The sequence below is a fragment of the bacterium genome (assembly GCA_017744355.1).
In the GTDB taxonomy this organism is placed as follows: domain Bacteria; phylum Cyanobacteriota; class Sericytochromatia; order S15B-MN24; family UBA4093; genus JAGIBK01.
The window spans coordinates 336,668-1,156,702 of record JAGIBK010000001.1 but is presented as its reverse complement, the minus strand read 5'-3'; the positions used below and the strand labels follow the sequence as shown (position 1 = coordinate 1,156,702).

General features: G+C 65.4%; 761 protein-coding genes, 12 tRNA genes, 2 pseudogenes and 1 riboswitch (1 of these 776 running past the window's edge). Of the genes and pseudogenes, 373 read left to right on the top strand and 402 right to left on the bottom strand.

Annotated features, from left to right (window positions below):
* From tuf to J7643_05470, 8 genes are all read left to right on the top strand, one after another.
* Positions 1–388 (top strand): elongation factor Tu (gene tuf / locus J7643_05505; protein MBO9540036.1); only part of this gene is annotated, 388 nt, incomplete at its 5' end.
* A 163-nt stretch (positions 389–551) separates the two neighbouring features.
* Positions 552–1,580, top strand: a complete 1,029-nt coding sequence (add, locus tag J7643_05500; GenBank protein ID MBO9540035.1) for an adenosine deaminase — start codon at positions 552–554, stop codon at positions 1,578–1,580.
* Between the two features lie 11 nt (positions 1,581–1,591).
* Positions 1,592–2,260, top strand: a complete 669-nt coding sequence (locus J7643_05495; protein ID MBO9540034.1) for an NADH-quinone oxidoreductase subunit K — start codon at positions 1,592–1,594, stop codon at positions 2,258–2,260.
* A 3-nt stretch (positions 2,261–2,263) separates the two neighbouring features.
* Positions 2,264–2,530, top strand: a complete 267-nt coding sequence (locus J7643_05490; protein MBO9540033.1) for a hypothetical protein — start codon at positions 2,264–2,266, stop codon at positions 2,528–2,530.
* Positions 2,531–2,546: 16 nt separating this feature from the next.
* Complete coding sequence (locus tag J7643_05485) at positions 2,547–3,701, top strand: hypothetical protein (protein ID MBO9540032.1); 1,155 nt, start codon at positions 2,547–2,549, stop codon at positions 3,699–3,701.
* A 13-nt stretch (positions 3,702–3,714) separates the two neighbouring features.
* Positions 3,715–5,181 (top strand): hypothetical protein, encoded by a 1,467-nt coding sequence (locus J7643_05480; protein ID MBO9540031.1) that lies wholly within the window; start codon positions 3,715–3,717, stop codon positions 5,179–5,181.
* A 26-nt stretch (positions 5,182–5,207) separates the two neighbouring features.
* A complete protein-coding gene (gene gatC, locus J7643_05475) occupies positions 5,208–5,495 on the top strand; it encodes an Asp-tRNA(Asn)/Glu-tRNA(Gln) amidotransferase subunit GatC (GenBank protein MBO9540030.1) in 288 nt (95 codons plus the stop codon).
* Positions 5,496–5,498: 3 nt separating this feature from the next.
* Positions 5,499–6,791, top strand: coding sequence for an aminoacetone oxidase family FAD-binding enzyme (locus J7643_05470; GenBank protein MBO9540029.1), 1,293 nt, complete (start codon positions 5,499–5,501; stop codon positions 6,789–6,791).
* Between the two features lie 9 nt (positions 6,792–6,800).
* Here the strand turns inward: J7643_05470 and J7643_05465 are convergent, their stop codons facing one another.
* A complete protein-coding gene (locus tag J7643_05465; protein ID MBO9540028.1) occupies positions 6,801–7,484 on the bottom strand; it encodes a hypothetical protein in 684 nt (227 codons plus the stop codon).
* 203 nt (positions 7,485–7,687) lie between these two features.
* Here J7643_05465 and J7643_05460 point away from each other — a divergent pair, with 203 nt between their 5' ends.
* From J7643_05460 to J7643_05420, 9 genes are all read left to right on the top strand, one after another.
* Positions 7,688–7,951, top strand: a complete 264-nt coding sequence (locus J7643_05460; GenBank protein ID MBO9540027.1) for an RNA-binding S4 domain-containing protein — start codon at positions 7,688–7,690, stop codon at positions 7,949–7,951.
* A gap of 47 nt (positions 7,952–7,998) precedes the next feature.
* Complete coding sequence (eno, locus tag J7643_05455) at positions 7,999–9,291, top strand: phosphopyruvate hydratase (protein ID MBO9540026.1); 1,293 nt, start codon at positions 7,999–8,001, stop codon at positions 9,289–9,291.
* Between the two features lie 66 nt (positions 9,292–9,357).
* The gene (gene pyk / locus J7643_05450; GenBank protein MBO9540025.1) at positions 9,358–11,109 is read left to right on the top strand and encodes a pyruvate kinase; all 1,752 of its coding nucleotides are present in this window, start codon (positions 9,358–9,360) and stop codon (positions 11,107–11,109) included.
* A 90-nt stretch (positions 11,110–11,199) separates the two neighbouring features.
* Complete coding sequence (gene glpX, locus J7643_05445) at positions 11,200–12,219, top strand: class II fructose-bisphosphatase (protein MBO9540024.1); 1,020 nt, start codon at positions 11,200–11,202, stop codon at positions 12,217–12,219.
* Between the two features lie 72 nt (positions 12,220–12,291).
* Positions 12,292–13,455: an ABC transporter permease gene (locus J7643_05440; GenBank protein ID MBO9540023.1), complete on the top strand. Its 1,164-nt coding sequence runs from the start codon at positions 12,292–12,294 to the stop codon at positions 13,453–13,455.
* Between the two features lie 84 nt (positions 13,456–13,539).
* Positions 13,540–14,094 carry a hypothetical protein gene (locus J7643_05435; protein MBO9540022.1) on the top strand — a complete coding sequence of 185 codons (555 nt, stop codon included), beginning with the start codon at positions 13,540–13,542 and terminating at the stop codon, positions 14,092–14,094.
* Positions 14,078–14,680 (top strand): hypothetical protein, encoded by a 603-nt coding sequence (locus J7643_05430; GenBank protein ID MBO9540021.1) that lies wholly within the window; start codon positions 14,078–14,080, stop codon positions 14,678–14,680. The genes J7643_05435 and J7643_05430 overlap by 17 nt, the downstream gene beginning before the upstream one ends.
* 116 nt (positions 14,681–14,796) lie before the next feature.
* The gene (locus J7643_05425; GenBank protein ID MBO9540020.1) at positions 14,797–15,522 is read left to right on the top strand and encodes a response regulator; all 726 of its coding nucleotides are present in this window, start codon (positions 14,797–14,799) and stop codon (positions 15,520–15,522) included.
* A gap of 67 nt (positions 15,523–15,589) precedes the next feature.
* The gene (locus J7643_05420) at positions 15,590–16,120 is read left to right on the top strand and encodes a GNAT family N-acetyltransferase (protein ID MBO9540019.1); all 531 of its coding nucleotides are present in this window, start codon (positions 15,590–15,592) and stop codon (positions 16,118–16,120) included.
* Here J7643_05420 and J7643_05415 read toward each other — a convergent pair.
* Both J7643_05415 and J7643_05410 read right to left on the bottom strand, forming a co-directional pair.
* Positions 16,117–17,625, bottom strand: a complete 1,509-nt coding sequence (locus J7643_05415) for a PAS domain S-box protein (protein ID MBO9540018.1) — start codon at positions 17,623–17,625, stop codon at positions 16,117–16,119. The genes J7643_05420 and J7643_05415 overlap by 4 nt on opposite strands.
* Before the next feature lie 210 nt (positions 17,626–17,835).
* Positions 17,836–19,518, bottom strand: coding sequence for a HAMP domain-containing protein (locus J7643_05410; GenBank protein ID MBO9540017.1), 1,683 nt, complete (start codon positions 19,516–19,518; stop codon positions 17,836–17,838).
* A gap of 145 nt (positions 19,519–19,663) precedes the next feature.
* Here J7643_05410 and J7643_05405 point away from each other — a divergent pair, with 145 nt between their 5' ends.
* Positions 19,664–21,031 (top strand): cystathionine beta-synthase, encoded by a 1,368-nt coding sequence (locus J7643_05405; protein MBO9540016.1) that lies wholly within the window; start codon positions 19,664–19,666, stop codon positions 21,029–21,031.
* Positions 21,032–22,204 (top strand): cystathionine gamma-synthase, encoded by a 1,173-nt coding sequence (locus tag J7643_05400; GenBank protein ID MBO9540015.1) that lies wholly within the window; start codon positions 21,032–21,034, stop codon positions 22,202–22,204. It abuts the gene before it with no gap.
* A 90-nt stretch (positions 22,205–22,294) separates the two neighbouring features.
* Here the strand turns inward: J7643_05400 and J7643_05395 are convergent, their stop codons facing one another.
* The 3 genes from J7643_05395 to J7643_05385 form a co-directional block, all read right to left on the bottom strand.
* On the bottom strand, positions 22,295–23,704 hold the full coding sequence (locus J7643_05395) for a PDZ domain-containing protein (protein MBO9540014.1): 1,410 nt from the start codon (positions 23,702–23,704) through the stop codon (positions 22,295–22,297).
* A 435-nt stretch (positions 23,705–24,139) separates the two neighbouring features.
* Positions 24,140–24,943 (bottom strand): ABC transporter permease, encoded by an 804-nt coding sequence (locus J7643_05390; GenBank protein ID MBO9540013.1) that lies wholly within the window; start codon positions 24,941–24,943, stop codon positions 24,140–24,142.
* A complete protein-coding gene (locus tag J7643_05385) occupies positions 24,940–25,677 on the bottom strand; it encodes an ABC transporter ATP-binding protein (GenBank protein MBO9540012.1) in 738 nt (245 codons plus the stop codon). Before J7643_05385 ends, J7643_05390 begins: the two co-directional genes overlap by 4 nt.
* A 116-nt stretch (positions 25,678–25,793) precedes the next feature.
* Between J7643_05385 and J7643_05380 the strand changes: the two genes are divergently transcribed.
* Complete coding sequence (locus tag J7643_05380; GenBank protein MBO9540011.1) at positions 25,794–26,285, top strand: hypothetical protein; 492 nt, start codon at positions 25,794–25,796, stop codon at positions 26,283–26,285.
* Between the two features lie 3 nt (positions 26,286–26,288).
* Here J7643_05380 and J7643_05375 read toward each other — a convergent pair whose 3' ends face one another.
* Complete coding sequence (locus tag J7643_05375) at positions 26,289–26,879, bottom strand: PilZ domain-containing protein (GenBank protein MBO9540010.1); 591 nt, start codon at positions 26,877–26,879, stop codon at positions 26,289–26,291.
* Positions 26,880–27,118: 239 nt separating this feature from the next.
* Here J7643_05375 and J7643_05370 point away from each other — a divergent pair, with 239 nt between their 5' ends.
* Positions 27,119–28,669: an acyl--CoA ligase gene (locus tag J7643_05370; protein MBO9540009.1), complete on the top strand. Its 1,551-nt coding sequence runs from the start codon at positions 27,119–27,121 to the stop codon at positions 28,667–28,669.
* A gap of 140 nt (positions 28,670–28,809) precedes the next feature.
* Here the strand turns inward: J7643_05370 and J7643_05365 are convergent, their stop codons facing one another.
* A complete protein-coding gene (locus J7643_05365; protein ID MBO9540008.1) occupies positions 28,810–29,562 on the bottom strand; it encodes a PD-(D/E)XK nuclease family protein in 753 nt (250 codons plus the stop codon).
* A gap of 96 nt (positions 29,563–29,658) precedes the next feature.
* Here J7643_05365 and J7643_05360 point away from each other — a divergent pair, with 96 nt between their 5' ends.
* Both J7643_05360 and J7643_05355 read left to right on the top strand, forming a co-directional pair.
* Positions 29,659–30,756, top strand: coding sequence for a glycosyltransferase family 4 protein (locus J7643_05360; GenBank protein MBO9540007.1), 1,098 nt, complete (start codon positions 29,659–29,661; stop codon positions 30,754–30,756).
* An 8-nt stretch (positions 30,757–30,764) separates the two neighbouring features.
* Positions 30,765–31,787 carry a glycosyltransferase family 2 protein gene (locus J7643_05355; GenBank protein MBO9540006.1) on the top strand — a complete coding sequence of 341 codons (1,023 nt, stop codon included), beginning with the start codon at positions 30,765–30,767 and terminating at the stop codon, positions 31,785–31,787.
* Here the strand turns inward: J7643_05355 and J7643_05350 are convergent.
* On the bottom strand, positions 31,774–32,568 hold the full coding sequence (locus tag J7643_05350; GenBank protein MBO9540005.1) for a glycosyltransferase: 795 nt from the start codon (positions 32,566–32,568) through the stop codon (positions 31,774–31,776). The two genes, J7643_05355 and J7643_05350, sit on opposite strands and share 14 nt — an antisense overlap.
* 174 nt (positions 32,569–32,742) lie before the next feature.
* Between J7643_05350 and J7643_05345 the strand changes: the two genes are divergently transcribed.
* From J7643_05345 to J7643_05335, 3 genes are all read left to right on the top strand, one after another.
* Entirely contained in the window at positions 32,743–33,132 is a 390-nt protein-coding gene (locus tag J7643_05345) for a hotdog fold thioesterase (protein MBO9540004.1), read from the top strand.
* 86 nt (positions 33,133–33,218) lie between these two features.
* On the top strand, positions 33,219–33,869 hold the full coding sequence (locus J7643_05340; GenBank protein MBO9540003.1) for a hypothetical protein: 651 nt from the start codon (positions 33,219–33,221) through the stop codon (positions 33,867–33,869).
* 29 nt (positions 33,870–33,898) lie between these two features.
* Complete coding sequence (locus tag J7643_05335) at positions 33,899–34,669, top strand: MBL fold metallo-hydrolase (GenBank protein MBO9540002.1); 771 nt, start codon at positions 33,899–33,901, stop codon at positions 34,667–34,669.
* Positions 34,670–34,724: 55 nt separating this feature from the next.
* On the opposite strand, the gene J7643_05330 is transcribed toward J7643_05335, so the two are convergent.
* The 6 genes from J7643_05330 to J7643_05305 form a co-directional block, all read right to left on the bottom strand.
* Positions 34,725–35,612 (bottom strand): DMT family transporter, encoded by an 888-nt coding sequence (locus J7643_05330; GenBank protein ID MBO9540001.1) that lies wholly within the window; start codon positions 35,610–35,612, stop codon positions 34,725–34,727.
* A gap of 83 nt (positions 35,613–35,695) precedes the next feature.
* Positions 35,696–38,212 carry a hypothetical protein gene (locus J7643_05325; protein MBO9540000.1) on the bottom strand — a complete coding sequence of 839 codons (2,517 nt, stop codon included), beginning with the start codon at positions 38,210–38,212 and terminating at the stop codon, positions 35,696–35,698.
* A 103-nt stretch (positions 38,213–38,315) separates the two neighbouring features.
* Entirely contained in the window at positions 38,316–39,686 is a 1,371-nt protein-coding gene (locus J7643_05320; protein MBO9539999.1) for a hypothetical protein, read from the bottom strand.
* Positions 39,683–40,063: a prepilin-type N-terminal cleavage/methylation domain-containing protein gene (locus tag J7643_05315; protein ID MBO9539998.1), complete on the bottom strand. Its 381-nt coding sequence runs from the start codon at positions 40,061–40,063 to the stop codon at positions 39,683–39,685. Before J7643_05315 ends, J7643_05320 begins: the two co-directional genes overlap by 4 nt.
* Positions 40,060–40,473: a hypothetical protein gene (locus J7643_05310; protein ID MBO9539997.1), complete on the bottom strand. Its 414-nt coding sequence runs from the start codon at positions 40,471–40,473 to the stop codon at positions 40,060–40,062. The genes J7643_05315 and J7643_05310 overlap by 4 nt, the downstream gene beginning before the upstream one ends.
* Positions 40,474–40,510: 37 nt before the next feature.
* Positions 40,511–40,867 (bottom strand): type II secretion system protein, encoded by a 357-nt coding sequence (locus J7643_05305; GenBank protein ID MBO9539996.1) that lies wholly within the window; start codon positions 40,865–40,867, stop codon positions 40,511–40,513.
* Positions 40,868–41,392: 525 nt separating this feature from the next.
* Between J7643_05305 and J7643_05300 the strand changes: the two genes are divergently transcribed.
* Positions 41,393–41,809 carry a hypothetical protein gene (locus J7643_05300; GenBank protein ID MBO9539995.1) on the top strand — a complete coding sequence of 139 codons (417 nt, stop codon included), beginning with the start codon at positions 41,393–41,395 and terminating at the stop codon, positions 41,807–41,809.
* Between the two features lie 9 nt (positions 41,810–41,818).
* Positions 41,819–43,492, top strand: coding sequence for a type II secretion system protein GspD (locus J7643_05295; GenBank protein MBO9539994.1), 1,674 nt, complete (start codon positions 41,819–41,821; stop codon positions 43,490–43,492).
* Positions 43,493–43,559: 67 nt separating this feature from the next.
* Here the strand turns inward: J7643_05295 and J7643_05290 are convergent, their stop codons facing one another.
* Positions 43,560–44,795, bottom strand: coding sequence for a type II secretion system F family protein (locus tag J7643_05290; GenBank protein MBO9539993.1), 1,236 nt, complete (start codon positions 44,793–44,795; stop codon positions 43,560–43,562).
* Positions 44,762–46,513, bottom strand: coding sequence for a Flp pilus assembly complex ATPase component TadA (tadA, locus tag J7643_05285; protein MBO9539992.1), 1,752 nt, complete (start codon positions 46,511–46,513; stop codon positions 44,762–44,764). The genes J7643_05290 and tadA (J7643_05285) overlap by 34 nt, the downstream gene beginning before the upstream one ends.
* A gap of 191 nt (positions 46,514–46,704) precedes the next feature.
* On the opposite strand from tadA (J7643_05285), the gene J7643_05280 reads away from it, so the two are divergent.
* From J7643_05280 to J7643_05250, 7 genes are all read left to right on the top strand, one after another.
* Positions 46,705–48,027, top strand: coding sequence for a PilN domain-containing protein (locus J7643_05280; protein ID MBO9539991.1), 1,323 nt, complete (start codon positions 46,705–46,707; stop codon positions 48,025–48,027).
* Positions 48,017–48,565 (top strand): hypothetical protein, encoded by a 549-nt coding sequence (locus J7643_05275; GenBank protein ID MBO9539990.1) that lies wholly within the window; start codon positions 48,017–48,019, stop codon positions 48,563–48,565. The genes J7643_05280 and J7643_05275 overlap by 11 nt, the downstream gene beginning before the upstream one ends.
* A gap of 2 nt (positions 48,566–48,567) precedes the next feature.
* Positions 48,568–49,017 (top strand): cyclic nucleotide-binding domain-containing protein, encoded by a 450-nt coding sequence (locus J7643_05270; protein ID MBO9539989.1) that lies wholly within the window; start codon positions 48,568–48,570, stop codon positions 49,015–49,017.
* 135 nt (positions 49,018–49,152) lie between these two features.
* On the top strand, positions 49,153–49,338 hold the full coding sequence (locus tag J7643_05265) for a putative motility protein (protein MBO9539988.1): 186 nt from the start codon (positions 49,153–49,155) through the stop codon (positions 49,336–49,338).
* Positions 49,339–49,484: 146 nt separating this feature from the next.
* Positions 49,485–49,802 (top strand): hypothetical protein, encoded by a 318-nt coding sequence (locus tag J7643_05260; protein ID MBO9539987.1) that lies wholly within the window; start codon positions 49,485–49,487, stop codon positions 49,800–49,802.
* A 197-nt stretch (positions 49,803–49,999) separates the two neighbouring features.
* A complete protein-coding gene (locus J7643_05255; protein ID MBO9539986.1) occupies positions 50,000–50,245 on the top strand; it encodes a hypothetical protein in 246 nt (81 codons plus the stop codon).
* Positions 50,246–50,434: 189 nt separating this feature from the next.
* Complete coding sequence (locus J7643_05250) at positions 50,435–51,301, top strand: hypothetical protein (GenBank protein MBO9539985.1); 867 nt, start codon at positions 50,435–50,437, stop codon at positions 51,299–51,301.
* A 26-nt stretch (positions 51,302–51,327) separates the two neighbouring features.
* Here the strand turns inward: J7643_05250 and J7643_05245 are convergent, their stop codons facing one another.
* Positions 51,328–51,687 carry a hypothetical protein gene (locus tag J7643_05245; protein ID MBO9539984.1) on the bottom strand — a complete coding sequence of 120 codons (360 nt, stop codon included), beginning with the start codon at positions 51,685–51,687 and terminating at the stop codon, positions 51,328–51,330.
* A gap of 110 nt (positions 51,688–51,797) precedes the next feature.
* Here J7643_05245 and hflX point away from each other — a divergent pair, with 110 nt between their 5' ends.
* Positions 51,798–53,126 carry a GTPase HflX gene (gene hflX, locus J7643_05240; protein ID MBO9539983.1) on the top strand — a complete coding sequence of 443 codons (1,329 nt, stop codon included), beginning with the start codon at positions 51,798–51,800 and terminating at the stop codon, positions 53,124–53,126.
* Positions 53,127–53,179: 53 nt separating this feature from the next.
* Here hflX and J7643_05235 read toward each other — a convergent pair whose 3' ends face one another.
* The 4 genes from J7643_05235 to J7643_05220 form a co-directional block, all read right to left on the bottom strand.
* Complete coding sequence (locus J7643_05235; protein ID MBO9539982.1) at positions 53,180–54,070, bottom strand: YihY/virulence factor BrkB family protein; 891 nt, start codon at positions 54,068–54,070, stop codon at positions 53,180–53,182.
* Positions 54,071–54,138: 68 nt separating this feature from the next.
* Positions 54,139–54,954, bottom strand: a complete 816-nt coding sequence (locus J7643_05230; GenBank protein ID MBO9539981.1) for a hypothetical protein — start codon at positions 54,952–54,954, stop codon at positions 54,139–54,141.
* Positions 54,955–54,974: 20 nt separating this feature from the next.
* Positions 54,975–55,574, bottom strand: a complete 600-nt coding sequence (locus tag J7643_05225) for an ABC transporter permease (protein ID MBO9539980.1) — start codon at positions 55,572–55,574, stop codon at positions 54,975–54,977.
* An 81-nt stretch (positions 55,575–55,655) separates the two neighbouring features.
* Complete coding sequence (locus J7643_05220; GenBank protein MBO9539979.1) at positions 55,656–56,390, bottom strand: ATP-binding cassette domain-containing protein; 735 nt, start codon at positions 56,388–56,390, stop codon at positions 55,656–55,658.
* A 280-nt stretch (positions 56,391–56,670) separates the two neighbouring features.
* Here J7643_05220 and rnhA point away from each other — a divergent pair, with 280 nt between their 5' ends.
* Positions 56,671–57,126: a ribonuclease HI gene (gene rnhA, locus J7643_05215; protein MBO9539978.1), complete on the top strand. Its 456-nt coding sequence runs from the start codon at positions 56,671–56,673 to the stop codon at positions 57,124–57,126.
* A 209-nt stretch (positions 57,127–57,335) separates the two neighbouring features.
* Here rnhA and lon read toward each other — a convergent pair whose 3' ends face one another.
* From lon to surE, 6 genes are all read right to left on the bottom strand, one after another.
* Entirely contained in the window at positions 57,336–59,711 is a 2,376-nt protein-coding gene (gene lon / locus J7643_05210; GenBank protein ID MBO9539977.1) for an endopeptidase La, read from the bottom strand.
* 136 nt (positions 59,712–59,847) lie between these two features.
* Positions 59,848–61,134: an ATP-dependent protease ATP-binding subunit ClpX gene (gene clpX / locus J7643_05205; GenBank protein MBO9539976.1), complete on the bottom strand. Its 1,287-nt coding sequence runs from the start codon at positions 61,132–61,134 to the stop codon at positions 59,848–59,850.
* Positions 61,127–61,768 carry an ATP-dependent Clp endopeptidase proteolytic subunit ClpP gene (gene clpP, locus J7643_05200; GenBank protein MBO9539975.1) on the bottom strand — a complete coding sequence of 214 codons (642 nt, stop codon included), beginning with the start codon at positions 61,766–61,768 and terminating at the stop codon, positions 61,127–61,129. The genes clpX and clpP overlap by 8 nt, the downstream gene beginning before the upstream one ends.
* A gap of 31 nt (positions 61,769–61,799) precedes the next feature.
* The gene (gene tig, locus J7643_05195) at positions 61,800–63,107 is read right to left on the bottom strand and encodes a trigger factor (protein ID MBO9539974.1); all 1,308 of its coding nucleotides are present in this window, start codon (positions 63,105–63,107) and stop codon (positions 61,800–61,802) included.
* Positions 63,108–63,264: 157 nt separating this feature from the next.
* Complete coding sequence (locus J7643_05190) at positions 63,265–63,993, bottom strand: gamma-glutamyl-gamma-aminobutyrate hydrolase family protein (protein MBO9539973.1); 729 nt, start codon at positions 63,991–63,993, stop codon at positions 63,265–63,267.
* Positions 63,994–63,995: 2 nt separating this feature from the next.
* Positions 63,996–64,793, bottom strand: coding sequence for a 5'/3'-nucleotidase SurE (gene surE, locus J7643_05185; GenBank protein ID MBO9539972.1), 798 nt, complete (start codon positions 64,791–64,793; stop codon positions 63,996–63,998).
* A 205-nt stretch (positions 64,794–64,998) separates the two neighbouring features.
* Here surE and J7643_05180 point away from each other — a divergent pair, with 205 nt between their 5' ends.
* On the top strand, positions 64,999–66,582 hold the full coding sequence (locus J7643_05180) for a glucosaminidase domain-containing protein (GenBank protein ID MBO9539971.1): 1,584 nt from the start codon (positions 64,999–65,001) through the stop codon (positions 66,580–66,582).
* 101 nt (positions 66,583–66,683) lie between these two features.
* Here the strand turns inward: J7643_05180 and J7643_05175 are convergent, their stop codons facing one another.
* From J7643_05175 to J7643_05155, 5 genes are all read right to left on the bottom strand, one after another.
* Positions 66,684–67,718, bottom strand: a complete 1,035-nt coding sequence (locus tag J7643_05175; protein ID MBO9539970.1) for a hypothetical protein — start codon at positions 67,716–67,718, stop codon at positions 66,684–66,686.
* A 50-nt stretch (positions 67,719–67,768) separates the two neighbouring features.
* Complete coding sequence (locus tag J7643_05170) at positions 67,769–68,815, bottom strand: aminopeptidase (protein ID MBO9539969.1); 1,047 nt, start codon at positions 68,813–68,815, stop codon at positions 67,769–67,771.
* Positions 68,808–69,995, bottom strand: a complete 1,188-nt coding sequence (locus tag J7643_05165) for a carboxylate-amine ligase (GenBank protein MBO9539968.1) — start codon at positions 69,993–69,995, stop codon at positions 68,808–68,810. Before J7643_05165 ends, J7643_05170 begins: the two co-directional genes overlap by 8 nt.
* Positions 69,996–70,030: 35 nt before the next feature.
* On the bottom strand, positions 70,031–71,386 hold the full coding sequence (locus tag J7643_05160; protein ID MBO9539967.1) for a circularly permuted type 2 ATP-grasp protein: 1,356 nt from the start codon (positions 71,384–71,386) through the stop codon (positions 70,031–70,033).
* A 67-nt stretch (positions 71,387–71,453) separates the two neighbouring features.
* Positions 71,454–72,404, bottom strand: a complete 951-nt coding sequence (locus J7643_05155) for a S8 family serine peptidase (GenBank protein ID MBO9539966.1) — start codon at positions 72,402–72,404, stop codon at positions 71,454–71,456.
* 140 nt (positions 72,405–72,544) lie between these two features.
* Between J7643_05155 and J7643_05150 the strand changes: the two genes are divergently transcribed.
* Together J7643_05150 and J7643_05145 are read left to right on the top strand one after the other, a co-directional pair.
* Positions 72,545–73,213, top strand: coding sequence for a phosphoribosyltransferase (locus J7643_05150; protein MBO9539965.1), 669 nt, complete (start codon positions 72,545–72,547; stop codon positions 73,211–73,213).
* A gap of 4 nt (positions 73,214–73,217) precedes the next feature.
* Positions 73,218–74,540, top strand: a complete 1,323-nt coding sequence (locus J7643_05145) for an erythromycin esterase family protein (GenBank protein MBO9539964.1) — start codon at positions 73,218–73,220, stop codon at positions 74,538–74,540.
* Here the strand turns inward: J7643_05145 and J7643_05140 are convergent.
* Positions 74,522–74,917, bottom strand: coding sequence for a hypothetical protein (locus J7643_05140; protein MBO9539963.1), 396 nt, complete (start codon positions 74,915–74,917; stop codon positions 74,522–74,524). The genes J7643_05145 and J7643_05140 overlap by 19 nt on opposite strands.
* Positions 74,918–75,136: 219 nt before the next feature.
* On the opposite strand from J7643_05140, the gene J7643_05135 reads away from it, so the two are divergent.
* Together J7643_05135 and J7643_05130 are read left to right on the top strand one after the other, a co-directional pair.
* Positions 75,137–75,499, top strand: a complete 363-nt coding sequence (locus J7643_05135) for a DUF5335 family protein (protein ID MBO9539962.1) — start codon at positions 75,137–75,139, stop codon at positions 75,497–75,499.
* Between the two features lie 11 nt (positions 75,500–75,510).
* Positions 75,511–76,272 carry a hypothetical protein gene (locus J7643_05130; protein ID MBO9539961.1) on the top strand — a complete coding sequence of 254 codons (762 nt, stop codon included), beginning with the start codon at positions 75,511–75,513 and terminating at the stop codon, positions 76,270–76,272.
* Between the two features lie 7 nt (positions 76,273–76,279).
* On the opposite strand, the gene J7643_05125 is transcribed toward J7643_05130, so the two are convergent.
* Positions 76,280–76,753 carry a hypothetical protein gene (locus J7643_05125; protein MBO9539960.1) on the bottom strand — a complete coding sequence of 158 codons (474 nt, stop codon included), beginning with the start codon at positions 76,751–76,753 and terminating at the stop codon, positions 76,280–76,282.
* 92 nt (positions 76,754–76,845) lie between these two features.
* Here J7643_05125 and J7643_05120 point away from each other — a divergent pair, with 92 nt between their 5' ends.
* The 14 genes from J7643_05120 (at position 76,846) to J7643_05055 (ending at position 91,846) form a co-directional block, all read left to right on the top strand.
* The gene (locus tag J7643_05120; protein MBO9539959.1) at positions 76,846–77,661 is read left to right on the top strand and encodes an alpha/beta hydrolase; all 816 of its coding nucleotides are present in this window, start codon (positions 76,846–76,848) and stop codon (positions 77,659–77,661) included.
* 87 nt (positions 77,662–77,748) lie between these two features.
* Entirely contained in the window at positions 77,749–79,974 is a 2,226-nt protein-coding gene (locus J7643_05115; protein MBO9539958.1) for an amylo-alpha-1,6-glucosidase, read from the top strand.
* A gap of 98 nt (positions 79,975–80,072) precedes the next feature.
* Complete coding sequence (locus tag J7643_05110; GenBank protein ID MBO9539957.1) at positions 80,073–80,729, top strand: cytochrome c3 family protein; 657 nt, start codon at positions 80,073–80,075, stop codon at positions 80,727–80,729.
* Positions 80,730–80,737: 8 nt separating this feature from the next.
* Positions 80,738–83,692, top strand: coding sequence for a TAT-variant-translocated molybdopterin oxidoreductase (locus J7643_05105; protein ID MBO9539956.1), 2,955 nt, complete (start codon positions 80,738–80,740; stop codon positions 83,690–83,692).
* 3 nt (positions 83,693–83,695) lie between these two features.
* The gene (nrfD, locus tag J7643_05100; GenBank protein ID MBO9539955.1) at positions 83,696–85,057 is read left to right on the top strand and encodes a polysulfide reductase NrfD; all 1,362 of its coding nucleotides are present in this window, start codon (positions 83,696–83,698) and stop codon (positions 85,055–85,057) included.
* 23 nt (positions 85,058–85,080) lie between these two features.
* On the top strand, positions 85,081–85,590 hold the full coding sequence (locus J7643_05095; protein MBO9539954.1) for a DUF3341 domain-containing protein: 510 nt from the start codon (positions 85,081–85,083) through the stop codon (positions 85,588–85,590).
* Complete coding sequence (locus tag J7643_05090; protein ID MBO9539953.1) at positions 85,577–86,155, top strand: cytochrome c; 579 nt, start codon at positions 85,577–85,579, stop codon at positions 86,153–86,155. The genes J7643_05095 and J7643_05090 overlap by 14 nt, the downstream gene beginning before the upstream one ends.
* A gap of 9 nt (positions 86,156–86,164) precedes the next feature.
* Complete coding sequence (locus J7643_05085; GenBank protein MBO9539952.1) at positions 86,165–87,178, top strand: hypothetical protein; 1,014 nt, start codon at positions 86,165–86,167, stop codon at positions 87,176–87,178.
* Complete coding sequence (locus tag J7643_05080; protein ID MBO9539951.1) at positions 87,171–87,545, top strand: hypothetical protein; 375 nt, start codon at positions 87,171–87,173, stop codon at positions 87,543–87,545. The genes J7643_05085 and J7643_05080 overlap by 8 nt, the downstream gene beginning before the upstream one ends.
* Entirely contained in the window at positions 87,535–88,356 is an 822-nt protein-coding gene (locus tag J7643_05075) for an SCO family protein (protein MBO9539950.1), read from the top strand. The genes J7643_05080 and J7643_05075 overlap by 11 nt, the downstream gene beginning before the upstream one ends.
* The gene (gene coxB, locus J7643_05070; protein ID MBO9539949.1) at positions 88,356–89,297 is read left to right on the top strand and encodes a cytochrome c oxidase subunit II; all 942 of its coding nucleotides are present in this window, start codon (positions 88,356–88,358) and stop codon (positions 89,295–89,297) included. Before J7643_05075 ends, coxB begins: the two co-directional genes overlap by 1 nt.
* On the top strand, positions 89,294–90,910 hold the full coding sequence (gene ctaD / locus J7643_05065) for a cytochrome c oxidase subunit I (protein ID MBO9539948.1): 1,617 nt from the start codon (positions 89,294–89,296) through the stop codon (positions 90,908–90,910). Before coxB ends, ctaD begins: the two co-directional genes overlap by 4 nt.
* A complete protein-coding gene (locus J7643_05060; GenBank protein MBO9539947.1) occupies positions 90,903–91,547 on the top strand; it encodes a cytochrome c oxidase subunit 3 family protein in 645 nt (214 codons plus the stop codon). Before ctaD ends, J7643_05060 begins: the two co-directional genes overlap by 8 nt.
* Positions 91,548–91,549: 2 nt before the next feature.
* Positions 91,550–91,846 carry a cytochrome C oxidase subunit IV family protein gene (locus J7643_05055; GenBank protein ID MBO9539946.1) on the top strand — a complete coding sequence of 99 codons (297 nt, stop codon included), beginning with the start codon at positions 91,550–91,552 and terminating at the stop codon, positions 91,844–91,846.
* A gap of 41 nt (positions 91,847–91,887) precedes the next feature.
* On the opposite strand, the gene J7643_05050 is transcribed toward J7643_05055, so the two are convergent.
* Together J7643_05050 and J7643_05045 are read right to left on the bottom strand one after the other, a co-directional pair.
* Positions 91,888–92,658, bottom strand: a complete 771-nt coding sequence (locus J7643_05050) for an alpha/beta hydrolase (protein MBO9539945.1) — start codon at positions 92,656–92,658, stop codon at positions 91,888–91,890.
* A 51-nt stretch (positions 92,659–92,709) separates the two neighbouring features.
* On the bottom strand, positions 92,710–94,794 hold the full coding sequence (locus J7643_05045) for a sensor histidine kinase (protein ID MBO9539944.1): 2,085 nt from the start codon (positions 94,792–94,794) through the stop codon (positions 92,710–92,712).
* Between the two features lie 387 nt (positions 94,795–95,181).
* On the opposite strand from J7643_05045, the gene J7643_05040 reads away from it, so the two are divergent.
* The gene (locus tag J7643_05040) at positions 95,182–96,423 is read left to right on the top strand and encodes a PAS domain S-box protein (protein MBO9539943.1); all 1,242 of its coding nucleotides are present in this window, start codon (positions 95,182–95,184) and stop codon (positions 96,421–96,423) included.
* Between the two features lie 108 nt (positions 96,424–96,531).
* Here the strand turns inward: J7643_05040 and J7643_05035 are convergent, their stop codons facing one another.
* The 3 genes from J7643_05035 to J7643_05025 form a co-directional block, all read right to left on the bottom strand.
* Positions 96,532–97,929 (bottom strand): glycosyltransferase family 2 protein, encoded by a 1,398-nt coding sequence (locus J7643_05035; GenBank protein MBO9539942.1) that lies wholly within the window; start codon positions 97,927–97,929, stop codon positions 96,532–96,534.
* Positions 97,930–97,934: 5 nt separating this feature from the next.
* On the bottom strand, positions 97,935–98,990 hold the full coding sequence (locus tag J7643_05030) for a HEAT repeat domain-containing protein (protein ID MBO9539941.1): 1,056 nt from the start codon (positions 98,988–98,990) through the stop codon (positions 97,935–97,937).
* Positions 98,991–99,805: 815 nt separating this feature from the next.
* A complete protein-coding gene (locus J7643_05025; protein ID MBO9539940.1) occupies positions 99,806–101,743 on the bottom strand; it encodes an alkaline phosphatase family protein in 1,938 nt (645 codons plus the stop codon).
* A gap of 114 nt (positions 101,744–101,857) precedes the next feature.
* On the opposite strand from J7643_05025, the gene mutT reads away from it, so the two are divergent.
* From mutT to J7643_05010, 3 genes are all read left to right on the top strand, one after another.
* Positions 101,858–102,241 carry an 8-oxo-dGTP diphosphatase MutT gene (gene mutT, locus J7643_05020; GenBank protein MBO9539939.1) on the top strand — a complete coding sequence of 128 codons (384 nt, stop codon included), beginning with the start codon at positions 101,858–101,860 and terminating at the stop codon, positions 102,239–102,241.
* Between the two features lie 72 nt (positions 102,242–102,313).
* The gene (gene acs / locus J7643_05015) at positions 102,314–104,266 is read left to right on the top strand and encodes an acetate--CoA ligase (GenBank protein ID MBO9539938.1); all 1,953 of its coding nucleotides are present in this window, start codon (positions 102,314–102,316) and stop codon (positions 104,264–104,266) included.
* 239 nt (positions 104,267–104,505) lie between these two features.
* Positions 104,506–105,165 (top strand): hypothetical protein, encoded by a 660-nt coding sequence (locus tag J7643_05010; GenBank protein MBO9539937.1) that lies wholly within the window; start codon positions 104,506–104,508, stop codon positions 105,163–105,165.
* 70 nt (positions 105,166–105,235) lie between these two features.
* On the opposite strand, the gene fsa is transcribed toward J7643_05010, so the two are convergent.
* The 4 genes from fsa to J7643_04990 all read right to left on the bottom strand — a co-directional run bounded on the left by fsa (position 105,236) and on the right by J7643_04990 (position 107,940).
* Positions 105,236–105,886, bottom strand: a complete 651-nt coding sequence (fsa, locus tag J7643_05005) for a fructose-6-phosphate aldolase (protein MBO9539936.1) — start codon at positions 105,884–105,886, stop codon at positions 105,236–105,238.
* A gap of 91 nt (positions 105,887–105,977) precedes the next feature.
* Positions 105,978–106,463 carry a hypothetical protein gene (locus J7643_05000; GenBank protein ID MBO9539935.1) on the bottom strand — a complete coding sequence of 162 codons (486 nt, stop codon included), beginning with the start codon at positions 106,461–106,463 and terminating at the stop codon, positions 105,978–105,980.
* A gap of 149 nt (positions 106,464–106,612) precedes the next feature.
* Positions 106,613–107,497 carry a phosphate/phosphite/phosphonate ABC transporter substrate-binding protein gene (locus tag J7643_04995; GenBank protein MBO9539934.1) on the bottom strand — a complete coding sequence of 295 codons (885 nt, stop codon included), beginning with the start codon at positions 107,495–107,497 and terminating at the stop codon, positions 106,613–106,615.
* Between the two features lie 65 nt (positions 107,498–107,562).
* Complete coding sequence (locus J7643_04990) at positions 107,563–107,940, bottom strand: YraN family protein (protein MBO9539933.1); 378 nt, start codon at positions 107,938–107,940, stop codon at positions 107,563–107,565.
* 13 nt (positions 107,941–107,953) lie between these two features.
* Between J7643_04990 and J7643_04985 the strand changes: the two genes are divergently transcribed.
* From J7643_04985 to J7643_04975, 3 genes are all read left to right on the top strand, one after another.
* Positions 107,954–108,982 carry an iron ABC transporter permease gene (locus J7643_04985; GenBank protein ID MBO9539932.1) on the top strand — a complete coding sequence of 343 codons (1,029 nt, stop codon included), beginning with the start codon at positions 107,954–107,956 and terminating at the stop codon, positions 108,980–108,982.
* A complete protein-coding gene (locus J7643_04980; GenBank protein ID MBO9539931.1) occupies positions 108,979–109,764 on the top strand; it encodes an ABC transporter ATP-binding protein in 786 nt (261 codons plus the stop codon). Before J7643_04985 ends, J7643_04980 begins: the two co-directional genes overlap by 4 nt.
* A 166-nt stretch (positions 109,765–109,930) precedes the next feature.
* Entirely contained in the window at positions 109,931–110,575 is a 645-nt protein-coding gene (locus J7643_04975) for a tetratricopeptide repeat protein (GenBank protein ID MBO9539930.1), read from the top strand.
* A 64-nt stretch (positions 110,576–110,639) separates the two neighbouring features.
* Here J7643_04975 and J7643_04970 read toward each other — a convergent pair whose 3' ends face one another.
* The 4 genes from J7643_04970 to J7643_04955 all read right to left on the bottom strand — a co-directional run bounded on the left by J7643_04970 (position 110,640) and on the right by J7643_04955 (position 113,105).
* Complete coding sequence (locus J7643_04970; GenBank protein MBO9539929.1) at positions 110,640–111,146, bottom strand: SRPBCC family protein; 507 nt, start codon at positions 111,144–111,146, stop codon at positions 110,640–110,642.
* A 20-nt stretch (positions 111,147–111,166) separates the two neighbouring features.
* Positions 111,167–111,502 (bottom strand): winged helix-turn-helix transcriptional regulator, encoded by a 336-nt coding sequence (locus tag J7643_04965; protein MBO9539928.1) that lies wholly within the window; start codon positions 111,500–111,502, stop codon positions 111,167–111,169.
* 119 nt (positions 111,503–111,621) lie between these two features.
* On the bottom strand, positions 111,622–112,353 hold the full coding sequence (locus J7643_04960; GenBank protein ID MBO9539927.1) for a hypothetical protein: 732 nt from the start codon (positions 112,351–112,353) through the stop codon (positions 111,622–111,624).
* A 17-nt stretch (positions 112,354–112,370) separates the two neighbouring features.
* A complete protein-coding gene (locus J7643_04955; GenBank protein MBO9539926.1) occupies positions 112,371–113,105 on the bottom strand; it encodes a ZIP family metal transporter in 735 nt (244 codons plus the stop codon).
* Positions 113,106–113,172: 67 nt separating this feature from the next.
* Between J7643_04955 and J7643_04950 the strand changes: the two genes are divergently transcribed.
* The 8 genes from J7643_04950 to J7643_04915 all read left to right on the top strand — a co-directional run bounded on the left by J7643_04950 (position 113,173) and on the right by J7643_04915 (position 123,842).
* Positions 113,173–113,246, top strand: a tRNA-Pro gene (locus tag J7643_04950).
* Between the two features lie 57 nt (positions 113,247–113,303).
* On the top strand, positions 113,304–113,447 hold the full coding sequence (locus tag J7643_04945; GenBank protein ID MBO9539925.1) for a hypothetical protein: 144 nt from the start codon (positions 113,304–113,306) through the stop codon (positions 113,445–113,447).
* 128 nt (positions 113,448–113,575) lie between these two features.
* A complete protein-coding gene (gatA, locus tag J7643_04940; GenBank protein MBO9539924.1) occupies positions 113,576–115,045 on the top strand; it encodes an Asp-tRNA(Asn)/Glu-tRNA(Gln) amidotransferase subunit GatA in 1,470 nt (489 codons plus the stop codon).
* A gap of 12 nt (positions 115,046–115,057) precedes the next feature.
* Positions 115,058–116,515, top strand: a complete 1,458-nt coding sequence (gene gatB, locus J7643_04935; GenBank protein ID MBO9539923.1) for an Asp-tRNA(Asn)/Glu-tRNA(Gln) amidotransferase subunit GatB — start codon at positions 115,058–115,060, stop codon at positions 116,513–116,515.
* Between the two features lie 78 nt (positions 116,516–116,593).
* A complete protein-coding gene (cax, locus tag J7643_04930) occupies positions 116,594–117,649 on the top strand; it encodes a calcium/proton exchanger (protein ID MBO9539922.1) in 1,056 nt (351 codons plus the stop codon).
* A 112-nt stretch (positions 117,650–117,761) separates the two neighbouring features.
* Positions 117,762–121,157 carry a tetratricopeptide repeat protein gene (locus J7643_04925; GenBank protein ID MBO9539921.1) on the top strand — a complete coding sequence of 1,132 codons (3,396 nt, stop codon included), beginning with the start codon at positions 117,762–117,764 and terminating at the stop codon, positions 121,155–121,157.
* Positions 121,158–121,234: 77 nt separating this feature from the next.
* Entirely contained in the window at positions 121,235–122,137 is a 903-nt protein-coding gene (locus tag J7643_04920) for a hypothetical protein (GenBank protein ID MBO9539920.1), read from the top strand.
* A 58-nt stretch (positions 122,138–122,195) separates the two neighbouring features.
* Complete coding sequence (locus J7643_04915) at positions 122,196–123,842, top strand: HD domain-containing protein (GenBank protein MBO9539919.1); 1,647 nt, start codon at positions 122,196–122,198, stop codon at positions 123,840–123,842.
* Positions 123,843–123,943: 101 nt separating this feature from the next.
* On the opposite strand, the gene J7643_04910 is transcribed toward J7643_04915, so the two are convergent.
* Together J7643_04910 and tadA (J7643_04905) are read right to left on the bottom strand one after the other, a co-directional pair.
* Positions 123,944–124,025: transfer RNA gene (locus tag J7643_04910), tRNA-Ser, on the bottom strand.
* 94 nt (positions 124,026–124,119) lie between these two features.
* The gene (gene tadA, locus J7643_04905; GenBank protein ID MBO9539918.1) at positions 124,120–124,554 is read right to left on the bottom strand and encodes a tRNA adenosine(34) deaminase TadA; all 435 of its coding nucleotides are present in this window, start codon (positions 124,552–124,554) and stop codon (positions 124,120–124,122) included.
* Positions 124,555–124,687: 133 nt separating this feature from the next.
* On the opposite strand from tadA (J7643_04905), the gene J7643_04900 reads away from it, so the two are divergent.
* Positions 124,688–124,879, top strand: coding sequence for a hypothetical protein (locus J7643_04900; protein ID MBO9539917.1), 192 nt, complete (start codon positions 124,688–124,690; stop codon positions 124,877–124,879).
* Between the two features lie 10 nt (positions 124,880–124,889).
* Here the strand turns inward: J7643_04900 and J7643_04895 are convergent, their stop codons facing one another.
* The gene (locus J7643_04895) at positions 124,890–125,531 is read right to left on the bottom strand and encodes a YihA family ribosome biogenesis GTP-binding protein (GenBank protein ID MBO9539916.1); all 642 of its coding nucleotides are present in this window, start codon (positions 125,529–125,531) and stop codon (positions 124,890–124,892) included.
* Positions 125,532–125,557: 26 nt separating this feature from the next.
* Positions 125,558–126,013, bottom strand: coding sequence for a hypothetical protein (locus J7643_04890; protein ID MBO9539915.1), 456 nt, complete (start codon positions 126,011–126,013; stop codon positions 125,558–125,560).
* A gap of 174 nt (positions 126,014–126,187) precedes the next feature.
* Here J7643_04890 and J7643_04885 point away from each other — a divergent pair, with 174 nt between their 5' ends.
* Together J7643_04885 and J7643_04880 are read left to right on the top strand one after the other, a co-directional pair.
* A complete protein-coding gene (locus J7643_04885) occupies positions 126,188–127,000 on the top strand; it encodes a DMT family transporter (GenBank protein ID MBO9539914.1) in 813 nt (270 codons plus the stop codon).
* 139 nt (positions 127,001–127,139) lie between these two features.
* Positions 127,140–129,026, top strand: a complete 1,887-nt coding sequence (locus tag J7643_04880) for a S9 family peptidase (GenBank protein MBO9539913.1) — start codon at positions 127,140–127,142, stop codon at positions 129,024–129,026.
* Positions 129,027–129,034: 8 nt separating this feature from the next.
* Here J7643_04880 and J7643_04875 read toward each other — a convergent pair whose 3' ends face one another.
* Positions 129,035–130,318: a HAMP domain-containing histidine kinase gene (locus tag J7643_04875; protein MBO9539912.1), complete on the bottom strand. Its 1,284-nt coding sequence runs from the start codon at positions 130,316–130,318 to the stop codon at positions 129,035–129,037.
* A 232-nt stretch (positions 130,319–130,550) separates the two neighbouring features.
* Between J7643_04875 and J7643_04870 the strand changes: the two genes are divergently transcribed.
* Genes J7643_04870 through J7643_04860 form a run of 3 tightly spaced genes read left to right on the top strand, consistent with a single transcriptional unit; the run spans position 130,551 to position 133,331 of the window.
* Positions 130,551–131,900, top strand: coding sequence for a GAF domain-containing protein (locus tag J7643_04870; GenBank protein ID MBO9539911.1), 1,350 nt, complete (start codon positions 130,551–130,553; stop codon positions 131,898–131,900).
* Entirely contained in the window at positions 131,900–132,268 is a 369-nt protein-coding gene (locus J7643_04865; GenBank protein MBO9539910.1) for a response regulator, read from the top strand. The genes J7643_04870 and J7643_04865 overlap by 1 nt, the downstream gene beginning before the upstream one ends.
* Entirely contained in the window at positions 132,255–133,331 is a 1,077-nt protein-coding gene (locus J7643_04860) for a hybrid sensor histidine kinase/response regulator (GenBank protein MBO9539909.1), read from the top strand. Before J7643_04865 ends, J7643_04860 begins: the two co-directional genes overlap by 14 nt.
* Here the strand turns inward: J7643_04860 and J7643_04855 are convergent.
* The 3 genes from J7643_04855 to hemN all read right to left on the bottom strand — a co-directional run bounded on the left by J7643_04855 (position 133,321) and on the right by hemN (position 138,130).
* Positions 133,321–134,604, bottom strand: coding sequence for a hypothetical protein (locus J7643_04855; GenBank protein MBO9539908.1), 1,284 nt, complete (start codon positions 134,602–134,604; stop codon positions 133,321–133,323). The two genes, J7643_04860 and J7643_04855, sit on opposite strands and share 11 nt — an antisense overlap.
* Positions 134,605–134,680: 76 nt before the next feature.
* A complete protein-coding gene (locus tag J7643_04850) occupies positions 134,681–136,693 on the bottom strand; it encodes a HAMP domain-containing protein (protein ID MBO9539907.1) in 2,013 nt (670 codons plus the stop codon).
* A 48-nt stretch (positions 136,694–136,741) separates the two neighbouring features.
* Positions 136,742–138,130 carry an oxygen-independent coproporphyrinogen III oxidase gene (hemN, locus tag J7643_04845; protein MBO9539906.1) on the bottom strand — a complete coding sequence of 463 codons (1,389 nt, stop codon included), beginning with the start codon at positions 138,128–138,130 and terminating at the stop codon, positions 136,742–136,744.
* 251 nt (positions 138,131–138,381) lie between these two features.
* Between hemN and J7643_04840 the strand changes: the two genes are divergently transcribed.
* A complete protein-coding gene (locus J7643_04840; GenBank protein ID MBO9539905.1) occupies positions 138,382–138,966 on the top strand; it encodes a WHG domain-containing protein in 585 nt (194 codons plus the stop codon).
* On the opposite strand, the gene J7643_04835 is transcribed toward J7643_04840, so the two are convergent.
* Positions 138,956–139,651, bottom strand: a complete 696-nt coding sequence (locus tag J7643_04835; GenBank protein MBO9539904.1) for a hypothetical protein — start codon at positions 139,649–139,651, stop codon at positions 138,956–138,958. The genes J7643_04840 and J7643_04835 overlap by 11 nt on opposite strands.
* 274 nt (positions 139,652–139,925) lie before the next feature.
* Between J7643_04835 and J7643_04830 the strand changes: the two genes are divergently transcribed.
* Positions 139,926–140,276 (top strand): hypothetical protein, encoded by a 351-nt coding sequence (locus J7643_04830; GenBank protein MBO9539903.1) that lies wholly within the window; start codon positions 139,926–139,928, stop codon positions 140,274–140,276.
* Positions 140,277–140,378: 102 nt separating this feature from the next.
* On the top strand, positions 140,379–142,655 hold the full coding sequence (locus J7643_04825; protein MBO9539902.1) for a nitric-oxide reductase large subunit: 2,277 nt from the start codon (positions 140,379–140,381) through the stop codon (positions 142,653–142,655).
* Positions 142,656–142,732: 77 nt separating this feature from the next.
* On the opposite strand, the gene J7643_04820 is transcribed toward J7643_04825, so the two are convergent.
* The gene (locus J7643_04820; protein MBO9539901.1) at positions 142,733–142,945 is read right to left on the bottom strand and encodes a hypothetical protein; all 213 of its coding nucleotides are present in this window, start codon (positions 142,943–142,945) and stop codon (positions 142,733–142,735) included.
* A 208-nt stretch (positions 142,946–143,153) separates the two neighbouring features.
* Between J7643_04820 and J7643_04815 the strand changes: the two genes are divergently transcribed.
* From J7643_04815 to J7643_04805, 3 genes are read left to right on the top strand one after another with little or no spacing between them, the layout of a single operon-like run.
* Positions 143,154–143,690, top strand: coding sequence for a DUF1858 domain-containing protein (locus tag J7643_04815; protein ID MBO9539900.1), 537 nt, complete (start codon positions 143,154–143,156; stop codon positions 143,688–143,690).
* Complete coding sequence (locus J7643_04810) at positions 143,690–144,952, top strand: hypothetical protein (protein MBO9539899.1); 1,263 nt, start codon at positions 143,690–143,692, stop codon at positions 144,950–144,952. Before J7643_04815 ends, J7643_04810 begins: the two co-directional genes overlap by 1 nt.
* Before the next feature lie 54 nt (positions 144,953–145,006).
* Positions 145,007–145,312 carry a metal-sulfur cluster assembly factor gene (locus J7643_04805; GenBank protein MBO9539898.1) on the top strand — a complete coding sequence of 102 codons (306 nt, stop codon included), beginning with the start codon at positions 145,007–145,009 and terminating at the stop codon, positions 145,310–145,312.
* Positions 145,313–145,318: 6 nt separating this feature from the next.
* On the opposite strand, the gene J7643_04800 is transcribed toward J7643_04805, so the two are convergent.
* From J7643_04800 to J7643_04780, 5 genes are all read right to left on the bottom strand, one after another.
* Entirely contained in the window at positions 145,319–147,100 is a 1,782-nt protein-coding gene (locus tag J7643_04800; protein ID MBO9539897.1) for a VWA domain-containing protein, read from the bottom strand.
* Positions 147,101–147,107: 7 nt separating this feature from the next.
* Entirely contained in the window at positions 147,108–147,887 is a 780-nt protein-coding gene (locus tag J7643_04795) for a CbbQ/NirQ/NorQ/GpvN family protein (GenBank protein ID MBO9539896.1), read from the bottom strand.
* A gap of 62 nt (positions 147,888–147,949) precedes the next feature.
* Entirely contained in the window at positions 147,950–149,323 is a 1,374-nt protein-coding gene (locus J7643_04790) for a cbb3-type cytochrome c oxidase subunit I (protein ID MBO9539895.1), read from the bottom strand.
* Between the two features lie 13 nt (positions 149,324–149,336).
* Entirely contained in the window at positions 149,337–150,044 is a 708-nt protein-coding gene (locus J7643_04785; protein ID MBO9539894.1) for a cytochrome c, read from the bottom strand.
* A gap of 167 nt (positions 150,045–150,211) precedes the next feature.
* On the bottom strand, positions 150,212–150,547 hold the full coding sequence (locus tag J7643_04780; protein MBO9539893.1) for a hypothetical protein: 336 nt from the start codon (positions 150,545–150,547) through the stop codon (positions 150,212–150,214).
* Positions 150,548–150,865: 318 nt separating this feature from the next.
* Between J7643_04780 and J7643_04775 the strand changes: the two genes are divergently transcribed.
* The 20 genes and pseudogenes from J7643_04775 (at position 150,866) to J7643_04680 (ending at position 169,294) form a co-directional block, all read left to right on the top strand.
* Entirely contained in the window at positions 150,866–151,498 is a 633-nt protein-coding gene (locus J7643_04775; protein MBO9539892.1) for a hypothetical protein, read from the top strand.
* 22 nt (positions 151,499–151,520) lie between these two features.
* A complete protein-coding gene (locus J7643_04770; GenBank protein ID MBO9539891.1) occupies positions 151,521–153,158 on the top strand; it encodes a c-type cytochrome in 1,638 nt (545 codons plus the stop codon).
* A 55-nt stretch (positions 153,159–153,213) separates the two neighbouring features.
* Positions 153,214–153,990 carry a uroporphyrinogen-III C-methyltransferase gene (gene cobA / locus J7643_04765; GenBank protein ID MBO9539890.1) on the top strand — a complete coding sequence of 259 codons (777 nt, stop codon included), beginning with the start codon at positions 153,214–153,216 and terminating at the stop codon, positions 153,988–153,990.
* Positions 153,983–154,327 carry a cytochrome c gene (locus tag J7643_04760; protein ID MBO9539889.1) on the top strand — a complete coding sequence of 115 codons (345 nt, stop codon included), beginning with the start codon at positions 153,983–153,985 and terminating at the stop codon, positions 154,325–154,327. The genes cobA and J7643_04760 overlap by 8 nt, the downstream gene beginning before the upstream one ends.
* The gene (locus J7643_04755; protein ID MBO9539888.1) at positions 154,317–155,507 is read left to right on the top strand and encodes a protein nirF; all 1,191 of its coding nucleotides are present in this window, start codon (positions 154,317–154,319) and stop codon (positions 155,505–155,507) included. Before J7643_04760 ends, J7643_04755 begins: the two co-directional genes overlap by 11 nt.
* A 2-nt stretch (positions 155,508–155,509) precedes the next feature.
* Positions 155,510–156,435: pseudogene (locus J7643_04750) on the top strand (Lrp/AsnC family transcriptional regulator).
* The gene (locus J7643_04745) at positions 156,435–156,878 is read left to right on the top strand and encodes an Lrp/AsnC family transcriptional regulator (GenBank protein ID MBO9539887.1); all 444 of its coding nucleotides are present in this window, start codon (positions 156,435–156,437) and stop codon (positions 156,876–156,878) included. The pseudogene J7643_04750 and the gene J7643_04745 overlap by 1 nt, the downstream one beginning before the upstream one ends.
* Positions 156,875–157,357 carry an AsnC family transcriptional regulator gene (locus J7643_04740; protein MBO9539886.1) on the top strand — a complete coding sequence of 161 codons (483 nt, stop codon included), beginning with the start codon at positions 156,875–156,877 and terminating at the stop codon, positions 157,355–157,357. The genes J7643_04745 and J7643_04740 overlap by 4 nt, the downstream gene beginning before the upstream one ends.
* 11 nt (positions 157,358–157,368) lie before the next feature.
* Positions 157,369–158,532 (top strand): heme d1 biosynthesis radical SAM protein NirJ, encoded by a 1,164-nt coding sequence (gene nirJ, locus J7643_04735; protein MBO9539885.1) that lies wholly within the window; start codon positions 157,369–157,371, stop codon positions 158,530–158,532.
* Entirely contained in the window at positions 158,529–160,082 is a 1,554-nt protein-coding gene (locus J7643_04730; protein ID MBO9539884.1) for a c-type cytochrome, read from the top strand. Before nirJ ends, J7643_04730 begins: the two co-directional genes overlap by 4 nt.
* A 9-nt stretch (positions 160,083–160,091) precedes the next feature.
* A complete protein-coding gene (locus J7643_04725) occupies positions 160,092–160,703 on the top strand; it encodes a bifunctional precorrin-2 dehydrogenase/sirohydrochlorin ferrochelatase (protein ID MBO9539883.1) in 612 nt (203 codons plus the stop codon).
* 118 nt (positions 160,704–160,821) lie between these two features.
* The gene (locus tag J7643_04720; GenBank protein MBO9539882.1) at positions 160,822–161,889 is read left to right on the top strand and encodes a multicopper oxidase domain-containing protein; all 1,068 of its coding nucleotides are present in this window, start codon (positions 160,822–160,824) and stop codon (positions 161,887–161,889) included.
* Between the two features lie 130 nt (positions 161,890–162,019).
* Positions 162,020–162,727, top strand: a complete 708-nt coding sequence (locus J7643_04715) for a Crp/Fnr family transcriptional regulator (GenBank protein MBO9539881.1) — start codon at positions 162,020–162,022, stop codon at positions 162,725–162,727.
* 109 nt (positions 162,728–162,836) lie between these two features.
* Complete coding sequence (locus J7643_04710; protein MBO9539880.1) at positions 162,837–163,328, top strand: universal stress protein; 492 nt, start codon at positions 162,837–162,839, stop codon at positions 163,326–163,328.
* Positions 163,329–163,332: 4 nt separating this feature from the next.
* Complete coding sequence (locus tag J7643_04705) at positions 163,333–164,067, top strand: sensor histidine kinase (protein ID MBO9539879.1); 735 nt, start codon at positions 163,333–163,335, stop codon at positions 164,065–164,067.
* Complete coding sequence (locus tag J7643_04700) at positions 164,064–164,732, top strand: response regulator transcription factor (GenBank protein MBO9539878.1); 669 nt, start codon at positions 164,064–164,066, stop codon at positions 164,730–164,732. Before J7643_04705 ends, J7643_04700 begins: the two co-directional genes overlap by 4 nt.
* A gap of 50 nt (positions 164,733–164,782) precedes the next feature.
* Positions 164,783–165,481, top strand: a complete 699-nt coding sequence (locus tag J7643_04695) for a response regulator transcription factor (GenBank protein MBO9539877.1) — start codon at positions 164,783–164,785, stop codon at positions 165,479–165,481.
* Positions 165,482–165,603: 122 nt separating this feature from the next.
* Positions 165,604–166,239 (top strand): hypothetical protein, encoded by a 636-nt coding sequence (locus J7643_04690; protein ID MBO9539876.1) that lies wholly within the window; start codon positions 165,604–165,606, stop codon positions 166,237–166,239.
* Between the two features lie 126 nt (positions 166,240–166,365).
* Positions 166,366–167,730, top strand: a complete 1,365-nt coding sequence (gene glnA, locus J7643_04685) for a type I glutamate--ammonia ligase (GenBank protein MBO9539875.1) — start codon at positions 166,366–166,368, stop codon at positions 167,728–167,730.
* A 127-nt stretch (positions 167,731–167,857) separates the two neighbouring features.
* Positions 167,858–169,294, top strand: coding sequence for a GAF domain-containing protein (locus tag J7643_04680; protein ID MBO9539874.1), 1,437 nt, complete (start codon positions 167,858–167,860; stop codon positions 169,292–169,294).
* Between the two features lie 64 nt (positions 169,295–169,358).
* Here the strand turns inward: J7643_04680 and J7643_04675 are convergent, their stop codons facing one another.
* The 16 genes from J7643_04675 to J7643_04600 form a co-directional block, all read right to left on the bottom strand.
* Entirely contained in the window at positions 169,359–170,624 is a 1,266-nt protein-coding gene (locus J7643_04675; protein ID MBO9539873.1) for a hypothetical protein, read from the bottom strand.
* Between the two features lie 149 nt (positions 170,625–170,773).
* On the bottom strand, positions 170,774–172,075 hold the full coding sequence (locus tag J7643_04670; GenBank protein ID MBO9539872.1) for an adenosylhomocysteinase: 1,302 nt from the start codon (positions 172,073–172,075) through the stop codon (positions 170,774–170,776).
* Positions 172,076–172,106: 31 nt separating this feature from the next.
* Positions 172,107–173,222 (bottom strand): LptF/LptG family permease, encoded by a 1,116-nt coding sequence (locus J7643_04665; protein MBO9539871.1) that lies wholly within the window; start codon positions 173,220–173,222, stop codon positions 172,107–172,109.
* Positions 173,222–173,938 carry an LPS export ABC transporter ATP-binding protein gene (lptB, locus tag J7643_04660; GenBank protein MBO9539870.1) on the bottom strand — a complete coding sequence of 239 codons (717 nt, stop codon included), beginning with the start codon at positions 173,936–173,938 and terminating at the stop codon, positions 173,222–173,224. The genes J7643_04665 and lptB overlap by 1 nt, the downstream gene beginning before the upstream one ends.
* Before the next feature lie 7 nt (positions 173,939–173,945).
* Positions 173,946–174,371 (bottom strand): hypothetical protein, encoded by a 426-nt coding sequence (locus tag J7643_04655; GenBank protein ID MBO9539869.1) that lies wholly within the window; start codon positions 174,369–174,371, stop codon positions 173,946–173,948.
* A gap of 2 nt (positions 174,372–174,373) precedes the next feature.
* Positions 174,374–174,934, bottom strand: coding sequence for an LPS export ABC transporter periplasmic protein LptC (gene lptC, locus J7643_04650; protein ID MBO9539868.1), 561 nt, complete (start codon positions 174,932–174,934; stop codon positions 174,374–174,376).
* Between the two features lie 399 nt (positions 174,935–175,333).
* Positions 175,334–175,906 carry a hypothetical protein gene (locus J7643_04645; GenBank protein MBO9539867.1) on the bottom strand — a complete coding sequence of 191 codons (573 nt, stop codon included), beginning with the start codon at positions 175,904–175,906 and terminating at the stop codon, positions 175,334–175,336.
* A 79-nt stretch (positions 175,907–175,985) separates the two neighbouring features.
* A complete protein-coding gene (locus tag J7643_04640) occupies positions 175,986–176,429 on the bottom strand; it encodes a DUF5069 domain-containing protein (protein MBO9539866.1) in 444 nt (147 codons plus the stop codon).
* Between the two features lie 130 nt (positions 176,430–176,559).
* The gene (locus J7643_04635) at positions 176,560–179,730 is read right to left on the bottom strand and encodes a hypothetical protein (protein ID MBO9539865.1); all 3,171 of its coding nucleotides are present in this window, start codon (positions 179,728–179,730) and stop codon (positions 176,560–176,562) included.
* A 122-nt stretch (positions 179,731–179,852) separates the two neighbouring features.
* Complete coding sequence (locus J7643_04630; GenBank protein ID MBO9539864.1) at positions 179,853–180,212, bottom strand: hypothetical protein; 360 nt, start codon at positions 180,210–180,212, stop codon at positions 179,853–179,855.
* A gap of 472 nt (positions 180,213–180,684) precedes the next feature.
* Complete coding sequence (locus tag J7643_04625) at positions 180,685–182,214, bottom strand: acyl-CoA carboxylase subunit beta (GenBank protein ID MBO9539863.1); 1,530 nt, start codon at positions 182,212–182,214, stop codon at positions 180,685–180,687.
* Positions 182,215–182,245: 31 nt separating this feature from the next.
* Positions 182,246–183,025: an enoyl-CoA hydratase gene (locus J7643_04620; protein MBO9539862.1), complete on the bottom strand. Its 780-nt coding sequence runs from the start codon at positions 183,023–183,025 to the stop codon at positions 182,246–182,248.
* Between the two features lie 28 nt (positions 183,026–183,053).
* Positions 183,054–183,962, bottom strand: coding sequence for a hydroxymethylglutaryl-CoA lyase (locus tag J7643_04615; protein MBO9539861.1), 909 nt, complete (start codon positions 183,960–183,962; stop codon positions 183,054–183,056).
* A 35-nt stretch (positions 183,963–183,997) separates the two neighbouring features.
* Positions 183,998–184,210, bottom strand: a complete 213-nt coding sequence (locus tag J7643_04610) for an acetyl-CoA carboxylase biotin carboxyl carrier protein subunit (GenBank protein ID MBO9539860.1) — start codon at positions 184,208–184,210, stop codon at positions 183,998–184,000.
* Positions 184,211–184,250: 40 nt separating this feature from the next.
* Positions 184,251–185,591, bottom strand: coding sequence for an acetyl-CoA carboxylase biotin carboxylase subunit (locus tag J7643_04605; GenBank protein ID MBO9539859.1), 1,341 nt, complete (start codon positions 185,589–185,591; stop codon positions 184,251–184,253).
* A 113-nt stretch (positions 185,592–185,704) separates the two neighbouring features.
* Entirely contained in the window at positions 185,705–187,696 is a 1,992-nt protein-coding gene (locus tag J7643_04600; protein ID MBO9539858.1) for a cation:proton antiporter, read from the bottom strand.
* A 288-nt stretch (positions 187,697–187,984) separates the two neighbouring features.
* Here J7643_04600 and J7643_04595 point away from each other — a divergent pair, with 288 nt between their 5' ends.
* The 11 genes from J7643_04595 to J7643_04545 all read left to right on the top strand — a co-directional run bounded on the left by J7643_04595 (position 187,985) and on the right by J7643_04545 (position 201,641).
* On the top strand, positions 187,985–188,845 hold the full coding sequence (locus J7643_04595; protein ID MBO9539857.1) for a hypothetical protein: 861 nt from the start codon (positions 187,985–187,987) through the stop codon (positions 188,843–188,845).
* Positions 188,846–188,878: 33 nt separating this feature from the next.
* On the top strand, positions 188,879–190,315 hold the full coding sequence (locus J7643_04590; protein ID MBO9539856.1) for a hypothetical protein: 1,437 nt from the start codon (positions 188,879–188,881) through the stop codon (positions 190,313–190,315).
* Positions 190,312–191,466 (top strand): hypothetical protein, encoded by a 1,155-nt coding sequence (locus tag J7643_04585; protein MBO9539855.1) that lies wholly within the window; start codon positions 190,312–190,314, stop codon positions 191,464–191,466. Before J7643_04590 ends, J7643_04585 begins: the two co-directional genes overlap by 4 nt.
* Positions 191,467–191,483: 17 nt before the next feature.
* A complete protein-coding gene (locus tag J7643_04580; protein MBO9539854.1) occupies positions 191,484–191,846 on the top strand; it encodes a hypothetical protein in 363 nt (120 codons plus the stop codon).
* Positions 191,843–192,934: a hypothetical protein gene (locus J7643_04575; GenBank protein ID MBO9539853.1), complete on the top strand. Its 1,092-nt coding sequence runs from the start codon at positions 191,843–191,845 to the stop codon at positions 192,932–192,934. The genes J7643_04580 and J7643_04575 overlap by 4 nt, the downstream gene beginning before the upstream one ends.
* 140 nt (positions 192,935–193,074) lie before the next feature.
* The gene (locus J7643_04570; protein MBO9539852.1) at positions 193,075–193,929 is read left to right on the top strand and encodes a hypothetical protein; all 855 of its coding nucleotides are present in this window, start codon (positions 193,075–193,077) and stop codon (positions 193,927–193,929) included.
* A gap of 8 nt (positions 193,930–193,937) precedes the next feature.
* Complete coding sequence (locus tag J7643_04565; GenBank protein ID MBO9539851.1) at positions 193,938–195,467, top strand: hypothetical protein; 1,530 nt, start codon at positions 193,938–193,940, stop codon at positions 195,465–195,467.
* Positions 195,468–195,469: 2 nt separating this feature from the next.
* Entirely contained in the window at positions 195,470–196,201 is a 732-nt protein-coding gene (locus J7643_04560) for a hypothetical protein (GenBank protein ID MBO9539850.1), read from the top strand.
* Positions 196,202–196,215: 14 nt separating this feature from the next.
* The gene (locus tag J7643_04555) at positions 196,216–197,340 is read left to right on the top strand and encodes a hypothetical protein (protein ID MBO9539849.1); all 1,125 of its coding nucleotides are present in this window, start codon (positions 196,216–196,218) and stop codon (positions 197,338–197,340) included.
* A 77-nt stretch (positions 197,341–197,417) separates the two neighbouring features.
* Entirely contained in the window at positions 197,418–200,756 is a 3,339-nt protein-coding gene (locus J7643_04550; GenBank protein MBO9539848.1) for a tetratricopeptide repeat protein, read from the top strand.
* 174 nt (positions 200,757–200,930) lie between these two features.
* Complete coding sequence (locus J7643_04545) at positions 200,931–201,641, top strand: response regulator transcription factor (protein MBO9539847.1); 711 nt, start codon at positions 200,931–200,933, stop codon at positions 201,639–201,641.
* An 85-nt stretch (positions 201,642–201,726) separates the two neighbouring features.
* On the opposite strand, the gene J7643_04540 is transcribed toward J7643_04545, so the two are convergent.
* The 3 genes from J7643_04540 to J7643_04530 all read right to left on the bottom strand — a co-directional run bounded on the left by J7643_04540 (position 201,727) and on the right by J7643_04530 (position 203,180).
* Positions 201,727–202,227, bottom strand: a complete 501-nt coding sequence (locus tag J7643_04540) for a DUF1579 family protein (GenBank protein MBO9539846.1) — start codon at positions 202,225–202,227, stop codon at positions 201,727–201,729.
* Positions 202,228–202,338: 111 nt separating this feature from the next.
* On the bottom strand, positions 202,339–202,785 hold the full coding sequence (locus J7643_04535; protein MBO9539845.1) for a CBS domain-containing protein: 447 nt from the start codon (positions 202,783–202,785) through the stop codon (positions 202,339–202,341).
* Between the two features lie 59 nt (positions 202,786–202,844).
* Positions 202,845–203,180, bottom strand: coding sequence for an MGMT family protein (locus J7643_04530; protein ID MBO9539844.1), 336 nt, complete (start codon positions 203,178–203,180; stop codon positions 202,845–202,847).
* Between the two features lie 155 nt (positions 203,181–203,335).
* On the opposite strand from J7643_04530, the gene J7643_04525 reads away from it, so the two are divergent.
* Genes J7643_04525 through J7643_04515 form a run of 3 tightly spaced genes read left to right on the top strand, consistent with a single transcriptional unit; the run spans position 203,336 to position 204,859 of the window.
* Entirely contained in the window at positions 203,336–203,818 is a 483-nt protein-coding gene (locus tag J7643_04525) for a periplasmic heavy metal sensor (GenBank protein MBO9539843.1), read from the top strand.
* A gap of 4 nt (positions 203,819–203,822) precedes the next feature.
* Positions 203,823–204,416: a sigma-70 family RNA polymerase sigma factor gene (locus J7643_04520; GenBank protein MBO9539842.1), complete on the top strand. Its 594-nt coding sequence runs from the start codon at positions 203,823–203,825 to the stop codon at positions 204,414–204,416.
* Complete coding sequence (locus J7643_04515) at positions 204,413–204,859, top strand: hypothetical protein (protein ID MBO9539841.1); 447 nt, start codon at positions 204,413–204,415, stop codon at positions 204,857–204,859. The genes J7643_04520 and J7643_04515 overlap by 4 nt, the downstream gene beginning before the upstream one ends.
* Positions 204,860–204,945: 86 nt before the next feature.
* On the opposite strand, the gene J7643_04510 is transcribed toward J7643_04515, so the two are convergent.
* A complete protein-coding gene (locus tag J7643_04510) occupies positions 204,946–205,536 on the bottom strand; it encodes a hypothetical protein (protein MBO9539840.1) in 591 nt (196 codons plus the stop codon).
* Between the two features lie 30 nt (positions 205,537–205,566).
* Positions 205,567–206,622 carry a hypothetical protein gene (locus J7643_04505; GenBank protein ID MBO9539839.1) on the bottom strand — a complete coding sequence of 352 codons (1,056 nt, stop codon included), beginning with the start codon at positions 206,620–206,622 and terminating at the stop codon, positions 205,567–205,569.
* Positions 206,623–206,774: 152 nt separating this feature from the next.
* On the opposite strand from J7643_04505, the gene J7643_04500 reads away from it, so the two are divergent.
* Positions 206,775–207,767 carry a GTP-binding protein gene (locus J7643_04500; protein ID MBO9539838.1) on the top strand — a complete coding sequence of 331 codons (993 nt, stop codon included), beginning with the start codon at positions 206,775–206,777 and terminating at the stop codon, positions 207,765–207,767.
* A gap of 9 nt (positions 207,768–207,776) precedes the next feature.
* Here J7643_04500 and J7643_04495 read toward each other — a convergent pair whose 3' ends face one another.
* The 4 genes from J7643_04495 to J7643_04480 all read right to left on the bottom strand — a co-directional run bounded on the left by J7643_04495 (position 207,777) and on the right by J7643_04480 (position 210,596).
* Entirely contained in the window at positions 207,777–208,340 is a 564-nt protein-coding gene (locus tag J7643_04495) for a GNAT family N-acetyltransferase (protein ID MBO9539837.1), read from the bottom strand.
* On the bottom strand, positions 208,243–209,451 hold the full coding sequence (locus tag J7643_04490) for a hypothetical protein (protein MBO9539836.1): 1,209 nt from the start codon (positions 209,449–209,451) through the stop codon (positions 208,243–208,245). The genes J7643_04495 and J7643_04490 overlap by 98 nt, the downstream gene beginning before the upstream one ends.
* Positions 209,452–209,497: 46 nt before the next feature.
* Positions 209,498–209,968 carry a hypothetical protein gene (locus J7643_04485; protein ID MBO9539835.1) on the bottom strand — a complete coding sequence of 157 codons (471 nt, stop codon included), beginning with the start codon at positions 209,966–209,968 and terminating at the stop codon, positions 209,498–209,500.
* Between the two features lie 100 nt (positions 209,969–210,068).
* Positions 210,069–210,596, bottom strand: coding sequence for a carboxymuconolactone decarboxylase family protein (locus tag J7643_04480; protein ID MBO9539834.1), 528 nt, complete (start codon positions 210,594–210,596; stop codon positions 210,069–210,071).
* Positions 210,597–210,915: 319 nt separating this feature from the next.
* On the opposite strand from J7643_04480, the gene pdhA reads away from it, so the two are divergent.
* The 4 genes from pdhA (at position 210,916) to lpdA (ending at position 215,633) form a co-directional block, all read left to right on the top strand.
* A complete protein-coding gene (gene pdhA, locus J7643_04475) occupies positions 210,916–211,905 on the top strand; it encodes a pyruvate dehydrogenase (acetyl-transferring) E1 component subunit alpha (protein ID MBO9539833.1) in 990 nt (329 codons plus the stop codon).
* A 29-nt stretch (positions 211,906–211,934) separates the two neighbouring features.
* A complete protein-coding gene (locus tag J7643_04470; GenBank protein MBO9539832.1) occupies positions 211,935–212,906 on the top strand; it encodes an alpha-ketoacid dehydrogenase subunit beta in 972 nt (323 codons plus the stop codon).
* Between the two features lie 68 nt (positions 212,907–212,974).
* Positions 212,975–214,231: a 2-oxo acid dehydrogenase subunit E2 gene (locus J7643_04465; protein MBO9539831.1), complete on the top strand. Its 1,257-nt coding sequence runs from the start codon at positions 212,975–212,977 to the stop codon at positions 214,229–214,231.
* A 19-nt stretch (positions 214,232–214,250) separates the two neighbouring features.
* Positions 214,251–215,633 (top strand): dihydrolipoyl dehydrogenase, encoded by a 1,383-nt coding sequence (gene lpdA / locus J7643_04460; protein MBO9539830.1) that lies wholly within the window; start codon positions 214,251–214,253, stop codon positions 215,631–215,633.
* A gap of 64 nt (positions 215,634–215,697) precedes the next feature.
* Here lpdA and J7643_04455 read toward each other — a convergent pair whose 3' ends face one another.
* On the bottom strand, positions 215,698–217,386 hold the full coding sequence (locus J7643_04455; protein MBO9539829.1) for a hypothetical protein: 1,689 nt from the start codon (positions 217,384–217,386) through the stop codon (positions 215,698–215,700).
* Positions 217,387–217,475: 89 nt separating this feature from the next.
* Between J7643_04455 and J7643_04450 the strand changes: the two genes are divergently transcribed.
* The 5 genes from J7643_04450 (at position 217,476) to J7643_04430 (ending at position 225,002) form a co-directional block, all read left to right on the top strand.
* A complete protein-coding gene (locus J7643_04450; protein ID MBO9539828.1) occupies positions 217,476–218,678 on the top strand; it encodes a hypothetical protein in 1,203 nt (400 codons plus the stop codon).
* Positions 218,679–218,854: 176 nt separating this feature from the next.
* Positions 218,855–220,288, top strand: a complete 1,434-nt coding sequence (locus J7643_04445) for an FAD-binding protein (protein MBO9539827.1) — start codon at positions 218,855–218,857, stop codon at positions 220,286–220,288.
* Entirely contained in the window at positions 220,285–221,466 is a 1,182-nt protein-coding gene (locus tag J7643_04440) for an FAD-binding oxidoreductase (GenBank protein ID MBO9539826.1), read from the top strand. The genes J7643_04445 and J7643_04440 overlap by 4 nt, the downstream gene beginning before the upstream one ends.
* Before the next feature lie 4 nt (positions 221,467–221,470).
* Positions 221,471–222,781: a 4Fe-4S dicluster domain-containing protein gene (locus tag J7643_04435; GenBank protein ID MBO9539825.1), complete on the top strand. Its 1,311-nt coding sequence runs from the start codon at positions 221,471–221,473 to the stop codon at positions 222,779–222,781.
* Between the two features lie 109 nt (positions 222,782–222,890).
* Positions 222,891–225,002 carry a LysM peptidoglycan-binding domain-containing protein gene (locus tag J7643_04430; GenBank protein ID MBO9539824.1) on the top strand — a complete coding sequence of 704 codons (2,112 nt, stop codon included), beginning with the start codon at positions 222,891–222,893 and terminating at the stop codon, positions 225,000–225,002.
* Positions 225,003–225,074: 72 nt separating this feature from the next.
* On the opposite strand, the gene J7643_04425 is transcribed toward J7643_04430, so the two are convergent.
* The 5 genes from J7643_04425 to J7643_04405 are packed head-to-tail and all read right to left on the bottom strand — an operon-like array spanning position 225,075 to position 230,051.
* Positions 225,075–225,980: a sugar ABC transporter permease gene (locus tag J7643_04425; GenBank protein ID MBO9539823.1), complete on the bottom strand. Its 906-nt coding sequence runs from the start codon at positions 225,978–225,980 to the stop codon at positions 225,075–225,077.
* Complete coding sequence (locus J7643_04420) at positions 225,977–227,242, bottom strand: sugar ABC transporter substrate-binding protein (protein ID MBO9539822.1); 1,266 nt, start codon at positions 227,240–227,242, stop codon at positions 225,977–225,979. Before J7643_04420 ends, J7643_04425 begins: the two co-directional genes overlap by 4 nt.
* Positions 227,243–227,247: 5 nt before the next feature.
* On the bottom strand, positions 227,248–228,057 hold the full coding sequence (locus J7643_04415; GenBank protein MBO9539821.1) for a stage 0 sporulation protein: 810 nt from the start codon (positions 228,055–228,057) through the stop codon (positions 227,248–227,250).
* Positions 228,058–228,085: 28 nt separating this feature from the next.
* Positions 228,086–229,036, bottom strand: a complete 951-nt coding sequence (locus tag J7643_04410) for an AAA family ATPase (protein MBO9539820.1) — start codon at positions 229,034–229,036, stop codon at positions 228,086–228,088.
* A gap of 58 nt (positions 229,037–229,094) precedes the next feature.
* Positions 229,095–230,051, bottom strand: a complete 957-nt coding sequence (locus J7643_04405; GenBank protein ID MBO9539819.1) for a GGDEF domain-containing protein — start codon at positions 230,049–230,051, stop codon at positions 229,095–229,097.
* A gap of 249 nt (positions 230,052–230,300) precedes the next feature.
* Here J7643_04405 and J7643_04400 point away from each other — a divergent pair, with 249 nt between their 5' ends.
* Positions 230,301–231,116, top strand: a complete 816-nt coding sequence (locus tag J7643_04400) for a glutamate racemase (protein ID MBO9539818.1) — start codon at positions 230,301–230,303, stop codon at positions 231,114–231,116.
* Positions 231,117–231,125: 9 nt separating this feature from the next.
* On the opposite strand, the gene J7643_04395 is transcribed toward J7643_04400, so the two are convergent.
* Entirely contained in the window at positions 231,126–234,563 is a 3,438-nt protein-coding gene (locus tag J7643_04395; GenBank protein MBO9539817.1) for an IPT/TIG domain-containing protein, read from the bottom strand.
* Between the two features lie 204 nt (positions 234,564–234,767).
* Here J7643_04395 and J7643_04390 point away from each other — a divergent pair, with 204 nt between their 5' ends.
* On the top strand, positions 234,768–235,295 hold the full coding sequence (locus J7643_04390; GenBank protein ID MBO9539816.1) for a hypothetical protein: 528 nt from the start codon (positions 234,768–234,770) through the stop codon (positions 235,293–235,295).
* Between the two features lie 65 nt (positions 235,296–235,360).
* On the opposite strand, the gene alaS is transcribed toward J7643_04390, so the two are convergent.
* From alaS to trpE, 7 genes are all read right to left on the bottom strand, one after another.
* Complete coding sequence (gene alaS / locus J7643_04385; GenBank protein MBO9539815.1) at positions 235,361–237,961, bottom strand: alanine--tRNA ligase; 2,601 nt, start codon at positions 237,959–237,961, stop codon at positions 235,361–235,363.
* Between the two features lie 111 nt (positions 237,962–238,072).
* Positions 238,073–238,345 carry a YtxH domain-containing protein gene (locus tag J7643_04380; GenBank protein MBO9539814.1) on the bottom strand — a complete coding sequence of 91 codons (273 nt, stop codon included), beginning with the start codon at positions 238,343–238,345 and terminating at the stop codon, positions 238,073–238,075.
* 18 nt (positions 238,346–238,363) lie between these two features.
* On the bottom strand, positions 238,364–238,696 hold the full coding sequence (locus tag J7643_04375) for a YtxH domain-containing protein (protein MBO9539813.1): 333 nt from the start codon (positions 238,694–238,696) through the stop codon (positions 238,364–238,366).
* Positions 238,697–238,871: 175 nt separating this feature from the next.
* Positions 238,872–239,117, bottom strand: a complete 246-nt coding sequence (locus J7643_04370; GenBank protein ID MBO9539812.1) for a general stress protein — start codon at positions 239,115–239,117, stop codon at positions 238,872–238,874.
* A gap of 395 nt (positions 239,118–239,512) precedes the next feature.
* Positions 239,513–240,529, bottom strand: a complete 1,017-nt coding sequence (locus tag J7643_04365) for an inorganic phosphate transporter (GenBank protein MBO9539811.1) — start codon at positions 240,527–240,529, stop codon at positions 239,513–239,515.
* Positions 240,522–241,157, bottom strand: a complete 636-nt coding sequence (locus J7643_04360; GenBank protein MBO9539810.1) for a DUF47 domain-containing protein — start codon at positions 241,155–241,157, stop codon at positions 240,522–240,524. Before J7643_04360 ends, J7643_04365 begins: the two co-directional genes overlap by 8 nt.
* 17 nt (positions 241,158–241,174) lie before the next feature.
* Entirely contained in the window at positions 241,175–242,608 is a 1,434-nt protein-coding gene (gene trpE / locus J7643_04355; protein ID MBO9539809.1) for an anthranilate synthase component I, read from the bottom strand.
* A 144-nt stretch (positions 242,609–242,752) separates the two neighbouring features.
* Between trpE and J7643_04350 the strand changes: the two genes are divergently transcribed.
* On the top strand, positions 242,753–243,652 hold the full coding sequence (locus tag J7643_04350; protein ID MBO9539808.1) for a diacylglycerol kinase family lipid kinase: 900 nt from the start codon (positions 242,753–242,755) through the stop codon (positions 243,650–243,652).
* A 92-nt stretch (positions 243,653–243,744) separates the two neighbouring features.
* Entirely contained in the window at positions 243,745–244,425 is a 681-nt protein-coding gene (locus J7643_04345) for a deoxynucleoside kinase (protein ID MBO9539807.1), read from the top strand.
* A gap of 240 nt (positions 244,426–244,665) precedes the next feature.
* On the opposite strand, the gene J7643_04340 is transcribed toward J7643_04345, so the two are convergent.
* Both J7643_04340 and J7643_04335 read right to left on the bottom strand, forming a co-directional pair.
* A complete protein-coding gene (locus J7643_04340) occupies positions 244,666–244,860 on the bottom strand; it encodes a hypothetical protein (GenBank protein MBO9539806.1) in 195 nt (64 codons plus the stop codon).
* Between the two features lie 138 nt (positions 244,861–244,998).
* Positions 244,999–245,622 (bottom strand): response regulator transcription factor, encoded by a 624-nt coding sequence (locus J7643_04335; protein ID MBO9539805.1) that lies wholly within the window; start codon positions 245,620–245,622, stop codon positions 244,999–245,001.
* 229 nt (positions 245,623–245,851) lie between these two features.
* Between J7643_04335 and J7643_04330 the strand changes: the two genes are divergently transcribed.
* Entirely contained in the window at positions 245,852–247,879 is a 2,028-nt protein-coding gene (locus tag J7643_04330) for a PAS domain-containing protein (GenBank protein ID MBO9539804.1), read from the top strand.
* On the opposite strand, the gene J7643_04325 is transcribed toward J7643_04330, so the two are convergent.
* The 4 genes from J7643_04325 to J7643_04310 all read right to left on the bottom strand — a co-directional run bounded on the left by J7643_04325 (position 247,822) and on the right by J7643_04310 (position 252,557).
* A complete protein-coding gene (locus J7643_04325) occupies positions 247,822–249,996 on the bottom strand; it encodes an RNA-binding transcriptional accessory protein (GenBank protein MBO9539803.1) in 2,175 nt (724 codons plus the stop codon). The genes J7643_04330 and J7643_04325 overlap by 58 nt on opposite strands.
* A 20-nt stretch (positions 249,997–250,016) precedes the next feature.
* The gene (locus tag J7643_04320; GenBank protein MBO9539802.1) at positions 250,017–251,456 is read right to left on the bottom strand and encodes an RtcB family protein; all 1,440 of its coding nucleotides are present in this window, start codon (positions 251,454–251,456) and stop codon (positions 250,017–250,019) included.
* Between the two features lie 116 nt (positions 251,457–251,572).
* Complete coding sequence (locus tag J7643_04315) at positions 251,573–251,920, bottom strand: hypothetical protein (GenBank protein MBO9539801.1); 348 nt, start codon at positions 251,918–251,920, stop codon at positions 251,573–251,575.
* A gap of 43 nt (positions 251,921–251,963) precedes the next feature.
* Entirely contained in the window at positions 251,964–252,557 is a 594-nt protein-coding gene (locus J7643_04310; GenBank protein ID MBO9539800.1) for a methyltransferase domain-containing protein, read from the bottom strand.
* Positions 252,558–252,815: 258 nt separating this feature from the next.
* Here J7643_04310 and aceB point away from each other — a divergent pair, with 258 nt between their 5' ends.
* The 17 genes from aceB (at position 252,816) to J7643_04225 (ending at position 275,078) form a co-directional block, all read left to right on the top strand.
* On the top strand, positions 252,816–254,384 hold the full coding sequence (gene aceB, locus J7643_04305) for a malate synthase A (GenBank protein ID MBO9539799.1): 1,569 nt from the start codon (positions 252,816–252,818) through the stop codon (positions 254,382–254,384).
* A gap of 34 nt (positions 254,385–254,418) precedes the next feature.
* Positions 254,419–255,708: an isocitrate lyase gene (gene aceA / locus J7643_04300; GenBank protein ID MBO9539798.1), complete on the top strand. Its 1,290-nt coding sequence runs from the start codon at positions 254,419–254,421 to the stop codon at positions 255,706–255,708.
* Positions 255,709–255,812: 104 nt separating this feature from the next.
* Positions 255,813–256,268 (top strand): FKBP-type peptidyl-prolyl cis-trans isomerase, encoded by a 456-nt coding sequence (locus J7643_04295; protein ID MBO9539797.1) that lies wholly within the window; start codon positions 255,813–255,815, stop codon positions 256,266–256,268.
* A gap of 49 nt (positions 256,269–256,317) precedes the next feature.
* Positions 256,318–257,769, top strand: a complete 1,452-nt coding sequence (locus J7643_04290) for a hypothetical protein (GenBank protein MBO9539796.1) — start codon at positions 256,318–256,320, stop codon at positions 257,767–257,769.
* Positions 257,766–258,671: a hypothetical protein gene (locus tag J7643_04285; protein ID MBO9539795.1), complete on the top strand. Its 906-nt coding sequence runs from the start codon at positions 257,766–257,768 to the stop codon at positions 258,669–258,671. Before J7643_04290 ends, J7643_04285 begins: the two co-directional genes overlap by 4 nt.
* A complete protein-coding gene (locus J7643_04280) occupies positions 258,668–259,753 on the top strand; it encodes a SpoIID/LytB domain-containing protein (protein MBO9539794.1) in 1,086 nt (361 codons plus the stop codon). The genes J7643_04285 and J7643_04280 overlap by 4 nt, the downstream gene beginning before the upstream one ends.
* Positions 259,750–260,367, top strand: a complete 618-nt coding sequence (locus tag J7643_04275) for an AMMECR1 family protein (GenBank protein ID MBO9539793.1) — start codon at positions 259,750–259,752, stop codon at positions 260,365–260,367. Before J7643_04280 ends, J7643_04275 begins: the two co-directional genes overlap by 4 nt.
* Entirely contained in the window at positions 260,364–265,100 is a 4,737-nt protein-coding gene (locus J7643_04270; protein ID MBO9539792.1) for a carboxypeptidase regulatory-like domain-containing protein, read from the top strand. Before J7643_04275 ends, J7643_04270 begins: the two co-directional genes overlap by 4 nt.
* The gene (locus J7643_04265; protein MBO9539791.1) at positions 265,097–265,774 is read left to right on the top strand and encodes a VanW family protein; all 678 of its coding nucleotides are present in this window, start codon (positions 265,097–265,099) and stop codon (positions 265,772–265,774) included. The genes J7643_04270 and J7643_04265 overlap by 4 nt, the downstream gene beginning before the upstream one ends.
* A gap of 176 nt (positions 265,775–265,950) precedes the next feature.
* Positions 265,951–266,238, top strand: coding sequence for a glutaredoxin family protein (locus tag J7643_04260; protein MBO9539790.1), 288 nt, complete (start codon positions 265,951–265,953; stop codon positions 266,236–266,238).
* A 3-nt stretch (positions 266,239–266,241) separates the two neighbouring features.
* Positions 266,242–266,694 carry a chemotaxis protein CheW gene (locus J7643_04255; GenBank protein ID MBO9539789.1) on the top strand — a complete coding sequence of 151 codons (453 nt, stop codon included), beginning with the start codon at positions 266,242–266,244 and terminating at the stop codon, positions 266,692–266,694.
* Positions 266,691–268,142 (top strand): methyltransferase domain-containing protein, encoded by a 1,452-nt coding sequence (locus J7643_04250; protein ID MBO9539788.1) that lies wholly within the window; start codon positions 266,691–266,693, stop codon positions 268,140–268,142. The genes J7643_04255 and J7643_04250 overlap by 4 nt, the downstream gene beginning before the upstream one ends.
* Before the next feature lie 2 nt (positions 268,143–268,144).
* A complete protein-coding gene (locus tag J7643_04245; protein ID MBO9539787.1) occupies positions 268,145–268,654 on the top strand; it encodes a chemotaxis protein CheW in 510 nt (169 codons plus the stop codon).
* Between the two features lie 2 nt (positions 268,655–268,656).
* Positions 268,657–270,678, top strand: coding sequence for a response regulator (locus tag J7643_04240; GenBank protein ID MBO9539786.1), 2,022 nt, complete (start codon positions 268,657–268,659; stop codon positions 270,676–270,678).
* Positions 270,678–271,742 (top strand): chemotaxis-specific protein-glutamate methyltransferase CheB, encoded by a 1,065-nt coding sequence (gene cheB, locus J7643_04235; GenBank protein ID MBO9539785.1) that lies wholly within the window; start codon positions 270,678–270,680, stop codon positions 271,740–271,742. The genes J7643_04240 and cheB overlap by 1 nt, the downstream gene beginning before the upstream one ends.
* Complete coding sequence (locus J7643_04230) at positions 271,739–274,549, top strand: response regulator (protein ID MBO9539784.1); 2,811 nt, start codon at positions 271,739–271,741, stop codon at positions 274,547–274,549. Before cheB ends, J7643_04230 begins: the two co-directional genes overlap by 4 nt.
* A gap of 82 nt (positions 274,550–274,631) precedes the next feature.
* Positions 274,632–275,078: a hypothetical protein gene (locus tag J7643_04225; GenBank protein ID MBO9539783.1), complete on the top strand. Its 447-nt coding sequence runs from the start codon at positions 274,632–274,634 to the stop codon at positions 275,076–275,078.
* On the opposite strand, the gene J7643_04220 is transcribed toward J7643_04225, so the two are convergent.
* Positions 275,075–275,338: a hypothetical protein gene (locus J7643_04220; protein MBO9539782.1), complete on the bottom strand. Its 264-nt coding sequence runs from the start codon at positions 275,336–275,338 to the stop codon at positions 275,075–275,077. The genes J7643_04225 and J7643_04220 overlap by 4 nt on opposite strands.
* A gap of 1 nt (position 275,339) precedes the next feature.
* On the bottom strand, positions 275,340–275,600 hold the full coding sequence (locus J7643_04215; GenBank protein MBO9539781.1) for a hypothetical protein: 261 nt from the start codon (positions 275,598–275,600) through the stop codon (positions 275,340–275,342).
* Positions 275,601–275,771: 171 nt separating this feature from the next.
* Between J7643_04215 and J7643_04210 the strand changes: the two genes are divergently transcribed.
* Positions 275,772–276,722 (top strand): EamA family transporter, encoded by a 951-nt coding sequence (locus tag J7643_04210; protein MBO9539780.1) that lies wholly within the window; start codon positions 275,772–275,774, stop codon positions 276,720–276,722.
* 63 nt (positions 276,723–276,785) lie between these two features.
* Here the strand turns inward: J7643_04210 and J7643_04205 are convergent, their stop codons facing one another.
* Both J7643_04205 and J7643_04200 read right to left on the bottom strand, forming a co-directional pair.
* Complete coding sequence (locus J7643_04205; GenBank protein ID MBO9539779.1) at positions 276,786–277,247, bottom strand: VOC family protein; 462 nt, start codon at positions 277,245–277,247, stop codon at positions 276,786–276,788.
* Positions 277,248–277,351: 104 nt separating this feature from the next.
* The gene (locus tag J7643_04200) at positions 277,352–277,606 is read right to left on the bottom strand and encodes a hypothetical protein (GenBank protein ID MBO9539778.1); all 255 of its coding nucleotides are present in this window, start codon (positions 277,604–277,606) and stop codon (positions 277,352–277,354) included.
* A gap of 84 nt (positions 277,607–277,690) precedes the next feature.
* Here J7643_04200 and J7643_04195 point away from each other — a divergent pair, with 84 nt between their 5' ends.
* Positions 277,691–278,767, top strand: coding sequence for an NADH:flavin oxidoreductase/NADH oxidase (locus tag J7643_04195; GenBank protein MBO9539777.1), 1,077 nt, complete (start codon positions 277,691–277,693; stop codon positions 278,765–278,767).
* A 49-nt stretch (positions 278,768–278,816) separates the two neighbouring features.
* Positions 278,817–280,568 carry an acyl-CoA dehydrogenase family protein gene (locus J7643_04190; GenBank protein ID MBO9539776.1) on the top strand — a complete coding sequence of 584 codons (1,752 nt, stop codon included), beginning with the start codon at positions 278,817–278,819 and terminating at the stop codon, positions 280,566–280,568.
* Between the two features lie 41 nt (positions 280,569–280,609).
* Here the strand turns inward: J7643_04190 and J7643_04185 are convergent, their stop codons facing one another.
* Positions 280,610–281,890, bottom strand: coding sequence for a DUF2252 family protein (locus J7643_04185; GenBank protein ID MBO9539775.1), 1,281 nt, complete (start codon positions 281,888–281,890; stop codon positions 280,610–280,612).
* 104 nt (positions 281,891–281,994) lie between these two features.
* On the opposite strand from J7643_04185, the gene J7643_04180 reads away from it, so the two are divergent.
* Positions 281,995–283,311, top strand: coding sequence for an APC family permease (locus J7643_04180; GenBank protein MBO9539774.1), 1,317 nt, complete (start codon positions 281,995–281,997; stop codon positions 283,309–283,311).
* Here J7643_04180 and J7643_04175 read toward each other — a convergent pair.
* The 7 genes from J7643_04175 to J7643_04145 form a co-directional block, all read right to left on the bottom strand.
* On the bottom strand, positions 283,276–285,699 hold the full coding sequence (locus J7643_04175) for a hypothetical protein (GenBank protein ID MBO9539773.1): 2,424 nt from the start codon (positions 285,697–285,699) through the stop codon (positions 283,276–283,278). The two genes, J7643_04180 and J7643_04175, sit on opposite strands and share 36 nt — an antisense overlap.
* Positions 285,700–285,757: 58 nt before the next feature.
* Complete coding sequence (locus J7643_04170) at positions 285,758–286,165, bottom strand: hypothetical protein (GenBank protein ID MBO9539772.1); 408 nt, start codon at positions 286,163–286,165, stop codon at positions 285,758–285,760.
* Positions 286,166–286,175: 10 nt separating this feature from the next.
* The gene (locus J7643_04165; protein ID MBO9539771.1) at positions 286,176–287,219 is read right to left on the bottom strand and encodes a DUF3445 domain-containing protein; all 1,044 of its coding nucleotides are present in this window, start codon (positions 287,217–287,219) and stop codon (positions 286,176–286,178) included.
* Between the two features lie 57 nt (positions 287,220–287,276).
* Positions 287,277–287,852, bottom strand: a complete 576-nt coding sequence (locus tag J7643_04160; GenBank protein ID MBO9539770.1) for an OsmC family protein — start codon at positions 287,850–287,852, stop codon at positions 287,277–287,279.
* A 129-nt stretch (positions 287,853–287,981) separates the two neighbouring features.
* Entirely contained in the window at positions 287,982–289,802 is a 1,821-nt protein-coding gene (locus J7643_04155; protein ID MBO9539769.1) for an ABC transporter ATP-binding protein, read from the bottom strand.
* Complete coding sequence (locus J7643_04150) at positions 289,799–291,640, bottom strand: ABC transporter ATP-binding protein (protein MBO9539768.1); 1,842 nt, start codon at positions 291,638–291,640, stop codon at positions 289,799–289,801. The genes J7643_04155 and J7643_04150 overlap by 4 nt, the downstream gene beginning before the upstream one ends.
* A 67-nt stretch (positions 291,641–291,707) precedes the next feature.
* Positions 291,708–292,310 carry a TetR/AcrR family transcriptional regulator gene (locus tag J7643_04145; protein ID MBO9539767.1) on the bottom strand — a complete coding sequence of 201 codons (603 nt, stop codon included), beginning with the start codon at positions 292,308–292,310 and terminating at the stop codon, positions 291,708–291,710.
* A gap of 123 nt (positions 292,311–292,433) precedes the next feature.
* On the opposite strand from J7643_04145, the gene J7643_04140 reads away from it, so the two are divergent.
* Genes J7643_04140 through J7643_04130 form a run of 3 tightly spaced genes read left to right on the top strand, consistent with a single transcriptional unit; the run spans position 292,434 to position 294,155 of the window.
* On the top strand, positions 292,434–292,982 hold the full coding sequence (locus tag J7643_04140; protein MBO9539766.1) for a polyisoprenoid-binding protein: 549 nt from the start codon (positions 292,434–292,436) through the stop codon (positions 292,980–292,982).
* Positions 292,983–292,997: 15 nt separating this feature from the next.
* The gene (locus J7643_04135; GenBank protein ID MBO9539765.1) at positions 292,998–293,420 is read left to right on the top strand and encodes a DoxX family protein; all 423 of its coding nucleotides are present in this window, start codon (positions 292,998–293,000) and stop codon (positions 293,418–293,420) included.
* 36 nt (positions 293,421–293,456) lie between these two features.
* Positions 293,457–294,155 (top strand): DsbA family oxidoreductase, encoded by a 699-nt coding sequence (locus J7643_04130; GenBank protein MBO9539764.1) that lies wholly within the window; start codon positions 293,457–293,459, stop codon positions 294,153–294,155.
* A gap of 72 nt (positions 294,156–294,227) precedes the next feature.
* On the opposite strand, the gene J7643_04125 is transcribed toward J7643_04130, so the two are convergent.
* Positions 294,228–299,516, bottom strand: a complete 5,289-nt coding sequence (locus J7643_04125; protein ID MBO9539763.1) for an AAA family ATPase — start codon at positions 299,514–299,516, stop codon at positions 294,228–294,230.
* Between the two features lie 68 nt (positions 299,517–299,584).
* Positions 299,585–300,082 (bottom strand): hypothetical protein, encoded by a 498-nt coding sequence (locus J7643_04120; protein ID MBO9539762.1) that lies wholly within the window; start codon positions 300,080–300,082, stop codon positions 299,585–299,587.
* A 114-nt stretch (positions 300,083–300,196) separates the two neighbouring features.
* Here J7643_04120 and J7643_04115 point away from each other — a divergent pair, with 114 nt between their 5' ends.
* The 3 genes from J7643_04115 to J7643_04105 all read left to right on the top strand — a co-directional run bounded on the left by J7643_04115 (position 300,197) and on the right by J7643_04105 (position 304,283).
* Complete coding sequence (locus J7643_04115; protein MBO9539761.1) at positions 300,197–300,805, top strand: TetR/AcrR family transcriptional regulator; 609 nt, start codon at positions 300,197–300,199, stop codon at positions 300,803–300,805.
* Between the two features lie 146 nt (positions 300,806–300,951).
* Positions 300,952–303,066, top strand: a complete 2,115-nt coding sequence (locus J7643_04110; protein MBO9539760.1) for a response regulator — start codon at positions 300,952–300,954, stop codon at positions 303,064–303,066.
* Between the two features lie 38 nt (positions 303,067–303,104).
* Positions 303,105–304,283, top strand: coding sequence for an MFS transporter (locus J7643_04105; protein MBO9539759.1), 1,179 nt, complete (start codon positions 303,105–303,107; stop codon positions 304,281–304,283).
* Here the strand turns inward: J7643_04105 and J7643_04100 are convergent.
* The 5 genes from J7643_04100 to J7643_04080 form a co-directional block, all read right to left on the bottom strand.
* Positions 304,258–305,736 (bottom strand): aldehyde dehydrogenase family protein, encoded by a 1,479-nt coding sequence (locus J7643_04100; protein MBO9539758.1) that lies wholly within the window; start codon positions 305,734–305,736, stop codon positions 304,258–304,260. The two genes, J7643_04105 and J7643_04100, sit on opposite strands and share 26 nt — an antisense overlap.
* 13 nt (positions 305,737–305,749) lie before the next feature.
* On the bottom strand, positions 305,750–305,911 hold the full coding sequence (locus J7643_04095; protein MBO9539757.1) for a hypothetical protein: 162 nt from the start codon (positions 305,909–305,911) through the stop codon (positions 305,750–305,752).
* Between the two features lie 52 nt (positions 305,912–305,963).
* On the bottom strand, positions 305,964–306,581 hold the full coding sequence (locus tag J7643_04090; GenBank protein ID MBO9539756.1) for a cysteine hydrolase: 618 nt from the start codon (positions 306,579–306,581) through the stop codon (positions 305,964–305,966).
* A gap of 6 nt (positions 306,582–306,587) precedes the next feature.
* Positions 306,588–306,836 carry a stress-induced protein gene (locus tag J7643_04085; GenBank protein MBO9539755.1) on the bottom strand — a complete coding sequence of 83 codons (249 nt, stop codon included), beginning with the start codon at positions 306,834–306,836 and terminating at the stop codon, positions 306,588–306,590.
* Positions 306,837–306,966: 130 nt separating this feature from the next.
* Positions 306,967–308,307, bottom strand: coding sequence for a divalent metal cation transporter (locus J7643_04080; GenBank protein ID MBO9539754.1), 1,341 nt, complete (start codon positions 308,305–308,307; stop codon positions 306,967–306,969).
* Positions 308,308–308,486: 179 nt separating this feature from the next.
* Here J7643_04080 and J7643_04075 point away from each other — a divergent pair, with 179 nt between their 5' ends.
* From J7643_04075 to J7643_04065, 3 genes are all read left to right on the top strand, one after another.
* The gene (locus J7643_04075; GenBank protein ID MBO9539753.1) at positions 308,487–308,666 is read left to right on the top strand and encodes a hypothetical protein; all 180 of its coding nucleotides are present in this window, start codon (positions 308,487–308,489) and stop codon (positions 308,664–308,666) included.
* 139 nt (positions 308,667–308,805) lie between these two features.
* On the top strand, positions 308,806–309,897 hold the full coding sequence (locus J7643_04070; protein MBO9539752.1) for a hypothetical protein: 1,092 nt from the start codon (positions 308,806–308,808) through the stop codon (positions 309,895–309,897).
* Positions 309,894–311,036, top strand: coding sequence for a hypothetical protein (locus tag J7643_04065; GenBank protein MBO9539751.1), 1,143 nt, complete (start codon positions 309,894–309,896; stop codon positions 311,034–311,036). The genes J7643_04070 and J7643_04065 overlap by 4 nt, the downstream gene beginning before the upstream one ends.
* A gap of 9 nt (positions 311,037–311,045) precedes the next feature.
* Here J7643_04065 and J7643_04060 read toward each other — a convergent pair whose 3' ends face one another.
* From J7643_04060 to J7643_04050, 3 genes are all read right to left on the bottom strand, one after another.
* Positions 311,046–311,711 (bottom strand): response regulator transcription factor, encoded by a 666-nt coding sequence (locus tag J7643_04060; protein ID MBO9539750.1) that lies wholly within the window; start codon positions 311,709–311,711, stop codon positions 311,046–311,048.
* 224 nt (positions 311,712–311,935) lie between these two features.
* Positions 311,936–312,388, bottom strand: coding sequence for a hypothetical protein (locus J7643_04055; GenBank protein ID MBO9539749.1), 453 nt, complete (start codon positions 312,386–312,388; stop codon positions 311,936–311,938).
* 135 nt (positions 312,389–312,523) lie between these two features.
* Positions 312,524–313,078, bottom strand: a complete 555-nt coding sequence (locus J7643_04050; protein ID MBO9539748.1) for a hypothetical protein — start codon at positions 313,076–313,078, stop codon at positions 312,524–312,526.
* 341 nt (positions 313,079–313,419) lie between these two features.
* On the opposite strand from J7643_04050, the gene J7643_04045 reads away from it, so the two are divergent.
* A complete protein-coding gene (locus J7643_04045) occupies positions 313,420–314,439 on the top strand; it encodes a pirin family protein (GenBank protein MBO9539747.1) in 1,020 nt (339 codons plus the stop codon).
* 19 nt (positions 314,440–314,458) lie between these two features.
* Here J7643_04045 and rapA read toward each other — a convergent pair whose 3' ends face one another.
* The 5 genes from rapA to J7643_04020 all read right to left on the bottom strand — a co-directional run bounded on the left by rapA (position 314,459) and on the right by J7643_04020 (position 321,614).
* Positions 314,459–317,281 carry an RNA polymerase-associated protein RapA gene (gene rapA / locus J7643_04040; GenBank protein ID MBO9539746.1) on the bottom strand — a complete coding sequence of 941 codons (2,823 nt, stop codon included), beginning with the start codon at positions 317,279–317,281 and terminating at the stop codon, positions 314,459–314,461.
* Between the two features lie 136 nt (positions 317,282–317,417).
* Complete coding sequence (locus tag J7643_04035) at positions 317,418–318,209, bottom strand: ion transporter (protein MBO9539745.1); 792 nt, start codon at positions 318,207–318,209, stop codon at positions 317,418–317,420.
* 308 nt (positions 318,210–318,517) lie between these two features.
* Positions 318,518–318,748, bottom strand: a complete 231-nt coding sequence (locus J7643_04030; protein ID MBO9539744.1) for an SHOCT domain-containing protein — start codon at positions 318,746–318,748, stop codon at positions 318,518–318,520.
* A 105-nt stretch (positions 318,749–318,853) separates the two neighbouring features.
* Positions 318,854–319,759, bottom strand: a complete 906-nt coding sequence (locus tag J7643_04025) for a LysR family transcriptional regulator (GenBank protein ID MBO9539743.1) — start codon at positions 319,757–319,759, stop codon at positions 318,854–318,856.
* 397 nt (positions 319,760–320,156) lie between these two features.
* Positions 320,157–321,614 carry a PLP-dependent aminotransferase family protein gene (locus J7643_04020; GenBank protein ID MBO9539742.1) on the bottom strand — a complete coding sequence of 486 codons (1,458 nt, stop codon included), beginning with the start codon at positions 321,612–321,614 and terminating at the stop codon, positions 320,157–320,159.
* Positions 321,615–321,759: 145 nt separating this feature from the next.
* Here J7643_04020 and J7643_04015 point away from each other — a divergent pair, with 145 nt between their 5' ends.
* The 3 genes from J7643_04015 (at position 321,760) to J7643_04005 (ending at position 324,063) form a co-directional block, all read left to right on the top strand.
* On the top strand, positions 321,760–322,407 hold the full coding sequence (locus J7643_04015) for a pyridoxamine 5'-phosphate oxidase family protein (protein ID MBO9539741.1): 648 nt from the start codon (positions 321,760–321,762) through the stop codon (positions 322,405–322,407).
* A gap of 53 nt (positions 322,408–322,460) precedes the next feature.
* The gene (locus J7643_04010; protein MBO9539740.1) at positions 322,461–323,594 is read left to right on the top strand and encodes an aminotransferase class I/II-fold pyridoxal phosphate-dependent enzyme; all 1,134 of its coding nucleotides are present in this window, start codon (positions 322,461–322,463) and stop codon (positions 323,592–323,594) included.
* A 235-nt stretch (positions 323,595–323,829) separates the two neighbouring features.
* Positions 323,830–324,063 carry a hypothetical protein gene (locus J7643_04005; GenBank protein ID MBO9539739.1) on the top strand — a complete coding sequence of 78 codons (234 nt, stop codon included), beginning with the start codon at positions 323,830–323,832 and terminating at the stop codon, positions 324,061–324,063.
* Between the two features lie 1,119 nt (positions 324,064–325,182).
* On the opposite strand, the gene J7643_04000 is transcribed toward J7643_04005, so the two are convergent.
* The 3 genes from J7643_04000 to J7643_03990 all read right to left on the bottom strand — a co-directional run bounded on the left by J7643_04000 (position 325,183) and on the right by J7643_03990 (position 326,837).
* Positions 325,183–325,455, bottom strand: coding sequence for a hypothetical protein (locus J7643_04000; GenBank protein ID MBO9539738.1), 273 nt, complete (start codon positions 325,453–325,455; stop codon positions 325,183–325,185).
* 636 nt (positions 325,456–326,091) lie between these two features.
* Positions 326,092–326,415: a carboxymuconolactone decarboxylase family protein gene (locus J7643_03995; protein ID MBO9539737.1), complete on the bottom strand. Its 324-nt coding sequence runs from the start codon at positions 326,413–326,415 to the stop codon at positions 326,092–326,094.
* Positions 326,416–326,429: 14 nt separating this feature from the next.
* Positions 326,430–326,837 carry a cupin domain-containing protein gene (locus tag J7643_03990; protein ID MBO9539736.1) on the bottom strand — a complete coding sequence of 136 codons (408 nt, stop codon included), beginning with the start codon at positions 326,835–326,837 and terminating at the stop codon, positions 326,430–326,432.
* A gap of 403 nt (positions 326,838–327,240) precedes the next feature.
* On the opposite strand from J7643_03990, the gene J7643_03985 reads away from it, so the two are divergent.
* The gene (locus J7643_03985) at positions 327,241–327,549 is read left to right on the top strand and encodes a helix-turn-helix transcriptional regulator (GenBank protein ID MBO9539735.1); all 309 of its coding nucleotides are present in this window, start codon (positions 327,241–327,243) and stop codon (positions 327,547–327,549) included.
* 66 nt (positions 327,550–327,615) lie between these two features.
* On the opposite strand, the gene J7643_03980 is transcribed toward J7643_03985, so the two are convergent.
* Positions 327,616–328,353 carry an SDR family oxidoreductase gene (locus J7643_03980; GenBank protein MBO9539734.1) on the bottom strand — a complete coding sequence of 246 codons (738 nt, stop codon included), beginning with the start codon at positions 328,351–328,353 and terminating at the stop codon, positions 327,616–327,618.
* A 463-nt stretch (positions 328,354–328,816) separates the two neighbouring features.
* Between J7643_03980 and ppsA the strand changes: the two genes are divergently transcribed.
* Positions 328,817–331,435, top strand: a complete 2,619-nt coding sequence (gene ppsA / locus J7643_03975) for a phosphoenolpyruvate synthase (protein ID MBO9539733.1) — start codon at positions 328,817–328,819, stop codon at positions 331,433–331,435.
* Positions 331,436–331,674: 239 nt separating this feature from the next.
* Here the strand turns inward: ppsA and J7643_03970 are convergent, their stop codons facing one another.
* From J7643_03970 to J7643_03955, 4 genes are all read right to left on the bottom strand, one after another.
* The gene (locus J7643_03970; protein MBO9539732.1) at positions 331,675–332,466 is read right to left on the bottom strand and encodes a hypothetical protein; all 792 of its coding nucleotides are present in this window, start codon (positions 332,464–332,466) and stop codon (positions 331,675–331,677) included.
* Between the two features lie 507 nt (positions 332,467–332,973).
* On the bottom strand, positions 332,974–334,242 hold the full coding sequence (locus tag J7643_03965; protein MBO9539731.1) for a 50S ribosome-binding GTPase: 1,269 nt from the start codon (positions 334,240–334,242) through the stop codon (positions 332,974–332,976).
* 326 nt (positions 334,243–334,568) lie between these two features.
* Positions 334,569–337,508, bottom strand: coding sequence for a DEAD/DEAH box helicase family protein (locus J7643_03960; protein MBO9539730.1), 2,940 nt, complete (start codon positions 337,506–337,508; stop codon positions 334,569–334,571).
* Between the two features lie 246 nt (positions 337,509–337,754).
* Positions 337,755–337,895: a hypothetical protein gene (locus tag J7643_03955; GenBank protein ID MBO9539729.1), complete on the bottom strand. Its 141-nt coding sequence runs from the start codon at positions 337,893–337,895 to the stop codon at positions 337,755–337,757.
* Between the two features lie 82 nt (positions 337,896–337,977).
* Here J7643_03955 and J7643_03950 point away from each other — a divergent pair, with 82 nt between their 5' ends.
* Positions 337,978–338,886 (top strand): hypothetical protein, encoded by a 909-nt coding sequence (locus J7643_03950; protein ID MBO9539728.1) that lies wholly within the window; start codon positions 337,978–337,980, stop codon positions 338,884–338,886.
* Positions 338,887–338,926: 40 nt separating this feature from the next.
* Here J7643_03950 and J7643_03945 read toward each other — a convergent pair whose 3' ends face one another.
* From J7643_03945 to J7643_03915, 7 genes are all read right to left on the bottom strand, one after another.
* Entirely contained in the window at positions 338,927–339,637 is a 711-nt protein-coding gene (locus tag J7643_03945) for a hypothetical protein (GenBank protein ID MBO9539727.1), read from the bottom strand.
* Between the two features lie 38 nt (positions 339,638–339,675).
* Positions 339,676–340,278: a hypothetical protein gene (locus tag J7643_03940; protein ID MBO9539726.1), complete on the bottom strand. Its 603-nt coding sequence runs from the start codon at positions 340,276–340,278 to the stop codon at positions 339,676–339,678.
* 114 nt (positions 340,279–340,392) lie between these two features.
* Positions 340,393–342,756 (bottom strand): ankyrin repeat domain-containing protein, encoded by a 2,364-nt coding sequence (locus J7643_03935; protein ID MBO9539725.1) that lies wholly within the window; start codon positions 342,754–342,756, stop codon positions 340,393–340,395.
* A 15-nt stretch (positions 342,757–342,771) separates the two neighbouring features.
* On the bottom strand, positions 342,772–343,311 hold the full coding sequence (locus J7643_03930; GenBank protein ID MBO9539724.1) for a hypothetical protein: 540 nt from the start codon (positions 343,309–343,311) through the stop codon (positions 342,772–342,774).
* Positions 343,283–344,119: a hypothetical protein gene (locus J7643_03925; GenBank protein MBO9539723.1), complete on the bottom strand. Its 837-nt coding sequence runs from the start codon at positions 344,117–344,119 to the stop codon at positions 343,283–343,285. Before J7643_03925 ends, J7643_03930 begins: the two co-directional genes overlap by 29 nt.
* A 29-nt stretch (positions 344,120–344,148) precedes the next feature.
* Positions 344,149–344,571, bottom strand: a complete 423-nt coding sequence (locus tag J7643_03920) for a hypothetical protein (protein ID MBO9539722.1) — start codon at positions 344,569–344,571, stop codon at positions 344,149–344,151.
* 71 nt (positions 344,572–344,642) lie between these two features.
* Positions 344,643–345,611 (bottom strand): hypothetical protein, encoded by a 969-nt coding sequence (locus J7643_03915; GenBank protein ID MBO9539721.1) that lies wholly within the window; start codon positions 345,609–345,611, stop codon positions 344,643–344,645.
* Positions 345,612–345,746: 135 nt separating this feature from the next.
* Between J7643_03915 and J7643_03910 the strand changes: the two genes are divergently transcribed.
* The 15 genes from J7643_03910 (at position 345,747) to J7643_03840 (ending at position 377,050) form a co-directional block, all read left to right on the top strand.
* On the top strand, positions 345,747–346,751 hold the full coding sequence (locus tag J7643_03910; GenBank protein ID MBO9539720.1) for a WYL domain-containing protein: 1,005 nt from the start codon (positions 345,747–345,749) through the stop codon (positions 346,749–346,751).
* A 51-nt stretch (positions 346,752–346,802) separates the two neighbouring features.
* Entirely contained in the window at positions 346,803–347,444 is a 642-nt protein-coding gene (locus J7643_03905; protein ID MBO9539719.1) for a hypothetical protein, read from the top strand.
* Entirely contained in the window at positions 347,441–350,059 is a 2,619-nt protein-coding gene (locus J7643_03900; protein MBO9539718.1) for a PD-(D/E)XK nuclease family protein, read from the top strand. Before J7643_03905 ends, J7643_03900 begins: the two co-directional genes overlap by 4 nt.
* Positions 350,060–353,332: a UvrD-helicase domain-containing protein gene (locus J7643_03895; GenBank protein MBO9539717.1), complete on the top strand. Its 3,273-nt coding sequence runs from the start codon at positions 350,060–350,062 to the stop codon at positions 353,330–353,332. It abuts the gene before it with no gap.
* Complete coding sequence (locus tag J7643_03890; GenBank protein ID MBO9539716.1) at positions 353,329–354,090, top strand: 3'-5' exonuclease; 762 nt, start codon at positions 353,329–353,331, stop codon at positions 354,088–354,090. Before J7643_03895 ends, J7643_03890 begins: the two co-directional genes overlap by 4 nt.
* A gap of 416 nt (positions 354,091–354,506) precedes the next feature.
* Complete coding sequence (locus J7643_03885) at positions 354,507–355,514, top strand: ADP-ribosylglycohydrolase family protein (protein MBO9539715.1); 1,008 nt, start codon at positions 354,507–354,509, stop codon at positions 355,512–355,514.
* A 135-nt stretch (positions 355,515–355,649) separates the two neighbouring features.
* Positions 355,650–357,854 carry an AAA family ATPase gene (locus tag J7643_03880; GenBank protein MBO9539714.1) on the top strand — a complete coding sequence of 735 codons (2,205 nt, stop codon included), beginning with the start codon at positions 355,650–355,652 and terminating at the stop codon, positions 357,852–357,854.
* Positions 357,851–358,984 carry a 5-methylcytosine-specific restriction endonuclease system specificity protein McrC gene (mcrC, locus tag J7643_03875; GenBank protein MBO9539713.1) on the top strand — a complete coding sequence of 378 codons (1,134 nt, stop codon included), beginning with the start codon at positions 357,851–357,853 and terminating at the stop codon, positions 358,982–358,984. The genes J7643_03880 and mcrC overlap by 4 nt, the downstream gene beginning before the upstream one ends.
* A gap of 191 nt (positions 358,985–359,175) precedes the next feature.
* Positions 359,176–359,415: a response regulator transcription factor gene (locus J7643_03870; GenBank protein ID MBO9539712.1), complete on the top strand. Its 240-nt coding sequence runs from the start codon at positions 359,176–359,178 to the stop codon at positions 359,413–359,415.
* Positions 359,416–359,553: 138 nt separating this feature from the next.
* Positions 359,554–363,765, top strand: a complete 4,212-nt coding sequence (gene pglW, locus J7643_03865; GenBank protein MBO9539711.1) for a BREX system serine/threonine kinase PglW — start codon at positions 359,554–359,556, stop codon at positions 363,763–363,765.
* 13 nt (positions 363,766–363,778) lie between these two features.
* Entirely contained in the window at positions 363,779–367,327 is a 3,549-nt protein-coding gene (gene pglX, locus J7643_03860; GenBank protein MBO9539710.1) for a BREX-2 system adenine-specific DNA-methyltransferase PglX, read from the top strand.
* A gap of 12 nt (positions 367,328–367,339) precedes the next feature.
* A complete protein-coding gene (locus tag J7643_03855; GenBank protein MBO9539709.1) occupies positions 367,340–370,975 on the top strand; it encodes a phage resistance protein in 3,636 nt (1,211 codons plus the stop codon).
* Positions 370,972–373,620 (top strand): BREX-2 system phosphatase PglZ, encoded by a 2,649-nt coding sequence (gene pglZ, locus J7643_03850; GenBank protein ID MBO9539708.1) that lies wholly within the window; start codon positions 370,972–370,974, stop codon positions 373,618–373,620. Before J7643_03855 ends, pglZ begins: the two co-directional genes overlap by 4 nt.
* Positions 373,617–374,954 carry a BREX system ATP-binding protein BrxD gene (brxD, locus tag J7643_03845; protein ID MBO9539707.1) on the top strand — a complete coding sequence of 446 codons (1,338 nt, stop codon included), beginning with the start codon at positions 373,617–373,619 and terminating at the stop codon, positions 374,952–374,954. The genes pglZ and brxD overlap by 4 nt, the downstream gene beginning before the upstream one ends.
* Positions 374,951–377,050: a DEAD/DEAH box helicase gene (locus J7643_03840; GenBank protein ID MBO9539706.1), complete on the top strand. Its 2,100-nt coding sequence runs from the start codon at positions 374,951–374,953 to the stop codon at positions 377,048–377,050. Before brxD ends, J7643_03840 begins: the two co-directional genes overlap by 4 nt.
* Positions 377,051–377,066: 16 nt before the next feature.
* Here J7643_03840 and J7643_03835 read toward each other — a convergent pair whose 3' ends face one another.
* From J7643_03835 to J7643_03725, 23 genes are all read right to left on the bottom strand, one after another.
* Positions 377,067–377,507, bottom strand: a complete 441-nt coding sequence (locus J7643_03835; GenBank protein ID MBO9539705.1) for a hypothetical protein — start codon at positions 377,505–377,507, stop codon at positions 377,067–377,069.
* Positions 377,508–377,540: 33 nt separating this feature from the next.
* Positions 377,541–377,816: a hypothetical protein gene (locus J7643_03830; GenBank protein MBO9539704.1), complete on the bottom strand. Its 276-nt coding sequence runs from the start codon at positions 377,814–377,816 to the stop codon at positions 377,541–377,543.
* A gap of 103 nt (positions 377,817–377,919) precedes the next feature.
* Positions 377,920–378,435 (bottom strand): D-alanyl-D-alanine carboxypeptidase family protein, encoded by a 516-nt coding sequence (locus tag J7643_03825; GenBank protein ID MBO9539703.1) that lies wholly within the window; start codon positions 378,433–378,435, stop codon positions 377,920–377,922.
* 118 nt (positions 378,436–378,553) lie between these two features.
* Positions 378,554–378,964, bottom strand: coding sequence for a hypothetical protein (locus J7643_03820; protein MBO9539702.1), 411 nt, complete (start codon positions 378,962–378,964; stop codon positions 378,554–378,556).
* A gap of 23 nt (positions 378,965–378,987) precedes the next feature.
* Positions 378,988–379,464 carry a hypothetical protein gene (locus J7643_03815; protein MBO9539701.1) on the bottom strand — a complete coding sequence of 159 codons (477 nt, stop codon included), beginning with the start codon at positions 379,462–379,464 and terminating at the stop codon, positions 378,988–378,990.
* A 17-nt stretch (positions 379,465–379,481) separates the two neighbouring features.
* Positions 379,482–379,880 (bottom strand): hypothetical protein, encoded by a 399-nt coding sequence (locus tag J7643_03810; GenBank protein MBO9539700.1) that lies wholly within the window; start codon positions 379,878–379,880, stop codon positions 379,482–379,484.
* Positions 379,881–379,944: 64 nt separating this feature from the next.
* The gene (locus J7643_03805; GenBank protein ID MBO9539699.1) at positions 379,945–381,432 is read right to left on the bottom strand and encodes a hypothetical protein; all 1,488 of its coding nucleotides are present in this window, start codon (positions 381,430–381,432) and stop codon (positions 379,945–379,947) included.
* A gap of 31 nt (positions 381,433–381,463) precedes the next feature.
* On the bottom strand, positions 381,464–381,715 hold the full coding sequence (locus J7643_03800; GenBank protein ID MBO9539698.1) for a hypothetical protein: 252 nt from the start codon (positions 381,713–381,715) through the stop codon (positions 381,464–381,466).
* A 3-nt stretch (positions 381,716–381,718) separates the two neighbouring features.
* Positions 381,719–382,114: a hypothetical protein gene (locus tag J7643_03795; GenBank protein MBO9539697.1), complete on the bottom strand. Its 396-nt coding sequence runs from the start codon at positions 382,112–382,114 to the stop codon at positions 381,719–381,721.
* A gap of 2 nt (positions 382,115–382,116) precedes the next feature.
* Positions 382,117–382,410, bottom strand: a complete 294-nt coding sequence (locus J7643_03790; GenBank protein ID MBO9539696.1) for a hypothetical protein — start codon at positions 382,408–382,410, stop codon at positions 382,117–382,119.
* Complete coding sequence (locus J7643_03785) at positions 382,394–382,900, bottom strand: hypothetical protein (GenBank protein ID MBO9539695.1); 507 nt, start codon at positions 382,898–382,900, stop codon at positions 382,394–382,396. The genes J7643_03790 and J7643_03785 overlap by 17 nt, the downstream gene beginning before the upstream one ends.
* Before the next feature lie 2 nt (positions 382,901–382,902).
* Positions 382,903–384,459, bottom strand: a complete 1,557-nt coding sequence (locus tag J7643_03780) for a hypothetical protein (GenBank protein ID MBO9539694.1) — start codon at positions 384,457–384,459, stop codon at positions 382,903–382,905.
* Positions 384,460–384,471: 12 nt separating this feature from the next.
* Complete coding sequence (locus J7643_03775) at positions 384,472–385,209, bottom strand: hypothetical protein (protein ID MBO9539693.1); 738 nt, start codon at positions 385,207–385,209, stop codon at positions 384,472–384,474.
* Positions 385,206–386,840: a hypothetical protein gene (locus J7643_03770; GenBank protein ID MBO9539692.1), complete on the bottom strand. Its 1,635-nt coding sequence runs from the start codon at positions 386,838–386,840 to the stop codon at positions 385,206–385,208. The genes J7643_03775 and J7643_03770 overlap by 4 nt, the downstream gene beginning before the upstream one ends.
* 12 nt (positions 386,841–386,852) lie before the next feature.
* Positions 386,853–387,986 (bottom strand): hypothetical protein, encoded by a 1,134-nt coding sequence (locus tag J7643_03765; GenBank protein ID MBO9539691.1) that lies wholly within the window; start codon positions 387,984–387,986, stop codon positions 386,853–386,855.
* A 3-nt stretch (positions 387,987–387,989) separates the two neighbouring features.
* Positions 387,990–388,280, bottom strand: coding sequence for a hypothetical protein (locus tag J7643_03760; GenBank protein ID MBO9539690.1), 291 nt, complete (start codon positions 388,278–388,280; stop codon positions 387,990–387,992).
* 25 nt (positions 388,281–388,305) lie between these two features.
* Positions 388,306–389,433 carry a baseplate J/gp47 family protein gene (locus tag J7643_03755; protein ID MBO9539689.1) on the bottom strand — a complete coding sequence of 376 codons (1,128 nt, stop codon included), beginning with the start codon at positions 389,431–389,433 and terminating at the stop codon, positions 388,306–388,308.
* Between the two features lie 9 nt (positions 389,434–389,442).
* Positions 389,443–389,853 (bottom strand): phage tail protein, encoded by a 411-nt coding sequence (locus J7643_03750; protein MBO9539688.1) that lies wholly within the window; start codon positions 389,851–389,853, stop codon positions 389,443–389,445.
* Between the two features lie 6 nt (positions 389,854–389,859).
* On the bottom strand, positions 389,860–390,480 hold the full coding sequence (locus J7643_03745; protein ID MBO9539687.1) for a hypothetical protein: 621 nt from the start codon (positions 390,478–390,480) through the stop codon (positions 389,860–389,862).
* Positions 390,477–391,685 carry a hypothetical protein gene (locus J7643_03740; protein ID MBO9539686.1) on the bottom strand — a complete coding sequence of 403 codons (1,209 nt, stop codon included), beginning with the start codon at positions 391,683–391,685 and terminating at the stop codon, positions 390,477–390,479. Before J7643_03740 ends, J7643_03745 begins: the two co-directional genes overlap by 4 nt.
* Complete coding sequence (locus J7643_03735; protein MBO9539685.1) at positions 391,685–392,629, bottom strand: hypothetical protein; 945 nt, start codon at positions 392,627–392,629, stop codon at positions 391,685–391,687. Before J7643_03735 ends, J7643_03740 begins: the two co-directional genes overlap by 1 nt.
* Positions 392,630–392,638: 9 nt before the next feature.
* A complete protein-coding gene (locus J7643_03730; GenBank protein MBO9539684.1) occupies positions 392,639–395,035 on the bottom strand; it encodes a hypothetical protein in 2,397 nt (798 codons plus the stop codon).
* A gap of 1 nt (position 395,036) precedes the next feature.
* Positions 395,037–395,513: a hypothetical protein gene (locus J7643_03725; GenBank protein ID MBO9539683.1), complete on the bottom strand. Its 477-nt coding sequence runs from the start codon at positions 395,511–395,513 to the stop codon at positions 395,037–395,039.
* A 157-nt stretch (positions 395,514–395,670) separates the two neighbouring features.
* Here J7643_03725 and J7643_03720 point away from each other — a divergent pair, with 157 nt between their 5' ends.
* Entirely contained in the window at positions 395,671–396,237 is a 567-nt protein-coding gene (locus tag J7643_03720; GenBank protein ID MBO9539682.1) for a hypothetical protein, read from the top strand.
* Between the two features lie 571 nt (positions 396,238–396,808).
* Here the strand turns inward: J7643_03720 and J7643_03715 are convergent.
* From J7643_03715 to terL, 10 genes are read right to left on the bottom strand one after another with little or no spacing between them, the layout of a single operon-like run.
* The gene (locus J7643_03715; GenBank protein ID MBO9539681.1) at positions 396,809–397,195 is read right to left on the bottom strand and encodes a hypothetical protein; all 387 of its coding nucleotides are present in this window, start codon (positions 397,193–397,195) and stop codon (positions 396,809–396,811) included.
* A gap of 1 nt (position 397,196) precedes the next feature.
* Positions 397,197–397,637 carry a hypothetical protein gene (locus tag J7643_03710; GenBank protein ID MBO9539680.1) on the bottom strand — a complete coding sequence of 147 codons (441 nt, stop codon included), beginning with the start codon at positions 397,635–397,637 and terminating at the stop codon, positions 397,197–397,199.
* A gap of 9 nt (positions 397,638–397,646) precedes the next feature.
* Positions 397,647–399,206: a phage tail protein gene (locus J7643_03705; GenBank protein MBO9539679.1), complete on the bottom strand. Its 1,560-nt coding sequence runs from the start codon at positions 399,204–399,206 to the stop codon at positions 397,647–397,649.
* Between the two features lie 12 nt (positions 399,207–399,218).
* Positions 399,219–400,010, bottom strand: a complete 792-nt coding sequence (locus J7643_03700; GenBank protein MBO9539678.1) for a hypothetical protein — start codon at positions 400,008–400,010, stop codon at positions 399,219–399,221.
* The gene (locus tag J7643_03695) at positions 400,010–400,345 is read right to left on the bottom strand and encodes a hypothetical protein (protein MBO9539677.1); all 336 of its coding nucleotides are present in this window, start codon (positions 400,343–400,345) and stop codon (positions 400,010–400,012) included. Before J7643_03695 ends, J7643_03700 begins: the two co-directional genes overlap by 1 nt.
* Positions 400,342–401,073: a hypothetical protein gene (locus tag J7643_03690; protein ID MBO9539676.1), complete on the bottom strand. Its 732-nt coding sequence runs from the start codon at positions 401,071–401,073 to the stop codon at positions 400,342–400,344. Before J7643_03690 ends, J7643_03695 begins: the two co-directional genes overlap by 4 nt.
* A gap of 27 nt (positions 401,074–401,100) precedes the next feature.
* Positions 401,101–401,310 carry a hypothetical protein gene (locus tag J7643_03685; protein MBO9539675.1) on the bottom strand — a complete coding sequence of 70 codons (210 nt, stop codon included), beginning with the start codon at positions 401,308–401,310 and terminating at the stop codon, positions 401,101–401,103.
* 5 nt (positions 401,311–401,315) lie between these two features.
* Entirely contained in the window at positions 401,316–404,387 is a 3,072-nt protein-coding gene (locus tag J7643_03680; GenBank protein ID MBO9539674.1) for a hypothetical protein, read from the bottom strand.
* The gene (locus J7643_03675; protein MBO9539673.1) at positions 404,359–405,855 is read right to left on the bottom strand and encodes a hypothetical protein; all 1,497 of its coding nucleotides are present in this window, start codon (positions 405,853–405,855) and stop codon (positions 404,359–404,361) included. The genes J7643_03680 and J7643_03675 overlap by 29 nt, the downstream gene beginning before the upstream one ends.
* A 27-nt stretch (positions 405,856–405,882) precedes the next feature.
* Complete coding sequence (gene terL, locus J7643_03670; protein ID MBO9539672.1) at positions 405,883–407,445, bottom strand: phage terminase large subunit; 1,563 nt, start codon at positions 407,443–407,445, stop codon at positions 405,883–405,885.
* Here terL and J7643_03665 point away from each other — a divergent pair.
* Positions 407,444–408,745, top strand: coding sequence for a hypothetical protein (locus tag J7643_03665; protein MBO9539671.1), 1,302 nt, complete (start codon positions 407,444–407,446; stop codon positions 408,743–408,745). The genes terL and J7643_03665 overlap by 2 nt on opposite strands.
* A 7-nt stretch (positions 408,746–408,752) precedes the next feature.
* Here J7643_03665 and J7643_03660 read toward each other — a convergent pair whose 3' ends face one another.
* Together J7643_03660 and J7643_03655 are read right to left on the bottom strand one after the other, a co-directional pair.
* Positions 408,753–409,448, bottom strand: a complete 696-nt coding sequence (locus tag J7643_03660) for a recombinase family protein (protein MBO9539670.1) — start codon at positions 409,446–409,448, stop codon at positions 408,753–408,755.
* A 137-nt stretch (positions 409,449–409,585) separates the two neighbouring features.
* Positions 409,586–410,104 (bottom strand): hypothetical protein, encoded by a 519-nt coding sequence (locus tag J7643_03655; GenBank protein ID MBO9539669.1) that lies wholly within the window; start codon positions 410,102–410,104, stop codon positions 409,586–409,588.
* Positions 410,105–410,244: 140 nt separating this feature from the next.
* Between J7643_03655 and J7643_03650 the strand changes: the two genes are divergently transcribed.
* Both J7643_03650 and J7643_03645 read left to right on the top strand, forming a co-directional pair.
* Positions 410,245–410,490 carry a hypothetical protein gene (locus tag J7643_03650; protein MBO9539668.1) on the top strand — a complete coding sequence of 82 codons (246 nt, stop codon included), beginning with the start codon at positions 410,245–410,247 and terminating at the stop codon, positions 410,488–410,490.
* Complete coding sequence (locus J7643_03645; GenBank protein ID MBO9539667.1) at positions 410,490–410,681, top strand: CopG family transcriptional regulator; 192 nt, start codon at positions 410,490–410,492, stop codon at positions 410,679–410,681. The genes J7643_03650 and J7643_03645 overlap by 1 nt, the downstream gene beginning before the upstream one ends.
* Here the strand turns inward: J7643_03645 and J7643_03640 are convergent.
* From J7643_03640 to J7643_03580, 13 genes are all read right to left on the bottom strand, one after another.
* Complete coding sequence (locus tag J7643_03640; protein MBO9539666.1) at positions 410,657–411,889, bottom strand: DNA modification methylase; 1,233 nt, start codon at positions 411,887–411,889, stop codon at positions 410,657–410,659. The two genes, J7643_03645 and J7643_03640, sit on opposite strands and share 25 nt — an antisense overlap.
* Positions 411,889–412,128 (bottom strand): hypothetical protein, encoded by a 240-nt coding sequence (locus J7643_03635; GenBank protein ID MBO9539665.1) that lies wholly within the window; start codon positions 412,126–412,128, stop codon positions 411,889–411,891. The genes J7643_03640 and J7643_03635 overlap by 1 nt, the downstream gene beginning before the upstream one ends.
* A gap of 513 nt (positions 412,129–412,641) precedes the next feature.
* On the bottom strand, positions 412,642–415,170 hold the full coding sequence (locus tag J7643_03630; GenBank protein MBO9539664.1) for a bifunctional DNA primase/polymerase: 2,529 nt from the start codon (positions 415,168–415,170) through the stop codon (positions 412,642–412,644).
* A gap of 7 nt (positions 415,171–415,177) precedes the next feature.
* On the bottom strand, positions 415,178–415,762 hold the full coding sequence (locus J7643_03625) for a Crp/Fnr family transcriptional regulator (GenBank protein MBO9539663.1): 585 nt from the start codon (positions 415,760–415,762) through the stop codon (positions 415,178–415,180).
* Positions 415,759–416,076, bottom strand: a complete 318-nt coding sequence (locus tag J7643_03620; GenBank protein MBO9539662.1) for a hypothetical protein — start codon at positions 416,074–416,076, stop codon at positions 415,759–415,761. Before J7643_03620 ends, J7643_03625 begins: the two co-directional genes overlap by 4 nt.
* A complete protein-coding gene (locus J7643_03615; protein ID MBO9539661.1) occupies positions 416,063–416,398 on the bottom strand; it encodes a hypothetical protein in 336 nt (111 codons plus the stop codon). The genes J7643_03620 and J7643_03615 overlap by 14 nt, the downstream gene beginning before the upstream one ends.
* Before the next feature lie 2 nt (positions 416,399–416,400).
* Positions 416,401–417,873 (bottom strand): DEAD/DEAH box helicase, encoded by a 1,473-nt coding sequence (locus J7643_03610; GenBank protein MBO9539660.1) that lies wholly within the window; start codon positions 417,871–417,873, stop codon positions 416,401–416,403.
* Between the two features lie 110 nt (positions 417,874–417,983).
* On the bottom strand, positions 417,984–418,529 hold the full coding sequence (locus J7643_03605) for a hypothetical protein (protein ID MBO9539659.1): 546 nt from the start codon (positions 418,527–418,529) through the stop codon (positions 417,984–417,986).
* Positions 418,530–418,543: 14 nt separating this feature from the next.
* A complete protein-coding gene (locus tag J7643_03600; GenBank protein MBO9539658.1) occupies positions 418,544–419,842 on the bottom strand; it encodes a hypothetical protein in 1,299 nt (432 codons plus the stop codon).
* Positions 419,839–420,525 carry a hypothetical protein gene (locus J7643_03595; protein ID MBO9539657.1) on the bottom strand — a complete coding sequence of 229 codons (687 nt, stop codon included), beginning with the start codon at positions 420,523–420,525 and terminating at the stop codon, positions 419,839–419,841. Before J7643_03595 ends, J7643_03600 begins: the two co-directional genes overlap by 4 nt.
* 52 nt (positions 420,526–420,577) lie before the next feature.
* Positions 420,578–420,835, bottom strand: coding sequence for a hypothetical protein (locus J7643_03590; GenBank protein ID MBO9539656.1), 258 nt, complete (start codon positions 420,833–420,835; stop codon positions 420,578–420,580).
* 132 nt (positions 420,836–420,967) lie between these two features.
* Entirely contained in the window at positions 420,968–421,117 is a 150-nt protein-coding gene (locus J7643_03585; GenBank protein ID MBO9539655.1) for a hypothetical protein, read from the bottom strand.
* A 16-nt stretch (positions 421,118–421,133) separates the two neighbouring features.
* Positions 421,134–421,379, bottom strand: coding sequence for a helix-turn-helix transcriptional regulator (locus J7643_03580; protein MBO9539654.1), 246 nt, complete (start codon positions 421,377–421,379; stop codon positions 421,134–421,136).
* Between the two features lie 122 nt (positions 421,380–421,501).
* Here J7643_03580 and J7643_03575 point away from each other — a divergent pair, with 122 nt between their 5' ends.
* Positions 421,502–422,263, top strand: coding sequence for a helix-turn-helix domain-containing protein (locus J7643_03575; GenBank protein MBO9539653.1), 762 nt, complete (start codon positions 421,502–421,504; stop codon positions 422,261–422,263).
* Positions 422,264–422,371: 108 nt separating this feature from the next.
* On the opposite strand, the gene lexA is transcribed toward J7643_03575, so the two are convergent.
* Positions 422,372–423,007 carry a transcriptional repressor LexA gene (gene lexA / locus J7643_03570; GenBank protein ID MBO9539652.1) on the bottom strand — a complete coding sequence of 212 codons (636 nt, stop codon included), beginning with the start codon at positions 423,005–423,007 and terminating at the stop codon, positions 422,372–422,374.
* Between the two features lie 256 nt (positions 423,008–423,263).
* On the opposite strand from lexA, the gene recA (J7643_03565) reads away from it, so the two are divergent.
* The 3 genes from recA (J7643_03565) to J7643_03555 all read left to right on the top strand — a co-directional run bounded on the left by recA (J7643_03565) (position 423,264) and on the right by J7643_03555 (position 426,489).
* Positions 423,264–424,295 (top strand): recombinase RecA, encoded by a 1,032-nt coding sequence (recA, locus tag J7643_03565; GenBank protein MBO9539651.1) that lies wholly within the window; start codon positions 423,264–423,266, stop codon positions 424,293–424,295.
* A gap of 71 nt (positions 424,296–424,366) precedes the next feature.
* Positions 424,367–426,088, top strand: coding sequence for a recombinase family protein (locus J7643_03560; protein MBO9539650.1), 1,722 nt, complete (start codon positions 424,367–424,369; stop codon positions 426,086–426,088).
* A gap of 170 nt (positions 426,089–426,258) precedes the next feature.
* The gene (locus J7643_03555) at positions 426,259–426,489 is read left to right on the top strand and encodes a DUF2188 domain-containing protein (protein MBO9539649.1); all 231 of its coding nucleotides are present in this window, start codon (positions 426,259–426,261) and stop codon (positions 426,487–426,489) included.
* A gap of 180 nt (positions 426,490–426,669) precedes the next feature.
* Here the strand turns inward: J7643_03555 and J7643_03550 are convergent, their stop codons facing one another.
* From J7643_03550 to J7643_03540, 3 genes are all read right to left on the bottom strand, one after another.
* Positions 426,670–426,924, bottom strand: coding sequence for a hypothetical protein (locus J7643_03550; protein MBO9539648.1), 255 nt, complete (start codon positions 426,922–426,924; stop codon positions 426,670–426,672).
* Positions 426,925–427,631: 707 nt separating this feature from the next.
* A tRNA-Val gene (locus tag J7643_03545) sits at positions 427,632–427,705 on the bottom strand.
* 173 nt (positions 427,706–427,878) lie between these two features.
* The gene (locus J7643_03540; protein ID MBO9539647.1) at positions 427,879–428,280 is read right to left on the bottom strand and encodes a hypothetical protein; all 402 of its coding nucleotides are present in this window, start codon (positions 428,278–428,280) and stop codon (positions 427,879–427,881) included.
* A 186-nt stretch (positions 428,281–428,466) separates the two neighbouring features.
* Between J7643_03540 and J7643_03535 the strand changes: the two genes are divergently transcribed.
* A complete protein-coding gene (locus J7643_03535) occupies positions 428,467–430,308 on the top strand; it encodes a hypothetical protein (protein ID MBO9539646.1) in 1,842 nt (613 codons plus the stop codon).
* 74 nt (positions 430,309–430,382) lie between these two features.
* On the opposite strand, the gene J7643_03530 is transcribed toward J7643_03535, so the two are convergent.
* Together J7643_03530 and J7643_03525 are read right to left on the bottom strand one after the other, a co-directional pair.
* Positions 430,383–430,538 carry a hypothetical protein gene (locus tag J7643_03530; GenBank protein MBO9539645.1) on the bottom strand — a complete coding sequence of 52 codons (156 nt, stop codon included), beginning with the start codon at positions 430,536–430,538 and terminating at the stop codon, positions 430,383–430,385.
* Between the two features lie 99 nt (positions 430,539–430,637).
* Positions 430,638–430,943, bottom strand: coding sequence for a hypothetical protein (locus J7643_03525; protein ID MBO9539644.1), 306 nt, complete (start codon positions 430,941–430,943; stop codon positions 430,638–430,640).
* A 161-nt stretch (positions 430,944–431,104) separates the two neighbouring features.
* Here J7643_03525 and J7643_03520 point away from each other — a divergent pair, with 161 nt between their 5' ends.
* Both J7643_03520 and J7643_03515 read left to right on the top strand, forming a co-directional pair.
* Positions 431,105–431,464 (top strand): STAS domain-containing protein, encoded by a 360-nt coding sequence (locus J7643_03520; GenBank protein ID MBO9539643.1) that lies wholly within the window; start codon positions 431,105–431,107, stop codon positions 431,462–431,464.
* Between the two features lie 8 nt (positions 431,465–431,472).
* Positions 431,473–431,922: an ATP-binding protein gene (locus J7643_03515; protein MBO9539642.1), complete on the top strand. Its 450-nt coding sequence runs from the start codon at positions 431,473–431,475 to the stop codon at positions 431,920–431,922.
* A 12-nt stretch (positions 431,923–431,934) separates the two neighbouring features.
* On the opposite strand, the gene J7643_03510 is transcribed toward J7643_03515, so the two are convergent.
* Positions 431,935–432,837, bottom strand: coding sequence for a nitronate monooxygenase (locus J7643_03510; GenBank protein MBO9539641.1), 903 nt, complete (start codon positions 432,835–432,837; stop codon positions 431,935–431,937).
* A 118-nt stretch (positions 432,838–432,955) separates the two neighbouring features.
* Between J7643_03510 and J7643_03505 the strand changes: the two genes are divergently transcribed.
* On the top strand, positions 432,956–433,615 hold the full coding sequence (locus J7643_03505; GenBank protein MBO9539640.1) for a TetR/AcrR family transcriptional regulator: 660 nt from the start codon (positions 432,956–432,958) through the stop codon (positions 433,613–433,615).
* A gap of 108 nt (positions 433,616–433,723) precedes the next feature.
* Here the strand turns inward: J7643_03505 and J7643_03500 are convergent, their stop codons facing one another.
* The 5 genes from J7643_03500 to J7643_03480 are packed head-to-tail and all read right to left on the bottom strand — an operon-like array spanning position 433,724 to position 440,784.
* Complete coding sequence (locus J7643_03500) at positions 433,724–436,861, bottom strand: efflux RND transporter permease subunit (protein MBO9539639.1); 3,138 nt, start codon at positions 436,859–436,861, stop codon at positions 433,724–433,726.
* Complete coding sequence (locus tag J7643_03495) at positions 436,861–437,946, bottom strand: efflux RND transporter periplasmic adaptor subunit (protein MBO9539638.1); 1,086 nt, start codon at positions 437,944–437,946, stop codon at positions 436,861–436,863. The genes J7643_03500 and J7643_03495 overlap by 1 nt, the downstream gene beginning before the upstream one ends.
* 1 nt (position 437,947) lies before the next feature.
* Complete coding sequence (locus J7643_03490; GenBank protein MBO9539637.1) at positions 437,948–439,393, bottom strand: TolC family protein; 1,446 nt, start codon at positions 439,391–439,393, stop codon at positions 437,948–437,950.
* Positions 439,390–440,391, bottom strand: a complete 1,002-nt coding sequence (locus J7643_03485) for a hypothetical protein (protein MBO9539636.1) — start codon at positions 440,389–440,391, stop codon at positions 439,390–439,392. The genes J7643_03490 and J7643_03485 overlap by 4 nt, the downstream gene beginning before the upstream one ends.
* A gap of 21 nt (positions 440,392–440,412) precedes the next feature.
* Positions 440,413–440,784: a hypothetical protein gene (locus J7643_03480; protein MBO9539635.1), complete on the bottom strand. Its 372-nt coding sequence runs from the start codon at positions 440,782–440,784 to the stop codon at positions 440,413–440,415.
* A 243-nt stretch (positions 440,785–441,027) separates the two neighbouring features.
* Here J7643_03480 and J7643_03475 point away from each other — a divergent pair, with 243 nt between their 5' ends.
* The 4 genes from J7643_03475 to J7643_03460 all read left to right on the top strand — a co-directional run bounded on the left by J7643_03475 (position 441,028) and on the right by J7643_03460 (position 444,526).
* Positions 441,028–442,686 (top strand): DEAD/DEAH box helicase, encoded by a 1,659-nt coding sequence (locus J7643_03475; GenBank protein MBO9539634.1) that lies wholly within the window; start codon positions 441,028–441,030, stop codon positions 442,684–442,686.
* Positions 442,687–442,792: 106 nt separating this feature from the next.
* On the top strand, positions 442,793–443,788 hold the full coding sequence (locus tag J7643_03470) for a M28 family peptidase (protein ID MBO9539633.1): 996 nt from the start codon (positions 442,793–442,795) through the stop codon (positions 443,786–443,788).
* 28 nt (positions 443,789–443,816) lie between these two features.
* Positions 443,817–444,257 carry a VOC family protein gene (locus J7643_03465; GenBank protein MBO9539632.1) on the top strand — a complete coding sequence of 147 codons (441 nt, stop codon included), beginning with the start codon at positions 443,817–443,819 and terminating at the stop codon, positions 444,255–444,257.
* A gap of 110 nt (positions 444,258–444,367) precedes the next feature.
* Positions 444,368–444,526 carry a hypothetical protein gene (locus J7643_03460; protein ID MBO9539631.1) on the top strand — a complete coding sequence of 53 codons (159 nt, stop codon included), beginning with the start codon at positions 444,368–444,370 and terminating at the stop codon, positions 444,524–444,526.
* Here the strand turns inward: J7643_03460 and recJ are convergent.
* Genes recJ through J7643_03440 form a run of 4 tightly spaced genes read right to left on the bottom strand, consistent with a single transcriptional unit; the run spans position 444,515 to position 452,152 of the window.
* Positions 444,515–446,830, bottom strand: coding sequence for a single-stranded-DNA-specific exonuclease RecJ (recJ, locus tag J7643_03455; GenBank protein ID MBO9539630.1), 2,316 nt, complete (start codon positions 446,828–446,830; stop codon positions 444,515–444,517). The two genes, J7643_03460 and recJ, sit on opposite strands and share 12 nt — an antisense overlap.
* Positions 446,827–447,642: a PD-(D/E)XK nuclease family protein gene (locus J7643_03450; protein MBO9539629.1), complete on the bottom strand. Its 816-nt coding sequence runs from the start codon at positions 447,640–447,642 to the stop codon at positions 446,827–446,829. Before J7643_03450 ends, recJ begins: the two co-directional genes overlap by 4 nt.
* On the bottom strand, positions 447,639–449,855 hold the full coding sequence (locus tag J7643_03445; GenBank protein MBO9539628.1) for an ATP-dependent helicase: 2,217 nt from the start codon (positions 449,853–449,855) through the stop codon (positions 447,639–447,641). Before J7643_03445 ends, J7643_03450 begins: the two co-directional genes overlap by 4 nt.
* Entirely contained in the window at positions 449,852–452,152 is a 2,301-nt protein-coding gene (locus tag J7643_03440; GenBank protein MBO9539627.1) for a hypothetical protein, read from the bottom strand. The genes J7643_03445 and J7643_03440 overlap by 4 nt, the downstream gene beginning before the upstream one ends.
* Positions 452,153–452,333: 181 nt before the next feature.
* Here J7643_03440 and J7643_03435 point away from each other — a divergent pair, with 181 nt between their 5' ends.
* From J7643_03435 to J7643_03405, 7 genes are all read left to right on the top strand, one after another.
* Entirely contained in the window at positions 452,334–453,404 is a 1,071-nt protein-coding gene (locus J7643_03435; GenBank protein MBO9539626.1) for a DnaJ domain-containing protein, read from the top strand.
* Positions 453,405–453,474: 70 nt separating this feature from the next.
* Positions 453,475–453,738, top strand: coding sequence for a hypothetical protein (locus J7643_03430; GenBank protein MBO9539625.1), 264 nt, complete (start codon positions 453,475–453,477; stop codon positions 453,736–453,738).
* Between the two features lie 182 nt (positions 453,739–453,920).
* Positions 453,921–454,379 (top strand): hypothetical protein, encoded by a 459-nt coding sequence (locus J7643_03425; GenBank protein MBO9539624.1) that lies wholly within the window; start codon positions 453,921–453,923, stop codon positions 454,377–454,379.
* Positions 454,380–454,505: 126 nt separating this feature from the next.
* A complete protein-coding gene (locus tag J7643_03420) occupies positions 454,506–454,742 on the top strand; it encodes a hypothetical protein (GenBank protein ID MBO9539623.1) in 237 nt (78 codons plus the stop codon).
* Between the two features lie 11 nt (positions 454,743–454,753).
* Positions 454,754–455,131, top strand: a complete 378-nt coding sequence (locus J7643_03415; protein MBO9539622.1) for a hypothetical protein — start codon at positions 454,754–454,756, stop codon at positions 455,129–455,131.
* A gap of 93 nt (positions 455,132–455,224) precedes the next feature.
* Entirely contained in the window at positions 455,225–455,701 is a 477-nt protein-coding gene (locus J7643_03410; protein MBO9539621.1) for a cyclic nucleotide-binding domain-containing protein, read from the top strand.
* A 9-nt stretch (positions 455,702–455,710) separates the two neighbouring features.
* Entirely contained in the window at positions 455,711–456,499 is a 789-nt protein-coding gene (locus tag J7643_03405) for an enoyl-CoA hydratase/isomerase family protein (protein ID MBO9539620.1), read from the top strand.
* On the opposite strand, the gene J7643_03400 is transcribed toward J7643_03405, so the two are convergent.
* Positions 456,486–457,130, bottom strand: a complete 645-nt coding sequence (locus J7643_03400; GenBank protein ID MBO9539619.1) for a hypothetical protein — start codon at positions 457,128–457,130, stop codon at positions 456,486–456,488. The two genes, J7643_03405 and J7643_03400, sit on opposite strands and share 14 nt — an antisense overlap.
* 250 nt (positions 457,131–457,380) lie before the next feature.
* Between J7643_03400 and sppA the strand changes: the two genes are divergently transcribed.
* From sppA to J7643_03380, 4 genes are all read left to right on the top strand, one after another.
* Positions 457,381–459,759, top strand: a complete 2,379-nt coding sequence (gene sppA, locus J7643_03395) for a signal peptide peptidase SppA (GenBank protein MBO9539618.1) — start codon at positions 457,381–457,383, stop codon at positions 459,757–459,759.
* Position 459,760: 1 nt separating this feature from the next.
* Positions 459,761–460,216 carry a Holliday junction resolvase RuvX gene (gene ruvX, locus J7643_03390; protein ID MBO9539617.1) on the top strand — a complete coding sequence of 152 codons (456 nt, stop codon included), beginning with the start codon at positions 459,761–459,763 and terminating at the stop codon, positions 460,214–460,216.
* 34 nt (positions 460,217–460,250) lie between these two features.
* Positions 460,251–460,514, top strand: coding sequence for a DUF1292 domain-containing protein (locus J7643_03385; GenBank protein ID MBO9539616.1), 264 nt, complete (start codon positions 460,251–460,253; stop codon positions 460,512–460,514).
* Between the two features lie 116 nt (positions 460,515–460,630).
* Positions 460,631–461,701, top strand: coding sequence for an SPOR domain-containing protein (locus J7643_03380; GenBank protein ID MBO9539615.1), 1,071 nt, complete (start codon positions 460,631–460,633; stop codon positions 461,699–461,701).
* A gap of 55 nt (positions 461,702–461,756) precedes the next feature.
* On the opposite strand, the gene J7643_03375 is transcribed toward J7643_03380, so the two are convergent.
* Positions 461,757–462,638: a YegS/Rv2252/BmrU family lipid kinase gene (locus J7643_03375; GenBank protein ID MBO9539614.1), complete on the bottom strand. Its 882-nt coding sequence runs from the start codon at positions 462,636–462,638 to the stop codon at positions 461,757–461,759.
* A gap of 292 nt (positions 462,639–462,930) precedes the next feature.
* Between J7643_03375 and J7643_03370 the strand changes: the two genes are divergently transcribed.
* Together J7643_03370 and J7643_03365 are read left to right on the top strand one after the other, a co-directional pair.
* Positions 462,931–463,227: a zinc-ribbon domain containing protein gene (locus J7643_03370; GenBank protein ID MBO9539613.1), complete on the top strand. Its 297-nt coding sequence runs from the start codon at positions 462,931–462,933 to the stop codon at positions 463,225–463,227.
* Between the two features lie 132 nt (positions 463,228–463,359).
* Positions 463,360–463,740, top strand: coding sequence for a hypothetical protein (locus tag J7643_03365; protein ID MBO9539612.1), 381 nt, complete (start codon positions 463,360–463,362; stop codon positions 463,738–463,740).
* 7 nt (positions 463,741–463,747) lie between these two features.
* Here J7643_03365 and J7643_03360 read toward each other — a convergent pair whose 3' ends face one another.
* From J7643_03360 to J7643_03345, 4 genes are all read right to left on the bottom strand, one after another.
* Positions 463,748–464,134 (bottom strand): DUF983 domain-containing protein, encoded by a 387-nt coding sequence (locus J7643_03360; protein MBO9539611.1) that lies wholly within the window; start codon positions 464,132–464,134, stop codon positions 463,748–463,750.
* Between the two features lie 114 nt (positions 464,135–464,248).
* Positions 464,249–464,656 (bottom strand): DnaJ domain-containing protein, encoded by a 408-nt coding sequence (locus J7643_03355; protein MBO9539610.1) that lies wholly within the window; start codon positions 464,654–464,656, stop codon positions 464,249–464,251.
* Positions 464,657–464,658: 2 nt separating this feature from the next.
* Positions 464,659–466,197, bottom strand: a complete 1,539-nt coding sequence (locus tag J7643_03350) for an MFS transporter (protein ID MBO9539609.1) — start codon at positions 466,195–466,197, stop codon at positions 464,659–464,661.
* A 41-nt stretch (positions 466,198–466,238) separates the two neighbouring features.
* Positions 466,239–466,571 carry a hypothetical protein gene (locus tag J7643_03345; protein ID MBO9539608.1) on the bottom strand — a complete coding sequence of 111 codons (333 nt, stop codon included), beginning with the start codon at positions 466,569–466,571 and terminating at the stop codon, positions 466,239–466,241.
* A 145-nt stretch (positions 466,572–466,716) separates the two neighbouring features.
* Between J7643_03345 and J7643_03340 the strand changes: the two genes are divergently transcribed.
* Together J7643_03340 and J7643_03335 are read left to right on the top strand one after the other, a co-directional pair.
* On the top strand, positions 466,717–467,544 hold the full coding sequence (locus J7643_03340; protein MBO9539607.1) for a YkgJ family cysteine cluster protein: 828 nt from the start codon (positions 466,717–466,719) through the stop codon (positions 467,542–467,544).
* An 89-nt stretch (positions 467,545–467,633) separates the two neighbouring features.
* Positions 467,634–468,737 (top strand): protein DA1, encoded by a 1,104-nt coding sequence (locus J7643_03335; GenBank protein MBO9539606.1) that lies wholly within the window; start codon positions 467,634–467,636, stop codon positions 468,735–468,737.
* 78 nt (positions 468,738–468,815) lie between these two features.
* Here J7643_03335 and J7643_03330 read toward each other — a convergent pair whose 3' ends face one another.
* A complete protein-coding gene (locus J7643_03330; GenBank protein MBO9539605.1) occupies positions 468,816–469,400 on the bottom strand; it encodes a hypothetical protein in 585 nt (194 codons plus the stop codon).
* Between the two features lie 143 nt (positions 469,401–469,543).
* Entirely contained in the window at positions 469,544–470,146 is a 603-nt protein-coding gene (locus J7643_03325; GenBank protein ID MBO9539604.1) for an HD-GYP domain-containing protein, read from the bottom strand.
* Positions 470,147–470,335: 189 nt separating this feature from the next.
* Between J7643_03325 and J7643_03320 the strand changes: the two genes are divergently transcribed.
* Complete coding sequence (locus tag J7643_03320) at positions 470,336–471,055, top strand: hypothetical protein (GenBank protein MBO9539603.1); 720 nt, start codon at positions 470,336–470,338, stop codon at positions 471,053–471,055.
* 60 nt (positions 471,056–471,115) lie between these two features.
* Here J7643_03320 and J7643_03315 read toward each other — a convergent pair whose 3' ends face one another.
* The 7 genes from J7643_03315 to J7643_03285 form a co-directional block, all read right to left on the bottom strand.
* Positions 471,116–471,631 carry a hypothetical protein gene (locus J7643_03315; GenBank protein MBO9539602.1) on the bottom strand — a complete coding sequence of 172 codons (516 nt, stop codon included), beginning with the start codon at positions 471,629–471,631 and terminating at the stop codon, positions 471,116–471,118.
* Between the two features lie 55 nt (positions 471,632–471,686).
* Positions 471,687–472,535 carry a hypothetical protein gene (locus J7643_03310; protein ID MBO9539601.1) on the bottom strand — a complete coding sequence of 283 codons (849 nt, stop codon included), beginning with the start codon at positions 472,533–472,535 and terminating at the stop codon, positions 471,687–471,689.
* Entirely contained in the window at positions 472,532–473,332 is an 801-nt protein-coding gene (locus J7643_03305) for a tetratricopeptide repeat protein (protein ID MBO9539600.1), read from the bottom strand. The genes J7643_03310 and J7643_03305 overlap by 4 nt, the downstream gene beginning before the upstream one ends.
* Positions 473,326–473,766 carry a membrane protein insertion efficiency factor YidD gene (locus J7643_03300; GenBank protein MBO9539599.1) on the bottom strand — a complete coding sequence of 147 codons (441 nt, stop codon included), beginning with the start codon at positions 473,764–473,766 and terminating at the stop codon, positions 473,326–473,328. Before J7643_03300 ends, J7643_03305 begins: the two co-directional genes overlap by 7 nt.
* Positions 473,767–473,857: 91 nt before the next feature.
* A complete protein-coding gene (locus J7643_03295) occupies positions 473,858–474,946 on the bottom strand; it encodes a hypothetical protein (GenBank protein MBO9539598.1) in 1,089 nt (362 codons plus the stop codon).
* Between the two features lie 169 nt (positions 474,947–475,115).
* Positions 475,116–476,732 (bottom strand): DEAD/DEAH box helicase, encoded by a 1,617-nt coding sequence (locus tag J7643_03290; protein MBO9539597.1) that lies wholly within the window; start codon positions 476,730–476,732, stop codon positions 475,116–475,118.
* A 173-nt stretch (positions 476,733–476,905) separates the two neighbouring features.
* Positions 476,906–477,199: a Dabb family protein gene (locus J7643_03285; protein ID MBO9539596.1), complete on the bottom strand. Its 294-nt coding sequence runs from the start codon at positions 477,197–477,199 to the stop codon at positions 476,906–476,908.
* Positions 477,200–477,328: 129 nt separating this feature from the next.
* Here J7643_03285 and J7643_03280 point away from each other — a divergent pair, with 129 nt between their 5' ends.
* Together J7643_03280 and J7643_03275 are read left to right on the top strand one after the other, a co-directional pair.
* Positions 477,329–477,931 carry a tRNA-(ms[2]io[6]A)-hydroxylase gene (locus J7643_03280; GenBank protein MBO9539595.1) on the top strand — a complete coding sequence of 201 codons (603 nt, stop codon included), beginning with the start codon at positions 477,329–477,331 and terminating at the stop codon, positions 477,929–477,931.
* A gap of 20 nt (positions 477,932–477,951) precedes the next feature.
* Positions 477,952–478,359, top strand: a complete 408-nt coding sequence (locus tag J7643_03275; protein MBO9539594.1) for a hypothetical protein — start codon at positions 477,952–477,954, stop codon at positions 478,357–478,359.
* Positions 478,360–478,421: 62 nt separating this feature from the next.
* On the opposite strand, the gene J7643_03270 is transcribed toward J7643_03275, so the two are convergent.
* From J7643_03270 to J7643_03235, 8 genes are all read right to left on the bottom strand, one after another.
* Positions 478,422–478,796, bottom strand: coding sequence for a hypothetical protein (locus tag J7643_03270; GenBank protein ID MBO9539593.1), 375 nt, complete (start codon positions 478,794–478,796; stop codon positions 478,422–478,424).
* 123 nt (positions 478,797–478,919) lie between these two features.
* Positions 478,920–479,783, bottom strand: coding sequence for a pirin family protein (locus tag J7643_03265; protein ID MBO9539592.1), 864 nt, complete (start codon positions 479,781–479,783; stop codon positions 478,920–478,922).
* A 44-nt stretch (positions 479,784–479,827) separates the two neighbouring features.
* Positions 479,828–480,112, bottom strand: a complete 285-nt coding sequence (locus J7643_03260; GenBank protein ID MBO9539591.1) for an N-acetyltransferase — start codon at positions 480,110–480,112, stop codon at positions 479,828–479,830.
* Positions 480,113–480,169: 57 nt separating this feature from the next.
* Positions 480,170–480,742, bottom strand: coding sequence for an NAD(P)H-dependent oxidoreductase (locus J7643_03255; GenBank protein MBO9539590.1), 573 nt, complete (start codon positions 480,740–480,742; stop codon positions 480,170–480,172).
* A 160-nt stretch (positions 480,743–480,902) separates the two neighbouring features.
* Entirely contained in the window at positions 480,903–481,784 is an 882-nt protein-coding gene (locus tag J7643_03250) for a pirin family protein (protein MBO9539589.1), read from the bottom strand.
* An 820-nt stretch (positions 481,785–482,604) separates the two neighbouring features.
* Positions 482,605–486,060: a DNA polymerase III subunit alpha gene (locus J7643_03245; protein ID MBO9539588.1), complete on the bottom strand. Its 3,456-nt coding sequence runs from the start codon at positions 486,058–486,060 to the stop codon at positions 482,605–482,607.
* Positions 486,061–486,251: 191 nt separating this feature from the next.
* Positions 486,252–487,229, bottom strand: a complete 978-nt coding sequence (locus tag J7643_03240; protein MBO9539587.1) for a cation transporter — start codon at positions 487,227–487,229, stop codon at positions 486,252–486,254.
* Between the two features lie 117 nt (positions 487,230–487,346).
* Positions 487,347–487,973, bottom strand: a complete 627-nt coding sequence (locus tag J7643_03235) for a flavin reductase (GenBank protein MBO9539586.1) — start codon at positions 487,971–487,973, stop codon at positions 487,347–487,349.
* Between the two features lie 192 nt (positions 487,974–488,165).
* On the opposite strand from J7643_03235, the gene J7643_03230 reads away from it, so the two are divergent.
* The 3 genes from J7643_03230 (at position 488,166) to J7643_03220 (ending at position 491,386) form a co-directional block, all read left to right on the top strand.
* Entirely contained in the window at positions 488,166–490,010 is a 1,845-nt protein-coding gene (locus J7643_03230; GenBank protein MBO9539585.1) for a tetratricopeptide repeat protein, read from the top strand.
* A 107-nt stretch (positions 490,011–490,117) separates the two neighbouring features.
* Positions 490,118–490,417, top strand: coding sequence for a 30S ribosomal protein S20 (gene rpsT / locus J7643_03225; GenBank protein ID MBO9539584.1), 300 nt, complete (start codon positions 490,118–490,120; stop codon positions 490,415–490,417).
* 192 nt (positions 490,418–490,609) lie between these two features.
* Positions 490,610–491,386 (top strand): carboxypeptidase regulatory-like domain-containing protein, encoded by a 777-nt coding sequence (locus J7643_03220; protein MBO9539583.1) that lies wholly within the window; start codon positions 490,610–490,612, stop codon positions 491,384–491,386.
* An 83-nt stretch (positions 491,387–491,469) separates the two neighbouring features.
* Here J7643_03220 and holA read toward each other — a convergent pair whose 3' ends face one another.
* From holA to lysA, 5 genes are read right to left on the bottom strand one after another with little or no spacing between them, the layout of a single operon-like run.
* Positions 491,470–492,462, bottom strand: coding sequence for a DNA polymerase III subunit delta (gene holA, locus J7643_03215; GenBank protein MBO9539582.1), 993 nt, complete (start codon positions 492,460–492,462; stop codon positions 491,470–491,472).
* 9 nt (positions 492,463–492,471) lie between these two features.
* Complete coding sequence (gene uppS, locus J7643_03210) at positions 492,472–493,230, bottom strand: di-trans,poly-cis-decaprenylcistransferase (GenBank protein MBO9539581.1); 759 nt, start codon at positions 493,228–493,230, stop codon at positions 492,472–492,474.
* Between the two features lie 46 nt (positions 493,231–493,276).
* Entirely contained in the window at positions 493,277–493,654 is a 378-nt protein-coding gene (locus tag J7643_03205) for a hypothetical protein (GenBank protein ID MBO9539580.1), read from the bottom strand.
* Complete coding sequence (cdaA, locus tag J7643_03200; protein MBO9539579.1) at positions 493,654–494,496, bottom strand: diadenylate cyclase CdaA; 843 nt, start codon at positions 494,494–494,496, stop codon at positions 493,654–493,656. The genes J7643_03205 and cdaA overlap by 1 nt, the downstream gene beginning before the upstream one ends.
* On the bottom strand, positions 494,496–495,842 hold the full coding sequence (gene lysA, locus J7643_03195; GenBank protein ID MBO9539578.1) for a diaminopimelate decarboxylase: 1,347 nt from the start codon (positions 495,840–495,842) through the stop codon (positions 494,496–494,498). Before lysA ends, cdaA begins: the two co-directional genes overlap by 1 nt.
* A gap of 156 nt (positions 495,843–495,998) precedes the next feature.
* Between lysA and J7643_03190 the strand changes: the two genes are divergently transcribed.
* From J7643_03190 to rsmA, 4 genes are read left to right on the top strand one after another with little or no spacing between them, the layout of a single operon-like run.
* A complete protein-coding gene (locus J7643_03190; protein ID MBO9539577.1) occupies positions 495,999–497,096 on the top strand; it encodes a Nif3-like dinuclear metal center hexameric protein in 1,098 nt (365 codons plus the stop codon).
* Positions 497,096–498,421: a ribosome biogenesis GTPase Der gene (gene der / locus J7643_03185; protein MBO9539576.1), complete on the top strand. Its 1,326-nt coding sequence runs from the start codon at positions 497,096–497,098 to the stop codon at positions 498,419–498,421. Before J7643_03190 ends, der begins: the two co-directional genes overlap by 1 nt.
* Entirely contained in the window at positions 498,421–499,029 is a 609-nt protein-coding gene (plsY, locus tag J7643_03180; GenBank protein ID MBO9539575.1) for a glycerol-3-phosphate 1-O-acyltransferase PlsY, read from the top strand. The genes der and plsY overlap by 1 nt, the downstream gene beginning before the upstream one ends.
* Entirely contained in the window at positions 499,026–499,865 is an 840-nt protein-coding gene (rsmA, locus tag J7643_03175) for a ribosomal RNA small subunit methyltransferase A (GenBank protein ID MBO9539574.1), read from the top strand. Before plsY ends, rsmA begins: the two co-directional genes overlap by 4 nt.
* A 55-nt stretch (positions 499,866–499,920) precedes the next feature.
* Here rsmA and J7643_03170 read toward each other — a convergent pair whose 3' ends face one another.
* On the bottom strand, positions 499,921–500,721 hold the full coding sequence (locus J7643_03170; protein ID MBO9539573.1) for a biotin transporter BioY: 801 nt from the start codon (positions 500,719–500,721) through the stop codon (positions 499,921–499,923).
* A gap of 68 nt (positions 500,722–500,789) precedes the next feature.
* Here J7643_03170 and J7643_03165 point away from each other — a divergent pair, with 68 nt between their 5' ends.
* The 8 genes from J7643_03165 to J7643_03130 all read left to right on the top strand — a co-directional run bounded on the left by J7643_03165 (position 500,790) and on the right by J7643_03130 (position 509,564).
* The gene (locus J7643_03165; GenBank protein MBO9539572.1) at positions 500,790–501,311 is read left to right on the top strand and encodes a metal-binding protein; all 522 of its coding nucleotides are present in this window, start codon (positions 500,790–500,792) and stop codon (positions 501,309–501,311) included.
* A gap of 184 nt (positions 501,312–501,495) precedes the next feature.
* Positions 501,496–502,785, top strand: a complete 1,290-nt coding sequence (gene secD / locus J7643_03160; protein MBO9539571.1) for a protein translocase subunit SecD — start codon at positions 501,496–501,498, stop codon at positions 502,783–502,785.
* A gap of 8 nt (positions 502,786–502,793) precedes the next feature.
* Entirely contained in the window at positions 502,794–503,756 is a 963-nt protein-coding gene (gene secF, locus J7643_03155; GenBank protein MBO9539570.1) for a protein translocase subunit SecF, read from the top strand.
* A gap of 114 nt (positions 503,757–503,870) precedes the next feature.
* A complete protein-coding gene (locus J7643_03150; GenBank protein ID MBO9539569.1) occupies positions 503,871–504,941 on the top strand; it encodes an Mrp/NBP35 family ATP-binding protein in 1,071 nt (356 codons plus the stop codon).
* A 15-nt stretch (positions 504,942–504,956) separates the two neighbouring features.
* Positions 504,957–505,511 carry a MarR family transcriptional regulator gene (locus J7643_03145; GenBank protein ID MBO9539568.1) on the top strand — a complete coding sequence of 185 codons (555 nt, stop codon included), beginning with the start codon at positions 504,957–504,959 and terminating at the stop codon, positions 505,509–505,511.
* Positions 505,512–505,694: 183 nt separating this feature from the next.
* A complete protein-coding gene (locus J7643_03140) occupies positions 505,695–507,005 on the top strand; it encodes a hypothetical protein (GenBank protein MBO9539567.1) in 1,311 nt (436 codons plus the stop codon).
* The gene (locus tag J7643_03135) at positions 507,002–508,741 is read left to right on the top strand and encodes an ABC transporter ATP-binding protein (GenBank protein MBO9539566.1); all 1,740 of its coding nucleotides are present in this window, start codon (positions 507,002–507,004) and stop codon (positions 508,739–508,741) included. The genes J7643_03140 and J7643_03135 overlap by 4 nt, the downstream gene beginning before the upstream one ends.
* A complete protein-coding gene (locus J7643_03130) occupies positions 508,716–509,564 on the top strand; it encodes a CPBP family intramembrane metalloprotease (protein MBO9539565.1) in 849 nt (282 codons plus the stop codon). The genes J7643_03135 and J7643_03130 overlap by 26 nt, the downstream gene beginning before the upstream one ends.
* Positions 509,565–509,594: 30 nt before the next feature.
* Here the strand turns inward: J7643_03130 and J7643_03125 are convergent, their stop codons facing one another.
* The 4 genes from J7643_03125 to J7643_03110 all read right to left on the bottom strand — a co-directional run bounded on the left by J7643_03125 (position 509,595) and on the right by J7643_03110 (position 512,382).
* Positions 509,595–509,909: a hypothetical protein gene (locus J7643_03125; protein MBO9539564.1), complete on the bottom strand. Its 315-nt coding sequence runs from the start codon at positions 509,907–509,909 to the stop codon at positions 509,595–509,597.
* Positions 509,906–510,580, bottom strand: coding sequence for a hypothetical protein (locus J7643_03120; protein MBO9539563.1), 675 nt, complete (start codon positions 510,578–510,580; stop codon positions 509,906–509,908). The genes J7643_03125 and J7643_03120 overlap by 4 nt, the downstream gene beginning before the upstream one ends.
* 81 nt (positions 510,581–510,661) lie before the next feature.
* Complete coding sequence (locus J7643_03115) at positions 510,662–512,071, bottom strand: DUF2079 domain-containing protein (protein MBO9539562.1); 1,410 nt, start codon at positions 512,069–512,071, stop codon at positions 510,662–510,664.
* A gap of 80 nt (positions 512,072–512,151) precedes the next feature.
* Positions 512,152–512,382 carry a hypothetical protein gene (locus J7643_03110; GenBank protein MBO9539561.1) on the bottom strand — a complete coding sequence of 77 codons (231 nt, stop codon included), beginning with the start codon at positions 512,380–512,382 and terminating at the stop codon, positions 512,152–512,154.
* A gap of 151 nt (positions 512,383–512,533) precedes the next feature.
* Here J7643_03110 and J7643_03105 point away from each other — a divergent pair, with 151 nt between their 5' ends.
* Entirely contained in the window at positions 512,534–514,105 is a 1,572-nt protein-coding gene (locus tag J7643_03105; GenBank protein ID MBO9539560.1) for a glycosyltransferase family 39 protein, read from the top strand.
* On the opposite strand, the gene J7643_03100 is transcribed toward J7643_03105, so the two are convergent.
* The 3 genes from J7643_03100 to J7643_03090 are packed head-to-tail and all read right to left on the bottom strand — an operon-like array spanning position 514,068 to position 518,031.
* Entirely contained in the window at positions 514,068–514,787 is a 720-nt protein-coding gene (locus J7643_03100; protein MBO9539559.1) for a hypothetical protein, read from the bottom strand. The genes J7643_03105 and J7643_03100 overlap by 38 nt on opposite strands.
* A complete protein-coding gene (locus J7643_03095; GenBank protein ID MBO9539558.1) occupies positions 514,784–517,180 on the bottom strand; it encodes a lipid-A-disaccharide synthase-related protein in 2,397 nt (798 codons plus the stop codon). Before J7643_03095 ends, J7643_03100 begins: the two co-directional genes overlap by 4 nt.
* On the bottom strand, positions 517,177–518,031 hold the full coding sequence (locus J7643_03090) for a glycosyltransferase family 2 protein (GenBank protein ID MBO9539557.1): 855 nt from the start codon (positions 518,029–518,031) through the stop codon (positions 517,177–517,179). The genes J7643_03095 and J7643_03090 overlap by 4 nt, the downstream gene beginning before the upstream one ends.
* Before the next feature lie 89 nt (positions 518,032–518,120).
* Here J7643_03090 and dnaX point away from each other — a divergent pair, with 89 nt between their 5' ends.
* The 6 genes from dnaX to J7643_03060 all read left to right on the top strand — a co-directional run bounded on the left by dnaX (position 518,121) and on the right by J7643_03060 (position 525,753).
* Positions 518,121–520,130: a DNA polymerase III subunit gamma/tau gene (gene dnaX, locus J7643_03085; GenBank protein ID MBO9539556.1), complete on the top strand. Its 2,010-nt coding sequence runs from the start codon at positions 518,121–518,123 to the stop codon at positions 520,128–520,130.
* A gap of 9 nt (positions 520,131–520,139) precedes the next feature.
* Positions 520,140–521,174 (top strand): endolytic transglycosylase MltG, encoded by a 1,035-nt coding sequence (gene mltG / locus J7643_03080; GenBank protein MBO9539555.1) that lies wholly within the window; start codon positions 520,140–520,142, stop codon positions 521,172–521,174.
* Positions 521,175–521,239: 65 nt separating this feature from the next.
* Positions 521,240–521,782 carry a YqeG family HAD IIIA-type phosphatase gene (locus J7643_03075; GenBank protein MBO9539554.1) on the top strand — a complete coding sequence of 181 codons (543 nt, stop codon included), beginning with the start codon at positions 521,240–521,242 and terminating at the stop codon, positions 521,780–521,782.
* On the top strand, positions 521,779–522,585 hold the full coding sequence (locus J7643_03070) for a purine-nucleoside phosphorylase (protein MBO9539553.1): 807 nt from the start codon (positions 521,779–521,781) through the stop codon (positions 522,583–522,585). Before J7643_03075 ends, J7643_03070 begins: the two co-directional genes overlap by 4 nt.
* Before the next feature lie 198 nt (positions 522,586–522,783).
* The gene (locus J7643_03065) at positions 522,784–524,721 is read left to right on the top strand and encodes a PBP1A family penicillin-binding protein (GenBank protein ID MBO9539552.1); all 1,938 of its coding nucleotides are present in this window, start codon (positions 522,784–522,786) and stop codon (positions 524,719–524,721) included.
* 24 nt (positions 524,722–524,745) lie between these two features.
* Positions 524,746–525,753 (top strand): aromatic ring-hydroxylating dioxygenase subunit alpha, encoded by a 1,008-nt coding sequence (locus J7643_03060; GenBank protein ID MBO9539551.1) that lies wholly within the window; start codon positions 524,746–524,748, stop codon positions 525,751–525,753.
* On the opposite strand, the gene J7643_03055 is transcribed toward J7643_03060, so the two are convergent.
* The 7 genes from J7643_03055 to typA all read right to left on the bottom strand — a co-directional run bounded on the left by J7643_03055 (position 525,748) and on the right by typA (position 531,736).
* Positions 525,748–526,737, bottom strand: a complete 990-nt coding sequence (locus tag J7643_03055; protein MBO9539550.1) for an amidohydrolase family protein — start codon at positions 526,735–526,737, stop codon at positions 525,748–525,750. The genes J7643_03060 and J7643_03055 overlap by 6 nt on opposite strands.
* A 61-nt stretch (positions 526,738–526,798) precedes the next feature.
* Positions 526,799–527,203, bottom strand: a complete 405-nt coding sequence (locus J7643_03050; protein MBO9539549.1) for a hypothetical protein — start codon at positions 527,201–527,203, stop codon at positions 526,799–526,801.
* A gap of 90 nt (positions 527,204–527,293) precedes the next feature.
* Positions 527,294–527,977 carry a hypothetical protein gene (locus J7643_03045; GenBank protein ID MBO9539548.1) on the bottom strand — a complete coding sequence of 228 codons (684 nt, stop codon included), beginning with the start codon at positions 527,975–527,977 and terminating at the stop codon, positions 527,294–527,296.
* Positions 527,974–528,834 carry a carbon-nitrogen hydrolase gene (locus J7643_03040; protein ID MBO9539547.1) on the bottom strand — a complete coding sequence of 287 codons (861 nt, stop codon included), beginning with the start codon at positions 528,832–528,834 and terminating at the stop codon, positions 527,974–527,976. The genes J7643_03045 and J7643_03040 overlap by 4 nt, the downstream gene beginning before the upstream one ends.
* Positions 528,835–528,836: 2 nt before the next feature.
* Entirely contained in the window at positions 528,837–529,184 is a 348-nt protein-coding gene (locus J7643_03035) for a hypothetical protein (GenBank protein ID MBO9539546.1), read from the bottom strand.
* A gap of 86 nt (positions 529,185–529,270) precedes the next feature.
* Positions 529,271–529,792 (bottom strand): pantetheine-phosphate adenylyltransferase, encoded by a 522-nt coding sequence (coaD, locus tag J7643_03030; GenBank protein ID MBO9539545.1) that lies wholly within the window; start codon positions 529,790–529,792, stop codon positions 529,271–529,273.
* A 165-nt stretch (positions 529,793–529,957) separates the two neighbouring features.
* The gene (typA, locus tag J7643_03025; protein ID MBO9539544.1) at positions 529,958–531,736 is read right to left on the bottom strand and encodes a translational GTPase TypA; all 1,779 of its coding nucleotides are present in this window, start codon (positions 531,734–531,736) and stop codon (positions 529,958–529,960) included.
* A gap of 180 nt (positions 531,737–531,916) precedes the next feature.
* On the opposite strand from typA, the gene J7643_03020 reads away from it, so the two are divergent.
* The 3 genes from J7643_03020 (at position 531,917) to J7643_03010 (ending at position 536,054) form a co-directional block, all read left to right on the top strand.
* Positions 531,917–535,177 (top strand): diguanylate cyclase, encoded by a 3,261-nt coding sequence (locus J7643_03020; GenBank protein ID MBO9539543.1) that lies wholly within the window; start codon positions 531,917–531,919, stop codon positions 535,175–535,177.
* 67 nt (positions 535,178–535,244) lie between these two features.
* On the top strand, positions 535,245–535,781 hold the full coding sequence (locus tag J7643_03015) for a hypothetical protein (GenBank protein ID MBO9539542.1): 537 nt from the start codon (positions 535,245–535,247) through the stop codon (positions 535,779–535,781).
* Positions 535,782–536,054, top strand: a complete 273-nt coding sequence (locus tag J7643_03010) for a hypothetical protein (protein ID MBO9539541.1) — start codon at positions 535,782–535,784, stop codon at positions 536,052–536,054. It abuts the gene before it with no gap.
* Here J7643_03010 and J7643_03005 read toward each other — a convergent pair.
* Both J7643_03005 and J7643_03000 read right to left on the bottom strand, forming a co-directional pair.
* The gene (locus J7643_03005; GenBank protein MBO9539540.1) at positions 536,051–536,338 is read right to left on the bottom strand and encodes a hypothetical protein; all 288 of its coding nucleotides are present in this window, start codon (positions 536,336–536,338) and stop codon (positions 536,051–536,053) included. The two genes, J7643_03010 and J7643_03005, sit on opposite strands and share 4 nt — an antisense overlap.
* An 88-nt stretch (positions 536,339–536,426) precedes the next feature.
* Positions 536,427–538,280 carry a phosphoenolpyruvate carboxykinase (GTP) gene (locus tag J7643_03000; GenBank protein ID MBO9539539.1) on the bottom strand — a complete coding sequence of 618 codons (1,854 nt, stop codon included), beginning with the start codon at positions 538,278–538,280 and terminating at the stop codon, positions 536,427–536,429.
* Positions 538,281–538,521: 241 nt separating this feature from the next.
* Here J7643_03000 and J7643_02995 point away from each other — a divergent pair, with 241 nt between their 5' ends.
* On the top strand, positions 538,522–539,073 hold the full coding sequence (locus J7643_02995; protein ID MBO9539538.1) for a polyisoprenoid-binding protein: 552 nt from the start codon (positions 538,522–538,524) through the stop codon (positions 539,071–539,073).
* Between the two features lie 53 nt (positions 539,074–539,126).
* On the opposite strand, the gene J7643_02990 is transcribed toward J7643_02995, so the two are convergent.
* Positions 539,127–539,450 carry a cupin domain-containing protein gene (locus J7643_02990; protein ID MBO9539537.1) on the bottom strand — a complete coding sequence of 108 codons (324 nt, stop codon included), beginning with the start codon at positions 539,448–539,450 and terminating at the stop codon, positions 539,127–539,129.
* Positions 539,451–539,583: 133 nt separating this feature from the next.
* Between J7643_02990 and J7643_02985 the strand changes: the two genes are divergently transcribed.
* A complete protein-coding gene (locus tag J7643_02985; protein MBO9539536.1) occupies positions 539,584–540,717 on the top strand; it encodes a beta-lactamase family protein in 1,134 nt (377 codons plus the stop codon).
* 60 nt (positions 540,718–540,777) lie between these two features.
* On the opposite strand, the gene J7643_02980 is transcribed toward J7643_02985, so the two are convergent.
* From J7643_02980 to J7643_02955, 6 genes are all read right to left on the bottom strand, one after another.
* Positions 540,778–541,785 carry a ribonucleotide-diphosphate reductase subunit beta gene (locus tag J7643_02980; GenBank protein MBO9539535.1) on the bottom strand — a complete coding sequence of 336 codons (1,008 nt, stop codon included), beginning with the start codon at positions 541,783–541,785 and terminating at the stop codon, positions 540,778–540,780.
* A complete protein-coding gene (locus J7643_02975; protein ID MBO9539534.1) occupies positions 541,785–544,085 on the bottom strand; it encodes a ribonucleoside-diphosphate reductase subunit alpha in 2,301 nt (766 codons plus the stop codon). Before J7643_02975 ends, J7643_02980 begins: the two co-directional genes overlap by 1 nt.
* A 20-nt stretch (positions 544,086–544,105) precedes the next feature.
* Positions 544,106–545,143, bottom strand: coding sequence for an L-erythro-3,5-diaminohexanoate dehydrogenase (locus J7643_02970; protein ID MBO9539533.1), 1,038 nt, complete (start codon positions 545,141–545,143; stop codon positions 544,106–544,108).
* Positions 545,136–545,615 (bottom strand): acyl-CoA thioesterase, encoded by a 480-nt coding sequence (locus J7643_02965; protein MBO9539532.1) that lies wholly within the window; start codon positions 545,613–545,615, stop codon positions 545,136–545,138. Before J7643_02965 ends, J7643_02970 begins: the two co-directional genes overlap by 8 nt.
* 107 nt (positions 545,616–545,722) lie before the next feature.
* Positions 545,723–545,845, bottom strand: a riboswitch (cobalamin riboswitch).
* A 47-nt stretch (positions 545,846–545,892) separates the two neighbouring features.
* Positions 545,893–546,594, bottom strand: coding sequence for an SDR family oxidoreductase (locus tag J7643_02960; GenBank protein ID MBO9539531.1), 702 nt, complete (start codon positions 546,592–546,594; stop codon positions 545,893–545,895).
* Positions 546,595–546,642: 48 nt separating this feature from the next.
* Entirely contained in the window at positions 546,643–547,041 is a 399-nt protein-coding gene (locus J7643_02955; GenBank protein MBO9539530.1) for a cupredoxin domain-containing protein, read from the bottom strand.
* Between the two features lie 171 nt (positions 547,042–547,212).
* Here J7643_02955 and J7643_02950 point away from each other — a divergent pair, with 171 nt between their 5' ends.
* From J7643_02950 to J7643_02940, 3 genes are read left to right on the top strand one after another with little or no spacing between them, the layout of a single operon-like run.
* On the top strand, positions 547,213–547,785 hold the full coding sequence (locus J7643_02950; protein ID MBO9539529.1) for a hypothetical protein: 573 nt from the start codon (positions 547,213–547,215) through the stop codon (positions 547,783–547,785).
* A complete protein-coding gene (locus tag J7643_02945; GenBank protein ID MBO9539528.1) occupies positions 547,775–548,368 on the top strand; it encodes a YceI family protein in 594 nt (197 codons plus the stop codon). The genes J7643_02950 and J7643_02945 overlap by 11 nt, the downstream gene beginning before the upstream one ends.
* A gap of 28 nt (positions 548,369–548,396) precedes the next feature.
* A complete protein-coding gene (locus J7643_02940; GenBank protein MBO9539527.1) occupies positions 548,397–548,933 on the top strand; it encodes a YceI family protein in 537 nt (178 codons plus the stop codon).
* A 4-nt stretch (positions 548,934–548,937) separates the two neighbouring features.
* Here J7643_02940 and J7643_02935 read toward each other — a convergent pair whose 3' ends face one another.
* The 4 genes from J7643_02935 to J7643_02920 all read right to left on the bottom strand — a co-directional run bounded on the left by J7643_02935 (position 548,938) and on the right by J7643_02920 (position 558,732).
* Entirely contained in the window at positions 548,938–550,476 is a 1,539-nt protein-coding gene (locus tag J7643_02935) for a response regulator (GenBank protein MBO9539526.1), read from the bottom strand.
* Between the two features lies 1 nt (position 550,477).
* Positions 550,478–555,103, bottom strand: coding sequence for a HAMP domain-containing protein (locus J7643_02930; GenBank protein MBO9539525.1), 4,626 nt, complete (start codon positions 555,101–555,103; stop codon positions 550,478–550,480).
* A 188-nt stretch (positions 555,104–555,291) separates the two neighbouring features.
* The gene (locus J7643_02925) at positions 555,292–556,812 is read right to left on the bottom strand and encodes a phosphatidylserine/phosphatidylglycerophosphate/cardiolipin synthase family protein (GenBank protein ID MBO9539524.1); all 1,521 of its coding nucleotides are present in this window, start codon (positions 556,810–556,812) and stop codon (positions 555,292–555,294) included.
* Positions 556,813–556,983: 171 nt separating this feature from the next.
* A complete protein-coding gene (locus tag J7643_02920) occupies positions 556,984–558,732 on the bottom strand; it encodes an aromatic amino acid hydroxylase (GenBank protein ID MBO9539523.1) in 1,749 nt (582 codons plus the stop codon).
* A gap of 220 nt (positions 558,733–558,952) precedes the next feature.
* On the opposite strand from J7643_02920, the gene J7643_02915 reads away from it, so the two are divergent.
* The gene (locus J7643_02915) at positions 558,953–559,225 is read left to right on the top strand and encodes a hypothetical protein (protein MBO9539522.1); all 273 of its coding nucleotides are present in this window, start codon (positions 558,953–558,955) and stop codon (positions 559,223–559,225) included.
* A gap of 75 nt (positions 559,226–559,300) precedes the next feature.
* On the opposite strand, the gene J7643_02910 is transcribed toward J7643_02915, so the two are convergent.
* The gene (locus J7643_02910) at positions 559,301–560,218 is read right to left on the bottom strand and encodes a LysR family transcriptional regulator (GenBank protein ID MBO9539521.1); all 918 of its coding nucleotides are present in this window, start codon (positions 560,216–560,218) and stop codon (positions 559,301–559,303) included.
* Between the two features lie 139 nt (positions 560,219–560,357).
* Here J7643_02910 and J7643_02905 point away from each other — a divergent pair, with 139 nt between their 5' ends.
* Positions 560,358–561,572, top strand: coding sequence for a PLP-dependent aminotransferase family protein (locus J7643_02905; GenBank protein MBO9539520.1), 1,215 nt, complete (start codon positions 560,358–560,360; stop codon positions 561,570–561,572).
* A 61-nt stretch (positions 561,573–561,633) separates the two neighbouring features.
* Here the strand turns inward: J7643_02905 and J7643_02900 are convergent, their stop codons facing one another.
* Entirely contained in the window at positions 561,634–562,782 is a 1,149-nt protein-coding gene (locus J7643_02900) for a hypothetical protein (protein ID MBO9539519.1), read from the bottom strand.
* 202 nt (positions 562,783–562,984) lie between these two features.
* Between J7643_02900 and J7643_02895 the strand changes: the two genes are divergently transcribed.
* From J7643_02895 to J7643_02880, 4 genes are read left to right on the top strand one after another with little or no spacing between them, the layout of a single operon-like run.
* A complete protein-coding gene (locus tag J7643_02895) occupies positions 562,985–563,383 on the top strand; it encodes a response regulator transcription factor (protein ID MBO9539518.1) in 399 nt (132 codons plus the stop codon).
* Entirely contained in the window at positions 563,380–564,129 is a 750-nt protein-coding gene (locus J7643_02890) for a YaiO family outer membrane beta-barrel protein (GenBank protein MBO9539517.1), read from the top strand. Before J7643_02895 ends, J7643_02890 begins: the two co-directional genes overlap by 4 nt.
* Positions 564,107–565,162, top strand: a complete 1,056-nt coding sequence (locus tag J7643_02885) for a HEAT repeat domain-containing protein (protein MBO9539516.1) — start codon at positions 564,107–564,109, stop codon at positions 565,160–565,162. The genes J7643_02890 and J7643_02885 overlap by 23 nt, the downstream gene beginning before the upstream one ends.
* Entirely contained in the window at positions 565,159–566,556 is a 1,398-nt protein-coding gene (locus J7643_02880) for a glycosyltransferase family 2 protein (GenBank protein ID MBO9539515.1), read from the top strand. Before J7643_02885 ends, J7643_02880 begins: the two co-directional genes overlap by 4 nt.
* Positions 566,557–566,616: 60 nt before the next feature.
* Here the strand turns inward: J7643_02880 and J7643_02875 are convergent, their stop codons facing one another.
* The 3 genes from J7643_02875 to J7643_02865 all read right to left on the bottom strand — a co-directional run bounded on the left by J7643_02875 (position 566,617) and on the right by J7643_02865 (position 570,166).
* On the bottom strand, positions 566,617–567,843 hold the full coding sequence (locus tag J7643_02875) for a hypothetical protein (protein ID MBO9539514.1): 1,227 nt from the start codon (positions 567,841–567,843) through the stop codon (positions 566,617–566,619).
* A 107-nt stretch (positions 567,844–567,950) separates the two neighbouring features.
* Positions 567,951–569,423: a CHASE3 domain-containing protein gene (locus J7643_02870; GenBank protein ID MBO9539513.1), complete on the bottom strand. Its 1,473-nt coding sequence runs from the start codon at positions 569,421–569,423 to the stop codon at positions 567,951–567,953.
* Positions 569,424–569,656: 233 nt separating this feature from the next.
* Positions 569,657–570,166, bottom strand: coding sequence for a hypothetical protein (locus J7643_02865; protein ID MBO9539512.1), 510 nt, complete (start codon positions 570,164–570,166; stop codon positions 569,657–569,659).
* A 234-nt stretch (positions 570,167–570,400) separates the two neighbouring features.
* Here J7643_02865 and J7643_02860 point away from each other — a divergent pair, with 234 nt between their 5' ends.
* From J7643_02860 to J7643_02845, 4 genes are all read left to right on the top strand, one after another.
* Positions 570,401–571,570, top strand: coding sequence for a hypothetical protein (locus tag J7643_02860; GenBank protein MBO9539511.1), 1,170 nt, complete (start codon positions 570,401–570,403; stop codon positions 571,568–571,570).
* Complete coding sequence (locus J7643_02855) at positions 571,567–573,306, top strand: ABC transporter permease subunit (GenBank protein ID MBO9539510.1); 1,740 nt, start codon at positions 571,567–571,569, stop codon at positions 573,304–573,306. Before J7643_02860 ends, J7643_02855 begins: the two co-directional genes overlap by 4 nt.
* Positions 573,307–573,326: 20 nt before the next feature.
* Positions 573,327–574,643 carry a nitrate/sulfonate/bicarbonate ABC transporter ATP-binding protein gene (locus tag J7643_02850; GenBank protein MBO9539509.1) on the top strand — a complete coding sequence of 439 codons (1,317 nt, stop codon included), beginning with the start codon at positions 573,327–573,329 and terminating at the stop codon, positions 574,641–574,643.
* Positions 574,644–574,744: 101 nt separating this feature from the next.
* Positions 574,745–574,915 (top strand): hypothetical protein, encoded by a 171-nt coding sequence (locus tag J7643_02845; GenBank protein ID MBO9539508.1) that lies wholly within the window; start codon positions 574,745–574,747, stop codon positions 574,913–574,915.
* Between the two features lie 78 nt (positions 574,916–574,993).
* Here J7643_02845 and J7643_02840 read toward each other — a convergent pair whose 3' ends face one another.
* From J7643_02840 to J7643_02820, 5 genes are all read right to left on the bottom strand, one after another.
* Entirely contained in the window at positions 574,994–575,383 is a 390-nt protein-coding gene (locus tag J7643_02840) for a cupin domain-containing protein (protein ID MBO9539507.1), read from the bottom strand.
* 178 nt (positions 575,384–575,561) lie between these two features.
* Positions 575,562–577,481: an LTA synthase family protein gene (locus J7643_02835; protein MBO9539506.1), complete on the bottom strand. Its 1,920-nt coding sequence runs from the start codon at positions 577,479–577,481 to the stop codon at positions 575,562–575,564.
* Positions 577,482–578,088: 607 nt separating this feature from the next.
* Positions 578,089–578,160 (bottom strand) — tRNA-Glu (locus J7643_02830).
* Positions 578,161–578,251: 91 nt separating this feature from the next.
* The gene (gene thpR / locus J7643_02825; protein MBO9539505.1) at positions 578,252–578,800 is read right to left on the bottom strand and encodes an RNA 2',3'-cyclic phosphodiesterase; all 549 of its coding nucleotides are present in this window, start codon (positions 578,798–578,800) and stop codon (positions 578,252–578,254) included.
* 12 nt (positions 578,801–578,812) lie between these two features.
* Complete coding sequence (locus J7643_02820; GenBank protein ID MBO9539504.1) at positions 578,813–579,208, bottom strand: hypothetical protein; 396 nt, start codon at positions 579,206–579,208, stop codon at positions 578,813–578,815.
* A gap of 133 nt (positions 579,209–579,341) precedes the next feature.
* Between J7643_02820 and J7643_02815 the strand changes: the two genes are divergently transcribed.
* From J7643_02815 to J7643_02790, 6 genes are all read left to right on the top strand, one after another.
* The gene (locus J7643_02815; protein ID MBO9539503.1) at positions 579,342–579,821 is read left to right on the top strand and encodes a DUF4442 domain-containing protein; all 480 of its coding nucleotides are present in this window, start codon (positions 579,342–579,344) and stop codon (positions 579,819–579,821) included.
* Between the two features lie 61 nt (positions 579,822–579,882).
* Positions 579,883–581,304: an SLBB domain-containing protein gene (locus J7643_02810; GenBank protein ID MBO9539502.1), complete on the top strand. Its 1,422-nt coding sequence runs from the start codon at positions 579,883–579,885 to the stop codon at positions 581,302–581,304.
* A gap of 63 nt (positions 581,305–581,367) precedes the next feature.
* The gene (locus tag J7643_02805; protein ID MBO9539501.1) at positions 581,368–581,616 is read left to right on the top strand and encodes a zinc ribbon domain-containing protein; all 249 of its coding nucleotides are present in this window, start codon (positions 581,368–581,370) and stop codon (positions 581,614–581,616) included.
* The gene (locus tag J7643_02800; GenBank protein ID MBO9539500.1) at positions 581,616–582,212 is read left to right on the top strand and encodes a hypothetical protein; all 597 of its coding nucleotides are present in this window, start codon (positions 581,616–581,618) and stop codon (positions 582,210–582,212) included. The genes J7643_02805 and J7643_02800 overlap by 1 nt, the downstream gene beginning before the upstream one ends.
* Before the next feature lie 64 nt (positions 582,213–582,276).
* Positions 582,277–583,758: a dihydrolipoyl dehydrogenase gene (locus J7643_02795; protein ID MBO9539499.1), complete on the top strand. Its 1,482-nt coding sequence runs from the start codon at positions 582,277–582,279 to the stop codon at positions 583,756–583,758.
* Between the two features lie 35 nt (positions 583,759–583,793).
* The gene (locus J7643_02790; protein ID MBO9539498.1) at positions 583,794–584,024 is read left to right on the top strand and encodes a glutathione S-transferase N-terminal domain-containing protein; all 231 of its coding nucleotides are present in this window, start codon (positions 583,794–583,796) and stop codon (positions 584,022–584,024) included.
* Positions 584,025–584,076: 52 nt separating this feature from the next.
* Here J7643_02790 and J7643_02785 read toward each other — a convergent pair whose 3' ends face one another.
* Together J7643_02785 and J7643_02780 are read right to left on the bottom strand one after the other, a co-directional pair.
* Positions 584,077–584,322, bottom strand: a complete 246-nt coding sequence (locus tag J7643_02785) for a DUF1292 domain-containing protein (protein ID MBO9539497.1) — start codon at positions 584,320–584,322, stop codon at positions 584,077–584,079.
* A 40-nt stretch (positions 584,323–584,362) separates the two neighbouring features.
* Complete coding sequence (locus tag J7643_02780) at positions 584,363–584,557, bottom strand: hypothetical protein (protein MBO9539496.1); 195 nt, start codon at positions 584,555–584,557, stop codon at positions 584,363–584,365.
* Between the two features lie 179 nt (positions 584,558–584,736).
* Here J7643_02780 and J7643_02775 point away from each other — a divergent pair, with 179 nt between their 5' ends.
* On the top strand, positions 584,737–584,937 hold the full coding sequence (locus tag J7643_02775; GenBank protein MBO9539495.1) for a hypothetical protein: 201 nt from the start codon (positions 584,737–584,739) through the stop codon (positions 584,935–584,937).
* A gap of 160 nt (positions 584,938–585,097) precedes the next feature.
* A complete protein-coding gene (locus J7643_02770; GenBank protein MBO9539494.1) occupies positions 585,098–585,496 on the top strand; it encodes an EVE domain-containing protein in 399 nt (132 codons plus the stop codon).
* A 7-nt stretch (positions 585,497–585,503) separates the two neighbouring features.
* Here J7643_02770 and J7643_02765 read toward each other — a convergent pair whose 3' ends face one another.
* Positions 585,504–585,773 carry a hypothetical protein gene (locus tag J7643_02765; protein MBO9539493.1) on the bottom strand — a complete coding sequence of 90 codons (270 nt, stop codon included), beginning with the start codon at positions 585,771–585,773 and terminating at the stop codon, positions 585,504–585,506.
* 59 nt (positions 585,774–585,832) lie between these two features.
* Here J7643_02765 and J7643_02760 point away from each other — a divergent pair, with 59 nt between their 5' ends.
* The gene (locus J7643_02760) at positions 585,833–586,204 is read left to right on the top strand and encodes a DUF423 domain-containing protein (GenBank protein MBO9539492.1); all 372 of its coding nucleotides are present in this window, start codon (positions 585,833–585,835) and stop codon (positions 586,202–586,204) included.
* Between the two features lie 74 nt (positions 586,205–586,278).
* Entirely contained in the window at positions 586,279–586,860 is a 582-nt protein-coding gene (locus tag J7643_02755; GenBank protein ID MBO9539491.1) for an NAD(P)H-dependent oxidoreductase, read from the top strand.
* Here J7643_02755 and J7643_02750 read toward each other — a convergent pair.
* Together J7643_02750 and J7643_02745 are read right to left on the bottom strand one after the other, a co-directional pair.
* On the bottom strand, positions 586,834–587,367 hold the full coding sequence (locus tag J7643_02750; protein ID MBO9539490.1) for a class IV adenylate cyclase: 534 nt from the start codon (positions 587,365–587,367) through the stop codon (positions 586,834–586,836). The genes J7643_02755 and J7643_02750 overlap by 27 nt on opposite strands.
* Positions 587,367–588,410, bottom strand: coding sequence for a hypothetical protein (locus J7643_02745; protein MBO9539489.1), 1,044 nt, complete (start codon positions 588,408–588,410; stop codon positions 587,367–587,369). Before J7643_02745 ends, J7643_02750 begins: the two co-directional genes overlap by 1 nt.
* A gap of 106 nt (positions 588,411–588,516) precedes the next feature.
* On the opposite strand from J7643_02745, the gene J7643_02740 reads away from it, so the two are divergent.
* Both J7643_02740 and dtd read left to right on the top strand, forming a co-directional pair.
* Positions 588,517–588,789, top strand: a complete 273-nt coding sequence (locus J7643_02740; protein MBO9539488.1) for an acylphosphatase — start codon at positions 588,517–588,519, stop codon at positions 588,787–588,789.
* An 18-nt stretch (positions 588,790–588,807) separates the two neighbouring features.
* Positions 588,808–589,257 carry a D-tyrosyl-tRNA(Tyr) deacylase gene (gene dtd / locus J7643_02735; GenBank protein MBO9539487.1) on the top strand — a complete coding sequence of 150 codons (450 nt, stop codon included), beginning with the start codon at positions 588,808–588,810 and terminating at the stop codon, positions 589,255–589,257.
* Here dtd and J7643_02730 read toward each other — a convergent pair.
* On the bottom strand, positions 589,254–590,813 hold the full coding sequence (locus tag J7643_02730) for a PAS domain S-box protein (protein ID MBO9539486.1): 1,560 nt from the start codon (positions 590,811–590,813) through the stop codon (positions 589,254–589,256). The two genes, dtd and J7643_02730, sit on opposite strands and share 4 nt — an antisense overlap.
* A 480-nt stretch (positions 590,814–591,293) precedes the next feature.
* Here J7643_02730 and J7643_02725 point away from each other — a divergent pair.
* Both J7643_02725 and J7643_02720 read left to right on the top strand, forming a co-directional pair.
* Positions 591,294–591,366, top strand: a tRNA-Ala gene (locus J7643_02725).
* Positions 591,367–591,387: 21 nt separating this feature from the next.
* Positions 591,388–591,460: transfer RNA gene (locus J7643_02720), tRNA-Ala, on the top strand.
* A 50-nt stretch (positions 591,461–591,510) separates the two neighbouring features.
* Here J7643_02720 and J7643_02715 read toward each other — a convergent pair.
* From J7643_02715 to J7643_02705, 3 genes are all read right to left on the bottom strand, one after another.
* On the bottom strand, positions 591,511–592,020 hold the full coding sequence (locus J7643_02715; GenBank protein ID MBO9539485.1) for a cupredoxin domain-containing protein: 510 nt from the start codon (positions 592,018–592,020) through the stop codon (positions 591,511–591,513).
* A 158-nt stretch (positions 592,021–592,178) separates the two neighbouring features.
* Positions 592,179–592,841, bottom strand: a complete 663-nt coding sequence (locus tag J7643_02710; protein ID MBO9539484.1) for a hypothetical protein — start codon at positions 592,839–592,841, stop codon at positions 592,179–592,181.
* A 27-nt stretch (positions 592,842–592,868) separates the two neighbouring features.
* Positions 592,869–594,413: a SagB/ThcOx family dehydrogenase gene (locus tag J7643_02705; GenBank protein MBO9539483.1), complete on the bottom strand. Its 1,545-nt coding sequence runs from the start codon at positions 594,411–594,413 to the stop codon at positions 592,869–592,871.
* Positions 594,414–594,528: 115 nt separating this feature from the next.
* On the opposite strand from J7643_02705, the gene J7643_02700 reads away from it, so the two are divergent.
* The 4 genes from J7643_02700 (at position 594,529) to J7643_02685 (ending at position 598,428) form a co-directional block, all read left to right on the top strand.
* Positions 594,529–594,601 (top strand) — tRNA-Lys (locus tag J7643_02700).
* Positions 594,602–595,661: 1,060 nt separating this feature from the next.
* Positions 595,662–596,045, top strand: a complete 384-nt coding sequence (locus J7643_02695) for a hypothetical protein (protein MBO9539482.1) — start codon at positions 595,662–595,664, stop codon at positions 596,043–596,045.
* A gap of 444 nt (positions 596,046–596,489) precedes the next feature.
* Positions 596,490–596,981, top strand: coding sequence for a DUF4365 domain-containing protein (locus J7643_02690; GenBank protein ID MBO9539481.1), 492 nt, complete (start codon positions 596,490–596,492; stop codon positions 596,979–596,981).
* Positions 596,971–598,428, top strand: coding sequence for a hypothetical protein (locus J7643_02685; protein ID MBO9539480.1), 1,458 nt, complete (start codon positions 596,971–596,973; stop codon positions 598,426–598,428). Before J7643_02690 ends, J7643_02685 begins: the two co-directional genes overlap by 11 nt.
* Before the next feature lie 200 nt (positions 598,429–598,628).
* Here the strand turns inward: J7643_02685 and J7643_02680 are convergent, their stop codons facing one another.
* From J7643_02680 to J7643_02665, 4 genes are all read right to left on the bottom strand, one after another.
* Positions 598,629–599,492, bottom strand: coding sequence for a hypothetical protein (locus J7643_02680; protein MBO9539479.1), 864 nt, complete (start codon positions 599,490–599,492; stop codon positions 598,629–598,631).
* 98 nt (positions 599,493–599,590) lie between these two features.
* Positions 599,591–600,193 carry a hypothetical protein gene (locus tag J7643_02675; protein ID MBO9539478.1) on the bottom strand — a complete coding sequence of 201 codons (603 nt, stop codon included), beginning with the start codon at positions 600,191–600,193 and terminating at the stop codon, positions 599,591–599,593.
* A gap of 15 nt (positions 600,194–600,208) precedes the next feature.
* The gene (locus J7643_02670) at positions 600,209–600,880 is read right to left on the bottom strand and encodes a hypothetical protein (protein MBO9539477.1); all 672 of its coding nucleotides are present in this window, start codon (positions 600,878–600,880) and stop codon (positions 600,209–600,211) included.
* Between the two features lie 1,040 nt (positions 600,881–601,920).
* Positions 601,921–602,199, bottom strand: coding sequence for a hypothetical protein (locus J7643_02665; GenBank protein MBO9539476.1), 279 nt, complete (start codon positions 602,197–602,199; stop codon positions 601,921–601,923).
* A gap of 129 nt (positions 602,200–602,328) precedes the next feature.
* Here J7643_02665 and J7643_02660 point away from each other — a divergent pair, with 129 nt between their 5' ends.
* The gene (locus J7643_02660; protein MBO9539475.1) at positions 602,329–602,532 is read left to right on the top strand and encodes a hypothetical protein; all 204 of its coding nucleotides are present in this window, start codon (positions 602,329–602,331) and stop codon (positions 602,530–602,532) included.
* Here the strand turns inward: J7643_02660 and J7643_02655 are convergent.
* Entirely contained in the window at positions 602,529–602,687 is a 159-nt protein-coding gene (locus tag J7643_02655) for a hypothetical protein (protein ID MBO9539474.1), read from the bottom strand. The two genes, J7643_02660 and J7643_02655, sit on opposite strands and share 4 nt — an antisense overlap.
* Positions 602,688–602,824: 137 nt before the next feature.
* Positions 602,825–603,583, bottom strand: coding sequence for a sulfurtransferase (locus J7643_02650; GenBank protein ID MBO9539473.1), 759 nt, complete (start codon positions 603,581–603,583; stop codon positions 602,825–602,827).
* A gap of 122 nt (positions 603,584–603,705) precedes the next feature.
* Between J7643_02650 and glsA the strand changes: the two genes are divergently transcribed.
* Positions 603,706–604,668 carry a glutaminase A gene (gene glsA, locus J7643_02645; protein ID MBO9539472.1) on the top strand — a complete coding sequence of 321 codons (963 nt, stop codon included), beginning with the start codon at positions 603,706–603,708 and terminating at the stop codon, positions 604,666–604,668.
* Between the two features lie 4 nt (positions 604,669–604,672).
* Here the strand turns inward: glsA and J7643_02640 are convergent, their stop codons facing one another.
* On the bottom strand, positions 604,673–606,385 hold the full coding sequence (locus J7643_02640; protein ID MBO9539471.1) for a PAS domain S-box protein: 1,713 nt from the start codon (positions 606,383–606,385) through the stop codon (positions 604,673–604,675).
* A 168-nt stretch (positions 606,386–606,553) separates the two neighbouring features.
* Here J7643_02640 and J7643_02635 point away from each other — a divergent pair, with 168 nt between their 5' ends.
* The 8 genes and pseudogenes from J7643_02635 (at position 606,554) to J7643_02600 (ending at position 612,326) form a co-directional block, all read left to right on the top strand.
* On the top strand, positions 606,554–607,057 hold the full coding sequence (locus J7643_02635) for an acyl-CoA thioesterase (GenBank protein MBO9539470.1): 504 nt from the start codon (positions 606,554–606,556) through the stop codon (positions 607,055–607,057).
* A gap of 49 nt (positions 607,058–607,106) precedes the next feature.
* Entirely contained in the window at positions 607,107–608,090 is a 984-nt protein-coding gene (locus J7643_02630; protein MBO9539469.1) for a tetratricopeptide repeat protein, read from the top strand.
* Between the two features lie 14 nt (positions 608,091–608,104).
* The gene (locus J7643_02625) at positions 608,105–610,099 is read left to right on the top strand and encodes a hypothetical protein (protein MBO9539468.1); all 1,995 of its coding nucleotides are present in this window, start codon (positions 608,105–608,107) and stop codon (positions 610,097–610,099) included.
* A 33-nt stretch (positions 610,100–610,132) separates the two neighbouring features.
* On the top strand, positions 610,133–610,360 hold the full coding sequence (locus J7643_02620) for a hypothetical protein (protein ID MBO9539467.1): 228 nt from the start codon (positions 610,133–610,135) through the stop codon (positions 610,358–610,360).
* Between the two features lie 3 nt (positions 610,361–610,363).
* Positions 610,364–610,792, top strand: coding sequence for an aminoacyl-tRNA hydrolase (gene arfB / locus J7643_02615; protein MBO9539466.1), 429 nt, complete (start codon positions 610,364–610,366; stop codon positions 610,790–610,792).
* Between the two features lie 4 nt (positions 610,793–610,796).
* Complete coding sequence (locus tag J7643_02610; GenBank protein ID MBO9539465.1) at positions 610,797–611,495, top strand: SOS response-associated peptidase; 699 nt, start codon at positions 610,797–610,799, stop codon at positions 611,493–611,495.
* A gap of 13 nt (positions 611,496–611,508) precedes the next feature.
* Positions 611,509–612,051: a hypothetical protein gene (locus tag J7643_02605; protein ID MBO9539464.1), complete on the top strand. Its 543-nt coding sequence runs from the start codon at positions 611,509–611,511 to the stop codon at positions 612,049–612,051.
* Between the two features lie 140 nt (positions 612,052–612,191).
* Positions 612,192–612,326, top strand: a pseudogene (locus J7643_02600) (uracil-DNA glycosylase).
* A 9-nt stretch (positions 612,327–612,335) separates the two neighbouring features.
* On the opposite strand, the gene J7643_02595 reads toward J7643_02600, so the two are convergent.
* The 3 genes from J7643_02595 to J7643_02585 all read right to left on the bottom strand — a co-directional run bounded on the left by J7643_02595 (position 612,336) and on the right by J7643_02585 (position 615,344).
* The gene (locus tag J7643_02595; GenBank protein MBO9539463.1) at positions 612,336–612,881 is read right to left on the bottom strand and encodes a dihydrofolate reductase; all 546 of its coding nucleotides are present in this window, start codon (positions 612,879–612,881) and stop codon (positions 612,336–612,338) included.
* 164 nt (positions 612,882–613,045) lie between these two features.
* Entirely contained in the window at positions 613,046–614,107 is a 1,062-nt protein-coding gene (locus tag J7643_02590) for a type III polyketide synthase (protein MBO9539462.1), read from the bottom strand.
* A gap of 40 nt (positions 614,108–614,147) precedes the next feature.
* A complete protein-coding gene (locus J7643_02585) occupies positions 614,148–615,344 on the bottom strand; it encodes an NAD(P)/FAD-dependent oxidoreductase (protein ID MBO9539461.1) in 1,197 nt (398 codons plus the stop codon).
* A 57-nt stretch (positions 615,345–615,401) separates the two neighbouring features.
* Between J7643_02585 and J7643_02580 the strand changes: the two genes are divergently transcribed.
* Entirely contained in the window at positions 615,402–616,367 is a 966-nt protein-coding gene (locus tag J7643_02580) for a class I SAM-dependent methyltransferase (GenBank protein MBO9539460.1), read from the top strand.
* An 8-nt stretch (positions 616,368–616,375) separates the two neighbouring features.
* On the opposite strand, the gene J7643_02575 is transcribed toward J7643_02580, so the two are convergent.
* A complete protein-coding gene (locus J7643_02575; protein MBO9539459.1) occupies positions 616,376–616,543 on the bottom strand; it encodes a hypothetical protein in 168 nt (55 codons plus the stop codon).
* A gap of 174 nt (positions 616,544–616,717) precedes the next feature.
* Between J7643_02575 and J7643_02570 the strand changes: the two genes are divergently transcribed.
* On the top strand, positions 616,718–617,935 hold the full coding sequence (locus J7643_02570; protein ID MBO9539458.1) for a glutathione-dependent formaldehyde dehydrogenase: 1,218 nt from the start codon (positions 616,718–616,720) through the stop codon (positions 617,933–617,935).
* Between the two features lie 80 nt (positions 617,936–618,015).
* Positions 618,016–619,842 (top strand): cation:proton antiporter, encoded by a 1,827-nt coding sequence (locus J7643_02565; GenBank protein ID MBO9539457.1) that lies wholly within the window; start codon positions 618,016–618,018, stop codon positions 619,840–619,842.
* A gap of 77 nt (positions 619,843–619,919) precedes the next feature.
* On the opposite strand, the gene J7643_02560 is transcribed toward J7643_02565, so the two are convergent.
* The 3 genes from J7643_02560 to J7643_02550 form a co-directional block, all read right to left on the bottom strand.
* The gene (locus J7643_02560; GenBank protein MBO9539456.1) at positions 619,920–622,247 is read right to left on the bottom strand and encodes a PAS domain S-box protein; all 2,328 of its coding nucleotides are present in this window, start codon (positions 622,245–622,247) and stop codon (positions 619,920–619,922) included.
* Positions 622,248–622,394: 147 nt separating this feature from the next.
* Positions 622,395–622,922 (bottom strand): SRPBCC family protein, encoded by a 528-nt coding sequence (locus J7643_02555; protein MBO9539455.1) that lies wholly within the window; start codon positions 622,920–622,922, stop codon positions 622,395–622,397.
* 162 nt (positions 622,923–623,084) lie between these two features.
* Positions 623,085–624,137 carry a deoxyhypusine synthase family protein gene (locus tag J7643_02550; protein ID MBO9539454.1) on the bottom strand — a complete coding sequence of 351 codons (1,053 nt, stop codon included), beginning with the start codon at positions 624,135–624,137 and terminating at the stop codon, positions 623,085–623,087.
* Between the two features lie 242 nt (positions 624,138–624,379).
* On the opposite strand from J7643_02550, the gene J7643_02545 reads away from it, so the two are divergent.
* A complete protein-coding gene (locus J7643_02545) occupies positions 624,380–625,267 on the top strand; it encodes a DMT family transporter (protein ID MBO9539453.1) in 888 nt (295 codons plus the stop codon).
* A 7-nt stretch (positions 625,268–625,274) separates the two neighbouring features.
* On the opposite strand, the gene J7643_02540 is transcribed toward J7643_02545, so the two are convergent.
* The 3 genes from J7643_02540 to J7643_02530 form a co-directional block, all read right to left on the bottom strand.
* Positions 625,275–625,691, bottom strand: coding sequence for a VOC family protein (locus J7643_02540; GenBank protein MBO9539452.1), 417 nt, complete (start codon positions 625,689–625,691; stop codon positions 625,275–625,277).
* Between the two features lie 235 nt (positions 625,692–625,926).
* Complete coding sequence (locus J7643_02535; GenBank protein ID MBO9539451.1) at positions 625,927–627,018, bottom strand: hypothetical protein; 1,092 nt, start codon at positions 627,016–627,018, stop codon at positions 625,927–625,929.
* Positions 627,019–627,340: 322 nt separating this feature from the next.
* Complete coding sequence (locus J7643_02530) at positions 627,341–627,532, bottom strand: YwbE family protein (protein MBO9539450.1); 192 nt, start codon at positions 627,530–627,532, stop codon at positions 627,341–627,343.
* Between the two features lie 352 nt (positions 627,533–627,884).
* Between J7643_02530 and J7643_02525 the strand changes: the two genes are divergently transcribed.
* From J7643_02525 to J7643_02515, 3 genes are all read left to right on the top strand, one after another.
* Positions 627,885–629,945, top strand: a complete 2,061-nt coding sequence (locus tag J7643_02525; GenBank protein ID MBO9539449.1) for a glycoside hydrolase family 3 protein — start codon at positions 627,885–627,887, stop codon at positions 629,943–629,945.
* Between the two features lie 142 nt (positions 629,946–630,087).
* Positions 630,088–631,725 (top strand): sodium:solute symporter family protein, encoded by a 1,638-nt coding sequence (locus tag J7643_02520; GenBank protein ID MBO9539448.1) that lies wholly within the window; start codon positions 630,088–630,090, stop codon positions 631,723–631,725.
* Between the two features lie 8 nt (positions 631,726–631,733).
* Complete coding sequence (locus tag J7643_02515; protein ID MBO9539447.1) at positions 631,734–631,994, top strand: hypothetical protein; 261 nt, start codon at positions 631,734–631,736, stop codon at positions 631,992–631,994.
* A 205-nt stretch (positions 631,995–632,199) separates the two neighbouring features.
* On the opposite strand, the gene J7643_02510 is transcribed toward J7643_02515, so the two are convergent.
* The gene (locus J7643_02510; GenBank protein ID MBO9539446.1) at positions 632,200–633,711 is read right to left on the bottom strand and encodes a multidrug efflux MFS transporter; all 1,512 of its coding nucleotides are present in this window, start codon (positions 633,709–633,711) and stop codon (positions 632,200–632,202) included.
* 343 nt (positions 633,712–634,054) lie between these two features.
* Positions 634,055–634,816, bottom strand: a complete 762-nt coding sequence (locus J7643_02505; protein MBO9539445.1) for a nucleotidyltransferase domain-containing protein — start codon at positions 634,814–634,816, stop codon at positions 634,055–634,057.
* A gap of 557 nt (positions 634,817–635,373) precedes the next feature.
* On the opposite strand from J7643_02505, the gene J7643_02500 reads away from it, so the two are divergent.
* A complete protein-coding gene (locus J7643_02500) occupies positions 635,374–636,015 on the top strand; it encodes a LysE family transporter (protein ID MBO9539444.1) in 642 nt (213 codons plus the stop codon).
* A gap of 173 nt (positions 636,016–636,188) precedes the next feature.
* Here J7643_02500 and J7643_02495 read toward each other — a convergent pair whose 3' ends face one another.
* From J7643_02495 to J7643_02480, 4 genes are all read right to left on the bottom strand, one after another.
* A complete protein-coding gene (locus J7643_02495; GenBank protein MBO9539443.1) occupies positions 636,189–636,626 on the bottom strand; it encodes an acetyltransferase in 438 nt (145 codons plus the stop codon).
* A 1,036-nt stretch (positions 636,627–637,662) separates the two neighbouring features.
* Positions 637,663–637,735: transfer RNA gene (locus J7643_02490), tRNA-Asn, on the bottom strand.
* A gap of 248 nt (positions 637,736–637,983) precedes the next feature.
* Positions 637,984–638,853 carry a dienelactone hydrolase family protein gene (locus J7643_02485; protein MBO9539442.1) on the bottom strand — a complete coding sequence of 290 codons (870 nt, stop codon included), beginning with the start codon at positions 638,851–638,853 and terminating at the stop codon, positions 637,984–637,986.
* Positions 638,854–638,960: 107 nt separating this feature from the next.
* A complete protein-coding gene (locus tag J7643_02480; protein ID MBO9539441.1) occupies positions 638,961–639,560 on the bottom strand; it encodes a TetR family transcriptional regulator C-terminal domain-containing protein in 600 nt (199 codons plus the stop codon).
* A gap of 237 nt (positions 639,561–639,797) precedes the next feature.
* Between J7643_02480 and J7643_02475 the strand changes: the two genes are divergently transcribed.
* Positions 639,798–640,466 (top strand): DUF2306 domain-containing protein, encoded by a 669-nt coding sequence (locus J7643_02475; protein ID MBO9539440.1) that lies wholly within the window; start codon positions 639,798–639,800, stop codon positions 640,464–640,466.
* 125 nt (positions 640,467–640,591) lie between these two features.
* Positions 640,592–641,680 (top strand): alpha/beta fold hydrolase, encoded by a 1,089-nt coding sequence (locus J7643_02470; protein ID MBO9539439.1) that lies wholly within the window; start codon positions 640,592–640,594, stop codon positions 641,678–641,680.
* On the opposite strand, the gene J7643_02465 is transcribed toward J7643_02470, so the two are convergent.
* Together J7643_02465 and J7643_02460 are read right to left on the bottom strand one after the other, a co-directional pair.
* Entirely contained in the window at positions 641,647–642,261 is a 615-nt protein-coding gene (locus J7643_02465) for a class I SAM-dependent methyltransferase (protein MBO9539438.1), read from the bottom strand. The two genes, J7643_02470 and J7643_02465, sit on opposite strands and share 34 nt — an antisense overlap.
* On the bottom strand, positions 642,261–643,445 hold the full coding sequence (locus J7643_02460; GenBank protein MBO9539437.1) for a DUF3419 family protein: 1,185 nt from the start codon (positions 643,443–643,445) through the stop codon (positions 642,261–642,263). Before J7643_02460 ends, J7643_02465 begins: the two co-directional genes overlap by 1 nt.
* Before the next feature lie 548 nt (positions 643,446–643,993).
* Here J7643_02460 and J7643_02455 point away from each other — a divergent pair.
* From J7643_02455 to J7643_02445, 3 genes are all read left to right on the top strand, one after another.
* On the top strand, positions 643,994–653,944 hold the full coding sequence (locus J7643_02455) for a hypothetical protein (protein MBO9539436.1): 9,951 nt from the start codon (positions 643,994–643,996) through the stop codon (positions 653,942–653,944).
* A 128-nt stretch (positions 653,945–654,072) separates the two neighbouring features.
* Positions 654,073–656,211, top strand: coding sequence for a PQQ-binding-like beta-propeller repeat protein (locus J7643_02450; protein MBO9539435.1), 2,139 nt, complete (start codon positions 654,073–654,075; stop codon positions 656,209–656,211).
* Between the two features lie 51 nt (positions 656,212–656,262).
* Positions 656,263–656,637, top strand: a complete 375-nt coding sequence (locus J7643_02445) for a DUF882 domain-containing protein (GenBank protein ID MBO9539434.1) — start codon at positions 656,263–656,265, stop codon at positions 656,635–656,637.
* Between the two features lie 358 nt (positions 656,638–656,995).
* Here J7643_02445 and J7643_02440 read toward each other — a convergent pair whose 3' ends face one another.
* Together J7643_02440 and J7643_02435 are read right to left on the bottom strand one after the other, a co-directional pair.
* A complete protein-coding gene (locus J7643_02440; protein MBO9539433.1) occupies positions 656,996–657,592 on the bottom strand; it encodes a DUF4865 family protein in 597 nt (198 codons plus the stop codon).
* Positions 657,593–657,658: 66 nt separating this feature from the next.
* Positions 657,659–657,731 (bottom strand) — tRNA-Asn (locus tag J7643_02435).
* A 177-nt stretch (positions 657,732–657,908) separates the two neighbouring features.
* On the opposite strand from J7643_02435, the gene J7643_02430 reads away from it, so the two are divergent.
* Both J7643_02430 and J7643_02425 read left to right on the top strand, forming a co-directional pair.
* Complete coding sequence (locus tag J7643_02430; protein ID MBO9539432.1) at positions 657,909–659,132, top strand: LCP family protein; 1,224 nt, start codon at positions 657,909–657,911, stop codon at positions 659,130–659,132.
* A gap of 10 nt (positions 659,133–659,142) precedes the next feature.
* Positions 659,143–659,844 (top strand): ABC transporter ATP-binding protein, encoded by a 702-nt coding sequence (locus J7643_02425; GenBank protein MBO9539431.1) that lies wholly within the window; start codon positions 659,143–659,145, stop codon positions 659,842–659,844.
* A gap of 60 nt (positions 659,845–659,904) precedes the next feature.
* On the opposite strand, the gene recA (J7643_02420) is transcribed toward J7643_02425, so the two are convergent.
* The 7 genes from recA (J7643_02420) to J7643_02390 all read right to left on the bottom strand — a co-directional run bounded on the left by recA (J7643_02420) (position 659,905) and on the right by J7643_02390 (position 667,421).
* Positions 659,905–661,011 carry a recombinase RecA gene (gene recA / locus J7643_02420; protein MBO9539430.1) on the bottom strand — a complete coding sequence of 369 codons (1,107 nt, stop codon included), beginning with the start codon at positions 661,009–661,011 and terminating at the stop codon, positions 659,905–659,907.
* 198 nt (positions 661,012–661,209) lie between these two features.
* On the bottom strand, positions 661,210–662,307 hold the full coding sequence (rpoD, locus tag J7643_02415; protein MBO9539429.1) for an RNA polymerase sigma factor RpoD: 1,098 nt from the start codon (positions 662,305–662,307) through the stop codon (positions 661,210–661,212).
* A 128-nt stretch (positions 662,308–662,435) separates the two neighbouring features.
* Complete coding sequence (priA, locus tag J7643_02410; GenBank protein MBO9539428.1) at positions 662,436–664,640, bottom strand: primosomal protein N'; 2,205 nt, start codon at positions 664,638–664,640, stop codon at positions 662,436–662,438.
* 4 nt (positions 664,641–664,644) lie between these two features.
* The gene (gene coaBC / locus J7643_02405) at positions 664,645–665,838 is read right to left on the bottom strand and encodes a bifunctional phosphopantothenoylcysteine decarboxylase/phosphopantothenate--cysteine ligase CoaBC (GenBank protein MBO9539427.1); all 1,194 of its coding nucleotides are present in this window, start codon (positions 665,836–665,838) and stop codon (positions 664,645–664,647) included.
* Positions 665,839–665,842: 4 nt separating this feature from the next.
* Positions 665,843–666,031 (bottom strand): DNA-directed RNA polymerase subunit omega, encoded by a 189-nt coding sequence (locus tag J7643_02400; GenBank protein MBO9539426.1) that lies wholly within the window; start codon positions 666,029–666,031, stop codon positions 665,843–665,845.
* 37 nt (positions 666,032–666,068) lie between these two features.
* Entirely contained in the window at positions 666,069–666,644 is a 576-nt protein-coding gene (gmk, locus tag J7643_02395) for a guanylate kinase (GenBank protein MBO9539425.1), read from the bottom strand.
* Between the two features lie 252 nt (positions 666,645–666,896).
* On the bottom strand, positions 666,897–667,421 hold the full coding sequence (locus tag J7643_02390; protein ID MBO9539424.1) for a hypothetical protein: 525 nt from the start codon (positions 667,419–667,421) through the stop codon (positions 666,897–666,899).
* 346 nt (positions 667,422–667,767) lie between these two features.
* Between J7643_02390 and J7643_02385 the strand changes: the two genes are divergently transcribed.
* Positions 667,768–669,156, top strand: a complete 1,389-nt coding sequence (locus tag J7643_02385) for a KamA family radical SAM protein (protein MBO9539423.1) — start codon at positions 667,768–667,770, stop codon at positions 669,154–669,156.
* Between the two features lie 34 nt (positions 669,157–669,190).
* On the opposite strand, the gene J7643_02380 is transcribed toward J7643_02385, so the two are convergent.
* Positions 669,191–669,469 carry a glutaredoxin family protein gene (locus tag J7643_02380; protein ID MBO9539422.1) on the bottom strand — a complete coding sequence of 93 codons (279 nt, stop codon included), beginning with the start codon at positions 669,467–669,469 and terminating at the stop codon, positions 669,191–669,193.
* Between the two features lie 179 nt (positions 669,470–669,648).
* Here J7643_02380 and J7643_02375 point away from each other — a divergent pair, with 179 nt between their 5' ends.
* From J7643_02375 to J7643_02350, 6 genes are all read left to right on the top strand, one after another.
* Positions 669,649–670,392 carry an enoyl-CoA hydratase/isomerase family protein gene (locus J7643_02375; GenBank protein MBO9539421.1) on the top strand — a complete coding sequence of 248 codons (744 nt, stop codon included), beginning with the start codon at positions 669,649–669,651 and terminating at the stop codon, positions 670,390–670,392.
* Positions 670,393–670,395: 3 nt separating this feature from the next.
* Positions 670,396–670,689, top strand: a complete 294-nt coding sequence (locus J7643_02370; protein ID MBO9539420.1) for a nucleotide pyrophosphohydrolase — start codon at positions 670,396–670,398, stop codon at positions 670,687–670,689.
* Between the two features lie 78 nt (positions 670,690–670,767).
* Positions 670,768–671,976, top strand: a complete 1,209-nt coding sequence (locus J7643_02365) for an acetyl-CoA C-acetyltransferase (GenBank protein MBO9539419.1) — start codon at positions 670,768–670,770, stop codon at positions 671,974–671,976.
* Between the two features lie 55 nt (positions 671,977–672,031).
* Positions 672,032–672,907 carry a 3-hydroxybutyryl-CoA dehydrogenase gene (locus tag J7643_02360; protein ID MBO9539418.1) on the top strand — a complete coding sequence of 292 codons (876 nt, stop codon included), beginning with the start codon at positions 672,032–672,034 and terminating at the stop codon, positions 672,905–672,907.
* Between the two features lie 29 nt (positions 672,908–672,936).
* Positions 672,937–674,088, top strand: coding sequence for an acyl-CoA dehydrogenase family protein (locus tag J7643_02355; protein MBO9539417.1), 1,152 nt, complete (start codon positions 672,937–672,939; stop codon positions 674,086–674,088).
* Positions 674,089–674,098: 10 nt separating this feature from the next.
* Positions 674,099–675,238 carry an acyl-CoA dehydrogenase gene (locus J7643_02350; GenBank protein MBO9539416.1) on the top strand — a complete coding sequence of 380 codons (1,140 nt, stop codon included), beginning with the start codon at positions 674,099–674,101 and terminating at the stop codon, positions 675,236–675,238.
* Positions 675,239–675,301: 63 nt separating this feature from the next.
* Here the strand turns inward: J7643_02350 and J7643_02345 are convergent, their stop codons facing one another.
* Positions 675,302–675,613 (bottom strand): hypothetical protein, encoded by a 312-nt coding sequence (locus J7643_02345; protein ID MBO9539415.1) that lies wholly within the window; start codon positions 675,611–675,613, stop codon positions 675,302–675,304.
* Positions 675,614–675,885: 272 nt separating this feature from the next.
* Here J7643_02345 and J7643_02340 point away from each other — a divergent pair, with 272 nt between their 5' ends.
* Both J7643_02340 and meaB read left to right on the top strand, forming a co-directional pair.
* Positions 675,886–679,086, top strand: a complete 3,201-nt coding sequence (locus tag J7643_02340) for an IPT/TIG domain-containing protein (GenBank protein MBO9539414.1) — start codon at positions 675,886–675,888, stop codon at positions 679,084–679,086.
* 163 nt (positions 679,087–679,249) lie between these two features.
* A complete protein-coding gene (gene meaB, locus J7643_02335; protein ID MBO9539413.1) occupies positions 679,250–680,200 on the top strand; it encodes a methylmalonyl Co-A mutase-associated GTPase MeaB in 951 nt (316 codons plus the stop codon).
* Positions 680,201–680,203: 3 nt separating this feature from the next.
* On the opposite strand, the gene J7643_02330 is transcribed toward meaB, so the two are convergent.
* Positions 680,204–680,692, bottom strand: coding sequence for a hypothetical protein (locus J7643_02330; protein ID MBO9539412.1), 489 nt, complete (start codon positions 680,690–680,692; stop codon positions 680,204–680,206).
* A 155-nt stretch (positions 680,693–680,847) separates the two neighbouring features.
* Between J7643_02330 and J7643_02325 the strand changes: the two genes are divergently transcribed.
* The 3 genes from J7643_02325 (at position 680,848) to J7643_02315 (ending at position 685,142) form a co-directional block, all read left to right on the top strand.
* Positions 680,848–684,309 carry a methylmalonyl-CoA mutase family protein gene (locus J7643_02325; GenBank protein ID MBO9539411.1) on the top strand — a complete coding sequence of 1,154 codons (3,462 nt, stop codon included), beginning with the start codon at positions 680,848–680,850 and terminating at the stop codon, positions 684,307–684,309.
* Between the two features lie 150 nt (positions 684,310–684,459).
* Complete coding sequence (locus tag J7643_02320) at positions 684,460–684,768, top strand: hypothetical protein (GenBank protein ID MBO9539410.1); 309 nt, start codon at positions 684,460–684,462, stop codon at positions 684,766–684,768.
* Between the two features lie 29 nt (positions 684,769–684,797).
* Positions 684,798–685,142: a hypothetical protein gene (locus J7643_02315; protein ID MBO9539409.1), complete on the top strand. Its 345-nt coding sequence runs from the start codon at positions 684,798–684,800 to the stop codon at positions 685,140–685,142.
* 4 nt (positions 685,143–685,146) lie between these two features.
* Here J7643_02315 and J7643_02310 read toward each other — a convergent pair whose 3' ends face one another.
* Entirely contained in the window at positions 685,147–685,566 is a 420-nt protein-coding gene (locus J7643_02310; GenBank protein ID MBO9539408.1) for a cupredoxin domain-containing protein, read from the bottom strand.
* Between the two features lie 245 nt (positions 685,567–685,811).
* Here J7643_02310 and larC point away from each other — a divergent pair, with 245 nt between their 5' ends.
* Both larC and J7643_02300 read left to right on the top strand, forming a co-directional pair.
* Positions 685,812–686,987 carry a nickel pincer cofactor biosynthesis protein LarC gene (larC, locus tag J7643_02305; GenBank protein MBO9539407.1) on the top strand — a complete coding sequence of 392 codons (1,176 nt, stop codon included), beginning with the start codon at positions 685,812–685,814 and terminating at the stop codon, positions 686,985–686,987.
* Between the two features lie 80 nt (positions 686,988–687,067).
* A complete protein-coding gene (locus tag J7643_02300) occupies positions 687,068–687,562 on the top strand; it encodes a bifunctional nuclease family protein (GenBank protein ID MBO9539406.1) in 495 nt (164 codons plus the stop codon).
* Positions 687,563–687,580: 18 nt separating this feature from the next.
* On the opposite strand, the gene J7643_02295 is transcribed toward J7643_02300, so the two are convergent.
* Complete coding sequence (locus tag J7643_02295) at positions 687,581–688,258, bottom strand: cyclodeaminase/cyclohydrolase family protein (protein MBO9539405.1); 678 nt, start codon at positions 688,256–688,258, stop codon at positions 687,581–687,583.
* Between the two features lie 270 nt (positions 688,259–688,528).
* Here J7643_02295 and J7643_02290 point away from each other — a divergent pair, with 270 nt between their 5' ends.
* Together J7643_02290 and J7643_02285 are read left to right on the top strand one after the other, a co-directional pair.
* Entirely contained in the window at positions 688,529–689,311 is a 783-nt protein-coding gene (locus J7643_02290) for a hypothetical protein (protein MBO9539404.1), read from the top strand.
* A 139-nt stretch (positions 689,312–689,450) separates the two neighbouring features.
* Entirely contained in the window at positions 689,451–690,170 is a 720-nt protein-coding gene (locus tag J7643_02285; GenBank protein ID MBO9539403.1) for a hypothetical protein, read from the top strand.
* A 37-nt stretch (positions 690,171–690,207) separates the two neighbouring features.
* Here the strand turns inward: J7643_02285 and J7643_02280 are convergent, their stop codons facing one another.
* Positions 690,208–691,320, bottom strand: a complete 1,113-nt coding sequence (locus J7643_02280) for a histidinol-phosphate transaminase (GenBank protein MBO9539402.1) — start codon at positions 691,318–691,320, stop codon at positions 690,208–690,210.
* Between the two features lie 125 nt (positions 691,321–691,445).
* Here J7643_02280 and kynA point away from each other — a divergent pair, with 125 nt between their 5' ends.
* Together kynA and J7643_02270 are read left to right on the top strand one after the other, a co-directional pair.
* Complete coding sequence (kynA, locus tag J7643_02275; GenBank protein MBO9539401.1) at positions 691,446–692,291, top strand: tryptophan 2,3-dioxygenase; 846 nt, start codon at positions 691,446–691,448, stop codon at positions 692,289–692,291.
* A complete protein-coding gene (locus J7643_02270; GenBank protein MBO9539400.1) occupies positions 692,288–693,487 on the top strand; it encodes an aminotransferase class V-fold PLP-dependent enzyme in 1,200 nt (399 codons plus the stop codon). The genes kynA and J7643_02270 overlap by 4 nt, the downstream gene beginning before the upstream one ends.
* 30 nt (positions 693,488–693,517) lie before the next feature.
* On the opposite strand, the gene J7643_02265 is transcribed toward J7643_02270, so the two are convergent.
* The 7 genes from J7643_02265 to J7643_02235 form a co-directional block, all read right to left on the bottom strand.
* Entirely contained in the window at positions 693,518–695,089 is a 1,572-nt protein-coding gene (locus J7643_02265) for a HAMP domain-containing protein (protein MBO9539399.1), read from the bottom strand.
* On the bottom strand, positions 695,083–696,129 hold the full coding sequence (locus J7643_02260; protein ID MBO9539398.1) for a sugar ABC transporter substrate-binding protein: 1,047 nt from the start codon (positions 696,127–696,129) through the stop codon (positions 695,083–695,085). Before J7643_02260 ends, J7643_02265 begins: the two co-directional genes overlap by 7 nt.
* Before the next feature lie 216 nt (positions 696,130–696,345).
* Positions 696,346–697,119, bottom strand: a complete 774-nt coding sequence (locus tag J7643_02255; protein MBO9539397.1) for a hypothetical protein — start codon at positions 697,117–697,119, stop codon at positions 696,346–696,348.
* 80 nt (positions 697,120–697,199) lie between these two features.
* On the bottom strand, positions 697,200–697,493 hold the full coding sequence (locus J7643_02250) for a hypothetical protein (GenBank protein ID MBO9539396.1): 294 nt from the start codon (positions 697,491–697,493) through the stop codon (positions 697,200–697,202).
* A 109-nt stretch (positions 697,494–697,602) separates the two neighbouring features.
* Positions 697,603–699,180: a hypothetical protein gene (locus J7643_02245; GenBank protein ID MBO9539395.1), complete on the bottom strand. Its 1,578-nt coding sequence runs from the start codon at positions 699,178–699,180 to the stop codon at positions 697,603–697,605.
* 216 nt (positions 699,181–699,396) lie between these two features.
* Entirely contained in the window at positions 699,397–700,275 is an 879-nt protein-coding gene (locus tag J7643_02240) for a class II fructose-bisphosphate aldolase (protein ID MBO9539394.1), read from the bottom strand.
* 13 nt (positions 700,276–700,288) lie between these two features.
* Positions 700,289–701,326, bottom strand: coding sequence for an SIS domain-containing protein (locus tag J7643_02235; GenBank protein ID MBO9539393.1), 1,038 nt, complete (start codon positions 701,324–701,326; stop codon positions 700,289–700,291).
* A 164-nt stretch (positions 701,327–701,490) separates the two neighbouring features.
* On the opposite strand from J7643_02235, the gene J7643_02230 reads away from it, so the two are divergent.
* From J7643_02230 to J7643_02220, 3 genes are read left to right on the top strand one after another with little or no spacing between them, the layout of a single operon-like run.
* Positions 701,491–702,276: an enoyl-CoA hydratase/isomerase family protein gene (locus tag J7643_02230; GenBank protein MBO9539392.1), complete on the top strand. Its 786-nt coding sequence runs from the start codon at positions 701,491–701,493 to the stop codon at positions 702,274–702,276.
* A 2-nt stretch (positions 702,277–702,278) separates the two neighbouring features.
* Positions 702,279–703,058 (top strand): enoyl-CoA hydratase/isomerase family protein, encoded by a 780-nt coding sequence (locus J7643_02225; protein ID MBO9539391.1) that lies wholly within the window; start codon positions 702,279–702,281, stop codon positions 703,056–703,058.
* Between the two features lie 12 nt (positions 703,059–703,070).
* Entirely contained in the window at positions 703,071–703,439 is a 369-nt protein-coding gene (locus tag J7643_02220; GenBank protein ID MBO9539390.1) for a VOC family protein, read from the top strand.
* 61 nt (positions 703,440–703,500) lie between these two features.
* On the opposite strand, the gene J7643_02215 is transcribed toward J7643_02220, so the two are convergent.
* The gene (locus J7643_02215; GenBank protein MBO9539389.1) at positions 703,501–703,725 is read right to left on the bottom strand and encodes a hypothetical protein; all 225 of its coding nucleotides are present in this window, start codon (positions 703,723–703,725) and stop codon (positions 703,501–703,503) included.
* Between the two features lie 140 nt (positions 703,726–703,865).
* Between J7643_02215 and J7643_02210 the strand changes: the two genes are divergently transcribed.
* The 5 genes from J7643_02210 (at position 703,866) to J7643_02190 (ending at position 708,408) form a co-directional block, all read left to right on the top strand.
* Positions 703,866–704,636 carry a hypothetical protein gene (locus J7643_02210; protein MBO9539388.1) on the top strand — a complete coding sequence of 257 codons (771 nt, stop codon included), beginning with the start codon at positions 703,866–703,868 and terminating at the stop codon, positions 704,634–704,636.
* Between the two features lie 104 nt (positions 704,637–704,740).
* The gene (locus J7643_02205) at positions 704,741–705,298 is read left to right on the top strand and encodes a cysteine dioxygenase family protein (GenBank protein MBO9539387.1); all 558 of its coding nucleotides are present in this window, start codon (positions 704,741–704,743) and stop codon (positions 705,296–705,298) included.
* Between the two features lie 100 nt (positions 705,299–705,398).
* Positions 705,399–706,379, top strand: coding sequence for a cysteine synthase A (gene cysK, locus J7643_02200; GenBank protein ID MBO9539386.1), 981 nt, complete (start codon positions 705,399–705,401; stop codon positions 706,377–706,379).
* Positions 706,380–706,386: 7 nt separating this feature from the next.
* Positions 706,387–706,974, top strand: coding sequence for a serine O-acetyltransferase (gene cysE / locus J7643_02195; protein MBO9539385.1), 588 nt, complete (start codon positions 706,387–706,389; stop codon positions 706,972–706,974).
* A 162-nt stretch (positions 706,975–707,136) separates the two neighbouring features.
* The gene (locus J7643_02190) at positions 707,137–708,408 is read left to right on the top strand and encodes an S-layer homology domain-containing protein (protein ID MBO9539384.1); all 1,272 of its coding nucleotides are present in this window, start codon (positions 707,137–707,139) and stop codon (positions 708,406–708,408) included.
* Between the two features lie 51 nt (positions 708,409–708,459).
* On the opposite strand, the gene J7643_02185 is transcribed toward J7643_02190, so the two are convergent.
* From J7643_02185 to metG, 9 genes are all read right to left on the bottom strand, one after another.
* Entirely contained in the window at positions 708,460–709,710 is a 1,251-nt protein-coding gene (locus J7643_02185; protein ID MBO9539383.1) for a competence/damage-inducible protein A, read from the bottom strand.
* Positions 709,711–710,370, bottom strand: a complete 660-nt coding sequence (gene upp / locus J7643_02180) for a uracil phosphoribosyltransferase (protein MBO9539382.1) — start codon at positions 710,368–710,370, stop codon at positions 709,711–709,713.
* A gap of 55 nt (positions 710,371–710,425) precedes the next feature.
* Complete coding sequence (gene pgsA / locus J7643_02175; GenBank protein MBO9539381.1) at positions 710,426–710,932, bottom strand: CDP-diacylglycerol--glycerol-3-phosphate 3-phosphatidyltransferase; 507 nt, start codon at positions 710,930–710,932, stop codon at positions 710,426–710,428.
* Between the two features lie 3 nt (positions 710,933–710,935).
* Positions 710,936–712,270 (bottom strand): 30S ribosomal protein S12 methylthiotransferase RimO, encoded by a 1,335-nt coding sequence (gene rimO / locus J7643_02170; protein ID MBO9539380.1) that lies wholly within the window; start codon positions 712,268–712,270, stop codon positions 710,936–710,938.
* A 12-nt stretch (positions 712,271–712,282) separates the two neighbouring features.
* Positions 712,283–713,434 carry a YncE family protein gene (locus J7643_02165; GenBank protein ID MBO9539379.1) on the bottom strand — a complete coding sequence of 384 codons (1,152 nt, stop codon included), beginning with the start codon at positions 713,432–713,434 and terminating at the stop codon, positions 712,283–712,285.
* Between the two features lie 119 nt (positions 713,435–713,553).
* The gene (gene nth / locus J7643_02160) at positions 713,554–714,276 is read right to left on the bottom strand and encodes an endonuclease III (protein MBO9539378.1); all 723 of its coding nucleotides are present in this window, start codon (positions 714,274–714,276) and stop codon (positions 713,554–713,556) included.
* A gap of 31 nt (positions 714,277–714,307) precedes the next feature.
* Positions 714,308–716,044, bottom strand: a complete 1,737-nt coding sequence (gene polX / locus J7643_02155) for a DNA polymerase/3'-5' exonuclease PolX (protein ID MBO9539377.1) — start codon at positions 716,042–716,044, stop codon at positions 714,308–714,310.
* 90 nt (positions 716,045–716,134) lie between these two features.
* Positions 716,135–716,908, bottom strand: a complete 774-nt coding sequence (locus J7643_02150; protein MBO9539376.1) for a TatD family hydrolase — start codon at positions 716,906–716,908, stop codon at positions 716,135–716,137.
* 36 nt (positions 716,909–716,944) lie between these two features.
* Positions 716,945–718,495, bottom strand: coding sequence for a methionine--tRNA ligase (gene metG / locus J7643_02145; protein ID MBO9539375.1), 1,551 nt, complete (start codon positions 718,493–718,495; stop codon positions 716,945–716,947).
* 151 nt (positions 718,496–718,646) lie between these two features.
* Here metG and J7643_02140 point away from each other — a divergent pair.
* Positions 718,647–718,719, top strand: a tRNA-Phe gene (locus tag J7643_02140).
* A gap of 134 nt (positions 718,720–718,853) precedes the next feature.
* Here J7643_02140 and J7643_02135 read toward each other — a convergent pair.
* The 5 genes from J7643_02135 to J7643_02115 form a co-directional block, all read right to left on the bottom strand.
* Positions 718,854–719,525, bottom strand: a complete 672-nt coding sequence (locus J7643_02135; GenBank protein ID MBO9539374.1) for a trimeric intracellular cation channel family protein — start codon at positions 719,523–719,525, stop codon at positions 718,854–718,856.
* Positions 719,526–719,562: 37 nt separating this feature from the next.
* Positions 719,563–720,834 (bottom strand): amidohydrolase, encoded by a 1,272-nt coding sequence (locus J7643_02130; GenBank protein ID MBO9539373.1) that lies wholly within the window; start codon positions 720,832–720,834, stop codon positions 719,563–719,565.
* Between the two features lies 1 nt (position 720,835).
* Positions 720,836–721,042, bottom strand: a complete 207-nt coding sequence (locus tag J7643_02125) for a hypothetical protein (GenBank protein MBO9539372.1) — start codon at positions 721,040–721,042, stop codon at positions 720,836–720,838.
* A 112-nt stretch (positions 721,043–721,154) separates the two neighbouring features.
* Positions 721,155–721,466 (bottom strand): hypothetical protein, encoded by a 312-nt coding sequence (locus J7643_02120; protein MBO9539371.1) that lies wholly within the window; start codon positions 721,464–721,466, stop codon positions 721,155–721,157.
* Between the two features lie 107 nt (positions 721,467–721,573).
* Complete coding sequence (locus tag J7643_02115) at positions 721,574–722,833, bottom strand: hypothetical protein (protein MBO9539370.1); 1,260 nt, start codon at positions 722,831–722,833, stop codon at positions 721,574–721,576.
* A 366-nt stretch (positions 722,834–723,199) separates the two neighbouring features.
* Between J7643_02115 and J7643_02110 the strand changes: the two genes are divergently transcribed.
* Both J7643_02110 and J7643_02105 read left to right on the top strand, forming a co-directional pair.
* Positions 723,200–723,595 (top strand): helix-turn-helix transcriptional regulator, encoded by a 396-nt coding sequence (locus J7643_02110; GenBank protein MBO9539369.1) that lies wholly within the window; start codon positions 723,200–723,202, stop codon positions 723,593–723,595.
* 9 nt (positions 723,596–723,604) lie between these two features.
* The gene (locus J7643_02105; GenBank protein MBO9539368.1) at positions 723,605–724,267 is read left to right on the top strand and encodes a cation transporter; all 663 of its coding nucleotides are present in this window, start codon (positions 723,605–723,607) and stop codon (positions 724,265–724,267) included.
* A gap of 151 nt (positions 724,268–724,418) precedes the next feature.
* On the opposite strand, the gene J7643_02100 is transcribed toward J7643_02105, so the two are convergent.
* The 5 genes from J7643_02100 to J7643_02080 form a co-directional block, all read right to left on the bottom strand.
* Positions 724,419–725,405 (bottom strand): hypothetical protein, encoded by a 987-nt coding sequence (locus J7643_02100; GenBank protein MBO9539367.1) that lies wholly within the window; start codon positions 725,403–725,405, stop codon positions 724,419–724,421.
* Positions 725,406–725,604: 199 nt separating this feature from the next.
* Positions 725,605–726,450 (bottom strand): tetratricopeptide repeat protein, encoded by an 846-nt coding sequence (locus J7643_02095; GenBank protein MBO9539366.1) that lies wholly within the window; start codon positions 726,448–726,450, stop codon positions 725,605–725,607.
* 150 nt (positions 726,451–726,600) lie between these two features.
* Positions 726,601–727,362: a class I SAM-dependent methyltransferase gene (locus J7643_02090; GenBank protein ID MBO9539365.1), complete on the bottom strand. Its 762-nt coding sequence runs from the start codon at positions 727,360–727,362 to the stop codon at positions 726,601–726,603.
* A gap of 101 nt (positions 727,363–727,463) precedes the next feature.
* Positions 727,464–728,396, bottom strand: coding sequence for a cobalamin-binding protein (locus J7643_02085; protein ID MBO9539364.1), 933 nt, complete (start codon positions 728,394–728,396; stop codon positions 727,464–727,466).
* A 41-nt stretch (positions 728,397–728,437) separates the two neighbouring features.
* Positions 728,438–729,256 carry a hypothetical protein gene (locus tag J7643_02080; protein MBO9539363.1) on the bottom strand — a complete coding sequence of 273 codons (819 nt, stop codon included), beginning with the start codon at positions 729,254–729,256 and terminating at the stop codon, positions 728,438–728,440.
* 113 nt (positions 729,257–729,369) lie between these two features.
* Here J7643_02080 and J7643_02075 point away from each other — a divergent pair, with 113 nt between their 5' ends.
* The 3 genes from J7643_02075 (at position 729,370) to J7643_02065 (ending at position 732,372) form a co-directional block, all read left to right on the top strand.
* On the top strand, positions 729,370–730,668 hold the full coding sequence (locus tag J7643_02075) for a CynX/NimT family MFS transporter (GenBank protein MBO9539362.1): 1,299 nt from the start codon (positions 729,370–729,372) through the stop codon (positions 730,666–730,668).
* Positions 730,669–730,738: 70 nt separating this feature from the next.
* Entirely contained in the window at positions 730,739–731,368 is a 630-nt protein-coding gene (locus J7643_02070; GenBank protein MBO9539361.1) for a tyrosine-protein phosphatase, read from the top strand.
* Between the two features lie 131 nt (positions 731,369–731,499).
* The gene (locus J7643_02065; protein ID MBO9539360.1) at positions 731,500–732,372 is read left to right on the top strand and encodes a hypothetical protein; all 873 of its coding nucleotides are present in this window, start codon (positions 731,500–731,502) and stop codon (positions 732,370–732,372) included.
* 81 nt (positions 732,373–732,453) lie between these two features.
* On the opposite strand, the gene J7643_02060 is transcribed toward J7643_02065, so the two are convergent.
* From J7643_02060 to J7643_02050, 3 genes are read right to left on the bottom strand one after another with little or no spacing between them, the layout of a single operon-like run.
* A complete protein-coding gene (locus J7643_02060; GenBank protein ID MBO9539359.1) occupies positions 732,454–733,227 on the bottom strand; it encodes a cobalamin-dependent protein in 774 nt (257 codons plus the stop codon).
* A 12-nt stretch (positions 733,228–733,239) separates the two neighbouring features.
* A complete protein-coding gene (locus tag J7643_02055; GenBank protein ID MBO9539358.1) occupies positions 733,240–734,805 on the bottom strand; it encodes a D-lysine 5,6-aminomutase subunit alpha in 1,566 nt (521 codons plus the stop codon).
* Between the two features lie 19 nt (positions 734,806–734,824).
* Positions 734,825–735,877 (bottom strand): hypothetical protein, encoded by a 1,053-nt coding sequence (locus J7643_02050; protein ID MBO9539357.1) that lies wholly within the window; start codon positions 735,875–735,877, stop codon positions 734,825–734,827.
* Between the two features lie 146 nt (positions 735,878–736,023).
* Between J7643_02050 and J7643_02045 the strand changes: the two genes are divergently transcribed.
* Positions 736,024–736,302, top strand: coding sequence for an HU family DNA-binding protein (locus J7643_02045; GenBank protein ID MBO9539356.1), 279 nt, complete (start codon positions 736,024–736,026; stop codon positions 736,300–736,302).
* A gap of 96 nt (positions 736,303–736,398) precedes the next feature.
* Positions 736,399–737,301 carry an agmatinase gene (gene speB / locus J7643_02040; GenBank protein MBO9539355.1) on the top strand — a complete coding sequence of 301 codons (903 nt, stop codon included), beginning with the start codon at positions 736,399–736,401 and terminating at the stop codon, positions 737,299–737,301.
* A gap of 42 nt (positions 737,302–737,343) precedes the next feature.
* On the opposite strand, the gene J7643_02035 is transcribed toward speB, so the two are convergent.
* Entirely contained in the window at positions 737,344–738,720 is a 1,377-nt protein-coding gene (locus tag J7643_02035) for an LCP family protein (protein MBO9539354.1), read from the bottom strand.
* Positions 738,721–738,864: 144 nt separating this feature from the next.
* Here J7643_02035 and J7643_02030 point away from each other — a divergent pair, with 144 nt between their 5' ends.
* Both J7643_02030 and J7643_02025 read left to right on the top strand, forming a co-directional pair.
* Complete coding sequence (locus tag J7643_02030; protein MBO9539353.1) at positions 738,865–739,707, top strand: hypothetical protein; 843 nt, start codon at positions 738,865–738,867, stop codon at positions 739,705–739,707.
* A gap of 19 nt (positions 739,708–739,726) precedes the next feature.
* Positions 739,727–740,146, top strand: a complete 420-nt coding sequence (locus J7643_02025) for a hypothetical protein (GenBank protein ID MBO9539352.1) — start codon at positions 739,727–739,729, stop codon at positions 740,144–740,146.
* A gap of 67 nt (positions 740,147–740,213) precedes the next feature.
* Here the strand turns inward: J7643_02025 and J7643_02020 are convergent, their stop codons facing one another.
* The 5 genes from J7643_02020 to J7643_02000 form a co-directional block, all read right to left on the bottom strand.
* A complete protein-coding gene (locus J7643_02020; protein ID MBO9539351.1) occupies positions 740,214–742,052 on the bottom strand; it encodes a S8 family serine peptidase in 1,839 nt (612 codons plus the stop codon).
* 186 nt (positions 742,053–742,238) lie between these two features.
* The gene (pdxA, locus tag J7643_02015) at positions 742,239–743,243 is read right to left on the bottom strand and encodes a 4-hydroxythreonine-4-phosphate dehydrogenase PdxA (GenBank protein ID MBO9539350.1); all 1,005 of its coding nucleotides are present in this window, start codon (positions 743,241–743,243) and stop codon (positions 742,239–742,241) included.
* Between the two features lie 97 nt (positions 743,244–743,340).
* Positions 743,341–744,045: a response regulator transcription factor gene (locus J7643_02010; protein ID MBO9539349.1), complete on the bottom strand. Its 705-nt coding sequence runs from the start codon at positions 744,043–744,045 to the stop codon at positions 743,341–743,343.
* Positions 744,038–744,982: a sensor histidine kinase gene (locus J7643_02005; protein ID MBO9539348.1), complete on the bottom strand. Its 945-nt coding sequence runs from the start codon at positions 744,980–744,982 to the stop codon at positions 744,038–744,040. Before J7643_02005 ends, J7643_02010 begins: the two co-directional genes overlap by 8 nt.
* Positions 744,983–745,050: 68 nt before the next feature.
* Positions 745,051–745,956 carry an acyl-CoA desaturase gene (locus J7643_02000; protein ID MBO9539347.1) on the bottom strand — a complete coding sequence of 302 codons (906 nt, stop codon included), beginning with the start codon at positions 745,954–745,956 and terminating at the stop codon, positions 745,051–745,053.
* 254 nt (positions 745,957–746,210) lie between these two features.
* Between J7643_02000 and J7643_01995 the strand changes: the two genes are divergently transcribed.
* Together J7643_01995 and J7643_01990 are read left to right on the top strand one after the other, a co-directional pair.
* On the top strand, positions 746,211–746,636 hold the full coding sequence (locus J7643_01995) for a DUF1857 family protein (GenBank protein MBO9539346.1): 426 nt from the start codon (positions 746,211–746,213) through the stop codon (positions 746,634–746,636).
* Positions 746,637–746,649: 13 nt separating this feature from the next.
* On the top strand, positions 746,650–747,519 hold the full coding sequence (locus J7643_01990; protein MBO9539345.1) for a methyltransferase: 870 nt from the start codon (positions 746,650–746,652) through the stop codon (positions 747,517–747,519).
* Here the strand turns inward: J7643_01990 and J7643_01985 are convergent.
* Together J7643_01985 and J7643_01980 are read right to left on the bottom strand one after the other, a co-directional pair.
* The gene (locus tag J7643_01985; protein MBO9539344.1) at positions 747,512–747,859 is read right to left on the bottom strand and encodes a hypothetical protein; all 348 of its coding nucleotides are present in this window, start codon (positions 747,857–747,859) and stop codon (positions 747,512–747,514) included. The genes J7643_01990 and J7643_01985 overlap by 8 nt on opposite strands.
* A gap of 7 nt (positions 747,860–747,866) precedes the next feature.
* Positions 747,867–748,655, bottom strand: coding sequence for an endonuclease/exonuclease/phosphatase family protein (locus tag J7643_01980; GenBank protein ID MBO9539343.1), 789 nt, complete (start codon positions 748,653–748,655; stop codon positions 747,867–747,869).
* A gap of 135 nt (positions 748,656–748,790) precedes the next feature.
* On the opposite strand from J7643_01980, the gene J7643_01975 reads away from it, so the two are divergent.
* From J7643_01975 to J7643_01965, 3 genes are all read left to right on the top strand, one after another.
* A complete protein-coding gene (locus J7643_01975; GenBank protein ID MBO9539342.1) occupies positions 748,791–749,981 on the top strand; it encodes a hypothetical protein in 1,191 nt (396 codons plus the stop codon).
* Positions 749,982–750,013: 32 nt separating this feature from the next.
* A complete protein-coding gene (purD, locus tag J7643_01970; GenBank protein ID MBO9539341.1) occupies positions 750,014–751,303 on the top strand; it encodes a phosphoribosylamine--glycine ligase in 1,290 nt (429 codons plus the stop codon).
* Between the two features lie 81 nt (positions 751,304–751,384).
* Entirely contained in the window at positions 751,385–751,573 is a 189-nt protein-coding gene (locus tag J7643_01965; GenBank protein MBO9539340.1) for a hypothetical protein, read from the top strand.
* Between the two features lie 48 nt (positions 751,574–751,621).
* On the opposite strand, the gene J7643_01960 is transcribed toward J7643_01965, so the two are convergent.
* The 4 genes from J7643_01960 to J7643_01945 all read right to left on the bottom strand — a co-directional run bounded on the left by J7643_01960 (position 751,622) and on the right by J7643_01945 (position 757,735).
* Entirely contained in the window at positions 751,622–752,665 is a 1,044-nt protein-coding gene (locus J7643_01960; GenBank protein ID MBO9539339.1) for a hypothetical protein, read from the bottom strand.
* Positions 752,662–753,594: a hypothetical protein gene (locus J7643_01955; protein ID MBO9539338.1), complete on the bottom strand. Its 933-nt coding sequence runs from the start codon at positions 753,592–753,594 to the stop codon at positions 752,662–752,664. The genes J7643_01960 and J7643_01955 overlap by 4 nt, the downstream gene beginning before the upstream one ends.
* A 49-nt stretch (positions 753,595–753,643) precedes the next feature.
* Positions 753,644–754,504, bottom strand: a complete 861-nt coding sequence (locus J7643_01950) for a hypothetical protein (protein MBO9539337.1) — start codon at positions 754,502–754,504, stop codon at positions 753,644–753,646.
* Between the two features lie 96 nt (positions 754,505–754,600).
* A complete protein-coding gene (locus tag J7643_01945; protein MBO9539336.1) occupies positions 754,601–757,735 on the bottom strand; it encodes a tetratricopeptide repeat protein in 3,135 nt (1,044 codons plus the stop codon).
* 125 nt (positions 757,736–757,860) lie between these two features.
* On the opposite strand from J7643_01945, the gene J7643_01940 reads away from it, so the two are divergent.
* Positions 757,861–758,406 carry a hypothetical protein gene (locus J7643_01940; GenBank protein MBO9539335.1) on the top strand — a complete coding sequence of 182 codons (546 nt, stop codon included), beginning with the start codon at positions 757,861–757,863 and terminating at the stop codon, positions 758,404–758,406.
* 7 nt (positions 758,407–758,413) lie between these two features.
* Here the strand turns inward: J7643_01940 and J7643_01935 are convergent, their stop codons facing one another.
* Positions 758,414–759,499 carry a 6-phosphofructokinase gene (locus J7643_01935; protein MBO9539334.1) on the bottom strand — a complete coding sequence of 362 codons (1,086 nt, stop codon included), beginning with the start codon at positions 759,497–759,499 and terminating at the stop codon, positions 758,414–758,416.
* Positions 759,500–759,634: 135 nt separating this feature from the next.
* Between J7643_01935 and J7643_01930 the strand changes: the two genes are divergently transcribed.
* Complete coding sequence (locus J7643_01930; GenBank protein MBO9539333.1) at positions 759,635–761,110, top strand: glucose-6-phosphate isomerase; 1,476 nt, start codon at positions 759,635–759,637, stop codon at positions 761,108–761,110.
* A 56-nt stretch (positions 761,111–761,166) separates the two neighbouring features.
* Here the strand turns inward: J7643_01930 and J7643_01925 are convergent, their stop codons facing one another.
* Positions 761,167–761,934, bottom strand: a complete 768-nt coding sequence (locus J7643_01925) for a tetratricopeptide repeat protein (protein ID MBO9539332.1) — start codon at positions 761,932–761,934, stop codon at positions 761,167–761,169.
* Between the two features lie 190 nt (positions 761,935–762,124).
* On the opposite strand from J7643_01925, the gene J7643_01920 reads away from it, so the two are divergent.
* The 5 genes from J7643_01920 to J7643_01900 all read left to right on the top strand — a co-directional run bounded on the left by J7643_01920 (position 762,125) and on the right by J7643_01900 (position 766,727).
* On the top strand, positions 762,125–763,498 hold the full coding sequence (locus tag J7643_01920) for a hypothetical protein (GenBank protein MBO9539331.1): 1,374 nt from the start codon (positions 762,125–762,127) through the stop codon (positions 763,496–763,498).
* A gap of 115 nt (positions 763,499–763,613) precedes the next feature.
* A complete protein-coding gene (gene sdaAB, locus J7643_01915) occupies positions 763,614–764,291 on the top strand; it encodes an L-serine ammonia-lyase, iron-sulfur-dependent subunit beta (protein MBO9539330.1) in 678 nt (225 codons plus the stop codon).
* A 16-nt stretch (positions 764,292–764,307) separates the two neighbouring features.
* On the top strand, positions 764,308–765,189 hold the full coding sequence (gene sdaAA, locus J7643_01910; protein MBO9539329.1) for an L-serine ammonia-lyase, iron-sulfur-dependent, subunit alpha: 882 nt from the start codon (positions 764,308–764,310) through the stop codon (positions 765,187–765,189).
* A 22-nt stretch (positions 765,190–765,211) separates the two neighbouring features.
* Positions 765,212–765,745, top strand: coding sequence for a tetratricopeptide repeat protein (locus J7643_01905; protein MBO9539328.1), 534 nt, complete (start codon positions 765,212–765,214; stop codon positions 765,743–765,745).
* Positions 765,746–765,848: 103 nt separating this feature from the next.
* A complete protein-coding gene (locus J7643_01900; GenBank protein ID MBO9539327.1) occupies positions 765,849–766,727 on the top strand; it encodes a zinc ribbon domain-containing protein in 879 nt (292 codons plus the stop codon).
* 6 nt (positions 766,728–766,733) lie between these two features.
* Here the strand turns inward: J7643_01900 and mutM are convergent, their stop codons facing one another.
* Positions 766,734–767,534 carry a bifunctional DNA-formamidopyrimidine glycosylase/DNA-(apurinic or apyrimidinic site) lyase gene (gene mutM / locus J7643_01895; protein ID MBO9539326.1) on the bottom strand — a complete coding sequence of 267 codons (801 nt, stop codon included), beginning with the start codon at positions 767,532–767,534 and terminating at the stop codon, positions 766,734–766,736.
* A 103-nt stretch (positions 767,535–767,637) separates the two neighbouring features.
* On the opposite strand from mutM, the gene J7643_01890 reads away from it, so the two are divergent.
* Entirely contained in the window at positions 767,638–767,898 is a 261-nt protein-coding gene (locus J7643_01890; protein MBO9539325.1) for a hypothetical protein, read from the top strand.
* Positions 767,899–767,905: 7 nt separating this feature from the next.
* Here the strand turns inward: J7643_01890 and mutY are convergent, their stop codons facing one another.
* The gene (gene mutY / locus J7643_01885) at positions 767,906–769,045 is read right to left on the bottom strand and encodes an A/G-specific adenine glycosylase (GenBank protein MBO9539324.1); all 1,140 of its coding nucleotides are present in this window, start codon (positions 769,043–769,045) and stop codon (positions 767,906–767,908) included.
* A 79-nt stretch (positions 769,046–769,124) separates the two neighbouring features.
* The gene (locus J7643_01880; GenBank protein MBO9539323.1) at positions 769,125–770,402 is read right to left on the bottom strand and encodes a hypothetical protein; all 1,278 of its coding nucleotides are present in this window, start codon (positions 770,400–770,402) and stop codon (positions 769,125–769,127) included.
* A gap of 520 nt (positions 770,403–770,922) precedes the next feature.
* On the opposite strand from J7643_01880, the gene accC reads away from it, so the two are divergent.
* Genes accC through mce form a run of 3 tightly spaced genes read left to right on the top strand, consistent with a single transcriptional unit; the run spans position 770,923 to position 774,799 of the window.
* On the top strand, positions 770,923–772,683 hold the full coding sequence (gene accC / locus J7643_01875) for an acetyl-CoA carboxylase biotin carboxylase subunit (GenBank protein MBO9539322.1): 1,761 nt from the start codon (positions 770,923–770,925) through the stop codon (positions 772,681–772,683).
* A 46-nt stretch (positions 772,684–772,729) separates the two neighbouring features.
* Positions 772,730–774,370 (top strand): methylmalonyl-CoA mutase family protein, encoded by a 1,641-nt coding sequence (locus tag J7643_01870; GenBank protein ID MBO9539321.1) that lies wholly within the window; start codon positions 772,730–772,732, stop codon positions 774,368–774,370.
* A 6-nt stretch (positions 774,371–774,376) separates the two neighbouring features.
* Positions 774,377–774,799, top strand: coding sequence for a methylmalonyl-CoA epimerase (gene mce / locus J7643_01865; protein ID MBO9539320.1), 423 nt, complete (start codon positions 774,377–774,379; stop codon positions 774,797–774,799).
* Between the two features lie 50 nt (positions 774,800–774,849).
* Here the strand turns inward: mce and J7643_01860 are convergent, their stop codons facing one another.
* On the bottom strand, positions 774,850–775,296 hold the full coding sequence (locus J7643_01860) for a hypothetical protein (GenBank protein MBO9539319.1): 447 nt from the start codon (positions 775,294–775,296) through the stop codon (positions 774,850–774,852).
* A 185-nt stretch (positions 775,297–775,481) separates the two neighbouring features.
* Here J7643_01860 and J7643_01855 point away from each other — a divergent pair, with 185 nt between their 5' ends.
* The 4 genes from J7643_01855 to J7643_01840 all read left to right on the top strand — a co-directional run bounded on the left by J7643_01855 (position 775,482) and on the right by J7643_01840 (position 781,838).
* On the top strand, positions 775,482–778,730 hold the full coding sequence (locus J7643_01855) for a tetratricopeptide repeat protein (protein ID MBO9539318.1): 3,249 nt from the start codon (positions 775,482–775,484) through the stop codon (positions 778,728–778,730).
* Positions 778,731–778,823: 93 nt separating this feature from the next.
* Positions 778,824–781,055, top strand: coding sequence for a carboxypeptidase regulatory-like domain-containing protein (locus J7643_01850; protein MBO9539317.1), 2,232 nt, complete (start codon positions 778,824–778,826; stop codon positions 781,053–781,055).
* A 73-nt stretch (positions 781,056–781,128) separates the two neighbouring features.
* Positions 781,129–781,317 carry a hypothetical protein gene (locus J7643_01845; protein ID MBO9539316.1) on the top strand — a complete coding sequence of 63 codons (189 nt, stop codon included), beginning with the start codon at positions 781,129–781,131 and terminating at the stop codon, positions 781,315–781,317.
* Positions 781,318–781,406: 89 nt separating this feature from the next.
* On the top strand, positions 781,407–781,838 hold the full coding sequence (locus J7643_01840; GenBank protein ID MBO9539315.1) for an ATP-binding protein: 432 nt from the start codon (positions 781,407–781,409) through the stop codon (positions 781,836–781,838).
* On the opposite strand, the gene J7643_01835 is transcribed toward J7643_01840, so the two are convergent.
* Positions 781,835–782,395: a hypothetical protein gene (locus J7643_01835; protein ID MBO9539314.1), complete on the bottom strand. Its 561-nt coding sequence runs from the start codon at positions 782,393–782,395 to the stop codon at positions 781,835–781,837. The genes J7643_01840 and J7643_01835 overlap by 4 nt on opposite strands.
* Positions 782,396–782,658: 263 nt before the next feature.
* Here J7643_01835 and J7643_01830 point away from each other — a divergent pair.
* Together J7643_01830 and J7643_01825 are read left to right on the top strand one after the other, a co-directional pair.
* Positions 782,659–782,731, top strand: a tRNA-Glu gene (locus J7643_01830).
* 79 nt (positions 782,732–782,810) lie between these two features.
* Positions 782,811–782,883, top strand: a tRNA-Glu gene (locus tag J7643_01825).
* A 129-nt stretch (positions 782,884–783,012) separates the two neighbouring features.
* Here J7643_01825 and J7643_01820 read toward each other — a convergent pair.
* The 5 genes from J7643_01820 to J7643_01800 all read right to left on the bottom strand — a co-directional run bounded on the left by J7643_01820 (position 783,013) and on the right by J7643_01800 (position 786,820).
* Positions 783,013–784,023, bottom strand: a complete 1,011-nt coding sequence (locus J7643_01820; GenBank protein ID MBO9539313.1) for a phosphotransferase — start codon at positions 784,021–784,023, stop codon at positions 783,013–783,015.
* Between the two features lie 129 nt (positions 784,024–784,152).
* Positions 784,153–784,962, bottom strand: a complete 810-nt coding sequence (locus tag J7643_01815) for an alpha/beta hydrolase (protein MBO9539312.1) — start codon at positions 784,960–784,962, stop codon at positions 784,153–784,155.
* A 14-nt stretch (positions 784,963–784,976) separates the two neighbouring features.
* Entirely contained in the window at positions 784,977–785,276 is a 300-nt protein-coding gene (locus J7643_01810) for an AzlD family protein (GenBank protein ID MBO9539311.1), read from the bottom strand.
* Positions 785,273–786,013, bottom strand: coding sequence for an AzlC family ABC transporter permease (locus J7643_01805; GenBank protein ID MBO9539310.1), 741 nt, complete (start codon positions 786,011–786,013; stop codon positions 785,273–785,275). Before J7643_01805 ends, J7643_01810 begins: the two co-directional genes overlap by 4 nt.
* 348 nt (positions 786,014–786,361) lie before the next feature.
* Positions 786,362–786,820 carry an Lrp/AsnC family transcriptional regulator gene (locus J7643_01800; protein ID MBO9539309.1) on the bottom strand — a complete coding sequence of 153 codons (459 nt, stop codon included), beginning with the start codon at positions 786,818–786,820 and terminating at the stop codon, positions 786,362–786,364.
* A 376-nt stretch (positions 786,821–787,196) separates the two neighbouring features.
* Between J7643_01800 and J7643_01795 the strand changes: the two genes are divergently transcribed.
* Positions 787,197–787,874: a response regulator transcription factor gene (locus J7643_01795; GenBank protein MBO9539308.1), complete on the top strand. Its 678-nt coding sequence runs from the start codon at positions 787,197–787,199 to the stop codon at positions 787,872–787,874.
* 9 nt (positions 787,875–787,883) lie between these two features.
* Here J7643_01795 and J7643_01790 read toward each other — a convergent pair whose 3' ends face one another.
* From J7643_01790 to J7643_01770, 5 genes are all read right to left on the bottom strand, one after another.
* Positions 787,884–788,987: a hypothetical protein gene (locus tag J7643_01790; GenBank protein ID MBO9539307.1), complete on the bottom strand. Its 1,104-nt coding sequence runs from the start codon at positions 788,985–788,987 to the stop codon at positions 787,884–787,886.
* Positions 788,984–789,970, bottom strand: coding sequence for a hypothetical protein (locus J7643_01785; GenBank protein ID MBO9539306.1), 987 nt, complete (start codon positions 789,968–789,970; stop codon positions 788,984–788,986). Before J7643_01785 ends, J7643_01790 begins: the two co-directional genes overlap by 4 nt.
* Before the next feature lie 372 nt (positions 789,971–790,342).
* On the bottom strand, positions 790,343–790,672 hold the full coding sequence (locus J7643_01780) for a hypothetical protein (GenBank protein MBO9539305.1): 330 nt from the start codon (positions 790,670–790,672) through the stop codon (positions 790,343–790,345).
* A 71-nt stretch (positions 790,673–790,743) separates the two neighbouring features.
* On the bottom strand, positions 790,744–791,226 hold the full coding sequence (locus J7643_01775) for a MarR family transcriptional regulator (GenBank protein MBO9539304.1): 483 nt from the start codon (positions 791,224–791,226) through the stop codon (positions 790,744–790,746).
* An 18-nt stretch (positions 791,227–791,244) separates the two neighbouring features.
* A complete protein-coding gene (locus tag J7643_01770; GenBank protein MBO9539303.1) occupies positions 791,245–792,048 on the bottom strand; it encodes a pirin family protein in 804 nt (267 codons plus the stop codon).
* A 413-nt stretch (positions 792,049–792,461) separates the two neighbouring features.
* Between J7643_01770 and J7643_01765 the strand changes: the two genes are divergently transcribed.
* Positions 792,462–793,388: a cation transporter gene (locus J7643_01765; GenBank protein MBO9539302.1), complete on the top strand. Its 927-nt coding sequence runs from the start codon at positions 792,462–792,464 to the stop codon at positions 793,386–793,388.
* A 30-nt stretch (positions 793,389–793,418) separates the two neighbouring features.
* Here the strand turns inward: J7643_01765 and J7643_01760 are convergent, their stop codons facing one another.
* Together J7643_01760 and J7643_01755 are read right to left on the bottom strand one after the other, a co-directional pair.
* The gene (locus J7643_01760) at positions 793,419–793,847 is read right to left on the bottom strand and encodes an archease (GenBank protein ID MBO9539301.1); all 429 of its coding nucleotides are present in this window, start codon (positions 793,845–793,847) and stop codon (positions 793,419–793,421) included.
* Positions 793,834–794,547: an alpha/beta hydrolase gene (locus J7643_01755; GenBank protein ID MBO9539300.1), complete on the bottom strand. Its 714-nt coding sequence runs from the start codon at positions 794,545–794,547 to the stop codon at positions 793,834–793,836. Before J7643_01755 ends, J7643_01760 begins: the two co-directional genes overlap by 14 nt.
* A gap of 313 nt (positions 794,548–794,860) precedes the next feature.
* Here J7643_01755 and J7643_01750 point away from each other — a divergent pair, with 313 nt between their 5' ends.
* From J7643_01750 to J7643_01725, 6 genes are all read left to right on the top strand, one after another.
* Complete coding sequence (locus tag J7643_01750) at positions 794,861–795,748, top strand: DMT family transporter (GenBank protein ID MBO9539299.1); 888 nt, start codon at positions 794,861–794,863, stop codon at positions 795,746–795,748.
* Between the two features lie 173 nt (positions 795,749–795,921).
* On the top strand, positions 795,922–796,722 hold the full coding sequence (locus J7643_01745) for an endonuclease (GenBank protein MBO9539298.1): 801 nt from the start codon (positions 795,922–795,924) through the stop codon (positions 796,720–796,722).
* Positions 796,723–796,904: 182 nt separating this feature from the next.
* A complete protein-coding gene (locus J7643_01740) occupies positions 796,905–797,282 on the top strand; it encodes a sensory rhodopsin transducer (GenBank protein MBO9539297.1) in 378 nt (125 codons plus the stop codon).
* A 6-nt stretch (positions 797,283–797,288) separates the two neighbouring features.
* Positions 797,289–798,380, top strand: coding sequence for a mandelate racemase (locus J7643_01735; GenBank protein MBO9539296.1), 1,092 nt, complete (start codon positions 797,289–797,291; stop codon positions 798,378–798,380).
* A gap of 10 nt (positions 798,381–798,390) precedes the next feature.
* The gene (locus J7643_01730; protein MBO9539295.1) at positions 798,391–801,435 is read left to right on the top strand and encodes an FAD-binding protein; all 3,045 of its coding nucleotides are present in this window, start codon (positions 798,391–798,393) and stop codon (positions 801,433–801,435) included.
* A gap of 16 nt (positions 801,436–801,451) precedes the next feature.
* Positions 801,452–802,540, top strand: coding sequence for a glucose 1-dehydrogenase (locus J7643_01725; GenBank protein MBO9539294.1), 1,089 nt, complete (start codon positions 801,452–801,454; stop codon positions 802,538–802,540).
* On the opposite strand, the gene J7643_01720 is transcribed toward J7643_01725, so the two are convergent.
* The 10 genes from J7643_01720 to J7643_01675 all read right to left on the bottom strand — a co-directional run bounded on the left by J7643_01720 (position 802,530) and on the right by J7643_01675 (position 810,998).
* Positions 802,530–804,263, bottom strand: coding sequence for a pyruvate oxidase (locus tag J7643_01720; GenBank protein ID MBO9539293.1), 1,734 nt, complete (start codon positions 804,261–804,263; stop codon positions 802,530–802,532). The two genes, J7643_01725 and J7643_01720, sit on opposite strands and share 11 nt — an antisense overlap.
* A gap of 150 nt (positions 804,264–804,413) precedes the next feature.
* Positions 804,414–804,767 (bottom strand): DUF2795 domain-containing protein, encoded by a 354-nt coding sequence (locus J7643_01715; GenBank protein MBO9539292.1) that lies wholly within the window; start codon positions 804,765–804,767, stop codon positions 804,414–804,416.
* A 93-nt stretch (positions 804,768–804,860) separates the two neighbouring features.
* Complete coding sequence (locus tag J7643_01710; GenBank protein MBO9539291.1) at positions 804,861–805,262, bottom strand: glucose starvation-inducible protein B; 402 nt, start codon at positions 805,260–805,262, stop codon at positions 804,861–804,863.
* 227 nt (positions 805,263–805,489) lie between these two features.
* Entirely contained in the window at positions 805,490–805,795 is a 306-nt protein-coding gene (locus tag J7643_01705) for a hypothetical protein (GenBank protein MBO9539290.1), read from the bottom strand.
* Positions 805,796–805,823: 28 nt separating this feature from the next.
* Positions 805,824–807,110 (bottom strand): S-layer homology domain-containing protein, encoded by a 1,287-nt coding sequence (locus J7643_01700; protein MBO9539289.1) that lies wholly within the window; start codon positions 807,108–807,110, stop codon positions 805,824–805,826.
* Positions 807,107–807,400, bottom strand: coding sequence for a helix-hairpin-helix domain-containing protein (locus J7643_01695; protein MBO9539288.1), 294 nt, complete (start codon positions 807,398–807,400; stop codon positions 807,107–807,109). The genes J7643_01700 and J7643_01695 overlap by 4 nt, the downstream gene beginning before the upstream one ends.
* 67 nt (positions 807,401–807,467) lie before the next feature.
* A complete protein-coding gene (locus J7643_01690) occupies positions 807,468–807,683 on the bottom strand; it encodes a hypothetical protein (protein MBO9539287.1) in 216 nt (71 codons plus the stop codon).
* 76 nt (positions 807,684–807,759) lie between these two features.
* Positions 807,760–809,196, bottom strand: coding sequence for a HAMP domain-containing protein (locus J7643_01685; protein MBO9539286.1), 1,437 nt, complete (start codon positions 809,194–809,196; stop codon positions 807,760–807,762).
* Positions 809,193–809,885 (bottom strand): response regulator transcription factor, encoded by a 693-nt coding sequence (locus J7643_01680; protein MBO9539285.1) that lies wholly within the window; start codon positions 809,883–809,885, stop codon positions 809,193–809,195. The genes J7643_01685 and J7643_01680 overlap by 4 nt, the downstream gene beginning before the upstream one ends.
* A gap of 138 nt (positions 809,886–810,023) precedes the next feature.
* Entirely contained in the window at positions 810,024–810,998 is a 975-nt protein-coding gene (locus J7643_01675) for a c-type cytochrome (GenBank protein MBO9539284.1), read from the bottom strand.
* A 205-nt stretch (positions 810,999–811,203) separates the two neighbouring features.
* On the opposite strand from J7643_01675, the gene J7643_01670 reads away from it, so the two are divergent.
* The 5 genes from J7643_01670 to nhaD all read left to right on the top strand — a co-directional run bounded on the left by J7643_01670 (position 811,204) and on the right by nhaD (position 817,920).
* A complete protein-coding gene (locus J7643_01670) occupies positions 811,204–811,908 on the top strand; it encodes an SDR family NAD(P)-dependent oxidoreductase (GenBank protein ID MBO9539283.1) in 705 nt (234 codons plus the stop codon).
* A 202-nt stretch (positions 811,909–812,110) separates the two neighbouring features.
* Positions 812,111–812,398, top strand: a complete 288-nt coding sequence (locus J7643_01665) for a hypothetical protein (GenBank protein MBO9539282.1) — start codon at positions 812,111–812,113, stop codon at positions 812,396–812,398.
* 24 nt (positions 812,399–812,422) lie between these two features.
* Entirely contained in the window at positions 812,423–813,766 is a 1,344-nt protein-coding gene (locus tag J7643_01660; GenBank protein MBO9539281.1) for a DEAD/DEAH box helicase, read from the top strand.
* Between the two features lie 203 nt (positions 813,767–813,969).
* Positions 813,970–816,426, top strand: a complete 2,457-nt coding sequence (locus J7643_01655) for a hypothetical protein (protein MBO9539280.1) — start codon at positions 813,970–813,972, stop codon at positions 816,424–816,426.
* 36 nt (positions 816,427–816,462) lie between these two features.
* The gene (gene nhaD / locus J7643_01650; GenBank protein MBO9539279.1) at positions 816,463–817,920 is read left to right on the top strand and encodes a sodium:proton antiporter NhaD; all 1,458 of its coding nucleotides are present in this window, start codon (positions 816,463–816,465) and stop codon (positions 817,918–817,920) included.
* Positions 817,921–817,962: 42 nt separating this feature from the next.
* Here the strand turns inward: nhaD and ada are convergent, their stop codons facing one another.
* Positions 817,963–819,054 carry a bifunctional DNA-binding transcriptional regulator/O6-methylguanine-DNA methyltransferase Ada gene (gene ada, locus J7643_01645; GenBank protein ID MBO9539278.1) on the bottom strand — a complete coding sequence of 364 codons (1,092 nt, stop codon included), beginning with the start codon at positions 819,052–819,054 and terminating at the stop codon, positions 817,963–817,965.
* A gap of 188 nt (positions 819,055–819,242) precedes the next feature.
* Between ada and J7643_01640 the strand changes: the two genes are divergently transcribed.
* The gene (locus tag J7643_01640) at positions 819,243–819,881 is read left to right on the top strand and encodes a DNA-3-methyladenine glycosylase 2 family protein (GenBank protein MBO9539277.1); all 639 of its coding nucleotides are present in this window, start codon (positions 819,243–819,245) and stop codon (positions 819,879–819,881) included.
* Positions 819,882–819,926: 45 nt separating this feature from the next.
* Here the strand turns inward: J7643_01640 and J7643_01635 are convergent, their stop codons facing one another.
* On the bottom strand, positions 819,927–820,035 hold the 3' end of the coding sequence (locus tag J7643_01635) for an aconitate hydratase (GenBank protein MBO9539276.1). It continues 2,171 nt past the right edge of the window; 109 of the gene's 2,280 nt are visible here — the last part of the coding sequence; its start codon lies off the right edge, out of view; the stop codon is at positions 819,927–819,929.

The window sequence follows — 820,035 nt, the reverse complement described above, 5'->3', positions numbered from 1 at the left end:
CGAAGAGGGTCTGGCCGGCGACAACGTCGGTCTGCTGATGCGCGGTATCGCCAAGGAAGAGATCGAGCGCGGTCAGGTCCTGGCCAAGCCCGGTTCGATCAAGCCCCACACCAAGTTCAAGGGCGAAGTCTACGTCCTGACCAAGGAAGAGGGCGGCCGTCACACCCCCTTCTTCCCCGGCTACAAGCCCCAGTTCTACGTCCGGACCACCGACGTCACCGGTTCGATCGTCCTGCCTGCGGGCGTTGAGATGGTCATGCCCGGCGACAACATCCAGATGGAGATCGAGCTGATCACCCCCATCGCGATCGAGGAAGGCATGCGCTTCGCGATCCGTGAGGGCGGCCGCACCGTCGGCGCTGGCGTCGTCGCCAGCATCATGGGCTAAGCCACGGGTTTCTAAAGAATCCAACGAAAGGGGAGCCGCAAGGCTCCCCTTTCGCTTTGCGCGTTTTTGGGGTGGCGTCTTCCTTTTGGCGGCCAATCACGCTATTATCGTCTGTTAACCGGGGTCCACACAGGCGTGGCTCGGTGAAGGAAAGGAAAAACGCATGTCCGAATACGCCCGGCGCCTCCCCAAAGCCGAACTCCACGTCCACCTCGAAGGCGCCATCCGCCCTGAGACTCTTCTCAAGCTCGCCGAGCGCCACGGCATCGCCCTGCCCGCTCACGACCTCGAAGGGGTCCGGGACTTCTATCGCTTCCGCGACTTCCTCCACTTCATCGACGTCTACACCACCATCTGCAAGTGCCTCAGGACCCCCGAGGACTTCTACCTGGTGACCAAGGAGTTCCTCGCTTACCAGGCGAGCCTCAACGTGAAGTACTGCGAGACCTTCTTCGCGCCCGGCCACTTCATCAAGCAGAACGCGGACCTCGGGGCGATCGTGGATGCCATTACCCAGGCGCGCAAGGAAGCCGCCCGCGACATGGGCGTGCGGATGGAGCTCATCGCCGACATCTCGCGCGAGATGGGCGCCGAGTTCGGCGTGCGGATCGCTCAGGAAATGGTGCGGATCAAGGACCGGGGCGTCATGGGCCTCGGCATCGGTGGGGCCGAGGCCGAGTTCCCGGCCGAGTGGTTCGAGGAGGCCTTCCGCCTCGGCCGCGAGGCGGGGATGCCCGTGGTGGCCCACGCCGGTGAGGCCGCCGGCCCCGAGAGCGTCTGGAACGCCCTCAACGTCCTCAAGGCCCAGCGCATCGGCCACGGCGTGCGCTCCATCGAGGATCCCGCCCTCATCGCGCACTTGCGCGACAACCAGATCCCGCTCGAGGTCTGCCCCACGAGCAACACCTGCATCGGCATCTACCCCGACTACGCTTCGCACCCGCTGCGCAAGCTGGTCGACGCGGGCTGCCTGGTGACCCTCAACTCGGACGATCCCCCCATGTTCGAGACCGACCTGGTGCGGGAGTACGACGTGGCCATGACCGAGTTCGGCCTGTCGCGCGACCAGATCGAGCAGATCGTCCTGAACGGCATCCGGGCCTCGTTCCTGCCCGAGGCGGACAAGAAGGCTTACCTCGCGAGCTTCGAGGCTGAGCTTGCGGCGCTGCGCGTCGAGCCCCAGGCCGTTTAAGAGAAAAAACCTTGCCGAGTGCCGCCATGTACCTCTTCGCCCTGGCGTCCATCGCCGGGGCGCTCGCCGTCGCCCTCGCGCGGAACACGGTCCTAGCCGCCGCGGCGCTGATGGGCACGGTGGGGGCGAGCGCCGTGCTGTTCTGGCTGTGGCAGGCCCCGTGGCTTGCCGCCGCTCAGCTCTTCGGCTTCGGCGCGCTGGTGGGCGGCGTTTTTCACGTGGCCTACTGGCAGAGCCAGGCCCAGGTGAAGGCGGGGCCGTCGGATCGCAGGCTTTACTGGGCCTCGCTGGTGCTACTGCTTTGCTTGATCCTCCTCGTTCGGGTGTTGGCCGGCTCCGAGTGGGGCGCTCTGCTGCTCGCACAGCCGCTCTCCTTCGGGCTCGGGCATGCCCTGGGGCTCGGAGCCGCCTTGCTTTCGATCGGGCTCTACGGGGCGGTGATCCAACGCGACGGGATTCGCGCCTGGATGTCGCTCGAAGTCGCCCTGGTCGCCGCCGTCCTCAACCTCGTGGCCTTCGGGCACTTCCTGCACCCTCAGGCAGCGGGCGAGGGCAGCCTCGTCTTGTCGGTCATGGGGCTCGGCGTGGCGCAGGCGCTGGTCGGCATGGTCCTCTTGCGGGCGCTCTTCGTCCGGCGCGAGACCGTGGACCTCGAGGCCTTCGACGAGGTGAAGGGATAAGCCATGACGAACGGGGCACGCCAGCGGCTCGCCGAGGCCTTGGAGCGGGTCGAGCGGGACTGGATCGGGGGCGCGTACGCGGCCCTCGCGTTGCTGGTCCTCACCATCGCTGAAGCCATCAAGCTCGGTGCCGGGGGCAAGGTTCAGACGAGCCTGCTGATGGCGCTCGGGTGCCTCGTGGCCTTCGGGATCTGGTACATCCTGCGGGTGCCCGATTCGATCGCGGGAGTCTTCCGGCTTTTCGGGCAATTGCTCGGTCTTCGGACCTAGAAAGCGCGGCCGGTTCATGTCTGCTCTGTTGCCTCTTTCCGTGCTGCTGCCCCTGCTTGGGGCGATCGCGATCCTCCTGCAACCCGCGAGCCGCAGCCGCCTGCTTGCGCTCTTCACGACGGCCCTGGCCCTCGTGCTGTCGCTTGCGGTCGCGATGCCGTTCGATCCGCGTGGGGGCTGGCAAGCCCTCTCGCAGGCGGACTGGCTGCCTTCCTTGGGGATCGGCTTTAGGTTCGGGCTGGACGGTCTTGGTCTTCACTTCGCGCTCTTGACCAGCGTGGTGGCTTTCGCGTCGGCAGCGGTCGCCTGGCGGGCCCAGAAGGGCGACAAGCTCGAAATGGCCATGCTGCTCTTCGTCCAGGCGGGGGCAGGCCTCGCCTATGCGGGGCGGGACCTCTTCCTGTTCGTGGCGGGCTGGCAGGTGGCCCTTACCGCCCTGGCGACGTGTCTGGCCGCCTATGCGCCGACCGGCACGTCGAGCAAGCTCCGCTTGTTCACGGGGATCGCCTCGGCCCTTTCCCTCTCGGCGCTGCTCGTCCTGTACCTGCTGAACGGCTCGGCCGCGGACGTGGTCCTGTTGCAGCAGAACCACCCGGCGGCGGTGGCCCCCATGGAGATGCAGCGCGTCATCTTCGGCGTCCTGGCCGCAGGCTTTGCCCTCCAGATGCCGCTCGTTCCCTTTCACCCATGGCTGCTCGATGCGCTCGAGGACCTGCCGGCACCGCTCGCTGCCATGCTGGCGGGCGTCGTGGCGCCCCTCGGCGTCTTCGGCCTGATCCGCTTCGGCCTGGCCGTTATGCCGGGGCCCGCGCAGGCGCTCTCGCCGGTGCTCGTCTTCCTCGGCTTGGTTTCGCTGCTGTACGGTCTCTGGGGAGCGCTCGCCGCCTCGGGGCGTCGGCGGATGGCTTGTGTTTTGCTCGCAGCGGTCGGCGCGTTGGTGGTGGGCCTTGGGGTGATGCAGCTCGTGACCATCAAGCTGGCGCTCTTGCTGCTCGCGGCAATCGGCATTGGCCTGCCCGCCTGGGTCTTGGCGGCCGAGGCGCGTCCGACGAATGCTCGCTTGGCGCCTCTGGCTGTAGGGGTGGGCCTCGCGGCAGTCCTCTGGCCCCTCATGACGGCGGGCGTTCTGGACGGCTTTGCGGCAAGCTTGGCGCCGCTCATCGGGTTGTAGGGGGCGCGTGACCGTGTTTGATTTTCGCTTGCTGTTCCCCGATGCCGTGGTGTTCGCCTTGCTCCTCGGCAGCCTGCTCGGCTGGCGCTTGCCTAAGGTTCGCGCCGGCATCGGCTTGATTACCTGCTACGGTCTGATTGCCGCGGCGGGCCTTCAACTCGGTAACTTGTTCACGGCGACGGGGGAAGCCAGCCGTGGCGGCTGGCTCATGCTCGATGGCTACGCGGGGCTCGTGCGGCTCGTGATCCTGGTGGCGAGCGCGGCCGTGGCTGCCTTGGCGGGTGATCACCTTCAGGCCCACCCGGCGCGCGCGCGTTTCTACACTTGGCTCTTGCTCGCTACCTCGGGAGCACTCGTCTTGCCGGCGGCGGCCGACTGGGCCGTGCTCGCCCTCTCTCTGGAAGTCATGGCGATCGGAGCGTCGCTCTTGATCGGCTGGGATCGTTCCTCGCAGGGCAGCCTGGAGAGCCGCCTTCGCGCGGAGGCGGCCTTCAAGTCCTACATGCCGAGCGCGGCGGCGACGATCCTGCTCTTGTTCGGGGTGTCCTGGCTCTTCGGCCTGACCGGCACCATTACCCTGGCCGAGACGGGCGGCAAGCTGCTCGACCTGGGCACCACCACCCATCCCCCGATGCTGCTGGCGGTGCTCTTGGTGCTCGGCGGCTTGAGCTGCAAGGCCCTGCTCGTGCCCTTCCAGGCCTGGGTGATGGATGCGAGCGAAGGAAGCACGCCTGCGGCCCTCGCCTTCGCCCTCACGGTGCCGGTGGTTTCGACCTTCGCCGTGCTGGCGCGGGTGCTGCCCGGCGCCCTGATGATGGCGCGCGACCTCTGGGCCCCCGCCCTCGTGCTCATGGCGTTGGTGGCGATGGGGCTGGGTAGCTTGCATGCGATCGCCCAGGCTCGCATGACCCGCATGATGGCGGGGGCTGCGATCGCGCAGGCGGGATTTCTCGCTCTCGCCCTCATCGCCTGCGCCCACCCCGACGCCGCCCCCGAGGCCCGCTCGGGGCTGCTCGTGGCCCTTGCGGCCTACGCGGCCTCGACCCTGGGGGCCTTCGCCGCGATCGCGGCCCTCGCCGAGGGAACGGGCGAGACCTCGGTCGTGGCCTACCGGGGCCTGGCGCGTCGTCACCCGTGGCTGGTGGGTGCTCTTGCCCTTTGCTTGCTGAGCCTCTGCGGCCTGCCGCCCTTGGCGGGCTTCTGGGGCAAGGTGCTCGTCTTCAAGGCCGTGATCGGCTACGCCTACCTGTCCCAGGCCTACGCCTTGGTCTGGCTCGTGGTCGTCGCGGCCCTCCAATCCGCGTTGGCGGCGTATTATTACATGCGGGCCCCGCGCCTCTCGCTCGAAAAGGTCGCGCCGACCCTTCCCGCCTTCGAGGTGCGGCCGGCGGCGATCGCCGTCGCGGCGGGGGCCGTCGCCCTGCTCGTTCTCTTCTTCCTCGTGCCCGACGCCCTGTGGCAGCTCGCTCTCAAGGCCTAGCCCGGCTTTTGACCCAGGAGGTCCCGATGATCACCCAAGACACCGTCCACCACGTGGCCAAGCTCGCGCGCCTCGAACTGGAGCCTGCCGAGGAGGCGATGTTCACCGAGCAACTGGGCGCCATCCTCGGCTACGTGGAGCAGCTCCAGGAGCTGGACACCACCGGCGTGGCCCCCACGGCCCATCCGCTGCCGCTGCGCAACGTGACCCGCGGCGACGTGCTCGCCCCCAGCCTGACGCAGGCCGAGGTCCTCCAGAACGCCCCTGCTGCCGAGCAGGGCATGTTCCGCGTTCCCAAGATTCTTAGCGAGTAAGTCATGACTCATCCTGCTCATATCGTGGTGGTAGGCGCCGGCGGCGCCGGCATGATGGCGGCGATCGCCGCCGCGCGCGCCGGAGCCTCGGTCACCTTGCTCGAGAAGACCAAGCGTGTCGGCTACAAGATCATCATCTCCGGCAAGGGGCGCTGCAATATCACCAACGCCGAGCCCAGCGTCAAGGAGCTGGTCCAGCACTACCCGGGCGGCGGTCGCTTCCTGTGGAGCCTGCTGTCGCGCTTCGACACCCAGGACGCGGTGCGCTTCTTCGAGGACCTCGGGGTCAAGACCAAGCGCGATCGCGGCGGCCGGATCTTCCCGGATTCGGACAAGTCCACCGACGTGGTCGAGGCCCTGCAGCGCGAGATGATTCGCCTCGGCGTCACCCTCAGGCTCGAAGCTCCCGGCAAGGCGATCCGCACGGAGGACGGCCGGGTGACGGGCATCGAGTTGCAATCGGGCGAGGTCGTCCCAGCGGACGCCCTGATCATCACGGTCGGGGGTCAGTCCTTCCCCGGCACCGGCTCGACCGGCGACGGCTACACCATGGCCCGCGAGACCGGCCACCAGGTGGTCGATCCCTTCCCCGCCTTGGTCCCCCTCAAGGTCGCGGGCGTCAAGGAGCTGGCCGACCTGGAGCTGCGAAACGTCAAGGCGACGGTCGTCGCGGACGGCAAGGCCACGCTCGATCGCCAGGGCGAGATGCGCTTCGCCCACTTTGGTCTGACGGGCCCCATCATCCTGTACCTGAGCCGCCATGCGGTGCTTGCTCAGAAGCAGGGCAAGAAGGTCGAGATCCACCTGAACTTGAAGCCGGCGCTCACCCGCGAGCAGCTGGACGCGGGCCTGCGCCGGGACTGGGAGGCCGCCCCCCGGGCGACGCTCGCCGAGGCCATGAAGGAGCGTCTGCCCGAGCGCTTGATCCCCTTCTTCCTCCAGGCGGCAGGAGCCGAAGCCACCAAGCGCGTTTCGGAAGTGACCCGCCAGGAGCGCAACCGGATCCTCGATACCTTCCAGCGCTGGGTCTTCCCCGTGATCTGCGCGCTCTCGAAGGAAGTGGCCGAGGTGACGGCCGGCGGGGTGGATCTCAAGCAGGTCGATGGCAAGACCATGGAGTCCAAGCTGGTCAAGGGGCTGTACTGGGCCGGTGAGGTCCTGGACGTGGATGGCTACATCGGGGGCTACAACCTCCAGGCCGCCTGGTCCACGGGCTGGGCCGCAGGCCTTGCGGCTGCGCGTCAGGTACTTTCCCCCGAGGATCCTGAGCAGGTCTTGATCAGCGTCACCCGTTAGGGCCCGAGGCTACTCCTCTTCCGGATTTTTCCGCCTGCCGCCCAGGGCTGAAGGCAGTCCCGGCTGCTCTGCCTGCCAGAGGACCTCGGCGTCGGCCTCGGGGCCCGGGGTGTCCGGGCTCTCCTTGTGGCCCGCATCGGCGATGTCCCACGGCATGCTCGCGGCGAAAATCCCGGTCTTGATCGGCACTTCGGCGCCTTCGCCTTCGCGCTCGTAGGGCAGGCGCACCTCTTGTGGCGGCGGCGACTTGGGCTTGCGCCCGAACGGCGGGTTCTTCAGCCGATCGCTTCGCGCCTTCAGGGGTGGGAAGGGGATGTCGAGGGGGGAGGGCTCCCAGGCACCCACCGGCTCCGCATGCTTGAAGAGATCCTCGTAGCGGGCCTCGATATCCTCGCTGAGGGTCGGCGGGGTGTAGGGGGGCTGTGCGTGGATCTCCTCGCGCGATAGCCTGAACACCTTGACGGCGCCCCGGTCCTCGTTCAGGTCGAGGGCGGCGACGTGGATCAGGATGTGGCGGCCGTCGCCGAGCCGGACGCCGATCAGGCGAATCACTTTCTCCTCGGTTTCCACCACCAGATCCACCACGGTCCCCGTCAAGAGATCGTCGCGGTCATGGACCGCCCATCCCAGCATGTCTGGGGAGCCGGGGGCCATCACGAAGTCCGGTAGCTCGCGCATCGTCCTCAGCGCCATGGTTGGCCTCGCTTTCCTGCGCGGCCGCCGGGCGTCGCTCGTGCCGATAGGCCGCGGGAACACTGTAAAAGTGCGAAATCCGAGCGTCAACGCCAGGATGCGCCTTGTTCGAGCGGGGTATGACCTGCTTGCATCTTTGAGGCCTTCCCGGCAAAATGGAAGTTCCTATCGGCGTGATAGGTTCTTGCGAAGAAGAGGTTAAGATGCGGCTCGACAAGTGGCTCAAGCTCTCGCGGGTCATCAAGCGGCGCACCGTGGCCAACGAGGTTTGTGACCAGGGCCGGGTGACGATCAACGGTCGTCCCGCCAAGGCCGCGGCTGACGTGAAGCCTGGCGATCGCCTCGAGATCCAGTTCGGGGGCAAGACCCTCAAGCTCGAGATCCTGCTGGTGCCCAGCACCCCGGTCGCCGCCAAGAGCGCCTCGGAGCTCTACCGCCTCGAAGGCGACGTCGCCGCCATCGACTAAGGCCCTTCTTCCACCGCCCCCCGCACGACAGAGGACACGACACCAACATGACCAGCACCTTGATCGAAGACATCTACGCACGCGAGATCCTGGATTCGCGGGGCAACCCCACCGTCGAAGTCGACGTGGTGCTGACCGGGGGCGCCTCGGGTCGCGCGGCCGTGCCCTCGGGCGCCTCGACCGGCGCCCACGAGGCCGTCGAGCTGCGTGACACGAACGAGCCCAGCCGCTACGACGGCAAGGGCGTGCTGCGCGCCGTGGACAACGTCAACGAAGTCATCGCCAACGAGCTCGCCGGCATGGACGCCATGGACCAGATCGAGATCGACGAGGCCATGATCCAGATCGACGGCACCCGCAACAAGGCCAAGCTCGGCGCCAACGCCATCCTCGGCGTGAGCATGGCGATCGCCAAGGCCTCGGCCAACGCGACCGGCCTGCCCCTCTACCGCTACATGGGCGGCATGGGCGCTCGCACCCTGCCCGTGCCGATGATGAACATCCTCAACGGCGGCGCTCACGCCGACAACCCCATCGACATCCAGGAGTTCATGATCATGCCCGTGGGCGCCGCCTCGTTCGCCGAGGCCCTGCGCACCGGCACCGAGATCTTCCACCAGCTCAAGAAGGTCCTGCGCCGCCGCGGCCTCAACACCGCCGTCGGCGACGAGGGCGGCTTCGCCCCCATGATCAAGACCGCCGAAGAGGCCCTGGACCTCATCGTCGAGGCCATCTCCCAGGCGGGCTACTCGGCCGGCGGCGACGTGCTGCTCGCGCTCGACGTGGCCTCCACTGAGTTCTACAAGGACGGCGTCTACCGCTTCGAGGGCGAGGGTGTCAACCGCAGCCGCGAGCAGATGGTCGATTACCTCGCGGGCCTCTGCGATCGCTACCCCATCATCTCGATCGAAGACGGCATGGCCGAGGACGACTGGGATGGCTGGCGCCTTCTCACCGAGCGTCTGGGCGAGCGCGTCCAGCTGGTCGGTGACGACCTGTTCGTGACCAACCCCGATCGCCTCTCGCGCGGCATCGCCGAAGGCATCGCCAACGCCATCCTCGTCAAGGTCAACCAGATCGGCACCCTGACCGAGACCCTCACCACCATCGAGATGGCCAAGCGCGCCGGTTACGGCGTCGTCATCAGCCACCGCTCGGGTGAGACCGAGGACACCACCCTCGCGGACCTCGCGGTCGCCACCAACGCCGGCCAGATCAAGACGGGTTCGGCCTCGCGCTCGGACCGTATCGCCAAGTACAACCAGCTCCTGCGCATCGAAGAAGAGCTCGGCGAAGGAGCCGTCTATCCCGGTCGCGAAGCCTTCTACAACCTCGGCTAAGCGGACGCAAGACCAGTGGTCGGCCCCCGATTCAGCGAGTGGGCCGACCGCTACGTTAGGAAACAAATGGAAGCACGAAAGAGTACCAAGATCGTCGCCACCCTCGGTCCTGCCTCGAGCAGCGACGAGGTGGTCCGCCGCCTGATCGAGGCCGGGGTGGACGTGTTCCGCCTCAACTTCTCGCACGGCACCCACGAGACCCACCTGGCGAACATCGAGCGGGTCCGCCGCATCTCCAAGGAGATGGATCGGCACGTCGCCCTGTTGCAGGACATCCAGGGTCCCAAGATCCGCGTCGGCGAGATCAAGGGCGGCCAGGTGACCCTCATCCCGGGCCAGACCTTCATCCTGACCACCCAGCCCCTCGAGGGCAACGAGCAGATGGCGTCGGTCTCGTACGAGCGCCTCACCGAGGACATCGAGCCCGGTAAGCGCATCCTCCTGGATGACGGCCTGCTCGAGCTGCAGGTGGTCGAGGTCAAGCCCGAGATGCTCGTCACCCGCGTGATGGTCGGCGGCCCCCTCAAGCCGCGCAAGGGCGTCAACTTCCCCGGCAGCCCCCTCAAGATCTCGGTCCTGACCGACAAGGATCGCCGGGACCTGGCCTTCGGCGCCCAGCAGGGCGTCGACCTGGTCGCGGCCTCCTTCGTCCAGCAGGCCTCCGACGTGCTCGAGGTCAAGGACTGCCTCGCCAAGTTCGGCACCCGCACCCCGGTCATCGCCAAGATCGAGCGCCGTGAGGCCGTCCAGGCCCTCAACGAGATCATCGCGGTCGCCGACGGGGTCATGGTCGCCCGTGGCGATCTGGGCGTCGAGATCCCGGTCGAGGACGTGCCCCTGGTCCAGAAGCAGATCATCAAGATCTGCAACCTGGAGGGCAAGCCCGTCATCACGGCCACCCAGATGCTCGACTCGATGATCCACAACCCGCGCCCCACCCGCGCCGAGGCCTCGGACGTGGCGAACGCCATCCTCGACGGCACCGACGCGGTCATGCTCTCCAACGAGACGGCGGCCGGCTCGTATCCGCTCGAAGCGGTCGAGACCATGGCCCGCATCGCCCTGCAGGTCGAGCGGAACGTGCGCCCCACCGAGCGTCCTGAACTCGAAGAGGAGTACGCGCGCCCGGTGCAGGATGCGATCGCCCACGCCGCGACCCGCATGGTGCCCGAGCTCAACGCCTCGGCCATCATCACGGCGACCTTCTCGGGCTCGAGTGCGCGTCACGTCTCCAAGTACCGCCCCAACTGTCCGATCATCGCGGCCTCCTGCAACGAGGAAGTCTGCCGGCAGATGGCCCTGGTCTGGGGCGTGGTGCCCATGCTCATCGCCGAGAACGACAACACCGAGTCGCTCTTCAGCGAGGCGGTCGATTGCGCCAAGGAGATGGGGATCCTCGCCCCCGGGGACCTCGCGATCATGGTCGCCGGCGTCCCCATGGGCCAGGCCGGCACCACCAACTCGATCAAGGTCGAGGTCATCACCAGCATCATCACCCGCGGCATGGGCCTCGGCCAGCGGCCGATCAGCGGGATCGCCCGCGTCGCCCAGTCCCCCCGCGAGGCCATGGCCAAGCTCGAAGCCGGCGACATCCTGATCACCCATCAGACCGACGCTGAGTGGACGCCTGCTATGGAGCGCGCGAGCGCCACGGTGGTGCGCGCGGGCGGCCTGACGAGCCACGCCGCCATCGTCTCGCTGGAACTCGGCAAGCCCGTCATCCTGGGCACCGAGGACCTGGACAAGATCCACGACGGCATGGTCATCACCCTCGACCCGGTCCGGGGCCTGGTGCTCAAGGGTCAGGTCAAGATCTAGGGCCCGTCGTGCTCGTTATGTTAGACTAGGAACCGCCACCCATCGCCCTCTTGCCGGGGGCGATGGATCTGCTTTTCAGAGGAGAATGCAATGACGCTTTCCGCCAACCCTCGTACCCCCGTTTCGGGCGAGAGCCTCGAAACCCGCATCGCCAACGATATCGTCCAGGTGGTCGAGGCCGCGGCCCTTGCCTCCGGTCGTCTGATGGGCCAGGGTGACAACCACGCGGCCGACCAGGCAGCCACCGAGGCCATGCGCGAGACCCTCAACCGGCTCGACCTGTGCGGCACCATCGTGATCGGCGAGGGCGAGCGCGACGAGGCGCCGATGCTCTACATCGGCGAGAAGGTCGGCACCTGGCGCGAAGGCGCTTGCGAGATCGACATCGCGGTCGATCCCCTCGAAGGCACCAACCTGGTGGCCAAGGGCCTGCCCAACTCCATCGCGGTCATGGCGGTCTCCGAGAAGAACGGTCTGTTCTACGCTCCCGATACCTACATGGAGAAGCTGATCGTCGGTCCTGCCGCCGCTGGCAAGGTGGACATCACCGCTCCGGTCAAGACCAACCTCGCGATCCTGGCCATGGCCCTCAAGCGCGAGATCAGCGACCTGACCATCGTCATCCTGGACCGTGAGCGTCACCAGGGCCTGATCGAGGAAGTCCGCGCCGCGGGCGCGCGCATCCGCCTGATCGGCGACGGCGACGTCTGCGCGGCGATCTCGGCGGCGGTCCGCGGCACCGCGGTCCACGCGGTCATGGGCATCGGCGGCGCTCCCGAAGGGGTGCTCGCGGCTGCGGCCATGAAGTGCCTGGGCGGCGAGATCCAGGCCCGGATCAAGCCCCGTAACGAGCAGGAAGCCGAGCGCTGCCGCGCCATGGGCATCGACCTCGACAAGGTCTACTTCACCGAAGACCTGGCCCCCGGCAAGGAGATCATCTTCGCCGCCACCGGCATCACCGAGGGCGACATCCTGCACGGTGTTCGCTACTACGGCGCCGGCCACCGCACCTACTCGCTGGTCATGGGCGCTTCGACCCGCACGATCCGCTTCATCGACACCGTCCACCAGACGGACAAGAACACCGCGGTCGCGCTCGAGCGCTTCTAAGCCTCGAATCGATACCGGAATAGCCGCAGGGGCCGCCCGTTTGGGCGGCCCCTTGCGTGCTATCATGGGGCCATGAGGTTTCTGTTCTTCATTGCCGCCCGTCATCTTTTGGCTCGCTGGCGCCAGACGGTCATGCTCATCCTGAGCGTCTCGGTCGGCGTGGCAATCCTGACGACCGCCCTCTCGCTGACCAACGGCTTCGAGGCCGACCTGGTGGACCGCATCCTCGGCACCACCCCGCACGTGGCGGTCACCGACGCACTGACGGGCATGGTCAAGGACTACCCGCGCCTTCAAGAGGAGATCAAGCCCCAGCCCCACGTCAAGAACGTCCTGCCGTTCATCAACGGCCAGGCCCTCTTGACCCGCTCGGGCTTCTCGTCGGGGGTCCTGGTGCGCGGCATCGACCCCGCCCAGGAGAAGGACAACCCCGACTGGACCAAGTACGTCCTCAAGGGCGACCTCGCGCCCCGCGGGAACCTGCCAGGCATCATGCTGGGCAGCGAGCTCGCCAAGAAGCTCGGCGCCAAGAGCGGTGATCGCTTGCTCTTGGTCAGCGGCCTCGCTTCCAAGCAGCCGGTGGTCGTGACGGGGCTCTACCAGGCGGGACTCTACGAGTACGACGCGCACGTGGCCTACCTGGATCTGCGCGTCGCCCAGCAGGTATTTGGTCTCGGCGACAGCGTGACGGGCCTCTCGATTCGCCTCGACGACGTCTTCGCGGCCCCCGAGGTGGCCTCCGAGCTGCAGCGCACGGTGCCCTACAGCGTGCGCTCGTGGACGGTCAACAACAGCAGCTTGCTCGGGGCCCTGGCCCTGGAGAAGCGGGTGATCTTCCTGGTCACCATGTTCATCATCATCGTCGCGACCATGGGTATCGCCAACACCCTCGCCATGTGGGTGCTCGAGCAAAGCCGCGAGATCGCGATCCTGCGCGCGCTCGGATCGAGCGGGGTCACCATGGGCCGCATGGTGGTCATGGAGGGGGCCGTCGTCGGCGTCCTGGGGGTCGCCCTGGGCCTCGCGGCGGGCGTCGGCCTCTCGCTGGCGCTGGGGAGCTTCCCTTTGGCCTTGCCTTCGGACGTCTACTACATCGATCGCCTGCCCGTGCGGATGGAGCCCCTCGACTTCGCCTTGACGGCCGTTGCCGCCTTGGGGGTGGCCCTCATGGCCTGCCTCTTGCCCGCGCGCCGCGCCATCAAGCTGGATCCGATCGAGGTGATCCGGCGTGCGTGAGGCCATCGGCCGGGATTTGTCTGGCAAGCTAGACATGGCGAGCAAATCTTCGTATCATTTGGGTGGTGAGGTTTAGGAAACTTGATGTTTTTCGCTCGCCGCATCCCTGTGTCCGTCCGGAGCGCCTTCTGGGGCGCGATCGCCATGGCGCTGATCGCAAGCTCTGGTTGCGCAGCGCTCTTCGGGCGTGCCAAGGCCCCTGAGGCCGAGGCGCCGCAGCAAGGGACGGGGCTTGCGATCGTCGAGTTCGTGGACCTGACCGGGCAGGACGTCGCCAAGCCCATCTCCCGGGCTTTCTGGGAGGAGACGCGCCAGAGCGTCGAAGGGGTCCTCGCCGCGCCGCCGATTTCGCGGCCCGGGCCGAGGCTCGCCGTCAGCTGGCTCAAGGGTCAGGCGACGGCGCTCGGGGTCCGGGCCTTTCTCACCGGGACGATCAGCGGGTATCGGGTGCAGGCGAGCCAAGGGCGCGTCTGGGTTTCGATGACGGTCAAGGTCGTCGCAGCGGACACGGGCAAGATCCTGTGGACCAAGCGACTGGTCGGGACCGAACCGCTCGATCCGAGTCATCCGCAGGCGGCCGCCTTCGAGCGGGCCGCCCGATCTGTAGCAAGGGAGTTTGCACATGACTACGCGCCCTAACCTCCTCGGTGCCGTGCTGGCTGCGACGACGGTCGCCACCATCGGTTTCTCGGCCCCGGCTCAGGCCGTGCCCCTGATCGGCATCGGAGCCTCGGCCGGCGCCCACATCGGCTACCTGAGCGGCGACAAGCAGGGCGCGTCCATCTCGGGTCCCGCGTTCGAGTTGGACGGCAACGTGGACGCCTTCGGCTTCGACGTGGCGGGGAACCTCATCAGCCGCCTGGGCAGCGACGAGATGCTCGCCGAGGTCGGTCTGCGCAAGGAGCTCTCCTTCATCCCGATGATCTCCCTCAAGCCCGGCATTTTCTACCAGGGCCAGAGCCTCTTCTCGCCGACCTTCGACCACGGCGCCGGCGCCCGCGTCGATCTGGGCCTCTCGCCCATCCTTTCGCCCCTGACCTTCGAGGGCAGCGTCGGCGTGAGCTACCCGCTCTCGTATCAGCACGCAATCGCCTCCTACATGCTGGGCGCGAACCTTTCGCTCATCCCGATGACCAGCATCGGTGTCCGCTATCGCGGCTACCGCGATCTCGCCGTAACGAGCGACATCAGCGTCATGGAGCTAGGTTTACGGGTGAGCATTTAGGTGCTATGCTGGTTCTTAATGAAGATAAGCAACGCTTCATTGACGCCCCGTGCCTTCCTTCATTGCAATCCTTTGATAACGCCCGTCGACTAGCGCGTTAGGAGTGACGATTCGAAATGGATAAGGAAAAGATTCTCGTTGTCGATGATGAGGCAAGCATCCGCCAGATCGTGGAGACCCGCCTCAAGTTGGCCGGCTACGAGGTGATCACCGCAGCGGACGGCGTCGAAGCCCTCGAAAAGGCTGCGGCCCACAACCCCGACCTGATCGTCCTGGACATCATGATGCCCAAGATCGACGGGTTCGAGGTCTGCCGCGAGCTCCGCAAGAACATGATGACCCCCATCATCATGCTCACCGCCAAGGGCGACATCACCGACCGCATCGCGGCCCTCGAGCTCGGCGCCGACGACTACGTGGTCAAGCCCTTCTCCCCGCGTGAGCTGGAGGCCCGCATCAAGGCGGTCCTGCGCCGCACCCACACCGACGTCGCCAAGCAGGCCACCATCAAGGTGGACAAGCTCTTGATCGACACCGGCAAGCGCCAGGTCCTCAAGGAAGGCAAGAAGGTCAAGCTGACCGAGATGGAGTTCAACCTCCTCGAGCTGCTCGCGACCAACCCGGGCCGCGCCTACTCCCGTTCCGAGATCCTGCACCAGGTCTGGGGTTACCGCCTGAGCCAGTACTCGGACACCCGCGTGGTCGACGTCCACATCTCGCGCCTGCGCTCCAAGCTCGAGGACGATCCCAGCTCGCCCGAGCTCATCCTCACGGCGCGCGGCACGGGCTACATGTTCGCCCACTACACCCCGCAGCCGGTCGAAGCCACGACCACGGCCTAAGCTCATAATTCCCCGCGGCGGGTGGACCTTCGTCCACCTGCCGCGTTTTCGTTGGAGGGTCTTCCCCATGCCCCGCAAGCCCATCATGCTCGAGACCCCGCGCCTTTTCCTGCGCGAGATGACCCTCGAGGACGTGGATCCTCTCTTCGAGGTCTTCGGGGATCCGGTCGCCATGCGCTACTTTCCGGCCCCCTACACCCGCGAGCAGCTCGAAGCGAGCATCGCCCGCAACCAGGAGCGCTACCGGACCCTGGGCTTCGGGCTGTGGACCGCGATCGCCAAGGACACCCATGCCGTCGTGGGGGACTGCGGGCCGACGATCCAGACCGTCGAGGGGCGCGACGAGCTCGAGATCGGCTACCACTTCCTGCCCGCCTACCAGGGGCGCGGCTACGCGACGGAGGCGGCAGCGGCCTGTCTCGCCTGGGGCTTCGAACATACCGGCTACGAGCGGATTATCTCGATGATGGTCGTGAGCCATGGCGCCTCGCGCCGGGTCGCCGAGAAGATCCACACCCGTTACCTGGGCGAGTTCGAGCGAGTGAGTTTGCCCCATTGCTACTACGGGACGACTCGCGCCGAATATAGCGCTCGCTAGCAGCTACCAGGCGGGGATAAGGGCAGGGCGACCCAGAAGAGGCTGCCCTTTCCGGGGATGCTGCGCACCCCGATGCGCCCATGGTGCGCCTCGACGATCGCCTTGCTGATGCTCAGCCCGAGGCCGATCCCGCCGACGCTCCGGGTCGAGCTCATATCCACCTGGGTGAAGGGCTGGAACAGTAGCGCGTGCTGCTCGGGGGTGATGCCGATCCCGCTGTCGGCGATGCTCAGGACGAGCCACTTCTTGCCTGCACGCGCCCGGACCGCAACGCTCCCGCCCGCTGGCGTGAACTTGATCGCGTTATCCACCAGCTTCCCGATCACCTGCGCGACTCGCTTCGAATCGGCCCAGAGGCAGGGCAGATCGGCAGGCACGTCCCAGCTCAGCCGGAGCTGCTTCTCGGTGGCCGGGGCGCGGTATGCCTCGACGGCTCCCGCGATCAGCGGGCTCGCAGGCACCGGCGAGGGCTCGACCAGGAACTTGCCGGCTCGGATGCTGCTCATGTCCAGCATGTCGTTGACCAGTCCGATGAGCACGTCGGATGCCCCCAGGATCTTCTTGATGAAGGCGTGCTGCTCGGCGTTGAGCGGCCCGGCCACTTCGTCGTCCAGGAGGCTTCCGAAACCGGTGACGCACTGGATCGGAGTGCGCAGCTCGTGGGAGAGGACGCTCAGGAACTGATCCTTGAGGGTGGAGAGGTGTTGGAGCTCTTCGATCCGCTGGCGCTGGAGACGCTCGACTGCGACGCGCTCGGTGGCTTCGCTGGCGAGGCTCAGGATCCCGAGCTGCGTTCCGCTTGCATCGCGGATCGGTACGTAGCTGAGGTCCCAGTGGGTCGTCACCGCCCCATCGCCCAGCCGGATGGGCAGGGCCTGTGCGTGGAACGGCTCGTCCGATTCGAGCACCCGCTTCAGGAGCGGCACCACCGTCCGAGCACCTTCGCCGAGGACCGCTTCGACGCGCCGCCCGAGGATTCGTTCGGCAGGCAGGCCGATCAGGCGTGAATGGGCGGGGTTGTTCCAGCGGTAGGTCAGATCGCGGTCGAGGAAGGCGATGGCGGCCGGCATGTGGGTGATGAGCCGCTCCAGCAGCTCCTTCTGCTCGGCGAGCGCGAGCTCGGCATTCTTGCGCTCGGTCACATCCCGGATGACGGCGAGCACGAACCGGCGTTTCCCGATGCGGCTGGGGATCGGGCTCAGGGAGAGCTCGAGGTAGAACTCGCGGCCCGACTGATGCCGCCCTGGCAGCTCCAAGGCGCGATTGGAGTCGATGAGGCGACCATGGCCCGTCTCGCGGAAGTGGCGCATGCCCGCGAGGTGCACGGCCTTGTAACGCTCGGGCATCAAGAGGGTGACGGGCTGTCCGATCGCTTCTTCGGCGGAGTAGCCGAACAGGTCTTCGGCCACGCGGTTCAAGAGCACGATGCGATCGCTCTCCACGTCGGCGACCACGATGGCATCCCGGATGTGGTCGAAGAGCAGCCCGATGCCGAGGTCCTGCATTCTGACACGCTCCGATCCCGCTGCGGCGGGAGGGCGCTTGTCGTCTCGCTTTGGGCCTCGGCTCATGGTTGCATCCCTGCTTTTCGCATGACCTGCAAGCGGGGTCCGAAGGCATGATACGCCTGGGAGGTCGAGGCTGCTACAGCCAAGCTGGTGAGGCTCCAAGCGACGAAGCCACCCGGCATCGGGTGGCTTCGTGAAGGGGCTGGGTTAGACGGTCGCGCCGTCCAGCGGTGCGGTGCGGTCGTTGCGGCGATCGCGGGCGAAGTTCGAGCCCTCGATGCCCTTGGCGTACTTCTTGACCTCGGCGGCGAGGCTCGAAAGCTCGAGGAAGTCCTTGATGTCGCGGGCCTCGTTGGTGACCAGGGCGATGGAGAGCGAGCAGAGCGGGAACTGCTGCTTCTGGCCGCGGCGATCGACCGAGAGGATGTAGCCGCGCTCGCGGTCCTCGGCCGGGTACAGCTCGGGGATCTCGGCGTCGAAGATCCGGATGATCTCGCGCGCGAGGCGCTCGGCCACCTTGGGGTGGGTGACGACGATGAAGTCGTCGCCGCCGATGTGGCCGATGAAGTCGCCGGGGTGGTCGACCATCTGAACGGCCTGCTGCAGAACCGAGGCGCACAGCCGGATGACCTGGTCGCCCTGCTCGAAGCCGAACTTGTCGTTGTAGGCCTTGAAGTTGTCCAGGTCGGTGTAGAGGATGGCGAGCTGCTCGCCCGAAGAGAGCCGGCCCTGCACCTCGGCCTGGATCGAGACGTTGCCGGGTAGCTTGGTGAGCGGGTTCGCGTTCTGGTCGTGCTGCTTCATGACGGCCAGCGACTCGCTCATCTTGTTGAAGGCCTGGGCGAGCTGCTCCAGCTCGTCGCCGGTATCGACCGCGACGCGCTTGCTGAGATCCCCCTGGGCGATCGCGGTGGCCTGGGCCACCAGTTCGCGGATGGGGTTGGTGATGGTGCGCGACAGGGCGGTGGCGACCAGCGAGGCGAGGATGGCGCCCGCGAGCGCCAGGCAGAGAATCGAGAACTGGGTCTGGCGGGCGGCCGACTGCATGGGGGCCTGGGGCTCGCCGATGAAGAGCAGCCCGACGAACTCGCCGTAGTCGCCGAAGAGGGGGGCGAACGCGCCCAGGTACTCGTCCTTGCCGAAGCGGACGACCTGCTTGGAGACCTTGCCCGTCTCGCGGACCTGGTGGACGACTGCGAGGGGCAGCTCGCCCTTGAGACGGGCGCTGCCGTCGGTGCGGATGGTCTGGGCGAGCCAGTGGCTGATGCGCGAGTTGCCGCCGGCGATGCCGACTTCGAGGCCCGTGATGCCCTGGATCTGGTCCACGAAGGCCCGGTCGAGCCACGAGCCGACCATGACGGCGCCCACGACGCGATCGCCGACCTTCATGGGGGCGATGCCGCGGATGGCGAGGCCCTGATCGCCCATGGGCTCGACGCCCTTGACCGGCTCGTTGGCGAGCGCGAGCTGGACGCCCGCGCTGACGAGCTCGGAAACCTCCTTGGGGACGCCGCGCTCCTTGATGGGGAGGCCGTTGGCGTCGAAGACGCGGACGATGCGGTTCTTGGGCAAGAGGTCGAGGAGGTCGTCGATGGCTGCATTGGCGCCGCCGCTCCCCGCGTTGGCCGCAGCCCCCGAGGTCACGAAGCGCAGGGCCTTGGGGTTGCTCGCGACCATCTGGGCCGAGGCGAGCGCGTCCTGCGCGAAGTAGTCGAAGGTGTGGAGGGTGACGGCCACGTCGTTGTCGAGGCGCTTGCTGGCTTCGGACTTGAGGCCCTTGGAGGTCATGACCGAGGCGACCAGCGCGACCAGCACCAGCAACGACAAGCAGACCAGGGTGAAGACCCCGGCCAGCTTGACGGCGATGTTGACACGCATGGTTGATCGCATGACGGACCTCCCGTAGGCGACGAGCGCTCCTTTACTTATTGTAGCCGGATCGGTCAACCTGACCAAGCTTAAAGCAAGTTTAATCCCTAGGAGTTTCCGCTATACTGGTCATGAGTTTCTAGACGCCACCTTCGAAAGGGATCCGATGCACTACGCCAATAGCCTGCTCGACACGATCGGCCACACGCCCCTGGTCAAGCTCAACCGCGTCACCCAGGGCATCAAGGCCACCGTGCTCGCCAAGGTCGAGTTCTTCAACCCCGGCGCTTCGGTCAAGGACCGTCCCGCTTTGCACATGATCGAGGATGCCGAGGCCAAGGGCCTGCTCAAGCCCGGCGGCACGATCGTCGAGCCGACCAGCGGCAACACCGGCGTAGGCCTTGCGATCGCAGCCGCCATCAAGGGCTACCGCTGCGTCTTCACCATGCCCGACAAGATGAGCCAGGAGAAGCGTGACGTCCTGCGCGCCTACGGCGCCGAGGTGGTCATCACCCCGACGGCGGTCGCCAACGACCACCCGGATTCCTATTACAGCGTCGCCAACCGCCTGACCCGCGAGATCCCCGGCGCCTACCAGCCCAACCAGTTCCACAACGCCAAGAACCCCGAGGCCCACTACATGACCACCGGTCCCGAGCTGTGGGAGCAGACCGGCGGCAAGATCACCCACTACGTCGCCTCCATGGGCACCGGCGGCACTATCTCGGGCACCGCCAAGTACCTCAAGGAGCAGAACGGCAAGGTGGTCGTGATCGGCGCGGACCCCGAGGGGTCCATCTACTCGGGCGACACCCCCAAGCCCTACCAGGTCGAGGGGATCGGCATGAACTACATCCCCGACACGGTGGACCTGCGCCTCATCGACCGCTACGAGCGGGTGGGCGATGCCGAGGCCTTCGCCATGACCCGCCGCCTCGCCCGCGAAGAGGGCCTGTTGGTCGGTGGTTCGGCCGGCACGGCGGTGGTCGCCGCCCTGCGGGTGGCCCGCGACCTGCCCGAGGACGCGGTGGTCGTGGTGCTCCTGCCCGACTCGGGCCGCGGCTACGTCTCCAAGATCTTCAACGACGAGTGGATGAAGCAGCACGGCTTCATCGAGAGCTCGCGCCAGAGCGTGATGGTCGGCTCGTTGCTGGCTGCGCGCGGCGATCGCTCGGGCCTCATCAGCGTCAACCCGACCGAGCCCGTCGCCGTCGCCGTCGAGCAGCTCCGCGAGCACGGCATCTCGCAGCTGCCCGTCATGGACGGCGACCAGGTCGTCGGCTCGGTGCAGGAGAGCACCCTGCTCAAGGCCATCGTCGAGGGCACCGGCGCGAGCAAGACCGTCGCCGAGGTCATGGGCCGTCCCTACGCCGTGGTGGACGAGTCCGAGCCCGTCAGCAAGGTCTACGAGGCCCTGCTGCGCGGCGACGGCGCGGTGGTGGTCTCCAAGGCTGGCCGGCCGCACGGCGTCCTGACCAAGATCGACCTCATCGAGTTCTTCGCGAGCTCGCAGCAAGTGGGAGTGACCGTCTAAATGAAGTTCCAGACCAAGGCCATCCACGTGGGCCAGGGGGCCGACCCCACCACCGGCGCGACCATCGTGCCCATCTACCAGACCTCCACCTACACCCAGGAGGACGCAGGGGTCCACAAGGGCTTCGACTACTCGCGCACGGCGAACCCCACCCGCAAGGCCCTCGAGGACTGCCTCGCCTCCCTCGAGGAGGCCCAGTTCGGCCTCGCCTTCTCGTCGGGGGTCGCGGCCACCGACGCGACCCTGAAGCTGCTGTCGGCCGGTGACCACGTGGTCGTCTCGGATGACGTCTACGGCGGCACCTACCGCCTCTTCGAGAAGGTCCTCACCCGCTACGGTCTCAGCTTCAGCTGGGTGGACGCCCAGGACCTGGACAAGGTCCGCGCGGCGATCCAGCCCAACACCAAGCTGATCTGGTCGGAGACCCCGACCAACCCCTTGCTGCGCCTCATCGACATCGAGGGCCTGGCTGCGATCGCCAAGGAGCACGGGGTGCTCTTGGCCATCGACAACACCTTCGCGAGCCCCTACCTCCAGAACCCGCTCACCATGGGCGCGGACATCGTCGTCCACTCGACCACCAAGTACCTGGGCGGTCACTCGGACGTCGTGGGCGGCGCGTTCATGACCAACCGCGAGGACCTCTACCAGCAGGTCAAGTTCGTCCAGAACTCGATCGGCGCGGTCCCTGGCCCCAACGACGCCTTCCTGACCCTGCGCGGGGTCAAGACCCTGGCCCTTCGCATGCGCGAGCACTGCGCCAACGCCAAGGTGGTCGCGGCGTGGCTCGAACAGCACCCGCTGGTCGAGAAGGTCTACTACCCCGGCCTCGAATCGCACCCCCAGCACGAATTGGCCAAGCGCCAGATGCGTGACTTCGGCGGCATGGTGTCCTTCGTGGTCAAGGGCGGTCTGGACGTGGCTCGCGTCGTCGCCAAGAGCACCAAGCTCTTCAGCTTGGCCGAGAGCCTGGGCGGCGTTGAGAGCCTGCTGACCCACCCGCCCACCATGACCCACGGGGCCATCCCCAAGGAGATCCGCGAGGCTCGCGGCGTGGTGGACGGCCTCCTGCGCCTCTCGGTGGGCATCGAGGACGCCCAGGACCTGGTCGCCGACCTCCAGCAGGCCTTCGACAAGGCGGCTAGCGCTTGCGATTCGTTGGTTAGCTCGTAGCCGGCCCGATTTCTCATCCTATATCAGCAAGGCTCCAGGTGAACGATTCACCTGGAGCCTTGCTGTTCTGAGGCGTTCGAGCTTCGTTCCCTAAAAAATGTATTCGGCTCGCACCGAGGGAACGGTGGCGCTTCCCCCGAGCACCGTTGTGTACTTGTACGTGCCGGTGATGCGTCCGACGAACGTAAAGCTCTCTCCGCTGACGAAACGTCCAGAGGAAACGTCGGGCAGGAAGAGGCGTTGATTGTACACCACATCCCAGCTGCGGGAAAAATCGCTCCACTCCTTTTGTCGGAGGAATACCAAGGCTCCGCCGGGCGCATCAGAGTCGAACTTGACGTCTACCATCGCAAACTTTCCGATCTTGCTATTGACCTCGGTGGCGATGTTGTGCGAGCCGATAAGGTAGTCCGGAGTATTGATCTTGCTGAGCGAGGGGCCAATTTTTGATGCGGTCGCCTTGTCACGCTTGATGAGAGCGTTGATGAACGTTTGCCAGTTATCAGCCTGCGCTTTCTGCTGTGCTTCAATTTCGTCCTGTTGCTGAGCTCGTCGGCTTTCTTCTGCCTCTTGTTCTTTTTGCAGCGCTTCCGCTTCGGCTTCTCGCTTTGCCTGCCGGACTGCTTCTGCCTTTGCTTGGGCGGCTCGGAGGTGGCCAAGCGTTTTTTCTTGAGCCAATTCCGCGTTTTCCAGGCTAGCAATGGTGGCATTCAATGCCTGGAGCTTTTTCTGGTGTTCTTCAACGCTGGTCGTGTTATTGGCATTGGCCCCTATCCCTGCCAAGACCCCCGTGCCAAGTCCAACCAGGCCAACCAGGCTAAATGTCAGTGGGCGCGTGTTAGCGTCCCAGAAAAAACTGGATCCGTAAAGAAGGCCAAAGCCAGCGGCTAGCGCAAGGCCGCCGATCGTACCGCCAACTCCTACCATGAATGGATTCTGGAGGTGGGGCGCCTCCAGGGAGGAAAACTGTTGCGAGGCAACTAACTTCTCGCTGCGTAGATCACTCAGTCGTTGCTTCGCTTCGCCAAAGTCAATACGATAGTAGCTCGGTTCAAGTTTTATGGTGTTTGCTTCTGAACTGACCATTTCGCTTGTGATGAATCCCCGTACGATTGAGACGTTGAAGGGCGCACGGTCGTTTCGCTGAATCTTGAGCTCGACTGTGCTTCCTTTAGCGCCACGAAGCTGCTTGGCGAGGTCCTCCAAGGCCCGACCATCGGTTGCCCTGCCTTCGATCTCCAGAATCTCATCCCCAACCCAAAGTCCTGCTAGAGCCGCGGGGCCGCCCTCGGTTAGGGATGTTACGAGCGCGTGTTTGTCGATATCGAATCCAAGCCTGATGCCGATTCCTGAAAACGGCCTTTCCTGATTGCTGGCGTGTGCGCCTTCTTGAGGGGACGGCGTCATGGCCTCCGGCTCGGCAAAAGCGGATTGGGTGAGCAAACAGGTGAAGGCTAGAAAGCCGCCGATGATGCGAAAATGCCAGTGTGGATGTCCCAAGATTACCTGCCCTTCTCAATGAATGGTTCGTTCATCGAATCGACGGTCGTCATACCTTGCAAGGCATTCCTTGCTTCGAGGAATACCGGACGTTTCCTGGAGCTGTCTCCTTAGGAATAGACCTGGCGCAAGGCAATGCGAATAATGATTGCTTGCTTTCTCGTACCCTGTTCCTGTTGCCAGTATTCATATGAGTAAGCAGCCTGAGCTGACAGGGGGCAATGCGGACGAGGCGTGCATTTACTCCGAATGCTGGCTAGTTTCCGGGTGAGCGTGTCGCCCTCTGGATGGCCGTATGGGGCGTTGGCTTGCTTGCCCTACAGGTGAAATGCCACCTGTCTGTAGGGCAAAACACACCTGTATTCGCAGGGGACTAAAACTGCAGCCAGACCTAAATTATTCCCAGCGACCGGTGCATTCTGAAGAGGGAGGCGGTTACTCGCCGGTCTTGGCGAGCAGGCCGCGCTCCTTGACCACCGCGAAGGTGTGGTAGAAGAAGGCGATCGCCCCTGCCATGTACAGCGCGTCCAGCCCGAAGGCCCAGAGCAGGTGGTTCAGGGGGATGTGCCCGGTGGTGATGACCGCGCGCATCCCCTCGAAGACGTGCGCGCTGGGCAGCAGTTTCGCGAGCGCCTGCATCACGGGCGGCAGGATCGAGACCGGGTAGAACACGGCCGAGAGGGGCTGGAAGATGAAGGCGAGCACCCACGCGAGACTCTCGGCGGCTTGCCCGAAGCGCAGCACCAGGGCCGTGGTCGTGATCCCGAGCGCCCAGCCCATCAGCAGCAGGCACACGACGAAGGGCACCAGTGACCACCCGAGGACCAGGATGTTGAAGCCGTAGAAGACGCCCGCCAGGATCGACATCATGACCACCGAGAGGCTGAGCTTCGCGAGGCTGATGAGCACGGTCGAGGCCAAGAACTCGCCGACCGAGAGCGGGCTGACGAAGAGGTTGAGGAGGTTGCGGCTCCAGACCTCTTCGAGGTAGGCGATCGAGACCCCTTGCTGGGCCCGGAAGAGCAGGTCCCACAGGATGAGCGCGCCCAAGAAGAAGGCGAGGAAGTTGGGCAGGGCCCCCGCACCGCCGAGGCGGCTGAGGTACATGCTCAGGAAGCCCCAGATCAAGAGGTCGAGGAGCGGCCAGTAGATGAGCTCCGCGATGCGCATGGGGGTGCGCCGGATGACGTAGACGTGCCGGGTGAAGAGGGCCCCGATCCGCTGAAGGCTGCCGCTCATGCCTGATCCTCCACTTCGCCCCGCGCGACCTTCAGGAAAACGGCCTCCAGGTCTTCGGCCGAGAACTGCGCGACGATCTCGGCGGGGGTGCCGCTCGCCAGGATCTTGCCCTGGTTGAGGAAGACGACCCGATCGGCCATCATCTCCATCTCGCGCAGGTTGTGGGTGGTGAAGAGGATGGAGAGCTTGCGCTCGTCGCGGATCCGCAAGAGCAGGTGCCGGATGCGATCGGCCACGTCGGGGTCGAGGCTCGCCGTCGGCTCGTCGAGAAAGAGCAGCTCCGGGTCGTTCAAGAGCGCCTTGGCCAGGTGCAGGCGGGTGAGCTGTCCGCTCGAGAGCTCCTTGGCGGGTCGCTCGGCCTTGCCCTTGAGGTCCAGCAGCTCGATGGTCTCGTCCACCTTGCGCCGCAGGTTCGGCACCCCGTAGAGGCGGCCGAAGACCAGAAGGTTCTCGCGCACCGACAGGGAGTAAGGCAAGGAAACGTAGGTCGAGGAGAAGTTGACCCGCTGGAGAATGGCCTGGCGGTGATGCGCCAGGTCGAGCCCGAAGACCTGGATCTCGCCCGAGGTCGGGGTGATCAGGCCGAGCAACATCTGGATGGTCGTCGTCTTGCCCGCGCCGTTGGGCCCCAGGAGCCCGAGGATCTCCCCGCGCGAGAGCGAGAACGAGATCCCGTCGACCACCACCAGGTCTCCGAAGCATTTCTTGAGGTCCCGGATCGCCAGCAACGGCATCCCCTGTCTGTCTTGCATCTGTCCTCGCGAAGCTTGATCGGTTATTCTGCCCATGATAGCGCAACCAGATAGAGGACGTGCGCAGGCCCCTCAGCCCTGCCGCGAAGGAGGAAGGCATGCGCGCACACCGCTATAGCAGCTCGATGGCGCCCACCGCCCTGGCGGCGCTGCTTGCGCTGGGTGCGCCGGCGAGTGCGGCCCAGGCGACACCCGATTCCCTGCCCCAGACGAAGCCTGAGGCTGCTTCCACGTCGCCCGAGGCCCCCGAGGCGGGGCTTGCCGTCCTGCGCGGGGTGGTGGGACGCGCCGTCTACGTGGCGCTACCCGCCAACAAGGGCTACGCGTGGGAGTGGGCGGCACGCGGCGAGCGCTGGCTCTTCGATGCCCCCTTCAGGGTCCGGGTGGTGGCCGAGCCGACCCCGACCGAGATCTGGACCTTTCCGCTGGCGCGCCCCGGCCGCATCCTGCTTGATTTCATTCAGCGCCCGGTCGCCGGGCCCATGGACGACAACGCCGCCACCCATTCGATCAAGCTCTGGGTCATGACCCCCTACGAGGCGCAGCAGCACGCTCCGGCCGACCTGCGCGACACGCTGCTCCTGCGCTAGCGCTCAGCGCTCGAAGCGCCGTCTCGATCGGCGGTAGGAGTGCGATCTCCAGAGCGGATCCCGCTCGCTTTGCATGGACTCCGACTCCTGCGCCTTGGCGGTGATCGCCTTGCGCCGTGCCGCCTTGCGCTGGGTCTCGACTTCCTGCTCTTGTTGCGGATCGTTTGAGCGGTGCTGGCCGTTGAGCGACGCCAGCAACAGCGGGCCGTAGATGAAGCGGGTGAAGCCCTCCGCGGCCATCGCCCGGGGGTTGTCGAACATCAGGACCAGGGCGTCGGGCCCGCGCGAGGCGAACACCGTCGCCGACGCGCGGAACGAGGAAACGGCATCCTCGGCGCGGATGTTCTTCCAGATGGTGACGATCACGTGGTCGCCTGGCCTCAAGCGCGGCGGGCGGAAGAAATGCACCCGCGCCGCCACGGGCGAGACGTCGCGAATCTTGGCCTTGATCAAGAAGCTCCCGGCGCGGTCGGTGAGCTCGACCGGGATGACGTACATGACGCGCTCGAAGGCACGCTTGTTGGGGTTGGCGATGGGGCGTGTCGCTTGAGCGGCGCGCCCATCGCTCGGGAAGCTGAACGAGTCGTCGGCCAAGAGGACCTCTTCGCACGTGCGGCCCGTCGCGGATGCGGGGGCCAAAGAGCGCGGGATATGACGTGATACTGAAAGCTTAGTTGTTAGTGCCGGGGCGGGTCAAGCTCTTGCCTTCACGGGGCTCACGACAGCCGAGCAGGGGCTAGGCAGGGGCCAGCCGGATCGGGTACCCTGAAGAGGCCGTAAGCGCGCCGTAAGGCGCTTGGCAAGCGAGGAGTTGCATGACGCGCGAGGGCTGTGTGGAAATCTTGACGCTTTCGGATCTCATTCGGACCCAGGCCGCCCTCAAGCCCCACGTGGAGGCCCTGGTCGCCGATGGGCGGCGCTGGAGCTACAGCGCGCTGGCGCGCGGAATTCGCCGGATCGCGGGTGCGATTCGCGCCGGGCACCCGGACCTGGTCCCAGGCGAGCGGGTCCTGCTCATGGCCCCTACGGGCGATTCCTGGGTCATCGGGTACTTCGCCCTCTTGCACCTGGGGGCGATCCCCGTGCCCGTCAGTCCTCAGCTGCGCGAGGTCGAACTGCTCGCCCACGCCCGGGATTGCCAGGCGCGCCTGCTCATGGCGGACGCCTCGGCGGGCGATGCGGTGCGCGAGGCCTTCATCCGAGCCTTCCAGGGTCGCGTCATGCGCCTGGATCCTCGCCGGCAGCAGATTTCGTGGCAGTCGGCACGCGGCGAGGAGCCGTTCGTCCCGTACTTCGAGCTGCCTTACGAGGAGACCCCCGACGCGGTGGTCGCCGATCCCGACGACGTGGCGACGATCCTCTACACCTCGGGCAGCACGGGCGAGCCGCGCGGAATCGCCCTCTCGCACCGGGCCATGCTGACAGCGGCCCGCGCGATCGCTGAAGCCCTGCCCGAGTCTCCTGCGCCGAGCACGGCGATCGTCCTGCCCCTGTATCACGGCTACCCCATGCTCGCGCAGCTCCTGTCGATCTTGCTGGTCGGCGGCTTCGTGCAGCTCTTCAGGGGCCTGGCCTTTCCCTTCCCCGTCTTGCAGGAGATGCAACGCGAGGCGATCGCGAGCTTCGCGGGCGTGCCTGCGACCTTCCGGACGCTTGCGGCCCTCGAGGACCTCGCGGAGCTGGATCTCTCTGAGGTGACGCATGTCCTCTCGGGCGGGACACCCCTCACCCCGGACGATGTGGCCGCGGTGCGCAAGGTCTTCCCCAAGGCTTGGATCTTCGAACTTTACGGCCAGACCGAGGCCGGTCCCATCGCCCTGAGCTCCGAGGACGATCCCGGCTTCGGCACCGGACGCTTCGCCCGTCCTTTTCCCGGTGTCTGCCTGCGGATCGTGGGTGAGCAGGGCCCTGCGGAGCCGGGCGAGATCGGTGCGGTGCAGGTCCAATCTCCCTTCCTGATGCAGGGCTACTGGCAAGGCGGCCTTGATGCTTTCGTTCCGGCGCAGGGCGAGTGGCACCCGACGGGGGATCTGGGCTTCTTCGATCCCGAAGGCGTCTTGCACCTGCAGGGTCGACAGGAGACCCTCATCGTGGCGGGCAGCGAGAAGGTGAACCCTCGGGAGGTCGAGGCCGTCCTGCTGCGGCATCCAGGCATCCGGGAGGCGGCGGTGCTCGGCGTGCCTGACCCGGCACAGGGCCAACGGATTGTGGCCTGGGTGGTGGCCGCCACGCAGGACTTCGAGGTCGAAGCAGCCAAGCAACACTGCGAGCAGTATTTGTCGCGCCACAAGTGTCCCCACGAGATTCATTTGGTCGAGAGCTTGCCGCGGACGGAAAGCGGCAAGGTCCACCAGGCGCGCTTGATGACCTGGCAACAGGCCTGATTTCAAAGGGTGAGGGCCCGCCGGGTGTGTGAACGGCGGGCCCTCGTTTCGCTCAGAGAGGTTTTCGAGCGATGGGGATAGCATAGCCCAGCGCGTCTATCGGTGCCGTGGCATGCGATCCGAGCGGCGTGCGATCGTCCTTACGCCTGCTCGCCGGCTTCAGCGGCAAAGGCGCGGCCCGCCTCGCAGTACCTGAGGTAATCGCAGCGCAGGCAGTGCTCGGCGACGCGCGGGGTGAAGCGTTGCTCCGCTTCGAGCCGCTCGACGGTCTCGCGCACGCCTTCGAGGATCCCTTCGATGTGCGCGGCGCTCATTTCGAGGGTGAGGCGAACATTGCTCGCCAGGTAATGCACCGTGTGGTGCTGGACGGTCTCGCGGAGCTTCTCGCCGATGAGGAAGTGGTAAATCCCGAGCTGCTGGAGGGTGTGGGGGCGGATCTGCTCGGGGGCGTAGCCCGACTTGTAGTCGATGATCTCGAGCGAGCCGTCGAAGCGCCGATCCACCCGGTCGACGATGCCCAAGAGCGTGATGTCGCGGTAAGCGGCCGTGAGGCGCTTCTCCAAGAGGAGTGGGATGCTCTGGGCGTCCGACCAGGTTTCGTAGTAGGCGGCGAGCAGGTCCTTGCCGCGCGCCAGCTCGGCCAGCTCGTGCTCGCGCGAGTCGTAGCCGGCCCCCGTCCATGAGCGTTCGAGTTCGGCCTGGGCGGCTTCGAGGGGTCGCGCGGTGGGGCCGCCCTGCTCGTGGAGGACCTGGAGGGTCCGGTGGAGAGAGGTGCCGAAGCTCTGGTTGGCCCAGGCCCTGCGCGGCAGCTTCCGCACGTACTGGTAGTGGTACTGCCGCGGGCAGGTCTGATAGACATAGAGTTTGCTCGGGGAGTACTGGGGCTTGCGCACGACGGCTCTCGATCCTCTCGGCTTTCGGGGCGGCTCTTGCGATTATACGCCCTTCGCTGAGGTAAAATGGACGGGATCACGAGAGGAAAGCCCCGCATGAGACGCCGTCTCGTCCTACTAGCCGACGCGAGCAACGTTCATACCGTCAAATGGGCGCGCGAGTTCGCCGCGCGCGCCTGGGACGTCCATGTGCTCTCGCTGCTGCCCGCCGAGATCCCGGGCGTCGAAGTCCATTTCCTGCAGCCGCCGCCCGTGGGCAAGATCGGCTATCTGGCATTGATCGGGGAGGCACGCGCGCTGGTACGGCGCCTGCGGCCGGATCTCGTGCACGCGCACTACGCGACCAGTTATGGCTTGCTCGGGGCCCTGGCGCGCCATCGCCCCTTCGTCATCTCGGTCTGGGGGAGCGACGTGTACGACTTCCCCACGAAAAGCCCGCTGCACCGCGCCCTGCTCGCCTGGAACTTGCGCCAGGCGGATGCCGTGACCTCCAGCAGCCATGCGATGGCCGAGGCGACAGCGCCGCTGCTCCCGTCTCGTTCGATCGAGGTCGTCCCGTTCGGGGTGGATCTCGCCCGGTTCGGCCCCGCGACCCCTCACGAGGGCTTGACCATCGGCTGCGCCAAGATCCTCGAGGCTCACTACGGTCAGGAGCATCTCATCCGCGCGGTTCGCCTGTTGCTGGATCGGCGACCGGATCGTCCGGTGAGGCTCTTGCTCGCAGGTGAGGGTGATCAGCGCGATGCCCTCGCCTCTTTGATCGCCTCGCTGCATCTGGAAGAGACCGTCCAGCTCGTAGGGCGCCTGCCCCATGCCCAGATGCCGGACTTCCTGCGCGCTCTCTCGATTTTCGCCATGCCGTCGCTGAGCGAGAGCTTCGGCGTCGCGGCGGTCGAGGCGGCCGCCTGCGGCCTGCCCGTGGTCGCAACCCGCGTGGGCGGGGTGGGGGAGGTCGTCCTGGATGGCGAGACCGGTCTGCTCGTGCCGCCCGCCGATCCGGAGGCGCTGGCCCAGGCGCTCTCACGTTTGCTCGATGATCCGGCCCTGCGGGTCGCCATGGGAGAGAGGGGCCGTGCCCATGTGGCGCGGTGCTTCGATTGGTCCCGCAACGCCGATGCCATGGAAGCGGTATACGAGCGGCTGCTCGCTGTGGCGCCGTCGCGCCCGGTGGTTTCTTCTCAGGAGGTCTCGTGACCCAAGCTCTGCCCCTGCTCTCGGTCATCGTTCCGTGCCGGAACGAGCGGCAGCACATCGCCCCGTTCCTCGAAGCGGTGCTCGCTCAGGCCCGCGAGGGCTTTGAGCTCGAGGTGCTGATCGCCGACGGGATGAGCGACGACGGGACCCGCGAGGTCCTTGCGGAGTACACCGAGCGCCACCCGTTCATCCGGGTGATCGACAACCCCGAGCGCAACACCCCGCACGCCCTGAACCGGGCGATTACGGCGGCCCGAGGCGAGGTGATCGTGCGGATGGACGTGCATACGGTCTATGCCCCGGACTACCTTCGCGAATGCCTGGCGGTCCTCGAGGAGAGCGGCGCCGACAACGTGGGCGGCGCGTGGCATGCGGCCGGCAAGACCTACGTCCAGGAGGCGATCGCGCTCGGCTTCCAGTCCCCCTTCTCGTCGGGCGGGGCCGCCTCGCACGCCACCGAGTTCGAAGGCGAGGTCGACTCGGTCTATCTCGGCTGCTGGCGCCGCGCGGTCTTCGAGGAGGTCGGCCTCTTCGATCCCGAGCTCGTGCGCAACCAGGACGACGAGCTCAACTTGCGCCTGGTGCGTGCCGGCCGCAGGGTTTGGCAGTCCCCTCGCATCAAGTCTCGCTACTACCCGAGGGCCTCGCTCTCGGCCCTCTTCAGGCAGTACGCCCAGTACGGCTACTGGAAGGTGCGGGTGATCCAGAAGCATCGCCTTCCGGCTTCGTTGCGGCACCTGGTGCCCGGGGCCTTCGTGCTGGCCCTCTTGCTCTTGGCTTTGCTCGCGCCGTTCAATCGCTTGGCGTGCTGGGGCCTCGTCGGCCTCGTCGGCCTCTACGCACTCGCCAACGTCGCGATCTCGGTGTTGACCTGCTTCAAGCCGGCTCGCCTGAAGTACCTGCCGCTCATGCCTGGGGTCTTTGCGGCCTTTCACCTCGGTTACGGCTACGGCTTCCTGCGCGGCGCCATCGACTTCGTCCTGCTGCGCAAAGGCGGAGCTTCCGCCTTCACGACGCTTACCCGCGGGTGAGTTGCTCGCGGGGGGCTCGTTTCAGCTTGCCGAGCACCTTCTTGATCCCCGCCTTCGCGTAGGTGCCCAAGGCGAGGGCGTAGTTCAGGTACGCGCGCAGGGGGCCAATCTCGGGGTGCCTGGCGTGGATGCGTCGCTTCTCGGCCAGTAGCCGGGAGCGTTGCTTGCTGCTGAGCCCCCCGTCGGCGAAGCTGACCACCACCCGATCGACGAAGGCCGCGCGGACGCTCGCGCCGCACCTCAGCAGGAAGTCGTAGTCCCCGGCGATGCGGTAGCCATCGTCGAAAAGACCGCGCTCGTCGAAGAGCCCCCGGCGATGCAGGCCCGCCGGATGGGCGACCACCTGGGTCCGCTTCATCCGTTCCCAGTCCCACGGGGCGCCGCTCAGGGCACGCACCTGGCCCTCCGAGCCGACGATGGCGACGCGGGCCCAGACGAAGTCCAGCTCGGGGGTCGCGGCTGCGGCGAGGCTTTCGAGGGCGTCGGGGTCCGCAAAGACGTCATCGGCCCCCAGAAAGGCGATCCACTCGCCGCGTGCGTGGGCGATGGCTTTGTTCCAGGCATGGTAGACGCCCCGGTCCGGCTCGGATTCCCAGTAAGCCAGCTTGTCTTCGTTGGCGCGCACGATGGCGGCGCTGTCGTCGGGGGAGGCGCCGTCGATGATGATCAGCTCTTTGTGCGGGTAGCGCTGCTGCACGAAGCTGTCGATGCAGCGTTGAAGCGTGGTTGCGCCGTTGTAGACGGCGACGACGACCGTGATGAGCGGTTGGTACGTTTGCATGCTTTCCCGTTCACGAGCCAGTGAAATAAAAGCGGGGCCGCGCAATGGCGCCCGAATGGTCGCACACGCGCAATTGCGCTATCATGAGGCAAGGCCCCGAGATCTGTCGAGGGGAAGGCCGCCCCCGCCAACCTGTACCAGAAAGACGCCGCCATGGACGATCGCCTCCAGCAAATGACCGCTGCCGCGAAGGGAACGCTCGCCGAGACCATGGGCATGACCCTGCTCGAAGTCACCCCGCAGCGGGTCAGGGCCAGCATGCCGGTCGTCAGGGCCGTGCACCAGCCCTTCGGCCTGCTGCACGGCGGTGCGTCGGTTGCGCTGGCCGAGACGGTGGCGAGCATCGGGGCCTGGGCCAACGTGGACCAAGAGACTCAGATGGCCGTCGGCCTCGAGATCAACGCCAATCACCTGCGCGCCAAGCGCGACGGGGTGGTGAGCGCCGAGGCGACCCCGATTCACGTGGGCCGCACCACCCAGGTCTGGGAAGTGCGCATCACGGACGAAGCGGACAAGCTCGTCTGCATCTCGCGCTGCACCTTGGCCGTCGTGCCGAGGGCCTAGACCACGCAGTAGCAACCGACCAATATGAAACGCTCGTGCTTTTGGTATAAGCATGACAGCCGACCCTCGCACGTGGAGATGCGTTCATGCTGACACCCGCCCTTCAGTCTCAAGCGCTCGACAGTCGAAACCAGCAAGAGATGGTCACCATCTACGAGGCATGCATCCACGTGCGAGAAACCGCACGAGGCTTGCTGGACCGCTCGGATGAGATGGGCTTGATCGCGGTGAACGCCGAGATCGCCGCCGCCAAGTCTCAGGTCAACCAAGAGGCCTTCATGGTCCTGGCCAACGAGACGGGCAAGATCGCGCGCCAGATGAGCGTGCTGGTCGGCGAGATCCAGGGGGATGCCCATGCGCTCGCCAAGAGCTCGCTGAGCGGGGTCGAGAAGAGCCGCCGCCTCAATCGCATCGCCGAGGGCCTCGAGCGCATGACCCGCGCCGACAACGTCGCGTTCGTTCAGCAGGTCGCTTCGGATCTCGACGATCACATCCGCGGGATCCGCGGAGACATCTTCACGCGCTTCCACCACATGGAGGAGGCGCGCGAATCCGTGCTCCGGCAGATCGTCAAGATCGCCCGGATTACCACTTACTTCCGCATCGAGGCCAGCCGGGACGTGCAGCACGGGGCGTACTTCCGGAACATCGCCGATTCGCTGGCGCAGCTGAGCGAGTCGGCCGACGCAGTGGCCGGCGACATGAAGAACGTCATCAAAACCGCTTTCCACGCCTAGGAAGCGCGTCACACTGAGGAGGTCACCCCTTGATCGGTAAGGTCCTATTCGACGACGGCGACCACAAGTGGATTGCGCTCGCGCGCGATCCCGAGAAGAAGGACGCGGTCATCGACACCAACGAGTATCTCATCGTCAGCAACGGGGACGCGCTGCTGCTGGATCCGGGCGGTACCGAGATCTTCCCGGCGGTGCTCGCGGCCGTCTCTGAGCACATCAGCCTGGGGCAGCTCAAGGCCTTCTTTGCGAGTCACCAGGACCCCGACATCTTCTCGTCGCTGCCCCTGTGGCTCGGCGTCTGCCCCAAGGCGCAGCTCTACGTGCCGAAGATCTGGTCCGGCTTCCTCGCGCACTTCGGCTACGAGTACATCGACAACTTCAAGGTCGTCGAGGATGGCGGCGGGCTTTTGACCTACGGCAACGGCCTCGCGCTCCAGATGGTCCCGGCGCATTACTGCCACTCGTCGGGCAATTTCAGCGTCTACGATCCGCACGCCAAGATCCTCTTCTCGGGTGATATCGGCGCGGCACTTCTGCCCGAGGATCACTCGGACCTCTTCGTGCAGGACTTCGAAGCCCACGTGAAGTACATGGAAGGTTTCCACCGCCGCTGGATGCCTTCGAACGAGGCCAAGAACGACTGGGTTCGCCGCGTGCGCGAGCTGGACGTCAAGATGCTCTGCCCGCAGCACGGCGCCATCTTCCGGGACGAGCAGGTCGGCCAGTTCCTCGATTGGTTCGAGGCCCTGGAAGTGGGCTCGGCTATCGCCGTGACCCGCCAGGCTGCAGCCGCGAAGTAGCCTTTCACCCGAAAGCCGAATCCCCCGTCAGGCATGCCTGGCGGGGGATTCGTTGTTACGAGGGTTGAGGTACTTCCGAGATGCGTGGGGCTTGGCGGGCCGTGCTTGCGAGGTACACCCCGATCAGGACGATGGCTGCTTGCGCGATCTTGGCGGGGCCCATCGCCTCGCCGAGCAGGAGCCACGAGAGGGCGAGCGTCACGATGGGCATCAGGTACAGGTAGACCCCGGAGGTCGCAGCCGACATGCGGCCGAGGGCGTACATCCAGAGCCAGTAGGCGCACCCCGAGGAGCCGAGGCCCAAGAAGGCGAGCGAGCCCAGTGACAGGGGCGAGAAATGCCAGGTGGCGGGCGTCAGGATGGCCTCGCCGACGGCGAAGGGCAGCAGGCCGACGAGCCCCACCGAGTAGGTCGTGGTCAGGGTGGAGAGGGGCGAGGCACGGTCCGCGAGGGTCTTGCTGACGAGCGCGTACCAGGCGCCGACGAGGGTGTTGAGGGCCATCAGGCCGTCCCCCAGGCCGGTCTCCTTGAAGCTCGCCCCTACCAGGGCCGCGAGGCCTCCGAAGGCGAGCAGGGCACCGCCGATGGTTCGCAAGTTCAGGCGTTCGCGCAGGAAGATGGCGGCGCCGGCGATGGTCAGCAAGGGGCTTGCTGCGATGAAGATGGCGGTGTTGCCCGCGGTGGTGTACTTGAGGGCGATGTTCTCGAGGACGTAGGTCGCGGTGGTTCCGAGCAGGCCCGCCAGCACCACGCGTCCCCACAGGGGGCGGGGGATGGTGATCGGGGTACGGGTCACCAGGTGGGCCGCGAGCAGCCCGGCGACAGCTACGGCGAAGCGCAGGACCGCGAAGGCGATGGGCGGGATCTCGGCGATGGCGAGCTTGGTGGCGATGAAGGAGCCGCCCCAGATGAAGACGGCGATGAGCATGGCGATGGCTGGCATGTATATAGCTTAAGCGCCATTGCCCCGGTGGGACAATGGCGCTTCACGATTCTTAGTTGCCTGGGCGCCTTAACGGGAAGCCGCTAAGGAAGGCACCTGCGAATGCGTTTGTTGTTGTAATCGCTGATGTAGAGGGTCCCATTCGCCGAGACGGCGATTCCCATCGGGTAATCGAAGCGCGCCAGTAGTGGATTTGCCGAATCCAGATAGCCGCTCACTTCGCCGACGCCGGCGACCGTGGTGATCTTGCCGTCGGTCCCCACGCGCCGGATCACGTAGTTGCCGCTGTCGGCGATGTAGGCGGCTCCGCTGGCATCGAAGGTGATGTTGGACGGGTAGTTCAAGGCTGCCGCCGTGGCGGGACCGCCGTCGCCCGACCAGCCGATTGTTTCGTCCTGGCCAGCGAACACGGATGGATTGGCGTTCGCGTCGAACTTGAGGACCTTCGAGTAATAAGCGTCCGTCATGTAGAGATTGCCGGAAGGGTCCAGCGCCAAGCCCTGTGGCCAGGCATACTCGCTTACGTCCGCGAAGAGCGTCGGGGTGGCGTTGGATGCGTTTTTGGCCACCTGGACAATGTGCCCGTTCGATCCGTCTGCGATGAAGAGCATCGTGCCGTTGCCGACCACGGACACCGGGTCCCCGTTGAGGGTCGCCACCGTCGTGATCGTGCCGCTGGCGACTTTTCGGATTCGCTTGTTATCCGTGTCCGCGATGAAGACCTGGCCGGCAGCATCCACCCAGACCCCTTGAGGATTCTTGAGCTGAGCGCTGGTTGCGTTGCCGCCGTCGCCGCTGAAGCCGGCGAAGCCCGTGCCAGCGAAGGTGGTCACGACGCCCGTGGTGTCGATCTTGCGGATGCGATGGTTGGTGGGGTCGGCCACGTACAGGTTGCCCGCGGCATCGAGCGCGAGCGCCGTGGGGGAGCCGAAGCGCGCCTGCTTGGCCTGGATGTTGTTGCCGGCGAATTCCGTCGAGCGGTTGCCACCGATGGTGGTGATCACGTTGGTGGCGGCGTTGATCCGGCGGATGAGGCGGTTGCCGAGGTCCGAGAAGACGTAGTTGCCGTTGGGGTCTATGAACAGCGACTGAGGGTTGTTGACGGCGCTGTTCACGATCGACTGGCCGTCAGGGGTGTAGCCCCCGGTGCCGTTGCCCCACTTGGTTGTGATCGTTCCGTTCAGGAGCTGGCGGAAGCGATGGTTGGATCCGTCGCCGAACAGCAGAGCGCCGGTGCCGGCTTCCTTGACGATATTGGACGGCTCGTAGCTGAGAAAAGCCGACGTGCCCGCCTTGTTGTCTCCGTTGTAGCCGGCCCAGTTGCCGTTGATGACGGCACCCGCTTGTCGGGTGTAGCTGCCACCGACGGTGAAGGCGAAGAGGGTGGGGAAGGCCGTGTCGAAGATGTAGATGGTGTTGCCGTCCACGAAGGGCCAGCGCGGGGACTTCACGTAGGCGTCAGTGGGGGGCGATACCGACATCTCGGATGAACTCGAATATCCCCAGGGACCTCGGCCCGCGATGGTGCTGATCTTGCCGTCGCCGGCGACGCGGCGTACACGGTCGTTCCCGTAATCGGCGATGATCAACTGGTTCGAGGCGGTCAGCGCCAGTTCCTGAGGGTTGCGCAGCGTGGCCGAGAGTGCGTCTCCCCCGTCGCCCGTATTGCCGGGAGCACCGGTGCCCGCGACGATCGTGAGCATCCCATCGGTGCTGATCTTGGCGACCTGGTGATTGGAAAAATCACTGAAGTAGAGGACCCCGGTTCCATCGACGCAAAGCCCGGTCGGGTAGTTGAGATTGGCCGAGGTCGCCGGTCCGTTCGAGAGGGTTCCCTGGGTCCGAGTGCCGGCATAGACGGACAGGATGCCGTTCGGGTCGATCTTGTAGATGACGTGTTCGGCGGGGGCCGAGAAGTAGATCGACCCGTTGGGTGCCGGGACGCAGCGGTCCGCCGAGATCGGCCATTCGGTCGCCAGCGTGTTCTGGGGCGGATAGATGACGCCCGCGTAGGTCTCCACCCCTGCGCCTTGGCCGCCGTTTCCACCGCTGCCGGGAATCGCCGTGAGGGTCTCGGTGAGGTTGATCAGGCCGCCGGGCAGGATGACGAAGGAGCCGGTCGCCTGGCCCGCGAAGCGCTGATCCAGGAGCCTGACCGGTAGCGAGGCCATCGTCGGACGTTCGGAGGTTCCCACCGACACGTCGGTGTACGAGTACTGATCCAGCGTCGAGATGCGATCGCTCTCGGCGGTGCCCGGCGCCTTGTAGGCAAAGCCATGCAGTCGATACTTCGTGTTGCTGTGCAGGCGGTTCAGGACGATCGGCATCGAGAGCGAGCCGCTCGCCACGTCGACCTCGACCGGTACGCCGCCGTGACTCACCGGAGTGGCGGTCTGGCCGTCCACGGTATAGAGGCGCACGACCAGGTGATCGATATCGGCTTGCGTGTAGGCCTGAACGATGGCTTGCGTCTGCAACGCACCGCTCGTCACCTTGGGCGTGACGGTGAGCGTCGCCTCTCCTACCGTCGGGACACTGAGCAAGGAGGGGCGGCAAGCGCCTATCGCGAGCGGTAGTAACAGGAGCCAAAGCTTTTTCATGAAGGAGGGTCCTCTATTGTGACGAATGGCCAGTATGATACTTGGCTGATTTAGCGTACGTCCCCTTGCCCTCAAAGGGCAAGGGGACGTAACGATTTTGTCGTTAGTAGGTGGCCTGGAGGATGGAGAGGGACTGGTTCGCGTTGAACTCGACGATGGGGACGCTGTTGCTGCGCAGGTCGATGGCGCCGCCTGCGATGATACAACCCGTGATCTTGGTGCCTCCGGTCAGCATGATCCCACCGTTGGGAGCGAAGAGGACGCCCGTGATATAGCTCGTACCACCGGTCGAGATCGCATCGGAGCGCGTCGAGAGTGACACCAGCCCGAGGTCGGACGGGGAGGCGCCTTCGCGCATCACGGTGTTGCCGCCGGTCACGATGGGCTCGGTGCAGATGACGAGGCCGTTGCCCTTGAGGACGAAGGTGTTGTCCGTCTGTAGCCCACCCTCGATGTAGACGACCCCCTCGACCGTGACTTCCCAGACGCCGCCGAAGAAGATCTTCTTGCCGGTGGTCTTCGCACTGTAATACCCCTTGAGGGTCGCGTAGCGTTTGCCACTTTGCCAGGGGGTGCGATCGAGGTCGCTGTTTGCTTGGTCGATGTCCTTGTTCCCGTTGGCTTTGGCACTGTTCGCGAGGGACAGTAACTGGGCGGCGGAATAGCTCGGGACTTTTACGGGGTCGGCCTTGGTGGGGATCCCACCCGAGTGCCCACCGCGGTCGGTGGTGTAGGTGCCACCGTAGGTGACCTTGCCGTCGATGTTCGAGGACCCCTCGCGGGTGAGGTTACCATTGGCGTGGACGTCGGCCTTGCCTGAGGGAGTGGAGGTGACGCCCGTGTTCCCCGCGTAGGTGAGGTTCTTTGCCGTGAGGACGGCGTAGGCCTTGGCAGGGCCAGAGGATGGAGTGGGCGAGGGAGCTGCGACGCTGCGCAGGTAGGCGGTCAGCAAGGGCAGTTTCTTGCTCTGGGGGTTGTTGTTGAGGGTGGCCAAGAGGTCCTTGAGGTCGATGCGGCGGACGTCCTTCAGGGAGGCAGGGGCCGAGCCGTCCGCCTTGAAGGAGGCGAAGCTGCCGGCGGCGATCGCGAACATGGACGAGTCCGTCAGCTCTTCCCACTTTTGGGGCGAGGAAGCCGCGGTAGCACTCTCGCCGCGCTTGACCGCCTTCGTGCCGATCTCGTAAGTGATGAAGCCTGAGCCGTCCGCCTTTTGCAAGACGATGCGCTTGCCGTCCACCGTTGCACTGCTAAGCGCCGAGCTTGCGTGCACATCGTTGTAGAACGCTTCGGTGAGACGGTTGAAGTTGAAGTGATTAAGGTCGTCGCCCCGTTGCGTGTAATCAATTTTGAAGCTGTTCAAGGCGACCAAGCCGATGAGGCCGATAAGGCTCGCCATGATGAGGCTACTCACCATGATCTCGACCAAGGTCAGCCCGCGCTGGAAAGAATGATTGGCGTGATGGATGGACTTCACGGGGTAGCCTCTTTTGCGACGAGGGTCACGAGGCGATCGATCGGGATGGCGGAGTTAGAGGGATAGACCGTGATCGTGACCTTGTTGATGGAAGGCGAGGGAGTGGCGTATTGCGAAAAGGCGATGTCGTATTTCAAGTTCGTGTCGGGATCGTTCACGCCACTGACGCTCGTGAGTGCGGCGAATGGTACGGCACGCACCCTGGTTTCGAGCAGGCGCTGTACCAGGATGGCGAACTTCTCGCGCTCTTCGATCGCTACGTTGGCCTGCGCGGCCTTGAGGCGCATGATGGTGGCCGGGACCAAGGCGATGGTGATAATGGCGATGGCGATTGAGACTTCGACAAGCGTAAAGCCCGCGTGATGACGCCACCTCATGAGCCGTAGCTCCACTGCGTGATGATGCCGTTGCTCGCCGTCGCCTGGATGATGCTGATGTAGGTGAAGTCGTGCACGGTCACCGAGCCGGTGCTCTGGATCCCAAATGTGGGTGAAGATCCCAAGATGCGTGTCTCGTATCGGATGATGCGACCATTTCCTCTGTCCAGCTCAGTGGGGTTGAGGCTCTGGGTGGCGTTAAAGGAGGCGTAGACCCCGGCTTCGGCCGCCATTTGTGCCAGGAATTTGCTGTACTGGGCTTGTGTCGCTTTGGCATGAACGAGCTGCGCAGAGGCGAGCGCTACCGAGGCGGACATGAAGACGAACACAATAAGGGACAGCATCAGAAGGATCGAGCCCTTCTGATGCTGTCTTCCGTGTGAATCGCCGCTGCGCGTTGGCAATCGCAAGATTCACCCTCTTCAGCAGGCTATCGGGAAGCCGGTATTAGGGGGTGTAAGAAGCGGTCGCAACGCCCGTCACGTCGGTCTGGCTACCCGTGAGGGTGACCTTGTACTTGCCCCAGGTGATGTCCACCCCGGAGACGGCGGTGGTGCCGTCCATGTTGTCCGCGACGTTGGTCGGAGTAACTTTTGCACCATTAGCCTTTGCGACGGCCATTGCAAGGGCCGAGCGCGCATTGCTGACGGCGGTCAGCTCGCCCGCCTTCTTGGCATCCTCGTTCATCGAGGCGATCTTGACGGCGCCAACCGCGCCCAGGATGCCGAGGACGGCGATGATGATCGCAAGCTCGATCAGGGTGAAACCGCGCTGCGCCTTCTTGTGGCTCATCAAATTCTTCATTGGTCGTGCGGGCCTCCTGTCGCCCGAAAAGACTCTGGAACGCTTCCGTTCTTGCCGGCCGAGGAGCCGGAACCGAGCCGAATCATACGCTCTGAATCTGAATTTTTCCTTAATTTTCCTCAGCTTACGTAATTAATACGCAAGCTGCGTCTGACTATCCGAAGAAAAACTACCACCGCGGCGTATTTTCGAATAGGGGGTTTACCCTCTATTTTTTTAGGTGCTGGCCCCCTATTTGATTGAAATTGCCATCCTGCGATTCGCTGATCCTGCTTCCATCAAGCAAGGGAAAGCGCTGATTTTTGAAGTGGTTCTCTAGAGGGTGATAATTTCATCTCAATCGTGTTAAGAACTTGTCTTGTTAAGGCTTTTCTTCAGCTCCCTCGGGTAAGATGAGAGAAATTTACGCTTTCTTGAGTTCTTGTCGAAGTCTTCACATTCTTGACGATGATTTCATGTACGTAGGCGGGTGAGGCAGGCACGGAGATGTTCGGCACGGTGGGTCCCTTGAAAAAAATGATCACGTTGAGCATGACGCTCATGCTGCTCACAGCGCAGACCTCGGCGCTTGCTGTTCCGGAACCCGAAATTCCCTCGGTCGCTGGGAGTGTCGTGCTCGGCCGCAAGAATCCGTTTCGCCCGCTCATCGGCGCGCGCCGAGTCGAGCCGGGCATCCCGCCCCTCTCAGCCGCACCGCCTCTGCCGACCATTGCCTTGCCTTCAGCCGCACCTCGGAGCCAGTCGGATCTTGCCGACGTGGAGTTCAGAGGGGTTGCGTACGACGACGACGAGGCCCTCGCGGCTATGCGCATCGCCGGCCAGCTGCGCCTTCTGCGCGTCGGCGATCGCGTGGCGGGCGCGACCCTCGTCTCGATCGCAAGCGACCGCATTGTGCTGCGCAAGAACGGCCGCCTTCTGACCAAGCGCCTTCCCACCTCCTAGGAGCCCTTCATGTCCACCTACCTGGCCACCACCCGTCTTGCTTGTGCCCTCTCGCTCGGCATCACCCTCACGGCGCCGGCTTTCGCGGTTCCGACCGAGGATCCGATGGTGCTCAAGGGAGGCGCCTTCGAGCGGACCATCTCGGTGTCGATCGCGAACCTGCCGCTCAAGGACGCCATCCGTCTGGTCGCCCAGAAGGGCCGCCTCAACGTCGTGGTCGAGGACGACTTGCCGCAGGCGGTGAACCTGGATCTCAAGGACGTGCGCCTGGGCGATGCCCTCCAGTCCCTGCTCGCCATGGGCGGGCTTCAGGCCTTCAAGCAGGGGAGCGTGCTCGCGGTGGTCGGGCGTAAGCAGGCCTTCGAGCGAGGCCTGCTCTCGAGCGGATCGCGGGTCTTCACCCTGCGCTATGCGAGCGCAAAGCGTATCGCCGAGTTCCTCAACTCCTCGGTGCTGACCCGGCCCTACGTCGGGGCTCAGACCAATACCAACCAGGTGGGCCAGCAGATGGAGCTCGCCAAGGCGGATCCCCGCACCAACTCGGTGCTGGTGGTGGGGGCGCCCGCGGACCTCGTGCTTGCCGAGCGCACCATCGCTTCGCTCGACAAGCCCCGCGATCGCCGCATCTACAAGTTGAGCCATGCCAACGCCGTTCAGGTCGCCGCCCTGCTCAACGCCACGGTCTTCAACAACGGCAACAAGGCCACTGAGACCGAGAACCTGAACGTCGAGGCTGAGACCGTGACCGAGGGGCAAGGCGGGGTCAGCACCGGCTCGGGGACCGAGCTGAGCGATACGGCGTCGGTGGTTCGTCACCGCAAGCTCCAGAGTCAGACCGTCCAGGTCGAGGCCAAGGACTCGGTGGCGGTGCCCGACAGCCGTAGCAACTCGGTCATCGTCCTGGGCTCGCCCGAGACCCTCGCGATCGCTGATGAGGTCATTCCCCAGCTCGATCGGCGCCTCAAGCAGGTTGCCATCGAGGTCGAGGTCATCGAGACCGGCAGCCGCCAAGCCCTGGAGCTCGGTACGACCCTGAGCGGCGGCCAGAACCCGGTCGGGGCCTCGTTCGACCCCACGGGCGCGAACCCGGGTCTGACGATCAATTACGATCCCTCAGCGAACCTGACGAGCGTCTTTCGTGCCAAGCTGAACGCCATGGTGCAGAGCAAGCAAGCCAAGCTGCTCGCCCACCCGACCATCCTCGCCACTGACAACTCCGAGAGCCAGATCAACATCGTGGACGAGGTGATCAAGGGGATGAAGATATCCAACCCCAACCTCACCGGCAACCCCACGGCAACGCCGGGCCTGATCATCGCCGAGCCCATTTATGGGAACGCCGGGGTCACCCTCAACATCCTGCCGAAGATTGGTGAAGACGGCACGGTGACGCTGCGCCTTCACCCGTCGGTCTCGTCGGTCCGCGAGACCCAGAAGGATTCCTTCAACAACACCCTCTCGCTCTTGAGCCGCCGCGAGCTCATCGCACAGCAGGTCACCATCAAGTCCGGCGCGACCCTCGCGTTGGGCGGTCTGACGCAGACCAACACCATCTCGACGCGCAACAAGTTCCCAATCCTCGGGGACATCCCCCTCTTGGGGCACCTGTTCAGCAGCACGAGTAACCAGCAGTCTCAGACCGAGCTGATGATCGTCGTGACCCCCAAGGTCCTCTTGGACTGAGCCTGATCGCCAAACACCCCGTTCGCCACGCGGCGAACGGGGTGTTTGGCATTTTGCCCGATGTCGCTCAGTTCTTCAGGAGGCTCGGAAGGTCGAACATGGGAAGGTAAAGCGCAAGCGCGATGAAGCCCACGATGAGGCCCATGACGATCGTCATGGCAGGCTCCATCATGGCGGTCAGCTGCTTGATCTTGAAGTCGATCTCCCGGTCCGAGAAGGATACGCCCTTGGCGGCGAGCTCTTCGATGCGCCCCGAGGATTCGCCCACGGCGATCATCTGGGCCAGGACCCGTGGGAAGTAAGGGGTGCCGATCAGGCCGGATGAGAGGCTGTTGCCCGCTTTGACGCCCTCTTCGGCTTGGGCGAGCACGTCATGGATGGCCTGGTTTCGGACGATGCGTCGACAGTTATCCAGCGCACCGATGATGGGGATGCCGGCCCCGTACACGGTCGCAAAGGCGCGGGTGAAGGTGTTGGCGCTCTGCTCGACCATGAGCTGCCCGATCACCGGCAGGCGTAGCCAGAGCCGATCCACCAGTAGGCGTCCGACCTCGGTCCGGCTGAACCAGGTGTACGCCATCCCGACAAAGACGACAAAGAGGAGCACCATCCCGCCGTGCTCGCGCAGGCCGTGGCTGATGCCGAGCAGGATCTGCGTCGGGATGGGCAGCTGGTTGTGGGCCTTCTGATACATGGTCTCGAAGGTCGGCACCACGAAGGCCATCATGACCCCGACCACCAGGCACAGGGTCACTGCGAGGATCGCCGGGTAAGTGAGGGCCGAGCGCACCTTGCGCTCGATCTCGAGGTTCTTCTCGGTGGTCTCGGCCAGGCGCGAGAGCATGATGCTCAGAGCGCCGCTCACCTCGCCCGCCTGGGCCAGGTTCACGAACAGCGGCGAGAAGACGCGGGGGTGGCGCGCGAGGGCTTCGCTGAGCATCGTGCCGCCGAGCAGATCCTTGCGGATCTCGGCGATCGCCGCGCGCAGGGTCGGGTTGCTGACCTGGTCTTCCAGGATCACCATGACCTCGACGATGGGCAGGCCCGCGTCGATGAGCGCCGCCAGCTGCTGGATGAAGATGGAGAGCTCGCCGCCCTTGACTGGGCGGTAGGTCGCGATTTCGACGACGCGCGTCAGCCAGGCGGGAGCAGGGGCTTCGCCCTCGAGTGGGGCCATGTGCAGCGGCAGAATGCCGCGTGAGCGCAGCGCGCCCCGGGCTTCGCGATCGTCCTGGGCTTCGATCGAGCCCTCGACCTGCTTCTGGGATTCTAGGTCGACGGCGCGGTAGAGGTAGGTTGGCATAGGGTCTCCGTCCAGCGCGCACCGAGCGCGCGTGCGACCTCGGTCGGGGTGGTGATGCCGTCGTAGACCTTGCGCAGGGCGTCCTCGGCGAGCCCTTCCATGCCGTCACGCTGGGCGGCTTCCTGGATGCGGTAGGCGGGGGCGCCCTGGTTGATGAGCTCCTGGACCGCGTGGGTCATGGGGAGGATCTCGAAGAGGCCGACCCGACCGACGAACCCGCTCTGCTGGCAGCGCGAGCAGCCGCGGCTGCGGTAGAGGCGCCCGCGGCGCAGGGGCTCGGGGACCGAGGCGGGGTCGGGGGTGTAGGCCTCGCGGCAGTGGGGGCAGAGCTTGCGGACCAGGCGCTGGGCGATGATGCCGCGCAGGGCCGAGGTGAGGAGGTAGGCGGGAAGCCCCATCTCCATCATGCGGCTTGGAGTGCTCGCCGCGTCGTTGGTGTGGATGGTCGAAAGCACCAGGTGGCCCGTGAGCGCCGCGAAGACCGAGGCGTTGAGGGTCTCCTGGTCGCGGATCTCGCCCACCATGATGACGTCCGGGTCCTGCCGCAGCATGGCGCGCAGGGCGTCGGCGAAGGAGAGGCCCGCCTTGGGGTTGGCCTGGGTCTGGCAGATCCCCTCCATGGGGTATTCGACCGGGTCCTCGACCGTGAGCAGGTTGCGATCGGGCGAGTTGAGCTCGTAGAGGGCCGAGTAGAGGGTGGTGGTCTTGCCCGAACCGGTGGGCCCCGTGACCAGCACGATGCCGTAAGGGGAGTCGATCATGGCCTTGAGCTTGGCGTGCAGCTCAGGGTAGAGGCCGAGGTTGTCCAAGCCGCCCACCAGCATGGCCGGGCGCAGGATCCGGACGACGGCCTTCTCGCCCCAGATGTTGGGCATGACGTTGATGCGCAGGTCGTAGTGGCGACCGCCCACCGAGATGCGGCTGCGCCCGTCCTGGGGGCGGCGCTTTTCGGCGATGTCCATGCTGCCCATGATCTTGAGGCGCGAGAGGGTGAGGGCCTCCAGGTCCTTGGGGATATCGGTCGCGTCCACCAGCACGCCGTCGATGCGGTGGCGGACCCGCACCACCTTCTCGCGCGACTCGATGTGGACGTCGCTCGCCCCGCGGCTGACCGCGTCGTGGAAGATGGAGTTGAGCAGGCGCACGACCGGCTGGTCTTCGACTGCGATCTCGTCGGCGAGGCGCTGCTGGGAGGCGGTTTGGCTCTCCTCGCGGTGCTCCATGCGGATCGAGGCGATCGCGTCGGACACTTGCCCCTGCACGCTGCGGACCAGCGCCTGGTAAGCGTCGTCGAACTCCTTGCTGGTGGTGACGAGGGGCTTCGGCCTCAGGCCGGTGATGAAGCGGATCTCGTCCAGGGTGTCCACGTCGTTGGGGTGGACCATGGCCACGTAGAGGTTGCCGTCCTGGATGCGCAGGGGCAGCACCTTGTGGCGCGACAGGAACTCCTGCGGGAAGAGGTCGATCAGGTCCGGGTTGAACTCGCGCTCGCCGATCTGGACGTAATCGGTCCCCGCCTGGGCGCTGAGCATGTGGCCCAGCTGGTCCTCGGTGATGAGGGCGCGCTTGAGCAGGATCTTGCCGAGCGGTTCGCCCGTCTGGCGGCTCTCCTGGAGGGCGCGGTCGATCTGGCCGGACTCGACGAGGCCGGCTTCCACGAGCAGTTCGCCCAGTTTGCGGCCGATGCTTGGAAGGGAGCGGGGTCTGGAAGCATCCATCGAATCTTCACCCAATCGTCAGGCGGGAAGGTGTATGATGACACTGTCATGCACCTTGCTGTATCAGCAGTATACCCCTTACCGAGCCGGCTGTGATGCGCTTGAAGCCCTCTAAACGTCATGTTCTCGTCATCGCGCCCGAAGGAGTCGCCCTGCGTGGGGTCGCTGGTGGGAACGAGGCCTTTTGCCCGTTGCCGCCCGGTGCCCTCGGCCCCGCTGACGCTTCGCCCTTCGCGCACTTCGTCCTCGGGGATCCCGTGGCTCTCGAAGAAGCCATCCGAGAAGCGATCCGCCGGGTCGGTGGGGCCAAGCAGGCGCATGTTGCTCTCGATGGCCCGATCATGCGGGTGCTTTCTTTGCCGCTCTCCTATCTCCCCGACCGCGACGCACTCAAGCTTGCGGTCCGGACCGAGGCCGAGCGCTATCGGGTTTTCGGCGGGGCGGAGCTTGCGCTCGACTTCGCCATCCTGAACCAGGAACCCGAAACCCTCTCGTTGCTCTTCGCGGCCCTGAGGCGCGACTTCGTGGATGCGATCCTCGCGGTCTGCGCGTCGGCCGGCGTCGAGGTCACCAGCGTGGAGCCGCTCGCGCTCGCCTTGATGCGCGGCTTCGCCGACGCGCCGCACTTTGCCGAGGCCACGGCTCCCCATGGCTTGATCTGCGCCATGGGGCATGGCCTCGACGTGGCCGTCTGGCAAGAAGGCCGCCTCACCAACTGGCGCAGCATCTACCTGGACGTCGCCGCCCTGCGGCGGGGCGAGACCACGGTACTGGACGAGGCGCTGGTGGAGCTGCAGCGGAGCCTGCTCGACGTGGGCGTGCGCGACTGGCTGCTCTTGGATGTGCCCGAGCCGCTCGCGGAGGTCCTGCGCGGGCGTACCGACCTCAACGTCGAAACGCGCCCGTTGCGCGGGGACGGCCCGCACCTGGAGGCCCTCGACGGCGCTGCGGCCTACGGCCCCGACGCCTTCCCCTTCGCCCTTGATCTGGGGCCCGAGCGGGTGGTTGCCAAGCGTACCTTCGACAACCGCCAATGGGGCGCGATCCTCGCGGCTGCAGGCCTGCTCGGGGTCGGGCTCGGAATCAGCATCTACCTGGATGGCCAGCTACGCACCCAGCGCGACGCCCTGACTCGGATCCAGGAGGGGACGCAACTGCTGCAGACCCAGCTTGCGCAGCGAAACAGCGCGAGCGGGACCGAGAACCTCCAGGAGAAGGCCTTCAAGGCTTCGGTGGAGTCGGCGCGTCTGTTCAGCATGCTGCAGGAGCTCATCCCCTCCGACGTATGGCTCACCGAGACGCGGCTAGAACCCGACAAGCCGCTGACCCTCGTCGGGTATGCCCTTTCTCGCACCGCGCCGGTCTCGTTCGCCGAGGTCCTGGGACGCGAGGGCACCCTTTCCTCCGTCACGGTGCCCGAGATCACCCAGGAAGAGCGCGAGGGCGCCATCGTTTATCGCTTCACCATCACCGCCGTGCGCGGGACAGCGCAAGGGGGGCTCCATGCCCAGTAAGAAGCCGGGCTTCTCGCGTCGAGATCTCGCTTGGTTGATGGGGTTCGGCTTCTTCGTCGAGGCCGTCCTGCTCTACATGCTGCTCATCGATCCGGCCATGTCGCGCCTGGCGAAGATCGCACCCGAGCTGGCGAGGGCCCAGGAAGCCCAGGCCACGCTCCAAGCCGCGCTTGCGACCAGTGCACCGCAGCCCGAGGCCCAGGCCCTGCGTTTGCCTGCACCGATCCTGCTTGCGTCGGGCGAGTCGCCGAGCCTCGCGATTCAGCGCTCGCTGGATGTCCAGGTGGCGGCGAGCGGCGCGCAACTGCTCGCCACCACCCTGGACGAGGCGACGGCTGCGGAAGGGGAGACCTTCACCCGCGCCAAGGTGCGTCTCGCGGGATCCTACGAGGCGATTGATGCCTTCGTACGTCGCCTCGCCACACCGGATCGTCTCTTGACCATGGAGGCGCTGATCGTGCGGGCGGTGGACCCGCAGGCGGATCGCCTCGAGGCCGAAGTGACGCTCTCGTACTATTTCCAAGCAAAGGAGCCTTGACCGTGTCTCAGTCGCTTCAAGACCTCGCCGTGCTTCATCCCGAGGGGTGGGACGCCATGCTCGCGCTCGGCGAGCTTCGGACCCTCGCGCCTCAAACCGTCGTCTTCGCCGATCGTGAGCCGGGATGGCACCTCTTCGTGGTCAAGGCCGGCCTGATCGAGATCCTCAAGGAGACGGCGCCCGGGATCGAGCTGCGCCTCGCGATTCTCGAGGCGGGGGCCGTCTTCGGCGAAGGAGCCTTGTTCGAGGACAGCCTTCGCTCGGCCACGGCCCGCAGCTTCAAGGAGGTCGAGCTGATCGAGATTCCGGTCACCGCCCTGCGGGAGTACCTGAGCTCGAATCCGGCCTTCGCGCTGGATTTCTACCGCCTGCTCTGTGGTCGCCTGCACCGCATCATGGCGGACCTGGACGCGGACCTGAAGACTCTGCACCGCCGCCTCACGAACGCGTAGGAGTAACCTACGCGCAACGAAGCTTTTGCGGACCTTTAACGGCCGGATGATGCAGGCCAGGGAGCGTTCGGGGTATGGTGGACGGGTGACGACCGGTGGCCGGCACCTTGTTGTGAGGCGCTCCAAGGAGGTCTGATGAGCAGTCCCATCTCGAATTCCGCGATCGCAGCCACGAGCACCCCCGGGGGCGCTGCGCTGTACGTTGGGGTTTCGGTCCTGAAAAAGCAGATGAACTTCAACGAGCAGCAGAACGCGCAGTTGCTCGCAAGCATTCCCCAGGCCCCAAGGCCGGGCGGTAGCCAGGTCGACCTCTACGTCTAGGGGAGAGAAACCCTACGCCATCACGACGACGCCGGTCCACGACCGGCGTCGTCGTTTTGCGAGGATCGCCTCGTGGCCGCTCAACCCTTGATGCTTTCGCGCCGATAATCTCCTTGGAAATCCCTCGCTTGTCATCGAGGTGGCCCATGATGTCGCAAGAATTCAACTGGGGGGCCTGCGACGCGCGCATCCGGAAGCTGGAGGCACTGGCCGAGGAGGTGCGGGCCTTCGCCCGCGCCAAGACGTTCAAGGAAGTGCTGAGCGCGAGCGCGCGCCTGCGCGCGGCCTTGGCGCTGCTGGATCAAGACGAGGCCCCGCTCGCAACGACCCCGCCGGCCTCGCCCTTGCCCGAGCGCGCCCTCGAATCGGTCATGCTGGCGGATCTGCTCCGCCGCAAGCGGGTTTACGAGGCCCTCTTGAAGACCGGCCAGGAGGTCGCGGACATCAGCGATAGCGCTTGTTGATACGGAAGTGCTTGAACATTTGAATTTAAGGTGTCCGTCAAGTTCGTTTTAAATGTCTGTAAAATGGCGTCAGAAATAACCAAGCAAGTGGCATAAGGGTGAAGGAAGCAGGTTGAGGGCGCCGAGCGAAAGCCGCCGGGTGAACGTCTTACCTCACCAATCGCTGGTATCGCACGACGCACAGAGGAGGATTCGAAATGGCTAGCAGTCTGCAGGGGTTCGATAGCGCCGCTACCAACGCCACGATGGCGGTCAGCAACGCCAGTGAGGCCGTTGCTAAGAAGATGACCCAGATGGATGACCTCATCAAGCAGCTGGAGGACCCCAAGGCGAACACCGCCGCGGTCCAGGCCCGCCTCCAGAAGCTGAACATGGAGATCAGCATGATCACCAACGTGATGAACTCCATCAAGGACCTGATGAAGGCCTTCTTCCAGCGCTAAACTTCAGGCGTTCCACGCGAGCACCTGCCGAATTTCTCGGCAGGTGCTTTTCAATGGAGACTGGCGCTTGAACTTCTTTTGGCACTGGCGCTTGAACATATTTCAGCGCCAAGTGCTTTTCAACGGGGCCTGATGCGGGCATAAGATACTCGCTTGTTCATCATCAGGCAGTTCACGGAAGGGCATACCATGAGCAATCAGCAGAGCACCCCTAGCCGCGCCGCGCTCGAAGAGAAAATGCGGCGGGCCGAGCAGTTGAAGAGCGAGAACGCCGCGCGCGAGGCGCGGGCCACCAAGCCGCTCGTCAACACCCTCGAGACACAGAAGCGCGAACTCGCCTCTGCCCTGGCGTATTTGGACAAGCTCGCCAAGGAGTACGAAGGCAAGCTGACCCAGCTCAAGGGGGTCAACACGCCCCAGGCCCAGGCCGAGATCAGGTCGATCGAAGCGAAGCTGAACATGTACCGGACGGTCCGCGGCGCAGCCGGTAACTTCGAGGAGAGCATCAACGCCACCGACCCTGCCGCCCTCGCGAGCGCCGCGCTCACCATGCGCCTGGCCGAAGCCGAGTTGGTCATCGCCAACGCCAAGCTGGTCCTCGAAGAGCAGACCCCGAGCATCAGCGTCCTGAAGGCGGCCCTCGGGCAGCCCGCTAAGCTCGCGCCGACCCAGACGCCCATCGTCAATCAGCTCAAGGCGCGTTTGAACAGCAATTCCGCCCTCAGCCAGCAGGCGAATGCTGCCCTTCACTTCTACCAGGACGCGTTGACCTGCTTGCAGCAAGAGGACCGGAGCCTCGCCCACTTCAAGACCCTCAAGGGCAAGGAAGCGCTCCAGTTCGCCGCGACGACCATGAAGGTCTCGAGCCTCGCCGGCAAGATCAACCAGCTGCGCAACCTGCATACGTCCTTCGCCGCGGATCCGGTGCTCAAGCAGCTCTTCCCCGCGCCGGTGGAGGTCGAGATTCCCCAGCTGCCGCCCGGGGTCAACCCTCAGAAGGCGAAGGCCAAGCCCCTGACGGGAATCCTCAAGGACATCCTGGGCATCGGGAAGTAAGCGTTCTCGAAAAAAGAGCCGCCGCGTCAGCGGCGGCTCTGCCACACGTGGTAGGCGAGCGAGAGGTCCGACCAGACGAAGGCGACCAGGGCGATGCTCAGCCAGCCGATGCCGATCCCGATGGCCACGGGTGCTCCGCCCAGCCCGACGCCGAGCCCGAGACTGAGGGCGACGAAAAGCAGGACGGCGCCAATCACTTCCAACTTGGGCTGCGGCATGGCCTCGGTCTTGCGGATCTGCATCCGATTGGCTTGCATCTGATCGGCCTGCATCCGGCGCACTCCCTCGTCCGAAACGGGTCGCGCGGCCGGCTGCCGGAGCCTTTGCTGCGGCGGCTGGGGAAGGCGATGGCGCGAGGATTGCGAGTAACCGATCGTGGTCGACATTTGGAACTCCTGTTGGATTAAGCTCTCCTATCTTATCGTTAATAAAATCATAACCTTGCGTGCTTCTTTCGATCTCGTCGCACCGGGGCCTCTGGTATGATGGAGGACTTATGCTAAATCAGACCGATTACCTCCTCAAGAAATCCAAGAACGCTGCTGCGATCGCCCCCCAGGAGATGCGCACGGCCATCGTCGTGGGCGTGGTTCGCGACTCGCGCAAGCGCGAAGAGCTGGACGAGCACCTGGACGAGCTCGTTCTCCTAGCGGACACGGCGGGCTTCAAGGTCCTCCAGCGCGTGATCCAGGAGCGCAAGGCGATCGACCCTGCGACCTACATCGGCAGCGGCAAGGTCGAGGAGATCGCGACCATGGTGGCCGCCCTCGAAGCCGACGCGGTCATCTTCGACGACGAGCTGTCCCCGGCCCAGGGCCGCAACCTGGAAGCCGCCATCGAGAAGCCTGTCACCGACCGCACCGGCATCATCTTGGACATCTTCGCCCAGCGGGCGCGCACCAAGGAGGCCAAGACCCAGGTCGAGCTGGCGCGTCTCCAGTACCTGCTGCCGCGCCTGACAGGCATGTGGAGCCACTTCACCCGGCAGCGGGGCGGCGGCGTCAACATGAAGGGCGAAGGCGAGTCCCAGATCGAGCTCGACCGCCGCATGACCAAGAATCGCATCGCCGAGCTGCGGCGCGACCTCGAAGAGATCGGCAAGCAGGCTGAGCATCGCCGCAAGGGCCGCACCGAGGCCTACAAGGTGTCGCTGGTGGGCTACACGAACGCGGGCAAGTCCACCCTCATGAATGCCCTGACCGAGGCGGGGGTGCTCGCCGAGGATCGCCTCTTCGCGACCCTGGATGCGGCCATGCGGGCTTTGACCCTGCCCTCCGACGACAAGGTGCTTTTGACCGACACGGTCGGCTTCATCCGCAAGCTGCCTCCGAATCTGGTCGCGTCATTCCGCTCGACTCTCGACGAGATCAACGACGCGGATCTGCTGCTGCACGTGGTGGACTCGTCGCACCGGGTCTTCGAGGACCAGATCCTCGCGACCAACGAGATCCTCGCGGAGCTCGGCGCCGGTGAGAAGCCCGTGCTGATGGTCTTCAACAAGGTGGATCGGCTGGATGGCACGGGCCAGCGCGATCGCCTCGCGCACCTCTACCCCGACTCGGTTGCGATCGCGGCCAAGACCGGCGAGGGGCTGGAGCATCTCCTGACCGTCGTGCAGCGCCGCTTCGAAGCGGATCGGCGCGAGTTGCACCTGCGCCTGACGCCCGCCCAGCACCGTGCGGTCGCGCTTCTGCACCAGCGTGCCCGTATCCTCGACACGCAGTATGACGACGAGGGCAATACCCTGATGCGGGTGATGATCTCGCCCAAGGATCTGGGTCAGCTCCAGGCCGAAGCCGGTCACGTCATCGAGTCGCTCACCTAGGACGCTCGGCGCTGCTGCGGTGGCGCTTCGCTTGAGAACAAGGGTCGTCGGTTTTACGACGGCCCTTGTCGTTTTCCCTGGACCTTGGTGATTTCGGCCCCCACGAAGAGGATCACCGCCGAGTAGTAGATCCAGACCAAGAGTACGAGCAGAGACCCGGCGGCCCCGTAGAGGTTGCCGAGGTTGCTGCGCGCCAGGTAGAGGCTGAGGGCGTACTTGCCGAGCCCGAACAGCAGGGTGCTTGCGAAGGCGCCCTGCCAGGCGTGGCGCCAGCTGACGATCGCGTCGGGGACGTACCGGAACAGCAAAGCGAACGCGACGGTGATGCTCCCGAACGAGAGGGCTTCGTTCAACGAGAGCCAAAGGCCGACCCCACCGGGCAGCGCGATTTCGAGCGGGATTTGGAAGGTCTCCATGAGGGTGCCGACGATGATCGAGGCAAGCAAGAGCAAGCCAACGACCAGGATGCCGCCCATGGCGAACAGGTACTTCTCGAGGGCGCGCAGGGCCCTGGCGAGCGGCCTGCCTGCTTTGGCTGGGGGCACCCCCCAGATGGTGTTGAGGGCGTCCTGGATGAGCAAGACCATGCCCGAGGCGCCGGCGATGAGCGTCGCGATGCCGATCACGGCGGAGAAGAGGCCGCCTTGCGGCCGATGGGCGGCCTGGAGCAGGGCACTGAGGGCCTCGGTGGCGCCGGGACCGATGAAGCCCTGGACCTGGGTGAGCGCTTCGCGTTCGGCGAGCTGGACCCCGTAGACCAGTCCGGCGATCTGGATCACGAGGAAGAGCAAAGGGCCGAGCGAGAAGAGGCTGAAATAGGCGAGGGCTGCACCGAGCAGGTTGATCTTGTCGCGCGCGGCTTCGCGGACGACGTCTTTCAAGATGGAGGCGAGGTCGCGTGCGATCGCCCGCCCTTTGTCGAGGGCCTTCTGCCAGTACGCCATCGACGCCCTCCCTCGGCTTCACCATGCAAGACGAGAGCGGGCGTCGAGAAGAGCGAGACGGCCAGTGTTTATCGCTGGGACGCCCAGTCGCTGGGGAACTTGTAGCCCGCGAACTTTTGCCGGGCCCAGCGCTGGAAGTCGGGCGAGCGATAGGCGGCGATCAGGTCCTTGACCCACGGCTGGGTGCGATCGGCGGTGCGGATGGCCCCCCAGTTCACGTAGGTGTCGCTCTTCTCTTGGTAGAGGGCCTCGGTCAGGCGGATGCCCGAGCTGGTCGCGTAGTTGCCGTTGATGACCGAGAAGTCCACGTCCGAGCGCGATCGCGGCAGCTGGGCGGCTTCGAGCTGGATGAGGCGGACCCCCTTCGGGTTCTCGGCGATGTCGTGCTGCGAGGCCCGGAGCGGATCGATCCCGGGCTTCAGCTTCAGCCAACCCAGATCCCGGAGCATGACCAGCGCCCGCGCCATGTTGGTGGGGTCGTTCGGGACGGCCACGGTGGTACCGCGCTTGGCCGAAGTGAGGGCTTTCTGGCGCCCTGCGTACAGGCCGAGGGGTGCGGTCGGGACCTGGAAGGCAGCAGTGAGGGGGAGGCGCCGCTCGCGAACGAAGCCATCCAGGTAGGGCTTGTGCTGGAAGACGTTGACGTCCAGGGCACCCTCGGCAAGAGCAAGGTTCGGCCGCACGTAGTCGGTGAACTCGACCAGGCGCACCTTGTAGCCTCGCTTTTCGAGCTGGGGCTTGATCGAGAAGCGCGCCATGTCGCCGAAGTCGCCGACGCTGGTGCCGATGACGATTTCCTTCTTGGGGGCCGCCGCGTGGACGGCCTGGGTGAGGACCAGCCAGCCGAGGCTCGATGCGACGAGAGTTCTAACGAGGGGCTTCAACACGCGTTCGCTCCTTTTGTTCAACGCTTGTCCAGCATGGTGGACAGCCGGTTCCCGAGCCACTGGATCGCCTGGACCACGACCACGAGCAGCGCCACCAGGACGAGCATCACGTCGGTCTGGTAGCGGTAGTAGCCGTAGCGCACGGCCAGATCCCCGATCCCCCCGCCGCCGACGACGCCGGCCACCGCCGAGTAGGAAAGGAAGCTGACGCACAGGATGGTCAATCCCGAAACGAGGCCCGCGCGCGCCTCGGGCAAGAGGACCTTGAAAACGATCTGAAGGGGGCTTGCGCCCATGGCTCGCGCGGCCTCGACGACGCCGCGGGGGACTTCCTTCAGGCTCTGCTCGACGAGGCGGGCGAGGTAGGCGATCGCTGCGATCGAGAGAGGCACGGCCGCCGCCAGGGGGCCGATGCTGCTGCCGGTCACCGTGCGGGTGAAGGGCACCAGCGCGACCATCAGGATGATGAAGGGGAACGAACGGATGAGGTTCACGCTCCATTCGAGCAGCCCGTTCAGCAGGCGGCGTTCGAGGAGCTGCTGCGGCTGGGTGAGGTAGAGCAGCACCCCGAGCGGCCCGCCCACCAGGATGGCGGCCAAGAGCCCGATGCCGAGCATCAGGGCGGTCTCTTGAGAGGCTTGCAGGATCTCGGGAGCAAGCAGCGTCAGTTTTTCGAGGATGGGCAAGTCTTCCACGGGCTAGACCTCCAGCAGCGATTGGGCGAGGGCGGTGGTGGGCCGGGCTTCGCCGTCCTGGACCGCGAGCACTTCCACGAGGCGCCCCTGGTCGAGCAGGGCCGCCCGGTGGCAGATGGCGCGGATCACCTGCATATCGTGGGTCACCAGGACGATGGTGACCCCGAAATCGCGGTTGATCGCTTTGAGGCAATCGAGAATGCTGCGGGTGGTGCGAGGGTCGAGGGCCGAGGTGGGTTCGTCGGCCAGGATGACCTTGGGGCGCGGAGCCAGGGCGCGCGCGATCCCCACCCGCTGCTTCTGGCCACCCGAGAGCTGGGCCGGGTAGTGGGCGGCGCGATCGCTCAACTGCACGATGTCGAGGCACTCGGCGACTCGCTCCCGGATAGCTTCCTGCGACCAGCCCGCGATCTCCAGGGGAAAGGCGATATTCTCTGCCACGGTGCGGTTCGAAAGCAGGTTGAACTGCTGGAAGACCATCCCGATCCCGCGCTGGGCGTGGCGCAGGGCCGTCGTCGAGAGGGCGGTCAGCTCCTCGCCGTCGACCGTGACGCTCCCGGTATCGGGGCGCTCGAGCAGGTTCATCGTGCGCAGGAGGGTGGACTTGCCGGCGCCGGAGTAACCGATGAGGCCGAAGACCTCGCCGGCGTTGATGGTCAGGGAGGTCTCGGCGAGGGCCTCGAAGTGACCACCCTCGGGATGGCGGTAGCGCTTGCTGATGCGTTCCAGTCGAATCATGGGTACCTTCCCAATAGCGAAGCCCGCCGTGCTTGCGCGGCGGGCCAATGCGTGGAGGGTCCATGAAAAGACCGGACACGACCATGAGGGGTCGTCCACGCTTTAGCAGATAACGCCCGCAAGCTGTGTTCAAATCGGCGTGCTATTCATTTGTCAGTTACCTACCAGTGAAGCTCCTCGTTGGGCGGGTTGTCAAGCCTCATGTTTGCTGTGATCCGCATAAGCGGGGCATTAGCGCCATGGTATGATCAAGGGGTACTTGCTTAGAGGAACCACTTCAATGCGATTCGAAGCCTACTGTGACGGCGCCTGCTCGGGCAATCCCGGCCCGGGGGCCGCGGCCTGCGTCCTGCTCGCCTACGAGGGCAACACCCTCATCAAGGAGAAGGAGCTGGTGTCGCCGGTCGAGCCGAAATCCACCAACCAGCGCCAGGAGCTCATCGGCGCCATCATGATCCTTGAGTCGCTCACCCGGCCCGGGATCGACATCATCATCTACAGCGATTCCAAGTACGTGATCGACGGCATCACGAGCTGGGTCAAGGGCTGGAAGCGCAACAACTGGGTCAACTCCCAGAAGCAGCCCGTAGCGAACAAGGAGCTCTGGGTGCGCCTCGACGAGCTCGCCTCCCAGCACAAGATCGAGTGGCGCTGGGTCAAGGGCCATGCCGGCAACGAGTACAACGAGCGCTGCGATCGCCTCGCGGTCAAAGCGATCGAGGATTTCCGGCGGTAAAGAAAACTCTCCCTGACTTGTTGAAGGGAGCCCACCCCGGAGTTACTCTCATCATCGAGGTCTTTCCATCCTGTAAGGGAAGGTAAAGACCTCACTTTTTTGCGACAAAAAGGCTCCCCGACTTGTTGCGGGGAGCCCGTGCCGGAGCTATTCTCAGCGTCGAGGTCTTTCCATCCTGAAAAGGAAGGTAAAGACCTCACTTCTTTTGGCTACGCGTCGGCGGTGCTCAGCGAGGCGATCGCGTGCGGCACCCGTGCCTCCAGGCTCGGCAGCAAGGCGAGCGCGAGGGTCTCTTCGGCTCGCGACACGAAGCGGAACTCCAGGGCTTCTCGGACCTCGGCGGGCACCTCGTCGAGGTCCGAGCGGTTCTCTTCGGGCAGCACGACGAGGCCGAGCTCGGCCCGGTGCGCCGCGAGCACCTTCTCCTTGACCCCACCGATGGCCAGGACGCGGCCTCGCAGGCTGATCTCGCCGGTCATGGCGAGGTCCGAGCGCACCGGGCGACCCGAAAGGACCGAGGCGATCGCGACCGCCATCGCCATCCCGGCGCTCGGGCCGTCCTTGGGCACGGCCCCCTGCGGCACGTGCAGGTGCAGGTCGCACTGGCTCCATGCATCCTCGGCGATCCCGAAGGCCTCGGCGTTCGCCTTGACGAAGGTGAAGGCGGTCTGCGCCGACTCCTTCATGACGTCGCCCAGGTGGCCGGTGAGGCTCAGACGGCCCTTGCCCTTGAGCTTGGCGACCTCGATGGTCAGCATGGAGCCGCCCGCCTCGGTCCAGGCGAGGCCGTTCACCGTCCCGATCTCGGGGGCGCGGTGGGGTTCCCGATGGCGGTGGGGGGCAGGGCCCAGCAGGGTCGAGAGGGAATCAGGGGTGACGGCGAGCTTGGCTTCGCCACCGAGCACGGCGCGCGCCGCCTTGCGGGCGAGCGAGGCCAGGCGCCGCGAGAGCTGGCGCACCCCCGCCTCGCGGGTGTAGCCACGGACGAGCGCCTCTAGCGTGGCGCGGTCCACGTCGAGTTGCGCGGGCTTCAGGCCGTGGGTCTCGAAGGTCTTGGGCAGCAGGTGCCGCTCGGCGATCGCGAGCTTTTCGCGCTCGGTGTAGCTGCCGATGCGGATGATCTCGAGGCGATCGCGCAAAGCGGCCGGGATCCCTCCGGTGCCGTTGGCGGTCGCGATGAACAGCACCTCCGAGAGGTCGAAGGGGCTCTCCACGTAGTGGTCCGAGAAGGTCTTGTTCTGCTCGGGATCGAGGACCTCCAAGAGGGCCGCGGCTGGGTTGGAGCGCGAATCGCTGCCCAGCTTGTCCAGCTCGTCGAGCAGGAAGACCGGGTTCTTGGTGCCGGCCTGTTTGAGGCCCGAGAGGATGCGCCCCGGCATGGCCCCCACGTAGGTGCGACGGTGGCCGCGGATCTCGGCCTCGTCGTGGACCCCGCCCAGGCTCGCGCGCGCGAACTTGCGGCCCAGGGCGTCCGCAATGCCGCGGGCGAGCGAGGTCTTGCCCACCCCGGGAGGCCCGACGAGGCACAGGATCGTGGTCGGGGGCGACTTGCGCAGGGCGCGCACCGCGAGGAATTCGAGCAGGCGGTCCTTGACCTTCTCGAGGCCGTAGTGGCCCGCGTCGAGCACCTCCTGGGCGTGCGCGAGGTCCAACTGGTCCTTGGTGCGCTTCTCCCAGGGCAGGGCGACGAGGGTGTCCAGGTACGAGCGGATCACGCCCGACTCGGCCGACTGAGCGCCCATGCGCTGGAGCCTCGCGAGCTCGCGCTCGGCACGCTCGCGCGCCTCCTTGGGGAGCTTGGCCTTGGCGATCGCCTTGCGGTAGTCGGAGATTTCCTTGGTCTTCTCGTCTTCTTCGCCGAGCTCCCGGTGGATCTGCTGGAGCTTCTCGCGCAGGAAATACTCGCGCTGGGCCTTGTCCAGCTTGCCCTTCACCTTGTCCTGGATCTCCTGGTCCAGCTTCAGCTGTTCCAGGAGGGTGGCAAGGTGGTTCGCGAGGATCTCGAGGCGCGCACGCACGGGCACGGTCTCGAGCATGCGCTGGCGTGCTGCGAGGTCGTGGACCAGGTACGAGCCCGCCATATCCGTCAGGTGCGAGGCCCCGTTGATGGTGTCGAGGGCGAGCGCCGCCTCGGGGGGTAGGCGCTTGTCGAGAGGCATGATCTCGGCGAGCTGCTCGCGCACGTGGCGCTCCCAGGCCTCCACATCCTCCCCTTCTTCCTCCGGGGCCGGGACCGCTGCGTAGGCGGCGCGCAAGGGGCCGTCCCCGTCGTCGAGGCGCAGGATCCGCGCGCGGGTCTTGGCCTCGAACAGCACCCGGAAGGTTCCATCCGGCTGGCGGAACGATTGAAGGATCTCGCCGACGGTGCCCATCTCGTACAGGTCGTCGGCCTTGGGGGCCTCGACCTTGGAGTCGCGCTGGGCGACCAAGAGCAGGCTGCGGCCTTCGAGCAGGGCCGCTTCGACGGCTGCGACCGAGCGAGGGCGCCCCATGGACAGGCCCGCGATCATGTGGGGAAGCACGACCATCTCCCGCAGGGGGACGACGGGCAGGATGGGGGCGGCTTGCGAATCGCCGGGGGCCATGGAGGGTCCTTTCGCGTGGCTCATGAAGGCAAAGAGGGGCATTCAGCCCCTGGCTTATTCTATCACCGATCGGTTTTTCAAGGCCAAAGCCGGCTCGGCGCATCGCGCCGGGCCGGCTTTGGAGGATTGGCGAAGGTTAGGACGCCTGCTTCGCGGTGCCGTTCTCGGGCAACATGAAGAGCTTGGCGGCCTCGGCCTTGTTCTCGACCAGCTCCTTGGTGATGGTCACCTTGCGCAGGTCGGTGCGGCTCGGCGCTTCGTACATCACGTCGAGCATCATCTCCTCGACGATCGAACGCAGCGCGCGAGCGCCCGTCTTGCGCTTGAGGGCCTCGGCGGCGATGGCCGTCAGGCTGTCCTCGGTGAAGTCCAGGTCGACCCCGTCCATCCCCAAGAGGCGCTTGTACTGCTTGGTGATGGCGTTCTTGGGCTCGGTGAGGATGCTGACGAGAGCTTCCTTGTCGAGCGGGTTGAGGGTCGCCACCATCGGGATACGGCCGATGAACTCGGGGATCAGGCCGTACTTGAGCAGGTCCTCGGGCTGGAGCTGTTCGAACAGCACGCTCAGGTCCTTCTCGACGACGTCCTTGATGTCGGCGCCGAAGCCCATGGTCTTCTTGCCGACCCGGGTCTCGATCACCTTGTCCAGGCCGACGAAGGCCCCACCCACGATGAACAGGATGTTCGTCGTGTCGAGCTGGATGAACTCCTGGTACGGGTGCTTGCGACCGCCCTGGGGCGGCACGTTCGCGACCGTGCCTTCGAGCATCTTGAGCAGCGCCTGCTGCACGCCCTCACCCGAGACGTCCCGGGTGATCGAGGGGTTCTCGCTCTTCTTGGCGATCTTGTCGATCTCGTCGATGTAGACGATGCCGCGCTCGGCGCGCTTCACGTCGTAATCGGCGGACTGCAAGAGGCGCAGAAGGATGTTTTCAACGTCTTCACCCACGTAGCCGGCCTCGGTGAGGGTGGTGGCGTCCGCGATGGCGAAGGGAACGTTGAGAAGGCGGGCGAGGCTCTGCGCGAGCAGGGTCTTGCCCGAGCCGGTGGGCCCGATCAGGAGGATGTTGCTCTTGGCAATCTCCACCTGGTCGTCACCCTCGGCTTCCTTGGTCGAGAGGCGCTTGTAGTGGTTGTAGACCGCGACCGAGAGAACCTTCTTGGCGCGCTCCTGGCCGACCACGTGCTGATCGAGGCTCGCCTTGATCGCCTGCGGCTTGGGAATCTCGCCCAGTTCCATGGGCGGGGCTTCCGCGGTCCGCTGGTTGTCGTAGAGCTCCTCGTCGAGGATCTCGTTGCAGAGATCCACGCACTCGTCGCAGATGTAGACTCCAGGGGCTGCGATCAGCTTGCGCACCTGTTCCTGCGTCTTACCGCAGAACGAGCACTTGGGCTGGCCCTTGTTGTCTTCGTACTTAGGCATCCGAATTCGTTCTCCCACCGCTGTTCGCCGGAGGCGTGGGCGCCTTCGGGTTCAGCACTTCGTCGATCAGACCGTACTCCTTGGCCTCTTCGGGGCTCATGAAGAAGTCGCGGTCCGTGTCCTTCTCGATCTTCTTGAGCGGCTGGCCACTGTGCTGGGCCATCAGCTCGTTGAGGCGGCGCTTGAGGCGCAGGATCTCGGCGGCCTGGATTTCGATGTCCGTGGCCTGACCCTGCGCGCCACCGAGGGGCTGGTGGATCATGATGCGGGCGTTGGGCAGCGCGATACGCTTGCCGGGAGCACCCGCGTTCAGGAGGAACGCGCCCATCGAGGCGGCCTGGCCGAGCACGATGGTGGAAACGTCGGGCTTGATGTAGCGCATGGTGTCGTAGATCGCGAGACCTGCCGTCACCACGCCACCCGGCGAGTTGATGTACATGTAGATGTCCTTGGAGGGATCCTCGGCCTCCAGGAACAGGAGCTGCGCGATCGTGAGGCTCGCGACCGCATCGTCGATCGGCGTGTTCAAGAAGATGATGCGCTCCTTGAGCAGGCGCGAGAAGATGTCGAAGGCACGCTCGCCGCGGCTCGTCTGCTCGACGACCATGGGGACCAAACCGCTGTGAACTAACATGGTTGATACCTCTCTCAGTGCTGCGTGGATGCTACGCGTTGGCGGCGACGGGGGCGGCCTCCGAGACCTTGGCGCGCTCGAAGAGCCACTCGATGATCTTGTTGCTCAGGACTTCGTCGGCGATCTGGGGCCAGGCGCCGTTGCTGATCACCTGAGCGCGGAACTGGGCGACATCGACGCCGTAGTTGGCGGCGTACTCGGCGATGGCCTCCTCGATCTCCTCCTCGGTGGGCTGGATGCTCTCGGTGCGGGCGACCTCACCCAGGGTCAGCGAAGTGCGGATGCGCTTCTCGGCCTCGGGGCGGGTGTTCTCGCGCCAGGTGTCGATGTTCTCCTTGGTGAAGACCTTGTTGGGGTCGATGCCCTGCTGCGCGAGCATGTTGGCCTGCTGCTGCAGGAGGAAGTTGGACTCGCGGGCGATCATGGTGTCGGGGACTTCCATCTCGGCACCGGCAACGACCGCTTCGATGAGCTGCTTGCGAAGCTCGATCTCGCGGGCCTCTTCGCGCTCGGTCGTGAGATCCTCGCGGACCTTGGCGGTCATGGCCTCGACCGAGTCGTAACCCTGGGCCTTGGCGAAGGTCTCGTCGAGCTCAGGGCGCTTGCGGGCCTTGACCTCGTGGACCTTGAAGGTGAAGGTCACGGCCTTGCCGGCGAGCTCGGCGTTGGGGTAGTCCTCGGGGAACTTGAGGTCGGCGGCCTTCTCGTCGCCGGCCTTGGTGCCGACGAGCGCTTCGACGAAGCCCTCGATGAAGCGGCCGGTGGCCATCTCGATGGGGTACTGGGTGGCCTTGCCGCCCTCGAACTCGACGCCGTCGATGGTGCCGGTGAAGTCGGCGGTCACGGTGTCGCCCATCTCGGCGGCGCGATCGGCGACCTCGAGGGTGGCCTTGGCGTCACGCAGGCGATCGATGCGCTCGGTCACGTCGGCGTCGCTCACCTCGGCCTTGGGGGCGCCGATCTCGAGGCCGGTGTAGGCGCCGAGCTTGACCTCGGGGCGGACCTCGACGGTCGCCTTGAAGACCAGGGGCTGGTCCTTCTCGAAGGAGACGAGCTCGACCGAAGGCTCGGAGATGGGCTCGACCTTACCCTCTTCGATGGCGGCAGGGTAGACCTCGGGCAGCAGGAACTTCTCGAAGGCAGTGTGCTTGATGTAGTCCACCCCGACGGTGCGCTCAACGATCGGGCGGGGGGCCTTGCCGGGACGGAAGCCGGGGATGCGGACTTCCTTCGAGACCTGGCGGTAGGCGCGATCGTATGCTTTTTCGACGCGCTCGGCGTCCACATGGACTTCGAGCTCGACTTGGTTCTTTTCCTTCTTCTCCAGGGTGACTTTCACGATTGCCTCCTGATGTTCCCGCCTCACGACGGGATTTCGACGGTGTTGGTCCAAAAAGTATAGCACACTTCGAGGTCGCCTTCGGGCGCGAGCCCTTGCTTGTCGCCGCTTGCTGGGCGGCAAACGACGAGGCGTCTCGAAGCGCAGGGATGAGGGGTTAGGGCCGGGCGGGGACGCGCTCGGCGCAGGCGGCCACGAAGGCCTCGAAGAGCCGGGCGGTGAAGGGGCCGGGCTGGAGCTCGGGGTGCCACTGCACCCCCATCAGCCAGCCTTCGGGGGCTTCGTAGCCCTCGAGGACCCCATCGGTTCCGAACGCGCTCGGGACGAGCCCCGGCGCGAGGTCGCGCACGGCCTGATGGTGGAAGGTGTTGACGGGCATCGTCGGAGCACCGACGAGCTTCGCCAGGCGGGTCTCGGCGACCAGCTCGACCAGGTGGGTCGACTCCTGGACCGGAGCCTCCTGCTGGTGGGGCAGCGCGCCGGGGAACTGGGCCGGCAGGTCCTGGTAGAGGGTGCCGCCCAGGGCCACGTTGAGCAGTTGCATGCCACGGCAGATGCCGAGCACGGGCAGGCCGAGCCTCGCCGCTTCACGAGCGAGGGGCAGCTCTTGGATGTCGCGGCCATCGGCCACTTCGCCGAGCTCCGGGATCGCCGCCTCGCCGTAGTAGCGGGGAGCCACGTCCTCGCCGCCGGTCAAGAGCAGCCCGTCGAGGGCTTGCAGGCTCTCGATCTCGACGGCTCCGGGCGGTAGCAGCATGGGGATGCCCCCCGCTTCGCGCACGCGCTCGGCGTACTCGGCGGCCAGGTAGTAGATGGGCCGCCCGCGCTTGAGGGCAGGGACGCCCGCATGTTGCTGGATGGTGATCCCGATGAGGGGACGTTTCACGACTAGTCCTGCTTGCTAGCGGCCGCGAAGCCGGCCAAGGTGGTCGGGATGTGCCAGCCCTGGACCTCGGGGATCATGGGCTTGCAGGTCATGTCGTAGTGGATCGGGGTGACGGAGATGCAGTTGTCGCGGATCGCCGAGACGTCGGTGTCGGGATCCTCCTCGACCTCGATCACCTCCCCCGCGAGCCAGTAGTAGTCCTTGCCACGGGGGTCGATGCGGGTCTCGAAGAGGTCGGTGTACTTGCGCTCGCCCAGCCGGGTGATGCGGACTTCCTGGGCGGGGGTGTCCGTGAGGGCGGGGTAGTTGACGTTGAGCAGAACCTTGTGAGGCAGGCGGTGCGACTCGAGGGTTCGGGCGAGCACCAGGGCGAACTGGGCCGCCTCTTCGTAGCCGATGTCCGAGAAGGTCGCAAGGCTCATGGCCACGCCCTGGACGCCGCGGATGGTCGCTTCGAGGGCGGCCGAGACGGTGCCCGAGTAGATGACGTCCGTGCCGAGGTTGGGCCCGCGGTTGATGCCCGAGAAGACCACGTCGGGAAGCTCGTCGAGCAAGGGGCCGACGGCGAGCTTGACGCAGTCCGACGGGGTGCCGTTGACCGAGTACGCGGCCTTGATCTTGCCCCCGAGATCGTGCTTCTCGACCCGCAGGGGCTTGTGCAGCGTCAGGGCGTGACCGGTGGCCGAGCGCTCGCGATCCGGGGCGACCACCGTCACCTCGTGCTCGGTGGCCAAGGCCAGGGCCATGGCCCGGATGCCAGGGGCATGGATCCCGTCGTCGTTGGAAACAAGAATGCGCATCGGTGGTGTCCGTTTCTTGATCGGCAGGGCTTTCGGGCGCACAGGGGCGCTCATTACAAAGATAGCGGGCAGGTGCGTGCTTTGCAACCGGCGAGCCTTCGAGCCGCTTCAACCTTCACGCAACTCCGCCATCCAGGGCGGTGGAATTACTCGCCCGCTTGGGCATAATCTGAATAGGACCTCCCCGAGAGAACGGAGAAGCAGCATGGGCACCGGCCGTATCGATCAGACCACGAAGGTCTATCCGACCGTCCACAAGACGTCCAAGACCAAGCCCCTCGACGAGCAGGCGGTGGTCAAGCACAAGGCGCAGACCGATCACCTGAAGCTCCAGAGCGGCCCGTCGCGGACCTCGTCGCTCGCCGACGTGGTCGCCACCGCCAAGGCCGAGAGCAGCAAGAAGATCGGCAACTCCATCGTCGACGGCTCCCGCGCACTGCACCAGCGCGGCTACATCTACCCGCCCGATCTCGGTCCGAACTACTACCACAAGTACAACGCGACGGGGAAGAGCGTGGGCTGCTGCGCTGACTTCGTCAGCGACTCCTACAAGGAGATGAGCAAGAGCCTGGGCAAGCCCGAGTACGATATCGGGAAGATCATGCAGGACAAGGGCTACAACCCCCACTACTGCCCCTCGATGATCCAGTACTTCCAGAAGGAGCAGACCCTGCTGCCGCCTCCGGGCAAGGGCACCAAGGCCCAGGTGGGCGACGTGGTCTTCTTCGACTGGGACGGCAACGGCATCAAGGACCCGGACCACGTCGCGATCGTCACCAAGGTCGACGCCAACGGCAACCCGACCGAGCTGATGGAGTCGCGCAAGTTCAACCAGCCTACCGAGATCACCACGCTCACCCCCGGCGACAGCCGCTGGAACAAGATCGTCGGCATCGGCCGCCTCAAGGATGCGACTGCGGACAACGACGCGGCCAACGCCCTGCCGCCTCTGGGCGATGCGCCCTATCCCGGTGACGCCAACTCGGGCGGCGGCCGGGCTTCGTCGGACTACTCGGGCGGCGGCCGCGGAAACGGCGGCCCGGTCTCGAGCGACGGGCCGACCCGCACGGTGCCCTCGCGCACCGGCGAGCCGAGCAACTACCAGCCCTTCAAGCGCGCCGAGTGGGAGTCGGGGGTCTCGTCGGCCCTCGGCATCGCCCTCGAGATCGTCCAGAAGCTCTCGAACGCGCTCGCCAACGACAGCGAGATGACGGTCGATCAGCTGGCGCAGCTCGCCGAGAAGAACGGCGTGCCAAAGGACAAGGCCATGAAGCTCGCCAAGGAGGTCATGGCCAAGAAGTCGGACCTGGTGGCCTCCAAGGCCAAGTCGCCGGATCTCGCCAAGTACATGGGCAAGCTCACCCCCGAGAAGATCGAGGAGATCTTCAAGGATCGCAACTCGCCGCTCGCGGGCAAGGGCCTGGGCGAGTTCATCGTCCAGATGGAGAAGAAGTACGGCATCCCGGCGGCCCAGTTCCTCGCGCAGGCGACCATGGAGTCCGGGATCGGCAAGGTGGGATCCACCCAGGGCGAGCACCACAACATCGGCAACATCCGGCCCGGCTCGAGCTGGGACGGCCCGACGGTCACCACCGGCAGCGGATCCTACCGCTCGTACGGCTCGTGGGAAGAGGGCATCGAGGACTTCTACAAGCTGATGAGCGGCCCGCTCTACGCCGGCAAGTCCCTCGAGGACCAGATCAACACCTACGCACCGCCCGTGGAGAACGATACCAACGGCTACATCAACACCATCAAGGACCTCATGGCCAAGTGGACCGGCGAGTAAGCCGGATGCGAGGGGCGGCGCAAGCCGTCCCTTTCGTTTTTTGGCGCGCAAAAGAGGAGGCCCCGCCGATCCGGCGGGGCCTCGCTGCTTGGGGAAGAAGCTTACTTCTTCTTGCCGTTCTTCTTGGCAGGAGCGGTGGCGACGAGCTCCTTGGCGGCCTCGACCTTGGTCTCGGTGCCGATCTCGGGCACGGGGGTGTAGATGCCCTTGAGCATCTTGTGCCAGGGGTAGTGCTCGGCCATCTTGCGCTCTTCCTTGGCGACCTTGATGACGAAGTCGGACATGGCGCCCACGACCCAGTCGAAGTAGTGGGGGAGGATCGAGTAGTAGTCCATGTCGGGGGCGGGGTTCATGAAGTCGATGGCGTAGGGGATGCCGTCGCGGACGGCGAACTCCACCGAGTTCATGTCGTAGCCGAGGGCGTGGTTGATCACGCGGGCGTCGCGGACGACCTTGGCGCCGAGCTCAGGCGACATGTGGTTGTGGTCTTCGACGTAGCAGCGGTTCTTCGGGTCGTACTTGATCGGCATGATGTTGTCCTTGCCGACGGTGAGGCACCGGATGTACGAGTCGAAGTCGATGAACTCCTGAAGGACCATGATGAGGCGGCCCGTCTGGTGGTAGTAGTGGAAGAACTCCTCGGCGTTGTTGACCTTGTAGACGTTCTTCCAGCCGCCGCCGTCGTAGGGCTTGAGGAAGGCGGGGAACTTGATGTAGTCGAAGATCTCGTTCCAGTCGGTCAGGCAGAGGTTGCGGTGCGACTCGGGACGGGTGGTGGGGTTGGCCTCGACGGGGGGCAGCACGACGGTCTTGGGCACGGCGACGCCGAGCTTCTCGACGAGCGAGTTGTCAAAGAACTTGTCGTCCGAGATCCACCAGAAGGGGTCGTTGATGACGTACGAGCCCTGGATGACCGCGTTCTTGAGGTAGGGCTTGTAGATCTCGATCTCGTGCGAGATGCGGTCGACGAGGACGTCGTAGCCGGGGTGCTCGCCCATCTTGGGGGCGTGGACCTTGGCGAACTCGGCGACGACCTTACCTTCGCCCTTCTCGTTGACGGCCTTGATGAAGGCGTGGGGGAAGGTGTCCTCCCAGCCGACCAGGATACCAACCTTCTTGGGGTTCTTCTCGGTCATTGTGTTATTTCGTCCTCATAAAAATGGGGGGGGAAACGTCTAAGGAAACGCTAGCTACTGGGGTTCAGGTCGACGAAGCGGCCGTGCAGCATGATGGCCTGGCCGTCCGCCCACACGGAGCACTCGCGCGCCAGCAGGTCGATGTGAGCCCGGCAGGTCCAGTTGGCGCCGGTCAGGCAGCCGCAAGGCTCCCCGAAGGCGATGTGGAACCCCGGGATCTTCTCGTCCTGGAGGAGGTTGCCCGTGAACTCCGTGACGCCGAGGTTGGTGCCCACCGCGATTTCGCCGATGCGGTTGGCGTTCTCGGTCGAGTGGGTGTAGCCCCAGAACTCCTGGGCGAGCTCTTCGTGGGGGCTCGTCACGGTCTTGAGGTAGTTGTCCTGGATCTCGAGGGTCAGCGGAGTGTCCTTGAGATCGCCGTACTTCTGGGAGAAGTAGTCGCCAACCGGCGCGTCCGCCACCCAGATGCCGTTGATCCGCTTGGGGGTGGTGAAGATCTCACCGCCGGGCAGGTTACCCCAGGCGTCCCGCGAGATCTTACCAGAGGTCTTGATCCACTGGAACTCCTTGGGGTCGTGCTCGATCTCGATGTCGGTGCCCGCAGGGGTGGTGACGTGGATCCGGCGCGCGCTCTGCAGCAGGCGACGCAGACCGAGGCTCATCTTGTTGATGGCGTCGAAGTCGGCGCGCATGCCGGTGTTCATGATCTCGCCGGTGATGCCGACCATGTGGCCGTAGCGGACCTTCTTGACGGTCGCCAGGTTGATGACCTGGGCGCGCGAGGGCACCTCGCCCGGCTGCGGGTTCACCGTGTACAGGCAAGCGGCGCACTCGGAGACGGCCTTGAGGATCTCGTAGGGCATGTCGAGGATCGGGCGATCGCAGTAGTCCTCGACCACGAAGCCCTGGGCGATGCCCTCGGCCAGCTCGATCGCCTCGATCAGCGAGGCGCCGATGAACTGGGAATCCCGGTCGGAGATGACGACGACCCGTTCGCCGGGGCGAACCTGGAGGCTGCGATTGATGGCGTTGTAGGCCCCTTCCCGGTACTCGGGGGGAAAGGGCAGCGAACGCATGTCGGTCAGCTTCTTAGACACCGGCATTTTCCTTGAGGTTGATGGCGCGTTCGACCGAGGCCGAGAGGGCGGTGCCCATGATGTCGTCGGCCATGGACAGGTCGATGCCCTCGAGGGTGCGCTCGCACATGTCGTCGACGACGGCCTTGAGGTCGTTGGTCTGGGCGAAGACCTGGAGCTGGCGATCGGCATCGGTGCCGCGATCGAGGATGGTGTAGATGTGCTTGAGCGCCTCGCGGCTGCCCAGCTCGTCCACCACGTCGTCCACGAAGTTGAGCAGCTCGACGATCAGGTCCTTGGTGTGCTTCTCACCCTTGATGCCGAAGTCGATCAGCTTGCCGTCCAGGCCGTAGCGGTAGGCGCGCCACTTGTTCTCGTCGATCAGCGCGGTCGGGTAGACGCGGAACGACATGTTCTCGCGGCGCAGGACGTAGAGCTTGGCGACGATGGCCTGGATGAGGGCCGCGATCGCGATCGAGGTCTTGTAGTCGGTGGGCAGGTCGCAGACGCGGAACTCGATGGTGTTGTAGATCGGGTGCGGGCGCAGGTCCCACCAGATCTTCTTGCCGTTGTCGATGCAGTTGGTCTTGATGAGCGTCTGGACGTAGGAGTCGAACTCGGCGTAGGACTGGAACACGCCCGGGATGCCCGTGCGGGGGAAGTTCTTGAAGACGCTCGAGCGATGCGACTTGAGACCGGTGGCGCGGCCGAGCCAGAAGGGGCTCGAGCAGCTGATGGCCAGCAGGTGGGGCAGGAAGTAGCGGGCCTGGTTGACCAGGTCGATGGCCAGATCCTTGTCGTTGACGCCCACGTGGACGTGCATGCCGAAGATCAGGTTGGCGCGGGCCACGTCCTGCAGGTCGTCGACCAGGACCTTGTAGCGGTCACCGTCGGTGATGTCCTGGGTCTTCCAGTCGCTGAAGGGGTGGGTGCCCGAGGCCATGATCTTGAGGCCGTGCTTCTTGGCGAGACGAGCGATCGCCGCGCGCAGCTGCATGACGTCCTTGGCGGCTTCGGTGACGTTGGTGCAGATGTCGGTGCCGACCTCGATGATCGACTGGTGCATCTCAGGCTTGACGCGCTCGCCGAGGATCATGCCACCCTCTTCGAGCATGACCGAGATGTGGCTGCGAAGCTCGCGGGTCTCGGGATCGATGATCTGGTACTCTTCCTCGATCCCGATGGTGAATTTTTCAAGCATTGACGATGTTCCTCATCCCAGTCCCCGAAAGGGGCCTACGCGCGCGGCTCGATGACGAAGGTGGGGACGATCCCGCCTCCAGAGGTGACGTTGCAGAGGGCGGTGCCCGAGAGACGGGTCAGGAAGCCCTCGACTTCGCCCTTCCAGACGAAGGGGTCCAGATCGACGTTCATCTGCTCGTAGACGACCTGGTCGCGGACCGTGGGGAACAGGGCGGAGGCCACACGGACCTTCTCCTGGACCACGTAGGCGTGCTCCACCGACTTGGCGATGGCTTCTTCCCACTCCTCGGCCGTCGACTCCCATCCGATGTAGATGCCGCGGCCGCCGTAGTCGTCGTTGGGCTTCATGACCATGCGATCGCGGTTGGCACGGATGTAGTCGACCAGGTCGATCTCCTTGCCATGGTAATCGGTCTTGCCGGGCCGGACCTTGCGCGTCCAGGGGATGTGGCGCGCGATCACCTCGCGCTCCTCGGGGGTGAAGAGGTGCTGGTTGGCGCCGTCGGTCAGCAGGCCGAAGATCATCTTCTTGTGCAGGAACTTGGAGCGGAACGAGTTGACGATGCAGACCGCGCCGGCGCGGTAGGCCTCGACCATGGCCTGGACCTCGTCCCACTTGCCGATGAACTCGTGCGTGAGCACGCGGCGATAGACCAGGTCGATGGGCGAGCCGTCCGCGGCGAGCAGCTTGCCGCCCTCGAAGCGGAGCCGGCGAGGATCCTCGATCACGGTCGGGATGCCCTTGCTCTCGAAGAAGGCCTTGCACATGTCGAACTCGTGGCGGGTCGAGAGACCGTCCCAGTCGACGATGGCGATGCGGCCGGGCTTGGTGGCGAGGCCCTTGCCCTTGGCCCAGATCTCGTAGGTCTCGAGCAGGGTGTCGAGGAGGCGATCGCGGGTCTTGAAGCCCTGGAGCGAGTACTCCTTGCCGAAAGCCTGCATGACGGGGTCCTGCAGGAAGGCCTCGGCCATGATCTCGGTGTAGGCGGGGCCGGCGGGGCACTCGGCGTTCAATTCGACGAACTGCAGGTGGTCGCCGATGAGGAAGGAGTCGAAGCGCGCCATGGTGCTGAAGCCCGGGTAGCCGGGGTCGATGGCGGCGAGCTCACGCTCGCGCTCGGTGAGCGCCAGCTCCTCGACGAAGCGCGGATCGCTGAAGAAGTGCGCCGAGAGCTTGTCCATGGCCGACCAGATGGTCTGGGCGGCGTGCTTGATCAGCGCGTTCTGCTCGGGCGAGAGGAACTGGGCGCGCATGTACTCGACCTGGACGCGATCGCCGTACATGATCCGCGCGTCGCGCATGCGCTCGGTGAAACCCTGGAAGTCCGCCGGGGTGAGGTTGGCCTGGTCGATGAGGGCGTGGTAACGGTCAATGGCACTGTTGATCACGGTGGCAGTGGCACTCCTTTTGGACAGGCAGGGTTACGCAAATCAGAGGCCCGGGGGCAGGCCCGGGCTACGAGGAATATTGTAACGTGTTTGATGAGGTTTTTCTAGTTTTGTTAAGTTGCTCCCTTTCGCGCAGGGCCTCCCGGCCGCCGAGGGCCTGGAGAGCGCGGAAGGCGTTGACCCTCAGCACGCGCCCGCCGCGAATCTTGTCGCTGGTTTCGAGCAGGATCCGCTTGAGCTCGCGGGGTTTCAGCTCGGGGCGCAGGGTGCGCATCAGGGCGAGCACGCCGGCCACGTGGGGCGAGGCCGCCGAGGTGCCGCCGAAGCGGGCATGCAGGAACGGCGAGCTGACCGGGAAGGTGGTGGTGGCGTCGGCCGGCGCGACCAAGGAGACGTAGTCCCAGCGCGGGGACCACATGTGGAGGCGGTCCTTGCGGTCGGTGGCGCCCACGGCGATGAGGCCGGCGAACTCGGGCAGGGTCTCCCAGGCGGCGGGGTAGGTCTTGCGCTCGCGGGGGCCGCCGGCGCAGACCACGGGCACCCCGCGGCGCAGGGCCTCGTAGATGGCGTTGGCCAGGTCGGCCATGGTCGCGTGGTTGAAGCCGGGCTCGCCGATCTCGCAGCCGACGCTCAGGTTCAGGACGTCGGCGCCGTGGGCGAGCGCCTGGCGGATGCCCTCGGCGATCTGAGCGGCGTGCACGCTGCCGGTGCGGGGCTTGTTGATCTTGACGGGCAGGATCCGGCAGTCCGGGGCGACCCCTCGGAAGCGATCGCGGATGCCTCCCTGCGCAGCGATGATGCCGGCGACGGCGGTGCCGTGACCGTTGTCGTCGTGGGCGGGTTTGTTGGGCTCGAAGAGATTGACCCCGGGCAGGACCTTGCCTTGCAGGTCGGGGTGACGCGGGTCTACCCCCGTGTCGAGCACGGCCACGACCACTGACGGATCCCCCGAGGTGATCCGCCAAGCCCGTGGCGCCTGAATCCGTTCGAGGGACCATTGCCAAGTCGTACGCGTCATGGGTCCCAGTGTAGCAAGCTTAATCCCCCCTGCCAAGCGCCTAAGCGCCTTGCGGCAGCCCGTTTCCAGCGCCCGAGCCGCGATTTACAGCGATGAATGCCGGGACTAGGATGCTCGCGCGCGGTGCGGAAGGCGCGGAGGTGAGGGTCATGAGGTTTGTCGATCGCAAGGAGGCGGGCCAATTGCTCGCCGAGCGCTTGATGCAGTACGCGGGCCCGGACACGGTGGTGATCGGCCTGCCGCGCGGCGGGGTGCCGGTGGCCCGTGAGGTCGCAAATCGCCTGAACGCGCCCCTCGACATCCTCGTTTCGCGCAAGCTCGGCGCCCCGGGCAACCCGGAGTTCGCCCTTGGGGCCATCACGGCGCGGGGGGGGAGGGTCCTGAACGAGCAGGCCCTGCGGCGCCTGTGGATTCCCCCCGGCTACCTGGACCAGGAGGCCCTGGAGCAACGCGCGCTGGCCGAGCGTCGCGCGCATGATTTGCGCGAGGCGCGTGGAGCCCTGCCCTTGGAGGGAAAGGTCGTCATCCTGGTGGACGACGGCATCGCGACGGGGATGACGGTGCGCGCGGCCCTCGCTGACGTGCGCGAGCAGCAGCCCGCCAAGGTGATCCTCGCCGCTCCGGTGATCGCTGCCGACACCGCGCGGGTGCTCGCGCCCATGGCCGATGCGCTCGAGGTGGTCCTGGTCCCCGAGGAGTTCTACGCGGTCGGGCAGTTCTACGATCGCTTCGACCAGGTGGAGGACGACGAGGTCCGGGCCATCCTCAAGGAGGCTGCGGCTGCCGCCTCCCAAGCCAAGAGGAGCTGAGACCATGCCGAACGGAAGAGGCTCAAGGCCGCCGGCGCTCTCCCATGCCGACTGGGTGCGCCTCAGCGCGGTCCCCCTCCACGGGGTCCCCGAGGACTTCGACGCATGCCTGGACGAGGTGGGCGAGGCCCGGATCGTGATGCTCGGTGAAGCGAGCCACGGCACCGCCGAGTTCTACGCGACCCGCGCGCGCCTGACCCGGCATCTGATCGAGGAGAAGGGCTTCACCTTCGTCGCCATCGAAGGGGATTGGCCCGACGCGGCCAGAGTCAACCGCTACGTGCGCGGGGCCCCGGAGGATGCCCTGTCGGCCCTTGGCGGCTTCAAGCGCTTCCCCATCTGGATGTGGCGCAACACGGTGGTCCTCTCCTTCATCGATTGGCTCCGCGGCTGGAATGACCGCCGATCCCCCGAGTCGCGGGTGGGCTTCTACGGCCTCGACCTGTACAGCCTCCACGCCTCGATGGAGGCCGTCGTGGCCTACCTGGAAAGGGTGGACCCCGCAGCGGCCGAGCGTGCGCGCGAGCGCTACGCCTGCTTCGAGCCCTTCGGGGAGGATACCCGCCAGTACGCGCTCGATGCGCACTTCCTCGCCGCCTCCTGCGAGGAGGAACTGATTTCAACCCTCTTGGACCTGCGGGAGCAGCGTGCGCGCTACGCGGCCCTCAGCTCGCGCGACGAGGCCTTCGAGGCCGAGCTGAACGCGATAGCTGCCGCCGATGCCGAGAGCTACTACCGCCAGATGGTGCGGGGCGGGGCCGTGACCTGGAATCTGCGCGATCGCCACATGGTGGCAACCCTGGAGCGCCTCCTGGCCCACCTGGGCCCCGATGCGAAGGCGATCCTGTGGGAGCACAACTCCCACATCGGGGACTTCCGGGCCACTTACGAGGGCCAGAGCGGCCACTTGAACGTGGGCCAGCTCGTGCGCGAGCGCCACGGCTCCGATGCCTTCGCGGTCGGCTTCGGCACCTACCGAGGGACGGTCACGGCGGCCCGGGCCTGGGACGGCCCCCCCGAGTTCATGCGGGTGCCCCCGGCCCGAGAAGACAGCATCGAGGCCGCCTTCCACCAGGCGAACATCCCTTCCTTCTACCTGGGGCTCAGGGACCTGGCCCGTGGTGGGGCGTGGCTTGCTGAGACGCGGCCCGAGCGTGCCATTGGGGTGGTCTACAACCCGGCCGAGGAGCGCTTTGGCAACTACGTGCCCTCACGCCTGGCCGCGCGCTACGACGCCTACGTCTTCCACGACGAGACGCTTGCGGTCGAGCCCCTGGATCTCGGGCCGGAGCCGCCGGGCCTCGAGACCTACCCCAGCGGCTTGTAGGGCAGTGGGCGCGTTTCCTTGAGGTCGGGCCGCCGCTCGATGGGATAACCGATCTTGCGGCGGCGCCATGCGCCGTAGCCCCCCTCGATGGGATGGGCGTGGGCGTAGCCCTCGGCGAGCAGCTTGCGGGCGATCGCCGCGCTGGTGGCCTCGTGGGGCGAGGTGCAGTAGAGGAAGACGGGCCGGTCCTTTGGCACGGGCAGGTGGATATGCTCGGCCGCAAGCAGGTCGTCAGGGGCGTAGTAAATGGCCCCCTTGATCTGGGTCGAGTCGGGCTGCTGCCGGACGTCCATGAGGTAGAAGGTTTTCCCACCTTCCATCAGGCGCTTGACGTCCTGAATCGTCACGCGGGGGATGCTCGGTTCGGGCATGGGCATGGTGTTTTCCCCTTCGCATGAAGCAGGCAGCCATATTCTGTTCCGCCGCCCAACTGCCTGCGAAGGGCCATTTGGCCCAACTTCTTCGGAAGGACAAAAAGCTTGGTAGTGCTCGACGCTTTGGGAGGCCCGTGGGTCTTGCTAAGATCCTGCCACCCATGAAGCATCCGTCCATCCGCGCGGCGGGTCGGGCGACGGCTGAGAGAGGGAGGTTCCTCAATGGCGACGCGCATCATCCCGACCGACCAGTGGCTCGATTACCTCAACGACATCAGCGTCCTCAAGCGGCGCGCCAAGGTCTCCGTCGAGCTCAAGAGCGACGAGTTCGGCGATCGCCTGATCGCAGACAACCTGCCCCTGCTCGGCATCACCCCCGAGATGAAGGGCAGCGAGGCCTGCGCGGTGGACATCGAGGTGGGCGCCCAGCGCAGCGAGAAGGCCGACCGCATGACCCACTCGGTCATCTGTACCTCTAAGCTCGTGGTCGAGGAGGACGACGCCAGCCATCCGCGCGAGATCGACATCTGCGGCGAGGACCCCAAGACCCACGCGCGGGTGACGACCGTCATCCGCTTCCTCTGACCGCGTCCGTCGTGCCCCGACCAGCTCACGAGGCGGACACCCTGCGCGCCGTGTTCGCCTTCGTCCTGCTGCTCTACGCCTGCAGTCAGCCAGGCGCCTTGCCTTCTGTCGATCCCGAGGCAAGCGCTCGGGCCAAGCGCGAGGGAAAGCTGCTCTACTGCTCGGAATGGGCCAAGGTCCCCCATGGCCAGGAGCCCGCCGAGTGGCGAGACGTCCGCGCCGACGGCCACGACTACCCCTGGCTCTACGGGGGGGGCTGGCGGATCGTGCGCCACAAGGGCAACGCGATCTACCAGGTGCCCGAGGCGCGGACCGAGCCGGCCGAGCCCTTGACCTTTCGGCGCTATCAGGGCGAGCTGAGCCCGCGCTACCGGGTCCGCCTGGAGGGGCGCAGCCAGGGCGGGGCCGCGCGCTTCAACGGCTACGGCGAGCTCGCCGCCCAGGTCTATTACCTCTCGCCCACTTCTTACGTGGAGGTCCTCCAGACCGACCGCCACCTCATGATCTGGCAAGCCGACGATGCCCCGCCCATGCAGGGCAAGGGCTGGACCCTTCTTGCCCAGGTCGAGAACCCGGTGGCGATTGGCGAGTGGGTGCACTTCGGGGCGGAGGTGGATACCCGGACGGGACTGGTGACGGCGTATCTCAGCGAGCGGCCCGTCGCGACGGCCTCGGCCCCGCTCATCGACCCGGATCTCCCGGGCGGCCTGACCATCCGGGCGACGGGCAACCGAGAGGACTGGCGCCGGATCGAGATTCGCGCCTTCCCCTGACCCCGCTTCAGCGGGGGGCGGGGCTTGAGAGTTGCCAACGAGGTTGCAGGGTCAAGAGGGGGATGCGGGCCTGGGTCGGGTAGACGAGGGCGAAGGTGGCCTCCTGGGCAGGGGCGAGGAGCGTCGGGGTGACAACGGCCTCGCGAGTATCCAAGAGCAGGCCCAGCTCGTCGTAAAAGCGCACGCGCAGGCCAACAGCGGTGGCCTCGCGGGTGCCGCGGTTGGCGAGGCGCCCGTCCAGCCGCAGCCAGCCGGTGGCGTCCACCTGGACCTCGCGCGCGACGACCACCACCTCGGCTTGCCAGCCGTCCAGGCTTGTTTCGCCCTCGATCGGCACGACGGCGGGGGGCGAGGGGGCGGGTGTGACGCTCGGGCGCGGGGAGAGCCCCGGGCTCGGCGAGGGGCCGGGGGCGGCACCGCCGCCGCAGGCCGCCAAAAGCAGCCAGGTACCGATGATCGTGGCGATCGCTCCGCTTCGCATGGCTTCACCCTAACGACCCCAGGGGGTGGCGTCTACGTGCAGCGTGACCAGCCCGGCTCGATCGCACCCTCGGAAGATCGTACAATGGTGCCATGAGCAGTTCCACCGCCAAGCCGCGCTCGACCGCGACTCCCCGCGCCCCCAAAGGCCCCCAGGGCCGCCTTCACCGCACCAAGGCCTTCGAGATCCCGGGCGTCGAAGGGGCGCGACCGCTGACCATCTACTTCCCGCCCGGCTACGACCGGGAGCCCGAGCGCCGCTACCCGGTGGCCTACATGTTCGACGGCCAGAACCTGTTCGCGGACGAAGGCGCTTTTTCGGGCGGCTGGCACATGCACCGGGCGCTCGATGCCCGCGCGGCCCGGGGCCTCACGGTCCCCATCGTCGTCGGGATCCACCACGGCGGCGCGAAGCGCGCCGAGGAGCTCAGCCCCTGGCCCGTCGAGCCCGGGAAGGAAGCCTGGGGCGACGCATTGCTCGACTGGGTGGTGGGCCCGCTCGCCAAGATGGTGCGCGAGGACCTGCGGGTGCTCGAAGGGGCGCAGCATACCCTGGTCGGCGGCTCCTCGCTGGGGGGGCTTCTCGCCCTCTACGCCTACTTTCGCCACAACGACGTCTTCGGGCGGGCCCTGTGCATGTCCCCTTCGCTCTGGGTGGACGAGGGGGCGATCTTCCAGTACGTGGCCAAGGCGCGCGCCGGCGGCGATCCGCGCCTCTACCTGGACTGCGGCGCCAAAGAGGCGCACGGCATCGTCATCAAGCACGCCGAGTGGATGGCCGAGTTGCTCGAGCGCAAGGGCTTCGTGCCCGGCTACCACCTGATGTGGCGGCCCGATTCCCGCGGGGCGCACAACGAGCGCGCGTGGCGCCGGCGGCTGCCGAGGGCCCTCAAGTTCCTGTACGGCTAATTTCCCAACTTTTTAGGCGAATTGACGGCGCATCGCGCAGGCCACCCAGCGCATACTCGGGAAGGCGGTTGCGTATGCGAGGGCGTCATGGCGAGGAAGCGAGACCCCCAGCCGAGCGAGCGCCAGCGGCGCGAGCGGAAACAGCGGGTCCTGGCTCAGCGGACGCCTTCGGTCGTGCGCAGCATCGCCGATGCGATCGTGGTCAAGGACCAGAGCGTCTACTTCCTGAGTGCTCCCGACGGCAACGTGCCGCTGCGACAGGGGCACGGCTTCGGCCTCTACTACCACGATTGCCGCTTTCTGGACGGCTACGAGCTGAAGCTCGAAGGCAAGCCTGCGAGCGTCCTGGCCTCTAGCGCGAGCGAGGGGTATCAGGCCGTCTTCCAGCTGAGCAATCCGGACCTGAGCGGCGAACTCAGGCCCCTGATCCCCAAGGAGGACCTGGGGATTCAATGGTTGCGCCTTGCCTCGGGGGCGGATTGCGCGCTGCATGATCGTCTGAGCGTCAGCAACTTTGGCCCGCTCACCCATGCTTTCTCCCTCTCGCTCACCTTCCGGGCGAACTTCGAGGACGTCTTCGAGGTGCGGGGCTTGATGCCCGAAGTACAGGGCGAGATCCTCGAACCGGTTTGGCAGGATGGCGCCCTCTTGCTCGGCTACGCCGGGGCCGACGGCCTCTATCGCTACCTCACGATTCACTTTGCTCCCGCGCCGAGCTACTACGAGGGGACCACCGCCGTCTTCCGGCTGAGCCTCGCGCCCGAGGAGATGACCGAGATCCAGGTGAGCCTCCTCTTGAGCGAGGCGGGGGCTCCCCGGCCTTTGACCCCCAAGCCTCGCGTTCCCCCCGACTTTTCACGGATTCACGACCGGCTCGGCGAATCGGCGGCGGCCTGGTATCAGCAGCACGCCAATCTCCGCAGCGACAGCTTGTTGCTGGACCGGATCATGGCCCAGTCCCTGCGGGATTTGCACATGCTGGGCAGCAAGCTCGAGCACGAGGGCTACCTCTCGGCCGGAGTGCCCTGGTACACGACCCTCTTCGGCCGAGACAGCCTGATTGCTTCTCTCGAGGCCCTCGCCTACAACCCCGATATCGCCGAGCAGACGCTGCGCCTGCTGGCCAAGCACCAGGGGCGGCGCGTGGACGATTGGCGTGACGAGCAGCCCGGCAAGATCCTCCACGAATTGCGGGTCGGGGAGCTGGCGCGCCTCAAGGAGATTCCCTACGACCCCTACTACGGCTCGATCGACTCCACGCCGCTCTTCTTGATCCTTTTAGGAAAGCATGCCGCCTGGACCGGGAGCCTCGCCCTCTTCGAGGCCCTGCGGGAGAACGTCGAGCGGGCGTTGTCCTGGATTGCCGATTACGGCGAGCGCATCGTCGAGGGCTGGCTGGCGTATCAGTGCGCCTCCGCCAAGGGGCTTTTGAACCAGGGGTGGAAGGACTCGGGCCTCGCCATCGTGAACGCGGACGGCAGCGTGGCCACCCCGCCCATCGCGCTGGTCGAGGTGCAGGGCTACGTCTATCTGGCCAAGACCTTGATCGCGGACCTCTTTCGCCGGTCGGGCGATCCGGGGCGGGCCGCACGGCTCATCGGCGAGGCCGAGGCGCTGCGGAAGCGGTTCAACCAAGCTTTCTGGAGCGAGGCGCTCGGGAGCTACGTGCTGGCTCTGCAAGAAGGCCTCAAGCCCGCTGCGGTGATCGCCTCCAACGCCGGTCAGGCCCTCTGGACCGGCATCGCCGACCCGGAGAAGGCAGCCCGTGTCGCACAGCGCTTGTTGGCCAAGGACATGTACAGCGGCTGGGGGATCCGCACCCTTTCGAGCGAGGAGCGCCGCTTCAACCCGATTGGTTATCACCTGGGGAGTGTCTGGCCGCACGACAACGCCCTGATCGCGGCGGGCTTCAAGCGCTACGGCTTGGACCAAGCGGCTTATCGGGTCTTCGAGGGCCTGTTCGAGGCGGCCACCCACTTCGAGCACTACCGGATGCCCGAGCTGTTCACCGGTTATCCGAGCACGCCTTTCGGCGAACCCGTCCGCTATCCGGTGGCCTGTCATCCGCAGGCCTGGGCGGCGGGCTCCATTCCTTTCCTCGTGCAGACGTTGCTGGGGCTGGTCCCCGAGGCCTTCGAGCGGCGGCTACGGATCGTGCGACCCAGGCTGCCTGACTTCACGGAGTTCATCGAGATCCATCGTTTGAGGGTCGGCGATTCTCGCCTGGATCTGCGCTTCGAGCGCGCGGGCGAGCGGGTGCGCGTGCGAACCCTCAAGCACGACGGCCCGCTGCAAATCCGCGTCGAGCACTGATGCTTGACAGGTATAATTGATCTGCATAACTTTATGAAGAAAATTTAAAGATGCGCACCCGCCCGCGCGTCTTGCCCCCTCGAGACAAGGCGCCAGGCATGCCGCAGCTCTTTCGTCGACGAACCAACACCGTTGCACGCCTCACGCTCGTGGCGGTCGTGGTCTTGCCGATTGCGATCGCTGCCGGTGGCTACGCCTTCCTGCAATCGGCCTACGTCACGGGGGTCGGGGTGCCCCGGGCTCAGCCGGTGCCCTTCAGCCACGCGCACCACGTCGGGGGGCTCGGGATCGATTGCCGGTACTGCCACACCTCGGTCGAGAAGGCGGCGTTCGCGGGGATGCCCGCCACCGAGACGTGCATGACTTGTCACTCCCAGATCTGGGCCGACAGCCCCATGCTCGCGCCGGTGCGCGAGAGCTACGCCAAGGACGTGCCCCTCCAGTGGACCCGGGTCACGGATCTGCCGGATTACGTCTACTTCGATCACCACATCCACGTGGCCAAGGGTATCGGCTGTACCAGTTGCCACGGCCGGGTGGACGAGATGCCCTTGACCTGGAAGGCCGAGAACATGCGCATGGCCTGGTGCCTCTCGTGCCATCGCGCCCCGGAGCGTCATCTGCGTCCGCGCGAGGCGGTCTTCGATCCCGCCTGGCAAGCACCGCGCGATCAGCTGGTCCAGGGCAAGGAGCTGCTAGAGCGCTACCACGTCAACGTGCAGTCCCTCTCGGATTGCTCCACTTGCCATCGATGAGGGCCGAGATGTCGCGATTCGAACTGGACTGGGAAGGCTTGCGGGAGCGTCTCGCCCGAAAAGAGGGGCCCGCTTACTGGCGCAGCCTCGAAGAGCTGGCTGATGCGCCCGAGGTGAGCGCACTCATCGCGCGGGAGTTTCCCGACTGGGAGGCGCCTTTGGATCGGCGCCGCTTCTTGCAGCTGATGGGCGCCTCGCTGGCCCTTGCGGGCTTGAGCGCTTGCGCGCGCCCTGCCAGCAAGATCGTGCCCTACGTCCGACAGCCGGAGGCCGTCGTCCCGGGCAAGCCGCTCTTCTTCGCAACGGCCATGCCGCTCGGGGGGTATGGGACCGGCTTATTGGTCGAGAGCCACACGGGGCGTCCCACCAAGATCGAGGGCAACCCGGATCACCCCGCGAGCCTGGGGGCGGCGAGCGCGATCGCCCAGGCCTCGATCCTCGGCCTCTACGACCCGGATCGTTCGAATGTGGTCCTGAAGGATGGCGCGATCGCCAGCTGGGAGGGCTTCCTCCAGGTCGTGACGGGTGAGCTTGCGACGAAGCTCGCCGCCAAAGGCGCGGGCCTGCGTCTTTTGACCGAGACGGTGACCTCGCCTACCCTCGCAGGGCAGATCGCGACCTTCTTGAAGCGCTTCCCCGAGGCCCGCTGGCATCAGTACGAGCCTCTCTCGCTCGGCGGGGCGCAGGCCGGCACGCGCCTGGCTTATGGGCAAGCGCTCGACACGCTGCACCGGCTGGATCAGGCGAAAGTCATCTTGAGCCTGGAGGCGGATTTTCTGGCCGAAGGGCCTGCGAGCCTGCGGGAAGCCCACGACTTCGCCGCCGGGCGCAGGGTTACCGCGCCCGGGGATGCAATGAATCGGCTCTACGTCGTCGAGGCGAGCCCCACCCTGACGGGGGCCATGGCCGATCATCGCCTGGCGCTTGCGCCGAGCGCGATTCCGGCCTTTGCGATCGCCCTGGCCGAGCGGCTCGGCGTGCCCCTGCCTCCGGGAAGCACGCCCTTGCCGACGGGCCTCGATCCGCGCTGGCTCGATGCCCTGGTCCAGGACCTCGTGAGCCATCGCGGCCAGAGCGCCGTCATGGCATGCGCGCACCTGAGCCCTCAGGTGCAGGCGCTGGTCCATGCGATGAACGAGAAGCTCGGCAACGTGGGCCGCACGGTGCTTCATACGGCCCCCGTGGCGGCTCGCGCCGAAGAGCCGATCGCCTCCATGCGGGAGCTGGTGGCGGCCATGGAGGCCGGTACGGTCGATGTGCTGGTCATCCTCGGCGGGAACCCTGCCTATACGGCCCCGGCGGATGTGCCCTTCGCCGAAGCCCTCCTGAAGGTACGCCAGAGCGTGCACCTGAGCCTCTACGAGGACGAGACCTCGGCCTTGTGCCACTGGCACCTGCCGGAGGCCCACTACCTGGAGGCCTGGGGAGACGTTCGCGCCTTCGACGGGACCGTCTCGCTGGTGCAGCCCCTCATCGCTCCTCTCTACGGGGGGAAGTCGGCCATCGAGGTGCTCGGGGTCCTCAACGGCGCGCCGAGAGCAGACGGCCTCCAGTTCGTGCGTAGCGAGTGGCAGCGCCGGCACCCCGGCCCGGATTTTGAGACCTTCTGGACGCGTGCCTTGCAAGCAGGGGTGCTGCCAGGGACGGCCGAGCCCCCCAAGGCGGGCCTCAAGGTCGCGACCGAGAGACTCGTGCGCCCCGTCCTGGCCAAGACGAGCGGCTTCGAGGTGATCTTCCGCGCCGATCCGACCGTCTACGATGGGCGATTCGCCAACAACGGCTGGCTTCAAGAGCTGCCCAAGCCGCTGACCCTGTTGACCTGGGACAACGCGGCGTTGCTAGCACCCGAGACGGCGGCACGCCTCTCGCTTTCGAACGGGGACGTGGTCGAGCTGCGTTACAAGGGCCGGATCATGCGCGCGCCCGTGTGGGTGATGCCGGGCCATGCGCCGGAGGCGGTGACCCTGCCGCTCGGCTACGGCAGGACGCGCAGCGGCAAGGTCGGGACGGGGATCGGCTTCGACGCGTACCGGCTGCGAACCGCCGAGGCGCCCTGGACCGATGGCGGCCTGGAGCTGAAGAAGACCGGCGAGCGCTACGCGCTGGCGAGCACCCAGCATCACCACGACATGGCCGCGCGCGAGCCGGTGCGGACCGGGACGCTCGACGGCTTTCGCGCCGACCCCGCCTTCGCCCACGACGACCCGCTACGCCTGACGAGCCTGTACCCCGAGAAGGCCTCGGAAGGGCATGCCTGGGGGATGGCCATCGACTTGAACGTCTGCATCGGCTGCAACGCCTGCATGACGGCTTGTCAGGCTGAGAACAACGTCCCTGTCGTCGGCAAGGAGCAGGTCGAGCGAAACCGCGAGATGCACTGGCTGCGCGTCGATCGCTACTACCAGGGGCCCCTGGACGATCCGCAGACGGTGTTCCAGCCGGTGCCGTGCATGCATTGCGAGAAGGCCCCGTGCGAGCTGGTCTGCCCCACGGCTGCGACGGTGCACAGCACCGAGGGGCTCAACGACATGACCTACAACCGCTGCATCGGCACCCGCTATTGCTCGAACAACTGTCCCTACAAGGTGCGGCGCTTCAACTTCGTGGAGTATGCGGACTTCAAGACCCCGAGCCTGGAGCCCATGCGCAACCCGGATGTGAGCGTGCGCAGCCGCGGCGTGATGGAGAAGTGTACATACTGCGTGCAGCGCATCAACGCCGCGCGGATCGAGGCAAAGGTCGAGGGGCGCCCCATCCGCGACGGCGAGGTGGTGACGGCCTGCCAGGCCACCTGTCCCACCCGGGCCATCGTCTTCGGGGACCTCAACGACCCCCAGAGCGAGGTCTCGAAGCGCAAGGCCGAACCCCTCAACTACGCCCTCTTGGGTGAGCTCAACACGCGTCCGCGCACGACGTACCTGGCCAAGCTCCGCAACCCCAACCCCGCGATCGAGGCGCTGTAGCCCATGGCCACTCCCGAGCCCGCGCGAAAGAAAACCCCGCTCGTTGGACCGGGGTACACCCCGGTCGGCGCCGCCGACGAGATCAGCGATCTCGTCTTGAAGCGGCCGCTCACATGGGAGTGGCTGCTGGGGGCTGGGCTCGCCTTCTTGCTCTTGGGGGTGCTTGCGATCGCCGTCTCGGTGCTCTTCTACCGGGGGGTGGGGATCTGGGGGATCAACATTCCCGTCGCCTGGGGGTTCGCCATCGGGAACTTCGTCTGGTGGATCGGGATCGGTCATGCGGGCACGTTGATCTCGGCCTTCTTGCTCCTGATGCGCCAGAAGTGGCGGACCTCGATCAACCGATCCGCCGAGGCCATGACCCTGTTCGCCGTGCTGTGCGCGGCCCTGTTTCCGCTCTTGCACCTGGGGCGCCCCTGGTTCTTCTACTGGCTCATCCCCTACCCCAACACCATGTGGCTCTGGCCTCAGTTCCGCAGCCCGCTGGTGTGGGATTTCTTCGCCGTCGGGACCTACCTGACGGTTTCGGCGCTCTTCTGGTACGTGGGCCTGCTGCCGGACCTTGCGACCTTGCGCGATCGCGCCCAGCACCCCTTCCCGCGCTTGGCCTTTGGGGTGCTCGCGCTGGGCTGGCGCGGATCCGCCCGCCACTGGCAACGCCACCAGACGGCCTACCTCCTCCTCGCGGGGCTCGCGACACCGCTGGTCATCTCGGTCCACTCCATCGTCAGCCTCGACTTCACCTCGGCCATCGTCCCCGGCTGGCACTCGACGATCTTCCCGCCGTACTTCGTGGCGGGGGCGGTCTTCTCGGGCTTTGCCATGGTCCTGACGCTGCTCATCCCGCTGCGCGCCGCCTATGGTCTCAAAGGCTTGATCACCGCGCGGCACGTGGATTTGCTCGCCAAGATGATGCTTGCGACCGGGCTGATGGTCGATTACAGCTACGTGATGGAGGTCTTCACGGCCTGGTACGGCGGCAACCCCTATGACTGGTCCCTGATGGTCGATCGGATGGCGGGGGCGTACGCACCCCTCTTCTGGGCGGTGATGGTCTGCAACGTGGCCGTCATCCAGCTGCTGTGGTCGGCGCGGGTGCGGGCGAATCCGGCCTGGCTCTTTGCGATCGCGCTCGTCGCCAACCTCGGGATGTGGATGGAGCGGGTCATGATCGTGATCACGAGCCTGCACCACGACTTCTTGCCGTCGAGCTGGGCCATGTACTACCCCACCGTCTGGGACTGGGCGACGCTCTTCGGCACCGTGGGCCTGTTCTTTTTCCTCTTCTTCGTGTTCATCCGGCTCTTGCCCGTGATCTCCATCTCGGAGGTGCAGAAGCTCGTCATCGAGGAGGGAAGCCGATGAGCACGCAAGCCCTCTACGGCCTCATGGCCTCCTTCGAGACCCCGGAAGCGGTGCTCGAAGCCGCCCGGCGCACCCGCGAAGCGGGGTACAGGTGCCTGGATGCCTTCACGCCCTATCCGGTCGAAGGCCTGGCCGAGGCCATCGGCAGTGCCCAGAGCCGCCTGCCCCTCTGGGTGCTGATCGGCGGCCTCTGCGGAGGCTTGGGTGGCTTCGGCTTGCAGTACTTTTCGATGGTCCACAACTACCCCTACGACGTGGGCGGCCGCCCTGCGAACAGCTGGCCCGCGTTCGTGCCGATCACGTTCGAGCTGACGATCCTCGCGGCGGCCTTGGTGGCGGTCTTCGGGATGCTGGCGGCCAACGGCCTGCCCCGCCCGCACCATCCGGTCTTCGACGCGCCCGGCTTCGAGCGCGCCACCCTCGATCGCTTCTTCCTCTGCGTCGAGGCGCGGGATCCCCGATTCGAGAAGGATGCGACACGGCGCTTCCTCGAATCCCTGAACCCGAAGGACGTGGCCGATGTGGCGTGCTAGGCGTAGGTTGCGCTGGCTTGTCGCGCCCCTCGGGGTGGCGCTCGTGGGGTGCCAGCAGCAGATGGCGCACCAGCCCAAATACCGGCCGCTCGCGAGCAGCGACTTCTTCTCGAACGAGCAAGCCGCACGCCCGCTGGTCGCAGGGACCGTGCCGCGCGGCGAAAAACGGCCCGACGCCTATTTTCAGATGGGCCTCGTCGGGGGGAAGGCCGTTGATGCCTTTCCTTTCCCCATCACCCGCTCCGTGCTCGAGCGTGGGCGCGAACGCTTCGAAATCTACTGCGCCCCCTGTCACGATCGCACGGGATACGGCAACGGCATGATCGTGCAGCGGGGTTTCACCCATCCGCCCTCGCTGCACGAGCCCCGCTTGATCCAGGCGCCTGCCGGTCATTTCGTCCAGGTCATGGCCCTGGGCTACGGGACCATGTTCTCGTACGCCTCGCGTGTCTCGGCCGAGGATCGCTGGGCCGTCGCCGCCTATCTGCGCGCCCTGCAGCTCAGCCAGCGTGCGTCGCTCGCCGATGCGCCAGCCGCTGAGCGCCTGCGCCTGGAAGGGCGGTGAGGGGTGGACGTGACGCGTTTTCTCGCCTCGTACCTGTTCGCCTTCCTCTTCTGGTGGGGGATTGCACTCGGCTGCCTGCTCCTCCTGTTGATCCATCACCTCACGGGTGGCCGCTGGGGCCTGCTGCTGCGCCCCATCCTGGAGGCCGCAAGCCGGACCATTCCTTTGCTCGCCCTCTGCTTCTTGCCCATTTGCTTCGGCATCGGTCTGCTCTATCCCTGGGCGCAACCCGGCGCTGAGGTGCAGCATCAGACGGGTTACTTGAACCCGATTTTCTTCGTGGGGCGCAGCGTGGTCTATTTCGCCGTTTGGATCGGCCTGGCCTGGCGCTTGACCCGTGAGACGCCCGTCAGGGCGTATCGCGTCAGCGCGGTAGGATTGATCCTGTGCGCTTTCACCGTTTCATTCGCTGCGATCGATTGGATCATGTCGCTGGATGAACCCCGGTGGGCCTCGTCGATTTACGGGCTTTTGATCGGCGTCGGGCAGTTGCTCGCGGGCTTTTCGTTCGCCGTTGCGGTCTTTTCGCGCCTCTCGCTCAGAGAGCCGATTCGTCGCGTGGCGGATCTCGCTGGTCGCTTCAACGACATGGGGAACCTGCTGCTGACGGCGGTCATGACGTGGGCGTACCTCGCCTTCATGCAGTACCTGATCATCTGGATGGGCAATCTGCCCGAGGAGAATCTCTGGGTCCTGCGCCGAACGGCGGGTGCCTGGGTCGGCATCGCCATCGGCCTGATCGTGCTGCAATTCGCCTTGCCCACGGGGCTGCTCCTTTTCAGGGCCTTCAAGCGTCGTCCCCTCGCCTTGGGGGGGCTTGCCCTCGGGCTCTTGGGGACCCACCTGTTCGAGGTCTACTGGCTGGTGCTGCCGGCCTTCTTCCCGCAGGGGCCACACGTGAGCGGCTGGGATATCGTCCTGCCGATCGTGCTCGGAGCTCTCTGGCTCGGGGGCTTCGGATGGCACCTGAGGCGGCGTCCGCTCTTGATCGAGGAAGCGCGAGAGGTGGTGGGCCATGGCTGAGCGGAAGGGACACGAGACCCGGGACGTCAACGCTCGGGCCGTGGGGCGGGTCGCGTTCTGGTTCACCGTTTGCTTCGGCTTGATCGGCCTGGCGCTCCTCGCCCTGTTCTGGCACGACGTGCAGGTCCAGATGCAGCGAAAGGGGCCGATCGTGCCGCTCAAGCCGGCAGAGCCTCGTTTTCCGGCGCCGGGTGTGAGGCGAGAGAGTGGCGAGACGCTTGCGCGCTTTCGCGAGAGCGAGGAGCAACTGCTGAATGGGTACGGGTGGGTGGATCGTACGACGGGGACCATTCGGATTCCAATCGATCGAGCGATGGAGCTGGTGGCCTCCAGGGGCCTCCCCGTGAGGGCGGAACATGAACGCTAGCGCGTGCGTGCCGGCGCTGTTCGCCATCCTCTTTTCGCTGCCCGCCAGCGCCCATCGCCCGGCGCAAGAGGCGCTGCAAGGCGTGCGCGTCGAGCAGCGGCTCGGGCAATCCGTCTCGCCCGCGCTCGAATTCCGCGACGAGGCGGGAAAACCGGTCAGGCTCGACGCGTACCTGGGCGCCAAGCCTACGATCGTCTCGTTGGTCTACTTCGAGTGCCCGAACCTCTGCACCCACATCCTGAACGGGCTGGTCAAGAGCTTGCAGGCGCAGTCCCTCCGGGTGGGGCGGGATTTCACGGTGCTGTCGGTGAGCATCAATCCCGACGAGACTCCCGACCTCGCCGCGGCCAAGAAGCGCACCTACCTCAGGCGTTACGATCGCCCGGGCGCCGAACAGGGCTGGCACTTCCTGACCGGCGCGCAGCCGTCGATCCGGGCACTGGCCGATGCGCTCGGCTTCCATTACGCCTACGACCCCGAGACGCGCCAGTATGCTCATCCGAGCGCGATCGCCCTCTTGACCCCGAACGGAGCGATCGCGCGTTACTTCTTCGGGATCGAGTACGCCCCGCGGGATCTGCGCCTGGGCCTCGTGGAGGCTTCCGCCGAGCGCATCGGGACGCCGATCGACCATGTGCTCCTGCGCTGCTATCGCTACGACCCCGTCACGGGCCGCTACGGGCTGGTGATCATGGAGCTGCTCAGACTGGGGGCGATCGCGACCCTGGTGGTGCTCGCGGCCTTCATTTTCGCCATGACCCGGCGCGATCGCCAGAAGCGCGCCCGGCACGCCACGGAGGGCAAGGGATGATGAGCTTTCCCCTGTTCCCCGAGCGGGCCTCGAGCATGGCCTGGCACGTGGATACCATCTTCTTTCTCTTGCTCGTGCTCAGCGCGATCATCGTGGTGGGGGTCTCCTTCGCCATCGTCTACTTCGGGATCAAGTACCGTCGAGGCTCGTCTGCGGATCGCTCCCACCGTATCAAGCGCCCATTGGGGCTCGAGATCACCTGGACGGTCTTGCCCATGGGGATCTTCCTCTTGCTCTTCGCCTGGGGGGCGAACGTCTACTTCGACATCCGGCGACCGCCGGCCGACGCCCTCGAGATCGCCGTGGTCGCCAAGCAGTGGATGTGGAAGTTCGAGCACCCCGGCGGCCAGCGCGAGATCAACACCCTCCACGTGCCCATGGGGAGGCCTATCAAGCTCACGATGATCTCTCAGGACGTCATTCACGACCTGTTCGTGCCGGCGTTCCGTCTCAAGCAGGACGTGCTCCCCGCTCGCTATCTGACCCTCTGGTTCAATGCGACCAAGGAAGGGCGCTACCGCTTTTTCTGCTCGCAGTTCTGCGGCACCGAACACGCCTCCATGGGCGGGTGGGTGGTGGTCATGGCCCCCGAAGACTACGGGCGCTGGCTCGCGGAGGGCGAGCCTCCGGAGACCATGGCTGAGGCGGGCGCGCGCCTCTTCACCCAGCTGGGGTGCGCGGGGTGCCACGGTCCGAACGCGGCAGTGCGCGCGCCCGATCTCGTGGGGCTGTACGGCAAGCCGGTCCCCTTGAGCACTGGGGGCTTCACCACGGCTGACGAGCGCTACCTGCGCGATTCCATCCTCTTGCCAGCCTCCGAAGTCGTGGCGGGCTACGCGCCCATCATGCCGAGCTACCGAGGCCAGATCGGCGAAGCGGAGGTGTTGCAGTTGGTCGCTTATCTCAAGAGCCTGAAAGGCGAGGAAAGGAGCCGCCCATGAGCATGGAGCCGAGGCTCCCCGAGCACGACTACCTCAACGCCGGCACGACGGTCCGCTCCTGGCTTTTGACGACCGATCACAAGCGGATCGCCTGGCTCTACATGGTGACCCTCACCCTGTTCTTCATGGTCGGTGGGGCCGCAGCGACCCTCATTCGCTTCGAGTTGGCCACGCCCTCGACGGGGATGCTCGATGCCGAGACCTATAACCGCATGTTTAGCCTGCACGGTGTGGTGATGGTCTGGTTCTTCCTCATTCCCTCGATCCCGACGGTGCTTGGCAACTTCTTGCTGCCACTGATGATCGGCGCCAAGGACCTGGCATTTCCGCGCTTGAACTTGCTTAGCTGGTACCTGTACATCGGGGGCGGCCTCTTCACGATGGCGGCAATGGTCAGCGGCGGCGTGGACACGGGCTGGACCTTCTATACGCCCTACAGCAGCATGTTCAGCAACTCGCATGTGATCGCGACGGTCTTCGGCGTCTTCATCGTGGGGTTCTCCTCGATCCTGACGGGCCTCAACTTCATCGTCACCACCCACATGATGCGCGCGCCCGGCCTCACCTGGTATCGGCTGCCGCTCTTCGTCTGGGCGCTGTACGCGACGAGCGTCATCCTGGTGCTCGCGACTCCGGTCCTCGCCATCACCCTCGTGCTGCTCGCCGTCGAGCGCGTCTTTGGCGTCGGCATCTTCGATCCCGCCTTGGGTGGAGACCCGCTGCTCTTCCAGCACCTGTTCTGGTTCTATTCGCACCCGGCCGTCTACATCATGATCCTGCCCGGCATGGGGGTGGTGAACGAGGTCATCACCTGCTTTTCCCGCAAGCGGATCTTCGGCTACAAGTTCATCGCCTATTCGAGCCTGGCGATCGCCTTCTTTGGCTTCCTGGTGTGGGGCCACCACATGTTCGTGAGCGGCCAGTCTGTCTATTCCAGCCTGAGCTTCTCGCTCTTGAGCTACCTGGTGGCGGTGCCATCGGCCATCAAGGTCTTCAACTGGACGGCCACCCTGCGGCGGGGCAGCATCTCCTTCGAGACCCCGATGCTCTACATGCTGGGGTTCATCGGCCTCTTTTTGCTTGGCGGCTTGACGGGCCTCTTTCTGGCGGCGCTCGCGGTGGACGTCCACGTCCACGACACCTACTTCGTCATCGCCCACTTCCACTACATCATGGTGGGGGGGATGGTGGCGGCCTATCTGGGCGGAATCCACTTCTGGTGGCCCAAGATGACGGGGCGCATGTACTCCGAGCTCTTGGGGAAGTTCGCGGCGGTGATCCTCTTCGTGGGCTTCAACCTCACCTTCTTCCCCCAGTTCATCCTGGGGTACCTTGGCATGCCGCGCCGGTACCACATCTATCCGCCCGAGTTCCAGGTGCTGAACGTGCTCTCGTCCGCCGGGGCGACGATCCTCGCGGTGGGCTACCTGATGCCCCTGTTCTACTTGCTCTGGTCACTCAAGTACGGGCGCGTCGCAGGTCCGAACCCCTGGGCGGCCAAGGGTCTCGAATGGCAGGTCTCCTCGCCGCCCCCGCGCGAGAACTTCTTCGAGACGCCGGTGGTCACCGAAGATCCCTACGCCTACGATCCCGAGGAGGCTGTAAATGGCTGACGACCCATCCTCGCTGGCGTCCCAGTTCGACGACCTCGAGCAGCAACAGAGCGCCGACGAACTCGGCATGTGGATCTTCCTCAGTACGGAGCTGATGCTCTTCGGCGGGTTGTTCCTTGGCTACACGGTTTATCACCTGCGTTTTCCCGCAGGCTTTGCGGCAGCGAGCGCCCGGACGGATCTGCTCATCGGGACGCTCAACACGGCGGTGCTGCTCACGAGTAGTCTGTGCATGGCCTTGGGGCTGCTTGCCGCGAAGGCGGGGACACGCCGCCTGTCGATGCTCTGGCTCGTCCTGACGGCCTTGCTCGGTGCCGTCTTCGTGGGGCTCAAAGGGCTCGAGTATTGGAAGGACTTCCTTGCGCACCTGGTGCCCGGACCCGGCTTCGCCATCACGGGCCCAGAGGCGGCCGGAGCGCAGATGTTCTACGTGCTCTACTACATCATGACGGGGCTTCATGCCGTGCACCTGACGATCGGTATCGTCCTGGTGGCGGTACTCGCCGTCATGGCATGGCGCGGCCGCTTCAGCGCCGAGCGGCACGTCCCGGTCGTGCTTGGTGGCCTTTACTGGCACTTCGTCGATGTGGTGTGGGTCTTCCTGTATCCGCTGATCTACCTACAGGGGAGGCATTGAGGATGGGATCAATCGTCTCGCGTCGGCTCCTGGTGTGGGTCTACCTGGCGCTCATGGCTTTGCTGCTCTTGACCTTCGGCATCTCTCGGCTATCTCTTGGGCCCTTCAACACGCTGGCGTCTTTGGCGATCGCGCTCGGAAAGGCGGCCTTGATCGTCGCGTTCTTCATGGAGCTGCGCTTCAGCCGGAGCCTTCCGCGCCTCGTCGCCGGTGCCGGCCTTTATTGGCTCTTCATCCTGTTCTCCCTCACGCTGGGGGATTACCTGAGCCGAGGCTGGTTGCCCTCGGCTGGGGAGTAAACTCGCAGCCGCTGGTGCGTATCGGCGCTAAAAAGATGCCGCTACGAGTTCCTGCCGATGCTTGCCAATTCAATCGCATCGCGCACGGCTTGGACTACCACTTCTGGCTCGGATAGTTGCGGGAAATGGCCGCTTTTTGCGGCAACAACTTGCTTACCTCTTGGTGAGATCGACGCCAATTGGCGTTGATGCTCTGCGCGTGCCTCCAGGGCTTGTTTTGGGGTAAGCCACGACATCGCCGGTTTGCCCCCTGTCACGACGAGAAGCGGCAGGTCTGGGAACGACGGCGCCTGATCGATGAGCTCGACCGTACGCCGGACATGGGTGGTTTCGCCGTGCGTATCCTTCCCAAGCACCAAATCGAGTGTGCTCTTCAAAAATCGCTGCAGGGGTGATTCGCATGCCGCCATGACGTCGATGTCCGCCGGGGCGGTGGCATCCAGTAGCACCATTCCCATCACGTCGCTCGGGTAATGGCGGGCGAAGAGATTGGCAACGAGACCGCCCAGCGAATGGGCGACCAAAAGGTACGGCGGCGGGAGTTCGGCCGCATGCAAGAGGGCGCGGAGCGTCTCGACCATTACTTCCCCAGTTTGAGGCGACGTTGGCTTGCTGCTCTTGCCGATGCCGGGCCGGTTATAGGCGAAGACGGTCCCCAGTGTCTCCAGCTCGGTAAATACTCGATACCACCCTTCAATCGGGCCGCCCGAGCCGTTTATCAGAACAATGGTAGGCGAGCCCGTTCCGGACCTTGTAAATTCAAGCTTGGTGTTGCCAATGTTGATGGTTTGTTGGTGGGGAAGGGATTTCAAGCGGGCGATCCTTTCATAACCGAAAATTATTTCGAGCGATAGATGTGTCGGTTATTGGGACGGCGGCGACTGGGGCAGGAAGATCCGGAAGGTGGCCCCTGTGCCTTCGCTGCTTGCGACCTCGATGCGGCCGCCTTGGGCTTCGAGAATCCCTTTCACGTAGGCGAGACCGATGCCGCTGCCCTTCTCCTGCTGTACTTCTGGCCGCGCCGAACGGTAGAACTGCTCGAAGAGGTGCCGCTTATCCTCTTCGGTGAGGCCGATGCCAGTGTCCTGAACCTCGACAGCGACGTAACGACCATCAACCGAGGCCCGAAGGGCGACCTCCCCACCGGCCGGTGTGTACTTTATCGCATTCGAGACGACGTTGTTCATGATCTGCTGGAAGCGGTCGGGATCAACCAGGATCAAGGGCAAGTCGGGCGGGATTGAAGCGCCGATGCGGAGGCCCTTCTGTTCGGCAAGCGGGTGGAAGAAGGCCACGATTGCGGAAAGGGCTTCGGCGACATCGACCGGGGCAAGGTCTAGCTTGATGCGCCCGGTCTGGAGGCGGGCATACTCGAGCAACTCTTCAAGCATCGTTTGCATCTGGGCGCACGCGGCGAGAATCTGGGCCACGTACGCGTCCTTGGTCTCACTCGAGGATGAATCCATTTCCTGGAGCAGCTCGGCGTACCCCATGATGGCGGTAATAGGGATCCGCAGATCGTGGCTGATGATGTTCAAGAAGCTGGCCCGCAACTGATCGAGCCGCCGCAGATTCTCGACGGTCGCCTCCATGTCCTGGTTGGCCAGGAACAGCTCGTTGCGCTTGGTCTCGAGCTGCTGGATGGTATCGGAGATCGTTTGAACATACTGTTTTAGTGCCTGGCCAAACCGGTCATGAGGCCCTCGCGGTGAAATGGTGACCTGGAGGTCGCCCTGCGCAATGCGCTCGAACGCTTCGGACATGGATACCAGATAGCGCCGGGCCTCCTGAAAGGCGTTCGCCATCCGCGCAAACTCATCCTCGCCCTTGATATGCTCCGCCTGGGGAAGAACCTCCTGGAGGGTCTCGATATCCCCCTCCGAGATGGCCAGGCCGGCTTTGGCCAAGCCCGAAATGGGCTGGATGGTCGCAGCGATGAGCGAATAGAGCAGAAGCGCGATCAGGGCCAGCCCGAGCGTTCCGATGATGACGAGCAGCTGTAGCAGGTGATGAACGGGCGCCAGGATCTCGGCGCGATCCACCAGCATGGCGAGCGTCCAGCCACCCGGTTGAATCGGGACCGAGAACATCCAGCTCCGCTGATGGTTGAAGGGGTTCGTCACGACCTGGAAGCCGGGTTGGGTGGCCCCCACCAGGCCCTGGAAGACGCGCGCTTGATCGGGGAACTCGGTGAGCGATCGCGTCAGCAGCCGCTCTTCGGGAGCCGTCAGGTAGCGCCCCTGGGGGCTCAGCATGACGAACATGGCCGACGCGAAGGGCTTGCTGTTCCGCAATTTGCGGTCGAAAAGGGCCAAGCTGCGATCGACCCCCGCGATCCCTTTGAACTGGCCGTCGATCAGGATGGGGCAGCCGTAGGAGCACTGCAACTCGTTGTTGTAGAAATACGGCTCCGTGACCAGGCATCGCTTTTGCTGCTTCAAGGTCGACCACAGCCCGATGCCGAGGGTCTCCACATCGCTTGCGACGCCAAGCTCCAGTCCCGTGGGGCCCGGATTCCAAAACGGCAGAAAGCGCCCGGTCTTGGGATCCCCGCCGGGTTTACCGATCCATTGGCGGTCTTGCCCATCCGCGTTGGGGGCATACAGGACCCAGGTACCGAAATGATGCGGGTGGGCAGCTTTCAGGTCATGGAGATACCGGATGGTCTCGTCTCGGCGGCCGAATCCGACCGACTGCTGGTAGACCGTCAAGCTTCTGGCCAGCGTGAGCGACTCGTTGTTGGTCGCCGCGATCTGCTCGGCCAAGGTGGAGACGGTGCTCTGGCTGTAGCGAATCGTGTCCTGGACCTTGGTCGGCAGAACGTAGAGGCCGACCACCACGATGAGCGCCAGGATAAGCAGGCTGACAGCGGCGCCGACCCGTAGCGTGATCTTCGTCTTGACGCTGCGCAGATTCATCCATCTCGCGAAGTTCAGATGGATCCGCATGCGTGCCGCTCGCTTTCTAACCAGGTATATCTACATGCCACTTCGAGTCGGATGCCCTGGAGCGTCAGCATCGTAGCGTCATCATAGCACTTGGCCTGAACCGGTAGGGCTGGGCGCTTCCGGGAGGGAACCTGCCCGTTTCCCACGGGCAAAGCGGGAGGCGGTCGGTTTCGGGGCCTTATCGCCTCAGTTCGAGAGGGCCTAGGTCAGGATCTGGCCCGTCGCTTGGGCCGGGGCGGGGATGCCCATGAGCTTTGTTGTCGGGTCGATGCCGGAGCAGGTGTCGAGAGCATGTTGCTGCGCCATGGCCAGGCGGATAAGATGCACGAGGAATGAAAACGATGGAATAGCGCTCGTGTTATGCTTGACGCAATACGAGGCAAGACGATGTCACATGAAGCGCGCATTTCGGAACTCATCGCTCAACTCGAATCCCTCAAGCATGACCTTGGCGAGTTGCAGCAACACCAGGGTAGCGTCGAAGGCGAACTCATCAATCAAGGCGCGGAGCTCATCCGGCAGCGGGCCCTGACCCAGCTCATCCTGGATGCGGTCGGGGACGGCATCTACGGCCTGGACACGAGCGGTAACGTGATGTTTCTCAATCCGGCCGCCGAGCGTCTCATTGGCTATTCGGCCGCAGAGCTCGTCGGCAAGGATGGGCATGCCCTGATTCACCACACGCACAAGGACGGTGCGCCCTACCAACGGGAAGAGTGCCCCCTCTACAGAACGATCAAGGACGGCTGCACCCGCCACGGCGACGACGAGCTCATCTGGCACAAGGACGGCCACTGGTTGCCGATCGAATACACCGCTTCGCCGGTCGTGGCGGACGCGGAAATCCTGGGGGCGGTCTTCTCCTTTCGCGATATTTCTCAGCGAGAACAGCTCCGCGAGATGCTCGAAGCGGAGAATCGCAAGCTTCATTCGCTTGATCGCCTCAAGGCGCGCTTCATCAGCGCGATCGTCCACGATCTGCGAAACCCGCTCACGTCGATCAAGGGGCATGCCGAGCTCCTCGATGACGAGCGCGAGGCGCTCGGGATCAAGCCCGCCGAGGGGCTGCGCCAGATCCAGCGTCTGGCCGACCGGATGAACCGTATGGTGGAGGACATGCTGGATTTCGCGCGGCTCGAGGAAGGCACGATCGAGATCCTGCCAGTTGAAGGTGATCTCAGCGAACTCGTCTCGGAAATCGTGGCGGAGATGACGCCCCGGGCCAGAGCCGCCGAGGTCGACATCCGGATGGAACTGCCCGCCGATCCGCTCATCGTCTCGCTCGATGCACCGCGTATCGCCCGGGTGTTCGCGAACCTGATCGACAACGCCATCAAGTTCAGCCCCGCCTCGGGCACGGTCAAAGTACGCCTGACCCACGAGGCGCGAATCGTCCGAACCGAGGTCTCGGATCTGGGGGAGGGCATCGACGCGGCGACAAGCGCGAGCCTCTTTCTTCCCTTCTACCAGCAGGAGGCCGGGAAGAAGCGTGGTGGGTTCGGTCTCGGCTTGAGCGTCTGCAAGAGCATCGTCGAAGCCCATGGAGGCGAGATCGGCGTCCGGAGTGCGCCGGGAGAGGGTAGCACCTTCTGGTTTACCTTGCCCTCTGATCCCTCGGAACCGAACTGAGGCAGTGAGGACGAAGATATAACTGACGCTACTTTTGGCTGTAGGTCACTCTTCGGCTTGATCTGTCGCCCCTGAAACGAAAAAAGCTCCGTAGCCACCTCACCACCCCTAGGTCCAGCTACCGCGCCGCTTCATCTCGCCCCACTTCGCCCTGTTTCCCACCAGGAACTGGAAGATGCCCATCAGGCGCCATACCAGGTTCAGCTGGCGATAGCCAAGGCTCTCCGCCAGGATGAACCCCATCAGAATCAGGAGGTGCAGGAAGCTAGGGTAGAGGTGGAAAGAGATCTCCTCCAGCAGGATGGCGTTCACGGACAGTAAGATGCCGAGGCCCAACGACACGAAGAGGTAAACGCCAAGCGCCACGTAGGAGATGGTCCCCTGCCAGAAGCCAACGACCATGAAGGCCGCGCCGGTGAGTTCGATCACCGGCCCCAGCCACTCGAAAAAGAGGAGGAATGGGAAGGCTATCCATCCGATGGCGCCGGCCTTGGGGTGAAATAGGAGCTGGCGATTATTCAGCAGGCTCTCGCCGAGACCTCGCTGCCAGCGTATCCGTTGGTTCTTCAGGGTCTTTAGGTCTTCGGGAACCTCAGTCCAGCAGAGCGGATCGGGGAGGAAGGTGATGCGGTAAGGGATTCCCGCCAATTTCAGCTTCCGGTGCAGGCGCACGATAAGCTCCATGTCCTCTCCGATGGAGTCGGTGCGATAGCCCCCGGCCTCGACAACCCGATCCTTGTTGAATAGACCGAAGGCGCCGGAGACGATCATCAAGGCATTGAGCGAGGCCCAGCCGAGGCGCCCGAAGAGGAACGCGCGAAGGTACTCGATCACCTGGAACCGGGCCAGGTAATTGCGCGGCAGGCCCGGCTTCGCGAGAAAGCCGCTTTCCACCTTGCAGCCGTTCGCGATCCGGATCGTGCCGCCGGCAGCGACGGTCGCCGGATCCTCGATGAACGGTTGCACCACGCGTTGCAGGCTGTCGCGCTGCAGGATGGAGTCGGCGTCTACTACGCAGAACAGCGGGTAGCGGGCCAAGTTGATCCCTGAATTCAAGGCATCTGCCTTGCCGCCGTTCTCCTTGTCGATGACGCGAATCTTGGGATGCGTTTTCGAATGATAGACCCCGCGGACCGGCCGGGTCTTCAGAACATCGTGGAAGGCCTCAGGAAAGGGCTGCAAGGCAAATTCGCGGGTGAGCTCCTCCAGGGTGCCATCCCCCGATCCATCGTTGACGATGAGGATCTCGTACTCCGAGTAGTTGAGCTGGAGCAGCGAGCGAACGGTCGTGGTAATGATAAGCGCTTCGTTGTAGGCAGGCACCAGGATGCTGATCGGAGGCTCGAGCCCCAAGAAAAGAGGCGGCAACTCGTCGAGGTCACGACGCTGCTCGGTCCGGTTCAACTTGTGAAGTGCAAGGAGGTTCAGCACCAGATAGCAGACGTTCAGCCCGACGAAGTACCAGATGACCACTGTTTGAATGGCCGTGGCGAGCGCAGACAGCAGGAAGCTCACGCCGCGTCCCTTTCTGCGAGGACCTGCCCAACAATGTTTCGCGAGTCTGGATCGCGCAGATCGGCTTGAAGGAGTTCCAGCGCGTGCCGCTCAAGGAAAGGTAACTCGGCAAGGGCCTGGGCGGCACGATAGCGGACCCACCAGTCGGGATCGTCAAGCAATGCGACGAGCGGAATTTCGTCTCCGGGGATTCCAATCCGTCCCAGCGCGAGTGCCGCCTGGGCCCGGACCGTTCCCGAGTCGTGGGCGAGGTGCCTGCGGACAAGTGGTCGGTCGGACTCGGCGCTCATCATCGTCAAACAGTCGACGATGATCCCTGCGTCGGTCGTGGTCGCGAGTAGTTGGCGGATGTCGGGCAGCGCAGCGGTGCAGTGAAGGGCCGTCAGCAGGTGGATCAAGCGCGACGCCGATTCCCTGGGCGCGAGCGATGCGGCTTCGAGCAGGGGCTCGACGAATGCCTCTTCGCCCGCTTCGCGGAGCATGCGCGCGATCTTGGTGAGCGACCAGTGTTTGCGACGGTTGAGCTGGGAGAGCAGGATGGGAATTGCAGCCTTGGAGTCGATCTGGACCAAGGCACGCATCGCCGTCAGCGCCAAGAAGCTGTTGTCGCTGGTTACGAAGGAGTCGAGTTCCTTCCATGCCGAGGGCTCGCGCAGGTTGCCGAGCGTGAGGGTGGCCATGAGGCGATCGCGAACGCCTCTGCTTCTGAGCATCCGCCGTGCTTCACGATCCGCCCCCACCGCGCGGGCCACTTGGTTGAGGCGCCCCTTCGCGTCGCCACGCAAAGACTCGTGCAAGTAGTTCCAGTAAGCGAAGAAGGTATGCCAGTCCGCGGGCATCATGGGGGGGAAATCAACGGACAATCCCACGAGGTGCCGCATGATCAAGGGGCGCCAGCGGTTCAGAAAGCGCCGGCGTCGACGGCTAGCCAGGAGCAGACGTAGGCGCAGGACCGCCAGGGTGAACGCAAGCAGCAGGACGAGGCCGAAGGAGAGAAGCCCCGCGTCGAAGGCGAACCATAACTGCGGATCAGCCAAGGTGACGAAGCGCATGGCGGATCCCCCGATGTTGATAGAGTTGCCCCTCTTCCGTCCAGCTGCACTCGGCGGCGAGCGCCCAGGCAGGGAGCAACCAGTGGCGATCGCAGGGTACGAGCGAAAGGAGATCGTGGCTTGTACCGAGTTCGGGTTCAGTCACGGCCCTTGCTGCGAGGCTTGTCACCGGCAGTAGCAAAATGATCCCGAGACCGAACGGGGCATAGGTGAGCGTCGCTCGTTCAATTTGTTCGCGCATCGAAATCGTCCAACTCCCCCGGTGCTTTCTTGCCTTGTGAGAGCAACTTGTCGTTTATCCGTCGATTCTCTTCTGCTGAATGCTCAGCTATCGTTGCATTTGAAGGGGGTTTCCACCGGGTGATTTTCCCCCTCGGAAATTTCGCTCCGATTATCACGCAGAAGAAAATATAGTGCGTCAGTATTAAAAACTCCTTAGCGCCACAAAACTCCTCGCCTCTCAAACCAAGGAGGGAGGAACCATGTGCTAAGACCCCCGAAAGGCGTCTTGTGTTGTTGAACGCATAAAAATCGCGGTTATTCGATGCTCTCAACGAACTACAGCAGCGCTGGATCACCGGTGGTTGCTGGTGACCCAGCGCTGCTGGTCGCAATCGGAATGTGCAAAGCAAAGCGGCTCACGTTTGCGCCCAACAAGCACCAGGCGGGCGTGAGTAAGCCGCTTGTAACAAGGCCGAGGCTTCAAAAGCCGAAGGGTCACGGGATTTCCCGAGACCCTTCGGCTTCTAGTTCCGCGTGTTGAACTAAAACCGTCGCTCTAGTGATTATCAGTCACCTTCTGGATCCCTTTAGCCTTAGTTCGAGAGTGCCTCGGTAAGGACCCTGCCCGTCGCCTGGGCCGGAGCGGGGATGCCCATGAGCTTGGCAAGCGTCGGCGCCACGTCGATGGTCCGGATGGGGGGGAGCATGACGCCCTTCTTCAGGCCGGGGCCCGCCATGTAGCAGACGGCGTGCATGGAGGCTCGGCTCGGGTTGAAGACGTGGCCGCCGCTTGCGAACGGGTGACGGTCCACGAAGAGCGCGTCGCCCTGGTGGGCCGCGCTGAAGTACACACCGGGCATCAGGTCCAGGTAGAGGTCGCCGCCGTTCGGGCCGCCGAGGCCGAGCGCGGGATCGGCCTCACGGGTGGGGTAGAAGCCCGTCACGATCGGCCGGTTGCTCTTGGGATCCCGCGCCTCGCGCAGGGTCGTGATGACCTGTTCGAGGACGGCGGCCTCTTCTTCTGGCTTTACGATCCCGCCCTTGCGACGTACCGAGTTGATGACCACGCAGGCCCCGTCGCTCGGCGGGTACATGGCCTTGGTCCGCGAGAGGTCCACCTTGCCGTTGGCGTCCACGGCCAAGAGCCCCGCCTTGCGCAGGGCGACGTTCGGCAAGAAGTCGCGCGAGAGCCCTTCCATGCCGTGGTCGCTGACCACGGCGATCACGCCGCGATCGCCCGCCACCTGGCGGGCCGCCCCCAGGAACTCGTCCACGTAGCCCGCGACCGTCTCCATGTAGGTCCAGAACTTGGGCCCCACGTCGGGGCGGTAGGCCGTGCTGGTGCTGTCGGCGAGCCCGTACCACATGTGCTCGACGCTATCGGGGTAGGGAACGTAGTTGACGAGCAGATCCCAGGGATAGGCCTTGGCGCCGTGGCGAAGCTTGGCGATCCGGCTCTCCATGGCAAGGCGGATGGTTTCGAGCAGGCGCTCTTCGGCAAGGCCCGTGCCGCCGTCAATCAGGGTGGGGCCAAGCTTGCCATGTGCGTAGAGGTCCTCGGCCCCCTTGGGCACGAAGCCGCCGGTGCGTTGGGCCCACTCCGCGGCGAGCTCGGGCCGGTTGCTGTTGTCCATGGCCAGCGGCGTGCGATAGAGGAGCAGCGAGGCGCCGTTGGGCGAAAGCTCGAAGAGCCTGAAGCGCACGGTGGGGGTGACGTTGCCCACGCTCACCGGGACAGGAAGGCTGAACTGCTCGGTCGATCCCATGTTGGGGGCGCCGGCCTTGACCAGCACCGCTCCGCGCGCGCTGTCCTTGCTGGGCCGGATCTGCAGGGTGTCGTAGCCCTGGACCGGGTCGGTCGGGTCGTTGTAGATCACGCCGTAGAGCGTGGTGGGGCCGACCGGCAGCGCGATCTCGTAGGGGGCCTCGCGGCTGACGGGCAGGTCCTTCCAGCCGACGGCGGGCTTGAAGGAGGCCGTCGAGTCCAGGACCCACTCGGGGGCGATCTTGCCGGTGTAGCCGTCGAAGAAGGTCATGCGCTCGGCGTCCGCCCCGCCGAAGCGCCCCTTGGGGCCGTAGGTCTCGAAAGGCGTCAGGTGGGTGGCCTGGACGGCCAGGGTCCGCTTGCCCGCGCGCGCCGCGGCGACCCAGAGGGGCTCGGCCAAGAGCGCGGTGCTCTCGAAGCCGCGCTGGTGCTCCAGGATGGTGTACGCGTGGGCGGGTTGCAGGGGGATCTCGTTGCCCGTGATGCCGCTGATGTTGCCGTAGGCGCCTGTCCAGAGCGAGGCGTGGCCTGCTGCCGTCTTGCTGGGGTAGTTGGTGAGGGCGTAATCCGCCTGGACGCCGTTGCGCTTGATGGCCGCAAGGTTCGGCATCTTGCCGGAGGCCACCAGCTTTTCGAGGAAGCGCTCGCCGCCACCGTCGAGGGAGATGAGCACGACCTTGGCGGGATCGGCGGCGCGCGCCGGGATGGTGCCCGCGAGCGTCAGGGAGAGCGCGGCAAGGGTGACGAGGGGGATGCGACGGCGCATGAGTGTCCTCCTGGTGGGTGCGTTGCGATTCTAGCACTTCCTTGCAGGCTTAAGTAGCGCACGTTACAGTGAGGGGGCGGATCCTGCACGAGGGAGGCTCTCTTGACCCCAGCCATCGAAGTGGTCGGCGCCATCATCCGGCGCGGCGATCGCGTCCTCATCGCCCAGCGGCCCCCGGGCAAGCACGAGGCCCTCTTGTGGGAGTTCCCCGGCGGCAAGGTGGAGCCCGGCGAGGCCCCCGAAGCATGCCTCGCCCGCGAGATCCGCGAGGAGCTCGCCGCCGAGATTTCGGTCGGTGCGCGCTTCGGCGACGTGCTGCACGACTACGGCGGCCGCCGCATCCATCTGACCTGCTACTGGGCCACTCTCGTCTCGGGCGAGCCCCAGGCGATCGAGTGCCATGCCCTCGCCTGGGTGAGTGCCGCCGAACTCGACGATTACGTCTTCGCCCCTGCCGATGTGCCCCTGGTCGCGCGCCTCCGGACAAGCCTCGCCTGAGCCGTTTGATCCCTCCGTGGAGTGGTATGATGTGCGCAACTGATCGTTGCAACATCACGACGGAGGGCCATCATGACGACCACGGACATCACTAGCCTGCTTCAGGAGGATCGCCGCTTTCCCCCGGACGAGGCGTTCAGCGCGCAGGCACACGTTGGCTCCATGGAGCAGTACCTGGCCCTTGTCGCCGAGGCTGAGGCCGATCCCGAGGCCTACTGGGCGGCGCACGCCCAGCGCGAGCTGCACTGGTTCAAGCCCTGGGACAAAGTCCTCGACTGGCAGGCGCCCTTCGCCAAGTGGTTCGTGGGTGGTACTCTCAACGCTTCCTACAACTGCCTGGACCGTCACCTGACGACCTGGCGCCGCAACAAGGCGGCCCTCATCTGGGAGGGCGAGCCCGGCGATCGCCGCACCCTCACCTACCAGCAGCTGCACCACGAGGTCTGCAAGTTCGCGAGCGTCCTGCTCTCCTTGGGGGTTCGGACGGGTGATCGCGTCGCCATCTACATGCCGATGGTGCCCGAAGCGGCGGTCGCCATGCTCGCCTGCGCCCGCATCGGGGCGACCCACTCGGTCATCTTCGGCGGCTTCTCGAGCGAGGCCATCAAGGACCGCGTCAACGACGCCCAGGCCAAGCTGGTCGTGACGGCCGACGGCTTCTACCGGCGCGGGTCGGTGGTCCCCCTCAAGGCCAACATCGACGCGGCCCTGCCCCATACCCCGAGCGTGAAGCACGTGGTGGTCCTCAAGCGCTCGGGCGACGAGATCCCCATGCTCCCCGGCCGCGACCACTGGTACCACGAGTTGATGGAGTTCGCCTCGTGCGACGTGCCCGCCGTGCCGCTCGACTCGGAGCATCCCCTCTTCATCCTCTACACCTCGGGCACCACCGGTAAGCCCAAGGGCGTCGTCCACACGACGGGCGGCTACCTCCTGGGGACCGCGCTCACCAGCAAGTGGGTCTTCGACCTCAAGGACGACGACATCTTCTGGTGCACCGCCGATGTGGGCTGGGTGACGGGCCACTCCTACGTGGTTTACGGCCCGCTCGCCAACGGCGCGACGGTTTTCATGTACGAGGGCGCCCCCATGACGCCGTCTCCCGATCGCTTCTGGGAGATGATCGATCGCTACGGCATCTCGATCCTCTACACCGCCCCCACCGCCATTCGCGCCTTCATCAAGGCGGGCGAGCAGTGGCCCAGCAAGCACAAGCTCTCCACGCTGCGCCTGTTGGGCTCGGTGGGCGAGCCGATCAATCCCGAAGCCTGGATGTGGTACCGCTCGGTCATCGGCCACGATCGCTGCCCCATCGTGGACACCTGGTGGCAGACCGAGACGGGATCCATCATGATCACCCCCATGCCGGGGGCCACCCCCACCAAGCCCGGCACGGCGACCCTTCCCTTCCCTGGCATCGCCGTGGACGTGGTGGACAAGGAGGGCAACTCGGTCGGCGCCAACCAGGGCGGGTACCTGGTGGTCAAGCGCCCCTGGCCTTCGATGGTCCGGACCATCTGGGGTGACCCCGAGCGCTTCCAGAAGACCTACTGGTCCGAGATCCCTGGCATGTACTTCGCCGGTGACGGCGCGCGCCGGGACAAGGACGGTTACTTCTGGATCATGGGCCGGGTGGACGACGTGATCAACGTCTCGGGCCACCGCCTGGGCACCATGGAGGTCGAGAGCGCGCTGGTCAGCCATCCGACGGTCGCCGAGGCCGCGGTGGTCGGGCGTCCCGACGAGATCAAGGGCACCGGCATCGCCGCCTTCGTCACCCTCCAGAGTGGCCAGAACCCGTCCGATGCGCTCAAGGCGGCCCTGCGCGAGCACGTCGCCAAGGAGATCGGGGCGATCGCGAAGCCGGACGACATTCGCTTCACCGACGCCCTGCCCAAGACCCGTTCGGGCAAGATCATGCGTCGCCTGTTGCGCGACATCGCCGCGGGCCGCGATGCGGCGGGTGACACGACGACCCTCGAGGACTACTCGGTGCTCGCCAAACTGCGCGAAGACCAGGATTAGCCCGAATAGCCCTTCGTCACGAAAGCAGAGCCGCTTCCACCCAGGGTGGAGGCGGCTCTGCTTTCAATTGCGCCCAGTCCTGTCGGCCCTGGGCGCTCGATTCATATCTTCGTTTGCCCCCAGTCCCTCTCTTGGAAGAGTCGACGAAGGGCGCTGCTGGCGTCGTCGCAAACGACCGCAGACGCAGGAGAGCCGGGCGCTTACCATGGCGGTTCGTAAACAGGGAATGAGGGACTGCCATGCCGCTCGATTTCTCGTCTCACCGGCCCAAAGAGCAGCGGCTCGCCCGCTGGAGCGGCCTCATCGACGCGGGGGTCGCTTTTGCCTTGGCCCTCGCCACCGCCCTCTCGGCCTGGTGCGCCTATCAATCCAATCTCTGGAGCGGTGATATGATCAACCACTACAGCGCGGCCGGGCAGACCCGGGCCAAGGCCTCCCTTCTCAGCGTGCAGGCCCAGCAGATCCAGGCCTCGGACGTCGGGGTGTTCGTGCACTACGCGGCGGCCATCAGCGAGGGCAACCACGATCTCGCGACCTTCCTCTACCATCGCTTTCGCCCGGAGATGCGACACGCGGTAGACGCCTGGAATGCCACCAAGCCGCTCGTCAATCCGAATGCGCCCGCTACCCCGTTCGGGATGCCGGCCTATTCCATCGCCCAGAGCAAAGAGTCGGCAAGGCTCAACGCGCTGGCCGACCAGCAGGTCCAAGAGGCGCAGCGGGCGAACCGCATCAGCGATCGCTTCGTGCTCTTGACGGTCTTCTTCGCCATGGTGCTCTTTTTCGCGGGGATTGCCCCCCGCTTCGCCTCGGTTTTCGGGCACCTCGCCTTCAACGCCCTGGCGCTAGGGGTGCTCGTGATCGCGACCATCAGCATGCTCTTGCTGCCGAGAGCCTGATGGCAGCGCCATAGAGACGAGGGGCCGGGTGGCAATTGCCACCCGGCCCCTCGTCTGAGCGAATCAGGGGTTAGACCGCCTGGGCGGTCTTCTTCCAGTCGGCCAGGAACTTCTCGATGCCCACGTCCGTCAGCGGGTGGTGGAACATCTGCTTGAGGACCTTGTAGGGCATGGTGCAGACGTCGGCGCCCAGCTTGGCGGCGTCCGTCACGTGCATGGGGTGACGGATCGAGGCGACGAGGATCTGGGTGTCGAAGTCGTAGTTGGAGAAGACCTCGACGATCTCGGCGATGAGGCTCATGCCGTCCTGACCTTCGTCATCCAGGCGGCCGACGAAGGGCGAGATGTAGGTCGCGCCGGCGCGAGCGGCAAGCAGCGCCTGGTTGGCGGAGAAGACGAGGGTGACGTTGGTCTTGATGCCCTCGGCCTTGAAGACCTTGGCGGCCTTGAGGCCCTCGATGGTCATGGGCAGCTTGACGACCACGTTGGGGTGCCACTTGGCGAACTCGCGGCCCTCGCGGATCATCCCCTCGGCGTCCAGGCTGATGGCCTCGGCGCTGATGGGACCGTCGACGATGGCGCAGATCTCGTTGATGACCTGCTTGAAGTCGCGGCCTTCCTTGGCGATCAGGCTCGGGTTGGTGGTGACCCCGTCGATTTGCCCCCAGCTGGCGGCTTCGCGGATCTCGTCGATGTTCGCGGTATCAAGAAAGAACTTCATGCTTCCTCCGTTAATGGGCATGGCGCGACAATGCGCCCCCTCGGCTTCCATTGTAGCCGAAGGGGCGCGCGAAAGGCGAGCAAGTTAGAAACTAGTAGGTGCCGGCGTAGCCGCCCGAGGTGCGCTGCGTGGTGACCTCGGCCTGAGCGCTGTCGAGGAACCAGCTGGTGCCGGTGAAGGTGATGGTTTCCTTGCCCTTGGGCTGGACGGTGACGGTGCGGCTCTGGGGCTCGCCCGAGGGCTGCTGGTTGTTGATGAAGACAACCTTGACGGTGCCGGTCAGGGCGATGTTCGAGGGGTTCGTCACTTCGACGGTGGCGGCCAGCTTGCCGAGGCCCAGGGTAGGCTTCTTGATGTTGGTCACGGTGGCCGTGAGGAAGGCGTCGGAGACGGGCGCCGGGGTCGGGGCCGGGGTGGCCGCGACGACCACGGGGGCCGTGGGGTCCGTCGTGCGAAGCTGCTTGCTGCTGTTCACGGCTTCGGGATCGATCAGGGTCGCGCCACCGCCGCAGCCGTTGACGGCAAAGGCGAGCGCAGAAGCGACCATCAGCAGCGAGCAAATCCGTGAAATCCGCATGGGAACCTCCTTGGGTGAGCCAAGGGGGTTATCGGGCGGGGGGGCCGGAACTCGGTAAAGAACGTTTTAAGTTTGGGTTCAGCTTGGTTTCTGCTCGGCACGTAAAAGCCGCCCCACCGGCATGCGGTAGGGCGGCGAAGGATGAGTGCCTACTTGAAGCTGAGGCCGACCTTGCTGAAGGCCTCGCGCACCGAGGCGTAGTCGGCGGGCTCGGCCGGGACGAAGCCGTCCACCTGGTAGATTTCCTTGATCCGGGCGCGGCCCTCGGGGGTGGCCGACATATCGAGGAAGGCCTTCTTGATGGAGGCCGTGATCTTGGGGGAGAGGCCCTTGCGCACCGAGATGTTGTCGGCGGGGATGGGCTTGGAGACCGCGATCAGGCGGATCTTCTCGCGCTCCTTGGGGTCCTTGAGCATGACGTTCCAGGCGCTCTGCACGCCCTGGGGGTCATTGGCGTAGGCGGCCCCGGCGTCCACCTTGCCGCGCACCACGGCGAGCACCGCCGCGTCGTGGCCGCCGGCGTAGATGACCCGCTTCAGGTCGCGGTCCGGGTTGAGGCCCGCGTTCATGAGCATGACCCGGGGGTAGATCCCGCCCGAGGTGCTGGTGGGGTCCACGAAGGCCATGGTCTTGCCTTTGAGGTCCTGGATGGTCTTGATGGGCGAGTCCTTGCGGGTGAAGATTGCGGCGTAGTAGAGGGCGCGGCCGTTGAACTGGGACTTGAGGATCACCTGGGCCCCGGCGTTCTTCTCGGCCATGACGTAAGCGCCAGGCGGGAAGAAGGCCACGTCGACCTTGCCCACCTGCATGGCGTTGATGACCCCGGCGTAGTCCGACGACAGGAAGGGCTGGACCCTCATGCCGGTGGCCTTCGTGAGAATATCGACGATGGGCCCGGCGGTCTTGGCCATGTCCTGGGGGTTCTCCCAGGGGGTGAAGCCCACTCGCAGGACCTGAGGGGTGTAGGCATGCGACGGAAGGGCTGCAACCGAGAGGCAAAGGGCGCCGAGTGCGCCGGCTATGAGCTTGTTCATCGTGAATCCTTTTGAGCGAGCGTCCCGAGGTATTCTACCCACCCGGCTGCCAATCCGTCACTTGATCAAGCGCCGAAGGCACCGACCAGGTGCCGGATCTTTGGCGGGTCGGCCTCTTCGAGGGTCACCTCGATGACATCGAAGCGGATCGCCACGTCCCAGAGCGCGCGCTGCGCCAGGAAGATCTGAGCCATGCGAATGATCTTGCGCTGCTTGGCATAGGTCACGGCTTCGGCCCCGAACCCGAAGCGCGCGCCGCGCCGGGTTTTGACCTCGACGAAGACCCACGCGCCACCGTCGCGCGCCACCAGGTCCAGCTCGCCCCATCGGGTGCGGGCGTTGCGTGCTACAATCGCGTAGCCTTCGCGCTCGAGATGACTCGCTGCGAGGGCTTCCCCCATGCGGCCCAGCGCCATGCGGCCGCTTTCGGTTTTTTTGGCCATGTCTGACCCCTCATTGACCAAGTCTGCCCCTTCGGCTCGCGCCTTCGCGACCGCCCTTCGCCCCCTCGCGCTGCCCGGCTTGCTCGTGCTGCTCCTCGTCGCGGCCGTCCTCGGCCTGCGCTGGGGGAGTGTTGATGTTGCAACGATATCGTGGATCGATTTTATCACCCTGCGAGCGAAGGATACGACCGCAGGGGTGATCCTCTACGATGTGCGCCTGCCGCGGGTGCTGCTCGCGATCGCCGCGGGCTTCGGGCTTGCCGCCTCGGGGACGACCTGGCAAGCGCTCTTGCGCAACCCGCTTGCGGACCCTTACCTGATCGGCGTTTCGGCGGGCGGGGCCCTCGGGGCGGGGATCGCCATCGTCTTCGGTTCGCACTTGCCCTTCGGGGCGAACGCCGTGCCCCTCTTCGCCTTCGCGGGCTCGCTTTTGGCGGTGGGCCTGGTCTACGCCCTCGCGGGCCAGGGCGGGGCGGCCTCAATCGAGCGGGTGTTGCTGGTGGGCGTGGCGCTGGGGGCCTTCCTGACGGCGTGCCTGAGCATGTTGACCTTCTGGCATGCGGACTCGATTGCGACCCTCTACTTCTGGATGCTCGGGGGCTTTTCGGGGCGCGGCTGGGAGGAGCTCTTCCAGATGCTGCCCTATCTTGCGGTCGGTTTCGGCATCCTCGTCACCCAGCTGCGCCACCTCAACGTCATGCAGCTGGGGCCCGAGCGGGCGCGTAGCCTCGGGGTGGACGTGGTCCGCTGTCAGCGCCTGCTGCTTGCGGGGGCATCCCTGACCACGGCCGCGGTGGTCTCGGCCTCGGGGATGATCGGCTTCGTGGGCCTCGTGGTGCCGCACCTGGCGCGGCTCTTGGTCGGGCCCGACCTGCGCCGTGCCCTGCCCGTGGCCTGCTTGATGGGGGCGATTCTCCTGGTGCTCTCGGACCTGGTGGCCCGCACGGCCTGGGCCCCGACCGAGGTTCCGGTCGGGGTGCTGACGGCCCTTTTCGGTGCGCCCTTCTTCCTCTACCTGATCCTCAAGGAGCGCCGGGCATGAGCGCGATCGCCGTCAACGACCTCAGCGCGGGCTACGGCCGGCCGGCTTTCTCGGGGGTTTCGTTCAAGGTGGAGCCGGGCGAGTTCGTTGGCCTTCTGGGCCCGAACGGTGCGGGCAAGTCGACCCTGCTCAAGGTCCTCTCGGGGGCGATCGCGCCTATGGCGGGCAACGTGGAACTCGCCGGCCTGGAGCTTGGGCGTTACAAGGCCCAGGCCCTCGGTCGCAAGCTCGCGCACCTGCCCCAGCATCCCCCGGATGATCGGGACTTCACCGTGCGCGAGGTCGTCGCCTTCGGCCGCCACCCGCACCATGGGGCCTGGGGCTGGGGCGACGAGGAGCGCGATCGCGAGGTCGTGCAGGAGGCCATGGCGGCGGTGGCGGTCAGCGACTGGGCCAACCGAAGAATGGGCTCTCTCTCGGGCGGCGAACAGCAGCGGGTGAGGCTCGCGCAGGCGCTCGCCCAGGAGCCCGAGGTCCTCTTGCTCGATGAGCCGACCGCCTGGGCCGACCTGCGCTTCCAGCTCGATCTGCTCAAGCGGGTCTCGGATCTCGCGCGCACGCGCCGGATCGCCGCCGTCGCGGTGCTGCACGACCTGAACCACGCGGCCCAGTTCTGCTCGCGGCTCTTGCTCTTGCACCACGGCCGCCTCGCCCAGGATGGCGCCCCCCACGAGACCCTGACCCCTTCGGCGATCCTCGACGCGTTTGGCGTGCCGGTGCTGGTCCAGCGCCACCCGGAAACAGGCGCCCCCTACGTCCTGCCGCGCCTAACCGAAGCGTAGCCTGTCCCGTATCTTTGAAACGGCTTCCGGGCACATTCCCGTAGGAGCCGATCCGTTGCTTGGCGCCTACGCGCATTTCCCCTATCCTGATGGGAACCACCCGAGGTCTCGTTTCGTCCATGGGTCGTAAAGCGCGCAACCTCCGCGTGAGAAAGGACTTCGCCCAATGCTCAAGGCACGTATCATCACGGCGGTCGCCCTGGCGGCCCTCACCTTCGCAGCCCCTGCCGCTTGGGCCGTGGACACTTCCCGCGCCGAGCTCGAAGAGCTCCAGCGCCGCGTCGACTTGGACCCCAAGAGCCCGGATGCGCACTTCGACCTGGCCATGGGCCTCGCGCGCACCGTCAAGCTCGAGAGCGGTTACGCGTCCCTCAAGAAGGTCATCGAGCTGGACCCGACCTACGCCGACAAGGTCATCGCCAAGTACAAGCCCCTGGTGGACCAGAACAAGCAGAACGTGGAGGCCTTCTTCCGGCTGGCGTTCGGCTACTACTTCAAGGGCTGGAACCTTCAGCAGACGGACCCCAACTCTGTAGAGGGGGCCCAGAGTAAGGCGCTCGCCCGGCAAGCCTTCGAAGCGATCATCACGCACGACCCCAAGTACGTCTGGGGTTACAACTACCTGGGCTACCTGATCGCCGAGGGGGGCGACCTGGACAAGGCCATCGAGCACTGGCGCCAGGCCATCACCGTCGAGGACAACGCCGTCGCCCACTTCCTGATCGGGCAGGCCTACATGCGCCAGGGCAAGATGGCCGAGGGGGTCATGGAGACCGCCACCGCCATGCGCATGCGCGGCCTCAACCCGTAACCTCTTTCTTGAAGCGACGAGGGGCGCCGATGCCGGCGCCCCTCGTCGTGTGATGGGAAGTCGTCTAGCGGCTCCAGGCCGGATAGGCGTGCTTGACCTCTTCGTAGCGGTGCATCCAGTTGGGCAGCGCCGCGCCGTCGAGCTGAGCGCCCAGGCGATCGAGGAAGGCGTGGGTGCCAGGGGCGAAGCCCAGCGCCGTGCCGGTGGTGAGTTTCTGGTGGGTCAGCTTGAGCCGGGTGCCCTGCCCTTCGGGGAAGAGCTCCCAGGTGACGATGGAGGCCTCGCCGTTCGGGACGTGCGGGTGCGGCGGCAGGTTCCACTCGTACGAATAGCGGCGGGGCGGATCCCACTCCAGGATGGGGCCGGTCCAGTGGAACTGGGCCGGGCCCGAGATCATCTCGACCGAACCACCAGGACGGCCATCGATCGTCGCCTTGGTCATGAACCAGGCGCCGAGCTGCTCAGGATCGGTCAGCGCCGCCCAGACCTTCTCGGGGGGATGGGGGTAGGTGCGCTCGAAACGCAGGGTGGCGGTATCGCCGTCGATATCGACCTGGCCGGCGGGGTGCATCGGCTGCGCGGGAGGTTGGGTCACAGTTCGCTCTCCTGTCGAGGGGGGATTGAGGGCATGGCGTCGAGGTGCGCGCCCAGGGCATCCAGGCTCTGCGCCCAGAACACCCGGTAGCGCGAGATCCAGGCGTGGAGCTCGGCGAGGGCCTCCGGACGAAGCGAGTACAGCCGTCGCTGCGCGTCCGCACGGACCTGGATGAGCCCCACCTCGCGCAGCACCCGCAGGTGCCGCGACATGGCCGGCTGGCTCAGGCCCGGGAAAGCATCGACCAGCTCCCCTGCGGCGTGTTCACGCAGCAAGAGCAGGTCCAGGACTTGTCGGCGGGTCGGATCCGCCACGGCCGTAAAGACGTCCACGTCACCTCCATTGCTTGATTGTTATATAACAAAAGGCAAATATAAGATCAAGCCCGCAAAACGCCTCGGGCGCGAGCAGAAATTGCTCGCGCCCGAGGCGTAACTGGGAAGCGTGTGGGTCAGGGCTGGTAGTTGAGGGCCTCTTCGAGGCTCTTGAAGCGCTGGTAGCCTTCACGCCGCTCTTCGAGCTTGACGGTGCCCCGCACGAAGGCCTGGCCCCCCTTGAAGTCGCCTTCGATCGTGCGAGTGGCGAACGTCCCGGGGAGCACCTCGGCGCGCACGAAGCGCAGGCGCCCCTCGTTCACGTTGGCCGGAAGCGCGTTGGGGGTGAAGTCGAAGGCCGTGATGCGGTAACGGGCGTCGATGCGCATGGTGCCTGTACCGTGCTGCTCGTCCTTGAGGGAGCTGGTGAAGCGCACGAGGCGCGTGCCGGGCTCACAGTCCGTGCAGGGGCCCCCGTCGGTGAAGGCGTACGCGTCCATGTGGCGCGGATCGAAGGGCAATTTCGGCAAGGACTTTGCCTGCCGATTGGCCTCGTTGATCTTGCGCTCCTCCTCGCTCATTTCGCTCGCCTTGACCGGCTTGCCGTCGCGCTGCATGAGCAGGATCCGGACCTGCTGCGGGACGCCGTCCTTGCTGACCTGCCAGGACTCGGTGTGGGTGTGCTGGTTCAGGATCGAGGCCTTGAGCTTGTTGTCGGTGATCTGGCGAAAGCCGAGGACGCCCTTGACATCGCGGGCGAAGACCTCGCCTGCGCGGGCGACCAGGGCGTTCACGTCATCCGCCGCCCGGCCGGGGGCGGCGCAGAGCAGCGTGACCATCAGGATGGGAAATGCGATGCGGCGGTTCATGCAGGACCTCCTCAAGCTCAGTGGGCGTGGAAGAGCTGGACGATGCCGTAGACGAAGGCGACGCCCATGAGGAGCAGGACTCCGGTGAGGGCGTGCTTCGCCGCGTGGCTCTCGGGGATGAGGTCCGAGGCCGCCACGTAGAGGAAGCTGCCCGAAGCGATCGCAAGCAGGATGCCGACGCTCTCGGGTTGCAGGCCGCGGGTCACCAGCGAGGTACCGACCGCGCCGACGGGGGTCGCCAGTGCCACAAGGCCCGCGTAGGCGATCGCGCGGCTCTTGCTGTAGCCCGCATGGAGCAGGATCGAGGTGACGGCGATGCCCTGGGGCAGCTCGTGGGCCAAGAGGCCCATGGTGGTGACGAAGCCGAGGGCGGGGCTGACCTCGAAGCCCACGCCGATGATGATCCCGTCGATCAAGGAGTGGAAGGTCATCCCCAGGAAGGCCACCAGGCCCATGGGGTGGTGGTGCCCCACGTGGTGGTGGCTGTGGTAGTGCAACAAGTTTTCGAGGAAGTAGAAGGCGATGAAGCTGCCCAACACCCAGGGGAAGATGTTGCGGGTGGTCATCTCCTGGGCTTCGGGCAAGAGGTCGAAGAAGGCGACGCCGAGCAGGGTGCCCGCCGCGAAGCTGATGACCAGAGGGAGGAACTGACGGAGCCAGCCTTCACCCTTGAGGACGAGGGCGGCGCCGATCATGCTGCCGAGACCGGCGAGCGTGCTGTAGACCAGGGTGTTGGCGAGTGAAGAGGTCATGCCGGTGGATTTCTTTCTGATTAGCTGGTTGTCTTAAGCTTGGAATCGTGGTATCTTAACATCAAATCGGGACGTAGCGCAGCTTGGTAGCGCACCTCGTTCGGGACGAGGGGGTCGCAGGTTCGAATCCTGTCGTCCCGACTACAGAATACGAGGGGGGCGCGTCCCCCCTCTTTCTTTTTTGCCAGGAGGCACCGCTTGAAGCTCGCCTTCGCCCTTGCGTGTCTGCTATTGATCTGGATCGGGACCGCTGATCTCGAGCCCTACCGCCCTCGTCGGACCGGACGCGTCCAGCCCTTGCGCCGGACCCCTGCGCGCCGTCGCCGCGTCGGGCGTCACTGAGCGATCCCACTTCGATCCTTCATCTCGGGAGTACCGTTTCGTCGTGAAATCCGGTAGCATGGGAGCCTTCGTGGCCCCATGTTGGCCGCCTTCATGAACGACCCTTTTCTGCCCCGAGGAGAACCCCCTTGCAGCTTCACGATCTCACCGCGGCTCAGCTCTCGGAGCGCCTCAGGGCGCGCGAAGTCTCGGCCGTCGATGTCGTCAACAGCGCCTTTGCGCGGATCGATGCCGTCGATCAGCAGATCGGCGCCTTCCTCACCGTGACGCGCGACGAGGCCCTCGCCCAGGCCGCGGCCATCGACCAGGCCCGCATGGCTGGCGAGGCCCTGCACCCCCTGGCCGGCGTGCCCATGGGCATCAAGGACAATCTCAACACCAAGGGCGTCGTCACCACCTGCGCCAGCCGCATGCTCGAGCGCTACGTGCCGCCCTACGACGCGACCGTGGTCGCGAAGATGCGCGAAGCGGGCCTCATCTCGCTCGGCAAGCTCAACATGGACGAGTTCGCCATGGGCTCCTCCACCGAGAATTCGGCCTTCAAGAAGACCCGCAACCCGTGGGATCTCGGCACGGTGCCGGGCGGCTCGTCGGGCGGCTCGGCCGCGGCCGTGGCGGCGGGCATGGTGCCTCTTGCGACGGGCAGTGACACCGGCGGCTCCATTCGCCAGCCCGCCGCCTTCTGCGGCATCGTGGGCATGAAGCCTACTTACGGCCTGGTCTCGCGCTACGGCCTGGTGGCCTTCGCGTCGAGCCTCGACCAGGTGGGCCCCATGACCCGCGACGTGCGGGACAACGCCCTGATGCTCGGCGTCCTCGCGGGCCACGACCCCCTGGACTCCACCTCGATCGATCAGCCCGAAGAGATCTACGCCAACTACCTGACGGGCGAGGTCAAGGGGATGCGCATCGGCGTCATCTCCGAGCTGATGGGCGATGGGGCTTCGCCCGAGGTCCGCTCGGCCGTCGAGGCAGCCACCAAGGTCTTCGAGGGCCTCGGGGCGGTGGTCGAGAGCGTCAGCCTGCCGACGAGCAAGCACGGCATTGCCGCCTACTACCTGGTGGCGACCGCCGAGGCCAGCTCGAACCTCGCGCGCTACGACGGGGTCAAGTACACCGTGCGCGAAGAGGCCGAGGACCTCATGCAGCTCTACCTCAGGACCCGCGCCGAGGCCTTCGGGACCGAGGTCAAGCGTCGGATCATGCTGGGGACCTATGCCCTTTCGAGCGGCTACTACGACGCTTACTACAAGAAGGCCCAGCAGGTCCGCACCAAGATCCGCGAGGATTACGACCGGGCCTTTGCTCAGTACGACCTGATCATCGGTCCGACCACCCCTTCGACGGCCTTCAAGCTCGGCGAGAAGACCAGCGATCCGCTCGAGATGTACCTGAGCGACATTGCCACCGTGCTTGCGAACCTCGCGGGCATTCCCGCCCTCTCGATCCCGTGCGGCTTCGACGGCAAGGGGCTGCCCATCGGCTTGCAGCTCCAGGGTCCCGCCCTCTCCGAAGGGATGCTCTACCGGGCGGCCTACGCCTTCGAGCAGGCCACCTCGTTCCACACCCGGCGCCCCGAGCTCTTGGCGGCCAAGTAGGAGAAGCTCCCAATGTCCAAGTACGAAGCGGTCATCGGCCTCGAGGTCCACGTCGAGCTCTCCACCGAAACCAAGATCTTCTGCGGTTGCCCGGCCAAGTTCGGTGGCGAGCCCAACTCGCACGTTTGCCCTGTCTGTCTCGGCCTGCCCGGCGCCCTGCCGGTGCTCAACCGGAAGGTGCTGGAGTACGCGATCCGCGCCGGCGTCGCCCTCAACGGCCACATCGCCGAGACCTCCAAGTTTGATCGCAAGAATTACTTCTATCCCGACCTGCCCAAGGGCTACCAGATCTCCCAGTACGACAAGCCCATCGTGGAGAAAGGCTGGCTCGAGATCGAGACCTCGGAGGGCGTCAAGCGCATCGGCATCACCCGCCTCCACATGGAGGAGGACGCCGGCAAGCTGGTCCACCAGGGGGCGGCGAACCTCTCGGGCTCGACCTACTCGCTGGTCGATCTCAACCGCGCGGGCGTGCCCCTGTGCGAGATCGTGTCGGATCCCGACATGCGCACCCCCGAAGAGGCGCGCCTTTACATGCAGGAGCTGCGCAACATCCTCGTGACCATCGGGATCACCGACGGCAAGATGGAGGAAGGCTCCCTGCGCTGCGACGTGAACGTGTCGCTGCGCCCGGTCGGCACCGAGGCTTTCGGCACCCGCACCGAGCTCAAGAACATGAACTCGTTCCGGGCGGTCCAGAAGGCGCTGGAGTACGAGATCGAGCGTCAGGCCAAGGTCCTCGACGAGGGCGGCCGCGTCGTGCAGGAGACCCGCACCTGGAGCGAGGAGCGGGGCGTGACCCTCTCCATGCGTTCCAAGGAAGAGGCCCACGATTACCGCTACTTCCCCGATCCGGACCTCTCGGATCTCGTGATTCCCCGCGAGGTGGTCGAGCGGGTGCGGGCTAAGCTGCCCGAGCTGCCCGCCGCGCGTCGGACGCGTTACCAGGAGGTCGTGGGGCTTCCTGCCTACGACGCGGGGGTGCTCACGGACAACCTGGACCTTGCGCGCTACTTCGATGAGGCCATCGAGGGCAGTCCCAACCCCAAGGCCATCGCCAACTGGCTGATGGGCGACGTGGCGGCCTACCTCAACGCCAACAAGCTCGCGCTTGCGGAGCTGCCCGTGAAGCCCGCCCAGCTGCGCAAGCTGGTGGAGCTGATCGACGCCGACGTGATCAGCGGCAAGATCGCGAAGTCCCTGGTCGGCGAGATGCTCAAGTCGGGCAAGGATCCCGAGGCGCTCGTTCAGGAGATGGGCCTGACCCAGATCTCGGACGACAGCGCCATCGTCGAGGCCATCCGCGCCGTCCTCGCGGCCCATCCGTCGCAGGTGGCGGAGTATCAGGCGGGTAAGGTCAAGGTCATCGGCTACCTGGTCGGACAGGTCATGCGCCAGACCCAGGGCCGCGCCAAGCCGGATGCGGTCAACCGCCTGATGGCCGAGGAGCTCGCGAGCTTCAAGGCCTAGCATCACTTTTCAAACAAGCCCCTCCGACTACGGGGGGGCTTTCTTTCGCCCCATTTCGCCCTGTTCGGAGCTTCTTTCATGAAATATCTCTACCTGCTCTTGGTCTTCATCCCGATCAGCGTCGTTGCCGAGCTGCTGCACTGGGATCCGACCGTCGTCTTCATCACCAGCTGCCTTGCCATCGTGCCGCTCGCGAAGCTGATGGGCTACGCGACCGAAGAAATCGCCATGAAGGCGGGTCAGGGCATCGGGGGCCTCTTGAATGCGACCTTTGGTAACGCGGTCGAGCTGATCATCGCTTTCATCGCCCTCCAGAAGGGGCTGATCCAGGTGGTCCAGGCCTCCATCACGGGCTCGATCCTGGGCAACCTCCTGCTGGTCCTCGGCCTCTCGGTCTTCCTGGGCGGCCTCAAACACAAGGAACAGCGCTTCAACCGCACGGTGGCAGGCGCCAACGCGGCCATGCTGACCCTCGCGGTGGCCTCGCTCCTCATCCCGGCCGCCTTCGTCTACACCTCGCCGGTGACGCTCGCGACCCCGGGGGTCCAGAACCTATCGCACTGGGTGGCGATTCTTCTCTTGGTCGTCTACGCCCTGAGCCTGGTCTTCTCGCTAAAGACCCACTCGCACCTCTACGACGGCAGTAGCCACGGCGAGGGCGTCGAGGAGCCGACCCTCTCCCAGCCCAAGGCGATCGCCCTCTTGCTGGTGGCCACCGCCCTGGTCGCCATGGAGAGCGAGTTCCTGGTCGGCTCCATCGAGGCCGTGACCCACAAGTGGGGCCTCTCGGAGCTTTTCATCGGCGTCATCTTGATCCCGCTCATCGGGAACGCCGCCGAGCACCTGACGGCGGTGACCGTCGCCATGAAGAACAAGATGGACCTGTCGCTCGGGATCGCCGTGGGGTCGAGCCTGCAGATCGCGCTCTTGATCGCGCCGATCCTGGTGCTCGCGGGCTGGGCCATCGGTCAGCCCCTGACCCTGCACTTCAACACCTTTGAGCTGGTCGCCATCGGTATTGCGGTCGCGATCGCGAACATGATCGCTCAGGACGGCGAGTCCAACTGGTTCGAGGGGGTGCAACTGCTCGCTGCTTACGGCATCCTGGGGCTCGCCTTCTTCTTCCATCCCTAGACCATTGAGGGCGCTAGGCCCGACTGCCCCCGTGGTATACTGACACCGGCGGAAGCTGCCTGCCGGTCCTTGCGAGCCCGGGGTCTGCGCCCCCTCGAAGAGGCACGAAACCTTGAACTGTACGCATTGTGAGGCGTCTGTCAGGCCCGACGCCAAGTTCTGTACCCAGTGCGGGAAGAAGCTCGGCATTCCCTGCGGCGCCTGCCAGGCCCTCTGCCGGCTCGACAGCAAGTTCTGCACCCAATGCGGCGTCCAGCTGAGCGGCGCAGCACGGCCCCAGGCCACTGCCAATGCGGGCGATCGCCGCGTGGTGACGGTGCTCTTCACCGACGTGTCGGGCTTCACCGCCATGAGCGAGAAGCTCGACCCGCAGCAAGTCACCGAGATCGTCAACCAGTTCTTCGAGGTGCTCACCGAGCCCATCTACCGCTTCGGCGGGGTGGTCGACAAGTACATCGGCGATGCGATCATGGCCCTCTTCGGCGCCCCCATCGCTCACGAGGACGACCCGGAGCGGGCGGTACATGCCGCCTACGAGATGCAGGAGGCCGCCAAGGCCTTTGCCGCCAAGCTCGAAGAGCGCACCGGCATCACCCTGCGCGTCCGGATCGGGATTCACACGGGCCTGGTGGTCGCCGGCGCGGTCGGCGGCGAGCAGAAGCGCGACTACACGGTCATGGGCGAGACGGTCAACCTCGCGCAGAACATGGAGGCCGCGGCCCGTCCCGGCAAGGCGCTGGTCAGCCACGAGACCTATCGTTTGGCGTCGAGCGCTTTCGAATTCCAGGCCATGCCCTCCGTGACCGTCAAGGGCCGCAGCGCCCCGGTCGAGGCCTACGAGGTGGTCGCCCCTCGTCACAAGGCCGAGAGCGGCCGCGAGCGCGGCGCCTTCGTCGGCCGTCGGCACGAGATCGAGCAGCTGGCTCAGGCCTGGCATGACGCGAGCGAAGGCAAGGCCCAGCTCGTGGTGGTCAACGGCGAGGCGGGGATGGGCAAGTCACGCCTGGTCTCCCAGTTCGTGCAGCAGCGCTGCACGCCCGCTCCGACCACCATCCGGGCGCGCTGCCAGTCTTACACCAGCACCGCGTCGTTCGGCCTGGTCACCAACCTGATCCACTACTGGCTGGATGCGCCGCCGACCACCTCGACCGCCGAGCTTCGCCGACGCCTGGGTGAATGGTGCATGCGCATCGCTCCGGACGAGGGCGATCGCCTCGCCGATCGTCTGGGGGCCTTCCTGGGGCTGGAGCCCACCGACGCCGAGCTCGCCTCCCTGTCGCAGGAGCAGCGCCGTAACGCGGCCCTGGCGGCCCTCAACGGCGTCCTGCTGCGCCTCGCCGATGCGGGGCCCCTCTTGCTCTCGCTCGAGGATTTGCAGTGGGCGGACGAGGCGTCGCTCGAATGGTTCAAGGCCTTCTTGCAGGCCTTGGGTCAGCAGGCGGGTTCCGCCAAGGTCATGATCCTGTGCCAGCAGCGCACCGAGGCGAGCCGAATCCCCTTGGATGCCTGGAAGCATGGGCTGCTCGACATCCAGCTCAGCCCCTTCGGCGATGACGAGAGCCTCGCGATCGCAGCCGCCATCCTGCACACCTCTGCCGAGGCCATTGGCGGCGAGGCGCCACTCGCCCCCCTGGTCCGCCAGGTCCTTGAGCGCGCGGCGGGCAACCCCTTCTACCTGCACGAGCTCATCACGTCCCTGATCGACGGCAAGGCGATCGCCCAGGGCGCCGACGGCACCTGGACCCTGATGATGGCCGAGGCCGATATTCGCCTGCCGAGCACCATTCACGGAGCGGTCGCGTCTCGCCTCGATCGCCTGGGTCGCTCCCACAAGGGCCTCTTGCAGGTCGGCGCCCTCCTGGGGCGGACCTTCTCGCTGGGGATCATCGAGCAGGTAGGCAAGCGGGTCACCGACAACCTGCACTCGCTGCAGGACCTGTGCCGCATGGGCTTCTTGTACCAGAACTCGCAGGGTGACTTCGCCTTCACCCAGCCCCTGATTCAGGAAGTGGCCTACCACAGCCTCTTGCTCAGCAGCCGCAAGGAGCTGCACGGCCGTACCGGCCGCGCCCTCGAAGCCCTCTTCGCAGGTCAGCTGGAGGAGAACGCCCACCTCTTGGCGCACCACTTCCTGCTCGCGGACCAGCACGCGCCGGGCCTGAAGTACCTGTTCCTCTCGGCCAAGCGCTCGTTCGCCTTCTTCGACCTTTCGCGCGCGCGCGCCGACCTGGAGCGTGCCGTCCAGGTCATGCAGCAGGTGGAGGAGCTGGAGACTCCGGCCAAGTGGGAGGTCCACTGGCTGTTGGGTCAGGTCCTGACCTCGCTGAGCCAGTACGACCAGGCCTTTATCTCGCTTGGCGAGGCGCTCTCGCTCGCGCCGACCCCGAGCGCACGGGCGAACGTCCTGCGCACCCAGGGGGATGCCCTGGAGCGCAAGGGAGAGTACCAGGCGGCCCTCGACAGCTTCACGCAGGGGCACGACGTCCTGCCCGTCGCGGCGAAGCTGGAACGCGCCCCCTTGCTCTCGAAGATGGGCTACGCCAAGTACCGCCTGGGTCAGATCGAGGAGTGCATCCAGCTCTGCATGGAGGCCCTCGACCTGCTGGAGGGCACCGGCCTGGATCGCGAGCTCGGTCAGGCCCATTCGTATCTGGGCATCTGCTACAACCGCCGGGGCGACTCGGTGCGCGCCATCATGCACACCCGTCTTTCGCTGGAGTTCCGGGAGGCCTGCAAGGACATCACCGGCCAGGCGACCTGCTACAACAGCCTTGCCAACATCCATTCCAACCTGGGCGAGTGGCAGGAGGCCGACGACTTCTACCGGCGGGCGCTGCTGGCCTACGAGCGGATAGGCGACCTCTACTACATCAGCTTGGTCCACAACAACCACGGCACCCTGCTGCTCAACCGAGGGGATCTGGACGGGGCCGAAGAGCACCTGCGCAAGGGACTGGCCCTCAAGCAGAAGATTGGCGAGCGCATGGGTGAGGGCATCGTGCTCTTCAACCTGGGTGACATCGCCTCGCGCCGGGGCGACGGCCAGAGCGCGGTGAACGCGATGCAGGCGGCACTTGCGATCTTCCAGGAGCTCGGCTCCAAGGAGGTCTATCCCGAGGTCTTCATGACCATTGGGCGCGCCTGGGCGGATCTCGGGGTGGCCGCGGAGGCCTGGAGCTTCGTGAACGAGGCGCGGAAGTTCGCGGTCGAGCTCGGCGATGACGCGACCCTTGCGGTCCTGCCGCGGATCGAGAGCCAGATCCACCTGGTCGAGGGGGATCTCGATCAGGCGCGCCTCAAGGCGGAGGAGGCGATTGCACGCATGGCACCGCTCGATTCGCCGCTCGATCTTGCGCGCGCCCATGCGCAGTTGTCGCGGGTGCTCGCAGCCGGGGGGGATGTGGCCGGATCGCAGAAGAGCGCCGAAGAGGCCCGGGCCATGTTCGTGCAACTCGGAGCCGCCTTCGAACTCTCCCAACTGGCCCAGATGGCGCCCGCCTCCTCTTAATCTAAGATCGGGAGGTTTAACGCAGCCTTCGTTCGGGAAACAAAAAAGCAAGCATCCCTCTCGATAAGGAGTCGAAAATGAAGGCTTTCCGCCCCGCACTGCTCGCCTGCAGCGCCCTCGCGCTGCTCTCGGCCGGCTGCGACATGCAGCAGTTCTTGGCCAACAACAACAAGGGGAACCCCCAGCAGAAGGGCGAGCCCGACAAGCCCGTCACGGGGCTGACCCTGCAAGAAAAGCAGGCCCTGTCGACGGCCCAGGCCGCGACCCTGCAGCAGGCGGCCGGCTTCGGCACGGTGATCAGCGGGCCGGTCTCGGCGCTTCAGCAGGCTGCCGGTCTCCAGCAGTCCGCGGGTCTTGCTTACAAGGCGATGGCCTTCTCGCGCATGATCCAGGCTGACGATCGTCCCTACACCGAGACGACCGATGAGAATGGGATCCACTACCTCGGGCACTTCGAAGCCCTCGGCGGCAAGCTGGTGGCCTCGGGCAGCGCCAATATCGCGACCGAGTCCATCACGATTCCCGGCAGCAGCGACAAGGCGGATGTGGTGAATACCCTCGAGCTGGACCTCGAGATCGCGACGGCCTCGACGCCTCTCCAGGATCTGAAGGGTACCAAGTTCCGCGGGACCCTCACGGCGAACCTGTCGAACCCCCTCGCGCTCGCCATCGAGAGCCAGGAGTTCCTCTTCACGGCGCCCGGCAAGTCCGAGGAGCCCCTCAAGTTCAACTACTTCATCGGCATCGGCAACAACGGCAAGGCCATCCCTCAGGGCTGGGCCGTCGAGAAGGCCTTCACCACGAACAACGGCTCGTTCAAGTTGAACCTCAACACCAAGAGCGGCACGGGTTGGGTTGCTAAGAAGAACGCCGACAACACCTTCGAGCGCATCCTCAACTGCAAGAAGAACGGCGACAAGTGGGACGTGGAGCTGATGGACGGCTACGTGGCCACCGGCAGCTTCAGCATTCCACAGTAACCGATCACGGGCATCGGCTCCCTTCCGTACAGGAAGGGAGCCTTTTATCGGAGAGACCATGGCCACCACCCTGGATGACCGCCTCAAGACCTGGCAGGAACTCGCGCGCCTCTCGGGGGCGATCCTGGACCTCGACGATCACGAGGCGCGCCGCCGCTGTATCTATGACGCCGCCATCCGCATGTTCGGGATGGATCGCGCCACGCTGGTGCCCATCGGCCGCGCGATGGCAGAGCTCTCGGCTCCCGGCCGCAATCAGCTTCCCTTCTTCGAATACCTGGCCCTCCAGCGCAAGCCGGTGCTGGTCCAGGACGCCAACAGCGATCACGGCTTTACCATGCCGGCCGAGATCGCAGACTGGCGCTTTCCGACGCTGCTCTTCATTCCCTTGATCGCGCGTGAGACGGCCCTCGGGGTGCTCGCCCTCGCCAGCAACGCCATCAAGGAGTTCTCCCCCGAGGAGGAGGCCCTCATCGGGGCCTTCGTGCCCCAGGTGGTCGCGGCCATGGACTCGGAGACCCTCCAGCGCCTGGCCGCGCGTCACGAGGCCTTCCAGGCCTTCCTAGGCGAGCTGGACGGGATCATGCTGCGGCCGGAGCTGCCCGAGATTCTGAGTGCGACGGTTCGCCTGGTCCAGAAGGCCCTCGAGGTCGAGAAGGTCCTGGTCTTCTCGCGCCCCAAGGCGCGCCGTCAGCAGCCGCTGGACGTGACGGTGGCCGAAGGGTGCCCCTACGCGAATGGCGGCTGCTTGTCGGGCCATGCCTGCGGCAAGCTCGCCAATTCCCACGCGGGGCTCAAGAGCGTCGAGATCCGCAACGCCGAGGCCATCGCGGCCGAGGTGGGCCCGGATCACGCCCTGTGCCAGGAGCGTCAGGTGGCGATCGCGCCCATCCACACCCATCGTCAGCACTACGGGGTGCTTCAGGTCTTCAATAAGCTGGACGGCACCGACTTCACCCAGGACGAGCTGGACCTCATCGAGAACGTGGGGCGCAAGCTGGGCCTCGCCTTCGACAACCACGCCCTCATGGAGCAGGTCAACGAAGGCAGCCTAGAGACCATCAAGGGGCTCGCACGGGCCCTGGACAGCAAGGACAAGTACACGGCCAACCACTCGGAGAACGTGGCCCAGTACGGCTACCTCACCGCGGTGGCCATGGGCCTGGACCCCGAGCACTGCCAGCGCATCAAGCTGGGCGGCATCCTGCACGACATCGGGAAGATCGGCATCCCGGACGAGATCCTCAACAAGCCCTCGCGCCTGACGGACGAGGAGTTCATGATCATCAAGCAGCATCCGGGCAAGGGCTACCGGATCCTCGAGCCCTTCAAGCAGATGCGCGACGTGGCGGATGCGGCGTGCTCGCACCACGAGCGTTACGATGGCGCCGGCTATCCGCGCCGCCTCAAGGCTGAGGCGATTCCCATCGGCGGGCGGATTTTGGCCTTGGCCGACGCCTTCGACACGCTGACCAGCGATCGCAAGTACCGCCCCCGGGTGCCTATCATGGACGCGCTGGTCGAGATGCGCCGCTGCGCGGGCTCGCACTTCGATCCGCAGGTGGTGGTGGGCTTCTTCCTGGCCATGGCGGAGCTCGGGCCGCTGGACCTGAACAAGAACGAGCTGCCGCCCCGCGAACTGCTCCTGGAGATGGCGGATCTGTCGCTGCCGCTGGAGCGGTTCCTGCCGCCCAAGGAAGCTTAAGAAGGCCTATTATCCCCCCGCCTCACTCTGGAGCGGGGGGATAAAAATGGGGGGAGTCAAAACGAAACCGCCCCGCGATTCGCGGGGCGGTTTCGTTAGAGCGGAGGGCATGGGATTCGAACCCACAGCCCCTTGCGGGGTAACTGCTTTCGAGGCAGCCTCCTCACCATTCGGTTACCCTCCAGGCTCGGTTTTCGTCGGGCGACTTGCGCCGCCGACAAGATTTACTCTATCAAAAGCTCGCTTTAATCGTCAAGCCTTGCGCCCCTACTTTTCTTCACCTTTCACGCTTGCTCTCGAAGAAGGCCCTGAGCTGCGATTGGCATTCCGCTTCCAGGATCCCGCCGATGACCTCGACCCGATGCGGATACTCGGGCCGCTCGATGAGGCTGAGGACCGAGCCTGCGCCGCCGAGCTTGGGATCGTACGCCCCGAAGACCACCCGGTCGAGCCGCGCCTGCACGATGGCCGGCGCGCACATGGGGCAGGGTTCGAGCGTCACGTAAAGGGTGCAGCCGGTCAGGCGCCACCGCCCCAGGGCCTCGCCCCCGAGCCGCAAGGCCATCAGCTCGGCGTGGCCCGTCGGGTCCTGCTGGGTCTCGCGCGTGTTCCACCCTGTCGCGACGATTTGGCCCTCGTGCACCAGGACGGCCCCCACGGGGACCTCACCGAGCGATCGCGCATGCTCGGCGGCCTCGATGGCTTGTTGCATCCAGGGGCGGTGGCGCAAGGGGGCTCCTTCGCTAGAGTTTAGCTGAAACAAAACCGTCAGGGATCCGTCACGCAATCTTCACGAAACATTGATGCGCTACGATGGGCACCAGGACAGGAAAGGAAGGCTCGCAATGGTGCTGAACAATTATCGCTGCCCTCGCTGCCGCCACCGCCTGACTCGTGTCTCCAAGTGGCTGGGGTACTGCTGCGAATCCTGCCGGCTCGTCGTGACGTTCATCGACAAGGAGCAGGCGCGCATCACCCCGATTGCGGGCGAAGACCCTCAGATCCTCCCCATCTCGGCCCTGAGCGCGACTGCTTAGGGCTTCAGCGCTACTCTTCCTCGGCTTCTTCCTCGACCGGCGCCACGTTGCGCAGCGGAGGCAGGGCCAGGTAGTGGTTGATGACGCTCCAGATGCGATCCTTGGCCTCGCCCGTCTCGGATGAGGCGACGATCAGGGCTTCGCGCGGGGCGCCTTCCAAGAGCAGCGTCTCGGCGCAGACCTTGCGGTGGGCCTCCCACTTGGAGCGACCCAGCTTGTCGGCCTTGGTCGCGACCACCGTGGTGGGGATCCCCTCGGCCTGGAGCCACTCGAACATCTGCACGTCCAGGTCGGTAGGCGGGTGCCGCAGATCGACGATCTGGATCACGCCGTGCAGGTTGGGGCACTCCTGGAGGTAGGTCTCGATCATCTGGGCCCACTGGGCCTTCTTGGACTTGGAGACCTCAGCGTAGCCGTAACCCGGCAGGTCCACCAGGTCGAAGGCACGGTTGACCCGGTAGAAGTTGAGGGTCGCGGTCTTGCCGGGCGTCGAGCTGGTGCGGGCCAGGCTCTTGCGCTGCAGCAGGCGATTGATCAGGGACGACTTGCCCACGTTGGAGCGGCCGACCATAGCGATGGCCGGCAGCGCGGGCTTGGGGTATTGATTGGGGTTCACCGCGCAGGCGGCGAATTCGGCGCTCGTAATCTTCATGAGCACCAGTTTAACACGGTTGAAAATTAGTCGTTCCAGCCGGTTCCAGCCTTGACGAAGATCATGCAATGATCGATGCCCGGATGGTGGCTGACCATGTACCAGCCATCCGCGCGCTGTTCGATCTCGCCGGGGGCGGGCCATTCCTTGGTCTTTTCAACGAGCTCCTCGCGGGTGGCGAAGGGGCCGTAGGCGCCAGTCTCGGTGGCGTCCATGCGAACGGCGGCGGGGCAGGGGCAGATGGCGGCGAGGTTCTTCTTGCCGTCGGCCTTGAAGTAGGAGAGCGGCCCGTAGCAGGGGCAGAAGCGGGTGCCGTACTCCAGCTGGTTGCGGGTCAGGCCCAGCTCGACGGCTTCGACCACGCCGGGATCCTTGTAACGCTCCCACGCGAGGCGATCAAGCACGCCGTCCACGAATTTCCGGGTGCGTTCGCGCTCGGCCTCGAACTCCTCGGGGGTGTAGGGTTTCTTCTCGACGGCCATGGTCCCTCCTCGTGCAGCGGATAGGTACCCTCCCAGTTTACAGCAAGGCGTTCGGGCGTTTTTTGAACATCCCGGCAAAGCGTCCCGGCGTGCTAGAATCCCCCCATGTCCAACCCTTCAAGTGCCCTATCGATGCCTCCTTCGGCCGCTTCCGAGCGGAAGGGCTATGCCTTCATGCTGGGAAGCAGCCTGTGCTTCGCCGTCATGGGGGCCTTCGTCAAGCAGGCGAGCCTTACCCTACCTATCCTGGAGGTCTCCTTCTTCCGGGCCTTCGGAGGGCTGGTGATGATTGCCGCCTGGATGATCCTGACGGGGGAGTCCTTCGCCGCACGGGACAAGGGGATCCTCATCTGGCGCGGGGTGCTCGGCTGGGCGGCGCTGACCGCCTTCTTCTTCGGGATCTCGACCCTTTACCTGGCCGATGCGGTCCTGTTGAACTACACCTCGCCGTTCTTCACCGCGATCATCGCGACCTTCGTGCTCGGCGAGCGCCTGTCGCGCCCGAGCGTCCTCGCGCTGCTCTTGGCGAGTGCGGGAGTGGCCTTCGTGGTGGGGCCCAAGGGGGGCTTTTTGCACTGGGAGGCCCTGGTGGCCCTCAGCTCCGGCCTGTTCGCGGCCTTCGCCTACGTGGCGGTCAAGCGCGCGACCGCCCGCAACAGCCACTGGATAATCGTCCTCTACTTCTCGGCGGTCGCCTCGCTCTTGACCCTGCCGCTGATGGCGCCGACCTTCCGCTTTCCGACCCCGCTCGAATGGGGGCTGCTCTCGGGGGTGGCCGTGTCGGCCACGATCGCTCAGGTCTTCATGACGCTTGGGTATCAGCATGCGCGGGCGACGACGGCGAGCATCGTCTCGCTCTTCACCCCGTTCATCGCGGCTTTGCTCGGTCTCCTCTTCTTCAAGGACGTGCCCACATGGGCCACATGGCTGGGTGGGGGCTTGATCCTGGCGGCGGGCACGCTCTTGACCCGCGACAAGAGCACCTGACAAAACCAGGCATGTTACGGCCTTTGGCCGCCGTGGGCGGCTTGAAGGAACAGTTTTGTCAGGCGCTCGCTAAAGCTTGCCATTTGCTAGCGCTCTTTCTAGACTTTAGCTAACGCTTCCCCACGTGCAAGGAGACCCCATGCGCAAGAATTCCATCGTCCGGGTCCTGGGCGCCGCCCTGGTCGCGGGCGCTATGCTCACCGCCGCGCCACGTCCGGCGCTCGCAGCCTACCCGATCCAGCAGTACCTGCAGATGCGCACCGCGAGCGCAGGCGTCTTCACCCCCGACGGCAAGCAGATCGTCTTTTCGACCAACATCACCGGGGTGCCGCAGCTCTGGCGCGTGCCGCGCGAGGGGGGCTGGCCCGAGCAGCTGACGTTCTTCCCCGACGCGGTGAAGGGCGCCGTCCGCTCCCCCAAGGGCGACTGGTTCCTGTTCGCCAAGGACAACGGCGGCGATGAGCGCACCCAGCTCAACCTGATCTCGCCGGACGGCTCGCGCACGGTCGCTTTGACCAACAACCCCAAGGCCATCCATACCTTCGGGGGCTTCTCGCCCGACGGCAAGCAGATCGTCTATGCCGCCAACAGCCGCGACGTTTCGTTCTTCGACCTGTACGTGATGGACCTCGCCAGCCGCAAGTCCAAGCGCGTGCTGACCCAGGACGGCACCAACTACGCGCTTGCCTGGTCGCCCGACGGCAAGGGGATCGTCTTCAGCCGCGTGGACACGCCCTCCAACGCCAACCTCTACTGGCTGGACCTGGCCACGGGTGCCGAGCGCTTGCTCACCCCCCACACGGGCAACGCCAACTACGAGTCGGTGGCCTTCGGCAAGGACGGTAAGCTCTACTTCAGCTCTGACGAGGGCCGCGAGTTCACTTGCCTTGCGAGCCTCGACCCGGCCGATCCCGCGGCCAAGGTCACCTTCATGACCCGCGACGCCATCGAGGTCGAGGGCGTCGAGCTCAGCGACCAGCGCGATCGCATCGCCTACCTCGCCAACCGTGACGGCTACTCGGATCTCTACCTGCGTGTCCTCGGCACGCCCAAGTCCGAGCGGGTCACGGGGCTGCCCCAGGGCGTCATCAGCCACCTGAGCTGGGCGCCGGACGGCAAGAGTCTGGTCTTCACCTTCAGCGGTCCCCAGCACAACTACGACGTCTGGACCTACGACCTGACCAAGAAGGTCGCAAGCCAGGTGACCAAGAGCTCGCTCGCAGGCATCCCGCGCAGCACCTTCGTGGCGCCCTCGCTGGTCAAGTACCCGTCGTTCGACGGCCGCCAGATCCCGGCCTTCCTGTACCTGCCCCAGGGGGCGACCAAGAACAAGTCGCTGCCCGTGCTCGTCTACGTCCACGGCGGTCCCGAGAGCCAGGAGCGCCCGGACTTCGCGAGCTCGTTCCAGTACTACCTGAGCCGCGGCTACGCCATGCTGGCCCTCAACATCCGTGGCAGCACGGGCTACGGCAAGACCTACACCCACCTGGACGACACCATCAAGCGCAAGGATGCCATCAAGGACGTGGAGTACGCCGTGCGCTACCTCAACGCCTCGGGCTACGCCAACCCCAAGAAGATCGCGATCATGGGCGGCAGCTACGGCGGCTACATGACCCTCGCGGCGCTGACCATGCTGCCTGATCTCTGGGCGGCGGGGGTCGACACGGTGGGCATGTCCAACCTGGTCACCTTCCTTGAGAACACCGGCCCCTGGCGCCGCCCGCTGCGCGAGGCGGAGTACGGCAGCCTTGAATACGACCGGGACTTCCTTGAAGAGGTCTCGCCCATCAACCACGTGGACCAGATCAAGGCGCCCCTCATGGTCATCCAGGGCGCCAACGACCCGCGCGTGCCCAAGAGCGAGGCCGACCAGATCGTGGCGACCCTGCGCGAGCGGAACCACCCGGTCGAGTACCTGGTCTTCAACGACGAGGGCCATGGGGTGGTGAAGCTGAACAACCGCATCAAGAGCTTCACGAGCACGGCCAACTTCCTGGACAAGTACGTCAAGAACCGGAAGTAAGCCGCCGCTTACAAAAAGCTGCTCGGCAAGGTGACGCGAAAAGTCGTCCCCTTGCCGAGTTCGCTTTTCAGGGTGATGGTGCCGCCGTGCGCTTCGACGATGGCGCGTGAGAGGGGCAACCCCAGGCCCGCGCCGGGGTAGCGCCGTGCGGGCCCGCTGTCCAGCGGCGAGAACTTTTCGAAGATCTGCGCCTGTGCTTCGGGGGCGATCCCGATGCCCGTGTCGCGTACCTCGACCCAGACCTGCGCATCGCTGCGGCCCGCGACCACTTCGATGCGGCCGGGGCTCGGGGTGAACTTGCGGGCGTTGTCCAAGAGGGCCTGGAACACCTGGGCCAGCCGGGGCGGATCCCCTTCGAGGGCAAGGTCGTGGCCTTCGAGGTCGAGCGAGAGGGTGAGGCCCGCCTCGGTGATCGCGGGGCTGGCTTCCGCGACAAGCTCGGTGAGCAGTTCGTCCAGGTCGATGGGGACCTTTTCGAGCGAGAGCAGGCCCGATTGCAGCGCGGTGAAGTCGAAGAGGTCGTGCAGCAAGCCCGATAGGCGCTCGGCCCCGGCGATGATCTGGGCGAGCGTTTCGTGCTGGGTGGGGCTCAGGGCCCCCTGGGTCTCGTCTTCGAGGGCGTAGCTGAACCCCAGCACCTGGCTCAGGGGGGTGCGCAGCTCGTGGCTGAGGTTGCTCAGGAAGTTGGTCTTGAGCTCGTCGAGGCTCTTGAGTCGAGCGTTGGCCGCCTGGAGCTCGGCGAGGATCTCGCTGCGCTCCAGGGCGAGGCCGAGGGCGATCGCGAGCCCGCTGAGGAAGGGCACCTGTTCGGCGGTGTAGGCATGGGGCTGGGTGCTGGTGAAGAAGAGGACCCCGATGGGGCGCCGGCGGCTCGAAAGCGGCAGGGTGAGGCTCGCGCGCATGCCCTCTTGGACCAGAAGCGTGGTCGAGTACGAGGCGGGGTGCTCGCGGGCGTAGGCTTCCAGGTCGTTGATGATCCTGAGCTTGCGCTCTTGAAGAATCGGCGCGAGGCTCGATCCGCTCAGGACACCGCGCTCGCCCGGTCCCCACAGGATGGGGCGCTTTGACCTAACGTGCCGCGAGTGCAGCACCCCGTTGTCGTCGAGCACCGCAAGGCCGATCCGATCGAAGGGAACGAGCGAGTCAAGGGTTTCGAAGAGGATGTCGACCACCTGCTCAGGGGTGCCCCCTTCGTTGAGGGCGATCGCCACGCGCAAGAGCTCGGCCTCGTGGCTCTTGGCCTCGCCGGGCACGGCATCGACAGGGTCCAGGTAGTAGTAGCTGACGCCCATCGCGATCGAGCCTCGCGGATGAAGAGGGCCCCTACTCGCCCCCATTTAAGCCGAACCTCCACCCGGAGGAAACCCTCGGTGGTCCAGGGTTACGGGGGTGATTCCGTATCTATTACCGATCCCCGTTGCGTCTTTTTCCGTCTAGGCTCACCTGGGAGGGTCTTGCATGGCGAATGAGATCTTGCGCGCTGAGCAATCGCATGGCGACTGGTATAGCGCTATAATGGCTCGTATGGACGAGTTTAAGGTCAACTTGCCGGCCACCCTGGACCAGCGCCATCGCTTGCTGAATGAGGCTTTGAACGCGATCGCCATTGCGATCACCGCCGAATCCGAGCTCGACAAGATCTTCCAGGTCATCGTGGACGCGGCGCGGATGCTGGTCAACGCCAAGGCGGCCATCATCTACCATGTCAACGACCAGCTCACGGGCCTGGTGTCGGCGGCCTTCTCGTACCAGAATGAGGGCGATCGCCGCGATCCCGGCCACGGCTCGTTCATGATCCCGCTCGGCAAGGGCCTCATCTCGGACATCTTCTATGCAGGCAAGCCCGTTCGCCTCGAAGACGTCTCGCTCTACCCGGGGCGCCAGGGCTTTCCCGCGGACCACCACCACATCAAGCAGCTGATCGGCATCCCGCTCGCGGACAAGACCGGCAAGAGCATCGGCCTCTTGATGGCCAGCGACAAGCTGGACGGCTCCAACTTCGGGGTCGAGGACGAGGAGATCTTCCTCTCGCTGGCGCGCCAGGGCGGGATCGCCGTCGAGAACGCGCGCCTCTACAAGGCCCTGCGCGAGACCAACGAGAACCTTGAGGCGCTGGTGCACGCCCGCACCGCGGAGCTCGCCCAGAAGAACGATGAGCTCGAAGAGGCCAACCGCCTCAAGAGCGAGTTCCTGGCCAAGATGAGCCACGAGCTGCGCACCCCGCTCAACTCGATCATCGGCTTCTCGGACATGCTGCTCAAGCAGTTCTACGGGGAGGTCAACGACCAGCAGCGCGACGGCCTGGAGCGGGTCCTGCGCAACGGCAAGCACCTGTTGGACCTCATTAACGACGTGCTCGACATCGCCAAGATCGAGGCGGCGCGCATGCCGGTGCGGGTGGAGCCCTTCGCCCCACGCGAGGTCCTGATTCACGCGATGACCGCGGTCGAGCCGCTCGCGCGCAAGAAAGGCCTCGTGCTGCACGCGGACCTGGACGAGGCGCCCTCCGAGGTTTCGAGCGACGTGACCAAGGTGCGCCAGATCGTGCTCAACCTGCTCACCAACGCCATCAAATTCTCGGAAGCGGGCGAGGTGCACGTGGCGGCGCGCAAAACGCCCGATCACTGGAGCGTGTCGGTCCGCGACACGGGGATCGGCCTCGAGGCCGACGAGATCCCGAAGGTCTTCGAGGAGTTCTACCAGGTCGATAGCTCGACCACCCGCAAGGCGGGCGGAACGGGGCTCGGCCTTCCCATCTGCTTCAAGACCGCGCGCCTCTTGGGCGGGACCCTATCGGTCGAGAGTACCCCGGATGTCGGCAGTACCTTCACCGTCACGCTGCCACTCGTTACCGCTCCGGTCGAGGCCGTCTGATGCGTCGGGTGCTCTTGGTCGAGGACGTGGAGGACAACCGCAAGCTGGCAGGAGATCTGCTGCGCTTCGGGGGCTGGGAGGTCGTCGAGGCGATCTCGGGCGAAGAGGCGATCGCGATCGCTTGCCGCGAGACCTTCACCCTGATCCTCATGGACCTGTCCCTGCCCGGGAACATCGACGGCTGGGGGGCTACCCAGCGCATCAAGCAGGAGCGCTCCTGGCCGGTGGTGGCCCTGACGGCCCACGCCATGGCGGGTGATTCCAAGAAGGGGATGGAGGCCGGGTTCGACGGCTACATCACCAAGCCTATCGACGTGGGGAGTTTCCTGTCGCAGATCGAGGAGGTCGTCGCCCGTGCAGGGGCCTGATACGCGCATCCTGGTCATCGACGACCATGAGGACAACCGGGTTCTGCTCAAGTTGATCCTTGAGTCGCGGGGCTTCGGCTACCTGGGAGCCGCGAGCGGCCCCGAGGGGCTTGCGATCGCACGGCAGGAGCGCCCGGATCTCATCCTCCTGGACCTGCAGATGCCCGGGATGGACGGCTTCGAAGTCCTCATGGCGCTCAAGGCCCACTCGGTGACCCGGACGATCCCGGTCATCATCCTGACGGCCACGTATCTGGAGCCCAAGAGCGTCGAGCGCGGCCTCAGCCTGGGAGCCGACGAGTACCTCACCAAGCCCATCAACCCCGACGAGATCCTGGTGCGGATCCGCTCGGTGATCCGGGTGCGCGAGGCGGAGCGCGAGCTTAGGCAGCTGCGCAAGGACTTCTCGTCCATGCTGGTCCACGACCTGCGATCGCCGCTCGAAGGGATCGGGATCGCCCTGAACCTCTTGCTCGGCCAGGAGCTCGCCGAGCGCGACGCGCACCAGCTGGTGCAGCTTGCGCGCGACCAGGTGCTCGATATGTCTCGGATGATCGAGGACCTGATGGAGCTGCACCGGGCCGAGGCGGGGCTGAGCCTTGCGAGCGAGAACGTGAACCCGCGCCACCTGGTGGCGGACGTGGCGGCCGAGAGCGACCTGCTCGCCCAGAGCAAGGGCCTTGCGCTCAGCTGGGAGGCCCCGGACGATCTGCCCTTGCTGCTCGGCGATCGCCGCATCCTCAAGCGCGTGTTGACCAACCTGGTGGGCAACGCCCTCAAGTTCACGCACCAGGGCGCCGTCGCCATCCGGATCACGCGCATGCCCGAAGCCCTCTCGTTCGAGGTCCGTGACACGGGGCCGGGGATTCCGCCGGACGAGCTTGCGCGGGTCTTCGACAAGTACTTCCACATCCAGCGGCGCAAGGAGCGTCCCGAGCACGGCTTCGGCTTGGGGCTCGCGTTCTGCAAGCTTGCCGTCGAGGAGCACCAGGGGACGATCCGCGTCGCGAGCGAGGTCGGCAAGGGCACGGTCTTTACCGTCGAGCTTCCGCTTACTTCCTAGCAGCCAGCACCGTCAAGGTGATCGCGGGGTCCTGGGGCCATTGCCGGGCCTTGAGGTAGGCCAGGCGCACGTTGAGCACGAGCGCGCCCCACCCAACCAGGCCGCAGACGCCCGCCCAGGGCAGGTACTGACCGAGACCCAAGAGCAGCAGCCCGGTCCCGCCGATGACGGCGACCTGCGAGGCGCCGAAGGCCGTCCACGAGAGCGCGGGCACGAGCAGGCTTCCAGGGCGCGTCTCGTCCTCGTCGCCTCGGACCATGGTGGCGAGCAGCCGGATCCCGATGTGCAAGAGGTAGCCGTTGACCGACTGGCCCATCCAGCCGACCAGCGCCACGAAGGCGAGGGCCGCTTGCCATTCGGCGTGGCCCGCGGTTACCCCCAGCCCGATCAGCACCATGGCGACCAGGTACAGGAGGGTCATGCCGACGAAGGCGATGGGGGGCTTGTGGTCGTTGGGCGCACCGATCACGAGCTTCGCGGTGTCGAGGCAGTAGAATACGGCGGCCATGGCGATCGCCGCCATCCCGGCCCAGCGCAAGGCCGGATGCTGGATGCCGGGAAGCAGGCCGATGAGCAAGAGCCCGAGCCCGACCGTGAAGCCCCCCGAGACCCAGCCGTGGAAGCGATGCTTGACGCGCCGGCGGCCCGTCACGGGGAAGAGGGTGCGGGTCGAGACGCCGATGATGAGCAGGCTGAGCCAGCCGCCGCCCGCGAGCACCGCGTGAAGGGGCGGGAGCCACACAAGGACCTGACCCCACGGCGCGCCCGCGAGCGCCCAGGCCATGGTGGCGCCGAGCACCGCGGCGACCCCAAGGGCCCCGAGCACGATGAGGAAGGCGGACCGGAAAGGAGCCTTGGTGCCGGCCGGCGGCCTAAAGGAGAGGACGGTCGCGACGGCGGGGCCCATGAAGCCCAGCAAGCCGAGCAAGAGGAGGCCGGAACCCACCGAGAGCGCGAGCGGCTGGCTCAGGGCGAAGCCCGTCACCAGCGAGGCGGCTCCCAGCCCGAAGGGCAGGAGGGACCAGCGGGCCACGCCTTCGGCGCGCCATTCGATGTCCAAGAAGCCCGGGATCACGTGGACGAGCACGCCCAGGGCGGTCAGGGTGAGCCAGCCGAGCGCCACCGTGTGGATCCAGGCGAGGGATGGCATCGAGAGGCCGGGCGTCGAGGGCCACGCGAAGGCGATGAGCATGGCCCAGGACGCGCCGTGGGCGAGCTGGGCCGCCACGAGGGCGGCGGGGGGAATCCAGGGGCGGGTTGCGGCGGGTGCCATCGGTGAACCTCCTCGTCGAACGAGATCGGCTCTAGTCTAGCATCCGCCGCAGAGGAGCACTATGAGCCACCTCAGACTAACGCGCTTCGCGCAGCAGCTTGGGCGCCGAGGCCCCCGGATCGGCCGCGATCCGGCGCGAGGTCTCCTCGCTCAGCTTGAAGAAGGCGATCGCCGCGAGCAGCTCCTGGGCCTGGGTTTGCAGGTCGCCTGCCGAGCGCGCGATGAGAGCCGTGCTGTCCACGGCCTCGGCCGCCGCCTGGTTGATGCGTTCGAGGGACTGGACCACCTGCTCGCCGCCCTGGCGCTGCTCGGCCGCCTTGAGGCTGACGTCTTGGGTGCGATGGTTCATGGTTTCGGCCGAGCGGACGATGAGATCCGAGCCCTGGGCCTGCTCCTGGATGGCGAGCGTCACCTCCTGGGTCATGGCGCTCATGCGCGAGACCGCGCCGGTGATTTGCTCGATCCCACGGGCCTGGGCCTCGCTCGCCTGGGCGATGCGGGCCATGCGGACACTCGCCTGGCTCACCGCGGAAACGATGGCCTCCAGGGTATCGCCCGCTTTGCGGGCGAGCTCGCCGCCTTCTCGGGTGGCCTGGGTGCCGTGCTGGGTCGAGGCGATCGCCTGGGCGGTTTCGTCCTGGATGCTGCGGATGATCCGGGCGATCTCGCCGGTGGCCTTGGCGGAGTGCTCGGCGAGCCTGCGCACCTCGGCGGCCACGACCGCGAAGCCCTTGCCGGCGTCGCCGGCGCGGGCCGCCTCGATGGCGGCGTTGAGGGCCAAGAGGTTGGTCTGCTCGGCGATGCCCTCGATCGCCTCGACGATGACCCCGATCTCGTCAGAGCGCTTGCCGAGCCCCTCGATGCTCTGGGCGACCGCGTGCATGGTCTCCTGGATCCGCGCCATCCCCTCGATGCTGAGGCCGACGGCGTGGTGGCCCTGGCGGGCGACGTCCGCTGCTTGATCGGTGACGCCCTGGGCCTCGGCGACGTGGCCCGCCACCTCTCGGATGGTCGCCGTCACGCCCTGGATGGCGGTGGCCGTCTCGCCGGCCGCGCGGGCCAGCACCTCGGCGTTGTCCGCCATGCGCCGGCTGCTCACGCCCATCTCTTCGATCGAGCTGCTGGTGGTGGCGACGTTGGAGGCCAGGATCTGGGCGTTGCCCGCTACCTGGTCGCTGCGCTCGGCCATCTGCTCCATCAGCTCGGTGGTCGCCTTGATCACCGACGCCTGGGACCAGGATCCCTGCGCCAGGCGCGAACTGCCGTCGCCGATTTGCTCGACGCCCTCTTCGACCACCTGCGCGGCGGTGCGGACCCGCGTCACGACGCCTTGGAGGCTGCCGATCATGCGGCGCAGGCTGTCGGCGAGCTGCCCCATCTCGTCCTCGGCCCGAAGCGTGACACGCTGGTCCAGGTCCCCGTCGGCGATCGCCCGGGTGACGTTCGTCAGCTGACGCAGCGGCCGGATGATGTGCTTCGAGAGGATCCAGGTCATGACGAGCAGGAGCCCGGCCAGCAGGACGGCGGTGACCAGGGCGGTGAGCAGGTTCTGGCGGCCGAGGAGCGCGTCGATGTGCTTGAGCGAGGTCTTCATCTCGATGAAGCCCCGGACGTCGCCGGGCTTGACGCCCGGGTGACAAGTGACGCAGGACTCGTTGGCCTTGACCGGGTAGTAGGCGAGGAAGAACCGCTTCCCCTTCTCCTGGGTCCAGCGGGCCTGGGGCTCGCTCTGGCGCAGGATTTCGAGCAGCTGCGGGTCGGTGACGGTCGTGCGGAGCTTCTCGGGCTTCGAGGTGAAGGTGGCGTGGCCGTCAGCCCGGTAGACCGTCAGCTCCCGGACCGTGTCGTTGACCATGCCTTCGAGCGTCTGCTGGACGAGCGGCACGTTGCCGGTCGGCATCAGGTTCTGGATGAGGGTCGCCTGGCTCGGTCCGATGATGTGGGTGGCGTTGTAGGTGGTCTGCTGTTCGAGCGAACGCTTGAGCATCGCGTTGCCGAAGAGCATCGAGACCCCCATCGTGAATACGAGGGCGAGGCCCAAGAAGCCCAGGGTCTTGGCCTGGATCGAGCGCTGGAAGCGATGGAGCATGGCGACTGGCCTCACTGGAACGATGGGGGGTGGGTGGTCTCTGGTGGGTTAGAGGGTGCGAGAGAACTTGCGCGTGCCGGGGACTTGCTCGCCGAGGTAGGCGTCGAAGGCCATGCAGATGTTGCGCAGCAGCAACTGGCCGCGCGGCGTCACCTTCAGGGCGTCGGTCTCGATCGTGAGCAATCCGTCCTCGGCGAGCGGCTGCAGCTTTTCGAGCTCGGCGCCGAAGTAGGCGTCGAATTCAATGCCGTGCAAGGTTTCGAGTTCGGCCTTGTCCAGGTAACAGTGGCCGATCAGGCGGTTGATCACGTCGCGGCGCAGCCGGTCGTCGGCCGAGAGGCGCATGCCGCGGCTCGCGGGCAGTTCGTCGGTCTCCATGGCCGTGAGGTAGTCCATGAGCTTGCGCGGGTTCTGGTAGTAGACCGCGTCCAGGTCGCTGATGCTCGAGACGCCGAAGGAGTACAGGTCGCTGTCGGCGCGGGTGGTGTAGCCCATGAAGTTCCGGCGCAGGGTACGGTCGGCCTGGGCCTTGGAGAGCTCGTTCTCTTCGAGGGCGAAGTGGTCCATCCCGATGTAGCGGTAACCGTGTGCGAGCAGGGAGTCGATCGCAAGCTCGAAGAGGGCGATCTTCTCCTCGGGGGTGGGGAGGGTCTCCTCCTTGATGAGGTTCTGGTGGGGCTTGAGCCAAGGCACGTGGGCGTAGTTGAAGAGGGCGATGCGATCGGGGCGCAGCCGGTGGATCTTTTCGAGGGTCTCGCCGAAGCGCGTCGCATTCTGGAAGGGCAGCCCGTACATCAGGTCGGTGTTGATCGAGACGAAGCCCAGCTCGCGGGCCTTCTCGATGAGGGCCTGGGTCTGCTCGAAGGGCTGGATACGGTTGACGGCTTGCTGGACCTCGGGGTCGAAGTCCTGGATGCCCATGCTGAGGCGGTTGAAGCCGAGCTTGGCGAGCGTCTCCAACTGCTCGAAGGTGGTGACGGGCGGGTGGACCTCGATCGAGACTTCCGCTTCGGGATCGATCGTGAAGCGCTCGGCGATCGCCCCGTAGAGCCTGCTGAGCTGCTCGCTGTTGAGATAGGTCGGGGTGCCGCCGCCCCAGTGGATCTGCACCACCGGCCGGTGCCGGATGAGCTTGGCCGTCAGGTCGATCTCGCGGATGACGGCGTCGAGGTACCGCTCGACCAGGTCCTGCTGCTTGGTGACGAGCATGTTGCACCCGCAGTAGTAGCAGAGCTTGTGGCAGAACGGGAGGTGGACGTAGAGGGAGAGGGGGGTGTCCTTGCGGCTTTCCTGGTTTTCAGCGATGGCGCGCAGGGCGTCCTCTCGCCCGAAGGCGTCGGACCACTCAGGGGCGGTGGGATAGCTGGTGTAGCGCGGACCAGAGGTGTTGTAGCGCTCAAGGATCTCGCGCGGCAGGACGTAAGGGTGCTGGGGCATGACAAAGCTCCTCGCATGGCGGGCGGCCTCCGTATTCTCCTTTGAGCGAGGCAAGACGGCATCCGGGGAAACTACGCGTTGCGCTGAATGGGATAGAACTTCTGGTTAAAAGGGTACGATTGACCTGCTGCCGACGGCGTCCGCAGCCGAGCCAACCCCGAGAAGCCTGCCCCCACGCGTGCCTCGGCCCGAGGCGCAAGGACGTGCAGCGGCGTTGACCCATTGAACTGGAAGAATCGGAGAACAAGTCTATGGCGCGCAGAAGAGGGGTTGCCCTGACGCGAGAGGACGTGATCGTCACGGCGATCACCCTGCTACGGAACGAGGGGCCCGACGCGCTTGGCATCAACCGCGTGGCGCGCGAACTCGGCATCAAGCCCCCTTCGCTCTACCACCACGTCACCAACAACGATGATTTGCACCGGGCCGTCGCCTTGGCGGGCTGGAAGCAGCTCGACGAGAGCCTGCAAGCGACGGTGCAGGGGGTGGATGATCCGGCCTCCAAGCTCAAGCTGGTCGCCAGGGCCTACCGCGCCTTCGCCATCGCCAACCCGGCCCTGTACACCCTCATGTCGACCATGCCCTTCTCGCCCACTGCGCCCGACTCCGGCCCCGTCGCCCAGCGCATGATCGGGGGCTTCCATCGTACGATCGAGCCCCTGGGCCTCTCGCCCGAGCAAGGGATCCACGCCATGCGGACCTTCCGGGCGGCCATTCACGGCTACGTCCTGCTGGAGCTGGCGGGGCAGTTCGGCCTGCCGCAGTCGGTCGACGAGAGCTTCGAGCGCATGCTCGAGGCCCTGTTCGCCGCCCTGCGCTCGAGCGTCAAGGCCTAAGGCGAACCGGCGAACGATCAGCCAAGGGGCGCCGAGCCCTCGCTGAGGGGGCGGCGAACTGGTCGAGCAATCGGCGCAACTGCTCGCTGCTCTCCTTGATCTGCTCGTTGAGCGCGTTGAGCAGCGTAGCGATGTGGGTGAAGTAGGCCCCCAGAGAGTCGTCGCGCGTGGCCTCGATCCGGAAGGCGGCGGCGATCTGGATGATACGAGCGTTCTGGCGATCGATCGCGCGCCACTGCTCGGTGATCGCCTCGCGCATGGCCTCCACGTCGCGCAGCACCCGCTGGACTTCTTCCTCGTTGCGGCAGATGGCGGCTTGAACGATGTCCGCGTTGGCGCCGTCAGCGATACGGCGGCGCGCCACGGTCATGGTCTGCGCCTCTCGGCACTTCAGGACGCCGAACAGCCCGCGCTTGGCGAGCGTGCTTGCAGCCCCTTGGATCTCCGAGACCTGTGAGCTGATGCGCTGGCTGATCCGGGCCGCCTCGTTCGCGAGCACGCCAAGCGCGCGCTGATTCCCCTTGGACCGGGCGGCGGCGATCGCCGCGTTGATGGCGATCGCCGCCATCTCCTCGGCGTGGCCCAAGAGGGTCTTGGAGCCTTGTTGGATGTGGACGCACACCCGATAGAGGGTCATCATCTCCTCGAAGGCGGTTCCTTGGGGAGCGCTCGAAACAGACGTCAAGCGTGTCTTCTCCTTGTGCGGTGAGCGGGGCGCAGCGGCGACGAAAAATCGTTCGTTGATGATTTTGCAGGGAATGGCTTGTTGTTGGATATGAGTTTGCTCAGTTTCGTGTCAGCGCGCTTTCATGGTCGCACGCGTGTTTTCGCACCCCATTCCGCACTTTCTACGGATCTTTCCCCTCATTGAGCTAGCTCAACGAGGACGCTCGCGCGAGTTGGTAGGGTCGAGCTGTTCCAAAGGCCGCCGTTCACGGCAGTGCACCAAGGAGGGAACCATGTCCAAGTCTTTCACGCTGAGCCTGTTCCTACTCGCGAGTGTCGCTCTCACCCCGGGAATCGCTCAGGCGGCACCCGTCACCCCGAAGATCTTCGCCGAGAAGGGCTGCATCCAGTGCCACAGCGTTTCGGCCTACGGGCTTGAGGGGAGCACGGCGGGGCCTGACCTCTCACACGCCTACTCCAACGTCCCCAAGCGGGTGGGAGTGCCCCTCGAGCAGTTCATGAAGCAGCCGACCGGCACCATGGAGATGGTCCTGACCTCGATGATCACCCTCACCGACGCCGAGTCCCAGGGCATCGTACGCCTGCTGAAGTCGGCGGGTCAGAAGAAGCCGAAGGGTAAATAGGCCGAAAAATCTCGTCGAAGAGCGCCTGCTTTTGCCCTTGTGACCTCCCCCGGGAATCGCCTATGAGTCGAATGAGGCGATCCCCGGGCGAGAGGGGGCAAGATGAGGCAGTACCGCAAACTGTGGTTCTGGCTGATTGGCGTCATCGTGGCGTCGTTCATGGTGCTCGGCTATTACGGCTGGGATATCTACCGGATGGCCCCACCGGTCCCCGAGCGGGTCGTCGCCGGCGATCGGGTCCTCTTCACCGGCCAGGACATCAAGGACGGGCAGAACGTCTGGCAGTCCATGGGCGGTCAGGAGGTCGGAAGCGTCTGGGGGCACGGCGCCTACGTGGCCCCGGACTGGTCGGCGGACTGGCTTCACCGAGAAGCCACATGGCTGCTTGATGATTGGGCCGTCGCGCGGTTCGGCAAGCCTTACGACCAGCTCGATGCCGAGGGCCAGGCGGTCCTCAAGGTCCGCCTCAAGCAAGAGCTCAAGACCAACACCTATGACCCCTCGACCGGGACCCTCGGGGTCTCCGAGGATAGGGCCCGGGCGATCGCAGCCGTCTCCTCCCACTACACGGCCCTCTTTGGCGCGGACCCGGCCCTTGCCAAGCTGCGTAGCGCCTATGCGATCCCCGCCGAGACGATCAAAGATCCCGAGCGCATGCGCCAGCTGATGGCCTTCTATTTCTGGGCGGCCTGGGCCTGCGCCACCAACCGTCCCGGCGCCAACGTGACCTATACCAACAACTGGCCGGCCGAGAGCCTGATCGACAACACGCCGACCGGGGCCATGGTGCTGTGGTCGGTCATCAGCTTCGTGCTGCTGCTCGCAGGCGTCGGGGCCCTGGCGTGGTACTTCGCCGTCCAGAACCAGACCCGAGAGGGAGACTGCATCCGCTATCCCGAGAAAGACCCCCTGCTCGCGCTCAACCCCACCCCCTCCATGCGCGCGACCCTCAAGTACTTCTGGACAGCCGCGGCCCTTTTGGTCCTGCAGGTGGGGCTCGGTGTCGTCGCGGCCCACTACGGGGTCGAAGGATCCGGTCTCTATGGGATCCCGCTCGATCAATGGCTGCCCTACTCGGTCGCTCGCACCTGGCACACCCAGCTCGGCATTTTCTGGATCGCCACGGCATGGCTTGCGACCGGTCTTTTCATGGCCCCGGCCGTCTCGGGGCACGAGCCCAAGTTCCAGCGCCTCGGGGTCGACTTCCTCTTCGTCTGCTTGCTCGTCATCGTCGTGGGTTCGCTCGTCGGCCAGTGGCTGGGGGTTCAGCAGCGCCTGGGCTTAGACGCCAACTTCTGGTTCGGCCACCAGGGCTACGAGTACGTCGATCTCGGCAGGTTCTGGCAGATCTTCCTGTGGGTGGGCCTGTTCCTCTGGCTTGGCCTGATGGTCCGGGCCATGGCCCCTGCCCTCAAGGGTTCGCCCGAGGACAGGAGCCTGCTTGGCATGTTCTTGCTGTCGTCCGGGGCGATCGCTCTCTTCTGGGGGGCGGGGCTCATGTGGGGCCGCCAGACCAACCTCGCCATCGCCGAGTACTGGCGCTGGTGGGTGGTCCACCTGTGGGTCGAGGGCTTCTTCGAGGTCTTCGCGACCACGGTGATCGCCTTCCTCTTCACCCGGATGGGCCTCATCCGGACGGGGACGGCGACCGCGGCGGTGCTCTTCTCGACCGTCATCTTCCTGTCGGGCGGCATTATCGGGACCTTCCACCACCTGTACTTCAGCGGCACGACCACCCCGGTGCTCGCGCTGGGGGCGACCTTCAGCGCCCTCGAAGTGGTGCCCCTGGTCCTCATTGGCTTCGAGGCCTACGAGAATTACGGCAAGTGCAAGACCCAGCCCTGGGTGGCGGCCTACCGATGGCCCATTTACTTCTTCGTTGCCGTGGCCTTCTGGAACCTGGTGGGGGCGGGGCTCTTCGGCTTCTTCATCAACCCGCCGATCGCCTTGTATTACATGCAGGGCCTCAACACCACCCCCGTCCACGGCCACACGGCCCTGTTCGGCGTCTACGGCATGCTGGGCATCGGCCTGATGCTGTTCTGCCTCAAGGGCCTCGCGACGCACCACGTCTGGCATCCCAAGGTCCTGCGCTTCTCCTTCTGGGCGATCAACATAGGCCTCGGGCTGATGGTCCTGTTGAGCCTGCTGCCCATCGGGCTGCTCCAGACCTGGGCGAGCGTCGAGCACGGCTTCTGGTACGCCCGCTCGGCGGAGTTCACGCAGACGGGGCTCATGAACACCCTACGCTGGCTGCGAGTGGTCGGGGACAGCATCTTCGCGGTCGGGGTGCTCGCCCTGGGCTGGTTCGTGATGGGCCTCAAGACGGGCTGGTCCCTCAGCCGCGAGCCCGAGCACTTCGGGGGGATCGAGCGCTGACACCCCTTGATTCCCTGCCCCCGCCCCGCCAGGGGGCAGGGGGATTCAGGCGGGTGATCTCTTCAGCCATGAGCTGATTAGCGCTTGGAAGCGTCCTTCGTTGTGCGCTCGCCGTCCTTCTTGGGCTGGGCGGCGGGCTGGACCGAGGCCGTCGCCTCCTTGCGATCCATGATCTTGGACCAGGCGGCGTCCTCGCGAGGGGTGCCGTGGAGGATGCAGTTGGGGCAGGCCAAGGCCGCAGCCGGGAGGAGCAGGGTCGCCGCGAGGGTGGCAGGGATGAGCAGTCGCATGGTGGGGCTCCTTTCGGAAGCTACTTGCGGGTGTTTCGCTCATCCTAGGGGCCGGCGCGGGGCCGGTCTTTGAGCTGCCTCAGTTCGGGCCGAGTTCGGTAGTTTCCCGATCCGCCGGCCGTCTTAAGTATGAAGCTGAGCTGCCTCATACCGTTGGACCCTTTGGCCCGCTATGCTCCTGGGCGTCATGCGCGAGAAGGAGAGAACCGTGCCGACGCCCATCACCGCCGATATGAAGGTCAACGAGGTCCTGGACCGTTACCCCCAGACGCTGGAGGTTTTCGTGGGGCACGGCTTCAAGCCGCTCGCGAACCCCCTGATGCGCAGGACCTTCGCCCATCTGGTGAGCATCAAGGGGGCTGCCCGGATGCACCACTGGGAGGCGGCGCGCCTCGAAGCCTTCCTGGTCGCGCTCAACGAGCGGGCCCTCGCCCAGGTGCCGCTGAGCCCTGCGGCCCCCGAGGAGGCCGTGCTCTACGACCTGAAGGACGTCACGGGCCTTCGGGCGCAAGGCATCGAGGTCTCGCCCGACGTGGTCCGGGTAGACAACCGCGGCCTGGAGCCGCCCGAGCCCATGCTCCGGATCCTCGCCGTCGCGCAGCAACTCGCCCAGGGTCAGCGCCTGGAGGCCCGCAACGAGCGGCGCCCCATGCTGCTCTACCCCAAGCTCGAAGAACTGGGCCTCGCCCACGAGACCGTGGAGCTCGCCGAGGGCGGGGTCATCCTCACGGTCCGGAGGCTGTGATGGCGACCACTACGCGCTCGGAGGGAGTGGCCACCGACCGATCGCCTGAATTTTCCGTGCCGCTGCGCTACTTTCTCGTGGGCCTCGGGGCCTACGTTTTCGCCACCGCCGGAATACTCGCCTTCGGAGACCTCCTCACGGGCACCCCCTGGCATCCTCGCCTCCTCGCCCTGACCCACCTCTTCACCCTCGGGACCCTCGTGGCCATGATCATGGGGGCGAGCTACCAGCTCGTGCCCGTGGTGCTCTTGGTCCCCCTCTGGAGCCAGCGCCTCGCCAAGGCGACGTTCTGGGTCTTCTTGGCGGGGGTGCTCGGCATGGTCGGCGGCTTCTGGCTCATGAATCCGGCCTGGCTCGGCTGCGGGGCAGCGCTTGCCGGGCTTTCCATCGCGTCGTTCCTGCTGAACGTCGCGCGTTCGATCGCGCGCGGCACCCAGTGGAGTCTGGTCGGCGCTTTCGTGGTCGCGTCCTTGACCTTCCTGGGCGGGGCGGTCGCGCTCGGGATGAGCCGGGCGCTCGCCTACGCCCACCCCGCCCTGGCCGTCTCGGTCCGCGACCCGGTGGCGATCCACGCTCACCTGGCCGCGTTCGGCGGCGCGAGCCTGCTCGTCTTCGGAGTTTCTTACCGCCTCATCCCCATGTTCGCGGTCTCGCCCGAGGGCGACCGGCGAGGTGCCTGGGTTCTTGGGTTCGCTGCCTGTGGCCTGCTCGTTCTGGTCGCCGGGCTTGCGATCGGCGATCCACCGGCGGTGCAGGTGGGCGCGATCGCCCTGGCGGGGACCTGCGCCCTCTGGATCCTGGATGCGCGAAGGATGTTCGCCGCGCGCACCCGCAAGCGCTTGGACGTCGGGCTCGCCTACGTGGCGGCCGCCGTCGGCTGGCTGGGGCTCGCGGTGGTCCTGGGGCTCGCGCTCGCCTGGGGGGCCGCGCCGAGAGAGAGGCTCGCTATCGCCTACGCGCTCTGCGGCATGATCGGCTTCGTGGGCTTTAGTGTCGTTGGCCAGTTCTACAAGATCATGCCATTTCTCGCCTGGTATCACCGCTATTCGTCGAAGGTCGGCAAGGTGCAGGTTCCCCTGATCCGCGACCTCTACGATCCGCACCTGGGCTGGGGCGGCTTCTGGGCCTCTCAGGCCGGGCTTGCGCTCGGGGTTGTCTGCGTGCTGGCAGGGCTGGGGCCCGGCGTGAGGGTGGCCGGGGGGCTGCTCTTGCTGGGGGCGATCGCCGTGCTGACGATGACGTACCAGACCCTGAGGCGCTGAGGCGCGCGTAAAGGCTGGTTCGCTATTCCATATATAAGGAAGGAGCAAAGGGCCATGATCCATGAAGAGCAGGTGCGCGAGGCGCTGCGCGAGGTCGTCGACCCGGAGCTCGGGCTCGACATCGTTACCCTGGGCCTGGTGTACGAGCTCAAGGTGAGCGGCTTCGGCGACGTGTCGATCCGTCTGACCCTCACCACCCCGGGCTGCCCCATGGAGGCGGTGATCCTGAGCGGCATCTACCAGGTGCTGAGGCGGCTCGAAGGTCTCGGTCGGCTCGACGTGGCCCTCGTCTGGGAGCCTCGCTGGGGTCCCGAGCGGATCGAGGCAGCCGGCCGCAAGCTCCTGGGCTTGGCCGGCTGACTCGCCTTACCCCCGGCTGGCGAGGCGAGCGATGAGTTGACTCATCGCTCCGGCCAGCTCATCGGGGTGTCGCAGGACGGAGAAGCGCTGGCCCCCGAGCATGTGGGGCAAGTAGTCGCTGGCTTGCTTGTCGACCGCGAGCGCATGCACCCGGACCCCCTCACGCTCGGCCTCACGGACGGCCTGGCGAATGTCCCCGATGCCGTAGCGACCCTCGTAGCGGTCGAAGTCGTTGGGCTTGCCGTCGCTCAGTAGCAGGATCACCCGGTGCTTGGCCGCTTGCTTCGCGAGGCGGCGCGTCGCATGTCGCAGGGCCGGCCCGATGCGCGTGTAGCCCCGGGGCTCAAGGGGGCCTATCAGGGGAGCGGCTGCGCTCCACGCGTCCGAGAAGGCCTTGATCACGCGGTAGTCGACCTGGTTGCGGGTGTTGCTCGAGAAGCCTGCGATCTCGAACGCGTCGCCGAAGCCGTTGCAGACCTCCGCGAGGACCAAGAGGGACTCCTTGCAGACGTCGAGCACGCGGCGTCCGTCCACGTACGCGTCGGTGGAGAGGCTGAGGTCCAAGAGGACGAGTACCGCGAGCTCCCGCCTGGGCCGCCGCGCGTCCAGGTAGATCTCCTCGTTGGGGGCCTGGCCACTCAAGAGGCGGACGCGCTGCTCGATCACGGCCCCGAGATCGAGCTCCGGGCCCTCAGGCTGGCGCCAGCGGCGATCGCGCGCGGCGACGGCACGCTCCATGGCCCGCTTGAGCCGGCGAATGGCGTCGGCGTGCTTGGGGCGTTGCTCGGCGTACCACTCGGGCTCTCGCGCGTCGCACCGCGAGACGCGGATCCGGCACCAGGCCTTGCGGTAGGCTTTCTTCTTGGCATCCCACTCGTCGTAGGGGATGCCCTCGCCTTGGGCCGAGGCTACTTCGCCTGTCTGATCGTCCATCAGGAGTTCGGCTCGGTAGATCGCGTGGGCGGGGTCGTCGACCCGGATCACGTGGCCCATCTTCAGCTCGCGCATGGCGTCGAGCTCGGCCTCCAGTTCGTCCGAGCCATCGAGGTCCCGGACGATCCCGCGAAACTCGTCCAGGGTCTCGACCTTCTCAAAGTTGTGGTGGGGGGGCGGTTGCTCGCGCTCTTCCTTGCTCAGTTCGACGCGCTCCACCCCTTCCTGGACCGTCGCCTCGGCTTCGCTCAGCTCGCCGCTGGCCTCGGCCTCTTGGCCGGGTGCCGAAAGGTCCGTGGCCAGGCCCCGGGCTCTGGGCAGGAGGCGGTAGCAGAGGGCGGGCAACTCGCCCCCTTCGGGGACGGGCGCCCAGGCAGAGCGCCCGAGGCGTGCTTCCTCGGCGCGCTCGTATACTTCGAGAGCCTCGCGCAGGCCCGGGTAGTCGCTGAAGGCGGCGCGGGCCCGCCCGAGTTCGAGCGGATCGAGCCGGGGGGCGTCGCCTGGGTCGAGGATCCGCCCGGCGGCCGCGACCTCGGCCAGGGCGATCGCAAGGAGCCTGAGTGTCAGGCGATTGAGGTCTGGTTCCTCGAACCATGCCACACGCTCGGGCAACAGCAGGTGACGGCCGTCGCACCCCGGCAGCTCGTGGGTCGCGCGCACCAGGAGGGGCAGGCCCGAGATCGCGCGGGCCAGGCTTTGGAGGCGCGCGCGCTCTTCGGAGAGCGGCACGCCGGCGGCCGTTCGCCGCCGCTCGCCGGGGTCGCGCCGCAGCCATCCCCAGGTGCGGGCGACGCCCTGCCAGATCATGAGCTGGAGGTCGAAGTCGAAGGATGGAAGCGTGGCTTTCTTGGCCATGGCCGCCTCAGAAGAGCAGGTCCGCGAGGTCCTGGAGGGTGGAGATGATTTCCGGATCGTCGCTCAGCGCCTCGACGACGGCGGTGCGGCACGCCTGCCGCGGGGCGAGGCCCGCGGCGATGAGCTTGGCCGCTGAGACCAAGAGCCGGGTCGAGGGGGCTTCGCTCAGGCCCAGGTGGTGAAGGTTGCGGATCTTGTGCGCGAGCTTGACCAGCCGGCGCGCCACGTCGGGTCTGACCCCCGCCTCGGCCGAGACGATTTCGGCCTCGTCGTCGGCGCCCGGGTAGTCGAAGGAGTGGGCGAGGAAGCGCTGGCGGGTGGAGGGCTTCAGCTCCTTGAGCCCGTGCTGGTAGCCGGGGTTGTACGAGACCACCAGCATGAAGGAGTCGGGGGCCATCACGGTCTGGTCCAGGCGGTCCAGGTAGAGGCAGCGCCGGTGGTCGGTCAAGGCGTGGATGACCACCAGGGTGTCGGCGCGGGCCTCCACGAACTCGTCCAGGTAGACGATCGCTCCCTCGCGGACCCCGCGGGTCAGCGGGCCGTCCACCCAGACGGTGTCGCCGCCCAGGATGAGGTGCCGGCCGAGCAGGTCCGAAGCGGTGGTGTCCTCGTTGCAGGCCACGGTGACCAGGGGGCGTCCGAGTCGCTCGGCCATGGCCTCGACGAAGCGGGACTTGCCGCAGCCCGTGGGCCCCTTCAGCAGAAGGGGCAGGCGCTGCCGCCATGCCAGCTCGAAGACCTCGGTCTCCTGGCCGACTTCGTGGTAGTAGGTGCGTTGCGTCAGCACGATGGCCTCCGATCAAAAGAAAGCGGGCCGGCCCCCCTGCCTGAGGGCCGGCCCTTCCGGTCTTACAGGCCCACGGCCCCCCGAGGAGAAGAGGACTCGGGGACGCGCCGGGGACCCGCTTCGGCGACCGGTTTGCCGTAGCGGAAGAACTTGACGACGAAGGAGATGATACCGAGGGAGAAGAGGCTGGCCGCGAGGATCAGGCCCAGGAAGTGGGGCTGGATTTCCTTTTGGACCAAGAGGAAGTCGAGGCCGACCTTGCGCTCCAGGTAGACCTGGGTCACGCCGGCCACCGCGAACGCGAGGGTCATGGCGACCATCCCGATGTTGGCGCACCAGAAGCCCCAGTGGTCGAGGGCGGTGTCGTAGAGCTTGCGGCCGGTCAGCTGCGGCATGGCGTAGAGGATCAGGGCGAAGATGATCATGCCGTAGGCGCCCCAGAAGGCCAGGTGCCCGTGCATCGCCGTGACCAGGGTGCCGTGGGTGTACATGTTGACCGCGGGCAGGGTGTGGGCGAAGCCGAGGAAGCCAGCACCCACGAAGGACATCACCGAGCAGCCGATGGTCCAGGTCAGGGCGACCTTGTTCGGGTGGTTGGCGCCGCCGCGGCGGGCCATGGCGATCGCGTAGATGGCCATACCGAGGAAGGCCAGGGGCTCAAGGGCGCTGAAGATACCGCCGATGGCGAGCCAGTACTTGGGGGCGCCGATGTAGAAGTAGTGGTGGCCGGTGCCGAGGATACCCGAGAGGAAGGTGATGCCGACGATGACGAACAGCCACTTCTCGATGACCTCGCGGTCGACTCCGGTCAGCCGGATCAAGAGGTAGGAGAGCATGCCGCCCATGATGAGCTCCCAGACGCCCTCGACCCACAGGTGGACCACCCACCAGCGGAAGTAGGAGTCGAGCGTCTGGTTGTCGAAGGTGATCATGCCCGGCAGGTACAGGAGCGCCGCCGAGAAGAGGCCGCCGTAGAGCACGACGCCGGTGGTGCTGAAGCGCGGGGCCTTCCAGATGGTCAGGCCGACGTTGGCGAGGAACATCAGGACGTTGACGACCACCAGGTAATCGAGCGGGCGCGGGATCTCGAGGAACTTGCGGCCTTCCCACCAGTTGACGTGGTAGCCGGCGATCGCGATCACCCCCACCACCAGGAAGCTGACGAGCTGGACGTAGGCCATGGGGACCGAGAAGAGCTCTCGGTCGGCCTCTTCGGGGATGATGTAGTAGGCGGCTCCCATGAAGCCGAGGAGCATCCAGACCACCAGCAGGTTGGTGTGGACCGCGCGGGCGGTGTTGAAGGGGATGAGGCCGTGCAGGCCGTCGAAGCCCATGTGGGCGAAGCCCATGATGAAGCCGTAGACGATCTGGAGGCAGAGCAGCAGGATGGCCGACAGGAAGAACCAGTAGGCGACCCTTTGGGATGGATGTTTCATGGCGGTGATTCTCCTAGCGCAAGCCGGACAGGTACGTGACCAGCTCGCCGCGCGTGGTGTCGTCCAGGCCGAGGTTGGGCATCTTGGTGCCGGGGCGGATCTTCTGGGGGTCCTTGATGAAGGCGTCGATGGCGTCAGCCGTCATGCGCGTCCCCACCCCGTCGAGGGCGGGGCCCACGTTGCCGCCCTTGCCGGCGACGGTGTGGCAGCCGGCGCAGACCGAGGCGAAGTAGGCGGGCTGCGCGGCGGCAGCATGGTCGCTCGCGGCGGTGCTTGCCGCCTGGGCGGGGGCCTGGGCCGGCGCCCCCAGGTCGGGCTTCTTGGGGAACCCGTTGAGGTCCACCTCGCCCGCCCACTGGAAGAAGGCGATCAGATCGTCGATCTGCTTGTCGGTGAAGTGGTAGTTCACCATCTTGCGCTCGCCGGGATACATGGCCTGGGGGTCCTTGAGGAAGGTCTTCATCCAGACGGGGCCGCGGCGATCGTAGACCTTGGTCAGCTCGGGGGCGTAGTAGGCGCCCTCGCCGAACAGGGTGTGGCAGCCCATGCAGTTGTTGGCCTCCCAGATTTCCTTGCCGTGGACGACCTGGGCGGTCATCTTGTGTTCGTTGGTCTGCTTGGGGACCTGGCGCAGGGTGTCGACGGTCAGTCCCAGGAAGATGGCGGAGAACAGCGCGGTTCCCCCCACGAAAAAGGCTCGCGCCTGGGATTTGGTTAACATAAGTGCTCGCTCCTGATTGCAGGGAGGATGTGACAGTCGGACGCAGTCTAGCGGCTTGGGGGATCGCTCGAATATGAGCCAGCTCAGGAAACCCCGAAAAAAGACGGGCGATCGCATTGCGATCGCCCGTTTCGGCTAAGTATGCAAGCCCTTAGCGAACGATGGTCTTACTTGAGCTCCTTGAGGGCCTTGATGATCTCGAGGCGCTTCTTGGGGTTGCCGACCTGGTACGACATGAGCGTACCGGGCTTCATCTTGCCGGGATTGGTGAGCCACTTGTCCAGCGAGCCCTCATCCCACTTGGCGACTTCGATCCCGTCGCCGAGGGGCTTGGCTCCGAACGAGCCGAAGAGGGGGGGGCCGACCAGCTTGTTCTTGGCCGGGCTGATGTCGTGGCAGGTGGCGCAGGCCCCGAGTGCCTTGCCGGGATCGGCGAGGGCGGGTGGGGCGAGCACGACGCCGAGCGACAGCACGGCGATGCCTGCGAGCAGGTGCTTTCGCATGCGGAACTCTCCTTTCGTGATGCGGGGGGGAACCCGTCCTCGAAAGGTCGGGCGCAGTGGCGAGCCTAGCACCGCCTCCTTCGCCGAGCCTATCCGCAAAAACTACGGAGCAATCCGCTGCTTATCGGGGCGAACTACGTAATTTTGACGTGGATCGGAAAAATACGGATGCGCACTGAGGACGATGTGACTGAAAGTTAGCCTCGCAAGCCCTTCAACATCAGCGAACCTTCGTCAGACCTGCTCCGAGAGCGCATCGCGTCGCAGCAAACGCCCGAAGCACGCGCGTTTCGGGAGTCTCAACGGAGGCACCATCTTATGTTTCGCACCCTCATCCCCACCGCCGTTGCGGCGGTGACGGTGGCGTTCGCGTGCCCGGCTCTGGCCGCGCCGGCCATGACCGACCAGGTCATGCTCTGGCAAACCTACCAGCTGGAGCCCGGACCCGACCGCCACGACCTCGTCGTCTACTACACCAAGCAGTTCTGGATCACCCCTCAGCTCGGCGTCTACACCTTCTACAACACCGGCCAGTCCGCGACGGTGCGCGCCATGTACAAGCTCGACCTCGGCGACACCGGCATCAGCGGCACCCTGACGGGGGGCCTGCGTTTCACCGGCATGGGCAGCGGACTCGCCAAGGCGAGCGCCGGCTTCAAGGAGGGCCCCGAGGCGGGGCTGACCCTCGCCAAGGCATTCGGCGGCGGCTTCTCCGTCTCGGCCCTAGGATCCTACGCGCGCCTCTGGGAGGCGAACGCCGGCCCTACGGCGACCCCTAACACGGGCGAGCCGACGAACCTCGTCTTCTACGGCCTGAACCTCAACCAGAAGCTCGCGCCCGCCACGACCCTCTCGCTCGGCGTCCTTGGCGCCTTCATGCACGGCGCGTGGACCGACAAGCTCAAGTTCCACGACCTCGGTCCCACGCTCTCGCTGACCCAGAGCTTCTAACTCACGCAAGGAGAACCGCACCATGTACCGGAAACTGATCCTGACGGCCGGCGTTGCCATGCTGGCGTCCATTCCCCTCGCCCCTGGCCTCATGGCCAAGGCGCAGACGCCCTCGGTGCCGAGCATGACCGACAAGGAGTTCGATCGCGGCAAGGAGATCTTCTTCCAGCGCTGCGCCGGCTGCCACGGGGTCCTGCGCAAGGGCGCTACCGGCAAGCCCCTCACCACCGACATCACCCGCAAGCGGGGCTACGAGTACCTCAAGAACATGATCACCAACGGCTCGCCGGGCGGCATGCCGAACTTCGGGACCTCCAACGAGCTGACTGCGGGCGAAGTCGACATCATGGCCCGCTACGTCATGCAGGAGCCGCCCCAGCCGCCCGAGTTCGGGATGAAGGAGATGATGGCCTCCTACAAGGAGATCGTCCCCCCCGCCAAGCGCCCCAAGAAGCAGCTGAACAAGCTCAACCTCAAGAACCTGTTCTCGGTGACCCTGCGCGACAGCGGCGAGGTCGCCCTGATCGACGGGGATTCCAAGAAGATCGTCACCATCGTCAAGACGGGCTACGCGGTCCACATCTCGCGCATGTCGGCCTCGGGCCGCTACCTCTACGTCATCGGCCGTGACGGCAAGATCAACCTGATCGACCTGTGGATGGAGACCCCCGACAACGTGGCCGAGATCAAGATCGGCATGGAAGCCCGCTCGGTCGAGACCTCCAAGTTCAAGGGCTTCGAGGACAAGTACGCGATCGCCGGCGCCTACTGGCCGCCCCAGTACGTGATCATGGAGGGCGAGACCCTCAAGCCCCTCAAGATCGTCTCGACCCGCGGCATGACCGTCGACACCCAGGACTTCCACCCCGAGCCCCGCGTGGCCTCGATCGTCTCCTCGCACTACAACCCGACCTTCATCGTGAACGTCAAGGAGACGGGCAAGATCCTCGCGGTCGACTACAAGGACCTCAAGAACCTGACGGCCACCGAGATCGAGGCGGCTCGCTTCCTGCACGACGGCGGCTTCGACTCGACCGGCCGCTACTTCATGGTCGCCGCCAACGCCTCCAACAAGATCGCGGTGGTCGACACCAAGACCAACAAGCTCGCCTCCCTCGTCGAGGTCGGCAAGACCCCGCACCCCGGCCGCGGCGCCAACTGGGTCGATCCCCAGTTCGGGCCCGTCTGGGCCACCGGCCACCTGGGCGACGATTCGATCACCTTGATCGGGACCGACCCCATCAAGCATCCCAAGCAGGCCTGGAAGGTCGTCCGGACCCTCTACGGCCAGGGCGGCGGCTCATTGTTCCTCAAGACCCACCCCAAGTCCAACAACCTCTGGGTGGACACCCCGCTCAACCCCGAGAAGGAGATCAGCGAGTCGGTGGCTGTCTGGAACGTCAAGCAGCCTGACCAGGACCCCGCGATCATCAACGTCGTCAAGGCGGCGGGTGTGCCCGGCGGCCGCGTCGTCCAGGGCGAGTACAACGTCAAGGGCGACGAGATCTGGTTCTCGGTCTGGGCCCCCAAGGACCAGGAGTCCGCGCTGGTCGTGTTCGACGACAAGACCCGGAAGGTGAAGACGGTCATCAAGGACAAGCGCCTCATCACCCCGACCGGCAAATTCAACGTCTACAACACGATGCACGACATTTACTAGGCATCACCGGGGGCAGGGCACGCCCTGCCCCCACCCTTCACCTCAGGGGGACACCATGAACACCGGATGCGTCTATCTCGTCGGGGCTGGGCCCGGGGATCCCGAGCTCTTGACCCTCAAGGCCCTTCGCCTGCTGCGCGAGGCCGACGTGGTCATCTACGATCGCCTGGTCAGCGAGGCCGTCCTCGCGCTCTTGCCGCCCGGGGTCATGCGCGTCTACGTAGGCAAGGCCGCGAGCCGCCACTCTGTGCCGCAGGACCAGATCAACGAGCGCCTGGTCAAGCTCGCCAAGGCGGGCCGCCGCGTGGTCCGCCTCAAGGGGGGCGACCCCTTCGTCTTCGGGCGCGGCAGCGAGGAGGCCGAAGAGCTCGCTGCTCACGGCATCCCGTTCGAGGTGGTCCCGGGCATCACCTCGGCCTCGGCCTGCAGCGCCTACGCCGGTATCCCTCTCACTCACCGGGGCCTCGCGACCGGGGTCCGCTTCGTGACCGGTCACTGCCGCGAAGGCGTCCCACTCGAGCTCGACTGGGAGTCCCTGGCGGATCCGAACACCACCCTGGCGGTCTACATGGGCACCGCGAACGCCGACGTCATCAGCGATCGCCTCATCGCGGCCGGCCTGGACCGCGATACCCCCGTCGGTCTGATCGAGAACGGCACCACCCCGCGCCAGCGGGTGGCCATCACGACGCTGGCCGGCCTCGCGACCGAGATCGCCCGCAAGGCCTTCAAGCCCCCTACCCTCATCGTGATCGGCAAGGTGGTCAGCCTGGCCGAGACCCTCGCGTGGACGCCTGCTCACCCGACCGAGGAGTTCAGCGCTCATGCGTAGCCGCTTCGGTGCGATCGCCCTGCTAGCGATACCGGGCGTGCTTGCCTGGGCCCTCTGCGCGTCGGCCGCCTCCGAGCCGAATCCCGCGCGTCAGGCGGAGCTGCGCTACATGGTCCAGCAGGATTGCGGCTCGTGCCACGGCCTGCGCTTCAAGGGAGGGCTCGGGCCCGCGATCCTGCCCGAGAACCTGAAGGGCAAGTCCACCGAGGCCCTGGCCCGCGTCATCCTCGACGGGGTGCCCGGCACCGCCATGCCTCCCTGGCGCCCTCTTCTCACCGAGGACGAGGCGACCTGGATCGCCCGCTTGCTTCAGAAAGGCTTCACCGATGCGCCTTAAAATCCTCTTGACCCTGGGCCTCGCGGTCTCGCTCGGCGGCTGCTCTCACCTCTTGCGCGCCAGCCAGGCGGTACGCGGCACTGGTGACCTGGGCGTGGTGATCGAGCGCGCCGCCGGCCGGGTGCAGGTGGTCGAGACCACGGGCCGGACGGTCCTTGGGGCGATCACCGGGCTCGGAGACCTATCCCACGCATCGCTGGTCTTCTCGCGCGACGGGCGCTACGCCTACGTCTTCGGTCGCGACGGCGGCCTCACCAAGGTCGACCTGCTGACGCGGAGCCTCATCAAGCGTGTCGTCCAGGGCGGCAACAGCATCGGCGGGGCCATCTCCCAGGACGGCAAGCTGATCGCGGTCTCCAACTACGAGCCGGGCGGCGTCAAGGTCTTCGACGCCGAGACCCTGGAGCAGCTCTGCGACATCCCAGCGGTGCCGTCTCCCGGCGCCAAGGCCTCCAAGGTCATCGGCCTGATCGACCTGAGCGAGCAGCGCTTCGCCTTCAGCCTCTTCGAAGCCGGCGAGATCTGGGTGGCGGACCTCAAGGATCCGCGCAAGCCCGTCCTCACCAAGTATCCTGACGCGGGTAGCGAGCCCTACGACGCCTTCATCACCCCGGACGGACGCTACTACGTGGCGGGCCTCTTCGGCGAGGATGGCCTCGCCATGCTGGACCTGTGGAACCCCGAGAAGGGCGTCAAGCGCATCCTCGGAAACTACGGCAAAGGCCAGGAGAAGCTGCCGGTCTACAAGATGCCGCACCTGGAGGGCTGGGCGCTGACGGGTAGCGAGGCGCTGGTTCCCGCCGTCGGACGGCACGAGGTGCTCGTCATGGACCACGGCCGCTGGCAAGAGGTCGGGCGCATCCCGGTTCACGGCCAGCCGGTGTTCGTCGTGGCGCGCCCCGACGGGCGCCAGGTCTGGGTCAACTTCGCCTTCCCCCACAACGACACGGTGCAGGTGATCGACGTTCCCAGCCGCAAGATCGTCAAGACCCTGAAGCCCGGCAAGGGCGTGCTGCACATGGAGTTCACCCCGCGCGGCGAGGAGGTCTGGCTCTCGGTGCGCGACGAGGACCGGGTCGAGGTCTACGACGCCAACCGCCTCGTGCGCCTCGGAACCCTGCCCTCGGAAAAGCCGAGCGGCATCTTCTTCACCTCGCGCGCCGCCCGGATGGGGATGTAGCCATGACCGATCTTGAAAGGCGCCTGCTCAACGACTTCCAGCGGGGCTTCCCGCTCACGCCGCGACCCTTCGCGGAGCTTGCGCGGCGCCTCGACGTGGACGAGCGCGAAGTGATCGATGCGCTCGAAAGGCTCCAGGGCCAAGGCGCCATCAGCCGGGTGGGGGCGGTCTTTGCCCCTAACCGCGTCGGGGCGAGCACCCTGGCGGCCCTCAGTGTCCCGGCCGATCGGCTCGAAGAGGTGGCCACTTTGGTGAGCGCCTACCCCGAGGTCAACCACAACTACGCCCGCGAGCATCCGCATAACCTCTGGTTCGTCGTCACGGCCGAGAGCCGAGAACGGCTCTTGGAGGTGCTCGCCGATATCGCGGCGCGTACGGGGCTTGCGGTCTTGGACCTGCCCCTGGAAGAGGAGTTCCACATCGATCTGGGGTTTGAGCTGAGATGGCACTGAGCGACGACGATAAGGCCGTGATCGCGGCCATCCAGGAAGGCCTGCCGCTGGTGGAGCGCCCGTACGCGGCGATCGCCGAGCGTCTCGGCATGACCGAGGCCCAGCTGATCCTCGCCCTGAGCCGGCTGATCGAGCAGGGCCAGATCAAGCGCTTCGGGGTCGTCGTGCGTCATCACGAGCTCGGCTACCGCGCCAACGCCATGGTCGTCTGGGACGTGCCCGACGAGCAGGTCCCGGCGGCGGCGCGCGCCATGGTCGCCACCCAGCTCGTGAGCTTGTGCTACCGAAGGCCGCGCCGTCCCGGCTGGCCTTACAACCTGTTCTGCATGCTTCACGGTCGGACCCGCGAGGAGACCATGGGCAAGCTCTCGGCCCTGCGCTTGCAGCCCGAGCTTTCGGAGCTCGCGTGCGAGGTGCTGTTCAGCACCCGGCGCTTCAAGCAGCGCGGGGCCCGCTACCACGAGAAGGAGGCGTGATGGACGCGCTGGATAAAGCTATCGTCAACCACCTGCAGGGAGGCTTCCCAATCGTGGATCGGCCCTACGCCGAGGCCGCCCAGGCCCTCGGCACCACTGAAGGCGATCTCCTCGATCGGCTGGCGTCCCTGCTGGAGCGGGGGATTCTCAGCCGCTTCGGCCCCATGTACCACGCGGAGCGCCTGGGAGGCAGCTTGATTCTCACGGCCATGCAGGTGCCGGACGAGGACTTCGAGCGGGTGGCGGCGATCGTCAACGCCATGCCCGCGATCGCCCACAACTACGAGCGAGCGCATGCACTCAATATGTGGTTCGTGGTCGCGACCGAGACGCCCGACGAGGCGCAAGCGACGCTCGATGCCATCGCCGAGGAGACCGGCTACCCGGTCTACCCGATGCCGAAGCTCAAGGAATTCTTCGTCGGCTTGAGGCTGGAGGCATGAGCACGCTAGACGCGCTCGATCGCGCCATCATCCTGGCCACCCAGGCAGGCCTTCCCCTGGTGAGCGAGCCCTACCGCGCCGTCGCCGAGACGGTAGGAGCCACCCCCGACGCGGTGAAGGCGCGCCTGGAGCGCATGCACCAGGAGGGCGTCATCCGCCGCATCGGAGCGGTGCCCAACCATTACGCCCTGGGCTACCGTGCCAACGGCATGTCCGTCTGGGACGTGCCCGATGAGGCCATCGACGAATTGGGCGAACGGATCGGCGCTTTCCCCTTCGTTAGCCACTGCTACCACCGCCCGCGCCACCTGCCGCACTGGCCCTACAACCTGTTCGCCATGCTCCACGCCAAGACCCGCGAGGAGGTCGAGGCCCAGGCTGGGCTCATCGCCGAGGCCCTGGGCGATGCCGATCGCGGCCACCTCATCCTCTACAGCACCCGGATCCTCAAGAAGACGGGCCTTCGTCTGAACGCCTGAAAGGAAGCATCATGTTCCGCGTTTCACAATCCATCCGAGAGCTGCTGCACCCGACGCCCCTGCGTCCCAAGCGCAACCCCACCGGGCCGGTGGTGATCTGGAACCTCACCCGGCGCTGCAACCTCGCTTGTAAGCACTGCTACGCCATCTCCTCCAACCGCGCCTTTCCGGGAGAGCTCGAGACCGACGAGATCCTCACGGTCATGGCCGACCTCAGGGCCTTCGGAGTCCCGGCCCTCATCCTCTCAGGCGGCGAGCCACTGCTCCATCCCGACCTGTTCGCCATCGCCGAGCGCGCAAGGTCGCTCGGCTTCTACGTCACCCTCTCGACCAACGGCACCATGATCGACGAGACGAACATCGACCGGATCGCCGAGGCCCAGTTCGACTATGTCGGCATCAGCCTCGACGGCATCGCCGAAACGCACGATCGCTTCCGCCGCAAGGAGGGCGCCTTCGCCGCCTCCATGGATGGGATCCGCCGGTGCCGCGACCGGGGCATCAAGGTCGGGGTGCGCTTCACCCTCACCGAGGGCAACGCCCAGGACTTGCCCGCTCTGCTCGCGCTGATGGAGGAGGAGCGCATCGCCAAGTTCTACCTCTCGCACCTCAACTACGCCGGGCGCGGCAACGTCAACCGCAAGGAGGACGCCTTCTTCAATACAACCCGCGAGGCCCTGGACCTCCTGTTCGAGGCGGCTTACCGCGACGCGGCGCTAGGCGGCCATCGCGAGTTCGTCACGGGCAACAACGACGCGGACGCCGTTTACCTTTTGCACTGGGCCGCGCAGCGCCACCCGGAGCGGGTCGAGCACCTGCGTGCCAAGCTCGAACAGTGGGGTGGCAACTCGACCGGGGTGAACGTCGCCAACATCGATAACCTGGGCAACGTCCACCCCGACACCATGTGGTGGGAGCACACCCTGGGCAACGTGCGCGAGCACCCCTTCTCCGAGATTTGGGGCCGGACCCAGGATCCGCTCATGCTCGGCCTGCGGGCGGTGCCGCGCCAGGTCAAGGGCCGCTGCGCCACGTGTGCCTACTTCGCCGTCTGCGGCGGCAACACCCGTTCGCGGGCTTTGCAGCTCACCGGCGACCCGTGGGCCGAGGATCCGGGCTGCTACCTGAGCGACGAGGAGATCGCGCAGGCCCCCTGCGCGGGAGGTGCCCGATGAGAGCGCTTTTGCTTGCGGTCCCCCTCCTACTGGCCTGCGCTCAGGCGGCATCGGCCGCTGACGCCTCGGCCGCCAAGAAGATTTACGACCAGTCCTGCGCCCAGTGCCACGGCGCTGAGCGGCTCGGGGGCATGGGGCCCGCTCTCTTGCCCGAGAGTCTCGAGCGCCTACGCCGGCCCGAGGCGCTGAAGACCATCGCCGAAGGGCGCGTGGCGACCCAGATGCCGGGCTTCAAGGACCAGCTCTCCAAGGAGCAACTCGAAGGGTTGCTCGATTACCTCTACACGCCGGCTGGCGAGGCTCCGCGCTGGGAGATGCCCGAGATCCGTGCCTCGCACGTGGTCGACCAGGCCGCGAAGCGCCTACCGAACAAGCCCGTCTTCAAGGCCGACCCGCTCAACCTCTTCGTGGTGGTCGAGACGGGGGACCATCACGCGACCATCCTGGACGGCGATCGCTTCGAGCCGATCCATCGCTTCAGGACCCGCTTCGCCCTGCATGGCGGCCCCAAGTTCTCGCCGAGCGGGCGCTTCGTCTACCTCGCCTCGCGTGACGGCTGGATCACCAAGTTCGACCTGTACCATCTCAAGACCGTCGCCGAGATCCGCGCGGGGCTCAACACCCGCAACCTCGCGGTCTCGGACGACGGCAAGTACGTCCTGGTCGGCAACTACCTGCCCCAGAGCCTCGTCATCCTCGACGCCGAGGGCCTCTCGCCCCTCAAGGCCATGCCGGTCAAGGGCGAGGACGGCAAGCCCTCGCGAGTGAGCGCCGTCTACCAGGCGGCCCCGCGTTCGAGCTTCGTCGTCGCGCTCAAGGACGCCCCCGAGGTCTGGGAGATCCCCTACGGCGGCGCGCCGAAGGCCAAGGCCTGGGTCCACGACCACGGCCCGGACTCCGGCGAGATGCTCGTGGGTGGCCCGAGCTTCAAGGTGCGGCGCATCAAACTGGGCGACATTCTCGATGACTTCTTCTTCGACCAGGCCTACAAGCACCTGATTGGCGCCGGGCGCGGCGGCAAGAACGGCCAGGTGGTGGATATGGATGCAGGCAAGCAGATCGCCACCATCGACCTGCCCGGCATGCCGCATTTGGGCTCGGGGATCACCTGGGACTACCAGGGCCATCCAGTGCTCGCCACCCCCAACCTCAAGGAGGGGCTGATCAGCGTCATCGACATGGCCTCCTGGAAGACCGTCAAGCAGATCAAGACCCCGGGCCCCGGCTTCTTCATGCGCAGCCACGAGGGCACCCCCTACGCCTGGACCGACGTCTTCAACGGTACTCCCAAGGACACCCTGCAGATCATCGATAAGCGCACCCTCGAAGTGGCCCGCACCCTCACCCCTTCCCCCGGCAAAGTCGCCGCCCACACCGAGTTCACCCGCGACGGCCGCTACGCCCTGGTGAGCGTCTGGGACACGGACGGCGCGCTGGTGGTCTACGACGCTTCGACCTTCCAGGAGGTGAAGCGCCTGCCCATGAACAAGCCGTCCGGCAAGTACAACGTCTACAACAAGACAACCCGCTCGGCGGGCACGAGTCACTAGGAGAGAAGCATGCGCCTGTTCACCGTGAACCTGTGTCTCAAGGATTGGCCCTGCCTGGTCGTCGGGGGCGGCATCGTCGCCATTCCCAAGGCCAAGCGAATGATCGAGGCGGGGGCGCGGGTCACCGTGATCGCCCCCGAGATCAAGGAGGATCTGCCCGGCGCGACCCTCATCCGCCGAGAGGCCCGCGTCGAGGACCTGGAGGGCATGAGGCTCGCCATGTTCGCCACCAGCGACCGCGAGCTCAACGCCACGCTCTACCAGGAGGCCCTGAAGCGCGGCATCCTGGCCGCGGCGGTGGACGACCTGGACCACTGCGACTTCTACATGCCCGCGGTCATGATGCGCGGGGACCTCGAGATCGCCGTCTCGACGAGCGGCACTTGCCCCGCCTATTCGGTGTGGGTGCGCGATCGCCTTCTCGAAGTGGTCGACGACTCCTACGGCGTGGCCCTCAGCTGGTTCGCCAGCCTGCGCGAGCGGCTGCGTCCTATCCCCATGGGGCGGCGCGGGGCGCTCTACCGCGCGTTGCTTTCGAGGGACTTCCTCCCCCGCTTCCGCCGAGCGGAGGTTGAGGCCTGGGCCGAGGAGGCCGAAGAGGTCATCGCCAAGCAGGCTTGAGGGCTCATGATCGGCTAACTACGTATCTTTCGCCAGTATGAGACAGCTCAAATTCGCCCGGGGAGAGAAGACATAGGATGGGACCAACAGAGAACCCCATTCGACAAGGAGGTCCCCTATGTCGCACCGTCTTCGCACCGCCCTGAGCGCCGTCACCGCCGCAACCCTGCTCGCCGCCGCTCTCCCGGCCGCGGCGGAACCCATCTTCCAGCCCGTTCTCGGCTCCCCCGAGGCGAAGGTCACCCGGGATCCTTACCAGGGCCCCTTCGTCGAGGGCGAGACGGTCACTAACCTGCCCGACATCAAGCCGGTGCCGGCGGGCAACGTCCATCACGTGCGCCTGGACTTGACTCATAAGATGGTCGAGATCGACAAGGGGGTCATGTTCGAGGGCTGGACCTTCGGGGACACCGTTCCCGGCCCCACCGTCCACGTCCGCCAGGGCGATCGCGTCATCTTCACCATGACCAATCGCTCCAACGAGGCCGCCAAGATCGGCCTGCCCATGCCCCACTCGATCGACTTCCACTCGGCCATGGTCAACCCCATCGACAAGTACCGGAGCATCCCCCCCAAGCAGAGCCTCTCCTTCGAGTGGACGGCCAACTACCCCGGCGTCTTCATGTATCACTGCGGCACCCCGATGCTGCTCCACCACATGGCAATGGGCATGTACGGCGCCGTGGTGGTGGACCCCGTCGGCGGCTGGCCCGGCAAGGTCGATCGCGAGTACGTCGTGGTCCAGTCCGAGCTCTACACCAAGCCCCGTGACCCCAAGCAGCCCAAGATCCTGACGACCGACGTCCAGGCGGCCCTGCGCAAGCAGCCGAGCCACGTGGTCTTCAACGGCGCGGTCGGCCGCCACGTCAAGGAACCCCTCAGAGCCAAGCCCGGTGAGCGTGTCCGCCTCTACGTCCTGAACGTGGGCCCCTCGGACACCTCAAGCTTCCACATCGTCGGCACGATCATGGACAAGGTCTACCTCGACGGCAACCCCAAGAACGTCCTGCAAGGCCTCCAGACCGTGCTGCTCGGATCCTCGAACGGAGCGGTGGTCGAGTTCGTCGTGCCCGAGGCGGGGCGCTATCCCTTCCTCGACCACGAGTTCACCGACGCCACCCTGGGTGCCTTGGGCTTCATCGACGCCACCGAGGGCGGCGGCCCGGTGCCTGCGGGCGCGCACTAGCCCCTATCCCTCAGTGTTTGCGGCGGGCCGGAGTGATCCGGCCCGCCGCATCGCCTTTTGTCTGAGATGACGCGGCGCTCGAGGAGTTGGGCTAAGATGGAACTGTCACCATTCGCCATACGAGGTCTCGATGATCACCACCCCGAGTCCCGCCGACCTGAAACAACTGGACTTCTTCAGCAGCCTCGAGGAGCCCGAACTCGCCCTCCTCTCGCGTCGCGCCGTGCTCAAGCGCCTGGCGCCCGGCGAGGCCCTCTTCCACGAGGGAGAGCCCCTCGATCCGGCTCTGCGCTTCGTCTATGTCGGCTCCCTTTCGATTCGGCGGACGGCGACGAACGGCAAGGAGACCATCCTGCGCCTGATTCGCCAGGGCGAGATGTTCGGGGTCGCCGCCCTGTTCGATCGCAAGCTCGCCCCAGGCAGTGCGCTCGCGACCGAGGCCAGCCAGGTGCTCGAGATTCGCCTCGAGGATCTGATGTCGTACCTGACCCACGAGCCGGTCATCGCCATGAAGCTGCTCGTGACCTTCGCGCAGCGCCTGCGCGAGCTGCAGGACACCCTGCATGCCGTCATGTCGGGTCGTGCGCGGACGCGCCTCGCGCGCGCCATCCTCTCCGCGCTGGATCAAGGCGGGGCGACGCAGGCCAACGGGGGATTGCGCCTCAAGACCAAGCTCCCCCACGCCACCCTCTCGCGGATGGTCGGCATCACCTACGAGGAGTGCGTCAGGCTCATGAGCGAATGGGCGCACGTCCCGCTGGTGTTGCGCTACGAGCGGGGCGGGGTGATCACCGTCTGCGATCGCGCCGAGCTGGATCGCCAAGCAAGCGAGGACTGAGTCTCGCTTCGTTTCGCGCACACGCCCTACCGGTAATTTTCCCTGATGCGCGATGGTTTGCCGAGTGGGAAGATGGGAACACGTCCACACCCCGACTCGAGGAGGCGCCATGAAGATCTTGCTGGCAACCGATGGTTCCAAGCACTCCCGGCTTGCGCTCGAGCAGGCCGCCGCGCTTGCCGGCCCTGCCAAGGGGGAGGTCGTGGCCCTGGTCGTCTCGAACTTGATCAATCTCGGCTGGTACGGCGCCATCCCCCACGCGACCGAGACCCCGTTCGAGGTGCCGACCTCCGAGGAGGCCGAGCAGATCCTCAGCGATGCCTGCAAGACCTTGAGCGAGCGCGGCGTCGCCTGTCGGCCCCTGCGCCGGATCGGCGTGCCCGCCGACACCATCCTCGCGGTCGCCGATGAAGAGCACGTCGATCTGATCGTCATGGGCTCGCACGGCCGCACCGGCCTGGGGCGCTTCCTGCTCGGTAGCGTCTCGAGCCAGGTCTCGACCCATGCGCCCTGCTCGGTCCTCATCGCCAAGCCCAAACTGGACGTCGTGTCGCCCGACTACCCCGCACCGATTCATCTCAACGACGTTCAGAAGGCTTAAACCCATGCGCGAACTCGGATCCTCCTTCATGCGGGCGAATCGTTCCGACGGGCCCATCCGCCGCCTGCTTCAAAAGGTGCTCTTCCTGCAAGAGGACGAGCGCCGCCAGGTGGCGCGCGAACTGCACGAAGATGCGGGCCAGCTCTTGACCTCGCTGCTGTTCGGACTCAAGATGCTCGAAGGGGCCCAGAGCCTCGAGCAGGTCAAGGACCAGTTGCCTGTCCTGAAGCAGCAGACGTGGGACGCCCTCGAGACCATGCGTCAGGTCTCGGTCGCCTTGCGGCCGCCGCTCCTGGAGGACCTCGGTCTGGTGGCGACCCTTCGCTCCTTCGTGCGCGACTTCGGCGCCCGGCATCAGGTGAAGGTCGCCTTCAGCGCCAAGGGCGAAGAGGTGCGGCTGGACCCCATCCACGAGGTGACGGTCTTCCGCATCGTGCAGGAGGCCCTCACCAACGCCGGCAAGTACGCCCGGGCTTCGACGCTGCGCGTCGCGGTGCACTTCGCCTCCGACCACCTGCAGGTCGTGGTGGCCGACGACGGGGTCGGCTTCGACGAACCGAGCGGGGGCGCTGTGCCCCATCCTGACGAGCCGGTCGGGATCGCCGGCATGCAGCTTCGCGCCGATCTGCTCGGCGGGACCTGCACGGTGGATTCGGCTGCCGGGGCCGGCGTCACCGTGACCCTGCGCGTCCCACTTTCCTCTACCCCCGCCGACGACAAGGAGCCTTCTTCTCGATGACGACCGAAGCCTTCGCCGCCCCCGTGCGCATCCTGCTCGCCGACGACCATGCGATCCTCCGGACGGGCCTCAAGCTGATGCTCAGCAACGTGCCCAACCTGGAGGTCGTCGCCGAGGCGACCGACGGTACCATGGCCCTCCAGCTGGCCGAGACCCACCGGCCGGACCTCGTGATCATGGACATCACCATGCCCGGCATGAACGGGATCGAGGCGACCTACGAGCTCAAGCGCCGCTTCCCCGCCATCAAGGTCCTCATGCTCACGATGCACGAGAACGAGGAGGTCCTGTTCCGCACGGTGCAGGCAGGGGCGGCGGGCTACGTCCTCAAGAAGTCGGCCGACAACGAATTGCTGGATGCGATCCACCAGGTCATGGCCGGCGAGACCTTCCTGCGCCCCGAGATGGCCAAGCAGGTGATCCGGGACTACCTCGACCGGGTGGATGCCGGCGAGGAGGCCCAGTCCTACGAGACCCTCACCGAGCGTGAGCAAGAGGTGCTCAAGTTCCTCGCCGAAGGCCTGACCAACAAGCAAGTGGCCGAGAAGCTGGTGCTCAGCGTTCGCACCGTCGAGACGCACCGCATGCGCATCATGGACAAGCTGGCCCTCAAGGGGCGCGCCGCGCTCGTGGCCTACGCCAAGCGCCGCGGCCTGGTCCTCTGAGGCGATCGCTTTTCTAATCGATCGCTTCGCGGTAGGATCTCATGGCCCATATGAAGAAGCCATCGATCCTCATCGCCACGGCCGACGCCGAGCTCAAGCGCCTTCTCGCCTTCCTCCTCCAAAAGCAGGGGGGCACCGAGCAGCTGAGCGCCACGAGCGCGAGCGAGGCCCTGCGCAAGGCCGAGCTCGCCCTCCCCGCCTTGGTCCTCGTCGACTCGGCCCTGCCTGGGGTCGACGGCCTCACCCTGTGCCGAAGGCTGCGGGCCATGGCCACCTTCCTCGACACGCCCATCTTCTTCCTGGGCGATCGCCCCGAGGTGAAATACCAGGCCTTCCAGGCCGGGGCCACCGACGTGATGCTCAAGCCCCTGGACCAGTTGGAGTTCCAGTACCGCCTGCGGGTCCACCTGCGCGCCAGACAGCGCGGGCTCGAGCCGGCGGAGCCCGTCGAGGCGGGCACCCTTAAGCTCGAGGCCGCTTCCCACACCGCAACCCTGCGGGAGAAAGCCGTCCAGCTGACCCCTTCCGAGTTCGCCATCCTGAGCTTTCTGGCGGCCCACCCCGAGCAGGCCGTCACCACCGAGATCCTCTTGGTCGAGGCCCTCGGCGAGCCGCGGCAGCTGGGCAACCCCCAGGTGATCCACACCCACATCAAGAACCTGCGCCGCAAGCTGGAGCCCATGCCGGCCGAGCCGGCCCTCATCCTCTCGTCTCGCCGGGGTTACACCTTTCGGCCGCCCGCGTCCTGAGGATTAGTTAGTCAAAAGTCCGCCTATCCTTAACTTTCTCATAAGAAACTTGCGCCCCGGGTAGACGACATAGAGAGCATCACGTTCAGCGGTTCACCTCGTAAGCGAATGGAGGATGCCCCATGTCGAGCTCGATCACCGGCCTTTCCGAACGCAACATGAACGATCTTCGCAAGAAGGCGAACGAGATCGTCGGGCGCTTCGATACCGATCGCAACGGTCGCATCGACAAGGCTGAGGGGGAGCCCCTCTTCGATCGCAAGGAGAGCACTTCGTCTGCGAGTCGCGACTGGCTGACGGGTGACTTCGTCACCGTCACCACCGTCACCTACGACGTGCTCAAGGGCATTCGCAAGGGCGACGCGAGGCTCGCCGACCTGAACGGCGACGGCCTGGACGCCGATGAGATCGTCGGCGCGGTCCTGCGTGAGGCGGACAAGAACGGCAACGGCACGCTGGACAAGGGCTTCATGGGCCTCTTCGGCAACGAGCGCCTCAGCGCCACCACCGGCCGGATGGAGAGCAAGTTCCTCGATACCTCGCGCCGCGAGACGGGCCGCTCCAGCTACACCTACTACAGCCCGCTGCCCCGTGAGAACGATCGCCCGACCCCGCCCTCGACTGGCGGCGGCCGTCCCACTCCTCCTTCGAGCGGCGGCGACTATCGCCCCACGCCCCCGTCCACCGGTGGCAGCAGCCGTCCTACTCCCCCTTCGACCGGCGGTAGCAGCCGTCCCACCCCGCCCTCGATCGACTAAGTTTCAGCCCCGAGGCCGCGTACGCGCGGCCTCTTTTTTTTGCCTGAGGGTCTTCAGATCATCTTCAGCGAAAACCGTGTAAATTGAAAAAGTTCAAGTCCCCGTGCAAGGAGGAGCATCGCTTTTATGACCACGACTGCTACGCCCGAAACCCAGGCCGCCGCGATCGCCCAGGTCCTGTCGCAGTGCCAGGAGCAGAACGTCAAGTTCATCAACCTGCAGTTCTGCGACATCCTCGGCGTCGTCAAGAGCGTCACCATCCCGACCACCCAGTTCGAGGACGCCATCTTGCACGGCAAGTGGTTCGACGGCTCCTCCATCGAGGGTTACCTGCGGATCGCCGAGTCCGACATGTTCCTGCTGCCCGATGTGGGCACCTTCCGGGTGATTCCCTGGGACCAGTCCGAGACCAAGAAGCACGCCCGGGTCATCTGCAACGTTTTCCTGCCGGATAACTCCCCCTTCGTGGGCGATCCCCGCGGCGCCCTGCAGCGGATGGTCGCCAGGGCTCGCAACCTGGGCTACGAGTTCAACACCGGCCCCGAGCTCGAGTTCTTCCTCTTCAAGAGCAACGAGCCCGGCAAGATCGAGGCCCTGCCGAACGACCAGGGCGGCTACTTCGACCTCTCGACGGACCTTGCCATGGACGTGCGCGCCGACATGGTGAACGCCCTCGAAGAGATGGGCATCGAGGTCGAGACCTCGCACCACGAGTGCGCCGCCGGTCAGCACGAGATCGACTTCAAGTACGCCGACGGCGTCACCACCGCCGACAACGCGGTGACCTTCCGCTACACCCTCAAGGCGATCGCTCAGCGCCACGGCCTGCACTGCACCTTCATGCCCAAGCCCATCCACGGCGTGGCCGGCAGCGGCATGCACACCCACATGAGCCTCTTCAAGGACGGCCAGAACGCCTTCTACGACGCCAACGATCCCTACGGCCTCAGCCAGGTCGCACGGCACTTCATCGCGGGCATCCTCGAGCATGCGCCCGGGATGATCGCCCTGCTCGCGCCCACCGTCAACTCCTACAAGCGTCTGGTGCCCGGCTACGAGGCCCCGGTCTACGTCTCGTGGGCCCGTAACAACCGTTCGGCCCTGATCCGCATCCCCCGCATCAACCCCCGCGTCCCCAAGGCGACCCGCGTCGAGCTGCGCTGCCCGGACCCCAGCTGCAACCCCTACCTGGCCTTCGCGGTCATGCTCGCGGCCGGCCTGGACGGCATCGAGCGCAAGCTCCCCCTGCGCGAGGCGGTCGAGGAGGACCTCTACCACATGAGCCTCGCCGAGCGCACCGCTCGCGGCATCCACGCCCTGCCCGCCAACCTTGGCGAGGCGATCGCCGAGCTCAAGAAGGACCTGGTGATCCAGGAGGCCCTCGGCGAGCACATCTACGAGCGCTTCGTCGACACCAAGACCCAGGAGTGGGAGGAGTACTGCCTCCAGGTCACCCCCTGGGAGCGCGAGCGCTACCTCGAACTCTACTAGCGTTCATCTCGAAGCGCCCGGCGATGAGCCGGGCGCTTTCGTATGAGCGAGGGATTGTTGTGATTTGTAAAGCATTGCTCCCCTTGGTACAATCCGTCCTATCCCACCGCAGAAGGGAGCATGCGGTATGGCGCTCGACATCACCCTCGACCTGGACCCCGCCGATGAGGCGGCCCTTCGTGCCGCGGCCGAGCGCGAGGGGCTCGCGCTTGGCGAGCTGGTCCGGCAATGCCTGCGAGGCGAGCGCCAGTTCGGCCCCGTGAGCCCCGAGGGCCTCGCCGAGGCGATGCACCGTCGCCAGCAGAAGCGCCTCCTGGAGCTGGCCAAGAATCGCGCGCTCGCCACGGGTGATCTGAAACGGGCATTTGCCGCCATCACCGAAGCGGCGGCCGAGACCCTCGAGGTCGAGCGCGTCGGCATCTGGCGCTATGAGGCCGAGCAGGCCGCCGTGACCTGCGCCGACCTCTACGAGCGCAGCCGCCACATTCACTCCGCAGGCACCGAGCTCAAGGCGCAGACCTACCCGGTCTACTTCGAGGCGATCGCCGCCGACCGAGTGCTGGCTGTCTCGGACGCCCAACAGGACCCCAGGACCCGGGAGCTCAGGGACTCTTACTTGATCCCCCGGGGCATCACCTCCATGCTGGACGCGTCGATCCAGTGGGGCGGCCGTACCATCGGGATCGTCTGCTTCGAGCATGTGGGCCCGCGTCGCCAGTGGGCCCTCGAAGAAGAATCCTTCGCCGCCTCAATCGCCGACATGGTCGCCCTCGCCTTGGAGCACGCCGAGCGCAAGCAGGCCGAGGATGAGCTCTTGCGCCGGGCCATCGAACTCGATCACCAGAAGGAGCTCCACCGGATCAAGACCAATTTGATCAACACGGTCACCCACGAGCTGCGCACGCCGCTGACCGCCATTATCGGCTACCTGGAGTTCCTCTCGGACGAGCTCGGCGGTCCCCTGAGCGCCGAGCAGCGGGCCTTCGTCGAGCGCATCGCGCAGAGCGCCAGCCAGTTGCAGCGCCTGGTGGACGATCTGCTGGACTTCGCGCGGCTCGAGGCGGGGACCTTCCGGCTGGTCTGTCGCAAGATAGACCTGTGCCAGAAGATCGAGGAAATCGTCGAAGCCCACCGCCCCCAAGCGGCGGCCAAGGGCCTGGATCTGAGCGTCGCCTTGCCGGACGCGCCGCTCATGGCCTACCAGGACCCGCTGCGCTTCGGCCAGGTCCTCTCCAACCTCCTCTCCAACGCCATCAAGTTCACGCCCGAGGGCGGACGCATCGAGGTTCGCCTCAGCGAGACGCCCGAAGGGGCGCGGGTGGAGGTCTCGGACACCGGGATCGGGGTGGCCCCTCAGCACGTGCCGCAGCTCTTCGAGCGCTTCTTCCAGGTGGATTCGAGCTCGACGCGAGAGCGGGCCGGGGCGGGCCTCGGTCTCAGCATCGTCAAGTCCCTGGTCGAGCTGATGGGCGGGGAGCTGGGCGTCGAGAGCGAGCTTGGCGAGGGCAGCACCTTCTGGTTCACCCTGCCGCTCAACCGGGCGGTCCTTTTGCCCGAGGCCTAGAGGATCCCCTCATGGCACGGGGCGGGCCCCCCGAGAGGAGCCCGCCCCGTTGATGCGTTCGTCGTTAGTTGCCGGCGATCCACTTGCCGACGCGCTGGAAGAAGCCGCCCACGTCCTTGCGCGCTTCCTTGACACCCTTGCTGATGTCGTCGGCCACGTCGTTGGCGAAGTCCTTCACGTCGTCCACCGCCTCCTCGACGGCGAACTCGGCGACCTTGTAGCCCTTGACGACCGTCTTGCCGACCGCCGTGGCGGCGTCGCTGACGCCGTCCGCGACCGCCTCGGCCGTGTTCACCACGCCGTTCTTGACGGCGACTGCCGCGTCGACCACACCGTCCTTCACCTTGCCGGGGAGGGCGAGGATCTCGGCCTTGGCCTCGGCCCGCTCCTCAGCGAGGATCTTCTTGGCTTCAACCTTCCACTTGCCGTCGGGGTCCATGGGCAGCTTCGCGATGCGCTCGCGGGCCTGCTCGAGGTGCTTGCCCTGGATGACGGCGACCGGGATGGGGGCGAGGGCCGTCACGGCGACGACCTGAGCATCGTCCTTGAGGTCGTGCGCCATCTCGGCGATCTGGTCCTCGAAGGCGTCCACGGCCCTGCCGACCGCCTTGCCGGCCTTGACGACGCCGTCACCGACGGCGATGACGCCGTCCGCAAGGGCGACTGCCGCATCCTCGATCCCATCGGCGACCGCATCCGCCGCGTCCGAAACGCCTTCCTTGACGGCGACCGCCGCGTCGACCACGCCGTCCGCGACCTTGCCGGGGATGGCGAGAATCTCCTTCTTGGCGGCGGCCTGCTCTTCGGCGAAGATCTTCTTGGCCTCGACCTTCCACTTGCCGTCAGGGTCCATGGGCAGCTTCGCGACGCGCTCGCGCGCCTGGTTGAGGTGACGGGCCTCGATCACGGCGACGACGGGGGCGGCGATCGCGGTCACGGCGGCGACCTGCGCGTCCTCCTTCAGCTCCTGACCGGCCTTCTTGATCTGGCCCTCGACGTACTCGCCGACGGTGGGGTACTTGGTCTCGTTCTTGTCGGCCGGCACAACGGCCTGGGTGGGCGCCTTGACCACGGCCTGAGGGGCGGCGGGCACCACCGCGGTGGTCGTCTCGGCCGGCTGGGCCTTGGTGAAGGCCTGGAACTCCTGCAGCTTGGCCCGGGTCTTGGGACCCTCCTTGCCGTCTTCCTTCAGCTTGGGGCCGTTGAGGTGGCCCTGGTCGATGTGCTTGTTGAGCTCCTGCTGGAGCTTCTTGGTGGCCTCGCTGTACGGCTTGGTACCGCTAACCTGATGGCTGGCGTTCATGCCGGTGACGTTTTTGACGGTACTCATGCGGGGCCTCCTCACGGTGGGGATGAAGACGAGATGGATGCTATAGGTAGCTTGTACCCTTTTATCGGGTCATGGGGCTCGGAACTTTCGTCATGGCCCGAAAAAAGCGGGGCCTGCCAGCTTGGCAGGCCCCGCTTCACCTGAAGAACTTAGTAGCGGTAGTGCTCGGGCTTGAAGGGGCCTTCAGCCGGCACGCCCAGGTAAGCGGCCTGGTCGTCGGTCAGCTTGGTCAGCTTGACGCCCAGCTTGGCGAGGTGCAGGCGGGCGACTTCCTCGTCCAGCTTCTTAGGCAGGACGTGGACGCCGAGCTCGAACGACTCGTTCCAGAGGGCCATCTGTGCCAGCACCTGGTTGGTGAACGAGGTGCTCATGACGAACGAGGGGTGGCCGGTGGCGCAGCCCAGGTTGACCAGGCGGCCGCGCGCCAGCAGGATGATGCCCTTGCCGCTCGGCATGATGAAGCGCTCGACCTGGGGCTTGATCTCCTCGAGCTTGGCGCCCGACTCGTTGACCAGCCACGCCACGTCGATTTCGCAGTCGAAGTGACCGATGTTGCACACGATGGCGTTGTCCTTCATCACCTTCATGTGCTCGGCGCGGACGATGCCCTTGCAGCCGGTGGTGGTCACGAAGATGTCGCCGAGCGCGGCGGCGTCTTCCATGGTGACGACCTCGTAGCCTTCCATTGCGGCCTGCAGCGCGCAGATGGGGTCGATCTCGGTGACGAGGACGCGAGCGCCGAAGCCGCGCATGGAGTGGGCGCAGCCCTTGCCCACGTCGCCGTAGCCCGCGACCACGACCACCTTGCCCGCCACCATCACGTCGGTGGCGCGCTTGAGGCCGTCCGCGAGGCTCTCGCGGCAGCCGTAGAGGTTGTCGAACTTGGACTTGGTGACCGAGTCGTTGACGTTGATCGCCGGCACCTTGAGCTCGCCGCGCTCCATCATCTGGTAGAGGCGGTGCACGCCGGTGGTCGTCTCCTCGGAGATGCCCTTGATGTCCTTGAGCAGCTCGGGGAACTTCTGGTGGACCATGATCGTGAGGTCGCCGCCGTCGTCGAGGATCATGTTGAGGCCCTGGCCGTCGGGCCAGCGCAGGGTCTGCTCGATGCACCAGTCGTACTCGGCCTCGGTCTCACCCTTCCAGGCGAAGACGGGGATGCCGGCCGCGGCGATCGCTGCTGCCGCATGGTCCTGGGTCGAGTAGATGTTGCAGCTCGACCAGCGGACCTCGGCGCCGAGGGCGACCAGGGTCTCGATGAGGACGGCGGTCTGGATGGTCATGTGCAGGGAGCCTGCGATCCGCGCGCCCTTGAGGGGCTTGGTGGCGCCGTAGCGCTCACGCAGCGCCATCAGGCCGGGCATCTCCTTCTCGGCGATCGCGATTTCCTTGCGGCCGAACTCAGCCAGGCTGATGTCCGCGACCTTGTAGTCGTGGGCGGTTTGAACCATGGTCAAGCGAATTCTCCTTATGAATACGAGACTAGCTGCGTGCCGCCCGGGCGATGAGCCCGAGACCGAGTGCGGCGCCGAGGATGTTGGGCATCCAGGCGGCGAGCACCGGAGGCAAGTGGCCCGTCTGCCCCAGCGCCATGAAGGTGAACATGGCCAGGTAGTAGACGAAGATGATGAGGATGCTCAGCCCCAGCCCGATGGACGACGAGCTGCGGTTGGGACGAAGCCCCAACGGGGCGCCCACCAGCATGAAGACCATGCTCGCGAACGGGACCGAGAGTTTCTGGTGCAATTGTACGCGCAATTCATTGAGGCCGCTACCTTGCGCGCCGCTCTCCTCGAGCCGGCTGATGTGGGCGCTCAGCTCGCGCACGTTCATCTCGGTCGGGGTGCGGTGCTCGCTGGAGAGGCTCAAGAGAGCCTCGCGCAGCTGGACCCTCTGCTCCTTGAAGCGGGCGAAGAAGCGGTACTCGCCGTTGTCGGCCATTTGGTAGAGCTTGCCGTCGTAGAAGGTCCAGGCGCCGTCCTGGTAGCGTGCGCGGTCGGCGTGGATGATCCGGTCCAGGTGGTCGCCCTCGAACTCCTGCACGTGGACGTTGCGCATGACCTCGCCGTCGAAGGAGCGCGCGTAGAACACCCGCTTGAGGCGCCCATCCTCAAGCTCCTGGTAGAAGACGTTGTCGCGGGAGGTGGGCAGCTTCTTCTGGTGCTGGGCCTCGTAGAGGATGTTCTTGGCGGCCCACTCGGCGCTGGGCACCACGTACTCGTTGAGGGCGACGGTGGCGCCGCTGACGAGCAAGCTGACGAGGGCCACCGGCGCCATGATCCGGAACAAGGAGACGCCGCAGGCCTTGAGGGCGGTGATCTCGCTGTCGCCCGAGAGCCGCCCGAACGAGAGCAGGCTCGCAAGCAGCATGGCCATGGGGAAGGTGTAGAAGGCCATCTCGGGCAGGCGCAGCGCGATGATCTGGACCACCGTCAGGATGGGCAGGCCGAAGCGGACCATGAGGGTGATCAGCTCGAACAGCACCGAGGTGGCCGTCATGATCGCGGTGAAGGCCCCGACCCCGAACAGGAAGGGACCGAGCAACTCGACGATCAGGTAGCGATCGATGATCGAGAAGCCGGGAAGGCGCAGGCGCATCACAGGCTGAACTCTTCCCCCAGGTAGAACTTGCGCGCCAGCTCGTTGTTGGCGATGAAGTCGGGGGAGCCCTGGACCACGATCCGGCCCTCGGCCAGGATGTAGGCCCGGTCGGTGATGGCCAGGGTGTCGCGGACGTTGTGGTCCGTGATGAGGATGCCGATGTTGCGGTTCTTGAGCTGGCGGATCATCTTCTGGATGTCCGAGATCGACAGGGGGTCGATGCCGCTGAAAGGCTCGTCCAGCAAGAGGAAGCTCGGGTTGGTCGCCATGGCTCGGGCGATCTCGACGCGGCGGCGCTCGCCACCCGAGAGCTGCATGCCCTTGGACTTGCGGATCTTCTGGATGTGGAACTCATCGAGCAGCTCTTCGAGCCGCTCTTTCTGTTGGGCTTTCTTGATGCCTAGCAGTTCCCAAACCGCGAGCAGGTTCTGCTCGACGGTCAGCTTGCGGAAGACCGAGGGCTCCTGGGCCAGGTAGCCGATCCCCTTGCGGGCGCGCAGGTGCATGGGCAGCTGCGAGACGTCCTCGCCGTCCAGGGTGATGGCGCCCTCGTTGGGGCGCACCAGGCCCGTGACCATGTAGAAGGTCGTCGTCTTGCCGGCGCCGTTGGGGCCCAGCAGGCCGACCACCTCGCCGCGGTTGACGTTGATGGAGACGTCGTTGACGACGCGCCGCTGGCGGTAGGTCTTGATGAGGTTCTTGGTTTCGATCATCGCCGCGTTACCCTCCGATCTTGGGAGCGGCCGAGCCGGAGGCGGGGAGCATCAGGCGGGTGCGCGTGCCGCCTTCGGCGACGAGCTTGCGCTGGGCCACGTAGTAGGTGACTTTCTCGCCGCGGAAGGTCCCGGAGCTGCGCTTGGCCTCGACCTTGCCCGAGAAGACGATCCGCTCCACCCGGTCTTCCTTGGGCGAGGCGTAGATGGTGGCCTGGTCGCAGCTGACGGCAAGGTCCTTGAGGGTGATTTCCACGTCGCCCTTGACGGTATAGGTGTGGGCCTTGCCGTCGTACTCGGTGGTGCGTGCCAGGACCTCCATCTGGTCGAGGGCCTGGGCGCTGGTGGGCTTGGCGGGAGCCGCGAGGGCGGGGGCGGCCGATAAGGCGATCGCCAGCGCGATCGCAAGCCGTCCGTGGAAGTTGTGCGTCATGTCTAGTCCCACCCCGTCTCTACCTGGACGATCGCACGCACCGGCGCGCCCATCCGGACCTGTTCCAAGCTGCGATTGGCCCAGAGCTCGGGCCCTTCCAGGCGGCTGACCCCCCGGCTGAACTTGACATCCCCCTTCGCATGCAGCGACTGCGAAGCGGCTTGCCAGACGACCTCGTCGGCCCGCACCGCCGTGTCCGAGCGGGCCGCCTCCACCTGAATCCCGCCCTTCATGCGAAGGTCACGGGTGTCGGTGTCGAACACCGCCTCGGGCGCGTCTGCGGTGGAGACCACCCGGCCCCCTTCCCAGAAGCGGGCGTGGATCCCGCTGAGGTTGGCCACGTGGTGCTCCGAGTCGTAGACCACCGCGTCCGCCTTGAGGTCCCAAAGCTTGGCGCCCTCGCCGAACTCGACCAGGTCGACCTGGGCGAAGGTGAAAGCGGGACCCGCGGGCGTGGCCGAGGGGATCGGCCGGGGCTGGGTCCACTGGGCGACGAACTGGGTGCCCCACCAGGAACCGAGCGCGACTGCGAGCGCGCCCGGGAGGATCAGGAGCTTCTTCATGCCAAAGCCATGCGTGCCATTCGTGAATGGGCTCCCGAGAGGGGCGCGAGCGAGAATCTTCTTGTGAAGTATACCACGCGCCCTGCGCGCTTCTTGCCCCCATGACGGCTCGGGGCGCGGAAAAGTTCCGCGTCCCACGACGCAAAAAAGCCCTGCTGCTCGACCAGCGTCCCGCGCGGCGAGTGGCGCCGGGCAGGGCGGGAGCAGCAGGGCCGGTCGCTGTCCGGCGTGAGAGGCCCTCATCAGGGGCGTCAGAGGCCGGTAAGGTCAGACCGTCACGACCTGGAAGCCGAGGGCGTTCGCCCCGCTTCGTGAGGTCATCATCGCACGCCCCCAGGGCCCGGGCCTCTCTCGAACGGGCATGGCTTGTCGTCGATTTTGCTCTTGACCGATTTGGGCTTAATGCGCGCGAGCTTCCGGATCGCCGTGGGCGACGAGCCATTCCACGAAGGCCTCGGTGAAGCGAAGGGACTTGCCCGTGTAGTGGGCCGCGTTCTGGCGCGCGAAGTAGAAGAAGGCCCCCACGTCCTTGCTGGCGATCCCGTCGAGGACCTGCGAGAGGGGCAGGCCCTGGTAGCGGCCCTTGGGCTTGAGGTCCTGGACGGCCGAGAGGCGATCGCGCACCTCGCCGAGGGCTGCGATGCACCGCTCCATGACCGCCTGCTCGATCTCGGGGGAGAAGGCGGGGGCGTGGCTTGCGAGCGGCTCGAAGAGGGGGCGCTGGGCGTTGTCCAAAAAGACGATCCCGCGCACGGCGAGCTCGGCGGCCGTCGCCTTGGGCATGGCGACCAGGGCGAGCGGGTCGCTCGAGAGGAAGGTCGTGTGCTTGTTGCGCGGGGTCGGGGCCACGAAGGGGCGGGTGTGCCGCTGGTCGCTGCTGGGCTTGGCGAGGGCGTCCTTGAGGAAGGACTTGCCCCACTTGAGGAAGTCGCGCGAGCTGGGCGGCGATGGTTTGGACGGATCGTTCGGCATAGGGGGCTTATACCCGTCCTGGGCCAAGAAAAAGCCCGCTCGCCAGAGCGAGCGGGCTTGAGCTTAGCGTCCCGGTTGGTTAGACGCTCGCCGGGATGGCGTGGTTCTCTTCGACGGCGATCAGCTTGGACCAGTTGTCGATCTCGGGACGGCCGGGAGCGGCCGCGTCGCGAGCGGGGACGAAGTAGGCGAGCATCTGCTCGTCGGTGATGGGCTTGAGCTGGTGCTGGCGGAAGGCGGCGACCTCCTCGGCGGTCATGGCCTTCTGGTTGGCCTTGACCCAGGCGACGATCTCCTCGTCGCTCGCCCCCGACTTGATGACCTCGCCGAGCGCGTCGGCATCGAGGCCGTAGGCGCCGATGAAGCGCTTGTCGGCGCCGCAGGGGTAGGGGGTGTACTCGCCGAGGGTACCGGCGAAGCAGGCGCGGGCCTTGTCGATCAGGCGGGGAAGCCACATGTAGCCGTCGAGCTCGGCGTAGGGGCTGCGGGGGAAGTCTTTGGTGAGATCCAAGGCTTTAGGCACGGTGCGTATCCTTTCGCAAAGCAGGACATCAGGCGAGGCACAGCTCGCTTGATTCGGCTCCCTCTTACTTACCAAAAAGAAGCTGCTTTTGTAAAGTGCAGTTTTGGAATGCTCCTCAGGCGAAGATGGCTCAAACGGTGGCCAAGACGACCAGCTGCCGCGTGGCGCTCCCGAAGGCTTGGAGGTGGCTCGTGAGCCCCGCTGCGCTTTGGGCCTGTAGTGCGCGCTCGATCTCGGTCGCTTCTCGTTTTAGTCCTTCTTGATACGTGCGGAGCGCGTCGACGGCTTCCTGGGTTTGGCGCATGAGTTGCTCGGCCTGTTGCATCGCCCCTCGCGCAAGGGCCGGGTCCAGAGGACCCGCCCCTTGCGCGAGGGGCGCCAAGAAGGCGGCGTCGAAGGGCCATCGTTTACCGAGCGAGGCGATCTGCTCCTTCGCCTCTTCGAGCGCTTTCTGAGCCTCCATCGTGTGCTCTTCGAGGAAGGCCTTCACCGCGCTTTCGCACTGCTTCGTGACCGCTCCGAGACGTGTTTCCAATCCCTCGACGACTTGCTCTGCCTGTGTGAGCGTTTCTGCGATGCCGGTTAGGAGCTGGTCGCGCAGTTGCCATGCAGCCTCCTCACCTTGGACGATAGTGGCTTCGAGCGTGCCCAGGCCCGCCAGGACCGAGGTGAGGGCCGCTGGCAGCGTGGTTGGATCTAGGCCCAATTCCTGGCTCAGCGCTTTTGCGAACGCCTGCGCGTCCCCTTGCTGTGCGAGGGTGGCAAGACGAGCAGCCCGTTGCAGCTCGGGATTATCAAGGATGTCTGGATGCGGCAGTTGAACGCCGAGCATCTGGCTCAGTCCGCTGCCTAGCCTGAGGGCTTGGCCCACATCCCCGCGCTGGGCGGCCGAGAAGATCCCGCCCACCCGATGGACGTTTTGGGCGTTGAGGTGTTCGAGGTCAGGGATTTCAAAGCCAAGCTCCTTACCCAGCTCTTGCAGGGCGTCCCGGGTTCCGTTCACGTCCTGACGCTGGAGAGCGTCGTTGCCCCTGCTGCTCAGGCTGGCAATACGCGTCGCCTTTTCGAGGATTTCATGGCGCGGCAGCTGAACGCCAAGCACCTGGCTCAGCTCGGCTCCAAGCACGAAGACCTGCCCCACGTCCCCGCGCTGAGCGGCCGAGAAGATTCCCCCGACCCGATGGACGTTCTGAGCGTTGAGCTGTTCGAGCCCCGGGATCGCAAAGCCAAGCTCCTGCCCCAGCTCCTGCAGGGCGCCTCGGGCACCATTCACGTCCTGGCGCTGGAGGGCGTCGTTGCCCTTGGCACTCAGGCTGGCAATGCGCATCACCTTGTCGAGGGTTTCGTTTCTGGGCAGCGTACCGCTAATTGCCTCACCACCTGTGAGCGCAGCATCGAGAGCCTGCCCCCAGTCACCCCGCTGAAGGGCCACGGCCCCTTTGGTGCCCGCATCGAATAGGGTGCTGGCGAGCTTGAGGTTCGCCTGAGCCTCGGCATTGCTCCCCAAGTCGCCGACCAAGTCGGCGGCCAGCGCGCTCGCGAGCGCCGGCACGCTCATGTCGCCTTTGCTGATAGCCTCGAAGAGCCTTTCGGCCTTGTGGGCATAGGCATTGGCCTTCTCGGCGAAGTCGGTTGCGCGCTTCACCAAGACCTCGGCGCCGTTGCCTAGCGTTTGCGCCCCCTCGCCCAAGAGGCTTGCGGCGGCGCCGAGGAGCTTGTTGGGATTGCCTTCCTGAATGGCATCGGTGAAAGCGACGATTTGCTTGGCGACGTTTCCGACCTTCCCTGCCACGTTCGCCACGGCCATGGCGCCGCCACCGAGGACCTTGGCGCCGAGCGCACCGGCCCCGCCGGACAGGGCGGCCGCCATTCCCGCAAGGCCTAGCAGCGACTTCTTGAGATCACCGGTTCGAATCCCTTCGAGTAGCATCTCGCCGCTCTGATAGGCCTGGTACGCTGCGATGGCGAGGGCCACGACCTGCAAGCCGGGCACGAGCATCGAGATGACGGAGGCGCCCATCATGACGTAGGAGCCGTACTTGTTCCAGGCCTCGCCGAGCATGCCACCGATGTTCGCGATCCCCTGGACGAAGCTCGCGCCTGCCTGGAAGATGCCGTTGATGGTGTTGGACACCGCTGAGCCCACGGCGTTGACGGATCCCGTGACCACCGAGCCCACGGCCTTGGCGACCCCCGTGGCTACTTTCACGACGGGCGCGACGACGGCCTGGACTACCTGCACGACGGGAGCGACAACGGCCTTGGCCACATTCGCCACGGCCTCAAATGGATTGAAAAACCCGGCGAGAAGGCCCCGTCCCCCTGCCTTGATGGCCTCTGACTCGGCGCGCAGGGCATTGCTGACGCGCGTTTTCGGGAGGTTGACCGATTGCAGTTGCGCCTGGAACTCCGAGAGGGAGCACGTGACGCGTCCTGCATGGGGATCCAAGTAAGTGATCTTGTCGCCTTGGATGCGCTCGATCAGCACGGAGTGACCTTTGCCGTCCTCGCGCTTCAGGACGGCAGCGACGGGTTGGCCTTGGGCCGTCGTGGCGGCGACGGCGCCCAAGACTGCGGCGCCGTTGCCGAAGACGACCTCGGTTTGCTTGCCGGTGACCGCGTTCGCGAGCTTGTTCTGCTCATCCGCGTACAGCCCCTGCTGGCGACCCGTGGCGGTCATGCGGGTGTCGCTGGCGCTGTCGTAGGTGCCGCCGGTCGCGTACTGCATGAACGCGGGCTGGATGAGGCCCGCGGTCAGGGATACGCCACCGTTTTGGCGCCAACCCGGCTCTCGCGAAAGGGTGTCGCCGTTGGCGAGGGTTGCCTTGCCCGCCGGGGAGGCCAGGTCGCCGATCAGCTTGAGGTAGCCTGCAGGATCGTCGAGGGCCAAGGTGGTCTGAATCACCGCTGCGGCGCAGGTCTGGCGCGAGCCCTGGTTGATGCTGGCGGGGTCGGCCAGATCGCGCAGCGTGCCGGCGATGAGGGCCTCGCGATCGATGCCGGGAGCAAGCGGCCTCGTCGCGAGGCGCGCGAGCTCGGCCGAGACCTCGGGGGTGAGTTTCCCTGAAGCCTTGAGCGCTTGGTAGTGCGCGTTCCCCTCGAAGCCGAGGGGCGCGTCCTGAGCCTGGAGTGTCAACTCGGAGGCTTCCCCTGAGGCTACCAGCGTGTTGGTATCGCGGCTCTGCCGCGCAGTCGTTTCCTGCACGGGGGAGGCCGAGGGCAGCAGCGGGGCCGTCACGGTGGTGAGAGGGGCCGTCCCCTGGAGCGGCTGGGTCGAGACGCGGGTCTGGCGAATCTCCATGCGCATCCTATCCTTTCGTCAGGAAAACGAGCACGGGAATTGAAGCCCGGCGCTGCGGCGCGCGGCCTTGAGGCCGTCGCCGATGATGACGAGGCAAGGGGATGAAGGCGGATAAAGACGGCTTAGCGTCGAGGAAGGAGGAGGGCGCCGCAGCGGGCGCTCTCGAAGAGTTGGCGCAGGTCGTCGATGCGTGCGCTTTCCGTGCCATCCGCTTCCTTACGACGGGGCAGGGTTTGTTTGAGGCGGCCACTCGATTTGGCCGTGTTGAGGAAGTGGATGCGATCGCCTGCGATCCGGCTCAGGATGAGCTGGTGAGTGCAACCGTCGGTGTACCAAGGCACCTCGATCACGACACGATGTTTGCCGTCTTTCAGGGCCTTGAGCACGTCGGAGAACCTGGTGGCGGGCTTGATGGGGGCTTTGAGCACCGCCATGGCCAGTCGCTGGGTCTGGGCGAGGGTCCCTTGAGCAGTACGTTTCATCGTTGAGCTCCCCCTTTCAAGCGCGTGGTCGCTCGTTTACGCGTGCGTGCGGGCCTGGGGGCTGCGTGCGTGTTGCCAGCAGGGGATTTGAGCGGTTTCAGACAGAGGTAGCAGATGCTTTTCCCGCGGATGATGGGCATCTCGCAATGGGGACAGGCTTCGAAGTTCGCGGCGGCCCGCGTGAGCTGCTTGAGGCCGAGGGCCCCCACGCAGAGCAACAAAGCGCTCCCGCAAAGCCAGGGCGTCCATGCGGCAGGGAGAGCAGGGAGAACAGGGAGGAGGGCGGCAGCGCCGGGTGGTAGGGCCATGCGGGACCTCCTGTCTCATGTCAACGATCATTTCAGCCAGGGGTTGTCGGATTATGATATGAAAATAACGTCAACGTCAATAAGGCAAAGACCCGCATGGATACCATGCGGGTCTTTGCCTTATTGAGAGGCGGCCAACTAGGCCGCCTCTTTGAGCTCGCGCCCTAGACCGGCAGCACCGAGCGGCGCTTGGGGGTCGGGGGGATGGCCTTGGACTCGTAGGCGGCGAAGCGCTTGATGAGCTCGTCGCGCAGGAGGTTAGGCTCGATGATGCCGTCGATCACCATCTCCGAGGCGAGGCGGTAGATGTCGATGTCACGCTGGTACTCTTCGCGCTTCTCGGCGACGAAGGCGGCACGCTCCTCTTCGGGCAGCTCGGCGATCTTGTTGGCGTAGACCGCGTTGATGGCCGCCTCGGGACCCATGACGGCGATCATGGCCGAGGGCAGCGCCAGGCAGACGTCCGGCTCGAAGGCCGGGCCCGACATGGCGTAGAGGCCCGCGCCGTACGCCTTGCGGATGATGACCGAGATCTTGGGCACCGTCGCGTCCGATACCGCCGAGATCATCTTGGCGCCGTGGCGGATGATGCCCTCGCGCTCGACCTTAGACCCGATCATGAAGCCGGGCACGTCCGAGAGGAAGAGCAGGGGGATGTTGAAGGCGTCGCACAGCCAGATGAAGCGCGCGGCCTTGTCGGCGGTGTCCGTGAAGAGCACGCCGCCCTTAACGCGCGACTGGTTGGCGAGGATGCCCACCGCGCGGCCGCCGATGCGGGCGAGGGTCGTGATCAGCTCGGGGGCGAAGAGCTTCTTGATCTCGAAGAGCGAGCCTTCATCGACCACCCGGTCGATCAGGTCGAACATGTTGAAGGGCTGGTTCTGGTTGGCCGGGATGATCGCCTCGATGTCCTTGCCGGGCTTGGGCTCGATGGCGGGGATGACCGGGGCCTTGCCCTCGAAGTTCTGGGGGAAGAACTCGAGGTAGCGCTTGAGGGCGAGGATCGCCTCCTCTTCGGTGCTGACGAGCACGTCGCCACAGCCCGAGACCGAGCAGTGCATGCGGGCGCCGCCCATCTCTTCGAGGGAGACCTTCTCACCGATGACCATCTCGGCCATGCGGGGGCTGCCCAGGTACATGCTGGCGTTCTTGTCGACCATGATGGTGATGTCGCAGAAGGCCGGGATGTAGGCGCCGCCGGCAGCCGCCGGCCCGAACAGCACGCAGATCTGCGGCACCTGGCCGCTCATCTTGACCTCGTTGTAGAAGATCTTGCCCGCGCCGCGGCGACCGGGGAACATCTCGACCTGGTCGGTGATGCGCGCGCCGGCCGAGTCGTCCAGGTACAGCATGGGCACCTGGAGCTTCATGGCCGTTTCCTGGATGCGGATGATCTTCTCGACGGTGCGGTAGCCCCACGAGCCGGCCTTGATGGTCGAGTCGTTGGCCATGACGCAGACGGTGCGGCCGTTGACCTTGCCGATGCCGGTGTAGACGCCGTCGGCGGGCAGATCACCCGCCAGGAAGTTCGCGAACATGGCGTCTTCGAGCTCGAAGCCCTCGTCGAAGAGGAGCCGGAGGCGATCGCGCACGAAGAGCTTGCCCTTGGCGGCGTTGGCCTCGTGGTACTTGGGGGCGCCGCCCTTCTTGATCGTGGCGATCGCGTCGTGCAGGGTCTTCTCGTCGTGTTGCATGGGGGTCGCGGGGTTCATCGGTTCTCCTTGCTTACTCGCCCACGTAGACGGGCTTGCGCTTTTCGCGGAAGGCGGCGAGGCCCTCCAGGCGATCCTTGGTGGGGATGATGACGTCGTAGGCGCGGCTCTCGAAGAGCATGCCGGTCTTGAGATCGGTCTCGCTGCCCGCGTTGACGGCGTACTTGGCCTGCTCGAGGGCGATGGGGCCGTTCTCGGCGATCTTGAGGGCCATGGCCATGGCCTCGTCCATCAGGCGCTCGGCGGGATACACCTGCTCGACCAGCCCGATCTCCTTGGCCTCGCTCGCAGCGACGCGGCGGGCGGTGAAGATGAGCTCCTTGGCCTTGCCCTTGCCCACCAGGCGAGGCAGGCGCTGGGTGCCGCCAGCCCCGGGGATGATGCCGAGGCTGGTCTCGGTGAGGCCCATGAGCGCCGAGTCGGCCGCCAGGCGAATGTCGCAGGCGAGCGCAAGCTCCGTGCCGCCTCCGAGGGCGAGGCCGTTCACCACCGCGATGACCGGCTTGCCCAGATCCTCGATAGCGGTGAAGGTGTCGCGGATGGTTCGGATGAACTCCTTGACCTGGACGGGCGTCATGCCGGCGCGTTCCTTGAGGTCGGCACCGGCCGAGAAGGCCTTGTCCCCCTCCCCGGTGATGAGCACGACGCGCACCTCGGGATCGAAGCGCAGGGCCTCGATGGCCTCGCGGAGCATCAGGAGGGTGGGGAAGCTGAGGGCGTTCATCTTGTCGGGACGGTTAAGCTTGAGGACCGTCACCGGCCCGTGGCGCTCGGTGAGCAGGACTTGTTCCATTACAGATACAGACTCCAAAGCAGGGAGGCTAGACCGCGCATGCGGCCAGGCGACTCTTGAGGTAGCGGCTGGGCAGTTCCTTGCCGAGGACCCGCTGCATCATGGCCGAGCAGTCGAGCAGCTTGTCCAGGTCGATGCCGGTCTCGATGCCCATCTCGTGCAGGACGTAGACCAGATCGTCGGTGGCGAGGTTGCCCGAGGCGCCCGGGGCGTAGGGGCATCCGCCGAGGCCGCCCGCCGAGGCGTCGAAGGTGGTGATGCCCATCTCGAGGCCGGCCATGACGTTGGCGAGGGCTGTGCCGCGGGTGTCGTGGAAGTGCAGGGCGAAGCGATCGAGCGAGACCTCGCGCGAAAGGCGTTCGAGCAGGGCGCGCACCTGGACGGGGTTGGCCATGCCGGTGGTGTCGCCGAGGCTAATCTGGTAGACGCCCATTTCGAGCAGGGCGTTCACGATCCGCACGACGGCCGCGGGGTCCACCTTGCCCTCGTAGGGGCAGCCGAAGACCACCGAGAGGTAGGCACGGACGGCCACGCCATCTTCCCGGGCTGCTGTTGCGACTTCAGAGAGGACGCTCAGGGCCTCGTCGATACTCTTGTTGATGTTCTTCTTGCTGTGGGTCTCGGTGGCCGACATGAAGAGCGCGATCGCGTCCAAGCCGGCCTCCTTGGCCCGCTGATAGCCCTTGAGGTTGGGCACCAGGCCGGTGTAGGTGACGCCCGGCCTGCGCTGGATGAGAGAGGCGACCTCGACGGCGTCGGCCAAAGGCGGGATCCACGCCGGGTTGACGAAGCTCGTCACCTCGATGTGGCTCAGGCCCGTCGCCGAGAGGCAGTCGATAAAGCGGACCTTGTCGGCGGTGGACACGGGGGTCTTCTCGTTCTGAAGGCCGTCCCTGGGACCCACCTCGACCACGGTCACGCGCTTGGGCAACGCCATTGTCGCCGTCTCCCTTCTAGCGGTCAGTGCAGCTACTACGCGAGTTCGAGGACGACGTCGCCTTCGTTGACGAAGTCGCCGGTGCCGACCTTGACTTCCTTGACCGTGCCGGCGGTCTCCGCCTGAAGATACATCTGCATCTTCATGGATTCAAGGGTGGCCACGTCCTGGCCGGCCTGGACCGCATCGCCGGGGGCGACGAGGATCTCGATGATGGTGCCGGCCATGGTGCTGGTGACGTTGGGCATGGGTGGTGCGTTTCCTTTCGTGGTGGGGGCGTGATGTGGGTTAGACCGAGGCCATCAGGTCGGTCGCGACGAAGTCGGTCGTGAAGTTGCCCGCCTGGAACCGGGGGTTCGCGAGCACGGCCTCGATCATCGGGGCGTTGGTCTTGATGCCTTCGACCTTGAGCTTGGCGACGGCGGCCTGGAGGGTTGCGATCGCCTCTTCGCGGTCGTTGCCGTAGGCGATCAGCTTGGCGAGCATGGGGTCGTAGTGAGGGCTCACCACGGTGCCGGGCTCGATCCACGCGTCGATGCGGATCCCTTCGGGCCACTCGAGCGTGCTCAGGGTGCCGGGGCTCGGCATGAAGGTCTTGGGGTCCTCGGCGTAGAGGCGTGCCTCGATGGCGTGCCCGCGCGGGGCGAGCGCCTCTTGCTGGAGGGTGAGGGCTTCGCCCGCAGCAATGCGGATCTGCCACTGGACCAGATCCACCTCGGTGATCAGCTCGGTGACCGGGTGCTCGACCTGGAGGCGGGTGTTCATCTCGAGGAAGTAGAAGTTGCGGTCCTTGTCCACCAGGAACTCGAGGGTCCCGGCGTTGGTGTAGCCGATGGCCTCGGCCGCCTTGACCGCGACCTCGCCCATCATGGCGCGCAGGCCCGGGTCGATGAAGGGCGAGGGGGCCTCTTCGACGACCTTCTGGTGGCGGCGCTGGATGGAGCACTCACGCTCGTTGAGGTGCACCACGTGGCCGTGGTGGTCGGCAAGCACCTGGATCTCGATGTGGCGGGGCTCGACCACGTACTTCTCGATGTAGAGGTCGCCGTTGCCGAAGTAGGCCTTGGCGCGGGCCGCGCAGAGCTTGAAGGCCTTCTCGAGGTCTTCGTCGTTGTGGCAGAGCTGCATGCCGATGCCGCCGCCGCCGCCCGCGGCCTTGAGCATCACCGGGTAGCCGAAGCGGTTGGCGAGGGCCTGGGCCTCGGCCACGTCGGCCACCGCCCCGTCGGAGCCGGGCACCACGGGCACGCCCGCCTGCTGCATGATGACGCGGGCCTCGGTCTTGACGCCCATCTTGGCGATGACCTCGGGCTTGGGGCCGATGAAGGCGATGCCCGCCTCGGCGCAGGCCGTGGCGAAGGCGGCGTTCTCGGAGAGCAGGCCGTAGCCCGGGTGGATGGCCTCGGCGCCAGTCTGCTTGGCGGCTTCGAGGACCGCGTCGACCTTGAGGTAGCTCTGGACGACCGGCGCGGGCCCGATCAGGACGGCCTCGTCGGCCATCTTGACGTGGAGGGCGTTGGCGTCGGCCTCCGAGTAAACGGCGACGGTGCGGATGCCGAGGGCCTTGCAGGCGCGAATGACGCGGCAGGCGATCTCGCCGCGGTTGGCGATGAGGATCTTGGAGAACATGTGCGTGATGACCCCTTCGTCAGTGGCAAAGGGCCGGATCGGCGCTTCGCCCGGTAGATGCTAGCGACCAGTATACCCCATGCCGTTGGAAAGCAGGAAAGGGGCTTTCGGCCTCACCGGACCGGGGCGAGCAGGGTCGAGAGGAAGCTCAACTGGTCGGCCATGCCCATCACCAGGAGCGAGTCGCCCGCCTGTACCACCTGGTCGGCGTCCGGGTTCGGGAACATCCGGCCATCGCGGCGCACGGCGAGCACCCCGACCCCGGTCTGGCCCCGCAGGTTGATGTCGCGCAGGCTCTGGTCGCACAAGGGGGAGCCTTCCGGGATGTCGACCCAGGCGATCTCGGCCTCGCCCAGGGCCTCGACCAGATCCGACACCTTGGCCGGGTCGAAGTCGTCCTGGAACTGGCTGTAGCGCTGCTCGCGGATCTGGTGGCTGTAGCGGGTGATCTCGCGGCTGGTGTAGCCCAGCTTGGCGAGGGTGTAGCGGATGACCTCGATGCTCGCCTCGAACTCGGGCTGCACGACCTCGTCGGCGCCGAGGTGGTACAGCTCGGGGATGTCGTGGGTGCGATGGGCGCGGGCCAAGACGTCGAGCTTGGGGTTGAGGGTCTTGGCGTTCTTGACCGCGAGCTGGCAGCTGGTGGGGTCGGGCAGGGTCACGATGAGCGCCTTGGCGAGCGGCAGCCGGGCGTGCTTGAGCACCTCGATGTTCGCCGAGTCCCCGTACATGCAGGGGATGTCGCGCTCGCGCAGGTCCTGGATGACGTTCTGGTCCACGTCGATGATGAGGACCGGGATCTTGTGGCGGATGAGCACCTCGCCCAGGTTGTGCCCGACGCGCCCGAAGCCGCAGATGACCACGTGGTCGACCAGACCCGTCAGCTCGCCGGTGGCGATGGTCGCCTGAGGGGTGGTCCCGCGGCGCTCGCGGAAGAAGGGCAGCCGGCGCAAGGCCAGGTAGGTGGGCGTCACCGCCTGCATGAGGGTCGGGGTGAGGAGGATGGTGACGAGCGCGCTCGAGAGGACCAGAGCGAAGAGGTTGGCGGAGATGAGGCCCTGCTGCTGCCCCATCTTGGCGAGGACGAAGGAAAACTCGCCGATCTGGGCGAGGCCGACGCCGACGGCGAGGGCCGTGCGCCCCGAGTACCGGAAGTAGCGCGCGATGGCGAAGCCGACCGCCACCTTGAAGATCACAATGGCCGTGACGAAGCCCGCGACGGTCGGCAGGTGGGTCGCGATGAAGACCGGGTCGATGAGCATCCCGATCGAGACGAAGAAGAGGGTCGCGAACAGGTCGCGCAGGGGCAGCACGTCGGCGAGGATCTGGTGGCTGTGGTCCGATTCGCTGACGACGATCCCCGCGATGAAGGCCCCGAGCGCGAGCGACAGCCCCATCTGGTGCGAGACGGCCGCGGTGCCGAAGCAGAGGAAGATCGCCGAGAGCAGGAAGAGCTCTTTGTTGCGGGTGAGGGCGACCCTGCGCATGAGCAGGGGGAAGAACTTCGTGCCCAGGTAGACGACGGCGCCGAGGAAGAGGGCAGCCTTCGCGAGGGCGAAGAGCATGGGCCACCCCATGATCTTCGCCGGGTCGTCCAGGTTCGGCATGACGACCATGATGGGCACCACCGAGAGGTCCTGCACGATGAGCAAGCCGAGCAGCGCCTTGCCGTGGGCCGACTCCAGCTCACCGCGCTCCATCAGGGACTTGAGGACGATGAGGGTGCTCGAAAGGGCGATCATGCAGCCGAGCAGGATCCCCGCGCCGAGGCTGAGGCCGAGGAAGCGTGAGGCCAGGGCCGCGACGCCGATGGTGATGAGGATCTGGGCGCTGCCGCCATAGAGGGCGAGCTTCTTGACCGGCTTGAGCTCGGAGAACGAGAACTCGACCCCCAGGGCGAACATGAGCAGGATGACGCCTAGCTCGGCGAAGGTCTCGATGGTGTGGAGGTCCGAGACGAGCTTGAGGCCGTAGGGCCCGATCAGAAGGCCGCCAATCAGGTAGCCGATGATCACGGGCTGCTTGAGGCGATAGCAGACGAAGCCCATGAAGAGGGCCGCTGCCAGCACCGACGCCAGGTCCATCAACAGTCGAAAAGCATCCATGCCATCAATGGTACCGGAAGAGCGAAACGCGCGCAAACAAAGGCCAAGACGCCGTTTGCCCGGATGCGATCCGCCGAGGCGCTCACGAAATCGCGATCGCTATCTTCACAAAATTTATGGATTATGCCATCTTTGGTTTAGCAGCTTCTTGCCGAGGGTAAGGTTATCCGGCGTCCTGTGATACTCGCTTACTTGCTTCAGTATTTATTCAGGATTTCAGGATATACTCGGTCGGCCCCTAATGGTATTAGTTGCGCGTCTCGTGATTTTTTAAGGAGTGTCGTTCCCATGCGAACCGTCTTCGGCCGATCCCTGCCCCTCTGTGGCCTCGCCCTGATGTTGCTCGCAGGCTGCACCGGTGGAATCGCGAGCGCGCCGAAGTCGCCGACTGATTTTCCGCTCTTCACGACGGCCGATGGCTACGCCAGCCTCAACGTCTCGCTGATCGATCTGCGCCAGACCATCCAGAAGATCGGTGACGTGGACGACGCCGACCGGGTGGAGTTCACCCTGACCTCGGTCGCGAACCTGACGGCTCCCAAGAAGGCCACCGCGAGCATCACCCTTCCGCTGCCGGTGGGGGCCTCCAACCAGCCGGTCTCCGGCATCACCGCCTTTACCGGTCTGCGCCCGGGCAGCGACTACGTGCTGCGCGCCGACCTCTACAAGTCGACCTATACCGCCAACCAGCTGCGCGCTCAGGGCGTTTCGGATCCGATCACCCTGCTTGCGGGCGAAAACAAGACGGTTCCCGTCAAAATCAACTCGATCGGCGACGTCTTGTTCACGGCGAGCACCTTCGGAAACCGTGTCGACACCCTGGACGTGGTTTCGGGCGATACGGTCACCATCAACACCAACGTTCGAGCGAGCGAGAACCCGCTCCTCAAGTCGGTCGAGGTCTACTTCATCGGTACGGCTCCCGGCAACACCAGCAACCTCGGTTCCACCACCATCCAGGTGCCCGCGGGCTCCACCCCCACCACCCTCAACTGGACGGTGCCCACGATCAACGGCACGGCCGATAGCGGCTGGATCTACGTGCTCGGCAAGGATGCATCCAACGCCGTGATCAGCCGCAAGATGAAGGTGCTCACCGTCTCCAAGGGCGCCTCGATCGGGAACTCGAGCCAGATTTCGCTGGAATAGGCGCTACCCTTGATGACGCATCTCTCACCTTCCATGCGATTCGCACAAGCGGCGCTTGCGCTGACCTTGACTGCCTGCGCGGTACCTGGTCCGGCGGCTTCGCCGGGGGCCGGCTTCGACCTCCTGGGGCCCGAGCGTGAGCTCTCCGCCGGGATTCGAGTCAACCTGCGGGCCAGCGGCCGGCAGGTCCAGACCGTGCCGACGGATTGGGCCACGGCGAGCTTCGTCCTCTCGAATGCCGCGACGCTCGTTGCCGACCGCCGGCAGGACCTCGCGCGGACAAGCTTCGTCGAGGCAGGCGGGCTCGCCGATTCGACGGCGGTCCTCTTCCCGAACACCCGGCCGGGCGCTGGCTACACGCTTTATGCCAGCCTGTATCGTGACTCCGCCGACGGCCCGGTGCGTAACGCGCTTGGGTACCAGACGGGCCTTTCTTTGCGCGCCGCCGAGAGCGCCCGCGCCCAGATTCAGCTCGCGACGCTCTTCCCCTGGACCGCGCAGGTGCTTGCGAACGTGAGCGGCGCGCTGCTCGATGACACCGTGCCCGGTGACCAGGGCGACGGTGGCTTGCCGTCTGCTGCCAAGTTCAAGCGCCCGATGGGGATCGCGTTCGCGCCGGATGGCACCCTGTACGTGGCGGATCAAGGGGATGCCCGCATCCGCACGATCACGCCTGCTCGCGATCGCATCGAGACGCTCGTGCAATTGCCGGGCGCTCGTCCGCGTGCGCTGGTCTATGCCGCGGGGCTGGATAATCAGGCGGATGTCCTCTTCTTCACCGACACGTCCAACGCGCGGGTGAGCGTGGTGCGGGGCCTAGGCACCACCAACGAGGTGGCCACCTTGGTGCCGTTCCTCGACGGAATCCCGAACGGGATGTGCTACGACCCGGTCCGTAAGCGCCTTTATGTGTCGCTGAGCGATGGGACTCTCGCGCGGATCGACGTGACCAACCTCTCGTCGCCGCAGGTGACGACCCTGAGCATTGCGATGAGCAATGCGAGCTTTTCGAACCCCCAGGGCCTCGCCCTCAACGCGGATGGGACCCGGCTCTACGTCGCCGATACCGGTCGCTACCGCGTCCTAGAGGTGAACCTCGGCACGCTACAAGCCTCGGTCGTCGCCGGGACGGGTGCTGTGGGCGATGTCGCGAAGCCCTCGGAGGGCGACGGGGGCCTCGCGACCGCGGCAACCTTCAAGCGCCCCGTTGATCTGAGCTACGATGCCTTCGATGGGGGCCACCTCTACGTGATGGACACGGACGCGAAGGTGGTAAGGGTCGTTACCCTGCGCAATGGCCTCATCGCGACCGCGTGGGGCGACGGGGGGACCGCTGACGTGACGACCGCGAAGGCGGCTCAGTGCGCCACGCTGCTTGAGCCGGCCGGCCTGGGCATCCTGGTGGACGGCGCGTCCGCCTCGCTCTACGTTTCCGATCGCACGCGCATCCGGAGCACCGTCACGCCATGAAGCAGCTTGGACGCTTGGCCCTGATTCTCGCCGTCACGCTCGCCGCCCCGCAGGCGGCCTTCGCGGCGGCCCCGCAACCGCTCACCATGGTGCGCGAGATCCGCTACGAGCCCAACGAGGGGGCGATCTACTTGCCCTTCGAAGGCCCACGCGCGCCGATGACCTCCGTCTCGAACGTGGGCAAGAGCGTGGTCGTGGACATTCCCCGGGCGGATTTCCCCTTTGCCGAGCTCTACGCCCGCATCGAGAACTCGCCCCTGATCAGCGCCTACGTGGCTGCCTATGATCCCGAGATCCAGGGCTTGCACCTGGTTATCGAGGGGCGGGTGCCGCTCGTGGCCGAGCCCGATTCCACCTACCGCGGGACGGGGATTCGCCTAGCGATCGCCCCGCGCGATCCCAAGAAGGCAGGGGCCATGCGCCCCACCGCCCCGGTGTTGCAGCGCGTCACGGTGGTGCCGCGCAGCGGCGGCCAGGCCCGTCCCTACGTGCCCGCGCCGCAGGCCGGTCCTGCCTGGCAATTCCCCACCCTGCGCATGGGCTACACCGGCGGGCCGGTCTCCGAGCGCTACGATCCGCAAGCCCTCGTCGGTGGCGCCAACTGGGCCAACCGCTTCAACCTCGGCTGGGAGCCCGTGCGCGGGGAGTACAGCGTCCCGGTGCGCCTCGGCTTCGGCGGCTACCGCTACGACGACCCGGATTACGCCGGGGTGACCCATCAGCGCGCCGAGACGAACCTGTCGGCGTCCTTCGCCCGCCGCTACACCCTCGGCGGCGTCCAGGGCAGCACCGGCTTCGGCTACCAGGCGACCTTCACCCAGGCGGACAGCAGCCAGCAGGTTGCGAGCCCGACCTTCTTCTTCGCGGGCTCGCAGCTCTTCCACGGGCCGCTTGTTCGCCAGTCGTTCGCGGGCACCGTTTTCGGTCCGCTCGGCGCCGGCCTGGACGTCGAGTGGGTACCCTACGCCTTCGCGCACATCAACGACGGGACGCAGATGCCGTGGCTGACGGCGTTTCGCGTGGAGCCCAAGCTGACGCTCTGGCCTGATCAGCGCGTGACGCTCGGTTATTTCTACGAACGCACGATGGGGGCCCCCTTTCACCGCGAATCCAGCGGCGTGACGCTCGGTATGAGCTTCTCGGGCTTCTAACACAGGAGAGAATCGCCATGGCCCTCATGATTGCGGCTCTGACCACTACCCTGGCCCTCTCTGGCGCCGCTTCGGGCTTCGAGAACGCGCCGGTGCCCGAGGTCCGCCAGCAACCGGCTCCGGATTGGACCCAGTACGTGCCGGTCGGCGCCTCGTTCGTCGTCCCCGGCTCGGGCCAGTTCTTGCAGGGCGATGTGCTCAAGGGCTTGACCCATCTCGGCTTTGCCGCCGTTTGCCTGGGTCTGACCCAGCTTGGGACGGGATCCCAGGACCAGACCCTGCGCGTGGCGGGCGGCGTCGGCCTCGTCGGCATCGGGCTCTGGAGTCCCTGGGATGCCTTCGCCAAGGCCTCGAAGCCCCAGGCGGAGGTCGCCCGATGAATCGCTTCGCCCTCCGGCTGGGCCTCGTACTCGGGGTGCTCGGTCCTCTTGCCGGTTGCAGTGTCTACGGCCTGGCCTCGTCGCTGGGCTTCGGGACCTCCGAGAGCCGCGGGACCAGCGATCTGGCCACGGACCGCATCAGCCTCCTCTCGGGTCGCGTCATGGTGCCCGAAACCATCGGCGGCGCGACGCCTCTTACGGATCTGCCCGCCTTGACCGTGGTGTCGCCGCTGCTCGCCGTGGCACCCCTCGCCGGCGTCCACCTCTACGCCCAGAGCGTCTTCCCCGCGGCTCGCACGACCCAGGCGGCGACCTTCGGGCCCGAGGGCGTGCGCGAGGCGCTGGTCGAGTTCGTCGATCTCGCGACGGGTGAGGTGGCCGCCACCGCCTCGACCAGTACCGACGGGCTCTACGCGACGAAGCTGGTCTTCAAGGGCGCGCGCCATTCTTACATGGCCCAGACGATCCTGCGCAACGGCCGCAATCAGGTGGTGGGCTTCCTCGCCGCTCCGGTGGGCGTGGACGTGTCGCAGCCGGTAGGCAAGCGCTCCACCCTTGATCTCAGCGCGGGCTCGACGCTCGTTGCTCTCTCGGCGACGCTGCTTAGCGAGGCCTATCCGACCTTCGAGATGACCAAGGGCTACACAGGCATCAAGAGCGATCGCCTCGCCGCAATGGTCGGGGCCATCCCGCCGCTCCGGCTCCAGGGAGCGGCCGCTCTCCTGAACCAGAGCCGTACCCTGAAGGCCGCCACCTTCGACAAGCTCCTGAGCGACACGGCTACCGCTTCGGCGGTCATGACCTACGAGGTCCGCAAGCTAGCGCAGCAGGCGTCGGGCGCTTCGAGCATCACCCAGGAGGCTCCGGCCCTCAACGCGGCGATCCTCGGCCAGCTCATCGATCGCCTCTCAAGTCTCACGACCCCGCCTGCGGCGGACAGCACCGAGGGCTTCTTCGATGCGATCGGCAAGAACGTCGATCTCGACAAGGCCCGCAGCGAGGCCGATCAAATCAAGACCGTCCTGCCCTCGCTGCCGCCGCTGCCCTCGCCGACCCCAGCCAAGGGCGTCGAGGTTGTCTTCGAGTAGCACCTCTACGTGCGGAATCCCCAAGCGCAGTGTGAGAATACTCACGCTGCGCTTGGATTATCGGCAAACGGGCGAGGGTATTGAAAAGATGGCGCACCTGCGCGCCAACCGTCTTCCCGTTTTCGAACAGGAGAATCCGCATGGTCTTCCAATCGCCGCGCCACGTTCTGGCTGCCCTTGCCGCTGCTACGCTGACGCTGGTGGGTTGCATCGCCCCGGCGTCGGTGCCTGAGCAGCGAGATGCCGCCACGAGTGTTCCCAAGGTCAAGCTCTTCACCAACTCGACCGGCCTTGGCTCGCTCACCATGCGTGTGGTGGACCAGCGCCGCGCCTACGGCACCCAGGCGGTCGCCGACGCCGACCCGTGGGATCAGCTCTTCTTGCGGGTCAACTCGGCACGCCTCAAGGGCGCGCGCATGGACACGGTCCTGCGCAACGTGATCCCCGCCAACAACGTCTTCACCTCGCCGGTGCTCACGGGCCTGCCGCCCGCCGCCGACTACCAACTGCTGGTCAGCCTCGCGACCGGTAGTTCGATCGTGGGTCAGGGGGCTTCGAGCAGCATCCGGCTCGACGCAGGTAAGGATGCGACCGTCTCGATCTACATCAACACCGTGGGCCAGATCTGGTTCGACAGCCCTACCTATGTTGCGACCGCAAGCACGGCGACGGAATCCATCGGCTTCCCGATGCTCATGGCCGAGCAGCCCATCGACGTGCTCACCTCCATCCTGCCCGCGTCACCCTTCAAGGCCTTCTACACCGAGTTCCGCGATCAAGCGGGCACACTTCTCAACGCCACCACCTCGGTGACGGTGACTGGGGCGGGCTCGCCGAGCCAGACCGTGACCGTGCCGGCGCTGTCGGCGGGTGATCCCGATGCGATCCGAGACGTCACCATCGTGGGCCTGGACGATGCGAACAAAGTCGTGAGCCGCCGGACGCGCAAGGTGCTGGTTCAGCGCGGAGCGGGCATCAGCGTGAATCTCCAGTAGGGGGAACGATGCGCGTGCGCTGGGGACTGCTGATCACCATGCTTGCTGCTGCCGGGTGCGCCCCGGGAGCGGTGAGTCCGGTCGCGCGCGCGCCGCAGGCGATCGCGCCGCGGTTCGCCCTCTATCAGGCGAATCTTGCGCTCGATCTGCAGACCGAGCGCACCGTTCAGGCCCTGCCCGCCCCTGCTGCCTGGGATACCGTCGTGGTGACGGTCAACTCTCCCCGCCTCAAGGCGCCCTTGGTTTCTCCCGTTTTCACCAGCGCGGCGTCGCTTTCGGTCGGCTTCACCGTACCCGTCGGCTCGGCCTCGATTGAGGCGACCCTCTTTCAGGGCGGGGCGACGGGGTCCTTGATCGCCTCGGGCAGTACCACCCTCGCCTTGCTGGCAGGGCCTAACGTTGCGACCATCTCGGTCATGCCGGAAGGCTCCACGGTTGGAACGCTCGCCGGGACGGGCACCCCCGGCTTCAGTCCGGAAGGGACCGCGGCCGCGAGCGCACAGCTCAATCGGCCGACGGACGTGGCGGTGGACGCCTCGGGGAATGTCATCTTCGTCGAAGAGGGCAACCATCGCGTTCGGATGATTCCCAAGGTGCCCGGTACGTATTTCGGGCAGGCGATGCTCGCGGGCCGCGTCTACACCGTGGCCGGAACGGGGGCCGTGGGGTTGGCCGGCGATAACGGGCCCGCAACCTCCGCACAGTTGAACGCTCCCTCCGGCCTGGCGCTGGATGCGAGCGGCAACCTCTACATCGCCGACACCAACAACAACAAGATCCGCCGGGTCGATTCCGCCGGGATCATCACGACGAGCGTGGGCAACGGGATCGCGGGCGGGAGCGCCGACGGCATGAACGCGGCCACTGCGCAGATCAAGGGCCCCACGGGGGTCGCGGTGGATGCGAGCGGGAACCTCTTCGTCGCCGACACCCAGAACCACTTGGTCTGCATGGTGCCTGCGGCCGCAGGCAACTACTTCGGCAAGACCATGACCGCCCAGTACCTGTACAAGATCGCGGGCACGGGCACCATGGGCTTCAACGGGGATGGGGCCTACGGAACCTCCTCGCAACTCAACGCCCCTACGGCGCTGCGCGTGGACGACATGGGGAATCTCATCATCGCCGATACCGGGAACAACCGGGTGAGAATCCTGGCCGCCGCTGCTGGCAACCGTTTCACCCTCTCACTGGCGGCGTTCTACCTCTACACGATTACGGGGGGCGGAGCATCCAGCGCCGACTTCATCCCGGCAATGTCGGCCAAGCTCGAGAGCCCCGCCGGCATCGCCCTCGACGCGGCGGGCAATTTGCTGGTCGCCGATTCCCTGAACCACCGGATTCGGAAGGTCGTCCCGGGTGGACAGATCTCGACCCTGGCGGGCGGTCTCGCCGCGGGCTTCGGGAACGGCTTGCTGATGAATGCCAAGTTCAACTCTCCGCGCGGGCTCGTCCTGACCCCCTCGGGGGAGGTCCTCATCGCCGATCGCGACAATCATCGGCTGCGCCTGCTTCGCGCTGGAATGGGGGGCCTCTAGTCATGCGGCTTCTCGGTAGCGCTGCTGCGGTCGCCATCCTCGCCGCCGCCTTCTTGCTCACCGCTCATGTGTCCGCCGATGCGGCCGAGGGCGGGCGCTCATCCGTGCGCTTCGGCTTCTCGCGGGGATCGGCGACCGAGACCTACGCGCCGGAGACCCTCTCGAGCCGGATCCCCTCGGCCGAACGTTATCACCTCGGCTGGCGCTACCAGGCTGCGGATCCTTGGCGCGCGGTCGCGACCCTGGCGCGCGGTGCCTTTGCGATCGCCGATCCGGATTTTCCCGGGACCATTCATCAGCGCACCGAGACCCAGGCGCTGGTCGGCGGGATGCTGGCCTACGACGTGCTTGGCGGGTCGCTCGGCCTTGGGGCCGGTTACGCCGCGCGTTGGGTGGAGGTTTCGAGCAGCGCCAAGGCGCCCGGGACCGCGCCGGCCTTCCTCTTCGCGCCGTGGCACCTCTTCCACGGGGTGACCTTCATGATGGACTACCGACGTCCGCTCTTCGGCCCCTTCGGCCTGGAGCTCGAGGTGGAGGCCCTGCCCCAGGGATTTGCTCACCTCGGGGACACTCGGCTGAGCCTGCCTTCCACTTGGGGCGTGGGCGTGCATCCGCGCCTCACCTTTTGGGGCGATCGCTTCGCGCTCGGCTACCGGTACGAGCGGACCCAAAGCGCGCTCTACGGGCGCGAGCTGAGCGCCATGACGGCCTCGTTCGCCCTGAGCGGGTTCTAGGGGAGGGACGCGACATGCGGCACGCGATCCTGAGAGGCGCCCTGGCCCTGACGCTGCTTCAACTGACGGGCTGCAGCCTGTACGGCCTCGGGGTGGCGCTGGGCAACTCCCAGAGCTTCGGCGCGGCCACGGAGCCCGATTATCGGGCCTTCAGCCTGGACGGCGCCGTGAAGCTGCCGCCAAGCCTGACCACCGTGGCCCCGCTCACGACGGTCGCGCCCTTGACCACCGTGGCGCCGCTCACGACGGTCGCGCCATTGACCACGGTCGCTCCCCTCGCCACCGTCGCGCCCTACAAGATCCAGGGCCTCTCGTTCAGGATCCAGAGCCTGCAGCCCGAGTGGGCCGCGGACGGCGCGGTGCGGAATGCGACCATCCAGGTGGTGGATCCCCTCACCGGGGAGGTCAAGGCTACCACGACCACGGATGCGGCGGGGCGCTACTCGCTGCGCCTGGTCGTGCAGGGCGCGCGCCATCCCTTCATCATCCAGACCATCCTGCGCAACTCGCAGGGAGTGGCGGGCTTCCTGGCCGCGCCGCTCGGGGCGAACATCGCCTCGGTCAACGACAAGCGCCAGGTGGTGGACGTGACGCCCGGCTCGACGCTCGTGACGTTCGCCTCGACCCTCATGACCGAGGCCTATCCCGACTTCCAGGTCGAGAAGGGCTTCGAGGGCATCAAGAGCCAGCGCCTGGCGACCCTGACCCAGGGCGTCTCGCCCACGAGCCTCGGCAAGGCGCTGGGGATCCTGGATCAGAGCAGCGCCCTGAGCGAGGCTTCTCGCTTCGAGACCCTGCTCGGTGAGACCGCGACGGCCTCGGCGGTGCTGACGAGCCACGTCAAGGCTCTCACCCAGAAGGCGGCGAACGCGAACCTCGACCAGATCGAGACCGGGACGGCCCTGAGCTTGCAGACGGCGGTCATCTCCCAGCTGGTGGAGCGGATCGGGGCCTTCGTGCCGGACCAGGCCAACCCTTCCCAGAGCCTCTTCGAGGCGGTCGCGGAGCAGGTGGATATGGGCAAGGTTCTCGCGGAGGCCGAGCGGGTGCGCCAGCAGGCCGCGCCCAAGCCGCTCCCGACCCTGCCGCCGGAGCCCTCGCCGATTCCGAACCCGGGGGTGGGGATCGTCCTGCAGTAGTTGGCCCTTCCTTCGCCCGCGCGTTATACTGAAGCCTCGACGAGACGTCGTGATCCGCTGCGAACACCGAGGCCCCCGTGAACTGTCACGCCTGTCAATACGCCCTTCCCCCCCATGCGAACTTCTGCGCCCAGTGCGGCGTTCGCCAGCTGCGCGAGAGCGAGCCGGCGCGAAGCCTGCCCGAAGCCAGCCCGGAAACGGCGGGGGATCGCCGGGAGGTGACGGTCCTCTTCGCCGACGTCTCGGGCTTCACCGCCATGAGCGAGAAGCTAGACCCCCAAGCCGTCACCGAGATCGTCAACCGCTTCTTCGAGGTGCTCACCGAGCCCATCTACCGTTTCGGTGGGGTGGTCGACAAGTACATCGGCGATGCGATCATGGCCCTCTTCGGCGCCCCCATCGCCCATGAGGACGATCCCGAACGGGCGGTCCGCGCCGCTTTCGAGATGCAGCGGGCGGCTTGCGAGTTCGCCGAGCAGCTGCAGGCGGATACCGGCATCGTCCTCAAGGTCCGCATCGGGATCCACACCGGCCTGGTCGTCACCGGCGCGGTCGGCGGCGCCCAGAAGCGCGACTACACGGTCATGGGCGAGACGGTCAACCTCGCCCAGCAGATGGAGGGGGCCGCACGGCCGGGCAAGGTCCTGGTCACCCACGAGACCTATCGCCATTCGAGCCACGCCATGGACTTCGCCGCGCTCGAGCCGGTGCAGGTCAAAGGCAGGCCGGACCCGGTCCCCGTCTATGAGCTGATCGGTCCCAAGGCCGAGGCCCCCGCACGCGTCGAGCCCGTCTCCATGGTGGGGCGCCAGGCGGAGCTTGCGACCCTCGAAGAGGCCTTCGCCCGGGCCGCCGAGGGGGCGCCGCATCTGGTCATGCTCTCCGGTGAGGCGGGCATCGGCAAGTCCCTACTGTCGAGCGCTCTGGTCGCCGGTCTGGACCCTACGCGCGAAGTGGACGCGCAGCGGGTCCGCGCCATGTCCTACGAGCATGGGACGCCCTATGCCCTCTTGAGCGACTTCATCCGGCGCTGGCTCGGCATCAAGAAGCAGGAGACGCCCAATGAGATCCGGGCGCGCTTGCGCCAGCGCGTCGAGGCCTTCGAATCTGCCGCTGAGGCTCGTAAGCGCTCGATCCTCGCGATCTCGTACCTGCTTGGGATCGGCGCGGAGAGCGCCGAGTTCACCCAGCTGACGCCTCAGCAGCGTCGGACCATGGCCTTCAAGGCCTTCAACTCCCTTTTGCTCGGTTATGCGCGCGATCGCGTCATGCTCCTCAACTTCGAGGATCTGCACTGGGCCGACGAGGCCTCGCTCGAATGGCTCCAGAGCCTGTTCGACGCGCTTACGACCCGAGACTTCCAGCAGAGCCGGCTTTTGGTGCTGTGCCAGGCGCGCCCGGTCGAGGGCAGTCCGCTGAACCGCTGGCGCGCGACGATCGAGACCCGAACCCTCGTGCTGCGCCCGCTGAGCGAGGCCGAGAGCTGGTCGCTGGTGGCGAGCCTGCTGGCGATGCCGAACGAGCCCGAGCGCTGGCCCGAAGAGCTGCGCAAGCTCGGCGAGCAGGTCCTCGCGCGCGGCGAGGGCAATCCCTTGTTCTTGCGGGAATTGGTGCGATCGCTCGAAGACGCCGGCGTGCTCGTGCGCGACGAGCGCTACATCTGGCAGGTTTCGGGCTCGGCCGCAAGCCAGCTGCCGAGCACGGTCAGCGGCGTTATCCGGTCGCGCCTCGACCGGCTGGGGCCGGCGATGCGCTCGGTTTTGCAGCTGGCCTCGGTCGTCGGCCGCAACTTCGAACCCGCGCTCATCGCCCAGCTTGCCGAGCAGCAGGCGGATTCGCTCCCGCTCGAAGCCCTGGAGGCCGCCGAGTTCCTGCACCGGCGCTCGTCGGGCGAGTGGCAGTTCTATCAGGCGCTGACTCATGAGGCGGTCTACAATTCATTGCTGCTTGCCAAGCGCAAGGAGTTGCACCGCAAGGTGGGGCAAGCGCTCGAGCAGCAGCTGGGCGCGCGCTGCGAAGAGAGCCCTGAGGTCCTGGCGCGCCACTTCTTGCTCGGCGAGGTCATCCCCAAGGCCGTCTATTACCTGTTTCGTTCCGGTGAGAAGGCCCTGCGCGGCTTCTCGAACCAGGAGGCCCTCCACTGCTTCGAGCAGTGCCTCACGCTCATGGAGCGCGAAAAGGAGCTGCTCGAGACGCCCTCGCGCGCCGAGGTGCTGCTCGCCCTTTCGGAGCTGCTTGCGACCACGGGCCAGTACGCCCAGGCGATCGCCCATCTCAGCACCGTGCTCGCCGAGCAGACCCACCCTCAGGAGCGCGCCGAGACCATGCGTCGCCTGGGAGGCATCTACAACCTCCAGGGCCAGTACGGCGAGGCCATGACCTATTACGAGCAGGGCCTTTCGGCGCTCGCGACCGCCGATGACCCCCTGGTGCGGGCGCGGATCCTGCTGGACCAGGCCCTCAGCCTCTTCCGCCAGGGCCAGTACGAGGAGGTCGTTGGCCTCTGCCAGGGGAGCCTCGAGGCCCTGAGCGGCACCGAGCATCCCAAGGAGACGGCGATGGCGCTCAGCATCCTGGGGATCGTCTGCTACCGTCAGAACCAGTTGCCCGTCGCCGAGGCCTACCACATGCAGGCCGCGGAGCTGCGCGAGCAGATCCAGGACGTGTTCGGCGTGGCCTCGAGCCTCAACAACCTGGGCGCCCTCTACCTGGAGCTCGGCGACTGGGGGCGCTGCGCGGAGAACTACGAGCGGAGCCTGCGTCTCTACGAGCAAATCGGCGACGTGAGCCGGCAGATCATCCAGATGAACAACCTGGGCGATCTGCTGCGCAACCGCGGGGATCTCGCCCAGGCCCTGGACTTCCACCGCCAGGCCCTGGATCGCAGCCAGGAGATCCAGGATTCGTTCGGGGCCGGGGTGGCCGCGGTCGGCATGGGCCTGGTGCTGGTGGCGGACGAGCGGGCCGAAGATGCCATCGAGCGCTTGCTGGAAGGCATCGGGGTCATGCGCGGGATCAACGCGGTGGAGGTGCTGCCCGAGGCCCTTGCGGCGCTCGCCAAGGCCTACCATCGCTGCGCGCGGCCGATCGAGGCCCGCGAGGCCTTGGAGCAGGGCCTCGCCCAGGCCAAGGAGAACACGAGCGATACCCAGCACGGCCTGACCCTGACGGCGGCTGCCCTCATCCACGTGGAGAGCGGTGAGCTCGAAGAAGCTCAGGCGACGATCCAGGCAGCGCTTGCGGCCCTCGGCGAGGCCGGCGCCCCCATCGAGCTGGCACGCGCCACCGCGGTCGAGGCCCGGATCCTCTCGGCTCTGGGCGATCGCGCTGGGGCCGATCGCAAGCGGGAGGAGGCTGCCGTGGTCTTCGACCGGCTCGGCGCGAAGCTCGATCGTGAGGCCCTCGCGACCCTGTAGCGGGCTGCTCGCCGAGCGTCCGAAGCTTCATTTCTGCGTAACATAATCGCAAGAGCTCGCCACGATCCAGCGGGTAAGAAGGATTGGTGATGCCAGGCAATCCATTTGAAGCCGCTGTTGCAGGGTATACGATCCTAGCGATTATCGTTCGCCTGCCCAAAGGAGGACCACTTCATGGCGAAAATCTTGGTTGCAGACGACGATCCCAATATCCGTCTGTTGCTTCAGAAGCAGCTTGAGTACGAAGGCTACAGCGTCCTCACGGTGGCGAGCGGCAAGGCCGCGATCGACACGGCCCGCCGCGAGACGCCGGACCTGTTGATTCTCGATCTCATGATGCCCGACGTGGACGGTTTGGAAGTCTGCCGGACCATCCGCCCCGAGATGGTCACCCCGATCATCATGCTCACGGCCAAGGGGACCGACACCGACAAGGTGGTGGGCCTCGCCGTCGGCGCCGACGAGTACATGACCAAGCCCTTCAGCCTGATCGAGCTGACGGCCCGGGTCAAGGCGAACCTGCGCCGGGTGGACCGCCTCAAGCGCAGCATGGTGGACTCGCCGAACCGGATGGCGGTCGATGGGCTCATCATCGACACGGACCAGCACATCGTCTCGATCCACGACGAGCCCATCGAGCTCCCCTTCAAGGAGTACTCGCTGCTCCACCTCCTGGTGAGCAACCTGGGCAAGGCGATCAGCCGCGACTCAATCCTCTACCGGGTGTGGGGGGACGACTTCTTCGGCGACGATCGCGTGGTGGACGTCCACATCTGCCGCTTGCGCGAAAAGCTCGAGCGCTTCGACAACTGCCCCGTGCAGATCAAGACCGTGCGCGGCGTCGGCTACCGCTGCGTGAAGATCAAGGAGGCCGTAAAGGCCTAGCCGTCTCAGCGAAAAGGGCCGGGGGATTCCCCGGCCCTTTTCGCTTGGCTTGGCGCGCTGAGTGATTGGCGACACTCGCCCAGCTTCAGGGCCGCGCGGCCGCGCGCTGGAGCTTCGTTTCGATTGCGACGTAGCGCTCGCTCATGCTGGCTGGCGGAATGTTGTAGGCCAGGATCGCGATGGTGTCCGGGCCTTCCGCGGTAATGATGGTCTGCCAGCCCCACGGCTCGGCCGGGTCTCCATAGGTCGCTGCCACATTCAGGATCTCGCCCGGCGCCGCCTTACCTTTCGACAGCGTCGGGGCTGCGCTCGAATGGAAGCTGTCGACCCAGGCCGCCGATCCTTCGCCGCTATCGGGGTCGATGCCGAAGAACGCGGCGCCATGTGCCGCTTCACCGTTGAACATCCCGTCGTATTCGTACAACACGAAGGTGCCGTTCGCGACCCAGCGCATTCGGGCCTTCACCTCGCAGGGTTCGAAGTGATCCGTGGGCCTGAAACGGGTGCGCGTCGTGCCGGTCCACTCCCCGATCAGGCAGGCGAGGGGGGACTGGACGGGAGTGGCGAGGGAGTCGTCGTGTGACATTGGCGGGCTCCTGGATGCGAGGGCGACCGTTCTATGTTACGTCGGGCCTGCTCCAAAAGCGAGGCCTTGCCTTGGCCCCACCAGCACGCTAATTCATGCCAAGTGACGACACTACTGCTTCTTCTGCTCGACCTTGGCGCCGTGCGAGATGCCCTTGAGGGCATGCTCGGCCCGGTCGATCTCGGTCTCGGCCAGGTCGCCCAGCGAGAGGATGCCGACCAGCTTCTCATTGTCGACCACGCAGAGGCGGTGGAGCTGCTTCTCGGCCATCAGGCGGGCGGCATCGAGCGTATCGACGTCCGGCGAGATGCAGTTCACGTCCTGGGTCATGAAGTCCTGCACCTTGGCGTTCTTGAGGTCCACCCCCTTGGCGACGGCGCGAACCGCGATATCTCGGTCGGTGATGATGCCGACGAGCTTGTCGGGGTGCTGCGCGTCGAGCACCGGGATCACCCCGGTATCGGCCTCTTGCATCCGCTGGGCGACCTCAGGCAGGAAGGCCACCGAGGTCACGCACGCGAGCTTCCCTTTTTCCGTCATCAGGTCGCGGATCCGCATCTCGCCCCTCCTCTCGCATCAGGACTGGCCCCACTTTACGCAAGGCGCGGCGAGAGATGTCAATCGGCGTCCGGTCCTTGCCAGCGCAGGCGCCTGAGATCGAGGCGCCCCTCGGCGTCGAAGCGAATGCCCTCGTGCTCCAATAGTGCGCGCTGACGGTCGCCGGGCAGTGTGCCGACCCCGCGCGGGCTGACTCTGCCCTCCTGGTTGACCACGCGGTGCCAGGGGACCATGCTGTCGCTCGGGAGGTGAGCGAGGGCGTATCCCACGGCGCGGGCGGCTCTGGGCTTGCCGAGCAAGTGCGCGATCTGCCCGTAGGTGGCGACTTGCCCGTGCGGTACCTGCGAGACCAGGTCGTAGACCTGCGCGAAGAAGGCTTGAGAGGTGCTGGCCATGCGGTGCTCCTGGAAGGCGGTCGGCTTGACAGCCCATGATCCGTTCCCTATCCTGCCCACCAGGAGTGAAACTTTTCAAGCCCTGGGTGCGTAGTCAGGATAGCGCGCGAATCACTGGCTCTTCAAAGAGCCCCCCTGACAAAAGGAGATTGCCGATGAAAGCCCGTATCCTGCCCGCCCTCCTCGCCGTGACCATGGGGCTTGCGACCTTGCCTGCGACCGCCGCTTTCGCGGGGCCCGACGGAGGCCGTCCTCATGGCGACATGCAGCGCATGGTCGAGCGCCGGATGGATCGCATGTTCAAGTACCTGGAGGTGACCCCCGAGCAGCGCACCAAGCTCAAGGAGATTCACCGCAAGCAGGCGGAGTTCGCCAAGGGCCAGCGCCTGACCCTCAAGTCCAAGGAGCATGAGCTGGGCTTGCTGCTCAAGAGCCCCTCGGCCACCAAGGACCAGGCTCTCGCCAAGAACCGCGAGATCGACGGCATCAAGCAGAAGCTGAGCGAAGGGCGGATCCAGTCCTGGTTCGAGTCGCGCGCGGTGCTGACGCCCGACCAGCTGAAGAAGATGGAGTCCTTCGACTTCGGCGCCCGCGAGGGCAAGGGCTTCCGCCGCGGCCACGGCGAGAAGGCACAGTAGCCACGTGCTAGGCTCCGTGCCGCTCTCCCCCTTCGGGGCACGCAGGCCCGCCGACCGCCGCGAGGCGGAGTGGGTACGGCTGGGGGCCCGGGGCGATCGCGCCGCGCAAGGCGCCATCGTCCGGGCCTACCAGGACCGGGTCTACGGCTTGCTGTTGCGCCTGTCGGGCGATCGCGAGCTCGCGCTCGACCTCTCGCAGGAGACCTTCCTCAAGGCCTTCGCGGCCCTGAAGACCTTCCGCCAAGGAGCGAGCCTCGGGCCGTGGCTGCTCAAGATCGCCAACAACCTCTTCATCGACCACGTGCGTTCGCGCCGGACCGAGTCGCTGGAGGCTGCGATCGAGGAGGGGGAGTGGCACGAGCCCGGCGCCGAGGACCCGGCGATCGCGCGGATCGTCCACGAGACGGATCTGCTCGCCGCCCTCGGCCTGCTGCCGGTGCAGTGGCGCCAAGCGGTCGTCTTGCGCCACCTGGACGACATGCCCTACGAGGCGATCGCCGAGGTGCTCGGCGTGCCCGTGGGGACGGCGAAAACTTGGCTATTTCGTGGACGCGAGCGCCTGCGCGCGCTGCTCGAGCAAAGAGGAATCACCCCATGACCTGTACCACCGCGCACCAGCTGATCCAGGAAGGGCTCGACGCTCACGGCGGGCCGGGCGCCGCGCTGGAGCATCACCTTGCCACCTGCGCCGATTGCCGCGCCTACCAGGAAGGCATCGGACGGGTCGTCTCGCACCTCTTTGCCAAGACGCTCAGCGCCGCTGCGCCGCCCGAGCTGATGGGGCGCCTGGGCCTCTCGGACGAGGGGAACATGAGCAAGCTCGCGACCTTCGCCTCGCAGCGCCACCCTCTGCGGCGCTGGATTCCGCTCGGGATCGCCGTGGCGGGCATGCTGTTCTACTTCAACAGCGTGAAGCCGGGGCCGACGCCGGTTGCGACCGAGACGGCCGTGGTCGCATCTTCTGAAGGGGCGGATCTCGATACCGTGTTGACCTACTTCGGGGCCGAGAGCCTGCCCGAGTCGGACCAGCTGCCGCTCTAAGCTTTTCAGGTAGAACGTCGCGAGCCGCGTGATTCAGCCCCAACGAGGGGGGAATCACGCGGCTCGCGGCATCTGGTGCGAGAAAGTTACGCTTCGGTGAACATGCTCGTCCGGGACCGCGGGGAATGGGTGTTGCCCGCCAGGTACGAGAGGTGCTCGTCGAGGGTCCTGAGGGTGGGGGCCACGCGCTTGTAGGCCATCAGGCCCTTGCGGGTCATGCGCGTCACGATGCCCTGCTCGTTGGCGGGCAGCTCGGGGGCCGTGCTCAGCGAGAAGGCCTTGCGGACCTCGCGGGGGATGTCCTCGGGGTCGTAGGTGGGGATCAAGAGGTCCCCTTCGCCATCCGGCGGCACCAGGTGGGTGAAGTGGGCGGTGATCTTGTCGATCAGCCAGCCCTGCGCGAGCAGGACATGGCGCTCTTCGTTGGCGATCTTGAGGGTGTCGTTGACCCACCCTTCGATGGCCGCCACCGAGATGCGGCCCTGCTCCCACCACCATTCCTTCTCGCAGCGCGCGCATGGGCCGGTCGCGGTGACCATATGCTTGCCCTGCGCGCAGCGGAAGCCATAGCGGGTCGCTCGCGTGACGGTGCCACGCGAGTCGACGAAAATGCTGTCCTCGCGCATGACGGGCGAATCGGGAAGGGGGGACTGGATGCAGCAGCTCAAAAAGTTCATGGTGAGCCCATCTTAGCACAGGCAGAGCCTCTAACGCGGCATGGACGTGAGACCTTGCGCCCGCATCCCCACCAGAACCGTCTCGCCATCGAGGACCGTGAGGCTCGAGACGGGTGCCGGGAAGCCCGAGTGGCAGGGCATGGGGGTGAAGCTCTTGAGGTCCATCATGGTGATGGAGTTGCCGCTACTTGCGTAGAGCCAGCTGCCATCGGTGCCGAGGGCCTCGATAGGGCTGCTTGCCATTTTGCCGAGCGCATGGACGCTCTTGCCGTCGTCGCCGCTCGCAAGTACCCAGCCGTCCGCAGTCCCCACATAGAGCACGCCACGGTGGCTCGCAAGCGCCGTGGCCCCCTGGGTATCCGGGATGAGGGTCGGCCCAGAACCATCGAACGGCCAGCGCCAGACCCGCTCGCCCAGGGTAAAGCAAGCCTTGTCGCCCATGGCGAGGTCCGAGACGGTCCGGGCCGCTCCCTCGGCGCTTGCCAAGCTTTCGACCTTGCCGCCGCCCGAGGGCATCTTGAAGATCCCGTCACGCGCGGTCGCGACGTAGAGCTTGCCTTGGTCGAGCCCAAGCCCCGTGATCTCGGAGGCGGCTTGGCCTAACCGCACGGCGGCGCCCTGCGAGGGGTCGATGCCGTGGACGCTGCCGTCGCGGCCCCCCAGATACAGGCGCTGTCCATCACTTGTCATCCGCGTTAGCCCGGCAGCCCCGCCCGTTTCGACCGGCTTCCAGGCGCCGCCCTTGAGCGGGACCGCGTAGAGCCTGCCGGAGGCCGCGTAGAGGGTGGAGCCCACCAGGGCGAGCTCTCGGACGGCAAGGTCCCCGGCCCAGGTCTTGGGGTGGCCCATGACGGGCGTGACCGGGGGAGTGGCGCGCTGGCCGTTCCATGCCGGTCGCATCCGATCGGGAAAGCGCATCGACGAGAGCGTGCCCGTCATGGCCGGCGGCGCGTGATCCGCCTGGGGGGCCGTCGGCACCGGTGGCCGCGGATCGGGCAAGCCTTCGGGGGAACCCTGAGGAGCGGTGCACCCACCTAGCCAGAGGATAAGCGCGATGGCGCTCCGTGAGCGCTTAGAAATTGGCAAGCAGGCCTCCCTTCGCGCCGCTGAGCCTCGGCGACGCCCATGCTAGCGAGCATGGCCCCGCCCGGCCTCGGCCCAAGGTGCAAGGATTTCCTGTCGATCAAGGGGGGAAGCGACAGCTCGCGAGAGCCGCGCGATTGCGCTAGACTGGGACCATGACGCCGAACGAACGACCCATCCCCGTCACCCTCGTCACCGGGTTTCTCGGAGCGGGCAAGACGACCTTCCTCAACCATCTCTTGCAGGATGAGCACGGGGCGCGCCTCGCGGTCATCATCAACGAGTTCGACGAGGTGGGCATCGACCGTGACCTGGTGCGTAACGCCAGCGGCCAGCTCGTCGAGATGAACAACGGCTGCCTCTGCTGCACCGTGCAGGGCGATCTCAAGGACGTGATTGCCGAGATCATCGCTTCGGGCAAGGAGCTCGACGGCATCGTCATCGAGACCACGGGCCTCGCCGATCCCGGCCCCATCGCGACGGGCCTGTTCGCCGATCCCTTCCTCTGCGACGCGACCCGGCTCGATGCGATCGTCACCCTGGTGGACGCCTTCAACGTGCCGAAGCTGCTCAGCCCCTCGCTGAGCGCCGACCGCGCGGAGGACGGGGCCCTTGCGCGGGCCCAGATCGGCTACGCTGACGTGATCCTCCTCAACAAGACCGACCTGGTCACCGACGCCGAGCGCGAGGCCCTGAAGGCTAGCCTGCGCGACCTGAATCGCATGGCGCGCCTCTACGAGGTGCGGCAGAGCGTCGTTCCGCTGTCGCAGGTGCTGGGCATCGAGGCCTTCGAGTTCAATGCGCGCTTCGGGCCCGAGGCGCCGCATGCCGACGGTCACCACCACGATCCCGGGATCGGCTCGGTCTCGTTCCACTTCGAGCGCCCCTTCGACCAGGTGAAGCTCAACACCTTCTTCTGCGACCTCTTGCGCGAGCATGGCAACGACCTGTACCGCTGCAAGGGGGTGGTGAACGTCGAAGGCCTCGACGAGCCGCTGCTGTTCCAGGGGGTTTCGACCCTGTTTGCGACCGCGAGCGGAACATGGAAAGAGGGGGATACCCGCACGACGCGGGCCGTCTTCATCGGGCGCAACCTGGATCGCGCGCGGCTCGAGGCCGGCATGCTCGGCTGCTTGGCTCAGGCCTGACGCGTCTGCTTAGAGCGGCCGCGAAAGCCGCACCATGTCCCGGCAGTGGATCCCGTTCTCCCAAATGGGCATCGGGTAGTGGCGGGTGAAGAAGTCGGGCTCGATACCGACCATCCGAAAGCCGGCTTTCTGATAGAACCCGAGCTGAGCCAGGCTCGAATTGCCGGTCCCGACTTCTAGGACCCTGGCTCCTGCCTCGCGTGCCGTCTCGATGGCGTGGTGCAGCAACTGCTTGCCCAGCCCCTGGCCCTGTAGGTCGGGCCGCACGGCGATGTTCATGAGCTCCTGGCGGTCGGGGCCTGTCGGCAGCAGCACGTAGACCCCCACCACGGCTCCGTCGCGCTCGGCGACGAAGCACTGACCCTCGGCGAGGTAGGCCTCCACCCGAGAGTCGGCGGGATCCGCTTCGCGTAAGAGCGCGCGCGGAGCGTCTTCGAGACGGGCTAAAGGGGAGATGCGCAGCACGGGGCGAGCCCTAGCGGATCTCGCCGAAGACCAGCGTGATTTTGAGCCCCCCGTGGGGGATGAGCACCCGCGTGCGGATGGGCAGGCCCAGCGCGTCGGTGAGGTCATTGGACGGCGCCAAGATGACGTAGCGCCAGCCTGCGTACGCTTGCTTGAGCTTGTTGCCCAGGCGGCGGTACAGGGCAAGCGTCGAGGCCTCGTCCCCGATCCGCACGCCGTAGGGCGGGTTGATGGCGATCAGGCCGGGGAGATCCCCGGGGGCGCCCTCTTTGAAGAAGTCGCCCTGCGAGATGCTGATGCTCTGCGCGACGTCGGCGCGCTCGGCGTTGGCAGTGGCCGCCCGCACTGCCCCACCGTTCTCGTCGCGGGCGACGATCGGGGTGGGCAGCTCATGCAGGCTCGAATCGACGGCCTTGCGCTTGATGAATTCCCAGGTGGCCGGCCGGAACGAGGGCCAGTGCTCGAACATGAAGCGGCGGTGCAGGCCAGGCGGCAACTTGCGCGCGATGAGCGCCCCTTCGATGGAGAAGGTGCCCGAGCCGCACATGGGGTCGAGGAGGGGCATGGTGCCGTCATAGCCCGCGAGCAAGAGGGCGCCCGCGGCGAGGTTCTCGCGCAGGGGGGCCTTGGCGGTGACCTGGCGGTAGCCACGGCGATGCAGGTGCTCGCCGCTCGAATCGAGCGAGAGGGTGACGCGATCGTTCGTGACCCGGACCTGCACCCGCTGGAGGAGCGCCGCGTCTTCGCCGGGAGGCAGGTCGGCGACCTGCGTGGGAAGTCCTTGCTCACTCAAGCGCTTGCGGATGGCGTCGCGCAGGGTGGCCTCGATCAGGTCGTCGCGCTTGAGCCAGGACTCGAAGGCGGTGACCTCGAAGCGCAGCGGCACGTCGCCTGCGACGAGCAGCTCCCAAGGCACCTGGACGGCGTGGCGGAAGAGATCCTCCGGGCGGCGTGCCCCGAAGGCCGCCACGCGCAGCAGGACCCGGTTCGCCGTGCGAAGCCAGAGGTTGGCGAGGTAGCCCACGTCGAGCTTGCCCTTGAAGGCGACCCCGCCGGCCTCAGGCTGGACATCGTCGGCGCCGAGGGCTGAAAGCTCTTGCGCGAGCGCCGGTTCGAGGCCAGGGGCGCACGGCGCGAACCACGCGTGGGCGGGCGCGTGCATGTGGCGCTTGATGCGACGTTCGAGGGAGGCAGGGGGTGGGCTGAGTGGTGCGGTCATGTCCCCATCTTAGCGCAAAAGCGCTCGCTCAGCCCGTGCACGCTATTTAGAGTGAGAGGGGCTTGGTCTGCTTGGCGTCGGGGTAGACCTCGACCATGATCTTCTCTTTGAGCAGGGGCTCCATCTTGGCCTTGAAGCGCGTGACGATGGCCTTACCCTTGGTCTTCTGGGCCTGGGCGCCCACCTTCGAGAGCTCGGGCACCACCAGGTGCCAGGCATCGGATTGCTTGGGGCGGTGGATCTTGATGCCTTCTTTGGCGAACTCCTCGCGCAGCGCGCCGAACGCCTGCTTGAAGCGGATCGCCTGAGCGCGCTCCGCCTCGGCGAGTCGCTTGAATTCCTCTTGTTGCTTGAGGTACTGCTCGCGGGTCAGGACGGTGTCCTTGTAGGCGGGCTTCCCCAGGTCCTTGAGGCTGCTCTGCTGCTTGGCCTCGCCAGGGGCGGCCAGAGCGCCGCCCTGCGCGAGGCCCCAGCCCATGGTGAAGACGCTCAGAAGAAGAAGGAGGGCGTGTTTCATCGTTCGACTCCTCGCATCGGCATGCGATGCCCAACGAAGGGAGGGAAGTAATGAAATCTATTGTGATGAATTTTTGTAAACAGTCAAGCGCTCGCGACGCCTAGCGGGTGATCTCGACCTGCAGGGCGTTGTTGAAACGGTTGAAGTAGTTGAAGAGGCCCGCGACTGCGGCGAGCTCGACGATCTCGGAGTCGGTGAAGTGCTCCTTGAGACGCTCGAACATGGCGTCGTCCACCCCCAGCGAATCGACCGTGAGGCGCTCGGCGAAGGCGATTGCCGCCTTCTCGCGTTCGGTGAACGTTGGCGACTCGATGGCGCACTGCAGCTCCTCGAAGGTCTCGTCGGTCGCTCCCAGCTGCCGCGCGATCTTGGTATGGGAAGCCAGGCAGTAGTCGCAGTTGTTGAGCTGGGAGACCCGGACCACCACGAGCTCCTTGAGCTTGAGCTCGACGGTGCCGGCGTTGAGCACCGCCGCGAAGTGGGCCTGCAGCGTCGTCACCAGCTCGGGCACCAGGGCGAGGGTGCGGAACATGTTGGGGACATTGCCCCGCGCGGCCATGAAGCTGTCGAAAACCGCCTTGACGCCCTCGGAGGCGGTGTCGACGGGAACGGGCGCGATGCGAGCCATGGGCTATCTCCTCGATCGAAAGCGGGCGGTGGGAGGACGGATGCGCTCAGTATAGCGGACTTGCCGCGCCTTCATATGGTCTTAAGCGTGCCATATCCCAAAATATCTGCTATGGTAGGCACCAAGTCCGGCAAAGGCGCCGGATGCTTCTCGTACCGTGACAAGGGCGTCGGGTCTGAATCCCACGCCCTCGTTTGCTCAGCGGCCTCTGGTCCTCATTCCACAGGCCAGGCGCGAGCGGATGTTGACACCGCAAGACGGGACGCCGCGCCACACGCGCCAGTAACCCTGACAGCAACTCATAAAGGAGCTTTCCAGCATGGTGGATAAGCAGCTAGCCCTGGAATGGTATCGCAAGATGGCTCTCATCCGGCGCTTCGAAGAGAAGTGCGCCGAGGGCTACGCCTATGCCAAGATCGGGGGCTTCCTACACCTGTACATCGGGCAGGAAGCCGTGGCCGTCGGCGCCATCGGTGCGCTGAACGACGATGACGACATCGTGACCCACTACCGGGATCACGGTCATGCGATCGCGCGCGGCCTCGACACCAACGCCCTGATGGCGGAGCTCTACGGCAAGGCGACCGGCTGCAGCAAGGGCCGCGGCGGTTCGATGCACTTCGCCGATGCGAGCAAGCACTTCTGGGGCGGCTACGCCCTGGTCGGCGCCCACCTGCCGCTGGCCGTCGGCCTCGCCATGGCCAGCCAGTACAAGGGTGAGAACCGCCTTGCCATGGCCATCTTCGGCGATGGTTCGACCAACAACGGCGGCTTCCACGAGTCGCTGAACATGGCGGCGGTCTTCAAGCTGCCCGTGATCTTCTTGATCGAGAACAACCTCTACTCGATGGGCGTTGCCCTGCACCGCGACTCGTCCATCAGCGACCTGTACAAGCGCGCCGCCTCCTACGGCATCCATGGCGAGGCCTTCGACGGCATGGACGTCCAGGCGGCTTATGAGGCCACCAAGCGCGCCGTCGAGCACGTCCGCGCGGGCAACGGCCCGGTGCTGCTCGAGGCCAAGACCTATCGCTTCCGCGGCCACTCCATGGCCGACCCCGAGATGTACCGCTCCAAGGAAGAGGTCGAGTTCTGGAAGCAGAAGGACCCGATCACCACCTGGAAGGCGCGCTGCGTCGAGGCCGGTATCGCCACCGCCGCCGAGTTCGACGAGATGGAAGCGGCTGCCAACCGCGAGGCCGAGGAGTCGGTCAAGTTCGCGGACGAGAGCCCCGAACCCGAGCTCTCCACCCTTTGCGACTACATCTACGCCAACCCCATCGGGCAGACCGAATATCAGCCCGTGTAGGCGCCGGTAAACGTTAGGAGTTACAGCATATGCGTACCATTACCGTCCGCCAGGCCATCCAGGAAGCCCTTCGCGAGGAGATGCGCCGCGACGAGAACGTCTTCCTGATGGGCGAGGACATCGCCTATTACGGTAGCGCCTATGGCGTCACCAAGGGCTTCGTCGATGAGTTCGGCGAGAAGCGCGTCAAGGACACCCCCATCTCGGAGACCGCCATCATCGGCGCGGCGACCGGTGCTGCCCTCGGCGGCCTGCGTCCGATCCCCGAGATCATGAGCATCAACTTCGCCCTCCAGGCCCTCGACCAGGTGGTCAACCACTCGGCGAAGCTGAGCTACATGTTCGGCGGCCAGATGAAGGTGCCCATGGTCATGCGCACCCCGGCCGGCTGGAGCCAGCTCTCGGCGACCCACTCGCAGACCCTCGAGCTGCTCTTCGCCTACATTCCCGGCCTCAAGGTCGTCATGCCGAGCACCCCTTACGACCACAAGGGTCTGCTCAAGAGCGCGATCCGTGACGATGACCCCGTCATCTTCATCGAGCACGCCCTGATCTACGGCGCCAAGGGCGAGGTTCCCGAAGAGGAGTACCTGGTCCCCATCGGCAAGTCGGTGGTCCGTCGTCCTGGTAAGGACGTCACCGTCGTCGCTTACTCGCGCATGGCGATGCTCGCCATGGAGGCCGCCAACGATCTGGCCGCCGAGGGCATCGACGTGGAGGTCATCGACCTGCGCACCCTGCGCCCGCTCGACATGGAGCCCGTGATCGAGTCGGTCAAGAAGACCAACCGCGTGGTGATCGCCGAGGAAGGCTGGAAGACCTACGGCATCGGCGCCGAAGTCCAGTCGCGGATCTACGAGGAGGCGTTCGATTACATCGACGCGCCCGTGCGTCGCGTGGCCGGCGTCGAAGTGCCCGCCCCTTACAACAAGCACCTCGAGATGGCGGCGTACCCGCACAAGGCGAACATCGTCGCGGCCATCCGGGAAGTCCTGAAGTAACGTTCCATTGAGCGCCCGGCATCCTGTCGGGCGCTTCCATCCCTATTCACGAATTCGGAGGACGATTCATGGCGAGCAACGTGCTCATGCCCAAGATGGGCTATGACATGACCGAAGGCAAGATTCTTCGTTGGATGAAGAACGAGGGGGAGGCCGTCACCAAGGGCGAGCCGATCGCTGAGATCCAGACCGAAAAGGTCAACATCGAGATCGAAGCGTTCGATTCGGGCGTGCTCGCCAAGATCCTCCACCAGGCCGACGAGGATGTGCCGGTCGGCGAGGTCATCGCGATCATCGCCCAGCCCGGTGAGAAGGTCGAGGCGCCCGCCAAGGCCGCTCCTGCTGCGGCCCCTGCCAAGGCGGAAGCCCCCGCGGCGCAGACCAGCGAGTATCCCGAAGGTCCGAGCGTGACCTACCCCACCGCGACCCCCACCGTCGCCGCGGCTCCCGTCCGTGAGGGCCGCCTCAAGTCGTCGCCCTTGGCGCGCAAGGTGGCAGCCGAGCGCAACCTCGACCTTTCCCAGATCCCCGGTACCGGCCCTGGCGGCCGCATCGTCCGCAAGGACGTCGATGCCTTCAAGGGCGCCCTCGCCCCTGCTGCGGCCGTCCGTGCCGCTGCTCCGGTGGCTGTGGCCCGCGAGGATCGCTCCATTACGCTCACCCGGATGCGCCAGGCCATCGCCCGTCGCCTCGCCGAGAGCAAGGTGGCGGCTCCCCACTTCTACGTGACCACCGCGATCGACATGACCGACGCGGTCGCCTTCCGGAGCCAGTTCAACGCGGCGGTGTCGGCCGAGGAGAAGGCGTCCTTCAACGACATGATCGTCAAGGCCGTTGCCAAGGCCGCCCTCAAGTTCCCCGCGGTCAACGCCGCCTGGAACGAGACCGAGATCATCGAGCGCGGCGCGGTCAACGTGGGCGTTGCGGTGGCGCTGCCCGAGGGCCTCGTGGTTCCCGTGCTGCACGGTGCTGGCGACAAGTCGCTGCCCGTGATCGCCCGCGAGACCAAGGAGATCATCGGCCGGGCCAAGGCCAACAAGCTCAAGCCCGAAGAGATGGGCGGCGGCACCATCACCGTGAGCAACCTCGGCTCGTTCGACGTCGAGAGCTTCACGGCGATCATCAACCCGCCCGAGTCGGCCATCCTCGCCATCGGCTCCATCAAGAAGGAGCCCGTGGTGGATGACAAGGACCAGATCCAGATCCGCTCGATCATGCGCATCACCATGTCGAGCGATCACCGGGTGATCGACGGGGCGCTCGCCGCGCAGTTCCTCGCCGAGGTCAAGCGCCTCCTCCAGACCCCGATGCTGCTGCTCATCTAAGCGACGAGGACATAAACGAATGGCTACCACTTACGATATCGCGCTTATCGGCACGGGCCCCGGCGGCTACGTGGCCGCGATCCGCGCGGCCCAGCTGGGCCTCAAGGTCGCGGTCGTCGAGGCCGAGGAGCTCGGTGGCACCTGCTTGAACTGGGGCTGCATCCCCACCAAGGCGCTGCTCAAGAACGCCTCGGTGCTGCACACCATCAAGCACTCGGACCAGTTCGGCATCACGGTCGAGGGCATCAAGCCCGACTTCAGCAAGGCCGTCGATCGCTCCAAGTCCGTCGTCAAGAAGCAGACCTCGGGTCTGGGCTTCCTGATGAAGAAGAACAAGATCGACGTCTTCAAGGGCCGCGGCAAGCTCGTCGCCCCTGGCCGCATCGCGGTCAGCACCGGCGAAGAGGTCAACGCCAAGAACGTGATCATCGCGACCGGCGCCCGTCCGCGCCTGCTGCCCGGCCTGACGGCCGACGGCAAGGTCGTGCTCACGGCCCGCGAGGCCGTCGACTTCCGTGACGTGCCCTCCAAGATGATCATCCTGGGCGGCGGGGCCATCGGCTGCGAGTTCGCCTACGTCTTCCAGAACTACGGCGCTCAGGTCACCATCGTCGAGATGGCCGACCACCTCCTGCCCAAGGAGGACCCCGAGGTCGCCGCGGTGCTCGAGAAGGCCTACAAGAAGCTCGGCGTCGAGGTCCTCACGGGCCACAAGGTCGAGTCGGTCGAGCAGAAGGCCGACGGCGTCAAGCTCAAGCTGTCGAGCAAGGCTGGTGCCAAGGAGCTCGACGCACCCGCGATGATCGTGGGCATCGGCATGGCGCCCAACGTCGAGGGCCTGGGCCTCGAAGCCCTCGGCATCAAGACCGAGCGCGGCGCTATCGTGGTGGACGACTACGGCCGCACCAACGTGCCCGGCGTCTACGCCATCGGTGACGTGACCGGCAAGGTGATGCTCGCGCACGTGGCCTCGGCCATGGGCATCGTCTGCGTCGAGAAGATCGCGGGCCACGAGCCTCAGCTGGTCAACTGGGATCGCATCCCCTCCTGCACCTACTCGGAGCCCCAGGTGGCCTCCATCGGTCTCACCGAGGCCGAGGCCAAGAAGCGCGGCTTCGAGGTGAAGATCGGCAAGTTCCCCTTCGCCCCCAACGGCAAGGCACAGGCGCTCGGCGACGCCGAGGGCTTCGTCAAGGTCGTCGTGGATGCGAAGTACGGCGAGGTCCTGGGCGCTCACATGGTGGGCCCCGAGGTGACCGAGCTGCTCGCGGAGGTCGGCCTCGGCATGACCCTCGAGACCACCGCCCAGGAGATCGACCTGACCATCCACGCCCACCCCACCCTCTCGGAAGTGGTGAAGGAAGCGGCGCTCGCTGCGATCGGCCAGCCGATCCACATGTAGCCCGCCGAACAGGCAACAAGCGAAAGGCCCGCGTCCAGCTCGGACGCGGGCCTTTCGCTTTGACTCAGACGAGCCCGCTGGTGGGATCTTGCAATAGGGGCCCGTATTCGCTCTGGCGCAGGACTCCCTCGCCCAGCAACTCGGCGTTGGTGAGCGATCGCTCCACCGCCTTGATGGCCTGCTGCACGTCCTCGTCGCGGGTGAGCGCGCGGCCGTCCTGCAAGGCCAGCGCGAGGGCTGTGTCGCGCACCAGGGCGGCGCTCCAGGCGACCGTGTTGAGGTGGGCGACGAGGCCGAACTCGCCCAGGTACTTCTTGCGAAAGAGCACCTGGCGCACGTAGCGAGTCATGAGATCTTCGTCGGCCACGAAGCGAACGTCGCTCGTGCGCAGGCGCTCGTGAAGCGTCAGGCGCTCGGTGGGTTCGAGCCCTTCGAGGACGGTTGGCAAGTGCTTGGCAAGCACGAGGTACAGGGCGATCCCGTAGGGCGAAAGGCCGTCGCTTGCTAGCATGGGCTCGCCTGAGAGCGCCTGAGCCTCGGCGGCGATAACGCTAGCCGTCTCAAGGGTGAGCAGACCTTGTGCGGCCTGCTCGCAGAGGGTGGCGCCCGCTCCCAGGATTCGCTGGAGGCGCTCGGAAAGTGGCCGGTTCGCCTCGCCGAGCAAATCAAGCAGGGAGGACTCGATGCGCGCATAGAGGTCGTAGGGGACCTCGGCGCAGTCCTGGGTGAGGGCGATCGTCTCGGGTACGCTCAGCATGCCGTGCCGCCACATGCGCGCTCGCACGGTGATGTCTGCCTCGCGCGCTTCGAGCTTCTCACCGATGTTCGCGCGTGCGGTCGGGCAGGTGAAGTAAGTCCAGACGCAGATGCCCTCGGGGGTGCGCGTGAAGCCGATCGGATAGGTCGCACAGACTGGAATCGGCGAGTAGCCGAGCGTTCGATGCAGGGTGCAGGCACTCTCTCGATGGAAGGCGCAGGTGCCGCCGTGGGAGGCGATCCGGTGAGGTTCGCCCGCGTTCATGGCCGTGGCGAACTCGAAGAAGGGGCGGGGAATTTCGGGAACGAGCGCCTCCCAGGGCGCCGCATCGAGGGCATCGTGCGTGGCAGCAGGGACCGGGATGTCCCACGAGGGCTTGCAGCACTCACCGGAGTTCTGGCAGGTGAAGCGCGTCTCCGGGAGCGTGAGAAGGCGTGAGTCCTCAAGGGGGTACGCCCGTCGATAGGCAAGATCCAGGGGAGTGAGCAGCAGCTCATATGGCTCGCTCAAGACGCCGGCCTGTGCAAGCTCGCCGGCAATCAGGGCCTCGACGGTCGATAGGGTTGGCGACGGGCCATTTGATCCCTGGACCGAGCAGCCAACGAGCTTCCATTCCCCTTCGTGCGAACGAAGCAGAAATGCGGCTTCGAATTGGCGATCACTCGTGACCTCCCGCATCGGCAGAACGAGCACGGCTTCGTTCCCGTCGGCTTCGAGTGTACCTTGTCCTGCGATCGAAAAGCGGGCGGGTGTCCCGCCTGCTCCCGGGCGCGCCGTTTCGAGCAGTTCGACGAGCGCTGCCTCGTAGGTTTCCGCATCCAGCGCTTCACGCTTGGTCAGCGCATCGCCAAGCGGAATCCAGGCGTCCGGGTGATAACACTCCAGGTGCTGGGCGAGGTCTTGCCGCTCGTAGAGCGATTCGAGGAAGTCGGAGACGAGCGCCAGGGCTGCGTGATGAGCGGTGGTCATGAGGGCCTCGATCGAAGGGGCGTTCATGCCTCGTGTACCCGGCATGCGAGCAGGAGTTTCAAGAGGGCCGCCAAGCGGGCATATTGCACATGGTACGCCTGCTAGAAGGAGTGAGGATGATGCGAGCGACGCGCTTGAGCTGGTGGGGGGCAATCACCCCGCTGCTGCTTGCGATCGCCGCATGCGCCGACGCGGATCCGTCGGCGATGGGGATTGGCGGGGCCACCATCACCGGCGGCTACAGCCGTCGGCCGACCACCATCGCCACTCCGACTATCACCAACGGCCAGAACACCGGCAGCGCCGGTGGATCCGGCAGCTACGATCGCGGCGGCAACACCGGTGGTGGGCCCCCCATCGTGAACAAGACCCCCACCCCGAGGCCCGTCGCCCCCTTAAAGGCGCGCGTCACCCTCACCTTCAACGGCGCGCCTCCCGCCCAGTGGGTCTCTGGAAAGCAGGGTATGCTCAACCCGGCGGTTCGCGTCTACCTGACCCCCGAATATCGTGGAACGGCGCCGGACTTCGAGTTCATGAACTCGAACGGGGTGATGGAGTACAAGGATCTGCCCGCAGGCACCTATCATCTGGTCTATAACGACGGCCATCTCGACAACTACGGCCTACCTGACTCCCTCGGTCGGAGCCGCCTCGACATGGTGGGCTTCTACGTGTCGGACGTCGTGCGGATCGACGAGTTCTCGCGGCCCGCAAACGATCGCTTCGAGTTCAAGCTCGACCTCCACTGGGACACCCAGGCTTTCCCTTATCACTGGAGCGTGAGCGGTGGTGAGGCGAACGGTGTCGAGGGGCATGAGCCCGGCCAGTTCATCACCTATGACGATCGTTTCGTCGTCAAAGGCCGGGAGTTCGCGGGCCTTGCGCCGGGTCAGATCCCGGACGCGAGCAAGCGCGCGCGGTACCGCTTTGTGGTCTATCAGTACGATTCGAGCCGCAAGCCCCTCTGGTATTCGGCCTGGACCGCCCCTGACCCGAACACGGGCATGGTCTCGGTGCCCTGGAACGGCTACTCCAGCGAAGGCAGCGGGCCTGCGAACATGCCCGACGAGAACGACTCGCGCAACACCCGACTGAAAGAAGGGCTCTACTACTACGCCGTCCAGTTCGTGCAGGAGGGCCCGAAGGGCATCATGCGCTTCCCGGAGCTGACGGTGAACGTGCGCGCCCACGACCGCCAAGAGAGCAGCTTCATCAATAACTTCTACGGCGCTTCGCAGTACTACGCCTTCTCGCTCAAGCAGGGCGTGAAGCCTACTGCATCGCCTTCTCCCACTGCCTCCCCCTCTGCGAAGCCATAGGCTTTAAGCGGCCGCGGGCGCTCATGGGCCCATGTGCGCTAAAATAGGGCCATGGATACCATCTTGAAGCTCATGATCTGGTCGCTCTACATCATCGCGCCGCTTGGGGCCATCTCGGCGGTCGTGGTCGGCGTCGTCCTGGTGCGCGCGCACCTGGACGCCAAGCGGGACGCCGCGTGAAGCGCGACGCGCTCATTTCGGCTCTCGTCGCCATCTGCGGCCGGGATGCGGTTCTCCACCGTCCCGAAGAGCTGCTCGCGTACGACTGCGACGCCTTCACCCTCGAACGCAACACCCCCAGGGTCGTGGTGCTGCCCACCTCCACCGAGCAGGTTGCGGGGGTGGTGCGCCTCTGCCATGCCCACGGGATTCCCTTCGTGCCTCGCGGGGCGGGCACCGGTCTCTCGGGCGGCTGCCTCTCGCCAGACGGCGGGGTGATGATCGCCCTCACCCGCATGACGCGGATCATGAACCTGGACGTGCGCAATCGACGCGCCACGGTCGAGGCGGGGCTCGTGAACCTGCGCCTGACGCAGGCGAGCACGCCGGACGGCCTTTGTTACGCGCCCGACCCGAGCAGCCAGATGGCCTGCACCATCGGTGGCAATGTGGCGGAGAACTCGGGAGGGCCCCATACCCTCAAGTACGGGGTCACGACCAACCACGTCATGGGGCTCGAAGTGGTCCTGCCCGACGGCGAGGTCGTCTGCCTCGGCGGCCAGACCGACGACGTGGTCGGGTACGACCTGCGCGGCGTGATGGTTGGCTCCGAGGGGACCTTCGGGATCGTGACCCAGGCGGTGGTACGCCTCGTGCCGATCCCGCCGGGGGTTCGTACCATGCTCGCCGTCTTCGATACGGTCGAGGCGGCCTCCGAGGCCGTGAGCGCCCTTATCGCCGCAGGAGTCCTGCCCGCAGCCCTTGAAATGATGGATCGCACGATCATCCAGGCGGTCGAAGCGTCCTTCGGGCTAGGCCTTCCGACGGAGGCCGAGGCGGTGCTCATCGTCGAGTTGGATGGACTCGAAGCCGGGCTTGCGCGCGCCGCGCAGGAGGCGGTGACGATCCTTCAGGCGCGGGGTGCCACCGAGGTGCGGCTCGCCAAGGACGAGGCGGAGCGCTCGCGGCTGTGGCTGGCGCGAAAGAAGGCCGTGGGCTGCGTCGGGCGCCTCGCGCCCAGCAAGGTGACGCAGGACGGGGTCATCCCGCGATCGCAGCTGCCTGCGATCCTTAAGCGCATCGCCGAGATCGCCATTCGCCACCAGGTGCGGATCGCGAACGTCTTCCACGCAGGGGATGGCAACCTGCACCCCATCATCCTCTTCGACGAGAAGGACCCCGAGCAGGTCCGCCGGGTCTGGAGCGCGGGCCAGGAGATCTTGGAAGCCTGCCTCGACGTGGGCGGATCCATCACCGGTGAGCACGGGATCGGCGTCGAGAAGCGCGACATGATGCCGCGCATGTTCACCGAGGCGGACCTTGAGGCCATGGCCCGAGTTCGGGACGTGTTCAACCCTGCGGGCCTCTGCAATCCCGGCAAGCTGTTGCCCACGGCCAAGAGCTGCGTCGAAACGACCCGACGCGCTCGCCCGAGCGAGGCCACCCGATGATCGAGCGCTGGGTACCACAAGATGTCTCAGAGCTGGCCGACGCGCTGCGCGAGGCGGTGCGCGCGGGCAGGACCGTCGAGATCTTGGGCCTGGGGGCCCGCGCAGACTGGGGCAATCCGTTGCCCGCAGAGCGGGTCGGTATTTCGACCGCCGGGCTCACCCGCGTGGTGGACTACGCCCCCGACGACATGGTGGTGACCGCCGAGGCCGGGCTATCGCTCGCGGAGCTGAACGAGCTGCTCGCCACCCGGCGCCAGGTGTTGCCGCTGGAGGTGCCCTTCCCGGAGCGTACGACGCTCGGCGGGCTCGTGGCGGCCGCCCCGGTGCCGCTTGGGCGCGCGGGCTATGGCCTGGTGCGGGACTGGCTGCTCGGGCTCGAAGTGGTGTCGAGCGAGGGCGACGTCATCAAGAGCGGTGCCCGCGTGGTCAAGAGCGTCGCGGGCTATGACCTCTGCAAGCTGTACACGGGGAGCCTGGGGACACTCGGGGCGATTTCAAGCGTGACCTTCCGGGTGCGCCCGATGCCCGAGACCCGGTGCTTGCTCTCGGCGCGCTGGACGGATGCGGCCCAGGCCGAAGCGGCGCTTGCCGCCCTGCAAACGACTTCTCTCGATCCTGCGATCGCCCTGCTAGGCGCCGATGCCGACGGCTTCACGTTCAGCCTCGGCTTCGACGGCAGCAACGAGACGGTAGCGTGGCAAGCCGACGAAGCGCGGCGCCTGCTCACGGGGCTCGGTGGAGGCGTCTTGCCGCAACAAGAAGGCGAGCAGGCGGAACGCGAACGCGCTGAGCTGCGCGACGCACTGGCTGGCAGGCCTGAAGCTCCGCTGGTGGTCCGCGTGTCGGTTTTGCCCAGCGAACTGCTGTCCTTCGTATGCGAGGCCCAGGTATTGGGCGCTTCGCTCGGTGTCGCGTGTACGGCGATCGCGCAGGTGCTTCAAGGCACGGTCTGGCTCTCGGCAGACGGCGACGAATGGCTCGCTTGGGTCGAGCAGTTGCGCGCCAGGGCGCACGGCAAGGGCGGAAGTCTCGTCATCGAGCGCTGCCCCGTCCCAGAGAGCCTTGATGCGTTCGGCCTCGATGGGACGCCGCTTGCGCTGATGCGCCGCCTCAAGGCCAGCCTCGACCCTGCGGGTAGCCTTGCGCCCGGCCGGCTCTGGCCCCTTCGCGAGGAGTGACCCCATGGACCGACCCGATCTCAAGCACGCGCTAACACAGCTCACCGACGAGTGCATCCACTGCGGCCTCTGCCTCGAAGCCTGTCCGACCTACGCCCTCAAGGGGGCCGAGCCCGACTCTCCGAGGGGCCGGATCCACCTCATGAAGGCCCTGGTAGAGGGGCGCCTGGAGCCTGCGGCCGACGTTTTCGGCCCGCTGGATCGGTGCCTGGGGTGCCGAGCCTGCGAGACGGCCTGCCCATCCAGCGTCCAGTACGGCCACCTGCTCGAAGCGGTCCGGGCCGACTACGTGGTTCCTCACCGCCCGAACCGTGGGGCTCGCGCCCTCTGGAAAGGCATGCTGGATCACTTGCTGCCCTATTCCAAGCGCTTGCGCTTCGCGATGACCCCGGTACGGCTGGCCCCCAAGGCGATCGAGGGCCTGAAGCCGCTTTTGCCATCCTTGCTACGCCGCCAGCTCGATCTGGTGGGAACGCCTCCCCAGGAGGAGCCCCCCATCCCCGAATGGACGCCCGCGGTGGGCGATCGCCGAGGGACCGTGGCCTTCTTGACCGGCTGCGTGATGGATGCGCTCTACCGCCCGGTCAATCGCGCGTCGGTCCGGATGCTCGCACGGGCGGGCTTCGACGTCTGGGTGCCGCGTGCGCAGGGGTGCTGCGGCGCGCTGCACATGCACGAGGGCGATTGCCGGCGCGCGCAGGCCTTCATGCGCACCAACCTCGAGGCGTTCCGTTGCCCCCCGAGCGCAGATGGCGCCCCCCAAGACCTGTCGGCCGTCATCGTCAACTCGGCCGGATGCGGGGCCGCCATGAAGGACTACGGCACCTGGCTCGCCCCAGGTGAAGCGGGCCACTCGGAGGCGGCCGCCTTCGGTGCCAAGGTCAAGGATATCTGCGAGTTTCTCGATGAGGTGGGCCTGCCCGAGCCACCCCGCGCCCTGAGCGTGAAGGCGACGTACCATGAGCCCTGCCACCTGACCCATGGCCAGCGGATCAAGGAGGCGCCTCGGCGCTTGCTCCAGCGGATCCCGGGCCTTTCGCTCGTGCCCCTGAAGGAATCCGACTGGTGTTGCGGGGGCGCGGGCTCCTACACCTTCCTCCAGCCGGAGATGGCCGAGCAACTCCTGGCGCGCAAGCTCGACAACCTCGCGCAGACCGAGGCCGAGTGGGTCATCACCGGCAATCCCTCCTGCCTCATGCAGCTCGGGCTGGGCTTGCGCCGGGACGATCGCCCGACCCTGCTGCTGCATACCGTGGAAGTCCTCGACCGTGCCTACCAAGAGCCCGGGGCATCGTCTGAAAATCCGGACGCCTAAACGGCTTGGCACCCCCTAATTCCGGTTTTAGATTTGTGAAGTCGTGGTAGTGGATCCTTAGCATCCAAGCAAGCCATCGTCTTCAATTGCTGTCGCGGAGGTGTTCCCCATGACGACGAGCGTCGGTCAAAAGTTTACGGTCAATCTCCCGAACAAGCCGCCCGTCGAGGTGGTCGCCCCCGAGAAGCCGAAAACGGAAGACAAGGCGATCGCCAAGGGCGACTTCGTCGATCAGCAGCTGGCGCAGGCCAAGAACCTGAACGCCGACCAGAAGGTCAAGGAGAAGGCGGCCTTCGAGCAGATCTTCGACAAGGCCGACAAGGATGTCTCCGGCAAGATCGACCTGAGCGAGTTCGATTCCCTGGTCAAGGGCATCGCCGTGCATCAGCTCGACAACGAGGCCAAGGCGGTCCTGGACGGGACCACCATCGCGGAGCCGAACGAGAAGGCGCTCATGAAGGGCGACCAGGCCGCCATCGAGCAGGCCAAGAAGGTGAACGAGGAGGCGCTCGCCAAGGCGGAAACGGCGATCGCCAACATCCCCAAGGACGATCCGGAGCGTGGGACCTACGAGAAGCGCCTGCAGGAACTGCAGAGCAGCTTCAAGGGGATCTATGGCGATCGCGCCAATCCTCCTCAGGATGCGGGCAAGACCTGGGGCGGCCCGGACAGCAAGCGCGATCTGAACTTCGGCCACGACGAGAAGCCGGACGCCAATGGCACCCCGCAGCTGACGCGCATGTCCTCGACGGGCAAGCTGCTGTGGGCCGATAGCGACACGGCGGTCACTTCCGATCAGTGGGCCAACATGCCCAAGGCCCAGCAAGAGAAGATCCTATCCTCCGTGCCCGAGGATCAGCGCGAGGCCCTCAATGCCAGCATGGCAACAGGAGATGCCTCCAAGGCGAAGACCAGCGGCCCTGCCACCGAGACGGTGACGGTCAAGGCTGGCGACACTTTGAGCAAGATCGCCCGCGCCAACGGCGTCACCCTCGACGAGATCAAGCAGGCGAATCCCGACCTGTTCCAGGACGGCAAGGACGCCACCGGCAAGCGCCGCACCAGCGGGGGTGCTCTCATCTATCCCGGCGACCAGATCACGATCCCCGGCAAGGCGCAGGAGGCAGCCCCCGCCGCCTCGGCTCCCGAGGAGGAGGCCACTGTCACCGAGAGCAAGCCCGAGGAAACTGCCCCCAAGCCCTCGGAGCAAGCCGCTCACGGGTACGAGCTCCTCGAAGCCGCAACGAAGGATCCCGAGGCCGCCAAGAAGTGGTCGGCCCAGGACAAGGCGGACGTCGTGGCCTACACCCGCGAGGTCGGCGCCGAGCAGATGGCGGTTGCCAACGACAAGACCAAGTCGGTGAGCGAGCGCGTGGAAGCCATTCAGCAGGCCGAGGGCACCATCCAGGTGCTGGCCCAGGTCGCCGATGCCGCAGGCTTGCCCGAAGTCGCCAAGGAAGCGCAGATGATGTACGGCGAGCTCAAGGTCGATGACGGCCTCAAGCAGGTCGTCGCCGATCAGGTGAAGGCAACCCAGGAGAAGGCGGGGAAGGTCGCAGGCCATGCCGTCGACATCCGCTTCGACGGGAACCTCGCGCCGCTCGATCAGCTCAAGCAGCTCGAGGTCCTCGACAAGCAGCTGGATGATCCCAACAACGCCGCGCTCTGGAAGGGCTACAACGCGATCGAGTTCAACACCTACACCTCGGCGACCAACTCCAAGGATCCCAACAACCTCTCGCGCTTCGTCGAGAGCGACGGCAAGGTCCTCAAGATCAACAACGCCAGCGACGACGGCCTCACCGCGAGCGAGATCGACAAGCAGAGCCGCGCGATCGCCCAGGCCGGCGCCGAGGCCAAGGTCGAGGCGCACACCGCGAGCGTGGAGGAGCAGCTCTCCAAGAAGGCCGGCCACCCAGTCAAGGTCGACTTCAACGACAAGCTGAGCGCCGAGGACCGCGAGAAGGAGCTCGCCCTGCTCGACGGCATGCTGCAGGACAGCCGGTACGACGCGGTCTGGCAGAAGTTCTCGACGGTCGAGTTCAATACCTACGAGTCCGCGAAGAATTCCGAGGACCCCGACAACCTGTCCCACTTCGTCGAGACCAGCGGCAAGACTCTCAAGATCAACAACGCCGCCAAGGACGGCATCACGGCCAGCGAGCTGGACAAGCAGCAGCGGGCCATGGAGTACTACCGCGATCGCGGCAGGACCGCTTAAGAACCGCCTCTAAACGCCGAACGCCCCCGCCTGCTTGAGGCGGGGGCGTTCGGCGTTTCAGGGTGAGTGGCGTCAGGTCGTCGCGTAGCGATCGCTGTAGTACTTGTTGAGCATCGAGAGCGCGAGGGTCATGGCGAACAGCGCCATGCCGATGGCGCTCGCATAGCCCATGTTCAGGTGCTCGAAGGCCTGCTGATACAAGTAGTAGACCATGGTCGTGGTCGAGTCCAGCGGGCCGCCCTTGGTCAGCACCCAGATCTCGGCGAAGACCTTGAGCGCGTTAATGCAGGAGATGATGCCGACGAGCCCCATCTGGGGCAGCATCAGGGGCAGGGTGAGGTAGAGGTGGCGCTGGATGCGGCTCGCCCCGTCCAGGTCCGCCGACTCGTAGATGTCGCGCGGGATGCCCTGAAGGCCCGCTAGGTAGATGACCATGTAGTAGCCGAGGCCCTTCCAGATGGTCACCGCCATCACCGCGCCCATGGCGGTCTCGGGAAGGCTCAGCCAGGGCACCGGGTGTTTGAGCAGCCATGGGAAGAGGGTCTGCCCCACGTAGTTGACCAGGCCGTTCTCAGCGTACAGCCACTTCCAGGTGAGGCCGACCACCACGATCGGGATGACGACCGGCAGGTAGTAGGCCGCCCGGAAGAAGCCGATGCCGCGCATGGGCGTGTTGACCAGGATTGCGAGCAAGAGGGGCAGGATGACCAGCGGCGGCACGACCCCGAGCAGGTAGATCCAGGAGTTGAAGAAGGCCTTGAGGAACAGGGGATCGCGCAGAAGCGCCAGGTAGTTGTCCAGGCCAATCCAGCGGAACTGGGAGAGCAGGTCCGTGCTGGAGCCGAGGCTCACGTGGGTGAACGAGGTCAGCACCGCCATCAAGGCGGGCAAGAACCAGAAGAGTCCCAGCACGAGCCCGGCCGGCGCAAGGAAAAGGAAGGGCGTCAGCTTCGCCCGGGTCGAGGTGCGGCTGCTCATGGGGTCGCGAGGATCCGGTTCCACTCGGCTGCTGCTTGCTTGAGGGCCTCATCCGAGCTGAGCTGGCCCAGGGCGGCGCGCTGCAGGGCGTCGTTCATGGCCTTCTTGAGCTCGCTCTGGTGGGGCATGGGCGGCACCAGGAGCTCCGCGCGCTTGAGCTGCTCGGCGGCGATCTTGCGGGCCCGGTCCTCGACCGAGGCGGTCGCAGGGAGGGTGGTGAAGAAGGGATTGTCCGCCGCTTCCCGCGACGAGGGCAGAATGGCGGCGAGCTTGCAGAACGCGAGCTGGTTGGCGGCGTTGGTCACGTGCGTCGCCAGCGCGATCGCATCCTCGGGGTTGCGGCTGGTGGTCGGCACCACCAGGTTCATGATCCCGACGCCCACCTTGCCGCTCTTGCCCGCGATCTGCGGGGCCACGTCGACCTTCTCGTAGAGCTGGGGCGCGTTCTCGCGGACCTGCTTGAGGAACTGCGGGCCGGCAGGCAGCACGGCGGACTGGCCGGCCTGGAAGCGGTCCACGATCTCGCGGTTGTCGAGGCTGAGGGCCTCCTTGGGCAGCGTCCCCTTGGTGAACAGGCCGGTCCAGAAGGCGAAGGTGTCGCGGCCCTGGGGAGTGTCGAAGGCAGCTTGCTTCTTGTCCGGGGTGAGCAGCGGTACCCCGTCGAGGGCGAAGAGCTCGAGGATGCGGTTGCCGTCGCCCAGGTTGGGGATGAACGGTACGGCGCCCACGGCCTTGAAGGCCGGCGCCTGAGCGGCCAGGTCCCGGTAGGTGCCGGGCAGGGTCTTGAGACCGGCCTTTTCGAGCAGCTCCTTGTTGTAGATGGCCACCTGGGTCGAGAGGTACCAGGGCAGGCCGATGAGCTTGCCGTCGACGGTCGAGGCGTCGATCGCGTAGGGGAAGTAGCTGCGCTGCACGTCCTTGGGGACCTGCTTGGAGAGGTCGAGGAGCGCGCCCTTGCTCGCGAGGCGCTGGGCGAAGTCGGGGTTGAGGTTGACCAGATCCGGCGGGGTGCCGCCGCTGACCGACGAGAGGGTCTTGTCCTCGATGGCGTTGCCCGGCACGTCGATCCACTCGACCTTGACGCCGGGGTTCTCCTTCTCGAAGTCCGCGATGACGCCTTCGAGGTAGCCCGTGAAGGTGGGCTTGAGCGCCATGGTCCAGAATTCGACCTTGCGTCCACTCTCGCCGCCGCCCTTGGCGCAGCCGGCGAGCGAGACGGAAAGGGAGAGGGCGATCGCCGCGGCGATCCGGAATTGAGACATGGCGCTTACTCCTGCTGCGTCTTGGGATAATCGAGTAGCTTCGAGACGGGGACCTCGACGACAAGGTCGTCGTTGATCTCGACCTTGACCGCCTCCTTCATGACCACCTGCTCGATCACGTAGCCGGCGCCCTCTTCGACGCGGACGCGGCTGCCGACCACGGGCAGCTCCTGCTTGATCTCGAGGTACATCTCGTGCTCGTACGACAGGCAGCACATGAGCCGGCCGCACAGGCCGCTGATCTTGCTGGGGTTGAGGGGCAGGTTCTGGTCCTTGGCGAGCTTGATGGTGATCGGCGCGAACTCCTTGAGGAAGGTCGAGCAGCAGAGCTCGCGGCCGCAGGGACCGACCCCGCCCATGAGCCCCGCCGCGTTGCGCACGCCGATCTGGCGCAGCTCGATGCGGGTCCGGCGGAAGGTGGCCGTCAGGTCCTTGAGCAGGGCCCTGAAGTCCACCCGGTTGTCGGCCGTGTAGAAGAAGGTCAGGCGGCTGTAGTCGAGGGTGTAGACCGTCTCGACCAGCTTCATGGGCAGGCCGTGGGCAGCGATCTTCTCGATGCCGATCCCGTGGGCACGGACTTCTTCGCTCCACTTGCTGTCGAGCTGGAGGAGGTCCTGGTCGGTCGCCGCCCGGATGAAGCGGACGGTCGGCAAGGCCCCGTGCTCGTGGCGCACGGCGCTCGGCAGGGAGACGACGGGCGAGCAGTCGAGGCCGCGCTCGGTCTCGTAGACGACGAACTCGCCGCGCGTCAGCGTGTCATCGGCGGGGTCCAGCAGATGGAGATCGCCGGTTCGGGTGCGGATCGCCGCGATCAAGGCGAGGGTCCTTTCTGTGGTGTCGGGACTATGCGCCCGAGCGCTCGATTGCCGTTGGTTGAAGGTCGCCCGCAAGCACGGTCCAGAGGAGTCTGGCGTTGGCGTGGGCCGAAAGTTCGCGCCGGGCCTGCTCGAGGCGCTTGATCACCCGCATCCAGTACCCCAGCGGCAGGTGCCGCTCGGCGGCGCGCGCTGCTTGTTCGGGCCTTGCGATCCAGTCGTGACGCCTCGTCTGCTGATAGACCATCATATCACGAACCTGGGCGATGAGCGCTTCGAGGGCGAGCTGCTGGGTCTCGGCATCCTCGCCGGCGAGCTTCTCGGCCTCGACGAGGGCGGCGGCGTAGGTCTCGGCCGCAAGCATGGTCGGCTCGGGCAGGTCCCCCGACTGGGAGACGGCAAGGGCCCAGCCAATTCGGCCGTCCGAGACTCGTGCCAGGTGCTGAGCGCGCGCGGTGGGCACCCCGTGGTTGGTTTCGAGCCAGGGGGCGATCGCCTCGGGGGCGACCGGCCCGAAGAAGACGGGCTGACAGCGCGAGACCAGGGTCGGCAGCACGTGGTCGAGGCTCGTGGCGACCAGGATCAGGACGGTCCCCGGCTGGGGCTCCTCGATGGTCTTGAGCAGGGTGTTGGCGCCCTGCACGTTCAAGAGGTCGGTGGGGATGACGTAGACCTTGTGCCGGGCGCGGTAGGCCTTCCAGCCCACCTCCTCGACGAGCTTGCGCACCTGGTCGACCGCGAAGACCTTCTTGCCCTCGCTGGGTTCGACGAAGCGAACGTCGGGATGGTTGGCGTTGGCGATGGAACGGCACTCGACGCAGACCCCGCAGGCGTCAGCCGCCTGGGGATCGGGGGCGGCGTGGGCCGCAGGGCAGTTGAGTGCCTGGGCGAAGGCAAGGGCGGTGGCCGTCTTGCCCACCTGGGGAGGGCCCACGAAGAGATAGGCGTGAGACGGCTCGGCGAGGGCCGCCCGCAACATGCGAACGGCCCTCGCCTGACCGATGATCCTGGTTAGCGCGCCTGACAAAGTGGCTCCCTTAGGCTTCCGTCTCTTCTCGATAGAACTGGAGGCCGCCGCCCGGCGTCGCGAAGCAGATAACGCGGCGGTTGCCGTCCTTGCGGGCAAGGTCCAGCCGACGGGTCGCGAGCTGGATGAGGGCCCGGGGGCTGGTGGTCTCGACCGTCGAGCTGACGCCCGAGATGGGCTCGAGGATCGGCGAGGTCGAGACCATCTTGCGGGTGAAGCGCTTGAGGACCTCGACGGCCGCCTCGGCCGAAGTGGAGGGGAAGTAGAAGAGCAGATCGAAGTTGTCCCAGCGAACGCCCCAGTCCGTCTGACGGATCACCTGGCGAACGGCCTGGCCCACCTGGGCGAAGAGGGCGTTCTGCTCCTCAGGAGCCATGGTCCGCGCGAGCGCCGAGAAGTTGTCGAGGCTGACGATGGCGACGGCCCCGGTCTCCTTGGAGCGCACCAGGCGCTCGCACTCTTCGCGGAAGCGCTCGTTGAAGTACTGGCGGTTCCAGAGGCCGGTCAGCTTGTCGGTCGAGGTGCGCTTGGAGACTTCGTCGCCCAGCTGGACGGCGAGCGCCGAGAGGCCGGCCGGCGTGGCGATGACGCCCGAGAGGTGACGCAGGAAGTCCTCGCGGGAGCGATCGCCTGCGATCAGGAGCTGGCCGAAGGTCTGGCGGTTGGCCACGATGGCCTGGCGGTAGCCGGGCGGGATCATGGTGAACTCGCCGGGCTCCTTGGCGTAGTCCTCGACCTCGTGGTCCGAGATGAAGGCGGCGAAGACCGACTCGGCCCCGGGGGTCAGGGGCACCAGGCCGTCGGGGCTCGGCAGCCAGAGCGCCGCGTCGACGCCCGGCGCGTTGGTCGCGAGCACGTCTTGGAGCGTCGTCTTGAGGAACTCCCAGTTGGTGGTGGGGGGAATCCTGGTCGCAACCGCGACGAGATTTTGAAGGTCTGCCTGCGACAGGGGGGCCAGTGTTTCCATATCCCTACTCCTCCAACTCGGCGGTCGTGTGCAAGGCGGTCGTGTGGTGCTACGGTGCTGACCTGGGGTGGTTGTGGACGGGTCACCCTTTGATTAACAAAAGGGTCCACGGGTTGTGAGCATATTAACTTACTTTGCGCGCTGTTTCAAGCAAGCTTGGGCTTATGGCGCCTGGTTTGGCACCCGCTTGCAACGGGTGATAAACTGGTTCTTCCAACGTCCCCCCGATCGCCACGAGGAAACTCACGCTTGCAGACCGCTGCACCCATTGGCCTCTACGATTCCGGGCTCGGCGGCCTGAGCGTCGCGCGCGAGGTCTTCCGGCAGCTGCCCGAGGAGGCGATCGCCTATATCGGCGACACGGCGCGGGTCCCCTACGGGGGCCGCTCGGTCGAGGAGCTCCTCTCCTTCAACCGCGAGATCTTGGGGATCCTCCTGGACCAGGGGGTCAAGGCGGTGGTCGTCGCCTGCAACACCAGCTCGGCGATCGCCCTGCCGGTACTCGACGCCGAGTGCCCGGTTCCCATCCTGGGCTTGATCGAAGCCGGAGCGCGCGCAGCGGCCACCGAGGGCCGCCGGATCGGGGTCATCGCGACCGAGGCGACCATCCGCAGCCGCGCCCACCTGCGCGCCATCGAGGCCCTAGAGCAACCTTGCCAGGTCTTCCCGCTCGCCTGCCCCAAGCTGGTGCCCATGATCGAGGCGGGCATCTGGGAGGGCCCCGAGGCGGAGGCCACGGTCTACGAGAGCCTCGCGCCCCTCTTGGACGCCAAGCTCGATACCTTGATTTTCGGCTGCACCCACTACCCCTTCTTGCGCAAGGTCATCGCGGGGATCCTGGGTGACGGCGTACGGCTGGTGGACCCGGCCGAAGAGGCCGTCCGCGCGCTCGGCGACATCCTCGCGGCGAACGAGCTGCTTGCGACCGAGCGCAAAGCCCCTCACCGGATCATGGTCAGCGGCGACCCGGTCGATTTCCTGCACTCGGCCAAGCGACTGCTCGGCGAGGTCATCGACCGGGTCGAGGGCATCCAGGTCAAGGAAGCCCTGCCGCTCGCGCGCTAGCCCATCGCTTCACTTGATGCTGCGAATCCGGTGGTTGCCGCTGTCGGCCACCAGCAGACGCCCTGCGGCCACATCCAGGAAGATGCCTTTGGGCCCATCCAGTTGCGCTTGGTTCGCGGACCCCCCGTCGTTGCCAAAGCCTTGCACCTGAGGGGTCCCCGCCAAGGTCCGAATCTGGCCCGCGGCGTCGATATGGCGGACGCAGTGGTTCCCGCTGTCCAGCACGTAGAGGTTCTCGCCGTCCGTCACGAGCTTCGTCGGTTCGAATAGCTGGGCCGAGTAGGCAGTGCCGTCGCCGTCACTGAAACCCGACATGCGAGAGCTTCCCGCCACGGTCGAGATGATGCCATTCGCCTCGATCCGACGGACGGCATGATTCGCCTGATCCGAGACGTACAGCCGGCCATTCGCATCGCACGCGATCCCGTTCGGCGTTCCGAGCCCTTGCGAAAGCGCCGGGTTGCCATCCGAGCCGTAGGACCAATCGCCGTTGCCCGCCACGGTGGTGATCACGCCGTTTGTGTCGACCTTGCGGATCCGGTTGTTGTCGCGATCCGCGATGAAGAGGTTGCCGCTCTGATCGAGACAGATCGCGCTCGGGTACCAGAGCTGAGCGACGGTTGCCGGGTTACCATCGCCACTGAAGCCGGGGCTCCCGTTACCGGCCACCTCCCGCAGTTTTCCGAGGCCATCCACGCGCCAGACCCGGTGAGAGTCAGTGCAGGCAATGTAGACCCCCTGGCTGCTGACGGCCACGTCGCTGATTCGACCGAGCGATGCCGCGGTCGCCATCATCTCGTTGTATGCATTTCCCCCGCTTGTCCCATCGCCTGCGAACGTGGTGATGACCCCATTGGGGTCGATCTTCCGGACGCGATTGTTGTTGGTATCGGCGACGTAGAGGTTTCCGCTCTGGTCCTTCGCAATGCCCTCGGGCGAGTTAAGGCGCGCGAGCAATGCTTCCGCCCCTTCTCCGGCGAAGCCGGCCGTCTCGTTTCCAATGGCGATCCGCAGCGCTCCGCTTGAAACCGTGAGCTTCAGCACGCTATTCGTGATCGTGACGTACACCTCGCCCTGGGGAGAGCTCGCAACCTGTTGCGGATTGAAACCCGTGAGCGATTTTGTCGCGCCTGAAGCGTTCTCGTAGCTCATGCCGTTCATCACCTTATTCGTGACCGATGGCGCCGTCGGGTTGTAGGTACGCAGTTTCATCTGCCGCGTGTCCGAGAAGTAGAGCAGCCCATCCGTGCCGAAGGTAAGGCCTGTTGGCCGAATCGAGATGTTTAACGGGAGCCCGTCGTTCGGCTTGAATTGCCCACCGTCGCCCACCACGGTGGTGATCGTCCCGCTCGCGTTGATCTTGCGGATCCGGTAGTTGCCGGTATCCGCGATATAGATATCCCCCGAGGGGGCGATGCACAGGGCGCTCGGGGATCTAAACATGGCATTCACGGCGGGGCCCCCGTCCCCACCGTCGCCGTAGGTTCCGTTCCCCGCGATGGTGCTGATGAAGCCAAGGAGGTCGATCTTGCGGATCCGCCACGCATCGATGAAGTACACGTTGCCGTCGTGATCGAGGGCCAGATCCCCACCCTTCTCGATTCCAGCGCCGTTGGCCGTCCCGCCGTCGCCCGAGGAAACCCAAGTGTCGTTGCCTGCGATCCAGGTGACGCCGCTTCCTGACGTGTAGCGGTAAATGCGCTGCTCGGTGCTGATGTACAGGGCCTCGTCTCCCTTGCAGGCCACGCTCTGAGGCTCGGCGTTGTTGAGCTCCGCGTTACTTACCAGGAGGCTCGCCATGCCACCGGTCGTCACCTTGTACACGCCCTGCGGGCTCGCGACGTACTGCGTGCCGTCTTGAGCGATCGCGATGTCACGCCCGGAGATGGGCCAATTCGTTGCCTGTATGCTCCCAGTGAGCTGGGTGGTGCCTGCGATCGTCTGGATGTTGGGGTTCGAGAAGGGTTGCTCCGTACCCAAAACCACAAAGCCCGTAAGGTTCGCCGTGATGCCGTTGACGGTGACCGAGATGCCGCCGCTCACGGCGTTCTGGGGAACTTTTACGCTGAGTTCGTCGTTCTCTAGGGTCACGTTCTCGGCGAGGACGGTCCCGAAGTGCACCTCGTTCGACCCGGCATCCTTGTGGAAGCCGGTGCCCTTGAGCGTGATGGACCTGCCGGGCTCCGCCTTCGTGGGGCTGAAGCTCGTAAAGTCCAGGGTGGGGTAGAAGGGATCGGGGCTATTGGCGTCACTGCCGAACACCGAGACGCTCACGGGTCCTGCGAACGCGCCGGCCGGCACGGTGACTTCGAGGCTGGTCGCCGTCACCTGGGTGACGGTGGCCTTGGTGCCACCGAACCGAACCTCGTTGTGGTCGCGATTCGAGGAGTCGAAGCCCGTGCCGGTCACTGTCACGCTGGTGCCCGGACCCCCGTCCAGTCGGGAGAGCGCGTCAATCTTGACGGGCACCTTGAAGGTGGGCCCCAGCGCGATCAAGTTGCCGATCTGAACCGAGGTCTGCCCCGAGGTGGCCGCCTCCGGAACGGTGACCCCCACGGCCGTGGCGCTCACGCTGAGCGCGTTCTGAGGAGCGCCGTTGAAGCGCACCACCGCCGTGCTCCCGGGCGTGAAGCCTTGCCCCGTGAAGGTCACCAAGGTGCCGCGCTCGCTGCTGGTGGGATCGACGGCGGTGACCGTCATGACCAGGCTGCTGCCGCCGGCTTGCACCCAGGTGTTGGTCGCGGTGTTGAAGCCGACGCCCGCGATCGGATCGCGCCGATCGGCGAGACACCCTTCGACGATGGTTCGCACGCCCTCGAAGTCTGCCAACGTGAGGCCGTCGACGGGGGTGTAGCCGCTCTCGGTGATGCGCCCGATCAATTGATCGAGGGACACGCTGCGCCCGGCGTCCTTGAGCAAGGCGGCGGCAATGGCGAGGGCGGTCGATCCGGGGCTGAGGCGAATGCCATCGTTGGGCCGGGTGCTGCTGATCGTCACCCAGCCGTTGTTTCGATACATCGCGACCGTCCGCACCCGGATGGCGGAATTGCCGGGCAGGTTACCACCGATTCCCTTGAAGGCCTCCAGGTAATAGACCGCCGTTCCGTCCGGTCGAAAGCCCTTGGGCATGTTGAGCACGAAGTTGCCCTGAGCATCGGTCAAGCCCGTGATGACGGTCTGGTTGCTGCCGGTGTTGATCAGTGAGACGGTGGCGCCAACGGCCACCTCTTCGAGCGTGCCCTGCGCGCGCCGGCTCGCGAAGCTCACGCTGCCTTTCATGGCGGGCGCCTCGAACGGCCGCAGTGGCCCCGTCCCGACGTAGCCGATCAGATCGGGGGAACCGTGCGAAGCGCCGCTCGAACGCCCACTCAGAGGAACCCTGAAGTTGGGCGCCAAGCATCCGGCCAGGAAGAAGACACAAACGAGCATCAGCGAGAGGTAGCGCATGGCGTTCTCCTCCTTTGATTTGAATATTATTTATCGTTTTTAATTCAATATTCTCTCCTTACCCACCCTCGCGAAGTGTTTCACCGGTCCGGGTGAACATCTTGATTTAGCGTGTTCTTGATGTCTTCTTAAGAATGCTTTCGAGCAGCCGTCCGATAGTGAGGACAGTAGTCGTCACAGTTCGTACGAACAGGAGTTTTGACCATGTGGAAGCGCGCGGGGATCGTCGGGTTGACCTTGATCGGCATGGTCGCGGCCGGCTGCGGTCAAGCGCCCGTGGGCGGGGCCGTGAACGCGAGCGAGGCAGGTGGCATGCAGGCCAAGATGTTCGATAGCTTCAGCGGCGAAGTGGGGCCCTTCGAGGGCTGGGATACCGGCATCGACCACCTGACCCTGACCCTGACGGCCAAGGCGCCACTCCAGCCGACCGTGGTGGCCACCACCCTCGGCGTCAGCGTCAAGGGAGAGGACGGCTTCCTCGGCGTCATCTACCTGGGCAAGGACGGAGCCCTCTACCTTTCGGATGCTTCCCGCCCTGCCTACTTCAAGATCGGCACTTACTCGGTGAGCGGGCTGCCCAAGGTGGGCGTGGCACTCAAGTACAAGCTGGACTCCGGCGTGCGCCTCAGCGCCGAGCGCAAGGGCCTTGGCCGGAACCAGGGTCAGATCAAGCTGGAGCTTGCGCGTAAGCTCACCGCCGCCAGCGCCCCCGACCTCTTCCCCGTTCGCTGAGCACCAGCCCTGAAAGAAGGCGGGCCCCCACCTGGGGGCCCGCCTTTTGGTTTCTGGTCTTGCGGCTACGCCTTGATCGGGAGCTGCTGAGCGACCAGCGCCTCGACCTGAGCGATCGCCTCGCTCAGCTTGCCGGCTTCGCCGCCGCCGCCCTGGGCGATCTGGGGCTTGCCGCCGCCCTTGCCGCCCACCAGGCCCATGATCGAACCGATGAGCTTGCCCGCGTGCGCGCCTTCCTTAACCAGGTCGTCGGAGGCCGCCGCCACCACGGCGAGCTTGCCGTCTTCGACCGAGCCGAGGACCACCACGCCCGACTTGAGCTTGTCGCGCAGGTGCTCGACCGCGCCCTTGAGCGCGTCGGGGGCCATGTTGGGCACCACGGCGCTGATCAGGCGGAAAGAACCCAGGGTGACGGCGCCGTCCAAGAGCGACTCGGTCTGAGCGACCGCAAGACGGCTCTTGAGGGCCTTGACCTCGTTCTCGGTGGTCTTCAGCTTGTCCTGGAGCTTCTCGATGCGATCGGGCAGCTCCTCGGCCGAGGCCTTGAGCAGCGAGCCGGCCGCAGCCACCGCATCCGCCTGGCGACGGAAGTAGGAAAGGGCTGCACCGCCCGCCACCGCGGTGACGCGACGGATGCCGGCGGCGATGCCTTCTTCGCGGACGATCTTGAAGGTGCCGATGGTGCCGGTGGCGTGCACGTGGGTGCCGCCGCACAGCTCCTTGCTGAAGCCGGGCACGTCGATGACGCGCACGGTGTCGCCGTACTTCTCGCCGAAGAGGGCCACCGCGCCCGACTCCTGGGCATCGGCGAGGCTCATCTCGATGTGGGCGACCGCGCGGTTGGCGAAGATCTCGGCGTTGACCTGGTCTTCGACCTTCGCGATCTCCTCGGGGGTCATGGCCCGGGCGAAGGTGAAGTCGAAGCGCAGCTCGTCGGGACCGACCAAGGAGCCGGCCTGGTTGACCTGAGGGCCGAGCACCTGCTTGAGGGCCGCATGCAGGAGGTGGGTCGCAGTGTGGTGACGCATGGTCGCCTCGCGCAGCGCCAGGTCCACCTTGGCCACAACGCGGTCGCCGACCTTGGGGGTCTCGCTGCCCGCTTCGAGCAGGTGAACGATGGTCGCGCCCATCTTCTGGGTATCGGCCACCCGGGCGGTGCCGATCAGGCCCTGGTCGCCGACCTGGCCGCCCGACTCGGCGTAGAAGGGGGTGTGGTCGAGGACCACGCCGGTGCGGCCGCTCTTGTCGGTGAAGACCTCGCGGATCTCGACCGTCTCTTCGGTCGAGACGTAGCCCTTGAAGGGGGTGGCCTCCTTGGTCTGGAGGTCCACGGCCGAGAAGGTGACGCCCGCCTCTTCGCGCGCCTTGCGGGCGCGGTCGCGCTGCTGCTCCATGGCGGCGTGGAAGCCGGTCTCATCGACCGTGTAGCCCTTTTCGGCGGCGAGCTCGACGGTCAGCTCGAAGGGGAAGCCGTAGGTGTCGTACAGCTCGAAGGCGGTCTCGCCGGGGATGACCTTGTTGTCCGCGCCGAAGGTGTCGAAGGCGTTCTGCAACAGCTGCGAGCCGCGGTCGATGGTCTGGCTGAAGCGAGTCTCCTCGGCCACCAGGCTCTGCAGGATGAAGTCCTTCTGGGCGGGCAGCTCAGGGTAGTAGGCGTAGTGCCCGATGATCAGCTCGCCGAGCTCGGCGAGGAAGGGGCGCTGCATGCCGAGCAGCTTAGCGTGGCGGATGGCCCGGCGCATGATCCGGCGCAGGACGTAGCCGCGGCCCTCGTTGGAGGGAACCACCCCGTCGCCGATCAAGAAGACCGCGCCGCGGATGTGGTCGGCGATGACCTTGAGGGAGACGTCCTTCTCCTTGTCGGCGCTGTAGGTGACGCCGGCCAGCTCGGCCGCCTTGAGGATGATCGGCTTGACGAGGTCCGTGTCGTAGTTGGTGGGGACCTTCTGGAGGACCGAGGCGATGCGCTCGAGGCCCATGCCGGTGTCGATGTTCTGGGAGGGCAGGGGCGTCAGGGTGCCCGCCTCGTCCCGGTTGTACTGCATGAAGACCAGGTTCCAGACCTCGAGGAAGCGATCGTCATCCTCGCCCAGGCGGGCGTCGGGGTTGCCGTTGCCGGCCGCGGGACCCAGGTCCACGTAGATCTCGGAGCAGGGGCCGCAGGGGCCGGTGGGGCCCGCCGCCCAGAAGTTGTCCTCCTCGCCGAGCTTCACGATGCGGTTGGCGGGGACGCCGATCTGGTCGCGCCAGATTTCGAGGGCTTCGTCATCGGTCTCGAACACCGAGACCCAGAGCTTGTCCTTGGGCAGCGCCAGGTCGACGGTGAGGAACTCCCAGGCGTAGGCGATCGCCTGCGCCTTGAAGTAGTCGCCGAACGAGAAGTTGCCGAGCATCTGGAAGAAGGTGTGGTGGCGCGCGGTGCGACCCACGTTGTCCAGGTCGGTGGTGCGGAAGCACTTCTGGACGGTCACGGCCCGGGGCGGGTTGGGGGCGGTCTCGACACCCATGAAGATGGGCTTGAACTGCAGCATGCCCGCCGTGGTCAGCAGGACGGTCGGGTCGTTCTTGGGGACCAGCGAGGAGCTGGGCAGGTGCGCGTGGGCCTTGCGCTTGAAGAATTCGATGTATTTGTCCCGGATCTCGTGGCCGCTGAGTGACAAGGCGATGTCCCTTTCTCGAAACGTGGGGCTGGACACTTTTCCTTCGATTCTAACACGACGAAGCCGCCCCGAGCGTGGCCCGGGGCGGCTTCGCGTGCTGCGCGTCGAAGGAAAGGGTTAGTCTTCCTTCTCGCGGTAGAGCTGGATGATGTTGCTAGGACGCTTGCGGCGCGAAGCGATCAGATCGGGGGCGTTCTTGAGGACCTGGCGCCCCTTGAGGCGCAGGTCCTCCATGGAGGGGAACTGCTCGCTGATTTCGCCCGCCATCCGCTTGAGCTTCTTGCGGGTATCCTCGCCCGACTTGGGCGCGAGCAGGAGGCCCGCGGCGGTGCCGAGAGCGGTCCCGATCAGGGCCGTGGCGTAAAACGTGAGGTTGCGCTTCGCGCTCATGGGGAGTCTCCTAGCCTCTTAGGCCTGTTCGGGGGCGGGGCCGTCGTTCTCGATCAGCTCTTCGCGCTTGTAGGCGGCCGCCTTGCGGCCCGCCTCCACCGCCTCGCTGAGGAGGGTGAGCTTCTCTTCGATGGTGGTGCGGGTGGTGTTGAGCAGGCTCTCGGTGTTGCCCTTGACGTTCTCGGCGAGCTCATTGGCGCGCAGCGAGATGTCGCCCAGGTTCTCGGCCACCTGCTCGCGGGTGCGGCTGCCCGACTGGGGAGCCAAGAGCATGCCGAGCACGAAGCCGCCGACGGCGCCAATCACCAAGCTACCCAGTACTTCGAGCCCCGAAGCGGATCGACGTTCCATTTGGACCCTCCTACACACGAAGTCGGCAGCCGTTGCCGAATCTCCCAAGCTGCATTATAGGGGGCGCCCTCTGCGCCTGTAAAGCCGATGAGAGCGCGAATCTCGGCCCGCCGAGCCGCTGTGCGTGAAACCCTGAAGGCCGCCCCCCAGAGGGAGCGGCCTTCAGGTGTATGGGTTACTTGACGACTTTTCGTCTGCCCGCCCGGGAGGTCGAGCCGCCTTTGCGGCCAATGGACGAGTAGAACTCGACGCCCCGCTCCTTCTTCACGGCCTCGCCGCCCTTGCGGCCGATGCTCGAGAAGAATTCAGGGCCGTACTTGGCCTTGGTGGCCTGCCCGCCTTTCTTGCCGATCTGCTGGAAGAATTCGCGACCGCGCTCTTCCTTGACGGTCTGACCGCCACGGCGGCCCGCTTCGACCATGCGGGGATCGCCTTTGGCTGGTCCTGGCTTGTTTCCAACCATTGTTGACACGCTCCTTTCCGATGCCGAGGGTTCAGCGCGGTTGGCCGCGCGACGGCGATGCTGGAGTCGTTCAACAAGGCTGGTTGCGGGAATGCCAGAAGATTGCGGGGTTGTAGCCAATGCACCCAGGCTTATGAAGTTTTATGAAGGAAGCTTAGCATACCCCATGCCCTCTGGCAATATCCATCGGCCCTTTCCTGGTGAAAACCGGCCAACTTTGTCGGTATCGAGCAGGCGCATGGCAGGGCCTTAGAGGAAGTAACCAAAGGCGTTTCATCATCGCTTTAGGCCCCGTCGAGACAAGAGGGGCGCTCCGAAGTCGGAGCGCCCCTCTGGCATGAATCCGCCGGGTCCTAGTGCAGGTGCAGCACCGACATGAGGAACCAGTAGAAGATGTAAGCGAGGGTGGCGGTGATGGGGATGGTCACGATCCAGGCGGTGACCATGTTGCCGGCGACCCCCCAGCGCACCGCGCTGAAGCGTCGCGTGGAGCCCACGCCCATGATCGAGCCCGCCGCCACGTGGGTGGTGCTGACCGGCAGGCCGAAGTGGGAGGCCAGGGTGATGACGAAGGCCGAGGTCATGTCGGCGCCGAAGCCCTGAATGGGCTGCAGCTTCACGATCTTGGTGCCCATGGTCTTGATGATCTTGGTGCCGCCCGAGGCGGTCCCGATCCCCATGGCCATGGCGCAGGCAACCATGACCCAGGTGGGCACGGTGAAGTCGCTGAGCATCCCGGCCGAGATCAGGGCCATGGTGATGATGCCCATGGCCTTCTGGGCATCGTTGGAGCCGTGGCTGAAGCTGATGAAGGCTGCCGCGAAGATCTGCAGCACCCGGAAGCCGTCACGGACCTGGTGCGGCAGGAAGCGCCGGCAGATCCAGTAAAGCCCGATCACCATGGTGAAGGCGATCGCGAAGCCCAGCACCGGGGAGAGCACCAGGCTCTGGACGATGTTGGAGAAGCTCTTGGGCCCGAGCCAGTGGATGGCGCCGAAGCCGTGGCCCGCGATGCCCGCCCCCACGATGCCGCCGATCAGGGCGTGCGAGGAGCTGGAAGGCAGGCCCCAGTACCAGGTGACCAGGTTCCAGAAGATCGCCGACAAGAGGGCGGCGACAATCAGGGGCTGAGTCACGTAGACCGGGTCGATGATGCCTTTACCGATGGTCTTGGCGACCGCCGTGCCAACGGTGATGGCGCCGAGGAAGTTGAGGATGGCGGCCATGAGGATGGCCCGCCGGGGGGTGAGCACGCCGGTCGAGACCGACGCGGCGATGGCGTTGGCGGTGTCGTGGAAGCCGTTGATGAAGTCGAACGCCAGCGCCAGGAAGATAACCAGGACGAGGAGCGCGATCGTAACCTCAGGCATTTTTGATCACGACTCCGTGCAGGCGGTCGGCCACGTCTTCGGTGAAGTCGATGGCTTCCTCGAGGACGTTGTAGAGCTCCTTCCACTTGATCACGTCCAGGATCGCCGCAGGGGTGTCACCCGGCTGGTCGAAGAGACGCTCGAGGGCCGCGCGCGAGAGCTGGTCGCCCTCGTTCTCGAGGCGGTTGATCTCGATGGTGTGGTCGAGGATCTCCTTCATCCGCTTGGGGGTGCGCAGGAGGCCCATGGCCGCGTGGATCTCCTCGCAGCAGCGCACCAGGATGCGCACCAGGGAGATGGTCATGCCGGTGGGCTTCTCGATCTTGTAGAGGATGAAGCGATCGGCGATCAGCTCGATCGAGTCGACGATGTCGTCGAGGGCGAACGCGAGCGAATGGATGTCCTCGCGGTCGATGGGGGTGACGAAGGTCCGGTTGAGCTTGTCCATGATCTGATGGGTGACGCGGTCACCCGCATGTTCGCTGTCGCGGATCTTCTGGAAGCGGTCGGGGAGGTTCCGGTAGTCTTCAACCATGTCGCGCAGGAGGCGCGCGGTGTCGATGACGTTCTTGGCCGAGGCTTCGAGGAGGTCGAAGAAGGTCTCCTCGCGGGGAATGAGGCTAAACATGGGACCTGTGTGGCTCCTTATGTCGAGGGGATCGGTGCGAGCTGCAACGCTTGCAGCATCGCCTGCGCCTTGTTCAGCGTTTCCTGGTATTCGTTCTCGGGGATCGAATCGGCGACGATGCCGGCTCCCGCCTGAACGTGCACCCGGCCGTCACGCACCACCATGGTGCGGATCGTGATGCCGGTGTTGATCGATCCGTCGTACCCGAGTACGCCGACGGCCCCCGCGTAGGGGCCGCGTTTGAACGGTTCGAGTTGGTTGATGAGCTGCATGGCCCGGACCTTGGGCGCACCCGAGACGGTGCCCGCGGGGAAGCAGGCGGCGAGCAGGTCGAGGCCGTCGAGGCCGTCCTGCATCTCGCCCGTCACGGTCGAGGTCATGTGCAGCACATGAGAAAAGCGTTCGAGGGCCATCAGGTCGTCGACCTTGACCGAGCCCGGCTTGCAGACGCGACCCAGGTCGTTGCGCCCGAGATCGACGAGCATGACGTGCTCGGCGCGCTCCTTGGGGTCGGCCATCAGGTCCTTGCCGAGCGCCTCGTCGCTGTCGAGCCCCCGGCGGCGCGTGCCCGCGATGGGGCGCACCGTCGCGGTGCGGCCGTCGAGCCGCACCATGACCTCGGGACTTGAGCCGACCAGCTGGAAGTCGCCCCAGTCGAGGAAGAACATGTAAGGGCTCGGGTTGACGGTGCGCAGGGTGCGGTAGAGCGCGAAGGGCTCGCCCGAATAAGGAGCGCTCAGCCGCTGTGAGCCGACGAGCTGGAAGATGTCCCCGGCCTTGATGTGCTCCTTGGCCTTTTCGACCATCGCGCAGTACCCTTCGCGCGTCAGGGTCGAGTCGGGGACGAGGGGCTCGGGGTGCTCGGCGAGCTGGAGGGGGTCGGCGACGAGGGGCGCGCGCAGGCGCTCGATCCAGGCGTGGATCCGGTCGCATCCTTCTTGGTAGGCCCGGGCGGGGTCGCCGTCCGGCCGGACGATCGTCATGACCCGCATGGTGCGCTTGGCATGATCGAAGGCGATGAGGCTGCGCGTCAGGAGAAAGGCGGCCTCAGGCAGGCCCATGTCGTCCGGCGGCGCTTCGCCGACAGCGGGCTCCAGGTGGCGAACGGTCTCGAACCCCCAATACCCGACGGCCCCGCCTGCGAAAGGGGGCAGGTCAGGGCCGGAGGCCTGGATCGAGGCCTGCATGAGAAGCTTGAGGGCTTGATAGGGGTTGGTCTCGGGGCCGAAGCGCAAGACCTCTTCGGGCTCGCACCCGATGTAGGAATAGCGCCCGAGGCGATCGCCCTGCTCGACGCTTTCGAGCAAGAAGGCCGGTGCGCGAGAGCCCGCCACTTTGAGGTACGCCGATACGGGCGTCTCCAGGTCGGCGCTGATCTCGGCGTAGAGCACGTGACGCGCGGCCTGGTGCGCCGTCGTCTCGAATTGCTCGAAAGTGGGGATGACCTTCATGGGGGTCCAAAAGCCTCGCTTTCTCGGGGGCTACTCGTAGTGTAGCACCCAGCTTCGGCCAGGCAAGCGGTTTTTCGGCATTTTTTCCTTCACAATGCTTAGCATTGGAGGTGGGGCTGGCTTGCTTCCGGTACAATGCCGAGTATGTCGCACCCCCCTCTCATCGCCATTATCTTGAACCCCGTCTCCGGCCCCACGCGCACCCGCGGGGCCGAATGGGACTGGCTCGAGGAGCTTGCCCGCGAGGCGGGTTGGGAGCCCCGAATTTTCTTGAGCGAGGGCGAGGGGCACATCGAGGCGCTCGCACGCGAGGCGATCACCCAGGGCATCCGGCGCGTGGTCGTGATGGGCGGCGACGGCTCGATCAACGAAGCCCTGCAGGCTCTGGCGGGGACCGAGGTGGAGCTCGGAATCATTCCCGGGGGCACCAGCAACATTCTCGCCAACGAGCTCGCGTTGCCGGCCGACTTCCAGGCCGCGGCCCGGGTGGCCTTCCAGGGCAAAGTGATGGCCATCGACGTGGGGAAGGCCAACGGCCGGTACTTCGCCTTGATGGTCGGCATCGGCTACGACGCGGTCACCGTCATCTCCATGTGGCCGCAGCTCAAGCGCCTGGCGGGCCAGATGGCCTACACCCTCGCGGGGATCCAGGCCTTCGTGAGCCACCGCGCGACCCGCATGACCATCCGGGTGGATGGCGGCAAGCGCTTGCGCCGGCTGGTCTACATGCTGGTGGTGGCCAATACCCGCCTCTACGGGCGATCCAACGCCTCGGTGGCCGAGCATGCGGACGTGCGCGACGGGTACTTCGACCTGTGCGTCTTCAGGACCCGCTCTTGGTACCACGTGATCTTCGGGCTCATCCGGGTGCTGTTGCGGGTCCCCACCCGCTTCTCCCGCATCGAGACGCTCCACTGCCGGCAGGTCGAGATTCGCTCGGCGCGCCCCGTGCCCTACCAGCTGGACGGGGACCTGCGCGGAGTCTTGCCCTTGACGGTCGAGATGTGCCCGCAGGCCCTCAGGGTCGTCGTTTCGGCTTCGTGATTCGTTTCAAACCGGGGCCGCGCTAGACCCTCGCTCGGTGTTATCATGGGAGCGTCCATCCCATGCCGTCTTTCGCTTCGAGAGGGTCCCCCATGCAGGTCGAATCCAAGCCCAAGGTCATCGTGATCGCGGGGAACATCGGCTGCGGCAAGTCCTCGCTTTCCAAGTGGCTCGCCGATAAGCTCAACTATGTGCCCTGGTACGAGTCGGTCGATGACAACCCTTACCTCGACGACTTCTACGGGGACATGCACAAGTGGAGCTTCCACCTGCAGGTCTACTTCCTCTCGACCCGCATCGAGACCTACCGCCGCGTCGTCGCCAGCGGCCGGCCGGCGATCCTGGACCGCTCGATCTTCGAGGACGCCGCCATGTTCGCGAAGAACGCCTATCAGACTGGCATCATGAACGAGCGGGACTTCAACACCTACCAGCGGATCTACGACGGCATCATCCCCTCGTGCCCGCCGCCCGACCTCTTGATCTACCTGCGGGCGTCGGTGCCGACCCTCTTGCGACGGATCGCCAAGCGCGGTCGCGATTACGAGGCGAGCATCCCGCGCGAGTACCTTGAGCAGCTCAACGTGCTCTACGAGGACTGGATCCAGACCTTCGACCTCTGCCCCAAGCTGATCCTGCCGGCGGATGACCTGGACTTCGTCAACTCCTACCACGACTTCGGCTACATCCTGGACATGATCGAAGCCATGCGGGTGGCTCCGGAGCAGCCCCTGCTGCCCGGTCTCGGTCTGCGCGGGGCGATGCCCGTCTAGCCTTCAGTTTTCCTGCGTGAAAAAACCGCCCACCTCCGAGAGGTGGGCGGTTTCGATTTAGGTAGATACAAGTGAAACGCGCCAGGCAATTGCCTGGCGCGTTTCGAAGGGGGGGCGATTAAGGGGCGTAGCTCATGACGATGGCGATGATCGTCGAGAGGGCGACGGTCCCGAGCACGACGAGCCAGATGTCGAGATTGACGTTGGGCTCGGGGCTGAACGGCGTGTCGGGCCGGGTCATTATGCCTTGGCCTTGGGGGCGCGGGGGCGGCGATAGCGGGTGTTGGTCATCCCGTGGAACTCGCCGGCGCCGAAGAGGGCGTAGTCGGGGCGGTACGTCTCCGAGGAAACGGCCGCGGCAGGGTTGCTGGCTTGCCACATGGCGATCGCCTTGTTGACGGTGAGGCCGGTGGGCAGCGTAGCGGTAGTTTCCATCTGCAGATCCTCCATTCAAGGGGAGAGACGACGACTAAACCCTAGAGCACAACTCTATTAAATCCATATTAGCACGTTTTTGGAGTTCGTACAGGGGATTGTTAACAGTGTTTTCAAGCCCCTGCTTCCCTGCTTGCCTCAGATGATGCCGTATTGCTGGCAAAGGATGACCGCCTGGGTGCGGTTGGAGACCTTGAGCTTCTCGTAGATGCGCGTCAGGTGGTTCTTCACCGTCTTCTCGCTCAGCACGAGGCGATCGGCGATCTCTCGGTTGTCGAGCCCACGGGCGAGCAACAGGATGATCTCGACCTCACGAGTGCTCAGCGGCTCCACGTGCTCGGGCAAGGCGAGGGGGCCGGTCTGGCGCGAGCGGGCCTTGGCTTGCTTCTGGGCGAAGGCCTTGTCGATGGCCGCGTTGAGGTGGTTCAGGTCGCGCAGGGGCTTCTGGAGAAAGTCGAAGGCCCGCCCTTCGCGCAGGGCCTCGATGGCGTCCGCCATGGTCCCTTGCCCCGTCAGGAAGATGACTTCGAGGGTCGGGTCCTGCTGCTTGAGCAGGCTGAGCAGCTCCAGGCCCGTGATGCCCGGCATCTGGAGGTCGGTCACCACCACGTCGAAGCGCGCACGCCGGAGCTGCTCCAGCGCCTCTTGACCGCCGGAAGCTGTCTCGGTCCGATAGCCACTGAAGCGCAGCCACTCGTCCAGGGTTTCGAGCAATTCTTCCTGATCGTCGATCAGCAAGATGCGGGGATTAGCTTCAGACATGGGGAAGATCGCTCGCTTCTATGCCAAACACGCCGTGATTGAGTGAAGAATGCGTTAATAAATTGCGGTTTCAGATTAAAGTGAAACAGAATGGGAAGTATAGAACAGATCTTACCCCTCGTGATCGCGATTCATTCGGACGGAGCCGTATTCTTGAGTAATTATCGACAATGTTGTGGTCACGATAGAAGCCATTTCTTATCCCCTCTTGGTCACTAGGTGTACGCTGATGGGGTCGAACACCTTTCCCGTGAATCCTGAGGCGAGCGTCGGCGCGGATCTCCACGTGCGGGAGGACCTCGCGCGACTCGCGCGCATGGCCGCGCGCACGCTCGACGCTGCGGCTGCGGGGGTCTGCGTCGGACCGCCCGAGCGTCCTTCGCTGCTGGTGAACGTCGGGTCCCTGTCCGTGGGCGACGCCTTGCTCGTGCCCTTCCTTTGTCAGGCGGATCGGCAGCAGGCCCCTCTCCTGGTGGCGGACGTGCGGAAAGACGAGCGCTTTGCGCAGGGCGAGCGCCATGCCTTGCGCATGGCCATGGTTTATCCCCTCTTCAACGGAACAGGGGAGCGCCTTGGCTTTCTCTGGGCGCTATCTCAGACGCCGCGTGCCTTCGAGGCCGGGGATCGTGAGGCCCTCGACGATCTGGCGGGGTTTGCCCGGCTTGCACTGCGAGAGTGGCGAGACCCGAGCTTCATCGACCGTGCAGAGCAAGCGCTCTTCTCCTTCATGCAGGGCTTGGCGAGCGACCCGAACGGCGATCACCACCCCCTTCAAGCGCGCTTCCTGGCCGAGGTCCTGGCCATGGACGGGGTGCTCATCGCTGAGTTTGCGGACCCGGCTCGGCAGCGCATGAGGACCGTAGCACGCTTTTGCCGCGGCGAAATCTTGCCCGAGGTGGAGTTTGCGGTGGCGGGCACGCCGATCGAGCCGCTGCTCGTGAATGGCGCGCAAACCTGGAAGCAGGAGGTGTGGCGTCTGTTTCCCGGGGTCTCGGCCCTGCTGGAAGGGGCGGAAGCATGCGTGGCAACTCCCCTGCGAAATGCGGCCGGGGAGGTGTACGGGGTCCTGATGGCCTTGCGCACGTCTCCGCTCGAAGAAGTGACGTTGGTCGAGGCGCTGCTGCCGGTGGTGGCTGCGGGGATCGAGGCGCGCTACAAGGCCCGGCGGGCCGAGCAGGAGCTCAGGATCCGCGAGGCCACGATCCGCTCGGTGTACGAGCATGCCACCGACCTTATCTTCATCCTCGATCGCAACTGGCGCTACATCAACGTCAACCCGGCGTATGCCAGGGCCCTCGGCAGGCCGATCGAGGGCATCATCGGCCAGCCGTCCGGCTACGACCTGCCGCCTCACGTGCTGGAGCGTGTGCTCGAGACCAATGCCCGCATCCTCGAGACGGGCCAGCCGACGGTCTACGACACCACGATGGAGTTTCCGGAAGGGATCCGGAGTTTCTCGGTGGTCAAGTTCCCCTACCGGGACCAGACCGGCGAGATCGTCGGAGTGATCGGGATCGCGCGGGACATCAGCGAGCGTAAGGCCCTGGAACGCCAGAAGAGCGACTTCATCAAGGCCCTGAGCCACGAGATCCGCACCCCTCTCTTTGCGATCCAGAGCGCAGTCCGTCTCTTGACGGTGGGATGTTGCGACCCGGCCGCCGAGAAGGGGCGGCGCATGCTGGCGATCGCCGCGCACAATGCCGAGCGTCTGGTGCGCTTGACCCATGATGTCCTCTCGCTCGAGGGCTTAGAGGCTGGATTGCTGCCAATCGAGGCGACTGCTTGCGATGCCGCCAGCCTCTTGGAGGAGGCGGCCGCTTCGCTCGCAGGGCTCGCCGACGAGGCGGGGATCACGCTCGACGTCGCTTCGCCCGTCATCCCCTTTGAGGCTTGCCCCGAGCGGATCATGCAGGTGCTCGTGAACCTGGTGGGCAACGCCATCAAGTTCTCGCACGCCGGCTCGCGGATCGGCATGGAAGCAGTCGCCGACGGAGAGGAGGTGCGCTTCGCCGTTCGGGATCAGGGCCGGGGGATTCCGAGCGAGGATCTCTACCGGGTCTTCGACCCCTTCCATCAGGTACACCCCCGCCCTCTCGCTCGCGGGGGCATCGGCCTGGGCTTGCCCATTAGCCGCGAGATCGTGCGGACGCACGGCGGGCGCATCTGGGTCGAGAGCGAGGTGGGGGTCGGCAGCACCTTCTACGTGGCGCTGCCGATCAAGACGCGTTTGCGGCTCAGCGAGACCCTGGCGCGCTGACGGTCGATGTCGAGCACCTCGACCTCGACCACGTCGCCGACGCCTACGACCTCTAGCGGGTTGCGCACGAAGCGGTCCGAGAGCTCGGAGACGTGCACCAGCCCGTCGTTCTTGACGCCGATGTCCACGAAGGCGCCGAAGTCCACCACATTCCGCACGGTGCCCATCAGGCGCATGCCGGGCTTGAGGTCTTCGAGCTTGAGCACGTCCTGCCGCAGGTGCGGCAGCGGCAGGTCCTCACGGGGATCCCGGCCGGGTTTCTCGAGGTTGGAAAGGATGTCGCGCAGGGTCGGCTCACCGATGCCGAGCGCGCTCGCCAGGCGTGGCGCGTCGGTGCGCGCGGCCGTGAGGCGAGTGCCGAGGTCCTTGCTCGCGGCCGAGAGGCCGAGGGTTTCGAGCAATTGGCGCGTCGCCTTGTAGGACTCGGGGTGGATGGCCGTGTTGTCGAGGGGGTCCTCGCCGCCCGGGATCCGCAAGAAGCCCGCGCACTGCTCGAAGGTGCGATCGCCGAGCCCCTTGACCTTCTTGAGGTCCGCCCGGCGCTTGAAAAGGCCCTGGCTCTGGCGCTGCTGGACGATGGCGGCGGCGACCTTCTTGTTGAGGCCCGCCACGTGGGTCAAGAGCGCTGCCGAGGCGGTGTTGAGGTCGACGCCCACGTGGTTGACCGCGTCCTCGACGACCCCGGCGAGGGCCGATCCGAGGGCCTTCTCGTTGAGGTCGTGCTGGTAGAGGCCCACCCCGATGGCCTGCGGGTCGATCTTGACGAGTTCGGCGAGCGGGTCCTGGAGGCGCCGGGCGATGGAGATGGTCCCGCGCTGGGTGGCGTCGAGGTCGGGGAACTCCTCGCGGGCGACCTCGGAGGCGGAGTAGACGCTCGCGCCGGCCTCCGAGACCATCAGGTAGCGCGCGCCCGTGTCGCGGATGGCCTCGGCCACCAGCTGTTCGGTCTCGCGGCTCGCGGTGCCGTTGCCGATGGCCACGACGGTGACGCCGTGCTTGGCGATGAGGGCGCGCAGGGTCGCGATCGCCTCCTGCCGCTGGCGCTGGGGCTCGTGGGGATAGATGGCGATGCCCGGCATGAGCGGGGTGCCGGTGGGATCCACGACCACCACCTTGCAGCCCGTGCGGTAGCCGGGATCGACCCCGAGCACCACCTGGCCGCGCAGCGGCGGCTGCAGCAAGAGGGACTTGAGGTTGGCGGCGAACACGGTGATGGCGTGCGCCTGGGCCTTCTCGGTGAGCGCGGCGCGCACGTCGCGCTCGAGAGCGGGCGCAAGCAGACGCTTGTAGGCATCCGCGAGGGCGGTCTCGACCTCGGCGCGCCAGCCCTCGGCCCGCACGCTCCAGCGCTCCTGCATGAAGGCCAGGATCCGCGCGTCGGGCAGCTCGACCGAGACCTTCAAGACGTTCTCGGCCTCGCCGCGATCGCAGGCGAGCACTCGGTGCGGCTGCACCTTGGCGACCGCTTCGGAGAAGGCATAGTACTGGGCGTACTTGCCCTGCGGGTCCTCGGCCTTGGGTGCCTTCTTGGCGCTGAGCAGCCCTTCAGTGAGGGTGACGCGCCGGGCACGGCCTCGCAGGTCGGCATCTTCGGCTGCTTCTTCGGCGAGGATGTCCCGGGCGCCCGCGAGGGCGTCCTCGGGGCTCGGAACCTCCTGGTCGGGTGCGACGAAGCGGCGCGCGGCCGCCAGAGGCGACTCGGCGGGCGGGCGCTTCATGAGTTCGGCGAGCGGGGCGAGCCCACGCTCCTTGGCAATCATGGCGCGGGTCCGGCGCTTGGGCCGGTACGGCAGGTACAGGTCTTCGAGGGTCGTGAGCTTGTCGGCGCTCTGGACCTTGCGCCGCAACTCGTCGCTGAGCACCCCTTGCTCTGCGAGCGAGGCGAGGATCGTCGCCCGCCGTTCTTCGAGGGCGCGCAGGCGCGAAAGGGCCTCTTGCAAGGCGCGCAGCTGGCCCTCATCGAGGCCGCCGGTCGCTTCCTTGCGGTAGCGCGCGAGGAACGGGATGGTGTTGCCCTCGTCGAGCAGGGCGATGGTCTTCTCGGCCTGCGGCAGCGAGAGGCCGAGATCCTTGGCGAGGGCCTGGGACAGGGAGGCGTCTTCGATATGCTTGGTCATGCCATTAGCATGCCACATCCTCAGCCTTTCACCACCCCCATGGGCCGCAGGCGCACCACCCGCTTGGCTAGGCCCGCCCCCTCGACCACTCGCACGACCTCACTGACGTCCTTGTAGACGTCGGGCGCCTCCTCGGTGATCCCCGAGCGCGTCGCCGCACGCGCGACCACCCCACGGCTCGCGAGCAGGGCCTCGATCTCGTAGAAGTTCTGCCGCCCCCGCGCTTCGGTCCGGCTCATGACCCGCCCCGCGCCGTGGCAGCAGCTGCCGAAGCTGCGTTCCATGGATCCGGGAAGGCCCGCGAGCACGTAAGAGTAGCGCCCCATATCCCCCGGGATGAAGACGGGCTGCCCGGTGTTGAGGTGGGCAGGCGCAAGGGCGGGGTGCCCGGCCGGGAAGGCCCGTGTCGCCCCCTTGCGGTGAACCAGGACTGGCCGCTCCACCCGTTCGATCCGGTGAGTCTCCAGCTTGGCGATGTTGTGGGCCACGTCGTAGACCTGCGCGAGCTTCGCGCCGGGAAAGAGGCGCGCGAAGACCTCGCGGGTGCGGGAGGCGAGCACCTGCCGGTTGGCCCAGGCGAAGTTGCAGGCCGCCGCCATGGCCAGGAGGTAGGCCTCCCCTTCGGGCGAGGCGATGGGGGCGCAGGCCAGTTGCCGATCGACCAGGGTGATGCCCGCGCGGGCCATGGCGGGCCCCATCTTGCGGATGTAGTCGGTGGCGACCTGGTGGCCGAGCCCGCGCGAGCCGCAGTGGATCATGACCACCACCTGCCCCGCGCGCAGCCCGAAGGCCTCGGCGGCGCTCGGGTCGAAGACCTCCTCGACCCACTGGACTTCGAGGAAGTGATTGCCGGCGCCGAGGGTGCCGAGCTGTCCCTTGCCTCGTTGCTTCGCAGTCTCGCTGACCAGGCCGGGAGCCGCATGGGGCAAGCGGCCGCCTTCCTCGCAGTGGGCGAGGTCCTCGGGGAGGGCATAGCCCTGCGCGAGAGTCCAGGCCATACCCTCGTGCAGGACCGCGTCGAGCTCGGAGGGCGTCAGGCGGATCTCGCCCTGGCGGCCCGCCCCCGACGGAACCCGCTCGGCGAGCGCACGGATCAAGGCGTCGAGATGGGGCCGCACCTCAGCCGCTTCGAGGCTGGTTGCGAGCAGTCGGACCCCGCAGTTGATGTCGAAGCCGACCCCGCCTGGCGAGACGACCCCTTCGTCGAGGGCCATGGCGGCCACCCCGCCGATGGGGAAGCCGTAGCCCTGGTGGATGTCGGGCATGGCGAGCGAGGCGACCTGGATGCCCGGCAGAGTCGCGACGTTGGCGCACTGCTCCAGCGACAGGTCGTCGTGCAGGCCCACCAGCAGGGCATCGCTGACGAACACGCGCCCCTCGACCCGCATGTCGGCGCGGTAGTGCTTCGGAAGGCGCCAGCAGTAGGCGTCGAGGCGCTCCAGGGCCTCGACGGCGCGCATGCGCGAGGTAGGCCCGTCCATCCCAAGCCCCCTTTCGTGCCCGTGCGCTTTATGCGGCGCGCGGCTTCGCCCCCGAGGCTAGCGCCCGGCAGCGGGAAGGGCCATGGTGAAGTTGCTCAAAGATCGAGAGGGGCAGTTTCCGAAGCGCCCGGCGCGTGGACCTGGACCCCCGAGGCGCGCAGGGTCTCGGGCAGGCATGTGATGGCGTCCTCGAAGGTGCGCGCGCCCTGAAGGCAGCGCTCGACCTCTCGGGCGAGACTGAGGCCCGCCTCGCGGCTCGATTCGAGCCACCAGGAGTGCGTCCGGGACTCGAAGGCGCTGTTCTTGTAGAGGACCACGAGCCAGCGATCGCCTTCGCCCTGCACGGTGATGTCGGCGCGATCGCCCTGCAGGTAGAGGGCGAAGCGCTGCAGCTCGGCGCGCGGCGAGGCCTTGATCATGTCGGTGCGATCGATGAAGGTCATGCGTGGGTCCTCTGGCCGATCATACCCGGAGGGATCGGGCCTGTCACCGGCGCCGCCAGAGCATGAGGCGCTCGTTGCCCGCGCGGGGCTTGATGGAGTCGGAGGGCAGCTCGGATCGCTCCAGGACGAAGGCGTCCGAGAAGAGGGCCTCGATCTCCTCGCGTTTCACCCGGAAGGGCGGCCCTTCCTCGTCTTCCTTGTTGAAGGGGAAGAACAGGCCGAACAGCAAGCCTCCCGGTCGGATCAGGGCCGCCATGCGATCGCGGTAGGCCGCGCGCAGGGTCGGCGTGATCGCGCAGAAGAAGGTGTACTCGAGCACCGCGTCGAAGGGCGCCTCGGGGACGAAGGTGAAGAAATCCGCTTCGAGGACCCGGATCGAGACGCCGGCTGCGGCTGCGGCCTCGCGCAGCTCGGCGCAGGCCGAGGGCGAGACGTCCACCGTCGTGACGTCGAAGCCCGCCTTGGCGAAGGCAATGGCATCGTAGCCCCGCCCGGCCCCCGGGATCAAGAGGCGGCCAGGCTCTACCGCCTGCTCGGCGATTAGCCGGACGAAGACCGGCGTCGGGCCGCCGAGGTCCCACGGGGTGTGCTTGTGTTGGTAGGCGGTTTCCCAGAAGGCCGGATCGGGGCCGGTCATGGATTATCTCCTTGGTCGCTTTCGAGGCTGAGGGCCATGGTAGGCGCACTGGGCGCGGCATGCAACCTGTAAAGCGATGGTTGCCGGATCGGGCCTCTCGCTTTTCCCGCGCGAAGTTCGGCGGAAGTGCACGATCCCCCCCGGCGAAGCCCTTGCTACGATGCGCGAACCCGGTTTTCGGCGCGAAGCGGCGTGAGGCCTCTTTTCTCAAGCCTCGCCTCTCTTTAGCGCCATGCGAGGAGGCATGGTGTGATAGACCTGCACCCCTTGGCGGTGACGGGGGCCCTCAAGCCCGGTTACGAGCGGATCCTCACCCCGGCGGCGCTGCGCTTCGTGGCGGGCCTTGCCCTGCGCTTCGAGAACGACCGTAAGACCTTGCTAGCCATGCGCTCAGAACGCGCGCGCGACTACGTCGCCGGCAAATTGCCCGACTTTCTGAGCGAGACCGAGGCCATCCGGCAGGAGACTTGGCGTGTTGCCCCTGCCCCGCGGGATTTGACGGATCGCCGGGTCGAGATCACGGGCCCTGCCGAGCGCAAGATGATGATCAATGCCCTCAACTCCGGGGCCCAGGTCTTCATGGCGGATCTGGAGGATGCGCTCTCGCCCACATGGGACAACGTGCTCCAGGGCCAGCTCAACCTCATGGACGCGGTCCGCCGCACCATCCGCTTCGAGGCGCCGGGGGGCAAGGTCTACCGTTTGGTGGATAGCCCGGCAACCCTGGTGGTGCGCCCCCGCGGCTGGCACCTTTCGGAGAAGCACGTCCTGCTCGACGGGGAGCCGATCTCAGGCAGCCTGTTCGATTTCGGGCTCTACCTCTTCCACAACGCCCAGGCCCTTCGCGAGCGAGGAACCGGGCCCTACTTCTACCTGCCCAAGCTCGAAGGCCACCTGGAGGCGCGCCTCTGGAACGACGTCTTCGTCTTCGCCGAGGACACCCTCGGCCTGACGCGTGGCACCGTCCGCGCCACCGTCTTGATCGAGACGATCCTGGCGGCCTTCGAGATGGACGAGATCCTCTACGAGCTGCGCGGGCACATCGCGGGCCTCAACGCCGGCCGCTGGGACTACCTCTTCAGCATCATCAAGAAGCTCGGCATGCAGCGGGCTTTCCTCCTGCCCGACCGGGCGCAGCTGACCATGGAGGCGCCCTTCATGCGGGCCTACACCACGCGGCTGGTGCAGACCTGCCACCGGCGCGGGGCCCACGCCATCGGCGGGATGGCGGCCTATATCCCGAGCCGTAAGGACCCCGTCGTCAACGCCCGCGCGCTGAGCAAGGTCCAAGAGGACAAGGAGCGCGAGGCCCTCGAGGGCTTCGATGGCACCTGGGTGGCGCACCCGGACCTGGTGCCCATCGCCCGCGGGGTGTTCGAACGCGTCCTCGAGAACCGCCCCCACCAGCTCTCGGCCATGCCCCAGCGGGAGGTTTCGGCCCACGACCTCTTGGACGTTCGAATACCCGGGGCCGCCGTCACCGCTCAAGGAGTAAAGACCAACCTCGAGGTGGCCCTGCACTACCTGAGCGCCTGGCTCCAGGGCAACGGCGCGGTCGCCATCCACGACCTGATGGAGGATGCGGCCACCGCCGAGATCTCGCGCGCGCAGCTCTGGCAGTGGAGGATGCTGGAGGCCCCCCTCGAAGATGGTCGCCGCTTCGACGCCGCCACCTACCGCGCGGTGCGCGACCAGGAGCTTGCGCGCCTGCGCGGGACGATCGCCTGGCCCTTGACCGAGGCCGCCACCTTGCTCGACCAGCTGGTGCTGAATGACGAATTCGAGGAATTCTTGACCCTGAGCGCCTATCAGGCCCTCACCCCTTAACGTTCCCCCCACTTCCACGCAAAGGAGAGGCATGATGATGAGTGACGCCTTCGCGAAAGAGGCCGCGCGGCTCCGGCAGACCTGGGAGCGCGATGGGCGCTGGGCCGGAGTCCGCCGCGATTACTCCGCCGAAGACGTCCTGAAGCTGCGGCCCTCCCTGACGGTTGCCCACACCCTGGGGGAGCGCGCGGCCCAGCGCCTCTGGGCGCTGCTCAACGCCGAGGGGCACGTCAACACCTTCGGCGCCCTCACCGGGGCCCAGGCGGTCCAGATGGTGAAGGCTGGCCTCAAGGCCATCTACTTGAGCGGCTGGCAGGTGGCGGCCGACGCCAACCTGGCGCTGCATTCCTACCCCGACCAGAGCCTCTACCCCTCCAACTCGGTGCCGGCCATGGTCAAGCGCCTCAACAACGCCCTGATGCGCGCCGACCAGATCACCCGGGTCGAAGGGGATACGAGCGTCGACTGGTACGCGCCCATCGTGGCGGACGCCGAGGCGGGCTTCGGTGGTCCCCTGCACGCCTTCGAGCTCATGAAGGCGATGATCGAGGCGGGGGCGGGCGGGGTCCACTTCGAGGATCAGCTCGCCTCCGAGAAGAAGTGCGGCCACCTGGGCGGCAAGGTGCTGGTGCCGACCAGCCAATTCATCCGCACCCTGGTCTCGGCTCGGCTCGCCGCGGACGTGCTGGGGGTGCCGACGGTCCTCATCGCGCGGACCGACGCCCTGAGTGCTACCTTGCTCACCAGCGACGTGGACGCGACGGACCGCAAGTTCCTCACGGGCGAGCGCACGCCCGAGGGCTTCTTCGTCGTCAAGGACGGGCTGGAGGCTGCGATCGCACGAGCACTCGCTTATGCCCCCTACGCGGACGTGCTCTGGTTCGAGACGAGCCGGCCGGACCCGAACGAGGCCCGCTGCTTCGCCGAGGCCATCCACGAGCGCTACCCGGGCAAGATCCTGGCCTACAACTGCTCGCCGTCCTTCAACTGGCGTCGCAACCTGGACGAAGCGCAGATCGCAGGCTTCCAGAAGGAGCTTGGGGCCATGGGCTACAAGTTCCAGTTCATCACCCTGGCCGGCTGGCACCTGATCAACTACCACACCTTCGATCTGGCCTCCCAGTACCTGAACGATGGGATGAGCGCCTACGTCCGCCTCCAAGAGCAGGAGTTCGCCGCCGAGAAGAGCGGGTACACGGCCACGCGCCACCAGCGCGAGGTGGGCACCGGCTACTTCGACCAGGTGCTCTCCATCCTCTCGTGCGGACAGGCCTCGACCGGCGCCCTCGGGACCTCCACCGAGGCCGAGCAGTTCCACCCCTGAGGCCTGGCCATGTTCCCGAATCGGGCGCCGATCCCTTAAAATGATGCGACCATCACCGAGACTCGCATCATCATCCGCGCGCTGCGCGGCGCCCGAGGAACCCCATGCCCAACGCCGTCGTCGTCCTGTCCGTTCTCGTCGCCGCCATTGCGCTCGCCTTCATCGTCTGGCGCGCGCGGCGGCCAGGCGGGGCGCCGCGCGACCTGTCCGACCTGCACGCCGACGAGCTGGGCCTCGAATCCAAGGTTCTTTCCCCCGGCCACGGCCCGATCCCGAACCAGGGTGATCGGGTCGTCGTCCATTACGTGGGGTGGCTCGAGAACGGCCAGCGCTTCGACAGCTCGCGCGCCCGCAACCGCCCGTTCGAGTTCTGGCTCGGGCGTGGTGAGGTGATCAAGGGCTGGGATGCGATCGTCTCGCGCATGCAGGTGGGCGAGAAGCGCCTGGTGCGCATCCCCCCGGAGCTTGCCTATGGGGATCGCCGGGTGGGAACCATCCCGCCCGGCTCGCCCCTGCTCTTCGAGATCGAACTCCTGTCCATCGTGGATCTTCGCGCCTGACGCATCGTCGCCCTGAACGCAGCCCCTTCGTACAAGAGGAGACGTGGCCATGCATCCCCGAGACCTTGCGGTCGTGCTCTGGACCTTCACCGTGCTCGTGGCCCTCGGGGTGATGACGCATGCCTGGTTCCGGGCTCGCGCCCAGGCCGCGACCCTCGCGGCTCCCGCGCGTACGCTTGCCTGGATTTCCCTGGCGGTCCTCGCGGGCCTCGCCGTCGCCGCCTTCGCCGTCGCCCCCACTCCCCTCAAGGGCTGGCATGCCGTTGTTGGCTTGCTCGTCGGTGGTGGGTTGGGACTCGCCTGGGGCTACGGGCCGGGCTGGGCGTCGGGAGCATCCGGGGATGCGGTTCGCGATACGCTTGTTCGCTTTGCTACGGCGCTCGTGCCCTTCGTATTGGCCGATGCCTGGGTGAGCGATCCGGTGCTTTTGACCTACGGCCTCTTCGGGGGCGTTTTAGGCCTTTCGGCCACGGTCTTGCCACTCTCGCTTTCGGAAGAGCCGCGAGCCGAGGCGATGGCGCTCACCCTGGCATTGGTCGGGGGGATGGCGGCCGCGGTGGTATGGGGCGATCGCGCCGTCTCCCAGTACGGAGTCGGCACCGCACGCGCGCTCGGTTGGTCGGCGCTTGCCGTGGGGGTGCGCTACGCGACCCTTTCGCTGCCACGAACCTGGGGGCCGCTCGCCGGAGCCTTGTTGCTTGCGGGCATCGCGTTCCCCGTGGGGCTGTGGGGACTGCGCCTCGATCCGCGCTTTCTGATGGCGGCGCTTGCGGGGGTGGCCGTCGCGCTCGTGCTCGGGGCGATGGCACGCCTTGCCGAGCGCGCTGAGCCCGCGCGGGCGATCGCAGACATCGGGATCGCGCTGGTGGCGGGCGGTGCCCTGCTCTTGTGCAACCGCTTCTTCGGCATCCACGGGGTGGCGATCGCCGGGGTGGGCCTCACCCTCTTCCTCGCGGATCAGGGTCGCGCCTTCTCGGCGGCGGGGCTGCTCGGGGCGAGCTTCGCGGGCCGGGCCCTCCTTCAGCTCTTCCTGGATCGCACTTACCTGCGCCAGGTGGGGGTCGATCTGACCCATCCCTACACCGCCTTCGGCCTGGTGGCCGCCTTGCTCGTGCCCTTCGCCCTGCAGGCCCTGCGCCGTTACTTCCCGCTTCGTGGGGTGCTGCTCGGCATCGGGGCCTTCTTCACCCTCCTGCTGCCCCTCGGGATGGGTTACTTCATCCACATCGAGCCGCTCGCCACCTACCTGATGGGCCTGATCCTCTTGGGGCTGACCTTCGCGCTGGCGCGTCCCGAGACCGGCACGCCCTCCTTTGCCACCCTCGTGCCGCCCCTGCTGCTCGGGGCCGCAACCCTCTCGTTGCTCTCGGCGCCCTGGCTCATCGCGGTCATGAACACTCCGCGCGCCTCGCGCATCGCCGTGTTCGCAGCCCTTGCGATCGTGGTGCTCGGCTACCTCCTCGCGTTGGTCCGCCGCCCCAATCAGCCGGTCGCGGCATGAGTCGCGCGAGCGCACTTGCGGTCCTTCTCGTGCTGGGGGCGTGCCCTCAGGCGATGGCCGTGTCGCTCCAGCAGGTGGCCACCGAGGCCCTCGGCGCGCGCGAGGGAGCGATCATCGCCCTCGATCCGCGCGATGGCACCCTGCTTGCGTTGGTCAACCCCCGGGTGGCGGTTGCCAGCGCCTTTCCGATCGGTTCGGTCGCGAAGCTGGTGACCGGCCTTGCGAGCCTGGAGGCGGGCCTGACGGACCCTGCGCGCCGGGTGCAATGCGACGGCCGCTATGGGGCGCACCGCTGCTGGCAGCGCCACGGCAGCGTCGATCTCGAAATGGCGATCGCTCAGTCCTGCTCGACTTACTTCTACGCCCAGGGCGAGGCGCTCGGCGCGCGACGCCTGCGCGCCGCCTTCCAGAAGGCGGGCTTCGGGTCGCGCACCGGGAGCGGCTTGCCGAACGAGATCCCGGGGCGGCTGGGGCCGGTCACCTCCCGCGCGGAAGTGCTCGATCTCGCCTACGGGGACACCGGCAACTTGCTTGCGACCCCCTTGCAGGTGGCTGGCTTCACGGCGGCCCTCGCGAGCGGTGGGGTGCGTCGCCGCCCGCACTGGCCGGGTGAGCCTGGAGCCGTCGTGGGGCAGGTGCCGGGCGGGGCGAGCCTCGAAGGGCTGCGGGTCGGCATGCGCCGCGCGGTCCTCGCCGGCACCGCCCAGCAGGCGAACGTGCCGGGGCTTGCGCTCTTCGCCAAGACCGGCAGCGCCACCCAGCTTGCGGCGCCTCACCTGCGTCATGGCTGGTTCGTGGGCTTCACCCCGACGCTCGCCGTGGTGGTCTTCGTCAAGAACGGGACGGGCTTTACGGCGGCCGCCCCCATCGCGCGCCGGATCTTCGAGAGGGCCCACGGATGAGACGCCGCTTCGCCGCGCTGCTCTTGTTCGGCCTCTTGGCGCTGCCCGCTGCCGCGCAGCCGGCTCCTGGCTGGGTGGAGGTCAGGGTGCTCGAACGGCGCGTGCGCGACAAGATAGAACTCTACTCGGCGCCGAGCGGCGCCTGGGGTGCTGGCCCTGCCGTCATCCAGGCCGTGGGCGACGGCCTTCGGATCAACGGCCGGCCCTTCTTGCGCAAGGCCCTCGTCCTCGGCGAGGGGCCGCAAGGAGTCGTGAGCTTGCAAGTCGACGCCGAGCAGCGCCGCTATCCGGGGCGCGTGCGCCTGTATGCCGAAGGCGGCCGTCTCGTCGTCGTCAACGAGGCGCCGCTCGAAGGTTACGTGGCGGGGGTGGTGGCGGCCGAGATGCCTTCCGGCTGGCCCCTGCAGGCGAAGCTCGCCCAGGCGGTGCTGGCGAGGACCCTCGCGGTGCGCGGCGGCGCGCACCAGGGCGGGACGCTCTGCGACCTGACCCATTGCCAGGCATACGCGGGCCTTGCGACCGGCGAGGCTGTGCGCGCCGCCGAGCAGACCCGTGCCCGGATCCTGAGTGCGGGCGGTGCCCCCATCCAGGTGCTATACCACTCGACCTGCGCAGGCCAGGGAGCGGACAGCCGCGCGGTCTTTGGCGGCACGCTGGTGCCATACCTGCTCGCGCAGCGCGACGCCTTCTGCGCCGCATCACCGTTCGCCACCCCCTGGCGCGTCCGGATCCCGGCGGTGCAACTGGCCTTAGCGCTCGGTCGTAAGACGGTCGAAGTCGTAACGTTGCGCGATCGCGCGCCGGGAGGCTGGGTCGCCGGGGTCGAGGTGGACGGCACCCCTCTGACCGGCTATCGCTTCTGGCAGGCGATCGGGCGTCACCTGGGCTGGGGGCTGGTCAAGAGCCTGAATTTCGAGGTTCGACGCGAGGGAACGGCCTTTGCCTTCATCGGCAAGGGCCTGGGCCACGGGGTGGGCCTCTGCCAGTGGGGCGCGCGCGGGCGCGCGCTGGCCGGCTGGGATTGGCGCCGGATCCTCACGGCCTACTACCCCGGTACCCACGTGCAGGAGCTCAGGCCATGAGGCGCCTCGCCTACGCCGTGGCCCTCGTGCTCGGTTTCTCGGGCGCGGCCGAGGCCGTGCCCCTCGAACCCTACCGCCACGATCCGGCGCTCGCACGCGAGGTGCGGGCGATCGCAAAAGCCGCCGTCCGCGCCTACCTCAAGGACGGCACCGTGCCCACCGGCGTGCCGCCTGGCGTCGACAAGCGCCTCCTGGTCGCGGGGGGAGCCTTCGTCACCTACGCCCGTTCGGGCAAGACCCGCGGCTGCTGGGGAACGGTCTACCCACAAGAGCCGACGCTCGCCGAGGCCATCGGGGTGGCAGCCGTCAAAGCCTTGCGCTATGACTACCGCCACGCGGCCATCAATGCGAGCGAGTGGGAGGGCCTCGACCTGTTCGTGTCGCTGGTCGGCCCGCTCACGTCCGTCGCCCAGCCCGCGGCCCTTTCGCCCATGCGCGAGGGCCTCATGGTCACGGCGCGAGGCCGCGGAGCGGTGCTTTTGCCGGGTGAGGCCCGCACCGCCCGCTACCAGCTCGCCGAGTGTCGCCGCAAGGCCGGTCTCGAGCCCCACGAGCCGGTCTTGATGTTCCGATTTTCCACCGTCGTCTACGGTCCAGAGAGCGAGGCCCTATGAATCTCCGTCGCGTCTTGACTTGGCTTGTGATCCTGGTCGTCGGTCTCTTCGGGGCGACCGGGGTCGGGATCCTCGCGAGCGAAGCCCCTGCGGGCTCGGCGACCGGGGTGGTCCGCGACGTGGCGGGCAACGCCCTGCCCAACGCACGGATCCACTTCATGGGGCCCATCACCCGCACGGCCATCGCCCAGGCGGACGGGAGCTTCCGGATGGATCGGCTGCCCATCGGGCAGTACAACGTCCAGGCGCGCGCCAAGGGCTTCGACAGCCAGTGGTCGAGCCCGCCCATCCAGGTCGAGGAGGACCGCACCGTCGCGAACGTGCGCTTTGCGCTCTCGCCGCGCGATCCGCACATCTCCTTCGCGCAGCACCAGCGAGTCTTCACCCCCCAAGAGAAGGTCCTCCTCTCGTTGCGCGGCACCCTCCTGGACCACATGCGCCTGAAGCTCTACCGCATCGACCTGGGGCGGATCGCGACCAACTCCAATTCCCTTTCGCGCCTCAACGACGCGACCCCGGCCTCGCTCGGCGCCTCGGCGACCCTGGTGCGCGAGTGGGACCGCACGGTGAAGCCCAAGTCGACCGATGATGACGACTGGTTCTTCCGAACCCTCGAGGTTCCCGACCTCTCGACTGGCGCTTACATGCTCGAAGTGGAGGGTTCCGGGGTGGTCCGGGGCGTTCCGGCAAAGCGTAGCGACACCTACTGGTTCGAGGTCACCCCCCTGTCGCTGGTCACCAAGCGCTCGGCCGATAAGATGCTGGTCTACGCCGTCGACCTCTTGACCAAGAAGCCGCTTGTGGGGGTGCCGGTGAAGGCCTTCGACGATCGCGGCTTGCGCTGGAGCGCCTCGACCGATGCCAAGGGCCTCATCCAGCGTCCTTTCCAAGGCACCGAGACCCTCATGCTGCTCGGCACGTACGCGGGGACGTGGGCGCACGCCCAGTCCTACTACTACGGCGGCGGTCAGCAGTACCGCGCCCAGCTCTTCACGGACCGTCCCATCTACCGCCCTGCCCAGGAGGTCTTCTACAAGGCCATCCTGCGTCGCGCGAAGGGAGGCGAGAATTTCAACCTGCCGGCGGTGCCCGTGACCATCGAGGTGCGTGACGCCCAGGAGAACGTGATCCACCGCCATGACACGCGGACCGACGCCCTGGGAGCACTCGACGGGCGCCTGAAGCTCCCCGAAGAGCCGCCGCTCGGTGATTACCGCCTGATCGCGCTGGTCGGCGGCGAGCGACACGAGGCGAGCTTCGAGGTGCAGGAGTACCGCAAGCCCGAGTTCAAGCTGGACGTGCGGCCCGAGCGCGCGCGTTACTACCCGGGCGAAACCGCCAAGGCGGTGGTGACGGCCTCGTACTACTTCGGCTCGCCGGTCGTGGGGGCCAAGGTCCGCTACAACGTCTTCTCGAGCCCCTACTATCCCTGGACGACCGAGGACGATGCCTTCTATTCCGGCTTCGCGGGCGACGAGGATTACGGCTGGGGCTACAAGAACCTGGTGAGCCAGGGCGAGGCGGTCACGGACGCGGCGGGGCACGTGACCCTCAGCATTCCGGCCGAGCTGAGCCAGGGAGAGGATGCCCCCCAGGACCAGCGCTACACGGTGGAGCTCGAGGCGGTGGATGCGAGCCGCCAGGTGGTGCGGGGCTCGGGCGGCTTTTTGGTCACCCAAGGTGCCCTGAGCCTGGAGCTTACCCCCGATCGCTACGTCTACCGTCCGGGGGCCTCGTTCAGCCTCACGGTGCGCGCGGCGGATCTCGACGGCCACCCCGCCAAGGCGCCCTTGAGCGTTCGTTTGGAGACGGTCGAGACCGTCACTAACGACGAGGGTCGCACCTACCAGACCAAGCGTACCCCAGCGGGTACTTGGCAGCTTGAAACCGACGCGCAAGGCGTGGCGCGCCTGGAACAGGCGCTTCCCGATCGCTCGGGCGACTACCGCGTGCTGGTGACGGCGAAGGACAAGGACGGTCGCTCCGTGACGGCGGCGACCTCTCTGTGGGTGGCGGGCGAGAACTGGGCGGGGGAGACCTATCGCCAGGGCCTCATTCGGCTGACCTTTGACCGCAAGCGGTATCAGGCGGGTGAGACGGCGAAGGTCCTGATCCAACTGCCGCGCAGCGACGTCTATCCGCTCGTGACGGTCGAGGGGCAGCGCCTCTACCACGCCGAGGTGCTCCCGGCAGGCCAGGCGGCGAGGGTCGTTTCGATCCCCGTCACCAAGGACTATTCCCCCAACGCCTTCGTCTGTGCGGCGGTGGTGGACGGTAAGGCCTTCCTCCAGGCGGAGCGCTCGCTCAACGTGAGCCCTGACGCAGCCTTCCTCTCGGTGAAGGTCAAGCCCTCCAAGGAGCGCTACCTGCCCGGCGAGGAGGCGCGGCTCGACGTGGAGACCCGCACCCTCGCGGGCCGGCCGGTCTCGGCCGAGGTGGCCCTCGGGGTGGTGGACGAGGCTATCTACGCGCTTGCGCCCGACCGCACCCCGGACATCCGCCGGACCTTCTACGGTCCTTCGTGGAACCGGGTGACGACCTCGTACTCATTCGTGGAGGACTACTCGGGCGGCCCCGGCAAGGATACCGAGGAGCCGCGCGTTCGCAAGAACTTCAAGGACACGGCCGCATGGTTCCCCGCGATCCGCACCGGCGCCGACGGCAAAGCTTCGGTCCGCTTCGTCTTGCCCGACAACCTGACCACCTGGGTGGTCAAGGCCCAGGCCTACACGGCGAACACTCAGGTGGGCGTGACCCGCGAGAAGTTCCTGGCGACCAAGGACCTCCTGGTGCGCATGGCCATGCCGCGCTTCCTCGTCATGGGCGATCGCCTCGCCATCGCGGCTTTGGTCCACAACTACACCCCGCAGGACCAGGACGTGCGGGTCGCGTTTGCGGCCTCGAACCTGAAGGTGACGAGTGCCGTCCCCGAGCGCCTCTCGGTGGCGCGCAACGGCCTTTCGCGCCTGGACCTCTGGGTCGAGCCCCTGGCCCCCGGGACGGCGAGCTTGAAATTCAAGGCGGTAGGGACCAAGGCGAGCGATGCGCTGGAACTGGGCTTCCCGGTGCTGGCGCACGGCACGCCCGAACGGCAGGCCTTTACCGGCTTCGCCGAAACGGCGAGCCCTTCTGCGATCACGCTGGAGGTGCCGCCTGATGCGATCCCCGAGACCCTGCGCTTCGACCTGTCGCTGACGCCGACCCCGCTCGCGGCGGTCGGACCAGCCCTGGATTACTTGCGTCGCTACCCTTATGGCTGCCTGGAACAGACCACCAGCCGCTTCGTGCCCGAGATCCGCGTCTCGCGGACCCTCTCCCAGTTGGGCCTCGAAGCCTTCGCCCTGCGACCGGAGGCGCGAAAGCTCGCCAACGAGGGGATCGCCAAGATCGTCCGGTACCAGCACGCCGACGGCGGCTGGGGCTGGTTCGGTCCGGACGAGAGCGAGGTGGACCTGACGGCCTACGCGCTCTTCGGCCTGCGCGAGGCGCGCCTTGCGGGCTTCGAGGTGCCCGCCGAGCCCGTGCGGCAAGGCCTCGCCTACCTGAAGCGCCAGGGCGATCGCCTTGGCAAGGACCTGGTGACGCGCCATGAACTGCGGCGCGGCGCGGGGCCCGACGCCCTGGCCTCGGCCGTCTGGGCGCTCGGCGCCTGGCAGGAGTCGGTGAGCGCCCTGCGCGACAAGCTCTATACCGCTCGTGACGGCCTCTCGAACTACGGCCGTGCCCTTGCGACCCTCGCCTTCGCCGAGGCGGGAGAGGCGGCTCGGGCGCGGGAGCTGTGGTCGGAGCTCAAGCGCCGCGCCGTGCGCACCGGTGGTATGACCCACTGGGAGAGCGGGGCGGTGCCCTTCTCCTGGTACGACGCTGCCACCGAGACGACGGCGTACGCCGTGCGCGCGGGGCTTGCCGTCGCGCCGAACGACCCCGAGGTCCAGGAAGCCGTGCGCTGGCTCTTGATGACCCGCCAGGGCGATCGCTGGCAGAGCACCAAGGACACGGGGGCCATCGTGATGGCGCTCGCCGACGCGGTGCGCCTCGGGGCCGCCCAGGGCTTGCCCGAAGCCTGCGAGGTGAGCCTCGATGGCAAGGTCATCGAGCGCTTCTCGTTCTCGGGCGACCAGCGCTACCTGGGGGCGAGTCTTGTGATTGACGCCTCTCGCCTCTCGCCCGGCCGCCACGAACTCGCGATCCGGCCGGAAGGGACGGGCGGCTTGCCTTATGCCGGCTTGCTTTCCTACGACGCGCGCATGGAGGATATCCCGGCCAAGGCGAGCCCTGAGCTTGCGGTGCGCCGCGATTACTTTCAGCTTGACGAGAAGACCTTCGCCGAATGGCAGGCGAGCGGTGGCCTCTTCGGGGCCTCCTTCGATGCCAAGCAGGTGGCGAAGCTTGCGCCGCTGGGCCAGACGGCCAAGTCCCAGGCCAAGGTGCTCGTGCGCCTGACGATTGAGGCCAAGGCCCCCCTGCGCTACATGCTCGTCGAGGACCCGCTGCCGGCGGGCGCCGAGGTGGTGACGCCGCAGGGCACCGCGGGCTGGAGCGCGCTTGCGGTGCGCGACGAGAAGGCCGTCTTCTTCGAGCGCGAGCTGGCGTCAGGCTCCCATGCGCTGTACTACGTGCTTCGGCCCGAGCTGCCGGGGCGATACCACGTGCTGCCCACGGTGGCCGAGGGGATGTACGCGCCCGAGGTGCGGGCCCGCGGGGCTGAAGCTCGCTGGGAGATTGGCGAGTGAGGTCGAGAGTAGCCGTCGCCTGGGGCCTTGTTCCACTCTTGGTCCTGGGACTGGGGGTGGGGCTCTGGATGAAGCGCCCCTTCCAGGTGGAGCTCGGGGCCTTCCGCTCGGGCCTCTCGGAGCGTAGCGAGGCCCAGCGCGCGAACATCGCCCGGGCGGCGGCTGCCATCGACGGGAGGGTCATCGAGCCCGGCGAGGTCTGGTCGTTCAACGCGCAAGTCGGACCGCGCACGCCGGAGCGGGGCTACCGCCTCGCGCCCGCTTACCTGGAGCGGGATCTGACGAGCAGCATTGGGGGCGGCATCTGCCAGCTCAGCTCGACCCTCTACAACGCCGCGGCGCTAGGGGGGCTCGGAATCGTCGAGCGCCACCCCCACCTGCGCAGGGTGCGCTCGGTGCCGCCCGGCCGCGATGCGACCGTCTGGTACGGGCGCGCGGACCTGCGCCTCGAAAATACCGGCTCCTTCCCCGTGCGGCTCGAGGCGCGCCTCGAAGACGAGGCCCTCTGGGTCCGGGTGAAGGGGGACTCCCCAGGCGCTCGGCGCCTGCGCCTCGAGACCGAGCGGGTGCCGGATAGTCGGCCGCGATCGGCCACCTATCGCACGGTGCGCTACCTCTCGGGCGACGGGGCGCCGTTGGCCGAAGTTTTATCGGTCGATACCTATGCGGAGTAGAGCGTCTAACGAAACTGTTCCTTGCCATGAGCCGCAGGCGCCCAAGCCGCCAAAGGCGGCCAATGGAGGTCACATGCCTGGTTTCGTTAGATGCTCTCTGGCTGGACCCTTGTGCGCGAAGGGGGTATAACCTCTTCTGTTCGCCCTCTTCCTCGCGATAGGCCAGGAGCCCCGCCATGCCCCGCGTGACGCTCTTTTCTGGACCGGGTTGCTGCCTTTGCGACCAGGCCAAAGCCCTGCTCGATAAGGTCGCAATCGATCAACCTTTCTCGCTCGAGATCCGCGACATCCAAGCGGATCCGGCACTTTTCGAGCGCTTCCGCTACGCGATCCCCGTCATCGCGGTGGATGACGAGGTCGTGATGGCCGGCAAGGTGACCGAGTTCTGGATCCGCAAGGCCCTGCGGGGTGAGCCCCTTGGCCGCGAGGCGCGCGAGGCCCTGCCCTCGCTCGTGCGGGACTAGCCCATGACGTCCTTGTCGGTCCTGGTGGTGAGCGTCGAGGCGCGGGCCTTCGCCCTGCGCCTGGACGAGGTCTCCGAAATCATGCGTCCCTTGTCGGTGGCCCCGATGCCGGGGGCGCCGCCCTTCGTGCGCGGGGTGGCCGTGGCGCGCGGCGAGCCTCGGCCGGTAGTCGATCTGGCGATGCTCCTCGGTGCCTCGGAGCCGGTAGCGCCCGAGCGCTTCGTGGCCGTGAAGACGGGCGAGCGCCAGGTGCTGCTCGCCGTCGAGACGGTGGTGGGCATCCAACGCCTCTCGGCGGCGGTCTTCGAGGACCTTCCCCCGCTCTTTCGCCAAGCCAAGGGCCATGCGATGGAAGCGATCGCCTCATTGGACGATCGTCTCTTGATCCTGCTGGCGGGCGGTCGCCTCGTCCCGCCCGAGCACCTGGCGGTCCTCACACCCGAGGAGTCCGAATGAGCGAGGGGCCTTTGACCGGCGATCTGGCCCGGTTCTCCGAGCTGCTCGTCTCGCGCGTCGGCCTGACCGGCCTCGATGCGAGCACGCGGCTCGATCGGGTGCTGGCCGACCGCATGCGGGCTACGGCCTGCAAGACTGCCGAGGCCTACTTCGCCCTGCTCCTGGCGCCTGAAACGGCCGATCAAGAAATGTTCGAGCTGGCCGAGCAACTGACCGTCGGCGAAACCTACTTCTTTCGCAACCCCGAGCAGTTCCAGGCCCTCAAGGAAGTCGTGCTGCCAGCCCTCGCCCGGCGGCCGGCGCCGCACCGCCCGGTGCGCATGCTCTCGGCCGGTTGCTCATCCGGCGAGGAGGCTTACACCCTCGCGATGGTAGCCCAGGAATCCGGCTTGCTTCGAAGCGGCGTGCGCATCGAAGGCATCGACCTCAATGGCCTCGCGCTCGCCAAGGCCCGCCGCGCTTGTTACGCACCCTGGTCGCTTCGCGGCGTGTCGCCCGAGATTACGGCCCGCTACTTTCGCGAGCGACGCGGCGACTTCGTGCTGGCGCCTGCGATCCGAGAGATGGTGAGCTTCTCGCTGGGCAATCTCATGCAGCTGGATCGCACGACGGAGCCGGGTGCCTACGACGTCATCTTCTGCCGCAACGTGCTGATCTACTTCTCGGCCGATGCGATCCGGCGCCAGCTGGAGAGTCTCGCCCGCGCCCTTTCGCCCGGGGGCTACCTCTTTCTCGGCCATGCGGAAACCACCCGCCTGGCGGATACGTGCTTTCAGGTGGAGCAGTCCCACGGCACCTTCTACTACCGCAAGCAGGACCCTCAGTCTCTTCGCTCCTCATATGCCCGCTCGGCCGTGACCATCCCCGCAAGTCCCCTTCCGGCGAGGCCCAAGCCGGTCGCGCGGCCTGTCGCCATCCGGCCGAGAACCGAGGCCCCCGCCCCGCAACCGGGCCTTGCGCGAGCCTACGAGCTTTTCGCCTCGGAGCGCTTCGTCGAAGCAGAAGCAATCTTGCGCAACTTGCCCCCCACCGTCGCTGAAGCCCAGGAAGCCCTGCTCTTGCTCGGGGCGGTGCTGCTCAACACCGGGCGGGGAGAGGCGGTCGAAACGGTGTGTCGCCGCGCGCTCGCCAACGACGAGTTTTCAGCTGGCGCTCATTATCTTCGGGCACTATACTACGAGCAAGCAGGTGAGCTCGCCTCGGCGATCAAGGACTACGAGGCGGCCTCGTACCTCGAACCGGGCTTCTCGCTTCCCCACCTGCGCTTGGGCTTGCTTGCCAAGCGCAGAGGGGAGCACGAGCAGGGACGCCGGGCGCTGACACAGGCGCTCGCCTTGCTCCCCAACGAGAACGACGCGCGCCTTGCGCTCTTCGGGGGCGGCTTCGGCCGCACGGCCCTGGAGCAGCTCTGCCGTTCCGAGCTCGCACGAGAGGGAAGAGCGCTTTGAGGATGGACGAAGACCACTCGCAGGAGATGCTGGCGGCGCTGCGCGCCGACTTCGACCGTGCCTTCACGCTGCCGCTCATGGCCCCGAGCAATGACGGCGTGGACGTGATCGGGCTGCGCGTCGGGGCCGAGCGCCTGGCGTTTCGTTTGCGGGACCTGGCGGGGCTACAAGCCCTCGGTCAAGTGGTGCCTCTTCCCGGGGCCGCCCGAGGGCTGTCCGGTGTGGTGGGCCTGCGCGGCCGGGCGGTGGCGGTGTACGACTTGGCCACCTTGCTCGGTCTCGCGGGTGGGACGAGCGCCTGGATCGCTTTGTGCCGCTTCCAGGAACCGGTCGCGCTCGCTTTCGAGGCCCTTGAAGGCTACTGGCGCGTGCCGCGCGAGGCCTTCGCGCCGTCGAGCCAGCGCCAGGACCTCTACAGCCAGGAGCTCGTCCGGGTCGCCGGCCATTCCTACGCGGTTCTCGAAACCGCCGCGCTTGAGAAGGCGATCGCGCGCCTCGTGGGAGTGGCGTGACCATGGCCCGTGATCGCTACAAGTACTTCCGGATCGAAACCCGCGAGATCCTCGACGGCCTCTCCCACGGCGTGATGGAGCTAGAACGCGGCGTGCCCGCAGCGCAGGGTCTCGACAACCTGCTCAGGCTGGCCCACACCCTCAAGGGGGCCGCACGGGTGGTCGAGCAGGACGGCATTGCCGAGGCGGCGCACGCCATCGAGGACTTGCTCGGCGTTTTCCGTAAAGAGGGCGCTGCCGACGGGACTGTTACCGATGCGATCCTGCGGCACCTGGACGCCATCGCCCTCGATCTCGCGGCATTGGGGGCTGAGGCGCCCGCGCCGGTCGAGGCCACGCCGGCGGCGAAGGCTCAGCCCGAGCCGGTCCAGCCTGTGGCGGACTTCGAGGCGGTGCGGGTGGAGCTTGCGGGCTTCGACGTGCTGCTCGAATCGCTCGCCGAGGCGGGAACGCAACTGGATGCCCTGCGCCGTGAGACCCTCCTCCTCGACCAGGCGTGTCGCCTCGCCGACGAGTTGCTCGCCTCGCAAGCCGACGCGCCCGGGGTGCACGACCTCAAGAAGCACCTGGACCACCTGCGCCATGCCCACGGCAATCGCCTCTCGCGCGCCTCGCGAGAGCTAGGTGTGTCGCGCGAGCGCGCCAACGCCCTGCGCCTCGTGCCGGCCGCGGCGATCTTCCCGGAGCTCGAACGAGCGGTCCGCGACACGGCCGTGCGCCTCGGCAAGCGCGTCGTCTTCCGGCCGACCGGCGGCGAGCAGCGCCTCGACGGCCACGTGCTCGCGGGGATTCGCGACGCGCTCTTGCACCTGATCAACAACGGCGTCGACCACGGGATCGAGGCCCCCGAGGCGCGAATCGAGGCAGGGAAACCCCCCGAGGGGACGCTCTCGCTGACGGTCGAGCGCCGTGGACCACGGGTGGCCTTCGTGATCCACGACGACGGCCGCGGGGTCGATCTCGCGGCAGTTCAGCAGGCCGCAGCCCGTCATGCCCTGCTGACGCCCGCCGAGGCCGAGGCGCTCGATCTCGACGCAGCGGTTCGCCTGCTCTTCCGACAGGGCTTCAGCACGGCGCGCACCGTCTCGGCGGTCTCCGGCCGAGGCATCGGGCTGGATGCGGTCAACGCCCTCGTCGCCAAGTGCAAGGGGGAGCTGCGCCTCGAGACCGCCCAGGGACAGGGCACGACCCTCACGCTCACGGTGCCCGTCTCCCTCACCTCGCTGAGCGCGCTCTTGGTCGAACTGGACGGCCTCGTCGCCGCCATTCCGCTGGATGCGGTGGTCCAGACCTTGCGCTTGCAGGCCACCGAGCTCGAAACCCACGGTGGGACCGAGATGCTGATGCTCGACGATCGCGCGCTGCCCTTCCAGCCGCTGGATGAGCTCTTCTCGGGACGCGTGACGCCCCCCGACACCTGGTCGGTGGTGGTCTTGCGAGCCGGGGACCGCGAGGTGGCCGTCGGCGCCCATCGCCTCATCGGCATGGCGGAGCTGGTGGTTCGCCCCCTGCCCAAGATGGCAGGTGCGCTGCCGCTCGTCATCGGCACGGCACTCGACGCCGACGGCACCCCGCAGCCAGTGCTCGATCCACAGGGCCTCGTGGCGGCGGCCACGGCCCGAACCGGAGCCGAGCGCCCGGCCGAGGCCTCGAACGCCATGCTCCCGATCCTCGTCATCGACGACTCGCTGACCACCCGCATGCTCGAACAGAGCATCCTCGAGTCGGCGGGCTTCACAGTCGCGCTCGCCACCAGCGCCGAAGAGGGGCTCGAGATGGCCAAGCGCCAGCGCTACGGCCTCTTCATCGTGGACGTGGAGATGCCTGGCATGACCGGGTTCGACTTCGTGGCGCTTACCCGCGAGGACCCGCGTCTCGCGGAGGTCCCGGCGATCCTCGTCACCTCCCGGGCGGCGCCCGCTGATCGGCGTCGGGGCCTCGAGGTGGGCGCGCGGGCCTATATCGTCAAGGGCGAGTTCGACCAGGGGATCTTCCTGCAGACGGTCCGAGGGCTGGTGGGCTGATGGCTCGGACGCGCGTGCTGGTGGTCGAGGACTCGTTGACGGTCCGCAAGTACCTGGTCGAGGTGCTTTCGGCGGATCCCGAGCTGGAGGTGGTCGGGGAGGCGGCCGACGGCGTTGCGGCGATCGCCCTCTGCGAGAGCCTGCGCCCGGACGTGATCACCCTGGACATCGTCATGCCGCGCCTGAACGGCCTCGAGACGACCTGCCACGTCATGGCGCACTGTCCGACCCCCATCCTGATCGTCTCGGGCTCGCTCAACCGCGGCGAGGCCTACGAGACCTGCGAAGCGCTGGCGGCCGGGGCGGTGGACGTGCTCGAGAAGCCGAACGGCGCCCTTGCGAGCAAGGAGTGGGAGCGCAAGCTCTGCGCAGCGGTCAAGCTGGTTTCGCGGATCAAGGTGATCCGGCATCCGCTCGGTCGTTTGCGCGCAGCCTCCCGCACGCCGGCGTTGCCCAACACCCTGGCCCCCCGGAAGACGCCTCGGCTGGTGGCGCTCGGGGCCTCCACGGGCGGACCGGGCGTCATCCGCGAGATCCTGGAGGGGCTCGATCCGAGCTTCTCCTTGCCCATCCTGCTCGTCCTCCACATCGGGGAACCCTTCGGCGCCTCGTTCGTCGAGTGGCTTGCGAGCTTCTCGCCGCTGCCGGTCAAGGCGGCCACCGATGGCATGTTGCTTCCCTTTTCGGGCTGCGTGATCGTCGCGCCCCCCGGCCGGCACCTGGTCGCCACCCCCGAGGGGCTGCGCCTCACCGAAGCGCCGGCGCGGCATGCCTGCCGTCCCTCGGTGGACGTCCTCTTCGAATCCGTCGCCAAAACCTACGGCGAGGGGGCCATCGGCTGCCTCTTGACCGGGATGGGCCGCGACGGGGCGGAAGGCTTGCTCGCCATCAAGCAGGCCGGCGGCCACACGATCGCCCAGGACGAGGCCTCGTCGGTGGTGTTCGGCATGCCGCGTGAGGCGATCAAGCTAGGCGCTGCGGCCGTCACCTTGCCGCCCTTCCGCATCGCTCAGACCCTCCAGGCATTCTCGATCGCTCAGGCCCCCGATCGGAGGTTCCCGTGACCCTGCCCGTCTTGATCCTCGACGATAGTTTGACCATTCGCATGAGCCTGCACGAAGCCTTCGAGGCGGCGGGGATCCCCACGACCCTCTGCGCGACGCTTGTAAGCGCCCGTGAAGCGCTCGCAAACACGCCGCACGGCCTGGCCGTCCTCGATCTGCACCTGCCCGACGGAGACGGCCTGGATCTGCTCGCCGAACTCAAGCATGATCCCGGGACACGCGATTTGCCGGTGCTCCTGCTGTCGTCCGAGGCCGAGGTCCGCGATCGCATCCGAGGCCTCTCGGGCGGGGCCATCGACTTCGTCGGCAAGCCCTACGACCCGGACTACCTGGTGCTGCGCGCGCGCGAGCTGATGCGTCCTGCCGACCAAGCGCCCGCCGTCTCGTCGGGCGTCAAGGTGCTCGTGATCGAGGACAGCGCGACCTTTCGCGCGGCGCTGTGCGAGGCCCTCCAGGAAGCGGGCTACGAGTGCGTCACCGCCGAGAGCGGCGAGGAGGGCCTGCGCCTCGCGGTCCTGCACCAGCCTTCGGTCATCGTGGTGGATGGCCGGCTGCCGGGCATCGACGGCGCAACCGTCATCCATCGCCTGAGGCTGGACGGGAGCCTGCGTCACATCCCGTGCCTGCTCTTGACCGCCTCCGAGGCCCTCGCCGACGAGATCCAGGGCCTGGAGGCGGGGGCGGACGCCTACGTCCGCAAGTCAGAGCCCCTGAGCCTCATCCTCGCGCGCCTCTCGGCTCTCTTGCGCTCGGCCGCCCCGCCCAGCCCGGTACTCGCCCTCTCCAGTCCGCTCGGCCCCAAGAAGGTCCTCTTGGTCGACGACAACCCTAACCATCATCGGCACCTGGCGAGCCGCCTCCAGCAGGAGGGCTACGACGTTGTCGTCGCGAAGTCGGGCGAAGATGCGCTGGATCTGCTCGTGGTCCAGCCGGTGGATTGCATCCTGCTCGACATGCTGATGCCCGGCATCTCGGGCCTCCAGCTCTGCCAGCTCGTCAAGCGCAACCCGCTTTGGCGCGAGATCCCGCTCGTCATCCTCTCGGGGATCGAGGAAGAAGCCACCATGATCGAGGCCCTCAACGCGGGGGCGGACGATTACCTGGTCAAGGGCAACGACGACGCGGCCATCCTGGGTCGCCTGCGAGCCCAGCTGCGCCGCCGCCACATCGAGGCGGAGCACCGCCGGGCGCAGGCGGAGCTCTTGCGCAAGGAGCTTGAAGCGGCCGAGATGCGTTCGGCCCGCGAGCTCGCCGAAACCCGAGCGGCGCTCTTGGCGGATCTCGAGCGCAAGAACGCCGAACTCGCGCAGGCCAAGGAGCACGCCGAGGCCGCGACCCAGGCCAAGTCCGAGTTCCTCGCCAACATGAGCCACGAAATCCGCACCCCGCTCAATGCGATCCTCGGCATGGCCGAGCTGCTCGCCGAGACCCCCCTCAACGAGGAACAGTCGGGCTACGTTGCGGTCTTTCGCCGTGCGGGCGACAACCTCCTGACGGTGATCAACGATATTCTCGACCTCTCGAAGGTCGAGGCCGGCCAGCTGGAGCTGGATCGGACCGTCTTCGAGCTCGGCGAGGTCATCGACAGGGCTATCGATCTCGGGGCGGTCCGCGCGCGCGCCAAGGGGATCAACCTGCGAGCCGAGGTCGAGGCGGGCGTGCCGCCCTACGTGCTGGGGGATCCGCACCGCCTGGGCCAGGTGATCCACAACCTGATCGGCAACGCCCTCAAGTTCACCCAGCAGGGCGAGGTGGTGCTCCGGGTGGCGCCGGGCCCCGGCGGCCAGCTCTCGTTCGCGGTCTCGGACACGGGGATCGGCATCCCCGAGCACAAGCGCGAGCTGATCTTCGAGAAGTTCCAGCAGGCCGATTCCTCGACCACCCGCCGTTACGGGGGCACCGGCCTGGGTCTTTCCATCGTCCGGCGCCTCGTCCACCTGATGGGCGGTGAGATCGGCGTCGAGAGTCGGGTGGGCAAGGGGAGCACCTTCCACTTTACGGTCCAGTTGCCTGAGGCCGAGGCCCCGCGCGAAGCCACGCGCCGGGTCCCGGCAGAAGCCCCCCAGCCGGTGCGGCCCCTGCGGATCCTGCTGGCCGAGGACGCCGAGGACAACCGGGCGGTGTTCAAGGCCTACCTGCGCCACACCCCCCACCACCTGGAGGTGGCGGAGAACGGGGCGATCGCCCTGGAGCGCTACCGTGCGAACGCTTACGATCTGGTCTTCATGGACATGCAGATGCCCATCCTGGACGGCTATACCGCCACTCGCGCCATCCGCGAGTTCGAGCGCGCCCAGGGGATGGGCGAGGTGCCCGTCATTGCCCTGACCGCCTTCGCCCTCAAGGAGGAGGCTCAGCGCAGCATGGAGGCGGGCTGCACCATGCACCTGACCAAGCCGATCGCCAAGGAGAACCTGCTGCGCCTGGTGGCGGAGATCGCAGGCTCCGTCGAGCGCATCGACGACCTTGCGCCGCCCGAGCCCCCCACCGCGCCCGAGCCCGTGCTCCAGGGATGCGTCGCGATCGTTCGGCAGGACCTGGCGCCGTTGATTCCGCGCTTTCTCGAGAACCGCGAGACGGACGTGCGGACCCTGCGCGGGGCCCTCTCGGAAAAGGACCTCGAAACCGCCCGCCGAGTCGGGCACAACCTGGCGGGAACGGGTAGCACCTTCGGCTTCCCGGACATCACCGACATCGGGCGCGTGATCGAGGGGGCTGCGAAAAGCGAGGACGCCGAGGTGCTTGCGCGGGCGATCGATGCCCTGGAGGCCTACCTGGCGCAGGTGGAGATCCGCTACGAAGCGTGATCTTTTAGCGCTCAGGCTTGCGGCTTGTGCTGGGATACGGTAGTATCCCTCGGCTCTATTCCCTGTAGAAAGGTTGTTTGAGATGTATCCGATGGTTCTTGGCGCCCACAACGTGCTGCGTTGGTTGGTGCTCGCCCTCGCCGCGCTGGCGCTGGTGATGGCGTATAAAGGTTGGTTTGGTAAGAAGGAATGGCAGGAAGGCGATCGCCGCTACGGGGTGATGCTCACCGGCGCGCTGGACCTGCAGTTCCTGCTCGGGATCGTGCTTTACTTCGGGCTGAGCCCCGTGACCAGGACCGCCCTCTCCAACATGAAGGCGGCCATGAAGGAGCCCTCGCTGCGCTTCTTCGCCGTCGAGCACGCCTTCCTGATGCTGGTGGCGGTCGTCCTCGCCCACGTGGGCAGCGTCATGGTCAAGAAGGCCTCCAACGACGCCAAGTTCCGCACGGCGGCCATCTGGTACACCCTCTCGACCCTCGCGATCCTCTTCGCCATCCCCTGGTGGCGGCCCCTGATGCCCGGCTTCTAGCCTTCGAGCGGCTGCTGCGCAAGAAGGGCTTGGCCCCGGCTGGGGATCGGGTCGTTGAGCATCAGCCAGCGGTTTCCGTGGGGCGTCTTGGCACGGTAGAGCCAGTGGTCTCCGTGCCAGGAGGCCTCCAGGTCACCCCAGTCGATCCCGGACGGGATCATGCGGCCCGGGCCGAAGCCGGCCCGGACCAGGTCCTCGAAGTGATAGCTACGTTTGTTGCCGCTCGGCGACGAAGCCGTCGGGATCCGGATCACGTGCACGTTACGAGATGACCTCCCAGAGCCGCTCCACTTCGGGGCGGCTCAATTCGTTGCCGTGAACGTCGAGCCACCGCTCGGCGTCCTTGTAAAGATAGAAAAGGTGCCCGAAATCGTGGTGCGCCGCGCGGTCCCAGATGTCGGTGGCGCTGTCTGCCTGGCCGTTGTGGTTGTGGACGGCCGCCACGATCTCGCTCATCTGCCTGCCGCCGAGGTGCCCTTGTCGATGGATCGCCTCCAGCAGGTCCTTGGTCGTTCTGGCCATGTGTGCCTCCTTGGTCGAGCCTCGTCGTGCTCCTTGTCTTCATCTTCTCATCGTCGGCGGGCGGGTCAAGGTGCGAGGTGCCGAAGCGCCTGGAATCCACTTGATGTCCCGGGGGTCATTCGAGCGGGATGTCCTGGTGAGGCGACTTTCGGGTCTGCTATACTCGACAGAATGAACAAGCACTTTCCGCTCCTGGTGGCGATCAGCCTGATCTGGGGCTCCCAATTCTTCTTCAACGAGATTGCCCTGGCCGCGCTGCCCCCGCTGACCATCGCGTTCGTGCGCTCGGCGCTGGCGGCCCTGACCCTGGCGGTGATCTTCCACTTCTCGCGCGAGCGTCGCGAGGTGGCAGCCGCCCCCACCCGCAAGATCCCCTTCATGACCTACTTCTGGATCGCCGTGGTGGATGCGACCCTGCCTTTCTTCCTGATGGCCTGGGGCCAGCGTCAGCTCGAAAGCGGGACGGCCGCCATCCTGAACGGCACCATCCCCCTCTTCGCCTTGGTCCTGACCCCGCTCATCATCAAGGGCACGAAGCTGACCTTGGGGAACGTCCTGAGCATCGGGCTGGGCTTCGTCAGCGTCCTGGTCCTCAACGCCGCGAGCCTCCAGCACGGCTTCGGGGGCAACATGGTTCCAATGCTCGCCATGCTCGGCGGTGCGGGGTGCTTCGCCGGCGGTCTCGTCTTGATCAAGCGCCTCGATTCGCCGACCTTCATTACCACGGCCCGCAACATCCTCTTCGCCTCGACCTTGCAATTGCTGCCCTTCGCCCTGTGGGTGGATCGCCCCTGGGCGCTGACCTGGAGCCTCAAGGTGGTGGGCGCCCTGATCTTCCTGGGCGTCGTCAACGCGGGTATCGCTTACTTGCTGTACGTGGTGCTGATCGCCAAGGCGGGTCCGACCTTCGCCTCGCTGAGCAACTACCTGGTGCCCATGGTGGGCATGTCGCTCGGCATCTTCCTCTTGGGCGAGCCGTTCCACCCTATCAGCATCGTGGCCCTCTTGATCCTCTTCGTGGCCCTTTCGCTCAACGGCTGGACGCCGCGCAAACAGCGGCAGCCCGAGCAGCAGAAGGCAGGCGGAGCAGCAGAGAGCTTAGCGCCCGTCACGAAACCATAGGACGATTCCTTCGCCGCGGGTGCATGAGCATCCGCGGCGAAGAACTTTTGGTGCGGGAGCGCCTCACTCCCGGCCGAAGGCGTCGAGTGATGGGTCCTTGGCGCTCTGGTCGGCCGTGTCGCTGAAGACGATGCCCGCCTTCTGGACCTCCTGGTAGGGCAAGAGCCAGACGAGCGATTCGTCGTGCAGGTCCCCCACCTGGATGCGGTTGCCCCAGGGATCCCGGAAGTCGCATCGGAAGTGGGGCTCAAGGGTGAGGCCGTACTTGGTTTGCACCTTCTGGCGCACCTCGGCGATCTGCGCGGCGTCCCGGACCATCAGGCCGAAGTGGCGGGTCCTGTCCGGCTGTAGCTCCTCGACCTCGAAGATCGCCATGAACTGGTGCTCGCCCATCTTGCACCAGGCGGCGCCTTCGCCCCCCGTCAGCATCTCGAGCCCGAAGACGTCCGAGTAGAAGGCGACCGCTGCCGCTGCGTCGGTCACCTCGATCGCGATGTGGTTCAGGCCGTAGACTCGTACCGCCATCCATGACCTCCTTCAGGAGAGGGAAGCTTGCACGATCACGGTACCATGGCCGCCACGATGGTAGAATTGGAAGAGGGCCCGGAAGGCCGTCAGGTCCGGGACGATCAGCTTTTGCGCTTGGCGAGCTTGGCCGTCAGGTAGCGAGCCAGGCCGCCGTAGGTGGCGTCGTCCCAGTAGGTCATGTACTCGCGCAAGGCCTGGGTCAGGTCAGGTTCCTCGAAGCCGAGTGCTTGTAATGCCTGCATGGCGGTCGCAAGCCGGTGCCCTTCCATGACGAGGGCCGGATCGTAAGGGACGTCCCCGAAGCGGCGCAGGTAGAGGTCGCGCATCAGGTGGTCGGCTTGCTGGCGAGAGTTCATCGGTCCCTCCAAGAGAGCGGGCGTTGCCTGCGACCATCGTAACGCCTCAGGCGGCAGGATGGCACGACCAGAAAGGCGGCTGGCATGCACTTGTTCGAACCCTGGGCGCTTCGCGCGCTGGAATTCCGCAACCGGATCGGGGTATCGCCCATGTGCCAGTACTCGTGCGAGGACGGCTTCGCCAACGATTGGCACCTGGTCCACCTTGGCTCTCGGGCGATCGGCGGGGCGGGCCTCGTGATGGTCGAGGCGACGGCGGTCGAGCCTATCGGCCGCATTTCGCCCCAGGACATGGGCCTCTGGTCGGACGCGCACATCGAGCCCCTCGCCCGCGTTGCGCGCTTCATTCGCGAGCACGGGGCGGTGGCCGGGATCCAGCTCGCCCATGCGGGGCGCAAGGCCAGCACCAGCCGCCCCTGGGAAGGGGACGGGGCCCTTTCGCCCGCGCAAGGAGGCTGGGAGCCCGTCGTGGCGCCGAGTGCCATCCCCTTCGAGGAAGGCTGCCCCATGCCCGTGGCCCTGAACGAGGCTGGTATCGAGCGCGTCGTGCAGGCGTTCGCCGACTCGGCCGATTGGGCCATTGCCGCGGGCTTTCAGCTGATCGAGATCCACGCCGCTCACGGCTACTTGCTCCATGAGTTCCTCTCGCCCCTTTCGAATCACCGCACGGATGCCTATGGGGGATCCTTCGAGAACCGGATCCGTCTGTTGCTGAGGGTAGTGGACGCCGTGCGCGCGCGCTGCCCCGAGGGCATGCCCCTCTTCGTCCGGATTTCGGCCACCGACTGGGCAGACGGGGGTTGGGACGCGGATCAATCGGTCGAGTTGGCCAGGCGCCTCAAGCCCCACGGCGTCGATCTAATCGACGTGTCGAGCGGTGGCCTCGTGCCCAAGGCGAGCATCCCCGTGGGACCTGGCTACCAGGTTTCGTTCGCGGATCGGATCAGGCGCGAGGCCGGGATCCCCACCGCGGCGGTTGGGCTCATCAGCGAGCCGGAGCAGGCCGATGCGGTGATCCGCGAAGGCCAGGCGGATCTGGTGCTGCTCGGACGCGCGCTGCTGCGTGATCCTTATTGGCCGCTGCATGCGGCGCAGGCCCTGGGCCACGAGGCGCCCTGGCCGCCCCAGTACGAGCGAGCCAAGCCGCGCACCCGCCGCTGATTCCTTCACACCACACGCGTTGGGGCCCTCGCGCCTCAGGAGGTTCGGGATGAACGTCGATTCAAAGCTCTCCTCCCCTCAAGCCGCCGAGCGCGATTTCTTCGCATCGGACCGGGCCTTCTACCGCCTGCTGCGGCGCCGGTTGCCCGCTCATCAGTGGGAGTGGGGCCTGGCGCAGCTCCAGGAGATGGGGCGGATGGCCACCGAGGTCATTCCCCCGCTCGCCGAGCTCGCCAACCAGCATCCGCCGACCCTCAAGGCTTACGATCCCTGGGGCGAGCGCATCGACGAGGTCCAGTGCCATCCGAGCTACAAGGAGATGACCCGCCTCGCTTACGGGGCGGGCCTCGGCGGCATGTACCACGACCCGGCGGTGCGCGAACAGGGCAAGGTGTCGCACGCGCTGGCCTTCGGCCTCGGCTACGTCTTCGCGCAGGCCGAGCAGGGCCTCTACTGCCCCATCTGCATGACCGAGGGGGCCGCACGGCTGGTTGCGACCTTCGGGGACGAGGCTCTCAAAGCGCGTTACCTGCCGGGGCTGACCTCGCGCGATCCCGAGACCCTCTTGCAGGGGGCCATGTTCCTCACCGAGAAGCAGGGCGGCTCGGACGTGGGGGCGAACCTCGCCACCGCGCGGCAGGTGGGGGACCACTGGGAGCTCTACGGCGACAAGTGGTTCTGCAGCAACGCGGGCGAAGCGGGCGTCATGATGGTCCTGGCGCGCCCCGAGGGGGCGGCTCCCGGCACCCGGGGGCTCGGTCTTTTCCTGATGCCCAAGACCTGGGCGGACGGCTCTCCCAACCGCTACCGGATCAACCGCCTCAAGGACAAGCTGGGCACTCGCTCCATGCCGAGCGGTGAGATCTCGCTCGACGGGGCCCGCGCGTTCGCAGTCGGCGAGGTGGGCCGCGGCTTCGCCTACATGACCGAGATGCTCAACCTGAGCCGGATCTATAACTCGGTGGCCTCGGTCGCCGTCACGCGGCGCGCCCTCTACGAGTGCCTCAAGTTCTCGCGGGAGCGCGCGACCTTCGGCCACCTGATCGAGCAGTACCCCATGGTCCGGCGCCAGCTGGTGGAGATGACCATCGAGCACGAGGCCTCCATGGCCCTGGTCTGGGAGGCGATCGCCTTCCTGGATCGCCAGGACGACGGCCTTGCGACCCCCGAAGAGCGCAAGCTGCTGCGGCTCTTGACCCCACAGATCAAGTACCACACGGCGCGCCAGGCCGTGGATTTCGCCTCGATGGCCTGCGAGTTCCTGGGCGGCAACGGCTACATCGAGACCTTCGTCACCCCCAGGCTCCTGCGCGACGCCCAGGTGCTGCCCATCTGGGAAGGGACCACCAACATCCTCGTCTTGGACGTGCTGCGCTGCCTCGAGAAGGAGGGGGCCCAGGCGCCTCTCTTCGAAACGCTGCGCGCCCGTCTTGGCGCCCTGCGGCAGTCGAGGCTCGCCCCGTACCGCGACCAGGCCCTCTCGGCGCTCGATCGCTTGATCGCTGCCTTCGACCAGCTGGCCGCGGCCCAGGAGGGCCGGACCCTCTTTGCAAAGGAGTGGAGCGATTGGGCCCTTCGGGTGTACCAGGCGACGCTGCTTTTGGAAGGGGCCGAAGAGGAACTCGAAAGCGGCGAAGGACGCGGGCTTGCGATCGCCGTCAAGTTCCTGCGCCGCCACTTCGAGCGCCAGGCCTTCGGCGCGCCGGGCTGGGGGACGGATTCGAGCGATCATACCTTGTTCGAGGCGATCGCGCGGCACGCGCCTCTGACGCCCGAGGAGGCCCTTCGGGCGCTCGGCTAAAACGAAAAGGGGGAAAGCGTCTCGCTTTCCCCTTTTTACGTTTAGCGCTGCTTCTTGAAAGCGCGGTGGTCCTCCTGGACCTGGTCGTGGTAGGCGACGGCGAAGTCGCGGATGCGGGCGACGAAGGCCTTCTCGTCTCCCATGTCGGCGATCAGGTCCGAGACGCGGCCCGAGCGGGCATGGGCACGGGCTGCGGCCAGCGCGACGGCAGGCATGTGGCTGGCGAAGCCCTTGGAGCCCTTGAGGTCGGCCAGCTCCACGCCGCCCTTGGCGGGCTGGAGCTCGCGGATGAGGTAATCGAGCCCCTGCACCCGGGCCGTGCCGAGGAAGCGATCCGCTCCCGGCAAGAAGTAGCGGTAGGCCTGCGCGACGCGGGCGGCCTCGTCGGCGACCGGCGAGGCGGCGTAAGGGGCGGCGGCGCTCGTCGCTTCCTCCTTGAACTCGAGGATCACGTCGTCGTCGGGCGATTCGCTCGCGCCTTCGATGAGGGCCACGTAGCGGTAGCGGCCGATGCTCGCCACGCCGGCGAGCCGCGCGGCCACGTCCTTGACCCGGTAGAAGCGAGCCCCTTCGCTGCGCCCGGCGGCGTAAGCCGCAACCGCGGCGCGAAGGCGCTCGCGGGTGCCCTCGTCGCAGGCTGAGAGCTTCTTGCCGAGCTTGAAACTTCCTCTTTCGGTCTGCTTGGCGATGAAATCGGCGCGCGAGGCCTTGCTCGCGCTTGCGATCGCCTCGACCGCAGGACCGTGCAGGTTTTCGGCCCCCAGGGGCCGCGAGAGGGTCTGCGGGTTCTTGGCCAGGCCCTTGACGGCGTCGCGGTAGGCGACAAGGAAGGTCTCGACCAGGTCACGGCCCTCGCCGGCCTTCAGGCCCGCCTCGTCGGCGGCAAGCAGGATGCTGGTGGCGCAGCGCGCCACCTCCCAGGTGTAGGGCCCGACGAAGCTCTCGTCGAAGTCGTTGAGGTCGTAGGCGAGGCTGCCCTCCGACGTCTGGTAGGTGCCCAGGTTCTCGAGGTGCAGATCCCCCATCAGCGGGATCTTGAGGCTGCTCGCGAGCCCCTTGTCCTTGGCAACGTCGGCGTAGAAGAGGTGGGCGCTACCCCGGAAGAACGCGAAGGCCGAGTCGCTCATGAGCTCGTACTTCTTGGCGACGAGCTGCGGATCGCGCTTGACCAGGGACGCGTAGTAGCCCTTGACGATCGCAACCCCGTCGCGGTCAGCCCCGTAGGCCCGCGCACCTTGTGACGCCGCGTCGGGCGCGAAGGGCGAGGCGATCGCGCAGGCCGTGACCATGGGCAACAACAAGAGGGGCAACAGGCGTTTCATCGGTCTCTCTCTTACGACGGGAGGCATAAAAGTTATCGGGCGCAGGGGGGAAAAGCCTGTTATGCTTCCGTTAAGTTTTGTCGAAATTTCCAGGAGCCGTCCCCATGACCTCGACTTCCCTCGGTCGCTTGCGCCTTCCGAGCGCGGTGGGCCTCGCCGTTGCCACCATGATCGGCAGCGGCGTCTTCGTTACCAGCGGCCTGTTGGCCCGCGACCTCTCGCCTGCTGCGATCCTGCTCGAATGGTTGCTCGGCGGCGTGCTCGCCGCCTGTGGCGCGACCTGCTACGCGGCGGTGGCCGCGCACGTCCCGCGCAGCGGCGGCGAGTACCGCTTCCTGCATGACCTCTATCACCCCTTCGCTGGCTACGCGGCTGGCTGGGTCACCATCGTCTTCGGCTTCGCCGCCCCGATCGCCATGGCCGCCATGGCGGCAGGGGCCTATGCCGAGGCCCTCGGCGCCCGGGGGCTCGCCCTGCCCGTGGCCCTCGCCCTGGTCATCGGCCTCGGCGCCATCCAGGCCTCGGGCTTGAAGTGGGGCGGGGCCGTCCAGAACCTGGGGGTCGTCATCAAGCTGGCGACGGTCCTGCTCTTCGTGGGCGCGGCCCTCTTCTCGGGGATTCTCGATCCCCTGCGCGCCCTGCCCGGTGCCGAGACGCTGCAGTCGCTGACCTCCATGCCCTTCGCGGTGGGCCAGATCTACGTGGGCTTCGCCTTTACGGGCTGGAGCGCGGCGGTCTACATGGCCTCCGAGGTCGAGGATCCCGCCCGGAACGTGCCACGCGCCATGTGGCTCGGCTGTGGCTTGGTCGCGGCGATCTATTTGCTGCTCAACTTCGTCTTCGTGACCGCCCTCTCAGGAGCCGAGCTTGCGACCGTGGCCCAATCCCAGTCATCGGCCCTGACGCTCGGGCACCTGGTGGCGACGAAGCTGCTCGGTCCGATCGGCGGGGTCTTCGCCTCGTGCATGATCCTGGCGGTGCTGGTCTCGAGCGTGGTGGCCATGAGCATGACCGGGCCGCGCGTCTGTGCGGCGATGGCCGAGGACGGCTACCTGCCGCGCTGGGTGCGGTGGCGTCCGGGCCCCTGGGGCGGGGCCGGGTCGGTGGGCCTGATGACCGCGCTCGCGGCGGGCATGACGGTGACCAACTCCTTCGAGCTCTTGCTCGGCGCGGTCGGAGTCACCCTCGCCATCTTCGGAGCCCTGAGCGCCTGCGCCGTGCTGCGCATCGACGGGCTCAAGCTCGGCTTCTGGCGCGCCCTCGCCCTTTCGCTCTATCTGCTTGGCGCGGGCTGGGGGGTGTTCAGCACCCTGCGGGCCTACCCCTCGACGCTTGCGTGGATGGTCGTGACCCTCGGGGCCGCAGCGATCGCTTATCGCCTCACCTCACGAAAGGCCGAGCGGCACCTCGGCCTTCGCTAGCGCTTCCTCGGGGGCAGGCACGCGGGGCAGGGTGAACCAGAAGACGCTGCCCTGACCGACCACGCTCTCGACCCCGATCTGGCCGGCATGGGCCTCGATGAAGGCCTTGGCGATGGGAAGGCCGAGCCCAGTGCCGCCGTACTGGCGCGTGGTGCCGGTGTTGACCTGGAAGAATTTCTGGAAAAGGTGGGGCAGGTGCTCGGGGGCGATCCCGATGCCCGTGTCCCGCACCTCCACCCGCGCGCCCTCGGGGGTCTCGCGCAGGGCGATCGTGACCTCGCCCCCTTCCGGGGTGAACTTGATGGCGTTGGCTGTGAGGTTGATGAGGACCTGCTCGATGCGCTGCGAGTCCAGGTTGAGCATGACGGGCGCTGCCGGAAGCTCGCTTACGAGAGTGGTCTGGACGGCGTGGGCCTGGGGCCTGAGGCCCTCGATCACGCTCCGGACCTTCTCGACCAGGTCGGTCGGCTCTACCTGGATGGCGAGGGTGCCGGCCTCCACCCGCGCGAAGTCGAGCAAGTCCTCCACCAGGCGCTGGAGACGGGTGGCACCGACCTGGATCTGGTCGACGTAGGTCGCTTGGGTCTCGCTCAGGGAGCCCCCCAGCCCGTCCTCGAGGAACTCGGCGTAGCCCACGATTGAGGCGAGCGGCGTGCGCAGCTCGTGCGAGGCGGCGTTGAGGAAGTTGCTCTTGAGGCGGTCCAGCTCCTTGAGGTGCTGGTTGGCCTCTTCGAGCTCGGCGTTGCGTGCCTGGATCGTCCGGTACAGCTCGGCGGCGCGCAGCGCGTTGGTCATTTGCTCGGCCAGGTTGCTCAGGAAGAGCCGATCGTACTCGTCGTACTCGTAGCCCGTCTTGCGCGGCGCGAGCAGCAGCTCGCCGACGAGGGTGCCGCCCGCGCGCAGCGGCAAGCTGAGGCCGGTTTCGAGCCGGGCAAGGCCTTCGGGCCTCTCGGCGCGCACGACCTCCAGGTCGCCGAAGGCCCCTTCGAGGCGTACCGACAGCGCCTGCGGCTGGAGGGCCTCCTGGATGTGCTCGACGAACCGGGTGGCGATCCCCTCGGGCTGATGGAGGGCCTGGATCGCGTCCCCGAACTCCGCGGCGATTCGCTGCGGGTCGTAGGAGACCCGGAAGAAGAGCATTTCGAGCAGCCGCTGGGTCCACTGGTGCAGGGGAGCGAAGACCAGGGTCAGGACGAGGATGGCAAGCACGCTGCCTGCCTGGGAGCGCACTTCCAGGATCTGGTCCGCGACGTGCACGAGCGCGAAGTAGAGGACCGTCAGCACCATCGAGACGAACGCGTAGCTGATCGTTCGTTTGATGGCCATGCGGATCCCGAAGAGCTGGTGCCGGATCATGGCGTAGGCGACCGACGCGGGGAAGAGGGTGCAGAACGCGTAGGCCAGGTTGATCTGCTGCATCGAGAGCGCTTCCTGCCGGTTCAGGATGATCGGCAGGACGTACGTCACCAGGCTCGGCAGGTACCCCAGGATGGCGCCGCTCAGCACGATCAGCGCCTGCTGGCGCGCCATCTGGGATTTGTCGCGCGTGGCAACCATGACCAGGCGGGCGAGGATCGCCGCGAAGCCGAGCATGGTCAGCGCCCCCCAGAAGGGCAGCATGGAGCCGAAGGCCTTGGGGGGCGATGCGATTGCGGCGCCGAAAGGGCGATAGTCGAGCTGATAGGGGATGGCGAGCAGCGCCGCGGGGAGGTACGCCAGAGCGATCAGCCAAGGCTTGCGCTCGATGAGGGGAAAGGGCCGGGGAAAGGTCAGCGCGAAGTGCATGCCGGCAGCGCCGACGAAGCAGACGGCGAAAAGGTAGAGGCGCGGGAACCAGTGCGCCCAGGTGTAGTCGATGCCGAGCGTCTGGAGGCCGACGCCGAGGGCGAGGGCCACGATCAGGTGGGCCCGCACCGCCGGTGCGCCGGGCTTGAGGAAGAAGGCAAGGCTTGCGATCAGCAGGTGCAGCAAGCCGGTGAGTAGCGTCGGGGCGAAGCCCATCAGCACGTCGCGCCACCGCAGCCGCTGGGTCTCGATTGTCAGGGTCAGGGGCTGCTCGTCGCGCTTGAGTTCGTAGACGATGGGCGTGCCGGGCGGGCTCTGCGCGATGATCCGCCTGAAGTCCGCGCTCGTGCCCAGCGTGACGCCGTTGGCCGTTAGCAGGCAATCATAGGGTCTGAGCCCCTGGCGTGGGCCGTTCCAGGCGGGGCGGGTCTGCGGCGAGACACTGAGGTTCGACTCGTACCGGAAGCCCGCGAAGGGCTTGCCCACGTCGCGGGCGACCTCGAAACACACCAGCCCCCAGAGGATGGCGGAGAGCAGGACCAATCCTCGTAGCAGCCACGTCAGCGCGGGGGGGACGTGGCCGGTCGCAGTGGGGGTGTTCATGCAAATTATCTTAATACGTTTTTAGGCAAGCATGTCAGGGGCGATCGCTGGGCCCGGCTCAGAGCTGCTCGGGGATGGGATCGGCCGGCTTGGGGCGCTTGAAGTAGGCGATGCCGTTGTGAAGGCTGACGAGCTCCCAGCCGCGATCGCCCAGGTACTGGAGGGAGACGACCGCTCCCTGGATCCGGACCCCGTCGTCGATCACGGTGTTGACCAGGGCGGCTGCCGTGGCCGTGACGGGGTTGGCGAAGGGGGCCGCGTCGAGCTTGGCGAGCGGGGCGCTGAGGTATTCCCACTTGGGGCCCGACCACGGCGGGAGGATCGACTGGCTCGCGGCATCCACGTCCGCCTTGAAGGGCTTGAGTAGGGTGCTCTTGCTGGGCAGGGGCAGTCCTGCGCCCTGTGCGGCAGGGGCGCTCAGGATCAGCAGGCTCAGCGCCGTGAGGGGAAGGGCGATAAAACGCATGGTCTCTCTCTTAGCGAAGGTAGGCGACGAGCGGAGCCTGGATGGCCTCGAGGCCCTTGTAGGCGAGGGCCTCGGGAGACATGGTGGCGAGCGCGTCGCGCAGCTGCGCGCGTCTTTCGGGATCGGCGGCGATCCGGCGCACGGGGGTGAAGTAGGTGCGGATGGTGAAGAGGGCCGCGTGGTGCTCGGGGAAGCCCTGCAGGGTCTGACGCTCGATGCGCATGTAAGTGCTCTCGCCGGCGACGATGGGGTCGTTTTGGGGTAAGGCGCGGCCCGGCGGGTTCTCGGGGTGGTGGTTGAGGGCAGTGTCGGTCGCGATGCCCCAGGCGAAGCGCACGAACGGCCCTCGGTGGATCATGGCTTCGAGGATCTTGTCGCTGGTGCGCGCCACCCGCTCGAAGTCCGCTACCGGCGCATGGACCGCGAGGAAGGGCTGAGCGATCTTCTCGGCGGGGCTCCAGTGGTTCGGGTAGCTCAGGTGCAGGCAAGCAAGCCAGTCGCGGCGGTCTTCGGGGTCCATGGCAACGAGGGCCAGGTCTTCTTGAAGGCAGGAGGTCACCACGTCCAGCGCGTCAGCCCCGCGGAAGTCCACGTCCGCGAAGACCTCGCCTCCGGGATGTGCGCTGGGGCCCTGTGCTTGGTCGATGACCACGAGTGATTCGGGGTCGATGCTCACGCGCAGGCCGATCAGACGGTTGGTGAAGACGAGGGCGGGGGTGGTCTCCAGCGCGAAGTAGTCAGGGTACTCGATGCAGAGCCGCTGCATGAGCCACGCGGTCGCCGCCCGCTCGAGCGCGGGAGAGAGGGCGTGGCGGCGGTAGTACTTGGAGAGGTCCTCGCGCCGCGCCTCGCGCTTGGCCCGCAGGTAGGCGTGGTACTGGGCGTCGATCAAGAAGAAGTTCGTCTCGATCCGGCCCTGCACCGGCTGCTTGCCGAGGATCTTGAGGCCGGCCTGCACTTCGTAGCGCCCGGTCTCGATGGGGAAGTAATCGGCAGGCTCAGGCAACCCCGCGACCCGCTCCGAGAGATCCAGCTCCTGTAAGACGACACTCATGCCATGCGATATAACACGCTCGGGCTCAGCTAACAAGCATGGGGTGTCGCTGCCTCGTCAGGGGCTGGATGCGAGGCCGACCTCCACCGGGACGCCGTGGCTCACGATGTCGAAAACCGGCGAGCGCTGCTTGGCGATCTCGACGAGCTCTCTTAGGGTCTCCTCCGGCGCGTCGGCGTCGATCTCGAAGCTGACGCGGATGTTCTGGTACCCGTTTCGGACCTCGTCCGAGAGCCCCAAAAAGCCGCGCACGTCCAGATCCCCTTCCAGCTTCGAGGTGACCGCGCGCAGCCTGATGCCGCGGGCGGCGGCGTTCGCCACCAGGGAGGTGGTCAAGCAGCTGGAGAGCGCGACCAGCACGTGCTCGACCGGGTTGGCCCCGGCGTTGTGGCCAAGCAACAGGGGTGGCTCGTCCGCCTCGATGGCGATGGGCTCGGGGCGCGAGGTGTCTTCTTGCCCCGCCCCGTAGAACCGCTCGATCTGGGTCTGGTTGTGGGTGCCCATTTTCCAGACGTTGCGGGCACGGAACTTGAAGCGGGCAAGATCCGGGTGGTCCCGGAACATGGTGACGGTTGCCTTGAGGTTATCCAGGTCGATCCCGTCAATCTGCGCTGCACGGTCCTCGGTTTCCATGCGCCTCACCTGCTTTCTCTCGTCGTCACGAATCGACACCGCCCAAGCTGCCAGGAGGCGCGTGGTGCGGTGCCGTTCTTGGTAGCACATGGCGGCCTGGAGGCCCAAGACAGAGGGGAGCTTTTGGCCTCAGGCCATGGCGGACGAGGACACGTCGGCCGCCTCGCTCGGGCGATCGCCGAACTGGGTGCGGTACAACTCCGCATAGCGGCCGCCGAGGGCCATGAGCTCGGCGTGGGTGCCGCGCTCGGCGATGGTGCCCCCCGCGATGACCAGGATCTGGTCCGCGTGGCGGATGGTGCTCAGGCGGTGGGCGATGACGAGGCTGGTCCGACCTGCGAGCAGGCGATCGAGAGCTGCCTGGATGGTCGCCTCGGTCTTGGTGTCCACGTGGCTCGTCGCCTCGTCCAAGAGCAGGATCGGCCGCTCCGAGAGCACCGCCCGGGCGATGGAGAGCAACTGGCGCTGGCCCTGGCTCAGCTGGGTGCCGGCATGGCCGAGCCGCGTCTGGTACCCCTCACTCAGGCCCATGATGAAGTCGTGAGCGCCCACTTCGCGCGAAACCCGCTCGATCTCCGCGAGATCGGCCTCGGGCCGGCCGAAGGCGAGGTTCTCGGCGACCGTCCCGCTGAACAGGAAGGCCTCCTGCGGCACGACGGCGATCTGCCGGCGCAGGTCGGCGCGCGCAAGCGTGCGCAGATCTTCCCCATCGAGGGTGACCCGGCCCATGCTCACGTCGTAGAAGCGCGGGATGAGCCCCGCGATCGTGGTCTTGCCCGCGCCGGTGGGGCCGACCAACGCGACCGTCTGCCCGGGCTCGAGGGTGAAGGTGACGTTGGAGAGCACCGGGCGCCCTGCTTCGTAGCCGAAGGAGACGTCCTCGAAGGCGATCCGGCCCTGGACCTCGTGAAGCGCCGTGGCGTTAGGGGCATCCGGCGTCTCGGGGGCCGCGTCGAGGATGGCGTAGATCCGCTCGGCCCCAGCGAGCGCGGACTGGGCCTGGGCTGCGACCTGGGTCGCGAGCTGGATGGGCCGGAAGAACTGCTGGGTGTAGAGCAGGAAGGCTGCGACCAGACCGACGGAGATGGTGCCGTGCAGCGCCAGGTACGAGCCGTAGCCGATGACCACGGCGGTGGTGAGCGCGGCGAGCAGCTCGATCACAGGCGAGAAGGCCGAGCTGACTGCCGTCGCCGAGATGTTGGCGTCGCGGTTCTTGGCGTTGCGCGCCCGGAACCGGGCGATGTTCGCCTCGGTGCGGTTGAAGGCCTGCGACTCGCGGACGCCCTCGATCTCCTCTTGCAGATCCGCCATGACCGCGCCGGTGGTCTCGCGGGTCGTGCGGTAGGCTTTTCGCGCCCGCCGAGCGAGCAGGTAGGTGGTCAGGAGCATGACGGGGATGACGGCCATGCACGCGAGCGCAAGGTGCAGGTTCAGCGCCAGCATGGCGACGAGCACCCCGACCAGGCTCAAGAGGGCGCCGAGTACCTGGGTGAGCCCCTGCGAGATCAATTGGTTCAGGGTGTCGACGTCGTTGCTCACCCGGCTCATGAGGTCGCCCTTGGCTTGCTTGTCGAAGAAGGCGACGGGCAGCCCCTGCAGCTTCTCGAAGAGGCGCTCACGCAGGTTCGCGAGGATGCGCTGGCCGGTGCTTCCGATCCGCAGCATCTGGGCGCGGCCCGCAAGCCCGCCCGCCACGCTCACGGCGAGGGTGACGAGCATCAGCCAGAGCAGGCCCTTGGCGTCGCGATGCATGATCGGTCCGTCGATGGCCTTACCGATCAGCCAGGGAACGAGCGCCTGAGAGAGGGCCGCCGCCACGACTAGGGCGAGGGTGAAGACGAGCGATCGCGTGTGCGGGCGCAGCTCTAGGACGAGCCGGCGCATGATCTTGCCGCTGTGCTGAGCGCGCTCCTCGGGGTGTTCGACGAGTCCTGCGATACCGCGAATCATGCCCGGCCTCCTGCTGCCTGTTGGGTCTGGGGTGTCTCGTCCAGGAACTGTGCGCCCAGGATCTCCGCGTAAAGGGTGCACTCCGCAAGGAGCGCCTCGTGCGTGCCCTCCGCCACCAGCTTCCCGCCGTCCAGCACCAGGATCCGGTCCGCGTCACGGACGGTGCTGAAGCGCTGGGCGATGACGAAGCAGGTCCGACGCGCGTCGCGCATCAGGCGATCCAGGGACTCGCGGATGGCCGCTTCGGTCTCGGCGTCCACCGCCGAGGTGCTGTCGTCCAGGATGACGAGCCGCGGATCGACCAGGAGCGCGCGGGCGATCGCCAGGCGCTGCCGCTGCCCGCCGGAGAGGCCCGTCCCCCGCTCGCCGATGACGGTCTGGTAGCCGTCGGGCAGCTCGCGGATGAAGGCGTCGGCCTGGGCGGCGCGGGCGGCTGCCTCGATGGCCTCCTGAGTCGCGTCCGGCTTGCCGTAGGCGATGTTCTGGGCGATCGTCCCGCTGAAGAGCAGCGGCGCTTGCATGACCACGCCGAGCTGGCTGCGCAGCGAGGCGAGCTTCACCTCGCGCAGGTCCTCGCCGTCGATGAGTACCCGCCCTGCGGTTACGTCGTAGAACCGCGGCAGGAGGTGCACGAGCGTGCTCTTGCCCGAGCCCGTCGTGCCGACGATGGCCACCGTCTCACCCGGCTGCACCTTGAAGCTGAGGCCTTCGAGGCTGCCGCGCTCGGCGCCGGGGTAGCGGAAAGCGACGTTCTCGAAGACGACCTCTCCGCGCAGCGGCAGGAGCTCGCGCGCCTCGGGGGCGTCCGCGACCTCGAGCGGGGCGTCGAAGATCTCGGCCACCCGGACGGCCGAGGCTCCCGCACGGGCGATCATGACCATCGAGAAGCCGAGCGTCATGATGGGGTGCATGAGAAAGGCCAGGTAGTTGTTGAAGGCGAGCAGTTGCCCGACCGTGAGGCTGCCCTGGATGGTCTGATAGCCGCCGAAGCCGATGATCGCAAGGGTGGCGAGGTTGGCCAGCATCATGATGAACGGGAAGTTGTTGGCCACCGCTCGGATGGAGGCGAGGCTCAGGTCCAGGAGGCCTTCGTTGGTGGTGCGGTAGCGCGAAAGGGTGTCCGCCTCGCGGCCGTAGGCCCGCACGATCCGAAGCCCCCCGAGGCTCTCCTGGAGCTGGGTGTTGAGGGTGCCGAGCTGGTGCTGGATCCGCCCGAAGAGCGGGCCGATCCGCCGGACGAAGTTCGCCATCAGCCAGAACATGGGCGAGAGCGTCAACAGGGTCACGAGCGTCAGCTTCCAGTTGAGGGAAAAGAGCAGCACGACGCTTGCGACGAGCATCAGGCCGGCGTTTGCGAGCTGCAGGATGCCTGCTCCCGTGAAGCCGCGGATCTGCTCGACGTCGCTGGTGAGACGCGTGAGCAGCTGTCCGGCCTCTGTCCGGTCGTAGTAGCTGAAGCTCAGGCGCTGGATCTTCTCGAACAGGTCCTCGCGCAGCTGGTAGGCGACCCCTTGCGAGGCGCGCTCGGTCAGGTATTCCTGCAAGAAGCCGAAGGCGGCGCGCAGGACGGCGAGCGCGACCATGCTTCCCACGGCGAAGGCGATCGCCTGCGGCCGGTGCGGGATGAGCCCGTCATCGATGGCCGCGCGGATCAGCTGGGGGGTCGCGAGGCTCGCGCCCAGGACGATCAGCAGCGAGATGGCGGCCCCGGTGGCCTCGCGCCAGTGCTTGCCCAGGTAGCCCAAAGGGCGCTTCAGGGCCTTGAGGGCATCGGCCGAGACGCCCGGGGGGCGCTTCGGCGGGGTCGGACGGGCAGCAGCAGGGGTAGGCGCAGGCATTGGCAGGCTCCGTAGAAAAGGGGCTTGGTATGTGTACCCCACCGCGCGCCGGGCGCGCAAGGGTTGGCTAATGAGTGGTGTGGGCCTGGATCAGGCGTTCGGCCATCTGCCGGAACTGGGCGCCAGGGCCGTTGGGCCCCACGCTCTGGGAGCTGACGCGCGCGCCTTCGAGCAGCAAGAACAGCTCGTCGGCGAGCAGCTCCGGCTGGGGGACGCCGGCGGCGCGGCAGAGCTCTACGAGCTGGTGGTGGGTGCCGATCTTGTGGGCTTCGATGATGGGGCGCGCAGGGTGGTCCTTTTCGGGCAACTCGACGGCGGCGTTCGCCAGCGCACAGCCGCGCCCGCTGTTGAGGCCCTGCATCATGGCGTCGAGCCAGGCACTCAGCTGGGCTCTGGGGTCGGCCGGATGAGCTGCGACGAGCTGCGCCCAGAAGCCATCGGCCTCGTGCGCGAGTGCGCGCAGGTACTCCGCCACCAGCACGTCCTTCGACTCGAAGTGGCGATACAGCGTCATCTTGTTGGAGCCCGCCGCCTCGGCGATGCTCTCGACCCCCACCGCGCGGATGCCGTGCTGGGCGAAGAGCGCGCGGGCCGCTGCCAACAGGCGCTGGCGCGGCGGCAGTTGCATGTCGATGGCGCCCTCGGGTGGGCTCGGGAGGTTTTTTCTCATGGCGCGCTTGACTTCTTAGTTACCGATCGGTAACATCCTTGCCTGTTACCGATCGGTATCATACCATCGGTCGCCTCATTTGTCTCATTGCCATCCCCTTCGAAACGAAAGGACGTTTCTTTTATGCCCTGGGTCATCGATCCCCTGCACACCCATATCGGCTTCTCGGTCAAGCACATGATGGTCTCGACCGTGCGCGGCCAGTTCAAGGCCTACAGCGGCTCCATCCACCTCGACGAGCAGGACTTCACCCGCTCGACGGTCGAGGGCCAGATCGAGGTCGCCAGCATCGACACCGGGATCGCGGACCGCGACAACCACCTGCGCAACAACGACTTCTTCGACGCGCCCAACCACCCCACGATCACCTTCAAGAGCACCCGCATCGAGCGCAAGGACGACGACGAGTACGTGGTCTACGGCGACATCACCATCCGTGGCGTCACCAAGGAGATCGCCCTCGAGGTCGAGCATGCGGGCTTCAACAAGAACCCCTGGGGCCAGACCGTCACCGGCTTCAGCGCCAAAGCCACCCTCAACCGCAAGGACTTCGGCGTCAACTACAACGCCGTGCTCGAGATGGGCGGCGTGGCCGTCGGCGAGAAGGTGAAGCTGGAGCTCGAAGTCGAAGCCGTCCTGCAGGACGCGCCCGTCGCTGCGGCTGCGCAGTAGAAAAGGAGCCGAATCATGTCCGTCAACGTTGCCACCTCCGCAAGCCCCTCGAAGGCCTGGACCATCGGCCTGTGGGTCCTCCAGGTCCTGCTCGCCGCCATGTTCGGCATGGCGGGCACCATGAAGGCGACCGCTCCCATCACGCAGCTCGCGGCCAACATGCCCTGGGTCGCCGAGCTCCCGGCGCTCGTGCGCTTCATCGGCATCGCGGAGCTGGCCGCTGCCTTGGGCCTCATCCTACCTGCTGCGACCCGTATCCTGCCGTTCCTCACCCCGCTCGCGGGGGCCGGGCTCGCCCTCATCATGGTGCTGGCGGCCGGCTTCCACGGCATGCGCGGCGAGTACGGTTCGATCGGCATGAACGTGCTCCTGGGAGCGCTCGCGATCCTCGTGGCCTGGGGCCGCTTCGTCAAGGCGCCGGTTTCGCCCCGCAACTAGCGTGAACCGGCACGACCTTCCGTCATCGAGGTACGTATGAAAGTTGAAATCTACTCCGACGTGGCTTGCCCCTGGTGCTACATCGGCAAGAAGCGCTTCGAGAAGGCCCTCGCGGCCTTCCCCCAGCGCGACGCGGTCGAGATCACCTACCGGGCGTTCCAGCTCAACCCCGATCTTTCGGCGGATCCGAGCGAGGCGCGTCCCCAGGCCGACTACCTGCGCGACAGGTTCGGCCCCGGCTACAAGGCGATGCTCGACCGGGTGGTCGAGGTCGCCGCGGGTGAGGGCATCGCCTTCAACGCGGACGCGGCCCTGGTCGCGAGCACCTTTGCGGCTCACCGCCTGGTCTGGTTCGCCGAGCAAGAAGGCGGCAGCTCCTTGAAGGCGCGCATGGTCGATGCGCTCTTCAAGGCCCAGTTCACGGACGGCGGCAACGTCGCGGATCCCGCGGCGCTCTTGGCCCTCGCCACCGGCGTCGGGCTCGATGCCGAGCGCACGCGCGCTTTCTTGGCATCCGATGCGGGTGCCTCCGAGGTCCGAGAGGAGCTCGAAGAGGGCCATGCCCTGGGCATCACGGGCGTTCCGACCTTCGTCTTCGAGGGCAAGTGGGGTGTTTCCGGCGCACAAGAGGCGGAGACCTTCCTGCGGATCCTCGAGCAGGTCGAAGGCGAAATGGGCGCGACGGTCCCCGAGACCGCAGCACCTGCTTGCGAAGACGACGCCTGCGCCCTCTGAGGGCGCTGAGCGTTTCACAAGAACGTTGAAGCGGGGGGCGATCGCCCCCCGTTTCGCGTATCCGGCGCCAGGTCAGCGCGACGTGCGCGCCGAGAGCGGCAAGCTGAACCAGAAGGTGCTGCCCTTGCCCGGGGTGCTGTGCACGCCGATCCGTCCCCCGTGGGCGTCGACGATCGACTTTGCGATGGAGAGGCCGAGCCCGGCCCCGCCATGCTGCCGGGTCGTGGAGGAGTCGGCCTGGTAGAAGCTCTGGAAGAGCTTCGGGAGGTGATCCGCGGCGATCCCGATGCCGCTGTCCCGGACCTCGAGCAACATCTCGGCCTCTTCGCGCCGCAGGGTCACGACGATCCGCCCCTCGGCGGGAGTGAACTTGATGGCGTTGCCGAGCAGGTTGAGCAAGACCTGCGCGATGCGCCCCGGATCGCCCGAGATCGGGGCGGCCTCTGACGGCAGCTCGGTCTCCACGCGCAGCCCCTTCTCTCGGAGCATGGGCGCAAGGCTTTCGAGCGTCGCGGTGATTTTCTGGACCAGGTCGAAGCGCTCGGGAGCGAGCTTGAACGAGCCGGCCTCCATGCGGGCGAAGTCGAGCAGATCGTCGACCAGGCGCGAGAGGCCGGCCGCGCCGACCTTGATCTGGTTGACGTACTCGTGTTGCGGGGCGGTGATTTCGCCGGCGACCCCGTCTTCGAGCAGCTCCGTGTAGCCCTGGATCGAGGTCAGGGGCGTGCGCAGCTCATGGGAGACGAGCCCGAGGAAGTTGGTCTTCATCCGGTCGAGGGCCTGGAGCTGCTCGTAGGCGTCCTGGAGGCTGGCGGTCCGCTCGGCGACCCGCGCTTCGAGCTCGCGCTCGTAGATGTCCCGGACGCTTCGCTCGGCCTCCAGGTAGGCGGTCCGCTCAGCCGAGAGGGCGTTCTGCAAGGAGATCGCCGCCTGGCCCGCGAGGATCTGCATGGTCGCCACGCGATCGCGCGAGAAGGCGTCCATCAGCAGGTTGTTCTCTAGATACAGCACCCCCAGCAGCTCTTGCTGGTTCACGATGGGGAGCGCCAGCACCGAGCGGGGGCGGCGTGCCTGGATGACCGGGTCCCGGGTGAAGGCGCCGAGGCGCCCGGCGTCTCCCAGGACGACGCTCGTCCGGCTGCGGGCCACGTACCGGATGAGGCTCGCGGGTACCCTGGGATGCCCTTCCAGCGGCTCCCCCTCGAGCAGCGTGAGGGTGCCGTCCTCGCGGCTCTCGGCCTGGACCAGGAAGCGAGGCGTGCCGGGATCCGTCGCTCTCAGCAAGAGGGTCGCCGTCTGTGCCCCGGCGTTCTCCTTGACGATGGCAAGCAGCTTTTCGAGCAGGCGCGCGAGGATGACCTCTCCCGAGATGGCCTGGGTGGCTTTCCAGATGGTCGAGAGGTCGAGCACGCCACGTGCGACCAGTTGAGGGACCAGTCCAAGGCTCAGGTCGAGGGGGGGTGCCTCCGCGTCAGCGACCGTGGCCGTGTGGTGGTCCGTTCCCAGCTCGGCGGGAAGTCGCCGAGTGAGGGGCTCGAGCTTGGCCAGCGCGCCCCAGCGCCGGTAGGCGTCGCGGGCTTGTCTCAAGTAAGCATAGCCGGCGGTTTCCAGGCCCTGGGCGAAGTGGAAGCGCGCGGCGGCTTCGTTCGCCAGCGCCTCGTAGCGCTGAAAGCCGCTCTCGGCTGCCGCCCGAACGGCGGCCTCGTACAGGTGCGACGCGCGGGCGGGGGCCCCCGAGAGGCGTGCCTGCTCGGCCTCCATCAAGCGGACGTGCGAGAGGAAGTTTGCGGGGCACTGGCGGGCCCACCCTTCCATCTGGCGCTGGAAGCGCCGCAGCCGTCGCCAGGCGGCGGGGCCTCGCGCGTCCCGGCGCCCGGCGATCGCCGCGGCTGCCTGGAAGCCGTGGATGCAGTACTCGACCATGAAAGGGGAGCCCGCGAGGGCCTTGATGACGCCTTCGGTCTGCAAGAGCGCTTGCCAGCCCGCCTCGACGTCCTCGTGGATGGCGGCGAGTTGGAGCTTGTACAGATGATAGAGGGCGAGGCCCGAGGTGTAGCCCGCCGTCGTCATCCGCGCCAGGCACGTCTCTTCGTCGAAGGTCTCGTCGCTCAGCGAGAGGGGCGCTCGCGTTTCCCCGCGCAGGCTGCGCCAGAACTGAGCGGCACAGGTGGTTGCGTCGATCGCGGTCTGGTAGTGGGTCTGCTTGGCGAGTTGCAGGTAGCGCAAGCGCTCGCTCAGCGCCGTGGCGAGGTCGATCTGGGGGCTCCAGTGGTGCACGTAGCCGCAGGCGAAGGCCATGAACAGGAAGTCTCCCGAACGCTGGCCGGTTTCTACCGAGCTCTGGAACCAGGTATCGAGTTCGCTCCATGGTTGAAGCCAGCTATGGCTGAACAGGCCGAAGAGCACGTGGACCCGGCTCTTGACGGAGAGCGCGCCCAGGCGATCGGTCAGCCGCACGGCAAGGCGCCCGAACGCGTCGGCCCCTCTGAGGTCGCCGAGCCCCGCGAGCAGGGCGGCATAGCCCGAGTAGGCCGTGATCGCCTCGACGCTGTGCCCGTGGCGTAGGGCGAGCCGGAGCTGCTTGAGGACTGTCGTCGCGAAGAGGGTGTCGTTGCCCGTCAAGTAAGCGGGCGCGAGGAAGTCCCCCAGGATCTTCATGGCGAGCCTCACGCCGGGATCGCGCACCTCGGGGGCGTCCTCCAGGCTCTCTGGCTGCCGACCTTTCAGGGCGGCCTTGGTGCGGGCCAGCTCCATGAGGACGGTGCCCATGCCGGGTCGGGCGGTAAGCTTGATGCCCAAGAGGGCGAGCGCCTTGATTCCCTCCTGGATCGCGGCGTCCATGCGGTTGCTGTACGAGTAGAGGCCCGCGGTCATGGCCCGGACCCTGGCTTGCTCGAAGGGCGTCCGGCTGCGTTCGAGCAACTCGGCGCAGCAGCGCTCGGCGTCCTCGAAGGCGCCGCAGAGATAGCCGCAGCTCGCGCGGAGTTCGAGGATCGCAACGGCGAGCCGACCGTCCTCGTCCGCCTCTGGCGGCAACACCTCCTGGGCCACCTGCGCGAAGTTGAACGCCGGCTGATAGGCGGCGGCCTCCTTGGCGTTGCGCGCCGCGAGCAGGTTGAGCTCGGCAAGATCGAGGCGCTCTTCACGCGCGGTCATCAGGGAACGGCTGGCGTTGAGCTGCTGAAGGACATCCGCCACCGAGGGGTGCGGCCCCGGGCCTTCGGTGCGCGCGCGCATGAGGCGCCCGAGCTCGAGGTGGATCGCGAGCCGCTCCTCTTCCGGGACGAGGGCATAGGCGGCCTGACGTACCCTGTCGTGGAGAAACCTGCAGGCGCGCACGCCGAGCAGCCGCGCCGTGACATCGCCGGACGTCGGCTCCTCGCTCTCGTCGCGGGCCACGACGAGCCCCGCGCTCACCGCGGGCAGCAGAACCTCGACGAGGGCGCCAGGCGCCTGGTTCGTGGCCGCGCACAGGAGGCCGAGATCGAACGTGCTACCGAGACATGCGGCCTTGCTCAAGAGGGCCTGGGTCGCAGCCGGGAGCCGTTTCAGGCGCGCGAGCATGAAGCCGATGACGTCCTCGCGGAGCGCCGCGTGGTCCATGGCCTCCTGGTCCCAGCCCCAGCTGGTGGTCACCTGGTCGAAGCCGATGAGCCCGTCCTCGAAGAGGCTGCGCAGCAGCTCGGTGGCGAAGAAAGGATTGCCCTCGGTCCTGCGGTGGAGCAGCGCACCCAGCGCGCGGGTCTGATCGAGGGGGGCTCCGAGACTGTCGGCGACGAGCTGGGCGAGGGTCTCTTCGTCGAGCGGCGCGAGGGCGAGGCGGGTGGCCGGGTAAGCAGCTTGCAACGCTTCGAGGGCGCGCCAGCCCGGGTGGACTTCGTCGCGCTCCTCCTCGCGCCAGGCCCCGACGAGGAGCAGGGCCTTGCCTTGCTGCGTTTCGAGCAGGCGGCTCATCAGCGTGAAGGTCGGCAAGTCGCCCCAATGCAGATCGTCGAGGAAGAGAACGACTGGATGCTCGGGCCGGGCGAAGATCCCGAAGAGCGCGGTGACGGTCGCAAGGAAACGGTTCTGTTCCTCGGTGGGGTTGAGGGGGGTGAGCGGCGGCTGCTCGCCGATGAGGTGCCCGAGTTCGGGGGCCAGTTCGAGCGCAAGGCGTCCGTTTTCGCCGAGCGTCTCGATCAGTCTCGTCTTCCAGTGGTCGAGGGCGGCCTCGGGCTCGCTGAGCAACTGCTGCACCAGATGCGAGAGGGCCTGGGAGACGGCGGCGTACGGCACGTCGTGTCGGTACTGGTCGAACTTGCCTTCCAGAAAGTAGCCGTGGTGCTCACGTACGGTCGCTTCGAGTGCGCGGGCCAGGGCGGTCTTCCCGCCGCCAGCCGGTCCTTCGAGCAGCACCAGCTGAGGAGAGCCGGCGGATGCCGCCCGGAAGCAGGCATCAAGCGCGGCTTCTTCGGCCTGGCGGCCATACAGCCGCTCCGCACGGCGGAGCGGCCCCGGCCCGTCACCGTCGGCCAGGAGGAAGGAGGTGATGCCCCCGGTCGTTTGCCACTGGTCGCGACACAGGGCCAGATCGCGCATCAGCCCGAGGGCACTCTGGTAGCGCTCATCCGGGTTCTTGGCGAGCAGCTTCATGACCACGTCGCAGAGCGCCGTCGGCAGGGACGGGTTCGCCGTGTTCGGTGAAAGGGGCAGCCGTGTCAGGTGGCAGTACATCCACTCCATCGGGTCCGAGGCCGTGAAGGGCAGCGAGCCGGTCAGGAGCCAGTAGAACGTGACGCCCAGCGAGTAGAGATCGCTCCGGCTGTCCGGACGGTGCCGCGTGCGGCCAGACTGCTCGGGAGCGATGAAGGGGAGAGCCCCGAGGCTTGGTTGCGCCGGCGGCTCGCCTTCGCGGTCGCCGGGCGTTCGCACGGCCAGGTCCAGGTCGGCGAAGCGGACCTGCTGGTGCTGCTGCGACCAGAGGATGCTCTGGGGCGCTAGGGCCAGGTGAGCGACATGGCGGTGGAGCCGCGCGAGGGAATGGGCGCAGGCGATCGCAAAGGCGAAGAAGTGATCGAGCGACAGCCGCTCGCCGGGAGCCAGCAACGACGCGAGCGGCTTGAGGCCCGTGTCCGCGAGGACCAGCGCCAGGTTGCCTTGCCAGGGGACCAGCTCCAGGGCCGGCACGAGCTCGGGCCCCTCGAGCGTGCTCAGGAGGCGGTACTCGCGCTCCAGGCGCGCGAGGTCCTGAGGCGTCGGGTGCTGGGGCACCTTGATGAGGACCGGACGATGGTCGACTTCGCGCGCGCCGCGAAAGACGAGCGAATAATCCGAGCGCTGGATTTCCTGCTGTAGCCGGTAGCCTGGAATCGACGGAACCATGAACCCTCGCAGTCGCTGTGCCAAGGAGTTCATACCCATCACAAGCAAGGCTTAGCAAAGGTGAGGCATCAAGTATTCGTCGGATCCGCCGATCGCTCCGGCTTGCGCTGGGGTCGCACCAGTCCCCCTTGCTTGTAATGCCGACCGTAGGTTTCGGCGAGCCGCTTGGCCTCGGCGACGTCGGGAAGCCGGCGATCCTGGTAGGTCAAGAACCAGGCCTCGGCCTTACCGCCGTAGAAGACCCACCACAGCATTCGCTTGCTCCAGCCGTGCGCCTTGTTGTCCCGGAACTCGCGCATCGCTTGGCCCTTCCAGACGGTCAGCGTCAGGCTGAAGCCCGTTTTCAGGTCGCTGGCGAGCTCGCCGTAGACGAGCCCCGGCATCTTCAGGCACTGCTTCATGACGAAGTGGCTGGCGATCCCGTTGAGGATGAACTGCCACAGGCCGAAGCCCGCCCCCAGCGTGATCGAGACGACCGTATCCGCCGGCAGCTCGTCGGGCCGCTCGCCGAGCACCAGCCTGCCTCCAGTTTGCGTCCGTTCGACCAGGGTCCACTCGCGCTGCATGGTGCCTCCTCAATCAAGTTCAAAAATTGAACTAAGTACAAATTTTTGACTGAGGCAAATATAGGGGCTACACTGAAGCCCTGTCAAGCAAAAATCAGTCAGAGGAAACTCCCCGTGCGCGCGCCCATCTCTCGTCGAACCCTGAACAAGCAACTGACCCAAGAAGCGATCTTCGAGGCGGCCATGGCCCTCTTCGGGGCGCAGGGCTACGAGGCGACCACCATCGAGGAGATCGCGCAGGCCGCCGGCGTCTCGAAGGGGACGTTCTTCAACTACTTCCCGACCAAGGATGCGATCCTCGCCCATATCAGCGTCCGCCATCTGGCGCGCCTGATCGATGAGCAGGAGGCCCTGCTCGCGGATTCCCGGACCACCCGGGAGCGCTTGAAGCGACTTTTCGGCACCCTGGTCTCGCGCTTCGTCGCCGAGGCCCGGGACATCAACGTCTCGATCGCCTTGGCCCACCAGCGCTACGGCCGTGCGATCGAGCCTCACCCGGCGGAGGTGGACTTCTCGAAGCTCCTGGTGCGCCTCATCCAGGAGGGGCTCGCAGCCGGAGAGCTGCGTGCCGAGCTGGATCCCGTGGAGACGTTCCGCCTGGTGATGGCCCTCTACTCGGGGACCATGGTGGTCTGGGGCCAGGTGCCCGAGGCGGACCTGCCCAAGGTCGTCCTGGACAATCTCGATCGTCTCTTCGAAGGGCTCGAGCGCTTGCCGCGCTAGCGCGCACGCGCACCCGGCGCGGGTTGGAGAAGGGGGCTTGGTGGTATAACGGCCATGCCTTATGCTTTCAGTAAGAGAGAGTGACCAGGGCGCATCCCGTCGAGGGTGAGGGCGCCACGCGCTTGGACGAAGGAAAGCCGTACGCGATGTTCCGGATCTTGACGGTTGGGTTGCCGGAAAACCTGACGACCTGGCTCAAAACGCGCCTGGACGATGTGCTCCTCACGACCACCAACAGCGGGGACGAGGCGCTGCGCATCCTCGCGCGCGGCGGCTACGCGATGCTCATCATCGATCACCACGGCATCGATCATTCGCCCGAGGGCCTCTTGGCCCAGGTCCGCACCGAGCTGATGCTCGAAGCTCTGCCTGTCCTCTATTGCCTGGAGCAGGGCCTCGGAACGACCCTTTCGGGCAAGCTCCTCGGCCAGCTCGGGGTCAAGCAATTGCTCTTTCACCCTCTGGACCGGGAGGCCCTGGCCCACCAGGTCGCGCTGACGCTCGGCCTTTCCTTGCTTCCGCCCAGGGGGCAGGACGCCCACGCCACCGCCGAGGCGAAGCCCACTGAGCAGGCGCAGCGTCCGCCCATGCGTTCGGTCCTCTTGATCGAGCGCCTCCCGGATCCTTTCCATGATGCTTTGGGGGCGGCCCTGGCCGATCTCGGGGTGAGGCTCGTGATGAGCCCGAACCTGCAGGCCGCGCAAAGGCGCCTTGCGACGGATGCCCCGGCGATGGTCCTCCTCGATGCTGCCTGGCTGGCCGAGGAGGATCGGGCCCCCCTCATCTCGTTGTTGAGCGAAGCGAAGGCGCCGGTGCTGCTGCTTGGCGACGACACGAGCCTTGCGGCGAGGCTCGAAGCCGCGCGTCTCGGGGCACAGGGCCTCTTCGAGAAGCATCTGCCCTTGACCCCGCTGCTCGAAGCCGTCCAGGAAGTTTTGACCGAGCCGGTGAAGACGTCGGCGACCGTGGTGATGCTCGGAGGCCCCGAGGCGCTTTCTTCGACGCTCACGGCGGATTTTGCGGAGGCGGGCTGTGCCATCCAGCGCTTCGGGGAGGCCGAGACGTTTTGGGCGGCCCTCGAAAGCCGGGTGCCCGAGCTGGTGATCCTCGAAGCCGAGGGGCCGGACGGGACGAGCGGGATTGCCCTGTGCCAGGTCCTTCGGAGCATGCCGCGCTTTCGTGCGCTGCCGATCCTGATGCTGGTCGATCGAGCCGATGCCGGCGCGCGGCGCGCCCTCTCGTTGGCAGGCGCGGACGGCTACATCGAGCGCGCGCGGGTCGAGACCGACCTGGTGCCGGCGGTCGTCCATCACCTCGACATCAAGCGGCGGCTTGCGCGCCTGCCGGATCGCGACCCCGCGAGCGGCCTTGCCAACCGCAAGAGCGCCCTGGAGACCCTTCAGCGCTACTTCCACCTCGCGAAACGGCACGCTCAGCCGTTGATGGTCGCGATGCTCGACTTCGGCGCCCGTGTCGCCCCGCACGCAGAGGGCGACCCTCGGCCGAGCGATGCCCTCTTGGCTCGGGTGGGTGAGCTCGTCGCCCGCGGGGTGCGGGCCGAAGATGTGGTGGCTCGTTGGGCTGGGACCCGGTTCGTGATTGGCATGTACGGCATGTCGCGTAAGAACGCCCTCAAGAAGCTCACCCGCCTCTTGGAGCAGCTGGAGAAGCTGGCGATTGGGCCTGCCGAGGGCCCTGTCACCCCGCGCCCGCACATCGCCATGGCGCTCTTTCCCGAAAACGGCGCGAGCGTGCAGGCGCTCTGCAGTGCGGCAGAGCAGGCCTTGAATCAGGCCATCGTAGGCGATCGCCGCCAGGTCCAGGTCGCCGGCTGGTCAAGCGCCAAGCAAATCCCGCAGGTCCTCGACGTGGCCGTCGTCGAGGATGACGAGAGCCTCTCGGCCTTGTTGCAGAAGGTCCTGGAGACGCAGGGCTACCAGAGCCAGGCCTTCGCGGACGGCGAAGCGGCCCTCAAGGCCCTGGGCGGCCCCAAGCCGACCGTCTCGGCGAGCTTGATCCTGCTCGATCTGAACCTGCCGGGTCAGGACGGCCTCTCGGTCCTACGGCAGCTCGCGCAAGACGGCGTGCTCGCCGAGTCGCGGGTCCTCGTGATGTCGGCCTACTCGACCGATGACGCCGTGCACGCCGCCCTCGAGCTCGGCGCCTTCGACTACGTGACCAAGCCGTTCAACGTCGGCACCTTGCTGCAGCGGGTTCAGCGTGCCCTCAATCGCCCGCCTGCTCCGCTCAAGCCCCGCTAGCCACTCATCTCGCGCGATCGCGCGCCCGGAAAGGCCCCATGCACCGCCCCCCGTCTCTGCGTACGGCCCGTCTTGCCGTCTCGACCTCATTCTTCGTCAGCGGGGCCGTCCTGGCAAGCTGGGTCCCCCACATCCCGGCCATGCAGCGGGCCCTCGACCTCAGCCCCGGCTTGCTCGGGCTGGTGCTGCTCTCGCCGGCCCTCGGTGCGGTCATCGCCATGCTCGTCTCGGGCGGGCTCTGCGCGCGCTGGGGCCATGCGCGCGTCAACCGCGGCGCGACCTTCCTCTACTGCTGCGCGGTGCCCCTGACGGTCCTCGCGCCCCACCCTATCTTGCTCGCATGTGTCCTCGTCGTGATGGGGTTCAACAACGGGACCCTGGGGGTGGCGATGAACGCCGAGGCGATCGAGGTGGAGCGGGCTTACGGGCGTTTGATCAACTCTTCCTTCCACGCCCTCTACGGGTTGGGGCTGCTCGTGGGCGCTTCTGCCGGTGGGCTGGTGATCGGGATGGGCGGCTCGCCCCTTGCGCACCTGCTCGTGGCCGCCGCGCTGCTCGGCTTCCTGGGGGTCGGGGCTTCCTTTCGCTATCTCTCGGATGCGCCGTCGAAGGCCGCGGGAGGGCGCGCACCCCTCTTCGTGCGCCCCACGCGCTTCTTGCTCTTGCTTGGGATCGGCACTTTCAGTTGCTCGCTCATCGAGGGGGCCATGGCCGACTGGGCGGGCATCTACCTGCGCGACGTGCGCGGGGCGGCCCCGGGACTTGCAGCCATGGGGTTTGCTGCCTACTCGTTCGCCATGACCCTGAGCCGCTTTGCGGGAGATTCGCTGAACCAGCAGCTGGGTAAGCGCGGCCTCGTGCGTCTGGGCGGCTTTCTCGGCGTGGCGGGGGTGGCCCTGGCGCTGGGGGTGCGCCATCCGCTGGCGGCCGTGGCGGGGTTTGGCCTCGTGGGCCTCGGGATGGCCAATGTGGTGCCGAACTTCTTCAGCGACGCGGCCCGTGAGCCCAGCATGCCCCCGTCTCGCGCCATCGCGGCGGTCTCGTCCTTGGGCTACGCCGGGATCCTCATGGGGCCGCCCATCATCGGGGCCGTGGCCCAGCTCACCTCGCTGAGCGCCGCGATGGGGGTCGTGGCGGTGTCGAGCGCACTCGTTTGGGCCTTGGCCGGGAACCTCTCGGGCCGCCCGGTACTTACCAGGTCCCTGTCGGCAGGTTGAGCACGACGGCCTTGAGGCGGCTCATGGCCTCTAGGCTGTAGCGGATGCCCTGGGTGCCGTGTCCCGAGTCCTTGACCCCAGCGAAGGGAAAGTGGTCGGGGCCGCGCGAGTCGTAGCGGTTGATGTTCACGGTGCCCACTTCGAGCCGGCGCCCCACGTAGAGGGCCTGCTCCAGATCGTCGGTGAAGACCGCCGACTGGAGGCCGTAGCGCGAGCGGTTCGCCAGCGCGATCGCCTCGTCGCGATCGCGGCACCGCAAGATCGGAAGCACCGGCCCGAAGGGTTCCTCCCAGGCGACCCGCATCTTGCTGGTCACCTGGTCCAGGACGGTCGGATAGATGAGGCGCCCTTCTCGGCGGTTGCCGGTCAGCGGCCGGGCCCCCTGGGCGATCGCTTCTTGAATCAAGCGCCAGACCCGATCAGCGGCGCGATCGTCGATCAGGGGCACGATGCTCATCCCGGGCACGCGAGGGTCGCCGACTTTCAGGCCCTCGACCGTCGCGACGAACGCTTCGAGAAAGCGCGAGGCGATGCCCGGCAGGAGCATCACGCGTTTGATGGCCGTGCAGCGCTGGGCCGAGTAGGCGAACGCTCCCTTTGCGATCTGATCGACGGCGCATTCGAGCGGGGCATCGTTCAGCACGAGGGCGGCGTCCTTGCCGCCCATCTCCAGCTGGAGCTCGCGGAACCGGGCGATGCCGGCCAGGTGCTCGCCCACCGCCGTGCTGCCCGTGAACGAGATCGCCGCGACCTGAGGCGCGGTGGCGAGGGCATCCCCGATTTCGGAGGAAGCCCCCGTCACGGCCGTGAGGACTCCAGGCGGCACCCCCGCCTCTCGAAACAGCTCGACCATCATGAGCGCGGCGATCGCCCCTTGGGTGGCGGGCTTGAAGATGACTGCGTTGCCCATGACGAGTGCAGGGGCAATCTTGCTCGCCGAGAGGTTCAGGGGGTAATTGAAGGGCGAGATCGCAAGGACCACGCCGTAGGGCTCCCGCGTCGCGAGGCAGAGCTTGTCACGCCCGTAACCCGGGAAGGCGTCGCCCGGCACCAGGCTTCCCAGGTACCGGCGCCCCTCCTCGGCGGCGTACGCGATGAACTCCGCGGTGCGATCGACCTCCGACATGGCGTCCTGAGGGGTCTTGGCGATCTCGCGGACGAGCTGATCGGCGAGGGCCTTCCGATGGAGCGAAAGTAAGCGGGCGGTTTCGAGCAGGATGCTCGTCCGCTCGTGGACGGGGCGCGCGGCCCAAGCGGGCCAGGCAGCGGCCGCTTCTTCGGTGACGGCCATGGCTTCGGCCGCCGTGCACGCCTGGATCCGACCGACGAGCGCCCCATCGATCGGAGAATGGATCGCAAGCGTCTGATTTGAGGTGGAAGGCTGCCATCCGGCTACGGAAAAGTACCCGAACGTCTGGGGCTCAGAAGCTCCCCAGGCCACGCGGAAAGCCATGTCGCCCCCTTTTTCAGTCCTTGGGCCGTTCGGGTTCAGGCTTCTGCTGCGGTCTCTCTTGGGGCACCTCGCTCTCGAAGACCTCCTCGGGGGTGAGCCCCACCTTGTTGGACTCGGGGTTGGCCTCGTAGCGTCCCTCGCCTCCGAAGGGGTGAGGTTTCTTTCGATCAGCCATGTGTAACCTCCTTACACGACGCGGGGGCTTCCCCGGCGGGATGAATTCGCCCCTATCGGCTCTCCGTTAGCCGGCCGTTTTCTTCGAGCTTGAGTTCGGCTAGGGGCGTGGTGTTCGCCTTGAGCAACGCGCGCATGTGATCCAGCGCCCGCCCGTGCCGCTCCTCATCCGTCGCCGCAGACCCGTCGGCGGGAACGTGCAGCTTGAAGTCGCGGAGGTAGGCGTCCATGGCCGTGAAGAGCACGCAGTTGTCGCTGGTCAAGCCGCCCAAGATGAGGATCTGCGCCTGAAGGTAGGTCAGGAGGATGTCCAGCGGGCTGCCGTAGAAGGCCGAGTGCTTCGGTTTCAGGACGCAGTAGTCGTCGTCGTCCGGCTGGAGCAGGCGAACGATTGGAGCTCCCCGGACGTCATCCTCCAGGCAGTGCGCCACGACGCTGCGGATGTCGGACTGCCACTTGCCGAAGTTATCGTTCGCGTAGATGACAGGAACGCCCAAAGGCTTGATTTTGCGCTTGAAGTCACGCAGCCGTTGGGCCATCGGCAGCGCGCTTCGCAGCAAGGCCTCGCCCCCCTCGAATTCCAGATCGTTCAGCACGTCGACCAGCACCAGGACCGTGCGTGCCGAGTTCGGGACGTTGCCGTGCAGGTCGCGATCCTTGGCGGGGTTCATTCGCGCCTAGTGTTTTCTGGTCGTTTCGCGCTGCCTGCCTCGGGCCTCTCCGCCGTGTCGGCCGATCTCGGCCATGTGGGCGCGGTCCCGGCTGACGGCCTCGCCGCCCTTGCGGCCCGCTTCGCGGGCTTCTTCCGAGCTGAACTCGTGCGCCGTCCCCTTCTCGTGAGCGGCTTTGCCGCCTTTGCTGGCAATCTCACGCTGCTTGGCTTGGTCCATTGCCGCGAAGCCCCGGGTGCTTTCCTTCTGGGCCATGGCGCTTACCTCCTCGCAACTCTCGACGCGCAGGCGCCCTTGTCGGCGCATGGCGTCTGGGCGCGTCAAGTATTTCGCGGCGCCGGTCGAAGCGCAACGGGCGAGATACTGTTGGCCAGGCGCGGCCGGCCTATTGCCCCCAGGTCACGAGAAGCCCGATTGCCGAGGCCGTCATGAGCAAAGTCGCGCCCCAGCCGAGCACGTTGGTCAATCGCCCGTTGACGCGATCGCCCAGGACCGCTCGATTGTTGGCGACGAGCATGATGACCGCCAAGAGGGGAGGCGCGATGAAGCCGTTGAGCACCGCCGACCAGACGAGCGCGTCGATGGGGTTGATCCCCGTGAAGTCGATGAGCACCCCCACCAGCGTCGAGCAGATGATGAGCGCGTAGAACCCGCGGGCGCGCCACAGCTTGTGGCGGAGGCCGTGGCGCCATCCCAGCGCTTCGGCGACGGCGTATGAGGCCGAGCAGGTCAGAATCGGCACCGCCAAAAAGCCCGTCCCGAGGATCCCCAGGGCAAAGAGGAGGGCTGCCGCCTCGCCTGCGAGTGGCTTGAGGGCCTGGGCGGCATCCGTCGCCGACGAAATCCCGGTCTGGCCGGTCTTGAAGAGGGTGGTGGCCGTGGCCAGGATGATGAAGTACATGACGAGGTTCGAGAAGAACATCCCGATGTTGACGTCGATGGCCGCATCGCGCAGCTCGGTGTCCGTCGCTCCTTGGCGCTGCTCGCGCGTCAAGAGCCCCCGGCTGATCTCGTCTTCGACCTCCATGCTGCCTTGCCAGAAGAAGAGGTAAGGCGAGATGGTGGTCCCGAGGATCGCCGTGTAGGTGATCAGGGACTTGCCATCGAAGGCGAGCGTCGGGACGAAGGTTCCACGCAGCACCTCCCACAGGTCGGGCTTGGCGAAGAGCGCAGCCCCTATGTAGGCGAAGAGGGTGAGCGAGAGCCACTTGAAAATGCTGGCCACCAGCCGATAGGCCCCGAAGATCTGGACGCTCAGGATCAAGGCGGCAATCGGGATGATGAGCCCCGAGATGGGCAGGGGAAACAGCAGGTTGAGGGCGGCGGCGATGGCGGCGATGTCGGCCCCGGCGTTGAGGGTGTTGGCGATGAGCAGGATGAGGACGCATGGATAGAGCAGGCCCCTCGGGTAGCGCTCCCGTAGCACTCCCGCAAGCCCTACCCCGCTGACCATGCTGATCTTCGCGCAGATGTACTGCACTCCAGCCATCAGAGGGAAGGTCACCAGCGCCATCCAAAGGACCGCAAAGCCCATGGTGGCGCCTGCGACGGAGTAGGTGCCGATCCCCGAGGGGTCGTCGTCCGAGGCCCCGGTGACGAAGCCCGGCCCGAGGGAGTCGAGGATGCGCCGGAGCGGGCCTCGCGGGCCGCCCGGAGCCGCTGGCTTCGGAGGAAGGCCCTCGGCGGAGCATCCTATCGTGCGACTCTTCCTCACGGCGGCCCTCATTTCTGCCTGGAAGCAGCTTGCGTGAAGTGCGGGCGCTCGCCAAGGGCCTTTCCTACCAAGTTTTCCGACCTCATCCGCTGCCCTGCTCCGGGTCGCGCGAGGGTCGGCTACTTGGTGCCTGCGCTCGCCGAAGCGCCTAAGATCCCAGCGCGCGATTCCCAAGATCAAAGGAGGGCGTGATGGAGCGAGATTGGATCCCCCCGGATTCCAGCGGGGCGCAAGGTGTGGGCACCGATGAAGATCTCGACGAGCGGGAGGCGGCGCATCCCGGTTTCATCGGGGAGTTCGGCGAGCGCGAAGCGCCCGCACCGCGCGATTCCGAGGAGACGGTCGAACCGGGCGAGGAGACGCCGCACTAGTTAGGCCTCTAACCACCCTTCGTAAGCCGCGAAGCGGGTATAATCCTGGATGATGGCTGCAATCCGCTCCGCTGATGGACCCGTTTCCTCATCCCGCGCGCTTCGCGCGCGCCCCCCGGCCATCCCGGGGGGCGGTTCGGTGGCCTTCGTCTACTTTGGCGTGAGCGCCTTTGCGGCACACAACTTCCTCTACGGGCAGGGCGGCGGCCTTCAACCGGCGTTGCTGTGGGGCGGCTTGACGGCCGCGACCCTCGTCATTGCAAGTCTGGCGTTCCCCTTGCTTGCGGCCATGGAACGTCGCGGTCGCTTTGAGGCCGGCGGCCTGAAGGCCTGGGGAAGCTATTACGGGGTCCTGGCGCTGAGCTTGGTCATGGCCGGGGTCTTGCGCGCGATTGTCGCCCCCTTCCTGCTGGGTGATACCATCCCCACCGAGCGGTACTGGGCCGCGGCGCTCAACTTCACCGTCTCTTCCTTCGGGACGCTGGTCTTCCTCGAGATGATGGCCGCCCGAATCAGGGCTGACCAGGCCTGGAGCGCCGAGCAAGAACGCGTGATTCAGGACCTCGAACGCTCTCAGCGCGAGCTGATCGCCGTCGATGACACCCTGCGGCAAGAGACTGCCGAGTACCTGCACGGCGAGATGCAGTCTCGCTTCCTGGTCGCCTGGGCGCAACTCGACCAGGCTCGGGCGATCCGGCAGGCGGACCCCGAGGCCGCCGATCGCTTGATCGCTCAAGCCTGTGAGCACCTCGCTCACCTGCGTTCCCAGGGCTTGCTACAGGCGCGCGAGCTCTTCGGCTTGGCCAGCGCCGGCGAGCCCTTCCTGTCGACCGTCGAAGAGGTGATCCGGCGCCTGGAGATTTTCGTGCCGATCACCCTTGAGATTCAGCCAGAGGCGTGCGTCTTCGCGGACCAAGTGCCGCTGGAAATCAGGCGTGCGGGACTTCGCCTGCTGGAGGAGGTCCTGCTCAATGCCTGCCGCCATGCTTCTCCGACCTCGATCCGCGTGGCGATCGCGGCGACCTCGGCCACGGGGCTGAGCCTGCGCGTTCAAGACGACGGGATCGGCTTCAACCCGGAGCGGGTCGCGGTCGGGCTCGGTCTCTCCGGGCTGGCTCAGGTCTTGCGGCGTCAGGGGGGAGGCTTCGAACTCGACTCCCGGCCGGGCGAGGGGACCTGCGCCCTGATTCATTTGCCGCTTTCCGCCTTGGTCGAAGGGGGTGTCGCGTGACCTTGCTGCGGCCCGCTTTACCGAACTTTTTCACCCTGGCCTGGATGCTCGCGGTGGTGACGATCACCATGACCTTGGCGTGCTTGCTCTGGAGCGAGCGCTTCCTGGCTGCGGGCCTCTCCGCGCAGCTGCTCGGTCTGTCTCGCGTGTTGCTGACGCTCGTCCCATTGCTCTTCGTCTCGCCCCTGCTTCGCGTGCTCTTCGCCTGGAAGCCGGAGCGCTTCCAGGGCCCCTGCCTGAGATGGGGCACGTTCTACGGGGTCGCCCTCGCCAGCGCTGGCGCTTGCGGAGCCCTCTGGCATCAGCAACTGCAGGCGGTCTTCGGTTCTGCGCAGGCGGGACCGCCCCTCTGGCTCGAGATGTTTTGCTTGATGAGCATGATCGGGAGCACCTTCTACTTTGCCGAGCAGGAGACCGCGTACTTCCAGCAACTCGCGCACAGGGTCGATCAGACCCTCAAGACCGTGCAAAAGCTCCGTGCCTCCCGCGAGGCCCTGCTCAAGGCGCAGCTGCGTCAGCGCCACGCGGTGGCCATCACCTTCGAAGCACAGTTCGAGCCCAGCCTTCAGGACCTTCACGACGGCCTCTCGGCCCTGCACGGCCACCTCAGGCAAGGGGGCGAGATGCCCGAAGCGGAGGTGGAACGCTTGCTGACGGGCCTCAAGGACCTTCGCGATCGCGACCTGCGCCACCTCAGCCGCGTCCTGCACCCCTCGATCATCGATGTCGGCTTGACCCTTGCCGTGCGGTCCTTGATCGATCAGGTGCGCGGTGACCTGCACGTGACCCTGAACCTCGACGAGCGCTTTCGCGCGGCGGATGGTCCCGTCCTCAATCGTCTGGAACGCCCTCTTCGTCTCTGCGCCTACCGGATCATCGAGCTTGCGCTCGACAACGTCCTGCGCCATGCCGAGGCGAAAGAGGTCCGGATCGAGCTATCGCTGTTGCCCGAAGGTGAGCTCGCCATCGCGGTGACCGATGACGGTCGCGGCTTGGGCGGGGACGAAGTGGTGCCCGGCCTGGGACTTGCAGCCCTGGGAGCCCGGGTCGAGCTGTTCGGCGGTCGTTGGTCCCTGACCCCCGGGCGCCAAGGGGGAACGGCCCTGCGCGTCGCGCTGCCGCTCGATGCCACTCCGTGAGCCCGGCCGTTAAGGGGAAAGCGCCTCAATGAACTTCAGGGCGGCCTGGACGCGCGGGTGGACCTGGGAGTCCGAGGTGCTGATGCCGAGCTTGCGGTAGAGGGTGCCGATCTGGTTTTCGACCGTCTTCTCGGTAAGGTGCAGGCGGTTGGCGATGGCCTGGTTGCTATGCCCCTCGGCGATCAGCTGGATCAGGTCGTAACCCCGAGACGTGAGCTGGTCGCGCAGGCTGGTCGCCTCGCGGCTTTCTTGGGCGTCTTGGGTGAGCTGGGGATCCAGGATCACCAGCCCGCTCAGCGCGCTGTGAACCGCTCTTTCCAGGGCGGCGACGTCCCGGACGGACGACTTGAGCAGGTAGGCCCAGCCATGTGCCTGCTCGGGCGGGAGCATGGTCAGCAGCGAGGGGTCCCGGTGGTTGGAGAGCAGCACCACCCCGACCTTGGGCAGGTACCTTCTGAGCGAGAGACCCACTTGAAAGCCGTTGGCGCCGCGGCCGAGCTCCAGATCCAGGATCACCACGTCCGGTGCGATATCCGGCAACTCGGCGAGCGCCTGCGCCGCGTCCCCGAAGGCGGCGGCCACCGCGAGGCTCGGTTGGGTGGAGAGTGCCGTGCACAGCAACTCGCGGAACAGGCTTTCATCCTCGACGATGGCAAGGCGAATGGCGTCGTTCATCGAAGGTCTCCGTGCGTCTTCATGAATCACGCCTTCCGATCCGGTTGGGCTGCGGTGCGCGTTTCGAGCCGAAAAAACCCCGGGATCGCACGAGGACGTACGATTATCCCGGGGACCATCGATTAAAATAGGCCACAGTAGCCAGACTGTCAATGTCGCACCCCCCGGAACGACGCTATCAGACCGTTACGACCCGTCGCGGGCGTCTCGGGGGCTTCGCGCTTTTAGTGGCCGGAATGCTCGCCGCCGCCGCCCACCCGTGCCGCCTCCTCGCTATGAGGGATCAACCAGTTGATGAAGTGGTAGTGAGGCTCCTCCACCCCCGGGTGACCGGGATTGTAGCTGATATCGGTGTGGTCGACCTTGGCGCCAGCCACTGCATTGCCGAGGTTGTCCCAGCCCTTGCGCGCCTCGAGTTGCTTGAGAGGCACCATGTAGGTGACGTTCACGAGGGCGCCCTTCTTGTCGTAGCCCAGAAACGGTCCCACCGGCAGGGTCTTGGGGTCGACGTAAAGCGTCCCAAGCCCCGGAAGGAAGTCGGGGAGCTTGACCAGGGTGCTCACCTTTTTGAAGTTTGCGGGCGGTTTGGTGAGATAGGCATCCTTGGCGGCGGCGTGGCCAGACAGGGCCGCGACCAAGCCACAGGCGAGGGCCGAACTCAACAGGGCGCGTTTCATCGTGGTTCCTCCTTGCAGGTCGAAGTGATGCATGCGGCCGAGCGCCGTGAAGGCACCGGCAGCGGCGCTGGGATCTTAAGAAAGATTAAGTAAGTATTGTATAGATTGCTTGTCCTGGCAATGCTGGGGCCAGGATCAGGTTCGCTGGGCTTGAACGCGAACGGCTGTGACCTTGACGCCCGCGGGCTCACGCCGGTCTCGGCTTGCGCCCCGAGCCCGACGTCGGAGCAAGCTCGCGAGCACCAAGCCTGTGATCGTGCCGTAGATCAGGTGGCCGAGAAAGAAGTTGCGATCGCGGGCCATCGTCTTGAGCATCGCCGGATCGAGCGAGGGCCCGATCAGCAGACCCCAGGTCGCCCAGAAGGCCGCGCCCCAACCCAGGCCCGTGAGGGCCTCGCGCCCGAGAGAGCGGGCGTGCGCCGGATCGTAGGTGCCGAGCAGCGTGCCGTAGGCAGCCCCGCCGATGGCTGAGGTCATGGCGTGCAGCACGATCCCCGTTCCGCTCGGCCCCCAGCGGAAGTCGTCCTGCACGGGGCGGTACCATGGGAGCGTGGCGCCGATGGCGTTCATGTGGCCCCACCGCCCCATGCCGCGGGGCCGTAGGGCGAAGGCCTCGTAGAGACCATAGACCGCGCCGCCGAGCATGCCGGCGATCGCGCCCTCACCGAGCCACGGGGCTGATGCTGCCATTCGCATCCCGATACCTCCGTTTCGCCTCTTGTCCCCACCGGGCGAACCTCGCCTTTGCGGCTTCTTCGAGGCTAGGGCCTCGATTGCGGGATGCCTTTGTCAGGACCGCAGAAGATTAGCCGCGAGTTTCGGGGCAAAGGCCCCGTGCAGGCCGGGTCATGGGGCGAGCAGAGGGTCCTCGAGCCAGTCTCGAACGTCGACTCGTACTCGGATTGCGACTTCATAGAGGCAGTGACCGCCTCGACCATCTTGCACCGAGCGGGAGCGCATCTTCCCAGGAGGGCCGATCGAGGGGTACCCTCAGAGGGGACCCCTCGATTCCAAGGAGGCAGCGCTTTGCCATGAGCACCGATCCCATCCTCTCCATGTTCCCGCTGGGGATGCCCTGGCAGACCTCGGATCCCTTCCTGTTCTGCGTCCACCACGACGACGCCTACCCGCAGGGCAATGAGCGCCTGGGACCGGCCGCCTCGCTACAAGGGCGAGACATCGGGCAAGACTTCGCAGGCCTCGACGGCTGGCGGATGTACCACGGGGACGTCGTGCCGGGCTTCCCGGGGCATCCGCATCGCGGCTTCGAGACCGTCACGATCGTGCGCAAGGGCTTCATCGACCACTCCGACTCGCTCGGGGCCACGGCGCGCTTCGGCGCGGGCGACGTGCAGTGGCTGACGGCCGGCAAGGGGATCGTCCACGCCGAGATGTTCCCCTTGCTCTACCAGCAGGGCCCGAACCCGCTCGAGCTCTTCCAGATTTGGCTCAACCTGCCCCGTGCCGGCAAGATGGTCGCGCCTCACTTCAAGATGTATTGGCACGAGACCATGCCGACCGTGGTGACGCTCGACGATGCGGGCCACCAGACCGAGGTCACGGTGATCGCGGGTGACCTCGGCGTTGAGCGCGCCCCCTCGCCGCCGCCCGACTCCTGGGCCGCCAACGCGGCGGCGGATGTGGCGATTTGGCTGATCCGGATGGCGCCGGGCGCGAAATGGCGTTTGCCTGCCGCCAGCGCGGGGACGAATCGAACGCTTTACTACTACGAGGGCGCGGGGCTCAAGGTCTCGGGCGTAAACGTCCCGTCGGGCACGGGGGTACGCCTGCGCCCCGACACCGAGCAGGAGCTCGTCGCGGGCCCGGAGGCCAGTTACTTGCTGTTGCTGCAAGGGCGGCCGATCTCGGAGCCCGTTGTCCAGTACGGCCCTTTTGTCATGAATTCGCCCGCTGAAATCCAACAGGCCTTCGGCGAATACCAAGCGACCGGCTTCGGAGGCTGGCCCTGGCCCGAGGAAGGCCCCGTACACGAGCGGGGTGCCGGCCGCTTTGCCCGCTACCCGGACGGTCGTTTCGAGTATCCGGGCTAGCGGGCGGGTTTCGACCCGGCTATCCCGGCGAGCTCGGGTCGAGCAACACCACGCGCACGGCATCCAGGCTCACGCGGGCCGCGCTCAGGTGGCGAAGGGTCTCCTTCGCCTTCTCCGAGTGGCTGGCGAGTTCCACGGCCGAGACGCTGCCCAAGCCGCGCAGCTCCTCGAGCCGCTGCTGCTCGGAGCCGAGAATTCTCGCCGCTTGGGCCACGGCGGCTTCCACCTGGCTTTGTAGCTGGGCGTTGGCCATCTCTTCGGCGGTTTCGAGCAACGCCGGCACCTGGTCCTGCAACACCCCTGCCATGCGTGCCCAGATCGAGGGGCTCAAGGGCAGAAGCCTGGCCTCCTGCGCCTGCGGGGACGGGCGTGCCTTGCCTCGCAGATCGAGGGTCAGGGACAAGGAGGTGGGCGGCAGGAACCGCGGCAGTCCCAACCGGCCGGGGCCCACGGCCTCGAGCAGGAAAAGGAACTCGATCCAGACGCCCTGCTCCGGTGCCCCCGCCCAGTGGGCGATGCTCGCTCGGCCTTCCGATTGGTCGAGTAAGAGGGCAAGAGCCCCTTCGACGAGCGGATGATCGGGGCTCAGGAACTGGATGTCCTCGCGCGCCAATGCCAGGCTTCGGTCATAGGTCGCGAGGTAGCCATCGGACCGCAGGCCGGGGAAGGGCTCGACCTTCATCAGGTCGCCGGGGCGGATTCGCTGGATCAGCGGGTCCGCCAGGTCCTCCTCGACGACCCCGAAGTGTTCGAGCAGCCCGCTGAGGGCCTCTTTCAAGAGCGGATAGTCGAAGGCCTTCACCTCGCCGACCAGCGCATCGCCCAGCTCTTGGTCGCACGAATTCAGATCGATGAGAAAGTCCACCCCGGCCTGGACATCGGCTTGATGCTGGGCGAGCAGCGCTGCGGTCTCTTGCAAAAATGCGTCCAGCTTGGCCTGGTCGCGGTGACGGGGCGTGTGCGCTCTCAGCAGATCGAGCAGCGCTTGCGCCTGTGCCGCCATCAAGTGCTCGCCGCCGGTCAACGGGGCCTCGAACACGCGCAAGGTGCGATGCCACTGGAACAGCGCCTCGCCAGGGGTCTGCTCGACCAAGGCCACGTGCACCTGGATCGTCTCGGTCTGGCCGATGCGGTCCAGGCGACCAATCCGCTGCTCGAGCGCATCCGGGTGGAGCGGCAGGTCGAACAGTGCCAGGTGATGGCAGAACTGGAAGTTGCGTCCTTCGCCGCCGATCTCGCTGGAAATCAGGATCTGGGCGCCTTCCGGGTCGGCGAAGTAGGCGGCCTGCCGATCCCGCTCGACCAGCCCGAGCTGCTCGTGAAAGACGGCGACCTTGAGGCCGGAGTGATGCCGGACCGTCTTCTCCAGCCACTTGACGGTGGCGACGCTTGACGCCATCACCACCACCTTCTTTTTGCCCAGCTCGCGGATCAGCTCCAGAAGCCAAGCAACGCGCGGGTCATCCTTGGCGGGGGGCTCCTCTCCCTTTCCAACCGGGAGGTTCAGCATGCGCTGCAGTCCTGCGATCTCCGGCCACATATCGGCTTTTTGCCAGCTCGGAGGAAGCGGCAGCCTGGTGAGGTGCAACTGCCGGCCAGGAAAGCCGCCCAGCTTCTCACGACGGTTGCGGATCAAGACCCGCCCCGTGCCGTGGCGATCGATCAATTGCTGGAGGGACTCTGCGGTGGTGCCATCCCAGCGCGCTTCGGGAAACATGCGGCGCAGCTCGTCGGTGACTTGTTCGCCCAGGTAGAGACGGCGGGCCAGGTCGGCGACCTCTCGCATGTGGGCGTGCTCGGCCTCGAACCGCTCGAAATCGGCAAAGCGCTCGGGGTCCACCAGGCGCAGCAACCCGAACTCCGTTTCCAGGCCCTGCCGCAGGGGGGTCGCCGTCAGCAGCAGCAGGCCTTGGCTATTGTTGGCGAGGGCCTCTACGGCCTGATAGCCGGGGCTCGCTTGCTCGCGCGACCAGGTCAGGTGGTGCGCTTCGTCCACGATCACCAGGTCCCAGGGGTGTTCGAGGGCCTGCTGAAGCCGACCAGGCTCAAGCAGCCAATCCAACGGGGCGATCAGCCGCGACGCGTCGGCGAAGGGATTTTCCGCCTGAGCCTCTTGCCCGCGTCGCCCGTCGCCCTGAGCGGGGATCAGCTCGGCGTGGGCGACCGTGAACAGCTCGTTGAAGCGCCGATAAAGCTCGACCAGCCATTGGTGGACGAGGCTGCTCGGCGTCAGCACCAGCACCCGATCCGCGCGGCCCAGGGCGCGCAGCGCCGAATAGACCAGGCAGGCTTCGATGGTCTTGCCGAGCCCCACCTCGTCGGCGAGCAATGCACGGGGATACTCGCGGCTGCTGACCTTGTAGGCGATGGCCAGCTGGTGCGGCAACAAGGAGACGCGAGCGCCGGTTAGACCGCGGCAGCGCTGCTGGAGGACCTCGGAGCGAAGGTGCCAGCCCGTCTTGCGCAGGTCGAAGGCCTCGTGCGCACTGAAGTCAGCGGCGAACAAGCGTTGAAGCGGATCGCGTGAGGCGCTGGAATCGGCCAGTTGCAGCTCGGGCACCACGATTCCCTGCCCGTGATAGGTCAGAAGCCCGTCCTCGGTCTCTTCGATTCGCTCGACCCGGAAGGTTCGGCCGTCCTGCGTCTGTCCCGATTGGCCGACGCCGAGCTCGAAGCGTCGCAGCGGGGCGTTCGCCGGGTTGTAGATCCGGCGTTCGCCGGCTCCTGGAAAGGCGATTTGAATGCTGCGCGACGTGGGGAAGCTTTCAATGATGCCAAGTCCGAGCGAGGGTTCCGCCTCGCTGCGGACCCGCTGTCCGATGGCCCAGTAAGTTGTTGACATGATTCGACCGCCATGCGACCCGCCTGAATCAGGGATGGCCTCGCCCGTGGGGAAGGCAACCCTTTTTCGTTCATCGGGTTACGAGTAAGAGGTTCGTGGTGACACGGCCCATGTTACCACTTCAAGCGATCGGTCCTTAGGGCTCGGGGCCTTTAGGCTTCTCGTCCGCGGTTGACGCCGCTGTCCCGTGGTGCTTCGCTTGCCCTGGCTGGCGCTTGGACTCGTTGACCTGGATCTGGAGCAGGTTGACGGCATGGCTGACGAAATACCCGAACACGGCCATGCCGTACCCCATCATGAGCACCGCCAGGATCCGGCCACCGACGGACTTGGGAAAGACATCGGATCCGACGGTCGTGACGATGGCAGCGCCCCACCAGAGGGCGGTCCCGAAGCTGTGGATTTGGCTCTCCTGGACGTCGTGTTCGAGGGCCAGCATCGCGGCACTCGCCGTGAGCACGACCACGCCGGTGGTGCCGGCGACGTAGCCAAACCGACTGGCCATCAGAAACCGCTTCAGCCCCTTGAGCCCGCGCCGAAGGGCGATTCCCAGCCGGAACAGGGAGAAGCCGATCCAGACGAGCTTAAGGACCCTCAACAGCCGAAGCACCGGAAACAGCAAGACCAAGAGATCGAGCCATCGGTGACGGATGTAGCGCGGCCGGTTCGGCGCGATGGCGAGCTTCACCAGGTACTCGACGACGAACAGCAACCAGATGATGAGGGTGGCTTCGTCGAAATACGTCCGGTACGTGGCCTGGGGCGGGGCTGCGAAGTCCGCGATGATCAAAGCGAAGAACAGCAGCGACAGAACGGCCATCGGCAGATCGAGGATTCGGTTCAACTGCCGAATGGCGCGCCGCCGCGCCGCGAAGTGAGGCGGCGTGGCGGCACCTGGTTCGGACGCGCGATCGCGATCGTTTGCCATGCAGGTGCCCCTTACCCGGTGCTTGCGGCCCCAGGCGCGATTGTGGACGATGCGGCCCCGAATGCAAACCCTTCCTCGGGCTCGGATGCCGCAGGGGCCTACGATCCAGGTGCCTGCAAAGGCCCGAACGCAGCTTTACTTGAAAGGGCGATGGATACAGCATGGCCCGCGTGGGGGTGACCACAAGGAGGGCGACCATGGCAGAGCGCCGCGAACGCGAACGGCAACAGCCTGAGAAGGGCAAAATGACGGTGCAGGCCGCTTTTCATCCCGGCTCGGAGCGCTGGCCTTACTGAAAACGGTTCACCTCATATCCGGTCCACATCTCGGTCCTCGCTCAGGTGGCGCCGCCGCCGCTCGTACTCTCGCTCGTCGACTTCGTCCTTGTCATAGCGATCGTAGAGGGGCTGGTCCGCTTCGCGTTCAGCCGCGTGGGAACCCTTGAACTCGGGCTGGGGCCGTCGCACCACCCGAACGACCGTCGTCGCAAGCAGGGCCAGAATCAGCAGCCCGACCAGGATCCACAGCGTCACTTCCATCGCCGCCCTCGCTTCTTTCGCGGTGCTCGGTCTCATGGCCGCGATGATTCTGTCACGCTCACCCCGGCTGAGCAACAATCGATTGGTGACGGTGGGGGCCTACTTTTATCGGCGTGACGTTTCTGCTTGCGGTTTGATCGTCTCGCGCGCGATGTCCAAGAAGGCGCTCAGGGCGGGAGAGAGCCACTTGTCCTTGTGCACGGCCAGCTGGGTCAGAACCGAGATCTCATTGACCCACGGTAGGGCGACGAGCGATCCGCGCGCGATTTCGGATGCCACGGCGATTTCGGGCAAGACGGCGACACCCATTCCCGCCATCGTGCAGTGCTTGATGGCCTCGATGCTCGCGAACTCCATGACCGTTTCCGGTCGGGCTCCGGCCTCGCTCAGCATCTGCTCGAAGAGGTTGCGATAGGTGCAGCCCGCCTCGGTCTGGAGGACGACCTCGCCCGTGATATCCGAGGGCTCGACAGTTTTGCACGTGGCCAGGCGATGCTCCGGATGGGCGACGAGCAAGATCCGCTCGGACAAGAGCGCCTCAACCTGCACGCTCGGAAACGCCTGCATCTGATCGAGGAAGAAAGTGAGATCGAGCGTGCCATCGGCCACCGAGCGGCGCAGATCCGCGCAATCCCCCGGTCGCACGATCAGCTGAACCCGCGGATAGCGCTGCCGGTACTTGCTGAGAACGGCAGGTAGCCGGTAAGCGCAGAGGCTCTCGGGAGCGCCGATCATCAGGACACCCGATGGTTCGGCCGTGCCGGGAACGAACACCCGCGCCTCTTCTTCGAGCTGAATCATTCGCTGGGCATACCCGACCATTCGCTTGCCCGCGTCCGAGAGGCGCACCCGCTTCCCGAGGCGTTCGAAGAGCGGCACGCCGAGCTCGGCCTCGAGCGCCTGGATCTGGGCCGTGATGCTTGATTGCGCGTAGTTGAGGGTCTCGGCGGTCCGCGTGAAGCTCAAGTTCTCCGCCACAACCAGGAACGTGTGCAGGTGTCGCAACTCCATCACGCTCTCCTTAATCGGTTTTTCCGAATGAAGCCATCAAAACATTTCGTTGGATCGATTAACGCCGGCCACCTATCATACAGCCGATGGAAGGCGTTTTCAATCTCAAAGGAGGCCGTGATGGTGAGCGAAGGTAGGGGGCATTCCCTGGAAGTCTGCGTAAAGAGCGCAGGAAGCCTGAGCCTCTGGAAGCAATTCGTGCATTTGCTCGGGATGGCTGGGCGTGGGGCTTCGATGGCGCCTTTCATCGGGGAGGGGACGATGCACGATGAGCTGCGAGGCGAATGAAATAAAAACCTCCAGCCGGCGCAGAAGTTTCAGGCAGAACAAAATGCCCCCGCCCAAGAGGGCGGGGGCAAGTGGCGGATGGTTGCCGCCCTCTCGGTGCTCCTTGACGTCAGGTTTCGTCGAGGGCCGCGGCAAGGCGACGCACTCCCACTTCGATGCTCCTCTCGTCGAGGTCCGCATAGCCCAGCACGAGCTCGGTTTCCTCGGGGTTTCCCATATAGCACGCGCGTGTGGTGGCGACTCCAACTCCGAGCGCGGCAGCCCGTTGCGCAATTGCCTCTCCATCGAGGTGCGTGCGCAGCCGGATCGTGACGTGTAGGCCGGCGTGGTCCCCGAGAATGGTCACGCGCTCGCCCAGGTGCTCGTGCAATGCCTGCAGCAGACAGCGGCGACGGCCCTCGTACAGGACACGCATGCGCCGTAGGTGACGCTCGAGGTGGCCTTCCACGATGAAGTCCGTCAAGGCCAATTGCTCGAGCAGTGGCGACTGGCGGTCTGCCAACCACTTGGCGCGCGCGAACAAGGGCGCCCATTCCGGCGGCACCACCATGTAGCCCAACCGCAGAGCGGGAAACAGGATCTTGGAGAAGGTGCCCACGTAAAGGACCACCCCGGCCGTGTCCAGACCTTGTAGCGAGGGAATGGGGCGATCGCCGTAGCGGAACTCGCTGTCGTAGTCGTCCTCCACAATCAGCGCGCCCTGGGTGCGAGCCCAATCGAGCAGCGCCAGGCGCCGTGGCAGGGAGAGCACGACGCCAGTCGGGAACTGGTGGGAGGGCGTGACGTGGACGAGCTTCACCCCGGCCGGCAGTTGATCGACCACCAGTCCGGCATCATCCACGGGTACTGGGATCAGCTGCGCACCGGCTGTCATGAAGGCATGGCGGGCTCCCAAGTAGCCCGGCTCTTCGAGCGCCACGCCATCGCCGGCATCCACGAGCAATCGGGTTATGAGGTCCAGGCCCTGCTGCGAACCGCCAACAATCACGATCTGCTCGGGGGTGCAGCGTACGGCCCGTGATCGTTGCAGGTACGTCGCCAAGGCCTCACGCAAAGGGGCATGGCCCTGGGCGTCTTCGGTATAGCCGAGCGGTGCGCGTCCTGAGCGGGCATGGCGCAGCATCAGCCGGCGCCAGATGTCGATGGGAAACTCATCGAGGGCTGGGCGGCCGTAGTGGCCGAAGGTGATGGCCGCGGGGTGACTCGCGCCGCGCAGGGGGCCCGCTGATGCCAGGCGAACCCCATAGGCGGAGAGGGGCAGTGGCGGACGAGTGGCCGGAGCGGCAAACTCGGGTGCCGCGGGCTTGAGCAACGCATCGGGCAACTCACTGCTTACGAAGGTGCCGGCGCCGGTGCGGGCCACGAGGTAGCCCTCAGCGAAGAGCTGATCGTAGGCGACGGTGACGGTCGTGCGCGAGACTGCAAGTGCGTTGGCCAGGTCTCGCGTCGAGGGAAGGCGATCGCCCGGCGCCAATCGTCGCGACAGGATGGCCTGGCGTAACGCCTCGTAGAGCTGGTGGTACAGCGGCGTGGGGGCGGCGTTGTCGAGCGTGAGGGACAGCTCCACGGCGGATACCTCGCAATGGCTTGGTGGTTTAAGAAGAAATTGGCTATTTTGCCAGACCAATCTTCGCCTTATTCTAACCGTGCAGCTTGGGCTGCGAAAGCCAGGTCTGCTTCTCGTTCACCCCCCTCGTCCCAGGAGATGCCCCATGACCGACCGGATTTATCCGCCCACCGAGCGCTCAACCATCAAGCGCAGAGCCAAGCGAGCCGCCTACGATCGAGAGGTGGTCCACGCCATCCTGGATGAGGGCCTTGTCGGCCATGTCGGGTTTGTCGCCGACGGCCAGCCTTTCGTGATCCCCATGGCCTACGCTCGGATAGATGAGACGCTTTACCTCCATGGCGCTGCCGCAAGCCGTCTCTTGCGAACGCTCAGGGCTGGCGCGGATGTCTGCCTCTCCGTCACCCTCCTCGATGGCTTGGTTCTGGCACGCTCGGCGTTTCACCACTCCATGAACTATCGCTCTGTGGTTGTCTTCGGCCAGGCGAGTCTCGTGGAGGACGAAAGCGCCAAGCGAGAAGCGCTGCGGGCGCTCACCGAACACCTGACCCCAGGGCGCTGGGAGGTGGCACGCCAACCTAGCTCTGCCGAGCTCGCCGGCACGATGGTCTTGGCGCTGCCGATCGCCGAGGCATCCGCCAAGATCCGCACGGGGGGCCCTGTCGATGATGAGGACGATTATGCGCTTCCGGTCTGGGCCGGCGTGGTGCCGCTCAAGCTGACGATGGAGGCGCCAGTGCCGGATAGCCAGCTGGCTGAAGGTGTCTCGTTCACCGGGCTGGTGCGCCCATGAGCGAGCCTGTATTCCTGGTTGAAGCGCTGCCCTTAAAGAAAGAGTGAATCACCGTGCATCTCGAGACTCTCGCCGTCCATGCGGCCCAACGTCCTGATCCTGCGACGGGGGCGATCGCCCCGCCTATCTCGCTGTCGACCACCTTTGAGCGTGACCCGTCGGGGGAGTACCCGCGCGGCTTCGAGTACAGCCGAGACTCCAACCCCAACCGCGCGGCACTGGAAGAAGCGATGGCCCTGCTCGAAGGCGGCGAAGCCGCGGCAGCTTTCTCCTCCGGCATGGCCGCGGCGACTGCCGTCTTCCAAGCACTCGCGCCCGGTGATCGAGTCGTTGCGCCGAATGACGCCTACATGGGCGTCGGCAAGATTCTGCGGGATGTCTTCCTGCCCTGGGGCCTCGACGTGGCCTTCGTGGATATGGACGACCTCGCCCAGGTGCGGGAGGCATTGGAGACGCCCACCCGCCTGGTCTGGATCGAAACGCCGTCCAACCCGTTGCTGAAAGTCACGAACATTGCCGCGGTTGTGGCCTTGGCCAAGGCGAGCGGTGCGGCCGTGGCCTGCGACAACACCTGGTGCACGCCCATCTTCCAGCGGCCGCTCGACCTCGGGGTCGACCTCGTGGTGCATGCGACGACCAAATACATCGGGGGCCACCACGACGTGCTGGGTGGAATGGTCGTCTCGAAGAGCGCCACGCCACTGTTCAAGCGTATCCGGGAGCTTCAGATTCAGGCCGGCGCGGTGCCCTCGCCGTTCGAGGCCTGGTTGGCGCTGCGCGGGCTGCGGACCTTGCCACTTCGCATGCGCGCCCACGCCGATCATGCGATGGCCTTGGCCGGCTTCCTTGACGCCCACCCGGCCGTCGAGCTCGTCCATTATCCGGGCCTGCCCACGCATCCAGGCCACGACATTGCCGCCCGTCAGATGCGCGCTTTCGGCGGGATGCTCTCCTTCCAGGTCAAGGGTGGCCATGACGAAGCCATGGCGGTGGCGGCCCGCGTCCGCTTGTTCACGAGAGCGACGAGCCTGGGTGGATTCGAGAGCCTGATCGAGCACAGGGCTTCGATTGAAGGCCCGTCCACTAAAACCCCGGTCAACTTGCTACGGCTGTCCGTGGGGTTGGAACACCCCGAGGACCTATGCGCGGACCTGGACCAAGCGCTGCGGGGCCAGGGCAGACTCTGAGTACCGTGCCCGGCGTGCAAGGGGGCATCCATGCACGGCCTTTACGCCTCGGCCGTGGTAAGCGAAGCATGGACCTTTCAGCAGGATCTTTTTTTCGGAAGAACGTCAATCCTGGCTAGGCGAACAAGAAGAGGCCCAGGTATCTCTACCTGGGCCTTGAATCCAGCACTGGGCTCGTCGAGAAAACGCTCACCCTAATTTCTGAAGCATCGCTAAGCCGGTACCCTAGGATATCTTGTTTGCGGTTGCTGCTCTTGTTGTTGCTGTTGCTGCTGTTGCTGTTGCTGCTGTTGCTGTTGTTCCTGCCTACGTTGCAGCTCCATCTCCTCAAGAGATCTCAGGCGTTGTTGCTGCATCTCCTGTTGCTGCAATAACGGAAAAACCCCGGTTTCCCACTGCGATTGAAACCGCAACCTCATTTCCTCTTCTTCTTGCCTACGCAGCATTTCTTGTATGGTTGGTACATTAGGTCCCGATCCGCCGTCCATCATGTATGAACCCGCGCCACCGTAATACGGTGTAAGGTTCGGTCGCCCGAAGTCACGAGTCATCCTTCTTGGCGACCTGTTTCCACCCGTGGCCCCGCTTTGCCCTGTGTTGACAGAGCTAACAGGGCCTGACATCGGTTGGTTGTAAAAGGTGGTGGTTCCACCACCCTGCCTTCCTGCAGTTTGACCTCTGCCAAATTGCCCACCACCACCGAACTGCCGTCCGCCACCAAACCTTCCCCGGGATCCGAATCTTGGTGGTGGATCGTCTGCCGTTGCATCCTCTGCCGTCGTATCCCCGCAGCCACTCGTACCCTGAATGCTAAGCGGAGCCTTCTTCGTACTCCCATTAGAGGTCGCTTGCGGTATTGCGGGCGCCTGAAGTCCGCAACCGAGCAAAGCAAGTGCCATCCCTGTCACTAAGCAGCCCAAAGCTACTCGTTCCGTCTTCAATCCTTTCCCTCTCAATCGTGAAGAAGCGCCACCGATCGGTGACACCTCGGATGCGCAGAAGGACCTTGGGAAATGAGGCGCCTGCATGTGTCCGCCCATTCTTGAGATCAAGAAGTCACAGGTGTTTCGGCTTCAACGAGCGAGGTGTGTTCTTCAAGAATGTCAAGACGTTACAACATTGAAATGATGAGAGCCGTCAGCAAGACGCCTAATCATGCGTGCAGAAGGGCTTGATTGAAGATGAGCGACACCAAGCGCTAGATGATACGGGACACGTTTCATCTGGTTAGCGTTGCAGACATGATCCACTCGACCGAAGCGATCTGGACGTACCATCGTCAAGCGTGCCCAACTGCGTTGAGGAACCGGGGTGAGGAGATGGCGTGACCCTGCGAAACGTCCGTCTCTCGTGGTTGCTGGGTGGTGTGTTGCACCGGCTGCCACAGATCCTCGGGCGCAAGAATACCAGGAATGAATGCTTGTGTTGGAGCACCTCGATGACCTGCTTGATTTCTAACCAAAAGAAAAGCCCCCCTGGTCTTTTCCAGGGGGTTGTGAGTGGGCTTGGCTGGACGAGTGTCTCCTTCCGGAGCACACACCTCATCACCGAGCCTGGCATGGGTTCCGCTTACTTCCCAAGTGAGCGGCTACTCGCCGGTCACCGGAACTGGCTGCGGCTGCGGCGGGAGGAACGTCGTATCGGGAGTGCTGCGGATGCCGCCCCGCCCCGCCCAGGGATCTTGCGGCGCGCTGGTAGGCGGGCCGCTGTAAGGCGGGAAGACGGAGGGTTGCATGCCGACTTGCCCCTTTATCTGGTTGATCAAGGTCATCTTCTGGCCCCAGGAGAGGCGGGAAAGGACGTAGTCCCATTCATCCTGGGTCTGGGGCGCGCGGCCGGGGGTCACGTCAAATGGCCCCATCGGAACCGGCTGCGCTGGACCCATGAAGGTCGTGGGGGGCAGGTACCGCCCTCTCGCGCGCGGAAAGTTGCCCTGCCTTATGCCCGGCCCGCCTCTCGATCGCCCCATTCCAGGCCCGCCTCTCGATCGGCCCATGCTCGGCTGGCCCATCGGCCCCATGGCCACGGCGCGATCGGTATTGGCAGGCGGGTTTTCGGCAGTGACATGGGCAACGGTCGGCGCCGGCTTGCTTTCCGGGGTCTGGCCGATCGTCGGGGCCTGGGCAGCGCAACCTGCTGACATGAGGGCTAATGCGGCCAGACTGCTTGCTTTCATGCGGAACCTCCTCCATGCATGTGCTTTTGGCGCCGATACACTACCTCCGTCATTGTTGGTCCACAATGCCCGTCGTGCCCCACCGTAAAGCCTGCTTGGAATAGGCCTACCGCCTGAAGCATCGTGGCGGAGGTGACGCGATCAGGAGGTCAGCCAGAGTGGCCTTGCTCCGATTCGTGGACACCCCCGCTCCTTTCGTCTCGCGCTTCAAAACGCACGTCGCGTGGTCCGTACAGGATCGTTGCTCGCATGGTGATACTCCTTGTCTGTTCAAAGACGATAGCGATCGGTGTCTTGGGTTGTGCTACACCGTTTGGCCGCCTATTTCGTGAGGACTTCCTTTGCGACTTGAATGGCGGACATGGCCCGAGGCCATCCGGCATAAAACGCGAGGTGAGTGATGATGCCGATGATCTCGTCTCGCGTCACCCCGTTCTCAAGGGCCCGGTTCATGTGAAACGGCAGCTGTTCGGTGTGCCCGCCCGCAATCAAGGCCGTGACGGTCACCAGGCTGCGATCGCGCTGGGAGAGCTCCGGGCCAGGCCACACCTCGCCGAACAGCACCCGGTCGGTCAGCTCTGCGAGCTTTGGCGCGATTTCTCCGAACTGCTTCTGAGCAGCAGAGGGCGGTCGGTTGTCGGACATGGGGGATTCCTTTCTCACGCCTCGGGGGTGGCGTAGTACGTTTCGTCGCTGACCTTTTCCAGCCATTCGACGGCTTTGCCGTTAAGCGCCTCCTGAATGGCGATGTGGGTCATGCCCGTGGTCGGCGAGGCACCGTGCCAGTGCTTCTCATTGGGTGGGCAGCTGACCACGTCCCCTGGCCGGATGACCTTGAGCGGGCCGCCCTCGCTCTGAACGTAGCCGCAGCCGGCCGTCACGATCAGGGTCTGGCCCAGCGGGTGCGTGTGCCAGGCCGAGCGGGCCCCTGGTTCGAAGGTGACATAGGATCCGCTAACGCTACCCGGACCGGGAGCCTGGAACAGGGGATCGATGCGGACGTTGCCGGTGAAGTTTTCAGCCGGTCCTTTCACGGAGGGCTGTGAACCGCTGCGCTGGAGTTTCATCCTCAGTCCTCCTCTTGGTCGCTAGAAGACGATTGGGGAGCCTCCCGGGTGCTCAAGGCCACCGAAAGGGCGAGGTCATCGTACTCAGGGGAGGGCGAACAAAGTAGGTGAATCCTCCAGACTTCTTGCACAATCCTCCACGACCAGCAAAGGTGCGCCATGAGACGAGGTATACGGCCGCACGGGGTTAGCCGATGGACCGAACGGAGAAAAGCGGGATGAGCGATGCGATCAGACATCACGCGCAACGCCTGGATACTGCGGCATTGCGCTCGGAGATGGCCGCCAAGTTTGCACGTTGGGGCAGCGGCAATGTGGACCTTGCGATCCCATTCCCTCAACACTACGCCGAGCCACTCAGCGTGGAGGAACTCGCCAGCAGGGCAGCAATGAGCCCTCGTCGATGCACCATTACTTCCGCGAGAGCACCTCGATGAGCCCTTTGCAGTTCCTGAAGCAGTTGCGCCTCCAGGAAGCGCGGCGCTTGATGCTCGTCGAGGACCTCGATGCCAGTCGTGCTGCCTTGCGGCTTGGCTACGTCAGCCCATCCCAGTTCAGCCGCAAATACATGAGGCAGTTTGGCCTGCCGCCGAAGCGCGACATCAAACGTCTGCCGTCTTCGGCACAACCCTTTGAGATCGATCCGGAAGGTGCCAAATCGGCAAAAGGCTTCTTCCAGAGCCACAACAAAAAAGGCAGCTTGTTGTATTAACACAACAGGCTGCCAAATTTGGCAGGATGAGGCTAGAAAGTTTCCTCGGGGATGGCTGAAGTCCCGTTAGATACTTCTCAGATAGCCACCGTCACAAGCGATCGCCTGGCCCGTGATGTAGCTTGCCTGTTCGGAAGCCAAGAAGGCCGCCAGGGCTCCCAACTCTTCCGGGCGTCCCAGTCGTCCGGCTGGGATCTGATCCGTCAAGGACTCGTCGGGGATCCCGAGTTCCGCCAATCGCTCGGTCTTGGTATAACCCGGCATGAGGGCGTTAACGGTGATCCCTTCCGCCGCCACTTCTCGGCTGAGGCTGTTGGTCAGCCCCAAAAGTCCAGCTCGCAGGGCGTTGGAGACGGTCAGACCTGCCAAGGGCTCTTTGGCGGCAACCGAGGTAACCAGCAGAATACGCCCCCACTGGCGCGCTTTCATTCCGGGGAGGGCCACGCGAATGGCCTCCACCGCGCTCATCCAAAGACCGGAGAATCCCGTTTGCCATGCTCCGGCAGACAGATCGGCAAAGTTCCCCTTAGGCGGCCCGCCGGTATTCGTCACGAGAATGTCGATCCCGCCCAAGCGCTCGATGACTTGGCGCATGAGGGCTTCCGCGCCGCCCGGCTGAGCGAGATCGCAAGTCAAAGCCAGCTCTGCTCCGATCGCGTTGGCCGTCTCCAAGAGACGTGCCTCGCCCCTCGCGCAGATAGCCACTTTCACGCCCTCATCGACCAGCGCCTTTGCGATCGCTCGGCCAAGGCCGCTCGAGGCGCCCATGACCAGCGCGCGTTTTCCCTGAATGTTCAAATCCATGGTGATTCCTCCATCGTAATCTCATTGTAGGCTTTCGGAAGGATGTCGCTGCTTCAGGCTTTCAGAGGAATGGTCCTTGGACCGCGCATCGAGTGATCATCCGAGCAATATGCTTGCAGATCGGATGGCAAGCGAGAATCAGTATGTCTAGATAGGAAACCCCCCGGAAAGCGAAACGAATCGCAGTTCCGGGGGGTGAGTGAGCCTGGCTGGACGAGTTTCGAGCTGTCACCAGGACATCGTAAGAAGGTGTGTGGGCGGCTGAGAGAAACCCCGAGTGGAGTCGCACGCCTGATCCAAGAGGGATAGAGAAGCTTTCCCCACTATAAGTATATACCTTGCGAGGGGGCTTGCCGCAACCGGGGGGGCTTACCGCATGATGGCCTGCTGGTGCCGGCTTTCACCGAGATGGACGAGCTGAAATCCGGGTACTGATGAGAGGATTCCCAAAGGAGCGAAAGACATGAGTTCATACGTTCTGGGCTTTCAGGACATCGACAAAACAAGCTTCCTGGCTGTAGGCGGCAAGGGTGCGAACTTGGGTGAAATCTCCCGGGTGGAAGGCCTCCGCGTACCAGAGGGATTCTGTGTCACGACCGAAGCCTACAAGCGAATCATCGAGGAAACGCCGTCGGTCCTGGAGCTTCTTGACCAGTTATCGCTTCTGAACATCGAAGATCGGGCTGAAATCAGCGGCTTGAGCGGCAGAATTCGCAGGATCATCGAAGGCCTTACCATCCCCGAAGACATCCAGGAAGCGATCACCCGTCATCTCTCCAGGCTCGGAGCGAAAAACGCCTATGCCGTACGATCCAGCGCAACGGCAGAGGATCTGCCGACGGCCTCCTTCGCCGGGCAGCACGATACTTATTTGAACATCATCGGATGCGAATCCATCCTCCGGCACATCAGCAAGTGCTGGGCCTCGCTCTTCACCGAGAGAGCGGTTGCCTATCGCCTTCAAAACGGCTACGACCACCGCAAGGTTCATCTCTCTGTCGTCGTCCAGGAGATGATCATCCCGGAGGCGGCGGGAACCTTGTTCACGGCCGACCCTGTCACATCCAATCGGAAGGCGTCCGCCATTGAAGCGAGTTTCGGTCTCGGTGAGGCCCTGGTTTCCGGCCTGGTGAACCCCGACACCTACAAACTGCGTGATGGCAAGATCATCGACAAGAAGATAGCTGCCAAAAGGCTATCGTACGATGCTTTGAAAGACGGCGGTACGAAAGAACGGGAGATCCCGCCAGCGCTGCAAAATCGGCAAGCGCTCACGGATGAGCAGATTTTGCGGCTCGAGCGCTTGGGGCGAAAGCTCGAAGAACATTTCGGCCAGCCCCAGGACATCGAATGGTGCCTGGCAGATGATGCGTTTCATATCGTCCAGAGTCGGCCGATCACGACGCTGTACCCCATCCCCGAGGCCGGTGATAAAGAAAACCGCGTCTATGTCTCCGTCGGGCATCAGCAGATGATGACCGACCCCATGAAACCCCTGGGGCTGTCGTTCTTCCAGTTGACGGCTGCTCGCCCCATGTTTGAAGCAGGTGGACGCCTGTTCGTCGACATCACGCAGGAACTGGCTTCTCCTGCCAAGCGCGGCATGATCGTGAATGGCCTGGGAAAATCCGATCCGCTCATCAAGGATGCCCTGACGACCCTCTTGGAGCGAGGGGATTTTATCCAATTGCACCAAGAGGAGCCCCAGGGACCGAGTTCCGGCAAAGGCCATCCAGGCTTATCGCCTGCGACGCTTCAGACCTTGAACGACTACGATCCGGAGACCGTTTCTGACTTGATTGGAAGCACTCAAGCATCGCTCGACGCCTTGAAACAGGATATCCAGGCAAGATCAGGATCCGAGCTATTTGATTTCATCCTGGAAGACATCCAGCAGCTGAGAAAACTCATGGCCGACCCGCAAAGCCTGGGCGTGATCATCACGGCGATGAATGCGGCATTCTGGCTCAACGATAAGATGCAGGAGTGGCTGGGAGAGAAAAACGTAGCAGACAAGCTTTCTCAAGCCGTCCCCAACAACATCACCTCGGAGATGGGGCTAGAGTTGCTGGATGTCTCGGATGTGATCCGTCCCTATCCAGAGGTCATCAGCTACTTACCGCATGCCACCGATGATCGGTTCTTTGAGGAACTGATGAACCTCGAAGGTGGTCGAGAAGCCCGAGAAGCCATCCAGGCCTATCTCCAGAAATACGGCATGCGGTGTGCCGGTGAGATCGATATCACCAGACCGCGGTGGATGGAAAGGCCCACCACGCTCGTCCCGATGATTCTCGGGAATATCCAGAACTTTGCGCCTCATGCCAGCCACCAGAAATTCGAGAAAGGGCGACAAGAGGCCTTGGACAAAGCGCATGAGCTCTTGGAGCGCGTGAAGCAATTGCCGGATGGCGAGGAAAAAGTCGAAGAGACGAAACGGATGATCAACCTCGTCCGAAATCTCAGCGGCTACCGTGAATATCCTAAATACGGCATCGTGAGTCGGTACTTCGTTTATAAGCAGGCGCTTCTGAAAGAAGCTGAACGACTCGTGGCCGCCAACGTGACCCGAGAGAAAGAAGATATTTACTACCTCACCTTCGAGGAGTTCCGTGAAGTCGTACGCACCAAGGAGCTCGATGACTCGATCATTAGCGAACGAAAAGTCGCGTTTGGAGTATTTGAAAGACTCACGCCACCGCGAGTGCTCACGTCTGAAGGTGAAATCCTGGCGGGTGCGTACAAACGAGAGGACCTCCCTGCCGATGCGATCGCCGGACTTCCCGTTTCTTCCGGAGTCGTCGAGGGACGGGCTCGTGTCGTTTCGAGCCTGAAAGATGCCAACCTCGAAGCGGGAGATATCCTGGTCACTTCTTTCACCGACCCGAGCTGGACGCCTTTGTTCGTATCCTTGAAAGGCCTTGTCACCGAGGTGGGCGGCTTGATGACCCACGGATCCGTCATTGCCCGGGAGTATGGCTTGCCCGCCGTCGTCGGCGTGGAGAATGCGACCAAACTGATAAAAGACGGGCAAAGAATCCGGGTTCACGGAACGGAAGGGTATGTACAAGTCCTGTTGTGAGGTGCTTGACCTTCACTTTGCGCCTGGCAGCTGCGCTCCTCGGAGCGCTTCAGCCGGTTGCGACGCTCAGGGGGCAACAAGGAATCCTGTCGGTCGCCATGCTCGTCGTTGATCCACGCGGTTCCATTCGTTTAATACGAGCAGGTTGAGAAAACATTCTTCCCAAGGAAGCGGGTTGCGGAGGAGGCCTCCGAGACCCGCTTCGGCGATCGCCCGCGACAGACCTGCCTCTCGGGCCGTTATGGGCGCGCGGGGGGGACCTCGCCTCCGGCGCTTGCTGAAACCAGAGTTCCGGGGCCGGTCGTGACGCTCGTGGTGACGTTGGTCCCGCTTCCCTGTCCGCCGAGGGGGAAGGTGGCGTTCACGCTGACGGTTTGTCCGTCGCGGATCGTCGCGCTCTGCATGGAGGTGGCGATCTGCTGGCCATCTCGGCCGAACGCCACGAGCTCGATACCGTAGACCCCGGCCTTTAGGCCGTTGAAGACGACATCTCCTTGACCTTTGTCCAGCTCACCGCGGCTGATGGACGCCTTGGCGAGCACGTTGGGATGATACAAGGGCTTCTCCAGGCGGGGGGGCGGTGCGGGAACAGGGTAAGGAGTGGTGGGAGCCCCCGGGGGCGGCGGGTCGGTCAGGATGTTGGGAAATGTTTCCAGGTCCTTCGGGGGCAGGGGCGGAGCGTTCACGGGCTCCGTGCTCGGATGGGTCGGCATCCCTTTGGGTTGCGAGGCGGGGAACGGCAGCGGGATGCCTGGGGGCAAGGAGATGGCGCCCTGTGCGGTGAGGATGACGTCAATCCGCTCGATGTCCGAGCCGAGGGCCGCGAGCTCGTAGTCCGTACCACGGGGCATTGTGAAGCGCATGCTCAGATCGCCGGTGCCCTGATAGCCGTCTGGGGCCGGGACGGTGAGCGCAAAGCCGGACTGGGCCCCGCTGAGGTCCCCACTCGACGTGCCAGGTATCCCGGCGCAGCCGGTCATGCAAGCGATCCCCACGGCACACAGGCCGACAAGCCATCCCGAACGACACATGGTTGCCTCCTCTTGTGGGGGCCGAAGCGGAAACGGGTTCGGCGCTCGGGCCTCCCGGGGCAAGGTCACACACCAAGGTAGACATCCTGCAGATGACTGAACGCTAACGCTTTCTCGCCTCTTGTTAAATCGCGCCTCCACCAGAATTTTTCTCGCAGAGGAGGCGGGGGCGGGTCGATGCGAACTTGGCGGCTGGGCCTTGAACTCGGCTTCCGCAAAGAAAGAACCCCGGAAAGCGAGATGAATCGCTAATCCGGGGTTCTTTAGTGGGCACAACTGGATTCGAACCAGTGACCTCTACGATGTCAACGGTGGGTCCAGACTCGCTAAACCGAGCCGCTGGGTGTTCTGTCATCATGGTTGCCCGTCGAATCAAGCTCTGGCGCGGCTGCCAGCCGAGATCAAGCAATTGATCTGCGACATCCACCGTTTGAAGGGTGTTTGGAAGATGCAGGTTCGCATGCCCGTTACTTCATAGGCGGTTCCCGTAGGCAGACGACCGTGTCCCTACGGTGTAACGGGGACTTTTCCGGCACCTCCGGGATCAGTCACATCCTTGAAGAAGTACGCCTGTGCCGCCTTGCCCAAGGCCAAGGTTCCCTGTGACGCGACGCCCGCGCTGATAAAGGGAGCGAAAGGGGCAGTCGGCGGGAAGACCCTCAAGATGGTTTGGGCAGCGGCCCGTAGTCCAAGTCCGACGCCCACATTGACGCCAGCCGCGGCAAGGAACTCCGTCGCGGTGTCCATCGACGGAGGACGTCCGGCCATTGTTCCAATTAGAGCGATCATCAGCATTTGCAGAGGTGTAAGAACGACAATATCGGCAACGGGTATCGGAGTGCCGCCAACCCCTCCCGCTGCAACAACAAACGAGTTTATGATGTTGTCTGTGTACTCACGCAATAAGCTCATGTTGTTCTGCGCAACGTAAAAGGAGAACTGAGCACTTTTGGGCAGAACATTACCGATGAATGAACGAACCAAATCATGGTTCCAAACGCACTCTTCTTCGCCTTCCTCACGGTAAGACGCCACGGGAATGATTGCCTGATACGCGCTGTCCTTTACCAAGAATCCCAAGAAGGGTCTATCTTCCACGAGATCCTCGTGCTCGACCCGCAGAACTTCATCGGCAAGGTATCGCATGTGGGCCAACAACTCGCCGGCCTTCTGGGGGTATGCCTCGGGAGGCCAGGCTCTAAGCGGATTGACTGCGTCGGCCTTGTTCAAGACTATGATGGTTGGCTTTGAGACCCGGAATCCATCCTGGAAGCGACGGAAGACCGTTAGGTCCTCGCTGATTGCTCGCTCGTTCGCCGGCAGAACGTGGATGATTACATCAGGATCGTACGTTTCCAAGTCTCTCTTTAGGGTGTCTGCGGCATTCGTTTCGCTGGCCCCATCCGGAGTCGTCGCATCGAAAAGCCCGCGGGAGTCAATTACGTTCCATGAGAACCCACTTGGAAAGACGATGGGATGCTCCTCGGCTTGGTGCTGACCAGGTCTATCCTTGCTGGTTTCGGCAACCCTCCGCCCCGCCAGGGCATTGATGAACGACGACTTGCCGTGGCCCGTACGTCCGATGACCATGATGCGGGGCGGGCGAGACTGAACGATAGACTCCCTTAGCTCACCAAAAAGGCGGTCGTAGACCTGTTCACGGATAAATTTCTGGATGTCCTTCGGGAGATAGCTTACGGCGTTTTCGAACATCTCATCGGTGGATCGGAGAAGATCACGCACGTTCTTGAGGCGCTCTTCAAAGTTGTTGGTCATCGTTCTACCCTCTCGATTCAGTGGGCGGCACCTTGGTGTACCCGATACAGCTGAAGGGTTAACATTTGCTAGTCCAAAAAGGCGCGCGAACAGTGCGCAGCTTAGCTTGCGGCCTGATCCATCCGCCCTTTTGGAATGGGGCTGCGCATCTGGCTTCGAACTGTCACGCCTGGCGACGATCGAGTCTCATGGCAAGGCTATCCTTGGTGCACACCGCCGGACCTGCCCCCATTTACTGGTAGTCACCTCCACCATCAATATCGGCCAACAAACCCCACTATGGGTCACATTAACTGATTCATTCTATTTCATCGGTTGGCTGGGGTTCAGGAACACATCACCCGCAGCTGAGAGCCCGTACTGGAGTGGAGATGCTCATCTACAGCACCGAGGAGGCGGGCAAGACGGTCCACGACCTTGGGCTTGGATTTGAGCCCTGGTTGGACGATGACGATTTCGAGAGCGAAGTCACGGCCGCCAATCGCCGCTACGATGGCTTGGGCGTCCGCGGCCGTCCCCTTGAGGTACTGCCTGACCTTGCGGTTGGTGTTATTGAGGTTCTCGAGCAAACGGCGCTTATCTGCCCATTGAACGGATTTGATGGCCTGACCGCAAACCTCATAGAGGTCGTCGACCCGGCTACCTGCTGTGGTCTTGCCCGAGCCCTTGCAGTGGTAGAGTACGACGCGGGGTGTCGCCCCATTCTCGAATCCGATGAAGTCGGCCACCTCGCCTGCACCTTGGTCGTAGATGAGCACGTCGAACAAGGGCAAAAGCGCCTTCTTCAAATGGTCGTGGATCGAGGTGTGCCCCACCTTCGACGTGGTCACTTCTTGCCGAATGTCTACCTTGGCGACCTTCCAGTCAACGCAATCTAGCCGGCCGACAGGGAAATGGACAACGTCGGTCTTGCGAGCCACGTAGACATCTTTCTGTGCGAGGGAGGACATATCCTCAAAGTAGAAGACAGGCGGCTTTCCGTTGAGGTAGGTCACGAAGTCGCCGTCTACGTCTTGCCCGTGGCACGCGTACAAGGCGCAAGATTGGCCTGGGGTCACAGAGAACGTCGGGAAGGGCTTGAGGACCAAATCGAATTCGACGTTGGTGGAGCCCTTGCCAATGGTGAACACGAGTCGGTTGGTGGTGCTCTGCTTAGGATCAACCTGCAACTCGAGGTCCTGAAGCGGCGCTACAGTTGAAGAGCCATTGCTGTCGACGAGTCTCGCCCGGTGCCCATTCTTGAAGACATCCATGTGCCATTCGCCGGCAAACGGATCCAGGCCATTGGGGAATGCTGTAATTTGCTCACCGTACTCGAAGACGTCCCCGAGTGGTAACTTTGCTTGGTCATGGGTCTCGTCGGAAACCTTTACAGCGAGCTCATCGCACCACTCGATAAGCTCAGGTATTGGAACGTACTTGATCGTCCACATCTTGGACGTGCCGCTGAGCCCCAGCAAGACGGTCTGGCCCTTCTCGTTCTTGCCGCTGCCGACATGATGCCCCCCCACGTAGTTCTGGCCGTCCGACGCATGTACGGCCAGCTGAGTATTCGAGCCCGCCTTGATCTGATAGGACTCGGTGCCGGTCCGGAAGCGGCGACTACGCATGCCTACGCTACTGAACCGCTCGTCCGTCCAACCGGCCATCGCCCGCCGGAGCACCGTCAAGGGCAGCTCGCGGTACATCCCCCCCACGAACTGACTGAGGACGTGCGCGTAGAACTCCTCCCTTCGGTCGGTGGAGCAAACGAACATCAACCGGGTTGTCGGGTCGTAGTGGACGACGACCATCTCGTGGGTGACATTGCTCAAGACATCGTCTTTCAGCCACTTTGGCTTCTTGCGGGTTGCCCAGACAATGACTGCGGTCTGATGCTTGACGCTGATCTCATGGAACAGCACGTCGTGATTGGGCGAATCAAGACTCGCGCGCAGGGCGAACCCACCCACGACCTCAAAGACCTTGACGTGGCAGAAAGGTCGGAAGCTCGTCTTGGAGAGGTACTGCGGCACGTCGGCATCCATCGGCTCCTTGAGCACATCGAACGCCTCAAAGAACTCCTGGGTCGAAAGCTCCGTGCCGATACGCTTCTCGCTGAGATCTACGATGATGCGCTTCCAATCGGCGTCTTCCCTGAAGAGCTTCTCCTTCTCGATCTCCATGTCATTGAGCGCCGCCACGAACTTGGCCGGGCCGATTTTCTGGCCGCTCTGCTTGACAATGGTTCGAGCAAACCGACCGATGAACTGGAGCGTTATGGCCAGCGACTTATGGGGGGCATGCAGGCCCGCGATCTTGAGATTGGGCATATCAAAGCCCTCACCCAACATGTCGACGCAAATGATGCCATCCAGGTCGCCCTTCTCGAGTCCGTCGATGGCCTTTTCGATAACCGCCATCGACTTATTGCTGCTCACGACCGCGAGCCGCAGGCTGGGGGCGTGCGTTTTGTAGAGGTCATACAGCTCATCAGCCCGGTCTTTGCGGCTGGTGCGCACGATGACGCGATGCTCGAGGCCCGCCTTCTTGTCCTCCAAAAAAATCGCTTCGACCTTTTTGGCTATCTCCCGGTCCACCTTTTCCGGTTCCACGTCGATGGGCACGTACTGGATCTCGCCGAAGGTCTCGTCTTCGACCGCCTTGCGCAAGGGGTAGTTGTAGACAAAGCGGGCGCGAATGTCGCGCCCGTCGCGCCTGAAAGGCGTTGCGGTCAAGAGAATCTGCTTCGCAGTCGGAAACTGCGCAAGCAGATCCGCCCAGGTCTTCGCTCGGCTATGGTGAGCCTCATCAACAAGAACGACGTCGAAGGCGCCATCTGGTGGCGGCGAGATGCCACTCTTCGTCGAGGGGCTGACGCTGTTGGGGGTTGCAACCAGCACGTCGTACTCAGCCAGCAGCTTCTGCCAGGCGGCCTCGTCCTTGACCCGGTTCTTCACCTCAATGACCCGGGGTGCGGCGACAGTCGTAGGCAGCAGCCCGATCCGCTGAAGCGTCGCAAGCTCGCTGAAATCCTTAGCGATCTGCCTGCGGACGAGCTGACTTGGCGTGATGAGCAGAACCTTTTTCGCTGACAAGAGATAGCAGAGCGCCATCAGGACCGCGGTCTTGCCCGACCCGGTCGGCATGCAGATGAGCGCAGGGTCCCGGTTGACCGTGAAGTGGGAGGTTGCCGCCATCACGGCACCGAGCTGGCTTTCCCGTAGGCCCTTCTTGCCCTCGGGCGGATTCACCAGGTTCAGCTCTTTACGATTGTTGGCAAACATTGTTATAGCCCCTGCGACCTCGGAATCTACCCTTGGCTACAAGGTTACCGCAAAACCAGCCAACCAAACAGGGGGTAGAGACAGGAGCCGGGGCTAATCTGGCCTGGAACTCTCGGGGCTCTCCGAAATTCTAAGCCACCTGAAAGGTCAAACGCCGGCCACACTGCGCCTGGGGGCGTCAGGTAACAGGATCGGCTAGGACCTCGTGCGAGACGCAGCAGGGGCCGCAACTGCAGTCCATGCACCTTACAGCTGGTCAAGCTGGCCTGCTTGGGTCTCGGGAATCCAAGCGAGCACCTCGAGGCAGTGACGACGCGCGTCATCGCCGAAGTGTTGCAGAAGGAGGATGCCGAGGTCGAAGTCCGAGGCGAGCTTCCTGCCGGACACTGAGGAAAGCCTTCGCGGCGCATTCGGCTGACCGTGCTAAAATCTATGCTCTATCCACCGCCCGGCCCCTTGGAGGCAAGACATGCAAGCCGAGCCGAAGCTCCATCTCCGCTACGTCTACCGTCTCGAGGGCGCCGACGCGTTACCTGCCAACCTGGCACTCGAGCCCTACCTGGCCTGCCTGGCCGGGGACGAGCCCGGGTCCGCCGAGCGAAAGGCCCATGCCTTCGGCATCATCGAGGAAGCCCAGGTGGAGGCGCGTACCGCAGGATGGGCCGGCGATATCTGGACCGGCGAGGGGATCGGCAGTGGACCGTTCGTCTCGCTCACGCCCGGAAGGCTGACGGGTGGTGGTACAGGCATCCTGGCGCTGTACTGGACCGTGAAGGACGAGGACGTCACCTACGTCGTGAGCGCCATGCTCCTGCCGTATTTGGGCACCCCCATCCGCACCAAGCGGTTCGAGTTGCACTCGCCGGAGTTCCAGTTCGACATGAGCTCCTGGTGCATCGAGAAGACCAGCGATCAGGTCAGGGACGTGCGCTACATCCAGCGGTTGCTCGATCGGACGCCAGACTTGCCAGTGGCCTTCAAGGAGCAGCTGATGTCTCACCTTGGCCACCTGATGTGGAGCAGCACCAAGCTACTGGCCTTCTCATGCGGCGGCGAATGGGGCACCGATGATGCGCGGACCGCCCTGGAGGAGGAAGAGGGCCTCGACTTGCTGCTGGTGAAGTACGGGCTGCGGGACGAAACGTCGAAACAGGAGGAGGCGAGGCTTCTTCGGGAGTTGCTCGCCGATGTTCGCACCCTGCTCGATGGCCCCCGCGTTCCCAACCTCCGAGAGCTCCATGACCTGCTCGATGACTGGTTCGAGGACAGCGACATCGTGGAGCAGCTCCGGGAGTGGGAGGACGAGGTTCAGATGGGCGCGCTGTCCTGGGAGGAGTTCTGCAAGCAGGCCAGGACGATGCTCGGCCAGGAGGATTAGCCCTGATTCCGCATGGCTCCGGGGGCGTGCAAGACAGCGCCTATGTCGAAACCTTCCGCCGCGGGCCCCGGGCAAGTCGCAAGCGATGGGCTGCAGCTGTTAGACGAGCGCCCTGGAACTGGTCAAGCCGAGCGGCCTCGGATTCGAGGATGCCGGCGAGCGCCAAGCGCTGATCCCGATCGAGTTGGGCCTTGGCCATGATCTCTGGCACTTCGTCAAACCGCCCGTAGTCGTCAGTCAGGTACGCCTTCACGAGCTTCTGTCCTGTAGTCCAGATGCCCCGGGACGAGCGAGCAGCGAGCTTCACAGCAAGGGTTGCCAGCTCCGAGCAGAACGTCGCCAGCTCGCACTCGTCGTAGACGCGTTCAAAGACCCGGGGGATCGCCTCGAGGAAGTGCAGGGCGGCATCAACCGCCTGCTCGGGCGCAACCTCCGCCATGGTCTCGATGGCCGCCAGGAGTTCATCGAGATCGTCGATGAACGATCGAACCTCGCGCCTCTCGATGAAGTCAACGTCCAGGACCCGATCAACGTCGGCGATGAGCTGTTCCAGCGCAGCAGCGGGACTGCGAGTCACGGCCAGCTTGCGGCGCAGGCGATCGCGCAGCACAGTGCTGCTGAGGATCTGCACGATGGCGAACTGCTCCAGCTGCTCGCGGGACCAGGCGGCAACATCGCGGCGAATCTCGGCCTGACCGATCTCGCCCTCCCGCGCCTGTCGTCTACCGGTACCTCTACGAACGCCAGTCATGGTCCTCCCTCTTGTCCTTCGTTGCTCCGCACCCTGCATCAGGGTTGAGAGCGCTCCTCCAGGGCGGCTTTGAGGAAACAGGCCCCGAACACCAAGAGGCCGACCCCAACAAAGAAGATCAGCAGCATCCGTCCCATAACAGTATAGATCAGTGCGGACGCCAACCCCAGCGGAAACAGGAGCAGGGGAGAGTACAACGCGGCAGCACAGCCACTGGCTTCGGTGCCGGTCCGGATCGCATAGGGTGTTGGCCGGAGGAGTGCCGAGAATCCGCCACTCAGGAGCATCAAGAACACGATCCCCCATAACAACAGGACCATTCCGATAATGCCGGTCGGGGACGGGCTGGGCAAGAGGACCATGTTAGCGACCACCAAGCAGCTCGCGAGAGCCAGTCGGGTTGGTCCGTCCAAGCTGATGGCGTGCTGGCGGATCATCAGGGCCAAGAGGCCAGCCACTGCAAGCAGTTCGGCTGCCAAGATCTCGGCCACGACCAGCTCGGGCTGGGCTTTGTGGTTGGCCAACTGAACGAGGATGCCGCCAACCCAAAGCAGGGCAGCCACGGCAGCAAGTGCGGTTGCCAGCCCAGCCAGTGTCCATTCCCTTGCCCTTCCTGCTGGCGAGCCATTTTCCTGGGTCATATCAGTTCCTATCACGCATCGAGTCCGTGCTCTGTTCCCCGAGCTTCATAGCCCTACGGGGTGAGGGCTTGATGAGTCGCTGTTTGCTTGGAATAGCCGGTCTGGCTAGGCGTTTCACCACACTCCCCGACTTTCCTCCAATATCAGAACCTGCTCGAACTCCCGCCAACCGGCGTTCCGCGCGAGATCAAGTGGAGTCTTTCCTTCCGCGGTGAGGGCATGGGCATTGGCCCCGTGAGCCAGAAGGCACCGGAACGAATCGAGTTGACAGCAGGCGACCGCTATGTGGAGGGCGGTCAGTCCCTCGTTGTCGTGAGCTTCGAGATCTGCGCCTGCCCGAATCAAGACTTCCACGGCGCCCAGGTGCCCACCGGCAGTAGCCAGCATTAGGGGAGTGGCGCCATCGTCGCCCCTTACTTCCAGATCATGGGATAGAGCCAGGAGGCGCACCAGATTCGGGACCTGACCAGCCGAGGCAGCGATTGCCAGGGCGGCTCGACCCTCCTTGTTCGGTTGAAAGGGATCAGCACCTCTGGCCAATAACAGATCGAGCGCCGCGGGGCTGTCGCCATCGGCGGCAAAATTCACCACCGGATCCTCGGTGTCCGAACAGGTGGCGTGAGGGTCGGCTCCGGCATCAAGAAGCAAACGGAGCACCTCGAAGTGTCCTTGCTGTGCGGCGAACATCAGCGGTGTCCAGCCCTCGCGATCGCGCGGATCGACCTCCAGGCCAGCAGCCACGAGTAGTCTGGCGACCTCTAGGTGGCCCTGTTGGGCCGCGGCATGCAGCGGATTCTGCCCCCCCTCGCTGCGGGTCTGCAGGCACACGCTCCGGGAGATAAGCCAGCATGCGATCGTTTCGAGGTCCGCGTAGATGGCGGACAGCAAGGCATCTACTCCTTGGCCGTCGCGGATCGTCGTGGAAGCACCAGCGCCGACCAGAGCCTTGACGACATCCCCGAATCCCCCCTCGATCGCCAGGTGAAGGGCGCTCTGGGAATCCCTACTGATCAGGTCTGGGTTAGCGCCGGCTGCCATCAGTCGCTCGACGGCCGCAAGCCGTCCCTTGCTGGCGGCATGCATTAGGGCTGACATTCCGGCGAGGTCCTGCGTATCGAGGCACGTCCCTGCGTCCAGCGCGCAGGCCACGAGGTCATCGTAGCCCCGGAAGGCGGCTTGCATCAGGGGCGTGTGTCCGCTGCGGTTTGGGAGATCACGCTTTGTAGGATCGGCGATCGCAGCGGCCAGACTTTCCCGAATCGCAGGTTTGGAAGGAGTCCCTCGCTTTGCACCGGGCTTCTCCTCGCTCCGCAACCCGTCACGCAACAGAGCGTAGACACATAGATTGGCAACCAACAGCTCGATGTCCTGCCATTCCAGCAGCCGCTCGACCGGGAAGCTACCCAGCATCACAAGGTCTTGCTCGACCAGTTCTGGGGCATGTTGTGCCACCCATGAGACGACTCGCTCATGCTTGTAGGAGCCGCGGCCACTCATGGCCCCCGAGTGCGAAACCCGAACCACCCGTTGTGCGGAATCTAGCTCCCAGTGGGTGTTGACGTTGAGTTGCAGGGCGTTGTGGGTGGCGAAGAAGTCGCTGACGGCTACCAGCAGGTAGGTGCGGCCCGCGATGTTCCCCCAGTGAAGGTCGTGTTCAGTTTTTGCGCTGGCCATCAGGGCAAGCCTGACAAGATGGTCGCCACCTTCGCGATCGCGCACCAGCAGGCTACGGTACCAACCGGGCCAATCTCCGCCGCCGGCATTTGTAAAGCGATGCATCCGGGCTCCCCAATCCTCGACCAATCTATAGCCGGCCGGAGCGTCGATGGGTGAAGTGAAGAGCGGCTCATCAACGTAGAACAAGGAGGTCAAGTTGGCGATCGACGCCCAAAGCTCGCGGGGGGTATCGGCCCCGATGTGGTCCGCGAAGACCTCGCCCACCCACTCGTCGTCCCGTAATTGCCCCATGCTGGGCCGCACATAGCTGGGCTCCACCATGTAGCGAGCCTCCCAGCCAGTGCCGCTGCATGCCTGTTCAAAGGTGGGGATGTCGGCAACTTTTCGCAGCCCCTCGCGAGTCACTGCATAGGGCGTGGACTCCTGGCCATTTGTAAGCACCAGGAAAGAGGCTCCCAGCTTGCCCACATAGTAGTTGCCCTGTTCGATTACCTCCTGGCCCAGCATGATTCCTGGACGCTTGCACTCAACCACGAGGAAGGGAACATTAAGCTCGGAGTCGGGCCCCGGGACCATGGCGACGACATCCGAGCGACGCGGGTCGGCCTTGCCGCGAGCCATCTTCAGTTCAGTGCGAAGTGCTTCCTGTGGGTAGCCGTAGCCCTCCATCAAGGTTCGGAGTACATTTTGCCTCACGCGCTCCTCGGGAGTGGCAATTACCAGGAAATCACGACAAGGATCCCGGAAGCAGACGTGCCGGTCCTTGACGTATTCGGGAAGAGGGAACGAGCGTAACCGCATGGCACCTTACCTTGCTCAGAAAACTGCACGCCGATGATTACGATAGCCCTGATAGGCATGGCAGGCAAGCTGTCGCCGTCGGCGACCTTCAGTCATCGTAGCCGTCATCGAAGTGTCTTCATCTTCCGATTCCCTCGAGGCTACAATCCTGCCGACCAGGAAACCAAGGGTGGCCATCTCGTGCGCCCGCGCCAAGTCGAAATCGTCCAGAGCACGGCGCCTGTCACTGTCAGGGGCCGGCAACGCTGCCAATATCTCCTGGTGACGATCGTTGACCCTCCGGAAGTAGTGCCGAGCCGCTTCCACCAGGAGGTAGTCGTAAGGTCTCGTTCCCAGGGCTGTCGCAGGGTAGCGTGTTATCAACGGCCTACGATGCCGCCCGCGGTCCGGCTTCGCAGCCCTCTTGCCACAACTGATCAGCAAGTCCAGCAACTCGCCGACCCAGGCGATCGCGGCGCCGGTCACCCAGAACACCAACGAGAACGCCGCCATGACCAGGCACAGGAGCAGCCCTATCTCCGCCATCTCAGAACAGGACCTCGTCTTCATCGTCAAGCGACGGGATCTCGTCGTCGGTCGCCAGACCCTTGGCGAACAGGTAGAGCAGCTTGAATCGCTGGAAGGTCGCCGCGGTTTCGGCATCGATCCCCCGGTCTCTCGCCACGAGGTAGGCAAAAGCCTCCTGCACATGCTCCACCAGGCCGGATCGGCCGAGCGTGATGATGAGCTCGTAGCTTGCGACCTCGTGCAGGAAGTCGACCTCGGTCGCGTAGAACGTGTGCCAGGGCTCCAAGCCCAGCAACACCATGTACTTGCTCTCGGCATCTTGGAGGTAGTCGAGGGTCTTCTCGCGGATCCCCGAGAACCGGCGCAGAAACTGCTCCTCATGCCAGCCGTCGAGGACCGGGACCTCATCGTCCCAGTCCCGGCTCGCTGCGGGGTTGAGGATGGTGACCTGCATGGATGGCTCCCCTTCGAAGACCAGGTGAAGGGGGATCGCCGCCGCCCGGGTCTCGAGATGCCACCGGAGAAGGGATCGCTGCCGGGCCGTGCATCGCTTGCCGCGGCGGGCAGCAATCCAGCGACAAAGCTTCTGGAGGCTGGCCTCCAGGGGGACCGTTTCGTCAAACAACTCGTGCGCATCGAGGCCGGGCACGGCGGGGAGGTCGGGTTCGACGAACAACCGAAGTTGAGTAGCTGTGCCGATTGCGAACACCGAACGCGGGGTCCCCTCGAAATTCGTACGCTCCTCTGGGGGCAGCCCGTCTTGGAGCTGCTCCCAGAGGGCCTCGATCTCGGCGATCAGATCTTGCCCCTGCTCGTCATCACCAGGATCGATCGACAATTCCTCGTCGTCGCGCATCAATCACCGGGCCTTTCCGCAGCTGTGCTTCAGCGCGAGGAGGACTTTTTGTTGGCGGTGAAGGTATCGGCTGCTGAGCTACCCGAGCCGATGACGCCCGTGATCTGGGAACCGTCGGAGCTGAGGTCCCCGCTGTAGGTGACGGTCGTGCTGTCCTTGAAGGTGATGACGAACTCGACCTTGTTCCCCGTCCGGGTACCGGCCAGCGGATTCGTATAGGGTTCGGTCCCAGCCGAACCCGTGATCTTCCCGCCCTTCTCGTAAAGCGAGAGGCTGAAGGTCGAGAATCCGGGACGCACCACCAGCCAGTCGCCATCGATGCTGGGCGCCGGAACGACCGAGGATACGCCGGGCAACGAGGAGATTCCGGAGAGGGCGTTACAACCAGAAAGAGCGGTCGATCCCAAGACCAGCATCGCGGTCGTGAGGAGCGGGAGTATGGGACTTCGCATGGCGCGGGAACTCCTTTGTGAGTTGAATTGAGGGCTCGGGAAGACAATCGGGACACCCAGCGGCAGCACGGCTACCACTCGCCGTCCCGGACCGTGTTTGGCTTCTTGCCTAGCTTGACGATATTGTCCACCGGCACCGAGCTGTCGTCTTGCTGCGGTTGGTGGCCCTTCTCGACGTCGACCTGTTTGACAGACTTCACCCCCTTGAGGATGCCCGAGGGCGGTAGGTCCTGCTTCAGTTCGTCATAGAGGGAGAACCAGGGCAGGTGATATTGGGCGTAGGTCTTCGCCGTGACGGGCGTGGGAGGCGGTTCTTCCCCTGTGATCTCCCGGAACACCATGCTGTCGACGATGTGGATGAACACCCGCCCGTAGTTCTCCTGGTCCCAGGTGTCGAGACCGTACTCGTCCGCATAGATCTTCTGGGTCATCTTGCCGCCGGCCGCTAGGCCCATGCTCGGTGCGGCCGCGCTCTCGCAAACCAGGTAATCGCAGGTCTCGACCCGCGGCGGCTCGTCGGGAAAACGCCCCGGCTTCGGGGCGAAGGCGATGAGCTGGATGCCTCCATGTTTCTCGGCGCCGGTGAGCTGTCCCTCGACGGTGTACCCCTGGCCGAGCGGCATGGCGACGAACTGGCGAATCATCCCCTCCCCGGCATTGATCCCATCGAGCCAGGGCTGATCCGGGCAGACGAGGTAATCCTGAGGGGATTCCTCGAGGGGCTGAGCCCAGCCCCTACCGGTCACCACGTTGATCTTGCCGATGGCGATCTTAACCGCGTGGGGCTTCCAGTAGGAGCCGCCGAAGCAGAGCCAGAGCGCCTCTCGCTGGTACATGGGAATGAAGACGCCACCGTGCTCACGCCAGGCAGGCGGCACTCGGTCGAGGTAGTCGTCGACCCTGCGCACGGGAAAGCGACTCAGGCCGGGCGGTAGCGGATAGACGATCCCGTCGTCAGGAATGCGCAGGGTCCGCTGAAAGTCGACCGAGAAGTGCTCGCCGACCCAGATCGTGTCCGACTTGACCTTCACGTCTAGCATTGATTCCTCCGCTCGAAACCGAATCTACTCCGGTTGCCATGATGTTTTGGTAGCGAACGAGGGTTAGTTTTGATCGGTTGGGGTACGAATGGGTCAAGCAAGCTAATTCATGCAAATTCGTCGAAGGGGGGCGCGATGGACGCGTTCGAACGCCGCTGGAACATCCTCAAGATGCTGCTTACTGGCCCCTTGTTTCGGGGTGAGGTTCTCAGCCGCCTACTGGAACTGTCTTCGGACTACGAGACGGATGCCGGGCTCTCGGAAGCCTCAATCTCGGCCGACGTCAAGGCGTTGCGCAAGCTGGGCATTGGCTTTCGTCCGCTAGGCCCCGGCGACAAGCTGACCAAGCAGGCCTATGAGCTGGACATGGGGCACCTGGAGCTGTTCGCCAACAACGAGGAAGCGGCGGCCCTGCAGACCGCCGTGGCGCTATTCGAGGATCTCAAGTTGCCGGAAGCGGAGCGCCTTCGCACGCTATTCGAGCGAGTGCCTGCCTCGGTTCGCGAAGGCCTGTCTGATCCCTACACCGGTCGCCTCCTGAGGACGGGCAACACGGCCTACGACGCGCAGGTCCTCGACAGCCTTCAGCATGGCATTCAGACCGGCCGCATGATGCGCCTGACCTATCGTCCACTGAACCGCGAACCCAAGCGGTACCTGGTGGACCGGGCCTATCTAACCTGGCAGGACGGCTTTCTGTACCTCCATGCGCACTGCCCCGAGGCCGAGGGCAGCACGGAGTGGCACAAGAACCGGGAATTCCGCCTGGATCGCTTCTGCTCCACCAAGACCAGCCCGGCTGTCGAGGTGCTCGATACCCCAGTCTCGCTGGATCAGGTCCCAGCCTTTGAGTTTCAGATCTGGCTCTCGGCGTCGATGGCCTCGGGGTTCCAGAGGGTTCCCCAGCGCCTGCGAGTCCTTGAGGAGACGCCTGACGGCAGCCGTCTGGTGGCCATCAAGGAGAGCATTCCTTTGCGGGCCGTGCGCAGGATTCTGTCCTACGGCGGTCAGGCCCGGGTGGTCGAGCCCGACTTTGTGGTTGCCGAGGTTCAGGCCACCATCGCCCGAATGGCCTCGGAACTCGCGCCGACGGAGGTCAACCAGCCTGACCCATTCAAGAAGCAATCGATGGTTACTTAAGAAAGAAGCTCGTCACCTTCGACGCCCCACGCCTTTCTCGAGGACGCAGCAATGAAGACGCCCAAAGACGCACTAACAGCCTTAAAGCGTGCTCTCCCGGTTATCGCGACGGAATGCTGCGCAGTCCTCGGCTCGGAGCAGCACTACCAAGCGATGGTTTACCACGCACTGCGCGTGCACGGTCAGGTTCCCCTCGAGCAGCTGGGAATGAACGTCAAGATCTGGATTCCGCGTCCCAAGACGACGCTGTTCCGGCAACTCGACCGGCGAAAGGCCGAGGGCTACCGCGGAGGGTTCGAGCCCATCCCGGATGTGGTCATTTTCGCCGAGGGCATCGAAGCCGACTGGCGGCGCCGGAACCGCGACAATACCCTGCGCCAGATGCTACTGGCCCTGGAGAGCAAGGCCTCTGAGCGCGACAAAGGACGCCTATCCCCGGGGGAAGTGCTCAAGGACCTCAGGAAGCTGCATGCCCTGGGTCAAGAGATTGCCCATCGTGCGCCTGCCTCAATCCCGCAGCTGGCGATGCTGGTGATCGATTCGGCACGAGATGCCAATGAGCGAATGACAGAAAGCGCCTTGGATCTGGTCCGGGGCGAGGCCCAGGACCTCGATATCGCCCTCTTCTATGTGGCGGCCCCGTCCGAGCTGGTGGCGGTGGTCCCATCGCAGAAGCGTCCGGTGCACCCATGACGGCTGAACGGGAGGCGAACCCCACCCTCTACCTCACATCGGCGCCGCACCCTCAGGCAACCGCCCTGGTGCCTGGTCGCCTGGTCGTGACCCCCAATCCTCGTGCCGCACGGGCCCTCGGAGTGCCACACGTCAGCCTCCAACGCCTGGCGCAGGGTCTGCTCGCCCGCGCTGGTCGGACGGCCATCGATGCCCTCACGGCGCCACACCTTCTGCGTGACCTCGCACTTGCCCATGGGTTCCCGGACCCGGCTGGCACCGCACGCCGCCTGGCCCCCGTCGTGGCCGAGGTGCTGCGCGCCGGACTGGACCTCGAACAACTTGCAGCATTCGACGATCCCCGGGTTCAGCAGGTCGCTCGGTTCGTCCAGGGTTACCTCGCTCGCCTTCGTGAGCTGAGGCTCCATGATCCTGCCGAGACCTACTGGCTGGCGATTCAAGGCTCCGTGAAGCGGCAGTCGGTGCTGGTGACCGGTTACCCGCGCCTGGGGCGCGATGAGGAAGCGTTCCTGCTGGCGTTGGCGGCTCCCGGCTCGGCCCTGATCCTACCGGGAGGTGAGCACGACGCGGTTCACGAGAACGTGGCCCTTGCCGAGCGGTTTGAGCAAGCCGGCTGGCGGGTGCAACGTGCCGACCTGGAAGCGCCGCAGCGCCCCTCGACAATGCGGGGTTGGCAGTTAGCGGACCAGGTGGCCGAGGTACGAGCCGTGCTGGCCCATGTCAAGGAGCTCCTGCTAGGTGGGACATCGCCCGCCGAGGTCGCGATCGCGGCCCGCGACGATGCAGCCCACGGACCGTTGGTGCTCGCAATCGCCGCCGAACATGGGGTGCCGGTCCATGCCGAGTACCAGATTCCGCTCTCAGAAACTCGCTTCGGGCACTGGCTGGGTCTGCTCACCGAGGTGATCGAGACAAACCTTCCCTTCGAACCCACGTTTCGACTGCTGGGCCATCCGCTGTGCCGGGCGCTCAACGGCGAGAAGCGTCTCGAGGCCCGAGCCAGTCATCCCCATGGGCCCGACGAGTGGGCCGCGCTGGGGGTGCCAACCCAGGAACTGGTCTGGCCTGAGGCGGCCACGGGATTGGAATGGGCCCAGCGTCTGCGCGTTCTGCTGCAGCGCCTGGGCATCGTCCGGCGTGCGCGCCACTGGGCGGCCGAGACGATCGCCGTGGGCCGGTTCACGCGAGCGTTGGATCTTCTGGGCGAACGAGATACCTCTTCTCGCTCGCGGGCGGAGTTCCTCCAGGAGGTCCGGGAGGCCCTGAGCATCCTGACGACCCCGGCCCATCCCGCCCGGGGGGGCGTGGGCCTGCATACTCCGCTGGCGCTCTTTGGCGCACGAGTGAAGCACCTTTTCGTAATCGGGACGGCGGAAGACGAGCTTCCCGCGCGCCTGAACGACGATCCCGTGCTGGACTTCATCACCCGCCAGCGCCTCGAGACAGCCGGCCTTCCGCTCGAGACCGCAACGTCTGCCGCCCGACGGGAGCGGCTCACGTTCGACTCGCTGCTCACCGTGGCCTCCGAGACGCTGACGTTCACCTGCTCTCGCCTCCAGGCGGGCAAAGCTCGCCTGCCCAGCCCGGCCTTCGGATGGCTCGGCATCAAGCTCGAAACTCCCGAGGTTCCGGTCGCGAGCCCCGAGGAGGGACGCCGGATCAAGATCCTGTCCGACTACGCGGACGAAGACGCCGTGCTGGCGAGGGCCAGGATGGCGCTCGCCATCGAGCGCCGCCGGGAGGCGCCGGGTTCGCTCCGGGAGGCCAACCCTCACGACGGCACCTCCGGGATCCCGGTGGACTGGCGCCGGCGAACCTTTAGCGCCAGCCAGCTCTCATCCCTCGGGCAGTGTCCCTTCCGCTGGTATGCCCAAAAGGTCCTGCGGATCAAGGAGCCTGACGAGGCGATCGAGGGCATCGAGCCTCAGGTCCGGGGGCTGCTCTACCACAAGACCCTCGAGCTGGCCTGCCGTGCGGCCATCGGAGCGACCGACCCGCGCCAATCCGTGCTCGATCGTCTCGAGGCCTCTATGCTGGAGGCCGAAGGCGAGCTCGTTCCGGAGCTGGGATATCGTCTGTCCGACCTTCCCGGCTGGGATGCCCGCCGGGAGGAGCACCTGACGGTGCTGCGCCGCGCCGTCCTGCACGAGGGGTTCCTCGACGCGGGGGGCGAAATCGCCGCCACCGAGGGCCACTTCAAGGGGGAATGGAGGGGGTTCAAGGTCCAGGGGCAGGTGGACCGCATCGATCGCGTTGGTGGCGAGCTGGTCATCCTCGACTACAAGGCCGGCAGCGCAATCTACGGCAAGGCCCAGGACGCCTCGCGCAAGAACACCATCGACCTGCAACTTCCCATCTACATCGAGGCGGCGGCGCCGGCCCTGTACCCCGGCGTGGCGGTGCGGGAGGCCTCGTACTACACCCTCTCGAAGCCCAAGCGACACAGGGCCGAGGTTGACGAGCCGGCCCTGGAACTGCTCTTGAGCCGGTTGAAGGCCCACCTGGAAGAAGGGCACTTCCCCGTTGCGCCTGACCTCAAGCGGGCAGCTTGCGAGTACTGCGAGCACGGGGTGGTTTGCCGGGCCGGCGCTCGACTCGGGCGAAAGGAGGCCTGAATGCCACTCACGCTCGACCAGCAACGTGCCGTCGAGGCACCCGGGGATGTGTGCGTCACGGCGGGAGCCGGTACCGGCAAGACACACATGCTCTCGGCGCGCTACCTGCAGCTGTTGCGGACGCATGGCCTCTCGCCGCTCGAGATCGTGGCCACCACGTTCACGGACATGGCCGCAGCCGAAATGCGATCCCGGATTCGCAAGGACGTCGCCGCTGCTCAGCCACCCTTCGCGCCTCAGGTGGCCGTGGAGCTGGAGGCGGCGCCCATCATGACCATGCACGCCCTCGCCGCCCGGATCTGCCGCGAGCACCCCGATGCGGCCGGGGTTCCGGCCGATTTCACCATCCTGGAAGATCGGCCCGAGGGCCCCATCTGGGCGTTGGAACAGTTAGACGAAGCGATCGCTGGCCTGCCCGCCGAGATCCAGGACTCAATTCCGTCGGACCTGCTGCGGGCCGCCATGGAGGCTTTCGGCGCCGATCCCCTGACGGCCGAAGAGGCACTGGCCAGGGATCCACTTGATCTCCCCGCCGTGCTGTCTGCCGAACGCGAATCCCTCGTGGCCAGGTTGATCACCTCGGACCCGTGGCAAGAAGCCGTGAGTGCCCTGAGACGCTGCGCGGGCGATGGTCTCAGGGAAACCCAGCGGGTCGAAACCCTGGCTCTGACTGATGCCCTGGCACGACGGACTGCCGGAGCACCGTGGCCGGACTTCGCGCCGGTGCTGGGCATCAAGCTCAATGTCGGGAGCAAGAAGGGCTGGGACCCCGAGCAATACGAGGAGGTCAAAAAGGCCCTGAGCGAGGTTCGGGACCTGCTGTCCCAGGAGTCGTTGTTGTGGCTCGAGCCCGGCGCGCTCGACGACGTGCTGGCGGAAATGGTCCCGGCCTTGCGCCAGGCCTTCGCTCAGATCCGGGGCCACCTCACGGCGGCCAAGGCTCAGGAGCGGGTACTGGACTTCGGCGATCTCGAGGTCCATGCCCTGCGCGCCCTGGAGCACCCCGAGGTTCTTGCCTACTACTGGAGTCGCTGGCGGGCTTTTCTGCTCGACGAGGTACAGGACACCAACCCGGTCCAGGCCCGCCTGCTGAACCTGCTCACCGAGGGCGCGATTCTCACGATCGTGGGCGACGAGAAGCAGTCGATCTACGGGTTCCGCCGTGCCGACGTGACGGTGTTCGGTCGGATGGCCGAGGCGATCGCCGGACGCGGGGGCGATCGCGTGAGCCTCAAGGAGAGTTTCCGCACGCACGGTCCGCTTCTCGAGATCATCAACCGGGTATGTGGCCCGTCGCTCGGAAGTCTGCGCCAGGATCTCGTGGGTCAGCGAAGTGTCCCTCATGATCTGCCGCACCTGGAGGCCGCTCACGTCCCCAAGGCGGCTGCCGGAGATGTGGAGGCGAGACGCCGCATTGAGGCTCGCCATATCGCCCGGCGCCTCAAGGCCTGGCATGAGGAAGGTCTGCTCCTGCATGACAAGGGCGCGGGCGAGCTGCGCCCGATGAGGTGGGGGGATGTCGCGGTGCTGTGCCGGACGGGAGCGCCGCTGGCGATCTACGAGGAGGCCCTGGCCGCGGAGGGCATACCAACAACCCTGGCCCGAGGCAGCGACCTGCTCGCCACCCGCGAGGCACTGGACGGGACCGCGCTGCTTCGCTTTCTGGCGGATCGGCGCGATGACCAGGCCCTGGTGGCGATCCTGCGTAGCCCGTTCTTCGCCGTCTCGGATGCCGTCCTGCATCGCGCGGCCGACGCACGCGGCGCGAGCAGCTGGTGGCAGGTGGTGGAGGCATCAAGCGAGCCCGATCTGGTGACGGCGCGCGACATTCTGCAGGAACTCCTGGACCAGCGCAGCGAGCCGCCCAGCCGCTTGTTGCAACTGGCGGATCGGCTCACCGGCTACAGTGCGGTGCTGGCAGGGATGCCGGGCGCGCACCGGCGCCTGGCGGACTGGAGCGGCTTGATCGACCAGGTACGTCGGCTCGAGCGTGGCGCGCAGGACGTCTTGACGGTCGTACGCCGCATCCGACGCCTGAGCGAGGCCGAGATCGAGCTCGATCGACCCGCTCTGGAGGCAGGCAACGCGGTGCTGCTCATGACCATCCATGCCGCCAAGGGTCTGGAATGGCCGGTGGTCGTGGTGCCCAACCTCACGGCCGACAAGCCGGCCGATCGGACCCGGATCCGCTTCGATGCGGAGCTGGGCGTGGGGCTGAAGTTCAAGGACGAGGAGGGTAATTCGCAGGAGCCCCTGCGGTTGAAGCTCCACAAACGACGCGTGCAGGAACGCGAGGAGGCGGAGGAGCGCCGGATTTTCTACGTGGCCCTGACTCGGGTCCGCGATCGCCTGCTGCTGACGGCCCCCGACCCGGTCAAGGGCGCCCTGGCTTTTCTGGCGCCGGGTCTCGAAGAGGCCGGGCTAGTTATCGACGAGGTCCAGCCGCAGCCCGGTGACGAGCGGCCCCCGTTGCCTGGACCGTTGGATCCGGTCCCGCTTCCTGCCCGCTGGTTCGAGCAGCCCCTGGGGACGGTGCTGAGCGAGCTGCCGGTCACGGCGCTGGCTGTGTTTGCACGGTGTCCGAGAGCCTTTGCCTATCGCTACGTCGATGGCCATCCCGGTAGCGAGGAGGTCGGTCCCCACGGGGCAGTGCCCTCGGATGATGCGACGGAGCTTGCGCCGCCCCTGCCGGTGCCGGTCCCCCATGCGAACCGGGTGGGTACGGCCGCACACCTGGCCCTGGAACTCGACCTCGACGAGGCGGCGGCGCTCGCCCCGCATGTCTCCGACCTCGCTCCCGATCTCGTCGAGACGGCCTTGCGCTTTGCCCGCTCCTTCCGGAGCGAAGAGGTGTTCCGGGAGGTGCGGGAGGCCATCTCCGAGCGGGAACGTCCCATCACGCTAAGTCTCGGGGGCCTGGAGCTGAAGGGGGTGGTGGACGCCATCGGTCCCGACTTCATCCTGGACTACAAGACCGACCGGGTGATGGACCCCGATCACCATGCCATGCAGCTCTGGGTCTACACGCGGGCGGTCGGCAAGCCTCGAGGCCTGTTGGCCTATTTGCAGCACGGGACGCTGCACGAGTTCACGCCCGATCGACTTGAGGCGGCAGGCGCCCAGGCCGCCGCGATCGTGCAATCCATCGGAGAAGGCCGGTTCGAGGCGCTTCCTTCACCGAGGACCTGTCCCGGGTGCCCCTATGTCCTGCTGTGCCCCAGCGCGATCACCGCCTCGGCGCCGACCTCCCAGGCGGCAGGGACCAGCACATGAAGTATCTTGTTCTCGACTTCGAGACGACGGGGCTGGACCCGACCGAGCACGAGCCCACCCAAGTGGCGGCTCTGCTGCTGGATGACTCGCTGCGAGAGTTGGCGGCTTTCGCGACCCTGATTCGGCCTCAGCGACCCGAGACGGTCACTGAGGAAGCGCTCGCCATCCAGGGGAGGACCCTCGAGGACTTCACCCATGCGATGGAGCCACGGCAGGCCTTCGGCATGCTCGCCGACTACGTGGGCACCCTCTCGGAGCTACCCGTTGTGGTGGGCCACAACATCGGCTTCGACCTGGACTTCCTGCGCGCCTGCGAGGGTCGACTCGGCCTTGAGGTTCCGCGTCGGACGGACTTCATCGACACCGTCCATGTGGCCCGGGTCCACCTCCAGGCCCGGGAACTAACTGCCGATGCGCGCCTTGAAACCCTTACCGCCTACTATGGGCTTCCTCATGAGGCACACGACGCGCTGGGTGACGTCAGGGCCACCGCCCAGGTCCTATCTCGCTTTCTCGCCGAGGCTCCCGAACTGGTGGAACGGGCCCGGGCGGGGACCCTGTTTCCCTTGCTCCTGGACGAGGCTCAAAAGGCCCTGCCGGGCAACTCCTTCCTGGCATCCTGCGAGGGGCAGTATCAGCTCAAGGGTTATCTATCGCCCAAGCAAATTGCGGCGCTGGTCAGGATCGCGCATGGCTTGCCGCGCCCGGGTGCTCGTGAGGACAGCGTGCGCCTTCCGGTGCAAACTCAGGAAACGTGAAGGAGCCCGTAATGCGCACCACCCGGGATCGCCGCCGAGTCTATCTATATCCAGTCGACGACTTCCTCGACCGGATCCGGCCAGCCATGGCCTCATTCTTCCACGGTGATCTCTCGGCCCTGCCCCTGGACCCCACGTTCGATGAATACTGGGTCCTCCACCTCGCCATCCGGGGTTACGACCTGGCCACGGAGTTCGGCTACGGTGACATCAGCGAACTGGCCCGCGCCCGAACGCAGATCTACACCCGTACCGGCACCTGGATCGGTGGGATCCTCGACGTGTGGTTGACGCTTTACCACACTTGCCGCGGGACCCACCATACGGGCGACCTCCCCCCCGAGGCAGAGTGGCGCTCCCAGTATCATGCGCTGCGAGAGCGTCTGCAAAATCCCGGGCTTGGTGACCCCATGTTCATGGGGAGCCGTCCTGATCGTGACCGAGAGCGGCCCTCGGATCTCTCGGGAAGATTCCTCGGCGCCCTCTTGGGACTCGCGGTCGGCGATGCGCTGGGCACGACGGTCGAATTCCAGACTCCCGGGCGGTTCGAGCCGGTCGTCGACATGGTCGGTGGCGGCCCGTTCCGCCTCGCGCCCGGGCAGTGGACGGATGACACCTCGATGGCCCTGTGCCTGGCCGAGAGCTTGATCGAAGATGGGTTCCAACCCGAGTCACAGATGAAGCGCTATCTGCGCTGGTACCGCGAAGGATACCTGAGTAGCACGGGGCGGTGCTTCGATATCGGCGTGACCGTCCGGGAGGCTCTCGAGGCCTTCGAGTCCGCGGGCAATCCAGTCGCCGGATCCACGGACCCCCGCAAGGCGGGCAACGGCTCCCTGATGCGTCTCGCACCACTGCCGCTGTTCCTGTACCAGGACCCTGCCACGGCCATCCACCTGGCCGGCGAGAGTTCGCGCGTGACACACGGTGCCACGACGGCCGTGGATGCTTGCCGCTTCTTCAGCGGGCTCCTGATTGGTGCCCTCAAGGGGTACGGGAAGGAGGATCTGCTGGCGCCTGTCTTCAGCCCCATCGACGGTTACTACCAGGCGCATCCGCTCTGCGCGGAAATCGCAACGATTGCCCAGGGCTCCTTCAAGCGCAAGCAGCCTCCGGAGATCCGAGGAACCGGCTACGTTGTGGAGTCTCTTGAAGCGGCACTCTGGGCCTTCGATCGCGCGGAGAGCTTCGAGGATACGGTCCTGCTGGCCGTGAACCTGGGTCACGATGCCGACACGACGGCGGCGATTGCGGGCCAGCTGGCTGGAGCCTACTACGGTGTCGAGGCGATCCCCTCGCGCTGGCGAGATCGCCTGGCGATGCGTGAGGTCATCGAGCGACTCGCCTGGGATCTCTATCGCAGGGGCCTGGAGGACCATGACCTGGCATTCTGGGGGCAGAACACAGAGAGGGAACCTGACTGAGTTAGCGTACCTGACCCATTTATCCGATCGTATGGCCATAATCAAGCATCGAGCATATTACCCGAGCATCGAATACGAGGATACGACGTGAACGCAGAAGAACAGCTGAGCCCATCGTCCCTTGCCACCGCTACCGTGGAGTCGGTGAAGCACCCGACAGCCTGGTTCGTCGGTGCCTTTTACAACGACACGGATGACCACACGGCGCGGTTCCTGGCGGAAGGCGTCTGGGAGAACGGCTACGATGACAAGTATCTCGAGCTCGTCAGGTCGATGCGGCCCGGCGACCGGATCGCCATCAAATCGTCCTACGTCCGCAAACACGGGCTTCCCTTCGACAATCGTGGTCTGTCCGTCTCGGTGATGGCCATCAAGGCCATTGGAACGATCGTCGAGAACTTGAACGACGGCCAGCGGGTGCGAGTGGACTGGATGCCGGTCACCCCGGCCCGAGAGTGGTACTTCTACACCCACCGGGCGACCATCTGGCGAGTGCAGGCCGGCGACTGGATGACCGACGGCTTGATCGCGTTCGCCTTCGAGGGCGATACGCAGGACTACGCCCGCTTCTGCAACGCACCGTTCTGGCGAGAGCGGTTCGGGACCCAGGCGCCGGAGGCGAAGCGCTTTGGGTGGACGAAGTTCTACGAGGCGATCGCCGACAAGCTGCTGGCATATCGGGACGATCGCAAGCCGCTGCTCGAAGCCATTCAAGGCATCGCCCAGCACGTCGAAGGCCTGGGCCATCTGTCGCAAGACGAGTATCCCGACGGCACGACGGGCTTCCTGAGAGATATCTGCCCGTTCACGGTCATGGGGTTGTTCAATCGGGGCATCACTGATGCAAATCGGCGCATCATCATGAAGGAACTGGGCCAGTTCCTGGGCGTCGAGGAGCCGATCCCGGAATCCTTCGAGGGCATACCCGTACTGAACAACCTAAAGTCCTGGTACTTTCCCAGGGAGAGTGCCCGCACCCCGGACCACATCGATTCGCTCTGGGCGCTGTTTGCCGCCGCGCTGGCTTTCGCGGAATCGGACGATGAGGAAGCTCGTGCGCGCTTCTCCCTGGCCTTTGACCATGCCAACGGACGCCCACTGGTGGCCTGGAACCTCACCTTCGGATTGTACTGGATCCGACCTTGGTCGTTTCTCAGCCTCGACAGCGGCTCCAAGCTCTACATCACCAAGAAGCTCGGCGTGCCCATCGAGCGGCATGGCCCGAAGGGCCTCTGTAACGCCACCGACTACCTGGCGATCATGGACGCCCTGATCCCACGTTTCCAGGAGCCCTCGTACCCGGCCCATTCCTTTCCGGAGCTCTCACTGTCGGCCTGGCATTACAAGGACCCCAGCGCGACGACTCCATCGCAGCCATCCACGGACCCCACCGACGAATCCGAGGATGAAGATCCCGGACTCGTGCAGAAGGCCGAGTCCTTGGTGCCCTACTCGATCGACGACGTGCTGCAGGAGGGCTGCTTCCTCACCCGGAAGGAGCTTGACCAGCTGCTCGTGCGACTACGGACCAAGAAGAACCTGATCCTCCAGGGCCCGCCCGGTACGGGCAAGACCTGGCTGGCCAAGCGCCTGGCCTTTTCCCTGATCGGCCAGAAGGACGAGAGCAAGGTTCGAGCGGTGCAGTTCCATCCGAACCTGTCCTACGAGGACTTCGTGCGCGGCTGGCGCCCCACGGGCGACGGCAAACTTTCCCTGGCCGACGGCATCTTCATGGAAGCCATCAAGGCGGCAGCCAAGGCTCCAATGTCACGCTTTGTCGTGGTCATCGAGGAGATCAACCGCGGCAACCCCGCGCAGATCTTCGGCGAGTTGCTAACGCTACTGGAGGCCGGTAAACGTACGCCCAGCGAGGCGCTCGAGCTCTGCTATCCCGATGCAGATGGGGTACGCCGCCCCGTCCATATCCCGGAAAACCTCCACGTGATCGGCACGATGAACATCGCCGACCGCTCACTGGCACTGGTCGATCTGGCCCTGAGGCGTCGCTTCGCCTTCGCGGATCTGGAGCCGCGCCTGGGTCCGGCGTGGCGCGACTGGGTCACCCAACACTGCGGGCTCGAGGCCGACCTAGCGAACGACATCGAGGCGCGGCTAGAAGTCTGCAATGCGACCATCGCCGGGGATGCCCGGCTGGGCAAGCAGTTCCGCGTTGGACATAGCTACGTGACGCCCCCGTACCCCCTCGAACCGGGTGAGACCCGCTCCTGGTTCCGCCAGGTCGTCGAGACCGAGATTGGACCGTTGTTGGAGGAGTACTGGTTCGACTCGCCCGCCGAGGCCAAAAAGGCCCGCGAGCTGCTGCTGAAGGACTGGGAATGAGCAGCTCCTTGGCGGCGCAGGAGATAGCTTCGGATGCGGCCGGATTCATCGGCCGCATCCCGGTGCGCAACCTCTGGCTGCTGATGCTCTACGCTTCGGAGCTCTATCGAACTCGGGGCGATGGTTCGCTCGGTCAGGAGGACGACCTGGAGGACTTGCCGGGCCTGGTCGCGGAGATCCTGGCTCAGGCGGTCGAACAGCGGCAGCGCCGTCAGCTCACGTATGGCTACCAATCGCGGGACGCCGTCTTGAACCGGGTTCGAGGTCGGATCGACCTGATCGGCACCGAGCGGCGGCAACTTCTGTCCCGGGGGCTGGTGGCCTGCCATTTCGACGAGTTGACGGTCGATACGCCGCGCAACCGTTTTGTCCGAGCCGCCCTGGAGAAGATCGCCCGACTGGTTCGGCGCCCAGAATTGGCGCACCGCTGTCGCTCCATGGCGGGCGACCTGCGAGCGATGGGGGTGTCCGGCAATCCTCCGACCCGGGCCCAGATCAGCGCCGATCGCTTCGGGCGCAACGACACCGCCGATCGATTCATGGTAGCTGCGGCCAAACTGGCCTTTGATCTGGCGTTACCCACCGAGGCGGCGGGCCCTAACGCCATGCTTCAGCCCGAGCGCGAGGAGACTTGGGTGCGCCGCCTTTTTGAGAAGGCCGTCGGGGGCTTCTACGCTGTGACGCTCACTCCTCAGGGGTGGCGGGTGCGGACGGGCGCCCCGCTGGGGTGGGCCATCGAAGCCAAGACCCCTGGAATCGATGCCATCCTGCCTGCCATGCGGACCGATGTGATCCTGGAGCACGTGCCGACGAACCGACGCATTGTCATCGACACCAAGTTCACGACCATCTTGGCGAAGGGATGGTACAGCGATGCAACTCTGCGAAGCGGATACCTCTACCAGATCTACGCTTATCTGCGGTCCCAGGTGGATCGAGGTGACCCTATGGCCGACCAGGCCTTCGGCATGTTGCTGCATCCTTCGGCAGGGGCCAGTGTGGACGAAAGCGTCGTAATCCAGGGCCACCAGATTCGCTTCGCCACAGTGGATCTGACCGCCTCGTCGAAGGATATCCGGGCGCGACTGTTGACATTAAGCAGCTTCCCTGAGATTGAAAAACCCGCTTGACCTGGAGGGCGGGGGTAACCACGGGTATGGTACTGTCGGGGCTTGCCAACTGAGCCTGCTGCTAACGGGTGAAGCTGAATCAGTGCAGGTCGAGCACCCTTGTCGACGTGGTGGACAGTCCCCGGTAAAGGGCTCGACAGTCTGCTGTCGCTAGCCCAGCAAACGGGCAGCCATCCGAAGGAGAACGCACGATGCCTTTACGGATCGCGATTGTCGACCCACGCCCCGACTTGCTCGAATTTCTCAAGGAGCAGCTCAAGGCTCGCGGCTACGACGTCGAGATCGCCTTCACTGAGGCCGAGGTTGAGCAAATGGATCCCCTACCGGACCTGGCGGTGGTGGACTTTGAGCGCACAGTGGACTTAGCGGAGGTTATGCAAGCCATTGCGGAGGGGCTTCGTCAGGAGGGCAAAATTGGCCATCTTCGCTAGAGGGGCGGGCCACACTTCTCCAGTGACGCCAGATTGACGGCAGGTCTTGGAAGAACGCCTGCCCTGGGACCTAGCAACTGAGGCCTGGCGCCAGTATAATTCTGTTAGAGATATCAAGAGAGGATCTACTGCGTTCGGATGAGCAACTCTAACAGCCGATGGACGGTCGTTTCTGAGTCCGAGTTCCCCTGGGAACGCGAGGCGTTGGCCTACATCCGTGAACGACTTCCAGATGGCGAACCGTTCCGAGCGTGGAGCAACTTCGAGTTCATCGCCGAGGACGGCAGCCTCAACGAGGTAGACCTCCTCGTGGTCTCCCGCTACAAGGTATTCCTGGTCGAGATCAAGAGTCGCCCCGGCCTGCTTCAAGGGGACGGCGGTACATGGACCTGGTCTCTAGACGGCAAAGCCCGGGCGGATGACAACCCGTTGCTCTTGGCCGACCGCAAGTCGAAGAAGCTCAAGAGCCTCCTCTCTCGCCAAACGGCGCTCAAGAAGGTTCGCATCCCCTATGTCGATCCGGTGATCTTCCTGTCGGCGCCGGATCTCCGCTGCGAACTGACGGAGACCGGGCGAACGAGCGTATTTTTGCGGGCCGAGGCCCAGCGCGATGGGCGCCCGAGCATCATGGAGGTGCTCAAGGGCGAGGTCGATAGCCGAACGGGCCTGCCAAGTCCCGCCCATTGGGCGCTTGAGGCGGAGGTTTCTCGGGCTTTCGCCCGCGCCATGGACCAGGCGGGGATCCGGCCGTCGCAGCGCAGCCGCCGCATCGGCGATTACCTTCTGGATCAGCTGTTGCTCGAGACCGATGCCTACCAAGACTGGGCGGCCCACCACGTCGCCATGCCGAAGGTCTTACGACGCGTCCGCCTTTATCCAAATGCCTTGCAGGCATCGGAACTCTCGCGGGTGGAGCGGAGACAGGCGGCTGAGCGCGAGTTCCTGCTTTTCGACGGGATCAGTTACCCAGGAATTCTCAAGGCCAGCGATTTCACCGAGCACGAGCGGGGACCGGCCGTGCTGTTCGAGCACGACCCCGACGCGCAGCGTCTCGACTTCTTTCTGCGCGAGCATCTGGACAAGCTCGATATGGGCGAGCGGATTCGCATCGTTCGCGTGCTTGCCGAGACCTTGCAGTTCGCGCACCGCCACCGTATCTACCACCGTGCCCTTAGCCCTCAAACCGTTCTGGTTTCGAAGCCTGAGACGCAGGATCGGACCCTCAAGGTTTTCGACTGGCAAGCCGGTAAGCGCTCGAGCGATACCCTGACCAACCAGCGCCCCACCCTGGAAGGCTGCATGCACCTGAGCCTGTTCGGGGATCCGCAAAGCCTCTTGTATCAGGCGCCTGAGTCGCTGGCGGGAATGGCATTCGATGGCGTCAAGCTGGATGTCTTCTCGCTCGGAGCCATTGCTTACCACGTCTTTTCTGGGCGTCCGCCGGCCTCCAGCCTGCATGAGCTTCAGACCAAATGTGCCACGGGCAACGGCTTGCGCATCGAGGACGCGCTGGACGGCGCCAGCATGGAACTCACAGATCTCATCCAGTTCAGCACCTCTCCAGCCGTGGACCTACGCTTGGGGTCGGTGGACGAGTTCCTGGATCTTCTCTACCAACTCGAAGAGGCCATCACGGCGCCCGATCCCGAGGCCGTAGCCAACCCCCTGGAGGCCAAGCCGGGCGACAAGTTAGAGGGCGGCTTCGTGGTCAAGCGTCCCCTCGGCAAAGGGGCGACCAGTGTCGCCCTCTGGGTCGAGCGCGATGGCAAGGAGGGCGTCCTCAAGATCGCCCTGGATCCGGCGCAGAACGACCGCATCCGGCAAGAGGGAGAATTGCTTAAGGGCCTGCGTCACCAGCACCTGGTGGCGCTCAACGAGGTCCTCGAAATCAGCGGTCATGCGGCGCTCCACCTCACTCAGTCGGGAGCTGGCGAGACCATGGCGCAACGGCTCCGCGACGAGGGGCGCCTCTCCATGGACTTGCTGGAGCGCTTCGGTGAGGAGCTCCTTTTGGCGGTGGCCTACCTCGAGGCCCAGGGCATCTCGCACCGGGACATCAAGCCGGATAACATCGCCATCGGCGAGACGCGCAACGGCCGACGCACGCTGGTGCTCTTCGACTTCTCTCTCTCGGGCACCCCAGTCGAGAACCTACGGGCGGGCACGCCGCCCTACCTGGACCCCTTCCTCCGCCGCCGCACTCCGCCCCGCTGGGATCTCTACGCGGAGCGCTTCGCAGCCGGTGTGACTCTCTACGAGATGGCGACCGGCGTACTCCCGACTTGGGGAGACGGCCAGTCCGACCCGGGCTCTCTCGCGGTGGAGGTTTCGCTCGATGCCAACCTCTTCGACCCTTCGGTTCGCGAGGATCTGGCCGACTTCTTCGCCAAAGCCCTGCACAGCGACTACCGCCGCCGCTTCGAGAATGCCGAGCAGATGCTCAAGGCATGGCGCCGCGTCTTCGAGCAAGTCGACAAACCGACGGTCACCACGGATCACGACGGTGGCTTCGATCTCGATCGGGCCATCGCCTCGGCCACCCTCGACTCGCCACTCGCCTCACTGGGACTCAGCCCTCGCATCCTGAGCTCGCTCGATCGCCTCGGAGCTGCCACGGTACGGCAGGTGATTGCGCTTCCCCGCATTCGCCTCTACCGCAACAAGGGGATTGGCAACAAGACCATCAAAGACGTTCGCGATCTGGCCGAGCGTCTCGCAAAGCGCTTTCCCGAAGCGGTTGACGCCGAGGTTGGAGCGTCGAGCGAGGACATCAAGACCGATCCCCGGAGCTGGAGCGTTGATCGACTCTCGCGGCGTCTGGTCCACGATCGCTTGGATGATGTTGAGATTCCCGTGTTGAGGGCCATTCTTGGACTCGACGAGCGGATTGGCGCTTGGCTTCCATTGGGAGACGTAGCCGAACGCCTGGCTGTGTCGCGAGCGACGGTCGAAAGTGTGCTTGAGCGCGCGCGCAAGCGCTGGGACGATACGTGGATGACGGCGTTGAGGAAGGATGTCGGGGACATCCTGGAACGCCATGGCGGCATCATGACTGGCGAGGAGCTGGCGGCAGCGATTCTGACCCAGCGGGGCTCCATTAGCGAGGAGCCCGTGCGGACCCGACTTGCGGTGGCGGCGATTCGCGCCGCGCTCGAGGTCGAGACGGTGCGCGAGAAGGCTCAGGTCGTCCTCTATCGCGGTAAAGCGCATTTGTTCCTCGCCGCGACCGGGGATTTGTCACCTGCCTTCGCGGATTCTGCGTCGGCTCGCGCGCAGTACGCAGAGCGCCTGGGCGAAAAGGCAGATGAGCTTGCCGCGGCGGATCCTCTCCTGACCCCGCAGCGGGTGCTCGAAGAGTTGCAAGCGGTGCCTGTTCCCGAGGCGATGGCTAAGCTGACGCCCGAGCGATGCCTTTTGCTGGCTCGTTCTGCCTCTCGATTGGCATGCCTGTCCAGCCGCATGGAGCTTTATCCCCGTGGCATGGGCGCTGATCGTGCGCTGCGTCTTGGGGCGGGAGCTATCGTTGGGCCTAAGGAGTTGACGGTCAAACAGGTCCAAGACCGCGTTATGAGCCGTTACCCTGAGGCGGCTCCCTTGCCGGGGCGTCCGCAGCTGGACGAGCTGATCAAGGCCGCCGGGGTCGAAATGGAGTGGGATCACGTCGCACTGGATGGACGGGGAGCCTACGCCACCCGGATTCACCTCGTGGGTGCGTCTTCCTCCACCTTGCACCGTCTGAGCACCGCCTCGGCCCACGAGAACTTGCCCTCGGATGAGATCCTGGATGCTCGGGCCTTCGAAACCCGCTTGGAGCGGGCCGTCACCGACCGGCGTTTTCTCTTGCTCGCCATCGAGCCCAAGTATCTGCTACGGGCCGAGGCCGAGATCACGAAGCGCTTCGAGGTGCATCGCGTCAGTTTCGAGTCGCTCCTAGTGCGCAAGTTGCGCTCGGCGGCTCAGGCGGTGGGTGCCAAATGGGAGGTGGTCGTTTCGGCTGATGGGACACCTCGTGACTCGAACGCTTGGCGCAACCTGCGGGGCCTGGTGAAGCGGGCCATGGGTGAGGTCGAGCAAGAACTGTCGACCAGTTCCACCCCTGTCCTCATGGTCGAGAACGCGCTCATCGCCCGGTACGATCACATGGAGTTGCTCGAGCGCCTGCGTGACGACTGTGCTCGTTCCGATTCCGGCGCCCCTGGCTACTTGGTGCTCATTGCATCGGACGATCAAAGCACCGCCCCCAAGCTAGAGAGGCAAGCTGTCCCCCTGATAACGGCCTCGGAGTGGGTTCGCATTCCTCACGCCTGGCTCGAAAACCGCCATCGCTCCACGCTCGTGCCTACGCCCTGAACGGAGAAACCCTGTGATTGATCCCAAGCGCCTACTCACTGACTTGCAGCGCCGTTGCACTCGCCTCGAAGACGATCTCCGATCGCGCTCCGAGACCGACGAGTCAATGGGTGCAACGCTACGAGGCGAGTATGACGCAGCCCGCGCGGCGGGGCGGACGGCCGAGGCCTTCGAGGTCTGGCGCGACGGGGTACTCACCCAGGCGGCGGTGGCTTGGTTGCTCGGATGCGTCTTTGTACGCTTTCTGGAGGACAATGGCCTCATCGACCCCATGATCTCTGGACCGGGAGACCGTCGGCAGGAGGCCTCGGATGCACAGGAAGCTTTTTTCCGGAAGCAACCGATGGCGAGCGACCGCGACTATCTGCAAGATGTCTTCGAGCGGGTGCGCCAGTTCAAGGTGGCTGCTCCCCTGTATGATCCGGATCATAACCCGCTCTGGGCATATTCAATTTCTGGGGACATGGCCAAGGATCTCCTCCTGTTTTGGCGGAGCATTGTTCCCGAAACCGGCGAATTGGTTCACGACTTTACGGATCCCGAGTGGCGGACGCGTTTTCTGGGGGATCTCTACCAGGACCTCTCGGAGTCGGCACGCAAGCGATATGCGTTGCTTCAGACGCCCGAGTTCGTCGAGGAGTTCATCCTCGATCGCACGCTCGATCCCGCGTTAGAAGAGTTCGGCTTGAAGGAAACTCGGCTCATCGATCCGACGTGCGGGTCGGGGCACTTCCTGCTTGGGGCATTCGAGCGTCTACTGGATCGCTGGTTCAAGGCTGAACCCGCTATTCCCGAAAGGGAGCTTGCACAGCGCGCGCTGAATGGGGTCTACGGGGTGGACCTGAATCCGTTTGCGGTGGCAATTGCACGCTTTCGCCTGCTAATTGCAGCGCTCAAGGCCAGCCTTGTGCAAACGCTGAAAGAGGCGCCAGATTTTAAAATCAGCTTAGCTACAGGCGATAGCCTGCTTCATGGCAAGCGATTCGACAGGCTCTTTGCCTTCTCAGAGGTATATGGAGGTTCTGAGCGGCTCGAGCAGACTGGATATGGCCATTCCTTCCAAGCAGAGGATCTTGCTGAGCTCAACCGTATTCTTGGCCAGCAGTACCATGCCGTGGTCGGTAATCCCCCGTACATCACGGCCTCAGATCCAGCCATCAATGCTAAGTATCGGGAACTTTACGCAACTTGCCATCGCAAGTATTCGCTTGGAGTTCCATTCACGGAACGCTTCTTCGACCTCGCGATTGTCGGCGTGGACAGCCAGTCCGCAGGTTTCGTTGGGATGATCACTGCAGATTCTTTCATGAAGCGGGAATTTGGCAAGAAGCTGATCGAAGAATTCCTGCCCAGGCAGGATCTTACGCACGCAATCTCTACGGCTGGCGCTTCAATTCCCGGCCACAACACGCCAACCGTTATCCTCCTTGGTAGGCACAGGGGGCCGGTGGCGCAAGCGATCCGCGTGGTGATGGGGATCAAGGGCGAGCCAGGCACTCCGGAAGATCCTGCCAAAGGTCTTGTGTGGCAGCAGATTTGTACACTCGTGGACCAGCCGGGTAGTACCGGCGAGTTCGTCAGCGTAGCAGACGTCGATCGAAATACATTGGCAAAGCATCCGTGGAGCATCGGGGGAGGTGGTGCCGCTGAGCTCAAGGAATTTATCGACGCCAATGCCGGGGGGGGGGCGCTCGACGACCAGGTCGCCAGTATCGGGTTCGGTTGTATCGTGAGTGAGGAAGAGGCGTTCTTCCTTTCGGCACTTCGTGCGCGTAGCGTGTCAAAGCAACATATCCGGCAGATGGCGGTCGGCGATGGGGTTCGTGAGTGGTCACTTCAGGCCCCGCAGCTTATTTTCTTTCCTTATGATGGCAATGTTGGATTGGCTCCAGAAGGAATAGCAACATCCTGTTTGTGGAACTATCGAGCCACACTGGCAAGCCGAGCCGCTTTTGGAAAACAAACCTACAAACAAGTCGGCCGTCCATATTACGAGTATCATCAGATTCCGATCGAAAGAAACAAACTCCCGCTATCAATCGTGTTTGCCTTCGTCGCTACCCACAACCACTTCGTGCTTGATCGTGGTGGGAAGGTCTTCAAGCAAACAGCACCCGTCATTAAGCTTGGATCTACTGCTTCCGAGGACGATCACCTCAAGCTGTTAGGTGTACTAAACAGCTCAATTGCATGCTTTTGGCTAAAACAGGTATGCTTTCCTAAGGATGCCAATAAGGGGACCTTGGATTGGGAAAACCGATACGAATTCGACGGCACAAAGGTTGGTCAGTTTCCACTAAGCAGGACAAGTCCCCTTGCTTTGACCAGACAGCTTGATTATTTTGCTCAGCAATACGCCGCGAATTTGCCGAGCAAGTTAACAGAAAATGGTGTTCTGGATCGAAATGAGCTTGATAGAGCTCATACGGTTGCCACAAAATCCATGCATGGAATGATCGCCATACAAGAGGAGATTGATTGGCATTGCTATCGTCTATATAGTCTATCGGAGGAGGACTTGACGCATCCTAATCCTCCCGAGGTACGACTTGGCGAACGGGCCTTCGAGATTGTCATGGCCCGACAAATGGCAGCCGGGGAGCTTGAGACGGCTTGGTTCGAAAGCCACCGATCTACTCCTGTTACCGAAATACCTACTCATTGGCCTGATGATTACAAGTCGGTCGTCGAGAAGCGGATCGCGCTGATCGAGTCAGATCGAAATATCGCCCTGATCGAAAAGCCTGAGTACAAGCGCCGCTGGAACACCCCCGCATGGGAGGAACTCGAAAAGGAGGCCCTGCGCGAGTGGCTGATCGACCGGCTGGAGGATCCCCGCTACTGGGCAAATGAAGACCCAATGCCCCAGACCGTTTACGACCTGGCCTCTAAAGCCCAGACCGACGCGGAGTTCCTCCAGGTTGCTGAACTTTACGTCGGCCATGAGGGTGTCGATCTGCGCCGGCTCGTCGCGGAGCTCGTTGAGAGCGAAAGCGTACCCTTCCTACCTGTCTTGCGCTACAAGGAATCGGGTCTACGCCATCGGGCCGTCTGGGAGCGCACATGGGAGCTACAGCGCCGCGAGGATGCCGGTGAGGACGTGGGTACCATCCCCCCCCCGCCAAAATACAAGTCGGCGGATTTCCTTAGCGCGACCTACTGGCGCCTTCGGGGAGCCCTGGATGTGCCTAAGGAGCGCTTCATAAGCTATCCTCACTGTTCTCGTGACGGGGATCCGAGCCTGCTTGTCGGTTGGGCGGGCTGGGACCACCTACGGCAAGCCCGTGCCCTCACCAGCTACCTGACCCAGATCGTGACCAACGAAGGGTGGAGTGCCGAGCGACTGACTCCCCTTTTCGCCGGCCTCCAGGAGCTGACCCCTTGGCTTAAGCAATGGCACAACGAAATCGATCCCGAGTACGATCAGCGGATGGGGGATTTCTTCGAGGGCTACCTCCTCGAGCAGCTTCACCTGCATCAGCTCACGGTCAGCGACCTCAAGGCTTGGAAACCGCCGGCTACTGCGGCTCGCCGTGGTCGGCGCGCATCGGTGAGTAACTAAAGAGGCGTTCACATGACGACTATCAACGAAATCTTCTCTATCCCCGAGCGCGTCCACCAGGGCGACTTCGTCCTCAAGCTCACCGACGGCGTGGTTCACCCGGAGGCGACCCTCGGGTCCTACGTGGTCACACCCCAGCTCGCCAAGTGCTTCGAGCAGGCCATGAGCCTGGTCAAGAGCGGGCTGGATGCCAACACCAGCAAGGGCGCATACCTTCATGGAAGCTTTGGTAGCGGTAAGAGCCACTTCATGGCGGTCCTTACCCTGCTACTGCAGAACAATCCGACTGCCCGCTCTGTCCCTGAGCTAGCGGGTGTTGTCAGCCAGAGCAATGCGTGGACCGAGGGCAGGAAATTCCTCGTCGTGCCCTACCACATGATCGGGGCACGGAGCCTCGAGGCGGGCATCCTGGACCAGTACGCCAAGTACGTGGCCAAGGTCCATCCCGACGCCCCCACCCCGGGCTTCTACCTGGCCGACGCGCTCTTCCGCGACGCCCAGGCCCTGCGCGCGCGCATGGGCGACGAGGCCTTCTTTGCCGCGTTAGGATCGGATGAGGACTCCGGCTGGGGCAGCCTGGCTTCATGGGATGCGGAGACCTTCGATGCGGCCCTCAGCGCCCCGGCGACCTCGGACGACCGGACACGCCTAGTCGGTAAGCTGGTGGACACCTTCTTCCAGCAGGCTAAGGACCTGGCGAGCCACACGGACGGAGGCTTCGTCTCCCTGGACGAAGGCCTCTCCATCATGTCCAAGCATGCGCAGTCCTTGGGCTACGACGCGGTCATTCTATTCCTCGACGAGCTGATCCTGTGGCTCGCGAGCCATGCCTCGGACATCGACTTCGTCAATCGCGAGGGCCAGAAGGTCGCGAAGCTGGTGGAGGCCCAGTCTTCGGAGCGCCCCATCCCCATCGTCAGCTTCATCGCGCGCCAGCGGGACCTGCGCGAGCTGGTGGGTGAGCACCTGCCCGGCGCCGAGCAGCTCGGCTTCGCGGACGTCCTCACGTGGTGGAACGCCCGCTTCGACGAGATTACCCTTGAGGACCGTAACCTCCCGGCCATCGCCGAGAAGCGCGTCCTCAAGCCCAAGTCCGAAGAGGCCCGACGCATCCTGGACGAGGCCTTCGCCAAGACCGCCAAGGCTCGGGAAGAAATCATGAGCACCCTGCTCACCCGGAATAGCAACCAGGACGACTTCCGCAAGCTCTACCCCTTCAGCCCCGCGCTGGTCCGGGCATTAGTCTCTCTCTCGTCGGTCCTGCAACGCGAGCGCACGGCGCTCAAGCTGATGATCCAGCTTTTGGTCAACAAGCGTGATACCCTCGAAGTGGGCGAGGTCGTGCCCGTGGGCGATCTCTTCGACGTCATCCAGGAGGGGGCTGAACCCTTCTCCAAGGGGATGCGCCTAACCTTCGAGACGGCCGTGAAGCTCTACGAGCAGAAGCTCAAGCCCATGCTCGAGGAGGAGCATCAGGTCACCGCCGAGGCTGTGGCCGATGGCACCGCTCTAGCTGACGTCGCCAAGCGCTTCACCAACGACGCCCGCTTGATCAAGACCCTGATCCTGGCGAGCCTGGCTCCGGACGTCGAGGTGCTCGGCAACCTCACCCCGCTGCGCCTCGCTGCGCTCAACCACGGCACGATCAAGTCTCCGATCGCAGGACAGGAGGCTCAGATTGTCCTGCGCAAGTTCCAGGCATGGGCGGCGAGGGTCGGTGAGATCAAGATCTCCGGCGAGGGGCCAAACCCGACCATCGCCCTCCAGCTCTCGGGGGTCGATACCGATGCGATCCTCGAAAACGCCAAGAGCGCGGACAACACCAGCAACCGCATCGCCAAGATCAAGGAGTTGCTCTTCGAACAGTTCAAGGAAGTGGCCCAAGAAGGCTTCTTCAACCGCAAAGAGATCCTCTGGCGGGGCACCCGGCGCACGATCGATTTGACGTTCGCCAACGTCCGCGAAATGACTGCCGAAGCTCTGAAGACTCAGTCGGAAGGCTGGCGGGTGGTCATCGACTACCCCTTCGACCGGGACGACCATGGCCCGAAGGACGATCGCGCCAAGGTGCTGGAGGTTCAGGAGTCGGGCGAGGCTACGCGCACGCTCGTGTGGCTACCATCCTTCTTCAACCGGCCTGCCATGGAAGACCTTGGCAAGCTGGTCGTGATTGAGTACCTGCTCCAGGGGACCAAGCTACAGGAGAACAGCGCCAACCTCACCCAGCTTGAGCGTGAACAAGCAAGACTCCTGCTCGACAATCAGCGCCAGCAACTGCGGCAGCGCATCATCAACTGCTTGCTCGAAGGGTATGGCATCGCTCAGATGCGGACCAACGGGATCGATCATGCGCTCGAGCTCGATGAGCACTACTGGTCCCTGATGCCGGGCTTCAAGCCCCAACCGCCGGTAGGGTCCGGCTTCCAGGACTGCCTTCAGCATCTGTGCGAGCAGGCCCTCGATCATGACTATCCCGACCATCCCCGCTTCGAGACGGAGATCAAGCGCCCCAGCCTCAAGAGGGTCCTGGAAGTCGTACTGAAGGCCACCCAGGAGAAGGACGGCCGCATCGAGGTCGATCGCACTGTCCGGGATGAGATGCGCAAGATAGCCGTTCCCCTCAAGCTCGGGGCCATGGGCGAGACTCACTTCGTTCTGGGCGACGAATGGAAGAGCTTCTTCACCCGAAAGTGTTCCGAAAAGGGCATTGCGGCTCCGTCGGTTCGACAGCTGAGGGAGTGGCTCGATGAGCCGCAACCGCGCGGCTTAAGCACTGAGCTGCAAAACCTCTCGATCCTGGTCTTCGCTGCCCAGACCAACCGGATCTTCCACATGAACGGCGTCACCGTGACGCCCTCCATGGAAGACCTCCAGAATGCCTACGAGCTGCGCGAGCAGGCGCTACCCGACGAGGAGACCTGGCGTGTGGCAGCCAGCCGTGCAGCCAACTTGTTCGGCTCGACGGTGTCGTCCTTGCCCAGCGCCACCAACGTCGCCAAGCTCATCGAGGAGCTCAAGGCCAAGCCTCAAGCTCTCCAGATGCCTGTGAGCCTCTACCTCAAGGAGCTCCAGACCCGTCTTGCAGAGCGACGGCTTCAGCCTTCCGACTCGGCACGTCACCAAACGGCCCAGGCCGCCCACGGCCTGTTGAGCGCTCTGAGCACGGCCGGCAAGGACGCGGTGGTCGAGACCTTCGCCAAGACTCCGCTCAACGTCCCCGAGGCGGCTCTAGCCGTCGCGATGGCCAAGGCCGAGGCGCTGCACCGAACCCTCGAGGGGGGGCCATGGAGCACCTTCGAGCTCCTGACCAACGTTCCCGAGGAAAAGGCGAAGCCCGTCTTCGATCTCATCAACGAGGCGTTGCGCTGTGACGAGCATGTCCACAAGCTCTCGGACAAGCTCAAGGAGGCTGAGCGTCTTACCCACCGCATCCTCAAGGAGCTGATCCCCCCGCCCCCGCCTCCCGCGCCTCCCCTGCCGAAGGGCAAGAAGCGCCAAGTGGTCCAGCCCCGACAAGAGAAGGTCGCCATGCCAGCCGCCGAGGCTGCCACGCTGCTCATGGACCTCGTAAACCAGCTGAAGTCGGCTCCCCCCGAGACCGAGATCGACATCACCTGGGCCGTTTACCAGATGGTGGAGGCTAAGTGAGCGCGCTTTCGGGTCCCCAGCTCTCGGCCCTCATTGCCTCGCTTCGCGCCAAGCGAGCGGATGCCTCCGTCATCGGGGTCCATGCGCCGGACGGCTGGCAAGGGGCTTCGGAGCTCCGGGTCGGAAACGAGACCTGGACGGTAGCCGTCTGCGAAACACCGCTGGCCGTGTCGGTTGCCCTATCTGAGCGTCCAGAGGCATCACCAATGGCCGTCCTTACCCGCTTGACCGAGGCCGACCTCACCCAAGACATTCTGGTCCGGTTCCCTCGCCGCGAGCTCGTAAGGCTCAAGCCGTGGGAGCTGGTGCAAGATCGCTTCCGGGCCAAGCAACTGGACCCGCGCCTGATCAAGCACACGTGGATGGCTGAATGCCTCTTGCGCCTCGAGCCGCTCGGCGGCTATCCGCCGTCTCCGGCCGGCATCTTGAGCCTGGATTCAGCCTGGGATCAGGTGCTGAAGCTGGAACTGGGACTATCGACGGGGCGGCCGGACGCCGCTATGGTTCTCGCGTGGAGCCTCGATCCGCTCGCGATGGCGCGATATGGCGCTCTCGAGCCAGAGGTGAGAGCGGCTATCCGCTCACGCTTTGCCGAGACCGCCGGCCCGCTCGGGAACGTTCTGGGCGCAGCGCTAGAAGGCGCCAGCCGCGACAAACTCATCGCCATTGGGTGCGTCTGCGAGGTCCTCTTCGCTTCGCAGGCGATGGCCGAACCGGATGGTATCCGTGCACAGGGCCGCCTGGAATCCCAGATCGGGGATGCCGCCTTGACCCCGGAGATGGCAAAACAGTGGGCAGTTGCAGCCATCGGGCTCCTGGACGACTTGTCCGAGACGCAGGCACGCACGACGCTGCAGCACGCGGAGTGGCTGCTTGCTGACCTCAAGGCGGAAGGCTTCGCTAGCTTGAGCTCCGTGCTGTCCATGGGCTTCCACGCGCGCCTCGGCCTCTTCGCCGATCGCCTCGAGGCAGCCGCCACAGGCAAGTCGCCGGCATCGGACGTGGCATCTCTCTTGCAGGAAGTCGAGGCCCATCGGGATGCGCGGCTTCATGCCGAGCGCCTTGAGCGCCTCAAGATGGCCGTTCGGCTCGCACGCTACGTGGAGCGCAACCCGAGCGTTGCGGCGAGCGCCTCGCTTTCCCAGGCCGCCTCGCGCTACCGGTCGGAAGAGAGCTTCGTCGACTGGGCGCGCTCGCAGCTCATCGGTGGCGATGAGCATGCGGGCGTCTCGAAGGCGATCTCGGTCCTGCTTAAAGCCGTCAAGTCGCGGCGCGAAGCCCAGAATCGGGAGTTCGCGTGCCTGCTTGCAGATTGGAACCTCGCGCCGACAGCGAGCCCGGACCTGATGCCCATTGAGCAAGCCCTTACCGGCCTCATGGCGCCCCTCGCTGAGCAGGCGCCCTTGCTCGTGGTGGTGCTCGACGGCATGAGCATGGCCGTTTTCCGCCCTGTCCAGGAGTCCGTGGAGCGCGCCGGCTGGTGCGAGCTCGGAGACCCGCAGGGAAGACGCTTTCCCATGCTCTTGACCACCTTGCCCAGCGTGACCGAGTGCGGGCGTTCGAGCTTGCTCTCAGGAAGCCTCAAGCTTGGCAAGAGCGCCGACGAAAAGAGCGCCTTCGAGACGCATCCCGACCTAGTTCGCCTGGCCCCCTCGGCACCCCCATTGCTCTTTCACAAGGCGCAGATCCAGGACTCCGCCGAGTTTGGCCTGGCCCCGGATCTTAGGGCAGCTATTTCGGATCGACGGCGCCGGGTGGTGGGCGTGGTGCTCAACGCCGTGGATGACCACCTCGCAAAGTCGGATCAGGTTCGCTTGCGCTGGCGACTCGACCAGTTCCGGGACCTTGATGCTCTCTTGCATGAAGCCCGGCAGGCAGGCCGGATCGTCGTGTTGACGAGCGACCATGGCCACATCCTTGAGGACGGTACGGCCTTGCTGCCGGGAGATGGTGCCGAACGCTGGAAGTCGGGAGGCGTGGCTCCCGCTGACGGTGAGCTTGAGGTCCGGGGGCCACGGATCCAGGCCCTTCTCGGCCGACCAGACATGCTTGCGCCCTGGAGCGAAGGTGTTAGGTACGCGGCCAAGAAGAACGGTTACCACGGCGGTGCAACACCGCAGGAGATGCTTGTGCCCGTCGGCGTGTTCGGAGCGGGAGTGCTTGTAAGCGAGGAGGCGTTGGCGTTCAAGCCGCTCCCTTCCGATGTGCGCCCTTCTTGGTGGTCCGAGTGGGAGCCTGTCGTTCCGGCTGTTCCCGCAGCCAAACCCGCCAAGAAAGCGGTCCTGGATCCGACCGCCTTGCCCCTGTTCGCACCGTTTGCTGCGCCACTAGACTCCGTGAGTTGGGTGGAAGCCTTGCTCCAGTCGAGCGTTTACGCGCATCAAAAGGCACGCGCCGGCAAGGCGGGCCTTGCGGAGGATGGCATGCGGAAACTGCTGGCCGCCTTAGACAAGGCCAACTTCGCGATGCCTCGCTCGCAGCTCGGACAGGCCTTGGCACTCTCCGAACTGCGCCTGCGGGGATGCCTGACCGCCGCCATGAAGCTCGTCAACGTAGAGGGGTTCCGCATCCTCGACCTGGATGAGGCGGCTCAAATCGTCACCTTGGATCTCCCCTTGCTCAAGAAGCAATTTCAGCTGCCATGACCTACGACCTCGATCTTAGCCCCCAACGTCGGGGCGAACTCCTCGATGCCCTGCGACGCGGCACCGTGCCGGCCACGGGGCTCGATGCGCTGGCTAATGGCCTCGAACGATTCGTTCCGGTCCTCACGGAAGAGCTCGGAGTCTTGCGCTCGGGACGGGGCCTCTTCAAGGCGCTCCGCGGTGATTACGGCTGTGGGAAGACGTTCTTCGCCCGATGGTTCCAGGAATATGCCAAGCGAGAGGGCTTCGCGGCCGCCGAGGTCCAAATCTCCGAGCAGGAGACGCCGTTGCATCGCCTGGAGACGATCTACCGGCGACTCATCGAACATCTAAGCACGGCGGACTGTCGCCAGGGGGCGCTGCGATCGATCATCGACGGCTGGTTCTACACGCTGGAGGAGGCGGTGCTCGCCAGCGGGGAAGTTTCCGATGATGACGAGAAGCGCCTGCTCGCCGCCACCCATGCGCTCATGGAAAAGCGCCTCGTGGAGGTGAGCCGATCGGCGCCGGCATTTTCCGCCTGCCTGCGAGCGTACCGCGAAGCCGTGGCCTCCGGCGACAATGAGACGGCCGAAGGCCTCATCGCATGGCTTGGAGGGCAACCCAACGTTGCGGCGAGCGTCAAGCGACAAGCGGGCATCAAGGGGGATCTCGACCACTTCGCGGCCTTGAGCTTCTTGCAGGGGCTGCTGGTCGTCCTGCGAGACTCGGGGCATGGGGGGCTCGTGCTTGTCCTCGACGAGATCGAGACCTTGCAGCGCGTCCGGTCGGATGTTCGCGAGAAGAGCCTCAATGCCCTTCGACAGCTCATGGACGAGATCGAGGCGGGGCGCTTCCCTGGCCTGTACCTGCTCATCACGGGGACGCCCGCCTTCTACGATGGCCCCCAGGGGGTCCAGCGTCTCGCGCCCCTCGCCCAGCGCCTTCACGTCGAGTTCCTGGATGATGCGCGCTGGGACAACCCCCGAGCCGTCCAGATACGCCTCCCGGCTTTCGATATGGCCCGGCTGCAGCAGGTCGGACGGCGGGTCCGCGACCTGTTCGCCCAGAACTCGGCGCACGCCGATCGGGTCCAGACCCTGGTCGGAGACGACTATGTCGCAGATCTCGCTGCATCGGTGACGGGGAAGTTGGGGGGAAAGGTGGGGGTCGCGCCACGAATCTTCCTCAAGAAGCTCGTCGGCGAGGTCCTGGACCGCGTGGACCTCTTCCCTGACTTCGATCCCCGTCGCGACTATCGCCTCAACCTCTCCGACTCCGAGCTCTCGCGTGTCGAGCGCGCGGCGACGGAGGGGGGCAGCGTCAATGCCATCGAGCTCGAGCTAGAGATTTGAGTCCCTTCGACCGTCTACACGCAGCCGTCCAGTACCACGTGGTCAACTCGCTCGGTTGGGCGAGCCTGCGCCCCATTCAGGAGGCTTCGATTCCTCCAATCATGGACGGACGGTCCATCCTCTTGCTCGCTCCGACGGCGGGCGGAAAAACCGAGGCAGCCGTCATACCCATCCTCTCGAAGATGCTCAGCGAGGAGTGGCATCACCTGTCGGTGCTCTACGTGTGTCCGATCAAGGCGCTGCTCAACAACCTCGAACCACGCATCCAGCAATACTGCTCGCTCTTGGGGCGCCGTGCAGCCCTCTGGCATGGCGACATTTCCGACAGCCAACGTCGGCGCATTCTCAAGGATCCGCCGGACATCCTCCTGACGACCCCCGAGTCGCTCGAAGCCATGCTCATTTCCACCCGTTGTGACCATGAGGTGCTTTTCGGGGGGCTCCGGGCCATCATCATCGATGAGTTGCATGCCTTCGCTGGAGACGATCGTGGCTGGCATCTTATGGCGGTGCTCGAGCGACTCGGACGACTGGCGGGACGTGACTTGCAGCGGGTGGGGTTGTCAGCCACCGTCGGCAATCCCGAGGAACTGGCGACCTGGCTGGTTGGGGCCGAGCGTCCGGCTGCACAGGTGGTGAAGGTGGAAGGAGTCTCTTCACAGGCCCCGGAGGTCGTCATCGACTACGTGGGATCGTTGGAGAACGCGGCGCTGGTCATCAGCCGCATGCACCATGGCGAGAAGCGTCTGGTGTTTTGTGACAGCCGGGCCCGCGTCGAGCTCCTGGCCGCCTCATTGCGCCAGCTGGAAGTGGAGACCTACGTCTCACACGGATCCTTGGGGCTTGATGAGAGGCGACGGGCGGAGGCCGCCTTCGCGGCAGGAACGAACTGTGTGATCGTCGCGACCAGCACCCTGGAGCTGGGGCTGGATGTGGGAGACCTCGACCGCGTCATTCAGATCGATGCGCCGCGAACCGTCTCCTCCTTCCTGCAGCGCATGGGGCGAACCGGGAGGCGAGCCGGTTCGCGGCGCAACTGCCTCTTTCTCGCAACGGACCCCGACGCGGTCTTACGCGCAGCAGGGCTCCTGCGGCTCTGGCAGCAAGGCTTCGTTGAACCTGCCGTTTCACCGCTTCATCCGTGGCACCTCTTCGCTCAACAGGTGATGGCGCTGGTGCTGCAGGAGGGCGGTCTTGCGCGCTCAGAGTGGCACGACTGGCTGCACTGTATGTCGGCCTTTCATGCGATGCCACCAGAGGCCGTCGCCACGATTCTCGGGTTCATGATCGAGTCCGAAGTCCTGTTCGAGGATGAGGGGCTGCTTGGGTTCGGCAAGCGTGGCGAGCAACTGTTCGGTCGGCAGCACTTCATGGACTTGGTCTCAGCTTTCACGGCCCCCCCGCTGTTCGTGATCCGGCATGGGCGCACAGAACTGGGGCAGGTCCATCCCTCGTCATTCCAAGAGCGCGAAGGACGCCCGCCGACGCTGTTGTTGGGGGGCCGGAGCTGGGTCATTCTCGAGATCGACTGGAATGCCCGGATTGCGTGGGTGGAGCCGACAAAGGAGGGCGGTAAATCGCGCTGGGAGGGATCCTCGCTCGCGCTACATGCCCCCCTTTGCCGCTCGATTCGTGCCGTCTTGGCGGGTGATCACGTGGAGGAGTGGCTATCGAATCGGGCTCGGGAGCTCTTCGCCAAGGTCCAGAGCGACCATGATTGGTGCCGAGAGGGCGAGACGGCGATCGTTCGGGATGTTCGGGGCCGCGTTCGGTGGTGGACCTTTGCGGGCATGCTCGCCAATCGCATGCTTGCAAATGGATTAGAGGCCCAAGGGCTGCCGGTTCGGAGCTTGGACAACTATTCGATTTCCTTTCGAGACGCGGATCCAGAAGCCGTTCGGGCGGCCCTATCGAACCTTTCTCCGGATAGCCTCACGCCAAATGTACCGGAGAAGGCGATTGATGAGTTGAAGTTTTCGGCCGCCCTGCCACCCACCATTGCCCAGCATGTTCTGGGCGAACGCTGGTCAGACTTGAATAGCGCTCAAGTTGCACAGGGTGAACCAAGCCGAGTCATCTATCACGCGACCAAGTGATAGCTTCGCGGGACTGCTAGCTCGGAATTAGCTTTGAGGCCGACGAAAAGGCAGCCTTGATCTTCTCAAAGTCCGCCATCGGAATCCTGCGAATTCCTCCGGCAAAGGATGCCCACCAGTTGACCTTGTTCGAGGCGAACGCCAGATCGTCGATCAGCGACCAGACATCGAGCCCTTGGCCACTTGGGAAGACCTTGAGCTCAATGCCGACTCGATCGGGATAGAGGCCGCCCTCGAACAACGGCTCGTCGTCAAGGAAATAGGGCTTGGTAACCTCTCCGAGCGCTCCAAAGACCTTTTCGCCGCGAATGTATCCCACAAGCGCGTCGCCCGGTCGCATCTGAAGCAGGACCCCTTTGGCGTTCAGTCCGAACACGCCGTGCTTGGCGCACCGCTCCATGTTGGTGCGGTCGGCGACGATGATCCAAGCTGCGTTCTCTTGTTCCTTTGTAGACATGCAGGCTCCAGCACGACGTCATAACGAGCCACCTCATTTTACCAGATCTCGCTGTGGCAAGGCAGCCTGGGCGACCGCCACCAGAGAGTCGACCAGGACCCCGAGAACACCCGAATTGGTGAACACGGCGATCGCCCACTCGGGGATACCGAGCTGACCAGCAAGCCCCGGCAAGCGGGCTTGCACATCGGCGATGACCTTCGCCTTCTTCTGCTCGCCGGTGCCAGGGCCGAGTGCATCCTCGGCGATGACGATCAGGGAACCGACCAGAGACAGGATCTTCAGGATCGAGGGGAAGATCGCGTTCAAAGTGGACCATCCTTTCCAAAGGAGCATGGGGAGCGAGGGAGAGCAAAGGGCGGCCGTCAAGGCCGCCCACCAGGCGTATTCATGATTCATCGAGGACCTCTTGTCAGGCGCGGCCCCACCTGGCCCCGCGGCGGAAGTGAGCGGGGTCGGGGTTGGGGTTCAGGTAGTGGGCCCGGTCGAAGTGGACGAAGCTCTCGTACAGGCCGAGTCGGCAATCGCCACTCAACAGCTTGGCTACGAAGTCCCGGAAGGCCCGTGGGGTCATGGCATTCTGGTGGCAATCCAGGGCCGCGGCATACTCATGGGGGCTAGCTCCGGGCGGTGCGACGCGCTTGGCGGCCTCGGACCTGGAACCGTACTTCGCGACCGCAGCCTCGAAGAGCCGTTCCTGGTGCTTGCGGCAGCGATAGCCCGACGTCACCTTGATGGGCTGGCCAAGGGCCTCTCGGATGGCCTTGAAGCCCCAGGCGGTCTCGACCAGCAGCTTGACCTCGCCGCCACAGTCGGCGCACGGGTCACCCGCGTCGTCGTGGCACCGCACCTCGCTGAGCAGCAGGTGGCACTTGGTGAGATCTCCGCCCGGCCCGCAATCGGCGGCGGTGTAGAATCGGTTCGGCATGGGCGCTCCTTTCCGTGCAAGTCCCAGCAATGCAAAAGGGCCAGCCCGACGGCACAGCCCCAAAGTCCCTGGAGGATGATCCCGATGCCAAGCCACAGCTCGGCCGTCTCCGCCCGGCTCATGGGCCGTTGCGGAATAGACTTCCGCCGACGTGGCGCATGACGCTCCAGACCATCAACGCAGCGCCGATGAGCCCCCCGACGATGGCTGACGCGATCGCGCGGACGATCCCCCCGGTCCACTCCCGGCGAACGAGGCGCTTCGCTTCCTGGCGCTCGGCAACCTCGGCTTCGGCTGCTCTCGCAGGGGCCTGCTCGAGAACGGAGACGCGCCGCTCCACGGCTTCCGTCCGCCCCATGCCCTCGCGCTGCGCGTGCTCGAGGTGTGTGAGGCGGCGCTCGTGGTCCCGATGGCCCTCGAGCAACCCGGGGGCGCCCGTCCTCACGTCTCCGAGGATGGCGCGGTGCAGGTCCTCCACCATTCCCTCGATGCGGTGGAACCAGGCCTGAGGGCCCTGTTCTTCCGGCATGAATCGTCTCCTTTCTCCGAAGGTCAGTTCACCTGGACGATCCAGCTCGACAAGGAATGGCAAATGGCCAGCATCGAATGCCTCGGACCGGCCTGGGCGTTGTTCGCTCCGAACACCGTCACGGTGTCGGATCCCGTGGCGGCCAGCGTCACCGTGTTGGATCCCACGTTCCAGACGAATAGCAAGCGACCGGTGGGGGTCTGAGCTGCCGGGGGAAGCCAGAGGGTGGTCGTGCCCGTGGCGAAGACCTGGCCGGCCGCGGCCGGGAAGTTCCCCGTCTTCGTCACGGCGACTCCGACGATGGTCAGGTTCGCCATGGAAACTGCGCTGGAAAACGCCCCCGTGGTGCCGGCGATCGCCGAGAAGGCCCCATTGCGCTGACCATCGACGATGGTCGTTCCTCGAACCTGGTACAGGGGGGCATCCAGCGGGTCCAGAAAGGTCGAGCCGCCAAGCAGCATGGACACCAGGACCAGGCCCCAGCGACATCCGAAGGTCATCCTCATTCCATCACCCCTCACTGGCACCCGCTCAGCAGCGCGAGCGCGGTCTCCTCGGCCTCGATTGCCGCGCCGAGCGTGCGAATCTTTCGCTGTGCGGCTTCCCAAGCTCGCCGCAGCTCGCTGCGCTTGAGCTCGTACTCGCTCTCGAGGCTCTCGAGCTGGATAGCCAGCCCATACGCATCCCCTTTGAGGATGAGGACCTCGGCGTGCTTTTGGCGCAGGCGATGCTCGATGCCGGTCGACGCCGTCCGGACGCCCGTTGCATCGACGGTCTTCGTGGGCGCCAGAGGGCCGGCCGAGACGACGGCGGCAGGACCGGTGGGCACTCCTGCCTCGGGATCGACGATGACGTTGGGTTCGAGCGCGGGTCGGCGCCTGCTCGCCTTGGGCGAGGTGGGTTTGACGTGGTTCATGGCGGCTCCTCATGAGGGGAGGGAGCCCCACCTCGGTGGAGCTCCCTCTCGATCGGTTCGCGGATCAGGCGATGCGGGCCGACACCGGCTCGATGAAGATCTCGTACTGATCCTGGGTGGGCGGGTCCGAGAACACGAGGGTCAGGTTGTCGGCGTCGGTGAGGTAGGGGAAGATCCCCATCACCTTGTTGTCGCTGCGCCGCTTGAGCACGGCCACGACGTTCTCGACCCCCAGGTTGTGGTTGATGACGTAGGTCGTGTTCACCCCGTCCCCGATCTTGGCGGTCATCGTCGCCTTCATCTCGGGCTTGATCCCCATCGGCGGCACGAAAAGGCCGGTGGCATCGGTGGCGAGGCCCGAGTCGGCCGGGAGACGGATCTTCAGGCTGTCGCCGTCGAGACCCAACCCACCGGTCGACAGCAGATCGGCTCGAATGTCGTTGCCGACGAGCTGCACGCCCATGCTGGCGCTGAGTTCGGCACCCGTGATGAACTGGGTCCAGGTCGCGATGCTCGTGCCCACGACGAAGGGCGTGTCGCTCGTGGCCGACAGGTAGTACCACCGGCCACCCAGCGTGCCGTACTGGACCGGGACCATGACCATGGTGTCGAATTCGGCGGCCTCGTCCATGTCGCTCGCGCGCACGAGGGACGCGGTCTGGGCACCTGAGTCGACCGAGATCTGGGCCGAGGCCGAGCCGGACCCCGTGTCGATATCGGTCCCGACGGTCGTCGAGCCGGTGCCGTTCCACCCGTCACCGAGCGTCAGCACGACCTGGGAGGCATCGGGGAACGTGGCCGTGACCGTCGTGATCCCTACGGCCAAGCCGCCGAAGGTGCCGCTGCCAGCCGCGGTCTTGCTCCAGCTGTTCGGTCCTCCCGACACGAACAGGTCATAGGTGAACGTCCCGTTGCCATCGTAGGAGAGGTGCATGTCGAGGGTGTAGGAGCCGGCGGCGGGCGCGGGCGATCCCGGAGCGACGGCCGTGAACGCGGGCGCCTTGAGGTCGGGAATGGGTTCCGCATGGTAAACGGTGCCACCTGCGGCGAGCGCGACACTGCCACCTCCACCGCCCGAGATGGATGCGATCGTGTAGAGGCCGGCCTTCACGCTTGACGAGAAGATGCCGACTCGCTGACCGACCTGGTCGGCGCCGTCGGCCCCACCGAGGGGCAGCGATACGGCCGCCAGGTTCGCGGGATCCGTCGCGATGGCCGCGAAGACCGGACGCTTCCAGTCGATACCGGCGATCGCCGAGCCCACCGTCGCCTGCACGAAGGCCGTGGTGGCCAGCTGAGCGGAGTTGTTCCCGGACGTCGGCGTGGGGGCCTGGGGAGTGCCCGTGAAGGTCGGATTCGCGAGCGGGGCCAGTAAGGCCTCGGCCGCCTCGGCACGCGACGTCTCTGCGTCGGTGTAGGCCTGGGCGGACGCGAGGGTGGCGGCGTCCTGGGCCTGCACCCAGCTCTTGCGGGTGGCGTGGTTGGGGTTGGTGGGGTCGTGGTTGGGCAGCAGGACGGGGGACAACATTTCGAGGTCGTCGGAAAGCGGCATGCGAGACTCCTTTTCGCGAGAGGGGTGGGGGTCAAGTGAGGAGAGCCAGACCGGTGAAGGGCGCCGAGGTCACGATCGTGACGTCAAAGGCCGGGGCGGGGCCGAAGAGGATGGTGGGATGGACCACCTTGAGGCGTCCGCCGCCCCGGTCGGCGAGAACGGTCACGGTGTTCGGCCGGCGGCCGAAGCCGTGCTCGACGACGAACGACGTCGAGGGCGGGGACAAGGGGAAGTCGAGCCGTGGCGGCTGGACGGTCTGACTACCGTCGCGAGAGATCAACATGGGTTACCTCGTGCTCTGAATCGCCGAGTTCACGGCGGGACGATTCGGGCTCCCCGGCCAGGTCCGGTCGACGGTCACGTGGAAGTACGAGGCGATGGGCAGGTCGAAGACGTCACCGCCGGGCCCGGGGAGGCGCTTCTGGTACTGGGCGCAGGGGGCCCAGAGATGACCGTCCGGGCTCGACCAGAGGGTGGCGTTCACTTCGTCGGGGATGGCGTCGCCATTGAGCCAGAGCGTCCAGGTCTGCCGAAGGTAGCCGCCTTGATTGGCGCTCGGCCCAACGATCACGCCGGCCGCCGCATCTTGGGTAGTCAGGTAGACCAGGCTGCTCTGCTGGAGGCCTCCCGGCCCGCCGTCGTCATCGGGGCAGGGATCCAGGACTGGATTCAGGGGCCCCACGGTCAGCCAACATGGGTGATATGGACGTCGGGCGCGTCACCGTCCGGTTCGGCGCTGGCCTTCCTGAGAGCGTGATCGGCCATCAGGCGGATGCGTTCCTCGAGCGCGGAGGCGAACACGGGGTCGAGAGCGACGCCCGAGGCTTCGGAGATCTTGGCGACCTGGAGCATGAGGGCCTTGAGCTGCTCGTCCCGTAGGGGCTCGAATCGCTTCTGCGTGTCGGCGCGGACGTCAGAGTGGGTGATAGTCGGATCGATCCAGGTGAGGCCCTTGGCTGCGTCATACTGCCTTCGCATTGATGACCGTTCCCTTCTCGAGCGCCCAGGCTATGCGCAGCGGGTTGTCCTGGAGGTACCTGCTGAAGGCATCGAGCTTGGCGTCAGGCTCGTTGGACGACACCTCGATGGTGTGGCCGCTCGCCTTGGGATCCGTGTAGGAGTAGATGGAGACGACGCGCATGCCCGGATCGAGCCAGGTCCCCGTGCCCACCGGCAGGTCAGCCATGAGCAACAGGCACCGGGTCGTCCACATCTCCTTCAGGAAGGCCTTCCGAGCCTCCGACACGGTGTTCTTTTCGCCCGGGAAGACCCCGATGGAGACGCTGCCTGAGGGGTCCGACCAGACGTAGACCAGAAGGTCGCCATCGCCGTAGCGAGTGCGGATGTCGGCGGTGGTCAGCTCGATCTCGGCCATCAAGGCACCCGAGACCTTCAACGCTCCGGTCGCAGGGTCGAAGCCCACGTCGTACGCGACGGGCTCTTGCTGGTAGCAGTGGAAGTGGATCATTCTCATTCCCCCCAGAAGTACACGACCCGTCCGCCGAAGTTGCCGTTCGAGTCGGTCGTCACCTTGTTGCCCCCGAAGGAGATGCCCGGGCGGTGCCCGGTGTCGCCGGGATCGCCGTCGTAGGTGTCCTGGTAGGCGATCGCCCCGACGTAGCTCCGGCCCGAAGGCACGTTCACGGCCACGAAGTTCAGGTTGCTGTAGTAGTAGCCCGAGGCCTTGAACTTGGTTTCGGTGAGGCCGATTCCCCCTTCGCCATCCATCATATTGGCCAGGGCATCGGCGGTGCCGGTCGAGCCCGAACTGTCTGCGTAGTCGGCGTTGGAGACCCGGACCGTCCCTGCGTTCCCGCTGCTCTGGTTGGAGTCCGTGTTGCCCCAAAGATAGACCTTGCCGCCGCTCTGAACGATGCCGAGGATGCCCTGGCCGGATTGCTTGAGGGCCTGTGCATAGGTGGCGCTGCCGGCGCTCGTCGCGGATCCGGCACTGCCGGCGGTGGTGGCGCTGTCCGCGCTATTGGCATGCACCACTGTCGAGTTGGCCGACGTCGCTCCGGATGCGGAGCCGAGCTTCGCGAAGGGGGCGCCGCTCAGACCACCGGTGGCATCGTTCGCATGGGTGTGATTCCCGCGCGGGATCTTGCTGGTCTGACGCGTGCCATCGTCCCAGTCGGCCTGTAGTGAACCGTTGGCCGAACGGGTGAGGCCGCCCCCAGATGCCAGGGGTTGGCCGAACGATCCGTTGTAGAGCAGATCTGACGCAGTGTATCCATCGACCTTCTCGGCGTTCACTCCGGTTGCGATCCCATTGTCGTCGGTGGCGATCGCCGAGCCGGGGAGCTTACCCCGTACTTCGCTTGACAGGTCGATCTGGGGCGCGGAGCCTGGCAGACCGAGGTGATGCTGGCTCGTCAAGCTGGCCAGGAATGGCGCCAGGGGGTGGACCGTGATGTTCGGCGCGCCGATGCTGGTCTGGCCGTACGAGACCGAGACGACGTAGGCGGGGAGCCATCCGGAGGTTACGGGCGGCGTGTTCTGGGTCCCCGTGGCCGCGGCGGCACCTGCCACGACCTGGACGGCGAGGATGCCGGTGCGGTCGGTCGACTGGGAGGCGCCATTGCCCCCCGGCCCCACGAGTGGCACCTGAGGATTCGCCGAGTTGTAGTACGGCAACACCAGGGGGCGAGCGTCGACCTGCTGGAACTGGGCCTGGACCAGATAATCGATGGTCTGGCCCTGGATGGTCGGCGCCACGAAGCCCCCGAGGTTCCGGCTCGTGGTCGAGAATCCTTGCTGCATCACGGACGTGGCGTCAGCCAGGAGCGAGCCGAAGGCCGTACCATCCATCGCCCCTCGCTGGTAGACGGATCCGGGCCCGAGATCGACCGTCATGCTGGCCGGATTCGTCGGCGTGCATGCCAGACCCACCAGCAGAGCGGGCGAGCCACTGCTGGTCAGCACGTCTTGGGCCAACTGACCGATCGCCTGCAGGGCGTCCTTCTGCGCTTGCAAGAAGTCGGTCGAGAGGGGAATCTGGGCGGTATAGACGATTCTTCGGTTCATGAGGACTCCTCGTCAGCTGAGCTGGACCCAGACGGTGACGCCCTCCGGCTTCACGGCGTTGATGGCGTCGTAGACGACCGAGTCGGGCGTGATCTGGGAGCGCAAGGCGTCGTTGAAGCCGAGGAACGACTGATCCCAGCCGGCAAGACCGTCCCACGCACCGATCACGGGTCCATCGGCAGCGATGGACGAAGAGGGGCGCTTGGTCTGGACGAAGCCCTGCCATGGGAGGTCGAGGTCGCCCCAAAGGCCGGGACCGTCCCACCCGAGCGGGCCGTCCCACGCTCCGCAGTCGCCAGGATTCCAAGGCTCGACGATGACGGGTGCCTGACCGAGCAGCCGGGTGAGAGCGACGCGGAGGGCATCGCGCGTCCCACCGGGGAGGAAGAGCCTGAGCCCGATTCGGTTGCGGTAGGCATCCGGACTTTCGCCGTCGAGCGGCGGCAGCGAGGCACCAAAGAAATCCTTGGCGATGACGGCCAGGTCCTCGAGCGTCTCGGCCGAGTTGAGCCTGAGGCTGCGGCCGAGCGCTCCGATGCGCGTGTAGATGTCGGCGTCCGACGTGGCGAACCCCGAGACGATCGCCCAGAGGTTCCCCCCGGGGGCCTTCGCCGCGTCGTTGAACCAGGCCTGCGGCAGCAGCTGGATGATCCTGCTCGCGAAGTCGTCCGGTCCGAAGGGGATGCTTCCGTCGGAGCTCGGCGCCGGCGGGGGCTCGAACAGGAAATTCGGAGAGTACGTGCTGCTCATGCCGTCCCCACCCTGACGCGGTAGACCCCTGATCCGACCGCTCCGGACAGCGTCAGGCTCGCTTGGCCGGTGGTCGAGACGACCGCGTTGCTCATCGGCCGGTCACGCCCATCGACGACGATCGCGGTACACGCCGTACCCGCGGGATCGACCACCCAGGAAACCTGGATGGTCCCGGTGCCGGGGACCTGACGGGCCTGGACCGCGGTGATACGTGGCTCGGCCGCAGCCGAGGCGATCGCCGTGGCGATCGGACTGCTCGCCGAGACGTTGAGCGCCGGATCGAAAGCGAGGACTCGATAGCGGTTGCCTGCGATGCTGCCTCCATCGAACGTGAAGTAGTTCTGTCGGACCTCGGCCAGTACCCCGACGGGATTGCCAAGCTCGTCCACCTGGTCGATCTGGTAGTGGTCGATCGCGAAGTTGTCGCTCGAGGCGCCCCAGACGAAGATCCAGGTGCCCTCGGGGAGCTGAGCGATGTACAGGAACGGGGGCGCCGTGGGGGACGACGTGTCGGGAATGCCGTTCAGGACCACGGACACCGTGGCCACGTTTCCGAACGCGTCCGTCAGGATCCCGTCGGCATGGAGATCGGCCGAGGCGTGCCCCAGCGTCGCAACGAGGTTCGTGACGTAGGTGTTGAGGCCCGTGAGACCGATGACGTTGAACGGCGGCGCGGACTGATCGTTCGCGAAGATCCGGTACTTGATCTGGGAGAGGCCGAACTTCGCGAAGGCCGCGAGCTCGATCTGGTAGGTGAGCCCCGACAGGTTGAGGAACGGCCCGAAGGCGAGCCGTGGCAGGCGGCTCGTCGTGAAAGGCGGCTGAATCTCTCCGACGAACACGGTGAACTCGCCGTCGATCTGAGCCTGCGAGCCTGCGGGGTCGTTGTTCTGGTTCGTCGCTATCGGCCCGGCGACGGGGTCGACGACGTCGAAGGCTCCGAGCTGGCGCAGCGGGTACTGGTAGGACTCGGGCGTCGCGACCAGATAGGCCTGGAACGTCGAGATCGAGTCGTTGGTGCCGGCCCGGGGAGCCGGGTTGTTCGTGGTGGCGAGAGTCGGGGCGGGTGGAGCACCGACCTGGCCCTCGGCCTGGCCGACGAACCCTGCGAAGACGCCCAGGAAGTAGCTGGCCTCGTGGAACGACTCGGCACCCGCGAAGAGGGCCCCGAAGAGCATGGCCCCGGGATCGATCCCCAGAACAGGCGGATAGGAACGGCCGGCGGCCCCCTGGGTGGGAAGGCCGGTGGGACCCTGGGTCGGGATGGGGGGCGTGGGCAGCGTGGTGTCCGCTCCGCCGACGCCCCCAACATAGCCCAGGAGGCCGGCCTGGAACGAACCCGTGGTCGTAGGCGGGAAATCCGTCCTCGCTGCGAGCGAGCCCGAGGCCATCGACGGGCCGAAGTCACCCGAGAGGGCGACCAACCCACCGTAGTTCTCGCCGGCCGCGTTCCGCCCGAGTGCTCCCAGCAACGAGAGGTCCGCCTCGTCGAGCACGCCCGCGAACGTGGCGAAGATGACCGGCAGGTCCCCGACCGGGGACTCGCCCGCCAGATAGGCCTGGAAGGTGGCGACGAACGCGGAGTTGGAGCTGTCCTGGTCCGCGCCGAGCGTCGGGGGAAACGGCACGGACATGCCCTCCTACGCGGAGCGGATGGCGAAGCCGTTCGGGTTCATCCCCGGCCAGTACCCTAGGTTGATGTTCGTGATCGTGTAGGTCTCCGTGCCCGCGACGATCGGGTTGCCGTCGTTGCCGGCGTTCACCCCGCAGAAGACGAAGGTGGCCGGCAGCGTGCCACGGGTCATGGGGGCGGTATCCGTCGTGTTCTTGAGCTGCCAGACCACCGTCCGGCGCATGTGGAAGAGGCCGTCGGTGCCGTAGGTAGGCATGCGGTAGTTGGGCTGCCGGATGTTCGTCAGGTAGTTGGCGTTGTTCTCGTTGCCGGTGGTGTCGCTGTCGGCGTAACCGCTGTCCGAGAGGAAGTTCGGCACCCAGCTGCGCGAGGCGTCGCCATAGTTCTGGTAGACCATGATGGCGCTGAGCACGATCCAGTCGTTGTAGTTGACCGTGCCGTTCGAGTACCCGTTGGCCGATGGCCCGTAAGAGGCGTAGATCGGGCTGCCAAGGCTGGACCCTGCCATCATGCCGTAGCCTGGCGTCGAGAGCGAGATGCCGCTGTTATTCCCCACCGTGCGCGTGGGCAACGTGTAGAAGATGGCCGTGTAGTCCTTGTTCTGCTGCCCCTGGGCCGTCGGGACCATGCTCGACCACCGGACGATCATGCCGAAGGCGAAGTGGGTCTTGTAGTTCGAGCGGGCGGGCGAGTCCTTGGTGACGATCGAGACCCCGTTCTTGTCGGCCCAGCAGAGCACATTGATCTGGTAGGGGTTGTTCACGGTCGCGGAGCCGCCGTTGGTCACGGGCCAGAGCTGGTAGGGGCTGACCGAGCCGTTGACCACGTTGCCGGAGAGCCCCGGGGCCATCCGGATCTGGATGTTCTGGTGGTTGGTGTCCCACGAGAGCTCGGCGACGATCACGTCGCCGCCCGAGGGACCGTTCGACCAGAGGGTATACGTCGCGGGGTCGGATCCCGCGGCCCCGGCGAGCGTCCAGCCGCCGTTGGCGATCATGTGCCCCGCGATGTTCTTGAGCAGATCCCGGCCGCCGGGCGTGAAGCCCCCCCCTCCAGGTGTGAGGGAGGCCAGGTTCGACGGGGTGGTGTCCGACTGGCTGGGATCGTAGATGGCGGCCCCGAACGAGATGAAGTTGGGCATGGCCTATCGAGCCTCCTCATGGATGATGCCCTGGATGGGGCCTTCGGGCAGCGGGTGTTCGGGCGCTGGCGGATCCGGGAGACGGATACCCTCGGGCGGAAGGTGGTCGCGGGTGGCCTCGGCCATCGCTTCCCGGTTCTGGACGTAGGGGCTGTAGGGGTGGTCTTCCGTGCTGCCGGCCTGCCGGAGCCCGTCCCACTCCGCCTCCGAGATCTCGGTGAATCGGGCATCGTCCAGCTCGACGGCGCTGAACAGCGGGAACTTCCCGTTCAGGGTGTCCTTGTAGTAGGGCATCTCTCGACTCCTTGAGTGGTGGGCGTCAACCGATGAGGATCTGGCCCGGCCGGGCGATCTGGGTGGGGCCGATGACGACGTCGGCCGGGGCTCCGTTCAGCGAGACGTTCTCGACGGCGATGACGTCCGGTGATGCATCGATGGCGAGCTGTACGACCCGGCTGAAGTAGACCGTCCCGCTGATGCCCCGTCCGAGGAGGTAGCTCGCGATCGCGTTCCGGATATTCGATCGAACCTTCTCCTCGTCCGCGTTGCTCGCGAGCAGGGCGGTCATGGAGACCGAGACCTCGACGATCGACGGCGCGAATACCCCGAAGCCCACGGTGAACGGTCGCACGTCCTCCACTGCGGCCGAGATCGCGTCGTGGGTGACCGTCGGCAGCGCACCCGAGCCGTCCTCGGCCACCACCGAGAAGAAACCGGGACGAGGCGCTCCGTCCGGGGTCTGGTTCTCCAGCTTGACCCAGGAGAGCCCCTGCTGGACCTTTTCGATGGCGGCATCGATCGCGCCGGCCGTAGCCTTCGAGAGGGAGTTCAGGAACTGGACGAACCTGGCCCGGTAGGCGGTGTCAGTCTCCGCGTCCCTCGCGTTGTTGATCGGTTGGAGGTTTACGACCTCGTCGACACCCGGGATGGCCGAGGTGAGTACGGTCAAAATGCCGGCGATGACGTTGCTCAGGGAGCCGGGCTCCACGGCTTGGATCGTCGCTGTCACCGTGGTCCCGTCCGGCGGGAGCGGATAGCCTGCGAGCGCCTCGTCGTAGTCCGGATTGGACGGGTCGGCGAGCACGGCATATGCGATCTGGCCCGCGTTCGACTGGATGGTGGCGCCCACGGGGACCGTGGGGGAAGAGCCATTGGCCGTGAAGCGCGAGAAGGTCGCCTGGCCGACGTCGTAGGTCGCCGGGAGTCTCGGGAAGTCGAAGTCACCGAAATACGAGTCGAGGTCCGCCCCGGTCGCGGTGCTCGCCCGGCCGGCCGCCTGGACCTGCAACAGCAACACCTGCAGGTAGAGGTCCTGCAGGAGGGCCGCTTCGAGCACCGCGCGCACGACGGAGCCGGGCTCAAGCGCGAGCGGCACGCCACTTCGGGTGGCCACGGCGGATAGCGCCGAGTCCATCATCTCGGCGTACTGGCGCAGTTCGATCGGCACCCTGCCCTCCTATGGCGCGAGCGAGAACCCGGTCTGGACCATGCCGCCGTCGCGGGTGGCGTACCTCAGAAAGACATCCAGCTCCCCGGTGACCTTGAAGGCCGATGACGCCGACGGCACGGGCAGCGGCGCGACGCTCGCCTCGAGGCGCGCCTGACCGGCCATGAGCAGCTCGATCTGGCGCTGGGTGGTGGCGTTGCCGAGGCTGTCCACGTAGCGCCCGAGCCCGGTGCCATAGTTCGGATGGAAGATGTAGTCGGCCCTGGCGAGGGTCGCCCCGCTGGCGTCGACCTGCTGGGGATTGGTGAAGAACCGGCGGGCCAGCCGCTGATTGGTGAGGATGGATCCGCTCGCCAGCTGGACGTCTCCGTTGGGGGCGAAGTTCAGGTCGGTCCCGAAGTCGAGGTAGAGGTCGGCCATGGCCCATTACTTCGCGAAGACGGTGGAGCTGGCCTGAGCCACGACCGGGATCTGGCCCGGCACGGGAGTCGGCGGCACGGGCGGTCCGCTCGCGGCCGTCGCATGGACGTGCGCGTTGAAGGCCTTCACCAGCGCCTGGAACTCCTTGCTGCGGACCACGGCGTCGTCTGCCGTGAGGCCGGACCCGCCGAGTTCGACCCGGGAGCCCGTGATCTGGGCATGGCCATCGTTCGTCAGCTTGATGGTCTGCCCCTTCGCGTGCGTGAGCCAGATCTCGCCCGCCGGAGCGCCAGGGGCCTCGAAGCGATCGCTGAAGTGCCCGAGCACGATGAAGCCCAGCTGCAGCTCGGGATCCGGGAACAGGACGATACAAGGCTCGCCGAGGGGGTTCCCGCTGGCATCGGTGCCGCCACCCCGGGGGCCAGCCTGGATGCCCCAGCCGTTGCCCACCCAAGGCGTCAACAGAGGGAAGGGACCATGGGCTGCTGACGTATCGGGGGCCAGGAAGACCGTGGCCGCGTGGTCGTCCGGCGAGTAGGCGGCGATGAAGCCGAACTGGATGGGGTGCGGGCCGCGCTGACGGGCGGCGAGCCGCATTTGATCCCAGAGCTCGTGGAAATGACTCACAGCAAACTCCCTGTCGTCTGGACGTGATGGCTGGTGAGCGTAAGGCTGGTGTGGAAGCCCTCATGGGCTCCGTAGGCCAGGCGTACGGACTTGGGGCGGTAGACCTGGTGATCGATCACGCGCCCTGTTCCCCGGATCAGGTAGTTTTCGTGCACGTCGTAGCGGGTGTCGCCAGCCAGGCCGACGGTGCAGACGAACTCGTGGCGCGACAGGTCCATCCAGATGGCCCGGGCCCGCTCGTCCAGCTGATTCTTGCTCAGCCCCACGAAGTGGAATTTGTACTGCTCCCGATTACCGAGACGTGGCGCCTGTAGCCGTACGGTCTGCCGACTTGGTGCACGCCGGGACTTCGCCACTGGCTTTGGAGCGGAGCCCCCGAGACGGGCCCCCTGTATGGCCGCCTTGTTGCGGGCGCCATCCCACTCGGCCGTGAGGATCTGGCCATTCTTGGGGTGCAGGGAGGTGCAGGTCACCACGATGTCGTGGCTGAACTGCGCCCAGTGGGTGGCCCGGAGCTTCTCGATGGGTGCCGTGATCGTCCCCGGCTTCCAGGGGAGCGACCCGGCCGGCACGCCGCCCCAGTAGAACACGGCTTGAGGCTGGGCGCCGTCGGTCTGCTCGGGCAGGTAGTAAAGCTTCTTACCTCGCACGAAGATCTCCCGGCCCTCGAACTGGGCGAGACTGGTCAGGAGATCCCACTCGGTGACGTTGCGCCCCGCGAGGACCTGGGCTGCCGTATATGCCTTGCCGGCCTTCACCTGGGAACGGATCCCACCGTCGCTGAAGTCCAGGCCATGCTTGCTAGCGATCGCGCGCGCCACTTCCGAGGCGACGGTGTTGGGGTAGACGGTCGTCGTCTTGGCCGTCAGGAGTAGGTAGGCCCAGGATCTCCCCCCGAGGTAGTAGGTGTCGTCGTTCCAGTCGGCTTCGAGGGAATCCACGATGCCATCGAAGATGAGGTCGAGCCGCGGCGGCCCGAACACGCCGGGATTCACGTAGCCGCCGAAGATCTGCAGCTCGAGGGGCTTCTGGGTGCCACCCTTGAGCTCCTGCGAGAGCGCCATGAGGTCGGGCGTGCTCGATAGCGCCAGCTGCAGGCTGCAGCTGTCCGAGCCAGAGTAGGCGTGCCGCTCGGCATCCCAGGTCAGGACCTTGAGAGGCACGCCGCCGATCGTGACCTGGGTTCGAAAGGGGATCTGGCGCATCAGGAGACCTGCGGGATGAAGGCGCGAGAGGGGTCGGAGGGTCTGGAGACACCCTGTGGTGGGATCGTGAGCTGCACCGGAGCCGTGATGGCCGGGTCGCATAGGTTATTGCCGGTGAGGATGTCGAGGCCTCGGCTGGCATCGCCGTAGAGCCGGGAGCCGAGCTCCCAGACGCTCGTGCCCGCGGCCCAGATGCCTGGCGCGGCAGCACCCAGCAGGTGCGTGGCGATGGCCATCCGGGAGCTGCGCACGCCCGAGAGCGCTTCGGATGCGGCCAGCAGAGCCTCGAGGTCCGCCACGATCGTGGCATCGCTGGCCAGGGGCTGGATGAAGGCCTCGAGTCCAGCCTCGAGGGCCTCGCAGGCACTGGTCAGAAAACTCAGGGAGTCGAGGGCCTGGTCGGTCCAGGGGAAGAGCCAGTCCATGTCGACGGCCCACTGGGCGAAGAGCGTCGCGAGACTACTGGGGGGCCAGGGTCCGACCTTCACCTCGAATGCTGCTGCAGCCTGCTGCAGGCCCGCGAGGATCTGTGAGTTGGCGTTGGCCGTCTCGGCCACCGGCGGACGGGCGTGGTCGAGGATGACGATCATCTCGAGCGAGTAGTGGACCTCGAAGCGATCGAGTAGTTCGGGATGGTAGCGGGTGATGAGGACGTCGGCGAGCTGGTTGCCGAAAGACCAGCGGACGCTCAGGCCTGCATCGCAGAGAGCTTCCAGAGCCTGATGGCGCTGGAGGGCCTCGGGGCCCACCAGGATGCCCGACCAGGTCAATGGCCGACGGTGGTAGCCGAAGCTCTGCACCTGGCGATCGCCGCCAGGGAAGTCCTTGACCGCATGGGCCTGCTCGCCGCCCAAGGGGATCAGCTCCGGCACCTCGAAGCCCGAGAGCTCGAGAGGGCCGAGCTTGAAGGTCTCGAACGAGTTGACGCTGTTGGTATCGGCCACGACGGCCTCCTATTCGGGGTAGGCGAAGTTGCTGAGCCGTCCATTGCGCGGCACGCTGCCGCTACGCGCCGCGGCCCGGGTCAGATCCCGGACCAGGCCCTGGGTGTCGCTGGCGGTGGTGTGGATGGGACCATTGACGACCAGGGTCAGGTTGCCCGAACCCAGCCGGTGGCTGGTTCGCTCCAGCCGGTTGCGCAGGATTAGTTCCTCGAGGCGTCGCTGTTGCTCGGGGGTGAAGGTGGCTCCCTTGGGAAAGAGTCCCGCCAGGCCGCGTTGCATGCCATCCGCCGCCCCGGTGCGCTCCAGCTGATGCTGGATGGCGGTGCCGGCGGCCATGCCGATCAACGCTCCGGAGCCGATGGTGATGATCACCGGCCCGGCACCGGCGGCGGCGACCGACCCGGCCCCCGCCGCACCGAGCGCCGCGAGCCCCGTTCCCGCAGCGCCACGCAGCGCCCCGAGGTGCCCCCCGACGGAGGCCACGCCTCGGCCGATCGCTCCGCGCAGGGCCGCGAGGCGTGAACCGGCTGCCGCTCCCGCGGCCCCGGCGGCTCCCGCGGCCCCCGCTCCGGCAGCACCTGCCCCGGCGGCTGCGCCTCGTGCCGCCAGTCCGCCACCTCCGTTGATGACGGCCAGTTCGGCCGCCACCAGGCCCAGCACGCGAGCGGCTCCCCCGAGGGCCCCGATAGCTCTCAGGCTACCGATGATCGCGGCGATGGTGCCGGCCACGGACAGCAGGGCCCCCCCGCCCAGGATGCCCCCGATTCCGATCTTGCTCAGCAGGGGGTGGTTCTCGAGCGTCCGGTTGAGGCCCTCGATCAGCCCGGTCAGGGTGTTGATGCTCCGTGTCAGCGAGGGCAGGATCAGGACCGACATCTTCTGGCGCAAGGTTTCGAGCGCCTTCTGGTAGTCGTGTTCGGCCCGGAGGTAATTGTCGTTCTGCGCCAGGTCGCCCTCCTCGATGCTTCGGGCTCCCTGGTAAAGCTTGGAGTCCTTCTGGATGCGAGCGAACTGGGCGACGATGGTGGCCACGAGACCGGCGGCAGTCCGGTTCGAAAGGATGCTGTTGATGGTCTGGTCTTGCTGCGCCTGCGTCTTGCCCTTTAGCCTGGGCATCAGATGCTTCTCGACCCAGGTCACGGGATCCTCGCGCAGGAGATTGCTGTCGACCGTGGCTCCGGGTAGGACGCGCTTGGCCCGACCGACCTTGTCGTACTCGACCTTGCGGGGATCGAGTAGGCCCATGGCGAGCAGGTTCTGGGCCGAGGCATGGGTTACCCGGCCGTTGGCCAGGTTCTGCATCAGCGAGACCAGCGAGGTCCCGGTGCGCATGCCCCCCATTTCCTGGAGAATGGGGGCCAGGTGGTAGAGGCCCTGCTCGGAGAGGCTGAACTTGGAGGCCTGGGACGTCTTGGCAAACTGCAGGATCTCGCCGGGTCGGATCTTGCCACCCGAGCCGCCCATGACCTTGTTGATGAGCTCCAGTCGGCTGGCGACGGCGTCTTCTCGCTCAGCGTGGCTCATGCCCGGGCGCTGAGACGTCAGCATCTCGGCCGCCTTGATGGCCGAGTAGCCCTCGTCGACCGTGAGGCCGTACGCCACGCGGTTCGAGACGCGGAACCGGGCCAGCTTCTCGGCGAGCGGTCCCTGGGTCGCATCGTGCACCGAGCCCGTGATGTTCACCAGGTCCTTGATGACGTCGATCGCGTCCGCCATGTTCAGACCGCGAACGTCCTGCCGGACCCGTTCCGCGGCGGTGAGCGCCTGGCGGTTGCCCGCGGCACCGAGGTTCATCTGCTCGAGACTGGTCCGCTCGTGCAGATAGTGGCGTACGGCCTCGTCGTGCCCGAGGCCCGCGAGGGCCCGGGCCGGGGCCAGACCGCCACGGGCCAGGCTCAGTCCACCCGCGATGAGCGTGCCCGTCACCGGCAGAGAGCCCATGGTCTGACGGGCCAGATGCAGGATGCGCTCCTGATCCGCCGTCTGATGCCGCAACTGCCGGTGGATCCGCTCTTCGAGGTGGAGGGTGCGCAGCCGCTCCCGGTTCAGGCGCTCGGCATGGATTTCCTGACGGTGGGCCTGCAGCTGGGCAGCGACGGCGTTCCTCCGTTCTTCGCCGGCCAGCCGGTTGACGAGGGTGAGTCGCTGGCGTTCTCCGGCCAGCTCGGCCGAGCGGATGCGAGCGCCGGTCTGTAGGGCCTGGTTGACCCGCCCGATGTTCGCCGCGATGCGCGAAGTATTGCGCAGCGAGGCCGCCTCGAACTGGGCCAGCGAGGCCTTCCACCGGGCCGTGAGACGATCGGCCTCGCGGAGCTTCTGGCAGAGGTCGGTGAGGACCTTGGGCAGGTTCCCCTTGGCGGTGAACTCGATGCCGATCCGCCGAATGCCTTGCCCACCCGCTGCCATCTCACAACTCCGATCGCGTTAGCACCCCGAGCACGAAGGCCTCGACGTGGCGGTCGAAATCCTCGATCACCACGGTCCCAAACACCGGCCGGGGCGGCACGCGCCCCTGGCTGTCGCCGTACTCCTGCACCGCCATAACCAGTGCCGCGTCGACCCCTTTGCCGTCCGGACCGTACAGGGTCTGGCCCGGCTCGATCCCAACGAAGACGGAATCGCCCTCGACCCGATGATGCACGGCATCCCGAAGTCCGCCCGATCGGAAAAGGGGATCATTCGGGGTGAAGCCCTGCTGGCTGCGATCGGCCTTGGTGGAATCGGCGAGTGGGGACCAGCCAGCCTGGTAGGTACCGAACTTGCTCTTGGCCGTAGCCTCGATGGCCGCACCCTGCGCCTCAAGTTCTGCGGAGGTCGCCCCGGCTAGACGTCGCCGAACGCCGTCAAGATTGCCGGCGAGGGCACCAAAGCTGCGAAAATCCATAGCTTGTTGCCCCCCCTCACATGGGAGCGGTTGGCAGAAGAGCATGCCGCCCGCCGATCGTAGGCAAATGAGCCAATCAGGCCAACCCATTTGCCATAGGGAAGAAGTAACCTGGTTGGGCCCTGGCGCGACTGTAGAGCAAGGCGGAACGCTGCCGATGGTCAGTTTGATTGATGAACAATACGAGATCCGGGTGACGCTCAGTTGGCTACCCGTTGAGGGAGTTCGGTACGACTTCGAATTTCTCTGGAGCGGCGAGCCGATCGTGAACGACGCCATCCTGAAGCGGATCAACGACTACTGGAACAGCCGCCATCGCGGGGGGGTCTTCTTCACAGAATACGCAGGAGACAGGCCCTTGCAGGCCCTTGAGCAAGTCCTGGCGACTGATACCCCCAGCTGGTTTGAGCCCATCGATCCCGACCTGGCGTGGTCGTTCTACCCGGATATGTGGTTCCCCTTTTTGAAGGTCTCGAAGACCGGGGTCACGGAACTCGACGGTCCGCGGGACCGTGCTCAGCGGGAGACGGACCCCGACGACGATTACTTCACCGTGGCCTTCCACGGCGACACCTACAACTTCAAGGATGCAGATGCCTACTCGGGGCATGGCATCGGCTTCTTCTTTGTCGTCAAAAGGAAGGAACTGAGCCGATTCCTGGCCGATCTCGCAGCCGAACGAGCAGCGCTCATCAACCAATTCGGGCTGGGCTGGGAGCCGTGATGCTTGCGATATCGAGGGAAGGGGCCTAGAAGCAGCGTGACTAGCGGTCCTCGGACCCTACGGGTGGCACGACCCGCACCGCCTTGGCACTTGTCCCGTGGTTCGTTTCATCCAGGCCTCCAGTTCCGGCGGCAGGGAGCTGCAGGCTTTGACATACTGGTTGGTCAGAGATGGACCGTTGAAGGTGCGAACGCGAAGGCTCTTGCACGTTGCCAGGTGAAGGCGGTTGTAGGCCCGAGGGGTAAGCCGGGCCTCAATACTGAGGACGTATCCACCGGGATTGGCATCAAGCCAGTCCAGAAATGCCTGGTCTTGTCCCTTCTCAAACAGCTCCATCAACCGATCTCCGAAGACGAGGTTTCCCAGTTCAAAGGTAGCATGCCCGGTTCTGCCTGCCATCATCAGACCTTGCCACGGACCCACCGCATTCCTACCCAGTCCCAGCGTTCGCCATCGAGCTCTCCGCAGATAATGAGGCATGCGGTCCGCTCGTCATCGTCCATCTCGCAGGCCACGTCCCACGGGACGCCCTGCTTGACCAGGGACAGGATCTGCCGGCGGACCGGGTTTTCTACAAAGGGCGGAGTCCCGGCGACCCCGCTACGAAGTACTCGAGGTAGGCAGAGGCCACCTCGTCCAGGGCCTCGTCGCCGAGCTTCTGGGCCAGGGCCTCGAGCTGGAGCTTGGTCTGGGGTGTCGCTTCCTCCTGGCTGTCGATCCGTCTGACGTGAAGGATCGCGCGGTAGTGGATAATGAGCATCTCGTTGGCGCTGTTCTGCGGCCCCAGCCACTCGAAGATCCGTAGGCTATAAGCACCCCGGGGCTTGGACATGAGAATAGTGCGGCCATCGGCGAGCGTGAACTCGCGGGGACCGCCGATGGTGGGTGCCGTTCCCGTATCCGTCGACGTCGGGGCGGCCGGGGGCTCGACGGGGACCTTGATCTGCTGTGCTCGCATCCTACTTCACCTGCGTCCGCTTGGGACAATAGCCGTTGAGGGACTGGTCAATTTCCTCGTCCTGCTGGACGTTCGAGAGGTGGTTGGGCACCCAGACCACGCTGTGCGGGTACTTGAACTGGTCGATGGTGCCGTCCTGGTTTCTGATCGTCTCGGTGAACGTCGCGTAGATCTGGGTCTTGCCCGCGTAGAAGCTGTCCTGCAAGAGCTGGGCCAGCTTGTCCAGGACCCCGTTCTGGCGGGTGACCGTGAACTCGAGGTCCCACCCCTCCTCGGACGTGCGCGCCTGCGGAACGCCGCCGTTGTTGACCGGCTTCACCATCTTGAGATTCGTCCGCTGGCGCACCGAGAAGTTCTTGATGAGCCCCACCGTCGAGAGGCTGCCGATCGTGTCGAGTTCGAGGTCCATGGTGACCTCTTTGCCAAGCCCGAAGCCGTACATGAGGTCCTCCTATGGCTGCGAAGCGCTGGGGACGACGACCGTCTGGCCGCCTTCCAGGTAGAACAGGAACCATCGCACGATCGAGAGGTAGGCGACCTTCCCGTAGCCGATGAGATAGCCCTGACCGATCGATTGCGGCGAGTTATTCGAGAGGTCCATCCTCACGTCGTAGGAATCGATCATCCCGATGCCATCCGGCGAGGCCGGGGTCCTGAGCTTCTCGAGGAAGTTCGTGATGGCGTTCTCGGCCTTGCGCCGGGTCGGATCGTCGGGATGCGTGCTCTGCAGCTCCTCGACGAAGGCCCCCAGCCTCGAGGCGAGCGAGTAGGCGAGGAAGTTCGTCATCCGCGTGTAGTTGATCCCGTTGACCGCAGGATCCGTGCTCGAGTTGAGACCGTGCCTCATGCCGAAGAACGCGCCCCTCGGGATGGGGTTGGTGACGTAGTTGATGCCCGCGTTGGTCAGGAGGTCGGACTCGGCCTTGCTGTAGGGCACCCCGGCGATGGTCCTCTCGGTTCCCAAAAGGCCCTGTAGCGGCTTGTTGCCTGGGCTCTGCTCGGGCGATTGGTTACACAGGATCCCGAGCACCGTGCCCAGCGGGGTCACACTGCGAACCAGGTTGTTCTCGCTGTCGAAGAAGCTGACGAAGTCCTTGACCGGGGTGAAGTGCCAGTCGTCGATGCCGAGCGAGGTCTTGGTCGCAACGGCCTCCTGGCTCGAGGTAGCGGTTGGGAACGCGCCGATGGCGTGGCACCCCTCGCTGACAGCGAAGGCGATCATCGATGACCAGGTCGCCGTGTCGGTGTTGCCGGCCAGGATGAAGTGCTGGACGCCGGTCCCGCGCAGAGCGTACATTCCCGTCCGAACGAAGCCGTCGGCGCCGAGCTGGATCGCCGAGGTGACAGCCCCGTCACCGTTCGAGCCGCCGACCAGCGTGACGAGGTTCTGACTCGGAGCCTCGTGGGAGGCTTCGGCGGTCAGCGCGAGTCGCACGAGCTCGGAGGGCCCACGCAGGCCGCTCTGCCCGTTGTTGATCGCCGACACCAGGTATGGCCCGAAGGACGCACCGCCGGGAATCCGATCGAAGACCTCGGAGGCGTACCCGGGGCGGTTGATCGTGGCCTTCCAGGTCGGCTTCGTCGGGGTCGAGTTCGAGCCAGGGTCGATCTTGAAGGTGATCGCATTGCCCACGGCGCCGGTGTAGCGGGCGGTCACATGGGCGAATACCCCGGACCCGGTGTCGGCCAGGTTGGCCGAGGCAGCGGTATCCGTGCCATCGGTGACCCGCACCGCGCGCAGGTTGTTTGCCCCCTGGCGCATGGCGAGGATCGCGTCGGTCACGAGGTCGTGGGGCGTGAGGGCGATAGGCCCGAACCACCCCTTGACGTCGGCCGGCGTCCCGAGGACGACGGGCGTGTCGACCGGGCCCCAGGCGCCGGTGCCCACGATCCCGCCGACGTTGGTGGCGATCCCCTGGATGACGAGATTCTGCGGCGGGACGATGACGACGTAGATGTCGTCCGACCCGAGTGCCGCGGTATTGAGCGATCCCTGCGGATAGACGGGCATGCTTGGTCTCCTTCATCGCTCGAGCATCACTCGGGCGTCGATCACCTGCGTTGCGGGCAACTTGACGGTTCGCGCCCACTCAACCGAATAGGTCAGGGAGCGCCGAAACACCTGGAGGCGGTCTTGAGGCTCCTCTTCATAGGTGCTCTGGTAGCGGATGCGTCCGGGGAAATCGGACAGGGGGAGACGGTCCATCGTGCCGAGCCGATCGTCGATGGCTTCGGCCAGAGTCTCCCGGACGTCCGGGCCCGGAGCCCAGACGGTCACCATGAAATGCTTCTCCTGCTGACGCAGGAGCCGGATCAGGCTCCCGGTCCCCCCTATGATGACGTCCAGACGAGGCGCCGGGCTGCCCGAGACGGTCACGACCGCGCCATTGGCCGACGCGACGATTCCCGGAATCATCGCGCCGTTGATCGCATCCGCCACTCCGAGGGCCGCGTTGGCAAGAGTGGTGCCTGCCGGGACCCCGTAGACGATGGGTGAGGCACGGTCCATGCGCACTGCCACGTTGTGATCGCCCGAGACTGTCCCCCCGAAGGAGACGACCCCCGGGCCCGTGCTGGCCGTCAACGAGACGACGGGGGCGCGCTCGATCGCCATGGCCTGTGCGAATCGGGTTGTATTGCGTTCGCCCGGCAAGGCGTACACCGAGACGTGGGACTGGATCCCCTTGCCGACGACGTCCTGTAGGTTCGCCTGGGTGGGCCAGCCCGGATAGACGATCGCCAGATGGCTCAGTCCTTCGATCGCCGATCGCACCTCGCCCACCAGGGCGTCCACCACCTCTTGCAGACCGGCCATCAGCGGCGGGCTCCGACGGTCCAATCGCTGGCCAGAAGGTTCCAGCCCAGAGGGGTCGGGTAGGCAGCCTCGACTCGCAGCTCGCGCTCGAGATCGTCCACCAGGATGTCGTTCCGTGCGAAGTCGCCGTCGTGGCACCGGGTGACGAAGATCTGCCACTGCTCGGACCCGGTGTCGTCTTCCGGGTAGCCCGTGGCCCGGCGGGACTTCTTGAGCTGGATGGAGCATCGGATTCCGGTGGCCACCGTCTCGAAGGCCTCGTAGCGCATGCCCCGCTCAGGGACCACGTCCCTGGCTCGCTTCTGGGTCACGGTGCGGTCGAAGATGGCGCTCATCCCATCGATCCGATCGGCCGGTAGCGCAGCAGCTTGTCGACGAGGTCTCGCTTGCGCTGGCTCTTGGCCGCGACCTGCCGAGCGAACTCGTCTCGCTTGATCTCGCGATCGCCCACCTTGACGGTCTCGACCATGTCGGGATCGCCGAGCAGTGCTTCGCACGCCAGGTGGCAGGCCCAGGCCAGGACGATGTCGCTATCCGCATCGGAGAGGCTCCCTGGTTCCTGCTCGGTTGGCATCCGATGAGTCGCGAAGTAGAAGATCGGGTGACTGGCGTCCGCGATCGGCGCGGGACGGATCACCAGTCGAGAGGGCCGGGTGGAGATGAAGGTGTACGTGGGGCCGTCCGGAACCCCGTGCTGCCAAGGGTCGTAGGGTATCCAGCGGCCACTGAAGTCCATCTCGAGACCGGCCGTGGGGGCACGTCCCTGCTCGGCAGCGGCGTAGAGCAGAGCGTATCCCATCTGGACGGACGAGTAGCTTCCGGCGATGCCGAGAGTGGTTTCGAAGCTGGGGCGGTGGACGTCCAGCCAGTCATCGGGCAGGCTCACGACCTCCTCCCCCGCGACCAGCTGCAGCGTGAAGGGCATCAGCATGGGGCGGTAGCGGGCGAATTCCCGGAGGGCCCGGGCATGGAAGTCATCGAGCGCCGCGTCCGTGAAGTACGCGGCGTTCCCGAAATCCCGGAGGTCGTTGCGCTGCGTCGCGCGGTAGTCCGTGATCAGCATGGGCAGGTCCCCTCTCGAGCGTGCGATCTACTTGCTGGATCCTTTGCCGCCCTTGGTCTCCGGCAGAGGCGCGGTGGCTACCGTGGTGAGCGGGTCCTCCATGGGCGGCGCCGAGGACTCGCTGGTCCCTGGCGCGGGCGGGATCCCCGCCTCGAAGGCGATGACCCCTCCCGGCTGGATGAGGCGGCCGTGGGCATCCCAGTGGGCAGTGCCGGTCTGGTTCGTGATGGCTCTCATGGGGATCACCGGAAGTAGATCGAGCGGCTAACTGGGTTCAGGACGTTGCCGCTCTGGTCCGTGACCTGGGGAGTCGCGATGATCGAGTTCTCGGAGCCCTTGATGATCTTGGTATCCCGGATCCGGTTGTTGCTGTCGTAGGTCGGGAAGGGACCCTCGATCTCGAAGGGCGTATCGACGCCTAGCTTGGTGGAGCCGCGCTGGGTGAGCAGTAGGCGCCCATCGCCCGCGCTCCAGGGAGCGTTGTGGCGACCGAACATGATGCCGTTGCGCTCCGCGATCATGTTCCGCGAGGTGGCCGAGAGGGACGAGCCGTCCGGGCTGGCCAACTTGTAGAAGACCTGGGCGTTGATCACCCGGGTCATCGCCTTCAGCGAACCGATGCAGAGGTTCGGCGCCTTGAAGCGCGGGAAGCTGCCCATCAGCGCCGCGGTGTTGTCGATCTGCTCGAGCAGCCGGTTGTAGTAGAGCGCGTTCTCGACGCCAGCCGGCACCATGGGACTGAAGGTGTCGTAGTTGGTCACGTAGGTGTAGGACACCGTCGGCAGATGCGTGGCATCGACGCCCGAGGCCGCATTGAAGCAGATGCGGCCGTTGTTGAAGTCGACTGCGAAGGTGGCCCCGGGATTGGCGGGGTCATCGACGATCTGGCTGTTGGCATCCAAGTAGCCCTGAATCTGGCCTGGCGGGGCCGTCACCAGGGTCGGGTAGAGGGTCGAGCGAACCGGGGCACCATTGGCCGGCAGCGTGACGGTCCGGCGGGCCCGGACCAGGGGATCCATGTTGGGTGCCCCGACCGTCCCCGACCCGACGAGCTTGGCGTAGAAGGTGACGCTGCTCCCGTAGAACTTGGTGGCTCCGGTATTGGCGATGAGATTGGGCGCAGCGACGCTTTCACCGTTGATCGCGATCGCCCCATACTCGTCCGCGATGGCCAGCATCTCCTCGGCCAGGGCGCTATCCAACCGCCGCTTCTTGTCCTCGGTCATGTGGTAGACGATGCGGACCAGGGCGTCGTAGTTGAGCGGCCCGTTCCGGAGCGCCTGCGCGGCGTCCTTGGTCAGGCTGGCCGCGACACGCCGCCACTGGGGAGCGAACTCGAGCCACACCGTCTCGACCGAGGCCTCGGGGATGCCGGCATCCTCGCCGACCAGGAGGCCGTTGTCGTACCCCGGCAGAGACAGGGAATTGGCCGGTGCGGAGTAGACCTCGATCGGCACCCGAAGGACGCTGCCGACCTTGCCGTTGAAGTTGCGGCGCTCGAAGTTGTCGGGACCCATGCCATCGACCCACTGCCCGAAGACCAGGTCCTGGAACTGCTGGATGAACAGCACGGTCGAGATGGTGGGCTGGTTCCAGAGGTTGCTGGTGCTGTCGCTGGCGGAGTCCGTGAACGCCTCCCAGCCGCCCCTGCTGTCGAGCAGGGCCTCGGCCGAATCGAGCAGCGCCCGACCGTGGGCGCTCTCGGCCTTGGCCAGGAGCTGGTTGATTAGGTCCTGGTTGGCGGTCCGCAGGCCGGGATCGGGGATGAAATTGGAGGTCCGACGGGCATGGCGATCGTAGGCCTCGCCGAAGCGCCGGGCGACCTCGAGGTGGGGCTTCGGGTTACCGGTCACCTCGACGCCGCTCACATCCACCGTATGGGTCTCCGTGGACGTCGTGGCCCCATGTCCGGCGGCCGGCTGACCGTACCCCATGGCCGCGAGCTTGGCGACGCTGGTGATGCGGCTGACCAGGTCGACCTCCGCGGCCAGCGTGGTCTCGGCCTCGGCCCGCGAGGTCGCCGTGCCGATGCGATCGCGGATCAACAGCTGGGCCGGCTCCGGGAACCCCGCCAGAGCCGAGGCCACCTCGGGGGAGGCCACGAAGGACGCCACCTCGGCGCGAGCGGCCTCGGCCTCGCGCCGGCGGGTGTCCGCCTCGATGATGGCCCGGGCCTGACTAAGAGTCGCGAGGTCCTCGGCGGAGGGGATGCTGGCGACGGGTGCTGGCGCCGCTGCGATTGCCTGGGATGCCGGCGCCGGGATGGACGCCGCGACGGGATTGGACGGTTGCTGGGGGTTCAGAGTCATGGTTGAAGGTCCCTCCTGTGATGCGGGGTCCGTGGGGGCAGTGCCCGCTTCACGAGCGGGATCGGTGGCAGGTTCGTCGTCTTCCTCGGGTTCGACCTCGTCGTCGTCGGCGCGGGGCTGCAGATCAGCGTCGAGCAGGACCTCGAAGGAGCTCACGGTGTCGGTAAGGGCGGGATTTGGCACGAAGTCATAGGCTCCCAGCTGCAGGGTGGCGGAGACCTTCAGGTCCCGGCCGGAGAGTCGCCGTAGCTCGGTGCGCCCGATCGCTCGCTGGCTGATGCCGTATTTGCCGGCGCGAGTCTGGAAGCTTCCGTGAACCTCGAGCGCCAGGGGCGTCATCAGGAACTCGTGCTCGGTCCAGACCTCTCCGCGGTCGTTGATCTCGACGTTCGTGATGCGGCTGGTGCGGCGATCGGGATTGCTCTCGAACCCGACCACCTGACCGTCCTTCTTGATGGGACGGGGGTGAGGGCACTCGGCCCAGACCATACCGGTGCGCACCTTCGTGCGCAGCTCGGCCACGGCCGATCGCAAGACCACCAGGGGATAGACCCGCCCGTTGATGACCGTGTTGGCCTTGGTCGAGAGGATCCGCATCCGGGGCCCCCGGTCCGGGGCCGCAGCGTCGAGGAATTCAATTTCGCCCTCGGCAACGGCCAGGGCGTCGGTCAGTTCCTCGCCCTCGACCGGTACGAAGCGCTCGGCCACCTTGAGGGCCTGGCCGAAGGTGACCGTGTCATCGGCGTTGATCGTGTAATGGGCCTGCCAGAGGCCCTGGCAGCCCCAGCATCCGACTACGACCTCGCTCGAGCTGAGATCCTTGATCCAGAGGTAGGGGTTGGGCCCCTCGGAGCGGGCAAACCCCACCTGGTGGCCCCCACAGAAGGCCCCCGAACCCGGAGCTGCTCGGTCGAGTAGTTCGTAGATCTCGGAGAACGACCGCGACAGTCTCGCGGCGTCCACGAGCACGCTGGAGTTACCGGGGGGTTGCTGACGGCTTGGCACGGCTTGATTCCTTTCCCTTGGCGGCAACCGTTGAGGGGTGCTCCCGCACCTCCGAGGCATCACCGTCCGGCCGCTTGATACCGGTCTGGTGCAGTAGGGCGAGCGCCCGGGCATGCTTCTCGTCACGCTCGGCCTGGAGTTCAGACAGGACCGAATCGATGTCGTCGAAGTCGTAGTCCTCGCTGATGGCCCCGACGGCCACCCGCAGGGGGATCAGACCAGCCTGGAGGGCCTGGGCCACTCGGTTCTGCCGGTCGGTGGGCGTCTCCGTGCTGTTCTGGCTGAAGACGAGGTCGTAGGGGACGGTCGCGGGATCGATGCCCTCGAGGAGCAGGGCCAGGTCGAGGATGCCCCGGACGACATTCTTGAGGGCGTCCGTGAGATCCTGGACCTCCTTGAGCCACTGTTCGATCTGGTCCTTGAGGATGTCGCGGTTGATGTCCCGATCGGCCCAACCCAACATTGCCTTGGGAGCGCCCGTACCGCTGGCGAAGGAGTCCCGGAAATACTCGAGATCCGCGATCTCGTGGACGTTGGGATCGCCCGGGATCGGCACGACGTCGGTGAGACCGTTGCCGAAGTAATCGCGCAGGGCCACGGTGGGATCGAGGCCACCCCCCTGGCCTGCGAGGCTGTTGAGCGCCTTATAGTCCTCCACGTCCCGGCCCAGGCCCGGCTTGTCCTTGCTCCCCACCCGGTGCAACAGGCGCAGTGCGGCCCGGGCGATGCGCCGGATGACCTGGGCCTGCTCGAGTAGTTGCAGGTTACGGGCCGGCCGGCGCAGCTGCAGGTACTCGCTACGCCCGTAGCGATCGCCGTCGAGGTGGCTCCAGCGCTCGTGCTGGATCTGCCAGAGCGCGAACTGGGCGATGTCCGCGTTGGCCTGGAGGTCGATCTGGGCGAAGGCCCGGTTGACGTCGAAGAAGCGATCCTGCGAGTCGGTCATCCGCTCCATCGAGGCGCTGGGCATGCGCTTGGCGTCGACCACCCGGTTGCCCACCGCGACGCGCTGGATGAAGAGATCGCCCTCCAGGGGTAGCGTCAGGGCCCACGAGCGCAGCCGACTGGGGGTCAATCCACACTCCGCGATGGTGCGCTCCAGGACCGCGAGGGCACGACCATTCCGCTGGGCCAGCGCCTGCTGATCGGGGGTCTCGGCAATTGTCACCCGGAACCCCTTGCGAACGGCCTCGCGGGCGAGCTTGCGGACGGCCCTAGCGAAGCGCGGATCCTCGTCGTAGAGCCGGCGCAGGTCCGCGATGATGGCTCGCCGCTCGTGACGGAGGTTCCAGAGTTCGAATTGCTCGACGGCGGGGGATGCGGTCGCGCTGGTTCCGGCTTCGGTGGTGCCCCCCGCGTCGGCCGGGCGCGCCCAAGCCTTTTGAACCATCCGCACCAGACGGGTCACCAGGCCCGGGTTGCCGGTGGCCGGCTCAATCGGGCGATAGACCTCGAAGATGCCGGCCATCAGGATTCCTCCTGGTTGATTTGTGCGTTACACGGGGCTGTTGAAGGGATCGAAGGTCGTATCGGCAAAGCCGTAGACCGGATCCGGTTCCTCGATACCGGTCCCCAGGCGGTTCAGGGCCTGGCTGGTGGCATCCACTTGGTCGTCGTGGCTACCCTTCGGGAACGACGCGTGCTCCTCGATGAAGGCCTCGACCCAGGGTGCTAGGTAGGGGTGCGGTAGGTAGACGTTCCCGCTCTCGACCTGGGGGCTCGCGGCCGCCGCTCGGGCCTGCTTGGAGCCCTGGGGCTCCACGGGGATCAGCCCCGAGATCTGGCTCTGCAGGGCCGCGATCACGGCCGGGCCGTTGGCCTTGTCCTCGACCATGCGGGTGGTGGCGTCGGGATGCTGGCGTGAGAGCTCGAGGATGGCCTGCAGGGTCTCGGGGAAGTTCATCCTGTCGCGGACCTGGTCGAGCAGGAACTTATCCGCAGCCCGACGCCCCCAGACCTGCCCCACGACGTAATCCGAAGCCTTCGTGTCCTTGAAGGCCAGATCCCAGCTCTGCAGCACCAGGTCGAAGGCGCCGGGACGGGCGATCACCGGGCACTGGTGGGTCGTGCCGTCCGGTAGGCGCACCGTGACCGGCGGCAATGGTTGGCCTGGCAGGTGCCAGAAGCGCCACCAGACCCGCTTGAACATGCCGCCCTCGGCGGGCGCGGGCCGTTGCTGCAGCTGGCCGGCGGCGCCGTAGCTGCCCAGGCTTACCTTGAGGTCGGCAAGCTCCCGGGGGCCGAACTGGGCGGGCCACAGCAGCTCGCCCGGCTCTTGGCGGGGGTCTTGCCAGCCGATCGCCGTGACGTGGGCCTGCATCCGGGGCTCGAACTCGGCGGGCAGGCACAGGTGCTCCCATCCTTCCTCGGCGGCCAGCACGTAGCCTGAGAGGTCCTCTTCGTGGACCCGTTGCATGACGACCACCCGACCGACGGTCTTGGGGTTGTTGGCCCGCGTGCTCATGGCCTCCCGCCACCACGCGATGGTGGTCGAGCGGATGGCCTGGGACTCGGCCTCGCGCACGTTGTGTGGGTCGTCGATGACGATGCGATCGCCGCCCTCGCCCGTCACGGCGCTGTCCACCGAAAGCGACACGCGGTAGCCCATCCGTGTGTTGTCGTAGCGGCTCTTGACGTTCTGATCGCCCGTGAGCTGGTAGACGTCGCTCCAGCGGCGCTGGTACCAGGCGCTCTCGATGATGCGGCGGCACTTGACCGAGTCGCGAACGGCCAGTGACATCGCATAGCTCGCGAAGAGCCAGCCCAGCTCGGGCTTGGTGATCCACTCCCAGGTCGGCCAGAAGACCGAGACCGCCAGGCTCTTCATGTGCCGCGGCGGCATGTTGATCAGGAGCTTGCGGATCTGCCCTTTGGAGACGGCCTCGAGGTGCGCGGCGATCGCGTCGATGTGCCAGCCCGGGGTGAACGGCGTCCCCGGCTCGATGATGGGCCAGGCCTGCTGGATGTACTCCCTCAGGCTATGGGCCGCGAGAGTCGCGAGCAGGGCGTCGAGCTCCGCCTCCTTGGCAGCGCGATCCTTGGCCGATAGATTCCCCATGGTTATGCTCCTCCTGGGGCTAATCGACCGAAGTTGCAGCGATTTGATGCGTGATCAGACAGACATCGAGGAGGTAGTGGAAATGCCATGGGAAACCGTTGTCTATCGTCGAAAAGAACTGTACGAGCAGGTTTGGTCTGCTCCAACACAGCAAGTAGCCAAGAAGTACGGCATATCCGACGTTGCGCTCGCCAAAATCTGCCGTCGATTGGAGATCCCTAAGCCGGGTAGGGGCTATTGGGCAAAGAAAGCCGCGGGCATTGCGGTGAAGATGCGCCCACTCCTGCCGTCGAGCCCGGGTCAGGTGACCGAACACCGGGTCAGCAGGTGGCGAGAACCCGATGGGGACGTCATCAGGGAGCGTCGTGAGAAACGACCGCGGGAAGCCCCGATTCCCGTCGACTTGGACCTCACGAACCCCCATCCACTTATCAAGAAGGCGTTGCGTCACCTGAGGAAATCGGAGGATCGCTGGGATCAGCTGTTCCAGCGTGAGGCCTGCCTTGACTTGCGAGCCACAGGAGAGGCTCTTGATCGGGGCCTTCGGGTCATGGACGCCTTGCTCAAGGCGCTCAGCGCTCGAGGGTATGCGGTCGAGGTCACGGAGCCAACGAGGGAATCCGTTCGGGATTCACACCGCTATGGCACTCCAACCGAACGAATCGTGCCGAGCAAGACCGGAGTTCACATCGGCGCGTTCTTCGTCGAATTCGGCATCGAAGAACTCGTCGATATCGTCAAGCTGCCGCCCCCTCGGCCAAAGCCGGGACAGTGGGTGTCGAACAAGCCGGAGTACGAGCGGATTCCCAACGGGAAGCTCGCCCTGAAGATCAGGAGCGGATTCAACGCACGGAGCACCTTTGCCGACGGAAAGAAGCAGCGAGTCGAGTTGCTACTGAGCAAGTTCGTGGAAGCACTGTTGGATGCGGCAGAAGCAATGCGGCTAAACAAGGAGAGGCGCGAGCGCGAGCACCAGGAGTGGCTTGAGGCTTCGCGACGGCGGGAGGAGGAGGCGAGGAGACGGGAACTCGAGCAGAAACGGCGCGGTGACCTTCAAGTCAGGCTGGCCCAGTGGACCGAGGCCAGGGACATTCGGGCTTTCATTGCGTTCGCCCGATCGCATGCGTCATCCGAAGCGTCATCCTCTTTGCCGGATTCTGACTTCGGTACATGGAGCGGCTGGGCTGAACAGCTCGCCGATCGGCTTGAGGCTGAGGCGATCTCAGGCCTTGGAAGCCACCAAAAGACGCTGCAGCAGCAACCGAGTTTGGCTCGGCCCTGGGGGCAGGCATCAGGCTGATCGGAAGTTACCTACTGCTCCGAGCAAGGATGTTCTTGACGGTCTGCACGTGCCAGCGGCCGCCCCGCTTGGTCCCGATTCCTCGCCGCGTGAGTTCAGCAGCGATCTCACGGAGGGTGTGCCCCTGGCCCCGTAGATCGAGGATGAGGGTGATGGCCTCTTGCTCTTGGGGAATGGCCACGAGGCGCGTGCCGTCGAGTTCGAACCCGAAGGGACGCGTGCCCCCCACGTACTCGCCCTTGGACTTCTTGTGGTCGAGGGCCGCCTTGGTCCGTTCGGCGTTCGCCTCGCGCTCCCACTGCGCCACGCTCACCAACACATTGAGCACCAGGCGTCCGCCCGCCGTGCGGGTGTCGATCTGGTCGGCCACCGACAGCAAGGCCGCCTTGTGGCGCGACCGCTCACCGAAGAACTCATCGATGAGCCGCGCCATGTCGGCGACGGAGCGTGTCAGGCGGTCGAGCTTGGGGATGAGGAGCGCTTCGGCGTCCCCGGCCCGCATGCCGTCGAGGGCGCGCTGCAAGCCCGGGCGGTCGAGGTTCTTGCCGCTTTGCCCGGCGTCCGTCTCGATCCTGACCAGTTCGAGATCGTAGAGTTCGGCGTAGGCGCGCAGTTTCGCCTCTTGCGCCGCCAGGGAGTGCCCTTCGCAGGCCTGCTCCTGGGTGCTGACCCTCACGTAGCCGACAACCTTCGTCTTCGTCATCGTTCCAGCCCTCCGTGACTGTGTGTTACCACACGTTCAGAGGGTTTCGTCGCTTCACCGGTCGGTGAGTTGACATTCGAGGGTTAAGTTTCGCCTTAACCTTCCGGAGTGGAATAATTTGAGGTCAGAGCGAGGCCTCAGCCGGGATCGATTTCCTCGGCTTCGACCTCGATGACCTCGCCCGTGCTCGAACCCGGTGGCAACTGGTAGCCCAGCTCGCTCGCGATCTCGATGATACGCGCCTTGATTTGCTCGGGGTCGATGACGGGCTGAAGTTGGATGGGGCCTCCCCGCGGGCCGGTGTGCTCATGGCGATCGACCCGGGCCCACTCGCCGGGAAACTTCCGCTCAAGCCACCAGGCCGCGGCCTGCCAGGTGCCGTTGGCGGCGGCCTTCTGGATGAGCGCCACGTTGCGAGCGGCGGCTTCCTCCTCGGCCTTTTGGACCGCTGCTGCAAATGCCGCATACTCCTCGTCGCCCTCCCGGGTGCTGTGGCGTTCCTCGCCCCGCGTGCGCCACTCCCTGCCCGTGCTCCAGCCGATGCCCGCGACCTCGCAGGCCGTCCGGAACGTGTTGCCCGCCTTGAGCAGCTGGCAGACTTTCTCCTGGACCTCGGGCGTGAGCTTCGAGGGGCGACCTTTCGGGGCCGTGGCCATGGTGCGTCCCTCCTTCGACGGCGATGGCGAACCTCTTTTGATGATTGTCAGAGGTTTTTTGATTTTGTAGTTGATTTCCTGCGGCTTCCGAGCTAATGTCTGACCATCGAGAGAGGCGCACGCAGAAAGGACGGACCGAGATGAAGAGCAACAACCGCAAAGCCGAAGTCGCAGCCCTCAACGCCGCCGCGATGAACGGTACGATCCCTGACGAACTCAACCCGCTCTTCATCTTCGGCATGACCCACAATGAGCTCCTGATGGCGATCGCCACCGGCAAGATCGACGCGGCCCAGCTCGCCAAGGAGCAGCTCGCGGGCCGCGGGATCGGTAAGGGTGGCGAATGGGTCGGCTTCGATCGCGCCGAGACCGAGTGGGCCCTGTGATGCCGAGGGGTGGTCACCGGCCCGGTGCCGGGCGGAAGGCCGCGGGCGGCTCGGCGAAGGGGCAACCGGTGGCCGTCCGCCTCTCTCCCGACGTGCTCCTGGAAATCGATCGGCTGACCCAGGACCTGGGGCTAAGCCGATCCGGCGTCGTCGAACGGCTCCTGCGTCAGGCGCTTGCGAAAGAGTCTTGACCGCTGGCCAGATCGGCCTTCTTGCCCGTGAACTGCTCCCAACGCCGAACGATCACGTCGCAGTAATGCGGATCCAGTTCCATCAGGAAGGCCGAGCGGCCGTTCTTCTCGCAGGCGACGAGCGTCGTGCCCGATCCCCCGAAGAGGTCGAGCACCTTGCCGCCCCGGACCGACGAGTTCGCGAGCGCCCGCTCCACCAGTTCGACCGGCTTCATCGTCGGGTGGTCTTCGCTCCGGTTGGGCCGATCAAAGTTCCAGACGGTGCTCTGCTTGCGGTCGCCGTGCCAGTGGTGAGCGGTGCCTGGCGCCCAGCCGTACAGGATCGGTTCGTGTTGCCAGTGGTAGTCCTGCCGCCCCATGACGAACGCCGACTTGACCCAGATCAGGCACTGCTTGAGCAGCCATCCGGCCTCGACCAGCGCCTTGCGGAAGTTGGTACCCTCCGAGTCCGCGTGGCAGACGTAGATGGCGCCGCCTGGCTCGGTGTGCGTGAGCATGCACGCGTAGGCGGCAAGCAGGAAGCGGAAGAAGTCCGCGTCGCTCATCGAGTCGTTCTGGATCTTGAGCGCATCCTTGGTCTTGCCCACGTAGTCCACGTTGTAGGGCGGATCGGTGAAGACCATGGTCGCCTTGTGACCGTTCATCAGGCGCTCGACGTCCTCGGCTCGCGTGCTGTCACCGCAGAGCAGCCGATGGCGTCCCATCATCCACAAGTCCCCGGGCTTGGTGATCGGTTCTTCGGGAACCTCGGGGACGTCATCGGGATCGGTCAGGAAGGCCTCCTGCTCCTCGAGCTCGGACAGCAGGTCTTCGAGTTCCTCGGCACCGAACCCGGCGAGAGCGGCGTCCTCGGGGTCGAGGTCCTTGAGGATCTCGGCGAGGAGCGACTCGTCCCACTCGGCAATCTCGCCGAGCTTGTTGTCGGCGAGCGCCAGGAGGTGAGCGTCGGCGGGATCGAGGTCGAGGTAGCGGACGGGAACTCGGTCGAGGCCGAGCCTCTCGGCGGCCTTGAGCCGCGTGTGGCCGGCGATGACCTCGCCGTTTGGTCGGGCGAGGATCGGCGAGCCAAATCCGAAGCGTCGGATGCTCTCGACGACCTTCTCGACCGCGGCCTCGTTCTTGCGCGGGTTCTGGTCCCACGGCGTCAACTCGCCGATTGCGACCCAGACCGCGGCGGCCTCGGCCGTCTTGGGAGTCGGCTTCGGCATCAGAAATTGATGACGGCCGGGGGTGCGGGCACCAGCTCGAACCGGCCATAAGTGACGGGGTGGCGGTAGCTCAGGTGGGAGAGCGTGCTCGTCACGAGTGCGACCTGCCCACGATCGCCTGCCAGCAGCCCGCCCGGGGTTTGGCTTTGGCGCTGGATCTTCTGGTTCAGGGCCGCCTGATTGCGGGCCCCTTGCCAGCGGCCTCCGCGCTTGCTGGTTCCTCGTCTCGTCTTTGCCATCTTGGACTCCTGAAAATTCGCATGGCTTCGCCGGACGCTGCGCGCATCAGGTAGGGCCGAGGCCCCCGAGCGGGCAAAGTGTCACGGTCGAGCTGAGTTGTCGGACGAACCGATTTGCGTGGGGCGGCGCCTTGCCGTGCGGCCTCGCCAGCGGGGCCAGCGACGCTCACCCAATCGAACCTGATATCCAGCGTAAGTCCCCTCATGAGTCGTGGTCAATCTGAAATGGGGGTCTTTCGAGAATTACTTGAACAATTTTCGAGGAACTTGGTTGCAGAGGGTGTAGGAGGTGTAGCGGTGTAGGAGTTTCCCCCGCTCTGGCCAAAACGCGAATAGAAACACATGATCCATGACACATGGGATGGGGGCTGTTTCTGGCCCTTCTCGAGGCTCGAGAAGATCTACACCATCTACACCCACCTGGCCGAAACTAAGTGCTGGCGCCAAAAATAGGGGTGTAGATCGATTTCGCGATCTACACCCCTGGGCCTGGATCTACACCATCTACACCCTTCATGGGTCGATGCTGTCCACCCACCACCTCATCCCCGACTTCGCACGATCGCCGACCGACAGGCACAGGCCACCGAACACCCGCCCCTGGTAGCGCCGGAAGCAGCTACGCACGCGGACGGGATCCCAATCCTTGCCGTCCTTGCTGGGCGCAAGTTCGATCAGGGCATCGCGGAGGATTCCGACGTCGCCATCCATATTGCCGTCCGTCGTTCGTTTGACGACCTGGAGGGTCCGTGGCTCGTTGCGGAAGAGCTTGTGCCACGCCTCGAGCACGGCACCAAAAGCCATCGTCTCGCCGTCCTGCCTGCGAATCTCCTTCTTGCCCTCGAGGATGTCCGGGAGCCTGTGCCAGACGAGGGGTGCGCGAACCAGGTCGTCCCACTCCTCGAAACCGCCGAGCCGCGGCAACCCGGCCGGGCGCTCGGGTCTCGCGACGACGTGGGCACGCACGACGGTGAGAGCGGCCTTCACGAGCTCGGACCGGTTCTGCCGGACCCAGGCCAGCAGGTCGGGATGGACGAAGTCCTGCCGGGTCTCGGGGTCTTCGACCATCGAGGCCATGCGGATGGAGACGACGCGCCGGACCATGTCGCCCTTCACCGGGATGTTGTTCCCGGTCGCGCCCCAGAAGGGCTTGAGAGGACCGCTGAACGTGCGGTTCGTGCCGAGGATACGGCCCCTCCACCAGGTCGACGTGAGGGCGGCATCGAGTGCGGGGCCACCGATCGAACGGGCGACGTTGTCGAAGACGACCATCCGCGCGCCTTCCATCGCGAGCGACGTGATGAGCTTGCGCATCTCCTCGTCGTCCGACACGGGCGAGATGATGGGGACCCGGCGCCCGGTCGCCACGATCGAGATGACGTTGGCGAGCAGCCCCTTGCCCGTTCCTGGCGTCGTCGCGTCGAACAGGAACATCGGGACGGGGCCGGCGATCGCCGGACGGATGACCGCGGTGATGAGCGCGGCGACCGCGGCCGCCCGGTGGTGGGGAGCCTGGAAGGGGAAGTCGACGAACGGCTCGTTGAGCCACAGGAAGGCCTCCTCGACCTGGTCCTTGGTCGGCTCGTCCGGAACGGGCTCCCAGGCCTCGGCCCCCGAAACGAACATGATCCCGGTCTGCGCATCGAAGCCGGGCGCATCCAGGATCGTTCCGTCGGGTCGCAGAGTCGGGGTCTCGACGATGCTCGTTATCTCAGGCAGGTCCCAAGCTCCCTTGTTCAGCAAGCCACCGAGGACCTCGTCGGGCGGCCAGCATGGTCGGTACTCCTTGCCCGCGGGCTTCGCGAATCCGATGACCTGGTTGACCATGAGTCGGAGGTGATCCTTGGCGGTCAGGAGCAGGCTCGGGCCCCCCGCGCCGCTGCGCACGGTCACGAGGCTGCCGCCGAATGAATAGATCGGCTGCATGCGCAGCGCCCGCTCGGAAGCCTTGACGAGGTTCGGCAGCTCGCCATGGCTGCCCGTGATGGCGAGAATCCGGACCTCTTCCGCTTCGCCTGGTTCCGGTTGCTCGGCCTCGACCGCGCTCGTGAGCTGGCTGCCGAAGTAGGCGCGCCGTGGCGGCTGGAGCTTGTCGGCGATGCCGCAGATGTAGCTCTTGGTTCTCGCTTCCCGGATCTTCCGCAGGAGGCTATCCGCAGCCTTGGCCTCGGGCCGATCATCCCAGGGCGGGGCGCAGCGAGCGTTCCAGTCCGACAAGGCCTCGAGGGCGTCTTCGTCACGCTCGAGGGCGAACCCACGGGTCACGACGGAGCAGAGGCCCATCGTGTGGCTGCTGCCGCCCTGGCCTTGGACTGCCGGCTCACGGCCGGCGAGCCATGCTTTGGCGCGTTCGATGCGGACCTCGACGGGCGGAAGCCCATCGGGCTCGGTCCAGGCGGTCGTGTTCGTGACCGGGATCTGCCGCGTCCCAATCAGGATGAGGTCGAGCAGCCAGCGCGGAGCCTCCGCGAAGGCCATGTCCTCCGGATGGTGGGCGATCTCCCACTCGTAGACCTGTCCGCTCGCATGGACGCTGCCGGGACCGACAACCAGCCCCCCGTCGCAGCGAAGGTCGAGCCCGGGGCCCAGCTTCTTGACCGAGTTCCCGAGGGGCAGACCGGGGTGCCGAAAGTAGATGTGGCGGCCGCGAACGCCGTCGAGGTTGGAGCGTCCCGTCAGGACCTCTACCGTCTCCGGGAGTGGACCGTGGGCAGCCTCGAGCGCGGCGAGCGATTCGATGCCCTCGGCCGCGGCGTCGACGTCGAGCACCATGGTCCCGGGGTGCGACGAATCGGTGATGCGGCCGGTTGCCACCCCGATGTTCGCCATGGGCCAGTGCGCCCACCACTGGCGAATCTTGGTCTCGTCGGTCGTCGCCTCCTGCTGCCAACCCAGGATGCGCGGGTGCTTCCCGGGTTGCCGACACTCCCGGCCGGCGCGGCAGGCACAGCCGCCATCGCGGGGCCACCAGAGTGGAAAGACCGGGAGCCCGAGCCGCGCGATCTCGAGGGCATGCTCGGTATGGAAGATACGTTCCTGCATTTGCCGCCTACGCTTCGAGCAGACGGCGGTCGAGAACCTTGATCGCCCCGCGCTCGACGGCGACGGCACCCACCTTGGCGAGTTGCCGCAAGGTCTGCGACACAACCTCCTTCGGACAATCGGTGGTCATGCCGATCTCGTCGTGCGAGAGGCGAATCGTCGCCCCATGGCTCGAGAGGTAGCGCAAGAGGCTGGCCACGCGCTTGGACGGGTGCTGACCAATCATCTCCGCCATGCAGAGCTGAGCCCGGTAGAGTCGGTTCACGGCCAGGCGATTCAGTTCAGCAATGTCATCGGGACCGAGGTTGCGCAAGAGGATGGGCGCGATGACGACATCGCAGGTTGCCTGAGCGAAGCATTCCCGGCTTTCGAGCCCGAGCAGGACCTCCGCCTCTCCGAAGCAGACGCCCTCGCCGAAATGAGCCAGCGTGGTCTCGTGCCCGTCGAGCGACAGCCGAGCCAATCGGACGGATCCCCAGCGGAGGAGGTAGATGGCCTCGACGTCGTCGCCCTGGTGGTAGGCGAACTGAGCGGCCTCAAGTCGGCGAGGCTGCCCTGCGATGCGGTTGAGACGAGCGTAGTGGGAATTCATAGGGCCTCCTCGACGGCGAACACTGCTTCTTCCAGGGAATGGGCCACGACGTAGAGGCCGCCGAACCTCGTGATCATGGCGCCGAAGTGGAGTTGCTCGGGTGTCTGACTCCCACGAGGGCCCTTGATCTCGATTTCCAGGCGCCGTCCGCTGGCGAGGATCCCGGACAGGTCGGCCTGCCCAGGGATGCCGAACCGGACCATTCGCCCCGTGCGGGAATCGATCGCTGCCCCCGAGTTCGCCCGCCAGAGTCGGAGGTCGGGCCGGGCGCCGAGCACTCGGAGCACGGCGGCTTGGATCTCAGCTTCTCTCATGAGGAACCTCCGTCACTTGGGCGGCCGAGATCGGGACCCCGGCGGACGCCTCATCTGCCGAGAACTCCGTGTAGCGCTCGGCGATTCGCTGGTACATCCGAGCCTCACGGCTCGGCACCTCGGCTCCGAGCTCCACCAGAGCCTGCCAGGCCTCGGCGATCTCGCGGATCGCCCACCGGCAGCGCTTGATGAAGTAGGGAATCTCGAGGTCGAGGATCTCGGGTGAGTACGGCTGGCGATAGAAGGGCGACGCCGGGTCCGCGCCCGAGAGGCCCATCTGCACCGGCGTCTGGGCCGGTGGGAAGAGTCGTTCCTGCGCCATGGCTACGCCTCCCTCAGTCCGCCCAGGAGAGCGCGACGGGGACGGATGTCGAACTCGGCAGCGATCTCGAGTGCCCGGGACTCGTCCCAGGCGGCGGTGATCATCTTGACCGGCCAGACGCCGTACTTCTCCTGGTAGCGATGGGACGCATAGCCCGGTTTCCAGCCGTTCATCCAGGCCTCGGCACGCCAGCGGAGGTAATCCTGCTGACGGCGACGGACGCTCGGCGATACCGGGATCTCCGGCCTGTCTTGCAGTTCGACGAGATCGCCCGCGACGACCTCGGGCGTGCGATCGCCTCCGGCTCCGGCGGCAACCCCGAAATTCATCCCGCATCCGGGGCAGCTCGGCGTCCCGGAAGGAACGACGAGGAAGCAGCGGGGACAGCTCTTCACGGGGGCCGCCTGACGGCGGGGCGTCACCTCGAGCGAATGGACGCGGTCCTCGTCCGGAAAACCATGCCGCTGGACATTGCCCGCATGGTCGACCAGGAGATAGTCGGTCTTCCCCTCGTGAGAGCGGGCGCCGCGGCCGCACATCTGGATCCAGAGGCCGGTGCTCTGGGTGGGGCGCGCGACGATCACGGCGCCCAGCTTCGGAAGGTCCCACCCCTCGGTGAACAGCCCGACGTTGGTGACGACGTCGAGCTCTCCTCGAGCGAGCATATCGAGGTACGTCTTGCGGACGTCCGAATCGGTATCGGCGTCCACGTGGACGGCCCGAGCCCCGACACCCTGGAGCGCGTCAGCCAGATGCTTCGAGTGCTCGATGGACGCGGCGAACGCGACCGAGAGTCGGCCCCGCACGATGCGGCCCCAGTGATCGGCCACGCTGCCTATGAGGCGCGGGGTGTCCACGCGCAGGACCAGGTCCTTCTGGTTGTAGTCACCGGCTGTGGTGCGCACGCCGACCAAGTCAGGAGAAGAAGGCGCAAAGACGCGGGGCGGCACGAGGATGCCCATCTCGAGCAGCTGGCTCGGCGTGGCAATCTCGACGAGTTCGGTGAAGATGTCTCCGAGCCCCCTGCCATCTGTCCGGTAAGGAGTGGCGGTAAAGCCGAGGATCGTGGCGTCGGGCAGACGCTCGAGCAGCTGGCGGTAGCTTGCGGCCATGGTCCGATGCGCCTCGTCGATGACGACCAGATTGGTCGGCGGGATGGGACGACGGATGAGGCTTTGGACGCTCGCCACCTGCACGGGCCAACAGGGCTGAGGCTTGCGCCCCGCTTTGATGACCCCATGAGCGACACCCGCTCGGGTCAGCTTGTCGCTGGCCTGGTCGAGAAGCTCCTCGCGGTGGACGAGCACGAGCCCTGTCCCGCCCTTCGCGACCATTGCGGAGAGGATGGAGGAGAACATGACGGTCTTGCCGCCGCCCACGGGGCAGACGGCCAGGATCCGGCGATGGCCGGCTCGCATGGCGCGACGTAGGGCTTCGATGCCTTCGGCTTGGTAGGGATGTAGGGTGAAACTCATCGTTCCTCGCAGGGTCGAATGGCGCGCGGCGGCGCGCAGCCTGGAGCAAAATCTCCGGCTGTTGAGGTAATTCGGTGCGAGGGACCGGTCGGGCCCCTCGCGAAGCGGGACTAGAAGTCGAGGTCGTCAGCGTCCTCGGGGGGAGCGGCGGGCAGAGGCGGTGCCACCGGCGCTGCCGCGGCCGATTTGGCCTTCCCCTTGCTGCCGGCGGCGGCCGGTGCGGCAGCAGTCGCCGGGGATGGCGTCTGCGCCGGACGAGGGGGCGCCGGCAGTGGAGGAGCCTCGCGGATCACCCGCTGGAGGCTGGTCACCTTAGTGCGCTCGGGCTTGTTGGGGTCCTGGGCAACGATGACGTAGCACTCGTAGCCGATGAACTGCTCGATGTCGATCGGCTCCTCGGGATCGGGGGCGTAGCCCAGGAGGCTCGTCGCCCACTGATAGCACTTCGAACGCGGAGACCAGGCGAGGCTGGTGAAGGCCTCGGCGACGTCCCCGTAGTGGGGCCCCTGGCTGCCGAGGGCAAACTTCCATTCGGCGCCACTGGCTTCGCCGCCTTTGCCATCGGGGATGGTCTTGGGGCCGATCGACTGGATCACGGCATAGTAGGTGCCGGCAGCAATCTGCTTGAACTCGGACTTTTGGGTCATGAGGGCCATGGCGATCTCCTTCTTCAGTTGCCGGCGATCGCCGGCGCTGGGGTGGGGGCTGCCGTCTCGGACGGCGGGGCCTCTGGGGCGCAGAGGGTGAGTTGGATGTTGATGCCGCGGTTGGCCTTGTCCTCGGTCCCGCCAGTTACCTCCGTGATGATGGCAAAGGCGTCGCCGGCGCGACCGTCGACGAGGCCGAGTCGGTGCAGGTGGGCGCAGACCTTCCCGGCGGTCGAGGACTTCGTGGCCGGCAAGTATCCGAGGAAGGCGTCCGTGTCCCGGTGAACGACCTTGATGGCCTGCGCCAGGTCCTCGAGGTAGCGAGGCCCCTTCGGGTTCAGGTAATCCCATTCGAGATCCAGGCGATCGCCAGGTTTGAGGTTCGCCCACGGGATGTCCGAACGGTGGGTCGTGCCGACCACTTTGGAGGGCCAGCTCTCCCACTGAACCCGGATCGCTCGTCCGTCTTCGACGACGAGCGTGTTCCACTGCTCGACTCGAGAACCGTCATCATCGGGCGCCGGAGCTGCGGGTTCGGAGACCTGCGCGGATTCCCTGGCCTGGCGGCAGAGCTGACGAACCTCGCAGAAATGGCACTCGCCCTTGTAGGGCACGAGCATCTCCGCCGCCGCGTCATACGCGGGCAGCGTTCCTGCCGCGACGTGGTCGAGGATGCGCGCGGCCTTCCGGTCGGCGGCCCGTGCGAGTGCCGGATCCGCCTGGAAGGCGATCGCCGTGAGCGTCTCGCTGGCACCACGATCGTGCTCGAGCAGGCGGCCCCATTCCGTGGTCCGGCGCAGGTGCTCCGTCAGCTTGAGGTTTCGATTGAAGTAGACGATCGCAACCATCGAGCAGCCGTGCATGACCGCATACCAGTTGGCCTGGATGACGTGCTCGGTCTTCTGGGGGCGGATCCCGACCGCCACGTCAAACCAGTCATCGACGAATGCGGTCTTGTAGTCCACCAGGATCCCGTCGGCGACGAAACGGTGATCGGAGTGGCCGCGAAGCCAGGCGTTCTCGATCGTTTCTTCGGCAATCGCCTCTTCGCCCCAGCCGGCCTCCTGGATCAGTTCGTGGACGAAGGTTCCGATCCGCGTGGAGAGGAAGTTGCGCAGGTGCTTCTTGACGATCGTCCCCTCGGGGAGACTTGCCTTGAGCACCTGGGCTCGCTCGCAGTCGGAGATGCCCGAGGCTCGGGGCTTCTCCCAGAGAGCGATCGACTCGTTGCCATAGGCCTCGATCAGCCTGCCCTCGATGCGCTGGACGATGGCTGGGTCCCGTCGAAAAACGACGTGGCGAATCTTGTCGGCAGGAATCATCTCGCGACCACCCGGCCTTCCTGGAATATGCGCAGCCCAGGAATCTCCCGTGCGCCGTTCCGGATCGCCGCCTGCAGGGCACCCGAGTTCACCTGCAGGTAGCTCTCGGGGACGGTGCCGTCGGCGAGAGCTCGCGCCAGTACCCGGATGTCCTCGATGTCGTAGGTCCAGTGCTTCGCCATGGAGACCCCCGCGGCCTTGGGCGGCGGCGCGACGTAGGTGGGAACGGTGGCGGCGATCCCCGCCACCTCGGGGGCGGAGGCCGAACCGATGAGTTCGCTCTGCCGGACCTGCGCGGCTTGCACCTCCTTGGCTCGCTCGGCCTCGAGGTAGGCCTTGGTGATTTCCTTGAGTCGCTTTTCGGTGACGTCCAACAGGTCGGTGAGGGGTTTGAACTGGTTCTTCGCCAGCTTGGCCGCCGTCTCCAATGGGGTGACAAAGATCGCCTTGAGGCCGTCCAGTTGCTTGGCCGCGCCCTTCACCTCGGCCAGGATGTCGGCAGCAGCCTGGAGGCTGGGCTGATCCACGATGGCGAGAACCGATGCATCGCTCGCGAGTTCGCGAATCCGGGTGGCGATGGGGGCCAAGGCGCCAGCGGCATCGCCACCCTTCGGGACGAAGACAGCGGTCGTTTCGGAGGGCGGAGGAATGTCGGGGACGGCGGCATCCAGAATCAAAGGCATGATGGAATCCTTTCGATGACACGGGCGAGGTTCGGGGTGAGTTGCTGGGGGATTACTTCCTGGCTCTCCACCGCTGGAGGGCGTCGTGGCGGTAGCGCTCGAGCTGCCGGTTGACTTCCTGCCATTCGGCTCGGAGCTGGGAATAGGAGCTTTCGCAGTCCAGGTACCAGCCGGCGTCGTTCATATCCTCGACGTAGGGTTTGAGCGCATCACGAACGGCCAGGAGATCCAGATAGGTCAGGGCTCTCTTGCTCGCCAGGTGCTCCTCCACGAAGCGCTGGACCTCGATGACCTTGGGATCGGTACTCATGGCTTCCTCCGAAACATCGTGGCCAGCTGACGAAGCAGCTTCAGCAAGGGATGGGCGCTACCTCGGGTTCGACCGCGGAGCTTGCCGTCGCGATCCGGGCCGATGAGAAACTCGACCCGCTGGGGTGAGGCCTCAGGCCGTTTTCTGAGATTGTTCATCGTTCTTGGTCTCCTTCGGTGGGGTGTTCTCGGCCCGGATCGCCTTGGCGCGCTCGATTTCGATGAGCTTGCGGATCCGCTGCCGGAGCAGGGCCTTGAGCGGAGCCAGGGGATCAAGTGACATGGGTCGTCTCCTCTCTTCAGCCGTTACGGGCGATCGGCATGAGATGTTCAGTAGTCTGAACAGGATCGGCAAAAAAATAGGCTTCCGTCTTGCAGAGGGCCCAGGCCAGCAGCGCGAGGGTGTTGCATAGCGGAACGTTCACACCTCCCTCGATCGCCGCGATCGCGGCACGGCTGAGGCCCGTCTTTCGCGCGAGCATCTCCTGGCTCATACGGGCGTCGCGGCGCGCCTGGCGCAGCAATTGGGGACTGAAAGTTCGCATCGGTATCCCTCCCTCGTATGTCTAGAGTAGTGTTTGAAAAATCCTCTGTCAATTACTCTAGTCGTCAATGTCTAGACAGATAGACAAGAATTTTGTAAGATGGGCTGCAAAGGGGGCCAGCTATGGATTCCAGCAATCGCAATCCGCTCGGAGGTTTCCTCCGCTGCTATCGAGACGAGCATGGACTCTCGCTGCGGGCTCTCGCGGAGAAGGCGGGCGTGAGCCCCGCCTACGTCTCGAACCTCGAGCGCGGAAGCGACCCCATGACCAAGAAGCCGGTCAAACCGAGCGCCAAGAAGCTCTCTCAGCTGGCCAAGGCCACCATGGTGGAGCCGGCCTTCCTGGTCGCGCTCGCCACGGGTCAGGATCCCGGATCGCCTCGGCAGGCCGATCCGCGCACCGAACTCCTCCACCTTCTGGAGAATCAGGCCCGCGAACTCGAGCGCTTCAAGGTGCGCATCCAGGAACCCGGCATGCGCGAGATTCCCCATTTCGGACCGGTCGCCTGCGGCAACACCGGCTACTTGCCGAACGAGCCACTGTCAGTGACGGCTTGGCCCACCTTCCTGGTGGGATCGGCCGACTTCAGCGTTCAGGTGAAGGGCGATAGCCTCGATCGCCAGGGCCTCATGGAAGGGGACTGGGTCTTCCTGAAGACACTGTCGCCCGATCGTCGTCCGAGGGAGGGCTCGATCGTTCTGGCCAGCCTGCGCGAGGGTGAAGACTACCTCGCCACGCTCAAGCTCTTCTCCAAGCGTGGGGGGCGGTACCGGCTCGAGCCGGACTCCACCAACGAGGATCATCACCCCGTGGCGGTCGATGACGACGTGCGCGTGCTCGGCCAGGTCGTCTGGCACTGCTCGGACCCAGCGCGGTTCGCGTAGGCCAATGGATGAAACAGTGCTGACTCTACTGGCCTAGGGTCTCGTTACCGCGCCACTTGGTGGGGGAGGTGCGAGTAGATGCCTGGTGCTCGTTTGGATCTAAAATGGTTACCGCAAGAAACGACGCTGGACGGAGATGACCACGCCACGGATTCTCACCTTGGGCACCACGATGGGTTCCATGCTGGAGTTGGCGGGCTGCAGCCGGACCCAACCATTGGACTCACGGTAGAAACGCTTGAGGGTCACGCTCCCGTCTTCGAGCATGGCCACGACTACCTGTCCCTCGTCAGCCGTATCTTGGGCCTTCACCAGCACGATGTCGCCATCGCAGATGTGGTCCTCGATCATGCTCTGTCCGCGGACCTTGAGCGCATAATGGCTGCCCCGCCCCAGCTCCTCGTCGGGCAGATGGATGAACTCATCCACATGCTCGATGGCCTCGATAGGAACACCCGCAGCAATGCGCCCTAAAACGGGGATGCTCGCGAAGGAGACGTCCACGGTCGGCCGATGGGGCAGGCTGATCGAGCGCTGGGTGCCCGGACGGTAGACGATCAGGCCCATCTCCGCGAGCGCCGTCACCTGGCGGTAGATGGTGGATGACGACGTCTTCCCCACGCCCTCGCCCACCTCACGGATGGTCAGGGGACCGTGCCCCTGTTCGCATCGCTCCCGGATGAAGCTGAGCGTCTGCAACAGCGGCTCGGTGAGCTCACGATGCTCTTTTTTGTGTCTGCCCATGGGGCGATTATACGTCGAAAATGTGTTCCAGTTCAAGTGACGATAGGTCAGACGTCCCGCGGGGTTTCATTCGCACCATTTCATGGCCCTCATATGCACCTCGGCACAGGCCTCATAAAGAGATATTAACGCAAGAACCCTTGTCAGATGCCTGATAAATGGAACATAATTTCATGGAAAATATGTTCCACGAATCATTGCAGGGGAGGAGCCAGTGGAAGCAGCAGACAGCAACAGAGGCCAGGCCGATCCGGAACTGCGGGCACACCTGGCAGAGCTCGCCCTGGCGACCGCCTTCGCGAGAACCGAGCAGCGATGGGGCAAGGGGGCGATTCTTCGTCTGGATAGCGCGCCCTTGGCAATTGATAGCCTGCCGACGGGCATCATGGCCCTGGATCACGCGATCGGTATTGGCGGGCTACCCAAGGGACGACCCATCGAAATCTACGGAGCCGAGTCCTGCGGCAAGACGACTCTTGCGCTCGAGCTGATGGCGGAGACACAGCGGCGCGGGGGAACCTGCGCGTTCATCGATGCGGAGCACGGCTTCGACGCAACGTACGCCCAAGCGGTCGGAGTTCGGTTGAGCGGGCTCTTGCTCGCTCAACCTCGATCGGGCGAGGAGGGCCTGGACATCGTCACCGAGCTCGTGATGTCCGGGGCCGTGGACCTCATCGTCATCGACTCGGTGGCGGCGCTGGCTCCAAGAATCGAGATGGACGGCGGCGATGGAGACGAGCTGACCGGCGCTCACGCCCGGATGATGAGCCAGGCGCTCCGTCGGATCATGACGGCGCTCGGCAAGTCGAAGGCCGTGGTGGTGTTCATCAACCAGGTGAGGGAAAACCTCTCGAACCGGCAGTGGGGGATGCCCAAGGAGACGACGACCGGTGGCCGCGCCCTGAAGTTCTACTCGTCGGTCCGCATCGAGCTGCGACGCACGGAGGTCCTCAAGAAGGGCGGTCAGCCCTATGGCAATGTCGTGAAGGCCAAGGTCGTCAAGAACAAGGTGGCGCCGCCCTTCCGCGAGGCACAGTTCGAGATTCACTTTGGTCGCGGCGTGTGCAAGGAAAGCGGGTTGCTCGATCTCGGCCTCGAACACGGCCTGGTGACCCAACACGGCTCCTGGTTCGCTTTCGGCGGCACGCAGCTGGGGCAGGGGCGGGAGGCGGCGCGATCGCTCCTCGCAAGTCAGCCGGCAGTGCGCGAGCGACTCGAGGCTCAGCTCCGCCAGCGGCTCCAGGGGGTGGTCGCATCTCCCGTCGAGCCGCCAACGACACAACAATAGACTGGATGTTCCGGCGAACCAGAGGTAATGTCCCAATGCGCATGAATAGATGATTTCAGAGGAGATCGTCGATGCTTCCAGCCAACATCGGAACGCCGTCTCTCCACGGGCAGGCGATCGGGACCTCGGAGCGGGTCGGTATCTACGCCCGCGTCTCGACCTACGGTCAGCTGAAGAACACGAGCCTGCACGAGCAGCAGCGCAAGCTGCAGGATCTCGCCCGCGGCAAGGACTACCAGGTCTTCGACACCTATGTCGATGGCGGGGAGTCGGGAACCACCTTGGAGCGCCCGGAAGTGACGCGCATGCTGGCGGATGCCCAGGAGGGGCGTTTCCACCGGGTGCTCATGCTCGACTACGATCGAATGACACGCTCCGATCTGGTCGACGCGACCATCCGGTCGGTCTTCCGGTCCCTGTCCATCAAGATCGAGACGCCGAACGACGAGTATGATCTCGAGGATCCCGACGACAACTTCGAGGTGGCGCTGTTCGGGGCCCTTGCTCAGCGGGAGTGGATGAAGATCCGCAAGCGCATGGTCGATGGTCGAATGGCCGTTCAGGCCGCGGGGGGCTTCACCGGTGGGGCCATCCCGTTCGGCTGGCGCCGGAATCCGGGCACGGGCAAGATCGAAATCGATCCCGACGAGGAATCGGCCATTCGTCGGTTGTGGGAGCTTGCGGCGAGCGGGTTGTATGGATACCGCAAGATGGCCGACATCATGGCCAGCGAGGGTCATGTGTTTCGGCGCAAGCAACTCGAGCAGGTGGATGATTACAACAGGGCCCTGGTCTACGAGGTGAAGCCCTTTGATTCCAAGAATGTCCGGAACATCCTGCGCAACCCCCGGTATGCGGGCCTTGAAGTAGCGAGGCGCGACTACACCCGGCGAGGCCATGGCAACAAGCGCGGTTCGGTGACGGTCGAGAGCCGAGAGTTCCCGGCGATCGTTACGCCCGAGGTCTTCGAGCGCGTCCAACACTCGGTCCAGCAGCGTAAGACCTACGGCGAGAAGTGGGACCGTATCGACCGGAACCCACTGTCGGGCATCGTGCGATGCCCGGTCTGCGCCACCCCGATGATGGCCAAATATGGCTATGGCAACCTCTACTACGGCTGCTACGTCAGAAGCTGCGCGAAGGGGATGCTGTACCGGATGGACCTGGCTCACGAGGCTGTCCTGCGCCTGATGCGTCAACTCGTCCCCCAACTCGTGGCCGAGGAAGAGCTGGCACTCGACGAGAGCAACCTAGAACTCGGGCAGCTCAATGATCGTCTTGCCGAACTCATGGGCAAGGCCGATCGCCTGGCGGAGGCGCTCCTAATCGACGAACGCGACGGCGGGCTCTCCCCGCTCATCTATGCCAAGCTCAATAAACAGATCCAGGAGGACATCTCGGCCACCAAGCAGCAAATCGGTGCCCTCTGCCGCCGCGAGTTGGTCTACCCTCGCCTCAGGGAGGCCCTGCTCTCCCTCGACGCCGATGATCCAGATCTGGGCGAATACTGTCGGTCGGTCTTCAAGGACGTCTGGTTCAAGGTCGACCGGGTCGAGCGCAACACCAAGTACCTCTCGGTGGCGAAGGCCACCCTGGTTACCGAGGCGACCTGGGGGACCGACGAGGCGACGATTCCCAAGCCGATGAAGCGTCCGACGATCGCAGCCAGGCCGACCAAGGAGGAACTGGCGGCGCTTTTGGTCGAGGAGTCCTATTCCGCGATCGGCCGCCGGTTCGACGTCGCCGACACGACGGTGAAGAAGTGGGCCAGGAAGCACGGGTTGGTCGAGTAGGTGTAATGACGATGGCTCGTGATGCGGAGTTCTTAAGGCGGAAAAGTGGCCTTGGTCGATCTCCTACGCCAAGAGGTCGGGGCTGTTGATCTAGCCCTTGATCGCATGCTAATCTAAGCCATAGAACGTTTGTTTGAGCGTTCAATTGCAGCAGAAAGGAGGTGATAACTATGGCAGACGGAAAGAGCCATCACGTGGTTCCCAACCCAAACGGGGGCTGGGACATTCGCCGTGCAGGTTCGGAGCGAAGCAGCGGCCATTTCGACGTGAAGGTCGATGCAGTGGGCCGTTGTCGGGATATTAGCCGTAACGCAGGCACGGAGATGATCGTTCACAACAAGAACGGTCAGTTTGGCTATCGTGACAGCCACGGCAAGGATCCCTTCCCGCCTCGCGGCTAATAAGGAGGTTGTCCTGTCTATCAGGCGCTAGATGACCCGTCACGGTGTGGACGGGTCTTTTTTATCAGGTGTTCCGAACCCGGACGGGGTCGGAACACGAGCCATCGGTCACCTAGTAGGGTAAAGACGGGCCGTCGGGTATTGGCAACCGTTGCGCCATTTAGGAAGCGACGCTACCGCTCAAGCGTTGATCAGGTCCCAGCCAAGCTTGCGGTAGTAACTTGCCATCAAGTGCTCGAGGAATCGGCGGAATAGTTTGTCGTGAAGGTCGCTCTCCGAGAACTCTGCTTCCCCAACGGCAAAAGGATCGAACCTCAGCCTCTCGAGCACGATGGTGACGCCCTCGGTTGTCAGCCCCTCGAAGAGTTTCCGAAGGCGGTAAGAGGTCTGTTGCCTTGGGCCACCGTTTCGATAGTTGCCGATTCGGTCCACCAAGCATTGGGCCTCGCCGACGTAAAGGCGCCCGAGGTCTCCGTGTTCCGTTCGGTACGGAACCCAGCGATAGATGGCAGGAACTGAGTATTTGCCCCTCATTCCAGGTGTGGGCAAAGCGGGAAACCTGTAGGGACGCCCGTCGGACTCGAGCACCGTATCCCAGCGAACGTGCAGTCCTGGCAACAACTCACTCCCGTCACATGACGTCAGCGGCTTGGCCGCCGCTGCAGCGACAGGGGATTCCGAATCGAGCAAGATTGCCGGTTGTGGTGAGGGTGACGTCCGCTCTGCAACGGTCGCCGGGGGAATGCTCTGGGCCAACCAGCTGACGGATTTGATCGTCCCGCAGTATGCGCACCTGTTCTTGGTTCGGCCGATAATGCCCTCGGCCAGGAGCTTGTTGCCGACACGATTGGCCTGCTGACGGTACCTCAGCGACGCTCGCTTCTCAAGGCAATCATCGCAAATCGGGCCATGTGCCCGACCTAGCTCGGATAGGATTCGCTGCTCGACGTACGGCGATGGTGACACTGGGTATCTCCTCACGGGAGAGAGCGCATTCCGCAATCCCCTCCCGATGAATTATCGCATGCCCCCATTTGACGGCTGGCGGGAGGTGGCTCCGAAACGCCCCCTGCGGATACTTCAGTCTGCTCTGAACAGAAAAACCGCCAACTCCGGTCAAAGACCCAGAATTGGCGGTACAGTGGGCACAACTGGATTCGAACCAGTGACCTCGTCGATGTCAACGACGCGCTCTAACCAACTGAGCTATGCGCCCTTACGGGATTTGGGGCCTCACTAGTAAGCAAGATTGCTTGTTGAAATATCAACATCCGAACCAGCGAGTTCAGACCTTTCGTTTCAACGTAGCGCTCTAACCAACTGAGCTATGCGCCCTCAACACAATCAACATTAACCGACGGTGATGGTTGTGTCAAGCTTTTTTTTAGACTACCCCAAGGGCAAGACCAGCAAGCCAGGCTGACGGCCGGCTTCGACCGCCTGCGGATTGCGGTTGGCAGGGCAATCCCGGTTGATGCAGACGCCGCACATGGCCTCGTTCTGGTGGGATTCGCCTTGATAGCGCAGGACGTAGGTCGTCTTCTCGGTGACGACGGGGTTCTTCTCACGGGTGGCCTCGCTCGCCGAAATCCGCACGAAGTACATGTTGCAGTGGCGCTCGGCGTTGCCCTCGCGCACGTACTCGGGCTGCGCGAGCGGGTAGAGGCCGGTCATGCCGAAGGCCCCCTGGACCAAGAGCGTGTTGTCGAGCTTCTCGATTTCGAGGCCTGCGCTCGAAACGGTGGCGGGCATGGTCATCGAATGTCCGTCGCGGGTGCTCATCAGGGTCATGGCGTCTCCTCTTGCTGCGTGAGGATCCAGTTTAGCACGCGGAGCCTCATGGCCGAGTGTGTTAGCATGGGCAGAGCGCCTGACAAAACTGTTCCTTTTAGCCGCCCACCGCGGCCAACAGCCGTGACATGCCTGGTTTTGTTAGGTGCTCGCTATCTGTCCCGCATTCGCTTGCAAGGAGTACCCGTGACAACGATGCTCGCCATACATCCCGCTCTTGAACACCTCCACCGCTTCGAAGCCGACATGCGCGCCAACACCTTCACCGGCTCGCTGCTCGGTCTCGGCCTGCCCGAGCGCGATCGCGTCCTCGCGGCCGAGTTCGAACGCTTCGAGGCGGAGCTCGAACAGGCCACGGCCAAGGCCAAGGCCACCGGCGAGCCGGTCGTGATCGACGGGGCGCGGATCTCGCTCACCGAGAGCGGGGATGCATGGCGCATCATGCCGGACGGCCGGATGGAGCGCGAGTACAGCCAGTTTGATGGCTTTGAGCAGCTGGTGGCGTCGCTCGGCAATCCGCCCGAGCTGGACCCCTCGCGGGCGATCGCTCCTAACGACCTTTACCGCGTCGCTTACCACGGCTTCTGGTCGCCGTCTGCGACCAACTGGCAGCCCACCCGCGTCGTCGAGCTGAACGGCCCGGCCAAGGCGCGTCTCTTCGCCCAGATCGGCTGGACCCTCGAGACCGAGCTGCCGGCCCTGGTCCTCTTGCGCCGCGACCACTACGAATCGCTCCTCGGCGACGTGCTCGAGCCCTACGGCCTCGCCGTGACTGCCCGTGAGGAGTCGATCGACGCCGGCATCTTCGCCGAGACGCTCGCCATGTCGGCTCTCAGCCGCGGGCTCACCTACCGCGAGCACGTCTTCGCCCCTGGTGAGCTGAGCGCCTCGACCGCGCTGCTGCGCGAGGTCCTCGACGAGCGCCGCGCCGCGCTGACGGGCGACGACGCCACGGCCGTCGCCGAGCTCTCGGAGGCCCTCGGTTCGGGCAAGTACCTCCTCGACAGCGTCATGGTCGTGGGCCATGCCCGCGAAGGGATGGCCGTCTCCTTCGAGCGCTTCGACGAGCTGATGGATGCTCACTCGACCCAGCGCGTGGCCTCGCCCACCCGCGAGTTCTCGAAGGAAGAGACCGACACCCTCTGGGCCCGCACCGTCGCGGCCCTTCCCGCCCACGAGCGCGCCTGCGTCGACTTCGTCTTCTTCCACTGGAGCCACCAGACGCCTCCGATGATCGGCAGCGCCATGTTCGAGGCCCTCTACGGCGCCGGTGCCGACCCCGAGGCCAAGACCGGCGGCGAGGGCGGCCTCTTGACCGCCGTCTCGGTCCGCAACTACCTGCAGAACCTCGCCAAGAAGGATCCGGCCTACGTCGCCTCGGTCGCAGGTGACAACTGGCAGGAGCTCAGCGACGCCGAGCTCCAGAAGGCCACCCGTCAGGTGGGCCTGCGCGCCGCGGACATCGGCCCCTACCTGCGCGAGCGCATCCTGCGCGATGGCAAGTACATGGTCGTCGATGGGGTCATCCAGGACGCCGCCGGCAAGCCCCTCTCGATCCCCGTGCTGGTGCGCCTCAACAAGTCGCTCGCCTCCACCTTCGGCAACTTCTTCCTGAAGTTCCAGAACACGCACCCTCAGAACGGCGTGATCCTCGCGAACACGGCGGCCGGCGAGAGCCACTGGGTCTACCGCTCGGTGGGTAAGGCCTCGGCGGTCCTCACCTACATGGCGCGGGCCATGGGCGCGTCGAGCATCATCAAGACGGGCCCGATCGACCTGGCGCGCGATCCCATCAGCCAGATCCTTGCCAACAACCCGGATGCCCAGCCCGAGGTCACCAAGCTGCAGCCTGCGATCGCCGCGGGCACCGTGCTGCCGGCGATGACCTTCCAGGTGGGCTACCCGCTCGCCGGTTCGGACATCATCGAGCCCGGCACGCCCAACGAGCATTCCGGCTATGAGGAGCGCAAGCGCGACAAGCGGCCGCCCCGCGCCCGCTTCGTCTCCCATTACTTCCCGGCCCTCTAAATCCGACCACGCCTAAGCGGCCCGCTCGTCCCGAACTAGGGATGAGCGGGCCGCTCGGCTTGTGGCGGCGTCGATCAGGTGTGGACGTCTTCTGTCGCGAGCTCCGAGGTGACCAAGGCGCGCTCGCAGATCCGGCACTCGTAGATCAGTTTGACCTCGCCGTCCGGAAAGGTCAGACGCTTGGTCTTGTGCATGTCACCTTGGCAGTGACGGCAGCGGTCTTGAGGCATGCCGGGCGTCCTCCGCATCGAAGTCTCGTCGTGGCGCTATCGTAGCAACCCTTGCCCGCTAAGCAGGCAACCAGGGCAACACCCCGGGTGTGAGAATTCTCACATGCTGTGGGAGGCGTCCTCTTCGAGCAGGCCGATCACTTGCTCCAGCTGGATGCTGAGGGCGCGGCCCGCGCTGAGCAGGGTCTCCACCTGCTGATCGATGAACGGCACCAACTCGGGGTGCTCGGGCAAGAGGAAGAGCTCTTTTTGCTCTTCCATGTCGTCGATTTCTTCGTTGATGGCCTCGAGTTTCTCGTAGAGGCGCGTCTTGACCCGACGCAACTTGTCGCGGCCTTGCTTTTCGAGGATGACGGTGAAGTAGGTGGACCAGTCCTGCGGATGGGTAACGCTCGTGGGGGCCATGCGTGTCTCCTTCTGCAAAGCGGCAAACAAGTAAATTGTAACATTGTCTATAGTTGCATGGATGGACGATCTCAAAATGTCGGTAGCCTCGCCGCAACATTCATGCAAGGTACCAAGAGTTCAATCGAGGGGTGGGACGGACATCATCGAAAGGAACGAACATGGCGAGCTATCACTTGAGCTGCTCCTGGATAGTCGAAGGAGAAGTCGTCGTCATGCGGCCCGAGGGCTACCTGAACGACCAGACCGAGCGCGAGTTCGAAGGAATCCTGCGCGAGGCGGCCAGGGGCTCGCAACGCATCGTCATCGATGCTTCCGGCTTGATTCACGTCTCGAGCATCGGCTTCGGTACCCTGCTCGCGGTGGCGTCCGACCTGCGTCGCGGGCACGGGGACCTGCGCATCGCCGCGCTGAACCCTTCGCTCACCCGGGCCCTGACCCTGGTGTTCGGGCCTTACTTCAGGCTCTTCGAGACCGTTCCTGATGCCGTTCGCTCGTTCGACGCCGTGGCGGCGGGCTAGGAGGGAGCATGATTGCGGTGACTTCACGTCCGATCGACGCGCAGGCCTCCTTCACCAACGCCCTCAAGAACATCTACGGCATGCACCAGTTCGTGCGCCAGATCGCCATCGAGGCGGGCTTCTCCAACGTGGCGCTCGGCGACATCGAGCTTGCGGTGGTCGAGGCGTGCGCCAACATCGTCAAGCACGCCTACCGGGGCGTCCCCGAGGACACGGCCAAGATCGACATCCACGTCACCTACGACTGGGGCACCCTGACGATCACCATCACCGACTGGGGGGCGCCCTTCCAGCCGCCGATGCAGCGCCTGGCCGCCCCCAACGTCGAGGTGATGGTCGCCGAGCAACGGCGCGGCGGCATGGGGATCTTCTTCATGCAGCAGATGATGGACGAGATCGCCTGGGACATCCGCCCCGGCGTCTCCAACCGCGTCCGTCTCGTCAAGCGGCTCGTCTGAGCCCGCCCGATATCAACTGAAGCTGGCAAGTCCCGCCCTGATGGCCTCGTACTCGGCCATCAGGGCGTTCACGATCTCGCCGCAGCCCTTCACCTCGTCGATCAGGCCCACCCCGTGGCCCGCGCTCCAGACTTCCTTCCAGGCCGAGGGGCGAAGGGGCTTGCCCCCGGCGCTCTCGCCTCGCGCGCGCATGGCTTCGAGGCTGGACTTCAGGAAGTTGGCCGGATGCCCCGAGACCTCGGGGGTGTACTCGATGTCCTCGGGGGAGGCTTCGAGGATCATGGCCTTGTAGGCCTCGGGGGCAGGCGATTCGGTGCTCGCAATGAAGCGGGTGCCCAGGTAGGCAGCGCTCGCGCCGAGGGCCATGGCGGCCGCCATGCCGCGACCGTCCGAGATGCCGCCCGCAGCGATCACGGGGATGTCGAGCGATCGCTGTAAATAAGGCACGAGCACGAAGGGGCTGATGGTGCCCGCATGACCGCCGGCCCCCGAGGCGACCGCGACGACCGCGTCGGCGCCGGCTGCCTGGCACTTCTGCGCGTGCTTGAGGTTGGTGACGTCGCAGAAGACCTTGAGGCCCCGCGAATGGGCCACCTGGATCACAGGCGCGGGGTTGCCCAGGCTGGTGATGATGACCGGCACCTCCTCTTCGAGGCAGATTTTCAGGTCCGCCTCCAGCCGCTCGTTGCCGAGCAGGATCAGGTTGACCCCGAACGGCGCCTTGGTCTGCGCCTTGATCGCACGCACCGCTTCGCGGAACTGCTCGCTGGTGCGGTAGTTGAGCGCGGGGAAGGTCCCCATGCCGCCGGCCTCCCCAATGGCGACCACCATCTCCACGTTGGAGATGAGAAACATGGGCGCGCCGATGAGGGGATAGCGGATGTTGAGCATGCGGGTGATGGCGGTGTCGTGCATGGATACCTCGCGATTTCCAAACAGGCGGGCGAATTCCCTGAAATCCCGTGCCGAAGCGGCAATTAGGGTGTAAAATAGACTTCAGTATATCTTACCCCGTCCTCGTGAGGAGCAGGACATGGCAACAGGCGCAGATTTGAAGAAGCTCTCCCATCGCGAGCAAAAGAAAGAAGAGTGCCGTCAGTCGATCGTAGACGCGGCGCTGACCCTCTTCGAGCAGAAGGGCTACGACGCCACGACCATGGACGAGATCGCCCAGTCCGCCAAGGTCAGTCGCCCGACGGTCTTCAACTACTTCGCCCGCAAGGAGGACATCCTCGCGGTCATCGGGGTCAAGCTCACCGCGCGCCTCAAGGCCGAGATGGAGGCCATCGCCCCCAGCGAGCGCGAGGCGGCTCCCGTCGCGACCCTGCGCCGCTTGCTCGTGAGCATGGCGGTCCTCTTCTCCGAGTACCCCGAGACGTCGCGCGCCTTCCACAAGGTCGCCGTGATGGAGCAGCACCTGCGCCGCAAGGCCGCCCCTCGCTGCCCCGTCGTGCCCCACGAGGATCCCCAGAAAGTCGAGATGCAGCGCTTCTTCGAGCACCTGATCGAGGCGGGGCAGCGCCAGGGCGAAATCCGCGGTGACTTCCCCCCCAAGGAAATCCTCTTGCACCTGGTGATCGGCCTCTTCGCCTCCACCTTGGGGCCTGCCGAGCAGGGCCTCTTCGGGGACGAGCCCCTGCCGAGCGTCGTCGCCCGCCACTTCGACCTGAGCCTGTCCGGCATTCGCGCCTGACCCTAGACACATAAGCAGAGAGGCCCTCGCCCGATACCGGCGAGGGCCTCTTGTTTCGCGAGGAAAAGAATCGGGGGGCCCACCGATTGGTGAGCCCCCCGAGGGGTGTTACGCCTTGACGAGCGTCGCGTCGGCCTCTTCGGTCACGCCTTCCGCCTTGCGCCTGAAGACCTTGCGCATGAAGAACTCCTTCATGTCGTCCATCAGGGTGTAGGCGACCGGGATCACGAACAGGGTGAGCAGCGTCGAGGTCAAGAGACCGCCGATGACGACCACCGCCATGGGCGAGCGGAACTCGGCGCCGGCGCCGATGCCGAGGGCCATCGGCATCATGCCGAGCACCATCGCGGCGGTGGTCATGAGGATCGGGCGCATACGCACCTGGGCCCCACGGATGACCGCCTCACGGCGCGAGTAGCCGCGATCGCGCATCGTCAGCACGAAGTCGACGATCAGAATCGCGTTCTTGGTGACGATACCCATCAGCATGATGACGCCGATGAGGGACATCATGCCGAGCTCCTTGTTGAAGAGCAGCAGGCCCAGGAAGGCGCCGCTGATCGACAGCGGGAGGCTGAACATGATGGTCAGCGGGTGCAGGAACGAGCTGAACTGCAGCGCGAGGATGAAGAAGATCAGGATGATCCCCATCACCATCGCCTGGCCGAAGCCACTGAAGGCGTCCTTCTGCTGCTCGGCCTGGCCGCCCATCTCGAGGGTGAGGGTGGGAGGCAGCTGGACGTTAGGCAGGACTTCCTTGGTGATGTAGTCCGTCGCCGTGCCCACCGAGACCCCGGGGATGAGGTTGGAGGTCACATGGACGAGACGCTGACGGTTCATGCGCTCGATGGTCGCGTAGCCGCCGCCCATCTCGAGGTCGGCGACCGACCCGAGGCTGGTGCTGCCGCGCTGCCCCTGGACCGTGAGGCTGCCGAAGGTGCTGGCGTCCTTGCGGTAGGCGGGGTCGAGGCGGACCCAGACGTCAACCTCGTTGGCGCCGATGGTCATGGTGTTCGGGGTGTCGCCGGTGGTCGCCAGACGCAGGGTGTTGGCGAGCGCCGTCGACTGGATGCCGCTCTGGGCCATGCGGACGCGGTCGGGGATGATCCGAAGCTCGGGCTTCTCCTCGCCGAGCGAGGTTTCCACGTCCGCGAAGACGCCCGGGTTCTTGCGCATCAGCGCGGCGATCTTGTCCGAGTAGAGACGCATCTCCTCGAGGTTGTCGCCGTGGATCCAGAGGTCGACCGGCTTGTTGCTGCCGCCGCCGACCATGCTCAGCTCGTCGGCCAGGACCTGGGCGCCGGTGAAGGTCGCGAACATCTCGCGGGCTTCCTTGCCCAGCTCCTTGTCGGTCTTCTTGCGCTCCTTCTTCTCGACGAGCAGGACGTCCAGGCGGGCTTCGTCCACGTGGCCGTAAGCGCCGATCATGGTGATGACGTTCTTGACGCCTTGGAGCTCCTTGACCTTACGCGCGACGTGGTTGGCGGTCTCGGAGGTCTCGTGGAGGGTGCTGCCCTTGGGCAGCTTGATCCGCAGGACGAACTCGCCGCGATCCGCCGAGGTCATGAAGCCCTTCTGGATGAAGGCGTTGAGGGACAGACCGCCGATGAAGGCGGCGACGGCGATGGCCATGACCCAACCGCGGTGGTTGAGGCACCAGGAAAGCAGGCTGGGATAGCGGCCCGCGACGGAGCCTTCCTCGTGGAGGGTGTGACCCGGCTTGGGCTTCACCTTGAGGAGGTAGGCGGCCATCATGGGGGTCAAGGTACGGGCGACCAACAGCGAGAAGAGCACCGAGAAGGTGACCGTCAGGCCGAAGCTCTTGAAGAACTTGCCGATGTACCCGGACATGAACGACATGGGCAGGAACACGCCCACGATGGTAAGGGTCGTCGCGGTGACCGCGAGCTGGATTTCGCCGGTCGCGTTGATCGCGGCCTTGATCGGATTCTCGCCCGCTTCCATGTGGCGGAAGATGTTCTCCAAGTCCACGACCGCGTCGTCGACCAGGATACCGACCACCAGCGAGAGGGCCATCATGGTGATGTTGTTGAAGGAGAAGCCGGAGAGCTGCATCGGGATGAAGGCCCCGATGATCGAGATGGGGATGGCCAGACCGCAGATCAGCATCGCCATCCAGTTGCGCAGGAAGACGAACAGGACCAGGACGGCCAGCAGGGCGCCGATGATCAGGTGCTCCCACACCGCTTCGTTCGACTGCTCGATGAAGTGGGTGGTGTCGGCGGCCTTGGTGATCGCCATGCCCGCGGGCAGGGTGGGAGCGATCTCGGCAATCTTCTTGTCGAGCTCGCGGACCACCTCGACCGCGTTGGCGTCGGTCTGTTTGACGATCGAGAAGAAGACCGCGTCCTTGCCGTCGATGGCCGCGTAGGTGGTGCGGTCCTTGATGGTGTCACGGACCGTGCCGAGGTTCTTGAGCTGCACCTGGGCGCCGCCCGGAGTCGTCACGTACATCCGCGAGAGGTCTTCGAGGTTCTGGAACTTGCCCATGGTGCGCAGGGTCAGCTCACGGGGATCCGCGTTGACTTTGCCGCCGGGCAGGTTGTAGTTCTCGGCCTGGATGGCCTGGAACACGCCGGGCAGGCTCAGGTTATAAGCCTGCAGGCGCTCGGGGTTGAGGGCGACCTCGTAGGTGCGCTCGACGTTACCCAGGAGCTGGACCTGGGCGATGCCCTGCACGCGCTCGAGCTTGGGCTTGATGATGTCCTTCATGTACGTGGAGAGGGCCACGTCGGACATGTTGCCGGTGATGGCGTAGTTGACGACCGGCGCCATGCTGGAGCTGTAGCTCAGGTAGGCGGGCGGACGGACGTCCTTGGGGAGCTTCCAGAGGATGCCCGAGACCTTGTCTCGGATGTCGTTGGCCGCATCCTTGGACGAGACCTCGAGCTGCATCTCGCAGATGACCTGGGAGACGCCGTCGTTCGAGGTCGAGGTCAGGTTCTTGAGGCCGTTGATGCCCGAGAGCGCGTCCTCGATGGGCTTGGTGACGAGGGTCTCGACCTCGGCGGGAGCAGCACCCGGATACACCGTCTGCACGACGACGATCGGGAACTCGATGTTGGGGAACAGCTCAAGGGGCATGCTGAAGAACGACCGCAACCCGAGAAGCCCGATGATGAGCATCATGATGATGGTCGTGACCGGGTTCTTGATGAAGAAGGTCGAGAAGTTGTAGCCCTGCTTGGCATTGTCCCCAGGGAGCTGGGAAGTGCCGTGGCTCATTAATTACCTCCCTCGAGCTTGACTGCAAGCCCTTCCTTGACGAAAGCGCTGCCCTTGACGATGACTTGCTCACCGCCCTTGAGGCCGTCGGTGATCTCGGCCCAGTCGGTGCCGCGGATACCGGTCGTGACGGGCACGCGCTGCGCCTTGCCGGCGCTCGCGAGGTAGACGATCTGCTCGGCGCCGTCGGTGACCAGGGCGCCCGCCGGGACCGTGAGGCCCTGGTGGGTGGGACCGGCGATCGCCGCCGACACGTTCATGCCGACCTTGAGGCGGCCGTTGCGGGCCAGATCGACCTTGACCGGGATGAGGCGGGTCTGCGCATCGACCATGGGCGCGATCTCGCTGATGCGGCCGCTGAACGACTCGCCGGGCAGCGCGACCGAGGTAATCTGGACCTTGCCGCCGTTACGCACCAGCGAGAGGTCGCGCTCGGCGATGGGAAGCTTGACCTGCATCTCGCCCGCCTCGGCGACGGTGACGATGCTCGAGTTCGGGCTGGCCATCGCACCCATGTCCAGGCCCTTGGCGACCACGACCCCGGTGATGGGGCTCGTGACGGTGCCGTTGGCGAGCTGGGTCTCCATCAGGGAGATGGCGGCCTTGCTCTGCTTGAGCTGGCTGCGCGCGACGCGGACCTGGGTCTCGGCGCTCTTGAGCTGCTGCTTGCTGATCACGCCCTCGGCGGCCAGCTCCTTCATGCGGCCGAAGTTGTCCTCGGCCTGGTCGAGGTTGGCCTCGGCCGAGATGAGCGCGCTCTTCTGCTGCTGGAGCTGCCAGCCGAGCTCGGGGGTCTCGAGGCGGGCGATGACCTGGCCCTTGGTGACGCGATCGCCCTCGGCGACGGTCAGCTCGATGATGCGGCCGCTGGTCTTGGGCATCACGTTGACCTGGCTCTTGGCGATGATGGTGCCGTTGACGACCAGGTCCTCGGCGACGGCCTTGCGGCTGACCACCGTGGTCGAGACGGGAATCGGAGCGGCTTCGGGCTGCTCGGCCTTCGCGTCAGGCTTGGCGCCCCGATGGCAGCCTGCCGTGACGGCCACGAGCAGCGGGATCATCAGTCTCGTCAGCTGTTGACGCAATTTAGTTTCCTTTCTTGATCAGCTCAGGGCTGTTCTTGGTCAGCTCGAGGCTGCTCTTGGGCTGGGCCGCGCTGTTCACGGCCGCGGAAAGATCGACCCCGAGGGCCTGGGCGAGGCCGACTTCGGCCGATTGCAGATCGTAGGTCGCCTGAACGTAGTTGTTCTGGGCCTGGACCAACTGGGTCTGGGCGTCGATGACCTCATACCCGGTGCCCACGCCCGCGTTGTAGCGGACTTGCGCCATGCGGTAGGACTCCTGCGAGACCTGGAGGCCCTTCTGGGAGATGGCCACCCGGTCGCGGGCGTCCTGGCGGCTCAGCAAGGAGCTCTGGACGTCCATGGACAGGTTGCGGCGCGCGGACTCGAGGTTGAAGTCGGTCTGCGCCAGGTCCAGCTCGGAGGAGGAGACCTTGGCGTCGGCCTTGCCCCAGTCCAAGACGGTCCAGGAGAGGCCCGCCATCAGCATGAAGTTGCGGCCGGTGCCGAGTCCCTGCTGGCTGTACTGGGCCTGCGCCTGGGCCTTGGGGAGGTTGGCCTTGCGGTTGAGATCCACCGTGGCCTCGTCGATCCGGCGCTTGAGGACCAGGGTCTGGTACTCGGGCCGGTTCTCGATGGCCGTTTGCAGGTCGAGGTTCATGGCCACGTCGAGCCTGGGCAGCGCGATTTCCGATGCGAGTCGGCGATCGCCCACGGGCTCGCCCATGGTCGTCCCCAGGCTCAGGCGCGCAAGTTCCACGTTGTTGGTGGCGCTACGCAGCTGGCCCTGGATGTTGGCGAGCTGGGCTTCGGCCTGTAGGACTTCGAAGCGGGTGCCGGTGCCGGCGCGCTCCTTGATCCGAGCGGCCTCCACGTGGGCCTGGGCCTGCTCGAGCGAGCGCAACGCGACCTCGCGCAGCGAGGTGGCCTTGAGCACCTGGAGGTAGCCCTTGGCCGTGTCGTAGGCCGACTTGCGCAGCTGGTTGCCGCGATCGACCTCGCTCATCTTGACGCTGGCGTCGGCGATCTTGAGGGCCGAGGCGGTCTGGAAGCCGTCGAAGAGGACCTGGCTGACGGAGACCGAGTTCTGGATCAGGCCGAACGAGCCGCCCATGCCGGCCGCGCCGGAAAGACCGCCCATTCCCATGCCACCCATCCCGCCCATGCCACCCATTCCGCCGGCGCCACCGAGCCCACCAAGGCCCCCCATGATGAGGGCGTTGGAGTCGATGATGTTGTAGTTGATGGCGCTGCTCGTGAGGGTCAGCTGGGGGTAGAGGCCGGCGTAGGTCTGGTCGATCTGGCGCTTGGCCTGGGTGATCTTGGCTTCGCTCGCTGCGACCGAGAGGTTGTTACGCTGGGCGGTCGCGATCGCCTCGCTCAGGGTGAGCGAGGGGGCAGCCTGTGCGGAAAGGGGCACGGCGACCGTGCTAGCCAGCGCGAGCGCCGTAAGGGTCAGGCGAAGGCTCATGGCGTGACCCTCTCAGGGTGATAGCTGAGCCCGATGCCGTAGAGCTGCGACGACTCGTAGGTGTTGGTGGCGCCGCCCCACTGCTGGGTCGCCGTCAAGTCGAGGCGCAGGCCGGGCACGACGTTGTAGCCGAGCAGCAGGCCCACGTCGCCCCAGGTGACGTCACCCAGGTTGTAAGGCGCCGACGAGGTGACGGAGCGCAGCAGCGGCAGCTTGCCGCGGCCGATCACCTCCAGGTTGCCGAAGCGCTTGCCGGCCTCGAGGCCGACGGCGAGGGCATGGCGGCTCTGGGCGAAGTCCATGGGGGTGCCGGTCCAGGGGGTGGTGTAGCTCGGGGTGATGAACGAGTTGGTGTAGACGAGTTGCGGCAGGAAGTCGAGCCCCGCCATGCGCACGGTGTAGCCCGCGCTCAGGCTCCACTCGCTGTAATCGACGCTCGGGGCGACCGCAGGCTGGGTCGTGAGCGGCGCGAGGTTGATGGGCGCCTTGACGCGGTAGCCCGAGAGGCCGAAAACGGCGTCGCTCACGCGGTAGCGCGCATCGGCGATCAGGCCGTTCACGGCGAGGCCGTCGACCGTGCGGCCGCCGGTGTTGACCTGCTGGCCGCGCAGGCCGTAGCCGAGGCCGATCTGGGTGTCGAAGAGGGCGTTGCCGACGGCGACTTCCTGGCGAGGGGCGCTCGAGAAGGTCGGGCGATAGGCGGGCATCGGGCGCAGGGTCACGCTCTGGGCGCGATCCGCCGGCACCTCTTGGCCGATGAAGCCGACCCCGGTGAAGACCAAGACCTGGCGACCCTTGGGGTCGAGCTTGAGGCTGTAGCTGCCCTTCTCGTCGGTGATGGCCGAGCTGATGGCGCCCTGCTGCTGAACGAAGACGCTGGCGAGAGGCTTGCCGTCGGGGCCCATGACCTTGCCCGTGACCGGGGCCTCGGCGGGGGCCGCGATGGCGGGCGTCGCGGCGCTCGCGACAAGCGCGAGGGTGGTGATGATGTTTCGCATAGATTCCTCTGTGGTCGCGGCTTACTGGACGGTGACGTTCGCCGCCACGACGTGGTCGTTGTTGACGACGAAGGTCATGACGGTGGCGGAGCCGTCGAGCGTCTTCTGGCTGGCGGTCTGCGGCGCGACGAAGGTGTTGCCGACCTTGCTCATGGGATAAGGCACGCCGCCCGAGAGCAGCTTGAGGCTCTTGGCCGAGGCGAACTCGCTCAGGCCGTTGTCGGGGAAGGCGAGGGTGAAGACGGGGGTGTTGTTGACGACGGCCATCGACTCGGTGGCGGTCATGGCGGTCAGCGCGCCCGTCTGGCCGAGGTTGGCCTTGTAGGCCAGCCCCGAGTCGCAGCCTGCGATCGCGACCAGGCAAAGTGCCAGGGTGAGGATCTTGGAAGTCATGTGGCGGATTCCTTTCGCCGTGTGTGCGCGGGAGCTTGAAATCGTAAGTGACGGTTGTTTTTGTACTTGGGTCTATTTTTTACCACTAATCAAGTTAGCTTCGCAAGCGCCCCGCGCTTGGTTCTTTGTCCTGATTTCTTACGTTTCGTGACGTTTTCAGGGGCAATCGAACGGGGGTCGAGGATTCTCAGGTACCATGGGCCCATTCTTTATAAATGCGATCACTAGGAAAGAAGGATTCTCTTGACTCAGCCCCAGCCCCCTCGCTTCGAAGACTGGTGCCTGCGCCCCGAACTCAGCGCCGCCGTCGCCCAGATGGGCTTCACCCACCCCACCCCCGTCCAGCATGAGGCCTTCCCGGTCGTCGTCGAGCGCCACGACGTGATGGTCCAGTCGCGCACCGGCACGGGTAAGACCCTGGCCTTCGGCCTGCCCCTTTTCCAGCGCCTTGAAGCGGGCGAGCGCCGGGTGCGCATCGCGGTCATCGTCCCCACCCGCGAGCTGGCCATGCAGGTTGGCACCGAGCTCGCCAAGCTGGCGCGCACCCTCGACGTGAAGGTAGCGACGCTCGTCGGCGGCGCCCCCTACGGCGAGCAGCTCCGCGCCCTGCGCGAAGGCGCCGCCGTGGTGGTCGGTACCCCCGGCCGCGTGCGTGACCACCTCTCGCGCGGTACCCTCAAGCTCGAGGCCTGCGACGCGGTCGTGCTGGACGAGGCCGACGAGATCCTGGACATGGGCTTCAAGGAAGAGCTCGAGGAGATCCTCGGCCAATTCCCAGACGATCACCAGACCCTGCTCTTCTCGGCCACCCTCGACGACGAGATTGAGCGCATCGCGCGCACCTACATGCGCACCCCCAAGCGCATCACCATGGCCTCGAACGGCGTGTCGACCACCATCCGCCACGCGTTCTACGAAGTCTCGCCCGCGGCCAAGTTCGAGGCCCTCGCCAACGTGCTGCACGTGGAGCGGCCGGAGCTCGCCATCTGCTTCTGCCACACCAAGGCCGAGACCGAGCAGATCGCCGAGCGCCTCGGGGCCGAGGGCTTCAAGGTCGGCGTCCTGAACGGCGATCGCGTCCAGGCCCAGCGCACCCAGACCCTCCAGGCCTTCCGCCAGCGCCAGATCGCGATCCTGGTCGCGACCGACGTAGCGGCCCGCGGCATCGACGTGCGCGGCCTGTCGCACGTCATCAACATGGGCGTGCCCCGCAACTCGGAAACCTACGTCCACCGCACCGGCCGCACCGGCCGCGCGGGCAAGGACGGCGTCGCCATCACCTTGGTGGCCCCGCTCGATCGTCCCAAGGTGCGTCGCCTCGCCCTTGACCTGAAGATCGACGCGACGCCCCAGCCGGTCCCCCAGGCCGCCGAGGTCCAGGCCAAGGGCCGCGAGACCTTCTTCGAGTCCATGGTGAAGCGGACCGACGAGAGCGCCTCCGAGCAGTGGGGGGCGTTCGCCGCGACCCTCGTCGAGAACCTGGATCCGGTTCGCCTGGTGGCGGCCCTTCTCGAGGACCTGAACGCGGCCGACGGGCGCCTGCCCACCGGCTACGACGTGCCGGTGCCGACGCCCATGCGCAAGGAGAAGCCCCTGCGCGACAAGCCCAAGCGGGCCGAGCGCGTCGAGCGCAAGGACGGCGTTCGCCCCACGCGCGGCAAGGAAGAAGGCATGACCCGCCTGAGCCTCAACATGGGGCGTCAGAGCCGGATGATGCCCGGATTCCTGGTCCAGTTCGTCTGCAAGAAGTCGGGGATCAACGGCAAGTCCATCGGCGCCATCGAGATCCGCCAGCACCACACCGTCTTCGACGTGCGCGACGCTGACGCCCAGCGCGTCATCCAGGCCATGAACGGCCAGACCGACGAGCGTGGCCGCAAGCTCACCGTCTCGGTCGTGTAAGGGCTGCTGAAGACTAAGCTCAGGTTAAATTAAAGAAAAGAGCTACTTAACAAAGGCTCGCGCGCCTGCTATGATTCCCTCGTATCCCACCGGTTGCGAGGTGATCATGCGGGCGCGTCTTCTTTCTATGGCAGTGGCAGGCCTCGTCCTGAGCGGCTGCGGTCTCGCGGCCATCGCGCCCCGTGCCCAGAGTCCCGAGACGCGTCTTACCGCCCAGACGCACCGCGGCATCGAGCAACAGGTCAGCAAGGAGCGTCTCGCGGCGCACCTCTCGGTCCTGACGGGGAAGACTCCCATGCCCGGCGGGACGCTGATTCCCGAGCGCGGAACGGTGGATGGCCGGGCCAGGACCCGTCAGTACCTGGTGAGCGCCCTCGAGCAGCTGGGGTATACCGTCGAGCGCCACGCCTATCGCACGAACGGGGAGAACCTCTTCGTCCGTCTCATGGCGCCGACCCCCACCAATGAGTACATCCTTCTCGGTGCTCACCTGGACTCGGTGCGCAACGCGGGGGCCAACGACAACGGCACCGGGACTTGCGCCGTGCTGGAGGCCGCGGCGCTGCTGAAGCAACTGGAAGGCCGCAAGGTCAACATCCTGTTTGCCTGGTTCGACGAGGAAGAGCTGGGTCTCATCGGCAGTGTGGCGATGGCCAAGGACTTCAAGCGCCAGGGCATGGCGATCACCTCCGCTCACACCATCGACATGATGGGCTGGGACAAGGATGGCGATCGCGCGGTCGAGATCGAGCGGCCTGATGGCGGGCTCTGGGACTACTACCGGATGGTCAACGAGACGCACGGGCTCAACCTGCCGCTGACCCGGACCAACTCCGGCTCGACCGATCACGTGGCCTTCCGTGAGGCCGGCTTCGAGTCGGTGGGCCTGTGCGAGGAATGGGTGGGTGGCGACACCACGCCTCACTACCACAAGCGTACGGACACCTACGAGACCATCGACTTCGATTACCTGGCCTCCACCACGCGCCTGATGGTCGCAGCGGTTGGCGATCTTAGCCGCAAGGTCCCCGCTCCCGCCCCCAGCAGGCGCCTGCCGCATGACATGTTCCCGGGCCGCGATCGCCACTTCCACCAGCACTAAGTACGCCCCACAAGGCCATATTAGAGATATGACGATCAAGAGATTGGACCACGTCAGCGTCGTCGTCGACGACCTTGCAGCCGCTATCGCTTTTTTCACCGCGCTCGGCATGTCGATCGAAGGCGAGGCGCCGGTCGAGGGCCCGTGGGTGGACCGCGTCAACGGGATCGAAAATGTCCAAGTCGACATCGTGATGATGCGGACCCCAGACGGGCACGGGCGGCTTGAACTGACGAAGTTTCGCAATCCAAAACTGGTCGCGATCGAACCAGCGATCGCACCGCCAAACGCGCTGGGCCTCCGGAGCATCATGTTTGCCGTCGAAAGCGTCGACGACACTGTCGCTCGCCTGCGCGTCAACGGCGCCGAACTGATCGGCGAGGTGGCCCAGTACCAGGACCTGTATCGACTCTGCTACATGCGAGGCCCTGCTGGCATCATCGTCGCGCTGGCCGAGGAACTCTTCTGACGCTCGAAACGCAATCTTTCCTTGATGCGTTCGTTTAACCTGCGCAAAACACTTCTTTTACTCTATTAAAGTCCCCTTCGGGGCTCGGAAGAGAGAAAGGAAGGCGCAGGATGATCGGCATCGGTTACGCATTCGGGACGGGTGATCGCCACAATTCGCCTTACACGCCTCAGTACGCGCAGCCCAAGAAGGAAACGCCCCAGCCCACCGGCAAGCCCGCCTCGTTCGAGGACGTGCTGAAAGGGGCGATCGCCCGCCTATCCCCCTAGCTCGGCGGCAGAGATCCGGGCACGGAAGGCGAGCGCTTCCATGGCATCCTGGTAGCTCTTGAGATGGCGCAGCGCGATCTCGGCAGGCGGCGGGCACAACAGCGCCCACTCGCGGGCGCGCTCGACGAGGATGCCGGCCTCGCGGAAGATCGCGACTGCCGCAAGCCCCATCAGCGGATTCTCAGGAGCCCGGCGCATCGCCAGCGTCCGTAGTTCGATGGGCGGGGATTCCGCCAGGGCTTGGTAGAAGCCCTGCAACCAGCGGGGCGTGAGCTCCCAGGTCTCGCTCATCGCCTCCCACGCTGCCACGACCCGGGTGGCGCTCCCGCGCAAGGCGGTCCAGGCATTCTCGTCGCACGGCGGATCGACGCACACGACGATGCCGGGCGTCCCACCGAGACCGTTTCCGGGACAGGCGAAGCCGGCCTTGAGGCGCTTCATCTCTTGCTGAACGGCTTCCGGAAGGTCGTGGCGATCGGCGCAGTTCGCATACATGGTCACCTTCACATCCGGTTCGAACGCCGCGAGCACGGCGGCAGGCATCTGGCCGCGGCGATCCTCGACGAGGGCCGCAGGACGCGCCGCCAGCAGGCCGAGATCGATCGGAGGCGGTGGCTCGGCCGCATCGATCCGGCGGACCGAGAGCTGTAGCGTTCGGTTGTCGCGGTAGGTGTTGATTTCAGGCTGGTAAGCGAGGTTAACCCAGCCGCTGTGGTGCTCGATCTCGTGGGGCGTCTCCGCATGCTGGCGCCAGAGCACCACCTCTCGTACCTCGCGGCCGTCGTCGATCTGGAGGGCCACGCGCTTGCCGCTCTGCCGCTTCCCGATGAGCCGTGCATGCTTGAGCCCGAAGACGGGCGCCGGATTCTTCTGGCCGAAAGGCTCAAGGCCGTCCAGGTGGCTGAGCAGCTCGAAGGTCGCCTCGGAAAAGGGCAGCTCAGCATCGAGCCAGACAGCATCAGGCGGGCGCGTCCAGCCAATTTCCCGGACGTGCCGATTGAGGGCCTCGCGCAAGGGTCCGAGGGCTTCGCCGCGAGCTGAGCACCCAGCCGCCTGGGCATGTCCCCCGAAGCCGATCAGGTGATTCCGGGCGGCGTGCAGGGCCTCGTAGAGGTGCAGGCCCTCGGGGCTGCGGCCCGAGCCCTTCCAGATCCCGTCCCCGTGATGCGAGAAGAGCAGGACCGGCACCCGGTACCGCTCCTTGATGCGGCCGGCCACGATCCCCGTGATGCCGTGGTGGTAGGCTTCGTCGGCGAGCAGCACAAAGGGCTCGGCGTCCAGGTCCAGCTCTCGCTCGATCCGCGCGAGGATGGTCGCCTCCAGCTCGGCATTGAGCTCGCGCCGGTCGGCGTTGATGGCATCGAGCCTTTGGGCGAGGGTTCGGGCCTCGGCCGCGTCGTTGGTCGCGAGCAGCTGGAAGCCGATCTCGGGGGTCTCGAGGCGGCCCGCCGCGTTCAAGCGAGGGCCGAACTTGAAGCCGATGTGCTGGGGGCCGAACTCTTCCCAGGCGGTGCGAGTGATCTCGCCGAGGGCTTTGACGCCGGGGAGCACCTTGGCGGTGCGCATGCGCTCGATGCCCGCCCAGACCAGCGAGCGGTTGGGCCCGTTGAGGGGCACCATGTCCGCCACGGTCCCGATGGCGACCAGGTCGAGGAAGTGCTCCATCCGAGCGGTGAAGCCCTTTTCGAGGGCGAGGGTGAGCATGTAGGCGACGCCAACCCCCGCGAGGTCCTTGAGGTGCGCAAAACCTACCTCCGGGTGGACGATGGCGTAGGTCTCGGGCAGGGTCTCGGGGACCTGGTGGTGGTCGGTGACGATGAGGTCAACCCCACACTCGCGCGCCTTCTCAGCGGCTGCGTGCGCCGAGATGCCGTTGTCGCAGGTGACGATCAGCTTTACGCCTTCGCCCGCCAGGCGTTCGACGGCGGCGGGAGTGACCCCGTAGCCGTCCTTGAAGCGATCGGGCAAGTATGCGCGGGCGTTGGCCTTCATGCCGCGGGCGAGGTAGCGGTAGAGCAGGGTAGACGACGTGACCCCGTCGCAGTCGTAGTCGCCGTAGACGACCATGGACTCCTGGGTCTCGACTGCGCGCCGGATGCGGGCGACGGCGCGCTCCATCCCTTCGGTCATGGGCGGATTGGCGAGGAAGTCGAGGCTCTCCCGGCTCGAAAGGAAGGCTTTGACCGTCTCGGGGGAGGTGAGGCCCCGTAGCCACAGGACCCGCGCGATCGCACGCGGCAGCCCCAAGCTCGAAGCGATCCGCTGCACTGCCGCCTCATCGGCCGTGCGGACGTGCCAGGTCATGCGCGGTCCTCCAGGCTGAAGCTCGGAAGGGGCAGAGTCCGTTCGGCCTCGTCGCGACGCGCGTGGGTGGGGTTGCAGTACGAGTCGAAGGCGCAGCGCGCGCAAACCGTCGGATCCAGGGGGCGCGGGAAGCGCGGATCGTCCGGAGCCCCTTCGTCGAAGGGCGCCATGACGGCTTCGGTCAGGCGCTCGAAATCGCGCCGGTCCGTCTCGTAGCTTGCGCCGTCGTAGGCGAAGGCTTCCTCGCGCCCTCGGTTCACGTCCCAGTAGACCATTCGGATGTTTTCAGGCTGGATGGGTTCGCCGTCGTGGTAGACATGGCCCGCCTCGACCAGGGCGAATCGATAGAGCCGGGTCTGCCAGCTCGCCTGGAGGATCGCACGATTCTCCTTGCCGGTCTTCCAGTCCAGGATGCACCAATTGTCACCTTCTTTGACCAGGCGATCGAAGCGCACCATGAAGGGAACGCCCTTGAACTGGAAGTGAAGCGGAGCTTCCGTCCAGCTGTTTGCAGGAGGCTTGGCGTGAGTGGAGCGTGCGAACATGCCCCAGAGCTGTTCGAGGCGCGAGAGCGAGGCCTTCTCGGCTTCGAGCACAGGCGTCACGTCTAGGCCGAGCGCGTGCTGCTGGACCATGCGGTGGAAGACCTGGCCAGTGAGGATGCGCTCGGAAGCCTCTGGGTCCAGGTCTCGCGCCTGGGGGCCCGGCCAGTAGCGGCCCACCCGGTAGCGTAGGGCGAAGCGGCGCTTGCAGGTATCCCAGTCCTTGAGGCTCGCGCTGCTGATGCGGGGCAGCTCCAGTGTCGGGGTCATGCGCCCAATCCCTCCGTCAAGGCCTTGAGGTGCCAGGGGGCCATGCGCTCGGGCTTGAAGCCGTAGGCCGAAAGCGTCAGACGCTCCTCGGCGCGGGTGATGCCCACGTAGAGCAGGCGCAGCTTCTCGGCGACGGCCACCTGCCGGGCGGCGTGTTCGAGCGCTTCAAGCGCGGGGCGCGGGTTGCTGCGGGCGTGGATGAGCAACTGTTCGGCCATGAAGGCGTCCTTGTCCCAGATCTCGACCTCGTCGAGGCGCCACGGGAACCAGGTCTTGTTCTCGTAGTAGTAGCCGAGGTTCGGGATCCAGACGGCTTCGTACTCGGCACCCTTGGACTTGTGGAGCGTCAAGAACTCGACCTCGCCTGGCTTGGCGGGCGCGAGTTCCTGGTTGGTGGTGGCGATGGCGCGGCGCTCGACGGTGATGGCGAGCTCGTCGAGGGCGGCCTGGACCTGGGCGAGCGGATCGTCCAGGTCGATCCAGGCGTCGCCCTCGGTCGTGGGCTGGTACGGCAACCGGCCCTGCAGGTCGCGGGCGATGGCGGCGGCCTTGGAAGCGAGCACCTCGGCCTTGGGGTCGCCGAGCAATTCGTGGGCGATGGTCGGCAGCAATTCCAGTGGCGGCAGGTGCCGCGCTCCCAGGAGGGTGCGGATCCTGCGGGCGAGCAACACGGCCGAGGCGTAGTCCGCCTCGTGCAAATTCGCCGGGCGGCTCGGGGCCAGGCCCTCGGTCGGGTAGATCAGGCCGTCCAGGACGCCCTGGCTCATGAGGTGGGCGCGCGTCCCCTTGAGGTCGAAGAGGGGCTCTCGACGCGCGCTCGCCGTGGCTTCGAGCAGGGAGACGAAGGCCTCGGCCTGCCGCTTGGCGGGGATCGCCAGGAAGTGCAGCGCACGCTTGAGGACGGTGATGACCGGGCCCGCCTCGACCTGATTGGCGCCCCCTTCGTAGACGGGGATCCCCATCAGGCGCGCCCCATCCCGATAGGCATCGGCCATGGGGTTGGTGGGGCACAGCACGGCGACTCTCGCCTCGGGCTTCTGCTGCAAGTAAGTGCGGATCTCGGTGAGGATGCCGTGGCGCTCCTCGTCCTTGGAGCCCCAGGCCTTCCAGCGGACCCCGCAGACGCGCGAATCGGGGTTAGGTTTGCCCGCGGTGGCCGCTCGCACCGCGATCCGGTCGAAGGCCTCGCGCACGACAGGGTCCGGATGCTCGCGCGAGATGGCGATGAGGGTGTTGGCCAGGTCCATGATGGGCTGGCCGCTGCGGCTGCTCTCGTCCATGGTCACCCGGCGGCCCTCGGCGGCGCAGGCCTCGCAGAAGGCGCGGAAGAAGCGTGGGTCGTTGAAAGTGAAGCTGCTAGTGATGGCCTGGTTGGAGTCGCCTACGCGCACGAGGTTGCCCGAGCCGCCGTGCTCGGGGGCGGTCAGAAGGCTGATGAGCCTATTCTGGGCGGGCGTCGAGTCCTGGGCCTCGTCCTCCATCACGAAGCGGTGGCGCTTCTGATACCAGCGGCGAAGGTGCTCGTTGGTCTCCAAGAGGGCGATCGCCTGCTGGACCTGGTCGTCGTAGTCCACGGCGCGCTTCAGCTTGAGCTCGGCCAGATACGCTCGGTAGAGGTAGGGGATCTCGGGCTGGAGGGTGCCGAGCACCCCTTCGACCTCGTCGGGCGTCAGGGCGAAGTTCTTGGCCGCCGAGATGGCCTTGCGCGCGGCGGTGACGCAGCGGCGGCGAGGGTCCTCCTCACGGGGGTTGTTGCCCGACGTGCGGTAGCGCTTCTCCCAGTCCTTACGGGCGGCGGGATCCTGGAGATAGACATCCAGGTGCGGCAAGAGCAGCAGCTCCTGCTCGGCTTCCGAGAGGATCAAGAGGCCGTCGCCCGTCTCGTCCGGGGAGGCATAGCGCTCGTAATGCCGCTTGATCACCGAGAGGCAGAAGGCGTGGATGGTGCTCGCCGTGAGGCCGTAGGCCGAGAGGTTGCGCTCGGCAAGCAGGGTCGCGATGCGGCGCTTGAAGGTGCTTGCCGCCGAGCGCATGTAGGTGAGGATCAGGATCTCGGAGGGCTTGGCGTGGCCTTCCTCGATGAGCTTGGCGGAGAGCCGGGTGAGGATGAAGGTCTTGCCGGCGCCGGGAACGGCGGCGATCGCGAGCTTGCCGCCCGTGTAGGCGAGAATCTCGCGCTGCGCCGGGCGCAGGGACTCGGTCTGCTGGGTCATGGGCGCCTCCCGGCGATGGTCTCGAGCAGCCAGGGCAGCTCACCTGCTTGCTCGCGGCCCTCGGCGTCGGTCATGCAGCCGAAGACCCTGAGGCTCTCGGTCGGCAGGCGGCAGAGGGCCCAGAGGGTCTTCGCCAGCTTCTCGGCGGCGTCGCGCTCCTCTTGGTCCAGGTCGTAGATCCCGCCCGGATAGCGCTTGGCGAGCACCCGCGCGTTGGTCAGCTCCTTGCGATCGCGCTTGAGCCAGCGGGGCGAGCCGAAGTCCAGGAGGTAGAGGTGCTTGAGGGCGCGCGAACGGTTGCCCAGGTCCTTCTCGGCGAGCTGGCTCGCGCTGGCGAGCGTGACCGAGACCTGGTGAGGCTCGCGGCGGAAGAAGGGACGCTCGGCGATGGTGCCCGCGTGCAGGAAGCGCAGGAAGGCCCAGCCCCAGCTCTCACGGCCGGCGACCACCGGTTCGTCCTCAGGGGCCGGCGCCGGGCCGATCCGTTCGAGCAGGTCCCGGTAGTCCTCGGCGAGCTCGATGAGCTGGCCGATCTGGCTGATCTCGCGCTGCCAGGCCTCTTGCTCGGACGAAGTGCGATCGCGCCCGAGTCGCGCCGGGGCATAGCGCTCGGCGAAGGCCTGCCGGATGAAGGCCGCGAGGTCAGGCCGCGGGTGCTCGGCGCGCTTGGCCTCGACCCAGGCGAAGAGCGCGCGGTAGTGGCCCAGGGCCTCGTCGCTGACGGCTTCGCCCGAGAGCAGGAGCCGATCCGGGTGGGCGAGGCCGCTGGCTTCTGTCAGGTGGTCGGCGAGCCGGCCCAGCTGCAAGGGGTTGAGGCCCGTCTCAAGCTCGAGCAGCTCGATCCACTCGTAGCGGCCGGGAGGCAGCTCCCACTCGGGATGACAGAGCTTGGCGAGCGTCATCAGGATGCGGACGGCCCGGTTCTGGATGAGGCGGTTGGTGCCCGCGAAGACGTAGAGGGGAATCCCCTTGGCCGCGAGCCGGTGCTGCATCCCCCAGAGCAAGAAGGCATCGATCGCAGGCGCGACGACCGCGACCTCGTCCCGGCCGACTCCGTCCTCGAAGCGCGCGACCAGGTCTGCTGCGACCGCATCGAGCATCTCTTCGAAGGCATAATGGTCGGCGCGGTACAGCACCCCTTCGCTCAGTGTCACCGGCTCGGCCTGATAGCCCCCGAGCACCCCTTCGTGAAGGGCGGCCCCGAGCCGGGCGAGCGATTCTTGCGCGGGACTAGGCGCTGTCGGTATCGAAACGCCATGGGCCTCCCAGCCTTGGACCAGCTCCCAGGCGCCCTGGGGATCGGCCCCCACGTAGGCGCGCAAGCCCCCTCGAATCGGACCAGCCCGGCTCACGTCCGCCTGAAGGGTGGCAAAGACGCTCACCCCTTCGGCGGAAAGGACTCGAATGATGCCCTGCAAGCGCGGGGAGAGCTCGTCTAGGCGCTCGACGAGGAGGTAGCCGAGCCGCTCGCACAGCTGATGCCGGTACTGGGGATCCGCGAAGAGGAAGCTCGCGTATAGTTCGAGCTGCATGCCGTGGTCCAAGAGGCGATACGTCAGCATGGCCGAAACGTAGGCATCGAGGCAGGCCTCCACCCCGTCGAAGAGGGCCGCATCGCCCACCGCCCCTTCCGCCAGGCGCCGGGCGATGGCACGGGCGAGCGCCTGGCTTGCGCTCAGGCCCGTCCGATCGAGATCGAGTGCAAGTAAGCCTGCTTCTGCCGGGGCGCTCGCCGGATCGAGCAGGCCGTAGCCGTTCTCGATGCCGCGCGCCAGGGCGTCGAGCAGCTGGATGTTCTGCAGATGGGCCGGGCTCTCGGCCGCCGAGAGGGCATGGTCCTCGCCGGTACGCAGCGAGGCCGTGAAGCGATTCATCAGGTACTGGGAGAGGTCGATGGCCGTGAAGCCCGGCTCGGCGTAGCGTCGAGGCAGGCCATCGGCGCCGCGCGCCGGATAGCCGAGGTTTTCGAGCTTCTCCTCGATGAAGGGCCAGTACAGGCGCAGCTCTTCCTTGATGAAGGCGGCCGGGCTCTGCACGCGCTGCTGGCCGGTCGCGAGCGTCAGCCCCGCCTCGCGCGGCACCGGACGGGCCTCTGGGGCGATGTGCGGGTCGGCCTCGCCCTTGAGCAGCCCGGTCCACCGGGTGCGCGTGGCGCCCTCGAGCCAGACCTGCACCGACTCGCTCGGGACGCCCGCCGTCAAGAGCGCAACGTAGCGATCCCAGAGGCCATGCGAAAGCTGCTCGCGCGGCATGCCGGCGAGGTAGGCACTGGGCATTGCGGGGGCGGGCGCACGCATGGGCGGAGTCCACATCGAACGAGCAAGGGGGCCTTCCCATCTTATCAGGCGAGGGTTTGCCGCTCAAGGCGAGCGCCGGCCTCGGGGTGGACGCTCGGCGAGGCCTGTACGAGAATGGAAACGAACGAGCAGGATCAAATCGTGGTTGCACGCCCGTGCGGCCGCTTTCGGAGGACGAGGCGTGCGCAAGGCACCGCAAACGGGGAAGTCGACGAGACCGGACGACGCCTCCGCCCAGGAGAACCCCTACCAGGGGAGCGACGGCACCTGGGCCTTTCAGGCCTTTGCGCGGGTCAAGTCGGAGCTGCACCAGCTGAGCGGCGAGGTCCAGCGCCGCCTGCAGGAAGCCTGGGAAGAAGGGGCCGAGGCTGGTGCTCGTTCGGCCGAGACCCGCCTGCGGGACGAACTGGTCGCAGCCCTCGCCCAGGGCCGCGACGCCCTCCAGCGTGAGCTCGCCGAGCGTCTGCAAGCCGAGCGCGCTCTGCGCGACTCCCAGATCGCTCAGGAGGTCGAGGCCCGCCTGCATGCCAAGTACGAGGCCGATTGGGCCCAGCGCGAGGCGGCCATCACCCAGCAGGTCGAAGACCGCATGCGCCGCGAGGCGCGCGACCCGGCAGAAACCGAAGCCGCCTTCGCCAAGGGCCGGGAGTCGGGCTATGCCGACGGCGTGACGGACGGCTATGCCCGTGGTGGGAAGGAAGCGGCGGCCCGATTCGAGGAGCGGCTGACCCAGGCGACCTTCGAGCGCCGGGCCGCCGCCGAGGAAGCCTATGCCCGGGGCTACGCCGAGGGCAGCGAGCATGCGGAGGCCGAATTGAAGGCTTCCTACAACGAGGGCCACAAGAAGGGCCTCAAGGAAGGCCTCGGCAGCGCAGGCTTACCGACGAGCGGGGTTTCGGCGCTCGCCCTCGATGAGGCCAAGCGGCAGGGCTACGAGAACGGCTACGAGGACGGACGCGGCGTGGGGATCGCCCGCGGGCGCCGGGCTGCCGAGAGCGAGGCGGCAAGCAAGCTCCAGGAAGGTGCACGCAAGGCTTATCGCGAGGGCTTCCTGGACGGCAAGAAGGTCGGCGGCGACGCGGATCGCGCCTGGGCTTTCGGGGTGCTCCACCTTTCACCGGCGGCGGCCCCTATCGAGATCAAGCAGCATTACAAGCGCTTGAGCCTGCTCCTGCATCCGGATCACCACCCGGGCCTTGCGGACGATTACATCAAGAACCTGAACCGAGCGCGGGACCTATTGGACGCTTGAAGGCTGGACGCGGGCGATGGCGCCGTGTAACCTGGGAAGCGAGTCGTCTATTATTTCGAGGTACCATCCGATGCCCATGCTCGAGTTCAACCGTGCCGAACAGCAGACCCTGCTCGAGGCCATTCGTCGCTATATGACCTCCAACCAGTCCCCGCCCGTCTTCTTGATCGGCAACCAGGCGATCACCGCGCTGAACCAGCGCCGCCGGACCCCTGGCCCGATCCGGGTTCAGGTCCCCACGGCGACCGTCACCCTCATGCGCGCGGCTCTGACCGACTACTCGCGCCATCACGAGGGCGACTTCGAGCCGCTCCTCGCCAAGCTGCCTTCATAACGCAGCCTCTTGCCTCAAGCCCCCTCCGCATCGATGCGGAGGGGGCTTTTGATTGCCTGAAATGTCAAAGTGAAATGTCAAATGTCGAATGGTTGACATTAGCTATGTCGATCGCGTACATTTAGACATAGCAACCGAGCGCGGCCGGAGGGGCCGTGCGATCTCCCGACAGGATTCCGCCCATGACGCCCGACACGAACCTACAACAAGGAGCCAAGGCGCGGCTGGCAGCCGCTCGCTCGCGCATTGAGACGATCGTTGCCGCGATCGCCGAGCACGAGCGGGCGATCGCAGCCCTTCGCGCCGAGCTGCCCGACCTCCAGTTCGAAGAGGCGGCCATGCGCTACATCGTCGAAGGCACCCTGCCCACTTCGACGCCTGCCGCCAGCCCGGCCCCCAGCGTCTCGCGCCGCAAGCTCAGCCGCTCGGAGCTCATCACGGTGATCAAGGATCGGATGGCCGCGGTCGCCGCTCCCATCGAGGTGGGCGACCTGCACGCTTACCTGGAGCAGGAGGCTGCGATCGACCTGGGGGCCAACGCCCGCAACTACCTCTGCGGCGTCCTGAGCCGCAACAAGGACACCCACTTTTCGAGTCACGGCAAGGGTGAATGGTGGCTTGCCGGCCACCAGGCCCCCTGAGCCGGGCTCGGTGCCAAAAAGAAACGAGCGGCGCGTTGCCGCGCGCCGCTCGTTTTCCTGTCCTCGCCGTCGGGTTGCCGCCCTGGCGAGGTGTCTCCCCCCGTGTTCAGCAAGAGGAGGCCTTTCATGCCCCAGCATAACCCACGCCGCTCCACCGCGACAAGCCCCGACCCCGACCACTTCCGCCGGCTCTACGCCCACACCTGGAAGCCCGGCTGCGAGCGGGTTCGCTGGGTTACCTCCCTCCTGGAGGCCCGGGGCATCCGCTTCGAGGTCGACGGCTTCATGGCCGACAGCGACCAGTGGGCCACCGAGCGCCCTGCGGAGCGCCACGTGCCCGACATCCGGATCCTGGCGTCGTAGGAGGGCTGGTCATGCAAGACAGTTCGAAGCGTCCCATCCGACTCGAAGTGACCGGCACCGACAGCCCCGGCGTCGCCTTGCAGGCCCCCTTGTGGATCCTGGAGGGCAAGGCGCGCTATGCCGATGAGCATCCCGACGAGGATGTCTACATCGTCCACGTGCTGAACGGCCCGCGTGCCAAGCGCCCCATCGTCCGGGTCCTACCGGCGCGTGGCCTGCGCGATCGCTATCCCGTCGAGGTCAAGCGCTTTTACGGCACCCCGGAGCGCTACCTGGTCATCCCGGTGACGGCCCCCGAGATCATGCGCGAAGAGGTCTTCTTCCGGTGGCTCGCCGAACGCACCCGCCCCGAGGATCGCCAGCAGCGCCTTCCGCTCTTCGCGCTCTAAAGGCCGGTTGTCGTCCAGGCCGGGGTCGTCCATAATGGATATGGCCGCTCCGGCCGCATTTTCAGCGCAAGTTACAGGCAAAGGACGAAGATCATGACCGAACGCGTGACCGATATCGCCGCCCTCATCGACCAGCTGCCGATCTTCTCCGATCTCTCGACGGTAGAGGCCGACCAGCTCGCAACCTACTTCCGCCTTCGGAAGTGGGCTGGCGGCGAGATCCTCTTCAACGAGGGCGAGAACTCCCGCGATCTGATCTTCATCGTGTCGGGCTCGGTCACCATCCGCAAGAAGGACAAGCTGGGCCAGCAGAAGGACATCGCCAAGATGGACGGCAAGAACGTCCTGGGCGAGGCGGCCTTCGTGGACAACAGCCTGCGCTCGGCCACGGCCGTCGCCAACGTCGACACCCTCGGCATCGCGATGACCCAGGAGCACCTCGAGTCGATCTGCGAGTACAACCCCGCCCTCGCCATCAAGCTCCTCAAGAAGATCAATCGTCTGCTTGCGCTCAAGCTCCGCAAGACCTCCAAGGAGTTCGCCGAGGTGGCGTCCGCCTCGAAGGCCTAGGGGCGCACGATGCAGCTGACCGACGAAGTCCGTCTCGAAACGCGCGGCCCCATCGCGATCATCACCCTGGCGCGCCCCGACAAGCTCAACGCCCTCACTCACGCCATGGGGGACGCGGTCCGCGCCTACGTCGAACGGCTCAACGCCGATCCCTCGATTCGCGTCGTCTTGGTGCGCGGCGAGGGTCGGGCCTTCTCGGCCGGTGGTGATCTGGCCTTCCTGCGCGACAACGCCGCGCGGACCGAGGCCGAGAACCAGACGGGCATGCGGGACTTCTACGCGAAGTTCCTCTCGCTGCGCGAGCTCGTGGTCCCCTCCATCGCCCTCATCCACGGGCGCGCCACGGGCGCCGGCCTCAGCTTCGCACTCGGCTGCGACATGCGGGTGGCGGCCGAGGACGCCAAAGTCTCCGCCAACTTCGTGCGGGTCGGCCTCAATCCCGGCATGGGCGCGACCTACTTGCTCGAGCGCCTGATCGGTCCTGCACGTGCGGCCGAGCTGGTCTACACCGGCCGTGAGGTCGAAATGGGCGAGGCGCTCGCCATCGGCCTGGTCAACCACATCGCCACGTCGGATCGGCTCGAAGCCGCAGGGTTCGAACTAGCCGAGCGCATCGCCGCGAACGCCCCGGTGGCCGTTCGCCGGACCAAGGCCCTCATGCGCCGTGACGACGACGCTCTCGCTCGGGCGCTCGATGGCGAGGCGGCAGGCCAAGCGGCATGCTTTGCCACCGAGGACCTTCAGGAAGGGATCCGGGCGATCCAGGAACGCCGCACGCCGCGCTTTACGGGCGCGTAGAGCCGCTCGCCTCCCGGCCGCGCAGCATGCTCGGCATGTTGCCCCGGCGATCGAGCAGTTCGAGCTGGCGGCGATGCTCGGCCGTGCGCAGGGCGCCCTCGGGATCGATCAGGACCGCCTCGATGGCTTCGAGCGGGTCCCGCGTGACCTGGGTCGTGGCCACCCGCCGATAATTCGCAATCAACGTCAGGATCTGGTCCCGGGCCTTGCCGTCCAGGTCCGAGCGCAGGGCGATCGTGCCGAGCTGTTGCAGGGCGGTGGCCGTCGGGCCGTTGAGCGTGCTCGCCTTGAGCGTGCGCACGAGGATCTGCTGGGCGCGGGCCACCCAACCGCTCGGCTTCACCCCTTCGAAGGTGGCCGAAACATCCGGCGCCTCGTCGACGAACCCGTCCGGCCCCGCGTGATCGAGGCTCCGCGTAAGGAAAGCTGCTTCTTCTCGATCGATCAGCAGGTCGTTCGTGAGGGCCGCCAGGATCAAGCGATCGAACTTGGCGGCATCGAGCGGCTGATCCTGCGTGAGCTCGGTGAGCAGGCGCTCGAGGCGTCCTACGTTGGTCAGGGGAGCGGCCTGCGTCATAGGCATAGCTGCCAGCAAGAGGGCGCAGGCGAGGGCGAGCGTGGCGTAGCGCATGGCGAAATCCTCGTCTCGACAGGGGAAGCCCGGCAGGTCGATCTGACAATCGATAGCCCGATCCAAAGCCCGCTCCACCCTACTCGATCCCGCTTCGCCCGACAATGGGCGGAATTGCCAGATGGTTGCTCGCTGTCAAGCCAGAAGGCGCCCAACAAACTCCATGGGCGATTTTTGCCATGCGAGAGGGCCCCGCGTAGAATTGAAACGAGCGAGCAAGCCCGAGCGAGCAATTTTGAGGAGAGCGCCCATGACCCGCAACACGCCCATCGCCCTCGCCGCCGTCATTCCCTTGATCGCCACCCCGGCCCATGGGGCCGTGCCGACGGATATGGGGCTGATCCCCTCGGTGGCGCTGGTCGACGATGCGGCGGCCCTCGTCGTCAATCCGGGCGGTCTCGGCGCAAGCCCGGGGGCGAGCGCCATGCTGACCCGCCAGGGCTGGGCGACCGGCACCACCCGCCTGCTTTTCAACGCGGGTTCCCTCGGGCTAGGCTACACCCACGACAACGCGAGCCCCTTGCCCTACAACGACTACGCCATGGGCCTGAGCTTCGGCCTCGGCGAGGGCGCCCGCTGGGGCATGACCTATCACCTCCCGGCCGAGGGACGCCCCTGGAGCTACGACCTGGGCTTCATGAGTCGGCCCTTCAACTACCTCTCGCTGGGCTTCGCCGTTCGCAACGTCTTCGCGACCCCGGGAGCACTCGGCACGGCCGGCCGCGAGTACCAGCTCGGGGCGGGCTTCAGGCCCTTCGGCCCGGGCTGGACCTTGAGCATGGATGTGCCCTACGCCGACGGCGCCCCCTTCAACCTCTCGGCCGTGCAGCCCTTCTTCGGGCTGGATGCTCAGGTGCGCGATGGCGTGCGCCTGCGGGGCCAGGTCTCGACCGCTGGCGCCTACATGGTGGGGCTCTCGCTCAACACCGCCCAGCTGGCGTTCGGCGCCATGGGGGCGGCGGGGACTGTGGGGACCCACGTCAAGGTTTCGAGCCTGCGGGAGCGCTCGGCCCTGGGCGCCATGGGCAGCCAGTGGGCCACCCTCGACCTTTCCACCGCGCTCAGTCGTAGGGGCGCGGACCTGCCCCTCATCGGGACCATGAGCGACGTGCCGCCCGTCTATCACGCCCTGCGGGCCCTCTCGGACGCGCAGGCGGATCCGGCGGTGGGGGCGCTCATCGTCAAGGTGGACGGGGTGAGCGGCGGCTGGGCCACCCTCGAAGAGCTGCACGCGGCCCTCATCCGCTTCAGGGAGAGCGGCAAGCCCGTCTGGGCTTACGTAGAGGATGCGAACTTCCGCACCTATTACCTGGCAAGCGCTGCCGATCGGGTCTTCCTCAACCCCATGGGGACCTTGGAGCTTGCGGGGATGAGCCGGACCAACACCTACTTCAAGGGCTTGCTCGATAACCTCGGCGTCACGCCCCAGTTCGTCTCCGTCGGTCGGTACAAGACCGCCATGGAGCAATTCGAGCGCAAGGCCCCGAGCCCCGCGGAGCGCGAGCAGAGCGAGGCCCTCTTGGACGACCAGTTCGAGCGGGTGGTTGCAGCGATCGCTAGCGCCCGCAAGATCCCCGTCGAGCGGGTGCGGCAGACCATCGACGCCGGCATGCTCGACGCGCCGGCCGCTCAGGCCGCCGGCTACGTGGACGAGCTCGCCCACCGCGATGAGGTGCCCAAGCGCCTCGAACAGCAGGTCGGCCACCGTCTTGCCGGGGTCAATGCCCTCAACCTCCGCTACCGGACCGTGGCCTGGGCCCCGCCCAAGGTGGCGGTCGTGCATGCCGCAGGCTCCATCGTGGAAGGCACCAGCGGCAACGACCTGCTCCAGGGCTCGACCCTCGGCTCGAGCACCATCGTCGACGCCTTGCGGGACATCCGTAACGACGGGTCCGTCAGGGCCGTGGTCTTCAGGGTCGACAGCCCTGGCGGCTCGGCCATGGCCTCGGATATCATGCGCCGCGAGCTGATGCTGGTGGCCGAGAAGAAGCCGGTCGTCATCTCCATGGGAGACGTAGCGGCTTCAGGCGGCTACTGGGTCGCCATGATCCCGGGGGCGCCGGTCTACGCCGATAGCGGGACCATCACCGGCTCGATCGGGGTCATCGTCGGCAAGTTCAGCATCGATGGCTTGCTCACCAAGTGGGGCATCACCAGCAGCACCATCAAGCGCGGCGCCCATGCCGACATGATGAGCCCGCTTCGCCCCTTCACCCCCGACGAGGAGGCCAAGCTCCGCGCCAACGCCGACTTCTTCTACGGCAAGTTCGTGAGCCTGGTGGCCTCCAACCGCAACCTCTCCGAGGGCCGGGTGCGCGAGCTCGGCAGCGGCCGGGTCTACTCTGGCGCCATGGCCCAGCGCCTCGGGCTGGTCGATCGCCTCGCAGGCCTCGACGAGGCGATCGCCGAAGCTCGGCGCCGCGCGGGCATCGACGGCCAAGAGGTGAAGCTCGCCTTCTTCCCCGAGATCAACCCCTTCGGCGCCATCGGCCTGAATGCTGACGGCCAGCTGAGGGTGCGTGGGGCGCTCTCGTTGGCCCACGAGCTCCAGGAGAGCGCCGAGCGCCTCGCGCCTTGGGGCCGCACGGGCGTATGGCTCCTTCCCCCCGACTTCCCCCAAAAGGACTGACATGCAAGAACAGCCCCGTATCCTCGCCCTCGACGTGGGCACCAAGACCATCGGCGTCGCCGTGAGCGACCCGCTCGGCATCACCGCCCAGGCCGTCGAGACCATCCGCCGCCAGAGCGTCACCCAGGACCTGGCCCAGTTGCAGCGCCTGGTTCAGCTATACAACCCTGAACGCTTTGTGGTAGGCTATCCCCTTAGCATGAGCGGCGCTCCGGGGCCGCAGGCCCAGTTCGTGGAGACCTTCGTCGAGCATCTTCGCGGCCTCGAATTGCCGATCGACTATATCGACGAGCGCCTGACCACCAAGCAAGCCGCTACCGCGCTCATCGCGACCGGCATGCGCCGGGACAAGCGCAAGGCCGTGATCGATCAGCAGGCCGCGGTCCTCATCCTTCAGAGCTATCTCGACCGCCGCTCGAGGCGCCAGGCCGCCCCGGACGCTCATCAGGAGCCGTAGCGGCACCGCCTTGTATCATAGAAAGGATCCCGTCATGGAAGAAGCCAAGGAAGATATCGTCACGCTGGTCGACGAGGACGGCAACGAGCACGAGTTCGCGGTCATCGACATCATCGAGGTCGACGAGAAGGAATACGCCCTCTTGTTGCCCGCCGAGAGCGAAGGCGATGCCGAGGATAGCGAGGACGTGCTCGTTCTCCGCTTCGAGGACGACTCGCTGGTGATGATCGAGGACGAGAACGAATTCAACCGCGTCGTTCAGTACCTCGAAGAGCTCGGCGAGCAAGTCGAGAGCTAGTCTCATCCCTCATCCCTGACGTACCGACGCTCGCCGCTTTTTAAAGGCGGCTTGCGCGGGTATAGGTGCAGCATGCGGCCCCGAATGACATCGCTTACGGGTCGCAAGGAGGATCGGTGCCCAAGCGCGACGAAGAACTAGAGTACGAGTACGAAGAAGACGACGTCGAAGAGCTCGACGACGACGAAACGTACGCGTACGGCGACGACGAAGAAGACGACGACGCCTACGACGAGGACGACGACGAAGAGTACGAGGACGACGAGGACGAAGAGCCTGCCGGCGGTGGCTGGCAGAAGAAGGCCGCGTTCGTGCTCGTGGGTCTGCTCGTGCTCGGCGGGGGCGCCTACGCCTACATGAAGGGCATGCTTCCCTTCTCTCCCAAGACCGAAGAGGTCGCGCAGGAGAGCGACAGTCCCTACGCCAACCCGAACGGCTTCGGCAAGGTCGCGCCCACGCCGGGCGTCCCCTCGCTGAACGAGGCTGTCCCGGCCGAGGGGACGGTTCCCAAGGAAGCTCCCGAACCCAAGGCACCGGTCGCCGAGGATCCCAAGCCCAAGGCGCCCGCCAAGACGGCCGAGGTCAAGGTCAACGCCGAGCAGCCCGCTCTGCCGGTCGCCAAGCCGCAAGCTCCTGCCAAGCAGCCTGCGCGCCCCGCGGCCGTGGCCCAACAGCCCGCCCCTCAGCCGCCCAAGGCGGTCACCGCTCCGGCCGTCCCGGCAGGGCCGGGCGTCTACGCGGTGCAGTGTGGCGCGTTCGCTTCGAGCGCCAACGCGAGCAACCTCACGAACCTGCTTTCGGCCAAGGGTTTCCAGGCCTGGCAGACGAGCCCCGGCTCGGCCACGACCGGCGCGTTCTCGGTTCGTTCGACCGTCGTGAACACCAAGGGCAAGGCCGACACTCTCAAGGCTCAGTTCGCGAGCGCCGGTCATCCGGGGGCCGTGGTGCCCGCGGGCGGCGGTCGCTACTACCTGCAGCTCGGGATCTTCTCGGATCGCAGCCGCGCCGACGTGATCGCAAGCGAACTGCGCGCCAAGGGCCTGTTCGTCTCGGTCGCGGGGGGCACCACCCGCGTGAGCACCCCCAACCGCGTCCTGGTCGGCAAGTTCTCGACCATGGCCCAGGCTCAGGCGATGGCCTCCAAGGTCCGTCACCAGGGCGTGCCGGCCATCGTCGTCAAGCTCTAGTCGCCCACTACCTCGAAAAGCCTCCGCGCAGCCACCGGTTGCGCGGGGGCTTTTCTCATCTGCGCTTGGAAACGAGCACCGAGAGAGCCTGCGGCCGGACCTGGAAGCGCAGGGGCGAGACCATGTCGTGGGTCTCCCCGTCCAGGTTCACCGTCACGCGCTCGGTCGTCGTGATCTCGAGCGAGGGAGTGCGATAGGTTCGACTCCCGAGGCGCCCCACCAGGGTCATGCCCGCCGCGGTGATCTGCCGGGCGCGCCGCCACCAGCCTGGCTCGATCACGACCACGTCCAGCAGTCCTTCATCGAGCCGTGCCTCGTGACTGATCCGGAAGCCGCCGCCAAAGCAGCAGCCGTTCGCGATCGCGACCTGGTAGGCTTCGAACTGCTCGCAGCCGTTGTCCAGGCATAGCACGAAGGGGTGGAGCCGCGGCGTGCGCAGCCGATGGATGAGCGCTACCAGGTAGGCCCATCGCCCCCAGCGGCGCTTGTGCTCAGCGGTGATGGCTCGCGCGATGGCCGCCCCCATCCCGAGGGAGGCCACGTTCAGGAAGTGGCGGTCGTTTACCCAGCCCACGTCGATCCGCAGGCGCTCTCCGTCGCGGATGGAGGCGAGAGCGTCATCAATGCTCAGCGGGATACCGAGGGTGCGGGCGAAATCGTTGGCCGTCCCGCATGGCACCACCCCGAGGGCGACCTCGGTCCCGAGCAGGGCGCCGGCGCAGAGGTTGAGGGTCCCGTCCCCGCCGAGGCTCACGACCGTGTCGACGCCGCGGGCGATCGCCGCCTCGATCACCGCCGTGGTGCGGGCGCCCTGGCAGCGGGCGGTCTCGACCGTCCAGCCCCAAGCGCGAATCTGCTGGGCGATCGCCTCGACCGAACAGGCCCCCTGGGCGCGGCCCGCCCCGCGATTGAAGACCACCAGCGCCCGTCTTGCCATGGCCTTCTCAACCTCCTGCCTTTACATCCCGCTACAATTTTATCTCCGATCGGAAGAGGGATTTTACCCAAAACTCTTGTCAGCAAAGGATTTGCGGTGCTTTGGGAAGCTTTATGAAGTAGTTGACGCGATTAGACCAGGTAAGGTAGGATTGGATCAAGTTCTTGTTTTACACGGGTTTCCGGCTGGTAACACGCTCTGGAAGTTCCTAGGCACTCGCTTGTCCTGTAGGGGTCAGCACGGTGAGCAAGAACGGTGGTTCCGAATCGTCTTTGGGAGGATTCTGCTGACGATGCAAGACAAGATCATTACCTGTCGCGACTGCAGCGCCCAGTTCACCTTCACCGTGGGTGAGCAGGAGTTCTACGCACAGAAGGGTTACACCAACGATCCCCAGCGCTGCCCTTCGTGCCGTTCGGCGCGTAAGGCTGCGACCGGTGGCACCTCGATGGGCGCCCGCCCCCAGCGCGAGCTCTTCCCCGCTCAGTGCGGCGAGTGCGGCGTGGACACCAAGGTTCCCTTCCGCCCCACCCAGGGCAAGCCGGTGTTCTGCTCGGACTGCTATCGCAAGATGGCGCCCGCGCGCTAAACCCCGTCGATCGACAACGGCAAGGCCGGGAGCAGCATGCTGCTCCCGGCCTTGCCGTTTGAGCGCGCGTTTTCCGCGACGCGCCCCGGGCGTAGAGTGGGCCTGTCCAGGCCCGCGATTCCGGAGGTGGCCATGACTCAGCATGCCAATCCCGATGCCAAGCTGCCCCAGGGGGGCGTGCTCGAAAAGCAGGGCTCGCCCGAGCACGTGGGCGCCCTGCCCGATCTCAAGGGGATCGAGGAGCTCCCGCCGACGGAGCCACCTCTCGTCGAACAGACCATGGAGGCCGAACGGGTGCTAGAGGCCGTGGCGGAGGGCTGCGTCGGGTCGCTGCCTGCGGAGGCCGCCGAGGCAGAGGACTACTCGCCTCCGACCGATACGCCGTGGGGACGCGAGAGCCCCGCCGAGGCACGGTGCGGCCCGATCACCTTCGACGCGAGTGTGCGAGAAGGCGTGGTCCAAGAACCGCACCGAGAGATCCCGGATTCGCCCCGGAGTCGCCGCTCCGAGTGAGGTAGGACTAGACTTCTTCCTTGGCGGGTTGGCTGACGGGCTTGCCCAGCGCGCCCGTCACGTAGAGCAGGGCGGTGTAGAGGCCGATGGCGTTGCGCTGGAAGGCGAACGGGAAGATCAGGGCGAAGGCGCCCCAGAGGATCAACTGCTGCTCGAGGCTCCAGTTGAGGAAGTGATCGATCAGCACGAAGCCCGGCACGAAGATCAGGGTCATGAAGCCGTAGTTGATGTAGGTGCCGCCCGTGAACTCGCCCTCGTTGAGGGAGAAGTTGAGGCCGCAGGCCGAACAGGAGGATTTGGGCTTGAGCAGGCCCGCGCTCGTCTCCCCTTCGCCGCAGCGGGGGCAGCGCAGCCGCATGCCCAGCATCAGAGAGCGCATCCAGGACTTTTCCATGGGAAGTTCCTTCCGTTCGATGAGTTGCTTACGCCTCTAGCATAACTCCAGCATCAGTCCGTGCCATCCGTACCCGCTGCGGATACGACGGGCGCGAATGCGGCGCTGGCTCGCTTAGATCCCGAGGATTCGCTTGGCTTCCATCAGAGTCTTGAAGGGCGCATCACCGATCTCGGGGTGCAGGTCGGGGTGGAAGGACTTGGAAAGCTTGCGGAAGGCGCGCTGCGCCTCCTCAAGCGTGGCATCGGGCGGTAGGTGCAGGACCCCGCGGGCCCAGGCCCGGTCGTCAAGGCGCACCCCAAAGCTCTCGGCCAAGGCGGTGTCGCCCCCCGCCTCGACCCAGCCCTTGCGGTAGCCGGTCTTGTAGCCGTCGTGGTAGCCCTCTTCTTTGCCCTCGGAAAAGCCGTCATGCCAGGCGTCCTGGATCGCCTGGTCGCTGCGGCGGCGCTCCTCACGCCGCACGTAATCGACGGCTTCGCGCAGGCGCTCGTCGTCGGGCTCGGACCGGTGATGGCGAGGCATGGTTAGCGCGCCGCCACCGCGGCGGCTTCGTGGGCCTCGCGCGGGGTGTTCGTCGGCATGAAGGCCGAGAGGATCAGGTTGAGCACCGCAAGACCGAGCATGAGCCAGAAGACCGCGTGCAAGGAGCTGCCCAGAGCCTGCTGCATGGCCTCGCCGAGGGCAGGGGGCAACGCCGCGCGGCTCGCCGGGTCCAGGACCGCGTGCGGATGGGCGCGTGCGTGCTCGTAAGCCGCCTGGAGGGCCGGGGTCGCCGAGAATTTCTCAGCCTGGGTGAAAAGGGCCCGCGCGAAGGCGCCGAGCTGGATGCCGCCCAGCATGCTCAGACCAAGGGTGCCGCCGATGGTCCGGAAAAGTTGGACCGACGAGGTGGCCGCCCCCAGCATCCGGGGCTCGGCGAAGGTCTGGACGGCGATCAGGGTGCTGGTGACCACGCAGCCCATCCCCAGGCCCAGGATGATGTTGTCGCGCCCGATGGCGAAGACCGTGGTGTGGGCGGGCTCAAGGGCCAAGAGCAAAAAGCCCAGCGTCATGAGGGCCGCCCCGCTCATGGCGAGCCGGCGGAAGCCGAAGCGGTTCAGGAGATGGCCGCTGAGGGTAGAGCCTGCGACCCACCCGAACGAGATCATGGTAAGAACCGTGCCGGTGACGGTGGGGTTGGCGCCGAGCACCCCCTGGACGAAGAGCGGTAGGAAGCTCGAAGCCGAGAACAAGGAGGCGCCGGCCAGGAGGCCCATGAGCACCGGGACCCGGAAGATGCTGCGAGCGAAGAGGCGCACGGGCATCAGGGGCTCCGGGGTGCGCAGCTGATGATAGACGAAGGTCACGGTGGCCGCGAGGCCCAGCACGAGGCTCAGCCAGACCGAAGGCGAAGGGTGGCCCTCGCCGAGCTTGAGCAGGGCAAAGAGGGTCCCGATGGCGCCGACGGCGAAGAGGAAGGCACCGAGCCAGTCGATCTTGGGACGGACGGGGTGCTCGGGCGCGGGCAGGTGCAGGGTGCGGGCGATCATCGCAACAGCCAAGAGGCCGAAGGGGAGGTTGAGGTAGAAGGCCCAGCGCCAGGAGGCCCACTGCACCAGGAAGCCCCCCACCGCAGGCCCCACCACCGAGGATAGCCCCCAGACGGAGCTGAGCAGGCCCTGCATGCGGCCGCGCTCCTCGGGCGAGAAGATCTGCCCGAAGACGATGAAGCTCATGACGAAGAGCCCGCCGGCCCCAGCACCCTGGAAGGCGCGTGCGGCCACCAGCTCCGGCATGGTCCTCGCGGCTCCGCACAGGGCTGAGCCTGCCAGGAAGACCGCGATCGCCACGAAGATGAAGCGGCGATGACCGAAGAGGTCCGAGAGCTTGCCGTACAAGGGGGTCACGACGGTCGAGGCCAGCATGAAGGCGGTGGCGACCCACGGGTAGAGGTCGAGCCCGCCTACGTCGGCGATCACGGTCGGCATGATGGTGCCGACGATGGTGCCGTCGAGGGCCGCGAGGAAGGTCGTGAGGAGGATGCCGATGACGACGAAAGCTCGGCGTGGTGTGGCTTGACGCATTCTCTCACCTTAGCCCCGCGCCCTCTGGCTGTCAAACGACCTCAGGGCGAGCGCTTGATCCAGGTGGCCAGATCCAGGACGACCGGCTGGCGGGTGCGCTTGGTGTGGTCGAGGAAGGCCTCTTTGACGCCGCACGAGACCAGCTCTTCGGTGAGCTCCTTGACGCCCTCCATCCCTTCGAGGAAGAGTACCTTGAACTCGGGCTTGCCCACGTCCTGGCGATACTTGTCGGCCTTCTCGGCGCTCGTGAAGTACAGCGCGACAGGGACGCCTTCTTTGTCCTGGGCGATCATGTAGCTCTCCTCGTCCGGGGTGAGCAGGGTATAGATGCCCTTGTTGACGTCGAAGCCTTGGGGCTTGTCGCTGCTGGCCATGACTGCCTCCTCTTGCTGCATGCGTGGGGTGTCGATGACTAGTGAAGCATCCGAGCAAGCCTCATGCCTGTTGCGCTTGCACTGAGAAGCCTTGTGCAATCCGATATAATCGAAGCGACGTCCCTTCTTCGCGCCAGGGAGCCCCATGCGCTGGATTTTCGGCACCCGCCGCCGCCCGGAACCACCTAACCCGCTGCCGACGCCCGCCACGCTCCCGCTTCACTTCGAAGGGGTGCTGGAAGAGGCCCTGGCCAATACCGCACGGCCGCATCCCTTGGTCGAAGCCCTCGACCAGGCACGCGACGGCATCGGCCGCACGGAGAACATGGGCCAGTCCGGCGACGAGCGCGACCTGTTCGTCCACCTGGACCGGCTCTCGCAGGCGGTGGTCGAAACCTACCCCCAGAGTCTCTGCTATTCGGGCTGCGGCCGCTGCTGCCACTATCCCACGGGCTTCTTCGATATCTCCTTTCAAGAGTGGGAGCTCTTGCGCCGGCACATGGAAACCGAATGGAGCCCCGAGCGCCGAGAACGGTGGCTAGCGCGCTTCTGGCGCGAACACGGTCCGCGCATGTGGCACGTGCGCTTCTTCGAATGGCTCATGAGCACGAGCCTCCCCATCTTCCCCACCCGTAACGCCCTGCCCTTGGCCTGTCCTTTCCTCGAGGAGGGGCGATGCTCGGTCTACGCGGCGCGCCCCTTCGTCTGCCGGACCTTCGGTCACTTCAGCGCCAAGCTCACCCCCTGGAGCCAGCCCCACGTCTACGCGTGCAGCGCGCAGGGCGAACTGCTCGAAGGCCTGATGGCCGCCGAGGGCCCCCAGGTGATGCTCCCCGACCTCTCGCCCTGGCAGCTGCGGAAGTACGCCTTCATCTGGGGCAAGAAGCGCGTGATTGCAAGCTGGATCGCCCGCACCTACCCCCGAAATTCGCGCCGTTGGTTCTCCTGGTTATCGTTTAACCGGGGAAAATAAGATCGGATGCCTTTTCGCCTTCGCCGGGTACAAGGAAGCAGGCGGATCGGCGCGATCGATCCGGCCGCACGAAAGGAAACCGCCTCGTCATGCGTCGTAGCCGCGCGATCGCTGCCTGGATGATGGCACTGGGCGTCGCAGGCGTCGTCCCGCCCACCGAAGCCGCCCCCATGACCACTTGCGCTTCTTGCCGCCAACCGATCACCAGCACCTACGTCCAGTGGGGACGTCAGGCCTTTCACCCGCAGCACTTCACCTGCGCGGGCTGTAGCTTGCCGATCGGCAGCGCCCCTTACGTCCCACACCAGGGCCGGCCGTATCACCAGCGCTGCTACGCCGAGGCCTTCGCCGAGCGCTGCGGGGTCTGCCAGCAGCCGCTGATCGGCCGATACATCAAGCAGGACGGGAAGGCCTACCACGAGGCCTGCTTCCAGACCTCGATCGCCGAGAAGTGCGATGTGTGCGGCACTGGACTGACGGGCAAGTACTTCGTCGATCCGTGGGGCAACAAATACCATGCGGCGCACCAGCGCCAAGTCCCCAACTGCGACTACTGCGGGCGGATCATCAGCCAGCGCACCAGCGGTGGGGGCAGCACCTACCAGGACGGCCGCAGCGTCTGCGCGGGCTGCTACGGAGTGCAGATCTCGGGCGATCGCGCCGCCCAGCCTCTCATCGAGGGGGTTCGTGAGCGGCTGAGAGGCTGGGGGCTCGATGTGCCCGCCGAGGCGGCTCCCGTCATCCTGGTGGATCGCAACACCCTGCGCAACCTCTTGCGTCGCACGGGCCATCCCGGCGGCCCCAACGTCAACGGCTTCACCTCGGTGCTGACCGAGAAGCAGGGTAACCGCATCACCAAGCGCGAGATGGCGGTCTACGTCCTGCACGGCATGCCGCGCGAGGTCTTCGAAGGCACGGTCGCCCACGAGCTGACGCACGTCTGGATCAACTTGAACAATGGCCGATCGCTGGATCCCGCTTTCGAAGAGGGGAGCTGCAACTACTTCAAGTATCTGCTCCATGCCGACTCGCAGGGCGAGATGGCCGAGTATGCGATCAAGTTGATGCAGCAAGACCAGGACCCCGCGTACGGCGCCGGCTTTCGCCGGGTCAAGCGCCTGGTGGACAAGCGGGGCCTCGACCACCTGATCACCTTGCTGGCCCGGAGCACGGGCTTCCCTCTCGGCTACTAAACCTGGCCCCTGAAAAGGGCTCTGCCCGATCGCCAGTGGCGACCGGGCAGGATAGGTTGACGCGCTCCCGAGAGCCGCTTACCAGAGGTTGTTGGACCCCTGCTTGAAGTGATACTGGGCGAGCAGCTTGTGGGGCCCCACCGGGTGGATGGCCTTCTTCGAAACGCCGTGGACGTCGCGGGGGTTCGTGGGGCTCACGCCGAAGGTGATGTGAGGGTCGTCGCCCTCGAAGACGATGCCCTGCTGCTTGAGAGCCGTACGGGCCTCGTCGACACCACTCACGGTAAAGTAGGCGACCTGGTTGTTGGCGACCCCGTAGCCTTCGACGTAGAGGTAGGCGTCCTTGTTCTTGAAGAGCTCGGCGATGCGCTGGGCCTGGTGAGGCAGCAACTTCTTGAAGTAGCCGACCGTCACGTGCATCTCGTCGGTGTCGCGCTTGGGAATCGCATTCGAGAGATCCAGGAACTTGAGTTGCTGCCGGATGCGGCTCGCCTCGCCCGCGATGGTCGGGGACGGCGTGAAGGTGAGGGCCAGATAGCAGCCGTTATAGGCGGCGGAGGCCTGGACGCGCTGGGCCTGAGGAGCGGACGTCTGGGGTGAGAGACCGCACCCTGCGAGCAGGCCGAGGACAAGGAGGGAGGAGAGAGCGAAGCGAGACGACATAATGAACGAGTTCCTTATGTTGCCTGGGTTTCGGTGGTTTCGGCTCGCCCTTGAGCTTCGGTGATCCTGTCGGTTATCCCAGTAATGATGCGTACGTTGTTGGTTCTAGTTTAATACGGATTTGACAGAAACACAATCACGACTTAACGGCTCGGCATCACATCGGCCGCATGAATCACCAGGGTCGGCTCGTCGTGGATGACCTCCAGGAAGGTCCGGACCACGGCCGGATCCCACTGGGTGCCGGCGCACTCCTTGAGGATGTGGACCGCGCGCTCGAAGGGCAAGGCCGGGCGATAGCAGCGGTGGCTGATCATGGCGTCGAAGGCGTCCGCGACCGAGACGATCCGGGCCAGGAGCGGGGCGGCGTCCGCGATCAGACCTTCGGGGTAGCCCTTGCCGTCCCACCGCTCGTGGTGATAAAGGACGGTCGGCAAGAGGGGCCCGGCTTCGGGGAAGTCTTCGAGGATGCTCGCACCGAGGCGCGGGTGCGCCTTGATGTGCAGGAACTCCGCGTCGGTCAGAGGGCCTTCTTTGAGAAGGACGTCGTCCCGGATACCGAGCTTACCCACGTCGTGGAGGAAGGCCGCCTGGTAAAGAAGCGGCCGCTCGTCCGAGGCCAGGTCGAAGCGATCGCCGATGGCGCTGGCGTAGCGTGCCACCCGCTCGCAGTGCCCCAGCGTGTAGGGATCTTTCGCGGCGATGGCGACCGACAGGGCCGTGATCTTTTCCTCGGACAGTAGCAAGTACACTCTTCCTTTGCTTGCAGGAGGCCGGGACGGGACGCCTTGGGGGCGACCTTCTGAATATTAAATCAACATTAAACCAGATTCAAGAATGCGTAAAAATACGTTAGATATGAAGGCCACTCGTCAGCCTCCCCGTGATCAATCGATAAATAGGAGTGTCCCACCCCGCTTGGAGACCTGTCGCTCATGATCCGTCGCTTCTCCCTTGTGGCGCTCTTGATGGCAACCTCTCTGCTGACGGCCTGCAACGAGCAGTTGCTCTTCGGCGCCCGGATGGCTGCTGATCAGGTCTCGCAGCCGGCGCGCCCGGTGCTCGGCGCCGAGAACAGCGTGCCCTTGCCCTCACCGACGAGCAAGCGCCTGGTGGCGGGCTGGCAGCATCTTCACGTCTACACCAACGGCGACAGCAACCATTGCGGGCAGGCGGCCGCGGCAATGATGCTCGCTCACGCCGACCTGAACCCCTTGAACCTGAATCGGCGCATCCAGGACCCGGTCGATAGCCGCTGGTACGCCTCGAACGCGGACTGGATCGACGGCCTTACGGCCAAGTACCCGCCGGATGTTCTCTTCGGGCTGGCGGGTACTTCTCCTGGTAGGCTTGTGGAGATGCTCGAGGCGTTCGGCATGCGGACGCACTTCTCGACCTCGGCCGACGACACAGCAGGTCTCGAACGCTGGGTCTCCGCCGGCTGGCCCGTGGCGACCCTCGTCGACGCCCAAGCGCTCTGGGGCGGCGAGGCCAGCCTCCACTGGATCGTCGTCTACGGCATGGATCAGCGCCAGGTCCTTGCGGGCAACACCTTCGACGGCAAGCGCGCCATTCCCCTCGACAAATTCCGTCGCGCCTGGGAGTGCGCGGGTTACCCCATCCACTACGCGGCGGTGGCCGCCGAGCTGCCGTAAGCAGAAGGGGACGGCCCAATGTTGGACCGTCCCCTCGTTGCGATGGGGTTGATAGCGCGCCTACTCGGCGGCGCTGCTCATCAGGACCGGGGCCTCGATGGTGAAGCGCTCGCCGCTCGCGTTGGAGAGCTCGATCGGAAGGACGTAGCTGCTCTTATCCTTTTTCAGGCGCGCGAGAGAGAAGGCCACCTGGGCGTGGTCGGGCTCCCACATGTTGTGGGTGAGGTAGTCCATGGCGAAGCCGAAGAGGCCCACCCCGTAGCCCGGCGCGCAGCAGAAGTTCGCCCAGAAGATCGGGCGGATGTTGCGCCGGATGATGGTTTCTTCGGTGGAGTAGTTCGCGGCCTTGACGGTGACCTTGTAGTCGCTGTTCCGGCTGAGGGGCACGGTGAAGTTCGAGCCGCTCCGCACGATCCGCTCCCCGTTGTTGAGACCGATGATGGTCACCTGGATGTCATCGCCGGACGGACCGTCGACCTCCACGTTCAACATGGGTTGCCCGCCACTCATGATCGAGGCGCAGCCAGAGAGCATCGTGGCGAGGGCGAGAGGGGCGATCAGCTTCGATTTCGACATGGGGGCTCCTGTCCCGAACAAATAACGACTCGTTTTCTATACCACGCTTGGTTGGTTAATTATCCAGCGAACGTGGCACGAAGCTTGGGTATCGGGCCTTCAAGTCCGCCTGAAACGCCTCGTGCTCGCGCGCCTGGCGCGCTTCGGCCAGCTCGCCCGCTGCGCGGATGCCGCCAAAGTAGTAGCGCGGCACCAGATCGAGCAACACCAGGCCCGCGAACCAGTCGCGCTCGCGAACGGCGTAATAGCCCACCCCGACCAGGGCGCCGTTGAGCAGCAACGAACCGAGGCCCTTCGACCACTCACCCATGTAGGCCTGGCCCGAGCCGGGGAAGAGGGCGGTGGCCAGCATGGCCTGGCCGGGCGCGATGCCGGGACGAGTGGCGCGGGCTTCGAGCTCGGCGGCCAGGGCGCTTGCCTGGGCATCCGTTTTTTCGAAGTGCCTGATCGTTTCTGCCGCCGGCCGATAGGCACGGTTCGTGAGCTGGGTCCACCAGAGGCGGCGTAGCACCTCTTCGCGCAGCGGGCCCGTGGGGTGCTGATCAAGCATGGCTTCCAGTCGAACCTGGGCCAGCAGCGGATCGCGCCGTGCGAGCAATTCGATGAGGCGCAGCGAGAGGCGCGCATGCGCGATCGCATCCGCCCCGTCTCTTGCTTGCTGATAGAGGGTCTGAGCGTCAGTCTCTCGGCCAAGCTTCTGGTAGAGCCGCCCGAGCTCTTCTCTTACGAGGCGCGACGCACTCGGGTCTTTCGCATGGTAGAGGACCCTCAAGTACTCCGTGACAGCGAGCTCCGGCTCGGCCTCAGCCAGCCTGCGGGCTAGGCCGAGCGAGTCCTCAGCGCCGTGGGCGGGCGTCGGAAGCAAAAGCAGGGTCGTGGCGAGGATGAGCAGTTGCCGCTTCATTGAAGGTCGGGACGAGTCAGGGGGGCGATCGCCGCCTCAATGGTGCGGATCGCTTGCGCGTCAGCAAGGCGGGTTTCGTGCCGAGCGCCGCCGATGGCCCCGTAGACGCTCGCGCCCCAGAAGCCAGCGCCGAGGATGCCCGTCGCATAGGAAATGGGGGCCTGATCCCGCTGCGCGTAGTAGTAGGAGGCACCCACCAGTGCGGCGGTGAGCAACATGCTCCCGAAGCCGTCCGATTGACGACCAAGATAGAGCTGCCCTGCGCCAGGCAAAAGGGTCGAGAGCCCACCTGCAACCCAGGGCGAAGGAGTATGGCGTACTTGGATGTTACGCGCGATCGCCGTGGCGTCGCTTGCACCCGCGCGCTCGAAATAGTCCCCGGCCTGTTGCCAGGCGCCTTGCTTGGCCGCGGCGAGCCCAAGCTGAACGCGCGCAGGGGAAGCGAGAGAGGCGGAGTGTTCGAGCGGTCGAATCGCGGCCTCGGCCTCCTCGAAGCGGCCGAGCCCCAAGAGGGCGCGTCCTTGCTCGTAACGCGCGATCGCTTCGAGCTCGGCAGAGGGGTAGGGCAGCGCAAAATAGGTGAGGGCCTGCTCGTATCGCTTGCCCTGCAAGTAGCAGCGCCCCAGCTGGAGGCGCACCCGGGGTTCACGGACGTCCTGGGGGCGCATGAAGCGCCACCGCTCGAACTCGCCCACCGCCCGGAAGAACTCGCCCGCATCGTAGAGATAGCTGGCGAAGCCCAGCTGCGGATCCCCTTGGGTCCAGGCGGGCGCGACGTAGGCGGAAGGGGCTACCATAGGCGGTGATCCTCGGGAAGGTCTCGTAGCTTGGGCTGCTCGCCCACGTGGACGTGCGGGTAGCGTCCGTGTTCGTGGGCACCTGGGTTGTCGCGAACGAGGCGATCCGCCGTGAGCAAGAACGCCTGCAGGGGGTCATAGGTGGCGAAGGCATGCATGGCGAAGCGCGAGCAGCTCGGGTACATGGGACAGCTCACCACGTCTTGACTGGAGACGAAGAGCTGATAGGTGCGCAGCGCGAATAGAAATGGCTGGCTACCGTTCTGGGCCTCTCCCACCCATCCCTCTGCCGCATGAAAGGCGGAGGCGGGCAAGCGCTCTTCGGCGTCCGCGCTCGGCCACGGGCCCCACTCCGCGTCCTTGGCGGAGACGGGCGCGACGTGCAGAGCAATCGCAAGGAAGACAGCGACTTTCAAGAAGGATGAGCGGCGCATGGGATAGAACCATACCATACAAGCGCTCGAAAGCCGGCGTATACAAGCCAAGAGGCCACCCCGGGCGGGGTGGCCTCTTGAAGCGAGGGGGTTACTTGCCGTAGAAGCGCGCGATACCGGAGTAGGCGGCCTCGTACTTGTTGCCCGCGTTCCACATCATCCAGCCGATGGCCTTTTCGTCATGCGCAGCCTTGAGCTGGGTGGTGACGTACTGGGGGCCGAAGTTGGAGACGCGCCAGGGGAAGGCCTGGAGCCAGGGGCGGATGGTGACCCCGCTGCCCTCGGTGAGCTTGGCCAGCTTGGAGACGCCCTTGCTCACGAAGTAGTAGGGCTGGTCGCCAGGCTTGCTGTACTTGTCGAAGCCGGGGCCGAAGTGCGACGGGTAGACCATGGGGCAGATGGCGTCGGTGTACTTCGCCAGATCCTGCACGCGCTGGCCGGTGATCCGCTCGTCGATGCTCTGCTGCCAGGCGATCACGCCGTACACGTCGATGCTGACGAGCTTGCCCGCGCGATGCATCTCGTCGTAGGCCTTCTTGAGGAAGCCCGTGATGACGGTGTGCTTGGGGGTCTTGGCGGGATCGAAGCCGTAGTTGATCTCCTTGATCTGGCCCTGAGCGGGGTAGCGAATGTAGTCGAACTGGACCTCATCCACCCCCATGGAGGTGAGCTCCTTGGCCAGGTCGATGTTGTACTGCTGGACCGCGGGCAGGTAGGGATCCGACCAGGCGGGCTTGCCCTTCTCGGGGAAGGCCTTGCCGGCGAAGGTCTTGAGGGCCAGGTCGGGACGCTGCTTGGCGAGGATCGGGTCGTGGAAGAGGCAGATGCGGCCGACCACGTGGATCCCCTTGGAGTGGAGGTAGTCCACGCGCTTCTTGAGGTCGCGCAGCGGCCCCTGCTTGGAGGCGCCGATCTCCTTGGCGAGCGGTACGTTCGAGGGATAGGAGACGATGCCGTCCTCGTCCTTGGCGTCGAAGACGACGGTGTTGCCGCCGGCCTTCTGGAGGCCGTCGACCAGCTTGTAGAAGCGGTCGATCTGCATGGAGGTGGCGGTCATGTAGATGCCCTTGGCTTCGAAGTTCTTGGGCTTCGCTGGCTGGGCATTGGCCGCTAGGGGAGCAGCGACCATGGAGGAGGCAACGAACAGTGCAGTGATGGCAGCGTGAATCTGAAGTCTCATCGGGCTCCTCTTCATGAAAGGGAATGTGAGCTGGAACCAAAGCATCCCTTATACCGCATAGGGGGCGGGGCTTCAAGCCAATGGGAGGACCATACCACAGAATGATTGCAGAAAGATGACATGCCCAAAAAGCACCTCGCGCCCCCGAACGGGGGCGCGAGATGAGCGATTATTCGCCGTAGACGACCTGGGAGGGCTTGCGCGTGAGGCGCCCCCCGCTGTGCGAGGTCGAGCGCGACCTGCGGCGCGAATGATCGCGCTGGGAGTCGGACGGTTCCTCGCGCGGGATGCTCTTCTCGAGCATCCGCTTGCCGGCGTTGGTCTGGCTGAGCAGGGCGGCCACGAGACGCTCGGCATCGGTCTGCCGCAGCAGCTCCTGGGCGATGGTCCGGTAGGCTTCGGCCTGGCCGTTCACCTCGCGGTAGATGGTATCCACCGAGTAGCGCGGACGAGCATTCTCGCTCTGCCGGCTCTCGATGCGGCGCTCGGCTTCACGCGGGGCGCGGGTGCTCTCGCGCTCTTGGCGTTCTTGACGCTCCTGTCGGTCTTGACGCTCCTGGCGAGCCGGCTGCGGGGCGCGGGGCGCCTCCTGCTGAGCGCGGGGCTCGGCGGTAGGCTGCCTGCGGGCGGCTGGGGCTTGCGCGGGTGCCTGCGCCGGGACCGCTGCCTGGGCGGCGGCCATCGCCTTGCGGGCGGTTTCGGTCAGATCCTGCTGGATCTTGGCGAAGTAGCGCTCTTCCTCGGGGGTGACGAGGGTGATGCAGGTGCCCTTCTTGCCGGCGCGGCCGGTGCGGCCCGAGCGGTGGACATAGGTCTCGGTGTCCTGGGGGACCGACACGTTGTAGACGTGAGTGATCCCGTTGATGTCGAGGCCGCGGGCCGCGACGTCGGTGGCGACCAGGATATTGATGTCCCCGCGCTTGAACTGGGCGAGGGTGGCTTCGCGCTGAGCCTGGTCCATGTCCCCGTTGAGGTAGCCCGAGGGGATGCCTGCGGCGCGCAGCTTGCGCGAGACCTGGGTGGTTTCGCTCTTGCGCTTGCAGAAGACGATCCCGAGATTCGGGGGCTCCTTGCGGATGAGGGTCGCAAGCGCCTCCACCCGGTTCGATTCGCTGACCTTGAGGAAGCGGTGAGTGATGTCCGTGGGGGTGGTGAGGCCCGAGCTGACGGCGATCTTCTCGGTGCTCGTCATGTACTTCTTGGCGATCGCCTCGATGGCCTTGGGGAAGGTCGCCGAGAAGAGCAGGGTGGTCCGGGGCTTGGGAAGACCCGAGAGGATGAACTCCAGGTCGTCCTTGAAGCCCATGTCGAGCATCTCGTCGGCTTCGTCGAGGACCACGGTGGTGCACTTGGTCAGGTGCAGGTTGCCTCGGGTCAGGTGGTCCCGGAGGCGGCCCGGCGTCCCCACGATGATGGAGGCCCAGGCCAGGTCGGTCATTTGCTTGTCCATCTTGGTGCCGCCGTAGATGGCGGAGACCAGGATGCCCATGTGACCGCCGACCTTGTTCAGCTCTTCGGCCACCTGGATGGCGAGTTCGCGGGTCGGGGTGATGACCAGCACCTGGGTGTCGGGGCTGGTGGGATCGAGACGGGCGAGGACGGGAAGGCCGAAGGCCAGGGTCTTACCGGAACCGGTCTTGGCTTGGACCACCAGGTCCTTGCCCTTCAAGACTTCGGGGATTGCCGCGGCTTGGACCGGGGTGGCGTGGGCGAAGCCCATCTGGCTCAGGCCCCGGAGAATCTCAGGCGGCAGGCCGAGATCCTCGAAACGGATGTTGTCAGGCAAAAGTAGCTGCCACTCCTTTGTGTCGGCTCTGGTGAAGGTTTGGAACGGTCACCAGGGTGGGCATTGCGGGGAAAGGGGGCGCAAATGGCGCACAGCTCCTACTTCCCGATGCCATTACTATATCATGCTCCCCTTCATCGGCGAAGCGGCGAGCATCAAAGCACCTCTCGGTCTTACTCTTCGATGTCCAGGATGATTCGTTGCTCGAGAATCGGCGTTAGGTGCGTGGCGACGGCATCGACGTGCGCCGGGTGGACCAGGTAGCGCCCCACGGCGTCCATGTCGTCGAAGCTCGACGAGAGGATGTAGGGGCAGGTGGCGTCGCGATCCGTCAGGTTGGGGCCGACGCTCAGGCTCCGCAGCTCCGGGATCTGGTCGGCGAGGGCTCGGAAGGCGGCGAGGAACTGGGCGATCTGGCTGGGAGTGGTGTCCGGCTTGAAGCGGAACCCGACGACATGGCGGATCATGGCGAACCTCCTGAAATAGCGCGTTTCCGAAAGAAACACGCTAGCATGCTTGCTAGAAGATGTGAAGTTTCGCAATCGACGCGCAGTCCGGGCCCCTAATGCCTTATACTGTAGGTAGGAGTAGCAACGATGACCCTCGCAACGCAAACCTGTCCGCCAATGACCTGTCTCAAGGAGGCTTCCGATAAAGCCTGGCTCGAGCTGGTGATCCGTCACACGGATCTCCTCCTGGCGGATCACGCGCATTGCGAGAAGAAGGCGGCTGCTACGGCCATGAGCCTCATCGCCAAATATCCGAACGACCGGGCGCTGGTTACCAGCATGCTGCACCTCGCCCAGGAAGAACTCGAACACTTCGCCCGACTGTATGCCGTGCTCAATGAGCGCGGCATTCCTCTTGGGAGGATCGACTCCGATCCCTACGTGAAAGAGCTGTTGAAGCTCAATCGCCCCCATGGAGTCGAACACTTGGTCGATCGGTTGCTCATCATGAGCTTGGTCGAGGCTCGTAGCTGCGAACGCTTCGTGCTGCTCGCTCAGAACCTGCCGGACCCCGCGCTGCGATCGCTCTACCATGAGCTTTCGTTCTCGGAGGCCGGTCATCATCAACTCTTCGTTTCCCTCGCCGGTCACCACATGCCCAAGGCTGTGGTGCTTCAACGGCTCGAGGAGCTGGCCGTGCAAGAGGCGGAGATTCTCCGTCGCCTGCCGGTCGCTGCTCGCATGCACTAAAACGCCCCCAGGAGGTGCGGATGATTCAACGAGCGCTTGCCAAATTCCAAGACCCCGGCGTCAAGGAGCAGTACCTTGAGAAGTACGGAGACCCCCTCGAGGAAGTCTCCCCCCAAGATCTCATGGACCTCATGGAGAACCTTTGGCTCTCCCGTCGCGGCACCTACGCCACGCTGCGCGACTCCTTGACGCGTAAGGGGATGGACCCCTGGACTTGCCGCCAAGAGCTGGCTCAGGCTTACTTCTTGGCCATGTACATTCGGGAGAACGACCTGGACGAGGACGCCGACAAGAGCAAGGTCGAAGACGTCACGGACTTCATCCGGCAGCGGATCATGGATCAGATCCGTGAGTTCCAGGCGCGCGAGGCCGAGCAGGACCGGGGCGCGCGCGACAAGTTCGGCATCCGGATGCCCCGCGGCTACTAATCCTTTTTCAACAGCCTGAGACGAACGACCTCCCGATTTCGGGAGGTCGTTCGTACAAGTGGTCAATTGGCGACGGTGATAGTCTCTTGGCGGCTGTCTTCGCGCTGCTTGTCGTCGATGACCCGGACCGAGAGGGTGATGTAGGTGTCCTGGCCGAAGGCGTTGTTGGGAGCAATCCAGTGCGGGCGCTGGCTGTGTGGATCCGAGATCATGCCCTGGCTCGAGGTCCAGTGGTAGGTGAGCTTGGAGTCGTCGGGGCTCTGGGCCGTCACCTCGAGCCCGATGATGCCGCCCGGGGTCACGCGGCTGCTTGAGACCTGGAGCGAGGTGATGCGCGGTCTCTTGGTCGGGTCGACCGGCTGGTTGCCGGATAGCGCGCAGCCGGCGAGCATGAAGGTTGCGATCGCAACGGCGCAAGAACGACGGATGACGCTCATCGTCTCCTCCTCGAAGTAGGCAGGCCCATGGTCGGGCTCACAACCCTACCATAGGCATCCTAACCGCTCCGCTGAACCCTCGCAAGGTGAGGGCGACGAAATCTCCCGGTCCGCGCCGTCATCCTAGGGCAGCGGGACGAACGCGCGGGCATCGTGCGGCGGCAGAGCGATCCGGCCGGCTTGCCAATCCGCCTTGGCCTGCTCGATACGCTCCTTGCGCGAGGAGACGAAGTTCCACCAGATGTGGCGCGGGCCGACCGGCTCACCTCCGAGCATCATGACGGTGGACGCCTCCTGCGCCGTGATGAGTGGAGCCGCCCCAGGGGCGAAGACCAGCATCTCGCCTGGACGATACGCGTGCCCTGCCACTTCGACGCAGCCCTTGACGACGTAGACGGCGCGCTCGGGGTGATCGCCCGGGACGGCCGCCTTCGCGCCCGCCTGGAGCTGCACATGCATGTAGAAGAGCGGCGAGTGGGTCTTGACCGGCGCCGAGACACCGAAGGCCGTGCCTGCGATGAGGCGGGCCCAGAGGCCGCCTTCTTCGAAGATTGGCAGCTCCTGACTGGGGTGGTGATTGAAGCTGGGATCCGCCTCTTCATGCTCGACGGGGAGCGCCACCCAGGCCTGCAGGAGGTTGAATGCCCCGCCCTTGTCCTTGAAAGGGCCCTCGAAGCGCTCAGAGTGGCTGATGCCTCGGCCTGCGGTCATCCAGTTGACGTCACCAGGCCGTATCACCTGCTCGACGCCGAGGCTGTCGCGATGGGTCATCGTGCCGTCGAGGAGGTAGGTGACGGTCGAGAGGCCGATGTGCGGATGAGGAAGGACATCCAGGGTGTCGGGGATGAAGGCCGGCAGGTCGATCGGCCCGCCGTGATCCAGAAAGGTGAACGGCCCGACCATGCGGCGCTCGCGCGAAGGCAGGAGGCGCCCCACTTCCAAGCCGCCGATATCGGCCTTGCGAGCGGTGATGATGGATTCAAGCATGTGCGTGTCTCGATTCTCTCTTGCTCGACGGCGAGGGTGGCCGCCTACTGGTTGCGGAAGGTCGGTAACAGCAGATCCTGATACTCCGGATGGCGTTCGATATAACCGGCGACTGCCTGGCACATGGGCGTGACCGAAAGCTTCCGTTCCCGGGCCGAATCGAGGGCAAACTTGATGAGCTTGCTTGCGAGCCCACGCCCCTCCAGCTCGACGGGGACCTCGGTGTGCGTGAACACGATGCCGTCGGGGGTGAGGATGTACTCGGCGACGGCGAGGCGATCGCCGATCTGCAGTTCGAAGCGCTTTGCCGCGGGGTTGTCACGGGGCACGGCGTTGGCGAGATGGTCGTCCACGGGGCACGTCCTTCCTGAATGAAGTGGGGATGCTTAGGCTTCGAGGCGGCGACGCCGAGCTTCCGAGGCAAGTGCGGAGCAGAGCTTCTCGACCTGGGTGGCGATATAGGCGGATTTGAGGGCGCCGCTTTCGTCGAAGGCCTCGTGTGCCTTGGAAAGGGTGACCTGCTCGGGCAGCAGCCAGACTCCGAGGGCGGTCATGACCTGGCGGAGGTGAGGCATCATCCGCATCCCGCCCGCCCCGCCGGGCGAGGAGGCCATCAGGCCCGCGACCTTCCCCTCGAAGACATCGTCCTCGCCGCGCGATGCCCAATCGAGCGCGTTCTTGAAGGTGCCGGGGATCGATTGGTTGTACTCGGGCGAGACGATGAGCAGGCCCTCGGCAGCTGCGATTCGCTCCTTGAAGGCGATCGCGCCTGCGGGGAGCCCTTCGGCGTCTTCGAGATCTCCGTCGTAGAGGGGCATGGGCACCTCTCGGAGGTCCAGCAGGTCAACCTCTGCACCAAGCTGCTTCAGGGCTTCAGCCGCGCACTTCGCCAGCTTCTTGCTGTAAGCGCCTTCGCGCAGGCTACCGGCCAGGACCAGGATTCGGGCGGACTTGTTCATCGAGGGACTTCTCTTTCTGACAGGTAAGGCGAGTGCGCAGAGGACTGGAGCGCCACACAGCTGGACTTGAGTTTTTCGAGCAGGGCGAGCCGTTGCACTTGTTCGTCGTTGGTGGCCGGGATGCAGCTCGGAGCAGGCCGATCCATGTTGCTTCTCGCCGTCAAGACGGGATCACGTCGAAGTGACCGGCCTCGTAGTCGCGAAACGCCTGGAGGAGCTGCTCCTGGGTGTTCATGACGAAGGGCCCGTAGCGATAGATACGCTCCTTGAGCGGGACGCCGGCGAGGAGCAGGACGCTCAACGGAGCCGAAGCGCCCTCGGGCACCGAGAGGGTGACCTCATCCCCGGCGCCGAAGAAGAGCGCTTCGCCCTCCTTGCCGGTGGCTTCGTCTGAACCAAAGTGCCCCTCGCCGCCGATCACGTAAGCGAAGGCGTTGTAGGCTGGTGGGACCGGCTGCGTATGCCGCGCGCCCGGCTGAAGGGTGAAGTGCAAGTACATGATAGGGGTGCGCGTTTCGATGACGGCGCTGACGCCGAGGGCCTCGCCTGCGATCACTCGCACGCTCACCGAGCCGTCCTCGCTCGACGCCACGGGGATCCGCTCAGCCGGGAGCTCTTGGTAGCGCGGTGGCATCATCTTGTCCCGAGCCGGCAGGTTCACCCACAGCTGAAGGCCGTGCAGGCGGCCGCCGTAACGCATGAGGGATGCGCTAGGTTGCTCCGAGTGGATGATGCCATGGCCGGCGGTCATCCACTGGACCGCGCCGGGCGTGAGGCGCCCCGCGTGACCGGCGGAGTCCTTGTGCTCGAACTCACCTTCGATGATGTAGGTGACCGTTTCGAAGCCACGATGAGGATGCGGCAGGGTTCCCTTCGCCTCGCCAGGAGCGACCTCGACCGGACCGAAGTGATCGAGCAGCAGGAACGGATCGAACGAATCGATCAGCTGAGTCGGAAACGGACGCCGAATCTCCATGCCATCGCCTTCGATGGTATGGATGCTCGGAACGATCCGAGTGACTGAGCGCTGCGAGGTGGCCATGGCCGTCTCCTTTGCCGAGGGTTGGAGCACGAGAGGTGCCTGCCTGAACACGCTCCCAATATAGTTCTAGTTAGATCTATTGTCAATCGAGCGCATTCTCCCGCCCATTTCGCCCTGCTTGATCGCCCTGGATGAGAGCCAAGAGGGCAGTAGACAGCGATTTTTGGGAGTAGTGAAATTCGCCTGAAATAACAGGGGTTCCCGGGTGGTGTTTGGCTACTGAGAATGTCTACTGCTCAGTCGTATAATATATCTTATGTGGTGTATGGTTGCGCTGGGCTTCGTTATGTTGCTCCAGATCTCAGAAGCGATTCAGTACCATCGAGACCTCGCTGTGTCGTGACGGGATTTACCGAAACGGCCTTATCCGACGCATGAGGCATCGAGTTCAACGAGGATAATTGCTCCTCGCGTGGGGCTGAGTTGTGCGTTATGTAAGACCTGGGACTGATTGCCCACAGGATAGGAATGACGTTTCACTTCTCGGGACTTACCTTCCAATAACAACATTATCCGCCACATTTGAGCGGAGTCCTGCGTTATGTGAATGGAGCTCCTATATTCAGGCACCTCATCTTTGTCCAGCCGGTGAAAACCAAGGGGTTTACCAGTACAACATTATCCGCCTCATTTATTGAAGGAAATGCATTATGTGATTCAGCGAGGCTTTCTTCTGCCTATCATTCTGGACCTAAGCGTAAGGAGTACCTATTTTACCGTAACAACATTATGCGACACATTTGAGTGACCCTAAAAATACCGAACACTCCTCCTGATTTCAGGAGGAGTGCTCGAAGCGATCGCATGAGTGGGGTACCCCTTAGACCAGGGAAAGCTGCGCTTCCGGCTCGAGCCACTCGATTCGGTCCTCGGGCAGCAGATTCCCCAAGGCAGTCTCCAGCTCCGGCGATCGCTGGACCCAGAACGAGTCGCTCGCGACCACCTGCTGGTTGGTGTGGTCGAAGTGGAAGATAACGGGAATCGCTCCCTTCTCTCCCTGGTGGTTGCGCAGGAGCTGGGAAATGAGCACCAGCTGCTGAGGCGTCGCGTACTCGGGCAGGTGTAGGTGCAGCGAGGGCATGGCTCCGAGGTTGAAGACCTGGCTGATGATCACCTGCTGGCGATCGTCCTGGTTGGAGTACTTGCCCTTGATGAGCAACTTGGCGTCGTCGTGGAGTAGGGCCGAGCAAGTCTCGTAGGTCTTGGGGAAGGCCACCACGTCGATCTGGTCCGTGAAGTCCTCCAGCTTGCCCGCGAGCATATAGTCGCCGTTTTTGGTGATCATGCGGCGGGTCTGCATCAGCAAGCCCCCGATGACGATCTGCTTGCCGTCTCCGAGCGACGGCAGCTGGGAGATGGTGTGGCTGGTGTGCCACTCGATCTTGACCGGCACCGTCTGGAGCGGATGGCCCGAGACGTAGAAGCCGATGAGCTCCTTTTCCATGGCGAGCTGCTCTTCGGACTCGAAAGCAGGGACATCAGGCATGGTGGGGTTCTCGAGGGCCACCGCCGCATCCCCCCCGCCACCGAACAGCGAGATCTGGCCGACCGCAGCGTCGCGCTGCTTGCGGCTCGCGCGATCGACTGCGTCGTCGAGTGCTGCGAGGTACTGGGCCCGATGACCACCCAGGGTATCGAGGGCGCCGCAGCGGATGAGGCTTTCGATGCAGCGCTTGTTGACCTGCTTGAGGTCCACCTCGGCGCAGAACTGGTAGAAGTCGGTGAAGCGGTTGCCGGGCAGGCGGCTGCGCGCTTCGACGATGGCGTCGATGGCCCCGAAGCCCACGTTCTTGATGGCGCCCAGGCCGAAGCGGATGCCCTCGTCGGTGGGGGTGAAGTCCGCGCCGCTCGAGTTGACGTCAGGGGGTAGCACCTTGATGCCCATCTTGCGGCAGTCGTTGATGCAGAGGAGGATCTTGTCCTGAGCGCCGAGCAAGCTGCTCATCAGCGCCGCCATGTACTCGGAGGGGTAGTGGGCCTTGAGGTAGGCGGTGTGGTAGGTAACGACGGCGTAGGCGGCCGTGTGGGCGCGGTTGAAGCAGTACTCCGAGAACTTGGTCATCTTGTCGAAGAGATCGTTTGCGATCTCGTCGGAGACGCCGTGAGCCTGGGTGCCCGTGAGGAAGATCTCACGCTGCTTGTCCATTTCCTCCTTCTTCTTCTTGCCCATGGCGCGGCGAAGGAGGTCGGCCTGACCCAGCGAGTAGCCCGCGAGCACCTGCGCGATCTGCATGATCTGCTCCTGGAACACCATGGTGCCGTAGGTGTCCTGGAGGATCGGGATGAGATCCGGGTGGGCGTATTCGATGGGCTTCTTGCCGTGCTTACGGTCCACGTACTCGTCGACGTAGCCGCTCTGCAGCGGGCCCGGTCGGTAGAGCGCGAGAATCGCCGAGATGTCTTCGAAGTTGGTCGGCTGGAGGCGCTTGACCAGCTTGGTCATCCCTTCCGACTCGACCTGGAAGATGCCCACGGTGCCGCCCGCCTGGAGCAGGTCGTAGACCTTGGGGTCGGTGAAGTCCTGGGAGTTGAGGTCGTAGTCGACCCCGTGGCGGGCCTTGATGTTGACCAGGGCCTTCGCGATCATCGTGAGGTTGCGAAGCCCCAGGAAGTCCATCTTGAGCAGGCCCATCATCTCGCAGTACTTGTATTCGTACTGGGTGGCGATGCCTTCCTCGTCGTCCTTGCCGACCCGCTGGAGCGGGACCGTTTCGGTGAGGGGATCGCGCGCGATGATGACGCCCGCCGCGTGCAAGCTCGTGTTACGGACCATCCCCTCGAGCTTCTTGCCGAGCTCGAGGATTTCCGCGACCTTGGGGTCCTTCTGGGACTCGGAGAAGAGCTCCGAACCCTCCTTTGAGGCGTCGTCGAGGCTGATGCCGAGCTCTTCGGGGACCATCTTGGTCAGGCGGTTGGTGTCGTTGAAGTTCAGCTCGAGCACGCGCCCCACGTCCTTGATGGCGGCCTTGGCGCCCAAGGTCCCGAAGGTGACGATCTGGGCGACCTTGTCGCGGCCGTACTTCTGGGCCACGTACTCGATGACCTCGCCGCGGCGCTCGATGCAGAAGTCGATATCCATATCGGGCATGCTGACGCGTTCGGGGTTGAGGAAGCGCTCGAACAGCAGGAAGTACTTGACCGGGTCGATGTTGGTGATCTTGAGGCAGTAGGCGACGAGGCTGCCCGCCGCCGAGCCGCGGCCCGGACCCACCTGGATGCCGCTGGTCTTGGCGAAGTTGATGAAGTCCCAGACGATGAGGAAGTAGGCCGAGAAGCCCATCTGCTGGATGATCTGCAGCTCGAAGCGCAGGCGCTCCTCAAGGTCGGGCGTGATGGTCTCGTAGCGCTCCTTCAGACCGTCCCAGGCGAGCTTGGTCAGGTAGGTGTCCACGTCGTGGCCCTGCGGGACCTCGTAGCGGGGCAGGAGCGATCGCCCGAAGTCCAGTATCAGGTTGCATTTCTGGGCGATCTCGAGGGTGTGGTAGACCGCCTGGGGCATGTCGTGGAAGACCTGGGCCATCTCCTCGGCGGTCTTGAGGTAGAAGTCGGGCCCGTAGTGCATCTTGCGGGTGGGATCCAGGAGGCTCTTGCCGGTCTGAATGCACAGCAGCGCCTCGTGCGATCGCTGGTCGCCCGGGTTGGTGAAGTGGCTGTCGTTGGTGCCCGCGATCTTGATGCCCGTGCGCTCGGAGAGTTCGAGCAGGGCCTTGTTGACCTGCTGCTGCTCGGCAAAGCCGTGGTTCTGGACTTCCAGGTAGAAGTCGTCGCCGAAGGTCTGCTGGTACCAGCGCGCGCTCGCTTCGGCTTCTTCGTAGCGGCCATGCATGATGTGCTGGGGGATCTCGCCGCCCAGGCAGGCGGTTAGCGCGATCAGCCCTTCGGAGTGCTCGGCGATCGCGTCCTTATCGATGCGCGGCTTGTGGTAGAACCCCTCGACGTGGCCAAGGGAGTTGAGCTTGACCAGGTTCTTGTAGCCGGTGCGGTTCTTGGCGAGCAGCACCAGGTGGCCGTAATTCTTGCCGCCAGTGCGGTTCGGGGACTTGTCGAAGCGGGAGCCGGGGGCGACGTAGGCCTCCATGCCGATCAGGGGCTTGATGCCCGCCTCTTTGGCCTTGCGATAGAACTCGATCGCGCCGTACATCACGCCGTGGTCGGTGAGCGCCAGGGCCGGCATCTCGTGCTTCGCCGCGCGCTTGACCAGCTCCCCGATGCGGCTGGCGCCGTCCAGCAGGGAGTATTCGGAGTGAACGTGGCAGTGGACGAACTTCGCAGGCATGCTCGGAATCCTTTCGAACGATTGGTTCTCATTCTAGCACAGCCAAAGGGGTGAATTCCTCGTATTGGCGAGGGTTTTCGGGGCATGAGCCTCCTGTGGCGAACCCGGCTTTCCACTGCTTTTTAAAACATTTGTTCGACCATAAATCAAGAGGGGGATCGCCATCGGCGATCCCCCTCTTGAACGATCGATTACCAGTGAAGCTTCTGGCAGGCTTGGTAGTCGCTGGCCTCCACCTGAATCGTGGCATGCTCGATGCCGAAGCGGTCATGCAGGGCCTGCTTGAGCGCGGCGAGCACCTCCATGCTCCGATGGAGCTCGTCGATGACGATGTGGCAGCTCAGCGAGATCATCCCCGAGGTCACCGTCCAGATATGAAGGTCGTGCGAGGCGCTCACCCCGTCGATACGTTCGATCGTATGGACCACCTCGGCCGGATCGATGTGCATCGGGGTGCTCTGAAGCAGGATGTCCACCGAGCTCGTTACCAGCCCCCAGGCGCTGCGCAGCACCAGGAGCCCCACCAGACCCGAGATGATGGGATCGGCCATGTACCACCCGAAACGCCACATCAGGAAGCCTGCTGCGATCGCACCGACTGAACCAAGCGCGTCCCCGATGACGTGAGCGAGTGCCCCCTTGACGTTGAGGTTCTCCTTGGCGGACTTCATGAGGATCCCCGCCCCGATCAGGTTGACCAGCAAGCCGCCGGTGGCGATCCCCATCATGGGCAGGGCGTTGACGACCGGCGGGTGCGAAACGCGGCCGAACATTTCGAAGAGGATGCCGCCCGCCACCACGATGAGCAGCGCCCCGTTCATCAAGGCGGCGAGGATCTCCAGGCGGTAGTAGCCAAAGGAGCGCTTGGGGGTGGGCGGGCGGCTTGCGAACCACATGGCACCGAAACTCAGGGCAAGGGCCGCCACGTCGGTGAACATGTGGCCGGCGTCCGCAAGCAACGCCAAGCTGTTCGTCATGTAGCCGCCGATCACCTCAACGACCAGATACGTCAATGACAGGAAAAGCACCACCAAGAGGGCCTGCTTCGAGGCCTCGCGGTGATGGTGGTGATCATGGCCGTGGCCATGCCCATGATCGTGCCCGTGCCCTTCGCACGCGCCAGAGGAGTGTGCGATCGGAGGCTGAGAATGGGAGTGCTCGTGGTTCATCATCGGGTGCTCCGTTCTTCGCGCCATGCGAGGGCATGACGGAAGAGGTGTGTCGCGTACAAGTTTTCCTGGCTAAACCTTAACGGCATAAATCAATAACCGAGTTAATTTTTAACCTCAGACGCTAAAGCCTTCAGAAATATCGACCGTCGCCTTGTACTCGCCTTGGCTGATCATCGGTTTGCCGTCTCGAAGCATGCCGCCGTCGAGGATGTCCCCGATGAAGAGGGTGTGGTCCCCGGTGTCGAGCGCCGAGGCCACGCGGCATTCGAGGAAGCCGAGGACCCCGCGAACGATCGGGGCTCCGCTCGAGACGCCTAGATCGTATTCTACCCCGGCAAACTGGTTCGTCCCGGTCTGAGGTGGCGCGGTGAAGCGGTCTTCGAGCTGGCGCTGGCTTTGCTCGAGCAAGTTTAGCGCGAAGAAGCCGCTCGCCTGGATCATGTCGTGAATCGGGTGCTGGCGGCGCACTGCGACGGAAATCCTGGGTGGATGCTGACTTGCCGTCGCGAGGGTCGAGACCACGATCCCCATGACGCGCGCTTCGTGGTGCGCCGTCAGCACCGCGACGGTCGAAATGACGGCGTCCAGGGCCTTGTCGGCCCTGTCGAACCGCGCAGCCTCGCCGACCTCCTGGACTGCGTCGGCGTACTCCAAGACCCCGCCGCGTTGCGCCACCTCGGCCGAAAACTCGCTCTCCTGGGCTTCGAAGGCCTCGCTCTTCGCCTTGCGCCGGTCCGCCATGGCTCCCCTCCTTGCATCAAGCCCTTCCTCGGGCCATCTTAGGCATTGAAAACGCTGCGATACAATGCTTGCAGGTTCCCTCCCATGACGATCAGTAACCACGCTATTATTTAACCCGTAAACTTATTAACCAAGGAACCGATCGACCGGGTATGATGCGGGTGGACCGTTCCAAAGAAGGCACACCGAGCCATGACTCTTGATCCCGCAGCCCTCATCGAAGCCCTCATCCGCGCAGGCACCATCTCCGCTGCCGATCGCGATCGCGCCGCCGAGGCGCTGCGCGCGGGCGAAACGTTGCTTGCCGCACTTTTGCGCGTGAGCTCGCTGCGCTTCTCGGACCTGGTCGCCCTGCACTTCGGCCCGAACGGCCTGCCGGCAAACGCCGAGCGCCCCTTGAACGATCGTATCGGCGCTCGCTTGATCGCAGCCAAGGCGCTGACCCAGTTTCAGCTGAAGCAAGCCCTCATGACCCAGGTGCAGCAGTCCCAACCGCTTGGCCGTATCCTGCTCGAGGGGCACGGGGTTGCGCCCGCGGCCCTCGAAGCGGCGCTCGCCTCCCAGGAACCCCTCAAGCCTCGCCTGCCCGATAGCGACCAGCTCGGCCCGCTCTTGATGCGCTGGGGCATCCTGAGCCCCGAACAGTGGCGTGGCGTGCTCGCCGCGGGCCGCAACCCGGCCGAGACCCTCTTGGCGCAGCATCTCTGCAACCGGGAGCACCTACAGCGGGCGCATCAGTTCATCCAGGAAAAACGAGCCCTCTTGCTGCGCCGCCGCCACCGGCTCGGGGAGGTCCTCGTGTCCACCGGGGCGCTTGATCGCGAAACGCTGACCAAAGCGCTCGCCTGCCAAGTCGACCAGCCCTTCATGCTGGGCGAGTTGCTCGTGATGCAGCGCTATTGCAGCCCCGAGGCGGTCCTCGAAGGCCTGGCCGAGCAGCAGAGGCGTTACGAGGCGGACGCGGAGGCGGTACTGCCGCCCTTGACGCCGGTGCAGCCGCCCGAGGTCCCCACCCCCGAGCCCGAACTCGACGAAGAGGTGCCGAAGCTCGATCGGCGGCGCGTGATCGCGATGGCCCTCGCGGTGACCGTGATCATCGGCGCTGCGGCATGGTACGGCATGCGCTTCGGAAAGGGCGACTACGCTTGGCTCGGCCTGTTCAAGCGTCCGGGCGAAGAGGCACGACAGGCCCAGCGCTCGGCCCCCGGCGACGTCCTCGGCGGTACCGACCGAGGGCCCGAGGACCAGGGCCCCGCCTCGCGTTACGACGACCTGAGCATCCCGAACACTCCGGACGGGCGCCAGGAAAGCACCGCGCAAATGGAGGGCGACGACGGGGTGCGCTACGACCCCTTCGCCCAGGACGGCGCCCCCAACACGCCCAACACCATGGCCCCCATGACCGAGTTACCCCGCGAGAACGGCCGCAGCGAAGGCGCTTTCGGCACCTTGTCGGGCGCTCAGGCGGCACAGGCGCCGGGGGCTTATCCCATGGCCGCTCCCAACGGCCAGCAAGGGGCACGCTACGACATGAACGGCACGAGTGGCGCGACTGCGCCCGGCGAAGCCCCCCCACTGCGCGGAACGGCCACACGGGAGGGCCCTACGGCCCCCACTCAGCAAGGCCTCGCCTCGCAGCCCTCAAGCTACCCCATGCGCGCCGCCGAGCGTGGCGGTGCCTTCACGCCCCCCGCGAACGTCCCGCCGACGCCGGTCGAGGCGAGCGGCAAGAAGATGATCGCACCGGCCGGCGAAGTAGACGAGCGAACCATCAACCGCTCGGGGGCCATCTTCCACTACCGGCTGGGGCAGGCGCACTTCACTCAGGGCAGGGTCGCAGCGGCACGCCAGGAGTTCCTGGCCGCCCTTGCGACCGACCCCGACAACCCCCTGCCGTTCTACTACCTGGGGCGCCTGGAGGAAGGCGCCGGCCGAAAGGCCGAGGCCGTCAAGGCCTACTCCCGTTATCTCGCCCGTCTTCCGAACGGGGAATTCCGGGACGAGGTCTCGGCCCGTATCAAGCAACTAGAAAACTAATACCAAGGAAAGAATGCTTAAAATCCTGACTAAAAGGGCTTTTTTCCCGGGATGGATTCGTGCTAGAATGGCGGTTCAAGTCGGCGCCGTCCCGAAGGAAGGCAAAGATGGCCGACGAGAAGGAGGTGAATATCGTGGCTCAACGAATCAAATCCGGTATCAAGCGTGTGCAGATCGCCGAGCGCAACCGTATGCGCAACGTGGCGATCAAGTCGGCGGTCAAGACGCGTTTCAAGCGCGTTAACGAGGCGATGAACAATGCCGAAGACCAGACCCGCACCTCGGAGCTGCTCAAGGTCGCGATCAGCGCGATCGATCGTGCGGCTCGCAAGGGGATCATCCACCCCAACACCGCTGCTCGTCGCAAGTCGCGGTTGGTCAAGGCTTTCAACGCCAAGACCGTCTAAATTCCGCTCAAAAGTTTCGACGAACTGAAAAGAACCTGCGCCCTCTCAGGCAGGTTCTTTTTTATTGGCAATTTTCAGAAGGTTTAATCTGACCTTAGAACAACTTTCAGCTTTCTTTTACCGGTTCGGGCGCCGCATCCCCGATAAAGCTCTTAACAGACGTGTTAGGAAACCGTCACCAAGGAGGAAGGGATGAAGTACAATCACATCGCACTGGCGCTGCTGGTCGCCGTCAGCCTCACGGGCTGCGGGATGCCCACCACTGGCGCTCCCGGCCGCTCCATCACCGCAAGCTCGCCGACCGCCGACATCTCTCGCGCCGAGTCCGTCCAGCTCCAGTCTCTCAACGACACCGGCGACCTCGACGAGCTCGATGACGAAGCCCTCCAGGAACTCGACGCCGAAGAAGCGGGCGAAGTCCAGGGCAGCGGCTTCTTCTCGCGCGGCTCGAGTAAGATCGGCTACGTTCGTTCGAGCGAGGACGGCAAGTTCTACCTGCAGGTCAAGCAGGGTATCTGGAAGAAGAAGGACGTCAGCATCCCCCTCGCCACCGCGACGGATACCGTCGCCCTCAAGCTCTCGAAGGCCCTGAACGTCAAGGTCCTGGTCCGCGGCTCGACCGCGAGCGGCACCATGACCGTCAAAAAGGCGTACCGCGTGCCCGACCTCTCGGTTGTCATTGACCTGCTGCGCACCGGTACCGTCAGCGGCAAGCTCTACAACGCCAAGACCCTGGTTGCGCTCGAGGACGCGGCCGTCACCCTCCGCTCGGTCAACACCGGCATGATCTACCGCGCCAGCACCTCGTCGAGCGGCAAGTACCGCGTGGGCCGTCTGATGGCCGGCGACTACACCGTCGAAGCGACTCTGGGCGGCTTCAGCAAGGGCGTGCTCGCCAAGGTCACCGTCGCCAAGCGCAAGACCACCTCGGCGAACCTCCCCCTCAACCCCATCGAAGCGGCTTTCTAAGCCCTCATCCCTTCCTTCCGCACCAAGGGCGGCCTGAACTTCAGGCCGCCCTTGGTGTTTGGTGATGAAAGAAACAGAAAGGCTCAGAGGCGCGAGAGCTGGACGAGGAGCTTCTCCAGGTGCAGGGTCTCCATGCCGCGGCCACCGGTCGTCTTGAGGGCCACATCGGCTTCGAGCAAGAGCGCGAGCGCGCGGCGCAGCTGCGACGAGGACCAGGACCGGCACTGCTCAAGGTCCTTCTTGATCTTGAAGCTGGACTTGGCACCGAGCGCCTGGGCGATCGCATCCGCCCCCATGCCCCGTTCGGCCAATAGCTTGGTCTGGAGCCAGCCGCGCATCATGGTCGCCATGGTGGCGAGCAGCTTGAGGGCGGCCTCCGTGACGAGCAGCTTTCGAAGGCGCGCGATCGCTTCGACCGGCTTGCGCTCGGCGATCGCCTGGAGCACGGCGAACACGTCGGTCTCGCCGGGCGGCGAGAGCAGCTGGACCATCTCCAGGGTGAGCGGGGTGCCGTCCGCGTAGGCGGCAAGCTTGGAGAGTTCGTTGCGCAGGCGCCAGCGATCGCTGCCGAGCGCCGAGACCAGGGCCTGGGCCACGTCGTTCCCGAGCTTGATCCCGTCGGTGCGGGCCTCGTTCATCAGCCACTCGATGGCAGGACGGTCGTCCCAGCTCTTGCCGAGGGAGAACTCGCGGACCTCGGCCTTGGCGAGCAGCGCCTTGGTCTGCGTCAGGCGCTTGTCGATCCCGCGCGGGACCGAGAAGACCAGGTGACAGGCGGGAGGTAGGCCCTTCTCGAGGAGGTCGCCGAGGGCATCGACCTCGTCATCGCCCGCGAACTTGCCCGCCGAGAAGTAGGGACAGTCCCGCACGATGACCAGGCGTCCCCCGGGCCCGAAGGGCATGGTCCCTGCCGCCGCCACGGCCTGGCTCGGGGCGGTGAGGGGTCCGTCGAGCAGGTTGAGGTTGAGCGACGCGAAGCCCGGATCGACGATCCGGGCGATGAGGGCCTCTTCGGCGGCCTTGAGGGCGTAAGTGTCGTCCCCCCAGAAGAGGAGAATCGGGCTAGGCGCCGCCACGGCCAGCGCCTAGGGGCGCGCCCCGAAGCGGCGATCGCGGCCCTGGAAGTCCAAGAGGGCCAGGCGGAAGTCGCCGCGGCGGAAGTCGGGCCAGAGGGTCTCGGTGATGTAGATCTCGGTATAGGCGAGCTGCCAGAGCAGGTAGTTGCTGATCCGCTGCTCGCCGCTGGTGCGGATGAGGAGGTCGGGATCGGGCTGGCCCGCCGTGTAGAAGAAGCTCGACAGGCGCGTCTCGTCCAGGGAATCGGCGTCGATCTGGCCGGCTTTGGCCGCGCGCGAGACCGCCTTGACCACCTCGAGGATCTCGCGGCGGCCGCCGTAGTTCATGGCGATGTTCAGCGTCAGCTTGGCGTTGGAGCCGGTCCGGGACTCGGCTTGCTGGATCGAGGCGCGGATCTTGGGGTTCAGCTCGTCGATCTCGCCGATGAAGCGCATCCGCACGCCGTGCTCGTCGAGGCCCTCGACCTCCTTGAGCAGGGACTCTTCGAACAGGGCCCAGAGGTAGCCGACCTCGTCCGACGAGCGGTTCCAGTTCTCGGTCGAGAAGGCATAGACCGTCAGATAGCCGATCCCCAGGTCGAGGCAGGCCTTGACCAGCTCGCGCAGCGTCTCGACGCCCGCCTTGTGGCCGTGCTTGCCAGGCAAGAGACGGTTGAGGGCCCAGCGCCGATTCCCGTCCATGATCACGGCGACGTGCTGCGGGAGGCGCTTGGGGTCAATCCCCTCCCACGCGTTCGCGGGGTCGATCTTGCTTGTTTTGGATGACATCGTATTTACGTCCTCTTGGGGAACCATGCGGCTTGTTGTGGCTTGTCTAGTGCGGCTGGACGATCCGGACCTCGGGAGGGCTCAGCTCCCAGCTGATGCCGGGCGGGCCCGAGATGTTGAGGGGGACGTGCGTCGCGCGTCCCAGCCCACGATGCTTGAGGTCGACGAAGACCTCGAGGTCCTCGTCGCTCAGCTTGTAAATGGCGGTCTTGGGGCCTACCACCGTGACCTCGGCCACGGCGGGATCCGTGCGCAGGTGCAGGGCCTCCGGGGCGTTCTTGACCTTGACGTCAACGGTCATCTTTCGCTTGTCGCTGTCGATCCGGGGGATGAGCCCGACGAACAGCCACAGCGTGACCGCCATCAGGAAGGCGATCACCTGCAACCCGCGGTTGCTTTCCTCTTTGGCCCAGAGCGAAATCATCAGCTAGACTTCCGGAAGAGCGGCAGCGAAAGGTTCATGGTGCCCGAGCGGGGGGCCTGGTACAGGTTGGAGAGCATCCCGCGCAGGTCGTCCTCGGTCAGGTGGCGCTGGAGCTGGCCCATCTGGGCGACGGAGATAACCCCCGTCTCCTCGGAGACGACCACGGCAAAGGCGTCCGTCGTCTCGGAGAGGCCCAAGGCCGCCCGGTGGCGGGTGCCGATGGGGCGCTTCTGGGCGCGGCGGAAGTTCTCGGAAAGGGGCAGCAAGGCACCTGCCGCGACGATGCGATCGCCGCGGACGATGACCGCGCCGTCGTGCAAAGGCGAGTTCGGGAAGAAGATCGAGGTCAACAGGTCGGCCGAGACCAAGCCCTGGATCGCGGTCCCCGTTTCGATGAACTCGTTGAGGCCCGTCTGACGCTCGAGGATGATGAGGGCACCGATCTTGCGGGCGCTCAGCATCCGGACGGCCATGACGACCTCGTCGACCACGCGGCTGGTATCGGCCGAGCCTTTCCCGAACAGCTCGGAACGGAAGAGCTCACCCTGGCCAAGCAGCGACAGGGCGCGGCGCATCTCGGGCTGGAACACCACCGGGATCGCGACGATGATCATGGTCGCCGCACTCTGGACGAGCCAGGTGATGGTGTTGAGCTGGAGGGCCCGGCTGAGCAGGTAGGCGACCAGGAGCAGCAGGACGCCACGCAGCAACTGGACCGCGCGGGTGCCCTTGATGAGCAGGAAGAGGCGGTACAGGACCACGCTGACGAGCAGGATGTCGAGGAGGTCTTGCCAGCGGAGGTTGGTGGCGAACTGCTGGAGGATCGCGAGCCAGTAGGCCATCAGCGGCTGCCTCCGAGCCGCAGGGGCAGGCGATCGCGTGCCACCAGGTCCGCGAGGGTCTCGCGCTCGGCGATCACGTCGGCGCGGCCGTCACTGACCAGCACCATGGCGGGCCGGCCGAGACGGTTGTAGTTGGAGGCCATCGAGTAGCAGTAGGCGCCGGTGCCCCAGAGCACGACGAGCTCGCCTGCGGCCATCTTGGGCAGCTTGAGGTCGGTGATGAGGACATCCCCCGACTCGCAGCACTTGCCGGCGAGGGTGACCGTCTCGTAGCATTCGCCCGTCTGGACCGGGTCCGCCGCGTAGCGAGCGCCGTAGGTGATGGGGCGGGGGTTGTCCGGCATGCCGCCGTCCACCGACAGGTAGGTGCGCACCCCGGGGATGTCCTTGCGGGTGCCCACGGTGTAGACCGTCACGCCGGCGGTGCCGACGATGGAGCGGCCTGGCTCGACCATGAGCTTGGGCAGCTTGAGGCCGCGCGCAGCACAGCCCGTCTGGACCCGCTCGGCGATCGCGGCGATCACGTCGGCGATGGCGGGGGGATCGTCCTCGCCGGTATAGGCGATGCCCAGGCCGCCGCCCACGTCCAGCTCCGCGACGCTCAGGCCGTAGGTCTGCTCGATGCGGCTGGACCAATCGAGCAGAACGTCCACGTTAAGCAAGAAGGGCTCGATGTCGAAGATCTGCGACCCGATGTGGGCCTGGAGGCCCATGAACTGAAGGTGCGGATTGGCGACCACGTGCCGCAGGGCCTCGTCGAGCTGGTGCGGCAGGTCAAAGCCGAACTTGGTGTCCACGTGCCCCGTGCGCACGTACTCGTGGGTGTGGGCCTCCACACCCGGCGTGATGCGCAAGAGCAGCTGCGGGGTGACGCCCAGCTTCTTGGCGATCGCGCTGAGCTGGTGCAGCTCGTCGAGGTTGTCGACCATGAAGCGCCCGATCCCCTCTTCGAGGGCGAGGCGGATCTCTTCGGGGCTCTTGTTGTTGCCCTGGAAGTGAATGCGCTCGGGCGGGATCCCCGCCTTGAGGGCCGTGAAGAGCTCGCCGCCGGAGACCACCTCGGTGGCGAGGCCCTCGTCGTGCAAGAGGCGATTGATCGCCATGTTGCAGAGGGCCTTGCTCGCGAAGAGCACTTCGGATGGCCCGGGGTAGTGGGCCTTGAGGGCGTCGAGGTAGGTGCGCGCCGCGGTACGCAACGTGTCCTCGTCCATCACGTAGAGGGGAGTCCCGTAGGTGCGCGCCAGCTCGGCGAGGTCGCACCCCCCGAGCTCCCAGCGGCCGTGCGAGTTGACGTGCGCGGTCACGGGACGGATACGCTGATTGCAGGCCTGCTCGGCTAGGGGCATGGACCGTCCTTGTACGGGTGCAAAGTGAATGGGGCTCGGCCATTATATCATGGCGATCCCCTGGAAATCAGCCTCAATGACGGCGTGTGGTATCATGGGGCCTTGCCTGAATCCATGCGCGCCTGAAAGCAGCCGCCACGTCGAAACCGAAAGTCCATGCGCATCCGTGACATCCTCGAGCACCTCGAAACCCTAGCGCCGCTCTCTTATGCGGCCAGCTGGGACAACTGCGGCCTGCAGTTCGGCGATCCCGATCGCCCCTGCACCGGCGTGCTGGTGACGGTCAACCCGTCGCTCGCCTCGGTGGAGGCCGCCGAGCGCGCCGGGGCGAACCTGGTCGTCGCGCACCACCCCCTGCTGTTCAAGGCAACCAAGCGCCTGGACACCCGCAAGGACCCGGGCCGCACGGTCGAGGCCATGGCCAAGGCCGGCATCACCTGCTATGCCGCCCATACCAACCTGGATGCTACCGCCTGCAACCATCATCTCGCGACCCTCTTCGGCCTGCCGATGGATCGCATCCTCCAAGTGGAGGGCACCGAGGCCTGGTACAAGCTGATCGCCTGGGTACCGACCGATGCGGCCCCTGAGCTGCTCGACGCCCTCTGGGCGGCGGGTGCAGGCCGGATCGGGCCGTACGACCAGTGCTCGTTCAAGAGCGAGGGCGAAGGGACCTTCCGGCCGCTCGACGGCGCGAACCCCGCCGTGGGATCCGTTGGCGAGCATCACCAAGGCCCCGAGACCCGCTTGGAGGTCCTCGTGCCCGCGCGGGTGCGAGGCGCCGTCTTGCGTGCGCTTCATCGGGTGCATCCCTACGAGGTGCCCGCCTACGACGTCATCCGACTCGAGAACGGCGGCGATCCCTACGGCATCGGCCTGTGGGGTGAGCTTGAAGCACCCATGACCATCGAGGCCATCGCCGAGCGGGTCCAGGCTGCCCTCAAGCCCCGCAGCTTGCGCCTGGTGGGCGATCGCGATCGCCTGGTGCGCCGAATCGGCGTCTGCTCGGGTGCCGGCGGGGACCTGTACCCCGCAGCCCTCGCCCAGGGGGTCGAACTGTTCATCACCGGCGAAGTCCGTTACCACGCCGCCCTCGAAGCCGAGGCCCAGGGCCTTGCGCTGCTCGAGGCGGGCCACCAGGCGACCGAACAGCCGGTGGTCGATTTCGTCGTCGATTATCTGAAGGCCCGCGTGCCTGAATCCGTTTCCATCACCGGCTTCGCCGAACCGGAGCCCTTCGAGGTACTGACCTAATGAACGCCCTTCCCGTCGTCGCTATCGTCGGCCGCCCCAACGTGGGCAAGTCGACGTTCATCAACCGCCTGGTCGGTAGCCGCGAGGCCATCGTTCACGACATGCCCGGCGTGACCCGCGATCGCCTCTACCTGCGCGCCGACTGGAACGGCCGCGACTTCGTCGTGGTCGACACCGGCGGGATCGTGCCGGGCACGGACGAGGAGCTCCTGCAGTCCGTCGAGAAGCAGGCCATGCTCGCCGTCGAAGAGGCCGATGTCATCGTGTTCGTCGTGGACGGCGAGGCGGGCGTCACCCCGGTCGACGAGGACATCGCGAACCTGCTTCGCACCTCCAAAAAGCCCCTGATCCTCGCGGTCAACAAGCTCGACAACGTGACCGAGGACCCCAAGGCCGCCGAGTTCTACGAGCTCGGCCTGGGCGAGCCCCGTCCCATGTCGTCGCTTCACGGCCTCGGGATCGGCGACATGCTCGACGATATCGTCAACGCCTTCCCCCCCGAAAGCGAGGAGCCGCCCCCCGAGGAGCTGCGCATCGCCCTGGTGGGTAAGCCGAACGCCGGCAAGTCCTCCTTGACCAACGCCCTCTTGGGCCACGAGCGGATGATCGTCTCGCCCGTCGCCGGCACCACCCGCGACGCCATCGACACCCGCCTCGAGATCGACGGCAAGCACTACACCCTGGTCGACACGGCGGGCATCCGTCGCAAGGCCAAGGTCGACTACGGCGTCGAGGCGTTCTCGGTCGTGCGCGCCCTCAAGGCCATCGAGCGCGCGGACGTGATCGTCATGATGATCGACGGGGCCGAGGGTGTCTCGGAGCAGGACCAGCGCATCGCGGGCATCGCCGAGGACTCGGGCAAGGCCCTGGTCATTGCGGTCAACAAGTGGGACCTGGTCCCCAAGGACACCCACACCATGCCCGCCTACCGCAAGAAGCTCGAAGAGGAGCTGCGCCACGTGAAGTGGGCGCCAGTCGTCTTCATCTCGGCGCTCACCGGCCAGCGCGTGCCCCAGATCCTCGAGGCCGCCGAGGCCGCCGCGGCCGAGAATACCCGCCGCATCACCACCGGCGTCATCAACGAGGTCATCGCGGAAGCCACCACCATGAACCCGCCCCCGGCCAGGAGCGGCCGCCGCCTGAAGATCTACTACGTGACCCAGGTCTCCGCCGCCCCGCCGACCTTCATCAACTACTGCAACGAGCCCAAGCTGGTCACCGACCACTACAAGCGCTACCTCGAGAACAAGATCCGCGAGGCCTTCGGCTTCGCAGGCACCCCCATCCGCCTGATCTTCCGGCCTCGCCGCGAGAAGCAGAACTGATGATCGCCTCACCCGTCGTGGTCGCGGGCGGCGCGCTGGCGACCTACGTCTTCGGCGCGATTCCCTTCGCCCTGATCATCGGGAAGCTCTTCTACGGGGTCGACATCCGCGAGCACGGCTCGGGCAACGTGGGGGCGACCAACGTGGTGCGCGTGCTCGGCCGCAAGCCGGGTATCGCTTGCTTCGTGCTCGACTTCCTCAAGGGTTGCCTGCCGGTGAGCCTCGCAGTCGCCGCGCACCTGCCTTGGTGGGTGCCCCTCCTGTACGGGGTGCTCGCGATCGTGGGGCACAGCCGCTCGGTCTTTCTGGGCTTCAAGGGCGGCAAGTCGGTGGCCACCGGCGCGGGAGTGATCGTCGCCCTCGCGCCCTGGGTCGGGCTTGCCGTGCTCGGAGTCTGGGCGGCCGTCTTCTTCGCGGGGCGCATCGTCTCGTTGGCCTCGATCGTGGCGGCAGGCTCGCTGCCGCTTTGGATGCTGCTGTTCAAGCAGCCGCTCTCCACGGTCCTCTTCGGGGTCGTCACCGCCCTCTACGTCATCGTCCGTCACCGCTCGAACATCGAACGCCTTCTCAAGGGCCAGGAGCCCCGCATGGGCGCAAGGAAATCATGACCACTTCTTCCACTCAGGGCTTCCGCACCAAGAAGCGCTTCGGCCAGAACTTCCTGAAGGATCCCGCCGTCCCGGCGGCGATCATCGAGGCGGCCGAACTCACCAAGACCGACAGGGTCCTCGAGATCGGCCCCGGCCAGGGCGCCTTGACCCGCGGCTTGCTCGAAGAGGCGGGCGAGGTAGTCGCCGTCGAGATCGACACCCGCCTGACCTCCACCCTTGAGGCCCTCCAGGCGGAGCAGCCGCACCTTCGCGTGGTGTGGGGCGACTTCCTCCAGACCAGCTTCGAAGCGCTCGGCTTGCCCGAGGCTCAGACCAAGGTCATCGCCAACATCCCCTACTACATCACCTCGCCGATTTTGCTCAAGCTGCTGCACGGCGATGCCATCGAGCGCGCTCCCATCGAGTCCATCCCCGAGTGGCCCGAGCGGATCATCCTGATGGTGCAGGAAGAGGTGGCGAAACGCCTCCTGGCGAAGCCCGGGACCAAGGACTACGGCTCCCTCTCGGTCATCTGCCAGTACGCCGCCGAGATCACCCCCGTGATCCGGGTGCCGCGCACCGCCTTCATCCCGCGGCCGCAGGTCGACTCCATGGTCGTCATGCTCAAGCCCCGCAAGAAGGCTCCCATCGACGTGGCGAATCCCAAGCGCTTCTTCCAGGTCGTGCACGGGGCCTTCGGCCAGCGCCGCAAGACCCTCTCGAACGCCCTCAAGGGGGCCGGCTTCGAGAAGGAGGCGCTCGAAGCGGCGTTCACGACGACGGGGATCGATCCGACCCGGCGCGGCGAGACGCTCAGTCTCGAGGAGTTCGCAGCACTCGCCCGGGCGCTGTAAGCCGAGCCCTTCAAATGCCTGAAACCCCGCCCCTCGATGGGGCGGGGTTTCAGCGTCAGGCTTCGGGGGGTTGCTTCGGCAAGGAAACGCGCGGCGGTGGTCCCTCGATCGCCTTTTGGCGCTGGGGCGCCTCGCCCAGCTTGATGCGCTCGGGCGGGCCGGGCAGCTGGCGCTGGGGCGGGATGGGCATGCTCGGGATGCGCTCGGGCACCGGCGCAGGCGCGGGCAGGCTCTCGCGTACCGGCGGGGTCGCGGGCTGCGACGGGGTGAAGAGCGCGGTGAAGAAGTCGCCAATCCCGCCGAGCAGGGCGAACGGAACCATGGCGAGCATCATGCCGAGCAGGGTCTGGGAGGCAGGCCACGCGTGGGCGCCCCAGGCCGCGGGTACCCCGAGATGACCGGCGCCCAGGATCTCGAAGAGGGTTCCGACCCCGAGCACGAGCAGCTGGCCCGCCATCAGCGCCTTCCAGCGACGAACGGAGCCGCCGTGCGGGGCGAGCCTTGCGATGAGCCAGGCGGCAAAGGGGAAGGTAATCAGAAACGGGAAGCTCGGCGACTGGAGGTAGGTAAGACCGCCCCCGTCGGCGAAGACCGGGACCCCGGCGAGACCCAGGATCAAGTAAGCCGCCTGGGCGACGAAGGCGCCTACCGGGCTGAGGAAGGTGCCGGCTGCCCCCAGGGCCATCGCCTGTGCGGATGTGGTATATAGACCGGTGCTGAGGGCACCGAACGACCACGCGGTCATCGCATTGGGCAGGTGGACCTCGCCGAACACCACGTACGGCAACGGCACCGCCACGTAAGTACCGAGGGCGGTGAGGCTGGCGAATAACGCGGTTCGAAGCAGCTTGAGCAACGGGGTTCCCCTGCGGTGAAGCGGCGTATCAGGGCAATTGTAGCCCATCAAGTGAGGGTTGAAAACCAATGCCGTCCGGACGGACCCACGATCGCATCACCTACCTCGCCGCGCTACCCGTCGCCTGGGGGGCCTTCGCCTACGCGCAATCCGCCCTTCACGCGGCGTTGGCGGCTGTCGGGGTCCTGTTCGGAGGCCTCATGTTCGGGCCCGATCTGGACGTCAAGAGCGTGCAGTACTACCGCTGGGGCCCCCTGCGCTGGATCTGGTGGCCGTATCAGCGCATGTTCCGCCACCGCTCCGTCTGGACCCACGGGGTGATCGCAAGCCTCGCCGTGCGCCTCGTGTACTTTGCTCTCGTGATCGCGGGTCTCGGAGCGATCGCCTACGCCCTGATCAACACCTACGTCGCGCGCCTCGACTTGCCCGCTGGCCTGCCGATCGATCTTTCGAGCCTCTACCTGCGCGATCCAGCGAGCTTCGGCATGGCGCTCGGGGGCCTCTGGCTCGGAGGCGCCCTGCACACCTGGGCGGATGTGAGTGTTTCCTTTGCCAAGCGCGCCTTCAAGCGCCGCCGCAAAGGCCGCTAGCAGCATCGATACGGCACCAGGGCGATCGGCCCGTAAGTTTGACATTGCCTAGGTCGCTGCCTATACTGCTAAAGACTTTTTAGGCTCTTTTTCGAGCATTCTTAGTCTTCTTCATCCCGGTCGGTCACAGCCTGTACCCACTCGTCACCGGCGTGAGGCCTGACATCCTTTAGGAGGCGAATCGTTGAGCCCTAGGAAACTCCTGCTCCTGGTCGTGGTGCTCCTCACCCTCGGGGCGCTCTACGTGATCCAGGACGAGAAGCAATTCCCGACCAAGTACGGCCTGGACATCCAGGGCGGCATGCACCTGGTCCTCGAAGCCAAGGACACGGAAAAGATCAAGGTCACGCCCGAGGTCATGCAGAGCGTGATCGCCGTCGTGCGCAACCGCGTGGACGCCACCGGCGTCAACGAGCCCGTGATCCAGCGCAAGGGCGACCGTCAGGTCCTCGTCGAGCTCGCGGGCGTCAAGGACCCCGACGCGGCCCGTCAGCTGCTGGGCAAGACCGCTCACCTGACCTTCTGGGAGCTGCCCGCCGGCGTCGTGGCGCCCATGACGGCGAGCAGCAGCCAGCCCGCGTGGGTCAAGACCCCGCTGGACGGCTCCATGCTCGATGAGGCCAAGGCCGAGCCGAGCCCCCAGGGTGGCTGGCAGATCGCCATCAAGTTCAACAGCGAAGGCGCCAAGCTCTTCGGCGAGATCTCGAGCCGTAACGTCGGCAAGCCCGTGGCCATCCGCCTCGACGAGACCGAGATCTCGGCGCCCCGCATCGAGGGCCCGATCCTCGGCGGCTCGGCCCAGATCACCGGCAGCTTCGACGCCAAGACCGCCCAGATGCTCGCGGTCCAGCTCAAGGCCGGTTCGCTGCCCGTTCCCCTCGAAGAGGTCGAGACCCGCACCGTCGGCCCGACCCTCGGTCAGGACACCGTCAAGGCCTCGGTCACCGCTGGTCTGATCGGCTTCGGGCTGGTCGTCCTCTTCATGCTCTTCTACTACCGTCTGCCCGGCCTGGTCGCGGACATCAGCCTTGCGATCTACGCGGTGCTGGTCTTCGCCATCTTCAAGCTGATCCCCGTCACCCTGACGGTGCCCGGCATCGCGGGCTTCATCCTCTCGATCGGCATGGCGGTTGACGCCAACGTGCTGATCTTCGAGCGCACCAAGGAAGAGCTCCGTAACGGCCGCAGCCTCTACTCGGCCATCGAGATCGGCTTCAAGCGCGCCTTTACCTCGATCTTCGACTCCAACTCGACCACCCTGCTCACGTGCGCCATCCTCTACTACTTCGGTAGCGGTCTGGTCCGCGGATTCGCGCTCACGCTCGCCATCGGCGTCATCGTGTCGCTCTTCACCGCGATCACCGTCAGCCGCGCTCTCCTGCACGCCATCCTCGAAGGCGGCGGCAAGGGGCTGAAGTCGCCGGAATATTTCGGCGTCAAGCAGCCGGGGACCGCCACCGAGAAGGCTAGCTAGGAGGAACCATGGCCACCAACGAGAACATCCTATCCCACAAGCAACGCATCGACGTGATGGGCCACAAGGGCCTCTGGTTCGGCATCTCCATTGCCATCATGATCCCCTGCATCATCGCGATCGTCATCTGCTTCCAGCGCTTCGGCGCCCCGGTCAAGCTCGGCATCGACTTCACCGGCGGCACCCTGATGGAGCTCACCTTCCTCCAGCCCGCCAAGATCGAGGATGTCCGCAAGGTCTTCGAGAAGCAGGGCGTGGAGCCTCACATCACGGCGGCGACCGACAACAAGACCTACAGCATCCGCACCCCCTACCTCGACAAGGCCAAATCCCTGTCGCTGAAGGCGGACCTGCGCAAGGTCGGTAGCTACGACGAGCCCCATTTCCGCCTGGAGTCGGTCGGTCCCACCATCGGTAAGGAGCTGCTGCGCAACGCCGCCATGGCCCTGGGCCTCGGCATCCTGGGCATCCTGCTCTACATCACCTTCCGCTACCAGTTCGACTTCGCCCTCTCGGCCATCATCGCGATGGTCCACGACGGCGTCATCATGCTCGGCACCTTCTCCATCTTCAGCCTGCTGCTCGGCGCCGAAGCCGACGGCCTGCTGGTGGTCGCGATCCTGACGATCATGGGCTTCTCGGTCCACGACACCATCGTCATCTTCGACCGCTTCCGCGAGAACCTCAAGTTCGCGAAGAAGGGCGACACCTTCGGTCAGATCGCCAACGCGAGCGTCAACCAGACCCTGGCGCGCTCGATCAACACCTCGCTGACCCTGGTGCTCACCCTGCTGCCCCTGGTCATCCTCGGCGGCCACACCATCTTCTTCTTCACCCTGACGATGCTCATCGGCGTGGTGGTCGGCGCTTACTCGTCGATCTTCAATGCCGGCCCGATCCTCGTCATGCTCCGCGAGCGGGGCACCAAGAAGAGCAACGGCACCCAGGCCGCGACCAACCCCTCGGCCTAAGCGCCATCCGGCTTGCCCCTCGCCCACACGGCGGGGGGCTTTTGCTTGCCGGAATCTCTTAACCGCGTTAACATTTATCCATTGGAATCACCCACATAGGAGGCCTCTCTCGCCATGGCAACGGCAGAACAAGTCATCAAAGCCCTCTCGACGGTCAACGACCCCGAGCTTCATAAGGACCTCGTCACCCTCAAGATGATCGACAACGTCGAGGTCGAGGGGAGCGTGGCGCGCTTCAAAGTCATCCTCACCACCCCTGCCTGCCCCCTCAAGGGCAAGATCGAGGCCGACTGCGTCGAGGCCGTCAAGCGCCTGGTCCCCGGCATCACCGACGTGCAGATCACCTGGGGCGCGAGCGTGCCCCCCTCGCTCCAGCCCACGGCCGTGCCCGGCATCAAGCATGCGATCGCGATCGGCTCGGGCAAGGGCGGGGTCGGCAAGTCGACCGTGACCCTCAACCTGGCCCTTGCGCTCGCCGAGACCGGCGCCAAGGTCGGCGTGCTGGACGCGGACGTCTACGGCCCCTCGATCCCCCTGATGATGGGCGTGAACGAGAAGCCCTACGTGATGGACGGCAAGATCCTGCCCATCGAGAAGTACGGCATCAAGCTGATGTCCATGGGCTTCTTGCTCAAGAACCCCGACGATCCCGTCATCTGGCGCGGGCCCATGCTCGCGGGCGTCCTCCAGCAGTTCGTGCGCGACGTCAACTGGGGCGATCTCGACTACCTGTTGATCGACCTGCCGCCCGGCACCGGCGACGTGCCCCTGAGCCTCAGCCAGCAGATCCCGCTGTCGGGTGTGGCCATCGTCATCACCCCGCAGCCGGTCGCCCAGCAAATCGGCATGAAGAGCCTCAAGATGTTCCAGCAGCTGCCCTCGCAGGTGCCGATCCTCGGGATCATCGAGAACATGAGCGCCTTCGTCTGCCCAAACTGCGACCATTCCACCCCCATCTTCTCGACGGGCGGCGGCACGAAGACCAGCGAAGTCGCGAGCGTTCCGCTGCTGGGCGAGATTCCGCTCGATCCCAAGATCCGTGCGGGCGGGGACGAGGGCAAGCCGGTGTTCGTCGCCGAGCCCCAGTCGCCTCAGGCTGAGGCCTTCCGCTCGATCGCGCGCCACATGGCCGGCCAGGTCTCGATTCGCCACTTCGCGCGCATCGAGCTGCCGGTGCTCGGCTAGCCGAGGGCACGCGCCATGAAGGACCTGCTGCTGCGTGACGCCGAAACGCTGTTCGCCCTGTTCGGCGATCTGGTCCACCAGGTGCTGGTGACCGAGCGCCTGGGGGAGGTAGCCGAACACGACATCACGCACGCGCAGGTCGAGGCCCTCCAGTTCCTCTCGCGGCACGATCCCAACTGCGTGGGTGACCTGGCCTCGGGCCTCGGGATCAGCTACCCTGCCGCCACCAAGGCGGTGGACCGGCTGGTGGCCAAGGGGCTCGTGACCCGCCGCGAGGGCGAGCGCGATCGCCGCCAGTCGGAGCTGACCCTCACCCCCGAGGGGCGCGAGCTGGTCGAGGCGCTCAAGGTCTCGCGCCGTGAGCGCCTGGAGGCCATCTTCGCCCGCATGTCGGGCGAGGATCAAAAGGCGCTCTTGAGAGGCCTCAAGGGCTTCCTCACGGCGGCTTTCATGACCGACAAGGCTCTGATCGCCGAGACCTGCCAGCGCTGCGGCATCGATTGCTTCAAGGACTGCGTGGTCAACCAGTCGCACCTGGCCTTTCTGGGCAGCGAGATCGAACGGGTCTAGAAAGCCCCTCACACGCTTCAAGCTGGCCGCCAATGGCGGCCAGTCGTCGTTTCTCGCCTCGGATACCGCAGAGCAGTTCGCGCTCTACGGCTTTACGCTGCTTGCTCGGCAAGGTACAATCGAGCCGAAGCCCAGGTATATCGGTCGTCTTGGCCGACATAAGCCCGCTCCAGGGAAGTGACGATGCAGCAAGACATCATCATCATCAGCAACGGCCCTGGCGAAGTATCGACCTGGGTCAAGCCGGTCGTGCGCCAGCTTCGCACCTCCATGCCCGAGGCGCGCCTCACCGTAGCCCTGGTGCCCTGCCCCTACGCGAGCGGCGAGGAGCGCCGCACGATCGAGGGCTGGGGCCTCGGCATCCGCGTCTGGCAACCCACCGACACCGTGCGCTACCTGCTCGGCGGCAGGCTTCCGTCGTCCGAGCCGCTGAGCGAGCAGGGCGTCGTGCTCTTCATGGGCGGCGATCAGCTCTTCGGCGTCATGATGAGCGGCCGCACGCACTTTCCGCTCATCACCTACACCGAAACGACGGGCCGCTGGGCACCGTGGGTCGAGCGCTTCCTCGCCAGCGATCGCGACGCCTACCTCGCCATGCGCGCCAAGCGCATCGACCCACGCAAGATCACGCTCGTCGGCAACCTCATGGTCGATGCGGTGCGGCCCCAGTACGATCCCCACGAGATCCGCGCGCGGCTGGAGCTTTCGGCGGATGCCCCCGTGATTGGCCTCTTGCCCGGCAGCAAGCCCTTCAAGGTCAAGTACATCACCCCGCTCTTGCTCAAGGCCGCGGATCTGCTCTACGAGAACGATCCGTCGATCCAGTTCGTGCTGCACCAGTCCCCGTTCACGCCCCTCTCCCAGATCCAGATGGCCCTCGATGACGAGCGGCTGCACCAGGTCACGGGCGGTTGCGGAGGGCGCCTGGTCCAGGGGGCCGACGGTCCGATGATCGTCACGCCGGGCGGCGCCACCGTGCGCATCCTCGGGCCCGAGCACCACTACTCGGGCATGGCCGTCGCGGACCTCGCCCTCACCGTCCCGGGCACCAACACGGCCGAGCTAGCGATCCTGGGGGTGCCCATGATTGTGCTCTTGCCCTTGAACAAGCCCGAGGAGATTCCCCTCGACGGCCTTGCCGGCCAGATCGGCAACCTGCCGCTCATCGGCAAGCCCCTCAAGCGAACGGTCGTACGCACCCTCGCCAAGCGCCTCAAGTTCGCAGCCCTGCCCAATCAGCGGGCCGGCAGCGCCATCACCCCCGAGCTGGTGGGGGTCATCTCGCCCGAGGACGTGGCCGCGCTCTCCGAGGCGATCCTGGGTGACCCTGCTCGCTGCCGCGCCATCCGCCTCGCGCTGCACCAGGCCATGGGCCAACCCGGGGCCGCCGCCCAGACGGTCGGCGTCATCCGCGAGGTGCTCGCGAGGCATGCCGCCCCCTCGACGACCCAGAGTGCGCCGGCGGTCCCTAGCCAGCCGGACGCCGACGCATGACGTCCCGCGCCTTTCCTGGCCTCTGGGGCCGCCTCCTTCCCTTCATCCGGCCCTACTGGCCGCTCATCCTGGGGGCCATCGCGGCCATCGTCCTGACCTCGGTTTCGACCCTGGCGAGCATCTCGGTCGCCCGTCAGGCCGCCGAAACCTTCTCCAACCTGACGCTCGAGCGCCTCAACGCGCTGGTCATCGCGCTGATCGCGGTCTATACCGGCAAGAGCCTCTTCACCTGGCTTGCGAACCTCGCTTCGGCCTCCATGGCCCTGCATGCGATCGCGGACCTCCGCGCGGCCCTCTTCGCGCGCCTGCAGGCGCAGAGCCTCGACTACTTCGAGCGCAGGGCCTCGGGCGACCTCTCGGCCCGCCTGGTCAACGACGTGAACCTCTTGAAGGATGCCCTGGTCATCGCCACGGCGGAACTGGTCCCGAGCCTCATCATCGTTACCTGCGCCATCGGCTACCTCTTCGTCCTCAACTGGCACCTGGCCGCGCTCGCGGTGCTTGGAATGCCGCTGGTGGGCTGGGCGATCGGCCTCTTCGCCAACCGCCTGCGCGACTGGTCCAGCATGTCGCAAGGCCGCGTGGGCGACATGCTCGCTTATCTCAACGAGCGCCTCTCGAACGTCCTGTTGGTCAAGAGCTTCGGCCAAGAGCGGCACGAAGCCGCGCGCTTTGCCGCCTTCAACCACGATCACCTGCTCGCCACCCTGCGCGGCGCCCAGGTCCAGGCCCTCCAGACCCCGGTGGTCGGTTTCCTGCAGATCCTCGCCATCGGTGGCGTGTTCTGGATGGGCGGCTGGGAAATCCTGAATAACCAGCTCACCGTGCCCGACCTGCTCGCCTTCGCAGCGGCCGTCGGCGTCTGCATCGACCCGGTCCTGGTGGTCTCCAACGCGGTGGGCAAGATCCAGCAGGCGGCAGGCGCCCTGGATCGCATCTTCGAGGTCATGGACACTCCCGCCGCCCTTGAGGACGGCCCCGACGCACGTACCCTGCCTCACCTGCACGGCCATATCGCCTTCGACCGGGTCGTCTTCGGCTACGAAGGCAAGCAGCCTGTGCTGTCGAGCCTCGAGCTCACGGTCGCAGCCGGCTCGGTGGTCGCCCTGGTGGGCCCCAGCGGCAGCGGCAAGACCACCGTGACCAAGCTCTTGCAGCGCTTCTACGATCCCCAGGAAGGCCGCGTCACCCTGGACGGGGTGGACCTTCGAGAGCTGCGCAGCGACTGGCTGCGTCAGCAGGTGGGCTACGTTTCGCAAGAGTCGTCGCTCTTCTCGGGCACCATCGCCGACAACATCCGCTACGGCAAGCTGGATGCTTCGGAAGCCGAGGTGGAGGCCGCCGCCCGTGCCGCCAACGCCCACGGCTTCATCACGGGCTTCCCCGATGCTTACGAGACCCGGGTGGGCGAGCGTGGCGCCTCGCTCTCGGGCGGCCAGCGTCAGCGCATCGCGATCGCGCGCGCGCTCTTGCGGGATCCGCGCCTCTTGATCCTCGACGAGGCGACCTCGGCCCTCGACACCGAGTCCGAGGCCCAAGTCCAGGAAGCCCTCGAACGCCTCATGCAGGGGCGCACCACGCTCATCGTCGCGCACCGCCTCTCGACCATCCAGAAGGCGGACCGCATCGTGACCCTTTCCGAGGGGCAAGTCCTCGAGCAAGGCACTCACGTCGATCTGCTCGCCCAGGGCGGGCTCTACTCGAAGTGGTATGAGCACCAGACCAGCGCACGGTAAACGCTATCCCTCGTGGGGATCGCTCCTGCTGCTGCTCCTGGTCATCGTCGTCTTCATGCTCCTCTGGGGGCTGTTGCTGAAGGGAATCTTCCGCCTCGAATGGGCGGCCCTCAGCCAACTCGACGCCCTTCCCCAGCACGTGAAGGACACCTACTCCATCGGCCTTTACCTGGCGCTGCTCTTTTCGACCGCGTATTTTTGGCTGGTCTGGGAAGGCCGTCGCCCGAACGAGCTCGGCCTTCGCTTCTCTCGCAAGGCTTTGGGGGAAGGCCTCCTGCTCGGCGGGGGCGGCATCGCCGTGGTCTACGCGCTCGAACTGGAGCTCGGCTGGACACATTTCCGGCCTCCCGGCCAGTGGCCGCTTTCGATGGTGGCATCGGCCCTGCTTGCCGGAGCGGGCTTTGCCCTCGTCGAGGAGGTCGTCTTTCGCGGGGTGCTGCTTCAAACCCTGCTCAGGGACCGAAAGCCGGCCACGGCCTTCGCGGTGAGCGCGGCGGTCTTCGCGAGCGTCCACTTCATTCGACCGGGGTTGCGTCCCATCGAGAGCATCGTGCCGTTTCTCGGGCTCTTCATGACGGGCCTGCTTCTGGCGTATACCGCCCACCGGCGCAAGAGCCTGGTGCCCGGCATCGCCATGCACGGGCTCTGGGTCGTGTTCATCACCCTGTCGAGCCGGCTGAACCTCTGGGACTACGCAGCCAACCGCCTGGCCTGGACCGGCTACGGGCATCCCATCTCGGGGTTGCTGGCGAGCCTGGTCATGCTCCTCTTGCTCGTGGGCCTGGTTTGGCGTGACAGAGGCCGGCAAGCTGCTGCGCAGTAGCCGGCGGGGGCCGAGTGGGTCCTCGGTCGATTACTGCTTGGCGGGACCTTTGACCGTGAGGGCCCCGTTCATGCCGGAGAGGTTGGAGTTGGCGTACTTCAAGACCGGTGCCTCCTTGAGACCCGAGAGGGCGGGCACGATGAGCTTGATCCCGCCTTCGGCCTGGCTCCCGCCCCCGTTCGTGCTGTTGAGCACGATGACGAAGTCGCCGGTCGCCAAGGTCGTGTCGGGGGCGATGTAGTCGTCCTGGCCATCCCACTTCGCGGTGACGGTCGCATCAGCACCGCTGAGAGCGGCCTTGCCGGAGATCGTGACCGTGCCGCCGGCGCCGATCGTCACGGTCACATCGGGCTTGCCGTTGGTGTTGGCTTCTTGGGGGCCCTTCCAGGTACCGGCCAGGTGGGCGAAGGCCTCGGGAACTGCCGCCCCCACGTATTCGATGTTGTTGCGGAAGTGATAGATATCGGGCTCAAGGTAGCCGGCCTGTCCGCCGACCTGGCCGTCCGGCCCCATGATGTTGCCGGTGCCGAACTGCCCAAGCATGCGGCGATGCGCCGCTGCGCCGCTGCGGTCTCGTCCACGATGAGCTGGCTGACGAAGCCCTGCACCTGGACCATGCCGACGCTCCAGCTCTCAAAATCCAGGCTCACCGCGCTCTTGCGGATGAGCTTGCCCGAGGCGTCCGAGAGAGCCATCGAGGCGACCCGGCCGTCGCGCTTGACCTCGAGCGTTCCCGGCCCGATCCGCCCCGTGTCCGCCTCCGGCGTCTTGAAGATGGCGACCGGATAGGTCCCGGCCCAGACGTCCACGATCTCCGCATTGTCCGTCTTGCCGTTGAGCTTGAAGGACTTGCCCGCGAGCCCGATCTTGACGGTGCCCATCGGCCCGGTGCCGCCGCCGGGGCCCGAATTCGTGTTGGTTCCGGTGGAGCCTGGGTCCGTGGGGATGGCCGTGCAGCCGCTCAGGAGCAAGGTCGTTCCGAGGAGGGCTGCGGCGATGTGCTGGGCTGGGGGCATCTGCTACGTCCTTTTCCTGGCTATGGCTTGAGAGCGATCGCTTGATATTCTAGTCAATCGTCAGCCGGATAGCCAGCCTTCCTAAAGGATGCGCGCGAAGAGCTGAATCCCCTGGTCATTGAAGACGCGGCGGAAGCGCGGATCGGTCTCCAAGCGTTGCTGCAGGGTCCGGCTGTACTCGGCCGAGTTGCGCCAGGCGGGATTCGTGGTGTCCAGGAGCACGTAGCCATAGCGCCCGAGGTATTCCTCGGTGGGCTCGGTCTCGGCGTTGATCATCTCGACCCGCTCGCGCTGCGAGAGGTGTGAGGCCAAGGCCGACTCGCTTAGGACGCCGCCCGGGCCGGTGATCAAGTTCATCGCTTGCTTGGCTGCGGGCAAGTTCGTCAGCCGCGTGGTGTAGAGCGAGAAGAAGTAGCCGAATTTGGCGAACGCCAGGAAGCTGATGAGCATCCAGATGCCGAGCACGCGAGGCGTGAGCCAGCGGCGCGTGCCATTGAGTTCAAAATGCTTCAACGACTGGATCTGCCACAGGATGAGAAAGGGGAAGATCGGCAGCGAGTACTGGTGTACCAGATCGCGCTGGGCCGACATGTCCGAGAGCACGTTCATCAGAAGCATGGCGAGTGCCGGGACCATGGCCGTCGCCTTGCGCCAGTGGATAGCGAGCGCGACAGGAACGAGCAAACCGATGTAGTAGACCAGGGCCTCCGGACCGAAGAGGCGCCCCAGTACGAGCGTCGGCTGCGTGAAGACATTCCAGACAATCTCGCCAAGCGAGTGCCCAAGGTAGCTATAGCGCCCGACCGCAGCGGGCGGCCCCCCTGTGAACATGGGAATGACGACTTTCGACGAGAGGTAGAACCAGGTGAGCCCGGCGGTGCCGACGAGGGCGCCTGCGAGGCGCTCGCGCTTCAAGAAGAGCCAGACGCCGAGCATCACGACCGTCAGGCTCATGACGGCCTTGCTCGCCAGGACGATCGCCACGGCGATCGCAAGCTGCAGGTAGCGCCGGGAGAGGCCTGCCCACACGGCCCAGAGGAGCGCGGGCAAGCCCACGACTTCGGTGTGGAAGTCGAAGAGGTTGATGTTGAAGAGCGCCGGATAGGCAAGATAAGCGAGTGTCGCTACCTTGCTCCACTCGGGAGAGAGGCCCTCTCGACGAGCGAGCTGGAAGACCGGCAAGGCGCCGAGCGCAAGGGCCACCGCTTGCACGAAGAAAAGCCAGTACACGTGCGGCACGAGGGCGTAGAGCAGTGCGATCGGATAGAGGACGAGCGCTGCATGATCCCCCAGGATGTGAAAGCCCAGGGTCGTCACATACGGATGGGCGCCGCGGCTGATCAGGTAGACGGCCTGATCGAAGATGCCCAGATCGAACAGGTTCGACTGCAGCATCTCGTGTCGCAGAATGCTGGCGAGCAAGAAAACGAACGCCGTCGCTCCGATGGCGACGATCAAGAAGCGATGGCGATGATAGAAGTCGAAAAGCATGTAAGCAATGGTATCAGATGGCTTTGCGACTTCAAGGGCGCGCTCGGCTTCTCCTTGACGGCCTCAGGGGCTAGGCTCGCTCACTCCTCGGAGGTTATCCGGTTGTCGTGGCTCGGCTCGATCGAGTGCCCAGGGGTCGGCTCGCGGAACTCGAGGACCTCCAGCTGGGTTTCGTCGGTGTCGCGCAGGACGACCGGCGTCGTCTGGTTCGGATCGAGTTCGAGCTGATCCACCTGGTTCTCGGCGCCGTGACGGAAGGCCGCTTCGCCGCCGAGAACGGGCTGATCCTTGCGTTCGATCACCTTTTTCATCGCGCTACCTCCTCGGGATGGCCGGTCTTGTCCGCCCACCCTACTACGTCGCCCACGAGGCTGCAACGACCGTCAGGGCGCGCCTTTAGGTTGGCAGATTCCCCCTCGGATCGAGTATCATCACGATGCACGCTTGCGATCGAAGGTTCCGATGCCCGCCTCACGCCAATCCCTCAGGCTCTCCCTCTTCCTTTTCGTCCTGGCCCTCTTGATGTTCGGCCTGCGCCTCGGCTTGGGCTCGCTCTATGACTGGGACGAAGCCTGGTACGGCCAGGTCGTCAAGGAGATGCTTCGCTCGGGCGACTGGGTGACCCTCCAATGGCGCGGTGCGCCCTTCTTCGACAAGCCCCCACTCGCCATCTGGGCGATCGCGCTCAGCTTCAAGCTCTTCGGCGCAAGCGAGTGGGCCGCTCGCCTCCCGTCCGCCCTCTGTGCCTCGGCCTGCGTTCCGGCCCTCTTCTGGATTGGCGGGATGGTCTTCGAACGGCAGCGGGCCGCTCTCCTCTCGGCGCTCGTTCTGCTGACGAGCCTTCCTTTCGTCAAGGCGGGCCGGATGGCCATGCTCGACGCTCCGCTCGCACTCGCCTTCACCCTCGGCATCGGGGCCTTCGTCGCATCCAAGCGCAACCCGCGCTGGGCGATCGGCTTCGGGCTCGCGCTCGCGGCCGTCTGGATGATCAAGGGACCGCTCGCCATCCTTCTGACCCTGATCTGCCTCGGCTTCGCGCTCTGGGAGCGCAAGGCCTATGCCTGGAGCTCGCCCTGGCTGCTCTTGGGGATCGCCTTGGGGGCTGCTTGCGTGGCGCCCTGGTATGCCGCCCAGTGGACCCGCTACGGCATGGAGTTCGTACAGAACCACCTGGGGGTCCACGTTCTCGGGCGGGCATCCTCGGCCATGGACGGACACCGGGGCGGCCCCTGGTTCTATCTCGTGCAGTTGGCCGCTCAGCTCCATCCCTGGTTCTTCGCCCTGGTGCCTGCCGCCCTCTACGCCTGGCGCCGCCGGGAATCGACCGCGATCCGGCTCGCCGTCTGCTGGGGCGGCGGGGTCTTCGTCGCCTTCTCGCTGGCGGCCACCAAACTTCCCTGGTACGTGGTCCCGATGTACCCAGGCCTCGCGCTGCTCATCGGCGGCTACCTGGATCACCTGCTGGCCCGCAAGGTGCCCGCCCGAGCGCTCGGACGCGCCTGGCAGGGGCTCGGCACGCTCCTCTTGATCGCCGGCATCCCGTACCTCCTGCTCTCGCCCACCCCCGGGGATCGCGGGTACGTGTTCGGCGTGGCTGTGCTCGGGTTAGGCCTTCTCTTGGGGGGCGCTCGGCTTTCAGGCCCGCGCTTCCAACAAGGGCCTTGGCTGGTTGTCGCCAGCGCGTATCTCGCCTTCCTGGCGCTGATTCCGGCCAACCTCCAGTGGGAGACCCGCTTCTCGCCCGACCTGCACCCCTTCGCTGCGGTCGCGGCCGAGCACGTCCCTGCCACGCGCGGGATCAATTACCTGGGGGCCACGACGCGTCCCTCGTTCGTCTATTACCTGGATCGCTCGGAGCGCCTCGTCACCGCCGACGTGCTGGCGGCCGCCTGGGCGCCGGGTGAGACGGCGTTATTGCGTGAGGACGAGTGGGCAGCACTCGCTCCGCGCCTTGCGGGCGCGCAGGTCAGCGCGTCGGCGAGCGGGATGGTGTTCGTTACCGCTCCGGTCGCGTCGGAATCGGTCGAGCGCTAATCATCCCCGCCACCCCGTGGCACGAGGAAACGGTGGCAATCAGGTAGTCGCCACCTGATACCGGTAAGCTTTCGAGGATCCGTGCGCGCGCGTCTTCGAGGGCTTGCGAGGGAAGAGCGGCGATCCCCCAGGCGTAGTGCTTGGAATGAAAGACCGCCGTCTCGACGACCCCGAGCGCCTCACCGTAGCGTGCCATGGTCTCGGGCATCTCCCATGTTCGCTCGGCCTTGATGGCCGGGCAGCGACGGGGCTCGATGCAATTGGGCGGACACATCCACTCGGCGAAACTGACGAAGCGCTCGCCTTGGCTCCCCGTTGCCTCGAAGGGGGTCGCAAGGGGCTCTTCTAGCGCGCGCGTTTCCCAGGCGAAGTCGGGGCGCAGGCGCGCAAGCGACCTTTGGAGCCAGGTCATGAAGAGGTGCGGGGCCACCGGCGCCGGCACGAGGCGATCTTCACGGCCTCGCATCGCGCGGTCCATGTAATCGTCCAGGAAGTCGTCCCACTCCTGGACGACGATGGCGACGTCGGGACGGTCTCCAAAAGCCGTTCGGACCGCATGCTCGGCCAGGCGATCCACGACGACCAGCGAATCGAATGAGGCCCGACCTGCGGCCTTGGCCTTGAGCAGGCCCGAGACGTGGTGATGCCCCCAATAGCCGCCGCCGAAGACGACGAGCGTCATGGCGCGACGAAACCCGATGCGTGCTCGGCGATGCGAGCCGAGGCCCCGGGCAGGCCCATTCGCGTCCGACCGTTCTCGCGGATCCGGGCGAGGCGCTCGGGGTCGTTCATGACCTCCCAGAGCTTGGTGGCGATCGCCTCGGGCACGGGCGGGCAGAGCACCACCGATTCCCCGAGCAGGCGGGTCTGGGCCTCGGCGAAGGCGGGGTTGAACTGAGGACCGCTACCGGGGAAGGTGAAAACCGGCAGCCCCATGCCGACACACTGCTCGTTGGCCGTGCCGGCCATCCCGATGACCGCCTCGACCCGGTGGATCCAGTCGCCGAAGCGCCCGCGGCAGAGGGCAATCCGAACGCCCTCGGGGCCACTCAGCACCTGCGCATCCGCGTCGAATTTCCAGCCCTTGTCGGCGATGGCCGCAGCAAGGCGAGACACATCGAGACTCTCGGCGATCGCTGCCAAGAAATCGACCTTGCGCCCAGCGGGGGCTTCCAGCGCGACGGCACGGCAGGTCTCGACGAGGGCTTCCAGGTTGGCATACGCCTCGTCCCGGCTCCCCGGCAAGATGCCGATGGAGACGGCCCCCTCGCGCTGGGGCAAGGGGCGGCCCGTGGGCTGCAAGTCGTCCATCATGGGGTTGCCGAGGTCGTGGGCGAGGAAGCCGCGGGCCTCGAGGTTCCGGGTGGTCACCCCGTCGCGCGGGTAGACGGCGCGGCAGCGCGGATGGCGGATGAACCAGCGCTCCAAGAGGCCGTAGCTGCCGAAGCGACCGCCGAGGTAGTAATCGGACTTGGCGCAGCCGACGAAGACGAACGGCGCCCCTGAGAGCCAGGCGAAATACAAGGGCACCACGTCACCCACCGCCACCACCAGATCCACCTGGCCGCGCACGGCGCGCACGGCGAGGAGCTGGCGAATCGTGAGCCCCGCAAGGCCGTGGTACAGGTCGGCGAACAGCGCCCGCGGGCTGCGCAGGATGAAGCCCCCCGAAGGCATGGACTGGGTGGGGCCGACGATCGCAGCGCCGGCTGCACGCAGGGCGTTCCCCTCGCCGACGATGGGCATCGCCCACAGTTCGGCCTTGGCACGCGGCCAGCGCTTGGCGATGGTGCTCGCGATGCGGTCCTCGCCGAAGCCGTTGCTCATGAAAAGAATGCGCTTGGTTTCGCGCTGAGGCTCCGGCTTGAACCGGCGCATGGCCACGAGCATGCCGAGCATGCCGAAGAATAGGATGCTGTTGCGGCCTTCAGTGAAGATGAAGTCGAAGAACCCGACCAGCAGGTAGCCGACGATGGTGCAGCCCAGGATGGCCACGTGGGCGTGCCACGGGGTCTTGCGCGTATCGAGCGCCGACTTGACCACCAGCGAGATGAACACCCCGAGGAGCACGACGAGCACCAAGAGGCCGAACTCGGCTCCGATCATGAGGTACATGTTGTGCGCGTGGGGCATCTTCTCGAGGATGAGGGGATCTTCGAACTGGGGATAGACCATGGGCCAGGTGCCCGGCCCCCAACCGGTCAGGGGGCGCTCGCGAATCATGGCGAGCGCGCTCTTCCAGACGAGCACCCGGTGATGATTGCTCGTGAAGTCCATCTGCCCGAGGGTCTGGAGGCGCGGCAGAATCATGGGCCAGAAGGCCATCAAGGCCGCCGAGATCCCGCCAACCAGGGTGATGAGAATTCGGCGATCGACCAGGATACCAATCAGCAGAAAGGTCGCAATCGTCCCGATCCATCCCGAGCGCGAGCTGGTCAGGACCTGGCAGAGCATGATCGCCGCGAGCCCGAGGCCGACGACGATACGCTCCTTGCGGCGGCGCTGGAGCATGAGCATCATCCCGATGCCGCTTGCGAGGATCAGGTACGCCGACAGGATGTTCGGATGGTAGAAGATCGAGGCGGCCCGGTGATCCCAGGTGCCGAGCTGGATGTTGAGCAGCGGCGACTGGTAGGTGTAGAAGATCCGCGAGTAGACCAGCCCGACCCCGAAGACCGCCCAGAAGACCGTCGTCCAGAAGACGTTCCGACAGAGGCTCCAGACCCGCTGCGGCGAGTCGAGCATCAGGCCCACCACCCAGATGAGCGTGAAGTAGGCGCCGAACAGCAGGATCGCCACCGCGCTGAGGCCCGGTGCGACCGAGGTCGCTGCCGAGAGGGCCACGAGCGCCATGAGCAAGGACCAGCTCTTACCGGGGATCGGCACCTCGACGCGCGTCTTGCGCCAGGCGAAGTAGGTGCCCAGGCCCAGGAGGATGACCGCACTCAGGACCGAGGCGAGCGGGAGCAGGAAGAAGGCGACATGCAACAGAACCCACGCCGCCTTGGGGACCTCGGACGGTCCCTGCGTCTGGCGCAGGGGGACCCGCCGCTCGGCAACGGCTTCGATGCTCAAGGGTTCAGCCTCAAGGCGGCCTGAGCCGCAGGCACGCTCATGAGAAAGGCGCGCTCGCGATCGCTGAGCGGCTCACCACGACGCTCCTTGCGCCGGGCAACAGATGCTCGCCAGTTGATTTCGAGCCCCAGGGCGAAGCGCACCGGGCCAATGGCCCAGGGATAGTGCTTGCGAGCGAGGGTGAGCGAGCCCCGATAGCCCTCGGCCATGGCCCGCGCGCGCACCGAGAGGTCGGTCCGGGTCGAGACGCCTTCGTGGTGCTGAACCCGGACGCTGCGCAAGCAGACGATGCCCCAGCCCGCCTTCTTCAGGCGCCAGGAGAGGTCCAGGTCCTCGTTGTAGAAGAAGAACGCCTCATCCAGCCAGTCGACGGCGTCGAGCGCATCCCGGCGCAAGAGCAGGCAAGTCCCCGGCGCGAAGGAGAGCGCAACGGCCTCTTGGCCCAGCAGGCCGGCAAAACCGAGCCGCGGGCCCTGCACCCGGCCATCGGGCCAGCACATGAGGGGGGTGACGGCCCCGACCCGGGGGTGAGCGTCCGCGTAGACCACCAGGGCTTCGAGGCTACGGGGCGAAAGGGTCACATCGTTGTTGAGTAAAAGAACGTAGCGACTCGAAAAGGCCTTGCCCCCGAGGTTGCAGGCCTTGGCGAAGCCCTGGTTCTCCTCGTTCTCGATCACGAGGGCCTCGGGGAAGTCCCGCCGCACGAGCGTGACGCTCTGATCGCTCGACGCGTTGTCCACCATGACCGCTCGCACGCGCAGCGCGCCCGCAGCGGCTTCTAGAGCCGACAGGCAGGACCCCAGCACGCCCTCCCCGTTCAGGTTGGGAATTACGACGGCAACGTCAAGCATAAGTACGTCTAGTCTACTGCATTCGAGGCCAACCACTCAAGGGAGAAAGGCCGTCGCGCGGAAGTTACGAGCGGGCAGCAGGCCGCCGCGTGGTATACTCGTTTGCCATGAGCACCTACCTCGCCCTCTATCGTAAGTGGCGTCCCAGGAACTTCGCGGGCCTGGTAGGCCAAGAGCACGTCGCTCGCACCCTCTCCAACGCCATTACTGGCAACAAGCTCGCCCACGCGTATCTCTTCACCGGGCCGCGCGGGACGGGTAAGACGTCGAGCGCGCGCATCTTCGCCAAGAGCCTCAACTGTGCCGAGGGACCGACGGTCACTCCGTGCGAGCGCTGCGCGGCCTGCGAGGGCATCTCGCGCGGCAACTTCCCCGACGTCATCGAAATCGACGCGGCCTCCAACCGCGGCGTGGACGACGCGCGCGACCTGCGCGACCGGGTGCGCTTCGCTCCCACCCAGGGGCGTTACAAGGTCTTCATCATCGATGAAGTCCACATGCTCACCAACGAGGCGTTCAACGCCCTGCTCAAGACCATCGAAGAGCCGCCGCCCAACCTGGTCTTCGTGCTGGCGACCACCGACGTCCACAAGGTCCTGCCGACCATCATCAGTCGGTGCCAGCGCTTCGATTTCCAGCGCATCGCTTTCAAAGCCCTGATCCAACACCTCGGCTACGTCTCGACCGAAGAGGGGCTCAGCGTCGACCCTGCGGGCATCGCCGCCATCGCCAAGCGCGCCGACGGCGGCTTGCGCGACGCGCTCAGCCTGCTCGACCAGGTCCGAGCCTGCGCGCCGGGCACGACCATCAGCGCCGAGGACGTCTTCAACGCGCTCGGCCTCGTCTCGAACGAGGCGCTCACCGCGGTGGCCCAGGCGATCGCTGACGCTCAGGTGGTCGATGCCATCACGGGGGTGCATGCACTGCTCGCCAAGGGCTACGACCACCACGCGGTCCTGCGGGAGATGGTCGAGACCTTCCGACACCTGATGCTCGTCGGGCTTGCGCCCGATCGCGCCGCCGCTTTCGAGCTGCCGGACACCCAGGTCGATGCGCTCAAGGCGATCGCAAGCCGCTTTTCGAGCCCCGAGCTGCTCTACGCCCTGGAGGTCCTGCGCGAGACCGAGGACCTCCTGAAGGGCTCCAACCAGATGACCATCTGGCTGGAACTCGCGATGATCCGGCTGTGCGAGCGCGCCGATATCCCTTCGATCGCGAATCTCACCCGGAGGATCGAGGCCCTCGAGGAGCGCCTTGCCAACGGGGCGCCCGCCCCAGGCAGACCGGCTCCCGCACGCCAGACCTACGCCGCCCCGCAAGCGGCCCCGGTGCAAGCGCCCACGATGTCGCCCCCGCCACAGGCCCCCACGATGGCGCCCCCGGTGGCAGCGCCCGCCCCTTCGCCGATGAGTCCCGTCGAGGTGGCGCCGCAAGCGGCGGCCATGGCCCCCGGCACGGGCCTGCCCTTCCCGAGCGCGCATGTGGACGCCGGCGATGCGCACGGCACGTTCCTTGCCTCCCTTGCGCGAGTGCATCGCAGCACCCACAGCCTGCTCGAGCAGCACGCCCTCTACGTGCGGCGCGACGGTGACATCATCGCGATCGCCATCAAGGCGACCATGCGCACCTTCTTCGAAAAGGCCGACCGCAAGGCCTACCTCGACAAGGCCGCGGCCCAGGCCTTCGGCGACACGGTTCGAACGGCGCTGTCGTTCGAGCAGGGGGATACGCCCCGCCCTAATTTGGCCGGCGTCTCGCAAGCGCCGGCCGCACCTCAGCCCCAGGCCGTCGCCACCCCCGAGCCGTCCATCCCGACGCCGATCGCTCCGCCACCGGTCTCTGCGCCACCGGCTGCTCCTCGGGCTTTCGAGCCGGAGCCCGAGCCCTTCGAGGACGAGGCGCCTCCGCCTGAAGTGGTGAGCGCGCCTTTGCTGCCGCCTCCGCCAGCTCCGGTCGCCGCGCCCGTACCTACGCCGCCCGCCCCGAAACCCGAGCCGCAAAGCCCGAGCGGGAACGGTCCGTCGCCAGAACGACCGAGCGACCTGGTAAGCCGCGCGGCGGACATCTTCAACGGCAAGATCATCGAACCGACGATCTAGAGGTGCAGGATGCGTGAACGCTTTTCCAAGCTCGTCGATAGCGCCCGGCGCCACTGGAAGCGCTGGCTACCGCCAGCCGCTTGCGGCCTTGCGCTGCTGATGGTCGTCGGCCAGTTCACGCCCGTCGGCAGGCCAGGCGCTCCTACGCGCTACGTCACCATCGCGGATGGCAGCTCGCTCGGCACCGCCAGCGCCACCCTCGAGGCCAAGCGCATCATCCGTAACCGCTTCGCCCTCTCGCTGCTCGGTCGCCTGACGGGCAGCAGCGACAAGATTCAGCCGGGCACCTACGCCCTCTCCCCGGGCCTGAACCCCTTCCAGGTGCTCGAGTACCTGGTGGAGGGCCGAGGGCGGCAGCAGCGCCTCACCGTGCCCGAGGGATACTCTGCCGGCCGCATCGCGAAACTGCTCGACCAGCGCGCAGCGGGCGACGGCTCGCGCTTCCTCGAACTGATCGCCCGCCCCGAGGCCTTCGCCGACAAGTACCCATGGCTTCGTGACGTGCAACCGACCCTCGAAGGCTATCTCTTCCCCGACACTTACCTCTACGAGGGCGATCGCATCGACGAGCGCCGCCTGATCGAGCAGATGCTCTCGCGCTTCGAAGCCGTGATCCTCAAGGACTACCGCGCCGAGGCCAACCCGATCATGCGCTTGCCCGAAGCCCTGACCCTCGCCTCGATCATCGAGCTCGAAGCAGCACGGCCCGAAGAGCGCACCCTCATCTCGGGGGTCTTCCACAACCGCCTCAAGCTCAAGATGCGCCTGGGATCGGACCCCACGGTCGAGTACGCGCTCGGGCGCCACCAGGGCAATCGCGGCCTCAGCTTCAAGGACGTGCGGATTGACAGCCCCTACAACACCTACCGGTACGCGGGCCTTCCCCCCGGTCCCATCGCCAACCCGGGCCGCGCGAGCTTCCAAGCAGCGCTGCATCCAGAAGAGACCACGTACCTCTACTTCGTGGCCAAGGGCGATCGCAGCCACGCCTTCACCCGCTCCTACGCGGAGCACCTCGAGGCCCAACGCCGCCACCGGCGCTGATTTGAGGCGGCTCCGCATCCCATCGAGGCTTTGCGGCGGCTCGCTGGAATGGTACCATCTCTCTCATGCGTACTAGCACGAGCTTACTTCGACCGGACATGTGGGTCGGCTCCGTCACCGAGATCAAGGCGGCGGACCTCAAGGCCCGAGGGATCCGGGGCCTGATCCTCGACTTGGACGAGACCCTCGTCTCGGCCTTCGAGCACACGCCCCCGCCCGAAATTCACGCCTGGGTGCAGGAGATGAAGGCGTCCTTCTCGCTCTACATCCTCTCCAACAACCCGAGCGCCAAGCGCGTCCAGATCGTCGCCGACCAACTCGAAATCCCCTGCGCCTGCCGAGCCGCCAAGCCGCGCCGCAGCGGCTTCAGGGCCGCCATGGCCGACATGGGCATCCGCCCCGAGGAGGCCGTCATCATCGGTGACCAGCTCTTCACCGACATCCTCGGCGGCAACCGGATCGGCTCCATGACCATCCTCGCCACCCCGATGGCCCCCGAGCACAAGCCCTGGCGCAAGCTGATGCGCCTGATCGAGGGGATGTTCATCCGCGAGGCCGACACCCTTCGTGAAAAATTGCACCCCGACCACCTGAAGGAGACCCCGTGAACGAAACGTTGACCGCCGCCCCCAAGTTGCCCGCCATCGACCTTGGCGTGCCGCCCGAGTTCGGCATCGTCCTGGGGTCGGGTATCGTCGTCCTCGAGGACCTCGAAGACAAGATCGACATCCCCTACGACCAGATCGAGGGCTTCCCCGAGGCCACCGTCGCCGGTCACGCGGGCCTGCTCACCGTCGGCACCATCCCCGGCGGCCCCCGTGTCGCGATCGCGCGCGGCCGCTTCCACCTCTACGAGGGCCATCCCCTCAGCGCGGCCACCAGCATCATGCGCCTCTACGAGGCCATGGGCATCCGCAAGATCATCCTGACCAACGCCGCCGGCGGCCTTTGCGGCGACTGGTTCCCCGGCGATCTGATGATGATCAAGGACCAGGTCAGCCTCCTCAACGGCTTCCAGGCCGGCATGGCCGATCGCAGCGCCCCGGACTTCAGCCCCACCCCGGCCTACGATCCCGAGTGGACCGCCAAGATGATCGCCTGGGGCAAGACCCAGTCCTTCAACATGCGCGAGGGCGTCTACGCCGGTCTGCTGGGCCCCAACTACGAGACCCCGGCCGAGATCCTCTGGCTGCAGCGCATCGGGACCCACGCCGTCGGCATGTCCACCGTGCCCGAGGCGGCTTACGCCAGCTCGCACGGCATGAAGGTCCTCGGCATCTCGTGCATCACCAACATCGCGGTGACCGCCGAGGCCCAGGCGGCCACCTCCCACGGTGAAGTCGTCGACGTCGCCAAGATGGCCTCCGAGGCCATGAACCTCGCGCTTCGGGCGGCCGTCACCCTCGCCTAAATGAGCGAGCAGCCCCCTCGCCACCCCGCTCGGCCCGCTCAAAACGGGAAGGGCGGGGGAGACCCGCGCCGAGCGGTCGGCAAACGCCAAGCCCCAGAGGCGAAGCGTCCCAAGCGACCGCTGACTTGGCAGGACCGCGCCGCCTTCGTCGGGTGGCAGGTCCTGTTCCTGGGGCTGGGGGCAGCGGTGGGGCTGGGCGTGAGCCTGTCACGCCTGCCGGACGTCAAATCCCTCGAAAGCTGGGTTCCCACCGAATCCACGCGCATCTACGACGCCAAGGGGCACCTGCTCGCCAACGTCCACGGCGAAGAGAACCGTGAAGTCGTGCCCCTCGGCGAGATCCCCAAGACCTTGATCGAGGCCGTCATCGCCGTCGAGGACGACCGCTTCTACCACCACCACGGCATCAACTTCAAGGGCATCGCCCGTGCCGCCCTCACGGACCTCGCCGAGGGCCGCAAGGCCGAGGGCGCGAGCACCATCACCCAGCAGCTCGCCAAGAACCTCTTTTTGACCAACAACAAGAGCTGGGGGCGCAAGATCGCTGACGCTTGGCTCGCGGTCCAGATCGAGCACCGCTACTCCAAGGCCCAGATCCTGGAGATGTACCTCAACCAGGTCTACTGGGGTCACAACTGCTACGGCATCCAGGCGGCTTCGCTCAACTACTTCGGCAAGAAGACCAAGGAGCTGACCCTCGCCGAGAGCGCGCAGCTCGCGTTCTTGCTGCGCGGCCCCGAGCGCTACTCGCCCTACAAGGATCCGGCGCTCGCCAAGCGCGGTCAGCGCGTCGCCCTGCTGCGCATGGTCCGTGCCGGCTTCATCACCCAGGCCCAGGCGGACGCCGCCTCGCAAGCGCCGCTCAAGCACCCGGGCACCCAGAACTTCAGCTACAAGGCTCCCTACTTCACCAGCTACCTGCTCAACCAGCTGATCAACCGCTACGGCAGCGACGTGGTGATGCGCGGCGGCCTTCGGATCCGCTCCACCATCGACTGGGAGATCCAGCAGAAGGCCGAGCAGCTCCTCACCCAGACCATCGCCACCCACGGCAAGCGCATGAACTTCAGCCAGGGCGCAATCGTCGCGATCGATCCGCGCACGGGCTACATCCGCGCCATGGTCGGCGGCGTCAGCTACGCCAAGTCCAAGTTCAACCGCGTGGTCCAGGCCCACCGCCAGCCGGGCTCCTCGTTCAAGCCCTTCGTCTACCTCACGGCCTTCGAGCGAAACCACGCGCCCACCTCCCTCATGAACGACGCCAAGGTCTCGTACAACGCGGGCGGCGGCAAGCTCTGGACCCCCGAGAACTACGGCAACTCCTACGGCGGGACCATGACGCTTCGCCAGGCGCTGGAGCGCTCCAACAACATCATCGCGGTCAAGCTCCTGGACCGGGTGGGCATCGACCCTGTCATCGAGAACGCCCATCGCCTCGGCATCCAGAGCCCGCTCGGAGCGAACCTCTCGCTCGCACTCGGAAGCTCCGAAGTCACCCCGCTCGAACTTGCAAGCGCTTACTCGGTCTTCGCCGCCGACGGCATGCGCTGCGAGCCCCAGGCCTACAGCATCGTCGAGGACCGCGCCGGCACCGTGGTCGAGCGCAACGATCCGCGTCCTCGCCGGGTCTTCGAGGCGGATCCCATCCGGATCCTCAACGACGTCATGACAGGCGTCGTCCGCTACGGCACGGGGGCGGCCGCCAACATCGGTCGTCCTGCCGCCGGCAAGACCGGCACCACCTCCGACCACCGCGACGCGTGGTTCGTGGGCTACACCCCGGACCTGGTCACGCTCGTCTGGCTCGGCAACGACGACAACTCCAAGATGGCGGGCACCACGGGTGGGGCGGTCTGCGCCCCGCTCTGGAAGCAGCTGATGCAGGTCGCGCTCGAAAAGACGCCCCCGACCCCCTTCCCCCAGCCCGAGAAGTGGACCGTCAAGGCGACGCCCTCGGTCTCGCCCGCCCCTGCGAGCGCGTCCAACGAGTTCTACGTGCCCGGTGGAGAGGCAGACCCCACCAAGAAGCCGAAGGCAACCCCCAAGCCCACTCCCGACCCCGATAGCTTGCCTGGTGACGCGACGGAGAGCCTCCCTGAAGAAAGCGCACCTAGCCACGACTCGCTGGACCTGTAAGACTAGTAGGGGAGAGGAGGAGCTGTGAAGAACTACTGGTACATCGCCGCGACTTCCGCCGAGCTCAAGAAGCAGCCCCTCGCCCGGGTGATCGACGGGGTGCCGCTCGTGCTCTTTCGGGACGCCGACGGGCGCGCCAGCGCCCTGGCTGACCGATGCTCGCACCGCAACGTCCAGCTATCCCGCGGCTGGGTCGAGGACGGCTGCCTGACCTGTCCTTACCACGGCTGGGCCTTCGATGCCGCCGGCCAGTGCGTCAAGATTCCCGCCCTTTGCGACGGGGATCCCATCCCCAAGAAAAGCGCCGTTCAAGCCTATCCGCTCATCGAGCAGCAAGGCTACGTCTGGGTCTACGTGGGCGATGGCGACCCCGAGGCGCAGCGGCCCTTCCACCTGCCGCACATGGACGAGGCAGGCTGGTCCTGGACCCGGCTTGAGGCCACCATCGGCAACAGTGCGAACAACCTGGTCGAGAACTTCATCGACTGCCCCCACACCGGCTTCATTCACCGCGGCCTCTTCCGCACCGCCCCCGACCACGCGGTCGAGACCGTGGTCAAGACCCGCGAGGACGGTGTGGACATCGAGATCGACGAGGAGGCCAAGTCCCAGAGCCTGCTCGGGCGACTGGTGCTCAAGCCCGGCGAGAAGGTCACGCACGTGGACTCCTTCCACATGCCCTCGATCGTCTCGGTGCGCTACGCCTTCGGAGCCAAGCGCGAGGTCATCGGCTACCAGATCTGCACCCCCGTCTCGGAGCTCGAGACCCGGGTCTACGTGCACGTCACGTGGCGTTTGGGGCCTCTTGCCCCCCTGATCAAGCCGTTCGTCGCCATCGCGGGCCGCAAGGTCCTCGCCCAGGACCTCTGGATCCTCGAGAACCAGGGCGAACAGATTCGGCGCTACGGCGCGGACTTCTGCTCGTCGCAGGCGGACACGGCCAACCTCTGGATCCAGAACTTGCGTAATCGCGTGCTGCGGGGCGAGGACCCCATGGCCGATCGCGAGAAGCGGGTTCGCTTCCGGCTATAGGGTGCGCTGGTAGCGCTTGATCCCTGGGGCGAGCAGCTCGCCGGCCGCCGTGAAGGTTCGGTCGGGCATGCCCATCGCGCGCTTGGTGAGCACGTCGCGATCGAGCACGCTGCGCACCCCTTGCAGGCGCGCCACCCCCGAGAAGCCCAGATCGCGCAGGAAGTACACCGCGCTCGACGGGATGGGGAAGTCCGAGCCGTGCAGCAGGCGACCTTCGTAGCGATCCACCCGGAACCGCCGAATCTGCTTGTAGCGCACCAGCGAGCAGAAGGCCGAGGTGTCACCGTAGGCGTGGTCGTAGCGCTCTAAGAGGCGCAGGAACTCGTGCGAGTAGTCGTAGCCGGGGTGCATGAACGAGCCCGTCCCGCAATGGCTGAAGACGACGGGGATGCCCCGCTGGAGCAGGGGCTCGTACAGAGCCGGATTGCCGAGGCGCTGCTCCATGCCCGGGAAGGTGTGCTCGCAACCCGTGTGGACGATGACGGGCAATTCGAGCTCCTTGATGAGGTCCATCAGCCGTGCGTGCCGCACGGGACTTAGCTCGAACTTTTGAAGGGGCCCCAGCCACTTGAGGGCCACCGCCGTCGGGCCCCAGCGTTCGAGCTCCACCACGGCGTCGCGGCGGTCCGGGTTCACCGAGATGACGGGCAAGAGCTTGGGACTCTGGCGACAGGCCTCGAAGAGGTGGGCGTTCGGCACCAAGAGATGGCTCTCGGCGAGATTCAGCTCGCCGTGGGCGTCGTACACCCCGTCCATGGCGAAAAGGCACGCGTAATCGAGCTCGCGCGCGTCATCGATCGAGCGAGCCATGAAGGCGGCGTAGGCGGCGTCCTCGCGGCCCCGAGCGTCGGGGCCCCGCATGCCGGTCATGAGCATCATCGCATGGAAGGTCAACGATCGCCGCATGCGCGGCGAGACGGCGCAGCCGGTATGGCCGGCGCCGAGGCCCGCCAGGTGGGTGTGAAGGTCGATCCGGATGCCCATCGTCCCATCCTATCAGAACACCGCCCGGGGCAGAGACCCGGGCGGTGCGAAGGAAATGGTGCTAGCGTTGCTTGAGTTCGTCGATGAGCTTGCTCTGGCCTTCGACGGTCGCCTGAAGATTGGTCAGCACGCCGACCACCTGGTTCAGCTTCGCCTCCAGGGCGTCCTTCTCGTCGCGAAGGGCCAGGTAGGAGTCGAGCAGCTTGGTGAGGTCGTTGGTCGGCGGCGCGCTGGTGACTTCCGGCTCCTCTTCCACGATGACATCGAGCGAGGGGACGTTGTCCAGGTCCATGGTCCGACGGATCGAGCGAAGCGAGCGCTCGGCCTCGCGCAGATTCTTGATCTGTTCGAAGATCGCGGCGATCTCGGGAGTATCCTGGGGGACCCCGCCGTTCTTGAAGGCGTTGCGAACCCCCGCCCAGGGCGAGGTGGCTTCGTTGGACGCGGGCTCCGAATCAAAGGCCATGTTAATCCCTCCGGGAAGCGCATGGGTAGGGTGCGAGCAACTTTATCCTACACGACCGCCGCACGTCAAAATGTGACGAACGCACATGACCTAGGGCGCGATCAGGCCGTAATCCACGTCCTCGACGACCGCATCCCCCGGGCTGACCTTCTGCCCACGCGAGCGGCTGAGCAATTCGCCGGTCGAGAACCACGCGTCGGCGCTGATGATCCGAAGCTGGCCGGCCTGGGCACCCCGGGCAGCGCCCGCCCGATTGATGGCGAAGTAGCTGCCGGGCTGGACGCCGTCCTCGTAGCCGATGTTGAGCAGCACCCGGTTGTCGCGCATCCCGGTGATCTCGCCGCGCAGGGGCGCCTGCGCGCGCATGTAGCGGGCAAGCTCGCGGGCGAGCGCCGGGGTGTCGTTGCGGACGCCCGTGAAGCGGATCGCCTTGGAGGCGTCCCCCACGGCCAAATCGTAGATCCGCCCGTTCAGCTCCAGCTCGCCGTCCTTGCCCTCGACGACGCTGCCGCCGAAGACGAGATCCGCCTTGGTCGCGCGTCGCAGGCCCGAAATCGCCCCCTGAGGGTTCGCGTCGGATCCCTGGAAAGTCACCGGCTTGGCCACGACGAAGCGCCGCGAGCTCTTCAGCTCCTTCTCGAGGGCCTCCTGAAGGGGCTTGGCCTGCTCCTTGGGCGTGAGCGCAAGGGCGATGACCTGGGCCCTGCTCGGAAGCGCCGAGGCGCTCGAGGCCATCCCGAGGGTCAAGACCAAGGCAGCAAGGCAAGCTCTCATGCGTGTCCCTCGCGACGGGTGGTGGCGATACGGCTCAGCTCGTCGATGGTGACGTCGAGGCGCTCGTCGCGCCCGAGCGGGGTGGCGAGTCGCGCCCGGCGCGCATCCGCCGGGTCGATGGTCGCCGTGACCAGGGCGTCGTCGAAGTAAGGCGCCTTGACGAGCTCGCTCCCGGTCGGAGAGATCGCCTCGGACCCGCCCCAGAAGCCGACCCCGTCCTCGAAGCCGACCCGGTTGGAGAACACCACGTTCATGCCGAACAACTGGGCGTATACCCGGTTCATCTGCTCGTATATCCGCGCCGAGTCGGGGCGATCGCCCCCGAAGCCCCGGGCGGGGGACGCCGCGACCCCGATCAGCAGGTCGGCTCCATCGGCCGCCATCACCCCGACCGTGGAGGGGTGCCACAGGTCCTCGCAGATGAGGATGGCCGTGCGCCCCAAGGGACCGTCGAAGGCCCGCAGGCGTCGGCCGGGCGCGATGAAGCGCCCTTCCTCGAACATGCCGTAAGTGGGGAGGTAGACCTTGCGGTGCACGTGGAGCAGCTCGCCGCCCGAGAAGTAGCCGGAGGCGATGTGGTGGCGATCGCCGTCCGCCTTCTCGATGAAGCCGCAGACCACGTCAATTCGCTCGGAGGCGCGCCGGATGGCAGCCAGCTGGGGCGCATCGAGGGAAAGGGCCACCTCGCCCACCAGGTCCTTGACGAAGTAGCCCGTCAAGGAGAGCTCGGGAAAGACGATCAGGCGCGAGCCGCTCGCAGCGGCCTGTTCGCAGAGTCTCAGGTGGGTTTCGAGGTTGGCGTCGACCCCGCCGAGGATGGGGGCGAACTGGGCGATGGATACCTGGTACGAGGACATGCTTACTCCGCGCCGAGGTGCTGGCGGCCGTTCTGGATGGTCGAGAGGGCTCGGGCGATCTTGGCTTCGAGCTCGCCGAGGACCTCGTCAGCGTAGCGATCGGCGCCGGCCTGCTGGGCCTGGATGTCGCGGGCGGTGTCGGCCCGGACGCGCTCGGCCTCGGCCTGTGCCGCCGCCACGATCTCGCTCTGGTCGAGCAGGGTCGAAGCCGTCTGACGGGCCTCGACCATGATCTCCTCGGCGCGGCGGTGGGCCTCGCTGAGCAGCTCGTCGCGCTGGCTCAGGAGGGCTTCAGCGTCGGCGATCTCCTTGGGCAGCGCCGCGCGCAGCTCGACCAAGAGATCGAGCAAGCGCTCCTCATCGACGACGGCGCGGGAGGAGAAGGGGACCTTGATGCTCTTGATGACGAGCTCTTCGATGGAGAAGAGCAGGTTCTCTAGCTGGGAGATAGGACATTCCTCCTCGTGGCGTCCCCGGTGACGGGGGCGAACTTGGCGCGCAGGCACTCTGCAACGTGCTCGGGCACCATCCCGGTCGTAGGACCGCCCAGAGAGGCGATCTCGCGGACCGTACTCGACGACAGGAACAGGTACTCGGACGAGGTCATGAGGAAGACGGTCTCGAGCTCGGGATTGAGCTTCTTGTTCGCCAGGGCGATGCGCAGCTCGGCGTCGAAATCCGACACGGCGCGCAGGCCGCGGATGAGGATGTTCGCGCCCTTGAGCTTGGCGTAGTCGGCCGTCAGGCCGCTGAAGCTCTCCACCTTGACCCGGGGCATGTTGCGGGTCACCTCGCGGATCATCTCGACCCGTTCCTCGAAGGTGAAGATGCAGTTCTTGGTGCGGTTGGCGAGCACGGCGACGATGACCTCGTCGAACATGCGGCTCGCGCGGTCCAGCACGTCCAGGTGACCGTTGGTGATTGGGTCGAAGGACCCGGGATAGATGGCAAGCGACACGTCGCCCTCCGGTGAAGTGGCGGTGGATCAGGCCTGAAGACCGCCTTTAACAACCGCTCATAATTCTAGCCTGTCTCAATGCGCCTCGCAAGGCGCGACGCGCCCCCTGGAAGCACGCAGGCCCCGAACCCTGAAGGGGATCGGGGCCTGCATGACCAGGAAGACCTAGCGCTTGAGCTTCATCTTGCGCAGGCGGACCGACTGGGGCGTGATCTCCACCAGCTCGTCGTCCGCGATGTACTCCATCGCCCGCTCGAGGCTCATCTCGATAGGCGGGGTGAGGCGCACCAGCTCTTCGCCGCCCGCCGAGCGCATGTTCGTGACCTTCTTGGCCTTGCACACGTTGATCTCGAGGTCGGTGGGGCGGTTGTGCTCGCCGACGATCATGCCGCTGTAGACCTTGGTCTGGGGCTTGATGAAGAAGGCGCCGCGGTCCTCCATGTTCTGGATCGCGTAGTAGGTGGCCTCGCCCTCCTCATGGGCGATCAGCACGCCATTGCGCTGGGCACCCATGTCGCCGGCGAAGGGCTGGTAGTCGAAGAACGAGTGGTTCATGATCCCCTCGCCCTTGGTCATGCGGATGAACTCGCTGCGGAAGCCGATCAGGCCACGCGCGGGCACCAGGAACTCGACGATGGTGCGGCCGCTCTCGTTGGCCATCTTCTGCATCTCGCCCCGGCGCGAGCCGATGGCCTGGATGCAGGCGCCGCCGGCCCATTCGGGCACGTCGAGCACCAGGGTCTCGAAGGGCTCGTAGGTCGCTCCGTCGATTTCGCGGAAGATGACCTTGGGCTTCGAGATCTGGAACTCGTAGCCCTCGCGGCGCATGGTCTCGACCAGGATGCCGAGGTGCAGTTCGCCGCGGCCGCTCACCAGGAAGGCGTCGGTGGTGTCGGTCTCATCGACGCGCAGCGAGACGTTGCTCTCGAGCTCCTTGTCGAGGCGCCCACGGATCTGGCGGGTGGTGACGTACTTGCCCTCGCGACCCGCGAAGGGGCTGTCGTTGACCGAGAAGGTCATCTGGAGGGTGGGCTCGTCGACGCGGATCAGGGGCAGGGGGTTGGGGTTGGCCGCATCCGCCACCGTCTCGCCGATGTTGGCATCGGGGAAGCCCGCGATCGCGACGATGTCGCCCGCCGAGGCCTGCTCGACCTCGACGCGCTTGAGGCCGCTGAAGGTGAAGAGCTTGGAGATCTTGCCCTTGGTCACGGTGCCGTCGGCGCGCAAGAGGACGCACTGCTCGGCGGCGTGAATCACGCCGTTGTGGACGCGGCCCACGATGATGCGGCCCAGGTACTCCGAGTAGTCCAGGGTGGTCACCTGGAGCTGGAGGGGCTTGCTCGCATCCCCCAGGGGAGCCGGGATGTGCTTGAGGATGGCCTCGAACAAGGGACGCAGGGTGTCCGACTCGTCCTCGAGCTTGTTCTTGGCGAAGCCGCTGATGCCCGAGGCGAAGACGACCGGGAACTCGATCTGGTCGTCGTCGGCGCCCAGGTCGATGAAGAGGTCGAGCACCAGGTCGATGACTTCGAGCGGACGCGCACCCGGGCGGTCGATCTTGTTGATGACGACGATGGGCTTCAAGCCCTGCTCGAGCGCCTTGCGCAGCACGAAGCGGGTCTGGGGCATGGGCCCCTCGAAGGCGTCCACGATCAGCAGGCAGCCATCCACCATGCCGAGGACGCGCTCCACCTCGCCGCCGAAGTCGGCGTGGCCGGGGGTGTCGAGGATGTTGATCTTGTAGCCTTCGAACTCGACGGCGGTGTTCTTGGCCAAGATGGTGATGCCGCGCTCGCGCTCCAGGTCTCCGGAGTCCATGACACAGTCCACCACGGTTTCGTGCGACTTGAAGACGCCACCCTGGCGCAGCAGGCCGTCCACCAGCGTGGTCTTGCCGTGGTCGACGTGCGCAATGATCGCGACGTTGCGGATTTTCTCGTTCAAAAAATGCTCCTCAGTGCCCTGAGCATCAAGCGTTAGGGGCCTAAATAAGTTGGGGAGGTCCATGATAACGCCCCTTGGGGCCCCACGTCAAAAGAAAGAGGGCATTTTTCGGCGTTTACCCCCGCCTGAGCCTATGTTAAGATTTCTAATTCCACGCGCTTCTTTGCATGGGAGGTCCCCGTGAAACGCTGGACGATCGGCAAAGCCTACTTCTTCGCCGTGACCGCGCTCGGCCTCGGCCTCGCGGCCTGGGTACTCTCCGACGGCGCGCAGTACGCGCAGCTTGCGCATCCCATGTTCTGGGGATTCGCACTCTTGGGCGTCGCCACCGAGCTCGTGGGCTTTCCCCTGCCCCGTGGCGGCCGGGTGACGGCGAGCTTCGCCTTCCTCTTCGCCTCGCTCTTGATGCAGGGCCTCTTCCCGACCATCGTGGTGCTCGCCCTCATCGCGGTGGCCTCCAACCTCGTCGTCCAGCGCCGCCACTGGAGCCTCGCGGCCTTCAACCTCGCCCAGTACTCCCTCTCCTACGGAGCAGCGCACCTGGCGCTCGTGCTGGGCGGGTACGCAGCGAGCCGGGATCTGCTCTCGCCGCTCAACTTCGGGGTCCTCTTCGCCGCCACCCTCGCCCAGATCGCGGTGAACATCGCCCTGGTCAACGGCTACATCGCCCTCGAGAAGCAGATCCCCCTCTGGCAGGTCCTCTGGGAGGACGACCGGTATGAATTGCTCGCGAGCCTGCTCTTGGGCCCGCTCTCGATCACCATGGTCGTCCTGTACCAGCACATGGGCCTCATGGGGGCCGCCTTCCTCGTCGGCCCCCTGCTCATCACCGCCGTGCTGTGGGTCCTCTACCTCAAGGTCCGGCAATCCCGCCGCGCCCTCGAGGTCGCCAACCAGGAGCTTGCGATCCTCAACCAGATCGCCCAGCGCATCAGCTCGCAGATCGACCTGGGCGAGAGCCTGCCGCTCATCGCCAACGAGATCAAGCGCGCGGTTCCCCATGACGCATGCTTGATCTACCTCTTGGACGGAGCGAGCCATCGCCTGGTCCGCCAGCGCACCCAGCCGGGCAATGCCGAGAAGACCCCCGACGCCCAGCTGGGCCAGGGGATCATCGGCCAGGCGGCCGAAGGCACGACGGTCGTGCGTCTCGATGCGCTCACCGGCCCCTTGCTCGGCAGCGAAGCGCACCTGACGGCCTTCCGCTCCGCACTTCTGGCTCCGATCCTGGCCGAGGACAAGCGCCTCGGGGTCATCGCCCTCTTCAACCATGAGACCCGCGCCTTCGATGAACGTAGCGAGCGCCTGCTCACGCTCATCGCGAGCCACGCGGCGATCGCCATCCAGAACGCCCAGCTCTACCAGACCACCCAGCAGCTCGCCATCACCGACGGACTGACCGGGGTCTACAACCGCCGGTACTTCCAGCGCCAGCTCGACAACGAGTTCCGCCGCGCTCCGCGCTTCGGCTACCCGATCGCCTTGATCCTGATCGACGTCGACCACTTCAAGCAGTTCAACGACACCCATGGCCACCTGCTCGGCGACCAGGTCCTGCGCTCCATGGGCCAGATCCTCAAGGACAGCGTCCGTGAGACCGACGTGGTGGCCCGCTACGGCGGCGAGGAGTTCGCCGTCATCCTGCCCGAGACCAACCGGGAGCAGGCCCTCGAAGTGGCCGAGCGAATTCGCAAGCACGTGGCGCGCCACACCTTCTGGGGTCGATCCCAGACGCCGGTGCAGGTGACGGTCTCGATCGGGGTGGCCTCGCGCCTAGCGGCCGAGACCAGCGCCGAGGCCATGATCGAGCTTGCGGACGCAGCCCTCTACGAGGCCAAGCGCACCGGGCGCGATCGCATCTGCGCGGCCGGCCAGGACGGTGAGCAGACCTTCCACCTCGCGCTGCCCCGCCAGGACGAGCAAGACGAAGCCAAACGCCGCGCCCGCGGCCGCTCACGCCTTCCGCTCGACCCTGAGGCCTGGAGGAAGACGATCGCTGGGGCCCTTTCCCCGCTCATGCAGGGCCTGGAAAGCAGCCTCGAACTCCAGGGTCTCGCGCTCTCGCCAGAGGTCCACGATGCCTGGCGCGAGCGTCTCGTCGCCTTGCTCGACACCCTCGCCCAGCACGTCGCACGGCCCGAGGGGGCCGATCTTGGCCTGCAGTCCCCTCTCGGCTTCGAAGCCCCCATCACGCACCTGATCCAGCAGGGCATGACCCTCACCCAGAGCGAAAGCCTCATTCTCTCGCTCTGCACGACGCTCGACCGGCACGTCCAAGAGGCTCCCTTCTCGCCTCAGGCGCGCCTCCAAGTCCTCACCGAGGTCGAGCGGTTCACCCACGCCCTCCAGCTCGAAGCCTCCCAGGTCTGGCACGCCTACTACCAGCAGACCAACGCGCACCTGATCGCCCTCCAGGCCCTCGAAGAGCGCATCGCCGACGCCTACGAGCTCGACGAGCTGTTGCTCGAAGCCGTCAGGCTCGCGCACGACGCGCTCGGGGCGGGGGCCGTGCTGCTCTTCATGCCGCAGCCGGGTCTCGGCCAGCTACGGCTGCGCGCCGCAAGCGGCCTCGACGAGGGCGAGCGCATCCAGTGGCTCGTCCCGAGCACTTCGGGCCCTATGGCCGAGGCCATGGCCACCCAGCAGCCCCAGCTCCTCACGGCCCTCGCCCCCTTCGACTCAGAGGTCCTGTCGGCCTTCTGCGAGCGGATCGGCGCCGAGCAAGCAGCGCTCTTCCCCCTGGTCCACCACGGCGAAAGCCTGGGGGTCCTGCTCTGCCTCGCCCACGCCCCCTACGGCCTGGCCGCGGTGCGCCTGGGACGGGGCTTCGCGGGCCGCATGGCCGCAGCGATCGCCCGGATCCAGGTGCAGGACGATCGCCAGGACACCTACCTCCAGGCGATCGTCGACATGGTCGAGGCCCTCGAGGCCAAGGACGGCGTCACGACGGGCCACTCCGAGAACCTGGTCCGGTGCGCGACGGCCATGGGTGAGGGCCTCGGCCTCGGGGCCGACGATCTCGCCGTGCTGCACCAGGCCGCCTACCTGCATGACCTGGGCAAGATTGCCTTCCCCGAAGCCATCCTCGCCAAGCCGGGGCGCCTCACCCCCCAAGAGCGCACCCTCGTCGAGAGCCACCCCGAGATCGGCGCGCGCCTCATCGGCTCGATCACCTCGCTCAAGGCGGTGGTCCCCATCGTGCGCCACCACCACGAGCACTGGAACGGCACCGGCTACCCCGACGGGCTCGCCGGTGAGGAGATCCCGCTGCTCGCGCGCATCCTCGCCGTGGCGGAGGCCTTCGAGGGCATGACCACCCCCAAGCCCTACCGACCCGCATACGGGCCCTACGAGGCGCTCGCCGAGATGCGCGCCAGCGGCAACTTCGACCCGGCCGTCCTCGACGTCCTCGAACCCCTGCTCCCGCAGCTGACCCGCTGAATCATCGGCGCCTTTGAGCCTGAGGCCAAGGTGGTGTATGATTCTCCGGGTTAGGAAGGGAGTAGACGTGCGTCGCCTATTGCTGCTTGGATTGATCACCCTTTTCGCCGCGACTCCGCAACCGGCCGAAGCCGCCCTGGGCGGCAGCCGTGCCTCGTTCGAGCGCTTCTTGAAGCGGGTGCCGAAGTCACAATGGAAAATTATCCCCGACTCGGCCGATGGCGGCGTGCTGTACACCGGCCGGGTCGGCTCGCTCGGCACCATCGTGCGGGTGTACTACGACCAGGGCCGCGTCACGCACCAGAAGGTCGAGGTGGCCCTGCCCAACGACACCAGCGATGAGTTTGCCCTCGCCATCCTCACCCGCTTCATGAGCGAGTTCGCCGGTCATCCGGAAGAGCTCAAGCAGGTCATGACCACCCTGCGCACCATGCGCAAGACCGTGATGGCCTCGGGCCGCCGCAGCGCCCAGATGCCCTACCGCAACGCGCAGCTCACCCTTTCGCTCGATAGCTCCACCACCGAGTTCTCCGACGAAGTGCCTTGGGGAACGCTTTACTGGAAGGCCGAGGCGACCGCACGCCGCTCCGGCGGAGGAACCTAAATGCCTCGCGTAACCCGCACCTACGAGACCGACCTGGACGATCTGGCCTACCAGATCTCGCGCTCGGACAAGTTCACCGAGATCCGCGACGACTTCTCGTCCTCCGAAATCAGCGACGACGAAGCGCAGGAGAAGATCGAGAGCCTGGTCGACGGCGGCGCCTGTCGGCTGGACGGCGATCGCGGCCCCGAAGTACTGGAATGGGCCCTCTCCGAATCGGAGATGGCCCGCATGATTTCCCAGTTGTACCGTCAGTACCTCGGCGCCTTCTAAGCCTTCGGCATCAGGCTCCCGACGGTCCAGCCCTTGCCTGCGCGTTCCGCCTGGGCAGGGGCTGTTTTTACGGCCGGCGCCGACGCGCTGGCCGTCTCTTGGGGCGCGACGGCCACGCCGCTCAAGAGGGCCTTGATCCGATCCCAGCGCTGGACCTCCTCGTCGAGGAGTTTGACCAGCTCGCCGCGCTGCGGCTCGGCCAGGGACCCGGCGTGGGTCTTGAGGTTGGTGAGAAACTTGTCCAGGTAGCCGAGATCGCGCGCGAAGGACGCTTCTTGTGCCATACCGGTGCCTCCTTGGAAAGATGACGCGCGAATGGCGCAGCCCCTTGCTGGCGGCTGCGCCATTCGTCACGCGATCACAGGATCGAACTTATTCCTGGATTTCGGGGGCCAGGTGCCACTCCTCGGGCGAGCGCCAGAGACGGGACACCAAGAGACCACGCTCGTAGACGAACTCCTTGGGGAGCTTGTCCAAGAGGCCGAAGAAGAACTCCTCGTGCATGAGGCTCTCCTGCTTCCAGGCTTCGCGGTCGATGGCCATCAGCTCGTCGAACTTGCCGAAGTCGAAGTTGGCCATGCCCTTCCAGTCGATGTCCTCGTAGCGGGGCATCCAGCCCAGCGGGCTTTCGACCGCGTAGGCCGAGCCGTGGACGCGCTCGACGATCCACTTGAGGACGCGCATGTTGTCGCCGAAGCCGGGCCACAGGAACTCGCCGTTGGCGCCCTTGCGGAACCAGTTGACGTGGAAGATGCGCGGGGGGTTGGGGTTCTCGCGGCCCATCTTCAGCCAGTGGTTGAAGTAGTCGGCCATGTGGTAGCCGCAGAAGGGCAGCATCGCCATGGGGTCGCGACGGACGGTGCCGATCTTGCCGGCCGCGGCCGCGGTCGTCTCGGAGCCCATGGTCGCGCCCAGGTAGACGCCGTGCGACCAGTTGAACGCCTGGAAGACCAGAGGCACGGTCGTGGTGCGACGGCCGCCGAAGATGAACGCGCTGATGGGCACGCCGCTCGGGTTCTCCCAGTCGGGATCGATCGTCGGGTTCTGGTAGGCAGGGGCGGTGAAGCGGGCGTTGGGGTGCGCCGCCTTGCGGCCGCAGTCCGGGGTCCACTCCTGGCCGGTCCAGTCGATGAGCTTGGCAGGCGCGGTATCGGTCATGCCTTCCCACCACACGTCACCGTCGGGCGTGAGGGCCACGTTGGTGAAGATGGTGTCGCGCTTGATCGACTCCATGGCGTTGGGGTTGGAGCTGTACGAGGTGCCGGGGGCCACGCCGAAGTACCCGTTCTCGGGGTTGATGGCGTGCAGGCGGCCGTCAGCGCCGGGCTTGAGCCAGGCGATGTCGTCGCCGATGGTGGTGACCTTCCAGCCCTCGAAAGCGGCCGGGGGGATCAGCATGGCGAAGTTGGTCTTGCCGCAGGCGCTGGGGAACGCGGCCGCCACGTAGGTCTTCTCGCCCTTGGGGTCTTCGACGCCGAGGATGAGCATGTGCTCGGCCATCCAGCCCTGGTCGCGGCCCATGGCCGAGGCGATGCGCAGCGCGAAGCACTTCTTGCCCAACAGGGCGTTGCCGCCGTAGCCGCTGCCGAAGGACCAGATCGCGTGCTCTTCGGGGAAGTGCACGATGTACTTGTTGTCCTTGTTGCAGGGCCAGGCCACGTCCTTCTGGCCGGGGGCCAGCGGGGCGCCGACCGAGTGCATGCAGGGCACGAAGTCGCCGTCGCCGAGGACGTCGAGCACCTTCTGACCCATGCGGGTCATGATGCGCATGTTGGTGACGACGTTGGGCGAGTCGGTCAGCTCAACGCCGATCTGGGCGATGTGCGAGCCGATGGGGCCCATGCTGAAGGGCACCACGTACATGGTGCGACCGCGCATGCAGCCGTCGAACAGACCGTTGAGGGTCTCCTTCATCTGGTCGGGGTCCACCCAGTTGTTGGTGGGGCCGGCATCCTCCTTGCGGCGGCTGCAGATGAAGGTGCGGTCCTCGACGCGCGCGACGTCGTTCTGGTCAGAGCGCGCGAGGAAGCTACCGGGGCGCTTCTCGGGGTTGAGGCGGATATAGGTACCTGCGGTGACCATCTGGTCGCACAGGGTGTCGTACTCTTCTTGCGAGCCGTCGCACCAGTGGACGGCATCGGGCTTGCAAAGGGCGACCATCTTTTCGACCCAAGCGAGCAACTTTTTGTTGGTCGTCTTAGGGGGCAACGTCGCCAGCTTTTCCATGACCACTTTGTCTTCGCTCCCTTTGCTGATGGTTTCACGGTGATTTCGCGCCACTATGAAACCGAATCTGGGCTTACGTTCGAATATTGTCGCACATGAGAGCCCTTGCTTCCACCTCTTGACAGATGGTCCGCACTAGAACTATCATTCCACATAGTTCTAATTCAAACGGTCGCTCGCTGAACGATTGTTTAAGATTGTAATCAAAACGGGTTCGTCCCGCTTCAGAAAGGATGTCCGAATGCCTTGGCAGATCGATGCTTCCCACTCCCACGTCGGCTTCTCCGTGAAGCACATGATGGTCTCGACGGTGAAGGGCCAGTTCAAGACCTACAGCGGTTCGCTCGACATCAACGAGTCGGACCTCACCAAGTCGGTGATCTCGGGTGAAATCGAGGTCGCGAGCATCGACACCCGCGACAACGGCCGTGACGACCACCTGCGCTCGGCCGACTTCTTCGACGTGGCCAACTACCCCAAGATCACCTTCCAGAGCAAGCGCATCGAGGCCAAGGGCGGCAACGAGTACAAGGTGATCGGCGATATGACGATCCGCGGCGTCACCCACGAGGTCGTCCTGGATGCCGAGTACCACGGCCTGGCGAAGGATCCCTGGGGCGGCACCCGCACCGGCTTCACCGTCTCGGGCCAGATCAACCGCAAGGACTTCGGCCTGGTCTGGAACGCGGCCCTCGAGACCGGCGGCGTGCTGGTCGGCGAGAAGATCAAGCTCGAGCTCGAGATCGAAGCGGTGCTCCAGCAGGCGCCTGTCGCCGAGACCGTGGCCCAGTAGGACCATCACCTTCGAGGTCGAGGGGAGGCGCGCATGCGCCTCCCCTTTTCTTTTCATTGGGTGGCGGGCGGCGAGGTGGCCTCGATGGCCGAGAAGGTCTCGAGGATCTTGTAGGTGTGCGCCGCGCCGCGGGGCACGACCCAGGAGTCACCCGGTTCGAGCACGAGCATCTGCTCTTCGATGTGCAACTCGGCCTTGCCCTTGAGGACGTAGCCGACCGTTTCGTAGTCGCGACGGCTCATGGGCTTGTCCAGGCCGGGCTGCTCGTCCTGCCAGAGGCGCATGGCGACCGTGTTGCCCTTTGCGAGCAGGGCCTGGCCCTGAGCGCCGTGCTCTGAGCGCGAAGCATTGATTTTCGTGAGGTTCATCATCGCCATCGAGACCTCCTTTTCGAAACCAGGCCTGGAAAGTCGCCCAGTGTGGGACTATCCTAGAGAAAGTAAATGAAATCACAAGTGGCAACGGCGAATCGCGGCCACCTCTCGGCTCCCCGGAAAGGATGACGTCCCCATGCTCTCGCTGGAAATTCGAAACGACGCACAGGCACGGGTCCAGAGCCTACTCGATCGCCTGACCGAGAGCGGCGCGGAGCGCGGGTTGCAGGTGGCGGCCTACCTGAACGGCGAGCTCGTGATCGATGCCACCTCGGGCGTGGCGGATGCCGCTACCGGCCGCGAAGTCACCCCGGACACCCTGTTTCTGGCGTTCTCGGCGAGCAAGGGCGTCACCGCCACGGCGATCCACCTCATGGTGGAGGAGGCCGGCCTCTCGTACGATGACCGCATCGCGAAGTTCTGGCCGCAGTTCGCCGCCAACGGCAAGGGGGACGTGACCCTGCGACAGGTCCTCTCGCACTCGGCGGGCATCCCCCAGATGCCGGGCTGGATCACCCCCGAGAGCCTGGGCGACTGGGACCGGATCTGCGAGGCGATCGCCTCCTACGCGCCGCTCTGGACGCCGGGGACTCAGTCGGGCTACCACGCCATGACCTTCGGCTGGATTCTCGGCGAGGTGCTGCGCCGCGTGGACGGTCGCCTTCTCGGGCATTTCGTCCAAGAGGAAATCGCCGCCCCTCTGGGCCTCGAGCGCCTGTACTTCGGAGTACCCGCCGAGCGTGACGGCGAGGTCGCCATCCTTGAGAGCGGTCCCATCCGCAAGAAGGCCATGTCGGTGGACGCCCTGATCCTCAAGGCAATTCCCATCGCGGTGACTCCGTCGCCCAAGGTCTACAACCGCCCGGACGTTCGTCAGGCCTCGATCCCGGCTGCAGGCGGCGTCATGACGGCGCGGGCCCTGGCCAAGATGTACGCGTCCTTGATCGGCGAGGTGGATGGCGTGCGCCTGTTCACCCCCGAGCGCATGGCGGCGGCCACCGCGCTCCAGTTCGACGCCCTTGACCCGGTGCTGGACGAGACCATCCCCAAGGCGCTCGGCTACTTCCTCGGCACCTCGGGCTCACCGATGAGCGAGCGGCGGCGGGCCTTCGGGCATCCGGGTGCCGGGGGCAGCATCGGCTTCGCGGATCCCGAGACCGGCTTCGCCTTCGCCCTCTTGAAGAACCGGCTCATCTGGGAAAGCCACACCAGCCCCCAGACGGCACTGCAAGTGGCCCAAGAGGCGCGCGCAGCTCTGGGGCTCGCCTAGCGCGTCCCCTTTACCAGAAAAAAGGCGCCCCCCACGTTATCGTGGGGGGCGCCTTTTCATCTAGAACGCTTCCTCGAAGCTGATCTTTTCGATCTTGAGGTCGAAGCCCTTCTGGTACTCCGTGACGCGCTTCTCGAAGAAGTTGGTCAGGGGCTGGACGTCCTGCAGCGCCATGAAGGGGAAGGGGTTCGAGACCCGGTAGCGCGGTGTGAAGCCCATCTCCTGCAGGCGCAGGTCCGCGCAGTGCTGGAGGTACTGGGTCATCTGACCCTTGGTCAAGCCGGTGATGCCGAACTGGAGGGCATCCTCGCAGAACTGGAGCTCGACCGCGATGGCTTCGTCCAGCATGCGGTGGATCAGTCCTTCGAGCTCCGGCCCGAAGAGGTGCGGGTACTCGAGACGGATGGCTTCGAGCGCCTTCATGGCGGCGGTGATGTGCATGCTCTCGTCCCGGAAGACCCAGTTGGTCGCCGTCGCAAGACCAGGCAGCAAGCCCTTGCTGCGCAGGAAGTAGACGTAGGCGAAGGACCCGAAGAAGAACAGCCCCTCGATGCAGGCCGCGAAGCAGATGAGGTTCAGGACGAACTGCTGGCGCTTCTCGTCGGTGTCGAGCTTGTCCAGATCCTCGATGGCGTCCATGTAGCGGAAGGCGAAGTCCGCCTTGAGCTTGACGCTCGGGATGTTCTGGTAGGCGGTGAAGGCCTCGGCCCGCTCGTCCGGATCCGGCAGGTAGGTATCGACCAGGAGCAGGTAGGTCTCCACGTGCAGCATCTCGTCGAAGAGTTGCTTGCCGAGAAACATCCGGAACTCCGGCGAGTTGACGTGCTTGTAGAGGTTGAGGACCAGGTTGTGCGCCACGATGTTGTCGGCGGTGGCGAAGAAGGCCACCAGGCGCTTGATGAGATGCGCCTCCTGGGGACTGATGCGGTCCCTGAGGTGGGCGATGTCCACCGAGAAGTCGATCTCGTCGGTGGTCCAGATGTTCTTGAGCGAATCCCGGTACAGCTGGAAGAACTGGGGATAGCGCATGGGACGGAGCGTCAGCTCCAGATGAGGGTCGAGCAGCATTATTGACAGGCCTCGCAGGATTCAGGGTTTTCGAGAGAGCAGGCGATCGCCGCCGAGTCGACGACGGCTTCGACGGTGGTCTTGCGGATGCGGGTCTTGGCGCGGCTGCGCAGGTAGTAGGTGCTCTTGAGGCCGCGCTTCCAGGCGTACATGTACATGCTGGAGAGCTTGCCCAGGGTGGGCTCTTCCTGGAACAGGTTCAGGGACTGGGATTGGCAGATGAAGGCCGAGCGCTCGGCCGCCATGTCGATGAGCGCCTTCTGCGAGATCTCCCAGGCGGTCTTGTACAGAGCCTTGAGGTCCTCCGGGATCTCGGGGATGTTCTGGATCGAGCCTTCGCTCGACACGAGCTGGGCGCGCACCGCGCTGGTCCAGAGGCCCCGGGCCTGGAGGTCACGCACCAGGTAGCGGTTGATTTGCAGGAACTCGCCCGAGAGCGTCTCGCGCTTGAAGAGGTTGGAGACCTGGGGTTCGATGCACTCGTAGCTGCCGACGATGGACCCGATGGTCGCGGTCGGCGCGATCGCAACCAGCAGGCTGTTGCGCACCCCGTCGCGCTGGATGCGCGCGCGCAGGGCCTCCCAGTCCTCGTGCAGGGCGGGCACGGGTTGTCCTGCTTCCTTCGCCAGGTCGAACTGGAGCTGGCCCTGGGCGTAGCGCGACTCTTCGAAGGCGGGGAAGCGATCGCCCGCGCTCGCCGAGAGGGCCTCGAAGTAGATGACCTCCGAGAGGCGGTTCGAGAGCTGGCGCGCCTCATCCGACTCGAAGGGCAGACGCAGCTTGAAGAACAGGTCCTGGAGGCCCATCAGGCCCAGGCCCACCGGCCGCCAGCGCTGATTGGAGGCCGCCGCCTCGGGGGTGGGGTAGAAGTTGCGGTCCACGACGCGATCGAGGAAGCGCACGGCGAGGCGCACGACCTCGCGCAAGCCGTCCCAGTCCACCCGGCCGTCCTTGGTGACGCATGCGGCGAGGTTCACCGAGCCCAGGTTGCACACAGCGGTCTCGGCCCCACTCGTGACCTCCAGGATCTCGGTGCAGAGGTTGCTCGAGTGAATCACGTTCGTCGGCAGCAGGGTCTGGGCCGAGCGTGCGTTGGCGGTGTCCTTGAAGCACATCCAGCCGTTGCCCGTCTCGGCGAGGGTCTGGATCATGCGGCCGTAGAGGGCGCGGGCGCTCAGGGTCTTGCGGGCATAGCCATCGGCTTCGAGCTGGGTGTAGCGGGCCTCGAAGGCCTCGCCCCACAGATCGACCAGCTCGGGGTGCTCCGAGGGGCAGAACAGGCTCCAGTCGCCGTCTGCTTCGACCCGACGCATGAAGAGATCGGGAATCCAGAGAGCCAGGTTGAGGTGGTGAGTGCGCCGCTCCTCGGCGCCGGTGTTGTTTCGCAGTTCGAGGAAGGCCTCGATGTCCGGGTGCCAGGGCTGCACGTAGATGGCCGCCGCGCCCTTGCGCTTGCCCCCCTGATTCACCGCATGCACCGACGAATCGAGCACCTTGAGGAACGGCACCAGGCCGCTGCTCACCCCGTTGTTGCCCTTGATGAGCGCCCCCGAGCCGCGCACGGGAGTCCAGTCGATGCCGATCCCACCCGACCACTTGGAGAGGCGGGCGCAATCGGCGTAAGCCTTGTAGATCCCCTCCAGCGAGTCGTCGCCCACCGTCAGCAGGTAGCACGAGGACATCTGCGGGTGGCGGGTGCCCGAGTTGAAGAGGGTCGGCGACGCCGGCATGTACCGGAAGGCGCTGACGATGTCGTAGAAGGCGATCGCCTCTTCGACCGTTTCGGAGAGGCCGAGCGCCACGCGCATGAACATCCACTGGGGCCGTTCGATGACCTGGCGGGAGCGGGGATGGCGCAGCAGGTAGCGGTCGTAGACCGTCTTGAGGCCGAAGTACTCGAAGTGGCCGTCGCGCCCGTGGTCCAAGGCCGCTTCGATCGCCGCGAGGGCCGACTCGGCGAGCGCACGAACCGCCGGATCGAGCAGGCCTAGAAATTCGGCCTCGCGCAGGTACGCCCCGAAGGTGCGATCGCAGCCGACCTCCTCGGCCACGTAGGCCGAGAGCAGGCGCGCAGCGACGCGCGAGTAGTCGGGCTCCTCGGTCACCAGCATGACGGCTGTTGCGATGGACCGCTCGTCCAGCTCGCGGGTGGTGCTCCCCTCGTGCAGCCCGGCGATGGTCTGCTTCGCGATCTCGATGGGGTCCACCCCCCTCAATCCTTCGCAGGCCCGAGTGGCCGCGCGGAGGATCTTGTCGAACTGGACGTCTTCCTTCGTGCCGTCCCGCTTGATTACCTGCATGCGCTCATCCTTTCAGTTGTCTAGGAACCTGTCATGGCTTCCAGGCGCTCGCGCAGGACGGGCTGCTCGCGCACCAGCGCAAGTGCCTCCTCGGGCGCCGACGGCAGGAGGCCGAACCCGACGAGCATCCGCACGTCGCGCCCCACCGCCTCGGCGCCGAGCGCTGCCGCCTGGAACGAGGTCGCCATGTTGAAGTAGTAAATCTCGCCGCCCTCCCGGCAGCACGCCACCGCCCCCACCTCGGTGCCCCGGGCGCTCGCGCAGTCGATCACCCCGTCCATCAGGTCGCCGCCGGAAGCTTCGAGCACCGCGCGGCTCAGCTCGGGGGCGCGGGTGGCGTCGGCGAGCACCGGTGTCACCCACTCCGGCAGGTCCTTGAGGCGCGACAGCTCGTGCCTCAAGGGAACCACCGCGACGACTTGGCCCTCGGGGCCCACCGCCTCGGCGGCCGCATAGGTGGCAAGCAAGCCGGCCTTTCCGGCGGCCCCGATGACGAGCACCCGCGCGCCGGGCTTTGCGAGCCGTCGGGTCTGGGGCACGACCCCACACACATCGAAGACGCCGAGCGCGAGTGGCAAGGGTAGGTCGGCCGGGATCCGCGCGTAGCGTGCGGCCGGCGAGAGGATCGCGCGGCCTTCGACCGCGAGCTGGTGGGTGTTGGCGTCCATGCCTCGGACCGCCGAGAGGGAAAGCGGCACCACGGTGTTGGAGACAAGCGTCACCACGGGCTCGCCCAGGGCGATCTCGCCGAGGCGATCGCCTCCGATTTGGGCCACGCGCCCCATCATCACCCCACCCGAGCCGGTGCGAGGGTTGTGCATCTTGCCGCGCTCGGCCACGATGGCGAGCACCTCGGCCGCCACCTCATCCTGGTCGCCCCCGTGACGCTCCCACAGGTCGCGGAAGCTGGTGGCGTCGAGATTCAGGCGCTCCACGTCGAGGAGGATCTCGCTCGGTTCGAGTTCGGAAGCGGGATTCAGGGACCAGGCGTCGTAGGGGGTGCTGCCGTCAGGCGTGAGCACCCGCGAAAGGCCTTCGAGGGTCATAGCGCTAGGCATGGGCCCTCCGCAGGCGGCTCGCCTTCAGATGGGCGACGAACTCCCACTCGGCCTTCGCCTCGGGGGTCTCGGCGACGAGCGTCGGCACCGAGGTCGGCTTGCCGTCGGCGTCCACCGCGACCATGTGGAAGTAACCATCCGTCGCATGCTCACGGGTCGCGCGGAGCGGGTCCTCGGCGTAGAGGCTGACCCGTACGGTCAGCGAGGTACGGCCGGTGTGGACCACGTGCGCGATCGCCTCGACCATGTGGCCGTGCTTGATCGGGTGGTGAAAGTCGATGCGCTCGGTGGAGGCCGTCACCATGGCCTGCTGCGCGAAGCGGGAAGCGGCCAGGAAGGCGGCACGGTCCATGAGTTCGAGGACCTTGCCCCCGAACATGGTGCCGTAGTGGTTCGTGGCGCCGGGAAAGACGGTCTCGACGATCCGGATCGGCGCTGACCGATCGGGAGTGATGGGGTTGTGGTTGGGCATGGGTGCTCCTCACGCGTGAGCCGCGGTCCGTACCGCGAGGCGTGGAAGGAGCATGGCGGGGACAGAGGATCGCCCGCATGCATGCCACTCTTTTGCCTCGAAGAGCTGGGACACGCGTCAATCCTGGTAGGCGATCGGGCTTACGAGACGAACTCGCTTACCGTTGCGGGACAGCACCGGATTCTCACCGGATTTCCCCTAGCCAGGCGACCTAAACGTTAAGACAGGATAAAGAAGTCGAGCGCGGTTGTCAACGCGACGAAAGGCGCAAGCCCTCTTAGAGGCTGGGATACAGCGCTTCCGCGTCCTGGGCGAAGTAGCGGCCGCTCGGCTTGTGGCCCTCGATCAGGTCGAGAAAGGCGGGCACGCTGACCTCCGGCGGATGCAGGTAGTTGAGGTTCTCGCCGGGGCACGACTCCTGGAAGAGCTGGGTGCGCATCTCGCCCGGATCGACCCAGTAAATCCGCCACTGGGGGTTCTCGAGGGCGAGAGTGCCCGAGAGGTGATCGAGCATGGCCTTACTCGCCCCGTATCCGCCCCAGCCTTCGTAGCAATCGGGAGCCGCATCACTGCTTACGTTGACCACGCAAGCCCCCGGCCTGAGCAGGTCACGAAGGTCCTGAACCATGGCAAGAGGCGCCAGGGCGTTGATGCGGCAAACGCGCTCCAGCTCGTCGAGGGGGAAGTCCAGGAGCTGGGGCCGGGGGCTCGGGCCGAGGATCGCGGCGTTGTTGACCAGCAAATCCAGGCCGCCCAGGGACCGAACGGCCTCCGCGAGGCGCGCGCGGTGCAGAGGATCGGCCACGTCGCCCGGGATTCCTTGCACCCAGGTCTTATCCGCGAGATCGTCGCACACCTCCTGAAGCGCCTCTGCGCCGCGAGCGGTCAAGACGAGGACCCACCCCTTGGCTGCGAGCGCGTGCGAAAGCGCCCGTCCCAGACCGCGGGACGCACCGGTAATCAAGGCAATACGCGTCATGCCCTCATGATGGCGCGCACCAATCGGCCGGTCAAGACGAAGGGGGGCTCAGCGAACGACCACCTTGGCGCGCATGTTGGGGTGGGGCGTGCAGAGGTACTCGAAGGTTCCCGCATTGTCGAAGCGCTGGGTAAACGTCTCACCGTTGCGGTGCAACCCCGAGTCCCAGGCAAAGGCCGAGCCCTCGACGGACTTGGCGTTGTGAGCCACCGCGTCCTCGAAGCGCCAGGTCACCGTGCCGCCGCGTGGGATCTCGACCGTCGCGGGCTGGAACGCGAAGTTGCGGACCGTCACCGTCACGGCATTGGCTGCGGGTTGCTCGCTGCCTGTCGGCGCCGCGCTGGGCGTTGGGGTGGGTTTCGGCCCGCCCCCGCCCCCGGCAGGAGCAGAGGTGCAGCTCCCCGCTAGGACAAGAACCAGCAAAAGCACGGGCCCCAGCAGGCGCATCGCGGCCTCCTCTCCTCACGTCCGAAACGCAACGATGGTAGCCGAACAGCAGGCAAGCAAGCCCAACGCGACCGCCGAACTCTTTTGGCTGGGGTGCACAATTCCTGAGGCACTCGGCGCGCTACGCTTGCTCGTATCCATGGCGGGCCCATCGCCTTCGAGGAGAATCCCATGACCGTGCCACCCATGCAGCCTGTTCTCGGTCGCCTCATGTCACTCGCTTACGGCGGCATGCTCGCAAGCGGCCTCGTCTTCGCTCCTCAGGCGCTCGCCGAACCGCTCCCCTTGCCCGCGGCCTCGGATGCCGAGCGTCTCGATCGCGAGGCCGCCATCCGTGGCAACCAGTTACAGTTGCATCAAGGCTTGGCACTCGCCGCGCTCGGCAGCATGGTCCTGACCGCGGGGCTTGGGCTCTACGCCACCAACTTCTCGGCACCCGAACAGCACGCGCTCTTCCAGAGCATCCACATGGGTCTCGGTGGCATCACGACGGGCCTCTACCTGGGAGCCGCGGGCCTCGCCCTCACCGCTCCGTCGGGCTATCCCATCGAGCGCTCGGGGTGGGACGCGGTGACGATCCACCGCAACCTGGGGTGGCTTCACGGCGCGGCCCTCGCAACCACCGTCACCCTCGGGATCTTGACCGCCACCGGTCGCATCCCCCCCAGCACCCACGGCATCGCCGGCGGCACGACCCTCGGTCTGATGACCCTCTCAGCGGGGGTGATCGTCTTTGACTTCTAACGTTCGCCCATTCGGGCTCGGGGTGATGCTCGGCATCACAGCGCTCCAGGCACCCGCCTGGGGGGCCGAGCCGCTGCATTACTCCTTCACCCCCGAGAGCACCGTGACCTACCGCGTGAGCCACCCGTTGCACGGCGCCACGGGAGTCTCGCACCAGCTGTCGGGGGCGGTTTCGATCACGCCGGGGACATCTCCCGAGCTGGTGCTCCCCTTGCGGTTCACCGTGCCCCTCGCCTCCTTCGACAGCGGCAACCGCAACCGCGATCGCAACATGCTCTCGGTCATGAGCGCGGCGCGCTATCCCGAGGCCATCCTCGTCATCGAGCGCGTCAGCTGGGTCAACAAGCAAACGAGCGGCAGCCAGACCCGCGCCGAGGGCACAGGAACGGGTACGCTCACCCTCAGGGGGATGAGCCGTCCGATCACGGTGTCGCTGAGCGGCAGCCTGAACGGCCCTCGCCTTGAGGTGACCAGCCGCTTCTCGGTGCTGCTATCCGAGTACGGCATCGAGCGCCCGAGCCTCTTGTTCCGACCCATTGACGACCGGGTGGATCTCGAGATCATGGGGATCGCCGCGCGCTGATCCCGCAACCCGCGCAAAGGAGGCCGCCATGCCATGGGTCATCGATAAGAGGCACAGCAACGTGGGCTTCACCATCCGCCACATCGTGACCAAGGTCCGGGGGCGATTCAGCGAGTACGAGGCCAACATCCAGCTCAACGAGGAGGACCTCATCCACTCCAAGTTCAGCGGCACCATCCAGGTGGCGAGCATCGACACCAACGAAGCTGAGCGCGACAAGCACCTGCGCTCGGCCGAGTTCTTCGACGTGGCGCACTACCCGACCATGACGTACGAAAGCACCCGCATCCAGGCCCTGGGCAACAACGTCTTCCGGGTCTACGGGAACCTCACCATCCGCGACGTCACGCGCGAGATCGTGGTCGAGGGCGAGTTCGCGGGCCCTCCCAAGAAGGACCCATGGGGGGTGCTCAGGAGCGGCCTGAGCGCGAGCGGCACCATCGATCGCCACGAGTTCGGCCTGGTCTGGAACGTCCCGCTCGAAGCCGGCGGCGTCCTGGTCGGCACCACGGTCACCATGCAGCTCGATCTCGAACTGATGTGGGAAGACGGCAAGCAAACTTGAGGCCTCAGCAGGGCAGCTCGACCTGTTCGATCGGAATGCTGAAGCAAATGGTAGCGCCCCTCTCGAGCCCCGGACTCCTCGCCACGATATGCCCTCCATGGGCCTCGACCAGGACCTTTGCGATGCTGAGGCCGAGCCCCGTCCCGCCGGCCTCCCGCGTCGTGCTCATGTCGACCTGGGTGAAGCGCTCGAAGATCTTGGACAGGTTCTCCGGGGCGATGCCGATCCCGGCGTCCTCGACCGCGATGACCATTTCCGCGTCCTCGATCTTGCCGCTGATCGCGACCGTCCCGCCTTCGTAGCTGAACTTGATGGCGTTCTCGAGCACGTTGTACAGGACCTGAAGCATCCGCCGCATGTCGCACTCGACCACCAGCGGTCCCTCGAGGTGGGTGTTGATCGTGATCCGCTTCTCGCTCGCAAACTCTTCCAGCAGCGCGACGGTCTCCTCGATCGCGGGCGCAAAATCCGCGCGATCGTAGCTCAGCTTGAACTGCCCCGCGCGGACCCGGGAAAGATCGAGCAAGTTGTTGACGAGCTTGACCAGCTGATCCGCGCCTTTGACGATCTTCTTCACGCTGCCATGCTGCTCGGGGTTGAGGGGGCCCTGGAGCCCGTCCTCCAGAATGTCGGCAAACCCCATGATGGCGTTGAGCGGGGTTCTCAGCTCGTGACTGACAACCGACAGGAACTCGTCCTTAAGGGTGTCCACCTTCTGGAGGGTCTCGATCTGGGTCAGCTGCAAGCGCTCACGGGCCACCCGATCGGCGACGTTCGTGCAGAAGACGAGCACCCCTTTGAGCGCCGCCTCCTTCTCGAGGACCGGATGGAGGAGAACCTCGTAACAAGGGGGGATACTCCCTTCTCGTGGACAACCATCCATGAGCTCGGGCAGCTTATACGGTTCCTTGCGCGCCTGAACCTGCCGCAACGCTTCGAGCAAGTTCGGCTTATCGGCGATCGCCTCCGACGCAGGACGGCCGATGAGCTCCTCGCGCGTCTTATCGAGCAGATCGAGCGCCACCGCGTTGGCTGACAAGAAGACCAGCGAAGCATCCAGGTAGACGATGCCGGCAGGCGTGTTGGCGAAAACTTCCTCGATCAGACGCTTTTGAGCGTCGAGCTCATCCACGTGAGCAGCCAGCTCCGCCTCGTAGAGGGCGAGATCCACGAAGACCGTGACCTTCTGGCGCAGGATCTCCGGCTCGAAGGGTTTGGTCAGGTAATCGACCGCCCCGAGGGCGTAGCCTCGAAAGGCGAAGCGCTCTTCTCGGTAGGCGCCGGTCATGAAGATGATGGGGATCCGGCGCGTCTTCTTGCGCTGCTTGAGGGCCTTGGCGACCTCGAAGCCATCCATCCCCGTCATCTGGATGTCGAGGACGATGACGGCGGCCTCGCCATCCAGCAGAAACCTCAACGCCGCTTCGCCGCTCCTGGCGAGGATCAGGTTCTGATCGAGGCTCGCCAGGCTCGCCTCGAGCGCCAGAAGCTCCTCGGGCTGATCGTCCACCAGCAGGATATTGACCTTCTCTTCCTTCGGCATGCTAGCCTGCCTTGCCGATCTTGGCAGGGAGCCAGCGACTCAGGAGCGCGACGAGCTGATCGAGGTCGACGGGCTTGGCGATGTAGTCGGAGGCTCCGGCCTTGAGGGCCTCTTCTCGGTCGCCCGGCATGGCCTTGGCCGTCAGCGCGATGATGGGAAGGCCCTTGAAGGCTGGGATCGCGCGAATGATCCGCATGGCGTCGTACCCACTCATCTCGGGCATCATGATGTCCATCAGGACCAGGTCGATGTCCGGGTGGGCCTTGAGGGTGCTGATGCCGTCCTGCCCGTTCTCCGCGAACAAGGCCGTCATGCCGTAGGCTTCGAGCGCGCTCGCCAGCGCGAAGATGCTGCGCACGTCGTCGTCCACGATGAGCACCGTTCGCTCCGAGAGTAAGGCCTGGGCCTCTCCGGGCGGATGGGATTCAGGCGGCGAGGGCGGCGCGGGTTCCGACGGTTCGTGCATGGGGGCAGCCGGGGGTTTGTAGCCGAAGGCGGCCGCCAGGTGCTTGAGACGGTTCATGTCCGCCTCCGAGAGGTCTTGCCCGACGTGGATGAGAAGGGGGAGGTTCTGGATCTCGAGCTCCAAGCCCAGGCGCTCCCAGAGCTCCTCGGGCGTCATGTCGGCAATCCCACCCTTCGTGACCAGGCAATCGAAAGCCTTTTCCTTGAGCGCTGCGATGGCTTCGGCGCCCGTCGCGACAGCGGTCAATTCGAGGTTTTCGGCTTCGAGTAGGCGCATGATCTCGTTGCGCTTCGCTGCATCGCTGTCGAGGACCAGCACGCTTCCGACCTTTTTCTCGAGGATGGCCGAAACCTGTCCAAGCAGGCTTTCGAGCTGTTCCTTGGCCACGGGCTTCTGGAGGTAGGCGAAGGCGCCAAGTTTGTTCTCTTGTTCCGGTCTGCTGACCACCGAGATGACGAAGACAGGAATCTGGCTGTAGCGAGGATGGCTTCGGATCCAATTCATGACGTCCCAGCCGCTCACGTCCGGCATCTTGAGGTCGAGGCTGATCGCGTTGGGATGATAGCGCTGGATGAGGGCGATCGCCGTCTCGCCGTTCGGCGCAATGATCCCTTTGAAGCCCTTTTCTCTGGCCATCGTCAGGAGGATCCGGGCAAAAGCCAGGTCATCCTCCACGATGAGCAAGACCTTGTCGCCAACCTTGAGATCGTTTCGATCGTCCGCCACGGCGAGCTCGCTTGGCTCGCCGGACTTTGGCTCGCTAGGTTTCGCCTCGGCGAGGGGCTCTTCGAGCATCGTCACGCTCAAGCGATTGGCGATGGCCTCGGGCCGACGGGCCTCGAAGACGGGCCGCGGCGCGATGGGCCCCTCGAATTTCCGGGGCAGGAAGAGCGTAAAGGTGCTTCCCTTGCCCACTTCGCTCTGGAGGTGAATCTCGCCGCCGAGCAAGTTGGCGATTTCGCGGCTGATGGTCAGCCCCAGCCCCGTGCCGCCGTATTTGCGAGCGATGGAGCTGTCGGCCTGCTGGAAAGCCTCGAAGATGACGCTCTGCTTGTCCTTGGGGATGCCCGGTCCGGTGTCGGTGATCGAGAAGGCCAGGACCTGGTCGGCCTCTTTCAAGCCCGCGCTCCGGAAGAGGGTGCCCTTTTCCGCCAAGCCGATGCGCAAGACGATCTGACCGTGCTCCGTGAACTTGAAGGCGTTGGAGAGCAAGTTCTTCAGAATTTGCTGGAGGCGCTGCTCGTCCGTGTAGAGGCTATCCGGTGTTCCGGGCTCGGTCATGACCAGGAAATCGAGGCCTTTCTGCTGGGCCATGGGCCTGAAGGTGACCTCCAGATACGCCAAGAGGTCGTCGAGCGAAACGTGCTTGGCGGCGATCTCCATCTTGCCCGACTCCACCTTGGAGAGATCCAGGATCTCGTTGATGAGGTTGAGCAGATCGTTGCCTGCCGTGTAGACGGTGCTCGAGAACTCCACCTGCTTTGGCGTCAGGTTCTGGTCCTTGTTCTCCGCCAGGAGCTTGGCCAGGATCATGATGCTGTTGAGCGGGGTGCGCAGCTCGTGCGACATGTTGGCGAGGAACTCGGACTTGTACTTGGAGACCTGGGCCAGTTGCTTGGCCTTTTCTTCGAGCGATGCGCTCGCAAGCTCGACTTCTTTGTTCTTCACTTCGAGCAGCCGTGCTTTGTCTTCCAGACTCTTGGTCTGCCCTTCGAGCATCGCATTGGAGCGGGTGAGCTCCTGGAGCAGCTCCTCGGTGCGCATGGTGGCCGAGATGGTGTTCATCACGACCCCCAGGCGATCCATGAGCTGCTCCAGGAAGCTCTGATGGATGGGGCTAAAGGGCTCGAAGGAGGCGAGCTCGATGATGGCCTTGACCTCCCCTTCGAAGATCACGGGCAGCACGATGATGTTGACCGGTGAGCCCTCGCCGAGACCGCTCGAGATCTTGATGTAGTCGTCTGGCACGTGCGAGAGCAAGATGCTCTGCTTCTCCAGCGCGGACTGTCCGACCAGGCCCTCACCGAGGTGGAAGCGATTGGCAAGGTTCTTTCGCTCTCGATACGCATAGCTGCTGATGAGCTTCAGGGTGCTATCCCCGGTCTTGCCGCTTTCCGCCAGGTAGAAGACCCCGTGCTGGCCGCCGACCGCGGGTGTCAGCTCGGACATGATGAGCTTCGCGACCCCCATCAGGCTCTTCTGCCCCTGCATGAGGCCCGTGAACTTGGCGAGATTGGTTTTCAGCCAATCTTGCTCCGTGTTCTGCTTGGTCGTCGCCCTGAGGTTCGCGATCATCTGGTTGATGTTGTCCTTGAGCTCCGCCACCTCGCCCTTGGCATGGATGCTGATGGAGCGGCTGAGATCCCCCTTCGTGACGGCGGTCGAAACCTCGGCGATGGCGCGCACCTGATTGGTGAGGTTCTCGGCCAGCTGGTTGACGTTGTCGGTCAAATCCTTCCAGGTGCCGCTGACGCCAGGGACTTTCGCCTGCCCACCGAGCTTCCCTTCGATGCCGACCTCGCGGGCCACCGAGATGACCTGGTCCGAGAAGAGGCTCAGCGTGTCGGTCATGTTGTTGATGGTCTCGGCGAGGTCCGCGATCTCGCCCCGGACCTCGAGCCGTAGCTTCTTCTTCAGATCGCCGTTGGCGACCGCCGTCACGACCTGAACGATGCCTCGCACCTGATTGGTCAGATTCCCGGCCATGAAGTTGACGCTCTCGGTCAGGTCCCGCCAGGTGCCGCTGACGCCTTTCACCTGCGCCTGGCCCCCCAGCTTGCCCTCCGAGCCCACTTCCCGGGCCACGCGGGTGACTTCGCTCGCGAACGAGTTGAGCTGGTCGACCATGGTGTTGATGGTGTTCTTCAGCTCCAGGATCTCGCCTTTGACGTCCACCGTGATCTTCTGCGACAGGTCGCCTTTGGCGATCGCGGTCGAGACCTGCGCGATGTTTCGCACCTGGTTGGTCAGATTACCGGCCATGAAGTTGACGCTCTCGGTCAGGTCCTTCCAGGTCCCGCTGACACCCTTTACCTGAGCCTGGCCCCCCAGCATCCCTTCCGAACCGACCTCGCGGGCCACGCGGGTGACCTCACCCGCAAACGCGTTAAGCTGGTCCACCATCGTGTTGATGGTGTTCTTGAGCTCGAGCATCTCGCCTTTGACATCCACCGTGATCTTCTGAGAGAGGTCGCCCTTGGCGATCGCCGTCGAGACCTGGGCGATGTTTCGCACCTGGTTGGTGAGGTTCCCGGCCATGAAGTTGACGCTGTCGGTCAAATCGCGCCAGGTCCCACTCACCCCCTTGACCTCGGCCTGGCCGCCCAGCTTCCCCTCGGATCCCACCTCTCGGGCGACCCTCGTCACTTCGCTCGCGAAGGAGTTGAGCTGGTCCACCATGGTGTTGAGGGTATTCTTGAGCTCGAGCATCTCGCCCCTGACATCCACCGTGATCTTCTGCGACAGGTCGCCCTTGGCGACCGCGGTCGAGACCTGGGCGATGTTGCGCACCTGGTTGGTCAGATTACCGGCCATGAAGTTGACGCTCTCGGTCAGGTCCTTCCAGGTGCCGCTCACGCCCTTCACCTGGGCCTGACCGCCCAGCTTGCCCTCCGAGCCCACTTCGCGAGCCACCCGGGTGACCTCACCCGCAAACGCGTTAAGCTGGTCCACCATCTGATTGACGGTGGTGCCGATTTGCAGGAACTCGCCCTTGATCGCCACACCCTCGATTTCCAGCGGCATCTTGTGGGTGAGATCGCCCTCGGCAACCGAGATGATGACGCGGCCCACCTCCGAGATGGGCTGGATGAGGTCCTCGATGAGAAGGTTGATGGCGTCGAGGGTGAGCTTCCAGCTCCCTTGCAGGCCGGCGAGGTTCGCCCGCTCGCCCATGTGGCCTTCCTGCCCGATGACCCGCCGAATTCGCAGATGCTCGTCCGTGACCTTCTGGTTGATCTCGACGAAGCCGTTGAACGCCTGGAAGATGTCGGCCAGCACGCCATCGGAAACGAGGGGAAGGCGCACCGAGAAATCCCCGTTCTTGGCCCGGAGCATCGCTTCCAGGAGGGTCTTCAGCTGTTCTTCGGAGGGCGGGGCGTACGCGCGCGCGACTCGGGCATCTCGAGAAGCCATGGGCGCTTTCCTGTGCTTGCCGGCCATAGTCCTCTCCCATCTATCGGTGATGAGGCTGCTTGAAAACAAGGACGATTGCTATGCCACACAATTTCGCCTCATATATGCCAACCTGAGCACCGATACGCAAGGGCGGAGGAAGGGTCAAAATACCGAACCGCGCCCTTCTCGCATTTTGCGAGAAGGGCGCGGTTCGGTAAAAGCGGATGGCGCGACTACCACCAGCCGAGGCGCTTGCGCTCCATGTAGTCGGAGACCTTCGCCACCACTCGCTCCTTGAAGGTCAGCGAGGTTGCGGCGGTCCCGCGGCCCTGCCAGTCTGCCTCGAACATGGTGGTGAGCTGCTCCACCGTGCGACCGCCCGAGATCTCGATGCCGGTTTCGCGGAAGTTGTTGAAGGCCTGGTAGGTATAGTTGGTCGAACCCAGCATCGCCTTGTTGCCGTCGAGGACGGTCATCTTCATGTGCAGCTCGGAGTCCCGCTGGACGGGATCGAACCACTTGACCGGCACCTTGGCCTGGACCAGGCGCGAGACCGGCGAGAGGTTGGGCATGCCGTAGATGTTTACGTAATGCGCCAGGGGCACGTACTTCTCGTTGGTGTTGTGGCGATCGACCAGCACCCGCACGTCGAGGCCCCGGCGATGAGCGGCGATGAGGCCGTCGACCACTTCCAGATCCGAGAAGTCGAAGATGGCCATGTAGACGCTCTTGCGCGCCTGCGCCATGTTCTGGAGCAGCATGTCCTTGGTGCTGCGCTCGCGCACGCTCGTCTTGGTGCCGCGGATCAAGCTGGTGTTAGGGCCGGGGGTGACGGCGACCGGGGCCGGCAGGGCGCGAGGGGTGGGCCACTCCTCGTCCATCATCCCGCCGAGCTCCTGGGCCATGGGGCCGCGCAGCTTGACCATCAGGTCGTGGTTCATGACCGCCATGTCGAAGAGGTTCATGCTGCCGACGAACGCGCTCTCACGATCCAGCACCAGCAGCTTGTTGTGGTCGATCAAAAAGCGGTTGGCGAGCCAGCCGGGGTTACGGGGCAGCCATTCGATGGGGTAGAAGCGCTGGTCGACGCCCGCCTCCTGCAGGCGCTTGATGACGGGCTTGAGCTGGGCACCGGTCGGCCCGCCCTGGTTGGCGGCCCAGCCGTCGAGCATGACCCGCACCTGGACGCCTTCGCGCGCCTTGGCGATGAGGGCGTCGGCGAATTGATCCCCGATCGCGCCGCCGAGCAAATAGTAGTCCATCTGGACCGAGCGCTTGGCATCCCGGATGGCCGCGAGCATGGCGGGGTAGATCTGGTCGGCATCGACCAGCAGCTCGGCCTCGTTGGCCTGCGCCGTCGGGTTGAAGTCGTTCAAGAGCGGCAGGGCAGGGTTGGCGGGCTTGGTCTGGAGCGGGGGCTCGGTGGTCGTGTCGCGCAGCGCGTCGGTGAGGCGCATGGCAAAGGCCACGGCTTCGAGCTGCGAGAGCATGCCGTCCCGGTCCTGATCGAACTGCTTCAGCTCGTCGCCGGCGAAGCCCGCGTCGGCGGAAGAAAGCTTGCCCTTTCGGGTGCGATCGAGCTCGCCGAAGGCTTCCGCGGCGCTCGTCTGCGCGAGGCTCTTCCAGTTGGCATCCTCCTGGCTGCGCGCGCTCAGCGACGACGGCTGCGCACCCGGCGCGGCGCAACCGACGAGCCCCAGCAACAGGGTGCAGGCCAGAAGCGCGGAAACGGGCTGGAAGCGAGTGGATGCCATGGGTCGAGCCTCCTTGAAAGGGGTGTTAAGAGAATGTATCGGCCATTCGCCCAAGAATTCGGTTAAAAACCGAATAAGGTTCGCTAAAAGCTCACCGCCTTGCCCGGCACTCCATGGGAAAGGCCCGATCCTGCGCGGGATCGGGCCTCGAGAGAAGGGCGCGAAGGCGGCTTAGGCCATGGTCCGCGCCGGCGGGAGCAGCGCCAGCCCATTCGCGATGAGCTCGCGACGATCCGGGGTCGTCATCAGGGCCGCGAGGGAGGCCCTGAGGTGGCCCTGCAACTTGTTCAAGCGGTCGCCCCGCGTGAGGAGTTCGAGGACCTCGAGGCGCAAGAGCCAGTCCTCGGGATAGGCCTGGTCGAGGCGCTCGGCAATCTCGGCGAGCGCCTTGTCGGTCATCGCCGGGTCCTGGGGCTCCTCGCGCAGGGTGCGCACCCGGGCGTAGAGCGCATGCAGACCCGCGACCTGAGGGTCGAAAGTAACTTCGCTCACCGTCTTGCGCTCGGTGCGGGGGGCGACGAGCGGGTACCGCACGTCGGGGTAGGCGGCGGCCACCGAGGTGACGCGCTCGCCGACGGCCATGTCGTAGACGCCCCAGGCAGGCTGGAAGAGGGTCTCGCCCTGGTAGGTCACCGTGCAAGCGTCGAAGCCGATGAGCACGATCCGCCCACCCTCGCGTCGGACGTAGCGCACCCGGCCCTCGACGTTCACCCCGGAGGCGAAGCGCAGGGCGCAGTCACGGCCAGGGACGATCCCATGCCGCGCGAGGTCACTGTCTTCGAAGGCATCGAGGGGCAGAGCCTCACCTTCGAGCTTGCCGATCGGCGAGCCGAAGCCCTCGGCGTGGTGGCTCACGTCGTGGCCATCGAGCACCTGGCCCCCGATGGCCAGGGCCGTGGGGCCCGCGACGTGGAGGTAGACGGCTTCGCCCGCCGCGTCACGGCGCAGCTGGCCGATGACCCCGATCACCTCGAGCCCCGACGAGAAGGTGGTAGTCACGGCGCTGCCCGCCTTCAGGCCGACGTCGAGGGCGTAGGTGCCGCCCTGCTTCCAGGCCATGCGATCCGCGAAGACGCGGGTGGCCTCGAGCAACTGCTCGTAGCTCTCGCAGACGAAGAGCTGGGGCTGGTAGTCGGTGATGTCGTAACCGGTCGAGACGCAGGCGTCCAGGTCGAAGGGCACCTTGCGGACCTTGTCCGTCAGGCAGAGCTTGCTCTCACCGACCGACGAAAGCAGGCCGGCGCCGTAGATCCGGGGCTGGTCGAGCGTGCCGATCAGGCCGTACTCGACCGTCCACCAGTAGAGCCGCGAGACCATGGTCGCCTCGGAGACGACGGTCGCCGCCTCGCGGGTCCGCACGAAGCGCTCCTCGGCCTCGGCGATCGCCTCGGGGGTGGCGGTGGGGTCCTCCTTGAGGTCGGACAGGATCCGGATCGCCTCGTAGAGGTCGTCATCCGCCTGGGTGGGGATGGCCTTGACCCCGAGCTTGCAGATGGCCTCGAGGTAGGCCGCGAAGGTCGCGTCGTTGAGGATGGGCGCATGGCCCGCCGACTCGTGGATGATGTCGGGAGCCGGCGTGTAGGAGAGATGCTCGAGCGATCGCATGTCCGCGGCGATGGGAAGGATCCGGTGCGCCTGGAAGTCCATGAAGGCCGCCGGGGGGATGAAGCCCCGCACGTTGACGGCACGCCAGCCGAGCTTGGCGAGGCTCTGGTCCTGGTGCGTGGTCCGGGGGATCGACTCGACCTCGATCCCCGACGCGCCGAGCCCCCCGAGGTAGGCGGGATCGGCACGGTCCTTGAGGAAGGCGACGTTCTGACGCATGACATAGCGCCACACGGCCTGATCGATCGGGGTGTAGGCGTCGTAGTCCTGCGTGACCACCAACGGGCGAAGCTGAGTGGGGACCTGGTTTTGCATGGTCGATACCTCAATGGAACACAGCAAGCACTATGATAGCAGCCCTCGCGCCAATCCACACGGCGCGGAATCGCCAAGCTTGGGGCATCGAGTTCGGATGCCTTGCCCTGGCGCTCACAATAACCTTTCAACCGATCCTTAACACAAATGGAACGCTCGCATGGGATGAATAGGCCCAGGACTCGTCAGACCGTCAGGCACGCGCGAAAGGAGCCACGCCATGCGCAAACGGATCGTATTCACGGCCCTCTGTCTGGGAGCCGCAACCCTGGCGGCCAGCCCCGCTCAGGCTGCCGTCGACGCCAGGATCATCATCCAACCGGGAATCGTGATCGCCCCGGCCCGACCCGTGGTCGAGGAGCGGGTGGTCGTCGTGCAGCGCGAAAGGCCCGTCAAGCGGGTGGTGGTGGTCGAGAAGCGGCACAAGCACAAGCACCACCACCGCCATGGCTGGGATCGCGACGCCGACGAGGTGGTGTACATCAGGCGCTAAGCGCAAGACGAAGGGCGAGGGATATCCCTCGCCCTTCGTCTTGCGCCCGGCGGCTGGCGCCCGAGCCTCGGTCGTTCAGCTCGAATGGGGCGCGGGCAACGCCAGCTTGCGCATGATGTCGAGAAAGGCGCGCAGGACCGGCGACGCATCATCCCGTCGCCAGATGGCCACCATGTCCGAGACGGCGTTCTCCTCGGCGATGGGGGCGAAGCTCACCCCCCGCCAGTCCAGGTGTCGCAGCGAGATCGGGATGACGGACACCCCGATCCCGACCGAGACCAGGCTCATGATGGTCGTCAGCAGGATCGGCTCCTGCACGATCCGCGGGGTGAAGCCCGCCCCCATGCACAGGCGCATGATCTGGTCGTGGTAGCTCGGATAGACCCGCTGGGGCGAGAGGATGAAGGGCTCCTTGGAAAGGGCGGCGAGCGGAACGGGCTCGGTTCCCGCCAGGCGGTGCCCCGCCGGCAAGGCGATCGCGAGAGGCTCTCGGCTGACGGTGGTCATGTTGAGGGTCGGCGGGAGCTGCGGACGGTAGTACTCGGCGTCCGCCCGGTACAGCCCCACGTCCAGGCTCCCGTTCTCGAGGCTTTCGAGCTGGAAGTCCGAGGTGTGCTCCTGCAGGTCGAGGACCACGTCGGGGTACTCGCGCCGAAAGGCGCGGCAAATGTCCGGCAGGACCTGATAGGTCGCCGAGTTGACGAAGCCGAGCCTCAGGCGGCCGATCTCGCCGCGGTTGACCCGCCGTGCGGTCCCGACCGCGCGATCCAGCTGGTCGAAGAGGCGGTAGACCTCTTCGAGAAAGGCCCCGCCTGCCTCGCTCAGCTGCACACGGCGATTGGTGCGATGAAACAGGGTGACGCCGAGCTCCTCTTCCAGCATGCGAATCTGCTGGCTGAGCGGGGGCTGGGCCATGTGGAGGCGCTCGGCCGCCCGCCCGAAGTGGAGCTCCTCGGCGACGGCCACGAAATAGCGCAAGTGACGCAGTTCCATGCCCTTATGATACCCCCAGGATCTCATTCCGGCACAATACAGATATTGGACGTATCAATTTTCTTGGCGCATGATGAACGCTGGCTTGATCGGCGCAGCGCGGACCTCGCGGGCGCCTTCCGAGAAAGGAGCGCCAGTGATGCGGACTATCGAGGCCGATTCGACGACGCGGCTCGCCGCTCGCTCTGCCCGGATGCAGAGCTCTGCGATCCGTGAGATCCTCAAGCTGACCCAGCAGCCTCACATCATCTCGCTCGCAGGCGGCCTGCCCGCTCCCGAGCTCTTCCCCCTCGAGGCCATGCAGCAGGGCAGCGAAGCGGCGTTCCGCAAGTACGGCCCCGCCGCCCTGCAGTACGCGCCGACCGAAGGGGTCGAGCCCCTGCGGGCCCTCATCGCCGAGACCCTTCCCTTCCCCACCCGTAGCGAGCAGATCCTGATGACCTCCGGGTCGCAGCAGGCCCTGCACCTGGTGGCGAAGATCCTGCTCGATCCGGGCGATCTGGTGGTCGTGGAGAGCCCCACCTACCTCGGCGCCCTCCAGGCCTTCGACGCCTACGAGCCCGATTACCTGGTGGTCGAATCGGACGACGAGGGCATGATCCCCGAGTCGCTCGAGCACGTGCTCTCGACCGCGCCGGTGCGCCCCAAGTTCATCTACATCATCCCGAGCTTCCAGAACCCGTCGGGCACCTGCCTGTCCGACGCGCGTCGTCAGGAGATCGTCGCGATCGCCGAGCGCCACGACGTGCTGCTCGTCGAGGACGATCCCTACGGGCAGCTCGTCTTCGACGGCCAGCCCAAGGCCCCGCTGCGCACCTTCAGCCAGACCCACGTGCTCTACCTGGGCTCGTTCTCGAAGGTCTTCGCGCCGGGCCTGCGGATCGGCTACGTCGTGGCCCCTGCCGAGTTGCTCACCTACCTGGTGCGCGCCAAGCAGGCTACCGACCTGCAGACGGGCACCCTCGACCAGTACCTGGCCTTCGAGACCTTCGGGGTCATCGACATGGAAGCCCACCTCGCCCGCCTGCGTCAGGTCTACGGCGAGCGCAGCCGGGCCCTGGTCCAGGCCATCCGTCAGCACCTGCCGGCGGGCACCAAGTACACCGAGCCGACCGGCGGCATGTTCGTGTGGGTCCGCCTGCCGGGCGCCCTTTCGAGCGAAGCCTGTCTCGAAGCGGCGGTCGCGCGCGGGGTCGCCTTCGTGCCGGGGGCGCCGTTCTGCGTCGACGGCGGCGGGGCCTCCTCCATGCGCCTGAACTTCTCCAACGTGCCGCCCGCCAAGCTGGACGAGGGCGTCAAGCGCCTGGCCGACGCCATTGCGTCGCTCTCGACCGGCGCGCTCGCCGCGCGTTAAATCCCTCTACACGCACGAACCCCCGCCAGAAACTGGCGGGGGTTCGTGCGTGTAGGAAAGCCTAACCGAAGATCGAGCCGAAGAAATTCTTGACGGCCTTGCCGACCTTCTCGGGCTTGACCACCTCGAGGACCGACGACGCGATGGAGACGGCGGCCCCGATCTGGCTGACCACCGGGATGTTGGTCGCCGCGAGCGCCGACCCGACGGCGGTCACCGAGGCGCACCCCTTCTGCCAGCCGGTGGACTTGGGATCGCGCCAGACGTCGTAGGCGTGCTTGGCATCGACGGCGGCCATGGCGACGTTCACGCCGGGGGCGAAGCGGGCCGCAGCCTTGCCCCCGATTGCAGCGGCCGTCTTGGCGGCCGTCTTCAGCTCCGCCTTGGCGACGGCCTGGCCGATATCCTTGGCCGCCGTCTTGACCGCCGACTTGGTGAGCGCCTCGGCGCCCTCGTCGACGATCATGTTCTTCATCAGGCGCTTGGTGGAGTTCTGTCCGACGTACTCGCTGATCTCGGCGCCCTTCGCCTGCCAGCCACTCGCCAGCTTTTTCAGGTCGCCCCCGTCCTCCTTGAGCAGCTTCAGCTCCTCTTTGCCGAGGGACTTTGCGGTGTTGAGGACCGTGTTCTTGAGGGTCTTGCCGAGCTTGTCGCCATTCTGGACGCCCTCTTGAAAAGCGCTCTTGCCCGTCTGGTAGATGGATTTGCCGGTCTCGAAGGCTTCCTTGGCGACCGTCCCCTGTTCGAAGAGCTCCTTGCCGGCCTCGATTTTCTCCGAGAGGTTCCCGGTCGCGAGCTTCTTGGCGCCTTCCACGAGGTCGCCGGGCGAGATCCCCGCCGCCTTGGCCAGCTTGAAGCCCTTGCCGGTCATCCCGAGCTTCGAGTGCGATTCGACGGCCTCGGAGGCCTTCCCCGCGAAGCTCTCCTCTTCTTCCGCCTTCGCGGGCTCTGCTTGCTTGAGCTTGGTGGTGGGTGTCTTGCCCGCCTGATTCAGAGGGGCGGTCCCGATCCCGTTCTCGTGCAGCGGCATGGTGTAGCCGCCCAGGCGCTGGTTGCCGAGCGTTCCCATGCGCGCCCGGTCCTCGGCCTGCTGCTTGACGGCCGCATGGGGGCCTCGCGGCTTGGGGGTTGGCTCATGCTCGGGCTTGGGAGGCGCGGGGGGCTTGGGCTTGAAAGAGATGCCAACCCCAGAGAGCATGTTTTCGATCATCGGCATAGGCTCCCAACCTTTCAGGCGGCCCCAGGCAGGGCGAGCAAGCGATCGCTACCTCCTATTTACCCGAGATCGCAAAATGGTCACACGATCGACACAACCTTCGTCTGAAAGCGCCTGAGAATGGGACTAAAGCAGGTGACTGAGGGTATACTGGACTGGATAGGGACGTCAGACTCTCTTGAGGACCATCGATTCAATGAGCGAGCCCGTGGCCACCGGCCGGCGCACCATCTTGATCGTCGAAGACGACGAGGACATCGCCCACCTCCTCGGTTTCATCCTGCAACGCGAGGGCTTCGCCCTGCACGCCGCAGCCGATGGGCAGACGGCCATGAAGCTCGTCGACGAGATCGCACCGCCCAGCTTGATTCTGCTGGACGTGATGCTGCCGTACGCCGACGGCTTTCAGCTCGTCTCCCAGATCCGAGCCAAGCCGAACTGGGAAACGGTGCCGATCGTCATGCTCACCGCCAAGTCACAAGAGCAGGACATCGTCCGGGCCCTCGATGCCGGCGCCAACGATTACGTCCTGAAGCCCTTCCAGCCCCAAGAGCTCATGGCGCGCTTGCGCCGCTTCCTGAAGGTCGCGCAATGACGCGCGCCGTACTTGGCCTCGCCACCGTCCTGGGTGCGCTCTTCCCGGCCGCGAGCTTCGCAGCGACCGAGCTGGAGCTCGGCACGACGTATGACCGCCTCTCGGCCCCCTATGCCGACTGGACCAGCCAGTACCTGGAAGGCAGCCATACCTTCGGGCCACGCCAGACCCTCTACGGCCGCGTTCAGCAGACCCAGCGCTTCGGCCTGGCAGACCAGGAGGTCACGCTGGGGGGCTATTACCCGCTCGCTCCAGGCTGGACCCTGTTGACCGAAGGAAGCCTGAGCCCCTCCCACAACGTCTTGTCCGTCTGGTCGCTGCTCGGCCAGTGCGAGATCGAGCTGGGCCAGGGTTGGGTCGGCCACCTGGGGCTGCGGCGCACGGCTTACTCGGCCAACGGCAACACCCGTGAGATCCTGGGGCTGGAGCGCTACTGGAGCCGCTTCCGCGGCGCCTACACCCTCTCGCTCAACCAAGTGGATGTCGGCGGCACCCCCGCGTCGCACCAGTTCCAGCTTAGCTACTACTACGGCGAGCGCAACACCCTGGGGCTCACCTACGCCTTCGGGCAAGAAGTCGAGCCCATCGGCGGCAGCTTGCTCGTCTCCGACGTCCGCGCCTTCGTTCTCAGCGGCCGCCACTGGTTCCTGCCCGGTTGGGCGATCGCCGCCGACCTGGGTTGGACCGAGCAAGGTCAGCTCTACCAGCGTCAAGGGTTCCGACTTGGCCTCCGTCACCTTTTCTGATCCGCTTCTTCGCTTCGCGTTCAACACGGGCGTCACGTCGTTCGTGCTCGCCCTGCTGCTGGTGTTCATGCTGCTGGCCATGCGCCTGCGTCTGCGCCAGAATACCCGACGGCGCGCACGCTTCTTGAGCCAGTGGCGCCCCCTGCTCATGCAGAGCCTCATGGAGGCCCCTGAAGCGCTCCCCCCCATCGCTCCAGCCGACTGGCATACCTTCTTCGCGTACTGGAACCACCTGCACGAATCGCTGCGCGGCGACGTCAAGGATCGCCTCAACCACGTGGCCCGGGTGGTGGGGGCAGATCAAGAGGCTCGGCGCATGCTGAAGCGCCACAACATGCGCGATCGCCTCATGGCGACCCTCACCTTCGGCAACCTGCGTGAGGCCGCCGCCTGGCGCGAGCTCGACGCCTGCGTGACCGGGGAGAACAGCTTCCTGGCCCTGACGGCTATGCGCGCGCTGATCCAGATCGACGCGAAGGCGGCGATTCCCCTGCTCCTCTCCCAGCTCAACCGCCGCAAGGACTGGTCGCTTGCGAAGATCGCGAGCATGCTCCACGACGCGGGGGGCGACGTTTTCGCCGAGCCCCTGGCCGAAGCCGCCCTGCGGGCGCCCACCAATGAAGCGCCTCGGCTGATTCACCTGCTGGCGAGCTTGAACGGCACCTCGGCCCTGCCCGTCGTCCGTCAGCTGCTCGCTGAGACGAGCGACGAAGCGGTGATCGCCGCTTGCCTGCCGATGGTGAACGGGATCGCCGACCTCCCAGTGGTTCGCCAGCACCTCTCCCACCCCTCTGGCACGGTTCGAGCCCAGGCGGCGCTGGCGCTCGGGCGGATCGGGGTGCCCGGCGACGAAACCTTGCTCGTCGCATTGCTGGGCGACTCAATCTGGTGGGTCCGCTATCGCGCCGCGCAAGCCCTCGTGGGCCTGCCTTTCCTTGACCAGCCCACCCTCCAGCACATCCAAGCGGCGCACGCCGATCCGTTCGCCCGGGACATGCTCAAGCAGATACTCGCCGAAAGGGCCATGGCATGATCGTCTCGACCCTTCAAAACCTGGTCATCGGCTACTTCGTCGGCCTCAACGTCTGCTATCTCGCGCTCAACCTCCTGGCGCTCAAGGGCCTGACCCGCACCCTCCAGCGCCAGGACTTCGATGAGCTGCCTCCCCTGTACCTGGGGCTCGAGCCGCCCATCACCATCCTGGCGCCTGCCTACAACGAGTCGCTGAGCATCGCAGCTTCCGTCCGCTCCTTGCTCCAGCTCAACTACTCCGAGTACGAGATCCTGGTCATCAACGACGGTTCCAAGGACGAGACCCTGGACGTGCTCATGCGGGAGTTCGCCCTGCAGCCCTTTCCCGAGGCGTACCACACCTCGCTCGAAACCCGACCGATCCGCGCGATTTACCACTCGAAGACCTACCCCAACCTCCGGGTCATCGACAAGGAGAACGGCGGCAAGGCCGACGCGCTGAACGCCGGCATCAACGGGGCTCGCTACCCGCTCTTCTGCGCGGTGGACGCGGACTCCATCCTGCAGCGAGACAGCCTGCGAAAGGCGGTACAACCCTTCCTGGAGGACGCGACGACGGTCGCAGCGGGCGGCACCATCCGGATCGCGAACGGCTGCGAGGTGAAGGGCGGCTTTCTCGTGAAGACTGGCCTCCCGACCAACTACTTGGCCCTGTTCCAGATCGTCGAGTACCTGCGCGCCTTCCTCTTCGGGCGCCTCGGCTGGTCCTCGCTGAACGCCCTGCTGATCATCTCGGGAGCCTTCGGCCTGTTCTCCAAGGAGCGGGTGGTCGAGGCGGGCGGCTACCGTACCGACACGATCGGCGAGGACATGGAGCTCATCGTCCGCTTGCACCGGACCCTGCGCCTCGCGGGGGTTCCCTACCGCATCACCTTCCTCCCCGATCCGGTGTGCTGGACCGAGGCCCCCGAGGACCTGAAGACCTTGAAGAACCAGCGGATTCGCTGGCAGCAGGGCCTGGGCGAGAGCCTTCTGAAGAACCTCCCGCTCATGTTCCACCCGAAGTCCGGGCTTATCGGATGGCTCGCCTTCCCTTTCCTCTTCTTCTTCGAGTGGCTCGGCCCCCTCATCGAGGTCGGAGGCGCCCTCTTCATGGGGTGGAGCTTCTTGCAGGGGGCCGTTTCCTACGAGGCGATGGGGGTCTTCCTCTTCGTGTCGGTCGGGCTCGGGATCCTGCTTTCGGTGAGCGCCGTCCTGCTGGAGGAAATCTCCTTCCACGTCTACCCGAGGTTCCGGCACCTCCTGATGCTCTTGGGGGCCATCGTCGCCGAAAACTTCGGCTACCGCCAGTTGAACACGGTCTGGCGCATGATAGGCCTCTTCCGGCTCGTGTCCGGCCGGAAAGCGCGCTGGGGTGAGATGACGCGGCGCGGCGCCTTGACTCGAGCGGAATGACGCAGCGCAAGGCCCGCCCGGGAATTCCCGGGCGGGCCTTGCGCTTGAAATGAGGGGGAGCTACTTGCTGTTCGGCTCCACCTTGTAGACGTTCACCCCACCGACCCCGCTTGCGACGAAGAGATAGCCGTTCGCGTAGCGCAGGTCGTTGGCCGAATAACGCTTTCCGTCGTAAGCCTCCCCCATCAGCGAGTGGTAGCCCACCAACGTCGCGAAGCCTGCCCCCGTCGCCTTGGTGTCGCCGAGGGTCAGCACCCGGAAGCCGTACTCCCCGTTCGCTACGAAAACCAGGTTGCCATCGCAGGCGACGCTGTTGGTCACGTGGTTGGGATCGCTCGTCGGGTTGGGAAGGGTGAACACGGTCGCGTTCGACTTCAAGTCGACGACCTGGAAGCCCAGCTGGGAGAGGCCGAGGAAGGCCTGGTGCACGTTCGCTTGGACCGTCGACTTGGCGTAATCCGAGCGGAAATTCTGGATGGGAATCTCGCTGGTCTTGTCGTTCTCGCCGACCATCAGCACCTTGCCCGTCGGATTGGCGTTGTCGGTCATCCCGGCGACGGCGACCACCCCGCTCTCGTACTTGTCCAGATCGCGCACGTCGGGATAGGCGAGGAAAGCGGTCTCCTTGAGGTCGGTGTCCAGGACCGAGAGGCCCCCGTCTCGGGCGCCGACCCCGACGTAGTAGCGATTGCCGTGCTTGGCGATGCCCGTCGTGGCGTAGCTCCTCAGGCCTCGAAGCGAGTTCGCAATCTGGCCCGCATCGAGGTTGTCGAGCGCGATCTTGCCGACGTAGCTCCGGAACGAATAGCGGTCCGGGTTCGCGCCCCCACCGAAGAGCAGGGTCTTGCCGTCGAGGAAGAGCTTGTTGACCTTGAGGTCGGTGAACTGGATCTCGCGGGTGATGCGCGGCTGGAGGCGGTTCGAGATGTCGAGGATCTGGACGGCCCCGGCGAACCGCTCGCCCTGGGTGTTGTAGGCGATGTAGGCGGTGTTGCCGTCCACCTTGATGTCGCTCGCCATGACGAGGCCGCTACCGACCGTCACCGCCGGAACGCGGGCCACGTAGGTGATACCATAGCCGAAGGTCGGCGTTGCCTGGGCTTGGCGGTAAGAAGCCGACGCACCGTTATCGGGCGCCAACTGGATGGGCACGTCCTTGGTCTCGACGGCTCCCTCGGACTTGATGAGAATCCGGCCGTCGCCACCGGTCGTCGCCACGGGAGAGAGCGTGCAAGCGGCGAGGCCGATCGTCGCTCCCATCATCACGAATGGCCGCATTTTTTTCATCAACATCATTGGTCTCCTGGAGGTTTCGGTCGGTATCTCGTGCTCGGTTATCCCTCTAACTTTGCCCCATGAAGCTGAAGAATGGCTGACGAGAAAACAGCTCGTCCTTATGTCGTCGAGGCGCGCTGGACGATGTGAGCGAGCTCTCGCGACACCACCGTGAGCTGGATGGAGGTCTGCAGCGTCTGGCTGGAGCTGACCTCGGTCTCCTTGGCGGCTTGGGCGACGTCCGAGATGGCGAGATTCACCTGCTCGATGGCGGTGGTCTGCTGCTTGGTCCCGAGCTCGATCTCGCGGGCCGCCTCGGCGGTCGCTGCGACCAGATCGACGATCTGCGCGAAGGCGGTCGCAAGCTCGTCGAACTGGCGGCTACCCGCATCGACCGTCTTGGAGCCTTCTTCGGTGGCCATCACGGTCGTGTTCGCCGCGGCGCGGATCTCGTCGATGAGCGGCCGGATCTCGCGGGTCGAGCCCGTGACGCGATCGGCGAGCTTGCGGATCTCGTCGGCGACCGCCGCGAAGCGCTTGCCGCTTTCGCCGGCCGCAGCCGACTCGATGGTGGCGTTGATGGCCAGGATGTTGGTCTGCTCGGCCAGCTCTTTGATGATGTCCAGGATGCCGCCGATCTGCTGCGACTTCTTGCCCAGGGCCAGCATGTGAGAGACGATCAGATCGACCTGGCGCCGGATGATCTCCATGGAGGCGTGCGCCTGGGCGACCGCATCATCCCCCGAGCGCGCGGCGCGCGAGGTGTCATCGGCGATGCGCGCCACCCGCTGGGCGTTCTCGGTGATGTGTCGCGAGGAGGCCAGGATCTCTTGCATGGTGGTGGCCAGCTCGTTCATGGACGTCGCTTGCTCGGTCGATGCAGACGCCTGCTGGTTGGCAGCAGCCCTGAGCTCGGTCGAAGAGCTCTGGAGGTTGGCGACCGCAAGACCGATCTGGCTGCTCAGCGAGCGGGTCAGGAAGATGCCGAGCGCGGTCATGCTGATGAACGCCAGCAGCGTCCCCCCGAGGGTGGTCCCCTCCACCATGTCGATGCTTCGCTGCGAAGAGGCCTCGCGCAGCCCAAGGAGGTGCGTCTCCTCGGCCTGCATCTCGGTGAGCAGGCTCCTGATCTGCTCCATGGTGGTCAAGCCCTTGAGGCTGGCGACCTCTCTTTGCGCCGCTTCGAAGCCGGCGGTGCGACGCAGCTGAACCAGACTCCCCAGCTGCTCGACCCTGAGCTCGACGAGGGGCTGGAGGCGATCCAGGCGAGCAAGCTGCTCGGGGCTGTCCGACAAAAGCTTGCGAAGGTTCGCGAGGGTCTTGGGAAGATTCGCGCGCGACCCCTCGTCCGCGGTCAAGAAGCGATCGTCGCCCGTGATGACGAACCCGCGCTGCCCCGACTCGAGGTCCTTCAGCAACCAAAGGACCTGGCTGATATCGCTCGTGACCTTGTGGGAGTGGAGCACCCAGTGGTGGTTCTTCAGCAGCGAGTCCGCCCCGCGCAGGGCGATGAGGCCGATGATCAGAAGAAATGCCACTGCCACGGCGAACCCCGCGCCGATCTTCTTTCCGAATGTCCATGACCGCATTATCACTGCAACTCCTCGCGATGCCGGGCGCCCGACCGAATGAAAAAAACCACCCGATGACGGATCATCGAGGCAGCGTGGCCATATGCCCTACAAAACGGCACGAAAGCCGAAATTAGGAAGATAGTACCGGAAGTGGCAAAGCAGGTAAATCACCGATCGCTAAGAAGCACGCCAATCGCCCCGTACCGGCACTCAAGAAAGCGTGTCGGAACGGGGCGAGAAGCGATGACTTATCAGCTGACCCGCGGCACGGTGACGATGGCCGGCTGATTGAGCGATGGCGTGGGGGCCTGGGCGCCCGAGCGAACGAGGTTGATGACGCGCTGGCTGAGGCGATCGTAGATCCCCGTGACCTCCACCCGGCTGACGGGATACGCCGGCCCCGCGATGCCGATCTGAGTCAAGGTCGCCCTGAACGGCATCTGCTGCCAGGCGCCCTCGGGCTCGGCGAAGATGAGGTTCGCGACCGAGTAGCTGTTATCCGGCGACGACGGGTACGCCGCCAGGATCCCCTGGGTGATGTTGTTGCTCAGGGCCGTGATCCCGACGCGCCCACGCACGGCGCCGCCGCGCCATGTCGCGTCGCCAGGGTTCCGATTGATCGTGCCGCTACCGAAGTTCGTTCCCTGGTTGGGCGGCAGCAGCAGGGTCGAGTTGGCCTGGGAGACGCTCATCGGCGCGCTCCCGCAACCTGAGAGGGCCAAGGCGAAGATGGCCCCCAGGAGAATGAGATGCCGTTCCATCACGGTCGCTCCTTCCTCAATACCCGCTCGGCAAGGCCAAGCCTGCGGCCGAGCGTCACGCTCCACTCCCACCTTCCATCACCAGGGCCTCAGACGTCTTCTCACGTCATGGAGAATCCTTGGGCGGCACATCCCCCTCTCTTCTCAAGCGATCCACCCAAAGAAATCGGTCTTCACGGCCTGCCGCGATGACGCTTGCTCGCTTATGATCGCGTCGGGTGCAAGGAGTGAGCCATGCCATCGAAACGCTGGATCCTGGCGGGGATCTGCTTGCTTTGCCTGCTCATCCTCATGTCCTGCCGCCTCGGGCCAATGGGCGCGGTGCCGGCCCAACCGGCCAGCGCCCCCCTGCTCGGTACGGGGCGTGGACCTGCCTTGCCCATCCCTTGGGACGTGCCCTCCAGCCCGAGCGCTTCACCTTCCCCCCTGACCCAGATTCCGTTCCCGTTCCCGCCGGGGCCGAAAGCACGCCTCTGCGTCTATGATCGCCCGCGCCAGGAGGTATTCGTCTACCCCGGCAGTGGACCGGAGGTGCGCAATGCCTTCACGCTCAACCCGGGCCAGTACTACTTTGACGACGGGCGCAACATCTATCTCTTCGACGCCTGGCGCGAGCAGCAGATCAAGCTGGTGGACGGCAAAGAAGTCGGTGGCTTCGCCTTTTTGGCGTCGTTTGCCAACAATTACCAGCTGTACTTTCTGGGCCAGAGCGACCCTTGGCTCGCAGCCCGCGGGATAGGCTTCGCCTACGAGAAACGCGACGGAGCTGCCACCCCTTCCGCCGTTGCCTCTCCCTCCTTCGATGTCACGCGCTACGCCACCCTCTCTTCAGCCCCCAGCATCACCATTCCGCCGCCCGACGACATCAGTGCATATTTGGCCAAACCTATCTTTCTCTCGAAGATCAACGCCGTGGCGGTCCTGCATGGGGGCGTCACCTCGATCAGCGTCGATGGCGGGGACACCGCGGTGGCCTTCACGACCGGAGACGGGGGCTTGTATCTGTACTTGCCGCGCCAGCCCCAGGTCGTGGCCCTGCTGAGTGACGAGGTCATCCAGGGAGGCTTCCATGCGAGCTTCGCGAACATCGACCCGATCTGGGGACGCTTCGTCGTCTGGCAGGACCTGAAAGCGCGGCGCCTCTACACCCTGGATCGCTGGACGGGGCAGATCGATTCGATGCCGTATGCCAAGCTTGCCTTGAATGCCGTTGCCGCATCGGCTCCCAGCTTCTACGAGAACGATCCCTACGAGGTGGTCTTCACCCTGACCCTGAGTGACGGCACGACGCGGTTCGTCTCCTACCATCTTTTGACCGAAGGCGTTCTCAATCTCACGCTTCTCAACGCGTTTACCGCCTTGCTCGCGCCGTTCTGCCTCCACGACCCGGGAGGCCACCGATGATCTGGCTCAAAGACCGCCCGCCCTTTCGGGGTGGCTTCAAGCTCGTGGATCTGCTCGTCATCTGCGGAGTGTTTCTGCTGCTCTTCGCCGCCGTTCGATTGGGCGAGGGCATGGCGGTGCCCTTCAGCGAGACCCATCAGCCCCCGATCGAGCTTGGCTTGGCGGCATTACCCTACTACGCGGGGCGATCGCTCTTGCGGATGTTCCTGGCGCTCGGCGCCTCGCTCGTTTTCACCCTTCTCTACGGCTACGTCGCGGCCTATCACCGCTGGGCCCGCGTCGTCCTGCTCCCTTTGCTGGACATTCTCCAATCCGTGCCGGTGCTGGGCTTCCTCTCGGTGACGGTGGTGGCGTTCATGGCGCTCTTTCCAGGCTCCTTGCTCGGCCTCGAGTTGGCCTCGATCTTCGCCATCTTCACGGCCATGGCCTGGAACATGACCTTCAGCTTCTACTACTCTCTGCGGACCGTCCCGAAAGAGCTGAACGAGGCCGCCGCGATCTATCAGTTCGGGGGATGGCAGCGCTTCGTCCAGCTCGAAGTGCCCTTCGCGATGATCGGGCTGGTCTGGAACGGGATGATGAGCTTCGGCGGCGGCTGGTTCTTCCTGGCAGCCAGCGAGGCCATCACGGTCCTGCACAAGAATATCAAGCTGCCTGGGCTCGGGTCCTACCTCGCAACAGCCATCGAGCAAGGGAAGCTGGGCGCTGTTTGGGCCGCGATTATCACCATGCTCGTGCTCATCCTGGCAGTGGACTTCTTCGTGTGGCGGCCCCTGATCGCCTGGTCCCAGAAGTTCAAGTTCGAGCAGACTGAAGCCGGCCTCACGCCCCAGTCGCCGGTGCTCACCATGCTGCAGCGCTCGACGCTGGTCGAGGTCTGGAGCGAGCGGGTTTGGCAACCGCTCCGCGAGCGGTTCTTCTTGGCTCTCGTTCGTCTGAATCGGCTGCTAGCCGCACCCACGACGAAGGGCGATGCATGGGTCTGGCTACGACGGCTCTCGGGCCTGGGGATTCTGGCGCTCGTTGGATGGGGCCTCGTCAAGGGATGGGGCCTCTTGATGGGCCTGGTGGCGACCCTTTCGCCAGGGATGGTGCTACAAGCGATCGCCCTGGGTAGCCTGACCATGCTCCGCGTGCTGGTCATCGTCGTCTTGGCGACGCTCATCTGGACGCCTGTCGGGGTCTGGATCGGCTTCAATCCCAAGGTGGCTCGGGTAGCGCAGCCGGTGGTCCAAGTCCTCGCTTCTTTTCCAGCGGTCATGCTCTTCCCCTTGATCACCCTCTGCTTCTTGCGCTTCCACATCAGCCTGGACTACGGCGGCATCCTGCTCATGGCCCTGGGATCCCAGTGGTACATCCTCTTCAACGTGATCGCCGGGGCCATGGCCATCCCATCGGACCTCCGAGAGGCCGCCGCGGTCTTCAACCTCCGAGGGGCCTTACGCTGGTGGCGCCTCATCATCCCGGGGATCTTCCCGTTCTGGGTGACCGGGGCCGTCACCGCAGCGGGGGGCGCCTGGAACGCCAGCATCGTGGCCGAGGTCGTCTCCTGGAACGGGCAAACGCTCACGGCCCATGGGCTCGGCGCCTACATCGCCCGGGCGACGACCCAGGGCGATTGGAGCGCCATCGCGCTCGGGATCGCGGTGATGGCGCTGTTCGTCGTGGGCTTCAACCATCTCATCTGGCGCCCCCTCTACGATCTCGCCGAACGCAAGTACCGCCTGGACATCTGATCGAAAGGCCTGAAGTGATGATGCAAAGCCGTGCGTCGGGGGATACGCTCCTTCAGACGAAAGACGTCTCGAAGGCCTTCATGCAGCCGGATGGCAGCCAGATTCCCATCTTCAACCATATCGACCTTTCGATCCATCGCGGGCAGATCGTCGCCCTGCTTGGCCCGTCCGGCTCCGGTAAGTCGACCCTGCTCCGGGTCCTCACCGGCCTGACGCCGCCCACCAGCGGCGAGGTGCTCTATCACGGCCAGCGCCTCAGCGGTATCAACCCCGGGGCGGCCATCGTCTTCCAGAGCTTCGCACTGTTCCCTTGGCTCACCGTCCTCGAGAACGTGGAGGTCGGTCTCCAGGCCAAGGGGGTCCACGCCGTCGAGCGCCGGAAACGCGCCTTGAAGGCCATCGACACCATCGGGCTCGACGGCTTCGAGGAGGCCTACCCCAAGGAGCTCTCGGGCGGGATGCGCCAGCGGGTCGGCTTTGCCAGGGCGCTGGTCGTCGAGCCCGAACTGCTGTGCCTTGACGAGCCCTTCAGCGCGCTGGACGTCTTGACCGCCGAGAACCTCCGCAGTGAGCTCATCTCCTTGTGGGTGCACCGCAAGATTCCGATCCAGGCCATCCTGATCGTCACCCACAGCATCGAGGAGGCCGTCTATCTGGCGGACCGCGCGATCATCCTGGGCAAGGACCCCGGTCGCATCCGGGCCGATATCCCGATCGCGCTGCCCCACGATCGCGATCGCCAGGCTCCCGATTTCCAGAAGTTGGTCGATCGCATCTACACCATCATGACCCAGCCCCAGCATGACTTCGCCCAGCTGGGGCTGGGCGAAGTCATGCTCGTTCCGGAGGGGGCGCGAGCCAAGGAGTTTCAAGCGATCCCACATGCGAAGCCGGGGGCGATCGCAGGCCTGCTCGAACTCCTGGAAGACCGCGGTGGGCGAGAGGACCTCTACAAGCTGGGACACGACCTTCATCTGGCGGTGGATGATCTGCTGCCAATCACCGACGGCGCCCAGATCCTGGGCTTGGCGACGATCCACGAGGGGGACATCGCCCTCTCGCTCGAAGGCGGCCTCTTCCTGAAAGCGGGCATCTTGCAACGCAAGCAGATCTTTCGGCGCCTTGCGCTGGAGCGCGTCCAACTGATCGCCATGATCGAGCGGGTGCTCGAAAGCAAAAAGAACCATGAGATGCCCGAGGAGTTCTTCCTGGAAGTCCTCAATCACCACTTCAGTCCCAACGAGGCCCATCGACAGCTTCAAACCGCCATCGACTGGGGCCGATACGCCGAGCTCTTCACCTATGACGAGCAATCGCATTTGCTGTTTATGGAATAGGGGATGCACATGGGGTGGACGGCGCACTCGAACTTGGCTTGTCCTCGCACCTCGGCGCGCCTATGCTGAGCGCAGTCGGGTCTCGCGCAAAGGAGGGGGCCGTGAAGACTTTTCCGGACGAGCGCAAAGCACGCACCGCGGTCGCTGAGGTTATCTCGACCGTCCCCTATCTGGTGATGTACCAGGGCATGCATCGGCGGCGCTGGATCGCTGCCGCGGTGCTCGCCGTCGCTGCGGGCGTCGCCTGGATCAGGTGGCGCACGACCCCGTGAGTCTCCGCGACCGACAGCGCGCGCCGCATGCCGCCCGCCCGTTTCAAGGCAGGGGCTTGTTGGTATGGCTGCCCGCCCTTACTTGCGGGCGTGGGCATGCTCCTCGGCTTCGGCGGCCGCCGCCTCGGCCTTGGTGCGATGAATGGTTCCCGGCGCATGCTCCGGCGGAGCATAGACCGTGTAGAGCTTCAAGGGCTCCGAGCCCGTGTTGATGAAATTGTGTTCGGCATGGGCGGGCACCACGACCACATCGCCAGGCTGAACCCGACCCTTCAGGTCCCCGACTTGAAACTCGCCCTCGCCCGCAACGAAGACCAAGACCTGATCGAGGTCGTGGACTTCGGCGCCGATGTCGTCGCCGGGCTCGATGCTCATCACGACGACCTGCGATCGCTCGGTGGTATAGAGCTCCTTGCGGAAGTAGGAATTACTCCTGGCAGCCTGCACCAGATTGGAGTGAAAGCTCATAAGACCTCCTTTTGGGTGAACAGCATAAGCGACTCGCGGTCAACTTGCGCTACTCTAGCAGCCCTTGAGCGGCAACTTCTGGCGGGTCTCCCCAGGGTCCCAGGTCCATCGGCAGGTCAAGATTTCTCCCGAACGTAAACGGCCAAGCACGTAACCGGGTCGTTGCTGTCAGGTAATATCAGCTTCCCTTTGGGGCGACCTTTGCAGAACTGCCGATTTCACGATTGACGAAGACGTGCTCTTGAAGGCGATTAATTAAATTGTACTTAATGACTTGTTGGGAGACCTCGTACATACGCAAGACCTCTTGAAGCTTTGCTTCGGCACGGCGCGTATCTAATTTTTCCCCTGTCTTGCGATTGAAGAGGGTTCCCGATTCAAGCACGCCATCCGGCGAAGCAAGGAAGATCATGTTCTCGTCCACGAACGAGCCCAGAGGGTATCGACCGGTTAGCGGGCTGGGGCCACGAGGAGTTTGCATCAGGTCCTGCCCCAACATGAGCCCTTGATCGTGCACCCCCATGATGTTGACGAGGGTCGGCATGATGTCGATCTGACCCGCGACTCTTTCGAACGTACCGCGCACGGGCATGCCCGGTACGTGGATGATCAGGGGAATTGTCTGCAAAGCAGACCTACCCCATTCATCAGCGGCTTCCCTCGCCTGGCCCTTAAGCGCCAGAACTTCCTTGTAGTGCTTCAGAGAGATGCCTTCGTGGTCACCGTAGATGACGACGGCAGTCCGCTTATCAAGCCCCTGATCCTTAAGCGCACGTAGTAATACCCCTACCGCCTTGTCAGCATAGTGGACTGAATGCAAGTAATCTTGAAGCTCGGTAGAAATCGTGTCTTTCAGAGAAAGCTCGCGGTATTCGTTCGGAATATAAAATGGAAGGTGCGAGGTCAGCGACACCATGTGAGCAAAAAAGGGCTCCTGAGTTTTCTTCAGGATATTCATCGACTGTTCGTAAAAAGAAGTGTCGGATAACCCCAAGTTAACTAAATCATCGCCAACAAAGTCGTCCTGATTGTAAAAATGCTTGAACCCGAGGCTAGGATACATGAAGACCCGGTTCCAGTAGATCTTGTTGTAGGCATGAAATGCTAAAGAGGTATAGCCCTTCCGCTCCAGGCGAAGCGGCAAAGATGAAAAGTCATTCTCGGGAAAGAGCCAATTGATGGAGGCATCTCGAAGGGGCAAAATGGAATTTAGCAACATAAATTCCGCATCGGAGGTGTTTCCCCGCGCGGTTTGATAGAAGACATTGGGAAAGTACAGACTTTCCTTCGCAATACGATTAAGGTTCGGAGTAATTTCCTGCCCATCGATCGTCATTCCAACAGGAAAGCTCTCAAACGACTCCAACTGGAGCGTAATAAGATTCATCCCCTCGCCAATTCCCGTGAGCGCATTGGGATGCAGTGTTCGTTTCTCAAACACCTGCACAATTTTTTGAATGGACTCAGGATCTTGCTTGAAGTCCCCCGACTTATGCGCCGTAAGCCGCTGGAAGTCGAAGATGTGGAATGCGAACAAGCCTATTTTCTGGACGAATGGATAATTCCCACTCCAATTCACGTCATTATTCCACCCTTGAACAGTGGGCAGATAGCCTGACAGGAACATGGTCGCCCCGGAACCCGCCATCACCAGGGTAACTCTCAGCTTTCTTGAGAACGTCCAATTGAGATGGGCACGCCCCGCTAGGCCCATCCCCAAGAAAACGAGGACCGGTAAAAAGAATAGGAGGTCGATACTCTGCCAAATCGCAAGGATACTCTCTCGGACGCCATAAACTTGGCCGGCGAGCATCAAGGTTGCCGTCGTAATGACATCATGGTAATAGCGGAAATAGACCTGATTGGCGATCAGAACTCCCCCGCCGAGTGCTGCCAGCAGCGCAAGCACGAACCTACGCGGCCTTGGGGACAAAAATAGCGTCGGAGCTGAGATCAACAGCCAGGCGCCAAACGTACAGAGCACTAACTCGAAATTATTGACGGACAGGCCGTTAGCCTTGTTAAAGGCGCCGGTCCCCAAAGTAAGGAGTAGAGCCAAAACAATTGGTTCCCAGCTACCGCGCCAAAATTCTTGCAACTTTCCCTTACACGACCACACGACCACAGTGTCCTATTTCTCCAAACCCACCACGCCCTTGTCTGAGCGCATTTGAGGCAATTGGCAACGTCCAAAACAAGCCCTCAGGGGATATACAAGTATACCCTATAGCCCAGAAGGCAGCAGACACGCCCTCCTCGGGCGCATACAAAATCAATTGACGACCAATCCGCCTGATGTCAAACAGGGAGCTTTCCTGCTAGAGGGGCAGAATTCCGGTCACCAAGACTTGAAGATCAGCCTCACGGCCTTTCCGTACCGGAAACACCTTAGACGAAACGAGTCAATCCGTGAATCGTTGAAAACGCGTAGTCAAAACTCTCGACACAGCACCACTGTCATTCTCAAGCGAGCGCTGACGGCCCTAGCAACGCGGTTAAGGGTCGTAGTGGCAGAGTGGAGAATCGGGGTGGAGCGTCCTGACGCAGTTCGATCGAGCGGAGTTCGGCTCAGGGATTGCAGGACTCGGCCGCCTGACGGCGTGGAAAGCTCGGCACCAAAGGTGTTGCTCTGTGCCGAAGAGAAGTCACCCGAAGGGTCGTAAAAGCAATACGGACGTGATGCATAGCATCACGTCCGTATTCAGTACCCCCGACGGGAATCGAACCCGTCCTACCACCTTGAAAGGGTGGTGTCCTAACCGATAGACCACGGGGGCATCTTGGTCGCGAGCGCCGCAGCGCCTGCAACTCCCTTAAGATAATACAAACACGGCAGGTGATACAACCCCCTGTAGCCTCTTCTTAACATTATTTTAGGGAGTAAGCGTTCAACACCTGGTACGTGGCCCCCGTCGGTTTCAAGACCGACTGGAACAAGAGCAAGCGCTCGACACGCCAAGCGACCTGCCTCACCTGGTAGCCTGCCGCGAGCTGCCTCACGCTTTCGTGTGCTCTGGGGTCGCGCGCGAGGGTGATGTGGGGCGAATAACGCCCATCGGGCCGCAAGAGCTCCAGCGGCTGAAGCGCCGCACGCATCCGCTCTTCGAGCACGCGCAAGCGCTCGACGTCGCCCGCGAGCCCCGCCCAAAGGACGCGAGCCGGGCCGTGCTTGGGAAAGACCCCCAGGCTATCGAGCGCAAGCTCGAAGGGCGGCTCGCCCACCAGGGCGCTCGTGAGGACGCGGTCCAGGTCCCCGAGCTGTTCGCTGGTGACCTCGCCGAAGAAGTGAAGGGTCACGTGGAAATTTTCGGGCGCGGTCAACCGACCGCCCGTGAGCACTTGGCGCAGCGAAGCCTGCACCCGTCGCAGCTCGGCGTTTGCCGCCGTGGAAATCTCGAAGGCGGTGAAGAGGCGCATGGCAGCCTCCGGCTAAACCTCGCCCAGGGTCGTGGCGGGAAAGCCCAGGCGACCGGCATCGGTCAAACGCAGGCCCCCTTCGTAGGTTTCGATGAGGTTCTCGCGTTCCAGCCATTCCCGCAGCAGAGTGCCGAGGTGAGCCCCCAGGTGGTCGTGCGACTCACCCCGCAGGCGCTCGGTGCAGACGGCAACGGGCTTGCGCTCGCTCTGATCGAGGCGCGAGACCTCGACGCCCCAGGCGGCGAGACCTTCGCGACCTTCGGGCGTCAGGGCGGCCTCGTGGGGCATGCCTTCATGCCATTCGACCGTCACCCAGCCCTTGTCGAGGAGCCAGTGCATCAACTGCTCGGCGAGCTCCCCCTTGATATGGCCGTAACAGACCTCTACTTCAGGACGATTGTTCCGCATCGGTATGGATTCTCCCGGGCTGAAACCGACCCACGAAGTCGGACCCGGATCCATTATAGTCCTCTTGCGAGCTGGGCAGTAGGGTATAGAGGGCTCGGCAAGGTAAAGGTTGAGTCAAGAAGAGGACGATTCGATGCCGAAAACGACGACGCCCGGGGCCATGATCCGAACGGCATGGGACCGTCTGGCCCCACGCCCCGGGGGCAAATGGCTGTTCAGCAAGATCTTCGCACGGCTGGTTCCCTACTCTGGAAGCATCAAGCCGCTGGTGAGCGAACTTACGAGCGGCCGCTGCCGGGTGGTCATGCGCGATCGCCCCAACTTGCGCAACCACTTGCGCTCCATCCATGCGGTGGCCCTCATGAACCTCGGCGAGATGGCGAGCGGCCTAGCCCTGGTCTACGGTCTGCCGGACGATACCCGCGCCATCCTGGTCGGCCTCTCCATGGAATACCTCAAGAAAGCCCGCGGCACGCTCGAAGCGAGTTGCGACTTCGGCGTCCCGTCCGTCACGGAGCGCCAAGAGCTGGAGCTTACGGTCGATATCCGAGACAACGCCGGGGACGTAGTCGCCCGCGCTCGGGCGAATTGGCTGGTGGACAGGCTCGTTTGATTTTTAAGTGGGGAATCCCTATACTGAAGCCGGACTACGCCCGCCTTTAAGGGAATTGATCGTGAGCGAACAGAAGCAACTCAAACCGTACCATCTCGTCCCCGAAAAGCCCTACCTCTCGCTGGCCGACTGGCCCGAAGCGGGCAAGGGTCTGGCGCACGCCAAGGAGCTCGGCCCCGAGGGCACCATCGCCCTGGTGAAAAGCGCCAACCTGCGTGGCCGCGGGGGTGCGGGCTTCCCGGCCGCCCTCAAGTGGGGCAACATCCGTGCCGACAAGTGCCCGGTCAAGTACATGGTCTGCAACGCCGCCGAAGGCGAGCCCGGGACCTTCAAGGACCGCAACCTGATCCGCTTCAACCCCTACATCATCCTCGAAGGGGTCGCGATCGCCGCCTACGCCCTCGGCGCCAAGGAAGCCTTCATCTGCATGAAGGTCACCTTCGAGCGCGAGTTCAAGCGCCTCGGCGACGCCCTCGAAGAGATGTGGAACGCTGGCCTGTTGGGCGATATTCCCATCTCCATCGCCCGCGGCCGTGACGAGTACCTGCTCGGCGAAGAGCGCGGCCTGCTCGAGGCCATCGAGGGCAACTTCCCCTTCCCCCGCGTCTCGCCCCCCTACATGCTCGGCCTCTTCACCAGCCAGGGCATGTTCTCAGTGGAGACCGAGGGCGCCAACCCGACCTGCGTCAACAACGTCGAGACCCTGGCCCACACCGCCAACATCCTCGCCGGCGGCAAGGAGTGGTTCCAGTCGGTCGGCACCGAGGCGACCCCCGGCACCGGCACCTTCTCCATCATGGGTGACGTCGAGCGCCCCGGCATCTACGAGCTGCCCATCGGCACCTCGTTCCGCACCCTGCTCGAGGATTACGCCAAGGGCATGAAGGGCGGCAAGAAGTTCAAGATGATGCTCTCGGGCGTCTCGGCGGGCGTTTTGACCGCCGACAAGCTGGACGTGGCCATGGACTTCGCCCCCATGAAGGCCGCGGACTCGAGCCTCGGCTCGGGCGGCTACATCATCTACGACGAGACCGCGAACGCGGTGGACGTGGCCTACGCCTACTCGCGCTTCCTGGCCAACGAGTCCTGCGGTCAGTGCCCCTCCTGCAAGGTGGGCACCGCGGACATCACCATCGCCCTGGAGCGTCTCTCGTTCGGCATCGGCACGGTCGAGGACCTGGAAGCCATCGAGAAGGGCCTGGGCGGCGTCGCCACCGGCAACCGCTGCTTCCTCCCGGTCGCAGAGAAGGCGCTGATCCGCAGCATCGTCAGCAACTTCCCCGAGGACTTCGAGCTGTGCCTCAAGGGGCCCCGTCCCGACCGCCGCGACTTCCCCGTCGCCAAGCTCAAGGACTATGACCCCGAGACCTGCACCTTCACCTACGACCCCAAGTACTACCTCAAGCGCCCCGACGGCCGCTACAACGAGCCCGACGAAGGCATGTTCCGCTTCACGGTGCTGCCCGCGCTCGCCAAGGCCTAACCCCCAAGATCGCAAGCCCCGGATTCCGCAAGGGTCCGGGGCTGCTTCACAAAGGACCCTCCCATGGCTCAATGCTCCAACTGCGGCAACCTCCTGCCGGTCGGCGCCAAGCACTGCCCCGACTGCGGGACGACGGTCAGCGACGCCCCCGCCGCTCCCCCCAAGGCCCCCAAGGCACCCGGCCAGAAGCTTGCGCTGGATGAGCTGCTGCTGCGCGGCGTGATGGGCCTGTTCCTGCTGATTCTCGGCGGGACGGTCCTCTTCGTCGGCTACGCCATCGTCCAGCAGGGAATCGGGGCCGGCGCGCCCTGATGCAAGCCGGCGAGCTTCGCGGGATCGTCGAGCGCGTCCTGCTCGCCTCGCTCTGGGGCGGCTTCGCGCTCGGTACCCTCGGTCGCTCTTTGGCGACAGGCTCGCTCACCGGTTTCGGCCTGGTGGGGGTCAATACCCTCATCGCCGGCCTCTTCTTGACCCGCGCCCGGAGCCAGGCCGTCTCGCACCGCCCGGAAGATTGGCTCTGGGCCCTGATGGGGACCAGTTTGCCCTTCGCCCTGCGCGTCGAAGGCCCTGAGCAGCTGCTCGGCACCCTCGTGCAGGGGCTCGGCATCCTCGCGATGCTCTATTCGCTGGCCTCCTTGCGGCGCAGCTTCGGCATCGTGCCCGCCCAGCGCCCCATCGTCACCCGCGGGGCCTACGCCTTCTTGCGCCATCCCCTCTACGTCTCCGAGTTGCTCTACTTTGCAGGTGTCTGCCTCTCGGTGCCGAGTCTCTGGAACGCAGGCGTCTGGCTGGCGCTCGCCGGTGTGCAGTGGCGCCGTGCGGTGCTCGAAGAACGCTTCTTGATCGCCGATCCCGTCTACGCCCGTTATTGCGAGAACGTCGCCGGCCGCTTCCTCCCAACAAGGTGACGCGCCTTGCCATCCGGCTGCCGATGCGGCGAGGATGGCAAGAAGAGCGCGAGGAGGGACGGCCATGGCTGAGTTCGATCTGCTCATCATCGGGGCGGGCAGCGCCGGCTACGCGGCAGCGCGCGTCGCGACCGAGGAGCTGGGGGCGCGCGTGGGCTTGGTGGATAAGGGGCCGCTCGGCGGCTTGTGCATCCTGGACGGGTGCATGCCCTCGAAAGCGCTGATCCAGTCCTCCAACGTGGCGCACCAGGCACGAACCGCCAAGGAGTTCGGCATCCAGACGGGACCGGTCCTGGTGGATTTCGCCGCCGTGATGGCCCGGAAGAATCACCTCGTCGAGGGCTTCGCCGCGCACCGCGCCGAGAGCATCGCCGAGCTCCAGAACACCGAGTTCATCTGTGGGGAAGCCCGCTTCGTGGATCGCACGACCCTCGTGGTGGGCGAGCGGCGTCTCACGGCCCCTCGCTTCGTCCTCGCGTTGGGCTCGACCCCCACGGTGCCGCGCATCCCGGGCCTCGCCGAATGCGGCTACCTGCTCAGCGACGCTGCCCTCAAGCTCGATACACTGCCGGCGTCCTTGATCATCATCGGGGGCGGGGTGATCGCGCTGGAGCTCGGGCAGTTCTTCGCACGCCTAGGCACCCAGGTGACCATCGTGGAGGCGGCCCCCCGGCTTGTCTCTCGGGAGGACCCCGAGGTGTCCGAGGTCATCACCCGGCGCCTGCGACGCGAAGCAGTAGCGATCCACGTCGGGGTCAAGGCCGTCAAGGTCGAGGGCCGAGGCGATCGCAAGCGCCTGTACTTCGAGCATCCGACCGAGGGGCCTCGCACGGTCGAGGCCGAGTCGATCCTGGTCGCCACGGGACGCGAGCCGAACGTGCGATCGCTCGATCTCGAGAAGGCCGGGGTCGAGATGCAGGGGCGCCGGCTGGTGCTCGATCGCTGCCTGCGCACGACGAACCCCGCCATCTACGCCGCAGGGGACGTGACGGGGGGCTCCTTCTTGGTGCACACGGCGATCGCCGAAGGTGAGCTCGCCGCTCGCAACTCCCTGCGAGGGTGCGCCGCCCGCCCCAGCCCCGAGCACCTCTTCGTCTCGGCCGCCTACACCGAGCCCAACATGGCGCGGGTCGGGCTCTCGGAGGCCGAAGCCCGGGAGATAGGGCGGGAGGTGGTCGTCGGGCGCTACCCCTTCTCGGAGCACGGCAAGGCCGAGATCCTGGGCGAGACGGACGGCTTCGTCAAGCTGATCGCGGACCCGCGCAGCGGCGAGATCCTGGGAGGCACCGTCGTGGGCCCAGAAGGCGCCGAGTTGATTCATGAGATTGCTTGTGCGATAACGCTAAGAGCGACCATCGAGCAGTTCCTGCTCGTTCCGCACCTTCACCCGACGCTCTCCGAGATCTGGACCTATCCCGCCGAGGACATCCTGAACCAGATCCGCGCAAGGGCCAGGGTGCCATCGGTTCTCGTCCCTGCGGGTTACAACGACACGGACGAGACTTGTGCATTCGAGGCACTCGCATCACAGGGCGAGCGCCGCTAGCCACCTGCCACCCAGAAAGGATACCCCCTCCCATGATGAAGCTGTACCAGTTCGAGTCCTGCCCCTACTGCAAGATGGTGCGCGAGGCGCTGAGCGACCTCGAAATCACCTACATCAACATCAACGTGCCCCGCGAGCGCTCCAAGCGCCAGGAGGTCTTCGAGGTCTCGAAGCAGTGGACGGTGCCGGTCCTGGTCGACGGCGACGTCATGCTCGACGACGAGGAGAAGATTCTCCCCTACCTCGCCGAGAAGTACGGCAAATAGCACGAACGCCCCCCGCGGATTCGCGGGGGGCGTTCGCTTGGACCTTGGAAGGTTACGCGTGCGCGTGGCCTTCGAGGTGCGCGACCACGTGGTTGAACTCCTCCTCGTCATCGATGTTGACGAGGGTCTCGTTCTCGAGGCGCATGATGAGGACGTTGGCCTCCTCGGCCTCGGCCTCTTCGGCCTTGGCGAGCAGGGCGTACTGCTTGCCGTGGATCTCGACGATGTCGATCACCACGAAGTCCTCTTCGTTGCCGTCCTCGTCGACCATCGTGATGATGTCTTCGGGAAGGTCCATTTCCTGCTGATCCACTTGTTTCTCCTTAATCGAGCGAAGCTTACTGGGGCGCCTTTTCCTGGTAGGCCGCGAGGGCCTTGCCCAGGGCCATATCACGCCCGAAACGCGTGATCAGATCGACCTTGGCATGGCGGGGAACGCCTCGCCCCTCGTGCTGCAGGGCAGCGCCGACGGGCTTGTTAGGACCATACTTGCCGTGCATGTAGTTCAAGACCTGAAGTGCGACATCCGCCATGGCTAATCCCTTTCGTGAGCGTCAGGAAGATGATTCGAGCGGAGCGAGTAGCCCCGTTCGGTTCAGCATATCAGAGGAAGGGGCCCCAGGGCCAGCCATGCGGGCAATTGTTCAAGCGCGCCGTGGCTGGTATGATTCACCCGAACGGCAGGCCCCTCGCTCAGGAAAGGAGCCGCTCCATGCGCCCTGTTCGTCCGACGATCCATCCCGCGCAGCGCGTGCTCCTTGCGATCGCCACCGGCATCCTGCTCGCTGCCTGCACCGTGCCTACCAAGGCGGGCGGAAACGCACAGGGCTCGCCGCCTCCCGCGACGGATGAGACCGACGAGGCCACGGACAGCGCCCTGACGGGCACCGTCCTGCCCCAAATCAAGTTCTGAGGAAGCCCCATGCCCCCCGAATCCACGCCGACCACGCCCCCGCGCACCTACCACTGCGACCTGTGCGGCACGACCATGCTCGATCTGCACTGCAAGCTCATCTGTCAGTCCTGCGGTTTCAAGCGCGACTGCTCCGATCCCTAAGACACGAGGAACCCCGATGGCCACCTATCTCTTGAAGACCGAGCCCGAGACCTACAGCTTCGACGACCTGGAGCGCGATGGCCGCACCGGCTGGGACGGCGTGCGCAACGCCCTGGCGCAGCGCCACCTGCGGGCGATCGCTCCCGACGACGAACTCTTCATCTACCACTCGGGCAAAGAGCGCCAGATCGTCGGCGTCGCCAAGGCGCTGACCGGCCCGATCCCCGACGAAACCGACGCGACGGGCAAGTCGATCAAGGTCGACCTCGCCCCGGTGCGGCGCCTCGATCGCCCCGTGACGCTCGCCCAGGTCAAGGCGGCGGGTTGGGACCAGTTCGACCTGGTGCGGATGAGCCGCCTCTCGGTGATGCCGGTCCCGGATGACGTGCGCAGCTGGATCCTCGCCCAGGCCTAAGCGCTTGCTACTTGCTCTCGACCACGTAGGGCAAGTTGGTCTGCACATACTTGCCGTTAGCGTAGAAGTAGATGTAGTCCCCACCGACTTCCGCGCGGGTCACCTTGGACCGGCCGATGTCGTAGGTTTTGACGATTTCGCCCTGTATGCTGTACAAGGTCACGGTCTTGGGCGAAGCATCCCAGTCGCGCTGGAACCGGTTGATCGTCTCGTCGACCTTGGCGCAGCCGACCAGCGAGAGGGAAACCAGCGCAACGGCAGTCACGAACTTGTGCATGAAGCGGAATCCTTTCTGAAAATCACGACAACAGGCTACCATGGAATAGGAGAATCAAGATGGATCGGCTCTTCTTCGCCCTCGCCAGCATCAGCGGCTTTCTCGGCGTGGCCCTCGGGGCCTTCGGCACCCACGGCCTCAGAGGCAAGCTCACCCCCGACCTGCTTCGCGTCTGGGAAACGGGTGTCCAGTACCAAATGCTCCACGCCTTCGCGCTGATCGCCGTCGTCTTCGCCGCCCAGCGCTTCCCCCAGGGCCCCTGGGTCGGTGCGGGCTGGTGCTTCGCGCTCGGCACCGTCGTCTTCTCGGGCAGCCTCTACGCCCTCTCGCTGAGCGGCATTCGCTGGCTCGGGGCCATCACCCCCATCGGCGGGCTACTCTTCCTCGCGGGCTGGATCCTGCTGCTCGTCTCCGCTCTGAAAGCCTCGTAACCAGCGCACGCCGCTTCATCGCCCCGCCCCTCATCGCGTATGGTGCTCTCGTCGAATCGAGAGGACCATGCGCGATGAAACTATTGGCCTTTGCGGCGTCTCTCCGCACCCCTTCGCTCAATCGCAAGCTCATCACCCTCGTCGCCGAGATGGCGCGCGCACGGGGCGCTGAAGTGGACTTGGTGAACTTCCACGCGTTCGATATGCCCCTCTACGACGGGGATATCGAGGAGCGCAGCGGCTTGCCGGCGGGTGCCGTCGAGCTCGTCAAACGAATTGCTGCTAGCGACGGCCTGATCATCGCATCGCCCGAGTACAACTACTCGATTCCCGGCCCGCTCAAGAACGCCATCGACTGGATTTCGCGCGCGATGCCCGTGCCCCTCGAAGGCAAAAGCGGCCTGCTGCTCTCCGCCTCGCCATCCGTGGCGGGCGGCAACCGCGGCCTCTGGGCGCTGCGGATTCCGCTCGAGGCCCTGAAGACGATCGTCTATCCCGAGATGTTCTCGCTGGCGAGCGCACACGAGGCCTTCGATGCGCAGGGACAGCTCAAGGATGCGGCCAACCGGCAACGCCTCGAAGGGGTGCTGGAAGCCTATCTCGCCATGGCGCGCAGCCTCGTGGCCGGTTCAAAGGCCAAGCAAGTCGGAGTATGAGGCCTGAATGGCGTCAGTATCGCGCAAGCCGAAGACGGTCATCAGGGCCTCCATCCGGTCCCAGTCGCTACAGGCGACACCCTCGGAGAGCACCTCGAACTCGATGAAATCGCCCAGCCCCTCGACCTGATCCAGGTGGATGCGGCAGTCCTGCCACAGGTACAGGTGCCGGTGCTTGGCGACCACCCCACGTAGACCGTTCGCACTCGACAGGACGGCCTTCATCCCCTCGGGCTCGACCACCTTGGCGACCCGGAAGTGGCTCCAGCGCTGGGCAGCATCTTCCGAGCGATCGTAGTAGATCAACATCGCGTCGGTGCCGTTGATCTCGCGCAGCTTCAGGCGGCCCTGGGGCACCTTGAAGTAGGTATCCACCTGCACGAGCACTCCGGCGTCCTGGGCGCCCAGGCGCGCAGCCGCCGCGTGGAACGCGGCGAGATCCCGCACGCGGGCCTTGAACTCCAGGTTCGTGTGCTCTTCGCCCCCTTCGACCTTAGCCTCGATCATTAGCTACGCCCCCCGAAGAGGCCCGCGTACTTCTCGGACGAGGACTTGGGATTCTTGAAGAGGATGGGGTGATAGGGATTCCGCTGCTCATCTCGCGCGCCGTAATAGACGTCCATGGCGTATCGCTCCTGACCGGTCCCGGTGCCGAGGCGTTCGGCTCCGAGGATGTTGCCTTGGGGTGAGTTGTAGTGGAGGGTGTTGGGAATGCTCGCCGCCGAACCGCGCTTGGCCATGGTGCCGTCGGCCTTCACGACCAGGCCCCGGTCATCGGGCACCTTCATGCCCCTGCCGACGGGGGTCACCGCATGGCTTCCCCGGCCGATCATGACGCTGGGGTTGCCGCCCGCATCCTTCTGCAAGTCCTCCCATGGGGTCATGATGCCACCCCAGTGCCAGGAAGTGTACATGTAGGCCGGGGCAAGCTTCCCGTCCTTACCCGGCTTGAGGTAGACCGAAACGGTGCTCCAGTCCCCGTCGTGGTACTCGGAGGCCATCTTGTTGTCCACGTAGTAGCTGCTGTACTGCAGAACGTAGTATTCGCCCTTCTTTGAGACCGAAAAGCTCATTTCCAGGGGCTGAGCGCCGCCCACCTGTCCGTGCAGGTAGTTGCGCGGGTCGGTCGAGCCGAGCTGATCCCCGTCGAAGCCCGGTCGCACCGGATAGGAGTCTTCGCGGTCATCGAAGTGGAAGTTGGGCGCGTACCGGCGGGGATCCCAGGCGCCATCGGGAGAATCGGGGTTCGCGATGTCCTCGACCTGATAGCGGCCCTGGCTGTCCTTGTAGATCCCGCTCACCGGGATGCGGATCTCGTCCGGGTTGCGATCGCGCTTGTCGGTGATCTTGTTGGTGCTCTTCTCGGAGGCGATGGTGTTGAGGCCCAGGCCCTTGCCGGGGGCTCTCGCGGCGAGCAGGCGCTCTTGCACGATCTGGAGATAGGCCTTTGCCTTGTCGATTTTCGTCTCGCCCATCGGGACTTCGGGACGGATGGGCGTCACGGGCTCGCGCGTCAGGATGCGGGGAGCAAGGGCGACATTGATGGCCATGGGTTTCCTCCGGGTCGTGGTACCTCCAATTCCTATCGGTTTTCGAATGACGAAAAATGCGTTAAATCATGAGTAAGAACTGGCAATCCAAAGCCGTGGAGGGACCATGCCTCGGATTCATCTCCTCATCAGCGGGCGCGTTCAGGGCGTCTACTACCGCCAGAGCACCACGCAGGTCGCAAGCACCCTGGGCCTGAGCGGCTGGGTCCGCAACCTGTCGGACGGCCGGGTCGAGTTGACCGCCGAGGGCCCCGCCGAGACGCTGGAACAGCTGATCGCCTTCTGCCACGATGGCCCGCCCGCCGCACGGGTAGATCAAGTGGAGTGCCAGTGGCTCGAAGGCACCGGAGAATTCACAGGGTTCGAGACCCTGCGCTGATCACGACGAAGGAAAAACATGCGAGCGCTCATCCAACGGGTATCGAAAGGCAGCGTCACCATCGAAGGCGAGGTGACGGGTGCCATCGCACGAGGCTACGTCATCCTGGTCGGGATTACCCACAGCGACACCAAGGCCGAGGTGGACTGGCTCGCCAAGAAGATCCTGGAACTGAGGCTGTTCGAGGACGACGAAGGCAAGATGAACCGATCGCTTGTTGATGTCGGCGGAGAGTTACTGGTCGTTTCTCAGTTCACGCTCTACGCGGACGCCCGCAAGGGCCGGCGCCCGAGCTTCACCGACGCGGCCCCGCCTGAGGCGGCAATTCCCCTCTACGAGGCGTTCGTGCAGGCCTTGCGCTCGCAAGGCGTGAAAGTGGAAACTGGGCGCTTCGGGGCCAACATGCAGGTCGAGATCTTGAACGACGGCCCCGTCACCCTCTGGCTGGAGCGTGAAGCCGAGGCTTAGCCACCCGCGCGGGCGGATTGCGATCGCGTCTTGACCGGCTTGACCGTCGGCTGGGCCTTTGCGATCGCAGGCAGGGTCACCCGGAAGGTCGTGCCCTCGTTGAGCCGACTCTCGATGCCGATGGTGCCCCCGTGCCGCTCGACGATTTCCTTGGTGATGAACAGGCCGAGGCCCGAGCCCGAGGTCTGGTTCTCGTTGACCCGGTAGAAGCGATCGAAGACGTGCGGCAACGAATCCTCGGGGATGCCGATCCCCTCGTCGCGCACCTCGATCACCCAGCGATCGCGCAGCTTCTGGGCCGATACCTGGATGAGCCCGCCTTCCGGCGAGTACTTCACGGCGTTGGAGACCAGGTTGACCATCACCTGGGCGAGGCGATCGTAGTCCGCAAGGAGCATGCCGCGCTGCGGGTCGATCGTCAGCGCGATGCGATGACTCTGGGCGTGCTGCACCTCGAAGGGGCGAATGACGCTCTTGAGCAGCGTTTCCAGCCGGAACTTCTTGAGCTGCAAGCTCAGACGGTTCGACTGGATCTTGGAGAGGTCCAGCATATCGTTGATGAGCCGTCCCAGCCGCCCGGCCTCGCTGTGGATGACCTCCAAGAGCGGCAACTGATCGGCGCGGGGAATCTCGCGAGCCATCATCATCTCGACGAAGCCTGAGATGGAGGTGATCGGCGTCCGCAGCTCGTGGGAGACGGTCGAGACGAACTCGTCCTTCATCCGATCGATCTGGGTCTCGATGGTCACGTCGCGCACCGAGAGCACCCCGCCCGTGATCCGGCCCGAGGGCTCCACAATGGTCGTGAAGCTGATGGAGACAGGGATCGCCTTGCCGTTCGACTGCCGCATGAGCGCGGCACAGCGGGCATTGAAGCGCTCCCCCTCCCGCAAGGCGGCATTGAAGGACTCGAAGACGGTGGAGTTGCGCTCGCTGGTCTCGACCAGATCATCCCAGTACAAGGTGTAGAGCTCGGCGGCCGAGAGGCCCGCGAGTTGCTTGAAGGCCTCGTTGAACGAGACGACGAGCCCCCAGGAGTCCACCACGAGCAGGCCGTCCACCATGCTCGAAAGGACCGCTTCCAGCTCGGCCCGGCGCGTCAGGTTCACGCGGCTGATCTCGACGTTCTCGAGGTGAATCGCCAGAGGCAGCGCCACGACACCCAAGAGCGGCATGTCCTCCAGGGTGAACGGCGTCTGGCCCTCGGCCCTGAAGAAGACCATCCCCCCGATCAGGCGCTCGTCGCTGACGAGCGGCACCCCGATGAGGCAGGTCGCATCCCGGCTACTGCCCACGGCGAGTGACGGGCGCTGGTGGTGGAAGATCTCGTTGTAGAAGGCCCGGATCACCTCGGCGTCGTGGGCGTCTTCCTGGAAGACGGGCCCCACGTCGGCCAACAAGCGCAGATTCGTCGGGTCGGTGGCCGATAGCAAGAAGCCCCCCGTCGCCCCGAGGGACTCGCCGAGCTCCAGCAGGAACTCCTTGAGCACGCCCCCCAGGTCTCCGCGGACCGCGAGCTTGCCGAAGAGGCCATGCATGAGCCCGATGAGCCGCATGGGCGTCATCGGGACGGAAGGGTTGGAAATCCTGGACGGCTGTGGGGGATTGCTCACTAAAACTCTCGCCAGACGGGGAGGATGCCGTTAATAAGCCGATAATCAGGGTACGATTCTAGCACAGACGGCACGTTTAGGGGATCCTGCTCGTTTCGCCGAAGGGGGTGATCGGATGTTTCGTCCGAGCGACTTGGTCGGGGACCATTTTTTGGTGACCACCCAAACGCCACAGGGGCCTTTCCAGCGCCTGGTCCGCGCGTTGTACGAAGAGGATGCCATCGAGCAAGTCGTGGCTTACCTCGCATCCGAAGGGATCCAGCACGGGGCCGTCACCACCCAAAAATTTTAAGGCCCATTTTCTGAAAACCGCTCAAACCGGCTCTCTTGGGGGCCGGTTTGGTATTGACAGGCCCGCCAGGTTTGGTTAATATAAACAAGTCTTCTGCGGAAGACACCCGATAATTAACCGGTCTTTAATCCGGGGACGTAGCTCAGTTGGTAGAGCGCTTGAATGGCATTCAAGAGGTCAGGGGTTCGATTCCCCTCGTCTCCACTCAAATTGAATAGTGTCCACGGGGACGTAGCTCAGTTGGTAGAGCGCTTGAATGGCATTCAAGAGGTCAGGGGTTCGATTCCCCTCGTCTCCACTCTCGAAAAAGCCCTCGCAATTGCGAGGGCTTTTTCTTGCATGTTTTTTTTACTTCTGGGTGCCGACCACGATGATGTTCCCATGCTGGTTGGGGTTGAAGGTCGAGTAGTAGGTGAAGGTGCCAACGGCGCGATTGAAGGTCATGGTGTAGCGCTCGCCGGGCGCCAGGACCCCGCCCCAGTCCCCCTGCCGGGTGACCGCCCCGGGAACCGGCGAGGTCACCGATTGCGTCGTCCGGTCCTCGTTGACCCAGGTCACGGTGCCGCCCATGTGAACATGGGTGTAGTAGGGATGGTAACGGCCGTCCTTGATGATCACCACCGGATTGTCGAGGTCCCCCGTAAACGGCAAGGCGACGTTCTGACGCAGCGCGCTGGGGGTCGGATCCAGAGCCGCCAGGACCGATCTCAAGGTATCTTGCGGCGTAACGGTCGCTTCGACCGGGGATGACGCCAAGGGAGCATCCTTGAAGGGGATCGGCGCGGGCCCAGAGGCACAGCCTGCGGCTCCGAGGATCAGCATGAAGGTGAGCGCCAGCAGGGGGGAGTGGTCGGGCATTGACAGCTCCTCTCATTCGACAAGCTTACAAGCACCACCTTACGCCCCTACGCGCCGCGCAGGAATGGCCAACCAAGCCAAAGGAAAATCGCGGAAGCAGCGGAGCGATAGTTCTGCGGCCCTGTTTGGGGTGCTATCTCTTGTTGAAACCTTTGCGCCTAGACGCCAGGCGGCGGCGTGAGGAAGCCGGTGCCGCCCGTCTTCTTCTTGATGCCCGTTACGTTCTTGAGGATCAGGAAGAGCTTGGTCTGGAAGTCACGGATCTTCTGAATCTCCGCCTCGATTTCCTCGCGCTGGGCCAGGAAGGCTTGCTTCGCCTCGATACGCTCGATCAAGGCCATTGCCTCGGGCGAAGGCTCTCCGTCGGGCCCAAGCTCCATGGCCGGCACTTCGTCCTCTCCGGGCATCAGGAAGGCGGGATCGGCCGATTGCAGGAAGAGCCGCAGCTTCTCTTCGAGCTTCGCCACCTCCTGCGTCTGGTAGCTGCGCTCGTCCGAGACGACCTTGTAGACGTACTTCGGGTCGCGGAACTCGGGCACCACGTCAGGATCCTTCAGGTAAGCCATGATAAAGGCCTGGCGCATTTGGGATTCTTCGGCGAGCTCTTCGGGCGTCCGGGTAATCGGCGGCGTCCTAAGCGGGCCCGTCGCCGGGGTTGCGTTCAGGGGGCCCGTGTTGCGCACGAAGGTGGAGCTAGGATTCTGGGGAGCCCGGGGGACCGGAGGCTTGGGAGCAGGCTGCTGAGGCACAGGCGCCATGCCCGCCTTCACCTTGTCGAAAAGGTTGCTGAAAAAGCCCTTGCCAGCCCCGTCATTCGCCATGAATGGCTCTCCTCTTACCCCGCCGGACTAGTGCTCAGCAGGACGACCAAGCGTTGTAATATATACCACCGCCTCGCTCTCAGGAATCCCCAGCAGCTCGTTGACTTCGTCGTCGAAGAAACCGCCAATGCCGCTGACGCCGATCCCCATCTGCATGGACGCGACGTTGAGGCGCTGGCCGAGGTGCCCCGCATCCAGGTGCAGGTAGCGATAGGCGCGCTCACCGTACCGCTCGATGGCCGCAGGCAGGTTCGCGGTATGGAAGACCACAGCGCTCGCCTTCCCGCCGAGCTCCTGACCGAGGCAGAGGTACTGCACCTCTTCGCTCAGGTTCTTGAAGCGGATCTGGCGAAGCTCTCGACGACCAGGATGGTAGTGGTAACAACCGGGCTCCAGGCCCGCGACGTCATTCACCGCGACGTAGGTCCCGAGCATGGTGGCGTCGAAATAGCGCGGGTCGGCGTTGATGCGCGGATCATCCGAGCAATCGGGCCGATAGGTGAAATCGAGCAGGGTGGCAAGCTCCAGGCGACTCAGAGCCGCCCCGCTGAAGGCGCGAGTCGAACGACGCTGGATCATCGCATCCGAGATCCCCTGCTCCCAGTCGATGGGGAGCCCCTGCAAGGGCTCGGCCACGGCGAAGGGGTAGCGCTCCTTGGACTCCTCGTCCATAGGCTGCGGCGCCTCGGGAAGACCACCGGGCAATGCGTGCAGTTTAGAAGCCTCATGCAAGGCGCTCAGGCGATAACCTTCCGGCAGCGAGGAAGCCCCAAGCTCGACTTCGGAAGCGAGCGCCGTAGGCGCTGCCAGCATCGCGGAGGTGATGCGATCGCGGCGCGGCAGAGCGATGACGGCAAGAGCCTCTTCGCTTCCGCGCTCAAAGAAGAACAGCTCGTTCAGCTCATCATCGAAGAAGCCACCGATGGGCAGCGCGATGCGATCGAACCAAGGGGCTGCCATCTCCAGATTGCCGAGGACGTGACCGGTGTCGAGACAAATCCGGCGATAGGCCCGGTCCTGGTAGCGCCAGGCGCTCCGGAAGAAGACCGAGGAAGCGACGATTGCGAGGTCCGCTTCCGCGAGAGCAGGATGCCCGAAGCAAGCTTGCTGAAGGCGCGCCATGTGATCGCCGGGCCAGAAGGCGAGCAGCGAGTGGTCCCGCACCTGAAAGTTGTAAGCACCGTCCGGGAGGCCGGGATAGCCGCGACTCACAACGTACAGTTCGGTCGGATAGAGACCGCCCGCCGAGGGTGCCGCGCGCATCATGAAGTCGCGCTGAGGATGGGGCAGGACCGCCGTTACCCCGTTGGTGAGGTAGAGCAAGTGCGAAAGCTGAGCGAGCGAGACCTCGTCGGCCCCCATCTGCGCGGCGAGCAAGGTAGCAGAAGGCGTACGCGGGCGCTCGAGCAGCGTCAGGTAATGCGAGAGGTCCACCACGTCGCCCGTGGCGTAGTATTTCACCTGGTCAGGCGGGTGATTCCAGTCGATCTTGTTCGGACGCTGGATAGATTCTGGAGAATACTTGGTCAGTTCGTGGTAGGTCTCGGCGACCGATCGGGTCAACATGGTCAAGGCTATTCTCCTCGCAGCATCGCTTGCCGTATCCGGCCATGATAGCAGTTTTGCGGCTTTGGACACGCTCGGTTGACGCTACCTCGCGCGCCATGCTAAATTGGTGCCTCACCGTGAGACAGTAGCTCAGCCGGTAGAGCATCTGACTTTTAATCAGAGGGTCCCGGGTTCGAACCCCGGCTGTCTCACTTAGGCATGGAGTGGGTCTTGGGCTTTTAGCTCGGGGCCCACTTTTGCTTTGGTGTTACCCGTGGGTAACGGGTGTCTAGTGGAAAGGCCATGAATGGCCCCTGTCCGGGGAATAGAATTGACATGAAACAACCAAGCCATGTCCAAGCAAAGCGTAAGATGCCGCATCAGTCCGAGAAGGACCAATTTCACAAGTTGGGCTTGGCCACGATGGGCAGGAATTTGTTATGAGTAGGCGTCGTAGACTTCAGGAATATGCACGAATACTAGGCCACTTGGCAGAACGGTCCAAGACCGACCCGGTAGGACTTGAGAGAGATCTTCGGCGCTACCTCTACCTGAGAACAACGGCCATCCTCCTTTGCCTATGCCTATCATTAGTGTTCACGCACGGGCTTGAGTTTCTTCTCCAAGACGGCTTGCGAACGCTGCAGCATTTAGTGTCCGCATTCCCCAACCAAAGTGCTGCCATCCTAGCTTGCACCGGAATTTTGCTCTATCTCTTTCGACGAATATCCAAGTATTACTATGGAATACTAGAGATATCTTTCGCGTATTCGTTGATAAACGTGGCTGTGTATCGACTTCCTTCAGGCGGCTTTCCTGAACTTTTGGCGCTTGGAAATGCAATTTACGTACTCGTTCGAGGGATAGACAATACGATCCAGGGGTTTGAATCTCCACGGCTCACAGTAACGAAACTAGATTCTCAAAGTCGGCCGGCCTAGAATTAGAAATAGCTCTCCGTTTCAACAATTCTCGGCTTATTGCCAATTTCCCAATGTCGGAGGAATACCATGCAATGTAGCTATTTGGTAACTGATACACTAACCACGAGACCACGCCCTTGTCTGAATTTGGCTGTACGGCAGGTCGAAAGGCAGTGGGTATGCACAATCCATGCCAAAAAGCTCTTGCAGGAAAAGAGGGCGAAAACGTTGCAGAAATTACCGAAGAATCTCAAGAAGTCCTAGCGGGCCAATACACTGTTTTGGGGTTCTTACAGTGGCTTATTACTTGCTGTAGAGGCCCAAACACTCAGCGGCCGCGGGTGCTCCTATGTCGCATGATAACGTCCTAAACCTTCCACTCGAGATCCTCGATGATGTTCTTGCCGAGGGGGCTTTGATCCCCTTAGGAGCCCATGAAGCGGGCTGGGATCGGCCGAATGCTAAGGCTGTTTTGGATGCTCTGGCCGGAACGGATGTGGCGGTGCTGGGTGGCGATGTGTGGGATGCATCGGGTACCTACTTCAAGCTAACCTACGACAACTGGTACTGCGTTCGAGTTTCGGACGAGCCATTCCAGTTATTTTCCCGGCGCAGCCGAGAGGCAGCCTACAAGTTCATCGACGGCTATCGCGAGCCCATGGATCGCCGCACCCTATACATTCTAGTATTTGCAGACGAGAGACAGTTTGATGCACTAGAGCAAGTGGGCTGAATTAGAGGTATTCGTTGGTAGGATTCTGACGCCAAGGGGTTGGTCGGCTTCTCGAATCCCGGCAATCTCTCTTAGGAAGAGAGTGGGTCTTGGGATTTTGGCCTTAGGCCCGCTTTGCTGTGGCGTTACCCGCGGGAAACAGAGAGCCAAGAGAAGTTAGCATAAGGCGGATCCAGGGATGTGTGCGGCTACCGGCGACTGGTCCTGATAATCACCATCGGGGATGAGCCTATCGAGCAGGTATTTGTTCGGCGATAGAGGCTCTGATAAAGATAATCTAACTGTTTCAAACATATAGAACACGTATTCTAATTTAAGAGATGTGGTCGATGAAGTGAGTATGATGAATGGAGGTTTGTGTAAGATAGATATAATTCATCCGCCCGCCATCGCAAGGTATATCGGCCATCCTGGATGCTCACAGAAAACGATATCAAAGAGGAATTGAGCTACGCGTTTGTCCACGCAATTGCCGCACATGCGGGGTATAGCTGTGACAGACCGGTAAAAGACCGAGACAGTATCGATGCTGTAATTTCGGCTCGTGGTCTTCTTCTTGAAGACTCGATATTAACTTCACCAATAATTCAAGTTCAACTTAAGGCTACAGCCTGCGATCCGTTTGAAACGGAAACTTCATTTTCATTCCAACTGCCTATAAAGAACTATAACGACCTTCGCAGCCATTCGATGGCGCCGAGACTATTGGTTGTAGTAACACTTCCTCTACTAAAAGATGAATGGCTTACCATGACGGACGATGCCTTAATTGCAAAGAGGTGTGCGTATTGGGCAAAGCTAAAAGGTCTTTCTGATAGCTCAAACACTCACACGCAATCGATAGTTATACAACGAAACAACCGTTTTACCTCCTCGACTCTGAAACAAATGATGATTAATGCATCTTTTCAGGAGGAGCTTGACCGTGGCCTATAAGGGGATTCCAGAAGACTTGGTAACTTCCGTTAATCCGTTGGAACTCGTTGGATACCTAGTGTCCTCAGGTTGGCAAAAGATTGACCGAGTGAAGGGTCAAATTGCCTTGTTTCGTAATAACTCGCTAAAGGGTCTTTTTGAGGTCGCTGTCCCATTAGATCCCACCTATTCTGATTATTTTTTACGAATGGCTGATGCAATCGAATCTTTAGCTGAATTCGAAGAAAAATCTCCTAGAGAGCTCTTAGCAACAATAGCCAAGGCACACAACGACCAAAGTGATGTCCTTACTTCGCGACTCCGTACCTCAGCAGAGCGATTTGGCGGCTTGCCTGATCTCCGCGTTGCATCGTCGATACTTGCTCAATTAGCAAAAGCTATTGATGTTGCGTCCGAATTCGAGCGAGATACATCAGAGAAGCCGTCGGAAATTGCACCCTTTAGACTTGCTCACTCTCGAGTTGGAAGCTATTGCATTGATGTTATATCGCCTGTTAACAGTCAGACAGATGAGCAAGCGATTATTAACAGAAAAGCAATTGAGCGCATCATGCGCGGGCTATCCTATGCGGAAAGAGCAACAAATAATCAAAACCCTTCCGCTCTAATAAACAATACAGCTGATGGATTTGATGCCAATTTATGTAAGATTTTTGCAGAGTTCTGTGAGGAACTTACTGATTTTGATGTCGATTTTTCAGTTAATCTTTCTAATAAAATTGAAAGTTCATTAGAAGTTGCAAGCCCTCGTCTATGTGAGGAGAGTGCTCAGTATCTTTGGGCTGCCGCTGACGCTATCAAAAAAGATTTCGAGGAATTTGGCACGGTTACGGGTGGTGTTTTGGAGTGCCATGACAGAAGTCGGATCCCCGGTGCTCGAGAAGGTAGTGGCCGTCGAAGAGTACGAGTTTCTTTTAGTGATCCGGACTTAGGGACGAGAAGCAGGATTATTACAGCCTACGTCAGTGAAGATGATTACCAGAAGGCAATGTTTGCGCATGGAAATCGCAGAATGGTCAGAGTCTCTGGGACTATCAACAAAACAACTGGCCGATGGATCATTAATGCAGCAGATAGCTTTGAGGTGCTCGATGCTATCATCCAGAATAATGATATCGCGAACCCGCAGCGAACTTCCCAACTTTCTCCTGCTTCGGCCCGAGTTCTTAGACCCCGATCAGGTGGAAGCCTCATTCATAAGTTGCGGGACGCCGTTGAGGAGGGGTTACTTCCAAAAAAATTTACTCGACTTGAATACTACGAGTGGATTCGAAAACACAATGTCCGACATGCAAAAGGCGCGTATTCTTCGGAGACCATTAGGAAAACCCTCGATAACTTCAGTATTGGTTCTACCTCCGGAACGGGCGGGCCAACCGGGGCGTTGCGCCGAACAACTGAAAGCGTCAATGGTACAAATGTGACGTACTTTGAATTTGTTGAATAGGTTGCCGAGCATTTAAAATCGATGGCTTTTCTACTTCAGTCGAAGTAGAAAAGCCAGATAAAACACCACTGTTCGCGTCAAAGTCCTTTTGACCTGCCCCCAAGCATTGGACGCTGATTTTGTGAGTCCAGCGGGCGGGTGAGCTTCACCCGGTTTTCGTAGGGGCAAGCAGGTAAGGTATGCGAGCCTTTGAGCTTCACCTATCCCCTAGGGAAGGTAATCCCTCTTGGTAGAAGATAGTACGGCCTAAACGTCCCATAGGACGGATGGGCGCTGAAACATACGACATCGTCGGCACCCACTCCATCATCACAAATGTCATCTTTGACATCCGGATTTGTACAGTAAATGGTTTTCTTGCCCTCAAGAATAGACCAGAGGCAAAGCAAATCGTCTTTCGATTGTTCCCTGACATGGCCTTTCCACTCGCCGTCCAACCAATGCTTGTCGGTGCTTTTCACACTTGGCGGACGCAGATATGGGATACGGTTATGGAAGATGAAGCCGTGTTGCCCACTGGCAATGAACTGGCTTGCTGAGCTGACTGTTGCCTTCGCGTTCCAGCCACGTTGTTCGGCAGGATGTTTCTCCACATTGTAGTAACTCATAATCCAGCACCAGAGGTTTTCCCAGTACCGGTCGGTATGTGCAAAGGGATTTTCAATAAGTTCAAACCAGGACTCGGGATCTAGATCCCCAATTGAGTAGTAGTCAGCTGCTACGAAAATGTGCCAATGGGTAGGCGTCGATTTGAGCTGCGCAAGCGCCCAGTCTGTATACGGGTTGAGGCCGAAAGCGATCCCTTGTTGCGTCCCTTCGAGCCTTGATTCGAACGGACTACCGAAAGTTTGGGCTTTGGATGCCGCAGCTAGTTCATCAAGTACTTTATCCGGGTCGTAGGCACAGCTCAATTCGTTGTTCACCAGGACGTTGTAGCCGTTGATGTCGTCGTATTGATTACGTTCCCTTATCTTCGCCAGAAGTTTTGTCAAGCCAAACTGTTGGTACCTTTCAAAGCAGAGGTCGCGAAGCTTCAGGATCTTCGTCCGTTCTTGGCTCAACATTGTTAGATCTCAGGTCCCATTTTCGACCCTCTTAGCATTATCAACAGCCTTGTAAAGAGCGTGCATGGCGGCATTACGAAATGCGTATTAAAGGGCATTTATAAGGCCTTGTTTTGCAGGATGGGCAAATCACCGGCCAGGCGCTTGGCCTCGCGGCGCATCGTCGACAGCGCAGGGTAGAACGGGTGGTCTTGGTTCTGGTCAAGATTCAGCGGAAGCGACAGTTTTCTAATGAGCCTCTCCTCCAGCTCCCATGGACGGGGGTTAACCAACCATGTCACGTATGCATTTTCTGCGAGCCACTCTGAGAGCACCCGTTCTCCCGGGCCGAACGTCATGCGGCCGCTCGCACTGACGCGACGCAGTTGAATTCCAAGGTCATCTGCAAGCAAGCATCCAAGGGTCAGCCTAAGAGTCGAGCCATAACAGTTCCCCGTCAGGTGGTAACGGATCCGGCTTCGAAGCGTCTGGGAGCTCGGTGGCTTCCCGCTCGTTGGCGGGGCCTTTGGTGAGATCCCGACATAGGCAAGGACGAGGTCATCGTATCGAAGACAATCAGCGACGTGGACGCTGCCAGGCAGGTTACGGAAGTACCAACCGTAGACACCCGGTTCCCGTGGCACTGGCGAGGGCTTGGCGATGATTTCTTGTCGTGTCCAGAGGCGGGGCGGGTGAGTAATCACCGTCTTCATGTGATGCATCCTTTCTCTGGTTGCTCAGGGCGTCTCACCGAGCAGGATCAGAACATCCGGGTCTTCTGTGGTCCGGCTTGTCTCCAGCAATTGAAGGACTTCTGCGTTTATTTGGGCCCTGGGGCCCTTCGCCCGCCATTCGCGGCATAGCCCAGCCAGCCAGAGGTATCGATCTAACTCAGCCGCTGAACATGTAAGCGAGGCCACAGCCCTCAATTGCCCCACCGCACGGACGAAGGCTCGGTAGGGATTCAGTTTGTCTGAGGCGTAGCGCGATACGCCTAGGTGATGTTTGACCATCCTTTCGGCATATGAGTCATATATGAGGAATACGTGTTGGTCGATGAAGAAGTGCGCGAACTTTGCAGCGAAGCTTACATGCATCCGCTCGGTCCCATGATGAGACAGGGTTGCGATCGCCTTGACGAACTCATCGGGCGAAGCCGGTGGCGCCTGCATGACCTCGGAGATGTGCCGCGCCATCCGGCTGATGGCAAAAACGTTGGTCCCATAGAGCTGGTTAACGGCCGTGGCCTTGAGCACGCAGGCCGCGACGTCAAAGCCCGGCACCTTCTCTTTGAGCAGAGTAATGGCCTGATCGGCCTCCACCCACTGTGTTAGGCGGGCATGCAGCCGATTGGCCGCTGCAATCTGTTGATGATCAAGCGGCACGCTGAGTGGTTCAGTCGCCTGCATTAGACCTCCCAGCCTTGCGCAATAGTACCGGCCTTCTATTCGCCGGCTGGGCGGAGACATAAAAGGGAAGCAATACCACCGCGTCACGCCACATAGCGCGACCTCATTATCAAGCCATGTGCCACCAAGCGAGGGTTTCTCATACTAGCAGTTTCGACGGTCATGGCCCGGTTGGTCAACCGGGTTCCATGGATTTACGGACATGAGCGGGACAGGGGTTGCTCCTGGGCTTCCCCGGCGGCTCCCCGGACAGCCACGGCCCGGCATCCGGTTCGACCCAGGTAGTCTGGCAAGGGCCTGGCTAGGAACTGGGCTTTCTGGATCAGCCAAAGCTGGAACTGGGGCTTGTTCCAAGTCGTTCCAAGTCCGTTCCAATTTAGTAAAGGTCCGAAACCCAGTCATAGCAAGGCCATTCCAACTGTTCCAACCGTTCCGACATTTTTTCAGATAAGAGCATTCTGAAATATGGAATTATTGGATTTCGGGACTTCCCCCGGTTCGGCTATATTCGAGGTCCATATATAGATATATATTTTCTTAGAACAATTGGAACATTGGAACGAAAAGCCCTAGAAGCTTGCCAGGACTGGCTTTCAGTCGTTCCACTATTTCCTGGGGCAGTCGGAACGAATTGGAACGGTCGGAACGGGGGATTGGCCAAACTGGCTATTGCCCAACAGGAGCCGTCAGCAGGTGGACCAATGAGGCGGCCAGGTGTCGGATCCTACCTCCTCGAACTGGCCTTTCCCGTCCCCCGAGAGCGCCCTTTTGGGCCGTCTTGTTACCCAAATCGTAACCCGCGGGGGTGTTAAGTGATTGGAGCGCAGGGGTGGAGCAAGTAGTGGCAAAGCTCTTGGGCAGGAACGGGCGTCCCGACACAGTGATTAACAATCAAAGGGTCCCGGGTTCGAACCCCTGCTGTATCACTTATCAAGCAACTCAAAGTCTGGGGTTTTTCGCCTGAGACTTTAAGGATTTTTGCGCGCGTGAGATAACTGATGAGAGCGCTTGGAGTGCCACTTCGCTGTGCTCGAGCCAAACTAGAGATCCCAGTCGTAGGTGCAGCTCTGTAGGCACCAGCTCTGCTGATCGGCCCCGGCAAACGCGCACTGCCACTCGGCGCAATAGCGGCGTCGCTGGGGCGTACCCTTTGAGCCGGGGGCCAGATTCTGCTGCATGAGATAGCTGCCGTTCAAAGGCCTCACGGCCTGTTCCTTGAGCGCTTGCGAGGGCGCGGCCGAGAGGCCGCCACCACAGCCGAGCGCAAGAATACCAGATGCCACAAGGCCCCGGCGGGCCCACTTCTTCAGGTTGCGCATCGCGAATCTCCCTTGCGCCACGTCCCAGGACGGGCTTTCGTTAAGACTACACGCTGGCATGCCCATATCAACAGCTAAACGGCTATCTTGCGCGCTCGCCCGGTGGCGATCGGAGCCGGGATGATCAGGGTGATCCAATGGCGCGTACAGATGCGCAGCTGGGGTCTCACACGGTACCAAGGCAGGAGTGAGCGCCTCGCGCTCATCACAGCGGACTTGAAGCGTCAGCAGGCGCTCGTCCGTGATGTCTACCCCCCAAAGTTCGAAACCTGGGTGCTGGAGGAGGAGCGGATCGTCGGCTTCAACGGCGGCCTTGTGATGGAGAAGCGCTAGACATCCCGCCGATCGTCGGGCTCGCCCGAGGCGAACTCCTCATTGCGGCGCTGCGCCCAGCGGTAGACGAAGAACGCGATGACGATCAAGACCGCGATGGGCAGCACCCACTGAAAGAAGACCCAGACCCCCGCCAGACCCACCAACCACTCCATGGCGTCCTCCTTCCGGATTCGTCCACATCTTACGCCGGAGCTGAGGGACCTTCCACCGACACTTGCTTTCAATTGAACTGTGAATCCACCAAGGCTTGAAGCGGATTACAGGTTCAAGAGGCCCATGCGATAGGGGGTCAGCTCCGATTGGAAGCGATAGTTCCGTGCCTCGGCGCTAACGAAGGTTCTAACGCCTCGCGCTCATCGAAGACGAAGCATTCGCCACGCCAACCCGGGGCCTCGGTCTCCTCAAAGTACTTCAGGATGCCGCCTTCGAGCTGATACACGTGCGGAATCCCGGCCCGCTGCATGTAGATCGCGGCCTTCTCGCAGCGAATGCCGCCCGTGCAAAAGCTCACGACGGTCTTGCCTTCCAGCTCGCGGCGATGGGCCTCGACCGCCTCGGGAAAGTCGCTGAACTTCTCGATGCGCCAGTCGATGGCCCCCTCGAAGCCGCCAAAGTCCACCTCGAAGGCGTTACGCGTATCCAGGGTCACCACTTCGCGCCCCTCGTCGTCGTGCCCGGCACGGATCCAGCGGGCCAGGGTCTCGGGGCTCACGGTCGGCGCGCGACCTTCTTCCGGGCGGATCGTCGGATGGTTCATGCGGATGATCTCGCGCTTGACCTTGACCAGGAGCCGCCGAAACGGAACGGTCTCGCTCCAGCTTTCCTTGGGCTCGATCGGAGCGAAGCGGGTATCCGAGCGAAGCCAGGAAACCCAGCCTCTCACGGCGTCTTCCGTGCCCGCCAAAAACAGGTTGATGCCTTCCTCGGCAAGCAACACCGTCCCCTTGAGGTTGCGCGCGCTGGCCTCGGCCAAAGCCTGCTCCCGCAGAGCCTGCGGGTCCTCGATCGTCACGAAGCGATAAGCCGAAATGTTGAGAATGGGGGGCACGTCAAGTCTCTCCTGCAATGGTTCCGCGATCCTAGCATACCCCCGGAAGCGATCGCTAAGGACGTGAGTTCGTTCCACCGTCACCATGCGGTAAAATGGAAAGCCCATCTCAAGGAGGCCCCATGCTGTCTACCCGTCCGACCCCTGCCGAGCGCTTCGACATCGACACCACCCTGCGCACGCTCTACGACACCCTCAAGGACCTGGACGCAGGCAACGTCGCCTCCTACATCCCCGAGCTCGCCAAGGCCTGCCCTGATTGGTTCGGCATCACCCTCTGCAGCCCTGAAGGGGAAATCTTCGAGATTGGGGATGCCCGGCAGCAATTTACAATCCAGTCGATCTCGAAGCCCCTCGTCTACGGCCAGGCGCTCGATGCTTATGGACGCGCGTTCGTCGCCTCACGGGTCGGCGTGGAGCCCACGGGGGACGCCTTCCACTCCATCATCTCCCTGGACGAGAAGTCCAAGCGCCCGCACAACCCCATGGTCAACGCCGGGGCCATCGCCATGACGAGCCTGATCCAGGGGGCGACGGCCAGCGAGCGCCTCTCTCGGCTGCTCGATACCTTCCAGCGCTACGTCGGCCATCCGGTCGCAGTGGACATGCCGACCTACACCTCCGAGCGCAGCACGGGGCACCGCAACCGCGCGATCGCCCACCTCATGCTCAACTTCGGCATGATCGAGGGCAGCGTCGAAGAGCAGCTCGACCTCTACTTCCAGCAGTGCGCGGTGCTGGTGGACTGCCGGGACCTCGCCGTCATCGCCGCCACCCTGGCGAACCGGGGCATCAACCCGCTCACGGGCGATCGCGCCGTCCACGAAGAGCACGTGCGGGACCTATTGAGCGTCATGTTCACCTGCGGCCTGTACGACTACGCCGGCGAGTGGGCCTACGAGGTTGGCTTCCCCGCCAAGAGCGGCGTGGGTGGCGGCATCCTCGCAGTCGTGCCCAATCGCTGGGGAATCGGCGTCTTCTCGCCACGCCTCGACGCGCGTGGCAACAGCGTGCGCGGCATCGAAGTCTGCAAGGCGCTCTCTCGGCAGTGGCGGCTTCACCTGTTCGACGCGCCCAGCCCCTGAGGCTTCAGACCTCGCGGGCCGGGATCGTGAACCAGAAGGTACTGCCGCGGCCAAGCTCGCTCACGACCCCGATGCTGCCGCCGTGGGCCTCGATCAGCGACTTGCTGATGCTCAGGCCGAGGCCCGTCCCCCCCTTGGCACGGCCGCTATCGAGCTGACCGAAGCGCGTGAAGAGCTTCGCCAAGTCCTTGGCCGCGATCCCTTCGCCCGAATCGATGACCTCGCAGCGAATCCCATCGCCCACCCGCAGTGCCCTCAGGCGAAGGGTGCCTCCAGCCGGAGTGAAAGTGATCGCATTCTGGATCAGGTTCGAGAGGACCTGCCCGATGCGCTGACGATCCATGCACGCAGGCAGCGGCTCATCCACCCCTTCGAGGATCAAGTGGATGGCGGAATCCTCGATGAGCGGACGGAAGCTCTCGGCGATGTGTCGGACCTTGAGGGCAAAGTCCGCTTCCTCCACCCGCAGCGAGAAGGTGCCCGCATCCAGGCGGGCGAAGTCGAGCAGGTCGTTGACCAGGTGCTCGAGGCGGTGGACGCCGCGTTCGATCTGCCTGACGAAGCCCTGCTGCTCGGGCACGAGCATGCCTGCGATGCCCTCGGATAAGAACTCGGCGTATCCCTTGATCGAGGTCAGTGGCGTCCGCAGGTCGTGAGAGACAGCGTTGACGAAGTTGGTCTTGAGCCGATCGAGCTCCTTGGCGGCCTGGGCCTCGGCACGGGCTTCCTCGGCTTGCTTGCGCTCGCTGATGTCGATCACGGTGGCGGAGATGCCGACAGGAGCGCCTTCCTTTTCCTGCACCCTTTGCGCCAGGACCTCGCCCCAGCGATACGAACCGTCCGGCAAGCAGAAGCGGGCCTCGAAGTGAGTCGTCTCGGTCTTTTGGGTCAAGAGCTGTTGCAAGCGCCGCCTGACCCGAGGGCGATCCTTGGCATGCAGGTGGCGGGTGAAGGGGGTCCCAAGCGCCTCCGCGACGGGAAGCCCCGTGAAGTCCGACCAGGCCGAGTTGAGGAAGCGGAGACGCCCTTCCGCGTCGATCTGGACGATAACCTCCTTGAGGCTTTCGATGACCTGGCGGTACTTCTCCTCCGAGCGCTTCAGCTCCTGGTGGTAGAGCAGATTGCTGAAGGTCTCGCCCATCCGAGCGGCGATGTCGCGGAACAGGCGCTGTTCTTGCGGGGTCCAGTTACGGTCGTAGGTGCACTGGTGCAGACCCAGCAACCAAGGCTTCCCGAGGCGCGGCCGGATTGGGGTGTAAAGCTGGGAGCGGATCTGGAAAAGCGAGACCATCTCGGATTGCCATGGCACGGGGTTGTTGCGCCCGTGGGCCACCGGCGTCGGCGTTTCGAGAGCCTCGCGCATCATAGCCGCGCCACTCGCGCCAAGGGAGATCTCGTGCTGCTCGCCGGAGGGGATCTCGAAGCCGGGCCTCGTGAGCAGGAACGGCACCTTGAAGGCATCAATCTCGGGGTCACAAGGGTAGAGGAGCCAGGTGCGATCGCTCTCGAAGATGTCCTGGAGCAATTGCAGCAAGCGTGGGAGCATCATATCGAGGTCCAGCGTCTGCTCGAGCAGCTCCGAGACCCGGTTCAGGCACTCTATCCGGTGCAGCTCCTCTTGCAGGGACTGCAAGGATCGGCCCGCCCAGGGATCAAGCTCGCCCTGAGCCTCGGAAAAAAGTTCTCGCGCCGCCCAGGTATCGTTTCGCTTGCCCATGTGTTGCCAGCCGCCTTGATAGTTACCGTTTCAAATCCTTATTGTATCAAAGAGGTGCGCATCCGAGCGCCATCATCACGAACAATTCTTAGGACGGCGGGTCTAATAGCGTTAGGAAATGCCTTACAATGAGGTGCCCCCTCGATGGCCCAGGAGGTTCCTCAGCCCATGATGACGGTCCGTCTGCGTCTTGCCGCCATGCTCACCCGCTGGTTCTTCACGGAGCGGAGACAGGCACCCGCCCCCGTCAGCCGCCTGACCATGCGCTGCAGCCTGTTCGACTGCGACATCAACCGCCACATGAACAACAGCCGCTACCTGGCGCTGATGGACCTCGGGCGCTACCATCTCACGCTCATCAGCGGCCTCGGACGCGAACTGTGGCGCCGTCGCTGGTTCCCGGTCCTGGTGCGGGCCGAGATCGACTTCAAGCGCTCGATCAAACCCGGTGAACGCTTCGTGCTGGAGACCAGCCTCGCCGAGGTGGGCACCAAGCGGGTCGTGCTGGCGCAGCGGTTCTGGCTGGGCGACACCTTGGTCGCCGAAGCCTTGGTGACAGGCGTCTTCATCCATCGCGGAAAGGGACAGCCCCTCGCGGAGATGCTCGAACAGTTCCGCGACTTGTGGCCCGAGATCGACGCGAGCCTCGCGCAGGGCTCGACTTCCGCCTGATTGCATCTTAGGATCGAAGGGCCCCCACCCTCGCGGAGAGCCCGGCGCTGTGAGCACCCTTTGCGCCCACTACACGGACCAAGGACACCAAGCGTTCGCGCGCGGTGACTTTTCGAACGCCCGCAGGCACTACCAGGCCGCGCTCGCGATCGCGCCCACCTCAGCTCCCCTACACCTGGCTCTGGGCCTCGTCGCCCAGCGCGCCGACGACCACGAAACGGCCGAACGGCACTTTCGCGAGGCCATCCGCCTGGATCCCGCCAGCGCCAAGGCCCATTACCTGCTTGCGACGGCGCTTCAAGCCAGAGGCATGATCCCCGAGGCCTGCGCGAGCCTCGAAGCCGCCGTCCAGCACGCGCCGGACTTCGCGATCGCCCACCTCTTGCTCGCTCAGCTGCTGCGCCAGCGTGGCGAGGCCCGTGCCGGCGAAGCTCACCTGCGCCGTGCCGCCCAAGAGCTGCCGGATTTCTCCCCGGTGGCGCGCGCGCTCGGCGAGTGGCTCTGCGCAGAAGGCAACCTGCTCGAAGGCATCTCCTGGCTAGTGCGCGCAAGCCGGCTTTCGCCGCGCGATCCGGCCGCTTGGCTGAGCCTCGGGCTCGCCTATGGGCTCGCGGGCAGGTGGGACGAGGCCGCCAAGGCGCACCAGCAAGCCAGCGAACTCCTGCCAGGCAACGCCCAACCCTTCTTCCAGATGGGCTGGCTGCTCTACCGCGCCGAGCAGCTCGACGCCGCAGCGGATGCTTTCGAGCGCGGCTTGCGCGCCCAGCCAGTCCATGTCCCGTCCCTGCTCGCGCTCGGAATCCTGCGCGGACGCCAAAGGGCTTTCGAGGCGGCCAACGCCTGCTTCGAGAAAGTTTTGCGCCAGGAACCCGATAATCCAGATGCCGGGTTCTGGCTCGGCGTCGGCTTGATGAACCAATCGCGGTTCGACGAGGCGCGCCGCCATCTCCAGCGCCTGGTCGAGCACCATCCGGACGCCGCCCTCGTGCGTGCGGCCTGGACCGCGCTCACGCTTCCTGACCGGTCATCCTGAAAGGCCCATCCGGCGTGTCCGACCGCGACCTGAGCGTCACATCCCCCCGACTGACGCCGCCGCCCATGCGGCCGGGCGCCCCTTCGGCTACGCCCACCGCGCCGCTCACCGCCCCCAAGACCGCTCGACTCGCAAGCGACTCCCTTTCGACCCAGGCCGCTCCCCAAGCAGCGCCCAGTCTCTCGGACCTGGTCAGCAAGGCACAGGCCGCCCAGGCCCAGCCGCCGCAGGCAACGAGCGCGGTCGATCGCCTCTTCAAGAAGGTGGGCGACGGCTTCGAAGGCGGCGTGAACTGGTTCGAATCGGCCGTGGCCCGCCAATCGAACGCCGTGGCTGCGAGCGTCAAGGGCGTGCCCCTGCTCGGCGAGATCGCCCAGGCCCAGGCGTGGGTCACCACCCAGTCCGCCCAGATCCTGGGCGGGGTCGTGAAGGGGGCCGGCAGCTTCGTCGGCGGCATTGCCCAGATGGTCGCGCACCCCATCGACACTGTGAAGGGCCTCTACTCGCTGGCCGAGCACATCCCCCTGCTCCCCCTGAACCCCTTCCGTGCGGCCCATGCGGCCTACGACATCGTCTTCGAAGGGGCGGACGCCGCCAAGACCCTCAACACCCACCTGAACCCCGTCGAGGTCTTCAAGAGCGACGCCGAATTCGGCAAGGCCCTCGTCAAGGGGCTGGTCGAGCCGTACAAGCAGGCCATCGACGAGGGCAAGTACTCCGAAGCCTTGGGGCGCGGCCTCTTCGAGATCGGAAGCCTGGTGCTGACCTCGGGCGCGGGCGGCTCGGCCAAGGGTGCTGCGGTCGGCGGCAGGGCGGCCGTGGGAGCCGTCGGCAAGCTGGAACGCGGCGGGGCGCTCGCGAAGGGTGCGAGCGTCATCGACGACGCCGGCCGAGCACTCGCAAAGGGCGCGAGCGCTCTGGACGATGCCGGTCGAGCACTCGGCAAGGTCGCAGGCAAGGAGCGCGTCGCCAAGCTGCTCGGCTCCGAGTACGCCGTGGCGGGCGAATCCGCCTTCAAGCGCTTCACCGCTACGATGAGCGAGCAAAAGGCTCTGGAAGCCGGCCGGGTGATGAACGCTGAGCGCGCCTCCCAGATCGCGAAGCTGAACGGGCCTTCCTTCTTCAACGAGATCAAGGCCATGCCAGCCGAGAAGCTCCGAGAGCTCGCGAAGCTCGAACCCAGCGTGATCGACAAGTTCGACACCCTGCTCGAAAGTCAGCAGCGGGTCGGCCTGCGGGACATCAACACGGCGCTCGCCAAGCACGGCGTCAAGGCGAGCGGTCCTACCAAGCAGTGGGAGAGTGCGCTCGGCAAGGTCCAGAAGGAGTCGGTCCGGCAATACGCCCTCGGCATGGATCCCTTCGCCTCGCTCGGCGACCTCAACGACCTGAACCGTGCCCGCGTCAACGTCCCGCGCTTCAACCCCGAGCAGCTGCGCGCCATGGCCGACGACGTCATGCACGAGCTCAAGACCCGCTACCCCGATCGGCAGTTCCGCTTCGTGCTCAAGGACGAGGGCCTCGCCGACGACATCCTGCGCGACCCCGATCGCCTCTACAAGGGGCGGATCAACATGCAGATCCAAGACGTCACGGGCGGCAGCAAGGGCAGCGCCTTCGAGCTGCAGCTGGGGCCCCAGCAGGTCACGGACTTCTGGGACAAGCCCTTCCGGATCGGCGAGAGCCCCAATTCCTTCAACATCCACGACACCGTCTACAAGGGCGTCGAGGGCATCAATGAGCCGGGCGACCTCGCCAAGGTGGGGCGTGCTTTCCAGCCGGGCAAGGCCCTCTCGCCGGACGAGGCGGTGGCGGCCGGCAAGGCGGCAGTGGCCGAGACCATGGGTACCTACAAGCGCCAGCTCGCGGACGCCCTCAAGCAGGCCGAAGCGGGGGTTCCGCTGAATTATGCCGACACCCAACCCCTTCGCGATCGCATCGCAACGATCTATCATGCGCTAGAGGACAGCCCGACCCTCCCGAAGGGCCTTGCGGGCATGGCCCCCTAGCGAGAGGCGCCCACTTACGAGGCGAAGGAATCCATGCAGTTCATCCTGATGCGCGACCCGGCCAAGGGTCAGATCATCCACCGCGAGATCGTGGACACCTCCGACGCGGAGCGCGACCTGAGCGACCCCTTCTGGGAGGCGCTCACGGCGCGCAAGAAGGAGCTCAAGGGGCAGTTCCCCGATGCTGAGCTCATCATGGGCTTCGGCGAGAGCATCGAGGCCTTCCTTCAGGACTACCCCGAGTATCAGGAGAGGGTCTAAGCCATGGCCGACGTGCAAGTGGCTCCCGGTGTCACCATCCCCGACGCGGCGATCGCCTTCTCGGCGAGCCGAGCCTCGGGGCCGGGCGGCCAGAACGTGAACAAGGTCGCAAGCAAGGTCGAGCTGCGGGTGGACACCCGGCTCATCCAGGGCCTGACCATGGGCGCACGCTCTCGCCTGCAGGCACTTGCGGGCAAGCGCTGGCTCGACAGCGGGATCCTGCTCATCACCTCGTCCGAGACCCGGAACCAGGTGGACAACCGCCTCCTGGCCGAGACCAAGCTCATCGAGCTCATCAAAGAGGCGATCGTCATCCCCAAGGCCCGCCGCGCGACCAAGCCCACCCGCGGCTCGCAGGAGCGCCGCGTGACGAGCAAGAAGGAGCGCTCGCAGGTCAAGCAGAACCGCGGTCGCTACCGCGGGGACGAATAGCGTCATGTGCGGCCGCTTCAGTCAGAGCGCCTCGCCCGAGGCTCTCGCCAAGGCCTTCGGGCTCCCCGAGGTCCCGACGCTGAGCCCGCGCTACAACATCGCGCCGAGCCAGCCGATCCCCATCATCCGCCGTGATGCGAGCGATCGCGCCCGACACCTGAGCCTGGCCCGCTGGGGACTCGTCCCTGGTTGGACCAAGGACCCCAAGACCGCTCCGCACCCCATCAACGCCCGCGCCGAGAGCGCAGCCGAGAAGCCGACCTTCCGCGACGCCTTCCGCCATCGCCGGTGCCTGATCCCGGCCGACGGCTTCTACGAGTGGAAAACCCAGGACGCCAAGAAGCAGCCGGTGCGCTTCACCATGCAGGACGGCCACCTCTTCGCGTTCGCCGGGCTCTGGGAACGGTGGCAGGCACCGGACGGCACCCTGCTCGAAACGGCGACCATCCTGACCACCGAGGCCAACGCCCTCGTGCGCCCCGTCCACGACCGGATGCCCGTCATCCTTCCCCCGGCGGCCTACGATGCATGGCTCGACCCCGGGCTGCGCGACCCGGCGGCCCTGATGCCGATGCTTGGACCCTACCCCGCCTCCGAGATGCGCAGCTATCCGGTCAGCCCCAAGGTCAACGCCACCGCGAGCGAAGGCCCCGACCTGATCACCCCGCAGGAGCCCGGTGGCGGGCAACTGTCGCTGTTTTGAAAGGGATCGAACGATGAAACGCTTGTTGCTCGGCTCCGTGCTCCTGACGGCGATCGCCGGCTGCGATCCCACCCTGATGGCCCAGCTCGGGCTCGGGGGCAAGCCCAAGCAGCCGAACAACGAAGATTGCTTCGTCACGGTCGAGGCGCCGGCCGCCGTCTTCCACGTGAGCGCGCCCGCGACCGCCTCGGCACAGGCGACCGTCTCCCTGGAGCCGTGGATCTTCCTCGAGGCCCCGGCCCTCACCATCGACAAGCCCCTGCCTGAGAGCTTCAAGGCTGCGGTCGACGAGCAGGCGAAGACCATCACGCTCAGCGGCCTGATGACCCGTGTCCTACCCAGGCCTGGAGCGCAATGCGCGATGCCCGCCATGTACATGATCCCGAAGGCCGCGACACTCAGCGTGCCGGTCAGCGTCGCGACCGCCGGCACCTACGAGATCCGGATCGCCTCTGAGAGCTTCACCACCCAGCGCCCGCCCGAGATGGCGCACCCGTCCGAGCCGCTGCGGCAGTATCCCGAGGCGATCGCAACGCGCTCGATCGTCATCGAGTAAGCCCGAGGCCCGCCATGCCCGACGCCGCCGCTCAGGTCCAAAGAACGCTAGACCCCGTGCGCGCGGCAGGCGCCGACTGTCAGAAATGCCCGCTGGCAATCGGCTCCGAGGCCAATGGCTGACCAGGCCGGACGGCCGTGATGCCCATCTTCCACCCGTCGTACCTGCTACGTAACGACTCCCGCGAGGTCGGCTCACCCAAGTGGCTGATGTGGCAAGACATCAAGCGCGTGCGAGCGAAGTACGACGAGCAGATGGGCACCGCGGAGCGCTAAAGGCTACGCCTAGCGCGCGACGCGGTAGACGGCCTGGACGAAGCCGAAGTCGTAGGCCTTCGTGGCCACGTGCGTGAGGGCGATGTCTTTTTCCAACGGCCCGAAGAGCGGCCGCCCTTCGCCGAGCAGCACGGGAATCGTCGTGATGGTCAGCTCGTCGATCAGGTCTTCTGCGAAAAAGCGCTGGATGGTGATACCACCGTCGATGTACAGGTGCTTCGCGCCCTCGGCCGTGAGGCGGTTCACCAGGTCGCGGGGGGCCTCCGACGAGGCCGTGACGGTGCGCGCGAGCGCGGCTGGGATCGCCATCTCCCGCCTGCTCAGGACGACGACGCGCTTGTCGCCGTAGGGCCAGGTCTCGAAGCCCACGACCGTCTCGAAGCTGGCGCGCCCCATCACGAGAACATCGACCGTCGAGAAGAAAGCGTGATAACCGCAGTCCTCCCCCTCGGGCACCCAGGTATTGGCCACTTCCAGCCAATCGATGCTGCCGTCCTTTCGCGCGATGAAGCCGTCGAGACTGGTCGCGATGAACACCGATGTTTTGCTACGCATAGGGAAATCCTTTCAAGGAAACGGGGGAATGAAGGACTCCTAGCGTAGCGGGAAATACCTGACAAGGAGTGTCATCTATCGACGTCTTGCTCAGCAGCGTTCCTGATGAGGCGATGCCCCTTGATGCCCCGGCCCACCTTGGGAGGCAGATTGGGGAACCCTGTTCAATTGGTGAGGCGCGAAGGCGCCTGCATGGACTTGTTCCAGCGCAAGAGGCAGGCCTCCATGGTGAGCCCCGGTCCGAAGGCCATCAGGACCGCATGCTCTCCGGGCTTGGGCTGAGCGGATGCCAGCAAATCCTCCAGCACGAAGAGAACCGTCGGCGAGCTCATGTTGCCGTAGTCACGCAGGATCCGGCGCGACGAGGCCAGCTGAGCGTCGCTCAGGCCCAGCGCTTGCTGAAGGTGATCGAGAATCTTTCGCCCCCCTGGGTGGATGCCCCAGTGCCGGATCTGGTCCACGCGCAAACCGTTGCGCGCCAGCATGCCGTCGAGCAGGCCTGCGACGTTCGTTGCCAGGACGGTCGGAACGTAGCTCGACAGGTGCATCCTGAAGCCGTGGTCGCTCATGGAGAAGGCCATGTGATCGACGGTGTCGTAATGGGTCAGGGTCTCGGCGTCGAGGACTTCGAGCCCTCCTTCGGCTTCCAGGATCACGGCGGCGGCCCCATCCGCGAAGAGGGCGCTGCTCACCACGTTGTCCGGCGACGCGTCCAGCTGGTAATGGAGCGAGCAAAGCTCGACCGCCACCACCATGGCGCGCCCTCTGCGCGCCATGACCGCATCCCGAGCCCGCGCGAGCCCTGGAAAGGCCGCATAGCACCCCATGCCGAGGATGCAGGAGCGCTTGAGGTCGGGACGCATCCCGAAGGCCTTGGCAAGCGTCAGGTCGAGCCCCGGGATCTCGTAGCCGGTGCAGGAGACGACCACCAGCGAATCGATTGAACTCGCCGAGACCTGCGCGCGCGCCAGGCAGCGGCGAATCGCCTCGGCGGCGAGCTTGTGCGCCTCTTGGACGTAGAGGGCGTTACGCGCTTGAGTGCTGGGGTTCGTGAGGAGAAAGGCCAGGTCCGGTAGGACGGTGTGGCGGGTGGCGATCGCCGAGCGTGCGAAGATCCGCTCGATCTTCGCCGCCTCCGCGGTCTGGCCGTAGAGCATTCGGTAGAGCTGATCCTGGCTGTGTCGGAAGGCCGGAACGGCCGTGGCGAGGTGGGTGATGTGCGCCATGACGGTCCTCCTGTCGGTGCGACGTTTGAGCAAGGTGACGCTATTGCTTGGGTAACGCGGGCGCAGCGAGCCTCACAAGATCGAGGAAGAAGCGCTGCGGCGGCAGGACTGCCCCCTGATACGCCGCCATCCGGTCGGCGAGGCCCCGCTGGGCCGCCAGGGCCCGGACTGCGAGGTTCATGACAGTCTCGGACTGAGAAAGGCTCGCCACCGCCTCCGAGAAACGATATGCCCATCGGAACTCCCGTGCGAGTTGCCGGCCATAGGGCGCGAGGCGCTGGCGGGTGGGAAGGCCCTCGCGCAGCGCCGCCCCGAGCAGGTCACTTGCGAGCTCGGCGCTACGCAGCGCCCGGTACATGCCCTGGCCGGTGAGCGGATCGAAATAGCGCACGTTATCGCCGACCACCACCAAGCCATCGGCCGGGAGCACCTCGCCCGCGTAGGGTTCGAGTGAGAGGCCATGCAAGACGCCGAGCGGTACCGCCCGTTCGAGGCGCCCTCGCAAGGCGGGTTCTTCTCGTAGCAGCCGCAAATACCCCTCGACGGCTGCTGGTCCGAAGTGTGGGGGATCCCCCTCCGTCGAGACCAGCGCGATCGCTGCCCGCGTCGGGCCTTGCGGGTTCAGGACGAGCTGACGCCTCGCGCGGGGCACGATCAGCTCAAGCAGGGTATCCAGGCCCTCGACCCCCTCGAAGGCGGCGACGAAGACACGGCGCTTCCTGCCGCGCGATCGCCGCAAGAGGGCTGGGTGCAGCCTCGAAAAGCGCCCTTCGGCGAGCACGACGGCCCGCGCTCGAAGCGGCCCTTCCGCCGTCCGGACCCCGACGCAGCGATCGCCCTGCCACAGCAGTTCATGAACCATCGTCCCATCGGTAAACTGAAGCGAAGGCTCAAGCTGCGCCAGTTGCACGAGCACGTCGTCGAACGAAAGGCGCGCGATGGAGAGCCCGAAGGGCGGAACACCCTCCGTCCCGGGATACCTGCCCTCGCAGGCGCGCCCCTCGGGCGAAACGAGGCGGATCCCTTCGAGCCGCAGCGCCGAAGCCGAAAGACGAGACCAGGCGCCGATCCGCTCAAGGATCGGTATCGCCGCGGGGCTCAAGGCGCCCCCGCAGATCTTGTCGCGGGGAAAGCGCGCCTTATCGAGCAGGAGAACGCGGTGCCCCTGACGCGCGAGCAACATCGCGCTCAGCGCTCCGGCAGGCCCTGCTCCGACCACGATCGCATCGAACTCCATGGCCAACCATCCCGCTGCACTTGATTTGCAATTGTAAACCTTTGTAACATACCATGCATGCAAACGCCGCTCAACGCTCCGCGCATCCGCCTCGAAGAAGCCAGCTGCACCTCATGCGGCGAGACGGCCGGGGCCTGCCTCGCGCGGGTCACCGACCACCTCTACAGGGTCGATCCCCGCGAGTTCAAGCTGATGCGCTGCGCGGCTTGCCGGATGGTCTACCTGAGCCCGCGCCCCATCCAGGAGGATCTGGCCCTCGCCTATCCGCCCGAATACTTCTGGAACGGGTTCGACCTGAAGCCGCTCCGGTCCTGGCGCGACGCCGCCTGGAACCTCTGGGCGAGGCAGTTGGTCCTGCGGCGGGTCGGCTTCCTGCGCCGCGCCCACCGCGCGCCTGCAGAGCAGCCGGTGCTGGATGTGGGCTGCGGCCGGGGGCTCTTCTTGCGCGAATGGCAACGCGTGACGGGCAGCGAGGCGCACGGGATCGATCTCCAGCACGAGAACGTCCGCTTCTTGCGTGCGCATCATCCTGGCCTGCACACGTACCACGGGGACTTCCTCGCCTGGGAGGCTCCGCCAGAGCGCTTTGGAGCCGTCACCATGTGGCACCTGCTGGAGCACTTGCCAAACCCGCGCGCGGCCCTGCGCAAGGCCCACACGTGCCTGGCTCCCGGCGGCGCACTGCTCGTGGGGACCCAGAACTATCAAAGCTTGAGCCGGTATCTCCAGGGGCCCACCTGGACCCTCAACGACGTGCCTCGGCATCTTTCCCACTACACCGAGCAAACCCTACGCGCCCAGCTCGAAGGCGAGGGGTTCGAGGTCGAGCGGGTCTGGCACTGGACCGAGTTCTTTCCTACTCTCGGCGCGCACCTCTTCGCCTCGCGGATCCTCGATGCCGAGCGCAACGTCAAGCCACTGAGCGGCCTGCTCTGCAACGTGCTGCTCAGCCCTCTCGAAGCCCTCGCCATCTTGTTCAAGCGGGGCTGCATCCTCACCGCCGTCGCCCGCAAGCCCGGTTGAGCAGTTCCTCAATCCTTCCCTACCGCCGGACCGGGCATCCCCTTCCCTTCAAGCGCGGCCTTCTCTTCCGGCGTCAGGATGAGCTCGCACCGTTCCGGCACCTCGCACTCGAAGGTCGCGGGGGGGTTCGTCGCGGATGCTTTGGTCGTGGGGACTTTCTTTTCCTTCTCGTTCAAGGCCGACCTCCTCTCGGATCGCTTTGAGCTTAGCGAGGTGGGGCAGGCGTTGAAAACGGGCGCCGGACCTCTCTTGGCGAGAATATCACTAGTCCGTCCATTGGATTTGACGCCGTCACCGCCTATCCTGTGGCCCTGAAATCAGCGCGAACCGCTATGGACAGGAGGTGCCAGGTGAAAGCCGTCGTGTTTCACGGGGTGGGAGACATTCGGCTCGACGAGGTTCCCGATCCCCAGATCGAGCAACCGACTGACGCTATCGTGCGGCTGACCGCAAGCGCGATCTGCGGGACGGACCTGCACATGGTCCGTGGGACCGTGGCCGGGATGCAGCCCGGGACGATCCTCGGTCACGAAGGCGTCGGGATCATCGAGCAGCTCGGCTCGGACGTGCGTAACCTGAACGTGGGCGATCGCGTGGTGATCCCCTCGACGATCGCCTGCGGCGCCTGCTCGTACTGCCGGGCGGGCTACCACTCGCAGTGCGACGTGGCGAACCCCAACGGCCCCCTCGCTGGGACCGCGTTCTACGGCGGCCCGAAAGAAACCGGCCCCTTCCACGGCCTCCAGGCCGAGAAGGCCCGGATCCCCTTCGCCCACGTGGGGCTCATCAAGCTGCCGGATGAAGTCACGGACGATCAGGCGATCCTCCTCTCGGACATCTTCCCCACAGCCTACTTCGCCGCGGAGCTCGCCGAGATCAAGCCCGGCAACACGGTAGCGATCTTCGGGTGCGGGCCGGTCGGGTTGCTCGCGATCGCTTCAGCCAAGCTGCTCGACGCCGGCCGGATCATCGCGGTGGACTGCATCCCCTCGCGGCTCGCCCGCGCCCGCGCGCAGGGGGCCGAGGTCGTGAACTACGAGGAGGAGGATCCGGTCGAGGCCATTCGCCGGCTCACCAACGGGATCGGGGTGGACCGGGCCATCGATGCGGTCGGGGTCGACGCGAACCACTCTCACCACCTGCCCACCTCGGACGAGGTCGAGCGCCTGGAGCGCTTGTTCAAGCAGGAAGTGCAGGAAATCGCCCCCCAGGCCAACCCGCAAGCCGACAACTGGCACCCGGGCGACGGTCCCTCTCAGGCCCTGATGTGGGCGGTCCAGGCCCTCGCCAAGGCAGGCACCCTCGCCATCGTCGGGGTCTATCCCCCGACGGTGACCCGCTTCCCCATCGGCGAGGCCATGAACAAGAACCTCACGATCAAGATGGGGAACTGCCCGCACCGGCGCTACCTCCCGGAGCTGATCGAGCTGGTCCGCACCAACGCGATCAATCCCGCCGAGATCCTCAGCCAGCAGAAGCCGCTCGCGAACGCCATCGACGCCTACAAGGCCTTCGACAAACGCGAGCCCGACTGGATCAAGGTCGAGCTGGAGCCGAGCGCCCGCTGAGGAACACGGTCCAAGCACGCGGATCCGCTAGGCGGCGCTTATAATGGTCAAGCGCCCGCCCGGACAAGAAAGGACTCCGCGTGCTCACGACCGCCCTGCTCTCCGTCGCCGCCCACGCCGACCCCGCGGCGATGGGCGAGTCGCTCGTCTTCGACATCGGCGGCTCCCTGCTCATCGCGGGCCTGTTGGCCGCGCTCTTCACCCGCTTCAAGATCCCCACGATCGCGGCCTTCCTCTTCGCCGGGGTGTTCGTCGGGCCTCAGGTCACCGGCCTGGTCACGAGCAAGGCCAACATCGAGACCATCGCCCATCTGGGCCTGGTGCTGCTGCTCTTCTTGATCGGCCTCGAGATCGACCTCAAGAAGCTCCTCTCGAGCGGCAAGACCCTCATCTGGACCGGACTGCTCCAGTTCCCGCTGTGCGTGGCCTTCGGCTTCGGCGCCACCTGGCTTCTCCAGAAGACGGGCTGGGCGGCCATCCAGGGCCCCTTCACGCCCCTCTACCTGGGCATCACCGTCGCGGCCTCGTCCACCCTGCTCATCGTCAAACTCTTCCAGGAGAAGTACCAGCTCGACACCACCGTCGGGCGCATGGTGCTGGGCCTGCTCATCTTCCAGGACCTGTGGGCGATGGTCGTGCTTGCCGTCCAGCCGAATTTCTCGCAGCCCGACCTCCAGCCGGTGCTGATGACCCTGCTCGGCATCGGGATCCTGGTCGCGATCGCCTCGGTCTTCGCGCGCTACGTGCTGCCCACCGCCTTTCACTGGATCGCGCGATCGCCCGAGCTGATGCTCGTCACGGCCATCGGCTGGTGCTTCGGGATCGGGCTGCTCGGCACCCACCTGGGCGAGATCCTCGGCATGATCGGTATCCAGGCGCCCATCTCCGTCTCGCTCGAAATGGGCGCGCTCATCGCCGGGGCCAGCATCGCCTCGTTCCCTTACTGCTACGAAGTGCTCACCAAGGTTTCGGCGGTGCGCGACTTCTTCGTCACCCTCTTCTTCGTCGGGCTCGGCATGGGAATCCCGAAGCCCGACGGCAGTGACATCCTACTGCTCGCCCTCCTGATGACGGGGCTTGCAATCCTCTCGCGCTACCTGATCTTCCTGCCGCTGCTCCATGCCACCGGTTTCGATCGCCGTGGCTCCGTGCTGACCGCGACCCGGATGGTGCCCATCTCCGAATTCTGCCTCGTGATCGCTTACCTGGGCCTGAGCTTCGGGCACCTGCCCGCGACGACCGTGGGGGCTGTGATCTTCGCCTTCGTCCTCACGGCGCTCCTCTATCCGAGCCTCTTCCAGCACAGCGACGCCCTCTACCAGCGCATGGCCCCCATGCTCACCCGCCTCGGCATGAAAGCACCCGCCAACCAGCCGGACGCCGAGACCCCGGCCGAAGAGTACGAGCTGGTCTTGCTCGGCTTCCACCGTATCGCCTCGTCGCTCTTTTACGAGTTGGAGCGCACCAACCCGGAGCTGCTGAAGAAGACTCTGGTGGTGGATTTCAACGTGGCCCTCCACCCCGAGATCGAGCGGCGCGGCGCGACGGCGCACTACGGGGACATCTCCAACCCCGAGACCCTGCGCCACGCCGGGGTGGACAAGGCCGGGATCATCCTCTGCACCATCCCGGACGACATCCTGAAGGGCACGAGCAACCTGGCGCTCACCAAGAGCCTGCGGGTCATGTGCCCGACGGCCACCATCATCACGAACGCCGTCCAGACCACCGAGGTGCGGCCGCTCTACGAGGCTGGAGCGGATTACGTGTTCGTCTCGCGGGTGGACTCTGCCCGCAACCTGATGCCCGCCCTGGACGCGGCCGTGCTCGGGGCAATCGCGGCCTTCAAGGAGAATCAGGAATTCCAGACGGGGAAGATCGGCGAGCGGCGCGAGGTGCTCACTTAGAGCGTCTAACAAAACTGTTCCTTCTAGCCGCCCACGGCGGCACAAGGCGGTAACATGCCTGGTTTTGTTAGACGCTCTTAGCAGACCTTCCAAGGCAAACGGAACCAGAAGGTGCTGCCCTTGCCTACCTCGCTTCGCACGCCGATCGTGCCGCCGTGCGCTTCGACGATGGCCTTGCTGATGGAGAGGCCCAGGCCGATGCCGCCCGCCTCGCGCGTCGTGCTCATGTCGAGCTGCTGGAAGCGGTGAAACAGCTTGGGAATGGCCTCGGCGGGAATCCCGAGGCCGTTGTCCTCCACTTCGGTGACCAGGTCGTTCTCTTCAAGGCCCGCCCGGATCCTGATCCGCCCGCCCTGGGGCGTGAACTTGATCGCATTCTCGATCAGGTTGCCCAGCACCTGGACGGTGCGCGGGCCATCGAGACAGACCTCTTGCGGCACCTGCACCTCGATCTCGAGGCCGAGCCCCTTTTGAGCGGCGAGCGGCCTGAGGCTCGACACCGCTTCGTCCACCACCGGCGCGTACAGCGTCGCAGAAGGCGCAATCCTAAAGGCTCCGGCCGCCATCTGGCTCATGTCGAGGAGGTTCTTGACCTGCACCAGCATGCGCTCGGCGCCGGTCATGATCTTGCTGACGCAATCGTGCTGCTCCGCGTTCAGCTTGCCCACCAGCTCGTCCTCTAGGATGCTCGCGAAGCCCATGATGAAGTTGAGCGGCGTCCTGAGCTCGTGGCTGATCACCGAGAGGAACTCGTCCTTGTAACGATCGGTCTGCTCCAGGGTCTCGATCTGCTCCCGTTGCAGGCGCTCTTTCTCCATTCGCTCGGAGACTTCGATCGACAAGATGAGAAGGCCCTCGACCTCTCGGGTGTCCCCCAGCAGCGGCACGTACGAGAAATCCCAGTAGGTATGGCGCTCGACGCCCTCCACCCCGTAGACGAACGGGAAGCCCATGGCATGAAAGGGGCGCGCAGTCTCGATCACCCCGCGCAGCAAGGACCCTATTTGTGGTTCGGCGCCTTCCAGAGCCTCGAAGACGGGGCGATTGATGAGGCGCTCGATCGGCAGCCCGATCAGCTGGGCGTATGCGGGATTCAGCCAGCGAAAGACGAGGTTTTTGTCCAGGTAAGCGATCCCTGCCGGCACGTTGTCGATGATGCGCTCCAGCAGCTCATGCTGACGTGCGAGGGTCTTGGCATGCTCGACGGCCTCTTGCTCGGCCTTCCTGCGCTCGGTCAAATCCCGCGTCACCTTGGCATAGCCGACCAGGTGCCCCTCGTCGTCGCGAATGGCGGTGATGACGACATCCGCCCAGAAGCGGGAGCCGTCCTTGCGCACCCTCCAGCCGATATCCTCGATGTGGCCTCGTTCCTCGGCCGCCTTCAACAAGTGCCAAGGCAGGCCTTTCTGGACGGCCTCAGGGGTGTAGAAGACCTCGAGACTCCGGCCGATGATCTCCTGCGCATCGTAGCCCTTGAGGCGTTCGGCCCCTTCGTTCCAGGTCAGCACGCGCCCTTCGGGATCGAGCATGAAGATGGCGTAGTCCACCACGCTCCGCACCAGCAGCTCGAACTGGCGAAGCTGATCCTTGGCCTTCTTTCCCGCGCTGATATCCTGGATCTGGCTAATGGCGTAGAGAGGGGCCCCTTGCGGATCCTGAACCATGGAGACGCTGAGCTGGACCCAGACCAGATGCCCGTCCTTATGGAAGCAGCGCTGTTCGACCTGATAGCGCTGGAGCTCGCCTTCCTGGAGCGCCTGGTACAGGGCAAGCTCAGGGGCCAAATCTTCCGGATGAATCAGCTCCTGGAGCCGCTTGCTGAGCAGCTCCAGCTCCGAGTAGCCGGTCAGCTCGCACAGGGTGCGATTGACCTGAAGAAAGCGCCCGTCCAACCCGAGCAAGGCCATCCCGATGGGGGCGTCGTTGAATGAACGCACGAAGCGTTCTCGGGCCACGTCGCGCCAGCGGGTGCAAAACCGGATGACGACTTCTTGGGCCCCGCTCAGCTCCCCTTCCAAGGCGAGGGCAAGCGTCACCGCCGCTCGACTATCGGGAGTAAAGCGTGGGATGAACGCGAGGAGCGCTTCACGCTGCGCGGCGAAGAAGCGCACGAGATCGTCCGGCTTGATGCTCGGAGCAGGAAGGCCCGGTTGCTGTACGACCCCCCATGGCGCATAGCGCTCGATCGCCCGTTCGTGCAACGTGCCTGCCGCTAGATCATCGAGCAGCGAAGCGATGTTCGCCTCCATCTCCTGCAGGCGCTCACCTTCGGGCGCCTGTTCGAGGACATGCCCGTTCGGCACCTTCCGCACTTTGGTGAGCCTGAGCAGCTCAGAGGCAAGCTCGCGCAGGTGCGCTCGTTTGAGGAAGGTGACAAAATCAAGCAGGAGGCCGGTTTGGGTCATGGAGGCATTCTCTCTCCATTGCCGGCACGAGGCAAAGAGCGAGCAGAAGCCCCGCCCCCGATGAGCCGCCCCTGCTGCTTGTGGGCGCTCACCTCCCAAATGAAAGAGCCACCGGGTTGAAGCCCGGTGGCAAGAGGCGATTGAAGTTTACTTCTCGGCGAGGGCCTTCAGGTTGCCCAGGCCCGTCTCGAAATCCTTGCCGACCATCTTGTCCATGTCGATGAAGATGCACATGACCTTCGACATGTAGGAATTGGGACCGCGCATCGCCCACGTGACGTGGGTGGTGTCACCCTTGGTCTCCAGCGTGAACTCGGCGACGTTGTTGGCCTGGAACGGCTTGACGAAATTCAGCTTCGTGACGACCTTGGCACCAGGAACGGCCTCGACGATCTCCATGTTGCCCTGGCCGACCTTGTCGCTGCCTTCCCACTCGTAAATGGCTCCCACGCCGCTCTCTGCACCGCGATAGGTCTTCTTCATCGCGGGATCCAACTTATCGTAGGGCGACCAATCCGCCCAGCGATGGAAGTCGCTGATCTGCGCGTAGAGTGCCTCGGGCGAGGCTTTGATGCTCGCTGAGCGCTGGATGGTGAAGGTGTCGGGCTTGGTCGCGGCGAAGATGAGCAAGCCACCGAGCAAGGCGGCCACGACGATACCGATGGTCTTGAGCATTGAGTCCTCCGATGCGGGGGGTACGGCGCGGTGGTTTCGCAGGTGAGTCACCAGGCGAGCGAGCTATGATACACCATGGGGTGGGCGCAAGGGTAGTCCTCACCTGCTTCTCAGCAGCAACGCCCCACCTTTCGGTAGGGCGTTGCTTGGTTTTGGACGCGGTTACGCCTTGGCGCCAGCCGTCGCCTTCTCGCCCATGTGCTGGGCAATGAGGGCGTTGGCGGCTTCGGGGTTCTGCTTGCACTCGAGGAGCGCGCGCAGGATGAGGGGCGCCACGATCGTCGCATCGGACTCGACGACGAACATGGGGGTCTCCTCGGTCAGCTTGTCCCAGGTGATCTTCTCGTTGGGGGTCGCACCCGAGTAGGAGCCGTACGAGGTGGTCGAGTCGCTGATCTGGCAGAAGTAGGACCAGGGCTTCACTTCCTCGCCGAGGTCGTACTTGATCGAGGGCACGACGCAGATAGGGAAGTCGCCGGCGATGCCGCCGCCGATCTGGAAGAAGCCGACGCCGGCGTCAGTGCTCGAAAGCTCCTTGTAGCGATCGTAGAAGTCGGCCATGTACTCGATGCCCGACTTGGCGATGCTGGCGCTGATGTCACCGTGCTTCACGTAGGACGTGATGATGTTGCCGAAGGTGGAGTCCTCGTAGCCGGGGACGACGATCGGCAGGTTGGCGCGGGCGGCGGCCAGGAGCCAGCAGTCGTCCGGGTTGCCTTCGTACTTGGCGGGATCGATGGCCTGGATGACCTCGTAGAAGTACTGGTGCCAGAAGCGGCGCTCGCCGTTGGCATGGGCCTTTTTCCACATGGGGACGACGATCTCTTCGACGGCGCGGAAGGCTTCGTCCTCGGGGATGCTGGTGTCGGTGACGCGGCGCATCCGGTCGTTTAGGATGCGGGTATCGTCCTGCTTGGTGAGGTAGCGGTAGTCGGGGAAGTCCTTGTACTCGTTGTGAGCAACGAGACGGAAGAGGGATTCTTCCAGGTTGGCCCCGGTCACCGAGAGACCGTGGATCAGGCCCGCGCGGATCGCAGGCGCGAGGGTGATGCCGAGCTGCGCGGACGACATGGCGCCGGCCACCGCCCAGAACATGCGCCCGCCGGCCTGGATGTGGTCCCAGTAAGCGAGCATCGCATCGCGGGTGGCGCGCGAGTTGAAGTTCTTGTAGTTGCTCAGGATGAAGTTGAGAATGGGAAGTTCGGCGCTCGACATGAAGGCCCTCCTAATGACGAATGGTGTAACTAGGGGCGGGCGGCGCCATCCAGAAGGCAGCCTCCCGCGAACGCCCTACGGATACGACGCTCGGTCGCTCCGCCATCGGGACGTTGGGTGGCTACCATCATGTGTAGCACGATCGCCTGGGATCGTGTCAACGCGACGGCTCCCTCGGGTATGCTGAGCAGAGGAGCGAGGAGGAAAGCTTGAAGCCCTGGTCACCCGCCCATCACGTACTGTTGCCGGTCATCGCCTTGTTCGGTAGCCTCGTCTCCCTGACGGTCGGGGCATCCTTCGCCAAGCACCTCTTCCCTGTTCTCGGTGCCGAGGGCACGACCGCTTACCGGGCGGTCTTCGCGGCCATCCTCCTGCTTGCAATCTGGCGTCCGTGGCGCCTGCCGCTCTCGGCGAAAGACGCCCGCACCATCGTGCTGTACGGCGCGGTGACAGGCCTCATGAACCTGTTGTTCTACATGTCGATCGCCAGGATCCCGCTGGGGGTCGCGATCGCCATCGAGTTCACCGGGCCGCTCGCCGTCGCGATGGCGGCCTCGCGCAGGGCGCTGGACTTTGCCTGGATCGGCTTCGCGGTGCTTGGCATGGGGCTTCTGCTTCCCCTGACCGAGGGCAGCGGCACCCTGGACCCGGTAGGGGTCGGCTTTGCCCTTGGCGCAGCGGTGTGCTGGGCGCTGTACATCGTCTTCGGCAAGCGAGCAGGGCAAATCCCGGGTGGCCAGGCGACCTCGCTCGGGATGCTCACCGCTGCCTTGGTCGTGCTCCCCTTCGGGGTCGCCCGCGCCGGGACCGCCTTGCTCGATCCCGCGCTGATGCTCGCCGGCCTCGGCGTCGGCATCCTCTCGAGCGCGGTGCCTTACTCGCTGGAGATGGTGGCCCTCAAGCGCCTCCCGAAGCAGACCTTCGGCATCCTGCTCAGCATGGAGCCTGCGATTGGCGCGTTGGCCGCCTTGGTCATTCTCGGCGAGCAACTGACGCTGCTGCAGTGGCTTGCGATCGCAAGCATCATCGTGGCCTCGATCGGCAGCGCGACGAGCATCCAGCAGGCCTTGCCGAAGGCAAGGCAAAGGGCCGAGAGACTCGCTCCCGACCCTCCATCTAACCGGTGCTAAATGAGGCCTACGCCTTCTTGCCGGCGATGTTGACCAGCCAATCCACGCCGAACTTGTCGGTGCACGAGCCGAAGCTGTCCCCCCAGGGGGCCTGCACGAGCGGCTGGTTGATGGTACCGCCTGCCGACAGCTTCTCGAAGTAACCCTTGAGCTCATCGTGGTCATCGCCACTGAGTGCCATGCTGATCCGAGCGCCGGGCTTGTATTCCATGCTGTTGGGAGTGTCGGAACCCATGAACGTAATCCCGTTCTCGGCCTGGAGCATGGAGTGCATGATCTTGTCAGCCTCGGCGGGATCCTCGGAGACGTTGAAGTCCTTGAAGGTCATGGCGTCGAGCTTGCCGCCAAAGACCGTCTGATAGAACGTCATGGCCTCGCGCGCGTTGTCTTTGAAGCTGATGTAAGGGCTCAGTGCTGATTTCATTTCCGCCTCTTCTAATCGGTGTGAGGCACTTGGCCCGTCGCCAAGAACCTCTGCTCGCATAATGAACAGATGTTCGAGTCTTGTCAAGGAGCCATCCCACCCCTGCACTCGCTTACCTTGCGTGGCCTCGTTTAAGAGTCGCCCGATGCGGGGTCACGCTTGGTTAACGGCTCAACAATGGGCCCAGGCGAAATAAATCGTCCTGGGCCCATTGTTGGCAATCAGGTGTGTTTCGTCAGTTGAACACATTCACCCCGCTAAGGCCATACAGCTTACCGAAGAGGACTTCGAAGCCAGGGTCGAACTCTTCAGCCTGCTTCCCCTCGTAGGTAATGAAGATGGTCGGAAGCTTGCTGATGAGTTCGGGGATCGGACCCATCGAAATTTTTGCGATCTGGCTCTCGTTGCGATCAACTACCTTTCCATCGATCGTGATATCCCTCGTCGCAGCTCCTGACGAGGGCCCTATGGGAGAGGAAGTGGTTGATGCCACCGTCATCGCCATCTTGAAGTCTTCGCTCAAGGAAAGGCCAACGAGACTCCTGCCCGTTGAAATCGAGACATCGCCTTGCCTGATATACGAGTTTTCAGCCGACAAGGAGAGGGCGATCTTCTTACCCGAGCGCAGGGTCACTGTCCCTGAAAAGGTGCTGTCGTAGTTATGGAAGCTGGTCTTCAAATCCACGTTGGTGCCAGAAGCAAGCTCACCAACCAATTTTGCGCTGTTCGACGTGTCGGTGTTCGAGGTGCGATTGTGATCGGCGGTCAGCGTGTAGGAGCGAGAAATGCTCTGGTCCGCGGACGTATAGGTGGTCTGGAGTTCGGAATGGCGTGAACCGATCTCCCCGCTCTCCGGTGGCGCAATACCTTCCGTGAGATAGGTGCCCAGCGGGCGCGTCTCGCTGGCCTTTACGACATCCGTCCGAGTGATCTGATGCTCGCCAGGGCCCAGGACGAGGGTCGACTCGATATCCTCGACAAGTTGGTTCCCTTCGCCGGCCTTTTGAGTCGTCCTGACCCACTTCGTCTTGCCGTTTCCAAGGTCCGTGGGGCCTATCCAACCACTGTTCATGAGTGAATCGGACAACGCGGACACGCGATAGGAGGAAGCCGGCGGAACAGTGCCGCGCTTTGGGAATCCCACCTGATCGAGGTCTTGAACGGCCACGTTGAGATCACGCAAGGTGGCTCGGAGTTCATCGATCGACAGGATTGTGATCGTTGGTGTTTCATCGGCCGCTTTCTGTGGCGTCTGAGAAGTGTTGGGAGCAGTGGCGGTGCATCCGACCAGGATCGTGGTAATGGCAAGCAGCGCGATTTTCTTCATCCGGAAAGGAGCCTCTTTCATCTTCACCCACACGGGGCGCCTACAGCTTTGTTTTCCAATTTTCACAAATGATCCACTTTGGCTCAGGCAGCAATCGCTCTGAACCAATCGCCCAAAATCTCAACAGAAAACCTTGAACGATCGCTCCATGATAAACAAATCACTTGTTTAACTCTACTAGATAAAATCATCAATCACACGAAGCATTCTTCGCGAAAAAGAAAGGCCCCACCCGAAGGTGAGGCAATACGGGTGGCAACTCCAATTCTCGCTGATCACACGGCCTGAGGGCTTGCCATCTGCAAAATTCGCGGTAGCAAACTCAGTAAATTTCTTTCACTCGACCAACCTGACCATCCGTGAGGCGCACTTTGATGCCGTGGGGATGAAAGGGCGACTTGGTCAGGATATCCGCCACGATGCCCCGCGTGATCCGATTTGAGCGCTGATCGGCCTTGAGGACGATGCCCACCTCGAGGCCCACTTTGATTGCGTCTCGTTCTTGTCCGAGCATTTTTCCCTCCTGATTTGATTGAACAGTCTAGCATGCGGGGACTCTGGCCCAGGCTGCCAATCCTCATTCCTAAGCAAACGTCTGGACTACGCATGATCAGCCAGGAAATCGTTGTCGAAATGCGAGTTTCATGGAGTGATATGACGATCGAGGCCACGCTCCCCCATCAGGTCCCTCGTTATCGAGAACCATCACCTCGGCCCCCTGAAAGAGAGAGTTCGTGCATTCCAACCACAGACCGCGCATTCTCCTGATCGGCTCCGCGCTTTTACTGCCTTTCCAGTGCCTACCAGCTCAGGCGATCGCTCCGGAATCGCTCGCCGACGTGCGAGCGCGTGAAACGGAGCAGCAAATGACGGACGCTGAACGCTTCTCGCTGGTCATGGGGCTCATGCCCATGGGATTCGACGGCGCACGGGACCCGCGCGTGCCTTCGGATGCCCGACCGAGCGCCGGCTACGTGCCGGGAGTGCCGCGCCTCGGGATTCCCGCGCTCAGAGAGACCGATGGGAGCTTGGGCATCACCAACCCCTCAGGTTTCCGGGCCGGTGACACCGCCACGGCCTTACCTGCAGGCCTGGCGCTCGGCGCGACCTTCAATCCAAAGCTCGCGCGAGAGACGGGCGTCATCCTCGGACGCGAAGCGCGCGCCAAGGGCTTCAATGTGCTGCTCGGCGGTGGGATGAACCTTGCCAGGGATCCGCGCAATGGTCGAAACTTCGAGTATCTCTCGGAGGACCCGCTGCTCAGTGCCGTCTTGGCGAGCGAGCAGGTCATCGGCACGCAGGCGCAAGGGGTCATCTCGACGATCAAGCACTTCTCCCTCAACGCGAACGAGACCAATCGCCACCGGCTCGATGCAATCATCGACCCGACCGCCCACCGCGAATCCGACCTCCTCGCCTTTCAGATGGCGCTTGAGCGCTCCGAGCCGGGCGCTGTCATGAGCGCTTACAACAAGGTCAATGGCGTCCATGCTTCGGGCAATGACCTGCTGTTGAATGGGGTCCTCAAGGGCGATTGGGGCTACCGGGGATGGGTCATGTCCGACTGGGGCGCGGTCCATGGCTGGCGTGACGCTTTGCACGGCCTCGATCAAGAGTCCGGTTCGCAGCTGGACGAGCGAATCTGGTTCGATCAGCCGCTCAAGGAGGCTTACGCCCAGGGGCAATTTCCAAAGTCTCGCCTCTCCGACATGGTCCGCCGCATCCTGCGCTCCATCTACGCGGTCGGCTTGGACCAGCCCCCGCCCCAACCTGCGATCGACACGGCGCAGCATCACGCGGCGGCGCTTGAAGTCGCTCGCCAGGGGATCGTGCTCTTGAAGAACGAGGGCATGCTCCCCATCGCGGCCGGCAAGCAACGAATCGCGGTGATCGGCGGTCAGGCGCATCTGGGCGTGCTGGCCGGTGGCGGCTCGAGCATGGTCACACCACCGGGCGGCTTCGCTGCGACCGTCCCGCTCGGCGGCGAAGGCAACATGGCGGCGGTTCGCAATATGAGTTTCCTCCCCTCCTCGCCGCTCGCGGAGTTGAGGAAGTTGCTCCCGGACGCCTCCTTCAGTTACAACCCCGGGGCCTCTCCGGCCGAGGCGGCCGCTCTGGCACGGCGATCGGATCTTGCGATCGTCTTCGGGGTTCGGCATGAGAGCGAAGAGTTCGACAGCCCCGACATGTCGCTGCCGTTCGGGCAGGATGCGCTGATCGAGGCGGTGGCCGCGGCGAACCCCAACACCCTCGTCGTGCTCGAAACCGGCAATCCGATTGCGATGCCGTGGCATAGCAAGGTGAAGGCCATCGTCGAAGCCTGGTTCCCCGGGCAGGCCGGTGGCCAAGCGATCGCTGAGATCCTGACCGGCAAGGTCAATCCGTCCGGCCGACTGCCGATGACATTCCCAGCCAACGCGGCGCAGACGCCTCGGCCAGAGTTACCGGGCTTCGGCACTCCCTACGGGGCGCCGGTCACGGCCCATTATCGCGAAGGCGCCGAGGTGGGTTATCGCTGGTACGCCAAGACCGGGGCAAAGCCCCTGTATGCCTTTGGGCACGGGCTGAGCTATACAAAATTCGCCTATCGTGACTTCACGGTCAGCGGAGGCGAGGCGCCGACGGCCAGTTTCACCGTGCAAAACGTCGGCGGCCGATCGGGTGCGGATGTGCCTCAGGTCTACCTGACGGAAGCAGCGGGCGAAAAGCGCGCTCGCTTGCTGGGCTTCGAGCACGTCGAGCTTCGTCCCGGGGAGGCGCGGCGCATCACGATGACGATCGATCCGCGCTTGCTGTCGCGGTTCGACGCGAAAGCCGGCCGCTGGCGCCTTTCGAAAGGAACCTACCGGTTGGCAGTCGGCAAGAACGCCGGCGACTTGGCAATAACCGCCGACCTGAAATTGGCTCCGCGGCTCTTGGGGCGCTAAACCCGCCTCGTCGGTTTGGCCCCCGCATCGCCGGCCAAACCGAAACCAAAACAACCTGCACTTGTCTCGTTTTTGTGTCAAAATTGAAGGGTAAGCAATAGTACCCCCGTCAGCGGATTTTCTTGCTAGAAAGGCTTCCCTGATGCACCCTAGCTGGATTGACTACGCGGTTCTTATCATCTACGCCGTCTTCGTCCTCGGGATCGGCTTTGCGCTCAAGCGTAGCGTGAAGAACGCCGACGACTTCTTCAGTTCGGGGCGCCGGATCCCGGGTTGGATCGCGGGCCTCGCCTTCCTATCGGCGAATCTCGGCGCGCTCGAGGTCATGGGAATGGCCGCGAACGGGGCCAAGTACGGTCTGTTGACCAACCACTTCTACTGGGTCGGCGCCATCCCGGCCATGGTCTTCGTGGGCATCTTCATGATGCCCTTCTACTACGGCTCCAAGGCCCGTAGCGTGCCCGAGTACCTCAAGCTGCGCTTCGACGAGAAGACCCGGGGCCTCAACGCCATCTCGTTCGCGGCCATGACGGTACTCGCCTCGGGCATCAACATGTACGCCATGGCCTTGGTGTTCCAGCTGCTTCTCGGCTGGTCGATCCACGCGAGCATCCTGGTCTCGGCGGTGGTAGTGCTCGCCTACACCATCCTGGGCGGCCTCACCTCCAGTATCTACAACGAGGTGCTCCAGTTCTTCCTCATCGTCTTCGGCTTCGCCCCCTTGGTGATGCTGGGGCTCAAGGACGTCGGCGGCTGGGAAGGACTGGTCGCGCGCATGCCGGACGGCTTTGCTCACGCCTGGCAGGGCCTGGGCTCTGCGAGCAGCAACCCCATGGGCATCGAGTGGCTCGGCATGGCGATGGGTCTGGGCTTCGTGCTCTCGTTCGGCTACTGGTGCACGGACTTCCTGGTGGTCCAGCGCGCCATGGCCGCGCAGGACATGAACGCGGCGCGGAACACGCCCTTGATCGCCGCGGTGCCCAAGATGCTCTTCCCGTTCCTGGTCATCACCCCGGGGCTCATCGCGATCGCCCTCACCCTTCATCCGCTGCGCGGCGCCGCCCCCTTACTCACCCAGTTGCCGGGTGGGGGCTATGACTACAACATGGCGCTCCCGATGCTCCTGCAGCACTACTACCCGTCCGGCATGCTCGGCCTGGGCCTCACGGCCCTCTTGGCCTCGTTCATGTCAGGGATGGCAGGTAACGTGACGGCCTTCAACACGGTCTGGACCTATGACATCTACCAGGCCTACATCAAGAAGGATGGCTCAGACGCCCATTACCTCTGGATGGGGCGGGCAGCGACGTTCGCAGGGATCCTGATCTCGGTCGGGGCGGCCTACATCGCCATGAACTTCAAGAACATCATGGACTACCTGCAACTGCTCTTCTCCTTCTTCAACGCGCCGCTCTTCGCGACCTTCCTCTTGGGCATGTTCTGGAAACGTACGACGGGCCATGGGGCCTTCTGGGGCCTGGTGGTCGGCACCCTGACCGCCATGGGCCACTACGTCCTGCTCAAGATGGGGGCGCTACACTATCCGAGCGATATGGCCGCCAATTTCTACGCCGCCATCTACGCCTTCGGCTTCTGTCTCGGCAGCACGGTCCTGATCAGCCTGTTCACCTCGCCTCGCCCCGACAAAGAGCTGGCGGGCCTGGTCTACAGCCTGACGCCCAAGCATGACGCCACGGCGATAGCCTGGTACCGTCGGCCGGCCTTGCTCGGGGGAGTGGTGCTGTGCCTCACCGTCGCCCTGAACTTCGTGTTCAAGTAGGAGGAATCATGCTCGATATTCGCATGCCGATTGGCTTGATGTTCCTGATCCTCGGCGGGCTTTTGGCCGTTTACGGCCTCACGACTGAACCATCCCTCTATCGGATCTCTCTGGGATACAACCTCAACCTCTTGTGGGGCGGAGCCATGGCGCTCTTCGGCCTGGGGATGCTGGGTTGGATGCGTCTGAGGCCTCAGGCTGACCATGCCGAGTCGCGTGAGCAGAGTCAGGCGATTCCTGTCGAGGCCCTTGCCACGCTCCATTTATAAGGGAGTTCGTCATCAACGCGATCCAGCCTATCGGCGAAGGCCTCAGATCCACAGCCGTCGACCTAACAAGATAGGCCCTGCGTGAGGACGTCTGTCACGATGCCTCGCGTGATCCGGTAAATACGCCAATCGGCCTCGATGACGATATCGTCATCGAGGCCGATTTTGATTGCTTACCGTTTATTGCCGACCTTCGGGATGTCGCTTACCCGTGGGACGGCCCGCCATCGAGCGGCTTCTTCACGAAAAACGCAGCTGCGACAGCGAACATCGAGATGACGGCGCCCCACACAAAGGCGACGCGAATGCCGCCGGCAGTGGCCGCCACTTGCGACAGCCCTTTGGACAGCAGGGCAGTCGTTTGCAGCGACATCAAAGCGACGAAGAGCGCAGCACCCGCGGCGCCTGCCAGTTGCTGGATGGTGCCGACGAGGGCACTGCCGTGAGAGTAGAGCTTGGACGGCAGCGAGCCGAGACCGGCGGTGTAGATCGGGGTAAAGGTCAGGGCCAAGCCCACACTGAGCACGACGTGCGCGATCAAGAGCGCGGGAACCGGCGTGTTCGGGCTTATCGTCGTCATCCACCAAAGGACGGCCGAAGCCATGAGAGTACCGGGCACGACCAGAAAGGTGGGACCGTGGCGATCGTAGAAGCGCCCGACCGGAGGGGCCATCAGGCCCATGATGAGGCCGCCGGGGAGGAGCAGCAGGCCGCACTTCAGCGGGTCCAGACCCAGCACGTTCTGCATGTAGATGGGCAACAGGATGAAGGTGCCGAAGAGCGCCATCATGCTGATGGCGAGCGCGGTCACGCAGAGCGTGAAGTTACGCGAGGTCAGCGTCCGCAGGTCGAGCAGAGCGCGATCCTTACGCTGGAGCCAGAGCTGGCGTGCGATGAAGGCGACGAGCGCCACGGCGCCGACAGCAAGAGGCGCCCAGCCGGCGACAGATCCGGCATTGCTCGCCATTTCACCGATCTTGTTGAGGCCATAGACCAGGCCACCAAAGCCGAAGACCGAAAGAATGACCGAGGGCACGTCAAGGGGGGCATCGTTGGTGGTCGCGACGTTCGAGATGCGCGTCGCGCCCAGGATCAGTGAGCCCAGGGCGATCGGCAGCACCAGCCAGAACATCCAGCGCCAGGTCAGCTGGCTGAGGATGATCCCTGAAAGGGTGGGCCCGATGGCAGGGGCCACCGAGATGACGATCGAGATGTTGCCCATCGTCTTGCCACGGGACTCCGGTGGGACCAGGGTCATGATGGTGGTCATGAGCAGAGGCATCATAATGGCCGTACCGATCGCCTGAATGATGCGACCGACGAGCAACACCGGTAGGCCGGGAGCCAGGGCTGCGACAAGGGTGCCGAGGCTGAAGGTGGTCATCGCCAGCATGAAGACCGGTCGGGTGTTGAGCCGCTGTAGCAAGAAGCCGGTGACCGGGATGACGACCGCCATGGTCAGCATGAAGGCCGTGGTCAGCCATTGCGCAGTGCTGGCGGTGATCCCGAGGTCATGCATCAGGTGTGGGATGGCCACGCCCATGATCGTCTCATTGAGAATGACCACAAAGGTCGAGACGAGTAGCAGGGAGATGACGAGCCGGTTCCGGGAGGCCGTCGCGGTATCGAGGGTGAGGTCTGTACTCGTTGGGGTGGCGGCGGATTCGGCGGGATTCATTTGTCTCCTGTTCGTTGTTTGAGCGTCAGAGTTGCTCATTTTCTACTATTCACAAAAGCTTTGACAAGAACATCCGCTCTCCGTAAACATCGCACTGGAAGCCGCGTCTTGCTCTACGCTCTTTATGCGTGATCAAGGCATCCTTTTCGTTGACGGCACCGCCAACAGGCCTCATTCGCGAGCATCTCTGGATGCATGCCCTATATCGTTTCTAGGTTGGACATGATATCGAACAAATATTCTACAGTCAACCAAGGCTTCGGCAGCAGGCGCCACGCGAGGAATTCAATGCCCGAGGAAAGCGTTGAGGGCTCAACTGGCTGGGTGATCCGTGGCGCATGGTTACGCCGCGCAGCCAGGCCGTGGCTCACCCAAGTAGCATTCATACCTCAAATACCTTTTGCCGCCATTCTTTGGGCGCATCCAGGCGGTAGTCTTCGAATAGGGGACCATCGACAGGTGCTAGAACATCCTCAACCAGTGCAATCACTTCCGCAGACGCACTTTCTCTGAAGAGTTGCTCGAAAGCTTGGTGAAAGCGATCGTGGAGCTGTTCGTCAGTCGCCTGAAGCCGACGCGGAATCCATTTGCCAGTCGCTGAATAGACGCCGCGTTGGCGAAGCGCAAAATCAGCCAACGGTCCGTACAAGGCCGTACCAATAGCCATCATCTCAACCTTGGAACGGGGCGCCCGAAGATCGTCCAGCAACTCCCCCAGGTGATACCGCCGTCTTGATATTTCCTCCGTGCTCATCGGCTCTGGCCCCGCTTCTAGAACTTTCTTGCCCATCAAGACAAGTTCTTCTGCAAGTTGGGAAGAAGCTGGCAAAGCAACGCCATCTGCGAGCATGGTTGGCAGTGAGGGAATCCCCTCTTTTCGATCCATCTGCCAACAGAAATAGGCAAGGGTCTCGGGATCGTGAACGAAGGCTTCCACGGGAAGCCCCTCAAACAGGAAGGATTCCCGATATGCCTGAGAAAGTTTGTCGAAGATTACCACCAGATCGAGATCAGAGGTTGAAGTGCCTTCGCCACGTATGATCGATCCGGCAGCGAAGGCAAGTTGGGCTCCTGGGTAGCGCTCCCGGAGGATTCTGGTCGCATAATCCAGAGCAACTTCGCGCGTCATGTAAGTTTCGTTCATTTGGTGGTACGCCATTCTTTCTAAGTCTGCGGCAGCGCAGTCAAAGCGATAGGACCCGATGCTCGGGCCGATCGAGTTGCATCGCAAGCTGCCGAACCATGAACACGGGGTTCTTCTCGTCTTGGACCGTGATAGTCTGCTGGAGTTCGCCCGTAAGAGCAGCCCCTGATATTGGCCTTCGAGTGGAACGTAGAAGGTGTACGGGTAATCCGTCAAGATCGGGGCATTGGTGTTCACTCCCTTAACACTAAGAACGCCCTAAGAATGGGGCGCCCTGTGTCATTTGAAATTTCCAAGCACTCAGAGAGCTGATTGACAGGCCATGGCATGCCTGCTACGGTATGGGGCCGCCCAGAAAGGAGGTCGTGGTTCCATGTCGATGATTCAAATCATGCTTTCGAGCATCAACCTGAATAATCCAATGGCCCACGCCTCTCCGTACTAGCTGCGCTGGGGCTTGGGTCGTGTACGGCCATGCCCCGGTTCAATGTGATTCCCTTTGCAACCCGGGTTATGGCCCGGGTTTTTGTTTTGGCTGTCTTGCAAAGGAGAACCCGATGAGCGGTTGGTTGTTACTCGATGGTTTGGATTGGACGAGCTTCCTGAAGGGGGCAGTGATTGGACTTTCAGTTGCTGCCCCTGTAGGGCCGATCGGATTGCTTTGTATTCGTAGGACTCTTACTCAGGGGCGTCGGGTCGGCTTTGTCTCAGGCCTTGGAGCGACGGGCGCGGATACCCTTTACGGTTTGGTGGCGGCCCTCGGGCTTTCCTCTGTGTCTGGATGGCTGCTGGGGATGAGGCCTTGGCTGCACTTGCTTGGCGCTCTCTTTCTCATCGTTCTTGGCTGGCGTACCCTGCAGTCGTCTCCTGCAACAAAGGCTGCAACTCTGGCCCAGGAGCAGTATATGGGCGCTTTCGCAACGACCTTTCTACTTACGATCTCGAACCCGATGACCATCCTTTCCTTTGCGGCCGTTTTTGCCGGGATGGGCCTCGGCTCAATGAGTGAACGGGGGGCAGGTCTCTTGCTTGTGGCAGGGGTGTGTGTTGGATCGGCACTATGGTGGCTCTTGTTGAGCGTTGGGGTTGGGATGCTCGCTGAGCGACTCGACATGAAGATTCTTCGCTGGACCAATCGGCTGTCAGGCCTGATCATTCTCAGCTTGGGACTCTTGGCCTTGGTAACGCTACGTTTTTGACCTTGAGTTTCATGGGCTTGACTTTTTTCGGAAGAAGCGTCGATTAATAATCAAGATTCTACGCTGGAGCATAAAAAGCAAAAACGCCGCAAGCCTGAGCGCATTGCGGCGTGGGGATCGAGTAAATATAAATTCTGTGAATCACGGGCGACCAGAATTTATAGTCCGATCAATTAGCTTCGATACTCAAGATGTATCAGCGGATAGGGCCGGCCTTGGTCATCAACTGGCGAGCGACCAATTTGCTTGAAGCCCATTTTCTCATAGAAACCAACGGCTTGACCGTTCTGTTCATTAACGTCGGTCGTCATCTGAGGATGAAGCGTGAGGCCATGACGCACTAGCGCAGCCCCGATGCCAGTTCCCCGGTAAGCAGGGTCAACGAATAGTGCTTGCATATGCCCGTCTTCGATGAACATGAAGGCCAACGGATAGTCATTGTCATCTACAGCAAGCCAAAGCGGCGCCTGGGGTAGAAAGCCACACACCATCTCGTCGATAGCTTCTCGGTCCTGAGATGACAAAAAATCATGCGTAGCATCAACCGCACGCCGCCAAATTTCAACTGCGCGCTCACCATCACTGGAACGAGATTTTCTAATTTCAATCATTTCCTAAATACCTTTTTGATACTGCCAAAGTTCTCACCTAATACACACTATTCTGCGGCAGCATTTAACTCGTCATCTTCGAATATTTATTCGCATTCATCTTAAGTTGAATAGTGGTGATATCGCCTATCGCCATTTTGAAAAGGCCTATAGATAAGAATTATTTATTTCCCATATTAGCACATGTTCTTTGTTCTATGTATTAACCCAAGGATTGCAGCCATCCCAATCGTCAAAAACTAGTTTCAGCAAAAAATAGAGCAGGTCAGCTGCTGCGGGCCTACGCCGAGCAGGGCACCGTCCTCGACCGCGAGCTCCTAGTCCGCCGCTTCCAGCGCATCTCGAAGCTGACGGACGTCAAGGTGAGCGCCCACTCGCTCTGCCGCTCCTTCGCGACGGCCCACAAGAACGTTCCCTGGATTAGCTCCAGGCCGTACTTGGCCACGCCGACCTGAAAACTAGGATGATCTACGTCTGCACTTGCAAGAGCACCGTTGCCGAGAAGATGCGCGACTGGTGAGCGTCCGCCAATTTGGGGCGAGTGCTCGTCTCCGAACGGGCTGCGCTCGGAACTGAGAATTAGGCGTCACTTCCGACACTATGACAGCGAAATCCCCGCAGCGCCTGATCTTTTGGTTTAACGACAGACGATGTTGAGCCGACACTGGAGGCTGGCTCGACGACGGCACCGTAGCACGCCGGAACGAAAAAAGAACGAGAGAGCGTATTCGCGCCATGTTGTTCACCTTCCAAAGGAACTCAGACGGCGGACCCCGCAGGAGGCCTGGGAGGAAGGCGTTGACGCCTTCATGGATAAGCAGTTCCAGAACCCATGGGGCGCCTGATTCGCCGGCTTAAAGGTGCTTGGAAGGCTCCCGATGGCATCGAGGAGATCCTCAACTTCTCACTGCGTCGTCAGGTTGATGCCCGAGCTATGGGGAAGCATCAGCGGAAGCGAAAGCTGCAAAGGGAGCAAGGCCGAGGGACAAACGACAAAAGGGCCCCGGATTCCTCCGAGGCCCTTCTGGTTTTTTAGCTCCGCGTGCTGGACTCGAACCAGCGACCTAGTGATTAACAGTCACCCGCTCTACCGACTGAGCTAACGCGGAATATGCGTCTTACTATAACAGCATTTTGAGTCGCATGGCAATCGGAAGATGCTGTTATTTCGCCGATTTTCGCGAGCGCATCCCTGGGCGAGGTCGATTGGGTGCAAGCCCTCCTACTGGAGGCGACGCGCTGAACTTGATACGCTCTGCAAATACATGCCTCAGCCTATCTCTCGCGCAGGCACTGAGCGCGCAATCGTAAAGCGCATGAATTCCTGAGAGCCTTTCTCCGCGTTCGTCGCTACCCGTTACGGGTGTATTGCTGCTTCACCATCCTGGACCATCGAGCAATCTGCATCTGATGGCGCGAGTCGTTGCTTGAAGAACGACAGGATCTCGTCACGGGCAGCGACGGTAGGCTGGCCAGCTTCATCGATCAGATGGGCGGTTACGACGCTGTGCGGAAAAGCCACATGCCGTGAGAAGAAGGGTGCCGTGTCCGGATTGGCGGCGCTGTCAGGAAGCACTCGCCCCACGAAGCGCTCGCCGAGAGCCTCGGAATAAGCCGCAAACCGCTGGGCCTTGCAGAAGCGATCCCCTTCGAAACGATAAGCCAGGACGGTGAGGTCTTCCCGATCAAGACGCTCCCGGACAGCGGCAAGCTCGTCGGGAGAAATGTTCAGGCCGGCCGGATCGTTGAGCGGTAGCGAGGGTTGAGAGAGGACCGGCGCGAGCATCGAGGGCTCGAGCATCATCGTGAGCGCGAAGTTTCCGGTGAAGCACATCCCGATCGCCCCGACGCCGGGACCACCGCACTCTTCATGCGCCAGTCGGGCGAGCGCGCGCAGCCATATGGTGACGGGGCTCGACTCGTTGGCGGATAAGGCGCGGAACTCGGCACTGACGCAGGCGCGCTGGAAAACGGCTGCCCCCTCCTCGGCACCCGGCACAGCACCATCCCGACCGAAGAGCGAAGGCATGTAGACCGTGAAGCCCGCATCCCGCACCCAGCGGCTGAAGCGCGCGACGTGCGGGCTGATACCCGGCATTTCCGTCATGACAATCACGGCGGGGCCGGTTCCGGCAATGTAGACCTTCTTCGTCACGTCGTTGAGGGTGATCTCGCGAGGATCGAAATCATCGAGCTTGTCATCTCGGGTCATGTCTCGATTCGTCATGCGTTAGCTTCCTCCTTGTCGGTGGGGGCGTGATACGGGAAGAGGACCTTGTTCCGAGGGTTCGCTTGCGACATTCCAGGGCCGAGGATGCGAGATGTTACCCGAAATCAGCTGTCGCTGCTGCCGTTGGCGAACGCCGTGAGAAGGGGTAAGAGCAGAGTTTCAAGCGTCTCACGCTGGCGATCTGGCGGCCAGTGCTCGGGCTCCAGTGTCGCTCGCGTGCCGATGCCGTCTATCGCCGCGATCAGCGCGTCCGCGCAGCGCCTCATCTGGGAGGGGGCAGGGGGGAGATCCGTCGTCCGGATGGCTGGCAACAGCCCAATCAAACGCTCGACAATCTCCGCATAGTATTGGCGGTGCAGCGCGCGCAGCCGTTCATCAGCGATGGCCCGCCCCCAGAAGGCAAGCCAAACGCGCCATTCCTGACGGCTGCCCGCGTCGATCGGGAGGTAGGCGCATGCGCTTTTGATGAACCGCCGAACGTCCATCGGACCTGTCCTGCCACGGGGGCTATCTTGCTTCTCAAGGATGCGGCGAACCGCTTCCTCAAGCGCCGCCTCCAGGACGGCATCCTTGCCGTCAAAGTAGTGCATGACGGCTCCGGTCGTCACATTGGCGGCTTGTGCGACATCGCGTAGCCGGGCCCCATCCAGCCCGACATCGTTGATGACGTCGATCGCCGCGCTGGCGATGAGGCGTCGTTGCAAATCAGAATCAACTCTTTTTGGCATAACAGTGATTATGTATTACGGACAGTTCGAAAGTCAATTGCATCCGAACGAGGCAAGCTTGTGCAGCTATCGACACGGTGCTTGAATGATAACGTCCTTGAATCCATCCGCCCCCTGAACGGCACTGCGCCCAGGCGAGGTTGCTTACCGCGCCACTCACGCGCTCGCAATCACTAAGATGCCCTAGAAAGGCGCACAAAAATGGCCTCTACGATGAACAGAGATAGCAAGGCGAGCGCAAGAAGCAGTTGGCTTGTCCCAATTGGCTTGATTGTTCTGAGCCTCCTCCCCGTGGTTGCCGGCACCGTTCGTCTCGTTCAGCTCGGAGGCGATGCCCCGATCACCCCGGAAAACGCGCGGTTCATTGCCGCCCCTGTTCCTGTCGTGCTGCACATTTTGTGCTCAATTATTTACGCGATCCTGGGGGCCTTTCAGTTCTCACCTGGTTTCCTACGCCGAAACCCCAAGTGGCATCGCTTGGCCGGGCGGGTGCTCATTCCGAGTGGCTTGATCGTTGCACTCTCTGGGTTGTGGATGACCCTGTTCTTCCCCCTTGCGAAATTTGACGGCCCTGCAAGGTTCGACGGCCCGAGTCTCTACGTGATCCGGCTTCTGGTGGGCGCGGCAATGACCTGGTTTATCGTGCGCGGGTATCTCGCGATTCGGAAGCGCGATATCCTACGCCATCGCGCCTGGATGATGCGCGGTTACGCCTTGGGCCTGGGCGCCGGCACGCAGGTCTTCACCCACATCCCCTGGTTTCTTGTCCCTGGCATCCACGGGGAGTTTGCCAGGACGGTTTGTATGGCCGCCGGTTGGGCTATCAACCTTGCGGTGGCAGAATGGCTCATTGTGCGAAGTTTCCGCCACGGATTGGCTTGAGGATGGCCTTACCGCCTCATCGCGCCTGGGCGCGGGCCGCTGAACGCACCTCACGCTGCCTGCATGCTATGATGCCCGAGCAGGCGAGGGTTCCGCTCGCCACTCCATGAGGACGAGGTGAGTTGATGAGCTGGTACGCGCAAGGCTTGTGGCTGCTGGGCGCGGCGATCGCAGCCCCCATGGCGTACCTGGCCCACATGCGTCGGCGCCTCGGCGGAGACCCTTGCCCGGCCGAGCTCTCGTATCTCACCACCCCGGACGGCGCCCGGCTCGCCCTCTATCACTATCCGGCGGCCGACCCTATCCCTGGCCGAGAGCCCGTTCTGCTGATCTCGGGATTCGGAGTGAACCGAGCCGCCCTCGATTTCGACGATCGGTTCAGCTGGGCCCGACGCCTCGCCGCCGAAGGCTTCGATACCTGGCTGCTCGAGGTCCGGGGCTCAGGGCTTTCCCGGCGGGCCGGCATCTATGACGGCGCGTTCGACGACTATCTGGTGGACGCCCGGACGGCCATCTCCCATGTGCGGGATCGAACGGGGGCGCTCAAGCTGCACTGGGTCGGTTATTCGCTGGGGGGGATGCTGCTGTACGCGGCGCTCGGCTCGGAAGAGGCCGACCTGATCCGCTCGGGCGTGGCCATCGAGTCGCCCGTGAGCCTGTACGGCTATCCCCTCGACAAGACGAGCCTCGCCGCCCTGGATGTCATGGAGCGCTTCCCCTGGCTGCACGCGGTTCCTTACCGCCTGCCGAGCAGGCTCGCGATGGACCTGCTGCCGCTCTGGTATGAGCAACCGCTCTTCAAGGCTTGGATGAACACCGAGAACATCGACCGTAAGTTGCTGAAGGCGATCGTCTATCGCACCTTGGACGACGTGCCGACGCCGCTCGTCCTACAGTTCCGGGACTGGATACGCGAGGATGGCCTGCGATCGCGAAACGGCGCGACCGATTACCTGGCGGGCTTGGCCACGACCGAGGTGCCGCTGCTGGTGATGACGGGTGATAGCGAGTTCGCGCGTCGGGCTCGCTTGGTGATGGAGCGATCGCGCCCGGCGAATGTTCGGTGGATCGAGTGCCTACGCGCCAACGGATTTTCGGCCGATTACGGGCATACGGACCTGCTCTTCGGCCCCCGCGCACCGGAAGAGATCTTCCCCCATGTGCTGGACTGGCTACGGGTTCACGACCCGGCTGGCAACCTTGCGATGACGTAATAGTGGCCGGGGCCCCACGCCATGCGCGGCTCGTGCGGCGCGAGCACGGCCTCATCCAGTGGTTCGACGTGGAAGGCCTTCAAGAAAGCTCGCAAGGGGGACCGAAAAGGCCCCCAGAGGCTCCCCAAGTCGCCAAAGTCGACCACGATCACCTCGCCGCCGGGAGCGAGCGCCCTTCGTGCGTTGCGGAGCGCGGCTTCGGGGTCCTGCACCATCGATAGCGCGTAGGAGAAGAGGATCCGGTCGGGCCGGCGATCGAGCACTGCGGCGAGGTCCGCGGTTTCGGCGTAGCCGTGCTGAAGGGTCGCCCAGGCACAGCGCGCCTGGGCGTAGCCGAGCATCTCGTCGCTCGCCTCGACACCCCCATATCGCGCCCCCGGGCGAGCCCTGTGCAGGATTTCAAGGTTTCGGCCCGTGCCGGGACCGATTTCCAGCAGGGCTTCCCAAGGCTCGCCGAGCAGTTGCTTCAGGGCCGTGTCGCGGCCGAACAGGTAGTACTTCCGTGTCAGGTCGTAGACGTGCTTGACGCTGCCGTAATAGCGGTTGAGGAATGCCCGATGCTCGGTCTGTTCGCTCGCCATCACCGCACCACCCGGTAGAGATCGACGCGGCGGTAGAGCCCGGCGCGCTCCATGGCGGTGGCCTCGTCCGATTCAAACGGCAGCCGCTTGAAGCTATCTTCCAGACCCAGTCGGCTGATCATGCAGGTGTCTTCCACGCTCCGGTTGATGAACAAAGCCCCGGGACGGCTCGTTCTCACCACTTCAGCGAGCGTGCGCCGCTGGAGGTCTTCGGAGAGCCAATCCATGGCGTCGCTGAAGTTGTAGTGGGTCCAGATGCGCTCTTCGGCGCCCGCCATGACCTCCAGAAAGCTCCGATGATGGTAGGCGGTCGTCGTAGGCGCTCCGAGGGAGCGGGCATGGTTCGCCTGGCGCAGATAAGGCGGCCGCGCCTCGGGGTGGGCATGGTTGAACTGCCCCGCCATCACGTGCCAGAAGATCCAGTTGGTCTCGACATCGGTTGCCGCCACGCGCCGCCCAGTGTCCTGGCATACCGCCGCCATGTCCATGGTGCCGGTGCCGCTCAGGTTGCGATCGCGCTGCCGGAAGTTGATGCCCGTGGCGAGCATCAGCAAGGGCGAGCGAGCAGCGACGGCGAAGAAGGGGTTCTTCAAGAGGCGCTGGTACACCTGCTCGACCTCTGCGACCCGCTCGGCGGTCGGTAGGGCGATTACGCGGCTCATCCAGGCATCATCCAGGCCGGCGATGGACCGCATCCCCCCGAACAGCCGGGTCGAGAGGCTACCGCGATACAAGCCCCGGCGGAAGGTGGCGCGATGCCGGGCCCAATGGGCTTGAATCCATGCCGGAAGCGACGCGGTCAACTCTTTGAGCACGCGGTCCGGGTTGGAATGAACGCCGTACCCAAACAGCTCGTACAACTCCTCGTGGGAACTCAGGCGCCGGGCAGCTTCGACCTTCAGCGCGGTCAACGCCAGGTGATGCGCATTGCCGTCCACCGCGTCGATGTGCTGCGGGCGACTCGCAAGCAGGCTCGCGATGCCACAGCCGGCGGCCGCGACGGATAGGACCCGCGAAGCCTCATCGACCTGGAAAAAGCGCGCCTCTACGTCGGTGTCCTCAAAGAGGATCGTGAAGACGGGCAGATTTGAGAAAACGCGCCAAAACAGGCGATCTCGCAGCGGATCGGGCAGGATGGGCGCATCGGCGACTTCGAGAGTGGGACGTTGAATGGTTGTGTTCACGGAAGTCGATGCCTCGTCATATGAAATATAAAGTAGTTGATACTAAAATACCCGAATCATAGGTTGGTTTCCACCTCCATGACGCTTGCCCGACCAAGTTTCCGGCGGCCCTTCAGGATGTGGTCGCTTCGGCCGATCCGATAGGCCCGGATTTTCCACTTCCGACCGGTCCGGCTTTGGGCACTGCCCTAACCTCCCTTGCTCGCTGCCTGCTCCCTGGATCGAAAGATGGCCCGGCTTCTTACAGCGGAGAGCCGGGCTTTCTCGCTATCATCCTTTGCATCGCCGCGCCAGGCGGCGCACCGTCATAAACGTCTAGGCTGTGGTTGAAGAGGCGTCCCCACCATGCGGGTGGCGTCAGTGCCAGGCTGGAATTTTTTATGATTGGCAATATGTCTATTGATTGATAGGCTATCATTCGTATTAAGTACTTAAATATTATTTTAAATTAATGAATATATGTTTCTGATTTGGCATTCATTTGCCGAATGAGGGGCGGCTTCGACTTAACGGGGGAACTCGATCCCCCTGGCCGTGGAGAATGACTCATGCCTGCTGATGATCGCAACTTGCCCACCTACTTGCACGTTCTTTATGCCGGGCGCGGCGACGCCATGATCATCCAGGACGGGGACAAGCTGATCATGCTGGACGGCGGTCCGATGGGCTATGTCCACGGATCGCGTGGCGCCGCGTATTACCGGTATCTTTGCTCGGCGGTGGCCCGGATCAACCGCGAACTCCGGGGCGACGTGGATCACGTTACCCCGGACGCGATCATCATCAGCCATCCGGATGAGGACCATTACGGCGGCCTCGTCGAATTGCTGCAGACGTATCTTAACGAGGACCCCAGCGCGAGGCCGACCTGGCGTAAGAACCTGGTTTTCAACGGCCCCCTCCTGCTTCCGGCCATCGACGGTTCTTCGGTCGTCGAAGCGGCGCTCAGCGGCCACCAGTTCACCTCGACACCCCATGCCGGCCTGTCGGGTTACACGCTCCACGGTCCGGGAGGGATTTCCGAGTATCGGCGTGGAGGCCCCCGTCGTCTGGCGCGGGACTGGAGCGTCGATTCCTCCGGAAACAACCTCAACAGCATTCTCATGGCCCATGACGCGACGCGCATGGTCTTCACGGGCGACAGTATCGGGGCCGCGATCGTCCCGTTCCTCGAGTCGAGGCTTGCGGCCTGGCAGGGCGAGCCTCTTTCGATCTTCAAGGTGCCGCACCACGGGAGCTTGCGGAACTCCCAATACCGCACCAGCATCGCTCCAACCCTCACGGAGTCGGCCAAGGCCGATTACTTGCTCAATCTGATCCTGACGTTCGCAGCGGACCCCACGGATCTGGAGGTGCAGCGCGTCGTACGCTCGCTCGGCAGAGAAGTGCTGGAGACGATTTCGGCCCAGCACGGCGGAGAGGGGCTGGAGAACGCGGCCGACCGGTTGGGGTATCCCGACCTGGGGGTGGCGCTTCACGATCTGGGTTCAAAGCTCTTGACCGAATCCCAGACCATCCTCGAAACCGTCATTGGTTCGGCGAAGGCGGCGGGTGTCGAGCTGAAGGATGAGATTAAAGCCCTAAAGCAAGCGGCCAAAACGCGCCTCGATGATCTGGAACAGCGCATCGCAGCCGTCCAGGACGACAATTATCAGATTGAAACCTCGGTGGACGGCAATCGCTCGATCGCGCTCATCCGCTCCTTCAAGCAAAAGGCGCTGGAGTCTGAACACTTCTACGTATCGAGGGTACGTTTCTCCCGGCATGCGACGCCCGTTCTTGGGTCTTGGTACAAAGTCCTGATGGAGTCGAGCGCGGTCGATTTCTTCATGGGGCGGATCGTCTTCAAGGAGCTCACCGTATTCTACATGAGCTTCGAGGCCAAGGCCTACGTCATCTCCGCCAACGGCTCCTACGGCCACCCTTCACCTGAAACCATTGCCGCCATCGCGACCGCAGCCAAGGAGAGGCAGCGGCAGGTCCGCTTGTTCGTGACGGACGGCAAGAGCGTCAAGCGGGATTCGGTGACGCGGGTGGCCGGAGCAGGCTGGGAGCAATACCTCGAGATCCGCTACCTCGCGAGCACTGCATCGATGGTGCTCGACCCTGCCCAGGCGGATAGCGCCGCCATCGATGTCTACGGGAGAACCGAAGAACTGCCGGCTGTCGCCGTGGATCTCGGCGCGCTGCATGGCTGCCTTGAAAGGAATTTCCAGCCGCTCCCCGATCGGGGCGTGCCAGCCGACCAGTACGAGATTCAGGTCGTGGGGCAATCGGATCAGCCCTTGTACCTGGGGCTTTCGAGTAACAATCTGCCCGTCGTTCGGAGTCGGCCGACTCCTTTCACGATCAGCGAGGCCCATGATCTGGGTGCCCGAGGCTTCAAGGAGATTCGCGTCACCTGCGAGGCCCCAGACGCGATGGGGGATAGCGTCGCCTACCAAAGCTTCGTCTTCTCTTGCGAGTGGAGAGATGAGACGGAGTTCGTGCTCGTCTGGGACCCTTTTAAAGGCCTGAATCCCGATACCTACGTCACCACCGATGCGGACAACGCCTTCCGGACCGTCGACCCGCAAAATCCGGACATCGCCGTCTTCCGGGTCAACCGCATTTCGCCCGATGCGGCTCCTCTCCTCCGGAATGCTCCGATGCCGCGCCTATTGGCGAACGCATCGGTCCCGCTTCGGAAGTTCTTCGAAGATGCCGGCATCGCCCATGAAGGTCCCATGACGGCGCCAGACGTGCTGCGGGCGCTCCTCGGTCCCGAGAATGCGACCGAGATCCTTCGCCAACTTCAGCTCCAGGACGACCCACAGGGACTTGACTGGCGGGTAGACCTGGACGGGGCGAGCGTGACGTACGAGGCCCAGGGCTTGACCGTCACGGAGGCGGCCTTCGCGCTCGTTCCGCCCGAAGGGGCCACGCACGTTTCCGGTGCCCGCGTGACGATCGCCTGGCACGACGACTTGATCGTCGAGCTGATCCGAGACCCCTTGCGTGCCTCTTTGCCGCAGCCGGCTCGCTTCTCGCCGTTGACGACCTACCTGGATTCGATTGGCATCCCTCAGGACCAATGGACCGGCTTGCGGGTCGGCAATCTGCTTACTTATATGCTGGGCTCTCGGCTTCAGGCTGCCACTACTCTGCTGAAGCTACCGGCGTTCTTGAACGAGATGACGAGTGGCGCTTCGGAGCTGCCCGCTTGGACCATGGATCTCGGGCGCTCGAGAATTCGGACGTTCCCCACGATCACAGGCCAGCGCGAGGTCCTACAGGCCGACTTGACCTTGAACGCCGGTTCGCTGAGGCTTCCCGCGCCGATGGCCGGCTTGGACCTGAGCTTGTCCAACCTCGTCCTGACCGTGACAGACGCCCGTCTTCCGACCCTGGCCATGGCGTTGACGGCAAACGCATCGCTCAACGGCGTCTCGCTTGAGGCGGTCATTCCTATGACTACCGACCGGCCGAGCATGCAGTTGAAATTGCCCGGCAACGCCACGCTGGGCGACCTGGCGGGCCTGGTCCCGGGCCTTTCGGGGCTCGAAGGCCTCGGGATTCCGATGGGGGCGGGGCTGCTCGGCTCGGCGGCGAACCTCTCCGACCTTGGCTTTACGCTCGCAGCGGTCACCGAAGGGACCCATACCTACCACCTGACCTCGGTCTCCGGGACGCTCACGCTCGACTGGGCGGCGATCCTGCCCGCGGGTTTCCCCGCGCCGACGACGACGACGATCAAGTTCGAGGTCTTTGATCCCCTGATCCCCGAGGCCCGGCGCGTCGGAGTCGGGGTGGACTTCACGTTTGCCGTTCCGGAGAGCGGCAAGCAGGTCATCGCGCATCTCGCCGCCTGGCCGCTCGCCGGGGCGATTCAGGCCACCCCGTCCCTCTCCGCTGCGGAAGAGGCGAATGCCTACGCCTACACCCTCGAGCTACGCTCGCCCCTCGACGCTCCCCCCGCCTCGCTGACCGAGGTGCTGAGTGCGGTGAGCTACGGCGCTTGCCTGGATACATTGGGGAGCACGCTCCCGCTGCTCGCCGACGTGCTGAATGCCGTCACGCTGCGCCAGGCGAGGCTGAGCCTCATGAGCGGCGACGCTGGCTATGCCTTCAATGAGGTGAGCCTGGACCTCGCCATCCCGGAAACCTGGACCGTGATCCCGAACGTCCTGGCCTTGCAAGGAGTCGAACTCTCGGCCCGGTATTTCGCCGAGGCATGGTCGGGCGCGCTGAGCGCCACGCTGCTTTTGGGAACCGGCGTCGCGGTCTTCGGCTCAGTCAAGCTTCCGAGCTTGACCGAGCGGGGCTCATTCCGCTTCGTGAACGTCCAGAAACTGAGTGTCTGCGGCATCATCCACGACGTCCTCGGCCTGCCGGATCTGAGCGGCACGCCGGTTCTGGGGGCCCTGCTGTCGACCACCCTCGATACGTTCGAGGCCGACCTCGCCTATCGGATCCAGGCACCTGGGGAAGCACCCCAGCTCGGCCTCACCCGTGCGACCGCCGCCTTCAACCTCGACACGCTGAGCGTCGGGCCGCTGTCGCTCTCCGCGGTGGCCGTCTCCGTCACTTACACCCACGCCGATCCCAAGGCCTACCCGGGGATTCCCTTCCAGCCGTTCACCACCTTCGAGGCCGAGGCCTACCTGGGCTCCTCCGCCGTGGCCACCCTCGCGTACGACGGCCAGGCCGGCACGCTTCGAGGAACGCTGCGCTCTCTCGGCAATCGGAGCGTGAGCGATATGATCGCGGAGCTCCTCGGCGCGCGCGTGCCGAACGCCTTGCTTCCCGTGATCGGCGGCATGACCGTCACCCATTCCAATGTCGAGCTCGATACGGAGAGCCTGAAATTGCGGGCCTTCACCATGGCGCTGGCGGCGGATGCGTCGCTCACCGTGGGGACCTTGGCGGTCACGCGCCTGAACCTGGCGTACCGCGCAGCGAGCGATTCGGACGCGGCGCGCTACCAGCTCTCGGGGGTCATCCAAGGTAGCAACCTGAATGCCGTCATCGTCATCGATTGCCTCGCTTCCGACGACGCGACCGCGATCACGGCCTCGATCAGCAGCCTCTCCGAGACGCAGCGCCTCACCTTGTCCGGTGTGCTGGGCCTCTTCGGCCTTGCGACGCCCGATGTCCCGGATGGGTGCCCCGACTTCCTCGACCTCGAGGTCTCGACCGTGGCGGCGACCCTGACGCGCTCGGCCGCATCGTCGGGATTCGAGCTGAGCGCGCTGGACGTCCTCGTCGCGTCGAGCGGTCAACTGGTCGTCCTGAAGTCGCCGACCATCGCGCTTCGCGACCTGCGCCTCAACGTCTCCTACCGGGCGGATGCCCAACCCACGACGATGGGCATCGTCTCCGGGCGCTTGAGCGTCGCGGCCGGTGAACCCATTTCCGGGCAGGTGCCCGCGCTGGCCGATCTCTGGCTGGCCTATGGGCGTGATGCCGAGGGCAGCTTCTATCGCGGTGATCTGGCTTTGGGCAGCGGCGCGCTCGCCTACGCGGACCTGCTCGCTCAGTTCACCCCTGCGGGGAGCATCGCTTGGCCAAGGGATCTGAACCTTCCTGACACCATGCCGGCCGCCCGCCTGAGCATCGAGGTCCGGCCGGAGCAATCCATCGAGCTCTGGACCTATGCCGACCCGACGCAATGGGAGTTCCAGCTCGGCGGGCAATCGCTGAGCCTGGGCCTTCTGGGGGGCCGGGTTCGCGTCCTGGCTCCCGCCGACGCGCAGGCCACGGCGATCTACGAAGCTTGCCTTTACGGTCGTCTCAGCGCCGGGGGCTACGTCACTGCGGAGGCGCGCCTTTGGCTCGGTAGCGCCCAGAACACCGTCATCACCGCCGTGGTTAGCCCGGACGACGGCGTCTCCGATCCGCTGGCCTCCCTCACTGGCCAGTTCGCTTCCGCCGATCAGCCGGCCTGGAACACCCTGATCCCTGCAGCAACGGCGCCGCTTCAGTTTGCCGGCGGAGCCTTCATGTACCTCGATCTGACGGAGGACGTGCTCGCCCTCTTCGGATCCGTCGGTGACCTCGGGACCGGCTCCTTGCTTTTCAGGCCCTCGGCCGCCGGCACGAGCCGCCGTTACCTGTTCTCGCTCGGTCTGCGTCCGGACAAACTGCTCGGAAGCCTCTGGCCCTCTTTGCAAGAGGCGCTGGATGCGACGATCCCCTTGGCCAGCGCCGGAGCCGTGGTCGCCTCCTACGAGGCCAGCGGAGCCGAGCTGACGCAGACCGTTCAGGCAGTCTCCGCCTACGCGGCCACCCATGATGTCCCCTTTACCACGCCTTTCTCGGGAATGACGCTGGCCCCCGACTTGCCCGTGCCTCGGGGCATGGTCCTGTACGCCAACCTCCAGGTTGCCGATTCGGGCGCCTTGTCTCGTCTGCTGAATCACTTTGCTTCCAAAGGGACCCTCCGGGCTTCCGTGTTCTTGGTCGCACGGGTCGACGACGCGAACCGCCTGGACCTCAAGGTCGAGGGAGCGCTCACGTTCGGCGGGATGGAGCTGAATGTCCGGCTCTACGTGGTCGACGGCGCCCCCAAGGTGGCCGCTGCCACCCTCATCGCCGATCTGTCCATTTTGGACCTCTTCGACTCCGTCGTCTCGGGTGTCGACTGGCCGAGCGATTACTCACCGCTCACCTTCAAGCGTGGCGCCGTCTACTACGCCGACCTGCCGGACGGCAGTGCCGCGACACTCGACGGCCACCGCTACGTCTCCGGCTACCACCTCCGCGCCGAGGTCGAGATCTTCGGGAAGCTCTTCCTCGTCGACGCCGAGCTTCCGGCGGACCGTGACGGGATGCTCCTGACCGGCACGTTCCCGGGCTCGCTCGATCTCGGACTCGTCGAGTTGACGTCCTATTCCTACACGGATGCTCAGGGCGTGACGCACGTGACGCCCGGCCCGACCATCACCCTCGACAGGCGAAAGTCCCGTCAGACCGTCTATATGATCCAATCGGGCCTGAAGATCTTCGGCGTCGACTTCCTGCAAGCATCGTTCGCGTACGTCTCAAGCCCCATCCCCGCGGATCGCTACTATCTCGGTGAGGCCCATTACCAGGGCACCCTGCTGGGCATCGAGAATCCGCAGATCGCCTTCAGTTATTCTGACGCCAAGGGCTTCCGCCTTACGAACTTCCCGGCCATCGGGGATTGGCTGGATGCGCTCGATTTCGCCAAGGAGCTGCGGGAGGCCTCGAAGAATCAACCCTGCAAGGAATTGGTGGACCTGGTCTTCGACAAGGCCATCAAGACTTCCTGTTCGGTCACCGTGGCGCAAGCCGAAGGGGGCGAACCGGTCTCCTCCGGCTCGCTGCATCTGGTCGTTTCTGGCACCTACTCGATCACCGTCGTGGGGAAAACCCTCGTGGACCTACCGCTGCCGGAATTGCCGGTCGTCTTGACCAAGTCGGGTGATGGCTTCACGGCCGAGGCCTTGTTCGCAAGCATCGGCAAGTCGTTGCTCGAGAGCGCCGTCGAGATTGCGGAGGCCTTGCTGGCCCAGACCGACAAGGTGAGCGAATTGATTGCCGTGATGGCCGTCGAGAACTACAGCAAGGAGCTCATCACCCGCCTACTCTGTAGGGGCATCTGCCCGCCCAACGTCAAGGATCGGGCCGATGACTTCGTCAAGAAGGCTCCGGATGATTTCTGGCCGTGGTTCGCGACGGCCGCAGGCCTGGCGGTCGCGGCAGGGGCCTTCGTGGCTCTGAAGCGACTGGTTTCGCATTACCCTGCCGCCGAGCGGGCGAAGGCCCTTCAGCAACTGGAGCTGGTCCGGACCGAGTTCGAACTGGCAAAGGCCCGGCTCGCGGAGAAGTTGAACTTCTCGGGGAAGCCCACGAGTACGTTTGTCGACGCCAAGACGGTGAAGGTGGATTTGGCGTCCACCAAGCCCACGATTCCCGAGTTGACCGCCAAGGAGGGCTCGTACGCCTTCGAGCTCGAATACAGCACGACGGCCGATTTCTCGGCCAGCACGACCCTGACGACGACTGAAACGAGCGTCCTGCTCCAGAGCGAGGCGTTCGCCTTCGTGACGCAGGTCTTCGTTCGGGTCAAGGCCGTGTTCACGTTCTTCCCGACGGCAGAAGGCGGCGACGACGTGCCCTCCGAGGACCTCATCTACCGCTCGCGTGATTGGGCGATCGCCGACATCGCCGATCATCCCGCTCAGCTCACGCCGCCCGCGACCGTTTCTCTCGCGCGCGACGATGACGAGCACTGGCGCCTCACCGTGACGCAACCGGATGCGCGGGCCTCGCGCATCCGGATCGAGGTGGTCGATACGGCGCATGCCGACACCGTGATCGCGGGGATCGACGTCTCGGAGCTGCCCGTCGGAGAGCCCGCAACGGCCCTGATTTCCGAAGAGGAGTTGGCGAACGCGGCGCCAGGTGCCACTCTGGTCACCAGAGCTCGCTCAGTTGGCGACGGGCAAGCCACCGCGGACTCGGAGTGGGTTTACGAGGCCACGGTGCATGAGACGCTGGCGGCGCCTGCAGGGTTGGCAGCCCGGGTGACCGATGGTCAGCTCTTGGTCACGTGGGACGCCGTTCCGGAGGCCGACGGCGGCTACGTCCTGGCCCTCAGGGATGCTGCAGGTCAGCCCCTCTGGCCGGACGTGGTTCAGACCTGGAAGGATGCGACGACCTGCGTCTTGGATGGGCCGGCCTTGTACAATGGCCTGTCGCTTCAGATCGGCGTCCGGGCGAAGTCTTCCGTCAAATCCGGCGTCTGGAGCCGGGTCCAGCAAACCTTCGAATTGCCAGAGCTTCCGACTCCAGGCGCGGTCGAGGCGATGTACTACCCGGATACCCGGTTGATCGAAGTCACCTGGGAGTCCGCAACCATGCCGGAAGGGGTTCGGTACTGGCTGGACGTAACGGTGATGAACGGGGACGCCGCGCGCGTGCGGGAACGCGAGACCGCCTCGGCCTCGCCTTACTTGCTCGGCGACGTGCATGCTGCCGATGGACGCCGTTTCGAGCTTTGCCTCACCGCCGTCATGCTGGATGCGGCGGGTCGCAGGGTTGCGGCGAGTCCGCCAACGCGCGTATCGCTCGCTCCGAGCAACTTCGTCGAGACTCCCGGCTACCTCGTCGAAACCCTCAGCCCCGGCGGCTTCACGTTCGAATGGCCAGGCACCTTCGATGACGGTCTCACGACCTACGAACTCGTCCTGGCGCAAGACGGAACCGTGCTTGGCCAAAAGTCGGGCCTGGCCGTCAAGAGCTGGGGGGAGACCAAGCTCGAGGTCCCGTTCGGCCTCGATGACGATATCCTCCTGATTCCTGGGCAATCGTACGAGGCGACCGTCAGGGCGAAACGCGAGCACTCGTATAGCTCGCCGAGGGCGCATGGCGTGCAGGCGCCGGACGCGCGGGCCTTCGCCGAAACGTTCGTCCGCTGGATCAAGCCGGTCATGGAGGCGGCCGACGCGTTGCGGCGGTACATCCCCCAGATGCCTCCGCGAGTCATGAGCATCACCTTGACGGCAGGCGGCTATCCGATGGAAGAGGTCGTCGCGGCGCTCGCGACCCGCTTCCCGGCGGTGTCGTCCGAGGAGTGGGCGCGGGTACGCGAGGCCATGGGCAACCCCTTGGCGATCGCCACCCTCCTCCTAGAAGACGGCATTTTCGGCAGCGAGGCGATGGGCTTGTTCAAGGCGCTCTTCGCTGGCCGTTATCCGGCTGCCGAGTGCTTTGCGTTCGCCCAGCTCTTCCACGCTTCGGCGGCACCGGTCACGGAAGTCACCGAGGCCATGCGCCAGCGGGGGCTGGAGCTTCCCCCGCCGCTCCTGGTGGCCGCTCTTCTGGCGGCAGGCTATCCGTCCAGCGAAATCGCGGCCTGTATCGGGCTCTCCGAGGCTGAGTGGGCACGTGCGGCGGAGACCTTGGTTCGTCCAGCGGCGCTCGCGGCGTTGCTGGATGACTTCGGGGTCTCCGACGACGAGCGCCGCTGGCTCTTGGCGTCGCGCTTCGGCCTCTCGACGCCGATCGCGATCGCCCTCGTCCTCAAGGCCGCAGGCCGGGACCGGGCTTCCCTGGGGGCGGATTTTGCGCCCGAACTCTTGAGCGCCATCTACGACCAGCCCTGGCAGCTGGGGGCCTTCCTGAAGGAGGCCGATTTCCCCGCCCAGAGCTTCGTCACGTCGCTCGGAGAGCTCTGGCTGGCCCAGGCATCGCCAGAGCTGACCCTCTTGGAGGCCATGGCCATCCTCAGGGGTGCCGGGTACGACCCCGGCGACACAGGGGCCCTGCTTCGCGTCGGGCGGTCGGCAACGGCGGATGCCTTCGCCGACGCGCTGATGCTGGTCACGAATGACATGATCGCTCCCCCCGGCCCAGGGATGGGCCTGGTGAAGGCCTTGCAGCGCGAGGGCGCGAACGCGGAGAGTGCGCGGGGCTACCTGCGGTCGACCTACCCCGAGTTGAGCGATGAGCAGGTTTCGGCTGCCGTTTCGGCGGCGTATGACCCTTCCTGAGGCGATGTTGAGGAAGTCAGAAGGAGAAAGACCCGATGCATGAGGCGTCAGAAGCGGAGATAATCGCGTTACTGTCCCGAACGCTCGACGGAGGCCTGGCAGCCCCACCCGAGGAGGGTTTGCCGCCCGTGGCCTGCCCGATGGTGATCCGCCCCAAGCGCCCGCCGGCGTTCATCGATCCCAGCAGCATGGGGCCGCTGGACCCGTGGCGCTTCGCCGAGGTCATGGCCAAGACCGGCTTCAGTGTCTCCGAAGTCGCGTCCCAGTTAATGCGCAAATTCGAGCGGATCACCTTGAATCGTGCCGGGGCGTTTATCCGAGTCGACCAGATCCTGTTCGGCGAAGTACCGGCATGCGTGTTTCAAGGCTTTCGGCGGGCCGGCATGCCGGTCGACGTGGACATGGTCGCTTCGGCGCTGGCGCTCAAGCCGATTCAACTGGCAATCGCTCTCAAGGAGGGCGGCTACTCCCAGGCCGAGGCGCAGGCCGCTTTCTCTCCAGAGATCGTGTCAGCGGTCTACGCACAGCCCTGGTGTCTCGGCCACGCCTTGGCCCAGGCGGGGCTCTCGGTCGCGGAGTTGGTCCCGCCTTTCGGCGGCGATTGGCTGACCATGGCGTACCCGGAGATGCCCCTGCTAGCAGTGATGGCTTGCCTGCGATCCGGTGGCTACGACCTGGGGACGGCTGCCCTCATCCTAAAGGATCGCTTCCCGGTAGGGGCCTCGGAGTTCGGACAGGCGTTGCGCTGGGTGGCGAATGATGCCGCCCACCCGCGGGGCCCCGGCGTCGGGATGGCGGCGGCCCTGCGGGTCGCCTGTCTCTCAGCTGCGGAGGCCATGGGTTACTTGCAGGTGGCCTATCCGAGACTGACGCTGGCGCAAGTCTCGACCGCCGTCACGCTGGCCTACGGTGCCGCGCCGGAGGCCGTCCGCTACTCCGACGAGACGATCGACTTGAGGCCCCTCGAGCCGCAAGCCCTCGTCACCGTCATGGCCCGGGCCGGGTATTCCGCGACGGAAGCGGCTTCGGCCTCGATCGTAGCGATTCCCGGCCTGCACTTCCTCGAGGAGCTGCCCGGCGCCTTGGAGCGAGGCTTCGCCGATGCCGGGAGGCCGCTCGACCCCGACAAGCTGTTCATGGCCATGGTGGATGCGGCAGCGTCTTCGCCCGTCGGGACGATCACGCCGCCTCCTCCACGGATCGAGGGCGCGAACCTTGCGTGGGCCTTGCCCCTCCGGGGGAGCCAACTCGTCGTCGAGCTCGGTGCGCCCCCGGAGGACTCACCCGGGGATCGTCCCCTCGTACGAGTCTTTGATTCGAATCGGGGGTCGACGTTGTTGCTGGACGCAACATCCGGCAAGGTGAGAGGGCGGATTCCTCAAGGTCGGGTCATTGCCGAGGGATACGGCCTGCTCATTGGGGCCGATCCTGGAGGCAAGGGGCTTACCGGCTATGAGGAAACCGGCCAACCGGTCTGGAAGATTCCCGACGGCGGCGCGTGCGCTTTCAGCGGAAAGGTGCTCGTCGTCGCCCACGCCGGCCTATTGGCGGCGTATGACGTGTTTTCAGGGCGCGTTCTCTGGGAGCTTAAGGATGCGGCCCTCTCGGGCGTGCATCCCAGGGAGCTCGCCTGTGGACAGGGGCAAGTCGTCTATTACTCAGGCAATCCTAAGGCCTCACTCACGGCGCTCGACGTACACACCGGCAAACCGACGTGGACGCGCCAAGCGCCTATCCCAGAGGACCCCAAGGCCGGCGGGGTATGGCTGACGATCGCCCGGGGTACGCTTTTCGTGGGAGCACGCCAGCTACACTGCCTAGACATGGCGACCGGCTCGGAGATTGCCGTGCACCCTTTCGACCTGCCGGCCAACATGTGGCATGTGGTCGCGGCGGAAACGCGCAACTCCGTCTTCCTCAAATGCGAGCACGCGGCCGACTTCGTCGAGGATTTTCGTGAAACCCGGCGCTGGTTCGTGAAGCGGTTCTGGCAGCAGACTCGGGAGGCCACCCGCCGCACCGTCGGATTCTACGGCGGGAATATCATCATGTTCGACGACGTTCCGGGGGGCACCGACGTCTCGGTGCTCTTCTTGGCTCCTCCTGGGGATCGGGGGATTCTATCCGAGCGGAAGTACGCGCTTCCCATGACGCTGAATCAGGTCACCCAACGAGGGGAGATGATCTACGTTTTTGGAAGCTTACGCGAGAACGCCGAACACCATTACCTGATGGCCTTTTCGTTGGACGTCACCATGCCCCAGTAATCGCAGCCAGCACCGACGGCGTCGACGCGCCCATCCAAGGGAGTACCAATCATGCAACTGAGTCCGCACTTTCACATACGGGAATTGGCTTGCCGCTGCGGCTGCGGTGGCGAGCATGCCGCCGAGATTCTCGCCAATCTCACCAAGGTCGCCATCATGCTGGAAAAGGTCCGGGTGGCCCTCGGGAATCGGCCGATCACCATCACCTCCGGCTTCCGATGCAGAGCCCATAACGCCAGGGTGGGGGGCGCGCGGCAAAGTCAGCACCTCAGCGGTCGCGCCGTCGATATCCAAGTCCAGGGGCTCACGCCCGCCCAAGTCCAGCAGTCGGTGAGGGCCTTGCCCGATGTGCATGGGATCGGCGAGCATCCTCGCTTCACCCACCTGGATATCCGGGGAAGTCGCGTCGTTTTCGACTACGCCTAGCCCGTATCATTCACGAGACTAGCGATTCGCGCTCGACGGATGACTTGGCGGGTGCTATCGCATGGGGGCAGCGTGAAACTTGGCAGGCAAAGTCTCGAATTCGATCGTCAGGATCCGTCTGTTCCTGTACGGCCTCAGCACCAGACGATTTTGACCATGTCGAGGCGCCGCCGAACGGCGGATCGCTAACTCGCGAGTTTGGTTCAGGCGAGCATCGGGGGCAGTGCCCCCGGACTGCAGCAAATCGGCTCCAAAGGTCTGATGGTGGTAGCCTCTCGGCCGCCGGATATGGGGGTGATACTGCGCGACGGGGGGCCGAAGTAGGTAAGCCCGGTAGGTGCACCATACGCGCTAGGGGCTAGCGCGTTGTCGCGTTCTCCATACCCACGATCTCAGCCAAGTGGGGCGTGCAAAGATGAAGCACCTCGTAGCGGACACCGGTATCCTGCGGAGCGCACTGCTCCCAGAGGGTGAAGCGGACCAGCTCCCACTGTCTCGGATCCAGGCCGATGGCCATGGTGTGCAAGCCGGGGGTGTCTTCGGCTTCTGCCAGTTGTTCCAGCTCGCGGGCAATAACAGTGCGAGGGTCCTCATCAAGGAGTAGGGATTGCGTCTGGCGCAGTGCGGCGCGAGGAAACGCCATACGGGCTGGACCTTGCACGCAGGCGACTCCCATCCAATGCTCGACCGAGGGTCTACCGAACGATTCGATGATGCCTTGGAAACCGCCACCGCCCCACAAGAAGCGGCTCATCCCCACGGCAGACGCCCAGAGGTAGAACGGGGCGTATTGATTCACCGACGAGCCGTTGATGCCACGTTCACGAATGCAGTAGGCCTTGAGCCCTAATCCAGGAAAGGCATCGAGCAGATGGCCCTTGCTTGCCACTCGCTCGCGGATGATCCGCATGTCGTAGTCAGCAGGCAACGTCAGCGCATACTGCATCACGTCCATGGTGGTTCCTTCCTTGTAAAAAATCGAAGGGCCCCGGATTTCTCCGAGACCCTCCTGACATTTTAGCTCCGCGTGCTGGACTCGAACCAGCGACCTAGTGATTAACAGTCACCCGCTCTACCGACTGAGCTAACGCGGAATATTCGGTATCGTTCGCCCCGCGAACAATTAAGACTTTATCAAAGGGCGGTTATGGTGTCAACAGGGTTCAAGCAAGAAGTTTTCAGCCGATCCATGAGGGCGCGAAGCCGCGCCGCACGGGGCTGTGCTACAATTTCGGAAGAATCAACCAAAAGAAGGATGGCCAAAACAGACCATGGGTAAGCCCGCCGCCTCCCGCGCTCGCCAGCAGGCGCGCTTCCGCCGCCGCCGCCAGGCACTCCTCATCACCTCGTGTGTCTTCATGGGCGCCTTCGGCGGTCTCTTCGGCATCCTGGGCCGCAACGTGCTCGCCTCGCCGCCCAGCTTCCTCGCCTCCTTCGGTAAGCAGCCGAGCCGTCCCCAGAGCATCCTCGTCCTGGGCATCGACGACAACTACGACCCCTCGGGCAAGAAGGTCCGTAACGAGCGGGCCCGCACCGACACGATCATGCTGGTCACGGTGCTGCCCGAGAAGCACCGCCTCCACGTGCTCTCGATCCCCCGCGACACCAAGGTCCTGGTCCCCGAGTACGGTACCGAGAAGATCAACGCGGCCCACGCCCTTGGCGGCACCGAGCGCACCAAGGAAGTGGTCGAGAACCTGACGGGCCTCCAGGTGGACCACGTGGTCGAGGTGAGCCTCAGCGGCGCCATCGAGTTCCTCGACAGCATGGGTGGCGTCGACGTCTTCGTCGAAAACCCCATGCACTACACGGACCGGACTGCCAAGCTCTTCATCGACCTCAAGCAGGGCTGGCAGCACCTGGACGGCAGGACCGCCGTCGGATTCGCCCGCTTCCGCCACGACGCCCTGGGCGACATCGGCCGGGTCTCGCGTCAGCAGCACCTCATGCACGCCGTCGAGCAGAAGCTCCTCAATCCCATCAACTGGTGGCGCCTGCCCCAGATGGCCGCGGCGAGCGGCAAGCTCTTCAGCACCGACCTCACGGCGGGCGAGCTGGGCGAGCTTGCGAACTTCGGCAAGAACCGTCCGGCGATCAGCTACACGACCCTTCCGGGGGACTTCGGCTACAATGGCTACTGGATCCCCAACCGCGGGCGGATCGAGACGCTGGTCGCCAAGCTGACCGAGGACGCCAAGCCCGCGAAGCAAGACGTCGAGACGGCCGCCTCGGTCGAGATCCTCTACGGGTCCCAGAAGGAACAGGCCGCCACCAAGGTCGCCGCTGCCCTCAGCGAACGGGGCGTGCTGGTCGTCCGCACCGCTCCGGCCACGAATGGCACGAGCACTGCAACGCGGATCATCGGGCGCAACGGCAATCCGGTCCACGAGCCCGCCCTCGCCGCCCTGATGCCCAACGCCCCTTGGCAAATGAGCGACGACACGACCCCGTACTCCGCCGATTACACCCTGGTCATCGGCCCAGACTATCGATGAGGCGCACCCTTTGAGCAAGATCGTGCTTCAAGCCGCCGAGGTCACCAAGTCCTTCAAGAAGGAAGGCCTTCAAGTCCTGCGCGGCGTCAGCCTCTCGGTCAAGCGGGGAGAGTTCATCGCCATCACGGGCCCGAGCGGCAGCGGCAAGAGCACCCTGCTCTACCTCCTCGGAGGCCTCGATCGCCCTTCGAGTGGCACCATCCACATCCAGGATCAAGCCACCACCGGCATGAGCGACAAGCGTCTCGCCGCGCTGCGCAACAAGGCCATCGGTTTCGTCTTCCAGTTCCACTTCCTGCTGCCCGAGCTGACGGCGACCGAGAACGTCATGGCGCCGCTGCTCATTGCCGGCGCCTCGACCAAGGAGGCCAAGCCGCTCGCCGAGAAGCTGCTGCACGAGGTCGAGCTCTCCCACCGGCTCGACCACAAGCCCGCCGAGCTCTCGGGCGGCGAGCAGCAACGGGTGGCGATCGCCCGGGCCCTCATCCATCGCCCGGCGCTACTACTCGGCGACGAGTTGACGGGGAACCTCGACACCGGGACCGGCGAGGCCATCTACCAGCTCCTGCGGCGCTACAACCGCGAGCTGGGGCAGACCATCATCGTGGTGACGCACAACCCGCAGCTCGCGCAGCACGCCGACCGGGTCATCGACATGGTGGACGGTCGGATCCGCTCGGTGATCAGCAACCGAGGCGACGTGGAGCGCTAAGCCCCTCTGAAAACGCAAGGCGGGCCGCCCGATGGGCGGCCCGCTTCGTTTGACGCTGGCTTACAGCGCGTCTTCGTCGTCCTCCTCGTCGAGCAGGTCGAGGACCGGCTCGGGAGGCGCCACTTCTTGGTTGATGAGGGTCAGCTTGGTGCGCACCAGGCCCTCGATCTCGGCGAGCAGGTCAGGCTGGCTCGCGAGGAAGTTCTTGGCCCCGTCACGACCCTGGCCGATCTTGTTCTCGCCGTAGCTGAACCACGAGCCGCTCTTCTTGACGATCTCGTGCTCGACGGCCATGTCCAGCACGCAGCCCTCGCGGCTGACGCCTTCGCCGAACATCAGGTCGAACTCACCGACCCGGAAGGGGGGGCTCACCTTGTTCTTGACGACCTTGGCCTTGACCCGGTTGCCGATCTCGACCCCGTCCTTCTTGAGCGTCTCGATGCGGCGCACCTCGATGCGCACGCTCGAGTAGAACCGCAGGGCGCGGCCGCCGGTGGTCACCTCGGGGCTGCCGAACATGACGCCGACCTTCTCGCGGAGCTGGTTGATGAAGATGACGATGGTGTTGCTCTTGCCGATGGTCGCCGTGAGCTTACGCAGGGCCTGGCTCATCAGGCGGGCCTGGAGGCCCACGTGGCTGTCGCCCATCTCGCCCTCGATTTCGGCCTTGGGCACCAGGGCCGCCACCGAGTCCACGACGATGATGTCCACCGCGCAGGACTTGACCAGGGCGTCGGCGATCTCGAGCGCCTGCTCACCCGTGTCGGGCTGGGAGACCAAGAGGTTGTCGATGTCCACCCCGAGGCGAGCGGCGTACTGGGGATCCAGGGCGTGCTCCGCGTCGATGAAGGCCGCGACCCCGCCCGTCTTCTGGACCTGGGCGACGACCGTCAGGCTGACCGTCGTCTTACCGCCCGACTCGGGGCCGTAGATCTCGACGACGCGGCCCTTGGGCAGGCCGCCCACCCCGAGCGCGATGTCCAGGGGCAAGATGCCGGTCGGCACGACGCCCACCTTGAGGCGGGAGTTGTCCCCGAGCTTCATGATGGAACCCTTGCCGAACTGCTTTTCGATGCCGGCGAGGGCGAGATCGAGGGCCTTGCGCTTGTCGGCCGCCATCTCCTTCGCGTTGTCCTTGGGGACCACCGTCGCTACTTCTTTGCCCATGTTGGTGCGCTCTCCTTTGCGGAAGGTCGGGAAGGCTGCTGGCAGCACGACGGGGGATGACCGTCATCCGCTCCCAGTGGATACGCATCAGAATATCGAATTATTGTTCGAAGGTCAAGCACATATGTTCGAAAATCTTTCGAACGCTAAACACGAGGAAACACCCCCGGCGATCGCCGGGGGTGTTTCCTTCTGCCCTTACTCGATGTACTCGATCATGCGGCGCTCGGACATCTCGTGCTTGAGCTTGGCCAAGGCCTTGCCTTCGATCTGGCGGACCCGCTCGCGGGTGACGCCGAAGATCCGCCCGATCTCCTCGAGGGTGTGGACGTTACCGTCCACGATGCCGAAGCGCAGCTCGACGACCTGACGCTCGCGATCCGAGAGGCTTCCGAGCAGGGCGCGGATCTCCTCTTGCAGGAGCAGCGACGCGACCGCCGAGGCCGGGCCTGGCGCCTCGCGGTCGATGATGAAGTCGCCCAGACGGCTGTCCTCTTCCTTGCCGATCGGGGTCTCGAGCGAGATGGTGTCCTTCACGATCTTCTTGATGTCCGCGATCTTCTCGACCGGCACGTTCGCCTCGGCGGCGATCTCCTCGTCGCTTGGCTTGCGACCGAGCCGCTGGGTCAGCCTTTGCGAGATGGCGCGCAAGCGGTTGATCGTCTCGACCAGGTGCACCGGGATGCGGATGGTACGGGCCTTGTCCGCCAAGGCCCGGGTGATGGCCTGCCGGATCCACCAGGTCGCGTAGGTCGAGAACTTGTAGCCGCGGGTGTAGTCGAACTTCTCGACCGCCCGAATGAGACCGAGATTGCCCTCCTGGATGAGATCCAGGAAGGAGAGGCCGCGCCCCAGGTACTTCTTCGCGACGCTGACGACCAAGCGAAGATTGGCCTCGATCATTCGGCCCCGCGCGCGCTGGCCGGCCTCGCCGGGCTCGCCCATGGCGCGGGCGATCCGCAGCTCCTCGTCGCCCTTGAGCAAGGGAATCGCCCCGATCGCCCGCAGGTAGGCGTGGACCGGGTCGGAAATCGGCACGGCCTTCTCGGCCTTAGCCTCCTCGTGGGGATGGGCCTCCTCTTCCGGGGGATGCTCTTCCTCTATGAAGCTGACGCGCAAGCCGAGCTCGTCCTGGGGGGGATGCTCCAACTCGTCGAGCTCGCTTGCCTGAGGGCCGCTAACATCGGTCAAGAGCTCATGCAAGAGCCGGCTATCGTGAGAATCATGGTCCTGCATCGCTCCCACCTTCCTGTATTCGCTGGGGCCCGACGCACGGCATGGGGCGGAAAGCGACATGCCTGGCCAGTCTGGTGGCTGGTTACGCCCTTATGGTAATGCGGAACGCGGATAAGGCAAGCAGCGAGTGAGCGTCGAGATCGGCTCACCTCGCTCATTTCAAGGCGAGCAAGGAAGGCGATCGGCCCTCACAGCAAGGAGTGCGGCTCCACGTCGATCGCCAAGCGCACGCCCTGAGGGCGTTCCACCTGCCGTACGGCTTCGCGCAGAGCATTGCGGGCATAGGGCAGCTCGGGGGTCTTGATCAGGACCTGCACGCGATAGCGGCCCCGCAGCTGGAAGAGCGGCGCCTCTGCCGGCCCGAGCGCCATCAGCTCGGGAAAAGCGAGCAGGCGATCCGCGAGGGCCTCGCCTACTTTCCACACGATGCCCGAATCCTCGGCGCTGACCACCACGTTGATCAGGTGCTGGAAGGGCGGATAGCGCAGCTCTTCGCGCTCCACGATCTCGCGCGTGTAGAAGGCGGTGAAGTCGTGGACCTGAGCGGCCCGCACGCTGGGGTGATCGGGGGCGTAGGTCTGGACGATGACCCGGCCCGGGATCTCGCCGCGCCCCGCGCGCCCCGCCACCTGGGTCAAGAGCTGGAAGGAGCGCTCCGCCGCTCGGAAGTCGGGAAGGTTGAGCGAGGCATCCGCCGCCATGACGCCCACGAGCGAGACGCGCTGCAGGTCGAGGCCCTTGGCGACCATCTGGGTGCCGATGAGCACGTCGCCCTCGCCGGCCGCAAAGGCGTCCAGGATGCGCTGGTGGGATCCCTTGCGGGTCGTCGTGTCCCGGTCGAGGCGCATGATCCGCGCCTCGGGCAGCAAGGCCGCCGCCGCTTCGGCCACTTGCTGGGTTCCCGCTCCGAAGTGCTTGATGTAGGGGCTCCGACAGCTCGGGCAGCGCTCGGGAGGCGCGGCGTGATGGTCGCAGTAGTGGCACCGTAGGGCCTCGCCCGCCTTGTGGTAGGTCAGCGACACCGAGCAGTTGGGACAGCGCACCGGCTCCCCGCAACTGCGGCACATGACGAACGAGGAGTACCCGCGCCGGTTGATGAGCAGAATCGCCTGCTCCCCTCGCCCCAGGTGCGCGTGCAGGGCATCGGTCAGCGAGCGACTGAAGATGGAGCGGTGGCCCGCTTCGAGCTCCGCGCGCATGTCCACGACCTCGACCGGCGGCAAGGGACGCGCGTTGACGCGCTCGGTGAGCGTCAGCAGGCGATAATCCCCCTGCTCGGCGCGGCGGTACGACTCGACCGACGGAGTGGCGCTGCCGAGCACCACTCGCGCACCCTCGAAGGCCGCCCGCTGCAAGGCCACGTCGCGGGCGTGGTAGCGAGGGGCGTTGTCTTGCTTGTACGAGCCCTCGTGCTCCTCGTCGAGGATGATGAGGCCGAGCCTCGCGAGCGGCGCAAAGACGGCCGAACGTGCGCCGATGCCGACCTGGGCATCGCCGTTGCGCAGGCGCTGCCACTCGTCGAAGCGCTCGCCCTCGCCGAGGGCGCTGTGCAGGACCGCGATCCGATCGCCGAACCGCGCCCGAAAGCGCGCGACGGTCTGCGGCGTGAGGGCGATCTCGGGCACCAGGACCAGTGCCTGCTCGCGCCGTTCCAGGGTTTCGGCGATGGTTTGCAGGTAGACCTCGGTCTTGCCGCTGCCCGTGACCCCGTGCAACAAGAAGACTTCGCCCGGCTCCCCGGCTTTGATCGCCGCGATCGCTTCAGATTGCTCGGGCGTCGGCTCTGGGATGGCGCCCCGCGAGGCGTTCGGAAGCTCCGGCGCGCGCCAGATCCGCTGGGTGGCGATCGCGATCGCTCCCTTGGCTTCGAGGGTCCGCAAGAGGCCCGGGGTGGTCTGGGCCGCGCGGACCAGATCCGCGAGGGTCATCTGCCCTCCGGCGCCGGTCAGCACGCCAATCACCTGCATCTGGCGCTTGGAGAGGTCCCCCGTCAAGCCATCCTGGAGGGTCACCACCAGCTGGGTCTTCTCCTTGACCGTCCCGTTCAGGGTTCCCCGCGGAAGGGCCATCTGGTAGACCTGGGCCACGGTGCAGAGGTAGTAGTCCGCGACCCACTGGAAGAGGCGCTGCAGCGCAGGGGGAACGATCGTGTCCCCCAAGAGCTCGCGGATGTCGCGCGCCGTCCCCTGGGGCGCCCGCGCCGGATAGGCGACCACGTAGCCGCTCACCCGCTGCTTGGGGCCGAAGGGGACCACTACCGCGCTGCCCACCCGCACCCGATCGCGCATGGCCGCCGGCACCCGGTAGGTGTAGGGGCGCTGCTGCGCGAGGGGGATCGAGTCGATCAAGACGTCCGCGTAGACGTCGGTCGCCTGGGGGGCAAGGGGCTCCATGGGCTCAGGGCTGCGGTAGGCGATCGGCGATCACATCCAGGATGCGCGCGGCGACCACCGTTTTGGGAGCGCGCGGCACCTCGCAGACGACGCCTTCGGCATCGAGCACGGTCACGGCGTTCGCATCCGACTCGAAGCCGATGTCCGCGCGCGACACGTCGTTGGCGACGATGAGATCCAGCCCCTTGCGCGCAAGCTTCCCTGCCGCGTAGCCGAGCACGTCGTCGGTTTCGGCGGCGAAGCCCACCACGAGCTGATCTGCACGCTTGCTGGGCGCAAGGCTCGCAAGCACGTCCACCGTGGGTTCCAGTTCGATGACCAGGCGATCGCCGCTCTTCTTGATCTTGGAAGGCGCGGCCGCAACGGGCCGATAATCCGCCACGGCGGCCGCCATCACGAGCACGTCCGAAGCGGCAAAGCGCTCCTCGACCGCGCGCTGCAGCTCGGCAGCGGTCGCGACCCGCACGACCTCGGCCCCAGCAGGGGCAGGCAGGCCCGCGGTGGTCACCAGGGTCACCTCGGCGCCTCGGGCGCAGGCGGCCTCGGCGATCGCATGGCCCATCTTGCCGCTGGATCGGTTGCCCACGTACCGCACCGGGTCGATGGGCTCGCGGGTCCCGCCCGCGGTCACGAGCACCCGGCGCCCTTGGAGCGACTCCCCGCGCCGCAGAGCCCGCTCCAGGGCCTCGGCGATCGCCTCGACCGTCGCAAGCTTCCCTGCTCCCACGTCCCCGCAAGCGAGCTCACCTTCGGCCTGGGGCGCGATCACCTCGACCCCGCGGGCGCGCAGGATGTCGAGGTTGGCGCGCGTCGCCGGGTGCTCCCACATGGCCGTGTTCATCGCGGGCGCGACCAAGAGCGGGCAGCGCAGCGCGAGCAGGGTCGTCGAGAGCAAATCGTCCGCGATGCCGTGGGCGAGCTTCGCGAGCCCGTTGGCCGACGCCGGGACCACCGCCGCGAGGTCCACGCCCTTGACCAAGTCGATGTGCTCGACCTGCCAGTCGTCACCGAGGGCGAACTGGTCCACGTGCACCCGGTGCCGGGACATGGTCTGGAAGGTGAGGGGGGTGACGAAGCGGGTCGCATTCTCGGTCATGACGACGCGAACCTCCCAGCCGCGCTTGCGCAGCAGGGAGGTCAGCTCGACGGCTTTATAGACCGCGATCCCGCCCGAGACTCCGAGGAGCAGGACGGGCATGGCTTTAGCCTTCTTGGCCGCCCTCGGCAGCCTTGCCTTCCTGGACCATCTCCTGGATGGCCAGGGGGATGGGCTTGTTGACCTCGATGCTGCCGTCGCGCTGGATGTCGTCCTTGAGGTGCTTGGCGCGGCGGGCGACGTCGAGCACCAGCTCGTACTTGTTGTCGCAGGTGGCCAGGAGTTCGCTGTGCATGATGAGGACCTTTCTGAGGTGAGCGTGGGCGCCCGGACTAGTGCGGGAGGTGCCGGCTGATGCGGCACCGTTCGGCGTTGATGATCGCCTGAAGCTTTTCGGCGGCCTTATCGAGGTCGTCGTTGACCACCTGATAATCGTAGAGGGGCAGGAAGTTGAGCTCGTCCACCACGACCGAAAGTCGCTGGCGGATGGCCTCGACCGCCTCGGTCTGGCGCTTGACCAGGCGCGCCTCGAGCTCCTCCAGCGTGGGGGGGAGCAGGAAGACGTAGACGCCGTGGGGCCAGCGCTCCTTGACCTGGATCGCGCCCTTGACGTCGATCTCGAGGATCACGTCGTGGCCGTTGCGGATCTGCTCCTCGACGTAGGCGCGGGGCGTGCCGTAGAACAGGCCGTTGACGAACTGGGCGTACTCAAGCAGGTCGCCATCTTCGACCATCTGTCGGAACTGCTCCTCGGTGCGGAAGAAGTAGTGTTTGCCTTCTTCTTCCCCGGCGCGCGGGGCGCGGGTCGTCACCGAGACCGAGAGGTTAAGCCCGGGCATCTGGGCCCGGAGCACCTTGACGAGCGTGCCCTTGCCGACGCCAGACGGGCCGGAGATGACGATCAGCATGCCCTCGCGCTTGCGGGTCGCATGGCGCTGGGCTTCGTCGCGTAAGTTGTTCCGCGTCGTTTCCAATGTCGGAATGATCCTTGTGACTGAAGGCGTTGAAGTCGCGCACTGCTCGCGGTTTAAACACCGCAAGAGTAGTCACCCATCTTACACCAGACCCGCGAACCGAAGCAAGAAAGCGCGCCTGGGCGGCCTCCAAACGACATTGGCCGGCGGACGAACCGCCGGCCAAGCCAATATGGAAGATTCGGACTAGAAGGACTTCGCCTTCAGCTCCATCTTGCTGCCCGTCGACTCCAGCTTGATGATGCCCACGCCCTTGGCAACCCACATGGTGGTCTCTGAACCGTCCATGGTGGCCTTGCCCTTGACGGCGTCCTTGAACTCGCCGGCCGCGACCGTCACGGTCTCGGTCTTCTCGTACTTGACGCCCGAGGCGGCCTTGCCGGGGCCCTTCTTGCTGAGGGTGTCGGTCTCGTCGGAGATGGTGGTCTCACCCATCTTGACGGTCATCTTGACGGTGGCAACACCGTCCTTGACCTCGGTCACCTTCCAGAGGGCCTCAGCGGTGCCCTCGCTGCCGGAAGCGGTGCTGGTGACGGCGTAGGTCCAGCTCATGTCCTGCTTGAACTCGGGATAGTAGCTCTTCCAGAAGTCCTCGGTCAGCTCCGCACCGGCGGTGGTGGGAAGGGTGTAAGGCGCGGGGCAGGCCGTCAGCGAGACGGTTCCGAAAGCGAGGGCGGCAGCGAAGAGACCGCGAACCAAAAGCTTGTTCATAGTGTTGATGAAACCTCAATGAGACGACCTGGCTGAAAAGACTCAGGCCAGATTGGGGAGTAATAACGGGATGGTCAAAACTTGATTAACCAATCCTTTACATTACCTTATCATAAAACGCTTACCATGTCTTCACGAAGCGTCATAAATGATTGCCACGCTTTCGAAGTCCGGCTAAAGTAGTGATGAGCGGCCCTGGCGCCCGCTTCGTCTTGTGATGCGCAATGGAGGTAGAACCCCTTGTCCTACGATCCTGCCTTTGGATGCGGCGACAAGCCCCAATACGGCCTGTGATCCTCTGTCATCTCACCCCGTGCTTGGTATCTAGATGACAGGAGACATTACGATGCAAACCGCCGAAACCGCCCCCAAGGTCTACTCCGAGGAGTCCGTCCCCCACATCAAGCCCCCGGCTCCGCCCGAGGCCTTCGCCCACAAGAACCTCCGCGAAGGCGAATTCTGGCGCGAGATCCCGGCCTACCGCGACGTGGACACCGAGACCTTCCTCAGCCACCTTTGGCAGGGCAAGCACTCCATCACGACCGTCGAGAAGCTGATCGAGACCATCCAGGACCTGGCCCCCGCGGACTTCGTCGAGGACGCCCGCGCCGGCTTCGCCAAGGCCCCCATGTCGGTGCGCGTCTCGCCCTACATGCTCTCCTTGATCGACTGGAAGGATCCCTACAACGACCCGATCCGCACCCAGTTCCTGCCCCTCGGCTCGCGCCTGATGGCCGATCACCCCAAGCTCACGCTCGACTCGCTGCATGAGCAGGAAGACGCCCCCACCCCGGGCCTGACCCACCGCTACCACGACAAGGCGCTGTTCCTGCCCCTCGACATCTGCCCGGTCTACTGCCGCTTCTGCACCCGCTCCTACGCGGTCGGCATGAACACCGAAGAAGTCGAGAAGATTCAGCTCTCGCCGAGCGCTGCGCGCTGGGCCAAGGCGTTCCAGTACATCTCGGAGCGTCCCGAGCTCGAGGACATCGTCATCTCGGGCGGCGACACCTACCAGCTGTCGGCCAAGAACATCCGCCTGATCGGCGAGACCCTCGTCAACATGCCCAACGTCCGTCGCATGCGCTTCGCGACCAAGGGCCCGGCCGTCATGCCGATGAAGATCATCTCGGACACCGAGTGGTTCAACGCCATCTGCGACGTGGCCGACATGGGCCGCAAGATGGGCAAGGAGGTCGTCCTCCACACCCACTTCAACCACCCGAACGAGATCACCTGGATCACCGAGAAGGCGATGCGGATGTTCTTCGAGCGCGGCGTCTACGTCCGCAACCAGTCGGTGCTGCAGCGCGGCGTCAACGACAAGAAGGAGACCATGCAGCTCCTGGTCAAGCGCCTCGGCCATATCAACGTCCACCCCTACTACGTCTACCAGCACGACATGGTCAAGGGCGTCGAGGACCTGCGCACCACCATCCAGACCGCCCTCGACATCGAGAAGTGGGTCCGCGGCTCGACGGCCGGCTTCAACACGCCGACCTTCGTCTGCGACGCCCCCGGCGGCGGCGGCAAGCGTGACGTCCACAGCTTCGAGTACTACGACCGCGAGAACGGCATCGCCGTCTACACGGCTCCGAGCGTCAAGAAGGACGAGCACTACCTCTACTTCGATCCCATCGACCTGCTCAGCCCCGAGGCTCAGGCCCGCTGGAAGGACGACGCCCAGGTCGAGGCGATGATCGCCGCGGCCAAGCAGAAGGCCGGCGTCCTCTAAGACCCCGGCCCCGCCTTTCGCCCCCGTCGCACCGTCACCAGACGATGTCGACGGGGGTTTTCGCTTGCTCACCTCTCGGCTGGCGCAGCAAGGCCCGATCGATCCGCGCACGGTCGAAGCCCACGATGGCCTCGTCCCCGACGAGGACGACGGGCGTCCCCCTAAAGCCCTTGCGCAGGAACTCGTTGCGGGCCGACACGTCCCGGCCGATGTCCTTGACGACGAATGGCACGCCCCTGCGCGTCAGGTACTCCTTGACCGCGCCGCAGGGCGGGCATCCTTCTTGCGAATACACGATGACCGCATCGGGCATGGCACACCTCCCTGGTTCGTCTCGCTCGATGCGCAGAGCGTAGCAGAGGCGCCACACGGGCGCATCGCTCGTCCGCACCGCGCGGGGCTTGCCACCCGGGCGCTCGACACATGCCTGGTTTTGTTAGATGCTCTAACTTTAGACAGCCGTTCCCTCTTTCGTCGCACCGGAGGCCCGTCATGCCGACCCGCATCCTCGAAGAGCGCCGTGATGGCGTCGTCACCCTCACGCTGGAGGGGGAGCACGGCCTCAACATCCTGCACCGCGCCACCCTCGAAGCCCTGCGCCAGATCCTGCTGCGCCTCTCGCAGCAGGCAGGGCTCACGGCGCTGGTCCTGACGGGCTCGGGCGATCGCGCCTTCAGCGCCGGGGCCAACCTCAACGAGATCGCCGAGCTGACGCCCGCGGCCGCCCTGGACTTCTCGCACCTGGGCCAGAGCGTGACGGCGCTCCTCGCCGACTTCCCGGCGCCGGTCATCGCGGCCCTCAACGGCCTGGCCTACGGCGGCGGGCTGGAGCTCGCGCTCGCCTGCGATTTGCGCCTTGCGGCTCCCCATGCGCGATTCTGCTACCCCGCGAGCAAGCTCGGGATCCTGCCCGGCTTCGGCGGTACCCAGCGCTGCCCCGGCATCATCGGCACCGCCCGCACCAAGGAGCTGATGTTCCTGGGCCGGGTGATCGACGCCGAATGCGCCGAGCGCTGGGGGCTCGTCAACGCGGTGGCCGAGGACGTGAAGACGGAAGCGATGCGCTGGGCCGAAGAGCTCGAAGGCCGCGACGCCTACGCCCTGCGCCAGACGAAGGAGACCATCGGCATGACCGAGCGGGCCGACTTCTTCTTCGAGCAGGAGGCCTTCGCCAACTGCTTCCGCCAGCCGGGCATCCAGGATCGCCTGCGGGCCTGGGAGGCGGCGAAGCGCTAAGCCATGGACCTCAAGGAACTCACCGCGCGAATGCACGAATTCGTCCGAGCCAAGGGCTGGTACGAGCCGGACTCCAAGCGTCCCCAGACCCCCTCGAACCTCGCCAAGTCGCTCGCCATCGAGGCGGCCGAAGTGCTTGAGCACTTCCAGTGGGGCGATGCGGCCGATCCCGAGGCGCTTGGTGATGAGCTCGCCGACGTCTTCCTCTACCTCATGCAGCTCGCGGATGTCTCGGGGGTCGATCTCGAAGCCGCGACCCTCGCCAAGCTCGCCCGGAACCGCGATCGCAACTGGTAAGCCCCTGTGCTAAAATTTTAAACGCGGGTTAAAGCTTCGATTCCCGCGTCATACCTAGCACAACGAGGTTCAGAACAGATGGATCGCACCGTCATCGTCAGTACTGCTCGCACGCCGTTCGGCAAGATGAGCGGGGCCCTCAAGGATTTCAAGGCTCCCGACCTGGGCGCGCTCGTGATCGAGGAAGCTCTCCGGCGTGCAGGGGTCGCCCCCGAGCTGGTCGAGAACGTCCTGATGGGCATCGTCCTCCAGGCGGGCGTGGGCCAGATCCCCTCGCGCCAGGCGGCCATCAAGGCCGGCATCCCCGCCACCGTCCCCTCGCTGACCATCAACAAGGTCTGTGCCTCGGGCATGCGCGCCGTCACCCTGGCCGACCAGCTCCAGCGCGTCGGCGACGGCGAGATCTTCGTCGCGGGCGGCATGGAGAGCATGACCAACGCCCCCTACCTCCTCAAGCAGGCCCGCTCGGGCTACCGGATGGGCAACGCCGAGGTCCTCGACGGCATGATGTTCGACGGCCTCACCTGCGCCTTCCACCACGTCGCGATGGGCGTCCACGGCGATACCACCGCCAAGGAGTTCGGCCAGCAGCGTGAAGAGATGGACGCCTGGTCCGTCCGCAGCCACCACAAGGTCCACGAGGCCGCCGAAGCGGGCCGCCTCGACGCCGAGATCGTCGCGGTGGGCGTCCCCCAGCGCAAGGGCGATCCCATCATGGTCAAGCGCGATGAGAGCGTGCGTCCCGACACCTCCACTGAAGCGCTCGGCAAGTTGCGTGCAGCCTTCACCAAGGACGGCGTGATCACCGCGGGCAACGCTCCCGGCATCAGCGACGGCGCGGCGGCCCTCGTGCTCATGAGCGAGCGCAAGGCCCACGAGCTCGGCCTCAAGCCGCTGGCGGCCATCGTCGGCCACGCCAAGGTCGGTCAGGAGCCCGCCTACCTCTCCACCGTGCCCGGCCTCGCCATCCAGAAGGCCCTCGCCCAGGCGAACCTCACCGTCGACCAGATGGACCTCTTCGAGATCAACGAGGCCTTCGCGGCCGTCACCCTGCGCTCGACCGAGATCCTCTCGGGCGGTGATGCGGGCAAGCTCGAAGCCATCCGCGAGCGCACCAACGTCAACGGCGGCGCGATCGCCCTCGGCCACCCCATCGGCGCCAGCGGCGCTCGCATCGTCGCATCGCTCGCCCACGAGCTCTCGCGCCGCGGCGGCCGCTACGGCGTGGCGGCCATCTGCTCGGGTGCCGCTCAGGGCGACGCCGTCATCCTCGAACGTCTTTCTTAACGTTGTAGAGCGCCTGCAGCTCGAACTCCAGAAAGGAACTTTCACCTTGAAGAACATCACCACGGTCTCGGTGCTCGGCGGCGGTCAGATGGGCTCGGGCATCGCCCAGGTCTTCGCCCAGAACGGCTACACCACCTTCATCTACGACGTGAACGCCGGCGCCCTCGAGAAGTCCAAGAAGGGAATCGAGAAGAACCTCGCCCGCATGGTCGAGAAGGGCAAGCTCGAAGCTGACGCCATGGAGGCCACCATGGGCCGCCTGACCTGGACCTCGAACCTCGCCGACCTCTCGGATTCGGACCTGGTCGTCGAAGCCATCATCGAGAAGCTCGACGTCAAGCTCCAGACCTGGAAGCAGGTGGATGAGCTCTGCCGCCCCGACGCGATCTTCGCTTCCAACACCTCGAGCCTGCCCATCACCCAGCTCGCCAACGGCGTCTCGAACCCCGAGCGCTTCATCGGCATGCACTTCATGAACCCGGTGCCCGTCATGCAGCTGGTCGAGATCATCCGCGGCTTCGTGACCTCGGACGAGGTCTACCAGGCCGTGTTCGAGACCTCCAAGAAGCTCGGCAAGACCCCGGTCACTGTCAACGACGCCCCCGGCTTCATCTCGAACCGCATCCTCATGCCCATGATCAACGAGGCCATCTTCTGTCTGGGCGAGGGCATCGCCACCAAGGAAGACATCGACACGGTCATGAAGCTCGGGATGAACCATCCCATGGGCCCCCTGACGCTGGCCGACTTCATCGGCCTCGACACCTGCCTCTTCATCATGGAGGTGCTGTACAACGACTTCAGCGACTCCAAGTACCGTCCCGCTCCGCTGCTTCGCAAGATGGTGCAGGCCGGGCTGCTCGGCCGCAAGACCGGCCGCGGCTTCTACGACTACACCGAGACCGCCAAGCCCGCCGCTGCCGCCAAGTAGCGCAGCGCCTCACCCCATAAGGATTCCCCATGGATCTCGAATTCTCAGACGATCAGCGCGCGCTGCAGGAGATGATCCAGCAGTTCGCCGCCCGTGAAATCGCGCCCCACACCGCCCAGTGGGACCGCGACGACCACTTCCCCGTGGATGTCTTCCGCAAGCTGGGCGAGCTGGGCGTACTCGGCCTGCCCATCCCCGAGGAGTTCGGCGGCGCCGGCGCCAACCTGCGCGACTACGTGACCGTGGTCGAGGAGCTCGCGAAGGCCGACCCCGGCCTCGCCTGCGCCTACTCAGTCCACGTCTCGGCCCACACCCGCTCGGTTTACGAGTTCGGCACCGACGAGCAAAAGGCCAAGTACCTCGAAAAGCTCTGCTCGGGCGAGATGATCGGCGCCTTCGCCCTGACCGAGCCCTGCTGCGGCTCGGACGCTACCGCCCTGCGCACCAAGGCGGAAGAGGACGGCGACTTCTACGTCCTCAACGGCAGCAAGCAGTGGATCACCAACGCCAAGTGTGCGGGTCTCTTCCTGCTCTTCGCGCGGACCAACCCCAACGAGCCCGGCGCCAAGGGCATCTCGGCCTTCCTGATCGAGGCCGGCACACCGGGCCTGAGCCTCGGCCGCAAGACCCACAAGATGGGCATGCGCACCAGCGAGACCTATGACCTGGTCCTCGAGAACTGCCGAGTGCCCAAGTCGGCCATGATCGGCGAGCTCAACAAGGGCTTCGCGATCGCCATGAAGACCCTCGAGAGCGGGCGCATCGGCATCGCCGCCCAGGCCACGGGCATCGCCCAGGCCGCCCTCGACCTCGCCAAGAAGTTCTCGAACGAGCGCGAGGCCTTCGGCAAGCCCATCAACCGCTTCCAGGGCATCCAGTGGAAGATCTCGGACATGACCACCAAGATCCACGCCGCGCGCATGCTGACCTACCGGGCCGCGTGGCTCAAGGACGAAGGCATGCCCGTGAACAAGGAAGGCGCCATGGCCAAGCTCTTCGCGAGCAAGACCGCCCGCGAGGCCACCAACGAGAGCCTCCAGATCCACGGTGGCTACGGCTACACCGACGAGTTCCCCATCGAGCGGCTCTACCGCGACGCCAAGGTCACCGAGATCTACGAGGGCACCTCGGAGATCCAGAAGATCGTCATCTCGCGCGCCCTCCTGGGCCAAGGCAAGTAAGGAGAAGCGCATGGACTTTCAACTGACCGAAGAGCAGCAGATGCTCAAGGAGATGGCCCGGGACCTGGCGGACCGCGTCATCGCTCCGCGCGCGGAGCACCTGGACAAGACCGGCGAGTACCCCATGGAGAACTTCAAGGTCCTCGCCGAGAACGGCCTCTTGGGGATCCCCTTCTCCGAGGAGTACGGCGGCGCCGGGGCCGACTACGTCTCGTACGTGATCGCCCTCGAAGAGATCTGCCGCGCCTGCGCGAGCACCGGCGTCACCATGTCGGTGCAGACCAGCCTGGCTTCTGCGCCCCTCAACCAGTTCGGCACCCACGAGCAGAAGCTGAAGTACCTCAAGCCCCTGCTCGAAGGCGAGAAGATCGGCGCCTACTCCCTCTCCGAGGTGGGTGCCGGCACCGACGCTGCGAGCCTCAAGTGCCGCGCGGTCAAGGACGGCGACGACTACGTGCTGACCGGCACCAAGATGTGGGTCACCAACGGCTACTACGCCGACACCTACATCGTCTTCGCGACGCTCGACCCCAGCCTCGGCGCCAAGGGCATCACCGCCTTCATCGTCGAGAAGGGCACCCCCGGCTTCACCTTCGGCAAGAAGGAAGACAAGCTCGGCATCCGCGCCTCCAGCACCTACGAGCTGGTCTTCGACGGCTGCCGGGTGCCTGCGGCCAACCGCCTCGGCGACGAGGGGCAGGGCTTCAAGATCGCCATGTGGACCCTGGACGGCGGCCGCATCGGTATCTCGGCCCAGGCCCTCGGCATCGCCCAGGCCGCGCTGGACCAGGCCATCAAGTACACCCAGGAGCGCAAGCAGTTCGGCAAGTCGATCTCGGACAACCAGGCGATTCAGTTCTACCTGGCCGAGATGGCGACCGACATCGAGGCGGCGCGCCTCCTGATGTACCGGGCGGCCTCGCTCAAGGACCAGGGCAAGAACCACACCCAGGCGGCGTCCATGGCCAAGCTCATGGCCTCGGAGACGGCCATGTGGGTCTCGACCAAGGGCGTGCAGTTGCACGGCGGCTACGGCTTCACCACCGACTTCCCTGCCGAGCGCTTCATGCGCGACGCCAAGATCACCGAGATCTACGAGGGGACCTCGGAGGTCCAGCGGATGGTCATCGCCCGCAACGAGCTGGCCTAAGCCTCCCGAAACGAAAGTCCCGAGCAGCCTCGTCGGCTGCTCGGGACTTTTTGCTTGAAGGGGTCAGGGCGTGGGATCGGAAGTGGGGGTAGGGGTGGCGAAAGGATCGGTGGTCACGACCGGCGCCGGCGGCAAGGTGGGCGTCACGGTCGCCGACGGGGTAGGCGTGGGGCTCGCCACGATCCAGGTCGGCGCCGTCGCAGTGGGAGCAGGCGACAGGGGAGCAGACGGCGTGGGGGTGGGGGTCGGCGTGGTCGTCCCTGCGCCGGAAGGCGGCGCGTTCGTAACCTCTGGCTGGTCGGTGATGCAGGCCGCAAGGAGAAGGGGCAACAGGAGCATCACGCCGCGGAAAATCGAGTGATAAGCGCTTGGCATGATACCCACCCTTCAATCCAGCTGGACATGACTTCTGAAAAAGGCAAACCCGCAGCCGAATCCAAAAAACGCTCAGAACAAAGCCGTCATCGCGTCGGTACAAAATTTCAGACTAAACATTCGGTGCAATAGCAAGGAAATAGCATAAAGTCCAAAGCGAAATCAATCTAACGGGTATAGTATTAACAATTCGCTTGCCTGATTATCTAAACGCCATGATTGTTAATTAATCATCCAAAACTTTGGATGGATGAGTTTTTTGGAGAAAATTCATGCTCGGACGGTTTGTCGCCTTGGTGGTGGTTCTGGCGCTCTCTGCCTGCGTTCGCCCACCGATGACGGCCCCATTGCCCGGGTCGGACTCCGCCCTGGCGGGCCGGGTCGAGTTCGGGGGGACCGCCGAGCGCGCAACTCAGGCGACGGTGGATGAGATCGCCAAGGCTTCGACCGTCTCGCTGATCGATCTCGGCACGAGCACGACGATCACGAGCGGCGTGACCGACGCGAACGGCTCGTTCACCCTCAACCCGAACTTCAGGCCAAACGCGAACGCCCTGTACGCCCTCGAAGCGGTCAAGGGCCTCTTCGACAACAAGGCGGGCAAGCGTGCCGCGCGCGTCCGGACCCTCCTGGGCTACCAGAACGGCTGGACCTCCCTGACCGGGGCGCAGATCCTCATCAACCCCTCCAGCACCGCCCTCTCGATGATCGTCGACTTGCGGAGTCAGTCTTCCGATCCTGTGGCGAGCGGCTCGATCCCGGTCTGGGGATCCTCGCTCATCGGCACGCTCGATCCGCGCACCCGCCTCTCGCTCACGCCCGGTGTCCCCGAGGCCCCCATCAGCTTCGCCGGCAGCGCGGCGCTCAGCGGCGTCCACCAGGATGAGTATCGCCAGGTCCACGGGATCGTGATCCGGCAACTCGCCCTCAATGCAGACCCCGTGGCAGGTGCGCTCATCAACACCCGGCGCAACGCCTCGGCCCCTTGGTACTCCTACGCGGCGGCGGTCGAAGGCTTCTCGATCACGGACGTGATGCCCGCCTCGGGCGCGGTCGGGGACGTCGTCACCCTCTTCGGCAACCAGTTCAACCTGGATCCGAGCCAGAACCATGTCTACTTCAACGGGGTCCGGGGCACCGTGCGGGCCGTGCTGAGCGACCAGACCCAGATGCAGGTCGAGATACCGGCAGGGGCCACCTCGGGCCCCGTCACCGTCGAGATCGCGGGCTTCAAGGGGGTCGGGCCGAGCTTCCATGTCACGAGCAACGACGGCCACTCCATCCTGGACGCGGCCGGCAACCTCTACGTCGCGGGCAACAACGGCGTGGTCTTCAAGATGGCCCCCGATGGGACCATGGCCTCCTTCGCCACCGGCTTCACCGCCCCCTCGGCTCTGACGCTCGACCGGCAGGAGAACCTGTACGTGACGGACTCGGCAGCAGGCAGCGTCACCAAGGTCACCCCGGCCGGAGTCAAGTCGCCCCTCGCGACCGGCCTCTCTCAGCCGAGCGGCATCGCGCTCGGTCCCGACGGCCTCCTCTACATCTCGTGCCAGGGCAGCGGCAAGGTCGTGAGCCTTAAGACCGACGGCACGGGCCTCAGCGATCGGGTCACGGCTCTGTCGGGACCCGCTGGCCTCGGCTTCGACCCGCGAAGCGGCGATCTCTTGATCGCGAACAACTGGAACGGCTCGATCAGCCGGGTGGCCAGCGGTAGTGCGAGCGGCTTCACGTATGCGGTGGGCTTCAACGCCCCGTGGGGCCTCGCGGTCAACACGGCCGGCGATGTCTTCGTCGCCAACCAGCGCGGCTCGTCGATCGTGAAGGTCGCTGCGAGCAACGGGACCACTTCCACCTACGCGAACCGCTACGCCAATCCCAAGGGCGTCGCGCTGGACAAGAACGGACGGCTTCACGTCTCTACGGGCAACAACGGCCTCTACCGCATCGACCCGAACGGGAGCGAAACCCTGCTCGCGAGTGGTTTCGGAAACCCCTGGGGACTCGCCTTCGACGCGGCGCAGAACCTCTTCGGCGTCAGCACCGACCACGAATTCCTGAGCGTCGTCCCGAAGGGCGCCACCGTCGCCCAGCGCCGGCTCGGCGTCAGCACCCCCACGGACATGGCGAGCGACGCGGCGGGAAACCTCTACATCGCCTCGCAGGGGAATACCCTCTACAAGTACGCCAGCAACGGCGCCCTTTCGTTCTATCCCCTGCCCGATGCCGCCAACGGGGTCGCCGTCGGCACGGACAACAACCTCTATGTCTCCGGGAACAACACGCAGGCGATCTACAAGCTCGACGCGAACGGCTCGGTGCAAGGGGCCATCGCCCACAACCCCATCTACTATCCCAGCGGCATGATCGGGGACGGCGCCGGGAACATCTACTACCTCAACGAGTCCATCAACCCGACCGTGAAGGGCACCCTCGTGAAGTGGGACGGTAGCCGCTTCACCACCTTGGCCACCGGGATCCAGGATGCCTTCGGCCTCGTGCAGGACGCGGCGGGAGACCTCTATGTCACGGCAGCCGGGGGCGGGCAGGTCTACAAGTACACCCAGGCGACCAAGACCCTGAGCGTGATCGCCTCGGGCCTCAACCAGCCCCGCGGTATCACCATCGCCTCGGAATCCCTCTTCGTCGCCACCCGGGACAAAGTGGTGAACCTGAGCATGGCAGGCGCCATGCTGGATTCGAACTACCTGACCGTCACCGGTGGCCCCAAGCTCATGGGGATGACGGCGGACGCCTCCAACAACCTCTATCTCGTGGACGGCTACAACACCAGGGTCTACAAGATCACGGGCAAGGGGGTACGCTCGAACTACGGGACCGGCCTCACGGAGCCAGTCTCCCTCGCCTTCGGGGCCGGGGGAGTCCTCCTCGTCGGCTGCGAACAAAAGGTCATGAAGGTAGCAAACGGAGGCGGCGGTGCCACGAACTTCGCGACCAACGCCTCGGGCGCCTACGGGGTCTACCAAGACCAGGCGAGCGGCAAGACCTACGCCGTTCAACACTGGAACAATGACCTGATCGATCTCTCCGACGCCTACAACCCCAAGGTGTACAACTGGGGTCGCCCTCAGGGCATGTGGGGGGACGCCGCAGGGCGCCTCTGGGTGGTGGGCGGATCCCACCTCTTCCAACTCGACCCGAGCGACGGGGGCCTCACCTACTACTCGGCTTGGATCGACGAGCCGAAGGACGTGGTGGGGGACAACGCCGGCAACCTTTACGTCACGAGCGAGGTTGACGGACAGGTTCAGCAGTTGATGGTCGGCAACTACACCAACCTGATCGATCTGTGCGTCAAGTACACCTTGAACAAGCCCTGCGGGCTCGTCATGGTCCCGGGGGAGAACGCGCTCTACGTCGGCGAGCGCGGCAGCCATTCCATCAAGCGCTTCGATCTGGGGCCCAAGACCGCCTCGGCGACGAGCTTCTGGCCGTACAGTCCAACCTTCTGAGGAGTTCCAAGATAACGAGCCGCTCGCCCTCATCCGGGCGGGCGGCTCAGTCATACGGGTCCTTCCTGGCAGCTTGAAGGCGACGGCTGCCTTGCGATTTGGCTCCCGGTTGGCTACGATCGGGCTAGCATCTCACGAAAGGGCGCCCATGACCGCAGGAACCATCGACTACGTCAGCCGCGTGAAAGCGGGCGATCGCCGTGCCGCCGCCCGCCTCATCTCCCTCATCGAGAACCAGGCACCCGAGGCCGAGCAGGCCCTCGCCGAGCTGTACCCCTCGACCGGCAACGCCTTCCTCGTGGGCATCACCGGCCCGCCCGGCGCGGGCAAGAGCTCGCTGACCGACCTCTTGATCGCGGCCATCCGACAGGACGGGCTCAAGGTCGGGGTCGTCGCGGTCGACCCGTCCAGCCCCTTCTCGGGCGGGGCGATCCTCGGCGATCGCATCCGCATGAAGAGCCACGCGGGCGATCCGGGAGTCTTCATCCGCAGCATGAGCAGCCGCGGCCAGCTCGGCGGCATCGCGCTCGCCACCAAGGCCGCGACCGAGGTGCTGGATGCTTATGGCTGCGACGTGGTGATCGTCGAGACCGTGGGGGTGGGTCAGAGCGAAGTCGCGATCGCCCAGGCGACCGACAGCACGGTGCTCGTCCTGCCGCCCAACCTGGGTGACGGCATCCAGGCCATCAAGGCTGGCATCATGGAGGTGCCGGACCTCTTCGTCGTCAACAAGGCCGACATCCCCGGGGCCGGCAAGGCCGCCGCCGAGATCCTCGGCATGCTCGAGATGCAGGTGAGCACCGGCTGGAACCCCAGCGTGGTCCAGACCAAGAGCCTGACCGAGCTCGACGAGAGCGGCGTCCTGGATTTGTGGGAGCACCTCAAGACTCACCGTGATTACTTGAAGCGCACCGGCTCGCTCGCCGAGAAGCGGGCGCATCAGGCGCGCGAAGAGGCCGAGGCCCTCGCCATGGCCCAGATCGAGCGCGCCCTGCAAGGTGCCCTGGGCACTCCGGCGCTCGTGGAAGCGATCGCCGCCGTGCAGGAACGGCGCGAGCCGCCCTCGTTCGCTGCGCGCCGCCTGCTGGAGGCGCTGAAGCGAACGCTGCCGTAGCCGTTACTGCTCGGCAGCGGCCTTGTAGCGGATGGCGACGCCCGAGATGATCGTGCGCTTACCGACGGACGGCTTGCTGATTTCCTTGACGCTGCGCTTCTCGGCGCGGTTGCTGCCGAAGTAGGTCGACTCGCGGGTCGTTTCGGTGGCCTTGCCGTACTCGACCTCTTCCACGTCGAACTTGAGATCGATGATCGCGTCGGCTCCCATCATCGCGGCACGGCGCTTCAGCTCCAAGAAGGTGTCCTGGGAATTGCCGAAGATGGGCTCCGAGACGATCTTGGCGAGCCGCACGTAAGGCTTGGTCGGTACCTCGCCCTCGAAGACCTGAATCTCGGAGGCCACCCGGCGCTGCTCGTAGTCGCGATCGCCGTAGCTGAAGACCTCCGAGCGGGCCCGCCATTCGGACCCCGCCGAGGAGCAGCCGGTCAAGGTCGCAAGGGTCATGGCCGACAGGAGGGCGCTTCTCATCCAGACGTTGATTCGGTGCATGGCGGTATCCTTCCACGGTGAACCTTTGATTGCTCGATTATACCAAAGGCACCTACCCGCCAAACTGGCTTCGGTGCAGGAGGTGGGGTAAAATCGAAAGGTCCGGCCCTTGGGGCTGGGCGCCCATCCCGCCAAGAATGGAGAGCACTGACGCCATGGAAGCCACTGCCACCCGGACGGTACCCGCCTCGTCGCCCTACCAGGCCAAAAACAAGGTCCGGTTCGTCACGGCCGCCTCGCTCTTCGACGGTCACGACGCGTCGATCAACATCATGCGCCGCATCCTGCAGGACACCGGCGCCGAGGTGATCCACCTGGGCCACAACCGCTCGGTCGCAGAGATCGTCGAGACCGCCATCCAGGAGGACGTGCAAGGCATCGCCATCAGCTCCTACCAGGGCGGGCACGTCGAGTACTTCAAGTTCATGGTCGACCTCTTGCGCGAGCGCGGGGCGGGCCACATCAAGGTCTTCGGCGGCGGCGGCGGCGTCATCGTCCCCGCCGAGATCGCCGAGCTCGAAGCCTACGGCGTCACCAAGATCTTCTCGCCCGAAGACGGGCGTACCCTGGGCCTCCAGGGCATGATCGACCAGATGATGATGGCCTGCGACGTGGACCTGGCCGAGGGCATCCCCCCGCAGGCCCTCGATGTCACGCGCGAGGACATCCCCCTGCTCGCTCGCCTCATCACCCTGACCGAGGCCGAGACCAAGCAGGAGGCGGACTTCCGCTACCGCGATCTCTTCCACAAGCTCGCCGAGAAGGGCGCGACCCGCAAGGTCCCCGTCCTCGGCATCACCGGCACCGGCGGGGCAGGCAAGTCGAGCCTGACCGACGAGGTGATCCGCCGCTTCCTGGCGGACTTCCCCGAAAAGAGCGTAGCCATCCTCTCGGTTGACCCCTCCAAGCGCAAGACCGGCGGCGCCCTGCTGGGCGATCGCATCCGCATGAACGCCATCTACAACCCGCGTGTCTACATGCGCTCACTCGCCACCCGCGCCTCGAACGTGGCGACCAGCAAGGCCCTCATCCAGGCCATCGGCGTGGCCAAGGCCGCGGGCTTCGACCTGGTGGTCGTCGAGACCGCGGGCATCGGCCAGTCCGACTCCGAGATCGTCGATCTGGTAGACGTGTCCATGTACGTCATGACCTCCGAGTTCGGCGCCCAGAGCCAGCTCGAGAAGATCGACATGATCGACTACGCGGACCTGGTGGTCATCAACAAGTTCGACAAGCGCGGTGCCGAGGATGCCCTGCGCGACGTGCGCAAGCAGTACCAGCGTGGACACAAGCGCTTCACCGAGGACACCTCGGCCATGCCGGTCTACGGCACCATCGCCAGCCAGTTCAACGACGCCGGCACCAACTGGCTCTACGTCAACCTGGTCGAGACCCTGGTCAAGAAGACCGAGCTCGACTGGAAGTCCTCGCTCGAAGTCACCGAGCGCGAGAGCCGCAAGCAGGCGATCATCCCGCCCGAGCGCAACCGCTACCTCGCCGAGATCTCGGACGCGGTCCAGGGCCACAAGAAGCACGCAGCCAGCCAGGCCGAGCGCGCCCGCGACGCCTACGCCTACCACACCTCGCTCAAGGCCCTCGGTGATGCCGTGCCTGCCATGGCCCAGCTCTACGACGCGGCCCAGCTGACCGACCAGAGCGCCGATCCCGCCATCCGCCTCCTGCGCCAGCGCTACCAGGAGGCCCTCCTCGACCTGGACAGCGAGAGCCTCAAGCTGCTGCAAGGCTGGAAGGCCATGGTCGAGGGCTACACCGCCCCGGTCCACTCGTACACGGTGCGTGGCAAGGAAATTCGCGTCTCCAACTACACCGAGAGCCTCTCGCACCTGATGATCCCCAAGGTCAGCCTGCCCAAGTTCCACGACTGGGGTGATCTGCTCTCGTGGATGCTGCTCGAGAACGTCCCGGGCCGCTATCCCTACACCGCGGGTGTCTTCGAGTACAAGCGCACCGGTGAGGATCCCACCCGCATGTTCGCGGGCGAGGGCACGCCCGAGCGCACCAACAAGCGCTTCCACTACGTTTCCAAGGGCCAGCCCGCGGCACGTCTTTCGACCGCCTTCGACTCGGTGACCCTCTACGGCGAGGATCCCGACTGGCGCCCGGACATCTACGGCAAGATCGGCAACTCGGGCGTCTCCATCTGCACCGTCGACGACGCCAAGAAGCTCTACTCGGGCTTCGACCTCTGCGCGCCGACCACCTCGGTCTCCAAGACCATCAACGGCCCGGCTCCCATGCTGCTGGCCTTCTTCCTCAACGCCGCCATCGACCAGCAGGTCGAGAAGTACCTCACCGAGCAAGGTGAGTGGGACGCGGCCGAGGCCAAGATCGACGCCCACTTCAAGGCCCTCGGCCTCGAGCGTCCCGCCTACCGCGGCGCCGACGAGCCCGAAGGCAGCCGCCTCTTCGGCCTTCGGACCCTGGGCGTGACCGGCGACATGCTGGTGGACGCCGAGACCTACGCCCGGATCAAGGCGCAGACGCTCGCCACCGTGCGCGGTACCGTCCAGGCCGACATCCTCAAGGAAGACCAGGCCCAGAATACCTGCATCTTCTCGACCGAGTTCGCCCTGCGCATGATGGGCGACATCCAGCAGTACCTGATCGAGCACGACGTCAGGAACTACTACTCGGTCTCGATCTCGGGCTACCACATCGCCGAAGCCGGTGCGAACCCCATCTCGCAGCTCGCCTTCACCCTCGCCAACGGCTTCACCTTCGTGGAGTACTACCTGAGCCGCGGCATGAAGGTGGACGACTTCGCCCCCAACCTGAGCTTCTTCTTCTCCAACGGCATCGACCCCGAGTACGCGGTCATCGGCCGGGTCGCGCGCCGCATCTGGGCGACGGCCATGAAGGGCAAGTACGGCGCCAACGAGCGCAGCCAGAAGCTCAAGTACCACATCCAGACCTCGGGCCGCAGCCTGCACGCCCAGGAGATCGACTTCAACGACATCCGCACCACCCTGCAGGCGCTCTACGCCATCTACGACAACTGCAACAGCCTGCACACCAACGCCTACGACGAGGCCATCACCACGCCCACCGAGGAGTCGGTCCGTCGCGCCATGGCGATCCAGCTCATCATCAACCGGGAGCTGGGCCTCGCCAACAACGAGAACCCCCTCCAGGGCGCGTTCATCATCGAGGAGCTGACGGAGCTGGTCGAGGAGGCCGTGCTCGCCGAGTTCCGCCGCCTGTCGGATCGCGGCGGGGTGCTGGGGGCCATGGAGACCATGTACCAGCGCGGCAAGATCCAGGAGGAGTCGCTCTACTACGAGCACCTCAAGCACTCCGGCGACCTGCCCATCATCGGGGTCAACACCTTCCTCAACCCCAACCCGGTCGAGTACGGCGACAGCATCGAGCTCATCCGCTCGACCGAGGACGAAAAGAAACAGCAGATCGCAAACCTGCACGCCTTCCAGGCCCGCAACGCCGCGCGCTCGGAAGAGGCCCTGCACCGCCTCCAGCAGGCGGCCACCACGGGCGGCAACATCTTCGCCGAGTTGATGGAGACGGTGAAGAGCTGCTCGCTCGGTCAGATCAGCCGGGCTCTCTACGAGGTGGGCGGCCAGTACCGCCGCTCGATGTAACCTCCATCCCGAGCCTCAAGACGCCGGCGAGCCCTGCGGCTCGCCGGCGTCTTCGCGTTTAACAAGCGCTTTACCGGTAGAGAATGAGCGCTTGATCTGTCTTTGACATACTCCGAAGCATCGAACCCCCAGCGTGAAAGGAGCAGGTCAATGTACGAAGTATGGGCGCCCTTCACAGATTCGTTCACGGCGCGGGATCTCGCCACGCTTCAGTCCCTGAGCCATACCGGCCTGAAGCTGGTGAGCATCAAGCTCTCGCCCATGAGCGAGGCAGCGGGAAAGCACGTGCCGGAGCTTGCGCTCCCCAGAAATTGCGTGCTGGTCCTGCTGATCCGGGACGACGCGGTCCTCTATCCCCGAGGCGACACGCAGTTGAAGCCCTGGGATCAGTTGTTCGCGGTCGTGGACGAGCGCGCCGAGGGTGAGCTGCGGGATGCGTTGACGCGCCTAGCCTCATAATTCAGGACTTCATACGCTATAATAAAGGCGTGGAAACATTCGTCCAAATGGAGGGCTGGCGCTCCGCCGCCCTCCTGCTCAATCTCATCACCTTCTTCCTGGCCTTTTCGGCCTTCACCGTGGGTTGGCTCATCGCCACACGGATCAGGCGCCTCCTCGGCTCTGCGCTCTTGACGGGGATCGTCACCTGCTTCTTGATCGCCTCGGGGGCGCTTTCGCTACGCTGCCTGGTGATCATCCTCCACCACCTGGCGCTCGTCCCCACCGTACCTGCGCTCGTCGTGAGCGATGTGGGGCTGCTCGTGGTGGGTGGGGCTCTTTTCGGAGCCTATCTCATCTTCGAACGCTTCTTGCGTACCAAAGAGGCGCGCTGATCCCTCATCGCACCACGCGCACCGTGCCCCGCATGGAGGGGTGGATGCTGCAGTAGTACTCGAACACGCCGGGTGAGTTGAAGGTGATCGAGTAGCTGCCGCCGACCGGCAGGGAGCCTGCAGAGGCTCCCATGGTCGCGCTCTGCCCGGGCAGGGGGTGCGTGACGTTGTGAGGCACGGTGTCTTGATTGTTCCAAGTCACCGTAGTGCCCACCGGCACCTCGATGGTCGCCGGCAAGAACTGCAAGTTGCGGACGACGACTTCTCTCGCGACGCCTTGTTGCGTCCGGTAATAGGAGATGACGCTCGCAGCCGAGGTCCCGTCGGGACGTGAAACGGCCGGAGTAGCGCCAGGGGTCTGCTGCGCGCAGCCGGTGGCGCTTGCGAGCAAGATGAACGTCGCAACGACCGAGAGCCTTTTCATGGCTGTGGGCCTCCTCTGAAAACAAGCGTGCAGAACCCTCCGGCTCCGCCGCCTCACCGTATCGCCGTGAGGGGCGCAGGGCATGCACCGTGGGGCCCAATCTTTCGGCAAAAATAGCTCGGCCCTGCGCTTGTTCCGGAATGAAAGGCGCCGCTTCGAGAGCTAGAGCGGGCATCCGTCACAGCCTCGACTCGGAGCGTTATGGTATCCAAGAGGAAGCTAGCGCACCGATCCTGGAGCTTCCCATGCGAACGGCCTATTTCGACTGCTTTCAAGGCGCCAACGAGACCATGCTGCTCGGCGCACTGCTCGACGCCGGGGCCGACCCCGAGCGGCTGCGCGAGGATCTCGCGGGCCTCTCCGACGCTTGCTCGCTTTCCGTGACCCGCGATCGCGATCGCGGCGTCGCCGCCACCCGGGTGACCCTCAAGGTCAAGGACGACGCCATCAAGCGCGAGATGCGCGAGGTCGCGGGCATCATCCTCAAGAGCAACCTGGCCACGAGCGTCCAGGAGCGCGCGCTGCGCGTGTTCCACCGCCTCGCGCTCGCGCACGGCCGCATGCTGGACCAGGCCCCCGAGCGGGTCATCCTGCACGAGGCGGGCAGCATGACGGCGATCGCGACCGTCGTCGCCTTCATCCTCTCGCTCGACCAGTTGAGCCTCACCCAGCTCTCGTGCTCCGCCTTGCCCCTGGGCAGCGGCACGGTCAAGACTCCTCAGGGCCTGATGCCCGTTCCCGCGCCGGTCGTGGTCGAGCTGCTCGCGGGCATCCCCATCTGCGACAACGGGGAAACCGGCGAGCAACTGACCGCGCTCGCCGCTGCCATGCTCAGCACCCTCTGCCGGGACTTCGGGAAGATGCCCGCCATGCGGCTCGCGAGCCAGGGCTGGGGCGTCGGCGTCGGGCGGCAGGCCCCCATGTGCCGGGTGCTCACCAGCGCCGCCGAGCCGGTCGAAGCCGAGCAGCGCGAGACCGTCGGCGTGGTCGAGACGAACATCGACGACGCCAACCCCCAGTTCCACGAATACGTGGTGGATCGGCTCTTCGAGGCCGGGGCGCTGGACGTCTTCCTGACCCCCATCGTGATGAAGCGAGGTCGCTCGGGCATCAAGCTCACGGCCCTGATCGCCCCCGAGAAGCAGGAAGCCATCACCGACATCATCTTCGCCGAGACCCCGAGCATCGGGGTGCGGACCTACCAGGCCGAGCGCCGGATGCTCGATCGCGAGATCATGTCCATCAAGACGGACTTCGGCCCCATCCGCGTGAAGGTGGCCCGCCAGATGGGCGCGATCACCAACCTCATGCCCGAGTACAAGGACTGCGTCTCGGCCGCCAAGAAACAAGGCGTGCCGCTCAAGACCGTCTGGCAGGCGACGCTGTCGCAGGCCCTTCAGCAGACGGGGCGCGCGGGATAGCCCGGCGGGAGCCGGTCTGCTTTACAGTGCATGGCCCGGCTCGTATCATGGCCGGGTCCCATCGCAGGAAGGAGCCGCCCATGGTGGAAATGACGCTCTCGGGGGTCATCCTCGAACCGAAATCCAAGTCTCCCATCGTGGTGCTCAAGGACGACGACGAGCAACGGGCCCTGCTCATCTGGGTGGGCGAGCCCGAGGCCAACGCCATCCTGCTCGCGCACGAGGGCATCAAGACCCAGCGCCCGCTGACGCACGACCTCTTCCGCAACACCCTGCAGGCCTTCGCCGCCACGATCAAGCAGGTGCGCATCACCGAGGTGCGCAACAACACCTACTTCGCCGAGATCGAGCTGCAGATGAACGGAACCACCGAGGTGATCGACGCGCGGCCGAGCGATGCGATCGCCATGGCCCTGCGCTTCGGCGCGCCCATCTTCGTAGACGAGAAGGTCATGACCGACAGCGCGGTCCCGATCAACCAGGAGCGCGAAGAGGAGGATGAGGCCGAGCAGTTCAAGAAGTTCCTAGAGAACGTGAAGCCCAGCGATTTCGGGAAGTTCGGCGGCCCGTCTTAAACTGGAAAGCCGCAGGCGCTAGGCGTTGGAGGCGCCGAGACCCTCGCTGGTCAGGAGGTGCCTGGTCATGGCGCGGTCCATGAGGGCGGTTTCGGTGGCCTTGACCTGGGATCGGATGGCGATCGCCTTCTCGCGCAGCTCGGCGGTGAAGGCCGCATCCTCGATCTTGGCGGCCTTGGCGAGGCCCGCGAGCAGGGCCCCGTCGATGGCGGCCACGGCGGTACGGACCGCGAGGATGGCCTCGGTGGCGCCCGTGGGCACCCCGTAGCGGAAGACCGCCTCGGCCAGGTTGAAGATCTCCTGGCCGTTCTGAGCGATCAGCATGGGCACCTGGGCCGCGCTCTTGAGCGCATTCTGGACCAGGCTGTGCCGGATCTCCTGCTCCTCGGGAGAGTGCTGCGGCAAGGACGCAGCCGAGGCCACGCGGTTCATCACGGTGGGATCCTGGTCGATGAGCTCTTCGCTCTGGTCGCCGAGGGTGGTTGCGCGCGACAGGATGCGGCGCATCTCCTCTTCGACCGGTTCGAACCCCTCGCGCCCGATGGTCATGCGCGCCACCTTGGCGACCAGGGCCGCCGCGATGGCACAAAGCCACGAGGCAGCGCCACAGGCGCCGGGGGGCGGTACCTCGGCGAGCTCCTTGAGCAGGTCCTCGACCGGGTAGCGATATGAGGGCAGGTTCTCCAGATGTTCCAACTGACTGATGCTCGCGTTTCTCGATTGCAATCACGCGACGTACGGGGCACGACGCGCTCGAAGCAACGGTCATTATAGCACACCTTGCCAGTAAGGGGCTGTCATGCAGTAAGCACGCGCCTCTCAGCAATTCGCAAGCGTTGAGCAGAAGCACAAAGCTTGCTGCTTTCGGGAGCATTGGCTAAAATTAGGACTAACTATCATTAAATTTGGGAAACATCGCCTAGACACGCTTACATCGTCCACGAAATTCAAGGAGACATCGCCCATATGAAGCTTCAGTCGAAACTGGCCCTGGCCTTCGCCGGCACGCTCGTCGTCGCCGCGATCGCCGGCTGCCCCACCACCACCCCGACCCCGACCGTCACCCCGACCCCCGGCAATCCTGCCAGCAAGCTGAACGGCCGCCTGACCTTCGCCCTCGCCAACGATGGCGCGAGCCCCGGCGAAGTGCTGACCGTCAAGCTCAAGCAGGCGCTCACGGGTGCCTCGACCGCTTCGAACTACACCGCGACGGCCTCGACCGACACCGCGGGCAACTTCAGCTTCTCGGATCTGCCCAACGCCAAGTACCAGATCTGGTACGACGACGAGGGCAAGGTCGCCTCGACCTCGTTCAACACGACCGGCGTCGCCGTTTCGGACCCCGTCGAGGTGAGCAGCACTCAGACGGCCGTTCCTTCCCAGAACATGGAGCTCGCCTGGGACTTCACCAGCGGCGTCGTCCCCATGCCCAACACCAACGTGACCGCGGGCAGCCCCACCAGCTTCAGCTTCAAGAAGAAGAACGGCGTCAGCGCCACCGACACCGTCTACCAGGTGACGGTGTTCAGCTCCGCGAACACCGGTAGCGGCGCCATCGTCTCGTCGACCCCCAACGAAGCGGCAACCGCGTCGCTGACCATCCCCGCGACCTTCCAGAACGCTTCGACTGCGGGTACCCGCTACTACGTCGTCAAGTACTACAAGAAGAACGGCGGCTTCGGCAACGGCGCGCTCAACTACTACGGCCAGACCAAGCCGATTCCCGTCACCGTCGTTGTGGGTAGCTAACAACCCCACATCTTCCTAGGGAATTTCAAGAATCGGCCGCGCGACAATCGCGCGGCCGATTCTTCTTGCAAATTTCCCGATGTTCTTTCTCTGGCTTCCCCTATCGTAGGGACTCGCCCACCCCCATGAGGAGAGCGAGATGAAGCTTCAGCAAAAGCTTGGGATTGCCGTCACGGGCGCAGCCGTCATCGGCACGCTCGCAGGCTGCCCAACCGGTGTTCCCAGCGTGACTCCCGGCTCGCAGATCGTCAGCGGCCGCGTCACCTTCGGCGGAGGCAACCCCGGTCAGGACCTGACCATCGGCCTCAAGAAGTTCGACGGCTCGGCTTACCAGAAGCTCAGCCAGACCACCAAGACCGACACCTCGGGCAACTACGCCTTCACCGACACCAGCCTCACGAGCGGCAAATACCAGGCCTTCTACGACGACGGCGGCCAGGAGGTGACGGATGCGACCGTCAACACCGTCGGCGTCTACGTTTCGGAGGCCAAGGACTCGCCTGCGACCATCAACTTCGACGTGCAATGGGCGTTCTCGCCGAGCGTCACGCCGAACGCGGTCTTTACGGTCGGCACCAGCACCTTCGGCTTCGCCGCGAACACCCATGCGCCGGGCGCCGAGTACCAGGTGGCGGTCGCCGACGCCAACAAGAGCGTGAAGTGGTCGTCCGCCTGGGCGAACACCACGAGCTTCAGCTGGAACGGCAAGGAAGGCAGCGAGACCAACACGCCGACCGGCGCGGATCGCCCCACCGGCAAGCACTACTACCAGATCAAGTTCCGCAAGGCAGGGACCACCTTCGGTGGGGCCGGCTTCTACGGCCAGACCAAGTGGGTGCCCTTCACCCTCGCCCGCTAAATCAAAAAGGGGACGCGCGATGCGCGTCCCCTCGTTTCTATCCCAGGACCTCGGCGAAGGCCTTCAGGAAGGCTTCGTTCTCTTCGGGCAAGCCCACGCTCACCCGGAGGCAGTGGGGCAGGCCGAAGCCCTTCAAGGGCCGCACGATGATGCCACGGGTCAACAGCGTCTCGTAGATCCGCATCACCTCGGCCTCGGTGCCGAGATCGAGCATGATGAAGTTGGTGTCGCTCGGGACGTGCTTCACGCCCAGGCGATCGAAGCCCTCACGCAGCATGGCGAGACCCTTGCGATTGTTCTCGAGGGTCCGGGCGAGGAACTCCGTGTCGCCGAGCGCCGCAACACCTGCCGCCTGGGCGGGAGCACCCGCCTCGAAGGGCAGCTTGACCTTCGAGAGCTGCGAGATGAGGCTCTCGTGGCCGAGGCCGTAGCCGATGCGGATGCCCGCGAGGCCGTAGGCCTTCGAGAAGGTGCGCAGGGTGATGACGTTGTCCGCGCGGTAGAGCATCGAGTCGGGGTAGTCGTAGCGATCGCCCACGTACTCGTAGTACGCCTCGTCCAGGATGATGATGATGTGGGGCGGCACCGCCGCCAGGAAGCGCTCGAAGGCCTCGCGGGTGAAGATGGTGCCCGTCGGGTTGTTGGGGTTGGCCAGGTAGATCAGCTTGGTCCACGGCGTGATGGCCGCGAGCATGGCATCCAGGTCGTAGGCGTAGTCCTTGAGCGGGGTCGTCACGATGGGCACGCCCTGCGCCTTGGCGAGCACCATGAAGCCGATGAACGTCCCCTCGGAGGTCAGGACCTCCTCGTTGCCGTGCAGGAAGGTCCGCACGATGGTCGCCATGATGCCTTCCGAGCCGGCGCCCAGGATTACGTTCTCGGGGGTCACCTTGTACTTCTCGGCCAGGGCCGTGCGCAGGCTGAAGCCCGCCGCGTCCGGGTAGAGGTGCAGGTGCGAGAGGCTCTCGCGGATGGCTTCGATGGCCAGGGGCGAGGAGCCGAGAGGGTTCTCGTTCGAGGCGAGCTTGTAGACCCGCTCGAGGCCGTACTCACGCTGCACCTCTTCGATCGGCTTACCGGCCTTGTAAGGCACGAGCTGCTCGATGTTCCGGGGAACGAGCTGGGCGCGGGTGATGGGATGAGGGTTCATTGAACGCAATCTCCGGTAAGCAAAGGCTTTTGGCCTGCGACGATACCTCGATTATAGCATCCACGCGCCCGGCATCCATTCCCGGCGCGTTGACAGGCCAAATCGACTCTGATACGGTGCGTGCCATGAATAAGCGAGAGTTGGAAAAAGGCATCGAACTCGATCTTCGCGATCGCATGACCTACACGGGCTACCTCTGCCTGGATCAGTTGCTGGGGGCCCAGAAGCCGCTCAGCAACCCCGAGCACCACGACGAGATGCTCTTCATCATCCAGCACCAGACCTCGGAGCTGTGGATGAAGCTCATCCTTCACGAGTTGCAGGCGGCGATCGCCTACATCCAGGACGACAAGCTCGATCCCTGCTTCAAGGTGCTGACGCGGGTCAAGAACATCCAGGCCCAGCTCTTCGACCAGTGGGGGGTGCTCGCCACCCTCACCCCCAGCGAGTACGCGGAGTTCCGCGGCGTGCTTGGCAACGCCTCTGGCTTCCAGTCGCCGCAGTACCGGGCCATCGAGTTCATCCTGGGCAACAAGAACGCCGACATGGTCCGGGTCTTCAGCTACGCGCCCGAGTGGCATGCCCAGCTGACCCGGATCCTGCACGCGCCGAGCCTCTACGACGAGTTCCTGCGCTATCTCGGCCGCCGCGGCCTGCCCGTGCCCGAGGACTGCCTCGAGCGTGACTGGTCGCAGCCCTACCAGCGCAACGAGGCCTTGATCCCCGTCTTCAAGCAGATCTACGAAGATCCCCAGAACTACTGGGACGCCTACGAGATGTGCGAGAAGCTCGTGGACGTGGAAGAGCAGTTCCAGCTCTGGCGCTTCCGCCACATGCGCACCGTCATGCGCACCATCGGCTTCAAGCGCGGCACCGGCGGCTCGTCGGGCGTGGGCTTCTTGCAGCGCGCCCTCGACCTCAGCTTCTTCCCCGAGCTCTTCGACGTCCGCACGGAGATCGGCGCCCGATGATCAAAGCCGCCGTTCACGCTCTCGGCCCAGGCCCCCTGACCGAGGCGTCCCTCCAGGAGCACATCCGGCCGCTCTTCTCCCGCACGCTCGCGCGTGCCGAGATCTACCTGGCCAACCACTCGCTCGGACGCCCCCTGGACCGTACCGCCCAGGACGTACAGGAAGCGCTCGGCTACTGGTATCAGGACCTGAACGGCGCCTGGGATCCCTGGATCGAGGCCATCACGGCTTACCGCACCCGCATCGCCCACCTCATCCACGCGCCCCGGCCGGATTGCGTGGTCCCCAAGACCAGCGCGGGCCAGGGCCTTCGCGCGGTGCTCAACACCTTCGATCGGCCCATCCGGGTCGTGACCACGCGCGGCGAGTTCGACTCCCTCGACTTCATCCTCAAGGTGTACCAGCAGCACGACCGCGTCGAGCTGGCCTACGTGGAGCCCGATGCCGAGGGCAGGTTCCAGGTAGACGACCTGCTGGCTGCGATCGACGACCGCACGGGCTTGGTGGTCGTTTCGGCGGTCATGTTCACCTCTGGCCAGGTCGTCACAGGGCTCGATCGCTTGGTCAAGGGCGCCCATGCCCATGGGGCCAAGGTGCTCGTCGACCTCTACCACGCCGTCGGCGCCCTACCGGTGGACGTGGCCGCGCTCGACGCAGACTTCGCCGTCGGCGGGTGCTACAAGTACCTGCGAGGCGGCACCGGGGCCTGCTACCTGTACGTCCATCCCCGCCACCTGGACGGGCAGCTGACGACCCTGGACACCGGCTGGTTCGCCAAGCGTGAGCCCTTCGCCTACCAGCGGCCCGAAGTGCCCCAGTTCGGCGAGGGGGGCGACGCCTTCCTCGAGTCGACCCCTGCGATCCTGCCGATCTACCAGGCCAAGGCCGGGCTGGAGCTTGCGTGCGAGCTGGGCCCCTCGCGGATTCGGACCTACTCGCTGCACCAGCAGTCGATCCTGATCGGGGCGCTGGCCGAGCACGGCATCGAGGCCATCGGCGCGCGCGAGGACCAGGGCGCCTTCGTGGTCGTCTCGCACCCGCGCGCAGTCGAGCTGGCCAAGCGCCTCATGGCCCGAGGGGTCAACACCGACGCGCGCCACGCGTCGCTCAGGCTCTGCCCGGACGTGGTGACCACGACCGAGGACCTGCGCACCGCTGCCGATCGGCTGGCAGACACCATCCGCGCTCTCGCTTGATCGAAACTCCAAGCTCAACAGGAGCTCGGTTTAAATCCCCGGGGCGCCGTCGCCCTGGCTGACGTTCGGGGGCTCCTTGGCGAGCGTGAACCAGAAGGTGCTGCCCACCCCCTGCTCGCTCGTCACCCCGATCGTTCCTCCGTGCGCCTCGATGATCGACTTGGAGATGCTGAGGCCGAGGCCCGTCCCCCCCTTGTGCATCCCGAACGGCAGCTGGGAGAATCGCTGGAACAATTTCGGCAGATCGTCGAAGGCGATGCCGGGACCGCTATCCGTCACTTCACACCGCACGGCCTCCCCCTCGTCGCACGCCTGCACTCGGATCCAACCGCCGGCGGGAGTGAACTTGATGGCGTTGTTGAGGAGGTTCATGAGCACGCGGCTGATCCGTTCGGGATCCATCCGGACAAGCAGTGGGTCCGCCGGGAGCTGGAGCCGGATGTCCAGGTGCGCCTCCTGGAGCTGCGGCCGCAGGCTCTCGGTCAGCTCGCGGATCTCACTCGCCAGATCGGCTTTCACCAAGCGCAGGCTGAAGGTGCCTGCCTCGATGCGGGCGAAGTCGAGCAGGTCGTCGACGAGGTTCTCCAGCCGCTCGGCACCACGCTCGATCTGGAGCACGAATTCCATCTGATGGGGGCTCAAGGGGCCGCCGACCTCGTCCTCGAGAAACTCCGCGTAGCCTTTGATCGACGTCAGCGGGGTCCGCAGGTCGTGAGAGACCGCGCTGACGAACGTGCTCTTGAGCTTATCCAGCTCCTGGAGCTTCTCGTAGCTCGCCCTCAGGTCCTGGTTGAGGCGCGCAAGTTCCTCGGTACGCTCACGCACCTGCCCCTCCAGGTTCTCGGCGCTTGCGCGAAGGCGCGCGGCCATCTGATTGAACGCCAAGCCCAGCAGCTCCAGCTCGTCGCGAGGGTCGGCGGGGACCGCCACCTTGGCGTCGTACTGCCCCGCCCCGAAGCGATGGGTGGCGCGGACGAGCTGCTTGAGCTTGAAGGTCAGCTGATAGCCGAGCGTGATGGCCAGGATCGTCCCCAGCGCGAGGAAGAGGAGGATGAGCGAGAGGGTGAGGAAGCGAACCTGAGCGATCTGGCGCTGCTCGGTCTCCTGGGAGATGCCGACCCGGATGATCCCCTCTGCTTGCTTGAGGTAGCCTCGCACGTACGGCAGCGCGAGGTCATTGCAACGCCTGCCGTGCTCATCCGTGACGTCCTGCAGCAGGAGACCGTCACGGTCGAGCGTCGCTAGCGCCCGGCGCGTCACCGGATCCTCGAAGCGGCGCCCCACCTCGGCCGGATCCGTCGAAGCGATGACGCGGCCCGTCGCGCGCTCGATGATCCGGACGTAGCAGATGTCCTTCGCCCCTTCCGCTAGGGTTTCCAGGTAGGCCTGGGCCTGATACTTGCCGGCAAAGAGGACCTGGTTGATGGATTGCTGGACGTTACGGGCGAAAAGCTCTTCGCGCGCCTGGGTCTGCTGACGGACCAGGCGCACGTTTTGCCGGTCGAGGACGTACGCGAGCACCCCCAGCATCACCGCGAGGAGCAGCACGAGGCTCGCCGTCAGGCGGGTGCGCAGCGAGATGAAGCGCGCGTGGCTCACCATCTCACGAGGTTCCCTGGGACCTGGCGGTGAGGGGGCCAGGGGCGTCGGATCACGGGGGGCACGACGCCGCCCCAGCCAGGGTAGGCCCCGAGACTCTCTCGGGTGATCGGGAAGACGGTCATGAGGATCTCTTTCGGGATGCGTTCACCTTTCAGCAGGCGGTACGTGACCCTGAGACTCTCCGCGCCGAGCGCCCCGCAAAACTGGGCCGTGTCGATGGCGATGGGGCCCCCTTGCGCAATGGTACGGACCGCGGCAGGATCCCCGTCGATGGTCGCCATCAGGATGTCGTCGCGCCCCGCTTCCTTGAGCGCACGCATGACGCTGAGTCCGCCACCGTCGTTGACGCAGAACACCGCATCCACGCTGCCGCGAGGGTGACGCTTCGCGATCGCGCGTCCTGCCTGGAAGCCGCCCTTGGGCTCGACGGCTTCGTATCGCGCCACGATGCGATAAGGGACTCCCGCATCGGCCAGGGCGTCCTGCAGGCCCTCGACACGCTCGACCGTCGACGAGACGTAAGGGTACTCGACGATCACGAGCCGCAAGGGATTCTTCGCGGTACGGGCCCGGAAGCGATACGCCAGATACTCACCATCCAGGTAGCCCGCAAGGGCATTGTTGCTCGTCAGATAACAGGCAAGCTTGCCCTTCAGGACGTACTGGTCGTAGGCCACCACCTGGATGTTCGCACGGTTGGCCTCTTGGACCGGCTTCGAGAGGGCCGCCGAGTCAATGGGCTGGAGGATGATCGCGTCGGGCCGCAACTTCACCAGGCGAGCCATGGCGGCGATCTGATTGCGAATGCCCGTCTCGCCGTCGCCACCGACGAAGGGGATCAGCCGCACCGGACGCGCGGGGCGTGAACGGTTGATCTCGGCTGCCGCAGCTTCAAGCCCGTGGCGCATGGCCACCTGGCCGGGGATGGCCATGGACCAGTAGACGACGCCGATCACGTAGGGTGGTGCAGCGCCGAGGGGCGACACGAGACAGAGCGTCAGCAGGCAAACAGCAAGCAAGACGCGGAAGGCCCGGCTCATGGCCGTCTCGTGGGCCAGTCCCGCACGGCATCGCACCGGCAGACCCGTAGCAAGCAGGGAACCGCTTCGTTCGGCCTCGATTCGAAGGCGATGAGGAGCTCCATATGCGCACTCCGCCTAATAACGGAACATGCCGCATTGTATCAAGGCCTTCTCCGCCTTACAATCCGTGTCCTCGGCAAGAAAGACCGGCAGCAGCCAAGATGGATGGCTTGTTTAAAGGGGCAGGTCTCCGACCCAGTCGATGAAGAGGAAGGCCCGATCCTCGGCGCGACCGCTGCCCGAGACGTAGTAGCCGCCCGTCAGGCTGATGCGGTCGTTGATGCTGTAGCCGAGCGCCGCGTTCGCCCCACCGAGCGGGCGGTTGCCAGCGATGTGCGTGCTGCCGCTCGTGTAATCCCCCATCACGTAGAGGTTGAAGGGCAGGTTGCGGAAATAACCCGCCATCCAGCCGTTGTAGTCGGACCCGGCGGCCGCGGGGTTCGCGTGGTAGAGCCCCAGAGTGAACTGGCCCAGGTCCAGGTCGTCCCACGACAGCCACTTGGTCGCGGTGAAGTGCAGGACGTTATGGGAGTACTCGAGGTTGGGCAGGCTGACGCTGTAGGCCCCGAGCGCGAGGCCCGGCAGGGTCTCGGTCTCGCGCAGGACCCCGAGCTTGAAGTGCGGCTGCACCGGCATGGGCACGTTGGCGGGATCAGGCGAACCGGGGAAGGGATACAGCAGGTCGACGCCCACTTCGAGCGCCCCCGACTCGACGCCGGGTGCCAGCTCGTAATAGGGCAGAACCCCACCCACGAGCGAGCCCTCGAAGAGATAGGGCGAGTTGGGGGTCGAGAGCATGCTGGGCTTGAGGTAGTGGTAGGTGCCCAGGTGATACGACTTGAAGGGGGTCACCCCGGCGGTCGGGACGTTCACGACGGCCGTCGGGAAGGCGTGAGCGGGAAGGGCCAGCCCAAGCAACAACAAGGCGGACAGCGAGAGCGTACGCACGGGATCCTCCTACGACGAAATGGCGACGAATGTTGCCAGCTTACCTCGCTCGCCTCGTTCGCGCAATCTTCAGGCGCGGCTCAGCGATCGCCCTCTTCGCGACCACCCTTCAGGACTTGCCAGCCCCGCGCCTGGGCCTTGGCGTCATCGACGTGGCCGATGGGGTCGAACTCCGCCGGTAGCTCCAGCTGATCGGTCGCCCGCTTGTAGACGCGGATCTTCTGAAGAATTTGCTCGATTGGGCTGTCGCCGCGGCGCGCCATCTCCTCGGCGAGTTCGCCGACCATCTTGCGCCACTCGGGCTCGGTCAGGATCACGCGCTGCTGCGCGAGGAAGGCGTCAATGTCTTCGGGGGTCTTCAGGTGGTCGAACATGGGAAGTCCTCTCTGCTGGGGGTCATGGTATTAAACCCACCGAGCGTCCCCGGCAATCCAAAAGACGAGCCCCTCTCGCTGAGCGAGAGGGGCTCGTTGCAGCTCGTGGCTACGGGGTGACTTCGAGGATGGTCACCGAAGCAGCCGGGAAGCTGTAGGCGCCGCTCAGGTTGGCGGCCTTGGTCTCCATCTTGACCTGGCCCTCGCCCGAGTTCCAGCCGGCCGTGCCGGTGAGCTGGTAGGCAGTCGCCTGCTTGGGGGTGAAGCCCATCGCGAGCTTCGCCGAGACAGCCTGGTGCTCCGTGCGGTTGGTGACCATCACGTAGACCTTGCCGTCGCGCCCCTTGGACGCGGTGATGGCCAGGTTCGGCATCGACAGGTCGCTGACCTTGGTGGTCGGGATGCCCTGCGGGGTCACCTTGACCTGCTGGTCGCCCCAGTGCTTGGACAGCATCTGCTGGAACATGAAGATGGGCGTCACGCGGTTGGCGTCGCCACCGTAGAAGAAGGCCGCATCCGCCGCCTCGCCGTGGTCGAAGCAGAACTGATTGGCCACGAGCATGTTGTGGTTCAGCGCGAGGGTCACGGTGTCCGCCGAGTAGAGGGCGCCGAAGAGGCCGCGGGCCTGATTGGCGTTGTTGTACTGCTCGGTGAAGAACTCGGTGTTCGCGAGCTGGACCGGGTGCGAGGCGTACTGCTTGATGGTGGGCTCGATCTTGTCGGTGATGAGGCGATCGTTCCACGCGTTCTGGGCCATGAGGGTCTTGAGATCCCCCTCGTTCTTGAGCGGCCAGCTGGGGTAGCCGTGGTAGATGAGGAAGTCCACGTCCTGGCCCATGTTCTGGAGGATGTTCTTGACCACCTCGCCCTCGGCGCCGCCGCCGTCCCACCGGAAGTTCGAGTTGGTCGAAGCGACCGCGCCGATCTTGATGGGGGTGGGGCTCGCCTTGCGCATGGCCTGGGCGAACTCCTTGGCGCGCTTGGCGTACTGGGTCTCGTTGGCCGCGTACTGGCTGTGACCGCGCACCATGGACCAGCTGATCTCGTTGCCGAGCTCGAAGTACTTCACGCCCTGTACGGGGTAGGGATGGGCCTTGCGGTTGGCGTCGTCCGGATTGTTGAGGTAGCTGACGTAGCGAGCGGCCTCCTGGGCGTCGCTGGTGCCGAAGTTCACGACGTGCAACTGCTCGGCGCCCAGGTCGTTGGCCTCCTTGAGGCCGTTGCGGATGTCGTCGTAGGGGTAGCTACCGTTCTTGTCCCAGTGCTTCTCGAAGTGGTAGCCGGTCATGTAGTCGTAGTCCTGGCGGCCGTCCGTCGGACCGTGACCCAGGCGGTACATGTACTTGCCCTGGCCCCAGCTCGGGCGCAGCTCCTTGAGCTTGGCGAGCTTGGCGTTGCCGTTGGGGAAGTAGTCGGTGGTGTGGTTGCGGTTGGTCGCGAGCACGAAGCTGTTGGCGGCGTGGGTGACCTGGTTGACGTGGATCTTGTAACCCACCGTCCCCGGCTCGAGGGTCGGCTCCTGCGCGGTGAGATTGGGCACGTGGCCAACGAAGCCCTCGCTGGCACCGCCGCTAGCACCGCCGCCACCCGGCAGGAAGGCCGTGGGGGCGACGCCGCAACCGGCGAGCACGATCATGGGAGTGGAAAGGGCGAGCATCATGGCGACCTTGGGACGCTTATGGAACATGCGAGCGATGGTGTCCTTTCTTTGAGAGAGATTACGAGCGGATAAAGATCCGCAATCTTTCTTCGTCTCACCTGTCCTACCCGTCTCAAAGCCGCAATATTCTTGCGATAAATGTCGAGATGTTGCGCCGACGCTCAGCCGTCAAGCGCGCAAAAGCAAGGATGCCGGGGCGACGAATCGACCCGGCATCCGTTTACATAGGGCGGAAAAAAGATCTCAGCGCGCCGAGAGAGCGCCCGCGGCAACCTCGTCGGCCTTGCCGGCCGAACCGAAGAGGCGAATCTTGCCGCGGACCACCTCGCTGATGGCCGCACGGCCGGCACCGAGCATGGGGCGCGGGTCGATCTGGTCGGGGTCCTTGGCGGCCGCCTGGCGCAGAGCGTCGGTGAAGGCGCGGTTCAGCTCGGAGGCCACCGAGATCTTGCAGATGCCCTGGGCGACGGCCTCGCGGACCTCGTCGTCGGGGATGCTCGACGAGTGGTGCAGGACCAGCGGAACGCCCGTGGCGTGGCGGATGGCGCTGATCCGCTCGATGTCGAGCTGGGGGCGCTTCTCGAGCAGCTTGGGGATGGCGCCCACGGTGACGGCCAGGCTGTCCACCCCGGTGAGGGTGACGAAGCGCTCGGCGGCGTCCGGATCGGTGTAGTCCGAGGCGTTGCCCACCACGTCGTTGGGCTTGCCGCCCGAGTGGCCGAGCTCACCCTCGACGGGGATCCCCATGACGTGCGCGGCCTCAACGATGCGGCGCGTCTCCTCGACGTTGACGGCGAAGGGGAGGGCCGAACCGTCGAACATCAGCGAGGTGAAGCCCGCGACCAGGCTCTTGAGGTTGAGGTCGAAGTCCCCGTGGTCCAGGTGCATGGCCACCGGCACGCGGGCCTCCTGGGCGGCGGCACGGACCATGGAGGCCATGGAGCGCAGGCCGGCGTAGTGGATGGCGCGGGCCGAGACCTGAAGGATCACCGGGGCCGAGAGGTCCTCGGCGGCCCGGATGATGCCCTGGACGAATTCCATGTTGTGGGCGTTGAAGGCTCCGATGGCGTAACGGCCCCGGAGCGCGGCCTGAAGGATCGGTGTGGCGTTGACGAGCGGCATGCGGCCTCCAAGATCAGAGTATGACGGATCGACTGAGGTGACGCGGCGCGTCGGGATCGGTCCCGTTGCGCACCGCCCGGTGGTAAGCCAGAAGCTGGAGGAAAGGCGTGTAGAGCAGCGCGCGGGTCGCGTCGCTCGACGCCTCGACGAGGAAGTGGGCATCCGCCCGCGACGCGATCGCCGCCTGGTCGGCGCTTGCGATCGCAAGGGTCCGTGCCCCGAGCCCCTTGAGCTCGTCCAGGAGGGCGGCTTCGTAAGCGCTGCCACCTTCCGAACAGAGCAGGGTCACGAGGGTATCGGGCCCCGCGGTGGACTTGGGGCCGTGACGGTACTCCAGGGCGTGGAAGGCGATCGCCGAGGGCTCCAGGGCCATCTCTTGCAGCTTGAGCGCCCCTTCGGAGGCGATCGCATGCAGCAGGCCCCCGCCCAAGAAGACGAAGTTCCGCACCGGCCAGGCCGCAAGCGCCTTGAGGGCCTCACTCTGGCGCAGGGGCGCCTCGGCCTGGCGCACGGCCTCGCGCAGGGCGGCCGCCCGCAGCGGGTCGGGCCGCAGGCTCAGGGCCCAGCCCGCCAGGGCGAGCAGGGTGCCCGTGAAGGCCTGGGTCATGACCACGCTCTCTTCGCGCGAGGGAATGACGATAGGAAAGTCGCAGGCTTCGACCAGGGGGCTCTCGGGCGCGCAGGTGATGCCGACGACCGGCGCAGATGCGCCCGCGCGTCCGCGGAAAGTCCCAATCGCCTGGAGCACCTCGGAGGTGGTGCCGGTGCGCGAGAGGGCGACCAGCGCCACCTGCGCATCGTCCGAAAGCAGGGTATCGGGGAAGAGGATCAGCTCGGAGGCCGGCGCGAAACGCGTGCGCACGCCCGCCCAGCCGGCGAGGAGCTTGGCCCCCGCCTCGGCCAGGTGGTACGAGCTGCCGCAGCCGGTGAAGACGACCTCGCGGACGCCGCCGAGGGCCGAAGCGCTCAACGTGGACACGAGGTGCTCGCCGACCCGAGGCCAGAGGTCGGGCTGCCCGAAAATCTCGCGGATGGTATGCTCGCCGTGCATGAAGGGCGTCTCCCTCCGGTTTGCCGCCGTGGCGGGCTCGCTCGCCTGTCGAGCCCCAGTATAGCAGGGCGATTGGGCGAGGCGCCAGGCGATTTGACAGCTCGCTCGGCGCATCCATATCATGGCGCATTCGGCAACGCCCTCCTCACGCAAGAGAACGGAACATGATCGAAGCAAAGACCTACGAGAACATCCTGGTGACGCGCGAAGGCCGGGTGGGGATCGTCACCCTCCACCGCCCCAAGGCCCTCAACGCCCTCTCGCCCGAGCTGCTGGGCGAAGTGCTCGAAGCCCTCGAAGCCTTCGACCGGGACGACGCCATCGGGGCCATGGTGCTCGCGGGCAGCGATCGCGCCTTCGCCGCGGGCGCGGACATCAAGGTCATGGCCGAGGCCACCATGGTCGAGATGAGCCAGCACGAATTCCTCAAGGTCTGGGACCGCATCGCCCACATGACCAAGCCCCTCATCGCGGCCGTCAGCGGCTTCGCCCTGGGCGGCGGCGCCGAGCTCATGATGATGTGCGACATGGTCATCGCCTCGGAGACCACCAAGATCGGCTTGCCCGAAGTCGGCCTGGGCGTCATCCCCGGCGCCGGCGGCACCCAGCGCCTGACCCGCGCGGTCGGCAAGGTCCTCGCCATGGAGATGGTCCTCACGGGCCGCCAGCTCAACGCCCAGGAAGCCCAGGCCCTCGGCCTCGTCAACCGGGTGGTGCCCGTCGAGCTCTTCCTCGACGAGGCCAAGAAGCTCGCCGCCGACATCGCGGGCCGCGCCCCCGTGGCCGTCCGGGTGGGCAAGGAGAGCGTCAACAAGGCCTTCGAGACCTTCCTGTCGCAGGGCCTCGACCACGAGCGCAAGAACTTCTGCATGCTCTTCGGCACCGAGGACCAGAAGGAGGGCATGCGCGCCTTCGTCGAGAAGCGTCCCGCCACCTGGAAGGGCCTGTAGGCATGTACCAGACCATCGCCTACGAGGTCCGCGACGGGCGCATCGCCTGGATCGCGCTCGATCGGCCCGACGTGCTCAACGCCATGACCGACCAGATGAAGCGTGAGCTGCTCGACGCCTTCAAGCGCGCCGACAAGGACCCTGCCGTGCGCGCGATCGTTCTCACCGGCCGCGGCCGTGGCTTCTGCTCGGGCCAGGACCTGGCGGATGCGAGCAAGTCCGAGGTGAGCCTCGGCGACAACCTGCGCACCCTCTACAACCCGCTCATCCTCCAGATGCGCCAGATGGCCAAGCCCATCGTGTGCGCCGTCAACGGGGTGGCGGCAGGGGCCGGCATGAGCCTCGCGCTCGCCTGCGACCTGCGGCTCTGCGCTGACAACGCCGCGTTCATCGAGGTCTTCGTGCGCATCGGCCTGGTGCCGGACGCGGGCAGCACCTGGCTCTTGCCCCGCCTGGTCGGCCTCGCCAAGGCCTTCGAGCTCGCAGCGCTCGGCGACAAGGTCGACGCTGCCGAGGCCCTGCGCCTCGGGCTCGTCAACCGGGTGGTTCCGGCCGACCAGCTCGAAGCCGAAGCCCAAGCACTCGCTTCGCGCCTGGCTGAGGCGCCCACCAAGGCCATCGGCCTGATGAAACGCGCCTTCGAGCGCGCCTTCGACCACGATCTGGCCGACCAGCTCGAATACGAGGCCCACCTCCAAGAGGTCGCCGGCCGCACCCGTGATTTCGAGGAGGGCGTCGGCGCTTTCCTCGCCAAGCGTCCCCCCGCGTTCACCGGCCAATAAAAGGAGATCGCAATGATCAAGGAGACCCCCATGGTGAAGAGCATCCAGAGCGTTCTTATCTTCGTCAGCGACATGGATCGCTCGGTCACGTTCTACCGCGACGTGCTCGGCCTCAGCGTCCTCTCATCCAACCCGGCCATCACCGAGTTCGAGATGGGGGGGATCACCTTCGGCCTGCAGTACATGCCCGCCGGGGCCCGCAATAACGGCATGGCCGTCACCATCGACTTCGCGGTGGACGACATCCAGGCGATGATCGACAAGCTCGAGGCCAAGGGCGTCGCGTTCGTCGCCAAGGAGCTGGACCAGCCGTTCAACAAGCTCGCCAAGTTCCAGGATCCGGACGGCAACCTGCTCGGCTTCATCGAGCAGACGGCCTAACGGCTCCGAAGCGCGACGCCCCCGCCTGCACTTGCAGGCGGGGGCGTCGCGCTTCGGAGGCTTAGCGGAACAAGTTGCGGTTGGCCAATTGCACCGCGGGGCACTGGGACTCGCCAGACACCGGATACAGCTCGACCTTGCAGAGCTGCTCGGTCTTGTAGCTGCAGTGCTGAATCGACTGGTGGACCGGACGTCGCTTCCAGTGATCCATCTGGTTCATGTAGGTGATCCGCACGGTATGACCTTCGTGCGGGCAGTGGAACAAGGTGAGCTTGCGTTCGCGCATCGGGCAGCCGCCTCCTTCCAGCCTTCTGTACCCGGAAGCAACGGGTTGTTATACCAACTTAATATTCATTTGATAGTTTGGTCGCATCTCGTTCACGCTTCCCGGGGAATGTAGATCTTATGTCAAGCCGTCATGAAACCATGCGACGCCGCGTGCGGCTGCTCATCATGCTCGGGGCCGCCGGCTTGATCAGCGCGGCGCCGCTGCCGGCGTTCGCCGCCGAGCCAACCGCCGGCCAGGCGATCGCCAAGGCGCAGGCCGCCCGCAAGGCCAAGCAGTACCAGCCGGCGATCGAGACCCTCGCGGGCCAGATCCGCAAGCCGGGCTTCCAGGCGGACCCGGCCGCGCCCTCGCTCCTCATGACCCTCGCCGAAACCGCCGAGGCCTATGTCCAGGTCATCAACGACCGCTACTGGCAGCGATCGCGCCTCAACCCCAAGAGCCCCAGCTGGTTGACGTACCTGCGCAAGGAGCAGCGCTGGGCCGCCAAGCATTACGCCTCCTTCCAGTACTTCGACCCGCGCGGCCGGTACCGCTCCGACGGCGACGCCTACAAGCTCCTGGTGAGCCGCTTCCCGCGCCATCCGCTCGCCGAAGAGGCCGCATGGCGCCTCATCCCGCACGAAGACGACGGCGAGCACGACCTGAGCGTGGACCCCGCCCTGATCGACGCCAGTCGCCACGAACGCTTCCTCAAGCAGTATCCCAAGAGCAAGTACCGTCTCGCCGCCAAGCTCGCCATCGGCTGGGACTACCTCTACGCCTCGGGCTTCACCTGGGGCACCCCCGATCGCAGGCGCTTCGAGAAGGGGCAGCGGATCCTCCAGGGGATCATCCAGGAGGCCCCCCAGTCCGCGGAGGCCCAGAAAGCCAGGCGCTTCCTCGACAAGGCCAAGGACCCCTGGCGCTAGGGGTCATGAGGGGATTGGACAAGCGAGGGTTTGCGAGGGAAAATGGTCATCGGCCGATAGCTTGCGCCCCCCTTCTTGCCACGCTGAAAGAGGATCCCCCGGGCATGCAGACCCCCACCAAGTTGAACTGGGAGCAATTTCTCGCCGAGGCGGCGCGCCACACCCCCGAGACTTTCGGCCTCAGCGAGCTCAAGGCCCTGGTGGATCGGCTCGAGATCACCCCTGCGCTGTTCGAGGGCAAGCTGCAATTCTGCCCCGAGGCCTACGCCCGCAACCTCCTCTTCAAGAACGAGCTCTTCGAGGCCATCTGCCTCTGCTGGCAGGACGACCAGCGGACCAGTGTTCACAACCACGGCCGCTCCTTCGGGGTGGTCGTCGTCTTCGAGGGCGTCATGCGCGAGGAGATTTTCCGCCGGGTCGAGGGCGATCGCCTCACCCTGGTCCATACCCGCGACATCACCCCCGAGAGCGGCTTGGCCGCCGCCCCCATCGGCATGATCCACCGCCTCGGCAACGCCGGCGGGGCGGGATCACACCTCGTCTCGCTCCACTTCTACGCGGGCCCGCTCGACGAAATGGACGTCTTCGACCTGGAGACCGGCACGGCCTACCGCAAGCCCATGCGCTACCTGAGCGACGGGGACCTGCCTCCGACGAGCTAATTACCTGCCTTCGCGCTGCATCGAGGAACGGAAGAAAGGTTGCCTGCGCTGCCGGGATGGACTAACATTTCGTTAGTCCATCGAGAAGGAGGCTTTTCCCATGGCAAACATCGCTCCCAGCATCACCGAGCGTTTCGGCAACACCCCCATGGTCGAACTCACGAAGATTCCGGCCGGGGCCCGTGCCCGGGTCGTGGGCAAGGTCGAGTTCTACAACCCCTCTAGCTCGGTCAAGGACCGCATCGGGATCGCGATGGTCGCCGACGCCGAGGCCAAGGGCCTCATCGCTCCCGGCCGCACGACCCTCGTCGAGCCCACCAGCGGCAACACCGGCGTCGCCCTCGCCATGGTGGCGGCGGCCAAGGGCTACAAGCTCATCCTGACCATGCCCGAGACCATGTCCCTGGAGCGCCGGGCGCTGCTCAAGGCCTACGGGGCCCAGCTCGTCCTGACCGAGGGCGCCAAGGGCATGAAGGGGGCCATCGCCGCCGCCGAGGAATTGCTCGCAAACACCCCCGGCGCCCACATGCTCGGCCAGTTCGACAACCCCGCCAACCCCCAGGTCCACGCGGAGACCACCGCCCGCGAGATCTGGGAGGACACCGACGGCCAGGTGGACTACGTGGTCTCGGGCATCGGCACCGGCGGCACCATCACGGGCATCTACCAGGCCCTCCACGCGCGCAAGCCCAGCCTGCGCTACATCGCCGTCGAGCCCTCCGAGAGCCCGGTGCTCGCGGGCGGCACCCCTGGCAGCCACAAGATCGCGGGCATCGGGGCGGGCTTCGTTCCTGCCGTCTTCGACCAGACGCTGCTCGCGGGCTTGCGCGATCGCTCGCTTGGCGAGATCATGGGGATCTCCTCGGCGACCGCCATGGACATGGCGCGCCGCGTTTCGCGCGAAGAGGGGATCCTCGTCGGCATCTCGAGCGGGGCGGCGGTCGCCGCGGCCCTCGAGCTCGCGCAGCGCCCCGAGGCCGAAGGCAAACTCATCGTCGTGGTCCTCCCCAGTTGCGGCGAGCGGTATCTTAGCACCCCGCTCTACAACTTCGAGGCCACCGGCACGACCACAGGAAAGTAACCAAGGCGTGGCATTCCGGCTCATCGAAAACATCCGTACCGTCCTCGAAAAGGATCCTGCCGCCAAGCACTGGCTCGAGGTCCTGCTCTGCTATCCGAGCATCCACGTCCAGCTGTTCCACTGGGTGGCGCATCCCCTCTACCGAGCCGGAGTGCCGATCCTGCCGCGCTGGATCATGCAGATTGCGCGCTTCTTCACCGGCATCGAGATCCATCCCGGCGCCCGCCTCGGGCGCCGGCTCTTCATCGACCACGGGATGGGCGTCGTCATCGGCGAAACCGCCATCGTTGGCGACGATTGCGTCATCTTCCACCAGGTGACCCTCGGGGGCACCGGCAAGGACACCGGCAAGCGTCACCCGACGCTTGGCAACGACGTCATCGTGGGCGCGGGCGCCGCGGTGCTCGGCAACATCCGGGTGGGCGACCATTCCCGGGTCGGCGCCAACTCAGTGGTCCTGCGCGACGTACCCGAACACGCCACGGTGGTCGGCATTCCCGGCCGCGTGGTGGTGGTGAAAGGGCAGCCCATCGAGCAGCCAACCAGCACCACGCCTCAAGAAATCGACGATTTCATTCACGGAGCGGGCATCTAGCGCGCCTCATACCGCTTGCCCACCTGGCATTCTCGGGCTACGATTGAGCTTAGAGCGTGTAACAAAGCTGTTCCTTCAAGCCGCCGCCGGCGGCAATCCACGACACATGCCTGGTTTTGTTACATGCTATATTCACCGTCTCTCCCCCCCATGGAGTTCAAGATGAAGCACCTGCGTCCCATGAGTTTCGCCGCTGCGTTGGCGCTCTCGTTCGCCCTCGCGGCCCCGGCTTTCGCGAGCCTCGCCTCCGACACCTTCAAGGACGTTCCTGACGGTCACTGGGCCGAGCAGGGCGTTGCCGACGTGGCCGTCAAGCGCGACCTGATGCGCGGCTACGCCGACGGCACCTTCCGCGGCGACAAGCCCTTCACCCGCGCCCAGTTCGCCGACAGCCTCGCCAACCTCCTCAAGGAGTTCGAGACCCTCTCGAAGACCTCGTGGCGGCCCAAGACCACCTCGATCAACGTCTACGCGGACGTGCCCGCCGGCAGCGAGCGCACCAAGGTCCTGATGCTCGCCAACGACTACGGCCTCTTCGATGGCGTCCCGGGCATCACCCCGGACTCCTTCGGCATGGAGCGGACCGTCACCCGCTACGAGATGGCCAAGATCATCGACAACCTCATGCGCCTTGCCGAGGCCAAGGACGTCATCCGCCCCCGCACGGGCAACAAGTTCACCTTCAAGGACGTGGACGACCGCGCCTGGGCCTACAACGACGTCATGGAAGTCGCGAACCGCTACGGCGTGATGGTCGGCTTCCCCGACGGCACCTTCCGCGGCAACGAGGAACTGACCCGCTACCAGTACGCCCAGGCCATCTCCCAGACGGTGCCCCTGATCCGCGAGCTCATCAAGGAGACGGTCGGCGCCAAGGAAGAGGAGCGCCGTGCGGCCGAAGGCCCCTGGCGCTTCCAGGAGAAGCAGCCCTTCCGCCTCTCGGTGGACGGCGGCGTCACCACCGGCGCCACCTCGGGCACCCTGGGTGGTCTGAGCGGCCGCTACGTGGCCTATCCCGGCAGCATGTTCCTCATGGTCGACCCCAAGCTGCGCCTCAGCCCCGGCCTCAACCTGGACGCCGAGCTCGGCGCCTTCTGGCGGATGCCCATGGTCGGCTCGTTCCACATCCAGCCCTACGTCGGTCCCCACGTCTACGCGCTGGGCACCACCCCGACCACGGTCGGTCTCGGTGGCGGCATGGCCGTCTACTGGCGCACGGCTGCGTCGCCCATCGGCGCGTACCTGAAGGGCGGGGCCAACTACGCCCTGAACAACAACAGCGGCCTGTTGACCAACGTGGAGCTCGGTCCTGAGTTCCACTTCAACAAGAACCTGGCCCTCACCGTTGGCCTGAGCATGGCCGACTCGCCGGCTGCGGCTGGCGGCAAGGTGAGCAACGTCGGTATCACCGGCGGCCTGCTGTTCAACCTCTAATCCATATCAAACGAGAGGGGCGCTTCCGGATTCGGAAGCGCCCCTCTCGGCTTATGACTGGACGACGGCTGCCGTCTTGAGGCTCTGGAAGAGCATCGCGAGCGCCCGCTGGCTCGCGAACCACTTCACCTTCTCGCGCGGATGGCGGCCGAACCGGAAGGACTTCACCTCGGTCCCCTCGGGCCCTGTGAGGGCCACGAAGACGTGTCCGACCTCCTCCTCGGGGGTGTTGGCGCTCGGGCCGGCGTAGCCGGTCACGCCCACCCCGTAGGTGGCGCCGGTGATCCGATGGATCCCTTCGGCCATGGCCTGGGTCACCTCGGCGCTGACGTGGCTGTGCTCGTCGATGAGGGCGGGATCGAGGCCGAGGAAGCGAACCTTCTCGCTCACGGCGTAGCTGACCACGCCTCCCAGGAAGTAGTCCGAAGAGCCGCCCACGTCCGTCACCCGGCTCGCGAGCAGGCCGCCGGTGCAGGACTCGGCCACGGCGAGGGTAGCCCCTCGCTCGCGCAGGAGCTTGCCCACCACCCCGGGCAGGGTCTCGTCGTCGGTGCCGAAGTGCCAGGGCGCAAGGCGCTCCAACAGCTCGGCGACCACCGGGTCGAGCAAGGCGTCCGCCTCATCGGCGGTGGCAGCCTTGGCCGTCACTCGCAGGTGGACCTCGCCGTTGCCCGCATAGGGGGCGACCGTCGGGTTCTGGCCTTCGATGAGGTCGCTCACGCGGTTGGCCGCATCGGCCTCGTCGATGCCGACGAACTTCAAAAGGCGCGAGCGGATGCTGCTGCCCGAGAGCTTCTCCAGCTCGGGACGGGCCCAGGTCTCCCACATCTGCGCGAGCTCGTGCGGCACCCCGGGGAAGGTCATCAGGCGCTTGTCGCCCCGCTCGATGTAGACGCCCGCCGCGGTCCCCGCCGGGTTGCGGATGAGGGTCGCCGTCGAGGGGAACATGGCGAGCTTGTGTTCGCTTGGCAAGAGCTTGCGGCCCTTCTCGGCGAAGACCTGCTCGATTCGCGCCAGGATCTCCGGCTTGAGTTCCATGCGATCGCCGACGAACTCGGCGATCACATCGTGGGTCAGGTCATCAGCAGTGGGACCGAGGCCCCCGGTGCAGATCACGAGGTCCGAGCGGCTCCAGGCGAGCTTGAGCGCGTCCAGGATGCGGCCCGGGTTGTCGCCGACCGAGGTGATGTAATACAGGTCGATGCCGAGCTTGGCGAGCTCCTGGGCCAGGTAGGTCGCGTTGGTGTTGACAACCTGGCCGATCAAGAGCTCGGTCCCGATGTTCAGGATCTCAGCCTTCATCTAGTAGGTCCCGAACGTGCGATCGCCCGCGTCCCCCAGGCCCGGCACGATGTAGCCCTGCTCGTTGAGCTTCTCGTCCACCGAGACGGTCAGGATGGGCACGTCGGGGTGCTGGGCGTGGACGTTGCGCACGCCCTCGGGGCTCGCGATGAGGCACAGGAACTTGATGCGCTGGACTCCGCGCTTCTTGAACAGCTCGATGGTCGAGACGGCCGACCCGCCGGTGGCAAGCATGGGGTCGATGATGAGGACGGTGGTCTCGATCGGGTAGGTTTCGGGAAGCTTGACGTAGTACTCGACCGGCTGGAGGGTCTTCTCGTTGCGGTAGAGGCCGATGTGACGGACCTCAGCCTCGGGCAAGAGCTCCATGGCAGGCTCGACCATCGCGAGGCCCGCGCGCAGGATCGGCGCGATCACGATGGGGCGATCGCCGAGGGTGCGGCCCGGGGCGGTGACGCCGAGCGGAGTGGGAACCTCGATGGGGTCGGTGATGAGGTCGCGGGTGGCCTCGAGGACCAGGTACTTGGCCAGCTCGCGGGCGCGCTGGCGGAAGCGGACGACCGGGGTGTCCTTGTGCCGCAGCTCGGCGACAGCGTGGTGAACGAGGGGGTGATCGAGGATGACGAGGTTGGTGTTGGCTTCGATCGCGAGATGGACCATGGATTCCTCCGACGCTGCGCCCGGACGTCGCTTGCGCCGGGCGTCGGATTTAATCCTACACCCAGATGCGGCGCGTCTGCCAGAGGTATTCCAAGCCCGAGTAAGCCGTCATGACGATCGCCACCCACCAGAGCCAGTCGCCCCAGGGGTGCACACCCGCGAGCAGCAAGGCGATCGCGACCATCTGGGTGGCGGTCTTGACCTTTCCGGTCCAGCTCGCCGCGAGCACCACGCCCGCGTTGATGGCCGCCGTGCGCAAGCCCGTGATGAGGAACTCGCGGGTCAGCACCAGGGTCACCGCCCAGGCGTGGATCACCCCATGGCGCGCGAGGCCCACGATGGCCGCCGTCACGAGCACCTTGTCCACCAAAGGATCCAGGAGGGCGCCCAGGCTCGTCGCCTGGTTGAAGCGGCGGGCGATGTAACCATCGACCCAGTCGGTCAACGAGGCGACGAGGAAGAGCGCGAGGGCGGCGCGGCTGGTCGGCGAGACCTCGAGGAAGTAGACGAGGAAGGGCACGAGGCCCAACCTCAGGAGGGTGATGAGGTTCGCGAGGGTCATGGCCTAGACGTCGTCCCAGACGACTTCGCCGTGCAGGTCGTAGGGCTCGGCCTCGGTGATCCGGACGTTCACCAGATCGCCCGGGAAGGCGGGGAAGGTGGTCGTCGCGTAGGTCGTGCCGTCGATCTCGGGAGCGTCGCGGTGGGTGCGGCCCACCAGGCGGCCAGTCTCGACCTCGATGCCCTCGACCAGCATGGGGATGACGGTGCCCACGAGGCTCTTGTGGATCTCGTAGGTCACGGCCTGCTGGACTTCCATCACCGCGTCGCGGCGCGCTTCCTTGACCTCATCAGGCACCTGGTTGGCCATCTCGTAGCCGGCGGTGCCGATCTGGGGCGAGTAGGCGAAAGCGCCGACCCGGTCCAGCTTGAAGGTGCGGATGAAGTCCAGCATGTGCTGGAAGTGCTCCTCGGTCTCGCCGGGGAAGCCCGTGATGAAGGTCGTGCGGATGACGATGTTCGGCAGCTTCTCGCGCATGCGGTTGATGAGCTTGTCCACCGGCTCGTGGCGGGGGCGGCGCATGGCGCGGAGCATGTCGGGGTGGGTGTGCTGGAGGGGCATGTCGAGGTAGGGCACGACCTTGGGCAGGCGCGCCATGGTCTCGAGCAGCTCATCCGACATGTAGTTGGGGTAGGCGTACAGCACCCGGATCCAGGTCAGGTCCTCGATCTCGTTGAGCTTCTCGAGCAGCTGGGGCAGCAGGTACTGGCGGGTCTGCTCGTGGCCGTAGCGGGTGGTGTCCTCGGCGATGAGGACCAGCTCCTGCACCCCGCCGCTGACCAGCATGCGCGCCTCGTCGAGGATGTTCTCCATGGGGCGCGAGGCATAGCGGCCGCGCAGGCTCGGGATAATGCAGAAGCTACAGGCGTGATCGCAGCCCTCGGAGACCTTGAGGTACGCCGAGGGGCCAATCGAGGTCAGGAGGCGGGGCAGGAGGGTCTGGACGGGTGCCTTGGCCTTGGGCTGCACCTCGGTGAAGCGCTCACCAGCCTCGACGCGCTTGACCACGTCGACGATCTGGTGGAACTCGGAGGTCCCGATGGCCGCGCTGATCTCGGGCATCTCCGTCATGAGATCATCGAGCTCGCCCTGGGCGCGCTGCGTGAGGCAGCCCGTGACGATCAGCTTCTTGTTGAGGGTGCCCAGCTCCATGATGGTCTGGATCGACTCCCGCTGCGAGGCCTCGATGAACGAGCAGGTGTTGAGCAGCAGGATGTCCGCCTCGGTCTCTTCCGAGACGACCTCATAGCCGTCCTGCGCGAGCAGGCCCAGCATGTTCTCGGTGTCGACCGTGTTCTTTGAGCAGCCGAGGCTGACGATTCCGACCTTGGAGGCCACGGGGTATTTCTCCTATTGGACGCCGGCGCCGAGGACGATGTCGCTGATGGGCGGCGCCTGACCGGGGGTAGAGGTGTAGGGGACGGTGCTCAGGCGATCCGAGCCCGCCGTGAACTGGCCGCTGACCATGCCGAAGTAGCCGAGGCGGTTCTGCAACGAGACCCACAGCTCGGTACCGGCCGAATTGACGGCGATCGCCTGGGGCTGGGTCGCATCGGCGACGCGGTCGTTGACCTGGACCGTTGACTTGGCGTTGGTCTCGAGGTTGATGACCTGGACGAGACCGTTGGGCCGGCCCGCCTTGTCGGCAGCTTCGGGCAGGGTGACGTAGGCCATCTTGCCGTCTTCGGCGATGGCGATGTCGTAGCCGTTGCCGTTGAGGGCAACGGAGCTATCGAAGGTGTAGTTCTCGAGGTTGACCTTCCAGAGCTGGCTCGCCCCACGGTCGGTGAGGTAGAGACGCTTGCCGTCGGGCGAGATGGCGCCGCGCCACAGCTTGACCGAGCCGGGGATGGTCAGGGCCGAGCCCAGGCTGCCATCGGGATTGATCTTGACGATCTCGCAGCCGGTGGAGCTGGTCGCCGGGGTATCCGAGAAGACGTAGGCCGCGAGGTTGGCGCTGGCGAAGGTCTTCGTCATGGGATGGGTGACGACCCCGCGCGGCATGAAGGTCGTGCTCGGCGGGGTGAAGGTCTTGGTGACGGCGTTGGTCTGGGCGTTGAGGCGGGTGAAGGTGCGATCGCCGTAGCTCGTGACGTAGACGTACTGCCTGTTCTGGTCGCGGGCGGTGGTCGAGGGGTCCTTCTCGGGCGGCGTCACGGCGACCCCCGTGGGGCGCGAGCCGGCCTGAAGGGCCTGCACCTGCTTGCCGCTGCGCAGGTCGACGAACGAGACCGTGCCGTCGTTCTCGTTGGCGGTGTAGAGGTACTCGAGGTCGGGGCGCGGGTTGATGGCGAGCTTCACGGGCGCCTGGCCGACCTGGATGGAGCCGATGGGGCGCTTGTCCGTGACGCTCACGACCGCCACCGCGTTGTCGGCGGGCATGCTGGCATAAGCGAGCAAGCTTGGACGGTCGTTGGACGAGACGGGCGAGCCGAACAACGAGCAACCGGAAAGCCCCAGTGTCAGTGCTAGACCGAGCCAGACGATTCGATGATGCTGCATCCTCGGGGCTTCCTCCATAGAGCGCACGTACCTAGAGCGCCGAGCAACCATGATACCAGACTCCCATACCCGAAGGTAGGGGAAAATAGCGCCAGGGACGGTGATCCCGGCACCCGCCCTCAAGCCTTGGGGGCAGCGGGTGCGCGTCTCGGGCGAGGACGAGAGGGCTTGCCCGCAGCACTCGGGGTATCGAACTTGCCCGTCTGAAAAGCGGGGCAATCCGCCGTGAGGGGGCAAATCTCGCACTTGGGCGATCGCGCCACGCAAGTATAGCGCCCGTGCAGGATGAGCCAGTGGTGGGCCTTGGCCCAGTCCTCACGCGGGATGATCCGCATCAGGTCGGCCTCGACGGCCTCCGGGGTCAACCCCTTCGAGAAGCCCAGGCGATGCGAGACACGAAAGACGTGGGTATCGACCGCGATGGCCGGCACGTCGAAGGCGGTGCTCAGCACCACGTTCGCCGTCTTGCGACCGACCCCGGGCAGGGCCACCAGCTCTTCCATGGTGCCGGGCACCTTGCCGCCGTGCTGCTCGACCAGGAGGCGCGCGGTGGCCACCACGTTCAGGGCCTTGGTCGGCGCGAAGTTCACGCTCGAGATGAGGGGGAAGACATCCTCGCTGCTTGCCGCTGCCATCGCCTCGGGGGTCGGATAGCGCTCGAAGAGGCCCGGGGTGACCATGTTGACCCGCTTGTCGGTGGTCTGAGCCGAGAGCATGACCGCCACGAGCAGCTCGAAGTCGTTCGAATAGTGCAGTTCGGTGACGGCCTGCGGGTAGGTGGCTTTGAGGATGGCGAGGACCCGTTCGATCCGGGCTTTTTCCTTGGCGCTGAGGCGTTTCATGGTCGGCTCCTTGTCAGAAGGAGCCATTATATCAGCCATTGCCGCCTCGCAGCCTGCAATGAAGGCGCCGACACAGGGCGTCGGCCTCCAGGGCGTTGAGGACCCGCTGCTTCTCGACCCAAGCGCGACGGGCGATCGCCACCGCGTAGCGCATCAAGCGCAGTTGCTCGAAGGAGTGCGCGTCGGTCGAGAGGGTGAAGTCGAGGCCCGCATCCCGCGCCGCCCGCCCAAGATCCGAGGGCAAGTCCAGGCGCTCGGACCCGTTGATCTCAAGGGTCTTGCCGCACCGCGCAGCCGTCTGGATGACGGAATGAAAATCCGCCACGTAGGGTTCGCGCATCCTCACGATACGCCCCGTGGGGTGATTGAGCCCGTTCACCTCTTCGTCCCTCAAGGCGCTCACGAGCCGCGCGGTGTTCCGCCCTTCGCCCTTTCCCCGGGTGCCCACGTGCAGCGAGGCCCCCACCCAGTCGAAGCCCGCCAGGAAGGCGTCATCGAAGTCGAGGGTCCCGTCCGAGCGGATCTCGACCTCCACTCCTTGCAGGATGCGGAAGGGCGCAAGCTCACGGTTCAGTCGCGCGATTTCGGCGCGCTGCTTCAGGGCCTTCTCTTCCGTCAGGCCGGTGGTGACGGGCAAGCCGTAAGAGTGGTCGGTGATGACGATCCAGCCGTACCCGAGGGCCATGGCCGCGCGGGCCATGGTTTCGAGGCTGTCGCGCCCGTCCGAGTAGCGCGTATGGGTGTGGCAGTCGCCCCGCACGTCCTCCAAGGCGATCAGATCCGGCAAGCGCCCCAGGGCCGCCGCCTCGATCTCACCCGTGTCCTCGCGGATCTCGGGTGGCATCCATTCGAGGCCAAGGGTCTCGTAAATTTCGGCCTCGGTCGCGCCGCCGACACGCGCGCCTGTGTCGACGCGGAAGATGCCGTACTCGCTGACCTTGTAGCCCTTGGCGATCGCAAGCGTCCTCAAATGGATGTTGTGCTGCTTGGAGCCGGTGAAGTACTGAAGGGCCGCCCCCCACGTCTCGGGCGGCACCACCCGGACATCCACCTGGAGCTGTGTGTGGGTCAGGATGGTGGACTTGGTCGGCCCTCTGAGCAACACCTCCTGGACCAGAGGCAATGTCGCCAGGTGGTCGAAGACGGCGTCGGGGTCGTGAGAGGCGACCAGCAAGTCGATGTCCCCGATGGTCTCCTTGCGGCGGCGGATGCTGCCCGCAGGCTCCACCTCCTTGACGGCGGGATGCTCGCGCAGCAGGTCGGCAAGGGCGTCCGCCAGAGGCCAGGCGACGAAGAGCGGAAGGCGCAAGGTGCGCTGGGTGACGCGGCGGGCCTCCTTGAGCACCTGCTCCTCGGAGCGAGCGCCCATGCCGGGCAGATCGCGCAGGTGGTGGGCCTCCGCCTCCTGGATGAGTTCGGTGACGCTCTTGATCTTGAGGCTTTCCGCGATGAGCTTGGCGCGCTTGGGACCGAGGCCGGGCACTCGACTGAGGGCGACCGCCCCGACGGGCACTTCATGTTCGAGCTCGCTCAGATACTTGCTCTTGCCGTGTTCGAGGAAGTCCGAGATCTTGGCGGCGATGGACTCCCCAACCCCATGGATCTCCTGGAGGCGCCCCTCTTTCCAGATATCCGCAATATCCTCGCCCATGGCCCCGATGGTGCGAGCAGCCGTCTGGTAGGCACCGACCCTGAAGCGATCGCCGCCCTGCAATTCCAGCAAGCTTGCAATCCTGAACAGCAGGGTAGCCACTTCGGCGTTGCGCATCGCAGGACCCTCCCGCGCCCATCTTGCGGGCGCGGGAGGGTCTAGACAACGGCCCCCCGCTCCTTGCTGGAGCGAGGGGCCGAGATCGGTTTAGCCGTTCGTTGGGAACTTGAAGAGCCTCAGGGCGTTTTCGGTCGAGCGCTCTGCGATGTCCGCGAGGCCCACCCCGTGGACCTCCGCCAGGGTCTCGGCGATTTTCACGACGAAGGCCGGCTCGTTACGCTTGCCCCGATGCGGCGGGGGCGCCAGGTAGGGCGCATCCGTCTCGATGAGGGTCCGTTCGAGCGGCACCACCTTGGCGGTCGCGCGCAGCTCCTCGCTCTTCTTGAACGTCACCACCCCGCTGAACGAGATGGAAAAGCCCAAATCGAGCGTCGCCTGCGCAAGCTCAGTGGAGCCCGTGAAGCAGTGGATAACCCCGTGCGTCGCCCCTTCTTCCTTCAGGATGGCGACGGTGTCTTCCTCAGCGTCCCGGGTGTGGATGATGACCGGGAGCCCCAGCTCCTTGGCGAGGCGAAGCTGTTCGCGAAAGGCGCGGTGCTGCGCCTCGCGGCTGCCGTGCTCGTAGTAGTAATCGAGCCCGATCTCGCCGATGGCGAGCACCTTGGGATGCGCCGCGAGGGCCTTGAGGCGCTCGTACGACGTATCGTCCCAGCTGTCCGCCTCGTGCGGGTGGATGCCCACCGCGGCGAACACGTGGGGGTAGCGCTCGGCCACCGCCATCACAGCGGGGGTTTCCTCCCAGGTGGAGCCGGGGTTCAGGATCCACTCCACCCCGGCATCCCGCGCGCGCTGGACGGCCTGTTCGATCTCGGCCTCGGCGGCCTCGGGCGTCAGTTCGCCCTCGACCCACCGGGGCAGCATGTCCAGGTGGCAGTGGGAATCGATGAGGCGCACGGGCTAGGCCTTCTTCTTCGCGCCGGCGAGCTCAGCGCCGATGCGGGGATAGATGGGGCCGAGCTTCTGGGTTGCGGTCCCTTCGGCGAGCCCGCCCCAGACGAGGTCCGACCAGCGCTGGGCTGAAAGGGGCGCCTCGATGCCAAGCTGCTCCCAGATCTTGCCGGCGAGCGTGGGGATGAAGGGCGAAGCGAGGGTGGCGGCGATGCGCAGCGCTTCGAGGACCGCGTACAGGACGCCCCCGAGCTTCTCGGTCTCGCCGTTCTTGGCCAGCGCCCAGGGCGCGGTCGAGTCGATGTACTTGTTCACCGCATCCAAGAGAGCCCAGACAGCAGCGATCGCCTCCTCGATGGCCATCTCGTCCATCCGGGCGATGACGGCCGCGAGCGTCTCTTCGGCGATGCGGGGCAGGTCGCCCTCGATCTCGGGGAAGCGGGGGCTGACCTTGCCCTCGAAGTTCTTCTCGAGGATGGTCAGCGTGCGGTTGAGGGCGTTGCCCAGGTTATTGGCGAGGTCCGCGTTGACGCGGGCCTCGAAGGCCTCGTAGGTGAAGTCGCCGTCGCGACCGAAGGAGACCTCGCGCAGCAGATAGTAGCGGATGGCGTCGGCGCCGTACTCCGCGGCCAGGGCCTTGGGCTCGATGACGTTGCCGATGGTCTTGGACATCTTGAGGCCGGCCACGTTGACCCAGCCATGGCCGAAGATCTGGCGGGGCAGGGGCAGGTCGAGGGCCATGAGCAGCGCGGGCCAGATGATGGCGTGGAACTTGGTGATGTCCTTGCCGACCAGGTGCAGTTCGGCGGGCCACCAGTGGTTGAAGCGCTCCATGTCGGTGTCGTAGCCGATGCCCGTCAGGTAGTTGGAGAGGGCGTCGATCCAGACGTAGATGACCTGCGACTCGTCGCCGGGCACCGGGATGCCCCAGCGCACGTTCTGGCGCGAGACCGAGATGTCGGGGAAGGTCTCGAGCAGGTTCAGCAGCTCTTTGCGGCGCGCCTCGGGCTGCAGGAACTCGACGTTCTGCTCGATGTGGGCGCGGAGGCGATCGCGGTAATTGGAAAGCTTGAAGACATAGTTCTCTTCGCTGGACCACTCGACGGGCTGCTGGTGCTGCGGGCAGATCTTGTCCTCGGGGAGGTCGCGCTCGTTCTTGAACTCCTCACAGCCCTTGCAGTACCAACCCTCGTACTTGGCCTTGAAGATATCGCCCTTGTCCATCAGGCGCTGGAAGATCCGCTGGACCGCTTCGCGGTGGGTAGGATCGCTGGTGCGGATGAAGCCGTCGTAGCGAATGTTGAGGGCTTCCCAGACCTCCTTGGCCTTCTCGGCGATGTCGTCCACGAAGGCCTGGGGAGTGACGCCCGCGGCGTCGGCGGCCTTCTCGATCTTGTTGCCGTGCTCGTCGAGGCCGGTCAGGAAGAAGACCTCCTCGCCGCGCAGGCGATGGTACCGCGCGAGGGCATCGGCGGCGATCTTCTCGTAGGCATGCCCGATGTGGGGGGGCGCGTTGCCGTAGTCGATCGCCGTGGTGATGTAGTACTTCTTCGAGGTCATTCCAAAAATCTCCTGACTTCCGCTAAAGCCGCGTGAAACGGACGTTTCAGGTTACCAGATCGGCGCTAATTCAGCAACCAACCTTTCCCAATGCTTGACACGGATTTAAAGCTTGCTATACTGAATAAGTCAGCGGTTCGCACCGCGGCGAGGCCAGGTAGCTCAGTTGGTAGAGCACGAGACTGAAAATCCCGGTGTCGGCAGTTCGATTCTGCCCCTGGCCACTTCCCTTAAATCCGCACCCCGCCGTAATCGGCGGGGTGTTTCTTTTTCGAAGCCATAATCGAGCTGATAGGCGGTCGAATTTTCCTTGAAGCCAATTAGGAAAGACCGCATCCCCCGGCTATCGGGGGTGCCGTTATTGCCCGTCTGAAGATGCCGTCGGATCGCTATCGTGCGCGACCGGCAGGTGCCATCCTCGGCGGATCGCCATCACCCGTAGGCCGAAACAGATCAGCCCCCCGCCAAGCGTGGAGATGACGACCGGAAGATGCAACAAGCTGCCGCCCACCACGGCCGCCGCGCCAGCCAAAGCTGCCACCGCATAGAGGTCGGACCGAAGAACCACCGGTATCTCGGCGAGCAGCACATCGCGGACGACGCCCCCGCCGATGCCGGTCAACATTCCCAGCAGGGCTGCCATGACCGGGCTCAAGCCAAAGGCCAGCGCCTTCTCGGTGCCCGAGACCGCAAAGAAGGCGAGGCCCACCGCGTCCATCATGCGCACCGGATTGCGCAGCTTCTCGATCAAGGAGGAGAAGAAAAAGGCGATCAGACCCGCCAGGAGCGATACGGTCAGATAGCGCCAATCCTGTAGGGCGGCGGGTGGCACCGCGCCAATCAGCAGGTCGCGGGTGATCCCACCGAAGCTGGAGGCCGCGAATGACAGAACCAGGACGCCGAATATATCCAGCTTCCGCCTGATCCCCGCCATCGCCCCGCTGAGCGCGAAGGCAAACGTCCCGCAAAGGTCGAGAATGGGGATGATCGTATGGATCACTCCGCTCGTGGCGTTCAGCTCAACCATCATCGATGTGCCGGAGACACGTCATGGGCGGGGAAACGACTCATCGAGCCGCATTCCATGCCATCGCCGCTGCGGCCAGCGCTTCCACCCCGGTTTCCAGCGTCGGGTGCAGGACAGGTGCAAAATGCGGGCTGTGGTTGACCGGCAATTCGTTGAGCTGTCCTTCCGCTTTGGCCTTGGCATAGACCGCGGGGTCGGTGCCGCCGACGAACCAGAAAACGGAAGGAATGCCCCATTCGGCTCCGAAGCAGCCGAAATCCTCGCTCGCCGGCGCCGGCCCCGTATGACGAACGCGCTCGGTCGAGAAATGCCCACGGAATGCGGCGGCGACGCGTTCGCTCGCTTCCTTGTCATTGACGTTGAGCGGATAGCGGTCGAGCGTCATGATCTCGGGCGGTCGTGGTGCGCCGGACGCTTCGGCCTCAGCGTTCACGATCCGCTCGATCGCGGCGAGCACACGCTTGCGCACGCTCTCGTCGAACGTCCGGACGTTGAGCTTGATGAGCGCTTCATCTGGAATGACATTTTCCTTGGTTCCGGCATGCAGGACGCCGACCGTGAGCACGGCCGCATCGTTCGCGGCCACTTCACGCGAGACGATGGTCTGCAACCTGAGGACCGTCGCGGCGGCCATGACGACCGGATCGATGCTTGCCTGCGGCATCGAACCATGGGCGCCGCGCCCGAACAGCCGGATCTGCAAGCTATCCGCCGCTGAAGTGATCGGCCCAGCGCTTCCGGCGACCGTTCCCGCCGGACCGACCATGACATGCTGGCCCAGCACCACCTCCGGTCTGGGAAAACGCTTGAACAGGCCGTCATCGATCATCGCACGCGCACCCTGTGCCGTCTCCTCGCCCGGCTGGAAGACCGCAATCAACGTGCCGCGCCAGACATCGCGATGTCTGGCAAATAGCGCGCTGGCTCCCATCAGCCAGACAACGTGCATGTCGTGGCCGCAGGCATGGGCCACTGACACCACCTTGCCAGCAGAGTCGACCGCAGTCGTCGTGCTGGCATATTCGAGCCCCGTGTCCTCCCGGATGGGCAGCGCATCCATATCGGCACGCAGCATGACGGTCGGTCCGTCGCCATTGCACAGCAGGCCTACGACGCCTGTTTTCCCGACGCCCGGCGTCACCTCATAACCATTGTCGGCTAGATACTTTGCGGCGATCCCGGCTGTGCGGCTTTCGTGCATGGACAGCTCGGGGTGGGCGTGGACGTCCTTGTAGGTCCCCTCCAGCGTCGGAAGGAGATCAGGAAGATCGGCCAGAAGCCGCCTCAAGGGTTCGCTTTGAGGATCGCTCATATCAGCTCTCCTGTGGCCAGGCGTCCTGCGGCAGGACTGATAGAACCCGGGCAATAAAGGGATCAATTTCCTCCATGTAATGGAGCAGGAACTCGTCGGGGGATGCAACGGTGACTTCGCCGCCGTCGCCAATCAGGCCGGACGAGGTGCCGCTGACCGTGGACGGCTTGTGGGTGAAGCTGTTGATCCCACTGGGCCGGCTCGACACGAGACTGAAAATCCCGGTGTCGGCAGCTCGATTCTGGCCCTATCCACGGAAGAAAACGAGTCCCGCGAAATCGCGGGACTCGTTTTCTTTCAGGCCAGCACCCGAGCGTGCCTCAACCCTCGTCACCTCCAAGGAACCGGGCGATCCGTTCGCATCGCCCACACCTGGCCCCTGGCCCTTCGCCTTGCGGAACAGCATCGGGCCTGCAATCGGAACAGTTCTCGAGGATCTCGAGGAGCAAGAAGCGCTGGCGGGTGATGGTGGTCGTCGCCTTGTCGAGCTCACCCGCCATCGTCAGCAGGGACTCCTGCAGCGAGCCAACCGTCGTCATCATCCGGGCCTGCACGTCCGATAACTGGCGTTCAAACTCGGCCTGCACCATCTGCATGTGGGCGAAAAGTTCTTGCTGGTTGTTCACGTCCATCGGGCTCCGTCATTTCATCGAAAGTTCACGGCTCAACTGAGAGTATAGCCCGAGGAAAGCTCAAGCGCACAGGTTTCAGGCGCTTCGATTCGTCACGGTCGGAAGGCCTATTCAGGCTGGACCACCTTGCCCATGAAGAGCATAGCCTTGGTCGCATCCTCCCGGATTGCGAAGTAGAAAGGCCGATTGACCTCCATGTGGAAGGGGGTAGGGTCGACACGGGCACTCGTCGGCACGGCCTTCAACACCGTCGCTGCCGCCGCAACGGTCCCTTCCTCATCCACCTCAACCCTTACGTCTTGACCGACCTCGTCAAGACGGAGGTTATCGGCAATCCCGTCGAAATTGGCCGCATCCGAGAAGGCGAGGCCCATTCCTGAGGCCTTCAGCGCATCGGTCAGCGCGACATTCAGCTTCATCGAGAAACGAGGCAGCAACAGTTGGCCCTGGTTCGACGAGAGCCTATCCGCCAATCGTTCAAATGCCTCCGCATCGATGGGCGCCGGGGCCGGCACAGAATCGGATGCCAGCAGGACGTACATCGCATAGGCGCTTTCCTGGTATGGAAGGCGAATGACCTGATAGCCCGCCTCCTCCGCATACAGGAACTCGCCTGCACGCTGCATCATGGGCACCTGTCGGCTCTCGGATGGGCGAGTAAAGAAGGGGCGGGGCTGTGTCTGGGCCTTCTGGAAGATTTCGTCCCAGCGACCGTCGAAGGTGATCACATCGGCAAGGGCGAGTACCACGTCATCGCTCAACTCAAAGCCCTGCCCATCCAGTAAGCCTTTACTGGCTTTCTTGATCCAGGCACGCAGCTTGGCGGTGCCGTCCGCCGAATCGCGGAACGTGCCCACCTCGGCCGAAAAAAGGCGTCTGAGCTCGTCGGTGAACGACGGCAGGATCGAGAAGTTCGCGCGGACCCACGCCGAATCGGTTACCTGGATGGACACTCCCCGTCTATCGAGGCTGGGTCCCGTCGCAGCAGCCCAGTGTGCGAGCGTCGTTTCGGATTGGTCCGGCATCCCCAAGGCGCTCGCCATGGCCTCTCGGGTGCTTTCGCGAGCGCCAGCATAGGCCATCAACAGGGCCCGACCAAGGCTTGTCGGGGACAGGGCGAGATTCTGAGGCGTTCCCTGTGACAGCAATGCATTGAAGACAGTGAACCCGAGACGGTTCAGACCTGGCGTACCGACTTTTCGACGCTCGATATCTGCGGCTAACGCTTCGCGCGATGGCGGGACGTTCGGCGATGCTTGAAAGGCTGAATCGTCCACGGGCATGGGGGGCTCAGCGGGCGAGTCGGAGAAAGTGCAGCCCCCCACCATCAGGGTCAGCGCAAGGGACGTTAGGAACGATCGCCTCATGATTCGGACTCCTTACGCTATTTGTCGTTCTGAGCGAAGGGGAAGAGCCAAGAGGGTGGTGGTAAAAGCATTTGGGCGGAGGCACGACGCCTCCGTGTTCAACCGTGGCAATCACTTCTGCGATCGCACCATGACGAGATCCTAGTGGAGCATCATAGCCCTTTTGCCCGTTGGCTTCAGAGCAGGGTCAGCCAACGAATCTCGACGTGACGGCCAATCAAACCAACAAGCATCCCTCGCTCAACTCCCGAAGAACCGGCGTTGCCGAGGCCGCTTGCCAGGATGACAGGGGACGAGGCCCTAAGCACCCGCTCCTGGCGGCGCATAAGTGCGATGGTCTGAAACTACGCTATAATTCATCACATGATGAATCGTTCTGCAAATACAAACGCTGAAGGGATCTGCCAAACTCTCTTCATCAATACCGAAGAGGTGCAGAGGGTCTCGGCCCAGATGCCCGCACCAGCCGCGACTCAAGCGATGGCCGAGACCTTCAAGCTGCTCGGAGACCCCACGCGCTTGCGCCTCGTGCACGCGCTTTCATACGGCGAGCTCTGCGTTTGCGATCTAGCGTCGATGCTCGGGGTCGGTCAGACGACCATCTCAAACCACTTGCGACTCTTGAGAAGCATGCGTCTGGTCACTTACCGCAAGGCCGGCAAGATTGCCTATTATTCGCTCGCCGATGACCACATCACCCGCCTCATCGCAGAATGCGCCCGTCACGTCCAGGAATTCACGCCAAGCGCGACGCCACGATAGGAGGGCGAGATGAATCTCGAGATCAGCACTCAGGCACAGCACCGAAAGAACCTCGCCCTCGGCATGGGACTCGTCTTCATCACGATGGCCTACAACGCAGTCGAGATGTTCCTCGCCCTATGGGCAGGCTTCCAGGACCGCAGCATCTCGCTTGAAGCCTTCGGCCTGGATAGCATCATCGAATTGGCGCTTGGCGCGGTCCTACTCTGGCGCCTCTTGGTCGAGGCGCGTGGGGCCGATGAAGCACGCATCGAGCAAGTAGAGCGCCGCGCCAACTGGTGGGCAGGCGTCGTCTTCTATGCCCTGGCCGCCGTCATTGCCGTCGGCTCGCTCGTGACGCTCTGGACGCGCACTGAATCCGAGCCAGGGCCGCTTGGCATCGGCCTGGCCATCGCATCGGTGATCATCATGCCCATCATCGCGACCGCCAAGAAGCGCATCGGGACGGCCATCGGCAGCCAGGCCCTCAAGGCCGAAGCAAACTGCACCTGGGTCTGCGCCTATATGTCCGCCACCCTCCTGATCGGGCTACTGGCCACCAAGTACCTGGGATGGTGGTGGGCCGATCCGCTTGCCGCGCTCGGGATCCTCTACTGGATCGTCGGTGAGGGGCGCGAGAGCTTCGAACGCGCTGCCGGTCGGGAAACCTGCTGCAGTTGCTCGCACGACTGAGCAGCCCCTGATGAGCCGACAGTGCCGGCGTGGTTTACCGGATTGGCTGTCTCACTGGGCAACATTGAAATAGCGGGCATGGGAGAGTCCCCATGCCCGCTGTTCTGATTTCTAGACGCCCTCAGCCCGCGCTTATGCGTAGGGCCGCAATTTACGGCAGCGGAATGTCGCCGGGGCGATCGCCGACCGCGACCGTGAGGCGCCGGCCGTACGAGAGGTAGTTGGGCCCCAAGGCATCAGCCGGAAGCATGCAAGAAACGCTGTAGACGCCCTGGGCATCAGGCTGCGCCACCTTGACCAGCGAGGTGCTGAAGTTCGGGAGCGTGATCTTGAAGTTCCTGGCATTGAGGAACATGATGGGCTCGTTCTTAAGATCGGTCACCTTCACCTTGAAGGAGACCTTCTTCATCGGCTGGTAATAGCCCAGGACCACGGGGTAGAGGCTGTCCTGATTCGGCAACGAGGTATAGACGCCGCTCTTCGCCGGGGCAGACGCACTATACGTCTGGTCGTCCTGCCCCTGATACTGCTTGGTGTCCTGCGCCGCCGGCACAGGCGCCCCCCAGAAGAGACGCTTCAGGTAGTGCGCCGAGGTGGTCACGGCGATATCGCAAGTCGCCTCGGAGAAGCTAACGTAGGCCAGGCCATTTTCGAACTGAACGTCGCTGAACGGCTGATCGGTCTGCTGGTTCTTGATCGTGAGCGTGCTCTTGTCGTGCAAGTATTCGCGGTACACATACGGATCCGAAGCACCATTTTTCTGGCGAACGCCGTAGCCATAGTAATCCAGCGGATTGTTGTCGAACGCTACCTTGTAGTAAAGCCCGGTGTTGGGATCGGGATTGGAGGGCGCCGGCTCGTAATCGTAGGCGAGCCCCATGTTGAGCGCCGCGAAGTTCTCGGCAGCTAGCTGAACGTCCCCGACCGCATCCACGTTGACGGGCGAGCCCTGAATCGACATGCCGGGGGGAATCGTGATGTCGGGGCCCTTTTCGTTGTCACCGCCCGGGTTGGTCGTCGTGGTGTCCGAGCCCTTACCGCCAACCGCAGGCGACGAAACCGGACCGGTGCAGCTCGCGATGAGCAGCGCGCATGCAGGCAGCAAGAGGACTTTGGCGTTCTTCATGAATCGGGACAAAGAAATCTCCTCACGTTAGATTAGCGACTTTTTCTTTGTACCCATCCAAGCAAAGGTTTGTGAGTTCACCCTCCTGGCGAACTCACAGGGCTGAATCCAACGATTACCGGTTTACCTGAAGTCTCCCATTCTCAACGGTGTGGAAGCTGCCATCTTGAAGCTCAGAAAAAAGCTCCCCGCCTCGGCGGGGAGTCAATGTTTACCATTCGACCTTATTCAGGCGAGCTTTTGCGAGTTGAACGTAGAAAGAGTCGTCACCCTTGCCCGCCTCAATGATGGAGTTTAACCACTCCCTTGTCTCGTTCCAGTTTTTGTTTTTCCAATAGGTCTGAGCGATCAGGTACCTTGCAGACTGAAGGTACGAACTATTCGGAAAATCTTTACGAAGCTCCTCAAAGCTCTCCGTCATGTTCGTAAAACTTTCATCCGACATGCTTTTCGTATAAAAATAAATATTTTTTCTTTTTTCCTTCAATTCATCATTAATTACCCCAACAAATAGCTTAACTTTTTTAATTCTTGCGAGCTCTGCCGCATCCGTTCCTGGGAACTCTTTTGCAGCTCTATCGTACCAAGACGAAGCGAGATCTTCGCTAGGAAGCCAAGATGTGTCGATCATAACGGTTTCATCAGATTCTGAGAAAAAATCACCGTTTTTCAGGTAAGACTTTGCAATCGCGTTGGAAAGCTCGTCTTTGCCCAGATCGCGAGCAATCTCGGCAAGTTTTTTAATTTTATCCTTAACTTCCTTAGCCGCTTTCGTGTTTGGATAGGCCGTCGCGAGCTTGCGCCAGTCAGCCAGAGCCGTCGAGTACCGCCCTTCGGAATATGCGATCTCGCCAAGAAGGCGGTAAGCTTCGGCAACGATTGCGGGCGCCGCCTTGCCGTGAATCGTTTCGATCAAGGTGGCCTTGGCCTTATCGTTCAGACCGTGCCTGAAGTAGTCCTGAGCCTGCTCGATTTCACCGGCAACAGCAGGACCAGCAGCGGCAGAAAGAGTGGCAGCAAATACTAGAAAGACAAACAATTTCCGATCGCACTTCATGAGCACTCTCCATTAAACAGAAGCGATAGTGATTGATTCATGTTAAGCCCGTTGCACGGGATCTAGCAACCAGACCTTGCCAAAGTAGCAAGGTCTGGTTGCTAGATCCCGTCATTTTGGAGCAATGTCGCCTGGGCGAATGCCAATGGGTTATCGGGGCGAGAACGCAGGCTGACGTCCAACGCGCATCGAGAGCGGCCATTTGACCTGCCTCAATTCCTCCGGATCCCCCCAGCGTGCTGCCAGCTCGGACTCGATCAGGCTGACCGGGTCGAAGCCCTGCGCCACCTGGAAGCGACGCGTCGCAGACCAGCTGCGCAAATAGCCCAGCAAGCCTGCCAGTGGCCATTCGACTTCCAGGCTAAGGGTCGGTGGCTCCAGCTCCTCGAAAGGCCAGGGCAGGGTGCGGTAACCGGCTTCCAGTATTTGTCGCTCGGGCGGCCAGTAAGGGCCGACTGCCTGATGATAGAAATGGTCGAGGATCTCGTTGAGCTCAGGGGCCATCTCGAACTGCTCGTAGCACCAAGCCGCGATGATACCCTCAGGCTTGAGTACGCGCTGTGCTTCGCGGAAGAAGCGCTCAACGTCGAACCAATGCAAGGCCTGTGCCACTGTCAGGAGGTCTACGCTGGCATCGAGCAAGCTGCTCGCCTCAGCCGGTTCGCAGGCGTACGAGATATTGGGAAGCCGCTCGGCGTGCGCGATCTGATCCGCGCTGGCATCTGTGGCGTGGACCCGCTCGAAATACGATGCCAGCCCCACGGCAGCCTGCCCGTTGCCCGTGGCACAATCCCATACCAATTCATGGCCCGGCGCCTTTTCCGCCAACCAGGCAAACAGCTCATCGGGATAATGCGGGCGGTACGCCGCATAGACGGCCGCGTGCCCAGAGAAATGGTCCTTGAAGCTCATGCTGCCCCCTCAGGTTGCGAAGAGGGTCCCATCATGCGCGCTCCCCAGACGAGCGTCAACGAAGCGCATCGTTGGATGCAGCAGCCCTTTCGAGGGACGCGCTACAAACGCTCCCAGGCACGTCCCCGGTGCTCGAAATCGAAAGCCGCGGGATGGAAGATCTCGGCCAGGATCTCCAACGACTCCACCAGACGCGGCCCAGGCCGATTGAAGAAGGCATTGCCGTCCGTCAGAAAAACTTCTCCCGAACGAACCGCTTTGAGGCTTGTCCAAGCCGGGTGAGAGGCGAGATGCGCCGCTTCTGCCCGGGTGCGCGAGAGGTCGAAGCCGCACGGCAGCAAGACGATCACCTCCGGATCGGCAGCTGCGAGAGCCTCCCACGTCATCCAGGGCGAATGCTTTCCGGCCTCTCCGAAGAGGTTGTCCCCTCCAGCAAGCGTGACCAGCTCGGGCACCCAGTTGCCCCCTGCCATGAGCGGCTCGAACCACTCCAGGCACGCGACGCGAGGACGCTCAGCAAGCGATCGCGCGCGCTCGTCAATCGCCTCCACTCTCCCCTTCAGCTCGCGCGCAAGCGCCACGCCTCGCTCGGGAACGCCAAGCGCATCCGCCACCCGTTGCACGTCTTCCCAAACGTCGGCAAGGGAGGCGGGGGAGAGCGAGACTAGCTTCGGGCGTGTCCCGATCCAGCCTTCGAGCGATCGCTCCACATCCACCAAGCTCACGGCGCAGACGTCGCACTGGCTCTGGGTGAGGATCACGTCGGGCGCAAGGCGCTGCAAGACGTCGCCGAAGACGCGGTAGATGGAGAGCGCCTGCGAAGGGTCGGCAGCCGCAGCGGCGTACAAGGCCTTGACCTGCGCGTCGATCTCGCCGCTCGTGCCCGAGACGTCGAAGGCCGGAGCGGTGCACGCAGGCAAGCGTGTCACTTCGGGTGGATAGTCGCACTCGTGCGATCGCCCAACCAGCTGGTCACCCAGCCCCAGGGCCACGACGATTTCGGTGGCGCTGGCAATCAAGGAGATGATTCGCATGCGCCCATCATACGCCGGATCTCAGCGCTTGGGAGCGTTCCCTAGGGGCGGCTGAGCACCTTTCCGGTGTAGGCATCGACGACGAAAGTGCCAAGACGCCCTGGCCCGTATCCCCCGCCGTAGTAAGGCTGATCGTAAGCATAATTGGGATAGGGGGTGGCACTGGGCATCGGATACGGCATCTTCCCGCGGTACACGGGCGGCTGCGGCGAGGCGTACGCGTTTTGGTAGGAGAGGCTGTTGTCGATCTCGTAGACCGCCCCGCCGCCGCTCGTGGCGCGCAGCGCGACCTTGAGGCCGTTGGGGCCTGCGCTCATACCATCCTGGGCGCAGAGTTCCAGGGCCTTCGAGAGAGCGATCGCCCGCCCGAAGTCGAAGGTCGCCTCGCTCGTCGTGCTGAGGCTCTCGGGCGCGAGCAACTGGTTGGTGCCGGTCAGGGCGAAGGTCAGGTACTGCGTCTCGAAGCGCGAGGGCACATCGACCCCCTGGGCGGTGAAAGAAGGGCTCGCCTCATCGGGATTGGCGCTGTCGGTAGCGGCGGGCTGGTAGGGCACGGCGTAAGTGAAGTACCAGGTCCCCTCGCGGCCGATCCGCCCGACGGATCCGACCTGGTCGGACCAGGCCTTCACCATGCGGGCCTCGCCGTAGTGAAGGGTGACGTAGCGCTGCACCTGATGGTGCGCGTCGTAGAGGCTCGGGCCGTTCGTCAACTCGGGCGCAGGCACGGCAATCGAGACGGGCATCCCGCCATACATCGGCTCCGTCGGCATCACCGCGATGGGTGCAGGGGAGGCCCCGAAGCAGCCCGTCAAGGAGAGGGCCATCAAAGGCAGCATGGCATGGATGGGCTTGAAACGCATCGGAATGGCCTCCTGCTAGAACGAGCGCTTGGTGACGAGCGGATCGAGCAACCGATCTGAATTACTATGACCATATTATACCCACATCATGACATTTTTCGCAGCCGAACAACCTGTCCTTTTGCACGAGGGCGACTCATCAAGAGGGGCTTGCCAAGGTATCATCATGCGGTGGAAGCCCCACTAGAAACGGATCCTGCGTGAACCATCGGCCCGCAAACCCTGCCCTGCTGCTCGCCGGCCTGATCCTGGTCGGCATCAACCTTCGGCCCGCCCTCTCGAGCGTCGCCCCGGTCCTGGGCGACATCCGGGCCGGTGTGGGCCTTTCGCCCGGACTCATCTCGCTGCTCACGACGGCCCCGGTCTTGTGCCTGGGCCTCTTCGCCCCGATCGCCCCGATGCTCGGGCGCCGCTTCGGAGGCGAGCGCGTGATCTTCGTCTTCTTGCTCCTGCTCGCAGCGGGGGTCGGACTGCGAACCCACTTCGGCATCCCCGGCCTCTTCGCGGGCACCCTGCTGGCAGGGGCGAGCATCGGAATCATCGGCGTCCTGTTGCCCGGCATCGTGAAGCGAGACTTCCCGACCGCGGCCGGCGCCATGACCGGCGTCTACACCATGGCCCTCTGCCTCGGCGCCTCGCTCGCCGCGGGCCTGGCCGTCCCACTCGAACAGCACTTCGGCGGCGACTGGCACCCTGCCCTGGGCTTCTGGGCCCTTCCGGCGGTGCTGGCGGCGGCGCTCTGGCTGCCGCAGTTGCGCGTTCCCCCGATCGCGCGGCACCATGCCGCGCGAGGGCCGGGACTCTGGCGCGATCCACTCGCTTGGCAAGTCACCACCTTCATGGGCTTCCAATCCTCGCTGGCCTACATCGTGTTCGGGTGGCTACCCTCGATCCTCATCGCACGCGGCCTCCCACCCCTTCAAGCGGGGCTGGTCCTCTCGACCTCCGTCATGACCCAGGTCGTCACCGCCCTGCTCTCGCCCTACCTGGCCACCCGCGGCCGCGACCAGCGCTTGGCGATCGCCTTGCTCCTCTCCTTGACCATCAGCGGCCTGATGGGCATCCTCTACGCCCCGCTCGGCACCGTCTGGCTCTGGAGCGTCCTGTTGGGCCTCGGACAAGGCGGCAGCTTCAGCATCGCCCTGGCCCTGATCGTCCTTCGCACGCCTGATCCTCAAACCGCCTCCGAGCTTTCGAGCATGTCGCAGGCCGTCGGCTACGCGTTGGCCTCGCTCGGGCCGTTCGCCACCGGCTACCTCCACGCCGCCACCGGCAGCTGGCAGGCAGCCGGCGGCCTCTTCGTCCTGATCGGCCTCGCCGCCCTCCTCACGGGACTCGGCGCCGGGCGCGCTCGCTACGTTGCCAGCTCCCCCACAGGCCCCAACGAATCCCCAATCTCTCCTAAAATTTAGCCGCTCCTTAAGAAGGATCGCTCCCATCTCTCCGATGATCTCAGAGCACCCTTTGCTTGGAGGCCTCCCGATGCGCCTGACGCTCAATCGCTCTTTGCTCCTGTTCGCGCTCGTCCTGACGGGCTGCGGGAGCTACGTCGGTCCACGCCCGGCATCACCCGACACCATGGGGATCGCGGCCAAGCAGAAGGACACGACCCCATCGCTGCCCATGGAGAACTTCACCCGCGTCAACGCGGGGTTGTACCGGGGCGGGATTCCGACCGACGAGGACATGGCGGGCCTCAAGCGCCTCGGCATCAAGACCGACGTCAACCTGATGGGGGGCGGGGGCGACGCTCAGGAGCGCGCCCTGGTGGCCCACGAGAAGGAAGTCGCCGCCAAGCTCGGGATCAAGTTCGTCAACATCGCCATCCCCTTCAAGGTCGACGTGCCTCAGGCCATGGTCCAGCAGTGGCTCCAGCTGGCAACGGCCAGCGAGGAGCAGCCGGTCTACATCCATTGCCGGCACGGGCGCGATCGCACCGGCATGATGGTCGCGGCCTACCGTATTGCTCACGACGGCTATACGGGCCAGCAAGCGCTCGACGAGATGAAGACCTTCGGCTTCAAGCCCGAGCGGTACCCCACCTTCGCGAAGTTCGTCCTCGGCTTTCATCCCACCCAGCAGCAAAGCACCCTCGCAGCCTTCGCCCTCTAAGGTCTAAGGACGCCCTCTCGCGCGAGCTTCGCTCAAGCGAGCAGAGTTTTTCGATCCGGCCTCCTGGCAACCGCTCCTCCTTTCGTGGTAGTAAGCAAGAGATTGCGTCTCTCATCACGAAAGGGATCGCCATGCTGAACCTCATGCCCCGCGCGAGCTTCTACGCGCCGGTCGCCGAACGGCCCCAGGAGGACGACCTCAGCGCCTACCTCGCCTTTCTGGACCGCCGCAACGGCAGCATCGACCCCACTCAGGCCTATCCCCACCGCGAGGCCTGGCTCGCCTCGACCCTCGATTGGAATGCCCACTACGAAGGCGCCCAGGCCGACTTGCTCGAGCGCAACTACGTTCGCTACGACCCCGCCACCGAGGCGAGTGCTGCCGAGCTGGCACTGCTCGCCTTCGTCAAGGTGAACGCCGGCGAAGCCTACGGTGTCGAGGTCGTCTCGCAAAAGCGGCACGGCAAGCGCAACGGGGGTGCTCTGTTCGATCGGGTCGAGCGCGTCATCTCCCAGGAAGAGACCTACCACACCCGCATCCTCGTCGGCGCCGCGCGGCAATTCGGCCTGCCGGCCCCAAGCCAGGCTTGGCGCCCGCCGCTCGCCCTCAAGGTCCTCATCGGCACGCTCGCCTACTCCCCCAAGGCGATCTTCCACCCCATCCTGCTCGCTTCTGAGATCGCCGGGGTCTTCACCTTCAACTGGATGCTCAATCGAGTGGGCGAGGTCTTCGCCAAGGCGCCGGCCCTCCGCGACACCATGCAGGCCCGCCTTAGCGAGATCCTCATCGACGAGATCGGCCACATCGCCTTCAACCGGATGGCGGTCGGTCCTACGGGCCTTGCGGTCGCCCGGGCGCTCGCGCCTCACATCGCCAAGGCCACCAGCGACATGACCCCCGAGTTCCAGGCCCTCGGCTGGGATGCGCACACGACCTCCCAGGTCGCCTCATTCGACCTGGCCATGCTGCCCGAGCACGTCCGACGCGAGGCGTTCTTCGTCTAAGCCCCCGCTCGCGAGCGGCCCCTCAACCAAGAAGGCGCCCGAGCCATTCCGGCTCGGGCGCCTTCCATTTCGGGGACGGGTTTACTTGGCGGCGTCGCGGCGGCGCATCATCTCCTGGACGACGAAGGCGGCCACGTCCTCGGCGTAGTTGCCCACGCCGAAGCCCGCGTCGAAGCCGAGCTCGGTGGCGAGGTCATGGGTGATGCGGGGACCACCCACCGCCACCACGAAGCGGTTGCGCACCCCTTCGGCCTCAAGCACCTCGACCAGGTTGGTGAGGGTCATGATGTGCAGGTTCTTCTGGGTGACGACCTGCGAGACGAGGATGGCGTCGGCGTTGACTTCGAGGGCCTTGGCCACCAGCACCTCGTTGGGCACCTGAGCGCCCATGTTGATGGCGTTGACCATCTTGTAGCGCTCGAGGCCGTAGTGGCCGTTGTAACCCTTCATGTTCATGATGGCGTCGATGCCGACCGTGTGGGCGTCGGTGCCGGTGCAGGCGCCGATCACCGTGATCTCACGGCCAAATTCCTTCTCGATCAGCGCGTCGATCGCCGCCATATCCATGGCCTCGTACTCCGAACGCGGCACGTGGATGGTCGTGTAGTCCACCCCCCGCACGCAGGCGGCGTACATGATGAAGTAGCTCATGGTCGAGCCCACGGCCTGCATCGAGACCACCGCCGGGTCCTGCATGCCCATCTGAAGCAGCAGACGCTTGGCGGCCTCGTAGGCCTCGGGGCCCGCGGGCACGGGCAGGGTGAAGCTCAGCTGCACCTTGCCGTCGTCCATGGTGTCGCCGTAGGGCTTGAGATTCTTGAGGTTGGCTTCCTTGGGATAGGTGTTCGTCGTCATTTCCGGCTTCTCCTAGACCGTCGCCCGGGCGACGCCGTTGATGGCCTCGAGTCGGGTCATGAAGGGGTTGAAGTAGTCCTTGCCGTGCTCGAAGACGCCGGCGAGGCCCTTACCACCGTCGGGGGCGCGCTTGACGTCGGCGAACTCGCCCTTGCCGATGGCCTCGACCAGGCCCATGCCTTCGACCTTCTCGAGCAGCTCCACGGCCTGGTCGAGCACCAGGCGCGCACGGGTCGCGACGATGCCGTCGGGCTTCCAGTCCAGATCCGCGCCCATGTTGCGGGCGTAGTTGAAGACGTAGTCCGCGTTCTGGAGGGCCAGGTGACGGTCCGAGGCGAAGGGGGTGTGGATGGCCTCGGTCATGATGCCGAGCAGGTTGATCTCCTGGTTGGTGAGCACCGAGACCAGGTTGAAGAGGGTGTTGTGGGCGTAGGCCTGGAAGATGTCGCCCGTGATGTGCTTGGTGGGCGGCATGTACTTGAGGGGAGCCTCCGGGAAGACCTGGCGCACCAGCTGGGCCATGGCGATCTCGTAGCTGAGGCCGTCGGGAGTCTTGGGGTTCATCTCGAAGGCGTGGCCCAGGCCCATCAGGTCGGGGGTCATGCCGGCCGCAAGGGCGAAGCGCTCGTTGATGAACTGGCTCGCGAGTACCGTGTGGCCCTGCTCGAAGGCGTCGGCGGTGGTCAGGTAGTTGTCCTCGCCGGTGTTGATGATGATGCCGCTCGCGGCGTTGATGAGGCGCGAGAAGTACTGGTCCAGGAGGGTGCGGAAGATGTTGATGTCGCGGAAGAGGATGCCGTACATGGCGTCGTTGAGCAGCATGTCCAGGCCGTGCTGGGCCGCGAGCACCGAGATCTCGGGCATGCACAGGCCCGAGGCGTAGTTGGTCAGCATGATGTAGCGGCCGAGCTCTTCGCCGACCTCGTCGAGAGCTTCGCGCATCAGCTTGAAGTTGGCGCCGGTCGCGTAGGTACCGCCGGTGCCCTCGGTGGTGGTGCCGTAGGGCACGAAGTCGATCAGGGACTGACCGGTCGAGCGGATGACCGCGATGATGTCGGCGCCGGCGCGGGCGGCCGCCACTGCCTGGGGCACGTCCTCGAAGATGTTGCCGGTGGCGACGATCAAGTACTTCCAGGGCTTGCCGCCCATGCCGTAGTGCTCGCGCTTGTTGACACGGCGATCGCGCCGCTCTTCGAGCAGCTCATCCAGCAGGACCTTGGCCTTGGCGTCGGTCCAGGCCTCGACCTCGCGCGGATCCAGGGGGGCGGTGAAGTCGATCTCGCCCTTGGCGATCGCGATCGCCGCCTCCTGGGGAGGCAGGCCGGTCAGCAGGCAGGCGAAGCCGAGCCAGTAGCAGGCGCCGCGCTCCAAGAGGCCCTGCTCCTTGAGGGCCTCGACCGCGCGGTTGGGCCAGGGCACCTCGTCCTCATCGACGCCGTCCACGCCGAACAGGCGGAGCGCGGCGCGCTCCGTGCTCAGCGTCGAGTGCGTGCCGAAGTAGTCCAGCATCGGCTTGGCGATGCGCTGGGCGAGCTCGCGCGCATAGGCGACTTTCTGCGTGTCGATGGCGATATGCACCGGAAGTGACCCCCTTAAGCTAGAGACGGGCAGCGGCGCGGTCGAAGACCACGTCGAAGACGGGAACGGGCGCGAGGCGATCGCGCATCATGGAGAGGAAGGAATCGGGCGAGACGGCGGCCCCGAAGGGGCTGGTGGGATTGACCGTGACGGCCACGAGGCGCACCGGCCGAGAGGCGAAGAAGCGGATCCCCCGCGCCTCGAGCCGGTCGTAGGTATCAGGCGAAAGCAAGAGGTGGGTGCCGTCGGGCACCACCACGTCGAGCCCCTCGACCCGGCCCAGGACGAGCTTCTTGGCGACCCCTTCGGTCAGGGCCCCGGTGAGCGACAGACACCGAGCATCCTCGGGCAGCCACTGGATCAGGGTCTCCCCCTGCTCGATCACGGTCTTTGCAGGCCAGGCGATGAACTCGCCCGAGCGCGTCAGGGCCCCGGTCTGCGCGGGCAAATCCGGGTAGGGCGAGGCTTCGAGGCTCAGCCAGCGGGTCTGCATGAGGGTGTGGCGGGCAACCTCCTCGGGGTCCTCGCTGAGCGAAAGGCCCGTCGCGAGGACCACCCCCTCGGCCACCTCGCTCGACGCCGAGGCCCGGCGGTCGATGGCGCCGTCCACGAAGACCTGCTTGGCCCCGTGCGCGCGCAGGAGCTTGATGAGCGCCACCGTGTCCTGGACCGTGACCGGCCCGGCCACCTCGACCTGACCGGTACTCAGCACCTCGTAGAGACTCACCGGCCCGATGGCCGTGCGGAAGGGCGTGGTGGCGATCTCGCGCAGGCGCGCATCCGAGCGCTTGGCCGAAAGCTGGGCCGTCGCCACCAGGGTGCCCGGCGGCGGCGTGATCCGCGGCTTGGGGCGGTCGGTGATGGCGTCGATGTCCTCGCCGTCGCGGCCGACCGAGGTCAGCCCCATCCGCACCCCGAGCGCCTCGTAGCGCTCGATGAGGTGGTTGAGACAGGTCGTCTTGCCGGCGTTCTTGGCGGTGCCGACTATGGCGAGGGTCGCGTGCGGGCGACAGAGGTCGAAGAGCGTCATGGCAAAACCGGCCTTGTCGAAGCGAGTCGGGGTGGGGCGCAAGCCTCGATCGTATCATAGTCGGGCGGATCTAGCCTATGGTGGCGCGGGGCCCAGGGGTATCGCCCGCTCAGACGGTGACTCGGCGCGAAGGGGTGTGCTATATCCGACCCAGACGGTCGCCCACGCCCGACGAAAGGCGGTGTCACTTGAACAAGGACGATCTGGTGCAGGCGGTTTCGGAAAGGGCCCACTCTTCGCGCAAGACCGCAGAGGCGGTGGTCAACGCCGCCCTGGAGGCGATCGGTGAGGCGCTGGTCCGGGACGAGAAGGTCACCATCATCGGCTTCGGCACCTTCGCCGTGAGGGAGCGGGCCGAGCGCGAGGGGCGCAACCCCCGCACGGGCGAGACGATCAAGATCCCGCCCAGGGCCACGCCGACCTTCTTGCCCGGCAAAGCCCTCAAGGATCGAATCGAGGGCGGCTGAAACGGCGGTTCCCTGTACGGCGAGATGCGCTCGGGGGTAGGCGGCGAGGTGGTAAACTAGTCGTTCGTCCCCGATTCGCCTCTTGAAGGAACCTCCATGCAAGCCACCACCGACCTGGAAACCAGCTTCTACGGCCTTCCGCCGGAGCAGTGCGACTACGCCACCGCCCGCGCGGCGATCTTCGGCACCCCCTTCGAGGGAGCCGTCTCCTACGGCTCGGGCACCTCGCAGGGCCCAAGCGCCGTGCTCGAAGCCTCGCAGCAAGTCGAGCTCTTCGACCACGAAGCGGGCTGGAGTCCCTGCGAGGTCGGGATCGCCACCATCGAGCCCGAGACCCTCGACACGCCCCTCGCCTCCTTCGAAGCGGTCAAGTCGACCATCGACCGGGTCCTGCCCAAGCTGCTCGAAGACGGCAAGTTTCCCGTGCTGATCGGCGGCGACCACTCGGTCATGCCGCCCGTCATCCCCCACTACATGGCCAAGTACCCGACGCTCGGCGTGTTCCAGATCGACGCCCACGCCGATCTGCGCGACCAGTACGACGACAACCCCAACTCGCACGCCTGCGCCATGCGCCGCGCCCACGACTACCCGATCGTGCACTCGGTGGGGGTCGGCATCCGCAACATCTCGGCCGAAGAGTGGGAGTGGTACAAGGACCAGTCGAACATCACGATGGTCTGGGGCGGCAGCCGGATGGTCACTGAGGAGGCCTGGAAGGCCGAGATCCGTGCGGCGATCGCGAAGCTGCCCCAGCACGTCTACCTCACCATCGACGTGGACGGCCTCGACCCCTCGATCATGCCGAGCACCGGCACCCCCGAGCCCGGCGGCCTGAGCTGGCAGCAGACCTGCTTCGCGCTCACTGAGCTGTTCGCGACCCGGACGGTCGTGGGCATGGACGTGAACGAGCTCGCGCCCATCGAGACCCTGCACGGGCCCGACTTCCTGGTGGCCAAGCTGATCTACAAGGCGATCGGCTACAAGTTCAAGGGCTAATGAGAAAGGGGGAAAGCAATCAACGCTTTCCCCATTTCCACGTCAGTTCCGCTGACTCTTGGTCGCAGCCGGGCTCGTCGCAGCCCGGCTGCGTGTTTCTTTCAGGGCCTCGGCGAAGTCCTCCCCGACGATCACCGTGAAGTCGGTGGTGACATCGCCCTGGCTACTGCTCACCTGCTTGCCCGCGATCCCGAGGGTCTGGGCGATGGGGCCGATGAGCGCCTCCTCGCCCCGCTGCGGGGCGATCTCGGTCTCGGCGAGCCCCTTACGCTTCGAGGTGCCCACCACCCAAACGGTCCAGCCGTCCTGCCGAAGCAGGTGGGCCGCCTCGTTGGCGAGACCCGTGCGGCGGGTGCCGTTCAGCACCGAGATCCGAGTGTCCGCCTTGACCTCGGGGGCAATGACAGCGGCCTGTACGACGGGAGCCGGGCCCTGGTCGGTGAGGGTGCGGCGGGCGAGGGCGCGTGTCGCGTGCTCGTCGGGCAGCCAGTAGCTCGCCTCGAAGCGATCGCCCGAGAAGGCCCCCGGCACCAGGGCCATGTGCAGATCTTGGGCCTGGAGGTCCTTGGCCCAGAGGGCGTAGCGCAGGATCTGGTCGAAGGGCAGGTCGGTCTCGACGCTCCGGTAGGCCGTTTCGAGCAATTGGGGGAGCATGGCGAGACTCGAAGGCTGCATCAGCCTCTCGCGCAGCGCCCGGAGGAAGACCTGCTGGCGCTGGACCCGGCCGATGTCGCCGTTCACGTCGTGGCGAAAGCGCAGGTACTGCTCGGCCTTCGCCCCATCGAGCAATTGAGGGCCCTTCTTTAGGGCGATCGAGAGCCCGCCTGCGCGATCGCGGTAGCGCATGTTCTTCTCGACCTCGACCTCAACCCCGCCCAGCAAGTCCACCAGTTCGGGCAGCGCCTCCAGCTTGAGGCGAACGTAGTGGTCAATCGGCACGTCCAAAAAGCGCGCGACCGTATCCATGGTCAGCTCGGGCCCGCCATAGGCGAAGGCTGCGTTGATCTTGTCGAAGCCCTGGCGCCCGGGGATCTCGACCCGGGTGTCGCGCGGGATGCTCAAGAGCTGGATGCTCCGGTGGGTGGGATCGAGCGAGGCGACGATGAGGGTGTCGGATCGAACCGGGGCCGTCGCATCGCGGCGGTTTCCCGTAAAGCCCGCGTCGCTGCCGATCAGCAGGATGTTGGTCCGCGCGAAGGCCTCGCCCCGGACCACGGCGGGCAACTGCGAGAGGACCTCGACCGGGGAGGTCTCGCCGGCAAAGAGCCCCGCCTGTCGCACCTGGAGACCCGTGACGGCCCCCGCCCCGAAGGCAGTCCCCATCGACAGGATCAGCAAGGCGATCCAGCCCCAAGGCTTGCGGCGAGGAGCGACCGGACGACGACCGGGGTTCGGCGCGGCGGGTGGACGTGCACTCATGCCCCCTAGTCTAGCAAACCCACGCTTAGCCCTTCAAGGCGACCGATTGTGAGATCGGACACGAACCCCAATCCCGGCAAACGCTGAATCCTCGCTAGTTTGGCGCCCCTTGCGCGCACACGCGAAGGGGGCTAGCATAGAACCATGCGTCACCTCGCCGCGATTGCCCTCTCGGGCTCCATCCTCCTCGCCTCAGGGCCGGCCTTCGCCGCCGACCCGCAGGGGATGCGCACCTCCAAGGCCCAGACCCTCCCCCTCGACGTGAAGCCGCTCGCTCCTGAAGGCGCCTTCTGGTCCCTGGCCCTGCCCGGGGGCGGCCAGTTCTACCAGGGCGACCACGCGCGCGGCGCCGCCTACCTCGGGGGCGCGGTAGGCCTCGCGGCGGGCCTCGCCGCCATCCAGTTCCCCCTCTTCGGGATGTTCCCGTCGGGTGAGCAGATCGCCTTTGCTGCGGTGCAGGGCACCGTCATCAGCTGGGTCGTGATGGGGGGGATCAGTGCTTACGACGCGTACCACTCCATTCTTGCCAAGCAGCCTGCAGAGACCCTCGCCGTCGTCGTGGCTCCAAGCCCCGCTCCTGAGAACAGGCCTGTAGCCCCTCGACTCTCCGCGCAGCCTCCTCGCGATGCGGTGACCGCAACTCTCGCCCCGGCTGCCCCGACTCCTGCCCCCACACCGGGTGCTCCCGACCCCGAGGCCCTGGTCCTGGACAGCTACCGCCTGGCCGATGAGGGCAAGCACTGGCAGGCCGTGACCCGCCTGCTCTCCATCTCGGACCCGTCCTGGCTCCCCAAGGCCCGTACCCTGCTCGGCGCCTGGGGGGACGACGCAGGCGCCCAGGGCCTCGACCTCGCCCGCGAGCAGCTCGCGCGAGGCGAGCGCTCGGAGGCCCGTGCCACGCTCGATCAGCTCGAAAAGCTACCGCTCAAGTCCAGCCTTCGCCAGCAAGTGCGTACCCTGCGCCTGCAGCTCGGCGATCGCTCCTGAACAAGTCTCGGAGGCCCACATGCGTGCACCCTTCCTGATTCTCGCCCTCGCAGGCGCTTGCATGCTCGCTCCTGCCGCAGGGGCCGAGCCCACGAAGCCTGCCGCAGACGAGGTGACGGGCTTGGTCCTCGACACCCGCGGCCTCAACTACGAGCCGCGCATGTCGCCGCGCGTCTACGACGACAGCGCCCACGACCTGCTCGCGGGGGTCCCCTTCGACCCCGACAAGGTCATGAACGAAGGCGTCGCCCGCTGGGTGCGGGCCTACGATCCCGAGGACCCCAACCCCCGCACCGGCTCGCGCCCGCTCATCCTCAAGCCCCTGCGCATCGAGGGCGGCGATCGCCTCGTGCTCTCGGGGGCGGATGCGGCCAAGCTCAAAGCCGCGAACTCCAAGGACAAGATCCTCGATCGCATGCGCATCCTCATCATCTACTAAGTACGCAGCAGAAAAGGCAGCCCCAGGCGGGGCTGCCTTTTTCCGTTCGAGGGAGGTGTTTTCCGCCTTACGGCATCCGCAGGCCATAGAGGCCGGCCGTGACGCGCTTGCCGTTGGCATCGACCGAGGTCACCTTCAAGTAGTAGGTGTCGCCGGAGGCGAGGCTCGGCAGGGTCAGGCTGTGGCTGGTCGTCATGGCGGAGTCGCGGACGTTACGCCAGTACCCCATGTAGTAGGTGCTGCTCGCCGTGTAGTCGATGCGGGAATCGGCGTCCACGCTGGTGGTCCAGCCGATGGTCGCGCTGGTCCGGGTCAGGCCCTTGAGCGTCACGTTCGAAATGGTCAGCTCACTGCTCGAGCTGGGGGTCTGGACGTTGGCGACGTTGGACATCCCCGACGCGTTGCCCGCGGCGTCATAGGCGACCACGGTGTAGGCGTAGGAGGTCCCGGGCGCCAGGCCGGAGTCAGCATAGCCGGTCGAAGCGGTCGTCGCGATCATTTGCCCGTTCCGGTAGATCCGGTAGCCCGTCACCCCCACGTTGTCGCTCGCAGCGTTCCACTCGAGCTGGACCTGGGTGGTCGAGGCCGCCAGCGCCTTGACGCCCGTGGGGACGCTCGGCGATTGGGTGTCCTCGCCGCCCGGGCTGGTCCCGGGCTCAGGTTCGGGCGCCGGCGCCGTGCCGCCGACCGCAGCGAGGGCCTTGGCGGCATTCATGCGCTTGACCGCGCTGTTGCCGAAGCCGGTCGTCGGATCGCCGGTGGTAGTAAGGGCGTCACGCAGCTGCTGGACCGAGAGGTCCGGGTTCTTGGCGAGCAACAGAGCTGCCGCCGCAGCCACGTGCGGGGAGGCCATGCTCGTGCCCGAGTGCTTCTTGTAGCTCTTCTCGGTGCTCGAGAGGATGTCCACGCCGGGAGCGGCGATGTCCACGTAGCTGCCGTAGTTGGAGAACGAGGCGCGCTTGTCGGATTGATCGCTCGCGCCGACCGCCAGAGCGTTCGGGTAGGCTGCCGGATAGTCGGGGGTCGAGGTGCCGTCGTTTCCCGCGGCGACCACGCACAGCGAGCCCTTCGCCGTCACCTGGTCCACGGCGTCCTTCAGCGCACTCGACTGCTGAGGGCCGCCGAGCGAGAGATTGATGACCCGGGCCCCGAGCTCGTTGGCCTTCAGGATGCCCCTCACGATGGAGTTGGTGTCGCCCGAGCCGTCCGAGCCGAGCACCTTGATGGCCAGGACCTTGGTCTTGTAGGCGAGACCCGCCACACCGACGCCGTTGTTGGCGATCGCGGCGATGGTACCGGCCACGTGCGAGCCGTGCCCCTGGTCGTCCATGGGGTCGTTGTCGTTGTTGCCGAAGTCCGGGCCCTTGATCACCTGGCCCTTGAGGTCCTCGTGGTTGTAGTCCACGCCGGTGTCGACCACCGCGACCACCACGTTGGGATCGCCCGCGGTCACATCCCAGGCCTGCTGCGCCTGGACCTTGGTGAGGCCCCAGAGCTGGTTGACCATGGGGTCGTTGACGGTCGACTGCGCCTTGAAATCGGTCGCATGGTAGATGTAGTTGGGCTCGGCGTACACGACGTTCGAGTCGTGCCGGAGCTTGGCGAGCGTCTCGGGGACGCTCGAGCCGCTGGGCACCGCATAGAGGGCGGTGTTGCCGAGCCCCTCGACGGCCTGCACCATGCGCATGCCCTGAACCGAGCGAACGGCCTGTCCCTGCTTGAGCTTGACGATCACGCGGTCGGCGGCGTACTCGGCGCCCGCACCGGTCGGCGGGTTGAGCCAGGTCACGTCGGGCGGCACGGCACCGGTCGTCTGGGTGCCGGGCGGCAGCGCGGCACAGCCTGCCAGGCCGCACATCGCGAGGGTCGCCGAGAGACGGCGAATCGTGCGGGGATCAAATCGCATCAAATGTGGCTCCTTCTATTCGGTATTGGGGAGCAGAAGCATCCCCAACCGCGGCTTACCCGTGGTCCGAAGCGGAAACACCGCTCGAACGTGGGTCTTGAGCCGCTCCGATTCTAGAGAGCCAAGGTGGCGCGCTGATTTCGAGGAAGTATGCGATTTGTTAAACGTCGCCTTAAAATCAGGCGATCACAGTTTTTTCCGACGCTCGAAAACCAAGCGCTCGGCAAGTTCCCATGCGGCACGTAGGCTGCTTGCGCTCGCCTTGCCGGTGCCCGCCAACTCGAAGGCCGTCCCGTGATCGACCGAGGTCCGCACGAAGGGGAGGCCCACCGTCACGTTCACGCCTCGGTCGAAGCCGTGCATCTTGAGGGGGATATGGCCCTGGTCGTGGTACATGCACACGATCACCTGGAACTCGCCGTTGAGAGCCCGATAGAAGACCGTATCGGGGGGCAGGGGGCCGACGGCCTTGAGACCGCGAGCCTGGGCCGCGCGCACGGCGGGGATGATGGTCTCGAGCTCCTCGCGGCCGAAGCGCCCCGCTTCACCCGCGTGCGGGTTGAGGCCGCAGACGGCGATGTTTCCATCGGGGGCCCCCAATAGGCGCAAGCTCTCGGCGGCCAGGTCGATGGTCTCCTCGATCCGCGCCTGGGTGAGGCAGGAGACGACCTCGCCGAAGGGCACGTGCGCCGTCACGTGGATGGCCCTGAGGGGCTCGACCACCAAGAGCATCCCGAAGCGATCCGCTTGGCCCACTTGGGCGAAGAACTCGGTGTGGCCGATGAAGGTTGGGCGAGTGAGCTGGATGGCCTCCTTCGAGATGGGGCCTGTGACCACGGCGGGCAAGCGCCCGGCCGCCAAGTGCGGGGCAACGGCTTCGAGCACGGCGTGGGCGTAAGCGCCGCTCTCGCGGCTCACCTGTCCGAGCACCGGCAGCGTCTCGCCCGACCAGGGCACCTCGATCAGGCCGATGGCCTTCCCCGCGAGGTGGACGGCCTCCTCGACGCGTGCCAGGGGGCGCAGCTCGCATTCGAGGCCGAGCGAATCGGCCGCACGCGCAAGCACGCGGGCATCTCCGAAGACCACGGGCCGAGCGCCCCCCGCCGGTAAATCCGCCAAGAAGCGCACGGCGATCTCGGGGCCGATGCCCGAAGGGTCACCGGGGGTCAGGGCGATGGGGACAGCGGTCATGGGGGCCTCCTAGCTTGGGATGACCCCATTCTACCGTTAATTGGCCGCAGGCGCTGGCAAGCGCCAAGGCCGTCGCCAGCGCCTGCGGCTTTTACCATCAGGGAACGAACTTGTACCCCGCCCCGCGGACCGAGAGGAAGTGACGGGGCTGAGCCGGGTCGGGCTCGAAGGCCCGGCGCAGGCGCATGATGAAGTTGTCCACCGTCCGCGTCGAGGCGGGGCCCGACCAGCCCCAGGCGCCTTCGAGCAGTTGCTCGCGCGAGAGGACCATCCCCGGGTGGTCCCGGAAGATCCGCAGGATCTGGAACTCGATGGGCGTGAGCTTGAGGGGCTCGCCGTCGCGGGTCGCCTCGAAGCGATCGAAGTCCACCCGGGCACTGCCGAAGGCGAAGCAAGCGGTTTGCGGTACAGGCTCGACGGAGGCCTGCTGCCAGCTCGCCCGTCGCAAGAGGGTTTCGACGCGCGCGAGCAGCTCTTCGAGGTTGAAGGGCTTGGTCACGTAGTCGTCGGCACCGATGCGCAGGCCCTCGATCTTCTCAAGAGGCTGACTGCGCGCCGTCAGCATCAGGACGGGGGTGATGTTGCCCGTCTTGCGCAGCCCCCGGCACAGGTCGAGCCCGCTCATGCCGGGCAGCATGAGATCGAGGATGATCAGGTCGAAGGCACCCCCCTCGTCGATGAGCAGGCGCTTGGCCTCCATTCCGTCCTTGACGTGGGTGACGGCGTGGCCTTCGAGCTCGAGGTTGAACTTGAGGCCGTTGGCGATGTGGAGCTCGTCCTCGACGAGCAGGATCTCAGGCATCGGTGCCTCCCGGCAGCTGGACGAAAAACGCGGTTCCCTTCCCCTCGCCCTCGCTCTCGGCCCGGATCCGGCCGCCCAAGAGGTGCAGGGTCTCTCGCACGATAAAGAGGCCGAGGCCCGTACCGGGACGGGTGCGGGTCATCTCGGAACCCACCCGGTAGAAGCGCTGGAAAACGCGCTTGAGGTCCTTGGGCGCAAGGCCCACCCCATGGTCGCGGACGGCGACCTCGGCCCCGCCCCCGTCCAGGGCGCGGATCGTCACCTCGACCCGGACCGCGTCGCCCGAGTACTTCACGGCGTTGTCCAGGAGGTTGAGAAAGACCATGTGCAGGCCGGCAGGCTCGCCCCGCACCTCGGCGTCGGCCCCCTCGATGCGGATCGCGTCCGGTTCGAGGTCGTAGCGCGAGCGGATGGTGCCGGCGACTTCGTCGAGCAGAGGCTTGAGCGCGACCGCTTCCAAGGCGATCGCCTGGCGCCGCTCGAGGCGCGCAGCCGTAAGAACGTGGTCGAGCAACATGCTCAGGCGATCCACGTCCTCGAGCATGACCGCGTGGAAGGCCTGGGCCTGCTCGGGGCTCGCCTTGCCGCGCTGGAGGGTCTGGAGGTGGAGCTTGAGCGAGGTCAGGGGGGTCTTGAGCTCGTGGGTGACGCTGTCGATGAAGTTCTGCTGCGCCCGGTTGAGGCGGATCTGCTTGATCAGCGAGACCAGGAAGAGGATCAGGCCGACCAGCACCCCGGCGAACAGGACGCAGCCGACCGCGAGGATGATCCAGCGCCCTGAGCCGCTCGGGACCTTCGCGTCGCTCAGCGCACGGATGTGCATGTAGTCCGAGACGATCACCACGTTCCACAGCGTGATGAGCGCAATGCAGGTGGCGATCAGGATGCTGCCCCAGATGATGGGCGGGGCGATCGAGGCGGGCTTGGCTCGGGTCATGGGGGCATTCTCTCATGCAAGCGCGGGGCGCGTCATCCGACGCGCCCCGCGACAAGCGGATAAGTTCGTTACCAGACCACGTTCCAGACCAGGCGACAGCGCTCGAGCAGCCAGATGAGCCCCTTGGTCGGATCGAGCTCGTACCAGTGGAGACCGTGGGCGGCACGACGGGCGTTGGCGTGGTGGTTGTTGTGGTAGCCCTCGCCCAGGGCGAACAGGCCGAGCACCGGCACGTTGACGCTGTCGTCCCCACTCTCGAAATTCTTGTAGCCGAAGCGCGGCAGGTGGCAGATGGAGTTGATGCACCAGGTCGCGTGGTTCATGACGAGGATCGGGAAGTAGAAGCACCAGACCATGCCGGCGAAGCCCAGGAAGTGGTAGAAGGCGAAGGCCGTCAGCAGGTGGGGCAGGATCATGAACATGGGCCGCTCGAAGAGCCGGGCGTACCAGTAGACCCGCACGTCCTTGGCCAGCTCGCGCGTCTTGGCGCTGAAGGCGCTCAGGTCACGGAAGATCCAGCCCATGTGCGCCATCCAGAAGCCGAGCTGCTTGGGGCTGTGCTGGTCGTTGGGCTTGTCCGAGGCCCGGTGGTGGTGCCGGTGGTCACCCACCCAGCCGACCGGATCGCCCGAAAGGCCGGTCACCGCGCCCAGCGCCCCGATGAAGCGGATGAGGCCGATGGTCTCGAAGCCCTTGTGTGTCAGGTAGCGGTGCAGGTAAAAGGTCACGCTGAAACCGAACCACAAGTACATGCCGAGCATGATGGGCAGGTAACCCAGCTTGAAGGGCTGGGTCAGGGCCGTGAGGCCCAGCAACTGGGACGAGCCGAGGAAAACGACTACCCAAGGGTTGATGCGGGCCGACTTGAGCATCTGGCGCACGTCCACGGTCGCGAGCGTCCAGCCGCTCTGCTCCTCGCCGCGATGGACGTTGCCTCGGACGCCCCAGTCGAGGCTACGGTTGATCAGGCCCATTGGTCTTCTCCTCTTGAATTGGGCATGGCGTTCATGCTCCCTCGATTCTGGCGCATCCGGCGGGAGATGTCGGTCACGAATACGTCATGGAGCTTCACACTTCGGTCAAAGTTTCGAGCGATCGCTCAGTTGGCGACTCTTGTCGGTACTTAAAGCGCTCATAACCTTGCCATGGGGGGCGCCACGGGGCGCAAATCTTGGTAGAATCGAGAAGCATCCAGGAGCACACCGCCTGGGCGGAGGACGATAATTAAATGGAATTTAAGTACACGCTTTGGCTGGACGCCCCTCACGACCGCGTCTGGCACGCCATCAAGGACCAGATCGAACACCCGAAGGCCAAGAACGGCCAGTTCCAGTCGATCAACGTCATCGAGCGCAAGAAGAACTACCTGGTCCGTGAAGTGAAGCCCAAGCGCGGCCGCAAGTTCCAGGAGAAGATCACCTTCTTCCCCTCCCGCAAGGCCATCACCGAGATGAGCCGTGGCCCCTACGAGAGCATCGTCCAGGAGGTCACCAAGGAGAAGGGCCGCACCAAGCTGACCATGGAGTTCAAGCCTCGGCGCATGACCCTGTGGCTGCTCAAGATGAAGCAGTGGGTCAAGCGCGCTCCCCTCGAGCTGGACGACCTCATGAACCTGACCAGCATCCCCAAGCCGGTCGGGGCCAAGAACAAGTAACCGGCCTTAACCAATGGCCCTGACCGAGCGGCAGCGCCAGCGAGAAGCCCGGGCGCGCGCCAACTGGACGCCCCCCGGCCCCGTGCCGCCCGGCGACCAGGGGGAAAGCGACCTGGTCCCTGGGCCCGGCGAGACCCTCGACGCGTTCGCGGGTCACTGGCGCCTCTTCCAGCTCAAGGGCGGTCACCGCTACTCGACCGACGACCTCCTGGGGGCCTGGTATGCCTGCGACACCATGCGCATGCTCGGCCGCACTCCCATTCAGGCCCTGGATTTGGGCACGGGCATCGGCTCGGTGGGCCTCTTCGTGGCCTGGAAGTATCCCGCTCTCCACCTGACGGGCATCGAGGCACAGGAAGCAAGCCTGCTGCTCGCTCGGCGCTCGGCCCGCTACAACGGGGTGGCCGAGCGGACGCGCTACCTCCTGGGCGACCTGCGCGAACAAGTTGCCACCGTCGGCGAATTCGAGCTGGTGACGGGGAGTCCGCCCTACTGGGACCGGGAGGACGGGACCGTGAGCGACGCCCCCCAGAAGGGGCCGTGCCGCTTCGAGTTCCGCGGCGGAGTCGAGGCCTACTGCGAAGCGGCCTGCACGACGCTCGCCCCTGGTGGCGTGTTCGTCGTGGTCTTCGACGGCCGTCAGATCGCACGGCTTGAGGGCGCCGCGCAAGCAGCGGGGCTCGAAATCTTTCGGCTGCGTGAGGTGGTCTCGCGCGAAGGGGACCCGCCCCTCATCGTCCTGGCGGCCATGGCCCGAGCGGGAGACGCCCCCGGCCCACGGCAGGACGAGCCTCGGCTCCTCTTGCGAGACGCCGAAGGCAAGCGCACCGACGCGTTCCGCGCCCTGCGCGAGACGATGGGATTGCCGCCGGGGGCTAGGTAGCGCGATCGCGCGCGATCGCCTTGCGGACCCCCTTGAGGGTCCACTTCATGAAGAAGCGGGTGCGCCAGCGCCACCAGGCCGCCCGAACCTTCCCCACCGAGCGCATGGGAGGCTGGACCGAGACCTTGATCGCGGACATCTCCCCGCGCGGCTCCAGGATGACGTCGATGACTTCCCCCTTGGGGGTGGCCATGCGCATGGGCTGCGTCAGGTCGGCGTGGGTGAGCTGAGCCGTAATGCCGGGCTGCCTCGACTCCATGCGGGGGGCGAGCTTGAGCAGCAGGCGGCGAACGGCTTCGAGATCGCCAGGAATCTCGATCATCATCTTCACGGTATTCATTGAGTCATCATACCCGATCCGCCCCCTCCCAGGAGAGGTGCGCGAAGACCGCGTAGTGGTCGGAGGCCGGCGCCTCGAGCCGATCGAGGGCCACCCCGGCCGCACGCACCGTCACCCCGGGATCCGCGAAGAGGTAATCCAATCGGCGATCGGGTGAGTCGTACCAGACCAGCGGGTTCACGTGGCTCCAGGTCAGCCCCGGGGTCGTCGGGTGCGCCGCCCGGTACGCGTCCACCAGCCGCTCGCTCAGCAGGCGCAAGCCCGGCTCCCCCTCGACCCCGTTGAGATCCCCGGCGAGCACGAAGCGCGCCCCGGGGCGATCCCAGCCCAGATCCCGGACTCGCTCCAGCGCATGCCGCACCTGCGCCTCGCGCGTCCGCTGGGCGTCCAGCGGCCACGAGAGGTGGGTCCCGAGCAGGTGGATGGGTCCCTCCGGGTGAGCGAGGGTGCCGAGAGCGGCGACCCGTGCGTCCGGGGCCGTCGTCCCCGGCGGCAGCTGGAGGGTCTCCACCCAGAGGAAGGGCCAGCGCGCGAGCAACGCGACCCCGCCGCGCTCGCGGCTGAGCACCTCGTCGGGGTTGCCGTAGGGCGAAAAGCACGCGAACGAGAGCGAGAGGCGCTTGGCGAGATCCGCCACCTGATCGTAGGGGTAGGGGGACCCGCGAGAGGCGACCTCTTGCAGGCACACCACGTCGAGGACGAGCTCCGAGAGCTGATCGACCAGGGCCTCGCGCCGGCCCTCGAACCAGCCGTCGCTCACCCCCGCGAGGTTGATGGTCGCAATCCGGATCTCCATACCCCCATGGTAGGACCACGTCGTCGACCCGGGATTGCACAATCGGTTTACTAAACTTCATTAAGTCGCTACAATAAACATCGATTGTTTGTCCCCGTCGCGACGCATCCGTTGTAAGACAAGGAGCTCGAGCGCATGAACGAACGACTTTCCGGCTGGCCGAGACCCAGCAACCGCACGATCCTCTGCGTGGCCCGCAAGCGCGCAGGTCGGCTGTTCATCGAGGCGGCCGCCAAGCTAGGCTGCCGCGTGCTGGTACTCACTGAGAGCGGTGCGCTCCATGACCCCACCTGGCCCGAGGCCATCGCGCGCAAGGTCAGCGTCTGGAGCCTGGACGACCACGCAGCCGCCAAGGAAGTGGCCCTCGCACTGGCCGCCCAAGAGCGGGTCGACTCCAAGCCGATCGACCGGGTCGTGGCCTTGCTCGAACGCGACGTGGAGCTTGCCGCCGAGATCCGCGAGATGCTCGGCATCGAGGGGCAGCCCCGCTGGCAGGCGCACCTCTTCCGCGACAAGCTCGCAATGCGCCTGCACGCCCTCTCGTGCGAGGTCAAGGTGCCCTACTTCGCCGCGGCGGCCGATCGCGACGCCGTGTCGCGCATGCTCGAACAGGTGCCGCCTCCCTATCTCCTCAAGCCGCGCGACGGCCTCGGCGCCAGCGGCATCAAGCGCCTCGAGCGCCGCGAGGAGGTCTTCCAAGCCCTCGACGCTCTTGGCGATCAGGTCGACCGCTACTTGCTCGAGAAGTTCGTGGCCGGCGACGTCTACCACGTGGATTCGGTGACCAAGGACGGGACGCCGCGCTTCGCCGTCGCCTCGCGCTACGGGCTGCCCCTGCTCGACGTGCTCCAAGGCGGCAACTTCGTCAGCTACACCATCGCGCGGGGCAGCGCGCTCGAGCAGCGGCTGCTGGAGGCCAACCGGCGGATCATCCAGGGCTTCGGCTATCAGCGCGGCGTCTCGCACATCGAGTTCATCGTGGGGCGTGACGACCAGGAGATCTACTTCCTCGAAGGGGCGAGCCGCATGGCCGCCGCCCGGATCCCCTGGGTGCTCAAACAAGCGACCGGTGTGTGCATGTACGAAGAATGGGCCGGCCTCGAAGCCTTGCCCGATTACGAGCCGGCTCATGCCCGCGAGGGCTACGCGGGGATCATCACTACCGTCACCAAGCGGGGTCCCGCGAACCTCGGCCACTTCCAGGATCCCTCGATCGTCTGGAAATCCAGCGACCCGTACGTGCCGTCCATGATCGTGCGGGCCGACGACCCTCGCAGCCTGGAAGACCGGATGCGACACCTCGACCGGGAGTTCGCCAGTTTATGACGACGTGGCAGGCTCCTCTCAAGGCCGCTTCGCTGCGCGTGCTCGTGGTGGGTGGGGGCGGGCGCGAACACGCGCTCGCCTGGAAACTCGCCGCTTCGCCGCGCGTCGAGCGGATCTACTGCGCCCCCGGCAACGCGGGCACCGACGCCTTCTGCGTCAACGTGGGCGTCGAGGTCCATGACTTCGAGCGCCTGGTGGCGATCGCCACCGGCCTCGAAATCGACCTGGTGGTCATCGGGCCGTCGGATCCGCTCATCCACGGCCTGACCGACCGTTTTCACGAAGCCGGCATCCCGGTCTTCGGCCCCCGTGCCTCTGCGGCCGTCATCGAGGGCAGCAAGGCCTTCTCCAAGGCGTTCATGCGCCGCCACAACATCCCCACGGCCGCTTACGCGCTCTTCGAGGACCCCGCCGAGGCGCGCGCCCACGTCCGTCAGGCCTGGCGTGCCGAGGGGCTCGTCGTCAAAACCGATGAGCTGGCGGACGTGCAGAGCGTGGTGGTGGCCGACACCCTCGACGAGGCGCTCGAAGCGGTGGATTGCTGCATGCTCGAAGGGCGCTACGGCGAGGCGGGACAGCGCGTCATCATCGAAGAGCGCCTGAGGGGGCCCGAGGCCTCCATCCTCGCCTTCGTGGACGGCGAGCACTACCAGCTCTTGCCCCCCGCTCAGGATCACAAGGCCCTCTACGACGGCAACCGGGGCCCAAACACCGAGGGCATGGGCGCCTACGCCCCAGCCAGCGTCGTCAGCCCCGCCGTATTGGCCCGGATTCGCGAAGAGATCATGGAGCCCACCCTGCGGGGCATGGCCCTCGAAGGCATCGGCTATCCGGGGGTCCTCTTCGTCGGGGTCATCCTGACCCCACAGGGACCCAAGGTGCTCGAGTACAACTGTCGCTTCGGGGATCCCGAGGCCCAGGTGACCCTACCGCCGCTTCACAACGACCTGGTCGACGTGATCGAGGCCGCTCTCGTCGGCAGGCTCGATACGCAGGCACTCAGCTTCGAGGAAGCCTTCTACCTCTGCGTGGTGGGCGCCTCGACGGGGTACCCCGAGACGGCCGAGACCGGCCATGGCATCGTCGGCTGGGAGGCGGGCTGTCCAGAGCAACAGGCCATGCTCTTCCATGCGCACACTCGCTGGGACGGCGAACGGCTCGTCACGGCGGGTGGCCGCGTGCTGAACGCGGTGGCGGGTGCCTCCAGCCTCGAAGAGGCGCAGCGCCTGGCCTACCAGACGATGGACGGCATCTCCTTCGGGTGCGGCGGGCCCGTCATGCGGCGGGACGTGGGGCGCCAGGCCATGGGGATCAAGGCCTGATCGCCGCTCGCCTTGGCGACTGCCTTCCGGCAAGATGGGCCCGTTCCCATCGAGTGGGCAACGATGCCCGGGAGGCACGACATGGCGGATAGGGATAGGCTCCGGCAGGATTTGAACGAAGGCAACGAGAACCCGGTCGAGTTCGAGGCCGAGATGCCCGAAAGAAGCCAGCGAAACCCCAGCATGATGGACAAGGCCAAGGCCAAGCTCAAGGATCTTCAAGAGCGAGGTCGAGAGGCCATGGAGGACATCAAGCATCGCAACCAGTAGCCACGAACGACGTCAGGCCCGGGCGATGCCCGGGCCTCCTCGTACGAGCTAGTCTGAGAAGCGACTCCAGACGCGATTCTTGAGGTCGTACTTCCAGACCCCCGAGTTGTCGTAGGTCTTGGCGTAGGCCGTGTTCTCGTCGGCGAGGACCACCGTGTCGAAGGCCACTTCGCGCGGGATGGTGACAGTCTCCCGGCTCCAGGTGGTTTCGGTCAGGACGTAAACCTCGCCCATGGGCACGCCGGATTCGACCGCCATCCCCACGACCTTGTCGCCGAACTGGACGATGCGCGGCGCACCGACGGTGCGCCCATCGACGGGGAAGGCGTGCTCCCAGGTCGTGCCGTTCCAGCGGTGCAAACCGTCGGTGGTCGAGATCCAGACATTGTTCGGCGCGTTCGCCGCAAGACCTGAGACCCCGCCCGCGAAGACGTGCTCGGTCCACGCGGTGCCGTCATAGTGCAGCAGCGTCTCGCCGGCCACCCAGACATCATCAGCGGCAAAGACCTTGAGCGAGCCGAAGTTCTTGCCCTTCACCGCCTCGGAAAGCTGCTGCTTGGCCCAGGTCTTGGAAACGGCATTGTACTTGAGGACGGTGCCCTTGGTACCGACCGCAAAGCCGACATCCCCCGCAGGGGTAACGGCGATGTCCGTGAGGACCACCCGCTGCGAGCTCGGCGCCGTGGGGGAGAGGGCTGCCTCCATGTCAGTCGCTTCGGTGGTCCAACCATTGCCGGCCTCGTAGCGCACGATGCCGGCCCCTGCCGCCCATCCGATAGACTTGCTCGCGACGGCGAGCGCCATCCCGTACCGATCCGAAGGGGCGTTCCAGAGCTTGGGGCTGCCGGCCGTCATGGTGGCGAGCTGAACGCCCTTCCAGGCGATTGGCCCAATCTCGGTCTGGTAGAGCGCGCTGGTCACGCCGGTAACCGGCATTCCCTCGTTCTCACCCTTGCCGCCGCCGCCCGAGACCAGGCCCAGCGAGGACCCGGGGGCCCATAGAGTGGCCGTGGTGGGAATCGACGTGCAGCCCGCCGTGAGCGAGGCGAGGAGGAGGGCCACCCCGCAGAGATTGAAGTACCGAGCCCTCATCGCGCATCACCCCCCAGTACGAGGTAGGAGACGCCCCACACGGTGGCGTCGTAGGTGCCATTGACCAGATCGGTGAACGTGTCGTCCGAGACGGCGTCGATCACCAGGTGTCCCCAGCCGGGGGTCTGTGGGAACGTGAAGGTCCCCGAGTAGAGGCCGTTGCCCTCGTCCTTGAGCGGCACGTGCTCGCGCAAGGGGGGCCGCGACATGAAGGTCCAGACCGGCGTGCTCGAAGCCCCACCGCTCTTGCCTTCGACCTTGACCTCGACCCGCGCCTGCGCCCCGGGCGAAACCTGGGGCGCGAGCGCCGAGGCGATACGCTCGCCCGGCTGGATCATGAGGGAAGGTTGCCCGTCCACCTTCAGGCGCACCATGGTGATGGCGAGCTTCGGGTTCTTGGGCGTCAGGGCCATGGGCGAGAGGGCGTCGAGCTCCCAGTTGCCCGCGCGCTTGATGAGGCGCGCGGAGCGCAGGGCGGTTTCGGTATAGGGCTTGGTGACGAACTTGTTCTGCCACGCGTAGTCGGCAACGAAGCGGGCAGCGCGACTCTGGGTGAAGGTCGCTTCGGCCGTCAGCTGACGGCCCGCGTCGGTCCGAAAGTCGATGGTCATCTGCTCGACCACCGAGCCCACGGCCTGGATCGTCTTGGGGTAGCTCCGGCCCCAGCGGCGCGGCAGCTCGTCGCTGCTGTCGCCGCCGCCAGAGAAGATGCCCACCCCGTCGTTGACGAGCTTGGACGGCTCGAAGAAGGGGCGATAGGCCTCCGAATCGAGCAAGCTCGCGATTTCGGCCTTCTCACGCTCGGCGTTGAAGGTCGGCGTATTACCAGGCGGTGGCTGGCCACCAAGCTCGAAGATCCAGGAGCACCCCACGAGCGCTCCCGAGAACCCGAGGATTGCGATGAGCCTTGCCATCAGTGCGCGGCGCACCCTCTCACCCCCCTTCGGCGTTGGAGTCCCTACGGAAGAGCCGCAGGCGCTAAAGCTTGTTGGGACGCTCAATTATGGCACCCGTGTAGGCGTCCAGCAAGTATTTGCCGCGAACGTAGGTGGTCTTGGGAGCCACGTAGCGATCGTCCTGGGGTACGTCCCAATCGTAGCGGCTGCCCGAGTTGCCGCTGGAGCCGCCGTAGTAGTAGTCGTCATAGTAGGAGTCGCCGTAGTAGGGGCCGTAGGTCGGGGCCTTCTTGGAGGCGAGCGTCTGGCGGGTGGCGACGCTGGAGTCCAGCTCATAGACCGCGCCGCCGTTGACGGTGGTGCGCAGGGTGATCGCCATGCCGGGGGCGTCGACGCCCATCCCGATGTCGAGGGCGGTCTCGATGGCCTTGCCGAGCAGGATGGTGCGCTGGAAGTCGATCTTGGCGAGGGTGTCGCTGGTGTCGTCCTGCTCCTCGGGAGCGAGCAGATCGCCCTTGCCCGTGTAGACGAAGTTGAGCAAGCGATACTTGTAGGTCGTGGGCACGACGGCCTGGGCCTTGTAGCTCGAAGTCGCGGCAGGCGTCGGGGTCGGGCTGGGCGCAGGGGTCGGCTCCTGGATCTGGACCCGGTAGGTGAACTCCCAGGCGCTGGTCTTGGCCACGCGGCCGTTGGTACCGACCATCTGGGCATTCACGCGGACCAGCTCGGCGTTCGGGAAGTGGAGGCTCAGGTAGCGCTGCACGGCGTGGTAGGCGTCGAAGAGGGTCGAGCCGTCCATGTCGTAGGCGGGGGCGCGATTGGCGTTCCCAACGGTCGCATAGCCGGGGGAGATGGTGGTGACGTCGCGGATCACGCACCCGGTGAGCGGCGCGATCGCGCAGCACGTAGCAGCAATGAGCGGAATGAAGCGAGAAAAGCGCATGGCGTCCTCCTGTCGGTGCACGATGCCTTGACAGGAAAGAGCATAGGCAAGCCCGCTCACATGGGTGATCACATCTCGGATCACATCCGAAAAATTTTATGCGCTTCCAGCCAGAATCTGCGCGTAGACCGCCTTGGACTCAGGGTCGGGGGCGACTCCGAGCTCCTGAGAGAGGATCGCCTCCATCTGCTGGTAGTGGCGCACCGCCCCCTGGCGGTTGCCCAGCCGGTGCAGAGCGGTCATCTTGGCCCGGTGCGCGAACTCGGCGCACGGGTCCACCGCAAGGGCTCGATCCGCCCAGACCAGGACGGTCTCGAAGGCTGCCGCATCCTCGTGGACGGTGAGCAGGCGCTGGAACGCCGCCAGGGCCCGCTGGTGGAAGTGCTCCTGGGTGGATTGTACCCAGAGGCTCTCGTCGAGGTCCGCCAAGAAGCGACCGCGGTAAAGTTCGAGCGCCTTTTCGAGGGCCTGGGTCTGCTGGGCCGCACTGAGGGCGACGTCCTTGGCCTGGTCCAGGTGGTAGGCGAATTCCTGGACGTCGAGCGCGTAAGGGGCGCCGAAGTTGAAGAAGTACTTGCCCTCGCGCCACTGGATGTAGCGCGACGGGGCGTTCTTGGCCAGGTCAGGCTCCAGGGCCTGACGCAAGCGACTGATGATCATGAGGATCGCCCCGCGCGAGACGTCCTCGTCTCCGTAGAGGAGCTGGGCCAACTGCTCGCGGGTCACGCCCTGGCGCTGGTGCAGGAGGTAGGCGAGCACGAGCTTGGTCTTGGTACCCTGCCATTGCTTGGTTGCGATCGCCCCACCCTGCGCGATCGCCTCGAAGGCCCCGAAGCAGCGCAGGCAGAGATCCGGCGGCAGGCTCGGCGGCAGCTCGCGAGCGACTTCGAGCACCGGGGCAGGCTCGCTCGCAAGCTCCGGGCGCGGGGACTGCGCAAGCAGCACCGAATAGGCGTTGGCCTCGCAGAGGGCGCGAGCCTCCTCCCAGGTTTCGAGGGCCCGCGCGTCGCCTTGGGCGCGCTGGCCCTTGGCGAGCAAGAAGAGGACCTGGGCGAGGCGATACCGGAAGCCTTGGTTCGAAAGGGTTTCACGGGCGATCGCCAGGATATCGGCCGCCCGATCCCACTCTCCACGATCGAGGGCCAGCTGACCGGCGGGGATCTGCAGGTCGATCATGCCGGGGGCCTCGATGGGGGTCCCGCGCAGTGCGATCGCCTGGTTCAACAGCTCCTGCGCCCGGTCGTACTGACGCTGCAGGCGCGCCACCTCGGCCAGCCCACTCAGGGCCTGCGCTTCGAGCGGTCGATCACCCATGGAGAGGGCACCCTCGCGCGTTTGCTGGAAGAAGTCGGTGGCCTTGGCCTCCTGGCCGAGGCTACAAGCGACCATTCCGAGGGTTAGGGTCGTCCAGAGCGCGTCGCGACGCGCCCCGAGTTGCTGAGCGAGCGCGAGCCCCTCTTCGGCCACCCGCCACGCCTCGTCGTAAGCTCCCTGAGAGTGGTAGACGGTCGCGAGGTTGTTGTAAGTGGCGGGAAAGGCGCGACGCCCGCCCGCTTCGGCCTGGCGGATCGACTCGCGATAGGTCGCCACCGATCGCGCGAAGTCCCCCTGGCGGGCGTAGGTGAGCCCCAGGTTGTGCAGGACCTTGCTCTGCCCGACGAAGTCCTCGGCGCGGCGGTAGAAGTCCTGAGCCCGCTCGAAGGCGCTGAGGGCCGCGCGGGCATCGCTCGCCATCTGAGCGGCCATACCGAGCGCGTTCCAGGCAAATGCACGACCTGCCCAATCGTCTTCCGGCAGCAAGTCGAGCGCTTGCTCGGCGAATTCGGAAAGCCGCCCATCGCCGCGACCGCCCCAGATCGCCGCCTGATAGGCGAGTGCGCGCCCCTGAACGAGGCGATCGCCTTGGGATTCGGCAAGCGCCGCTGCGCGCTCGAAGCGCGAGAGAGCCAGATCCGAACGTCCCCACAGCCGCTGAATCTCGCCGCTGTGGAGTAACAGCCAAGGTGAGGCGTCGATGAACTCGGCGGGGAAACGCTGCAAGAGCTGATCGAGGATCGCCAGGCGAACCTGGGCCAGATAACCCGGCGCGATACGAACGAGGATGCGCTCGGCCTCAGGGTAGAGTTCGCCATCCAAGAGGACCGCAAGGGCCTCCTCCGGATGAGCATCCGCCCACTCGGCCCCGATCCGACGCCGCAGCGCGCTGAGCGTCTCGGCCGAAAGGGTCTCCTTGAGCTTTTCCTGCAAGAAGGCGTGGAAGATCGGATGGTAGTAGCTCTCGGCCGACTCGGCCCGGGTCAGGATCAAGTTGGCGCGTCGCAGGGCCTGGATCGTCTCCTCGGCGCCCACGAGGCCGAGAGCCGAAGCGCAGATCCCGGGCTCCACCACGGGCAGCAAGGCGGTCTTGAGCAGGAAGTCTTGCCGATCGGGAGCAAGCTCCGCAAAGACCTCCTGCGCCAGGTAGTCGAAGAGCGACGGGGTTCCCTCGTGCGGGCGCGTGAGCAGATCGCTCTGCTGGGCGGCCATGATGAGGCCCGCCGCCCACCCCTCGGTCGACTCGAAGAGGGTCCGGGCGTCCGCCTCGGCGATGGCCCGCCCCGAGACCGATCGCACCAGGGTCTCGACCTCGCGCGGGCTGAAGCGCAAATCCGGAATGCCGAGCTCGACCAGTTGCTGACGCACCTTGAGCTGGGGCAGGCGCAAGGGTGGCTGCGCCCGCGAGATGAGGATCAGCTGCACATTCTCGGGCAGGTAGCCGATGAGTGCCTCGATCGCCTGTACCACTCCCTCGGTGCCGTGCACCAGGTGGAAGTCGTCCAAGACCAGGATGAAGGGGGCCTCGTCCCGCTCGCCCAGCTCCTCTGCGAAGAGGCCCATGAGGCTGGGGACGAGCGGCGTGGGGTCGGCGCTCGCAGCGAGCAGCTCGCGCGCCTGGCTCGTGGCCCCCGGCCAAGCGGCGGTCGCCCCGCCGATCAGGTAGTGCAGAAAGGTCGAGAGGTCCGCGTCGTAGGCATCCAGGTTGATCCAGCAGGAGCGCGCCCCCGACTGCCGGACGTAGTCGGCCACGGTCGTGCTCTTGCCGTAACCCGGCCCGGCGCAGACGAAGGTGAGGCGCGTGCGCGGGGCCATGCCCGCGCCCAGGCGTTCCAAGAGGCCCGGTCGGCTCACGAAAGTGTCGGGGACCGAGGGGGCGCGCAATTTTCGCTTGATGAGGGGAAAGAGGGCGCTCATGCCGCCAGTGTACCACGCCTGCCCGCATCGCCTCGGAGGGCAAAATCGTGCATTGCCCGGCCCAGGGCGGGTGTGCTAAGAGCATCTAAACCTGCCCCAGGTGTTTCAGAAGACGGAGGCTCCCGATGGTGCTTCAAGTGAAAGACCGCGCGCCGCAGAGCGCCACGGGCTACCGCGGCGCCTTCCGGGACATCAAGAGCGCCGAGCGCGCCTTCTGCAAGCTACAAGCGAGCGGATTTCGCGACGATTGCATCTCGCTGGTGGTGAACGACGACTGCCCCGCCTGCGCCGCCGAACGGATGGGCATGGAAGACCCGCTGGCCGATCGCCTGATCGCGCGCGGCCAAGGGGTCGGCGCCATCGCGGGCAGCGCCCTGGGTTTCGTGATGATGGGGTGGCCGAAGGTGCCGAACGGTAGGGGGAGCTTGCTCGAGAGCCTCGCCGCGCTCTGCCTGGTCGGCGCCTGGGCGCTCAGCGGCGCCATCCTGGGAGCGCTGGTGGGCGCGGCCATCGCCGAGATGCCCCGTGCGCGCAACGGCGAGCGGCCGCACCACCGTCACTACGTGCTGGTGGTGCGGCCGCCGGCCGGAATGGAAGAGCGGGGGGTCGCCGTGCTGCGCGAGGTAAAGGCCCGGCTCGAAGACGATCACCCCCGCCCAGGGCTTTCTTAACGAAAGACTAATCGCCGAAGTAGACGCCAGTATGCTTGGCGGCGATGACCAGCTCCCCGTTGGGATCGACCAGCTTGAGCTGATCGATGGCATCGGCGATGGGCACGTGGGTCACGTGGCCCGCCCGCAGGCAAACCATCTGGTCGAACTTGCCTTCATGCACCAGGCGGCAAGCCTCGACCCCGAAGCGGGTGCCCAGGATGCGGTCGTAGGGCGACGGGGTCCCGCCGCGCTGCAGGTGGCCGAGCACGGTCACGCGGGTCTCGAGGCCCGTGCGGCGGGCGATCTCGGCCCCGACCCAGTTGCCGACCCCACCGAGGCGCGCCACGTTCTTGCTCGGATCCAGGTCCGCGTACAGGGCCTCGCCACCCGCAGGGGCCGCGCCCTCGGCGACGACCACGATCGAGTAGCTCTTGCCCGCCTCGGAGCGCTCGTAGACCGTGTGGGCCAGCTTCTCCATGTCGAAGGGGATCTCGGGGATCAAAATGACGTTCACGGCTCCGGCCATGCCCGACTTCAGGGCGATCCAGCCCGCAGTGCGCCCCATGACCTCGAGGACCATCACCCGGTGGTGGCTCTCGGCGGTGGTGAGCAACTTGTCGATGGCCTCGGTCGCCGTGGTCACCGCCGTATCGAAGCCGAAGGTCTGGTCCGTCGAGTTGAGGTCGTTGTCGATGGTCTTGGGGACGCCGACCAGGTTCATCCCCTTCTTGGCCAGGTCGTGCCCGATGCCGAGGGTGCCGTCACCGCCGATGAGGACCAGCGCGTCCAGGCCCAGCTCGTTGTAGCGGCGGATCACCTCGTCCGACACGTCCTTGAGGACGGTCTGACCGTTCTCGACGACCGGGTACTTGAAGGGGTTGCCGCGGTTGGTGGTCCCGAGGATGGTGCCGCCCCGCGCGATGATGCCACGGATGTCGTCGAGGTCGAGCGGCATGATGAGATCCGGCTTGAGCAGACCGTCGAAGCCGTCCCGAATGCCGACAACCTCCCAGCCGTACTCGGAGATCGCCATCTTGGTGACGGCGCGGATGACGGCGTTCAGGCCGGGGGCATCCCCGCCGCCGGTCGAAATTGCGATGCGCTTGGCCATGGGTTCTGGTTCCTCCCCGTGTCGTTGCAGCCAATTTGCCAATCGGCCGGCCGTCTGGTTATGATCCGAAGGCACTAAACTTAATTCAAGTCCCCCCCAAAAGCAACCAGCCCCCGTCACAGAAAGGAAAGGTCCATGCTTCACGGCTCCTCTCCCCACACCGCCTCGACTCCGACCTACACGGATCCCGCCTGGCAGCGCTCCATGGCCCTCAAGCTTGACTTCAACAACATGATGGCGGGGGCCATCGGCCACATCGAAGGCCTCGAAGCCGCCGATGTCTGGGGCCTGCAAGGCCGCATGCTGGAGGTCCACCGCCAGATCACCGAGCGCACCGGCCGCGGCAACGACTTCCTCGGCTTCTTGGATCTGCCCTACCAGAGCACGGACACCCTCGACGCCATCCAGGCGGCCGCCGACCGCATCGCGGCCCTGGGCGATCGCCACGTGGTGCTCGGCATCGGCGGCTCCTACCTGGGTGCTCGCGCGGTGATCGAGGCCCTCAAGAACCCCTTCCGCAACGAGATCTCCCGCCAGCGCCGCAAGGGCCGTCCGCGCCTCTACTGGGAGGGCAACGCGGTCGATGCCGACTACCTGCACGCCCTGATGGGCATGCTGCCCACCCAGCGGCCCGAGGGGATCGACGACGCCTTCACCGTCAACGTCATCTCCAAGTCCGGCACCACCCTCGAGACCGCCGTCGCCTTCCGCTTCATGCAGCAGCGCCTCAAGCAGGTCTATGGGGCGGACCATCCCGAGTACGTGGTGGCGACCACCGACGCGAGCAAGGGCACCCTCAAGGGCATCGCCGACGCCGAGGGCTACCAGCAGTTCTCCATCCCCGACGACGTGGGCGGCCGCTACTCGGTCCTGACCGCCGTCGGCCTGCTGCCCGCGGCCATCGCCGGGGTGAACATCCACGAGCTGGTCGCCGGTGCCCGGTACATGGCCGAGCGTTGCAAGAACCCCGACCTGCACGACAACGTTGCCTACATGTACGCGGCCCTGCGCCACCTGTCCTACAAGGCCCGCCGCTCCGTCTCGGTGATGGCCGCCTGGACCAAGCGCCTCGAGTTCTTCACCTACTGGTACGACCAACTCTGCGCCGAGAGCCTCGGCAAGGACGGCCAGGGGGTCATCCCGGTCGCGACCGTCAACACCCGCGACCTCCACTCGCGCGGCCAGCAGGTCCAGGAGGGCCCCCGGTCCATGGTCGTCACCAACCTGGTCCTCGAGACCCCCGACTGGGACGTGGTGATTCCCAAGGTCGAGGGCGACGCCGACGGCCTCAACTACCTGGCGGGCAAGCACCTCTCCGAGATGCTCCTCGGCGCCATGGAGGGCACCGCTTACGCCTACGCCAAGGATCAGCGCCCGAGCATGAACCTGCTCATCCCGCAGCTCAACGCCTTCACCCTGGGACAGCTGATCTACCTGTTCGAGATCGCCACCGTCGCCGAGGGCTACCTCATGGGCATCAACCCGCTGGACCAGCCCGGCGTCGAGGCGTACAAGAACTTCATGTTCGGCAACCTCGGCCGCGCGGACAAGGCGCACTACAAGGCCGAGTTCGACGCCCGGCCCAAGGGCTCGAGCGACTTCATCGTCTAGGCTCAACGGCCAAAAACAGCAGGGGCGGTCGGGTTTCCGACCGCCCCTGCTGTTGCTTAGACCGGCTCGACGTCCAGGTCGTAGACCCGAAGACCTCCGTCGTCGGGTTCGTAGGCGTCCTCAGGGACGTCATCGTCGTTACAGGCGGCGAGCGGCATCAGGAGCTGGAAGCCCGCCAGGGACACGGCCTCCTGGCGCCGGGCGACCGTCGCCTGGTTGAGGCAGTGCTGGGCCTCGTGTTGCTGGCCCTTGTGCCAGTACAGGTGCGCCAGGTTGCGCAAGGGGGCTGCGTAGCTCGTGTCGCGGGAGACGGCGCGCTCGAAGCAGGTCGCCGCCTCGTGGGCCTGGCCCGAGAGGGCGAACGAGACCCCCAGGTTGTTGTAGGGGGCGGCCGCATGCGGCGAGACGGCGATCGCGCGCTCCAGGCACGCCCGCGCCTCATCGTAGCGCTGGGCGTCCATGTGAGCGGTCGAGAGGTTGACGAGCGCCTCGGGGCAGCGCGGCTTGAGCGAAAGGGCCTTCTCCCAGCAGCGCAGGGCGCTCGCGGGATCCGAGAGGTGCCAGTAGACCACCCCCAGGTTCTGATAGCCCTCGGCGAGTGCCGGCGCTCGCTCGACCACCGCCACGAAGCGGCGGAAGGCCTCTTCCCACTCGCCCGCCGCGCACGCCTCGAGCCCCAAGAGGAGGTAGCCGGGATAGGCCTCGGGGTCCTCCTCGACGGCCCGGCGATAGGCGGCGAGGCCCTCGGCCTTCGAGCCCGACGCCACGTAGGCGCGCCCGAGGCGGATGAGAGGAGCATCGAATGGGTCGATCGAACTGGACATGGGGACCTCGTCGAAACACGCCCACGCGCATGGGCCAAGGGGATCTTACCCGCTCGGCCGCGTGCCGGAAACCCGCGTCGCGGGTAGAAACTAACCTAGGATTGCACGCTTTTGTGACATCCGTTACAATCCTTAGAAGTCTCGGCAGACCGCTCAACGGAGCGCCCTTGCCGCGTCTCGGAGGCCCCTCATGCGTCCTAGCGTCTCACGTCGGACCCTTGCGATCGCCCTTGCCTTGACCGTCCTGACGGGCTGTCAGGCGCCGGGCTTCATGGGGCTGAGCGACAACGCCACCGCGCCCGAAGTCGAAAGCAACCGGGTCGTGCGGGCGCGCTTCCGCGTGCTGGTACCTGCCTCGCTCTCCGAGAACGTGACGCTCGCCCCCGTCTCCCAGCCGCCGGCGACCTTTTCCGAGAGCCAGTATGACGATCGCAGCGTGGTCGGGGCCCGCGTCTTCCTCGACTCGCAGCCGAACGTGACCGACACGACCGACGATCTGGGCTACGCGAGCCTCGCCGTGCCCCAGGGGCAGCTGGTGCCGGTGCGTGCCGAGTTCAAGACCCCGAACGGCACCGTCTCCATGACCGCGCTCATCCGCGTGGACGGCACCGAGCAGGCCGCCCCCATCTTCCCGATCACCGTCGCCTCCACCCTCGTCACCAGCAAGATCGCCCAGCGCTTCAGCTTCAAGGACCTGCGCCACCTGGACTACCAGCAGATCCTCGAGGGGACCAAGACAGTCAACCAGGCCATCCGCACCTCGACCGGCGCCTACGACCCTCGGTACCTGCCCAACCTGGCGCGCACCTGGTCGGTCCTCGACACGGCCCAGACCCTCGCGCGGCTCGATCCTATCCTCAACCGCGCGCTGGCCAAGGTCCTCGAAACCCCGATCCCGGCCGAGCCCGTCGCGAGTTCGAGCGTGGCCGCCAGTGCCTCGGTCGTAACCGTTCCGGCCGCCGTGCCGCTTTCGAGCCAGCCCGCAAGCCCGACGGCGACCGCCACGGCGGCGGCTAGCGTCGAGCAGACCGTCGACACCACCGAGCGGGCCATGGCCGACGATCGCCTCTTTCCCACCGAGCCGGGCCGCCGCTGGGCCTACGACCTCTTCGACGGCGAAGGCCAGCGCCTGGGGCTTTTGACCCGCGAGGTGGCCAAGGTCACCCCCAAGGCCAACGGGCTGCTCGTCCAGGGCGTCGAGTCGGGCGAATGGGCGGGCAACGAGCTGCGCTTCCTGATGAAGCGCACCGCCACCGGCGTCCAGTTCGCAGCGGCCTACCGCCCGTCGGTCACCTACCCCGTGCCCATGGCGGACGGCCAAAGCTGGCAAGCCGCCCCGGACATCCAGGCGGTGGCGCACGCGCCGGTTGCGACCGAGGCCGCCACCGAGTCCTGGGACACCAGCTGGCGGATCGACTTCAAGCGCCAGCGCGACGGCAAGACCACCGAGTGGAGCGAGTGGCTCGCTCCGGGCGAGGGCTTCACCCGCTTCCAGTGGCTCGATCCGCGCACCGGCGAGCGTTGGGATGCGCGTCTCCAGCCGCCCACGGACAGCGAACACTAGCCCTTCGGCCCCCGCCCCCTGAGAAGGGCGGGTGTGCTAGAATACCCCTCGACACCCGCCCTGCGGCCTGCGCCGTCGTGCCGCATGCGGCTCGGTCGGCTTTTGAAAGGTCTCCATGAGCAAGTACAAGAGCGTCTTCGACATCATCGGCCCGGTCATGGTCGGCCCCTCCAGTTCGCACACCGCCGGCGCGGTCCGGATCGGCGCCTTCGCGCGCACCATCCTCGGGGCCACCCCCCGCCGCGCCGAGATCCTCCTGCACGGCTCGTTCGCCGAGACCGGCCCCGGGCACGGCACCGACAAGGGATTGGTCGGCGGCCTTCTCGGCATGGCCACCGACGACCCGGACATCCGCTACGCCTATGAGCGCGCCGAGGCGGCCGGCATGGCCTTCACCATCGGGGAGACCGATCTCGGCCCCAAGGTGCACCCCTGCTCGGCGCGGCTCATTCTCGAGTCCCCCTCGGGTGACACCATCCAGCTCACGGGCACCTCGATCGGCGGCGGCAACGTCGCCATCACCGAGGTCAACGGGTACCAGGTGCGCCTGAGCGGCGAGTTCCCGACCCTCGTGACCGTGCACGCCGACACCCCGGGGGTCATCCTCCAGGTCACGCGGATCCTGGCCGAGCACGGTATCAACGTCGCCTTCATGAACGTGGCGCGCCAGCAGAAGGGCCGCGACGCCTTCATGACCATCGAGGGCGACCATCCCATCCCCGACGCGGCCCTTTCGGCGATCGCCGAGCTGCCCGAGATGAAGATGGTCCGCTACCTTCCCAAGCTCGCCTGAGAGGACGCCTGACGCCATGACCGATACCGAGATCCAGTTCCGTTCGATCGCCGACCTCCTCGCCCTGGCCGAAGAGATGGGGGTGGGCATCGGCGAGGTGACCCTGCGCTACGAGATCCAGGCCTCCAACTTCCCCCGCGCCTCGATCTGGAACGCCATGCTCGCGCGCTGGAGCATCATGCTCGAAGCCATGCAGCGCGGCACCGAGGCCCCCAAGACCGGCCTCGGCGGCCTGGTCAGCGGCACCGGCTACGCCATGGCCCACCATACCCCCAAGCTCCTGGATCCCATCGCCGCGGGGATGGCGGCCCGCGCCCTCGCCGTCAACGAATGCTCGGCAGGTATGGAGCGGATCGTCGCCGCCCCCACCGCGGGCTCCTCGGGCATCCTGCCCGCGACCCTCTGGGGTGCTTCCCAGCGTCTCGGCAGCACCCCCGACCAGATCGTCAACGCCCTGTTCGTGGCGGCGGGCCTCGGGATGGTGATGGCCAACAACTCGACCATCTCGGGCGCCAAGGGCGGCTGCATGGCCGAGGTAGGCGTCAGCACCGGCATGGCGGCAGGGGCTGCCTGCGAGCTCGCGGGCGGCACCCCGCGCCAGGTCGTCCACGCCATGGCCCTCGGGGTCAAGAACACCCTGGGGCTCGCCTGCGACCCGGTCGGTGGCTTGGTGGAGGTCCCCTGCGTCAAGCGCAACGCCATGTACAGCGCCATGGCGACCGTCGCCGCCGAGCTCGCACTCGCGGGCATCGAGAGCTTCATCCCGCCCGACGAGGTCATCTCGGCCATGAAGGAAATCGGCGAGGCCATGCCGAGCCAGTACAAGGAGACCGCCTGCGGCGGCCTCGCCATCACCCCCACGGGCAAGAAGGTGATGGACTCCAAGGTCAGCCTCTAATTCCCAGCGAGAACAGTCGATCATGTGGTGGTTCAAATCCAAGAACAAGTCCCGGGACATGGTCCGGGAGCACCTGGAGCGCGGCCTGGAGTTCGCGCGCGAGGGCTACTTCGAAGAAGCCGAGAACGAGTTCACGGCCTCGCTCGAGATCGCGCCCGACTTCAAGCCGACGCGCCTGGCCTTCGGGGCCTTCCTGCGCGATCAGGAGCGCTACGAGGACGCCCTCGTCCACTACCACCACCTCATGAAGCTCGATCCCGAGGACGCTGAGCCCTTCTTCCAGATGGGCGAGACCTACCTGCAGGCGGGCCGTCGCGACTGGGCGGTCGCCCAGTATCGCCAGGCCCTGCTCCGCAAGCCGGATGACCCCCAGGCCCAGGCGCGCCTCAACGAGGCCGCCGCCGAGCAGATCGACTTCTCGGTGGGCGAGGGGGGCTCGCTGCGCGAGCACCAGGTGCTCGCCCTCGCGCAGTTCAAACAGGCAAAGGCCCAGATCAAGCGCCAGCAATCCCTGGGCTATCGCCTGCGCCATCTCCTCACGCGCCGCTCGACCTGACAAACCTCGATCGCTTCTTGGAGGCGACGGACGGCTCCGGTATCATCGCGGCAGCGCGCCCGGGGCTCGAAGCCTCGCGCAAGCGCCTCCGAGGAGAGCCGCCGTGGATCGAGAATCGCATCCCGCGGAGAAGCGATACGCCTTCAAGCGCCCGACCTCGCAGGCCCGGGTCTACTTGCGTTGCGCCTGCTGTGGCACCAAGAGTATCGACGACAGCGCCTTCTGCGCCCAGTGCGGCGCCTCGCTGCTCGGCCCCGGCCCATACTGCTGTCTTGCCTGCGGCAGCGAGATCCTGACGCCGAGCGATCGCCACTGCGGCGATTGCGGGGCCTACCTGCCCAAGGCCTCGCGCCCTCCTAAGCTCATCAGCCCCTGGAGCAGCCGTCTTTTCAAGGCCCTGGCAGCCACCGCGGTCGCCGCCGGGCTCTGGCTCGGCGCGCAGGGGATCGGCAACCTGCGAACGCCGTTCCTGCAGGCCCCGAGCCTCGCCGGCATCAAGGTCGGCGATCCGCAGCAGGCGGTCGAGCGGCGCATCGGCAAGCCGGACATCAAGCCGACCGAAGTCTTCTGGAACGGGCGCGACGGCAAGCCGCACCGGGTCGGGCTTTGGAAGTACGGACTCACCCCCGACTCGGAGGTGGCGAACCTGACGGTGACCTTCCTGGACGGCAAGGTCTACCAGGTCGGCGTCCTCGACAAGGTGTATCGCACGAGCGAAGGGCTGCGCGTGGGCGATCGCATCGCCAAGGCGAGCCGGCTCTACGGCACCCCCATCGAGGAGAACCTGGTCTCCGGCCTGCTACCCATGAAGTACCTGCGACAAGGCGTCGTGGTCAAGATCGTGACGATGCCGGGGAATGACCGGGTGCTCGCGGTCGGGATCGAATCACCCCGCGCGCTGCCGACGGTCGGCTCGGACGAGGGGATCGGCGAGGGCAAGGGATCCGAGCGGCTGGACCGGATCCAGAGCACCCCGCTCTAAGCAGGCTTAGAGGCGCTGGCACCTGGGGCAGTAGTGAGTTCCGCGACCGCCTAGCCACGTCTTGACGATAGTCGTGCCGCAAGCCGGACAGGGCTCTCCCTCGCGTCCGAAGACCCGCAAGAAATCCTGGTTGGTGCCGTAGGCGCCCATGCCGTCCCGGTAATCCCGGAAGGTCGTCCCCCGATTTTCAACGCCGTATCGCAGGACCTCCTGGATCGCCGCATGCAGGCGCTTGGACTCGGCACGCGTCAGCGCTCCGCGCTCTGGGTGCAGGCGAGCGAGATGGAGGGCCTCGTCCACGTAGATGTTGCCGAGCCCCGCCACCACCTTCTGGTTCAAGAGCAGGGGCTTCAGAGTACGCGCCCGCGCCATGCGCTGGGCGAAGGGCGCAAGGGCGAAGTCCGGCGACAAAGGCTCGGGCCCCATGCTTGCCAGAGTCGGGATCTGCCGGTAGTCGCCGGGCGAGACCACCTGCAACCAGCCGAAGCGGCGCGGGTCGTTGAAGTAGCAGGCGGTCTCGTCGTCCAGGTGGAAGGTGACGTGCAGGTGGCGCATCTTAGCGCTCGGAGTGGGAGCGATCGCAAGCTGACCGGTCATGCCCAGGTGGATGACCAGCTCCTTTTCCCCCAGGTCCGCGATCAAGTACTTGCCCCTCCGGCGCAGGGCCTCCACGCGGTGCCCGGCGGCTTCGTACAGGTTCCGGTAATGGGGATCGTCCAGGGCCTGGGTGACGCGGGTGATCCGCCGCCCCACCAAGAGGGGCGCCAGGTCGCAGCGGATGGTCTCGACTTCAGGCAGTTCGGGCATCGGCCCTCCTTAGCATCCGGGAACAGGGTACGTGAAGCACCTCAGAAGGGTAAGGGTCGCTCGAAAGCGTGGTAAGATGGGCACCTCAAGAGAGGATTGCGCCATGCCAGTGAACGTTCGCGAGCGCCTCGATGCGCTCTTCGACCAGATGATCGACCACCAGCGCGCCAAGGTCCTGCGGATCGCGCGCGAGATCAACCCCACCATCACCCCGGACGACGTGCTCAACCCGCACGACTTCCCCGAGTTGAACGTCGATGCCCAGTACAACTTCGAGGACGGGATCCTCTCGGGCTACATCGGCGCCCAGATGGCCGTCCGGGCCGAGCTTGCAGCCCTCGCCCACGCGGGCGAGGACGTCTAGCGTTTCCCTAGGATCGCAAGCCCAAATCGAGCTGGCGCGGCGCCGAGAGCGCCTGCCGGATCTTGAGGTGCGCCTGGGGGAAGGCAAAGGCCTCCAACCCCTCCGGGTGCACCCATCGCCGATCATCCGTTTCGCCCGGCAGCAGTGCGTCTGCGGCAGGCGTGGCAGCAAAGGCCCGGTACTCCGCGCTGAGGTGGGTGAACTGGTGAAAGACCGTCACCAGGGGCTCCAGCGTTTCCAATTCAAGGCCGAAGCGCTCCGCGCAGGCTTCCGCAAGCGCCGAAGCCGCCTCAGCCTCGGACGCCAGCTCGAAGGTCGGGAACTCCCATAGCCCTCCGAGCAGCCCCTCGGCCGGCCGACGCACGACCAAGAACCGCCCGAGCGGATCGGCGATCAGGCCGACCGCGAACGTCACGGGCCGCGGCGGCGCCTTCTTGCTCTTGACGGGCAACTCGGCGACGCGCCCTTCGCGGTGCGCGCCGCAGCGCGAACTCAGCGGGCACGAGGCGCACTGGGCCTGAGTAGGCGTGCAAACGGTCGCCCCGAGCTCCATCAGGGCTTGGTTGAAGCGCCACGCCTCTCCCTCGGGGATCAGGCGCTGGGCGAGGTCCTCGAAGCGCTTGCGACTCTTGGGCTGCGCCACATCGTCCTCGACGAGGAAGAGGCGCGCGAGCACCCGAAACACGTTGCCGTCCACGGCGGGCTTCGGCTGGTTGTAGGCAATCGAGGCGACGGCGCCTGCCGTGTAGTCGCCGATGCCTGGCAGGGCCCGAATAGCGTCGTAAGCCTCGGGGAAGCGTCCGTCGTGCTCGGCGACAACGGCCTGGGCGGCCTTCTGGAGGTTGCGCGCGCGAGAGTAATAGCCGAGCCCTTCCCAGTGCTTCAGCACCTCGTCGAGCGGTGCCGAGGCGAGGGTCTCGATCGACGGGAAGCGCCGCATGAAGCGCTCGTAGTAAGGAATCACCGTCGCCACCTGCGTCTGCTGGAGCATGACCTCCGAGACCCAGATCCGGTAAGGATCGCGCGTGCCGCGCCAGGGCATGGAGCGCTTATTCGCCTCGAACCAGGTGAGCAGCTCAGCGCCGAGCCCGCGGGCATGCGCGTTCGAGAGGGGGACGGGTTGGATTGAAGGTGTACGTGCGGCCATCAGGCAGCAGCGTACCACCCCTAAAGCCGCAGCCGCAACGCCCGTAGGCGTTGCGGCTGCGAAGGTAACCGAGTAGGGACTAGACGTTGGCGAGGCCAAGCATCGAGTTGACCGCATCGGAAGCCTGCTCGTTGACCGCCTCCTGGACCGCCTTGCCGGTGTCGGTGTCGAAGAAGCCCTTGAAGGCATCGTTGAACTGACCCCAGTCCTCCGAGGACGCGGCCTTGAAGGCCTTGGTCGCGGCGGGCAGGGTATCGCCGAGGGTCTTGGAGACGTTCTCGGGCAGCACCCCCGACTTGTTGAGCGCGCCGACGGCGGCGTCGAAGCCGCCATTGTTGAAGGCGTCCACGACCGGACCGAGCTGCTGCAGCTCCGGGCTGCCCGTCAGGTTGCCCATGCCCTTGAGGAGCTCGCCGGCGTCCTTCTTGAGAACCCCGTTGGCCACGGTGACCGCGTCGTTGAGCACGCCCATGGTCTTCTGGTCGAGGATCTTGCCGAGGCCGTCGTCGCCGCCGATGGCGCCGATGAGGGCCATCGGGTCCTTGTTCTCGATGGCGCCGACCGCCTTGGCGCCCATGTTCATGTACTTGCCCACGTCGCCGCCGACCATGCCGCCCAGCGCGCCGAGACCGCCCGCAAGACCGCCCTTTTCGACGGCGCCGAGGACCTCGACCCCCTTGGCTCCCCACTTGGCGACTTCGCCCAGGGCGCCGCCCATGCCGCTCGCGGCCCCGGCGATGGCGCCGAGCGCCGATTTCCAGTTGCCGTTCTTGAGGGCCTCGGCGAGCTCGATGGCCTTCGTGGCCATCTGGGCGACCTTGAGGGCCATGGAGACGACCTGGAGGCCGGGCACGAACATGGAGACCAGAGAGAGGACGGGCAGCACCTTCGCGACCAGGTTCTTGAGCTTGCTGAGGAAGCCGCCCTTTTTCTTCTTCTTGGGGGCATCGGCCTTCTTGGCCTTGCCGGTGGCCTGGCTCGAGATGTCGACCTCGCCCTCGCCGCCCACGGCCGAGGCAGCCTGGTTCTTCATGTTGAAGACCTGCTGCATGACGTTGAAGCGGTTCTGGTCCTCGACCTTGTCCAGGTTGAGGGACGCGGGCCCACCCGAAGTCGGCGGCAAGAGATCGCCTGCAGCCTCGGGCTTGATGGCGCCGCCGCCCACGGCGGGCAGGGAGAGACCGGAGGCCTCGGCCTTGGACTTCTCGATCGGGGTTTCCAGGTACTGGATCCCGGACTCCACGTCAGTGACGATCGGACTTTCGACCGGGCCTTGAGCCGCTTCGAGCGGTCCCGTCTTGGCCTTGAAGAGGCCAGTCGATTGAATATTTGCCAGCGTCGGGTCGATGCCACCCATACGTTTCTCCTTATGCGTTCAAGGGATTCAGCTACTGTCTATATGGGCGGGATTGCGTTAAATATTGTCGATCCAAAACAATGGAATGTTAAATCTTGATTTTAATTCCATTCGGACCCCTCCCAGCCCTCGCGCGGCGTGGGGGTCGCCGAGGGGGTGGCAGCGCGCGCGGCGGGCAAGGATCGAGGAGGCTTGAAGCTCCAGCCCGGCTGAATGGGGACCGGTCGGGGTGCTGCAGGACCGCCTGCCGCATGGCAACTCGTGCCGAGCGAGACGCCCAAGCAGAGGATCAAGGAGGAAAGGCCCAGGCGTTCACGCCGCACCGTCTTCATGGCGTCGATTCTAGCCGCTGGGCAGCGCCTCGCTTGATCGGCGAGAAGGCCAAAAAACTTGGGGCCCCCGGGGGCCTGTAAGCAAGCGGCAATCAATCGATTCTGCTATCATGCCAACAGGCGCGCGGGCCTCCTTCCTGCGTCGGCGCGCTTTGCGCTCCCTCCCTTTCGCACCAGAAGGACCTGCCATGTTTTCGAAAGTGCTGATCGCCAATCGCGGTGAGATTGCTGTCCGCATCATCCGGGCCTGCCAAGAGCTCGGGATCAAGACGGTGGCCATCTACACCGAGGCCGATCGGGAGGGGCGCCACGTCCAGCTCGCAGACCAGGCCTACAGCCTCGGCACGGACACCTACCTCTCGACGGCGGCGATCTTCGCGATCGCCGAGCGCGCCGGCGCCGACGCCGTCCACCCCGGCTACGGCTTCCTCGCCGAGAACGAGCCCTTCGCCCGCGAGTGCCGCGAGCGCGGCCTTAAATGGATCGGCCCCAACCCCGCCGCCATCGGCCTGATGGGCTCCAAGACCGTGGCCCGGCGCATGGCCATCGAGGCGAACGTGCCCGTGGTGCCCGGTATCACCGAGGCCCTGACCGATCCCGAGGTCGCCCTGTCCTTCGCCGCCAAGCACGGCTACCCCTGCGTCATCAAGGCGGCGGCCGGCGGCGGCGGGCGCGGCATGCAGGTCGTGCACGCCCCCGAGGAGTTCGAGGCCGCCATCGCCAAGGGCATCCGTGAGGGCGAGGCCTACTTCGGCAGCGGCGAAGTCTACATCGAGCGCTACCTCGGCAAGCCCCGCCACATCGAGATCCAGATCCTCTGCGACGCCCATGGCAACGCCATCGCCCTGGGCGAGCGCGAGTGCACCATCCAGCGCCGCCACCAGAAGCTGGTCGAGGAGGCCCCCTCGGTGGCGCTGACCCCCGAGCTGCGTCGGGCCATGGGCGAGGCCGCGGTGCGCATGGCCAAGGCCGTCGGCTACGACAGCGCGGGCACCTGCGAGTTCCTGTTCCAGGACGGCGAGTTCTACTTTCTCGAGATGAACACCCGCATCCAGGTCGAGCACACCGTCACCGAGATGGTCTACGGGGTGGACCTGGTCAAGGAGCAGATCCAGATCGCCGCCGGCGAGCCCGTCGCCGAGTGGTTGCTCGGCGATCTGTACCCCCGCGGCTGGTCTCTCGAGTGCCGCGTCAACGCCGAGGACCCGAGCCAGAACTTCCGCCCGAGCCCCGGCCTCATCACCCGCTACCGCCGCCCCGGCGGGCTGGGCGTGCGCATCGACGACGCCGTCTACTCGGGCTACCGCATCCCCGACCAGTACGACTCGATGATCGCGAAGGTCATCACCTGGGGCAAGGACCGCAGCGAGGCGATCGCCCGCATGAAGCGCGCCCTCAAGGAGATGATCGTCGAGGGCGTGCCCACCACGATCCCCCTGCACCTCGCGATCCTCGACCACCCCGCCTTCGTTTCGGGCGACCTCTCGACCCACTTCATCGGCCAGGAGATGACCAAGGAAGACCTCGCGAAGCTCGCGGCTCCCGCCATCGACCCCCTCGCCGCCGTGCCGGCGGGTGATGAGCCCCGCGAGCGCGGCACCGAGCGCCTCTTCGAGGTGGTCGTCAACCGCGAGCTGTTCGCCGTCACCGTCAGCGAGATCGGCGGGCAGGCGACGCTCACCGCGGTCAAGCCCAAGCGACCGGGAGCCAGCCGCTCGGCGACGGCAGCCGCCGCCTCCGGGTCGTTGACCGCGCCCATGCACGCCACGGTCTCGCGGGTGAACGTCGAGCTCGGGCAGACGGTCACGGCGGGCACGCCCCTGGTGGTGCTCGAGGCCATGAAGATGGAGACCGAAATCACGGCGCCTGCCGATGGCACCGTCGTGGAGCTCAACGTCAAGCCGGGCCAGACCGTCGAAGGCGGTCAGGTGCTCGCGGTGGTGAAATAAGATGCAAGAAACCGTTCGTCCCCAGTCGATCCCCGGTCTCTCCGAGATGCTCGCCCAGTGGGAGACCAAGGTGTCCGCCACGGTCGCCAAGTTCCCCGAGCGCCCCGAGGGCACGGTGACGGGCTCCAGCGAGCCGGTGCAGCGGGTCTACACCCCGCTCGACGTGGAAGGCCTCGACTACGTGCGCGACCTGGGCCTGCCCGGGCAGTACCCCTTCACCCGGGGAATCCAGCCGACCATGTACCGCAGCCGGCTGTGGACCATGCGCCAGTACGCGGGCTTCGGCACCGCCCAGGAGACCAACGCCCGCTTCCGCTACCTGCTCGGCCAGGGTCAGACGGGCCTCTCGACCGCCTTCGACCTGCCGACCCAGATGGGCTACGACTCGGACCACCCGCTGGCGGCGGGCGAGGTCGGCCGCACCGGGGTCGCCATCGACAGCCTCGCCGACATGGAAGTGCTGTTCGAAGGGATCCCGCTGGACAAGGTCTCGACCTCGATGACCATCAACGCCCCGGCGGCGATCCTGCTGTGCATGTACCAGGCGGTGGCCGAGAAGCAGGGCGTCTCCCCCGAGAAGCTCACGGGCACCATCCAGAACGACATCCTCAAGGAGTACATCGCCCGCAACACCTACATCTACCCGCCGGCGGCCTCCATGCGGCTCATCACCGACATCTTCGCCTACTGTGCCGAGGTGATGCCCCGCTGGAACACCATCTCCATCTCGGGCTACCACATGCGCGAGGCAGGTTGCACCGCGGTGCAAGAGGTGGCCTTCACCATGGCCAACGCCACCGCCTACGTGCAGGCGGCCCTGGACCGGGGCCTGGACGTGGACCGTTTCGCCCCGCAGCTCTCGTTCTTCTTCTGCGCCTGGACGGACCTGCTCGAAGAGGTCGCCAAGTTCCGTGCGGCGCGCCGGGTGTGGGCCAAGATCATGCGCGAGCGCTTCAAGGCCCAGGATCCCAAGAGCTGGCAGCTGCGCTTCCACACCCAGACCGCGGGTTCGAGCCTGACGGCCCAGCAGCCCGACAACAACATCGTCCGCACGGCCATCTCGGCGCTGGCGGCGGTGCTCGGCGGCACCCAGTCGTTGCACACCAACTCCAAGGACGAAGCGATCGCCCTGCCGACCGAGGCTTCGGCCCTGACGGCCCTGCGCACCCAGCAGATCATCGCCTACGAAGGCGGCGTCACCAACACCGTCGATCCCCTGGGCGGCTCCTACTTCGTGGAGGCCCTCACCTCCGAGATCGAGGCGGGCGTCGAGCGCTACTTCGCCGAGATCGAGGCCAAGGGCGGCGTGCTGCGCTGCGTCGAGGACGGCTTCTTCCAGCAGGAGATCCACGAGAGCGCCTACCGCTACCAGCGCCAGGTCGAGAACAACGAGCGCGTGGTGGTCGGCGTCAACCGCTTCCAGGTGCAGGACGAGGCTCCCATGCCCATCCAGCGCATCGACCTGTCGGTCGAGCGCTCCCAGCAGGAGCGGCTCGCGGCGCGCAAGGTCGAGCGTGACGGCGCCGCCGTCGCCGAGGCCCTCTCGGCCCTCGAGAAGGCGGCCGCGGGCGAGGAGAACCTCCTGCCCCTCATCCTGCGCGCGGTCAAGACCTACGCCACCGTGGGCGAGATCAGCGACGTCCTGCGCAAGGCCTTCGGCGCCTACCGCGCCACCGTGAAGATGTAGGTCCCCATGCTCGAACCGAACCTGCTCGCCATCGGCAAGATCGACCACCTGGGCATCGCCGTGCACTCGCTCGCAGACGCCATGCCCATGTACACCGACGGGCTCGCCCTCGCCCTGCACGAGATCGAGGAAGTGCCCGACCAGAAGGTCCGCACCGCCATCTTCGAGGTGGGCGAGAGCCGCCTCGAGTTGCTCGAGCCGACGAGTCCCGACAGCCCCATCGCCAAGTTCCTGGAGAAGCGCGGCGAAGGCATCCACCACGTGGCCCTCGGGGTCGAAGACGTGGCCAAGGCCCTCGCTCACCTCAAGGAGAAGGGCTACCGGCTGATCGACGAGGCGCCTCGGCCCGGGGCGGGCGGCGCGATGATCGCGTTCGTCCACCCAAAGAGCACTCACGGGGTCCTCTTGGAGCTCTGCTCGCGCTGCTAGCCTGAAACGCGAAGGCCCCCGGTTCGGTTGAACCGGGGGCCTCTTCGCTGTTAATCGTAGAACTTGGGGTTGAAGTCCGTCTCCTCGGCCAAGAGGCGGTGGGTCTCGGCGCTCTTGATGCTCATGGTGTAGACGGCCTTCTCGCCGCGCTCCTGCTGGAGGGCGACGAACTTGGCCTTGCTGTCACTCAAGAAGCGATGGCGCGCGAAGCGATCGTCCTTGGCCATGGCCTGCCACTCGGCTTCCTTCACCAGCACGCTCACCTTGCCGCCCTCGTAGAACGCGACCTCGTGCCCTTCGCTCGCCATGCGTTCGGCGTAGCGGGTCTCGGTCGGGCCCGACGGCATGCGCAGGCCTGAGGGCTGCGAGTAGCTCTCCCCCTTGAAGGCGATCAGCGCCACCATGACGGCGAGCAGGAAGCCGAAGGCGGCCCCCGCTACCAAGAACACGGTCTTAGCGGCGCGGGAAGGGGGCATCAGCGAGGATGAAGCGGGCATCACGGGCCTTTCACGGAATTGGGGCGCTAAAGCCTCATTATAGCTCCGAATGACGCGGGTTACGGCCCGCCTACTCACCACGACGAAGAAGCTTGGCTAACACTCGGTTGTCTCGCTCCGGCCGGTTGCCTAAGGTGGATCCAGGGCGCCCCTGGCTTGCCGGGGCTGCGATCGAGGAGGGCCCGATGAAGCCTTGTCCCACCTGCTCGCATACGGTCGAGCCCGACGCCAACTTCTGCAGCCGCTGCGGCGCGCGGCTGCTGGCTGGCGCGCGCGAGGGCGCCGTGGGCGATCGCCGGGTGGTGACGGTGCTCTTCGCCGATGTCTCGGGCTTCACCGCCATGAGCGAGCAGCTCGACCCCGAGGCCGTCACCGAGATCATCAACCAGTGCTTCGCGGCCCTGACCGCGCCGATCTACCGGTACGGCGGGGTGGTCGACAAGTACATCGGGGACGCCGTCATGGCGATCTTCGGAGCCCCCATCGCCCACGAGGACGACCCGGACCGGGCCGTGAGCGCGGCCCTCGCCATGCAGGAGGCCGCCCAGGCCTTCGCGGCCGATCTCGAGGGGCGGATGGGCTTCGGCCTCAAGGTCCGGATCGGCCTCAACACCGGCCTGGTCGTGGCGGGCGAGGTGGGCGGGGCCCACAAGCGCGAGTACACCGTCATGGGCGATGCGGTCAACCTGGCCCAGCGACTGGAGGCTGCCGCCGAGCCCGGGTCGATCCTCGTCAGCGAGCAGACTTACCGGCTGACCTGCCAGGCCTTCAGCTACCGGGCCCTGAGCCCTCTCTCCCTCAAGGGCAAGCGGGATCGGGTGGCGGCCTTCGAGTTGCTCGGCCGCCATGCCCCCGGCGAACCGCGCCGGCTCTCGCAGCAGACGGTGGGACGCGAGCGCGAGCGCGCCGCCCTGCGCGACCACTGGCTAGCCGCTCAGGGGGGCGTGCCTCAGTGGGTGACCCTGCTGGGGGAGGCGGGGGTCGGCAAGACCCACCTGGTCGATGCCTTCATGCGCGCCGAGCGCCCGGGGCAAGTGCTCGCGGGGCGCGGCGTCTCCTACCACCAGGACCGCGCCTTCGAGCTGGTCCGCCAGCTCCTCGAAGCCTGGCTCGGCCTGGCCGCGGGGGCGCATCCGAGCGAGCTTTCGCAGACGCTCGCCAAGCGCCTCGGCGCGCTCGATGCCTGCAAGGATGAGGACGCGGCCCTGATCGCCCTCCTCTGGGGGGTGGCCGCAACCGACGCGCCGCTGAAAGGGGTGCCGGATCACCTGCGCATCAACGCGGCCGTCGCGGCCTCGATCCGAGCCCTCATCACCGCCTCGCGCACGGCCCCCCTGCTCCTCGTGGTCGAGGACGTCCAGTGGGTCGACGCCGCTTCGTGGGACTGGCTCGAAGCCCTCGCCAAGGCGCTCGCCCAGGGGCAGGGGCAGCTCATGGTGCTCGCCCAGGCACGCCCGGGCACCCGGCTTCCCGAAGACGCCTCGCCGCCGGGCCTCGACCGGAGCCTGATCTCGGTCCGGCCCCTGGGCGAGGCCGAGGCCACACGCCTGGCGTCGAGCCTCACCTCCGAGCAGGACGCCCTGTCCCCTCAGGACCTGGACGCGGCCGTGCGGCGCTCCGAGGGCAACCCCATGGTGCTCAAGGAGCTGGTGCGGTCCCTGATCGAGGGGGCCGACCTGGAGGCGGGGCTCTCGCCCTCGCTCAAGGGCCTGGTGGCCGCCCGTCTCGATCGCCTGCCCGCCCCCGAGCGCGAGCTGCTCGAGGTGGCCGCCGTGATCGGACGGGTCTTCGATCCGACGCTGCTGAGAGCGATCGCGGGCACCCCCCAGGTCGAGGCGATCCTCTTGAGCCTGACCGAGCGCGAGTGGATTCGCCCGAGCGAGCCTTCGAGTTACGCCTTCAGCCAGGCGATCGTGCATGAGGTCGTCTACTACGGCATGCTCCAGCGCAAGCGGCGCGACTTGCACCGCCGAGTCGCCCAGCACCTGGAGCACCACCATGGGACCCACGACGGGCAAGTTTCGGCACTCGCGCGCCACTTTCTACAGGCCGACGAGGCGACAAAGGCCTTTTCCTACCTCCAGCGCGCCGCGAGCCTGGCGCGCCTGACCTACGCCAACGACGAGGCCCGCACCTGCCTGCGCGAGGCCATCGCCCTCCTGGACCGCGCCGCCTTCCCCGACGCACCCGAGCGGCTAGGGGGCTTGCTCTTCGAGCTCGCCGAGGTCGAGACCACCCTGGGCGAGTACGCCGCCGCTCAGGATCGCCTGGTTCAAGCCCTTGCCCTTTCTCCGGTTCCCACGACCCAGACACGGCTACTGCAGGCCCTGGGCGGCATTCACGAGCGGCGTGGGGCGTTCGCTGCCGCCCTCGAAAGCTACGAGCAGGCGCTCGGGCTCGTCCAGCCGGGCGAGACCCTGCGCGCCTCCTTGCTGGTCAACCGGGCCTGGCTGCGGCTGCGGGGCGGCGACCATGCAGCCTGCCTCGCCGACTGCAACGAGGCCCTCGCCTCCCTCTCGCCGGGCACCCTCGAGCTCGAGCGCGCCCGGGCCCTGAGCGTCATGGGCATCGTCCACTACCGGCAAAATCGCTGGAGCGAGGCACGCAGCGCCCACGCCCAGGCCCTGGAGGCGCGCGAGCGCGCCGGGGACCTCGCGGCAATCGCCTCCTCGCTCAACAACCTGGGCATGGTCGAGAGCGACTGCGGGGCGTGGGCCGAGGCCGAGGGCCACTACCAGCGCAGCCTCGCCATCTACCAGCGCATCGGGGACCAGGGCCACGTCGCGACCGTCCTCAACAACCAGGGTGACCTCGCAGCAAGGCGCGGCGCGGCCCTCGAGGCCGAGCGCCAGCACCGCGAGGCCCTCGAGATCCGCAAGACGCTGGGCGATCGCTTCGGAATCGGCGCCTCCTTGTGCGCCTTGGGCGAGGCCCTGCGCCTCAAAGGGGATCTTGAGCAGGCGCGCGCGGTGCTCTTCGAGGGGCTCGGCGTACTCGAAGCCATCCAGGAGACCGAGCTCATCGCCGAGGCCTGCGCGGCCCTGGGCGACATCGCCCTGGCCGCGCGCGCCTACCCCGAGGCCGACCGCTGGCACCAGCGGGCCATGGGGCTCGCCGCCGCCCAGGGCGACTGGCTCCGGCGCGGGGCGATCGCGCGATCGCAGGCGCAGGCGGCCCTGGAGCTCGGCGACCTGAGCCAGGCGCGCACCCACCTGGATTTGGCCGAAAGCTGCTTGGCTCAGGCCGAGACCCCGCTCGATCGAGCCCGCCACCTCTTGCTGTCATCGCGCCTGCTGCGGGCCGAGGGGCGGCCCGAGGAGGCCAAGGCCGCCGCGAGCGAGGGGGATCGGCTGCTTTCTTCGCTCGGGGTGCAGGGGGCCCGCGAAACCCTCGCCTGGCAGGGTGAGACTCGCGACCTGCCCCCTCCCGGCTAAGTCTTTTGGCCATCCCTCACGAGGCCGCCCCTCATCCCCTTGGCTATTATCGAGCAAGCGAATGTTCCCCCCGTCGCACGGAAAGGTAGCCGCATGCGCCACAGCGCCCAGACGAGCTTCCGATGGACCCTCGCGGCGGCCTGCCTCTCGGCGGCGCTGCTCGGGGGCTGCCCGTGGCCGTGGGGGGCTCCGGCCACGACGCCGTCACCGCTGGGAGGGCGGATCCTCGACATGCAAGGGCGTCCGGTGGGCGGGGTGCTGGTCCGGGCGAGCTTCACCAACGCCATCCCCTTCACCAACGGCATTCCCTTCACGACCCAGGGGGTCTCCGAGAGCACCTCCGAGGTCCGCACCAATACGGACGGCCGCTTCGCCTTCGCCAACCCGCCCGAGGGCGAGGTCAACGTCGAGGCGATCCAGTCGGACGATCGCAAGGCCGTGCGCCAGTCGGTCGCGGTGCGCGGGGGGGTCATGCTCGACCTCGGCGACATGCGCCTGGCGCCGGTGGGCAGCATCGCAGGCCGGATCACCACCCCCAACCACACGGGGGTCAACCTGCTTGGGACCGACGTCTTCACCCCGGGCCTCAGCTACATGGTCAAGACCGACGAGCAGGGCAACTTCCGGCTCAACAACGTGCCGGCGGGCCGCTTCCGGCTTGTGGCGAGCAACCAGGGCCTGGGCCGAGGCGAGGTCGCCGACGTGGAGGTCAAGCCGGGCCAGGTCACGACCCTGGACGCCCTCCCCCTCTCCCTGACGCCGCCGACCGTGCGCGAGCTGCGCCCGGCCATGGCAGGCCCCGGCGCCGAGTTCGAGATCCTGGGCCAGAACTTCGGCAAGTCCACCTCGCTGGGCAACACCGTCGAGGTCTACCTCAACGGGGTGCGCCTGAGCGACGTGACCGTCGAGAACGACCAGCGCATCCGCACCAAGGTCCCGAACGGGGCCCAGAGCGGCCGGGTGGTCGTCAAGGTCGGCCTGATCTCGGGGGTCAGCCCCGGGGACTTCAAGGTGATCAGCGACCTGACGCCCTCGCCAGCCGGGCCCTTGATCCTGCCGCTCAACGGCTCGTTCCGCTTCACGGCGCTTGCGAGCGACAGCACCGGCGCGGCCCTCTCGGCCCCCCTGGTCACCTGGGCGGCGACCCCTGATGCCGTGCTCACCCCCGACCCGGCCACCCCTGGCCAGTTCCAGGGGAAGGCGATCGGGATGGGCCTTGCGACCCTCTCCAACGGCAACGTCACGAGCGAGGCCCGGGTCTTCGTCTCGCCCACAGTGGGGGCACCTTTCGCCCACGGCAGCGCCGCGCCACAGAGCAGGGTATCGGTCGCCGTCGGCTCCTCGGGGGCGATCGCCGTCTGGAGCGGCTACGACGAGTCGAGCGGGACCTACCGGATCCAGGGGCAGCGCCTGAGCGGCACCGCCTGGGCCGCCAGCGACCTGAGCATCGCCACGACCTTCTCGGCCGACCCCATGCCGGTGCTCAGCTGGGGCAGCGGCAAGTTCTGGCTCGCTTACGCGGACGGGCCCGTGGGCAGCCGCCAAATCAAGATCCTACGTCTCGATCCGGCAGGGGCCCCCAGCGGGGCGCCGGTGATGCTCGCGGACGCTCGGCCTGATATCCTCTCGATCGCGGTGGCTCCGGGGGTCAACGACGCCCTGGTCGCCTGGCAGGAGGCACCCTCGTCGATTCAGTGCCGGCTCTTCTCGAGCGGCCTCGGGGCCCCGGCCACCCTGGTATCGAGCAACGCCTCGCGCCCGAGTGCTGCCTGGGACGGCTCCTCCTACGCGGTGTGCTGGGAGCAGGCCATCGGCAGCGACACCGACGTCATGGCGCGGATCGTCAACAGCCTCGGCTCGGCAGCGGGCACGGCGTTCGCGGTGGCCGAAGGGGCGAACCCGCAGCGCCAGCCCATGCTCTCGGGGGGGCTCGGCCACATGATGGCCGTCTGGTCCGAGACCCGCAGCGGCCAGCGCGAGATCGGCGCACGCCGGATCGTGGGCGGCACGGCGCTGGGCACCAGCCCCACCTACCTGGGAGCCCTCCACCCGGGCCACGGCGAGGAGAGTACGCCTGCGATCGCTTCGCTCGATGCCACCCGCTACCTGCTCGCATGGGTCGACGGCCGCGTGGACGCCCCCGGTGCCTTCGCCCAGGTCCTCGACAAGGACCTGGCCAATCCCGGCACCCCGTTCGCCGTCGTCCTGGGGGCAGGGATCTCGGGTCCCGCGGTCGCGGGCAGCGGCGCCGACGCCTTCTTGGGCTGGCTCGGGGGGAACGTCGCGAGCGGCCCGAGCGTCGGCGGCCAGCGGCTCGCGCCTTGACGGGCGGATGAGGGGGGATCCCACCGAAAAATTTTGGAGCAGGATTCGAACGCCATGTGGGTACAAGGGGCTTATGTCGAGCGAGCAAGCCTTTATCTGCCCCTCGTGCCAGCGCGCCCTGCAGCGCGCGACAGCACGCCTTTACGCGTGCCAGGACTGCCGCATCGTGGCGGCGATTTACGAGGAAGAGGGCAACGCGCTGATCATCAGCTCGCCGGCAGGGGCTTCGACCACCCTGCCCCTGGAAGCCCTGGAGGGCTGAGCCCACACCTCTGCTCAACTCACCAGTAAAACAGGCGTAATGCAGGCGGCGCACAATCCTCCCTATCACCGATCGAAGGGGAGGTTGCCGTGTCGATACCTTTGAAGGCCGACGTCTACGCCGAGATGCGCTTCGTGCCGGACACCCAGTCGCTCGCGAGCGCCCGCCGTTTCGTGGCCAAGAGCCTTTCGGGCTTGCCCGAAGCACCGCTCGCGGACCTGACCCTCGCCATCGACGAGGCGCTCGCGAACGTGATCGAGCATGCGGGCTCGCCGCCCGACGCGAGTATCGCCCTCAAGCTGTACCGCGAGAACGACCACGTGCGGGTGATCATGACCAACCCGGGGGTGCGCTTCGAAGGCGATCGCCTGGCCCCGGTCGATCTAGAAGCCCATGCGGCCGCGCGCCGCACCAGCGGGCTCGGGGTGTTCCTGATGAAGCAGCTCATGGACCTGGTGCTGTTCCGGTCCACCCGCGACGGGCTCCAGGAGCTGGTGATGGTGAAGAACCTCGCCGCCTAGCGGCCGTCGGCGTCGTCCTTCTTCTTGGGTGACGCTTCCTCATCCTTGAACAAGGGGGCCCAGGTCATCATGGCGATCCGATCCGAGTCGCCGTCGTAGAAGAGGCCGACCTCCATCTCGCCCACCTCGAACTCGGCGTAGCGCATGCCGATCAGGTTGAGAGGCAAGGAGCCCCCCGCCGAGGGCTGAATGATGGTCTTGCGCTTGGGCTTGTCCCAGCGGCCGAGCGCCTCCTCGTAGCTCCGGGGGGCCTTGGGAAGGGGCAGCCAAACACGGATCGCGTTGTGGGACGACCCCTCGTCGACGAAGAGCTTGCCTGAAGGCGCCGTGGTGATGCGACTCGCATCCTCGGGGCGCAGCTTAAAGAGCAGGCGATGGTAGACCGGCAGACCCATGACGTAGAGGGGGCTGCGCTCCTCTTCGGGGCCGTACTTGTCCCGGAACTCGGCGACCGTCGCGCCGGCGAGATCCAGGCCATCCAGGTGGCGCTCGTCGAAGGCGGGGCCACAGCCCGAAAGCATCAGCGCGGCAACGCCCAGGGCAAACATGCGATTCATCGAGACACGACCTCCCGTCCCGAGAGGTATACCCTCGCTTTGTTAAGGCTTAACCCGCTCAGGGAGCGCATGGGAGCGGCGAATCGGCGAACGACGCGGCCTCAAACCCAGCAGGCGCAAGAATTTTTCCAACCTGTGATGGCTTGATGCGCCTGGGTTTCAGGTTATGGAGACACTAAGCAAGCGGAAATTTTTTCGACACGAGGCTTGCAAGCCGAAGGAGCTGTGCTATTATAAATACATCGAAGGTAATTCGATGGCCTGCCCGATTCGTCTAGAGGCCTAGGACGCTGCCCTCTCACGGCGGTAACACGGGTTCGAATCCCGTATCGGGTACTAAGTCGAAATAGCCTGGATCAAAAGGTCCAGGCTATTCGCTTCTCAGGTCACCCTTAACAAGATCCTTCGATGGCCTGCCCGATTCGTCTAGAGGCCTAGGACGCTGCCCTCTCACGGCGGTAACACGGGTTCGAATCCCGTATCGGGTACTAAAAGGAAATAGCCTGGATCCATCAGATCCAGGCTATTTCCTTTTGGGGATTTCCCCCGCAGAGGCAGGCAGGGTGAAGGGTTCCCGGGTCAGCGCTCATAGCGTTTCGCCCTAGGTCGTCAGAAACCTAGCAGCGCTCGGGGGTTTGAGCGACAAAGCGCGTGAAGTCCAAATCGACGACCTCGCTGTCAGTGAGAATGCCCTGCCGTAGGGTTTCGAAGAGCTTGCGCTCGCGCTCTGGCATCTCATCGGGCCCGAAGGCCTGGAAGAGAGCGCCGTACAGCACCAAGCGCCGCAAGCGCAAGAAGTCCGGGAAGTAGGCGAGCCAGGCGTCATCGAAGGGGGCCGCTTCTCGGTACCCCTCGAGAAACGTCGTCAAGAACTCGGTGGCGAAGCCATCAGCCTCCCACTTCCAGAGGGCGGACCAGGTCAGGACATAGAACAAGGTGATCGCGACATCGTTGGCGAACCAGGTATAGTGCGCATCGTCGAAGTCGAAGGCCGTAAGGCGCCCCTCATGCAATAAGACGTTTCCGAAGTGGAGATCGCTGTGCACGAGGCCGTAAGCGTCAGGGCCCTTCGGCAGCGCATGCAGGCGCGGATAGAGGGCCGCTGCGCGCTCGGCAAACCAGGCGTGATCCTCCGGCACCTTGAAGCCCGCTAAGCTGACCTCTTCCCAGGTCTGACGGCGCAAGCCCGGTCGACTCGGCTCGTAGGCGCGCGTAAGCGCGTGCATGCGCCCGATCAAGTTGCCCCACGTGCGATACAGCGCGGGCGTCATGTCGGCCTGCACGATCGGAGTACCCGGAGCCTTCTCGTAGGCGATGGCGAGATACTCGCCTGATTCGTCCGCCAATTTCTCGATCAAACGCCCTTCCAGCGAAGGCACGGCACGAGAAACGGGAACGCCGTGGTCCGCCAGGTAGTTCAACCACTCGAGCTCGCCTTCGAGGTGTTCAAAGGAGCGCGCGACGGTGTGCGTAATCTTGAGGATGTAGTCGCCCCCATCGCGCGAAAAGGCGAAGACGAAGCTCTCAAAGCCACCGAGGTTGGTCACCTCCTCGGGGCGCACGCCGTAGCGCTGAGCAAAAACGGCCAACACGGTTGGGGAATATCGATCGCGCAAGGTTTGGTTCATTGAAAGTCAGTCCTCAAGATAGCGATAATATTACAATCACAGGAAAGCGCCTGTAGAGCAAGCCTTCGGGAGCTCACCCAGCCCTAAGGCATAGACACGCTGTCTGGATTGGGAGCTTGAGCAACGCGTTTAGCGCACCACACGCTCGAGAAAGCTCCTGATGAGCTCGACGATTAGCCCTTCGGCCTCTTTGTGGGGAACGTGGCGCCTGCCCGGCAATATCTCGACCTGCGTCTCGCCGGCCATCGCCTTGGCCAGCCTCATGGGGTGAGCCACGGAACCGTATTCATCCTGCTCCCCATGGATGATGAGGGCCGGACAGACGACCTCTGAAAGGTCCGCATCAAGATTCCACGACTGAAATTCCGGCGAGAGCCAGGTCACCGTCCAGGCATCCAGCACCCAACGCGCCTTATCACCATGGTACTTCTTGAGGCGATCCAACTGCCCTTCCTGTTGGAAGGCCGCCTTGGCCTCGCGGATCCCCTGGATGGTTCGATCTTCGACGAATGCCTGCGCGGACTCCGTCACGAGGGCGCGGCACGCCGACGGAAAGGCCGCAGCGCAAAGCGCCGCCATGGCTCCGCCAACGCTGTGGCCCATGGCGATGAAGTCCTGGATGCCGAGCTGCTCGCGAAGTGCGGGGAAAAAGTTCGGCGCTTCTACGTGAATGAAGTTCGTCGTCCATTCGCCGCTAAACGGGGTGGACCTCCCGAAGCCGAGGCGATCGTAGGCGACCACTGACCGCCCTGTGGTGATGCACAGGGCCTCGGGAAAGCTGCGCCAAAGTTCGACGCTTCCGAGTGAGTCGTGGAAGAGCACAATCGGAGTGTCTTCTCGCAGATCCGCCCCTTCGCCGTGCGCGTCCCAGGTGCGGGTGAACAGTTGCCCCTGCGGGGTTTCCACCCAGGCATCCCGAGTCTTGATTGGTAAATCCATCACGCGTGTCCCTATCAGTGAATGAGCTGACGAAGCAGGCCCGTTGAAGCGATGGCGATGATGACGGTCGGCAAAATCGGCAAGCGCATTGCGGCAAACAGCGTGATTCCCAAAGCCACGAGATTGGCCGGCCGGTTCGAGACAAACGCCGGGGCGATGACCGAAATCAGAACGCACCCAGGAACCGCATCCATGATCTTCATTGTTCGGGCACTCAATTGGCGCTTTCGAAGCAGGAGGTAGCCGAGTATGCGGGTCAGGAACGTGATCGAAGCCATCAGAACGATGGCCAGGCCGGTGTGAAAATCGATCATTCTTGCTCAGCCCATACGATAGCGGCCACGATGCCGGACAGCGCCCCTGCGGCTACATACCATGCGCCAGGAACAAGTAAATAGGTCGACGCAGCGAAGACCAGGCTGACCAACCAGGGACGAGCGGCGCGTAGTCCCTTCCACATCCCTTTTAAAAGCACCAAGAATACTGCGGTAAAGGCCATATCGAATCCATAGGCTTCGATATTCCCGATCCGTGGCCCGATGACGGATCCAAGCGTCGTGAAAATTACCCACGTGAGGTAAAGGCCTGCTGCCACCCCGAAGTAGTACGGCAAGCTAAAGGATGGAGAAGTTCCTTTGGCAGCTCTCTGGCGGGAATCACCCAGGGCCATTGCCCAGCTCTCATCACACATGAAAAAGAGCGCAGGAATTGCCTTACGCTTGGGCAAGTGCTGGATGAAGGGGGCTAGGGTTGCACCCATCAGAAGGTGACGACAATTCACCAGGAACGTCATCGCTACGATTAGCAGTATTTGGGGTGGGGATGACCAAATTTCGATTGCTGCAAATTCGGATCCGCCCCCAAAGTTGAGTCCTGTCATGAGTGGCACTTCAAGGGGGCTGAGTCCCTTTTTGACTGCTTGTGCACCAAGGACGAGTGCAAATGGTACGAATCCAAGCATCACGGGAAATGATGCGACAAAACCGCGCCATATCTCCGAAACGACCGGCAATTCTTCGACTGCTTTGGCACTCGCTTCCAGAATTTTCATCACGCCTCCAGTTCAAGGCGGTATTATAGGCTAAATTACGCGAAATTTGGTTTCAAATTATTTCTTATTTAAAGCGACTTTTAGCATTCATTTAAATCAAAAAGACTTACTGTGGAATTTTATGCCAACAAGCATGCATTGTTCGGCTTTTCCCTGCCTGGCGCCGAGACCCTCGGGGCATGCGCGTGTGAGACAGAAGCAAATCGTGACCAGCCTTTTGAAGGAGCGGATCCCTAGGGATTCAGAGGCTCAGGGGGCATCAGGTCAGCAAGACAAGCACAACGAGCGACCTGACTTCATCTAATCAAGTCAACGTCTTCCCGATAATATGACGGCAGAAATATGCGCTTAAAGTGGCAATTCCGTGGTCAATTTGATTTTTTGCATGGGGATTTCCGTTTTGACGTTTTGAACGCCTTTGATGCGCGTCAAATGTTCAATCTGGAAGCGCCGATAATCATCTAGATCGGCTGCAACGACCCGAAGCAGAAAATCACAATCACCAGCCATCAGGTGACATTCGACCACCTGAGGCAGTTGCTTGATTTCATCGGTGAAGTGAGCGACGGTCTCCATGTCTTGTCCCGTCAGCCAGACCCGGGCAAACACGGTTAATCCCTTGCCAATCTTGGACGCATTGAGCAACGCTACATAGCGTTCAATGACGCCAGCCTCTTCGAGCAACCGGACACGACGAAGACACGGTGACGGCGAGAGTCCGACTTCTCGCGCAAGATCCACGTTTTGAAGTTTGCCATCTCGTTGAAGAGCCAGAAGAATCCTGCGATCCGTTGCGTCAAGGTCCATAGATACTTATCTCCCGGTTGATCCGTCGATTGGCTCTGGGCTTCATTATACCCTTGAGGTAGATCACACCGACCTTCCGGCTCTTTGAGCTTGCCGCTACGATTGCTTCAACTGATCGTACTTCAGCGTCGAAACCACCATGAGAATCCGTCCAACGCACCAGTCAGAGGCGCGGGCGCGCCGAGGCAAAAACGCTTCCAACAGGCGCAGCAGAGCCTTCAGGTCTGTCGTCAAAAACAGGGGTGTACCCTCTAATCCTCGGCACGACGGATCCCCTATGATGGGGCAAGCCCGTGCCCGCCGACGAGACGGGCACCGCCGCCAAGCTCAAATACCCCCAATGAAGGCTCCCTCTTCCGAAGGACGCGACACCGGCATGCGAAACGATTTAGAGCCGACCTCCCCCATCCGAGTGGCCCTGGTCGAAGACGACAACCTGTTCCGGGAGCTCATGCGCATGGCGCTCGACGCCCTGCCGGGCATCTCGGTGATCGCGGACTTCCGTGACGCCCCATCCGCCGAGCGGGAAATTCCCTTGCTCGCTCCGGACGTCGTCATCCTGGACATCGACCTGGGCGTCGGCAGCAAGAACGGCGTGCAGCTCGGCTTGAGCCTGCGCCGCGCCCTGCCCGACCTCGGAATCCTTCTCTTCTCCAACCACCGGGAGCCCGAGTTCCTGCTCTCCGTGCCTACTGAACAGGCAGGAGGCTGGTCCTACCTCTTGAAGACCTCGGTGCAGGACGTCGAAACGATCGGGCGAGCCATTCACGGCTCGGCCGCCGGAGTGGTCACCCTGGATCCGCAGCTCGCCCAGCAGGTGCGCTCGTCGCTCGTGAACGATGTTCCGCTGAGCGCGCGCCAACTCACGCTTTTCGAGCTCATGGCTCAGGGCTACAACAACAAGGCGATCGCCCAGCGCATGGGCCTGTCATTGAAAACCGTCGAAAACATGGTCGGGCTGCTCTACCGCGACCTCGGCCTCAATTTCGGATCCTCCGAGCGGCATGCCCGGGTCGAGGCGACCCTGCTTTACCTCAAGGCCACGCGCCGCTGATTCTGCCTTTCACGCGCCGGCGAGCGGAGCCTCGAGCCTCAAGACGAGCCGGGCATCCTCCCCGCGCTCCAGGCGCCAGGCACCGTTCAGCATGGCCACGCGAGCATCCAGCAACGCCCGCGCCCCGCCCTTCCTCGCCAGTGCCAGATCAAGCTCCTCCCCCTGCAGCGCGATCTCCAGGCGGAGGCGATTCCCCTCGTCACAGGCCAGTGAGACGTGGATCTCACGAACGGCCTGAACTCGGACCTCGTCGAGCGCATGCTCCACGATGCGATAGAGATGCAAGCCAACCTCGGGAGATAAGCCCTGGGGGGGCAGATCCGCGAGGTGCAACCGGATCGGGAGTGCGTCGCTGCGGTTTCTCACCAAGGCGCGAAGCGCCGGCGCAAGGCCCATGTCGATGATCGAAGGATGCAGGAGATGGCTGATCTCGCGGATCTCGTCGTCCCTCAAGCGGTCGATGCGCTCTCGCAGGCGCACGATCTCATGAGAAGACCGACCGTCCTCGACCATACGGGCCACCTGCCCCTGTAGAGCCGCAAGCTCCGGTTCGAGTTGACGCTCCAGGAAGCTCAGCGCTTCGTGCTGACGACGATTGCGCGCCTGGACGAAGGCCTCCCGGGTCTGGAAGAGAAAGCGTACCGCCCGCCGGCTCGCATCCTGCTTGCGGGCGATCGCCGTCACGAACATGGCCTGGTTCTCGAGCACACAGACCATGGCGACGCTCACGTAGAAACAGACGGCGACCACGTAGGCGACGCGCCCCGGAGCCAAAAGGATGCCGGTCTTCGCCTGAATCATGGCAACGCGCCCCAGGCCAATCACGAGTCCCACCACGCCCCAGGCGCCGTAATAGGCCACCCAGCGTGACAGGCGAGGCTCCTCGAAGCGCCAACCGGCCGCATCGAGGCGATGCATGAGGTCGATCACCCCTGCGATGAGCGCGAGCAAGCCAATGCTCACGATGAGGGAGGCTGCGATCGCCGGCAGCTCGGCCGTCAGGTCGACCGTCATGGCCCAGCCGACGATCGCCACGGTCATGAGGCCGAAGATCACGAAGGCAGTCCCGAGGACGCGTCTCCGCGTCGGGAGATGAATGCCGCGCCGGATCATGCGCGCCTCTCAGCGACGAGAAGCGGCAGTGGGAGCTGCACGGTGAGGCGGGTGCCGTGACCGGGAAGCGAGACGAGCGCGACGCGCCCTCCCTCCTGCTCCAGCTCGTTGCTCAAGGCGGAGAGCCCCAGCCCCCGGGAGGACCGATCGGGATCGAAGCCCACTCCATCGTCTTCCACTGTGAGGCGCAACTCGGCGGGCATGCTTCCCTCGAGAGCCCCCAGCGAAGCGAGGCACACCCGGATATGCGAGGGCTGGCCGTGACGGAAGGCGTTGATCAGGGCCTCTTCGAGTAGCAGGTGCGCCTGGCGTCGCAGGGCGGGGGGGAGGTATTCCTCCCATGCCGGGACGTCGGGCTCCATCACGAGTTCCACGGCAATGACGGCCTGGAAGCGCGTCACCAGCTCCGTCACGCGCTGAGAAAAAGGACGGTCGGTTTCGGCGGCGCCTAGCAGGTCGCGGGCTTGGCGCACGCCGTGACCCCGGAGATGCTCGAACTGCTCCTGGACGCGCTCCAGATGACCTGCGGCGGCCGTCTCGGTGGCGGCGTCCAGGGCATGCTTGAGCAGTGCCCACGCCATGAGCAGGCGGGACTGCACATCGCCATGGAGGTGCTGAGCGGCTTCGCGGCGCAGGCGATCATCGACCGCGACAAGCTCGAAGCGTCGGCGCTCTTGGTCCTGTTCAAGGCGTTCGCTGACCGCCAGCCACTCGAGGCGGGCGCGACGACGAGACGCGAAGACCTCGATCCCCATGGCCGAGATGAGCAAGGCAAAGAAGAGGAGGGCCATGAACTGCAAAAACGTCCGCGGCTCCAGCGCATAGCCCAGGGCCCAGGGAGCGAGCGCGGATCGAAGCCAGGCTCCTGCGAAAGCAAGAAGCGTATAGACCCCGTAGTAAACGATCCAGCTCGCAAGGCGAGGGTGCGTCAGCACGCCCACCCACCGGTCCAGGCGCTCCAGCGCAGGAGTCCAGCTCAGCAAGGGGAGGCAAATCAGAAAGGTCAGCAGTCCCCAGCGAAGGGCAGCGAATGGCAAGACCTCAACGGCATGGGGCAGAGCCCCCATCATGACGCTGTACGTCGAGAAAAAGCCGAAATGAAGTGCCAGACCAAACATGACCCACGACGGGATCGGGGTCGGGGGGCGCCGGACAGTCCAAGCGATGCGCTGCTCGGGTGACGAAGGATCGGTTTTTGGCATGCTGCCGAAATTATACCGCCAAACAAGGGGGTACACCCTCGTTTTTACAGGGTGCCCCCGTTGGGTCAGGCGAGCTGCTTCTCGCTCCTCATTCATCAAGGAGGATGCAAATGGGCCCCAAGCATCTGGCCTCGACCGTTGCGCGCTCCTTGCTCACGCTTTGCGCATGGCGAACGTAACGTAGCGAAACAGGTCGAGCTCGCTGACTCCCTCGTTGTTCAGGAGGCAGAATTGCAGCACGGTCTGCTCGCACTCGTCGTTCAAGACTTCAATCATGTCCCGCTCGACGTAATTCGAGGCGACGCGCTCACGGATCGTTGCAGCCATCGCACCTGCCCGATTGACCATATCCTGGTAGGTGGCAGAGCCGACGGCCTTCAAACAGTTCAGCAGCCGCTCATCCACGCTGTCTCGCTCGATCCGCTCCAGGCGCGCCAGAAGGTCCTCATATGTCTGACGCCCACCCGTCTTGACGCCCATCATCCACCCTCCTCATCTGAGAATCGTGGGCGGCATTGTATCGGACGTCGAGGGACGCTCCTAGAGACGAGCCCCTATGGTGCTGCCGGCTTGCTTGATTGCGTGAAGACGTCCTCCAGCCGCCCCAGCAGGAAAACCAATGTCGCCTGCTCTTGGGGGGTGAGTTGTTCGAAGAATTGACGCATGTAGCCCACGTGCGGCAAAAAGGTTTCCTCGTAGAGCGCCTGCCCTTTCGGCGTGAGCGAGACGATCGTCTGCCGTTGATCGTGCTCGCCCTTCCCCCTTTCCACCAGCTCCAGGGCTTCGAGGCTCCCGAGGACATGGAGCAGGGTGCCTTTGGTGATCAGCGCGGCGTCGCACAGTTGCTTGACGGTCATCCCAGGGGTGTCCCCCAAGGTCGAGATCACGTCGAAACGCGCCTGCGTCAGTCCCAGTGAGTCGATATGCCGCGCGGAAACCCTGTCGACGGCCGCAAAGGTACGGTAGAGCGCTCGCAATACCGGCAAGCGCGGACCGTCGTCAGGAATATCACGCGAAGCATCGGGTCGATGTGGCATTGAATCGTCTCGCCTCCCTCAGTCCGCCAGCTCCCCGAACTTTCCGAGGCTGAAGTCCCGGAAGGCCTCCTTGATTTCGCGCTCGCTGTTCATCACGAACGGACCGTACTGCACGATCGGCTCGCGGATGGGCTCGCCTGCGAGCACGAGCAGCCTGGAAGCAGGGCCCGCCTTGACGCTCACCCGCTCGCCCTCGTTCGCGAAATGGATCAGCTCGTTGGCGCTCGCCTGTTGCTCGCCGTTGATCGTCACCTCGCCCTTCATCACGAGGATGCCGAGGTTGTGCTCGCTCGGCACCGAGAAGGACGCCTCGCCATTCGATGCGAGGATGACGTCATACATGGCGATCGGGCTGAAGGGCTTGGCAGGCCCGCGGACGCCCTCGTACTCGCCGGCGATGACCCTGACGGTGCCACTGTAGTCCGGAAGCGTAACGAGGCCCATCTCATCGGCCTTGAGCGCATTGTAGGCAGGCGGGTCCATCTTGTTGGCGCGCGGCAGGTTGACCCAGATCTGCGCCATGTGGAAGGTGCCTCCGCGACGGCCGAACTCCGCCTCGTGGTACTCCTTGTGAAGGATACCGGAAGCGGCCGTCATCCACTGGGCGTCGCCAGGGCCGATCACGCCGCCGTTGCCCGTGCTGTCGTGGTGCGCGACGCTGCCCTCGAACGCCAGCGTGACCGTCTCGAAGCCCCGGTGAGGATGCGGGCCGACCCCGCGGCGGTGCGCAGTCGGCGCATAGATGTAGGGCGGGTGGTAATCGAGCAGCAAGAAGGGGTTAAGGGCATCCGCCAGCTCGGGGTAGGCAGACATGAAGCCCATCACGCGGAAGCCGTCGCCGACCCAGTGGAGGCCGGGGCCTTCGTAGATGCGCGCCACCGGGCGCGTGCCCAAAGTCGTCTTGCCGTTTTCGTGAAGCGTGTCGCGCACGGGGAACCTTCCTTTCTCGCTGGAGCCGCGGGGCGCTCACCCTGAAGCCCATACTTTCAAATAGGACTAGTTAGTCCTATTTGAAAGTATGGGTCTAGTTAGACCTTTTGTCAAACAGTCTGAGGTAGCCTTGCTCGTCAAGCGGGACAAGCCGGGGTATCCTGTTCGAGAGAGGCAAGCGAGCGGGAGAGCGGATGGCGATGCTCCCGCCTGCGCTCGGATCAGCTCGGAGGCGCCAGCCCATGCACCCCATCGACTCTCCTCCCGAACGCCCCATTTTCGGGATGGATGCACGCTATTTCGCGATGGCGACGAGCCTCGGCGTGGCCGTCCTCATGCTGGTCGGCAAGCTTGCCGCAGGGCTCATGACAGGGTCCGCCGCCATCCTCTCGGATGCGGCCGAATCGGTCATCCACATCCTGGCGACCGGCATCGCGGCCTACGCTCTCTGGCTCTCGGCCCGTCCCGCCGATCACGACCACCCCTACGGCCACGGCAAGTTCGCCTACTTCTCGTCAGGCGCCGAGGGCGGGCTGATCCTCGCGGCGGCGTGCGGGATCCTCTATCTCGGCATCAAGGGCCTGATCGAAGGCCCCGAGCTTCACCAGCTCGGGCTGGGACTCGGGATCATCGCGGCCCTGACGCTTATCAACCTCGCGCTCGGCCTGTTCCTGATCCGCACGGGCAAGCACTTCAACTCGCTGGTGCTCGTCGCGAACGGTCACCACGTGCTGACCGACGTCTGGACCAGCGGAGCGGTCCTGCTGGGCGTCGCGCTCGTCTACCTGACCGGACTTACCTGGCTCGACCCGCTGGTCGCCATCCTGGCGGGCCTGAATATCCTGAGAACGGCAGTCCAGCTGCTGAAAACCTCGATCGAAGGCCTCACCGAACGCGCCGCTCCCGAAGATACCCGGCTGATCCTGGACTGCCTGCAATCAGCGGTCGCCGAGGGCCATCTCCAGGCCTTCCACCAGCTACGCCACCGGCGCGTCAACGACGAGCTGTGGATCGACTTGCACCTGCTCTTCCCGCACGATTGGACGATCACCGCCGCCCATGACCAGGCGTGCGAAGTGGAGGCGCGGCTGGTTACGCTCTTCCCGAAGGACAAGGTCCACGTCAACTCGCACCTCGAACCGGCGGACATCGCCCACGATCGCGCGCACCCGGACAACCACGCCGCCCTTCACGACGCCCTCAAGCCCGAAGCGATGGGGCTCAGCGACTGAGGCGAGAGGCTCATGGCCTGCGATCGCTCATCAGATGTCGACGTAGACCTGTCCCTGCCAGCCGCCCTTTCCCTGTTCGAGGGCCATCTGGTGGTAGGTGATCGCCTTGACGTAGTAAGGGGTCTCATGCCGAGCGAGATCGTAGGGCTCCCCGTAGCCGACTGCTCTAATCTCCTGCTCACTGACGGCCTGCACCTCGAAGCGCCCCAGGATCAACTGATCGGCATCGAAGCGCACCAGCAACTCGCTTAGCCAGTTGAAGAGCACTTCGAGGCGATCCTCGCCTGCGGCCTCGAGCGCGACCTGATGGGTCTCGCGGACCTCGCCTTCACCGGCGAGCATCACGCGCAGGGCCAGAGCCGCCTGGACGAAGGCCTCGCCCAAGGTCCGGCCCCAGAAGCGGATCCCGATGTCCGCCGGATGCTCGACGAGCTCGAAACCGGCGTCAGAGGCCCTCATCACGGCGCGCCTCTTGAGAGGCGAGATGGCGGGTGAACCAGGTGGTGGCCAACCGCGCGACCGCCTCCAGGGTGCCGGGCTCTTCGAAGAGGTGGGTGGCCCCCGGCACGATCTCGAGCGCCTTTTCGCACCGCAACAAGGCGTAGGCTTCCCGGTTCAGTTCGATGACCACGTCGTCGTAACCGCCCACGATGAGCAAGGTGGGTGCCTGGACCCGCAGCAAGGCCTCGCCCGCAAGGTCCGGCCGGCCGCCGCGCGAGACGACGGCCGCGACCGCCTCGGGGCGCGCCGCCGCAGCGACCAGGGCGGCCCCGCCGCCGGTGCTCGCGCCGAAGTAGCCGATTGCAAGTTGCCGGGTCTCGTCGGTCCGCTTGAGCCAGTCCGTCGTTTCGACGACGCGCCGGGCGAGCAACGGGATATCGAAGCGCAAGCGGGCGTTGTAGGCATCGATGGCTTCTTCTTCCGGGGTGAGCAGGTCGAAGAGGAGGGTGCCGAGCCCCGCTCGCTGCAGCACCTCGGCCACGTAGCGGTTGCGGGTGCTGAAGCGGCTGCTGCCGCTGCCGTGAGCAAAGACCACCAGCCCGCTCGCTCGTTCGGGCAGGACCAGGTCCCCTTCGAGAGCGACCTCTCCGAGCGGGATCCGGACGGACCTGCTGCTGATCGCCGCGGCCGGGGGACGACGCGTCTGCTCTTCGCGCATGGAGGACCTCCTCGTCTAGGGGCGTGAGGTTTCAAAGCAGAGGCCCAGCGGCGTTTCCGCCGCTGGGCCTCCAAGTCCATTGTCTCCTATTACGGAGGGTGAAGCCCTCGTTGTGAACTTTCGCTCCCATCGCGCGGGTTCGCCAGGTCTCGGCCCTGGTATCCGGCCTTTCGGTCGGGCTCGGAGCCGTGATCCTTTTTGGATTGCCCTGAAACTACCTCCACCCCGACAGGACGGCAACAAGGATCCGACGCTTTTTCCGATGAAGGAAGCGGGTAGAGAAAAGGTATCACCCCAAGGAGGAGCCGCGGAGATGACGGCGCGATCGCCTAGCACAAGCCCCCTGCTGCCCGTCGCGGCGCTGCTCGGCAGCATCCTCTCGGTGACGATCGGGACCTCGTTCGCCAAGCACCTCTTCCCGCTGATCGGCGCGCAGGGCACCACGGCCTTTCGCGTCACCTTCTCGGCCCTGGTCCTGCTTGCACTATGGCGACCCTGGCGTCTGCCCCTCACCTGGCCCACCGCGCGCGCGATCGCCGTCTACGGCGCCGCCCTCGGCCTGATGAACCTGGGGTTCTACATGGCGCTGCGCACGATCCCCTTGGCCGTCGCGGTCGCCATCCTCTTCTTGGGACCGCTGAGCGTCGCGATGGCCGCCTCGCGCCGCCTCAAGGACTTCGTCTGGATCGGCTTCGTCGTCCTGGGGCTCGGACTGCTGCTGTGGCCGCGCAGCCAAGCCGCACCCTCGCTCGACCCGACGGGGGTCGCCTTCGCCCTCTGCGCATCGGTCTGCTGGGCGCTCTACATCATCTTCGGCCAGAAGGCGGGCAAGACCCATGGCGGGCAGGCAACCTCGCTCGGCCTGACGGTCGCCGCCCTCATCGTCCTGCCCATCGGGCTCGCCCACGCCGGCCGCGCACTGTTCAATCCGTCGCTGCTGCTCGCGGGGCTCGGCGTCGGCATCCTATCGAGCGCCCTGCCCTTCTCGCTGGAGATGTACGCCCTCAAGCGCCTGCCGAAACAGACCTTCGGGGTCCTGCTCAGCTTGGAGCCCGCGGTGGGCGCCCTGACGGCCTTCCTCGTCCTCGGCGAGCGACTGACACCGACTCAATGGCTTGCGATCGGCTGCATCATCGTCGCGTCGGCGGGAAGCGCGCTGAACGCGCCGGCCCCTGCCGACACGGCAGAGAGCCTGACATGATCAGGGACGAATCGTTTCTTAACCTAAGAATAACCTTGCAACCAATGCCATCCGACCACTCCGAGGAAAAATAACTTTATTTCTGAATATCAGCCAATTTGGGGGCTTCCAATCTAAGGTTAATGTGTGTTAACCTCTTCTTAATTCACGCATGCCACCGACAGGAGGAACCCTTGAAACCATTCGTGATTACCCTCGCTTCTCTCATGCTCGCCTCGTCGCTCGCTGGTTGCGGTACCCTCTCGCACCTGCAGCCGATGTCGACGCAGAGCTCGGGGGTCAAGGCCCTCCAGCAGGTCCCCGCCGATTACTACAAGGCGGCTGAGGGCCAGCGCGGCCAGGCGCTGCTGCGCTCGCTCGCGAACATCGTCTCCAAGCACAAGGACCTGGGCTACGACCGTGCGCGTGACGTCATGTTCTCGGACGTGGACGACCTGAACGACGACGACGTGGTCGAGTGCGACTACACCGGCCTCAGCCTGGCTAACGTCAACGATCGCAACTCCGCGTACCGCGGTGGCAAGGGCTTCAACGCCGAGCACACCTGGCCTCAGAGCAAGGGCGCGAACGGCGCGGCCAAGGCGGACCTCCACCACCTCTTCCCCACCGACTGCAACGCCAACTCCAAGCGCAGCTCGTACCCCTTCGGCGAAGTGGTTCAGGTCGAGTGGCAGGGCGGCGGCAGCAAGCTCGGCACCGACAAGAAGGGCAATCGCGTCTTCGAGCCGCGCGACGACCAGAAGGGCAACACCGCGCGGGCGCTCTTCTACTTCTACATGGTCTACGGCCAGCGGGCCGACCTGTCGAACTTCAAGTACGAAGAAGAGACCCTCAAGAAGTGGCACGTGAAGGACCCCGTCACCGCCGAGGATCGCGCGCGCAACGACGCGGTCCAGCGCCACCAGGGCAACCGCAATCCCTTCATCGACACGCCTGAGTACGTAGAGGCCGTGGGGAACTTCCTCTCCAACTAGAAAGCCCATTACGTTCGAACAGCCCGGCTCCAATGGAGCCGGGCTGTTCGCCATTGGAGGGTGGGGCCCGCGGCGGTGGAGGAGGCGTCCCGGAAGGGCCGCAGGGTAATTGACTCGCCGGAAAGGGCGGGATTAGGATGCGCCCACGCCGTTACCTGGGCGTCGGCGAAAAGGAGGGGCACATGAGCGCGTCCCCGATTGGACGAACCCGCTGGGCGATCGCCGAAGGCTACCTGCCCTCATGGAGCCACGGCCCTGCCCCCGAGATGGTCAGCCACGAGGCGATCTGCCTGCTCAACACCTCGGACGAGCCTGCTCAGGTTGCCATCACCGTGTACTTCAGCGACCGGGAGCCCGTGGGGCCCTACCGGGTCGAGGTGCCCCCACGCCGGACCCGGCACCTGCGCATGAACAACCTGAGCGACCCGGCCCCGATCCCGGTGGGAACCGACTACGCGAGCCTCATCGAGTCGGACGTGCCCATCGTGGTCCAGTACACCCGCCTCGACTCGCGGCAAGCCGAGAACGCCCTCTTGAGCACCATCGCCTTCGCCGGGTAACAGGCCATGCGCGCACCGATCGAACGCGTCGAGGTCGCGGCCTACCGCATCCCGACCGATGGCCCGGAGAGCGACGGCACCATCGCCTGGGATGCGACGACCATGGTCCTGGTCACCTTGCAGGCAGGGGGCATGGAAGGCATCGGTCACACCTACGCCCACGAGGCGGCCGGGGTGATCGTGAAACAGACCCTCGCCCCCTTGCTGCTTGGCCGGGACGCCCTGGACCTCCCCGCCGAATGGGAGGCGATGGTGCGCAGCGTCCGCAACCTGGGGCGGCCGGGCGAGGCCAGCATGGCGATTGCGGCCGTAGACATGGCCCTGTGGGACCTCAAGGCCAAGTTGCTAGGGCTCTCGGTCGTTAGCCTTCTTGGGGCGGCCCGCGAGCGGATCCCGGTCTACGGCAGCGGTGGCTTCACCTCGTACCCCCCGGAAAGGCTCGAACGGCAGCTCGCGGACTGGGTCGCCGAGGGGATCCCCATGGTCAAGATGAAGGTTGGAACCGACCCAGCGCGCGACCTTTCGCGGGTGCGAAGCGCTCGTCGCGCGATCGGCGAGGAAGCCCAGCTCTTCGTCGACGCCAACGGCGCCTACGCGCGAAAGGAGGCGCTCGCATTCGCCGAGGCCTTCGCCGAGTACCGGGTGACGTGGTTCGAGGAGCCCGTCTCGTCGGACGATCTCGAAGGGCTGCGCCTGCTGCGCGATCGCGCCCCCGCGGGGATGGCCATCGCCGCCGGGGAGTACGGCTTCGATCCGCCTTACTTCCGCCGCATGCTCGAAGCCGGGGCCGTGGACGTCCTGCAGGCGGATGCCACCCGCTGCATGGGGATCACGGGCTTTCTGAAGGCAGCCGCCCTCGCCGAGGCCCACATGATCCCCCTGTCGGCCCACACCGCCCCGAGCCAGCATGCGCACGTGTGCTGTGCGGTGCCGGGCGTCCGGCACCTGGAGTACTTCTACGATCACGCCCGCATCGAGCACATGCTCTTCGACGGGGCGCTCAGTCCCGTGAACGGCACGCTCGAACCCGACCGCGAGCGCCCGGGCTTCGGCCTCCAGTTCAAGCGCGCCGACGCGGATCGCTACGCCATCGTCTGAGGAGGTCGCCATGCGCAAGGGTCCCGTGCGCCGCGAAACCCAGCCCCGGATCACCTTCTTCCGCGAAAGCGGCCCGGAGGCCAAGGCCCTCGCGGACGCCCTCACCCAGCGTCTCAAGGGTGAGGTGCGCTTCGACGACGGGAGCCGCGCGCTGTACGCCACCGACGCGTCGAACTATCGCCAGGTGCCCATCGGGCTCGTCATTCCCCGCGACGCCGAGGACGTGGTGGAAACCCTCGCGCTCTGTCGGCGCTTCGGCGTCCCCGTGGTCGGGCGCGGCGGCGGCACCAGCCTCGCGGGCCAGGGCTGCAACGTGGCGGTCGTGATCGACTTCTCGAAGTACATGCACCGCTTGCTCGCCCTGGATCCCGTCGCCCAGCGCGCGCACGTGGAGCCGGGGATCGTCCTGGACGACCTGCGAGACGCCGCCGAGCGGCACAACCTCACCTTCGGGCCGGACCCGGCCACCCACACCCACTGCACCCTCGGTGGGATGATCGGCAACAACTCGTGCGGCGTCCACTCGGTCATGGCCGGGCGGACCTCCGAGAACGTCGAGGCCCTCGAGATCCTGACCTACGACGGCCTGCGCATGACGGTCGGCGAGACCCGCGAGGAGGACCTCGAGCGGATCCGCTCGGAGGGCGGTCCCCGGGCCGAGATCTACCAAAAGCTGCTGGCATTACGCGATCGCTACGCCCCGCTCATCCGCGAGCGCTTCCCCAAGATCCCGCGCCGGGTCAGCGGGTACGGCCTCGACCAGCTGCTGCCCGAGAACGGCTTCCACGTGGCCCGCTCGCTGGTCGGGACCGAGAGCACATGCGTCACGGTCCTCTCGGCCCAGTTACGCCTCGTGCCGAGCCCGCCGGCGCGAAGCCTGCTCGTCATCGGCTACCCCAGCGTGTACGAAGCGGGGGATCACATCCTCGAGGTCCTCGCAGCCGGACCCATCGGCCTCGAAGGGATGGACGACCGCCTCGTCGACGACATGAAGGTGAAGGGGCTGCACCCCAAGGACCTGAAGCTACTCCCCGACGGCAGAGGATGGCTGCTGGCCGAGTTTGGCGGTGAGACCAAAGCGGAGTCGGACGCCAGGGCCCAGGCCCTCATGAAGCGCCTCTCGGGCCTTACGGAAGCCCCCACCCTGAAGCTCTACGACGATCCCGTCGAAGAAGCGATCGTCTGGCGGGTGCGGGAGTCGGGGCTCGGGGCGACCGCCTTCGTGCCCGGCAAGCCCCTCACATGGGAGGGCTGGGAGGACTCGGCCGTCGCCCCCGAGAAGCTGGGCGGCTACTTGCGTGCCCTGCGCAAGCTGCTCGACGATTACGACTACGGCTGCGACCTGTACGGGCACTTCGGCCAGGGCTGCGTCCACACCCGGATCGACTTCGACCTGGAGACCGCCGCCGGCATCGCGAAATTTCGGTCGTTCGTCTCGGAGGCGAGCGACTTGGTCGTGAGCTTCGGGGGCTCCATCTCGGGCGAGCACGGCGACGGCCAGTCCAAGGCCGAGTTCCTCGGGAAGATGTACGGGCCCGAGCTGATCCAGGCCTTCCAGGAATTCAAGGCCATCTGGGATCCGGCGGGCAAGATGAACCCGGGCAAGGTCGTCGAGCCCTACCGGGTGGACCAGAACCTGCGCCTGGGCAGCGATTACCTGCCGCCGAAGGTCGAGACCCACTTCAAATTCCCGGAGGACGAAGGCAGCTTCGCCCGTGCCAGCCTGCGCTGCGTGGGGGTCGGCGAGTGCCGCAAGGAGCACGGCGGCACCATGTGCCCCAGCTACATGGTCACCCGCGAGGAGAAGCACGCGACCCGCGGCCGCGCGCGGCTGCTCTTCGAGATGCTCCAGGGCAACCCCTTGAAAGGCGGCTGGAAGGAGGAACGCGTCAAGGAAGCCCTCGATCTCTGCCTCTCTTGCAAGGGCTGCAAGGGCGAATGCCCCGTGAACGTGGACATGGCCACCTACAAAGCCGAGTTCCTCTCCCACTACTACGCAGGGCGCCTGCGGCCGCGCTCGGCCTACGCCTTCGGGCAGATCCGCCGCTGGGCGAGCCTTGCGAGCTGGGCGCCCAGGCTCGCGAACCTCGCGACCCAGACCCCGCTCTTGGCCCCTATCGCCAAGGCGATCGCAGGGATGGCTCCATCCCGCGAGATTCCGGCCTTCGCCCCGCAGACCTTCCGGCGTTGGTTCGCCGAACGGCCCGAGATGCGAAAGAGTGCCCCGCCGGTCCTGCTCTGGGCGGACACCTTCAACGACCACTTCCACCCCGAGGTGGGGCAGGCCGCCGTGGAGGTCCTGGAGGATGCGGGCTTCCGGGTGGTGCTGCCCCCGAGCGGCCTCTGCTGCGGCCGGCCCCTCTACGACTACGGCTTCCTGGACCAGGCCGAAAACCAGCTGAAGGCGATCCTCGAAGCCTTGCGCCCCGCGCTAAGCGAAGGAACGCCCATCGTGGGGCTCGAACCCAGCTGTGTTGCGGTCTTTCGTGACGAGTTGTTCAACCTCTTCCCCAACAACGAGGATGCCAAGCGCCTCAAGGACCAGGTCTTCCTCTTGAGCGAGTTCCTGGTGAGCGAGGGCTACGCGCCTCCCAAGCTCGCAGGCAACGCCCTGGTGCACGGCCACTGCCACCAGAAGGCCTTGATGGGCATGGACAGCGACATGAGCCTGCTCAAGCGACTCGGCCTTGACGTCGAACTCCTCGACTCCGGCTGCTGCGGCATGGCTGGGGCCTTCGGCTTCGAGGCGGCGCACCACGACGTGGCCATGCAGGTCGGCGAGCGTGTCCTGCTGCCGGCCGTGCGCGAGGCCGCCGAAGACACCCTCGTCGTCGCGGACGGCTTCAGCTGCCGCGAGCAAATCCGCCAGAGCACCCCCCGCGAGGCCCTGCACCTGGCAGAGGTCCTGGCCCTCGCGCTCAGGCAAACGCGCCCGCAGCCGGTCGAAGCCCAGGCTCCAAGCAGGCGGAAGGTCGGGGTCGGCGTAAGAATAGGCGTGCTCGCCCTCGCCGTGGCGGGCGGGCTTGCGATCGCCTTGCGCCGGCGTCGGCGCTGAGCGAAAAGGAGAGGTCATGAAGGCCGTCGTCGTCCTCGCGAACCAGCCCCAGAGCCTGCACCTCGCCGAGGTCGCGCCTCCCGAGCCGAGCCCGGGCGAGGTGCAGGTGAAGGTCCTCGAAGTCGGGCTCTGCGGCACCGACCGCGACATCGTCCAGGGCAAGTACGGCGAGCCGCCGCCGGGAGAGTCCCTGCTCGTCATCGGGCACGAGAACCTGGGGGTCGTCTCACACCTGGGCGAGGGCGTCACCGCGTTCTCGCCCGGCGAGCTGGTGGTTGCGACCGTCCGGCGCCCTTGCCCCGAGCTCTGCCTCAACTGCCAGGCAGGCGAGCCCGACATGTGCCGGACCGGCAACTTTCGCGAGCGCGGGATCAAAGGGCTGTCGGGCTTTGCGACCGAAGCCTACGTGGAACAGGCCCGGTACCTGGTCCGGATCCCCGAGCGCCTGCGCCGGGTCGCGGTGCTGCTTGAGCCCCTGAGCGTCGTCGAGAAGGCCCTGCGCGAAGCCTGGTTCATCCAAGAGCGCCTCATCTGGCGACCTGAGCGGGCCTTCGTCACCGGCGCCGGCCCCATCGGGCTCCTCTCGGCGATGGTGCTGCGCCTCAAGGGGCTGGAGGTGCACCTGCTGGATCGCGTCGCTCCTGAGCACCCCAAGGCGCGCCTCGCCCAGGCGCTGGGGGCGAGCTTCCACCACGCCGACGCCCACCACGGCCTGGGCGAGCTCTCGGCGAGCGTCGGGCGGCCTGATGTGATCGTCGAGGCGACCGGGGTGAGCAGCCTCTCGTTTCCGGCGGTCCTCGCCCTCTCGTGCAACGGCATCCTCGTGCGGCTGGGCCTCAGCCCCTCCAGGCAGCTGATCTCCCTGCCGGGCGACGTCATCAACCAGACGATGGTCCTCGAGAACATCCTGGTCCTCGGCAGCGTCAACGCCAACGTGCAGGACTTCGACCAGGGGATCGCGGACATGCTCGCCTGCGAGCAGCGCTTCCCCGGCTGGCTCGAAGGGCTGATCACCCGAAGGCTCCCGCTCTCGGCGCTCACGCGCGCCTTCGAGCGGGAGCCCGACGACGTCAAGGTCGTGCTGGAGGTGGCGGCTACTCCTTGATGCCCGCGAAGATCTCGCGCAAAAAGGCGATGCCGTAGCCGGTCGCCTGCCCTCGCTCGATCTTGGGCGGGAAGGGGATCTCGTTCGGCTCGACGATCGCATCCACGATGGCGGGCTTGCCGGAGGCGATGGCCTCACGCACCGCGTCGTGGGCGTCGCGCGGATCGTCCACCCGGACGCCGAACCCGCCGCACGCCTCGGCGAACTTGGCGAAGTCCGGGTTGTGGAAGCGGATCCCGAACTCGGGGATGCCCGCCACGGCCTCCTCGTACTTGATGAGGCTCAGCTTGGAGTTGTTGAAGACCACCACCACGATGGGCAGGTCGTACTGGACCGCCGTCGCGAACTCGCCCATCCCCATCACGAAGTCCCCGTCGCCCACCCCGGCGAGTACCTGGCGCTCGGGACAGGCGATCTTCGCCCCGATCGCATACGGCAGGCCGCACTGCATGGTGCCCATCAGGCCCGAGCCGATGAAGCGCTGGCGCCCGTTCACGAAGAAGTTCCGCGCCATCCAGACCGTGTTGGCGCCCGAGTCGGTCGCGATGATGGCGTCGTCCTCCGCGCAGTCCTGGAGGGCCCGGGCCATGACCTGCGGGCGCATGGGGGTGCGATCGCTCCTGCTCTGGCGATCCATCATGGCGTTCCACTCGGCGCGCGAGCGCTGGTTGCGGGCGAGCCACTCGCGAGACTCGTGGTACTGGCAGGCCTTGAGGATCATGGGCACGGCCGCGTGCAGGTCGGCCGTGAGGCCAAAGGTCACGGGGTAGCGCTTGCCGATCTGGTACGGGTCCTGGTCGATCTGGATGCTCACGCACTGGCTGCCGTGGGGCAGGAAGTCGTTGTAGGGAAACGAGGTCCCGAGCATCAGGAGCAGGTCCGCATCGGCGATGGCCTCGACCGAGGGCCGGGTCCCGATCAGGCCCAGACCGCCGAGCACGTGGGGGTCGAAGTCCGAGACGACCTCCTTGCCCCACAGCGCCTTGATGATCGGCGCGCCGAGCTTGTCGGCCAGTTGAACCAGCGACGTCTCCAGGCCCTGACAGCCGCGCCCGATGAAGATCACGGGGCGCTTGGCCCTGTCCAGGATCTCGACCACCTTCGCGATCGCCGCGGGATCCGGCGCGTGGGTGGGGCGGGCGAAGAGGTGGTCCGCACGGGGAGCGTTCTTGGGCAGAACCTCGAGCCCCAGATCGACCGGGACGCTGAGGTGCGCCGGGCCGCTGCGGGCGTAGGCGGCACGGATGGCACTCGCGGTGATGATCCGGGCGTTGAGGCTGCCGCCGAGCACCCCGTTCCAGACGGTGCAGTCCCCGAAGGTCAGAAAGGGGTTGAACTCCTGGTTCTGGTCGGTGCCAAGGTTGAAGGAGTCGGTGTTGCCCGTCAGCGCCAGGAGGGGGATCTTGTCGCGGTGGGCCTCGAAGAGGCCGTTGGTGAGGTGGGCGGCGCCGGGGCCCGCCGTCGTCAGGCAGGCGGCGAGCTTCCCCGTCAGCTTCGCGTAGGCGGTGGCCATGAAGGCCCCGTTCTCCTCGTGCCGGACCAAGACGAACTTGATCCGGTCCCGGTGCTTGATGAGGCCGTTGACCAGGCCGTCGACATTGTCCCCCGGGATCCCGAACACGTACTCGACGCCCCAGTCGACCAGCGTCTCGATGATCGCCTCGCCGGTCGTCTTCTGTAGACCGCTTCGAACCTGATCGAGCGGCGAGCGAGAAATGGGCATGCATACCTCCCCGAGAAGGCCTGGACGCCGGGTGGCGTCGGAGTCACGCCTCTAAACTAGAGAGGCGCCCCCCGCCTGGCGATGGCCCATTCGCTCAATCTATTCGCGAACTTGCAGGAAGTTGTGCCCAAGGCGCCCTTTCGCCACGCCCTAGTCCTGGGACTTGATTTCGTCCAGGTGCTCCGAAACGGCCTTGACCACCTCCACCGGGCTCTCGATGCGCTCGGGCATCCGGTCGAAGGCGACCCGCAGGTTGACCCGGCGATCCTTGGACCACTGCACCTCCTCGTCGGGGAAGCGTGAGAGAATCTCGCGCTTCGAGGCCGGAAAATCCAGCCCCTTGAGCTTCTCCGTCACCGCGGTCACCCCGTAGGGGCGATGACCCGGCCGGTGAGCTCCGACGTTCTTGTGATGCGGCGTCTCATGGAAGGTAACTGTCTTCTCTTCCGGCGTCCCCTTATGGAAGGTGACCTCCCGCTCCTTGCCCGTCTCACGCTCCGCCATGATCTCCTCCTCTCTTCGCCATCAGGCGTCGGGTGCGGTGGCACCCGACGCCTGAGGTCGTCCAGCGATTAGGAACGGCGCACCACCAGCGCGCTACTTCTGGCGCTTCCTGGCCTCGGCGCCCTTCTTCCCGATCTCGGAGAAGAATTCCGCGCCGCGTTCTTTCTTGACGGTCTCGCCACCCTTGCGACCGCGCTCGGCGAGACTTTCGCCGCCGCCTTGGCCGTGCCGTGCCTCGCCGCCCTTGTGGCCGATCTCCGAATAGAACTCGGAGCCGCGCTCCTGCTTGACGGTCTCGCCGCCCTTGCGGCCGATCTCGGCGAAGTGCTCGGGGCCGTACTTCTCCTTGACCGCCTCGCCGCCCTTGTGGCCGATCTCCGAGTAGAACTCGGGACCGCGCTCATCCCTGACGGTCTCGCCGCCCAATCTTCCGGCCTCTTGGACCGTCATGCCTTCTTTTCTCGATTTTTCCGTCCGACCTTTGCGCTCAGCCATGACGCCCTCCTTTGCCGGTTCGACCGGCCTCTTTGCGAATTCCAGGCGCGTTGTCGATTCCCTACAAAAACACCCCTGTCATAGTCCTCAGCCGGGCTTGAGTCAACGCGCGCCAGTCCGTGCCCACAAGGCGTAAGGCCTCACGAAACGCCACGCCCAGCCCGCGAAGGCGGGCTGGGCGGTAGCGGTACAGGCAAAGAAGGCTTCCGGCGAGGGAGCCAGGCGGATCATGGGGAGAGCGTGTCGCGGGCAAGGCGCGCGAGCACCTGCCGCACGACGTTCGGCGGCAGGCCATCGATCGCGTTGAAGGGCTTGAACTGCAAGCGCCGGACCAGGTGCGGCGCGCCGTCCATGCTCGTCTCGTGGCAATAGACGAGGGCGACGGGCAGGGCCCCTTGGGTCTTGCGCACCTGCCCCCGCTGGTGGCGCGCCAGCGACTTGGCGATGTCGCGCGTCACCCCGGCAAAGTAGGTGCCGTCCGAACAGCGCAACTGATAGACCATCCAGCGGTTGTCCTGTTGTCCGTTTTCCATGGCCCACCTCGCCTTGGGGCGATCGCAACTAGAAGCGCAGCTCGACCCCGGCCGTCACGGCGAGGTGCTGGTCCTTGCCCGCCGTAGCGGGCGCCTCCCAGCTCGCAACCCCCGCGGTGCCCCGCAGCGTACCGACCAAGGGCGCATCGGCACCGAGCTCGTAGTGCAAAAGCGCTTGCCCGGGCGCCTGACCGAGCAGCATGCTTGAAACGCCGGCCTTGGCGTGAAGGCCCCAGTCGTTGGGCAGGCTCCAACGGGCGATCGCCCCCAGGCTGGGGCCCAGGGCGGCGCCGTTGCCGCCGAGCATGGCCTGCGCGCCGAGGTAGGGCTGGAGCTGGAAGGGGCCCCAGGTGGGCAAGGCCCACATGCCGCCGATCTCCTCGGAGAGGCTCAGGCCGGGAAGCAGCCCGACGCGGGTCTCGGAGAGCAGGAACCAGCCGCTCGGGTAGGCGATGAAGCGGCCGCGCAGCGAGAGGTCGGTGCCCCCATTCGCCTGCCCCGGGTTGAAGACGCTCGCCGCGAGGTCGAGACGCAAAGGGTTCAAGGCCTGCAGGCGCGGATCGCGTTCCTGGGCGGCCGCCTGCTTGTCGCTCGCGGTCCGGGTGACGAGGGCGCGGATCATGGGGAAGGTCTGGCCGATCGCCTGGGCGTACTGGTAGCGGGTCAGCTCTTCCGGCCCGCGGAACGAGCCGTCCGGGAAGCCGACCATCACCTTGTAGCGCGAGGACACCCCCAGGACCTCCTCGTAGGCCCACGAGAGCGAATCCATGTCGCTGAAGCGCGCCTCGCCCTTGCCGGCGGGCCGCACCAGGTCCAGGGCCTCCGCGCGGCGCATGAGGTTGTGGATCACGACCGCCATCTCGTAGCGGGTGACGCTCCGGGAGCCGTAGAAGGCGTAGGAGGTCACGTCGGGGATGTTGGCGAAGAGGCCGTAGTCATTGGCGAGGGTGAGCAGGTTCGTCCGCGCCTCGCCTGCCGGCACGTCCTTGAAGACGAAGGGCGCAGCCCCCGCGCGGGGCGCGCGCCATGAGGTCTTGGAGAGGGCTTCGAGTTCGCGGATGAGGACCTTGAGGCTCTCGGCGAACTGGTAGCGGGTGAAGGGCGCGTTGCCACGGAAGAAGCCGTCGGCATCCCCCTTCATCAGGTCACGCTTGAGCGCGACCTCGAGCACGCCCTGCTCGGCCCAGTGCCCCATCGGCACGTCCTTGAAGGTGTCCGAAGCGGGGCCGGCGAAAGCGGGCGAGGACGAGAGCGCCACGGCAGCGGCAACCCCCGTCGAGGCGAGGAGGAGGCGGGTTCGAGCAAAGGGGGTCATAGCCTGATCTTGTCCTTCAATTTCGTGTATCGCTTGGGGGTCATGCCGCTGACGCGGCGCAGGTCGTCGAGCGAGCGGTACGGTCGCGCCGCGATGATGCGCTGCGCCATGAGCTCGCCGATTCCCGGCAGTTGCCTGAGCTCTCGGCTGGTCGCCGCGTTCAGGCTGATGGTCGGCCGTGTCTCGGCCGAGCGAGAGGGGTGTGCTCCCCAGGAAGGGGCGGTGGGCGTCAGGAGGGTCGTCATGCCCAGCGTCGCCAGCACGGCATATGTCGATTGCCAACGCTTCATCACGAGGCTCCAGCATCCAATCGATCAGGCGGATGCCCGCTCGGGCATCCGCCTGCCGGTCCGGCTCCTACTTGGCGGCGCGGGCGACTTTCCGGTGCTTCTTGCCGTGTACCTTTGCCTTGTGGGCCTTCTTCTTGACCGACTTGGTGGCCTTGTGGGCCTCATGCTTGGCGCTCACGGCGCTCACCTTGGCCACGGGGACCGGCTTGGCGATTGCAGGGGCCGAGACGAAGACCGATGCCATGAGCGCAGGGACGATCAGTGCAGCAAAACGACGGTTCACGTGGCACTCCTTCCGATGAGGGGACAGGGCGTCTGTCCTACAAGGCCCATCGTGCCACGGCATGCTAAGAGGAGGCTTACGATACGCGCTCGGAAGCTGAGAGTTTGCTTAGAGAATGCTTAGAGAGCGGCAGCCGGACCGTGAAGGTCGTGCCCCTGCCCACTTCGCTCGCGACCTGGATCGTCCCGCCGTGGGTGGTCACGATGGCCGAAGTGATGGCGAGGCCCAGCCCGCTGCCGCCCGAGTCGCGGCTGCGCGCGTCGTCGACCCGGTAGAAGCGATCGAAGAGCTTTGCGATCGCCTCAGGGGCGATGCCCACCCCCGCGTCGGCAACGCGCAGGATCGCCTCGTCCGCTTCGCTTTCGAGCGACAGGCGGACCTCCCCGCCCTGCTGAGTGGCCCTGAGGGCGTTATCGATGAGGTTGACGAGCACCTGCCTCAGGCGATCGTCACTGCCCACGACCCACAGCTCCGGGATGGGCGCTCGCACGGCGAGCCTCGGAAAGAGGGGCTCGTAATGGTCGGCGATCCCCTTGAGCAGCTGCCCGAGATCCAGTGGGGCGAAATCGGCGGCGTGCAGGCCCTCGTCCGTGCGAGCGAGCACCAGCAGATCGTTGACCAGGCGCGAGAGGCGGTCCACCTCCGCGATCGCCGTCCCGGCCCAGCGTTCGCACTCCTCTGGACGGGCCGCCCCCAGGCGCTGGATCAGCTGCAAATGGCCCCGGATGGCGGTCAGCGGGCTCTTGAGCTCGTGCGAGGCGTCGGCGACGAAGCGCCGCTCCATCTCGAAGGAGGCCTGGAGCCTGTCGAAGAGGCGATTGAAGGTCTGGGTCAGCTTGCCGAGCTCGTCACGCCGGGCGCCGCCCACGGGCAAACGCCGGTGAATATCGGTCGGCATCCAGCTGTTCACCTCGTCGGTGATGGCCGAAACCGGCGCCAGGACGCGCCCGGCGAAGAGATACCCGACCCCCAGCGCGAGCAGGAGAGCGAAGGCCCATCCGGCGAGCTCATAGGTCCTGAACTCGTGCAGGGTCCGCTTGATCTCTTCGAGCGGATAACCCACCTGGATCCAGCCCACCTGCTTCCCTGCGAGCAGCAAGGGGCGGGTGACCAGCAGGATGCGCGGCGAGTAGAAGAGGTGGGGCAGGGGCAGGTCGATCTCACGGAAGCCCGCGACGGGCGGCAGGGGAAACTGCTGGTTGCCGAGGTTCGGGCTCTTGTTCAGAGGGCGCCCGTCCGGGCCTGCGATCTGCACGTAGAGGCCGTCGTCCGAGAAGGCCCGGATCAAGGCCTCGCTCGAACGCAAGTCGAGCCGCATGGCCCCTTTCTGGGTGCGCTCCACATGCAGGTCGCTCAGGTAGTTCTGGACCTGCTGCAAGCGGACTTCGGCGTCCGTGCGCGCCAAGCGGTAGAGCGTTTCCGAGACGCCCCCCACGACCGCGCCGATCCGCACCAGGCCGATGATCGAGAGCAAGAGCGCGAAGAGCAGGGTCAGGCGCAGGCGGATGGTCAAGGGGCTTCGCCCGGCTTGATCAGGTAACCGACCCCCCGCACGGTGTGAATCATCTTCGACCAGCCCTTGCGTTCGATCTTGGTGCGCAGGTAGTGGACGTACACCTCGAGGACGTTGTCCTCCCCGTAGAAGTCCTGTCCCCAGACCCCGTCCAGCAGTTGCTGGCGGGTGAGCAACTGGCGCGGGTGGCGCAAGAAGAGGGTGAGCAGGTCGAACTCCTTGGCGGTGAGGTTGATGCGCTGCTCAGCGCGAAAGACCTCGCGGGTGCTCTCGTCGAGGGTCAGATCCCCGAGCGCGTGGAAGGTTCTAGGTCGGCCGTTGCGCGCGCGAAGCTGCACGTTGACCCGGGCGATCAGCTCGTCCAGGTCGAAGGGCTTCGGCAGGTAATCCGAGGCCCCGCTGTTGAGGCCCTCCACCCGATCCGAGGGCTTGTCCAGGGCCGTCAGCATCAGAATCGGGACGTCCGAGGTCTTGCGCAGGCGCCGGCAGAGCTCGAGGCCGTCCAGGTTCGGCAGCATCCGATCGAGGATGACCAGGTCGGGACTGGTCTGGTAGGCCGCGATCATACCGCGCATCCCGTCGCGCTCCACGCTGACCTCGAAGTGCTCGGCGCGAAGGATCGTGGCGATGAACTCCGCGATGTTCGGCTCATCCTCGACCAGGAGGATGCGAGCGGGCTTGGTTTCCATGGGGACACTCCTCCATCGGGCGCATCTGGCGGCATGATACGCCCCATGCCAGCGAGCGGCAACTTGTCCCGCGAGGCGGCGCTTTCAAAGCAAACCGGGCGCTGCTCGAGACGCAGCGCCCGGTGCCACTCGTCAGCGCTAGGAGTGCGCGGTCGTCTTGGGCTTCTCGCTGGAGACGGCCGGGACCGTGCGCAGGTACTGGATGAGGGCCTTCATGTCGTCGTTGCTCATGCGGTTGTAGGCCATCCAGGGCATGATGGGGCTCAGCATACGGCCGTCCGGCCGCTGGCCGAAGCGGATGGCGCGCTCGATCTGCGCGTCGGTCCAGGCGCCGATGCCCGTGGTCTTGTCCTGGGTGATGTTCGAGACCACCACGGTGTGGCCGTGCTCGGTGAACTTGTTGCCGCCCGAGAAGTACTTCTCCATGACGGGCTGGCCCTTCTCCATGGGGGTGTGACAATCGGTGCAGCTGGCCATGGTAGCCAGGTACTTGCCGCGGCTGACCGGATCGGCGGCAGGCGGCGCCACCGGCTTCTCGAGGGGCTTGGGGATGGTGTTGACGATGAGGCTCAAGGGGAAATCCAGCTCGCGCTTGGGGTGCGAGGCCTTGAGCGCAGGCAGGGTGCGCAGGTAAGCGACGATGGAATGGGCGTCCTCATCGCTCATCTGGTGGTAGCCCGGGTAGGGCATCAAGGGGAAGAGCGCCGTCCCGTCCTTGCTCACGCCCTCGCGCATGGCGCGCAGGATCTCGCCGTCGGTCCACGAGCCGAGGCCCGTCTCGGGATCCGAGCTCAGGTTGGTCGAGTAGATGTTGCCCGGCAAACCGTCCGCCTTGCCGAACAAGCGGCCGCCGGACCATTCCTTGCCCGGAACCAGCCCGTGGGACTCGCTGAGCGGGCTGTGACAGCCGACGCACGACATGACGGTGGTGGCCAGGTATTCCCCACGCGCGACTCGCTCGGGGGTCTTCGCGACGGTCACGCTCTCGGGGGGCCGCTGTGCGGCCTTGAAGAGGGCGCATCCGGAGAGTACGGCCGCAACACTCGCGCTCAGGACGCCGAGGCGGGCGAAAGTTTTGAGCTTGCGCTTGGCAGAAGCCTGCATCATCGACACGTTGGTTCTCCTCCATATTGGGAGAGCCCCGCAGCTGGGAGCCCTTGCTCGCTTGCATACTTGGTGTACCCAGGCCGCGCTCATCTACACTACCTCAAAGCAATCGTCCGAAAATTTGTCATACGCCATGCGCGCTTGAATCTCCATGGCGAGTTGGCGCAAAATGGTGCCTTCAGGCATCATCACGCACCATACGGAGGAAGACTTGAAGCAACGCACGATTCTCGTCACGGGCGTCGGCCGCGTCGGCCAACTGGGAGAGGCCGTCGTCAGGGCCTTTGGGGCGCAAGGCGCCAAGGTGATCGCGATCGTCTACCGGCACGACGAGGCCGCCGATTGCCTCGCGTCGCTGCGGGGCGAGGGGCACGACGTCACGGCCTTCGAATGCGACCTCACCAACGCCGATGAGGTCGCGCGGGTGGCCGCCGAGGTCGGCGCGCTCACGGGCGATCGCCTGGACGGGCTGGTGAACGTCGCGGGTGGCTTCGAGATGAGCGGCCCCGTGCGCGAGAGCGACCCGGGGGTCTGGGGCCGCATGTTCGCCCTCAATGCGACGACCGCTTACCATGCGACCCGTTTCTTCCTGCCGATGCTGCGCAACGCCGAGGGCTCCATCGTCTACATCGGCTCGGTCGCAGCCCTGCTCGAATCGAGCGCGCCCGAGATCTCGGCCTACGCGGCCTCCAAGAGCGCTGTTCTGAAGCTGATGCGCGCGGTGGCCGAAGAGGAGCGCGGCGTGGTCCGCGCGAACGCCGTGGCCCCGACCACCATCCGGACCGGCGACATGGTCGCGATGCTGGGCGAAAACGCCCCCAACACCGTGGCGCGCGAGGCCGTGGCCGATACGATCGCCTTCCTGATGAGCCCCGAGGCGCAGGCCGTCTCGGGCGAGGTCCTGCGACTCCAATAACGACACCAAGCGGCTTACCTCTTTCCGAGGGCGCCCGCTCCTGCTATTATAAGAAAAGCATATTAAGCGACGAGGCTCTGCTCAGTCGCGACCATACGATTGTTAAAAGTGGAGAGTCTGCGTTTAACAGCGCGGACTCTCTTTTTGCGGGATGCCTGGCCACGCGGCTACGGCTGCCCGTTCAGAAGGGGGAAGACCGACCATGGGCAAGAATTCGACCAAGGCTGAAAAGGCCAAGCGCAACCTCGAGTACGCGAAGCTCCACAAGAAGAAGGCGTCGCCCGCTCGCCGCTTCTCGCGTCCGGCTCCGAGCCCCGCGGCGGCCCCCGCGGCTGGCGCTACGGCTGGTGGTCCCAGCACGGGCGCTGCGCGCCCCATGTTCCCGGCCGTGTGCAGCACCTGCGGCATCGAGACCACGGTGCCCTTCGAGCCGACCGCCGGCAAGCCGGTGCAGTGCCGCAACTGCTTCCAGCCCAAGGCCCGCGCATAACGCGGCCGGACGAAAGGAACCAGCTTGACCGCTCATTTCGAGGAGTTTGACCTCCATCCGGCCGTGCAGCGGGGCTTGAAGGCGCTCGGTTTCGAGCGCCCCACCCCCGTTCAGCAGCACACCATCCCGCTGGTCCTGGCCGGGCGTGACGCCCTGGTCCAGGCCAAGACCGGCTCGGGCAAGACCCTGGCCTTCGGGCTCCCGCTGCTGTCGCTGCTCGCGCCCAAGGGGTACCCGCAGGCGCTGGTCGTCGTGCCCACCCGGGAGCTTGCGATCCAGGTCTGCGAGGCGATCGCCTCGATCGGGAGCATGGGGAGCCTCAAGGTGTTCCCCATCTACGGGGGCGTCAGCCTCAACCGGCAAGAAGAGGCCGTGCGTCGGGGGGTGGACCTGGTGGTCGGCACCCCGGGCCGCCTCAAGGACCTGCTGCAGCGCGGCACCCTGAACCTCGGCCGGGTGCGGATCCTGGTGCTCGACGAAGCCGACCAGATGCTCGACATGGGCTTCCGGCGCGACATCGAGCACCTGATGGGCCACCTGCCCCAGCGGCAGCAAACCTTGATCCTCTCGGCGACCATGCCCAAGGAGATCGAGGCGATCGCCCACAAGCACCTCAAGGACCCCGCGGTGGTGAAGCTGGTGCAGCAGGCCGAGGTCTCGCCCCGCGAGATCAGCCACTACTACCTGCGCCTCAAGCCCGAGCAGCGTCTCGACGCCCTCATCGCCATGCTTGAGGACGAGCAGCCGGATCGGGCGATCATCTTCACCCAGATGAAGCACGAGACCAAGCGCCTGGCTCTCAAGCTGGAGCAGCGGGCGAGCATCAAGGCGGGCTTCCTCAACGGCAACATGTCGCAGAACGCCCGCAACACCATGCTCGATCGCTTCCGTTCCGGCGAGATTCGGACCCTGGTGGCGACCGACGTGGCCGCGCGCGGCCTCGACATCGAGGGCGTCAGCCACGTCTTCCACTACGCGGTGCCGACGACCGCCGAGACCTACATCCATCGCAGCGGCCGCACCGGCCGTAACGGCAGCGAGGGCAAGACCGTCATCATGGTGACGGCCGACGGCGAAGCGACTTTCAAGGTGATCCAGAAGAAGATCGCCTGCGAGCCCTTCCCGCTCGACCTGTCGCGCCTGCCGGCTCCCGATCCGGCCGCGGAGGCCGAACCCGCCCGCGCGCCGCGCCAGGGCGGCGGCCGGAATCGTCAGGCCCAGGCAACCGGGCAAGGAAACGGCCGTAACCGGCAGTCCCAGACCTCGGGGCACGGTGGCGACCGGAACCGGCAAGCTCAAGCCTCGGGCCAGGGGGGTGGCCGAAACCGCCAGTCCCAGGCGTCGGAGCAGCCCGCCCGCAGACGTTAAATCCACATGACAAGGCCGGCCGCGAGGTTTCTCGCGGCCGGCCTTGTCGTGTGTCGCAGGAATGAGCGAGTTCCTGCTCGCTAACCCTCGTAGATTAACCAGGCTTAAGTATTTTATTAAATCCCTGTAAAAACCTCACCATCCCTCACCCTCGCCGTGCGATAATGGCCCCTCACCACAGCTTCATCACGAGGTCAAATACGTTGAGTCACCGGGTTCGGACCGTCGGGTTCTATGCAACCATCACCCTGGTCCTGGCCTACAGCGTTTACTGCTTGATCCTCGAACTGCCCTGGATCGACCGCCTCTATCCGGGCTTCACCCTGCGACAGGACAACACGGTTGGCGCAGTGATCCTGCCGGACGCCACCCGGACGCTTAGCTCGGGCGATCGCATCACCCATGTCGACGGCCACCCCGTGGTTTCGGGGCCCTGGCTAAACCGTTACACCGCAGCACGCCCGCTCGGCACCCCCTTGACCTATCAGGTCGAGCGAAAGGCCCGAAGCGCTCAGCACGAGAAATTCCGGGTCACCATCCCCACCCAGCGCTATCCGCTGCGCGCCTGGCTTCGGTATCCCTTGCTCTTCTGGCTGATGGGGCTGTTGCACCTGCTGGTGGGGGCGACCGTCTCCAAGCTCAGCCCGCGCCAGCCGCTGAGCGTTGCGCACTGGCTCTACAGCGTTTGCTCGGCCCTCATCCTGGTCAGCGCCTTCGAGTCGGGCAACACCTACCTGCTCGGTAGCCTGGGCTGCATGATCCCCTTTGCCCTCTTCGGCCCACTGAGCCTGAACCTGGCCATGCACCTGCCGCGCCGCTGGCCCGTGCTGGATCGTCATCCATGGCTGCCGCTCGCCAACGCCGGGGTCGGCGCGCTCTCGATCGCCGCCATGCTGCCCCTCTGGTTCGGGGGGCAGCAGCTCGTGGCCATCCGGCTCCTCTGCGTGCCCGCGTTCATCGGGGTGCTCGCCTTGCCCGCAAGCGTCATCTGGACCCTGCGCAGCCCCGGCAGCTCACCCCGCGAGCGGCGCCAAGGGCGCGTCCTGCTTTGGGGCGGCGTCTTCGCCTTCCTCCCCATCGGCCTGATCGTCGTGCTGGAGAGCGCCGGGGTTCTGCGCAGCCTCCTGCACCCCGAGGCGATCTCGCTCGGCCTGGCGAGCTTCCCGCTCGCGATCGCCTACGCCATTCTGCGCCACCAGCTCTTCGAGATCGAAGGGCTCATCAAGCGGACGATCACCTACTCGCTCGTCATCAGCCTGCTCGCGCTCCTCTACGTCAGCCTCGCGGCGCTCGCCGACTGGCTGATCGGCGGCGATCCGAGGCTGGCGGGCCTCGTCATCACCGCCACCATCGCGATCGTGATCCTGCCCCTGCGCGACGGCCTGAAGCGCCTGGTGGATCGCTCGTTCTACCGCCCCGGCTTCGACCTCCAGGCGCTGACCGAGCACTTCGGCTTGCTCTCGCGGACGACCCGGAACCCGCAGACCCTGCTTGCCGCATACGGCGACCTCATCACCCTGGCCCTGCAGCCTCGCTACCTGGCGGTGCTGTTCCGCGCCTCGACCGAGACCAAGGGCTTCGTCATCGCCGACAGCCGTGGGCACGACCTCCCCCTCGGGACCCTCCTTCAAGCGGATCACCTTGCCGTGCGCGAGGTCCTGGAGGCCCCGGCCCGCCTCTCGCCGGCGCCCCGCGACATCGGGCCGTTCGCGCAGGCCCTGCTCTTGCCGCTGCTCAACCAAGAGGGACGGGTGGGGTGCCTGATCATCGGGCCGGCGAAGTCGGATCTGCCCTACAGCCGGAGCGCGCGCGCCCTGCTCGCCAACCTGAGCCAGCAATTGAGCCTCTCCTATCGCAGCGTCCAGCTCTACACCGAGGCCATCCAGCGCGCCAAAGAGCTGGAGCAAGCTAACGCCGAGCTTCGCGAGCTGGACCACCTCAAGCGCGACTTCCTCAACACGGCCTCCCACGAGCTGCGCACGCCCCTGGCCTCGATCCTGGGGTTCGCCGAGTTCCTGGAAGAGGAATTCGGCGGTCCCCTGAGCCCCACCCAGCACGAGTACGTTTCCCAGATCCAGGAAGGCGGCAAGCGCCTGGCGCGGATCATCGACGACATGCTCGACTTCGCCCGCCTCGAGGCCGGCACGCTCAAGCTCGCGATCGCCGAGACGGATCTCGCGCAGGTCATTCGCACCGAGCTGGAGAGTCTCACCCCGCAGGCTCTCGCCGCCGGCCTGACGCTCGAAGCCAAGCTGCCGGAGTACCCACTGTACCTGCCCATGGACGGCCGTCGGATCGGGCAGGTGCTGCTCAACCTGGTCGGGAACGCCATCAAGTTCACTCCGCGCGGCGGCACCGTCAGCGTCAGGGTCCGCGCCTCCAGCGAGGGCGTCCGCGTCGAGGTGCAGGACACCGGCATCGGCATCTCGATCGAGCACCAGCCGCGGCTCTTCGAGAAGTTCTTCCAGGTGGATGCGAGCCAGACCCGCGAGCGGGGCGGCGCCGGGCTGGGCCTTGCGATCTCGAAGGCCCTGATCGAGCAGCACGGAGGCGACATCGGCGTCGAAAGCACCTTGAAGCAGGGGAGCACTTTCTGGTTCAGCCTCGCCGCCGTGCCGGCGCCTGAACTTGCCCTCCAAGGGCAGACAGGGCATGCTTAAAGGGTTTACCCTCCACGCACCCCCTAAGGATGGCTGATGACGTTGCTTCGAACCCTGCTCCTTCCCTTCCTACTAGCGCTAACAGCGGTCTTACTACCCTCTAGCGCATGGGCCAGCGCGACGGATGGCGCCGTCCCTCTGGATCTGACGGGCACCTGGTTCGGCATCGCCTCGATCGTCATCTTCACGCTGGCCTACGCCCTGGTCATGGGCGAGGAGGCCCTGCACCTGCGCAAGTCCAAGCCCGTCATGGTCGCAGCCGGTCTCATCTGGGCGCTCATCGGGCTCGCGTACGCGCGCGCGGGCGACACCCACACCGCCGAGACCGCCATCCGGCACAACCTGCTCGAGTTCGGCGAGCTCTTCCTGTTCCTGCTCGCGGCCATGACCTTCATCAACACCCTCGACGACCGCCGGGTGTTCGACGCGCTGCGCGCCTGGCTCGTGGGCCGCGGCTTCTCGCTGCGCGGCCTGTTCTGGGTGACGGGCGCCCTCGCCTTCTGCATCTCGCCCATCGCCGACAACCTGACGACCGCCCTGCTGATGGGGGCCGTCGTGCTGGCGGTCGGAGCCGGCAAGCCCAAGTTCATCGCAGTCGCCTGCATCAACGTGGTGGTCGCCGCCAACGCCGGGGGCGCCTTCAGCCCCTTCGGGGACATCACGACCCTCATGGTCTGGCAGAAGGGCCTCGTGACCTTCGGCGAATTCTTCGACCTGTTCCTGCCGTCGCTGGTCAACTGGCTGGTGCCCGCGACCCTGATGGCCTTCTCCATCGAGAAGGGCAAGCCCGACCCCATCACCGAGAAAATCGAGATGCGCCGCGGCGCCATGCCCGTCCTTTTCCTCTTCGTCGGCACCATCGTGCTCTCGGTGTGCTTCCACAACTTCCTGCACCTGCCCCCGGTGCTCGGGATGATGACGGGCCTCGGCGTGCTCAAGCTCTACGGCTACTTCATGAGCCGCGCGCCCCACCCCCAGGTGGCCGTCATCAACGAGCCGGACGACGTCTTCGCCGAGCCGCTCGCCATCCCCCACGCCCACGTCCACAAGGATCGCTTCGACGTCTTCAAGCAGCTGGAGCGCGCCGAGTGGGACACCCTCATGTTCTTCTACGGGGTCATCGTCTGCGTGGGCGGCCTGGGCACCCTCGGCTACCTGACGCTCGCCTCCAACTGGATGTACGGGGACCTGGGGCCGACGGCCGCCAACGTGCTCGTCGGGCTCCTCTCGGCGGTCGTGGACAACATCCCGGTCATGTTCGCCGTGCTCTCCATGAACCCCGACATGTCCCACGGCCAGTGGCTGCTCGTCACGCTCACCGCGGGCGTGGGCGGCTCGCTGCTCTCGGTCGGCTCGGCGGCGGGTGTCGCCCTGATGGGCCAGGCCCGCGGGGTCTACACCTTCTTGTCGCACCTGCGCTGGACCTGGGCAATCGCCCTGGGCTACGCGGCGAGCATCGGCACGCACCTGGTCATCAATCGCGCGTTGTTCTAGGTTCTCGCCCCATCCTTCCCCCCGCCCCTGGCGGGGGGATTCTTATTGCTCGGCGGCCCCTTCGGCCTCTCGCGCCAGCAACTCGCGCTTGCGCTCGACGCCCCAGCGATACCCCGATAGCGCGCCGTCACTACGCACGACGCGATGGCAGGGAATCGCCACGGCCAAGGCGTTCGCCGCGCAGGCTTGGGCGACCGCTCTGACCGAACGAGGCGAACCGATACGGTTGGCGATATCGGTGTAGCTCATGGTCGTGCCGACGGGAATCTCGCTCAGCGCGCGCCAGACCCGCTGCTGGAAGGCGGTGCCTCGAATATCGAGCGGCAAGTCGAGGCCCAAAGCCGGTGCCTCGATGAAGCCCACCACCTTGGCGATGAGGTCTTCGAAGTCGGCATCCCCGCCGATCAGTTCGGCCTTTGGGAAACGGTCCTGCAGATCGCGCACCAGGGCCTCGGGGTCGTCGCCCATCAGGATGGCACAAACGCCCCGCTCGCTCTTGGCGATGAGCACGCTCCCGAGCGAACACTCGGCGATGGCGAAGCGGAGCTCGGCGTTGGCGCCGCCGTTCCGGTAGGCCGTGGGGGTCATCCCGAGGATCTGATGCGATTCCTCGTAAAATCGACCGTTCGAGTTGTAACCGGCGTCGAAGATGGCTGACGTCACCGTTCCTCCTTGGGTGAGCTCGTTGCGCACGCGCTTCGCGCGATGCGCTGCCGCGTATCCTCTCGGGGTGAGGCCCGTGATCGCCTTGAAGATGCGATGGAAGTGATAGGGGCTGATTCCCGCGTGCTGCGCAAGCTCAGCGAGGCTCGGCTTCCTCTCCGAGGCCTCGATGAGGCGGCAAGCTTCCGTGACCTTCTCGGCCTGTTGCTCGCTCAGCGCGGGCTGATCGGGCTTGCAGCGCTTGCAGGGACGAAATCCTGCCAGCACCGCAGCCTCGGCCGTCTCGTAAAACCGGACGTTCTCAGGGCGAGGGCGCCGCGCGGCGCACGAAGGCTTGCAGTACACACCCGTCGTCTCGACCGAGTAGTAAAACCGGCCGTCCATTGCAGCGTCCCGAGCGACGAGCGACGCCCAGCGCGGGTCGTTTTCAGTGGCTGCGGCCTGCTGCGTGCGCTTCTCCAGGGCCTTCATGGGCGCTCCTTTCAGGGTTGCTCCTCGTGAATCCACTGTAGCAGCACCCGCCGCCCCTCGCACTCCGGCGCTTGCTTTCGAATTCGCACCACGAGGCGGAAGGATTCAAGCGCAAGAAGCGGAGCGCCAAAGCCGCAGGGAGTTGGTATGCTCTCAAAGCGCCCCATTCGAGCCTAGAAGCGAACCCCATGATGGAAGCTCAACGCCTGTCTCCCACCCATTACCGCCTCGCCGAGGCGCACCTCGAAACGATCGATCCGGACTGGGAACGCCTGGTGAAGCTGGTCGGCCCTTGCACCCTACAGGCGCACCCCGCGCGCGAGCCCTACGAGGGCCTGGTGAGGGCGGTCGCCTACCAGCAGATCCACACCCGCGCAGGGGATGCGATTCTCGCAAGGCTTCTGGCCCTGTACCCTCAGACCTCCTTCCCGGCGCCGCGCGAGCTCCTGGAGACGGATCCCGCCGTGTTGCGGGCCTGCGGCTTCTCATGGCGCAAGATCGAGACCATCCGCGGAATCGCCGAAGGCGCGCTGAGCGGCCTGGTGCCGGCGCGCCACGAAGCCTGGGAGATGCGTGACGAGGACCTGATCGCACGCCTCGTCTCCCTTCGCGGCATCGGTCGATGGACCGTCGAGATGCTGCTCATCTACGGCCTCGAGCGCACGGACATCTTGCCCGCGGACGACTTCGGGGTCCGCGAAGGCTACCGGGTACTGAAGAACCTCGAGGCGGCCCCCAGCGCCCGAGAGATGGCCAGGATCGGCCAGCTCCTGAGCCCTTACAGGACCGTCGCCTCCTGGTACCTCTGGCGTATCCCACGATCGTAAGGGGCCTGGGATGGCTCCCAAGCCCCTCGCTCGCTGCGCGCTCGGTTAGGCCGGCTTGTTCTCGATCTTCTTGAGCAAATTCAGCGCCGAGCCGGCGTAGAACCAGCCGATCTGCTCCAAGGTCAGGGTGTGGTTGAGGGTGATGACGTCCGCG

What these genes read in the sequence shown, in the direction of transcription:
- add (MBO9540035.1), top strand. Translation starts at nt 552, where the DNA reads ATGTCCGAATACGCCCGGCGCCTCCCCAAAGCCGAACTCCACGTCCAC.
- J7643_05490 (MBO9540033.1), top strand. Translation starts at nt 2,264, where the DNA reads ATGACGAACGGGGCACGCCAGCGGCTCGCCGAGGCCTTGGAGCGGGTC.
- J7643_05485 (MBO9540032.1), top strand. Translation starts at nt 2,547, where the DNA reads ATGTCTGCTCTGTTGCCTCTTTCCGTGCTGCTGCCCCTGCTTGGGGCG.
- gatC (MBO9540030.1), top strand. Translation starts at nt 5,208, where the DNA reads ATGATCACCCAAGACACCGTCCACCACGTGGCCAAGCTCGCGCGCCTC.
- J7643_05470 (MBO9540029.1), top strand. Translation starts at nt 5,499, where the DNA reads ATGACTCATCCTGCTCATATCGTGGTGGTAGGCGCCGGCGGCGCCGGC.
- J7643_05465 (MBO9540028.1), bottom strand. Translation starts at nt 7,484, where the DNA reads ATGGCGCTGAGGACGATGCGCGAGCTACCGGACTTCGTGATGGCCCCC.
- J7643_05460 (MBO9540027.1), top strand. Translation starts at nt 7,688, where the DNA reads ATGCGGCTCGACAAGTGGCTCAAGCTCTCGCGGGTCATCAAGCGGCGC.
- eno (MBO9540026.1), top strand. Translation starts at nt 7,999, where the DNA reads ATGACCAGCACCTTGATCGAAGACATCTACGCACGCGAGATCCTGGAT.
- pyk (MBO9540025.1), top strand. Translation starts at nt 9,358, where the DNA reads ATGGAAGCACGAAAGAGTACCAAGATCGTCGCCACCCTCGGTCCTGCC.
- glpX (MBO9540024.1), top strand. Translation starts at nt 11,200, where the DNA reads ATGACGCTTTCCGCCAACCCTCGTACCCCCGTTTCGGGCGAGAGCCTC.
- J7643_05440 (MBO9540023.1), top strand. Translation starts at nt 12,292, where the DNA reads ATGAGGTTTCTGTTCTTCATTGCCGCCCGTCATCTTTTGGCTCGCTGG.
- J7643_05435 (MBO9540022.1), top strand. Translation starts at nt 13,540, where the DNA reads ATGTTTTTCGCTCGCCGCATCCCTGTGTCCGTCCGGAGCGCCTTCTGG.
- J7643_05430 (MBO9540021.1), top strand. Translation starts at nt 14,078, where the DNA reads ATGACTACGCGCCCTAACCTCCTCGGTGCCGTGCTGGCTGCGACGACG.
- J7643_05425 (MBO9540020.1), top strand. Translation starts at nt 14,797, where the DNA reads ATGGATAAGGAAAAGATTCTCGTTGTCGATGATGAGGCAAGCATCCGC.
- J7643_05420 (MBO9540019.1), top strand. Translation starts at nt 15,590, where the DNA reads ATGCCCCGCAAGCCCATCATGCTCGAGACCCCGCGCCTTTTCCTGCGC.
- J7643_05415 (MBO9540018.1), bottom strand. Translation starts at nt 17,625, where the DNA reads ATGCAGGACCTCGGCATCGGGCTGCTCTTCGACCACATCCGGGATGCC.
- J7643_05410 (MBO9540017.1), bottom strand. Translation starts at nt 19,518, where the DNA reads ATGCGATCAACCATGCGTGTCAACATCGCCGTCAAGCTGGCCGGGGTC.
- J7643_05405 (MBO9540016.1), top strand. Translation starts at nt 19,664, where the DNA reads ATGCACTACGCCAATAGCCTGCTCGACACGATCGGCCACACGCCCCTG.
- J7643_05400 (MBO9540015.1), top strand. Translation starts at nt 21,032, where the DNA reads ATGAAGTTCCAGACCAAGGCCATCCACGTGGGCCAGGGGGCCGACCCC.
- J7643_05390 (MBO9540013.1), bottom strand. Translation starts at nt 24,943, where the DNA reads ATGAGCGGCAGCCTTCAGCGGATCGGGGCCCTCTTCACCCGGCACGTC.
- J7643_05385 (MBO9540012.1), bottom strand. Translation starts at nt 25,677, where the DNA reads ATGCCGTTGCTGGCGATCCGGGACCTCAAGAAATGCTTCGGAGACCTG.
- J7643_05380 (MBO9540011.1), top strand. Translation starts at nt 25,794, where the DNA reads ATGCGCGCACACCGCTATAGCAGCTCGATGGCGCCCACCGCCCTGGCG.
- J7643_05360 (MBO9540007.1), top strand. Translation starts at nt 29,659, where the DNA reads ATGAGACGCCGTCTCGTCCTACTAGCCGACGCGAGCAACGTTCATACC.
- J7643_05350 (MBO9540005.1), bottom strand. Translation starts at nt 32,568, where the DNA reads ATGCAAACGTACCAACCGCTCATCACGGTCGTCGTCGCCGTCTACAAC.
- J7643_05345 (MBO9540004.1), top strand. Translation starts at nt 32,743, where the DNA reads ATGACCGCTGCCGCGAAGGGAACGCTCGCCGAGACCATGGGCATGACC.
- J7643_05340 (MBO9540003.1), top strand. Translation starts at nt 33,219, where the DNA reads ATGCTGACACCCGCCCTTCAGTCTCAAGCGCTCGACAGTCGAAACCAG.
- J7643_05330 (MBO9540001.1), bottom strand. Translation starts at nt 35,612, where the DNA reads ATGCCAGCCATCGCCATGCTCATCGCCGTCTTCATCTGGGGCGGCTCC.
- J7643_05325 (MBO9540000.1), bottom strand. Translation starts at nt 38,212, where the DNA reads ATGAAAAAGCTTTGGCTCCTGTTACTACCGCTCGCGATAGGCGCTTGC.
- J7643_05315 (MBO9539998.1), bottom strand. Translation starts at nt 40,063, where the DNA reads ATGAGGTGGCGTCATCACGCGGGCTTTACGCTTGTCGAAGTCTCAATC.
- J7643_05305 (MBO9539996.1), bottom strand. Translation starts at nt 40,867, where the DNA reads ATGAAGAATTTGATGAGCCACAAGAAGGCGCAGCGCGGTTTCACCCTG.
- J7643_05295 (MBO9539994.1), top strand. Translation starts at nt 41,819, where the DNA reads ATGTCCACCTACCTGGCCACCACCCGTCTTGCTTGTGCCCTCTCGCTC.
- J7643_05290 (MBO9539993.1), bottom strand. Translation starts at nt 44,795, where the DNA reads ATGCCAACCTACCTCTACCGCGCCGTCGACCTAGAATCCCAGAAGCAG.
- tadA (MBO9539992.1), bottom strand. Translation starts at nt 46,513, where the DNA reads ATGGATGCTTCCAGACCCCGCTCCCTTCCAAGCATCGGCCGCAAACTG.
- J7643_05275 (MBO9539990.1), top strand. Translation starts at nt 48,017, where the DNA reads ATGCCCAGTAAGAAGCCGGGCTTCTCGCGTCGAGATCTCGCTTGGTTG.
- J7643_05265 (MBO9539988.1), top strand. Translation starts at nt 49,153, where the DNA reads ATGAGCAGTCCCATCTCGAATTCCGCGATCGCAGCCACGAGCACCCCC.
- J7643_05260 (MBO9539987.1), top strand. Translation starts at nt 49,485, where the DNA reads ATGATGTCGCAAGAATTCAACTGGGGGGCCTGCGACGCGCGCATCCGG.
- J7643_05255 (MBO9539986.1), top strand. Translation starts at nt 50,000, where the DNA reads ATGGCTAGCAGTCTGCAGGGGTTCGATAGCGCCGCTACCAACGCCACG.
- J7643_05250 (MBO9539985.1), top strand. Translation starts at nt 50,435, where the DNA reads ATGAGCAATCAGCAGAGCACCCCTAGCCGCGCCGCGCTCGAAGAGAAA.
- J7643_05245 (MBO9539984.1), bottom strand. Translation starts at nt 51,687, where the DNA reads ATGTCGACCACGATCGGTTACTCGCAATCCTCGCGCCATCGCCTTCCC.
- hflX (MBO9539983.1), top strand. Translation starts at nt 51,798, where the DNA reads ATGCTAAATCAGACCGATTACCTCCTCAAGAAATCCAAGAACGCTGCT.
- J7643_05235 (MBO9539982.1), bottom strand. Translation starts at nt 54,070, where the DNA reads ATGGCGTACTGGCAGAAGGCCCTCGACAAAGGGCGGGCGATCGCACGC.
- J7643_05225 (MBO9539980.1), bottom strand. Translation starts at nt 55,574, where the DNA reads ATGCTCGGCATCGGGCTCTTGGCCGCCATCCTGGTGGGCGGGCCGCTC.
- J7643_05220 (MBO9539979.1), bottom strand. Translation starts at nt 56,390, where the DNA reads ATGATTCGACTGGAACGCATCAGCAAGCGCTACCGCCATCCCGAGGGT.
- rnhA (MBO9539978.1), top strand. Translation starts at nt 56,671, where the DNA reads ATGCGATTCGAAGCCTACTGTGACGGCGCCTGCTCGGGCAATCCCGGC.
- lon (MBO9539977.1), bottom strand. Translation starts at nt 59,711, where the DNA reads ATGGCCCCCGGCGATTCGCAAGCCGCCCCCATCCTGCCCGTCGTCCCC.
- clpX (MBO9539976.1), bottom strand. Translation starts at nt 61,134, where the DNA reads ATGCCTAAGTACGAAGACAACAAGGGCCAGCCCAAGTGCTCGTTCTGC.
- clpP (MBO9539975.1), bottom strand. Translation starts at nt 61,768, where the DNA reads ATGTTAGTTCACAGCGGTTTGGTCCCCATGGTCGTCGAGCAGACGAGC.
- surE (MBO9539972.1), bottom strand. Translation starts at nt 64,793, where the DNA reads ATGCGCATTCTTGTTTCCAACGACGACGGGATCCATGCCCCTGGCATC.
- J7643_05180 (MBO9539971.1), top strand. Translation starts at nt 64,999, where the DNA reads ATGGGCACCGGCCGTATCGATCAGACCACGAAGGTCTATCCGACCGTC.
- J7643_05175 (MBO9539970.1), bottom strand. Translation starts at nt 67,718, where the DNA reads ATGACCGAGAAGAACCCCAAGAAGGTTGGTATCCTGGTCGGCTGGGAG.
- J7643_05165 (MBO9539968.1), bottom strand. Translation starts at nt 69,995, where the DNA reads ATGCTTGAAAAATTCACCATCGGGATCGAGGAAGAGTACCAGATCATC.
- J7643_05155 (MBO9539966.1), bottom strand. Translation starts at nt 72,404, where the DNA reads ATGACGCGTACGACTTGGCAATGGTCCCTCGAACGGATTCAGGCGCCA.
- J7643_05145 (MBO9539964.1), top strand. Translation starts at nt 73,218, where the DNA reads ATGCCGAACGGAAGAGGCTCAAGGCCGCCGGCGCTCTCCCATGCCGAC.
- J7643_05140 (MBO9539963.1), bottom strand. Translation starts at nt 74,917, where the DNA reads ATGCCCATGCCCGAACCGAGCATCCCCCGCGTGACGATTCAGGACGTC.
- J7643_05135 (MBO9539962.1), top strand. Translation starts at nt 75,137, where the DNA reads ATGGCGACGCGCATCATCCCGACCGACCAGTGGCTCGATTACCTCAAC.
- J7643_05125 (MBO9539960.1), bottom strand. Translation starts at nt 76,753, where the DNA reads ATGCGAAGCGGAGCGATCGCCACGATCATCGGTACCTGGCTGCTTTTG.
- J7643_05120 (MBO9539959.1), top strand. Translation starts at nt 76,846, where the DNA reads ATGAGCAGTTCCACCGCCAAGCCGCGCTCGACCGCGACTCCCCGCGCC.
- J7643_05115 (MBO9539958.1), top strand. Translation starts at nt 77,749, where the DNA reads ATGGCGAGGAAGCGAGACCCCCAGCCGAGCGAGCGCCAGCGGCGCGAG.
- J7643_05110 (MBO9539957.1), top strand. Translation starts at nt 80,073, where the DNA reads ATGCCGCAGCTCTTTCGTCGACGAACCAACACCGTTGCACGCCTCACG.
- J7643_05105 (MBO9539956.1), top strand. Translation starts at nt 80,738, where the DNA reads ATGTCGCGATTCGAACTGGACTGGGAAGGCTTGCGGGAGCGTCTCGCC.
- nrfD (MBO9539955.1), top strand. Translation starts at nt 83,696, where the DNA reads ATGGCCACTCCCGAGCCCGCGCGAAAGAAAACCCCGCTCGTTGGACCG.
- J7643_05095 (MBO9539954.1), top strand. Translation starts at nt 85,081, where the DNA reads ATGGCCTCCTTCGAGACCCCGGAAGCGGTGCTCGAAGCCGCCCGGCGC.
- J7643_05090 (MBO9539953.1), top strand. Translation starts at nt 85,577, where the DNA reads ATGTGGCGTGCTAGGCGTAGGTTGCGCTGGCTTGTCGCGCCCCTCGGG.
- J7643_05080 (MBO9539951.1), top strand. Translation starts at nt 87,171, where the DNA reads ATGGCTGAGCGGAAGGGACACGAGACCCGGGACGTCAACGCTCGGGCC.
- J7643_05075 (MBO9539950.1), top strand. Translation starts at nt 87,535, where the DNA reads ATGAACGCTAGCGCGTGCGTGCCGGCGCTGTTCGCCATCCTCTTTTCG.
- coxB (MBO9539949.1), top strand. Translation starts at nt 88,356, where the DNA reads ATGAGCTTTCCCCTGTTCCCCGAGCGGGCCTCGAGCATGGCCTGGCAC.
- ctaD (MBO9539948.1), top strand. Translation starts at nt 89,294, where the DNA reads ATGAGCATGGAGCCGAGGCTCCCCGAGCACGACTACCTCAACGCCGGC.
- J7643_05060 (MBO9539947.1), top strand. Translation starts at nt 90,903, where the DNA reads ATGGCTGACGACCCATCCTCGCTGGCGTCCCAGTTCGACGACCTCGAG.
- J7643_05055 (MBO9539946.1), top strand. Translation starts at nt 91,550, where the DNA reads ATGGGATCAATCGTCTCGCGTCGGCTCCTGGTGTGGGTCTACCTGGCG.
- J7643_05045 (MBO9539944.1), bottom strand. Translation starts at nt 94,794, where the DNA reads ATGCGGATCCATCTGAACTTCGCGAGATGGATGAATCTGCGCAGCGTC.
- J7643_05040 (MBO9539943.1), top strand. Translation starts at nt 95,182, where the DNA reads ATGTCACATGAAGCGCGCATTTCGGAACTCATCGCTCAACTCGAATCC.
- J7643_05030 (MBO9539941.1), bottom strand. Translation starts at nt 98,990, where the DNA reads ATGCGCTTCGTCACCTTGGCTGATCCGCAGTTATGGTTCGCCTTCGAC.
- J7643_05025 (MBO9539940.1), bottom strand. Translation starts at nt 101,743, where the DNA reads ATGCGCCGTCGCATCCCCCTCGTCACCCTTGCCGCGCTCTCCCTGACG.
- acs (MBO9539938.1), top strand. Translation starts at nt 102,314, where the DNA reads ATGACGACCACGGACATCACTAGCCTGCTTCAGGAGGATCGCCGCTTT.
- J7643_05010 (MBO9539937.1), top strand. Translation starts at nt 104,506, where the DNA reads ATGCCGCTCGATTTCTCGTCTCACCGGCCCAAAGAGCAGCGGCTCGCC.
- fsa (MBO9539936.1), bottom strand. Translation starts at nt 105,886, where the DNA reads ATGAAGTTCTTTCTTGATACCGCGAACATCGACGAGATCCGCGAAGCC.
- J7643_05000 (MBO9539935.1), bottom strand. Translation starts at nt 106,463, where the DNA reads ATGCGGATTTCACGGATTTGCTCGCTGCTGATGGTCGCTTCTGCGCTC.
- J7643_04995 (MBO9539934.1), bottom strand. Translation starts at nt 107,497, where the DNA reads ATGAACAAGCTCATAGCCGGCGCACTCGGCGCCCTTTGCCTCTCGGTT.
- J7643_04990 (MBO9539933.1), bottom strand. Translation starts at nt 107,940, where the DNA reads ATGGCCAAAAAAACCGAAAGCGGCCGCATGGCGCTGGGCCGCATGGGG.
- J7643_04980 (MBO9539931.1), top strand. Translation starts at nt 108,979, where the DNA reads ATGAGCGCGATCGCCGTCAACGACCTCAGCGCGGGCTACGGCCGGCCG.
- J7643_04975 (MBO9539930.1), top strand. Translation starts at nt 109,931, where the DNA reads ATGCTCAAGGCACGTATCATCACGGCGGTCGCCCTGGCGGCCCTCACC.
- J7643_04970 (MBO9539929.1), bottom strand. Translation starts at nt 111,146, where the DNA reads ATGCACCCCGCCGGCCAGGTCGATATCGACGGCGATACCGCCACCCTG.
- J7643_04960 (MBO9539927.1), bottom strand. Translation starts at nt 112,353, where the DNA reads ATGAACCGCCGCATCGCATTTCCCATCCTGATGGTCACGCTGCTCTGC.
- J7643_04955 (MBO9539926.1), bottom strand. Translation starts at nt 113,105, where the DNA reads ATGACCTCTTCACTCGCCAACACCCTGGTCTACAGCACGCTCGCCGGT.
- gatB (MBO9539923.1), top strand. Translation starts at nt 115,058, where the DNA reads ATGTCCAAGTACGAAGCGGTCATCGGCCTCGAGGTCCACGTCGAGCTC.
- cax (MBO9539922.1), top strand. Translation starts at nt 116,594, where the DNA reads ATGAAATATCTCTACCTGCTCTTGGTCTTCATCCCGATCAGCGTCGTT.
- J7643_04920 (MBO9539920.1), top strand. Translation starts at nt 121,235, where the DNA reads ATGAAGGCTTTCCGCCCCGCACTGCTCGCCTGCAGCGCCCTCGCGCTG.
- J7643_04915 (MBO9539919.1), top strand. Translation starts at nt 122,196, where the DNA reads ATGGCCACCACCCTGGATGACCGCCTCAAGACCTGGCAGGAACTCGCG.
- tadA (MBO9539918.1), bottom strand. Translation starts at nt 124,554, where the DNA reads ATGCAACAAGCCATCGAGGCCGCCGAGCATGCGCGATCGCTCGGTGAG.
- J7643_04900 (MBO9539917.1), top strand. Translation starts at nt 124,688, where the DNA reads ATGGTGCTGAACAATTATCGCTGCCCTCGCTGCCGCCACCGCCTGACT.
- J7643_04895 (MBO9539916.1), bottom strand. Translation starts at nt 125,531, where the DNA reads ATGAAGATTACGAGCGCCGAATTCGCCGCCTGCGCGGTGAACCCCAAT.
- J7643_04890 (MBO9539915.1), bottom strand. Translation starts at nt 126,013, where the DNA reads ATGGCCGTCGAGAAGAAACCCTACACCCCCGAGGAGTTCGAGGCCGAG.
- J7643_04885 (MBO9539914.1), top strand. Translation starts at nt 126,188, where the DNA reads ATGCTGGGAAGCAGCCTGTGCTTCGCCGTCATGGGGGCCTTCGTCAAG.
- J7643_04880 (MBO9539913.1), top strand. Translation starts at nt 127,140, where the DNA reads ATGCGCAAGAATTCCATCGTCCGGGTCCTGGGCGCCGCCCTGGTCGCG.
- J7643_04875 (MBO9539912.1), bottom strand. Translation starts at nt 130,318, where the DNA reads ATGGGCGTCAGCTACTACTACCTGGACCCTGTCGATGCCGTGCCCGGC.
- J7643_04870 (MBO9539911.1), top strand. Translation starts at nt 130,551, where the DNA reads ATGGACGAGTTTAAGGTCAACTTGCCGGCCACCCTGGACCAGCGCCAT.
- J7643_04865 (MBO9539910.1), top strand. Translation starts at nt 131,900, where the DNA reads ATGCGTCGGGTGCTCTTGGTCGAGGACGTGGAGGACAACCGCAAGCTG.
- J7643_04855 (MBO9539908.1), bottom strand. Translation starts at nt 134,604, where the DNA reads ATGGCACCCGCCGCAACCCGCCCCTGGATTCCCCCCGCCGCCCTCGTG.
- J7643_04850 (MBO9539907.1), bottom strand. Translation starts at nt 136,693, where the DNA reads ATGCTCCATCGCTTCCAGCGCTCGATCCAGGCCAAGACCCTGGGCTTC.
- hemN (MBO9539906.1), bottom strand. Translation starts at nt 138,130, where the DNA reads ATGCCCCAGCACCCTTACGTCCTGCCGCGCGAGATCCTTGAGCGCTAC.
- J7643_04840 (MBO9539905.1), top strand. Translation starts at nt 138,382, where the DNA reads ATGGCGCGCAGAAGAGGGGTTGCCCTGACGCGAGAGGACGTGATCGTC.
- J7643_04830 (MBO9539903.1), top strand. Translation starts at nt 139,926, where the DNA reads ATGTCCAAGTCTTTCACGCTGAGCCTGTTCCTACTCGCGAGTGTCGCT.
- J7643_04825 (MBO9539902.1), top strand. Translation starts at nt 140,379, where the DNA reads ATGAGGCAGTACCGCAAACTGTGGTTCTGGCTGATTGGCGTCATCGTG.
- J7643_04820 (MBO9539901.1), bottom strand. Translation starts at nt 142,945, where the DNA reads ATGCGACTGCTCATCCCTGCCACCCTCGCGGCGACCCTGCTCCTCCCG.
- J7643_04810 (MBO9539899.1), top strand. Translation starts at nt 143,690, where the DNA reads ATGGCGACCACTACGCGCTCGGAGGGAGTGGCCACCGACCGATCGCCT.
- J7643_04805 (MBO9539898.1), top strand. Translation starts at nt 145,007, where the DNA reads ATGATCCATGAAGAGCAGGTGCGCGAGGCGCTGCGCGAGGTCGTCGAC.
- J7643_04800 (MBO9539897.1), bottom strand. Translation starts at nt 147,100, where the DNA reads ATGGCCAAGAAAGCCACGCTTCCATCCTTCGACTTCGACCTCCAGCTC.
- J7643_04790 (MBO9539895.1), bottom strand. Translation starts at nt 149,323, where the DNA reads ATGAAACATCCATCCCAAAGGGTCGCCTACTGGTTCTTCCTGTCGGCC.
- J7643_04785 (MBO9539894.1), bottom strand. Translation starts at nt 150,044, where the DNA reads ATGTTAACCAAATCCCAGGCGCGAGCCTTTTTCGTGGGGGGAACCGCG.
- J7643_04780 (MBO9539893.1), bottom strand. Translation starts at nt 150,547, where the DNA reads ATGCGAAAGCACCTGCTCGCAGGCATCGCCGTGCTGTCGCTCGGCGTC.
- J7643_04775 (MBO9539892.1), top strand. Translation starts at nt 150,866, where the DNA reads ATGTTTCGCACCCTCATCCCCACCGCCGTTGCGGCGGTGACGGTGGCG.
- J7643_04770 (MBO9539891.1), top strand. Translation starts at nt 151,521, where the DNA reads ATGTACCGGAAACTGATCCTGACGGCCGGCGTTGCCATGCTGGCGTCC.
- cobA (MBO9539890.1), top strand. Translation starts at nt 153,214, where the DNA reads ATGAACACCGGATGCGTCTATCTCGTCGGGGCTGGGCCCGGGGATCCC.
- J7643_04760 (MBO9539889.1), top strand. Translation starts at nt 153,983, where the DNA reads ATGCGTAGCCGCTTCGGTGCGATCGCCCTGCTAGCGATACCGGGCGTG.
- J7643_04755 (MBO9539888.1), top strand. Translation starts at nt 154,317, where the DNA reads ATGCGCCTTAAAATCCTCTTGACCCTGGGCCTCGCGGTCTCGCTCGGC.
- J7643_04745 (MBO9539887.1), top strand. Translation starts at nt 156,435, where the DNA reads ATGGACGCGCTGGATAAAGCTATCGTCAACCACCTGCAGGGAGGCTTC.
- J7643_04740 (MBO9539886.1), top strand. Translation starts at nt 156,875, where the DNA reads ATGAGCACGCTAGACGCGCTCGATCGCGCCATCATCCTGGCCACCCAG.
- nirJ (MBO9539885.1), top strand. Translation starts at nt 157,369, where the DNA reads ATGTTCCGCGTTTCACAATCCATCCGAGAGCTGCTGCACCCGACGCCC.
- J7643_04730 (MBO9539884.1), top strand. Translation starts at nt 158,529, where the DNA reads ATGAGAGCGCTTTTGCTTGCGGTCCCCCTCCTACTGGCCTGCGCTCAG.
- J7643_04725 (MBO9539883.1), top strand. Translation starts at nt 160,092, where the DNA reads ATGCGCCTGTTCACCGTGAACCTGTGTCTCAAGGATTGGCCCTGCCTG.
- J7643_04720 (MBO9539882.1), top strand. Translation starts at nt 160,822, where the DNA reads ATGTCGCACCGTCTTCGCACCGCCCTGAGCGCCGTCACCGCCGCAACC.
- J7643_04715 (MBO9539881.1), top strand. Translation starts at nt 162,020, where the DNA reads ATGATCACCACCCCGAGTCCCGCCGACCTGAAACAACTGGACTTCTTC.
- J7643_04710 (MBO9539880.1), top strand. Translation starts at nt 162,837, where the DNA reads ATGAAGATCTTGCTGGCAACCGATGGTTCCAAGCACTCCCGGCTTGCG.
- J7643_04705 (MBO9539879.1), top strand. Translation starts at nt 163,333, where the DNA reads ATGCGCGAACTCGGATCCTCCTTCATGCGGGCGAATCGTTCCGACGGG.
- J7643_04700 (MBO9539878.1), top strand. Translation starts at nt 164,064, where the DNA reads ATGACGACCGAAGCCTTCGCCGCCCCCGTGCGCATCCTGCTCGCCGAC.
- J7643_04695 (MBO9539877.1), top strand. Translation starts at nt 164,783, where the DNA reads ATGAAGAAGCCATCGATCCTCATCGCCACGGCCGACGCCGAGCTCAAG.
- J7643_04690 (MBO9539876.1), top strand. Translation starts at nt 165,604, where the DNA reads ATGTCGAGCTCGATCACCGGCCTTTCCGAACGCAACATGAACGATCTT.
- glnA (MBO9539875.1), top strand. Translation starts at nt 166,366, where the DNA reads ATGACCACGACTGCTACGCCCGAAACCCAGGCCGCCGCGATCGCCCAG.
- J7643_04680 (MBO9539874.1), top strand. Translation starts at nt 167,858, where the DNA reads ATGGCGCTCGACATCACCCTCGACCTGGACCCCGCCGATGAGGCGGCC.
- J7643_04675 (MBO9539873.1), bottom strand. Translation starts at nt 170,624, where the DNA reads ATGAGTACCGTCAAAAACGTCACCGGCATGAACGCCAGCCATCAGGTT.
- J7643_04670 (MBO9539872.1), bottom strand. Translation starts at nt 172,075, where the DNA reads ATGGTTCAAACCGCCCACGACTACAAGGTCGCGGACATCAGCCTGGCT.
- J7643_04665 (MBO9539871.1), bottom strand. Translation starts at nt 173,222, where the DNA reads ATGCGCCTGCGCCTTCCCGGCTTCTCGATCATCGATCGCTACCTGATC.
- lptB (MBO9539870.1), bottom strand. Translation starts at nt 173,938, where the DNA reads ATGATCGAAACCAAGAACCTCATCAAGACCTACCGCCAGCGGCGCGTC.
- J7643_04655 (MBO9539869.1), bottom strand. Translation starts at nt 174,371, where the DNA reads ATGACGCACAACTTCCACGGACGGCTTGCGATCGCGCTGGCGATCGCC.
- lptC (MBO9539868.1), bottom strand. Translation starts at nt 174,934, where the DNA reads ATGAAGAAGCTCCTGATCCTCCCGGGCGCGCTCGCAGTCGCGCTCGGT.
- J7643_04645 (MBO9539867.1), bottom strand. Translation starts at nt 175,906, where the DNA reads ATGCCGAACGATCCGTCCAAACCATCGCCGCCCAGCTCGCGCGACTTC.
- J7643_04635 (MBO9539865.1), bottom strand. Translation starts at nt 179,730, where the DNA reads ATGGAGATTCGCCAGACCCGCGTCTCGACCCAGCCGCTCCAGGGGACG.
- J7643_04630 (MBO9539864.1), bottom strand. Translation starts at nt 180,212, where the DNA reads ATGAAACGTACTGCTCAAGGGACCCTCGCCCAGACCCAGCGACTGGCC.
- J7643_04625 (MBO9539863.1), bottom strand. Translation starts at nt 182,214, where the DNA reads ATGCAACACGACGAGAAGACCCTGCACGACGCGATCGCCACGATCAAG.
- J7643_04620 (MBO9539862.1), bottom strand. Translation starts at nt 183,025, where the DNA reads ATGGAACAAGTCCTGCTCACCGAGCGCCACGGGCCGGTGACGGTCCTC.
- J7643_04615 (MBO9539861.1), bottom strand. Translation starts at nt 183,962, where the DNA reads ATGGCGTTGCCCAAGCGCGTGACCGTGGTCGAGGTGGGTCCCAGGGAC.
- J7643_04610 (MBO9539860.1), bottom strand. Translation starts at nt 184,210, where the DNA reads ATGCCCAACGTCACCAGCACCATGGCCGGCACCATCATCGAGATCCTC.
- J7643_04605 (MBO9539859.1), bottom strand. Translation starts at nt 185,591, where the DNA reads ATGTTCTCCAAGATCCTCATCGCCAACCGCGGCGAGATCGCCTGCCGC.
- J7643_04600 (MBO9539858.1), bottom strand. Translation starts at nt 187,696, where the DNA reads ATGGATGCTTTTCGACTGTTGATGGACCTGGCGTCGGTGCTGGCAGCG.
- J7643_04595 (MBO9539857.1), top strand. Translation starts at nt 187,985, where the DNA reads ATGCGAACCGTCTTCGGCCGATCCCTGCCCCTCTGTGGCCTCGCCCTG.
- J7643_04590 (MBO9539856.1), top strand. Translation starts at nt 188,879, where the DNA reads ATGCGATTCGCACAAGCGGCGCTTGCGCTGACCTTGACTGCCTGCGCG.
- J7643_04585 (MBO9539855.1), top strand. Translation starts at nt 190,312, where the DNA reads ATGAAGCAGCTTGGACGCTTGGCCCTGATTCTCGCCGTCACGCTCGCC.
- J7643_04580 (MBO9539854.1), top strand. Translation starts at nt 191,484, where the DNA reads ATGGCCCTCATGATTGCGGCTCTGACCACTACCCTGGCCCTCTCTGGC.
- J7643_04575 (MBO9539853.1), top strand. Translation starts at nt 191,843, where the DNA reads ATGAATCGCTTCGCCCTCCGGCTGGGCCTCGTACTCGGGGTGCTCGGT.
- J7643_04570 (MBO9539852.1), top strand. Translation starts at nt 193,075, where the DNA reads ATGGTCTTCCAATCGCCGCGCCACGTTCTGGCTGCCCTTGCCGCTGCT.
- J7643_04565 (MBO9539851.1), top strand. Translation starts at nt 193,938, where the DNA reads ATGCGCGTGCGCTGGGGACTGCTGATCACCATGCTTGCTGCTGCCGGG.
- J7643_04560 (MBO9539850.1), top strand. Translation starts at nt 195,470, where the DNA reads ATGCGGCTTCTCGGTAGCGCTGCTGCGGTCGCCATCCTCGCCGCCGCC.
- J7643_04555 (MBO9539849.1), top strand. Translation starts at nt 196,216, where the DNA reads ATGCGGCACGCGATCCTGAGAGGCGCCCTGGCCCTGACGCTGCTTCAA.
- J7643_04545 (MBO9539847.1), top strand. Translation starts at nt 200,931, where the DNA reads ATGGCGAAAATCTTGGTTGCAGACGACGATCCCAATATCCGTCTGTTG.
- J7643_04540 (MBO9539846.1), bottom strand. Translation starts at nt 202,227, where the DNA reads ATGTCACACGACGACTCCCTCGCCACTCCCGTCCAGTCCCCCCTCGCC.
- J7643_04535 (MBO9539845.1), bottom strand. Translation starts at nt 202,785, where the DNA reads ATGCGGATCCGCGACCTGATGACGGAAAAAGGGAAGCTCGCGTGCGTG.
- J7643_04530 (MBO9539844.1), bottom strand. Translation starts at nt 203,180, where the DNA reads ATGGCCAGCACCTCTCAAGCCTTCTTCGCGCAGGTCTACGACCTGGTC.
- J7643_04525 (MBO9539843.1), top strand. Translation starts at nt 203,336, where the DNA reads ATGAAAGCCCGTATCCTGCCCGCCCTCCTCGCCGTGACCATGGGGCTT.
- J7643_04515 (MBO9539841.1), top strand. Translation starts at nt 204,413, where the DNA reads ATGACCTGTACCACCGCGCACCAGCTGATCCAGGAAGGGCTCGACGCT.
- J7643_04510 (MBO9539840.1), bottom strand. Translation starts at nt 205,536, where the DNA reads ATGAACTTTTTGAGCTGCTGCATCCAGTCCCCCCTTCCCGATTCGCCC.
- J7643_04500 (MBO9539838.1), top strand. Translation starts at nt 206,775, where the DNA reads ATGACGCCGAACGAACGACCCATCCCCGTCACCCTCGTCACCGGGTTT.
- J7643_04495 (MBO9539837.1), bottom strand. Translation starts at nt 208,340, where the DNA reads ATGACCTCACCGACGCGCTGGGCCTGCCCATCCGCACGCGGGTGCTCA.
- J7643_04490 (MBO9539836.1), bottom strand. Translation starts at nt 209,451, where the DNA reads ATGACCGCACCACTCAGCCCACCCCCTGCCTCCCTCGAACGTCGCATC.
- J7643_04485 (MBO9539835.1), bottom strand. Translation starts at nt 209,968, where the DNA reads ATGAAACACGCCCTCCTTCTTCTTCTGAGCGTCTTCACCATGGGCTGG.
- J7643_04480 (MBO9539834.1), bottom strand. Translation starts at nt 210,596, where the DNA reads ATGGCTCGCATCGCGCCCGTTCCCGTCGACACCGCCTCCGAGGGCGTC.
- pdhA (MBO9539833.1), top strand. Translation starts at nt 210,916, where the DNA reads ATGGTGGATAAGCAGCTAGCCCTGGAATGGTATCGCAAGATGGCTCTC.
- J7643_04470 (MBO9539832.1), top strand. Translation starts at nt 211,935, where the DNA reads ATGCGTACCATTACCGTCCGCCAGGCCATCCAGGAAGCCCTTCGCGAG.
- J7643_04465 (MBO9539831.1), top strand. Translation starts at nt 212,975, where the DNA reads ATGGCGAGCAACGTGCTCATGCCCAAGATGGGCTATGACATGACCGAA.
- lpdA (MBO9539830.1), top strand. Translation starts at nt 214,251, where the DNA reads ATGGCTACCACTTACGATATCGCGCTTATCGGCACGGGCCCCGGCGGC.
- J7643_04455 (MBO9539829.1), bottom strand. Translation starts at nt 217,386, where the DNA reads ATGAACGCCCCTTCGATCGAGGCCCTCATGACCACCGCTCATCACGCA.
- J7643_04450 (MBO9539828.1), top strand. Translation starts at nt 217,476, where the DNA reads ATGATGCGAGCGACGCGCTTGAGCTGGTGGGGGGCAATCACCCCGCTG.
- J7643_04440 (MBO9539826.1), top strand. Translation starts at nt 220,285, where the DNA reads ATGATCGAGCGCTGGGTACCACAAGATGTCTCAGAGCTGGCCGACGCG.
- J7643_04435 (MBO9539825.1), top strand. Translation starts at nt 221,471, where the DNA reads ATGGACCGACCCGATCTCAAGCACGCGCTAACACAGCTCACCGACGAG.
- J7643_04430 (MBO9539824.1), top strand. Translation starts at nt 222,891, where the DNA reads ATGACGACGAGCGTCGGTCAAAAGTTTACGGTCAATCTCCCGAACAAG.
- J7643_04425 (MBO9539823.1), bottom strand. Translation starts at nt 225,980, where the DNA reads ATGAGCAGCCGCACCTCGACCCGGGCGAAGCTGACGCCCTTCCTTTTC.
- J7643_04420 (MBO9539822.1), bottom strand. Translation starts at nt 227,242, where the DNA reads ATGTCTCAATTCCGGATCGCCGCGGCGATCGCCCTCTCCCTTTCCGTC.
- J7643_04410 (MBO9539820.1), bottom strand. Translation starts at nt 229,036, where the DNA reads ATGTTGCGGGCGGCCCTCGCCGAGCCGTCTCACGCCTATCTCTTCGTG.
- J7643_04405 (MBO9539819.1), bottom strand. Translation starts at nt 230,051, where the DNA reads ATGGAAACACTGGCCCCCCTGTCGCAGGCAGACCTTCAAAATCTCGTC.
- J7643_04395 (MBO9539817.1), bottom strand. Translation starts at nt 234,563, where the DNA reads ATGCGCTACCTCTCGCTGATGCTCGTTTGTGTCTTCTTCCTGGCCGGA.
- J7643_04390 (MBO9539816.1), top strand. Translation starts at nt 234,768, where the DNA reads ATGTGGAAGCGCGCGGGGATCGTCGGGTTGACCTTGATCGGCATGGTC.
- J7643_04380 (MBO9539814.1), bottom strand. Translation starts at nt 238,345, where the DNA reads ATGAGCGCGAAGCGCAACCTCACGTTTTACGCCACGGCCCTGATCGGG.
- J7643_04375 (MBO9539813.1), bottom strand. Translation starts at nt 238,696, where the DNA reads ATGGAACGTCGATCCGCTTCGGGGCTCGAAGTACTGGGTAGCTTGGTG.
- J7643_04370 (MBO9539812.1), bottom strand. Translation starts at nt 239,117, where the DNA reads ATGGTCGAAGCGGGCCGCCGTGGCGGTCAGACCGTCAAGGAAGAGCGC.
- J7643_04365 (MBO9539811.1), bottom strand. Translation starts at nt 240,529, where the DNA reads ATGCCTGAGGTTACGATCGCGCTCCTCGTCCTGGTTATCTTCCTGGCG.
- J7643_04360 (MBO9539810.1), bottom strand. Translation starts at nt 241,157, where the DNA reads ATGTTTAGCCTCATTCCCCGCGAGGAGACCTTCTTCGACCTCCTCGAA.
- trpE (MBO9539809.1), bottom strand. Translation starts at nt 242,608, where the DNA reads ATGAAGGTCATCCCCACTTTCGAGCAATTCGAGACGACGGCGCACCAG.
- J7643_04350 (MBO9539808.1), top strand. Translation starts at nt 242,753, where the DNA reads ATGTCGCACCCCCCTCTCATCGCCATTATCTTGAACCCCGTCTCCGGC.
- J7643_04345 (MBO9539807.1), top strand. Translation starts at nt 243,745, where the DNA reads ATGCAGGTCGAATCCAAGCCCAAGGTCATCGTGATCGCGGGGAACATC.
- J7643_04340 (MBO9539806.1), bottom strand. Translation starts at nt 244,860, where the DNA reads ATGGAAACTACCGCTACGCTGCCCACCGGCCTCACCGTCAACAAGGCG.
- J7643_04335 (MBO9539805.1), bottom strand. Translation starts at nt 245,622, where the DNA reads ATGTCTGAAGCTAATCCCCGCATCTTGCTGATCGACGATCAGGAAGAA.
- J7643_04330 (MBO9539804.1), top strand. Translation starts at nt 245,852, where the DNA reads ATGGGGTCGAACACCTTTCCCGTGAATCCTGAGGCGAGCGTCGGCGCG.
- J7643_04325 (MBO9539803.1), bottom strand. Translation starts at nt 249,996, where the DNA reads ATGACCAAGCATATCGAAGACGCCTCCCTGTCCCAGGCCCTCGCCAAG.
- J7643_04320 (MBO9539802.1), bottom strand. Translation starts at nt 251,456, where the DNA reads ATGCGCGCCGTCGAGGCCCTGGAGCGCCTCGACGCCTACTGCTGGCGC.
- J7643_04315 (MBO9539801.1), bottom strand. Translation starts at nt 251,920, where the DNA reads ATGACCTTCATCGATCGCACCGACATGATCAAGGCCTCGCCGCGCGCC.
- J7643_04310 (MBO9539800.1), bottom strand. Translation starts at nt 252,557, where the DNA reads ATGACCGGCCCCGATCCGGCCTTCTGGGAAACCGCCTACCAACACAAG.
- aceA (MBO9539798.1), top strand. Translation starts at nt 254,419, where the DNA reads ATGATGAGTGACGCCTTCGCGAAAGAGGCCGCGCGGCTCCGGCAGACC.
- J7643_04295 (MBO9539797.1), top strand. Translation starts at nt 255,813, where the DNA reads ATGCCCAACGCCGTCGTCGTCCTGTCCGTTCTCGTCGCCGCCATTGCG.
- J7643_04290 (MBO9539796.1), top strand. Translation starts at nt 256,318, where the DNA reads ATGCATCCCCGAGACCTTGCGGTCGTGCTCTGGACCTTCACCGTGCTC.
- J7643_04285 (MBO9539795.1), top strand. Translation starts at nt 257,766, where the DNA reads ATGAGTCGCGCGAGCGCACTTGCGGTCCTTCTCGTGCTGGGGGCGTGC.
- J7643_04280 (MBO9539794.1), top strand. Translation starts at nt 258,668, where the DNA reads ATGAGACGCCGCTTCGCCGCGCTGCTCTTGTTCGGCCTCTTGGCGCTG.
- J7643_04275 (MBO9539793.1), top strand. Translation starts at nt 259,750, where the DNA reads ATGAGGCGCCTCGCCTACGCCGTGGCCCTCGTGCTCGGTTTCTCGGGC.
- J7643_04270 (MBO9539792.1), top strand. Translation starts at nt 260,364, where the DNA reads ATGAATCTCCGTCGCGTCTTGACTTGGCTTGTGATCCTGGTCGTCGGT.
- J7643_04260 (MBO9539790.1), top strand. Translation starts at nt 265,951, where the DNA reads ATGCCCCGCGTGACGCTCTTTTCTGGACCGGGTTGCTGCCTTTGCGAC.
- J7643_04255 (MBO9539789.1), top strand. Translation starts at nt 266,242, where the DNA reads ATGACGTCCTTGTCGGTCCTGGTGGTGAGCGTCGAGGCGCGGGCCTTC.
- J7643_04250 (MBO9539788.1), top strand. Translation starts at nt 266,691, where the DNA reads ATGAGCGAGGGGCCTTTGACCGGCGATCTGGCCCGGTTCTCCGAGCTG.
- J7643_04245 (MBO9539787.1), top strand. Translation starts at nt 268,145, where the DNA reads ATGGACGAAGACCACTCGCAGGAGATGCTGGCGGCGCTGCGCGCCGAC.
- J7643_04240 (MBO9539786.1), top strand. Translation starts at nt 268,657, where the DNA reads ATGGCCCGTGATCGCTACAAGTACTTCCGGATCGAAACCCGCGAGATC.
- cheB (MBO9539785.1), top strand. Translation starts at nt 270,678, where the DNA reads ATGGCTCGGACGCGCGTGCTGGTGGTCGAGGACTCGTTGACGGTCCGC.
- J7643_04225 (MBO9539783.1), top strand. Translation starts at nt 274,632, where the DNA reads ATGTATCCGATGGTTCTTGGCGCCCACAACGTGCTGCGTTGGTTGGTG.
- J7643_04215 (MBO9539781.1), bottom strand. Translation starts at nt 275,600, where the DNA reads ATGGCCAGAACGACCAAGGACCTGCTGGAGGCGATCCATCGACAAGGG.
- J7643_04210 (MBO9539780.1), top strand. Translation starts at nt 275,772, where the DNA reads ATGAACAAGCACTTTCCGCTCCTGGTGGCGATCAGCCTGATCTGGGGC.
- J7643_04205 (MBO9539779.1), bottom strand. Translation starts at nt 277,247, where the DNA reads ATGGCGGTACGAGTCTACGGCCTGAACCACATCGCGATCGAGGTGACC.
- J7643_04200 (MBO9539778.1), bottom strand. Translation starts at nt 277,606, where the DNA reads ATGAACTCTCGCCAGCAAGCCGACCACCTGATGCGCGACCTCTACCTG.
- J7643_04195 (MBO9539777.1), top strand. Translation starts at nt 277,691, where the DNA reads ATGCACTTGTTCGAACCCTGGGCGCTTCGCGCGCTGGAATTCCGCAAC.
- J7643_04190 (MBO9539776.1), top strand. Translation starts at nt 278,817, where the DNA reads ATGAACGTCGATTCAAAGCTCTCCTCCCCTCAAGCCGCCGAGCGCGAT.
- J7643_04185 (MBO9539775.1), bottom strand. Translation starts at nt 281,890, where the DNA reads ATGAAACGCCTGTTGCCCCTCTTGTTGTTGCCCATGGTCACGGCCTGC.
- J7643_04180 (MBO9539774.1), top strand. Translation starts at nt 281,995, where the DNA reads ATGACCTCGACTTCCCTCGGTCGCTTGCGCCTTCCGAGCGCGGTGGGC.
- J7643_04175 (MBO9539773.1), bottom strand. Translation starts at nt 285,699, where the DNA reads ATGAACACCCCCACTGCGACCGGCCACGTCCCCCCCGCGCTGACGTGG.
- J7643_04170 (MBO9539772.1), bottom strand. Translation starts at nt 286,165, where the DNA reads ATGCGTTTTATCGCCCTTCCCCTCACGGCGCTGAGCCTGCTGATCCTG.
- J7643_04165 (MBO9539771.1), bottom strand. Translation starts at nt 287,219, where the DNA reads ATGAGTGTCGTCTTACAGGAGCTGGATCTCTCGGAGCGGGTCGCGGGG.
- J7643_04160 (MBO9539770.1), bottom strand. Translation starts at nt 287,852, where the DNA reads ATGGAAACCGAGGACCGTGCAGCGCAGATTGACGGGATCGACCTGGAT.
- J7643_04155 (MBO9539769.1), bottom strand. Translation starts at nt 289,802, where the DNA reads ATGATTCGCGGTATCGCAGGACTCGTCGAACACCCCGAGGAGCGCGCT.
- J7643_04150 (MBO9539768.1), bottom strand. Translation starts at nt 291,640, where the DNA reads ATGCCTGCGCCTACCCCTGCTGCTGCCCGTCCGACCCCGCCGAAGCGC.
- J7643_04145 (MBO9539767.1), bottom strand. Translation starts at nt 292,310, where the DNA reads ATGAGAAAAAACCTCCCGAGCCCACCCGAGGGCGCCATCGACATGCAA.
- J7643_04140 (MBO9539766.1), top strand. Translation starts at nt 292,434, where the DNA reads ATGCCCTGGGTCATCGATCCCCTGCACACCCATATCGGCTTCTCGGTC.
- J7643_04135 (MBO9539765.1), top strand. Translation starts at nt 292,998, where the DNA reads ATGTCCGTCAACGTTGCCACCTCCGCAAGCCCCTCGAAGGCCTGGACC.
- J7643_04130 (MBO9539764.1), top strand. Translation starts at nt 293,457, where the DNA reads ATGAAAGTTGAAATCTACTCCGACGTGGCTTGCCCCTGGTGCTACATC.
- J7643_04125 (MBO9539763.1), bottom strand. Translation starts at nt 299,516, where the DNA reads ATGGTTCCGTCGATTCCAGGCTACCGGCTACAGCAGGAAATCCAGCGC.
- J7643_04120 (MBO9539762.1), bottom strand. Translation starts at nt 300,082, where the DNA reads ATGCAGCGCGAGTGGACCCTGGTCGAACGGACGCAAACTGGAGGCAGG.
- J7643_04110 (MBO9539760.1), top strand. Translation starts at nt 300,952, where the DNA reads ATGTTCCGGATCTTGACGGTTGGGTTGCCGGAAAACCTGACGACCTGG.
- J7643_04105 (MBO9539759.1), top strand. Translation starts at nt 303,105, where the DNA reads ATGCACCGCCCCCCGTCTCTGCGTACGGCCCGTCTTGCCGTCTCGACC.
- J7643_04100 (MBO9539758.1), bottom strand. Translation starts at nt 305,736, where the DNA reads ATGGCTTTCCGCGTGGCCTGGGGAGCTTCTGAGCCCCAGACGTTCGGG.
- J7643_04095 (MBO9539757.1), bottom strand. Translation starts at nt 305,911, where the DNA reads ATGGCTGATCGAAAGAAACCTCACCCCTTCGGAGGCGAGGGACGCTAC.
- J7643_04090 (MBO9539756.1), bottom strand. Translation starts at nt 306,581, where the DNA reads ATGAACCCCGCCAAGGATCGCGACCTGCACGGCAACGTCCCGAACTCG.
- J7643_04085 (MBO9539755.1), bottom strand. Translation starts at nt 306,836, where the DNA reads ATGGCCCAGAAGGAAAGCACCCGGGGCTTCGCGGCAATGGACCAAGCC.
- J7643_04080 (MBO9539754.1), bottom strand. Translation starts at nt 308,307, where the DNA reads ATGAGGGCCGCCGTGAGGAAGAGTCGCACGATAGGATGCTCCGCCGAG.
- J7643_04075 (MBO9539753.1), top strand. Translation starts at nt 308,487, where the DNA reads ATGGAGCGAGATTGGATCCCCCCGGATTCCAGCGGGGCGCAAGGTGTG.
- J7643_04060 (MBO9539750.1), bottom strand. Translation starts at nt 311,711, where the DNA reads ATGAACGACGCCATTCGCCTTGCCATCGTCGAGGATGAAAGCCTGTTC.
- J7643_04055 (MBO9539749.1), bottom strand. Translation starts at nt 312,388, where the DNA reads ATGAAACGCGCCCTGTTGAGTTCGGCCCTCGCCTGTGGCTTGGTCGCG.
- J7643_04050 (MBO9539748.1), bottom strand. Translation starts at nt 313,078, where the DNA reads ATGGCAGCATCAGCCCCGTGGCTCGGTGAGGGCGCGATCGCCGGCATG.
- J7643_04045 (MBO9539747.1), top strand. Translation starts at nt 313,420, where the DNA reads ATGAGCACCGATCCCATCCTCTCCATGTTCCCGCTGGGGATGCCCTGG.
- rapA (MBO9539746.1), bottom strand. Translation starts at nt 317,281, where the DNA reads ATGTCAACAACTTACTGGGCCATCGGACAGCGGGTCCGCAGCGAGGCG.
- J7643_04035 (MBO9539745.1), bottom strand. Translation starts at nt 318,209, where the DNA reads ATGGCAAACGATCGCGATCGCGCGTCCGAACCAGGTGCCGCCACGCCG.
- J7643_04030 (MBO9539744.1), bottom strand. Translation starts at nt 318,748, where the DNA reads ATGGAAGTGACGCTGTGGATCCTGGTCGGGCTGCTGATTCTGGCCCTG.
- J7643_04025 (MBO9539743.1), bottom strand. Translation starts at nt 319,759, where the DNA reads ATGGAGTTGCGACACCTGCACACGTTCCTGGTTGTGGCGGAGAACTTG.
- J7643_04015 (MBO9539741.1), top strand. Translation starts at nt 321,760, where the DNA reads ATGACCGACCGGATTTATCCGCCCACCGAGCGCTCAACCATCAAGCGC.
- J7643_04000 (MBO9539738.1), bottom strand. Translation starts at nt 325,455, where the DNA reads ATGGGGCCATTTGACGTGACCCCCGGCCGCGCGCCCCAGACCCAGGAT.
- J7643_03995 (MBO9539737.1), bottom strand. Translation starts at nt 326,415, where the DNA reads ATGTCCGACAACCGACCGCCCTCTGCTGCTCAGAAGCAGTTCGGAGAA.
- J7643_03990 (MBO9539736.1), bottom strand. Translation starts at nt 326,837, where the DNA reads ATGAAACTCCAGCGCAGCGGTTCACAGCCCTCCGTGAAAGGACCGGCT.
- J7643_03985 (MBO9539735.1), top strand. Translation starts at nt 327,241, where the DNA reads ATGCACCATTACTTCCGCGAGAGCACCTCGATGAGCCCTTTGCAGTTC.
- J7643_03980 (MBO9539734.1), bottom strand. Translation starts at nt 328,353, where the DNA reads ATGGATTTGAACATTCAGGGAAAACGCGCGCTGGTCATGGGCGCCTCG.
- ppsA (MBO9539733.1), top strand. Translation starts at nt 328,817, where the DNA reads ATGAGTTCATACGTTCTGGGCTTTCAGGACATCGACAAAACAAGCTTC.
- J7643_03970 (MBO9539732.1), bottom strand. Translation starts at nt 332,466, where the DNA reads ATGTGTCGTTCGGGATGGCTTGTCGGCCTGTGTGCCGTGGGGATCGCT.
- J7643_03965 (MBO9539731.1), bottom strand. Translation starts at nt 334,242, where the DNA reads ATGACCAACAACTTTGAAGAGCGCCTCAAGAACGTGCGTGATCTTCTC.
- J7643_03960 (MBO9539730.1), bottom strand. Translation starts at nt 337,508, where the DNA reads ATGTTTGCCAACAATCGTAAAGAGCTGAACCTGGTGAATCCGCCCGAG.
- J7643_03950 (MBO9539728.1), top strand. Translation starts at nt 337,978, where the DNA reads ATGCAAGCCGAGCCGAAGCTCCATCTCCGCTACGTCTACCGTCTCGAG.
- J7643_03945 (MBO9539727.1), bottom strand. Translation starts at nt 339,637, where the DNA reads ATGACTGGCGTTCGTAGAGGTACCGGTAGACGACAGGCGCGGGAGGGC.
- J7643_03940 (MBO9539726.1), bottom strand. Translation starts at nt 340,278, where the DNA reads ATGACCCAGGAAAATGGCTCGCCAGCAGGAAGGGCAAGGGAATGGACA.
- J7643_03935 (MBO9539725.1), bottom strand. Translation starts at nt 342,756, where the DNA reads ATGCGGTTACGCTCGTTCCCTCTTCCCGAATACGTCAAGGACCGGCAC.
- J7643_03925 (MBO9539723.1), bottom strand. Translation starts at nt 344,119, where the DNA reads ATGCGCGACGACGAGGAATTGTCGATCGATCCTGGTGATGACGAGCAG.
- J7643_03920 (MBO9539722.1), bottom strand. Translation starts at nt 344,571, where the DNA reads ATGCGAAGTCCCATACTCCCGCTCCTCACGACCGCGATGCTGGTCTTG.
- J7643_03915 (MBO9539721.1), bottom strand. Translation starts at nt 345,611, where the DNA reads ATGCTAGACGTGAAGGTCAAGTCGGACACGATCTGGGTCGGCGAGCAC.
- J7643_03910 (MBO9539720.1), top strand. Translation starts at nt 345,747, where the DNA reads ATGGACGCGTTCGAACGCCGCTGGAACATCCTCAAGATGCTGCTTACT.
- J7643_03905 (MBO9539719.1), top strand. Translation starts at nt 346,803, where the DNA reads ATGAAGACGCCCAAAGACGCACTAACAGCCTTAAAGCGTGCTCTCCCG.
- J7643_03900 (MBO9539718.1), top strand. Translation starts at nt 347,441, where the DNA reads ATGACGGCTGAACGGGAGGCGAACCCCACCCTCTACCTCACATCGGCG.
- J7643_03895 (MBO9539717.1), top strand. Translation starts at nt 350,060, where the DNA reads ATGCCACTCACGCTCGACCAGCAACGTGCCGTCGAGGCACCCGGGGAT.
- J7643_03890 (MBO9539716.1), top strand. Translation starts at nt 353,329, where the DNA reads ATGAAGTATCTTGTTCTCGACTTCGAGACGACGGGGCTGGACCCGACC.
- J7643_03885 (MBO9539715.1), top strand. Translation starts at nt 354,507, where the DNA reads ATGGGGAGCCGTCCTGATCGTGACCGAGAGCGGCCCTCGGATCTCTCG.
- mcrC (MBO9539713.1), top strand. Translation starts at nt 357,851, where the DNA reads ATGAGCAGCTCCTTGGCGGCGCAGGAGATAGCTTCGGATGCGGCCGGA.
- J7643_03870 (MBO9539712.1), top strand. Translation starts at nt 359,176, where the DNA reads ATGCCTTTACGGATCGCGATTGTCGACCCACGCCCCGACTTGCTCGAA.
- pglW (MBO9539711.1), top strand. Translation starts at nt 359,554, where the DNA reads ATGAGCAACTCTAACAGCCGATGGACGGTCGTTTCTGAGTCCGAGTTC.
- J7643_03855 (MBO9539709.1), top strand. Translation starts at nt 367,340, where the DNA reads ATGACGACTATCAACGAAATCTTCTCTATCCCCGAGCGCGTCCACCAG.
- brxD (MBO9539707.1), top strand. Translation starts at nt 373,617, where the DNA reads ATGACCTACGACCTCGATCTTAGCCCCCAACGTCGGGGCGAACTCCTC.
- J7643_03835 (MBO9539705.1), bottom strand. Translation starts at nt 377,507, where the DNA reads ATGTCTACAAAGGAACAAGAGAACGCAGCTTGGATCATCGTCGCCGAC.
- J7643_03825 (MBO9539703.1), bottom strand. Translation starts at nt 378,435, where the DNA reads ATGCCGAACCGATTCTACACCGCCGCCGATTGCGGGCCGGGCGGAGAT.
- J7643_03820 (MBO9539702.1), bottom strand. Translation starts at nt 378,964, where the DNA reads ATGCCGGAAGAACAGGGCCCTCAGGCCTGGTTCCACCGCATCGAGGGA.
- J7643_03815 (MBO9539701.1), bottom strand. Translation starts at nt 379,464, where the DNA reads ATGACCTTCGGATGTCGCTGGGGCCTGGTCCTGGTGTCCATGCTGCTT.
- J7643_03810 (MBO9539700.1), bottom strand. Translation starts at nt 379,880, where the DNA reads ATGAACCACGTCAAACCCACCTCGCCCAAGGCGAGCAGGCGCCGACCC.
- J7643_03805 (MBO9539699.1), bottom strand. Translation starts at nt 381,432, where the DNA reads ATGCCGCTTTCCGACGACCTCGAAATGTTGTCCCCCGTCCTGCTGCCC.
- J7643_03800 (MBO9539698.1), bottom strand. Translation starts at nt 381,715, where the DNA reads ATGTTGATCTCTCGCGACGGTAGTCAGACCGTCCAGCCGCCACGGCTC.
- J7643_03790 (MBO9539696.1), bottom strand. Translation starts at nt 382,410, where the DNA reads ATGCGAAGGCAGTATGACGCAGCCAAGGGCCTCACCTGGATCGATCCG.
- J7643_03785 (MBO9539695.1), bottom strand. Translation starts at nt 382,900, where the DNA reads ATGATCCACTTCCACTGCTACCAGCAAGAGCCCGTCGCGTACGACGTG.
- J7643_03780 (MBO9539694.1), bottom strand. Translation starts at nt 384,459, where the DNA reads ATGAACCGAAGAATCGTCTATACCGCCCAGATTCCCCTCTCGACCGAC.
- J7643_03775 (MBO9539693.1), bottom strand. Translation starts at nt 385,209, where the DNA reads ATGAGCAGCACGTACTCTCCGAATTTCCTGTTCGAGCCCCCGCCGGCG.
- J7643_03765 (MBO9539691.1), bottom strand. Translation starts at nt 387,986, where the DNA reads ATGCCCAACTTCATCTCGTTCGGGGCCGCCATCTACGATCCCAGCCAG.
- J7643_03760 (MBO9539690.1), bottom strand. Translation starts at nt 388,280, where the DNA reads ATGCCCTACTACAAGGACACCCTGAACGGGAAGTTCCCGCTGTTCAGC.
- J7643_03750 (MBO9539688.1), bottom strand. Translation starts at nt 389,853, where the DNA reads ATGGCCGACCTCTACCTCGACTTCGGGACCGACCTGAACTTCGCCCCC.
- J7643_03740 (MBO9539686.1), bottom strand. Translation starts at nt 391,685, where the DNA reads ATGCGCCAGATCCCCTTTCGAACCCAGGTCACGATCGGCGGCGTGCCT.
- J7643_03730 (MBO9539684.1), bottom strand. Translation starts at nt 395,035, where the DNA reads ATGGCAGCGGGTGGGCAAGGCATTCGGCGGATCGGCATCGAGTTCACC.
- J7643_03725 (MBO9539683.1), bottom strand. Translation starts at nt 395,513, where the DNA reads ATGGATTTTCGCAGCTTTGGTGCCCTCGCCGGCAATCTTGACGGCGTT.
- J7643_03720 (MBO9539682.1), top strand. Translation starts at nt 395,671, where the DNA reads ATGGTCAGTTTGATTGATGAACAATACGAGATCCGGGTGACGCTCAGT.
- J7643_03715 (MBO9539681.1), bottom strand. Translation starts at nt 397,195, where the DNA reads ATGCGAGCACAGCAGATCAAGGTCCCCGTCGAGCCCCCGGCCGCCCCG.
- J7643_03710 (MBO9539680.1), bottom strand. Translation starts at nt 397,637, where the DNA reads ATGTACGGCTTCGGGCTTGGCAAAGAGGTCACCATGGACCTCGAACTC.
- J7643_03705 (MBO9539679.1), bottom strand. Translation starts at nt 399,206, where the DNA reads ATGCCCGTCTATCCGCAGGGATCGCTCAATACCGCGGCACTCGGGTCG.
- J7643_03700 (MBO9539678.1), bottom strand. Translation starts at nt 400,010, where the DNA reads ATGGCCGGTCTGCAAGAGGTGGTGGACGCCCTGGTGGGCGAGGTGCGA.
- J7643_03695 (MBO9539677.1), bottom strand. Translation starts at nt 400,345, where the DNA reads ATGAGCGCCATCTTCGACCGCACCGTGACCCAGAAGCGAGCCAGGGAC.
- J7643_03690 (MBO9539676.1), bottom strand. Translation starts at nt 401,073, where the DNA reads ATGCTGATCACGGACTACCGCGCGACGCAGCGCAACGACCTCCGGGAT.
- J7643_03685 (MBO9539675.1), bottom strand. Translation starts at nt 401,310, where the DNA reads ATGAGAGCCATCACGAACCAGACCGGCACTGCCCACTGGGATGCCCAC.
- J7643_03675 (MBO9539673.1), bottom strand. Translation starts at nt 405,855, where the DNA reads ATGGCCGGCATCTTCGAGGTCTATCGCCCGATTGAGCCGGCCACCGGC.
- J7643_03665 (MBO9539671.1), top strand. Translation starts at nt 407,444, where the DNA reads ATGGTTATGCTCCTCCTGGGGCTAATCGACCGAAGTTGCAGCGATTTG.
- terL (MBO9539672.1), bottom strand. Translation starts at nt 407,445, where the DNA reads ATGGGGAATCTATCGGCCAAGGATCGCGCTGCCAAGGAGGCGGAGCTC.
- J7643_03660 (MBO9539670.1), bottom strand. Translation starts at nt 409,448, where the DNA reads ATGACGAAGACGAAGGTTGTCGGCTACGTGAGGGTCAGCACCCAGGAG.
- J7643_03655 (MBO9539669.1), bottom strand. Translation starts at nt 410,104, where the DNA reads ATGGCCACGGCCCCGAAAGGTCGCCCCTCGAAGCTCACGCCCGAGGTC.
- J7643_03650 (MBO9539668.1), top strand. Translation starts at nt 410,245, where the DNA reads ATGAAGAGCAACAACCGCAAAGCCGAAGTCGCAGCCCTCAACGCCGCC.
- J7643_03645 (MBO9539667.1), top strand. Translation starts at nt 410,490, where the DNA reads ATGCCGAGGGGTGGTCACCGGCCCGGTGCCGGGCGGAAGGCCGCGGGC.
- J7643_03640 (MBO9539666.1), bottom strand. Translation starts at nt 411,889, where the DNA reads ATGCCGAAGCCGACTCCCAAGACGGCCGAGGCCGCCGCGGTCTGGGTC.
- J7643_03635 (MBO9539665.1), bottom strand. Translation starts at nt 412,128, where the DNA reads ATGGCAAAGACGAGACGAGGAACCAGCAAGCGCGGAGGCCGCTGGCAA.
- J7643_03630 (MBO9539664.1), bottom strand. Translation starts at nt 415,170, where the DNA reads ATGCAGGAACGTATCTTCCATACCGAGCATGCCCTCGAGATCGCGCGG.
- J7643_03625 (MBO9539663.1), bottom strand. Translation starts at nt 415,762, where the DNA reads ATGAATTCCCACTACGCTCGTCTCAACCGCATCGCAGGGCAGCCTCGC.
- J7643_03620 (MBO9539662.1), bottom strand. Translation starts at nt 416,076, where the DNA reads ATGAGAGAAGCTGAGATCCAAGCCGCCGTGCTCCGAGTGCTCGGCGCC.
- J7643_03615 (MBO9539661.1), bottom strand. Translation starts at nt 416,398, where the DNA reads ATGGCGCAGGAACGACTCTTCCCACCGGCCCAGACGCCGGTGCAGATG.
- J7643_03610 (MBO9539660.1), bottom strand. Translation starts at nt 417,873, where the DNA reads ATGAGTTTCACCCTACATCCCTACCAAGCCGAAGGCATCGAAGCCCTA.
- J7643_03605 (MBO9539659.1), bottom strand. Translation starts at nt 418,529, where the DNA reads ATGGCCCTCATGACCCAAAAGTCCGAGTTCAAGCAGATTGCTGCCGGC.
- J7643_03600 (MBO9539658.1), bottom strand. Translation starts at nt 419,842, where the DNA reads ATGATTCCTGCCGACAAGATTCGCCACGTCGTTTTTCGACGGGACCCA.
- J7643_03595 (MBO9539657.1), bottom strand. Translation starts at nt 420,525, where the DNA reads ATGCCTTTGATTCTGGATGCCGCCGTCCCCGACATTCCTCCGCCCTCC.
- J7643_03590 (MBO9539656.1), bottom strand. Translation starts at nt 420,835, where the DNA reads ATGAGTACCGATCCCAAGGTCATCGAGGTCCAGCGCTTCGTGGAGGAG.
- J7643_03585 (MBO9539655.1), bottom strand. Translation starts at nt 421,117, where the DNA reads ATGTCACTTGATCCCCTGGCTCCGCTCAAGGCCCTGCTCCGGCAGCGG.
- J7643_03580 (MBO9539654.1), bottom strand. Translation starts at nt 421,379, where the DNA reads ATGCGAACTTTCAGTCCCCAATTGCTGCGCCAGGCGCGCCGCGACGCC.
- J7643_03575 (MBO9539653.1), top strand. Translation starts at nt 421,502, where the DNA reads ATGGATTCCAGCAATCGCAATCCGCTCGGAGGTTTCCTCCGCTGCTAT.
- lexA (MBO9539652.1), bottom strand. Translation starts at nt 423,007, where the DNA reads ATGGGCAGACACAAAAAAGAGCATCGTGAGCTCACCGAGCCGCTGTTG.
- J7643_03560 (MBO9539650.1), top strand. Translation starts at nt 424,367, where the DNA reads ATGCTTCCAGCCAACATCGGAACGCCGTCTCTCCACGGGCAGGCGATC.
- J7643_03555 (MBO9539649.1), top strand. Translation starts at nt 426,259, where the DNA reads ATGGCAGACGGAAAGAGCCATCACGTGGTTCCCAACCCAAACGGGGGC.
- J7643_03540 (MBO9539647.1), bottom strand. Translation starts at nt 428,280, where the DNA reads ATGACCCTGATGAGCACCCGCGACGGACATTCGATGACCATGCCCGCC.
- J7643_03530 (MBO9539645.1), bottom strand. Translation starts at nt 430,538, where the DNA reads ATGCCTCAAGACCGCTGCCGTCACTGCCAAGGTGACATGCACAAGACC.
- J7643_03525 (MBO9539644.1), bottom strand. Translation starts at nt 430,943, where the DNA reads ATGGCCCCCACGAGCGTTACCCATCCGCAGGACTGGTCCACCTACTTC.
- J7643_03520 (MBO9539643.1), top strand. Translation starts at nt 431,105, where the DNA reads ATGGCGAGCTATCACTTGAGCTGCTCCTGGATAGTCGAAGGAGAAGTC.
- J7643_03515 (MBO9539642.1), top strand. Translation starts at nt 431,473, where the DNA reads ATGATTGCGGTGACTTCACGTCCGATCGACGCGCAGGCCTCCTTCACC.
- J7643_03510 (MBO9539641.1), bottom strand. Translation starts at nt 432,837, where the DNA reads ATGCACGACACCGCCATCACCCGCATGCTCAACATCCGCTATCCCCTC.
- J7643_03505 (MBO9539640.1), top strand. Translation starts at nt 432,956, where the DNA reads ATGGCAACAGGCGCAGATTTGAAGAAGCTCTCCCATCGCGAGCAAAAG.
- J7643_03500 (MBO9539639.1), bottom strand. Translation starts at nt 436,861, where the DNA reads ATGAGCCACGGCACTTCCCAGCTCCCTGGGGACAATGCCAAGCAGGGC.
- J7643_03490 (MBO9539637.1), bottom strand. Translation starts at nt 439,393, where the DNA reads ATGAGCCTTCGCCTGACCCTTACGGCGCTCGCGCTGGCTAGCACGGTC.
- J7643_03485 (MBO9539636.1), bottom strand. Translation starts at nt 440,391, where the DNA reads ATGCGAAACATCATCACCACCCTCGCGCTTGTCGCGAGCGCCGCGACG.
- J7643_03480 (MBO9539635.1), bottom strand. Translation starts at nt 440,784, where the DNA reads ATGACTTCCAAGATCCTCACCCTGGCACTTTGCCTGGTCGCGATCGCA.
- J7643_03470 (MBO9539633.1), top strand. Translation starts at nt 442,793, where the DNA reads ATGCGGGCGCGTCTTCTTTCTATGGCAGTGGCAGGCCTCGTCCTGAGC.
- J7643_03465 (MBO9539632.1), top strand. Translation starts at nt 443,817, where the DNA reads ATGACGATCAAGAGATTGGACCACGTCAGCGTCGTCGTCGACGACCTT.
- J7643_03460 (MBO9539631.1), top strand. Translation starts at nt 444,368, where the DNA reads ATGATCGGCATCGGTTACGCATTCGGGACGGGTGATCGCCACAATTCG.
- recJ (MBO9539630.1), bottom strand. Translation starts at nt 446,830, where the DNA reads ATGACCTGGCACGTCCGCACGGCCGATGAGGCGGCAGTGCAGCGGATC.
- J7643_03450 (MBO9539629.1), bottom strand. Translation starts at nt 447,642, where the DNA reads ATGACCCCGACACTGGAGCTGCCCCGCATCAGCAGCGCGAGCCTCAAG.
- J7643_03445 (MBO9539628.1), bottom strand. Translation starts at nt 449,855, where the DNA reads ATGACCCAGCAGACCGAGTCCCTGCGCCCGGCGCAGCGCGAGATTCTC.
- J7643_03440 (MBO9539627.1), bottom strand. Translation starts at nt 452,152, where the DNA reads ATGCGTGCGCCCGCCCCCGCAATGCCCAGTGCCTACCTCGCCGGCATG.
- J7643_03430 (MBO9539625.1), top strand. Translation starts at nt 453,475, where the DNA reads ATGCCCATGCTCGAGTTCAACCGTGCCGAACAGCAGACCCTGCTCGAG.
- J7643_03425 (MBO9539624.1), top strand. Translation starts at nt 453,921, where the DNA reads ATGACGCCCGACACGAACCTACAACAAGGAGCCAAGGCGCGGCTGGCA.
- J7643_03420 (MBO9539623.1), top strand. Translation starts at nt 454,506, where the DNA reads ATGCCCCAGCATAACCCACGCCGCTCCACCGCGACAAGCCCCGACCCC.
- J7643_03415 (MBO9539622.1), top strand. Translation starts at nt 454,754, where the DNA reads ATGCAAGACAGTTCGAAGCGTCCCATCCGACTCGAAGTGACCGGCACC.
- J7643_03410 (MBO9539621.1), top strand. Translation starts at nt 455,225, where the DNA reads ATGACCGAACGCGTGACCGATATCGCCGCCCTCATCGACCAGCTGCCG.
- J7643_03405 (MBO9539620.1), top strand. Translation starts at nt 455,711, where the DNA reads ATGCAGCTGACCGACGAAGTCCGTCTCGAAACGCGCGGCCCCATCGCG.
- J7643_03400 (MBO9539619.1), bottom strand. Translation starts at nt 457,130, where the DNA reads ATGCGCTACGCCACGCTCGCCCTCGCCTGCGCCCTCTTGCTGGCAGCT.
- sppA (MBO9539618.1), top strand. Translation starts at nt 457,381, where the DNA reads ATGACCCGCAACACGCCCATCGCCCTCGCCGCCGTCATTCCCTTGATC.
- ruvX (MBO9539617.1), top strand. Translation starts at nt 459,761, where the DNA reads ATGCAAGAACAGCCCCGTATCCTCGCCCTCGACGTGGGCACCAAGACC.
- J7643_03385 (MBO9539616.1), top strand. Translation starts at nt 460,251, where the DNA reads ATGGAAGAAGCCAAGGAAGATATCGTCACGCTGGTCGACGAGGACGGC.
- J7643_03375 (MBO9539614.1), bottom strand. Translation starts at nt 462,638, where the DNA reads ATGGCAAGACGGGCGCTGGTGGTCTTCAATCGCGGGGCGGGCCGCGCC.
- J7643_03370 (MBO9539613.1), top strand. Translation starts at nt 462,931, where the DNA reads ATGCAAGACAAGATCATTACCTGTCGCGACTGCAGCGCCCAGTTCACC.
- J7643_03365 (MBO9539612.1), top strand. Translation starts at nt 463,360, where the DNA reads ATGACTCAGCATGCCAATCCCGATGCCAAGCTGCCCCAGGGGGGCGTG.
- J7643_03360 (MBO9539611.1), bottom strand. Translation starts at nt 464,134, where the DNA reads ATGGAAAAGTCCTGGATGCGCTCTCTGATGCTGGGCATGCGGCTGCGC.
- J7643_03355 (MBO9539610.1), bottom strand. Translation starts at nt 464,656, where the DNA reads ATGCCTCGCCATCACCGGTCCGAGCCCGACGACGAGCGCCTGCGCGAA.
- J7643_03350 (MBO9539609.1), bottom strand. Translation starts at nt 466,197, where the DNA reads ATGCGTCAAGCCACACCACGCCGAGCTTTCGTCGTCATCGGCATCCTC.
- J7643_03345 (MBO9539608.1), bottom strand. Translation starts at nt 466,571, where the DNA reads ATGGCCAGCAGCGACAAGCCCCAAGGCTTCGACGTCAACAAGGGCATC.
- J7643_03340 (MBO9539607.1), top strand. Translation starts at nt 466,717, where the DNA reads ATGCGCTGGATTTTCGGCACCCGCCGCCGCCCGGAACCACCTAACCCG.
- J7643_03335 (MBO9539606.1), top strand. Translation starts at nt 467,634, where the DNA reads ATGCGTCGTAGCCGCGCGATCGCTGCCTGGATGATGGCACTGGGCGTC.
- J7643_03330 (MBO9539605.1), bottom strand. Translation starts at nt 469,400, where the DNA reads ATGTCGTCTCGCTTCGCTCTCTCCTCCCTCCTTGTCCTCGGCCTGCTC.
- J7643_03320 (MBO9539603.1), top strand. Translation starts at nt 470,336, where the DNA reads ATGATCCGTCGCTTCTCCCTTGTGGCGCTCTTGATGGCAACCTCTCTG.
- J7643_03315 (MBO9539602.1), bottom strand. Translation starts at nt 471,631, where the DNA reads ATGTCGAAATCGAAGCTGATCGCCCCTCTCGCCCTCGCCACGATGCTC.
- J7643_03310 (MBO9539601.1), bottom strand. Translation starts at nt 472,535, where the DNA reads ATGAAGCGGCAACTGCTCATCCTCGCCACGACCCTGCTTTTGCTTCCG.
- J7643_03305 (MBO9539600.1), bottom strand. Translation starts at nt 473,332, where the DNA reads ATGGTAGCCCCTTCCGCCTACGTCGCGCCCGCCTGGACCCAAGGGGAT.
- J7643_03300 (MBO9539599.1), bottom strand. Translation starts at nt 473,766, where the DNA reads ATGCGCCGCTCATCCTTCTTGAAAGTCGCTGTCTTCCTTGCGATTGCT.
- J7643_03295 (MBO9539598.1), bottom strand. Translation starts at nt 474,946, where the DNA reads ATGAGACTTCAGATTCACGCTGCCATCACTGCACTGTTCGTTGCCTCC.
- J7643_03285 (MBO9539596.1), bottom strand. Translation starts at nt 477,199, where the DNA reads ATGATCCGCCATGTCGTCGGGTTCCGCTTCAAGCCGGACACCACTCCC.
- J7643_03280 (MBO9539595.1), top strand. Translation starts at nt 477,329, where the DNA reads ATGACCCTCGCAACGCAAACCTGTCCGCCAATGACCTGTCTCAAGGAG.
- J7643_03275 (MBO9539594.1), top strand. Translation starts at nt 477,952, where the DNA reads ATGATTCAACGAGCGCTTGCCAAATTCCAAGACCCCGGCGTCAAGGAG.
- J7643_03270 (MBO9539593.1), bottom strand. Translation starts at nt 478,796, where the DNA reads ATGAGCGTCATCCGTCGTTCTTGCGCCGTTGCGATCGCAACCTTCATG.
- J7643_03265 (MBO9539592.1), bottom strand. Translation starts at nt 479,783, where the DNA reads ATGCTTGAATCCATCATCACCGCTCGCAAGGCCGATATCGGCGGCTTG.
- J7643_03255 (MBO9539590.1), bottom strand. Translation starts at nt 480,742, where the DNA reads ATGAACAAGTCCGCCCGAATCCTGGTCCTGGCCGGTAGCCTGCGCGAA.
- J7643_03250 (MBO9539589.1), bottom strand. Translation starts at nt 481,784, where the DNA reads ATGGCCACCTCGCAGCGCTCAGTCACTCGGATCGTTCCGAGCATCCAT.
- J7643_03245 (MBO9539588.1), bottom strand. Translation starts at nt 486,060, where the DNA reads ATGCCTGCGAAGTTCGTCCACTGCCACGTTCACTCCGAATACTCCCTG.
- J7643_03240 (MBO9539587.1), bottom strand. Translation starts at nt 487,229, where the DNA reads ATGAACCACGAGCACTCCCATTCTCAGCCTCCGATCGCACACTCCTCT.
- J7643_03235 (MBO9539586.1), bottom strand. Translation starts at nt 487,973, where the DNA reads ATGGCGGACCGGCGCAAGGCGAAGAGCGAGGCCTTCGAAGCCCAGGAG.
- J7643_03230 (MBO9539585.1), top strand. Translation starts at nt 488,166, where the DNA reads ATGACTCTTGATCCCGCAGCCCTCATCGAAGCCCTCATCCGCGCAGGC.
- rpsT (MBO9539584.1), top strand. Translation starts at nt 490,118, where the DNA reads ATGGCCGACGAGAAGGAGGTGAATATCGTGGCTCAACGAATCAAATCC.
- J7643_03220 (MBO9539583.1), top strand. Translation starts at nt 490,610, where the DNA reads ATGAAGTACAATCACATCGCACTGGCGCTGCTGGTCGCCGTCAGCCTC.
- uppS (MBO9539581.1), bottom strand. Translation starts at nt 493,230, where the DNA reads ATGTCATCCAAAACAAGCAAGATCGACCCCGCGAACGCGTGGGAGGGG.
- J7643_03205 (MBO9539580.1), bottom strand. Translation starts at nt 493,654, where the DNA reads ATGATTTCGCTCTGGGCCAAAGAGGAAAGCAACCGCGGGTTGCAGGTG.
- cdaA (MBO9539579.1), bottom strand. Translation starts at nt 494,496, where the DNA reads ATGGCCTACTGGCTCGCGATCCTCCAGCAGTTCGCCACCAACCTCCGC.
- lysA (MBO9539578.1), bottom strand. Translation starts at nt 495,842, where the DNA reads ATGCCCCTAGCCGAGCAGGCCTGCAATCAGCGTATCCGTCCCGTGACC.
- J7643_03190 (MBO9539577.1), top strand. Translation starts at nt 495,999, where the DNA reads ATGCGCATCCGTGACATCCTCGAGCACCTCGAAACCCTAGCGCCGCTC.
- der (MBO9539576.1), top strand. Translation starts at nt 497,096, where the DNA reads ATGAACGCCCTTCCCGTCGTCGCTATCGTCGGCCGCCCCAACGTGGGC.
- plsY (MBO9539575.1), top strand. Translation starts at nt 498,421, where the DNA reads ATGATCGCCTCACCCGTCGTGGTCGCGGGCGGCGCGCTGGCGACCTAC.
- rsmA (MBO9539574.1), top strand. Translation starts at nt 499,026, where the DNA reads ATGACCACTTCTTCCACTCAGGGCTTCCGCACCAAGAAGCGCTTCGGC.
- J7643_03165 (MBO9539572.1), top strand. Translation starts at nt 500,790, where the DNA reads ATGCCGTCCGGACGGACCCACGATCGCATCACCTACCTCGCCGCGCTA.
- secF (MBO9539570.1), top strand. Translation starts at nt 502,794, where the DNA reads ATGGCCACCAACGAGAACATCCTATCCCACAAGCAACGCATCGACGTG.
- J7643_03150 (MBO9539569.1), top strand. Translation starts at nt 503,871, where the DNA reads ATGGCAACGGCAGAACAAGTCATCAAAGCCCTCTCGACGGTCAACGAC.
- J7643_03145 (MBO9539568.1), top strand. Translation starts at nt 504,957, where the DNA reads ATGAAGGACCTGCTGCTGCGTGACGCCGAAACGCTGTTCGCCCTGTTC.
- J7643_03140 (MBO9539567.1), top strand. Translation starts at nt 505,695, where the DNA reads ATGCAGCAAGACATCATCATCATCAGCAACGGCCCTGGCGAAGTATCG.
- J7643_03135 (MBO9539566.1), top strand. Translation starts at nt 507,002, where the DNA reads ATGACGTCCCGCGCCTTTCCTGGCCTCTGGGGCCGCCTCCTTCCCTTC.
- J7643_03130 (MBO9539565.1), top strand. Translation starts at nt 508,716, where the DNA reads ATGAGCACCAGACCAGCGCACGGTAAACGCTATCCCTCGTGGGGATCG.
- J7643_03120 (MBO9539563.1), bottom strand. Translation starts at nt 510,580, where the DNA reads ATGCCCCCAGCCCAGCACATCGCCGCAGCCCTCCTCGGAACGACCTTG.
- J7643_03115 (MBO9539562.1), bottom strand. Translation starts at nt 512,071, where the DNA reads ATGCTTTTCGACTTCTATCATCGCCATCGCTTCTTGATCGTCGCCATC.
- J7643_03110 (MBO9539561.1), bottom strand. Translation starts at nt 512,382, where the DNA reads ATGAAAAAGGTGATCGAACGCAAGGATCAGCCCGTTCTCGGCGGCGAA.
- J7643_03105 (MBO9539560.1), top strand. Translation starts at nt 512,534, where the DNA reads ATGCCCGCCTCACGCCAATCCCTCAGGCTCTCCCTCTTCCTTTTCGTC.
- J7643_03100 (MBO9539559.1), bottom strand. Translation starts at nt 514,787, where the DNA reads ATGACGCTCGTCGTCTTCGGCGGCGGCTATTGGGGGCATCACCACGTC.
- J7643_03090 (MBO9539557.1), bottom strand. Translation starts at nt 518,031, where the DNA reads ATGCTTGACGTTGCCGTCGTAATTCCCAACCTGAACGGGGAGGGCGTG.
- mltG (MBO9539555.1), top strand. Translation starts at nt 520,140, where the DNA reads ATGCGTGAACGCTTTTCCAAGCTCGTCGATAGCGCCCGGCGCCACTGG.
- J7643_03075 (MBO9539554.1), top strand. Translation starts at nt 521,240, where the DNA reads ATGCGTACTAGCACGAGCTTACTTCGACCGGACATGTGGGTCGGCTCC.
- J7643_03055 (MBO9539550.1), bottom strand. Translation starts at nt 526,737, where the DNA reads ATGGGCATCCGGATCGACCTTCACACCCACCTGGCGGGCCTCGGCGCC.
- J7643_03050 (MBO9539549.1), bottom strand. Translation starts at nt 527,203, where the DNA reads ATGGCCTTTGATTCGGAGCCCGCGTCCAACGAAGCCACCTCGCCCTGG.
- J7643_03045 (MBO9539548.1), bottom strand. Translation starts at nt 527,977, where the DNA reads ATGAGAGCTTGCCTTGCTGCCTTGGTCTTGACCCTCGGGATGGCCTCG.
- J7643_03040 (MBO9539547.1), bottom strand. Translation starts at nt 528,834, where the DNA reads ATGTCCTCGTACCAGGTATCCATCGCCCAGTTCGCCCCCATCCTCGGC.
- J7643_03010 (MBO9539541.1), top strand. Translation starts at nt 535,782, where the DNA reads ATGCCTCGCGTAACCCGCACCTACGAGACCGACCTGGACGATCTGGCC.
- J7643_03005 (MBO9539540.1), bottom strand. Translation starts at nt 536,338, where the DNA reads ATGGCACAAGAAGCGTCCTTCGCGCGCGATCTCGGCTACCTGGACAAG.
- J7643_03000 (MBO9539539.1), bottom strand. Translation starts at nt 538,280, where the DNA reads ATGGAAAAGCTGGCGACGTTGCCCCCTAAGACGACCAACAAAAAGTTG.
- J7643_02995 (MBO9539538.1), top strand. Translation starts at nt 538,522, where the DNA reads ATGCCTTGGCAGATCGATGCTTCCCACTCCCACGTCGGCTTCTCCGTG.
- J7643_02990 (MBO9539537.1), bottom strand. Translation starts at nt 539,450, where the DNA reads ATGGCGATGATGAACCTCACGAAAATCAATGCTTCGCGCTCAGAGCAC.
- J7643_02985 (MBO9539536.1), top strand. Translation starts at nt 539,584, where the DNA reads ATGCTCTCGCTGGAAATTCGAAACGACGCACAGGCACGGGTCCAGAGC.
- J7643_02980 (MBO9539535.1), bottom strand. Translation starts at nt 541,785, where the DNA reads ATGCTGCTCGACCCTCATCTGGAGCTGACGCTCCGTCCCATGCGCTAT.
- J7643_02975 (MBO9539534.1), bottom strand. Translation starts at nt 544,085, where the DNA reads ATGCAGGTAATCAAGCGGGACGGCACGAAGGAAGACGTCCAGTTCGAC.
- J7643_02970 (MBO9539533.1), bottom strand. Translation starts at nt 545,143, where the DNA reads ATGCCTAGCGCTATGACCCTCGAAGGCCTTTCGCGGGTGCTCACGCCT.
- J7643_02965 (MBO9539532.1), bottom strand. Translation starts at nt 545,615, where the DNA reads ATGCCCAACCACAACCCCATCACTCCCGATCGGTCAGCGCCGATCCGG.
- J7643_02960 (MBO9539531.1), bottom strand. Translation starts at nt 546,594, where the DNA reads ATGACGCGTATTGCCTTGATTACCGGTGCGTCCCGCGGTCTGGGACGG.
- J7643_02955 (MBO9539530.1), bottom strand. Translation starts at nt 547,041, where the DNA reads ATGCGCCTGCTGGGGCCCGTGCTTTTGCTGGTTCTTGTCCTAGCGGGG.
- J7643_02950 (MBO9539529.1), top strand. Translation starts at nt 547,213, where the DNA reads ATGACCGTGCCACCCATGCAGCCTGTTCTCGGTCGCCTCATGTCACTC.
- J7643_02940 (MBO9539527.1), top strand. Translation starts at nt 548,397, where the DNA reads ATGCCATGGGTCATCGATAAGAGGCACAGCAACGTGGGCTTCACCATC.
- J7643_02935 (MBO9539526.1), bottom strand. Translation starts at nt 550,476, where the DNA reads ATGCCGAAGGAAGAGAAGGTCAATATCCTGCTGGTGGACGATCAGCCC.
- J7643_02930 (MBO9539525.1), bottom strand. Translation starts at nt 555,103, where the DNA reads ATGGCCGGCAAGCACAGGAAAGCGCCCATGGCTTCTCGAGATGCCCGA.
- J7643_02925 (MBO9539524.1), bottom strand. Translation starts at nt 556,812, where the DNA reads ATGGCATCCACTCGCTTCCAGCCCGTTTCCGCGCTTCTGGCCTGCACC.
- J7643_02920 (MBO9539523.1), bottom strand. Translation starts at nt 558,732, where the DNA reads ATGCAAAACCAGGTCCCCACTCAGCTTCGCCCGTTGGTGGTCACGCAG.
- J7643_02915 (MBO9539522.1), top strand. Translation starts at nt 558,953, where the DNA reads ATGCGCAAACGGATCGTATTCACGGCCCTCTGTCTGGGAGCCGCAACC.
- J7643_02910 (MBO9539521.1), bottom strand. Translation starts at nt 560,218, where the DNA reads ATGGAACTGCGTCACTTGCGCTATTTCGTGGCCGTCGCCGAGGAGCTC.
- J7643_02905 (MBO9539520.1), top strand. Translation starts at nt 560,358, where the DNA reads ATGCGGACTATCGAGGCCGATTCGACGACGCGGCTCGCCGCTCGCTCT.
- J7643_02900 (MBO9539519.1), bottom strand. Translation starts at nt 562,782, where the DNA reads ATGATCGAAAACATGCTCTCTGGGGTTGGCATCTCTTTCAAGCCCAAG.
- J7643_02895 (MBO9539518.1), top strand. Translation starts at nt 562,985, where the DNA reads ATGAGCGAGCCCGTGGCCACCGGCCGGCGCACCATCTTGATCGTCGAA.
- J7643_02890 (MBO9539517.1), top strand. Translation starts at nt 563,380, where the DNA reads ATGACGCGCGCCGTACTTGGCCTCGCCACCGTCCTGGGTGCGCTCTTC.
- J7643_02880 (MBO9539515.1), top strand. Translation starts at nt 565,159, where the DNA reads ATGATCGTCTCGACCCTTCAAAACCTGGTCATCGGCTACTTCGTCGGC.
- J7643_02875 (MBO9539514.1), bottom strand. Translation starts at nt 567,843, where the DNA reads ATGAAAAAAATGCGGCCATTCGTGATGATGGGAGCGACGATCGGCCTC.
- J7643_02865 (MBO9539512.1), bottom strand. Translation starts at nt 570,166, where the DNA reads ATGGAACGGCATCTCATTCTCCTGGGGGCCATCTTCGCCTTGGCCCTC.
- J7643_02860 (MBO9539511.1), top strand. Translation starts at nt 570,401, where the DNA reads ATGCCATCGAAACGCTGGATCCTGGCGGGGATCTGCTTGCTTTGCCTG.
- J7643_02855 (MBO9539510.1), top strand. Translation starts at nt 571,567, where the DNA reads ATGATCTGGCTCAAAGACCGCCCGCCCTTTCGGGGTGGCTTCAAGCTC.
- J7643_02850 (MBO9539509.1), top strand. Translation starts at nt 573,327, where the DNA reads ATGCAAAGCCGTGCGTCGGGGGATACGCTCCTTCAGACGAAAGACGTC.
- J7643_02840 (MBO9539507.1), bottom strand. Translation starts at nt 575,383, where the DNA reads ATGAGCTTTCACTCCAATCTGGTGCAGGCTGCCAGGAGTAATTCCTAC.
- thpR (MBO9539505.1), bottom strand. Translation starts at nt 578,800, where the DNA reads ATGCGCCTCTTCACCGCCTTCGAGATTTCCACGGCGGCAAACGCCGAG.
- J7643_02820 (MBO9539504.1), bottom strand. Translation starts at nt 579,208, where the DNA reads ATGCGGAACAATCGTCCTGAAGTAGAGGTCTGTTACGGCCATATCAAG.
- J7643_02815 (MBO9539503.1), top strand. Translation starts at nt 579,342, where the DNA reads ATGCCGAAAACGACGACGCCCGGGGCCATGATCCGAACGGCATGGGAC.
- J7643_02805 (MBO9539501.1), top strand. Translation starts at nt 581,368, where the DNA reads ATGGCTCAATGCTCCAACTGCGGCAACCTCCTGCCGGTCGGCGCCAAG.
- J7643_02800 (MBO9539500.1), top strand. Translation starts at nt 581,616, where the DNA reads ATGCAAGCCGGCGAGCTTCGCGGGATCGTCGAGCGCGTCCTGCTCGCC.
- J7643_02795 (MBO9539499.1), top strand. Translation starts at nt 582,277, where the DNA reads ATGGCTGAGTTCGATCTGCTCATCATCGGGGCGGGCAGCGCCGGCTAC.
- J7643_02790 (MBO9539498.1), top strand. Translation starts at nt 583,794, where the DNA reads ATGAAGCTGTACCAGTTCGAGTCCTGCCCCTACTGCAAGATGGTGCGC.
- J7643_02785 (MBO9539497.1), bottom strand. Translation starts at nt 584,322, where the DNA reads ATGGACCTTCCCGAAGACATCATCACGATGGTCGACGAGGACGGCAAC.
- J7643_02780 (MBO9539496.1), bottom strand. Translation starts at nt 584,557, where the DNA reads ATGGCGGATGTCGCACTTCAGGTCTTGAACTACATGCACGGCAAGTAT.
- J7643_02775 (MBO9539495.1), top strand. Translation starts at nt 584,737, where the DNA reads ATGCGCCCTGTTCGTCCGACGATCCATCCCGCGCAGCGCGTGCTCCTT.
- J7643_02770 (MBO9539494.1), top strand. Translation starts at nt 585,098, where the DNA reads ATGGCCACCTATCTCTTGAAGACCGAGCCCGAGACCTACAGCTTCGAC.
- J7643_02765 (MBO9539493.1), bottom strand. Translation starts at nt 585,773, where the DNA reads ATGCACAAGTTCGTGACTGCCGTTGCGCTGGTTTCCCTCTCGCTGGTC.
- J7643_02760 (MBO9539492.1), top strand. Translation starts at nt 585,833, where the DNA reads ATGGATCGGCTCTTCTTCGCCCTCGCCAGCATCAGCGGCTTTCTCGGC.
- J7643_02755 (MBO9539491.1), top strand. Translation starts at nt 586,279, where the DNA reads ATGAAACTATTGGCCTTTGCGGCGTCTCTCCGCACCCCTTCGCTCAAT.
- J7643_02750 (MBO9539490.1), bottom strand. Translation starts at nt 587,367, where the DNA reads ATGATCGAGGCTAAGGTCGAAGGGGGCGAAGAGCACACGAACCTGGAG.
- J7643_02745 (MBO9539489.1), bottom strand. Translation starts at nt 588,410, where the DNA reads ATGGCCATCAATGTCGCCCTTGCTCCCCGCATCCTGACGCGCGAGCCC.
- J7643_02740 (MBO9539488.1), top strand. Translation starts at nt 588,517, where the DNA reads ATGCCTCGGATTCATCTCCTCATCAGCGGGCGCGTTCAGGGCGTCTAC.
- dtd (MBO9539487.1), top strand. Translation starts at nt 588,808, where the DNA reads ATGCGAGCGCTCATCCAACGGGTATCGAAAGGCAGCGTCACCATCGAA.
- J7643_02730 (MBO9539486.1), bottom strand. Translation starts at nt 590,813, where the DNA reads ATGCGGCTCATCGGGCTCATGCATGGCCTCTTCGGCAAGCTCGCGGTC.
- J7643_02715 (MBO9539485.1), bottom strand. Translation starts at nt 592,020, where the DNA reads ATGCCCGACCACTCCCCCCTGCTGGCGCTCACCTTCATGCTGATCCTC.
- J7643_02710 (MBO9539484.1), bottom strand. Translation starts at nt 592,841, where the DNA reads ATGGCGAATGACGGGGCTGGCAAGGGCTTTTTCAGCAACCTTTTCGAC.
- J7643_02695 (MBO9539482.1), top strand. Translation starts at nt 595,662, where the DNA reads ATGTCGCATGATAACGTCCTAAACCTTCCACTCGAGATCCTCGATGAT.
- J7643_02680 (MBO9539479.1), bottom strand. Translation starts at nt 599,492, where the DNA reads ATGTTGAGCCAAGAACGGACGAAGATCCTGAAGCTTCGCGACCTCTGC.
- J7643_02675 (MBO9539478.1), bottom strand. Translation starts at nt 600,193, where the DNA reads ATGCATCACATGAAGACGGTGATTACTCACCCGCCCCGCCTCTGGACA.
- J7643_02670 (MBO9539477.1), bottom strand. Translation starts at nt 600,880, where the DNA reads ATGCAGGCGACTGAACCACTCAGCGTGCCGCTTGATCATCAACAGATT.
- J7643_02665 (MBO9539476.1), bottom strand. Translation starts at nt 602,199, where the DNA reads ATGCGCAACCTGAAGAAGTGGGCCCGCCGGGGCCTTGTGGCATCTGGT.
- J7643_02655 (MBO9539474.1), bottom strand. Translation starts at nt 602,687, where the DNA reads ATGGAGTGGTTGGTGGGTCTGGCGGGGGTCTGGGTCTTCTTTCAGTGG.
- glsA (MBO9539472.1), top strand. Translation starts at nt 603,706, where the DNA reads ATGCTGTCTACCCGTCCGACCCCTGCCGAGCGCTTCGACATCGACACC.
- J7643_02640 (MBO9539471.1), bottom strand. Translation starts at nt 606,385, where the DNA reads ATGGGCAAGCGAAACGATACCTGGGCGGCGCGAGAACTTTTTTCCGAG.
- J7643_02635 (MBO9539470.1), top strand. Translation starts at nt 606,554, where the DNA reads ATGATGACGGTCCGTCTGCGTCTTGCCGCCATGCTCACCCGCTGGTTC.
- J7643_02620 (MBO9539467.1), top strand. Translation starts at nt 610,133, where the DNA reads ATGCAGTTCATCCTGATGCGCGACCCGGCCAAGGGTCAGATCATCCAC.
- arfB (MBO9539466.1), top strand. Translation starts at nt 610,364, where the DNA reads ATGGCCGACGTGCAAGTGGCTCCCGGTGTCACCATCCCCGACGCGGCG.
- J7643_02610 (MBO9539465.1), top strand. Translation starts at nt 610,797, where the DNA reads ATGTGCGGCCGCTTCAGTCAGAGCGCCTCGCCCGAGGCTCTCGCCAAG.
- J7643_02605 (MBO9539464.1), top strand. Translation starts at nt 611,509, where the DNA reads ATGAAACGCTTGTTGCTCGGCTCCGTGCTCCTGACGGCGATCGCCGGC.
- J7643_02595 (MBO9539463.1), bottom strand. Translation starts at nt 612,881, where the DNA reads ATGCGTAGCAAAACATCGGTGTTCATCGCGACCAGTCTCGACGGCTTC.
- J7643_02590 (MBO9539462.1), bottom strand. Translation starts at nt 614,107, where the DNA reads ATGGCGCACATCACCCACCTCGCCACGGCCGTTCCGGCCTTCCGACAC.
- J7643_02585 (MBO9539461.1), bottom strand. Translation starts at nt 615,344, where the DNA reads ATGGAGTTCGATGCGATCGTGGTCGGAGCAGGGCCTGCCGGAGCGCTG.
- J7643_02580 (MBO9539460.1), top strand. Translation starts at nt 615,402, where the DNA reads ATGCAAACGCCGCTCAACGCTCCGCGCATCCGCCTCGAAGAAGCCAGC.
- J7643_02560 (MBO9539456.1), bottom strand. Translation starts at nt 622,247, where the DNA reads ATGACCCAAACCGGCCTCCTGCTTGATTTTGTCACCTTCCTCAAACGA.
- J7643_02555 (MBO9539455.1), bottom strand. Translation starts at nt 622,922, where the DNA reads ATGCTCAAGACCATCGGTATCGTCGTGGCCGCCTTGCTCGGTGGCTTG.
- J7643_02550 (MBO9539454.1), bottom strand. Translation starts at nt 624,137, where the DNA reads ATGTCGAGCGCCGAACTTCCCATTCTCAACTTCATCCTGAGCAACTAC.
- J7643_02540 (MBO9539452.1), bottom strand. Translation starts at nt 625,691, where the DNA reads ATGAAATCAGCACTGAGCCCTTACATCAGCTTCAAAGACAACGCGCGC.
- J7643_02535 (MBO9539451.1), bottom strand. Translation starts at nt 627,018, where the DNA reads ATGAAGAAAATCGCGCTGCTTGCCATTACCACGATCCTGGTCGGATGC.
- J7643_02530 (MBO9539450.1), bottom strand. Translation starts at nt 627,532, where the DNA reads ATGCTCGGACAAGAACGAGACGCAATCAAAGTGGGCCTCGAGGTGGGC.
- J7643_02525 (MBO9539449.1), top strand. Translation starts at nt 627,885, where the DNA reads ATGACGGACGCTGAACGCTTCTCGCTGGTCATGGGGCTCATGCCCATG.
- J7643_02520 (MBO9539448.1), top strand. Translation starts at nt 630,088, where the DNA reads ATGCACCCTAGCTGGATTGACTACGCGGTTCTTATCATCTACGCCGTC.
- J7643_02515 (MBO9539447.1), top strand. Translation starts at nt 631,734, where the DNA reads ATGCTCGATATTCGCATGCCGATTGGCTTGATGTTCCTGATCCTCGGC.
- J7643_02510 (MBO9539446.1), bottom strand. Translation starts at nt 633,711, where the DNA reads ATGAGCAACTCTGACGCTCAAACAACGAACAGGAGACAAATGAATCCC.
- J7643_02505 (MBO9539445.1), bottom strand. Translation starts at nt 634,816, where the DNA reads ATGAACGAAACTTACATGACGCGCGAAGTTGCTCTGGATTATGCGACC.
- J7643_02500 (MBO9539444.1), top strand. Translation starts at nt 635,374, where the DNA reads ATGAGCGGTTGGTTGTTACTCGATGGTTTGGATTGGACGAGCTTCCTG.
- J7643_02495 (MBO9539443.1), bottom strand. Translation starts at nt 636,626, where the DNA reads ATGATTGAAATTAGAAAATCTCGTTCCAGTGATGGTGAGCGCGCAGTT.
- J7643_02485 (MBO9539442.1), bottom strand. Translation starts at nt 638,853, where the DNA reads ATGACGAATCGAGACATGACCCGAGATGACAAGCTCGATGATTTCGAT.
- J7643_02475 (MBO9539440.1), top strand. Translation starts at nt 639,798, where the DNA reads ATGAACAGAGATAGCAAGGCGAGCGCAAGAAGCAGTTGGCTTGTCCCA.
- J7643_02470 (MBO9539439.1), top strand. Translation starts at nt 640,592, where the DNA reads ATGAGCTGGTACGCGCAAGGCTTGTGGCTGCTGGGCGCGGCGATCGCA.
- J7643_02465 (MBO9539438.1), bottom strand. Translation starts at nt 642,261, where the DNA reads ATGGCGAGCGAACAGACCGAGCATCGGGCATTCCTCAACCGCTATTAC.
- J7643_02455 (MBO9539436.1), top strand. Translation starts at nt 643,994, where the DNA reads ATGCCTGCTGATGATCGCAACTTGCCCACCTACTTGCACGTTCTTTAT.
- J7643_02445 (MBO9539434.1), top strand. Translation starts at nt 656,263, where the DNA reads ATGCAACTGAGTCCGCACTTTCACATACGGGAATTGGCTTGCCGCTGC.
- J7643_02440 (MBO9539433.1), bottom strand. Translation starts at nt 657,592, where the DNA reads ATGGACGTGATGCAGTATGCGCTGACGTTGCCTGCTGACTACGACATG.
- J7643_02430 (MBO9539432.1), top strand. Translation starts at nt 657,909, where the DNA reads ATGGGTAAGCCCGCCGCCTCCCGCGCTCGCCAGCAGGCGCGCTTCCGC.
- recA (MBO9539430.1), bottom strand. Translation starts at nt 661,011, where the DNA reads ATGGGCAAAGAAGTAGCGACGGTGGTCCCCAAGGACAACGCGAAGGAG.
- rpoD (MBO9539429.1), bottom strand. Translation starts at nt 662,307, where the DNA reads ATGTCGCTTTCCGCCCCATGCCGTGCGTCGGGCCCCAGCGAATACAGG.
- priA (MBO9539428.1), bottom strand. Translation starts at nt 664,640, where the DNA reads ATGGAGCCCCTTGCCCCCCAGGCGACCGACGTCTACGCGGACGTCTTG.
- coaBC (MBO9539427.1), bottom strand. Translation starts at nt 665,838, where the DNA reads ATGCCCGTCCTGCTCCTCGGAGTCTCGGGCGGGATCGCGGTCTATAAA.
- J7643_02400 (MBO9539426.1), bottom strand. Translation starts at nt 666,031, where the DNA reads ATGCACAGCGAACTCCTGGCCACCTGCGACAACAAGTACGAGCTGGTG.
- gmk (MBO9539425.1), bottom strand. Translation starts at nt 666,644, where the DNA reads ATGCTGATCGTCATCTCCGGCCCGTCTGGCGTCGGCAAGGGCACGCTC.
- J7643_02390 (MBO9539424.1), bottom strand. Translation starts at nt 667,421, where the DNA reads ATGAACAAGCTTTTGGTTCGCGGTCTCTTCGCTGCCGCCCTCGCTTTC.
- J7643_02385 (MBO9539423.1), top strand. Translation starts at nt 667,768, where the DNA reads ATGCAAACCGCCGAAACCGCCCCCAAGGTCTACTCCGAGGAGTCCGTC.
- J7643_02380 (MBO9539422.1), bottom strand. Translation starts at nt 669,469, where the DNA reads ATGCCCGATGCGGTCATCGTGTATTCGCAAGAAGGATGCCCGCCCTGC.
- J7643_02375 (MBO9539421.1), top strand. Translation starts at nt 669,649, where the DNA reads ATGCCGACCCGCATCCTCGAAGAGCGCCGTGATGGCGTCGTCACCCTC.
- J7643_02370 (MBO9539420.1), top strand. Translation starts at nt 670,396, where the DNA reads ATGGACCTCAAGGAACTCACCGCGCGAATGCACGAATTCGTCCGAGCC.
- J7643_02365 (MBO9539419.1), top strand. Translation starts at nt 670,768, where the DNA reads ATGGATCGCACCGTCATCGTCAGTACTGCTCGCACGCCGTTCGGCAAG.
- J7643_02355 (MBO9539417.1), top strand. Translation starts at nt 672,937, where the DNA reads ATGGATCTCGAATTCTCAGACGATCAGCGCGCGCTGCAGGAGATGATC.
- J7643_02350 (MBO9539416.1), top strand. Translation starts at nt 674,099, where the DNA reads ATGGACTTTCAACTGACCGAAGAGCAGCAGATGCTCAAGGAGATGGCC.
- J7643_02345 (MBO9539415.1), bottom strand. Translation starts at nt 675,613, where the DNA reads ATGCCAAGCGCTTATCACTCGATTTTCCGCGGCGTGATGCTCCTGTTG.
- J7643_02340 (MBO9539414.1), top strand. Translation starts at nt 675,886, where the DNA reads ATGCTCGGACGGTTTGTCGCCTTGGTGGTGGTTCTGGCGCTCTCTGCC.
- J7643_02330 (MBO9539412.1), bottom strand. Translation starts at nt 680,692, where the DNA reads ATGCACCGAATCAACGTCTGGATGAGAAGCGCCCTCCTGTCGGCCATG.
- J7643_02325 (MBO9539411.1), top strand. Translation starts at nt 680,848, where the DNA reads ATGGAAGCCACTGCCACCCGGACGGTACCCGCCTCGTCGCCCTACCAG.
- J7643_02320 (MBO9539410.1), top strand. Translation starts at nt 684,460, where the DNA reads ATGTACGAAGTATGGGCGCCCTTCACAGATTCGTTCACGGCGCGGGAT.
- J7643_02310 (MBO9539408.1), bottom strand. Translation starts at nt 685,566, where the DNA reads ATGAAAAGGCTCTCGGTCGTTGCGACGTTCATCTTGCTCGCAAGCGCC.
- larC (MBO9539407.1), top strand. Translation starts at nt 685,812, where the DNA reads ATGCGAACGGCCTATTTCGACTGCTTTCAAGGCGCCAACGAGACCATG.
- J7643_02300 (MBO9539406.1), top strand. Translation starts at nt 687,068, where the DNA reads ATGGTGGAAATGACGCTCTCGGGGGTCATCCTCGAACCGAAATCCAAG.
- J7643_02290 (MBO9539404.1), top strand. Translation starts at nt 688,529, where the DNA reads ATGAAGCTTCAGTCGAAACTGGCCCTGGCCTTCGCCGGCACGCTCGTC.
- J7643_02285 (MBO9539403.1), top strand. Translation starts at nt 689,451, where the DNA reads ATGAAGCTTCAGCAAAAGCTTGGGATTGCCGTCACGGGCGCAGCCGTC.
- J7643_02280 (MBO9539402.1), bottom strand. Translation starts at nt 691,320, where the DNA reads ATGAACCCTCATCCCATCACCCGCGCCCAGCTCGTTCCCCGGAACATC.
- kynA (MBO9539401.1), top strand. Translation starts at nt 691,446, where the DNA reads ATGAATAAGCGAGAGTTGGAAAAAGGCATCGAACTCGATCTTCGCGAT.
- J7643_02270 (MBO9539400.1), top strand. Translation starts at nt 692,288, where the DNA reads ATGATCAAAGCCGCCGTTCACGCTCTCGGCCCAGGCCCCCTGACCGAG.
- J7643_02265 (MBO9539399.1), bottom strand. Translation starts at nt 695,089, where the DNA reads ATGGTGAGCCACGCGCGCTTCATCTCGCTGCGCACCCGCCTGACGGCG.
- J7643_02260 (MBO9539398.1), bottom strand. Translation starts at nt 696,129, where the DNA reads ATGAGCCGGGCCTTCCGCGTCTTGCTTGCTGTTTGCCTGCTGACGCTC.
- J7643_02250 (MBO9539396.1), bottom strand. Translation starts at nt 697,493, where the DNA reads ATGTTCGACCACCTGAAGACCCCCGAAGACATTGACGCCTTCCTCGCG.
- J7643_02245 (MBO9539395.1), bottom strand. Translation starts at nt 699,180, where the DNA reads ATGTTCCATAAGCGTCCCAAGGTCGCCATGATGCTCGCCCTTTCCACT.
- J7643_02240 (MBO9539394.1), bottom strand. Translation starts at nt 700,275, where the DNA reads ATGCCGCTCGTCAACGCCACACCGATCCTTCAGGCCGCGCTCCGGGGC.
- J7643_02235 (MBO9539393.1), bottom strand. Translation starts at nt 701,326, where the DNA reads ATGCACGGCGAGCATACCATCCGCGAGATTTTCGGGCAGCCCGACCTC.
- J7643_02230 (MBO9539392.1), top strand. Translation starts at nt 701,491, where the DNA reads ATGATCGAAGCAAAGACCTACGAGAACATCCTGGTGACGCGCGAAGGC.
- J7643_02225 (MBO9539391.1), top strand. Translation starts at nt 702,279, where the DNA reads ATGTACCAGACCATCGCCTACGAGGTCCGCGACGGGCGCATCGCCTGG.
- J7643_02220 (MBO9539390.1), top strand. Translation starts at nt 703,071, where the DNA reads ATGATCAAGGAGACCCCCATGGTGAAGAGCATCCAGAGCGTTCTTATC.
- J7643_02215 (MBO9539389.1), bottom strand. Translation starts at nt 703,725, where the DNA reads ATGCGCGAACGCAAGCTCACCTTGTTCCACTGCCCGCACGAAGGTCAT.
- J7643_02210 (MBO9539388.1), top strand. Translation starts at nt 703,866, where the DNA reads ATGCGACGCCGCGTGCGGCTGCTCATCATGCTCGGGGCCGCCGGCTTG.
- J7643_02205 (MBO9539387.1), top strand. Translation starts at nt 704,741, where the DNA reads ATGCAGACCCCCACCAAGTTGAACTGGGAGCAATTTCTCGCCGAGGCG.
- cysK (MBO9539386.1), top strand. Translation starts at nt 705,399, where the DNA reads ATGGCAAACATCGCTCCCAGCATCACCGAGCGTTTCGGCAACACCCCC.
- J7643_02190 (MBO9539384.1), top strand. Translation starts at nt 707,137, where the DNA reads ATGAAGCACCTGCGTCCCATGAGTTTCGCCGCTGCGTTGGCGCTCTCG.
- J7643_02185 (MBO9539383.1), bottom strand. Translation starts at nt 709,710, where the DNA reads ATGAAGGCTGAGATCCTGAACATCGGGACCGAGCTCTTGATCGGCCAG.
- upp (MBO9539382.1), bottom strand. Translation starts at nt 710,370, where the DNA reads ATGGTCCATCTCGCGATCGAAGCCAACACCAACCTCGTCATCCTCGAT.
- pgsA (MBO9539381.1), bottom strand. Translation starts at nt 710,932, where the DNA reads ATGACCCTCGCGAACCTCATCACCCTCCTGAGGTTGGGCCTCGTGCCC.
- J7643_02165 (MBO9539379.1), bottom strand. Translation starts at nt 713,434, where the DNA reads ATGCAGCATCATCGAATCGTCTGGCTCGGTCTAGCACTGACACTGGGG.
- nth (MBO9539378.1), bottom strand. Translation starts at nt 714,276, where the DNA reads ATGAAACGCCTCAGCGCCAAGGAAAAAGCCCGGATCGAACGGGTCCTC.
- polX (MBO9539377.1), bottom strand. Translation starts at nt 716,044, where the DNA reads ATGCGCAACGCCGAAGTGGCTACCCTGCTGTTCAGGATTGCAAGCTTG.
- J7643_02150 (MBO9539376.1), bottom strand. Translation starts at nt 716,908, where the DNA reads ATGCTGCCCCGGTGGGTCGAGGGCGAACTGACGCCCGAGGCCGCCGAG.
- metG (MBO9539375.1), bottom strand. Translation starts at nt 718,495, where the DNA reads ATGACCTCGAAGAAGTACTACATCACCACGGCGATCGACTACGGCAAC.
- J7643_02135 (MBO9539374.1), bottom strand. Translation starts at nt 719,525, where the DNA reads ATGATGGTTGAGCTGAACGCCACGAGCGGAGTGATCCATACGATCATC.
- J7643_02130 (MBO9539373.1), bottom strand. Translation starts at nt 720,834, where the DNA reads ATGAGCGATCCTCAAAGCGAACCCTTGAGGCGGCTTCTGGCCGATCTT.
- J7643_02120 (MBO9539371.1), bottom strand. Translation starts at nt 721,466, where the DNA reads ATGGACGTGAACAACCAGCAAGAACTTTTCGCCCACATGCAGATGGTG.
- J7643_02115 (MBO9539370.1), bottom strand. Translation starts at nt 722,833, where the DNA reads ATGAGGCGATCGTTCCTAACGTCCCTTGCGCTGACCCTGATGGTGGGG.
- J7643_02110 (MBO9539369.1), top strand. Translation starts at nt 723,200, where the DNA reads ATGAATCGTTCTGCAAATACAAACGCTGAAGGGATCTGCCAAACTCTC.
- J7643_02105 (MBO9539368.1), top strand. Translation starts at nt 723,605, where the DNA reads ATGAATCTCGAGATCAGCACTCAGGCACAGCACCGAAAGAACCTCGCC.
- J7643_02095 (MBO9539366.1), bottom strand. Translation starts at nt 726,450, where the DNA reads ATGAAGTGCGATCGGAAATTGTTTGTCTTTCTAGTATTTGCTGCCACT.
- J7643_02090 (MBO9539365.1), bottom strand. Translation starts at nt 727,362, where the DNA reads ATGAGCTTCAAGGACCATTTCTCTGGGCACGCGGCCGTCTATGCGGCG.
- J7643_02085 (MBO9539364.1), bottom strand. Translation starts at nt 728,396, where the DNA reads ATGCGAATCATCTCCTTGATTGCCAGCGCCACCGAAATCGTCGTGGCC.
- J7643_02080 (MBO9539363.1), bottom strand. Translation starts at nt 729,256, where the DNA reads ATGCGTTTCAAGCCCATCCATGCCATGCTGCCTTTGATGGCCCTCTCC.
- J7643_02070 (MBO9539361.1), top strand. Translation starts at nt 730,739, where the DNA reads ATGCGCCTGACGCTCAATCGCTCTTTGCTCCTGTTCGCGCTCGTCCTG.
- J7643_02065 (MBO9539360.1), top strand. Translation starts at nt 731,500, where the DNA reads ATGCTGAACCTCATGCCCCGCGCGAGCTTCTACGCGCCGGTCGCCGAA.
- J7643_02060 (MBO9539359.1), bottom strand. Translation starts at nt 733,227, where the DNA reads ATGACGACGAACACCTATCCCAAGGAAGCCAACCTCAAGAATCTCAAG.
- speB (MBO9539355.1), top strand. Translation starts at nt 736,399, where the DNA reads ATGCAAGCCACCACCGACCTGGAAACCAGCTTCTACGGCCTTCCGCCG.
- J7643_02035 (MBO9539354.1), bottom strand. Translation starts at nt 738,720, where the DNA reads ATGAGTGCACGTCCACCCGCCGCGCCGAACCCCGGTCGTCGTCCGGTC.
- J7643_02030 (MBO9539353.1), top strand. Translation starts at nt 738,865, where the DNA reads ATGCGTCACCTCGCCGCGATTGCCCTCTCGGGCTCCATCCTCCTCGCC.
- J7643_02025 (MBO9539352.1), top strand. Translation starts at nt 739,727, where the DNA reads ATGCGTGCACCCTTCCTGATTCTCGCCCTCGCAGGCGCTTGCATGCTC.
- J7643_02020 (MBO9539351.1), bottom strand. Translation starts at nt 742,052, where the DNA reads ATGCGATTTGATCCCCGCACGATTCGCCGTCTCTCGGCGACCCTCGCG.
- pdxA (MBO9539350.1), bottom strand. Translation starts at nt 743,243, where the DNA reads ATGACCGCTGTCCCCATCGCCCTGACCCCCGGTGACCCTTCGGGCATC.
- J7643_02010 (MBO9539349.1), bottom strand. Translation starts at nt 744,045, where the DNA reads ATGCCTGAGATCCTGCTCGTCGAGGACGAGCTCCACATCGCCAACGGC.
- J7643_02005 (MBO9539348.1), bottom strand. Translation starts at nt 744,982, where the DNA reads ATGACCCGAGCCAAGCCCGCCTCGATCGCCCCGCCCATCATCTGGGGC.
- J7643_02000 (MBO9539347.1), bottom strand. Translation starts at nt 745,956, where the DNA reads ATGGGCCTGATCAACCGTAGCCTCGACTGGGGCGTCCGAGGCAACGTC.
- J7643_01995 (MBO9539346.1), top strand. Translation starts at nt 746,211, where the DNA reads ATGGAATTTAAGTACACGCTTTGGCTGGACGCCCCTCACGACCGCGTC.
- J7643_01990 (MBO9539345.1), top strand. Translation starts at nt 746,650, where the DNA reads ATGGCCCTGACCGAGCGGCAGCGCCAGCGAGAAGCCCGGGCGCGCGCC.
- J7643_01985 (MBO9539344.1), bottom strand. Translation starts at nt 747,859, where the DNA reads ATGAATACCGTGAAGATGATGATCGAGATTCCTGGCGATCTCGAAGCC.
- J7643_01980 (MBO9539343.1), bottom strand. Translation starts at nt 748,655, where the DNA reads ATGGAGATCCGGATTGCGACCATCAACCTCGCGGGGGTGAGCGACGGC.
- J7643_01975 (MBO9539342.1), top strand. Translation starts at nt 748,791, where the DNA reads ATGAACGAACGACTTTCCGGCTGGCCGAGACCCAGCAACCGCACGATC.
- J7643_01965 (MBO9539340.1), top strand. Translation starts at nt 751,385, where the DNA reads ATGGCGGATAGGGATAGGCTCCGGCAGGATTTGAACGAAGGCAACGAG.
- J7643_01960 (MBO9539339.1), bottom strand. Translation starts at nt 752,665, where the DNA reads ATGAGGGCTCGGTACTTCAATCTCTGCGGGGTGGCCCTCCTCCTCGCC.
- J7643_01950 (MBO9539337.1), bottom strand. Translation starts at nt 754,504, where the DNA reads ATGCGCTTTTCTCGCTTCATTCCGCTCATTGCTGCTACGTGCTGCGCG.
- J7643_01945 (MBO9539336.1), bottom strand. Translation starts at nt 757,735, where the DNA reads ATGAGCGCCCTCTTTCCCCTCATCAAGCGAAAATTGCGCGCCCCCTCG.
- J7643_01940 (MBO9539335.1), top strand. Translation starts at nt 757,861, where the DNA reads ATGGTGCTTCAAGTGAAAGACCGCGCGCCGCAGAGCGCCACGGGCTAC.
- J7643_01935 (MBO9539334.1), bottom strand. Translation starts at nt 759,499, where the DNA reads ATGGCCAAGCGCATCGCAATTTCGACCGGCGGCGGGGATGCCCCCGGC.
- J7643_01930 (MBO9539333.1), top strand. Translation starts at nt 759,635, where the DNA reads ATGCTTCACGGCTCCTCTCCCCACACCGCCTCGACTCCGACCTACACG.
- J7643_01925 (MBO9539332.1), bottom strand. Translation starts at nt 761,934, where the DNA reads ATGTCCAGTTCGATCGACCCATTCGATGCTCCTCTCATCCGCCTCGGG.
- J7643_01920 (MBO9539331.1), top strand. Translation starts at nt 762,125, where the DNA reads ATGCGTCCTAGCGTCTCACGTCGGACCCTTGCGATCGCCCTTGCCTTG.
- sdaAB (MBO9539330.1), top strand. Translation starts at nt 763,614, where the DNA reads ATGAGCAAGTACAAGAGCGTCTTCGACATCATCGGCCCGGTCATGGTC.
- sdaAA (MBO9539329.1), top strand. Translation starts at nt 764,308, where the DNA reads ATGACCGATACCGAGATCCAGTTCCGTTCGATCGCCGACCTCCTCGCC.
- J7643_01905 (MBO9539328.1), top strand. Translation starts at nt 765,212, where the DNA reads ATGTGGTGGTTCAAATCCAAGAACAAGTCCCGGGACATGGTCCGGGAG.
- mutM (MBO9539326.1), bottom strand. Translation starts at nt 767,534, where the DNA reads ATGCCCGAACTGCCTGAAGTCGAGACCATCCGCTGCGACCTGGCGCCC.
- J7643_01890 (MBO9539325.1), top strand. Translation starts at nt 767,638, where the DNA reads ATGCCAGTGAACGTTCGCGAGCGCCTCGATGCGCTCTTCGACCAGATG.
- mutY (MBO9539324.1), bottom strand. Translation starts at nt 769,045, where the DNA reads ATGGCCGCACGTACACCTTCAATCCAACCCGTCCCCCTCTCGAACGCG.
- J7643_01880 (MBO9539323.1), bottom strand. Translation starts at nt 770,402, where the DNA reads ATGGGTGGCATCGACCCGACGCTGGCAAATATTCAATCGACTGGCCTC.
- accC (MBO9539322.1), top strand. Translation starts at nt 770,923, where the DNA reads ATGTTTTCGAAAGTGCTGATCGCCAATCGCGGTGAGATTGCTGTCCGC.
- J7643_01870 (MBO9539321.1), top strand. Translation starts at nt 772,730, where the DNA reads ATGCTCGCCCAGTGGGAGACCAAGGTGTCCGCCACGGTCGCCAAGTTC.
- mce (MBO9539320.1), top strand. Translation starts at nt 774,377, where the DNA reads ATGCTCGAACCGAACCTGCTCGCCATCGGCAAGATCGACCACCTGGGC.
- J7643_01860 (MBO9539319.1), bottom strand. Translation starts at nt 775,296, where the DNA reads ATGCCCGCTTCATCCTCGCTGATGCCCCCTTCCCGCGCCGCTAAGACC.
- J7643_01855 (MBO9539318.1), top strand. Translation starts at nt 775,482, where the DNA reads ATGAAGCCTTGTCCCACCTGCTCGCATACGGTCGAGCCCGACGCCAAC.
- J7643_01850 (MBO9539317.1), top strand. Translation starts at nt 778,824, where the DNA reads ATGCGCCACAGCGCCCAGACGAGCTTCCGATGGACCCTCGCGGCGGCC.
- J7643_01845 (MBO9539316.1), top strand. Translation starts at nt 781,129, where the DNA reads ATGTCGAGCGAGCAAGCCTTTATCTGCCCCTCGTGCCAGCGCGCCCTG.
- J7643_01835 (MBO9539314.1), bottom strand. Translation starts at nt 782,395, where the DNA reads ATGAATCGCATGTTTGCCCTGGGCGTTGCCGCGCTGATGCTTTCGGGC.
- J7643_01820 (MBO9539313.1), bottom strand. Translation starts at nt 784,023, where the DNA reads ATGAACCAAACCTTGCGCGATCGATATTCCCCAACCGTGTTGGCCGTT.
- J7643_01815 (MBO9539312.1), bottom strand. Translation starts at nt 784,962, where the DNA reads ATGGATTTACCAATCAAGACTCGGGATGCCTGGGTGGAAACCCCGCAG.
- J7643_01810 (MBO9539311.1), bottom strand. Translation starts at nt 785,276, where the DNA reads ATGATCGATTTTCACACCGGCCTGGCCATCGTTCTGATGGCTTCGATC.
- J7643_01805 (MBO9539310.1), bottom strand. Translation starts at nt 786,013, where the DNA reads ATGAAAATTCTGGAAGCGAGTGCCAAAGCAGTCGAAGAATTGCCGGTC.
- J7643_01800 (MBO9539309.1), bottom strand. Translation starts at nt 786,820, where the DNA reads ATGGACCTTGACGCAACGGATCGCAGGATTCTTCTGGCTCTTCAACGA.
- J7643_01795 (MBO9539308.1), top strand. Translation starts at nt 787,197, where the DNA reads ATGCGAAACGATTTAGAGCCGACCTCCCCCATCCGAGTGGCCCTGGTC.
- J7643_01790 (MBO9539307.1), bottom strand. Translation starts at nt 788,987, where the DNA reads ATGATCCGGCGCGGCATTCATCTCCCGACGCGGAGACGCGTCCTCGGG.
- J7643_01780 (MBO9539305.1), bottom strand. Translation starts at nt 790,672, where the DNA reads ATGATGGGCGTCAAGACGGGTGGGCGTCAGACATATGAGGACCTTCTG.
- J7643_01775 (MBO9539304.1), bottom strand. Translation starts at nt 791,226, where the DNA reads ATGCCACATCGACCCGATGCTTCGCGTGATATTCCTGACGACGGTCCG.
- J7643_01770 (MBO9539303.1), bottom strand. Translation starts at nt 792,048, where the DNA reads ATGGGCTTCATGTCTGCCTACCCCGAGCTGGCGGATGCCCTTAACCCC.
- J7643_01765 (MBO9539302.1), top strand. Translation starts at nt 792,462, where the DNA reads ATGGCGACGAGCCTCGGCGTGGCCGTCCTCATGCTGGTCGGCAAGCTT.
- J7643_01760 (MBO9539301.1), bottom strand. Translation starts at nt 793,847, where the DNA reads ATGAGGGCCTCTGACGCCGGTTTCGAGCTCGTCGAGCATCCGGCGGAC.
- J7643_01755 (MBO9539300.1), bottom strand. Translation starts at nt 794,547, where the DNA reads ATGCGCGAAGAGCAGACGCGTCGTCCCCCGGCCGCGGCGATCAGCAGC.
- J7643_01750 (MBO9539299.1), top strand. Translation starts at nt 794,861, where the DNA reads ATGACGGCGCGATCGCCTAGCACAAGCCCCCTGCTGCCCGTCGCGGCG.
- J7643_01740 (MBO9539297.1), top strand. Translation starts at nt 796,905, where the DNA reads ATGAGCGCGTCCCCGATTGGACGAACCCGCTGGGCGATCGCCGAAGGC.
- J7643_01735 (MBO9539296.1), top strand. Translation starts at nt 797,289, where the DNA reads ATGCGCGCACCGATCGAACGCGTCGAGGTCGCGGCCTACCGCATCCCG.
- J7643_01730 (MBO9539295.1), top strand. Translation starts at nt 798,391, where the DNA reads ATGCGCAAGGGTCCCGTGCGCCGCGAAACCCAGCCCCGGATCACCTTC.
- J7643_01725 (MBO9539294.1), top strand. Translation starts at nt 801,452, where the DNA reads ATGAAGGCCGTCGTCGTCCTCGCGAACCAGCCCCAGAGCCTGCACCTC.
- J7643_01720 (MBO9539293.1), bottom strand. Translation starts at nt 804,263, where the DNA reads ATGCCCATTTCTCGCTCGCCGCTCGATCAGGTTCGAAGCGGTCTACAG.
- J7643_01715 (MBO9539292.1), bottom strand. Translation starts at nt 804,767, where the DNA reads ATGGCGGAGCGTGAGACGGGCAAGGAGCGGGAGGTCACCTTCCATAAG.
- J7643_01710 (MBO9539291.1), bottom strand. Translation starts at nt 805,262, where the DNA reads ATGGCTGAGCGCAAAGGTCGGACGGAAAAATCGAGAAAAGAAGGCATG.
- J7643_01705 (MBO9539290.1), bottom strand. Translation starts at nt 805,795, where the DNA reads ATGGAAAACGGACAACAGGACAACCGCTGGATGGTCTATCAGTTGCGC.
- J7643_01700 (MBO9539289.1), bottom strand. Translation starts at nt 807,110, where the DNA reads ATGACCCCCTTTGCTCGAACCCGCCTCCTCCTCGCCTCGACGGGGGTT.
- J7643_01695 (MBO9539288.1), bottom strand. Translation starts at nt 807,400, where the DNA reads ATGAAGCGTTGGCAATCGACATATGCCGTGCTGGCGACGCTGGGCATG.
- J7643_01680 (MBO9539285.1), bottom strand. Translation starts at nt 809,885, where the DNA reads ATGGAAACCAAGCCCGCTCGCATCCTCCTGGTCGAGGATGAGCCGAAC.
- J7643_01665 (MBO9539282.1), top strand. Translation starts at nt 812,111, where the DNA reads ATGGGCAAGAATTCGACCAAGGCTGAAAAGGCCAAGCGCAACCTCGAG.
- nhaD (MBO9539279.1), top strand. Translation starts at nt 816,463, where the DNA reads ATGACGTTGCTTCGAACCCTGCTCCTTCCCTTCCTACTAGCGCTAACA.
- ada (MBO9539278.1), bottom strand. Translation starts at nt 819,054, where the DNA reads ATGAAGGCCCTGGAGAAGCGCACGCAGCAGGCCGCAGCCACTGAAAAC.
- J7643_01640 (MBO9539277.1), top strand. Translation starts at nt 819,243, where the DNA reads ATGATGGAAGCTCAACGCCTGTCTCCCACCCATTACCGCCTCGCCGAG.